General features: G+C 41.6%; 812 protein-coding genes, 6 tRNA genes, 3 rRNA genes, 2 other RNA genes, 27 pseudogenes, 1 riboswitch and 1 other annotated feature (2 of these 852 only partly in view). Of the genes and pseudogenes, 355 read left to right on the top strand and 495 right to left on the bottom strand.

All coding sequences use genetic code 11. From position 1 onward, the window contains the following. From M1F25_RS05795 to rluA, 3 genes are all read left to right on the top strand, one after another. Positions 1–1,984 carry the 3' portion of a DNA polymerase II gene (locus M1F25_RS05795; RefSeq protein WP_181489448.1) on the top strand. 368 nt of this gene lie to the left of the window's left edge, so the window shows 1,984 of its 2,352 coding nt (coding positions 369–2,352); its start codon lies beyond the left edge, outside the window; its stop codon occupies positions 1,982–1,984. 377 nt (positions 1,985–2,361) lie between these two features. Then, a complete protein-coding gene (gene rapA, locus M1F25_RS05790) occupies positions 2,362–5,268 on the top strand; it encodes an RNA polymerase-associated protein RapA (protein WP_094961107.1) in 2,907 nt (968 codons plus the stop codon). Between the two features lie 144 nt (positions 5,269–5,412). Next, a complete protein-coding gene (gene rluA / locus M1F25_RS05785; protein ID WP_181489446.1) occupies positions 5,413–6,066 on the top strand; it encodes a bifunctional tRNA pseudouridine(32) synthase/23S rRNA pseudouridine(746) synthase RluA in 654 nt (217 codons plus the stop codon). A gap of 444 nt (positions 6,067–6,510) precedes the next feature. Here rluA and djlA read toward each other — a convergent pair whose 3' ends face one another. Continuing rightward, positions 6,511–7,326 (bottom strand): co-chaperone DjlA, encoded by an 816-nt coding sequence (djlA, locus tag M1F25_RS05780; protein WP_004257658.1) that lies wholly within the window; start codon positions 7,324–7,326, stop codon positions 6,511–6,513. 178 nt (positions 7,327–7,504) lie between these two features. On the opposite strand from djlA, the gene lptD reads away from it, so the two are divergent. The 6 genes from lptD to apaH all read left to right on the top strand — a co-directional run bounded on the left by lptD (position 7,505) and on the right by apaH (position 14,400). After that, positions 7,505–9,880, top strand: a complete 2,376-nt coding sequence (gene lptD / locus M1F25_RS05775) for an LPS assembly protein LptD (RefSeq protein ID WP_153674097.1) — start codon at positions 7,505–7,507, stop codon at positions 9,878–9,880. Positions 9,881–10,072: 192 nt separating this feature from the next. Further along, on the top strand, positions 10,073–11,392 hold the full coding sequence (surA, locus tag M1F25_RS05770) for a peptidylprolyl isomerase SurA (protein WP_181489444.1): 1,320 nt from the start codon (positions 10,073–10,075) through the stop codon (positions 11,390–11,392). Further along, positions 11,376–12,368 (top strand): 4-hydroxythreonine-4-phosphate dehydrogenase PdxA, encoded by a 993-nt coding sequence (gene pdxA / locus M1F25_RS05765; protein WP_144139821.1) that lies wholly within the window; start codon positions 11,376–11,378, stop codon positions 12,366–12,368. The genes surA and pdxA overlap by 17 nt, the downstream gene beginning before the upstream one ends. After that, positions 12,365–13,174, top strand: coding sequence for a 16S rRNA (adenine(1518)-N(6)/adenine(1519)-N(6))-dimethyltransferase RsmA (gene rsmA, locus M1F25_RS05760; RefSeq protein ID WP_004257672.1), 810 nt, complete (start codon positions 12,365–12,367; stop codon positions 13,172–13,174). Before pdxA ends, rsmA begins: the two co-directional genes overlap by 4 nt. 18 nt (positions 13,175–13,192) lie before the next feature. Next, positions 13,193–13,570 carry a Co2+/Mg2+ efflux protein ApaG gene (gene apaG, locus M1F25_RS05755; RefSeq protein WP_004257676.1) on the top strand — a complete coding sequence of 126 codons (378 nt, stop codon included), beginning with the start codon at positions 13,193–13,195 and terminating at the stop codon, positions 13,568–13,570. Positions 13,571–13,572: 2 nt separating this feature from the next. Then, the gene (gene apaH / locus M1F25_RS05750) at positions 13,573–14,400 is read left to right on the top strand and encodes a bis(5'-nucleosyl)-tetraphosphatase (symmetrical) ApaH (RefSeq protein ID WP_036958002.1); all 828 of its coding nucleotides are present in this window, start codon (positions 13,573–13,575) and stop codon (positions 14,398–14,400) included. Between the two features lie 73 nt (positions 14,401–14,473). Here the strand turns inward: apaH and folA are convergent, their stop codons facing one another. Then, positions 14,474–14,968 (bottom strand): type 3 dihydrofolate reductase, encoded by a 495-nt coding sequence (gene folA, locus M1F25_RS05745; RefSeq protein WP_004257684.1) that lies wholly within the window; start codon positions 14,966–14,968, stop codon positions 14,474–14,476. Positions 14,969–15,206: 238 nt separating this feature from the next. Here folA and M1F25_RS05740 point away from each other — a divergent pair, with 238 nt between their 5' ends. Further along, on the top strand, positions 15,207–15,821 hold the full coding sequence (locus M1F25_RS05740) for a LysE family transporter (protein WP_004257687.1): 615 nt from the start codon (positions 15,207–15,209) through the stop codon (positions 15,819–15,821). Positions 15,822–15,888: 67 nt separating this feature from the next. Here the strand turns inward: M1F25_RS05740 and ftsP are convergent, their stop codons facing one another. The 7 genes from ftsP to nudF form a co-directional block, all read right to left on the bottom strand. Then, entirely contained in the window at positions 15,889–17,304 is a 1,416-nt protein-coding gene (ftsP, locus tag M1F25_RS05735; RefSeq protein ID WP_004257690.1) for a cell division protein FtsP, read from the bottom strand. Between the two features lie 352 nt (positions 17,305–17,656). Beyond that, on the bottom strand, positions 17,657–18,391 hold the full coding sequence (locus M1F25_RS05730) for a 1-acylglycerol-3-phosphate O-acyltransferase (protein ID WP_136134329.1): 735 nt from the start codon (positions 18,389–18,391) through the stop codon (positions 17,657–17,659). A 109-nt stretch (positions 18,392–18,500) separates the two neighbouring features. Next, positions 18,501–20,756 (bottom strand): DNA topoisomerase IV subunit A, encoded by a 2,256-nt coding sequence (gene parC / locus M1F25_RS05725; protein ID WP_181489442.1) that lies wholly within the window; start codon positions 20,754–20,756, stop codon positions 18,501–18,503. Positions 20,757–20,789: 33 nt separating this feature from the next. Then, positions 20,790–22,685 (bottom strand): DNA topoisomerase IV subunit B, encoded by a 1,896-nt coding sequence (gene parE / locus M1F25_RS05720; RefSeq protein ID WP_094961099.1) that lies wholly within the window; start codon positions 22,683–22,685, stop codon positions 20,790–20,792. An 87-nt stretch (positions 22,686–22,772) separates the two neighbouring features. Beyond that, positions 22,773–23,354 (bottom strand): esterase YqiA, encoded by a 582-nt coding sequence (gene yqiA / locus M1F25_RS05715; RefSeq protein ID WP_096864098.1) that lies wholly within the window; start codon positions 23,352–23,354, stop codon positions 22,773–22,775. Positions 23,355–23,361: 7 nt separating this feature from the next. After that, complete coding sequence (gene cpdA / locus M1F25_RS05710) at positions 23,362–24,201, bottom strand: 3',5'-cyclic-AMP phosphodiesterase (RefSeq protein ID WP_004257710.1); 840 nt, start codon at positions 24,199–24,201, stop codon at positions 23,362–23,364. 143 nt (positions 24,202–24,344) lie between these two features. Continuing rightward, positions 24,345–24,983, bottom strand: coding sequence for an ADP-ribose diphosphatase (nudF, locus tag M1F25_RS05705; protein ID WP_004257715.1), 639 nt, complete (start codon positions 24,981–24,983; stop codon positions 24,345–24,347). 305 nt (positions 24,984–25,288) lie between these two features. Here nudF and tolC point away from each other — a divergent pair, with 305 nt between their 5' ends. The 3 genes from tolC (at position 25,289) to M1F25_RS05690 (ending at position 28,951) form a co-directional block, all read left to right on the top strand. Continuing rightward, positions 25,289–26,677, top strand: coding sequence for an outer membrane channel protein TolC (gene tolC / locus M1F25_RS05700; RefSeq protein WP_036958003.1), 1,389 nt, complete (start codon positions 25,289–25,291; stop codon positions 26,675–26,677). Between the two features lie 399 nt (positions 26,678–27,076). Further along, positions 27,077–27,781, top strand: coding sequence for a DUF1190 family protein (locus M1F25_RS05695; protein WP_004257725.1), 705 nt, complete (start codon positions 27,077–27,079; stop codon positions 27,779–27,781). 6 nt (positions 27,782–27,787) lie between these two features. After that, positions 27,788–28,951, top strand: coding sequence for a glutathionylspermidine synthase family protein (locus M1F25_RS05690; RefSeq protein ID WP_004908587.1), 1,164 nt, complete (start codon positions 27,788–27,790; stop codon positions 28,949–28,951). A gap of 81 nt (positions 28,952–29,032) precedes the next feature. Here the strand turns inward: M1F25_RS05690 and ygiD are convergent, their stop codons facing one another. Both ygiD and ribB read right to left on the bottom strand, forming a co-directional pair. Then, on the bottom strand, positions 29,033–29,818 hold the full coding sequence (gene ygiD, locus M1F25_RS05685; RefSeq protein WP_181489686.1) for a 4,5-DOPA dioxygenase extradiol: 786 nt from the start codon (positions 29,816–29,818) through the stop codon (positions 29,033–29,035). A 243-nt stretch (positions 29,819–30,061) separates the two neighbouring features. Then, the gene (gene ribB, locus M1F25_RS05680) at positions 30,062–30,715 is read right to left on the bottom strand and encodes a 3,4-dihydroxy-2-butanone-4-phosphate synthase (protein ID WP_096864069.1); all 654 of its coding nucleotides are present in this window, start codon (positions 30,713–30,715) and stop codon (positions 30,062–30,064) included. 158 nt (positions 30,716–30,873) lie between these two features. Then, positions 30,874–31,026, bottom strand: a riboswitch (FMN riboswitch). Between the two features lie 232 nt (positions 31,027–31,258). Here ribB and ubiK point away from each other — a divergent pair. Further along, positions 31,259–31,525 (top strand): ubiquinone biosynthesis accessory factor UbiK, encoded by a 267-nt coding sequence (gene ubiK, locus M1F25_RS05675; protein WP_004257742.1) that lies wholly within the window; start codon positions 31,259–31,261, stop codon positions 31,523–31,525. A 40-nt stretch (positions 31,526–31,565) separates the two neighbouring features. On the opposite strand, the gene M1F25_RS05670 is transcribed toward ubiK, so the two are convergent. The 4 genes from M1F25_RS05670 to M1F25_RS05655 all read right to left on the bottom strand — a co-directional run bounded on the left by M1F25_RS05670 (position 31,566) and on the right by M1F25_RS05655 (position 37,430). Then, positions 31,566–31,919 carry a type II toxin-antitoxin system HicB family antitoxin gene (locus M1F25_RS05670; RefSeq protein WP_004257748.1) on the bottom strand — a complete coding sequence of 118 codons (354 nt, stop codon included), beginning with the start codon at positions 31,917–31,919 and terminating at the stop codon, positions 31,566–31,568. Positions 31,920–32,088: 169 nt separating this feature from the next. After that, positions 32,089–33,516 carry a bifunctional D-glycero-beta-D-manno-heptose-7-phosphate kinase/D-glycero-beta-D-manno-heptose 1-phosphate adenylyltransferase HldE gene (hldE, locus tag M1F25_RS05665; RefSeq protein ID WP_096864068.1) on the bottom strand — a complete coding sequence of 476 codons (1,428 nt, stop codon included), beginning with the start codon at positions 33,514–33,516 and terminating at the stop codon, positions 32,089–32,091. Positions 33,517–33,608: 92 nt separating this feature from the next. Next, entirely contained in the window at positions 33,609–36,455 is a 2,847-nt protein-coding gene (gene glnE, locus M1F25_RS05660) for a bifunctional [glutamate--ammonia ligase]-adenylyl-L-tyrosine phosphorylase/[glutamate--ammonia-ligase] adenylyltransferase (RefSeq protein ID WP_181489440.1), read from the bottom strand. 12 nt (positions 36,456–36,467) lie between these two features. Next, positions 36,468–37,430, bottom strand: a complete 963-nt coding sequence (locus M1F25_RS05655; RefSeq protein WP_181489437.1) for an inorganic triphosphatase — start codon at positions 37,428–37,430, stop codon at positions 36,468–36,470. 280 nt (positions 37,431–37,710) lie between these two features. Between M1F25_RS05655 and M1F25_RS05650 the strand changes: the two genes are divergently transcribed. Then, positions 37,711–38,325: a TIGR04211 family SH3 domain-containing protein gene (locus M1F25_RS05650; RefSeq protein ID WP_036958005.1), complete on the top strand. Its 615-nt coding sequence runs from the start codon at positions 37,711–37,713 to the stop codon at positions 38,323–38,325. Between the two features lie 14 nt (positions 38,326–38,339). After that, positions 38,340–39,569, top strand: a complete 1,230-nt coding sequence (locus M1F25_RS05645) for a multifunctional CCA addition/repair protein (protein ID WP_181489435.1) — start codon at positions 38,340–38,342, stop codon at positions 39,567–39,569. Between the two features lie 39 nt (positions 39,570–39,608). On the opposite strand, the gene folB is transcribed toward M1F25_RS05645, so the two are convergent. After that, positions 39,609–39,968 (bottom strand): bifunctional dihydroneopterin aldolase/7,8-dihydroneopterin epimerase, encoded by a 360-nt coding sequence (folB, locus tag M1F25_RS05640; protein WP_004257772.1) that lies wholly within the window; start codon positions 39,966–39,968, stop codon positions 39,609–39,611. Between the two features lie 108 nt (positions 39,969–40,076). On the opposite strand from folB, the gene plsY reads away from it, so the two are divergent. Continuing rightward, on the top strand, positions 40,077–40,733 hold the full coding sequence (gene plsY / locus M1F25_RS05635) for a glycerol-3-phosphate 1-O-acyltransferase PlsY (protein WP_004257775.1): 657 nt from the start codon (positions 40,077–40,079) through the stop codon (positions 40,731–40,733). Between the two features lie 282 nt (positions 40,734–41,015). Continuing rightward, the gene (locus M1F25_RS05630) at positions 41,016–42,548 is read left to right on the top strand and encodes a methyl-accepting chemotaxis protein (RefSeq protein ID WP_181489433.1); all 1,533 of its coding nucleotides are present in this window, start codon (positions 41,016–41,018) and stop codon (positions 42,546–42,548) included. Positions 42,549–42,618: 70 nt separating this feature from the next. On the opposite strand, the gene tsaD is transcribed toward M1F25_RS05630, so the two are convergent. Further along, complete coding sequence (tsaD, locus tag M1F25_RS05625) at positions 42,619–43,638, bottom strand: tRNA (adenosine(37)-N6)-threonylcarbamoyltransferase complex transferase subunit TsaD (RefSeq protein ID WP_094961091.1); 1,020 nt, start codon at positions 43,636–43,638, stop codon at positions 42,619–42,621. Positions 43,639–43,968: 330 nt separating this feature from the next. Here tsaD and rpsU point away from each other — a divergent pair, with 330 nt between their 5' ends. The 3 genes from rpsU (at position 43,969) to rpoD (ending at position 48,141) form a co-directional block, all read left to right on the top strand. Next, the gene (rpsU, locus tag M1F25_RS05620; RefSeq protein WP_001144069.1) at positions 43,969–44,184 is read left to right on the top strand and encodes a 30S ribosomal protein S21; all 216 of its coding nucleotides are present in this window, start codon (positions 43,969–43,971) and stop codon (positions 44,182–44,184) included. Positions 44,185–44,354: 170 nt separating this feature from the next. Continuing rightward, positions 44,355–46,100, top strand: a complete 1,746-nt coding sequence (gene dnaG, locus M1F25_RS05615; protein WP_110591259.1) for a DNA primase — start codon at positions 44,355–44,357, stop codon at positions 46,098–46,100. 97 nt (positions 46,101–46,197) lie between these two features. Beyond that, on the top strand, positions 46,198–48,141 hold the full coding sequence (gene rpoD, locus M1F25_RS05610) for an RNA polymerase sigma factor RpoD (RefSeq protein WP_136134334.1): 1,944 nt from the start codon (positions 46,198–46,200) through the stop codon (positions 48,139–48,141). Positions 48,142–48,211: 70 nt separating this feature from the next. Here the strand turns inward: rpoD and M1F25_RS05605 are convergent, their stop codons facing one another. Together M1F25_RS05605 and M1F25_RS05600 are read right to left on the bottom strand one after the other, a co-directional pair. Next, a complete protein-coding gene (locus M1F25_RS05605) occupies positions 48,212–48,604 on the bottom strand; it encodes a hypothetical protein (RefSeq protein WP_112307504.1) in 393 nt (130 codons plus the stop codon). Continuing rightward, positions 48,605–49,936, bottom strand: a complete 1,332-nt coding sequence (locus tag M1F25_RS05600) for an MFS transporter (protein ID WP_112307503.1) — start codon at positions 49,934–49,936, stop codon at positions 48,605–48,607. It abuts the gene before it with no gap. A 99-nt stretch (positions 49,937–50,035) separates the two neighbouring features. Between M1F25_RS05600 and M1F25_RS05595 the strand changes: the two genes are divergently transcribed. Beyond that, positions 50,036–50,935, top strand: a complete 900-nt coding sequence (locus tag M1F25_RS05595) for a LysR family transcriptional regulator (protein WP_140171569.1) — start codon at positions 50,036–50,038, stop codon at positions 50,933–50,935. Between the two features lie 120 nt (positions 50,936–51,055). Here M1F25_RS05595 and M1F25_RS05590 read toward each other — a convergent pair whose 3' ends face one another. The 13 genes from M1F25_RS05590 to M1F25_RS05530 form a co-directional block, all read right to left on the bottom strand. Continuing rightward, positions 51,056–51,355: an HdeA/HdeB family chaperone gene (locus tag M1F25_RS05590; protein ID WP_036958008.1), complete on the bottom strand. Its 300-nt coding sequence runs from the start codon at positions 51,353–51,355 to the stop codon at positions 51,056–51,058. A gap of 233 nt (positions 51,356–51,588) precedes the next feature. Then, positions 51,589–52,884 carry an MFS transporter gene (locus M1F25_RS05585; RefSeq protein ID WP_112307502.1) on the bottom strand — a complete coding sequence of 432 codons (1,296 nt, stop codon included), beginning with the start codon at positions 52,882–52,884 and terminating at the stop codon, positions 51,589–51,591. A 93-nt stretch (positions 52,885–52,977) separates the two neighbouring features. After that, a complete protein-coding gene (locus M1F25_RS05580) occupies positions 52,978–53,439 on the bottom strand; it encodes a RidA family protein (RefSeq protein WP_181489431.1) in 462 nt (153 codons plus the stop codon). A gap of 9 nt (positions 53,440–53,448) precedes the next feature. Then, positions 53,449–54,609 carry a M20 family metallopeptidase gene (locus M1F25_RS05575; RefSeq protein WP_004257824.1) on the bottom strand — a complete coding sequence of 387 codons (1,161 nt, stop codon included), beginning with the start codon at positions 54,607–54,609 and terminating at the stop codon, positions 53,449–53,451. A 15-nt stretch (positions 54,610–54,624) separates the two neighbouring features. Beyond that, on the bottom strand, positions 54,625–55,692 hold the full coding sequence (locus tag M1F25_RS05570) for an alanine racemase (RefSeq protein ID WP_110591253.1): 1,068 nt from the start codon (positions 55,690–55,692) through the stop codon (positions 54,625–54,627). Between the two features lie 11 nt (positions 55,693–55,703). Next, positions 55,704–56,363, bottom strand: coding sequence for a transcriptional regulator (locus M1F25_RS05565; protein WP_004257829.1), 660 nt, complete (start codon positions 56,361–56,363; stop codon positions 55,704–55,706). A gap of 284 nt (positions 56,364–56,647) precedes the next feature. Then, on the bottom strand, positions 56,648–57,748 hold the full coding sequence (locus M1F25_RS05560) for an ABC transporter substrate-binding protein (RefSeq protein ID WP_181489429.1): 1,101 nt from the start codon (positions 57,746–57,748) through the stop codon (positions 56,648–56,650). An 83-nt stretch (positions 57,749–57,831) separates the two neighbouring features. After that, positions 57,832–60,033 carry a TonB-dependent siderophore receptor gene (locus M1F25_RS05555; RefSeq protein ID WP_181489427.1) on the bottom strand — a complete coding sequence of 734 codons (2,202 nt, stop codon included), beginning with the start codon at positions 60,031–60,033 and terminating at the stop codon, positions 57,832–57,834. A gap of 214 nt (positions 60,034–60,247) precedes the next feature. Next, positions 60,248–61,018 carry a class I SAM-dependent methyltransferase gene (locus M1F25_RS05550; protein ID WP_072503039.1) on the bottom strand — a complete coding sequence of 257 codons (771 nt, stop codon included), beginning with the start codon at positions 61,016–61,018 and terminating at the stop codon, positions 60,248–60,250. Between the two features lie 13 nt (positions 61,019–61,031). After that, positions 61,032–61,382 carry a cupin domain-containing protein gene (locus M1F25_RS05545; RefSeq protein ID WP_181489425.1) on the bottom strand — a complete coding sequence of 117 codons (351 nt, stop codon included), beginning with the start codon at positions 61,380–61,382 and terminating at the stop codon, positions 61,032–61,034. Between the two features lie 36 nt (positions 61,383–61,418). Beyond that, entirely contained in the window at positions 61,419–62,159 is a 741-nt protein-coding gene (locus M1F25_RS05540) for an ABC transporter ATP-binding protein (protein WP_004257851.1), read from the bottom strand. Further along, complete coding sequence (locus M1F25_RS05535) at positions 62,156–63,175, bottom strand: FecCD family ABC transporter permease (protein ID WP_165879924.1); 1,020 nt, start codon at positions 63,173–63,175, stop codon at positions 62,156–62,158. Before M1F25_RS05535 ends, M1F25_RS05540 begins: the two co-directional genes overlap by 4 nt. Then, a complete protein-coding gene (locus M1F25_RS05530; RefSeq protein WP_181489424.1) occupies positions 63,168–64,256 on the bottom strand; it encodes an ABC transporter substrate-binding protein in 1,089 nt (362 codons plus the stop codon). The genes M1F25_RS05535 and M1F25_RS05530 overlap by 8 nt, the downstream gene beginning before the upstream one ends. A 95-nt stretch (positions 64,257–64,351) precedes the next feature. Between M1F25_RS05530 and M1F25_RS05525 the strand changes: the two genes are divergently transcribed. After that, on the top strand, positions 64,352–65,068 hold the full coding sequence (locus M1F25_RS05525) for a Crp/Fnr family transcriptional regulator (RefSeq protein WP_004257865.1): 717 nt from the start codon (positions 64,352–64,354) through the stop codon (positions 65,066–65,068). Positions 65,069–65,107: 39 nt separating this feature from the next. Here M1F25_RS05525 and M1F25_RS05520 read toward each other — a convergent pair whose 3' ends face one another. From M1F25_RS05520 to M1F25_RS05475, 10 genes are all read right to left on the bottom strand, one after another. Next, complete coding sequence (locus tag M1F25_RS05520; RefSeq protein WP_181489422.1) at positions 65,108–67,165, bottom strand: TonB-dependent receptor family protein; 2,058 nt, start codon at positions 67,163–67,165, stop codon at positions 65,108–65,110. Positions 67,166–67,334: 169 nt separating this feature from the next. After that, entirely contained in the window at positions 67,335–68,066 is a 732-nt protein-coding gene (locus M1F25_RS05515; RefSeq protein ID WP_094961078.1) for a hypothetical protein, read from the bottom strand. Then, on the bottom strand, positions 68,051–68,746 hold the full coding sequence (locus tag M1F25_RS05510; protein WP_094961077.1) for a hypothetical protein: 696 nt from the start codon (positions 68,744–68,746) through the stop codon (positions 68,051–68,053). Before M1F25_RS05510 ends, M1F25_RS05515 begins: the two co-directional genes overlap by 16 nt. Next, the gene (locus tag M1F25_RS05505) at positions 68,743–69,477 is read right to left on the bottom strand and encodes a hypothetical protein (protein ID WP_094961076.1); all 735 of its coding nucleotides are present in this window, start codon (positions 69,475–69,477) and stop codon (positions 68,743–68,745) included. Before M1F25_RS05505 ends, M1F25_RS05510 begins: the two co-directional genes overlap by 4 nt. Positions 69,478–69,561: 84 nt before the next feature. Then, positions 69,562–70,158 carry an ATP-binding cassette domain-containing protein gene (locus tag M1F25_RS05500; RefSeq protein ID WP_164456349.1) on the bottom strand — a complete coding sequence of 199 codons (597 nt, stop codon included), beginning with the start codon at positions 70,156–70,158 and terminating at the stop codon, positions 69,562–69,564. Positions 70,159–70,172: 14 nt separating this feature from the next. Next, the gene (locus M1F25_RS05495; protein WP_004257884.1) at positions 70,173–70,949 is read right to left on the bottom strand and encodes an ATP-binding cassette domain-containing protein; all 777 of its coding nucleotides are present in this window, start codon (positions 70,947–70,949) and stop codon (positions 70,173–70,175) included. Next, entirely contained in the window at positions 70,943–71,755 is an 813-nt protein-coding gene (locus M1F25_RS05490; RefSeq protein WP_004257889.1) for an ABC transporter permease, read from the bottom strand. Before M1F25_RS05490 ends, M1F25_RS05495 begins: the two co-directional genes overlap by 7 nt. Continuing rightward, complete coding sequence (locus M1F25_RS05485; protein ID WP_112307496.1) at positions 71,752–72,720, bottom strand: ABC transporter permease; 969 nt, start codon at positions 72,718–72,720, stop codon at positions 71,752–71,754. Before M1F25_RS05485 ends, M1F25_RS05490 begins: the two co-directional genes overlap by 4 nt. Further along, complete coding sequence (locus M1F25_RS05480) at positions 72,720–74,273, bottom strand: ABC transporter substrate-binding protein (RefSeq protein ID WP_232368749.1); 1,554 nt, start codon at positions 74,271–74,273, stop codon at positions 72,720–72,722. The genes M1F25_RS05485 and M1F25_RS05480 overlap by 1 nt, the downstream gene beginning before the upstream one ends. A 240-nt stretch (positions 74,274–74,513) precedes the next feature. After that, on the bottom strand, positions 74,514–75,404 hold the full coding sequence (locus tag M1F25_RS05475; protein ID WP_004257901.1) for an AraC family transcriptional regulator: 891 nt from the start codon (positions 75,402–75,404) through the stop codon (positions 74,514–74,516). 417 nt (positions 75,405–75,821) lie between these two features. Between M1F25_RS05475 and M1F25_RS05470 the strand changes: the two genes are divergently transcribed. Genes M1F25_RS05470 through ureG form a run of 7 tightly spaced genes read left to right on the top strand, consistent with a single transcriptional unit; the run spans position 75,822 to position 80,833 of the window. Then, positions 75,822–76,658, top strand: coding sequence for an urease accessory protein UreD (locus tag M1F25_RS05470; protein WP_144139872.1), 837 nt, complete (start codon positions 75,822–75,824; stop codon positions 76,656–76,658). Positions 76,659–76,678: 20 nt separating this feature from the next. Beyond that, entirely contained in the window at positions 76,679–76,981 is a 303-nt protein-coding gene (locus M1F25_RS05465) for an urease subunit gamma (protein ID WP_136135464.1), read from the top strand. 8 nt (positions 76,982–76,989) lie between these two features. Further along, positions 76,990–77,313, top strand: coding sequence for an urease subunit beta (locus tag M1F25_RS05460; protein ID WP_004257906.1), 324 nt, complete (start codon positions 76,990–76,992; stop codon positions 77,311–77,313). A 2-nt stretch (positions 77,314–77,315) separates the two neighbouring features. Beyond that, complete coding sequence (gene ureC / locus M1F25_RS05455) at positions 77,316–79,019, top strand: urease subunit alpha (protein ID WP_181489420.1); 1,704 nt, start codon at positions 77,316–77,318, stop codon at positions 79,017–79,019. A gap of 23 nt (positions 79,020–79,042) precedes the next feature. Then, positions 79,043–79,519, top strand: coding sequence for an urease accessory protein UreE (gene ureE, locus M1F25_RS05450; RefSeq protein ID WP_072503027.1), 477 nt, complete (start codon positions 79,043–79,045; stop codon positions 79,517–79,519). A 21-nt stretch (positions 79,520–79,540) separates the two neighbouring features. Continuing rightward, positions 79,541–80,206: an urease accessory protein UreF gene (locus M1F25_RS05445; protein WP_181489418.1), complete on the top strand. Its 666-nt coding sequence runs from the start codon at positions 79,541–79,543 to the stop codon at positions 80,204–80,206. A 9-nt stretch (positions 80,207–80,215) separates the two neighbouring features. After that, the gene (ureG, locus tag M1F25_RS05440) at positions 80,216–80,833 is read left to right on the top strand and encodes an urease accessory protein UreG (protein WP_004257918.1); all 618 of its coding nucleotides are present in this window, start codon (positions 80,216–80,218) and stop codon (positions 80,831–80,833) included. Between the two features lie 44 nt (positions 80,834–80,877). Here the strand turns inward: ureG and hypE are convergent, their stop codons facing one another. The 12 genes from hypE to hypF form a co-directional block, all read right to left on the bottom strand. After that, a complete protein-coding gene (hypE, locus tag M1F25_RS05435) occupies positions 80,878–81,903 on the bottom strand; it encodes a hydrogenase expression/formation protein HypE (protein ID WP_110591242.1) in 1,026 nt (341 codons plus the stop codon). Further along, complete coding sequence (hypD, locus tag M1F25_RS05430) at positions 81,904–83,016, bottom strand: hydrogenase formation protein HypD (protein ID WP_181489416.1); 1,113 nt, start codon at positions 83,014–83,016, stop codon at positions 81,904–81,906. Then, entirely contained in the window at positions 83,000–83,296 is a 297-nt protein-coding gene (hybG, locus tag M1F25_RS05425; protein WP_181489685.1) for a hydrogenase maturation factor HybG, read from the bottom strand. The genes hypD and hybG overlap by 17 nt, the downstream gene beginning before the upstream one ends. Continuing rightward, the gene (hypB, locus tag M1F25_RS05420; protein WP_094961066.1) at positions 83,287–84,321 is read right to left on the bottom strand and encodes a hydrogenase nickel incorporation protein HypB; all 1,035 of its coding nucleotides are present in this window, start codon (positions 84,319–84,321) and stop codon (positions 83,287–83,289) included. Before hypB ends, hybG begins: the two co-directional genes overlap by 10 nt. 90 nt (positions 84,322–84,411) lie before the next feature. Then, a complete protein-coding gene (gene hypA / locus M1F25_RS05415; protein WP_004257935.1) occupies positions 84,412–84,753 on the bottom strand; it encodes a hydrogenase maturation nickel metallochaperone HypA in 342 nt (113 codons plus the stop codon). Next, positions 84,746–85,237 carry a hydrogenase-2 assembly chaperone gene (gene hybE / locus M1F25_RS05410; RefSeq protein ID WP_047756229.1) on the bottom strand — a complete coding sequence of 164 codons (492 nt, stop codon included), beginning with the start codon at positions 85,235–85,237 and terminating at the stop codon, positions 84,746–84,748. The genes hypA and hybE overlap by 8 nt, the downstream gene beginning before the upstream one ends. Then, complete coding sequence (locus M1F25_RS05405; protein WP_004257940.1) at positions 85,227–85,724, bottom strand: HyaD/HybD family hydrogenase maturation endopeptidase; 498 nt, start codon at positions 85,722–85,724, stop codon at positions 85,227–85,229. Before M1F25_RS05405 ends, hybE begins: the two co-directional genes overlap by 11 nt. Further along, positions 85,724–87,427, bottom strand: a complete 1,704-nt coding sequence (gene hybC / locus M1F25_RS05400) for a hydrogenase 2 large subunit (protein ID WP_004257943.1) — start codon at positions 87,425–87,427, stop codon at positions 85,724–85,726. Before hybC ends, M1F25_RS05405 begins: the two co-directional genes overlap by 1 nt. Beyond that, on the bottom strand, positions 87,424–88,611 hold the full coding sequence (gene hybB, locus M1F25_RS05395; protein WP_004257947.1) for a Ni/Fe-hydrogenase cytochrome b subunit: 1,188 nt from the start codon (positions 88,609–88,611) through the stop codon (positions 87,424–87,426). The genes hybC and hybB overlap by 4 nt, the downstream gene beginning before the upstream one ends. Then, positions 88,595–89,581 (bottom strand): hydrogenase 2 operon protein HybA, encoded by a 987-nt coding sequence (gene hybA / locus M1F25_RS05390; RefSeq protein ID WP_094961065.1) that lies wholly within the window; start codon positions 89,579–89,581, stop codon positions 88,595–88,597. Before hybA ends, hybB begins: the two co-directional genes overlap by 17 nt. A 2-nt stretch (positions 89,582–89,583) precedes the next feature. After that, positions 89,584–90,702, bottom strand: coding sequence for a hydrogenase 2 small subunit (hybO, locus tag M1F25_RS05385; RefSeq protein ID WP_004257951.1), 1,119 nt, complete (start codon positions 90,700–90,702; stop codon positions 89,584–89,586). Between the two features lie 608 nt (positions 90,703–91,310). Next, positions 91,311–93,587 (bottom strand): carbamoyltransferase HypF, encoded by a 2,277-nt coding sequence (gene hypF, locus M1F25_RS05380; RefSeq protein ID WP_181489414.1) that lies wholly within the window; start codon positions 93,585–93,587, stop codon positions 91,311–91,313. 482 nt (positions 93,588–94,069) lie between these two features. On the opposite strand from hypF, the gene M1F25_RS05375 reads away from it, so the two are divergent. The 15 genes from M1F25_RS05375 to M1F25_RS05305 all read left to right on the top strand — a co-directional run bounded on the left by M1F25_RS05375 (position 94,070) and on the right by M1F25_RS05305 (position 108,354). Then, on the top strand, positions 94,070–94,999 hold the full coding sequence (locus tag M1F25_RS05375; protein WP_181489412.1) for an MBL fold metallo-hydrolase: 930 nt from the start codon (positions 94,070–94,072) through the stop codon (positions 94,997–94,999). Between the two features lie 353 nt (positions 95,000–95,352). Continuing rightward, positions 95,353–95,667 carry a nitrite reductase small subunit NirD gene (gene nirD, locus M1F25_RS05370; RefSeq protein WP_094961062.1) on the top strand — a complete coding sequence of 105 codons (315 nt, stop codon included), beginning with the start codon at positions 95,353–95,355 and terminating at the stop codon, positions 95,665–95,667. Between the two features lie 2 nt (positions 95,668–95,669). After that, the gene (locus tag M1F25_RS05365) at positions 95,670–95,978 is read left to right on the top strand and encodes a recombinase-like helix-turn-helix domain-containing protein (protein ID WP_004257971.1); all 309 of its coding nucleotides are present in this window, start codon (positions 95,670–95,672) and stop codon (positions 95,976–95,978) included. Positions 95,979–96,035: 57 nt separating this feature from the next. Then, positions 96,036–97,076: an aromatic ring-hydroxylating oxygenase subunit alpha gene (locus M1F25_RS05360; protein ID WP_094961061.1), complete on the top strand. Its 1,041-nt coding sequence runs from the start codon at positions 96,036–96,038 to the stop codon at positions 97,074–97,076. Beyond that, positions 97,069–97,824: an SDR family oxidoreductase gene (locus tag M1F25_RS05355; RefSeq protein ID WP_094961060.1), complete on the top strand. Its 756-nt coding sequence runs from the start codon at positions 97,069–97,071 to the stop codon at positions 97,822–97,824. The genes M1F25_RS05360 and M1F25_RS05355 overlap by 8 nt, the downstream gene beginning before the upstream one ends. Positions 97,825–97,857: 33 nt before the next feature. After that, positions 97,858–98,634: an IclR family transcriptional regulator gene (locus tag M1F25_RS05350; RefSeq protein ID WP_004257979.1), complete on the top strand. Its 777-nt coding sequence runs from the start codon at positions 97,858–97,860 to the stop codon at positions 98,632–98,634. A gap of 109 nt (positions 98,635–98,743) precedes the next feature. Then, on the top strand, positions 98,744–99,661 hold the full coding sequence (locus M1F25_RS05345) for a VOC family protein (protein ID WP_094961059.1): 918 nt from the start codon (positions 98,744–98,746) through the stop codon (positions 99,659–99,661). Between the two features lie 4 nt (positions 99,662–99,665). Then, on the top strand, positions 99,666–100,883 hold the full coding sequence (locus tag M1F25_RS05340; protein ID WP_181489410.1) for an NAD(P)/FAD-dependent oxidoreductase: 1,218 nt from the start codon (positions 99,666–99,668) through the stop codon (positions 100,881–100,883). A 21-nt stretch (positions 100,884–100,904) separates the two neighbouring features. After that, on the top strand, positions 100,905–102,185 hold the full coding sequence (locus M1F25_RS05335; protein WP_112307768.1) for an MFS transporter: 1,281 nt from the start codon (positions 100,905–100,907) through the stop codon (positions 102,183–102,185). A gap of 25 nt (positions 102,186–102,210) precedes the next feature. Further along, positions 102,211–102,723, top strand: coding sequence for a cupin domain-containing protein (locus M1F25_RS05330; RefSeq protein ID WP_405127798.1), 513 nt, complete (start codon positions 102,211–102,213; stop codon positions 102,721–102,723). A gap of 15 nt (positions 102,724–102,738) precedes the next feature. Beyond that, on the top strand, positions 102,739–103,578 hold the full coding sequence (locus tag M1F25_RS05325) for an alpha/beta fold hydrolase (RefSeq protein WP_181489683.1): 840 nt from the start codon (positions 102,739–102,741) through the stop codon (positions 103,576–103,578). 10 nt (positions 103,579–103,588) lie between these two features. Then, on the top strand, positions 103,589–104,383 hold the full coding sequence (locus M1F25_RS05320) for an SDR family oxidoreductase (RefSeq protein ID WP_004257995.1): 795 nt from the start codon (positions 103,589–103,591) through the stop codon (positions 104,381–104,383). Between the two features lie 11 nt (positions 104,384–104,394). Next, positions 104,395–105,186: an aspartate dehydrogenase gene (locus tag M1F25_RS05315; protein WP_112307766.1), complete on the top strand. Its 792-nt coding sequence runs from the start codon at positions 104,395–104,397 to the stop codon at positions 105,184–105,186. Positions 105,187–105,199: 13 nt separating this feature from the next. Then, positions 105,200–106,669, top strand: a complete 1,470-nt coding sequence (locus M1F25_RS05310; RefSeq protein WP_112307765.1) for an aldehyde dehydrogenase — start codon at positions 105,200–105,202, stop codon at positions 106,667–106,669. Between the two features lie 41 nt (positions 106,670–106,710). Next, positions 106,711–108,354 (top strand): thiamine pyrophosphate-binding protein, encoded by a 1,644-nt coding sequence (locus M1F25_RS05305; protein ID WP_181489408.1) that lies wholly within the window; start codon positions 106,711–106,713, stop codon positions 108,352–108,354. Between the two features lie 65 nt (positions 108,355–108,419). Here the strand turns inward: M1F25_RS05305 and M1F25_RS05300 are convergent, their stop codons facing one another. From M1F25_RS05300 to M1F25_RS05255, 10 genes and pseudogenes are all read right to left on the bottom strand, one after another. Next, positions 108,420–108,914, bottom strand: coding sequence for a nucleoside deaminase (locus M1F25_RS05300; protein ID WP_112307763.1), 495 nt, complete (start codon positions 108,912–108,914; stop codon positions 108,420–108,422). Positions 108,915–109,191: 277 nt separating this feature from the next. After that, positions 109,192–109,401, bottom strand: a complete 210-nt coding sequence (locus tag M1F25_RS05295; RefSeq protein ID WP_094961046.1) for a hypothetical protein — start codon at positions 109,399–109,401, stop codon at positions 109,192–109,194. Between the two features lie 211 nt (positions 109,402–109,612). Beyond that, positions 109,613–109,882, bottom strand: coding sequence for a PAAR domain-containing protein (locus M1F25_RS05290; protein WP_181489406.1), 270 nt, complete (start codon positions 109,880–109,882; stop codon positions 109,613–109,615). A 99-nt stretch (positions 109,883–109,981) separates the two neighbouring features. Further along, positions 109,982–110,464, bottom strand: coding sequence for a hypothetical protein (locus tag M1F25_RS05285; RefSeq protein ID WP_112307775.1), 483 nt, complete (start codon positions 110,462–110,464; stop codon positions 109,982–109,984). Positions 110,465–110,469: 5 nt separating this feature from the next. Continuing rightward, on the bottom strand, positions 110,470–110,940 hold the full coding sequence (locus tag M1F25_RS05280; protein ID WP_112307761.1) for a hypothetical protein: 471 nt from the start codon (positions 110,938–110,940) through the stop codon (positions 110,470–110,472). Then, positions 110,924–112,732 carry a hypothetical protein gene (locus M1F25_RS05275; protein ID WP_181489404.1) on the bottom strand — a complete coding sequence of 603 codons (1,809 nt, stop codon included), beginning with the start codon at positions 112,730–112,732 and terminating at the stop codon, positions 110,924–110,926. The genes M1F25_RS05280 and M1F25_RS05275 overlap by 17 nt, the downstream gene beginning before the upstream one ends. Next, positions 112,729–113,535 carry a DUF4123 domain-containing protein gene (locus M1F25_RS05270; RefSeq protein WP_181489402.1) on the bottom strand — a complete coding sequence of 269 codons (807 nt, stop codon included), beginning with the start codon at positions 113,533–113,535 and terminating at the stop codon, positions 112,729–112,731. The genes M1F25_RS05275 and M1F25_RS05270 overlap by 4 nt, the downstream gene beginning before the upstream one ends. After that, positions 113,532–115,661 (bottom strand): type VI secretion system Vgr family protein, encoded by a 2,130-nt coding sequence (locus M1F25_RS05265; RefSeq protein WP_181489400.1) that lies wholly within the window; start codon positions 115,659–115,661, stop codon positions 113,532–113,534. The genes M1F25_RS05270 and M1F25_RS05265 overlap by 4 nt, the downstream gene beginning before the upstream one ends. Positions 115,662–115,788: 127 nt before the next feature. Then, a pseudogene (locus tag M1F25_RS05260) lies at positions 115,789–115,872 on the bottom strand (type VI secretion system tube protein Hcp); the annotation flags it as partial. Positions 115,873–116,656: 784 nt separating this feature from the next. Then, positions 116,657–116,733: transfer RNA gene (locus M1F25_RS05255), tRNA-Ile, on the bottom strand. Positions 116,734–117,092: 359 nt separating this feature from the next. Between M1F25_RS05255 and M1F25_RS05250 the strand changes: the two genes are divergently transcribed. Beyond that, complete coding sequence (locus M1F25_RS05250) at positions 117,093–118,166, top strand: dihydrodipicolinate reductase (RefSeq protein WP_181489398.1); 1,074 nt, start codon at positions 117,093–117,095, stop codon at positions 118,164–118,166. Between the two features lie 45 nt (positions 118,167–118,211). On the opposite strand, the gene M1F25_RS05245 is transcribed toward M1F25_RS05250, so the two are convergent. Further along, on the bottom strand, positions 118,212–118,808 hold the full coding sequence (locus M1F25_RS05245; protein WP_181489682.1) for a GNAT family N-acetyltransferase: 597 nt from the start codon (positions 118,806–118,808) through the stop codon (positions 118,212–118,214). Positions 118,809–119,032: 224 nt separating this feature from the next. On the opposite strand from M1F25_RS05245, the gene M1F25_RS05240 reads away from it, so the two are divergent. The 3 genes from M1F25_RS05240 (at position 119,033) to M1F25_RS05230 (ending at position 122,673) form a co-directional block, all read left to right on the top strand. Next, the gene (locus M1F25_RS05240; protein WP_181489396.1) at positions 119,033–121,054 is read left to right on the top strand and encodes an NADPH-dependent 2,4-dienoyl-CoA reductase; all 2,022 of its coding nucleotides are present in this window, start codon (positions 119,033–119,035) and stop codon (positions 121,052–121,054) included. 151 nt (positions 121,055–121,205) lie between these two features. Beyond that, positions 121,206–122,123 (top strand): GTP cyclohydrolase FolE2, encoded by a 918-nt coding sequence (folE2, locus tag M1F25_RS05235; protein WP_112307575.1) that lies wholly within the window; start codon positions 121,206–121,208, stop codon positions 122,121–122,123. Beyond that, positions 122,113–122,673: a carbonate dehydratase gene (locus M1F25_RS05230; RefSeq protein WP_004258097.1), complete on the top strand. Its 561-nt coding sequence runs from the start codon at positions 122,113–122,115 to the stop codon at positions 122,671–122,673. Before folE2 ends, M1F25_RS05230 begins: the two co-directional genes overlap by 11 nt. Before the next feature lie 75 nt (positions 122,674–122,748). Here M1F25_RS05230 and sstT read toward each other — a convergent pair whose 3' ends face one another. Further along, positions 122,749–124,002, bottom strand: a complete 1,254-nt coding sequence (gene sstT / locus M1F25_RS05225; RefSeq protein WP_181489394.1) for a serine/threonine transporter SstT — start codon at positions 124,000–124,002, stop codon at positions 122,749–122,751. A 265-nt stretch (positions 124,003–124,267) separates the two neighbouring features. Further along, positions 124,268–125,227: a TerC family protein gene (locus M1F25_RS05220; RefSeq protein ID WP_004258103.1), complete on the bottom strand. Its 960-nt coding sequence runs from the start codon at positions 125,225–125,227 to the stop codon at positions 124,268–124,270. Between the two features lie 614 nt (positions 125,228–125,841). Between M1F25_RS05220 and M1F25_RS05215 the strand changes: the two genes are divergently transcribed. From M1F25_RS05215 to M1F25_RS05195, 5 genes are all read left to right on the top strand, one after another. Then, the gene (locus M1F25_RS05215) at positions 125,842–126,510 is read left to right on the top strand and encodes a DedA family protein (protein ID WP_004258110.1); all 669 of its coding nucleotides are present in this window, start codon (positions 125,842–125,844) and stop codon (positions 126,508–126,510) included. Between the two features lie 236 nt (positions 126,511–126,746). Beyond that, entirely contained in the window at positions 126,747–127,052 is a 306-nt protein-coding gene (locus tag M1F25_RS05210) for a DUF883 family protein (protein WP_004258145.1), read from the top strand. Between the two features lie 6 nt (positions 127,053–127,058). Beyond that, positions 127,059–127,466: a phage holin family protein gene (locus M1F25_RS05205; protein WP_004258148.1), complete on the top strand. Its 408-nt coding sequence runs from the start codon at positions 127,059–127,061 to the stop codon at positions 127,464–127,466. Further along, positions 127,453–127,752 (top strand): YqjK-like family protein, encoded by a 300-nt coding sequence (locus M1F25_RS05200; protein ID WP_004258151.1) that lies wholly within the window; start codon positions 127,453–127,455, stop codon positions 127,750–127,752. The genes M1F25_RS05205 and M1F25_RS05200 overlap by 14 nt, the downstream gene beginning before the upstream one ends. 237 nt (positions 127,753–127,989) lie before the next feature. Beyond that, a complete protein-coding gene (locus M1F25_RS05195) occupies positions 127,990–128,385 on the top strand; it encodes a DoxX family protein (RefSeq protein WP_004258158.1) in 396 nt (131 codons plus the stop codon). Positions 128,386–128,697: 312 nt separating this feature from the next. Here the strand turns inward: M1F25_RS05195 and M1F25_RS05190 are convergent, their stop codons facing one another. Then, a complete protein-coding gene (locus M1F25_RS05190; RefSeq protein WP_004258161.1) occupies positions 128,698–129,591 on the bottom strand; it encodes a LysR family transcriptional regulator in 894 nt (297 codons plus the stop codon). A gap of 123 nt (positions 129,592–129,714) precedes the next feature. On the opposite strand from M1F25_RS05190, the gene M1F25_RS05185 reads away from it, so the two are divergent. The 10 genes from M1F25_RS05185 (at position 129,715) to dagF (ending at position 139,044) form a co-directional block, all read left to right on the top strand. Next, positions 129,715–130,422: a pirin family protein gene (locus tag M1F25_RS05185; RefSeq protein ID WP_094961527.1), complete on the top strand. Its 708-nt coding sequence runs from the start codon at positions 129,715–129,717 to the stop codon at positions 130,420–130,422. Between the two features lie 135 nt (positions 130,423–130,557). Beyond that, positions 130,558–132,528, top strand: a complete 1,971-nt coding sequence (locus M1F25_RS05180; RefSeq protein ID WP_004258168.1) for a BglG family transcription antiterminator — start codon at positions 130,558–130,560, stop codon at positions 132,526–132,528. A gap of 482 nt (positions 132,529–133,010) precedes the next feature. Continuing rightward, positions 133,011–133,349 (top strand): transcriptional antiterminator, encoded by a 339-nt coding sequence (locus M1F25_RS05175; protein WP_004258172.1) that lies wholly within the window; start codon positions 133,011–133,013, stop codon positions 133,347–133,349. Between the two features lie 32 nt (positions 133,350–133,381). Continuing rightward, positions 133,382–133,747, top strand: a complete 366-nt coding sequence (locus tag M1F25_RS05170) for an SFCGS family glycine-rich protein (protein ID WP_112307576.1) — start codon at positions 133,382–133,384, stop codon at positions 133,745–133,747. Beyond that, complete coding sequence (locus M1F25_RS05165; RefSeq protein WP_004258180.1) at positions 133,747–134,043, top strand: DUF4312 family protein; 297 nt, start codon at positions 133,747–133,749, stop codon at positions 134,041–134,043. Before M1F25_RS05170 ends, M1F25_RS05165 begins: the two co-directional genes overlap by 1 nt. A gap of 26 nt (positions 134,044–134,069) precedes the next feature. Continuing rightward, on the top strand, positions 134,070–134,861 hold the full coding sequence (locus M1F25_RS05160; protein WP_004258184.1) for a DUF4311 domain-containing protein: 792 nt from the start codon (positions 134,070–134,072) through the stop codon (positions 134,859–134,861). Positions 134,862–134,863: 2 nt separating this feature from the next. After that, positions 134,864–135,514, top strand: a complete 651-nt coding sequence (locus M1F25_RS05155) for a DUF4310 family protein (RefSeq protein WP_004258187.1) — start codon at positions 134,864–134,866, stop codon at positions 135,512–135,514. Positions 135,515–136,066: 552 nt separating this feature from the next. After that, entirely contained in the window at positions 136,067–137,206 is a 1,140-nt protein-coding gene (locus M1F25_RS05150; protein WP_110591220.1) for an amidohydrolase/deacetylase family metallohydrolase, read from the top strand. After that, a complete protein-coding gene (locus tag M1F25_RS05145) occupies positions 137,190–138,302 on the top strand; it encodes a DgaE family pyridoxal phosphate-dependent ammonia lyase (RefSeq protein WP_094961525.1) in 1,113 nt (370 codons plus the stop codon). The genes M1F25_RS05150 and M1F25_RS05145 overlap by 17 nt, the downstream gene beginning before the upstream one ends. A gap of 1 nt (position 138,303) precedes the next feature. Then, complete coding sequence (gene dagF, locus M1F25_RS05140; RefSeq protein WP_112307578.1) at positions 138,304–139,044, top strand: 2-dehydro-3-deoxy-phosphogluconate aldolase; 741 nt, start codon at positions 138,304–138,306, stop codon at positions 139,042–139,044. 138 nt (positions 139,045–139,182) lie between these two features. Here the strand turns inward: dagF and M1F25_RS05135 are convergent, their stop codons facing one another. From M1F25_RS05135 to rsmI, 3 genes are all read right to left on the bottom strand, one after another. Further along, positions 139,183–140,259 carry a 4Fe-4S binding protein gene (locus M1F25_RS05135; RefSeq protein WP_094961523.1) on the bottom strand — a complete coding sequence of 359 codons (1,077 nt, stop codon included), beginning with the start codon at positions 140,257–140,259 and terminating at the stop codon, positions 139,183–139,185. A gap of 311 nt (positions 140,260–140,570) precedes the next feature. Beyond that, positions 140,571–140,944: RNase P RNA component class A (gene rnpB / locus M1F25_RS05130), an RNA gene on the bottom strand. Between the two features lie 95 nt (positions 140,945–141,039). Further along, a complete protein-coding gene (rsmI, locus tag M1F25_RS05125) occupies positions 141,040–141,912 on the bottom strand; it encodes a 16S rRNA (cytidine(1402)-2'-O)-methyltransferase (RefSeq protein ID WP_004258206.1) in 873 nt (290 codons plus the stop codon). 61 nt (positions 141,913–141,973) lie between these two features. Between rsmI and M1F25_RS05120 the strand changes: the two genes are divergently transcribed. The 4 genes from M1F25_RS05120 to dolP all read left to right on the top strand — a co-directional run bounded on the left by M1F25_RS05120 (position 141,974) and on the right by dolP (position 145,386). Further along, positions 141,974–143,674, top strand: a complete 1,701-nt coding sequence (locus M1F25_RS05120; protein ID WP_181489392.1) for a penicillin-binding protein activator — start codon at positions 141,974–141,976, stop codon at positions 143,672–143,674. A 39-nt stretch (positions 143,675–143,713) separates the two neighbouring features. After that, positions 143,714–144,094 (top strand): YraN family protein, encoded by a 381-nt coding sequence (locus M1F25_RS05115; RefSeq protein ID WP_004258211.1) that lies wholly within the window; start codon positions 143,714–143,716, stop codon positions 144,092–144,094. A gap of 116 nt (positions 144,095–144,210) precedes the next feature. Next, the gene (diaA, locus tag M1F25_RS05110; RefSeq protein ID WP_004908326.1) at positions 144,211–144,801 is read left to right on the top strand and encodes a DnaA initiator-associating protein DiaA; all 591 of its coding nucleotides are present in this window, start codon (positions 144,211–144,213) and stop codon (positions 144,799–144,801) included. 9 nt (positions 144,802–144,810) lie between these two features. Continuing rightward, positions 144,811–145,386, top strand: coding sequence for a division/outer membrane stress-associated lipid-binding lipoprotein (dolP, locus tag M1F25_RS05105; protein ID WP_004258215.1), 576 nt, complete (start codon positions 144,811–144,813; stop codon positions 145,384–145,386). Positions 145,387–145,449: 63 nt separating this feature from the next. On the opposite strand, the gene mtgA is transcribed toward dolP, so the two are convergent. From mtgA to arcB, 3 genes are all read right to left on the bottom strand, one after another. Next, positions 145,450–146,172 (bottom strand): monofunctional biosynthetic peptidoglycan transglycosylase, encoded by a 723-nt coding sequence (gene mtgA, locus M1F25_RS05100; protein WP_094961521.1) that lies wholly within the window; start codon positions 146,170–146,172, stop codon positions 145,450–145,452. 8 nt (positions 146,173–146,180) lie between these two features. Then, positions 146,181–146,831 (bottom strand): isoprenoid biosynthesis glyoxalase ElbB, encoded by a 651-nt coding sequence (elbB, locus tag M1F25_RS05095; protein WP_094961520.1) that lies wholly within the window; start codon positions 146,829–146,831, stop codon positions 146,181–146,183. Positions 146,832–147,063: 232 nt separating this feature from the next. Then, positions 147,064–149,409, bottom strand: coding sequence for an aerobic respiration two-component sensor histidine kinase ArcB (arcB, locus tag M1F25_RS05090; protein ID WP_004258220.1), 2,346 nt, complete (start codon positions 149,407–149,409; stop codon positions 147,064–147,066). Positions 149,410–149,709: 300 nt separating this feature from the next. Here arcB and M1F25_RS05085 point away from each other — a divergent pair, with 300 nt between their 5' ends. Then, positions 149,710–151,116 carry an FAD-dependent oxidoreductase gene (locus tag M1F25_RS05085; protein WP_181489390.1) on the top strand — a complete coding sequence of 469 codons (1,407 nt, stop codon included), beginning with the start codon at positions 149,710–149,712 and terminating at the stop codon, positions 151,114–151,116. 73 nt (positions 151,117–151,189) lie between these two features. Here M1F25_RS05085 and sspB read toward each other — a convergent pair whose 3' ends face one another. From sspB to zapE, 5 genes are all read right to left on the bottom strand, one after another. Then, positions 151,190–151,681: a ClpXP protease specificity-enhancing factor gene (sspB, locus tag M1F25_RS05080; RefSeq protein ID WP_405127824.1), complete on the bottom strand. Its 492-nt coding sequence runs from the start codon at positions 151,679–151,681 to the stop codon at positions 151,190–151,192. 7 nt (positions 151,682–151,688) lie between these two features. Continuing rightward, positions 151,689–152,330 carry a stringent starvation protein SspA gene (gene sspA, locus M1F25_RS05075; protein WP_004258227.1) on the bottom strand — a complete coding sequence of 214 codons (642 nt, stop codon included), beginning with the start codon at positions 152,328–152,330 and terminating at the stop codon, positions 151,689–151,691. A gap of 545 nt (positions 152,331–152,875) precedes the next feature. Beyond that, on the bottom strand, positions 152,876–153,268 hold the full coding sequence (gene rpsI / locus M1F25_RS05070; RefSeq protein ID WP_004258235.1) for a 30S ribosomal protein S9: 393 nt from the start codon (positions 153,266–153,268) through the stop codon (positions 152,876–152,878). Positions 153,269–153,282: 14 nt separating this feature from the next. Beyond that, positions 153,283–153,711, bottom strand: a complete 429-nt coding sequence (rplM, locus tag M1F25_RS05065) for a 50S ribosomal protein L13 (protein WP_004258237.1) — start codon at positions 153,709–153,711, stop codon at positions 153,283–153,285. 307 nt (positions 153,712–154,018) lie between these two features. Next, complete coding sequence (gene zapE, locus M1F25_RS05060) at positions 154,019–155,149, bottom strand: cell division protein ZapE (protein ID WP_181489388.1); 1,131 nt, start codon at positions 155,147–155,149, stop codon at positions 154,019–154,021. A 346-nt stretch (positions 155,150–155,495) separates the two neighbouring features. On the opposite strand from zapE, the gene zapG reads away from it, so the two are divergent. The 3 genes from zapG (at position 155,496) to degS (ending at position 158,853) form a co-directional block, all read left to right on the top strand. Further along, entirely contained in the window at positions 155,496–155,900 is a 405-nt protein-coding gene (gene zapG, locus M1F25_RS05055; RefSeq protein ID WP_004908297.1) for a Z-ring associated protein ZapG, read from the top strand. Positions 155,901–156,278: 378 nt separating this feature from the next. Further along, the gene (locus M1F25_RS05050) at positions 156,279–157,673 is read left to right on the top strand and encodes a Do family serine endopeptidase (RefSeq protein ID WP_036958026.1); all 1,395 of its coding nucleotides are present in this window, start codon (positions 156,279–156,281) and stop codon (positions 157,671–157,673) included. A 115-nt stretch (positions 157,674–157,788) separates the two neighbouring features. After that, positions 157,789–158,853, top strand: coding sequence for an outer membrane-stress sensor serine endopeptidase DegS (gene degS, locus M1F25_RS05045; protein WP_181489386.1), 1,065 nt, complete (start codon positions 157,789–157,791; stop codon positions 158,851–158,853). Between the two features lie 98 nt (positions 158,854–158,951). Here the strand turns inward: degS and murA are convergent, their stop codons facing one another. The 7 genes from murA to mlaF all read right to left on the bottom strand — a co-directional run bounded on the left by murA (position 158,952) and on the right by mlaF (position 163,800). Beyond that, on the bottom strand, positions 158,952–160,214 hold the full coding sequence (gene murA, locus M1F25_RS05040; protein ID WP_096864408.1) for a UDP-N-acetylglucosamine 1-carboxyvinyltransferase: 1,263 nt from the start codon (positions 160,212–160,214) through the stop codon (positions 158,952–158,954). A gap of 52 nt (positions 160,215–160,266) precedes the next feature. Next, positions 160,267–160,521 (bottom strand): BolA family iron metabolism protein IbaG, encoded by a 255-nt coding sequence (ibaG, locus tag M1F25_RS05035; protein WP_004258269.1) that lies wholly within the window; start codon positions 160,519–160,521, stop codon positions 160,267–160,269. Positions 160,522–160,743: 222 nt separating this feature from the next. Continuing rightward, positions 160,744–161,034, bottom strand: a complete 291-nt coding sequence (mlaB, locus tag M1F25_RS05030; RefSeq protein WP_094961515.1) for a lipid asymmetry maintenance protein MlaB — start codon at positions 161,032–161,034, stop codon at positions 160,744–160,746. Position 161,035: 1 nt separating this feature from the next. Further along, positions 161,036–161,665, bottom strand: a complete 630-nt coding sequence (mlaC, locus tag M1F25_RS05025; protein ID WP_094961514.1) for a phospholipid-binding protein MlaC — start codon at positions 161,663–161,665, stop codon at positions 161,036–161,038. A gap of 35 nt (positions 161,666–161,700) precedes the next feature. Beyond that, a complete protein-coding gene (mlaD, locus tag M1F25_RS05020) occupies positions 161,701–162,204 on the bottom strand; it encodes an outer membrane lipid asymmetry maintenance protein MlaD (RefSeq protein ID WP_004258272.1) in 504 nt (167 codons plus the stop codon). Between the two features lie 3 nt (positions 162,205–162,207). Beyond that, positions 162,208–162,990 (bottom strand): lipid asymmetry maintenance ABC transporter permease subunit MlaE, encoded by a 783-nt coding sequence (gene mlaE, locus M1F25_RS05015; RefSeq protein WP_004258277.1) that lies wholly within the window; start codon positions 162,988–162,990, stop codon positions 162,208–162,210. Between the two features lie 6 nt (positions 162,991–162,996). Next, entirely contained in the window at positions 162,997–163,800 is an 804-nt protein-coding gene (gene mlaF / locus M1F25_RS05010; protein ID WP_004258281.1) for a phospholipid ABC transporter ATP-binding protein MlaF, read from the bottom strand. Between the two features lie 476 nt (positions 163,801–164,276). Here mlaF and kdsD point away from each other — a divergent pair, with 476 nt between their 5' ends. The 11 genes from kdsD to rnk all read left to right on the top strand — a co-directional run bounded on the left by kdsD (position 164,277) and on the right by rnk (position 171,938). After that, positions 164,277–165,245 (top strand): arabinose-5-phosphate isomerase KdsD, encoded by a 969-nt coding sequence (gene kdsD, locus M1F25_RS05005; RefSeq protein WP_036958027.1) that lies wholly within the window; start codon positions 164,277–164,279, stop codon positions 165,243–165,245. Positions 165,246–165,259: 14 nt separating this feature from the next. Beyond that, a complete protein-coding gene (gene kdsC / locus M1F25_RS05000; RefSeq protein ID WP_004258291.1) occupies positions 165,260–165,820 on the top strand; it encodes a 3-deoxy-manno-octulosonate-8-phosphatase KdsC in 561 nt (186 codons plus the stop codon). Between the two features lie 16 nt (positions 165,821–165,836). After that, a complete protein-coding gene (gene lptC, locus M1F25_RS04995) occupies positions 165,837–166,412 on the top strand; it encodes an LPS export ABC transporter periplasmic protein LptC (protein ID WP_004258294.1) in 576 nt (191 codons plus the stop codon). 1 nt (position 166,413) lies between these two features. Beyond that, positions 166,414–166,974 carry a lipopolysaccharide ABC transporter substrate-binding protein LptA gene (gene lptA, locus M1F25_RS04990; RefSeq protein WP_004908264.1) on the top strand — a complete coding sequence of 187 codons (561 nt, stop codon included), beginning with the start codon at positions 166,414–166,416 and terminating at the stop codon, positions 166,972–166,974. Between the two features lie 5 nt (positions 166,975–166,979). Further along, positions 166,980–167,705, top strand: coding sequence for an LPS export ABC transporter ATP-binding protein (lptB, locus tag M1F25_RS04985; protein WP_004908261.1), 726 nt, complete (start codon positions 166,980–166,982; stop codon positions 167,703–167,705). A 42-nt stretch (positions 167,706–167,747) separates the two neighbouring features. Then, positions 167,748–169,193, top strand: coding sequence for an RNA polymerase factor sigma-54 (gene rpoN / locus M1F25_RS04980; RefSeq protein ID WP_004258305.1), 1,446 nt, complete (start codon positions 167,748–167,750; stop codon positions 169,191–169,193). Positions 169,194–169,215: 22 nt separating this feature from the next. Continuing rightward, positions 169,216–169,503 (top strand): ribosome hibernation promoting factor, encoded by a 288-nt coding sequence (gene hpf / locus M1F25_RS04975; protein WP_004258306.1) that lies wholly within the window; start codon positions 169,216–169,218, stop codon positions 169,501–169,503. 93 nt (positions 169,504–169,596) lie between these two features. Further along, positions 169,597–170,064: a PTS IIA-like nitrogen regulatory protein PtsN gene (ptsN, locus tag M1F25_RS04970; protein ID WP_004258311.1), complete on the top strand. Its 468-nt coding sequence runs from the start codon at positions 169,597–169,599 to the stop codon at positions 170,062–170,064. A gap of 119 nt (positions 170,065–170,183) precedes the next feature. Next, a complete protein-coding gene (rapZ, locus tag M1F25_RS04965) occupies positions 170,184–171,035 on the top strand; it encodes an RNase adapter RapZ (RefSeq protein WP_004258318.1) in 852 nt (283 codons plus the stop codon). 5 nt (positions 171,036–171,040) lie between these two features. After that, entirely contained in the window at positions 171,041–171,313 is a 273-nt protein-coding gene (npr, locus tag M1F25_RS04960; protein ID WP_004258320.1) for a PTS phosphocarrier protein NPr, read from the top strand. Between the two features lie 214 nt (positions 171,314–171,527). Continuing rightward, complete coding sequence (gene rnk, locus M1F25_RS04955) at positions 171,528–171,938, top strand: nucleoside diphosphate kinase regulator (RefSeq protein ID WP_004908251.1); 411 nt, start codon at positions 171,528–171,530, stop codon at positions 171,936–171,938. A gap of 133 nt (positions 171,939–172,071) precedes the next feature. Here rnk and pmbA read toward each other — a convergent pair whose 3' ends face one another. Next, the gene (pmbA, locus tag M1F25_RS04950) at positions 172,072–173,412 is read right to left on the bottom strand and encodes a metalloprotease PmbA (protein ID WP_181489382.1); all 1,341 of its coding nucleotides are present in this window, start codon (positions 173,410–173,412) and stop codon (positions 172,072–172,074) included. 185 nt (positions 173,413–173,597) lie between these two features. Between pmbA and yjgA the strand changes: the two genes are divergently transcribed. The 3 genes from yjgA to M1F25_RS04935 all read left to right on the top strand — a co-directional run bounded on the left by yjgA (position 173,598) and on the right by M1F25_RS04935 (position 174,876). Further along, the gene (gene yjgA, locus M1F25_RS04945; protein WP_004258329.1) at positions 173,598–174,143 is read left to right on the top strand and encodes a ribosome biogenesis factor YjgA; all 546 of its coding nucleotides are present in this window, start codon (positions 173,598–173,600) and stop codon (positions 174,141–174,143) included. 173 nt (positions 174,144–174,316) lie between these two features. Continuing rightward, on the top strand, positions 174,317–174,550 hold the full coding sequence (locus tag M1F25_RS04940) for a hypothetical protein (protein ID WP_094961512.1): 234 nt from the start codon (positions 174,317–174,319) through the stop codon (positions 174,548–174,550). Beyond that, entirely contained in the window at positions 174,547–174,876 is a 330-nt protein-coding gene (locus M1F25_RS04935) for a low molecular weight protein tyrosine phosphatase family protein (RefSeq protein ID WP_004258336.1), read from the top strand. The genes M1F25_RS04940 and M1F25_RS04935 overlap by 4 nt, the downstream gene beginning before the upstream one ends. On the opposite strand, the gene M1F25_RS04930 is transcribed toward M1F25_RS04935, so the two are convergent. The 11 genes from M1F25_RS04930 to M1F25_RS04880 form a co-directional block, all read right to left on the bottom strand. Continuing rightward, a complete protein-coding gene (locus tag M1F25_RS04930) occupies positions 174,873–175,460 on the bottom strand; it encodes an RBBP9/YdeN family alpha/beta hydrolase (protein ID WP_094961511.1) in 588 nt (195 codons plus the stop codon). The genes M1F25_RS04935 and M1F25_RS04930 overlap by 4 nt on opposite strands. Positions 175,461–175,520: 60 nt before the next feature. Continuing rightward, the gene (locus tag M1F25_RS04925) at positions 175,521–175,808 is read right to left on the bottom strand and encodes a barstar family protein (protein ID WP_004258345.1); all 288 of its coding nucleotides are present in this window, start codon (positions 175,806–175,808) and stop codon (positions 175,521–175,523) included. Between the two features lie 13 nt (positions 175,809–175,821). Beyond that, the gene (locus tag M1F25_RS04920) at positions 175,822–176,310 is read right to left on the bottom strand and encodes a ribonuclease domain-containing protein (RefSeq protein WP_004258351.1); all 489 of its coding nucleotides are present in this window, start codon (positions 176,308–176,310) and stop codon (positions 175,822–175,824) included. A gap of 109 nt (positions 176,311–176,419) precedes the next feature. Further along, positions 176,420–177,865, bottom strand: a complete 1,446-nt coding sequence (gene tldD, locus M1F25_RS04915; protein ID WP_110591211.1) for a metalloprotease TldD — start codon at positions 177,863–177,865, stop codon at positions 176,420–176,422. A gap of 5 nt (positions 177,866–177,870) precedes the next feature. Beyond that, positions 177,871–178,722 carry a deaminated glutathione amidase gene (gene nit1 / locus M1F25_RS04910; protein WP_004258360.1) on the bottom strand — a complete coding sequence of 284 codons (852 nt, stop codon included), beginning with the start codon at positions 178,720–178,722 and terminating at the stop codon, positions 177,871–177,873. Then, positions 178,722–182,513 (bottom strand): AsmA2 domain-containing protein YhdP, encoded by a 3,792-nt coding sequence (yhdP, locus tag M1F25_RS04905; RefSeq protein WP_181489380.1) that lies wholly within the window; start codon positions 182,511–182,513, stop codon positions 178,722–178,724. The genes nit1 and yhdP overlap by 1 nt, the downstream gene beginning before the upstream one ends. A 12-nt stretch (positions 182,514–182,525) precedes the next feature. Further along, positions 182,526–183,995, bottom strand: coding sequence for a ribonuclease G (rng, locus tag M1F25_RS04900; protein ID WP_004258373.1), 1,470 nt, complete (start codon positions 183,993–183,995; stop codon positions 182,526–182,528). After that, positions 183,992–184,579, bottom strand: a complete 588-nt coding sequence (locus tag M1F25_RS04895; RefSeq protein ID WP_096864402.1) for a Maf family protein — start codon at positions 184,577–184,579, stop codon at positions 183,992–183,994. The genes rng and M1F25_RS04895 overlap by 4 nt, the downstream gene beginning before the upstream one ends. A gap of 35 nt (positions 184,580–184,614) precedes the next feature. Beyond that, entirely contained in the window at positions 184,615–185,103 is a 489-nt protein-coding gene (gene mreD, locus M1F25_RS04890) for a rod shape-determining protein MreD (RefSeq protein WP_004258382.1), read from the bottom strand. Between the two features lie 44 nt (positions 185,104–185,147). Then, positions 185,148–186,116: a rod shape-determining protein MreC gene (gene mreC / locus M1F25_RS04885; protein WP_004258388.1), complete on the bottom strand. Its 969-nt coding sequence runs from the start codon at positions 186,114–186,116 to the stop codon at positions 185,148–185,150. An 84-nt stretch (positions 186,117–186,200) separates the two neighbouring features. After that, the gene (locus M1F25_RS04880; RefSeq protein WP_004908213.1) at positions 186,201–187,244 is read right to left on the bottom strand and encodes a rod shape-determining protein; all 1,044 of its coding nucleotides are present in this window, start codon (positions 187,242–187,244) and stop codon (positions 186,201–186,203) included. Between the two features lie 603 nt (positions 187,245–187,847). Between M1F25_RS04880 and M1F25_RS04875 the strand changes: the two genes are divergently transcribed. The 9 genes from M1F25_RS04875 (at position 187,848) to fis (ending at position 195,931) form a co-directional block, all read left to right on the top strand. Next, on the top strand, positions 187,848–188,828 hold the full coding sequence (locus M1F25_RS04875; protein WP_094961507.1) for an oxidoreductase: 981 nt from the start codon (positions 187,848–187,850) through the stop codon (positions 188,826–188,828). 235 nt (positions 188,829–189,063) lie between these two features. Further along, the gene (gene aroQ, locus M1F25_RS04870) at positions 189,064–189,528 is read left to right on the top strand and encodes a type II 3-dehydroquinate dehydratase (RefSeq protein WP_004258402.1); all 465 of its coding nucleotides are present in this window, start codon (positions 189,064–189,066) and stop codon (positions 189,526–189,528) included. A gap of 18 nt (positions 189,529–189,546) precedes the next feature. After that, complete coding sequence (gene accB / locus M1F25_RS04865; protein WP_004258405.1) at positions 189,547–190,017, top strand: acetyl-CoA carboxylase biotin carboxyl carrier protein; 471 nt, start codon at positions 189,547–189,549, stop codon at positions 190,015–190,017. Positions 190,018–190,029: 12 nt separating this feature from the next. After that, entirely contained in the window at positions 190,030–191,376 is a 1,347-nt protein-coding gene (accC, locus tag M1F25_RS04860; protein ID WP_004258411.1) for an acetyl-CoA carboxylase biotin carboxylase subunit, read from the top strand. Between the two features lie 174 nt (positions 191,377–191,550). Next, on the top strand, positions 191,551–191,793 hold the full coding sequence (locus M1F25_RS04855) for a DUF997 family protein (protein ID WP_004258419.1): 243 nt from the start codon (positions 191,551–191,553) through the stop codon (positions 191,791–191,793). Next, on the top strand, positions 191,783–193,243 hold the full coding sequence (panF, locus tag M1F25_RS04850; RefSeq protein WP_036958029.1) for a sodium/pantothenate symporter: 1,461 nt from the start codon (positions 191,783–191,785) through the stop codon (positions 193,241–193,243). The genes M1F25_RS04855 and panF overlap by 11 nt, the downstream gene beginning before the upstream one ends. A 198-nt stretch (positions 193,244–193,441) precedes the next feature. Then, positions 193,442–194,326 carry a 50S ribosomal protein L11 methyltransferase gene (gene prmA / locus M1F25_RS04845; protein WP_181489378.1) on the top strand — a complete coding sequence of 295 codons (885 nt, stop codon included), beginning with the start codon at positions 193,442–193,444 and terminating at the stop codon, positions 194,324–194,326. Positions 194,327–194,643: 317 nt separating this feature from the next. Next, positions 194,644–195,627, top strand: coding sequence for a tRNA dihydrouridine synthase DusB (dusB, locus tag M1F25_RS04840; RefSeq protein WP_004258432.1), 984 nt, complete (start codon positions 194,644–194,646; stop codon positions 195,625–195,627). Between the two features lie 7 nt (positions 195,628–195,634). Next, positions 195,635–195,931 carry a DNA-binding transcriptional regulator Fis gene (gene fis, locus M1F25_RS04835; RefSeq protein ID WP_004258438.1) on the top strand — a complete coding sequence of 99 codons (297 nt, stop codon included), beginning with the start codon at positions 195,635–195,637 and terminating at the stop codon, positions 195,929–195,931. 78 nt (positions 195,932–196,009) lie between these two features. Here fis and M1F25_RS04830 read toward each other — a convergent pair whose 3' ends face one another. Further along, positions 196,010–197,566: a methyl-accepting chemotaxis protein gene (locus M1F25_RS04830; RefSeq protein ID WP_094961487.1), complete on the bottom strand. Its 1,557-nt coding sequence runs from the start codon at positions 197,564–197,566 to the stop codon at positions 196,010–196,012. 470 nt (positions 197,567–198,036) lie between these two features. On the opposite strand from M1F25_RS04830, the gene M1F25_RS04825 reads away from it, so the two are divergent. Continuing rightward, on the top strand, positions 198,037–200,172 hold the full coding sequence (locus M1F25_RS04825) for a TonB-dependent receptor (protein WP_232368723.1): 2,136 nt from the start codon (positions 198,037–198,039) through the stop codon (positions 200,170–200,172). Further along, positions 200,169–201,170 (top strand): energy transducer TonB, encoded by a 1,002-nt coding sequence (locus M1F25_RS04820; protein ID WP_141240674.1) that lies wholly within the window; start codon positions 200,169–200,171, stop codon positions 201,168–201,170. Before M1F25_RS04825 ends, M1F25_RS04820 begins: the two co-directional genes overlap by 4 nt. Before the next feature lie 91 nt (positions 201,171–201,261). Here the strand turns inward: M1F25_RS04820 and M1F25_RS04815 are convergent, their stop codons facing one another. Further along, complete coding sequence (locus tag M1F25_RS04815) at positions 201,262–201,495, bottom strand: hypothetical protein (RefSeq protein ID WP_318836608.1); 234 nt, start codon at positions 201,493–201,495, stop codon at positions 201,262–201,264. On the opposite strand from M1F25_RS04815, the gene M1F25_RS04810 reads away from it, so the two are divergent. Further along, the gene (locus M1F25_RS04810) at positions 201,489–202,742 is read left to right on the top strand and encodes an IS256 family transposase (protein ID WP_135536280.1); all 1,254 of its coding nucleotides are present in this window, start codon (positions 201,489–201,491) and stop codon (positions 202,740–202,742) included. The two genes, M1F25_RS04815 and M1F25_RS04810, sit on opposite strands and share 7 nt — an antisense overlap. On the opposite strand, the gene M1F25_RS04805 is transcribed toward M1F25_RS04810, so the two are convergent. From M1F25_RS04805 to M1F25_RS04775, 7 genes and pseudogenes are all read right to left on the bottom strand, one after another. After that, a complete protein-coding gene (locus M1F25_RS04805) occupies positions 202,722–203,897 on the bottom strand; it encodes an aromatic amino acid transporter (protein ID WP_318836609.1) in 1,176 nt (391 codons plus the stop codon). The genes M1F25_RS04810 and M1F25_RS04805 overlap by 21 nt on opposite strands. 63 nt (positions 203,898–203,960) lie before the next feature. Then, positions 203,961–205,354 (bottom strand): annotated as a pseudogene (locus M1F25_RS04800) (tryptophanase). Positions 205,355–205,887: 533 nt separating this feature from the next. After that, positions 205,888–206,544: a DUF799 domain-containing protein gene (locus M1F25_RS04795; protein ID WP_094961484.1), complete on the bottom strand. Its 657-nt coding sequence runs from the start codon at positions 206,542–206,544 to the stop codon at positions 205,888–205,890. After that, the gene (locus tag M1F25_RS04790) at positions 206,541–206,894 is read right to left on the bottom strand and encodes a DUF4810 domain-containing protein (protein WP_094961483.1); all 354 of its coding nucleotides are present in this window, start codon (positions 206,892–206,894) and stop codon (positions 206,541–206,543) included. The genes M1F25_RS04795 and M1F25_RS04790 overlap by 4 nt, the downstream gene beginning before the upstream one ends. Before the next feature lie 9 nt (positions 206,895–206,903). Further along, positions 206,904–207,578 (bottom strand): CsgG/HfaB family protein, encoded by a 675-nt coding sequence (locus M1F25_RS04785; protein WP_094961482.1) that lies wholly within the window; start codon positions 207,576–207,578, stop codon positions 206,904–206,906. A 515-nt stretch (positions 207,579–208,093) separates the two neighbouring features. After that, the gene (locus M1F25_RS04780) at positions 208,094–209,224 is read right to left on the bottom strand and encodes a hypothetical protein (RefSeq protein ID WP_181489376.1); all 1,131 of its coding nucleotides are present in this window, start codon (positions 209,222–209,224) and stop codon (positions 208,094–208,096) included. Beyond that, a complete protein-coding gene (locus M1F25_RS04775; RefSeq protein ID WP_164456029.1) occupies positions 209,221–210,474 on the bottom strand; it encodes a hypothetical protein in 1,254 nt (417 codons plus the stop codon). The genes M1F25_RS04780 and M1F25_RS04775 overlap by 4 nt, the downstream gene beginning before the upstream one ends. 276 nt (positions 210,475–210,750) lie before the next feature. On the opposite strand from M1F25_RS04775, the gene M1F25_RS04770 reads away from it, so the two are divergent. Further along, positions 210,751–211,464 carry a UTRA domain-containing protein gene (locus M1F25_RS04770; RefSeq protein WP_004258469.1) on the top strand — a complete coding sequence of 238 codons (714 nt, stop codon included), beginning with the start codon at positions 210,751–210,753 and terminating at the stop codon, positions 211,462–211,464. A gap of 88 nt (positions 211,465–211,552) precedes the next feature. Here M1F25_RS04770 and M1F25_RS04765 read toward each other — a convergent pair whose 3' ends face one another. From M1F25_RS04765 to hutU, 7 genes are all read right to left on the bottom strand, one after another. Beyond that, positions 211,553–213,235: an electron transfer flavoprotein-ubiquinone oxidoreductase gene (locus M1F25_RS04765; RefSeq protein WP_181489374.1), complete on the bottom strand. Its 1,683-nt coding sequence runs from the start codon at positions 213,233–213,235 to the stop codon at positions 211,553–211,555. 11 nt (positions 213,236–213,246) lie between these two features. Next, complete coding sequence (locus M1F25_RS04760; protein WP_004258476.1) at positions 213,247–214,197, bottom strand: electron transfer flavoprotein subunit alpha/FixB family protein; 951 nt, start codon at positions 214,195–214,197, stop codon at positions 213,247–213,249. A 15-nt stretch (positions 214,198–214,212) separates the two neighbouring features. Continuing rightward, the gene (locus M1F25_RS04755) at positions 214,213–214,968 is read right to left on the bottom strand and encodes an electron transfer flavoprotein subunit beta/FixA family protein (RefSeq protein WP_112307609.1); all 756 of its coding nucleotides are present in this window, start codon (positions 214,966–214,968) and stop codon (positions 214,213–214,215) included. Between the two features lie 152 nt (positions 214,969–215,120). Then, the gene (locus M1F25_RS04750; RefSeq protein WP_094961477.1) at positions 215,121–216,560 is read right to left on the bottom strand and encodes a purine-cytosine permease family protein; all 1,440 of its coding nucleotides are present in this window, start codon (positions 216,558–216,560) and stop codon (positions 215,121–215,123) included. Between the two features lie 274 nt (positions 216,561–216,834). Further along, positions 216,835–217,974: an acyl-CoA dehydrogenase family protein gene (locus M1F25_RS04745; protein ID WP_181489372.1), complete on the bottom strand. Its 1,140-nt coding sequence runs from the start codon at positions 217,972–217,974 to the stop codon at positions 216,835–216,837. Further along, entirely contained in the window at positions 217,971–219,155 is a 1,185-nt protein-coding gene (locus tag M1F25_RS04740) for a CaiB/BaiF CoA transferase family protein (protein WP_181489370.1), read from the bottom strand. The genes M1F25_RS04745 and M1F25_RS04740 overlap by 4 nt, the downstream gene beginning before the upstream one ends. Positions 219,156–219,212: 57 nt before the next feature. Next, positions 219,213–220,880, bottom strand: a complete 1,668-nt coding sequence (hutU, locus tag M1F25_RS04735) for a urocanate hydratase (RefSeq protein ID WP_153673840.1) — start codon at positions 220,878–220,880, stop codon at positions 219,213–219,215. Positions 220,881–221,377: 497 nt separating this feature from the next. Here hutU and M1F25_RS04730 point away from each other — a divergent pair, with 497 nt between their 5' ends. Then, complete coding sequence (locus M1F25_RS04730) at positions 221,378–222,268, top strand: hypothetical protein (protein ID WP_112307612.1); 891 nt, start codon at positions 221,378–221,380, stop codon at positions 222,266–222,268. 198 nt (positions 222,269–222,466) lie between these two features. Here M1F25_RS04730 and livF read toward each other — a convergent pair whose 3' ends face one another. The 5 genes from livF to M1F25_RS04705 form a co-directional block, all read right to left on the bottom strand. After that, a complete protein-coding gene (livF, locus tag M1F25_RS04725) occupies positions 222,467–223,168 on the bottom strand; it encodes a high-affinity branched-chain amino acid ABC transporter ATP-binding protein LivF (protein WP_094961472.1) in 702 nt (233 codons plus the stop codon). Continuing rightward, entirely contained in the window at positions 223,168–223,947 is a 780-nt protein-coding gene (gene livG / locus M1F25_RS04720; protein WP_004258513.1) for a high-affinity branched-chain amino acid ABC transporter ATP-binding protein LivG, read from the bottom strand. The genes livF and livG overlap by 1 nt, the downstream gene beginning before the upstream one ends. Then, positions 223,944–225,215, bottom strand: coding sequence for a high-affinity branched-chain amino acid ABC transporter permease LivM (locus tag M1F25_RS04715; RefSeq protein ID WP_094961471.1), 1,272 nt, complete (start codon positions 225,213–225,215; stop codon positions 223,944–223,946). Before M1F25_RS04715 ends, livG begins: the two co-directional genes overlap by 4 nt. Continuing rightward, entirely contained in the window at positions 225,212–226,138 is a 927-nt protein-coding gene (gene livH / locus M1F25_RS04710) for a high-affinity branched-chain amino acid ABC transporter permease LivH (protein ID WP_004258523.1), read from the bottom strand. The genes M1F25_RS04715 and livH overlap by 4 nt, the downstream gene beginning before the upstream one ends. Positions 226,139–226,240: 102 nt before the next feature. After that, the gene (locus tag M1F25_RS04705) at positions 226,241–227,350 is read right to left on the bottom strand and encodes a branched-chain amino acid ABC transporter substrate-binding protein (protein WP_004908157.1); all 1,110 of its coding nucleotides are present in this window, start codon (positions 227,348–227,350) and stop codon (positions 226,241–226,243) included. A 379-nt stretch (positions 227,351–227,729) separates the two neighbouring features. Between M1F25_RS04705 and panM the strand changes: the two genes are divergently transcribed. Further along, on the top strand, positions 227,730–228,143 hold the full coding sequence (panM, locus tag M1F25_RS04700) for an aspartate 1-decarboxylase autocleavage activator PanM (RefSeq protein ID WP_004258529.1): 414 nt from the start codon (positions 227,730–227,732) through the stop codon (positions 228,141–228,143). Then, a complete protein-coding gene (locus M1F25_RS04695; protein ID WP_004258531.1) occupies positions 228,130–228,516 on the top strand; it encodes a VOC family protein in 387 nt (128 codons plus the stop codon). Before panM ends, M1F25_RS04695 begins: the two co-directional genes overlap by 14 nt. Positions 228,517–228,625: 109 nt before the next feature. On the opposite strand, the gene rpoH is transcribed toward M1F25_RS04695, so the two are convergent. From rpoH to ftsY, 4 genes are all read right to left on the bottom strand, one after another. Then, positions 228,626–229,504, bottom strand: coding sequence for an RNA polymerase sigma factor RpoH (gene rpoH / locus M1F25_RS04690; RefSeq protein WP_004258535.1), 879 nt, complete (start codon positions 229,502–229,504; stop codon positions 228,626–228,628). Between the two features lie 257 nt (positions 229,505–229,761). Next, complete coding sequence (gene ftsX / locus M1F25_RS04685; protein ID WP_004258540.1) at positions 229,762–230,739, bottom strand: permease-like cell division protein FtsX; 978 nt, start codon at positions 230,737–230,739, stop codon at positions 229,762–229,764. Beyond that, complete coding sequence (gene ftsE / locus M1F25_RS04680; protein WP_004258545.1) at positions 230,732–231,397, bottom strand: cell division ATP-binding protein FtsE; 666 nt, start codon at positions 231,395–231,397, stop codon at positions 230,732–230,734. The genes ftsX and ftsE overlap by 8 nt, the downstream gene beginning before the upstream one ends. Positions 231,398–231,403: 6 nt before the next feature. Continuing rightward, positions 231,404–233,287 carry a signal recognition particle-docking protein FtsY gene (gene ftsY, locus M1F25_RS04675; protein ID WP_181489368.1) on the bottom strand — a complete coding sequence of 628 codons (1,884 nt, stop codon included), beginning with the start codon at positions 233,285–233,287 and terminating at the stop codon, positions 231,404–231,406. 276 nt (positions 233,288–233,563) lie between these two features. On the opposite strand from ftsY, the gene rsmD reads away from it, so the two are divergent. Both rsmD and M1F25_RS04665 read left to right on the top strand, forming a co-directional pair. Continuing rightward, a complete protein-coding gene (gene rsmD, locus M1F25_RS04670) occupies positions 233,564–234,145 on the top strand; it encodes a 16S rRNA (guanine(966)-N(2))-methyltransferase (protein WP_004258577.1) in 582 nt (193 codons plus the stop codon). 10 nt (positions 234,146–234,155) lie between these two features. Continuing rightward, positions 234,156–234,452 (top strand): DUF1145 family protein, encoded by a 297-nt coding sequence (locus tag M1F25_RS04665; RefSeq protein ID WP_004258582.1) that lies wholly within the window; start codon positions 234,156–234,158, stop codon positions 234,450–234,452. A 6-nt stretch (positions 234,453–234,458) separates the two neighbouring features. On the opposite strand, the gene M1F25_RS04660 is transcribed toward M1F25_RS04665, so the two are convergent. Beyond that, positions 234,459–234,809 carry a DUF2500 family protein gene (locus M1F25_RS04660; protein WP_004258585.1) on the bottom strand — a complete coding sequence of 117 codons (351 nt, stop codon included), beginning with the start codon at positions 234,807–234,809 and terminating at the stop codon, positions 234,459–234,461. A 121-nt stretch (positions 234,810–234,930) separates the two neighbouring features. Between M1F25_RS04660 and M1F25_RS04655 the strand changes: the two genes are divergently transcribed. From M1F25_RS04655 to M1F25_RS04645, 3 genes are all read left to right on the top strand, one after another. Further along, entirely contained in the window at positions 234,931–235,560 is a 630-nt protein-coding gene (locus M1F25_RS04655; protein WP_004258589.1) for a lysoplasmalogenase, read from the top strand. Positions 235,561–235,713: 153 nt separating this feature from the next. Further along, on the top strand, positions 235,714–238,116 hold the full coding sequence (locus M1F25_RS04650) for a zinc/cadmium/mercury/lead-transporting ATPase (protein ID WP_181489366.1): 2,403 nt from the start codon (positions 235,714–235,716) through the stop codon (positions 238,114–238,116). A 198-nt stretch (positions 238,117–238,314) separates the two neighbouring features. Beyond that, on the top strand, positions 238,315–239,265 hold the full coding sequence (locus M1F25_RS04645; RefSeq protein ID WP_136135055.1) for an Rpn family recombination-promoting nuclease/putative transposase: 951 nt from the start codon (positions 238,315–238,317) through the stop codon (positions 239,263–239,265). 54 nt (positions 239,266–239,319) lie between these two features. On the opposite strand, the gene tusA is transcribed toward M1F25_RS04645, so the two are convergent. After that, positions 239,320–239,568, bottom strand: coding sequence for a sulfurtransferase TusA (gene tusA, locus M1F25_RS04640; protein WP_004258596.1), 249 nt, complete (start codon positions 239,566–239,568; stop codon positions 239,320–239,322). 168 nt (positions 239,569–239,736) lie between these two features. Here tusA and M1F25_RS04635 point away from each other — a divergent pair, with 168 nt between their 5' ends. Next, the gene (locus M1F25_RS04635; RefSeq protein WP_004258598.1) at positions 239,737–240,405 is read left to right on the top strand and encodes a 7-cyano-7-deazaguanine/7-aminomethyl-7-deazaguanine transporter; all 669 of its coding nucleotides are present in this window, start codon (positions 239,737–239,739) and stop codon (positions 240,403–240,405) included. Positions 240,406–240,499: 94 nt separating this feature from the next. Here the strand turns inward: M1F25_RS04635 and glpC are convergent, their stop codons facing one another. Genes glpC through glpA form a run of 3 tightly spaced genes read right to left on the bottom strand, consistent with a single transcriptional unit; the run spans position 240,500 to position 244,630 of the window. Beyond that, positions 240,500–241,693 carry an anaerobic glycerol-3-phosphate dehydrogenase subunit GlpC gene (gene glpC, locus M1F25_RS04630; protein ID WP_004258601.1) on the bottom strand — a complete coding sequence of 398 codons (1,194 nt, stop codon included), beginning with the start codon at positions 241,691–241,693 and terminating at the stop codon, positions 240,500–240,502. Then, entirely contained in the window at positions 241,690–242,985 is a 1,296-nt protein-coding gene (glpB, locus tag M1F25_RS04625) for a glycerol-3-phosphate dehydrogenase subunit GlpB (protein ID WP_181489364.1), read from the bottom strand. The genes glpC and glpB overlap by 4 nt, the downstream gene beginning before the upstream one ends. After that, positions 242,975–244,630 (bottom strand): anaerobic glycerol-3-phosphate dehydrogenase subunit A, encoded by a 1,656-nt coding sequence (gene glpA / locus M1F25_RS04620; RefSeq protein WP_004258606.1) that lies wholly within the window; start codon positions 244,628–244,630, stop codon positions 242,975–242,977. The genes glpB and glpA overlap by 11 nt, the downstream gene beginning before the upstream one ends. A gap of 436 nt (positions 244,631–245,066) precedes the next feature. Between glpA and glpT the strand changes: the two are divergent. Continuing rightward, positions 245,067–246,416 (top strand): annotated as a pseudogene (glpT, locus tag M1F25_RS04615) (glycerol-3-phosphate transporter). Positions 246,417–246,519: 103 nt separating this feature from the next. After that, positions 246,520–247,593: a glycerophosphodiester phosphodiesterase gene (gene glpQ, locus M1F25_RS04610; protein WP_004258611.1), complete on the top strand. Its 1,074-nt coding sequence runs from the start codon at positions 246,520–246,522 to the stop codon at positions 247,591–247,593. A 69-nt stretch (positions 247,594–247,662) separates the two neighbouring features. Here glpQ and epmA read toward each other — a convergent pair whose 3' ends face one another. Further along, complete coding sequence (epmA, locus tag M1F25_RS04605) at positions 247,663–248,640, bottom strand: elongation factor P--(R)-beta-lysine ligase (protein ID WP_004258613.1); 978 nt, start codon at positions 248,638–248,640, stop codon at positions 247,663–247,665. Positions 248,641–249,439: 799 nt separating this feature from the next. Here epmA and frdA point away from each other — a divergent pair. From frdA to frdD, 4 genes are read left to right on the top strand one after another with little or no spacing between them, the layout of a single operon-like run. Further along, positions 249,440–251,236, top strand: coding sequence for a fumarate reductase (quinol) flavoprotein subunit (frdA, locus tag M1F25_RS04600; RefSeq protein WP_004258614.1), 1,797 nt, complete (start codon positions 249,440–249,442; stop codon positions 251,234–251,236). Next, positions 251,229–251,963: a succinate dehydrogenase/fumarate reductase iron-sulfur subunit gene (locus M1F25_RS04595; RefSeq protein WP_004258616.1), complete on the top strand. Its 735-nt coding sequence runs from the start codon at positions 251,229–251,231 to the stop codon at positions 251,961–251,963. Before frdA ends, M1F25_RS04595 begins: the two co-directional genes overlap by 8 nt. Before the next feature lie 14 nt (positions 251,964–251,977). Then, the gene (gene frdC / locus M1F25_RS04590; RefSeq protein ID WP_004258617.1) at positions 251,978–252,373 is read left to right on the top strand and encodes a fumarate reductase subunit FrdC; all 396 of its coding nucleotides are present in this window, start codon (positions 251,978–251,980) and stop codon (positions 252,371–252,373) included. Positions 252,374–252,388: 15 nt separating this feature from the next. Further along, positions 252,389–252,742, top strand: coding sequence for a fumarate reductase subunit FrdD (gene frdD / locus M1F25_RS04585; RefSeq protein ID WP_004258620.1), 354 nt, complete (start codon positions 252,389–252,391; stop codon positions 252,740–252,742). 63 nt (positions 252,743–252,805) lie between these two features. On the opposite strand, the gene tetR is transcribed toward frdD, so the two are convergent. Beyond that, on the bottom strand, positions 252,806–253,405 hold the full coding sequence (gene tetR / locus M1F25_RS04580; RefSeq protein ID WP_181489362.1) for a tetracycline resistance transcriptional repressor TetR: 600 nt from the start codon (positions 253,403–253,405) through the stop codon (positions 252,806–252,808). 80 nt (positions 253,406–253,485) lie between these two features. Between tetR and tet the strand changes: the two genes are divergently transcribed. Next, complete coding sequence (gene tet / locus M1F25_RS04575) at positions 253,486–254,688, top strand: Tet(A)/Tet(B)/Tet(C) family tetracycline efflux MFS transporter (protein ID WP_096864381.1); 1,203 nt, start codon at positions 253,486–253,488, stop codon at positions 254,686–254,688. A gap of 309 nt (positions 254,689–254,997) precedes the next feature. Here the strand turns inward: tet and M1F25_RS04570 are convergent, their stop codons facing one another. From M1F25_RS04570 to M1F25_RS04555, 4 genes are read right to left on the bottom strand one after another with little or no spacing between them, the layout of a single operon-like run. Continuing rightward, positions 254,998–256,182 carry an MFS transporter gene (locus M1F25_RS04570; protein WP_110591184.1) on the bottom strand — a complete coding sequence of 395 codons (1,185 nt, stop codon included), beginning with the start codon at positions 256,180–256,182 and terminating at the stop codon, positions 254,998–255,000. Between the two features lie 52 nt (positions 256,183–256,234). Next, complete coding sequence (locus tag M1F25_RS04565; RefSeq protein ID WP_164565535.1) at positions 256,235–256,999, bottom strand: helix-turn-helix transcriptional regulator; 765 nt, start codon at positions 256,997–256,999, stop codon at positions 256,235–256,237. Positions 257,000–257,014: 15 nt separating this feature from the next. Beyond that, complete coding sequence (locus M1F25_RS04560; protein ID WP_181489360.1) at positions 257,015–258,208, bottom strand: MFS transporter; 1,194 nt, start codon at positions 258,206–258,208, stop codon at positions 257,015–257,017. A 39-nt stretch (positions 258,209–258,247) separates the two neighbouring features. Continuing rightward, positions 258,248–259,009 (bottom strand): hypothetical protein, encoded by a 762-nt coding sequence (locus M1F25_RS04555; RefSeq protein WP_181489358.1) that lies wholly within the window; start codon positions 259,007–259,009, stop codon positions 258,248–258,250. Positions 259,010–259,215: 206 nt separating this feature from the next. On the opposite strand from M1F25_RS04555, the gene M1F25_RS04550 reads away from it, so the two are divergent. Continuing rightward, positions 259,216–259,425: a helix-turn-helix domain-containing protein gene (locus M1F25_RS04550; RefSeq protein WP_004258645.1), complete on the top strand. Its 210-nt coding sequence runs from the start codon at positions 259,216–259,218 to the stop codon at positions 259,423–259,425. 108 nt (positions 259,426–259,533) lie between these two features. On the opposite strand, the gene sugE is transcribed toward M1F25_RS04550, so the two are convergent. Further along, the gene (sugE, locus tag M1F25_RS04545) at positions 259,534–259,848 is read right to left on the bottom strand and encodes a quaternary ammonium compound efflux SMR transporter SugE (protein WP_181489356.1); all 315 of its coding nucleotides are present in this window, start codon (positions 259,846–259,848) and stop codon (positions 259,534–259,536) included. Positions 259,849–260,117: 269 nt separating this feature from the next. Here sugE and M1F25_RS04540 point away from each other — a divergent pair, with 269 nt between their 5' ends. The 3 genes from M1F25_RS04540 to M1F25_RS04530 all read left to right on the top strand — a co-directional run bounded on the left by M1F25_RS04540 (position 260,118) and on the right by M1F25_RS04530 (position 263,914). After that, on the top strand, positions 260,118–261,026 hold the full coding sequence (locus tag M1F25_RS04540; protein ID WP_004258651.1) for an EamA family transporter: 909 nt from the start codon (positions 260,118–260,120) through the stop codon (positions 261,024–261,026). Positions 261,027–261,374: 348 nt separating this feature from the next. Then, the gene (gene cstA, locus M1F25_RS04535) at positions 261,375–263,468 is read left to right on the top strand and encodes a pyruvate/proton symporter CstA (RefSeq protein ID WP_094961461.1); all 2,094 of its coding nucleotides are present in this window, start codon (positions 261,375–261,377) and stop codon (positions 263,466–263,468) included. A gap of 248 nt (positions 263,469–263,716) precedes the next feature. Beyond that, positions 263,717–263,914: a YbdD/YjiX family protein gene (locus M1F25_RS04530; protein WP_004258665.1), complete on the top strand. Its 198-nt coding sequence runs from the start codon at positions 263,717–263,719 to the stop codon at positions 263,912–263,914. Between the two features lie 79 nt (positions 263,915–263,993). On the opposite strand, the gene efp is transcribed toward M1F25_RS04530, so the two are convergent. Continuing rightward, positions 263,994–264,560 (bottom strand): elongation factor P, encoded by a 567-nt coding sequence (gene efp / locus M1F25_RS04525; RefSeq protein ID WP_004258667.1) that lies wholly within the window; start codon positions 264,558–264,560, stop codon positions 263,994–263,996. Between the two features lie 43 nt (positions 264,561–264,603). On the opposite strand from efp, the gene epmB reads away from it, so the two are divergent. Continuing rightward, positions 264,604–265,632 carry an EF-P beta-lysylation protein EpmB gene (epmB, locus tag M1F25_RS04520; protein ID WP_110591180.1) on the top strand — a complete coding sequence of 343 codons (1,029 nt, stop codon included), beginning with the start codon at positions 264,604–264,606 and terminating at the stop codon, positions 265,630–265,632. Between the two features lie 44 nt (positions 265,633–265,676). Here epmB and M1F25_RS04515 read toward each other — a convergent pair whose 3' ends face one another. The 4 genes from M1F25_RS04515 to M1F25_RS04500 form a co-directional block, all read right to left on the bottom strand. Then, the gene (locus M1F25_RS04515; RefSeq protein WP_004908089.1) at positions 265,677–266,021 is read right to left on the bottom strand and encodes a DUF4156 domain-containing protein; all 345 of its coding nucleotides are present in this window, start codon (positions 266,019–266,021) and stop codon (positions 265,677–265,679) included. Between the two features lie 419 nt (positions 266,022–266,440). After that, entirely contained in the window at positions 266,441–268,084 is a 1,644-nt protein-coding gene (gene groL, locus M1F25_RS04510; protein ID WP_004258673.1) for a chaperonin GroEL, read from the bottom strand. A gap of 51 nt (positions 268,085–268,135) precedes the next feature. Further along, on the bottom strand, positions 268,136–268,429 hold the full coding sequence (locus M1F25_RS04505) for a co-chaperone GroES (protein ID WP_004908085.1): 294 nt from the start codon (positions 268,427–268,429) through the stop codon (positions 268,136–268,138). 163 nt (positions 268,430–268,592) lie between these two features. Beyond that, entirely contained in the window at positions 268,593–269,108 is a 516-nt protein-coding gene (locus M1F25_RS04500; RefSeq protein WP_036958041.1) for an FxsA family protein, read from the bottom strand. Between the two features lie 436 nt (positions 269,109–269,544). On the opposite strand from M1F25_RS04500, the gene aspA reads away from it, so the two are divergent. The 8 genes and pseudogenes from aspA (at position 269,545) to M1F25_RS04460 (ending at position 276,605) form a co-directional block, all read left to right on the top strand. Further along, a complete protein-coding gene (aspA, locus tag M1F25_RS04495; RefSeq protein ID WP_004258700.1) occupies positions 269,545–270,969 on the top strand; it encodes an aspartate ammonia-lyase in 1,425 nt (474 codons plus the stop codon). Positions 270,970–271,113: 144 nt separating this feature from the next. Further along, on the top strand, positions 271,114–272,436 hold the full coding sequence (locus tag M1F25_RS04490) for an anaerobic C4-dicarboxylate transporter (RefSeq protein WP_004258703.1): 1,323 nt from the start codon (positions 271,114–271,116) through the stop codon (positions 272,434–272,436). A gap of 647 nt (positions 272,437–273,083) precedes the next feature. Then, on the top strand, positions 273,084–273,377 hold the full coding sequence (locus tag M1F25_RS04485) for a helix-turn-helix domain-containing protein (RefSeq protein ID WP_004258707.1): 294 nt from the start codon (positions 273,084–273,086) through the stop codon (positions 273,375–273,377). Positions 273,378–273,583: 206 nt separating this feature from the next. Then, the gene (gene dicD, locus M1F25_RS04480) at positions 273,584–274,156 is read left to right on the top strand and encodes a division control transcriptional repressor DicD (RefSeq protein ID WP_409201109.1); all 573 of its coding nucleotides are present in this window, start codon (positions 273,584–273,586) and stop codon (positions 274,154–274,156) included. Positions 274,157–274,282: 126 nt separating this feature from the next. Then, positions 274,283–274,358 (top strand) — tRNA-Phe (locus M1F25_RS04475). A 195-nt stretch (positions 274,359–274,553) separates the two neighbouring features. Next, positions 274,554–275,828 (top strand): tyrosine-type recombinase/integrase, encoded by a 1,275-nt coding sequence (locus M1F25_RS04470; protein ID WP_181488616.1) that lies wholly within the window; start codon positions 274,554–274,556, stop codon positions 275,826–275,828. A gap of 157 nt (positions 275,829–275,985) precedes the next feature. Further along, a pseudogene (locus tag M1F25_RS04465) lies at positions 275,986–276,201 on the top strand (tyrosine-type recombinase/integrase); the annotation flags it as partial. 119 nt (positions 276,202–276,320) lie between these two features. Beyond that, positions 276,321–276,605: a hypothetical protein gene (locus M1F25_RS04460; protein ID WP_008913927.1), complete on the top strand. Its 285-nt coding sequence runs from the start codon at positions 276,321–276,323 to the stop codon at positions 276,603–276,605. A 73-nt stretch (positions 276,606–276,678) separates the two neighbouring features. Here M1F25_RS04460 and M1F25_RS04455 read toward each other — a convergent pair whose 3' ends face one another. Together M1F25_RS04455 and M1F25_RS04450 are read right to left on the bottom strand one after the other, a co-directional pair. Further along, positions 276,679–277,890 (bottom strand): PD-(D/E)XK nuclease family protein, encoded by a 1,212-nt coding sequence (locus tag M1F25_RS04455; RefSeq protein ID WP_181488618.1) that lies wholly within the window; start codon positions 277,888–277,890, stop codon positions 276,679–276,681. A gap of 43 nt (positions 277,891–277,933) precedes the next feature. Next, positions 277,934–278,539, bottom strand: a pseudogene (locus tag M1F25_RS04450) (type I restriction endonuclease subunit R, EcoR124 family); the annotation flags it as partial. A 522-nt stretch (positions 278,540–279,061) separates the two neighbouring features. On the opposite strand from M1F25_RS04450, the gene M1F25_RS04445 reads away from it, so the two are divergent. Continuing rightward, positions 279,062–279,646: an antirestriction protein ArdA gene (locus M1F25_RS04445; RefSeq protein ID WP_181488620.1), complete on the top strand. Its 585-nt coding sequence runs from the start codon at positions 279,062–279,064 to the stop codon at positions 279,644–279,646. A 197-nt stretch (positions 279,647–279,843) separates the two neighbouring features. Here M1F25_RS04445 and tnpA read toward each other — a convergent pair whose 3' ends face one another. Beyond that, positions 279,844–279,960, bottom strand: coding sequence for an IS66 family insertion sequence element accessory protein TnpA (tnpA, locus tag M1F25_RS22450; protein ID WP_405127820.1), 117 nt, complete (start codon positions 279,958–279,960; stop codon positions 279,844–279,846). 116 nt (positions 279,961–280,076) lie between these two features. On the opposite strand from tnpA, the pseudogene M1F25_RS04440 reads away from it, so the two are divergent. After that, positions 280,077–280,189, top strand: a pseudogene (locus M1F25_RS04440) (IS481 family transposase); the annotation flags it as partial. Between the two features lie 99 nt (positions 280,190–280,288). Here the strand turns inward: M1F25_RS04440 and M1F25_RS04435 are convergent. The 16 genes and pseudogenes from M1F25_RS04435 to M1F25_RS04360 form a co-directional block, all read right to left on the bottom strand. Continuing rightward, positions 280,289–280,524 (bottom strand): annotated as a pseudogene (locus tag M1F25_RS04435) (transposase); the annotation flags it as partial. 120 nt (positions 280,525–280,644) lie between these two features. Then, entirely contained in the window at positions 280,645–280,854 is a 210-nt protein-coding gene (locus tag M1F25_RS04430; protein WP_064497187.1) for a hypothetical protein, read from the bottom strand. A 23-nt stretch (positions 280,855–280,877) separates the two neighbouring features. After that, positions 280,878–281,900: a UDP-glucose 4-epimerase GalE gene (galE, locus tag M1F25_RS04425; RefSeq protein WP_181488622.1), complete on the bottom strand. Its 1,023-nt coding sequence runs from the start codon at positions 281,898–281,900 to the stop codon at positions 280,878–280,880. A gap of 17 nt (positions 281,901–281,917) precedes the next feature. Further along, positions 281,918–283,996, bottom strand: a complete 2,079-nt coding sequence (locus M1F25_RS04420; protein ID WP_181488624.1) for a polysaccharide biosynthesis tyrosine autokinase — start codon at positions 283,994–283,996, stop codon at positions 281,918–281,920. Between the two features lie 34 nt (positions 283,997–284,030). After that, positions 284,031–284,459, bottom strand: a complete 429-nt coding sequence (locus M1F25_RS04415; protein ID WP_181488626.1) for a protein tyrosine phosphatase — start codon at positions 284,457–284,459, stop codon at positions 284,031–284,033. A 5-nt stretch (positions 284,460–284,464) separates the two neighbouring features. Then, positions 284,465–285,610: a polysaccharide export protein gene (locus tag M1F25_RS04410; RefSeq protein ID WP_181488628.1), complete on the bottom strand. Its 1,146-nt coding sequence runs from the start codon at positions 285,608–285,610 to the stop codon at positions 284,465–284,467. A gap of 146 nt (positions 285,611–285,756) precedes the next feature. Further along, a pseudogene (locus M1F25_RS04405) lies at positions 285,757–286,209 on the bottom strand (IS3 family transposase); the annotation flags it as partial. Next, a pseudogene (locus tag M1F25_RS04400) lies at positions 286,207–286,410 on the bottom strand (NAD-dependent epimerase/dehydratase family protein); the annotation flags it as partial. The pseudogenes M1F25_RS04400 and M1F25_RS04405, both read right to left, overlap by 3 nt. 414 nt (positions 286,411–286,824) lie before the next feature. Further along, the gene (locus tag M1F25_RS04395; RefSeq protein WP_181488632.1) at positions 286,825–287,964 is read right to left on the bottom strand and encodes a glycosyltransferase family 4 protein; all 1,140 of its coding nucleotides are present in this window, start codon (positions 287,962–287,964) and stop codon (positions 286,825–286,827) included. Positions 287,965–288,954: 990 nt separating this feature from the next. Then, positions 288,955–289,764, bottom strand: a complete 810-nt coding sequence (locus M1F25_RS04390; protein WP_181488634.1) for a glycosyltransferase family 2 protein — start codon at positions 289,762–289,764, stop codon at positions 288,955–288,957. Between the two features lie 29 nt (positions 289,765–289,793). Then, positions 289,794–290,897, bottom strand: coding sequence for a polysaccharide pyruvyl transferase family protein (locus M1F25_RS04385; protein ID WP_181488636.1), 1,104 nt, complete (start codon positions 290,895–290,897; stop codon positions 289,794–289,796). A 6-nt stretch (positions 290,898–290,903) separates the two neighbouring features. Then, positions 290,904–291,824: a nitroreductase family protein gene (locus tag M1F25_RS04380; RefSeq protein WP_181488638.1), complete on the bottom strand. Its 921-nt coding sequence runs from the start codon at positions 291,822–291,824 to the stop codon at positions 290,904–290,906. Positions 291,825–291,856: 32 nt separating this feature from the next. Continuing rightward, positions 291,857–293,119, bottom strand: coding sequence for an oligosaccharide flippase family protein (locus M1F25_RS04375; RefSeq protein WP_250690676.1), 1,263 nt, complete (start codon positions 293,117–293,119; stop codon positions 291,857–291,859). 1,720 nt (positions 293,120–294,839) lie between these two features. Further along, on the bottom strand, positions 294,840–295,241 hold the full coding sequence (locus tag M1F25_RS22445) for a zinc-ribbon domain-containing protein (protein WP_213538175.1): 402 nt from the start codon (positions 295,239–295,241) through the stop codon (positions 294,840–294,842). A 275-nt stretch (positions 295,242–295,516) separates the two neighbouring features. Then, positions 295,517–295,753 carry a helix-turn-helix transcriptional regulator gene (locus M1F25_RS04365; protein ID WP_181488642.1) on the bottom strand — a complete coding sequence of 79 codons (237 nt, stop codon included), beginning with the start codon at positions 295,751–295,753 and terminating at the stop codon, positions 295,517–295,519. Between the two features lie 113 nt (positions 295,754–295,866). Next, entirely contained in the window at positions 295,867–296,907 is a 1,041-nt protein-coding gene (locus M1F25_RS04360) for an inovirus-type Gp2 protein (protein ID WP_181488644.1), read from the bottom strand. A 1,562-nt stretch (positions 296,908–298,469) separates the two neighbouring features. On the opposite strand from M1F25_RS04360, the gene M1F25_RS04355 reads away from it, so the two are divergent. The 9 genes and pseudogenes from M1F25_RS04355 (at position 298,470) to M1F25_RS04315 (ending at position 304,781) form a co-directional block, all read left to right on the top strand. Continuing rightward, positions 298,470–299,639, top strand: coding sequence for a hypothetical protein (locus tag M1F25_RS04355; RefSeq protein ID WP_318828998.1), 1,170 nt, complete (start codon positions 298,470–298,472; stop codon positions 299,637–299,639). A 228-nt stretch (positions 299,640–299,867) separates the two neighbouring features. Continuing rightward, entirely contained in the window at positions 299,868–300,596 is a 729-nt protein-coding gene (locus tag M1F25_RS04350) for a DUF3944 domain-containing protein (protein ID WP_181488648.1), read from the top strand. A 56-nt stretch (positions 300,597–300,652) separates the two neighbouring features. After that, positions 300,653–301,330 carry a helix-turn-helix transcriptional regulator gene (locus M1F25_RS04345; RefSeq protein ID WP_181488650.1) on the top strand — a complete coding sequence of 226 codons (678 nt, stop codon included), beginning with the start codon at positions 300,653–300,655 and terminating at the stop codon, positions 301,328–301,330. A gap of 9 nt (positions 301,331–301,339) precedes the next feature. Beyond that, entirely contained in the window at positions 301,340–302,389 is a 1,050-nt protein-coding gene (locus M1F25_RS04340; protein ID WP_181488652.1) for a hypothetical protein, read from the top strand. Positions 302,390–302,446: 57 nt separating this feature from the next. Beyond that, positions 302,447–302,665 (top strand): hypothetical protein, encoded by a 219-nt coding sequence (locus M1F25_RS04335; RefSeq protein ID WP_109912629.1) that lies wholly within the window; start codon positions 302,447–302,449, stop codon positions 302,663–302,665. A gap of 89 nt (positions 302,666–302,754) precedes the next feature. Next, a complete protein-coding gene (locus tag M1F25_RS04330; RefSeq protein ID WP_181488654.1) occupies positions 302,755–303,171 on the top strand; it encodes an antirestriction protein in 417 nt (138 codons plus the stop codon). A gap of 59 nt (positions 303,172–303,230) precedes the next feature. Then, a pseudogene (locus tag M1F25_RS04325) lies at positions 303,231–304,051 on the top strand (DUF932 domain-containing protein). A 17-nt stretch (positions 304,052–304,068) separates the two neighbouring features. After that, positions 304,069–304,551 (top strand): JAB domain-containing protein, encoded by a 483-nt coding sequence (locus M1F25_RS04320; RefSeq protein ID WP_014656726.1) that lies wholly within the window; start codon positions 304,069–304,071, stop codon positions 304,549–304,551. An 8-nt stretch (positions 304,552–304,559) separates the two neighbouring features. Then, positions 304,560–304,781 carry a DUF987 family protein gene (locus tag M1F25_RS04315; RefSeq protein WP_004917300.1) on the top strand — a complete coding sequence of 74 codons (222 nt, stop codon included), beginning with the start codon at positions 304,560–304,562 and terminating at the stop codon, positions 304,779–304,781. 626 nt (positions 304,782–305,407) lie between these two features. On the opposite strand, the gene M1F25_RS04310 is transcribed toward M1F25_RS04315, so the two are convergent. Further along, positions 305,408–307,615 carry an extracellular solute-binding protein gene (locus M1F25_RS04310; RefSeq protein WP_112307877.1) on the bottom strand — a complete coding sequence of 736 codons (2,208 nt, stop codon included), beginning with the start codon at positions 307,613–307,615 and terminating at the stop codon, positions 305,408–305,410. Between the two features lie 341 nt (positions 307,616–307,956). Here M1F25_RS04310 and M1F25_RS04305 point away from each other — a divergent pair, with 341 nt between their 5' ends. The 3 genes from M1F25_RS04305 (at position 307,957) to M1F25_RS04295 (ending at position 310,916) form a co-directional block, all read left to right on the top strand. Next, positions 307,957–308,778 carry an MBL fold metallo-hydrolase gene (locus M1F25_RS04305; RefSeq protein ID WP_112307876.1) on the top strand — a complete coding sequence of 274 codons (822 nt, stop codon included), beginning with the start codon at positions 307,957–307,959 and terminating at the stop codon, positions 308,776–308,778. A gap of 14 nt (positions 308,779–308,792) precedes the next feature. Further along, complete coding sequence (locus M1F25_RS04300) at positions 308,793–310,043, top strand: MFS transporter (RefSeq protein ID WP_004905224.1); 1,251 nt, start codon at positions 308,793–308,795, stop codon at positions 310,041–310,043. Between the two features lie 159 nt (positions 310,044–310,202). Next, positions 310,203–310,916 (top strand): MgtC/SapB family protein, encoded by a 714-nt coding sequence (locus M1F25_RS04295; protein ID WP_004905226.1) that lies wholly within the window; start codon positions 310,203–310,205, stop codon positions 310,914–310,916. 104 nt (positions 310,917–311,020) lie between these two features. Here the strand turns inward: M1F25_RS04295 and hypT are convergent, their stop codons facing one another. After that, complete coding sequence (hypT, locus tag M1F25_RS04290; protein ID WP_004905229.1) at positions 311,021–311,929, bottom strand: hypochlorite stress DNA-binding transcriptional regulator HypT; 909 nt, start codon at positions 311,927–311,929, stop codon at positions 311,021–311,023. Positions 311,930–312,387: 458 nt separating this feature from the next. Between hypT and M1F25_RS04285 the strand changes: the two genes are divergently transcribed. The 6 genes from M1F25_RS04285 (at position 312,388) to M1F25_RS04260 (ending at position 319,931) form a co-directional block, all read left to right on the top strand. After that, positions 312,388–313,116 (top strand): aspartate/glutamate racemase family protein, encoded by a 729-nt coding sequence (locus M1F25_RS04285; RefSeq protein WP_181489354.1) that lies wholly within the window; start codon positions 312,388–312,390, stop codon positions 313,114–313,116. 70 nt (positions 313,117–313,186) lie between these two features. Then, the gene (locus tag M1F25_RS04280) at positions 313,187–314,488 is read left to right on the top strand and encodes an anaerobic C4-dicarboxylate transporter (RefSeq protein ID WP_004905235.1); all 1,302 of its coding nucleotides are present in this window, start codon (positions 313,187–313,189) and stop codon (positions 314,486–314,488) included. Positions 314,489–315,222: 734 nt separating this feature from the next. Next, positions 315,223–316,296 carry an erythritol/L-threitol dehydrogenase gene (locus M1F25_RS04275; RefSeq protein WP_004905239.1) on the top strand — a complete coding sequence of 358 codons (1,074 nt, stop codon included), beginning with the start codon at positions 315,223–315,225 and terminating at the stop codon, positions 316,294–316,296. A gap of 151 nt (positions 316,297–316,447) precedes the next feature. After that, positions 316,448–317,308 carry an ABC transporter substrate-binding protein gene (locus M1F25_RS04270; RefSeq protein WP_370661211.1) on the top strand — a complete coding sequence of 287 codons (861 nt, stop codon included), beginning with the start codon at positions 316,448–316,450 and terminating at the stop codon, positions 317,306–317,308. A gap of 156 nt (positions 317,309–317,464) precedes the next feature. Then, complete coding sequence (locus M1F25_RS04265; RefSeq protein ID WP_094963062.1) at positions 317,465–318,949, top strand: sugar ABC transporter ATP-binding protein; 1,485 nt, start codon at positions 317,465–317,467, stop codon at positions 318,947–318,949. 10 nt (positions 318,950–318,959) lie between these two features. After that, positions 318,960–319,931 (top strand): ABC transporter permease, encoded by a 972-nt coding sequence (locus tag M1F25_RS04260; RefSeq protein WP_004905244.1) that lies wholly within the window; start codon positions 318,960–318,962, stop codon positions 319,929–319,931. A 156-nt stretch (positions 319,932–320,087) separates the two neighbouring features. Here the strand turns inward: M1F25_RS04260 and M1F25_RS04255 are convergent, their stop codons facing one another. From M1F25_RS04255 to M1F25_RS04225, 7 genes are all read right to left on the bottom strand, one after another. After that, the gene (locus M1F25_RS04255) at positions 320,088–321,095 is read right to left on the bottom strand and encodes a LacI family DNA-binding transcriptional regulator (protein ID WP_094963061.1); all 1,008 of its coding nucleotides are present in this window, start codon (positions 321,093–321,095) and stop codon (positions 320,088–320,090) included. Positions 321,096–321,317: 222 nt separating this feature from the next. After that, positions 321,318–322,112, bottom strand: a complete 795-nt coding sequence (locus M1F25_RS04250) for a sulfite exporter TauE/SafE family protein (protein WP_004905249.1) — start codon at positions 322,110–322,112, stop codon at positions 321,318–321,320. A gap of 42 nt (positions 322,113–322,154) precedes the next feature. Beyond that, positions 322,155–322,502, bottom strand: coding sequence for a thioredoxin family protein (locus M1F25_RS04245; protein ID WP_181489352.1), 348 nt, complete (start codon positions 322,500–322,502; stop codon positions 322,155–322,157). 381 nt (positions 322,503–322,883) lie between these two features. After that, positions 322,884–323,105 (bottom strand): hypothetical protein, encoded by a 222-nt coding sequence (locus M1F25_RS04240; RefSeq protein ID WP_036958541.1) that lies wholly within the window; start codon positions 323,103–323,105, stop codon positions 322,884–322,886. Between the two features lie 522 nt (positions 323,106–323,627). Beyond that, complete coding sequence (ccmB, locus tag M1F25_RS04235) at positions 323,628–324,293, bottom strand: heme exporter protein CcmB (RefSeq protein ID WP_004905254.1); 666 nt, start codon at positions 324,291–324,293, stop codon at positions 323,628–323,630. After that, positions 324,278–324,910 carry a cytochrome c biogenesis heme-transporting ATPase CcmA gene (gene ccmA, locus M1F25_RS04230; RefSeq protein WP_004914240.1) on the bottom strand — a complete coding sequence of 211 codons (633 nt, stop codon included), beginning with the start codon at positions 324,908–324,910 and terminating at the stop codon, positions 324,278–324,280. Before ccmA ends, ccmB begins: the two co-directional genes overlap by 16 nt. A gap of 32 nt (positions 324,911–324,942) precedes the next feature. After that, positions 324,943–326,121 carry an ion channel gene (locus tag M1F25_RS04225; protein WP_004905258.1) on the bottom strand — a complete coding sequence of 393 codons (1,179 nt, stop codon included), beginning with the start codon at positions 326,119–326,121 and terminating at the stop codon, positions 324,943–324,945. 360 nt (positions 326,122–326,481) lie between these two features. Here M1F25_RS04225 and cptA point away from each other — a divergent pair, with 360 nt between their 5' ends. Beyond that, a complete protein-coding gene (gene cptA, locus M1F25_RS04220; protein WP_094963057.1) occupies positions 326,482–328,191 on the top strand; it encodes a phosphoethanolamine transferase CptA in 1,710 nt (569 codons plus the stop codon). Positions 328,192–328,240: 49 nt separating this feature from the next. Here cptA and M1F25_RS04215 read toward each other — a convergent pair whose 3' ends face one another. Then, a complete protein-coding gene (locus tag M1F25_RS04215) occupies positions 328,241–328,927 on the bottom strand; it encodes a DUF421 domain-containing protein (protein ID WP_004905262.1) in 687 nt (228 codons plus the stop codon). Between the two features lie 301 nt (positions 328,928–329,228). On the opposite strand from M1F25_RS04215, the gene M1F25_RS04210 reads away from it, so the two are divergent. From M1F25_RS04210 to M1F25_RS04195, 4 genes are all read left to right on the top strand, one after another. Then, positions 329,229–329,552 (top strand): hypothetical protein, encoded by a 324-nt coding sequence (locus M1F25_RS04210; protein ID WP_036958543.1) that lies wholly within the window; start codon positions 329,229–329,231, stop codon positions 329,550–329,552. 143 nt (positions 329,553–329,695) lie between these two features. Further along, complete coding sequence (locus tag M1F25_RS04205) at positions 329,696–330,133, top strand: GNAT family N-acetyltransferase (RefSeq protein WP_004905264.1); 438 nt, start codon at positions 329,696–329,698, stop codon at positions 330,131–330,133. A gap of 75 nt (positions 330,134–330,208) precedes the next feature. Continuing rightward, complete coding sequence (locus M1F25_RS04200; protein ID WP_181489350.1) at positions 330,209–330,475, top strand: DksA/TraR family C4-type zinc finger protein; 267 nt, start codon at positions 330,209–330,211, stop codon at positions 330,473–330,475. Positions 330,476–330,898: 423 nt separating this feature from the next. After that, the gene (locus M1F25_RS04195; RefSeq protein WP_094963056.1) at positions 330,899–332,905 is read left to right on the top strand and encodes a BCCT family transporter; all 2,007 of its coding nucleotides are present in this window, start codon (positions 330,899–330,901) and stop codon (positions 332,903–332,905) included. Positions 332,906–333,020: 115 nt separating this feature from the next. Here M1F25_RS04195 and cdiI read toward each other — a convergent pair. After that, positions 333,021–333,176: pseudogene (cdiI, locus tag M1F25_RS04190) on the bottom strand (ribonuclease toxin immunity protein CdiI); the annotation flags it as partial. 555 nt (positions 333,177–333,731) lie between these two features. Between cdiI and M1F25_RS04185 the strand changes: the two are divergent. From M1F25_RS04185 to M1F25_RS04175, 3 genes are all read left to right on the top strand, one after another. Then, positions 333,732–334,900 (top strand): IS3 family transposase gene (locus M1F25_RS04185; RefSeq protein ID WP_094963266.1). Its coding sequence is split into 2 segments (ribosomal slippage): positions 333,732–333,981 and positions 333,981–334,900, totalling 1,170 coding nucleotides; the frame shifts between segments, so codons are not numbered across the junction. Beyond that, positions 334,818–335,360: an Hcp family type VI secretion system effector gene (locus M1F25_RS04180; protein WP_181489348.1), complete on the top strand. Its 543-nt coding sequence runs from the start codon at positions 334,818–334,820 to the stop codon at positions 335,358–335,360. The genes M1F25_RS04185 and M1F25_RS04180 overlap by 83 nt, the downstream gene beginning before the upstream one ends. Further along, positions 335,360–336,319 carry a hypothetical protein gene (locus M1F25_RS04175; RefSeq protein WP_036958546.1) on the top strand — a complete coding sequence of 320 codons (960 nt, stop codon included), beginning with the start codon at positions 335,360–335,362 and terminating at the stop codon, positions 336,317–336,319. The genes M1F25_RS04180 and M1F25_RS04175 overlap by 1 nt, the downstream gene beginning before the upstream one ends. 24 nt (positions 336,320–336,343) lie before the next feature. Here M1F25_RS04175 and M1F25_RS04170 read toward each other — a convergent pair whose 3' ends face one another. From M1F25_RS04170 to M1F25_RS04160, 3 genes are all read right to left on the bottom strand, one after another. Beyond that, entirely contained in the window at positions 336,344–336,673 is a 330-nt protein-coding gene (locus M1F25_RS04170; protein WP_094962182.1) for a hypothetical protein, read from the bottom strand. A gap of 109 nt (positions 336,674–336,782) precedes the next feature. Next, positions 336,783–337,178: a hypothetical protein gene (locus tag M1F25_RS04165; RefSeq protein ID WP_112307870.1), complete on the bottom strand. Its 396-nt coding sequence runs from the start codon at positions 337,176–337,178 to the stop codon at positions 336,783–336,785. 9 nt (positions 337,179–337,187) lie between these two features. Further along, complete coding sequence (locus tag M1F25_RS04160) at positions 337,188–337,403, bottom strand: hypothetical protein (RefSeq protein WP_004905277.1); 216 nt, start codon at positions 337,401–337,403, stop codon at positions 337,188–337,190. A 720-nt stretch (positions 337,404–338,123) separates the two neighbouring features. Between M1F25_RS04160 and M1F25_RS04155 the strand changes: the two genes are divergently transcribed. The 3 genes and pseudogenes from M1F25_RS04155 to M1F25_RS04145 form a co-directional block, all read left to right on the top strand. Further along, entirely contained in the window at positions 338,124–338,429 is a 306-nt protein-coding gene (locus tag M1F25_RS04155; RefSeq protein ID WP_004905280.1) for a hypothetical protein, read from the top strand. Between the two features lie 13 nt (positions 338,430–338,442). Then, a complete protein-coding gene (locus M1F25_RS04150) occupies positions 338,443–339,366 on the top strand; it encodes a tetratricopeptide repeat protein (RefSeq protein ID WP_094962179.1) in 924 nt (307 codons plus the stop codon). A gap of 555 nt (positions 339,367–339,921) precedes the next feature. Then, positions 339,922–340,179: pseudogene (locus tag M1F25_RS04145) on the top strand (choline transporter); the annotation flags it as partial. Positions 340,180–340,716: 537 nt separating this feature from the next. Here M1F25_RS04145 and M1F25_RS04140 read toward each other — a convergent pair. The 4 genes from M1F25_RS04140 to hpaR form a co-directional block, all read right to left on the bottom strand. Beyond that, positions 340,717–341,076, bottom strand: coding sequence for a hypothetical protein (locus M1F25_RS04140; protein WP_004905285.1), 360 nt, complete (start codon positions 341,074–341,076; stop codon positions 340,717–340,719). Between the two features lie 12 nt (positions 341,077–341,088). Next, positions 341,089–346,212 carry a DUF637 domain-containing protein gene (locus M1F25_RS04135; protein ID WP_181489346.1) on the bottom strand — a complete coding sequence of 1,708 codons (5,124 nt, stop codon included), beginning with the start codon at positions 346,210–346,212 and terminating at the stop codon, positions 341,089–341,091. Between the two features lie 24 nt (positions 346,213–346,236). Continuing rightward, positions 346,237–348,018: a ShlB/FhaC/HecB family hemolysin secretion/activation protein gene (locus tag M1F25_RS04130; RefSeq protein WP_232368722.1), complete on the bottom strand. Its 1,782-nt coding sequence runs from the start codon at positions 348,016–348,018 to the stop codon at positions 346,237–346,239. A 522-nt stretch (positions 348,019–348,540) separates the two neighbouring features. Next, the gene (hpaR, locus tag M1F25_RS04125) at positions 348,541–348,996 is read right to left on the bottom strand and encodes a homoprotocatechuate degradation operon regulator HpaR (RefSeq protein WP_004905292.1); all 456 of its coding nucleotides are present in this window, start codon (positions 348,994–348,996) and stop codon (positions 348,541–348,543) included. 430 nt (positions 348,997–349,426) lie between these two features. Between hpaR and M1F25_RS04120 the strand changes: the two genes are divergently transcribed. From M1F25_RS04120 to M1F25_RS04040, 17 genes are all read left to right on the top strand, one after another. Beyond that, positions 349,427–350,056, top strand: coding sequence for a fumarylacetoacetate hydrolase family protein (locus M1F25_RS04120; protein WP_096864818.1), 630 nt, complete (start codon positions 349,427–349,429; stop codon positions 350,054–350,056). Beyond that, the gene (locus M1F25_RS04115) at positions 350,056–350,835 is read left to right on the top strand and encodes a fumarylacetoacetate hydrolase family protein (protein ID WP_181489344.1); all 780 of its coding nucleotides are present in this window, start codon (positions 350,056–350,058) and stop codon (positions 350,833–350,835) included. The genes M1F25_RS04120 and M1F25_RS04115 overlap by 1 nt, the downstream gene beginning before the upstream one ends. Then, entirely contained in the window at positions 350,835–352,301 is a 1,467-nt protein-coding gene (gene hpaE, locus M1F25_RS04110; RefSeq protein ID WP_004905295.1) for a 5-carboxymethyl-2-hydroxymuconate semialdehyde dehydrogenase, read from the top strand. Before M1F25_RS04115 ends, hpaE begins: the two co-directional genes overlap by 1 nt. 240 nt (positions 352,302–352,541) lie before the next feature. Further along, complete coding sequence (hpaD, locus tag M1F25_RS04105) at positions 352,542–353,423, top strand: 3,4-dihydroxyphenylacetate 2,3-dioxygenase (protein WP_164455016.1); 882 nt, start codon at positions 352,542–352,544, stop codon at positions 353,421–353,423. 9 nt (positions 353,424–353,432) lie between these two features. After that, positions 353,433–353,816: a 5-carboxymethyl-2-hydroxymuconate Delta-isomerase gene (locus M1F25_RS04100; RefSeq protein WP_004905302.1), complete on the top strand. Its 384-nt coding sequence runs from the start codon at positions 353,433–353,435 to the stop codon at positions 353,814–353,816. Between the two features lie 40 nt (positions 353,817–353,856). Beyond that, the gene (locus M1F25_RS04095) at positions 353,857–355,083 is read left to right on the top strand and encodes a Bcr/CflA family multidrug efflux MFS transporter (protein WP_144141146.1); all 1,227 of its coding nucleotides are present in this window, start codon (positions 353,857–353,859) and stop codon (positions 355,081–355,083) included. Beyond that, a complete protein-coding gene (locus M1F25_RS04090) occupies positions 355,080–356,543 on the top strand; it encodes an NAD-dependent succinate-semialdehyde dehydrogenase (RefSeq protein WP_172766829.1) in 1,464 nt (487 codons plus the stop codon). The genes M1F25_RS04095 and M1F25_RS04090 overlap by 4 nt, the downstream gene beginning before the upstream one ends. A gap of 120 nt (positions 356,544–356,663) precedes the next feature. Then, entirely contained in the window at positions 356,664–357,467 is an 804-nt protein-coding gene (gene hpaH, locus M1F25_RS04085) for a 2-oxo-hept-4-ene-1,7-dioate hydratase (RefSeq protein ID WP_004914311.1), read from the top strand. A gap of 10 nt (positions 357,468–357,477) precedes the next feature. Next, the gene (hpaI, locus tag M1F25_RS04080) at positions 357,478–358,284 is read left to right on the top strand and encodes a 4-hydroxy-2-oxoheptanedioate aldolase (protein WP_004905322.1); all 807 of its coding nucleotides are present in this window, start codon (positions 357,478–357,480) and stop codon (positions 358,282–358,284) included. A 164-nt stretch (positions 358,285–358,448) separates the two neighbouring features. Continuing rightward, the gene (gene hpaX, locus M1F25_RS04075) at positions 358,449–359,816 is read left to right on the top strand and encodes a 4-hydroxyphenylacetate permease (RefSeq protein WP_136134801.1); all 1,368 of its coding nucleotides are present in this window, start codon (positions 358,449–358,451) and stop codon (positions 359,814–359,816) included. 333 nt (positions 359,817–360,149) lie between these two features. Beyond that, complete coding sequence (hpaA, locus tag M1F25_RS04070; protein ID WP_136134800.1) at positions 360,150–361,040, top strand: 4-hydroxyphenylacetate catabolism regulatory protein HpaA; 891 nt, start codon at positions 360,150–360,152, stop codon at positions 361,038–361,040. A 518-nt stretch (positions 361,041–361,558) separates the two neighbouring features. Continuing rightward, positions 361,559–363,121 (top strand): 4-hydroxyphenylacetate 3-monooxygenase, oxygenase component, encoded by a 1,563-nt coding sequence (gene hpaB, locus M1F25_RS04065; protein WP_004905326.1) that lies wholly within the window; start codon positions 361,559–361,561, stop codon positions 363,119–363,121. Between the two features lie 19 nt (positions 363,122–363,140). Beyond that, complete coding sequence (hpaC, locus tag M1F25_RS04060; RefSeq protein ID WP_004905327.1) at positions 363,141–363,659, top strand: 4-hydroxyphenylacetate 3-monooxygenase, reductase component; 519 nt, start codon at positions 363,141–363,143, stop codon at positions 363,657–363,659. 286 nt (positions 363,660–363,945) lie between these two features. Further along, positions 363,946–364,503 carry a LemA family protein gene (locus M1F25_RS04055; RefSeq protein ID WP_094962168.1) on the top strand — a complete coding sequence of 186 codons (558 nt, stop codon included), beginning with the start codon at positions 363,946–363,948 and terminating at the stop codon, positions 364,501–364,503. 29 nt (positions 364,504–364,532) lie between these two features. Continuing rightward, complete coding sequence (locus M1F25_RS04050) at positions 364,533–365,573, top strand: hypothetical protein (RefSeq protein WP_181489680.1); 1,041 nt, start codon at positions 364,533–364,535, stop codon at positions 365,571–365,573. Between the two features lies 1 nt (position 365,574). Further along, on the top strand, positions 365,575–366,117 hold the full coding sequence (locus tag M1F25_RS04045; RefSeq protein WP_036958548.1) for a LemA family protein: 543 nt from the start codon (positions 365,575–365,577) through the stop codon (positions 366,115–366,117). After that, complete coding sequence (locus M1F25_RS04040) at positions 366,114–366,506, top strand: hypothetical protein (protein WP_004905366.1); 393 nt, start codon at positions 366,114–366,116, stop codon at positions 366,504–366,506. The genes M1F25_RS04045 and M1F25_RS04040 overlap by 4 nt, the downstream gene beginning before the upstream one ends. A 17-nt stretch (positions 366,507–366,523) precedes the next feature. On the opposite strand, the gene M1F25_RS04035 is transcribed toward M1F25_RS04040, so the two are convergent. From M1F25_RS04035 to M1F25_RS04000, 8 genes are all read right to left on the bottom strand, one after another. Continuing rightward, entirely contained in the window at positions 366,524–367,747 is a 1,224-nt protein-coding gene (locus tag M1F25_RS04035) for a RhtX/FptX family siderophore transporter (RefSeq protein WP_181489679.1), read from the bottom strand. Beyond that, a complete protein-coding gene (locus M1F25_RS04030) occupies positions 367,725–369,164 on the bottom strand; it encodes a PepSY-associated TM helix domain-containing protein (protein WP_181489342.1) in 1,440 nt (479 codons plus the stop codon). Before M1F25_RS04030 ends, M1F25_RS04035 begins: the two co-directional genes overlap by 23 nt. Next, positions 369,161–369,412, bottom strand: coding sequence for a hypothetical protein (locus M1F25_RS04025; RefSeq protein WP_112307859.1), 252 nt, complete (start codon positions 369,410–369,412; stop codon positions 369,161–369,163). Before M1F25_RS04025 ends, M1F25_RS04030 begins: the two co-directional genes overlap by 4 nt. Further along, entirely contained in the window at positions 369,412–371,550 is a 2,139-nt protein-coding gene (locus tag M1F25_RS04020) for a TonB-dependent siderophore receptor (RefSeq protein WP_112307858.1), read from the bottom strand. Before M1F25_RS04020 ends, M1F25_RS04025 begins: the two co-directional genes overlap by 1 nt. 107 nt (positions 371,551–371,657) lie before the next feature. After that, a complete protein-coding gene (locus M1F25_RS04015) occupies positions 371,658–372,527 on the bottom strand; it encodes a helix-turn-helix transcriptional regulator (protein ID WP_181489340.1) in 870 nt (289 codons plus the stop codon). A gap of 96 nt (positions 372,528–372,623) precedes the next feature. Next, positions 372,624–373,805, bottom strand: a complete 1,182-nt coding sequence (locus tag M1F25_RS04010; protein ID WP_096864804.1) for a cyanate transporter — start codon at positions 373,803–373,805, stop codon at positions 372,624–372,626. Beyond that, complete coding sequence (locus M1F25_RS04005) at positions 373,802–374,269, bottom strand: nucleoside deaminase (RefSeq protein WP_096864803.1); 468 nt, start codon at positions 374,267–374,269, stop codon at positions 373,802–373,804. The genes M1F25_RS04010 and M1F25_RS04005 overlap by 4 nt, the downstream gene beginning before the upstream one ends. Further along, the gene (locus M1F25_RS04000; protein ID WP_004905375.1) at positions 374,269–374,955 is read right to left on the bottom strand and encodes an ankyrin repeat domain-containing protein; all 687 of its coding nucleotides are present in this window, start codon (positions 374,953–374,955) and stop codon (positions 374,269–374,271) included. Before M1F25_RS04000 ends, M1F25_RS04005 begins: the two co-directional genes overlap by 1 nt. 84 nt (positions 374,956–375,039) lie before the next feature. Between M1F25_RS04000 and M1F25_RS03995 the strand changes: the two genes are divergently transcribed. Beyond that, a complete protein-coding gene (locus tag M1F25_RS03995; RefSeq protein ID WP_036958581.1) occupies positions 375,040–375,897 on the top strand; it encodes a LysR substrate-binding domain-containing protein in 858 nt (285 codons plus the stop codon). Next, on the top strand, positions 375,897–376,250 hold the full coding sequence (locus M1F25_RS03990) for a DUF4440 domain-containing protein (protein WP_232368720.1): 354 nt from the start codon (positions 375,897–375,899) through the stop codon (positions 376,248–376,250). Before M1F25_RS03995 ends, M1F25_RS03990 begins: the two co-directional genes overlap by 1 nt. On the opposite strand, the gene M1F25_RS03985 is transcribed toward M1F25_RS03990, so the two are convergent. The 6 genes from M1F25_RS03985 to tkt all read right to left on the bottom strand — a co-directional run bounded on the left by M1F25_RS03985 (position 376,245) and on the right by tkt (position 382,676). Continuing rightward, complete coding sequence (locus M1F25_RS03985; RefSeq protein WP_140172124.1) at positions 376,245–376,535, bottom strand: type II toxin-antitoxin system RelE family toxin; 291 nt, start codon at positions 376,533–376,535, stop codon at positions 376,245–376,247. The genes M1F25_RS03990 and M1F25_RS03985 overlap by 6 nt on opposite strands. Continuing rightward, positions 376,532–376,783 (bottom strand): type II toxin-antitoxin system Phd/YefM family antitoxin, encoded by a 252-nt coding sequence (locus M1F25_RS03980; protein ID WP_181489335.1) that lies wholly within the window; start codon positions 376,781–376,783, stop codon positions 376,532–376,534. The genes M1F25_RS03985 and M1F25_RS03980 overlap by 4 nt, the downstream gene beginning before the upstream one ends. A 174-nt stretch (positions 376,784–376,957) precedes the next feature. Then, a complete protein-coding gene (gene fbaA, locus M1F25_RS03975) occupies positions 376,958–378,034 on the bottom strand; it encodes a class II fructose-bisphosphate aldolase (RefSeq protein ID WP_094962157.1) in 1,077 nt (358 codons plus the stop codon). Between the two features lie 59 nt (positions 378,035–378,093). Next, positions 378,094–379,257, bottom strand: a complete 1,164-nt coding sequence (gene pgk / locus M1F25_RS03970; protein ID WP_004905385.1) for a phosphoglycerate kinase — start codon at positions 379,255–379,257, stop codon at positions 378,094–378,096. 92 nt (positions 379,258–379,349) lie between these two features. Beyond that, positions 379,350–380,369 carry an erythrose-4-phosphate dehydrogenase gene (epd, locus tag M1F25_RS03965; protein ID WP_004905387.1) on the bottom strand — a complete coding sequence of 340 codons (1,020 nt, stop codon included), beginning with the start codon at positions 380,367–380,369 and terminating at the stop codon, positions 379,350–379,352. A gap of 312 nt (positions 380,370–380,681) precedes the next feature. Further along, a complete protein-coding gene (tkt, locus tag M1F25_RS03960) occupies positions 380,682–382,676 on the bottom strand; it encodes a transketolase (protein WP_004905389.1) in 1,995 nt (664 codons plus the stop codon). Positions 382,677–384,392: 1,716 nt separating this feature from the next. Here tkt and M1F25_RS03955 point away from each other — a divergent pair. The 9 genes from M1F25_RS03955 to M1F25_RS03915 all read left to right on the top strand — a co-directional run bounded on the left by M1F25_RS03955 (position 384,393) and on the right by M1F25_RS03915 (position 393,691). After that, positions 384,393–384,698 (top strand): helix-turn-helix domain-containing protein, encoded by a 306-nt coding sequence (locus M1F25_RS03955; protein WP_004905391.1) that lies wholly within the window; start codon positions 384,393–384,395, stop codon positions 384,696–384,698. Between the two features lie 97 nt (positions 384,699–384,795). After that, entirely contained in the window at positions 384,796–385,404 is a 609-nt protein-coding gene (ecpA, locus tag M1F25_RS03950; RefSeq protein ID WP_004905392.1) for a common pilus major fimbrillin subunit EcpA, read from the top strand. 94 nt (positions 385,405–385,498) lie between these two features. Beyond that, on the top strand, positions 385,499–386,182 hold the full coding sequence (locus M1F25_RS03945; protein WP_181489333.1) for a hypothetical protein: 684 nt from the start codon (positions 385,499–385,501) through the stop codon (positions 386,180–386,182). Positions 386,183–386,201: 19 nt separating this feature from the next. Beyond that, the gene (locus M1F25_RS03940; RefSeq protein WP_181489331.1) at positions 386,202–388,697 is read left to right on the top strand and encodes a CS1-pili formation C-terminal domain-containing protein; all 2,496 of its coding nucleotides are present in this window, start codon (positions 386,202–386,204) and stop codon (positions 388,695–388,697) included. 25 nt (positions 388,698–388,722) lie between these two features. Further along, entirely contained in the window at positions 388,723–390,339 is a 1,617-nt protein-coding gene (locus M1F25_RS03935) for a fimbrial protein (protein WP_094962153.1), read from the top strand. 94 nt (positions 390,340–390,433) lie between these two features. Next, positions 390,434–391,111: a fimbrial protein gene (locus M1F25_RS03930; protein WP_181489329.1), complete on the top strand. Its 678-nt coding sequence runs from the start codon at positions 390,434–390,436 to the stop codon at positions 391,109–391,111. Between the two features lie 525 nt (positions 391,112–391,636). Beyond that, complete coding sequence (locus tag M1F25_RS03925; protein ID WP_164455000.1) at positions 391,637–392,362, top strand: winged helix-turn-helix domain-containing protein; 726 nt, start codon at positions 391,637–391,639, stop codon at positions 392,360–392,362. Continuing rightward, positions 392,355–392,849, top strand: a complete 495-nt coding sequence (locus tag M1F25_RS03920; protein ID WP_004905400.1) for a FidL-like protein — start codon at positions 392,355–392,357, stop codon at positions 392,847–392,849. The genes M1F25_RS03925 and M1F25_RS03920 overlap by 8 nt, the downstream gene beginning before the upstream one ends. 560 nt (positions 392,850–393,409) lie before the next feature. Further along, on the top strand, positions 393,410–393,691 hold the full coding sequence (locus M1F25_RS03915) for a helix-turn-helix domain-containing protein (protein WP_004905402.1): 282 nt from the start codon (positions 393,410–393,412) through the stop codon (positions 393,689–393,691). A gap of 273 nt (positions 393,692–393,964) precedes the next feature. On the opposite strand, the gene M1F25_RS03910 is transcribed toward M1F25_RS03915, so the two are convergent. Both M1F25_RS03910 and dnaQ read right to left on the bottom strand, forming a co-directional pair. Further along, positions 393,965–394,041 (bottom strand) — tRNA-Asp (locus tag M1F25_RS03910). A 153-nt stretch (positions 394,042–394,194) separates the two neighbouring features. Further along, positions 394,195–394,956 (bottom strand): DNA polymerase III subunit epsilon, encoded by a 762-nt coding sequence (gene dnaQ, locus M1F25_RS03905; protein WP_094962150.1) that lies wholly within the window; start codon positions 394,954–394,956, stop codon positions 394,195–394,197. A 54-nt stretch (positions 394,957–395,010) separates the two neighbouring features. On the opposite strand from dnaQ, the gene rnhA reads away from it, so the two are divergent. Further along, entirely contained in the window at positions 395,011–395,481 is a 471-nt protein-coding gene (gene rnhA / locus M1F25_RS03900) for a ribonuclease HI (protein WP_004905405.1), read from the top strand. On the opposite strand, the gene M1F25_RS03895 is transcribed toward rnhA, so the two are convergent. Beyond that, positions 395,478–396,212, bottom strand: coding sequence for a class I SAM-dependent methyltransferase (locus M1F25_RS03895; protein ID WP_094962149.1), 735 nt, complete (start codon positions 396,210–396,212; stop codon positions 395,478–395,480). The genes rnhA and M1F25_RS03895 overlap by 4 nt on opposite strands. Positions 396,213–396,252: 40 nt before the next feature. On the opposite strand from M1F25_RS03895, the gene gloB reads away from it, so the two are divergent. The 4 genes from gloB (at position 396,253) to M1F25_RS03875 (ending at position 399,630) form a co-directional block, all read left to right on the top strand. Beyond that, entirely contained in the window at positions 396,253–397,008 is a 756-nt protein-coding gene (gene gloB, locus M1F25_RS03890; protein WP_004905408.1) for a hydroxyacylglutathione hydrolase, read from the top strand. An 81-nt stretch (positions 397,009–397,089) separates the two neighbouring features. Beyond that, positions 397,090–398,460 (top strand): murein transglycosylase D, encoded by a 1,371-nt coding sequence (mltD, locus tag M1F25_RS03885; RefSeq protein WP_094962148.1) that lies wholly within the window; start codon positions 397,090–397,092, stop codon positions 398,458–398,460. A 523-nt stretch (positions 398,461–398,983) separates the two neighbouring features. Beyond that, the gene (tomB, locus tag M1F25_RS03880; protein ID WP_004905413.1) at positions 398,984–399,352 is read left to right on the top strand and encodes an Hha toxicity modulator TomB; all 369 of its coding nucleotides are present in this window, start codon (positions 398,984–398,986) and stop codon (positions 399,350–399,352) included. Between the two features lie 74 nt (positions 399,353–399,426). Further along, a complete protein-coding gene (locus M1F25_RS03875; protein ID WP_004905417.1) occupies positions 399,427–399,630 on the top strand; it encodes an HHA domain-containing protein in 204 nt (67 codons plus the stop codon). Positions 399,631–399,975: 345 nt separating this feature from the next. Here the strand turns inward: M1F25_RS03875 and ffs are convergent. Next, positions 399,976–400,072: signal recognition particle sRNA small type (gene ffs / locus M1F25_RS03870), an RNA gene on the bottom strand. A 141-nt stretch (positions 400,073–400,213) separates the two neighbouring features. Further along, entirely contained in the window at positions 400,214–400,672 is a 459-nt protein-coding gene (locus M1F25_RS03865; protein ID WP_004905418.1) for a YbaY family lipoprotein, read from the bottom strand. Positions 400,673–400,910: 238 nt separating this feature from the next. Here M1F25_RS03865 and tesB point away from each other — a divergent pair, with 238 nt between their 5' ends. Next, entirely contained in the window at positions 400,911–401,780 is an 870-nt protein-coding gene (gene tesB, locus M1F25_RS03860) for an acyl-CoA thioesterase II (protein ID WP_181489678.1), read from the top strand. A gap of 138 nt (positions 401,781–401,918) precedes the next feature. On the opposite strand, the gene amtB is transcribed toward tesB, so the two are convergent. From amtB to M1F25_RS03835, 5 genes are all read right to left on the bottom strand, one after another. Continuing rightward, positions 401,919–403,205 carry an ammonium transporter AmtB gene (amtB, locus tag M1F25_RS03855; protein WP_004905420.1) on the bottom strand — a complete coding sequence of 429 codons (1,287 nt, stop codon included), beginning with the start codon at positions 403,203–403,205 and terminating at the stop codon, positions 401,919–401,921. A 10-nt stretch (positions 403,206–403,215) separates the two neighbouring features. Next, on the bottom strand, positions 403,216–403,554 hold the full coding sequence (gene glnK, locus M1F25_RS03850; protein ID WP_004905421.1) for a P-II family nitrogen regulator: 339 nt from the start codon (positions 403,552–403,554) through the stop codon (positions 403,216–403,218). Between the two features lie 172 nt (positions 403,555–403,726). Continuing rightward, a complete protein-coding gene (locus M1F25_RS03845) occupies positions 403,727–405,511 on the bottom strand; it encodes a SmdB family multidrug efflux ABC transporter permease/ATP-binding protein (RefSeq protein ID WP_004905423.1) in 1,785 nt (594 codons plus the stop codon). Further along, the gene (locus tag M1F25_RS03840; RefSeq protein ID WP_181489327.1) at positions 405,508–407,253 is read right to left on the bottom strand and encodes a SmdA family multidrug ABC transporter permease/ATP-binding protein; all 1,746 of its coding nucleotides are present in this window, start codon (positions 407,251–407,253) and stop codon (positions 405,508–405,510) included. Before M1F25_RS03840 ends, M1F25_RS03845 begins: the two co-directional genes overlap by 4 nt. 75 nt (positions 407,254–407,328) lie before the next feature. Then, entirely contained in the window at positions 407,329–407,790 is a 462-nt protein-coding gene (locus M1F25_RS03835) for an Lrp/AsnC family transcriptional regulator (RefSeq protein ID WP_004905429.1), read from the bottom strand. 277 nt (positions 407,791–408,067) lie between these two features. Between M1F25_RS03835 and queC the strand changes: the two genes are divergently transcribed. Further along, a complete protein-coding gene (gene queC, locus M1F25_RS03830; protein WP_181489325.1) occupies positions 408,068–408,757 on the top strand; it encodes a 7-cyano-7-deazaguanine synthase QueC in 690 nt (229 codons plus the stop codon). A gap of 60 nt (positions 408,758–408,817) precedes the next feature. Here the strand turns inward: queC and M1F25_RS03825 are convergent, their stop codons facing one another. The 9 genes from M1F25_RS03825 to bolA all read right to left on the bottom strand — a co-directional run bounded on the left by M1F25_RS03825 (position 408,818) and on the right by bolA (position 419,689). Then, entirely contained in the window at positions 408,818–409,246 is a 429-nt protein-coding gene (locus M1F25_RS03825) for an acyl-CoA thioesterase (RefSeq protein ID WP_136134840.1), read from the bottom strand. A 176-nt stretch (positions 409,247–409,422) separates the two neighbouring features. Then, the gene (locus M1F25_RS03820) at positions 409,423–409,794 is read right to left on the bottom strand and encodes a ComEA family DNA-binding protein (protein ID WP_232368719.1); all 372 of its coding nucleotides are present in this window, start codon (positions 409,792–409,794) and stop codon (positions 409,423–409,425) included. Positions 409,795–409,938: 144 nt separating this feature from the next. Further along, positions 409,939–411,810, bottom strand: a complete 1,872-nt coding sequence (gene ppiD, locus M1F25_RS03815; RefSeq protein ID WP_112307847.1) for a peptidylprolyl isomerase — start codon at positions 411,808–411,810, stop codon at positions 409,939–409,941. 175 nt (positions 411,811–411,985) lie between these two features. Further along, a complete protein-coding gene (gene hupB / locus M1F25_RS03810; RefSeq protein WP_004914513.1) occupies positions 411,986–412,261 on the bottom strand; it encodes a nucleoid-associated protein HU-beta in 276 nt (91 codons plus the stop codon). 236 nt (positions 412,262–412,497) lie between these two features. After that, positions 412,498–414,936 (bottom strand): endopeptidase La, encoded by a 2,439-nt coding sequence (lon, locus tag M1F25_RS03805; protein ID WP_181489323.1) that lies wholly within the window; start codon positions 414,934–414,936, stop codon positions 412,498–412,500. 206 nt (positions 414,937–415,142) lie between these two features. Beyond that, complete coding sequence (gene clpX, locus M1F25_RS03800) at positions 415,143–416,420, bottom strand: ATP-dependent protease ATP-binding subunit ClpX (RefSeq protein WP_094962144.1); 1,278 nt, start codon at positions 416,418–416,420, stop codon at positions 415,143–415,145. 114 nt (positions 416,421–416,534) lie between these two features. Continuing rightward, entirely contained in the window at positions 416,535–417,155 is a 621-nt protein-coding gene (gene clpP, locus M1F25_RS03795; RefSeq protein WP_004905443.1) for an ATP-dependent Clp endopeptidase proteolytic subunit ClpP, read from the bottom strand. A 538-nt stretch (positions 417,156–417,693) separates the two neighbouring features. Continuing rightward, positions 417,694–418,998, bottom strand: coding sequence for a trigger factor (gene tig, locus M1F25_RS03790; RefSeq protein WP_004905445.1), 1,305 nt, complete (start codon positions 418,996–418,998; stop codon positions 417,694–417,696). Positions 418,999–419,350: 352 nt separating this feature from the next. Next, positions 419,351–419,689, bottom strand: a complete 339-nt coding sequence (gene bolA / locus M1F25_RS03785; RefSeq protein WP_004905448.1) for a transcriptional regulator BolA — start codon at positions 419,687–419,689, stop codon at positions 419,351–419,353. 257 nt (positions 419,690–419,946) lie between these two features. Between bolA and M1F25_RS03780 the strand changes: the two genes are divergently transcribed. The 9 genes from M1F25_RS03780 (at position 419,947) to M1F25_RS03740 (ending at position 430,110) form a co-directional block, all read left to right on the top strand. Continuing rightward, positions 419,947–420,528, top strand: a complete 582-nt coding sequence (locus M1F25_RS03780) for a YajG family lipoprotein (protein WP_036958553.1) — start codon at positions 419,947–419,949, stop codon at positions 420,526–420,528. Positions 420,529–420,657: 129 nt separating this feature from the next. Further along, the gene (gene ampG, locus M1F25_RS03775) at positions 420,658–422,160 is read left to right on the top strand and encodes a muropeptide MFS transporter AmpG (RefSeq protein ID WP_181489321.1); all 1,503 of its coding nucleotides are present in this window, start codon (positions 420,658–420,660) and stop codon (positions 422,158–422,160) included. A gap of 272 nt (positions 422,161–422,432) precedes the next feature. Next, on the top strand, positions 422,433–423,203 hold the full coding sequence (locus M1F25_RS03770; protein ID WP_181489319.1) for an outer membrane protein OmpK: 771 nt from the start codon (positions 422,433–422,435) through the stop codon (positions 423,201–423,203). A 428-nt stretch (positions 423,204–423,631) separates the two neighbouring features. Then, the gene (cyoA, locus tag M1F25_RS03765; RefSeq protein WP_004905454.1) at positions 423,632–424,603 is read left to right on the top strand and encodes a cytochrome o ubiquinol oxidase subunit II; all 972 of its coding nucleotides are present in this window, start codon (positions 423,632–423,634) and stop codon (positions 424,601–424,603) included. A 4-nt stretch (positions 424,604–424,607) separates the two neighbouring features. Continuing rightward, positions 424,608–426,599 (top strand): cytochrome o ubiquinol oxidase subunit I, encoded by a 1,992-nt coding sequence (gene cyoB, locus M1F25_RS03760; RefSeq protein WP_036958554.1) that lies wholly within the window; start codon positions 424,608–424,610, stop codon positions 426,597–426,599. Then, positions 426,589–427,203: a cytochrome o ubiquinol oxidase subunit III gene (locus M1F25_RS03755; RefSeq protein WP_004905456.1), complete on the top strand. Its 615-nt coding sequence runs from the start codon at positions 426,589–426,591 to the stop codon at positions 427,201–427,203. Before cyoB ends, M1F25_RS03755 begins: the two co-directional genes overlap by 11 nt. After that, the gene (locus tag M1F25_RS03750; RefSeq protein ID WP_004905459.1) at positions 427,204–427,536 is read left to right on the top strand and encodes a cytochrome o ubiquinol oxidase subunit IV; all 333 of its coding nucleotides are present in this window, start codon (positions 427,204–427,206) and stop codon (positions 427,534–427,536) included. A gap of 12 nt (positions 427,537–427,548) precedes the next feature. After that, entirely contained in the window at positions 427,549–428,436 is an 888-nt protein-coding gene (cyoE, locus tag M1F25_RS03745; protein ID WP_004905461.1) for a heme o synthase, read from the top strand. Between the two features lie 312 nt (positions 428,437–428,748). After that, entirely contained in the window at positions 428,749–430,110 is a 1,362-nt protein-coding gene (locus M1F25_RS03740; protein WP_181489317.1) for an MFS transporter, read from the top strand. A gap of 205 nt (positions 430,111–430,315) precedes the next feature. Here the strand turns inward: M1F25_RS03740 and M1F25_RS03735 are convergent, their stop codons facing one another. Beyond that, the gene (locus M1F25_RS03735) at positions 430,316–430,807 is read right to left on the bottom strand and encodes a YajQ family cyclic di-GMP-binding protein (protein WP_004905465.1); all 492 of its coding nucleotides are present in this window, start codon (positions 430,805–430,807) and stop codon (positions 430,316–430,318) included. Between the two features lie 187 nt (positions 430,808–430,994). Here M1F25_RS03735 and panE point away from each other — a divergent pair, with 187 nt between their 5' ends. The 4 genes from panE to M1F25_RS03715 all read left to right on the top strand — a co-directional run bounded on the left by panE (position 430,995) and on the right by M1F25_RS03715 (position 433,390). Continuing rightward, a complete protein-coding gene (gene panE / locus M1F25_RS03730; RefSeq protein WP_094962138.1) occupies positions 430,995–431,909 on the top strand; it encodes a 2-dehydropantoate 2-reductase in 915 nt (304 codons plus the stop codon). Further along, on the top strand, positions 431,869–432,462 hold the full coding sequence (yajL, locus tag M1F25_RS03725) for a protein deglycase YajL (RefSeq protein WP_181489315.1): 594 nt from the start codon (positions 431,869–431,871) through the stop codon (positions 432,460–432,462). The genes panE and yajL overlap by 41 nt, the downstream gene beginning before the upstream one ends. 178 nt (positions 432,463–432,640) lie before the next feature. After that, on the top strand, positions 432,641–432,862 hold the full coding sequence (locus tag M1F25_RS22440) for a Hok/Gef family protein (protein WP_405127811.1): 222 nt from the start codon (positions 432,641–432,643) through the stop codon (positions 432,860–432,862). Between the two features lie 384 nt (positions 432,863–433,246). Continuing rightward, positions 433,247–433,390 carry a Hok/Gef family protein gene (locus tag M1F25_RS03715; protein ID WP_004905468.1) on the top strand — a complete coding sequence of 48 codons (144 nt, stop codon included), beginning with the start codon at positions 433,247–433,249 and terminating at the stop codon, positions 433,388–433,390. 70 nt (positions 433,391–433,460) lie between these two features. Here the strand turns inward: M1F25_RS03715 and thiI are convergent, their stop codons facing one another. Next, positions 433,461–434,912 (bottom strand): tRNA uracil 4-sulfurtransferase ThiI, encoded by a 1,452-nt coding sequence (gene thiI / locus M1F25_RS03710; RefSeq protein WP_004905472.1) that lies wholly within the window; start codon positions 434,910–434,912, stop codon positions 433,461–433,463. Positions 434,913–435,131: 219 nt separating this feature from the next. Between thiI and xseB the strand changes: the two genes are divergently transcribed. From xseB to caiF, 4 genes are all read left to right on the top strand, one after another. Then, positions 435,132–435,383 (top strand): exodeoxyribonuclease VII small subunit, encoded by a 252-nt coding sequence (gene xseB / locus M1F25_RS03705; RefSeq protein WP_004914571.1) that lies wholly within the window; start codon positions 435,132–435,134, stop codon positions 435,381–435,383. A 3-nt stretch (positions 435,384–435,386) separates the two neighbouring features. Then, positions 435,387–436,304, top strand: a complete 918-nt coding sequence (ispA, locus tag M1F25_RS03700; RefSeq protein ID WP_004905476.1) for a (2E,6E)-farnesyl diphosphate synthase — start codon at positions 435,387–435,389, stop codon at positions 436,302–436,304. A gap of 248 nt (positions 436,305–436,552) precedes the next feature. After that, on the top strand, positions 436,553–438,418 hold the full coding sequence (dxs, locus tag M1F25_RS03695) for a 1-deoxy-D-xylulose-5-phosphate synthase (RefSeq protein ID WP_181489313.1): 1,866 nt from the start codon (positions 436,553–436,555) through the stop codon (positions 438,416–438,418). Positions 438,419–439,011: 593 nt separating this feature from the next. Continuing rightward, positions 439,012–439,404 carry a carnitine metabolism transcriptional regulator CaiF gene (gene caiF / locus M1F25_RS03690; RefSeq protein WP_004905481.1) on the top strand — a complete coding sequence of 131 codons (393 nt, stop codon included), beginning with the start codon at positions 439,012–439,014 and terminating at the stop codon, positions 439,402–439,404. A gap of 78 nt (positions 439,405–439,482) precedes the next feature. On the opposite strand, the gene caiE is transcribed toward caiF, so the two are convergent. The 6 genes from caiE to caiT all read right to left on the bottom strand — a co-directional run bounded on the left by caiE (position 439,483) and on the right by caiT (position 446,582). Next, the gene (gene caiE, locus M1F25_RS03685) at positions 439,483–440,076 is read right to left on the bottom strand and encodes a carnitine operon protein CaiE (RefSeq protein WP_181489311.1); all 594 of its coding nucleotides are present in this window, start codon (positions 440,074–440,076) and stop codon (positions 439,483–439,485) included. Positions 440,077–440,098: 22 nt separating this feature from the next. Beyond that, positions 440,099–440,884 carry a crotonobetainyl-CoA hydratase gene (gene caiD, locus M1F25_RS03680; protein WP_094961958.1) on the bottom strand — a complete coding sequence of 262 codons (786 nt, stop codon included), beginning with the start codon at positions 440,882–440,884 and terminating at the stop codon, positions 440,099–440,101. Positions 440,885–440,972: 88 nt separating this feature from the next. Further along, positions 440,973–442,532: a crotonobetaine/carnitine-CoA ligase gene (gene caiC, locus M1F25_RS03675; protein WP_140172104.1), complete on the bottom strand. Its 1,560-nt coding sequence runs from the start codon at positions 442,530–442,532 to the stop codon at positions 440,973–440,975. A gap of 71 nt (positions 442,533–442,603) precedes the next feature. After that, entirely contained in the window at positions 442,604–443,824 is a 1,221-nt protein-coding gene (gene caiB, locus M1F25_RS03670; protein WP_094961956.1) for an L-carnitine CoA-transferase, read from the bottom strand. 63 nt (positions 443,825–443,887) lie between these two features. Then, positions 443,888–445,030 carry a crotonobetainyl-CoA dehydrogenase gene (gene caiA / locus M1F25_RS03665; RefSeq protein WP_181489309.1) on the bottom strand — a complete coding sequence of 381 codons (1,143 nt, stop codon included), beginning with the start codon at positions 445,028–445,030 and terminating at the stop codon, positions 443,888–443,890. 34 nt (positions 445,031–445,064) lie between these two features. Continuing rightward, complete coding sequence (gene caiT, locus M1F25_RS03660) at positions 445,065–446,582, bottom strand: L-carnitine/gamma-butyrobetaine antiporter (protein WP_004905502.1); 1,518 nt, start codon at positions 446,580–446,582, stop codon at positions 445,065–445,067. A gap of 533 nt (positions 446,583–447,115) precedes the next feature. Between caiT and fixA the strand changes: the two genes are divergently transcribed. The 5 genes from fixA (at position 447,116) to M1F25_RS03635 (ending at position 451,867) form a co-directional block, all read left to right on the top strand. Further along, a complete protein-coding gene (gene fixA / locus M1F25_RS03655; protein WP_004905507.1) occupies positions 447,116–447,886 on the top strand; it encodes a putative electron transfer flavoprotein FixA in 771 nt (256 codons plus the stop codon). An 11-nt stretch (positions 447,887–447,897) separates the two neighbouring features. Further along, positions 447,898–448,839, top strand: coding sequence for an FAD-binding protein (locus M1F25_RS03650; protein WP_004905511.1), 942 nt, complete (start codon positions 447,898–447,900; stop codon positions 448,837–448,839). A gap of 54 nt (positions 448,840–448,893) precedes the next feature. Continuing rightward, the gene (gene fixC / locus M1F25_RS03645; protein WP_112307837.1) at positions 448,894–450,180 is read left to right on the top strand and encodes an FAD-dependent oxidoreductase FixC; all 1,287 of its coding nucleotides are present in this window, start codon (positions 448,894–448,896) and stop codon (positions 450,178–450,180) included. Then, entirely contained in the window at positions 450,177–450,464 is a 288-nt protein-coding gene (gene fixX, locus M1F25_RS03640) for a ferredoxin-like protein FixX (RefSeq protein WP_004905518.1), read from the top strand. The genes fixC and fixX overlap by 4 nt, the downstream gene beginning before the upstream one ends. A 77-nt stretch (positions 450,465–450,541) precedes the next feature. Further along, positions 450,542–451,867: an MFS transporter gene (locus M1F25_RS03635; RefSeq protein ID WP_004905520.1), complete on the top strand. Its 1,326-nt coding sequence runs from the start codon at positions 450,542–450,544 to the stop codon at positions 451,865–451,867. A gap of 333 nt (positions 451,868–452,200) precedes the next feature. Here the strand turns inward: M1F25_RS03635 and pgpA are convergent, their stop codons facing one another. The 11 genes from pgpA to queA all read right to left on the bottom strand — a co-directional run bounded on the left by pgpA (position 452,201) and on the right by queA (position 462,385). After that, the gene (pgpA, locus tag M1F25_RS03630; RefSeq protein ID WP_094961952.1) at positions 452,201–452,719 is read right to left on the bottom strand and encodes a phosphatidylglycerophosphatase A; all 519 of its coding nucleotides are present in this window, start codon (positions 452,717–452,719) and stop codon (positions 452,201–452,203) included. 1 nt (position 452,720) lies between these two features. Then, complete coding sequence (gene thiL / locus M1F25_RS03625; protein ID WP_004905525.1) at positions 452,721–453,704, bottom strand: thiamine-phosphate kinase; 984 nt, start codon at positions 453,702–453,704, stop codon at positions 452,721–452,723. Between the two features lie 243 nt (positions 453,705–453,947). Beyond that, a complete protein-coding gene (gene nusB / locus M1F25_RS03620) occupies positions 453,948–454,364 on the bottom strand; it encodes a transcription antitermination factor NusB (protein WP_036958557.1) in 417 nt (138 codons plus the stop codon). 103 nt (positions 454,365–454,467) lie between these two features. Then, positions 454,468–454,941, bottom strand: coding sequence for a 6,7-dimethyl-8-ribityllumazine synthase (gene ribE / locus M1F25_RS03615; protein ID WP_004905531.1), 474 nt, complete (start codon positions 454,939–454,941; stop codon positions 454,468–454,470). A gap of 90 nt (positions 454,942–455,031) precedes the next feature. Then, positions 455,032–456,147 (bottom strand): bifunctional diaminohydroxyphosphoribosylaminopyrimidine deaminase/5-amino-6-(5-phosphoribosylamino)uracil reductase RibD, encoded by a 1,116-nt coding sequence (gene ribD / locus M1F25_RS03610; protein WP_094961951.1) that lies wholly within the window; start codon positions 456,145–456,147, stop codon positions 455,032–455,034. Between the two features lie 5 nt (positions 456,148–456,152). After that, a complete protein-coding gene (gene nrdR, locus M1F25_RS03605) occupies positions 456,153–456,602 on the bottom strand; it encodes a transcriptional regulator NrdR (RefSeq protein ID WP_004914623.1) in 450 nt (149 codons plus the stop codon). A 213-nt stretch (positions 456,603–456,815) separates the two neighbouring features. Next, on the bottom strand, positions 456,816–457,784 hold the full coding sequence (gene secF, locus M1F25_RS03600; protein WP_004905538.1) for a protein translocase subunit SecF: 969 nt from the start codon (positions 457,782–457,784) through the stop codon (positions 456,816–456,818). Between the two features lie 10 nt (positions 457,785–457,794). Further along, entirely contained in the window at positions 457,795–459,642 is a 1,848-nt protein-coding gene (gene secD / locus M1F25_RS03595; RefSeq protein ID WP_071585895.1) for a protein translocase subunit SecD, read from the bottom strand. Positions 459,643–459,668: 26 nt separating this feature from the next. Then, positions 459,669–460,001, bottom strand: coding sequence for a preprotein translocase subunit YajC (gene yajC, locus M1F25_RS03590; RefSeq protein ID WP_004905542.1), 333 nt, complete (start codon positions 459,999–460,001; stop codon positions 459,669–459,671). Between the two features lie 94 nt (positions 460,002–460,095). Next, positions 460,096–461,223, bottom strand: coding sequence for a tRNA guanosine(34) transglycosylase Tgt (gene tgt, locus M1F25_RS03585; protein WP_004905543.1), 1,128 nt, complete (start codon positions 461,221–461,223; stop codon positions 460,096–460,098). Positions 461,224–461,314: 91 nt separating this feature from the next. Continuing rightward, positions 461,315–462,385 (bottom strand): tRNA preQ1(34) S-adenosylmethionine ribosyltransferase-isomerase QueA, encoded by a 1,071-nt coding sequence (gene queA, locus M1F25_RS03580; RefSeq protein WP_181489307.1) that lies wholly within the window; start codon positions 462,383–462,385, stop codon positions 461,315–461,317. Positions 462,386–462,869: 484 nt separating this feature from the next. On the opposite strand from queA, the gene M1F25_RS03575 reads away from it, so the two are divergent. From M1F25_RS03575 to ggt, 3 genes are all read left to right on the top strand, one after another. Further along, on the top strand, positions 462,870–463,481 hold the full coding sequence (locus M1F25_RS03575) for an ACP phosphodiesterase (protein WP_112307898.1): 612 nt from the start codon (positions 462,870–462,872) through the stop codon (positions 463,479–463,481). 217 nt (positions 463,482–463,698) lie between these two features. Further along, positions 463,699–464,301 carry a peroxiredoxin C gene (locus M1F25_RS03570; RefSeq protein ID WP_004905550.1) on the top strand — a complete coding sequence of 201 codons (603 nt, stop codon included), beginning with the start codon at positions 463,699–463,701 and terminating at the stop codon, positions 464,299–464,301. A 239-nt stretch (positions 464,302–464,540) separates the two neighbouring features. Then, positions 464,541–466,307 carry a gamma-glutamyltransferase gene (gene ggt, locus M1F25_RS03565; RefSeq protein ID WP_181489305.1) on the top strand — a complete coding sequence of 589 codons (1,767 nt, stop codon included), beginning with the start codon at positions 464,541–464,543 and terminating at the stop codon, positions 466,305–466,307. Between the two features lie 41 nt (positions 466,308–466,348). Here the strand turns inward: ggt and nadS are convergent, their stop codons facing one another. The 5 genes from nadS to phoB all read right to left on the bottom strand — a co-directional run bounded on the left by nadS (position 466,349) and on the right by phoB (position 471,145). Next, the gene (nadS, locus tag M1F25_RS03560) at positions 466,349–466,651 is read right to left on the bottom strand and encodes a NadS family protein (protein WP_096864520.1); all 303 of its coding nucleotides are present in this window, start codon (positions 466,649–466,651) and stop codon (positions 466,349–466,351) included. Between the two features lie 168 nt (positions 466,652–466,819). Continuing rightward, positions 466,820–467,143 (bottom strand): type II toxin-antitoxin system RelE/ParE family toxin, encoded by a 324-nt coding sequence (locus M1F25_RS03555; RefSeq protein ID WP_164454990.1) that lies wholly within the window; start codon positions 467,141–467,143, stop codon positions 466,820–466,822. A 162-nt stretch (positions 467,144–467,305) separates the two neighbouring features. After that, entirely contained in the window at positions 467,306–468,631 is a 1,326-nt protein-coding gene (gene brnQ / locus M1F25_RS03550) for a branched-chain amino acid transport system II carrier protein (protein ID WP_004905565.1), read from the bottom strand. Between the two features lie 490 nt (positions 468,632–469,121). Beyond that, complete coding sequence (phoR, locus tag M1F25_RS03545; protein WP_004905567.1) at positions 469,122–470,432, bottom strand: phosphate regulon sensor histidine kinase PhoR; 1,311 nt, start codon at positions 470,430–470,432, stop codon at positions 469,122–469,124. A gap of 23 nt (positions 470,433–470,455) precedes the next feature. Further along, a complete protein-coding gene (gene phoB, locus M1F25_RS03540) occupies positions 470,456–471,145 on the bottom strand; it encodes a phosphate regulon transcriptional regulator PhoB (protein ID WP_036958559.1) in 690 nt (229 codons plus the stop codon). A 250-nt stretch (positions 471,146–471,395) separates the two neighbouring features. Here phoB and sbcD point away from each other — a divergent pair, with 250 nt between their 5' ends. Together sbcD and M1F25_RS03530 are read left to right on the top strand one after the other, a co-directional pair. Further along, positions 471,396–472,610 (top strand): exonuclease subunit SbcD, encoded by a 1,215-nt coding sequence (gene sbcD, locus M1F25_RS03535; RefSeq protein ID WP_181489303.1) that lies wholly within the window; start codon positions 471,396–471,398, stop codon positions 472,608–472,610. Between the two features lies 1 nt (position 472,611). Beyond that, positions 472,612–475,791 (top strand): AAA family ATPase, encoded by a 3,180-nt coding sequence (locus tag M1F25_RS03530; RefSeq protein WP_318836622.1) that lies wholly within the window; start codon positions 472,612–472,614, stop codon positions 475,789–475,791. Here M1F25_RS03530 and M1F25_RS03525 read toward each other — a convergent pair. Continuing rightward, positions 475,748–476,962, bottom strand: a pseudogene (locus tag M1F25_RS03525) (bifunctional 2',3'-cyclic-nucleotide 2'-phosphodiesterase/3'-nucleotidase); the annotation flags it as partial. The gene M1F25_RS03530 and the pseudogene M1F25_RS03525 sit on opposite strands and share 44 nt — an antisense overlap. Positions 476,963–477,878: 916 nt before the next feature. Beyond that, entirely contained in the window at positions 477,879–478,784 is a 906-nt protein-coding gene (mak, locus tag M1F25_RS03520) for a fructokinase (RefSeq protein WP_180312364.1), read from the bottom strand. Between the two features lie 203 nt (positions 478,785–478,987). On the opposite strand from mak, the gene rdgC reads away from it, so the two are divergent. Beyond that, positions 478,988–479,893 carry a recombination-associated protein RdgC gene (rdgC, locus tag M1F25_RS03515; protein ID WP_004905595.1) on the top strand — a complete coding sequence of 302 codons (906 nt, stop codon included), beginning with the start codon at positions 478,988–478,990 and terminating at the stop codon, positions 479,891–479,893. Between the two features lie 236 nt (positions 479,894–480,129). Next, positions 480,130–480,645 carry a GNAT family N-acetyltransferase gene (locus M1F25_RS03510; RefSeq protein WP_004905596.1) on the top strand — a complete coding sequence of 172 codons (516 nt, stop codon included), beginning with the start codon at positions 480,130–480,132 and terminating at the stop codon, positions 480,643–480,645. An 813-nt stretch (positions 480,646–481,458) separates the two neighbouring features. Here M1F25_RS03510 and yedF read toward each other — a convergent pair. The 4 genes from yedF to exbB all read right to left on the bottom strand — a co-directional run bounded on the left by yedF (position 481,459) and on the right by exbB (position 485,818). Then, positions 481,459–481,698, bottom strand: coding sequence for a sulfurtransferase-like selenium metabolism protein YedF (gene yedF, locus M1F25_RS03505; protein ID WP_004905598.1), 240 nt, complete (start codon positions 481,696–481,698; stop codon positions 481,459–481,461). Continuing rightward, positions 481,695–482,909: a selenium metabolism membrane protein YedE/FdhT gene (gene yedE, locus M1F25_RS03500; RefSeq protein WP_181489295.1), complete on the bottom strand. Its 1,215-nt coding sequence runs from the start codon at positions 482,907–482,909 to the stop codon at positions 481,695–481,697. The genes yedF and yedE overlap by 4 nt, the downstream gene beginning before the upstream one ends. A 1,530-nt stretch (positions 482,910–484,439) precedes the next feature. Next, complete coding sequence (exbD, locus tag M1F25_RS03495; RefSeq protein ID WP_094961939.1) at positions 484,440–484,868, bottom strand: TonB system transport protein ExbD; 429 nt, start codon at positions 484,866–484,868, stop codon at positions 484,440–484,442. A gap of 5 nt (positions 484,869–484,873) precedes the next feature. Continuing rightward, complete coding sequence (gene exbB, locus M1F25_RS03490; protein ID WP_004905606.1) at positions 484,874–485,818, bottom strand: tonB-system energizer ExbB; 945 nt, start codon at positions 485,816–485,818, stop codon at positions 484,874–484,876. A 413-nt stretch (positions 485,819–486,231) separates the two neighbouring features. On the opposite strand from exbB, the gene metC reads away from it, so the two are divergent. Both metC and M1F25_RS03480 read left to right on the top strand, forming a co-directional pair. Further along, on the top strand, positions 486,232–487,416 hold the full coding sequence (gene metC, locus M1F25_RS03485; RefSeq protein ID WP_112307829.1) for a cystathionine beta-lyase: 1,185 nt from the start codon (positions 486,232–486,234) through the stop codon (positions 487,414–487,416). A gap of 158 nt (positions 487,417–487,574) precedes the next feature. Beyond that, positions 487,575–488,252 carry a DedA family protein gene (locus M1F25_RS03480; protein ID WP_004905610.1) on the top strand — a complete coding sequence of 226 codons (678 nt, stop codon included), beginning with the start codon at positions 487,575–487,577 and terminating at the stop codon, positions 488,250–488,252. A 204-nt stretch (positions 488,253–488,456) separates the two neighbouring features. Here M1F25_RS03480 and M1F25_RS03475 read toward each other — a convergent pair whose 3' ends face one another. The 9 genes from M1F25_RS03475 to ribF all read right to left on the bottom strand — a co-directional run bounded on the left by M1F25_RS03475 (position 488,457) and on the right by ribF (position 501,411). Continuing rightward, positions 488,457–489,482 carry a MerR family transcriptional regulator gene (locus M1F25_RS03475; protein WP_004905612.1) on the bottom strand — a complete coding sequence of 342 codons (1,026 nt, stop codon included), beginning with the start codon at positions 489,480–489,482 and terminating at the stop codon, positions 488,457–488,459. A gap of 203 nt (positions 489,483–489,685) precedes the next feature. After that, on the bottom strand, positions 489,686–492,907 hold the full coding sequence (carB, locus tag M1F25_RS03470) for a carbamoyl-phosphate synthase large subunit (RefSeq protein ID WP_181489294.1): 3,222 nt from the start codon (positions 492,905–492,907) through the stop codon (positions 489,686–489,688). A gap of 14 nt (positions 492,908–492,921) precedes the next feature. Beyond that, complete coding sequence (gene carA, locus M1F25_RS03465) at positions 492,922–494,085, bottom strand: glutamine-hydrolyzing carbamoyl-phosphate synthase small subunit (RefSeq protein WP_153673989.1); 1,164 nt, start codon at positions 494,083–494,085, stop codon at positions 492,922–492,924. Between the two features lie 447 nt (positions 494,086–494,532). Next, the gene (gene dapB, locus M1F25_RS03460; protein WP_181489292.1) at positions 494,533–495,354 is read right to left on the bottom strand and encodes a 4-hydroxy-tetrahydrodipicolinate reductase; all 822 of its coding nucleotides are present in this window, start codon (positions 495,352–495,354) and stop codon (positions 494,533–494,535) included. Between the two features lie 289 nt (positions 495,355–495,643). Beyond that, positions 495,644–496,597, bottom strand: coding sequence for a 4-hydroxy-3-methylbut-2-enyl diphosphate reductase (ispH, locus tag M1F25_RS03455; RefSeq protein ID WP_004905626.1), 954 nt, complete (start codon positions 496,595–496,597; stop codon positions 495,644–495,646). Next, a complete protein-coding gene (gene fkpB, locus M1F25_RS03450; RefSeq protein ID WP_094961935.1) occupies positions 496,578–497,048 on the bottom strand; it encodes an FKBP-type peptidyl-prolyl cis-trans isomerase in 471 nt (156 codons plus the stop codon). The genes ispH and fkpB overlap by 20 nt, the downstream gene beginning before the upstream one ends. A gap of 82 nt (positions 497,049–497,130) precedes the next feature. Continuing rightward, the gene (lspA, locus tag M1F25_RS03445) at positions 497,131–497,634 is read right to left on the bottom strand and encodes a signal peptidase II (protein ID WP_112307828.1); all 504 of its coding nucleotides are present in this window, start codon (positions 497,632–497,634) and stop codon (positions 497,131–497,133) included. Continuing rightward, a complete protein-coding gene (gene ileS / locus M1F25_RS03440; RefSeq protein ID WP_094961934.1) occupies positions 497,634–500,444 on the bottom strand; it encodes an isoleucine--tRNA ligase in 2,811 nt (936 codons plus the stop codon). The genes lspA and ileS overlap by 1 nt, the downstream gene beginning before the upstream one ends. Before the next feature lie 28 nt (positions 500,445–500,472). Beyond that, positions 500,473–501,411, bottom strand: coding sequence for a bifunctional riboflavin kinase/FAD synthetase (gene ribF / locus M1F25_RS03435; protein ID WP_094961933.1), 939 nt, complete (start codon positions 501,409–501,411; stop codon positions 500,473–500,475). Positions 501,412–501,999: 588 nt separating this feature from the next. On the opposite strand from ribF, the gene rpsT reads away from it, so the two are divergent. Then, positions 502,000–502,260, top strand: a complete 261-nt coding sequence (gene rpsT / locus M1F25_RS03430; RefSeq protein WP_004914688.1) for a 30S ribosomal protein S20 — start codon at positions 502,000–502,002, stop codon at positions 502,258–502,260. Between the two features lie 55 nt (positions 502,261–502,315). On the opposite strand, the gene nhaR is transcribed toward rpsT, so the two are convergent. Both nhaR and nhaA read right to left on the bottom strand, forming a co-directional pair. After that, a complete protein-coding gene (nhaR, locus tag M1F25_RS03425) occupies positions 502,316–503,236 on the bottom strand; it encodes a transcriptional activator NhaR (protein WP_004914690.1) in 921 nt (306 codons plus the stop codon). Positions 503,237–503,426: 190 nt separating this feature from the next. Continuing rightward, complete coding sequence (nhaA, locus tag M1F25_RS03420; protein ID WP_004905642.1) at positions 503,427–504,602, bottom strand: Na+/H+ antiporter NhaA; 1,176 nt, start codon at positions 504,600–504,602, stop codon at positions 503,427–503,429. A gap of 389 nt (positions 504,603–504,991) precedes the next feature. Here nhaA and M1F25_RS03415 point away from each other — a divergent pair, with 389 nt between their 5' ends. Beyond that, complete coding sequence (locus M1F25_RS03415; protein WP_181489290.1) at positions 504,992–505,840, top strand: EamA family transporter; 849 nt, start codon at positions 504,992–504,994, stop codon at positions 505,838–505,840. Between the two features lie 121 nt (positions 505,841–505,961). Further along, positions 505,962–507,362: an amidohydrolase gene (locus M1F25_RS03410; RefSeq protein ID WP_094961931.1), complete on the top strand. Its 1,401-nt coding sequence runs from the start codon at positions 505,962–505,964 to the stop codon at positions 507,360–507,362. Between the two features lie 67 nt (positions 507,363–507,429). On the opposite strand, the gene dnaJ is transcribed toward M1F25_RS03410, so the two are convergent. Both dnaJ and dnaK read right to left on the bottom strand, forming a co-directional pair. Continuing rightward, positions 507,430–508,566, bottom strand: a complete 1,137-nt coding sequence (gene dnaJ, locus M1F25_RS03405) for a molecular chaperone DnaJ (protein ID WP_112307826.1) — start codon at positions 508,564–508,566, stop codon at positions 507,430–507,432. Between the two features lie 111 nt (positions 508,567–508,677). After that, positions 508,678–510,594 carry a molecular chaperone DnaK gene (gene dnaK / locus M1F25_RS03400; protein ID WP_004905650.1) on the bottom strand — a complete coding sequence of 639 codons (1,917 nt, stop codon included), beginning with the start codon at positions 510,592–510,594 and terminating at the stop codon, positions 508,678–508,680. A gap of 336 nt (positions 510,595–510,930) precedes the next feature. Between dnaK and satP the strand changes: the two genes are divergently transcribed. Further along, positions 510,931–511,497, top strand: a complete 567-nt coding sequence (gene satP / locus M1F25_RS03395) for an acetate uptake transporter (RefSeq protein ID WP_181489288.1) — start codon at positions 510,931–510,933, stop codon at positions 511,495–511,497. Between the two features lie 79 nt (positions 511,498–511,576). Here satP and mog read toward each other — a convergent pair whose 3' ends face one another. Further along, positions 511,577–512,158: a molybdopterin adenylyltransferase gene (gene mog, locus M1F25_RS03390; protein ID WP_181489286.1), complete on the bottom strand. Its 582-nt coding sequence runs from the start codon at positions 512,156–512,158 to the stop codon at positions 511,577–511,579. Between the two features lie 190 nt (positions 512,159–512,348). Continuing rightward, positions 512,349–513,302 carry a transaldolase gene (tal, locus tag M1F25_RS03385; RefSeq protein ID WP_102138974.1) on the bottom strand — a complete coding sequence of 318 codons (954 nt, stop codon included), beginning with the start codon at positions 513,300–513,302 and terminating at the stop codon, positions 512,349–512,351. A gap of 386 nt (positions 513,303–513,688) precedes the next feature. Between tal and yaaA the strand changes: the two genes are divergently transcribed. Both yaaA and M1F25_RS03375 read left to right on the top strand, forming a co-directional pair. After that, positions 513,689–514,465 carry a peroxide stress protein YaaA gene (yaaA, locus tag M1F25_RS03380; RefSeq protein ID WP_004905658.1) on the top strand — a complete coding sequence of 259 codons (777 nt, stop codon included), beginning with the start codon at positions 513,689–513,691 and terminating at the stop codon, positions 514,463–514,465. Positions 514,466–514,656: 191 nt separating this feature from the next. Next, positions 514,657–515,649, top strand: coding sequence for an aldo/keto reductase (locus M1F25_RS03375; protein ID WP_094961928.1), 993 nt, complete (start codon positions 514,657–514,659; stop codon positions 515,647–515,649). 48 nt (positions 515,650–515,697) lie between these two features. Here the strand turns inward: M1F25_RS03375 and M1F25_RS03370 are convergent, their stop codons facing one another. The 5 genes from M1F25_RS03370 to M1F25_RS03350 are packed head-to-tail and all read right to left on the bottom strand — an operon-like array spanning position 515,698 to position 522,337. Beyond that, positions 515,698–516,120: a DUF411 domain-containing protein gene (locus M1F25_RS03370; RefSeq protein WP_004905661.1), complete on the bottom strand. Its 423-nt coding sequence runs from the start codon at positions 516,118–516,120 to the stop codon at positions 515,698–515,700. A gap of 45 nt (positions 516,121–516,165) precedes the next feature. Continuing rightward, positions 516,166–519,303: an efflux RND transporter permease subunit gene (locus M1F25_RS03365; protein ID WP_181489284.1), complete on the bottom strand. Its 3,138-nt coding sequence runs from the start codon at positions 519,301–519,303 to the stop codon at positions 516,166–516,168. Positions 519,304–519,306: 3 nt separating this feature from the next. Next, positions 519,307–520,575, bottom strand: a complete 1,269-nt coding sequence (locus tag M1F25_RS03360; RefSeq protein ID WP_164454978.1) for an efflux RND transporter periplasmic adaptor subunit — start codon at positions 520,573–520,575, stop codon at positions 519,307–519,309. A gap of 17 nt (positions 520,576–520,592) precedes the next feature. Beyond that, a complete protein-coding gene (locus tag M1F25_RS03355; protein WP_144140925.1) occupies positions 520,593–520,934 on the bottom strand; it encodes a copper-binding protein in 342 nt (113 codons plus the stop codon). A gap of 8 nt (positions 520,935–520,942) precedes the next feature. After that, positions 520,943–522,337 (bottom strand): efflux transporter outer membrane subunit, encoded by a 1,395-nt coding sequence (locus tag M1F25_RS03350; RefSeq protein ID WP_110592426.1) that lies wholly within the window; start codon positions 522,335–522,337, stop codon positions 520,943–520,945. 154 nt (positions 522,338–522,491) lie between these two features. On the opposite strand from M1F25_RS03350, the gene M1F25_RS03345 reads away from it, so the two are divergent. From M1F25_RS03345 to M1F25_RS03320, 6 genes are all read left to right on the top strand, one after another. Continuing rightward, positions 522,492–523,175 (top strand): heavy metal response regulator transcription factor, encoded by a 684-nt coding sequence (locus M1F25_RS03345; protein ID WP_110592427.1) that lies wholly within the window; start codon positions 522,492–522,494, stop codon positions 523,173–523,175. Next, positions 523,168–524,556: a Cu(+)/Ag(+) sensor histidine kinase gene (locus M1F25_RS03340; protein WP_181489282.1), complete on the top strand. Its 1,389-nt coding sequence runs from the start codon at positions 523,168–523,170 to the stop codon at positions 524,554–524,556. The genes M1F25_RS03345 and M1F25_RS03340 overlap by 8 nt, the downstream gene beginning before the upstream one ends. 107 nt (positions 524,557–524,663) lie before the next feature. Continuing rightward, on the top strand, positions 524,664–525,128 hold the full coding sequence (locus M1F25_RS03335) for a hypothetical protein (protein WP_110592429.1): 465 nt from the start codon (positions 524,664–524,666) through the stop codon (positions 525,126–525,128). Positions 525,129–525,336: 208 nt separating this feature from the next. Next, entirely contained in the window at positions 525,337–525,528 is a 192-nt protein-coding gene (locus tag M1F25_RS03330; RefSeq protein ID WP_004905671.1) for a hypothetical protein, read from the top strand. Positions 525,529–525,946: 418 nt separating this feature from the next. Next, a complete protein-coding gene (locus M1F25_RS03325) occupies positions 525,947–526,177 on the top strand; it encodes a hypothetical protein (protein WP_036958562.1) in 231 nt (76 codons plus the stop codon). 61 nt (positions 526,178–526,238) lie between these two features. Further along, complete coding sequence (locus M1F25_RS03320) at positions 526,239–526,898, top strand: hypothetical protein (RefSeq protein WP_180312359.1); 660 nt, start codon at positions 526,239–526,241, stop codon at positions 526,896–526,898. A 126-nt stretch (positions 526,899–527,024) separates the two neighbouring features. Here the strand turns inward: M1F25_RS03320 and thrC are convergent, their stop codons facing one another. The 4 genes from thrC to thrL all read right to left on the bottom strand — a co-directional run bounded on the left by thrC (position 527,025) and on the right by thrL (position 531,869). Further along, entirely contained in the window at positions 527,025–528,320 is a 1,296-nt protein-coding gene (thrC, locus tag M1F25_RS03315; protein WP_004905677.1) for a threonine synthase, read from the bottom strand. 3 nt (positions 528,321–528,323) lie between these two features. Continuing rightward, entirely contained in the window at positions 528,324–529,253 is a 930-nt protein-coding gene (gene thrB, locus M1F25_RS03310) for a homoserine kinase (protein ID WP_004905678.1), read from the bottom strand. Positions 529,254–529,256: 3 nt separating this feature from the next. Further along, positions 529,257–531,716, bottom strand: coding sequence for a bifunctional aspartate kinase/homoserine dehydrogenase I (gene thrA / locus M1F25_RS03305; protein WP_096864560.1), 2,460 nt, complete (start codon positions 531,714–531,716; stop codon positions 529,257–529,259). 24 nt (positions 531,717–531,740) lie between these two features. Next, positions 531,741–531,862 (bottom strand) — a sequence feature (Thr leader region). Further along, positions 531,801–531,869, bottom strand: a complete 69-nt coding sequence (thrL, locus tag M1F25_RS22435; RefSeq protein WP_071548816.1) for a thr operon leader peptide — start codon at positions 531,867–531,869, stop codon at positions 531,801–531,803. Its footprint overlaps the feature before it by 62 nt. 1,089 nt (positions 531,870–532,958) lie before the next feature. Here thrL and arcA point away from each other — a divergent pair. Continuing rightward, positions 532,959–533,675 carry a two-component system response regulator ArcA gene (arcA, locus tag M1F25_RS03300; protein ID WP_004905684.1) on the top strand — a complete coding sequence of 239 codons (717 nt, stop codon included), beginning with the start codon at positions 532,959–532,961 and terminating at the stop codon, positions 533,673–533,675. Positions 533,676–533,737: 62 nt separating this feature from the next. Here the strand turns inward: arcA and creA are convergent, their stop codons facing one another. Further along, the gene (gene creA, locus M1F25_RS03295; protein ID WP_094961919.1) at positions 533,738–534,214 is read right to left on the bottom strand and encodes a protein CreA; all 477 of its coding nucleotides are present in this window, start codon (positions 534,212–534,214) and stop codon (positions 533,738–533,740) included. A gap of 185 nt (positions 534,215–534,399) precedes the next feature. Between creA and robA the strand changes: the two genes are divergently transcribed. After that, positions 534,400–535,314: an MDR efflux pump AcrAB transcriptional activator RobA gene (gene robA, locus M1F25_RS03290; protein ID WP_004905689.1), complete on the top strand. Its 915-nt coding sequence runs from the start codon at positions 534,400–534,402 to the stop codon at positions 535,312–535,314. Positions 535,315–535,357: 43 nt separating this feature from the next. Here the strand turns inward: robA and gpmB are convergent, their stop codons facing one another. Beyond that, the gene (gene gpmB / locus M1F25_RS03285; protein ID WP_004905690.1) at positions 535,358–536,005 is read right to left on the bottom strand and encodes a 2,3-diphosphoglycerate-dependent phosphoglycerate mutase GpmB; all 648 of its coding nucleotides are present in this window, start codon (positions 536,003–536,005) and stop codon (positions 535,358–535,360) included. Positions 536,006–536,057: 52 nt separating this feature from the next. On the opposite strand from gpmB, the gene yjjX reads away from it, so the two are divergent. Then, entirely contained in the window at positions 536,058–536,594 is a 537-nt protein-coding gene (gene yjjX / locus M1F25_RS03280) for an inosine/xanthosine triphosphatase (RefSeq protein ID WP_004914743.1), read from the top strand. A gap of 489 nt (positions 536,595–537,083) precedes the next feature. On the opposite strand, the gene trpR is transcribed toward yjjX, so the two are convergent. From trpR to M1F25_RS03260, 4 genes are all read right to left on the bottom strand, one after another. Continuing rightward, the gene (trpR, locus tag M1F25_RS03275) at positions 537,084–537,401 is read right to left on the bottom strand and encodes a trp operon repressor (RefSeq protein WP_004905694.1); all 318 of its coding nucleotides are present in this window, start codon (positions 537,399–537,401) and stop codon (positions 537,084–537,086) included. 374 nt (positions 537,402–537,775) lie between these two features. Next, the gene (gene sltY / locus M1F25_RS03270; RefSeq protein WP_164454971.1) at positions 537,776–539,689 is read right to left on the bottom strand and encodes a murein transglycosylase; all 1,914 of its coding nucleotides are present in this window, start codon (positions 539,687–539,689) and stop codon (positions 537,776–537,778) included. A 297-nt stretch (positions 539,690–539,986) separates the two neighbouring features. Continuing rightward, entirely contained in the window at positions 539,987–540,292 is a 306-nt protein-coding gene (locus M1F25_RS03265) for a HigA family addiction module antitoxin (protein ID WP_112308145.1), read from the bottom strand. 14 nt (positions 540,293–540,306) lie between these two features. Beyond that, a complete protein-coding gene (locus M1F25_RS03260; RefSeq protein ID WP_004905698.1) occupies positions 540,307–540,588 on the bottom strand; it encodes a type II toxin-antitoxin system RelE/ParE family toxin in 282 nt (93 codons plus the stop codon). Positions 540,589–540,811: 223 nt separating this feature from the next. Between M1F25_RS03260 and ettA the strand changes: the two genes are divergently transcribed. Continuing rightward, positions 540,812–542,479 carry an energy-dependent translational throttle protein EttA gene (ettA, locus tag M1F25_RS03255; protein WP_004914750.1) on the top strand — a complete coding sequence of 556 codons (1,668 nt, stop codon included), beginning with the start codon at positions 540,812–540,814 and terminating at the stop codon, positions 542,477–542,479. Positions 542,480–542,667: 188 nt separating this feature from the next. Here the strand turns inward: ettA and nadR are convergent, their stop codons facing one another. The 3 genes from nadR to serB form a co-directional block, all read right to left on the bottom strand. Continuing rightward, positions 542,668–543,903, bottom strand: coding sequence for a multifunctional transcriptional regulator/nicotinamide-nucleotide adenylyltransferase/ribosylnicotinamide kinase NadR (nadR, locus tag M1F25_RS03250; protein WP_094962742.1), 1,236 nt, complete (start codon positions 543,901–543,903; stop codon positions 542,668–542,670). Positions 543,904–543,932: 29 nt separating this feature from the next. After that, complete coding sequence (gene radA, locus M1F25_RS03245) at positions 543,933–545,318, bottom strand: DNA repair protein RadA (protein WP_181489280.1); 1,386 nt, start codon at positions 545,316–545,318, stop codon at positions 543,933–543,935. Positions 545,319–545,818: 500 nt separating this feature from the next. Next, positions 545,819–546,796: a phosphoserine phosphatase gene (gene serB / locus M1F25_RS03240; RefSeq protein ID WP_112307945.1), complete on the bottom strand. Its 978-nt coding sequence runs from the start codon at positions 546,794–546,796 to the stop codon at positions 545,819–545,821. A gap of 315 nt (positions 546,797–547,111) precedes the next feature. On the opposite strand from serB, the gene M1F25_RS03235 reads away from it, so the two are divergent. Continuing rightward, the gene (locus M1F25_RS03235) at positions 547,112–547,885 is read left to right on the top strand and encodes an AhpA/YtjB family protein (protein ID WP_004905710.1); all 774 of its coding nucleotides are present in this window, start codon (positions 547,112–547,114) and stop codon (positions 547,883–547,885) included. A gap of 26 nt (positions 547,886–547,911) precedes the next feature. On the opposite strand, the gene M1F25_RS03230 is transcribed toward M1F25_RS03235, so the two are convergent. After that, on the bottom strand, positions 547,912–548,694 hold the full coding sequence (locus M1F25_RS03230) for an energy transducer TonB (RefSeq protein WP_094962738.1): 783 nt from the start codon (positions 548,692–548,694) through the stop codon (positions 547,912–547,914). A 179-nt stretch (positions 548,695–548,873) separates the two neighbouring features. Between M1F25_RS03230 and M1F25_RS03225 the strand changes: the two genes are divergently transcribed. From M1F25_RS03225 to M1F25_RS03205, 5 genes are all read left to right on the top strand, one after another. Then, on the top strand, positions 548,874–549,410 hold the full coding sequence (locus M1F25_RS03225; RefSeq protein ID WP_096864546.1) for an RNA polymerase sigma factor: 537 nt from the start codon (positions 548,874–548,876) through the stop codon (positions 549,408–549,410). After that, entirely contained in the window at positions 549,410–550,396 is a 987-nt protein-coding gene (locus M1F25_RS03220; RefSeq protein ID WP_094962736.1) for a FecR family protein, read from the top strand. Before M1F25_RS03225 ends, M1F25_RS03220 begins: the two co-directional genes overlap by 1 nt. A gap of 117 nt (positions 550,397–550,513) precedes the next feature. Next, positions 550,514–553,267 carry a secretin and TonB N-terminal domain-containing protein gene (locus M1F25_RS03215; RefSeq protein ID WP_181489278.1) on the top strand — a complete coding sequence of 918 codons (2,754 nt, stop codon included), beginning with the start codon at positions 550,514–550,516 and terminating at the stop codon, positions 553,265–553,267. A gap of 62 nt (positions 553,268–553,329) precedes the next feature. Continuing rightward, the gene (locus M1F25_RS03210; RefSeq protein WP_181489276.1) at positions 553,330–555,036 is read left to right on the top strand and encodes an ABC transporter ATP-binding protein/permease; all 1,707 of its coding nucleotides are present in this window, start codon (positions 553,330–553,332) and stop codon (positions 555,034–555,036) included. Continuing rightward, on the top strand, positions 555,026–557,815 hold the full coding sequence (locus M1F25_RS03205) for a M16 family metallopeptidase (RefSeq protein ID WP_181489274.1): 2,790 nt from the start codon (positions 555,026–555,028) through the stop codon (positions 557,813–557,815). Before M1F25_RS03210 ends, M1F25_RS03205 begins: the two co-directional genes overlap by 11 nt. A gap of 69 nt (positions 557,816–557,884) precedes the next feature. On the opposite strand, the gene M1F25_RS03200 is transcribed toward M1F25_RS03205, so the two are convergent. From M1F25_RS03200 to M1F25_RS03190, 3 genes are all read right to left on the bottom strand, one after another. Then, positions 557,885–558,688, bottom strand: coding sequence for a hypothetical protein (locus tag M1F25_RS03200; protein ID WP_181489272.1), 804 nt, complete (start codon positions 558,686–558,688; stop codon positions 557,885–557,887). A 123-nt stretch (positions 558,689–558,811) separates the two neighbouring features. Continuing rightward, complete coding sequence (locus tag M1F25_RS03195) at positions 558,812–560,065, bottom strand: IS256 family transposase (protein WP_135536280.1); 1,254 nt, start codon at positions 560,063–560,065, stop codon at positions 558,812–558,814. Between the two features lie 41 nt (positions 560,066–560,106). Next, entirely contained in the window at positions 560,107–560,556 is a 450-nt protein-coding gene (locus M1F25_RS03190) for a hypothetical protein (RefSeq protein ID WP_181489270.1), read from the bottom strand. Between the two features lie 207 nt (positions 560,557–560,763). On the opposite strand from M1F25_RS03190, the gene M1F25_RS03185 reads away from it, so the two are divergent. The 3 genes from M1F25_RS03185 (at position 560,764) to M1F25_RS03175 (ending at position 561,851) form a co-directional block, all read left to right on the top strand. After that, positions 560,764–561,258, top strand: a complete 495-nt coding sequence (locus M1F25_RS03185) for a GNAT family N-acetyltransferase (protein WP_181489268.1) — start codon at positions 560,764–560,766, stop codon at positions 561,256–561,258. An 84-nt stretch (positions 561,259–561,342) separates the two neighbouring features. Continuing rightward, positions 561,343–561,531, top strand: a complete 189-nt coding sequence (locus M1F25_RS03180; protein WP_094962730.1) for a type II toxin-antitoxin system CcdA family antitoxin — start codon at positions 561,343–561,345, stop codon at positions 561,529–561,531. Then, a complete protein-coding gene (locus M1F25_RS03175; protein WP_112307951.1) occupies positions 561,531–561,851 on the top strand; it encodes a CcdB family protein in 321 nt (106 codons plus the stop codon). Before M1F25_RS03180 ends, M1F25_RS03175 begins: the two co-directional genes overlap by 1 nt. 71 nt (positions 561,852–561,922) lie before the next feature. Here the strand turns inward: M1F25_RS03175 and deoD are convergent, their stop codons facing one another. From deoD to M1F25_RS03125, 10 genes are all read right to left on the bottom strand, one after another. Further along, a complete protein-coding gene (gene deoD / locus M1F25_RS03170) occupies positions 561,923–562,639 on the bottom strand; it encodes a purine-nucleoside phosphorylase (protein ID WP_004914779.1) in 717 nt (238 codons plus the stop codon). 457 nt (positions 562,640–563,096) lie between these two features. After that, complete coding sequence (deoB, locus tag M1F25_RS03165; protein ID WP_004905728.1) at positions 563,097–564,320, bottom strand: phosphopentomutase; 1,224 nt, start codon at positions 564,318–564,320, stop codon at positions 563,097–563,099. Positions 564,321–564,372: 52 nt separating this feature from the next. Next, positions 564,373–565,695: a thymidine phosphorylase gene (gene deoA / locus M1F25_RS03160; RefSeq protein WP_181489266.1), complete on the bottom strand. Its 1,323-nt coding sequence runs from the start codon at positions 565,693–565,695 to the stop codon at positions 564,373–564,375. Between the two features lie 48 nt (positions 565,696–565,743). Then, positions 565,744–566,523: a deoxyribose-phosphate aldolase gene (gene deoC, locus M1F25_RS03155; protein ID WP_094962728.1), complete on the bottom strand. Its 780-nt coding sequence runs from the start codon at positions 566,521–566,523 to the stop codon at positions 565,744–565,746. Positions 566,524–566,997: 474 nt separating this feature from the next. Then, positions 566,998–568,281 (bottom strand): NupC/NupG family nucleoside CNT transporter, encoded by a 1,284-nt coding sequence (locus M1F25_RS03150; RefSeq protein WP_180359527.1) that lies wholly within the window; start codon positions 568,279–568,281, stop codon positions 566,998–567,000. 305 nt (positions 568,282–568,586) lie between these two features. Continuing rightward, positions 568,587–569,372 carry a TatD family hydrolase gene (locus M1F25_RS03145; RefSeq protein WP_036958567.1) on the bottom strand — a complete coding sequence of 262 codons (786 nt, stop codon included), beginning with the start codon at positions 569,370–569,372 and terminating at the stop codon, positions 568,587–568,589. Continuing rightward, a complete protein-coding gene (locus M1F25_RS03140) occupies positions 569,365–570,462 on the bottom strand; it encodes a patatin family protein (RefSeq protein ID WP_094962726.1) in 1,098 nt (365 codons plus the stop codon). Before M1F25_RS03140 ends, M1F25_RS03145 begins: the two co-directional genes overlap by 8 nt. 132 nt (positions 570,463–570,594) lie before the next feature. Further along, on the bottom strand, positions 570,595–571,005 hold the full coding sequence (locus M1F25_RS03135) for a BON domain-containing protein (protein WP_004905738.1): 411 nt from the start codon (positions 571,003–571,005) through the stop codon (positions 570,595–570,597). A gap of 191 nt (positions 571,006–571,196) precedes the next feature. Then, entirely contained in the window at positions 571,197–572,786 is a 1,590-nt protein-coding gene (prfC, locus tag M1F25_RS03130; protein ID WP_112307954.1) for a peptide chain release factor 3, read from the bottom strand. Positions 572,787–573,042: 256 nt separating this feature from the next. Then, positions 573,043–573,690 (bottom strand): LexA family protein, encoded by a 648-nt coding sequence (locus M1F25_RS03125; RefSeq protein ID WP_000854920.1) that lies wholly within the window; start codon positions 573,688–573,690, stop codon positions 573,043–573,045. A gap of 117 nt (positions 573,691–573,807) precedes the next feature. Between M1F25_RS03125 and M1F25_RS03120 the strand changes: the two genes are divergently transcribed. Genes M1F25_RS03120 through eexR form a run of 7 tightly spaced genes read left to right on the top strand, consistent with a single transcriptional unit; the run spans position 573,808 to position 577,480 of the window. Further along, entirely contained in the window at positions 573,808–574,059 is a 252-nt protein-coding gene (locus M1F25_RS03120) for a helix-turn-helix domain-containing protein (protein WP_024015942.1), read from the top strand. Between the two features lie 55 nt (positions 574,060–574,114). Further along, positions 574,115–574,984 (top strand): hypothetical protein, encoded by an 870-nt coding sequence (locus M1F25_RS03115; protein ID WP_040132807.1) that lies wholly within the window; start codon positions 574,115–574,117, stop codon positions 574,982–574,984. Continuing rightward, the gene (locus tag M1F25_RS03110) at positions 574,971–575,633 is read left to right on the top strand and encodes a DUF6475 domain-containing protein (RefSeq protein WP_007105460.1); all 663 of its coding nucleotides are present in this window, start codon (positions 574,971–574,973) and stop codon (positions 575,631–575,633) included. Before M1F25_RS03115 ends, M1F25_RS03110 begins: the two co-directional genes overlap by 14 nt. After that, a complete protein-coding gene (locus M1F25_RS03105; RefSeq protein ID WP_040132806.1) occupies positions 575,620–576,168 on the top strand; it encodes a lytic transglycosylase domain-containing protein in 549 nt (182 codons plus the stop codon). The genes M1F25_RS03110 and M1F25_RS03105 overlap by 14 nt, the downstream gene beginning before the upstream one ends. Next, complete coding sequence (locus tag M1F25_RS03100) at positions 576,165–576,464, top strand: flagellar transcriptional regulator FlhD (protein WP_000210563.1); 300 nt, start codon at positions 576,165–576,167, stop codon at positions 576,462–576,464. The genes M1F25_RS03105 and M1F25_RS03100 overlap by 4 nt, the downstream gene beginning before the upstream one ends. Continuing rightward, positions 576,461–576,994 carry a FlhC family transcriptional regulator gene (locus tag M1F25_RS03095; RefSeq protein WP_000566752.1) on the top strand — a complete coding sequence of 178 codons (534 nt, stop codon included), beginning with the start codon at positions 576,461–576,463 and terminating at the stop codon, positions 576,992–576,994. Before M1F25_RS03100 ends, M1F25_RS03095 begins: the two co-directional genes overlap by 4 nt. Before the next feature lie 54 nt (positions 576,995–577,048). Further along, positions 577,049–577,480 (top strand): entry exclusion protein EexR, encoded by a 432-nt coding sequence (gene eexR, locus M1F25_RS03090; protein ID WP_040132805.1) that lies wholly within the window; start codon positions 577,049–577,051, stop codon positions 577,478–577,480. Between the two features lie 105 nt (positions 577,481–577,585). Here eexR and merA read toward each other — a convergent pair whose 3' ends face one another. From merA to M1F25_RS02980, 22 genes are all read right to left on the bottom strand, one after another. After that, positions 577,586–579,259 carry a mercury(II) reductase gene (gene merA, locus M1F25_RS03085; RefSeq protein ID WP_028867977.1) on the bottom strand — a complete coding sequence of 558 codons (1,674 nt, stop codon included), beginning with the start codon at positions 579,257–579,259 and terminating at the stop codon, positions 577,586–577,588. A gap of 37 nt (positions 579,260–579,296) precedes the next feature. Further along, complete coding sequence (gene merC, locus M1F25_RS03080) at positions 579,297–579,704, bottom strand: organomercurial transporter MerC (protein ID WP_196575170.1); 408 nt, start codon at positions 579,702–579,704, stop codon at positions 579,297–579,299. 15 nt (positions 579,705–579,719) lie between these two features. After that, entirely contained in the window at positions 579,720–579,995 is a 276-nt protein-coding gene (gene merP, locus M1F25_RS03075) for a mercury resistance system periplasmic binding protein MerP (protein WP_028867975.1), read from the bottom strand. Positions 579,996–580,054: 59 nt separating this feature from the next. Further along, a complete protein-coding gene (locus M1F25_RS03070; protein ID WP_028867974.1) occupies positions 580,055–580,402 on the bottom strand; it encodes a mercuric transporter MerT family protein in 348 nt (115 codons plus the stop codon). A gap of 84 nt (positions 580,403–580,486) precedes the next feature. Beyond that, positions 580,487–580,876, bottom strand: a complete 390-nt coding sequence (gene merR / locus M1F25_RS03065) for an Hg(II)-responsive transcriptional regulator (protein WP_028867973.1) — start codon at positions 580,874–580,876, stop codon at positions 580,487–580,489. A gap of 97 nt (positions 580,877–580,973) precedes the next feature. Continuing rightward, entirely contained in the window at positions 580,974–584,543 is a 3,570-nt protein-coding gene (locus tag M1F25_RS03060; RefSeq protein ID WP_109247963.1) for a conjugal transfer protein TraG N-terminal domain-containing protein, read from the bottom strand. A 3-nt stretch (positions 584,544–584,546) separates the two neighbouring features. Continuing rightward, positions 584,547–585,935, bottom strand: coding sequence for a conjugal transfer protein TraH (locus M1F25_RS03055; protein WP_181489264.1), 1,389 nt, complete (start codon positions 585,933–585,935; stop codon positions 584,547–584,549). 2 nt (positions 585,936–585,937) lie between these two features. Next, the gene (locus M1F25_RS03050; RefSeq protein ID WP_024023021.1) at positions 585,938–586,882 is read right to left on the bottom strand and encodes a thioredoxin family protein; all 945 of its coding nucleotides are present in this window, start codon (positions 586,880–586,882) and stop codon (positions 585,938–585,940) included. 92 nt (positions 586,883–586,974) lie between these two features. Further along, entirely contained in the window at positions 586,975–587,679 is a 705-nt protein-coding gene (locus M1F25_RS03045) for a hypothetical protein (protein ID WP_024023022.1), read from the bottom strand. A gap of 89 nt (positions 587,680–587,768) precedes the next feature. Continuing rightward, on the bottom strand, positions 587,769–588,842 hold the full coding sequence (locus M1F25_RS03040; RefSeq protein WP_024023024.1) for a primase-helicase zinc-binding domain-containing protein: 1,074 nt from the start codon (positions 588,840–588,842) through the stop codon (positions 587,769–587,771). 91 nt (positions 588,843–588,933) lie between these two features. Then, positions 588,934–589,275: a hypothetical protein gene (locus M1F25_RS03035; protein WP_024023025.1), complete on the bottom strand. Its 342-nt coding sequence runs from the start codon at positions 589,273–589,275 to the stop codon at positions 588,934–588,936. Next, positions 589,275–589,772 (bottom strand): RadC family protein, encoded by a 498-nt coding sequence (gene radC, locus M1F25_RS03030; RefSeq protein WP_000797298.1) that lies wholly within the window; start codon positions 589,770–589,772, stop codon positions 589,275–589,277. The genes M1F25_RS03035 and radC overlap by 1 nt, the downstream gene beginning before the upstream one ends. An 82-nt stretch (positions 589,773–589,854) precedes the next feature. Then, complete coding sequence (locus tag M1F25_RS03025; RefSeq protein WP_053410252.1) at positions 589,855–591,510, bottom strand: VWA domain-containing protein; 1,656 nt, start codon at positions 591,508–591,510, stop codon at positions 589,855–589,857. Positions 591,511–591,579: 69 nt separating this feature from the next. Next, positions 591,580–592,020 (bottom strand): hypothetical protein, encoded by a 441-nt coding sequence (locus M1F25_RS03020; protein ID WP_024023027.1) that lies wholly within the window; start codon positions 592,018–592,020, stop codon positions 591,580–591,582. Positions 592,021–592,081: 61 nt separating this feature from the next. Beyond that, the gene (locus tag M1F25_RS03015) at positions 592,082–593,035 is read right to left on the bottom strand and encodes a DUF3150 domain-containing protein (RefSeq protein ID WP_000027441.1); all 954 of its coding nucleotides are present in this window, start codon (positions 593,033–593,035) and stop codon (positions 592,082–592,084) included. A 98-nt stretch (positions 593,036–593,133) separates the two neighbouring features. Next, positions 593,134–593,901 (bottom strand): hypothetical protein, encoded by a 768-nt coding sequence (locus tag M1F25_RS03010; protein ID WP_000970191.1) that lies wholly within the window; start codon positions 593,899–593,901, stop codon positions 593,134–593,136. Further along, positions 593,901–594,860, bottom strand: a complete 960-nt coding sequence (locus M1F25_RS03005; RefSeq protein ID WP_000139694.1) for an AAA family ATPase — start codon at positions 594,858–594,860, stop codon at positions 593,901–593,903. Before M1F25_RS03005 ends, M1F25_RS03010 begins: the two co-directional genes overlap by 1 nt. Before the next feature lie 209 nt (positions 594,861–595,069). Then, complete coding sequence (locus tag M1F25_RS03000) at positions 595,070–596,086, bottom strand: YqaJ viral recombinase family protein (protein ID WP_000862954.1); 1,017 nt, start codon at positions 596,084–596,086, stop codon at positions 595,070–595,072. Positions 596,087–596,146: 60 nt separating this feature from the next. Beyond that, positions 596,147–596,290, bottom strand: coding sequence for a hypothetical protein (locus M1F25_RS02995; RefSeq protein WP_000167276.1), 144 nt, complete (start codon positions 596,288–596,290; stop codon positions 596,147–596,149). Positions 596,291–596,371: 81 nt separating this feature from the next. Next, positions 596,372–597,190 (bottom strand): phage recombination protein Bet, encoded by an 819-nt coding sequence (bet, locus tag M1F25_RS02990; RefSeq protein ID WP_000414662.1) that lies wholly within the window; start codon positions 597,188–597,190, stop codon positions 596,372–596,374. 79 nt (positions 597,191–597,269) lie between these two features. Beyond that, positions 597,270–597,689 (bottom strand): single-stranded DNA-binding protein, encoded by a 420-nt coding sequence (locus M1F25_RS02985; RefSeq protein WP_000795984.1) that lies wholly within the window; start codon positions 597,687–597,689, stop codon positions 597,270–597,272. Between the two features lie 15 nt (positions 597,690–597,704). Continuing rightward, on the bottom strand, positions 597,705–598,031 hold the full coding sequence (locus tag M1F25_RS02980) for a hypothetical protein (protein ID WP_000455722.1): 327 nt from the start codon (positions 598,029–598,031) through the stop codon (positions 597,705–597,707). A gap of 367 nt (positions 598,032–598,398) precedes the next feature. Here M1F25_RS02980 and M1F25_RS02975 point away from each other — a divergent pair, with 367 nt between their 5' ends. Continuing rightward, complete coding sequence (locus M1F25_RS02975) at positions 598,399–599,001, top strand: hypothetical protein (protein WP_000035788.1); 603 nt, start codon at positions 598,399–598,401, stop codon at positions 598,999–599,001. 90 nt (positions 599,002–599,091) lie between these two features. Here the strand turns inward: M1F25_RS02975 and M1F25_RS02970 are convergent, their stop codons facing one another. The 17 genes and pseudogenes from M1F25_RS02970 to traL all read right to left on the bottom strand — a co-directional run bounded on the left by M1F25_RS02970 (position 599,092) and on the right by traL (position 616,297). Next, positions 599,092–599,754, bottom strand: a complete 663-nt coding sequence (locus M1F25_RS02970) for a hypothetical protein (RefSeq protein ID WP_000342215.1) — start codon at positions 599,752–599,754, stop codon at positions 599,092–599,094. 30 nt (positions 599,755–599,784) lie between these two features. Then, positions 599,785–600,117: a hypothetical protein gene (locus M1F25_RS02965; protein ID WP_001132435.1), complete on the bottom strand. Its 333-nt coding sequence runs from the start codon at positions 600,115–600,117 to the stop codon at positions 599,785–599,787. A gap of 231 nt (positions 600,118–600,348) precedes the next feature. Then, positions 600,349–604,041 (bottom strand): conjugal transfer protein TraN, encoded by a 3,693-nt coding sequence (gene traN / locus M1F25_RS02960; protein ID WP_181489262.1) that lies wholly within the window; start codon positions 604,039–604,041, stop codon positions 600,349–600,351. A gap of 2 nt (positions 604,042–604,043) precedes the next feature. Next, positions 604,044–605,072 carry a TraU family protein gene (locus M1F25_RS02955; protein ID WP_181489260.1) on the bottom strand — a complete coding sequence of 343 codons (1,029 nt, stop codon included), beginning with the start codon at positions 605,070–605,072 and terminating at the stop codon, positions 604,044–604,046. Then, complete coding sequence (locus tag M1F25_RS02950; RefSeq protein WP_225574384.1) at positions 605,056–606,183, bottom strand: TrbC family F-type conjugative pilus assembly protein; 1,128 nt, start codon at positions 606,181–606,183, stop codon at positions 605,056–605,058. The genes M1F25_RS02955 and M1F25_RS02950 overlap by 17 nt, the downstream gene beginning before the upstream one ends. A 7-nt stretch (positions 606,184–606,190) precedes the next feature. Continuing rightward, on the bottom strand, positions 606,191–606,703 hold the full coding sequence (locus M1F25_RS02945) for a S26 family signal peptidase (protein ID WP_181159794.1): 513 nt from the start codon (positions 606,701–606,703) through the stop codon (positions 606,191–606,193). Further along, a complete protein-coding gene (locus tag M1F25_RS02940) occupies positions 606,687–607,034 on the bottom strand; it encodes a hypothetical protein (RefSeq protein WP_001044649.1) in 348 nt (115 codons plus the stop codon). The genes M1F25_RS02945 and M1F25_RS02940 overlap by 17 nt, the downstream gene beginning before the upstream one ends. After that, positions 607,027–609,426: a type IV secretion system protein TraC gene (traC, locus tag M1F25_RS02935; protein WP_000648043.1), complete on the bottom strand. Its 2,400-nt coding sequence runs from the start codon at positions 609,424–609,426 to the stop codon at positions 607,027–607,029. Before traC ends, M1F25_RS02940 begins: the two co-directional genes overlap by 8 nt. Then, entirely contained in the window at positions 609,426–610,118 is a 693-nt protein-coding gene (locus M1F25_RS02930; protein WP_001228924.1) for a DsbC family protein, read from the bottom strand. The genes traC and M1F25_RS02930 overlap by 1 nt, the downstream gene beginning before the upstream one ends. A gap of 131 nt (positions 610,119–610,249) precedes the next feature. Continuing rightward, positions 610,250–611,186: pseudogene (locus M1F25_RS02925) on the bottom strand (nucleotidyl transferase AbiEii/AbiGii toxin family protein). After that, on the bottom strand, positions 611,179–611,970 hold the full coding sequence (locus M1F25_RS02920) for a type IV toxin-antitoxin system AbiEi family antitoxin (RefSeq protein ID WP_181489243.1): 792 nt from the start codon (positions 611,968–611,970) through the stop codon (positions 611,179–611,181). The pseudogene M1F25_RS02925 and the gene M1F25_RS02920 overlap by 8 nt, the downstream one beginning before the upstream one ends. 220 nt (positions 611,971–612,190) lie before the next feature. Then, positions 612,191–612,577 carry a TraA family conjugative transfer protein gene (traA, locus tag M1F25_RS02915; RefSeq protein ID WP_032469918.1) on the bottom strand — a complete coding sequence of 129 codons (387 nt, stop codon included), beginning with the start codon at positions 612,575–612,577 and terminating at the stop codon, positions 612,191–612,193. Continuing rightward, positions 612,574–613,146 (bottom strand): type IV conjugative transfer system lipoprotein TraV, encoded by a 573-nt coding sequence (traV, locus tag M1F25_RS02910; RefSeq protein ID WP_148039504.1) that lies wholly within the window; start codon positions 613,144–613,146, stop codon positions 612,574–612,576. Before traV ends, traA begins: the two co-directional genes overlap by 4 nt. A gap of 74 nt (positions 613,147–613,220) precedes the next feature. Next, positions 613,221–614,510, bottom strand: a complete 1,290-nt coding sequence (locus M1F25_RS02905) for a TraB/VirB10 family protein (RefSeq protein ID WP_159262611.1) — start codon at positions 614,508–614,510, stop codon at positions 613,221–613,223. 2 nt (positions 614,511–614,512) lie between these two features. Then, complete coding sequence (locus tag M1F25_RS02900; RefSeq protein ID WP_345725755.1) at positions 614,513–615,412, bottom strand: type-F conjugative transfer system secretin TraK; 900 nt, start codon at positions 615,410–615,412, stop codon at positions 614,513–614,515. Further along, positions 615,393–616,019 carry a TraE/TraK family type IV conjugative transfer system protein gene (locus M1F25_RS02895; protein WP_159262613.1) on the bottom strand — a complete coding sequence of 209 codons (627 nt, stop codon included), beginning with the start codon at positions 616,017–616,019 and terminating at the stop codon, positions 615,393–615,395. The genes M1F25_RS02900 and M1F25_RS02895 overlap by 20 nt, the downstream gene beginning before the upstream one ends. Next, on the bottom strand, positions 616,016–616,297 hold the full coding sequence (gene traL, locus M1F25_RS02890) for a type IV conjugative transfer system protein TraL (RefSeq protein WP_000433891.1): 282 nt from the start codon (positions 616,295–616,297) through the stop codon (positions 616,016–616,018). Before traL ends, M1F25_RS02895 begins: the two co-directional genes overlap by 4 nt. A gap of 180 nt (positions 616,298–616,477) precedes the next feature. Here traL and M1F25_RS02885 point away from each other — a divergent pair, with 180 nt between their 5' ends. Together M1F25_RS02885 and M1F25_RS02880 are read left to right on the top strand one after the other, a co-directional pair. Then, the gene (locus M1F25_RS02885) at positions 616,478–616,801 is read left to right on the top strand and encodes a type II toxin-antitoxin system RelE/ParE family toxin (RefSeq protein ID WP_001896384.1); all 324 of its coding nucleotides are present in this window, start codon (positions 616,478–616,480) and stop codon (positions 616,799–616,801) included. Beyond that, a complete protein-coding gene (locus tag M1F25_RS02880) occupies positions 616,798–617,076 on the top strand; it encodes a helix-turn-helix domain-containing protein (protein WP_000058216.1) in 279 nt (92 codons plus the stop codon). The genes M1F25_RS02885 and M1F25_RS02880 overlap by 4 nt, the downstream gene beginning before the upstream one ends. A 25-nt stretch (positions 617,077–617,101) precedes the next feature. Here the strand turns inward: M1F25_RS02880 and M1F25_RS02875 are convergent, their stop codons facing one another. From M1F25_RS02875 to M1F25_RS02825, 11 genes and pseudogenes are all read right to left on the bottom strand, one after another. Then, entirely contained in the window at positions 617,102–617,737 is a 636-nt protein-coding gene (locus M1F25_RS02875) for a DUF4400 domain-containing protein (protein ID WP_181489241.1), read from the bottom strand. Then, positions 617,724–618,284, bottom strand: a complete 561-nt coding sequence (locus M1F25_RS02870; protein WP_181489239.1) for a conjugative transfer protein — start codon at positions 618,282–618,284, stop codon at positions 617,724–617,726. Before M1F25_RS02870 ends, M1F25_RS02875 begins: the two co-directional genes overlap by 14 nt. A gap of 9 nt (positions 618,285–618,293) precedes the next feature. Continuing rightward, positions 618,294–620,114 (bottom strand): conjugative transfer system coupling protein TraD, encoded by a 1,821-nt coding sequence (gene traD / locus M1F25_RS02865; protein ID WP_181489237.1) that lies wholly within the window; start codon positions 620,112–620,114, stop codon positions 618,294–618,296. 48 nt (positions 620,115–620,162) lie between these two features. Then, positions 620,163–622,313, bottom strand: a complete 2,151-nt coding sequence (mobH, locus tag M1F25_RS02860) for a MobH family relaxase (protein WP_181489235.1) — start codon at positions 622,311–622,313, stop codon at positions 620,163–620,165. Between the two features lie 116 nt (positions 622,314–622,429). Then, the gene (locus M1F25_RS02855; protein WP_015066553.1) at positions 622,430–623,143 is read right to left on the bottom strand and encodes a hypothetical protein; all 714 of its coding nucleotides are present in this window, start codon (positions 623,141–623,143) and stop codon (positions 622,430–622,432) included. Beyond that, a complete protein-coding gene (locus M1F25_RS02850; RefSeq protein ID WP_181489233.1) occupies positions 623,144–624,334 on the bottom strand; it encodes a nucleotidyltransferase in 1,191 nt (396 codons plus the stop codon). Beyond that, positions 624,327–625,481 carry an SAVED domain-containing protein gene (locus tag M1F25_RS02845; RefSeq protein ID WP_181489231.1) on the bottom strand — a complete coding sequence of 385 codons (1,155 nt, stop codon included), beginning with the start codon at positions 625,479–625,481 and terminating at the stop codon, positions 624,327–624,329. The genes M1F25_RS02850 and M1F25_RS02845 overlap by 8 nt, the downstream gene beginning before the upstream one ends. Positions 625,482–625,490: 9 nt before the next feature. Next, the gene (locus M1F25_RS02840) at positions 625,491–625,859 is read right to left on the bottom strand and encodes a metal-dependent hydrolase (protein ID WP_011788464.1); all 369 of its coding nucleotides are present in this window, start codon (positions 625,857–625,859) and stop codon (positions 625,491–625,493) included. A gap of 303 nt (positions 625,860–626,162) precedes the next feature. Further along, positions 626,163–626,714 (bottom strand): MarR family transcriptional regulator, encoded by a 552-nt coding sequence (locus M1F25_RS02835; RefSeq protein WP_000811851.1) that lies wholly within the window; start codon positions 626,712–626,714, stop codon positions 626,163–626,165. 22 nt (positions 626,715–626,736) lie between these two features. After that, positions 626,737–627,822, bottom strand: a complete 1,086-nt coding sequence (locus M1F25_RS02830) for an ATP-binding protein (RefSeq protein WP_181489229.1) — start codon at positions 627,820–627,822, stop codon at positions 626,737–626,739. Between the two features lie 22 nt (positions 627,823–627,844). Next, positions 627,845–628,981: pseudogene (locus M1F25_RS02825) on the bottom strand (UvrB domain 3-containing protein); the annotation flags it as partial. A 73-nt stretch (positions 628,982–629,054) separates the two neighbouring features. Between M1F25_RS02825 and M1F25_RS02820 the strand changes: the two are divergent. Further along, positions 629,055–630,223, top strand: a protein-coding gene (locus M1F25_RS02820) for an IS3 family transposase (RefSeq protein WP_094963266.1) whose coding sequence is annotated in 2 segments (ribosomal slippage) — positions 629,055–629,304 and positions 629,304–630,223 — 1,170 coding nt in all. Because the reading frame shifts where the segments join, the coding sequence is not laid out codon by codon here. A 7-nt stretch (positions 630,224–630,230) separates the two neighbouring features. On the opposite strand, the pseudogene M1F25_RS02815 reads toward M1F25_RS02820, so the two are convergent. The 7 genes and pseudogenes from M1F25_RS02815 to M1F25_RS02785 form a co-directional block, all read right to left on the bottom strand. Then, a pseudogene (locus M1F25_RS02815) lies at positions 630,231–632,114 on the bottom strand (type I restriction endonuclease subunit R); the annotation flags it as partial. A 14-nt stretch (positions 632,115–632,128) separates the two neighbouring features. Further along, positions 632,129–633,292 (bottom strand): DUF4268 domain-containing protein, encoded by a 1,164-nt coding sequence (locus M1F25_RS02810; RefSeq protein ID WP_181489225.1) that lies wholly within the window; start codon positions 633,290–633,292, stop codon positions 632,129–632,131. Between the two features lie 9 nt (positions 633,293–633,301). Then, positions 633,302–634,591 (bottom strand): restriction endonuclease subunit S, encoded by a 1,290-nt coding sequence (locus M1F25_RS02805; protein WP_011788460.1) that lies wholly within the window; start codon positions 634,589–634,591, stop codon positions 633,302–633,304. Positions 634,592–634,597: 6 nt separating this feature from the next. Further along, a complete protein-coding gene (locus tag M1F25_RS02800; protein ID WP_181489223.1) occupies positions 634,598–637,021 on the bottom strand; it encodes a type I restriction-modification system subunit M in 2,424 nt (807 codons plus the stop codon). A gap of 113 nt (positions 637,022–637,134) precedes the next feature. Further along, positions 637,135–638,058: a WYL domain-containing protein gene (locus M1F25_RS02795; RefSeq protein ID WP_181489221.1), complete on the bottom strand. Its 924-nt coding sequence runs from the start codon at positions 638,056–638,058 to the stop codon at positions 637,135–637,137. A 317-nt stretch (positions 638,059–638,375) separates the two neighbouring features. After that, positions 638,376–638,675, bottom strand: a complete 300-nt coding sequence (locus tag M1F25_RS02790; protein WP_074989776.1) for a hypothetical protein — start codon at positions 638,673–638,675, stop codon at positions 638,376–638,378. 213 nt (positions 638,676–638,888) lie between these two features. Then, positions 638,889–639,794 carry a 3'-5' exonuclease gene (locus M1F25_RS02785; RefSeq protein ID WP_181489219.1) on the bottom strand — a complete coding sequence of 302 codons (906 nt, stop codon included), beginning with the start codon at positions 639,792–639,794 and terminating at the stop codon, positions 638,889–638,891. A 640-nt stretch (positions 639,795–640,434) separates the two neighbouring features. Between M1F25_RS02785 and M1F25_RS02780 the strand changes: the two are divergent. The 11 genes and pseudogenes from M1F25_RS02780 to M1F25_RS02730 all read left to right on the top strand — a co-directional run. After that, a pseudogene (locus tag M1F25_RS02780) lies at positions 640,435–640,545 on the top strand (UV protection and mutation protein); the annotation flags it as partial. Positions 640,546–641,011: 466 nt separating this feature from the next. Further along, positions 641,012–641,875: a class A beta-lactamase gene (gene bla / locus M1F25_RS02775; protein WP_181489217.1), complete on the top strand. Its 864-nt coding sequence runs from the start codon at positions 641,012–641,014 to the stop codon at positions 641,873–641,875. A gap of 865 nt (positions 641,876–642,740) precedes the next feature. Further along, positions 642,741–644,621, top strand: coding sequence for a hypothetical protein (locus tag M1F25_RS02770; protein WP_181489215.1), 1,881 nt, complete (start codon positions 642,741–642,743; stop codon positions 644,619–644,621). Further along, on the top strand, positions 644,614–646,737 hold the full coding sequence (locus M1F25_RS02765; RefSeq protein WP_025441397.1) for a site-specific integrase: 2,124 nt from the start codon (positions 644,614–644,616) through the stop codon (positions 646,735–646,737). Before M1F25_RS02770 ends, M1F25_RS02765 begins: the two co-directional genes overlap by 8 nt. Next, positions 646,734–647,312 carry a hypothetical protein gene (locus M1F25_RS02760; RefSeq protein ID WP_025441396.1) on the top strand — a complete coding sequence of 193 codons (579 nt, stop codon included), beginning with the start codon at positions 646,734–646,736 and terminating at the stop codon, positions 647,310–647,312. Before M1F25_RS02765 ends, M1F25_RS02760 begins: the two co-directional genes overlap by 4 nt. A 313-nt stretch (positions 647,313–647,625) precedes the next feature. Continuing rightward, positions 647,626–648,705: a site-specific integrase gene (locus M1F25_RS02755; protein ID WP_158088367.1), complete on the top strand. Its 1,080-nt coding sequence runs from the start codon at positions 647,626–647,628 to the stop codon at positions 648,703–648,705. A gap of 6 nt (positions 648,706–648,711) precedes the next feature. Continuing rightward, positions 648,712–649,083, top strand: coding sequence for a translesion error-prone DNA polymerase V autoproteolytic subunit (gene umuD / locus M1F25_RS02750; protein WP_181489213.1), 372 nt, complete (start codon positions 648,712–648,714; stop codon positions 649,081–649,083). Between the two features lie 7 nt (positions 649,084–649,090). After that, positions 649,091–649,750: pseudogene (locus M1F25_RS02745) on the top strand (Y-family DNA polymerase); the annotation flags it as partial. A 105-nt stretch (positions 649,751–649,855) separates the two neighbouring features. Then, on the top strand, positions 649,856–651,040 hold the full coding sequence (locus M1F25_RS02740) for an IS4-like element ISEc29 family transposase (protein ID WP_002001451.1): 1,185 nt from the start codon (positions 649,856–649,858) through the stop codon (positions 651,038–651,040). 398 nt (positions 651,041–651,438) lie between these two features. Beyond that, positions 651,439–652,914, top strand: coding sequence for an ABC-F type ribosomal protection protein Msr(E) (msr(E), locus tag M1F25_RS02735; protein WP_000052512.1), 1,476 nt, complete (start codon positions 651,439–651,441; stop codon positions 652,912–652,914). 55 nt (positions 652,915–652,969) lie between these two features. After that, positions 652,970–653,854, top strand: coding sequence for an Mph(E) family macrolide 2'-phosphotransferase (locus M1F25_RS02730; protein ID WP_000155092.1), 885 nt, complete (start codon positions 652,970–652,972; stop codon positions 653,852–653,854). A 358-nt stretch (positions 653,855–654,212) separates the two neighbouring features. Here M1F25_RS02730 and M1F25_RS02725 read toward each other — a convergent pair whose 3' ends face one another. Together M1F25_RS02725 and repM are read right to left on the bottom strand one after the other, a co-directional pair. Continuing rightward, positions 654,213–654,755 (bottom strand): plasmid replication DNA-binding protein, encoded by a 543-nt coding sequence (locus M1F25_RS02725; protein WP_004896925.1) that lies wholly within the window; start codon positions 654,753–654,755, stop codon positions 654,213–654,215. Positions 654,756–654,821: 66 nt separating this feature from the next. After that, positions 654,822–655,649 carry a replication initiation protein RepM gene (gene repM, locus M1F25_RS02720; RefSeq protein ID WP_000534216.1) on the bottom strand — a complete coding sequence of 276 codons (828 nt, stop codon included), beginning with the start codon at positions 655,647–655,649 and terminating at the stop codon, positions 654,822–654,824. Between repM and M1F25_RS02715 the strand changes: the two genes are divergently transcribed. The 3 genes and pseudogenes from M1F25_RS02715 (at position 655,640) to dqlB (ending at position 659,518) form a co-directional block, all read left to right on the top strand. Beyond that, positions 655,640–656,344, top strand: coding sequence for an IS6-like element IS26 family transposase (locus M1F25_RS02715; protein WP_001067858.1), 705 nt, complete (start codon positions 655,640–655,642; stop codon positions 656,342–656,344). The genes repM and M1F25_RS02715 overlap by 10 nt on opposite strands. Positions 656,345–656,396: 52 nt before the next feature. After that, positions 656,397–658,985 (top strand): annotated as a pseudogene (locus M1F25_RS02710) (Tn3-like element Tn3 family transposase); the annotation flags it as partial. A 437-nt stretch (positions 658,986–659,422) separates the two neighbouring features. Further along, a complete protein-coding gene (dqlB, locus tag M1F25_RS02705) occupies positions 659,423–659,518 on the top strand; it encodes a DinQ-like type I toxin DqlB (protein ID WP_004206884.1) in 96 nt (31 codons plus the stop codon). A gap of 54 nt (positions 659,519–659,572) precedes the next feature. Here the strand turns inward: dqlB and M1F25_RS02700 are convergent, their stop codons facing one another. From M1F25_RS02700 to M1F25_RS02675, 6 genes are all read right to left on the bottom strand, one after another. Then, positions 659,573–660,082 carry a MucR family transcriptional regulator gene (locus M1F25_RS02700; protein ID WP_011091091.1) on the bottom strand — a complete coding sequence of 170 codons (510 nt, stop codon included), beginning with the start codon at positions 660,080–660,082 and terminating at the stop codon, positions 659,573–659,575. A 47-nt stretch (positions 660,083–660,129) separates the two neighbouring features. Continuing rightward, positions 660,130–662,217: a hypothetical protein gene (locus M1F25_RS02695; RefSeq protein WP_011091092.1), complete on the bottom strand. Its 2,088-nt coding sequence runs from the start codon at positions 662,215–662,217 to the stop codon at positions 660,130–660,132. 12 nt (positions 662,218–662,229) lie between these two features. Continuing rightward, complete coding sequence (locus tag M1F25_RS02690) at positions 662,230–663,180, bottom strand: DsbC family protein (protein ID WP_012579091.1); 951 nt, start codon at positions 663,178–663,180, stop codon at positions 662,230–662,232. A 10-nt stretch (positions 663,181–663,190) separates the two neighbouring features. After that, positions 663,191–664,498 carry a hypothetical protein gene (locus M1F25_RS02685; RefSeq protein ID WP_011091094.1) on the bottom strand — a complete coding sequence of 436 codons (1,308 nt, stop codon included), beginning with the start codon at positions 664,496–664,498 and terminating at the stop codon, positions 663,191–663,193. Next, on the bottom strand, positions 664,498–664,893 hold the full coding sequence (locus M1F25_RS02680) for a lytic transglycosylase domain-containing protein (protein WP_012579092.1): 396 nt from the start codon (positions 664,891–664,893) through the stop codon (positions 664,498–664,500). Before M1F25_RS02680 ends, M1F25_RS02685 begins: the two co-directional genes overlap by 1 nt. Positions 664,894–664,997: 104 nt before the next feature. After that, a complete protein-coding gene (locus M1F25_RS02675; RefSeq protein WP_015243647.1) occupies positions 664,998–665,393 on the bottom strand; it encodes a DUF1496 domain-containing protein in 396 nt (131 codons plus the stop codon). A gap of 67 nt (positions 665,394–665,460) precedes the next feature. Here M1F25_RS02675 and M1F25_RS02670 point away from each other — a divergent pair, with 67 nt between their 5' ends. From M1F25_RS02670 to M1F25_RS02650, 5 genes are all read left to right on the top strand, one after another. Beyond that, on the top strand, positions 665,461–666,114 hold the full coding sequence (locus tag M1F25_RS02670; protein ID WP_011091025.1) for a CPBP family intramembrane glutamic endopeptidase: 654 nt from the start codon (positions 665,461–665,463) through the stop codon (positions 666,112–666,114). A gap of 92 nt (positions 666,115–666,206) precedes the next feature. After that, positions 666,207–666,464, top strand: coding sequence for a type II toxin-antitoxin system antitoxin PemI (gene pemI / locus M1F25_RS02665; RefSeq protein WP_011091026.1), 258 nt, complete (start codon positions 666,207–666,209; stop codon positions 666,462–666,464). A gap of 1 nt (position 666,465) precedes the next feature. Continuing rightward, entirely contained in the window at positions 666,466–666,798 is a 333-nt protein-coding gene (gene pemK-mt, locus M1F25_RS02660; protein ID WP_011091027.1) for a type II toxin-antitoxin system toxin endoribonuclease PemK-mt, read from the top strand. Positions 666,799–667,092: 294 nt separating this feature from the next. Further along, the gene (locus M1F25_RS02655) at positions 667,093–668,355 is read left to right on the top strand and encodes an IS1380-like element ISEcp1 family transposase (RefSeq protein WP_000608644.1); all 1,263 of its coding nucleotides are present in this window, start codon (positions 667,093–667,095) and stop codon (positions 668,353–668,355) included. A gap of 334 nt (positions 668,356–668,689) precedes the next feature. Beyond that, positions 668,690–669,565 (top strand): extended-spectrum class A beta-lactamase CTX-M-3, encoded by an 876-nt coding sequence (locus M1F25_RS02650; RefSeq protein ID WP_011091028.1) that lies wholly within the window; start codon positions 668,690–668,692, stop codon positions 669,563–669,565. Between the two features lie 46 nt (positions 669,566–669,611). Here M1F25_RS02650 and M1F25_RS02645 read toward each other — a convergent pair whose 3' ends face one another. Further along, positions 669,612–669,980, bottom strand: coding sequence for a WbuC family cupin fold metalloprotein (locus tag M1F25_RS02645; protein WP_255301620.1), 369 nt, complete (start codon positions 669,978–669,980; stop codon positions 669,612–669,614). 217 nt (positions 669,981–670,197) lie between these two features. On the opposite strand from M1F25_RS02645, the gene M1F25_RS02640 reads away from it, so the two are divergent. Continuing rightward, positions 670,198–670,632, top strand: a complete 435-nt coding sequence (locus tag M1F25_RS02640) for a LexA family protein (RefSeq protein ID WP_011091030.1) — start codon at positions 670,198–670,200, stop codon at positions 670,630–670,632. Next, positions 670,620–671,885, top strand: coding sequence for a translesion error-prone DNA polymerase V subunit UmuC (gene umuC / locus M1F25_RS02635; protein ID WP_040027898.1), 1,266 nt, complete (start codon positions 670,620–670,622; stop codon positions 671,883–671,885). Before M1F25_RS02640 ends, umuC (M1F25_RS02635) begins: the two co-directional genes overlap by 13 nt. 22 nt (positions 671,886–671,907) lie before the next feature. On the opposite strand, the pseudogene M1F25_RS02630 reads toward umuC (M1F25_RS02635), so the two are convergent. From M1F25_RS02630 to M1F25_RS02615, 4 genes and pseudogenes are all read right to left on the bottom strand, one after another. Further along, positions 671,908–672,183, bottom strand: a pseudogene (locus M1F25_RS02630) (3'-5' exonuclease); the annotation flags it as partial. Between the two features lie 88 nt (positions 672,184–672,271). Beyond that, entirely contained in the window at positions 672,272–675,256 is a 2,985-nt protein-coding gene (locus M1F25_RS02625) for a Tn3-like element ISKox2 family transposase (RefSeq protein WP_008126957.1), read from the bottom strand. A 129-nt stretch (positions 675,257–675,385) separates the two neighbouring features. Continuing rightward, positions 675,386–678,127 (bottom strand): annotated as a pseudogene (locus M1F25_RS02620) (Tn3-like element ISKox2 family transposase); the annotation flags it as partial. Positions 678,128–678,257: 130 nt separating this feature from the next. Further along, positions 678,258–678,557 (bottom strand): annotated as a pseudogene (locus tag M1F25_RS02615) (MFS transporter); the annotation flags it as partial. Between M1F25_RS02615 and M1F25_RS02610 the strand changes: the two are divergent. Beyond that, entirely contained in the window at positions 678,556–678,678 is a 123-nt protein-coding gene (locus M1F25_RS02610) for a hypothetical protein (RefSeq protein WP_256442623.1), read from the top strand. The pseudogene M1F25_RS02615 and the gene M1F25_RS02610 sit on opposite strands and share 2 nt — an antisense overlap. 95 nt (positions 678,679–678,773) lie before the next feature. On the opposite strand, the gene M1F25_RS02605 is transcribed toward M1F25_RS02610, so the two are convergent. The 5 genes and pseudogenes from M1F25_RS02605 to M1F25_RS02585 all read right to left on the bottom strand — a co-directional run bounded on the left by M1F25_RS02605 (position 678,774) and on the right by M1F25_RS02585 (position 685,285). Next, positions 678,774–679,658 carry a DUF3363 domain-containing protein gene (locus M1F25_RS02605; RefSeq protein WP_001447541.1) on the bottom strand — a complete coding sequence of 295 codons (885 nt, stop codon included), beginning with the start codon at positions 679,656–679,658 and terminating at the stop codon, positions 678,774–678,776. A gap of 30 nt (positions 679,659–679,688) precedes the next feature. Then, positions 679,689–681,182 carry an IS91-like element ISVsa3 family transposase gene (locus tag M1F25_RS02600; RefSeq protein ID WP_001120888.1) on the bottom strand — a complete coding sequence of 498 codons (1,494 nt, stop codon included), beginning with the start codon at positions 681,180–681,182 and terminating at the stop codon, positions 679,689–679,691. A gap of 111 nt (positions 681,183–681,293) precedes the next feature. Next, positions 681,294–681,506, bottom strand: a pseudogene (locus tag M1F25_RS02595) (repA); the annotation flags it as partial. 93 nt (positions 681,507–681,599) lie between these two features. Continuing rightward, positions 681,600–684,578: a Tn3 family transposase gene (locus M1F25_RS02590; RefSeq protein ID WP_000985631.1), complete on the bottom strand. Its 2,979-nt coding sequence runs from the start codon at positions 684,576–684,578 to the stop codon at positions 681,600–681,602. Positions 684,579–684,691: 113 nt separating this feature from the next. Further along, the gene (locus tag M1F25_RS02585; RefSeq protein ID WP_000107352.1) at positions 684,692–685,285 is read right to left on the bottom strand and encodes a Tn3 family transposase; all 594 of its coding nucleotides are present in this window, start codon (positions 685,283–685,285) and stop codon (positions 684,692–684,694) included. Positions 685,286–685,568: 283 nt separating this feature from the next. Here M1F25_RS02585 and umuC (M1F25_RS02580) point away from each other — a divergent pair, with 283 nt between their 5' ends. Next, positions 685,569–686,741, top strand: coding sequence for a translesion error-prone DNA polymerase V subunit UmuC (gene umuC / locus M1F25_RS02580; RefSeq protein WP_001142610.1), 1,173 nt, complete (start codon positions 685,569–685,571; stop codon positions 686,739–686,741). Positions 686,742–686,751: 10 nt separating this feature from the next. Here umuC (M1F25_RS02580) and mobI read toward each other — a convergent pair. Further along, a pseudogene (gene mobI, locus M1F25_RS02575) lies at positions 686,752–687,194 on the bottom strand (conjugative transfer protein MobI(A/C)). A 464-nt stretch (positions 687,195–687,658) separates the two neighbouring features. Between mobI and M1F25_RS02570 the strand changes: the two are divergent. Genes M1F25_RS02570 through M1F25_RS02560 form a run of 3 tightly spaced genes read left to right on the top strand, consistent with a single transcriptional unit; the run spans position 687,659 to position 690,148 of the window. Next, positions 687,659–688,633 (top strand): ParM/StbA family protein, encoded by a 975-nt coding sequence (locus tag M1F25_RS02570; RefSeq protein WP_000497807.1) that lies wholly within the window; start codon positions 687,659–687,661, stop codon positions 688,631–688,633. 2 nt (positions 688,634–688,635) lie between these two features. Continuing rightward, positions 688,636–688,905: a hypothetical protein gene (locus M1F25_RS02565; RefSeq protein ID WP_001995600.1), complete on the top strand. Its 270-nt coding sequence runs from the start codon at positions 688,636–688,638 to the stop codon at positions 688,903–688,905. A gap of 1 nt (position 688,906) precedes the next feature. Next, on the top strand, positions 688,907–690,148 hold the full coding sequence (locus M1F25_RS02560; protein ID WP_001218618.1) for a tyrosine-type recombinase/integrase: 1,242 nt from the start codon (positions 688,907–688,909) through the stop codon (positions 690,146–690,148). Between the two features lie 129 nt (positions 690,149–690,277). Here the strand turns inward: M1F25_RS02560 and M1F25_RS02555 are convergent, their stop codons facing one another. The 3 genes from M1F25_RS02555 to M1F25_RS02545 all read right to left on the bottom strand — a co-directional run bounded on the left by M1F25_RS02555 (position 690,278) and on the right by M1F25_RS02545 (position 694,439). Further along, a complete protein-coding gene (locus M1F25_RS02555) occupies positions 690,278–692,296 on the bottom strand; it encodes an ATP-binding protein (RefSeq protein ID WP_000211147.1) in 2,019 nt (672 codons plus the stop codon). Between the two features lie 145 nt (positions 692,297–692,441). Further along, entirely contained in the window at positions 692,442–692,630 is a 189-nt protein-coding gene (locus M1F25_RS02550) for a helix-turn-helix transcriptional regulator (RefSeq protein ID WP_000127615.1), read from the bottom strand. Between the two features lie 744 nt (positions 692,631–693,374). Next, positions 693,375–694,439, bottom strand: coding sequence for a tartrate dehydrogenase (locus M1F25_RS02545; protein WP_181489211.1), 1,065 nt, complete (start codon positions 694,437–694,439; stop codon positions 693,375–693,377). 102 nt (positions 694,440–694,541) lie between these two features. On the opposite strand from M1F25_RS02545, the gene M1F25_RS02540 reads away from it, so the two are divergent. Both M1F25_RS02540 and M1F25_RS02535 read left to right on the top strand, forming a co-directional pair. After that, on the top strand, positions 694,542–695,456 hold the full coding sequence (locus tag M1F25_RS02540; protein ID WP_181489209.1) for a LysR family transcriptional regulator: 915 nt from the start codon (positions 694,542–694,544) through the stop codon (positions 695,454–695,456). A gap of 34 nt (positions 695,457–695,490) precedes the next feature. Then, positions 695,491–696,396 (top strand): helix-turn-helix domain-containing protein, encoded by a 906-nt coding sequence (locus M1F25_RS02535; protein WP_181489207.1) that lies wholly within the window; start codon positions 695,491–695,493, stop codon positions 696,394–696,396. 45 nt (positions 696,397–696,441) lie between these two features. Here M1F25_RS02535 and M1F25_RS02530 read toward each other — a convergent pair whose 3' ends face one another. The 3 genes from M1F25_RS02530 to M1F25_RS02520 are packed head-to-tail and all read right to left on the bottom strand — an operon-like array spanning position 696,442 to position 700,027. Then, complete coding sequence (locus M1F25_RS02530; RefSeq protein WP_181489205.1) at positions 696,442–697,395, bottom strand: PDR/VanB family oxidoreductase; 954 nt, start codon at positions 697,393–697,395, stop codon at positions 696,442–696,444. A gap of 16 nt (positions 697,396–697,411) precedes the next feature. Continuing rightward, complete coding sequence (locus tag M1F25_RS02525) at positions 697,412–698,860, bottom strand: NAD-dependent succinate-semialdehyde dehydrogenase (RefSeq protein ID WP_181489203.1); 1,449 nt, start codon at positions 698,858–698,860, stop codon at positions 697,412–697,414. A 39-nt stretch (positions 698,861–698,899) separates the two neighbouring features. Then, entirely contained in the window at positions 698,900–700,027 is a 1,128-nt protein-coding gene (locus tag M1F25_RS02520; RefSeq protein ID WP_094962720.1) for an aromatic ring-hydroxylating oxygenase subunit alpha, read from the bottom strand. 319 nt (positions 700,028–700,346) lie between these two features. On the opposite strand from M1F25_RS02520, the gene M1F25_RS02515 reads away from it, so the two are divergent. Continuing rightward, positions 700,347–701,906 (top strand): BCCT family transporter, encoded by a 1,560-nt coding sequence (locus tag M1F25_RS02515; protein ID WP_196725611.1) that lies wholly within the window; start codon positions 700,347–700,349, stop codon positions 701,904–701,906. A gap of 87 nt (positions 701,907–701,993) precedes the next feature. Here the strand turns inward: M1F25_RS02515 and rimI are convergent, their stop codons facing one another. Further along, on the bottom strand, positions 701,994–702,446 hold the full coding sequence (gene rimI / locus M1F25_RS02510) for a ribosomal protein S18-alanine N-acetyltransferase (protein ID WP_102140296.1): 453 nt from the start codon (positions 702,444–702,446) through the stop codon (positions 701,994–701,996). Continuing rightward, the gene (locus M1F25_RS02505) at positions 702,415–702,825 is read right to left on the bottom strand and encodes a DNA polymerase III subunit psi (protein WP_102140297.1); all 411 of its coding nucleotides are present in this window, start codon (positions 702,823–702,825) and stop codon (positions 702,415–702,417) included. Before M1F25_RS02505 ends, rimI begins: the two co-directional genes overlap by 32 nt. Positions 702,826–702,958: 133 nt before the next feature. On the opposite strand from M1F25_RS02505, the gene rsmC reads away from it, so the two are divergent. The 3 genes from rsmC to M1F25_RS02490 all read left to right on the top strand — a co-directional run bounded on the left by rsmC (position 702,959) and on the right by M1F25_RS02490 (position 704,404). Further along, positions 702,959–703,972: a 16S rRNA (guanine(1207)-N(2))-methyltransferase RsmC gene (gene rsmC / locus M1F25_RS02500; protein ID WP_181489201.1), complete on the top strand. Its 1,014-nt coding sequence runs from the start codon at positions 702,959–702,961 to the stop codon at positions 703,970–703,972. Between the two features lie 196 nt (positions 703,973–704,168). Then, positions 704,169–704,254: transfer RNA gene (locus M1F25_RS02495), tRNA-Leu, on the top strand. Between the two features lie 64 nt (positions 704,255–704,318). After that, positions 704,319–704,404, top strand: a tRNA-Leu gene (locus M1F25_RS02490). Positions 704,405–704,598: 194 nt separating this feature from the next. Here M1F25_RS02490 and M1F25_RS02485 read toward each other — a convergent pair. The 6 genes from M1F25_RS02485 to M1F25_RS02460 form a co-directional block, all read right to left on the bottom strand. Beyond that, on the bottom strand, positions 704,599–704,853 hold the full coding sequence (locus M1F25_RS02485; RefSeq protein ID WP_164564541.1) for a DUF1435 family protein: 255 nt from the start codon (positions 704,851–704,853) through the stop codon (positions 704,599–704,601). 118 nt (positions 704,854–704,971) lie between these two features. After that, positions 704,972–705,502, bottom strand: coding sequence for a GNAT family N-acetyltransferase (locus M1F25_RS02480; RefSeq protein ID WP_181489199.1), 531 nt, complete (start codon positions 705,500–705,502; stop codon positions 704,972–704,974). A 207-nt stretch (positions 705,503–705,709) separates the two neighbouring features. After that, positions 705,710–707,149 (bottom strand): alkaline phosphatase, encoded by a 1,440-nt coding sequence (gene phoA / locus M1F25_RS02475; protein ID WP_004905768.1) that lies wholly within the window; start codon positions 707,147–707,149, stop codon positions 705,710–705,712. Between the two features lie 181 nt (positions 707,150–707,330). Continuing rightward, the gene (locus tag M1F25_RS02470) at positions 707,331–708,899 is read right to left on the bottom strand and encodes an alpha/beta hydrolase-fold protein (RefSeq protein ID WP_232058940.1); all 1,569 of its coding nucleotides are present in this window, start codon (positions 708,897–708,899) and stop codon (positions 707,331–707,333) included. A 58-nt stretch (positions 708,900–708,957) separates the two neighbouring features. Then, positions 708,958–709,572: a DUF3156 family protein gene (locus tag M1F25_RS02465; RefSeq protein WP_226617023.1), complete on the bottom strand. Its 615-nt coding sequence runs from the start codon at positions 709,570–709,572 to the stop codon at positions 708,958–708,960. Next, positions 709,547–711,037: an APC family permease gene (locus M1F25_RS02460; protein WP_094962716.1), complete on the bottom strand. Its 1,491-nt coding sequence runs from the start codon at positions 711,035–711,037 to the stop codon at positions 709,547–709,549. Before M1F25_RS02460 ends, M1F25_RS02465 begins: the two co-directional genes overlap by 26 nt. Before the next feature lie 397 nt (positions 711,038–711,434). Between M1F25_RS02460 and M1F25_RS02455 the strand changes: the two genes are divergently transcribed. Beyond that, on the top strand, positions 711,435–712,100 hold the full coding sequence (locus M1F25_RS02455; RefSeq protein WP_094962715.1) for a helix-turn-helix transcriptional regulator: 666 nt from the start codon (positions 711,435–711,437) through the stop codon (positions 712,098–712,100). Positions 712,101–712,262: 162 nt separating this feature from the next. Here M1F25_RS02455 and M1F25_RS02450 read toward each other — a convergent pair whose 3' ends face one another. From M1F25_RS02450 to M1F25_RS02435, 4 genes are all read right to left on the bottom strand, one after another. After that, positions 712,263–713,756 (bottom strand): aldehyde dehydrogenase family protein, encoded by a 1,494-nt coding sequence (locus M1F25_RS02450; protein WP_094962714.1) that lies wholly within the window; start codon positions 713,754–713,756, stop codon positions 712,263–712,265. Between the two features lie 28 nt (positions 713,757–713,784). After that, a complete protein-coding gene (locus M1F25_RS02445) occupies positions 713,785–714,153 on the bottom strand; it encodes a cupin domain-containing protein (protein ID WP_096865186.1) in 369 nt (122 codons plus the stop codon). 51 nt (positions 714,154–714,204) lie between these two features. Further along, entirely contained in the window at positions 714,205–715,509 is a 1,305-nt protein-coding gene (locus M1F25_RS02440) for an NAD(P)/FAD-dependent oxidoreductase (RefSeq protein ID WP_112307778.1), read from the bottom strand. Between the two features lie 338 nt (positions 715,510–715,847). Further along, the gene (locus M1F25_RS02435) at positions 715,848–716,591 is read right to left on the bottom strand and encodes a helix-turn-helix transcriptional regulator (protein ID WP_004905785.1); all 744 of its coding nucleotides are present in this window, start codon (positions 716,589–716,591) and stop codon (positions 715,848–715,850) included. 264 nt (positions 716,592–716,855) lie between these two features. Here M1F25_RS02435 and M1F25_RS02430 point away from each other — a divergent pair, with 264 nt between their 5' ends. After that, positions 716,856–717,800 (top strand): nucleoside hydrolase, encoded by a 945-nt coding sequence (locus M1F25_RS02430; RefSeq protein WP_181489197.1) that lies wholly within the window; start codon positions 716,856–716,858, stop codon positions 717,798–717,800. 44 nt (positions 717,801–717,844) lie between these two features. Here M1F25_RS02430 and M1F25_RS02425 read toward each other — a convergent pair whose 3' ends face one another. Beyond that, complete coding sequence (locus M1F25_RS02425) at positions 717,845–718,831, bottom strand: glycosyltransferase (protein WP_096865187.1); 987 nt, start codon at positions 718,829–718,831, stop codon at positions 717,845–717,847. Positions 718,832–719,123: 292 nt separating this feature from the next. On the opposite strand from M1F25_RS02425, the gene M1F25_RS02420 reads away from it, so the two are divergent. The 4 genes from M1F25_RS02420 to idi all read left to right on the top strand — a co-directional run bounded on the left by M1F25_RS02420 (position 719,124) and on the right by idi (position 723,503). After that, positions 719,124–720,038 (top strand): DUF808 domain-containing protein, encoded by a 915-nt coding sequence (locus M1F25_RS02420; RefSeq protein ID WP_110592455.1) that lies wholly within the window; start codon positions 719,124–719,126, stop codon positions 720,036–720,038. A 372-nt stretch (positions 720,039–720,410) separates the two neighbouring features. Beyond that, entirely contained in the window at positions 720,411–722,168 is a 1,758-nt protein-coding gene (narX, locus tag M1F25_RS02415; protein WP_181489195.1) for a nitrate/nitrite two-component system sensor histidine kinase NarX, read from the top strand. 19 nt (positions 722,169–722,187) lie between these two features. Then, on the top strand, positions 722,188–722,844 hold the full coding sequence (gene narL / locus M1F25_RS02410) for a two-component system response regulator NarL (RefSeq protein ID WP_004905790.1): 657 nt from the start codon (positions 722,188–722,190) through the stop codon (positions 722,842–722,844). Between the two features lie 143 nt (positions 722,845–722,987). Beyond that, a complete protein-coding gene (gene idi / locus M1F25_RS02405) occupies positions 722,988–723,503 on the top strand; it encodes an isopentenyl-diphosphate Delta-isomerase (protein ID WP_181489193.1) in 516 nt (171 codons plus the stop codon). Between the two features lie 1,360 nt (positions 723,504–724,863). Here the strand turns inward: idi and rrf are convergent. The 8 genes from rrf to pepQ all read right to left on the bottom strand — a co-directional run bounded on the left by rrf (position 724,864) and on the right by pepQ (position 734,893). Next, positions 724,864–724,979, bottom strand: a 5S ribosomal RNA gene (gene rrf, locus M1F25_RS02400). A gap of 140 nt (positions 724,980–725,119) precedes the next feature. Beyond that, positions 725,120–728,316, bottom strand: a 23S ribosomal RNA gene (locus tag M1F25_RS02395). Positions 728,317–728,665: 349 nt separating this feature from the next. Continuing rightward, positions 728,666–728,741: transfer RNA gene (locus M1F25_RS02390), tRNA-Glu, on the bottom strand. A gap of 138 nt (positions 728,742–728,879) precedes the next feature. Then, positions 728,880–730,419: ribosomal RNA gene (locus M1F25_RS02385) — 16S ribosomal RNA — on the bottom strand. The 16S, 23S and 5S rRNA genes sit together here with 1 tRNA gene alongside, the layout of an rRNA operon. Before the next feature lie 460 nt (positions 730,420–730,879). Continuing rightward, the gene (gene hemG / locus M1F25_RS02380; protein ID WP_109912565.1) at positions 730,880–731,404 is read right to left on the bottom strand and encodes a menaquinone-dependent protoporphyrinogen IX dehydrogenase; all 525 of its coding nucleotides are present in this window, start codon (positions 731,402–731,404) and stop codon (positions 730,880–730,882) included. A 60-nt stretch (positions 731,405–731,464) separates the two neighbouring features. Continuing rightward, on the bottom strand, positions 731,465–732,916 hold the full coding sequence (gene trkH, locus M1F25_RS02375; protein WP_109912566.1) for a Trk system potassium transporter TrkH: 1,452 nt from the start codon (positions 732,914–732,916) through the stop codon (positions 731,465–731,467). A gap of 28 nt (positions 732,917–732,944) precedes the next feature. Further along, positions 732,945–733,559, bottom strand: a complete 615-nt coding sequence (locus tag M1F25_RS02370) for an IMPACT family protein (protein WP_109912567.1) — start codon at positions 733,557–733,559, stop codon at positions 732,945–732,947. Then, complete coding sequence (pepQ, locus tag M1F25_RS02365) at positions 733,559–734,893, bottom strand: Xaa-Pro dipeptidase (RefSeq protein WP_109912568.1); 1,335 nt, start codon at positions 734,891–734,893, stop codon at positions 733,559–733,561. The genes M1F25_RS02370 and pepQ overlap by 1 nt, the downstream gene beginning before the upstream one ends. Before the next feature lie 257 nt (positions 734,894–735,150). On the opposite strand from pepQ, the gene fadB reads away from it, so the two are divergent. Continuing rightward, a complete protein-coding gene (fadB, locus tag M1F25_RS02360) occupies positions 735,151–737,343 on the top strand; it encodes a fatty acid oxidation complex subunit alpha FadB (protein ID WP_109912569.1) in 2,193 nt (730 codons plus the stop codon). A gap of 4 nt (positions 737,344–737,347) precedes the next feature. Beyond that, positions 737,348–738,514, top strand: coding sequence for an acetyl-CoA C-acyltransferase FadA (gene fadA / locus M1F25_RS02355; RefSeq protein WP_004914870.1), 1,167 nt, complete (start codon positions 737,348–737,350; stop codon positions 738,512–738,514). Positions 738,515–738,727: 213 nt separating this feature from the next. On the opposite strand, the gene fre is transcribed toward fadA, so the two are convergent. The 3 genes from fre to pepE form a co-directional block, all read right to left on the bottom strand. Continuing rightward, a complete protein-coding gene (gene fre, locus M1F25_RS02350; RefSeq protein ID WP_004914872.1) occupies positions 738,728–739,429 on the bottom strand; it encodes an NAD(P)H-flavin reductase in 702 nt (233 codons plus the stop codon). A 10-nt stretch (positions 739,430–739,439) separates the two neighbouring features. Then, complete coding sequence (ubiD, locus tag M1F25_RS02345; RefSeq protein ID WP_004914873.1) at positions 739,440–740,915, bottom strand: 4-hydroxy-3-polyprenylbenzoate decarboxylase; 1,476 nt, start codon at positions 740,913–740,915, stop codon at positions 739,440–739,442. A gap of 112 nt (positions 740,916–741,027) precedes the next feature. Then, positions 741,028–741,753, bottom strand: coding sequence for a dipeptidase PepE (gene pepE / locus M1F25_RS02340; RefSeq protein ID WP_181489191.1), 726 nt, complete (start codon positions 741,751–741,753; stop codon positions 741,028–741,030). A gap of 165 nt (positions 741,754–741,918) precedes the next feature. Between pepE and rfaH the strand changes: the two genes are divergently transcribed. Further along, the gene (gene rfaH / locus M1F25_RS02335) at positions 741,919–742,413 is read left to right on the top strand and encodes a transcription/translation regulatory transformer protein RfaH (protein ID WP_181489189.1); all 495 of its coding nucleotides are present in this window, start codon (positions 741,919–741,921) and stop codon (positions 742,411–742,413) included. A 79-nt stretch (positions 742,414–742,492) separates the two neighbouring features. Here rfaH and tatC read toward each other — a convergent pair whose 3' ends face one another. From tatC to ltnD, 17 genes are all read right to left on the bottom strand, one after another. Further along, positions 742,493–743,260 carry a Sec-independent protein translocase subunit TatC gene (gene tatC, locus M1F25_RS02330; RefSeq protein ID WP_110592461.1) on the bottom strand — a complete coding sequence of 256 codons (768 nt, stop codon included), beginning with the start codon at positions 743,258–743,260 and terminating at the stop codon, positions 742,493–742,495. A 3-nt stretch (positions 743,261–743,263) separates the two neighbouring features. Then, entirely contained in the window at positions 743,264–743,809 is a 546-nt protein-coding gene (tatB, locus tag M1F25_RS02325; protein ID WP_004260808.1) for a Sec-independent protein translocase protein TatB, read from the bottom strand. A 3-nt stretch (positions 743,810–743,812) separates the two neighbouring features. Continuing rightward, a complete protein-coding gene (tatA, locus tag M1F25_RS02320) occupies positions 743,813–744,094 on the bottom strand; it encodes a twin-arginine translocase TatA/TatE family subunit (protein ID WP_004260812.1) in 282 nt (93 codons plus the stop codon). Positions 744,095–744,209: 115 nt separating this feature from the next. Next, positions 744,210–745,844 carry a ubiquinone biosynthesis regulatory protein kinase UbiB gene (ubiB, locus tag M1F25_RS02315; protein ID WP_004260814.1) on the bottom strand — a complete coding sequence of 545 codons (1,635 nt, stop codon included), beginning with the start codon at positions 745,842–745,844 and terminating at the stop codon, positions 744,210–744,212. Next, positions 745,831–746,484: an SCP2 domain-containing protein gene (locus M1F25_RS02310; RefSeq protein ID WP_110592462.1), complete on the bottom strand. Its 654-nt coding sequence runs from the start codon at positions 746,482–746,484 to the stop codon at positions 745,831–745,833. The genes ubiB and M1F25_RS02310 overlap by 14 nt, the downstream gene beginning before the upstream one ends. Before the next feature lies 1 nt (position 746,485). After that, a complete protein-coding gene (ubiE, locus tag M1F25_RS02305) occupies positions 746,486–747,241 on the bottom strand; it encodes a bifunctional demethylmenaquinone methyltransferase/2-methoxy-6-polyprenyl-1,4-benzoquinol methylase UbiE (protein ID WP_181489187.1) in 756 nt (251 codons plus the stop codon). Positions 747,242–747,316: 75 nt separating this feature from the next. Next, on the bottom strand, positions 747,317–748,672 hold the full coding sequence (rmuC, locus tag M1F25_RS02300) for a DNA recombination protein RmuC (RefSeq protein ID WP_112307700.1): 1,356 nt from the start codon (positions 748,670–748,672) through the stop codon (positions 747,317–747,319). 107 nt (positions 748,673–748,779) lie between these two features. Then, a complete protein-coding gene (locus tag M1F25_RS02295) occupies positions 748,780–749,310 on the bottom strand; it encodes a DedA family protein (protein ID WP_004260821.1) in 531 nt (176 codons plus the stop codon). A gap of 149 nt (positions 749,311–749,459) precedes the next feature. Next, entirely contained in the window at positions 749,460–750,242 is a 783-nt protein-coding gene (locus M1F25_RS02290; RefSeq protein ID WP_164454956.1) for a tyrosine-protein phosphatase, read from the bottom strand. 274 nt (positions 750,243–750,516) lie between these two features. After that, on the bottom strand, positions 750,517–751,275 hold the full coding sequence (udp, locus tag M1F25_RS02285; RefSeq protein ID WP_004260826.1) for a uridine phosphorylase: 759 nt from the start codon (positions 751,273–751,275) through the stop codon (positions 750,517–750,519). A 289-nt stretch (positions 751,276–751,564) separates the two neighbouring features. Next, positions 751,565–752,941 (bottom strand): GntP family permease, encoded by a 1,377-nt coding sequence (locus M1F25_RS02280; RefSeq protein WP_004260831.1) that lies wholly within the window; start codon positions 752,939–752,941, stop codon positions 751,565–751,567. 10 nt (positions 752,942–752,951) lie between these two features. After that, positions 752,952–753,911 (bottom strand): D-erythronate dehydrogenase, encoded by a 960-nt coding sequence (denD, locus tag M1F25_RS02275; RefSeq protein WP_004260834.1) that lies wholly within the window; start codon positions 753,909–753,911, stop codon positions 752,952–752,954. A gap of 63 nt (positions 753,912–753,974) precedes the next feature. After that, the gene (locus tag M1F25_RS02270; protein ID WP_004260836.1) at positions 753,975–754,742 is read right to left on the bottom strand and encodes a DeoR/GlpR family DNA-binding transcription regulator; all 768 of its coding nucleotides are present in this window, start codon (positions 754,740–754,742) and stop codon (positions 753,975–753,977) included. Positions 754,743–754,754: 12 nt separating this feature from the next. Further along, positions 754,755–755,534, bottom strand: coding sequence for a 2-oxo-tetronate isomerase (gene otnI, locus M1F25_RS02265; RefSeq protein ID WP_004260839.1), 780 nt, complete (start codon positions 755,532–755,534; stop codon positions 754,755–754,757). Between the two features lie 10 nt (positions 755,535–755,544). After that, entirely contained in the window at positions 755,545–756,186 is a 642-nt protein-coding gene (locus tag M1F25_RS02260; RefSeq protein ID WP_110592465.1) for an aldolase, read from the bottom strand. Then, a complete protein-coding gene (gene otnK, locus M1F25_RS02255) occupies positions 756,179–757,456 on the bottom strand; it encodes a 3-oxo-tetronate kinase (RefSeq protein WP_096865129.1) in 1,278 nt (425 codons plus the stop codon). The genes M1F25_RS02260 and otnK overlap by 8 nt, the downstream gene beginning before the upstream one ends. Next, a complete protein-coding gene (ltnD, locus tag M1F25_RS02250) occupies positions 757,453–758,361 on the bottom strand; it encodes an L-threonate dehydrogenase (RefSeq protein ID WP_112307702.1) in 909 nt (302 codons plus the stop codon). Before ltnD ends, otnK begins: the two co-directional genes overlap by 4 nt. 382 nt (positions 758,362–758,743) lie before the next feature. On the opposite strand from ltnD, the gene M1F25_RS02245 reads away from it, so the two are divergent. Then, positions 758,744–759,133, top strand: a complete 390-nt coding sequence (locus tag M1F25_RS02245) for a YidB family protein (protein WP_004260854.1) — start codon at positions 758,744–758,746, stop codon at positions 759,131–759,133. 57 nt (positions 759,134–759,190) lie between these two features. Here the strand turns inward: M1F25_RS02245 and metE are convergent, their stop codons facing one another. Further along, positions 759,191–761,464, bottom strand: coding sequence for a 5-methyltetrahydropteroyltriglutamate--homocysteine S-methyltransferase (metE, locus tag M1F25_RS02240; protein ID WP_144139514.1), 2,274 nt, complete (start codon positions 761,462–761,464; stop codon positions 759,191–759,193). Between the two features lie 108 nt (positions 761,465–761,572). Between metE and metR the strand changes: the two genes are divergently transcribed. After that, positions 761,573–762,529, top strand: coding sequence for an HTH-type transcriptional regulator MetR (metR, locus tag M1F25_RS02235; protein ID WP_004260859.1), 957 nt, complete (start codon positions 761,573–761,575; stop codon positions 762,527–762,529). Here metR and M1F25_RS02230 read toward each other — a convergent pair. The 3 genes from M1F25_RS02230 to M1F25_RS02220 form a co-directional block, all read right to left on the bottom strand. Continuing rightward, positions 762,414–763,313, bottom strand: a complete 900-nt coding sequence (locus M1F25_RS02230; protein WP_141240670.1) for a carboxylate/amino acid/amine transporter — start codon at positions 763,311–763,313, stop codon at positions 762,414–762,416. The genes metR and M1F25_RS02230 overlap by 116 nt on opposite strands. Before the next feature lie 57 nt (positions 763,314–763,370). Beyond that, positions 763,371–765,020 carry a Na+/H+ antiporter gene (locus tag M1F25_RS02225; RefSeq protein ID WP_004260862.1) on the bottom strand — a complete coding sequence of 550 codons (1,650 nt, stop codon included), beginning with the start codon at positions 765,018–765,020 and terminating at the stop codon, positions 763,371–763,373. 263 nt (positions 765,021–765,283) lie between these two features. After that, positions 765,284–766,630 (bottom strand): NCS2 family permease, encoded by a 1,347-nt coding sequence (locus tag M1F25_RS02220; RefSeq protein ID WP_004260863.1) that lies wholly within the window; start codon positions 766,628–766,630, stop codon positions 765,284–765,286. Between the two features lie 615 nt (positions 766,631–767,245). On the opposite strand from M1F25_RS02220, the gene M1F25_RS02215 reads away from it, so the two are divergent. Beyond that, the gene (locus M1F25_RS02215; RefSeq protein WP_181489185.1) at positions 767,246–768,934 is read left to right on the top strand and encodes an ArnT family glycosyltransferase; all 1,689 of its coding nucleotides are present in this window, start codon (positions 767,246–767,248) and stop codon (positions 768,932–768,934) included. Between the two features lie 46 nt (positions 768,935–768,980). On the opposite strand, the gene M1F25_RS02210 is transcribed toward M1F25_RS02215, so the two are convergent. Continuing rightward, positions 768,981–770,264, bottom strand: a complete 1,284-nt coding sequence (locus M1F25_RS02210; protein ID WP_172767537.1) for an MFS transporter — start codon at positions 770,262–770,264, stop codon at positions 768,981–768,983. 94 nt (positions 770,265–770,358) lie between these two features. After that, entirely contained in the window at positions 770,359–771,111 is a 753-nt protein-coding gene (locus tag M1F25_RS02205; protein ID WP_094961400.1) for a sulfite exporter TauE/SafE family protein, read from the bottom strand. Positions 771,112–771,322: 211 nt separating this feature from the next. On the opposite strand from M1F25_RS02205, the gene M1F25_RS02200 reads away from it, so the two are divergent. Further along, a complete protein-coding gene (locus M1F25_RS02200; protein WP_004260872.1) occupies positions 771,323–771,880 on the top strand; it encodes a helix-turn-helix domain-containing protein in 558 nt (185 codons plus the stop codon). On the opposite strand, the gene M1F25_RS02195 is transcribed toward M1F25_RS02200, so the two are convergent. The 4 genes from M1F25_RS02195 to ivbL all read right to left on the bottom strand — a co-directional run bounded on the left by M1F25_RS02195 (position 771,877) and on the right by ivbL (position 774,911). After that, positions 771,877–772,539: a hypothetical protein gene (locus tag M1F25_RS02195; RefSeq protein ID WP_181489183.1), complete on the bottom strand. Its 663-nt coding sequence runs from the start codon at positions 772,537–772,539 to the stop codon at positions 771,877–771,879. The genes M1F25_RS02200 and M1F25_RS02195 overlap by 4 nt on opposite strands. A gap of 194 nt (positions 772,540–772,733) precedes the next feature. Beyond that, on the bottom strand, positions 772,734–773,018 hold the full coding sequence (ilvN, locus tag M1F25_RS02190; RefSeq protein WP_004260877.1) for an acetolactate synthase small subunit: 285 nt from the start codon (positions 773,016–773,018) through the stop codon (positions 772,734–772,736). Between the two features lie 2 nt (positions 773,019–773,020). After that, positions 773,021–774,718 (bottom strand): acetolactate synthase large subunit, encoded by a 1,698-nt coding sequence (gene ilvB, locus M1F25_RS02185; RefSeq protein ID WP_094961401.1) that lies wholly within the window; start codon positions 774,716–774,718, stop codon positions 773,021–773,023. Positions 774,719–774,821: 103 nt separating this feature from the next. Then, positions 774,822–774,911, bottom strand: a complete 90-nt coding sequence (gene ivbL, locus M1F25_RS02180) for an ilvB operon leader peptide IvbL (protein WP_099975407.1) — start codon at positions 774,909–774,911, stop codon at positions 774,822–774,824. 332 nt (positions 774,912–775,243) lie between these two features. On the opposite strand from ivbL, the gene M1F25_RS02175 reads away from it, so the two are divergent. After that, the gene (locus tag M1F25_RS02175) at positions 775,244–776,416 is read left to right on the top strand and encodes an MFS transporter (protein WP_004260887.1); all 1,173 of its coding nucleotides are present in this window, start codon (positions 775,244–775,246) and stop codon (positions 776,414–776,416) included. Between the two features lie 242 nt (positions 776,417–776,658). Continuing rightward, positions 776,659–777,066 carry a helix-turn-helix domain-containing protein gene (locus M1F25_RS02170; protein WP_004260890.1) on the top strand — a complete coding sequence of 136 codons (408 nt, stop codon included), beginning with the start codon at positions 776,659–776,661 and terminating at the stop codon, positions 777,064–777,066. Between the two features lie 284 nt (positions 777,067–777,350). Here M1F25_RS02170 and M1F25_RS02165 read toward each other — a convergent pair whose 3' ends face one another. Further along, positions 777,351–777,872, bottom strand: a complete 522-nt coding sequence (locus M1F25_RS02165; RefSeq protein ID WP_096864666.1) for a single-stranded DNA-binding protein — start codon at positions 777,870–777,872, stop codon at positions 777,351–777,353. A gap of 665 nt (positions 777,873–778,537) precedes the next feature. Between M1F25_RS02165 and uvrA the strand changes: the two genes are divergently transcribed. Beyond that, a complete protein-coding gene (uvrA, locus tag M1F25_RS02160; protein ID WP_112307708.1) occupies positions 778,538–781,372 on the top strand; it encodes an excinuclease ABC subunit UvrA in 2,835 nt (944 codons plus the stop codon). A gap of 80 nt (positions 781,373–781,452) precedes the next feature. Here the strand turns inward: uvrA and M1F25_RS02155 are convergent, their stop codons facing one another. From M1F25_RS02155 to dnaB, 3 genes are all read right to left on the bottom strand, one after another. Then, positions 781,453–782,649, bottom strand: coding sequence for an aromatic amino acid transaminase (locus M1F25_RS02155; protein WP_036958319.1), 1,197 nt, complete (start codon positions 782,647–782,649; stop codon positions 781,453–781,455). Positions 782,650–782,751: 102 nt separating this feature from the next. Further along, positions 782,752–783,834 (bottom strand): alanine racemase, encoded by a 1,083-nt coding sequence (gene alr, locus M1F25_RS02150; protein WP_004260901.1) that lies wholly within the window; start codon positions 783,832–783,834, stop codon positions 782,752–782,754. Positions 783,835–784,125: 291 nt separating this feature from the next. Continuing rightward, positions 784,126–785,538, bottom strand: a complete 1,413-nt coding sequence (gene dnaB / locus M1F25_RS02145; protein ID WP_004260904.1) for a replicative DNA helicase — start codon at positions 785,536–785,538, stop codon at positions 784,126–784,128. Between the two features lie 212 nt (positions 785,539–785,750). Between dnaB and M1F25_RS02140 the strand changes: the two genes are divergently transcribed. Then, positions 785,751–786,734 carry a quinone oxidoreductase gene (locus M1F25_RS02140; RefSeq protein ID WP_110731425.1) on the top strand — a complete coding sequence of 328 codons (984 nt, stop codon included), beginning with the start codon at positions 785,751–785,753 and terminating at the stop codon, positions 786,732–786,734. A gap of 55 nt (positions 786,735–786,789) precedes the next feature. Here the strand turns inward: M1F25_RS02140 and dusA are convergent, their stop codons facing one another. The 3 genes from dusA to M1F25_RS02125 form a co-directional block, all read right to left on the bottom strand. Continuing rightward, positions 786,790–787,791, bottom strand: a complete 1,002-nt coding sequence (gene dusA, locus M1F25_RS02135) for a tRNA dihydrouridine(20/20a) synthase DusA (RefSeq protein WP_109912593.1) — start codon at positions 787,789–787,791, stop codon at positions 786,790–786,792. 213 nt (positions 787,792–788,004) lie between these two features. Continuing rightward, positions 788,005–788,631, bottom strand: coding sequence for an isochorismate family cysteine hydrolase YcaC (gene ycaC / locus M1F25_RS02130; protein ID WP_004260919.1), 627 nt, complete (start codon positions 788,629–788,631; stop codon positions 788,005–788,007). A gap of 137 nt (positions 788,632–788,768) precedes the next feature. Continuing rightward, complete coding sequence (locus M1F25_RS02125; protein ID WP_004260921.1) at positions 788,769–788,978, bottom strand: YdgH/BhsA/McbA-like domain containing protein; 210 nt, start codon at positions 788,976–788,978, stop codon at positions 788,769–788,771. Between the two features lie 243 nt (positions 788,979–789,221). On the opposite strand from M1F25_RS02125, the gene cbrC reads away from it, so the two are divergent. Next, positions 789,222–789,809 (top strand): PF03691 family colicin E2 tolerance protein CbrC, encoded by a 588-nt coding sequence (cbrC, locus tag M1F25_RS02120; RefSeq protein ID WP_181489181.1) that lies wholly within the window; start codon positions 789,222–789,224, stop codon positions 789,807–789,809. A gap of 49 nt (positions 789,810–789,858) precedes the next feature. Here cbrC and M1F25_RS02115 read toward each other — a convergent pair whose 3' ends face one another. The 5 genes from M1F25_RS02115 to M1F25_RS02095 all read right to left on the bottom strand — a co-directional run bounded on the left by M1F25_RS02115 (position 789,859) and on the right by M1F25_RS02095 (position 795,717). Beyond that, complete coding sequence (locus M1F25_RS02115; protein ID WP_140172634.1) at positions 789,859–790,653, bottom strand: inositol monophosphatase family protein; 795 nt, start codon at positions 790,651–790,653, stop codon at positions 789,859–789,861. 101 nt (positions 790,654–790,754) lie between these two features. After that, positions 790,755–791,228, bottom strand: a complete 474-nt coding sequence (locus M1F25_RS02110) for a DUF6882 domain-containing protein (protein WP_094961408.1) — start codon at positions 791,226–791,228, stop codon at positions 790,755–790,757. Between the two features lie 3 nt (positions 791,229–791,231). Next, entirely contained in the window at positions 791,232–792,167 is a 936-nt protein-coding gene (locus tag M1F25_RS02105; RefSeq protein WP_004260931.1) for a nucleoside hydrolase, read from the bottom strand. Positions 792,168–792,265: 98 nt separating this feature from the next. Then, the gene (locus M1F25_RS02100) at positions 792,266–794,425 is read right to left on the bottom strand and encodes an ornithine decarboxylase (protein ID WP_004260934.1); all 2,160 of its coding nucleotides are present in this window, start codon (positions 794,423–794,425) and stop codon (positions 792,266–792,268) included. Positions 794,426–794,697: 272 nt separating this feature from the next. Then, positions 794,698–795,717 (bottom strand): mechanosensitive ion channel family protein, encoded by a 1,020-nt coding sequence (locus M1F25_RS02095; RefSeq protein WP_096864598.1) that lies wholly within the window; start codon positions 795,715–795,717, stop codon positions 794,698–794,700. Positions 795,718–795,860: 143 nt separating this feature from the next. Between M1F25_RS02095 and M1F25_RS02090 the strand changes: the two genes are divergently transcribed. Next, complete coding sequence (locus tag M1F25_RS02090) at positions 795,861–796,268, top strand: DUF2750 domain-containing protein (protein ID WP_094961411.1); 408 nt, start codon at positions 795,861–795,863, stop codon at positions 796,266–796,268. Positions 796,269–796,303: 35 nt separating this feature from the next. Here the strand turns inward: M1F25_RS02090 and M1F25_RS02085 are convergent, their stop codons facing one another. The 3 genes from M1F25_RS02085 to rbsK form a co-directional block, all read right to left on the bottom strand. Next, complete coding sequence (locus tag M1F25_RS02085; protein WP_180312344.1) at positions 796,304–797,320, bottom strand: aldose 1-epimerase family protein; 1,017 nt, start codon at positions 797,318–797,320, stop codon at positions 796,304–796,306. Positions 797,321–797,383: 63 nt separating this feature from the next. Further along, positions 797,384–798,691 carry an L-fucose:H+ symporter permease gene (gene fucP / locus M1F25_RS02080; RefSeq protein ID WP_004260949.1) on the bottom strand — a complete coding sequence of 436 codons (1,308 nt, stop codon included), beginning with the start codon at positions 798,689–798,691 and terminating at the stop codon, positions 797,384–797,386. Positions 798,692–798,799: 108 nt separating this feature from the next. Beyond that, the gene (gene rbsK, locus M1F25_RS02075) at positions 798,800–799,729 is read right to left on the bottom strand and encodes a ribokinase (protein ID WP_094961414.1); all 930 of its coding nucleotides are present in this window, start codon (positions 799,727–799,729) and stop codon (positions 798,800–798,802) included. A gap of 168 nt (positions 799,730–799,897) precedes the next feature. On the opposite strand from rbsK, the gene deoC (M1F25_RS02070) reads away from it, so the two are divergent. Continuing rightward, complete coding sequence (gene deoC, locus M1F25_RS02070) at positions 799,898–800,566, top strand: deoxyribose-phosphate aldolase (RefSeq protein WP_096864595.1); 669 nt, start codon at positions 799,898–799,900, stop codon at positions 800,564–800,566. 55 nt (positions 800,567–800,621) lie between these two features. Next, positions 800,622–801,401 carry a DNA-binding transcriptional repressor DeoR gene (gene deoR, locus M1F25_RS02065; protein WP_004260957.1) on the top strand — a complete coding sequence of 260 codons (780 nt, stop codon included), beginning with the start codon at positions 800,622–800,624 and terminating at the stop codon, positions 801,399–801,401. Positions 801,402–801,443: 42 nt separating this feature from the next. Here deoR and rnz read toward each other — a convergent pair whose 3' ends face one another. After that, positions 801,444–802,358, bottom strand: a complete 915-nt coding sequence (gene rnz, locus M1F25_RS02060; protein ID WP_004260962.1) for a ribonuclease Z — start codon at positions 802,356–802,358, stop codon at positions 801,444–801,446. Positions 802,359–802,592: 234 nt separating this feature from the next. Here rnz and M1F25_RS02055 point away from each other — a divergent pair, with 234 nt between their 5' ends. The 3 genes and pseudogenes from M1F25_RS02055 (at position 802,593) to M1F25_RS22425 (ending at position 804,761) form a co-directional block, all read left to right on the top strand. After that, entirely contained in the window at positions 802,593–802,769 is a 177-nt protein-coding gene (locus tag M1F25_RS02055) for a hypothetical protein (RefSeq protein ID WP_181489179.1), read from the top strand. Positions 802,770–802,817: 48 nt separating this feature from the next. After that, positions 802,818–803,624: pseudogene (locus M1F25_RS22430) on the top strand (inverse autotransporter beta domain-containing protein); the annotation flags it as partial. Between the two features lie 78 nt (positions 803,625–803,702). After that, positions 803,703–804,761 carry an Ig-like domain-containing protein gene (locus M1F25_RS22425; protein ID WP_405127819.1) on the top strand — a complete coding sequence of 353 codons (1,059 nt, stop codon included), beginning with the start codon at positions 803,703–803,705 and terminating at the stop codon, positions 804,759–804,761. 88 nt (positions 804,762–804,849) lie between these two features. Here M1F25_RS22425 and rtcR read toward each other — a convergent pair whose 3' ends face one another. Continuing rightward, positions 804,850–806,433, bottom strand: coding sequence for an RNA repair transcriptional activator RtcR (gene rtcR, locus M1F25_RS02045; RefSeq protein ID WP_181489175.1), 1,584 nt, complete (start codon positions 806,431–806,433; stop codon positions 804,850–804,852). Positions 806,434–806,919: 486 nt separating this feature from the next. On the opposite strand from rtcR, the gene M1F25_RS02040 reads away from it, so the two are divergent. From M1F25_RS02040 to M1F25_RS02030, 3 genes are read left to right on the top strand one after another with little or no spacing between them, the layout of a single operon-like run. After that, complete coding sequence (locus tag M1F25_RS02040; RefSeq protein ID WP_110592487.1) at positions 806,920–808,038, top strand: slipin family protein; 1,119 nt, start codon at positions 806,920–806,922, stop codon at positions 808,036–808,038. Positions 808,039–808,040: 2 nt separating this feature from the next. Further along, a complete protein-coding gene (locus M1F25_RS02035) occupies positions 808,041–809,267 on the top strand; it encodes an RtcB family protein (RefSeq protein WP_181489173.1) in 1,227 nt (408 codons plus the stop codon). A gap of 24 nt (positions 809,268–809,291) precedes the next feature. After that, positions 809,292–810,086: a nucleotidyltransferase domain-containing protein gene (locus M1F25_RS02030; protein ID WP_094961421.1), complete on the top strand. Its 795-nt coding sequence runs from the start codon at positions 809,292–809,294 to the stop codon at positions 810,084–810,086. Positions 810,087–810,169: 83 nt separating this feature from the next. Here M1F25_RS02030 and M1F25_RS02025 read toward each other — a convergent pair whose 3' ends face one another. From M1F25_RS02025 to M1F25_RS02005, 5 genes are all read right to left on the bottom strand, one after another. Then, the gene (locus M1F25_RS02025) at positions 810,170–810,625 is read right to left on the bottom strand and encodes a DoxX family protein (RefSeq protein ID WP_241098187.1); all 456 of its coding nucleotides are present in this window, start codon (positions 810,623–810,625) and stop codon (positions 810,170–810,172) included. Positions 810,626–810,798: 173 nt separating this feature from the next. Then, positions 810,799–811,365, bottom strand: coding sequence for a molecular chaperone TorD family protein (locus M1F25_RS02020; protein ID WP_112307400.1), 567 nt, complete (start codon positions 811,363–811,365; stop codon positions 810,799–810,801). 38 nt (positions 811,366–811,403) lie between these two features. After that, positions 811,404–812,303 carry a dimethyl sulfoxide reductase anchor subunit family protein gene (locus tag M1F25_RS02015; RefSeq protein WP_112307399.1) on the bottom strand — a complete coding sequence of 300 codons (900 nt, stop codon included), beginning with the start codon at positions 812,301–812,303 and terminating at the stop codon, positions 811,404–811,406. Beyond that, positions 812,300–812,938, bottom strand: coding sequence for a DMSO/selenate family reductase complex B subunit (locus tag M1F25_RS02010; RefSeq protein WP_004261008.1), 639 nt, complete (start codon positions 812,936–812,938; stop codon positions 812,300–812,302). The genes M1F25_RS02015 and M1F25_RS02010 overlap by 4 nt, the downstream gene beginning before the upstream one ends. Continuing rightward, entirely contained in the window at positions 812,935–815,352 is a 2,418-nt protein-coding gene (locus M1F25_RS02005) for a DMSO/selenate family reductase complex A subunit (protein WP_181489171.1), read from the bottom strand. Before M1F25_RS02005 ends, M1F25_RS02010 begins: the two co-directional genes overlap by 4 nt. 192 nt (positions 815,353–815,544) lie before the next feature. Here M1F25_RS02005 and M1F25_RS02000 point away from each other — a divergent pair, with 192 nt between their 5' ends. Beyond that, the gene (locus M1F25_RS02000; RefSeq protein ID WP_136134398.1) at positions 815,545–816,318 is read left to right on the top strand and encodes an AraC family transcriptional regulator; all 774 of its coding nucleotides are present in this window, start codon (positions 815,545–815,547) and stop codon (positions 816,316–816,318) included. A gap of 24 nt (positions 816,319–816,342) precedes the next feature. On the opposite strand, the gene M1F25_RS01995 is transcribed toward M1F25_RS02000, so the two are convergent. From M1F25_RS01995 to M1F25_RS01955, 9 genes are all read right to left on the bottom strand, one after another. Continuing rightward, on the bottom strand, positions 816,343–817,497 hold the full coding sequence (locus M1F25_RS01995; protein WP_181489169.1) for an adhesin: 1,155 nt from the start codon (positions 817,495–817,497) through the stop codon (positions 816,343–816,345). Between the two features lie 16 nt (positions 817,498–817,513). Beyond that, positions 817,514–818,047: a fimbrial protein gene (locus tag M1F25_RS01990; protein ID WP_094961428.1), complete on the bottom strand. Its 534-nt coding sequence runs from the start codon at positions 818,045–818,047 to the stop codon at positions 817,514–817,516. Further along, positions 818,047–818,562 carry a fimbrial protein gene (locus M1F25_RS01985; protein WP_094961429.1) on the bottom strand — a complete coding sequence of 172 codons (516 nt, stop codon included), beginning with the start codon at positions 818,560–818,562 and terminating at the stop codon, positions 818,047–818,049. Before M1F25_RS01985 ends, M1F25_RS01990 begins: the two co-directional genes overlap by 1 nt. Further along, positions 818,555–818,983, bottom strand: a complete 429-nt coding sequence (locus tag M1F25_RS01980; RefSeq protein ID WP_094961430.1) for a hypothetical protein — start codon at positions 818,981–818,983, stop codon at positions 818,555–818,557. Before M1F25_RS01980 ends, M1F25_RS01985 begins: the two co-directional genes overlap by 8 nt. 17 nt (positions 818,984–819,000) lie before the next feature. After that, positions 819,001–819,738, bottom strand: coding sequence for a molecular chaperone (locus M1F25_RS01975; protein ID WP_232368717.1), 738 nt, complete (start codon positions 819,736–819,738; stop codon positions 819,001–819,003). A gap of 14 nt (positions 819,739–819,752) precedes the next feature. Further along, positions 819,753–822,305, bottom strand: coding sequence for a fimbria/pilus outer membrane usher protein (locus tag M1F25_RS01970; protein ID WP_181489167.1), 2,553 nt, complete (start codon positions 822,303–822,305; stop codon positions 819,753–819,755). A gap of 88 nt (positions 822,306–822,393) precedes the next feature. Next, positions 822,394–822,972, bottom strand: a complete 579-nt coding sequence (locus M1F25_RS01965) for a fimbrial protein (protein WP_096864581.1) — start codon at positions 822,970–822,972, stop codon at positions 822,394–822,396. A gap of 63 nt (positions 822,973–823,035) precedes the next feature. Beyond that, positions 823,036–823,623: a fimbrial protein gene (locus M1F25_RS01960; protein ID WP_004261070.1), complete on the bottom strand. Its 588-nt coding sequence runs from the start codon at positions 823,621–823,623 to the stop codon at positions 823,036–823,038. Positions 823,624–823,784: 161 nt separating this feature from the next. Continuing rightward, positions 823,785–824,114, bottom strand: a complete 330-nt coding sequence (locus tag M1F25_RS01955; RefSeq protein WP_036958338.1) for a helix-turn-helix domain-containing protein — start codon at positions 824,112–824,114, stop codon at positions 823,785–823,787. A gap of 621 nt (positions 824,115–824,735) precedes the next feature. Here M1F25_RS01955 and M1F25_RS01950 point away from each other — a divergent pair. Further along, a complete protein-coding gene (locus M1F25_RS01950; protein ID WP_112307398.1) occupies positions 824,736–825,356 on the top strand; it encodes a flavin reductase family protein in 621 nt (206 codons plus the stop codon). 56 nt (positions 825,357–825,412) lie between these two features. Here M1F25_RS01950 and M1F25_RS01945 read toward each other — a convergent pair whose 3' ends face one another. The 11 genes from M1F25_RS01945 to M1F25_RS01895 all read right to left on the bottom strand — a co-directional run bounded on the left by M1F25_RS01945 (position 825,413) and on the right by M1F25_RS01895 (position 839,165). Further along, the gene (locus M1F25_RS01945) at positions 825,413–825,925 is read right to left on the bottom strand and encodes an AAA family ATPase (protein ID WP_004261079.1); all 513 of its coding nucleotides are present in this window, start codon (positions 825,923–825,925) and stop codon (positions 825,413–825,415) included. A 251-nt stretch (positions 825,926–826,176) separates the two neighbouring features. Beyond that, positions 826,177–827,823: a Na+/H+ antiporter gene (locus tag M1F25_RS01940; RefSeq protein ID WP_094961437.1), complete on the bottom strand. Its 1,647-nt coding sequence runs from the start codon at positions 827,821–827,823 to the stop codon at positions 826,177–826,179. Positions 827,824–828,090: 267 nt separating this feature from the next. Further along, positions 828,091–828,639, bottom strand: coding sequence for a MarR family winged helix-turn-helix transcriptional regulator (locus tag M1F25_RS01935; RefSeq protein ID WP_004261083.1), 549 nt, complete (start codon positions 828,637–828,639; stop codon positions 828,091–828,093). Between the two features lie 79 nt (positions 828,640–828,718). Next, complete coding sequence (locus M1F25_RS01930; protein WP_094961439.1) at positions 828,719–829,474, bottom strand: Asp/Glu racemase; 756 nt, start codon at positions 829,472–829,474, stop codon at positions 828,719–828,721. After that, positions 829,471–830,502, bottom strand: coding sequence for a carbon-nitrogen hydrolase family protein (locus tag M1F25_RS01925; protein ID WP_181489165.1), 1,032 nt, complete (start codon positions 830,500–830,502; stop codon positions 829,471–829,473). The genes M1F25_RS01930 and M1F25_RS01925 overlap by 4 nt, the downstream gene beginning before the upstream one ends. Positions 830,503–830,511: 9 nt before the next feature. After that, entirely contained in the window at positions 830,512–831,423 is a 912-nt protein-coding gene (locus M1F25_RS01920; RefSeq protein ID WP_094961441.1) for a fumarylacetoacetate hydrolase family protein, read from the bottom strand. 100 nt (positions 831,424–831,523) lie between these two features. Then, positions 831,524–832,651, bottom strand: a complete 1,128-nt coding sequence (locus tag M1F25_RS01915) for a cupin domain-containing protein (RefSeq protein ID WP_004261095.1) — start codon at positions 832,649–832,651, stop codon at positions 831,524–831,526. Positions 832,652–832,680: 29 nt separating this feature from the next. Next, a complete protein-coding gene (locus M1F25_RS01910) occupies positions 832,681–834,978 on the bottom strand; it encodes a bifunctional salicylyl-CoA 5-hydroxylase/oxidoreductase (protein WP_181489163.1) in 2,298 nt (765 codons plus the stop codon). Positions 834,979–834,994: 16 nt separating this feature from the next. Next, positions 834,995–835,417, bottom strand: a complete 423-nt coding sequence (locus tag M1F25_RS01905) for an acyl-CoA thioesterase (RefSeq protein ID WP_181489161.1) — start codon at positions 835,415–835,417, stop codon at positions 834,995–834,997. Positions 835,418–835,427: 10 nt separating this feature from the next. Next, positions 835,428–836,957 carry an indolepyruvate oxidoreductase subunit beta family protein gene (locus M1F25_RS01900; protein ID WP_181489159.1) on the bottom strand — a complete coding sequence of 510 codons (1,530 nt, stop codon included), beginning with the start codon at positions 836,955–836,957 and terminating at the stop codon, positions 835,428–835,430. A gap of 9 nt (positions 836,958–836,966) precedes the next feature. Then, positions 836,967–839,165 carry an indolepyruvate ferredoxin oxidoreductase subunit alpha gene (locus M1F25_RS01895; protein ID WP_094961459.1) on the bottom strand — a complete coding sequence of 733 codons (2,199 nt, stop codon included), beginning with the start codon at positions 839,163–839,165 and terminating at the stop codon, positions 836,967–836,969. A 744-nt stretch (positions 839,166–839,909) separates the two neighbouring features. Here M1F25_RS01895 and M1F25_RS01890 point away from each other — a divergent pair. Continuing rightward, on the top strand, positions 839,910–840,917 hold the full coding sequence (locus M1F25_RS01890) for an AraC family transcriptional regulator (protein WP_036958341.1): 1,008 nt from the start codon (positions 839,910–839,912) through the stop codon (positions 840,915–840,917). A gap of 80 nt (positions 840,918–840,997) precedes the next feature. Here M1F25_RS01890 and M1F25_RS01885 read toward each other — a convergent pair whose 3' ends face one another. From M1F25_RS01885 to soxR, 7 genes are all read right to left on the bottom strand, one after another. Continuing rightward, the gene (locus M1F25_RS01885; protein WP_136134386.1) at positions 840,998–841,894 is read right to left on the bottom strand and encodes a transporter; all 897 of its coding nucleotides are present in this window, start codon (positions 841,892–841,894) and stop codon (positions 840,998–841,000) included. Positions 841,895–841,964: 70 nt separating this feature from the next. After that, positions 841,965–843,578, bottom strand: a complete 1,614-nt coding sequence (locus M1F25_RS01880; RefSeq protein ID WP_181489157.1) for a phytoene desaturase family protein — start codon at positions 843,576–843,578, stop codon at positions 841,965–841,967. 3 nt (positions 843,579–843,581) lie between these two features. Beyond that, positions 843,582–844,364, bottom strand: coding sequence for a cyclase family protein (locus M1F25_RS01875; RefSeq protein ID WP_036958343.1), 783 nt, complete (start codon positions 844,362–844,364; stop codon positions 843,582–843,584). Between the two features lie 13 nt (positions 844,365–844,377). Next, entirely contained in the window at positions 844,378–844,914 is a 537-nt protein-coding gene (locus M1F25_RS01870; RefSeq protein ID WP_232368716.1) for a flavin reductase family protein, read from the bottom strand. Positions 844,915–844,928: 14 nt separating this feature from the next. Continuing rightward, complete coding sequence (locus M1F25_RS01865) at positions 844,929–846,173, bottom strand: styrene monooxygenase/indole monooxygenase family protein (RefSeq protein ID WP_094961446.1); 1,245 nt, start codon at positions 846,171–846,173, stop codon at positions 844,929–844,931. A gap of 35 nt (positions 846,174–846,208) precedes the next feature. Beyond that, the gene (locus M1F25_RS01860) at positions 846,209–846,994 is read right to left on the bottom strand and encodes an SDR family oxidoreductase (RefSeq protein ID WP_004261123.1); all 786 of its coding nucleotides are present in this window, start codon (positions 846,992–846,994) and stop codon (positions 846,209–846,211) included. A 232-nt stretch (positions 846,995–847,226) separates the two neighbouring features. Further along, the gene (soxR, locus tag M1F25_RS01855) at positions 847,227–847,724 is read right to left on the bottom strand and encodes a redox-sensitive transcriptional activator SoxR (protein WP_004261125.1); all 498 of its coding nucleotides are present in this window, start codon (positions 847,722–847,724) and stop codon (positions 847,227–847,229) included. Between the two features lie 99 nt (positions 847,725–847,823). Here soxR and M1F25_RS01850 point away from each other — a divergent pair, with 99 nt between their 5' ends. Genes M1F25_RS01850 through M1F25_RS01835 form a run of 4 tightly spaced genes read left to right on the top strand, consistent with a single transcriptional unit; the run spans position 847,824 to position 852,662 of the window. Then, on the top strand, positions 847,824–848,252 hold the full coding sequence (locus tag M1F25_RS01850) for a DoxX family protein (RefSeq protein WP_004261127.1): 429 nt from the start codon (positions 847,824–847,826) through the stop codon (positions 848,250–848,252). 12 nt (positions 848,253–848,264) lie between these two features. Beyond that, positions 848,265–849,374, top strand: a complete 1,110-nt coding sequence (locus tag M1F25_RS01845) for an efflux RND transporter periplasmic adaptor subunit (RefSeq protein ID WP_096864570.1) — start codon at positions 848,265–848,267, stop codon at positions 849,372–849,374. A gap of 10 nt (positions 849,375–849,384) precedes the next feature. Continuing rightward, positions 849,385–852,474: a MexW/MexI family multidrug efflux RND transporter permease subunit gene (locus tag M1F25_RS01840; protein ID WP_181489155.1), complete on the top strand. Its 3,090-nt coding sequence runs from the start codon at positions 849,385–849,387 to the stop codon at positions 852,472–852,474. An 11-nt stretch (positions 852,475–852,485) separates the two neighbouring features. Next, positions 852,486–852,662: a hypothetical protein gene (locus M1F25_RS01835; RefSeq protein WP_181489153.1), complete on the top strand. Its 177-nt coding sequence runs from the start codon at positions 852,486–852,488 to the stop codon at positions 852,660–852,662. Between the two features lie 66 nt (positions 852,663–852,728). Here the strand turns inward: M1F25_RS01835 and arnT are convergent, their stop codons facing one another. The 7 genes from arnT to M1F25_RS01800 all read right to left on the bottom strand — a co-directional run bounded on the left by arnT (position 852,729) and on the right by M1F25_RS01800 (position 863,282). Then, entirely contained in the window at positions 852,729–854,375 is a 1,647-nt protein-coding gene (arnT, locus tag M1F25_RS01830; RefSeq protein ID WP_004261136.1) for a lipid IV(A) 4-amino-4-deoxy-L-arabinosyltransferase, read from the bottom strand. Positions 854,376–854,743: 368 nt separating this feature from the next. Next, positions 854,744–856,018, bottom strand: coding sequence for a bifunctional O-acetylhomoserine aminocarboxypropyltransferase/cysteine synthase (locus tag M1F25_RS01825; protein WP_096864568.1), 1,275 nt, complete (start codon positions 856,016–856,018; stop codon positions 854,744–854,746). A gap of 286 nt (positions 856,019–856,304) precedes the next feature. Then, complete coding sequence (locus M1F25_RS01820) at positions 856,305–857,564, bottom strand: aromatic amino acid transport family protein (protein ID WP_004261167.1); 1,260 nt, start codon at positions 857,562–857,564, stop codon at positions 856,305–856,307. A 276-nt stretch (positions 857,565–857,840) separates the two neighbouring features. Next, a complete protein-coding gene (gene dcuC, locus M1F25_RS01815; RefSeq protein ID WP_004261170.1) occupies positions 857,841–859,199 on the bottom strand; it encodes an anaerobic C4-dicarboxylate transporter DcuC in 1,359 nt (452 codons plus the stop codon). Positions 859,200–859,415: 216 nt separating this feature from the next. Beyond that, positions 859,416–860,834: a carbohydrate porin gene (locus M1F25_RS01810; RefSeq protein ID WP_036958415.1), complete on the bottom strand. Its 1,419-nt coding sequence runs from the start codon at positions 860,832–860,834 to the stop codon at positions 859,416–859,418. A gap of 324 nt (positions 860,835–861,158) precedes the next feature. Then, entirely contained in the window at positions 861,159–861,554 is a 396-nt protein-coding gene (locus tag M1F25_RS01805) for a regulatory protein RecX (RefSeq protein ID WP_181489151.1), read from the bottom strand. A 270-nt stretch (positions 861,555–861,824) separates the two neighbouring features. Then, on the bottom strand, positions 861,825–863,282 hold the full coding sequence (locus tag M1F25_RS01800; RefSeq protein WP_181489149.1) for a DUF4026 domain-containing protein: 1,458 nt from the start codon (positions 863,280–863,282) through the stop codon (positions 861,825–861,827). Between the two features lie 252 nt (positions 863,283–863,534). Between M1F25_RS01800 and M1F25_RS01795 the strand changes: the two genes are divergently transcribed. Together M1F25_RS01795 and M1F25_RS01790 are read left to right on the top strand one after the other, a co-directional pair. Beyond that, positions 863,535–863,717 (top strand): hypothetical protein, encoded by a 183-nt coding sequence (locus M1F25_RS01795; RefSeq protein WP_004261179.1) that lies wholly within the window; start codon positions 863,535–863,537, stop codon positions 863,715–863,717. A gap of 224 nt (positions 863,718–863,941) precedes the next feature. Further along, positions 863,942–864,397 (top strand): annotated as a pseudogene (locus M1F25_RS01790) (hypothetical protein); the annotation flags it as partial. Between the two features lie 26 nt (positions 864,398–864,423). Here the strand turns inward: M1F25_RS01790 and M1F25_RS01785 are convergent. Further along, a complete protein-coding gene (locus M1F25_RS01785) occupies positions 864,424–865,677 on the bottom strand; it encodes an IS256 family transposase (protein WP_135536280.1) in 1,254 nt (417 codons plus the stop codon). A 96-nt stretch (positions 865,678–865,773) separates the two neighbouring features. Here M1F25_RS01785 and M1F25_RS01780 point away from each other — a divergent pair. From M1F25_RS01780 to M1F25_RS01745, 8 genes and pseudogenes are all read left to right on the top strand, one after another. Continuing rightward, positions 865,774–866,349 (top strand): annotated as a pseudogene (locus M1F25_RS01780) (hypothetical protein); the annotation flags it as partial. Next, positions 866,349–867,494 carry a BamA/TamA family outer membrane protein gene (locus M1F25_RS01775; RefSeq protein WP_181489147.1) on the top strand — a complete coding sequence of 382 codons (1,146 nt, stop codon included), beginning with the start codon at positions 866,349–866,351 and terminating at the stop codon, positions 867,492–867,494. The pseudogene M1F25_RS01780 and the gene M1F25_RS01775, both read left to right, overlap by 1 nt. Continuing rightward, on the top strand, positions 867,494–868,639 hold the full coding sequence (locus M1F25_RS01770) for a DUF4056 domain-containing protein (protein WP_112307388.1): 1,146 nt from the start codon (positions 867,494–867,496) through the stop codon (positions 868,637–868,639). The genes M1F25_RS01775 and M1F25_RS01770 overlap by 1 nt, the downstream gene beginning before the upstream one ends. A 492-nt stretch (positions 868,640–869,131) precedes the next feature. Then, positions 869,132–869,941 carry a protein bax gene (locus M1F25_RS01765; protein ID WP_164454927.1) on the top strand — a complete coding sequence of 270 codons (810 nt, stop codon included), beginning with the start codon at positions 869,132–869,134 and terminating at the stop codon, positions 869,939–869,941. Between the two features lie 349 nt (positions 869,942–870,290). Next, on the top strand, positions 870,291–871,709 hold the full coding sequence (locus M1F25_RS01760; RefSeq protein WP_181489145.1) for an MBOAT family O-acyltransferase: 1,419 nt from the start codon (positions 870,291–870,293) through the stop codon (positions 871,707–871,709). Next, positions 871,696–872,865 carry a DUF459 domain-containing protein gene (locus M1F25_RS01755; RefSeq protein WP_094961456.1) on the top strand — a complete coding sequence of 390 codons (1,170 nt, stop codon included), beginning with the start codon at positions 871,696–871,698 and terminating at the stop codon, positions 872,863–872,865. The genes M1F25_RS01760 and M1F25_RS01755 overlap by 14 nt, the downstream gene beginning before the upstream one ends. After that, complete coding sequence (locus M1F25_RS01750) at positions 872,837–874,063, top strand: SGNH/GDSL hydrolase family protein (protein WP_112307386.1); 1,227 nt, start codon at positions 872,837–872,839, stop codon at positions 874,061–874,063. Before M1F25_RS01755 ends, M1F25_RS01750 begins: the two co-directional genes overlap by 29 nt. Positions 874,064–874,569: 506 nt before the next feature. Then, positions 874,570–875,388, top strand: coding sequence for a helix-turn-helix domain-containing protein (locus M1F25_RS01745; protein WP_181489143.1), 819 nt, complete (start codon positions 874,570–874,572; stop codon positions 875,386–875,388). A 58-nt stretch (positions 875,389–875,446) separates the two neighbouring features. On the opposite strand, the gene M1F25_RS01740 is transcribed toward M1F25_RS01745, so the two are convergent. Beyond that, positions 875,447–884,071 carry an Ig-like domain-containing protein gene (locus tag M1F25_RS01740; protein ID WP_181489141.1) on the bottom strand — a complete coding sequence of 2,875 codons (8,625 nt, stop codon included), beginning with the start codon at positions 884,069–884,071 and terminating at the stop codon, positions 875,447–875,449. A 223-nt stretch (positions 884,072–884,294) separates the two neighbouring features. Here M1F25_RS01740 and M1F25_RS01735 point away from each other — a divergent pair, with 223 nt between their 5' ends. The 7 genes from M1F25_RS01735 to M1F25_RS01705 all read left to right on the top strand — a co-directional run bounded on the left by M1F25_RS01735 (position 884,295) and on the right by M1F25_RS01705 (position 890,538). Further along, positions 884,295–884,750, top strand: a complete 456-nt coding sequence (locus tag M1F25_RS01735) for a hypothetical protein (RefSeq protein WP_181489139.1) — start codon at positions 884,295–884,297, stop codon at positions 884,748–884,750. Further along, positions 884,701–885,618, top strand: a complete 918-nt coding sequence (locus M1F25_RS01730) for a hypothetical protein (protein ID WP_226617268.1) — start codon at positions 884,701–884,703, stop codon at positions 885,616–885,618. The genes M1F25_RS01735 and M1F25_RS01730 overlap by 50 nt, the downstream gene beginning before the upstream one ends. Before the next feature lie 4 nt (positions 885,619–885,622). Further along, on the top strand, positions 885,623–886,849 hold the full coding sequence (locus tag M1F25_RS01725) for a TolC family protein (RefSeq protein WP_112307381.1): 1,227 nt from the start codon (positions 885,623–885,625) through the stop codon (positions 886,847–886,849). After that, complete coding sequence (locus M1F25_RS01720; RefSeq protein WP_094962843.1) at positions 886,830–888,080, top strand: HlyD family efflux transporter periplasmic adaptor subunit; 1,251 nt, start codon at positions 886,830–886,832, stop codon at positions 888,078–888,080. Before M1F25_RS01725 ends, M1F25_RS01720 begins: the two co-directional genes overlap by 20 nt. 3 nt (positions 888,081–888,083) lie before the next feature. Then, positions 888,084–888,566 carry a hypothetical protein gene (locus M1F25_RS01715; RefSeq protein WP_136135483.1) on the top strand — a complete coding sequence of 161 codons (483 nt, stop codon included), beginning with the start codon at positions 888,084–888,086 and terminating at the stop codon, positions 888,564–888,566. Next, entirely contained in the window at positions 888,553–890,094 is a 1,542-nt protein-coding gene (locus M1F25_RS01710) for an ATP-binding cassette domain-containing protein (protein WP_232368715.1), read from the top strand. Before M1F25_RS01715 ends, M1F25_RS01710 begins: the two co-directional genes overlap by 14 nt. A gap of 207 nt (positions 890,095–890,301) precedes the next feature. Further along, the gene (locus M1F25_RS01705) at positions 890,302–890,538 is read left to right on the top strand and encodes a hypothetical protein (protein ID WP_232368714.1); all 237 of its coding nucleotides are present in this window, start codon (positions 890,302–890,304) and stop codon (positions 890,536–890,538) included. 75 nt (positions 890,539–890,613) lie between these two features. Here M1F25_RS01705 and gntU read toward each other — a convergent pair whose 3' ends face one another. The 3 genes from gntU to gntR all read right to left on the bottom strand — a co-directional run bounded on the left by gntU (position 890,614) and on the right by gntR (position 893,889). After that, the gene (gene gntU / locus M1F25_RS01700) at positions 890,614–891,969 is read right to left on the bottom strand and encodes a gluconate transporter (RefSeq protein ID WP_004261235.1); all 1,356 of its coding nucleotides are present in this window, start codon (positions 891,967–891,969) and stop codon (positions 890,614–890,616) included. Then, a complete protein-coding gene (gene gntK / locus M1F25_RS01695; protein WP_181489137.1) occupies positions 891,969–892,508 on the bottom strand; it encodes a gluconokinase in 540 nt (179 codons plus the stop codon). The genes gntU and gntK overlap by 1 nt, the downstream gene beginning before the upstream one ends. A 385-nt stretch (positions 892,509–892,893) precedes the next feature. Continuing rightward, complete coding sequence (gene gntR / locus M1F25_RS01690) at positions 892,894–893,889, bottom strand: gluconate operon transcriptional repressor GntR (protein WP_181489135.1); 996 nt, start codon at positions 893,887–893,889, stop codon at positions 892,894–892,896. Between the two features lie 200 nt (positions 893,890–894,089). On the opposite strand from gntR, the gene M1F25_RS01685 reads away from it, so the two are divergent. The 8 genes from M1F25_RS01685 (at position 894,090) to M1F25_RS01650 (ending at position 902,567) form a co-directional block, all read left to right on the top strand. Continuing rightward, complete coding sequence (locus M1F25_RS01685) at positions 894,090–895,127, top strand: ABC transporter substrate-binding protein (RefSeq protein ID WP_004261244.1); 1,038 nt, start codon at positions 894,090–894,092, stop codon at positions 895,125–895,127. Then, positions 895,124–896,140: a FecCD family ABC transporter permease gene (locus M1F25_RS01680; protein WP_181489133.1), complete on the top strand. Its 1,017-nt coding sequence runs from the start codon at positions 895,124–895,126 to the stop codon at positions 896,138–896,140. The genes M1F25_RS01685 and M1F25_RS01680 overlap by 4 nt, the downstream gene beginning before the upstream one ends. Then, positions 896,137–896,904: an ABC transporter ATP-binding protein gene (locus tag M1F25_RS01675; protein ID WP_181489131.1), complete on the top strand. Its 768-nt coding sequence runs from the start codon at positions 896,137–896,139 to the stop codon at positions 896,902–896,904. The genes M1F25_RS01680 and M1F25_RS01675 overlap by 4 nt, the downstream gene beginning before the upstream one ends. An 11-nt stretch (positions 896,905–896,915) precedes the next feature. Continuing rightward, positions 896,916–897,734, top strand: coding sequence for a class I SAM-dependent methyltransferase (locus M1F25_RS01670; RefSeq protein ID WP_181489129.1), 819 nt, complete (start codon positions 896,916–896,918; stop codon positions 897,732–897,734). Beyond that, entirely contained in the window at positions 897,731–898,576 is an 846-nt protein-coding gene (gene modD, locus M1F25_RS01665) for a ModD protein (protein WP_004261256.1), read from the top strand. The genes M1F25_RS01670 and modD overlap by 4 nt, the downstream gene beginning before the upstream one ends. Positions 898,577–898,708: 132 nt before the next feature. Further along, positions 898,709–900,706: a TonB-dependent receptor plug domain-containing protein gene (locus tag M1F25_RS01660; protein WP_172766772.1), complete on the top strand. Its 1,998-nt coding sequence runs from the start codon at positions 898,709–898,711 to the stop codon at positions 900,704–900,706. Between the two features lie 448 nt (positions 900,707–901,154). Further along, complete coding sequence (locus M1F25_RS01655) at positions 901,155–902,090, top strand: winged helix-turn-helix domain-containing protein (protein ID WP_181489127.1); 936 nt, start codon at positions 901,155–901,157, stop codon at positions 902,088–902,090. Next, a complete protein-coding gene (locus M1F25_RS01650) occupies positions 902,091–902,567 on the top strand; it encodes a FidL-like protein (RefSeq protein ID WP_094962853.1) in 477 nt (158 codons plus the stop codon). A gap of 116 nt (positions 902,568–902,683) precedes the next feature. Here M1F25_RS01650 and M1F25_RS01645 read toward each other — a convergent pair whose 3' ends face one another. The 9 genes from M1F25_RS01645 to M1F25_RS01605 form a co-directional block, all read right to left on the bottom strand. Continuing rightward, positions 902,684–903,757 carry an isoaspartyl peptidase/L-asparaginase family protein gene (locus tag M1F25_RS01645; protein WP_094962854.1) on the bottom strand — a complete coding sequence of 358 codons (1,074 nt, stop codon included), beginning with the start codon at positions 903,755–903,757 and terminating at the stop codon, positions 902,684–902,686. An 85-nt stretch (positions 903,758–903,842) separates the two neighbouring features. Further along, entirely contained in the window at positions 903,843–904,601 is a 759-nt protein-coding gene (locus M1F25_RS01640; protein WP_112307375.1) for a molecular chaperone, read from the bottom strand. Between the two features lie 44 nt (positions 904,602–904,645). Continuing rightward, positions 904,646–905,887 (bottom strand): hypothetical protein, encoded by a 1,242-nt coding sequence (locus M1F25_RS01635; RefSeq protein WP_094962855.1) that lies wholly within the window; start codon positions 905,885–905,887, stop codon positions 904,646–904,648. Between the two features lie 45 nt (positions 905,888–905,932). Further along, entirely contained in the window at positions 905,933–908,485 is a 2,553-nt protein-coding gene (locus M1F25_RS01630; RefSeq protein WP_004261281.1) for a fimbria/pilus outer membrane usher protein, read from the bottom strand. Between the two features lie 86 nt (positions 908,486–908,571). Beyond that, the gene (locus M1F25_RS01625; protein ID WP_144141517.1) at positions 908,572–909,249 is read right to left on the bottom strand and encodes a molecular chaperone; all 678 of its coding nucleotides are present in this window, start codon (positions 909,247–909,249) and stop codon (positions 908,572–908,574) included. Positions 909,250–909,262: 13 nt separating this feature from the next. Then, a complete protein-coding gene (locus tag M1F25_RS01620; protein WP_232368713.1) occupies positions 909,263–909,835 on the bottom strand; it encodes a fimbrial protein in 573 nt (190 codons plus the stop codon). A gap of 22 nt (positions 909,836–909,857) precedes the next feature. Continuing rightward, positions 909,858–910,433, bottom strand: a complete 576-nt coding sequence (locus M1F25_RS01615) for a fimbrial protein (protein ID WP_110592534.1) — start codon at positions 910,431–910,433, stop codon at positions 909,858–909,860. Further along, a complete protein-coding gene (locus tag M1F25_RS01610) occupies positions 910,417–911,157 on the bottom strand; it encodes a molecular chaperone (protein WP_181489125.1) in 741 nt (246 codons plus the stop codon). The genes M1F25_RS01615 and M1F25_RS01610 overlap by 17 nt, the downstream gene beginning before the upstream one ends. A gap of 78 nt (positions 911,158–911,235) precedes the next feature. After that, complete coding sequence (locus M1F25_RS01605; protein ID WP_094962859.1) at positions 911,236–911,784, bottom strand: fimbrial protein; 549 nt, start codon at positions 911,782–911,784, stop codon at positions 911,236–911,238. 1,103 nt (positions 911,785–912,887) lie between these two features. On the opposite strand from M1F25_RS01605, the gene zur reads away from it, so the two are divergent. Continuing rightward, positions 912,888–913,403 carry a zinc uptake transcriptional repressor Zur gene (zur, locus tag M1F25_RS01600; protein WP_004261310.1) on the top strand — a complete coding sequence of 172 codons (516 nt, stop codon included), beginning with the start codon at positions 912,888–912,890 and terminating at the stop codon, positions 913,401–913,403. Between the two features lie 158 nt (positions 913,404–913,561). Here the strand turns inward: zur and lexA are convergent, their stop codons facing one another. Together lexA and M1F25_RS01590 are read right to left on the bottom strand one after the other, a co-directional pair. Beyond that, positions 913,562–914,179, bottom strand: a complete 618-nt coding sequence (gene lexA / locus M1F25_RS01595) for a transcriptional repressor LexA (RefSeq protein WP_004261314.1) — start codon at positions 914,177–914,179, stop codon at positions 913,562–913,564. 136 nt (positions 914,180–914,315) lie between these two features. Continuing rightward, positions 914,316–914,690, bottom strand: coding sequence for a diacylglycerol kinase (locus M1F25_RS01590; protein ID WP_004261317.1), 375 nt, complete (start codon positions 914,688–914,690; stop codon positions 914,316–914,318). 126 nt (positions 914,691–914,816) lie between these two features. On the opposite strand from M1F25_RS01590, the gene plsB reads away from it, so the two are divergent. Further along, complete coding sequence (gene plsB / locus M1F25_RS01585) at positions 914,817–917,306, top strand: glycerol-3-phosphate 1-O-acyltransferase PlsB (protein WP_004261319.1); 2,490 nt, start codon at positions 914,817–914,819, stop codon at positions 917,304–917,306. 83 nt (positions 917,307–917,389) lie between these two features. Here plsB and ubiA read toward each other — a convergent pair whose 3' ends face one another. The 3 genes from ubiA to pgi all read right to left on the bottom strand — a co-directional run bounded on the left by ubiA (position 917,390) and on the right by pgi (position 920,874). Continuing rightward, complete coding sequence (gene ubiA / locus M1F25_RS01580; protein WP_112307368.1) at positions 917,390–918,244, bottom strand: 4-hydroxybenzoate octaprenyltransferase; 855 nt, start codon at positions 918,242–918,244, stop codon at positions 917,390–917,392. A gap of 151 nt (positions 918,245–918,395) precedes the next feature. Then, positions 918,396–918,908: a chorismate lyase gene (ubiC, locus tag M1F25_RS01575; protein WP_094962860.1), complete on the bottom strand. Its 513-nt coding sequence runs from the start codon at positions 918,906–918,908 to the stop codon at positions 918,396–918,398. Positions 918,909–919,227: 319 nt separating this feature from the next. Further along, positions 919,228–920,874 (bottom strand): glucose-6-phosphate isomerase, encoded by a 1,647-nt coding sequence (gene pgi, locus M1F25_RS01570; RefSeq protein ID WP_181489123.1) that lies wholly within the window; start codon positions 920,872–920,874, stop codon positions 919,228–919,230. A 994-nt stretch (positions 920,875–921,868) separates the two neighbouring features. Between pgi and lysC the strand changes: the two genes are divergently transcribed. Further along, positions 921,869–922,746, top strand: the 5' portion of a protein-coding gene (gene lysC / locus M1F25_RS01565; protein ID WP_004261326.1) for a lysine-sensitive aspartokinase 3. 499 nt of this gene lie beyond the right edge of the window; 878 of the gene's 1,377 nt are visible here — the first part of the coding sequence; the start codon lies at positions 921,869–921,871; its stop codon lies off the right edge, out of view.

Genomic DNA, 922,746 nt, shown 5'->3' with positions numbered 1-922,746 from the left:
ACGCTTTATCGCGGCCTCTGTCTGGTTTTCTCAAAATCAGCAAGGAGAATTTCAACTAAAACCTTGCGAAGGCTACCGTCCCTTAATCAAAGCTGTTTCCCTTGATATCGAAACCAGCCAACATGGTGAACTCTATTCTATAGGGCTGTCTGGCTGTGGTGACAATGTGGTATTTATGTTAGGGCCAGAACAAGGGCCTGCATTGAGCTCTGAACATCGCTTAATCTATGTGAATAGCCGCCCGCAATTACTTCATAAGCTCAATGAATGGCTTCACCAATATGACCCTGATGCCATCATTGGTTGGAACCTAATCCAATTCGACTTACAAGTATTACAAAAGCATGCTGAGCGTTATGGCATCCCATTATTGTTTGGTCGACAAAACAAAAAATTGGAGTGGCGAGAGCATGGCTTTAAGCAAGGGGTATTTTTTGCCGCTGCTGAAGGCCGGTTAATTATTGATGGTATTGATGCATTAAAAGCAGCAACATGGAGTTTTTCATCATTTAGTTTAGAGTTTGTCGCTCAAGAACTCCTTGGCGAAGGTAAAGCGATTGATACCCCTTATGACCGAATGGATGAAATCAACCGCCGCTTTGCTCACGATAAACCCGCTCTAGCACACTACAATATTCAAGATTGTATTTTAGTCCATCGGATCTTTGAAAAAACGGATTTAATGGCTTTCTTGCAAGAACGTTCAACAGTAACTGGCCTTGCTGTTGATAAAATGGGCGGATCTGTCGCAGCATTCTCACACCTTTATATTCCCCGTCTACACCGCCTTGGCTTTGTCGCTCCCAACCTGACGGAACATAAAATGCAACTGAACCCCGGGGGCTTTGTCATGGACTCCCAACCTGGGCTATATGACTCCGTATTAGTTTTGGATTATAAAAGCCTATATCCTTCAATTATTAGAACTTTTCTCATCGACCCTGCGGGTATGATTGAAGGATTAGCGCATCCAGACCTTGAATATTCTGTTCCTGGTTTTCGCCAAGCTTGGTTTTCTCGTACAACCCACTGTTTACCCGATATTGTCAGCCATATCTGGCAAGAACGGGATAAAGCCAAAAAAGAGCATAATGCGCCACTATCCCAAGCGTTGAAAATTATTATGAACGCATTTGCTGGGGTACTAGGCGCTGAAGGGTGCCGTTTTTTTGACCCAAGACTGACTGCATCAATCACCATGCGTGGCCATGAAATTATGCGTACAACCAAACGTTTGATTGAGTCACAGGGTTACCAAGTTATTTATGGGGATACCGACTCCACATTTGTATGGTTACGAGACGCCCACAATGAAGAGCAAGCGCAAAAAATTGGCTTTGCTTTACGTGATTACGTGAATAGCTGGTGGAAAAAACATTTAGCTGAAGAATGGCAATTAGAGGGGGTTTTAGAGCTTGAATATGAAACCCATTACCGCCGATTTTTGATGCCAACGGTACGTGGTGCTGAAATGGGGAGTAAAAAACGCTATGCAGGGCTGAGTAAAGACACCATGGTATTTAGAGGGCTGGAAACCATTCGCTCAGACTGGACCCCCTTAGCACAAATATTCCAAAAAGAGCTCTATACCCGTATTTTTTATCGCCAACCTTACCGTGAATATATTCGTGAATATGTGCAAAATATTCGTTCAGGCCAATATGATGACCGTTTAGTTTACCGTAAACGCCTGCGCCGAAAATTGACTGATTACCAAAAAAATGTTCCTCCGCATGTTCGAGCTGCTCGTACCGCTGATGACTATAATTTAAAATTACAGCGCCCTTTGCAATATCAAAATGGTGGTTGGATAAACTATATTATCACTCAGGCAGGGCCTGAACCGCTGGAAATCATCACGGCAAAACCGGATTACGAACATTATATTTCCAAGCAAATCAAACCAATAGCAGATGCTATCTTGCCTTTCTTACAAGATGACTTTGATACCCTGCTAACTGGGCAAATTACCCTGTTGTTTTAAAATTTATTCTACCTTTGATGTTTTTTTAACAGGTGACGATAGCCTTCGGTTGAATTAATATATCGCCCCTTTGGTGTCTCGCACGTCTGGCTACACAAATTATGCGTGATAATCAACAATACTCATTATAATTCAAATAGACTGACTCATTGTCTCGGCCACAAGCCCAGCAAACGCCTTAGTGCTCACTTTGCTGCAATTTGAATAATTAAATGTGTATAATTAATCATCAGGTAACGACTATTTTTAAAATAATTCGAACTCTTCCTTGTGTAACTATTAATGAGCTACACCAACACTGGGCGAAGACACTGATAAAAATTGTCTTAAAAAATCTAAAAAATAAACTCTCAATTTTATGGAATTAAGTTAAATCTATGCCATTTACTCTTGGTCAACGCTGGATCAGCGATACAGAAAGCGAACTTGGATTAGGTGCCGTCGTGGCAATTGATGCCCGTATGGTAACGTTGCTTTTTCCTGCTAGTGGCGAAAACCGCCTTTACTCTAGCAGTGATGCCCCTATTACCCGAGTGATGTTTAATGAAGGTGATACCATTACCAGCCACGAAGGCTGGCAACTTCAAGTTGAAAGCATTGAAGAAGATAAAGGATTATTGACTTACATCGGCACACGTTTAGATACGCAAGAAACCGGTGTGAGCCTTAGAGAAGTGTTCCTTGACAGCAAGCTCACATTCAATAAGCCGCAAGATCGTCTATTTGCTGGGCAAATTGACCGTATGGACCGTTTCGCTTTACGCTTCCGTGCGCGCAAATTCCAAAGCGAGCAAGTCAAACATCAAGCGACAGGCCTACGCGGTATTCGTGCAAGCCTGATCCCACACCAATTACATATTGCCAATGAAGTGGGAAAACGCCACCATCCGCGTGTATTACTCGCTGACGAAGTCGGCTTAGGTAAAACCATTGAAGCGGGGATGATTATCCACCAGCAATTAATGGCAGGCCGTGCAGAGCGCGTCTTAGTTATTGTTCCTGATAGCTTACAGCACCAATGGCTGGTTGAGATGCTACGCCGCTTTAATCTGCGTTTTTCTTTGTTTGATGATAGCCGTTACAGTGAAGCACAGCATGATAGTGATAACCCATTTGAAACAGAACAACTCGTTCTGTGTTCACTGGATTTCGTCCGTCGTAACAAGCAGCGTTTTGACCAATTAGTTGAAGCGGGCTGGGATATGATGGTCGTCGACGAAGCTCATCACTTACAGTGGAGTGAGACCGCCCCGAGCCGCGAATATCAAGTTATTGAAACATTAGCTGAAAATATTCCTTCTATTTTGCTATTAACGGCAACACCAGAGCAACTTGGCCAAGAAAGCCACTTCGCTCGCTTGCGTTTACTTGACCCTAGCCGTTTTCATGATTACCAAGACTTTATTGCTGAGCAAGAAAACTACCGTCCTGTTGCTGATGCGGTTTCACTGTTGCTGTCGGGTGACAAACTGACTAATGACCAGCAAAATTTACTTAACGAATTAATCAAAGAACAAGATATCGAACCACTGCTAAAGGCTGCAAACCTTGAAGGTGAAGATGGCAATGCCGCGCGCCAAGAGCTGATCAACATGTTAATGGACCGCCATGGTACTAGCCGCCTGTTGTTCAGAAATACCCGAAATGGCGTCAAAGGCTTCCCTCGTCGTGAATTGCATTCGTTAAAAATGCCATTGCCCACCCAATACCAAACCGCAATTAAAGTGGCTGGTATTATGGGCAGTAAAAAAGACGTTGAAACACGTGCAAAAGAAATGCTCTACCCTGAGCAAATTTACCAAGAGTTCGAAGGTGAAAACGCCACGTGGTGGAACTTTGACCCGCGGGTTGAGTGGTTAATGGGCTTTTTGACCGCAAACCGCCATGAAAAAGTGTTAGTGATCTGCGCGAAAGCCGCAACTGCACTACAATTGGAGCAAGTGTTACGTGAACGCGAAGCGATTCGTGCTGCCGTGTTCCACGAAGGGTTATCGTTATTAGAACGTGACCGAGCTGCTGCCTATTTCGCCTCTCAAGAAGAAGGCGCGCAGGTTCTATTATGTTCTGAAATCGGTTCTGAAGGGCGTAACTTCCAATTTGCTAACCAGTTGGTGATGTTCGACCTGCCGTTTAATCCAGACTTACTCGAGCAACGTATCGGCCGTTTAGACCGTATTGGACAAAGCCGTGATATCAGCATTCATGTGCCTTATTTAGAAAATACCGCACAATCTGTGTTGATCCGCTGGTATCACGAAGGCTTAGATGCCTTTGAACATACCTGCCCAACAGGCCGAGCTATCTACGATAAATACTACCAACCATTACTGCAATTTATGGCTGAACCGACAGTCACAGAAGGTTTTGATGAATTTATTAAAACCTGCCGTGCAGAGCATGACAGCTTGAAATTGCAATTGGAACAAGGCCGTGACCGTTTACTTGAAATGCATTCAAACGGTGGCGAGTCTGGCAATCTGTTGGCTGAAGAAATTGGTGAAGGTGATAACGATACCGAATTGGTTAACTTTGCACTCAATCTTTTTGATATTGTCGGTATTAATCAAGAAGATAAAAGTGATAACCTGATTATCCTCACACCTTCAGACCATATGTTAGTACCTGATTTCCCAGGACTTCCTCAAGATGGTTGCACCATCACGTTTGATAGAGAGCAAGCACTTTCTCGTGAAGATACGCAATTTATCAGCTGGGAGCACCCTATTATTCGTAATGGTTTAGATTTAGTGCTATCTGGCGATACCGGCAGCTGTGCGGTTTCTTTATTGAAAAACAAAGCGCTGCCTGTTGGCACCTTATTGACTGAACTGATTTACGTTGTGGAAGCTCAAGCGCCTAAGAACCTGCAAATTAGCCGTTTCTTACCCGCGACTCCGGTACGCTTATTAATTGATTTAAAAGGTAATAACTTATCATCTCAAGTTGAGTTTGAAAGTTTTAACCGCCAATTAAATGCCATTAACCGCCATATGGCAAGCAAACTGGTCAATGCAGTACAAAATGAGGTTCATTCGGTATTACGCTTATCTGAGCCAATGATCGAAAAAGAAGCCAAGGCATTGATAGAAAATGCAAAAGAAGCGGCTGATAAGGCGCTAACGTTGGAGCTTTCTCGTTTAGAAGCACTAAAAGCGGTCAACCCAAATATCCGTGATGAAGAACTTGATATTATTGAGGAAGAACGCCAACAACTGATGACTAATATCGACCAAGCTACATGGCGACTAGATGCGATTCGTTTAGTTGTGGTAACTCATCAGTAGCCGACTTGCTGTGAGTACGCTGTTGCTCATTCAAATAGCTTATTATTAGTAATTTGAATTATAGTAAGCGTAAACTAAAATAGTCACTTATTTCTCCCTCATCTGAGGGAGAAATTATTTAAAAGCTTCGGAGTTACACACGTTATGATGGAACCCTACCAACCTGCTGTTGAACCTTGGTTGCATATACTTTACCAAGATGCTCACATCATTGTGGTGAATAAACCTAGCGGGTTACTCTCTGTTCCCGGAAAAGCGCCAGAGCACCATGACAGCATTATGAGCCGTGTTCAGCGTGATTTTCCCGCCGCTGAATCCGTACATCGGTTAGATATGGCGACAAGTGGCGTCATGGTTGTGGCACTGCACAAAAAAGCTGAACGCGAACTTAAACGCCAATTTAGAGAGCGTGAGCCGAAAAAATTCTATATTGCTCGTGTTTGGGGTCATTTAGAAAAAGAAGAAGGCTTGGTTGATTTGCCGCTAATTTGTGATTGGCCAAACCGCCCTAAGCAAAAAGTGTGTTTCGAAACAGGGAAATCAGCACAAACTGAATACCAAGTTTTACAATACGAAGAACAAGCCACTCGCGTAAAGCTTTCCCCTATTACGGGTCGTTCGCACCAACTTAGAGTCCATATGTTAGCATTAGGTCACCCTATCCTTGGTGATCGCTTCTATGCACACGATGAGGCCAAAACGCTAGCTACTCGCTTACAATTACATGCTCAGGAATTATACATCACCCACCCTGAATACGGCACGCCAATGCATTTTACCTGCCCACCGGATTTTTAACGGTCTCTAATCGATTGATTAGATTTCAATATTACCAGTGCAAAAATTAACTCACTCTGTTTTTGCGCTGATTATTTTCCCGTTTGTTTTTACCCTAAGAACATACATAACTATGTAACTAGGGTGCGCGAGCGCAGCCAACAAAAAACGGAAGCGAAATAATCCATTTTAATTATTCCCCTGATTTCCCCTAAATAGTTCGTGTTGCAGCTAGGCGGCAAGAGAGCAAATCCTTAGGAGCGTAGATAACTACGTGACTAGGGTTCATGAATGAAGACAACAAAGCGAGATTTTTGGTTTTTCTTCGTTAGCCTGATTTCCCCTAAATAGTTCGTGATGCAGCTAGGCGGCAAGAGAGCGAATTCCTAGGAGCATACAGTAGTATGTGACTAGGGTTCGCGAGCGCAGCCAACAACGCTGCGGCGCGAAATATGACGGGGAAATTTATTTGAAGCCGAGCTCCTTCTTAACTAAGTCATAAGCTGCTTGGATAGACTGCGCCTTTTGCTTAGCAATCTCCATCATTTCTGGCGGCAAACCTTTCGCAACCAATTTATCTGGGTGATGTTCGCTCATTAATTTACGATAGGCACGCTTAATTTTTGTTGGGTCATCACTCGGGGACACACCAAGGACTTTACAAGCATCTTCGAGGGTTGGGCCATTCGATTGCTGATAATACCCTCCTGATTGCTGCTGAGAGTACCCTTGGCCAAATTGGCGACCACTTTGGATCATATCCAAGAACTGTTCAAATTGAACCTTAGAAATACCCAATTCCTCAGCAATAATAAACAATACTTTTCGTTCGTTTGGATGTAGCTGCCCATCTGCAAAAGCCGCCTGTAATTGAATTTCCAGAAACATCTGAATTAAGTCAAAACGGCCATAACAGGCCATACGTAATTGTTTTAATACATCACGTAATGGAAAGTTAGGGGATTTGCCTTCTCTAAATGCTTGTTGAGCCGCTTTTCGTGTTTCTCCGTGTAATTGCATTCTGTCCATTAAATTGGTTGCAAGCTGAATATCTGTCTCGGTTACACGGCCTTTGGACTTCGTTAAATGCCCCAAAATTTGGAAAGTGCTAGCAAAGAAAATAATTTGGCGATCACGCTTATTCATTCTCCCTGCAAATTTACGTTGAATCGATGCTTTATCAAAACCATGCCCAATAATTAACCCAATTAGCGCCCCCCAAAAACCCAATCCAGAGACGATTGCGAGTATAACGCCAATAATTTTGCCCCAATAGTGCATATATCCCTCAATTCTTCAATGCTCAAAATGCAATTTTGCATTATCATACTATTCATTCAGCTCTATGCATAACTACCCGCGCGTAAAGTTTCTTACATTATACTGGCGCAAAGTGGTTGGCTAAGTTAGTCTTTGAGCGTTTGCTGGCGATGCCAATGATGACGGAACCCCATATTTAATGATGAAAAAAAGCTATCCAACACTACTCGCCACCATGGTATGGGCGGCAATTTATAGTCAGCAAGCGCATGCTGACCTTGCACAGCAGTGTATGCTGGGTGTCCCTGTTTACACAAAACCGATTGTAAAAGGTGACCCTAACGACCTGCCGATTCACATTACCGCTGAAGATGTCCGTGGTGAATACCCGAATTTTGTTGAATATGAAGGTAATGTCGATATTCAACAAGGGAACCAAACATTAACCGCTGATAAGGTTAAACTCACGCAAACAGAAACTGCGGGTGAGCTGCCTGTCCGTGAAGTAACCGCCACGGGTAATGTTCACTACGATGACCCACAAATTATCTTAAAAGGCCCTTCTGCGTGGTCTAACTTAGATAATAAAAACACTGATGTAAATGATGGTAACTACATGATGGTAGGCCGTCAGGGACGTGGTGACGCGACAAAAATGAAAATGCGTGGTGAAAACCGTTACTCTATTATGGAAAACGGCACATTCACGACCTGTTTACCCGGCAATAATAGCTGGAGCGTTGCGGGCTCTGAAGTGATTATCGACCGCGAAGAAGAAGTGGCTGAAATTTGGCATGCACGTTTTAAAGTGGGTGACGTGCCTATTTTCTATAGCCCATATATGCAATTGCCGATTGGTAATAAACGCCGTTCCGGTTTTTTAATTCCGACGGGAAGCTATTCAAGTAACGATGGGCTAGAGTTCTCATTACCTTATTATTGGAATATTGCGCCAAACTACGATGCCACGATTACCCCACAGTTTATGACCCACCGTGGTGTAAAATTAAACAATGAATTCCGTTACCTCATTGCTCCCGGTACAGGCACCGTGGCCTTTGATTTTCTAAATCATGACCGAGCTTATATCAAGGACAAAGAACGTGGTAAGCGTGAAGACCGTGATAGTGATGACCGTTGGTTATTCTATTGGCGCCATTCTGGGACTTACGCGGAACACTGGAACTTCAGCTCTGACTATACCAAAGTGAGCGACCCTAGCTATTTCACTGACTTTAGTTCCCAGTATGGTAGCACCACTGATGGCTACGCTACGCAAAAATTCAGTGCAGGTTATTCAGATACAAACTGGAATGCAAAAGTTACTCACAAACAATTCCAAATTTTTGCTGATAACCCCAACAAACGTGCTTATAAAGCAGAGCCACAAGTGGACTTCAATTATTATAAAAATAATTTAGGTGCCTTTGATGTGCATACTTACGCACAAGCTGCTCGTTTTACTAGTGTGGGGAAAAATAACCCTGATGCAACTCGCTTACACATCGAACCAGAAGTAAACCTGCCATTATCTAATGGCTGGGCAAATATGAATAACAGCATCAAATTGTATGCGACTCATTACGACCAAGATATCCCACGCTCAAATACAGATAAAAGCTTAGAAAAAAATGTGACTCGTGTTCTGCCAATGTTTAAAAGTGACGCGAAAGTTGTCTTCGAACGAGACCTTTTCCAAGGTAGTGATTTCGTTCAAACATTAGAACCACGTGTCCAATATTTATATATTCCGTATAAAGATCAAGATAATATCAATAACTTTGACTCTTCATTGTTGCAGTCAGACTATAGCGGTTTATTCCGTGACCGAATTTACAGTGGCCTTGACCGTATCGCCTCTGCAAACCAGTTCACCACAGGTGTTACAACCCGCGTGTATGATGATGCTTTAGCTGAGCGGTTTAATTTCTCAGTAGGTCAAATTTATTATTTCGAACGCCCACGTGCGGGTGATTCAAATCGCCCAATTGATGATAAAAGTAACACTGGTTCATTATTGTGGGCCACCGACTCTATGTGGCGAATTGATGATAACTGGGGCTTGCGTGGTGGTTTACAATATGACCGCCGCCTCGGTAATGTCACCATGGGGAATGCGGTTGCAGAATACCGTTTAGATGCCGATCGTTTAGTTCAGTTGAACTACCGTTTCGTTGACCGCGATTATATTCAAGCGACCTTCCGTCGTGAAGATACTGCGAATGGCGGCTATACCTATACACTGCCTGAATACCAACGTGGTATTTCACAGGTGGGTACTGTAGTTAGTTGGCCATTAAGCGAGCGCTGGGGTTTTGTGGGCTCATATTATTATGATACCAAACAACAGCAACCTGCGAGCCAACTTGTTGGTTTGCAATACAATACTTGCTGCTGGGCGGTCAATCTTGGCTATGAACGTAAGATAGTTGGTTGGCAAAAAGAGAAGTTCAGCAGTGAATATGATAATAAATGGTCAATCAATGTGGAACTTAGAGGCCTAAATAACAATCATAGTTTAGGTAGTCAGAAGATGTTAGAAAGTGGCATTATGCCTTATCAACGTGCTTTCTGATAAAAATAACATAGAGTTACTGTCAATAACTCAGGGGCAGTTAGGCGACAAGTGATTGAGTCGCTAGGAGCATACACAAGTATGTGACTAGTGCGAGTGAGCGCAGTCAACAACACTGCAACTTGAAGTATGACGAGTAAAAAGAGATTAGCCCGCTTTTGCGGAATCAAAGTCAATATTTATAGGACCATTATGAAGAATTGGAGAACGCTTATTCTGGGACTGATGTTCGCAAGCTCCACTGCTTTGGCTGCGCCTCAGCAAATGGATAAAGTGGCTGCGGTCGTCAATAACGGTGTTGTGCTGGAAAGTGACGTCCAGAATATGATCAACACAGTAAAACTGAATGCTCAGAACGCACGTCAACAGGTGCCTGATGATCAAACTCTGCGTCATCAGATCCTTGAGCGTCTCGTTATGGATAACATCATTTTGCAAATGGCTAGCCAAATGCAAATCAATATTCCAGATGAAGCCGTGGATGCAACTATTACTGATATCGCTCGTCAAAACGGTTTAACACTACAGCAAATGCAACAACGTTTAACCGCTGATGGCATCAATATGAATCAGTATCGTAGCGAAATTCGTAAAGAGATGCTGATCGCTGAAGTGCGTAACAATGAAGTTCGCCGCCGAGTGACCATTTTACCTCAAGAGGTTGATTCTCTTGCTGAACAAATGAGCTCACAAGCAAATTATGAGATGGGCGTTAATTTAAGCCATATCTTGATTCCGTTAGCAGAAAATCCAACACAGGAACAACTAAAAACCGCTGAAGCATTAGTGGATAAAATTTTAGCTGAACTGAAAAAAGGCGGAGATTTCGGTAAGTTAGCTATCGCTTATTCAGCAGATCCTCAAGCACTGAAAGGCGGTAATATGGGTTGGTCACGCCTGCAAGAATTACCCGTTGTGTTTGCTGAACAACTGAAAAATGCGAAAAAAGGTGATGTTGTCGGCCCTATTCGCTCTGGTGTCGGCTACCATATTTTACGTGTTAACGATGTCAGTGGTGGCAGCCAACCTATTTCTGTCACAGAAGTGAAAGCACGCCACATCTTGATTAAGTCATCACCAATTATGGATGATGCACAGGCAAGACAAAAATTAACCAAAATTGCTCAGGAAATTCGTTCAGGCAAAATCTCATTTGAAGATGCAGCAAGAGAAAACTCTGAAGACCCAGGTAGTGCGTTAAAAGGCGGTGAATTAGGTTGGAATATGCCTGATATCTATGACCCAGCTTTCCGCGATGCGCTAATGAGACTGAATAAAGGTGAATTAAGCCAACCTGTTCAATCAAACTTTGGATGGCACCTAATTCAATTAGAAGACACACGCAACGTTGATAAAACAGACGCGGCGCAAAAAGATCAAGCTTACCGTTTACTGTTTAATCGTAAATTTAACGAAGAAGCACAAAGCTGGATGCAAGAACAACGCGCTTCTGCTTACGTGAAAATAGTTGATGGTCGTGACAGCCAATCTACAGATGAAAAAACAAATTAAGCCTGTTGTTATCACCCCCGGCGAGCCAGCCGGGGTTGGTCCAGACCTACTTATTCAGCTAGCTCAACAGCAATGGCCTGTTGAGTTGGTTGCTTGTGCCGATCCTGATTTATTACGCCAGCGTGCCAAAGCGCTAAATTTGCCTCTGACATTAACTGAATATTCCCCCAATTCAATTAATGAAGAACAGCCTGCAGGTCACTTATCCGTTCTACCTGTTCATTTAGTAACGCCTGCAAAGGCAGGTGTACTTAATGTTGATAATGGCCAATATGTTGTGGAGAGCTTAGCAAAAGCATGTGACGGCTGTTTAAATGGCGAATTTTCAGCGCTTGTAACAGGTCCCGTACATAAAGGGATTATTAATGATGCAGGCATGTCATTTAGTGGTCACACGGAATTCTTTGCACAACGAAGTGGCTGTGAACGCGTTGTTATGATGCTAGCTACCGAAGAACTGCGTGTTGCATTAGCCACAACGCATCTGCCACTCAAGGACGTGTCGGCCGCTATTACCCAACAAAGCCTTCATGAAGTCATCACCATTTTACACCATGATTTACAAACCAAATTTGGTATTGAAAAACCGGCCATCTATGTTTGTGGTTTAAATCCACATGCAGGAGAAGGCGGCCATATGGGTACCGAAGAAATTGATACTATAGAGCCTGCACTTGAAAGCCTACGTACAAAAGGGATTAATTTGATTGGGCCATTGCCTGCAGATACCCTATTTCAAGCTAAGTATTTAGACCATGCAGACGCAGTGTTAGCAATGTATCACGATCAGGGCCTTCCTGTGTTAAAATACCAAGGTTTTGGCAGAGCAGTAAATATCACTCTCGGCCTGCCTTTTATCCGTACCTCTGTCGACCATGGGACAGCCCTTGAGCTCGCGGGGACGGGTCATGCTGATGCGGGAAGTTTTATCACCGCATTAAAGTTAGCTATCCAAATGACATCTAAGAATACATGAATAATCGAGTCCATCAGGGGCACTTTGCCCGCAAACGTTTCGGGCAGAACTTTTTAACTGACCAATTTATTATCGACAGCATCGTGGATGCCATGAACCCGCTGCCAGGTCAGTCCATTGTAGAAATTGGTCCCGGCTTAGGTGCCTTAACCGAACCTGTCGGTAGCCGAATCGATAAAATGACCGTAGTTGAACTTGACCGTGACCTTGCTGCACGTTTACACGTTCATCCTCAACTAAAAGATAAATTGACTATCATTCAGCAAGATGCAATGACAGTAGATTTTGGTGAATTAGCCAAACAAGCGGGCCAGCCCCTGCGCGTTTTTGGTAACTTGCCTTACAACATCTCCACACCGTTAATGTTTCACTTATTCACATTCACCAATTCTATTTCTGACATGAATTTCATGTTACAAAAAGAAGTGGTGAATCGTCTGGTTGCAGGACCAGGTAGCAAAGCCTTTGGGCGCTTGAGTGTTATGGCGCAATATTATTGCAACGTGGTGCCTGTGTTGGAAGTACCACCAACCGCATTTACACCAGCGCCAAAAGTAGATTCAGCCATTGTTAGGTTGATTCCTCATCGTGAAAACCCGTATCCGGTAAAAGATATTAAATTTTTAAGCCGTATTACCACACAAGCTTTCAACCAACGCCGTAAAACGATTCGTAATAGTTTAGGGGATTTATTCAGCGTTGAAGAGTTAACAGAACTGGGTATTGATTTAAGCACCCGAGCAGAAAATATTTCTGTTGAACAATATTGTAAAATGGCAAACTATCTCTCTAACCGTTCAGAATAGTCTGTTGAAGGAGGCACTATGCTTAATGAGCCGAATGTAAGCATCCAAGTTCAGAGTGTCTATATAGAAAGCCAATCTCAACCCGATATTGCGAGATATGTGTTTGCTTACACTATCTGCATTCGTAATTTAGGACGAGAGCCTATTCAATTAATGAGCCGTTATTGGCTCATTACTAACAGTGATGGCCATAAGACCGAAGTTCAAGGTGAAGGCGTGGTTGGTGAACAACCGCTTATCCCACCAGGAAAAGAATACCGTTATACCAGTGGCGCAATCCTTGAAACACCAATGGGTACAATGGAAGGTTATTATGTGATGATAAGCACACAAGGGGACAGTTTCCACGTTGATATCCCTGCTTTTCGTCTTGCTATCCCAACACTGATTAATTAATTATGTCGACATATTTAGTAGGTGATATTCACGGTTGTTATCGTGAGCTCCGTGACTTGATGGAAAGCGTCCATTTTGATCCAACCAAAGACACACTGTGGTTAACAGGCGATCTCATTGCCCGCGGAACTGAATCACTGCAAGTTTTACGCTATGTAAAAAGCCTTGGTTCTGCCGCACGTTTAGTGCTTGGCAACCACGATCTCCATCTGTTAGGAATTTACTGTAAAATTAGTCGTAACAAGCCGAAAGATCACCTCGATGAGTTATTACATGCACCTGATCTTGACGAACTGATCAATTGGTTACGTCGCCAACCTTTATTACAAATTGATGAAGAAAAAAAGATCTTGATGACTCATGCAGGTATAACACCACAATGGGATATCGAAACAGCACGAATGTGTGCAAGGGAAGTTGAAGCCGTGCTGTCTAGTGATGCATATCCATTATTCATCGACTCCATGTATGGTGACATGCCAAATAACTGGTCTGAAAGCTTAATGGGGCTAGCTCGTTTGCGTTTTAGTACCAATGCCTTAACACGCCTGCGCTACTGTTTTCCAAACGGACAGCTAGATATGATTTGCAAGGAAAACCCTAAAAAAGCGCCCGCTCCGCTAAAACCCTGGTTCGATCTACCCAGTAAAATTCCTGAGGATTACTCAGTGTTTTTTGGTCACTGGGCATCCCTTGAAGGGAAATGCACTCCTGATAACGTTTATGCTTTAGATACGGGTTGCTGCTGGGGAGGGGAATTAACGCTATTCCATTGGGAAACTAAGCAGTACCACCAGCAAAAGTCATATCAAAAAAGCCGTAAAGAGTAATTTTTTGCCTAGTTAATTGCAAGTTATAGCAAAATGGCGCAATTAAGCGCCATTTTTGCATTCTAACTAAAAATTAGTCTCTTTTAGTTAAGATCTCAAAACAATAACCATGGGTATTGTTTTCGTCAGCTTCATGGTATTCGGTAAAAATAGAATCCCATTCATCAGGCTCATAAGCCGGAAAATGAGTATCTCCGATAACTTCAGCATCAACGTGAGTCAAATATAATTTATTCGCTAGCGGTAAAAATTGTTGATAAACTTTACCACCGCCAATTACCATCACCTCTTCAACATTTTCAATTGCTTGCGCTGCAGCCAATGCTTCTTCAATTGACGTTACCCAAATAACATCAGAATCAGTACCAGGAGCACTACTTAATACAATATTCACACGTTGTGGCAATGGGCGCCCAATTGATTCATAGGTAACACGGCCCATGATAACCGGTTTGTTTAACGTATTTCGTTTGAACCACGCTAGATCCCCCGGCAAATTCCAAGGCATCGCTTTTTCCATGCCGATAACCTGATCGATCGCCATTGCTGCGATTAAGCTAATATTCATCTACTCACCTTAGAAACAAGATATAAAAATTGAGCACACTATACGGAAAGAGAATTGCTTCGTCGACTAAATTTAAACTTCCTTAAACAGGTTTGAATCACTTATACTCGAATTGATAAACTTATGACTAAAAATAACATTTAAAAACAAAATGAACCCTCTAAGACCAGTCTAAATGTGAGTGTCATTAGCAGGTCATTTTTATTTACCAACATTGAACGGGAAAAGAGATTATAACATGTACGAAACGAGTATTATGGTTGCGACCATCGCTGCACTCGGTATGCTTTCTCCAGGGCCAGATTTCTTTTTGATTGTTAAAAATTCAGCACGCTATCAACGCTCTGCCGCATTAATGTCTGCATGTGGTGTGATAGTCGCTATCGCTTTGCATATGTCTTACTGTGTTGCAGGCCTCGCTGTCTTGATTACAACTACGCCTTGGCTGTTTAATATCTTAAAATACGCGGGTGCAGCCTATTTAATTTGGATCGGTGTCAAAAGCTTACTTCCGCAATCCGGCCATAGCGTTGATCTAACAACCAGTAAACACGAAATTGTTTCATTCAAAAAAGCCTTTATGCAAGGTTTTCTCTGTAATGTATTAAACCCAAAAGCCACGCTGTTCTTTTTAGCGGTTTTTACCCAAGTGCTAGATATTAATTCCACTGTTGGCGAAAAGCTGTGGTTTGCCTTTATTATTTGGGGTTTAGCCGTCATCTACTGGCCTATTTTAGTATTTTTAATCCAAAGTGCCCCTGTAAGAAAAGGCCTGGCAAAGGTGCAAAAATACGTTGATAAGGTTCTCGGCGTTGTATTAATCGCCTTTGGTATTCGAGTGGCGCTAAGCTAGCTTTGTCAACAACCTAAAGCAGGCTAAATGCCTGCTTATTGGATATTCAATATTGTTGTAATACGAATTATTGCATGGTGTCTTGCGGTGCAACAACCAACTGCCCTACAGACCCTAAATCCGCCTTCTCTAAATTGTGGCTATAAAATAAGAACGGGAAATGGTTATAGGACGGTTGCATCATTTGAACTAATAATTCAACTCGGCTATCAACCCACACAGTATCTTTCCAGCCATAATCTTCTGGCGGTGTTGGTTTACCATTACGGTTTAAGACCTTAAAGCGCACACCTTCAATGTGAAATGCTTGCGGTTCATTCGTCGTCACAACCCAACGTTCCCAATTGCCTTGGCGGCTTGAGAAATCAACCCTGTTTGTATCAATAGTCGCATTATTAATACCAAAACCATCATTAAGGTGAATATTACGTTGTGTAATACTGGATGTGACTTGCGTTTTATCTTCAACTAATTGTGCCGGTAAACCATCCGTTACCAATGACATTAATCCAGTTGCCTTGATAGTTAATACATTGGTTGAAATTAAGCTATTCGATGGTTCAAATAGCCCTTTTAAACGGTCCATAAAGGTAGCCGACTCGCCCGCAGTAATGGTTAACTCTTGCGTTTTCGCCATATCAATCAAGACTTCACGCCGTTCCCCCGGTGCTAATGGGAGTTCCTGAACACTAACAGGTACAGTTAATAACCCTTGATCAGATGCAATCAATGAAAATGGACGACCATCACTGATTTTCATTACATAATAACGGGAGTTCGACGCATTTAATAATCGTAGACGTACCCACCCTCGAGAAACTTCAATGTATGGATTTTGTACGCCATTAACCAGTAATGAATCGCCTAAAAACCCGTTTTCATCGGCTTTGTATTCAGGGACGCCAAAATTATCTAAACGCTTATCTTGAATAATGACAGGAAAATCATCAACACCATAGTGTTTAGGTAAACGCAGGTTTTTCGTCACATCATCTTCGATGATCCACATCCCCAATAAACCATTGTAGACTTGCTCGCCCATTTTCCCTTGAGTATTTGCATGATACCAAAGCGTTGCTGCATTTTGACGTATCGGGATCACTGGAGACCAGTCCGCATTAGGTGAAATTAACCTTGCCGCTCCACCAATTTGTGTTCCTGGTATTTGCAACCCGCTGATTGTCATCGAAACGGCTTCAGGTAAGCGATTACTATAAATAAGCTTAATGTCATCGCCATTTTTTACTTTGACTGTCGGCCCAGGGGAAGAACCATTTACTCCCCAAATATCGGCTGAATATTTTCCATCATAAGACCAATGAATTTTTTGTAATGTTAAAAATAATGGCTGTCCAGACCGTGATTCTAATAATGGTGGCACAGGTAAAGCTGTCGCCCCCTCTGCATTTGCATAAATTGGCACATAGGACAAACATAGAGCCACCCCCGCCGCTATCAGGGCTTGGCATCGATTGAATGACATAAATTCTCCGCTAAACAAAAATTCCAGCGCATTTTATTATTTAGTATTGTAGATTTTCAGCCTATAAAATGGCTAATTTATGATTGGACCCAGCAATATAACAACTTAGATACAACAATTTAAGGTCGCAATAATTTGTAAGCCATGATATCGCGAAAAAAGGCTAAATTCTAAAAATATCTAGCAAATGTGTAAAAATATAATTAATAAGATTATAAATAGTAATGGTAAGTAATTAAAAAAGGAAATAAGACAGGTAGGAAACAATAAAGTCAATTTATGCTGTATTCCACCTAAAAGAATGGGCAATATACAAATATTGCCCATTTTTAAATAAATTCAATGAATTAGGTTATTTGCCTTGTTTTGCCATTTCTTCGACTTCGAGATCGAGTTCTTTTATTTTGGCTTTCATTAAAGCATGGCAATGCTCAGATAATTCCCTCACTTGCTCTCGGCTATAAAGCGATGTATCGATAGGGTCTAGCATTTCAATAATGACAGTACCGTTATTCCAACGGTTTAACTTAATTTTACCTTGTGTACTAGAAACGCAAACAGGCACAATCGGTACCCCTGCTGCAATCGCTGCATGAAATGCCCCCGTTTTAAATGGCAGTAAACCACGACCACGGCTGCGAGTACCTTCAGGAAACATCCACACAGAAATTTTACGTTTTTTAATCTGGTCAGCAACTTGCGTGATTGTGTTATGGGCTTTAGAGCGATTAGCGCGGTCAATTAAAATATTACCCGTTATCCAATATAAAAAGCCAAAAAAAGGTATATAAACCAAGCTTTTTTTACCAACAGTTACCGTTCTTGGTAATACCCCATTTGACATAGTCACCATATCGTAATTGTTTTGGTGATTACCAATATAAATACTCGGGCCATAGCTCTTAGCTTTCTCGGGTACACGATTTATAATGTTAATCCCAAAAACGACTGATAACCGCCCGAACATGTGACCAAATGTCATTACGTGTTTTGGGTTACGAGGGCTAAATAGACAGTAAATCCCGCCCCCTACACACACCGCAATCGTATAAATAATAACAATGATCGCTCTAATAAGCGCTAACATACTAACCCCAAATTGTAAGAAGCTTTTCAGCTCCATGATGAATATTATCTACTTATAAACCTTTTGAAGTTCATACTAAAAAAGGTTTATAAGGTTTGTTCTTTGTTAATTATTCAGACTCTACTGGCTCAATATCAATACGCTCAATATTGTGCATTCCACGCGGTAACGACGTCCCTTTACGACCTCGTTCTGAACGATATTTTTGTAAGTCTTCTGCTTTAAACTTCAGCTTCCGCTTACCGAAATGCAAGGTCATTGATGCCCCCACAGGCAAAATCATCAACCAAGTCAATAAATCATCGCCAGTTGCCGCTTGCGCACCTGCAATATTGATAATTTTATTCCCTTTACCTTTTGAAAGTTGGGGTAAATCCGCCACAGGGAATATTAACATACGCCCTGCCTTGGTAATTGCCAACAGCAAATCTTCCTGTTCATTATGCAGTTCAATTGGTGCCAATACTTTTGCATTTTCAGGCAAAGAAATTAAGGCCTTACCAGTTTTATTTTTAGTGACTAAGTCATTGAAGGTACAAATAAAACCGTAACCTGCATCAGAAGCCATTAAATATTTCTGCTCATCAGGCGCCATCAATACATGTTCAATGGATGCACCTGGAGGCAGAGTTAATTTCCCCGTTAGAGGCTCACCTTGACTACGCGCTGAAGGCAATTCAAGCGGATCCACAGAATAACTTCGCCCTGTTGTGTCAAGGAATACCGCCGCCTGATTTGACTTACCTCGCGCAGCCCCTTTAAAACCATCTCCCGCTTTATAATTTAGGTTAGTCGGCTCGATATCATGCCCTTTAGCACTTCGCACCCACCCCATATCAGAAAGCACAACGGTAATCGGTTCTGACGGTAAAATTTCATGTTCGCTCATTGCTTTCGCTTCTTCGCGCTCATGCAATGGGGAGCGACGGTCATCACCGTAATCTTTGGCGTCAGCTTGAATCTCTTTTTTAATCAGCGTATTTAAACGTCTTTCAGACCCAAGAATCGCTTGTAAATCATCGCGCTCTTTGGCTAATTCATCTTGCTCGCCACGAATTTTCATTTCTTCGAGCTTGGCTAAATGGCGTAATTTTAACTCTAAAATAGCTTCAGCTTGGGTATCACTGATATTAAAACGTGACATTAAAACCGCTTTGGGTTCATCTTCTGTACGAATAATTTCAATGACTTCATCAATATTCAGATAAGCAATCAATAAACCATCTAAAATATGTAAACGTCTTAATACTTTTTCTAACCTGTGATTTAAGCGATTACGTACAGTTTGTCGACGGTAAGCGATCCACTCATTTAAGATCTCAACAAGCCCTTTTACCGCAGGTCGGTTATCTAAACCAATCATATTAAGGTTAACGCGGTAGCTACGCTCTAAATCCGTTGTCGCAAATAAGTGCGTCATAACCTGTTCAAGGTCAACACGATTACTACGTGGAACTATCACCAAACGTGTTGGGTTTTCATGGTTAGATTCATCGCGTAAATCTTCAACCATCGGCAATTTTTTCGCGCGCATTTGGCTGGCGATTTGTTCTAAAACTTTCGCCCCAGAAACTTGATGAGGGAGAGCCGTGATAACAGCATTACCATCTTCTTTTTCCCACACCGCACGCATGCGTACAGAGCCGCGCCCATTTTGATAAATCTTACGAATATCATCACGGGAAGAAATAATTTCTGCTTCCGTAGGGAAATCGGGTCCCGGCACAAATGCCATGATGTCATCAAGATTTAGTGTAGGTTTATCTAGTAAAGCAACCAAAGCTTGAGCCACTTCTCGGGCGTTATGTGGTGGAATATCTGTCGCCATCCCAACCGCAATGCCTGTTGTACCGTTTAACAAAATATTCGGTAAACGTGCAGGCAACATTTTGGGCTCGTTTAGCGTACCATCAAAGTTTGGTACCCAATCGACGGTGCCATGACCAAGTTCACTGAGTAAAACTTCAGCGTATTTGGATAGTCGTGATTCGGTATAACGCATTGCTGCGAATGATTTAGGGTCATCTGGTGCCCCCCAGTTTCCTTGACCATCCACCAGCGGATAACGGTAAGAAAACGGCTGCGCCATCAAGACCATCGCTTCATAACAAGCGATATCACCGTGTGGATGATATTTACCGAGAACATCACCCACAGTTCTGGCGGATTTTTTATATTTTGCCGTGTTGCTTAAGCCAAGTTCTGACATTGCATACACAATACGGCGCTGAACAGGTTTAAGCCCATCGCCAATAAACGGTAATGCCCTATCCATGATGACGTACATCGAATAGTTCAGATAGGCATTTTCAGTGAAAGCATGAAGCGGTAAGCGCTCTACGCCATCATGAGTAATTTCACTCATTCAATTCGTTCCTTTCTCATCGCAATTCGGATATTAGACATCAATTTCAGCCATATCGCCTTTTTCTTGCAGCCAATTACGGCGATCTTCAGAGCGTTTTTTCGCAAGAAGCATATCCATGACCGCAAGTGTTTCTTGGTAGTTTTCATCATCGATAATTAGCTGTACAAGACGACGAGTATTTGGATCTAATGTCGTTTCACGTAATTGCAGTGGGTTCATTTCCCCCAGCCCTTTAAATCGCTGAACATTGGGTTTACCTCGCTTGCGGCTAAGGCGTTCAAGTACAGCATTTTTTTCGCTTTCATCAAGGGCGTAAAACGTTTCTTTGCCTAAATCGATACGATATAACGGCGGCATTGCCATATAGACATGCCCTGCTTTTACTAATGTTGGGAAATGACGGACAAATAACGCACATAGCAATGTAGCAATGTGCAAACCATCGGAGTCCGCATCCGCAAGGATGCAAATTTTCCCATAGCGTAATTGACTAAGGTCTTCGCTATCAGGGTCTATTCCAATAGCAACAGAGATATCATGTACCTCTTGGGAAGCTAAAACCTCATCAGAAGACACTTCCCATGTATTGAGAATTTTACCGCGTAGCGGCATGATAGCTTGGTATTCGCGGTCACGCGCTTGTTTTGCAGAGCCCCCTGCGGAGTCCCCTTCTACAAGGAACAATTCCGTCATACTCAGGTCTTGCGAGCTACAATCGGCTAATTTACCCGGTAAAGCAGGGCCACTGGTGAGTTTTTTACGCACCACTTTTTTCGCTGCACGCATTCGACGCTGCGCGCTAGAAATTGCCATTTCTGCAAGCTGTTCAGCCACTTGCACGTTTTGGTTAAGCCATAAACTGAAGGCATCTTTTACCACGCCCGAAACAAACGCAGCGCATTGACGAGAAGACAGACGCTCTTTGGTTTGCCCCGCAAATTGTGGATCTTGCATTTTAACGGAAAGCACATAAGTACAGCGCTCCCAAATATCATCAGCTGAGAGCTTAACACCACGAGGCAATATATTGCGGAATTCGCAAAATTCACGCATCGCATCGAGCAACCCTTGGCGTAAACCATTAACATGGGTTCCACCTAGTGCTGTTGGGATAAGGTTAACGTAGCTTTCCGTCAGTAATTCACCACCTTCAGGCAACCAGAGCAACGCCCATTGTGCGGCTTCTGTTTCCCCTGAAAATTCACCTGTAAATGGCTTTGGGGGTAACGCTTCAAGGCCGTCAATTGACTCCATTAGGTAATCGGTCAACCCGTCACTGTAGCACCAACTTTGCTCTGTATCGTTGAGCTTATCCTTAAACGTGATTTTCACGCCAGGGCATAAAACAGCTTTGGCTTTTAAATTATGAGTTAAACGAGTTACTGAAAATTTTGGACTATCAAAATAGCTGCCATCTGGCCAAAAATGCACGCTAGTCCCTGTGTTGCGTTTTCCACAAGTCCCTATTACATGTAAATCTTCAACCTTATCGCCGTTTTCAAAGGCAATTTGATACACTTGGCTATCACGACGAACAGTAACTTCAATACGTTTTGATAACGCATTGACGACAGAAATCCCGACACCATGCAAACCACCTGAGAATTGGTAGTTTTTATTGGAGAATTTCCCCCCCGCATGTAATTGCCCCAGGATCAGCTCAACCGCTGACACTTTCATTTCTGGGTGAATATCGACAGGCATACCGCGCCCATCATCAATTACTTCAAGGGATTGATCGGCATGTAAAATAACCTCAATATGGCTCGCGTGCCCCGCAAGCGCTTCATCGACGCTATTATCAATTACTTCTTGAGCCAAATGGTTCGGTCGACTGGTATCGGTATACATCCCCGGACGACGGCGAACAGGCTCTAAACCACTGAGGACTTCAATGGCCTCTGCGTTATAACTAGATTGAGTCATGTTGTCATTCTGCGGTAATAGGTGATTAATTGAACTATTCAATCAGTGAGTTACTGTTGATAATAACAGTGTTCATACGTTTTGACACTATTTCTCTGCCAATTGTAGGAAATCAACAATTTGAGAAAAGTAAGCGTCAAAACCAATAAAGGCATGATTACCGTCAGGTTCCACAGTTTGTTTGCACTTTGAAAGATAGGCAACAGCCTCTCGATAATCAAGTACTTCATCGCCCATTTGTTGTAACAACCAGATAAGCTGAGGGGATGTTAATCTTTCAATGTATAAGGATTTTAGCTCATTAATGTGCTTTTCTTCCAACACATATTGTTCATGAGTATATGGGTTTGTATTGTCGCCTAAGTAATCTTGCAGTAAATCAAAAGGACGTACCGCAGGGTTTACGACGACAGCAGGAAGCTGATAACGCTCTGAAAACCAAATTGAAAAATAACCGCCGAGCGAAGAGCCGACTAACCCCATTTTCTCATGCTGATGCTGTTGGACAATATCATCCAACATAGCTTGAGCTTGCTGAGGGTAATTCGGTAACTGCGGTACAATCATATTAACTTGTGGATAATTCACCTCAATCCATTGCTTTAAGTTATTGGCTTTAGCTGATTGAGGGGAACTATTAAAACCATGAATATAAAGTAGAGTTGACATAAGCGAATTAATAACCGTCTGAGTCAAGGTCAGGGCTAAATTCCCTTGTATCTAAGCGATGAACGCGGGTTGTAATATGCCTTTGCCCTTGTTCATTAATACTTAATTCTAAATATCGCCAGCCTGGCGCGACGGTATCAAGCGCAAAATTAGTACAGTGAGGCTTAAATTGCACACAGGTAGAAGGCGTTGCCAACAACCGAATACCGTGCCAGTTTTCATCCATTTCTTGGTGAATATGGCCACATAGCATCGCTTTAACATTTGAGTAGCTTTTTAAATAATCAGCTAAAATATGTGAATTTCTCAAACTGTGCTGATCAAGCCAAGTACAACCCGAGGCTAGAGGATGGTGATGCAGCATAATCAATGTAGTACGTTCAGGTTCAGCATCTAAGCTGGCTTTCATCCACTCTAACTGTTGCTCAGAAAGCTCGCCATGAGGTACATCTTGAAGTTGGCTATCAAGCATCAAGATTTGCCACTCATCACCAATTAAAACTTGTTTAGCGCTTGAAATCCCAGCAATTCTGAGTGTTTTGACCATAGCCGGTGGATAGTCATGATTACCAGGAAGCCATACGCAAGGAGCAGGAATACGCGCAATACCATCCGCAAAATGCTGATAAGCTTGTGGTGATTGGTCTTGAACTAAATCCCCTGTCGCCACAATTAAGTCGATTGGGAGATTTTCCTCTGAGATAGCATCAAGTACCGCCTGATAGCTACGGTAAGTATTTACCCCTAAAAGCGTATTTTCTGTATTAGCAAAAAGATGCGTATCAGTAACCTGTAAAATTCTCACAACTTTAGAGTTCTTTGCAGTCACTTCAAGCTGGCTGTCCAAAAGTATTCCTTTTCTTAAATATTATTTAGTACCTAATCTATTCATTACAACTATATAAAAGCTCAACATACTTACAACTATCTTAAAGCTTTACTTTCTAACTTTCTGATAATCAGCACACACTTCATCAGATTAATCGTTATTTAACACAGTTTCATCCACTTTTCATGAAGTTTTTGATAGTGAAGTTGTAACCATTGAATCGCTATCACTGTTGCTGCATTATCAATTGTGCCGTCTTCAACCCATTGAAAAGCTTGCTCTCGACTAACCACATGTACGCAAATATCTTCATTTTCTGACGCTAGCCCATGAACACCTTTCGCTTGGCTGCTATCAACTTCACCGATAAATACATGCATACGTTCAGTCGTACCGCCAGGGCTAGAAAGATAACTTACCGCTTTTTCAGTGCGACCAATAATAAGCCCAGCTTCCTCAACGGCCTCACGACGAATAACCTCTTCCGGTGATTCGTTTTGCTCTATCATTCCAGCTACTGCTTCAAGTAACCAGGGTGTTTCACTAGTCTCAATCGCTGGCAACCGAATTTGTTCAATTAAAACAACACTATCTGCTTTCGGGTCATAGGGTAAAACCACGCCAGCATGGCCGCGTTCAAAAACTTCACGGCGAATTTCTTTACTCCATCCCCCCGCGAAAAGGCGATGACGAAATTGATATTCAACCATTTGAAAAAAACCGTTAAATAATTTACGCTTGGATATAATTTCAACATCATTTTTGCCGTATTTAATTGGCTGCTCTATTTGTTTTGTCATTTCATTCTCCAAACCCAATTATTCCATCTTAAGGAAATAATTGTGGATTAAAACAGTTTTTAAGGTTTTTTAACCTTAGATGAGGTAATGTTTAATAAATTGAGACAAAATGGCACAAAAGGCTACCGTTAATAGAAGTGATACTCTGTTACAATAAGCGCCATTATTCAAATCAAAGAGCAACGTAGTGTCTGTTTTTAATAACTGTCTCTAAAACGGATAATTTAATATCTATCGCCTAGTTAGGCATGGTACGTTTTAGGCAACAGACTCAACTTAATTTGCTGTTTAATCAAGGAATCAAAATGAAGAAACTGCTTCCCCTTTTAATTTCGATGAGTTTTGTGGGTCTCAGTACCAATAGCTATGCAGAAGATTTACTACAGGTTTACCAAAAATCCAAAGAAAGTAACCCTGAATTAAGAAAATCATTAGCTGAACGTAATCAAGCTTTTGAAAAAATTAATGAATCTCGCAGCCCATTATTGCCACAATTAGGTTTAGGTGCAGGAGCTAGCTACGGCAGTGGTTACCGTGACGCAAGAAATACTGAAAGCACAGGTTTAAATGCTTCACTGAAACTCACTCAAGTTGTGTTTGATATGTCGAAATGGCGTCAATTGACTATCCAAGAAAAAACCGCGGGTATTTCTGATGTCACATACCAAACAAGTCAACAGCAATTAATTTTAGATACTGCAACTGCGTATTTTAATGTGTTAAAAGCGATTGACGCGTTATCTTATATTGAAGCAAATAAAGAAGCCGTTTATCGCCAATTAGACCAAGTTACACAACGCTTTAACGTTGGCCTTGTTGCCATTACCGACGTGCAAAACGCCCGTGCAAACTATGATAGCGTTATTGCACAAGAAGTCGCTGGCCGCAATGATTTAGAAAATGCGATTGAAAAACTGCGTCAAGTCAGTGGCGTGTACTACAGCCAACTTGCTTCTTTAAATATCGACCGCTTTAAAACCAATGAGTTGGGCGATATCAACGCTATCCTAAAAGAAGCAGAAGAGCGTAACCTCAGCCTATTAAGCGCACGTTTAGCACAAGATGTTTCTCGTGAAAATATTCGCTTAGCAGAAACAGGCCACATGCCAACAGTTAACTTAGATGCATCAACATCAGTCACAAATAGTTACCAACACGGCAGCGGTTATAATACTCCATATGGTGGTGGTGCGACCAACAGCTATAATGGTCAAAATAGCATTGGCTTAAATTTAAGCATTCCACTGTATACTGGTGGCGCAGTCAGTTCTCAGGTTGAACAAGCACAATATGGTTTCCAAGGTGCTAGTGAACAACTAGAAAGCGTTTACCGCAATGTGATTCAGTTAGTTCGTTCATCATTTAATAACGTATCATCGTCAATCAGTAGCATTAATGCCTACAAACAAGTCGTTGTTTCCGCACAAAGCTCATTAGATGCGATGGAAGCCGGCTATCAAGTAGGAACTCGTACCATTGTTGACGTGTTGACAGCAACAACTGCGCTATACCAAGCGAAACAAAACCTGTCTAATGCACGTTATGACTACATGATTAACCAACTGAATATCGAATTTGCTCGTGGCACATTGAACGAAGACGATATTGCCCGCCTAAATGCGAATTTAGGTAAAGAGATTTCAACCTCTGCAAGTAGTATTATTCGTAATACCAACGCGCCAAAAATGAATTAAAACTCTTAGTTTATTTGAAAATGATATAATGGCCCGCTTATATAGCGGGTTATTTTTTGAAGGAAGCCAAGTAAATCGTTTAGAATTGCTAATTTGCACTAATTGAACCGCTTACAACCCCTTTTCATTAGCCTCTGGCACAAATTCAGTTAATTCTCACTCTTATTACTGCGCGCTAGAGCAAAAAACAACCAATAGTTAACACATTGATATAAAATAAAAATATTATTTTTCCCTTTAACTAATACCATGCTAAATAGGAAAAAATAGCAAAAAGTTATCAAAATGATAAATTCAGCTCATTTCTCCTATATTTCTGCTTTAATTTTCAGCGTTTATCCCCTATCCTAGAGCTAACATCTAAAAACATCTTACTTAATTAAATTCAGGGTAATTACCATGACCATGAAGCGTACCAAAGATATTAATCAGAGCGCCTTCCGTAAGTCTTGGCGTTCATACCGTTTAGCGCCTGTGGCTGTTGCGGTCAGTGCCGTATTTATGCTTTCCGCTTGTGAAGAAAGTGATGAAACCGTCTCATTGTACACAAACGCACAAGACTGTAGCCAAGCGAACCCATCACAAGCAGAACAGTGCACTATCGCCTACAATAATGCGCTACAAGAAGCCGCTAAAACTGCACCTAAATATGAAACTCAAGCTGACTGTATTGCTGAGTTTGGTGAAGCTATGTGTACTCAAGCTCCGGCTCAAGCAGGTATTGCAGGCACTAGCTCAACAAATGGTGAACAAACGGCTCAAGCACAAAGCAGCGGCGGTAGCATGTGGATGCCATTAATGATGGGTTATATGATGGGCCGTATGATGGGCGGTAGCGCTGCATCACAACCATTATTCAGCTCAAAAAACCCAGCTAGCCCTGCCAATGGTAAGTTTGTTGACGCTTCAGGTAAAAGCTATGGCCCTGCTGTTGCAGGTGGCCGTTCCATGAGCGTACCAAAAACAGCCATGGCACCTAAACCACCAACAACTTCAACAGTTACCCGTGGCGGTTTTGGTGACACCGTAAATAAACAAGCGATGGCACAGCGTTCATCTTCTTCTGCAAAATCAACCTCTTCTTCCCGTTCGATGGGTGGTTGATAAGTAATGAAACGAGTTCCTATAGTAGAGCGCCCAAACTGGCGCGAAAAAGCTTCTGAGTTTGGCTTTGAATTTCATACTATGTATGGTGAGCCCTACTGGTCAGAAGATGCGTATTACCAATTTACTATGGCACAAATTGAAGAAATAGAAGATGCAACCGAGCAGTTGCATCAAATGTGCCTAAAAGTGGTTGAACGTGTTGTTGAAAGCGATGAGTTAATGGCACGTTTTCAGATCCCTAAGCATTGTTGGGAATTTGTTCGCAGCTCATGGAAAAGCGAACAACCTTCGTTATATTCTAGGCTTGACCTCGCTTACGATGGTATTAACCCTCCTAAGCTTTTAGAAAATAACGCGGATACTCCAACCTCATTATACGAGTCTGCATTTTTCCAATGGATCTGGTTAGAAGATCAAATTGAAGCAGGGAAATTACCTGAAAATGCCGATCAGTTTAATAGTATTCAAGAGCAATTGATCGAACGCTTTACGCAATTAAAAGATCAGTATGGTTTTCGCTTGTTGCATATGTCTTGTTGCCGTGACACTGAAGAAGATCGCGGTACCGTTCAATATCTACAAGACTGTGCAAATGAAGCGGGTATTGCCACTGAATTCTTATATATCGATGAAATTGGCCTAGGTGAAAAAGGTGAGTTTTCGGATACCCAAGATCAGGTGATTAGCAACCTGTTCAAGTTATATCCATGGGAATTTATGCTAAGAGAAATTTTCTCGACTAAATTGCAAGACGCTGGCGTACGCTGGTTAGAACCTGCATGGAAGAGCATCATTTCTAACAAAGCCTTATTGCCTATGTTATGGGAAATGTTCCCAGATCACCCAAATTTACTGCCTGCCTATTTTGCGGATGGCAAAACCCAGCCAGAACTCGAAAAATACGTTATTAAGCCATTATTTTCTCGTGAAGGCGCTAATATCCGTATTATCGAAAATGGTAAGGAAATTGCAGCCGCAGACGGCCCATACGGCGAAGAAGGTATGATTATTCAACAGTTCCATCCACTTCCACAATTTGAAGGTAACTACACCTTAGTCGGAAGCTGGTTGGTGAATGATCAACCTGCGGGGATCTGTATTCGTGAAGATAAAGAACTGATCACTCAAGACTTATCACGCTTTTATCCACATACGATCATCGACTAATCGTATTTAACGTTAAAAGGAAAGCCCAAATATAGCAATATGATTTGGGCTTTTTTATGAAACAAAGCTATCGCAGAAAACTTACCCTACCTGAATAGACAACATACTTAACGATGCCGACACAATTCCTTCAATCGGTGTACTGATCTCTTCTTGCCCATCCCAAGTGCCTAAAATAGGTAAAATAGGCAAGTAATGTTCTGGTGATGGGTTCGATAATTTGCCATCCTCCCGTTCTAATCCTTTAGTCAGTGGGTGAGGCGTTCCATGACTTTGCAGATTGTCATATACAAATTTTTCAAAAGATATTGCCCACGTGTACGGCTCAGCATGAGAGTTTTGCCAATTCATCGCCCGTAAATTGTGGACAACATTGCCACTGCCCATAATCAGCACGCCTTTCTCCCTTAAAACACTCAATTTTTTACCGAGTTCATAGTGCCAAGTGGCGGGCTTGCTACCATCGATACTCAGTTGGATCACGGGGATATCCGCTTCTGGATACATACGCAGCAAAATTTCCCATGTACCGTGGTCTAATCCCCACTCTTGTTCATCAAGGTAAATTGGCTCAGGGGCGAGTAATGAAACAACTTGCTGAGCTAATTCAGGAGAACCAGGAGCTGGATATTCGATTTGATACAAGGCTTCGGGGAACCCGCCAAAATCATGAATCGTTTTTGGTTTTAACATCGAAGTCACAGCAGTACCGCGCGTATACCAATGGGCTGAAATCACCAAAATTGCGCGTGGCCGAGATAAGGCTTTACCGAGATTTTCCCACGCTTGAGTGTAAGGGTTATCCTCAATCGCATTCATAGGGCTACCATGACCAATAAAAATGGCAGGGATCTTATTTTTTACCATCGAAGTATTTACTGACATGATGATTTCAACTCCAACTCAATTAGTTTCTCCCTACAGCATACGCTTTCCAGCAAAAAACACAGTGGGCTAATTATGAGTATGATCATCAAAAAAATTGAAAAGGCCACGAGGTGTGCAACTCAGTGGCCTTTATAACATTCTATATGCTTAACAGACTATTTATTACCTAAATAACTAAAACCATTACATTAGATAATATTCAAGATATGACGAGAAAAAAGATTAGCTCGCTTTCTTTTCCTGCAACTGACGATACTGAACTAAGTCTTCAATCGTCACTACAGTCAAACCATGTTGCTTACCAAACGCAGCCACTTCAGGGGTACGAGCCATAGAACCATCATCATTGGTTAACTCACACAACACACCAGCTGGCTTGAAACCTGCCAATATTGCTAAGTCGATAGACGCTTCAGTATGACCACGACGCGTTAATACCCCGCCTTCACGGCCACGCAGAGGGAAAACATGTCCTGGGTGGTTAAGGTCTGAAGGAACGGCGTTATCTGCAATTGCGGCACGAATAGTGGTGATACGGTCTGCGGCAGAAACACCTGTCGTCACACCTTGTGCGGCTTCAATGGTCACAGTAAAGCCTGTTTGATTTTGGCTCGTATTGTTATCTACCATCATAGGTAGTTCGAGTTGCTTGCGGCGCTCTTCAGTAATACAAAGGCACACGATCCCACTGCTATAACGAATGGTAAATGCCATTTGCTCGGCGGTCATAGTTTCTGCTGCAAAAACTAAATCGCCTTCGTTCTCACGATCTTCATCATCAAGAACAAGAACACCTTTACCTTGGCGTAATGCCTCGATAGCATTTTCAACACGTTCGATAGGATTGCCAAATACAGAAAGTAGCGAATGATCCATGGTAAAAAACCTCTTAAATAGTTATTAACTAGTTACCAGAATCAAGGCAGTCTTAGGAATACGAGAAATGGTGAATATATAAATAGCCAATAAAAGGCATTTACCTATTCAGGTATGCAGAACACTATTGTGCGTAATCGCACAAACATGCAGATACTGTTAATTCTCTCCCATCCGGACTATAACCGTCGGCCCCAGATTCACACTGGGTCTGCTGACCTTTACCATAAAAATGATAAAGCGCTCGCGGGCTTCATGCGTGATGCATGTTTACCGCCGGTGGGGACTTTCACCCCGCCCTGAGATATACGCAATTAATATAACGCCAATAATTCAAGTTCGCAACGATGATAATCAAAATTGGCGAACGACTCACACTTTTAGCCAAAAAACATGAATAAAAACTTAGAGTTATCAAGGTTAATTTCACTACTGGCTCTAAACCTCTCTCTAAATAATTCAAGCTAGCGCAAGGCAGCAAGAGGTATTAAACTAGTCCCAACAATTCACAACAATATTTTGATAAACTTAAGGACCCGCGAAATGCTCGATCCGAAAAAAATTGAACAAGTTGCCCGCCAAATTCAAGGCGCTTTACCACAAGGCGTACGCGATTTAGGTGAAGATTTTGATAAAAAACTGCGTTCACTGTTACAATCACAACTCGGCAAATTAGACTTAGTCAGTCGTGAAGAATTTGATATTCAAACTCAAGTCTTATTACGCACCCGTGAAAAATTAGCGAAGATGGAACAACGCGTTAGCGCACTCGAAGCCCATTTAAATGTAGAAGAAAAAACGGCTGAGTAATTAAATTGAAAAAGTGACACCGATTAAGGCGTCACTTTTGTTATTTGATATTCAGTTCACGCTCAAGCAGCTGAACAATATACTGATTTTTAGAAACATTATGCTCAGTTGTTACCGCATTTAAATAAGCCTCTAAGCGGCTTGGGTAACGCAGCGTAAATGACTTTACCGTTTCTTGTTCTTTGAACGGGTTAATCCCTTCTTCTTGGCAGCCTTCGATGTATTCTGCTAAAGAAATTCGCGCTTCTTTTTTTAACCCTTCAATGCTATCAGAAACAAAATCACAGTAACCACTTACATCTAAAAACTTACCACGAAACGCTTTAATTTCAGCTTCATAGATAACAGATGCAGGATGGCCGTCTATCGTCATCACATTACTGCTTTTAATCATATTCCACCCCTATCGTCTATTCCATGACGTCATATTGTGATATCAAAATCTAAAGCAAAAAAATATGACGTCAACATTTGACGCCACATTGATTTTAGATAAATAAAAACCTCACGGCGTTTTTACATACCCACGTGAGGTTATTAACTCGCTAATTAATAATGATAAATTAACTGGTTTTCATGATATTTTTGATGATATTGGTTGTAGAAATACCATCTTCAAAGTTAAGTACTTTAACTTCGCCTCCCGCGGCCCATACCTCCGCACTGCCCGCGATCTCTTCAGGGCGGTAATCCCCCCCTTTAACTAAGATATCAGGCAAAACCTCTGCGATTAGACGCTGTGGAGTGTCCTCTTCAAAAGCCACGACCCAATCTACTGCCCCTAAAGCCCCTAGAACGGTCATACGCTGTTCTAATGGGTTAACTGGACGTGTTTCACCTTTTAAGCGGCGTGTCGAAGCATCGCTATTTACAGCTACAATTAGGCGGTCACCCAATTTACGCGCGTTAGCTAAATAAGACACATGCCCAGCATGGAGAATATCAAAACAGCCATTAGTCATCACCACACGTTCACCGCGCAGTCTTGCATTCTCAACCGCTTGTTTTAATTCACTTTCAGTCATAACACCAAAACCAGTGTCAGCACGGCCACGAATAGCGTTTTCTAATTCAATAGGCGAAACCGTTGAAGTCCCTAATTTGCCCACCACCACGCCTGCTGCGGCATTAGCTAGTGCGCAGGCTTCATGTAATGGGCGGCCAGATGCAATAGAGGCAGCGAGAACACCAATAACCGTATCCCCTGCCCCCGTCACGTCAAACACTTCTTGTGCTTGAGTCGGTAAATGCAATGGGGCTTCATCACGGCGAATTAAGCTCATACCTTGTTCTGAGCGCGTAATTAGCAGCGCTTTAAGCTCCAATGACTGAAGCAGCTTCATGCCTTTTTCTTCAACGTCTTGGTTGTTTTTACATGGCCCAACAATCGCTTCAAACTCAGACATATTTGGTGTCAATAAAGTTGCCCCACGGTAACGTTCGAAATTGTTTCCTTTCGGGTCAATCAAGACTGGAACATTGGCCTTGTTGGCGAGCGCTATCATCTTCTCAACATGAGTTAACGCCCCTTTTGCATAGTCAGACAGTACTAGTGCGCCAATGTGTGGCAGTGCTTGTTCTATGCGCTCCAGTACAGGGGCAACATCCACGTTTTCAAAACCTTCTTCAAAATCGAGGCGAATAAGTTGCTGATTACGTGAAAGTACGCGTAATTTAGTAATGGTTGGATGGGTGGGGATAGCCACAAAATCACAACGAACCTGTACGGCATTTAAATTTTTAGTGAGTGCTTTTGCCGCGTCATCAATTCCAGTTAACCCCACAAGGCGTGAATTTGCACCCAATGACGCAATATTCATCGCGACGTTAGCCGCACCACCGGGACGCTCTTCGACCATTGTGACTTTAACAACCGGGACAGGGGCTTCTGGCGAGATACGGTTTGCAGGACCATGCCAATAACGGTCTAACATAACATCACCAACCACCAGCACACCGGCTTGTTTATAATCCGGAAGAGTTACTTTCATCCTGCACTCCAGTCTTAAAAAGGAAATCTGATAATAATTAGCAACAATACTAGCATATTGCGCTGTTTAGCTAAATAAAATGCGTTTGTTCTTTATTCTTCAAGCCATTTTTGCCAACTTGCTAAAACTTGTTCACGTTGCTGAGAAAATTGGCTTATCTCTACACGGCTTGGTAGTGATTGTAATGCTAAGTGATGGAGCTCATTACGCATTGTGACATACGCTAGAGTTAAAGCATTCGCTTCATCTTCTGGCATAAAACCATACTGCGCCATCAACTCGAAAATACGCACATTATCAGACCAACGTGTTAGCGCATTATTTTCTGCGGCAAAACGCAAAACTAAGTATTGTGCGATAAATTCAATATCAGTAATCCCACCAGGATCCGCTTTTAAGTCGAATTCATTGACTTGATGACTTCCTAGGTGCTGATGCATTTTCAACCGCATATCACGCACTTGCTGTTGCAAAGTTTTAGGGTCTCTTGGCATACACAGAGTTTCGTGGCGAGTCTGTATAAATTGCCGTTGTAAATCCTCATCACCAAACACCATTCGAGCTCGAATTAACGCTTGATGTTCCCATGTCCAAGCATCATTTTTTTGGTAATCATCAAATGATTGTATGGTACTGACCAACATTCCTGATTCACCAGAAGGCCTTAGTCGTGCATCAACTTCATACAACACGCCAGAAGGGGTTCGAGTACTAAACAAATGGATAATACGCTGAGCAACACGCAAGTAAAATTGGCGAGCATCAATGGAACGTTCACCATTGGTGACAACATCTAAAGGGCAATCGAAGAGAAAAACGAGGTCTAAGTCAGAGCCATAGCCCAGTTCCCAGCCGCCTAGCTTTCCATAACCTAATACCGCAAACCCATATTGTTTTTTGTCACTTTGCTCTAGATGCGCTGGCTCACCATAGCGTTTTACCATTTTTTGCCACGCTTGGTGGACCACCGCATCAATAATTGCTTCCGCAAGGTAAGTCAGATGATCACTGACTTTCATTACCGGCAAAACACCTGAAATATCTTCAGCAGCAATACGCAATAATTGAGCTTGTTTGAATTGACGTAATGCTTCAAGTTGTTGTTCTTCGTCATCTTCAGGAACGCGCATTAAATATTGGCGCAGCTCATCACGGTAGGCCGTTAGCGGTAAGGGTTGGTATAACGATTGAGGGTCGAGTAACTCATCAAGTAACAATGGGTGGCGAGCTAATTGTTCCGCTATCATAGGTGAAGCCGCACATAAACGAATAACGTGCGTCAAAACCTCATCAAATTCAAGCATTAACTCTAGGTAAGTTGTGCGGCTAACAATGCTCAGTAACAGTGGTGTGATGCGCTCAATGACTTGCCCTGCATCATCACGCTCACCGACTTTAGCCAATAATTTAGGCATTAATTCATCAAGAACATCTCGCCCTCGAGGACCAATGGTGCGTTTATTGAGATCATGACGGAACATCACTATACCGTGAATGATACGTTGTGCAATCTCTTCACTTTTAGACGGCAAATAGCTGGCTAATTCTTCTTTTGATAATTCACTTTGCCATAATGTGATATAAATTTCATCGAATACATCAATGTTCTCAGAGTCATCTTCCTGGCCTATTTGCTCGGTGAATATTTGATGCACCGCAACCATTTTTTGACTCAAAACCTGATAAAATGCAGGCCAATCAGCAAAGCCCATCCCCCATGCTAAACGCGCTTGGTTTAAAGCCTCTTCGGGGAGTGTTTGTGTCTGTTGGTCATCAATACATTGCAGTAAATTTTCGACTCTACGCAAGAAAAGGTAGCCATCTTGCAGAATATTAACCTGATCTTCGGTTAACAATGCGAGTTCACGGATCCCTTGTAACGTTGAAAATAAAGATTGCGACTGTAAAACAGGTTCTCGTCCCCCTCGAATGAGTTGGAAAACCTGTGAAACAAATTCAACTTCGCGGATCCCTCCAGCACCTAATTTGATGTTATTGACCAAACCACGACGCCGAACCTCTCGCTCAATCATATTTTTCATATTGCGTAAGGATTGGATCACGCTAAAGTCGATATAGCGACGATAAACGAAAGGACGCAAAAGCTTTCGCAAACACTCCTCATAATGGAGGCTATCAGCGCCCATAATACGGGCTTTAACCATCGCGTAGCGTTCCCAGTCTCGCCCTTGTTCTTGGTAATAATCCTCAAGCGCAGAAAAGCTAAAAACCAGCGGGCCGCTATCTCCAAATGGCCGTAAACGCATATCGACCCGATAAACAAAGCCATATTCCGTCACTTGATCGAGTACGCGGATCAATTTTTGCCCTAAACGCGTAAAAAATTGCGCATTATCTAACTCTTTTCGGCCACCTTGGGTAACCCCATTTTCTGGATAAGCAAAAATCAGGTCAATATCAGAAGAAAAATTGAGCTCTCGGCCCCCCAACTTCCCCATCCCTAAAACCAACAGCGGCTGCGGTTTTCCTTCTGCATTACAAGGTGTTCCCCATGACTGACGATATTCTTGATACAACCAGTCTCGCGCTGCAACAACCAAGGTTTCCGCCAATATACTGAGCTGATAAATCGTTTCTTTTTGCGTGCTTATTTCTAGCACTTGCATCCATGCACAGCGCACTAACATATGATGACGAAATGAGCGCAACACTCGCATCAAGTGGTCTTCGTTGCTAACAGATGACAAATCTTGAGCTAACCATGATGCATAACTTTTCCATTCATCGGCTTGTGGTGGTCGAGAGCGAATTTCAAGTAAAAACCGCGGATGTGCTAATACTTGCTTTAACACAAAATCACTGAATGCAAGCACTTGAATTTCTTGTTCATTTAACGGTAATAATTCATTCGTTTGTTCCGCTAACTGGCTTAAAACGCGTTCACCTTGGCTTTGTAATAACTCAGGAAAAGCATGCATATTATCAATACCTTAATAGGCTTCTTGATAGGTTAAAGCACTTAACCACTGGATAAAGGCTAATTTACACTTTAACCACTGGCTGCTATAGCAAAAATCCTCAGCACTAATTGCTTCATCGGCAATATCTGAACGTAATTGTTCCAGTGGAGTGTCATGAATAAAGTGAGGTACAGAATTTTGGTAATGCACTAAAAATGCCTGAACAAAACGTAAAAACTCACTGAAGCCTTGGCGTGCATTGCTGCCATTTGCTAACCAGTAGTCTTCATGCTGCTGGCAAAGTAATTGCATATGCGTTAATGATTTTTCGAGGGGGTACTCTTCATAGTCAAACACCGAATTTGGAGGAGTTAATGGCGCTTTTGTCGGCGATAACAATGAATAACCACGTGCAGCTTTGCTAAGTGATGACAAATGTAAGCCGTCGATATCTGCAAATTTCTTCGCTAAATTGAGTACATCAGCAATAAAGCCTTTTTTTAGTTCTAGTTCAAACTCTTGAATAGGCAAATCCTTTGCGCCAGAGGAAATTTCACCTTGGTCAAAAACCACTTCTATTTCGCTATCTTCAAAAGTCACTAACCACTTTTCACGGGTAAAATTGGTGCTAAAGAGGATATTTAATTCAGACTGAAGCTGTGAAACATCAGTGCCTTCAGGCCAAATTTCAGCCGGTAATGCGGCTAAATCAAGCTCAGGTGAATCAATGTCAACATTATATTCAGGCCGTTGGTGTAAGCCGCCTATCGCCTGCCCAGCCGTTTTCATTGTCATTTCATAACGACCATCACAACCGCGGATACGTAAGCCCATATCCCACTGACGTAACTGCTTATTTGCCGTATCAAAGTAGATATTGGTTAACTTCGTCGGCTCACTGTATTGGTGAGACAATGTCGATAGACACTGTCGTACAGCCTCTATTGCGGAACTCTTAGCGGCAAGTTTGAGTTCAACCTCTACGTGGCTCATACATATCCTTATTTAATTATTTCACTTCACTCATATTACCCCAATCAAGCTAAGCTGAGAAAAGAAACTGTGTGATAAACAAAAATTCTACCTGTCATATTTCTTTCAGTGAGTTATATTGAAAACAAAGTAAAAATAAGGGTAATTTAGACAGTTAGGATAGTTCTCATTCTCCTTTAGACTGTAGAGACATCTGCGTTTAGGATTTGCACCCTCGCGTTTTACTCATTAGTATTCAATTAATATAAAACTCATTCACCATCAAAAGACTGTAAATACCATGCGAAAAATTCCATTATTATTAATTTCAATCATGGGGCTAGGCCTTTCCTTAAATTCACATGCAGCAGAAAAACGTTATGTGTCAGATGATTTATCCACATACGTTCATAGTGGACCTGGCACAAAATATCGTATTGTAGGTACGCTCAATGCCGGGGAAGCGGTTGAACTGCTTTCCACAGATAACAAATTTGCACAAGTTCGCGATGAAAAAGGTAGAACGGTCTGGTTACCTGTTGACCAACTCAGCAATACTCCAAGCATGAAAACCCGCATTCCAGAACTTGAAGCTGAGAATCAAAAGCTACGTCAACAACTCGACAATATCGACAGTACGTGGAATACACGAACTGCAGATATGCAGCAAAAAGTGGCTGATAATGACAATATCGTCAGCCAGCTAAAAGCCGAAAATGAAAAATTAAAAAATGAGTTGATCAAATCCGGTAAAAAGCTAGAGATTGCAGAGGTCAACTTAGATGATCGCCGTCGCGAATTAATCTTACAATGGTTTATGTATGGCGGTGGTGTTGCCGGTGTTGGCTTAATTTTAGGTTTGATTTTACCGCACATTATTCCGCGTCGTAAAAAACGTAATGATGGTTGGATGTAATTGAGGCCATTCAAATGAAAGTCTATCTCGTGGGTGGCGCAGTGCGTGACCAACTTCTTGGACTACCTATTTCAGATAGAGACTACGTGGTGGTTGGTACAACCCCCGAGGCAATGCTATCTCAAGGTTTTCAACAAGTAGGAAAGGATTTTCCGGTTTTCTTGCACCCAAAGACCCATGAAGAATACGCTTTAGCCCGAACAGAGCGTAAAATTGGTGCGGGCTATACTGGTTTTAGCTGCTATAGCGCACCTGATGTGACCATTGAAGATGATTTGCTACGTCGCGATCTGACAATTAACGCGATAGCACAAAGTGAATCAGGTGAAATTGTTGACCCATACCAAGGCGTGAAAGACCTCAAGAGCCGTGTTTTACGCCATGTTTCTAATGCATTTTCTGAAGACCCTTTACGGGTCTTGCGGGTTGCTCGTTTTGCTGCTCGCTACTTTGAGCATGGTTTTACTATCGCACCAGAAACATTAACCTTGATGCAAACAATGGCCGCTACAGGGGAATTATCTCACCTCACCGCTGAGCGCGTTTGGACGGAAACAGAAAAAGCGCTGAAATCAAATTCCCCACAGGTGTATTTTGATGTTTTACGCCAATGTGGTGCTTTAGCTGTACTTTTTCCTGAAGTTGATGCGTTATTTGGTGTTCCTGCCCCTGAAAAATGGCACCCTGAAATTGATACGGGTATCCACACGCTAATGGTAATGAAAGTGATTGCCGAGCTATCTAACAATGTGGATATTCGCTTTGCGGCCTTATGCCATGATTTAGGTAAAGCGTTAACACCACCTGATATTTGGCCGAGTCATCCAAACCACGGTGAGGCAGGTATTCCATTAATAGAAACTCTCTGCGCAAGATTAAAAGTACCCACTACGGCTCGTGACTTAGCTCGTCTAGCGGCACGCTATCATGATAAAATCCATGTTATCAATAAATTACCTGCTAATGAGCTAATTGCGATTTTTGATGGGCTTGATAGCTGGCGTAAACCAGAACGTATTGAACAACTGAGTTTAATCAGTGAAGCGGATGCAAGAGGCCGGTTAGGGCTCGAACAGCAAACGTACCCACAAGGGATATATTTCAAGCAGGCTTTTACTATCGCACAAGCGGTTGATGTCAAACCTATCGTTGAACAGGGATTTAAAGGCCCTGAAATTCGCCAAGAACTTACAAAACAACGCATTGAAGCGGTAACAGATTGGCAGCAGCAACAAATCATCTAACGACCATAAAACTGGCGGCTAAACACCGCCAGTCATCATTTAAGCGGTTTTCATGCCTCTTTCTATAATAACCCCAACCTGCTTGGCTCGCGCCACGGCTCCCGGCTTAGCCACCTTAATACGAACCCATGGGCTAGCAAACTGTGTCATCAATAACTGTGCAACTTCTTCAGCAACACGTTCTACTAACCCAAACTTGTTATTCCCTACATGAGCTAGGATAGCCTGACTAACTTTGGCATAATCTAGGCAATATTCTACATTATCGCTCATAGACGCGCGTTTGTTATCCCATCCCATTTCGATATCGAGCACGAGTTTCTGTTCAATATCTTGTTCCCAGTCATATACACCAATCGTGGTGATGACTGATAATTGCTCAATAAATACGATATCCATCACGTCATTTTCTCATTTATGTACTGAATTGATACCACTTCAGCAAAAATATGCGTATTATCCAAGACTGAAGTGAATTTATGGCCTTAACCGTTTTTGGAGTTAGCTATGAGTGCAACCGCGCTTGGCATGATAATCTTCGCCTATCTTTGTGGCTCAGTTTCGAGTGCGATACTGATCTGCCGTTTGGCGAGACTACCCGACCCCCGTCAACACGGCTCTGGTAACCCTGGTGCAACTAACGTATTACGTGTAGGCGGTAAAGCAGCCGCTGCCGGAGTACTCATTTGTGACGTATTAAAAGGGATGATACCAGTTTGGCTTGCTTATTATTTAAATGTGCAGCCATTCTATCTTGGCTTTGTTGCAATTGCAGCCTGTCTTGGGCATATATATCCCATTTTCTTTCGTTTCAAAGGCGGAAAAGGGGTAGCAACCGCATTTGGTTCAATTGCCGCTATTGGTTGGGATCTTTCTGGTTTAGTCGCAGGGACATGGTTACTTACGGTATTGCTTAGTGGTTACTCATCACTCGGCGCGATTGTCAGCGCCTTACTTGCCCCCTTCTATGTTTGGTGGTTTAAACCTGAGTTCACTTTCCCTGTCGCCATGTTGTCTTGTTTAGTGTTAGTTCGCCATCACGGTAATATACAACGCCTTTGGCGCGGTCAAGAAAGCCGTATTTGGCAAAAACTAAAAAACAAAAAGCAAAAAACCAATAAAGAAATAGCCCAAGAAACCAAAGAACAAGAACTAGATGACTAATCGTTAATATCGTTAATATGATTTTTCCTAAGAAGAGCTGATTTCAGCTCTTTTTTTATGCTATTTGCCTTGTTTAAAATTTCCAAAAACTCCCCCAATAACAACCGTTCGATATCTCTCCTTAAAACTGTACTGATAGCAATTTGTGCTACGTTACATTTTTGCCATAACCAGCGCACACTTTTAAAAAAAAGTTAAATAATTGCAAATTTATTACTAAGGAATATTTAAAAGCTGTCGACTATATAAAAGGAAAATTAAACAATAATAATGGTATTTATAATGAGCAGAACCCCTTATATCACTCAAAACGAATATGTATTAGATGAAAATATCACCTTGATGACAACCAGCGATTTGCAAGGAAATATTGCCCACGCTAATGATTTCTTTGTACAGGTTAGTGGTTATGAATTAGATGAGTTATTAACACGTCCACACAATATTATCCGCCATCCGGATATGCCCAAGGAAGCTTTTGCCGACATGTGGGCAACACTTAAAAAAGGAGAACCTTGGACTGGTATTGTGAAAAATCGTCGCAAAAATGGCGACCATTACTGGGTTCGAGCCAATATCATTCCAATGGAACGAAAAGGGGCTATTACGGGCTATATGTCTATTCGGACACGCGCAACACGTGAAGAAATTGCTACGGTAGAACCCATTTATGACGCAATGAATGAAAATAAAAGCCAACGAAAAATTTTTAAGGGAATTGTGCTTTCTAAAAAAATGCCATTTCACTTTTCAACAAATTCAACGCGTTCGCGTATCCGGCTAATCATGAGTTTGTTATTTATTCTTTGGCTCATCATGGCAAGCTTCATTCCCCAGCCAATCGCACCGCTTATGATGATGAGTGCCTGTACATTTATCACGTTACTGATCGGTAATGTGGTATTTGAAAAAATGCTAGCAGCGCCATTGGAAGACATCACCAAACAAGCACTTGGTATTGCACGAGGAAATCGACATAGCGTTAACCATATGCAGCGCACAGATGAAATTGGCTTAATATTACGTTCTATTGGGCAACTGGGGTTAATCTGCCGCTGGTTAATCAAAGATGTCTCCGAACAAGTTGATAACGTTCGCAAAGGCAGTGAATCTTTGGTTTCTGACTGTCATGAATTAGAAACACATACTCAGAGAACCGTCGGATACATGCAACAAACCGTTGCGACAATGAACCAAATGTCCGTTTCTGTAAAAATGAATGCCGATAATACTATTCAAGTTGATCAACTTTCCAATACCACCAGCGAAACCGCAGTCAGTGGGGGCGCAATGATGGAAGCTGTTGTTGATACCATGAATGAAATTGTCAGTAGTACCAGCAAAATCAATTCCATCACTGATGTGATTAAAGACATCGCATTTCAAACTAATATACTCGCGTTAAATGCGGCGGTAGAAGCCGCGCGTGCAGGTGAACAAGGGAAAGGCTTTGCTGTGGTTGCCAATGAGGTCCGTAGCCTTGCAAGCCGCAGTGCAAGCGCAGTGAATGATATTCGCGAATTAATTAATGATTGTGAAAAGAAAGTCAATTCAGGAAAAAATCAAGTCCATACGGCAGGAGATACCATGAAGGAAATTGTTGACCAAATACAAAACGTCACTCAATTGATCACCCATATTAGCCAAGCGACCTCTGAACAAGCGGCTGGTATCGCCGACATTACCCAAGCAGTCAGTGAGCTCGAAACCATCACACAACAAAGTACATTACTGGTAGAGCAAAGCACAGAGACATCAACGATGGTAAAAGCACGCTCAAGCCGACTTGAAGATGCTGTTGTTGTTTTACATTAATATCTAATTGAATAGCAAAAGGGCTGTCATCCAGCCCTTTTTACAAAAAATATGAATTCATTAACAATGATTATTTTTCTAAGGGTGGTAATTCAGCCAAAGGCCAGCGCGGGCGAACTGTTACACCAAGCCCTGCCGTTGTTCCACCTTTAAGACGAATAAGCCCCGCTAACGCAATCATCGCACCGTTATCTGTACAAAACTCAGGGCGCGCATAAAAAACTTCACCACCGCGCTGTTTGAGAACGTCTTCCATTTTAGCTCTGAGAGCTCGATTAGCACTAACGCCGCCGGCCATCACCAAGCGTTTAAAACCAGTTTGCTCCAATGCACGTTTGCATTTAATCGCAAGCGTATCTACCACCGCATCTTCAAAGGCTCTCGCAATATCTGCACGGGTTTGGTCGTCATCCGCATTTTCACGAATAGTATTGGCTGCAAAGGTTTTTAACCCTGAGAAGCTGAAATCCAGCCCTGGTCTGTCGGTCATTGGACGAGGAAAAACAAAACGACCTGCTGTGCCTTGCTCTGCCATTCGAGATAACACAGGGCCTCCAGGGTAGTCTAAGCCTAATAATTTAGCTGTCTTATCAAACGCTTCACCTGCCGCGTCATCGATGGACTCGCCAAGTAGCTCATACTCACCAATTCCCGTCACACTGATAAGCTGGGTATGCCCACCTGAAACCAGTAACGCAACAAAAGGGAATTCAGGGCTTTTCTCTTCTAACATCGGTGCCAATAAATGGCCTTCCATATGGTGAACGGCCACGGCAGGAACATTCCATGCAAAAGCTAATGAACGCCCAACAGTTGCACCAACCATTAAAGCCCCCACCAAACCAGGGCCCGCAGTGTAAGCTACAGCGTCGATGTCTTCACTGGTTAAATTGGCTTCTTTCAACGCCGCTTGAATTAACGGCACTGTTTTACGAATATGATCACGTGAAGCCAATTCAGGCACGACACCACCATAGTCTGCATGAACTTTAATTTGGCTGTATAATTGATTGGCTAATAAGCCACGCTCATCATCATAGATTGCGATACCAGTTTCATCGCAAGAGGTTTCGATACCTAAAACACGCATTGCACTACCCTTGTTTATTGCATAACCGCAAGTCTATCACTATTTTCGTTCAATCGCGTAATTAATGTTGTCAAAAGGCTGACTTTCCTGACTGTATAGTCTATAATCAGTCCCCTGTAATAAAAAATTTCGTGTGGCTAATTCTCATTATTATCTGGTTTTGTTTGCTTTTTCATCAAATGAACTGCTAATCAGGTAATCTTGTGTGATTCAATTTTATACGGCACTTTACAAACCCGTACTCATTGAAGTAAAATTCCGCACCATTTTAAATGAAGGCTGGTGAATCAGTACCAGCAACAAACCGATTTCTATTGAGGTGAGAGGCACATGCCGGTAATTAAAGTACGTGAAAACGAGCCATTCGACGTTGCACTGCGTCGTTTCAAACGTTCCTGTGAAAAAGCAGGTGTTTTAGCTGAAGTTCGTCGTCGTGAATTCTATGAAAAACCAACGACTGAACGTAAACGCGCTAAAGCATCAGCTGTAAAGCGTCACGCTAAGAAACTGGCTCGCGAAAACGCACGCCGTACTCGTCTGTACTAATTGTTTGCGGTGAAAGCCGCATTCATTGCAGACGATAGCTAATACAAAACTTTAGTTTCTCTCGTAGTCACTCAGTTTTTGTAGTAGTAAATAGCTAAGCAGTTAAAGGCCGTGCTTTCCACAAGGAAGCGCGGCTTATTATCGTTCATCAACAGGCGAAAAAGAGGCTTATGGCTGGACGAATTCCGCGTTCATTTATCAATGACTTGTTAGCAAGAACCGACATCATTGATTTAGTCGATGCAAAAGTCCCGTTAAAAAAACAGGGTAAAAACCATCACGCTTGTTGTCCGTTCCATAATGAAAAAACGCCTTCTTTTACTGTAAATGGTGAAAGGCAATTTTATTACTGTTTTGGTTGTGGTGCGCATGGCAATGCCATCGATTTTTTGATGAATTATGACAAACTCGATTTTGTCGAAGCTATCGAAGAATTATCTGCACTACACGGCCTTGATGTCCCATATGAAAAAGGAACGGGTTCAAGCCAAATAGAACTTCATCAACGGCAAAATTTATATCAGTTGATGGAAAAAATTAATCAATTTTACTGTGCTGCCTTAAGTCATCCTTCTGCTAATAAAGCGAAAGATTATTTAAGCCAACGTGGTTTAAGCACTGAAATTATCGAGCATTTTTCGATTGGCTTCGCCCCTGCGGGCTGGGACAACTTGCTCAAAAAGTTTGCTGTAAACCCAGAAAGTCGCAAACAGCTTGATGATGCTGGCATGTTAGTGACAAATGATAATGGCCGAGTCTATGACCGCTTTAGAGAGCGTGTCATGTTCCCAATTCGGGATAGGCGCGGTCGTGTGATTGCCTTCGGTGGACGCGTATTAGGAGATGCTCTTCCTAAATACTTAAACTCCCCTGAAACCGATATTTTCCATAAAGGTCGCCAGTTATTTGGCCTTTATGAAGCAACACAAAACAGTAATGAATTATCAAAATTACTGGTAGTTGAAGGTTATATGGACGTTGTTGCACTTGCTCAGTACGATATCCGCTATGCGGTTGCTTCACTGGGTACATCAACAACCTCAGAACATATTCAGTTACTTTATCGTTCAACAGATACGGTTATTTGTTGCTATGATGGTGACCGCGCTGGCCGAGAAGCGGCATGGCGAGCACTTGAAACAGCCCTACCTTATCTGACGGACGGCCGTCAATTGCGTTTTATGTTTTTACCAGACGGCGAAGACCCTGATTCATTAGTACGTAAAGAAGGCAAAGACGCTTTTGAGCAACGCATGAAGGATGCTCAAACCCTTTCTGCTTTTTTATTTGATTCACTTGTGCCACAGGTAGATTTAAAAACGCAAGAAGGGAAAGCAAAATTTAGTAAACTGGCTATCCCTTTGATTAAGCAAATACCTGGTGAAACGCTGCGCCTTTATATGGCACAAGAGCTAGGAAATTTTATTGGTATACCGGATATTTCTCAAGTTCTTGCTATGATTGATAGAGAGAGCACAGAACAAGTTAACTATCAGGCTCCCAAATTAAAACCAACCACAATGCGAATACTTATCGCGCTGTTGGTACAGAATCCGAACTTTTCGGAGCTTGTTCCCTCATTAGAGGGAATTGCCCATATTCAAATGCCGGGGCTTTCTCTATTTCAGGAATTGGTCGATGTCTGCCGTTCCACCCCCGGAATGTCAACTGGGCAGTTGCTAGAGCGTTATCGTGATAATAAATTTGCGAAACAGCTTGAAAAACTGGCAACGTGGAACGATATAGAAATAGAGGAGATAGCGGAAAATACTTTTATAGATGCCTTAAACCATCTATTTAATAGCGCACTCGACGAACGTTTCGACTATTTGATAGCAAAAGAACGAACTGAAGGGCTGACCCCAGAAGAGCGCGAAGAAGTCCGCTTAATCACTCTTTCCAGAGTGAAAACATAATCTAACCCAAAACAGAATTAATATTTTAAACGGCTTAAGTGCCGATAAACACAAGGCAAATGCCTGTAAAATGCTACGAAAATAAAGGGCGTAGCGAATAATAAATATTCCCTTTGTATGTTCTTGTTGGCCGAATGTTTCGCCGACCGACACCAATCTAAATACTCAGAAGTGTGGATACCGTCTTATGGAGCAAAACCCGCAGTCGCAGCTTAAGCTACTCGTAACCAAGGGTAAAGAGCAAGGTTACTTAACCTATGCTGAGGTCAACGACCATCTGCCGGAAGATATCGTCGATTCAGATCAAATCGAAGATATCATTCAGATGATTAATGACATGGGCATCCAGGTCATGGAAGAAGCACCTGATGCCGATGATTTAATTTTGGCTGAAAATACTTCCGATACTGATGAAGATGCAGCAGAAGCCGCTGCACAAGTGCTGTCCAGTGTTGAAAGTGAAATCGGCCGTACAACCGACCCTGTTCGCATGTATATGCGTGAAATGGGAACCGTCGAGCTTCTCACTCGAGAAGGCGAAATCGACATTGCAAAACGTATCGAGGATGGTATTAATCAGGTTCAGTGCTCTGTTGCTGAATATCCTGAGGCTATCACTTATCTTCTTGAGCAATATGACCGTGTTGAAGCAGGAGAAAGCCGTTTATCTGATTTAATTACTGGCTTTGTTGACCCTAACGCGGAAGAAGATCTTGCACCAACAGCGACTCACGTTGGCTCTGAATTACCACAAGAAGAGCTTGATAAAGACGATGACGAAGACGAAGAAGATGAAGACGGCGATGACAGCGATAGCGATGACGATAACAGCATCGATCCTGAATTAGCGCGTCAAAAATTCTCTGATCTTCGTGAGCAATATGAAAAAACGCGTCAACATATTAAACAATATGGCCGTAGTGATGCAAAAACGGCTGCCGCTATTGAGCAGCTTTCCGAAGTATTTAAAGAATTCCGTTTAGTTCCTAAGCAATTTGACTATCTGGTCAATAACATGCGTGAAATGATGGACAGAGTTCGCTTACAAGAGCGTACCATCATGAAACTATGTGTTGAGCAGTGCAAGATGCCGAAGAAAAACTTCATTACTTTATTCAGTGGTAATGAGACCAGTGAAACTTGGTTAACTGCTGCAAAAGCAATGAACAAGCCTTGGTCAGAAAAACTACTTGAAGTTGAAGAAGAAATTCTGCGTTGCCTACAAAGACTGCGTCAAATTGAAGAAGAAACGGGTCTGACTATCGAACAAGTTAAAGATATCAACCGTCGTATGTCTATCGGTGAAGCGAAAGCACGCCGTGCGAAGAAAGAGATGGTTGAAGCAAACTTACGTCTGGTAATTTCTATCGCTAAGAAATACACCAACCGTGGCTTGCAGTTCCTTGACCTGATTCAAGAAGGTAACATCGGTCTGATGAAAGCCGTTGATAAGTTTGAATATCGCCGTGGTTATAAGTTCTCAACTTATGCAACTTGGTGGATCCGTCAAGCTATCACGCGTTCAATTGCTGACCAAGCACGTACTATTCGTATCCCGGTTCACATGATTGAAACTATCAACAAACTGAACCGTATCTCTCGCCAAATGCTGCAAGAAATGGGCCGTGAGCCATCGCCAGAAGAACTGGCAGAACGCATGCTAATGCCGGAAGATAAAATTCGTAAAGTACTGAAGATTGCTAAAGAACCTATCTCTATGGAAACCCCTATCGGTGATGATGAAGATTCACATTTAGGTGATTTTATTGAAGATACAACTTTAGAGCTGCCTTTAGACTCTGCAACGTCAGAAAGCTTACGCTCTGCAACTCACGAAGTGTTAGCAGGCTTAACCGCTCGTGAAGCAAAAGTGCTACGCATGCGTTTTGGTATCGACATGAATACTGACCACACCCTTGAGGAAGTTGGTAAACAGTTTGATGTTACCCGTGAGCGTATCCGTCAGATCGAAGCAAAAGCGTTACGTAAATTACGTCACCCAAGCCGCTCAGAAGTTCTGCGCAGCTTCCTTGACGAATAATTGATTTATTTATATCTAAAAACACCTGCTCCGGCAGGTGTTTTTTTATGGTCACTAAAACCATGGAAAGCTACACTACCGGTGTTTCATGCAAATAAACCCAAACACACTTTTCGAGTTCGACCCTGATACATGCAGTCGAAATTCTTAGCGACTCAATACCATTTATTTGCTGTTTTTCTTGATACTGAACCCAGCAATAGCCATTGTCTTCGCGCAATGGAATCAGATTAATACACTCTGTAGAAAATGATGTTCTAGCCCCTACATTCTGACTAAATAACTGAGTCACTGCATTTAATCCAATACAATGGCCTTGTGTTGTAACCATTTTGAAGTTGTCATCGAAGCTGGCTAATAACGGCGCCAAACTTTTATTACCACGACGCCCTGTAAAAATATCCTCAATAAGAATATGTAAATCCACCACGCTTTGCTGCGCTCTTTCCATTGTTTCACTCATTTATTTTTCCTTGATCACTGAAATTAATGAAAGTAACCCGAGTATTGATGCAATAAGAAACGTAAATTGATAACGTAATAAATCACTCGAGAAAGTCATTAAGCTAAATATAGAAATAAATACGACTGCACCAACACTAAATGCGACTTGTCGATTAATATTCCATAACACGCTACCTTGAAGTAAATCTTTGTCTTTGAAATCCATCAACGAGCTAATTTGTGCAGTATTGGCGCTCAACCCTCCGCCCATCCCCATCAATAAATAAGCGATTATCAATAAACTGAGCTGGCTGGAAGATGAGACCCAATAAAGCAGAAAAATACCAAAGCTATGTAATGTAATACCAATAATAAATAATCGTTTTTTTCCTATCTGTAAGTAAAGACGTCCACCAGTTAACATTGATATTACCGCCCCCAATGCATATAGCACCATAAATAGCCCGGTTTTTGCTGCACTGAACCCCATGTTCTCTTGTAGATTAAAAATATTGAGTAAATTAACTCCCGTAAAAATACCGGGAACAGCATAGTAAACAATAAAAGCATTACGCAGATTGCTATTTTTCAATAACTGAAAATTTAAAATAGGTTCTCGACATTTTTGGGCATATTTAAGGTAAACAATAAATACGAATACAGAAGTAAAAAAGCTCGCCAAAGCCAATAGTAAATTGTGATAATCATTATAAAAAGAGAATGATAATAATAGGCTTAACAAACTTAAACTCACCATTATTAGCCCCAAAATATCTGGCTTTTCTCTTATTTTTTTCCCATCATTTTTTATCCATATCCAAGCGAGTACTGCCGTTAGTAATGAGAAAGGTAAATTAGAATAAAAGACCCAATGCCAAGACAAAGAATCAATAATTAGGCCGCCAATTGCAGGTGAAAATGCGGGAGCAATTAACGCGACTGTCATAATCAATGTTGATATACGCTGGCGATCATTATTTGGAAATAATGCAAAAACTAACGCCTGACCTACCGGAATTAATAACCCTCCCGCAGCCCCTTGGATAAAGCGCCAAAAAATTAAGCTATATATTGAATCACTGCTTCCACTGAGCCAAGCTGCAATAGAAAAAAGTAGCATGGAATAACACAGTAATTTTTGGTTACCTAACCTACCTGCTAACCATAAGCTGATTGGCATCACCAGAACTAAACCTAAAATATAGGCATTGGCAACCCAAGCCACTTGAGATTGGCTTGCTGAAAATGATGCAGCAATGTCAGGCAATGCTATCGCTGACATAAAAATATTAATACAATCAATAAAGAAACCGAGTAAAAATACTGTGGCAATTTTGTATCGATAAGTCATGGACTTCCTCCGGTGGCAAAGAATAGGTTTAAGTACTTTCTTTGTCGATACAAGGGAGGTAACATGATTGTTTAATAAAAAAGAACAATCGTTATCATTATGCAAAGAAATCTTAAAAAGATTATCAGTTTTCTACAGGTTGTTGATTCGGGTTCATTCACTAAAGCCGCAGATATTTTAGGGCTAAGTCGCTCTATGGTTAGTGTCGATATCAAACAATTAGAAGCTCAGCTTAATGTAAGCTTGCTAACACGAAACACGCGAAATATTGCATTAACAGAGGTAGGAAAACATTTTTATGACGACTTTAAACGTATTCAAAATCAAATAGATGAAGCATTCGAAAAAAGCCAAAATTTAGGAACGAATATTGCTGGTTTGCTACGTTTTTCATCAACGAGTGAATTTGGCCAACGTTTTATTTTGCCGCTACTCCCTGAATTTTGCCGCCTTTATCCTAAGTTAAGGTTACAATATTCATTTAACTCATCATTAGATGACCTGATCACAGAAAAACTCGATTTATCTATTCGATTAGGTAATTTAAAAAATTCATCTCTTAAAATGAAAAAACTGGGTGAATATGAGATTTACTTAGTCTCCTCTCCTGAATTTCTAAAAAAATACCCAATCAAACAACTCACTGATTTAGCAAATGTCCCATGGATTAACCATGCGCTATTAAACTGGCAAGATCCTCAATATTTTTTACAGAATTCAAAAAATGAAAAATATTACTTACCTTTAATTAAAAACCAATATGAGTCTAATTCTGCGGCCGTTATTCACCATATGGTGCTAGCCTCTTTAGGTATTGCTATCTGCCCTGCTTGGATGGTTGACGACGACTTGCAGCATGAGCGTTTAGTTCATGTGTTACCCGAATACCGTTTACCGAAACAAAATATTCAATTACTTTATCCAAATACTTTTGTTTTACCGGCTAAGACACGTGCATTTATCGATTTTTTAGTCGATAAATTAGCTGTAAATAAATAAAGATATAAAGATATATCGATTCAATGTTTCTAAAGTGTAGTTTCTAATCTACCACAGTATAAAAACTCATTTTTCTCATTGTTAATGGCTATTATGCCCTCCATGGCATAATAGTTAGCATTATTTCTTAGATGCTAAATAATCTTGCAGAGTGCCTTCCGGTTTTTTCTTACAAAACTCAACAATCTGAGGGACCTCAGCAACACTTTGCTCTGTTAGCGCAACATAATCTCCACCTTTAAATTGCGTTTCTTGGTTTGTTACCCATAACGCAACAGGTGCCCAGCTTTGAGGATCTAAATTAATAAATTGCTGGCAAGTCATATTCTCAGGTGTAACCGTATTTTTGTCAGCTGCCATTGAGTTAAATGAAATTGTAGATACAGCAAATAATACACTAGATATAATAACCTTTCTCATTTTAAACTCCTTTGGAAAATTAAAAACATATAATCATGTGGCTGGTTATTATTAGCATATTATTTATAAGAATTACATATTCCAATTTTGATGATTAAATTTATACTGAATTAAAGAATCGAATAACAAACAATAAAAACAATCAATTACAAATAATGACCTAATTAGAGCATCAATATAAGATTTGTTTTTTTATAGAAAAGCCACTTATAAAAAGTGGCCATAAAATTTAACTATACTACTTTTACTTCCATCTCTGCAGGGTCTTTAATTGGTTCATTAACAAAGAAGAAATAAACCAATGATGCAAGGAATGCGACCGTTGCACAAACAACAAGGGCTAAGGTAAATGAATGTGTTTGGTCAATAATAATACCGGTAATAATCGGAGCAAATGACCCTCCAATAAAACCACCGAAATTTTGAATACCACTCACTGAGGTAATTAAACGAGAAGGCACTGAAACTAAAATCAATCCCCAAGCAGAAGTCCCTGCAAAGTGAATAGAAAACAAGGCCATACTAATACAAGCAACAGCTGAAAATGTGCTGTCAGTATAAGCAGCAGGTAGTGTAAATATGGCAGCAAATAATAAGCCTAAGCAAATCATCCATTTACGGCTTTTCATTTTGTCAGCACCACGTTTCACCACATAGTCTGCAACAACACCATTTACGAGCATTCCAAGCGCACCAAATAAAAAGGGTATTGCGGCAACCCAGCCAGTTTTTTCTAGACTTAAACCTCTGGAGTTTTCAAGATAAGCGGGCAACCATGTTAGATATAGCCAAACCATATAACCCACACCATTAAACCCAATAATCATTCCCCATAAAGAACGTTGTTTAAATAATGATGCCCATTCTTTGAAAGAAACTTTATTCGTTGAAGATGGTGGAGCTCCGTCATTTAAATAGTTTAATTCATCATCTGTTAATTCTAATTGTTCACGATTACGATAGAAAATAAACCAAAGTATAGACAGAATAATCCCACTAATACCGATAATAATAAACATTGTACGCCAGCCAAAAGCTAACATTAATGCAATGAGCAAAGGTGGAGCCAGCGCTTGAGCTAACGTAGAGGACATATTAACAATCCCCATAGGTAACCCTCGTTCACGAATATTATACCAATCATTAACGACTTTAACGCCTGTAGGTAAATGTGGGGCTTCACCAATACCTAAAATAACTCGCGCAATAATTAAATGGGTAAATGAAGATAATAGCCCTGTAACCGTTTGTGCTAACGACCATAAAAACAAACCAAAGCCATAAATCTTTTTAACTCCAAAGCGCTCCATTACCATACCTATAGGTAATTGGCATAACGCATAGCCAAATGAAAATACTGATAACAGTAATCCCATTTGGGTTGCACTAAATCCTAATTCTTTACTTATTGTAGAGTTAGCAATAGAGAGTGATGCTCTATCTAAAAAGTTAATGATACCTGCTATCAACAAAAATGTAAGCGCAATAAGCTGCCAGCGCTTTAGTCTTTTACTCGCATGTAGTGACATAATTAAGTACCTTTAAGACGTAACAGGACCCTGCAGAATAATATTTACTCCGCAGATTTATTTTATTAATAATCTTTAGTTGTTATCTATTATTTACGACTTTAGCTTTAATATTAATTCTATTTCCACTGGCGTATCAAAAGGCAATGTATTCGTACCTATTGCTGAACGTGCATGCTTACCTTTATCACCGAGTATTTCAATTAAAAAATCTGAAGCTCCATTCATGACTTGTGGCTGATTTTTAAAATCATCAGTGCTTTGTACAAAGCCCAATAATTTTATACATTCATCAATTTTATCTAAATCTCCTAAATAGGCTTTTAACGAGGAAAATATATTAACAATACACTGTTTTGCTGCTTCTAGGCCTTGCTCGACTGTTAATTCTTTACCTAACGTACCGCTATAAATTAATACGCCATCTTTTTGACAATCATGGCCTGATGTATAAAGTAAATCACCATACTGCTTAATAGATACATATGAAAACTTTGGTGCCCCTGGTGTGGCAAGTTTAATTCCTTTTTCTTCTAATTTCTTCTCAATATTCATTCACTTTTCCTATTTATTCAGCAATGTATTTGCCATGTCATAATAAATTTCAGCCGCAAGATATAACTCTTTTATTTCAACAAACTCATCTTTAACATGAGCTTGAGCTAGTCCCCCAGGCCCCATAATAAGTGTAGGAATCTGGCTGGTAACCGAGAAAAAAGGCGCCTCACATGTCGCTTCAAATATTTCAGGTAGCGCTGTTTTTTCTGTGAAACGGCTCACTGTATCTAATGCAACTTTAGTTAATTCGTGATCCGCTGGGATATCTGAAGCGGGAATAAATAAGTAATTATCTAAGTGATAATCTATCTCTTCACCTTTATTATATTGCGCGATAGCTTGATGTAATCTCGCTTCTATTTCTTGTTTTTCTTCCCCTGGAACGAGTCTTCTATCTATTTCAATATCACAATGCTGAGGAACAATATTCGGAGCTGTGCCACCATTAATAGTGGTTATAATCATTGAAGCACTACCTAATAGTGGATGACTAATTTCCTCAACAGAAGCGCGATGTTGTTCTATAGCAGGTAGTATTTTAGACATCTTAGAAATTGCACTATCAGGATAACGAGTTTTTGCTGCATGGCCTGCAGTGCCTTTAGTACTTAAATTATAGCGGCTAACGCCTTTATGTGCGATGCATACACCAAGAGAAGTTGGCTCACCAATAATGGCATAATCTGCAGAAATTCCATCTTTAATATAATGCAGCATGCCAAGATTAATTCTCTCCTCATCCACATTAAATACTAAAGTTAAATTACCTGAAAATGTATCTTGATTACGTTTTAATAATGTTGCCGTATACATCATTGCAGCAACACCGGATTTCATATCTGCAGCCCCTCTCCCAAAAACCTTTCCATCTTTAATCACAGGGTCGAATGGCTCGGTACTCCAACCACAACCACAAGGCACAACATCTATATGACCGTTAAATAATAAATGTTTACCTTTTCCTGAACCTTTTAAATGTGCAATAACATTTGGACGACCAGGAGCTACCTCTTGCATTTCAACATCAATATTTTCTTGTTTAAAATAGTGATATATAAATTCAGCAACTTGTTGTTCTTCCCCTGGCGGGTTTTCGGATTTATGCCGAATTAAGGCACAAAGAAGCTCTAGCAACTCATGTTGTTGCTGTTCATTTAATTTATACATTTTATTCTCCGATATTTAATATCGTGCGTCTGGTGTAATAATATGGTCTATTTCATTATTATTTAATGCATATATTTTGTTTGTTAAATTAGGAATGACACAACTGTGATTCGGTATAATATTTAATACATCACCAATATTTAATTTAATTTGTTTTGGGTCATAGCGAAGATAGCCATGTTCTTCATTTAATTTAACTAGTTTTATAGTTGGGTCTTCCACTATATAACCAAAGCCTGGTTCTGCAGATTGGTCAGAAGTTAATGTTTTTGTCCCTGCATCTACTGTTGCATACCCCTCAATAGGAATACTCACAACAGTTGTTCTTATTGTTAAAGCGCAATCTTCAGGCGTATAAATACCACCATAGATAGCATTCATATCTCCAAAAATAAAGTTCCCAGCCCGTGACTCTGTAATCCCTTTTAATTCATCAGCATAGAATGAAGATAGTGTTGACCCGCCAGATGTCCGAGGCGCTGTAATACCCAATTTTTCTAACCGTTCTTGGCAAGATAATAAAAGATCTGCTTCTGCTTTTGCCGCTTTACGTATTTCAGGCTCGGTTCGGTATTGGTATATTGTTCCTGCATAAGTAAATACACCAATAATTTTCAAATTAGGTAATTTTTGTATTGCCAGTGCAAATGGCTCTAAGTCATCTAATTGAATACCTTCCCGGTGAGCACCATAATCAACAGCAATATAGACCTCAATAATTTGGTTTTCTTGCTTTGCTGCTGCTGATAATTGTTCAGCACCTTGTAGGCTATCAATAATCGTTCTTAATTTTATTTTTTTAGCTAACTCAATAAATTGCTGACATTTTTGTTCACCAATCATTGGGTAAGCAAGCAGAATATGATCAATTCCGCCTTTCGCCATAACCGTCGCTTCTTGCAATGTGGCACATGTAATTCCTTTTGCACCACAGGCGATCTCAAATTTCGCTAATTCTACTGATTTATGTGTTTTTATATGCGGCCAGTGTTCAATACCTTGCTGTGTTAGCTTGCCTGTCATGCCTCTGACATTTTTTTCAAGTTGCTGTAAGTCTAAAGCAACGTAAGGCGTTATTGGCATAAAAACCTCTCTTATTCTTCATTATTGTCTTCCCCTTTTAATTCCGCTAAATAGGTATAAAGGGTATATTTGGAAATATTTAAAAACTCACAGATTTTCTCACCTGCTTTTTTGATTAAGAAAGCACCTCTATCATCAAAGAATTTAATTGCATCCATTTTTTCTTTTTTACCCATATTGATGACAGGGACTTTGATAACCTGCATGCATTCTTGAATAAGGTGATCTAAAATTTCATTAACGTCCGTGACAAAAACTTCCTTAACCGTATCTTGCTCAATACTATTACGCTGTGTAATGCCTTGAATGGCTTTTTCTGCGGCAATAAATTCTGAGATATCTTGATTAATACAAAGCGCCCCAGAAACTTTGCCAGTTTCATCACGTAAATAAATTGAAGTTGAACGCAACATTTTCCCATCTTTGGTTTGGGTAAAATAATTGTATTTGTCGCCATCAACATCTGTCCCACGCAGTACCTCAAGCCCTAAATTACTACTTGGGTCTCCCACCTTTCGTTTCGTAACATGGCCATTAATAATTGCAACAATACTACTTTCTAACCCTTTGCTATGGTCATGTAATACCACTTCACAATTGTCGCCAAATTGGCCCGCAATTCCTTTCATAACTGCCAATAACATTTCAAAGTTGTCTTGAATAATTTTCATTTTCTACCAAACTTATTTTAATCCTAACTAAATATTAGTTAGATAATAATGGAGACTCAATCAAGATTTGAGCAATTTGTGATCTATCTCTTGATTCTAGCTAACAAATTTTTAGTTGCCATGACTAACATAGCAATACTCCCAGTTTATAAAAAAACTGGGAGATATGATAGAACAAGGGGTTTCAGAGAGTTTATTGATAAATGGGAAGCTATGCAGAGACAAATTAGCAACCTAACTTTTTGTTAGTTTCTATTACCAACAAAAAGTTAGCAGCCCTATTTTTATAAACTCACCCAAAACACGCCAGTTTCTCGGATCTCTGTAAATTGATTTTGGAATTCGACTAAGTTTTGTTCTGGATTTAATGCGCTAAATCGTTCTGGATGCATAAATTTAGCCATAGCTTCAATGGCAAATATATTCATCGGATTGTTGTAAAAATTATGGTAAATCGCCATAACGCGCTTTTCTTTAACTGCCGTTAATGAAGAGATCCCTTGTCTATCCATTAATACTGATAACTGCTTCTGCACGTTAGCTTTATTTGCATTATATCCTAAGCTTACTGCGAGCGAACGACGATTAAAGTTGTGCCAATCGGCGCCTGTCAGTAAATAATATTCTGGGTTTAATGTAATAATATTCTCAATGGAACTTTCAGCCCCTTTTGCAGGAAAGCTATCTGCAACTAGATTATTTCCACCTGCCAGGGCCGCTAAAGAACCGTAACCTGAACGACCATAAAGTTGACAACAATTATCGCTAAATAACCCTGCATTCGCTTCAATCAAAACAGCTGGAAATGGCTGAGCTAATTGGCTTTCAATCGCATCTAATTTTTCTTGATACAGTTTCGCAAACTGTTCAGCTCTTTCTTGTGTTCCTAATAATTTCCCTAATAATAAAATACTTTTCGGCGTGTTTTTCGCGATATCCATTCGAAAATCAATAAAAATAACTTGAATACCGGCGGCTTCAAGTTGCGGTAAAATTTGGCTATCACGCATCGCACCATAATTAGCCTTATGCATAATTACCACATCAGGCATTAATTCGATCAATTTTTCAACTTGAAGACCCGCTTCACGAGTTTTCTTTAAGGTTGGAATTTTGTCTAATTCAGGCAACACACTGAAATAAGCTTGTTTTAAATCTGGCGCGTACTGCGTAAGCGAATCACTCCAACCCGCAATACGAGATATCCCACTTTTACCCGCAGCAATATCCACTGGCAAAATATCACGACTATCCACCAAAAATAATTTTTCAACGGGAAGATTAACTGTGACTTCACGACCTTGTAAGTCGGTAATCACCGTTGGCGTTTTTGCCTGCCCCCAAAAGCTTAGTAAGCACAATAATCCTGTGAGAAATAATTTCATGGAAAATCTTTTACCTTAAATTTAAATAGGTTGGTATGAATAAAGCCACTGTACAGTGGCTTATCATTAGTTAAAATATCAAATTAGAAAGTCACACTGTAATTAAGGGCAAAAGTTCGGCCACGGCCTTTATAATCGTACAGGTTTGCAGCGCCATATTTAGGGCTATATAAGCTTTGTGCCCGCTGTCCCCAAATTGTGGAGTAATTTTTATCCAGCAGGTTTTCGACAGCAAAGCTAACTTTACCCACTGTTAGCATATAACTTCCTAATAAATCAACGGTATTATAACCATCGAGTTTCTTACCAGCCGCATCCGTTAAATTGAACGTTTGCTGGCTTTGTAAGCGTAGCGCCCAGTCATTCGGCTCCCAACCAATATAGGCATTCACTTTTGATGGGCTCGCGAAATCAACGCTCCATTTTTCCCAACTACCATCCACTTTAGTTTCTGATTTTTGTAGATTGAAGTTACTTCCAACACTCCAATCTGAGTCAGCAAAGAAGTAATCCACCGCACCTTCTACCCCATAGATACGGCGTTTATCGGTTTTCATATAGATGGTCATGTCATCTTTATTAATGCCATAGCTTCTATCAGACAAAGAATAATAGGTAGCAACTTGTGTGCGTAAGTTTTCCCCTGTGTAACGCCATCCTAACTCGAAAGAGTTAACCTTAATTCCTTTTACCTTGGTATCATTAATGTTAACACTTTTATTGAGATGATAGTGGCCATTGGCATCTGGGGTCTTCGCATAATCACCTGTTCCGTAATACTTAGCAATATCAGGAATTTCAAAGCCTTGAGAGAAATTAAACCATGTTTGTTGCTCTTCGGTTAAGTTAACCAGCAGCCCTGCGTTAAACAGTAAGTTGTTGTAATCCGTTTTCCCACCCGGTACTGCATCTGCTGATTTACCTTTTCCGTTAGCAATCGCTTCTTGCTGTGCATAACCAATAAAATCATCGACTTTATTTTCTGTGTACTGATAACGTACACCACCGCTTAACGTGAACATTGGCGTAATGTCATAACTACTTTGTAAAAATGTCGCCATATTCGTCGTGGTATAGCTTGGATAGCGGCCAATTTGGAAAGCTTTAGTTAAGTCCATTCCCCCGGATTCTTTCGCTTTATCTAAATCAAAAAACATTTGGTTCGCACGAAATTGCTCATGCTCTGCATCCACACCATAAGTTAACGTTAATTCATCGATAGGTTGGCTATTGAACGTCAGCTTAGTTCCATAAAAATTGGTTTTTTGATCCGATGAGCTGATACTTGTAACATCTTTGCCTGTAAGGGTTGGGAAAGGATAAAACTTTTGTGATTCATCACGATAATAAACTTGTGCAACAAAATCCTGCCCAAATACATCTGCATTTGAATATTGTAAATTGAGCAAATTACGCTCAGTTCCCGGCAAACGGTCAGAACTTAATTTACTGCTGTTATAAGCTTCACCTTGTCCTTTAACTGCGGAAAAATCTTTTCCTAAATAGAGGCCGTGTTTACCATCAGACTCACTTTTATAATGCTGATAAACAGCTTGAACCTGTTGTTTTTCATCGATTTTGATAGTACCTGACGCCATCACATCCAGACGATCAGAAAATTGTAGCCCTGTTTGGGTATTATCAATATTAATCGCATTACCTTTGCCATCATACCAACCGCCATAGCGTTGATAAGCAACAGAAACACGTCCGTGAGCGTTCTCATTACCACCACTTACTGCTGCAGCAATATTTTCATCGTGATCTTTACCACTGTTAAAGCCTGTTTTTCCACCTAATTGCAGGGAAACTTGTTTTTCTTCTTGGCCTTTTTTCGTCACAATATTAATCAAGCCACCACTGCTACCACCACCGTACATCGCCGTTGCGCCTGAAATAACTTCGATATGATTAATATTAAAAGGATCGATAGAATCTAATTGGCGACTATCACTACGAGAAGAGTTAAGGCGTACTCCATCCACCATCACAATCATTGAACGGCCACGCATATTCATGCCATAGTTTGTCCGCCCTTGGCCACTGACACTCATTCCTGGAATAAGCTGCGCTAAAATATCTTTTAATTCTTTTCCACCTTCAGCTTGCTGCTCAATTTCAGCATTATCAATCACCCATGTGGTTTGTGCCATTTCTGAAACGGTTTTATAACCACGTGTAGCAGATACGGTTATGGACTCTTCTTTTTTATCGGCGCCAAATACGGAGGGGGAAATAAAAGGGAGAAAGCAAGGAGAGATAATAAAAAAATGCTTTATTTTCATTAAATTAAACCTTTACATTATTAGAATTGCTGTTATTGAATCTAAAAAATAAATCACAATGCATAACTAAATTACTGTTTATTATTTTATCAAATAATTATTATCAACAGTAACTAAGAATCAAGATAAATATAAGAATTATTATTATTAACAACAGATAATGAAAGGTTATTCAGTACTAGTCACGCATCCTTGCGCAAGATCTTCCTATTAATTACTTCACGCTAACGACTGCAATATAATTCAACTTTCCACGATTTTGCCGAAAATGACGGAACATACGCAAAAATTGGGGACGATTTTCTTTCTTCAATGCATTACGGATAATCTTTAGGGCACCCAAAATGCCTTCATCGTAAATCAACCCTTTTGGTGATAGCAACGTCATTGGCCCAGTGTGAGATACCACTTGTTGGAAGCCCGCTTGTTGAAATAATTCTACCCATTGCGCTTCAGGTAATGGCTGTGCTTTAACATTAATCGCTTGCTGCATTTGGGAAACCACACTTTGAACAGCTTGGGCATCCTTAAATGCAATATCATGGGTTAATAAACAGCCACCCGGTTTTAGTACTCGATAATACTCCTGCAATAGCTTCGCTTTCGCTTTATCGCCGTACATGGTTAGCATGGCTTCATTAATAACCACATCAAAACTGTTGTCCTCAAACGGTAGTTTTGATGCATCCGCCATTTGGATTGTCACTAAATCTGTTAGCCCTTTATTCGCAACATTCTTTTGTGCTTGTACGAGCGCCTGCTTGTCCATATCAATACCCGTAATATGACAATGGAATTGGGAGGCAATTTCAATGGCAGTGGTTCCCATATTACACGCGACTTCAAGAACTTGGCTGTTCTTGTGTAACCCTGATTGGCTAAGTAACCATTCGGTTGCTTCTTTTCCCCCTGGGCGTAAACGTTTTTTCCCCAAGCGTGCTAGAAATTTGTGCCCTGCTTCGTGGGCGGTAAATGATTGGTCCATTTTCACCTCCAAGTTAATGTGTACAAGCCGTTTCAGGCTCACGTAACATAACTAACAGCATTTTTGCGGGCTCAAGCGCATCTACCGCATGAGGAATATTAGCAGGCATTCTGACAACTTCCCCCGGTTTAGCCATTACAGGCTTTCCTTCGATGGTAAGTTGTAAGCTCCCTTCAACAACCATCACAATCGCATCAAAAGGGGCGCTGTGTTCAGACAGCGCTTGGCCTTTATCAAAAGCAAATAAGGTGATATTTCCCCCGCCATTTTTCGCTAATATGCGGCTTGCAATACCTTGTTCAGTATAATTAATTAACTGATTGATAGTCAGCGCTTCTGAAGGTGTTATTGTGTTATTGCTCATCGTTTAATATTCCTTAATTCAATCGTTTTCATTCAGTTATCTAAATAGCGGAATGACCCCTTGGGTCTGCCGGCCTTGATAATCCATTGGCGTAATTGCGACGGGTAATTGGTACAGTTGTGTCAGGTTTTCTTCCGTTAAAATTTGTTCAGTTTCACCAAATAAACAACCGCTGCCGTTAAATAACAACAGTGAATAATCAGCGATATGCAGCGCATGTTGTGGATAATGACTCGTGAATAAGATAGTCATTCCGCGATGTATGGCTAAGTCACGTAAGACGCTGAGCACACTGTCTTGGTTGGCAAGGTCCAATGCGGATGTCGGTTCGTCAAGAATCAGAATTTCTGGTTCGCTGGCTAATGCCCTCGCAATCATGACCATTTGTTTTTCCCCTCCACTGAGGCAGTTAAAGGGTTGGTCAGCAAATTTGCTTATGCCTAAGTACGCTAAACACTGCTCTACAATTTGGTTATCTTTTTCATTGGGTGAGGCATACCAAGGTAAATGACGAATACGCCCGAGACTCACCATAGTGCGAACAGAGTAATGAAACAGTGAACCACTAAGCTGTGGAACATAAGCGACGGGTGCATTTAGGGAAATATTGCCTGTTGATCCTTTTTGTAAGCCGAGTAGTAGTTTTAATAAAGTTGTTTTTCCGCGGCCATTTGGCCCTAAAATCGCACCAATACTGCCCTTTGGTTGCCGAAAACTAACATTCGTAAATAATTGGCGTTGGGCTATTTTGAAATTAAGGTGTTCAACTTGGATCATAAATCGGCCACCTTTTTATTCAATGTGTGGATCAGTAGTGCAAAAATAGGGGCGCCGATCAGTGCGGTGATCACACTTAATGGAATTTCTGCATTCGTCATACTGCGTGCAAAGGTGTCGACAGCTACCATATAAATCCCACCAATGACCGCACTGGCAGGCAGTAATATCCGGTGATCATGCCCTACCATTAGCCGTGCAATATGTGGAACAATCAGCCCTACCCAGCCGATGGTGCCGGATACCGCCACTGTCGCACTGGTGATCAAGGTTACGCTGAGTAACACAGCCCAGCGGGTTCTATTAATTTTCATCCCTAAGGCTTGTGCATTTTCTTCCCCAAGAGACAGCACATTGATACGAAAACGCAGCGCAAAAATGACCAAGACACAGACTAATACCACAGGAAAAACAATATTGAGTTTGAGGTAAGACGCACTGGCAAAGCTGCCCATAAGCCAAAAAACAATGGTTTGTAACGTGTTATTTGGGTCTGCAAAATAGGTAATTAACGAAATTAATGCAGCAAAAAAAGCATTAATAATCACCCCCGCAAGGATTAACATTAATAGCTGGCTGCCTTGGCGATTCAAACCCAATAAGAAAACCAGCACGATAGCTAGCAACCCACCGATGAAAGCCAATGAAATGGTGATCAACAAAGAAGAAAATAATAAAATAGCTAGCGCGCCACCCAATGCAGCCCCTGATGAAACACCAATAATTTGCGGCCCAACTAATGGGTTGCGGAAAATACCTTGCAAAGCCGCCCCCGCAACCGCCAGCCCAGCCCCTGCCGTTCCTGCTATCAGAACACGCGGTAAGCGCACATTCAGCACCACATTTTGTTCCGTTCGGCTATAGTTCCCCATCATTTCATTACCAAAAATAGTGTCATAGAGAATATGCCAAACCGCGGAAAACGAAACTGGGTAACGCCCACAGCTTAGGGCCAAAACAAAAGTCAACAATAGGCCAATAGCAAAAATGAACCAAAGATATTGGGGCTTACGCATGCGGTTTCCCCATCAAAGAAAGGTAGTGTTGGCTACTTTTGTTCATCTCTATTTGCAAAATTCCGTCAATTTGCTCATCTGACACGTCATAGCCATAAAGTTGCTGATATCTAAGGCGAATTTCCTCACGCAATGGCACTTTCATCGTTTCTGGGTGAAAAATCATCGATAACCATTGCCAGTACAGTGGTGTTTCTTGGTTTGGTGCATCCCAGATAAAACCACCAATAGGGAGCTTATACACACGCTGGTTTTTCACGGCGGTGACTTCACTTAGCATAGGGTTGCGGTAAACATCAGCTGGCGATAACCCTTCTTCGAAATTACCTAATAGAATAATGTCAGGGTCCCAAACCAGAATTTGCTCAATATTGAGGGTTCTTGGCCCAGTGAGGTCACGGTTTAAGCTCACCCCACCCGCCAGTGCAAAATCTGCATTGTTGTGTGATGTTGAGCCAAATGTTTGAATACTCTGGTTAAAATTGGATAAATACAGGACTCGGGGCTGCTGCGCTTCTGGTATTTCAGCGGTAGTTGCTGAGAGTGTATCGACAACTTCTTGGCGCCACTGGATCATCCTTTGCGCTTTATCATTGTGGCCAAGTGTTTGCCCCATTAGGCGAACCCACTCTTGCGTATAGCGTTCTTGCCCATAATCTAACGTAGCAACGGTGAGCCCTGCATCACGCATAGGAGAAATAATGTCATCTCCTCTATGCCCCCATTGCCACACTAAATCGGGCTCCACATTAAGTAATGCTTCAATGTTTGGCGTAAAATTGTTACCCACCACATTTGAATTCACTTGTAGAACAGGAGAAAACATTTGGCTTAGCATGCCATCTCGCGCAGCAACCTTTGCAAAAGGATGCATTCCGACTAATTTTTCACTGCTTTCATCCATGCCAACTAACATCGAAGCGGCAGGGATTGGGATCACAACAATACGTTTTGCAGGGGATGATAAATGAATTTTATCACCTGACATATCTGTGAAATCAACGGCTTGTGATGCATATACATTGGCTATTCCACCGAAAGTTAGAAAAACGGCGGCGAGTCTAAAAGCATTATTTATCATAGGGTTATTCAGCTCTCTGCTAACATCTCAATTGATAATGTGTATGATTATCATTTATACTTAAGCCATTCTAAGACGGCGTAAGAGGATGACCTATGACATTTGTCAAAAACGTTTTCCCCCATGCACAATCACTCAATGCCCTTAAATCGTGCTTACTGTTTAATGGGGTAGAAGATGAGAAACTGGCATTACTGCTGGAAAATTGTGGCCATATTCGCTTTAAAAGTGGTGAAATTCTGAACCATGAAGGGGAACCATTTAAGCATTGCCCCTTGATGATCAGCGGGCAAATGGAAGTGTATCGCCACACCTATTTGGGTGAAGAAAAAATTTTTGGTTTGTTTTGTACGGGGGAAATTGTTGCCATCGCAGCCGTTTTTATGCCTCACAACCGTTATCCCATGAGTTTACGGGCAAAAACCGACGGTGAAGCTTTGCTACTTGATAAACGCGATATTTTACGACTATGCCATGCCTGCCCGCAAATTATGGAGAAACTGCTAAGGCGTTTTAGTAGCAAACTATATGAGAACATTAACCATATCGACTGGCTAACTTCGAGTTCTGCTGAACAACGGCTAGCGGCCTATATTCTCGATTTAAAACATAAGCAACTGACTTCAAATATTGTTTTGCCTTTATCTCGGGGCCAGCTCGCGGCTAAATTAGGCATACGTTACGAAACACTCAGTCGGTTAGTTTCTGGATGGCGGCAAAAAGGGTTTATTGATATCGAGAAAGACACTGTGCATATCCATAATGAAAACTACTTAACGAAATTATCTATTTCTGCACAGCGCCCATTTTAAGAATAACGCATTAACGAATATTAATGCGTTTATTCATTATTAGAAGTTATAGGTTACACCACCATTCACATTAAAGCCCATACCGGGGAACAAGGTGCTATCTTTTGCTGTGACGGTCTGATTAGCAACTGATGTTGTCGCATAACGTTCATCCGTTAAATTATCCATCGATAAATACACAGACCACTGCTCTGTTGGTTTATAGCTACCTTTAAGCCCTAATACGGCGTAATTTTTACGTTTCTGAACATCGAGATTGTTTTGGTGATCAACAGCCATATCCGTTGGCGCCCAATGAATATTTGGCCCGAAGCTCCAATCCCCAATTTCATATAACACCTCGGCAGCGACAATATTGCGAGGAATACCTGCGATATAGTTGCCGTTATACTCTCCCCCCATAAAACGGAAATCATTATAAGTCCATGAAACTCGGTAATTGATATCCCCCGGCCCTGCGCCAACACGTCCTGTCAGCCCAGCTTCTAAGCCTTGATGGCGGGTTTTCGCGGCATAATTAAACACGCCAACAACCGTCCCTGCACTGTCATAAGTGGTAATATACTCATCTTTAATTTGACTGCGGTACAGCGCAAGGTTCCATTTCAACCCATCAGTGACATCCCCTTCTCCACCAATTTCATAAGTAATGGCTTTTTGTGGTGAGAGTTTCGTCAGTTTTCCATTGCTAGAGTTAATAATTTCCCAAAATGTTGCAGGTTCTTCACTCGCACTGATATTAGCAAAGTAGCGCTGGCTTTCCGTTGGGCGCCAAATAACCCCCGCTTTTGGTGTCCAAAATGTCCAACTTTGGTCTAACGACAAATGACTTTGCCGTTTTTCTACGTCACGGCGTGCATGCGTACCTTTGACATCTAAGTTAACTGTCACTGTTGGTGTAATATGTAAGTCTACCCCCACACTGCCATAGAGGTTTTCAGCTCGGCCATCATATTTGCCTATTCTTGTTTTGTCTGCCGGTGTCCCTTTACGGTTTTGCATTAATTCAGTCTGCAAGGTCATTTGGTCCCATGCAAGTGCCGTACGGTATGTCACGGGTTCAGTTTCAATATTATAGGTGAATTGTAGCCCTTCACTGTGGCTGCGGCTAAAACGGTAGTAAGCGGGAGTAGTAAAATTATCATGAGTACGAATGTGCCAAACTCCAGCGCCAATCGCTTGGTTATCCACTTGCCAGTCTGAGCGGTTAGCCACTCGGAATTGCTCAACATTACGGTGTGGGTCACGTAGCCACACCATCGGGTACACATCTGTAGGGTTATTATTGAGTACCTCTTCAGAAACAGGCCCCGCAACGTCAAAGCGCAAATCTGTCCAACTCAACCAAGTTCGGTTTTCAAAGTTATTAGTCACATAACCAAAGTTGCTGCGTAACGTTTTACGTTGAGAAGCAGAGTGTTTGCGATAGCCATCAAAATGGTCATAAGTGAAATTTACACGACCATCAAATACCCCATCGTCAGAAACGCCACCAAATGCCGTTTGTAACCCTTCGCGACCATGGGAGCCGTACTCATAGCGTAGGCGGCCCTGCTCGTTTCGACCCGTGTAAGAGAGCACATCCAATTCACCTCCCAAACTATTACTTTGTGGGTTAAGGCTATTTGCGCCGCGGCGTACACTTACCATCCGCACATCACGCATTTCTAAGGTGCTGATGTGAAAACTGCCGTCTGCATCTGTTGCAGGTAAGCCATCTTGGAGCAGCAACACACCCCGAGCAAGCGGTGCGCTTTGTACTCCTGACCCACGAATATTCAAACGTGGCTGATCAATCCCCCCAAAGAAATTTTGAATCACAAGCCCAGGCTGATAATCAAGAGCATCTTGTAAGGTCGCAAGGCGAGTCTCTTTTTCGATAACAACTAAATTTGTTCCGCCAGCCACTTTTTCAAGCTTGCCTTTTTCTTGCTGTTCACTCGGTGACAAACGGTTTTGACCTGTTGAAGACGTGACGATCAGTTTGTCCGATGTCACTGCTGGTGCAGCGAACCCAATTGGTGTCGCCAAAGTTCCTATACCTAAAGTGAGTGCAATACAATGCGCCAATTGGTGCCGTTTTAAACGATGAGACATATATTCACCCCAATAACAGTAATGGTTATCATTTTCATTTAAGGGGTTTAAAATAGAGGATGGGTTTAGATATCCCTATGACATTTGTCAAAAATGCCTAGAGTGAACTTCGTTTTCAGGCTAATCACACATGTAATTAACCAAGTGGCACTTTAAGTTACTGTGGGTATCAAAGTATCAATAGCCCATTTTGATTACATGGCAATTTATCATCACGATCCCACGTTAAAACCAATACAGATAAGTCATCTTGAACAGAAAATTCACTTCCTTCAATAATGGCTTGTTGCTTTTCATTATCACATTCAGCCCAAAAACCATCTGTTGCAATAATTAGCCGACAATCCACCTCAGTGACTTTTTTATAATCAAGTAAAAATGTTTTTTGTAAATTAAAACATCGAGTAACTATTTTTCTATTTTCATCCTTCAACATACTTTGTACAAAAGGTTCGCCGAGTGGATTAGCACCAGTATGAACATTAGTAAGCCAATTTATCGATTTATCTTTTTTCCAGTTACCTAAACGAATATCTCCCGTATGAAAACAGAAAACAGATTCCCCCGAATTAAAAGTTCCAATAACTAATAAACTCGCCTTCCCAATTTTATATTTAGCTTTAGTTTCTTTAAATCCAAGCTGTAAAATATGATCAACGATATTTTCAGTTAAGTGACTCTGCTCTATTGAATTTAATTCTTGAATAACTATCTCAAAGAAGAATTTAGCCATTTCAGTAGTAGCTGGAGATGACGTTGAAACATCAAAAGCAATCACCAAATTAAAATTACCTCGGTCAATTAACGCATATAAATCTTTATTTTGTTTTCTATCAGCACCCATTTGAGTCGCAAATAACCATGAGAGCTCTTTAGCTGTTCGCGTTAATGTTTGATGCATTGGGTTAATCTTTCAAAAATAATATCTTCTCGTGAACGAATTCCTTGGCTAGTGCTCTGTACTGCCATTTCAAAATCATATTCATTAATCAATAAAGCTAAATTATTTGAAATATATTCTTTTAATGCTGTACTTGACTGAGAGATCTCTTCAACAATACTTTCTCTTCCATCGAAAATATTTAAAATATCTTCAATATCTCGACTACTTAATAAATCACCATTCCCTCTACCTAGATACGCCTCTAATTTTGTGGCAATAAAATATTCAGGCCGAATTAAATTTATAGTGACATTCTGAGTTAATTGATATTGGCATGCCATTTCTACAGCGTCTTTGTACCAACGATTACTAAAACCTAATGCATTTTGGTCTACAGGCATAAAGTCAACTTTGAGTTCACCAATTAACATTCGGCAGATAACATCATCAAAAGGATCTTCCCTGAACCCTCGTTCTCTCAACTTTTCTTGTAATTGGCTCCACTTAGCATAACCAACTATATCGACCACTAAGTCAACATCATCAGTATATCTAATTTGCTCTTTGGTATATTCATCAGTGACTAACAAGCCTGTAGTACAACCGCCAACAAAGACAACTTGAGCTAATAGCTCTTCACCTAATGCATCTGCAACCACCAGTAACATACTTTTTTGTAAGTTAACCTTTTCGCTCATTTAACTTCCTCAAAAATGATTTTTAGTTTTTCTAAGGATAGATTGTGCTCTCTCGGTCTGCCAATCCTAACCGCATCAACTAAAGCTAACATTGCATACAGCCTACTATCTAATTGAACTGCACGAATAATATTAGAATGTAATGGCTCAATAGCAAATCCTTTTGTCTTTCCTCTTGGATCTGGCCATACAAGAGGAAATTCTCCTGATGTCATTAGTTTTCCTTTTAATACAGGAGCTGCTATTGATGTTGCAATCCCCCTTGTCAGCTCACCTTCCTTTGCAGGAAAAACATACTTGATTCCAAAAGCAATAAAATCAAATAAAGCCTTAGTATTCACCTTGGGAATCGCTAATCTTCTATCTGGCTTCGCTAGACCAACATCGTACATACGATTTAAGCCTAAACTGATTTGTGACTTACTAATTCCTGTCAAAAACTCAAGGTTTCTGACAGAAAAACGGCTTTTAATCGCGCTTTCCTCATTATAACTAGGCTTTAGCCCTTTTTCTGTCCATTCATCCTCTACGACGACTAAAATATCATCATCAACATGAGCTAAAGAAAAATCCGCGGATGACTCTCCCGAAGCATCCTGCCCCCCAAACATATCCCCCCAATCAACTTTACTTTCATATAAATGAAAAGTATCACTATCGAAATTCTGACGATTCAAATCGATATGCATCGAAATTATTTTTAAAAGAATCAGTATATCTTGACTTTTCATATTCTAAATTCCGCCTTGTCTCACGTCCTAGGACACGGGACGATTATTAATAAAAAAATATTTTTGTCAATACACGAACTTCATCTAGGTTTTGCTAACTCCCCAAATACGGCTACACACTTTCTCTAATAACGCTTTGTTATGGCTAAAAATAACCATTGCGAGTGGTCGCTCTTCGGATAATTTCACTAACAACTGCCAAATTTCTTTTTGCAAATTGGCGTCTAACTGTGCGGTGATTTCATCGGCAATTAAAATTTTCGTTCGCGGGTCAAGGGCTCGCAGTAACGCAATACGAGCAAGTTCACCACCCGATAACTCACTGGGAAGCCTTTCAAGCCAAGCAGGTTTAATCGAAAAGCGCTCTAACCAATGGGTTTCTGGCTGCCAAGCATCAAATAAACTCGCCCCCACCTTGCGATAGGGGTTAAAGCTTTTTTCGGGATGTTGGGGGACTAATTGAATTGGGCAATAACCTTGTTGAGGTAACGGTTGCCCTTCAAACAAAATGGTTCCTTGGGATGCCTTTTGCCACTGAGCTAATACTCGGCCCAACGTGGTTTTCCCAAAACCACTGGGCGCAGATATCCCAAGACGTTCACCGCTAGTCAGTGATAAGCTAAAGCCATCCCACACCCGCTGCCCACCTTGTTCAATGCATAAATTATTTACTTGTAAAATAGGTTCAGTGATACTCATTTACTTGCCATAAATTGATGTTCCGGTAACGCATTCCACAACGATTGCAGCCATTTTCCACCACCACCTTGTTGTAGCTTTTGGCTGCTTAACACTTCTTCCAACGCTCCATTACGCAATAAGGCAATACGGTCAGCAAAACGCACAGCCATGGATAAATCATGGGTGACCCATAAAACACCTCGGCCATCGTGGCAAAGCGATTTAATGTTTTCGAGCAGTTGTGTAGCATGGTCATCATCCAGCCATGATGAAATTTCATCCGCTAAAATATATTGCGCGCAAGAGAGTGTCGCACTGCTGGCGAGTACCCGCTTTGCCATTCCACCGGATAACTGGTTTGGGTAGCTATCCACTAGTGAGCTTTGCAAATTATATTGCTGTAAGTGCCGCGCAACATCGTGCATTTTAATATGCTGCCCACTTAACACTGCGGCACGTTCTAATTGTGGGCCGATACGAATTAATGGATTAAGTGCGCTAACCCCTTGAGGTATATAGCATAATACATTACCACGGTGCTGCGCTTTGTTTTGTTCGGTCAGTTTTTTACCATTAAGGTGAATACCGCCACGACAGCGCATATTATGGGGAAGTAACCCCAAAACACTCTGTAATAACAAGCTCTTGCCTTCCCCGCTCCCACCCACCAGTGCAACCATCTCACCGGGCCGAATATCCAATGAAATCCCTTGTAGTAACGGAGCCCAACGCTTGCGCCCTAACCAACGAAATTGCGCGACATCCACGGTGAGATTATCAAGACTCAACATACGGCCCCCTTCAACCAAAGCTGCTGCAAGGCTTTAGCAAATTGGTCAAATAATAACACTAGCCCAACTAAGGCAATGCCTGGGAAAACCACCAGCCACCAAGCTCCTGTGCTGAGATAACGCAATGCATCGGACAATAAAATACCCAGTGAGGGCTCATGGGGCGATAAACCAAAGCCTAAGAAACTTAACGCCGCACTGTGTAAAACCGCATGGGGAAACATTAACAACGTTCCTACCATCCATTGAGGCAAAATCATCGGTAAATAGTGATAACGCCAGCGGTAAAACGCACTGTTACCAATACGTTGAGATAACATAATATAATCTGACTGGCTAACTCGTTGTAACTCCGAACGTAAAATTAAGGCTAATTTTGGCCAATGCGTCAGTGCAACGGCCCAAATCACCCCCATTTTTCCGCCACCCAGCGTAAAACAAATCAATACCAGTAATAAAAGATGTGGCAATGCCAACATGGCATCAATAACGCCACGCACTACATAGTCCATCACTTTGCTTATTGAAGATAAACCGGCCATGACAAGTGCAATAAAACCACTGGTAACCGCTGCCATAAGGCCGATTTGCAAGCTAGTTGCCACACCTTGAAAGGTTCTGGCAAATAAATCACGCCCTAAATTATCTGTACCAAATAGATGCGCCCACGAAGGTGGCAAACGCCTATCGAGTAAATTCATTTCAATATCATTGAGGGAGAGACCAAACGCATAGATACTGACAACAACCAGCAAAAGCAACGAAAAAGCTAACTTAAATAAAGCGCGATTAGGGTTATATGTCATGACGCTCTCATCACTCCCTTATTCACTTTTTTTAGTAGGCTGTCAGCTACCGTATTGCTAAAAAATATTATCGCGGCACATAACATGACGATCCCCATCAACAAGGGAATATCTCCACGTAGCCCCGCATCTATCGTCGCCTGACCTAAGCCTGGATAGGCAAATACTTTTTCTGCTAATAATGCCCCACTTAGTAATTCACCAATAGAAGCAAACTGTAAACAAATTGCCGGGGTAATAGCATGTTTTAGTACATGAAACCCAATCATCGACCAACCATTATCCCCTTGAGCCTGTGCGTAATGAATAAATTCACTGCTCATCACTTCAACAACTTTGGCACGTGTATGCAATGCGATATTACCTACGCCTAACATACCCAACGCAATGACAGGTAAAACTAGGTGATGAAGTTTCTGTGAAAATGTTGCCGTTTGCTCATCCAAGCCTATCGGCCAAGCACAGCATATCGGAGCCCACTGTAATGTCACCGCAAACAAAGACAACAACAGCAAGCCTACCCAAAAAACAGGAATTGAAGCCAGTAAATAGCATAATGTTGAGATGAGTTTGTCTGGCCAGCGGTTTAAATAACGCCCAGCCACTAAACCCAACGCAAAACCAACAACTCCAGAGAACAGCCAAGAACTAATAAGTAGAGCTAAAGAAGGCACAAGGCGGTCAGCAATCACTTGAATTACTGGGGTGTTATAGAGCATGGAATAGCCAAAATCCCCCTGTAACACTTGTGAAAACCAACGCCAGAACTGTACCCATAATGGCTGATCAAGCCCCCATCGCGCGGCAATTAGCGCGTATTGCTCAGGGGGAACATGCAGTAAGTCATTGCCGATATAGGCTTTTATTGGGTCGATAGGCGAGTAACTCAGCAGGATAAAAATTCCCGCTGCCGTTACGGTTAATAAACAAATAAATCGCAAGAAAAGCCCGAGTGCGGTTCGCATTACTGACAGGTCCACGCCCATTCATCGACATTATTTAATACTGACCAAGAACCATGAATTTCAGGGGCACTAGTCCCTAAATCAACACAATTATTCAGTAAATAAATATGTTGCAGGTTCATCAACCAAGCCCATGGGGCATCGCCTTTAATACCAACACCCGTGTTACCATTCCAATCCACTTGTTGCCATAATGGAATCGCTGCGTCTTGGTCAGCTTGTGCTAACGCTTTTTCGATTAGTTCATCAACTGCCGCATTTTTATAATAACCAGGGTTATAAAAACCAACACCAGCTGCTTTGCTGCTGTAATTATGGACAATTTCCATCGGGTCTAAGCTTCCCCAACCAAACAATGTTGGGTTAGCATGCATCTGTAGCTCAACGGTTTCCCAACTTCCCGATTTTAAATCCATTTCGATACCAATCGGTTTTAAGCTTGAACGGATTGCCTGAGCAAGGTCACGACGTGTGGTATCACCACTGGCATACCATAATGTCAGTTTCGCCACTTTACCATTTTTCTCACGTAGACCTTCTTTATTCAGCTTCCACCCTGCCTCTTCTAAAATAGATTTGGCTTTCTCAAGGTCACCATCTTTAAAAGCGGAGTCTGGGTTATTCCATGGCAGCCCTGCGACGCCAGTATAAGCCGGTACGGCAAAGCCTTCTAATACGGATTCTGCCAATAGTTTACGGTCAAGTGCATAGTTAATCGCTTTACGGACAGCAACATCAGAAGTGATGTCGTTACCGATAGGGTTACCTTGAGCATCTTTCTCACCCGCGGGTGGAATCGGGAAAGAGATACCGCGGTTTTCCACGCTATAGCGCTCAACCAATTTCATGTTTTTCACATCATTAGCATTCGCTGCTACTGCGGCAGGGATACGAACGATTTCCAGTTGATTGCTTTGTGCCGCAGCAAAGGCCGCATCTTCATCAAGGAAGACAAAGACCATTTTACCAAAGTCATTTTTTGGCCCTGCATAATACGGATTTTGCTCGACAATCAATTGCTGCCCCGGCTGGAATGCGACTAAGCGATAAGGGCCTGCGCCAATCGGGTTATGTGCATAGGTTTTCGCATCATATTTATCTGCACAAACAATCCCTAGCGAGCCTAGTACATTAACAAAGGTACTTTGTGGGGAAGATAACGTGATCTTCACGGTTAACGGGTCAACTTCTTCTGCTTTGGCAAAGCTGCCCATATCCACCTTACCGCCACTTGCCGCGGCATTGTTATAAGTAAAAACCACATCTTTGGCGGTCAATGGTGAGCCATCGGAAAATTTTAAGCCTTTTTTCAGCTTAAGTGTCCACTGTTTACCATCGGCATTATGTTGATAACTTTCAAGCATATAGCTATGCCATGAGAGGTCAGCCTTTTGTTTCAGTAATGGGCTATGCAACAGTAGATAGCTGCCATGGCTCCACCCAAGCATAGGGTCAAATCCTTCAGTGGGCTCTGAACCAATAGCTAAACGTAAGGTTTGTGATTGAGTAGGTTCCACGGCTTGAGCTTGCAGTGTGAGCCCCATCAGGCACATTGCTGCAACGATATTTTTAATCATACATCCCTCTATAGATAGGTTTTATTTTTTATTTCAAACCACCAATGCCGTTATTTTCATTGGTGTCGCTATCGGTGAGATATTCGCTATGTGTAGAGTAACCAATATGAGTTATATTAAATTTAATGCCCTGATTGCTAGGCGCTACATCAATAGAACAGCGAATTTATTAGAGAAACCGTCAAAATTAAGTCGTTATTTGACCTATCTTAACAACTACTCATCAATTTCTTTGTCAAATTCAATTGGGTTAGATCGCAAGGACAAATTAGTAATAAAATTAGGGTCGTTCGACTGCCTTGATTGCAACCGAAACTGAGAAGGTGTCATATTATATTTTCGCTTAAAGACATCACAAAAATAAGCATTGCTACCAAAACCGCAGCGATGACTAATTTGAAAAACAGAATAATTCGAAAACGTTAAATAATTCAATGCCATCCCCATGCGAACATCTAACAATAATTGGCGAAAAGACACCCCTTCGCGGTTCAAATGGCGGCGCAACGTTGAAGGGGTCGTAAATAACGCTTTCGCAACATCGTCTAAATGCCATTTTTTTTGCGGTTCTTGGGTTATCAAATGGGTGATCGCTTGGTTTTTCGGTTCATCGTAATTGAAACGAAAAAGATTCAGAATATCGATACCTTCTTGATATATCGCCATTAAAATAAAATATAGGCTCTGTTTCATTAACAATGCTTCTTGGGATGCACTCTGTTTTTTTAATGGTAAGCATTGTTTTAGCAAACTAAAGTTATCTCTCACAGTTTCTGGGGGAGAAATATGGTAGATGGGTTGGTGGCTAGTCAGAGGCGCACCGGACTTCATCAATGTTTTCAGTAATAAAAATACCGCTTGTAATTCTTCTGCTGACATCGACAGCGTGTGCAACTCAAGCGGCTGCTTCACGGTATTACACACAATATTACAGGAAACTTGGCTGTATTTAGGAATAATTAAGGTGACATCGCTTTCAATTTCAATGGATTGGCCATTGATCACGATATTTCCTTTCGCGCCAGTTAGCATGGCTATCATCGCGCTTTCAATATAAAACGCTTTTAACACCATCTGGCTTTCTGAAAGAAAGAATTTATATTCCATAATCTCTATAAACTGCTGTTAATGTCAGAATGACTTCCCAAGAAAAGGGATTGTTGAATAGATATAAAGTAATGAAACAAAACATATCAGCTCTATATCAGTGCGGCTGAGAATATAGTCCGGTTGCGTTGAAATCGCAATATAGATATACGCTCATTTTTTACTGTTATTTTGATGGTTGTTATATTTTCTAAATAAAATGCTGTTTAATTGAAAGGCAATTTTCGATATAAGGTGTAGAATCGCGCGGCATACACATGCAGCCTACGACACTGCATAATAATAATAATGATTTTTGGCGTTCATTCACATCCTACCCTACTTGCATTAGCTTTTACATCACAAATACCCAATTTTGGCTGGGGTATAGCTAAACATGTTCGCGTATTTTTAGTTGACTGAGTTGCAGGAGAAAGTATGTCTGATTTTTCAGGATCAGGCTGGTTAGCTGAAATCTTCTTACGATATGAACTAAAACGTGGCGTCACCCGCTTAACGGATAAACAACATATCGGCCCTTTAATGGTTCAGCGGCCATTCTACCCCGAGCAAGGAATTGCACACACCTATTTACTTCATCCACCCGGTGGCGTTGTCGGGGGGGATAAACTCCTTATTAATATTGATGTTCAACCACACGCCCATGCGTTATTGACCACACCCGGCGCGACAAAATTTTATCGCAGTGCGGGCGGTGTTGCGCGACAAGTACAAACATTAACTGTTGCGCCCAATGGGTTCTTAGAATGGCTACCTCAAGAAAATATTTTTTTCCCTGAGGCTCAAGTTCGCTTAGAAACCCACGTTCGAATCGCTAGTTCATCAAAATTTGTCGGCTGGGAAATCCAATGTTTAGGGCGCCCAGTATTAAACGAGCAATTCGACAACGGTGATATTCGGGGCCGCTTTCAGTTTTATATTGATGACAAACTCACCTTGGCGGAATCCATATTTATCGAAGGTTCGCAAAAACAATCAGCCGTCATGCGTGAATTTCCTATGGTCGGCTCCTTGTATATCTACCCCGCCAGCGATGAGTTAAAAGCTGAACTTCACGAGAGTTTGGCCGTGTTTTTCTCTACGGAAGTGAGACCGCTTGAATATGGGCTAACTGATGTAGACGGCATTTTAGTATTACGGTTATTAGGTTCTCAAACCGAGCCGATGATGGCTTGCTTTGCCCATATTTGGCAGGCAACAAGACAATATTGGTTAGGTTATTGCCCAGAACCACCGCGTATTTGGGCAACTTAAACGTTTTTTAGGAGCAAAAAATGGAATTAACCCCAAGAGAAAAAGATAAATTATTGCTTTTTACAGCAGGCCTCGTTGCTGAAAGGCGTTTAGCCCGTGGGCTAAAGCTCAATTACCCTGAAGCCGTCGCGCTGATCAGTTGTTCGATTATGGAAGGCGCACGTGATGGTAAAACTGTCGCCCAATTAATGAGCGAAGGCCGAACCCTGTTAACCGCAGAGCAGGTAATGGAAGGCGTGCCAGAAATGATCAAAGACATCCAAGTGGAATGTACATTTCCTGATGGCACAAAACTGGTTTCTATTCACGACCCGATTGTATAGGTAACAAAATGATCCCCGGTGAAATTAAAGTCAACCACGCTTTGGGTGATATCGAACTAAATGCAGGCCGAGAAACCCAAACGATACAAGTTGCCAACCATGGTGACCGCCCGATTCAAATTGGCTCTCACTATCATTTTTATGAAGTCAACGACGCCCTAAAATTTGAACGCGAAAATACACTCGGTTTTCGTTTGAATATCCCTGCGGGCATGGCAGTACGTTTTGAACCAGGACAAAGCCGCACAGTTGAACTCGTGGCTTTTAGCGGCAAGCGAGAAATATATGGTTTCCATGGCAAAGTCATGGGTAAATTAGAGAGTGAGAATTAATAATGAAAACAATCTCTCGTCAAGCGTATGCAGATATGTTTGGTCCAACAACAGGTGACCGTTTACGCTTAGCTGATACAGAATTATTTCTAGAGATCGAAAAAGATTTCACCACGTATGGTGAAGAGGTCAAATTTGGTGGCGGTAAAGTTATTCGTGACGGCATGGGCCAAAGCCAAGTCACCAGTGACCTGTGTGTCGATGTGCTAATCACCAACGCCATTATTTTAGACCATTGGGGCATTGTTAAAGCGGATATCGGGATCAAAAATGGCCGTATTGCGGGGATTGGTAAAGCAGGTAACCCTGATGTTCAACCCAATGTCGATATCGTTATCGGCCCCGGTACCGAAGTGGTTGCAGGCGAAGGTAAAATTATCACCGCGGGTGGCGTTGATACCCACATCCATTTTATTTGCCCACAACAAGCAGAAGAAGGTCTTGTTTCCGGTATTACCACCTTTATAGGCGGTGGAACTGGCCCTGTGGCTGGGACTAATGCCACTACCGTCACCCCCGGTATTTGGAATATGTACCGCATGTTAGAAGCTGTTGATGAACTACCGATCAACGTCGGGCTATTTGGTAAAGGCTGCGTCAGTCGGCCCGAAGCGATTCGCGAACAAATTGAAGCGGGTGCCATTGGCTTAAAAATTCACGAGGACTGGGGTGCTACCCCAATGGCTATTCACAACTGTTTGAATGTGGCTGATGAAATGGATGTGCAAGTGGCTATCCATTCAGATACGTTAAATGAAGGCGGTTTTTATGAAGAAACCGTGAAGGCCATTGCAGGACGAGTGATCCACGTATTCCATACAGAAGGTGCTGGCGGTGGCCATGCCCCTGACGTCATCAAATCCGTCGGAGAACCGAATATTCTGCCTGCATCGACCAACCCAACGATGCCATACACCATCAATACCGTTGATGAGCACTTGGATATGTTAATGGTTTGCCACCATCTCGACCCATCAATTCCAGAAGATGTGGCTTTTGCGGAATCTCGTATTCGCCGTGAAACCATTGCTGCGGAAGATATTTTGCACGATATGGGCGCAATTTCTGTGATGTCTTCAGACTCACAAGCCATGGGGCGCGTTGGTGAAGTTATCACTCGCACTTGGCAGTGCGCCCATAAAATGAAATTACAGCGCGGAACTTTAGAAGGTGACACACCAGAAAGCGATAATAACCGTATCAAACGTTATGTGGCGAAATACACCATTAACCCCGCTATCGCCCACGGTATTGCCCATGAAGTCGGTTCGATAGAAATAGGCAAGTTAGCTGATATCGTATTATGGGACCCTGCATTTTTTGGCATCAAACCCGCCCTAATTATGAAAGGGGGAATGGTCGCCTATGCGCCAATGGGTGATATTAACGCCGCAATCCCAACACCACAGCCTGTACATTACCGCCCGATGTTTGGAGCATTAGGTAAAGCAAAATACCATACCTCAATGATTTTTATGTCAAAAGCAGGTATTGAAGCAGGTGTTCCTGAAAAATTAGGCTTGCAGAGCCAAATAGGCCGAGTTGAAGGCTGCCGAAGCATTAGCAAAGCCTCTATGGTGCACAACAGTTATGTGCCACATATCGAACTTGACCCGCAAACTTATATCGTCAAAGCCGATGGTATCCCACTGGTATGCGAACCTGCGACTGAGTTACCGATGGCACAACGTTACTTTTTATTCTGACCCCTAATTAAAAGAGCCAGAAAATGAAAAAATTTATTAAAGTGGTTGCCCCACAACCCCATTCACCAAGTGCATTAACCCTGTGCTTAACAATGGATGAACGCACCAAAAGCCGTTTAAAAGTTACCTTAAGTGATGGGCAAGAAGCGGGGCTATTTTTGCCGCGCGGAACCATCCTGAAGGAAGGCGACGTTTTATCCACTGAAGATGGTGAGTTAGTCACAATCGAAGCCGCGAAAGAGCAAGTTTCTACCGTTTACAGCGATGACGCTCTGTTGCTCGCCCGCGTTTGCTATCACTTAGGCAACCGCCATGTTCCTTTGCAAATTGAAGCGGGTTGGTGCCGTTATTTTCATGATCATGTGTTAGATGATATGGCGCGTGGGTTAGGTGCCACGGTTAGTGTCGGTTTAGAAAAATACCAACCGGAACCGGGGGCTTATGGCGGCTCATCAGGTGGTCACCACCACCATCACGGCCACGATGATCACCATCACTAATCAGGTTCAGGGAGTGTGCCTATGTTAGCAGATCTGCGCTTATACCAGTTAGTTAGTCCTTCTTTACCTGTTGGCTCGTTTACCTATTCACAAGGCTTAGAATGGGCGATTGAAAAAGGCTGGGTAACAACACCAAATACCCTTGCAGGCTGGCTAACCGCACAAATGACGCATGCCATTGCAACATTAGAGCTTCCCGTTTTACGGCAAATTCAGACTTCCCTTTCCCTTGGTGATATTGAAGCGGTGAAATATTGGTGTGAATTTATGATTGCCAGCCGTGAAACCAAAGAACTACGCCAAGAAGAGCGGCAACGAGGAATTGCTTTTGCACGGTTGCTGCCTCAACTAGGCATTGAACTGGATGCTAACCTGCAAACCTGCGTGAAACAAACCCAACTAATGGCCTTCGCCCTCGCCGCGGTAAATTGGCAAATTGACGTTGAAAAATTGTGCACCGCGTATGCATGGGGTTGGCTAGAAAACTCGGTGATGTCCGGTGTTAAGCTTATCCCTTTAGGGCAAAGCGCGGGGCAAAATATTTTATTTACCCTTGCTGAGCGCATACCCGAGGTGGTTGCACAATCGGCAACCTGGCCAATAGACGATATTGGTAGTTTTACACCTGCACAAATTATTGCCAGTAGTCGGCATGAAACCCAATACACACGACTATTTCGTTCATGAGAAAATGCTATGCAAGAATATAATCAACCCTTAAGAATTGGTGTCGGTGGGCCGGTCGGCTCAGGAAAAACCGCATTATTAGAAGTGTTATGCAAAGCCATGCGCGACACTTACCAAATTGCCGTTGTCACCAATGATATTTACACCCAAGAAGATGCCAAAATTTTAACCCGTGCCGAAGCACTAGATGCAGACCGCATTATTGGTGTTGAAACTGGCGGCTGCCCTCATACCGCTATTCGTGAAGATGCATCAATGAATTTAGCGGCAGTTGAAGAGTTAGCCATCCGCCATAAAAACCTTGATATCGTATTTGTGGAAAGCGGCGGCGATAACCTCAGCGCGACGTTTAGCCCAGAGCTGGCAGACTTAACCATTTATGTTATTGATGTTGCTGAAGGCGAAAAAATTCCACGTAAAGGTGGGCCAGGGATCACCCATTCCGATTTACTGGTGATTAACAAAATTGACCTTGCTCCGTATGTCGGCGCTTCATTAGAAGTGATGGAAGCCGATACCGCAAGAATGCGACCAGTAAAGCCCTATGTGTTTACTAACTTAAAGAAAAAAGTCGGCTTAGAGACCATTATCGAGTTTATCATCGATAAAGGCATGTTAAGACGTTAATAAATTTGGACGCCCTATAGGTTTTATCTATAGGGCGTTTTTAATTAACAAATACGGGGTAAAGGCTCGCTGTGAGGCAAATCTAATAACCTTGATGTACCGAAGATCCCAACTAATTTGACTTGTTTTTGCTCAGTCACACAGCCAATCGTGGCGGCATCTTTCCCTAATGGGTGCTGGTGTAGTGCAGCAAGCACCGCATTTTCCGCTTCAGGTTTCACCACAATCACTAGTTTGCCTTCATTGGCAAAGTTTAACGGCTCTAAACCCAATAGCTCGCACACGCCCCTAACTGCAGAAGAGACGGGTAAATCCCCCTCATTAACAGCAATTCCACAGCCACTGGCTTGGGCAAATTCATGTAGAATTGCCGTTACGCCACCACGAGTTGCGTCTCGTAATGCCCGAATGCCGTCAATTTCACGCAGCGGAGCTATCAATGGCGTTAATACAGCACAATCACTGCAAAGCTCCGCTTCTAACCCGAGTTGTTCGCGCAGGTTTAAGATAGTCGCGCCGTGGTCACCCAACGTACCGCTAACAATCACTTTATCCCCAACTTGAATATGCTGAGCTCCCCACTGGATATTGGACGGGATCACGCCAATACCTGCCGTATTGATAAAGATTTTATCTGCGGCCCCGCGCTGCACTACCTTGGTATCGCCTGTCACAATATCCACACCGGCCGCTTTTGCCGTTGCCGCCATAGATTCGACAATAACCTGCAATTCAGTCAGGGAAAAACCTTCTTCCAAGATAAAACCGCAAGAAAGATATTTGGGGGTAGCCCCACTAACTGCAACGTCATTCACTGTGCCGCAAACGGCTATTTTACCAATATTGCCTCCCGGGAAAAAAATTGGGTCGATAACATAGCTATCGGTACTGAATGCCAAACGGTCACCCAATGCGGTCATTTCCGACAATGCTAGCCGAGCTTGGTCTTCTCGCTCATTCAACGCTGGGTTTGCAAACGCCTGCAAAAACAACTGTTCAATCAATTGCTGCATCGCCTGCCCACCACTTCCGTGGGCCATCGTCACCACATTGTTAGCATCACGACTCATTTATGCCTCCCGACGATATTGGTAATAAGCTGCACAGGCACCTTCAGAAGAAACCATTAATGCGCCAAAAGCCGTTTGTGGCGTACAACGGCGCCCAAACAACGTACATTCGTTCGGTTTACAGCGCCCTGTTAACACCTCACCGCAACGTGCTTGCGGGTCATCAGCCACTTTATGGGGTTGTACCTGAAAACGCTTCTCAGCATCAAAAAATTGGTAAGCTTGAGTTAATTGAACCCCTGAACCTGCAATTTCCCCCAACCCGCGCCATTCACTGGCTTGTTTAAGTTCAAAAACTTCCTCTAACGCTTTAAGTGCCAACAGGTTACCTTCATCGGCCACAACGCGTTTATATTGGTTTTCTACCTCACAACGACCATCAGCGATTTGGTCAACTAGCATGGCTAACGACTGCAAAATATCTAAGGGTTCGAACCCTGTGACCACCAAGGGTTTATGGAAGTCTTCGCTAATAAACTGGTAGGGATGCGCCCCGATCACCATACTCACGTGTCCCGGTGCTAAAAAGCCGTCAATACGCACATCCGGTTGCTCAAGTAAGCTACGCAAGGTAGGAATGATCGTAATGTGCTGGCAAAATACACTAAAATTTGCTAATTGGCGTCGCTTCGCCTGCTGCAAGGTAATTGCCGTACTCGGCATTGTGGTTTCAAAGCCTAAGCCAAAGAAAACCACTTGGCGATGGGGATGCTGCTCTGCCAATGCCAAGGCATCTAGCGGTGAATAAACGATGCGGACATCCGCTCCATCACGCTTGGCGTCAAGTAAAGAGCCCTTTTCCCCTGGAACACGCATTGCATCGCCATAAGTACAAAAGATAACCTCAGGGTGCTGTGCAATTTCAATACAACTATCAATTCGTCCCATTGGCAAAACGCACACAGGGCAACCGGGCCCATGAACAAATTCAATGTCAGCGGGTAATAACTGGTCAATACCAAATTTAAAAATCGCGTGGGTGTGGCCACCACAGACTTCCATGAGTTGTAATGGGCGTCGTTTCGCTTGGGGTATTTCATTCACCCGTTGATGAATATGCGCCAACAGCGCTTTTGCAAGAACAGGGTCGCGAAATTCATCGACGTACTGCATCTGCCGCTCCTGCATTTAAACCACTAAAATCGCTGACCTCGTGGTCTAGCTGGCTCATCGCGGTTAACGCATCCAAGGTAGATTGCGCTTCTTCTTCATTGATGATACTCATGGCAAACCCGACGTGTACCAATACCCATTGGCCTAATAAATCGGCGGTTTCCCCTTCACAAATGAGGCCAATATTCACATCGCGTTTTACACCACAAACATCCACTTGAGCGAGTAGGTGAATGTCTTCACCAACTGCCACTATTTTGCCCGGAATGCCTAAGCACATAGCTGTGTCTCCAACCATGCCAGCCATGCATCCATCCCTTCGCCGCGTGTCGCAGAAACTTGGATAACTTGGATATTGGGGTTCACTTGCTTAGCATTGGCGATACAAGCATCAACATCAAAATTCAGGTATGGCAGTAAGTCGATTTTGTTCAATAACATGATATCTGCTGCCGCAAACATATGTGGATATTTGAGAGGTTTATCTTCCCCTTCCGTGACTGACAGCACCGCTACTTTATGGCGTTCCCCTAAGTCAAAACTGGCAGGGCACACGAGATTCCCGACATTTTCAATAAATAACAAACTGTTATCGGCTAACTCTAAGCGTGCTGTTGCATCGTGGACCATTTGTGCATCTAAGTGACAGCCTTTTCCTGTGTTCACTTGAATCGCAGGCACACCCGTTTCGCGGATCCGTTGTGCATCATTAGTGGTTTGTTGGTCACCTTCAATCACTGCGCAATTAATTCTGTCACGCAGTCTTAACAACGTTTCTGTCAACAAGGTGGTTTTTCCTGAACCGGGGCTAGAAACGAGGTTTAGCGCTAAAATATTCTTCTGGCAAAAATCCTTACGGTTATGTTCCGCCAGATGGTTATTTTTATCTAACACATCCATCTCAATTTGTAGCATGCGTTTTTGGCTAATCCCCGGTGCATGGGTACCTGCTTCACCGTGGCCATAATCAAGGTCATGGTGTTCCCCAGCTGGTTTAAAACTTGCCTCAGCCGTTTGATAAATATGTTTATGTTTATGCTTATGTTTGTGTTTATGCTTTTTAGACTTGCTTTCAGCAGGTGCGGGTTCATATTGGTGATAATGGTTGTGGACATCACCTTGATGATAATAATGGTGATGAATGATCACCGTTTGCCCATTAGGTTCATGATCATGGTGATGGTCGTGATCATGATTGTTGTGACCTTGGTGGTGATCATGGCCGTGATGGTGGTCATGGTGATGATCGTGGTCATCCCCCTCAATTTTGCGCTCTCCCGACGCACATCCACAAGTACTACACATAAGTTTCACTCCCAACCGCTAAATTGTTAAATTAGATTAATACATAGTCCATTGAGTCTAGTTGATACACCTCAAGCTCAGCTCAAAAAGCTACTCCACTTCCAACTCTTTGATGCGCAAACTATCCCCACTTTCCACTTTCAGGTTCAACCCCTGACAGCATGGACAAACCGATTGGTGGCTGTCTATTTCCACTATTTCACTGCAATCCCAACACCATGCTTGTGCAGGCTGGTAAATAATGTGGAGCTGGCAGCCTTCTGCAACCGTACCTCGGCAAACGACATCAAAACTGAAGCGAAACGCACTCTCTTCAACACAAGAGAGTGCGCCGATTTCAAGCCAAACACCGGTGACTCGGTTAACTGCATTTTTTTTCGCCTGCTGTTCAATAATTTCTATCGTACTTTGGCATAACGAAACCTCATGCATCCTGCCCCCTTAAGTGGCGGGCAAACAATGCTCTACGTTCAGGTGCTTGAGGAATATTCGGGTCACTAACTGGGAGCGATAACAATATTCGCTGGCAATCATCCGTTAGGTGAATACCTTGTTCTGGTGTCATTTTTTTTTCTAATGGCGACATTAATGAGCAAGCAAAATATTGAGTTAAGCCGTCTAATTCACCTACGGTATAAGTCATTTCACCATAGGGGAGGATTAACCCAACCTTGTCACCGACCACGCGGCGAGGCCAATATTGCTCAGGCCCCGGTAGAATAATCGCGCTGAGCATCCATGGCGTAATCACCGCACCCACCCATTGCCCTTCAAACAGGACAAACTCACTGGCGTGCACAGGCATCGTTGGATGCAAAAATGACAAATCATGCATCGATTGTTCAGCAACGCGCGTAAATGCGGCCTCAACCTGAGGCCGAGGGTTAGTTTCATAACCTAATATGTCATCCGGCATGCAAACTCTCTTCTTTCGCTATGATTTCCAAGCCTTCGCTTCGCAAAACCTCAATAACCTTTTGTAAAGCTGGCTCTAAAGCGGCCAGCCCTGTTGCCGTCAAACCGATATGCGGCTCGAGGGATTCAGGCACAACGCCAACTAATGTTAGCCGCTGTGGGAATTCATCGGTTAAATGCAAAGCGGATAGCACATCTGATAAACCGAGTTGATGTGGGGAAATTTTACGTGTAAACAGCGCAGGGACTTCGTCATCACGCAAGACTAAAATCGAGCCAGCCTTCTGGCTCGATAACACAACATCGGCAATGATCAAATGGTCTCTATCTGCCATTGGGCCAATTAACTCCATTCCAGCAGTTCCACCATCAAGCACTTCTACGCATTCAGGTAGGTGATAGCGCTGTTCTAAAGCCTCAACGATGCGTACCCCAATCCCTTCATCGCTCAACAGTATATTGCCAACACCTAAGACTAAAATACGCATTACAGCACCTTAACCTTAGTGACTTCGCCACCTTCAGGGTCAACAATGTGCACTGCACAAGACATACAAGGGTCAAATGAGTGAATGGTCCGCACCACTTCAAGGGGTTTAGATGGGTCAGCGACAGGAGTTCCTACCAATGCTTGCTCATAAGGGCCTGGCTCATCATTGAAATTACGTGGGCCTGAATTCCAAGTAGAAGGCACTACCGCTTGGTAATTTTCAATTTTACCGTCTTTGATCACGACCCAGTGAGATAATAAACCTCGAGGTACTTCACCAAAACCGACACCTTTAATGGTGGCATTTTCTGGGAATACGGGTTTTACAAAGGTGGTGTGATCCCCTTTTGCGATGTTGTCCACCAGCGCTTGCCATTGAATTGACAAGGTTTCATTCAATACACAACAACGAACACTACGTCCGATAATCCGCCCCAATGTGGAATGCAGTTGGTCCACACTAATATTGTTACCTGTCAGTGTTTGATACAGGTTCACCACATCATTAAAGTGTTTTTCTGTCGGTTCATGTTTTGCCGCTAATTTACACAACAAATCAGCGAGCGGCCCGACCTCAACGGTTTTATCATAGAAAGTTGGTGCTTTTACCCATGAATATTTACCGTCATCATCCCAGCCGGTGTAATCCGGGTTCGTGGTGCCTTCCCACGGTGCTTGTGGCTCATTTTCTTTGTACCATGCATGTTTGCTACTTTCTTTGATACCGTTGATCAAATACTCATCTGTATGGCTAGTAATGGGGCGATAAGTACTAAAGTCACTGTTCTCTAGATACCCGCCAGGTAATAGAAAATTCCCATTTTTACCGTCCATTGGCATTTCAGGCATACACATGTAATGTTTCGCACCTTGACCGACTTCGAGCCATTCAGGGTAGCCTGCTGCAATCACCGCTGCGTCAATCTTATACACTTGCTCGATAAAATCCCCTAAACGGTCAATAAAGGATTTTACATACATCAAGCGTTCAAGGTTCAGAACCCCAACACCATCAAGGTTGATAGGGTTTGCGACACCACCAACAGCAAGGTTTTGAATATGCGGCGTTTTACCTCCTAATAATGCCACAATACGGTTAGCATCACGCTGACATTCGAGGGCTTGTAAGTAGTGAGCTACAGCAATTAAGTTCACCTCAGGCGATAGTTTCATCGCTGGGTGCCCCCAATATCCATTAGCAAAAATACCCAATTGCCCACTGGCAACCAGTTTTTTAATTTTATCTTGAACTCGCGTGAACTCTTCTGGGCTATTCAGTGGCCACGTCGAAACGCCTCTCAAAATTTCTGCTGCTTTATTTGGGTCTGCATTCAGCGCAGAGGTGATATCTACCCAATCTAACGCCGATAATTGATAAAAATGGACAATATGGTCTTGAATAGTATGCGCGGCTAAAATCATATTACGGATATACTGCGCATTCACTGGCACATCAATATTTAAGGCACTCTCAATCGTGCGCACCGACACAATACCGTGCACGGTGGTACAAACCCCACAAATACGCTGCATGATCATCCATGCATCACGAGGGTCTTTTCCTTTGACTATCTCTTCCATACCACGCCACATCGTGCCTGAAGCCCAAGCCTTAGTGACTTTTCCATCTTCAATTTCACAATCAATGCGTAAGTGACCTTCGATACGAGTGACTGGGTCTATTGTTATACGTTGGCTCATGCTTTACCTCGGGCCTCTGAATGGCTCATCGTTGTTTTTTTCAATGCAGGAATAACAGGTAATAAGCGGATCAATAAGATATAAGCACATACCTCTATTGCCACGAAACCTATTGAAATTAAAAGTTCTTCTGTTGTTGGGAAGTAGTCGTATCCGCCCCCTGGGTTGAATGCAACGAGGGAATAGCTCATCCGCCACATGGCAGCGCCAATCAACATGCTTAAACCGCTTGCATATAACCACCGAGAATCATTCCTCAGTGATGGCATACGGAAAATAACCAATGGGAAAACCATTAATGCGGTTTCTATCCAAAACATCATGGCGTAGAAATCGGTATTGAAGATATGGTGCAACTTATCTCGATAAATCAGCTCACCAAAACGACAGACCAGAAACAGCACTAACAGTACCTGCAAGATCCGAGTGATACGAACAAACAATGGCCGTTCATCAGCACCCTGCCCACGTAATGCGGCTTGAAGTAATGATCCTTCAAAAATAACGATGGAAAAGCCCATAATAAATGCGGTCAACAATGAGAGTAGTGGTAGCATTTCATAGCTTTGCCAAATAGGATGGACTTTATATCCTGCTGAAATCATCAATGACCCCATTGATGACTGGTGCATCATCGGCAATAACGCCCCTAGCGCAATGATAAAAAACATCACTTTATTTAAGCGTTTTAATGAAACCTTCCAACCAAAACGTTCACACAGTGCAGGAGCAAACTCCAGTGCCATCACACCGATATAAATCGTCATACACACTGCCGTTTCAAATAGCACCGAATTGGTGTTAAAGAAACCGGGGATGTAAAAGTAAGGCAAGTTCCAGTAACGACCTACGTCAATGGTAATGGATAAACCACCGAGGGAGTAACCGAACAAACTGGCTAATAACGCAGGGCGCACTAACGGGTGATATTCACCGCGATTAAATACATACACCGCCCAAGCCAGCGCCCAACCGCCACAAGCAAAACCGGTACCAATTAGTAAGTCAAAAGCAATCCAGATCCCCCAAGGATAGCCACCATTTAGGTCAGAAACTGAGCCTAAGCCGAAGACCAAACGTTTAACAATCAAGATGACACAAATCAGCACTAATGGCCCAAATACCATAATTGGCCAACTGACTAAACGCCCGCCTAACGGCTGCTCTTTATGATGCGTCGTCATTTGAGTCGTCTCCTTCGTGTTTATCATTCTTGGTATTGCGATACACCAAGAAACTCAACCCTGCCAACGCCGCGAGCGGCAATACCATCCCTTTATAAAGGGTGTGCTGGACATATTCAGAACGAGCCCCAGTAGACAACTGCTCCAATTCAGGCAACCCAAGATTTTGATAGGGCACACCTGAAAGAACAATAACTTGTGTACCACCACCTTCAAGTTCCCCATAAACATGAGACTCATATTTAGGCACTTTAATCACATTCGGGTCATTGCTATGTAAGGTTTGTCTTGGGTAACCGTACTCATCCCCCACTTTGAGTGTTAAACGTTTTTTGGCTTCCGCGAGCAATTCTTCCCGCGTCCCGAAAATTACCGCTCCCGTTGGGCAAACTTCGACACAACCGGGCAAGCCACCCTTGTCTAAACGTTCGACACCTTTTTGGTTGCATAACTCGCATTTATGAATCGCACCAAATTTGTCATCGTAAGCATATTTCGGAATATTAAAGGGACACGCCACCATGCAATAGCGGCAGCCAGTACATACGCTGGCATCGTAATGAACAATGCCGGTTTTTGGGTCTTTTTTCAGCGCTTGAACAGGGCAAACCGACACGCAATTAGGGTCAACACAGTGCATACACTGCTTTTTAATGTAGGCATAGCCATCTTTTTCTTGGTCTTTATGAACACCTGTTCCACTGCTCCAAACCTGAATAATATTGTTGGTATAAGGAGTGAGTTTGTCATTATTTGACCAAGTTTGTTCCCCGACCGGGTTACGCTCTGGGTGGTTAATATCTTGGCATTTTGTCACACACGCCTGACACCCAATACACAGGGTCGAGTCATATAGCATCCCCAAAGAATTGGGAATCGGCGGACGGTTTTCAGGCCCCGCCAAACTGGGTGAACTTCCCGCAAGTAATGCTCCCCCTGCGGAGAGTTTAAGAAAATTTCGTCTATTCACGGTTATTCTCCCCGTGAGTCAGTATCTTGTTGGCGTTTTTGACGACCTAATTCACGTACTGCCATCACGCTAACTCCAGCCACTAACCCGACAACACCACCAATTAACCCCACAGCTGTAGATGAAATTTGGCCACCTTCGCGATTATTGACATCCGGTTTATCCACCCGTGGTGTTGGGTTTTCCACGCTCGCCAACTGATGTATCGCTTTGTGAAAGCCGACATTTTCCTCGTTACAGCCATAACAAGGGTGACCAATCGCCACAGGCCAAACACCACCGACATCACAGAATTGCAATGTGGAACAGTTCCCGTAAGTTTCAGGCCCCTTACAGCCTAAATGGTATAAACACCAACCTTCACGATGACCATCATCACCGAACTCTTTTGCGAAGCGGCCCGCATCAAAATGAGGGCGACGTTCGCAGTGTTCATGAATTAATCGACCGTACGCGAACATTGGGCGATTTTTGCTATCCAGTTTTGGTGGACGATTAAACGTAATTAAGTGCGCGACCGTCGCAAGGAAGTTATGTGGATTAGGCGGGCAACCTGGAATATTGATAACGGTTTTATCTTTAATGACTTGATCTAAACCCACGGCTCCTGTTGGGTTATCTCCTGCCGCAGCAACACCGCCCCACGAAGCACAAGAACCAATCGCAATCACGGCCGCGGCGTGTTCAGCCACTTCACGAATATGTTCAACAATCGGTTTCCCCGCCACCATACAATAAATACCGTTATCTTTTAGCGGGATAGAACCATCGACGACTAAAACATATTTTCCTTTGTACTTTTCAATTGCATCATGTTTATTTTGCTCAACTTGCTCACCAAAGGCGGCAGACAACACCTCGTGGTATTCCAATGAAATAGTATCGAGAATTAAATTTTCCAAAGTTGGATGGGTTGAACACAGCAAAGATTCCGTACACCCCGTACACTCTTGGGCACCAATCCAAATGACAGGAGGTCGAGCTGGGTCACTAATAGATTCAGCTATTTGGGCAGCAGCCTTCCCGCTTAATCCCATTGTCGCTGCTAATGCTGTACATAACTTCATAAAATCACGGCGGTTAATGCCATGCGAAGAAATAATAGAGTTATCTCCTATCATTCTTTTTTCCTATTATTATGGGTGGCTTAAAACCTATTCATTAGAAGGAAATTTTTGTTTATTATCTTAAGGTTATAAATACCACAAGGCCCTATACACAAATGATGCATACGCTTTTTGTTTGTATTTATCTATTTAAGAAGCAAACAAAACCAACTCTAATGAAATAAATTCTTATTTAAGTAACCTGATGCATAAATATAAAATAAGATCCTATTCCTACCGCTCCTAAATCATTTGATCTTCATCAATAGGCAATAAGAAATTTTATTTTTTTTATATATTTGCTAGAAAAATCGATTCAGTAACCTGTGTTAAAACAAGAGGGAAAATATAAAAAAATAGATTTGATTTTCAATACTGCGTTATACATCACATCATTTAAAATAAAAAACCATTTATTTTTCATTATGATACTTAGATTCATTATCGTAATATAATTAATTAAGCAGAATAGGTGTATTAATAACAATCCAACTATTAATATAAAAACAAATATGTTAAATAAGAATCAATATCAAAAATACAATATAATCTATTAAAATGAAAAGCTGAAAAATAGGTAGATATACAATCCTATAAATATAATACTGCCCATCAGTAATAGATTAATTTTTCAACATCGCAGAAGCGATAGCGACTTGCCCCAATGATAGCCCACCATCTCCCATAGGAAATTGTTTTGCATATAACACATCGAACTCAGATAGGTTATTCACTAATAGTTCTCGCAATAGTTGGTTATGAATCACACCACCTGACAAAACAATTTTCTTAGTACCATATTGGTTCGCTGATTTCCTTGCTAGCTCAGCAAAACCTTCCGCTAACGCTACATGAAATGCATGTGCGCGTTGTGGTTTAGGCGCACAGTACGCCATCCATTGCTGCCAAAATGTATGTAAATCTAATTGTTGACCAACTAACGGCATAGTGACCGGATGTACGCTCACGGGAGATTTCATTGCAATCGCTTCCAGTTGACAAGCGGCCTCCCCTTCCCAACTAGTTTGTGCCGTACAAATACCTAACGCCGCAGCAACCGCATCAAAAAGCCGCCCAGTAGATGAAGCCGTTGGGCTATTAATTCCTTTATCAATCGCCTTTTGTAAGCCTTGCCAAGGAAATGACATTAAATAAGCAACGCTCTCTTGCTTTTGCCACTGGGGGACAAATTGTAAACAATGCGCAAGGAAATTACGCCATGGCTGCCGAGAAGCTAATTCCCCTCCCGGCAGTGCAACTGGGGGCAAGCCTCCTAGGTATTGACTGGATTTATAATCCACTAGTAAGCATTCACCTCCCCATAGCCTGTGGTCATCACCATACCCCAAACCATCCAAAGCTAACCCAATGACTTTACTTCCATTTAGTGGTAAACCATGCTCAACCATTACCGCTGCGATATGCGCATGATGATGCTGCACTTTTATCAATGGGATTCGTAATTGCTGTGATAACGCCTCGCCATAGCGCGTACTCACATAATTAGGATGCATATCAGAAACTATAGCGGTTGGCGTAAAACGATAAATAGATTCAAATAATGCAATCGCAGACTGGTATTGTTCAAAAATATCCATGTCATCAAGGTCGCCTAGGTGTTGGCTCATTACTGCACTTTTGTCTCGCAATAAACAAAAGGTATTTTTAAGATCAGCCCCTAAAGCCAGTATTGGTGGGGAATTTTCAAACCCTTTAGGTAAATCAATCGAATCAGGGACATAGCCCCGCGCACGACGGAGCATTTCCGCTTGCCCATCATGATAACGCACCAGTGAGTCATCTGCACGTTGGACAATATCGCGGTTATGAGTGAGGAAAAAATCAGCAATATCCGTTAAATCAGCCAGAGCAGCTTGCTCACTCAATACAGGGGGCTTTCCTGATACATTTCCTGATGTCATCACTAATGGGCAATTAACTTGTGCCATCAATAGGTGTTGCAACGGATTAGAAGGTAACATAACACCTATTTCCGCTAGCTTTGGCGCAATATATTGGCTTAATACATGATTTTTCCAATTTTTAATCAACACAATCGGTGCGGCAGGGCTTTTTAATAATGCACATAGGCCATCACTAAGCGGCATATTGTGCAACTCTAACCAATTCAGTGATGGAACCATTACCGCAAGTGGCTTAGTTGGGCGGCATTTACGTACGCGCAAAGCTTCTACCGCCTGATCATTACTCGCATCGCAAGCAAGGTGAAAACCCCCGATCCCCTTAATGGCAACAATTTTACCTGCCAATAACTGCTGAGCTGCCAAGACTAATACGTTCTCTTTATTTGCAATCGTTTTTCCTGATGGGTCGCACAATTTAATTTCAGGGCCACACACCGCGCACGCATTAGGTTGCGCATGAAATCGTCTATCTGCGGGGGATTGATATTCCTCTAAGCAATTAGGACACAAAGGAAAATCGGCCATTGCGGTATTGGGTCTATCATAAGGCATATGACGAATAATAGTGAAACGGGGGCCGCAATGCGTACAGTTTGTAAACGGGTAATGAAAACGCCGATTTGATAGGGCAAAAAGCTCTTGTTGGCACGCATCACAAGTGGCAGCATCTGGAATTACTTGCGTGTCCATTTTACCTTCACCACTACGGCGAATAGTAAAGGTATCGGGTAATTTATCCCATTGAAAAGGTTGCGGTTCAATACTTTCTATATGGGCTAATGGCGGACAATGTTGGTACAATAACTGAGTAAATTCAGTGATATCCGAACCAATACATAAACGCACTAGCACCCCTTCACCATCATTACAAACATCACCTAATAATTTGCATTGGTGGGCTAACTGCCAAATATAGGGGCGAAACCCCACACCTTGCACTTTCCCTTTGATGCGTAACTGTATACCACTTTTCACTGAGATATCCCCTTAGCATTGTGAGGGTATTTTCGCGCTAAAACATAAAAAAAACTTCACTTGAGATCAAGAAAAGTTGTGGAAATACAATTGGCAGACTCATTTTTCAAAAACCGAACCAATTATTTAGTAATACAATAATGATTCCATTTAAAAATAGAGCCTATTATTTATTCATTAATAACCCTAAACAGAGTTAAATATAAATTTAAAATCCAATTTAAATAGGATGAGCAAACAATATAACTTTCTCTATTAAATAATATTAGAATTATAGTTAAATTGAATAATTATTTTCAGAACTATTCTCTATTAATTAACATAAATAATCTTCTAAATCATTCACCTAGTCCATAAGAACGATAGTATCCCACCACACATAAACGTAGAGTTATTCATATGTTAACAATATACCAATACCCTGCAATGAATAAATATTATTCATAAAACTCAATCTATTAATAATATAAAGAGGTGATATTTTGAAACTAAAACAACTCTTCGTTTCTCTTTCTATCGGTGCTGCGCTATTTGGTGTTAGCCATCTTACTAGTGCAGATGAAATTATTACGCTTGGAACAAAAGGCGGTCCTTCCTTATTAAATGAAAAACGCTTGCCGCAATCGACGGCATTTATCAAGAACGATAAAATATACTTATTTGATGCGGGATACGGAGCAAGTTTGCGATTAGTTCAATCAAAAGCCCCATTAAAAAATCTTGATTCTATCTTTATTACCCACCTCCACAGTGATCATGTTGCCGATTACCCAGCCCTACTGTTAAATGCATGGAACAGTGGTTTAAATCATAATATCGCTGTTTATGGCCCTGTTGGAACGGAAAGTATGACAAAAGGTGTTTGGGATACTTTTAGTCGCGATATTGATTTACGCGTTAAAGATGAAGGTAAACCTGATTTGCGCCAAATAGTTACAGCAAAAGATATTCAAGAAGGCCCTGTACTCAAAAATAATGATGTCGAAATTAGTGCCTTATTTGTTCCACACCCACCTTTTAACTCAGACGAAGCTCTCGCTTATAAAATACAATCTGGCGGAAAAACTATCGTTATTACTGGTGATATGATTGATAATAGCCAAATTATTGAATTTGCTAAAGATGCTGATTACTTAATTAGTGAAGTCGTCTTAGTCTCTGGTGTGGAAAATTTAGCCAACCGTATCGGCAACGGTTCAACGCTGGCAAAAGCGATTATTTCTCACCATACAACAGCAGAAGATGTCGGAAAAATAGCCAAGCAAGCTAATGTAAAACACCTTGTCCTAACCCACTTAGTCCCCGCGGATGACCCATCGATTACTGATGACGTGTGGATTAATGAAGTCAGAAAACAATACTCAGGCCCTGTGACGGTCAGTAAAGACTTGCAACGCTTTGAGGTGAAATAAGTTATTTGAATATACCATCAATAGGATATTAAGAGCTTATATGCAATATCCTATTGATATTAATTTATATATTGAGCTTATTATTCTATAGACTATTTTTCACATTTCTCCATGACTTCCTTCCCAAACACCATAAACGAGTAGTCCTATTTGAATAAACCTATCGAAAGTTTCTCATATGAAACCAAACTCCATCATAACCTCGACACACCCCACATTTTGAAACGAATATTTTACATATAGTCAACATTTGATTGACTAATAATCACCCATACAATTAATCTGGTTTTAAATAAAAAACAATGTTTCACATATGAAACAAAATGTTACAACACATTCAAAAGGAGAAAACCATGAGCTGGATTGCTGTCTGCGATGTCTCACAAGTTCAAGAAGAATTTCCTTTTTCAGCCAAAGTTGATGATGCCGAAATTGGGATCTTCTTAGTTGAAGACCAATATTATGCCTTAGAAGATGTTTGCCCACATGCCTATGCCCTGTTAAGCCAAGGTTTTGTTGAAGATGGCAAAGTGGAATGCCCATTACATGAAGCCGTTTTCGATATTAAAACGGGTAAATGTTTACGCGAACCTGGTGGGCGAGATCTCAAAACCTACCAGACACGCATTCACGATAACCGAATCGAAATCAGTTTGATTGAGGAGTAGAAATGGAACCTATTCAAAATATTAATCCGTATTTACCAGCAAATAATCAAATTATCCCAGCACGAGAAGGTGGTAAAGGCAGTATCCAAGCGCCAGGAAGTGCACCGAATATCGTTTGGCAAACACGTTCACGTATGCCTGATGAGTATGAAAACAAACTCATTTTTGCACTGGAAACGCTATTCGCTGCTGGCACTGAATCACTTGAAGAATTAGTTAGTGCATTAAATCAACAGCAATTATATGACCGACAAGGGCAACCTTGGTCCACAAGCAGTTTCCGCGAATTTCTTCTCGTCAATGGTTACTAGCACATTGTCATACTAAGAAAAGAAAACAAAAACACCTTTGATAAACGGAAGCAAATGATGATGACAAATACACAACTTCAAAACTACCAAGATTATCTGGATGTCGGATTACGCGGGCAATGGTACCCCGTATTATCCAGCTGGGAAGTCAGTAGTAACCCTATCGGTATTACTCGCTTAGAAGAACAAATCGTGCTTTGGCGTGATGATAAAGGCCAAATTCATGCTTTAGAAGATAGATGCCCTCACCGTGGTGCCCGTTTATCAATGGGTTGGAACTTAGGTGAACGCATTGCCTGCTGGTATCACGGTGTCGAAGTCGGTGGAGATGGCATCGTTAAAGATGTTCCAGCGGTCAGTCAATGCCCTCTTGAAGGTCAAAAATGTTTAAAAACCTATCCCGTTCAAGAAGTCCATGGTGCCATTTTCCTCTATTTTGCGGTAATTGACGGTGAAACGCCTCCCACCCTCGAATTTCCTGAAGAATTAGCTGATGACGAAAACCACAGCAATTTCCTCTGTACCGCATCGTGGAAGTGCAATTACCAATATGCACTCGAAAACGTGATGGACCCAATGCATGGCACCTATCTCCATTCATCATCACACTCAATGGCAGAAGGTGACAAACAATCAGAAATGATCCTAGAAGCAACAAAAAATGGCTTTATTTTCCGTAAAAATGACCAAATAGGTGTCAACTTTGACTGGGTGGAATTCGCGAGTACGGGTGCAAATTGGCTGCGTTTATCTATCCCATATCAAAAACGCTTCGGCCCTGGTGGGCACTTTTGGATTATCGGCATGGTCGTACCTGAAGACCGTCACCATACTCGTGTTTTCTTTTGGCGTATTCGCAAAGTGAAAGACTGGCAACGTGATTTATGGCGCTTTATGTACCGCAACCGCCTAGAAGGACTGCATTGGGATGTTTTAGAACAAGATCGCATTATTTTAGAAAACCTCACACCAAATGCACGTGATAAAGAATTTCTTTATCAGCACGATGTGGGTTTATCCCGCCTACGCCGCATTATGCAACGCGAAGCGAAGAAGCAGTTTGACTTAATCAACAATAAGGAAACTGAAAATGCATGATATCTTGGCAGGAAAACGCATTGTAATCACAGGAGCCGCAAGAGGGCTTGGCTTGAGTTTCGCACAAGCCGCCGCAGAACAAGGTGCTCAAGTTATCTTGTGTGACATCCTAGAACAACGATTACAAGAAAGTGTCGAGTCCTTACAACAACAAGGGTTTGAAGCCCAAGGTGTTTCTCTCGACTTAGCGGATCCTGACTCAATCACTCATGCATTAAACAGTATTGGTCAACAAGGCGCAATTGATGGGCTGATTAACAATGCGGCTCTGGCAACCGGAGTGGGTGGGAAGCTGCTCGACGAATATGACTTGGCGCTATGGGATAAGGTCATGACAGTGAACGTCAGAGGAACGTGGCTAGTCACCAAAACCGCTCTCCCCTTTTTAAAGCAGAGTTCCCGCGGCAAAATTATCAATATTGCCTCTGATACCGCACTTTGGGGAGCCCCCAAGCTAATGGCTTATGTCGCCAGTAAAGGGGCTATCATCAGTATGACACGCTCAATGGCACGTGAACTCGGTGTTCACCGTATTTGCGTCAACGCAATTGCGCCAGGGCTCACTAAAGTCGAAGCGACCGAATACGTTCCCGCTGAGCGCCACCAGCTATATGAAAATGGCAGAGCATTACAAGGAGAGCAGATGCCCGAAGACGTTACGGGAACCGCTTTGTATTTGCTTTCGCCCATGGCCGATTTTGTCACAGGCCAGCTAATCCCAGTTAATGGTGGCTTTATTTTTAACTAATTTCGCCATTCAGTCGGTAAAGAGGTGAGGACCATGAATTCAACGTGTAAATATCTAGTACCCGGTTTGGAAAAAGGGCTACAGCTTCTTCTGTTACTCGCTCAACAGCATCGCGAATTGACATTTGCAGAGATCCTCCGCTTAGTCGATATGCCCAAAGCAACGGCTTACCGTGCGATCCAAACCTTAGTGCACTTGGATTTCCTCGTCCAACATCCACGTACTGGAGCATTTTCATTAGGCCGCAAAGTACTCAGCCTTGGTCTTGGCTATATTGCATCACTCGATTTAACCCAGTTAGGCCAGCCCATTATCGAGCAACTCAGAGACCGAAGCCAATGTAACAGCCATTTAGTCATTCGAGATGGTCGGGACATTATTTATATCGCCAGAGTCAGTGGCGCAGAATCAAAGATTAACCATGTTAGCGTAGGCACGCGTTTATCAGCGCACCGAACCTCACTGGGTCGAATGCTACTCAGCGGGTTAACTCGCGCTGAATTTGATGCGCTTTACCCTGATGATGAACTCCCCGATAACGCAGGCTGTAAGCAGGAATTTTGGCAAATGATCCAAGCTGACAAACTGCGAGGCTATGTGATTGGTGAATCATTTTACCGTCGGGGGATTTCATCCATTGTTTACCCTGTTTATAACCAAACGAATGGCGTAGAAGCGGTAATTAGCATCATGGTGCCAATGAGTAGCATCCCTGCACAAGAGTGCCGGCGATTACAAAATGAAGTGAGCTATGCAGCCCAAAAACTCACTGAATTTATTGGTGGCATGAGCCAAGCAAAAGCCGTTTAGCGTTAACCAAATATCATCCACACATTTTTAGGTTTATTGCCATAAGCCTCAGGTTCTTTTTGTCCAAAAAAACCTTTGGCAATAACACCAATCGATAGAGGACTTTACAATGTCAGTGATTGGAATAGAAAAATTAGAATTTGGTGTTGAAGATATCCCTAGCTGCCAGAAATTTTTACATGATTTTGGCCTCAAAGCGGCCTCTGATAACGCCTCGTTATTCACGACCTTATCTGGTGCAGAAATACAGTTATTTTCACACCAAGACCCAAATCTGCCAGCCCCTTTTGAAGCGGGTTCAACACTGCGCCGCATTACATGGGGTGTTGAAAACTTGGATAAACTCCAAGAGATCATTGAGAAAATTAGACCTTGTGATGGCTTTCAACTGACGCCAGATGGCGCACAATGCCGTGACCCAAATGGCATGACTGTCGCTTTTACCATCAGTAAACAAAAAACGGTTGAATTAGAGGTCACCGCTATCAACCAATGGGGGGATATTCGCCGCATTGATAAACCTAGCCCGGTTTACGAAAAAGCCACCCCTATTAACGTCGGCCACGTGGTGTTCTTTGTTGATGACTTACCTTCTACAGAAGCGTTCTATCGCCAAAAACTGGGTTTTCAAGTTTCTGACCGTTATATCGACCGTGCCGTCTTTTTACGGACACAAATAAACGGTTGCCACCATAACCTGTTTTTGCTGAAGCTTCCTCATCGTGGCAGCGGCCTCAACCATGTCGCTTTTACGGTTCGTGATATCCATGAAGTGATTGGCGGCGGCCTAGCAATGAACCGCCATCAATGGAGCACCTTTATTGGCCCAGGCCGCCACCCTATCTCATCCGCTTACTTTTGGTATGTCAACAGCCCAACAGGTGGTGCTTTCGAATATTACACCAATGATGATTACCTTACCGATAAGTGGCAACCGCGCGAACTGGAACATTCCTTAGTTTCATTTACGGAATGGGCTGTAGAAGGCGGTCTCGATTATGAAACTCGCCGCCAAGTTAAGGAGTAACACCATGAGCTCATTAATCCAAGGCGGTATTGTCATTATCGGTGGGGGCCAGGCTGGTGGCTGGGCGGCAAAAACCCTACGAGATGAAGGCTATCAAGGTATTATTTCGGTGATCAGCGATGAAAACCATGATTTTTATGAGCGCCCACCGCTGTCTAAAGCGGTACTGACGCAGGAGAGTTTTTCGTTATCACGTTTATTCAGCGAACAAGAAACTCATGCCTTAAATTTACAATGGTTTCGCCCACTACGTGCCACCAAAATTGATGGCCAAAACCAATACGTTCATTTAAGTGATGGCCGTGTCATTACGTTTGACAAATTACTGCTTGCAACAGGTGGCCGACCTCGCTACCTGTCGAGTCGTTGGCAGCAACACCCTCAAGTATTCGCCTTGCGTTCATGGGATGACGCTCAGAAATTACGCACTGCACTATTATCAGCACAAAAAATTGCCATTATTGGCGGTGGTTGGATTGGCTTAGAAGTCGCTGCTTCCGCACGAAAAATGGGTATTTATGTCACAATTTTTGAGCGGCAAAGCCGATTGTGCGAACGCAGTGTACCGCAAAATGTTTCAGAGGCTCTGGCACTACGCCATACACAAGCGGGCGTTCATGTCATAACCGATTGTGGTGATATCGAACTTGGCGAGCCAACAACAACCGGATTACAAATTAGTTGCCAAAAGCAGCCTTCGAAAAACTTCGATCTCGCTGTTATGGGGATTGGTGTTGAATTAAATCTCGAACTAGCCAAAGAAGCAGGGCTTGATGTTACCCACGGTATTGTGATTAATCACCAAGGGCAAACTTCTCACCCCAATATTTATGCTGCGGGGGACGTCGCTTGCCATCCCACACTATCTTTATGTTTACAGTCATGGGCTTATGCTCAAAACCAAGCCATCACCACAGCAAAAGCCATGCTAAATCCGCAGTCTGAAGGGTTCAATGAACTCGCTTGGTTATGGTCAGATCAATACCAGGACAACATCCAAATTTTAGGTGTCCCAACCTCACAAAAATTAAATCATATTCAACGGCATACTCCTGATTCAGAGGTTCATTTTGCTTTAAATGAAAGCAATGAATTGGTGCAAATGATTGCATTTAATGATGCTCGTGCCATCAAGCTAGGTAAACGTTGGATACAAGGCCACCGCAAATTGGACCCTTCACAACTTGCTGATCCCACATTTTCACTAATGTCACTGAAATAGTGTTCAGCAAGGAGAAATCTCATGGCTAACCAGACTATAACCTTACGAAATTCAGAACCTGATCAAATCGAGCAAGATGTTCCTGAAAAGATCAATTGGTTGATCCCAATCGGCCTGTTTTCCTGTGTGTTACTAGCTTTCTTCGACAAAATTAGCATTGCGGCTCTATTTTCTGACGAAAAATTTCAGCAAGCGCTGGGAATTGATTTTGACCCAACCCGTTTGGGATTACTGATGAGCGCATTTTTATTCGCTTATGGTGTTTCTTCCATGTTACTAAGCGGCATTGGTGATAAATTTCACCCCACTAAAATGCTGTTATTTATGATCAGTAGCTGGTGTTTCCTCATGATTTTTATGGGATTCACACACCACTATGGCACGATGGTTTTCTTACGCGTGTTACTGGGAATTGCCGAAGGGCCTTTGCTGGCAATCGCTTATGCCATTGTGCGCCGTACCTTTCCGCCAAAAATGCAAGCTAGAGCCACTATGATGTGGTTATTAGGCACACCGTTAGGCGCAGCGTTAGGCTTTCCTATCTCATTGTATTTACTTAATAACTATGGTTGGCAAAGTACATTTTTTGTCATGGCCGCCTTTACTGTCCCCGTTTGGTGGCTTGTGGTGATTGGTATTCGCCATCCCAACTTAGTCAATCGCCAAGCACAAAATAAAAATACAGCGGGTGAAGCACTGCCTGCCGAGCAACTGGCCGCGATGCGAGCCCATAAAAAACGCTTATTCCAAAATAGCCATTTTTGGATTATCTGCATGTTTAATATTGCTTTTCTTATCTACCTTTGGGGGATGAATGGTTGGTTACCTAGCTATTTAATTAAAGGTAAGTCTATCCACTTGGAACATGCAGGGATCCTGTCATCCCTTCCCTTTATCGCCATGTTATTTGGTGAGGCTATCGGAGCATGGTTATCAGATCGCTACGATCGCCGCGCACTCGTTTGTTTTATTTCATTACTTGGTGCCGTCCTAGGTCTTGCTGGCGTGTTATTTCTCACTGGCACCTACAGCATCATTCTTATGATGGCGTTTAGCATGTTTATGTGGGGGGCAGGCGCACCAAATATCTTTGCCCTACTCGCAAAAGCCACACAAAAACAAGTCAGTGCATTAGCAGGCGGTATTTTCAATGGGTTAGGAAACCTGGCCGGCGCTGCTGCACCGCTGGCAATGGGGGTTCTTATTACTGTCACTCACACTATGGATAGCGGGTTGTTATTTATCGTCGTCATAGGTTTATTCGGCAGCTTGTTACTAGTGCCTTTACTGAAAAAATATTAACTCATTTTTTATTGGAGATAACACCATGTCACAACCGCAAATCAAACCACAAGATATTCCAATGGCTCAATGGATTGAATCGCGCATCGCTCGCCTTGAAGGGCGCAAATATGATTGGAATGCCCTGAAATTCCAAGCGGATTACGACCCTAAATATCGCCGCGCACAAATGCGCTATATCGGCACTGGCGCAACGGGTGTCTCTAGCGATGTTAATACCGTTCCCGCAGAGAACTTTACCTTCTCTACCATGGTTCTTCCTGCCAAGTGCGAAGGCCCATTACACCTGCACCCCGATGTTGAAGAAGTGTTCTTTATGTTGAAAGGCACCATCACGTTGTTTGTAAAAGATGGCAATGAGGAATATGAAACGGTTCTCAAGGAGCGTGACCTGATTTCAGTTCCTGCGGGTATTTATCGTGGCTTATTTAACCACGGGGAAGAAGAAGCCTTAATGTGCGTCATGATCGGTACACCAAAACCGGCGATCCCGACATATCCCGAAGATCACCCTTTATCAAAAGTTAAACGTAACTAACAGGAGTCGTCAGTGATGAATTTGCTCAATAAAAAACTCCCAGAACCACAGGTGGCAGACTTTGGGCCATATCGCCTAAGTTGGCGGGAAGCCGGCCAAGGACACCCTGTCGTATTACTGCATGGTATCAGCTCTGGTTCTGCTTCATGGGTAAGCCAACTGATGAGCCCATCACTGACAGACCATTACCATCTCTATAGCTGGGATGCTCCCGGCTATTTAGAAAGCCGTGATCTAGAGACGACAACACCTACCGCAATTGATTACGCAAATGCATTAAATGCTTTTATTGATAAATTAGTCTTATCACCCATCGTGTTAGTGGGGCACTCCCTTGGCGCCATAATGGCAAGCGCTTTTGCAGCGCAATATCCCAATAAAGTGAAAGGCTTAATATTAGCGAACCCCGCGCAAGGTTATGCCACAAAATGCCCTGACCAACAAAAGCAAGTTTACCAACAGCGACAAGATATTGTTTTTAGTTCCGGTATTGAGGCATATGCGCAAAACCGTGCTGCTACGCTGCTATCGGCCAACGCAACTACCGAGAAAGTCAATTGGGTTCAACAGAACATGAAGAAGCTCAACCCCACAGGTTTCTTAGCTGCTGCGTGGATGCTAGCTCATGATGACATCAGCCAATATTTAAATCGCTATGATGGCCCATTGGAAATACTGGTTGGCACAGAAGATACCATTACGCCACCAGCACAAGTAGAACGACTCGCACGACAAAAAAACTGCCCTTACTTTCTGATAAACCAAGCGGGACACGCCAGTTATTTAGATGCGCCAGACGCCTTTAACCACCACTTACAACAATTTTTAGAGACGTTCTATTGCCAAGCCGAATAAAGGAAGACTCATGAATTTACAGTTAAATAACCGTGTTGCTGTCGTGACAGGAGGAAGCTCCGGCATCGGCTTTGCAACCGTCAAACTCTTACTGGATGAAGGCTGTAAAGTGGCATTCTGCGGCCGTGATCAAGACAAACTCCAGCAAGCACTCACAACATTACAAGAGCTCTACCCCCAAGGGCATTTTATCGCACACTCTTGTGATGTTCTTGATAAAACACAAACCGAAGCCTTCGCAAAACAGGTTCATCAGCAATATGGCCAAGTCGATATATTGATTAATAACGCAGGGCAAGGCTATGTCGCAAGCTATAGCGATACCCCCGAAGAAGCGTGGTTACATGAAGCCCAACTCAAACTATTTGGTGTGATTAACCCCGTGAATGCTTTTTTGCCATTCTTAGAACTATCAAATATTGCTTCTATTACCTGTGTCAATTCACTGCTGGCCTTACAACCTGAACCGCATATGGTCGCCACCTCGGCAGCTCGAGCAGCACTATTAAACATGACACTAAACTTGTCGAAAACACTGTTACCTAAAGGGATCCGCGTGAACTCTATTTTACTTGGCATGGTAGAGTCCGACCAATGGCGACGTCGCTTCGAAAATCGCACTGACAAAAATCTCGATTGGGAACAATGGATTGGCGATATCGCTAAAAAACGAGGCATACCAATGCAACGTTTAGGAAAACCCGAAGAGCCCGCTCGTGCCTTAGTCTTTCTAGCCTCCCCCATGGCGTCGTTTACCTCGGGTGCCGCTTTAGATGTTTCAGGTGGCTTTAGCCATCATATTTAAAGGATTTAATGATGAAAACACTCATGTTGATTGGTTATGGTGCAATGGCGCAAGAAGTGATTACTCGCTTACCTGATGAGATAGCCCTACGTTACATTGTTGCCCGGCCCCATCACCATCAAGCCATTTTGGAACGCTTTAAAGGGGCCGTTACACCTATCGATAGCCTTGATAATAATATCGTTCCCCCTGATTTAGTGTTGGAGTGTGCGGGGCACCAAGCCGTTAAGCAATATGCACCAACGGTACTAGAAAGAGGCTGGACACTGGCCATTATCTCTACAGGTGCACTTGCAGACACGGACTTTGAACAACACTTGGTCGCCTTAACCCAACGCCACCACAGCCAATTGATCCCACTGACTGGCGCTGTTGCAGGGCTTGATGGCTTACGTGCGGCAAAAGAAGCCAATATCACTCAGGTGACCTACCAGTCACGTAAAAGCCCCGCAAGTTGGCGCAATGGTGCGGCTGAGCGTTATGTCGATTTGTCACAAGTGACACAGCCTACGGTGTTCTTTAGTGGCAGTGCTCGTGAAGCGGCTCTGAATTTTCCCGCAAATGCCAATGTCGCTGCCACTGTCGCGCTGTATGGCATTGGGATGGATGCCACACAAGTTCAATTAGTTGTTGACCCGAACACCACACACAATTCACATCGCATTGATGTTATGGGTGATTTTGGTCATTTCTGTATTGAACTCAATGGAAATCCTCTCCCCTCCAACCCGAAAACATCGATGTTAGCCGCCTTAAGTGCTGTTGAAATTTGTCGTCGTATCGCTGGGCAGCAAGCTATTTAATAGGAGCCAAATAATGAACAACATGGATATTTTTGTTGGTGGTCAATGGCAGCAAGGTCGCGGACCTGAAATGCAGTCGCGTTTTCCGGGAAATAACCAAGTGGTTGCCACCCTCAACAGTGCAAGTTTGGAAGATGTCGAAGACGCCGTGATTGCAGCTGATATGGCCTGGAGGATGCCTTCTTGGCGCAACCTTCCCGCTCACCAACGGGCGGCTATCTTATACAAGGTTAGTCGCTTAATTGATGAAAACTGCGAAGCATTAACCCAATTACAAACCTTGGATAACGGCAAGCCTTGGGCAGAAGCGCGTGGCTTAGTAATGAGCGCAGCAGCAACTGCTCGCTACTTTGCCGCGGTTTGTGAAGTCTCAGGTGGTGAGCTTCCGCCTCGCCGCCAGCCAGAACTGATGACCATAAGTACTTACCAACCCATTGGCGTGATCGCCGCAATCACGCCATGGAACTCCCCAATTGCCAGTGATATGCAAAAAATTGCCCCAGCAATTGCTGCCGGTAACGCAGTCATCTTAAAACCTGCGGAAGCCACACCTCTAATTTCATTAAAATTAGCTGAGCTATTTGAGCAAGCGGGTTTACCCAGCGGCCTATTGAGCGTGCTCCCGGGTAAAGGTTCGATTGTCGGTGATGCACTGGTTCGCCACCCTCTGGTGAAAAAAATCTCCTTTACGGGTGGCACCAATACGGGACGACAACTGGCTCACATTGCGGCAGATAAACTTATCACCACGTCACTCGAACTTGGGGGTAAATCCCCAACTATCGTGTTGTCAGACGCTGACCTTGATATTGCTGCACACGGTGTTTGCTACGGTATCTTTAGTTCGATGGGGCAAGCCTGCATCGCGGGTTCGCGCCTGTTTGTGGCTAAAGATATCTACTCATCTTTTATGGAAAAATTAACGCAACTGACCCGCAACCTGATTATTGGTGACCCAAGGCAAGAGCGCGTTCATTTGGGGCCATTAATCTCCCCTTCGCACCGAGACAGCGTCAGAAACTATGTCGAACAAGCCGTACAACAAGGCGGGAAGATCCGTATTGGTGGAACTGCACCGGCTGACCCTGTACTCCAAGATGGCAACTATTTTTTACCGACGATTATTGAAGGCTTAAATAACCAATCTACTGTTTGCCAAGAAGAAATTTTCGGTCCCGTACTCGTCGTTATGCCATTTGATGATGAAGACGATTTAATTCAACAAGCTAATGATTCTGTTTATGGGCTTGCAGCAGGTATTTGGACAAAAGATTACACCCGGGCGTTTAAGCTCGCCGATGCGCTTGATGTCGGTACCGTTTGGGTTAATACCTATAAAGTTTTTTCTATTTCAACGCCATTTGGCGGCTTTAAAGAAAGTGGCATTGGCCGTGAAAAAGGCCTTGAAAGCCTCAAAGCCTATATGCAACAAAAAAGCCTATTTCTGGCACTTAACCCACAACCAAACCGTTGGTGTGAATAGCAAATCCGTCACCGGATTATGGCAGCATTGAGGAGAATAAAATGTCTGAAATGATTACAGTTGGCGAAGCTATCGCCAGAACACTCGAACAATACCAAGTCACAACGGTTTATGGGGTTATTTCAATTCATAATTTACCCATAGCAGATGCTATCGGGCGCCGAAAAGTGATTGATTTTACGCCAAGTCGTGGGGAGGCAGGAGCCGTTACCATGGCGGATGCACATAGCCGTTTTAGTGGCTTAGGGGTGGCGTTAACCAGTACGGGAGCAGGAGCTGGGAATGCTGTTGGCTCAATGATTGAAGCCATGAATGCATGCTCCCCCATGATCCATATTACTGGGCAAGTTGAAAAAGCTTATCTGGATATGGACGCAGGGTTTATTCATGAAACCCATGACCAACTCGGCTTTTTACGTTCGAGTTCTAAGCTAGCTTTTCGTGTTCATACCCCCGAACAAGCCGTTGCCACTCTACATAAAGCCATTCAGGTTGCTCAAACGATACCTTGCGGCCCTGTCTCTATCGAAATTCCAATTGATATTCAAAGTGCGCAAGTGCCATTATCTGTGCTCAGTGTGCCACTTCCCCCTTCTACGCTGCCTGACTGTTGTACATCGCTAGTCAATGCAATTTGGGATAAACTTCAACACGCTACACAGCCTCTATTATGGGTTGGCGTAGGTGCTCTACAAGCAAAAGATGCTGTCAAACGCCTTGCTGATGCGGGGATTGCCGTCATCAGCAGCACCCATGGGCGAGGTATTTTATCGGATGACCACCCATTCAGCTTACGTGCTTTTCATAATGCAGATTCCATTGATGCATTACTGCGTTCATGTGATTTAACCATCGTCGCTGGCTCGCGTTTACGCAGTAATGAAACCAAAACATGGTCATTACCTTTGCCACATCCCATCATACAAATCGATATAAACCCACTCGCAGCCAATCGCAACTATTTAGCCGACTTAACCGTAACTGGGGATTGCAAAAGTTTACTTGAAGCACTTGCCGATAAAATTGAACAAGCCAAGCGCCCTATCTCTACTCAGTGGAAAAAACAAGTGCAAGAGGCCGTACAGCAGGCAGAAGAGCAACTCAGGCAACAATGTGGCCCTTATAGCCAACTCAGTGATGCCGTGGAGCAAGTCTTACCGAGTAACGGTATTTTTGTCCGAGACATTACGGTATCAGGGAGTTTATGGGGAAGCCGTTTACTCAAAGCGACCCAACCAATGCACAACATTCACTCATTAGCCGGTGCGATTGGTCTAGGACTCGCTATGGCAATTGGCAGTGCCAAAGCAAATCCGAATGTGCCTGTTATTGGCTTAGTGGGTGATGGCGGGTTAATGTTAGGCATAGGTGAATTGGCCACCATGGCACAAGAGCAGCTCCCCATTGTTCTGATTATTATGAATGACCAAGGTTATGGCGTAATGCGAGGTATTCAGGAAAAATATTTTTCAGACCGCCAATACTATAATGAGTTACTCACGCCTTCATTTAGCCAACTCGCTCAATCGATGGGGATTCAGGCATTTACGATAGATAAAGCTACAGATTTCGAATCAACACTACGCCAAGCCGTCGATTTGAAGCAACCTGTTGTCGTTGAAGTGTTAATGAATAGCATTGGCAAAATGAATTTCTCAGGCCCACCACAGAAAAAATTATTTTAACTTTCAAACTAATACGGGTGGCACAAGCCACCCTACTTCATTGATAGATAATGATGCAGTCAAGGCTATAAATTTGGCTTAAAATATTGCGTATAAATAGAAATAGCTTGCTCTTTTAAGACGCCTTTAACCACTTCAGGTTTAAAGGGGCTTTTGGCAAAAATCTCATCGCTACCTAACATAATATTAAAACCTGCAATCTCTGCGAGTTCATCATGAGAAAGGCTATAAACCATCCGACCTAATTGGCTCCATACCATTGCACCGGAACACATACAACATGGCTCACAGCTGGTATACAGCGTATAATCTGATAAATCCATGACTTTATGTTCAGAGCAATACTGGCGTATGAGACCTAACTCCGCATGATAGGTCGGGTCACTTTCAGTATGGATATGATTTTCACCAGTCATAACGACTTGGTTATTTTTAACCAATACCGCACCAAAGGGTTCATTACCATTTTTCGCCGCATCCGTAGCCAAAGCTAAAGCCTGAGTCATAAATTGAATATCTAGCGCATTCTGTTGCTCATTGTTGCTAAGCTTATTTTCCATATACATACCCTTTATGCATAAATTAATTTAAATTATTTAACACAACAATTGACTAGGCCGTTAGCGAATAAATGAGCCTAAGAATAATAAGCTAATTGAAATACTATACAACATCACAATACTACAACATGATGCAAGAGCAAACCTGATGAATACAGTTGAAAGACTCGAACTTCGAATTCCTTTAAAACAGCAAAAAATTAAATATATCAAAATAAGATCAATAATGACCGTTGTTATAAGCCCAATTGTCGGTATCAACACATTTAATCCTAAGTCATTTAAAAGGATTGTTTAGTTTTCTTGTTTTACCCATAAACCGCCAGATTTCTGGGGAGTACAACACTAAAGCGATAGAAAAGAACCCAATGACAAAATAGTCATTAAATCCGCTAATTAGCACAGCGACACCTGCAACAATCATTACTGCAGTACGCCACTTGAACGAGGAGAGGAAATCAATAATTACATCCAGTAAATCCTGCATATAATTCCTTTTAACAGCCTTGAGTAAATAGTAACCATATCTACTTTAGGTAGATACTCATAGGGATAAACTAATTATTGATGGTTTTTAATGGATTCAATTCTTGCCATTTAAGCGGATAGTTTTATCTCACTAACGAGTAACCAAAGTAAAGCAGCAACACGTGACAATAATATGCACGCTATATGAGCAAGTTAAAACACATTAACATTTATTCTACAGCAACAAGCACGCAGCCCCCTGAACACCCACAAGCGACTTTGTGACCTTCTAGCGCAACAGGGATACCATTAATTTTCATTAAGCTATCGCCTTCAACGATAGTGCCGTTTTTTTTACATGAAGGACAGTAAACAGAGTCGCCCACACAAGCGACGCCTTGGGTTTGCTTGGCGAGAGAAGAAGCTGTCAGTACCGTACCACCAGTATTCGTCGTATCATTTTTTAAAATGAGTTTTCTGCCGTTCACAAGACTACGCATTGCGTTGTTTCTCCTGATCAAGCTTTGCTAAAATCTGTTCAAGCTGATACTTAAAATCACCTGTTTTACGTAAAAAATTAGGGTGCTTTTCTGAAAAAGTTAGCAAATACTAAAAATGTCAAAAAAGTGACCTATAAACCAAATGACAAGTAAAACAGCAACAATGCTGGCTATACCTGCGGCAGCATACAATAGAAGAGAAATAGCGAGAACACTCCCATTTAGCGCTAACGCTATCCTGCCCGATTTTTTGTTTTCATGGCGAATAAATGAAATAGCAGTCAAAATAATGCCAAACACACTGAGCGTTATACTAATTTGTTTGGATAATTCAATTTTATCTAATAAAAGCTGTCGCTGTTCATTGGCAGGATCTACAGTAGGAGCTTGATACGCTTTTCCTTTAATTGCATCGATTGTCGCTTTTTTTATACTACTTACCTTTTCATGAACAATTTGCTCTAACTTAGGTTTGGATTGGACGTATTCACGCTCAAAGCTTTGATTAACAAGTATTACAAGAATGCTAAAAGCTCCAATGATGATAGCAATTAAACTGAATCGATTATGAACCATAGTCATCACAATTATAACTTATGTTTAGCCTTAAAATTAATGTATTTTTCAATACCCTTTTCTATTAACTTAATTGGTAGTTTATATACCATTAAATAACCATCATGATTGAATAATAATATTTCTTTTTTGCTTATAGAAAAGAAAATAGTATCGCCATCAATAAAACAAGAGTTATATTTTTTAAAATACCAATCCAAAAAAGAATCAATATCTTTAGAGTCTAATAAAAATGCCATCTTTTTTTCGTATAAGAAATCATTTAATACAATCACTTCACCTAGTTGATATCTTTTAAAATCAATTTCCTCTAATATATCAATATCATCTTTTTCTTCCCAGTTATTCAGTTTTTTAACTAAAAAGAAATTTTCATCTTCGGCATAATCTATGAAATTAATTATTTCAATATTATCACCTAAAATAGGTGACAATATTTCATTTGCCTCTATCAGATTAATGCATTTATGGTTTTCCATCATACTTCTCTCTACCTTTTATAAAAATTTTATCCGTCACACTGTATCGTTTACCATTATAGTCACGGATAGTTACATGTGGACCCTCATTAGTATTTTTATGCCCGTCTGGATTCCACTCAATTCTTCTTGTGCCATCTGGACTTTCATACCAGTGTTCTTTTATTGGTTTAAAATTATCTAAGCTGCCACCTGCCGCTTTTTCTGCTTCTTCTAAAAGTCCATCTTGATCCTCTACAAATTTTCTTTCTACGGTTTCACCAGCTGAATTTGTGACATTTTTAGATTCATTTAAACTTACGTAAACAGGCTTAACATCCTTCCTGTCTACCGTCAAAATATAATCTCGAAAATCCACCGGTTCAACATCGTGCCCCGTATGGCGCCAAATAATCCCATCATCCGCAATCGGCAGTGTTTCAGGCCGAGTATCAGACTCATGGATGGCAAAACCTTCCGGTTTCTCTACTCTTTGAGGCTGAGGCGAGGGGCCCGCATGAATGATGGGTTCATTTGGAATATCATCAATCCGCGCAGAGATATTAATTATCTCCCCCGATGCCGCCACGCCCATGTAAAGGGTTGTTCCATCTGCATCAAAACGGTAAATTTCGGCTTGGTTATTAGCACTCGGCAATCCATTTGGGGATTGATATATCGGTAAGCTCAACACTTCTCGCGCTTCAGCTTCGGAAGCCAATTCACCCTTAATCACTGGCACTTGGTCAAACCCACTGTCTCGCTCGGTATGGTATGCAATCAGTTGAGATGCACTTGCCATCGCTGCCGCTGTGGTTCCCGTTGAGGCAAATCCCACTCGCATACGCGTCGGTGCAGAGCCTCCCATCTCAGCAATTTCCAGCAAATCAGGCTGCGTTAAGCTGTCCCCTTCATAGTAATTCGCTACCATGGCAAACAGAATATTTGCACTTAAAACCAACGGTGACGGTTTTCGCAGTTCATACTCAAGATGTCGAGCAATACGGTGATTTGCACTTTCTTGTGAGTTATCCCATCCAAACGACGTCTCTTGCTGCCCCACGGCACCACCGACAACACCACCACTTGCCATAGCGCCACTGCCCATGGCTCCCCCAATTGGAAAAGCCTGTGCGGTGCCAACCGGATTTAATGCGCTAAAGAATGAAGATACCCAGCTTGATTGAGGAACTGTTTGTGTCGAGTTTGACACTGTGTTGCAAGTATAGTTACTGTAATCACACACCCCAAAGTTAGCCAAGGCCTCTACGTCAAGTCCCTCATCCGTATTGCCTAGCCCTCTTAGGGTCGATTTAGCAAATACCGGCTCGGCTATCCGCTTAATCGCAATCACACGGCGATGGTCATACGGGAACAATAGGGGATAGCCCTTATCCCGTTGTTGATAGTGGGTAGAACGGCTTATTTGCCCCGCTGTCATGCGGTGAACCGTGGTGGGTACATTCGGGTTAAACGCCCCTGCGCGGTTATTTTCACTCAGGAGATACCCTTGCTCACGGCAATAATCACTCAGTGACTTATCGTTGCCTTGAATCGCTGCCGGAGGCGACAGCGTTGTCAGGGCATCGGCTAAGGGTTGCGCTTCAAGGCTCAGTGTATACGGACGAGCCGTTAAGCCTTCCGCTTTAATCAGGCCTTGTGGGTCACTGCTGCCTTGCAACGTACGGCCTGTGCCTCGCTCGGCGAGCGTATACGGCACGTTGGCTAAGGGTTGTCCTTTATCATCGACCAATTGCAGTTCTAACCAAAATCGGTAGTTTTCACAGATAATGCACGATTCAACCTTCTGACTCATGACGGCTCCGTTGTCGTGGTTAACCAGCCTTGTTGCTGGGCATAGTCCGTAAATTGTGTGGCGGTACGAGTATGAATATCCCCCGCGAGTGAGGGATGCAGGTGTAACCAATCCACTAAACGTCGGTGAAGTTGGCCTTCCGGTGTGTCGAGGGATAGAGCAGCTTCTGCGTGATTTTCCCACAGTTCACACGCCAGGTTTTCCGCTAACAGCTCGATAAACTGTGCGGAGTTTTCCCACGCAGCCTGTAAGTGTTCCCCCATGATGAACGGACGGGCTTGCAGTTCTGGAATAGGCAAAGGGTCGTGCCGGGTAGGTGATTCAAAAAAAGCAGGGTCACTGGGTGTCTCCAACATCACCTCATGAACAGGGGTCATCAACACAGACCAATCTACCTCACGCATTTTGGGAATAAGCACATTCGCAATACGTGTGTCCATTAAACGCAGCACCACGAGCTCTTCATTCAGCTCCACCAATTGGCGGTTTTGCCAATGACGTAACTGGTATTGCCAATCCAGCGAGCTGCGATACGCCCAGCCCCATGTGTTATCACTTAAGCCTTTACGGTCAAGCAGTTGCCCCAATGGGGCATACGCACTCGGTTTTAACTTCACAAGCCACGGGCTCTGACCGATTAAATGGGCCAGTGCAGTGCCATTGTAAATAGGAAATGCCTGTTCAACCCAATCGTTGGCAAACAATAAGTCTGTCGGGTTGGGTGTGGCTAACGTATTGAGCAGTAAATAGATAGGGTCGGTATTCGATGCCGTTAACCATGTTGTCCAAGGGGTGAGTCTCATTGATTTCCCCCATTAGGCTTAATCACCCAACTGCCCGTCGCTTGGGCTTGCATCGCACAATAGGGTTTAATGGGGTAAGGCGGTGCCGCAAACGGGTCAACGCCATCCGGCAATTGAATGTCTACCGCTTGCCCTGAGCCTCCGGCACTGTCGCCAATCGCCACATTGCCTGACGTAAACACATTGCCCGGTGTCACTCGCACAAAACTGCCGCCCACTTTTAAGGTAATTTCCGTCGCCGCATCAATCACCACTTTCCCTTGGCTGGTGATGTGGGTCTCTTGACCACTTTCACTCACCAGTGCACCGTTAATTTGTTGGTGATAACTGCCAAGCACCTGTTCAGAGATATCACCTTCTATTTGAGCCTTGTGCGTCCCTTTAATGTGAAGGTGGTCATCCCCTTGAATGTCAGTAAAACGGTGTTGGTCAATACGCTGTTTGACATCCTGTTGAACATGGGTGTGGCTATCATGTTGAATATGCACATTCATGTCACGCTGGGCATGAATATATACTTCTTCTTGCCCTGCTTGGTCTTCGAAACGTAATTCGTTAAAACCTTCCCCTTTATGAGTGCACGTTTTAAAGGTGGTGCGTGTTTTTTGGGTCGGTAAATCTAACGGAGGGGCATTGCGACCGTTGTACATGCATCCCGTAATGACGGGGCGGTCAATGTCGCCATTCAGATAACTGATTAAAACCTGCTGCCCAATATGGGGAATACTCATAAACCCATAGCCATTTCCTCTCCAGCCATGCATTACAGGTACCCAGCAAGAAGCACTGTGGTCAGGAATACCACGCCTGTCCCAATGAAAATAGACGGTCACTTCCCCTTTGCTGTTCGTGTAAATTTCTTCCCCTTTTGGGCCTACGACTGTCGCAACTTCATCCCCATCGGCAAGCGGCTTATATCGGTAAGGCGGTCGCCACTCTTGAGTGCTAGGCACAAAGGAAAGCTGGTTGCTCAATTGAGTGCCTTCACCACCACTGTTATCCGCTAATGGCTGCACACCATGATGAGAGACACTCACCACCTGCCATGTCGTATTCATTCGAGGGCTAGGATGGTTAGACAAAGTAAAAATACGCCCCGGTGCTAACTCAATGCAGTTCGTCGTGGCTGACCCCACTTGACGCTGGTTTTGCGATTGCTCGTAACGAATTTGATTTAAGGGTTTACCTTCTGCATCTTCTTGAAAGCGACCGTAACTTTCAAACACCTCATGTTGCTGATGCACTTCACCAGTGACTTGGTGACTCAGCGGGTAAGAGGGACGGAGTTGGTTGTAATCTTTATCCACACGAATATCGCTGCACAACTGCTCAGCATAGCGCCATGTGGTGGCCGTACTGTCAGTAATGTCGGTCTCTGATTGCGGATTATAGGTGAGCGAAATACCCGCTTTCATGCCTAAATGACGGTCACTGTAAAACAGTTGCGGGCCTTCTTCGAACCAGTAATTAATCCCTTCTTCAGCAGCAAGGCGACACCAGAACTCATACATCGTTTCGCGCTTTTGGGTGATATAGGAGCGTTCAAGATGCTCTTCCGAATGGTAGAATTGCATATCGTGTTTCACACGCGCTTCATCCAGTAACACCTTAAGAACTTGGGGCACCGTCATATTTTGGAAAATGCGGCTGTCCTGTTTAAGCGTCATCACCCACATTTCAGGGCGTATCACAAAGTGATACCAAGTTTTAACCCCATCGGTGTTGCCTTGCTCTGCCCCGGCTAAAATGCCTTGTACCGTGCGAAGAATTTTTCCATCTCGCTTTACAGTCAACGAAGAGGCCACACCCAGCACCGTTTGAAAATCAATCTCGGGTAATGGGCTGACCGCCTGAATCGACAGTGAAAAGAGTTGGGAAAGCCCTTCTTGCAAATCAAACTGGGTCACTTGAAAGGTGTTTTCAGGTAGCCCACCAATTGTGCAAGTGAATACCAACCCCGTCCCCATTTCGCCATTCATAATACGCTCTAGCAGTTGCCCATGGGCTTCTTGCAAAGCTTGGTCTTGTGCATAGGTTCTGCCACCCGCATACCCACCACCGTGAATAAGTGGATTATTTTCGGGGTTGCCAAGTCGTTTGTTTTTATTGGGGTCTTTCCAAGACATGGGAGTTTCCTCTACAGGAGAAAAAGCTAAAAACGCAAACGAGCCTCGAAAGGCTCGCTAAATTTGAACTTACGCTTCGAGCGGCGCACGCCAGTCATCGGCACCGGATGTGCCTGCAACCGTGTGTTCCCACTGAATCGGCAGTAAATGCACCGGCAGTGATGTTGCCTTGGGTTTTTCCTTCAATGGAAATATAACATGGAGTTGGCATAGCGATATCCTTTATCCAGAATGACAAATTGGGTTAGGTCGACATAATTATCGATTAATTTCCGTCATCTCAGCCAGTGCGCACGGTAAGATTTGAGTTAAGGATAATAAAAGCTTATGAATGGACTGTAAACCGGAGGGCCTGTCTGTATCTCCCTAGGATAAGTGACTTAGCGTAAACGGGTTGAAATATCGCTATATAACTCCAGAAAAACACCAAAAATGAATCATAGCCAAATAATCATCGAACAAAAAATAGACCAAACTGCGATAAGCCCAGTAAGTTCTAATGTACATAGAAATAAACTATGTAACCAAATATTTCACACAGAAAAAATTAAATAACCCATTGATTAATAAAAACAAAAATACACTATTAGATTAATCTTTAAGCCCACAGGGATTAACCCCCTTGACGGTGCAGTGCAATATTCTTTAAATGCATATTTAAAATGTATTTTATTCCAACACTTAGTGATATATCGAATTAACATATAAAAAAACATTTTTTTATGTCCGTTTTCCATTTTTTCAGAATTTTGTCGCCATTTACGTTATACACTATTTATTCTTTCCCATTACGGATAAAGTAGGATGGATAAAGGAAGAACACGTTGAACAGCAAAAACAATTTCACTGTTTTCCTAACGATAAGTGTTGAAATTGATTTTTAAAATGTTAAAACCGAAGGCTCACAGCCAGTTAGATTGTGAGTTAAACACTCACGATAATGAGGTGAAAACAAAAAGGAGTTAGATGATTAACATCTAACTCCTTGATAAATTTGGTGGCCCCTACTGGACTTGAACCAGTGACCAATCGATTATGAGTCGACTGCTCTAACCAACTGAGCTAAGGGGCCAAAGTGGAGAGGATTATACGTGTAGTTTTCGCTTAGGTCTAGTGTTTCGAAACCGTATGCTGAAATTGTGTTCAACTCAATCGCTCTTCTTATAATTCAATGCGATAGCATAAGTAATTACTATCATTCGAACATCGTTTTCTGCAATTTTAATGAGCCCCACTATTTTTTATTTAAATCTCTTTCTCACACCTTATCTATATTTAACTCTTACCAATATCAAATTAATAATAAAAACAACATCATAATGACAACTAAATTTATTAAAAGTTCTTTATTCAAATAATTGATATAAAACAATATTTTTTACATTCAGATCTCACAATATGGTCTATAGATAATTCGCATATAGGACAAAAATGATGAAAAAAGTACGTGCAGTTCAATATGGTTGCGGAAAAATGGGCAAATTTTTGATCCGTTACTTGCAAGAACATGGTGCTGAAGTTGTGGCGGCTTTTGATATCAATGAAACCGTTATTGGTAAAGATATAGGTGAAATTGCAGGAACAACACCAACAGGGGTAAAAGTACAGCCGCTACATGAAGCGGATAAAACCCTCGAAACCTTAAAACCTGATGTTGGCATCATCGCAACATTGAGTACCATGGCTGATTTAGAAGATGCATTCTCCTTATTTGCACGTCATGGTGTAAACGCCATTTCAACCGGAGAAGAAGCCCTTTATCCATGGAATTCATCACCTGAAATTACACAAAAGCTTGATGCATTAGCCAAAGAAAATAATTGTACCCTTGCAGGAAGTGGCTACCCAGATATGTTTTGGGGTGTGATCATTGACACTTTAGCAGGCTCCATGCACAAGTTGGTGAAAATTAAAGGTTCTAGCTGCTATAACGTTGAAGATTACGGTATCGCTCTCGCCGTCGGCCACGGTGCGGGTTTAACTGTTGACGAGTTCGACAAACAAATTGGTAACTATAACGACTTACCTTACGATGTTATTTCGCAGAAAATCGAAAGCGGTGAATATGCACCACCGTATATGTGGACGCAAAATGGTTGGTTATGCAGCCGACTTGGGTTAACGATCACCAGCCAAACTCAGCGCTGTGTACCGCAAATTGCCCAACAAGATATTTACTCCGACACCCTCAAAATGACCGTGAAAAAAGGGGATGTATTAGGCTTATCAGCAGTGGTAATCACCGAAACCGCAGAAGGTATTACCCTCGAAACAGAGTGTATTGGGAAAATCTTAACAGCGGATGAGTGCGATAAAAATAGCTGGCAGTTAATTGGAGAACCCGACACCTCAATTGAGGTGAATAACCCAGCAACCGTAGAATTAACCTGTGCAAATTTAGTGAACCGTATTCCTGCACTGATTAATAGCCCTGCTGGCTATACCACCACAGAAAAAATGCCAAATAATGTGTTTATGACCAAACCCATGCATGAGTATTTATAGCTAATATCGCCCACCTTTCGGTGGGCGACTTACCTACAGCTAACCTTAGCGCGGTTTCACCATCTGCCATTCTAAGTGGTGTTTTACTGACGGCCACTCTGACTCAATAATGCTATATATACAGCTATCACGCAGTTCACCCGTTTTAGTTTTCATATGGTTGCGTAAAATACCATCAAGCTTAGCCCCTAGCCGTTCAATGGCTCGACGACTTTGGCTATTTAAAAAATGTGTACGAAACTCCACTGCAACGCAATTCAATTCCTCAAAAGCATGCTTTAAGAGCAAATATTTAGCTTCTGTATTTAATGCGGTGCGTTGTACTTCTATTCCATACCAAGTGGCTCCGATTTCAACCCGCCTTACTGTATGGTCCACACGATTGTAAGAAGTAATACCAACTGGTTTACCGCTTCGTTTATCAATCACCACAAAAGGTAAGCATTCCTTTTTCTGAAAATTTTCCAGGCGCTTTTCCACATCTTGAGAGAAATGCTCAGGCTCAGGAACTAAGGCATACCACAAATTATTCAACCCATCTCGTCGAATGATATCTGCCAGTTCGATATCATATTGGTGGGATAGAGGTTCAAGGCGAACGTATTCACCTTCTAAAGTAATAGCTTGGCAAATCTCTTTCATCATTGTTTCCCCTATATCGTTCTTTATGCTGTGTGTCTCTTTTTTTAATCTCTGTTTATGACATAAAAATAAAAAAACACCTATTTTTTTATGACACTCAGCTATTTAACCGAAAACATATGATAAAAATCACAAAATTTTAACATCTTTACCAAATTGCAGCTTCATTACGCTACAGTTAACTCATCTGACCTGTTAATGAAATCCCGAATGGGAGTATAATAATGAGCAATTTTCCACACCTTTTTACCCCGCTTGATTTAGGCCATACTGTCCTAAAAAACCGTATTTTGATGGGTTCAATGCATACTGGGCTTGAAGAGCACCCACAAGGCAGCGAGCGGCTAGCACATTTTTACCGCCTACGCGCTGAAAATGGAGTCAGTCTGATCATTACCGGTGGTATCGCCCCCAATCCAGAAGGGGCGCTTACCGCTCATGGCGCGGTATTAAACGATAAAAACCAGCTTTCATTTCATCAACAAATCACGGATGCCGTCCACCAAGCTGATGGTAAAATCGCCTTACAAATCTTACATGCAGGGCGTTATGGCCTGCATCCTAAATTAGTTGCACCAAGCCCTATTCAAGCAGAGATTATTCCATTCGCCCCCCGAGAACTCTCAACTGATGAAGTTGAAAAAACGATTGATGACTTCGTGACAACAGCCAAGCTAGCTCAACAAGCTGGCTATGATGGTGTCGAAATTATGGGATCTGAAGGTTATTTAATTAACCAATTTATCACCAAACGTACCAACCATAGAACCGATGAATGGGGTGGAAGTTACACAAACCGAATTCGTTTTCCCATTAAAATCGTACGGCGAATACGGGAAGCCGTTGGCGCTAACTTTATTATTATTTACCGGCTTTCCATGCTGGATTTAGTTGAAGATGGCTCAACGTGGGAAGAGGTTGAATTACTTGCCAAACAAATTGAAAACGCGGGTGCGAGTATGATCAACACCGGTATTGGTTGGCACGAAGCTCGAGTACCGACGATAGCAACGCAAGTTCCTCGCAGTGCATTTAGTTGGGTTACGCAAAAATTAATGGGGAAAGTGAATATTCCACTGATAACCACTAACCGCATCAATGACCCTTTTGTTGCAGAACATATTATTGCCAATCACCAAGCGGATATGGTTTCAATGGCTCGGCCGTTTCTGGCTGATGAAGCATTTGTTCGTAAAGCCGCAGAAAATCGAGCAGATGAAATTAACACTTGCATTGGTTGCAACCAAGCCTGTCTCGACCTGATTTTTAGTGGAAAACTGGCCAGTTGTTTAGTTAACCCACAAGCTGTTAGGGAAATGGATTATCCCAACGAAAAAGCCGCACTGAGTAAATCCGTTGCGATTGTTGGTGCTGGGCCCGCTGGGTTATCTTGTGCAATTTACGCGGCAAAGCGTGGGCATCGTGTCACTTTGTTTGAAAAATCTAACCATATAGGTGGCCAATTTAACCTCGCTAAACTGATACCTGGCAAAGAAGAATTCCATGAAACCATCCGTTACTTTTGCCGCCAATTACAATTATTGAATGTTGATGTACGCCTTGAACAACAAGCCGATGTTGACTGTTTATCGGGGTTTGATGAAGTCATTATTGCAACGGGTGTCATCCCACGAAAAATCCAGCTCGAAGGGGTTGAGCACCATAAAGTCATTTCCTATATCGATGTCATCACCAAACAACGCTCTGTTGGAAAAAGTGTCGCTATTATTGGCGCTGGAGGGATTGGCTTTGATGTTGCTGAATTGCTAACCCAAGAAGGGAAAAGCAGCAGTTTAGATAATTCACTCTTTAATAAAGAGTGGAATATTGATACCACAATTCATTCTAAAGGTGGTGTATTACCCCCACAAAAAGTCCCTATGGCATCAGCTCGTCAATTGTATTTATTACAGCGGAAAAACAGTAAAGTGGGAGCAGGCCTCGGTAAAACAACCGGTTGGGTACATCGTTTATCACTAATGAAACGCGGTGTTCAAATGCTAAATGGCGTGGAATACATGCGAGTTGATGACGAAGGGCTCCATATTCGCTATCAAGATAAAACACAGTGCCTGCCTGTTGATAATGTCATTTTGTGTGCAGGGCAAGAGCCTTACCGCCCATTAAAAACACAACTAGCAGAACACGGGATCAACGCCCATGTGATTGGCGGTGCGGATGTTGCTGCAGAACTGGATGCCCGCCGAGCAATTGAGCAAGGGATGAAAACCGCATATCAGATTTAGCCTCTTCATGTCCCCCTAAGGTGAGCCTTTTATCTGAGGGGGAACTGCACTCCTTAACCTAACTGATATTTATACCTCTTTTTCTTCACTCTAAACAATTGTTATGTTATAACATAACCACTATTTGTAAATTAAGAATGGCTGAGGGGTTATGACAGTATCAACTGAATTACGTTGTTCATCTTTACCGGATGCGCAAAAGGAAAATGATATTTATAGCAATATCAAGCTAGACTGGGTCGGTATGACAGGGATTGCTTTACCTATTGAGATAGCGGGTCGTCCAATCAACGCACTTGTTGATGTCGGTACTGATTTACAAGGACAGAAAGGAATACACATGTCCCGGCTGTATCAGACCTTAGATGGACTCACACAGCATGAACTAACCCCCAATTTGATTCAACAGGCTCTAGAGCAGATTTTAATATCCCATAGCCATGTATCATCGAAGTCATCTCTTCGACTTTATGGCGATATTTTATTATCTCGCCCTTCTTTAGTTTCTCACCAGCATGGATGGAAAGCATATCCATTTGAAATAAATGCAAATTTCAACAAATCATTTATTATCTGTTTAAAAGTTGGGGTTCCTTATTCATCGACATGTCCTAGTGCCACGGCACTCAGTACCCAAGTAATTCAACAACAATTTGCTATTGAATTTGAGGACGAGACACAACCATTATATCCCCCTCAAGTTTTCAACTGGCTAGCTAAAAATGGGTTACCCGCTACACCACATAGCCAACGCAGCTGGGCATGGGTAACCATAGCGTTGAAAGCTAGTCATAAAATATTTCCCATCATTGAATTAATTAATCAAATTGAAAACGTGCTTTCAACACCTGTACAAACTGTTGTTAAACGTAATGATGAACAAGCTTTCGCTATCGCAAATGCCCAAAACCTGATGTTTTGTGAAGATGCAGCGAGAAAACTAGTCATGGCTTTTCGTCATCAATGTCACTATGACGAAGTGAACATTAATATAGAGCATCAAGAAAGTTTACATGCACATAATGCAGTTGTTCACACGCACTGGAAACGGAGTACTCATGCTGCGTAAAAATCCATCAGGACACTCCCCTGTTATTTCAGAAAAAGCCTATATCGACCCTACCGCAATTATTTGTGGCAAAGTCATTGTTGAAGATTACGTGTATATCGGCCCATATGCAGTCATCCGAGCTGATGAACTCAATGAAGAGGGGGATATGTCACCGATAGTAATAGGCCCACATTCAAATATTCAAGATGGTGTTGTTATCCATTCTAAAAGTGGGGCTGGAGTACAAATTGGCTCACATACTTCAATAGCACATCGTGCCATTGTCCATGGCCCTTGTAATATTGCTACACGAGTATTTATTGGTTTTAATAGCGTTCTATTTAATTGCAAAATTGGGGAAAACTGTGTTGTTCGCTATAACGCTGTTGTTGATGGTTTAACGCTACCCCCTGCTTTATATATTCCATCCTGCGTACATGTAAATGCCCACAGTGATTTATCTCAGTTTAAACAAGTTGACCGCGCCTCTTTGCAATTTTCAGAAGAAGTTGCCGCAACTAATGTGCAGTTAGTCGAAGGTTATCGCCGCTTACGTAATGAGTTTTAACTCAATAACCCACTAAAATAAGGGCAGAGTTCACTTTCGCTGTCTCTGCCCTTTCAAAATATATTTAATTAACAATTAATCACGATGAGATAGCCGCGCTTCAGCGTTAGCCAGTTTCTCATCTTCCGCTAAGCACACCGCTGCCGTAAATAACACGTCAGTTGAAGAGTTAAGCGCCGTTTCTGCTGAATCCTGTAATACGCCAATCATCACACCAACCGCGACCACTTGCATCGCAATTTCATTTGAAATACCGAACATGTTACAAGCTAATGGGATCAGTAATAGTGAACCGCCGGCAACGCCTGATGCGCCACATGCACACACCGCAGCAACCACACTTAATAACAGTGCCGTTGGGATATCAACTGGAATACCTAGAGTATGTACGGCGGCTAACGTCAGTACTGTAATCGTTACCGCTGCACCAGCCATATTAATGGTTGCACCTAATGGGATAGAAACAGAGTAAGTATCTTCATGTAGATTCATGCGACGACACATCCCCATATTCACAGGGATATTTGCTGCTGAACTACGTGTAAAGAATGCTGTTACCCCGCTTTCACGTAAGCAAGCGAGAACTAATGGGTATGGGTTACGTTTCATTTTCCAGTAAACAATCAATGGGTTAACAATGAAAGCAACAATCAGCATACAGCCAATCAATACTGCGAGAACGTGAATATAGCCTTTTAAGGTTGCAAAGCCTGTCGTTGCGATAGTGGAAGCAACCAAGCCAAAAATCCCTAAAGGCGCTAAACGGATCACAACCCGTACCAGTTGTGTTACTGCATTAGAAAAGTCATGAACTAAAGTTTTTGTGGTTTCATTTGCATGGCGCAGTGCAATACCCAGCCCGACCGCCCACGCTAAAATACCAATATAATTGCCCTTAATCAGTGCGTCGATAGGGTTCGCAAATATATTGATTAGCAAGCCTTTTAACACTTCAGCAATATTACCCGGTGGATTTAGCTGTGTATCACCTACCGCTAAGACTAAATTTGATGGGAACAGGAAAGAACCAATAACGGCGACAACCGCGGCAAAAAATGTTCCTAAAATATACAACACCAGTATAGGTTTGATATTGGTTTTTTGCCCTTGGCGGTGGTTAGCAATGGATGACATTACTAACACCCAAACCAGTACAGGAGCAACAGCTTTTAACGCACTAACGAATAAATCCCCTAACAACCCGACATTTTTTGCAGCAGATGGCCATAACCATGCAAGCAAAATACCCGCTATCAAGCCAACCAGTATCTGTTTGACTAGACTACCTTGGCTAATAACTCGCCATAACCCTGTTTTATTTGTATCCATAATAGACCTATATTATTTATCTTTATTAGGAATTAAATGTGTTTGCACAGCAAGTATAAGGAATAATAGTCGCCTGAAAAGGCAATTATTCAAAATATACACAATGATTGACTTTGTTTAACAAACATTTTACATAACTGTGATCTCAATAGAGTTTTGTTTCTTATAGTAGAATGGGATAAACAAAATGGTTGAGCGTTTTCAGGGGGTTAAAAAAAAATCCCCTGCTTTTTACAGCAGAGGATTTAAAAATAAAAAAGATAAATTAACTTTTTGCTTCGTTGCGTTTATTAACAATTGCATTAATGATTAACGTCACGACTAAAATTGACGCAATCACACCCAACGAAATCGGTGTTGGGATATGGAAAATATCAATCAATAGCATTTTTATACCGATAAAGCTTAAAATTACCGCTAAACCGTATTTTAGCATTGAGAACTTTTCAGCAACCCCTGACAACAAGAAATACATGGCACGTAGGCCTAAAATTGCAAATAAATTCGATGTTAAAACAATGAATGGGTCAGTCGTCACCGCAAAAATAGCGGGTATACTGTCCACCGCAAATATCACGTCACTAATTTCAACTAAAATCAGCACTAAAATAAGTGGGGTCGCAAATAGGACGCCATTACGTTTAATAAAGAATTTTTCACCATGTAATTCATCCGTCATACGTAAATGAGAACGAACCCATTTTACTAGCGGTTTATCCGTTATTGGCGAGTCATCTTCTTTGGCAAAAGCCATTTTCAAACCAGTAAATAGCAAGAACAAGCCAAATACATACAAAATCCAGCTAAATTGTGTGACTAACCAACTACCTGCAAAAATCATAATCGTACGAAGTACGATAGCGCCTAATACTCCATAAACCAACACACGACGCTGTAAAGTTGCAGGAATGGCAAAATAACTAAATAACATCAACCAAACGAATACGTTATCAACAGCTAATGCTTTTTCTAATAAATAACCCGTTAAGAACGCCATGGTTTGGCTATCAGCAAACTCACGCCCTACGTTCTCATTAAGATACCACCAAAAACCCGCTGCAAAGAGAAGCGAAAGCGTTACCCACACGATACTCCAAGCCGCAGCTTGTTTCATCGACATTGCTTGGCCTTTGTGTTTCCCTTGCCAGAACAAATCAATGAGTAACATAAGTAAAATAATAACGGCAAAACTACCCCATAAAATCGGGTTACCAACTGAGTGCATTTTCCTTTCCCTTAAAAAACAAAAAACGGCTGATATCCAGAAGACATCAGCCGCTTAAAATTCGTTAACCACAAGCTATTTCTTTTGGTTGTAAATTATGAGCAAACCCCGCCTTCTGGCAAGGTCTCACTTACAACACAAATAACCTAAAAATAGGGAACTGTGGTGCTCGGCTACCGGGTGTAATGTGTACACCGTAATGACGATAAACCGACAAGAAGAAGTTACTCCCCTTTGCTATGGCGATAAGATACGGTAAATAGTCTTAAAATGCAATAATTAGCCTTTATTGTTTTATCGTTATTTTTTTACATTAAAAGATAAATTAACAAGTATATTTCGCATACTCTCGGTAAAAAGCGGGTTAAACGCCATTTTTAAGCACTTTACATCGTTCCATGCCGCGCAATAAATCGTAAAAATCGGCAAAAACTTAAATGAATTCTAAAAATAAGCTTAAAATTTACTGTTTAGTTATTTTCTGTTTTGTTAAAGTGAGCGTGCTTTACACTAACAGCCTGAGGAAACACTACTTTCACTTTGGCATTCACTTAATCCATTTCTCCCTGCCCAACAACAAGTTTGTTGCTGTTATTGCCGTTTAGGAAACATTAATGGAATTAGTTAAAGAACTTTTTTTCGCCCTTTGGCACCAAGATTATGTCACCCTATCTAACCCATCGTTAGTGTGGTCGATTTACTTCATGCTGTTCGCTATCTTGTTTCTTGAAAACGGGGTGTTGCCTGCAGCGTTTTTACCTGGCGATAGCTTATTGATTTTAGTTGGTGTTCTCATCGCTAAAGGCACATTAAGTTATCCGCTCACTATTGTAATTTTAACCGCTGGCGCCAGTTTAGGCTGTTGGGTTGGTTATATACAAGGGCGATGGCTGGGGAACACACGAATAGTTAAAGGCTGGCTTGAGCACTTACCTGAACACTACCACCAACGCGCTTATGGCTTGTTCCACCGTCATGGCCTCGCAGCCTTGTTAATTGGTCGTTTTTTAGCTTTTGTCAGAACACTACTTCCAACAATAGCAGGGCTAGCTGGCTTGCAAAACGGTCGTTTCCAAGTATTCAATTGGTTAAGTGGCCTACTGTGGGTGTTAATTTTGACTGCAATTGGTTATGGCTTTGGTAAAAGCCCGATTTTCCTACAATATGAACATCATATTATGAACATTTTGATGTTGATCCCTGTAGGGCTACTGATCCTTGGCTTAATTGGTAGCATTGCTGTTGTCGTTAAGAAAAAATTCTCAAATAAAAAAGCGAATTAATTCTCCATGCGGGAACTCTCAGTTCTCGCATTTTCATTTTTACTTAATTTTACGTCTTAGTATCCCCACTCCCCGCAATTAAATTAACTAACTGATATTTATAGAATTTCTATAAATACTGTTTTTTACATTTTTTCTTAACCCCTAATTTATTATTGAATAACTCATTGCACTTAATGCAAAAACAGTTATTGTTAATACAGTGATGTTTCTTTTCTATTGATAGGAGGTTCTATATGTCATCAAATCATTCATCAGAAGACCTACGCGCAGAACTAAAAGCGTTAGCAGATTCTCTTGAAGCCGTATTGAATGATACAGGCGAGAAGTCGAAAGAAGAGATTGAAAGCTTGAAATCCAAAGCGAAAGATGTACTTTACTCATCTCGCGCTAAACTCGGTCAAACCACCGAAAGGATCACTGAGCAAACTAAAGAAATTGCGGGCCGTGCAGACAACTATGTCAAAGAAAACCCATGGACTGGTATCGGTATCGGTGCTGCTGTTGGTGTGGTTCTTGGCGTACTTCTCGCGAAACGTTAATTGCTTATGGAACAAAATCAACAACGTCAGGGCCCCGGTAAAGGGGTCCTTGAAATACTGCAACGCATTGCCAGTATTACCGTTAATATTGTTGAAACTCGCCTTCAACTCATTGCCGTTGAGCTCGAAGAAGAGAAAGTTAATTTTATCCAGTTGTTATTGTTAGTTGGACTAGCGCTTCTTTTTACTGCTTTTGGCCTAATGTGTTTAATTGGTCTTATTTTTTGGTCTGTTGACCCTGTTTATCGTTATCAAGCACTTGCTATAACAACAGGGTGCTTAGTCCTACTCGCCATTACCTTTGCTATTTGGGCTCTTAAAAAAGCAAAGCAGTCTACCTTATTGAGCTCCACACGGGAGCAATTAAGCCAAGACGCGAATGCATTAGCAGGTAAAGATAATGACCAGAAATAAACGCCAATTACTTGCCGCAAAAAAACAACGGTTACTCAACAGAATTGAGCAGCAACGGAGCGACCTTGCTGCAAGTTCTGAAGATTGGCTACGTGTGACCGCTCCTTATGACCGTACCTGGAAAACCTTCGTTACCTTCCGTCCTTTATTTATTGCGGCTACAGGCCTGCTTTCGATTTATTCACTGAAAAAACCCAAACGCATACTTCAATTAGGGAAAAAAGCCTTCACAATGTGGGGTATAGCAAGGACAATTCAAAGTACGATCAATGCAGGAAAGAAGTAATTCCAATCAAAATCAATATGCTAAATTAAGTCTCTTCACTTTAGCTAGCTCCCCTTCATCAGCATTCAATTTTTTTGACTATCTTTGTTAATAAGCTTTGCTTTTTATTGAATAAGCAAATGACTATTATAAGCCCATCAAATGTTTTCTTACCTATTTGTGCTGAAAACAACATTACAAAGCGACACATATCGCAAATACTTTATATTTAATGGCTTATTAGTCTGGAGAATCTTAATGAAAAATTTAGAAAATGGTGCGGTATTGTTAGCTCGTATTATGATGCCAATTCTGTTCATTGTTGCTGGGTATGGAAAACTGGGAGATGCATACGCAGGAACACAACAATACATGCAAGCAATGGGTGTTCCAGGCTTTTTATTACCTTTAACCATTTTATTAGAACTTGGTGGCGGTTTAGCCATTCTATTTGGTTTCTTAACACGAACTGTAGCCCTATTTACAGCAGGCTTTACCGTATTAACGGCACTACTGTTCCATATCGACTTTAGCGTTGCACCAAATAGTTTAATGTTTATGAAGAACTTTACTATCGCAGGCGGTTTCTTACTATTAGCAGTAACCGGCCCAGGGAAATTTAGTATTGACCATTTATTAAATAAAAAATGGTAATTCCGATTTCATTATCACCCTTATTGACTTTATTTGTTTGTCCAACTTATACCTCCCTCGGGAGGTATTTTTTTATTCAATGTAGTTGTTTTGAAGCCGATAAAAACCAAATCATAGTCATCGATAAGTGAAAATTAAACCAAGCTGTTTTATTTATTCTTTCGAATCGCTACCAGCAAACCCTGCTCGTAAACTCTAAATAGTTTGAGTTGTAGGTAGGCGGCAAATTGAGTCATCCCGTGAGAATACATAAGTATGTGACTCGGGTGACTCAATGAAGCCAACACCCCTACGGCTCAAAATATAACGAGTTTACACTCTAAATAATTTTGGGATCTCTCGGAGACACCACGACTTCGCCTCCCCCATACTATCCCGCCGCCACGCCATAATAATATTCGTCTCATGGCTAAACTCTGCGCCAACCACCTTTAAACGCCCTTCGCGAATATCTTGTTCAACCATTGGGTACGGCATCGTCGCAACACCAAGGCCGGCCAACAAGGCTCTGTGTTTATCCTCAATCGTTGACACCGTCAATCGTTGTTGTTTATCCAACAACTGCACCGTGATCACAGGCCGCTCACGAGCGGTATCAGCCACTGCAATTCCACGGTATTTCACTCGAGTCGCATCAGATAACGGTTCAGGTTCTTGGTGAATGGGATGATCCGGGCTCGCTACATAAATATGATTAACGGTATATAACGATTTAGAGTTAATTTCTGAAGAGGATCGAAAATGCATATCAGGAGCAATGACTATATCCGCTTTACCGCTTTCAAGACGTTCCCATGCTCCCGCCAATACTTCAGTAATTAACGATAACTGTGTTTCTGATTTTTCCGCCAATCGTTCCACCAGCGGAAAAAGTGAATGAACAGGAACTAAAGCCTCACACACGATGGTTAAATGCGTTTCCCATCCTTTTGCAAGCGCTTCCGCATCAGATGTTAGCTTATCAGCGGCTTCAAGTAGGATCCTTCCTCTATCAAGTAGCATCCTACCGACATTGGTAAACTTAGTTCTATGCCCTGAACGGTCAAATAAAATGACATCGAGCTCTTCTTCTAATTTTTGCATGGTATAACTCAGCGCAGATGGGACTCGCCCCAACTCTTCAGCGGCTGCAGCAAAACTACCACGGCGGTCGATTGCATCCATAACTCTTAATGACTCAAGCGTTAATGCTCTCTCTTTACTCATGAAGTTTCTCTTTCAGGAAATTTGAACAAAGGAAACAGATTAACTGGCTAACAATTCAACGTCCAGCTATTTATTATAACAATAGATTATTAACTTATTTATTTTCAATGAGGGTTAACCATTATGATGACATTAAGACCCGCTAACCATTGCGGAAAAGCTGATTATGGTTGGCTACAAGCGCGTTATTCCTTTTCATTCGGCCATTATTTTGACCCAGACTTTATGGGTTTTAAAACTCTCAGAGTGCTGAACCAAGAAGTTATCGCGCCACAAAATGCACTACAGCCAAGAACCTATCCACATGTCGATATCTTAAATATCATCCTAAAAGGGCATGCAGAATATCGAGATAGCCTAGGTAACACCATCCAAGCGGATGAAGGTGAGTGTGTGCGTTTTTCACCGCGCCCAGACCTGAGCTACAGCGAACAAAATGTGTGCCCAAAAACACCGTTGACACGTTTACAGCTCTGGCTAAATGCTTGCCCACAGCAAGAATCTTTGCCTTTGCAAAAAATAGCCATTAGTGAAAATGAGAACAAACTTATCGCATCTCCTGACGGGGAAAGTCAAAGCATTCAGTTACGTCAACAAATTTGGATCACCCAAATTCATTTAGCAACTAATGAGTCAACAGCGATCACGCTAAAAGGAAAAAACTCATTCCTTCAGTCTATACATGGTGGAGCGACATTGCGTACACCAAAAGGCGAGCAGTTAGAAATGAATTGCAATGATGGGGCTTTTATCCAAGACGACAATCAAGTCATCATTAGTGTAAATAAACCGTTTAGAGGGCTATTAATCGATCTTGGAGAGCAAAGCTAGCCCTTTTCCTGCTATAGCAGAGTGAATTTTGCGAACGGATTCGCAAATTTTATGATTTACATATCCTACATATTGACATGCTTGTGTTAGAGTCCTGCCATTAGCGAGCAAAAAACAAGTCATTTTCTTGCTCAAATGCTTTTTCGTTTTGATTTTAAAGGTGTTTCCGTGGCTCTATTCACTCAACAGCGACATAATCAAATTTTTGCTCAAATTCTCAATGAGGTAGTGCCTCAAGACGAGTTAGCCAAAAATTTCTCCGTTTCTACTCGAACTATTCGTTCTGATATCAATGAAATCAATGAATTGATACAGCCATATAGTGCTCATATTGTATATGAGCGAGGTCGCGGTTACCGACTAAAAATTGAAGACGAAGCCCTATTTGCTACCTTTACTCAACAAAGTGATGAAGACAATCAGATTCCTCGCACTAGCAAAGAGCGCATTGATGCCCTGCTATTAAAACTCTTGATGTTATCACTCCCCGTAAAACTTGATGATATCGCTGAAGAGTGGTTTATCAGCCGTGGCACTTTACAGCAAGATATGGGCGCGGTGAGAGAACAGCTTCATAAATACCAAATTGCATTAGAAAGTATCCCTCATCAAGGCATTCGTTTGAACGGTAGCGAGTGGGCAGTTCGAGCTTGTATGACCGAAACTTTATGGCGCCGCTATTCCGCACAGATAACCCCTGATTTAACCACTTTCCGCCCTGATTGCCTTGATAATTTAGACCTGACATATATCGATAAAGTTTTACATAACAGTATGAATCGCTTTGATATTCGGATTAGCAACGAAGGGCATTTATACCTAGTTTTTAATTGTGCGGTGACTATTTTGCGTATCACTCGTGGTCATGAACTCACCACCTCCGTCAAAAATGATGACAGTGAAGAAGTGATCCGCAAAGCCTGTGATGAAATATCCAAAGGTTTAATCTACTTTCTTGGCAATGACCTTTCAGGGGCAGAACTTAGCTATTTACATGACCAAATTGTTGCCCAACGCATTAGTAACCAAGACTCTAGCACGCAAAAAAGTGGTACTCATAATGAGCTGTGTGAATATATTTTAAATTATATTAATGAGTTATATAATTATGACTTACGGAGCGATGAAAAACTCAAAAAAGATCTCAATACTCATCTTGCATCGCTGATCACCCGTTTGCAGTATCATATTTCCACACCAAACCCGCTATTATCTGATATCAAACAATATTACCCGTTCGCCTATGATGTCACACTGAGCGCATTAACCAGTGCAAGTAAGCAATTACTCCCCCACCCAATCAGTGAAGATGAACTAGGTTACCTTGCGGTTCATATTGGAGTCAGCCTCGAACGTAACTATGGCGCTGGCTCCATTCGCCAAACAGAAGTACTGGTAGTTACTGATGCAGGGAACTCCACGTTTCGCGTGGTTGAATCTAAAATCATGCGTGAATTTCCACAGCTCAAATTTAGCCGAGGGTTAACGTTACAAGAGTATGAATCCTTGGATGAAGTCTCTGAAGATTTCGTGATTACCACTGTACGAATTTCAGAGAAAAATAAGCCTGTTATTAAAATTGCACCGTTCCCAACACCCTATCAGCTAGAGCAAGTTGGCCGCCTCGCCATGGTTGACCAAACTCGCCCTTATATCATCGAGCGCTTTTTTGATGAACGGTTCTTCATGGTAATTAATGAAAAAATTAGCCAAGAAGAGCTCTTTCAAATGGTTTGCAATAAATTGCAGCAAGAAGGCTACGTCACACCTGATTTCTACCCTTCACTACAAGAGCGTGAATCAATTGTTTCCACCTTGCTCGGGGAAGGTATCGCATTGCCTCACTCTTTAGGGCTACTTGCCAATAAAACAGTGGTTGCAACCGTTGTCGCCCCGAAAGGCATTGAGTGGAATAAAGAAACCAAAGAAAATGCTTATGTCATTTTCTTATTAGCTATCAGTAAAACAGACTATGAAGAAGCAATGGCTATTTATGACCTTTTCGTTACCTTTGTAAAAGAAAAGACAACACGTCGCTTAGTGAGTGTCAAAAATTTCAATGAGTTCCAAGTAATAGCTAAAGATAGCTTAGCGCGTATCCTCTAACTTGGTAGCAATTTCCACTTTGTAGTGGAAAAGTGGAAGTTGCTGACTTTTACGTGATCCTAACCACAACTCTTATAAATACTTTCCTATCCTAAACTGTCTATTTTACGGCCAAAGTGACTAAATGGAAGCGGGTACAACCCACGCAACATCATTTCCATTTATAGCTTCCACTTCCCTTTCCAGTTCCTTTTTTTGTTTCCATTTTTTAATTAAAAAAATAGTCAATTGATAAATAACACATTTTATTCAAAGTATTGTTATTTACATCTTATTTAGATAGTTGACTGATGTCAATTTTTCCACTTAATTTCCAAATAGAGCAAAAAACATACCAAAGATGCATTTATTAATTTCCAAACAATTTCCACTTATAAGTGGAAATTTCCTGCCTGCAAAAATGAACAAGAACAGACTAAGGTATTAAGCATGAAGGAACAGAGTAGTCTAACTTGCAATATTACTTTGGATTTTAAATAGTTATGAGTGAATCAGTTGTCGTTTTTAAAATGTTAGAACATAACCTTGATATTGATGAGGTGACACAAAAACTGCTAGCAGTGATTACTGACTGGCTCAAGCAGGAGGACTGCTACACCACAGATGTACAACAACAGATGTTGGAGTCTCATTTACGTGCCATGGTCGGTAGAGCAAAAACGGGTGAAGCCTTACCAGAAGTCGATATCAGCTTATTCGATGAAATTTCTGAACATTCGATAGTGCTCGCACAACGGGTTGTTGACACACTTCCTGGATTAGCACCTGAAGAGACTTATTTACTCTCTGTTCACTTTGAAGTCGCACGTTCAAATGATTAATTACTAATTTGGTAGGATTTGGAGAATATTTTATGAAACAGATAGTTGTTGTTATCGGTGACCGTTTAGGTAAAGGCCAAAAAGTAGCTACCGGTGTTGAAGCTGCGGGTGGTAAAGCGGTTGTTGTTCCGGGGGTCGCTGCTGATATGAAACTCGGTGATGTCATGAACGCAGAACAAGCCGATTTAGGCATCTCATTTTGTGGTAGTGGTGGCGCTGGCGCAATTACCGCTCAAACTAAATATGGCTATAAAGCTCGCTATGGGATGCGCTCTATTGAAGAGGGAGAAACCGCGATTGCAGACGGTTGCAATGTATTAGGTTTCGGTTTTATGGACAAGGAAGAGTTAGGCGAGCGCTTGGTAAAAGCATTCAATAAAAAATACGGCAACGCTTAATGAAAAAATCTATCGAAACGGTTGTACGGGTTACAGGGCAAGGCGACACTAAGCAAAAAGCAATAGCTGACGCCTTAAATTCAATTCAAAAAACCGTACTGAAGAACAGCACAGATATCATCCTACGGATAGAACCAAAGGATGTTGAAGTGATTAGTGCTCACTCTCATTCGCGGACAGAAAAATTTCTTTTTCTCTTTTTGCCACGCAAACGTGAACATTTTCGTGTTGTACTCGACGTTTCGCTGGATGTCACTTTACTTTCTGTCAACGAAATACCATTTACAGAACAATAATAGCAATCAGGTCTGGAGTTAATTCCATGAGTGAAACTGCATCTTTTTTAGAAATATTGGGCATGTCCCTGATCATCGGTGGGCTCTGCGGCTTTGGCTTAGGCGCAGGGGCTGCGCGTATGTTCCACGCACCAACCGTACAAGGTATGGGGGCATTCCGTACATTGGGTGAGCTGAACGCTTGTGAAGGCGACCCAGCGTCTCATTTTTCTTTCGGCTTAGGGTTCTTCTTTAACGCATGGGCATCGTCAGTTGCTGCTGGGGCATTTACACAAGATGTTGACCACCGCATCATCCCAAACTGGGGCGCGGCGGCACTATTAACCAAAAACCGTAGTGTCGCTGACACACTGCATAACCCGAAAAAAATGGCTATCGCTTGTGCCATCATTGGGGCATTAGTTGTCGCCTTCTTAAACACAACCGCTTCCGCAGTTCCTGCTGCACTACAAACGACAGCCATTAACGTACTAGTGCCTGCCGCAAACTTGTTAGTTAATACCGTGATGCCAGTCATCTTCTGGTTAGCCGCCATGGATGCAGGGCGTCGTTCAGGTTTCTGGGCAACATTATTTGGTGGTTGTGCTCAGCTAATCATGGGGAATGCTATCCCTGGTTTAGTTTTAGGTATCTTGATTGGTAAAGGCGTTGATGACAACGGCTGGAACCGTATCACTCGTACAATGATGATAACAGTGGTTCTCCTGTTCGTTCTCAGCGGCTTCTTCCGTGAATTCGACCTAAAGATGATCACCTCTTTCAACCTAGATAAACCATTGTGGCTTGAATACGTCCACGGTCTGCTGAGCGGGAAATAATCATGACAACAGAAATTAACAAACAAGATTTTTGGTACGCAGAATGGTCCTTCCCGATTTTTGTTGGGTTGCTTTCCGCAGGGATCTTCGCAGGTACCCACATGTATGTCGTCTACGGTTTTGGGGCATTTAACGAAGTGGCGTTCGTCGCCATGTTACGTGCAGGGTTAGATACCGGGGTTTATGGCGCAGTCGCAGCATTTGGTGCAAGTTTCTTATTTGCTAGGATCATCGAAGGTTCATTGGTCGGTATTTTAGATATCGGTGGTGCACTGCAAACCGGTATTGGCCTCGGTGTTCCCGCCTTATTTTTAGCCGCTGGTTGGGATTTTTTAGTCACTAACTTCTGGATGTCGTTACTAACTGGCTTATTCCTTGGCGTATTAATCGGCTTACTGATTGTATTTGCACGTAAATTCACGATTGCTCAGGCTAACTCAACCTTTGGTGCTGACGTCATGATGGGTGCGGGTAATACCTCTGGCCGTTTCTTAGGTCCATTAATTATTTTAGCTGCGATGGCCGCATCCATTCCAATCGGAATTGGCTCTTTAATTGGCGCATTGATTTTCTATGTATGGCAAAAACCCGTTGCCGGTGGCGCCATTTTAGGTGCAATGTTGTTCGGTTATTTCTTCCCAATCGTCGCTTAACCAACACTCTCCCGGGGCATATGCTCCGGGTTACTGAATAACATAAGTTAAAAACAGACTCGAAATAGTTCAAAGAGTAGCGAAAGTGCTGCCAACAACGCTGCGGTTGACATCATTTAGAATACGCACTTAGGCATACTCTAAATAATTCAAATTGCAGCTAGGCGGCAAACGACGATATCCCTAGGAGCATACAAAAGTATGTGACTAGGTGCTGCCAACAACGCTGTGGTTGACATCATTTAGAATACGCACTTAGGCATACTCTAAATAATTCAAATTGCAGCTAGGCGGCAAACGACGATATCCCTAGGAGCATACAAAAGTATGTGACTAGGGTAGCGGAAGTGCTGCCAACAACGCTGCGGTTGACATCATTTAGAATACGCACTTAGGCATACTCTAAATAATTCAAATTGCAGCTAGGCGGCAAACGACGATATCCCTAGGAGCATACAAAAGTATGTGACTAGGGTAGCGGAAGTGCTGCCAACAACGCTGCGGTTTGAAGTATGACGAGTATGACGAGTATCGAGTATAGAGAGGACAACTATGTACACTTTAATCATCAAACAAGGTAAGCGTATCGATGGCTCGATTATCGACATTCTTATTAAAGATGGAAAAATCGAAGCGGCAGGCCCTGAATTAGCGAATAATCAGCAAGCCGAAAAAGTCATTGACCTACAAGGAAAAACTTATGTCAGTGCTGGGTGGATTGACTCTCATGCTCATTGCTTTGTTGAGTCACCTATTTACTTCGATGACCCTGATTTAGCAGGAGCCGCTGGCGGAGTTACCTCACTGGTTGATGCAGGTAGTGTCGGTGCTGATGATATTGATAAATTTTATCAGCTCACCCAGAAATCAAAAACGAATGTCTTTTCTCTGTTAAATATTTCACGTATTGGCATCATTGCGCAAAATGAATTGTCGGATATGAACAACATCAATGAAGCCTGCTTTCAAGACGCTATCGAACGCCACTCCGGCTTTGTTGTTGGTATGAAAGCCCGTATGAGTAAAAGCGTGGTTGGTGAAAATGGCATTACCCCACTGATTAAAGCTAAAGAAATGCAGAAAAAACACCATCTTCCACTCATGGTGCATATTGGCAACAACCCGCCGGATATTGATGAAGTCGCTGATTTACTGACGCGCGGCGATATCATCACTCACTGCTTTAATGGCAAACCCAATAAGATTTTAGGCGAAGATGGCTACCTAAAACCATCAATTGCTCGCGCACTCGCACGGGGTGTCATATTAGATGTTGGACATGGCGGTGAAAGCTTTAGCTTTAAAGTTGCAGAGCAAGCGATGCGCATTGGCACTTACCCTGACATCATCAGTTCCGATATTTACCACCGCAACCGCGTTAATGGCCCTGTTTATAGCCTCGCTTTTGTGATGACCAAATTTCTGTGTATGGGCTTTAGTGCGGAACAAGTGCTTCGCTGCGTTACCGAAAAAGCCGCCAACTTCTTATCGTTACCCGCGAAAGGCTATTTAAGGCCGGGCTTTGACGCCGACATAACCCTTTTTGACCTTAAAGAAGAGCAAACAGAGCTCACGGATGCAGAAGGCGAACACCGTATAGGCACTCACCGCTTCGTACCATTGGCTGCTATCGTCGGTGGAAAACACATTATTCATGCACAAGGTGAATCAGAACATGCAATCGATTTATGATAAATATCAGTTAAAACACGTTATTAATGCCTCTGGCCGCATGACAATTCTGGGTGTTTCAACGCCAACTCCAGAAGTTGTTGAACGTGTTGCTTATGGATTAAATAATTATTTTGAAATTAAAGACTTAGTTAATAAAACTGGCGAATATATTGCTAATCTATTAAATGTTGAAGCTGCGATGGTTGTGTCTTGTGCCTCTGCTGGTATTGCACAAGCTGTTGCAGCGGTGATTGTACAAGATGATGATGATTTACTGCTCAATTTGCATTCATCCGACAAAGTTGTTCCACGTGAAATTATTTTACCTAAAGGCCATAACGTTAATTTTGGTGCTCCTGTGGACACAATGGTAAGCTTAGGTGGCGGTAAAGTAGTCGAAGCGGGTTTTGCTAATGAGTGCAGTGCCGCTCAGTTAGCAGCAAAAATCACCCCCAATACAGCCGCTATTTTGTACATCAAATCACACCATACCGTGCAAAAAAGCATGTTAACCGTGGAACAAGCCGCCAAAGTGGCTCATGACCACCAGCTCCCCCTGATCGTTGATGCCGCAGCAGAAGAAGAACTTACCGCTTACTACCAAGCCGGTGGCGATATTGTGATTTACAGCGGAGCAAAAGCAATCGAAGGCCCAACAAGCGGTCTGGTTATCGGTAAAAAACAATATATTGAGTGGGTAAAACGCCAAAGCCAAGGTATTGGCCGTGCGATGAAAGTAGGTAAAGAAGGTATTTTGGGGCTCACACTCGCTATCGAACAGTACCTGACTGCTACCAAAGAAACAGGCGCAGAGATGGTTAATCGAATGAGTCAATTCATCAGTGATTTAAATGCCATTAAAGGTATCTCTGCTCGAGTCGTCTGGGATGGTGCAGGACGTGATATTGCCCGTACCGAAATTAGCTTTGATGAAAAAATGATAGGCAAAACCACTTACCAAATCATGGCTGAGCTAAAACAGGGCGATACCGCGATTTACTTCCGTGAGTACAAAGCCAACGAAGGAAAAGTAGAGGCTGACATTCGTAGTGTTAGCACTGAACAACTTGATGTTATTTCTAAGAATATTCGTTTGTTAGTAGAAGGAATTTAAGATGAAATTGTCACCGAATTTTTATCGTGACCGTGTCTGTTTAAACGTACTGGCAGGCAGCCATCAGAATGCAAAAGATATCTATGCCGCAGCAGAAACCTTTGTTGTTGTTGGTGTTTTATCTAAAAATTACCCTGACTTAGAAAGTGCCATTGCAGATATGCGCATTTATGCACAAGAAACCGATAATGCATTATCAGTTGGTCTCGGTGCTGGCGACCCAAATCAGTCAACCATGGTATCGCTGATTTCAAAAGAAGTTCAACCACAGCACGTTAACCAAGTCTTTACTGGCGCACCAATTAGCCGTGCACTATTAGGCCAAAATGAAACCTTCGTGAATGCGCTCATATCACCCACAGGCACGGTAGGTATGGTGAAAATTTCTACAGGCCCACTAAGCTCTCAAGCGCCAGATGGCATTGTTCCGGTTGAAACTGCCATTATGATGCTTAAAGACATGGGTGCTGACTCAGTTAAATTCTTTAATATGAAAGGATTAACATATATTGAAGAATATAAAGCCATTGCCAAAGCTTGCGCTGACTTTGATTTTTCTTTAGAGCCTACAGGCGGCATTGATTTAGATAACTTTGCTGAAATTTTGCAAATTGCCCTTGATGCAGGCGTGAAAAAAATCATTCCTCATATTTATAGTTCCATCATTGATAAAGAAACGGGCAACACTCGCCCAGAAGATGTACGTCAATTATTGCAGATGGTTAAGCAAGCGGTTAATTGATGTGGTAGTAAGCAGTAAGTGAGAAAATAAATATAAGCGAGTAAATAAGTATAAATAAGCAGTACAAAGTCTGTCATCATGACAAAACAACAAGTTGCCCCGCTCATCATTGTATGCAGCGGGGCTTTTTATTGCACATCAATGACCTATCATTCTTGCATTTGGTATAATATGAAACCAATAATTATCAGGTACTGGGCTATCCCAAACGCCAAAATACATAGCAATACCAATAATAATAAATAAAACTGCTAAGGTTAGAATTGCCATCATCCAACCCGATAAGCGAAATTGACGTTTTTTTGTTGGCACTTGCAATGAAAAATCCAACGTTGATGCAACAGGGCAAGACTCAACGCAAGTCATACATCCCGTACATTCCACCGTTCTTACAGTAATTAACTTATCGACAGGTATCCGTGATGGGCAGTTCTTGGCACATTTTCCGCAATCAATACAACTTTCCACATTTCGCCGAATTTTAAATGGCGAAAATAACGAAAAAATGCCTAACAAAGCGCCATAAGGGCACAAATAACGGCACCAAGCATTACGAATAAACAAGCTTGCTATCACTAAAATGACCACAGTAATAAGCGCAAACAAGCTAATATAACGAAAAAAATCCAACATTTTTACGTCAATAATGATCCCATAAGGCGACATCATAAAATATTGGATCATCTGTGCAGACATGGAAAATGCAATATAAAGAAAGAAACCTAATAACAAATATTTTAGGCCCCTTAAAGGGATATCGAGCCATTTAGGTAAGCTAATTTGGTTTTGATAACGAAAGACTTTTTTCCCTAACTTACCAGTGTACTCTGATATTGTGCCAATCGGGCACATCCATGAACAAAATGCTTTTTTGAACAGTAAGCTAATCACAATAAAAGAGACTAATAAAAACATTGAGGCCGCATGAATTGGCGGAAAACTCCCCGTTTCCAAGGTATATTTTAAATTCATTAACCCCGCAATCGGCAGCCAACCTTCAATTCCACCAGGGCGAGGAAGGTGAATTGTCGCCCCTCCAGTTTCGTAATATCGTACCCAGTAATAGAAGGTAACTCCAATATAAATATTGATCGCCAATAGCGTGAACTGTACAAATTTACGCCATGTTGATGCATTTCGCCAATCATTCCAAGGGAGTTTTCCCCCAGTTGTACCTGGGCGACGTTGGTACCTTACACGTGATTTCTTTATCATCTACGCACATCTCTTTAACATGCATTATAAATACCACTATTGTAATTACATATTCACATAGCGTATTGATTTGCATCAGAGCGTGACGATATTGATGATTTCAGAAAAACGAGGTGACAAGATTAGCTTGCGGCAATAAACAGCTCTAAATAGTTCAGCTTGTAGGTAGGCGGCAAGGGAGGATATCTCTAGGAGCATACATAAGTATGTGACTAGAGTAGCCGAGAGCAGCCAACACCCCTACAAGTTGAAATATGACGAGTAATAAAAAAGGCTATAGCAATAAAAGTGCTATAGCCTTTTTTATTTGTCTGTGGAGTTGGCCGATAAGCCGGGTTCTGTCATGGACAACCATTCATCTAGGCCAGCACTTGCGCACTGGCTCCAGCAACCTACCCGAGTTCAATGCGGGCCGCACCATATGAACCCCTATTTGGTCTTGCTCCGGGTGGAGTTTACCGTGCCACGAACTGTTGCCAGTCGCGCGGTGCGCTCTTACCGCACCCTTTCACCCTTACCTGATCCTGTAAACAGGCCATCGGCGGTTTGCTCTCTGTTGCACTAGTCGTAGGCTCGCGCCTCCCAGACGTTATCTGGCACCCTGCCCTATGGAGCCCGGACTTTCCTCCCCTCTACCCGTCTCCCGAAGGGACTACGATAAAGCAGCGGTTGTCTGGCCAACTCCGCGGCGAATTATAGGCACTTTGTTGTTGCTTGTACAGACTCTAGCGTGGGCAATTTACCACTTATATCAATCAAATCGTGGTATTTGCCCAAAAATCATTCATCACTTTGATTATCAAGCATCAACTTATACAGCATATTTTTCTTGAGACCATAAATTTCAGCCGTGATTGCAGCCGCTTTTTTAGGGGGTAATTCTTTTTGTAATAAATTTAATGTTCTCACCACTTCAGGGGAAACTGCAGAGTCATCCGCTGGCTTTTTATACCCTTCGACAATCAACACCATTTCGCCACGGTGACGGTTTTCATCTTCTTTTACCCAAGCGAGTAATTCCCCCACTGGGCGGCCTTCAATGGACTCCCACGTTTTCGTGATTTCTCGCGCTAAAACAACATGGCGATCTGGCCCCCAGACTTCCACCATATCTGCTAAACTATCTAACAAACGGTGGGTTGATTCATAGAAAATCAGCGTGCGAGTTTCTTGTTCGAGTGATTGTAAAACATCTTTACGCCCTTTTGTTTTAGCAGGTAAAAAACCTTCATAACAAAAACGGTCTGAGGGTAAACCCGCCGCTGATAACGCGGTAATAGCAGCACAGGCACCCGGTAAAGGTACAACACGAATACCCGCTTCGCGGCAACGATTAACTAGATGATAACCTGGATCATTAATTAAAGGTGTACCCGCATCGGAGACTAATGCGATACTATCACCTTGTTGAAGTCGACTAATTAATTGATCTGCCTTTTGCTGTTCATTATGATCATGCAGAGCAAACAACCGCGCATTTATCGCAAAATTCTGTAATAGAATGCCTGAATGCCGAGTGTCCTCTGCTGCAATAAGGTCAACATGTTTAAGAACATCCAACGCGCGTTGCGTTATATCCCCCATATTACCAATTGGGGTAGGGACAATATACAGCGTGGATGCCATAACCACAGCTTGATTAGGTTGGTTCATTGTTTCATCCGAATAGCCGGTTTAAAATTAAGCAATTGAAAAATACACCATTGGATACAGTATGCGTCCTTCAATTTTTTTGCATTTGAAAAAAGGGTTAATCTGCACAGCAATGCTGTCCACATTTGCACTGTCAGGGTGCCAAATTGTCTCGGAATACTTTCCGTCAACCCAAAAAACGCCTGAGCAAAGCACATCTGATGATGCTAGCCGTTACCAAGCAATCATTGATGCTGCACAAGGTAAGCCTTCAATGGAGGCAATACGGGCCTACATTAGCCAAGAACCTTTATTAAAAACAGCCGCTGAACGCCAAGCTAATATTGATGGGTTATGGCAGATGTTAACACAGTTAACGCCAGAACAAATTCATGGAATTGGGGCAGATGAAAATATTCTCCAAGGCTGGGTCGATCTTTTAGATATTTATCAAAACAACCGAGACGACACAGATGCTTTACTTGCAGGCTATAACGATTGGAAAATGCGTTACTCGAATAACCCTGGAGTGATGACAACGCCGACGCTTTTGCAACAAGCTATGATACCTCAAGTGGGTAAAAATCCTAAGATTGCATTGTTTTTACCCATGAGTGGGCAAGGACAAGTATTCGGTCAAGCGATTATGCAAGGCTTTATGGATGCACAAAAAGGCCTGCCTCAAGGGCCAGCTTCTAAAACAGCCATAACTCCACCATCAAGTAGTGGAAATGATGTGCTTGACCAAATTTATGAACAAGTTGCAGCAACAACAGGTAATGCCCCCACCTCTAGCGATAGCGACGTGGTGACATCAACTTTGCGTATTGATGCCGCCCCTGTGAATACCCAAAGCGTCAAAGTGTTTGATACCACAAACAAGCAAATGCCTGAGCTTATTGAACAAGCGAAAAATGAAGGTTTTAATCTTATTGTTGGGCCATTATTAAAAAGTGACGTTCAAGTTATTACCCAAATGGGAGCGCCTGTCAGTGTGCTCGCCCTCAATGAGCTTGATGCAAACCAATTACAACCTCGACCTAATCTTTGCTATTTTTCATTATCGCCAGAAGATGAGGCACAAAATGCTGCCGCTTACATGAAAGCTGAAGGTAAGCAAATGCCATTGGTACTAGTTCCCGCTAATGCTTTCGGTGATAGGATAGCCAAAGCCTTTGCACAAGGGTGGCAAGAAAAAGGCGGCGGGACCGTTTTAATGCAAACCTTTGGGTCTGTCCCTTCTTTAAAAGAGTCGATTAATCGCGGCGCAGGTATCCGTATGACAGGAACGCCTGTGAATACCGGAATACAATCGATAGACTCACAATATGTCGATTCAGCTGGTGCGATTGACGGCGTTTATATTGTTGCCACCCGTGATGAGCTGACCTTAATCAAGCCAATGATTGAAATGGCAATTAGTTCTCGTTCTCGTCCTTCGCTTTATGCAAGCTCTCGCAGTAATCAAGCTGGATCTGGCGCAGACTACCGCTTTGAAATGGATGGCGTTAAATTTAGCGAAATCCCTTTACTCGCAGGTGCAAACAATAACTTACGTAAACAAGCCCAACAAAAGCTGAACAATGATTACTCTTTATTCCGCTTATATGCCATGGGTATTGACGCATGGTCTTTAGCCAACAATTACGACAAGCTACAGCAATCTGGACAATTTCGTATCAATGGTGCATCAGGAACCTTGAGTACTACACCAAACTGTGTAGTGTTCCGAGAATTACCTTGGTTGCAATTTAAACAAGGCAAAGTGGTTTCCTCACAATAACATCACTGAATACTTCATTTTTTTTCAGACAAGGACGTCATGAAAATTATGCCAAAAGCCATACAATGGTTAACAGGCCGGTACTATGAAAATCAAGTGCTCGCATTCCTGAAACAGCAGGGATTAACATTTGTTGAACGTAATGCAAGGAACCGAGGCGGAGAAATCGACCTCATCATGCGAGATAATACAGGTTGGGTATTTGTTGAAGTTCGGTTTCGCAAGAATTGTGATTACGGAGATGCACTTTTATCAGTAAACTGGCACAAACGTCGAAAACTATTAGCTGCTGCCAAATATTGGCTCTCACAAAGGCAAGAAAGTTTTGAAACCAGTGCATGCCGTTTTGATATCTGCGCCATCACGGGAAACCAATTTGACTGGATACAAAATGCATTCAACGAAAATGATATTTATTAACAAATGATATAATCAGTTTTATACGCTGATCATGCAGTCAACAAAGCTATAATTCAAATATAATGGCAATATACAAAAATAATTTGAATTATATCGAGGCGACAAAGGAAAAACTCGTGCTAGACCGAATAAAAGTTTGCTTCACTGAAAGTATACAAACTCAAATAGCAGCTGCTGAAGCGCTGCCTGATGCCATTTCAAGAGCCGCGATGATGATGGTTCAATCTCTACTCAATGGCAACAAAATTTTATGTTGTGGTAATGGTGCTTCTGCCGCTACTGCACAACGTTTTGCTGCAAGTATGATCCATCGCTTTGAAACCGAACGCCCTAGCTTACCCGCTTTAGCACTTAATACAGATAATGCAGTGTTAACTGCGATTTCGGGTAGTAAGCAGCCTTCTGAAATTTATGCGAAACAAGTTAGAGCATTAGGTCAACATGGTGATGTTTTGATGGCAATTTCAACCCATGGTAATAGTAGCGATATCATTAAGGCAGTTGAAGCAGCCGTAACTAGAGACATGACAATTGTCGCCCTAACAGGTTATGACGGAGGGGAACTCGCAGGTTTACTTGGCCCCCAAGATGTTGAAATTCGTATTCCATCCCAACGAAGTGTTCGAATTCAAGAAGTTCACCTTCTTACTGTAAATTGTCTATGTGACCTCATAGATAATACTCTTTTCCCACATCAGGACGATTAAGGAGATAAAATGCGATTAATTCCGGTTTTTGCCATAGTCATTAGTACTATTCTATTACAAGGTTGTATTGGTGCTGCTGTAGTCGGTTCCGCTGCTGTTGCAACAAAAAGCGCAACTGACCCTCGTACAGTTGGTCAACAAGTTGACGATGGCACCTTAGAAGCTCGAGTTAGTGGGCAACTGAACAAAGATAAAGAAATTACGGGCAAGGCTCGTATCATTGCAACCGCTTATAAAGGAAATGTTCTGCTAACAGGCCAAAGCCCTGATATGGCTTGGGCTGAACGAGCAAAACAAATAGCCTCTAACGTTGATGGCACCATCGCAGTTTATAATGAAGTCCGTAGTGGTGAGCCTGTTGATTTAGGTACAGCCTCAAAAGATACTTGGTTAACAACCAAAGTTAAATCTAAAATCCTCGCGAGTGATAGCGTTAAATCTGGTAGTGTGAAAGTCATTACTGAAAACGGTGAGGTTTTCTTGCTAGGTGTATTAACAAGGCAAGAAGGAGATGCAGCGGCGAAAATCGCTAGTGAAACAGATGGTGTTCGTCGAGTAACGACTGCTTTCACTTATCTTAATTAATCATAAACAATAATATATTGTTATAAAAACAAAAGCCGTGGGTTAAAAACCATGGCTTTTTTCTTATTCGTTCATCAACTGGTTTATTTTCAGATAATTCTTACCTCCCAATAAGTGCATTTGGTTCAAGATCCAAGCTTGCCTTTTGAGCACATAAGAAGATGGGTTTTTTACACTATATCTATGAGGATTAGGCAAAACCGCAGCTAATAGTGCAGCCTCACTCATTGAAAGCTTGCTAGCAGGCTTATTAAAGAATTTATTTGCAGCCTCTTCGACCCCAAAAACACCATCACCAAACTCTACTATATTAAGATAAACGGTCAGTATTCTTTTCTTTGACCATAAAAGCTCCATAACAGGAGTCATTACTGTCTCTAAGCCTTTTCTTAACCAACTTCTTCCATCCCATAACCACACATTTTTTACTGTCTGCTGTGAGATAGTTGAAGCCCCTCTAATTGTTTGTTTATTACTCAAATTATGTTTGTAAGCTCGCTCAATTGCATCAAGGTCGAACCCCCAATGATGAGGAAAATTTTGATCTTCCGCTGCAATTACTGCTAAATAGATATACGGAGAAATGTGATTTTCATCTACCCATTCAGAATGAGACACATAAGAAAAATTTAAGTTTATCCATGCACTAACTTGCCGTTCAATCATCACTGCAGAAAAAGGCACTGGTATGTATTTAAATAAAATGACTGAACAAATCCACACCACAAGTAATGAAAATGTGATCTTCTTTAACCAGTGCCATAATCTAGAAACAATAGTTCGCATTCAAATAATCACGCCATTTCCAATACTTTCTTAACAAGCTTATTAATACCCGTATTTGCTTCAGAAATTGATTGAGCTAGCATATAAGCAGGTGTTGTAACAACTCGGTTAACTTCATCAATTACAATATCATCAACAGCACATTTAATATGTTTCCCCCCCATAATTTCTATTTGAGCAATCGTTTCACTATCATCTCCAATAGTTAGTTCTACTGATGTATTTAACATTTTAGGAAGCATCACTGGAGCAATACACATCAGCCCTAGCGGCTTTTTCTGTTGGTGCATTTGGCGTACTAAACTTAATAGTTCTTTATTAATTTCACACTCACTTCCTTTAACTGCGAAATCACATAAATTTTTTGCCGCCCCAAAACCACCAGGAATAATGAGGGCATCTAGCTTTGAAGCATCAGCTGACGATAAAGGTGATATTTTCCCACGTGTAATACGTGAAGATTCCTCCATTTGGTTACGCTTTTCTGTTTTCAATTCTCCATTTATATGATTTATAACAGTAGGTTGTAACTCATTAGGCGCAAAAAAATGAACTTCAGCATTATATTGACTCAAAGCTAGCATAGTTAGCACTGACTCATGAATCTCGCTTCCGTCAAAAACACCGCAGCCACTTAAAATAACCGCAATTGATTTCATATCTTCCTCCATTTGTAGTAAATTATCTCTCAGGCGCTAAGGTGCATAAACATCAATCTTCATCACAGATTTTAATGAATCTTGTAACAGATTCGCTAAATTTTGGTATCTTGATGTTGCCCTTTACAGTGATATACCTAATTTTATGATTTGCAAAAAACAAAAAGCATATGCAAATCAACGATTTCCCTGGTGTTGGCGCAGTATTCGCGCACCCCAACTTCGGTTGGGGTTATTTTTTTGTACGCTCATCAACCCAGTTTCTCAAAGTTTCTATATCTGCTTTCCAATCCTGTTTTAATTCATCGACCCATTCTTGCACATTGTCCCACCATGCAGGTAAATCAGGAGATTGAATCTGTTGTGCAATTTTCTGTAAGTTCTTTAAGCCAACAGAACCTGCTGCGCCTTTGATTTTATGAGCCTCCTCAACAATCCCTTTTTGGTCTTTAGCCACCATATTTGAATCAAGAATAGCTAAGTAACCCGGCAGCATTTTTTCAAAGACATCTAGGCCATCATAAATAAGCTTAGGGCCAACTAACTCAATATACTGTTCTAGCATATCGCAATCGAGCCTAGATTCATCAACACTCGAAGTCTCATGCTCACCCGATATTTCTTCAGGTTGAGTAGATTGTTCCCCCCAAAATTGCTCAATAATTTGGGTCAATGCTGGAACTGATAATGGTTTACTCAATACCCCATCCATACCTGCATCAAAGTATTCTTTTTTATCTTTAAGAACATTTGCCGTTAAAGCAATCAATGGTGGTAAGTCTTGCTTATCATACTGCTGTTTGAGTTGCCGAGAGATATCTAGGCCTGTCATATCAGGTAATTGGATATCCAATAAAACTAAATCATATTCTCCAGGGGCAAACATCTCGAGAGCATCTTTCCCATTCATTGCTACATCAACCGTATTTCCTAAATTTTCTAATACAGAACAAGCAACAACAACATTCAGTTCAATATCTTCTACGAGTAAAATATGTAATGCAGGCAATGGGTAATCGTCTTCACTATCTTGCTGTTCAATAACATGACTTTCAACAACAGGCGCTGTGATAGATAAAGTAAAAGTGGAGCCTTGTCCTATTTCACTTTCAACTTGTATATCGCCTCCCATATTTTGTGCTAAGCGACGAGATACAGAAAGCCCAATACCCGTTCCAGTTGCAGGTTTACCTCCAGCAGAATCTGTTACTTGGTAATACATTGCAAAGATTTTATCTAATTCGCCCTTAGGTATACCTATGCCACTATCCTGAACCCTGAAAAACAGTTTATTTTCAGCTTCTTGCCAAATACTAAGCTTCACTTCACCTTTTTGCGTGAACTTAACTGCGTTACCAATTAAATTCCACAATATTTGCCGCAAACGAGTCCCATCAGTTAACACCGTTTTCGGTAATGCAGGGGCAACATCCATGACAAATTTAAGCCCTTTTGGCTGTACCAATAATCCACTTAAATTCTCTAAATCATTCACAAATTCAGATAATGTGATGGGCTGGTTATCTAACTGAACTTTACGGCGTTCAATTTTATCCATCTCAATAATATCATTGAATATATTACCTAACGTAACGGCACTTACATGAATAGTTTTTAAATAGCTAGATTGTTCCGAAGTTAAATCTGTATCTAATAAAATTCGGCTCAAACCAACAATGCCGTTAAGGGGGGTACGAAGCTCGTGGCTGATTGTAGAAATAAAGGTGGTTTTCTCCCTACTCGCGCTCTCTAACGCCTCCTGATAGCGTTTACGCTCCGTTATATCGCGCCCAAAGCCCATCAGACCATGGCGTTTACCAACGCGATCATAAAAAGGCACTTTACGAAGTTCAAAACAGGCTTTACGACCATCTGGATATACCAACCATTGTTCATAAGTGAGAGAAACATTATGACGAAATACTTTTTCATCGGTTTCCATAACCTTAGAGGCAATTTCAACATCATAAATATCTAATGGAGTTAACCCAACTAAGTGTTTTTCACTTTTTCCAGTCAATAGTTCCATTGCCCGGTTACACCCCGAAAACTCATTATTTTCGTTGCGGTAATAAACTAAATCAGGTGAGGCATCGAGGAATGAACGAAGTAAAACAGATTGCTGCTCAAGTTCAATTTGCGTCTGCTCACGGTACTTCATTTCTTGTTTTAATTGTTCCAGAAGTTCTAAATGAGCACGCTCTGCTTTTTCTCGCTCTAGAATTTCAAGGTTAAGCTGTTCAATATTTCCCTGTAACTGAGTGTTTAAATCAGCATCACGTTTTCGCATAACTTCAAGTTTATCAACCATTCGCGATAAACGCTGCCGAGACTCTTCAAGCTGCTCAACCACCACCGATAAAAAGTAAACAGCTAATGGGGTAATAATTAACCCAAAGAAAATTGACCCCACCATATCGAGGCTATCAACATGCCCTCTTAAAACAATTGTCACTGCCATTTGCATTATCATGGCGAGAACAACGAGTGCAGATGCGAGTAACAGAGAAAATCGCACCAGCCCGAGCTTCATCATTAAATCGACATAGTATTGCGCAAGGCCGCGAAGTACTTTCATAACCACCCCTTAGTTAAATTCTCTTTGAATCATATATCAAACAAGGCAGTTTCGGATGATTATTCACTCGAAATGTCGATCCTGCTCATTCAATAGCCATTTTTTACTATTAATGATAAAAAACAATCAGGTATTTTCTTTGTGTTAGATAAAGTAAAAATTTATTTTGGGTGTTTTTTAATCAAAATCACATAAAAATCAAAACAATAACGCTACTGTTTCTTGTGGAAGGCCGCTAAAATCAAAGTAAAAGCCCAAGCTATCTCAAGTAAAATCAGACAAAATTCAGTAAGGAATGCCATGAGTTCAAATATTTTCGGTCCCCAACGTTGCGAGCCCCCTAAAAAAGCGCTGGAAATCCGTAAAATAGCGTTTACTGAAATCTATGCGCCCGATAATGCCGTCGATGCACAACAGCAAGCGAGCCGCTGTCTATCTTGTGGTAGCCCATTTTGTGAATGGAGGTGCCCACTACATAATCCAATATCAAAGTGGCTCAGGCTTGCTGCTGAAGGAAAAATTATCGAAGCTGCTGAATTATCTCATCATACCAATAGTTTACCTGAAATTTGTGGGCGTGTTTGCCCACAAGAAAAACTGTGCGAATTAGCATGTGTACTTAATGATACAACTGGTTCTATCACTATCGGTCATATTGAGCGGTATATTAATGATACTGCTTTTGCGATGGGGTGGCGCCCAAACCTTTCCCATATTAGCCCCGTTAACAAACGTGTCGCCATTGTTGGCGCAGGCCCGGCGGGTCTTTCTTGCGCCGATGTGCTTATTCGTAATGGTGTAAATGTCGTCGTTTTTGATAAGCACCCTGAAATAGGTGGGCTACTAACCTTTGGTATTCCGTCATTTAAGCTAGAAAAGAAGCTAATGGTCCAAAGACGGGAAATATTTACAGAAATGGGTATTCAGTTTCAATTGAATACTGAAGTAGGGACAGATATCTCTCTAAACGAGCTTCTTTCCAATTATGACGCTATTTTTATTGGTACTGGTACTTACCAAGCAATTCGAGGTAACTTACCTAAAAAAGCGATTCAGGGCGTTTTTGAAGCACTTCCCTATCTAATCGCAAATACACGCCATTTAATGCAACTTTCCAACCCTAATGGCGAACCCTATATTAATTTACACGCAAAAAGAGTCATCGTATTAGGTGGTGGAGATACTGCAATGGATTGCGTACGTACCGCTATTCGTCAAGGAGCGAAGCAGGTTAGCTGTTTCTATCGTAGAGATGAACAAAGTATGCCAGCCTCACGAAAAGAAGTCGCTAATGCATTAGATGAAGGAGCCCAGTTCCATTTTAATATGCAAGTCACAGAATTTGTGATTAATGAGCAGCAGAAACTTATGGGAGTTTATGCCGCTCGTACGCAAAATGGCGAATTAGAAAATGGTCGTTATCAAGTAGAACTAATTAAAGATTCAACTTTTTTTATCGAAGCCGATGCCATAATTGTGGCTTATGGATTTATTCCTCATAACCAAATTTGGTTAGATAAACCGTTAATCCAGCGCGATAAATATGGTCATATTATAGCAAACCGTAACAGTCCCTTTCCTTATCAAACCTCCCATGAAAAAGTGTTTGCCGGCGGGGATACAATAAGAGGCTCAGATCTTGTTGTGACTGCTATTGCTGATGGGCGCAATGCTGCTGAAGGGATTTTATTATTTTTAGGGGTTTAATGATTTATTTATATAAAAAACAGAGGGTTTATTCCCCTCTGTTCATTCATTAACTGCTAACCCGGCTAATGGATTATTTGACAACCCTTAACGAAGGCCGACCTTTTGGTGGTCGTGGTGGTTCATCCCCTGATGGCTCATGCGAATTTTCATCCACAGATTCAGTTTCATGAACTAAAGAAATGTTGTCTTCAAGCTCTTCGGCCTGTTCAAAACCTGCTGATAACTCTGCATCATAAGCAGCTTCAGGCTCAAACATCATTCCAGCCCCATTTTCACGTGCATATACCGCCATAATTGCGGCCATTGGGACATAAACTTGGCGAGGTATCCCACCAAAGCGAGCATTAAAACGCACTTCTTCGTTGGTTATTTCAAAATTACCAACAGCTCTTGGCGCAACATTCAATACAATTTGCCCATCTCGAGCAAATTCCATCGGAACGTTAACCGCTGGAACGGTGACATCAACCACCAAATGCGGAGTCATATCGTTATCAAGCAACCACTCATAGTGGGCACGTAACAAATAAGGGCGACGTGGTGACATTGCTGTCATTTCCATCATTCTTTTAGCCTCTTGTAGACAAACGCATTTCGCGCTCAGATTCAGTCAACGATGCTAAGAATGCGTCACGTGCAAACACACGTTGCATATATAATTGCAGATATTTGCTGCTAGATGGGTTCAATTCAATACCGAGTACAGGTAAACGCCATAGCAATGGAGCCAAATAGCAATCTACGAGACTAAACTCTTCACTCATGAAGAATTCCATTTCAGCAAAAACAGGAGAAACCGCAATCAGTTCTTCAGAGAGTTGGCGACGAGCGTTTGCTGCCTCTTGCGCACTACCATTCTCTATTTTGCTCATTAATGAATACCAATCATTTTGAATGCGGTGCATCAATTGACGGCTAGTCCCACGTGCAACTGGATAAACAGGCATTAATGGCGGATGAGGAAAACGCTCATCAAGGTATTCCATGATAATGTGTGGGTCATACAGAGTCAGGTCACGATCAACTAATGTTGGAACGCTTTGGTATGGGTTGAGATCAATCAGATCTTGAGGCAGATGACCGGGTTCGACATGTTCAATTTCAACACTTACCCCTTTTTCAGCCAAAACAATCCGTACCTGATGGCTAAAAATGTCAGTAGGGCCAGAGAACAATGTCATTACCGAACGTTTATTAGGAGCGACAGCCATTAAAACCTCCAAAATACAAAATGGACGAAATGTAATTAATTTTTAATTACCCATTACCCATTTTAAAATCCCCTGTGTTTAACTCTCATTTATCCATACTGAAAGTCAACACAACCCTCCCGCACAGTAAAGGCGAGAAATGTGAAATAAAAAAACAGGGGCATATTCTAACAGATTTTGTACAACTTAGGGGGAACACACCGAAAAAATCACAGATTTATTTCATTCTTAGGTTCAAAAAGATAAAAATTCAGAGTTTTTTAATGAAAAAGCAAAGATAAATAGAATAAAAAACCTAAAGTAAACTCTAGGGTTCGGGCTATATTTAGTAGAATTATCCCAATATTGTTCCACTAATAATTATTTTTGATTTTAGACTAAATTATTATTTTTCTCTTTTATTATATTCATTCTTTTATAAAGAATCATAATTAGACACAGCTATTCTAGCATCAATAATAAAAATGTAAGTAAAACAATAGGCAATAAAAAACCCGCCATTAAGACGGGTTTTTTCATCAATTTTATACCCAAAGGGTAATAAATTAACGTTTGGAGAACTGTGGACGACGACGTGCTTTGCGCAGACCCACTTTTTTACGTTCAACAGAACGCGCATCACGGGTAACGAAACCAGCTTTACGCAGATCAGAACGAAGAGTCTCATCATAAGCCATCAGTGCACGAGTAATACCGTGACGGATTGCGCCTGCCTGACCTGAAATACCACCACCTTTAACAGTGATGTACAGATCCAATTTTTCCAACATTTCAACCAACTCTAACGGCTGACGAACGACCATGCGCGCAGTTTCGCGACCAAAGTATTGTTCCAGTGTACGTTGATTGATTGTGATGTTACCGCTACCCGGCTTAATAAAGACACGAGCAGATGAGCTTTTGCGGCGACCAGTGCCGTAGTATTGATTTTCAGCCATTGCTATAATCCCGATTAAATGTCAAGAACTTGCGGTTGTTGAGCCGCGTGGTTGTGCTCATTACCTGCGTAAACTTTCAGTTTACGGTACATTGCACGACCCAGAGGTCCTTTTGGCAACATGCCTTTAACCGCGATTTCAAGCACACGCTCAGGACTGCGAGCAATCATTTCTTCGAAAGTTGCTTGCTTGATTCCACCTACATGGCCAGTGTGGCGATAGTAGATTTTGTCTTCGCGTTTATTGCCGGTAACAGCAATTTTTTCTGCATTCAGAACGATGATGTAATCACCAGTATCCACGTGCGGAGTATATTCCGCTTTATGCTTACCGCGCAGACGGCTAGCAATTTCAGTTGCAAGACGGCCTAAAGTTTTGCCATCTGCATCAACAACGTACCAGTCGCGTTTTACGGTCTCTGGTTTAGCTGTAAAAGTTTTCATTAAAACTTACCCAATATTGAAGTTACACGTTGGTGAACACTCATGTTCATAAGCTTTCTGAGGTTCACACGACTCTTTGTCCAGTAAACCTACCCCTTCGAGCAGCCTAACTGGCATTAATGCGTTATTTTTTGGGAAATAAAAAACAACGCTGTAACGTGGGGTCGCAAGATTATAGAGAAGTCAGAAACAAAAATCGACCCCAAATGCATTTTTTTTACGTTTGCTCAAATAAACATCGTATACTGTACTTAAATCATGCAATTCAGGTAACTTGTTCGCTAACAACCCTGCTTTGTCGTTTACCTTAAGTTAAATGAGGTATTTTCAGGTACTCTTCACTTTGCATTTCTTGCAATCGAGACAAGCAGCGTTGGTACTCAAAAACCAAAAGTTGCCCTTGATACAGCGACTCCATTGGCACTTCAGCATTAATGACTAATTTAACTTTTCGTTCGTAAAACTCATCAATTAACGCTAAAAAACGACGTGCTGGATTTTCATCTGTTATTCCCATCACGGGGACATTGTACAGCAACACAGTGTGGTAGCAATTTGATAGGTAAATGTAGTCATTTTGGCTACGAGGCTCTTCACACAGAACTTTAAACTCGATTGCTAGCACCCCTTCCGCAGCATGAATGGCTTGCATCTTACGATGATTAACCTCTAAAACGGGATTTTGCTCCCCTTGCTTACCCGCCAATTTAACGAAAACCTCATCTAAATGCTGACGATTTTGAGAATTAATTGGGGATAAAAAAAGATGCGCTTGAGTTAAAGTTCTTAAGCGGTAATCAATACCTGCATCGACATTCATTACATCACAGTATTTTTTAATTTGCTCAATAGCAGGTAAGAAACGAGCTCGCTGCAAACCGTTACGATAAAGATTATCAGGGATGATATTTGAGGTAGCCACCAGTGTGATACCTCGAGCAAATAGCCCTTCGAGTAAAGTGCCAAGGATCATAGCGTCGGTAATATCTGACACAAAAAATTCATCAAAACACAACACATCTGTTTGTTTTTTAAACTCATCCGCAATAATATCCAGCGGGTTCTCTTGCCCTTGTAATGCCATTAAATCTTCTTGTACTTTCTTCATAAAGCGATGAAAATGTAAGCGAAGTTTACGGTTACCCGGTAAACTTTCGTAAAACATATCCATCAGCCATGTTTTTCCACGCCCTACTCCGCCCCACATATATAGCCCTTTTACTGGGGTAATTGGTGCTGTCGATGCTTTACCAAGAAGGCGGCTAAAGCGTTGCTTTAAACCTGAGGGCTTATCTTGTAAAGTGGAAGAAGTTGTATTCACAAGCTGCTGATATATTTTATCTAAGCGTTCTACAGCGAGCTTTTGTACGTCATCTGGCTGGTAGTTTCCATCAGCCAGCGCTTGTTGATAACGCATTGTAGGGGTCATCGGCGACATTAACTGAATAATCCTTAAAAATTTTTCGGTTTTTTTACCGTTATTTGATATACACTGCCTTTATTATAACCAGATTCAGTTATCATTTAACTTTCGGTTAACGAGCCGCTATAGAGTAAGGAAATTCGATTTAAGATTCCACTCTTAATAAGTTGTTGACTAATTTAACCTACCTACTCAGGGCTTGTAGATTTTGTCATCACTTAACTAGCCAAATTACAATATGTTAAGACGCTTTACTTGACGCTTACATGCAACTTGAATTATTTAAGGTATAGTAACGGTAACAACATTTAATTTCTGCGAACATTGAATCTGTGAACATTGAAGTAATGAAGGAGTCAGCATGACCTGGGAGTATGCATTAATCGGATTGATTGTGGGTTTTATCATCGGTGCATTAGTTGTGCGCTATGGCAACCCAAAGCTTCGCCAACAAAAAACAGCGCAAGCTGAGCTAGACAAAAAAAGTACTGAACTCGAAGAGTACCGTAAAGAGCTTGTTAGCCATTTTGCTCGTAGCGCAGAATTATTGGATAAAATGGCGCGCGATTACCGCCAGCTTTACCAACACATGGCACAAAGTTCATCTGAATTAATGCCTGATATGCCAGCACAAGACAACCCATTTAACTATCGTTTAACCGAATCTGAAGCAGATAACGACCAAGCGCCTGTTAAAATGCCACCAAGAGATTACTCAGATGGTGCTTCGGGTCTTTTCCGTCCTATTGAAGAGAAAGAAAAGTAAATTTTTATCTTTTATCACCAGTAAGCAATGCTTACTGGTGATTTCCTATAAAACCTACTAAATTTTATCACTTTCCGTGTGTCTTCCATTATTAAATTTTTAGTTAATAATTCTGAACAAGATTTCCATCCAAATATAATTTAATAATTTATTTATCTACTGTATAGAAGTTAAAGTTTCACTTAAGGTACATGTAAATAGATGTAAAAGAGTGGATATTCGCTACCCGTCATGGGAACTTTTGCGCATAATCGGTGGTCATAGTCATCAGTAAAATTGAATCTGATACCAACCAATATTATCTCAACGCATTGTGTTTCTTCTAAAACTGCATTCACAGTGAGTTGATAACTTATTCTTGAAAGAATCGACTGAATTATGAAAAGAAAAAACTTTTTTCTTACCGCAGTAGCAATGAGTTTAGGCTTATCTTTAGCGGCTATTCCTGCGGTTAGTAGCGCAGCATTACCTGCCACTTTACCGGCAACAGCACAAAGCCAGAACATGCCTAGCTTAGCTCCAATGCTTGAAAAAGTATTGCCAGCTGTAGTGAATATTCATGTGTCTGGTACTCGCGTACAGAACCAACAAATTCCAGAAGAGCTTAAATTCTTTTTTGGCCCGAATATACCACAACAGCAACAAAGCGTACGTCCATTTGAAGGCTTAGGTTCTGGTGTCATTATTGACGCTCAGCAAGGTTATATTTTAACCAACAACCATGTAATTGATGGCGCCGACAAAATACAAATTCAATTAAACGATGGCCGTGAAATTGCCGTTAACTTAATTGGGAAAGACCCACAAACCGATATCGCGTTATTGAAAATAAGCAATGCAAAAGATATCAAAAACTTAACTGCTGTTAGTATTGCAGACTCTGACAAATTGCGTGTAGGTGATTTTGCGGTTGCAGTCGGGAACCCATTTGGTTTAGGGCAAACAGCAACATCTGGCATTATCTCAGCATTAGGTCGTAGCGGCTTAAACCTTGAAGGCCTAGAAAACTTTATCCAAACCGATGCTTCCATTAACCGTGGTAACTCTGGTGGTGCTCTCGTTAACCTAAACGGTGAATTAATCGGTATTAACACCGCGATTTTGGCACCTGGCGGCGGTAATATCGGTATCGGTTTCGCGATCCCAAGTAATATGGCTAAAAACCTTAGCGAGCAGTTAATTAAGCATGGTGAAGTAAAACGCGGGATCTTAGGTATCAAAGGTACTGAAATGAACTCCGATATCGCTAAAGCATTCAATATTGATGCACAGCGTGGCGCTTTCGTGAGCGAAGTTTTACCTAAATCATCCGCAGCTAAAGCAGGCATTAAATCCGGTGACGTTTTAGTCTCTGTTGATGGTAAACGTATTAATAGCTTCGCAGAGTTAAGAGCTAAAATCGGTACTAGCCAAATTGGTAAAGAAATTACTATTGGCTTGATTCGCTCAGGTAAACCAATGGAAGTCAAAGTGGTTCTTGAGAACGATGAAGGCTCAACAACTAAAGCTGAAAAGTTGAGCGAATCCTTATTAGGTGCAACGATTTCTAATGCAACCGTTAGCAATACTAAAGGTGTACAAGTTGATAGCGTGGCACCAAAATCGCCAGCTGCCGCCATTGGCCTCGTAAAAGGCGATTTAATCTTTGGTGTTAATGACGCTCGAGTTGAGACTATTGAACAATTCCGTAAGATTATTGATGCTAAACCTCCTGTATTAGCAATGAAAGTATTACGTGACGGTGAAACCTTATATTTACTGATGAAAAATTAATTCATCAAAAACCATCTGAAAATCAACAAAACAGGTACAGTATCACTCTGCTGTACCTGTTTTTTTATGTTATGCTCTGAACATGTTTAAGCAATAACTAAATATTCTATATCCTATGGTGAAGAAGCTAACCTTATCTGTCATGCTTGGCCTGTTGACTGCATTGATTATTATCGTTGCGGTTCCTTCGTTGCGCCCTCAAGGTTTAGCCGACTTATTATATGGTAAAACAAATAGCGAGCCCATCAGTTATAATAAAGCAGTACGCCGTGCTGCGCCTGCAGTAGTCTATGTTTACAGTAGCTCAAAAGGTAGTTTTTCCCAGTCAGGGCGTGAATTAAAATCCCTCGGTTCGGGTGTGATCATGAGCCCAAATGGCTACATTATCACGAATAAACACGTCGTTGATAACCCAGACCAAATCTTAGTCGCTTTACAAGATGGTGCTATTTTTGATGCCTTACTGGTTGGCTCGGATCCATTGACTGATCTCGCCGTATTGAAAATTGACGCTGATAACCTACCCGTTATTCCAATTAATACGCAACGGGTCACTCATGTTGGTGATGTCGTACTCGCTATTGGTAACCCATATAACATAGGCCAAACCGTTACTCAGGGGATTATCAGTGCAACGGGTCGCGTAGGGTTAAGCTCTACCCGTCGGCAAAATTTCCTGCAAACCGATGCCTCAATCAACTCGGGTAACTCTGGCGGGGCATTAATTAATACCGAGGGGGAGTTAGTTGGCATTAACACACTTTCTTTCACAGCAGGCCAAGGCATTAGTTCTGAGGGGTTAAGCTTTGCCATTCCAACCGCCCTTGCCACTAAAATCATGGATAAGCTAATCCGTGATGGCCGAGTGATCCGTGGTTATATTGGTATTACGGCGCGTGAACTGCCTCAAATTAGGTCAAATAACAATAATATTAACCAAATACAAGGCTTGCGGGTTTTCCAAGTTGCCCCAAATGGGCCAGCAGCTAAAGCGGGCATACTACAAGGGGATATTATTTTATCGGTTGATGGCAAACCTGCTATTTCAGCCGCAGAAACCATGGATTTAGTCGCAGAAATCCGCCCTGGAAGCAAGACCGCAGTGCAAATCTTACGAGATGGCGAAATTAAAAATATTGATGTGATTATTGAAGAAATTCCTGATGAGCAGGCAGGATAATCATTGATAAATACTCTTTCGTAAAAAAAGGTTGCTCGATATCGAACAACCTTTTTTGATTCGCTGAATGGAGGAGCCCCATTCACCCTACCAATGCATTAATCATCTGAATGTACGCGCTGAATATCAGCACCTAAACCACGTAGCTTATCTTCGATGTGCTCATAACCACGGTCAATATGATAAATACGGTCAACTGTCGTTGTCCCTTCAGCAATGCAGCCCGCAATAACTAAACTTGCAGATGCTCGTAAATCTGTTGCCATTACCTGCGCACTAGTTAATTTTTCAACACCGTGACATAACACAGTATTGCTTTCAATTTCAGCATGAGCTCCCATACGGATCAGCTCTGGGATATGCATAAAACGATTCTCAAAAATCGTTTCAGTGATCATCCCCGCCCCATCAGCAACAAGATTAAGTAAGCTAAACTGTGCTTGCATATCAGTTGGGAACCCTGGGTGTGGTGCTGTACGTAATGTCACCGCTTTTGGACGCTTGCCTTCCATATCTAGGCTAATCCAGTCACCACCGATTTCAATTTTAGCCCCAGCTTCACGCAATTTAGCTAGCACCGCATCCAGTGTATCTGGGCGAGCATTACGGCAGATGACTTTACCGCGTGAAACCGCAGCAGCAATCAAGAATGTTCCCGTTTCAATACGGTCAGGCAGTACTTTATAAACTCCACCACCTAAACGTTCAACACCTTCAATTACAATGCGGTCAGTCCCTGCCCCAGTAATTTTTGCACCTAGGGTATTTAGGAAGTTAGCGGTATCTTCAATTTCAGGTTCACGTGCCGCATTTTCAATTATTGTGGTTCCTTCAGCTAAGGTTGCCGCTGTCATAATAGAGACTGTCGCCCCCACACTGACTTTATCCATCACAATGCAAGCACCTTTTAAGCGACCATCAACCGTTGCTTTCACATAACCATCTTCTAAAGCAATCTTTGCGCCTAATTGCTCTAAACCAGAAATATGTAAATCAACAGGGCGAGCACCGATAGCACAACCACCTGGTAAAGAGACTTCACCATGACCAAAACGGGCAACCAATGGCGCTAAAGCCCAAATGGATGCACGCATGGTTTTAACGAGGTCATAAGGCGCGCAGTATGTCGTTACCGTGCTTGCATCGACATATACTGAGCCATTGCGTTTTACTTTAGTACCAAGTTGATTTAATAATTTAATCGTTGTGTCAATATCCCTCAAATGAGGGACATTCTGTATTTCTACTGGCTCTTCAGCCAACAGAGCAGCGAACAGAATTGGTAATGCCGCATTTTTTGCGCCAGATATCGTGACCTCACCCTCTAAGCGGGTTGGTCCTTTAACTAAAAACTTATCCATTCAAGTATTCTCGTATGTCGAATTTTACAGTCTGTTCGCTTAGGCTTTGAAATCAAAGGCCACTAAGTTTACGATCGCGCTCCCATTGCGCAGGGGTGTACGCTTTAATAGACAAAGCATGAATGCGGTTATCCGCAATATACTCCATTAAAGGTGCATAAATTGCTTGCTGTTGCTTAACACGGCTCATGCCGTCAAACATGTCACCGACAGCAATAACCTGAAAGTGGCTACCATCACCAGTAACAATAGCCTCATTCAGAGACAATTTTTCCATCAATACTTGCTTAATTTCGTTGGTATCCATAATGACTCAATTTATTAATTATTTGTGATTTATAATTTTACTCTAAATAGTGCAAATTGCATGCGTTGCATACAGAAACATCGCAATAAGAACAGCCAGAGCTTAATCCTCTATCCTAAAGGATTAGGCTTAACACTTAAACCAAAGAAAACGCCTCTCGTGCCGAAAAGCACATAGAGGCGCTCATTTTTACATAACTTGACCCAATTTAGGATATTTAACCTAATTGAGAATAACCTCTTGAACCCCGTATAGCTCAATCAATGTCTTCAAGTTATCACTGACACCAGTAATATTCAGTGAACGGTTTTTAGCTTGGAATTCACCTTTTAAGCGAACGAGCATCGCCAACCCTGTTGAGTCCACATGTTTAAGACCAGAAACATCTATACTTTCAGTATGTTCTAGCGATGACTCTTTTCTATTCCAAAACGACATAAGCGAATCACGGTCTAATGTCCCGTTGAAATATAGCGTTGTTTCAATGAGTTCCCATGCTAACAACTGACTCATATTACTTATTCTCTTCTAAAGTAATAGGTGCTTTTGCACTGATTTCTAACTGTTTTGTTAAGCCATCAACACCTTGCTTACGTAAAATATCACCCCATTCATTTTGCTTAGTTGTGATCATACTCACACCTTCTGCAATCATGTCGTAAGCTTGCCAGTAGCCAGTTTTACTATTTTTACGCCATTGGAAATCTAAACGTACGGGAGGGCGGCCGTTGGTATCAACAATAGTCACACGAATAGCAACAATGTTTTTATCTCCCAACGGTTGCTCTGGTGCTATTTGATACGTTTGACCATGGTACATGGCCAATGCTTGACCATAAACTTGCTCAAGGTAATCTTCAAACGCTTTGAAATAAGCCTCACGCTGTACTGGAGTTGCCCCTTTATAATAGGTTCCTAACACCAAAGCCCCTGCATATTTAACTTGTACATAAGGTAATAATTCCTCACGAACAATTGTTCTAAGGTACTCAGGGTCTTGCTTAATTTTAGGTTGCTCTGATTTCAAGCGGTTAAACGTTTTCGCCGCCGCTTCATCCATTAATTTATAAGGGTTGGTTTGGTCTACTGCCATGGCAAATGGCGCAATTGCCAACATAGCAACCATCATTAAACGTTTAAACATAATTCATTCCTTTATTCTTCAAAGGGAGCATCAAATTACTGTGCAGTTGACTCTGGCTCTGCACCTTGGCTATCACCACTTTTATATAAAAACTGGCCAATTAAGTCTTCTAATACCATAGCTGGCTTAGTATCTTCAAGACGCCCGCCATTTTTTAAGATTGCTATACCTAATTCTTCATCATCTGGGCCGATATTCATTGCAATATACTGTTCACCCAACAAACCTGACGTGCGAATTGACAGCGAGCTTGAATCAGGAATATTGTCGTATTCGCTCAATAAATCAATTTTAACTTCAGGAACATAATTCTTTTTATCTAGTGTGATACTGGCAACTCGGCCAACCACCACACCACCAACTTTAATTGGTGAGCCTTCTTTTAAGCCACCAATATTTTCAAAAGAGGCTGAGATTTGATAGGTGGATTGGCTTCCTATCGATTTTAAATCAGCGACTTTTAAACATAAAAAGATAATTGCGGCAATCGCCAGCAACATAAAACAACCAACCCATATTTCACTTTTTTTACTTTGCATGACTTAGTTCCCAAACATCAGTGCGGTAAGTACGAAATCCAGTCCTAAAACAGACAATGACGCATGCACAACTGTTCTTGTTGTAGCTTGGCTTATCCCCTCCGAAGTTGGGATGGCATCATAGCCATTAAATAATGCGATCCAAGTCACTGTGATAGCAAAGACTAAGCTTTTAATCACACAGTTGACTAAATCTAGCCGCCAATCGACGGAAGATTGCATTGAAGCCCAGAAAAAGCCCTCATCAATCCCCTTCCAGTCAACCCCAACTAGTGCGCCACCTAAAATACCGACAGCAACAAAAATAAGAGATAACAACGGCATACTAATAAAACCAGCCCAAAACCGTGGGGCTATCACACGCCTAAGCGGGTCCACTGCCATCATTTCAAGGCTAGAAATTTGTTCAGTCGCTTTCATTAAGCCAATTTCAGCTGTTAATGCAGAACCCGCTCGTCCAGCAAACAACAAGGCGGTCACAACAGGGCCTAATTCACGTAATAGTGAAAGTGCCACCATCATACCTAAGCTAGCTTCAGCACTAAACGTAGTGAGAACCAAATAACCTTGTAACCCTAAAACCATCCCAATAAATAACCCTGAGACAGCGATGATCAGCAATGACTGCACACCAATGGCGTACAATTGCTTCATCAATAATGGCCATTGTTTACGAAACTCTGGTTTGCCGAGTAAGGCGCGAAACAGCATGTAACCTGCTCGACCAAACGCGGAAAATATATCAATCCATCGGCGTCCGAAGGCTGCTATCGCCTTTATTATCATCTTATTTTACCCTAATAAATCAGCTAGATAATCATTGGCGGGAAAACGGAATGGAACAGGCCCATCCGCAATACCATCAAGAAATTGTCGCACACGAGGGTCTTGGTTTTCACGTAATTCCTCGCCTGTTCCCTGAGCAATGACGTGCTGCTGTGCAACAATATAAGCATTATCTGCGATGCTCAATACTTCTGGAACATCATGGGAAACCACGACACAGGTCACACCCAGTGCTTGATTAAGCTCATCAATCAATTTAACCAAAACCCCCATAGTAATCGGGTCTTGACCGACAAAAGGTTCATCAAACATGATTAAATCTGGGTCAAGTGCGATAGCACGCGCTAATGCAGCACGCCGTGCCATACCACCTGACAATTCGGATGGCATTAATTTTGCGGCGCCACGTAAACCAACCGCCTCTAATTTCATCATTACCGTAGTGTGAATCAGCGATTCTGGCAGATTCGTATGCTCACGTAGAGGGAAAGCCACATTATTGAATACGTTCATATCCGTAAATAGCGCCCCTGATTGAAACAGCATGCTCATCTTTTTACGGGACTGATATAGCTTTGAGCGTGACAGTGTTGGAATATTGTCACCATCAAACCAAATTTCACCTTCGTTTGGCCGTAATTGGCCTCCAATCAAGCGCAGTAATGTGGTTTTACCAATCCCTGACGGCCCCATAATTGCCGTAATTTTCCCACGAGGAACGGTCAGATTAATATTCTCAAATATTTTCCGATTTCCTCGAGTAAAGGACATGTTCCGTACTTCAATTAAGTTGTCTGTCTGTGCTTGCATGTTAAATAACTCGTTATACACCACGCGTAAATGTTTTTATCCGTTCAGATGTTACCGAAAGATAAACTGAAAATCGTCAAATATCACAACAAAATAGAATTTATAGTATTATAGCGTCGAAAATATGACTTTTAGAATTACAACTCTGTTTTTATCAAAAGGAAACAGAGAAAAAACAATATAATTTATTTATAGTCAGCAAAAACTATCACTATTAACAGCAGATAGCTCTTAGAATGTTGTGATTACCTAACTTGAGGATACGCGAATTTGCATATCTGTTTTTGGTTCAAGATGCTAATAAAACCATCTTGTACGTATTAAATTCTACATCGAAGCACCCTAAAATACTCATTAAGTATAAAACTAACATTAAAAAGTGCTTAACTGACAAAATACTTACTGATACTAAGTATTCGTTATACAATTTGATTTCGCTAATCCGATTAACTTAAAAGCTACGCATGGAACTAGAAATGTCAAACTTCGATTTTCAGAAAGTAGGTAAAGAAGTTCTCCATATCGAACACGAAGGTTTAAAAAACCTAGAACAATATATCAATACTGACTTTGACAACGCTTGCCAGCTTATTTTTAACTGTGAAGGCAAAGTCGTCGTAATGGGAATGGGGAAATCGGGGCATATTGGCCGTAAAATTGCCGCTACACTAGCAAGTACAGGAACGCCATCATTTTTTGTTCACCCAGGGGAAGCTAGCCACGGTGACCTTGGGATGATTACTCATAAAGATGTTGTGTTAGCTATTTCAAATTCTGGCGAGTCAGGGGAAATTTTAGCCTTACTTCCTGTTTTAAAAAGAATTAAAGTGCCTTTAATCTGTATGACTAACAACCCTGAAAGTAATATGGGAAAATATGCAGATGTCCACTTGTGTATCAAAGTACCTCAAGAAGCCTGTCCTTTGGGGCTAGCACCGACCACGAGTACAACAGCGACACTTGTAATGGGAGATGCATTAGCTATTGCCTTATTAACTGCACGCGGGTTCACGGCGAATGATTTTGCGCTTTCGCATCCAGGTGGCGCACTTGGGCGCAAACTTTTACTCCTCGTTCGTGATTTAATGAATACGGGTGATGAAATCCCCCATATTCCTAAAAGCGCGTCTTTACGTGAGGCTTTAGTGGAAATCACCCGTAAAAAACTGGGGATGACAGTCATTTGTGATGATGACATGAATATTGAAGGTATTTTCACTGATGGGGATTTACGCCGTATCTTTGATATGGGAATCGACCTAAATAACGCTAAGATTGCTGATTTAATGACCCCCGGTGGAATTCGGGTATCACCAACAATGTTAGCGGTTGAAGCACTAAATTTAATGCAATCTCGGCACGTGACTTCGTTATTAGTCGCAAATGATAATAAATTAGTCGGTGTGCTACATATGCATGATCTGCTACAAGCCGGTGTTGTATAACATAAGGAAATACCATGACGTCTACCTTTTTGGAAACCTGCTATGGCCCTGTTGCCAATACTGTTTTAAATAAAGCAGAAAAAATCAAATTACTGATCTGTGATGTTGATGGTGTCATGTCAGATGGCTTGGTCTATATGGGGAATAATGGCGAGGAACTCAAAGCTTTTAATGTCCGTGACGGCTATGGGATACGCTGCTTATTAACTTCCGGTATTGAAGTCGCCATCATAACAGGAAGAAAAGCGAAACTTCTTGAAGATAGGGCTCAAACATTAGGCATTACATATCTTTACCAAGGTCAAAGCGATAAGCTTTTGGCGTATTACGAACTGTTAGATACACTACAATTATCAGCTGAAGAAATAGCTTATATTGGAGACGATCTGATTGACTGGCCTGTTATGGCCAAAGTAGGCTTATCCGTCGCCGTCGCTGATGCCCATCCTTTGTTATTACCGAGAGCTGATTACGTGACTCGTATTGGTGGGGGAAAAGGTGCAGTCCGCGAACTTTGTGACCTTATTTTGCTTTCTCAAGACAAACTGGAAGAAGCAAAAGGTTTATCAATATAACGAATAGATTGAATTCATGAGCAATGCGAAGAAGTGGTTAATTGTTATTTTATCCTTAGTAGTATTAGGCCTTATCGGCTGGAATTTAGCGGGTAATGATTCCGACAGTGCAGAGGATAAAGTAATTAATGATGGGCAACCTAATTATCAAACTGATGATTCAGTGACTTTTGTCTATAATCCAACGGGTAATTTAGCGTATAAACTCGTTTCAGAGAAAATAGATAATTATACTGAAGGAAAAATCACGTGGTTTTCGAAACCAGTTCTAACCACTTATAACGAAGCTGGCGAGCCAACCTGGACGGTTAAGGCTTTCAAAGCACGGTTAACGAACGATAGAATTCTCTATTTATATAGCGATGTTCAGGTTGATAGCTTAACCAAAGAGTCGCAGATCCAACGAATTACAACTGAGAGTGCAGTTGTCAATTTGACAACACAAGACGTTTCATCTGATGATAAAGTGACCATTATTGGACATGGTCTCAATTCTACCGGTATGAAAATGAAGGGAAACCTTCGTACAAAAACTGCTGAATTAATCGAAGATGTAAAAACTCATTATGTGTTACAACCAGAAGAGCATTAAAATGAATCAAGTAACTAAGAAACGTTTTATTCAAGGAGCTGTTGCCAGTGCAATTTTGGCTCTTAGCCTACCTGCGATGGCATTAAAAAGTGATACGCAGCAGCCAATGACGATTAATTCGGTCAAACAATCTCTTGATTTAGAAAAAAACGTCACCACCTTTACTGATGATGTTGTTATTAAACAAGGTTCTATTGATATCAGAGCCAATAAAGTGGTTGTAACACGTCCAAGTAGTGACTCGGATAAAATTGTGATTGAGGCCTTTGGGACCCCGGTTACCTTTTACCAATTACAGGATGATGGTAAACCGATTAAAGGCCATGCCAGCAAAGCCCGTTATGAGGTTGATAAACAACTCGTCACATTAACAGGTAATGCCTATCTTGAGCAGTTAGACAGCAACATTCAGGGTGACAAAATTACCTATTTAGTTCCAACGCAACAAATGGAAGCGTTTAGTGATAAAGGTAAACGCGTCACCACCGTGATACTGCCGGCACAATTGCAAGAAAAAGGCCCTGCGGCAAATAAAAATTCATCAGCAAGTAAGAGTAAATAACTGTTATGGCGACACTAACCGCTGAAAATCTAGCTAAAGCCTATAAAAAACGTAAAGTCGTTGAAGATGTCAGCTTGGAAGTTAAATCAGGTGAAATCGTTGGCTTATTGGGGCCAAATGGTGCCGGTAAAACAACGACCTTTTATATGGTGGTGGGTATTGTTCAGCGGGACGCTGGCAAAATTATGATTGATGGTGAAGATATCAGCCTTCTACCGCTGCATGAACGTGCGCGCCGCGGAATTGGCTATCTTCCTCAAGAAGCCTCAATTTTTCGCCGCCTCAGTGTTTATGATAACTTAATGGCTGTGTTAGAAATTCGCGAAGATTTGAGTTCCCAACAACGTAAAGAACGTGCTGAAGAACTGATGGAAGAATTTAGTATTACTCATCTTCGCGACAGCATGGGGCAGTCGCTATCTGGTGGGGAACGCCGTCGTGTTGAAATTGCTCGTGCACTTGCTGCTAACCCAAAATTTATTTTATTAGACGAACCTTTTGCGGGTGTTGACCCTATTTCCGTCTTAGATATCAAAAAAATTATTCAGCACTTAAGGGATTACGGCCTCGGTGTGTTAATCACCGACCATAACGTGCGTGAAACCTTAGATGTGTGTGAAAGAGCCTATATTGTCAGCCAAGGGCACTTAATTGCTCATGGGTCACCAACCATGATCTTAGAGAACGAGCAAGTAAAACGTGTATACTTGGGTGAAGGTTTCCGGTTATAAATTATCGTGTTGTCATTTTTTTAGGGAGATTAAAGCAGATTCATGAAGCAAAGTTTGCAGCTTAGAGTCAGTCAACAACTTGCAATGACCCCTCAATTGCAGCAAGCTATCCGCTTGTTGCAGCTGTCTACACTTGAGCTTCAGCAAGAAATTCAACTCGCCTTGGAAACAAACCCACTGCTTGAGCAAGAAGAATTAAATCCCGAGACTGAATCTATTGACTCCCTGAATGAAAATGCGGATACCAGTGAGCTTGATACCAAAGATGCGCTCGAAAACCATGATATGCCGGATGAGCTCCCTTTAGATACTAATTGGGATGAAATATATACGGCAGGAACGCCGTCAGGCACCAGTAATGATTATAATTTTGATGAACTCCCTGTTTATCAAGGTGAAACTACGCAAACATTACAAGATTACCTGACGTGGCAAGCTGAACTGACCCCTTTTACTGACACGGACAGAGCAATAGCTACAGCTATTATTGATTCAATAGATGATTCCGGTTACCTGACAACAGCCATTTCTGATATACATGAAGGGATTGATAACCCAGAGATTAGTATTGAAGAAGTCATTGCTGTCCTAAAACGTATTCAGCATTTCGACCCATTGGGTGTCGCAGCACAAGACTTAAAAGAGTGTTTATTAATCCAATTGTCACTCTACCCTAAGGAAACTGATGGGCTACAAGATGCAAAGCTCATTATCAGTAATCATATTGATTTATTGGCTAACCGTGACTTTCGTCAGTTAGGGAAATTAACTCGTTTAAAAGAAGATGCCCTAAAAACTGCGATAGACTTAATTTTAACGCTGAATCCAAAACCAGGCCAATCCATCAATACTGGGGAGTCGGAATACGTTATTCCAGATGTTTTAGTGAAAAAAATCGCAGGGCACTGGCAAGTTGAATTAAATACAGATAGCATCCCTAAACTAAGTATTAATAACCATTATGCTTCGATGCTAAACAATTCAGCAAATGAAGATGATTCTCAATATATTCGTAGTCATCTACAAGATGCAAAATGGCTGATTAAAAGCCTTGAGAGCCGCCATGAGACACTATTAAAAGTCGCGACTTGTATTGTAGAACAGCAACAAGAATTCTTTGAGCTGGGTGAGGAACACATGAAACCGATGATACTGGCCGATATCGCCTATCAAGTGGACATGCATGAATCAACTATCTCACGAGTGACAACTCAAAAGTTTCTCCATAGCCCACGAGGCATTTTTGAGTTGAAATATTTTTTCTCCAGCCATGTCAATACGGACACAGGTGGCGAAGCCTCCTCAACCGCAATTCGAGCATTGGTGAAAAAACTGGTTGCTGCTGAAAACCCAGCAAAACCATTGAGTGACAGTAAATTGACGAGTATGCTTGCAGAACAAGGCATTCAAGTCGCTCGCAGAACTGTTGCTAAGTATCGAGAATCGTTATCCATTCCGCCCTCTAACCAGCGTAAACAACTGGTTTAATTGATAAAATAAGGAAGATTGTATGGAATTTCAGATTACTGGACACAATATTGAAGTTACTCCTGCATTGCGCGAGACTGTTGAGAAAAAACTCAAAAAATTGGAGCAATTGTTTGATCGCATTAACGGTATCCAAGTTGTCTTGAAAGTTGAAAAAGTTCAGCAAATTGCTGAAGCAACCGTGCAAGTTAATGGAGCGGATCTCCACGCATCAGCGGAAGAAAATGATATGTACGCTGCTATAGATATACTCGTAGACAAGCTGTCGCGCCAATTAACCAAACATAAAGAAAAACTGAGACAACATTAATGCATTGATGCGGCTTATTAATTAGCCGAATAATGTTTCAAACCAGATGGTGGGATACACCATCTGGTTTTGTAGTCCTAAGTGAACAATAAAATGAATAGTGATATAGAAATCCAGTTAAACGTTGTTTTATCATCAGCCTGTACACGTAATAATATTGTGTGCACGAGTAAAAAAAGAGCTTTAGAAATTATTAGTGAGCTGGCTGCCGTTGAATTGGAATTACCTGAAAATACGGTATTTGAAGCGTTATTAACCAGAGAAAAAGTTGGCACAACAGGTATTGGTGGTGGTATTGCCATTCCTCATGGAAAGCTGAATGAAGGTGAAAGTAGCCGTGCTGTCGGCGTCTTTTTACATCTAGAGGAACCCATTGCTTTTGATGCAATTGATAATCAACCTGTTGACTTGCTTTTCGCCTTACTTGTGCCATCTGACCAATGTAAAACGCACCTGCATACGTTGTCGCTTATCGCCAAAAAACTAGCCGATAAAACGCTCTGTAAACGCCTACGCAGTGCACAAAGTGATGAAGAGCTATACAGCATAATTACAGAGTAAGTGATAAATTATGTATCTTGCCATATGCAAATGATATTGTTATGGTTTCTAAATAATATTAATTGGCAAGTACTGCTTTTCAAGAAACTCATTATTAGGAAACAAAAGGGAGCAAGCTCATGGTGCTGATGATAGTCAGCGGCCGTTCCGGTTCGGGGAAATCCGTTGCCTTACGTGCGCTGGAAGATATGGGTTTCTATTGCGTAGATAACCTACCGGTTGTATTACTACCGGAGTTAGCGAATTCACTGGCTGATCGTAACATTTCAGCAGCGGTTAGTATCGACGTGCGTAATATGCCCGATAATCCAGAGATTTTCGAAGAAGCGATTGATAAATTGCCTTCAACCTTCTCTCCTCAATTGTTGTTTCTAGATGCTGACCGCAACACGCTTATTCGCCGTTACAGTGACACTCGTCGGTTGCACCCACTTTCAAGTAAAAATCTTTCACTTGAGAGCGCAATAGATGAAGAAAATGAGTTACTTGAGCCTTTACGCTCTCGTGCTGATTTAGTCATCGATACTTCTGAAATGTCCGTTCATGAATTAGCTGAAATGCTAAGAACACGTTTGATGGGCAAGCGTGAGCGTGAACTGACAATGGTGTTTGAATCCTTTGGTTTCAAACATGGTATTCCTATTGATGCCGATTATGTATTCGATGTACGGTTTTTACCCAACCCACACTGGGACCCGAAATTGCGCCCGATGACAGGCCTTGACCGGCCAGTCGCTGCATTCTTGGATAGGCATACTGAAGTCCATAACTTCATCTATCAAACTCGTAGCTATTTAGAATTATGGCTGCCGATGTTAGAAACCAATAACCGTAGCTACTTAACTGTTGCAATTGGCTGTACGGGAGGTAAACACCGTTCCGTGTATGTCGCAGAGCAACTTGCCGACTATTTCCGTTCCCGTGGTAAAAACGTGCAGTCACGCCACAGAACATTGGAAAAGCGCAAATAACAGCAATGACAGTAAAAGCCACAATAACGCTCAAAAATCGGCTTGGAATGCATGCAAGGCCTGCTATGTTACTCTATGATTTAGTTAAACAATTTAACTCAAGAGTTATTTTGCGTAATAATAATCAAATTGAGGCTGAGGCCGATAGCGTTATTGCGATGTTGATGTTAGACTCAGAACAAGGCAGTAAGATTGATATCGAAGTTAGCGGCCCAGATGAAAACCAGGCCTTGTCCGCAATTATCAACCTATTCGAAAACAGGTTTGATGAAGAATAGCTGATATCGCTGATGAAAAGCAGCTGAGTTTCAAGCTAGCTACTGATAATATCAATCAGTAGATTTTTATCTAGGCAGGCTTAGAGATCGTGATCATGATCTCTTCCCTTTAAAGCGTATAGCGCCTAATATTTTAAACAAACTTATTTCTAGCGACACCCCCTACCTTATGGGTGGGGGGTGTTTGCTTTGTATGTCTCTATTGGAGTGTGGTATGACAAAGCCAACAATTATTATCAATGATTTAGATGCTGAACGTTTAGATGCACTGATGGAACAGCCGGCTTATGCGGGCACACCAGTTGCCGAAGCGCTCAATGATGAACTTGACCGTGCAGATATCTTAAGCCCGCAAGAGATCCCTGCGGATGTGGTCACGATGAACAGTACCGTTCGCTTTTTGGATTTAATCAGCAACGAAGAACGCACACGCACCTTAGTTTACCCTGCGTCCCTGAAAGATAGTGCAGAGCAGCTGTCTGTTATGGCACCGATTGGGGCAGCTTTGTTGGGATTGCATGTAAACGATGAAATCAGCTGGGAACTGCCAAACGGTGTTCAAACGCGTGTTCGCGTACTGGAAATCGTTTATCAGCCAGAAGCGGCTGGTGAGTTCCACCGTTAATCATGATAACGGCTGAATTAAGGAAGGCTTAGCGAAAAAAGTTTTATTTAAAAAACTCAGGTAAGTCCTCTGACATATTCAGGCACTCAATTGAGTGCCTTTTTTGTTGCCTTTAAATGGGCAGAGTAGAAACCTACTCCCCGGCAATACTCATTTCTGGGATCAGTACCGAACCACACTGAATATTACTGCGAGTTTCAATATCATCAGCGATAGTAACCATATTCGCCCACATCTCTTTTAGGTTACCAGCAATGCTAATCTCACTCACAGGATACTGAATTTCACCGTTTTCGACCCAAAAACCTGAAGCCCCACGAGAGTAATCACCAGTGATACCACTAACCCCTTGTCCCATTAATTCAGTAACGACTAGCCCTGTTCCCATTTGTTTCAGCAATGCTTCGAATGAAAGCCCTTGCCCTGCAATACGCCAGTTATGGATGCCTCCAGCATGCCCAGTACTTTGTAAACCCAATTTTCTTGCAGAATAGCTGGTCATTAACCACGTTTGCAAAACGCCATTTTCGACAATATTGCGCTCACAAGTGCGTACGCCTTCGCTATCAAAAGGTGATGACGCCAACCCGCCCATTAAATGGGGTTGCTCATTGATAGTTAGCCAGCTTGGTAAAATTTGCTTTCCTAAGCTATCGAGTAAGAAAGAAGATTTACGGTAAATACTGCTGCCACTAATGGCACCAACTAAGTGACCAAATAGGCCTGTTGCCACTTCTGCAGCAAAAATAACAGGGGCTTTCATTGTCGGTAATTTACGTGGCGATAAACGAGACAAAGTACGACGAGCACACTCCTGCCCAACCCACTCAGGCGACTGTAATGCCCCTAAGCTACGGCCAATCGTATAAGCGTAATCACGCTCCATTTCACCATTTTGCTCAGCAATCACACAACTTGACATCGAATAGCGGCTTGAACAATAGCTTTGCAGCATGCCATGGGAGTTACCAAATACACGAACCCCGTAGTGCCCATTAAAGCTACCGCCTTCCGTATTCACAATGCGGGAGTCTGCATTTAATGCTGACATTTCCGCAATCGACGCTAAGCGGATCGCCTCTTCAGGAGAAAGTTCGCTCGCTTGAAACAAATTGAGGTCTGGTGCTTCAAAAGCCAGCAAAGATTTGTCTGCCGGCCCTGCACACGGGTCTTCTGAGGTATAGTTAGCAATATCAATTGCCGCCTGAACAGTCCGTTCAATAGCTTCAGGGCTTAAATCTGTTGAAGACGCACTGCCTTTACGTTGTTGATAATAAACAGTGATCCCTAGCGCTCCATCACTGTTAAACTCAACATTTTCGACTTCCCCTTGGCGGGTACTTACACTAATCCCAGTGCTTTTGTTTACTGCGACTTCCGCAGCATCACAACGTGTTTTAGCAAATTCTAATGCGTGCGCGACGGCTTCTTCGAGTTTTTTACGTTGTTCGGTGACTTGTTCAGTTACACTCATGCTTTAGTCCAATCAATAATGTGGGGGAAACGTGATTTTCTGCCCTAACAAGCAAATGCTAGGTAGTCATAGAGGGGTTTTCCCAGTTACAATATATAATAGATGAATGTTAACACTCACAACACAGTAAATCATATTAATTACGCGTAATTAAACCACTGTGTTCGGTAAAAAGGAAAATCGATATGGCCAAACAGCCTGATGACTGGCTGGATGATATCCCAGCGCCGCAAGACGAAGAAGACGAGGAAATCATTTGGGTCAGTAAAAGCGAAATTAAACGCGATGCTGAGATCCTCAAAAAGTTAGGGGCTGAGCTCGTTGATTTAAGTAAAAGTGAATTAGAACGCATCCCGTTAGATACTCAATTACTTGAAGCCATTGAACTTGCCCAAAAAATCAAACGTGAAGGCCGTCGCCGCCAATTGCAATTGATTGGTAAGTTATTACGTTCACGTGAGGTTGAGCCCATTACTGAGGCTCTGGACAAGCTTAAAAACCGCCACAACCAGCAAGTGGTAATTTTACATAAACTGGAAGACTTACGTACCCGTTTATTAGATGGCGGTGATGAAGTCATTGAAGACGTGGTTGCCCTGTTCCCACAAACAGACAGGCAACAACTGCGTGCATTAGTCCGTAATGCAAAAAAAGAGCGTGAAGGCAACAAACCGCCGAAAGCTTATCGCCAAATCTTTCAATATTTGAAAGATCTCTCTGAAATGGCTTAATGAATTATCCCCTATGCTACGGCTAGGGGATTTTTCTTTGTAAATTAAGCAATAATCTGAAAAAGCCAGAAGCGTGTTGATAGCGCTGCCGAAACAACCTATCATGCCATTGTTAGACATACTCTGACCCGTATTATCGCGGCTGCTGAACCCCGATAAATAATGAGGAAGATATGGATAATACCCGAAATAGAGCATGGCGCAGAGCCAAAGCTCGAATCAATAAATCCCGTGATCAACTAAATTCACGACTAGTTGACTGCTATACACCTGAAAAAAACTGGAAACAAATGTACGGCCGTAGCGAAAAAATGATCCGTGCAGCCCAATTAGGTATGGCATACCCGCAAGTAAGTAATATACAGCTTGCCCGTATTAGCCTTGAAGAGATACACAACAACTCGTGAATATTTTATTCATTTGCAGTAAAAACCAATGGCGTAGTCCAACCGCTGAACAGATCTGGCGCAACCATGAAAGTTGGGTCACCCGTTCAGCGGGAACGAGCCGCAATGCGAAGCGCCCTGTTAATGCGGATTTAATCCGCTGGGCAGATGTAATTTTTGTGATGGAGCAAAAACATAAAAACCGCTTAAAAGCAGATTTCCCCCGCCTTTTGGAATACAAACCGCTTCATGTTTTGGATATTCCTGATGATTACCCATATATGGACCCAGAGTTGATTGAAATACTCAAAACCAGTGTGCCTAGTATTCTTACCAACCATAACTAGCTAAAATGCGTTTTGATCGTATCAAGTAGTGTTTTGAACTCAGTATAGCCTTCTCTATCAAGGAAATGCCCAGCAGATTCCTCAATAATAACCTGTGTTTTTAAGGCCTCTGCCAATGCTTTCGAAGACCCCGGCGACACAATTTCATCATTGGTTGATATAATCGATATTCGATTATTTGCCACTTTTATGAGTTCGTCATAATTCAATGGTTCAACGGTGTGAGGCTGTAATTCAGGCAATGTAGGCTGTTCTTCGTCAAACCCTGATACCAATACATAACCTGCCACCGATTGCCCTGCATGTTGAAGAAACCGCAATGCAGTAACGCAACCTAAGCTATGGCCAATCAAAATCGTATTTTCATCAATATCAAAAGGTAAATGCTGCAAGCGCTGCTGCCACCTTTCAGGGTTGGGGGCTAAAGAGTCAGGCATGGTGGGGACGTTAACAAAAGCGCCTAAGGCTTCAAGCTCTGATTTCAACCATGGAAACCAATTTTTTTCAGGGGATGCCGTGTAACCATGAACAATAAGAAATTTTTTTTCTTTTAGTGGAAATGCAGTGCAAGTAACGTTATTCATCCTAAAGACCCCTATCAGCTCAGTTATCTTATTTAGACTTTACCATGAGTGATAGGAATATTAGTTAGAGCTTTTTGTTATATCTAAAGCAAAAATAAACTCTTCTTCCCACATGTCTTGTGCGTCATTCATCACATCAATAACATCTGCGAATTTTATACGCTGTTCCGCGCTCATATGTGAAAACGTGATGGTTACAGGTAACTCAATGCCTGCGGAAACCATGTCCCACAAAGCATCAAGATTATGACCAAACCAATCAGGAAGGGAAAATTGTTGAGCAAATTGGTCATAAAAATCATTCAATGAGTTTATTTGCCTAAAATCAAAGCTTACCTGTTTGCTCATCACGGTATTTCCTTTAATTGACTTGTGTAAAGCTCTTATAATGGTCATGAGTCACAAAAATCATCCCATCTGATGAGTATAGCAAACGGTCCGCCCCGCGATGACCACAGCGATAATTAATGTCTGCTTCAAACCATTGGCGTCCTTGTGCAATGGGTAAACTTTTCTCACGGTTAGAAAAACGGTCGCCGCCAATCGCTCTTCCAGGTAACACATCGCAAAGGTTACCTTTTTTCGCATCCCATCCGGCTTCACGGGCTTGTTTTTTCGTCATATAGAAAGCGGGAAGTTTTTGATATTTTTCCATAAAACTAACCACGTTATCTTGTGCAGTTAGCTTATCAATCGGTTGTGGTGTTTCTTTTGGCGTTATCGCTTCACGAGAAGGTGGATTGCTTTGATTAACGGATGGTTCAGATGGTGTTTTATCTCCACCATTAAAATACAGGCTAATCACAATCAAAATAGCCATCAATACGACAGGTAAAAAACGTTTATTCATAACACCTCAGTTGTTTTGTGCTTTGCAGGCACACAATCGCCCTAGTCACAACACCGACAAGAAGTTGTCACCAGGGCGAGCAGAGCCTAGTTTATATCGCCAAGAACGATTATGCGGTACCGCCAACAGTCAGTTTGTCCAGTTTTAATGTAGGTTGGCCTACACCAACAGGGACACTTTGGCCTTCTTTGCCACAAACACCAACGCCTTTATCTAGCGCTAAGTCATTACCAACCATTGAAATCTGCTGCATAGCTTCAACACCCGAGCCAATTAACGTCGCTCCCTTCACAGGAGAAGTAATCTTACCTTTTTCAATCAGGTAAGCTTCTGATGTTGAAAATACAAATTTACCTGAGGTGATATCTACCTGACCACCACCAAAGTTTGGTGCATAAATGCCTTTATCCACACTCGCAATAATTTCTTCTGGCGTTGATGTACCTGCTAACATGTAGGTATTGGTCATACGCGGCATAGGTAAGTGCGCATAAGATTCACGACGTGCATTACCTGTTGGAGCAACTCCCATCAGGCGTGCATTCAGTTTATCTTGAATATAATTACGTAAAATACCATTTTCTATTAGGACGTTATACTGCCCAGGTACCCCTTCGTCATCAATGGCGAGAGAGCCTCGACGGCCCGCTATCGTGCCATCATCCACCACAGTGCACAGAGGTGATGCCACTTGTTCGCCTATTTGACCTGAAAAAACAGAGGTGCCGCGACGGTTAAAGTCACCTTCTAAACCATGGCCTACCGCTTCATGCAATAGAACCCCTGGCCAACCAGCACCCAGCACAACCGGCATCATTCCAGCAGGCGCTGCGATCGCTGACAAATTCACCAGCGCCATACGCACCGCTTCACGTGCATATTGCTCAGCAACCACTTGCCCTTGGTGAATTTCCAAGAAATATTCGTAACCATAACGGCCACCACCGCCACTTGCACCGCGTTCGCGCTTACCGTCATGTTCCACCAGCACGCTGACTGACAAACGCACTAACGGACGAACATCTGCCGCCAAAGTGCCATCTGTTGCGGCGACTAGCACTTGCTCATAAACACCCGTTAAACTGGCATTGACCTCGATAACACGTGGGTCTTCTGCGCGTGCAACTTGGTCAACACGATGCAGTAAATCAATTTTTTGTTCCCGCGATAAGCTTTGTAGTGGGTCTGCTGCTGAATACAGTTTTTTATATTCAACATTAGTTAAAATTTGTGATTTACCAGAGCCTTGCTCATTCACAATACTGCGTGCTGCGGTCGCACTTTGTGTCAGCGCATGTAGCGAAATTTGGTCTGCGTAAGCAAAACCGGTTTTTTCACCACTGACTGCTCTCACACCAACACCTTGGTCGATATTGTAAGAGCCATCTTTGATGATCCTATCTTCAAGCACCCATGATTCATGGAAGCTCGATTGAAAGAACAGATCCGCATAATCCAGATGGCGCTCAGATAACAAACCTAAAATGTCATACAGATTTTCTTGCCCAAGGCGGTTGGCGGCCAGCAAATGTTCGCTGACAGAAACTAAACTCATATTCGTTACTCTTTGGTTTCTTTTTTAATCAAGGATGTCAATTGCGGTCTAAAGCGGTTATGTTTCACCACTTTGATTTGCTCTCGCATGACACTCAAGCTGTCCGTTTTAATATTCAGTACCGTAGACGCGACTGCATCCACGTTCTTTTTCATCACTTTACCCCACCCATCAACCGCAAGGCTGTGCCCCCATGTGCGACGTGTGCCGTGCACACCGACTTGAGCAGGCGCTAAAATATAGCATTGGTTTTCTATCGCACGGGCACGTAATAACGGCTCCCAATGTGCTTGCCCGGTGTAACGAGTAAATGCCGCTGGTACAGAGATAATTTCTGCGCCTTGTTCACGTAATGCTTGGAATAAACCAGGAAAACGTAAATCATAGCAAATTGTCATGCCAAGACGGCCAACTGGTGTATCAACGACAGTGATATGTTCACCGCGTTGATAAATCACAGACTCGTTATAAGTGCCTTGCTCGTCTTCGATATTGACATCAAACATATGAATTTTATCGTAGCGAGCTTTAATATTTCCTTCAGAATCAAATAATAAGCTACTACTCGTAATACGTTCAGGATCTTCACGGCTAATCATTGGCATTGAGCCAATTAAAATCCAAACATGATAACGTTTGGCCATTTCGCTGATCGCACTTTGCAAAGGGCCTTTTCCTTGCTCTTCCGCTTGTTTACGATAAGTCGCCGCATCCGCAAATAACAATGCATTTTCAGGGGTCAGTACTAATTCAACAGTCTCTGGTAACTGTTTGATCTGTTGTTCGATTTGCGCCAAATTGTGTTTAGTATTATTTCCGCTACATAACTGCAAAAGTGCAACGTTGCCATTTTTCATTACTCTTGAGTCTCCTTCAGTTGACGTAATACTTCATCAATTTTCGGCTCGTCCAAACTACCTGTTACTCGGTAACGAATAACGGAAACTTTACTCCATAGTGGACCGAGCACTTTCGTTGCCGCAAATACGGCAGCGCCTGCAAATGGGTTTACTACAAACGCGGTTGCTACTCCTACTGTAGCAGATATTTCCGGTGTAATGACGGCTTCAACATTAATTTGGCGTTTAACGAGGTCAATTTGACCATTAAAAGCGATATCTGCAACTAAACCATCAACATAGGTATTTTTCGAAACCAGTACACCATTTTTAATGGTCGCATCACCTTTAATGGAGTCAAAATCAAAGTCATCACTAAATGTATCGCTAAAATCAAATCGTAGTTTACGCAACAGGGCATCAAAACTGACTAGACGCAATATTTGCCCGGCACGACCACCGCCCATTTGTGCAATCGCTCCTTTGCCCAATTTTGCAGACATTTTACCATTTAAAGAGGCGATATCTGGTGACCAAGGCAAATTAGCCCAATTTAAATCAAATTCAATAGTATAAGGTGATTGGATAATGGGAACCAATATACCAAAATACGCCGCCGTTTCGTCAAAAGCTTCACCGGTTAATGAACCTGCAATTTGTGTTTTATTGCCTTTTTCGCTGTTCCAAATAGCATCTAACTTTAATTTCGTGACGCTGTTATCTAGCGTGCCATCTGTCAGTTGCAATAAAGTGCCTTTAGGTTGGATATTAGCGCTAATTTCCCCTAATTTCTGCCCAGCGACCCAACACTCTTTACAGTGAAACTGGAACCGCGGCCATTGGCTAAAATCGATTTGTGTCGTAGCAAGGTCATTGATTTGAGTACTAGAGGATTCACTAGGGTTGTAATACAAATAATCAATGGCGACCTGCCAAGGCTGTGAAGCAAAGATTTGTAACGAACCTTTTAAGTTTTCACTATTGATACTGACTAATTGCTCAGCCCGTTGTAAGTCATAGGAAAAATTTACTGCATTCCATTGCTGCCCAGCGAGGTAAATTGATGGAATATTGACCTCAAGCATATCAGGTAAACCAATATTCATCCCTCCTTCGCGGCTATGGGATGACACTAACAACCCGGCTAATTTCTCCCAGTTCATATCGGTAATAGGTGGCAAATCAACAACAAAAGTTGCATTTTTAGGTAATTCAGGAATACCATCACGCCATTGAGCAACATGGGCTTTTAATAAGCTTAAAGGCTTACTACTCAGCCCCCATTGAGTATTAAAACCAATGCGCTTACCGATATCACCACCAACCACCAACTGTTCTGTTGTTCCTTTAGCCTGAACATTAATTTGCCCAAGTTCGGCTAATAGAGCGTTATCAATAGCGGGTAGCTGGCTTTTCAGTTGTTTTAGCCCTGCGCTAACGTCTATTTGTAAGCCAACAGGTTCTTTTGCTGTATTCGGAATAGTGATCGCAACTTGGCTTTTCCAGTTAGTGGTTCCTGACACCTTTTGCTTAATCTCAGCAGGCAACATTGCCAACTTATTCACCGCCCAGTTTCCGCTAACATTCACATCCACTAAATAATTTTTTGCTTGATCTGTAGTGGTGAAATCAACAGTAATGGGCTGTTCAAACCAATGGCCTTGCAAGTTTTCACCGCGTAAATCTCCATTGTTAAACTCAAAACTGCCCGTTAAAGCGGAAATAGTGCTATCAATTGGCTGAATGTATAAATCATTTTTATTGAGATTAACTTTCCCTTTGGCAAAAACATCTTTACCCGCCACCAATGGAATAGATAACCCTAATTGGCCATTAACAGTCCCCCCAATTTGTAACTCTTCAAGCGTATCGCCAATTGAGTGGTTCATCGGGGTATGCACAAAATATTGCTGGATTTGTTTTCCAGTTCCACTGATGTCTGCATTGATATACAGCATTTCTTTAGTGTAATCAGGGATGTTCGCATCAAGGTTGGTTGCTGTGGCATCCGCTAATTTCACGCTTGGCGCATGCATATATAACCCTGCACGCCTAAAGTCTAAGTTCATATCTAAGTTCAATAACGCAGGCCATTCACTGTCATATTCGAATGTTGCATCACGCAAAGGGACATAAACTTGGAATTGCCCATCATTGTTATCATAGGGGAAATGAGCAGGGTCGCCTTTATAGACTAAAGTCGCATTATCTACACTACCGGCAATAATCGCTTTCGTCAGGTAATCGGCCACATCTTGGCCCATTAATTTTTGAGGGAAATAACGCCATGCATCCCCTGCATCATCTAAACGGATTCCGGCAAGAATGGCGAGATCGGCATAATTTCCTTTTTTCGCTTTTGCGTAACGAAACTCACCATTTGCCCAAAGAGACTGAGCTTGTAGCTCTAATGATGGGCTCCACAACTTAAATTCACTGGCATTATTGACCCAATGGAACTGACCTGTTGCCGTTTTTATCGAGAAAGGCGCTTTAAATTCATCACGATAGTCAACTTCACTATCTTGTAAGCTAACGGTGGCGCTACCACTTTGCATCCCACCGATTAAAACACCTGAAAAGTGATTAACTGAAGGCAGCTCCTTCCATTTTTTCCAGCTAACATTTTGCCAGTCCATGTTGATTTGTACGTTTTCAGGCATATTTTGCGTGATATCAAGCGCAAATTCACTCACTACACCAGTTGGTTGGCGATGTTGCCAATCCTGTACCATTTCAGGCGTTAAAAAGGAAAAAGTGGGTAAAATTTCACTTAAACGTTCAAGTTCAATATCTTTTGCACGGATGCGCCAATGGTCATTATCTTGGTATTTTTTGCTGGCAGGCAAATACAATACAGAGGCGCTCCCTCGTGGCCAGATAAACTCATTGGTTTTCAAGGTATCAAGCTCAGGAATGTTAAATAACCACCCATTTCCCTGCCTTTTCATTCGCAAAAGCAAATCATTGACTTGCAAGTTTTGCGCTAATTCGCCGGTTCCCCAATTGGCTTCCCCTTGCCGTAATTGAATAAGGCCGCTATCAATCCGGTTATTTTTCAGTGTTACCCAAGAAGACAGGCTAAAATTTGCGTCCCGTAATGACGTGTTATCCCGTAGCCAGCGGCTAAGCCATGGCTGCATATCAATATTATCCGCTTGCAAATAAAAAATACCGTCGCTTAACACGCCATTTTTATCTGACACATCAAGCTTTACTTGCAGATAACCATGCTGCTTATTGATGGTTTCAAGACTAACAAAACCTTGAGCGCGATGCCTGTCGTTATCGTTGAGCCAAGAAAGTTCAGGCAAAATCAGCGTCGTTTTTTGTTCTGAAGGTGTGAGGAAGGTTAATTGGCTTTCTTTTAGTACAAAATGGTCAAATTGCCTTAAAAATAGCTCTTCAATACCATCTAAAGACTGCCCTTCCGAGGAATCGCCAAGGCTGAAAGGGACTTTGTGATCAACATTTAACTGGTAAAAGGTTAAGTCACGAAAACGCCAGCGCAGAGAAAATAACGAGCTCCAAATATCTAATTCAACCGTAATAGTATTCGCTGTAATATCGGTAGTTTTATTCTGTAAAACGACATCGGACAACGTCAGTACAGGGCCAAAAGATTGCCAAGCCCCTTCAATTTTACCAATTTGTACCGATACATCGGTCTTTTTTTCAACGTAATCGATCAGGTCTTGCCGATAGTTGTCGATATTTGGCAGAAGAAAACGCAGCCCTGACAGCACTAATGCGCACAGCAATAATATAACCGCAGTCGTCACCAGTGCTACACGTGGCAGTCGTCTCACTCAAATCTCCTTTTACATCATTACGACATCAAAACGTTCCTGACTGTAAAGAGGTTCAGTCTGAACTTTAACTTGCTTTCCAACAAAAATTTCAACTTCTGCAAGGGCGTGTGACTCATCCCCTTTAAGGACATCAACCACCGCTTGGGATGCATAAACTAAGAACCTATCTGCATCGATAGTACGGTGAACACGAACTATTTCACGTAAAATTTCATAACATACCGTTTCTACCGACTTAACGGTTCCGCGCCCTTGGCAAGTCGGGCAATCATCACATAATACGTGTTCTAAGCTTTCTCTTGTACGCTTACGCGTCATTTCGACTAAGCCCAGTTGCGAAAAACCATTAATGGTTGTTTTAACTTTATCTTTACTCAATGCCTGCTCTAATGACGCTAATACACGGCGGCGATGTTCCGGGTCAGCCATATCAATAAAATCAATAATAATAATGCCGCCTAAGTTGCGTAAACGCAGTTGCCTTGCTATCGCTTGGGTTGCTTCGATATTGGTATTAAAGATAGTTTCTTCAAGATTACGGTGCCCAACAAATGCGCCCGTATTAATATCAATGGTCGTCATGGCTTCAGTTTGGTCTATAATCAAATAACCACCTGATTTTAGCTCCACTTTTCGGTCCATTGCTCGCTGAATTTCGTTTTCAACGTCAAACAAGTCAAATATCGGCTGATTCCCTTGATAGAGTTCGAGCTTAGCTGTCATTTCTGGCACATACTCTTCGATAAATTCTTGTAATTGAGTATAGGTCAAACGAGAGTCAACACGAATGCGATCAAGGTGAGCGCCGGCAAAATCACGAATAATGCGGTAAGCAAGTGCTAATTCACCATAAATTTTAGTGCGAGTCACATTGCGTTTTTTTCGTTCAATCACTTTTGCCCACAGGCGTTTTAAGAATGCGGCATCCTGTTTAACTTCCTCTTCCCCGACCCCTTCTGCTGCCGTACGAATGATAAAGCCCCCATTTTCATCACAATACTGTGAAACACACTCTTTTAGGCGTTCTCTTTCATCTTCACTTTCAATACGTTGTGAAACTCCCACATGGGAAGCTCCTGGCATAAAGACCAAATAGCGAGAAGGGAGTGTAATATCCGTAGTTAGGCGAGCACCTTTGGTACCAAGGGGGTCTTTAACAACTTGGACGATTAAATCTTGTCCTTGCTTAACGAGCTCCGCAATATCCCTGACATGAAAGTTTTTTTGTTCATCACCCGCAATACATTCCGTATGAGGCATAATGTCAGAAGCATGCAAAAAAGCGGCTTTATCTAGACCAATATCAACAAAGGCCGCCTGCATTCCCGGTAAAACACGGCTCACACGGCCTTTGTAAATATTCCCTACTAGCCCTCTTTTTGCTTCTCGTTCAACATGAATTTCTTGTAATATCCCACCATCAATATAAGCAACGCGCGTTTCAGATGGCGTAATGTTTACTAATAGTTCCGCAGTCATGACTTCCCCTTACCATCACTTAACGCTAAAAATCGCTGAATTAGCTCGTCTGTTTCAACCAGTGGTAAACCAACAACCCCATGGTAGCTGCCATTAATTTTACGTATAAAACGCCCACCAATTCCTTGTATTCCATAAGCGCCTGCCTTATCCATTGGCTCACCAGATTGTATATAGTCCCGTATTTCGATTAAAGATAACTCGCGGAATGTCACATCTGTCACAATTAGTGACTGCATTGTCTGTTGACGGTTGGATAAGGCAATAGCCGTCATGACTTGATGGGTTTTTCCTGATAATGCACTTAGCATCTCTTCTGCGTGCTGATTATCTCGCGGTTTTTCTAAAATTTCCCCTGCGAGAACAACGATTGTATCTGCGCCCAAAACTGGTTGATTATCGGGTGCAATCGCAACACCAGCTAAAGATTTATCTCGTGCAAGACGTTGAACATAGTCTTGAGGCAACTCCCCCTCCTGCCACTGTTCTTCTACCTCTGGACGTAAAACCTCAAAGGTATAATTAAGTTGCTGAACAAGTTCACGTCGACGGGGTGAGCCGGACGCAAGATAAATTAAACACATAAACTGTATTCCCAGTCAGACCGACAACTAACACCCTAACATACTGAAAATTGCCGACGAATTTTACGTAAAAGCAAAAAGAGCCATGGCCATAGAATACCATTCACTAAGCTATTCCAAAATACTTGCGGGTGGAATAATACTTGTGATGATAGAAATTCAGCCCAAAAAACAGCAAGATCTTGAATGATAGTGAGTAACATAATCACCAGAGCTTGCTGCCACAACGCCATATTACGCAACAATTGGTGTTTATAAGAGACGAGATAGCAAATAATGCTAAAAGAAAGAGCATGCACTCCCAGTGCAGAGCCCTGAATGGAATCTACGATAATCCCTAAAATAAAACTCGTACCAACACTCACTCGGTGTGGTAATGCCATCACCCAATAAGTGAGAATCAACAGAAGCCATGATGGCCGGTAAAAACTGAGTTGTTCCGGCCAAGGCATGACTTGTAAAATCAACGCAATAAAAAACGATAACCAAATGATGGCACGGCCATTTCCGCGATACTCATCCATGCTAATTTACTCTCTTGCCCATAACCATACTGTGTTTCCTCTACTTATGGTTGTGACGTCGGAGCCATTGATGGTGGCAATGGAGGCCCCTGAATTTCATTCGGATTAGGTAACACTTGCGGCAATACTTTCATTAATCGTTCATTTGCTGCACGATAAACTTCCGAAGGCTGTAGTGGCGTTTTAGGGTCGCTATCATTTCCCCATAGTAGCAGAAGGTAGCGTAAACGCTGCAATTCGGCACTCGGCTTCGCGCTGATAATAGTATAAGCACGTTGTGTGTCGTGTTTTACGGCAGAGACCACCCCTACAGGATAACCTTCGGGGAAACGCCCTCCTAACCCTGACGTGACAAGGACATCACCAACACGAATATCGGTATTTTCAGGCAACGGTTCTAATTGGATATCATCAGCACATCCAGAGCCTGCAGCAATAACACGGACATCATTACGTAATACTTGTACTGGCAGTGCATGGGTAGTGTCGCAAATTAACAGAACACGGCTATTAAAGTTACTAACCCCAACCACTTGACCAACTACGCCTTTATCACTAATAACGGGCTGCCCTTCATAAACGCCTTCATTGCTGCCCTTGTCTATAACCACTTGGTCACGATATGGCGTATTCGCGCCTGAAATAACTTGAGTGACCATCATGTGTTCATCTTGACGAAGTGGCGAACCAAGTAACTCCCTTAACCGCGCATTTTCCTGCTTAAGTTGTTCTAAAAGCAAGTTGTCCGCTTTTTTCAGTAATAGCTCTTGGCGTAAGGCTTTATTTTCGAATTGCAATTGTTCTCTTGAAGAGAAGCTTTCGGAGATATTATCTAGAAATTGACGTGGGCCATTGGCTAAAAAATAGAATGGGCTAACCGCCGTGTCTAAGTAGTTACGGACTTTATTGAAAGGCTCAAAGCGATGGTCAATCACCACCAGTACAAGTGCAATGATTACCGCAATAAAAATGCGTAGCTGTAGGGATGGACCTCGCCTAAAAATTGGCTTCATGTGTGGCTAAGTTTCACTAATGTCAGAGGAACAAAAAATAGTCAAAACAGTTGGGGACAGCCCCAACTGTTTCTAAAAGGCCATTTAGTCTTCGCTAAACAGGTCGCCACCGTGCATATCAATCATTTCTAACGCTTTACCGCCACCACGAGCGACACAAGTTAGAGGATCTTCAGCAACGATAACTGGGATACCAGTTTCTTCCATCAATAAGCGATCTAAATTACGAAGAAGCGCGCCACCACCGGTTAAGACCATACCGCGCTCTGAGATATCTGAGGCCAGTTCAGGAGGACACTGTTCAAGTGCTAGCATGACTGCGCTGACAATTCCTGTAAGCGGTTCTTGCAATGCTTCTAAAATTTCATTGGAGTTCATCTTAAATCCGCGTGGCACACCTTCCGCAAGGTTACGACCGCGAACTTCAATCTCGTAAACTTCATCTGTTGGGAATGCAGAGCCAATTCCATGCTTGATGCGTTCTGCTGTCGCTTCACCTATCAGTGAGCCATAGTTACGACGTACATAGTTAATGATGGACTCATCGAAACGGTCACCACCAATGCGTACAGATGAAGAGTAAACAACGCCATTTAACGAAATAACAGCGACTTCTGTAGTACCACCACCAATATCAACAACCATTGAGCCTGTTGCTTCTGATACAGGTAACCCGGCACCAATTGCTGCGGCCATAGGTTCTTCAATTAAGAAGACTTCCCGTGCGCCCGCACTTAACGCTGACTCACGAATGGCTTTACGTTCAACTTGTGTTGCACCAACAGGGACACAAACAAGGACTCGCGGACTTGGGCGTAAAAAACTGTTGCTATGAACTTGTTTGATGAAGTGTTGCAACATTTTTTCAGTCAGGAAAAAGTCGGCGATAACACCGTCTTTCATTGGCCTGATTGCCGAAATATTACCTGGTGTACGTCCCAGCATCTGCTTCGCTTCACCACCGACAGCAGCAACGCTTTTTGGCGATCCAGAGCGGTCTTGACGAATAGCAACTACAGAGGGTTCATTTAATTTTACGCCTTGTCCTTTGACATAAATAAGGGTATTGGCCGTACCCAAGTCAATAGACAAGTCATTAGAAAACATGCCACGAAATTTTTTAAACATAACGAAAGAGTTATCCTGCAAGCTGGGGACGAATTTAAACCCGTCTACTCTACCAACCACTTGAAGCGGTCTCAAGGCGTTAATGAGCTGCTTCTAAAATATGGTTAATTCATCTATTTTTCACGTACCGTACTGTACATGCTTCTTATCTAAACGAAGCAGATAAAAACCCCAAAAACAGATATTAATTGTATTATTTACCTACAGGATAAAAACACACAAAAAAACACCTATTCTTTGGTTGTTATATACTCCATCTTTTTCTTCCCAGTGTGACAAGTTATTATGGCAACAAGTTCAAATATTATTTAGTTCTTTTTATTATTGCTACACACTGGCTATTTCCAATACAAATTGGGTGAATTCGCTGAGTGTTCGCTCTATTATCTACCAGAAACGCGGCAAATTTATGTCAATATGCAAAATGAATCCGTCAAGATGCGATATTTTGCATGATAAAAGCCTATTTATGCCAGAAAAAAATAAATTTTTACAAATTAATTACAATATTAATAGCTTAAATACTGTTACTACGTCAATGAAATACACTCAAATTTTAGTCATTTTCAAAATACATATTTAATCATTATATAGGAGTGAAAGATGAAAGCTCTCGTCCTACAACAAACTGACGAAAAAATCGTCTCTGGCATTCAACCATTAACTACAGAAATGCTTCCAGCCGGAGATATTATAGTCGATATTTATTGGTCTACACTTAATTATAAAGATGCATTAGCTATTTGTGGAAAAGCGGGCGTTGTTCGCCAATACCCGATGGTACCCGGTATCGATTTTTCAGGTGTGATCCACCACAGTGAAGACCCTCGTTTCCAAGTTGGCCAACATGTACTACTGACTGGATGGGGGGTGGGTGAAACGCATTGGGGCGGGTTAGCCTCTCAAGCAAGAGTCCCCGCAAAGTATTTAACCCCTCTTCCAGAAAATTTGTCCTTAAAACAAGCGATGGTTATTGGCACCGCCGGCTTTACAGCAATGCTTTGCGTAAATGCCCTAGAAGAAGCTGGTGTGACTCCTGATAAAGGCGAAGTCATCGTAAGTGGTGCAAGCGGTGGTGTAGGTAGTACTGCCGTGCAATTACTCTCTTTATTAGGTTATGAGGTTGTCGCGATTTCAGGTCGTGAAGAAAACAGCAGCTACCTGCAAAGTTTAGGTGCCAAGAGGGTATTACCTCGTAGTGATTTCACTCATCCTGCTAAACCATTAGACAAACAGTTGTGGGCGGGTGCGATTGATACAGTAGGTGGTGAATTACTCGCTAATCTTCTTGCGCAAACACACTATAATGGGACTGTTGCCGCCTGCGGCTTAGCGGGTGGCTTCGACTTACCAACCAGTGTCATGCCATTTATTTTACGTAATGTCCGCCTACAAGGTGTAGATTCGGTTTACTACCCTGCCGTAAATCGCCCTAAAGTATGGCAACGACTCGCGGAACTTCTACCTCCGTCTTTCTATGAGCAAGTCAGCAATGAGATTAAATTAGAAGATTCTGTCGAATATGCAAAAAAACTCTTAAAAAATGAAGTGACTGGGCGTACGCTAGTTAACCTGCGAGGTTAGTCACCAATTTATTGCGGTACTTTCGCCTAAATAGGGATTACCGCACATTTTCTAAAATAAATTCGGGTATTTTCTCTGATAAGACCAGTATTTTGCTGCTATATGTCACGAAATAATTATAATGACGAACCTTGTCAGTAGAAAATCCATTTATTTTTATGATAAAAGATGACAAACGCTTAGCATCGCGTTATGTTGTCGGGCTATTGATAATATCGTCGGAGGTAGCAGCATAATGGCAGAAGATATTCACATTTTACTCTTGAATGGGCCAAACCTAAACCTGCTAGGTACACGGGAACCCGATAAATACGGCAACCAAACTCTTGCCGATATCGTATCCAAGCTGGAGTCAGAGGCTAGCCAGTTAGGGGTAAAATTGAGTCATTTTCAGTCAAACGCAGAATTTGAACTAATCGATAAAATTCATGCTGCACGTCATGATGTTGATTTTATTCTCATCAATCCGGCTGCATTCACACATACCAGTGTTGCACTACGTGATGCATTACTCGCGGTGAGTATCCCGTTTATCGAGATCCACTTGTCTAATGTGCACGCTAGGGAATCATTTCGCCAACATTCTTATTTCTCCGATAAAGCAATCGGTGTAATTTGTGGTCTAGGTGCTGATGGTTATAGTTTTGCTTTACAGGCAGCGGTTAACCGTCTGCGCCTAATTAATTCAATCCAAATATAAGAGTACGGAATCATATCCATGGATATTCGTAAAATTAAAAAGCTGATCGAGCTGGTCGAAGAGTCTGGCATTTCTGAACTGGAAATTTCTGAAGGTGAAGAGTCAGTACGTATCAGCCGCGTTTCACCTGCTTCCCAGGTTATGGCTGCACCTCAACAATATTACTCTGCACCGGTTGCACAACAACCTGCTCTGGCTAATGCGGTTGCACCATCTGAAGCTATGGTAGCGCCAGCTGCACCTGCTGCAGTTGCAGGTCACCAGGTTCGCTCACCAATGGTCGGTACTTTCTACCGCGCGCCAAGCCCAGAAGCGAAACCATTCGTTGAGATTGGTCAAACGGTCAGCGTTGGTGACCCACTTTGCATCGTTGAAGCGATGAAAATGATGAACCAAATCGAAGCAGATAAAGCAGGCGTTGTTAAAGCCATTCTGTTGCAAAACGGTGATGCAGTAGAATTTGACGAGCCATTAGTTGTCATCGAATAACGAGGCGTTTCCATGCTGGAAAAAATTGTTATTGCTAACCGCGGAGAAATCGCATTACGTATTTTGCGTGCCTGTAAAGAACTCGGCATCAAAACAGTAGCGGTTCACTCTACGGCAGATAGCGATCTAAAACACGTGTTACTGGCTGATGAAACAATTTGTATCGGCCCAGCAGCATCAGCGAAAAGTTACTTAAATATCCCTGCGATTATCTCCGCAGCGGAAATTTCAGGTGCGCAAGCGATTCACCCAGGATATGGTTTCTTGGCTGAAAACGCAGATTTTGCAGAACAAGTTGAAAACTCTGGTTTTGTTTTTATCGGTCCAAAAGCTGAAACCATCCGCCTAATGGGTGATAAAGTTTCTGCAATTAACGCGATGAAAAAAGCCGGTGTACCTTGTGTTCCGGGTTCTGATGGCCCATTAGGGAACGACACTGAAAAAAATAAAGCCATCGCAAAACGTATCGGCTTCCCTGTCATCATCAAAGCATCTGGTGGTGGTGGTGGTCGTGGTATGCGTGTGGTACGCAATGAGAAAGATTTAGAATCTTCGATCAACCTGACACGTGCTGAAGCGAAATCCGCTTTTAATAATGATATGGTTTACATGGAAAAATTCCTTGAAAACCCACGTCATATTGAAATTCAAGTCATGGCTGATGGCCAAGGCCATGCGGTTTACTTGGCTGAGCGTGACTGTTCAATGCAACGTCGCCACCAAAAAGTGGTTGAAGAAGCACCAGCACCGGGTATTACACCTGAAATTCGCCGTAATATCGGTGAGCGCTGTGCTAATGCATGTATTGAAATCGGTTATCGCGGTGCAGGTACCTTCGAATTTTTATTCGAAAACGGTGAGTTCTACTTCATTGAAATGAATACCCGTATTCAAGTTGAACACCCAGTAACTGAAATGATCACTGGTGTAGACTTAATTAAAGAGCAACTGCGTGTTGCCTCTGGGTTACCATTATCTGTGAAGCAAGAAGATATCGTGGTGCATGGCCATGCTGTTGAGTGCCGTATCAACGCAGAAGACCCGAATACTTTCATCCCAAGCCCGGGTAAAATCACCCGTTTCCACTCACCTGGTGGTTTTGGCGTACGTTGGGAATCTCATATTTACGCAGGCTACACTGTACCTCCGTATTATGACTCAATGATTGGTAAATTAATTACCTATGGTGAAACTCGTGAAATCGCTATTTCTCGTATGAAAAATGCGTTAAACGAATTAATCGTCGATGGTATTAAAACCAATATTGAATTGCACCAAATGATTATGAACGATGAAAACTTCCAAAAAGGTGGAACTAATATCCACTATTTAGAGAAAAAACTGGGTATTGCTGAATAAGTCAGCGATAACCTGTTTAACTTATCGTCAATCGATACCGTAACGCCCTGCGTTGCGGTATTTTTTTGTGTTAAATACGCTTTAGTGCACTTTTCTTCTGGTATTTTTCACACTCAGTCCACAGATTATCGTACAATTGCTGATTATTTTTATGGGAATGAAGGGGAATAACGGGTGGATAAACGTTTTCTTCAATCAAATAAAGAAGCGCGCTGGTCATTTTATTTGACTATCGCCTATCTGGTCGGCTGGGTTATTAGTGCCTACCTACCGGACAACACGCTTGGAATTACAGGGCTACCACTGTGGTTTGAATGGTCTTGTCTCATCTTACCCATCATTTTTATTTTGCTCTGCATTATGATGGTTAAACTGATTTTTAAAGACATCTCTTTGGAGGAGAATGATGCAGATTGAAGTTCTCCTGCCTCTCGTCGGCTACCTAGCTCTCGTCTTTTTGCTATCCATTTATGCATATAAAAAACGAACAAAAGGCGAGTTTTTAAATGAATACTTTTTAGGTAATCGTTCAATGGGCGGCTTTGTCCTTGCGATGACCATCACAGCAACCTATATCAGTGCGAGTTCTTTTATTGGAGGACCGGGAGCTGCCTATAAATATGGCCTAGGTTGGGTGCTATTGGCGATGATCCAACTCCCCGCGATTTGGCTTTCCCTCGGCGTGCTAGGTAAAAAATTTGCTATTTTGGCGCGTCGCTATAATGCCGTTACACTCAACGATATGCTGTATGCACGCTACCAAAGTCGGTTTTTAGTGTGGTTTGCCAGTGTTAGCCTACTCATTGCCTTTTTTGGCGCGATGACAGTGCAATTTATTGGTGGTGCGCGCTTATTAGAAACAGCAGCAGGTATTCCATATACTTACGGGTTAATAATTTTTGGGGTATCTATCGCACTCTATACCGCAATTGGTGGGTTTAGAGCCAGCGTCCTGAATGACGCACTGCAAGGCCTAGTGATGCTTTTAGGTACGGTGATCCTGCTGGTTGCAATTATTTACCATGCAGGTGGTTTACCCGCAGCCATAGAAAAAATGCATACCATAGACCCAAAATTGGTTTCGCCTGAAGGTGCAGATGACATTTTAAGCGGGCCATTTTTAGCTTCGTTTTGGGTTTTAGTCTGTTTTGGGGTGATTGGTTTACCTCATACTGCGGTACGTTGTATTTCATATAAAGACAGTAAAGCAGTTCATCGAGGTATTATTTTGGGAACCATCGTCATGGCGATACTGATGTTTGGTATGCACTTTGCGGGAGCTCTCGGTCGTGCAATTTTACCTGACCTCACAATCCCAGACCAAGTGATCCCTACTTTGATGGTACAAGTTCTACCACCATTTGCAGCGGGAATTTTCTTAGCGGCACCGATGGCCGCAATTATGTCAACGATCAACGCACAACTACTACAGTCCTCGGCAACCATCGTAAAAGATATCTATCTGAATACCATGCCAACACAAATCAAAAATGAAAAGCGTCTTGCACGGATCTCTAGCCTTTCCACTTTGGTCTTAGGTGCATTGCTTTTAGTTGCAGCATGGAACCCGCCTCAGATGATTATCTGGCTGAATTTACTGGCTTTTGGTGGTTTAGAAGCTGTTTTCTTGTGGCCATTAGTCCTCGGGCTCTACTGGGAAAAAGCCAATGGAACAGGTGCTATCAGTGGTATGGTCATCGGAGGCGTCAGTTATGCCATATTGGCAAGTTTTAAAATTGAAATCATGGGCTTTCACGCTATCGTCCCATCACTGATTTTTAGTCTTATTGCCTTCCTTCTAGGTAATCTTTTTGGCAAAAATCCAGTACAATCACCAGCAAACGAACAGGTAACTAGCACTCACTGATTCCTATCTACTGATAGGTGAATTTGGCGTTACCTAATGTAAATGAACAAATGCAATGCTCTAGATAATTCGCGTCATAGATAGGCGGCAAACGAGCTAATCCCTAGGAGCATACACCAGTATGTAACTAGGGTTAGTGATCGCAGCCAACAACGCTATGGCGTGAAGCATGACGAGCATTTTAGAAGAGAAAAAACAATGCCTTGGATACAAATAAGACTAAACTCAACCGCAAAAGATGCCGAAGCCCTTGGCGATGAGTTAATCGAAAGCGGTGCAGTGTCTGTCACCTTTCAAGACAGCCACGATACTCCTGTTTTTGAGCCGCTTCCGGGGGAAACGCGTCTTTGGGGTGACACCGATGTTATTGGTCTATATGACGCAGAAACCGACATGAAACTTGTCGTTGCTCAACTAGAAAATAGTCCTCTATTGAGTGCAGGTTTTATCCATAAAATCGAACAATTAGAAGACAAAGATTGGGAAAGAGAATGGATGGATAACTTTCATCCGATGCGCTTTGGGGAACGCTTGTGGATCTGCCCAAGTTGGCGCGATGTGCCCGATCCAACGGCAGTCAACGTAATGTTAGATCCTGGCCTCGCTTTTGGTACTGGCACGCATCCAACCACCTCATTGTGCCTCCAATGGTTAGATGGCCTTGATCTAGAAGGTAAAACAGTGATCGATTTTGGTTGCGGATCTGGGATTTTAGCGATCGCCGCATTAAAATTAGGTGCCGCTCATGCGATCGGGATCGACATCGACCCTCAAGCTATCACTGCAAGCCGCGATAATGCGCAACGTAACGGTGTTTCAGAGCGTTTATCTCTATACCTACCAAAAGACCAGCCTAATGACTTACAAGCTGATGTCGTGGTTGCTAACATCCTTGCTGGCCCATTGCGTGAGCTCGCCCCGATGATTAGCGTGCTACCCCGCCCAGGTGGGTTATTAGGTCTTTCTGGCGTGCTCGCCACTCAAGCAGAAGGAGTGGCTGACGCTTATCGTTCAACTTTTGAAATCGACCCTGTTGCTGAAAAAGAAGAATGGTGCAGGATTACGGGTGTCAAGCATTTTTAATGAGTTTTTTTATTAAAATTAGAGAATAATTTCTTTGAAAACAACGCCAGAATAGATTATCTTATAGCTCAAATATTGCTCAATAGCTGGCGATAATCTGTTCTGCACGAGATTTGAACAGCACAACAGTTATTTTAATAAATCGTTATAATACCTACTTAACTATTTGTTAAATATAACTAATTTTATAATTGCAAAGATGCAAGATAAAAAAATTAGTGATAAATAACCGTTTGCTCAAAGTTTGTCCTTTCATATCTCGTAAAAAATGCGTAATATACGCGCCCTTGCAGTCACAGTATGGCCCCCATTTAGTTATGCGAATCGGACAATATCAGTTGAGAAACTGTCTTATTGCTGCCCCCATGGCAGGCATTACAGATAAACCGTTTAGGTCGCTCTGTTATGACATGGGTGCTGGGATGACAGTATCAGAGATGCTTTCTTCTAATCCTCAAGTTTGGAAGACCGACAAATCTAGACTCAGAATGGTTCATCGCGATGAACTTGGGGTTCGTTCCGTGCAAATAGCTGGCAATGATCCCGATGAAATGGCTGCCGCGGCTCAAATCAACGTTGAGAGTGGCGCTCAAATCATCGATATCAACATGGGCTGTCCAGCTAAAAAAGTGAATCGTAAGCTTGCAGGCTCTGCACTACTACGCTATCCAGACATCGTTAAATCGATTCTTGAAGGTGTCGTCAAAGCAGTGGATGTGCCTGTCACCCTTAAGATCCGCACAGGCTGGTCACCTGAAGAGCGAAACTGCATAGAGATTGCCAAATTGGCCGAAGATTGCGGCATTCAAGCTCTCACTATTCATGGCAGAACTAGAGCCTGTCTGTTTAATGGGGAAGCTGAATATGACAATATTCGGGCAGTTAAGCAGACTGTTACCATTCCGGTTATTGCCAATGGCGACATTACTGACCCGCTAAAAGCCAGAGCTGTTTTAGACTACACAGGGGCGGATGCCTTGATGGTAGGCAGAGCGGCTCAGGGAAGACCCTGGATCTTCCGGGAAATCCAGCATTATCTGGACACAGGTGAAATATTGCCACCAATGCCAATGGCAGAGGTCAAGCGTATTATGCTAGCGCATGTACAGGAATTGCACGACTTTTACGGTCAAGGCAAAGGAGCCCGTATAGCGCGCAAACATGTTTCTTGGTACTTAAAAGAACATGCACCTGATGACCAGTTTCGGCGCTCATTCAACACCATTGAGGATGCCAGCGAACAGCTGGAGGTGTTGGAGGCATTTTTTGAAAATTTTTGCGTAAATAAAGATAAGAGCTGACAGAACTATGTTCGAACAACGCGTAAATTCTGACGTACTAACCGTTGCTACTGTAAATTCACAAGATCAAGTAACTCAAAAACCGTTACGTGACTCAGTTAAGCAAGCACTGAAGAACTATTTTGCTCAATTAAATAATCAAGATGTTAATGATTTATATGAGCTGGTATTGGCTGAAGTAGAACAGCCTTTGTTGGACATGGTTATGCAATATACCCGTGGAAACCAGACCCGTGCAGCCCTGATGATGGGTATCAACCGCGGCACTCTGCGTAAGAAACTGAAAAAATACGGCATGAACTAATCCTAGTCGGTTAATGCAGTGTTTTTGTGAGCCCTCACTGTGATGCAGTGAGGGCTTTTTATTTGCAAAAATAATGTGCTAGACCGTTTGTATGGATAAATTGAACTGCTGAACCGCTTGTTGTAATTCTTGCGTTTGCCCCGCTAATGAACTAGCTGCAGTTGCCACTTGTTCAACTAAAGAGGCATTTTGCTGTGTAACGCCGTCCATCTGTGTAATCGCGACTCCAACTTGGGCTATTCCTTTGCTCTGCTCTTCTGAAGCCACGGTGATTTGCTCCATAATTGCTGTTACCTCATTAATTCCCTGTAAGATATTCTCCATCGTTTTTCCCATTTCATTCACCAAACCCGTTCCTTTCTGAACGCAAGCTCCTGAATCGGCAATTAGTCGTTCAATTTCCATCGCGGCTTCCGCACTGTGGCTCGCTAACTTGCGCACTTCCGCAGCGACTACCATAAAACCGCGTCCATGCACACCAGCACGAGCCGCTTCGATAGACGCATTGAGCGCTAAGATATTCGTTTGAAAACTAATATCGTTAATCATGTTGATAATATCTGCTATTTTTTGTGAGCTTTGGGAGATTTCAGTCATGGTCACGACAACAGAATCAACAATGCTATTCCCTTTATTAGCGACCACGAACGCTTCGCCTACTAATTGATTAGCTTGGTGTGTGTTTTCCATATTCAGTTGAACTGCAGCGGTAATTTCCTCCATACTCGCAGCCGTCTCTTCTAAAGCGGCGGCCTGCTCTTCTGTTCGAGATGAAAGATCGCTATTACCGTTTGAAATCTCACTTGCCCCCAGATAAATATTTTCACTTCCTTGTCGGATTGTATTGACCGATTCACTTAAATCTTTTCTCATCCCTTCAAGTATTGGAAATAATTTTCCTACACAGCTATTTCCGAACGGCTGTACAGGATGGCTTAAATCCCCTTTCGCAATTTGAGTAAAATGTTGCCTCAGTAGCCCTAATGGTTTTTGCATCATCTCTGCCATATAGCGATCCGTAAAAATGAGCATGAAGATCCCTAATATTGCAGTGACGATCATGACCACTTGTGTAATATCTATCACGCTATCGACATTCTGCCGAGTATGGCTGATCAATTCATCAGCCGTCTGATTAAATTGCTGAATTGAAGCGCCAAAAGCTCGGCTTAATGCAGGTGTTACATTATGGGCATGCGCTAAATATTTGTCCGAATCGTTGTCCATACTCAATGCGAGTTGAGGCGTGACGCCATCATCTAGCAGTGATTGCCAATTATTGATCACCAAATCTGATACTTCAGGATCCATCGGTCCAGGAGAAATCGACTTCATTTGCTCTAAATATTTCCCCATATTGGACATCGCTTCTTTTACAGGGGCATAATCCACATCTTTCCCTTGGCTTTTACTTTCCATGACTCTAGTTAGTCGTGTGACAAAACGAAAATACTGATCATTTCCTTGACTAAGGACGGTCATTTGTTGCACCAATTGCCTATCAATATCATTTCCATCAGCAATACGTGATAATGACCAACCACTGTATACATTCGTTCCCCCCAAGATCAGACACAAAATACTTAATAATACGAAGACCACAGTGCGAATTGAGTAATTTCGAAGTTTCTGCATAGAATTTCTCTTTTGGTGGGATAATCTGACAATATTTAACTTTATCGGCGCTATAGAAAAATATTTTAATCCCTAGATTTGATTAACCAGCACTCGATATAGGTAAAAATACTTACATTTCAAGAGGGTTACTATTTGATTTTGGGAATCAGAGAAAATTAAAAATTTGAAATTAATTTGAGTAATTTGAAGTAGATCGCTAAATGAGAGCATCCAACCTGAGTAAATGTCCCCCTATCTCTATTTTCACACCTAACCTAGCGTAAAAGTTACTATCCACTCAGTAAGATATACCGCCTAAGTCAACAATTTATTTCCACTTAAATCAAATAATTAGCCATATTATAAATTGTTTTAAATTAATTGATCTTGAAATCAATAATAATATAATAAGATTGATTATCATTTGCATTATCATTACAAAGGGCAAGCCTACTCCAATGAAAAACATTTCCTCCGTTGGAAACAATATGGTTAAATTTAAGCCAAGTTTTATTTGTTTCATTATTTTATCAACACTTTCTTTTACGACACATGCAGCCAATAAAGAACTTGAATCACCACAACTTCAAGAAACAACTGATGCTATTGAGCTACAAGATAGTTATGCACGACCTGACTATGTTGAAATAGAACGTTTACGAGACACCAAACAAATTATTGTTATTTCAAAAGAAGATATTCAAGGCAAAGGAAACCGCACAATCTCTGATGTGCTTAAATCCGTTCCTGGTATTAGTGTCGATACCTCTGGACAAGGTAATATTGACTTGCGGGGACAAGGGGCTGAAACCTCACAACGTAATCTACAAGTGTTACTTGATGGGGCTCCAATTACCACATTAGCAAATCACCCTTATACCACTAACTACGATATTATTCCCGTTGAACAACTTGAGCGTATTGAAATCATTCCCGGTGGCGGAAGCGTTATTTACGGCTCAGGGACTGCAGGTGGAGTCATTAATATAACGTCAAACCTGAGAAGTATGGCTAATCCCAAAACAAGTGTTTTATCTGAATGGAACTCAGAAGGATATCGCTTAAATGCTAATTTGGGAGCTCGGGTGAGTGATACCTTTTCAATTTTAGGTACTGCCAGTAAACTAAACCGTGATCTTTACTATAAAGATACCTACCGTAATTCAGAATATTATTCACTAGGCGGTAGATGGGATCTGACTCCAGATCAAAGCCTCATGTTGAGAGGAAGTCATCTCACTGAAAGTTCTCAGTACGTAAAAACGCTCACATCACGTAATATCAAAAAGTATGGTAAAGACTACGTTCCACCAGACAAAACCGTCACTGTCGGTATTGATGAGAATGGTAAACTAATTAAAAAAACGATCAGTGGTTATTTGATCGGTGACCGCGAAGTCGATAGCTATAATTTAAGTTACCAAAATGCATTTACGGAAAAACTCAATTTTGCTACAGATGTTTTCTACACTGATGGTTTTTATACTAATAATGCCAACTGGGAACAAAAAGTTAATCAAAAAAGCCACGGAACAAAAATCAAATTAGATATCGGCTATCTCGATGATAGCAATCTACTTTTTGGCGTAGATTATGCCAAACAAAAGGCTTCTATTCATTATATTGGGAGCTATAAAAAAGATAGTAAAGGCCGATATTATGGGGTTCCTCATAATTTTGATTATGATAAAACAACAAAGGCAATTTATGCTCTTAACAGTCTTAAATCAGATCAATTTGTATTTACTCAAGGGTTGAGACGTGAATTGTCGGAATGGTCATTTGATAAAAGTGGCACAGTAAATGGGTCTGGCACTTCAGACCGTTGGAATACGGCAGCTGAACTTTCTCTTGCTTACCTTTATCGCGATACTGGCCGAATTTATGGGCGATATGAACGAGGCTACACCCTTCCCGATGGCTTGCAAATCAGCGACCAATCTGTCGTTAATGGTGAGAAAATTTATACTCCGACTAAGGCCGAAGATGAGAAATATGACTTATTTGAGGTCGGTTTAAGAGATAAATTAGCATTTAGTACTGTCAATATCACATTCTGGACATCTAATACGAATAACCAGCTAAATCGTATTTATCTCACTAGTGTCAATGATGCTAAGACAATGAATTTGTTGAAAACTCGCCGTTGGGGAGCCGATGTTGACTTCCAACAAACGCTCGGTAATTTCACCTTCCAAGAATCATATTCATGGCTCAGAGGACGTTCTGATTATAACAATCATGGCCGCCAGTTTTTGGAAGAAAACGGCAAAAATACCATTGATTACACGAAAAGTGGTTTAACTAAAGTGCCAGAGCACTCCGTTAAACTAAAAGTAAAATACGATTTTACCGATGATTTATCGGGAGACATTCAGTATACCTATTATGGTTCGTACAATAATTTCCTTTCTGATGCCAATAAAGAAGAAGATGGCGTAGTTAAATCACGTGAACTCATTGACCTCAGTGTTCGTTACGCGCCGATTGAACACATCGAATTATATGGCGGGGTCACTAACTTAATGAACAAAACTTACTACGACTATGTTACCGCAGGTTATGGCTCATTAATTCCTGGAAATGAGCGCTCATTTTTTGCAGGCATTAAAGCTACCTATTGATTAAAACAGGAAATGTTTCAGTGACTATAAACCCGTTTTTTCGTTATAAACTTGCTTTAGCACTGTCACTCGTTATCCATATTATTGCCATTATGTTTATCGCCCTACAAACAGGTAGGGCGATACCTATAGTCGAGGGTATGGAAACGATAACTCTATCTCTAGGGGGACAAATGGGCTCCTCAGGGGGCACAGGAGAGCAGAGCAATAAAAAACAAGTGCAATCACATGAAGTTATATCAGAATCCCCTTCAAAGGCTGAAGCTGCTTCCCAACAGAAGCAGATGAGCAAGTCTCAACCTAATGAAAGTAAAATACCTTCAAAAACTCAACTTAAAAATTCATTGATTCCTGTGAATATTCCCGTTGATAACACGGTTGAATCGCCTTTACTCACACAAAAAACAAAAGAAAAAACAAAACCGGAAATCAGTCAGTCCGTACAAGGGAAAAAGCCAAAAGAACAAAGTAAGCTACTGAACAATAACACTAAAAATAACACAGAAAATCAACTTATTGCCAATAAGATAAACCATGAAACGCAGCAAGGCTCACAAGAAGCAGCTAAAGAAATACCACCCCATTCAGCTGCTGAAAATCAATCTTCCACAAACCCATCAGCTTCAGAAAGTGGTCAAAGTGGTAAAGGGAATAATAGATTATCTGGTAATAGCCAATTTGCTGCTAATGGTGATGGCAGCTATACCGCACTCGGTTCGAGTGGTATTTCCTATACAATTTTACAGGATGCGGCTCCTAGGTATCCGAAAGAGGCTCGTTCCTTAGGCTATACAAAAGTTGTTAAAGTGCAAATTCGGTTATTAGTTGGATTAGATGGTCAAATTGAATCCGTTGAAATACTAAATAACAAAATTCCTGATTTAGGTTTTAGAGAAGAAGCGGTTAAAGCAATTAAAAAAATGGCCTTTAAACCCATTATTTATCAAGGTCAAAATATTAAAATGTACTTTAAAAAAACCGTTATATTTCAATATTAGCCTACAATCCGCCATATCGTTGGATAGAAAAAAGGTACAGCGAACCCTCACTGTACCTTTTCAGTTATTTTACAGCTTGTATTTTGAAAAATTAACGGTATATCGGTAACAAATTAAACTGCGCTAACAATTGGCAAATAATGCCGACTACTCCAAAGGCGATAACGGCATAGATTAACCCTTTTCCGCCCCACACTTTGAATCTCGAATCAGGAAAACGCTGAGCTATAGTCATTTGTGGTGTATGAGGGGAAAAGAGGGTGGCGTATCCTGTTGATTGTTTCCTCCAAGAAATAATTAACAGTAGAGCGATACGCCATGACAAATATTACCCTGAATGTTCTTTCACAACCAGATGAAACTGGCACTGATGTGCTAACTGCTTTATTGCGTAATGGTGCTCGTCAGCTCATTGCGCAAGCAGTTGAAGTAGAGCTGCAGCAACTGCTGCAAGCTCATGAAGAACTGCGTTTACCCGATGGCCGCAAAGCTGTGGTGCGTAACGGCTATTTGCCTGAGCGCAGCATCCAAACGGGCATTGGCGATGTTGATATCAAGGTGCCAAAAGTGCGTGATCGTAGCGGCTCTGGTATTCGTTTTACCAGCGCACTGCTACCGCCATACCTCAAGCGTGCCCGCAGCGTTGAAGAGTTATTACCGTGGCTGTATCTCAAAGGTATTTCCACTGGAGACTACCAAGAAGCCCTTGCAGCCTTGCTGGGTGAGAATGCCAAAGGTCTGTCAGCTAACACCATTTCCAGGCTCAAGGAACGCTGGATTGATGAGCACCGAGAGTGGCGACAGCGCGATTTGAGTGACAAGCGCTACGCGTACCTTTGGGTTGACGGTATTTACAGCAACGTCCGCCTCGATGACCGTTTGTGCTTGCTGGTGGTGATGGGCGTGACAGAGCATGGCCGCAAGGAACTGATTGCTGTTGAAGAAGGCTATCGCGAGTCCGAAGCCAGCTGGCTTGAGCTGCTGAATGGCCTGGTTGCGCGTGGGCTTACGACCTGCCCAAAGCTGGCAACAGCTGACGGCGCTCTGGGCTTCTGGAAGGCTCTGAGCAAAGTATACCCGCAGACCAAACAGCAACGTTGCTGGGTGCATAAGACGGCCAATGTGCTCAACAAACTGCCCAAGGCAGTGCAACCCAAAGTAAAAGAAGCACTGCATGATATCTGGATGGCAGAGACGCGTGAGAAGGCTCATAAAGCCTTTGATATAGCGCTGGAAAGGTTTACTGCTAAGTACCCACGCGCAATGGAATGCTTAGCTAAAGACCGTGAGAGCATGTTGGCTTTCTACGATTTTCCAGCAGAACATTGGGTGAGTATACGCACCACCAACCCAATTGAATCTGCCTTCGCTACAGTACGTTTAAGAACCAGCAAAACCCGCAACTGCGGTTCAAGAAACACAACCCTAGCAATGGTTTATAAATTGCTGCAATCAGCGCAGAAGCGCTGGAACCGCCTGAAAGGATTTCAACTGCTAACCCTCGTGGTCAATAACGTTAAATTCCAAGACGGCGAACAAGTAATGGAGCAGTCAGACAGGAAAACCGCCTGATGCTCGTACACCAGATTTGACCATAACTCGAAAACGCTCTCTTACCTTTAATGCCATAACTGCAGGGCAAATAATCGCCCAGATACATGCAGCCATGCCTGCATATGCTATTGCGATTAAAAAACCATTTGGGAATAACATGCAAAGAATAAGAGGAGGCAAGAAGCATAATAATGCAGATTTCATTCTACCTGATGGGTTGTCCTTAAAATTCAACGAAGCAAGAATGTAATCAAATAACCCAATTGCAACACCTAAGAATGAACAAAATACAGCACTAATAGAGAACCACAGTAAGAATGTCGCAATATTTTTGCTATTCAGTACCGCATATAGTGATTCAATAAAAGCATCTAAATTACCACCTTTATTAATTATTGTTAAAAACTCTGCCCGCGGCAGATTTCCCATTGTCCCCATGATCCAGAGAAAATAGAGCACCAATGCCAATACACAACCGATAACACAACTTTTAACGACCTTTCTTTCATTCTCATGATACAGCTTATACAAGCTACAAACATTCCCATGATAACCAAAAGAAGTAATTGCATAAGGAATAATAATAAAAACAAAAGGTAATAACGCTGTTTGTCCTCCTTCAACGGGGGAAGTTAATAGTAAATCTGTTTTTACGATAAAAAATAAACCGGAGAAAGCTAAAATAAACAGAATTATTTTAATGAATAAAAATAATGATGTTAGACGACTTGCCCCTACGCCACTCCACCAGATGCTCGCACCTAGAATTAATGTAAAAATAATAAATATTAATCTTAAATTAATATTGTATCCGTAAATGGCGGCAGCTTCTTTAATAACTGAACCTGCTGCTGATATATAGGCATAAATTAGTATGTAGAGTACAAATATTAATGCCATATTTGCAATATAGCATGCCCATCTGGGTAATAATTCTTTAGAGATAAAAAAGTAATTCGTTCCTGCTCCATATTTCGATATACATTCTAAAATATAAATCCCTGAATGAAACATAAAAAAGCAAACAACTAACAAGATAACTACAGAGTTAATAAACCAAGCTCCAGCCATAATAGTAGGCAAGCTAAACATCCCCGCCCCAATCATGGCACCGCCTAGCACAAACCCCCCTACCATTATGGAGGGTTCTTTTTTGGCTGCCGAATTATTCATGGTGTTTACCTTAAGAATAAGGATGAGGTTCCCGCATTGCACGGGAACCATACGAGCGACCTATTATTTAATTGGTTTTAATCTAGCAGTAAAGTGTCTTAATACTGGCGGTTCATATTCAAAATCCAGCCCTTTGAGGGTTGCAAATTTATCTTTTAAACCAATCAGAGCATCTGCAATGTAATCCATATGGTCATTGGTATAAACACGTCTTGCAATGGTTAACCGCATAAACTCCATATCTGCGTGTTTTTGCTTACCAGTTTCAGGATCACGCCCTAATAAAAATGAACCAATTTCAACCGCACGGACACCTGATTCTAAATAAAGTGCGTTAATCACCGCTTGCGCAGGGAACTGATCACCAGGAATATGAGGAACCAGCTTTTTACAATCGACAAATACGGCATGTCCCCCTGTAGGATATTGAATTGAAATTCCACCTTCACGTAAGCGGATTTAACTTGGCCAATACGATAATGTAGATATTCTTCTCCAGCCCCTTCTTCAAGACCTTGTACCATTGCAGCCATATCACGACCCGCTAAACCGCCATAGGTTACGAAACCTTCCATTGGTACACAGCGTTGTCTTGCCAACGTAAAGATTTTCTCGTCATTTTTAATACAAACCAACCCACCAATATTTAATAATGGGTCTTTTTTCGCTGACATCGTTAATGCATCAGCATATTTATACATATCAAGAATAATTTCTTTAATAGTCGAGTTTTTATATTTAGGGTCGCGCTCTTTAATAAAATACGCATTTTCACAGAAACGTGCAGAATCCATGACAACAAAGATATTATGCTGTTTAGCTATTTCATAAACTTCTTTCAAATTCGCCATTGATACTGGCTGACCGCCTGCACTATTACAAGTTACAGTAGATACAATTGCGACTACGTTTTCTGCACCATGCTCAGCAATATTATCTTTTAATTTTTGGATATCAAAATTGCCTTTCCAGTCATCGTAAGTATCCGAGTCATAGGCTTTTTCGGTAACAATATTAATTGCTTTACAACCGTTTAATTCAACATGAGCTGCTGTTGTATCAAAGTGGAAATTAGAAATAAAGACCGGTTTTTTAGCTCCACCTTGTTCCTGTTTTACTTTTAATAAAACAGGGAATAACATATTTTCAGCACCACGACCTTGGTGAGCAGGAATGACATAATCATAGTCAAACATCTCTTTCACTTTATCTTTTAAATCATAATAGTTACGAGATCCTGCATATGCCTCATCACCGGTGATCATTGCTGCCCATTGGTGGTCACTCATCGCATTGGTGCCTGAGTCAGTTAATAAATCAATATAAACTGCACTACTTGGTAATAAGAATGGGTTATATCCCGCTTCTTTTAACGCCGCTTCACGTTCTTCTCTTGATGGAATACGGATATTTTCTACCATTTTAATACGGAATGGTTCTACAATTCTTTTAGCCATGATAATACCTTTAATTTTTCATTAAATAATAAATATTAGAGATCTAACCTATAGTTAAATAAGTTAAAAAAATTTTAAGAAAGGAAAAGAGAAAGGTTATTTGTTTGGAAAGAAGAAGGCTAAAGAAATATCAATATTGAACCATTTCTTCATATAGAAGAAATACCTTGATATAAGTGATTCGTTTAACAAGAACATACTATGACTCCTATCAACGAGGAATTAGTACAACCGACTATTATTATATATATAACAGTTGGGTTACCAAAGTAATCGCTATTGTCATAATATTGTACCTATATCACACTATTAGTGAGATAAACTAGAACAACTTGATTCAAGTCACAGTATTAACCCATATATTAAATAAGAGTTTAATATTATTATTTTTAGTTTAATCATCCCAATTAAAAAAACGTATAAACAATGTAAAACGATAATTAAATAAGTTAATTTCACTTAAATAATATTTAACTTAAATAAAATGGGCAAAATATTTTATTCTATTTCGCCCATTATTCAATAATTAATAATTACTGAGCATCTTTACCATATTTAGGCGATCTAGGCCCATATAAGATACCATTAGGCTTACCTGCAGATAATAACCTGACACTTGTTATACCTGCAATTGCATAGCTTTTATCTGTCATTGTATCTACGATTTGGTTAACAACAGCAGATACTAACGCCCCAATAATACCATTTGACGAGGAATTATTTTCAGCACTCGATGCAGTCGCTGAGCCACTCCATAATAACGTTCCTGTTCTAGCGTCAACCAATTTCGCATCCGCAGTGACACGAGTATCACTAGAAATAACCTGATAACTTGTACCGTATTCAGTGATATTCAAGTAAAGTACGGCATCATTACCAAAAATTTCGCGCAATTTTGCAGGTGGAACAGCTTGAATGTCACCTGCATTTGTCATCCCATTTTGCTTAAATGTTTCCTCAACAACAGCAACAGGGAAAACATAGTAGCCAGCCTCAGCTAAAGGAAGAGTCGCTTGTGATAATAAACCATGACTTGCTTGTACTTCTGGTGAACTGTTTTGTGGTAATAGCACCAGAATACTTTTAGGCTTACTTTGATTAAATGCCGTGTAATCAACTTTAGTTGGCTGAGCACATCCCGTTAATAACCATGTCATCACCAATCCGCAGACTATAAGTAAATGTTTCATTTTACTTTTCCTTTATTTTTCATGAGAAAATCCATGTAAGCCGCAGATTCTGGATACAATGCTTTTTCCGCAGTAAATTCTTGCATTGCAAGATCAACCGCTCCAGTTGTTGAATACAATAACCCTAAATGCGCATGCAACCCTGGCGGAGTTGCTAAACCTTTTGCTTTGCTCATTTCCAAATTCTTTTTCAAAGCTTGAATTTGTTCTTGAGGGCCAGTTTCTGTTTGTTGGTAATATTGGTAGACCGTTGTTTGATAACCATCCCAGTTATATAGTGGTTTGGGTTCATTAGCGCAGCCATTTAATAAAATTACGCCGGCTACCATAGCCAATAATTTAATTTTCATCGTATTTCCTTATTTAGCTGGCTGCCATGCACCACTTTCTATACCAGAAACTAAGTTATTTACCGCTTCCCTAATTGCTAAATCTAATACTTTACCATTCAATGTTGAGTCATAACTGGCAGTGCCACCAAAACCAATCACTTCTCTATTTGATAATTCATATTCACCAGCACCTTGTGAAGAAAAGACCACTTCAGATGTTTGAACATTAACAACGTTTAAATTGACTTTGGCGTAAGCGACCTGTGATTTACCACGACCTAAAATACCGAATAACTGGCGATCCCCAACTTCTTTTCGCCCAAATTCAGTAACATCACCAGTAATTACATAAGTTGCACCTTTTAACTGTTGCGACTGACCTTTAATACCAGCTTCTTCTTTAAGTTCTTGCATATTTGCACGGTCTAATACATTAAAACGACCCGTTTGCTGTAAATGTGTCATCAAAATGGTTTTAGATTGATTACCTAAACGATCAACCCCATCAGAGAAAATGCCATTCATATAACTAGAACGATTATCAAATTTCCCTATTGATATTGGGCTTTTTGGGCCTGAATATTGAGTATTATATGTCGCAACTTTTTCTACGGCTAAAGAACGAGAAGATTCTTTAGCACAACCACTTAATAATGCACTTGCAATAAGAATAGATGCAATGCTGATTTTGGATATATTCATTTAGCTATCTCAATTAAAATAAAATTAGAATTAGAATTAATTTTGCATTGCTATTTTGCATTAAATGAAAAGTAGGGTCTAGTCAATCTTACTTATTTTTTATCTGACATTTAGTTTGTTTTTTAATGACTGCAATACTCATAAAGTAACCAAGGTTTACTAATATTTAATCAAATGGTTGATTAAATATTAATACATATATAAAGAATAATTAGCTAGTAATCTTTAATGATGATATTGAATATCATCATCTATAGTTAATACTATATATTATTAACTACATTTCTTTTATTTTTATTATATATTTCTAATTATACAACTTACTTCCATATAATGAGTTAAAATCGTTTAGTTTTTATCTATTTTTAGTCTATCATTAAAACGTACTCTTCCTCTCCTTAAACTGCAAACTATACCTATTTTAGTATTAGCTTAACCTTTAAATAACAATAACAAAAAAGATAGGGAAAACCCTATCCTTATTGAATGAGAACACACTAAATCATCTTTACGCATCAATGCAATGATTGATAAGAAACTTGTGCTCCTTTAGTCAGCGCACTTTCATTTGAATAAGTACTTTCTATTTCAATCAAGGATTGGTCCGCCATATTGTATATTTTGTTATACAAAGGAAACTGAGGACGATAACGGATCTCTTTCGTGGCAAAATCCATCATTAAATATTGTTGCGAACCTCTAACTATATTCGAAACAATTAAACCTTGATTGCCGACTTCTAAGCTGTTCATGTGGTTATAACCGCTTTCTGCCATCACCTCAAAATTACCATTAGTATGAAATTGCATCAAAGAAAATAAGTGACGTGAGGGCTCTTGAGCAACCACAAAAATATCACCATTACGATTTTGTGCTGATTCATTGATCCTGACAGGCAGCCATTTACTGCTAATAACCTGTTTTGTTGGGATATCCATAATAACTTCTAATGATCCCATTTGGTTGCCATAGCTATACCACATCACTATTTTATCTCGATATGTTGCATAAGAAAAATTTGAATTTCCTTCAATTTCTTCAGGATATAATGACTTGGCTAAATCACGAACATTCATAAAATGTTCCCATGTCATTCCTTTATCAGCGCTGATAAAAATATTTTCATTATCCGCAACAACATAGAAAGGAGAGCTTTTAGATAAGTAGATTTTTCCCATAATCAACGTTGAAAATAGCTTGCCAGTTTTTTTACTCCAAGGTGTAAATTCACTCACTGAAAAATCAGTTAAGTTAATTTTTTGATAGCCATCACTGAACATCATTAAACATTGTTTTCTTTCACAGACTGCATTATAAAAACTTTGATCGCTATAAGTAATAAAATGCACGCCATTATTATCTGCAAATAAAATCTGGTTATCATATTCACTTGAAGGCATATAAGTATTATAAGACGAGTAATAATAATTAGAGCGGCCACTTTTTTGAGCTATAACTAACATCCCATTTTCTGCTGGAAATGTTGTTGCAAAATCATAACTACCAATCGGGAAGCTATTTTCATTATGGTTTTTCCACTGCCAATCAACCGTACCAGTACGAATAAAAATAATAAAAGTGAAAGCGAGGCTTAATACAAACACCAAAGCCAAAAAGAGAAAACGTTTACTCAGAAATGGGTTCATGAGCGCACCTCCGTCACATAATCCGTTTGGCCATTCTTACGACGTAGATGCTTCAAAATATATTGCGCTTGATAATACCCATTTCCACGCTGAGATAATTTAAAATATATCGCCACGCACAAAGCGATAAGAAAACTGATACCGAATAAAATCGTTACTGCGAAACTGATAAATAGCACACCTGTATCCACAATATTAACCCAGTCCCAATAATCCCAATATCCACCTTTCTCTAGGGTTTCAGAAATTGATAACCCTCCGGCCATAAAGACAAAGAACATTAAAAGTAAGCAAATGCCCCCCCACAGCCCGAAATAAAAACCTCGTTCTTGAGGAGCCCCCTTACCAATCAAGCTATAGGCAAGCCCGTCTTGGTGATTGTAAATACCAAAAATGACCTGCTCTTTTGAATGCGCTTGGATATTTTTATGAAAAACTTCAAGTTCATCACCTTGAGCAATAAATAGATTGTGGTTGTTGAATAAGGGTTCATTTGCTGAAATTAGAACATCCATATGGCTTTTATTAATCTGCAAACCAACATGATTGAGCTTTTGTTCTGCATCCCCCGTAGCAACTGTTAAGCTGAGGGTTGATGTAATATTAACCTTCCCACGGGTGACGAGTAATGACGCTTTATCACGATAGTTATCTGCTGATTTACGTAATTTATTGGCTTTATTTTTTAAGCTTTTAATTCCTAAAATTTCAATTTGTTGCTCTTGTTCACTCTTTTGATATTGCCCATCAATAACTAAATCCAACGCTTTTAAAATTGATTTTCGTTTTGGACTTAAAATATGCTTAGTCTCGGCCAGTGCAAGAGCAAACAAAACTATTCCACCAAAGGCAGCACAACCTAAAAGTGAGACTAAGATAATCATTAAGAAGCTATCATCTGCATTAATAAAACAGTAATACACTGCAGGTATCAGGGCCATTAAGGCTAACGAAATTAAATACTGTTTTCCTAGTGAGCGATTAAAACTAATGGTTCTATCTGGCTCAAGTCGACCATGCTTTTCATGGTAAACCCACTCAGCCCAATAACTGCCATCATTCATCTCTTCTGCACAAATAACCAAGGTATCGCCTTGTTGTAAGCGTTCTAAAAAAATTTCACTATTTGAAAAATCACCTTGATTAAAGAAAAATACTTTTTGGGAGGCAATCAATCTTACCATTCCCATTGGGCTGACATTTTGATAGTCACATTGAGTAAGACTGACATGGAAATATTGAACTCGCATGAATAAATGCCTATTTCGCTAAGTAAATTTAACATTATGATAATAAATAAAGGTATATAGCCCTAGTAAAACTTACCTTATAATTAAATAATTCAGATAAGGACGAGCACCTTAAACAGCTATTTAACTCAGGTTAATCATTAGAAATAGGTATCTCCTACTAGCAAAGCCAGTAATTACTGATAAACTTGCATTCAATACAAAGTTTGTGAGTGAAATGTGGCAATAAAACAATGTTACCACTCCTTCCTTTAACAATAATTTTGAATAACAGCGATGACATTACAACCTGCATATAAGCAAATTCAGTCTTACATTTTACGCAGTATTGATTTAGGTATTTTTAAGCCTGAAACACAAATACCGACAGAATTAGAGCTATGTGCTCAATTCAATGTAAGCCGTATGACCGTGAATAAAGCCATTTCAGAGTTAAGTCAAAAAGGGATCCTACATCGTATTGCGGGCAAAGGAACATTTGTCGCCACTCAAAAACATGAGCTCCCCGTAACAAAAGCGTTTGATATTTTTGATGAGATCTCAACAAGTGGTAATAAATATAGCGGCCACCAGCTGCAACTAAAAATTATTCCCGCATCAGCAGAAATTGCACTACAGCTCGGGATTAGTGAAGGAAGTGATGTGGGCTATTGTAAAGTACTACATTTTGAAAACGATATTCCTTTAATGTTAGAAGAACGCTATGTTAACCACGCCATTGTGCCCGACTTTGTTAAGCAAAAATATGGTGACACTGAAACTCCTAGCGGTTATTTGCAACGCCATTTTCCTGTCAGTGAAATGGAACATACCATTGAAGCTGCATTGGCCACAAAATCTATTGCTCAATCATTATCAATTAAAGAAAACTCACCTTGCTTACAACTTAGCCGTCGCACTTGGACAGGTAACACTCTAATTAGCTATGTTAATATGATCACAGCTGGCTCGCGTTACAAATTAAAATTACATTCTCGAATTGAGAATTAATGCAAAAATAAAAAAATGGGGCAAAATTGCCCCAAAGCGACTGATAAAACAAAAATATCAAGCACAACTACATCACAATAAATTCGTTTTACATTCCTTGATAAATAGGCCCTTCCCCTCCTTGGGGAGCAGTCCAGGTGATATTTTGTAACGGATCTTTAATGTCACAAGCCTTACAATGCAGGCAGTTTTGCGCATTAATTTGCAGTTTTTCCTCGCTTTTATTCCCTACAATTTCATAAACTCCCGCGGGGCAATAACGCGTCTCGGGCGCAGCATATTTCATTAAATTAACTTGGATAGGGACATTAATATCAGCCAGTTTTAAATGGCAGGGTTGTTCTTCTTCATGGTTAGTATTCGATAAAAATACGGAAGAAGACTTATCAAACGTTAATTTACCATCGGGTTTTGGGTAATCTATCGGTGTAAAACCCTTGGCTTCCTTTATTCCTTCATGATCCGATTGTTTTAATTTCAACGTCCACGGGGTACGCCCCTTAAATAACAGTTGTTCTGCACCAAATAGCATTGAACCAACCACTAGCCCTTTTTTCATATAGGGCTTAAAATTGCGTGTTTGATAAAGCTCTTGATATAACCAGCTCTCTTCAAATAGCTGGCGAAATTGCTTTTTAAACTGTAAATAATCAACCATTCCATTCTGGTTAGCACTGAACCAAGCTTCTGCTGCTAATAACCCACTTTTCACCGCACAATGGGTGCCTTTAATTCGGGCTGCATTAAGAAAACCTGCATCATCACCAATTAACACGCCACCGGGAAAGCTTAGTTCAGGTAACGCGGCTAACCCACCCGCTACCATCGTTCTAGCACCATAACTGATCCGTTCTCCACCCGATAAAAAATCACTAAATGCAGGATGGATTTTTAAACGTTGAAACTCATCAAACGGTGATAAATATGGATTTTCATAATTTAACCCGACAACCAAACCCACCGCGACTAAGTTATCCCCATAGTGATAAGCAAAGCCACCGCCATAAGTATGGTTATCTAGCGGCCAACCAACGGAATGGACAACTAACCCTGCTTGGTGTTGCTCTTTTGGAATTTGCCAAATTTCCTTGATCCCCAAACCATAGGTTTGTTTACCGCTCTCTGTGGCTAAATTAAAATGATTTATCAATTGCTTACCTAGCTGACCACGGCACCCTTCCGCAAAAAAGGTCATTTTTGCCAGTAAATTCATACCCGGTTGGTACATCTGTGTTGGGTTGCCTAATTTATCAAGCCCCATATCTCCAGTTGTGACGCCTATCACTTGGTTTTTATCATCAAATAACACCTCTGTGGCAGCAAAACCGGCAAAAACATCAACACCTAATTCTTCTGCCTCCACGGCTAGTGCAGCACTTATCTCCCCTAAGCTACCAATGAAATTACCATTGTTTTTCAAACAGTTTGGCAATAAAGAGAGGGGTAAATGACTCGCTTTATTTTCTTTTAGCCATAAAAAACGGTCATGGCTTACAGGTGTTAAAGAAGCCGAAACCTTTTGCTGCCAATCTGGTAGCAATTCATCGAGAGCACGTGGGTCTATCACTGCACCAGATAAAATATGAGCTCCTATCTGTGCACCTTTATCAATTAAACAAACCGAAATTTCTGTTCCTTTCTTTGCCGCTAGCTGCTTTAAACGTATTGCTGCAGATAACCCCGCGGGCCCACCACCGACAATCAGGACATCGAACTCCATCGATTCCCGCTCGGGAGCCTCATTTATTTTCTCAATATTGTCGATAGCCATGAGCCCCTCCATTACGCCAATGCTTTGTCAAATTCAGGTAAGATCTCAAACAGATCGCCAACAATACCATAATCCGCAACTTGGAAAATCGGTGCCTCAGGATCACTATTGATAGCAACGATCACTTTGCTTTCTTTCATTCCTGCAACATGCTGAATTGCCCCCGAAATTCCTACAGCTATGTACAAATCAGGTGCGACAATTTTCCCTGTTTGTCCTACTTGGTAGTCATTTGGCACAAAACCAGCGTCTACCGCAGCACGTGAAGCCCCAACCGCAGCCCCTAGCTTGTCAGCTATCGTTTCCAATAACGCAAAATTTTCACCTGAGCTCAAGCCTCTCCCGCCTGAAATAACCACTTTTGCAGAGCTCAATTCCGCACGGCTAACTTGAGTTAACGATTGGCTTTTTAATTGACTACGCAGCGGTATATCGGCAAGGGAAACCTTCTCTATTTCAGCACTATTTTGCGTTTCATATCCCCCTGAAAATGCCGAACTACGTACCGTAATGACCACTTTCTGGCCATTGTTTTGTACCGTTGCTAACGCATTTCCTGCATAAATAGGTCTAACAAAAGTTTGTGAATCAATAACTTGAGTAATATCTGAAACTTGTGCGATCCCTAACTTTGCAGCAACCCGTGGGGCAATATTTTTACCAAATGTCGTCGCTGGAAACAGTAAATGAGTATATTCTTCTGCAATATTCACCACCGCATGAGCCATCGGTTCTGCAAGTTGGTTTTTAAGGTTATCTGATTGTATTTCTAGGACTTTACTCACGCCTTTTATACTCGCAGCTAGCTGAGCGACCAATTCTGTCTCACTTCCTGCAACTAATAAGTGCAAATGGCCACCTGCGGTGAGAAGTTGTTTTGCAGCGTTAATACTATGATAAGTAGAGGTTTTTATTGTTTGATTATCATGCTCGACAACCACTAATACAGATATTTGGCTCATAGGTATTTTCCTCGATTAAATCACTTCTTTCGCTTGTAATGCACTGACTAGCTCTGTCGCACTGCTTAGCAATGTACATTGCCCCGCTCGTTTTTTGGGTTCTGAGACACTAAGCGTTCTAATTTGCCCTAATGGGATAAAATCCATATCAGTAATATCGATAATATCTAACGTTTTTTTCTTCGCTTTCATGATATTAGGTAAAGTTGCATAACGAGGTTCATTGAGCCGTAAGTCTGTTGTGATGACCGCTGGCAATGGCATTTCTAACGTTTCTAAACCACCGTCAATTTCCCTCGTAACTTGCAGTGATTGCCCTTCAAACTTAACTTGAGAAGCAAATGTCGCTTGCGGGTAATCCAATAATGCGCTGAGCATTTGACCTATTTGATTGCAATCATCATCAATAGCTTGTTTGCCTAATAAAATAAGATCTGGCTGTTCCCTTTCTACGATTTGTTGAAGTAAACGCGCTATATCCAGTGGCTCTAGTGTTAACTCCCCAGATCTTTGGACTAAAATCCCACGATCAGCGCCAATCGCCATCGCACTACGTAATGTTTCTTGATAACCAATGTCACCGATGGAAACCGCAATCACTTCTGTTGCTTTTCCCGCCTCTTTTAAACGCACAGCTTCTTCGACGGCAATTTCATCAAATGGGTTAATTGCCATTTTGACATTCGCCAATTCAACCCCTGAACCATCGGCTTTTACTCTTATTTTGACGTTATGGTCTATCACTCGCTTCACTGCGACTAAAATTTTCATAGCAACTCCTATCCCAATTCTTCAACGATTGGTGGGTATGGTAATGTTCTAAAACCGTTTTTTAGGTTGAGAGAAACCGTAACAGTGATAGTTACACTGCTACTGGCTATCTCAATTTTTACGCTTTTTAATGCTAGTTTTTTATGAAATGGTTATTTTGTTGTCGGTAATATCAACCGATCTGCGACTGACATAGGCCATTTTTTAATCGCAACATAGTAAAGAATACTTGTTGCTACTAAGCCAACAATCCATGAAATATCGACACCACCGAGTTTTTCGACTAAAGGCCCGGTATAAAAACCTGTTGATATAAATGGTAATTGTATTAATACACCGGCAATGTAAGTGAATATCCCGACTTTATTCCAACGCCCATAGCGGCCATTTGGGTTTGCAAGTTCGGGAACGTCGTAGCGACCTTTAGTGACCCAATAGTAGTCAACTAAGTTAATTGCACTCCAAGGGGTAAAGAATGCAAGTAAAAACAATAAGAAAGCAGAGAAGAGTTTTAAAAATGAGTGCTGGCCCGCTAACCCAAGTAGTGTTGAAAAACTGACCATTAGAATAATAAAGAACAACCTTTGGCCACGAGAAATTTGGCTTTTCCCACGGAAACCACACCAAATCGCAGCCATAGACATAAAGCTACCATAGGCATTCAATGCAGTTATTGTCACTTTCCCATAGAAAATACTGATATACAGCAACGCCGCGATTAAACCTGTACTGCCTAAGCCCACAATATACGAGACTTCATTACCGGCAAACTGATTACCAGCAAGCGCTGCGGCAAAAACCCCTAAAATCATTGAGGCTTGCGTACCAATTACTGTGCCTGAACCCACAGCCAAGAAGGCTTTAATTGTCGGGGTTTTAGTCGGTAAATAACGAGAATAGTCAGCAACATAAGGCCCAAATGCAATTTGCCAAGAAGCAGACAGTGACATCGCTAATAAAAAGTTCGTCCAGCTAAAATGGCGATTTTCCAGTAATACCGAAACATCATTCATATAAAACAGACGGAAAAATAGATAAAAGAACGTAATCACGCCGATAACGCTCGCTACTTTCCCTAAAATATGGATGATGCGATAACCACAAATTGTAATGCCGATAATCACCACACCAAAAATAATAATTCCAACCCAATCAGTCACATGTAACAACTGACCAACCGCTTGCCCTGCCAGCACGGTACCACTAGCAGAAAACCCGACATACATCATGCAAACTAATAAAATAGGGATGACGGCACCGTATACGCCAAACTGTACACGACTCGAGATCATTTGTGGTAACCCCAATTTCGGCCCTTGCACCGCATGCAAGGCCATCACCGCGCCACCTAATAATTGGCCAATAAACAAGCCAATTAATGACCAGAATACATCTCCGCCAAGCACGACTGCCAAGGCCCCCGTTACAATTGCCGTTATTTGCAAATTAGAACCGAACCAAAGTGTGAATTGGCTCGATAAAGTGCCATGGCGCTCGGACTCTGGAATGTAATCGATGGAACGCGCTTCGATTAAGGGTACATTCTCCTGCCGGTTTTTTTGCCCTGTAGCGATGTCGTTTGAAACTGTCATGGTAACTCCTCTTTAAGCAAGGCTGGCTTAAAGAATGAACCAATTAATCGTAATGGAACCGCAATAACTACAATTGTAAGGTACAGTTATTAAGCATTACGCTGGGTGATGTTTTATCTGTTATTCACCCTGAATAACTAATTGAAATACATTCTTAAACCTGATTGTTGTTGTGTTTTTAATTCCATGATCCTGTTGTCAGGTAGTGCTTCCTGTGGTGCTCCATAAACGAGTAAACGCCTGTCCCGCTTACTCATTTAATACTTAAAATTAATTAGTGGGCGTCTAAAACAGCACGTGAAATAATAATTTTTTGTATTTCTGATGTCCCTTCAAAAATCCGTAAAATCCGTGCGTCACGCACATAACGTTCAAGAGGAAGGTCACGAATATAGCCGTAGCCGCCATGAAGCTGTAAAGCCGCATCCGTTACAAAACCCGCACACTCAGCAGCAAACAATTTCGCCGTAGCGGATTGCAAACTAAAACGCTCCCCTGAATCACGTAATTCCGCAGCTTGCCAGGTCAACATACGAGCCGCCTCCAATTGCGTGTGCATATCCGCAATACGCCATTGAGTTCCTTGGTATGCAGCTAAGGGTTTTTTACCAATTTGGCGTTCTTTTACCCAGCCTAAAGCACTTTCCATCGCGGCTCGAGCAATACCTAGTGACGTTGCAGCCACTTCAACACGCCCTTTATCTAAAACTTCCATGGCGGTGTGGAACCCTTTATTTTCCTCTCCCAGTAATGCAGATTCAGGTAGCCAACAATTCAATGCTAATTCATAAATGGTGCTACCCCGTAACCCCATGGTTTTTTCAGGTTGAGAAAATGCCACACCTTCAGTGCCTTTAGGGATCATAAATGCACTGATGCCACGGGCTCCCGCTTCAACATCGGTTTTAGCATATAACACAATAAAATCAGCCTCTTTGGCGTTTGTGATATAGTGTTTATTTCCTCGAATACGCCATCCGCCATTTTCACGTACAGCCACAGTACGCATATCCGCAGGGTTAGAGCCCGCAGCCGGCTCAGTTAAGCCGAATGCACCTAATAATTCCCCAGCAGCGGCTTTTGGTAACCAATGATTTTTTTGCTCTTCTGTCCCACCAATTAAAATTGAATCTGTCGCCAAAAAATGCGCCGTTAGAGCCGATGACGTCGATGCACAAGCTGCTGCAACCGATTCCACGACCTTGCTCATCGCCACACTGCCAATACCAAAACCGCCATACTGTTCAGGTAAATTAATTCCCCAACAGCCTATTTCCCCTAACGCTTGTAAACTTTCAGCACAAAAGGTTTCGGTTTCATCGTATCTTTGTGCATTCGGCTGTAAAATGTCATGGCAAACTTTTTCTACCGCATCTACAACCGCTTGTTCCGTTTCATTAATATCAAAACTCATTGCATCGTCTCCGCATTTTTAATTGTTGTTTTCGCTGGTTTATAAACTAAGTTTGCCTCACCTAATTTCGGGGCACGGCGGGTCGAATGAGGTTTCTTTCCATTAAAAAAAACCGGTTGAGAAACCAATGGTGTTCCTCCATCATTCAGGTACGTCAGTACTTGCCTCACTTCGGCGTGTTCGCTTTGTGTCGCTTGGTGTAAATTATGAATGGGTGAAGCAGGAACGCCCGCGTTTAATAATATGTCACATACCTCTTCAACCGTTTTTTGGCGTGTCCAACTTTCGATTTCTTTTCTAAGTTCAGCTTGGTACTGCGTTCGGCTTGGGTCATCACCGTAGCGCGGGTCGTGGCATAACTGCGGTTTTTCCATACATTCGCAAAAGCGTTGAAATAGCTTTTCACTCGCAATCGCGATAACGACTAAACCGTCTTTTGCTTGATAGGTATCAAATGGCGTGGATACTGGGTGGCGGTTCCCCACTAAGCTCGGGGCCTTATCATTTGCAAATAAGTTTGAAAGCCCAGTTAACTGCATGCTGAGTAAGACATCTACCATCGCCACATCAATATACTGTGCCGCTTCACCATGACGCTCTCTCGCAAATAGCGCACTGCTTATCGCCCATGATGCAAACATCCCTGCACACACATCGCCAATTGACTCACCGCTGCGTGTTGGCCCTGTTTCTGGGAAACCAGTGACACTCATTAGGCCTGACATCGCTTGTGCCACAATGTCATAAGCCGGGTAACTGGCAAGTGGGCTGTTTTGCCCGAACCCTGAAATACTGGCGTAAATTAATTTAGGGTTGTGCTGTTTTAAGCTCTCAAAATCGATGCCAAGTCGTTGAGTCACACCAGGGCGAAAGTTTTCAACCACCACATCACTTTCTTTGACTAATTGAAATAAAATCGCTCGGTCTTCATCCGCTTTAAGGTCTAATTCAATACTGCGTTTACCTCGGTTAATCAAACCATAGTAAACACTTTCACCATCAATAAATGGCCCTAAATGGCGGCTGTCATCACCGTGGTTGGGCACTTCAATTTTGATCACTTCAGCACCAAGATCGGCCATCATACCGGTGCAATAAGGACCTGCTAACACACGGCTTAAGTCGATCACTTTGATCCCCGCCAGTGGCCCTTGTCTTTTCTGAGTTAACGCAGCATTCATACTGAATTCCTTATATTCCAGAAAGTTGCCGACCGATTAAGCAGCCGGCAAAGGACATTACTTCACCATCGGCAAGTTCAAGCCTTGCTCTTTCGCACAGTTAATGGCGATGTCATAACCTGCATCTGCATGGCGCATAACGCCCGTTGCAGGGTCATTATGTAAAACGCGCGCTAAACGTTTATCAGCAGCGTCCGTTCCATCACATACAATGACGACGCCTGAATGCTGTGAGAAGCCCATGCCAACACCACCACCATGATGTAAACTGACCCATGTTGCCCCACCTGCGGTATTTAACAGTGCGTTCAATAAAGGCCAGTCTGATACGGCATCAGAGCCATCTTTCATGGATTCCGTTTCACGGTGTGGACTCGCAACAGAGCCTGAATCTAAGTGATCACGACCGATGACAATAGGGCCTTTTAACTCACCACTTTTCACCATTTCGTTGAAAGCACGCCCTAATCTTTCTCTGTCTTTTAAACCGACCCAACAAATACGTGCAGGGAGCCCTTGGAATGCGATACGTTCACGTGCCATATCGAGCCAATTATGTAAGTGTTTGTCATCTGGTAATAATTCTTTTACTTTTTGGTCTGTTTTATAGATATCTTCTGGGTCACCGGATAACGCGACCCAACGGAATGGTCCAACACCTTCACAAAATAGCGGGCGAATATAAGCAGGAACAAAACCTGGGAAATCAAAGGCATTGCTAATTCCTTCATCTTTTGCCATTTGGCGAATATTGTTGCCGTAGTCAAAAGCTGCTGAGCCACGTTTTTGCATCGTTAGCATCGCATCTACTTGTACTGCCATGCTTTTTTTCGCAGCTTTGGTCACTTCAGCAGGGGCAGTTTGTTGTTTTTCACGCCATTGGGTGAGTGTCCAGCCCTGTGGTAAGTAGCCATGTACTGGGTCATGGGCACTCGTTTGGTCGGTCACTGAATCAGGGGTGATATTGCGTTTCACCAATTCACTGTAAACATCAGCCGCATTACCTAATAGCCCAACAGAAACGGGTTGGCCATTGGCTTTGGCATCGTCGATATATTGCAATGCTTCATCAAGAGAAGTCGCTTTTTTGTCTACATAACGGGTTCTTAGACGAAAATCGATACGGCTTTCATCGCACTCGACCGCTATCATGCTAAAACCTGCCATAGTTGCTGCTAATGGCTGTGCTCCTCCCATCCCTCCAAGGCCACCGGTTAAGATCCAGCGCCCTGCGGCGTTGCCATTAAAGTGCTGTTTAGCAAGCGAAACAAAGGTTTCATAGGTGCCTTGAACGATCCCTTGAGAACCAATATAGATCCAAGAGCCGGCCGTCATTTGGCCATACATCATTAGGCCTTTGCGATCTAACTCATTAAAGTGATCCCAATTCGCCCAGTGAGGAACAATATTTGAGTTTGCGATCAACACGCGTGGGGCATCTGGATGGGTAGGGAACACACCAACAGGTTTACCTGATTGCACGAGTAATGTTTGGTCATCTTCCAATGTGGTCAGCACATCTAAAATTTTGTCATAACATTCCCAATCACGTGCTGCACGGCCGATACCGCCATAGACCACCAAGCTTTGAGGGTGCTCAGCAACATCTGGGTCTAAATTATTTTGGATCATGCGGTATACCGCTTCTGTCAGCCAGCTTTTACAGGTTTTCTCACTGCCACGTGGTGCGCGGATCACTCGAGTTGAGTCAGTACGATTTAACATGGTTGTATCCCCTATCATCCATTTTTAATTAACTTTAAATTAACAATTTTGTTTGTAATAATCTGCGAGATACCCAGTTAGTGGCGATGCACGTGCGTCTTCAAACTAATTAATTGATTATAAATCAACAGATTATTTTTATATCAACTTGCTCGAGATTATCTATTCATTGAGAGTATTTATCGATGATTTAAATATATATACATTTACTTCACAAAGTATATACATTTAAATTTGAAATTTTGTAGGAAGTGTGAAGGTTGGAATACGAGGGAAGTTATACAACAACAAGTAGCTGTATGTTTCTAGAGGGAAAGTTGTATATACATTTGTTTTTGTGTATAGAAACAAGCAAATAACAAAATTGAGAGTCGCTTCACAGAACGTTGTAACGATGTATAGAAGTAGATGCGCTATTCATTAGCTATTCACGCTTCTTGCAATTATTTCTTCTAAAAACAGGTTATTTTTCCTCCTGTTTAAAATTGGAGAATTTTATGAGCATCGACATTGCTAATTTTTTTAATCGGGTAAGAAATTATTTTATCCCTAACAGCAAGAGAAACCTTGATATCACAAAAATAAATAAAACTCAGTTATCACTTCCTGCTTCAAAATTTAATTCTATACCTAAAGTTATTAATACCGAAGAAGAGGCTATTCAGTTTGCTGAAACTCATTATTTCTTACCTGAAAATTTCATACATAGAAAAGGGTGTGATACCTCACTAAATAATTTAACAACAGATAATCAACGAGTTGAATTAAAAATCAAAAAAGATATAAATTCTTTTTTTAATTCAAAAATTAAAGATCACAGTGAGACATTAACAAAAGTAAACAATAATTTAATTCCCTCTAGTCAACCAACAAAAAAACATTCATCCTTAAATCAAATTGGCCTTGATATACCAAGAATGAATATTTTTGTTAAAAATAAAGATAATAATCCAACTAAACTACAATCCATAATTGATATTAATAAATACCTAGGAAAATTACCGCCTTCACATATATGCCATATTTGTAATATTGCAAATCAAGCCCATTTGGCAGAAGGCACTATTAAAGCCTCGGAAATGATAAGTAAAACCCAATCCGAATTTTTATTTCAAGATCATGGCAAATCATCAATCATGATTAATATTTTAGATAATAATAGCTATCAGGTAAAATCTGAAGGTTACTTTAATTTAATCAATACAAAAACTGGAAAAAAAGTTAATAATTCAGAGGTTATAGCAGAAACGACGACTCATTTTACATTTGATGAACAGGATAAGTTAATTGCTGAAAAACAGGACAAGTTAACACTAAAAATAAAAATTGAAACGAACCCACCACATCTATCACTCGATAGCATAGCCAATAGCAATTTAATGATTTAATAAATAATTCACGTTGTGGCTAGGCGGCAAAATGAGGATATCTCGGGGAGCATACACAAGTATGCGCCCCAAATAGCTGAATGAAGCCAACAACACCACAGCATGAAGTATGACGAAAATTGGGGAACATACATAAGTATCTGCCCCAACTAACCTAATGAAACCAACAACGCCATAACACGAAGTATGACGAAAATTTTAGCCGCCGAGATACGCGCTTCTAACCGCCTCATTGGCTAAAAGTGCTTTACCGCTGTCTTCTAACACAATATGCCCATTTTCCAACACATAACCACGGTCTGCGAGCTTCAACGCTTGGTTGGCGTTTTGTTCGACAAGGAAAATCGTCATTCCTTCTTCACGTAGTTGTTGGATTGTATCGAAAATTTGCATAATGATAATGGGAGCAAGGCCTAGGGATGGCTCATCAAGCAACAACAGCTCTGGCTGGCTCATTAAAGCACGGCCTATCGCTAGCATTTGTTGCTCACCACCTGACATCGTTCCTGAACGTTGACTTCGGCGCTCATACAGCCTTGGAAATAGCTTATAAACCCGCTCAATACGTTCTTGGTACTGCTGGCGATCAGCAAAAAACCCCCCCATTGCGAGGTTTTCTTCCACAGTCATACGAGAAAATACACGCCGCCCTTCTGGTACTAGAGCAATGTCTTCACGCATAATTTTCGAAGTGGGCAATTGAGTGATATCCACGCCTCGGTAAATGACTTGGCCTTCCGATGCTCGCGGATCGCCACAAAGGGTACTGAGCAACGTTGTTTTCCCAGCGCCATTTGCTCCGATTAGCGTAACAATTTCGCCTTTTTGAATATTCAGGCTGATCTGATGCAGTGCCTGAATTTTTCCATAATGGGTAGAAACTTTTTTAAACTCTAGCATCAGTAAGCTTCCCCCAAATAGGCTTTTATCACATCTGGATGTTGGCGAATCTCACTCGGTGTGCCATTCGCCAATGGCGTTCCTTGATTCACGACATAAATACGATCTGAAATTCCCATGACTAATTTCATATCATGTTCAATTAATAGAATTGAAACATTATGATGAGTACGCAACTCAGCAATTAAGTCATCCAAATCATTGGTTTCTTTAGGGTTAAGACCTGCCGCAGGTTCATCCAGCATTAAAATTTCAGGACGAGTGACCATACAGCGAGCAATTTCTAACCGACGCTGCTGACCATAGGCTAAATTACCCGCTTGGCGATTTGCAAAGGGGAGTAAATCAACACGCTCAAGCCATTTTACCGCATTATCAAGCGCTTCAGACTCTGCTCGACGAAATGCAGGGGTTTTCAATAACCCAGAAAAAATGCCACTTTTTAAATGTTGATGCTGCGCCACAAGTAAATTTTCAATCACCGTCATTTCTTTAAACAACCGCACATGCTGAAATGTTCGGATAACACCAAGGCGTGCAATTGCCTGCCCGGTCAGTCCCTCAAGATGTTTTTCTCGATATAAAATCGTGCCACTGGTCGGCTTATAAAAACCGGTTAAACAGTTAAAAATGGTGGTTTTACCCGCCCCATTTGGGCCAATCAGTGAGACGATTTCCCCTTGATTAATAGTTAACTCAACATTATTGACGGCAAGTAACCCACCAAAACGCATTGTTAAGCCATTCACTTGTAACAAAGGCGTAGTTATATGGCTCATACGCCCTCCCCTTCTGGGACTTTTTTCACCTGCATTTGACGGCGTTTCATCGGTAATAGGCCTTGTGGTCGCCAGATCATCATCAGCACCATTAGCGCCCCTAATAGCAGCATGCTGTATTGGTTAAGGTCACGCATCATTTCCCGTGATACAACTAAAATAATTGCGGCTAAAATAACGGAGGTTTGTGAACCCATTCCTCCTAAAACGACGATGGCTAACACAAATGCCGATTCCACAAAGGTAAAAGACTCTGGACTGATAAAACCTTGCCGTGCGGCAAATAACGTCCCTGCAAACCCTGCAAAGGCTGCACTGATAGTAAATGCGGTTAATTTTATTCGAGTTGGACTTAACCCTAATGACCGGCAGGCAATTTCATCTTCGCGTAATGCTTCCCACGCACGACCTAATGGCATACGCAGTAACCGATTGATAACAAATAAGGTTAAAACCACTAATAGTAAAGCGACAAAATACAGAAAGATAATTCGGTCACCTGGGCTGTAATCTAAGCCGAAAAAGTTATGGAAGGTGTCCCAACCCTCTTTCGCGGTACGGCTGAATTCCAAGCCAAAAAAAGTCGGTTTCGGTAATTGGCTGATCCCATTTGGCCCACCCGTGATTTCAGTATTATTCAGTAATAAAATACGAACAATCTCCCCAAAGCCAAGCGTCACTATGGCAAGATAGTCACCACGTAACCTTAGCACAGGGAACCCTAGTAAAAAGCCCGCTAACGCAGCGGTTAAACCTGCAATCGGTAAACTTTCCCAGAACCCAAAACCATAATAATGATTTAATAAACCAAAAGTATAAGCACCTATGGCATAAAAACCGGCATACCCAAGAACCAGTAATCCTGATAACCCGACAACTACGTTTAGGCCGAGCCCTAACATCACATAAATTAATGTTAGGGTGGCAATATCCACGCTTCCGCGAGAAACAATAAATGGCCAAATAATGGCAGCAATAATAATTATAACCGCAAGGATTTTTTGCTTGGTTGTCGAACCATCAAAATCAGGAATAGCCCACGCCTTCTTAGGAACCCCTTGCCAAACTTTACTCAACGTTGGGCGAACCAATTGATAAACAAAGATCACCACAATTCCCGCAATGATCCAGTTCCAACGCACAGAATCCCCAACTGTCACGATCAGTTTTGTGCCATCGAGCGCAAGTTGCAAGCCCATCATAAACAGCGCCAGCACGAAGAAAGTCGAGGAAGCAACAACGGCATTAATCCAATTTTCTTTTCTCATACTTTTTCGACCTCCGGGCGTCCCAGAATGCCGGTTGGCATGATTAATAACACACCTATCAATAAACCAAATGATACAACATCTTTATATTCTGTACTTAAATATGCAGAGGTCATTGCTTCTGCAACGCCTAAGATTAACCCGCCTAACATAGCACCCGGAATACTCCCAATTCCCCCTAGCACTGCCGCGGTAAATGCTTTCATTCCTGCCATAAAGCCAATATATGGGTTAATCACACCATAAAATTGCCCCAGCAGTACACCAGCTACAGCAGCCATTGCCGCACCGATAACGAAGGTCAATGAAATAACTCGATCGGTATTAATACCTAATAAGCTGGCCATTTTAAGATCTTCCGCACAGGCTCGGCAGGCTCTTCCCATCTTTGAATAGCGAATAAATAGCGTCAAAGCTAACATCGCAAGCACGGTAACCACCCAGATGGTCAATTGCATCTTAGTCACCGTGGCTTCAAAACCATCGCTTTCACCTAGAACCCATTGCCCTGTGATCAAACTGGGTAGAGCTAAATCACGCGAACCTTGTGACAGGCTGACGTAGTTTTGTAGGAAAATAGACATCCCGATCGCAGAGATCAACGCAATCAAACGCTTAGAATGTCGAACTGGCCGATAAGCAACGCGTTCAATACTCCAACCATAGGCGCTAGAGACCACGATTGCCGCAATGAAGGCCGCAGCAACCAAGATCCAGCCGATATCGATCCCAAGCATCATTAAGCCTGCGATCACAATAAAAGAGACATAGCTACCTATCATGTACACTTCGCCGTGGGCAAAGTTAATCATCCCAATGATGCCATATACCATCGTATAGCCGATAGCTATCAATGCATAGGTACTGCCAAGGGTTAAACCATTCAGAAGTTGCTGAATAAAATAGAGAATTTGATCTGACATAAGACTATCCTTTCGAACTACTTGTCCTATATAGAGAGCAGAAGCCGGAAGCAAGTTACTCACTTCCGGTTCTTATTCACTATGCTGGAACACTGCTGAGTACTATTTTACAGAGGTGGATGTCCCATCTTTGTGCCACTCAAATACACCGAACTCAAACCCTTTCAGGTCACCGTTTGGCTGCCAGCTTAATGTTCCCATGACCGTTTCGACCGGGTTTGCTTTCAAGTCTTTCACTAAATCTTCAGGCTCGATGCTGCCAGTACGCTCCATTGCCGTCGTTAAACCTTGGATAGCAGCATAAGTTGTCCAAACAAATGGCCCTGTTGGGTCTTCTTTCTTCGCTTTGATGGCATCAACAATCGGTTGGTTAGTCGCGACCTGGTCATAGCGTTTTGGTAAAGTTACCAGCATGCCTTCCGAAGCATCACCTGCAATATTCGATAATGAAGAGTTACCGACGCCTTCAGGCCCCATAAAGCGAATATTCAAGCCAGCTTGTTTAGCTTGGCGTAAGATTTGCCCCATTTCTGGGTAATATCCCCCAAAGTAAACAAAATCCACATTCTCTTTTTTCAATTTTGCGACTAAAGCAGAGAAGTCTTTGTCACCCGCTGTTACCCCTTCAAACATCACTTCTTTAACGCCGGCTTTATTGAGGCTTTCGCGTACAGAACGTGCTAAACCTTCCCCATATTGTTGTTTGTCGTGAACAACAGCAATACGGGTTGGCTTGATATCTTCCATAATAAATTTAGCGGCTGTTGGTCCTTGGTCTGAATCCAAACCTGTTGTACGCAACACCATCTGGTAACCACGCGTGGTTAAATCCGCATTGGTTGCTGCCGGGGTGATCATAATGACGCCTTCATCTTCATAAATATCGGATGCAGGCTGTGTTGAAGAGGAACATAAATGCCCAATAACATGGCGGATACCATCGTTAATGACTTTGTTTGCTACCGCAACCGCTTGTTTTGGGTCGCAAGCATCATCATATTCGACTGCCACTAATGTGTTTCCATTAATGCCACCTTTAGCATTAATATCTGCAATCGCTTGGCGCGCACCTGTAAATTCCATATCACCATATTGAGCCACAGGCCCTGACATCGCGCCAACAACCGCTATTTTAATTTCCTTTGCCCATCCTGCTGAACTGAATGCCATCGCAATACAGCCCGCTAATAATGCTTTATTCATATTCTTCATTTTATCGTCCCCGTCTTCATGGTTCTGAGTGTTTGTGTTTGATTTGTAGTAGATTATTATGGTTGACAGGTACAATGCCTGATATTTCAAAATACAGCGAATAAGGCTATATATTTCATAACATTAAACAAGATAATTATGCTAAATAGCAAATGGATATGGCAGGTTTTTACATTAGAAGCAGAATAAAAAACTGATGTGTTAAAGTAGGTTTTTTGTAAATACTAGTGTTATATTCGGGTTAAATTTAAATTAATCCGAGTGAAATTCGGAAAATTCAGTATCACCAAATTTTTCTCTCTAAAATCAAAAAATCGGTTGTAGATCACTCTGGCAGGATGAGTGACTGCAACTCTTACAGGGAAACAAACAAAATATCATGAGACTCACTATTATCCCGCTGGTCAATCCTACTGAGCAACAATATCTGGACTTACATAAAATCTGGCCTGACCAGAGCCCTTTTGAGCTAGCCAAAATGTGTAAAGCAGGTGAGCAATTTTATGCAGCTCGCTTTAATGACCGCCTTCTTGGCGCAGCAAAAATTACTGTGGATCATAGCACTGCCACTTTGTGGGATTTTTGTGTGCGAGAGGTCACTCGCCGACGAGGTGTAGGATCATATTTATTAGAAGAAATTTGCCAAACAATCCCTGATATTACACTATGGAAATTTGACATTAGTGGGGTTGCCCTGCAAGAAAAAGAAGCAATGCAGCTTTTCTTGTCGGCAAATGGCTTCAATGCCACCGCACAACCTGATATATGGGAAAAACAGCATGAAGTTAAATAAAATTCATCATGTTGCTATTATCGCATCCAATTTTGACGTCAGTAAGGATTTTTATTGCCGTATTTTGGGCTTAAATTTACTTGAAGAACATTACCGTCCAGCAAATAATTCGTGGAAAGCAGACTTAGCTTTTGGTGAGCATTACCAAATTGAGTTATTCAGTTTTGTTAATCCACCAGCGAGACTAAGTTACCCCGAAGCCACAGGGCTACGTCATTTAGCCTTCGGTGTCGATGATTTAGATAAATGGGTCGCTTATTTAACTGAACAAGGTGTGGCTTGTGAAGCAATACGGGTTGACCCCTACACGCAAAAGCGTTTTACATTTTTCACAGATCCAGATGGCTTACCGCTAGAGTTATACAGTGATTAATTGAACAATTAAAAATGTAAAAGTAGAAATGATTATCTGCATTTATCCACCTCTTAACAGGCAATAAATGCAGATAATTTTAGTGAGCAACGAATTAGCCAGTAATAAATTACATTTCGCTGTCTTCGTCTTCTTCCATCGCCAAACGTAACTTCTTCATGGCGTTCTTTTCAAGCTGACGAACGCGTTCTGCAGAAACGCCGTATTTATCAGCAAGTTCTTGCAACGTTGTTTTGTTGTCATCGTCTAACCAACGAGCTCGGATGATATCCTGACTACGCTCGTCCAAAGAGTCTAGTGCATCTGCTAAGCGATCAGTTGCATGGCTTTCCCAATTATCATCTTCAATTGAGCCAGCAAAGTCTGATGCTTTGTCTTGTAAGTATAAGACTGGGGCTACCGGACCACCAAAATCACTGCTGTCATCGTCATCTGACATATCAAATGCCATATCTTGTGCAGCCATACGTGATTCCATTTCACGCACATCTTTAGTACTTACCCCTAACTCTTGGGCAACCATATCGACTTCGTCCTGGTTAAACCAACCAAGACGTTTTTTATTCTTTCTTAAATTAAAGAATAACTTACGCTGCGATTTTGTCGTCGCGACTTTCACAATACGCCAGTTACGTAAAACGTATTCATGAATTTCAGCTTTGATCCAGTGAACCGCAAAGGAAACAAGGCGAACGCCAACTTCAGGATTGAAACGACGCACCGCTTTCATCAGGCCGATATTACCTTCCTGAATTAAATCAGCTTGCGGTAAACCATACCCTGCATAACTACGAGCAACATGAATAACAAAGCGCAAATGCGATAAGATCAGTTGCTTTGCAGCATCCAGATCACCATGGTAATGCAGCCGTTCAGCGAGTTCCTTTTCTTCCTCAGCGGTAAGCATCGGGTAAGAGTTAGCCGCCCGAACGTAGGCTTCAATACTCCCCTGTGGAACAAGAGCTAATGATTGCATGTCTTTGGTCATTCAGATCCTCAATAAAATAATAGAAAACAGATTAGTTTGTATTGATAACCGCATTGGTTAACCATGAGGCAAACACTTTTAGTCTACCAGTTTAACCGCGTTAAATAAATTATATACAAAATTTGTTAACAGTAGGTCAATGTAGGACAAAACAATTCAGACTAAGTTCATTTTTAACGCAAATTTGCAATGGAATCAAAGAGTCATGACATAATTAAATCATGACTCTTTAATAAAAATGATGAGAAAACAACTCGTTACTCAGGTGTAAAGTGTCGTAAATGTTGAAGTGTTGCTAACCATGCTGCTATCCAACCAACCATAGCCGATAACAATAGAATCAATAAAGACTCTTCCCATAACAACCCTTCAATCTGAAATTGTGTACCAAACACACTGGCTACTTTTGCAACACCGTCTGCTAACTGCCAAACAAGTAGAAAGGTCATAATCAAGGAAATAATGGCACCTAATGCGCCCAAGACAAGGCCACCATTTAAAAATGGCCTCATGATAAACCCATCGGTAGCACCAATTAACTTCATCACATTGATTGTATCACGGCGAGCAAAAATATTGAGCCGTACGCTATTTCCTATCACAAGGAACAGTGACACAATCATTAAAATCCCAATGACAGAAGCAACTTTCCCCACCAAACCTGTTAGTGCGGCTAACCGTGCAAACCAGCTATCATCCATGCGAACTTCTTCAATGCCATCGACTTGGCTAACCCTATCACGCAGTGTTGTTAATACATCAGAACCTTCAAAATCAATTTTAGGCGTAATTATAGCTACCGCAGGCAGTGGGTTCTCCTCTAGCATGTCGAGCGCAGTACTAAAACCAGACCAACTGCGAAACTCACTCATGGCTTGGTCACGTGAAAGATAATTCACATGGTCAACCCCATCAAGCGCTTGCAACTGCGTTACCACATTTTGCCCACCTTGTTCATCAAGAGATTTATCCAAATAAACAGTGAGTTGTGGTGTTGGGTACCATTGCTCCGCAGCTTGCGAAACATTTTTCCACACAATATAGCAAAGACTCGGTAACGTGAGTGAAATGGCAATAACCATGATAGTCAAAAAGGTGGCTAAAGGCTGTCTAAGCATATCAGCGAGCGCATTCAACCACGAATAACGCCACTGCTCTTTCCAACCGCCTTTTAATGCTTTACTTTTCGATTGCTTGGCTCGTTCCGGCTTACTTTTTCGGACATTCTTAGCCATGTTGACCTCCAAGCATACGGCCTTCACTTAATGTAAGAACACGGTAGTTACGGCGCTCAATCAATGCAATATCATGGGTTGCCATTAAAACGGTCACCCCTACACGGTTGAACTCTTCGAATAAACGCATTATCCCTTCTGACAATTCACCATCAAGGTTACCTGTTGGTTCATCCGCTAATAACATCGTTGGCTTATTCACTACCGCTCGGGCAATACCGACACGCTGTTGCTCCCCACCAGATAACTGAATTGGAAAGTTTTTAGCTTTGTCCAATAACCCGACTTTATCTAATGCCGCAGAAACTCGGCGACGAATATCTTCGGTACTGGCACCAGAAATGATTAGCGGCATTGCGACATTGTCATATACCGTTCGATCAAAAAGCAGGTGGTGATCCTGAAAAATCATCCCGATCTGCCGACGCAGAAACGGGATCTCTCGATTTTTCAAGCGGCTGATATCATGACCATTGAATAAAATATGACCCGCACTTGGGCGTTCAATACCACAAATCAGTTTAAGTAATGTACTTTTACCTGCGCCTGAATGGCCTGTTAGAAATGCCATTTCTCCAGGTTGAAGATGAAAATCAACCCCTTGGAGTGCTTGGCGGCCACCGCGATAAGCTTTACTAACGTGTTCAAAGCGAATCATCGAAAATTATTCCTCTCGGGCAAATAGAGCCTCGATAAAGTCATCTGCTTTAAATGGACGTAAATCTTCAATACCCTCACCAATACCAATATAACGAATTGGAATACCAAATTGGTCGGCAATAGAGAAAATTACGCCACCTTTTGCTGTGCCATCGAGTTTAGTCAATGTGATACCTGTTAGACCGACCGCATCATCAAAAAGTTTTGCCTGACTTACCGCATTTTGTCCAGTACTTGCATCTAGCGTTAACATAATTTCATGGGGAGCATTTTCATCGAGTTTTTTCATTACCCGAACAATTTTTTTCAACTCTTCCATCAAGTGCGATTTATTTTGTAAACGTCCAGCGGTATCTGCAATTAAAACATCAACCCCTTTCGCTTGTGCTGATTGAATTGCATCAAAAATAACAGATGCAGGGTCTGCACCAGTATGTTGGGCTACCACAGGGATCTTATTACGCTCACCCCATACTTGAAGTTGCTCAACGGCTGCTGCACGGAAAGTGTCCCCCGCGGCTAACATGACGCTTTTTCCTTCCGACTGATATTGACGTGCTAATTTACCAATTGTAGTCGTTTTCCCGACCCCATTAACACCAACCATAAGAATAACATAGGGTTTTTTATCTTCAATCACGAGTGGTTTATCCACTTTCGCTAAAATATCAGACATTTCCTCACGCAATTTGCCATATAACGCTTCTGCATCCTTGAGTTCTTTACGGCTTGCATGTGCCGTTAAGTTATCAATGATTTTACGAGTGGTATCAACCCCGACATCGGCAATCAATAGCTGTTCTTCTAGCTCTTCAAATAAGTCATCATCAATTTTTTTACCTGAAAACAGCCCAAAAAAACCTGAACCTAAATTCTGGCGAGTTTTTAATAACCCTTTCTTTAGCCTAGCAAAGAAACCTTCTTTTTTAGGTTTTTCTTGCTCTGTTGGTGAATTATTTTTTTCTTCTTCTAAACGTAAGCGCTCAGCTTCAGCTTCTTCCTCTGCAATTCTCGCTTCTTCTGCTGCTTGGTGCTCACGTTCCGCTTGTTCTTCGGCTAAACGGGCTTCTTCGGCTGCTTGACGTTCGCGTTCGGCTTGTTCTTCCGCTAAACGTGCTGCTTCTGCTGCTTGGCGCTCGCGTTCGGCTTGTTCTTCCGCTAAACGTGCCGCTTCTGCTGCTTGGCGCTCGCGTTCAGCCTGTTCTTCGGCTAAGCGTGCCGCTTCTGCTGCTTGGCGTTCGCGTTCTGCTTGTTCTTCGGCTAAACGTGCCGCTTCTGCTGCTTGGCGTTCACGTTCCGCTTGTTCTTCGGCTAAACGTGCGACTTCTGCTGCTTGGCGCTCACGTTCCGCGTGTTCTTCGGCTGCTTGAATGACAGCTAACTCCGCCTGACGGCGTTGCTCTTCGGCCTCCTCTGCCGCTTGAATCGCAGCTAGCTCAAGCTGACGCTGACGTTCCATTTCTTCTTCAGCAATACGCATTGCTTCAGCTTCTTGACGCTCACGCTCAGCTTTTTCTTCCGCTAGTTTTTTCTCTTGGGCTTCCTGACGCGCTTGTTCTGCTTGCTCTTGGGCGGCTTGGAGTTCTGCTAGTTTCGCTTCTCGCTCACGTTCTGCTTGCTCTGTTGCTGCCTCAATCTCAGCTTGCTGTGCTTCATACTGACGTTCAGCTTCGTCTTCAGCGGCTTTAATCGCGGCTTGCTCTGCTTGATGTTGGCGTTCTACTTCGGCTGTTGCGGCATCTACCGCAGCTTCATGGGTTGATTGTTTTTCAACGTCCTTGATTATATCATTATCATTCTGTTGAGCTTCTTGTTGCTGGGTTTCTTCTTCATTTTTACGCCCAAACCCCAACCATGAGAAAAAACCTTTTTTCTTGTCTTTAGCCATTTGCCACTACACTCCTCGCGGTAAAAATATGGCACTCGATAATCAAATCGCAATAAAATTATATGCAGTCTACCATTTCATCGCTCAGCAACACATATCTGAAAGAAAAATCCTGCCAATTTAATCTGAATTTTCGTGTTAAAACTGTGAAAATGAAGCACTATAATTGAAATACAGCCAATCAGAGATAACAACACTGCAACTTATCGCCTGACAGGTATACAATAGTAACAATCAAATTTAAGTACATAAACCCGTTAAGCAACAATAAACATTATGGCAAAAAAACCACAATCTCCCTCTTTAGGGCAAATTCGTATTATCGGTGGGAAATGGCGCGGAAGAAAGCTGCCAGTTCGTGATAGTGAGGGCTTGCGCCCAACCACAGACAGAATTAAAGAAACATTATTTAACTGGTTGATGCCAATTATTCGGGATGCGCGTTGCTTAGATTGCTTCGCAGGCAGTGGTTCTCTGGGCTTTGAAGCACTTTCTCGTTTTGCAGAAACGGTCACCTTTATTGAGCTCGATAAACAAAACGCACAATTACTGGCTGAAAATAAAGCTCGCTTACAAGCCGATAACGCAACCGTAGTGAATCACAATAGCCTAAATTTTTTAAGCCAAGCAGGTATACCTTTTGACGTCGTTTTCATTGACCCACCATTTCGCAAAGGGCTGCTCAATGAAACCATTCAATTGTTAGAAAAAAACCAATGGTTAGCTGAAGAAAGCTGGATATACGTTGAGTCAGAAGCGGAGTCACCACTTACTGACATCCCAGCTAATTGGCAACTTCATCGCGAAAAAATAGCAGGGCAAGTCGCATATCGCCTTTTTATTCGAACTTCACTTTAGGGACAAAAACATGTTTATCAATATTGGACGCCTGCTCATGATTTGCGTTTGGGGCTTTATGGTCTTTAATCTCGTCCACCCATTCCCTAAACCATTGAAATATTTTATGGATATTGCAATGGTTTTTATGATTTTCATGCACGCACTACAAACTATTTTCCTAAAAGCAACGCTGCCAAAAGGAGAGAAAATCTCTGGTTTAGTTCAATTACGCATTTTCTTTTTTGGCGTATTCGAAATGCTAGCCATGCAGAAAAAAAATAAAGCCGATTTAGAAGAAGCAAAGAAAAAACAATCAGGTGAATAACTTATTCTACGCTGGCTCAAAACGAATAAACCGAGTACCTTGCATAATGAGCTTGCCTTCATGGCCAAGCTCAACGCCTTGATACTGTTCTTCCGTTACAATAGTTTTAATAATTTCGCCGCTTGATAGCGTTTTAAAGTGAATCTCATAGCGAAAAGTTTCAGGTGAAACAACATCCCGCTCTCGAGAACGCATGTTAGGATAAGGGTAGTCTTTTTTGCTATCAACCTTTACTAAGTAGCTTACAGGCAAAGCGTTATCATTAAGTTCATTTTGCTTGCGTTGGTCAAAAAAACGCTTAGTGGCGAGCACCGCAATAATCGCTAAAACGATAATCAGTAATATTGGCTTATTCATAATGTGTGCATTTTGCTTAAAAAGTCCGTCATGATAGTTTATCTTATTTAACTAAACAGGACACGTTTCTAAGTTACCGGATCCCTGCCGTGTCATTCATTGAACATATAAGGATGTGTATATGATTAGTTGGCCATTCCTCGCTGTACTCTTTTCCGGTTGGTTATATGTCGATGCCGCCTATCGAGGACCCGGGTGGCAACGTTGGTTATTTCGCCCAATCACACTGCTACTTTTATTACTTTGGGGTTGGAGCTCCGACGACCTTAACCTGCAAAATTATCTTATTCTTGCGGGGCTGCTAGTTTCTCTCGTTGCAGATCTTTCTCGCATGCTTTCAAGTGAGCACTTACTAGCTTCCGTCGCGTTGATGTTCTTGAGTTATTTGATTTATACCATCAGCTTCGGAATGCAATTTAATTTCGGGCTCTATCTACCTTGGCTTGCCGCACCTCTGATTGTCGCTGCCGTTACTTTAGTTTTCATTTGGGGCAAGCTTGAAGGCCTACAAGCTATTGTTTTTGCATCATTAATAATGTGCATGATTATGGCATGGGTTGCTGGTGACCAATATTTTGGTCTCGGTCGTGAATACAACTTCTCAATCATGATTGGCGCATCACTGCTATTTCTTTCTAACTGTATTTGGCTAATTGCTCGATTCCGTATTCCCTTTAAAGCCTCAAAAGCCGTTGTTGCAGCACTATACTTCCTTGGACAGTTTTTCATTGTGCGAGCGATTTACTTATAATCACACCTTTTAGTCATACCATGCCAATTGATAAAAAGTGCTATTTGAGAATTTTATCAATTGGCCGCCCTATTTTTGTTTGACTCTGGAGTAGACTCCAGAGTGTAAACTTATCCACAATGATAGAACACATTGTTTGATAAGGGGGCGCTTATGCACTCACATTCCCATAAAGAAACACATAATCACACAAGTAGCTGCTGCTCTAGCAACAGTTGCTGTTCATCTACTGTAGCGGGCAATAGCCAAAAAGTTAGTGATGACTCACATACTCATGAACATGGTAGTGTGAAGAAACATCCTGACGACGATGAAGGCAGTCACCGGCACAGTGGTGAGTGTCATTCAACTCATGATCACGCCGCCAATGACCATACTGGTCATGATCACAAACATGGCAATAGCTGCGGGTTAACTGCGGATATCAGCAATGAAGTTGAGCCTACCCAAGCGGCAGGCCAGCGCTTTAGCTGGATCATCCGTGGTATGGATTGCCCAAGCTGTGCAAACAAAATTGAAACTGCAGTTAGGCAAATAAGTGAAGTAAAACAAGCTAAAGTGTTATTTGCTACGGAAAAACTGGTGGTTGATGCCAACACCGATATTAGTACAGCAGTGCGTTCTACCGTTGAAACTGCGGGTTATGAATTACTTGAAGTCGGTGGCAACAGTGCGGCAACTATCGCGCCACCACAAAGCTTACTCAATGAAGCTAAGCCCGTTATTATATTAGCGATTTTAATGGCGATTAGTTGGGGAATTGAGTTTATCAATCCACAGTTGGGTAATATCGCCTTTATTTTAACCACTCTATTTGGGTTATACCCGATCGCACGTAAATCATTGCGCTTAATGCGAACGGGTTCCCCTTTTGCTATCGAAACTTTGATGTCCGTTGCCGCAATAGGCGCAATCTTTATTCAAGCAACAGAAGAAGCCGCGATGGTTATCTTACTGTTTATGTTAGGCGAAATGTTGGAATCCTATTCTGCCGGAAGAGCCCGACGAGGGGTTAGCGCCTTAATGGCACTGGTACCAGAAGACGCCGTTTTAATCAAAGATGGGCAAAAAACAACGATTCCTGTTGCGCAATTACGACCAGGAGACATTATTGAGATTGCACCGGGTGGACGTTTACCTACCGATGCGGTGTTAGTGTCAGGTTTTGCCAGCTTTGATGAAAGTGCGTTAACAGGTGAGTCCGTTCCTGTAGAGCGTAATGTCGGTGAAAAGGTGGCTGCAGGCTGCTTATCTGTTGATAGAGCCGTTCAAATGCAGGTGGTATCAGAGCAAGGTCAAAATGCGATTGACCGCATTTTACAGCTAATTGAGGAAGCTGAAGAACGCCGTGCGCCGATAGAACGCTTTATTGACAGCTTTAGTCGAGTTTATACCCCAATCATTATGCTTATTTCAGCACTAGTGATTATTATTCCACCAATATTCTTCAGTGCACCATGGGAGACTTGGATTTACCGAGGTTTAACACTGTTATTAATCGGTTGTCCTTGTGCATTAGTGATTTCAACCCCTGCGGCGATAACGTCTGCACTGGCAACAGCAACACGCCGAGGTGCATTAATTAAAGGCGGTGCGGCACTTGAACAACTGGGCACTATCACGACAATTGCTTTAGATAAAACAGGCACACTCACGGAAGGTAAACCTCATGTCACTGACCTTATTCCTGTAGAAGGCATGACCGAAATTGAATTAGTCCAAATTACCGCCTCCGTTGAAGTGGGTTCACATCATCCTCTGGCAAAAGCGGTGGTGAATAAAGCAGAGGCGTTATCGTTAGGCATTGTTGAAGCACAAGATCGTAAAGCATTGGCTGGAAAAGGAGTGGAGGGTGTACTTGATGGTAAGCGTATACTAGTGAGTTCGCCAAACCGCCTTGATATTCCACTCGATAGTGAATGGCAAAATAAGGTCGAAACATTAGAAGCTGAAGGAAAAACGGTTGTTGTCACACTCGAAAATGACCGCGTAATTGGTTTAACCGCACTGCAAGATACATTGCGCAGCGATGCAGTAGATACGATGAGCATGCTGAAAGCGCTCAATGTGAATGCTGTAATGCTAACAGGCGATAACCCTCGTGCTGCAAGCGCTATCGCGGGCCAATTAGGCATGGAATACCGCGCAGGGTTATTACCAGAAGATAAAGTGACGGCAGTTATGGCCCTTAATCGTAACCACAGCACAATGATGGTCGGTGATGGTATTAACGATGCCCCTGCAATGAAAGCGTCTAGTATCGGTGTTGCCATGGGTAGTGGTACTGATGTGGCATTAGAGACCGCCGATGCTGCATTAACCCATAACCGTTTGACTGGACTTGCAGAGATTATTGCATTATCTCGTGCGACTCGGAAAATTATTCGTGAAAATATAGCGATTGCCTTGGGGCTAAAAGCAATATTTCTGGTGACCAGTTTATTGGGAATTACCGGGCTTTGGGTCGCCGTACTTGCTGATTCAGGTGCAACAGCACTCGTCACTGCGAACGCTGTACGTTTACTGCGAGTCAAGTTACCTCAAGTGAAAAAATAATTTATACCAATTGATTTAAACGCCACACTTAGTGGCGTTTTTATTTACAACCATTCCAATATTTTGTTGTATTACAATATGTTAAATACAACCTTAATTAGAGAATTAGGACTAACTTTTTCTCCATCAGTCTCAATCTTCGCTAAAATACGTTTTGTAAATAGATTATTTCGGCATGACGTTTAGCAGGTACTTGGCATGGTAAAAAATCACAGTTCAACACCACATGATGCTGCATTTAAAGGGTTTATGTCTAAAATTGATAATGCACGTGATTTTTTTGATATCCATTTACCCGGCCATATTAAGCAATTATGTGATTTCAAAACATTAGCGATAACAAACTCTTCTTTCATTGATAACCAGCTACGCACTCGTCTTTCAGATGTTCTCTACACTGTCGAGACACAGCAAGGTGAAGGGTATATTTATATGTTAGTTGAGCACCAATCAACACCAGATAAACTAATGGGTTGGAGAATGATGCATTATGCATTCCTTGCCATGAACCAACATTTACAACAAGGTCATCGTGATCTACCGCTGGTTGTGCCTGTTTTATTTTATCATGGGAAGATAACGCCTTATCCATATGCTAAACCATGGACACACTGTTTCCCATGGCCAGAAATTGCATCAAACTTATATAGTCAGCCATTTCCGCTCGTTGATATTACTGTTATTGATGATAACGAACTCGTAAATCATCGCAAAGTTGCCGTCATGGAACTCGCAATGAAGCACAGAGACTTAAGAGATAACATAGAAAAAGTCACGCAGTTACTAGCTGAAGCGATGAATCAAAATTATCATCATAGTGATGACATCATCACTATTTTCAACTATTTATTTATTACTATGGATTCACCTCATTTTGAGACAGTGGTTAATCAACTTATATACCAATTAGAAAATAACCAAGAGGCTATTATGAACATCGCGCAACGATTAAAAAATCAAGGGTTACAAGAGGGAATTGATATTGGTGTAAATAGAGGCATTGATATTGGTGTAAATAGAGGCATTGATATTGGAGCAAACAAAAAACAACATGAAGTTGCACTTAAAGGTTTGCAACTTGGTACAAGTATTGAACTTATCTGCCAACTTACTGGGTTAAGCTATCAGGAAGTATTAAGCCTACAATAATATCCCTACCTCTTGGCAGGGATTAACATACAAAAAGAAATTAGCTAGTAACAACTAGCTCGATTTTTTACGCAACAAATAACGATATGGTGCGTTGTCAGCCTCTACTGCTAATAAATCATGCTCCATAAAGCGGCAAAAACCTGGGATATCACGTGTGGTTGCTGGGTCATCAGCAATAATTAACAACGTTTCACCATCGGCCATGTTACGAACCGTTTTACGCACTAACATCACAGGCTCAGGGCAACGCAGCCCTAGTGTATCAAGGGTTTTCGTTGGGTTAGCAAATAAATCAGACATTAAAAAACACTTCTAAAAGGGATCAATAGACTGATTATATAATAAAATATCCATTGATAAATGAACAGTTTTGCATTTGTTGCGCAACAAGAGTATGATGCGCTGCTCCCAAGTGTTGGGATGTATTTCATGGGTTCCCTCACCCCATTGTGACTAAAAAGGTACAATATGTTTGATTTTACTGCGCAGCAAAAAGCCACTGCGTTAATTTGGCTTTCGTTATTTCATATTTTAATCATTACTTCTAGTAACTACCTCGTGCAGTTGCCAATTAATATTTTTGGCTTCCATACCACTTGGGGTGCATTTACTTTTCCATTTATTTTCTTAGCTACTGATTTAACCGTTCGTATTTATGGCGCGCCGCTTGCACGCAGAATTATCACTGCAGTTATGCTGCCCGCATTACTGATTTCATACGTTATTTCAGCTTTATATTTCCAAGGTGAATGGCAAGGTTTTACCGCATTATCTGAATTTAACTTATTTGTAGCACGTATTGCCGCAGCGAGTTTTATGGCTTATGTACTGGGTCAAATATTAGATGTCAGTGTTTTCAATCGATTACGCCAAAATGCACGTTGGTATGTAGCACCTGCCTGTGCAATGTTCTTTGGTAACTTGATTGACACTATCGCCTTTTTCTTTATTGCTTTTTTCCGCAGTAGCGATCCATTTATGGCTGCAAATTGGGTAGAGATTGCTTTAGTTGACTATGTCTTTAAGCTACTTATTTGCATGCTATTTTTCTTGCCTGCTTATGGTGTGCTTTTGAACTTTATCTTGAAGTCTTTCTTTGCAAACTCAGATAAAAAACAGTTAGCCAATCAACACTAAAAACAAAAAAAGGAGATAGCTAAATGCTATCTCCAAATAAGTTTAACTGAGCTAAAACAAAAAATAACAACCCTACAATTCGATAAGTAACAGATCACAAAGCTTTTGCTAGAAGTGAAATCGGGTGCTCACACTTCTTACTCGTCGACATCTCAATCTGCCACTTACAAGTTTCGCAGTCTGTGATCACCATATCCGCGCCACTTTCTTCAATTTGGCGGAATAATCCTGCTCCTATTCCTTGAGAAACCTCATAGTTTTCTTTTTTGAAACCATAGGTTCCTGCGATACCACAGCATTGTGAATCCAACACAATTAGCTCAACCCCTGGTACACGTTTAATTAACTCTAACGTATAGGAAGTCCAACCCATTTTTTCCATATGGCATGGCGTGTGATAAGCCACTTTTAAAGGCGTATGTTTCAGTTTGAGTTCACGCCCCTCTTCAAGTAACCGATAAATATAGCGCGTTGCGAGCTCAATGTTATCCCTCATTGCTGAAGTATCAACATCAAGTACATGCGTATATTCATCACGGATGGTAAACGTACAGGTTGATGAAGTTGCAACAACAGGTACATGTTTTTCAAGGATAGTTTCTTGCAACGACTCTAAATTAACATTAGCTTGGCGCTTCGCCTGCTTCATAAAGCCATTGGCAATTAATGCCACACCACAACATTTTTCACGTTTAAGTAGCTGAACACCAATATTCATGCCGTTAAAGACTTTAATTAAGTCTTTACCTAATTGAGGGTGGTTATAATTCACATAACAACCATGGAAGAACGCAACTTGCTCTTCAAATTTAGCTTGTTCAGCAGCTTGTTTTGCATACCAACGGCGGAAAGTCCCAAACGAATATTTAGGTAACTCACGGCGGTGGTCTATTTTCAATGCTTTATCAAGGATTTGACGTACAGGTTTTAACCCTGTAATAGTATTTACAACTGGTGCAAATGGCGTCGATAACGACCCCATTAAATCCGTATGGCTGAGAATAGCATCACGAATTTTAGGTTTCTGTTGGCTGTAAGTATTACGCGCACGAGCAATAATATCGCCAATCTTCACATCCGATGGACAAGCGACTTCGCAACGCTTGCAGTTTGTACAATATTTAAGTGCCTCGTCATACAGCATCGGATCTTTTAAGCGTAAACGCTCACCGTCTGGCCCTGCTTGCTTAGGACCAGGATACAGAGGATTAACCTTTGCAACAGGGCAATAAGTGGTACACACAGTGCATTTAATACAGCTTTCAAAGCTTGCATCTTGAATACTCATTGTGCCACCTCCACCTGCATAGTTTTATTCTTACTCAGTTCATTAATAATTTCATTAGCGGCATATAATGCGCTAATTATCGATACACCTGCACCACAACCTTGAGTGAGAGGGTCAAAACCGCCTAAAACGGCGCCGGCCACATAAAGATTAGAAATGGCTTTCCCCTCTTTTTGTGCGCGTAACTTTTCATCGGTTTTCACACCAAAAGCCATATAGGGCTGGGAAGCGAAAAACTCTTTATTCGTCCATTTTGCACGTTCTGAAATTTCACACAGATCCAATTGCATCAAAGGCTCATAGACACGGTCAAACTCTGCCACCAAACCATTATTAAAAAAGCTCCCCGTCGCCAGAACAAAATGCTTAGCTTTTAAAGAGATATCGCCATGATTACGAGTCTGGACAGATTCAATTCGGCCATCAACACAATTTACCGCAGTAACTTTATCACCCGGCATCACAATTCCGCCTTGGCGACGAAACTGACGCAGCAACATTTCATGCAAACGGATCCCCAATAGTGAAGGAGGAAGAGTCGGTAGTAAAAATAATGGCTTACCTAAGTTCATTTGTAATTCCTGCAGGGGCTCATCGCTATCAAGCCCGATACAGGCTGGCATAAAAATCGCCTCTGCATCTGCAACCAATGGTGAGATTTCAGCCACCATTTGTGCCATATTTTCTGGGCGGTCTAACCAGCGAGCAACATTAACTGCTCTAAACTCACTCGGATTTTCTCTTAACCGGTCTAATAATGGTAAATGCACATAATGTGATGTTGCTTGTAACCCCTCACGTTGTAGCTCATCAGCCACCATTTGAGGTTGAAAATCCAAGAAACCTTCGATACCAACCACAGCAATCTTGCTAACATCCATTTTATGGTGCAAACCGACAGTCGGGACAGACTCCGGACTAAGCCAAGTCATCCGTTTATGGCCCAGAGGTGTAATACGATAATGGTTTTCTTCACAAGAGCCTTTTAAATGAACTCCTGCTTGCTGCAATATTGACTGAGCCATATGCGCTAGCTCAGTAACTTGCGTCTCTCCGATTAAACTATAAGGGTGTGCTGGCGCCTGTTCCTTTAGCGCATCAAGCATTTCTAGTGGTTTTTCAGCCACTTGTCCATTTGGTAAATGGGTTAATAAATCCAAGGAGCCTGATGAAAAATGTAATGCATTTTGCCCTGCACTAACAATTGCACAAGATAGACCAGACTGGGTCAAACGGATACCGCTCATTAATCCAGCTAAACCGCCGCCCATTACCACTACATCATATTTCATTGTCCGCCTCCTTCTGTGCATCCTTGCCAAGTGTCGCTTCATTCATGCCACATAACCCGTGATATACCCAGCTGGTAAATTCACTTTCACGCAATGCGTCACCCCAAGCAATTGGACGTACACCTTTCCAACGTTCATTAAGGAAGTGACTCAGTTGTTGCTCTGTTTCATGAGGCGTTGTGACATTAAAACGATTGAGTAACCCCGCAGCACGGCAAGCACATAATTCACCTTGGCAAGTTCCCATCCCCACACGAGTACGACGCCTTAAATCAAGTAAATTATTCACCGTTAATGAATTAACGGCATAGCGTACTTCACCAGCAGTAACGGCTTCACACTCACAAACTAAACTTTTATCGAGCCTATCCGTACTGAGAATTGCAGAAGCCCTGTCACCATGACGGTAAACCGCTGAGCCACGAATAGGGGCTGGGATAGAAACAACATTGCGTAAGGCTTCTTCTGCACTATGTTGCGAGCCCGGTAGTGGCGCTTCTGCTGTTGTACACTTGGCACTGTGGCCTAATTTTTCACAAACTTTATCAGTAGCCCACTCAGCCATCAGACGATATGTCATTAACTTACCACCAGTGATAGTGATAAACCCTTCTAAGCCATCGCGTTTAGCATGGTCTAACAGCACAATACCGCGGCTGACATTACGCCCTGATGGGTCATCATCACTGGCAACTAATGGCCGAACACCTGCATATGCACGTAAAATACGTGTTGTTGCAAGTGCTGGCGATAGCATTGAACCTTCACGAATAAGAATATCCACCTCTTCAGGGGTGACATACATATTATCAATTTGGTCATATTCAATATGAGTCGATGTGGTCCCAATCAGGGAAATCGTATCGCCGGGAACTAAAATATCGGCATCTGCAGGTTTGCGGCAACGGTTTATCACCATGTTGTTCAAGCGATGGCCTAAAATTAATAGCGCCCCTTTCGCAGGGAACATTTTAATTTTTAATTCGCCATACTCTGCGATTTTTTGCCCCCAGATCCCGCCTGCATTGACGACAATTTCCGCGTAAATATCATATTGCTTCTTGGCGTGGTGATCATAAACCGTAACGCCACGTACGGTGTCGCCATCACGAATCAAACCAATAACTTCATGATAAGTTAACACTTTCGCGCCATGCTCTCTGGCATCTAACATATTTGCCGCAGTCAAACGGAATGGGTCAACCGTGCCATCAGGAACACGAACCGCACCTATTAGATGTGGGTTAACAGAAGGTTCAAGGCGAATAGCCTCTTTGGGGTCAATTGCAGTCGCATCAATACCCGCAGCTTGGCAAGCCGTAATGAATTGTTGCTGATACTCTAAGCTGTCTTCAGGTAAAGTAATAAACAAACCATCAGTTCGCTCTATACAGTGATGCGCGATACGTTTTAAAATCTTGTTCTCTTCTATACATTCTCTGGCGGATTCACCATCTGTGACTGCATAACGCGCGCCACTATGAAGTAACCCATGGTTACGCCCTGTCGCGCCAGTCGCAATATCATGCCTTTCGAGTAAAACAGTTCTTAGACCTCGGCGAGCGCAGTCACGAGCGACTCCTGCACCTGTTGCGCCACCACCAATAATGATGACATCCGTCTCAGTCACAGATGAGCCATTCATGTCGCATTCCTCACATTAATAAACATTTCTATAATCGATAAGTATAGATTCTATTTTTATAATCTATTATTAAATATAGCCCAGAAACGCGATCAATGTTTGATAAGGAACAAAAACGAAAGCAATTGATGCATATTCAGTGTTCAAAAGAACAAAATCGTGATGAGAATCACAAAATAATTAACATTTCTAGTTCCATTCTATTCACAAATGTCATTTACTATGCAACTTCATAAACAAAATCAATAATTGTGCGTTGGATTACAGATAAATTGTTTTTTAACGCCTACAATTTAGAGCAATTAAGAAAATAAAGACTCTTAAATTACTCGATTACTTTCGTTTTTGTTACTTCACCAATAATAAACACTCAATATTTCTCTGAAATAGAGAAATGGAAGTGTAAATAAAAATTAGCATGCCATCGGAGGCGTATATGTTAAGCATTTTTAAACCAGCACCTCATATAGAGAGGCTGCCAGCGGATAAGATAGATCCTGTCTATCGTAAGCTTCGCTGGCAGATCTTCATGGGTATTTTCTTTGGTTACGCAGCGTATTATCTAGTCCGAAAGAACTTTGCGTTAGCGATGCCATATCTTGTTGAACAAGGTTTCTCTAAAGGTGACCTTGGTTTTGCATTATCAGGGATCTCAATTGCTTACGGATTTTCTAAATTTATCATGGGGTCGTTTTCCGACCGTGCAAACCCGCGTTATTTCTTACCAGCAGGTTTGATTCTCGCCTCCGCAGTGATGTTAATTATGGGCTTCGTACCATGGGCAACATCAAGCATCATGGTAATGTTCGTATTACTGTTCCTTTGTGGTTGGTTCCAAGGTATGGGTTGGCCTCCTTGTGGGCGTACCATGGTTCACTGGTGGTCACAAAAAGAACGTGGCGGTATCGTTTCGGTTTGGAACTGTGCACACAACGTCGGTGGTGGTATCCCTCCATTACTGTTCATGTTAGGTATGGCATGGTTTAACGACTGGAAAGCTGCGCTGTATATGCCTGCATTGGCTGCTATCCTTGTTGCAATCATTGCATTTGCGTTAATGCGCGACACCCCGCAATCTTGTGGTCTTCCTCCAATTGAAGAGTACAAAAACGACTATCCAACTGACTATAAAGCATCAGATGAGCAAGAGTTAACTGCAAAAGAAATCTTCATGAAGTATGTTTTCCCTAACAAACTATTATGGATGATTGCGATTGCGAACGTGTTCGTTTACTTACTGCGTTATGGTGTTTTGGACTGGTCTCCAACTTACCTGCGTGAAGTTAAACACTTCGCAATGGACAAATCTTCATGGGCTTACTTCTTATATGAATACGCAGGTATCCCAGGTACGTTACTGTGTGGTTGGATGTCGGATTAGGTCTTCCGTGGTAACCGTGGAGCCACTGGTGTGTTCTTCATGGTTCTGGTAACCATTGCAACTATCGTGTTCTGGATGAACCCAGCTGGTAACCCAAATGTTGATATGGCATGTATGTTGATCATCGGTTTCCTAATCTATGGTCCTGTTATGTTGATTGGTTTGCACGCCCTTGAACTTGCACCGAAAAAAGCAGCAGGTACAGCCGCAGGATTCACAGGCTTGTTCGGCTACCTCGGTGGTTCTGTAGCAGCAAGTGCTATCGTTGGTTATACCGTAGACTACTTCGGTTGGGACGGTGGCTTCGCAGTCATGATCGGTGGTTCAGCACTGGCCGTTGTTCTACTGTTTATCGTGATGTTGAGCGAAAGCAAACATAAACGCGAATTAGCAAACTCACAATAAACATTCATCAAATGTTCATTGTTAATCGCTAGACTCGTGGGCTATATCAAAAAATGATGTAGCCCATTTTTTTACCCAAATAAAGTGCCAAGGAGATATAATCATGAGCTTTCCATTAAAAACATTGGTGGCTAGTATGGTTTTAGTGATGTCAGTGTCTGCTGTAGCTCAAGCTTCAAGTAAAGTTGTCATTGCACATCGTGGTGCAAGTGGTTACTTACCGGAACATACCCTACCTGCAAAAGCAATGGCTTACGCACAAGGTGCTGATTTTCTTGAGCAAGATTTAGTTATGACGAAAGATAACGAGCTCGTGGTCTTACATGACCATTATCTCGATCGCGTGACAGATGTTGCTGAACGTTTCCCTGACCGCGCTCGTAAAGATGGCCGTTACTATGCGATTGACTTTACCCTTGATGAAATCAAATCACTCAATTTTACAGAAGGATTTGATATTGTTGATGGTAAAAAAGTGCAAAGCTATCCGAACCGCTTCCCAATGGGCAAATCAGACTTCCGCGTTCATACTTTCCAAGAAGAGATTGAATTTGTTCAGGGATTAAACAAGTCAACGGGTAAGAATATTGGTATCTACCCAGAAATTAAAGCCCCTTGGTTCCACTTACAAGAAGGCAAAGATATCACCAAAAAAACACTCGAAGTCCTTAAAGAGTATGGCTATACCACCAAGGATTCCAACGTTTATCTACAGTCATTTGACCCTAATGACCTAAAACGTATCAAAAATACCTTGATGCCAGAAATGGGAATGGATCTTAAATTAATTCAATTGATTGCTTACACCGATTGGAATGAAACTCAAGAGCAAAAACCTGACGGAACTTGGGTTAATTACAATTATGATTGGATGATGAAACCCGGCGCCATGAAAGAAATTGCGACCTATGCTGATGGTATTGGCCCTGATTATCATATGCTAATTAGTGAAGAATCTACGCCAACTAATATCAAAGTGAATGGCATGGTTAAAGAAGCTCATGATAATAAAATGGCAGTTCATCCATTCACTATCCGTGTTGATAAGCTGCCAAAATACGCCAAAGATGGGCAACAGCTTTATGACATTATTTATAACCAAGCCGATGTCGATGGCGCCTTCACAGACTTCCCTGACTTAGGGGTTAAGTTCTTAGAACAGCAGAAGCAAAAATAGTTTTCTGAACCAAAAACAAGAATGCAGCCATTTCATTTGGCTGCATTCTCTTCAAGTTAACCGCCTTATTTAAGCAATAGTGACAGGGAATGCGATCACATCACTGATTTTGTCTGCATTTAATGCAATCATTATCAGCCTATCAACCCCAACTGCTACACCAGAACAATCGGGTAAACCATGCTCTAAAGCCGCCAATAAGTGCTCATCAATAGGCGCAGTAGGAAGCCCCATTGCCGCACGCTTACGGTTGTCTTGTTCAAATCGCTGGCGTTGTTCGCTTGCATCGGTGAGTTCATGGAAACCATTCGCCAGTTCCATCCCTTTATAATACACCTCAAAACGCTCAGCTACGCGGTGGTCTTCCGTGCTAATCACCGCAAGAGAAGCTTGAGTCGCAGGGAAATGATACACGACTGCAGGCTTTTCTTTACCAATATGAGGCTCAACGCCCATGGTAAATAGCAGTTGAAGTAAGGTATCTTTATCTTCTTCCTGATCCGCGATATTACTCAAATCTAAACGGGCTGCAACCTCACGTAATTCGCTTTTCTCGGCGGACAGCGGGTCAATATCCAAATAACGTAAAAACGCTTGTTGGTAAGAAAGTAGCTCTGCACTCTCACATTCTAAAACTTGTTGCAGTAAATCATCCACTTCATTAATCAAACGATACATATCAAAATGCGGACGATACCACTCTAACATGGTAAATTCAGGGTTATGATGTCGCCCTGCTTCTTCATTTCTAAAGCTACGACCTAACTGATAGATAGGGCCACTACCTGCCGCTAATAAGCGTTTCATGTGGTATTCAGGGCTAGTCATTAAATATAAATTAATGCCTTGTGCCGCACCAGGACCCACAAAACGCGTTTCAAATGGAACAAGATGAATGTCAGTGACTGTTGCCTGACTCATTGCGGGGGTTTCGACTTCAAGTACACAGCGATCAGTAAAAAAACGTCTGACTTCCGCAATTATTTTTGCGCGCTGTAACAGGTTAGCGATGGGGGCGGTTGGCTGCCAATTCGCTATATCACTCATTAAGATAACTCCAAAATAAACTTAGTCGTGCAGTGTACCCACCTCACTTGCAACACACAATGCATTTACACTGATAATGCACATTTATCTGGGCGTAAGTACTTGTAACTGTCGACATGATGAGTAAGTAGAGATAACCAGATTATCTCTTGCTTTATACGATTAGGCAAAGCCTTTACTTTGAGCTATACATCGAGTTAATGAGGAAAGATAAAGAAAATAGTCAGAAACATGATTATTTCTTATGTTATGTGACATAACTGTTACTAAAAAAGCGAAACGATTCGCTTTCTCAATCTATTTTAAAATTTTCTCTTCGAAATTGAACTTCTTCTAAAAATAAATAGTGAGACTCCTCGCAAATTAGCATTCAATATGAATGAAACTCTTCAGCTATAATAATAGTATTATTCACTTATTATTGGTAAAACCTGACTAATCCCCTTGGTTTTATACACTAAAATTTTATGTAAATTTAATGATAATTATTTGAAATTCCTTTTTATTCGATGTTAACAGCCTAGAAAATCGAGCAATGTAAAAACAATTTATAAAAAGAAGATCTACCTCACACTTTATCGCTAAATTTGGCCAAAACCCCCCTCTATATCAAATTTATCTTGAGTACTATTCGCTATAATTCACAGCATGATAAGTCATTATTAGCTATTATATTATTTACTATTAAAAACAGATATTTCGTAGTTTAGCTTTAAGTTGAACTGAAAATGACGTAGCTAATTATCAAAAGTATTTAAAAGAATTTATCAATTTTACACTTGAACAATGGAGAAGCGCAGTGCAAACCTTCAATGCCGATTTAGCGATTATCGGGGCCGGGGGCGCAGGCTTACGTGCAGCAATTGCTGCCGCTGAAGCAAATCCCAATATCAAGATTGCTCTGGTCTCAAAAGTATACCCAATGCGTAGTCACACTGTGGCCGCAGAGGGGGGATCAGCAGCAGTTACTCAGGCTCATGACTCCTATGACTATCATTTTAATGATACTGTAGCTGGTGGGGACTGGCTGTGTGAGCAAGATGTTGTCGACTATTTTGTCGAACACTGCCCAACAGAAATGACCCAACTAGAGCTATGGGGCTGCCCGTGGAGCCGTAAACCAGATGGTTCAGTTAACGTTCGCCGTTTTGGTGGAATGAAAATTGAGCGTACGTGGTTTGCTGCTGATAAAACTGGCTTCCACATGCTCCATACCCTGTTCCAAACTTCATTAAAATATCCACAAATCCAACGTTTTGACGAACATTTTGTTCTCGATATCATTGTTGATGAAGGCCAAGTCCGTGGTCTTGTCGCGTTAAATATGATGGAAGGAACAAAAGTCCAGATCCGTGCGAATGCCATCGTGATGGCAACTGGCGGTGCTGGACGCGTTTATCGCTACAATACCAATGGCGGTATTGTAACCGGTGATGGTATGGGTATCGCATTCCGCCATGGCGTGCCGCTGCGTGATATGGAGTTTGTTCAATATCACCCAACTGGGTTACCGGGTTCTGGTATCTTAATGACCGAAGGTTGTCGTGGTGAGGGGGGGATCCTTGTCAATAAAGACGGCTATCGCTATCTGCAAGACTACGGAATGGGGCCTGAAACTCCACTAGGTAAACCTGAAAATAAATATATGGAACTGGGTCCACGTGACAAAGTTTCCCAAGCGTTCTGGCACGAATGGCGTGCAGGTCGCACCATCAGTACCCACCGCGGTGATGTTGTTTACTTAGATCTTCGCCACCTTGGCGCAGAAAAACTGCATGAGCGTTTACCATTTATTTGTGAATTAGCGAAAGCCTACGTGGGTGTTGACCCAGTAACAGACCCAATTCCTGTTCGCCCAACCGCTCACTACACTATGGGTGGTATCGAAACGGATCAACGCACAGAAACACGCATCAAAGGCCTATTTGCTGTCGGTGAGTGTTCTTCTGTTGGCTTGCACGGTGCAAACCGTTTAGGTTCTAACTCATTAGCTGAATTAGTCGTATTTGGTCGTCTGGCAGGTGAAGAAGCTGCTCGCCATGCTGCTGAAGCAACACCAGCCAATGCAAATGCTATCGAAGCCCGTACTCGTGATATCGAAGCTGACCTCAGCAAGCTCATGAACCAAAAAGGGAAAGAGAGCTGGTCGAAAATTCGCGACGAAATGGGTATTTCAATGGAAGAAGGCTGCGGTATCTACCGTACTCCTGAATTAATGCAAAAAACCGTTGATAAAATTGCTGAGCTGAAAGAACGCTTCAAACATGTCGAAATTACCGACCATAGCAGCGTATTTAATACTGACCTACTGTACACCATTGAATTAGGCTTTGGCCTTGATGTGGCGGAATGTATGGCTCACTCTGCAATCAACCGTAAAGAATCACGTGGTGCACACCAACGTCTCGATGAAGGCTGTACTGAGCGTGATGATGTTAATTTCCTTAAACATACTTTGGCATTCTATAACCCAGAGGGCTCCCCTCGTTTAGAATACAGTGACGTGAAAATCACGAAATCTCAGCCAGCTAAACGTGTTTACGGTGCCGAAGCTGAAGCTCAAGATAAGGCGAAGAAGGAGCAAGCTAATGGATGATATGAAACACCTAAAAATGGAGATCATGCGTTACAATCCGGAAACGGATAGTGAGCCCCATTTGGTGACGTATGATGTCCCTTACGACGAGCAAACTTCTTTGTTAGATGCGTTAGGCTATATCAAAGATAATCTCGCTCCAGACCTGTCTTACCGCTGGTCCTGTCGTATGGCGATTTGTGGTTCTTGTGGCATGATGGTGGATAAAGTGCCTAAACTGGCTTGTAAAACATTCCTGCGTGAATACCCGCAAGGCATGAAAGTTGAGCCATTAGGTAACTTCCCAATCGAGCGCGACCTTGTTGTTGATATGACTCACTTTATTGAGCGTTTAGAGGCGATCAAACCGTACATTATCGGTAATGACCGTAAACCTTCTGAAGGCCCAAATAAGCAAACGCCTGCCCAGATGGCGAAATACCATCAATTCTCAGGCTGTATCAACTGTGGTCTGTGCTATGCAGCTTGCCCACAATTTGGACTGAACCCAGAGTTCATCGGTCCAGCCGCGATTACATTGGCAGAGCGCTACAATTTAGATAACCGAGACCATGGTGCGAAAGAACGCATGACCTTGTTAAACGGTGACAATGGTGTCTGGAGTTGTACGTTTGTAGGCTACTGCTCTGAAGTCTGTCCTAAGCATGTCGACCCTGCGGGTGCGATCCAACAAGGTAAAGTTGCCAGTGCGCAAGACTTTGTTATCGCCATGCTGAAGCCACGATAAGGAGAATTGAAGTCATGACAACAAAACGTAAACCCTATGTAAGGGAAATGAAGGGCGATTGGTGGCAAAAGCTAGGTTTTTACCGCTTTTATATCATGCGTGAAAGTACTTCAGTCCTTCAAGTCTGGTTTAGTATCTTAGTCCTATATGGGGTATTTGCACTCAAGAGTGGCCCTGAATCATGGGCTGGCTTTGTTGGGTTCTTAAGTAACCCAATCATTCTTATCATTAACATTATTACTTTGGCAGCAACATTATTGCACACCACCACGTGGTTCAATCTTGCACCAAAAGCCGTCAGTATTATTGTGAAAGATAAGAAAATGTCTGATGAGCCTATCGTTAAAGGCTTCTGGGCTCTCACGATTGTTGTTACGGCAGCAATCTTAGCTATCGCATTATTATTTTAATCTAAGGAGAATTTGATGAATCTAACGCCTAAACGTTCCGATGAGCCGATTTTCTGGGGATTATTTGGTGCTGGTGGTATGTGGAGCGCCGTAATTGGCCCTGCAATCATCATTCTGTTAGGGATTTTAATTCCTCTCGGCGTTGCACCAGAAATGCTTAGCTATGAGCGCATTATGGCATTTAGCCAAAGCTTTATCGGCCGCGTATTCTTATTACTGATGATTATTTTGCCAGTTTGGTGTGGTATGCACCGTATCCACCATACGCTGCACGACTTTAAAATCCATGTCCCTGCGACAAAATGGGTTTTCTACGGCGGCTCAGCAATCATTAGTGTTATTGCAATTATTGGTGTATTTACTCTGTAAATAATTCAATCACACATTATTTTAATAAAAGGTATGACAGCACATTGTCATACCTTTTCTTTTTTAGGGCTTAAAGCCTCGAATAATTGATTCTAAACCAAACAAAAATGCTTCTGTTCCATCATCATTATCCATGATTTGAACAGCTTCCTTTAATAGCAATGGCATCGCCTCGTCTTGTTCAACATCTCTCTCACCCATTGCCGCTAAATGCTCTTGCTGCTCAAGTACTGAACCCAATGTAAAGTGCCCCACTGCACTCACTGCATAAAGGCCACTTTTTAATGAAAAACCGCTATCAATCATAAATTGTAATTGCTTTTCTACGGTGGCGTATTGTTCTGTACTAGGGCGTGTTCCTAAATGTACCTTTGCTCCATCACGATAACTGAGCAAGGCTCGGCGAAAACTTAATGCGTTATGGTGCAAAAACTCCTGCCACGATTCCCCCTCAACGGGTAATGAATGGTTATGGTGTCGTTTTAGCATTTCAACAGATAATGCATCCAACAATGTGCGCTTGTTCTTCACATGCCAATACAGTGTGGGTTGCTCAACCCCCAATTTTTGGGCCAATTTTCGTGTTGTCAGCCCTTCCATTCCTACTTCATTCAATAAATCTAATGCCGCCGTAATAATGGTTTCTTTATCCAATCGTGCCATCGTTTTCCCCTTAATTTCTATTGACACTCTATCACTGATAGGGATATATTCCAACTCTATCAATGATAGAGAAATAGATAATGAATAAATTTGCGATCACGGCATTAATGATCACAGCCCTTGATGCGATGGGGATCGGTTTGATCATGCCTGTTTTACCTGCTTTACTGCGTGAATATGTCTCCATAGAACATTTGGCTAATCATTACGGCATACTGCTCGCGCTCTATGCCATCATGCAGGTATTTTTTGCTCCAATATTGGGTAAATGGTCCGATAAATTCGGCCGCCGGCCCATTTTGCTTCTTTCCCTTGCCGGAGCAGCGCTGGACTACACTTTGTTGGCTTTATCGAGCTCACTTTGGATGCTGTATTTAGGCCGTTTAATTTCAGGGATCACTGGTGCAACAGGCGCAGTAGCCGCTTCTGTTATTGCAGACAATACACTGCCACAAGAACGTACCAAGTGGTTTGGTCGTTTAGGTGCAGCTTTTGGTATTGGCTTAATCGCAGGGCCTGCGATTGGGGGTTTTGCAGGACAACTCTCTCCTCATCTTCCTTTTGTTATTGCGGCTATTTTGAATGCGTGCTCTTTTGTCGTGATCTGGTTTATTTTTAAAGATCAACACAAAGTCGCTGAACAGGGTGAGCAGAATGCGGAGCTATCGTCACCTGTTCCCTTCATGCAAGTGGTAAAACCCGTGATTTTGCTACTTTTCGTCTTTTTTATAGCACAGTTAATTGGCCAAATCCCTGCAACAACTTGGGTGTTATTTACCGAAAACCGCTTCCAATGGAATAGCATGCAAGTTGGGTTATCCTTAGCAGGCTTAGGCGTTATGCATGCCTTGTTTCAAGCCTTTGTCGCAGGCGCAATAGCCAAAAGATTCAATGAAAAAGTGACAATCATTGTCGGCTTTGTCGTGGATGGGGCCGCATTCATTATTTTGTCATTACTGACAGAAGGCTGGATGATTTACCCAACATTGGTCTTACTCGCTGGTGGCAGTATTGCATTGCCAGCACTACAAGGGTTGATGTCAGCTCAAGTTAATCAAGCTAACCAAGGTAAATTACAAGGAATTTTAGTCAGTTTAACCAATGCCACTGGGGTTATTGGTCCATTATTATTTAGTTTTATTTTTGGTCAAACACTCGCAACATGGGATGGCTGGGTATGGCTGATTGGTGCGATGATGTATGTTTTATTGATCGCATTTATTTTATCTTTTCATAGAAGTAGCAGCCAGATAGTTAAAATAACGAAACTGCCGGAGAGCTAAGTTTTAGCATGTTAATATCAAGTGCTATGATGGCCTTATCAGATTTGCTTTTGGAACATGACGTTAAGAGATATTTCGATGACAATACAACCTAAAAAGCCGAGAACGAAACCTGCAAAAGAAAGGCTAGATAACCTGATAAACGCATCATCTGAACTTAAATCATGGTATGAAAATAGCGTCAAATACTATGTCGAAAAGCAAAATATTTATATAGTTAATAAGGTAACTATCTGATTTTTCGTTACTGTAACCCTATGATGTATTGATATTTAACCCCCCTTAAGGGGGATTAAATCATGACTAACACTAAACAGGATTTGGTTTTGGCAACCAAGTAGATATAAAGTAGGAAAGCCCACAAACCGCAACAAATAGCCCAACATAACCTAAGTTAAAGTGACCTAAATAACCGACGACTAAAGGCGTTATCCCCCCGATAGAGGCAGAGGCGCCATTGTACCCTACGCCTAGTATTGTTGCTTGCCCATTAGATTTATCCATCAGTACGGCCGATAAATTACACAATATCATCGCTGAATATACGGACATAACGACTTGAGCGAAAAAGACGAGAAGTAAATTATCTAGCTGCAATGAAAAATAGAGTGGTACTGAAAGCAATACCATCCCAATGACTCCCATATTAAAAACAGATTTAACTGAGCTATATTTATCGGTTAACCAACCACATATCAGCATAAAAATTAACAATAGACCGGACGAAAATATTTCATAAAAACTCTTTATCTCGTCTATCATTAATTTTTCAATAATTAATGAAGTTGATAAATTTTGAGAGTAGAAAGTGACAGTACCAGGAATGGTAAATAAGAAAACCCAAAATACATGGAGCCAACTGAATATTGGTTTTTCATCTAATTCACTTTTATAATCCGGTAATTTTGCTCTAAACCAAAAACTAATTAAAATATTAATTAAACCAATTAATAGTGGGAGCCTCCAGCCAATTGACTGCATCGCTTCTTCAGAAAATGTGTTCTTTAACATGAAAACGACAGCTAATGATGCGATTACTCCACATAAAGAACTACCAACAATAATTGATGAAACTCTAGATTGAATATTCCCATCTAAATCCTTAAATAAATAAGTGATTAAAGAAGGAAATTCCCCAGCAAAACTAAAAGAAAGTGCTAATTGTAAAATTAATATTACTAATGGCGTATAGTTCCCTAATAATTCAATGGGTAACAGTGCCATCATTAATGTTGCCGTACCGGTTATCATACTTGTTAATACTAGAGCTGATTTTTCCCCTACCGTATCAGCATATCGGCCTATAACATACCCACCTAGTGGGCGGATTAAAAAACGTAATGCAAAAATCCCCCATACCATTTCCGTTGCTTGTGTATAACCTAAATTAGTTAATTCCGTACTTAAATAAGTGGATATAGCCGCAAACACAGCAATATCATAATACTTTAAAGCATTACCTGCGACGGCGCCAAACATGAATCTCCATTTCATTATTTATCCCTTTTCTATTAATCAATTTCCTTGTAGAAAAATATTCTCATATTTAAGGGTAACTCACCAAAGATTCCAAACACGCAAGAGTAATGCCATTTTCTTTTAAAGCCTGAAATAAACCACTAGGTGAAGTATAAGAGCAACCTAGTTTTTCTTTAATGCGTAGAATACGTTTATTTTCTGTCGCTTCCGAACAACCTTGAATATAACTAATTTCCTTTACTCGGCAATGTGATAATAATAAACGAATAGTTATCATTTCTTTACGGGTAAAACGAATGTTACCAAAACGCATATAATGATGAAAATCTAAAATATCTCGGTTATTATCTTCAATTTGTTGAGATAAGCTTATGTCCGCCCTAAGTGGTAAAATAATATTTTCATTATCTTTCCAGACATGCTGGGAGTAATCAGAAATAACAGCTCTTAATTTATAGAGCTCTAATAACTCATTAGATGAGAATTTCTTTCTTGAATTTATTGATGTAATTTCATATACACCGCCATATTGAGTACAAAAATCCACTTTCATTTCTTTCTTATCTGTTTTAGATAATGTTTTTTGAAATTCGACAGAGTAATTATTCCAATATTGAATACCAGGGATTAATCGCTCCTTTACTTTCTTATCTAAATCATCATCCCAAACCATAAGAACCCAATTATAATTACTAGAAATAGTCCTTACAGAATGATTAATCAAATCTACTCTACTATAAGTAACATCTATATCATTCCAATCGAAATACTTTAAAAACTTATCACCAAAACCAGAACAAGAAAGTTCTAGGTGTTTATTTTCTATATTCATATGTCACCCTTACATTTAAATAGTTAATAACCTTTGTTTTTTACTCAATAACAATGAAACAAATAGAGTTAACGAACTCAATGAAACAAAAACACCAACCAAGGAAACATCAATGATGACTAAATAGTTGATAATTAAAGGCGTTAACCCGCCTATAATCGTCGATGCAAGATTGTATCCCATACTTAAAGTCGTAACTTGTCCATTGGCTGGTTTTGCCATGGCATAATTCCAATTACATAAAACCATTGCTGAAATAATAATAATTGACGATTGGGAGATAAGTACTAATGATAAAACCTTAGTCGACATTAGGTAATAAGTAGGAATTGATAGTATGGCAGCTAACTTTACCCCTAAGTTAAACACCCGTTCAGAGTAACTGTATTTATCTGTTAACCAGCCAACTATTGCCATTAAAATCAATAATAAAGTTGATGATATCATTGAATATATACTTTTAAATTCTTCTAGCTCTAACTCCTTAAGTAAAAACGAAGATGAAAAATTTAAGGTATAAAAAATAACCGAACCAGGAATAACAACCAGTAAAATATTAAATGCCTTAAGCCAATCTATTTTTTGGCACCCATCATACTCAATGGGTTGGTCTGGTAAGCGATAGCGAAACCAAAAACAGATCAGTATATTACCTAGACCTAATAGTAGTGGTATCCTCCACCCCACCCTTTGCATGGTTTCAGGGTCTAATATATTTTCGAGAATTAACACGATTCCTAACGAGCCAATAACACCAACAACCGCACTTCCAGTTAACAACGCCGAAATTCTACCTCGTTCTTGGGGCTTAGAGTCTTTATATAAATAGGTAGACAGTGATGGACTTTCACCCGCAAAACTAAAAGATAGCAACATTTGAAGAAATAATATGGCTAAAGGCGTATATACCCCTAAGAGTTCAATTGGCAGAAATGCCATACATAATGTTGCACTACCGGTGAGAATACTTACTAAAATCATTGCCGGTTTTTTACCAACTTTATCTGCATAACGGCCAATCACATACCCACCTAGTGGCCGTATAAGAAAGCGTAAAGCAAAAATCCCCCACACAAGTTCCGTTGCTTGCTGATAACCTAGCCGAGTTAATTCTGCACTTAAATATGATGAAATCGCTGCAAAAATTGCAACATCATAAAATTCTAAGGTATGCCCTGCTACAGCGCCAAAACGTAATTTCCATTTCATAAAATGATCCCATATCCCTATATGAAACAAATAGTTAAATTAATTAATAGGCATTAATTTTTCTAAGCTTGCTAATGTAATCCCGTGATCTTTCATTACCGAAAAACATTCCTTTTGAGATACCATTTCACAGCTTAATTTTTTTTTGATATTGTTAACCCTTATATATTCGTCCTCCTCCGAACAGCCTTGAATACGGCTAATTTCATTTATATTTCGGTGGGAAAGCAACAAACGGATGGTTAATACTTCTTTATTTGAAAATGACAACTGCCCAAAACGTATATAATTAGAGGTTTCATTACCCCTGCAAATAATAGGTGCGGTTTCGTCTAATTCAATTTTTTGGCGTAACGGTAATGCAACCGTTTTATTTTCAGACCATTTTTCATATGCATATTCAGAAACTATTGAACGCCATCGATACAATGAAAGTAAATGATCATATGGGACTTTATGATTCGCATTGAGTGAAAATATCTCAAATAAATTATTGTATCTATTGCAAAAATCAATTTTTTTATTTCCTTTATCTAATTTGGTTAAAATTTTCTGGTATGCATCTGAATAATTACTCCAATATTGAACACCCGCAAATAACCGTTCTTTTAATGATAAATCCATATCATGATGCCAATAAATTAATTGCCATTCATAGTCGCTTGACAATGCATATATCTTTTTTTCGTCAATATCAATAATATTATAATTAACATCAATATCATTCCAATTAAAATAATTACATAGGTCTAATTTCACACTAGCACTTATTTTTTCCATCCTATTGTTTTCTATATCCATAAAAATCACCTTTTAGTTATTTAAATAAAAATAAAGATAATAAAAACGTTGAATCTATATCTTTAACACATAAAAATAAATATTCAAAGGCCAAAATTTAAAGGTATTCAAAATTAAGAATTATTTTTTTATCTTTATATCTCAATTGAATTACAGTTCATTAAAATAATTTAAATTATATTTATATATTAACTATTGGAGATCATATGAAACAAGACTGGCACTCGGCTGATATTATTGCAGCAATAAAGAAAAAAGGTTCTTCTCTTTCACAAATATCACGTTCAGCAGGGTTAAACTCATCAACATTAAATAACGCCCTATCTAGACGCTGGCCAAAAGGAGAGCGCATTATTGCCGAGTTTTTGGATGTTGCACCATCTGAAATTTGGCCATCGCGTTATAACGAAAAATAACATAAGAATTGTTTTCTCTATGTCCCCAAAAATATCAAAAAAAGCGGGTAACTTTCTCTGTCACCCGCTTATTATTCATTTTTAATTAAAAAATGCTTAATTTGAAAGCTAACTTGATACTTTTAAACCAATTAGCCCTGTAATAATCAAGGCAAGGCTTAATAAGCGAAACATATTCGCTGATTCCCCAAGAAAAATAATCCCAACAATTGCCGTACCCACTGCACCAATACCGGTCCAAATTGCATAAGCCGTGCCGACAGGTAAGCCACGCATTGCGTAAGCTAACAGACCCATACTCGCAATAATCGCAATAATGGTAATGATACTCGGTGTTAAACGTGTAAAACCGTGGGTATATTTTAAGCCAACAGCCCATACAACTTCTAATAAACCCGCAAATAAAAGGACGATCCAAGCCATAGCTGGTTGCTCCCGTTAAATACTCGGGGTCGTCCCCATATTTAAATGACGTTAATTCAGGTCGTCCTGAATACGTATGAAGTGAAAATTCATTATAAACATTCATGTAACAAGACTCAAGCAACGAAAAATAACAAATAAGCGCAAATCAGCAATAATATTTAACCTTTTTATACTGTTTTTTATGATTAAGCATCATAACCATCGCACTCAAAATTATACACAGGTAAAGTAGGTGTCTTATCTGGCAAGTTCATCGAGAAAACAGCATGAGTCTCAGAGACATCTTACTCGCCCTTTGTGTGGTGATTATTTGGGGAGTTAACTTCGTTATCATTAAGCTCGGGGTAACTGCACTTCCACCGTTATTATTAGGTGCCTTACGCTTCATGTTTGTGGCCTTTCCCGCTATTTTTATTTTTAAACGCCCTAAAATTCCATTCAAATTATTACTTCTCTATGGGCTAACAATTAGCTTTGGTCAATTCGCCTTCTTATTTTGTGCTATTCAAGTTGGTATGCCTGCGGGTATAACCTCTGTCATATTGCAATCCCAAGCTTTCTTTACCCTATTACTTGGCGCAATGATTTTAAAGGAATCATTACAGCCAACCCACTTTATTGGTATGTTTATCGCGATTGCAGGGCTGACGGTGTTAGCCAATGGTGCCACTGCCGGTGGGCTTGATGATATCCCATTACTCGGATTAGCATTCACTTTAATTGCTGGATTATCATGGGCTTGTGGTAATATCACTAATAGAATTATTATGAAACAGGAAGGCGCAGAGAAATGCAGCGCCCTATCTTTAGTCAGTTGGAGTGCTCTGATCCCAATTATTCCGTTTTTAATTAGTTCATGGATTTTAGAAGGTGAAGAAGCAATTATTGAAGGGCTATCTGGTTTTAATTGGTCGGTCTTTGGTGTCATTATCTATTTAGCTTATTTATCAACATTTGTTGGCTATGGGATCTGGGGTGTCTTACTCGGTCGCTATGAAGCGTGGCGTGTTGCTCCTTTTTCATTGTTAGTTCCCGTCTTCGGTTTAAGCAGTAGTGCATTATTTCTTGATGAGCACATTAATGGCGTACAAGTTGCTGGCCTTGTTTTAATCATGTTTGGCCTAATTACTACACTTTTTGGCAAAAAAATAATTCAAAAATTAAGACATACCTAGTTAACCAATTAATAATCGGAGGTTTTTTAACTTCCGATTATTTCCCCTACCTTTACCCATCCCTTCATCGATAAAAATACATCAATAGCCATTAATTTCAAAATAAATAATAAATAATAAATCAAGATAAAAAACCAATTCAATAGACAACCACTAGTTCAAAACCAAATAAAATCCAATAAATAATCCTAAATTAGTGATACTGGCTACAATTATGAAATTTATCTCAAATTTCAATTGGGTGTATCGGTTTAGCTACTTTTTCTTTGACTTAAGTATGGTTATACCTTTCTCAGTTTTACTTAAACAAATAACAAAAAGTAATCAACTGAACAGATGGGGATGGCTATGGGTAAACAATTAATATGGATTGTGCTCGCATTACTTGGTGCTTTTTCACTGGGTTACATCGCCTTAAATCGAGGTGAACAGATTAATGCCCTGTGGATCGTTGTTGCAGCCGTGTGTATTTATCTGATTGCATACCGATATTATGGGCTTTTTATTGCTAAAAAAGTACTCCAAGTTGATGCAACTCGTATGACACCAGCAATTCGTCATAACGATGGCTTAGACTACGTACCAACAGATAAAAAAGTATTATTTGGCCACCACTTTGCTGCCATCGCAGGTGCTGGCCCACTTGTCGGCCCTGTACTTGCGGCACAGATGGGGTATTTACCAGGCATGCTTTGGCTACTTGCCGGGGTTGTGCTAGCAGGGGCCGTACAAGACTTTATGGTGTTGTTTGTTTCAACACGTCGAGACGGCCGTTCACTGGGTGAATTAGTTAAAGAAGAAATGGGTAATACGGCAGGGGTTCTGGCTTTAATTGCTTGTTTTATGATTATGGTGATTATCTTAGCCGTACTCGCTATGATTGTCGTAAAAGCCCTCACTCATAGCCCATGGGGAACTTACACCGTTGCCTTTACTATTCCATTGGCGATTTTTATGGGTATTTATACCCGTTATATACGCCCAGGACGCATTGGTGAAGTTTCTATTATAGGGTTAGTTTTCCTCGTATTTGCAATTATCTCTGGGGGTTGGGTCGCTGAAAGCGAAACTTGGGCACCTTATTTTGACTATACTGGTGTTCAACTCACTTGGATGTTAGTGGGATATGGCTTTGTTGCCGCTGTACTTCCTGTTTGGCTGCTACTTGCCCCACGAGACTACCTATCAACCTTCTTAAAAATCGGTACTATTATTGGTTTGGCAATTGGTATTTTAATCCTCAATCCAAATCTACAAATGCCATCGCTGACCAAATATATTGATGGTACAGGCCCGGTTTGGGCAGGTGACTTGTTTCCATTCTTATTTATTACCATTGCTTGCGGTGCCGTTTCTGGCTTCCACGCACTGATATCATCGGGTACCACACCCAAAATGTTGGCGAATGAAAACCAAGCTTGCTTTATCGGCTATGGTGGCATGTTGATGGAATCTTTTGTAGCTATCATGGCGTTAGTCGCCGCTTGTGTGATTGACCCGGGTGTTTATTTCGCCATGAATAGCCCCATGGCAATGTTAGCCCCCGCAGGTACACAAGATGTAGTCGCTTCTGCTGCCCAAGTTGTCAGTAGTTGGGGCTTCCAGATCACCCCTGAACAGCTTAACAGCATTGCTAATGATGTGGGTGAAACCAGTATTATTTCACGTGCCGGAGGTGCTCCAACACTGGCTGTTGGGATGGCGTATATTCTCCACGGTGCCCTTGGCGGTCTAATGAATGTCGCCTTCTGGTATCACTTTGCCATCCTATTTGAAGCGTTGTTCATTTTAACCGCGGTGGATGCAGGAACTCGAGCGGCACGCTTTATGCTGCAAGATTTACTGGGTGTGGTTTCTCCATCCTTGAAACGTACCGATTCGTTACCCGCAAACTTGATAGCAACCGCGCTATGTGTGCTTGCTTGGGGTTATTTTCTTCACCAAGGTGTTGTCGACCCACTTGGCGGTATTAACACCTTATGGCCATTGTTTGGTATCGCGAACCAAATGTTAGCGGGTATGGCATTAATGCTGTGTGCTGTGGTACTGTTTAAAATGAAGCGCCAAAGATATGCATGGGTCGCTTTAGTCCCAACTGCATGGTTGTTAATCTGTACGATGACTGCAGGCTGGGAGAAAACTTTCAGTGAAGATGCCCGTGTTGGTTTCTTAGCTGTCGCAAATAAATTCCAAGCAATGATTGATAGCGGTAATATTCCAGTTCAATATACGGAATCTCAATTAACTCAGTTAATTTTCAATAACCGCTTAGATGCAGGATTAACTATTTTCTTTATGATTGTTGTGGTATTACTGGCTCTATTCTCCATCCGCACTGCGTTGAAGGCATTAAAATCCGACCAACCAACAGCGAATGAAGTACCATACGAAGCCATGCCAGCCAACTATGAAGAAATCGTGGCAAATACACGCCATCATTGATTTTCGCGGAAAAGCTTGTCACTGTTTAGGGCATATACTCTTTCTCCAAAATAATTCACGTTGGAGCAAGGCGGCAAAGAAGATAATCCCTAGGAGCATACTCCAGTATGTGACTAGGGTTAGCGAATAAAGCCAACGCAGCAATAGCGTGAAGTATGAAGGAGAAACTAGGAGCATACATAACAGTATGTGACTTGGGTAGCCGAGAGCAGCCAACACCGCTACAACACAAAGTATGACGAGGATTTATGTTTGGAGAACTGGGAAAAGCAGCCCGCTACCTAGGCCAAGCGGCAAAAATGATGGTCGGCGTCCCCGATTACGACAACTACGTCGCTCATATGCAAAAAACGCACCCTGACCAAACTCCCATGACCTATGAAGAGTTTTTTAAAGAGCGCCAAGATGCACGTTACGGTGGTAAAGGTGGGTTTAAGTGCTGTTAGGCCTTAAAAAATAGACAAAAAAAGCCGTGGCATTCGACCACGGCTTTTTATTTTTAACGATTCAGTATAGGATCAACCGTTATTTTACGCGTGAAACATACTCGCCAGAACGAGTATCAACACGGATCACTTCACCGATCTGAACAAACAGAGGAACCTTAACCACTGCGCCAGTGCTCAGTGTTGCAGGTTTACCGCCTGTACCTGCGGTATCACCTTTCAGGCCAGGGTCAGTATCAGTAATTTCTAACTCAACAAAGTTAGGTGGAGTGACCGCGATAGGACGGCCGTCCCACAGTGTTAAAATACATTCTGCTTGGTCAACTAACCATTTCGCGTTATCGCCAACGGTTTTTTCGTCCGCTGCTAACTGTTCGAAAGTTTCGTTGTTCATGAAATGCCAGAACTCACCGTCGTTATACAGGTAAGTTAAGTTCATATCCATGACATCTGCACCTTCAACAGAGTCAGTAGACTTAAATGTTTTTTCCAACAGTTTGTTAGAAATCAGTTTACGGATACGCACACGTGCGAACGCTTGACCTTTACCCGGTTTGACGAATTCACTTTCTAAAACGACACAAGGCTCGCCATCTAACATGATTTTAAGACCTGAGCGGAATTCATTGGTACTATAAGTAGCCATGGTGATCCTCTAATTTATAAACTAAAAATGGCATAGCCAAAAAATGGTCGATATTGTAACTCAAAATACCTCATCCAGAGAAGTCTGGATACAACAACTTGCAGAAGCAATCACTAATCCAGATGAATTGCTGCAAATACTTAACCTAGAAAATCACCTTTTATCAAAAGAAGGCAGTGAGGCACGTAAACTATTTCCTTTACGCGTTCCAATGCCCTTTATTTCCCGTATGAAGAAAGGCGATCCACTAGATCCTCTGTTATTGCAGGTATTAACCGCAAAAGCAGAGTTTGATATACATCCAGGTTTTTCTACTGACCCACTAGAAGAGCAGGATAATGAAATTCCAAGTTTACTGCATAAATACCACAACCGCGCATTACTGCTGGTAAAAGGTGGCTGTGCAGTCAACTGTCGCTACTGTTTTCGCCGGCATTTTCCTTATGAAGACAACAAAGGAAATAAAAATAACTGGTTGATGGCTGTGGATTATATAAAAAACCACACCGAACTCAATGAAATCATCTTCTCAGGTGGTGATCCATTGATGGCAAAAGACCATGAACTCGATTGGCTTATCAGCCAATTAGAGGCGATCCCACATATAAAACGCCTTAGAATTCATACTCGCTTGCCTGTAGTGATACCTGAACGTATCACTGAAACTCTCTGTAAACGCCTTGCTAGCTCAAGGTTACAAGTAATTATGGTGACACACGTTAACCATGCTAACGAAATCGACGAGTCATTCACCAATGCTATGCAAAAACTAAAGTTATCAGGTGTGACATTATTAAACCAAAGCGTATTACTGCGCCAAGTTAATGACAACGTGACAGCTCTGATGAATTTAAGTAATGCTCTGTTTGATGCAGGTATTTTACCTTATTACTTACATGTATTAGATAAAGTCCAAGGTGCCGCTCACTTTTTAGTGAGTGATACTGAAGCTAGACAATTAATACAGCAATTATTGAGTAAAGTCTCAGGGTACCTTGTACCTAAGCTCGCTCGGGAAATTGGGGGAGAGCCAAGTAAAACACTGCTTGACCTTAATTTAAGGCAGAACTAGAAAGCAAAACGCCCAAATCATCATTTGGGCGCTATGAATTCATTTTAGGGGCACTTATAAACTTGGCCAACCATTTTGCTATCTAATGGAATGAAGCTAGATAACACAGTTTCACTTGGGCTTGATGCACCAAAAATCACGTTACCGCCCATTGCCGCGGCTTTATTACGTAAATCATTTGCTGCGCTGCGCATTGAGCTAGATTCATTATTCACACCACTCAACCAGTTGCTTTGAGTCCCTGCAACCTGACCGAGAAGTTGGCAATCACTTCCTGGTTGATTCTCAACAAAACGAACTTGTGAGCCTGCCGCAGTCAAATTAGTTGTTGTTGAACAACCTGCTAAAAGCAATAATGCAGCAGCACCAAGCAAGACTTTAATTCGCATGTTTTCCCTCATTTTTTCATTGTGTTTTTGCAGCTGGTTTGAAAATCGCTTTAGTTTCAATAATCTATTAATTGAAATATCTAGGAGGTGATTAACATACAGCGCCATAATTGCCGCACATCACCAGCCGAATAGAGTTTACCACAAATTAACCAAGAACCTGCTCTATTCTTTACTAATTCAAACCATTTACCTTACGTTAAATATAACCTGTGAAGCAACATTGACGCAAAAATAAATCGTATAACGCATTAATTGTACATCGTTTCGAGGTATTACATTCATCAATAATTAATGGTTATATATTTATTAAAAACCAATAAAAAACCGGCACCGCTAGGAACACTAACGATACCGGTTTTGTGGTGGGTAGCCCTAACTGAGTTAGTAACTACTTAAGCTTGATGTCGCCAGCTGGCTTACATCATACCGCCCATTCCACCCATGCCGCCCATACCAGCAGCACCTAAGTCAGGTGCGTCTGATTTTGGCAGTTCAGTGATCATCGCTTCAGTGGTGATCATCAGACCTGCGATAGACGCTGCGAATTGCAGAGCAGAACGCGTTACTTTAGTTGGGTCTAAGATACCCATGTCGATCATGTCGCCGTAAGTATCAGTCGCCGCGTTGTAACCTTCGTTACCTTTTGCTGCTTTCACGTTGTTAACAACAACAGAGGCTTCTTCACCTGCGTTAGTAACGATTTGACGCATTGGCGCTTCCATCGCACGCAGAGCAACACGAATACCTACGTTTTGTTCTTCGTTTTCACCAGTCAGTGCTTCCAGTTTCGCTGCAACGCGAACCAGTGCAGTACCACCACCAGCAACAACACCTTCTTCAACCGCTGCGCGAGTTGCATGCAGAGCATCGTCAACACGAGCACGTTTTTCTTTCATTTCAACTTCAGTTGCTGCGCCCACTTTAATAACAGCAACACCGCCTGCTAATTTAGCAACGCGCTCTTGCAGTTTTTCACGGTCGTAGTCAGAAGAAGATTCTTCGATTTGTTGACGAATTTGTGCAACACGGCCCGCAATCGCAGATTCTTCACCCACACCATCAATGATAGTGGTAGTGTCTTTGTTAATAACAATACGTTTTGCTTGACCTAAATCTTCTAATGTCGCTTTTTCTAACTCCATACCGATCTCTTCAGAGATAACAGTACCGTTAGTCAGAATTGCGATATCTTGCAGCATGGCTTTACGACGGTCACCGAAGCCCGGTGCTTTAACCGCTGCAACTTTAACAATACCACGCATGGTGTTAACAACCAGAGTTGCCAGTGCTTCACCTTCAACATCTTCAGCGATGATTAACAGTGGTTTGCTTGCTTTAGCAACGCCTTCTAATACTGGCAGTAATTCACGGATGTTAGAGACTTTTTTGTCAACTAACAGGATGAATGGGTTTTCTAACTCAACAGCACCTGTTTCTGGTTTATTGATGAAGTAAGGAGACAAGTAACCGCGGTCAAATTGCATACCTTCAACCACATCCAGCTCGTCTTCCAGACCAGTACCTTCTTCAACCGTGATAACGCCTTCTTTACCGACTTTATCCATAGCTTCTGCAATTAATTTACCCACGGTTTCGTCGGAGTTTGCAGAAATAGTACCAACCTGTGCGATTGATTTAGTGTCTGAACAAGGAACAGACAAGGCTTTCAGTTCTTCAACTGCAGCAACAACTGCTTTATCGATACCGCGTTTCAGGTCCATTGGGTTCATACCCGCAGCAACCGCTTTTAAGCCTTCAGTAATGATAGCTTGAGCCAGTACAGTTGCAGTTGTTGTACCGTCACCTGCAGCGTCGTTAGCTTTAGAAGCAACTTCTTTCACCATTTGAGCGCCCATGTTTTCGAATTTGTCTTCTAATTCGATTTCACGTGCAACTGAAACACCATCTTTGGTGATAACTGGTGAACCAAAAGATTTATCTAAAACTACGTTACGGCCTTTAGGACCTAAAGTAACTTTTACTGCGTCTGCCAGAACATTCACACCACGAAGCATTTTCGTACGTGCATCACTACCAAATTTAACGTCTTTAGCTGCCATTATCTCTTTCCTTCAAATTCTTTTCGTTCGTTGAGAAGTTTTAAGTGAAAATTACGCTTCAACAATTGCCAGAATGTCACTTTCGGACATAATCAGAACTTCTTCATTGTCGATTTTTTCAGCTTTCACGCCATAACCATCGTTAAAAATTACGATATCGCCAACTTTCACATCCAGTGCTTTGATTTCACCATTTTCGAGGATGCGGCCGTTGCCAACAGCAAGAACTTCACCACGAGTTGATTTGCTTGCAGCAGTACCCGTCAGAACGATCCCGCCGGCAGATTTTGATTCAACTTCTTTACGCTTAACGATAACACGGTCATGCAATGGACGAATTTTCATTAATAGTTCTCCTATAAATAAAGTCCATACTAGGTAAAAGGACGATACCAGCATGTCTTAAATAAACTAGTACCATGTTTGAGCAGATTGGGGCGAAGAAGAGGGACTTCAAGGGGGGAGATAAAAAATTTTTCATTTTTATCTCCCCATAAATAGGGTGGTTTTATGGTTTAGGGCGTTCGTCTTTATCTGATGAATCTGTTTTATCTGAATTATCGATTGTAAAAGAAGGATCATCTTGCTTACGTTGGAATTCCCCCTCAAAAGTATCGCCACGTTGAAAGCCGCTATTTCCTGTTTGGTTAAAACCTGAACCCGGCTGGTAGAAACGAATATGAGGAATTAAGCGCATTACAATAAGCTTTTGAATTGGCGGAAGTAACAATAGTAAGCCAATAAAATCTGTAAAGAACCCCGGCACAATCAACAAGAAGCCCGCTAAAACCAATGCAACGCTCTTGATCATTTCAGCTGCTGGGCTTTCACCCGATGCTAACTTTTGTTGGATTTGTAGTACATTTTTCATACCTTGATTTTTAACGAGTGACACACCTAAACAGGATGTCAAAACGACCAAAATTAGCGTCATTAAAACACCAACTTCGGATGCAACCCGCACAAAAATCACGGATTCAATGTAAACGAGAATACATATCAGAATGAGTGGTAACCAGCGCACAAGTTCTCCTTTATTTCAATAAGCTATCGATTATTTTACGCCCCTAGGGAAACCTTTGTGAACTGCATCTAAGAGACAACTATCAATATTCGCTTTTTTCTTTAGTATAGCCATAATAATTGGGGCAGAGATAACGCTTTTCAACTCACAGATTTTTTTCATTAATGATACTTATCTGTGATGAATGTCACACAACGTGAAATCTGTTGCATAAATCAAACTATATAGTGATCTAGGTTCAAGGCAATAGATGATTAAAAGCATATCATCTACCCATAAATCAGTAGATCATAATGCTGACAACGTAGTAGACGGTGTTAATTGCTTGTAAAGTTTTACTTTGCAATATTAATCACCTGTGAATTTTGTTTTACGAAGTATAGATTTTTAAAGCGCATAAACGGACAGTAACTGTAATCTAATTAAGAAGGTTCTCATGTCAAACAATACTCGTATCGAAGAAGACCTGTTAGGTAAAAAAGAAGTTCCAGCTGATGCCTATTATGGTGTTCATACTCTGCGTGCGATTGAAAACTTTTATATCAGCGACCGCACTATTAACGATGTCCCAGAATTTATCCGCGGCATGGTTATGGTAAAAAAAGCGGCAGCTTTAGCCAACAAAGAACTGAAAACTATTCCTCGTAATATCGCAGAGACTATTATCAAAGCCTGTGACGTTGTGTTGAATGAAGGCAAATGCATGGATCAGTTCCCTGTTGACGTATTCCAAGGTGGTGCGGGCACATCACTGAACATGAATACCAATGAAGTACTGGCGAATATCGGTTTAGAGCTGATGGGTCACAAAAAAGGGGAATATGAATTCCTCAACCCAAATGATCACCTGAACAAAAGTCAATCCACTAACGATGCTTACCCTACTGGGTTCCGTATCGCAGTGTATAACTCAGTACTGAAGTTAATTGAATCTGTTGAATACCTGAGAAAAGGCTTTGAAGCTAAAGCTGAAGAATACAAAGACATTCTGAAAATGGGCCGTACCCAGTTGCAGGATGCTGTTCCAATGACCGTCGGCCAAGAATTCCATGCTTTCGCTACTCTCTTAAAAGAAGAAGAGAAAAACTTAAAACGCAGCATCGAATTACTGCTCGAAGTTAACTTAGGCGCTACTGCTATCGGTACAGGCTTGAATACTGCACCTGGTTACTCAGAGCTTGCCGTTAAAAAATTAGCTGAAGTGACTGGTTTACCATGCGTTCCTGCAGAAGACTTAATCGAAGCAACCTCTGACTGCGGCGCTTACATCACAGTTCACGCGGGCTTAAAACGTCTGGCAATGAAACTGTCTAAAATTTGTAACGACTTACGTCTGTTATCTTCCGGTCCTCGTGCAGGTCTGAAAGAAATCAATTTACCTGAGTTACAAGCTGGTTCTTCTATCATGCCAGCAAAAGTTAACCCTGTAATTCCTGAAGTTGTTAACCAAGCTTGTTTCAAAGTTATTGGTAACGATATCTGCGTAACAATGGCTGCTGAAGCGGGTCAATTGCAATTAAACGTAATGGAACCAGCGATTGGCCAAGCGATGTTCGAATCCATCTCTTTAATGAGCAACGCATGTCGTAATCTGCAAGAAAAATGCATTAGCGGCATTACAGTAAACAAAGAAATCTGTGAAGCATTTGTATTTAACTCCATCGGTATCGTCACTTACTTAAACCCATTTATTGGCCACCATAATGGTGACATCGTGGGTAAAATTTGTGCTGAAACCGGTAAGAGCGTCCGCGAAGTTGTTTTAGAACGCGGTTTACTGACTGAAGCTGAACTGGATGATATTTTCTCTATTGAGAACTTAAAACACCCAGCTTATAAAGCAAAACGCTTTGATGACTAAAAATTTATGTTTATCATAAATAACACTTAAAAATAAAGGCACGCCTCTCAATAGAAAGCGTGCCTTTTTTGATTGATACACACACAAATAATTAACATAACAGTTTCATAATTTTAATTTTCATTTTGTCGAGGAGTAAACACTATGTTAGCCGTAGAATTTATTATTGTTCTGCTGGCCATCTTTTTGGGGGCCCGTTTAGGTGGGATAGGTATCGGCTTCGCCGGTGGCCTTGGGGTACTGGTACTCGCTGCTATTGGCGTAAAACCAGGAACCATTCCATTTGACGTTATCTCAATCATCATGGCTGTTATTGCCGCTATCTCTGCAATGCAAATTGCTGGAGGTCTGGACTATTTAGTTGCCCAAACCGAAAAATTACTGCGCCGCAATCCTAAATACATCACCATTCTTGCACCCATTGTTACCTACTTCCTGACACTTTTCGCAGGGACAGGTAATATCTCTTTAGCAACACTGCCTGTTATTGCAGAAGTTGCAAAAGAGCAAGGCGTAAAACCGTGCCGTCCATTATCAACTGCGGTTGTTGCTGCTCAGATAGGTATTACAGCATCACCAATTTCTGCTGCAGTGGTTTACATGGCATCCGTCATGGAAAACCCTGCAATGGTTGGTGCAGGTAACACAGTCAGTTACATCTCTCTCTTAAGTGTTCTATTACCTGCGACATTCCTTGCTATCATTTTGATGTCGTTCATCATCTCTTGGACTTTTAACTCTAAATTATCCGATGACCCTATCTACCAAAAACGTTTAGCTGAAGGTTTAGTTGAACTGCGTGGTAGCCAAGTAAAAGAAATCAAAGCCGGTGCTAAGTCTTCTGTACTGCTGTTCTTACTTGGGGTTGTTGGCGTTGTCTGTTATGCCATCATTAACAGCCCAAGCTTAGGGATTGTCGAAACCCCATTAATGAACACCACAAATGCTATTTTGATTATCATGCTGACTGTAGCGACATTAATCACTATTTTCTGTCGTGTTAATACTGATGCAATCTTGAACTCAAGTACCTTTAAAGCAGGTATGAGCGCATGTATTTGTATTTTAGGTGTTGCTTGGTTAGGTGATACTTTCGTACAGCATAACATTGACTGGATCAAAGAAACTGCTGGTGATTTAATCCATGAGCACTCTTGGATGTTAGCGGTAATTTTCTTCTTCTGCTCTGCTTTACTATACTCACAAGCCGCAACAGCAAAAGCATTGATGCCTATGGCATTAGCGCTGAATGTAAGCCCACTAACGGCTATCGCATCATTCTCTGCGGTTTCTGGCCTATTTATTCTGCCTACTTACCCAACACTGGTTGCAGCAGTACAAATGGATGATACAGGGACAACACGTATTGGCCGATTTGTCTTTAACCATCCATTCTTTATTCCAGGTACCATCGCTGTCGCATTAGCTGTTTCATTCGGCTTCTTATTCGGCGGTATGATCCTATAGTTTATATTAGTATCAATTAATATTATAAAGACCCGTGCAAATCGCACGGGTTTTCTATGCCTACATATAACATATTATTTTTGTTATTCTATACAAAGTCACGGAGGAAATTATAAAAATATAATAATCATTCAGATAAAAAACTAAGCCATTTATTAAAAATATATTTAAAATATATTGAACTCGGTTGTTAATAATTAAATTAAAATCAGAAATAAGTATTTTTCTAACAATATATCTATATTAATACTCTACATATAAGTGTAACAAACAATGACTATAATCATATAATGACAAGCTGCTTCATTCATTTCTTCAAAATCACAAATAGAAATATAAATTCAAAAATAAAGTAAAAATAAATAACCATCAAAACAAATCACTAATAAAGCGGAAGCAGACAAACAATAACACTAAAAAACCCCTCATCACACACGAATTGAGAGTACCAAAGATAGAAATCATCTATCAAAAATTTAAAATCAATCCGCCATAAATATTGGTAATAATTAACTGACCCTTGTTTAATAATATCCGAAAAGTCTGATAACTATCTTTTAATCACTCTGAGTGACACAAATTAAACATCACGAAACTTTAATAGAAAAATAACTTATTTGTTCAATATTTATATATTTGGAGGAGTAATGCTAAATACTCAAAGAAATGAAAATACAAATGTAACCGTTTATATTGGAAGCTTTTTAAAACACCGTAGAAAAGTGGTGGGCTTAACTGGCTCACAATTAGCTTCTCGCTTAAAAATTAGCCAACAACAAGTTTCTCGTTATGAAAGAGGTAAAAATGCGATTACGATCCAAGGTCTTTTAGATATTTTACAAGCTCTCGAATTACGAACACATGATATTGATGATTTTATGAAAAAAGTCTTTCAGTTTTATTATATCGATGCTGCATTAGAAGCTAAGTTGATCAACTAAGACCGATATAAATCCATGAAGTTCGTTTCAGGGGGGTTCTTCCCCCTCCTGTTTGCTTTAAACTCCCCCTCTTAATTTCCTATTTGATTTCGTTCTCCTTCGAAAACGACGACTCATAATAGCACTGCAAACCGCTATAATTCACAATTGAACATTGTTATGATGGATAAAAATCAGACATTATTGTGATGGAGTTAACAATGCCTATCCAACGCGAAATTATTTTGAGCCATGCGTTAAATCAATTGGAAATTCAAGGCTTATCCGCATCTACAGAGAATTTACTCAGTGAAATTGAATCTGATTTCTCTACTATTCGCCAGTTCTGGCCAGACGATGAGGCGCTTATTTATGATTGCTTACGCTATCATAGCCAGCAAATCGAAGTATGGCAGCGACAGACTTTGCTAGATGAGTCCCTAAGCCCACAGCAAAAATTAATGGCTCGCTACCAACAATTATCAGAAAAAGTCAGCCAAGGGCGTTTCCCTGGCTGTTTATTTATTTCTGCATGTAATTATTACCCAGATGCAGAGCACCCTATCCACCAATTAAGTCGCTTGCAAAAAGACAATTCGTTTCACTTCACTAAAAACCTATTAGAAGAGCTAGATATTGAAGACTCTGTATTGGTTGCTAACCAAATGGAACTAGTACTTGAAGGCTGTTTAAACCGTTTATTAGTACAAAGAGACATTCAAGATGTCGAGATTGCACAACACCTTTCTGAGGATATCCTAACAATCGCACTATGCCGTAAAAAAGGAGCGTTAAGTTAAAAAAACAACTAACGCATACTAAACACACACATTTTGCTGAAAAAGAAAACACTCAGTAAAAAAAAGTGGTTTTTTATTAAAAATGCATTGACGCAAACGGCTGAATACGGTTTAATGCGCCCCGTTGCCCGGATAGCTCAGTCGGTAGAGCAGGGGATTGAAAATCCCCGTGTCCTTGGTTCGATTCCGAGTCCGGGCACCACCTTATTATCAACAGACGTCAACCGACGTCTGTTTTTGTTTGTAAAGCCCGCTAAAATCAACACTCTCCCAAAGTTTCAACTCCACTGAATTCTACTCGATTCTACCCACATCAACCCCATTGTGCGGGTACAATTGCGGGTATACACTAGTTCGATAGAATTTTGTACCCATTTTATCTCTCAGGAAGCTCACTATGGCACTGACTGACGCTAAAATTCGGGCGGCTAAACCCGATGTGAAATCCTATAAATTAACCGATGGTGCAGGTCTGCACTTATTGGTTCACACTAATGGTTCTAAGTACTGGCGATTACGCTATCGCCACTTAGGTAAAGAGAAAACCTTAGCATTGGGTTTATACCCTGATGTCTCTTTATCAGAGGCGCGTTTAAAACGTGATGAAGCAAGAAAATTGATTGCTGACGGTATTGACCCGTGCGAACAAAAACGTGTGGCTAAAGCAGCTTCTGATGCTAATCTCTCTTTTGAAACCATCGCAAGACAATGGCATGCCAGCAATAAAAAATGGTCTGAATCACACAGTGAAAAGGTTTTAAAGAGTTTGGAGTCGCATGTCTTTCCTTATATTGGATTACGCGATATCACTACCCTCAAAACCCCTGACCTGCTTATTCCTATCCGTGCAGCAGAAAGTAAAGAGATTTATGAGATAGCTGCGCGTTTACAGCAACGTATTTCTGCTGTCATGCGTTATGCGGTGCAATCCGGTATTATTGGTTATAACCCTGCTATTGATACCGCAGGGGCTGTAACGACTGTACAACGCCAACATCGTCCAGCTCTTAACCTTGACCGTCTACCTGAACTCATTGCCCGTATCGATGCTTATAAAGGGCAACCCGTCACTCGCCTAGCTGTGATGTTAAATTTATTAGTGTTTATTAGGTCAAGCGAACTTCGTTATGCGCGTTGGTCTGAAATTGACTTCGATAAAGCCTTATGGACGATTCCTGCTCAGCGAAAGCCTATACCCGGCGTTAAATTCTCACACAGGGGCGCTAAAATGCGCACTCCGCATTTAGTTCCCCTTAGCCACCAAGCCATCACTATACTGAAAGAAATTTGGACATGGACGGGTGAACATGAATTGATCCTAACGGGCGCTCATAATCCCTTTAAACCCATGAGTGAAAATACAGTCAATAAAGCCTTACGTGTGATGGGCTATGATACGAAGACTGAAATTTGTGGACACGGTTTTAGAACGATGGCGTGTAGTTCATTAGTTGAATCAGGTTTATGGTCGAAGGATGCAGTAGAACGTCAGATGAGCCACCAAGAACGTAACTCAGTGAGGGCTGCTTATATTCATAAGGCAGAACATATAGACCAACGCCGATTAATGGTGCAATGGTGGGCTGATTATTTGGATGCTAATCGGGAACAAACTATTTCGCCATTCGACTTTGCCAAATTGAATAACCCAATGATTAATACCGGCGGTTAAAAATCAAATAAAAAACAGTTTAATTCTCTCATCTGGGGGCCTATTTGGGGGCCTCTGTATTCGATATAGACAAGAGCCCCCAAACAGTCTAAAAAGCACTATAAATTAAAATGTTAATCAAGATTAATCAACAAATTGCATCTATTTCTACGATTTGACTATGAGTACGATCTTACATGAAAAAGACTTTAACAGCGCTTGTATTGAAACACAGATGGCGCATAGCAATAAAAATGCGATACGTGGAACCTATAACCATGCGCAATATTTAGAAGGTAGACGAGAAATGATGCAGTGGTATGCCGACTATATCGATTCATTGAGAAATGGTGGCAATATTGTTCATGGGAATTTTAATCGTCAAAACGCATGATAACTAACCACGATTTATCGTAATACATCTCATTCAATAAAGAAGTTTTATCACTGAAAGCCTCTGTCCTCACGGACAGGGGCTTTTTTGCTTTTAAATCAACCTAAAAGGAAATTATCATGGAAAATTACATTCGTTGCCCGGCCTGCGATTCAACTCGCATTCGTGAACGTCATATCGGGAAAAAGACAGGAGCTGTTGCTGGTGGCGTATCAGGCGCACTAGCTGGAGCGTCTATCGGCTCTGCTGTTCCTGTTGTAGGGACGATTGCTGGTGCTGCGGTAGGCGCTCTATTTGGACGTTTAGTCGCTGGAGCTACTGCTGGGGCTGTGAGTGGTTCAGCTTTAGATGGCGTGGTATTTGATCGTTATGAATGTATCGAGTGTGAATATACATTTGATTGATAGCCATAAGTTAACGGAAACCCCTGATGGGGTTTCGTTAAAGGATGGTACTTATCTGATGGTTATTTTTGTATTAACCTGCTTCCATATCAAGATATTCTTTTATGAGTTTGCATAGATCAGTATACCCTTTTTCATAGGATGTATTTTTCCAGCCGTACCACCATTCAGAGCGTCTAAAACTACCCATTAACGGATTTACAAGCGAAATAACATTTTCATTAAGCTTGTCTTGTCCAGTAAAATGCTTTCCAATACCAAAATAAACCGATGAGTTAGTTTTCTCAATTAGAATAGAAAAAGGATCTGATCCATTTTCGATCAAAACACCAGTCTTAGTTAATTCACCTTCCTTTCCTTCTTGGACATTCAATAGTGGAAAATCTTCTCTTAACGCAGAAGTCCATTTTTTAAAAATATCTTCTTTTTGCTGGGAAAGAATAGTATTTATTCGAGACTGAAGCTCGTTTACCTGCTTTAATTCACTTTCTAATTTTTCCACATTTTCAACAGAACAACCTTCTTTAAGATCAAATTGCTGATAAATAAACTCATTGATTTCATTATTCATTTTTTCGTCTCGAGGTCTTTTACAAAAACGGCCGTTAAGATGATCAATATACTGGCTATTGAAGCAGTAAAAATCATTGTCTTTATGCTTAATATTAGGAAGTACTGATGACTCTAACCATTCAATCAGCGTTGGATGATATGGAGCCACTTTGGTTTTCTCTTTGAAACTTTCAGCATAGGTTGAAAGGGTCGCATTTAAGTCTTTTTCAGCGTTCATACTCACTAGATAAAGTAGATGTATGTTCTCATCTATGTATCCTTTACCTTTACACTTATCAATATACCGCTTCAGTTGCTCTTGCTGGTCTACTGCATCATTGATTTTATTTTCTATGATGAGGCAGTTTTTTCCATCCTGAATCAAAATATCTATTCGATCTTCTTCTGGCTTAATTGATGTTTTTTCATGATTGAAAACAACATCATAATCAAGGAATGTGTTAATAAATGATTCCAGAAAGATATACTTTCCCTGCTCTTTAAAATTTAATATTTCAGAGAGAATAGCACTATGCCCATTTTCATTGATCCCAAGTACATCAATAAGATTAGCTGTACGTCGCTCAGGTTTATGATGTGACTTGATTTCATCAATACTCTTTATTATCGATAAAAAGCATTGGTATTTTTCGAATTTTCGTTGAAAAATAAATGCTGTAATAGCATTCTTTTTCTGTATCAAATCTAAAAAACGCTGACAATCACTATTCATACATCAACCTATCATCCTAACTGTTATTTATTCTCGGTTGAGACTAAACGCCACCACCAACGCCTTTGAATTTCTCAATAAACGTACTTATCTTTTGAAATACGGTTTGTTTCTTGGTTTTGTACTGAGGATTGAGTGGGCTTAGCTTAGGTAGTACTTCATTTAACTCCGTACCATTCTCTGTAGCGTACTCTCGTTTCAATGAGTTTTTGATATAGCGTTTTGCCGCCTCTACATTCAGGTTTTCTTCTGCAATCAGTTTCTCTGCTTCTTGCTGTTGCTCTTTTTGTGCAAAGGTAAAGAAGGCATCAATGATACTGGCTTTATCTGGCATCTCATCGAGATTGGTTTGGTTGATAAAATCGACCACCAGCTCTTCTTTGGCACGATTTCCTTAGCTCGAACGAATCAAACGTCTTACATCTTCTGTGAGTGATTCCTTGCTCTTCTTCTGCTTATTGTGCTCAAAGATAAGACCGAGGATATAATCGAGGTTAATCTCTTGGGATTTCAGGAGGTCAACTTCAAAAACGACATCATCCCATTCTACCGTTGCGTTATTTTTTTGATTCACTGCTCGCTCTTTTCGCTGCCAATCACGAATATCGTTATAGGCTGAACGATAATCCTGAATTTTACGGTCGTCTGGGTGTAGTGGTCAACAAAAATTGGTCACAGTTTTAGAGCTTTCCCAATATAATCGTTCTGATTCATTGGGCGTTAAGCCACCGTTATATTGATGCGGTCTAATCTGACTATAATACCCAATTGTTCCATAAAGTCTAAATCATGCCAAAAACATTTCATCATTTTGCTGAAAATAGCCTCATAGCGTGATGATTGAACTGACCCTAGTTTATTGGACAGGGGCTTTTTTCGTTTTAACCCACGCAAATTGAGATCATGATAGAAAGCATAACATCTTATCGGGATTGTAAGGCAACTCATTATCCTGCTCTAAAACGTCATTAATCATTTTTAAAGCGAGTTGCCTGTTTTTCAGCTGATTGGCTGCGTATTTTCATGAATGGAGATCACCCAATAACGGCGTTTTTCATGGTAATACGCAATTGGCTTTTTATATCAATATCATCTTCTAAAGGGAAATAGATCCCTTTATCAAAATATCGCCATTAATTAAATCACAATACATCAATAATAGGACACGAATATGCGTATAACAGCGACGGCTTCCCCATGCCTAAAATCGGGGATGATTTCTGTTTTTATTACGAATTTAGGTAAATATAACGAAGGTGAACTTGTTGGTGAGTGGCTTGAGCTTCCGGCAACCTCAAAAGAAATAGAACACTGTTTAATGCGGATTGGCATTGATGGTATTCACTATGAAGAGTATTTTTTGACCGACTATGAATCCTCCATTGATGGCCTTTCTTCTTACATTTCAGAATATAGCCTTTTAGATGAGTTGAACGAGTTAGCCACGCGATTAGCCATGTTATCGCCAGATGAAATTGACCTTTATCAGGCGGCAATTGAAATCGGTTCTTCAGCGAGTTCAATCCATGATTTAATTTATTTAGCGGATAATTTAGATTCTTTCCAGCAATTAGCGGGGGTCAATAATGAATATGATTTAGGTTATTACTGGATAGAAGAAAGTGGTTGTTATGATTTAGCCCAACTGGGTCATTTATCCCATTACTTTGACTATGAACGCTATGGACGTGATATTTGTCTTGAACAAGGCGGTATTTTTCACAGTGGAGGATATGTTTATCATACGGGTGGGTAGATAGGATAACAGAATGAGAGTCAAACCGCTTTCATCTCTTAAGGCGGGAAATAAAGAATGTCGTGGTACCCCAATGATATCCATAAGCTAGAACGTTAATCAAACTAAACTCTATTTTAAGCCATCTTCACGGATATCCGTGAAGATGGCTATTATGGTATTCTTTTTTTATTTAATTCAAACCATTAAATGGATATTTATCTTACTGCGGTGACAAACGTTGAGGGGTTGAGTTTATTGAGCTTACAAAACGCGAGTGTAGATAGTGAACTCGATTCAGATTGCTCGACAAGCGTTTTCCATTCTTGATTGATGCGTCATTTTCCCATTTTAAATCTCCTTATGGTCGGAGACTTGATCTTATTATTTGTGCTAGATGATTAGAATACGGGGTTTATGACGCGCTTACGATCCTGATGAATGGTAGTATTACTATAATAATGCTCGAACTGACCAAGGAAAAATGTGTTGTGGACGAACGCCTATAGAAATGTTATTGGATGGAAACGGATTTGGGCTGAAAAAAATTTAACCCAAATATAATCTGACAGACACCTGTACAAATAACTGGTAACTGTCAGATCGAGTCTGAACTAGTACATTTTAGGATCTATCAACAATCACTCTGACATGTTTCAAAATCGCATCACGCCATTTTTAGAAGCACGATGTGCAGAACTCGGTAAATATGTCCCTTTGGTATTCAAAGCATTCCACAGGCAGCCAGTCTTGAGCACAAATAATATGGCATCCATAGCTGCGCGGTTATCAACCCGTTTACGGTTAGTTCCGAGCGGATGATTTGTTTTGTATTCAGGGATAAGAGTTGTTATTTTTTCCGAGAGTTCATCACTAATCTGACAATAACGGCTTATCATACGTTCCCCCTCAGAAATTATCGTAACTAATTATATTATATAACAATTTCTTTTTGGATTGGCTCTTAAAGTAATAATTTGCATATTTTATCCATCAGCTCTTTGAGCTTTAGTGATAGTTTAACTTAATGTTTTATTCTCATTAATATTCTTTGTTTTATCTTCAAAGTGTTGTTTAAAAATTAAAACATCACTCATTTTTACCTTACCATGCCTATTTCTTTTAGGTAAAGGCAATCCTTCTAATTCACATGTAGTTCTATATAACATAGCTAAATATTCTGCTTTAACACCAATATATAGGGCAAAAGAATCTATATCAATATTCATATTTTAACCTAAGTAAAATAAATCTATTTATAGCCATTAGGGTTTTGCGATTGCCAACGCCAGCTATCGTTCACCATATCTTGCACGGAGTACTGAGCTTGCCAGCCTAAATCAGTAAAGGCTTTATTAGGGCTAGACCAGCACTCAGCAATATCACCGGGGCGGCGAGCAACTATTTTGTATTGGATCTGTTTGCTTGATGCCTTTTCGAAAGCAGCGATCATTTCTAATACACTAGTACCTTTACCCGTACCTAGGTTATAGATATGTAGGCCTGCTTGATGGCTGACATTATTTAATGCTGCAATATGACCGCTAGCTAAATCCATAACATGGATATAATCACGAACACCAGTACCATCTGGTGTTGGGTAGTCAGCGCCAAATACCATGACTTCTTTATGACGACCAACTGCTACTTGAGCGATATAAGGTGTTAGGTTATTTGGAATACCCTGTGGGTCTTCACCAATTAAACCTGATTGGTGTGCGCCAACGGGATTAAAGTAGCGTAGTAAAGTAACCGACCAATCGTTATGTGGAATATGCAGATCAGCAAGAATACACTCAACCATATATTTACTGGTGCCATATGGGTTGGTAGTACCACCGACTTTAGAGTCTTCGGTTAATGGTACTTCTTCTGGATCACCATACACAGTAGCCGATGAGCTAAAAATTAAGCTTTTGACGCCCGCTTTTTGCATACTGGCAAGTAATACTAACGTGCCATTGACGTTATTATCATAATACTCAATCGGTTTTTGAACGGATTCACCAACCGCTTTTAACCCAGCAAAGTGGATCACCGATGTGATTTGGTGCTCAGCAAAAATCGTATCCAGAATAGCGTTATCACGTACATCACCGGCATAGAAGACAGGTTTTTTACCTGTGATGGTTTCAATGCGGTTGAGTACTTCTGGGTTGGCATTACATAAATTATCTAAAATAATTGGCTGCATGCCTTGTTCAATCATCTGCACACAGGTATGGCTACCAATGTAGCCAAGACCGCCTGTGACTAAGACCTTTGTATGATTCATTTTAAATTCCTGTACGGCTAGTACTCGTAGACATAGTTATAGTCGTCTGATTTTGCATCGATACCATTGAGGATCACGCCTGTGATTTCGATATCGTTTTGTTTAAAGCGTTTTAGCGATAGCTCAACGTCTTTCACCGTATTGACACCATAGTAGGCAATAAGCAGTGAGGTGCCGACGTACTTACCGATAATCGCGGAGTCAGTGATTGCTAAGATTGGGGCGGTATCGATAACCACAATATCATATTGCCCTTTCACCGTGTCGAGCAGGTGTTTAAAACGTTCTCCCATCAGTAACTCAGAAGAGTGAGTGACATTTTTACCACGGCAGATCACATCTAGGTTTTCAATCACACCACTGTGGATGGCCGGTTGCGTAATGTCCTGCTGAGCCAAATATTCGGATAACCCCGTTTTATTGCTTAAACCAAAGGCTTTATGAATACGACCTTTACGTAAGTCGGTATCAATTAAGAGGACTTTTTTACCCGCATTAGCTAATACAACCGCCATATTAGAGCTAACAAAGCTTTTACCTACGCCCGGTGATGCACTACTGATCATCACCAAGTTATTCCCTTGGTTCATCACCGAGAAGTAAACGCTGGTGCGTAGGGAACGGATGGCTTCTACTGCCGTATCGGCTGGGTTTTCCAATGCAAGTGGGCGCTGATTCCCCGCTGCGATTAATTTTTTCTCATAATTAGAGAACGGGATAGTGGCATAGACGTTAACACCCAATGCATCGATATCCTCAGTACCTTTAATCTTATTATTAAAGAACTCACGGGCGATCACATAAGCGCAACCCACAATAAAGCCAAGGATAGTGGCAAGAACGAGTATCAATGATTTTTTCGGTGCCACGGCATTAGGTTGGGATTCTGCCGAGTCAATAATGCGTACATCGGCGGTGATCCCGGAGTTTAATACGCTCAGCTCTTGCTGTTTGGCTACTAACTGATTATAGATAGCTTGTTCGGATTCCACATCACGGGTTAAACGCACTATCTGTTGCTGGGTATTAGGAAGTTTTTGGATATTTTTACTGATTTTCTCTTTTTCACGTAACAGTTGCTGACGCTTATCCAGCAATGATTGGTAAGCGGGGTGGTTACGGGTATAGAGCTGCTGGATCTCTACCTCTTTAAAGGTTAACTCATTGAGTTTCTCTTCGACTTGCAAGGCGCTATCAAGAGCCGATTTAGCTTCTAAGGACAAATCGATAGATTCATTCTTTTTACGGAAAGCATTTAATTGGTTTTCATAGTTGTCCAATTTAGCTTTGATTTTCGGTAAATATTCATCTAAGAACAATAAGGTATTATTGGTAACCTCTTTTTTACGCTCGGTATTTTGGTCCACATAATTTTGAATAATACTATTCAGAATTTGCACATTTTCCGCTTTATCGGAACCTTTAATTTCCATACTGATAATGCCAGTGCCTTTACCAACCTCTGCGATCGCTAAAGTTTTTCGTAAGTTTTCGATAGTAGAATAGCGGGCGTTTTTAGATAAGGTAAATTCTTGTCCGACTTCAGCATTGATTGAGGATACCAGCAAGCTGATTTCATCTTGTTTTAGGAGTTCGCCCACTTTGCCTTCAACGGTTTGGTTATCAATATGAAGAGTATAACGGTTTTCGCCTAAATAGGTCAGAATAGCGGGCTCACCAATAAGATGTTCAGGTAAAGAATAGAGGGAAATGGCGACGGAAGCTTTGTCTCCCCAAAGCCTATCGAAAAAACCAGCGGGTGCTACTTGGGTATCTAAATTAAGGTCTGCAACCGTTTTACCGAGCACCATCCGAGACTTAATGACCTCGATTTCGGAATCCACTTGACTATTACTATTAGCAAATGGCATCACATCGCTCATTTGATCTAACAATGAGACTTGGCTCATTTTATCGTATTGCAGTGTCGCATTGGCTTGATAGATTGGTGTCGCTAGAAAACTATAAGCGGCACCAATCACAATAAAAAAGAGGGTAAAAAAGCCGATTTTAAGGTAGCTGGATTTGAGTATCTTAAATAGCGCCAGCAGATCGATTTCGTCAGAGGCAGCGGAGCTGGTTTTTGTCGTGTTCATAATCAATTAACGTTAAGCCTTTAAAATAGTAAAATTAAATTTTCCCTTGCCACTGTATAACGGCTTTTTCCATCAGTTGATAAACATGCTCGAACATTTCATCACTGCGTTTATGCGGATCTGGGATCTCGGTTTTATTTAGCCACTGGCCGAACAGCATGACTTTGCCACGCGTCTCGGGGAATTGTTGATGGATCCTATCAATATGGTCGTTTTCCATCACTAGGATTAAGTCTGCTTCTTTACATAATTCACTGGTTAAACGACGTGATTGATGGGCATCTAAGGAGAGATTGTGGTTTTGTGCAATACGGATGGCGCTATCATAAGCGGGACGATCCTCTTTGGCGATAATGCCCGCGGAGTGCACTTTTTTATCGGGGAAACGGGCTTGTAATAGGCGCTCCCCCGTGGGGGAGCGGCATATATTCCCCATACAAACAACGAGAATATTATTAAACATATGGATTACCAGTCATGAATACGTTTAGTACCTTCGGTTAACTGATTATAAGTTGCGATGGTTGGTAGCAATTGGGTGATTAGGCGGTTCCAACGCACAACAGGAGCGGCTGTGACATAAACTAAGTCATAAGGTTGCAGTTTAAATTCCGTTCCCATCACCATGGCAGTGGCATCGGATAAATCTAACTGATAGACCGCCGCCATTTTTTTCGGCAGTAGGGCATCCAGCTCTTTATCCCCCGAGGTTTGGTTTTTAATTGGACGGATGACAAATACGCCGGTTGCATTAGCGGTATTTTGATCTGTACCGCCTGCTTTACTCAGTGCCTCAGTAATACTCATGCCAGCACGGTCAATGGTTAGGGTGTTTGGCTGACCTACTTCGCCCATCACAAACACTTTTTGCCCGTCATTACGTGGTACATATAGTACATCACCCGGTAGCATCAGATGGTTTTGGGTTAGGTCGCCATACTGAACTAATGCTTGCAGTGAGATTTTTATCTCTTTGCCATTTCGGGTGAGTACGACATTGTCCCAATCGGCTTTTTCAGTCAGGCCGCCTGCATTATTAAAGGCCTCTAAAACCGTTAGCGGTACGTTAGTAATCGGTAATGTACCGGGTTTAGCCACTTCACCTGACACATACATTTTCTGTGAGCGGAAGGCGGCAATGCTGACATCCACTTGTGGTGATTCGATATAAGTCGATAGACGGTTACTCACTAGATTACGGATTTCAGTGACGGTTTTACCAATGACTTTCACTTTACCGATATACGGATAGTAGATAGTGCCGTCTGAGTGTACCCAGTTGCCTGAATCTGCAGCGCTACGGTAAGAGCCTGCAGGAATAGTTAACTCAGGGTGATCCCATACCGTAATGGTTAATACATCACCCACACCAACACGGTACTCATAGGTTGCAAGTTGCTTCTCTAAGGTTGGGTTGGGTTTTGCGATAATCTGTGGGGTATACATCTCATCTAACAGTTTTGGCGAGATCGGGTAGATATCGACAAATTTAGAAATATCACGATCGCCAGTGTCGACGACATTTTTGCCTGATGTAGACATATAGACACCAGGGGTAACGGTACAGCCGGTTAATGCAGATACGGTAAATAAAATCATGAAGTATTTCTTCATAAAAAAGATCTCTTTAATAAAATAGTTAGAGCCTATCTCAATAGGAGCTAAATTCATCACCTTACCCAGCCATATCGATGTTTAAAAGTCAGGCTGTATAAGGTTTTGGTTACAGTGATAATATATTTTTTATGCGGTAATTAATCCCTATTGAGATAGGCTCTAAGTATCCCGAAAAAGCTTTCCATTGACGGATTATCTAAACAGTTTCCTTTTCTTGACATACTTTGTTTTAAGCCCCTTTCCTGTAGCTGTTGTTGATAATGGTCCATTTGATACTGCAACCCTTGATCTGAATGAATGAGTGACTTTTCATTTGCTTTTAGCTTTGTAATTGCTTGTTTTAGCATCTGATCAACTAGCTTATATGTAGGACTACGTTGCGTTTTGTAGGAAACAATCTCACCATTAAATAAGTCCATTATGGGGGAAAGATAAAGCTTTTCACATTGAACATTGAACTGCGTTACATCAGTGCCCCACTTGTAATTGGGTTTCTTAGCTTTAAATTTTCGTTTTAAAATATTCTTTGTAATTTTGCCCACCTGACTTTTATAAGAACGATATTTCGTTGCTCTAATGCAGGACTTAAGACCTAAAACGGCGCTATCACGTACATCACCGACGTAGAAAATAGGTTTGGTGCCAGTAATGGTTTCAATGCGATTGAGTACTTCAGGATTAGCATTGCAGAGATTATCTAAAATAATTGGCTGCATGCCTTGTTCAATCATTTGTACACAGGTATGGCTACCAATGTAGCCAAGACCACCAGTGACTAATACTTTTGCGTTTTTCATTGTACTTTCCTAGTACTCATAAACATAATTATAATCGTCTGACTTGGCATCGATACCATTTAAGATCACACCCGTAATTTCGATATCGTTTTTCTTAAAGCATTTCAATGATAGCTCAACACCCTTCTCTATATTCATAGTTTTTAAGTTGTTTATCTAAAGTTGGCTTTGCCAATAACAGCGGAGCGTACATTTCATCTAATAATTTAGGGGAGATATCTACAAATTTCGAGATATTACGATCGCCAATATCAATGACATTTTGTCCTAGGTGGAGGACATATGGAAACCAGAGATAACGGTACAGCCGGATAAGATAGATCATAGTTATACAATTATGTTAACATGCATCACGAAAACTCATAGATATCATATTTATCAATTTATTACACAATAGAAATGAAGAAAAAGTTTTTAAGTCAGCTCATCATAAATCATTTCAATCTTTTGTATTCTCTGTTCAATAGAATGATGCAGAATAACCTTTTCTCTTGATTTTATACCTAACTTCATTCTTAATTCTTTATTATAGATTAATTTTTTTATTTTATCTCTAAACTCTTCACTATTAGGTTCTAAATTAAATATAAATCCATCAATATTGTTAGATACTAAATTGTTATTCCCTGTGATATTTGAAACAATACACGGCAACCCTGAACTCTGTGCTTCTAAAATAGCTAAAGGCATACCTTCCCACTTAGATGGAAGCGTAAATATGTCAATAGATTGAAGAATACGGTCTATATCATTTCTCCAACCCAATAGATATACTTGCTTACTTAAATCATAAATACTTATTAATTTTTCCAATTCTTTTTTTAATTCACCGTCACCGACAAATAAAATTTTAATATTTTTATTCTCTATAAGCAAAGGTAGCATATTTTCCAAAAGAAATATGGGGTTTTTTTGTAGCCAAAGGCGTCCGGTCATACCTATAACAATATCATCTTTTGATAAGTTTAGTGATTTACGATATAGCTGCTTATTTTCAATTGATGGTGGAGTATATTTTTTCACATCAACACCATTCGGAATTATATAAATATCGTTAGACTTTACTTTTAATTTTTGGATTGCAATCTCTTTATCTGTTTCATGAAGACAAATTAATTTATTACCACACATCGAACCGATTCTTTCCATAATATAATAGATTATATATTGAATTTTATTTTTAGCTGCGGGAAAAGAATACCCGTGAACCGTATGGATAATCAGTGGGGTTTTTGATATAAATCCAGCTAAACGCCCTATTACCCCCGTTTTAGATGAATGTGTGTGAATAATATCAAATCGATAATTTTTAATAATTTTTATTAAATGAATTAAGGATTTTAGATCTTTAATTGGTGATATCTCTCTGGTTAAAGAATCAATTATTATACATTTGATTCCTAGTTTTTCCGCCTCTATAGTTAAAGGTCCTATTTGACAACAGATTAGATACTTATCAAATTTATCATTAGGGAGTCTTTGTAATTCATCTAAGCTAACTCTTTGAGCACCACTTAAAAGAGGTAGTAATTGAACATGAGCAATTTTTTTCATAGTTTAGTTTGGATACGTGTCAAATATAATTAAATAAAATATACGAAATGCCGGTATTAGGCTTACAAATAAGGATGAATAAATTATAATTTTTTTTTGCTTACCAGGCATAGTACTCAATGCTAGAATTGGAGTTAGTATTAATGCTGGAACTGAAATTCTCCACATTATTTGCCAGTTAAAATTTAAAAATAGTGAAACAACAAGCAAAAATATACTAAAATTTACGAGATTATAATGAGTGTTATTTTTTGAAACAATCAACAATAATATTAACACGCAGTATATATTAATAAATATTCGAATTAATGTATCTTGTCCTGAGCTGAAAAAAACAGAAACCTCACCAGAAATGAAATATGATAAAAACATAAATTTATTTATTATAAAGTATAAGGAAAAACCTATTACAGCAGAATAAGCTAGTATATTTTTTTTGCTTTTGTTAGGGATTTTACATAGAACAAAATAAATAAAACAGAACAAAATAATAGATTGATGGGATAAAACTGAGAGTACAAAAAAAAACATTTTATACTTTAACTTATCGTTTGTAATACATAGAACCAGAAAGCAAATAGCATATATACTCCTCCAAACATATAGGGTATTAGATATAATTAAATAACTAATTAAAATTAACAAAACAAAATGCACCTTAAAAGTCAAATTGTTTAATTTTAAAATTTTAATTGCGCTTATTATAATTAATATATTACAAATTAGAATATTTGAAAATATAAACAGACCTGAATCAGTTAATCCCAATAATCCCTCAAGATAAAAAGCAATCAGTATTAAAGGTTCTACTTTGTTAGTTTGTTTATAAATTTCCTCTATGGTTGTAATAATACCATCACTCCAAATTAATTTGGCTTGTTCCCAATAAATTAGAGAATCTTGAAATGGTTTTAGGTAATAAAATGGGACTGTAGCAATAATTATTGCCAAGAGGAATATCAATTTTTGCTGAAAGGAATGCTTAGGCATTTACTTCAACCTTGTTTTTATTAATGTTTTTATTAATCGCACTAAAAATTTACATATTGATAATGTGCTAAAAAAAACAAGAGCGGATAAATTGATTTTATTTTTTTTGTAAAACATTAAATAATTTTTAAGCTCACTTTTTTCCATACTCAATAAATTAGCACTTAAACCTGAAGAACCATAAAAAGGTTTATGGCAGAATGCTAAAGGTTCAGATAAATATATTGATTTATGATTATCTAAAATAATATCTATCCATAAGTAGTAATCTTCGCTAAATCTCTGATATTCAGGAAATCGATTTTGGATATTATTTCGGATAATTACACTAGGTGTTTGAAAATAATTTTTAGATAAAATCAAATTTTTGCTAATTGTTTTATAATTTAAATCTTCAATATTTAGATGATGACAACTATCCGCAGTAATAACTTTCATTTTATGACCACACATTATCAATGAGGGATCATCTAAAAAATATTTTAATTGGATTTCTAATTTCTTATGATGCCACGAATCATCAGAATCTAAAAAAGCAATAAAACTAGTTTTTGCAAGATTCCAACCTATATTTCTTGCTTTTGCAGGTCCATTATTTTTTTCTTGCACAATGACATCAATGGGTATCATAGTTAAGTCGTATTTGCGTTTAATTAATTGATATAAGTACTCTAATGAAGAATAGCTGCTATTATCATCTACAATAATAATAGCAGCCGCAGAGACAGTTTGACAATAAACCGAATCTAACGCTCGCTCTATTGTATCAGTTGAATTATAGTATGGTATAATTACAGTAATATCACTCATTATTTTTATCACAGAAGAAAATAACCTTTTTATATCTTACTATCTATTGCTTCATCGATTAAAGAAACACTGGAACTACGTAATGATATAAGATTTTTATTTAGAATATCATAATCAATATCGTTAATATTTTCTATATCCATCTTTTCATTTAAAATATTATTTTCAGTTATATTAAGTGCATCAAACAAGCTAGATATCCTGTTTATTTTCCCCTTACCTGGATGAATTACTAAAAATTGTTTTTCGTATGTTATGGATATACAACAACCATGAAATGAATCAGTTACAACATAATTCGATTTTTGAATAAGTTCAATAAGGCTTAAAGGGCCAGCATCTTTAATATATATATCAGCATTATGATTAGGAGAAATTTCTTGGGTTAAGGATACTATCTTAAGATTATATTTAGAGCTGATTTCTTTGATTATAGAGTCAGTATTTACATTATGATTTATTATGTATACAAAAATATACTTTTGAGGTAAATTTTTTATTTTTTCTCTAGGCAAATTATCCCAATCTTCTTTACTGATTAATAATGTTGGATCCAAAACTACTTGGCTATTAACATTTATTTTTTTATTTAGTGTGTTAGATAAATCTATCTCTCGTACACCTATCTTGGAGAATTTATTCAAGTAGCTTTTTATTTTAGCTAGTTGGATATCATCATATTGGTATGACCCTGCACTGCTAGCATAAGAAAACAGAATAGTTTCTTCACCAGCAAAATCTAAAAAATAATATCCATTAATATCATCATTTCCATTAGTACATTGAGGGTTCCAAATTTGATCGCTACCACACACAATAACATTTAGCTTCTTTATTTCACTTATATTATTTTTAACATCCAATTCATTATAATATTTTTCAAAATGTTTTTTGAATTTATTAAGCGAATAATATCTATTCTTAACCCTCAAAATATCTTTTAATGTTCTTAATATTCCTTTAATAGAAAAAGAAAACCGTATTAAATTTAATTGTTCTTGCAAATATTTACTATCATTATTGTTTATATAAAATACACTACCATATTTTTTTAAATAAATTCCTGTTGCTGTTGCTTGTAAGACTGCACCATAGTTATTGGCTTTATGTATTGTGACAATTCCAATTCTCATATTATACTAAATCTCAGTTTTTATGTTTTTAATATTTTTCCGTGGCGATACACAAACTAAGTTATTTTCGCAAGGATATCCAAATGCAATCATCATAATAATAGAATGATGTTCGTTAATATTTAATACTTTTCTAATAGCGATATCTTTTTTGGGGTTTTCACTCCAATTTAAACAACAAGTAGCAATTCCAAGTGAGTGAAATGCATAAATTAATGACATTGCATATAATCCACCATCAATCCAGTGTTGATATCTTTCAGATGATGATATAAAAGACAATTGATCTGATGTAATAATCATTAAATTATGAATATGATTTGTAAATCCTTTATTTCCAGTTTGGTAGCTCAGAGCGATATCAATATTTTCCCTATTATTCAAAACATAAACATGCCATGGTTGCATATTGCAAGATGAAGGAGTTTTTTGAGCTAAGTTTAAAGCTCTATCAATTATTTCAGATGAAATAATAATGCTACTAAAATCTCGTAGTGTATATCGAGAGTTAAAAAAATCTTCAGGACTCTCTAGTTGACCACGGCTAATCTCTTCTTTGCTTAAAGAGTAAATACCATAATCAGTAAACGCGTCATCCCAGTTAGGTAATTCTTGGTAAATATTATTAAATTTTTTATCAGCATCCTTTGATTCTAGACAAAATTTTTTCAAGGTTTGGAGAGCTAGAAAATCATTAAAATTTTTTTCGTAGTTGTTATTATCGACTTCTATCAATATCTCCTGTATTTTTTTTGCATTTGTATACCCAGCTCCAGCCCTCTTATCCTTAAAGCTCATACTCTTCTCTAGTGTATGAGTTAGTTTCGCTAGGTGATATTGTCTCATTTTGGCATTTGAGCATTTAAAGTTCCATGCATTAAATCTTAAAAACCGATTGAAATCATACATGAAACCTCTTAATCCCATGAGAACTCTACCATATCGTTTTATTAAATTAATCATTTTATTGAAAGCCAATTTTTAAAGGTGTTATTACCAAATGAGTATTTCCATAACATATAAAAATACAATATAAACATAAGAACTTCATTTAATAAAATAGATAAAATTACTCCTTTTAAATTAAAGGTTTTTAATAAGTAGTAAGATGTTATTACAGCTATAACGCTTAATAGTACAGTACTGAACATTTTTTTATATACTAGATTTTTTGTAGATAAAATAGCTCCAGCATTTGAACTTAGAAATCTTAGAGGGATACAAAATGAAATATATTTAACAATATATGCAGCTTCTTTGTACTCAATGCCAAATATTAAAATAATAAGCTTTTCGGAGAAGAAAAAAATGAATGTAAATATAATCATTCCAATTAGCAACATATATTTACAACCCTCTTGATAATTATGTAATAATTTATTTTCATCATGAAAGGCCTGCCTATGAAACATGGGTAACAATATTTTTTGATATACAACAACAGGCAATATATATATAGCTAACATAATGTTTAAAGCTACAGATAAATAACCTGCAACTTCTTTACTTAGTAAACTATTGGTGATTATTATTATTGATTGAGAGTATATTGCAAAAGTGCTAGTAATAATACCAAATGGCAAGATCATTAAAATAAAAGAGATTAGATTTTTTTGTGGGATTTTTTTACTCTTATTGATTAAACTCATTAAATCAGGGATGCAAAAAACTATTAGAAGAATAGAAGAATAGAAGAATATATTATAAATTCCGCTAGTTAAGTCTTTTTCCAATAAAAAATAAATAATTACAAATAATAACCTACTTCCATTTAATAATATTTGACAAAAAGATAAATATTCAAACCTTTTTTCTATCTGTAATATGGAAAACTTTACGTTCAGTAAAGATATTGCTATGAATGTTGGTATTAGTTTGTATGCATTAAGAGAGTAATCGTTAGGAAACAAAATATAAATATAGACAAAAGAAATACAGGTAAGTGCTATGGCTGAAAAGATTAGATATACAATTAAAGGTCTTGTATATGAAAGCCCATACTTATATGATTTCCCAAATACTTTTAAGAGTGCAGCATCAGTTCCAAATCCATAGATAGTGGAAATAATTACCATAAGAATTACTCCTGAATTAAACATGCCAAACTCAGGAATACTCATGTGTCTTGCTAATACCACTTGAGTAATGAATGCAAAAAATGCAGATGCTATTCCTCCTAGCCATAAATACGATAAAAATTTGATGAAGATTTTATAATTCATTATATATCAATATGTTTTAAAAAAAGTTATGGGAAAACCAATGAAACCTAGACTACTGGAGACAAACATTTTTATTTTGGTAGGGCCTAGCATATCTTGATTACAAAGTTAGAGCATCAAAAATAGACTCATTGTTGTTTTTTTGGCACGCTACCGCCCCGGGCTTACAGCTACCTGTTCACTGATAATTCTCAATTTACTCAACTAATTTTGTCTATTATACACAAATAAGCTCGAGTGAGATAGTTGTTAACTAAACTATCTATAAATAAGATATACTTACAGATAAATCTTACTGTGATCCCATCCCCCCACTTTAGTTCCGCCCCCTTTTGATATCTCATTATTTTCAGTTAACAGCTGATATAGGTTGGCCTCTTAGATCTCCAAAAAGTTGATATCACTTAAATTAGTGATTATTGAAATGGCATAGTTAATTTGGCAACCACGCCCGTAATTAGTGAACTTGCAAGCGACCTGACGATAAAAGTGATTCATTAAGTTCAACTTTTTCCACTCCCCCAGGTAAAAGGAGAAGATAAACCGGAAACACCTTGATTTGTAAATGCCTCCCACTGAGCTTGTTGTTGAAATTATTGCGGAGAGAACAATGCGCCTTCATTCATAATGGGAGGTAAATTTTCATTCAATGATCCTTTCATTTAAGCAAAAGCAATTGGCATTCTGACCCTTTTTTCCTAAACAACACAGAAGTAAGGTGCTGTATTCAAATTTAGAAAGTAAAGCATTATTGATATTTTGATATGCTACCGCCCTTAGCCGTAAACCAAGGCTCATAAGGTAAAACGGTAAATTATTCGAAAGCAAATCCGTCCTCAGAGACCATTAAAGACAACGAAAAACTCGCTTTCACACCAAACAATACAAGTATCTTATCTTAAATAAATAGTTTGAATTATAGGTTGAGTTAAGTAACCCAGCAATACTTTTTATCTATTTAAAATAAATAGATATGAATACTCATATATAGAGTTATACGTACCCTGTTAACAACAGATAAAAGGTGGGTATTATTCAACTTAGGAGGATTTTCATGTCAGTGGATTCATTACCCTCGACAACTGCATGACTTAAGCTACTGAGGACGGTTGTACATATAGCAGCAGCATCAGTTTGCCTGATTGATTGCCATCCGCAAGGCAATTACAAAAGTGTCGAAGTGAAAGCATAGCGTTATCAGATATGAGGTTTGTCATGAGAAGGAATATCAACACAGTGAGTAGCACGCGTTAACGATATTAATCCTTTTGATCCTCCATATTACTTTGCCGTGCTTATCGGCTGAACAATACATATTCATTCATGATAGTTGTTAATCCCCAATTTTCGGCTTGCCTATCAATCCCTCATTCCACGAGTTGTTCTTTGGATTTCAACTTAAGTGTATGGTTCCAATCGTCTAACGGTGACTCCAACAGCAAATTAGACCAATTTCGGTGGTATTTCCGGATCATTAAATTGCTGAAATAAACTGATTAACTTGTAGCAAAGGAGTGCTGTTTAAGACGTACACATTCACTAAGCAGTATACCTTCCAAGATCGGGGGATAGCGTGACAGCCGTTCCTCGATATGAAAACTCAGCCTTAACTCCTCTTCTTTGGTGAGCTTATCAGGGTAGGCTTAATTTTGGTGGCAGTACCGTGGTCACATTTAGCGAAAGCGTGATTGATTAACCTAACACCATGAGCATTAAAAGGTCATAATGGAAACGATTTTTCTGTTTTAGGCTGATGTTCCTCTGTGACATTCTGGGCAGGAATACACCAAATCCCCTCATGGCACTTCGGGCAACATTTTTGATTATTTGTAAAATACTCACGACACTGCACGCAAAACCAATTCGTGACCTTTAATATTGGTGAAACTGATCGAACCTGTGTGCTCAGTCGTGCCTTGTCTTCTAAGCTCTTGATCTTACTGATGACCCGCGGACAGTGCTCTGCGCTCTGAGGATCAGAATGGGTAAACCATGACTCCGTTGGCGTCTTGTGCAGTGTGACGGGCTCACCGCAGTGAGCACAGTAATAGTTTTCTCGTGAATAACTCGGTTCTTGGGTGGCTCCCGCGAAACGATTGTTCTGCGTTAAGGCTAGCGACATTTTGACTTCATGTAATTTAAGCATGGTTGTGCTCCTTCTGTAAAATTTAAACTAAACGTTCTGAGTACCCAACATTCATGATCCACACTCGGCAACCCACCTTGAAACTTAGAAGACCACTGAGCTGTGCCTGCATGCGTATCGAGCCAGGTTCGTATGTTTAGGGCGTAGCTTTGCCTAGAGCGCATTCAATCGCACCAGGTGTGGTTAAAATTGAGTTGGTGGGTAATGGGTGGGTATGCTATGGAAAATGCACGGCGACTCGCGCTAGTGCCTTAGGATCCAAGGGCGGAGTTGCCCCCTCTCGATTCATCAATGCGTGCTTGTAACCACTGTACGACTTCACTTTTTAACCAGCGCGACATACGACCAAACTTGATAGGTTTGGGGAACTCACCCTCTTGGATTAATTTGTAGAACCACTTATCCGTTAACCCCGTTAGTGCGGTGATAAATTTCATGTCAATAAATTGGTCATTAAGTAATGCAATATTTTCAGTTTGCGTGCTCATGGTAAAACTCCTGTTTTTAATGTGGATAAAAAGCAGGAGCGATATCGAAAAATGGGATGTGGATATCACTCCACATCATTAACCGGATGTGTAAAAAATAATTTGGTTGCTAACTACTGGCGTTTTCTCGGTTTGATTTCGCCTCGCCAAAAGGTGCGTTTGAGTTCAGGCACAGCCAGACGGACCCATGCATCGGCTTTACATAAATACCTTACCGCATTCAACAATCCTTTCTTCAGATAAGCATTACCTCGGGGTAATAGTCCAATACCCAGTTCACGATATCTTTCTTTTTGGTAATTACAGTTAAAGTACAGGCCTGCCCACTCTGTAATATGTTCTTGCCAGAGTTCACCAATGAGTTTACCCAGCGTAATGTCCTGCCTCACTTTCTGACCGTTAAAGAAAAACAAAGCGTGGTAATGGAAGCCTTTTTCCATGCCGAATTCCAATTTCAAGATATACCCGACACAGTGTGAAAAGAGTGGGTTGCTATTAATGGCTTTGTACAGGGCTTGGCGATGCTGGCGCAGGTGGTGAGCTCTGACTCTGTGGCAAATACCACTTTTGTAAGACAGATCTACTCGTACAACTAACAGTTTGGAGTAACGTTGATACAACGAGTCAATGTATTGCTGAGCTCGTCTGTAATTCTTCTGAGCGCCTTGCTCGAAGATTCGGACTTGCTTTTTGTAGTCAGGGCTCTTTAACGTGCTTTGGAACTCATGGAAGGCCTCGTTAAGCCACTGAACGTGTTCAGGGGTATCAGCCAGCCAGTATTTATCTTTGTCTATCAGTATCTCACTCAGGCGGTATTTGTTAGCAAGAGAGATCAAGAGCACAAGAGTGGGATGCAAGCGCTGTATTTGCGATATTTTCATTGATTGAATGTAACGGGTGAACTTGAGCGTTTCTAAAAAGAGCTCACCTTTGGGGGATGCCGAGGTGAGTTTTAAGCGTGGGTTTTCAGGCGACAAAGGAATGCCTTTATATAAATCTAATTTATGAGTTAGATGTTTTGAAAGGTGTTTAATATTACCCATGAGTAGAGACACCAGCTCACGCAGTGAGTGGTCTCGAGTGAGCGTTAAACGGTCATGTTCAAACGTAGTTGAGAGAACAACTTGATTTAAGTGAAGTGCACGATTTGTCATTTTAGTTACCTGCGATCAAATAAAGGTTCGTATCATCAGGCAGGGGAGTTATTTTTAATTTTTGATTACAAATGGTTGGGAAGCGATCATCAGCAAAGGGGCTTTGCTTTGGGGGAATTACATTGACTTTGGTAGTCAATGGGGACTGATAGCATAACCCAATATGTTTATAAACAATAAAACACAGCGTACTAAGATAGCATGGCGTTCTGTAAGCTGAGTAAGGTTAGAGCCTGTAGGTAATTTTGGTCTTAAGGAGCAATAGTAGCAAGGTGACATTATATCTTCGACTCGGGTTATGTCAGCCACGCGATGATATTGCGTCATTAGGTGACGAACCTAATTACCTTGTAATCGAACAAGAGAGTCAGAGATTAACTGGATAGGAGATTATTACCCTTTCGTTTCATATTGCAATTAAGCATTATAATACAGCGTCTCAATACCGGAGTTGTTGTGTATTTAATCACTCTCGTTGTCATGTGGCTTATTTATAAATGGAATGATTAGTTATATTTAATCGCAATAGTTAATTATTATTGTAATGACTCTGTAATTGTAATGTTGTTATAATATAATAATATAATAATCCTAGATTAATCCCCATTATTTTAAGACCAGTTAAACACGAAAGTGCACCCTACACACAAAATAATGGCTTAATCACTTAGTTATCAGAGGTGAAAGTTAGTCTTTTTTTAATAAGAAATTCACGTTATTTTTGTGATAACAATACAATCTTTAACTCAATGAATAAATTAAGTTAGGTATTGTTAACTTTAACATCTAGACAATCATTTCTATTCACCAATATAGACGTAAGACACGCACTAATTTTTATATGCCAGTTTTGGTTGTTTTGGGTATGCTGCTTTGATATTAAACTCGGTGCTCAGTCTGTTTTTTTATCTACTATCACCTATAGTGGGAATTCATGGCTATAATGAACTAAATTAAAAAGCTATGCAATCCGAATGTTTGTTCATATTTCGATGTAAAATAAAAAAGAATGGTACTACTCGTCTCCACGAAATAAAAATGAGGTAGATGGGATAATTTAACTTAGGCCATATTATTTAGATATAAACATGAAACTTAGGAGCCTATTCGAATAAATAATGCAAATGGTGTTTAAACTTGGCGAAACATTCACAGTGAAGCAGTTTTTATGTACCACATGTAATTATTAATAATGCTAATGAACGATCTTTTTTATCATTAAACGAGCTTCTATTGCCTCCTATTGATGACTTTTTAGTCAAAGTGTATGATGATTGCTGAGGGGGCGATAAGTATTAGATTTAGTCTAGAGCTATAATCGCTACTGCTTTACTAACATATCTCACATCTAATAATATAAAAACGACACTACTTGCATGCGAAACGCCTAGTTTATTGATTCAAACCATCCTGGCTTTAATGATACAAACTTATCCGCTGAAAACCATGCGGCAGTAGAGGTAAATTAACTTGTATCTATATGTAATACTAACTTGTATTATAATAGCAGACTAACTTGTATGATGAGGCAGTATGTAATTGAGCAGACTAGGGAGATAAGAATGTCACTCAAATCGATGTATAACGACTTTGATTTTTTACTGTTAGACAAAAAAGATGATGGAATTAATATTGAAAGGACTAAGAAAATCAACGAACAAATCGTTGCGTTGGCGGATGAATATGTCCTCTATGGTGGATTTCCCACCGGCTCAAATACATCAATAAATCTAATTGATTTTATTGATGCAAACTACGAAGGTGTCATCGATGGTGAGATTAAAATCCTAGGTGGCGCTAAATTTATAACCTTACTGAAAAGGTCTTTGAATCAAAAAAACAATATCTTTAATAGGCTTTATGAATACCATCAAACGATGATAAAAAGGAATAAAAATGCGGGGCATCTTATTTTTTCAATTAAAGTGGATAATAAGGATAATAAGGATAATAAGGATAATAAGGATAATAAGGATAATAAGGATAATAAGGATAATAAGGATAATAAGGATAATAAGGATAATAAGGATAATAAGGATAATAAGGATAATAAGGATAATAAGGATAATAAGGATAATAAGGATAATAAGGATAATAAGGATAATAAGGATAATAAGGATAAGCAAGATAACGCTTTAATGCAATGTGTGACGGATTTTTTTAACCATATTCGTTCGCGAGTTATGCTAAATGAACATATATTAGGTTACTTTTGGACTTCACTAAAAGTGAGCGCCTCTGATGAAAAATACATTCGTATTCACTTATATATTTCAAATGGAAAGTTCAATAATAGAATGACTGATGAGATAAAATCGGTTTGGAATTCTATTCTATTTAAAAACCAATTAGAAGGGAAAATCCTTTTTTTAACACAAACAAAAGATTCGTATAAAGGTGGGTATGAAAGCTTGCTCTTTTGGACTAAAGATGCCAATAAACGGAGAAGTAGAAATAATCTAACACCTATTAATAATGAGCCTTCTGATGAACAAAAAACGGAAAAATATGTCAGAAGTGTGCAGCGAGATAAAACTTCAATGTTGCATATATTATATCCTGACTGGAATGACGACACGATATTCCATCATTTTACAAATGAAATGAACGCCATCCAATTTAAAGGGTATTTGTTTAGATTAGCGAAACAAACATATCAGCAGCCTAAAGCTCGCAGTATCGGGGTTGCCTGTATAAATTCAATGAAAGCAAAACGCCATAAGAAAAAATAAAGTTACGTACTCTTTCTTTTGTATCGTTCACAATCAAAAAATAATCAGATATACAGTATTATTGTGATATTGAAATAATTTAAATATCAATCACTTAATGTTTTTCAAGGACATATCCTGTCATTTCCCCTCCATTTTCCCCCGAAAAAAAGTCAAATAGCCGGACATAACCTGTCCGGTGAGGTTGTTATCGTAGTGTTCTCTTTTTCAAACTGAGGAATAACACCGATGGCAACTTACCGATTAGATACCGATTTAGCGTTTTTACGTGAATGCAGCAATGAAGAACTGGGCTTGCTTGTGTCTGTACTGACTCACGACAGCAAAGACGGACAAAAGCGTTGGACTGAAACCTTAACCAGCTCGCCTGAATATCAACTCTACCATCCGGAGCACCAGCAATATTGGATGTCGATTGCGGCAGAGTTGCAAGCCTTTGGAGCTAACAGTTTGATGAGTCTCGTTCGAGGCAATAAGGGCGTGTTGTACCGTGAAATCTTACAGGATGTCTGTGACCACCTTGATGTCAATTATCCAAAGGAGGGTAATACCGAAACCTTGGAATTAAATTTGTTATTGAAAGTATTAGAAAAAAGCTTAAATGAGCTGACCACAGAAGAGCTACAAGCCTTCTCTCGTGATATGCAACTTAACCTCACCAACCCCACACCTCAACTGATTTTGATTGCGGTTCAAGCGGCTATCCGTACCTCTGGCATTGCCGCGCTGGAAGTGGCCACACTCTCAGCCATTGGCGTGATTAATGCACTCGGCGGGATTGCCACCATTGGCACACTCTTTGCCGCACACCGAGCACTTTCCTTGATTGCGGGTCCGATTGGTCTTGCTGTGAGCTCTGCATGGCTTGTCGCTGACTTAGCGGGACCCGCTTATCGGGTCACCGTCCCCGCCTGCATCATTGTGGCGTACTTACGACAAAAAGCCTTATCGCAATAAGGTTTATCAATCCCATTCTATCCGCTTGCCGGAGCTATTTTAATAAGGACAACATCATGTCGACTTCTGTGTCTCGCCATGACCGGCTTGCGTCTCGGTTGGCGTTTATTATTAGTCAATTATTTCGCGGGGAAACCGTTTATTTATCCGAGCTGTCAGAAGAGCTCAATGTCTCGACTCGTACCCTACGGCGTGACTTTAATGAGCGCCTTCAATATCTGGACTTGGAATATCACCAAGGTGGCTATCGATTGGCAGCATCACAGCGTCCCTTTCGTACCGATAAGGACATATTGCGCTTTGCGGCTATTACGCATATTACCTCACTGTTTCCGGCTTTAGACAGGAAGCTGCTGACGGTTCTGCTCGACCCAACAATTGATTCACCGTTTATTGTCTACCACACGCCACCTAAGCAGCGTCCCTCGCTGTTCGGGGGCTTTTATATTCTAACACAAGCCATTGTAAAACGGCGTTTACTGCAATTTACCCACCAAGGAAAAAACATCACGAACGTTGCCCCGTATAAGTTGATTTATTACCAAGGTCATTGGTATCTCGCCGCTGATATCGCGGAGCACATTCATGTCTTTGATGTGATGGCCTTGCAAGACGTGGTCATGACGGCGCGGGGCTTTCGTTATCGTGAAGACCTCAACCAACGGTTATGTGAAGAGGCGTTTATTCAAGCCTTGCCCCATTACCAATATATTCAATCACTCGTTAAATTATAAGGTATTAAGATGAAAACTATTTTTTATACCGTCTGCATCAGCAGCGCACTCTTGCTGGGATGTGATGATGCAACCTCAACGACTGCTAAGACTGTTTCCCAAGACATTTTGCGTGTTCAAGGGTTGATTTATGATTACGACCGCAGTGTCACACTCGGTGGGGTACTCAACCATCGTAAAGATTGTGTTTCGCCAACATGGGAAACCTTAACGGATGAACAAGAAAGGCCCTTGGTGGTCTATAAGTGTCAGTTAGCTAAAGGGGCATTACAAAACGCCATTAACCACGATTTAAATAACTGGTATCAAACGGCAATAGACGGTATGACTAAATTCATACCGCGCTTTGCCAATGCGGAAACACCGAAAACAGATTCAACCCTTGAGGAGCAGAGGCTTACACAGGTTTTACAGCTCATCACAACACTGTCCCGACATGACTGGTCATTGCTCAGAGGCAATGTTGACCAGCCCTATGCAATGACGACACCAATTGCATTTAATGCCGGTTATACTCCGTCAGAGGAAGCCGAGCGCCAGCTTAAAGCGTGGAATACGTTAACGGAGACATTGAATGACCACGCCCCTGATGTTAGCCTGTATTTATTACCGTGGTTAAACCAAACAGAAAATGTCGAGGCAATGCTCCGGAAAAAGGTCTCTGAGCTTCAGCAACACAATGCCAATGCGTTAACACAATTTAGACACCAGCAAAATGAAGCCATTCAAATCACGGAGCAATACATCACAGACCTAAAACGTGCACAACAAAATGCACACGACTGGTCAATCACCCAAGTTTTTATTTGGAGCCTCGTTAACCCTGAAAAGCCTGTTCTAACGCATGTTCTGTATAACCTAGAGGATAAACAAGGGCAGGAGGATTTTACCCCTATGATGGAAAAAACATTGAGCCGTTTAGCAAGAACAGATGCCGTCGCATGGGCGTATCAAGGTAAACTTGAAACCCCTCAAATTATTAACGGAATAGCAAAAGCGTTATTTTACTACCAAACACAATCCTTTCAAAAACCGGATATCGCCCGATATCAATACTGAGTTTTCACACACTATTCGGCGTTCATATTCAATGAACGCCTGACTAAAGGGTAATCTATGTCCATTTTTAAACTTATCGCTACCTCTGTGAGTGTTGTGACACTGGTGTCTATCACCTACTACGCCCAGAAGACGGTCAATGAACAACTTGCGCTTGAAGGCAAGTATTCCGACACGGAAATTCAAGCGGCTCGACTTGGGGCGACGCTTGCTTGCACAACCTTATTGGGGGGAGCCATTGAACGACTACTCAACGGGCTATTTAGTGACCACTAAAACTCAACTATTTCAATGTAGATTCAACATAACGGCAGACCAATCGGTCTGCCTTTTTTATTTCGTAACATCCACAAAAGGGCTTTTTTATGACACTTGAACCCATCATCTCAACACCCGCTTCCAACCGCCAGCGCACGCATTTTTGGCAAACTCATTTTGGCACCGTTAAAGGCTTTTCAACCTTTGAAGTGGTGATTTTTACTACCATGGGCCAGTTTTGTGAGGACTACCACGGCGGGTATTGGGAATATTGCACTTTATCTAATGGCGGCGCTTTTATTTATCCCGATTTGAATCAAGAGGAGCTTACGCTATTCAATCCGCATAATGGTAACGAAGCGGAACTCAGTCCTGAAGCTGCGGGCATAGCTGTGTGTTTGATGATGTACAGTTTATGGTCCTTTCAAACGGAAAGTGACACCCTCGTCGATCGCTTTTATCAATTGCGTGATTATGCGGCGCAACATCCTGAACGTTCCGCTATTTTCCATTTAATCGATTAACCTCGCCCTTATTTACGCCGACTTCTTATCTATCTACTTTATTTTAAAGGAAATTCATTATGACTCGCTTAGCATCCCGCTTTGGTGCGGCAAATAGTATCCGTCGCGACCGCCCATTAACGATTGAAGAATTGTTTCGCACAGTACCCAGTGTGTTTTCAGAAGAAAAATATGAATCTCGTAGCGAAAAGTGCACTTATATTCCTACATACCTTACTCGATAGTTTACAGAAAGAAGGTTTTTATCTGTTCTTTTGCATGCCAAACTCGTGTGCGAGATGAAAGCCGTCGCGATCATACTAAGCATCTGTTACGGCTGAGACGCCATGACCAAATTACGGGCAGCCTAGTGCCTGAAATCATCTTACTCAATAGCCATGATGGCTCATCGAGTTATCAGATGTTACCGGGGATGTTCCGATTCGTTTGTCAGAATGGCTTAATTTGCGGACAAACCTTTGGTGAGGTGCGTGTACCGCACAAGGGCGATGTGGTGGAAAAAGTGATTGAAGGGGCTTATGAAGTATTAGGGCTATTTGAACGCATGGATGAGCAACGTGATGCCATGCAGTCCCTATTATTACCGCCACCAGCCCAACACATCTTTGCTCAATCTGCTCTCACATATCGTTATGGTGAAGCACATCAACCTGTGACCGAAGCGCAAGTATTACAGCCACGCCGTGTTGAAGATAAGAAGGACGATCTTTGGACGGTGTACCAACGTTTGCAAGAAAATTTAATTAAAGGGGGATTATCAGGCAGAAATGCGAAAGGTAAACGCGCTCGCACGCGTTCAGTGAATGGGATTGATGGTGATGTGAAGCTTAACCGAGCCTTGTGGGTGATGGCTGAAAATATGCTTCAACTAGCCTCGTAATGATGGAGATATTAACGATGGAGAGTATCAATACTTATACGAATACCTTAACACTGCTTCCTAATGAACAACGTACTATCAAACGTGCGTTGACCATACTGGATAAGTATCTGCGTGAACCGGGTATTGCTTTTACATCAACGCAAAATGTGAGGGATTGGTTACGGCTAAAAATGTCAGCATTAGAGCGTGAAGCGTTTATTGTGCTCTACTTGAATCAACAAAATCAGTTGATAAGCAGTGAAACCCTGTTTGCTGGCTCGATTAGCAGCACACAGGTTTATCCTCGTGAAGTCGTCAAACGAGCACTTCATTTTAATGCTGCTGCCGTTATCTTTGCACACAATCATCCGTCAGGCGATATCACACCAAGCCAAGCGGATAAATCTATCACGCAACAATTAATAAAAGCATTGCAGCTAATTGAAGTACGAGTGCTTGACCATCTGATCATCGGTGGTCAGCAAATCTTCTCTTTCGCTGAGCATGGCTTAGTATGAGGTGAACCATGAATATCATCCGTAAATCTGCAGCAATGAAGATCCATCAGCAACATTTAGGCTCTCGCCTTGCTCGTTATTGTAGGGGAAAGTATAAATGGGTTGGTAATAGCGAGCATTATATTGGTAAGGAGGTGCCAGATTGTCGTGGCGTGTTAGCTGTTTATGTTGAACGTCGCCAAGACAGAGATGGCCCTTATGCGTGTGTCATGTGTGTGACATTGAATTGAATAAGTACTGATCACTTTGAGTTTATCCTATATTGGATGGATAAATTAAGCCTACTTCCACTTTGATTAGTATTCAATGGCACATATCAAACCGTTGGATCTTAACTGAATTAGACATTGAGGAATTAAACAAAAATGACACAATAAGACATCATTAAACATGTCAAATTGGCAATACCATGATTCATACTAGAAACAATTAACATGAACATGATCCCCATTAAATGTATACTTAAAAAGGATTCGAATACGTTATAATTACACCTGTCATCTGTGCAAAAAACCAATCTATTTGCTGCGCTCTATCGCCCCAACCGTGCTCAACAAAACCCACCAAACGGACCGAGGGTACAAAAGAGGGTATAAATAAAATCAAATTCAATTAATGGATTTAAATACAACCAGTTATAATGAAAAATCGATTCCGAGTCCGGGCACCACTTATTTAAAGAACCCGCCCAAAAGGCGGGTTTTTGCTTTGTATCTACCTATAAAATTACTGAGCAAAACGCTCTTCATCACAAATTACTTTTGCGAAGAAGATAGCTTGTGCGGATAAAATTGAAAAGTAATGACGCCTTATCATATGATTATCCGCTGATTTAAAACTCTAATTAAACCGATATTTATCTCTCGCCTTGCGTATCAACTAATAACCGTTGGTTAATATATTCAATCGTTTCATCTATCGTCATGATTTTGTTCACAACGTTAGTAATACCTTGCCCAATAATGACTTCAGCTTGGCGTAAATTAAACAACTTACCGTTTGGAATTGAAGACTCACGGATCCCTCGGTTTATTTCTTGATACGCCAGCGGCATCCATGGATAACGATAGCAAATCTCTTGATTATGGCTGAAATCTTGGTGATTACTGTTGCCACCCAATAATATGAGGTGATCCATTACTATCGGTGAATAGAGCCAACGATAAAATTGTTCTGCATAATGAGTTTTTTGGCTATAGCGAGAAACCCCTAATGCTCCCCCCCCCAATTGAGGAATTCCCCCAGGTACAGAAGCAAAGCCAATTTTAGGGAAAATATTACTATAAGCGACATCGTTAAATAGGTTCATATAAGCAATTAACATGGCTAGTTTTCCTTGCTCAAATTGCTCGACGGATTCACTCCACCATTTATTATGAATATTTTCTGTCATAGAAACCTGATGAAGGTATTCATTTAATACTTGACCCGCTAATGGCATTTCTAACCTAGGAATATGGCCATTACTTATCAATTTTCCGCCAGCGGCGTAATACCTTAATAAATACTCAGTGGCAATTAACCCTGCACTACCTAACGTCGTTGATGCACCAATAGGCCGTAAAAACTCACCTTCTTCATGTAGCTCTGTGAAAAATTGAGTTACCTGATCATATTCAGTAAAAGAAGTGGGTACTATTAGTTCTTGCCCTGTTTTCTCGTAATACATTCTTTTTAAAATAGGATCTTCAAAGAGATCTTTACGATAAAACAACATTTGCGCACTGGCATCAAATGGCATGGCATAAGCAGTATCATTCACCAAACTATATTTTTGCTGAGTCGGTAAGGAAAAGTTATTTAATAAATCAGTCACCCCTCTTCCTACTTTATCTAATGGTTGTAGGATGCGCTCCGCAAACCAGGGAAAACAGGCCATATCGATACGTAGTAAATCATAATAAGGGTGTAAATGGAGTTGCCCTAATATCTGATAAACTTCATCATAAGGATAAACCGCTAAATTAACCTTAATTCCTGTTTGTCTATAAAAATGTGGCAGTAGTTTTTTAAGTGCGTTTGTTGAAGGACTCGGTAAAATGAGTAAATTCAGGGTTGGATCAGATTTATTGTCAGTAATTATTGCCGATGTTGCCGTATAAAGGTTACCACTTTGATTACGAACATAGACAGTATTTGTCCCCACAGTTTTCTTTTCATGATCTTCTCTCATCAGTTCATCGACCACTTCCAACCCTAATTGTGCATAGTTCATTGGGAAGCAATGTAACCCTTTTAGTATAGGAGGAATGTTACCGCTTAAAGCAAAAATTGCGGGGCAATCACCTTCGCTACCAAAAAAACTTGCTTGGGTTAAAAAACTCGCTTTTTCAATGTCTTCAGCAACAAATAAATCAGGAATCTGCTCTCCAGAGAAAAAATCAAAAGCCGCCTTATAAGATTCATCATTAGAAGCACGAATAATAATAAATTTTTTATTCGGAGCCTTCTGTTTAAGGTTATTTTGTAACTCACTGACAAAAGTGGCGTTCTCTAGATTTCCATGATCATCACTAAAAATACCTACTAATTGACTTCGACTTGTGGCTATTTGTTGGCATATCGCATCAGTTGCCTGAGAGTAATCCAGTGTGAAAAAGTGGTAAGCATTTGTGGGCTGACGGTAAATAAAAATAATTTGAGACGCCGCTAATTTTAAGGTATCAAAATAGATAGTGGCATCCTGCAAACAACTGACTGCCACTACTTGCCTATAACCACCTGCCGCAATTTTTTGTAATGCATCTAGTTCTGTCGTTTCCAGATCATCCGTCAAGAATAGATCATAAGTTATCTCTGGATACTGAGCCATTGATTGCCTAAATGAATTAAAAAATATTGCATACTTATCAGACAATAATTGCGGTAATAGTATTGCTATCTTCTGACTCTTATTGGTTCTCAATAATTGAGCTTGTGTATTTAGCTGATACCCCATTTGCTTTGCTGCTTTATAGACTGCTTCAATTTTTTCAACACTCACATTTCCCCGTTTATTCAATACGTTAGAAACAGTTCCATGAGAAACACCTGCTAATTTTGCGATATCTTTGATTGTTGCCATCTGTTTTTTTCACCTTGGTTGTTGCTACCAATAGCATACCTGAATTATTTATCACGACTACTGATAATTACTTTGAACGTTCCATAATTAATTCGTTTATAAAGCAAGCTAGTAATATAAATACTTTTTTATTGCCATTTTCCAATGCGAAAATAAAAATTAATAAAATCAATATCATTTAAAATATTCTTTGAATGAGATCACTGATCAAAATAACATTTATTGGCAAAAGTAATCACCAATATTATTATTGGAACGTTCAAATACCCTTGTTTTTTATTTGAATGCCAACATCAGGGTTAAAAAAATACATATAAAACAATAAAATATAGGTAATTATTATGAAAATTCACTTCTTAGGCACCGCGGCTTCTGAAGGTATACCAAATCCTTTCTGCCGTTGTGAGCACTGCCAGAGAGCAAGAGAACTCGGGGGGAAAGATATTAGAACCCATTCTTCCGCTATTGTAGATGATCTTATGCTGATCGATGTTTCCCCGACATTTAGCTATCAGTTAATGCGTGATGGAATGGATGCAACCAAGTTTGAAAGCCTGCTATTTACCCATACTCACCCTGACCATTTTAATGTCGGTGATTTATTTAGCCGCATGGAAGGTTATGGTTTTGAAATTTACCATCCATTACATATTTTTGGTAATGACCGAGCAATTAATGGCTGCCTTGATGTTCTGCCTGGCTATAGCAAAGAACGTTTCGATTTCCACTGCTTAATCCCTTTTGTCACTGTAGAAAGAAATGGTTATAAAATTACGCCATTACTCGCAAACCATGCTAAATGGGAATTATGCTACGTCTATCACATTGAAAAAGCTGGGAAAGCTATTTTTTATGGACATGATTCAGGTTGGTTCCCTGAATTAACATGGAAATGGTTGGAAAATAAACAGCTTGATATCGTCGTATTTGAATGCACTTACGGGCTCAATGGGAAAAATCGTACAGATAATCACATGAGCTTAGAAACTGTATTTGCAGCCAAAGAAAAACTGCAACAACAAGGCTGCCTACATTCGGAAACTCAAATTGCTGTTTCACATATTTCCCATAGCGGCAAATTACTTCATGAAGAATTAGAAGCAGTTTGTGCACCTTATAATATCCGCGTTGCTTATGACGGATTAACGCTAGAAGCACATTAAGAGGAAAACTAATCATGGATATGAAAATAACCTCTCGCTTACTCATTATGATGTTTGTGCAATATTTCATGCAAGGCGCATGGAATATGACCATGGGACTCGTGTTAAGTACTTATGGGATGGCAAATATTATTGGTAATGCCTACGCTTTATTAGGTGTGGCAACCATTATTTCTCCTTTATTTATTGGTATGGTTGCAGACCGCTTCTTTGCCTCACAAAAGGTAATGGGAACACTGCATTTAATTAATGCGGCCGTTATTCTATGTGTTCCTCAATTTATTGAGGCACAAAATAGCGGTATGACCCTGTTTATGATTTTCATTATTGGGCTACTGTTTTATCCAACAACTGCACTCTCTAATAGCATCAGCTTCTCTCATATTAATGGCGTGAAATATTTCCCTATTATTCGTGTATTTGGCACATTCGGTTTTATGGCTATCGGATTTATATTAGGAGAAATGGGCTTTTCAGGTAGTACCATGACTTGGTATATCGCATCAGCTGTTGCTGTATTATTAGGCTTTTACTGCTTTACTTTGCCAAATACACCGCCAAAAGCGAAAGGTAAACCTTTCTCCGCTAGAGATATTCTATGCTTAGATGCACTTTCATTATTCAAAGACCGCTATTTCGCTATCTTAATGTTTAGCATCTTTGTATTAATGATACCGAAAACAGCTTACTCCGCTTATATTCCTGTATTTATTAAAACACTGGGATTCGATAATGCGGCATCTATCATGCAAATTGGTATTGCATGTGAAGTCCTATTTATGTTCGTTCTGTCCTTCTTCTTAATGAAGTTCGGTTTCAAAATTACCTTACTTCTTGGCGCGGTAAGTTGGATTATTCGCTCAATGCTATTCTCCTATGCCGCAGTAGATTCCGGTTTTTACTTCATTATTATAGGGTTGATGCTTCAAGGATTATGCTGGGACTTCTTCTTTACAGCAGGTGATATCTACGTTGACCGTAAAGCCAAACCTGAGATCAGAGCGCAAGCTCAGGGTTTACGCTTTATTGTTTCAAATGGCTTTGGCTTATTATTTGCTTCAACAATTTGTGGTGAAATCTTTAATTCAACTGTCACAGAGACAGGTAGCGCAGCATTGCCACAATGGGGAACATTCTGGCATTACCCGGCTATCGTCGCCGCTGTTGTCACCGTTTTCTTTATCTTCTTCTTTAAAGACGACGTATCTAAAAAGAAAAATAACGAAGGTGAAAAAGTAGTAAATAACGTTGCTATACCCAAATAATTTGAGTTGCAGGTAGGCGACAAGCGAAGATAGATGGGGAACATAAATAAACTATGTGACTCGGCTAGCTGAGCGTAGTCAACACCACTGCAACTTGAAGGATTACGAGTATACACAGTAAAAATCGAGGAAAGGCTAAGGCTACGTCAGGAGCAAGCCATGGATTTATTTATACAGTTTGTCGACACCATTGGCCCTTTATCACTATCAAGTATTTCTAAACTGCTGGCCGCCTTTGTTTTAGGCGGCTTAATTGGCCTAGAACGTGAATCAAAGGGAAAGCCTGTTGGTTTTAAAACTTGTGTCATTATTGCCGTTGCTAGCTGTTTATTAACCATAGTTTCTATTCAGTCAGCGGAGTATTACGCCAATATCTCTGACAATATACGTAGCGACCCAATGAGATTAGCTGCACAAATAATTAGTGGAGTAGGCTTTCTAGGTGCTGGCGTTATATTACATCGACGTGATGATGCAATTTCAGGCCTAACAACCGCAGCCATTGTTTGGGCATCTGCCGGTGTTGGAATTGCATGCGGTTCGGGATTCTACTGGCATGCGGTCATAGTTACAGTTCTTTTTTTCTTAGCAATACAACTCAGCCCCCAAGTTGCATTATTTCAGATGAAAAACCAAAAACTAGGAAAAATTAAAGTTCGTATGCTATTTACTCATGAAAAAGGTGTACCTTTACTTATTGAGTATCTAAAAAACCATAAGGACTTAATTGAGAATCTCACTATCAGAGATATCAAGAAAGAGCGCGTCGAGGTAAATTTAAAGCTATTAGTACGCCAAAAAATCACTTTACCTGAATTTTACTGTTCTTTAAAACAGTTGGAATATGTGCATTCTGTTTCTCTAGATCATTAATTTTCTCACTTTTAAGGTGTTATATTTCCGCTAAATAAAAGGCGAATTACTTAAATAACCTGCTTATATTCGCAGGTTATTTACTTATAAATTACCTTTCCCCACTATAAATTCCGTAAATCCTCTGGAATATTTTTTTTCAAAATACGCCAAAAATCCTCTGCAGTTTTATTTAGACGTGTATCCATGCGGTAAATATACGCTTGGATAGGTATCGTTAATTCAGGTGTATCCAAACAAACGAGTTTTTTTTCTTTCAATTCATTCACTACAGAATAAATGGGTAACCATGCTATACCATGGCCATCCAAAGCCATATTTTTTAGTAACTCACTCATTGATGACATAAAAAGTGTTTTTGAATTGATCGCACCAAACTCACTTAACCGACGATTAACTAATCTTCCCATATATGAAGCACTGGTATAATTCAGCAGCGGCACTTGGGGTTGATAGATGTCAAATAGCGGCTTACCCTGCTCATCCGCTGCACAAATTGGGTATAATTCAGATTCAAATACATTCAATGAGGAAAATGGTGATTGCATTAAATCTTCATCATAAAATGAGATAATAAAATCACTTTTCCCTTCTCTCAATGTGTTCACAACTTGTACGACATCAATAGCCTCAACATGGTAAACAAATTCTCCACCGTAACCAGACAGCCCGTGAACTAATTTTGGGAGCAATGTTAACGACAACGAATGAGCAGCAGCAATTTTAATATTCGGTAGGCTCAATACATTATGGCCGGATAATTCATTTAAGTTACATTCCAGTTGTTGTAATAAACTACGCGCTTGAGAATGAAAAATTTTGCCCTCTTCAGACAACTGTAAAGGGGACGTCGTTCTATCAAATAATTCAACGCCAATAGCTTCCTCTAAAGCTTTAATACGACGGCTAAATGCGGGCTGAGAAATACTTCGCTGTTCTGCTGCATGAGAAAAATGTCGGCACGATTCTAGTGTTAAAAAATCATATAGCCATTTTGTTTCTATATTTTTCATCTTATTAAGCCTTAAATTGACTTGCTGTTAAAATATAAAAAATCAAAAGTATTTTTATTGATATTTTAAGTTAATGACTGGTTAAATAATCAAACTAAATTTGTAGTGGCGTTATTTGTATTATGCATAGCCCTACCATTTAAAACATTAACAAAAATCAAAAATTAATTTCATTTGATTTTTTTAATCCATAGAGCCCAGTCTATTCAGGCTTTCAGAGCCATTTATAAAAATGCTTTTATTTTGAATAAAAACTCTTAATGCATATCTTGCATCAAACCATACTTACTTGCATTTCTCATTTTAGATAAACATTGATAAATATTAACCACAGGCTAGGCAGTTATAAATAAGTTAATAACCATTTTAACATTAAAGCATATGTTAAATAAATTAATAAAGATACGTGCTTATTTTTTTATTTTATAAAAAGACTAATGAAATGCAGGGGTATTAAAATGAAAGGCTTAATTGGTGTATTAGGTGGTATGGGGCCTGCCGCTACTGTCGATTTATTTAATAAATTCGTAAACTATACCGTAGCAAATAGAGACCAAGAGCATATTCCTTTAATTATATCATCTATTCCTGATATACCAGACCGAACGGACGCACTATTAAACCATGGTGAATCTCCTCTACCTTTAATGACTGACTATTTAAGAAAACTAGAAAATGCAGGCGCCGAATGCATTGTTATACCTTGTAATACCGCACATTTTTGGTTTAGTGAACTGAAAGAGGTTTGCCACGTCGATATGTTAAGTATCGTTGAAACGACAATGAAAGAGGTACTAGCAACCAAGAAAAAAAACATCGGATTACTTGCAACAAATGCCACCATGTATATGGGATTATACCAAAAAAATATAGAGAGCAATTATTTAAATTGCATTACCCCTGATAAAAAAAGCCAAGAAAATGTAATGGAAAGCATTTATTTATTAAAGTCAGGAAATAAAAAAATGGCTGAGTCCATTATGAAAAAACAAGCTGAGACATTATTTTCTCGAGGAGCTGAAGTTATTGTTCTTGGCTGTACCGAAGTCCCCGTCATTCTTGCAAATGAAATAAATAATTATCCAGATAAATATATCGACTCAACCAGCTCATTAGTCAGAGCAAGTATTCACTGGTATGAAAACAGAGTCGGAAAACAAAATTTAATGATAAATAAAAATATTTAACTTATATCAATTATCAAAAATTAATTTTTCAATATTACTAATGACAATATATTGTCTATTGGAGACGATTATGGTTTGGCTAGAAATCATTGTTGTATTAGGTGCAATATTCTTTGGCATTCGCATGGGCGGAATAGGTATAGGACTCTGTGGTGGATTAGGATTAGCTGTATTAACCATCGGGTTTGGTTTACCCATTGGATCACCCCCTGTTGATGTTATTTTAATTATTATGACGGTCGTGGTAGCAGCTTCTGCATTACAAGCTGCTGGTGGGATGGATTATCTAGTACGCCTAGCCAGTAAATTTATGCGTAAAAATCCTAAGTATTTAAATATAATCGCACCAATCACCACTTGGGTGATGACTATCATGGCTGGTACAGGTTTCATTGTGTTTTCTATGCTGCCTGTGATAGCGGAAATTGCAAAAGATTCGGGTATTCGACCATCAAGAACATTAGCAGGCTCAGTGGTTGCCTCACAAATTGCTATTTCTGGCTCCCCAATCAGTGCAGCAATGGCGGCGATGTTGACAATTATGGAAGGTAACGGCATCACTTTTATCGTTGTCATGTCAGTATGTTTACCCGCCTCTTTTGTTGCTGCCATGGTTGCCGCTTTTATTGCATCACGTCAAGGTTGCGAACTTGAAAACGATGAGGTCTATCTAGACCGTTTGCAAAAAGGCTTAGTGCATAAGTACGAAGAGAAAAAAGGCGAGAGCACAACGAGAGAAAAATTCTCTGTTGTTCTATTCATTATTGCCACTATTGCTATCGTGATCCTCGCTGCATTCCCACAATTACGTCCTGGTTTTGATATCGGTAAGCCGATGGGAACACGAGATATCATCATCATTTGTATGCTAAGTGCAGCATGTTTGATGGTAGTTTTCTGTAAAACATCACCGGATTCCATTGTACTAGCACCAACATTCCGCTCAGGAATGAGTTCTCTTGCGGTGATCCTCGGAATCGTGACATTAGGCACTACTTTTGTTGATGCCCATATGGACCAAATCAAGGCCATCGCAGGAGATGTGTTATCTGCATATCCTATTTTATTGGCTTTAGTTCTGTTCTTAACCTGTGCCTTGTTATATTCACAAGGTGCCACAACACCGTTAATTATTCCATTAGCCATTGCCTTAGATGTCCCAACATGGGCAATATTGGCCTCTTTTGTCGCCGTCACCGGGGTATTTGTCTTACCCACTTACCCAACATCATTAGCAGCCATTGAATTCGACTCTACAGGGTCTACTCGGGTTGGAAAATATATTTTAAATCACCCTTTTATGCTACCAGGGCTAGGTGGAATTATTGCAGGTGTCGCCTTCGGTTTTATCATTGCACCAATGATTGTCTAACACTAGGGTATGAGGTCTCCTCACCCTCTTTAGAATATAACGAAATGATTTTATTGACAAAATGAAGTTAAACTTTGGCTCTATTTAGCTTTATACTTTGCTTAATTGGCAAAATACAATTACAAGGTATAAAGCTATTTTTTTAATACCTATAGGTATATCTGCAAAGAAAATATTATAGCAGCGTATCAAAATGACTCATTACTCTATTTAATTTTTTAAATTAAATTTTATAAATTAAAAATAATGTCCTGTTAACCACTCAATATCTCTTTATAAAATGTAGTTTAAATTTGTTTTCATTCAAAAGTGTGAGCTGAAATGTTTTTGCATGAAATATTCACTTCTGAAAATAGTTAAAATAATTATACTCGGCTTCATATTCATTTCTTAAAAAAACAGAATAAGGAATGAATTAAGATTTTTATTATGATTTTCATCATGTTACAAAGTCAGTTTCGGCAGTCTCATTTCCCAATGAAAGTACTCAATTAAGTGACTAAAATTAGGGCTTAAATCACAAATTTTAGTTTTTAAGATACTGACTTTCAAAAATGACGACGTCGTCATATTAAAAAAAATTTATTTTATCTATAACATTAAACAACCATTTTTCTTACATACATATCAATATTGATAGTTAAGCGTTAAAAAACTAAAGCAAATGCGTTATAAAAAAACGCTTAATGTTGACGTCAACATTAGGGTTAACAACTAGAAAGAGGTCTTAGAACATGAGTAACCTACCTGAAAAAATGAAAGCAGTTGTTTGTCATGGCCCACATGATTATCGCTTTGAAAATATTAAAAGACCAACGCCAGGATTTAGAGAAGTTGTCATCAAAGTTGATGGGTGCGGGATCTGTGCTGGCGACTGTAAAGCCAACGATGGTGCTCAAATGTTTTGGGGAGATGACCCATGGATCAAAGCCCCAGTAGTTCCTGGCCATGAGTTTTATGGCCGCGTTGCAGAGCTCGGTGAAGGCTCCGCTGAAAAATTCAAACTGAAAATCGGTGACCGCATCTTAGCAGAACAGATAGTCCCTTGCTGGGAGTGCCGTTTCTGTAAGTCTGGCAAATACTGGATGTGTGAAACCCATGATATTTACGGTTTCCAAAAAGAAGTTGCCGACGGTGGTATGGCTGAATATATGCGTTTTTCAGAACGCGCCATTATTCATAAAATCCCTGATGAACTATCTGATAAAGATGCCGCATTAATTGAGCCAATGGCTTGTGCTATCCACACTGTACGCCGTGGTGATATTGATTTAAATGACGTCGTCGTCATTGCAGGTGCAGGCCCACTAGGGCTGTGCATGATCCAAGTCGCAAAATTAAAAACGCCGAAAAAATTGGTTGTCATTGATGCGATTGATGAGCGCCTTGAATTAGCAAAAAAATTTGGTGCAGATGTCGTTATCAATCCACTGAAAGAAGATGCGATTAAATTAGTCAAAGATATGACTGAAGGCTATGGCTGTGACGTTTATATTGAAGCAACGGGTGCACCAATCGGTGTTACTCAAGGGCTAGAAATGATCCGCAAACTTGGCCGTTTCGTGGAATTCAGCGTGTTTGGTAAAGAAACAACAGTTGACTGGTCAATCATTGGTGACCGCAAAGAACTCGATATCCGCGGTGCTCACTTAGGGCCATATAGTTATGAAGTCGCTATTGACCTATTTAGCCGTGGCTTAGTTAGTGCTGATGATATCGTTACTCACTTCTATTCCATCGATGATTGGGAAGAAGCCTTTGTCATGGCGAAATCGGCAGACTCAATTAAAGTCGTCATCAAGCCATAAACATGTTTTAACTGGCAGTAATAATTGATAATTCAAATAAACACTAAATAAGTAAAAACCCTACATATAATTAAACGCTCTTTTAGGAGAACATCTTATGCTGAGTAAATTTAAAAAGTTAGCTGTCGCTGCAAGTGTACTGACTTTAGGTATGGCATTTAACGCTACCGCTAAGCCAGTTTCAGTGGGTATGTCATTTCAAGAATTAAACAATGAATATTTTGTCACCATGAAGGAAGCCTTAGAGAGCGCAACGGGTGATATGGGCGCACAACTATACATTTCTGATGCGGCTCATGATGTATCAAAACAAACCAGTGATATCGAAGATATGTTACAGAAAAAAATCGATATTCTGTTAATAAACCCGGCAGATAGCGTTGGTGCGGAAACGGCTGTACTGGCAGCGAAAAAAGCGGGAGTTGTAGTTATCGCCATTGATGCTCAAGCAAATGGCCCAATTGACTCTTTCGTTGGTTCTAAAAACTATGATGCTGGCTTAATGGCAGGTAAACGTTTAGGTGAAGCATTAGGCGGCAAAGGCGAAGTGGCAATTTTAGATGGTATTCCTGTTGTGCCAATTCTTGAGCGTGTTCGTGGTTTTGAAGCAGCGATGAAAGAATATCCAAATATCAAAATCGTAACTAAATTGAACGGTAAACAAGAACGTGATACTGCAATGAACGTTACAGAAAATATGTTGCAAGCAAACCCAACGCTAAATGGGATTTTCAGTGTTAACGATGTCGGTTCTTTAGGTGCGTTAGCAGCGATTGAGTCCTCTGGTCGTGATGTCAAATTAGTGAGTGTTGACGGTTCCCCTGAAGCGGTTGCTGAAATTGCCAAAGGTAACTCTCCATTTATTGCTACTTCAGCGCAATTCCCTCGTGACCAAGTTCGTATTGGTTTAGCTATGGGCTTAGCAAAATACTGGGGCGCTAATGTCCCTAAAGAAGTCCCAATTGATGTTAAATTGATCGACAAAACCAATGCTAAAGATTTTCACTGGTAATCGTTAGTTATCAATAACCAATGTATTGCACCTGTATTTCTGATGTTCGGTGCAATACATTTTCATAAATATTAATTATTAAATGCATATTGGAATAAAAATTCCAAATGGCTTTGTTACCCATTTTTAAGCAGTTGAGAAATATAGGGAAGCAATATGATGCAATTATTAGCATTAAAAGATGTCAGTAAAACTTTCCCTGGGGTTAAGGCGTTAGATAATATTAATCTCTCCCTAGAAAAAGGGGAGGTTCACGCATTATTAGGTGAAAACGGCGCAGGTAAATCAACGCTAATGAAAGTGTTATGTGGAATACATAAACCTGATAGCGGACAAATTCTGATTGAAGGCAAAGAACACACCTTTCATAACTACAGAGATGCCATCAAAGCTGGCGTAGGTATTATTTTCCAAGAATTTTCTCTTATTCCTTATTTAAACGCTTTTGAAAATATATTTTTAAATCGAGAGTTAAAAAATAAGTTTGGTTTATTAGATAGAAAATTAATGCGAAAAAAATCGCAGGAAATCCTAGCTGAGCTGGGTGTAAACATCAATATTGATGAACCTATTAGCCATTTAAGTATCGCAGAGCAACAGTTTGTTGAAATCGCAAAGGCTCTGTCTTTGGATGCTAAAATTTTAGTGTTAGATGAGCCAACTGCGACATTAACCCCCAATGAAGCAAACCATTTATTCGATGTAATGCGTGATTTAAAAGCTAAAGGGGTTGGAATGTTTTTTATTTCCCACCATCTAGAAGAAATTTATGAAATCTGTGACACCATCAGTGTACTACGTGACGGACAATATATAGGGTCGCGTAAGGTCGATGAAACAGATTTAGACGTTATTATCGAAATGATGGTTGGTCGTGAAGTTGAGAATATTTATCCTCATAAACGCCAATTCAACGAGCAAGAAGTCATCTTAGATGCAGAAGTTCAGCGTTTCTCATATAGCCCAACTAACCACCTTCAATTAAAGAGAGGTGAAATTTTAGGGCTTGCGGGGTTGGTGGGATCGGGTCGCACAGAAACTATTCTTGCCATGATCGGTGCTGATAAAGCATATAAGAAGAAAGTTATTTTAGAAGGCAAAGAAGTTAAAGTTAAATCGGCTGCGGCTGCATTGCAATTAGGTATCGGTTTATTACCAGAAAGCCGAAAAACTCAAGGCCTTGTATTGCCCTTTTCCGTTAAAGAAAATATATGGTTAAACAATCATGCTCAAAAATTATTTTTAATTCAAAATAAAAAAGAACTCACTTTATCTATTGATTTAATTTCCCAAGTAAAAGTTAAAACACCAGAACCTCACACCGCGGTTTCTACTTTAAGTGGTGGAAATCAGCAAAAGGTTGTTATTGCTCGCTGGCTAAATAAACAAGCCAAAATTCTTATTTTCGACGAACCCACCCGAGGTATTGATGTTGGGGCAAAATCAGAAATTTATCAGTTAATGCGCTCTCTAACTGAAAAAGGAATTTCCATTATTATGATTTCATCGGAGCTACCAGAAGTTATTGGTGTCAGTGATAGAGTTTTGGTTTTTCGAGATGGTGAAATTGCTGCTGAGTTAACTGGAGACGAAATAAACTCAACTCAGATCATGGTACATGCGGCCGGCAATATTATATAGGATAACGACTATGTCTAATCAAAGTGCAATTCCATTAACTAAAAATAAATTTAGTTTTTCTAAGCTAACAAAAATACCTGCATTTTTACCACTTGTTGGTTTAATTCTTTTATTTGTCTGCATGTCCATTTTTAATGAACATTTTTTAACTGTAAATAACCTTTCGACCATTGCTCGTCAGGTTTCTATTAATGCCATCATCGCTATTGGTATGACATTTGCTATCTTAACAGGTGGAATTGACTTGTCCGTTGGTGCTGTTATGGCGCTTTCTGGAACCTTGATGGCTGGCTTAATGAAATATTATGGAATGGACCCTTACGCCGCAATTGCTCTGGGCTTATTATCCGGTGTTGCTTTTGGCTTCATTAATGGAATTTTAGCCGCTTATGGTAAAATGCCACCAATCATTGTCACTTTAGGCGCCATGATTATTGCTAAAGGGCTAGCCTTAATTTATACCGGTGGCTACCCAGTGTCAGGGTTACCTCAAGAATTTGCTTTTTGGGGACGCGAAGAATTAATGGGAATTCAAGTTCCTATTTTATTAATGCTTGGCCTTTATCTTATTTTCTATGTTGTACTAAATCATGTCTCTTTTGGCCGTTATATTTACGCCATTGGCGGTAATGAAGAAGCTGCACGCCTCAGTGGTATCCGCGTTGAACGTTATAAAATGTTAGTTTACGTTATTAGCGGTTTTACTGCTGCATTCGCTGGGTTAATATTTACCTCTCGAGTAATGAGTGGGCAACCCAATGCAGGGGTAGGATTTGAGTTAGATGCTATTGCTGCGGTCGTACTCGGCGGCGCTTCAATTGCAGGAGGCCGTGGTATGATCATTGGCACACTGATTGGCGCAATGATCTTAGGCGTACTTAATAATGGTTTAAATTTATTAGGTATTTCACCTTATGTTCAATATATTGTAAAAGGTTTAATTATTTGGGGCGCTACCTTAATTAGCTCAATGAAACGCTAAATTAATAATACCTCATCGCCATTAAGATAGGCAGGTATCATTACCTGCCTATCTATAATCGCCATACTTCAAGTTGCATGGGTGTTGACTGTGTTCATATACAACTAAAATTCTTTAGAGTATATAAATCACAAAGGACTTTCTTTCTAACTCTTATTAATAAACAACAAGTTTCCCATCAACAAATATCTGTTTTGTTTTATGGTCTTTATGTGAATCTCGCTCTATTTCAGAAAACAATAACTCAGTTGTTAATTCACCAAGATATACCGAATCGTGATGTACACCAGAAATAGATAAATGATAAGTATCTGCATAGGGTGGTAAATCTACAGAAAAATAACGGCAAGAAAGTCCTAGTTCTAAAATAATTTTATACATCCCTGCCGTAATAATTCCATTCAGCCCAACAATATACATATTTGGTGTATAAAGCTCTTGAACTTTTTTTCTTAGATAATCTTCATCATTCTTGTTAAACATATAACTGCTGTATAAGACATTAATATTTTTTCTATTTGGAAAATTTTTATATATACCCGCTAAACGAGACAAACTAATTTCAGATCCTTCTGGACCTGAAACAATAAGTGTATTTTCACTATTTTGCTGGTTAAGAAATTTTCCTGTTAAAGCGCCAATTTCAAAGTTTTTCAAAAACAGTCCTGAATACTTATTTTGATAACCATAAATTGAACGGTCAACAAAAACTAAAGGCACATTATGTTGATCAATTAATGATAAGTAACTTGGTTGATAGTCTTTATCGTCACGAACTGGCGATAGTAAAATACCGCTCGCTTTGTAGCTGACTAATGTTTCGATTGCTGTTTTTTCTGCTTTTTCATCACTATCTGAATCAAAAATCATGACTTGATAGCCTTTTTCTTTCGCTAAGCGTGAGACTGTTTGAATTAGTACGATATAAAATGGGTTAAATGTGCTATCAGTAACCACACCTATTATGCGGCTATTTTTGTTTTTCAGATTACGTGCAAAAAGATTTGGCACATAATTGAGCTCTTGTGCTATCGCTAATATTTTATCTCGAGTTTCCTTCTTTACCATCTCAGGATGATTAAATGCTCTAGAGACTGTAATATCAGTTACATTAGCACGTTTAGCTATATCAATTATCGTTGTTGAGCTATCTTGTTTTGTCATAATTATACTAGTCAACCTTTAATGATTACCCAGAAGAGTATATTAGCAATCCATTTCACTATTATCAGGGTAGAAAAATGCGATGGTTCATTATACCTTTTTGAGCTTGAAGATAAATCAAATTTACTTTTTTAAAGAAGAATAAATGATTGAACATTCAAAATAGTGACACACTGCATGAATTATAAAAATTTATTTAATAAGTGATATTTAAAACCTATTTCAAATGACATTAAATTCAATCAATACTGATGAAATCAACCCTAAGGCAACAAAGATAACAGCACTTGAAAATAGTATTTGAATGGCTTTATTAGAAATATAATGCATTATTAATCGACCAATTAATAAGCCAACAACACATGAAGCAATGAAAACGATGCTAATTTCTTTAGGATATTGAAACCCATTCCAGACATTAATAAAAATACTAATACTACCAATACAGAAGATAACCATTAATGATGTTGCGATAATACTCTTCATATTCAAATTAGTGAATTTTCGCAATGCAGGAACAATAATAAAACCACCACCGACACCTAACATGCCAGTAAGTAATCCTGTAATGACACCAATTCCCCCAAAGATTAACGCTGTTTTAGTGTTCCAAATAAATTTCCCAGTTTCTGTATTAATTAAACAATGTGCATCATTTTGCTCATCACCCCGATTGAAAAATATACGTCCCCCGACATAAAGCATAACAAGGCTAAAAATAAGCGTTAACCAAACTGGAGGAACAATATGGGCAAGGTAAATACCATACTTAGCAGAAGGAATACTCAATAGCGCTATCCAAATAGCTGCTTTATAGCGAATATTCTTTTTTATAAGCCCTTGAATAACACTAATAAAAGCCGCTATTGTAATAGCTAAAAGCCCTACAGGTGCTGCTAATGCTACACTCCAATTTTGGCTTGCCATTAAAGCAGGAACAGCAAGAATTCCACCTCCCGCTCCCGTTAAACCTAGTAGACAGCCTATCAATAGCCCTTCTAATATCAGTATTAACATTATGAATGTCTTATCATTATTATTAAATATATTCGCTGAATATTAACGCTTACCGAGCGTTTTCTCCAATACCATTAATGCCCTATTAAATGGTACTTCTCCTGCAATAATATCGATTAACCGAGTATCTTGGAAAACCGCAATTGTCGGCACTGATTTTATACCATATCGAGGAGCTAAAGTGGGCGATTGAGCAATATCAACAATACCAAAATCGATGTTATTTTCTTGAAAATACTCAGAAAGCTTAGTAAAAATAGGATACATATTTTTACACGGTAAACACCAAGAAGCCGAAAAATAAACAACTACAGTTTGTTGCTCATATTGCTCTAGGGGGTAAAGTGTACTCGAGAAATTATCACTATCTAATGATAAAATATTCGACATTATATGCTACCTTTTGTGATTTTTTCCTAAACTAACATATTGGAACAATAAACTAGATAATAAGTCACCTTTTGTCCATTAATTATTTAGTATTATTTGGCATTTGATTATTTTCATTTAAGAACAATAAACCAATTTAACATTTTATCACAATAAAGCATAAAAATATGATTCATAATAAATAACAAGAATAAACTCGCTATATTAACTTTTAAAAACCATACGATACATAAACCACTTTTAGTTTTTTATTATACATTGGATTTTTATTCATGAATATTATTAGCTTTGATGAACCTAGATTATTTAAAGATGTTTATTATTAAATAATAAACTATATTTTTACTCTTATTCATTATTAGCTTTTCAATTTTAACCCATTTAGATGGGTATCCGTTTCTGTTCTTTTTCTTTATCAAAAATCATATTCAGCTTCTCATGGGCATTGTCTGTATATCGACTTAAATCAGTAACATCTTGTTTCTGATTTGCCTTATCGCAAATAACAATCTCACCTTCCGATACCGCTGTATGAGTGGTGTTGCTGGCTTTGCCTGCATTGATGCCAGTTTGTTTATCCACCGATTGGTAATCGCTGTGCATCTCGGTTTTGCTGGCATTGAGACTCAGTGAACCTCCGCCCGCTTGGCTACCATAAGGAGACAAAAGGTAAGCAAAATCGATCTATAGCTAAAATTACGTTTTAAAATCATTAGAATTATTAATTGTATTGGTTTGAGATAAAGTAATATACGAAACATCACACACCTTAAGTCAAATTACAATCACACTCATTTAAGCTTTTTTATAACTCATCTAACTTCATATATTATGATTATGATTATAATCATAATTTAACATAAAAATATTTTTTGTAATAAACAATATAAAACGGTAGCAATTTAAATAAATTATTTGAGTTCAATGCGATTTTTTATAAAACTTACCTTTATTTGTATCAAAAACACAAATAAAGCCCATTAACTAGTTGAATAAAATGAAATCTTAAGAAAAAACACCCGTTAAATGTATAAGTAATTATTATATTTCAATTCTGAATCGACAATAGATAACAAGGCAAAAATTAATTTGCTCTTGTTATCTATTTTGACGAGAGAAAAATAATTAGCTATTGCTAATATTAAGCTTCAACGCAGCTGCAATAGCGAGTGGCGAAAAGGTGATGCTGGCGGCAAATAACGCGGCAAGAATGGCAAAATAACCATCGAGAGGCATTTTAAAACTGTGGGCTTCCATCGTACCTGTTGCATAAATCAGCACAGGAATATACAGCGGTAAAACAAGCAAGCTCACCAAGACACCGCCTTTTTTTAAGGAAACGGTTAATGCTGCACCAATCGCCCCAATAAAACTCAATACAGGTGTGCCCAATAATAATGTCCCTGCTAATACAAATAGTGTGTCTGCGCTAAAAGACAACATTAATGCCGCAACAGGGGATAACAAGATCAAGGGCAGCCCTGTGACTAACCAATGGGCAATCACCTTCGCAAATACAGTGATAAATAAAGGATGCGGTGCGAGTAACAGTTGCTCAAGGGAGCCATCAAGGTAGTCATCCTTAAATAAACGCTCTAGTGATAATAGTGAAGACAAAATGGCCGCAACCCAAAACACCCCAACCGCAATGCGCGCTAATAATTGAGGTTCAGGACCAATACTCAAGGGAAATAGTGTGATAACAATTAAGAAAAACCATAGCGGATTAACGAGCTCAGAAAAACCTCGAAATGCAATTTTAAGCTCTCTTTTAATTAATAACCAAAACATGATTCAACCCCACCCGTCAGTTTTAGTGAACCAAATTGCCCTGACATCGCTTGGTGGGAGGTAAACAAAATAATCCCCCCTTGCTCTGCATGCTGATGAAAACGTTCTGTTAAACGAGCGACCCCCGCCACGTCAATTGCGGTAAAAGGCTCATCAAGTATCCACAGAGGAGCTTCGCTTAGCCATAACCTCGCTAAATTAACACGCCGTTGTTGCCCAGCAGAAAGTTGGCTAACAGGAATATCTTCATAACCAATTAACGAAACTTCTTCTAAAGCAGACCAAATACGCTCACCTTCATGCCCTTTATGGTGCATTTGGTAATAAAATTTGAGGTTTTCATAAGGTGTTAATAATGATTTAACCGCTGGTTTGTGGCCTAAATAAAGTAAATGACGAGTAAATTCTTCTTTTAGTTTATCAATCGATTGATTATTCCAACAGACAGCCCCTTCATCAGGTTTTAATAACCCAGCCATCATTCGTAGCAAGGTTGTTTTCCCCGCTCCATTTGGCCCTTCAACTTGCAAGATTTCACTAGGTTGCACTATAAAATCAAGTTGATGGAATAACACCCTATTTTGCCGATGGCAACTCACTTGTTGAGCACTTAGCATGAAGCACAATTCCCGTTATTTTTATTTTAAGGTTAGCTTTTTGCAACTTTGTTCAACAGCATATCACTAATAGAGTCGCTCGATATTGCTTCACCGCAAAGCACTTGCATCAAAACCTCTGAACCTAGCGTAGATAATGAAAACAACATATCAGGTTTAAGTAAGCGAACTTTATCCATATTGCTTTCTTGGTTAATTAGCACCACGGTTTTTACCGAGCCACCTTCCCCTGCTTGTTCTTTCACTCCCAATAAAGCGAAAGTACTGAGCGAATCGCTATCTGTCATCACTAACACACACTTTGCGTGTTTAACATTAGCAGCGGCGAGCAATTCGGAACTGGTTGGGTCACCGGTCACAATATTATCTTTTTCGGGATAATGACTGCGATGATTTTCTTGGCAAATCACAGCCACCGGTAGCTCCCGTTTTTTCAGCCCTTGATAGACATTAACAGCCATTGGTGTGCTACCAATCACCACATAATGATTTTTCATATAAGAAAACCTCTTACGCACGATTTCTTTCGTACCTTTCGCTAACACCCCAACAATATAAACCACTGAAGTGGTAAAAATTGTAATTCCTAAAATAATCACCGTCACCGTGAATACACGCGCATCCACTGTAACCGGAACAATGTCACCAAACCCGACCGTTGTCATGCAGACTAAAGCAAAATAAAAGGCCGTTGTGCCGTCTTTAACCACTGGTGAAAATTCATCACCAATATATAAAGTACCAAAAATGGAATACAGCAATAATGCAATAATACAGGTTATTGCCACAAAGCCAGCACTGGTTAAGCTATGGTGATGATACAACTTCCAAAAAAGGCACAAAGCAACCAATAAAAAGAGGGAAAAATAACCTTGATGTATGTTTTCTTGTGTTAACCGCAGGTCAACAAATGAAATAATCCCAAGTAAAAATAAGGAGAACACCCAAGCAATACGGGCTCCGTTAACCATAAATAACGATAGGAAAATCAGTGAAATTCCCAATAAAAAACGAGGAATATCCAGTAACTTCATAAAGCCGAGTGATTTTAACCACTGTGTTAGCCCTGACTCGCGCCAATCAATGTAGTCGGTATAAGCACTTAATACAGGCTTTAAAATCATTGCGCCATCAATAATTATTAGCAATGAAAGCAACACCCTGATTGATAGAGGTGATTTTAAAAAAGCCACAAATGAATTATCTAACATGTATTGCTCTCACCCTTCATTGATGCATTCGTCAAATTTTCTTATATACCATAAATATATCAAAGGATAGTACCAATGGCGTAAAGACGATGACAAATGCTAATTGGACATTTTACTATTTTAACAATGGCTAGCAAAACATCGTCTATAATTGAATATCACGATAGCTGCCCAATTCCAAGCGAACAAAACAGCTTTTAAAAAACACTAGTAAACAAACGGTTATATGATTATTAAGGAAATATTATTTATAGATAATATATTTTGGAACTTAAACTACGTCTTTATATCTAAAAACCGATTTCTCAATTATTTTTCAATTCGATTTAACAATAATAGAAAACAAGAGTTTAAAAACCTATGAGTAACACTACACACTCGGAAAAATTTAGCTGGACCTCACTGTTCTGGTTACTAATCTACTTTTGGTATTTTTCATCACTATTACAACTGTATGTGCTCGTAACAGGGCAAAGTAATTCTATTGGCCTAAGAGATTCACTACTCTATAGCTCTCTTTGGCTGGTTCCTGCCCTACTGTTCCCTAAAAAAGTTAAGTTAGTTGCGGGACTAATTGGTATTGTTTTATGGCTTTCTTCGGTAGTTGCCCTCGCCTACTTTGTGGTTTATGGGCATCAAATATCCCAAAGTGTCATGTTTGTGATGTTTGAAACCAATACTAATGAAGCAGGCGAATTCCTTAAACAATATTTTAGCTTCAAAGTCTTAGGTGTCATACTCGCCTATACTGTAGTCGCAATTTTCCTATGGACACGTCTAAAACCGGTAACACTGCCAAAGTCAGGGCGAATCGGTATTTCATTGTTAATTTTAGTTATTTTGTTCGGTATTCCTTATTATAACAAAGGCATTAAACAAGACCGACCAATGGCTAATGTCGCATCGTATTTAAATAGTAAACTCGCCTACGCTGCGCCATGGCAGTTTGTGAGTGGTTACTTTTTATATAAAAACCAGCTAGCAAACATGGAGGAATTAATCCGCGACAACAGTAAAATTCCACCATTAGAAAACTTTGTCGATGCAAACGGTGATACACCCCGCACATTTGTATTAGTAATAGGTGAGTCCACCAGCCGCGATAGAATGAGCCTATATGGCTATTCACGCCCAACGACACCTGAGTTAGATGAACTTGCAAGGGATTATCCTGCTAATTTATCCGTATTCAATGATGTTGTGACGTCGCGACCTTATACTATTGAAGCACTACAACAAATTCTGACGTTTGCGACACAAACTGAGCCTGAACTGTTCAATTCGCGCCCTTCTATGATGAACATGATGAAGCAAGCGGGCTTTAAAACGTTTTGGATCACTAACCAGCAGACGATGACTGAACGCAACACCTTATTAACGGCATTCTCTCGCCAAACAGATAAGCAATATTATTTGAATAATGATATGGCTCAAAGCTCACGTATCTATGATGACGTGGTTTTTGCACCATTCAAAGAAGCGCTTGCAGACCCAGCAGAAAAGAAATTTATCGTTGTCCATCTGTTAGGAACGCATATGCGCTATGAATTCCGCTACCCAGAAGATAAAGCCATTTTCAAAGATAAAGACAGCGTGGTTCCCGCTAACCTAAATGATGACGAAGTGAAAGATTATAATGCTTATGATAACGCACAACATTATAACGATTATGTTGTTTCAACATTAATCAAGGACTTTGATTCTTCAAAAGAAAATGGTTTTCTGGTGTTTTTCTCAGACCATGGTGAAGATGTTTATGATACCCCGCCTCATAAAATGTTAGGGCGTAGTGAAGGTAAGCCAAGTAAAGTCATTTATAATGTGCCTTTCCTAGTTTGGCAATCACCTGAGTGGCTATCAACTCATCAATTTGATTTGAATGATAAAACAACCCGACCATTCAGTAACATGGACTTTATCTACGCGTGGTCTGATTTAGCAGGTTTAAACTATACTGGGTTTGAGCCCGAAAAAAGCCTGTTTAATGAGGCATTTAAACCTCAACCTCGTTATATTGGTGACCCAGATAATAAATCCTCATTAATGCTTTATGATGATTTAAAACAATAATTAGGTCTCTGTCGGTGAAATGTTATCTGCATTTCACCGACCTATTCATTTAAGCTATAACTTTCAGATGCTGTGCTCCCTTGCGGTTTATTTTACCATCCCGCAAAATAAACGTGACTTCACCACGCCAAAATTCAGCTAAGAAAATATCGTTTATTGATTCAATATCTTGTAATTCAATTTGCTGCATTAACCAAGCTTCATCTCTTTCGATAGATTCCAAACCATAGCTTCTAATAACCCCTTCTTTTATCAGGATCACTGATGGCATATTTTTTTCATCACAAATAATGGTTAGCTGCCCATCAGGTTCTATTTGTGCATAATAAATTTCTTGAAAGGAATGAATGCCTTGTGCATGAATTCGAGATGAAATATTGATGAGGTCTATCTTATTGGCTTTTTCTAAGATGTTTTCCATTATAAATTGGCCTTTTTTAATGATAGGTATGGGATTACCAATGGCCACATTACGAAAAAAATTAAATCTTTTTGTTAAAAAGTTCAAAAAGCTTATAAACAAAACACCAATAATTAAAATAGTCACATACTGGTACAATGGGATAGTATCACTGTAAATCACCCCACCAATAATACCTCCTAAAACAAAATTACCAATAAAATCAATAGGAGTCATTTGGGAAAGCTGCGTTTTTCCCGATAGATTCATATGAGTGATAACAATGGCAAAACCGATAATAAATTTTAAAATAATCAACGAATAATAGTACGCCATAATGCTATTCCTTTGTTATCTAAGCCATACATTTGTTTTCATTATTTATTTAATAATAAGTTCGAACAGTTTAGCTTGGTTTTCTATATTTTATAACTCTATAGCATGGAACAAGAGATGACTTTCCAAAAAAAAACATTCACTTGAGTTTGCAATCAAAAAAAATATAACGATTTCAGTTTTTTACCTAATTATTTTATAACTCACTTAATTTCAACTATAGTTAAATATACACATTGGCGATTATGCCAATATCGAGCTTCAATAACATTTTTACCAGCATCGTGCTAAGGATATGTTTATGAATATAAAACTCATCACTTCACTTCTTTTCGCGGGAATTGTTACAGTTATCGTAGGTTGTGATGACTCATCCAAACCAAGTGACACCGTTAAACAAGCTGAAGAAAAAGCCCAGCAATTAAAAGAAGATGGTGAACAAAAAGCTGATGAATTAACGAAAGATGCGCAAAATAAAGCTGAAGAGTTAAAACAAAATGCGTCAGAACTGAGCCAAGAAGTTAAAACGGATGCGATTAATAAAGCTGACGAAGTCGCAACCGATATGAAAGAAAAAACGGAATCACTCAAAGCAGAAAATGACGCAGAAACCAATAAAAAATAATTTTCCGCTCAGTTCCCTTCAAGAATGTGGGCTTTAAATGCCTGCATTCTTATTTGGTGCAAAAAGACAACAAAACCCACCTAACTCTTTCGCCATTCCACGATATAATTATGTTTCTTATTCGCTAGCTACCAGGAAAACTAATGCAAATTAAACATAGCATGGGGTACACAAACCCAGAACTCCTTACTGATGCTTTCAACCTGCGCCAACAAGTTTTTACTCAAGAACAGGGGTTTCCCGCTGATATCGATGTCGATGAATATGATGAGTCCGCATTACATGTCGTTTTGTATTTAGATGGGCAGCCAGCTGCAGTATTACGTTGTGTACTACTTGAAGACAATCTCATCAAAGTTGGCCGTGTCGCAGTACAAAAATCACACCGAAGTAAAGGGTTAGGACGTGAATTAATGAAATTTGTAGAGCAATATGGCCGTTCTCATCATTACCATAAAATCGCTCTTTCAGCGCAATATACTGCCATTGATTTTTACCATACTCTGGGGTACCAAACTGAGGGAGAAATGTATGATGAAGAGGGAATGGACCACATTTATATGACATTATCTTTAGAGTAATAATTGCCCTTGAATTAAATTTTCTCGCCTCTATATTGGTATATAGATCAATATTTAATCAAACAGAGGTGAATGATGGCAAATGGTTGGGCAAATGAAGATGCTGTTCAAGAACAAATTGATGCCACTCTTGATGATGCGGTAGCGAAAGCTCGTCGCCAATTGCACTCAGGTGAAAGTGCCGAGTTTTGTGAAGAGTGTGGTGAGGCAATTCCTGAGGCTCGCCGTTTAGCATTACTCAGCGTAAAATTCTGTATCAACTGCCAAAATGAATTAGATAAAAAACAATCTACATTTAGTGGCTATAATCGGCGTGGCAGTAAGGATAGCCAATTACGCTAATCACATTTCCACCTCCATTTATCTAAGGTTTTTACTTATCTAGTACTTACTTTCACTCATTTGCGTTAACTTATTGGTAAAACATGTAAATACTGCACTGTTAATTATTAATTTAATGATAATTAACATGATATTTTTATCCTCTATTTAATGTTATTTCCCGATATTGTTGATCATTCACTCGTATCATGGCAGTATAACCGCCTATTTTTTAACTTATGAAGGTGATAAAGACTCGGGTTTCATCGCTATTTTTGGCAGTTTAGCCTGCCTTCAACACCATATTATTGTTCTTTCTATCTCGTTTCCTTAGGGGAAATTTTTCGCAATTATTCATTGTTTCATTAAGAAGGACAGCTCGCTGCATATTTGTCGATATCGGTATGCCAAAAATAAAATAAAACAAAACAAAAGAAGGTTGTTATGAGTCAAATTGATACTGATTCTAAAAAAATTCGTTCTAAAATTAGTCCCCCTGTATTTTATAGCTCTGCCGTTATTATTTTGGTTATCGTGGGCTTTGCCGCTTTGATGCCAGAAGTCGCAGAATCTCATCTAAGTCATCTTCAGCAAAACTTATTCAATAATGCTAGCTGGTTTTACATTCTAGCCGTCGCTATTATTCTTTTGAGTGTGACTTATCTGGGACTCTCCCGTTATGGGCAAATAAAATTAGGCCCAGACCACGCCCAACCCAATTTTAGCTATGTCTCGTGGTTTGCCATGCTTTTCTCAGCAGGTATGGGAATTGGGCTAATGTTTTTTGGGGTTGCAGAACCCGTAATGCACTACCTCAACCCACCTGTAGGTGAACCGCAAACCGTTGAAGCCGCAAAAGAAGCCATGCGCTTAACGTTCTTCCACTGGGGGTTACATGCTTGGGCTATCTATGCCATTGTCGCATTAATTTTAGCGTTTTTTAGCTATCGCCACGGCCTCCCTCTCACATTACGCTCTGCCCTTTACCCCATTATTGGTGAGCGTATTTATGGCCCAATAGGCCATGCAGTTGATGTATTTGCAGTAGTAGGGACGGTATTTGGTGTTGCAACATCTTTAGGCTTCGGTGTACTGCAAGTTAACGCTGGGATGAACCATTTATTTGGTTTACCAGTCAGCGAAACCGTACAAGTGGCTTTGATCATCATTTTTACAGGGCTTGCAACAATTTCCGTTGTTTCAGGACTAGATAAAGGTATCCGTATCTTATCGGAACTCAATCTTGGCCTCGCATTTCTATTGCTCGTATTAATCGTTGCTTTAGGGCCAACTGTGCTTCTTTTAAAATCTTTCGTTGAGAATACAGGTGGCTACCTTTCAGAGATCGTCAATAAAACCTTCAATCTCTATGCCTATGAACCCAAATCAAGTAATTGGTTAGGCGGCTGGACACTACTGTATTGGGGATGGTGGTTATCTTGGTCGCCATTTGTCGGTATGTTTATTGCCCGTATCTCTCGCGGTCGTAGTATTCGTGAATTTGTCATGGGGGTATTATTTGTCCCAGCTGGCTTCACTTTAATGTGGATGACATTCTTCGGTAACACAGCGATTGATTTAATTAAAAATAAAGGCGCAACCTTATTAGCCGAAACTGTTCAGGCAGACGTATCTCTCGCTTTGTTTGAATTCCTTAATTATTTTCCATTCTCTTCGGTTTTATCTTTCTTTGCTATGCTAATGGTCATTGTGTTTTTCGTGACTTCAGCGGATTCAGGAGCAATGGTGGTTGATACTTTAGCTTCAGGCGGCGATTCTAATACCCCTGTTTGGCAACGTATCTTTTGGGCGGGTTTAATGGGTATCGTTGCGATAACAATGTTACTCGCAGGTGGTCTCCAAGCGTTACAAACACTGACAATTGCGAGTGCTCTTCCCTTTGCTGTCGTTTTGCTCGCCTCCATTTATGGCTTGTTCAAAGCCTTAAGAGTCGATGCCTATAAGCGCGATAGCCAACAGTTAGCGACCATTGCACCAACTGCCAGCCGTAACCCTATTCCGTGGCAGCGACGCTTGCGTAACATCGTATATTTCCCTAAACGCGCGCATGTTAAACGCTTTATGGAAGAATCTGTGAAGCCATCAATGGAAATGGTATCTGAAGAACTGGCTAAGCAAGGTACTGTATGCCATATCCATACTGATAAAGATGACCGAATAGGTTTTGAAGTGGATTTAGGCGAAGATATGAACTTTTTATACGAAGTTCGCCTCCGTTACTATATTCAACCGTCATTTGCGTTATCGGGTATGGGGACAGAAAGTGATGATGAAAAGAGCGAGGAGCAACGCTACTATCGCGCTGAAATTCACTTAAAAGAAGGTGGGCAAGATTATGACGTGATGGGCTGGGCAAAAGAGCAGATCATTCACGATATCCTAGACCAATACGAAAAACATATCCATTTCTTACACTTACTGGGTAAGTAGCCCCAAAAAAGAAACATTACCTAAAATGTGTCGATAAGAATTCACAGGCGGCTAAAATTATAGCCGCCTCCGCCTGTGTTTATTCGATTATCTATTAATGCAATAGAATCCTATTTTATGACATTTGAATTTTTGATAATAAAGTACTTACGCTAGCTAAGTCTTCAGGATGAACTTTTAAATATTTTTCACAAGCTAATCTGGCATAGTAAAAGCAAGTTTCTTCACTGACGACTATTTCATCTTCTTTTTCTGGAGGATAACTTATTGCAAAAAAACACCCTCTTTAAAAATCATATCATCTAAAAATCCATCATACTCACAAGCAAAATTAGCACTCTTATTTTCTCCCCTCATGTAAGTTTTATCCCTCAAATAGACAGACATGACCACGTGTCTTTTTCCTAATTGATTCGGCTACGACCCTCGTTAACTTGGTTGGTTAAATCGTCTATCACCACAAAACAGGTTTATGTTTTTCGACGATTTCAGTGTGTTTTCGCATTCAATCTCAACGTTGCTAAAAACGCGCTGAGGCGGTTTTATGATGCCTAACGGGCTGTTTTAGACACTAAGTTCGCCAGTTTAACATAATAGGTCTTATGGAAATTTTAAAATCAAGGTAAACGCAATCTATGCTAAATCATAATATTTAACTTAAGTAATGTATATGGTATTGTGAACTATCTATATTTATCTTTAATGACAAAGGGAATGCTTAAAATGGCGAATATAATTTATCTTACGCTAAAAGTGTAGTGGTTTAATAAATTTGGCCACCTGAACAGAGGTGATATGCTCACCTCAGAACAACACAGGTGCCTTAATGAAAAAACGAAATTTCAGTGCAGAATTCAGACGTGAATCAGCCCAGCTGGTTGTGGATCAGAACTATACAGTTGCAGATGCCGCGAAAGCCATGAATATCGGGCTTTCCACCTTGACGCGGTGGGTAAAGCAATTACGGGACGAACGGGCAGGCAAAACACCGAAAGCATCCCCTATCACGCCGGAACAAATTGAGATACGTGAGCTGAAGAAAAAAATTCAACGTATTGAAATGGAAAACGAAATATTAAAAAAGGCTACCGCGCTCTTGATGTCAGACTCCCTGAACAGGTCTCGGTGATCGGGAAACTCAGAGCGCATTATCCTGTGGCCACTCTTTGCTGCGTGTTCGGAGTTCACCGCAGCAGCTATAGATACCGGGAAAACCGGCCTGACAATCCGGACGGCAGGAGAGCCGTATTACGTAGTCAGGTTCAGGAGCTGCACGGCCTCAGTCATGGCTCAGCAGGTGCAAGAAGTATCGCTGTAATGGCAACACACAGGGGCTTCCGGATGGGACGATGGCTTGCCGGACGGCTAATGAAGGAGATGGGGCTGGTGAGCTGTCAGCAGCCTGTTCACCGGTATAAACGTGGCGGTCATGAACACATTGCTATCCCGAACCACCTTGAGCGACAGTTCGCAGTGACAGAGCCCAATCAGGTATGGTGCGGCGACGTAACGTATATCTGGACCGGTAAACGCTGGGCATACCTGGCCGTTGTACTCGACCTGTTCGCAAGGAAACCCGTGGGCTGGGCAATGTCATTTTCTCCGGACAGCAAACTGACAACCAAAGCGCTGAAAATGGCATGGGAAATACGAAATAAGCCATCCGGGCTCATGTTCCACAGTGATCAGGGTAGCCACTATACAAGCAGGCAGTTCCGACAGTTACTGTGGCGATACCGGATAAAACAAAGTATGAGTAGGCGTGGTAACTGCTGGGATAACAGCCCGATGGAGCGCTTCTTCAGAAGTCTGAAAAATGAGTGGGTGCCGGTGACCGGCTACATCAGCTTCAGTGAAGCAGCCCATGCAATAACGGATTATATCGTCGGGTATTACAGCGAAGTCAGGCCGCATGAATATAACGGTGGATTACCACCAAACGAATCAGAAAACCAATACCGGAAAAACTCTAAAACCGTGGCCAATTTTAGTTGACCACTACAAAGGAAATAAACAAGGTTTAATCTCGAAAGGATGCTCATCGATAGATTCTATCGGAAACAAGTATCAAAAGGGACACGAAAACGAAATTCTTATTAATGAGTTGTCTTCTAATTTATCGATGCATCAAAATGTCAGTTTTCAGCCTATTAGTATTCGTAAGCCAATTGATAAGTCTTCCCCACTACTTTCTCAAGCATTAACATCGAGTGAGATATTAACGTGCGACTTTACTTTTTATAGAACATCAATGAATGGTGGGTTAGAGCTGTATTATAAAATAAAACTGACAGATGCCTCAATTGTTGACCTAAATTGTTTTTATCCTAATTCTGTTACTCACAATCAAGCCCAACCAGAAGAGTCTGTATCGTTTCGATTTAAATCGGTTACCTGGGAGCATGTTATTGCTGGTACTAGTACATACAGTATATGGGAAGAAAGGAGCTTTTAATGTTCTCTAGCCCAGAAGAGACCTTTGAATGGTATGCAAATGAATTAAGAAAAATATCTGAGTTATCTGCAAGGTATTTTCTTGACGACCCCTACTGTAAACAAGGTTACAGAAGTGAAATAAATGAAGTTATAAGGTTGATCCGAGCTGATTTTAATATAGCACTGTATAATAATAATGCTAGGCATCAACGAGTAGATAGCACTCGGGATTGGTTTAGAGAGAACATAGGTTCAACGGGGAATTGGCCCGATATATATAAATACACTGAGGAAATTAAACTTGAATATGAATCAGAAAAATTAGCGTATTCCCAATTAAGAAAGGCAAGTAAAGAACTATATAATGCAACTAGGTCTTATTTTGGTGAAGGCTGGCTTTTTTATGGTGACAAGAGCCTTGATATATTAGGTGGTGCAATTCAAACAGCAGTTGGTATTTTTAGTTATAGAATAGGTAAAACAATTGGAAGTCACGGAATGAAAACGTCCGGTGCGATAAGCATGGCCTATGGTGGAGGTCGTGTATATCAAGGTATTTCTGATATTACGTATGAGTTAACTGATGGTGAAATAAACTTTAGACAAGATCCAGTTAAATTTTTAATAGAACAAGGTACTATAGCATTAGGTGGAGATAGCATCACAGCTAAGAAAATTTATTATGATGTTGATTTTGTAAATAATCTTTATATCGGTTTTGGAGCATTTAAAATTATTGATCCAAAGAAAAGAACTGAAATAAGACAATTACCAACAAAAACTTCTAAAGGATTAAGAAAATTAGGTTTTTTTGAACGCTATTTTCCAGATAACGTCGGGTTTAGAATAGAAAGATGGACTAGTGAAAATTATAAAAGAAAATTAGCTATAGGAAATAAGCCAATGTTATTATATTCATTAACAGCATCAGCAATAAAATTGAAATTGATTCTTGAATTACATAGTGACGAAAATTAGTATTTTATAATTTTTTTATTTTCATTAGTGAATTAAAAGTTTAAATTTTATGGATAGATAAAATAAAAAAGGTATTTTACTATTTACTGAGTCTATAAATAAAACCATTAATACAGGGATTAAATATGCGATTGTTAAAGGTATTAGTGATAGAATTAATGGTGCCCCCATAAAAAAAACAAGAGTTAAATAGTTAATAATATAAATCAAATACAATATTTTGGGAATCTTTTTACTTGATACTGATTCTTCAAACCATGAATCAAAATCATCCCCTTTTCCAATGGATGAATGAATTGAACTAAGTTTGATAAAGTCATTTTTATTTAACTTATCTATATTTCTTATTTTCACTATGACCTCTGATACTAATATATAGCTTTTTATCTTAATTGGTGTAAATAGTCTTGTTTTTCATTTTGATGGTGGTGATTTATAATAATCACCATCAAGGTTATAATACTTAATTATATGAAATCACTTGAATTAATTCATACGGTTTACCTTGTCTTATCGCAAGGTTATCATCGAAATTGAATCCTTCAGCACAAAATAACGATTGTATACTGTCAATAATGACATTGTTATAATTGATAATAGAAGGTTCTTCCCCATCAATAAAATATTTAAGAGTAATATCTATTTTTTCATCGTTTTTGATAGCATCAAAGATAAATTTGGTTGAGTGACCCAAATCTTTATCAATCGTCAATCGTAGAATTGGAGTGCCATTTTCATCTTTTTCTCTAGAATAACTAATTGAATTAATTAGGATCGCATCATTTTTTGAATTTGAAAGGTCTTTCGTGATTAACCCCTGTTCAGATCCAATTATTCTCATGATTATTTGGTGTTTCATGCGATTTCCTTATGTAGCATTTGGCTTTAGTAAGCCATTTTTTTTCACATAAAGCAATAAAAACATAACGAGTTCCGCACTGACTTTACCATTACTAAACCCAAATGCTGTTTTCTCCATAGAAGGATCATAAGCACCAATCCCAACTGCAAACTTCTCGGCTTGTGATTTAGAATTTAATTTATTAATTTCCTCAACCAATTTGTTAGTCGCAGAGGCATGCAACTGATCTTTTTCTATGATGGGGGGTTAATTTTGAGATATTAAGCCTAATTTAATATCATGGTCTGAAAGCGTAATGATCTTACCTTTTGATAGTAAGTTAGCCGACTATGTTTATTCAATTGTCTATTAATGCAATAGAATCCTATTTTATGACATTTGCATTTTTGATAATAAAGTACTTACGCTAGCTAAGTCTTCCGAATGAACTTTTAAATATTTTTCACAAGCTAATCTGGCGTAGTAGAAGAAAGTTTTATCCCTCAAATAGACAGACATGACCACGTGTCTTTTTCCTAATTGATTCGGCTACGACCCTCGTTGACTCGGTTGGTTAAATCGTTAATCACCACAAAACAGGTTTATGTTTTTCGACGATTTCAGTGTGTTTTCGCATTCAATCTCAACGTTGCTAAAAACGCGCTGAGGCGGTTTTATGATGTCTAACGGGCTGTTTTATTCTCTAAACTTGCTCGTTTAGCATAATGGGTCTTATGGTAATCAATAAACACAAAGTTAAATGTATTCATTTAATTCTCTTTCATTTATGATTTAAGTTTAACTTAAGGATAAGGTGGGGGATTGTATGCAGTGTGGGGATTTAGAGTGGTTTTACTGCAAAAACGGTGAAATCATGGATGCTAATGAAGCTATGGAAAAAAGGTTGGCTATTTATCGTCGAATTTTGAAAAACCTTAAAAGCGCACATAATCGCTCCAATGAATGTTTACCCCTAACGGGTTAGATGAATCAATTTATTATCGGTGTGATGGTGATGAACCTTCGGTTAAAACGGCACTCAGTAATCCCTGGGTAAAAGGAACAGAGGATTTTGGCGTAACATCAGTAAAAGGTGTTAAACGAACAATAGATACAGCAGCAGAACTTGGTGTAATCCCTCCGACTCTACGAGGGATGGATTTTATTCTAAAATCTCGGGTATCTCGAAATCCTCGTGTCATGCAAGAAAATGTTGAGGTTATCTATTTACTGCGGTTTGTTTATGACCCCTATGAAAACTTTTCTTAGGTGAATTTTGATTATGTTAAACAATAAAATTACAATAGTCACAGTATTCCTACTCTTATGCAATCCCGTATTGTCTTATTCTGAACCTGCGATTAAATGTATTCCTGAAGAGAATAATTTTCTTGCGTGTGAGGCTTTAGCAAAACAAGGGGATGATGAGGCTTTATTAATCGTCGGGCGTTTTTATGAAACGGGTACTGGTGTCGCAAAAAATCTCGAAAAGGCAGAGGAAATTTATCAGAGACTGTCAGATAAGAATGATGCAAACGGGATGAATCGTTTAGCAATGCTAACAGAAGACCAAGGGAGAAAAGATGAGGCCATTTTACTTTATCAAAAAGCCGCTGAACTTGGGTCATCCTCCGCAGACTACAATTTAGGTATATTATATAAATACGAAAATAACTACATCAAAGCTAAAGAAATGTTTGAAATAGCAATTAAAAAGCATAAATCAAGCAGCGCTATGATGAGTTTAGGTGATTTATATAGAGATGGTCGAGGAGGAGAGAAAAACACTAAGTTGGCTGAAAAATGGTATAAAGAATCGATTAAATTCGGTAATGATTTTGCGATTACTCGATTAGGTTATTTGTACGGTGATTTAGAAAATTATGATGAGGCAATAAAATGCTATGAAATAGGCATTGCAAACGGAGATCCCGCGGCAATGAATTCAATGGGGTTGCTTTATCAGCATGGCTTTGGTGTTCAAGTCGATATCAATAAAGCAGTAAAGCTCTATCAAGATGCTTCAAATAAAGAAGGGCTTGGCGGGTTAATTAATTTGGGCTTAATGTATGAGGAGGGACTAGGTGTTCCTCAAAGTTATGAGAAGGCGATCAACTTATACAAGAGAGCTTATCAACTAGGTTACACCGATATTCAATCACGGATTGACTACTTAGATAAAAAAATGCATAAAAAAAGTAATTAATACATAGTGTTAACATAAAGGAGCTTAAGCGATCAAACGCTGTAATAGCAAAATTGTAATGTCCGCTCTGGGCTAAGTTAAGGTGTCCGTCACGTAAGCTAACTATTAAGGGGGGCACATGACTGCTTATAGAGCGGAATTTTTTACATTGGAAGATGTGAAACGGCTAAATGTGATTCAAGATGTGATAGACCAACGCCTGCCGACCAAAATGGCTGCATAACGATTAAGTATATCCGCACGCCAGTGCCAGCAACAATGCCACAATGCGAAATATGACGAAAACAAATTGGTATTCAAAATAATTCGAGCTCTAGCACGGCGGCAATTGAGGATAGTTTAGTATCACGACCTGAAAGCGCTATGACCTTGTCTGTGGATTTAAGGTTGGCCGACTGCAAGTCAATATCACGGGCCGCATTTAACGTAATATTACCATTTGCGATGAGTTTAAAACGCAACTTGAGCCTCGCATTATTGCCGTTGTTGCTGATTGTGATATAGAAACCGACTGCTCTGTTATTTAAATCATGTGGGAAGGACTGGTAATTTAGCTTTGAAGTCGATTTAGGCGACGATATGAACTTTTTCTATGAATTTCTCCTCCGTTACTATATTCAACCAGCCTTTGCTTTAGCAGGTATGGGGACAGAAAGTGATGATGAAAAGAGCGAGGTGCAACGCTACTATCGTGCTGAGATTCACTTAAAAGAAGGTCGGCAAGACTACGGCTGGGCAAAAGAGCAGATCATTCACGATATCCTAGACCAATATGAAAAACATATTCATTTCTTGCACTTACTGGGTAAGTAGTCCCAAAAAAGAAACATTACCTAAAATGTGTCGATAAGAATTCACAGGCGGCTAAAATTATAGCCGCCTGTGTTTATTCAATTGTCTATTAATGCAATAGAATCCTATTTTATGACATTTGCATTTTTGATAATAAATTACTTACGCTAGCTAAGTCTGGTAAGATTTTAGCGATCGTATCTTCACATAATATTTCTTGAGTATTACCCTCTCCTTGTAAATACCATTTCATTCCAATCTCTGAGGTTGATATTGTTTTTATAGACGAATTTCGACTAAAGTAATTAATAGTAAAATCAGTTAATCGTTTTGCTAAATATCTACCACTCACAAGAAGAAGTTGATTTTCGGGGTCTGCTCCCCATTATAGGTTCCACACCGGAACCCATCATGGATACAAGGAGTTAAAATTCATTAAAAACAATATATTAGACTTATTTTTAACTAGTTAAGTTCACTGTACCACTACACTCTCCATATAATATTTAGGATATTTAAATTAACGCCACAATGAATGAATAACTATTAAATTTTACGCTAATTCGTTTCTTGATTAACTATAGAATTATTTTGTGGACCTGACCAAGTTAGTTGATCTTTTAACTCATCAGGTACTAAAATAAATAACATTTTAATATATTCTATATTTTTTGAGTAAAGCACACTGATTTTCGGAGTGCAATTTTCATAATAGTATTTAGCTTGGTAGTTTAAAAATGATATATCACTACTAGTGAACTCATTCGTTAGAATTTTATTTGGTAAGTTATGTATTAGCTCAGATTCATAATAACATGATAAATCCTTAGATTTTATTTTTTTATCCTGAGATTGAATATTTCTTATGTATGGAAGGATCCAAAATAACATGTCTACATATATTTCATTTTTTGTCATGATATTACCCTATTAGTTTCTAGATGGTAATGGTTTTGCTCCAGCAGGAGCAGATTCAACTACAGTCCATCTACCATTTTCAATCAATTTATTAATATACTGCGAGTCACCTGTTTTAACATATATTTCTTTAGCTGCTACCATTCTATGATTGCCTTCTGATATATAATGAATACCTTTTTTATCGACGTATCCAGCAATAATACCTTCTGGTGCAGTGAATCTATAGTTATTGCTGAGCATATCTATTTTCATTTGATCTATTTGACTAGGATTTTTAAGGCCCGTTTGTGTACTTTTTATCATTAATGTTATTTCATCAGAGCCTAGTTTTGACACTGTAAATACACTCTTTTGTATAAGTTGTTTTCCTATCCAACCTAATGAAATAACTGAGGCTTGTATTTCAGGATCTGATATTAATACTGCTGCTTTTGTCCAACCCGGTGTTTTTGCGTTTATTTTATTTAAGTCTTGTAAGTTCCAATACATTAAGTATTGTTTTGCTAGGTCATTTTGCATGACATCAAAACCTAGATAACTAGCCCAGTAAGGCCTTTTAGCTAAATCAAATGCATTTGATATTCTCGTTTTAGTGATATCTTGTGTAACTAATGGGTTATTAGTTATTTCTAAATCTAAATTGCCACTGTTTATTAAGCTGAACATAGCATATTTTTTTATTTGTGTAGCTTCGCAGTTTGTATTACCAGCACACTTTTGCATTTCATTATCAAAATCCATTGCAAGTTCATGAAGTAAGTGATTAAACCTGAAGGTACTTTCTCCCGAGTCCGCACCACTGTAGACCCCTCCTGCGTTACCAGTGAATATTGCACCCGCAAATCCCCCTAACACGCGGGATAATTGAGCGTATTTCTCAGAATCTTTTTGCCATTCTTTTTCATTAATTAAATTGTTGTTTAGTGTGACCCCTGCTAACTGAACAGCAAGACTACCCACTATAGCTCCTTTTGCATTTCCGCCTGCAATTTCAGCGCTAATCCCTGAAACAACTGAGTGACTTAATAATTTGCCTGTATGCCCTAAAATTTCTCCGTTATCACCGATTAACTTTGCACCTTCCGCATTCACCTGATTGCCAATATTACTGAGTAAGGCACTCTTAAAGTTATCGGTAAAACTGCCACCTTGGATTGTAGTATTCACGGTTGAACTAATCACAGATTGCGCGGCAACACGCTGAGCAACCTTATTCCAATCCCCATTACTTAATAAAGGTAACTTAGCATTCCCCGGATTCCCTTTTGTCCATCCCATTTTGACATCTAAACCATTAAGCGCCCCGGAGATCACCATTTGAGCAACAATAGATTTAACTGTTTCGCTTTTACCTAGTGAATTAAGCGCTTTCGATAGGTTTCCTTGGTTTTCAGCCAGTGCGATCGCTGCTTGTGTTGAAAGAGCTGTCATACCAGAGTAAGCCGCGCCTGATATCACTGCAGCACTCGTACCACTGCTACCGGATGCTGCCCAAGCCGCAAATTTAGTTGCTGTACCTGACGTCATCGCTGCAACGGTTATCATAATCAACGCAGCAGCAACCGGGTTTAAACTCTGGCTTTTATAATCCCAACTGTCATAGGCGTCTTTAACTAAGTTCCACTGAACATCTTCACGGTCTTTTAAGCCTGCAAGCCACTGTGTACCTTCTGTTTTACCAAGAGCCTCTAAGGCATTTTCTAAGCTCTGACCATTTTTCGATTTAACATCCGCAGTGATCCCTTTATTCGCATCAACTGTTAGTTTTCCACCAATATGCAATGCAGGTAAAACCCATTTATCTGAGGTATAGCCTTTATTACGTTGGGTGATATAAAAACCATTAGAATTTGTAATCACCTGTTCAAATTGCGAGTTTTTGACCGCTTTAAAATTGACCTTGCCCGTTTGGCTGGTGATTTTGGCATTCTTGCCCGCATTAATTTTGGTCGCTTCTAATGTGACATCATCCTTGGCATACAGATTAATATCGCCACCAGCAGTAAACTCAGTGACTTTATTGGTTTTATCACTGCGTGTTTTTCTCACTTCCTTTTTCGTAATACAAAGCGTCCATCTATTGCATTTCTTTTTATACTCTTCGAAGTAACTGCTTTCTTCCATGGCTTGGGCGTAGAGATAGCCGCCTTTTGCTGCAATATCCATCGCGCCTTTGGCAACGAGACGTGAGGCTTGGAAAAGAATGCTCCCCTCTGACAAAATGGTCAGGGTTTTACCACTGTTAATTTCAGTGCCAATTTGGCGATATAACTCTTCAAATTTTTTCCCTGACTGTTTTCGATAGTTCGTTTTAACTGACTCTAAGCGTACATTTCCCCCACTTGAGAGTGTGATGTCACTTAGGGATTTGATTGTGCTACCTTGTGCAGTGAGTGCGCCATTGGAGGCCAGAGTGACGCCTTTATCTCCGGAAAGTGTCGAGGTCACATAACGCACATCTTGGTTATCTTCACTGGGGTTGGGAATGGCAGAGTAAGCGGTAGCCGTTAATTTAATATCACGACCTGAAAGCGCTATGACCTTGTCTGTGGATTGAAGGTTAGCCGACTGCAAGTCAATATCACGAGCGGCATTTAACGTGATATTGCCATTCGCGATGAGCTGAGAACGCAACTCTGGATAGCGATTGGTTTTAAATACATTATCGACATCTTTTATGGCTTTTGAGCCTAATAAAATATCTTGGCCTGCATTGAACGTCAGTAATTTGCCACTGTTGAAAGCAATGCCACGCGCTTCAATATTTTTGCCTGCGGTGAGGTTTATTTCCCCTGAACTTGTCCAATTTCCTATTTTTGTGAGTAACACATTGATATTGGCGACAGGCTCTGATGCCGCGAGTTTCATTAAATCGGATTCATCGCGATGAATAACAATATTGTCATTGGCACTGAGGGTAAGTTTATTCGTTTTGGCTAACTGCGCATTATCAAAAGTGATATTTTTACCGGCTTGGATATGTAACGAGTTTGCGGCGTTGATAACCGGGGGCGATAATACATTGTCTTTAAAGGCAGAAACGGGGTTTAAACTGTATTGAAGATCGCCATTTTTCGCAATTAAGGTGCTGTCTTTAGCCGTTAAATTAACCTGTTTAAGGTTAAGGTCGTTATTGGCAATTAGGCTTTGTGATTGTTTTGCAACGAGCTGTGCATGATTAATATTAATGTTTTGACCTGCAATGATAGACAGATCATTTTCAGACTGTAAGTTGGTGGAAATATTTATATTATTAGAATTTAAAATAATATTTTTTGCTGACATTAAATAAGCGGGGGAATCGATGTGATTTATTTTTGAGATCAGTGATGAGGTAATAGGTAGTTTGTTCTCACTGCTGATCGAATGTTTAAAATCGAGGATGAGATTCGCACCTGAATGTAACCCTTTCTTTGTTTTTACATTATCAATCAATTCCAAAATGAACACATCACCTTGTATTTTATAATGCGTTTCTAAAATTAATTCTTTGATATTTCTAATATTAACTATTCCACTTCCACTGTTCGAAGGATCGATGACATAATTTTTATAGGTGTATTTTTTCCAGCCAATATTTTGACTGTTATCTAAAGTATTACCGGTTAAAATTAAATTTTTCTTAGCAGAAATGATACCGTTATCATTAGTGATTTGATTACCATTAAGATAAGCATTTCCACCGCTAACTATTTCTCCGAGCCGAACTGAATCATCAGAGTAAATACTTTGACCTGTATTGACTAAAACACCCTCTTTATAAAATGCATTTGAAAAATCAGCTACACCGAACCACTTATTAGGAAGAGGGTTAACCAACTTTGCATTCATGACCACATCATAATTCCCGCCTCCTTCTCTAACTCGGTCTATTAATAAGTTCTTACTTGTGGAGGTCGGTTGTATCGTATTTTCCTTGTAGTGGGTATTTAACGACATGTTGGTCAATTGCTTCGTACGAACCACCAAATCCCCTGCATTGGTCTTTATCGTCCCCGATTTATTCTCAATCAGCGTACTCAAATCCCCCTTGGCATTTTTTTGCATCCACAAATTATCTTGTGCCTGAATAAGTGCACTATTGCCCGTATTGCTTATTGAATCGGCAAAGACACGCATATCCTTGCCTGCGGTAACTTTGCCGTTATTGGCGAGGGTGTTGGTGGCTAATGTGATGTCTTTGGTGGCATTCACGTTGGCATTGGCGTTAATCTGCAGGTTTTTGGTGCTGACATTGATGTCTTTTTTCCCTTGAATATTGCCGGCAAGGGTAATTTTGCCATCGACAGTTAACGTCAGGTCATGTTGGTTGGCTTGCACATTACTGAGGTTAATCCCCACCCCTGATTCCGTACTCACCAATTTCACTTGATTGGCATACATCCCACCCAGTGCTTTGGTATCTACGGAAATACTGGGTTTTGCCCCTTCACCCGCAATCGGTGTTACGGTGCCTTTTTGAAAATCAACACGGTTGGTGCCTTGCATCAGGGTCAGGTTCTTGGCTTTGATTTGCCCATTCAATTCGGTGGCACGGCTGATAATATCGGCATAAGTTTGCGCTTCGGCATTCATGCCATTGGCGCCGATAACCACACTGCCTTTTTTCACCTCAACCGCAGACAAAACCCCCTTGTTATCCAGAATAGGTTTTCCCGTGGTTAAGGTAATCGCAGGGGTATTCACAAAGCTACAGCCATTGCAGGTAATGCCATTCGGGTTAGCAATTAAGACATTCGCCCCTTTGCCTGCTACTTCCAACTTACCTTGTAATTCTGAGCGGCTACTGCCGGTAACTTCGTTGATAATCAGATTAGCGGCATTTCCCTTTAAATTCGTATTGGCTTTGATTTGCCCTGCAATTTGGGAATTCACATTAGTGGTGGCGTTATTGAGTACCGCACCTTGTTTATCGACATTAAATTGTTGGAATTTATTGTGGGATATTCCTGCCCCATTCGGCGTGGCGATATTAATAATCGGGACGTTATTTTGTTGGCTGATTTGGGTGTTTTTATCTGCCGCCGTCATGGCTGCTCCCCAAGCGGGATGTAAGGGGTAGACTGCGGTTAAGAAAATAATGGTGTAACTTAATATCCGCTTAGAGCGAGAAGGTAATTGTTCATTTAGCATAAATAATCCTTTAAAAACGTAAAGCTACAGAGAGAATGAGACCGACCAATAAGCCGACCAATTGTCTGGTTTAAGTTGTGAGGGATAATGCAAAGGTTTACTGAGTAGAAACTGAGAATAAATTAGGCTATTGCCTGTAAAAGAGAGGCCAACGGCTCCGCCGGCTAAAGTGTCATGTTCAACGTGGTATTTATCTGAGGCAATAAACCCGTAATCTAGCGCTCCGATAAAACGCAGTTGCCCAATTGCCGTATTAGCGATGCCTTTATTGATTTCATTACGCCAATAGCCACCTCGGTTACCACTCAAAGACTGCTCATGGTAGCCACGGACAGAATACTGGCCTCCAATACTTATGCGTTCAATGCCGTATAAATTATCGGGCGAATATTGACCGTAAAATGAGGTTAAATAAGTCAAACCATTAGCGAAAAAATACTGATAACTGATGCTTAGACTGAATTTGCGGTAATGGCTGCGCGGTGAGTCTTTCGCGAGGGTGTCCGGTGAGGCGCCAAAGGCGGATATTCCCCATTCAGCAGCAGGGTTTAACGTGAAGTAGCCTTGTCCGAGGGTAGTGCTGTACTGCGGGGTAAACGAGAGTGAGGTTAAGGTTGGGCTGCTGATACTCAGGGTTTGGGAAGCTAGCTGAGTGCGGGCATTTTTATGTTTCAAACTGCCTTGTAAGGTTAGACGCTGTTTTCCATCGCGATAAATTAAGCGGCTGATATCAAATTGTTGGTTGGTATTTTTGCCTTCATAACGGTATTGCTGATCCAATGTATAAAACGGCTGTAATGTATTATTACGATATAATTGGTAACGGTATGACCAATAACCATAAGGCACATTCACATTCGCAACGATATAACGATTATGATGGGATGTACTTCCATCCATATCGGTATTGGCCGAGACTGACCACTGCTCACCAAACCCTAATGGGGAATCTACCGTCAAACCGCCGGTAATCAGCTGTTTTCCTGTTGCTTTCATCCCTGAATTATCGAAGTTCAATTGGCCCGTGATAGGCCACTTTTTCCCTTGCTGGTGAATAATAATCCGAGAGTAGCCACTTTGGCTTCCTGGCTGGATATCGATAGTGTACTTAGCGGACGATAACCGGTTGAGTTGCTCCAACCCCTGTTCAATATGCCGTAGGTTTAATATTTTTCCTTGTTGATGAGGGAATATTTGATGAGCTAAACGCTTAGGGGAGTTTTCAATCTCGATAGTTTCAATCTTTCCTTCAATCATTTGTATGGCGAGATGATGTGACGATAAATCTTGCTCAGGAATGATGGCTTGAGAGGTAATAAACCCCTGTTCTATATAGTAATTAGTCACATGCTTAGTGAGCTCATGTATTTCACCTAGCGTGAGGCAGCGTTTTAAGTAAGGTGAGGTTAACTGAGTCTGAGTTTTACTGGTGAGTTGTGTGGCACCGACAAATTGGATCTTATCGACCGGGAAACAAATTTCATCTTGACCGTGTTTGGAAAAAGTATCATCAACAGTGATTACATTGTGTTTTTCCAATAGATTACGTTGGGTTAACTCCGATTCTAACCGTTGTTTCTGTTCAAATTGAATACTTTCATTCGTGGAAGGGAATAATTGATTTTCCGTGTAGCCATAAGGCGAAATCATAAACAACGATAAGTATAATAAACGCCATATAATTTGATATTTTGTCATGTTATCTAAATTTTCGTTACGAACAGTAAATTTACCGTAATGTAACTTATTCTCATTAACTGTTTTTAGATAAAAAAATCCACCATGACTAAAAATTAATACTTTCATTCTTAATATGATTTTTTTTCCGCCATTTTATTATATTAATCTAACCAAACCGCAATTAATAATAAAATTTAATGCCATATACTGAAAATCAATCATTTGATTTTATTAGGAATGATTTTTCTGAAGAGTTTGTCACAAGTAACCTATAGGTAATTTCACAATTACAAATAAGATATGACAGTGAGGGATTGGCTACTCAACTAAAAGTATAAATGAAGTTGAACTTCAGCGAATCTAAACGGAAAAGTGAATTATTTAAGTAATAACTATGTTCTAAATAATTCGAATTATAAGAAGGCGACAATTGAAGAAAGTCCGATGAAAACACACCAATATGTGACCCAGTAGCCAGCGCCAGCAACAATGTCACAATGCGAAATATGACGAAGACAAATTAATTTTCTAAATAGTTCGAACTCTAGCAAGGCGGCAATTGAGGATAGTTTGGGGAGCATACATCAGTATGTGACCCAAATAGCCGAAAGAAGCCAACACAGCTAGAGCTCGAAATATGACGAAAATTTAGGCGCTCTTTCTCTTATCAGCAGCGATATTACTATAATCTGGGCTCTCTAAAGCAATTAACTCATCCAACAACGCGGTTAATTGCTGCATTTTCTCTGGCGAAAAAGCCAGCTCGATTTTTTGATAACCTTCTTCCACTTCCTGCCGTGCTTTGTCATACAGTTCTTGCCCTGCTGGTGTCAAAGAGACATATAATTTGCGCTGATCATTCAACGGTTTTAAGCGGAAAATTAAACCTTCGCGCTCCATACGGGTTAGGATCCCCGTTAAACTTGGGCGCAGAATACAGGTTTGGACTGATAATTCATGAAAATCAATTGAACGCTTATCAGCTAAAACGCGAATGATACGCCATTGCTGTTCAGTCAAATTATACGACTTTAATATCGGCCGGAAAAAACCCATAGCGGTTTCCCTTGCCTGCAATAATGCAATTGTCAATGATTCATGCATAAGCTTAAAACTCACCACTTAATTAACGTTATTTAGCCTAATTTAGGTATTTTATGGCGGCTGCCACAGTGCTTTATTGGCACAATGCTTTAGTGAAACCTTTGGTTATCACCATGAATTTCTACATCGCCAATTTGCCTTATTCAAGAGTAGCACGGTCAAATAACAATCTCAAAGAAAAACCCTAAAATATTAATGAGTAAATAATTTAAAATCCAACTTTAAAGTTAATTTTTTGTAAATCAAAAAAAATTGAAAAAATAATAAATTCATTTATAACAGCACCTTACAAAAAGACAACTCAATTATGTTAATGAGATCACAATTAAAATTAACATTTCCATAAACCTATTGCTAATTTAAAAATTATACTTTATTAATATATTAATAATTACTCGAAAGTTGAATTCTTTTCATTAAGGAGTTGTCAATGAAAGGCACTGTATTTGCCGTTGCCCTCAATCATCAAAGCCAGCTTAGCCACTGGCTTGAGGCATTCCAGCAAGCCCCTTATAAGACCCCACCAAAAACCCCTGTGTGGTTTATTAAGCCGCGTAATACGCGTATCAATTCAGGCGAGCAAATTTTGCACCCTGTAGGTGAAGAAGTGCAAAGTGGCGCTACGCTTGCTTTGGTGATCGGTAAAAATGCACGCAAAGTCAGTAAAGAGGATGCTCATCAATTTATTGCTGGGTTTGCGCTGGCAAATGAAGTGAGCTTGCCAGAAGACACCTTCTATCGCCCTGCAATTAAAGCAAAATGCCGTGATACTTTCTGCCCAATCGGTGAAATGGTGGCTACTTCGCTAAATACTCCTGTCGATATCATCACCCTAGTGAATGGCAAAGAAGTGGATCGCTGGTCAACAAAAGATCTGATCCGCGATGCTAGCGAGTTAGTGGCTGCATTAAGTGACTTCGCCACCTTAAAGCAAGGGGATGTGATCCTGCTCGGAACGCCACAGCAACGTGTCACCATCAAACCCGGTGATGACGTGGTTATCCAAGCGGAAGGCTTTCCTAGCCTGAAAAATACCGTTGTGGCAGCAGGAGGAAAATAATGTCTACGATAACAAAACGCGCCAAAATCCTTTTTAAAGGCACTGAATATTCCGTCACTGTTGGTGATAACGAAGCCATGACATTACCTAATGGGGATGTGATCGCGGGTGATTCTCCTGATGTTGAATGGTTACCCCCTGCTCAAGGGACGTTATTTGCCCTTGGTTTGAACTATGCAGACCATGCTGCCGAATTAGAATTTAAGCCACCTGAAGAACCTTTAATTTTCTTAAAAGCAGAAAGCAGCTTAACGGGCCACCGCCAAGTTTCTGTTCGTCCTGATAATGTTGAATATATGCATTATGAGTCTGAGTTAGTGGTGGTGATTGGAAAAACGGCTCACAAGGTCTCAAGAGAAGATGCCATGGATTATGTCGCAGGTTATACCGTGTGTAATGACTATGCGATCCGTGACTATTTAGAGAACTATTATCGCCCAAATTTACGTGTTAAGAGCCGCGATACCTTAACGCCGATCGGCCCTTGGATTGTCGATAAAGACGCCATTAAAGATCCCCATAACTTGGCTTTATACACCTATGTTAATGGTGAATTACGTCAAAAAGGCACCACTGCCGATCTAATTTTCGATATTCCATTTTTAATTGCTTACCTCAGTGACTTTATGACACTGCAACCGGGAGACATGATTGCGACAGGGACACCAAAAGGGTTGTCTGATGTCGTGCCGGGTGACGAAGTCATTGTTGAAGTTGAAGGTGTTGGCAAACTGGTCAACACCATTATCAGCGAAAAAGACTATGAGGAACGTGTGTAATGACTAAGATTAATCATTGGATCAACGGTAAAAACGTTGCTAGCAAAGACTATTTTGAAACCACCAACCCTGCAACGGGTGAAGTACTCGCTGAAGTCGCAGCGGGTGGACAAGACGAAATCAACCAAGCCGTTGCCGCAGCGAAAGACGCATTTCCGAAATGGGCCAATACCCCGATGAAAGAGCGCGCTCGCTTAATGCGTCGCCTTGGTGAATTGATCGACGAAAATGTCCCGCAAATTGCAGAAATGGAAACCAAAGACACTGGTTTGCCTATTCACCAAACTAAAAACGTGTTGATCCCACGCGCTTCACACAACTTTGAATTCTTTGCTGAAATTTGCCAGCAAATGAATGGCCGTACTTACCCTGTTGATGACAAGATGATGAACTACACCTTGGTTCAACCTGTGGGTGTCTGTGCGCTGATTTCCCCATGGAACGTGCCATTTATGACCGCAACATGGAAAACCGCCCCTTGTTTAGCACTGGGTAATACTGCGGTTCTGAAAATGTCTGAGTTATCACCATTATCAGCGAATCGCCTTGGTGAACTGGCTCTGGAAGCCGGTATTCCAGCAGGCGTTTTGAACGTGGTTCAAGGCTACGGTAGCACTGCGGGAGATGCTTTAGTCAAACACCATGATGTCCGTGCGGTTTCCTTTACTGGGGGCACGGCTACTGGCCGCACTATTATGCAAAATGCAGGCTTGAAAAAGTATTCCATGGAATTAGGGGGTAAATCACCGGTACTGGTCTTTGAAGACGCGGATATTGAGCGTGCACTAGACGCTGCCCTGTTTACGATTTTCTCCATTAATGGCGAACGCTGTACGGCTGGCTCACGTATTTTCATCCAAGAAAGTATCTATCCTGAGTTTGTTAAACGCTTTGCGGAACGTGCAAACCGCTTGATCGTCGGTGACCCGAACGATCCGAAAACCCAAGTGGGTGCATTGATCAGCCAGCAGCACTGGAACAAGGTTTCGGGTTATATTCGTTTAGGTATGGAAGAAGGCGCAACCTTGTTAGCGGGTGGCCCAGACAAACCGACTGACCTACCTGACCACCTCAAAGGCGGTAATTTCTTACGTCCTACCGTACTGGCTGATGTCGATAACCGCATGCGTGTCGCCCAAGAAGAGATCTTTGGGCCTGTGGCTTGTTTAATTCCGTTTAAATCTGAAGAAGACGGTTTACGCATGGCAAATGATATTGAGTACGGCCTTGCTTCGTATATTTGGACGCAAGATGTCAGCAAGATTTTACGTTTATCACGCAGTATTGAAGCTGGAATGGTGTTTGTTAACACCCAAAACGTGCGTGACCTGCGCCAACCATTCGGTGGTGTCAAAGCCTCCGGTGTAGGTCGTGAAGGTGGCGAGTACAGCTTCGAAGTGTTCGCAGAAATGAAGAACGTGTGTATCTCCTACGGAGACCACAACATCCCTCGCTGGGGTGTGTGATTCATAAATTTATTTTATTTATCAATTAGATACCCATGAAAATTTGAACTGTAAATGATTCATGATAAATAATAGCTACAACAAATTATGGGTAAACTCGTTCCTTACCCTAAATAGTTTGAGTTGTAGCTAGGCGGCAAGCGAAATCATCCCTATGAGCATACATGAGTATGTGATTAGGGTGGTTTTGTGCGGCCAACACCGCTACAGCTCAAAATATAACGGGTAAGAGAGGATGAAATGGGTAAGTTGGCACTCGCCGCAAAAATAACACACGTCCCATCCATGTACCTATCAGAACTACCAGGTAAAAACTTTGGATGCCGCCAAGCCGCTATCGATGGGCATAAAGAAATCAGCCGCCGCTGCCGTGAATTAGGCGTTGATACCATCATCGTTTTTGATACGCACTGGTTAGTCAACAGCGCCTATCACATTAACTGTGCTGACCACTTTAAAGGTATTTACACCAGTAATGAACTTCCACATTTTATTCGCGATATGGAATATGAATACGATGGGAACTCGGTATTAGGCCAAATGATTGGTGAGGAAGCGCGTAAGTTAGGTGTTCGTGCTCAAGCTCATGAAATCCCAAGCTTAACCCTTGAGTATGCGACATTAGTTCCTATGCGCTATATGAATAGTGACCGTCACTTTAAAGTTATCTCAATCTCAGCATTCTGTACTTCTCATAGTTTTGAAGACAGCCGCAAATTAGGTGAAGCCGTACTAACCGCGATTGAAAAATACAATGGCACCGTCGCTGTATTAGCGAGTGGCTCATTATCACACCGCTTTATTGATGACCAAAAAGCCGAAGATGGCATGAACAGCTACACGCGTGAATTTGATGAGCAAATGGATAAACGTGTCGTCAAACTTTGGCGTGAAGGTCGTTTTGAAGAATTCTGCAAAATGTTGCCTGAATACGCAGATTACTGCTATGGCGAAGGCCATATGCACGACACCGTGATGCTGTTAGGTATGTTAGGTTGGGATAAATACGCTGAGAAAGTGGAAGTCTTAACTGACTTGTTTGCAAGCTCAGGCACAGGGCAAATCAATGCCGTGTTCCCACTACCAAGCTATATTACTGATAAACAAGCTGTCACCGCATAAGGAATTGTTATGCCTCATTTTTATGCAGAATGTACAGAAAATATTCGTGATGAAGCTCAACTACCTGAGCTCTTCGCCAAAGTGAATGAAGCCCTCGCGGGAACCGGTATCTTCCCATTAGGTGGCATTCGTAGTCGTGCTATTTGGCTGGATACTTGGCAAATGGCCGATGGCAAGCACGATTATGCTTTTGTCCATATGACGTTGAAGATCGGTGCTGGGCGCTCTCTTGAAGATAGGCAAAAAACGGGGGAAATGATTTTCGACCTGATCAAAACCCACTTTGCCGATTTAATGGCAAAACGTTACCTCGCGCTGTCTTTTACCATGGAAGAGCTTGATCCTGTTTTAAATTATAAACAGAACAATGTTCATGCCTTGTTTAAGGGCTAAGAGTTTAAAGCTTTATTCTTCGTTTTATTGAGAGGGCAAGATGGTTAAAAATTTCGATAAACACATACCGCACTACTTGATTCCATTACTGGGGTCATTAGTGGCATTCGGTCCATTGTCTATCGATATGTACCTCCCAGCCCTCCCTCAAATGGGAATTGCATTACAGGCCACTCAAGGGCAAATGCAGTACACCCTTGGGGCTTTTTTTGCTGGTTTCTGCGTGGGAATGCTGTTTTATGGCCCATTAAGTGACCTTCTTGGCCGGCGGAAAATGTTGTTAAGTGGCCTTGCCATTTTCACTATTGCCAGTTTGTTATGCGCACAAGCCACCAACGCAAATACCTTGATTGTATTCCGAGCGCTGCAAGCTTTTGGTAGTGGAGCGGCCATTGTTATGGCTAGGGCGATTGCAAGGGATGTTTACCCTGCTCATGAACTACCTAAAGTGCTGTCATTAATGACACTAGTGACCATGATAGCGCCATTACTGGCACCACTTTTAGGTGGTTTTTTACTTGTTCATTTTCAGTGGCAAGTGATTTTCTATTTGCTGGCAGTAATTGGCTTGGCTTCGGTGTGTGCGATTTTTTTCTTACTCCCTGAAACTCTAACCCACCAGCGCGGTTCTGAAAATATACTTTGTGTCGCTTTTAAGAATTATGCACAGGTGCTCACAGACCGAGAAGCACTGAGTATTATTGGCACCATGGCATTCTCTTTTGCCGGTATGTTTGCCTTTATCAGTGGTTCACCGTTTGTGTACATCAATTATTTCGGTGTTTCTGAACAACATTATGGTTTGCTGTTCGGTTGTAACATCTTGGGGATGATTGTCATGTTGTTGTTGAACGTTAAACTGCTAAAAACCTATAGTTTAACGCGCATACTGACTATACAAAGTGGGTTTCAATTAGCATTTGGTCTGCTGTTACTCATATTTTACCAACAAAGTTTGCCCATAATTGTTATTCTAGTCGTGCTGTTCTTATCGATGGTCAATGCTATCGGCACCAACAGTTTGTCACTATTACTGCAACATCGCGGGAAAATTGCAGGAAGTGCCAGTGCACTTGCTATTTCTATTCAGTTTGCCTTAGCGGCTGTCGCCAGCGTTGCAGTTTCTGTATTACAAGATGAATCCCCATTCGCTATGGCACTTGTTATGGCGCTGTGTGCCGGGTTAAGTTTTGTTAGCCAACAGCTATCAGCTAAAAATATCCGCCCACAAGTCCAATCAGTGTCTTCGGAGAACAACGAAAAATGAGCATAAATACCAATTCTACGTTATTTCGCCAACAAGCTTATATCAACGGCCAATGGGTTGATGCCCAAAATAAAGGTGTGTTTGAGGTCACTAACCCAGCAAATAATGAGATTATCGCTAAAGTCAGCAATGTCGGTGCTTTAGAAACCCAACAAGCTATCGAAGCCGCAGAAAAAGCCCTACCTGCATGGCGTGCTAAAACCGCCAAAGAGCGCAGCCAAATTTTAAATAAATGGTTCCGTTTAATGATGGATAACCAAAAAGAACTGGCTGAGTTACTCAGTGCTGAGCAAGGTAAGTCGATCACTGAATCGATGGGAGAAATTGCCTACGGTGCCAGCTTTATTGAGTGGTTTGCTGAAGAAGGTAAACGTGTGTATGGGGAAACCATTCCATCACCTTTACCGGGGCGTCGCCTTGTGACGATAAAACAACCCGTGGGGGTGGTTGCGGCTATCACACCGTGGAACTTCCCAAACGCCATGATCACCCGCAAAGTCGGCCCTGCGCTAGCAGCAGGCTGTACGATGGTATTAAAACCCGCGGCAGAAACACCATTATCTGCATTAGCGTTGGCAGCGTTAGGGGAAGAAGCCGGTATTCCTGCTGGTGTATTTAACATTGTCCCAGGTACGGATGCTAAAGCCATTGGCGGCGTGATGACCTCTAGCCCTATCGTTCGTAAGCTCACGTTCACGGGTTCAACACGAGTTGGTAAATTGCTGATGGAACAGTGCGCTAACACCGTGAAAAAAATGTCTCTGGAACTCGGTGGTAACGCGCCATTTATCGTGTTTGATGATGCCGATTTAGATGCAGCAGTACAAGGTGCTTTAGCGGCTAAATTCCGCAATAGTGGGCAAACTTGTGTGTGTGCTAATCGCATTTTAGTCCAAGAAGGCGTTTACGATGAATTTGCGGCTCGTTTAGCAAAAGCCGTGAATGAACTGAAAATCGGCCCTGCCACACAAGCAGACTCCCAGCAGGGTCCTCTGATTAATCAAGCCGCAGTCGATAAAGTCACTGAACATATTGCTGATGCCGTTTCCCACGGTGCAAAAGTCATCGCTGGTGGTAAATCGGCAGAATTAGGTGGCTTGTTTTTTGAACCGACCGTTATCACTGGCGTCACTGAAGCCATGAAAGTCGCTAAAGAAGAAACATTCGGCCCACTGGCACCTTTATTTAAATTCCGCGATGAGCAAGAAGCTATTGATCTTGCCAATGATACTGAATTTGGCTTGGCATCTTATTTCTATTCAAAAGATATCGGGCGTATCTACCGTGTTGCTGAGGCATTAGAAAGCGGCATGGTGGGTATTAATGAAGGCATTATTTCAAATGAAGTGGCCCCATTTGGTGGCATTAAGCAGTCAGGTCTGGGGCGTGAAGGTTCACGCTACGGAATCGAAGATTACTTGGAAGTGAAATACCTCTGCTTTGGTGGTCTTTCCAATTAGTTAAATTGAGTACCGCTGGGTACGCATTCAATTTACACCTTGAATAGTCCGAGTGGCAGCAAAGCGCTTTAGTGCAGCGCTGCTCTCGAAATAGAATAGGTGAATAGGAGTATTAACAGCATGTTACAAAAAGATGTCATATCACAAATCGCGCAGCGCCTAAATCAGGCTGAAAAATCACGTGAGCAAATCCGTCAGATCTCACTCGATCACCCAGAAATGACGATCGACGATGCTTACGCTATCCAAAAAGAGTGGGTTGGCGTAAAAATTGCTGAAGGACGTGTGCTAAAAGGCCATAAAATTGGGCTAACATCCAAAGCCATGCAGGCAAGTTCACAGATTGATGAACCTGATTACGGTGCGCTTCTTGACGATATGTTTTTTGATGACGGCTGTGATATTCCAACAGACCGCTTTATCGTACCGCGTATTGAGGTTGAATTAGCATTCGTACTGGCGAAACCATTACGTGGGCCAAATTGCACCATCTTTGATGTGTATAACGCGACTGATTATGTGATCCCAGCCCTTGAGCTGATCGATGCGCGTTGTCATAACGTTGACCCTGAAACCAACCGCCCACGCAAAGTGTTCGACACCATTTCGGATAACGCAGCAAATGGCGCGGTAATTTTAGGTGGTCGCCCAATCAAACCACGCGATTTGGATATGCGTTGGATTAGCGCCCTGTTATATCGTAATGGCGTCATTGAAGAATCTGGCGTGGCAGCCGCTGTACTCAATCACCCAGCAAATGGCGTGGCATGGTTAGCAAATAAATTAGCACCGCATAATGTGCAACTTGAGCCTGGTCAAATTATCTTAGGTGGCTCATTTACACGCCCTGTTCCGGCTCGTAAAGGTGATGTGTTCCACGTTGATTACGGCAATATGGGTTCAATTAGCTGCCGCTTCGTGTAAGGAAAATGGCATGGATATTTTAGAAAATAAATTTAAGAAAGCACTAAAAAGTGGTCAACCGCAAATCGGTTTATGGCTTGGCTTGTGCAGCCCATATAGTGCTGAATTACTTGCTGGTGCAGGCTTCGACTGGTTATTAATTGATGGTGAACATGCACCAAATAATGTGCAAACGACATTATCTCAATTACAAGCGATCGCCCCTTATCCGTCACAGCCCGTGGTACGCCCACCGTGGAATGATCCGGTGATCATTAAGCAATTACTGGATATTGGCGCACAAACCCTTTTGCTACCGATGGTACAAAATGCAGAGCAAGCCAAGCAAGCGGTGCGCGCAACACGTTACCCGCCAGCTGGGATACGCGGTGTCGGCAGTGCTTTGGCACGTGCTTCTCGTTGGAACCGAGTACCTAATTATTTAACCCGTGCCAATGATGAAATGTGTGTGATAGTACAGGTTGAAACCCGTGAAGCCATGAATAACCTTCCCGAGATCCTAAAAGTTGAAGGTGTCGACGGTGTGTTTATCGGCCCTGCGGATCTTAGCGCAGATATGGGCTTCTCAGGGAACCCTAACCACCCTGAAGTCAAAGCCACAATCGAAAAAGCAATTGTACAAATTCGTGAGGCTGGCTTGGCACCCGGTATTTTAATGGCAGCCCCAGATGTCGCTGAACATTATCTTAAACTCGGCGCACTATTTGTTGCCGTCGGGGTTGATACCACGCTACTAGCACGTACCGCAGAAGCGCTAGCAGCAAAATTTGGTAAAACCGTCTCAGAGGTGGCCTCGAGTGCACCAAGCGTTTATTAATTAAACTGTCTCTAAATAAGTTAATTTTAACCCTACAGACAAATAACTTAATTAGATAAATTAAGAAATCAATATCGCAACATTGGGCAGACAGCACCATGACTGCCTACTCGTCCCTTGTACCTATAATAATCTGTAAAAGAAAGAATTGAGGGCCCTACAATATGAGTAATCAACAACTTGCAAGCACTAACCCTGCTGAACAACATAAAAATTTAACCGAACCGCAGCAGCGGGTGATTAATAAGTTATTTAAACGTCTCATTGTATTTTTATTTGTGCTATTCGTTTTTTCCTTCTTAGACCGTATTAATATTGGCTTTGCAGGTCTAACCATGGGGAAAGATATCGGCCTAACTTCCACCATGTTCGGCTTAGCCGCCACCTTGTTCTATGCCACTTACGTAATTTTTGGTATTCCAAGTAACATCATGTTAGGAATTGTTGGTGCTCGCCGCTGGATAGCTACCATCATGGTGCTTTGGGGTATTGCTTCTACAGCCACCATGTTTGCCACAGGGCCAACCAGCTTATACGTCCTACGGATGTTAGTGGGTATCGCTGAAGCGGGCTTCTTACCTGGGATTTTAGTTTATTTGACTTACTGGTTCCCTGCCTATTTCCGCGCTCGTGCTAATGCCTTATTTATGATTGCGATGCCAGTCACCATGGCATTCGGTTCACTCGCATCCGGTTATATTCTAGGTATGGATGGCATTTTAAACCTAAAAGGTTGGCAATGGCTGTTCCTGCTAGAAGGTTTCCCATCCGTGATCCTCGGTGTGTTGGTTTGGTTCTACCTTGATGATTCGCCGAAAAAAGCTAAGTGGTTGACCCAAGAAGACAAAGACACACTGCAAGAAATGATGGACAAAGACCAGCTGGAACTCGTACAGCCACATGGTTCCAAAAGCCATACCGCATTGCAGAACAAAAGCTTATGGAAAGAAATTTTCACCCCAGTGATCTTAATGTATACCGTCGCTTATTTCTGTTTAACCAATACGTTAAGTGCGATTAATATTTGGACCCCGCAGATCATGCAAAGCTTCAATGAAGGCAGTAGTAATGCCATGATTGGGCTATTAACTGCAATCCCACAGTTTTGTACTATCTTAGGAATGATCTATTGGAGTCGCCGTTCTGATAGGTTACAAGAACGGAAAATGCATACTGCACTACCGTATTTATTTGCGGCCGCAGGATGGGTTCTCGCTGCGATGACAAGCCATCCCGTCATTCAGTTGATTGGTATTATTATGGCCTCAACAGGTTCATTTACTGCGATGGCAGTGTTCTGGACAACCCCAGACCAATCAATCAGTTTACGTGCTCGTGCCATCGGTATTGCGGTTATCAACGCAACAGGTAATATAGGTTCCGCCGTCAGCCCACTCCTTATCGGTTGGCTGAAAGACCAAACCGGTAGCTTTAACTCTGGCCTCTATTTTGTTGCAGGCCTATTGGTGGTCGGTGCGCTGTTAGTCATTGCTATCCCAATGAAAAACTCAAGGCCAAGAGCAACACCTTAAAATTTTGATGGTTCGAATGTTTTGAATGTTTTGAATGTTTTGAATGTTTTGAATGTTTTGAATGTTTTGAATGTTTTGAATGTTTTGAATGTTTTGAATGTTTTGAATGTTTTGAATGTTTTGAATGTTTTGAATGTTTTGAATGTTTTGAATGTTTTAAATGTTTTAAATGTTTCAAATGTTTTAATAACTTATGCTGCAAATAATTATTAAAGGGTGTTACCCAAAATAATTTGGTTTGCAGCTAGGCGGCAAGCAAGTTAATCCCTAGGAGCATACTGAAGTATGTGACTAGGGTTGGCTTGTGAGGCCAACAACGCTGCGAGCCGAAGAATGAAGGGTAACTCAACTTTAATTACGAATATTGACATCAGCACAGACTACGACGAAACCCAAGGCACCGACGACGTCCACTACCAAACCTTTGGCAACATGGCCGCCTTCTTTGGTCGCGACATGCAAGCTCATCGCCATGATGGTTTCTTCCAGTTGCACTATTTGGTTACGGGCCATATTACTTTGCAGCTCGATGAGTCGCGCTATTCTGTTCAAGCGCCGCTCTTTATTCTTACGCCCCCTTCGGTTGCACATGCATTTTTCACTCAAGAAGACACTGATGGCCACGTACTCACCGTACGGCAAGAGCTGATCACGCCGCTTCTTAGCTCATTGTACCCAGCGAATCCAGATTTGGTCGATATCCCTGCTATTTGCTTATCTGTTGCCGATAAGCCTGATGATATCGATACCTTTAATCATTATTGGGCATTGATGGCTCGCGAATCGGCGAATAACTATATTGGCAAAGACCAAGCCCTCGCCTCTTTAGCCCAAGCGCTGTTTACCTTTCTACTGCGCTCTATTCCACTTGATGAGCACCCTACAACGGGGGTTAGAGGCGAACACCGCCTATTCCAACGTTTTAATCAGCTCATTGACTTACATTATCATGAACACCTTGCGGTACCTGAATATGCCAAAAAACTTGATGTCACAGAGTCACGCCTTAAAGATATGTGCCGGCGGTTTGCTAACCGGCCACCGAAAAGGTTGATTTTTGACCGAATATTGCGTGAAGCTAAGCGGATGTTACTGTTTTCCGACAGCCCCGTTTCAGAAATTGCCTACCAGCTCGGTTTCAAAGACCCCGCCTATTTTGCGCGATTTTTTAACCGGTTAGTCGGGTGCTCTCCTAGCCTATGGCGAGAACAAAACATTCATTAAAGAGAGGCTTAGTGATTTTATCCGTATTTTTAGGTAAAAATCATCAATGCCTCCTGAACGCTATATCATACCTACTTCTAACCTATCTCTACAAACCACTCTTCAAATAATTTTACATTTTAAAAACATTTTTGATATCTTATAAATTTTGTTTTAACTTTATAAATATGCTAATAATGCTTAACAAAAAGTGAATATGAAGATTAAAAAAAGAACAAACAACCCAAGGAAAAATATTAATATTAATATAATAACTGTTTAATTAATGATTAATAATCAATGCACTGTAAGATAAATAAAAATTTATATTAATATCAAAACATCGAGATGATCACATTTCTTTCACAAAACACAGCTCCCAACGAAAAGTACCAGCAAACCTTTAGAAAGTCTCTTTAAAACTCCCTCGTAAAGCGATTCAATTAAGAAACACAAAACAAACATAAAATTAACATATTTCGCTTGCAACCTTTGTACCCTATCAATGCAAGCCCTCATTGTGAGATAACGAGGTAGACATGAAACCAGAAGATTTTCGTTCAGATGCTAAACGCCCTTTTAATGGCCAAGAATATTTAAAAAGCTTACAAGATGGCCGCGAAATCTATATTTATGGCGAGCGTGTAAAAGACGTCACCACTCACCCCGCTTTTCGTAATTCAGCCGCTTCTATAGGACAATTATATGATGCGCTTCATGATAAAACGACTCATGACCAACTTTGCTGGAACACCGACACAGGAAACGGCGGATACACTCACAAATTCTTCCGCTTCGCTAAAAGTGCCGATGAACTACGTCAACAGCGTGACGCTATCGCAGATTGGTCACGTCAGAGCTACGGATGGATGGGACGCACTCCAGACTATAAGGCGGCATTCGCCAGCTGTTTAGGCGCTAACCCAGAATATTATGGTCAGTTTGCAGACAACGCACGTCACTGGTATAAACGTATTCAAGAAAGTGGCCTGTACTTTAACCATGCCATTGTTAACCCACCAATCGACCGTCACAAGCCAGCTGATGAAGTTAAAGATGTTTATATCAAACTCGAAAAAGAAACAGATGCGGGGATTATCGTCAGTGGTGCTAAAGTTGTTGCGACTAACTCAGCGTTAACACACTATAACTTTATTGGTTTTGGTTCCGCACAAGTCATGGGCGATAACCCTGATTTCGCATTGATGTTTGTTGCACCAATGGACGCAGATGGCGTGAAATTAATCTCACGTGCATCTTATGAATTAGTTGCTGGTGCAACTGGCGCACCATTTGATTACCCATTATCAAGCCGTTTCGATGAAAATGATGCCATTTTGGTGATGGACCATGTGTTAATTCCATGGGAAAACGTATTAATTTATCGTGATTTCGACCGTGCACGTAATTGGGCAGTTCAAGGTGGTTTTGCACGTTTATTCCCATTACAAGCTTGTGTCCGCTTAGCCGTTAAATTAGACTTCATTACCGGATTGTTACAAAAAAGTTTAGAATGTACAGGTGTTATTGATTTCCGTGGTGTACAAGCTGATCTGGGTGAAGTGGTTGCGTGGCGTAATCTGTTCTGGTCATTAACCGATGCAATGACCTCTGAAGCACAAGCATGGGAAGGCGGCGCTTATCTACCCGATACTCAAGCTATCCAAACTTACCGTGTTATGGCACCAATGGCTTACACCAAAATCAAGAATATCATTGAAAGTAACGTGACAAGTGGCCTGATTTACCTACCATCAAGCGTTCGTGATATGAATAATCCAGAAATTGATAAGTATTTAGCTAAATATGTTCGCGGCTCTAATGGTATGGATCACGTTGAACGTATTAAGATCCTTAAACTCATGTGGGATGCAATCGGCAGTGAATTTGGTGGCCGCCATGAACTGTATGAAATTAACTACGCAGGAAGCCAAGATGAAATTCGTCTGCAATGTCTGCGTCATGCATACGGTTCTGGCAATATGAAAGCCATGACAGATATGGTTGATCGCTGTTTATCAGACTACGATCAACACGGATGGAAACGTCCACACCTGCATAACAACAATGATATTAATCAGTTAGATTCGCTGCTGAAATAGTCGGCAGCAGGAGGTCAAAATGTCTTTAGAAAATGAACATCGCCTGCGTTTCAGAGATGCGATGGCAAGTCTTGGTGCAGCAGTCAATATCGTCACCACGGATGGGACTGAGGGTCGCTGTGGAATTACAGCCACTGCAGTCTGTTCAGTTACAGATACGCCACCCACTTTGATGGTCTGTGTTAACCGCAATAGCGCTATGAATGCGGTATTTCAAAAGAATGGCCGCCTGTGTGTCAACGTGCTAAGCCATGAACAAGAAGAACTTGCATGCCATTTCGCAGGTATGAAAGGTTCAACGATGGAAGAACGTTTTGGCTGGAGTGTATGGGAAAGCGGTATTTTACAGCAACCAATGTTAAAAAACGCGCTTGCCAACCTTGAAGGTGAAATCACTCAAGTTCAAGATATCGGTACGCACTCTGTCTACATGGTTGAAATGAAACAAATCATTGTGAACGATACTGGGCATGGGTTGGTTTACTTTAAACGTAAATTCCACCCTGTAATGCACCAAATCCTTGAGCCAACGGCTTAATTAGTAAAGTATTTATATGAAATAGCCTCTTATATTTGAGGCTATTTTTTTATATGTTATTTCACTTTGAATTACACCTTAATAATTTGTTTAACCTTGAAACTGTTTTAATCCTGACAAATTAAGGTTGCATTTTTTCTTATTTTTAGTCATTCAAAAAAGAATTAATAAGCAAGATCAGATTTTCTTTATTCTCACCTTACTTTCATTCTTTTCTGATTGCATAAGCGGTAAGGCTCTTATACTTTTAACCCAAATTACTTATCACGGGTTAAAAGGCATCAATATGACCATCACACTTATCGTTGTATTTGTTTTACTCTTATTGGCTATAGGTTGGGGGATCTCTATCTATAACCGCCTGATCAACACCCGTAATCAAGTCAGCAATCAATTTGCCAATATTGATGTTATTTTAAAGCAAAGAGCCGATCAGATCCCACAACTCGTTACCATTACAGAAAAGGCTATGGAACATGAGGAAAGCCTTTTTACTTCACTAAGTGATGCGCGTCAGAACTACTTTAATGCCAAAAACATGAACGATAAAATCGCGGCATCGAATGAAATGAACCGTGCACTGGGTAACCTTATTGCCATTGCAGAAAATTACCCTACTCTTATTTCTGGTGAGCAATTTACCCAATTACAAATCGCCTTAAGTGATGTTGAAAATAAATTAGCCCAACGACGTGAAGGCTTTAACGATGCAACAACAGAGTATAATACTGCAATACAAATGTTCCCTGACAGCCTAATTGCCAATGCATTTCGTTTCTCAGCACTGCCATTACTTGATATTTCTGAAGATGAAAAAAAATATCAGGGCGTCCAGTTTAAATAATGTCAGCCTAAAGGTATTAATGCGTGAATATGTATTTTTTACTCGGAGCAGCTATTGGTGCTTTAATTTTATTTATTGATAACAAGTTCTCGATAAATAAAAAAGTAAACTGGGGGATCATTCCTTTTATCAGTGTTGCTTGTGGTATGTGGTACTCGCTCTCTCCTTCTATCGGCGACTATGGCAGTATCATTTATTACGTCGTTGTTCTCATCATCACCTTTTTTATTACCCGTAATGTTGTCAAGGCTAGTAAAGTTGGCTATCAACGTTATCAACGTTTACAAAATGAAGGCTCATCAAAGTTTAGTGCGTTTCTTAAAACCCTTATAGGTATGCTGATCGCCACTTGCCTATTTGCAGGGTTCTTTATCGACATGCGTGTATTTTTTATCGCATTTGTCTTAGCTTTTGTATTTAAAGCAATTGAAAATACGCCAACCAAGCGCTTTTTAAAATTTCAGAAAAATTTAGCCACCTCCAAAATCCGCTCAATGGCAATGGGGCTTGTGGAAATTGAAGGAAAAATCACGGCGGGCACAGCCATTAAAAGCCAACTAGGTAATAAAACCTGTTACGGCTCATTTTATTTTGAATATTCCATATCAAAAGATAAAGACGGTAAAAAAAGCTATACCTTACAAAATAGTAAATACAACATGCATAGCTTCACTCTTACGGATGATACTGGTTCGGTAAAAGTAGAGTGCGACCCAGATTATTTTGTTTACCCTGGCTTAGAACCGCATATGGATATTGAAAGCAGTAATCGCCGTTACAAAGAATATTTACTTGAAGCAAACCGCAGTTATTTATTAATTGGTACAGCAGATGCCAATGAAAAAGGCGAATCGATTATTATACGTAAGGCACCTCATATGCTATTAGGCGTCTCGCCCTCAGACTATGTCGTTCGTTGGAACAAAACAGGTCCATTACGTCGAAATTTAGCTATTACCGCCATAATTGCACTTTTTCTGATTGGTATGATTTTAGTTACGCCAATGGATTATCAAAACGGGCTGCTAAATATGCATTTCGACCAGATATCATTATTCGGTGATAACTAACATGGAAAAGCTTATTTTTTTCATTATTATCGCTGTTATTAGCTATATTTTTATACGCTATATAATTAATATTTATAATAATATTGTATTTTTAAAAAACAATTGCCATAAAGCATTTGCGAATATAGATGTGTTATTAAAGAAGCAGGTCGAATTAGTTCCTGTATTAACTCAAGTTGCAGATAAAGCGATGGCACATGAAAAACAGCTGTTTAGCGAGTTAATTGCCAGCCGTCAGCGCTATTTATCCAGTACCGCTATTGAAACCAAAGTCGATACTGCAAATCAACTTCCAGCAAAAATAAAACCGCTGATTGCTATCGCTGAAAACTATCCAACGCTGATAAGTAAAGGGGTGTTACTGGAATTGCAAACCCAAGTAAAACATATTGAAGACCAAATTGCAGACCGACGTGAGTTTTTCAACCAAACCGTCACACTCTACAATACAGATATTCATGTTTTCCCCAATGTTATTTTTGCCAGGTTATTTCGTTTTAAAGATATCCCCCTACTATTTAGTAAACAGGAGCGCTTACAATGATAAGTATCCCTTTTTCTTGGTTTGGTTTCACGGATTGGCTTATTGAGCAAGAGGCTGGGCTAATCATTATGTTTGCGACATTTGGTACGCTACTGTTAACTTTTGTCGTGCTTACCACCCTCAATATATTCGGGTTAAAAAAGTACTCACTCTATATTGCTGGCGCGTTATTGTGCTCCATTTTCATAAGCATGATGGTCATGATCCCACTATTACTACTTTTCAGTATTGAAAACTCAATTAAGTTGCAACTTGTTTGGGTGGTGATTGTTGCCAGTTGCTTAATTTCATTTTTAAGCAACCGACATTATTTAGATATCTACTTCAATTCCATTGAAAAGAAAGTGAATAAAGAAGTAAAAAAACAAAATAAGAAACGTAAAAAATAGCACCGACTCTATTTATATTAAACTTGCTCTGCTTCTAATCTTTGCACATAACGGTAATGTGAGAATGTCATTAGCAACGCTATAAAGGCAATTAATGCCCCTAATATAAACCCACCTGAATAACCTACCGCTGCCGTTAAACCAACAAGCATCATCGAACTGACTAATTCGCCAATATCCCGCGTACTTTGTACTGCGGTCATGTCAGTACCCGCTTGCTGATAGCGTGATGCAAATTGCATTCCCGCCGTCATTATCGCGACTGATGTGATCCCCGCAGATAATGAACCAAATGTAATACAAAGTGCCACTAAGCTAATTGACACGCCACTAAAGGATTGTAACAACCACAATAATGAAGAGAGTAAAGCAAATAATAGACCAAATGAGAAAGCACGCCACACACCGGTTTTACCGATTAACCACGCCCCACCGCCACAACCCAGTACTAATGTGACCATGCCACCAGCCATGCCCATTTTACCAATTTGCGCTAATGACCAACCAGCATCATTTAAGAATAGTTTGGCTAAACCAAAACCGGAAACAGCCGTTACCGCAGAAAGTAAAGTTAATAACAGTAAACGCGGAGCACCACGACGTTTTACTGTTTTTAATAGACTCGCTTTCTCGTTCATTTCCTGTGTTATTGATGGTGTTTTTAATGGGCAGACACTAATAAACAATAAACTGAGTAACGGTACACAAGCTAAAACCCCTAAGGCAAGCTGCTGACCTAAACTTTCACTCATGATCATCAACCCTGCACCGCCAATAAAAAAACCCGCCATCACCCCAGCTATCTGCACCGCATTAATTTTTGATAACATTGTGCCACTAACTTGCTCAGCAGCCATGCCATCTGTTGCAATATCTTGGGTAGCACTAGCAAGTGAAGCCACAAACAACAAGACAATACAGGGGAAAGCATTCGCAACCGATAGCCCGATGGTACTTAACGCAAACATCGTTACCGTGACAATAATTTGCATTGGAATAATCCAACTTTTACGACGACCTAAACGTTTCCCCCAATGGTTATCAACAAACGAAGCCCATAAAAATTTTACCACCCATGGCAAACCGACTAATGGCAAAAAAGCTAATGCTTTCAGTTCTCCTCCGTCATGGCGTAAAAAGGTAGGCAACGCATCCATTGCTATCCCCACCGGTATCCCTTGCGCAAGATAAAGTAACCCCAACGTCACCACTAACTGTTTATTTTGTAATAGATCTTTCATACTCACTCCGCGCACCTTTTGCTGTGCCTGACAATTTTCGATAACCAAATAAAATAAATAGCAGCCCTATTCCGCCACATAACAAAACGAGATTGATACGAGAAAAAGGCAACGAACCAAACAGGTAAGAGGCGATAAATGCGAATAACAGCAAGATGGCAGAGAAAAAAAGGCATGCCATCAAGCTAAACTGTGCATTTTTGCAGAGTAGACTCGCAGTACATGCTATCCCCCAGCCGATAAAAAAATGTATTGGTAACAATGAAGTGAACCATGGCACTGCCGCTAATAGTGCACATGCGGACAACAGCAATCCCCCACAACTGCCCACAATGAACCTTGCCGCTAGGCTATGATTTCTTTTCCAACACCACATAGCTAGGCCAACAGAAATCAATATCAGCCCACTCAAGCCCGCGATAAAATGCAGATAACTCAATGTGTTACTTATTTTAGGTAGCCATTGATATTGCCCATAATGCAAGGGTTGGATGGCAATAAAAGCACGAGTCCAAATACCTTGCATTGCAGAATCCCGCACTGCAACTAACTGGCGTTTTTTACTATCAAATTGATATTGTTCGAAATTAGAAGTAGATAACTGCCCATTACGCACACCACCAATCACCCACATTTCACCTTGCTTGAACAAAGTTTGAGGTATAAAGCTAGGGACTGTTTGCTGTAATGCGCTGACTGCCGCAGTGATTGAGCTTTCAGCCACAGGTACGGGTGTTTTTAGTGGCTCAAACTCCCCCATCAGAGCTTTCATGATAATTTGTGGATTATCCGGTGCCGCCCTTTCACCGAGGGAAACGGTTCCGAGCGCCCCTAGCCCCGATAACGCGCCGGTAAACGCAAATAAAACCAACCACGGATAACACCATAGGCCAAGCCAGCTATGTAAATCGTGAAGCAACACTCTCAAGTGTGTAACACGTGGCAAGCGCACCATAGTGGCTATTCTACGGCGCTGTATTACTAGACCTGTAATTAATAAGACAGCTAATGCAAAACCAAATAAACTAATAAAAATACGCCCAGGAAAGTCTATAAATAAGTTTTTATGTAATGTCACTAGCCATATTGTGGGGCAGTCTAATGCCACCGATTTACCGTTAATCGCGCTATAGCTTAGCTCACAACTTCCCTGACTCTGGCAAAAAGTGATCACTGGGTTATGTTGTTCAGGCAATTGGATCATGGTTGCACTTGGTTGCAATGCAAGGAGCTGTTCAAGTGGTAGTAACTCACCTGAAAGTGGCACTTTGTTACCCCATAATCTCAACGCATCACTGCCTAAGCTCCAACACCCTGTAAATAGGATCACAAACAAAAAAACACCAAATAGCGCCCCCGCACTGCGATGTAATTGGTCTAAACGACGAGTGAGGGAAAGAGATCGTTTATTCTTCATATCCATCCCCTCATCATTAAAAAAAGCGGCAATGGCCACCAGCTATAGCTGCGTACTAATATTTGCCGCCAATTTGATGCGCTGAGGTTATAAACCAATAACCCCATTGAGGTGATAACACTTAGAAATATCGCACCATATAAGCGTTCGAGGGGCTCTGCTGATGGATAAAAACGTGCTATCAACATCGATAGCACGATTCCACTGAACAAAGTGCCAATAACTGCTAGGCAACTGACTAATTTCATTAGAAATCAGCCTTCAATGTAAACATCACATTACGTGGGTCACCATAGCGGTTATTCCATTGAGGAGAGAACAACCCTGAGTAATAACGACGGTCGAACACGTTATTAACGTTAACGGCAGCCGTCCATGTTTCATCGATTTGATAGCCTAAACGGGCATTAAAAATGGCATATCCACCTTGGCGTAAAGTCACATTACCGTTACTTGTGCTGTATGCACTCTGAGCTTGCATACCGCCGCCCAAACTCCATTTACGCTCATCCCACGGTAAATCATAGTTAGACCATACCCGCAACATATGGCGAGGGGTTAAGGTGTTGTAAGATTCCCCTTGGTGCTGGCTGTCATCACGGTATTTCGTATCCGTATAGGTATAACCCACAGATACATCCCAAAATGGAGTCAGATAGCCAATGCCTTCAAGTTCAAAGCCTTGACTACGGACTTTACCACCACTAATGAAATAGTTATTAAAGCCCCCCGTTGGGTGCGCAGGGTCAATTTGTGGGTTATTTTTGATATCGATTTGGTAAATAGCACCTGATAAGTTTAATCCGCCATTGAATAACGCACCTTTGACACCCGTTTCAAGAGTTTGCCCTTCAACAGGCTTGAGCATTTTCCCGCTCCACGTTTTCCCTGTTTGCGGCTGATAGACCGTTGAATAGCTGCTATACCATGACCATTGAGGGTTAAAATCCCAAATCACGCCACCATAGGGGGTAAGACGGCCATTTTCCGTGAAGTTTGCCGTTGGCGTTTTGACATCCCACCAGCTATCACGTAGCCCCGCAATAACCGTGACAGGTTCGATCACTTTGATACGCCCCATCCCGTATAAACCTTTTTGAGTTGTCTTGGTTGGCCCTGCTGAACTATAAGTGCCAATACTCGGTTTCGGCACGCTGTGAGGGTTCCAACGATACACATTCACGGGTACATTTAAAGCGGGGTCTAAATCTGCGCTATATTGCTTTTCACTGGCATGTGAGTAACTCGCACCAACAACCACATCATGGGTTAACCCCCACGCGTCCACTTTGCCGTTTAAACTGGTATCTAAACTGGTTTGCTCGTTACGGAATTTATACGCGCCTCCCATTAGCATCGCACCGTCACCCGTGACTGGATCAATATTTCCCCATGCTCCTGCATATAGTAATCGAGCATTTACATGTTGATACTCTGCGTTAAGCTTATATTGCCAATTATCATTGATTTTATGTTCAATCCCCGCAAATGAGCGGGATGTATCCCACTTGAAGCGATCCCAATCCACATCTAAATACGTTTTACGCGGTAGATGTAAATCACTGCCATCTTTACCGAAAGGAACACCCGCCATATTGGTGACAGAATCAATCGTTTGGAACTGTGCGCCCATACGCAGTAACGTATCAGGGGTAACATCGATATCGACAGTACCGTACATCAAGCGTGTTTGCTGGTCAGAAACATCATAAAAATAATCTTTATCTTCCCACGCCATGACAAACCGTCCGCGCACTGAACCAGACTGATTGAGTAGCCCTCCAACATCCACTTCCCCACGATAACGGTCCCAACTTCCTGCACTTAAACTCAACTTAGCCATATTTTTTTTTGGCGCATGTTTGCGAACCATATTGACGGTTGCCGCGGGGTTTCCCATACCATGCAATAGGCCATTCGAGCCTCGTAGAATTTCGACCCGCTCGTATACCGCCATATCTTGAGGTGAGCTCGCCATATTCCCTAATAACGCAGGTACACCATCAATTTCAAATGAGTCAATCTGGAAACCACGAACATAATAAGCGGTGGTTAACTTCACATAAGGCGCGCTGGTTACCCCTGTTGCACGTTGCATTACATCATCAAGGGTTTGTAGGTTTTGTTTTTCAATTTGCTCTCTATCAATCACGCTAACAGATTGCGCCACTTCTCGCGGCTTGAGTGCCATTTTTCCAAGTGTCGTCACGCCCGGTGCAACATAGTCATCATCCATATCTGAGGATGCGGTCACTTGTATAACATCCTGTTTCGGCTGCACGGGTTCTGCACTCACCATCGCAGACCAACTCACTGTTGCACACAAAAGGGCACAAGGTGTTAAGCGGAATATTCCGCGTGACTTAATGTTATAAACGGACAGCATTTTCCACCCTAAAAAAGTTAAATGATAATTGTTATCAATTTAGCAATTAATGTGATGGGTTACTTTCGACCGCCGGAATTTGTCTATCGTTATCCGGCAGTCGGCTGTTATTTTTTGAGTTGATTCGGGGAGATACCAAAGCGCTTGCGAAATGCAACGGAGAAATGAGCGGGGGTATAGCCGACTTGGTAAGCCACTGTTGAGATATTCGCATCATTCATACTCAGCAGTTGAAAAGCTGTTTCTAAGCGGTACTCCTGCAACCAGCCATAAATACTATTACCGAATAATTGACGGAAGCCTTGGGTAAGTTTACGGGTATTGATCCCTAGTCGTTTCGCCAGCTCATCTAAACTGGGCGGAGATTCCATTTCCTGAATCAATATCGTTTTTGCCATGTGCAGGCTATCAATATCTCGCTGCCGTAATGTGCCTATAACCGCCGAGTTCGCACTAGATAATGAATGATGTAAGCATAATGCCGTAATTTCTGACACTTTAGCACTTAAATATAGATGACGTAATGACGAATGAGTTGGGCAAGCAAATAATTGATGAGTGATTGCGAGTATATTAGGAGGAATAACCAACTGTAATAGCTTTGGGGCGCTAGGGTGATAGCACGTATCAGGTAAACTTAATTGCTGAGCCTCTAACCATTCAGGAGAGATATCAATCATGGTGTATTTCATGGTTTGTTGGCCATAAAATTGATTATTCAACAGATAATTTTTCTGGCTGCCCGATAAAATCAAAGAAGGTGAATTGATCTCCACATTTTGTCCCGCACTACTACGGCAGCCCATCGCCCCTTGATGGATAGCCACAATTTTTAGCCCAGCGGCTTGCTCTTCTTCAATACCTAAATCACGGTTAATCAGAAACTCACCGCGACGGATCCGGATAAACTCACCAACAGAGTGTTCTTCACGGGCTGAATGCGCTTGTGTGAATTTATCTTCGATACGCTGCTGCATAGGGCTCTTACCTAGACGAATAAATAAACAGTATAGTGACAAAAAAACACCAAGATAACAATAATTATCATTCGCAATAAATAAAGAGGAAATTAATTATTTTAAATTGAAGATTTGACTGTAGCTTTTAGGGTTCAAACGCAAATAAAGAATCAATGTTACTAATACAAAAATCACATGCATTGCCCATACCCATGTAAAACTCTGGCTCAATTGCTGTATCCACGCGGCGCATAATGGCCCAAAGGCTGCAATAATAAATCCTCCAGCCTGCATCAACGAAGTCAATGCGCCTGCGCTAACGGGATGAGGCAAATGATCTAAAGCAGTAATAATACTTAATGCAAAGCAGCCGCCTAGCCCCATACCTAATAACGCGACCCATAAAAGTGGCACATCGCTGGCAAACAGCATCAACCCAGAAAAACCAAGAGCTTGGCAACTGAGCGTGACAATCAGCCAAAAACGACGATCAATATTATGCGAAGCAAACACGGGGATCATGAGTGCAGATAACGCCTGAAACACCGTTAATATGGCAACAAAAGTGCCACTTTGTGCAGCACTCATTCCCTGTTCTTGGAAAAAAGGCGCTAGCCAAGTCACTACGGTGCCATAGCCCGCATTAATCAGCCCAAAACCTGCCATCAACAACCATGCTCTCGGTCTTCGTAAGAATGTCAACACTGAGACCTGCTCTGCTTTTGAGCCCCGCTCCGTGTGTACATTCGCCCAAATAGCCAACAGCGCCAACAAAGCAGGGAAAGCAAGCCATGCTAAGGCACTCTGCCAATGGCCTGTCATTTCTTCAACCAAAGGCGTGATCTGTGCGCCAATAGCTCCCCCTGCCATTAACGTGGCTGAATATAATCCTGTCATCATCGCCATTTTTTGGGGGAAATTCGCTTTGATGAGCCCAGGAAATACCGACTGGATATAAGCCGCACCCACTCCACATAAAAAAGCGGTTAATAATAAAGCTGCACCATCAACAACAAAGTAACGAGCGAGTGAACCGACCAGCAGTAATAGCATTGCGCTACTGATACCCGCACGTTCACCTATTCGTTGGTTTAGCATTGGTACAACCAATGCGCCAACCCCCATCAATAACATGGGTAACAATGTTAAAAGCGAAATGCTTTGATAACTCATCCCTGTCGTTTGAATGATATTGTCGATAACAGGCCCTGGGCCCGTCATAAAGGGGCGTAAGTTCACCCCGACTAAAACAATGGTCAGTACTAACGCCAGCGAAGATGGTGCCGCTTTACTCATTTAGATTGCCGTTCCCACCACTGTTGGTACAGTGTACTGCGCGTTTCATCATTGGGTTTTAGTTGCTCAAACCGTAAACCTGATTGCTGCTCAGGAACGACCCTCAGCGCTTTTGCAATCGCATCTGTAGAAAGCCCAAAAGGTGCGGCGTCATCATTTGAATAGGCGTAGACGACCCGAGAGATACCCGCCATTCGCATCGCGGCCAAGCACATCGGGCAAGGCTGCCCACTTGCATAAACCACACAGTCATCTAATTTCACGCGGCTTAATTTTTGCCCTGCTTGACGCAATGCCATTAGCTCCGCATGGGCGGTTGGGTCATTGAGCTCAAGTATTTGATTAACGCCACTCGCAACAACTTGCCCATCACAGACAACAATTGCGCCAAAAGGCCGCCCGCCAGCTCGCACGTTTTCCATTGCTAAGTTGATAGCTTGTTGTAAAAATTGCGTATCCGACATTATTTCGCTCCTGAATTCTCAAGAATTTCAATCAAGTTACGGTAACCTTTACTTTTTGCCAACGTCAGCGGTGATATCCCCGAACCATCAGCTAAGTTAACATCTGCGCCACCTTTGATTAATTCAGTGACAATTTGTGCATACTTATCGCTACCATCACCCAAAATAATCGCTTCAATTAGTGCCGTCCAACCCAATCGATTAACATGATTGACATCAACACCCGCATCAATCAAGGTTTTAACCGTTGCAACATGTCCACGTTCTGCCGCAGGGATCAAAGCAGTTCCCCCGTAGCGATTGGTACTTTTTAAATCAGCGCCATGCTGTAGAGTCAATATTAGTATCTCTTGCAAACCACGCGCCCCTGCGTACAAATAAGGGGAATCTTGCATATTATCCCGTGCATTAACGTCCGCACCTTGCTCAATCAAAAAACGGGCAACTTCAAGATGGTTTTCATGGGTTGCCGCCATCAACGCAGTACGTTGGCGTGAATCACGCTGTTCAATATCCACACCTTGCTCAACTAAGGACTTAACACCTTGTAAGTTACCTTGCTCAGCCAATGATACCAAAGAGTTGGCTTGTGGGTTTGCCATACCTTTCCCCATAAATATCAATGAAATCATAAGAATGCTAGCTAAGTGAACCAACCATTTTGCACGTAAAAAGAATGTTTTCATGATTAATCTCCCCTATGACCCTTTAATCTACTGAAAAAGTATGCTATTTAAAAATTAAATAACTAAATGATTGGTATTTATAAAATGAATCCATTGCTCAACCTTGTTTTGTTAAAAACCTTTGTCACTGTTGCTGAAACAGGGAATTTCACCGTGGCTTCACAGCATTTAAATTCAACACAATCAACATTAAGCCAACAAATTCAACGGCTAGAAGCTTTAGTCAGTCAGCCTTTATTTGTCCGAGGGCACCGCATACTAACCTTAACCGAAACTGGTGAAGTTTTGTTGAGTTATGCAAAAAATATATTGGCGCTCAATGATACCTTCTTTATGAAAATCACTGGCAATGCCGTCATTCAAACTATTCGGCTCGGTTTTCCTGAAGACCTCGCTTCTGGCCAAGTCACGCCGACACTGGCCGCATTTATGCAAGCTAACCCCAATGTGCGGTTAGAAGTCACGAGTGGCCTAAGCCGACAACTTCATCAGCGCTACCAACATGGCGAATTAGATTTAATTATTGTGAAACAGAAAAAAGGGGAATTTAAAAGTGATTACCATTGGCCGGAGCCTTTGTGTTGGCTAACAAGCAACCAATATAAACGTTTAAGTAATGATTCAGTACCTTTGGTGGTTTTTCCTGAAAACGGTCTCTACCGTAATGATATGTTCAAATTATTAGATAGTGAACAGCGTCCTTGGCACATAACTTATACTTGTTCTAGCCTTGCAGGTATTCAAAGTGCTATCGCAGATGGGTTAGGTGTTAGTTTATTACCTTTACGAGCAAAACTTCCTCAACATCGAATTTTAACAGAAGAAGAAGGTTTCCCAGCTGCTCAAGAAATGGAAATTGCCATGCATTTCCATGCTAATACCTCGGATATCATTACGCAACTCGCCGAGAAACTGGCACAACAATTGGGGGAACGCGAGTGATGAATAAACTGATTGAATTAGAAAAAAAATTACATAACAGTACTAACCGACAGAATAGCAATTTTCTTCGCGAGATATTACATGAGGATTTTTTTGAATTTGGTCGTTCTGGCTTTTCAACCGATAAACTCGATACCTTAGCGTCATTAGCTAATGAAACAGCTAAAACGATTTACGCCGAAAACTTCCACTGCTCGCAATTGAGTGATAATACGGTGTTAATGACTTATATCAGTTTTGAACAACAAGATGGGGGTAAAACCAAGCTAACTAACCGCTCATCTATTTGGCTAAAAAATTCAGCAAACCAATGGCAATTAAGGTTTCATCAAGGGACACCCGCAAACCTATAGCCGCTTTTTTGCAATATCATAAACCTCGTTACGATTCCTTTTCCCCACAGTGACCACAATTATAATAAGCTGATTATCAACAACTTCGTATACTAAGCGATAACCTGATGCTTTCAGCTTAATCTTATAACAATTTTGCAGCCCACTGAGCCTTGCAGAAGGTATATGAGGGTTCTCAATCAGTAATTTTAGTTTCTTAGCAAATTGCTTCTGTATTGTTGCACCAAGCTTTTTCCACTCTTTTGCTGCATCATCCCTAAATTTAACTTTATAGAACCCTGTCATAAATAGCTATCCAAATCCACATCTACAAGCTTCTGGTTTTTCCTTGCGTTAACAATTTCAATAAGTTCTTTGTCTTCAATTTGTTCTAATAAATTTTCATATATTTCAGCTGGAACACAGTAAAATGCAGTCTTATTTCTATTCAAAATAGCCACAGGGAACCCCTCACCAGAATCCACTGTCGCCATAGGGTTTTTCTTTAGTTCACTGATGCTCGCCGTAACATCACTTAAAATAACTTGAGGCATTTTCAATCTCCAAAAGACCATTTAATAGGTCTCATTATAGCTTTGTTTATTTTATAGGCAAGAGGTCATTTATACCACAATATGAAATGCTAATTTCATTCTATTTTCTAAAAAAAATCCCCCAGCAAGTTACCTTACTAGGGGATTAATCACAAAAAACTTAATGCGCGTTAATTACAGTACATCAACACAGTTCAGTTCTTTGAATGCTTGTTCTAAACGAACAACCATTGAATCTTGTGCTTTACGCAGCCACACACGTGGGTCATAGTATTTTTTGTTAGGTTTATCCGCACCTTCTGGGTTACCTAACTGACCTTGCAGATAGCCTTCGTTCTTTTTGTAGTACTGTAAAATACCATCCCAAGTTGCCCACTGAGTATCAGTATCGATGTTCATTTTGATAACACCGTAGCTAACTGCTTCTTTGATTTCAGCAGCACTTGAGCCAGAACCACCGTGGAATACGAAGTCTAAGCTGTTGTGTGGCAGGTTATATTTTTCTGAAACGTAGTCTTGTGAATTACGCAGGATTTTTGGCGTTAACTGAACGTTACCTGGTTTATAAACACCGTGAACGTTACCGAAAGAAGCCGCGATAGTGAAACGCGGGCTTACTGCATTCAGTTTTTCGTATGCATATGCAACATCTTCTGGTTGAGTATACAGCTCAGAACTGTCCATACCTGTGTTATCAACACCGTCTTCTTCACCACCAGTACAGCCTAGTTCGATTTCCAGAGTCATATCGATTTTAGCCATACGCGCTAAATATTTAGCACAGATTTCGATGTTTTCTTCCAGTGTTTCTTCTGACAGGTCAATCATGTGAGAAGAGAACAGTGGTTTACCGGTTTTTGCGTAGTGTTTTTCACCTGCATCTAACAGGCCATCGATCCATGGCAGTAATTTCTTCGCACAGTGGTCAGTATGCAGAATAACAGGAACACCATAGTGCTCAGCCATTTGGTGTACATGATAAGCACCAGAGATCGCACCTAAAATTGCAGCTTGTTGGCCTTCAGCTTTCAGGCCTTTACCTGCGATAAATGCAGCACCGCCATTAGAAAACTGAACAATAACTGGAGCACGAACTTTAGCGGCCGCTTCAAGTACGGCGTTAATTGAATCCGTACCAACACAGTTCACCGCTGGCAATGCAAAGTTATTTTCTTTAGCAACTGCGAAAACTTTCTGTACATCATCACCAGTAAGAACACCCGGTTTAACAAAATCAAAAATTTTAGACATGTGAAAAGGTCCTGTGGTAAACAGGCAGCCTACGCTGCCTGTTGTGTATGAACAATTAATTACGCTTTAGCACGTTCTTCTAGCATCACAACGGCAGGGAGCTTTTTGCCTTCAACGAACTCAAGGAAAGCACCGCCACCAGTAGAGATATATGAAATTTTGTCAGCAATGTCGAATAAATCGATAGCCGCTAGGGTGTCACCACCACCAGCGATAGAGAATGCGTCGCTATCAGCAATCGCTTTTGCAACGATCTCAGTACCTTTACGGAAGTTAGGGAACTCAAACACGCCTACTGGGCCATTCCAAAGAATGGTTTTGGCATTTTTCAGGATCTCAGCCAAACGCTGTGCAGATTCGTCACCTAAATCCAGAATTTGTTCGTCGTCTTTAATTTCAGTACTTGCTTTCAGAGTTGCAGGTGCAGTTTCGGAGAACTCAGTTGCAACGCGAACATCAGTCGGTACTGGAATTTGGCAGTTTGCCAGTAATTTTTTCGCTTCAGGGATTAAGTCTGCTTCATATAATGAGCGACCAACATTGTTGCCTTCCGCTGCGATAAAGGTATTCGCAATACCGCCACCAACAATTAACTGGTCTGCAATTTTAGATAGAGAATCTAATACAGTCAGTTTAGTTGACACTTTAGAACCACCAACAATCGCAACCATTGGGCGAGCTGGGTTATCTAATGCTTTACCTAATGCTTCTAACTCACCACTCAGTAGTGGGCCAGCACAAGCCACTGGAGAGAATTTAGCAACACCATGTGTTGACGCTTGTGCACGGTGAGCCGTACCAAACGCATCCATCACATAAACATCACACAATGCCGCATATTGTTTTGACAGCGTTTCGTCGTCTTTTTTCTCGCCTTTATTAAAGCGAACGTTTTCCAGCACAACTAACTCGCCAGCTTCGATGTCAACACCGTTAAGGTAGTCTTTAACTAAACGGACTGGGTAATCCATTTTATCGGCCAGATAGTCAACAACAGGTTGCAGTGAAAACTCTTCGTTGTACTCGCCTTCGGTCGGGCGACCAAGGTGAGAAGTGACCATGACTTTAGCGCCTTGTTTCAGAGCAGCTTCAATTGTTGGTAATGAAGCACGAATACGCGCATCAGAAGTAACTTTGCCATCTTTTACAGGAACGTTTAAGTCAGAACGGATGAATACGCGTTTACCCGCTAAGTCTAAATCGGTCATCTTAATTACAGACATGGTGAATCCTCTCGTTGATTCTCTATAAAGTTTCCATCAGCGACTGTGCAAAACAATAAAGTTATCATGCCCTGCTGTCTGTCAGTCGCCAATTAGTTTAAACCTGTCGCTGCCATTGCTAATGTTGTATCTAGCATCCGGTTAGCAAACCCCCATTCGTTATCACACCAAACCAGGGTTTTAATTAAATGCTTACCACTAACTCGCGTTTGTGTACCATCAATAATAGCACTGTGTGGATCATGATTGAAATCCATCGAGACTAGCGGTAATTCTGTGTAGTCCACTATACCACGAAAATGCCCTTGTGCAGCGCTTCGCAGTAGTTGGTTGACTTTTTCAACACAAACATCGTCATGTACGGTAACACTCAAATCAATCGCTGTCACATTCGTCGTCGGTACACGAACAGAAATGGCTTCAAAGTGGTCTTTAAATTTCGGAAAAATTCGTGTAATTCCTGCGGCTAATTTGGTATCAACAGGAATGATAGACTGACTCGCTGCGCGAGTTCTGCGTAAATCTTTATGATAGGCATCGATAACGGGCTGGTCATTCATTGACGCGTGAATCGTCGTCACTGTCCCCGATTCAATCGAAAATGCCTCATCAAGTAATTTAATAATTGGAATAATACAATTGGTGGTACAAGAAGCATTGGAAACAATCTTGTCTTGAGCGGTTAGGCTTTCATGGTTAACACCATAAACGATAGTGGCATCAAGGTCGTCAGTACCAGGATGAGAAAATAACACTTTTTTCGCCCCTGCTGCTAAATGCAGTAACCCATCATCCCGTGAGCCATAAGCCCCACTGCAATCTAAAACGACATCAATACCCAGCTCTTTCCAAGGCAACTCATGCAGCTCACGTTGATGAAATAAACGAATATTATCATCACCAACTTGTAAAAGTGTTCCGTTAAGCCGTACATCCCAAGCAAAACGCCCATGGCTGGAATCATACTTCAGCAAATGCGCAATACCTTCAGGTTCAGCAAGTTCGTTAACCGCCACCACGATAATCTCTGCCCGACGGCCAGATTCATACAACGCTCTTAGAACACTTCGACCAATGCGGCCAAAGCCGTTTATTGCTACCCTGATTGCCATTCTACACCTTGTATCTGAGCAAAATCACACGGTTGCTAAGGATAACTGACTCACACCAACTCTACTGCTCATTTTAGCTGTCAAACATCAAAAGTGTGCTTCAACCGACATTTTTAAAAAATATTTTCATTCAGCAATACATGACTGAAACGGTTCAGCTTATCTAAGGTTAGATTAAGGGATATATTTACAGAACGCAATAGAAAATCCTATATTGGTGCACAAAAAAACAACGCCTAGCTTATCACTGGGCGTTGTTCAGCAAGATAATTAGAAATGGGAACCAAAATTCGGGACTCATTCCTTCTTATTTTATTTCAGTAAAGATTTAGCAGCTTCGACCGCTTTCTCTACTGTAATACCGAATTCTTTAAACAGAACTTCGGCAGGAGCAGATTCACCAAAGGTATGCATACCGATGATAGCACCGTTTAAACCAGTGTACTTAAACCAGTAATCTGCAATACCCGCTTCGATAGCAACACGTGCTGTCACATTGGCAGGTAAAACAGCTTCGCGGTATGCCGCATCTTGTTTATCAAATGCATCGGTTGATGGCATAGAAACAACACGGACCTTACGGCCTTCTGATGTTAATTGCTCAGCCGCTTTAACGGCCAGTTCCACTTCAGAACCTGTCGCAATAAAGATTAACTCAGGCGTGCCTGCGCAATCTTTCAGAATGTAAGCCCCTTTCTCAATATTGGCTAATTGCTCAGCAGTACGAGGTTGTTGCTCTAAATTTTGACGAGAGAAGATTAATGCGCTTGGGCCATCTTTACGTTCGATAGCATATTTCCACGCCACAGCAGATTCAACTTGGTCACAAGGGCGCCATGTGCTGACATTTGGTGTCACACGCAGACTTGCCAGTTGCTCAACCGGTTGGTGAGTTGGGCCATCTTCACCCAGACCAATAGAGTCGTGAGTATAAACAAAGATGCTACGCACTTTCATCAGTGCTGCCATACGAACCGCATTACGTGCGTATTCAACGAACATCAGGAATGTCGCACCGTAAGGAATGAAACCACCATGTAACGCGATACCGTTCATGATAGCTGACATACCAAATTCACGAACACCATAGTGAATGTAGTTGCCCGCTGGGTCAACGTTCAGTGCTTTGGAGCCTGACCACATGGTTAAGTTACTTGGCGCTAAGTCCGCAGAACCGCCCATAAATTCAGGTAATACTTTACCAAATGCTTCTAATGCATTTTGTGATGCTTTACGGCTTGCGATATTTGCTGGGTTTTGTTGCAGATTTTCAACAAATTGTTTCGCATCCGCGTCAAAGTTAGCAGGTAATTCACCATTCATACGACGAGTGAATTCCGCAGCTAGTTCAGGGAATTGCGCTGCATACGCGGCGAATTTTTTATCCCATGCGCTTTGTTTTTCTTTACCTGCAGTACGAGCATCCCAAGCTTCATAGATATCTTTAGGAATTTCGAATGGGCCGTAGCTCCACCCCAGAGCTTCACGAGTTGCTGCAATTTCAGCATCACCTAAAGGCGCACCGTGAACAGACTCAGAACCCGCTTTGTTTGGTGAACCAAAACCAATAATAGTTTTACACATAATCAGTGTTGGTTTATCAGTTTGGCTTTTCGCTTCATTCACTGCCGCGTTGATCTGTGATGCATCATGGCCGTCGATATCACGGATAACATGCCAACCGTAAGATTCGAAACGTGCAGCGGTATCGTCAGTAAACCAACCTTCAACTTCACCATCAATAGAGATACCGTTGTCATCATAGAATGCGATCAGTTTATTTAATTTCAGTGTACCCGCTAAAGAACACGCTTCGTGCGAGATACCTTCCATCATACAACCATCACCCATGAACACATAAGTGTGGTGGTCAACAATGTCATGGTTAGGGCGGTTAAATTGCGCTGCTAATGTACGTTCTGCAATCGCAAAACCCACTGCATTTGCAATGCCTTGACCTAAAGGACCGGTTGTTGTCTCAACACCTGGAGTATAGCCATATTCTGGGTGGCCCGGTGTTTTAGAGTGTAATTGGCGGAAATTTTTTAACTCTTCAATAGATAAGTCATAACCAGTGAGGTGCAGTAAGCTATAAATCAACATTGAGCCATGGCCGTTTGACAGTACAAAACGGTCACGATCTGCCCAGTGTGGGTCAGCTGGGTTATGATTCATATGGTCACGCCACAGTACTTCAGCAATATCAGCCATGCCCATTGGCGCGCCAGGATGCCCTGATTTTGCTTTTTGAACCGCATCCATACTTAGAAAGCGGATAGCATTAGCAAGGGTTTTACGAGTCGTCATCAGTATACTCCAGGTAGGATAAAAACGTACTTAAACCAATTTTTACAACGCAATACGGATAGTGCTACTTTAATTTCGCTGTAACATGAAAACATCAATTTAGCGATGTATCCCATATGTTCCCTACTTTAAGGAGCCATAGCACATCGACAACAAATTGAGCATTTCACGAATAGAGCGATTGAAAGTAACCCAATTCTACCCATACCGCAATATTTGCTATGTTCATGGCAGCAGATCGCTAATAAATTGAACTGCCGCAAAGCTGAATCCATTCCATTGCGCAAAATATCCCTTAATGCTTACATTTTTGCGCAAGTGACTAACCTTATTAAACCTGAGTTCAGTGTCTGGGATCAAGGTGATTTATGCATCTAGCGCATTTAGCTGCCACATTAGTGATAATTGGCAAAGTTTTAGACAAAAAAAAGCCTCAATATGCCCGAATATTTTTGTTTAGATTAAGTCAAATACCCAACCCTTCCAATGATTAGAAATAAATAGAAGTAACATGAATTGAAAAAACAGTAGCAATAAATATTACTGGCTAATCGCAGTTGCCTATAGCCTATAGAATGGTCTATCTCCACACCTAACAAGGAGAAAATAAGAATCGTTCAAAATAATCTAGATAAGCTATTCTGCAAAGCTTATCTAGATTGCTCATCATATATAGATAGTGCGTGCACTTCTAACAACCAACGTTTTTACAACAGAAATTCCTATACAGATCACAGTTCTTATATGTATAGTTTTGAATAAAAGTGGCTTTCAAAAGCCCGCAGTGCAATCTTAATTAGCGGTTAGGTAAATCGGTATATCTAACTTATTAAGTAATAATTAGCGAATCTCTAAGTGAAGAATTGCTTTTAGAACAAACGTGTATAGTATTAGGCACTACAAAACCTATATTCATTTAGTGACCTAATTACAAAGAGGAAGCTTTCCCATTATTATTTCTATAGCACACGACATCCACAGATAAAGACATCATAATTGATATTGCTGAAATTAAAATAAGGGGCACTAGAGAACGTAGTAACCTATCGCTGATTCTATTTTCACTGGTAAAATACCTGATGAGACTATAGAAAATAAATTGGCCTGTAAGACAAAATTTCAGGTCTAAACCCCATGTGCACAATAGGGTCATGATATTAAAAAGTTGATACTATAGTATCAACCTACTAGACACTGATGTCATATCATATATCTAGTTAGCAAAGTGTAATTTTAACATCATACACATTAAACTAGTTAGTTGAGTTATTAATAAATAAGAGGGCTAAAAACAAATTACAAATTATAATTTTACCAATATAACTGGTTTCCTACCTTTATTCTAAATTTTTCCCACCCTTTAATTGTAATAAATTGTAACTTTCAATGTAGATTCTTTATGCTTCTTAATTAAATATACATTTGTTAACAATTATAATAATTTTACGCTTATTTAGTGTATTTTTTTATTGATCCCCCTGATTTCAACACTATTAAGTGTATTTTTAACCAATTAAACTGGTGAGAAGATGTTTTTTAATTAGATAATGCTAAAAAAAACAGAGTTAATAGAAAAAACCTATTAAAAGTATATTTTTAATAGAAATCCTGCCATTTACTCTTTTTTTAATGTATTTATTATAACACTCAATTAAGCAAGCAAGTGAGCTAACGAATATCATATAAATAGATCTATTAATATTAGAGGCTGAAAAAATGAAAGCTAATATAATTAGTAGTCATGTAGGAAATTATTTACGAAAATCACGCAAAGAAAAAAACATGACAGGAAAACAGTTGGCAGAATTAATTAACATTAGCCAACAACAGGTATCTCGCTATGAAACTGGTAGCAGTTCATTATCGCTAGATCAATTAAATGAAATATTAACCGTTTTAGACAAAAGATGGATTGAAATGATTTACTATATTGATTGTTTCTCTGAAGAAAATAAAAGAAACAATATAAATTTAAGTAAAAAAACAATCGAAATATTACTAAACAGCATGAAAGATATTTAAATATTCCATTTTAAATTCAATAAAACCATATCAATATGTAAAAATTAAATAACTAATTTTACTATTGTTTTCTATCAATATAAAAAGAGAGATTAGTATGTTAAATAAAAAAATGGCTTCTGTATTGTTATCAACAATTATCGCAGCTTCTTTTGCTACAGCTGCAAATGCAGATACACGTACCGCTCAAGCAACAGCAACATGGCAAGCGACTGCAATTAAAGACACGACAAGTATGTTAGTTGTAACTCCATTAAGAAGTTTAACTTTTAATTATGCCGAAGGCCAAAAAAGCTTTAACCAACAGAATGGAGCATTTGATATCGCTATTCAAGGCCAAGCTGGTGCAACAGATTTTAAATTAGCGTCAAAAATTATTGCTAATACATTAGCAAGAACAACTGACGATTCTAAATTAACTGTTGGGGTTAAATGGAATGGCGAAGATTTGACTAAAAATAATGATTTAGTATTAATTGATACATCAACCGGTTTAACTTCTGGTTTAGACAATTTAGCGGCTGATGGCATCTATAATGGCTCTGAGCGTGCAGCAGATCGCGGTGAATTCACCTTTGTTATTGCTGGCGCTGAAGCTGATGGTGCAGCGACTGACTTTAAAGCACTGACTGATGGTACATGGGATGGTGATGTTAAAGTTCAATTTACTGCAACTTGGGACGGTGATTTCACGCCAGCTCCTTAATTCAATATCCCCTTATTAGATAACTAAATATTACGATAAAGATACTATAGGGAAATAATATCTTTATCGTCATTCATTTTTGAAATTTGCGATTATGAAAAAGATAACATTAGCATTAATTTTATTATCATGGTTACCATTAAAAAGCAGTTTTGCTGTCAACGTGGGAAATATTACTGAAATAATATCATCGAATGAAGACACCTTATCTAAAGAAATTGAAAATACAGTAGATACAGCAAGATTGGTAAATTTAACGATAGAAAAAATAGATTCACCACTTGATACTGGAAAAGTAATTACAGTTACTGATCCTAATGAAATATTATCAACACCCGCTAATTTAATTCTTCCAGGGCATGCAAAAGATATATTTAAGATAATTTATCAAGGCCCAAAAGATAATAAAGAACGTTACTATCGATTAAATTGGAAAGATGATCCTATTGGCGAGAGTGGTGTTACACAAAGTGCGAAATCGGCATCAGCAACAACATCAGCAACAATTAGCACAATACTCGTTGTCGCACCAAGAATTGAAAACTTTAATTATCAATACACTAATTCCCAAGTTTCAAATACTGGAAATAGCACCTTCCGTGTAGTGGCTTCAGGCCCTTGTTTAGCAGAAAAACAAAAATACGGAGTGGATGGTATTTGTCGCGAGCGTTATTACCTCATGCCAAACTTAGCCGTCAAATTACAATTTGTCGATGTCACAAATAAAAAATCAAGCGTAGGTATTTGGCACAAAGGAGAGTTCATTGTTGTCAAATAATTAAGAATGGACTTAAATTATGCGTAAGAGTGCTATTGCTTTATCAATATTAAGTATTATTTTTTCGAATACAATTAATGCCAATGAAATGAAAAGCGTTAAGATCGGTGGATATATTATTCCTCCTGCATTTGTTAGTGCATTGGAAGAAGGAATGTCTGTACCTGTTTTTTTACGACTAAATGATGATGCAGCAACCAATCAGAGCGAAAGTAAAATTGCAGATGCAGTTATTGTAATCGATCATGGTAATATTAAATTATCAAGTATTCATCTCATTGAAAATGAGCAAGGTGCGAAATTAAATAATTTACTAGTTGATAAACTTGAAGAAAAAAAGGATGCCATTTTTAATGAAAGTAATGGTATTATTATTGATAATAATGCAACCCTTCAATTAAACATTTCTTCTTTTAATTTATCATTAGATGTTGATAAAGCTGCTTTTTCGCCAAAAGAACATGCGCGGCAATCTGTACTAGGAAATTCTTCAGTTAATTCATTTTCAGCGGTAGCTAACTATGATTTAGGGGTATTCCAGAGCCGTGTTAAAGATTCAAAAGATACATCCAGCAGCTATTTCAATTTAGATACATTATTCGCAGCTGCGGAACATCACTTTAATGTAAATGCATCAGCATATAGCATTGGAAAATCTAATTCTAATGTTGAGCTGTATCGTGCAATGTATGAGCGTGATTTCAACGGATTTCGTTTTGCACTTGGGCTCATGAGTACGTGGAATTTACAGTCTATTGCCAGCTTAACTACCCTTAGCAGCAGTAAAATTTATGCGGCATCAATAGGAAACAATTCCTCAAGTATGGTGACAAATAAGCAGCAATCACTTACGCCGATTTATGCTTTTTTAAATAGCCCAGGCGAAGTACGCATTTATCGGCAAGGTAAATTATTAAATATTCAAAATTTTCCAATGGGTAATTTTGAAGTTGATACCAGTGTACTACCCTATGGTATTTACGACGTCACTATTGAGACAGTTATCGATGGCAAAATTGTCACAACACAGCACCAAACAATTAATAAATCCTTCGGTGCGATAACGGGCGGTTTTGATAAACTCAATTGGGAAATTTATGGTGGTTATATTGACTTTGATAAGCGCAATTATGTAAGAAATGAAGGCTCAACGAGTCAAACTCCGAGTAAAAGCCATTTAATCGGAGCCTCTTTTGCTTATAACTTCCCTGTATTGTCTGGCGTGCGTTTTCAAATGTCAAATTATGGGTTTGATAAATTTGTTGTACAAGAAACGAGTATCAATGCAGCTTTAAATAACTATATCTCAGTTAACTGGCAAGGCATGCTAGAAAACCATGGCAGTTATCGTAATATTGCGACTCTTTCTGTCAATATACCGGAAGGTTATGGTTCTTTATGGGCATCTAAAGAAAAAACTGTAGTGACTGGTGATTTACCACTTTATGATGCTGACAGTTATTCTTATGGCGGAACCATTAATTTTGACAAAATAATTGATAGAACTGGGTCACTGACTATTAGTAATACTAAAGATCGCCGTATTGGCAGTGATTCAATTAACTATGAATATGCGAATACATTATTCTCTGGCCGTTATGGAACGGTGGGGCTAAGAGCGGGTGTACAGCGCTATCATTATGATAACCAAAATAGTACCAACGAAAAATATATTAACCTCGATTTTTCCTTACCTTTATCAACATGGTTGAGTACGGGTGTTTCCTCAACAAATGGTAATGTGAAAGCAAATATTTATGCGAATAAAAATTTTGAAAATTCGGTGATTACCAATGCAGGGGTTTCTGTCTCCAAATTAGTCCGAGATAAAGATAATGGTGAATCCAATTTTTCAACATTAGGCTATGCTTCTTATGATACTAAATATAATTCAGGTACCGTAACGATTAATCGCCCCGATAATAACAGACTTAATGGCAATTTAACCTCTCGTGGCTCTGTGGCATATAGCAACGGCATGATCATGCCAAGTGGGCAGCAAGGTAAATCAGGCGTCATTATTAATTCCGATATAAAAGGTAGCGGCAGCATGGTCGCAAAAGTAAATGGGCAAAATTACCCAATTAGCGGAAAAAATACCTTTATTCCATTATCCCCTTATTCGGATTATGACATTCAGTTAATGAATGACGGAAAATCAAAAGACAGCTTTGATATTGTCTCAGGGCGAAATAAATCCGTCACATTATACCCAGGAAACATTGCTCTTTATCAACCTGAGGTAAGGCAACTAGTCACGGTATTTGGTCGTCTGAAATCACCAAATGGTGAATATATAAAATATGCCTCAATTCGAAATCATATTGGTCGAACAAAAACGGACCAAAATGGTGAGTTTTCCATGGATGTTGACGTCCGATATCCAGTGATATCGTTATTACAAGATGATCAGCAAACAATTTGCGAAGCAGATTTAAACCTTCAAGGTGCACGTGGTGCATTGTGGGTCGGTGAGGTGACATGTGAACCTCAAGAAGCATTTGCTAAACGTTAATTATCACTTTAAAGGCTAATTTAATATGCGATTATTATCGATAACAGCACTTTTTATTTCATTTTCGGTTCTAATACCGAATTCGTTTTCTGCAACAGCACCATTACAAGAGTATGTCATTGTTGAAAACCAAGTTGATAACGAATTCTTTATTGTTGCTAATAGAGTTGACCCTCGCTTCTCGGGCTCAAATGTATTCACAAAATACCAGCGCAATAGACAATATAGTTTAGGCTATATGGGATATACAGGAACACCTTTTAGCTCAACATATAATACAGGTGATATCTGGTTAGAAAATTCTCCCGTAAGCCAACCTTTTATCGGAAATCGTTGCATGACAAATAACCGAAATTGCCCAGCAACGTCTTATTGGTCAGCTCAGCAGTTACGAGATAATGGTGCATATAAAATCCAACAAACAGGAACACCGGGTGAGTCTGGATATTCAAGACCGATATTTTCTGAATCTTTTTATCGCTGGTTAGCCGAAATACCACCAGGAACAGAATATACTTTTGATTTAAGAACCTGCACAAGCCGCGACGATTATGATTTAAGTAATACGACCTGTATGACGAGTGGAGGAAGAACGACAACACAACAACACTACATTCCAACCAATAAAAAAGGCAATATTATTCTAAAAGGAACGGGCGCCTTACAAGAAGTCTTTGTGGATAGCAATGGCAATCCAACTATTGGACTCGGTTCTAATTTTTGCTCGACAGGGATTGTTGGAAATACTTCTGGAATTATTTGTAAGTTGGTTGAATTAGAAACCCAAGGACAATCTATCGGCGGAACATTTACAGTTCGTATGTATATTGATAGTGCAAAGTTAGGTTTAGCTAGGGACCCCCGTGCTGCACTTATTCAATATAAAGGAAGTAACAGCACACGCTGGACAAATTGGTCATCAACAACAAACATGTCAGAGATCTTTAATAATGGTTCACAAAATATTGAAGTTTTTCTCTCAAATGAATATTTAAAATCAATTGTTGACGCTTCACCTAATTCAACAGTCACACTTGCTGATAGTGTATATACTTTTGGTTTTCAATCACCACTTCCTCAATCTGGATTTTACGAATTTACACCTTCAAATTTCTTAATAATTAAGCCGAGAGATTATGGAATTAGCATTATTCCTGCAGATTTTAATCCAAACCAATCCAAAACAGGAAAAGTCGGCAATGATGAACCACCGATAGAATTTAATTATATCGTCACGACTAGCGGGCCAAGGCAAGCGGATTCTATTACGGCAAAAGTTGAAGGACCAAACACAACATTAAAAGGACAGTCATACTGCTTATTTACCTCGAGCGATAATAAACTTAATGTCCCTTTTTCCGCTTATCTTTCATTTAAAAATGAAAATGGTACTAAAGAATCACACCGAGCAAGTTGTGATAATAATGAAATTTCATTAAAAAATGCATTATGGTCTGAAACACCATGGGATAGACCTAATGAGGATTTAGGATCTTTTTATCGAACTAACTTAGATTTATCATTCCCAATGAATGACTCTGAATCATTTTTTACATTGGATGGTATTGATTGGTTAGGAACCGTTTCTGCAAGTGGCACAATAACTGTCAAAGCAATTTGGACTGGGCCCGATATTCAATAATATCTAATGACTACTTTTAGGGCTACTTGTAAAAGTTCAAGTGGCCCTTTTATTGAACCCCATATACTCTTAAATTTTAGTTGGATTTTTTAATATGAAACCATTTTATTTACTTAAAATCCTATTATTGGTTTTGCTATCAGTGTCTTGCAATAATGCTATTGCTTTATATATCAATGCAGATATTTCTTCGATGGAGTCAGGGCAAGAGTTTTTTTCTAAGCCATACATCAACGACACAGATAAAACTAATTTATATAATTTTAGTGCCTACAAAATTGATAAACCAGGTAACCAAGAACATGGGGCACCTCTCCATAACGGCGAGATTATTTTTACTCCATTGAAGAAAATTTTATTACCTGGGGAACAAGAATTTTTTAAGATTTTTTATCGAGGAGAAGCCGATGAGACCGAGCGCTATTATAAGATTATCATTAGCGAAACCCCTCTTGATATGCGTAGTGATAATGAACAAAAAAAGCGACCTTTATTTTATCCAACGGTTAGCCTAGAAACCTATTTTGTTGTGAGACCTAAAAAACCAGATTTTAAATATGAGCTTAATCCAAGCACTAGTATTCTAAAAAATACGGGTAATACCTATTTTAGAGCGCTCTTACATGAAAACTGTGATGCTAATGATGATTCCGAGCCTTATATATTTTACTTATTACCCGGCCAAGAATCTAAAGATGAGCGTCTTAAAAAGAAAAGCCGTAAATATATTGTAATATTTGATAAATATTACCCAATTGGCAACTGCACCTAAAATTCAATCATATCAATTAATTAAAAAAATAAAATGACAAATTTGGCTATACTACTATTAAAATAAACATTGAATTACCTAATCATAATTCGACAGGTACTCTGTATCTATAATTACCTTAAAGCATTACAAATTCATAAAATTCAGTTCTAAAAAATCATTTCCGCCTATTAAAAATAGCAAATTAATTTAGGTTTCCATGACTTGAAATAGTGGTTAATACTGCTTTTTATCTGTATATAAAACATCAAAACAAAAAATGTCAGTTTCATTAATACAATACACTGAAATTTTTGTCATTACATATATAACCAATCGTTATAAACAAAAATTTATTTTCATATTTTCTTCTCAAAAAAAGAGTAGTATATTACACTGATATAATTACTTTAAAATCAATGACTATCATGTTAGCTAAAGTGATCAAACTAAGCACATATTTTAATAACTAAATAAGAGTCATGTATGATATATATACTGAACAACATAATAAAATATAATTCTGACTTAGGTGAAATATTTAGGGTGGACACAGAACTCAGTGTAATGAAATTAACACCCGTGTTGAATTATATTTTTATAATACTAATTCAGAATAATAAAACGACTATCACTCGTGAAGAGATACTAAAAAAAATACTAAATAAATATGACCTAAAAGTTTCGATAAACACCCTTAACCAATACATTAGTACATTAAGAAAAGTATTACATCAACAGCTTTTAGTTGAAAATGCAATTCTAAGCATATCAAAAAAAGGCCTTGTTATCTCTTCTGAAATTCAAATTGAAGAATCGATTGCCAAATTCAATAATAAAATAGAGAAAAGCCTAGCCCCCCCTCCCACTTCAAGCAATAAATCTAACAAATCACTATTAATTAGTGATAAAAATCATATTATTAAAAAAACATTATTGATAATTAGTGTTTTTTTACTTTTGGTGATTATTTACCTTATAAATCAAATTTATGCAATAAAATTTCCATATGCATCAATACAGTCATACAAAATTAGCACAATTGGAGATTGCCCTGTTTATGGGTTCAAAGATAACTATGAAAAAAACATGAGTGACACAATAAGCAAACAAGCAATTGATTTTAACTTAACCTGTGAAGATTCTGATGTTTTTTATTATTATAACAATATACAAAACTTAGGTAAAAACAAACATAGCTTATTAGTAAAATGCAAAAAAAATAAAGAATGCATTTCAACAAGAGTAAATTGGCAGGATAAAAATGACTAATAAAACACTATATTCATTGATACTATTATTTTCATTAATTATCGTTTTCTTGTTATTTAACTTGAATTTAGAAAAAAGTAAAACACAATATTGTGAAGCAACTGTTTCCTCTAATTTCATATTAGCTAATAATAAATCATCATATACACTAAATATGAAATTAGTAAAAAACAATGATAACAGTGGATATATTAAATTATTAGGAACAATTACAACTGATAAGACATATACTGTTAATCGAGTTGTTCATTTCAATCAATCATCAAGAAAGTATATAAAAGATTTAAAGTTAACCATAAGTTATGATAGAAAATCTTCAAATGACAATGTTCCTGATGATATATTCGAAAAATATTTTAAAGCATTCAATCTAAACTCAATTGCATATGTAGAAATTGATGAGATAACTTCTGATTGGTACCTTTTTTCCAGTTCGTTTGGCCCTTATTTTGTCTGTAGCAGGCAAGATAAATTAAATACAATTTAACACATAGCTAACTACTTATAAAGTAGTTAGCTCAGGTAATCGCTAATATTACATCTCTGATTCCTATTAACCTTTTCATTTTTTCTCCAACTAAGCAGGCTTGATTATACTTTTACCTATAATTAAATTTATATGCTACCTACCGATAAGTACCAAATCAACCCTAAATAAATCACTATTTCAACTTAATCTATAAATATTTTTTTGTAATTTTATGTAAAAATATAAATACTTACTTTTATACGACTATAAATGCATTTTTTTCATTTATTATTTATTATATTCTCACTTTTAAGCCAATCCCTAAGATTGACATAACGCATTGTTTTTATTGGATTATAAAAACCTATATTTTGATTCAATAGTCTATATTCATTATTTACACCTATATCAATAGACTAAAGCTATCAAATAAACTATTTTTGATTCATTAAAACAATTTCACATTGGTAACTAAAAAATATAATCTATTCCTCATAGAGAAAATCAAAAAATTTAAAGTAATGCCATCTTTAATAGCTAACTTTAAAATAATAAGTTCCTAATAGAGAGAATATGAAATGAAATATATCAATACTAAAGAATTGAATAAAAGTAATGACCTAGATATTGTTATGGCTACCGCAAAATACTTGAAATCCGCACGTATTGAAAAATCATTAACAGGAACAGAATTAGGAAAATTATTAAATTTGAGCCAACAACAAATATCAAGGTATGAGAATGGCCAATCTGCTATTTCTATTGATAGCCTTCATATATACCTTAAAGCATTAGGTAAAGATTGGTTAGATTATTTCAGATCTGTTATCTTAGTTAGAGTTCATGCGAATTATTATTAATACAGTCATAAAAAACTCAAACTTATACATTTCGATAAAATCGCGACAAAACCTAAGAATAGTTAATATGATTAAAAAGAATATGAATTATTCTCATAAATCTATTATTTATAGATCTCATTATATCAAAAATTAACTCAAAGAAGTCATTAGAAGCAAAAAATGTATCATTCAACAAAAAAGTGATACAAAAAGAAAGGAACTCTTAATGCAGTTAAATACAGTCATGATAAAAAAAACGCCACGCTAATATATTAGCGTGGCGTTATAATTTGGCGGAACGGACGGGACTCGAACCCGCGACCCCCTGCGTGACAGGCAGGTATTCTAACCAACTGAACTACCGCTCCTGATGTTCCCTACTGGGAACGCCATGCATATTACGAATACTTAAGGACCCCGTCAACACTTTTTCTTGTTAAATCGCGCAGTTGAACAGTTTTTAGCCTTGAGAGGCTTTTCTATGCATTTTCCTAAGCAACCATTAATGATAACACCAATCATTAGTGTAAATTTTCAGCCTCATCGGAAGATTGCCGCCAAAGGCAGGGTTTGCCACCCTTCTTATCAACAATATCCAGCCGGGCTTCATGAGCAATAAGCTCTTCATCGGAAGCAAAAATCACCCTAAGGCCAGTTTGGGGACGTTCAATTCTTTGAATTTCATACTCTTGCTCATTATTAGCCGATTCCGAATCCATCGAAAATGATAATGAAGTTTGCCCGCCTGTCATTGCCAAATAGACATCTGACAGAATCTCAGCATCGAGTAAAGCCCCGTGCAGTGTTCGCTTAGAGTTATCAATTAAATAGCGGTCACATAGCGCATCCAAGTTATTCCGTTTACCCGGGAAAAGTTTGCGAGCCAATACTAAGCTATCAGTGATGGTACAAAAATCTTGCGTGGGTGGAATTCCTTTATTAAGTTTACGGAATTCATAATCCATAAAACCGATATCAAAGGGAGCATTATGAATAACAAGCTCTGCACCTCGAATAAATTCAAGGAACTCATCCGCAATTTCTGCAAAAACAGGTTTATCTTGTAAAAATTCATCACTTATCCCATGCACTTCGAATGCTTCAGGATCCACTAAACGGTCAGGTTTAATGTACACATGAAAATTACGCCCTGTTAGTCGGCGGTTAATCACTTCAACCGCACCAATCTCTATAATGTTGTGCCCTTCATAATGAACACCGAGTTTATTCATACCGGTTGTTTCAGTATCAAGGACAATTTGTCTGGTTATCACCGTGCTCATAATGTTTTTTTGTGTCAAACTAGAGGGGAACGAATAATATAGAGTGTAACAGAAATGACAAAGCAGGTAGAAATTTTCACGGATGGTTCCTGTTTGGGCAATCCTGGCCCTGGTGGATATGGCGTTGTTTTACGCTACCAACAGCATGAAAAAACGTTGAGTGAAGGTTATTTTTTAACCACAAATAACCGAATGGAACTACTTGCAGCCATCAAAGCATTAGAATCGCTAACAAGACCTTGTGATATTATTTTAACCACTGATAGCCAGTACGTACGACAAGGAATAACACAATGGATCCACGGCTGGAAGCGTAAACAATGGCGAAAAGCAGATAAATCCCCTGTCGTTAATGTCGATTTATGGAAACGCCTCGATGATGCCATCCAACGACATACTATTGATTGGCGTTGGGTTAAAGGCCATGCTGGCCACCCCGAAAACGAGAAATGTGATGAATTAGCTCGAGCTGCGGCTTCAGCACCAACTAAAGAAGACACGGGTTACCAACCCGCACAAAACTAAGAAGGGTCGTTTACCTTCATTGATTTACTGATCTCCTTTGCTGTACCGAGTGCTGTTCCAATCTTAACTTTTGGTTGCTTAAATTTTAGTGGTGTCGGAGTTAGTGGGTAAGTCCGTTTCCGCGCCACAATCACGCTTAAAACACCAACTCCCCCACAGCTTTTATTCACTCGTCTATTCGCCCCCAGCCAAGGGATTATTTGGCAATTGCGATGATACAAAACTTCATAATTTAATAAGCTGAGCCAATCAAATACCCTAACGGATGGAAAAAAACGGCTACAATAAGGCTGCCGTTTACGTAAAACAGGCACGAGTTTCGCCATTCCAAGAAGACTGAAAGGGTTAAAACCTGAAATAATTAACCAGCCATCGTCGATTAATACCCGGTCAACCTCCCGTAAGAGCCAATGAGGATCATGGCTATAAGCCAAACAGTGAGTCATTAGGCAGGCATCTATAGATTTTTGGGTTAATGGTAAAGCTTCGGGTTTGGCAACAAGGTTAAAACGCGGATCGCCGGTACCAACATTAAATTGGTGAGAGATAAGACAGCCTTCGGTCTGGATTTCAGTACTTAAATGACCTAACTTAAGCAGATGAAAGCCAAATATCTTTGGCCACCAAGGGCTAAGTTGATTTTCTATGGCTTGACGGTATTGTTCTCCAAAAGGAATGTCAGACCAACTAACAGGCATTTGAATTTTTTTATCAATACGCGCAGGCTTCATGAAATTCCCCTATTAACTATTAACAAGTATCGAGGTCATTATGGAGTTAATTCGAGTACCAGCCTTAAACGATAACTACATTTGGGTTTTAGCTGATAGCCACCAACAGTGTATCATCGTTGACCCTGCAGAGGCAGAGCCTGTGCTTGAAATAATTACAGCCAAGCGATTGACCCCAGTCGCAATCCTATTAACTCACCACCATAATGACCATACGGGTGGCGTAAAAGGGATTTTAAGCAAATTTACAACTCTTCCCGTTTTTGGCCCAAAAGAAACTCAATCTAAAGGAGCAACAGAAATAGTCGAAAATGGTGATAAAGTCATAATTGACGAGTTCAACCTACAGGTTATTTCATTATCAGGCCATACATCTGAGCATATTGGCTTTTACCAAGCACCTTATTTATTCTGTGGTGACACCCTATTCTCTGCGGGTTGTGGGCGGATATTTGAAGGAACGCCCGAGCAAATGTTTGAATCTATCCAAAAAATTGCAGCACTCCCTGATGAAACCTTAATTTGTTGTGCTCATGAATATACTTTATCTAATCTCAAATTTGCACACCATATATGGCCTGAAAATGAAGCGATTACACAATATTTACAAAAAATAACGCAAATACGTGACAAACATCAACCAACAGTACCTACCACATTGAAAATAGAGAAAAAAATAAATATTTTTCTGCAATGTGACAACCCTCAACTACAGAAAAAACTCAATATTAATCTACAAAACCCACCTTTAAGAGCAATTTTTACCCTACTGCGTCAATTAAAAGACCAATATTAAAGTTTAATGATTGTCATATCGGGGTGGGATAAGTATTATTGTTCGACTTTTAAACATTAAAATGAAGAACAATAGAAAAGAATGAAGATAATCGCGACGCTTATCGCCATTGTTCTGTTGGCCGGATGCCAAACTGCCCCGAAAAAAATTAAGCAGAACAAAACTCCTAGTAATCATACAATTGAAACTGTTGCACCACATAACCAAGCCGCCAGTAGACAATTACCTAAATCTGATTATGACCTATGGGGTTATATTAGTGATGAACTAAAAATGGATGTCCCTGATAAACCTCAAATTAGGGAGTTAGCAAATAGTTATTTAAATAAACAACGTTTTGTCTACGATGTGGCATTAAGAGCTGAGCCATACATGTACCTCATCGTAGACGAAATTAATGAGCGCAATTTACCAATGGAGTTAGCTTTAATTCCTATTATTGAAAGCTCGTTTAATCCTAAAGCAACTTCTCCGGCACAAGCTGCAGGCCTATGGCAAATCGTCCCTATCACGGCTCGCTCATATGGCCTAAAACAAACACAATGGGTTGATGAACGCAGAGATGTCGTTTCTTCAACTAAAGCGGCCTTCGATCTTCTCGAAAACTTAAATGTTATGTTCGGCCATGACTGGGAGCTCACTCTAGCTGCCTATAACTGTGGTGAAGGCTGTGTACAAAATGCTATCAAGAAAAATGAGGCTGCCGGGTTACCAACTGATTTCTGGTCACTCTCTTTACCGAAAGAAACCAAACAATATGTACCAAAAATCTTAGCGCTTAGCCAAGTATTAAAAAATCCTGAAAGGTATCAAGTTAATTTGCCAACAAGTAATAAAAATAGAGCACTCACTCAAATTGATGTTGGCCAACAAATCACGTTATCTCAAGCTGCTGAGTTGGCTGGGTTAACAGTTGAATCGGTAAAAACATATAATTCTGGTTACACTCGCGGTATAACATCACCAAGTGGCCCTCATTATATTATGCTACCTACGGCTAAAGCCGAACAATTCAAAACATCTCTTTCAGACCAAGACGTTTTAAACACGATTCGCTTAGCAGCGCAACAAAATCAGCAGATAAAAACAGCACAACCTACTGCAATTTCTAGTGCGCGTCAAAATCGAGCTAAAATAGCGACATATAAAGTACGCAAAGGCGAATCCGTCGCAAGTATTGCAAAAAAATTCAATACTACTGCGAAAGATATTCAAAAGCTAAATGGATTAAAAACCGCAAGCGTTATCAAACCTGGGCAAGTATTAAAAGTTGCTAGCCCAGCGTCTACAGCAAGTAGCCGTAAGGCAAAAACCTATAAAGTAAGAAAAGGCGATTCCTACTATAGCATTGCTAAGCGTCATGGCATAAAGCTCAATGATTTAATGACTTGGAATTCAGGTGTTAAAATGGCCGACCTGAAACCAGGGGTGACCTTAAACCTCTACCTTTAAGTTAATCTCAGCAAAAAAGCTTTTGTCTATTTCAGATAAAAGCTTTTTTATTTTGAATTCTCTTATTAGTAAAAATTAATTATTTGAATGAATTAAATAGGATAATAATTTTTATAACATCTTTTGTATAAAGGTTTCATATTCGCTGTACTAGAATAACCGATGGTTAAACTATAGTTTAAATACTTCATAAAATTGAGTTTAAACAGAACATACGTAACTCAAACCTCAACTACTCACTAATAAATTAGAAAAAAGTCGTTTATTGGTGGTGACATATGTGGTAATAATGCTATTATTATATCGCGGCTAGTTTAGTCCGAGCAGCCAGTCCGTATTCGAACATCGCTTATGTATTATATTAATAATTTTCGAAAGTTTAACGAACTAGCAATAATCTTATATTTTTCAATATACTAACGTGCAAACTTTTATATTGAACATAGGTGCTTTAATTAGTTAACATGACATTATTGATAAAAAATACACACAGCAAAAGTCAGATTCGCCTGCGGAGGTGATTATGGATGAATACTCACCCAAAAGACATGATATAGCAGAACTAAAATACTTATGTAATAGTCTCAATAGAGACGCTATTTTAAGCTTACAAAAAACAAATACACACTGGATTAATGATTTAAGCTCCCCGCAAAGCGCAGCCTTGAATGAACTCATTGAACATATCGCTGCATTTGTATGGCGGTTTAAAATCAAATACCCAAAAGAAAATCTTGTTATATCACTTATCGAAGAATACCTCGATGAGACCTATGATTTATTCGGCAGCCCAGTTATCACACTTAGTGAAATTATAGACTGGGAAGCAATGAATCACAGCCTTGTCGCTGTGCTGGATGATGACCTAAAGTGCCTAACCAGCAAAACTTAAAGGTATTATTTACCTTTAGTTCAGACTATAAAACCGTATATTAATAAGTAATTTTGCATAAAAGAAAGGGTATTATGACCAAATCTGATTATCTGATGCGTTTAAGAAAATGCACCACAATTGAAACACTTGAGCGTGTCATTGAAAAAAATAAGTATGAATTATCTGATGATGAGCTAGAGCTATTCTATTCAGCAGCAGATCACCGCTTAGCTGAACTCACAATGAATAAGCTTTATGATAAAATCCCAGCGTCTGTTTGGAAGTTTGTTAGATAATATCTTATTAACACGCACAGATAGTGAATGGTTATAGCCGGTAAATCCACTTATCGGCTGAACGCAATGTATTTGTCATTTTATTATTGGCATAATTATTATGCTAATAGGATTTTCTTATTTTAAATTTTAGCCTGCCAACTTTTTCTTATCACAATACTCAACAATTAATGTTGTATTCTTAACTTTTCTTTTTAACTTTTGAATTCATTTAAACCTTAAAGTTTAATTTACATTTATAAAAATAAAAAAGAATAAACAGAAAAAACAATTAAAAATTATATTTATAATAAATTGGAATAGGGAGATTGATATACAAGGAAAGGTCTTAGAATTGGGTGGGAGCCCTGCCAGCGACATCCCGGCACACACGACCCCTGCTATGGCTGCTTCCTTCCGGACCTGACCAAGTTAACAAGTTAGCGTTGCGGGAGAACCAACAGAGCCCCCATTGATTGCTTCTTTCAAAGCAGAGGCATTATGCTTGATAGTCATTGAAATAGCAAGAAACCCATGGCTAAGTGGCGATTTATCACACAAACACTTATAAAAATAGAGACTCAACTAAGAGCCGGTACATTGGCTAATTCGCAGAGACCATCAATAATTCAACATTTTTTGTAATACCGTTGTTGATAACCTCTACAACACTATCACTGATATACAATAGTTTTCCGTTTGCGCTTATAGTTGCATTCACAACTAGCGTACCTTCTTGCCTAACTTCACTTTTTTGGTAAGTTAGTTCAAAAGGAATAGTCGGCCGATTGTTCACCGAATTATAATATTTTTGAGATAATATTAGAGCAGGTAAGTCCGCAACTGTTGTATCTGCCAAAGTGATTGTAACAACCGCACCTTCGGGTAAAACAGTATCCTGTAAGATTACCACACGGCCCTCAATTTTCCCTGAATCTACCGTCTGGTTATTATTGCTATTTTTAGCATTAAGTGTTTTTTCACTGGGCTTTGTGCTATTCCCTTCACAGCCAACCAACGTTAAAAGCACTAATAAGCTAACAATGTAGCGAAAAAACTTCATAGTTATTACCTATAATACAATGTTTACTAAAACATTTTTAAATAATCGGAATAGACAAATCATTTTCTGACAAGGAATGATAAAAAGTATAACTAATATTGGTAGAATAATACATTTATATTTCTAAATGTAACAATACGTAACCCCAATTTATTCGATAGCAATTAATCTACCTATTCAGGGTAAATAATGGGAAAATACCTGTATCTCATTTACATATAACAGAACTAAGATGACTATGAGCCCAGAATTACAGAATTTAATTAGCCTAATTGAACTCGAAAAAATTGAAGAAGGGATTTTTCGAGGACAAAGTGAAGACCTTGGATTGCCTCAAGTTTTTGGCGGGCAGGTTGTTGGGCAAGCCATGTATGCTGCGAAACAAACCATACCTGAAGAAAGAGCGATTAATTCTTTTCATAGTTATTTTTTGCGCCCCGGTGACAGCTCTCGTCCTATTGTTTATGACGTTGAAATTTTGCGCGACGGTGGAAGTTTTAGTGCACGCCGAGTAAGTGCCATTCAAAATGGCAAGCCTATCTTCTTTATGACCGCATCATTTCAATCTCAAGAAGAAGGTTATAGCCATCAAAACTTAATGCCGGATGTGCCACCACCGACAAAATTAATTTCTCAAGATGATATTGTTCAAAGTTTGGCTGATCAATTACCGGAAGCAGTTAAAAAATACGCTCTTAGGCCAACTCCCTTTGAGTTTCGCCCTGTTGAGTTTTACAGCCCATTCGATTCCGCCCCTCAAGAACCATTTCGCTATATTTGGTTCAAAGCAAAAGGGCAGCTACCTGACCTACCTTCACTTCATCACTATTTATTAGGTTATGCTTCTGATTACAATTTCCTTCCAGCCGCATTACAACCGCATGGTAGAGGCTTTATGGAACGCGACTTACAGGTTGCAACGATTGACCATTCAATGTGGTTCCATCGTCCATTTAAAATTGATGATTGGTTACTGTATGCCGTAGAAAGCCCTTCAGCATCAGGAGGGAGGGGTTTTGTAAAAGGACAAATCTATAATTTACAAGGTGATCTTGTTGCAACGGCTGTCCAAGAGGGCGTAATCCGCCATAGGCAACCTCAAAAATAGAAGGGACTTCAAGTAAGTGATTACTTACTTAGAAAAATAAAATTGTCAGTTTAAAAAGGTAATGGCAGCCAGCAATACGCTGCCATTATCAATTTACATAAAACACAGTATTATCCTGTCATTATCATTACATTAAGGTTAATTGTAGGCACTTTCACCATGAGAAGTAATATCTAAACCTTCCCTTTCTTTTTCAACATTAATGCGTAAGCCAGACGTTTTCTCTGCGATTTTAAATGCAATATAAGCAACAATTGCAGTCCAAACAACACAAACTAGAATACTAATAGCTTGAATTCCCACTTGTTTCATCATCGTAATACCTTCTGCATAGCCACTTCCACCTAATGCAGTTGAGGTGAACACCCCCGTTAGTAAACAACCTAAAATTCCGCAGACACCATGAACCCCAAAAACATCGCACACATCATCAACTTTTAACCGACGTTTTAAAATCACAACCCCCCATAAACCCGCTAGCCCAGAAAGCAGCCCGATGATTAATGCCCCGCCGACACCCACAGTGCCCGCCGCTGGCGTAACACCGACTAACCCGGCCAAGCACCCAGAGCAAGCACCTAATAATGAAGGTTTTTCCCTGAAAATCCACTCTGCTAAAGTCCATGATAAAATAGCACCAGCCGCCGCTGCAATAGTGTTCACAAACGCTAAGGCTGCAATACTATTTGCACTTCCTGCCGAACCTGCATTGAAACCAAACCAGCCAATAAATAATATGGAGGTTCCCATAAATACCATAGGTAAGTTGTGAGGCTTAATGGCTTCTTTCCCTAATCCGGTACGATGTCCAAGTAAGTAAGCACCAACTAAACCTGCAACAGCCGCATTAATATGAACAACCGTCCCCCCTGCAAAATCTAGTGCACCATCTTGGGATAAAATACCGCCGCCCCATACCATGTGTGCCATTGGTAAATAAGCAAATGTAGTCCAGATAACGGTAAATATTAAAATTGCAGAAAATTTAATGCGCTCCCCTAGTGCACCTATCACTAATGCAACTGTTAAGCATGCAAATGCACCTTGGAATACAACGTGAATAAATTGAGGGATCGGCCCAGATAAGCTATCTACAGTGATGTTTTTCAACATAATCTGACTAAAACCACCTATAAAATCATTCCCCTCACTAAAAGCTAAACTGTATCCATAAACAATCCAAATAACAGACACTAAAGCGAAAATAACCGCAGTTTGAGCCATTAAAGAAAGAACATTTTTACTTCTCAGTAACCCACCATAAAATAATGCGATACCTGGCAGTATCATAAAAATAACTAAAGCAGTCGCTATCATCATAAATGCGTTATCAGCTTTATCTAGGGTTTCCTCTGCTGCAAACACGGTTATTGGAAAACCACCCATTGATATCAATAAAAATAAGTATTGGAACCCTTTGCTCATATTTGCTCTCCTACAGTGCTTCGTCTTGTTTTTCACCTGTACGAATACGTACTGCTTGCTCTAATGACAAAATAAATATTTTTCCATCCCCGACTTGGCCCGTATAAGCTTTTTTTTCAATTGTTTCAATCACCTGCTCTACCAACTCATCAGAAACCGCTATTTCCATACGTACTTTAGGTAAAAAATCGACGGTATATTCAGCTCCTCTATATAATTCGGCATGTCCTTTTTGCCGCCCAAACCCTCGAACTTCAGTAATCGTAAGCCCTTGAACCCCAATATCTGATAGTGCCTCTCGAACTTCATCTAATTTAAATGGCTTAATGATCGCGATGATATATTTCATGTTCACTCCTATAAGTCATATGAATAAGCTGCTTAATACTTCGGACAGCACTGACTTTATAGCAAACCGTGTGCCAAAATATATTTATCCATAAAATTCAATAGGAAAGAACAAAATAAAAAACCACTCGAATGAGTGGTTTTAAGGTATGCATTATAAGAGTGCAGAATAATTAACTAGGTATAGCCTCAATTTCAGCATCACTATGGGCATTTAATGATTCTCCAACTTGCTGCAACTGGTACATTTGATAATAACGTCCTTTTTGTTGCAAAAGCTGTAAATGTTTACCTTGCTCAACAATTGCACCACGATGTAACACAACGACTTGGTCAGCGTCGACAATTGTCGATAAACGGTGGGCGATCACAACTAACGTAGTATGTTGGCGAATCACTCGTAACGCTTTTTGTATCGCTTGCTCTGTCCCTGAGTCAATATTCGCGGTTGCTTCATCCAAAATTAAAATTTTGGGTGTCACCACAAGAACTCGGGCCATCGCTAATAACTGTCTTTGCCCTACAGACAAGGTATTCCCCTGTTCACCAAGCACGGTATCTAGTCCATCAGGTAAACCACGAACCAACCCAGCAAGCTGAACAGTTTCAAGAACTTCCCAAACTTTGTCTTGGCTAATCTCACGTCCTAATGCGACGTTGTCAAAAAAAGAAGCAGCGAGGACAACAGGGTCTTGTTGTACCATTGCAATACCATTACGTAATACTTGGTGGGATAGTGAACTCAAATTACGTCCATCTAATAAAATATCTCCCTCCTGCCACGGGTAATACCCCATAATTAAATTTGCTATGGTACTTTTACCGCTGCCTGTATGACCGACTAATGCAACGAAGTTATTATCAGGCACTTGTAAATTAATATCTTTAAGTACCATTTTGTTATCACGGTAAGCGAAAGATAAATGGTTAATTGAGATTGAACCTCCTTGTAATGGCTCAATACTTTCACCATAACCTTGCTGCGGACTATCCATTAATTCAAATACACGCTCACCAGAAACAACAGCTTGTTGAAGCATTGATTGCTGAGAAGTTAACTCAATAAGCGGCTCATTCAAGCGACCTAAATAGTTAATAAATGCATATAAGACACCAACACCAATGGTAGTCGTTCCTTCGAACCCAAATAGCAATAGCAAGCCACACAATACTGAAGCTGAAAGTAAACTTAGTAATGGCCTTAATAGTAAGCCATCAAGTTTTAATGCTTTCATTCTTGCAAAATAATGGTCTTGGCTAATACTTTGCATTTTTTCGCCAAACCTAGCCTGTTGGATAAATTGCTGAATAACTGTCATTCCATTAATGACTTCGTTAAAACCGTTATTAATATCTGCAAGATAAGATCTCACACGGCGCACAATGGGCGTACTTAAACGCTGATAAACAAGCATTACCACAAATACTGCAGGAAAAATCATCACTGCAATTGATGCCATACGCCATTCCAATGAAAACATAGCAACTAACATGGCACAAATCAGGGCTAAACTACGAAATACCGTCGGCACAACCATCACAAATAGATCTTTAATAACTTCAGTATCATTTGTAACTCGTGAAATTAATTGGCCAACAGGTTGCTTATCGAATGCACTTAGGGGCTGTCGAAGGGCTGCATTCATCACATCTGTACGTAATGTTTGCACTACCCCCACAGAGGCTTTATTAAATAAAATAATTTGATAGTAATGTAATAACGCTGCAATAACTTGGAGCAATATAAAACCAACTGCCATATATAAAGCAAGTGGCATGATGATTTGTTTTTTCGCTATCATGTTATCAATAAAATAGCTGATTAGCAGAGGCCCACTAACTTCTGCAATAGCGGCTAACCATAGCATTGCAATGGCAATACCCATGGTTCCTCGGTATGCTTTTCCATAACCAAGCAAACGCTTGAGTGCTGGCCATAGCGGTTTCTTTTGGCTCATAGCTCACCATCCAGAGCAGCTTCAATCTGTTGATACTGATACATATCTTTATACCAACCCGATTGCTCAATAAGCGCTTCATGTTTACCTCGACTAACAATAGCACCTTGAGATAACACAATAATATTGTCTGCCTCTACCAATGCAGATAGACGATGGGCGCTAATTATCATAGTCCTACCCTGCCGCCAATGGCTTAAATTTTGTAAAATTGTAAACTCGGTCTGCCCATCAACAGCAGAAAGTGCATCATCTAACACCAAGACTTCTGCATTTTGCAAGATAGCCCTTGCAATAGAAATTCGTTGTTTCTGCCCGCCAGATAACATGACACCGCGCTCACCAACCTGAGTAGAATAGCCTTCAGGTAAACGTAAAATATCATCATGTACACAAGCTATACGCGCAGCCTGTTCAATTTCATCTTGAGTGGCATTAGGCCGCCCAAGCGCGATATTGCCAGCAACTGTATCTGAAAATAAAAATGGGGACTGATTTACGATAGATAACCGAGCACGCCATTCATCTAAACGGATTTCGGGTAGTAATAAGCCTTGATAGCAAATCGCCCCTTCCGTCACATCAAATTGACGCTGTAATAACGTCAACAACGTTGATTTTCCAGACCCCGTCGGCCCACAAAGCCCCAAAAATTGTCCAGGTTTTAAATCAAACTTAATATCATGTAATGCTATTCGCTTAGTTTCTGGATAACTAAAGTTGATAATATTCACATTCAAGTTTCCCTTTTCAGGCTGTAATGAATGCGAACCATCCTGAATGACTAGCGGTTCATTGAGTAAACTTAGAATACGGCTATAAGCCGCACTACCTCGTTCAACGATATTAAACATCCAAGCAAGCGCTAACATCGGCCAAATCATTAACCCTAGATACATTACAAAGCTCGTTAATTCACCTAACGTCAATGTATCGTTTAATACCATCCAGCTTCCACCTGCAATAGCGAGTAAATTTGCCATACCAATCGCCATAAAAATGGTGGGGTCAAAACGCGCATCAACTTTAGCAACATGCATATTGCGACGCCCTGCCTCAGTAGCTACCTGTTCAAATTGATTTGATTGATGATCTTCAAGGCCAAAAGCTTTAATCATACGAATACTTGTTAAACTTTCTTGCGCATGATTATTTAAAGACGAAAATGCCCCTTGAGCATGCTTGAAACGCTGATGAAGCTGGTCTCCATACCGTTTAATGATTAATGCCATAATTGGCATTGGAATAAGTGCTAGTAAAGTAAGCTGCCAACTAATTTCAACACTCATCATGATGAGCACCGCACACCCCATCACCAATGAGTCAACTAATGTTAAAACACCTTCACCAGCTGCGAACACGACTCGGTCAACATCATTCGTTGTACGTGCAATTAGGTCTCCCGTTCGATACTTATGGTAAAACGCTTGATTCTGCAGACTTAATTGCCGATAAAACTTTTGTCGTAGCTGTACAGCTAACTTATAAGAAGCACCAAATAACCATAAACGCCAAATATACCGCAACCCATACACAACCAATGCAATCAACAGCATGATTAAAACATAAGTGATTAATTGCTTTGTCGGCATTGCTCCTTTACTTATTCCATCAACGACAACACCAACAATGCGTGGAGGAACTAATTGTAAAATAGCAATGATAATTAAAAAGCAAACAGCGCCGAGATAGCGCCGCCATTCACTTAAAAAATACCAACCTAGTTGTGAAAATAATCGCACGTAATACTGCCTTGAATATATTGATTTATTGATGCCTAAGAATGAGAGACCGTAATTATCTAAGTTATTACGAGGTTAATCAGGGATAGGCAATACTGTCGTATATTTGATTTTTTCCATTGCAAAGCTTGAGGTTACATCTATTAGACCATGGACACCATTGACTAGCTTTTTATAAAACAAATCATATGATTTCATATCATGCACTTCGACTTGCATAAGATAATCATACTCACCAGCCATGCGATAAAACATCAGCACCTCAGGAAGTTGACTAACAAAAGAAACAAATTGCTCATACCACTCACTATTATGATGCTGTGTTTTAATTGTCACAATTACCGTTAAACCTAAACCTAGCTTCTCACCATCGAGTAAGGTCACTCGCCCTCGAATATAGCCTTCATCTTCAAGCCTTTTTAATCTTTTCCAGCACGGAGTAGATGTTAAATTAACAGCTTCAGCAAGGGTATTTAAGGATAGGCTACTGTCATTTTGCAATAAACAAAGCAGTTTTTTGTCTATTTTATCTAACATGAATGCTCTCTTGATTTAGGTGTAAGTACTTTTGTCGTTATTTTATTAGCTGCATAAACATATTATGCAAAATTGAATAATTAAAAAACAATAAAAATGTTACCAAACACCACGATTATAGAATATTTTTACACAAATAACCAAATTGACATATAAATAGTACCTCAATCAAACTCGCTTGATAAAAATAGAACTATTAATTGCATCCTAGTATCGCTAACATGTTTCGCTCTCTTCTTATTACATATTGAAAATGATATATCACCAAGGAGTACCTATGAAACGCGCAGTTGTGGTTTTTAGCGGGGGCCAAGACTCAACAACCTGTCTTATTCAAGCTTTGCAAAACTATGATGAAGTTCACTGTGTTACTTTTGATTACGGCCAGCGCCACCGTTTTGAAATCGAAGTCGCACAGAAATTAAGCGTATCTTTAGGTGCTGCAGCACATAAAGTGTTAGATGTCACATTACTCAATGATTTGGCAATCAGTAGCTTAACCCGAGACAACATACCAGTCCCTGATTTCGCTGAAAGTGAGTCAAATGCGTTACCTAGTACTTTTGTTCCAGGGCGTAACATTTTATTCCTCACATTAGCTGCAATTTATGCTTACCAAGTACAGGCAGAAGCAGTGATAACGGGGGTTTGTGAAACCGACTTTTCAGGTTACCCGGACTGCCGAGATGAGTTTGTCAAAGCTCTCAACCATGCAGTAGACCTCGGTCTTGCCAAAAATATTCGCTTTGAAACCCCGTTAATGTGGCTGAATAAAGCCCAAACCTGGGCACTTGCCGACAGCTATGGTCACCTTGAAACGATCAGGCAGCAAACACTGACTTGTTATAATGGTATTCAAGGTGATGGTTGCGGTGAATGTGCTGCCTGCCATTTAAGGAGCAAGGGCTTAAATGAATATTTAAGTGATAAAGAAGCTATCATGCTCTCACTAAAGCAAAAGTTATAATTAATTAGTCAAACACACAGCCTGCCATTAGCTTATTAATAACGATTCAAGCTAGGTAGGCTAATTTTGAATAAAGTCTTCAGAACCTACTTTGAATGACTCTAGTTTCTCACGCAATTGTTCATCAATAACAATCGCTTTATTCTCTATGTTATCGATAAATACAAATGTCACATAAGCATCAGAAACTACCTCTTGAGCCCCTGCTTTATTGCGAATTATTTGTTGATAACAGACTGCGCTTTTAGTGCCGATTTTATCCATTCGAGTCACTACTGTCAGCTCATCACCAAGCAAGACGCCTTGGATATAATTTACATTAATATTCACCGCAGCCATTGTTAAATTGTTTTTTATCGCCCAACTAATGAAATTACGCTTATTCATCCATTCCCAGCGGTCCGCTTCGTAGAATTCTAAGTAACGTGCATTATTAACATGTTGAAAAACATCTATATGATAACCATGAACTTTAATGTGTGTTGTCATAACTACTCCGACCAGTTTATTTTTTAATAACATAAAAATAACAAATGTACGGAAAATGTGCTGAATGATTATCAATAATAAGACTTAGCTCGCAAATTATTTATAAAAAGTTTAGTTTTCTGCTTAATTAGTAACCTTTAATATATTACCCCCATACTCTGTATGGGGGATTTTAGTTACAAAGTTAACTTATCTTTATTCTTTTCTAAAAATGCAGGACCTATCCCCTGAACTTCTAAAATATTTTCAATGGAATTAAAAGCACCATACTTTTGCCTATATTCAATGATTGCTTTCGCTTTTTGCCTACCTATACCAGTAAGTTTTTCTGCAAGTTCTTCTTCACCCGCTAAGTTGATATTCACTTTGTCAGACTGGCCATGGCTCGTTGATGGTGAGTTATTACTTACTTGTTTTTCTTGAATGACAGCCTCTGTGGCTTTTTCTCGCTCAATTTTCTTAGCCAAAGAAAAAGAAGAGAATGAGCATAATAAAGAAAGGAGCAGAACAATACCTAATCTGCATTTATTGACTGAATTCCATAACATATTTGTTCTCCTGTGTATGTTGAGACACAACGATGCCATAGAAAAATACGGAACACTTTTCAATAATACTGAAAATACGAAAGGCCACCCAAAGGTGGCCTTCTATTCATGAAGTTACAATTTTACTTGCGAAGCTGCTCGCAATTACTCAATATTCAGCACTTCAATTTTTGCATTCTCACGCAAGTTAAGCATCAGAGCTTCATTGACCGCAGAACTCATAGCACCTTGGTATTCACGAGTCAGTTGCTTTAACTCATCATCCGTCGGTTGGCCTAGCGTAACTTTATCTAGTTGAATAAGCACATAGTTATCGGACTCATCACGCGCAAGTGCATAACTTGGTTTACCATCAGCAGGTTGCGGCATTTCCATCGTTGCATTAATAACCGCTGTTTGTGGCATTAAACGAGAAACAGTTTGAGTATCGGAAAATTTAACCCCCGCCGCATTTAGAGCTTCTGTTCCTTTACCCGCATTTAACTCAGCAAGAAGTTTATCACTCGTAGCTTTCAACTCTGCATCCGCTTTTTGGCGCTTAACCAGAGTTTCAATTTCGGACTTAACCTTATCAAAAGGTTCAACGCTTTCAGGTTTGTACTCTGTTACACGCACAACAAATGCACGGTCCCCTTCAACGTTAATAACATCTGAGTTGATCCCTTTAGAACCATTTTTATCCACTAAACGGTCGCTAAATACTTCACTGACCACTTTAGGGAAATTAAGTGCGGCAGGTGGATTTGTTCTATCAAACCAATCCGTTGTCACAGCTTTCAAACCAGATACAGATTCAACCGAAACTAATGATTCCATATCACTCGTGGCAGCCTCACTAACCTTCTGCTGTAAGTCATAGAATTGTTTAATGTTTTTATCTTGAAGTAAGCTAGTTTTAATACTTTCTTCAACTTGCTCAAACGGTTTAATAGATTCAGGTTTAATATCATCTAAGCGAAAGATAACATAACTATTTTGTGATTTAACAGGTGCCGAAAGTTGCCCTTTTTCTATTAATTTTGCGTCCACAATTTCGCTTGGCGTTGATGCCGCTTCCATCCAACCAATCAAGCCTTTTTGCCCTGCACTGAATTTATCCGTTGATTTTTCAGTTGCCAGTGTTGCAAAGTCCGCACCTTGTTTTAATTCATTCAGAATATCATTTGCTTCTTTTTCTGAAGCTACCTGAATCATGCTGTACTGTTTTTGCTCTGCCTGAGTATAATTTTTCAGGTTTTGATCATAATACGCTTTTACTTCTTCAGCTGACACTGTCGCTGGCGGCATTGATGCTGCATCCATTTCAACATAGCTTACTTGTACTTTCTCAGGTGAGATAAAGCTATTTTGGTTGGCATCATAGTAGGCTTTTAATTCTTCTTCAGAAGCTGTTTGTTTTGCTTGAACCTCTGCTAAATCTAAGATTGCAGTACGAATTTCACGTTCTTGCATAAATAATTCAGCATATGCTTTAACTTCTGATGGTAAAGCGAAATCCGTTCCAGTAAAGGTTTTTCCTAACTGAGCTCGTGTAAGGTCTTGGCGAATTTGAGCCGCAAGGCTATCCGCGTTAATGTTGTTACGACTTAAGATCTCACGATATTTTTCGCTATCAAACCGGCCATCTGTCTGGAAAACAGGCATTGAGAAAATATATTGCTCAATTTGCTGGTCACTTGCTGAGAGCTGTAATTCATTAGCATACTGATTAATCAGTTCATTGTTAATCAAGTTATCAAGAGCTTGACGACGCAGTAAATTCATACTTTCTTCATTACTAGCGACTTCTGAGAATTTATCCCCTAGGTACTCTTGTAATGATTGGCGTTCTTGTTGAAAAGCCTGCTGTAGCTGTTCACGGCTTATTGATTGCCCGTTAACTTCAGCTGCATTATTTGCACTGTTGCCACCGAGGCCCCCCATCATAACGCCACCCAACACGAATGAAAGGATAATCAGCGCCAGTATTATTTTGAGCAAAGGACTATTCGCCTTTGTGCGTAAATTTTCCATCATAAAAAGGCTTAACTCCGCTTTGTTGAATTCAATTTCCTGATAATACGCTAATCTTAACTCAGAAAGAAAAAAAAGCGCACCATTTCAATGGTGCGCTTATATATTAGCTGATTAAAGACATTCCGTCAGTTTGAGTTTTCGCAAAATTACGAGAAAGACAAACTTAAATACCTAATTAGCTATTTACAGCGTCTTTAAGACCCTTGCCTGGACGGAAAGCAGGAACTTTCGCCGCAGCTATTTTAATTTCTTTACCCGTTTGAGGGTTACGGCCTGTACGTGCTGCACGCTCACGAACAGAGAAAGTCCCAAAGCCAACTAGAGCAACATCATCCCCTTTACTCAGAGAACCTGTTACAGTAGCAACGAACGCGTCAACAACACGACCTGCTGCAGCTTTAGAAATATTCGCATCAGAAGCGATTTGATCAATCAGTTGAGCTTTATTCACTCTTATCATCCCCATATTAGTTGGACTATAAATCTCTTAATTAACTATAATTAACTATAGCAGTTATTAGTATAGTTAATTAATGATGCAGCCGTTATATCAATCCTGATTACCAATGGCAAGAGAACAGATTGCATACAAACAATTATCAGAATCATCGTTAAATTAGCGATGAAAAAAAAGACTGACAAGCCCTAAATTAGCTGTCAGTCTTAATTTTATACAAACTTCTTGATTCAGCTCACTCTTTTAGCTTTCTTTTTAACTACTTCTGCCCCAAAAGGAGGGTTAACTAAAGCTAAAGAAAGAACTTCTTCAATTGTTTTCACCGGATGAATTTCGAGATCCGCGATCACATTTTGAGGAATTTCCTCTAAATCACGTTCGTTTTCTTTAGGGATTAATACGGTTTTAATCCCTCCGCGGTGTGCAGCCAATAATTTTTCTTTCAGGCCGCCTATCGGGAAAACTAAACCTCTTAAAGTAATTTCACCTGTCATTGCTACGTCAGCTCTAACTGGGTTACCCGTTAAGCAAGAGACTAAAGCGGTTGACATCGCAATACCCGCACTCGGGCCATCTTTTGGTGTAGCGCCTTCTGGTACGTGAACATGAATATCACGTTTTTCATAGAAATCACTATTTATACCCAGTTTTTCTGCTCGAGCTCTAACAACCGTTAATGCCGTTTGGATAGACTCCTGCATGACTTCACCTAAAGAACCGGTATAAGTTAGTTTGCCTTTGCCTGGCACACATGCAGTTTCAATAGTCAGTAAGTCACCACCAACTTCAGTCCAAGCAAGGCCTGTAACTTGCCCAACACGGTTTTCTGTGTCTGCTTGGCCATAATCAAAACGGCGAACACCCAGATAATCTTTCAGGTTATCAGCATTGATTTCAATGTGCTTAAGCTTTTTGTCCATGAGCAGCGCTTTAACCGCTTTACGACACAATTTAGAGATTTCACGCTCTAAACCACGAACTCCAGCTTCACGAGTGTAATAACGAATAATGCTCATTAAAGCACTATCATCGATAGTTAACTCATTCTTTTTCAATGCGTTACGTTCAATCTGCTTAGACAGCAAATGTTTTTTCGTAATATTCAGTTTTTCATCTTCTGTATAGCCAGAAAGACGGATGACTTCCATACGATCTAACAATGGTGCTGGAATATTCATCGAGTTGGATGTTGCAACAAACATCACATCAGACAAATCGTAATCCACTTCCAAGTAGTGATCGTTAAAGGCAATATTTTGTTCTGGATCAAGCACCTCTAATAATGCAGAGGCTGGGTCACCACGCATATCAGATGACATTTTATCAATTTCATCCAATAAAAATAGTGGGTTTTTGACCCCTACTTTTGCCATCTTTTGAATCAGCTTACCTGGCATTGAACCGATATAGGTACGACGGTGACCGCGAATTTCAGCTTCATCACGCACCCCACCTAATGCCATACGAGTGTATTGACGGCCAGTAGCCTTAGCAATAGATTGCCCCAAAGAGGTTTTACCCACGCCCGGAGGCCCAACCAGACAGAGGATTGGCCCTTTAATTTTACTGACGCGGCTTTGCACTGCCAGATACTCTAAAATACGGTCTTTCACACGCTCTAAACCGTAGTGATCGGTATCTAACACTTCTTGAGCTTTAACTAAGTCTTTTTTGACTTTACTACGTTTATGCCATGGTACCTGCACCATCCAATCAATATAGCTACGGACAACAGTAGCTTCTGCTGACATTGGCGACATCATTTTCAGCTTCTGCAATTCTGCTTCTGCTTTCTCTTGTGCCTCTTTTGGCATTTTCGCTTCTTCGATTTTACGTTTTAGCGATTCATATTCGTCTGGCGCATCGTCCATTTCACCCAGCTCTTTCTGAATGGCTTTCATTTGCTCATTCAGATAATACTCACGCTGGCTTTTTTCCATCTGTTTTTTAACACGGTTGCGGATGCGTTTTTCCACTTGCAGCAGCTCAGTTTCTGACTCCATCATGGCCATCAAAAACTCTACACGCTCTGCGATATTTGCCATTTCTAAAACGCGTTGTTTATCCGCTAATTTTAGTGGCATGTGAGAGGCAATGGTATCTGCCAGTTTGTCTAGCTGATCTTGTTCAATCGCATGTAACGCGGTTAATACTTCAGGTGGAATCTTTTTATTCAGTTTTATATAACTTTCGAACTGACTAACGATAGTGCGGTACAACACTTCGTTTTCTTTTTCATCAAGTGCGTCTGATGATTGAGAACCCGCTGTCGCTTCATCATACGCTGCGTGCTCAGATTCATTATTTTGCTCTGCTGCCAAATATTCTGCTTGCGCTAAGAAATATTCGCCATTATCTGTCAAACTGGTAATACGTGCGCGTCGTAGACCTTCAACGAGGACTTTAACGGTGCCATCAGGCAGTTTTAGCATCTGAATAACCGATGCGACTGTACCGACAGCAAATAAATCATTCACCCCTGGCTCATCAGTCGAGGCTTCTTTTTGCGCAACCAGCATTACCTGCTTGTCATGATCCATCGCTGCTTCCAGACTGTGAATGGATTTTTCACGTCCAACAAACAGTGGGATCACCATATGTGGGTATACCACTACATCACGCAGAGGCAATACTGGTATTTCAATGCGTTCGGAACGCTCAGGATTCATAAAGCTCTCTCTTCGTTTAGCTCACGCTAGTTTAAGGGTTTCTATCTCTTGTTTTAAAATTACTTTCTAGAACAAGGAAACCACACCTCAGAATATAAACTATATGGGGACAAGATTTTAGCATTCAATGGCTAGTTGAACATAAAAAACAAAATGAGGGAAACCCCTCATTTCGTTTGATTAACTATTGAACGTTTTATATGGGATTAGTTATCGCCAGAAGCTTGAGCATCAGGTTTGCTATATATCAATAGCGGTTCTGATTGTTCGTTAATGACGTTTTCATCAACGACAACTTTTTCAACATCACTCATTGAAGGAAGGTCATACATCGTATTTAACAATGCAGCTTCAACAATAGAGCGTAAACCACGAGCTCCGGTTTTACGTGCCATAGCTTTCTTAGCTATTGCTTTTAGTGCTTCTTCACGGAATTCGAGTTCAGTATTTTCAAGGCTAAATAAGGCTTGATATTGTTTAGTTAAAGCGTTTTTAGGCTCTTGCAGAATCTGAATTAATGCTTCTTCACTTAATTCAGTTAATGTTGCAACAACAGGTAAACGGCCAATAAATTCAGGAATTAAACCAAATTTAATTAAATCTTCTGGCTCTGCCTGAGTTAATAACTCACCTTCCGTTGCTTTATCTGATTCACCTTTCACTTCGGCAGCAAAACCGATACCTGAACGGGTATTTAAACGCTGGCCAATTACTTTGTCGAGCCCTGCAAATGCCCCACCACAAATAAAGAGGATCTTTGAAGTATCAACCTGCAAGAACTCTTGCTGAGGGTGTTTACGTCCCCCTTGTGGCGGTACTGCTGCAACCGTTCCCTCGATTAGTTTCAGAAGGGCTTGTTGCACACCTTCACCAGAAACGTCACGGGTAATTGATGGGTTATCTGATTTACGTGAAATTTTATCAATTTCATCAATATATACGATACCACGCTGAGCTTTTTCAACATCGTAATCGCACTTTTGTAGTAATTTTTGAATAATATTTTCAACGTCTTCACCGACATAACCAGCTTCAGTTAATGTCGTTGCATCAGCCATTGTAAATGGTACATCCAAATAACGTGCTAAAGTTTCAGCTAAAAGCGTTTTACCACTACCGGTTGGGCCAATTAGCAAAATATTACTTTTGCCTAATTCAACGCCATCACTGGTTTTATCACCATTACGCAAGCGCTTGTAATGGTTATATACAGCAACCGCTAAGACTTTCTTCGCTTTTTCTTGGCCGATGACATAGTCGTCAAGATGCTGTCGGATTTCATGTGGCGTAGGCAGCTCACTACGCTCGCGGTGCGGCGTAAGTTCTTTTATTTCTTCACGGATGATATCGAGACATAAATCTACGCATTCATCACAAATATAGACTGACGGACCGGCAATCAGCTTACGAACTTCATGCTGACTTTTTCCGCAGAAAGAGCAGTAAAGCAGTTTTCCTGTCCCCTCTTTGCGTTTATCTGTCATCAGTTGACCTCACTTTTATCCATATTGTTTTGTTTTCATTCAATTAAAAAACAAAACAACGATTTTCTTTAAAATAGTTTATGGTATGAACTAATTATACCAAAAGTTAACCCATTAACGGCTACTATAAATTTGGTCGACTAAACCATACTCTTTTGCTTCATTTGCAGATAAGAAGCGGTCACGCTCTGTGTCTCGAGTAATTTCTTCAATGGATTTACCAGTATGTAGAGCCATTAGCTCGTTCATTCGAGATTTCACTTTAAGAATTTCTTGAGCATGAATTTCGATATCTGACGCTTGACCTTGATAACCCCCTAATGGTTGGTGGATCATCACGCGTGAATTTGGTAAGCAGAAACGTTTACCTTTGGTACCCGCCGTCAATAAAAAAGCCCCCATGGAACAAGCTTGTCCCATACAAATAGTACTTACATCAGGCTTGATAAACTGCATCGTATCGTAAATTGACATTCCTGCGGTAATAACGCCACCCGGTGAATTAATATACAAATGAATATCTTTTTCAGGGTTTTCTGCTTCAAGGAATAACATCTGAGCGACGATTAAATTCGCCATATGGTCTTCCACTTGACCAGTCAGGAAGATAATACGTTCTTTTAATAGACGTGAGTAAATATCATACGAGCGCTCACCACGAGAAGTTTGCTCTATGACCATAGGCACAAGGGCCATTTGAGATGCTAATTGTTCCTGACTGCCAAAATGTGACATCGAAATCTCCTATTAAAAACGTTCCGGTGCTTGCGCCTAATTTGCTGTCTGCCTGCTATTTTGAGCAGAGATCATGCCACAAACAACGGTTTTAAAAAATTCCTGTGTCTGCAGGCTCTTTCAATTCTCTTATTTTCTAGTTTAGCTAATATTTAACCAAGCAACTGGCGAAATAAGAAGAAAATGCAGCTAAGTATGCTGCAGTAAACAAGACGCTCTGTAAAAGAGTTTAACACAAGTCTATTGGGTTACACGGAATTATACCATTAGAAAACCATACTTGATTTTCAAAAATGACGAAATAACTCGATTGGTTAATATCACTATTTCTACAATATTAAGCTATTCAAAATAGTTCAAATTGCAATTAAAGCCCCACTTAGACTACTTGAAGTATAGATAATATAATTAGGGTTTAAATGTGTTTTTCAAGGGTATCCTAATTAAATTCGCTAAAGTGATAATTTAAAGGCTTTAATTGACAAAAAACCCGTAGTATTACACCACGGGTTTCATTATTTTGTACAGCAAGAAAGAATTAACCTGCTTGAACTTGGTTCATCAGTTCAGTGAAGTTAGTTTCTTTTTCTGTCACTTTAGCAACAGCCAATACAGTTTCAACAGCTTGTTCTTCTAAAGCTAAGTTACGAACGCTATTCATCAGCTCTTCATTTTTGCTGTAGTATTCGATAACTTCAGCTGGATCTTCATACGCAGAAGCCATTTCCTCGATCAGCGCTTTAACGCGATCTTCGTCAGCTTTCAGTTCGTTTTTGTTGATCACTTCGCCTAACAGCAGACCGATCACTACGCGACGTTTTGCTTGTTCTTCAAACAGTTCACGAGGTAATTCCATCGCTTGTTTTTCGTCGCCACCAAAACGCTGTGCCGCTTGACGACGCAGAACATCAATTTCACCATCAACAACTGCTGCTGGAACTTCGATGTCGTTAGCTTTGATTAAGCCATCAAGAACTTGTGCTTTAACACGGTTACGCACGGCATTTTTCAGCTCACGCTCCATGTTTTTACGTACTTCTGCACGCAGACCATCTAAAGAACCATCAGCGATACCAAAACGCTTGATGAATTCTTCAGTGAATTCAGGCAGTTCACGTTGTTCTACTTTCTTCAGAACAATAGCAAATTTCGCCGCTTTACCTTTCAGGTTTTCAGCATGGTAGTCTTCTGGGAAGTTAACTTCGATATCGAATTCTTCACCCGCTTTATGACCAACAACACCTTCTTCGAAGCCTGGGATCATACGACCTTCGCCCATAACGAGTGCGAAGTCTTCTGCTTTTCCGCCTTCGAATTCTTCACCATCGATAGAACCGGTAAAGTTGATAGTGATGCGAGAGTCAGCTTCTGCTGCCGCTTCAACTTCTTTCCACTGCGCTTGTTGCTTACGCAGAGTTTCTAACATGTTTTCCAGATCTTCATCTTTTACAGATACAGCTGGTTTTTCAACTTCAATCGTTTCTAAACCTGTTAATTCGATTTCTGGGTAAACTTCGAATTCAACTGAATAAACAAAATCTTTACCGTCTTCGAGTTGCTCAGGTTTGTAGCTAGGCGCACCCGCTGGATTGATTTTTTGTTCAATAATTGCGTTGATGAAGTTACGTTGCATTACATCGCCCAGAACGTCTTGCATAACAGACGCGCCGTAACGCTGTTTAACGATGTTCATTGGTACTTTCCCTTTACGGAAACCATCAACACGTACTTTTTTAGCAACACTAACTAATTCGCTATTAACTGCTTTTTCAATATCAGTGGCAGGAACGGTGATTGTTACACGACGCCCAAGGCCTTGAGTCGTTTCAACAGAAACTTGCATCTTCTTACCTCAAAATAAATCTTAGTGATCGGTCTACTCCAGAGTTATGCCATTAAATCATAACGGCTGTCTCCCTTCCAGAACCGGGGGCGTTACTTTCGTAACGGTCAATCCCTGATATCAGAAGCGTCCCGAAACCTTACTGAAAATTAGACGCAGCATTATACCGATGCATGCGCCCTGAGTCGAGAAAAGCTGAGAAAAGAAGCGTTTTTTCCTCATTATTTGTGACTTTTCTGACTAAATTTTTTGTTTTTTCACCTAATTTGAAGAAAAAACATTCACCAAGCTCATCATCGAGCATAGCTGATTAAGTACAGCATAGTCTCAGTGTATTAACTGAAACGAAAAATTACCGATTAACACCGCCGACACCACGACAAGCAGGTGATTTTAACGCAGTGTCAGCAAGCTCATTCCACTCTTGTTGCGTATATGTATGCAAAGCAAGGGCATGGATCCCTCCCGATAATTCGCTGGCTAAAATAGCATAAATTTCGCGGTGGCGGGCAAGCATTCGTTTATTTTCAAATTTATCACTCACTAAAATAACTTTGAAATGGCTTTCAGAGCCCGGTAACACATTGTGTTGGTGGCTTTCATTAATTACCTCCAAATGTGTAGGTTCGAAAGCAGCTTGTAATTTTTGGCTCACAAGAGATTGCATACTTTGAGCTGCATTAGCGACCATAAAATGCTCCTTAATTAAAAATTATGCTCAGAGGCAATTATCTTTTATTGTACGTGTTGATTATTGCTATCTTCTTATTATAGAAATATCCGATAATAACTTGCCAATGTTATGATAGCGGCACATTGATGCGAATTTTTTCAAAAATTGTTGTCTAATAGTTCAGGATAAATAAGCCGCTAAGCTTTATATTGAACGACGGCTACCCGCACCATAACGAAACATATTCAATTAGGAAAGATGAACTGGAAAAAATTATGTTAAGAAAACTGTGTTTTCCACTTTTAGGGTTATTTCTTCTTGCGGGCTGTGCAACCAGCAGCAATACATTATCACTTGAGCCTAAGATAGCTTTACCTGCAAAAAACCCCACACTGAATGCAACTTCAATCAGTGTTAGCAGTGTAGACAATCGTACGAATAAATCCTTAGCGGAAGTCAACCGCAATGGCAGTTTAGTCGTACTGAACCCTTCACGCGATCCTCGTTATCTGATGCAAGAAGCCGTCGAAAAACAAATGGCTGCACGTGGCTTTATGGTGACATCACCAGCAAATGTGAATCTAGTCGTTCAATTGAATAAACTCGATACCAAAGTCAGTGAAGGCAGCTTGCGCCATAATATTACCGTAAACTCCAGTGTGAGTATTATTGCAACAGCCCCAAATGGTTCGACAAAAACACGTTCATTTACCCGCAATTTTAATACACAAGAGTTATTAGCAGCCAATAATGACAAGATAGCAACAGCTATCAATAGCGCACTCACTGATTTAATTGCAGATATGGCAACAGACCAGGAAATCACCGATTTTATCAGACAAAATTCACGCTATTAACTGAGCAATCATTATCATTAAGTATTAAGCTACCTAAGCTCTCACTGATTGAGCTTGGGTAGCATAGCGCAGCCAATACCTCTGCAGCGCAATGTATTGCAGCAATATCACACTGGCTTAGAGGGAATAATGCCTCGTTTTACTCTACCAAATAACATCACTTTAATCCTTTTAGGCTTTGTTTCTGGTCTACCTTTAGCTTTAACTGCAGGTACATTACAAGCTTGGCTAACTGTTGAAAATGTCGATATTAAAACTATTGGTTTCTTTTCATTAGTCGGACAGGCTTATGTGTTGAAATTTCTTTGGTCCCCAATGATGGACCGCTATACTCCGCCCTTTCTTGGTCGTCGAAGAGGATGGCTATTAACCACGCAAATTCTGTTGATTATCAGCATTGCCGCTATGGGCTTTATGAACCCCTCAGAGCATTTGTGGTACCTTGCTGCGCTGGCGGTTACTGTTGCATTTTGTTCAGCATCACAAGACATTGTTTTTGATGCCTATAAAACTGATTTACTGAGTGCGGAAGAACGCGGAATTGGTGCTGCAACCTCAGTTATGGGTTACCGGATCAGCATGTTAGTTTCAGGCGGCCTTGCTCTTTGGTTAGCGGATAAGTTTTTAACGTGGAAACAACTATATTTAGTCATGGCAGGGCTGATGATTATCGGCGTTATCGCAACATTACTCGCGAAAGAACCCGAAGAAAGCTGCGCTGCACCAACATCACTAAAAAAAGCAATATACGAACCACTCGCTGAATTCTTTAGCCGAAACAATGCTTGGCTAATCTTACTACTGTTAGTTTTTTACAAGCTCGGTGATGCCTTTGTCATGGCGCTTAATACTAACTTTCTATTAAATGCTCTTGGTTTTAGTTTAAGCGAAGTGGGTACCGTCAATAAAACTGTTGGTATGGCTGCAACTATTGTTGGAGCGTTACTTGGTGGTTACCTCATGAAAAATATGAGCTTATTTAAAGCTCTATTTATTTTTGGGCTTCTACAAGGCGGCTCTAATATAGGCTATTGGTTCTTAGCGATAACACCGCCCCATATCTTAACCATGGGGTCGATTATCTTTCTAGAAAATATCTTCTCTGGTATGGGAACCGCCGCTTTTGTCGCCCTATTAATGACACTATGTAATAAGTCGCTATCCGCAACGCAGTTTGCACTTCTTTCTGCTCTTTCCGCTGTTGGTCGTGTTTATATTGGCCCAGTCGCAAGTATTTTTGTCAGTAATTATGGCTGGCCACTGTTCTACCTTATTTCGATCGCCGTTGCAGTCCCTGGTGTTTTGCTTTTATTAGCTTGTCGGACATCCTTAATCTACACACAAACAACAGGGTTGTTTCAACGGCGTCAGCTGTATGCGAAAGGGTATCGCATTGCCGTATATGCACTTATTACTGCCGTTAGCTTCCTTGCTATCTGGCTACTTTCATTACTTGTATTTTCATTTAGTGATATGAAAGTTTATCTGTTTACGACACAAATTGAATTTTGGCTGAATTTACCCCACTACCAACACCTTATTTTTAATACTGGTATTAGCATTGGCGCTATCAGCTTAGTTATTGGTGGTAGTTTAGATTTCCTCGCCGTTCGCAAAACAGTACAGCAATAACCCTCCCAATACTCTTTCTCATTCTTTTCATAATTCCCTAAGCAAAGCTTATTTGTTTAGGGAATTTGATCTTTTGTATAAATTAGATCTAAATAGCAAAACAAAGCAATAACATCTAAATATCGTGATTGCGATCACTTCATGCGTGTAAAATATTTCTTAATTACAATTTTCAAGTCTAATATATCACAAGTTACAAATTGGTTAGCTAAAGTGTTAATAACTAACGCACTACTAAATTCCATTAATCAATAAGTGAAAATAATCTATATATGAAAAAAATCATTTACATGACCGCCTTAATTTCTCTAGCAGGTACGGCATATTCTGACAATATTATTGGCTATAAAAATGGCTTTGCTGATGTCAATGTAAACTATTTAGATTGGTCACATCGTACTGAAACCAAAACAGAAAACACGACACGTAAGAAAGATTTTGCCTATATTGAGCTTGAAGGCGGTGCCAATTTTAATTGGGGTGAGTCATATGGCTTTTTTGATCTCGAAAACCCATTCCATAGCCAACACACCGATTCAGGACGAAATAAACGCTATACCATTAAAACAACAGGCCGCTTTTATTTAGGTGATACTGGTTTCAACCTATACGGGCACGTTTATGGCACTTGGTCATTACCTGGAGCCAAGAATGGTGGTAATTTCCACGATGTGAATACTTTATATGGTATTGGTTATAACACTGCATTCGGTGATTTATGGTTTAAACCTTTTATTGCTCTTAATTACACCGACCAGACATTCTATTCAGGTAATAATGGATATGTAGCAGGTTGGGTGGCTGGCTATAATTTCAGCGTATTCGAAGAAAATTTCATGATAACAAACTGGCATGAAATGGAATTTGCGAGGAATAAACGCTATAACGGGGACAAGCGTAATGGCATAAATGGCGCCCTCGCTTTTTGGTGGAATGCAACAAACCATGTTTCTGCAGGGGTACAATACCGCTATGCTGATAATAAATTAGGAGATACTTTCTACCAAGATGCAATCATTTATACATTAAAGTATACCTTTTAGTGCACTATAGAACATTGCATCAGAAGTTAACTATTTTCTTATTTTTATCAGTAAAATAAGAATTTTTCTTTATGATTTAGCCGATAAAGCAACCAAAATAGCTTTATCGGCAATAAAAACTGTAATTTCCCTTAGCAAATTGCTAATCATTTATATCAGTTTCACTATTTTTTCATTTCTTTTGTATATATTTTTCTTTGAAAAATTACCAAGATAATTTAGTATTAATAGAGTTTTATCAATACATACTTATAATCCGTATCAATTTTAACTTTTTGTTTATAAGTTCTTTACATGTGATCATATTAACATAAAGAGCTAACAATTCAGTTTCTTTGCCTTACAATCATTTACACTCGCATAACCTTACCGTAAAATGCCCGCACTGATGAAACGACAATTAGAATCTTTGTCATTTGGGGTCGTGGATGAGACTTATGAACTACAAAAAAAGCATCGGAGCAATCTCACTCGTTGTAGCTGCCTTACTACTAGGTGGTTGCGATATGGTGTTGATGGATCCAAAAGGCGCCGTTGGCGTTAAACAAAAAGAGCTAATTCTTATTGCAATTGGCTTAATGCTACTTGTTGTTATTCCTGTTATTTTCATGACGATTATCTTCGCAAGAAAATACCGTGAATCCAACACGTCAGCAACCTACCGTCCTAATTGGGCTCACTCAAATAAAATTGAGTTAGTCTGCTGGACCGTTCCTATCATCATTATCATTATTCTAGGTGCTATCACTTGGAAGACGACACATGAGCTGGACCCGTATCAGCCATTAGTGAGTGATCAGGAACCTGTCACTATTGAAGTTATTTCTGCTGACTGGAAATGGATATTTATTTATCCAGAGCAAGGCATTGCAACAGTTAATGAAATCGCATTCCCTACAGGTGTGCCAGTTAACTTCAAAATCACGTCAGATTCGGTGATGAACTCATTCTTCATTCCATCTTTAGGTGGCCAAATCTACGCGATGGCAGGTATGCAAACTAAACTTCATTTAATCGCTAATGAACCAGGTACCTACAAAGGCTTCTCAGCAAGCTACAGTGGCCACGGTTTCTCTGACATGAAGTTCAATGCTATTGCAACTCCAGACCGTCAAGGTTTTGATGAGTGGGTACAAAAGGTAAAAGCTTCTCCTAAAACAATGGATACCATGCAGGCGTTCGACGAAGTCGCTAAGCCAAGCATGAACGTTCCTGTTACCTACTTCTCTAGCGTGAAGCCTAAACTTTATGAAGATATCGTTCTGAAGTTTGGTCATGAGCACCATAAAGGTCACGCTCCTGTAGAAAATCAAAGTCATTCAATGACTGACCATAACGATGCTACAGGCAATTCAATGCAAATGAGCCATAGTGCTCATGCTGCTGGCGCTGAGGAATAAGGGCATGTTCGGAAAATTAACACTAGATGCAATTCCGCTCCATGAGCCGATTATCGTTGTCACCCTGATTGCTATTGTCCTAGGTGGACTTGGCTTAGTCGGTGTGATTTCTTACTTTGGTAAATGGAAGTGGTTGTGGAAAGAATGGTTAACCTCTGTTGACCATAAGAAAATTGGTGTCATGTACATCATTGTCGCAATGGTTATGTTATTCCGTGGCTTCGCGGATGCTATCATGATGCGTGGGCAGCAAGTTCTTGCTTCTGCTGGCCAAGAGGGTTTCTTAAATCCTCATCACTATGACCAAATCTTCACCGCACACGGCGTTATCATGATTTTCTTCATGGCAACTCCATTCGTTGTTGGTTTGATGAACTTAGTTGTGCCTCTGCAAATTGGTGCACGTGATGTTGCATTCCCATTCCTTAACTCATTGAGCTTCTGGTTCTTTGTTGTTGGTGTTGTGTTAATCAACATCTCTCTAGGGGTAGGTGAATTCGCACAAACTGGTTGGTTGGCTTATCCGCCATTATCCGGCTTGGAGTACAACCCTGGGGTCGGGGTCGATTACTGGCTCTGGAGTCTCCAGATATCCGGTATTGGTACACTATTAACAGGGGTTAACTTTATCGCGACTATTATCCGTATGCGTACGCCGGGTATGTCGATGATGAAAATGCCTGTATTCAGCTGGGCTGCGTTATGTACTAACGTATTGATTGTTGCTGCTTTCCCTATCTTAACTGTTACATTAACGCTTCTGACGTTAGACCGTTATTTAGGTACCCATTTCTTCACTAATGATATGGGCGGCAACATGATGATGTACATCAACCTGATTTGGGCATGGGGTCACCCTGAGGTGTATATCCTTGTTCTGCCAGTGTTCGGTGTATTCTCTGAAGTTGCAGCAACCTTCTCGAAAAAACGTTTATTCGGTTATACCTCATTAGTTTGGGCGACAATCGTTATTACCGTTATGTCCTTCATCGTTTGGTTGCACCACTTCTTTACGATGGGTTCAGGAGCGAACGTTAACGCCTTCTTCGGTATCGCCACAATGATTATCGCAATCCCTACAGGGGTTAAGATCTTCAACTGGTTGTTTACCATGTACCAAGGCCGTATCGAGTTTAAATCACCTATGCTGTGGACTATCGGTTTCATCATCACCTTCTCTGTTGGTGGTATGACTGGTGTTCTGCTTGCTGTTCCAGGTGCAAACTTCGTTCTGCATAACAGTCTATTCCTGATTGCTCACTTCCATAACGTTATCATTGGTGGTGTTGTATTCGGGTGCTTCGCGGGTATGACTTACTGGTTCCCGAAAGCGTATGGCTTCACGCTAAATGAGAAATGGGGTGTTCGTGCCTTCTGGTTCTGGATCATCGGTTTCTTCTTAGCCTTTATGCCACTGTACATTCTTGGCTTTATGGGTATGACCCGTCGTTTAAGTCAGAATATTGACCCGACTTACCACACAATGTTAGTTGTTGCTGCAGGCGGTGCTGCGTTAATCGCAATCGGTATTGCATGCCAAGTTATCCAAATCATTGTGAGTATCCGTGACCGTCATGAAAACCGTGATTTAACCGGTGACCCATGGGGTGGACGTACACTTGAGTGGGCGACATCTTCTCCACCACCTTTCTATAACTTTGCGATTGAACCACACGTTCAAACCCGCGATGCATGGTGGGATCTGAAAGAGAAAGGCCTTGCTCATAAGAAACCAACTTCATATGAAGAAATTCATATGCCGAAAAACACAGGCGCAGGCGTTATTATCGCTGCATTTAGCTTAGTTTTAGGTTTCGCAATGATCTGGCACATCTGGTGGCTCGCAATCATTGGTTTCGGTGGAATGATCGTAACTTGGATTGCAAAAAGCTTCGACGAAGATGTTGATTACTACGTACCTGTGGCTGAAATCGAAGAAATCGAGAATAAGCACTTTGAAGAATTGCGTAAGGCAGGTGTGAACGATGTCAACTAATACAATGACTAACCAAAATATCGCCCATGCTGAGCATGGGCACCACGATGCAGGTGGAACAAAAGTATTCGGTTTCTGGCTCTATATCATGAGCGACTTGATTCTGTTTGCTTGTTTGTTTGCGACCTATGTTGTTTTGGCCGATGGAACTGCTGGCGGTCCTGCTGGTAAAGATATCTTCAGTCTGAAGTTCGTATTAGGCGAAACCTTCTTACTGTTAGTGAGTAGTATCACTTACGGCTTCGCAATGATAGCGATGCACAAAGGTAAGATAGCTGCTGTTAACTTATGGCTGTTTGCAACGTTCCTGTTAGGTCTTGGCTTCGTCATTATGGAAATCTATGAGTTCCATGAATTGATTGCAGAAGGCTTTGGTCCTGACCGTAGCGGTTTCTTATCTGGCTTCTTCGCACTCGTTGCGACTCACGGTCTACACGTAACTGCGGGCCTGATCTGGATTATTATCATGATGATCCAAGTCACTCGCCGTGGCCTGACTGATGTCAACAAAACACGTTTAAACTGCCTAAGTTTGTTCTGGCACTTCTTAGACGTTGTGTGGATTTGTGTATTTACCGTTGTTTATCTTCTGGGGGCTATTTAAATGAGTCATGCAAAAGATGCTCACACTGGAGCAAGCCACGGTAGCGTTAAAACATACCTGATTGGCTTTATCCTATCAGTTATCCTGACAGTGATCCCTTTCTGGATGGTGATGGAAGGTACAGCGTCAACTTCAGCAATCCTTTGGACTGTTGTAGGCATGGCGGTTGTGCAAATTCTGGTTCATTTGGTTTGTTTCTTACATATGAATACATCATCAGATGAGCGTTGGAATTTAGTTGCCTTCCTGTTCACCATGCTTATTGTTGGCATTGTGGTCATTGGCTCACTGTGGATTATGTACAACCTGAACATCAATATGATGCTCGACTAAAGAGTTGCCGATATGTTTAAGCAATACCTGCAAGTGACCAAACCAGGAATTATATTCGGAAACTTGATTTCTGTGATCGGTGGTTTTTTATTGGCTTCAAAAGGGTCAATTGATTACCCACTGTTCGTTGCGACTTTGCTGGGTGTATCACTGGTCGTGGCTTCTGGTTGTGTTTTTAACAACTACATCGACCGTGATATCGACCGTATCATGGAAAGAACGAAGAATCGCCCTTTAGTTAAAGGGTTAATTGATCCGAAAGTTAGCCTGATTTACGCTGCTGCATTAGGTATTGCTGGTATGGTGCTGCTACTTGTAGCAGCCAATGCTCTGGCAATGCTGCTTGCAGTTATCGGTTTCATTGTTTATGTAGGTATTTATAGCCTATATATGAAACGTAAATCCGTTTATGGCACACTGATTGGCAGTCTTTCAGGCGCGGCACCACCAGTTATCGGTTACTGCGCTGTTACAAATGAATTCGATATGGGGGCACTTATCCTATTATTGATATTCAGTTTGTGGCAAATGCCTCATTCTTATGCCATTGCTATCTTCCGCTTTAAGGATTACAAAGCCGCAAACATTCCTGTGTTACCGGTTATTAAAGGAATTTCCGTCGCGAAAACGCACATCTTCCTGTATATCCTAGCGTTTATGGTCGCAACATTAATGTTAGCTATCAGTGGATACGCGGGCTATAAGTACCTCATCGTAGGTGCAGCAGTCAGCTTATGGTGGCTAGGTATGGCAATTTCGGGCTTCAAAACCGAAAATGACGACCGGGTCTGGGCAAGAAAACTGTTCATTTTCTCAATCGTAGCGATTACTTCATTGAGCGTAATGATGTCAGTTGACCCTATAGTTTCAAGCGATACTGTTATAGCTCTCGTCAGATAACTTATCTGTTTACTGATGATAACGATGTCTAAACGGCGGGACTTCCCCGCCGTTTTTATTTGTCTCTAACTGCTTTTACAACTCACTTTTACTTATTCTGCCTATCCTTATGAATCTATTTTATGGTTAAATAGCCGCTTGCTATTGATAAGCTAGATATCAAATGCACTATTAAAAATGCTAATAGGTTGAGATTAAAAACATATTGCCACAACATATACGTATTTATTCAACTTGTTGTATTTATTAATGTGTGACCTAACTAGCTGAGAGAAGTCAACACCGCTACAGCACGAAATATGAAGAATAAAAATGAATGATAACAAAATGACATCCACAGAGCTTAGATCCACTTGGGGATTAGGCTCCGTTTTCTCCTTGCGAATGCTTGGAATGTTTATGGTATTACCTATTTTGACCAGCTATGGGATGCATTTACAAGGTGCTAGCGAGTTCTTAGTGGGTGTCGCTATTGGTATCTATGGCCTTAGCCAAGCCGTTTTTCAAATCCCTTTTGGTTTAATGTCAGATAAGATTGGTAGGAAACCTTTAATTATTATTGGGTTAGTTATTTTTATTATCGGAAGTATCGTTGCAGCACTAAGCGATTCTATTTGGGGAATTATTATTGGGCGGGCTTTACAAGGCGCCGGAGCAATTTCTGCTGCCGTCATGGCATTACTTTCTGACCTAACTCGAGAGCAAAATCGCACTAAAGCCATGGCATTTTTAGGTATTAGTTTCGGTTTAACTTTTGCTATCGCCCTCGTACTTGGCCCAATTATCGCTAATTGGGTTGGTTTAAGTGGCTTATTTTGGGGGATAGCGCTACTTGCAGTTGGTGCTATTACAGTGACTGTTTTTGTTGTTCCTAATACTAATACTCATATCTTAAATCGTGAGTCTGCATTTGTGCAAGGTAATTTAAAAGCGGTTTTAATGCACCCCCAATTACTCAAATTAAATATAGGGATCCTCAGCTTACACACCCTACTGATGTCCAGTTTTGTTGCTCTGCCTCTTATCATGACTGACTCTGGCTTTTTAGCGAAAGACCATTGGAAAGCCTATTTAGTCACGATGTTAATTGCTTTTGTCACCGTACTTCCGTTCATTATTTATGCGGAAAAATACCGCAAAATGAAACAAGTCTTCTTATTCTGTATTGCCGTTTTAGCATTGGCCGAAATTACCTTATGGTTTTCTGGTAGTCACTTATGGGTGATTTTCTTAGGTATTCAACTGTTTTTTATCGCTTTCAATATCATGGAAGCCATTTTACCGTCACTCATAAGCAAAGAGGCACCTGCGGGCTATAAAGGAACTGCCATGGGCGTTTACTCCACTAGCCAGTTTTTAGGCGTTGCCATCGGGGGTATTGTTGGTGGGTGGTTATACAGTTTTGAAGGAGCTAGTACCGTTTTTATTGGTGGTTTAATTTTGACCATTATCTGGTTTATCATTAGCCTGACAATGCAGCAGCCTCCTTATGTCAGCAGTATTCGTATTGAATTACCCAACCATATTGGAGATACAAGAGCTCTTGAGAAAAAATTACAAGCTCAAGAAGGGGTGATGGAAGCGCTTGTCGTTGACGAGGAATTTAGTGCTTATGTTAAAGTTGATAGAAAAATCATCAATCGAGAGCAACTTGAAGCATTAATAAATCAGTAAAAATTAGCCCGCTATCGCGGGCTGAGGTTGTTGACAAAGCAGGATAAAAGCGTGGTTTTTCCCGCTTTGTGTTATCAGCCGAAAATCAATAAATTGATTTTCCTAGTTTATTTTCAAAACCTATTAGACTTGCCGCCAAACATAATATGTTTGTCAGCAGTCTGAGCCCGCTATCGCGGGCTTTAAATGAATGCTTGAAAAATAACTAATCGCGGAAGTTATTAAATTGAAAAGGTTGGCCTAAGTTCCCGCCACGTACTAATGCCATAACCGATTGTAAATCATCACGGGCTTTGCCCGTCACACGTACTTGGTCACCTTGAACTTGTGCTTGGACTTTCAGTTTACTGTCTTTAATTAATTTAACGATTTTTTTAGCAGTTGCAGCATCAATACCTTGCTTGAACGTAACCTCAACGCTATAGGTTTTTCCACTATGAACAATATCTTCTGGCACATTCAATACAGCACCATCAATACCGCGTTTTGCCATTTTTTCTCTTAAGATATCAACTAACTGGAGTACTTGGAAATCAGACTCACTAGTGATTTTAACTGATTCATTTTTGTCATTTAGCTCAAAACTAGCTTCGACATTTTTAAAATCCCAACGGCTGGTTAACTCACGCTGCGCATTTTCCACCGCATTACGTACTTCATTCATTTCCACTTCAGATACAATGTCAAATGATGGCATAGCTAGAACCTCACTGATAATTTTTAGACTGTGCGCATGATAACGTTTTTATTAACATCACTTCAAGTTATCAGGGTCTGTGATACTTCGTTAACTACAACTTCGTATCGTAAAAGGTTATAATGATAAGAGATCACTTCCGCCTTACCTTATAAGACGTTAAAGTCCCATTTTCAAAGGGGAAACAATGAAAATAACTCTAATTGGTTGTGGTGCGATAGGTAAACTGTGGCTTGCTTCACTTGCAATACAAGGGCATGACATACAAGGTTGGCTACGTGTTGCACAGTCTGATTTATTCGTCGATGTTAATGAACCTGATGGGCGTAGTTTCCGAGAGCTGATTCCTTGTAATAATATTAACCAATTGCAAACCAGTGAGTTGATCATTGTTTGTTTAAAAGCATGGCAAGTTTCTGACGCTTTATTACCTTTGATTAATACTATCCCAGAAAATACGCCTATTCTATTACTGCATAATGGCATGGGGACGATTGAAGAGCTGGCGCCTTTACGTCATCCTATCTTAGCGGGCGTCACAACCCATGCAGCTTGGCAAGAAAATAACCAAGTATTTCATGTCGCAAATGGTATCACACATATCGGCGCTATCAATTCCCAAGCACAAGCTTACTACCCAATAGCAGATATCTTGCATGAAGCCTTACCTGATGTGGCTTGGCATAATAATATTTTAACCACTTGCTGGCGTAAATTGATTGTAAACTGTGTCATTAACCCCCTTACCGTCGAACATGACTGTAAAAATGGTGAATTAATCCAACATTCCACACAGATATCTCGGATCATTGATGAAATATGTCATGTTATGGCGGCAGAAGGGCTGCATACGGATAAAGCAGAACTGACTGAGTATATTTACGGCATTATCAATAATACCGCTGATAACTATTCCTCTATGTTACAAGATATGCGAAATAATCGCCGTACAGAGATTGATTACATCACTGGCTTTTTAATCAAACAAGCACGAGCTCATGGGATCAGTACACCTGAAAACGATCGCCTTTATCACTTAGTCAAAAATAGAGAACAACAATATGACGACTTCCGCTCTAGTTTGCATCGCTCATGGGAGTGAAGAAATTGAATTTACTATTACTGCTGATTTATTAGTTAGAGCAGGTATCGATGTGACCTTAGCGAGTGTGACTGAAGATGGCTCTTTAACCATTACAGCCTCACGAGGCCTAAAAATTATTGCCGATACTCCGTTGATTAAAGTCGCTGATGAACCTTTTGATGCCATTGTGCTGCCTGGTGGTATGGCGGGAGCAGAAACGTTCCGCAATAGCCCATTGGTGGTTGAAAAAGTTCGCCGTATGCATCTTGATGGTAAAATCGTAGCAGCTATTTGTGCAGCACCAGCGCTTGTACTTGAATATCACCAATTGTTTCCACTAGGTAATATGACCTGTTTTCCATCAATGAAAGATAAAATCCCAGCTCATAAATGGGTCGATCGCCGAGTTTACTTTGATGAACGTGTCAATCTATTAACTAGCCAAGGGCCCGCCACTTCTTTTGACTTTGCATTAAAGTTAATTGAATTATTGGTAGGCCGAAAGACTGCGGCCCAAGTTACCGCTCAACTCGTTTTACCTAATGGTATTAACGATTATTTAGAAGATTAAATATAAAACTCATTATAAAAAACGAATTAGAAATACAACTTAACTCGTTGAATAATAAAAATTAAATAGCAAAAAAATCTGTGTTTAGAGTACTTTTTTGCTATGATTGCCGCGGGTGCTTGGATCATTTTGGTTCAAGCATTTGTGAGAGCCAAAAAGACGAAAGCCCCGAATTTAGATGTTAATCTTAATCCGAGGCAGTCTCCAACTCTCAACAATTGGATTCTGTCTCCTTTTAGAAAAGGAGTCAAGAGGAATGGCCAAAATTGCCCTTCTGGGGCTAGTTACCGTGTGTCTGACGGTATTGTGTTTTTCGTTATTGATGCAAGAAAGGCTATGCTCTTTTAATATCAGCAGCGGAAACACGCTGGTTCAAGCTACGTTATCCTGCGATAACTAGTCTTGTGGGGGAAATTTCCCCCACATTTCTCTCTGATTGTGAGTTGATGATACAAGCACCCTGTTTTTATTCTCTACTTATTTTTATTCAGCTCACTTTATCATTTCTATTTCGGTTGCATCAGTAATTATATTAATATCAATGATATCAAAAACATTATAACCAACTGAATTTAAATATTTTATTTTCAATAATGAACGATAAAAACATTTGTTTAGAGTGATTTTTTGCTATGATTGCCGCGGGTGCTTGGATCATTTGGTTCAAGCATTTGTGAGAGCCAAAAAGACGAAAGCCCCGAATTTAGATGTTAATCTTAATCCGAGGCAGTCTCCAACTCACACAATTGGATTCTGTCTCCTTTTAGAAAAGGAGTCAAGAGGAATGGCCAAAATTGCCCTTCTGGGGCTAGTTACCGTGTGTCTGACGGTATTGTGTTTTTCGTTATTGATGCAAGAAAGACTGTGCTCTTTCAGTATCAGCAGCGGAAACACGCTGGTTCAAGCTACGTTATCCTGCGATAACTAGTCTTGTGGGGGAAATTTCCCCCACATTTCTCTCTGATCGTGAGTTGGTGATACAAGCACCCTGTTTTAAGTTATGGGCGATAAACCTTTATATTTTCATAACCTTGTTCTTTTAGGTATAGCGCTTGCAAGCGGCTCATTACCCCACGGTCACAATATAATAAATAGGTTTTATCTTTTGGTAAGTCACCAAATTGCGTACTCAACTTATAGAATGGAATGTGCTTAATTTCCATTCCATCTACATTCAGTGGTTTGTCTTCGAATTCATCAATTGAACGAATATCTAAAATCACTTCATTTTCAATTGAAAGCTCACTCACCATTTCAATTTCAGGGACTTTTTCAAGGCTTTCTTGTGCAATTTGTCGAATATCTATATTTTGCGCTTGTTCAACAACAGACTCTAAAATACTAAAATCAAAATTGGCCTCTTCCGCTTCAATCCGCGCTTTCACCGCTTTAACTGTTGGGCTTTTTGAGATTACACCACAATATTCAGGCATGGTTTTTGCGAAATCTTCAGTACCAATTTGGCGAGCTAACTTAATAATATGTTCTTTATCATGGGAAATTAGCGGCCTTAATACGAGAGTATCAGAAGCATTATCAATTAAACGCAAGTTTGTTAAAGTCTGGCTTGATACCTGCCCTAACGCTTCACCTGTGACAATCGCCTGCACGCCATAACGCTCAGCAACTTTAGATGCCGCTCTTACCATCATACGTTTGAGCACAACGCCCATTTGGCCATCATCCACTTTTTCTAAAATTTCAGCCACAACTGGCTCAAAATTTACAGCAATAAAACGGACTTTATGGGAGCTACCAAAACGGTTCCACAAATAATGTGCGATTTGCTTCACACCAATTTCATGTGCAGCTCCGCCTAAATTAAAGAAGCAATAGTGAACACGACAGCCACGACGCATCAGCATATAGCTCGAGACACCTGAATCAAAACCACCGGAAATGAGTGACAACACATCCTCTTGGGTCCCTATAGGGAAACCACCAATGCCTTCAATACGTGCTTTAACTAAGATAAGTTTATCATCTTCGATTTCTAAGTGAATCGTGGTGTCAGGGTCTTTAAGCTTAACTTTTGCAGATGCAATGTGCTGGTTTAACCCACCACCGATATAGCGTTCAGCATCGATGGATGAAAACTCATGTTTACCACGACGTTTCACCCGCACACAGAATGTTTTATTTTCTAATGACTCGCCATAGGCTTCGTGTGTCATTTCGTAAATATGATGCAGACTAGTAAACGGTTTTTCTTCCACTTCGAGAATATGGTGAATACCTGGGATACGCCCTAGCATGTCACAAATTTCATCGTGTTTTGTTTCCCCCTTCACACGCACTTCAATGTTATCCCAATTACGGACAACCGAAATCTCTTCGCCAAGTGGTTTAAGCACGTTACGGATATTACTGGTCAAAATTTTAATGAAACGTAGCCTAACAGTTTGGCTTTTAATGGTAATTTCTGGGAATAACTTAATGATAAACTTCATAATAGCTGCATGTTCATGGTGGTTGGTGGCAAACGAATGTGCCTTAACAGAGACACAGACACGTTACCAATTGTCAATAAAGAGGCGTATTATAACACTATCTTGCGGGTTGAATCTAAAAACCCCAATAATAAATTGTAACCGTAGCAAGACTGCGTTAGTCTGCTGAATATTTAAAATCCCTCGAATTAACTGATTTCACATTAGTGGCTAAAGACTATGGCTAAAGAAAAAACTCAGCAAGTTCCGACTGTTAGTTTTGAAAACTCACTTCAAGAGCTAGAACAGATCGTCGCTCGCCTAGAATCCGGTGAACTTCCCTTAGAAGATGCCCTTAATGAGTTTGAACGTGGTGTTCAAATTGCTAAACAAGGTCAAAAAGTATTACAGCAAGCAGAGCAACGTGTACAAATTTTGCTAAGCGATGACGAAAATAAACCTCTAGCCGATTTTTCACCTGATACAGAATAAATTATGTCTGAACAACATTTAGATAGCTTTACGCAGCAACAAAAGCAAGCTTACGACAGAGTCAATCAATACCTATTAGATGCCTTAAATGCGCTGCCGTTTGCAAACCTCCCTCTAGCGCAAGCTATGCGCTATGGCACATTATTAGGTGGAAAACGCTTACGTCCATTTTTAACTTATGCCATCGGCTCGATGTTTGGTGTTAGCCAAGAAAACCTTGATGCCCCTGCTGCTGCAGTCGAATGTATTCATGCTTATTCATTAATCCATGATGATTTACCTGCAATGGATGATGATGATTTACGTCGTGGCCAACCGACTTGCCATATTAAATACGGTGAAGGCAATGCGGTGCTTGCTGGAGATGCATTGCAAACATTGGCTTTCCAATTGCTGTCATCTGCACCAATGCCAGATGTAACAGACAAAGACCGCATAGCGATGATTGCAGAGTTATCATACGCAAGTGGCTTAGCAGGTATGTGTGGCGGACAAGCACTTGATTTAGATGCAGAAGGGAAGCAAGTTGACCTTGAATCTCTCGAGCGCATTCATCAACATAAAACAGGGGCATTGATTCGTGCTGCAATCCGTCTTGGTGCTTTTGCGGCAGGTGAAAAAGGTCAACAATTGTTACCTGTTTTAGATAAATATGCACAATCCATCGGTCTTGCCTTTCAAGTACAGGACGATATTCTAGATGTTATCGGTGATAGTGAAGTCACGGGTAAACGCCAAGGAACTGATGCCGAACATGAAAAAAGTACCTATCCATCGCTATTAGGGCTTGAAGCGGCGCAGAAAAAAGCACGTGAGCTATATCATGATGCAATAGATGCTTTAGAGACACTCCAGTCCCATGGATATAATATAGAAATGTTAAGCGCTTTAGCTAATTTCATTATTGAACGTAAAAGCTGACAATATGCTTTGCCTTTTGGCTACAAGAAGATCGATAATTACGGCAATTTATTACCCTAATGTATCTTCGAATCATTCCTATAACACAACAAAATAGATGGATGACTTCTTAATCACTCGAGTTATAGGCACGATAAACGAAGGCAACCCAACAGCACATAGAGGCTTTATGCCGCTAAATACTGAAAATAGTCATTTTGTTATGGCTAAGTAAGTTGGGTTTTTTATTAATTATAAGTGAGCAACTAATGAGTATTGATATCGCTAAATATCCAACGCTAGCCTTGGCAGAGACACCAGATGAGCTTCGTCTGTTGCCTAAAGAGAGTTTGCCCAAGCTTTGTGATGAACTCAGACAATTTTTACTGAGTAGCGTGGGTCGCTCTAGCGGTCACTTTGCTTCTGGTCTTGGCGCTGTTGAGCTCACCGTCGCACTACATTATGTCTATAAAACACCGTTTGATAACCTTGTGTGGGATGTCGGCCACCAAGCCTACCCACATAAAATATTAACTGGGCGCCGTGACCGTATTGATACCATTCGTCAAAAAAATGGTTTACATCCCTTTCCATGGCGTGAAGAAAGTGAATATGACATTTTAAGCGTTGGCCATTCCTCAACATCCATTAGTGCCGGTTTAGGCATGGCCATTGCCGCAGAAAAAGAAAAACAAAACCGTAAAACGGTTTGTGTGATTGGTGATGGCGCCATTACCGCAGGAATGGCATTTGAGGCGATGAACCATGCTGGGGATGCTGCACCTGACATGTTGGTTATCTTAAATGATAACGAAATGTCTATTTCAGAAAATGTTGGCGCACTAAACAACCACTTAGCTCACTTGCTTTCTGGAAAGCTCTACACAACATTGCGTGAAGGTGGAAAAAAAGTTTTTTCTAACATGCCGCCTATTAAAGAGCTACTGAAAAAGACAGAAGAACACATTAAAGGCATGGTCGTACCGGGGACCATGTTTGAAGAATTAGGTTTTAACTATATTGGCCCTGTTGACGGCCATGATGTTGTTGCCTTAGTTCAAACGTTAAAAAATATGCGTGATTTAAAAGGCCCGCAATTTTTACATATCATGACCAAGAAAGGTCGGGGTTATGAGCCAGCAGAAAAAGACCCTATTAGCTGGCATGCTGTTCCTAAATTTGACCCAAGTACCTTCACTTTACCTAAAAGCAAAGAGACGGGGCCAACATTCTCTAAAATCTTTGGGGATTGGCTGTGTGAAGAGGCCAAAGACGATAGCAAGCTGATGGCTATCACCCCTGCGATGCGTGAAGGGTCTGGTATGGTTCGGTTTTCTAAAGAATTCCCAGAGCAATACTTCGATGTCGCGATCGCGGAGCAACATGCTGTCACCTTTGCGGCAGGCCTCGCCATTGGTGGCTATAAGCCTATTGTTGCTATCTATTCCACTTTCTTGCAACGCGGTTATGATCAAGTCATTCATGATGTGGCTATCCAAAAGATACCTGTCATGTTTGCAATTGACCGGGCAGGCATTGTTGGGGCTGATGGACAAACTCACCAAGGTTCTTTTGATATTTCATTCCTGCGCTGTATACCAACCATGGTTATTATGGCTCCAAGTGATGAAAATGAGTGCCGCCAAATGCTGCATACTGGCTACCATTACCAAGATGGCCCATGTGCGGTTCGTTACCCTCGAGGTACAGGAACAGGCGCTGAATTACAGCCGTTATCGCCACTGCCTATTGGTAAAGGTATTGTTCGTCGCCAAGGCGAAAAAGTCGCTATCTTATGTTTTGGCACATTATTAAGCCACGCATTAGTTGCTGCTGAACAACTCAATGCAACTGTTGTAGATATGCGTTTTGTGAAGCCTTTAGACGAAGCTCTGGTCCTTGAAATGGCCAATACCCATGATGTACTTGTCACTCTCGAAGAAAATGCCATCATGGGTGGTGCTGGTAGCGGTGTGAATGAGTTCCTAATGCATGAGAAAAAAATCATTCCAATCTTAAACCTTGGTTTACCTGACTATTTTATTTCTCAGGGTACCCAAGAGGAACTTATTGCTGAATTGGGCTTAGATTCCACAGGTATTGTTAATTCTATTAATAACTATTTAGCCAAATAGTTTTTATCTTCAGGGCATTGCATTAACAATACAATGCCCTATTCAATCACAAAGCCAATCACTCTTATTCCTTTTCTTAATACGCTAAAAAAGTGTTTAGCTCCCTATTATTACTGACTCACTAATGTTCATTTAAAAAAATCACCTATGTCACATTTTTATTATATTTCAAGATCATTAAAATAAAATATAAAACCAAATATAATCAGTTTATCTACAAAGATATTCAGCTATTTACCTGAAATAAGAATACAAACAAAGCTTTTATCTTGAATGTAAATTTTCACAATAAAGGCATGCAAATTATTTTAAAATCTATTAATATGAACTTTGTCACTGTATGACAGCGTAATTTAGTCTCTGAATTATATTCGTCACATATTATTATGAAATATTATTTTTTATATGTAAGAAATGATAATTTATTTTTATAACGAATATATTATTTTAACAATTTTAACCAGAAATTAATAAGTAATTATTTTGTTTTCTTAATTAACAAACCAGGAAACAAATAAACGCTATTCCAACTACAATTTTCATATAGTTTATTTTTATTTAGTCGATTTTAATAAATAGATTTGGGAGCGCTTATGTGTGGACAATATATTAATGAACCCTTGTATTTATCTATTGCAAACTGGGTAATGAAACAAGGGCGCTGGACTACAGCTAGAGAGATATCTAACAACTTTGATATCCCGCATCCTAATGCAGTCAATATTGTTTCTTATATTTTATCTGATGTTGCTGAAATTCAGTGTGAAGTAAAAATGATCCCAAATAAATTATCGGGACGAGGCTGCCAATGCCAGCGGCTTATTAAAGTTAAGAAAATTGATAACCAGCTTTATGCACGTTTAAGAAGTCATCAAGCTGAAAAAGTCACTATCGATTCTCCTATAAAAGCAGCCTCTATGCCACCAAGTGAATTAAATCGAGAGCAAAAATGGCAATGGATGCTATCAAAAGCACAACGTCGTTAAACCTATTTCTTAGCTTCACATCAATAAAAAACGCAGACTTCACTATCTGCGTTTTTTATTTTACGGCCTTTTTGTGAATCATTGCCCCTTAGGTTTTACATCCGTTGTACCAAATAATTGGGGTCGATTAGCTTCAAGCTCTATTAGTGGCTGGGTTTCCTGTAAGTGTTGCTGATACCGGCACGCTAAGTCTTGATATTCCTTAGTATTTAACTGCTTCCAATGCAGTTCTTCATCAGTCACTAAGCGTAAAAAACGGGCTGGACTTCCGACTAACATCTGACGGTATTCTCCTTGAAACCCAGCTTTAACAAAACTCATCGCAGCAACAATGCTTTGTTCGCCGATGACAGCACCGTCCATGATCACACTATTCATACCGACTAAAGCATCATGACCAATAATACATCCGTGCAAAATAGCACCGTGACCTATGTGTCCGCACTCATGGACAATCGTTTCAACATCACTATAGCCATGCATAATGCAACAGTCCTGAATATTCGCACCTTTTTCTATGATCAAACGACCATAGTCCCCACGCAAAGAGGCGTTAGGCCCGACAAACACTCCTTCACCGATAATCACATCACCAATCACTACCGCTGATGGATGTACATATGCGGTGGGATGAACAACTGGGATCACCCCTTCAAAAGCGTAAAAACTCAAGATTCACCTCACTGCTAGTGTACTAGCGCCCTTTCCAACTCGGTGAACGTTTTTCGGAAAACGCCAGCGGGCCTTCTGTTGCATCTTCTGAGTGTAAAACCGCAGGGTAGTTTTTCAGCACGCCGCTACGCATAAGTTTATACCCCTCTTCAACTGTAAGTTCACCTGTAGCGCGGAAAATTTCTTTCAGTGCAGCGACAGCAAGTGGCGCACTTTGGGTGATTTGTTCTGCAAGTTCACGGGCTTTATCCATCAGGCTCTCAATAGGAACCACATCGTTAGCAATTCCCCAACGTAATGCTTCCTGCGCATCCATTCGTCTGCCGGTCATCACCATTTCATTCACGATTGGCGCAGGTAAAATTTTAGGTAAACGTAAAACACCACCGCTATCCGGAACAATCCCGAGTTGGGCTTCAGGTAATGCGAAACTGGCATTTTCAGAACAAATAATCATATCTGCCGCTAAAGCCAGTTCAAAACCACCGCCAAACGCATATCCATTCACCGCAGCAATAACAGGTTTGTTTAAATTAAAAATTTCAGTCAAACCGGCAAAGCCTCCTGGACCAAAATCAGCATCAGGTGCTTCACCTTCCGCCGCAGATTTTAAATCCCAACCCGCAGAGAAAAATCTCTCTCCTGCCCCGGTAATAATGGCGACACGCAGAGAAGGGTCATCGCGAAAATTAAGGAAAACTTCTCCCATTTTGAAACTAGTTTTTGCATCTATTGCATTTGCTTTAGGTCTATCGAGTATGATTTCTAAAATAGCGCCATTTCGAGTGATTTTTAATGATTCGCTCATAATATAATCCTTTCTTCGTCGTGCAGTGACGCTTCAGGTTGCACATGTGCAACCCGAAAACGTATGCAAAATTAATCAAGTTTGTCGATTATTGCAGATATTTTTTCAATACTTTTCCAGAACAGTTACGCGGTAAATCTTTACGTACCTCAACACACGTTGGCACCTTAAATTTCGCCATTTGTTTTTCACAAAAAGCAAAAAATTCTTCCTGAGTTAAGGTTTCCCCTTCTTCAAGCACAATAAAGGCTTTAATCGCTTCATCTCGGATATCATCCACAATACCAATCACCGCAACATCGACTATGGCAGGATGTGAGGCGATAATATTTTCGATTTCACTGCAAGAGACATTTTCTCCACCGCGTTTGATCATATTGCTGCTTCTATCGACAAAATAGAAAAAGCCGTCTTTGTCTTGGTAAGCAAAGTCACCCGTATGCATCCATCCCGCTTCGTCAAAGGTTTTTGCTGTCGCTTCAGGGCTGTTGTAATACTCTTTAAAGAGGGTTTTACCACGTTCACCTTTTACACAAAGCTCACCAATAACCCCTGTTCCGACAGGTTGGTTATTTCTATCCCGAATTTGAGCTTGATAACAAAAACCAGGGCGGCCAATGGATGGCCAACGACGCATATCGCCAGGCCTATCACCAATCAAACCAACTATCGTCTCCGTCATTCCATACGAAGTTAAAAACCGCTTCACCCCAAAACGGGCCATAAACTGGTCGCGTTCTTCTTCACTTAAATTGAGGTAAAACATGGCTTCTCGTAAACAATGATCTTTTTCGTTATCCGCCAGCGGCTGGCTTAATAATGTGCGGATCATCATTGGGATGAGTTCGACGACAGTCGCTTTGTATTTCACCACTTGTTGCCAAAAACGGCGTGCGCTGTATTTCTCTAATAAAACAAACGTAGCACCGGCAGAAAATGCAGCCATAGAAGCCGTACATTGGCAATCAATATGAAAAGCAGGCATGACCGTTAAATAAATATCATCGGAGCGCAAGCTGTTTTGCCAAGAAGAGTAATAACCCGCAAAGCGGAGGTTATAGTGAGTAATAATCACCCCTTTAGGTTTCGAGGTGGTACCAGAAGTAAATAAAATTTCGGCCGTATCCTCGACATGCAATTCAACCACCTGAGTCAACTGCGTATGTTGTTGTGACTGCTCAAGCCAAAAGTCAGAAATATGCTCTACGGGTTCAATTTGCGTTTCTGTAATCAAAAAAATATGTTCTAAGCTGGTCGCTTCATCAGCGAATACTTGTTGATAAATATCTAAGAAAGAGGAGCAAGTTACCACCATTTTGGGTTGGCAGTTCTGCATGATCCAGGCACTTTCACTGTATTTATAACGCGCATTAATTGGGACCATAATCGCCCCAATTTTAGCCAAGCCAAACCAGCAAAAGAAAAATTCAGGGCAATTATCTAAATGTAAAGCCACTTTATCGCCTTTTTGAATGCCATAAGCTAAAAAGAGATTGGCGGTGCGATTAATTTGCTGGTTCATTTCTAAATAGCTGAACTTGCTAACCTTTCCATCGCAGGATTCAAAGATAAGCGCCTGACTGTTACCGTGGGTGACTGCTAAGTCATCCCACATTTGACGCAAATTTTGTTTACCGATTACATCCATTAATTGTTACCCATCATTTCCCTGATGAATACTCAGCGCAATAGTCATCATTGCCCTGAGTACCCATTCAATTAATCAACTATTTTGGCTAGCCCTTTATCGACTAACCCCCGAATATCAGTTTCGCTGTATCCAATATTTTTTAAGATATCTGTCGTGTCCATACCGTGTGATGGCATGCCTCGCCAGATTTGTCCGGGGTTATTTTTGAATTTAGGCATGACATTAGGACCACGGCAGGTTTTTCCTTCCATTGTTTGCCAACTGGTAATAGATTCGCGCGCAATGTATTGAGGATTGGTTTCTAGCTCAGGAATCGTAAGGACTTTGGCGCTAGCAATATTCAATTCCGCGAGTCTTGCTAACACTTCATCAATCGAACGAGAGCCAAGCCATTCATCGAGTTTTTCTTCCACTAAAGGCCCATAAGGACATTCAACACGGTGAATTAGCTGTGTGCCTTCCGGTATTTCTGGTGTGCCTAACAGATGCGCCAACCCAATATCTTTGAAAATTTCCTGAATTTGCGTGATACCGACAATTTCCATCACGATATAACCATCTTTACAGCTATAAAGACCACAACCTGCGTAATAGGGGTCTTTCCCTTTTGTCATGCGTGGGCAGATTTCGCCGCCATTAAAGTAGTCCATCATGAAGTATTGACCCATACGCAACATCACTTCATACATGGCAACGTCAATACTTTCACCTTTTCCGGTTTCACGCGCTTTATACAGTGCCGCGAGAGCCGCTGTTGTGGCGGTCATGCCAGAAAAATAATCTGCGGTATACGGGAAAGCAGGCATTGGCTGGTCTTTATCACCGTTTTGGATCAGATAGCCGCTGAAAGCTTGAGCGATGGTGTTATAAGCTGCGAGGTTGGTATATTGTGGGTCACCGTACTGCCCAAAACCGGATAAGTGTGCAATAACTAGTTTAGGGTTATGTTCCCAAAGTACTTCATCCGTGATACCACGGCGAGCAAATGCGGGGCCTTTACTCGCTTCAATGAAGATATCCGTGGTTTCCATCAGTTTCAAAAATGCGTCACGCCCTTCATCCTTAAAAATATTCAATGATAATGCACGTAAATTACGTCGTGACAGCTGAGGGTAGTTGGGTTGAACGCGAATAGTGTCTGCCCAAGCGACATTTTCTATCCAGATCACTTCAGCGCCCCATTCTGCAAACATTTGCCCTGCAAATGGGCCAGCAATTTCAATTCCTGAAAATACTACTCTAACCCCAGCTAGAGGGCCAAATTCTGGCATAGGTAGATGCTCTGCCATGTTGTTATCTCCTGTGAAGCAGGGTTGGCCCTCTCGTGAAAGCCATCCCATTACGTTCAGTTATTAGCGGTATTGTTTTAGTACGCTACGGCCTAATGTCAGTATTTGCATTTCATCTGAACCGCCTGATACGCGATCCACACGCAGATCACGCCAGAAACGGGCGATCCGGTGCTCACCTGCAATTCCTACACCACCGAGTACTTGCATCGCAGAGTCCACGACTTCAAATGCCGCATTTGCACAGAAGTATTTACACATTGCTGCATCTCCAGCGGTGATCAATCCATTGTCACTCTTCCATGCAGTTTCATATAACATGTTGCGCATTGAATTGAGCTTGATCGCCATATGTGCAAATTTTTCTTGAATTAACTGAAAACGGCCAATGGCTTCACCAAATTGAACACGCTGGTTAGCATAACGAGCCGCATCTTCGAACGCACACATCGCAGTACCATAGTTAGTTAAGGCCACTAAGAAACGTTCATGGTCGAACTCTTCTTTTACACGGTTAAAACCATTACCTTCGCGGCCAAACATGTCCTTTTCATCAAGTTCGACATTATCAAAAGTGATTTCACAACAGCTATCCATGCGTAAACCCAGTTTTTCAAGTTTGTTCACCTTGATTCCTGATTTGCTCATATCTAAGAACCATTCGGTGAAAACAGGTTTGTCTGGTGAATCCGCATCACGGCTCATCACCACAATGTATGGGGTGTAAGCACTACTGGTGATAAAACATTTACTACCGTTCAAATACACTTTGCCATTACGGCGTTGGTAAGTGGTTTGTAGGCTACCTACGTCAGAGCCAGCCCCCGGTTCAGTGATCGCCGAGTTCCACATTTGTTTACCCGTACCGCGGAACGCCATGATTTTATCAATCTGCTCTTGAGTTCCTTCTCTTAGCACTGTATTAAAACCGCCCGGTAGTTGGTACAGCACATAAGTTGGTGCTCCCAGGCGACCCAGCTCCATCCATACCGCAGCAACGGTGATAAACCCTGCATCTAAGCCGCCATGTTCTTCTGGGATCAGCAGGTTATCGATTTCCATATCCGCTAAGGCTTTTACAAAGCGTTCAGGATACTTACTGTCGCGGTCACATTCAGCGAAATAGCTTTCCCAGTTTTCACTGGCCATCAGTTCACGGATCCCTGCGACAAACAGCTCCTGCTCATCATTCAATCTAAAATCCATATCAATAACCTCTTAAATGTTGTTTCTGAGTAAATTAGTCATTTTTCCAATGCACTTTGGCATCTTTAATAAAGGAGAGCGTTACCATGATGTTGACGAAAAAAAGTGGGCATCCTCCGGCAATTATCGCTGTTTGAATAGGTTTTAATCCGCCTAACGCCAGCAAAACAATGCCAATAACACCGACTAAGACAGACCAACCGATGCGCACTAACAATGGCGGCTCATCACCATCTTTCACTGCGCGACAAGTCGACATAGCGAGGGTGTAGGAACAGGCATTAATGAGTGTCACAGTGGCGATAAAGCAGAGGATGAAGAAGCCCCAAATTGTTACAGTGCTCAAAGGTAAGGCAGCCCATGTTTCAATGATGGCGCGCGCAACGCCGAATTCTTCAATTAGTTTGGGAACATTAATAATATTTTGGTCAACAAGTTGGAGTGTGTTACTCCCTAAAATAGTCCAAATTAACGTTGTTCCCGCCGTTAAGCCTGCCACCATCCCGATACACAACTCACGGACGGTACGGCCTTTAGAAATACGTGCGAGGAAGATACACATTTGAATGGCATAGATAACCCACCATGCCCAGTAAAACACTGTCCAGCCTTGTGGGAAGCCACTTTTACCTACCGCATCGGTATAAAACAGCATGCGAGGCATATACATCATTAGGACACCGATAGAATCAGTGAAATAGTTCACAATGAAGCTAGCGCCACCAACAATAAATACCCATCCCAACATCAAGAAACTCAGGTAGCTACGGACGTCACTCGCAATTTTCACCCCTTTTTGCAGGCCGAAAGCCACACAAATTGCATTTAGGATGATCCAACAGAAAATGATGATGGCATCAAGTTGTAAGGTATGAGGAATACCAAATAAATATTGAATACATTCAGTAACTAACGGTGTTGCTAATCCTAGACTAGTTCCCATTGCTAATATCAACGCAACGAGATAGAAGTTATCAACAAGCGTACCAAACCACCCGTTTACCCGTTTTTCCCCTACCAGAGGAACTAGCGTACTACTTGGACGAATAACATCCATTTTGCGAACAAAGAAGAAATAACCGAATGCGACAGATAAGAAGCTATAGGTCGCCCATGGAAGTGGTCCCCAGTGAAACAGGCTGTATGCGAGCCCAATATTTTTGGCCTCATTTGAATAAGGTTCAAAGCCAAAAGGCGGTGCAGAAACGTAATAATAGATTTCAATCGAACCCCAAAACAGCACGGCGGCCGAAGTACAAGATGCGAACATCATAAAAATCCAGCTTGCTCGGCTAAACTCAGGCTTCTCTTCTCCTAGGCGTTTCTTAGCATATGGTCCTAAAATCAACCAAAACCAGCCACCAAACATCACGACCATATACCACTCAAATGCCCAGCCCCACACATTGGTGACATAGCTGAAAACTTGGTTGATAACTTCATTTGAAGCATCAAGGTCACGGACAGTTAACCAACACAATAGTCCAACAATGATCAACGGTGGAAAAAAAACCTTCGGTTCTATCCCACCTTTTTTATTTTCTTTGCTCATAGTTCGATCCCAATTTATTATTTAATACATAAGTTTTAAAATAGATATTATTCTCAACACCTAATACATAACCTCATACTTACATTTATTTAAAACTTATATTTATTATTAAATCCCGAGAAACCTAATTAAGTATTAATTCAAATTCTATCTAAATCATGTCTAGTCCCCATTAACAATTCTGTTATTAAGGTCACAATATTATTCGTGATAAATAATTGTTATTGTTTTTTCTATTTAAAATAACTCTAAATACCAATAAATACATAGAGATAAAATATTGTGTAACGTTAATGTTATTAAATACCTTCAGTATTGGTGATTCAGGTAGCAATATTGAACATTTCATTGATAACTAGGTGATTTTTATAATATTGGTGAGTAGGGTATCAGTATGAGTAATTAAACTCCCTTTAATTTAAGGTTTTCAATATTGGTGACTTAGGTTTTATTTTTAAATATCCAGATCATGATAATTATATAATCCGAAACCGAAACGGATCATATTTATTAATATTATTTTAGGAGATGTAATGAATATTATTACATGCTATAAATCTGTTCCTGATGAACAAGATATTATTGTAAATAGCTCAGATGGTTCTTTAGATTTTTCACGTGCCGATACCAAAATCAGTCAATATGATTTAAATGCAATTGAAACTGCCAACCAAATAAAAGCGCAGCAAGCAGACAGCAAAGTAATTGCGTTAAGTATTGGTGGTAAAGCACTAACTAATATGAAAGCGCGTAAAGATGTGCTATCACGTGGCCCAGATGAGCTGGTTGTTGTTATTGATGACCAACTTGAGCATGCACTGCCCCATCAAACTGCGATTACCCTTGGTGCCGCGGCACAGAAAGTGGGCTTTGATTTAATTATTTGCGGTGATGGTTCCGCAGATCTCAATGCACAACAAGTGAGTATTTTATTAGGTGAAACCCTGCAAGTTCCTGCCATTAATGGTGTGAAAAACATTGTTTCTATCACAGCCGATACGGTGATTGTAGAGCGTGAACTGGAAGACGAAATTGAAACGTTATCCCTTCCATTACCAGCCATTATCGCTGTTACCTCCGATATTAACGTTCCCGTTATTCCATCCATGAAAGCCATCTTAGGTGCCGCTAAAAAACCCGTCCAAGCTTGGACGATGGCAGATATTGGCTTAGATAACGTTGCCGCATTATCGTCTCAATCTATCGCCGCACCAAAACAGAAAGTTCGCCAGCGGATCATTATTGAAGGTGATGGAGATGATCAAATTGCGCAATTTGCAGAACATTTAAGAAAAATCATTTAATCGGAGGAGTTATGAGCAAATTATCAACCGTTTGGGTATTTAGTGACATGACTTCCCGTTTGCCTGAACTTATCGGCGGTGCTCTCACCCTTGGTGAGCAAGTCAATGTTTTCGCCCTAGATGAAGCGCAAAGCTCACAAGCTTTTCAACTTGGTGCGACCCAAGTTTTTCAATTAGCAGGTAAACCCGACGACCGTATTATTGAAGATTATGCAGATACTATCGTTTCAACCATCAAACAGCATGGTGATAAAGGTTTATTACTGTTACCGAATACCCGTAGAGGTAAATTACTAGCAGCACGCTTAGGGGCTAGACTACAAGCAGTCGTCTCTAACGATGCAACAGCAGTTACAATCGAATCTGGAAAACCTGCAATTAAACATATGGTTTACGGTGGTCTCGCCTTCGGTCAAGAGACTCTAGATAGCGCATTTTCAATTGCAACACTTACCTCTGGTACATTTGAAGCAGCCCCAAGTGATGCATCACGTAACGGCACGGCTCAAGCTACACAATGGGTCGAACCAAAACAATCTATTGTACGTACCTCGATTCAGAAAAAAGCAGGTAGCTCAGTTGAATTAGATAAAGCACGCTTAGTTGTCAGTGTAGGACGGGGTATTGGTAGTCAAGAAAACATCGCTATTGCTAAAACGCTTGCCGACACAATAGGTGCTGAAATCGCTTGTTCCCGCCCAGTCGCAGAAAATGAAAAATGGATGGAACATGAGCGCTATGTGGGTATTTCCAACTTAATGCTCAAACCAGAGCTTTACCTCGCTGTCGGCATTTCAGGGCAAATTCAACATATGGTCGGTGCGAATGGCGCACAAACTATCGTCGCTATCAACAAAGATAAAAATGCCCCTATTTTCCAATTTGCTGACTACGGGATAGTAGGCGATCTGTTCAAAATCTTACCTGCTTTAACGCAACAACTGGCGAAATAAACTCAATAACAGTGAGGCATTTTCCTCACTGTTTTAGTGACCTTTGGAGAAACTATGTCCGATGATATTTTTGATGCAATCATTGTAGGTGCAGGCCTAGCCGGCTCTGTAGCTGCATTGGTGCTTGCCCGTGAAGGTGCGCAAGTTCTCCTAATCGAAAGAGGAAACTACGCGGGCGGTAAAAACGTAACAGGTGGGCGAATGTATGCCCATAGCTTAGAACGAATTATTCCTGGCTTTACCCAAGAAGCGCCCATTGAGCGCATGATCACACGCGAAAAATTGTCATTTATGACCGAAACCGGTGCTGTCACTGTTGATTTTCAAAATTCTGCAGCACAAAACCCAGATGAAACCTCTTGGTCTGTACTAAGGGGAAAACTGGACCCATGGCTGGTTGAACAAGCCGAAAATGCCGGTGCGCAGTGTATTACAGGTATTCGAGTTGATAAGTTAGTTGAACGCGATGGCAAGGTCGTCGGTGTGGAGGCTGATGGTGATGTACTTGAAGCTAAAGTGGTCATTTTAGCAGATGGTGTCAATTCACTATTGGCAGAACAACTTGGTATGACAAAACGCGTCAATGCAGAACATGTTGCCGTTGGGGTTAAAGAATTAATTGAACTACCAAAAGATGTGTTGTGCAACCGCTTTAATTTAAATGAGAACGAGGGCGTTGCTTGGCTATTTGCAGGCTCACCGACCGATGGCTTGATGGGCGGAGGCTTCCTTTATACCAATGAAGATACTATTTCTTTAGGTTTAGTCTGTGGCTTACACCACATCAAAGACGCTAAGAAATCTGTTCCGCAAATGCTTGAAGACTTTAAACAGCACCCCGCCGTTGCACCGTTGATTGAAGGCGGAAAAATGGTCGAATATGCCGCTCACGTTGTTCCTGAAGCAGGTTTAAAAATGCAGTCAGAATTAGTACGTGATGGGGTATTAATTGCTGGTGATGCGGCTGGTATGTGTATGAATTTAGGTTTTACTATTCGTGGTATGGACTTAGCTGTTGCCTCCGGTGAAGCGGCAGCAAAAGCCGTACTTAGCGCAATGAAAACCGACGATTTCAGCAAACAAAATTTAAATCAATACCTCACACTGCTCAACGAAGGCCCACTGCGGGACATGAAAATGTACCAAAAAATGCCTGAGTTTTTGGATAACCCTCGCATGTTTTCTGCTTACCCAGAAATGGCAGTTGGTATTGCCAAAAAACTCTTCACTATCTCAGATGAAGCGCCTGTGCCTTTACGTAAGACCATGTTACAACACGCGAAGAAAGTGGGCTTTATGAATTTGCTCAAAGATGGAATTAAAGGAGTCAGAGCAATATGAGTAATCCAGTCAACGTTGATGTCAAACTCGGCATTAATAAATTTAATGTCGATGAAGAAAACCCGCATATTGTGATAAAAGAGCATCCAGATATGAATGTGCTCGAAACATTAACTAAAGCTTGCCCAGCGGGATTATATAAAAAACAAGAGGACGGCTCAGTACGTTTCGATTATGCCGGTTGTCTTGAATGTGGAACCTGCCGCATTCTTGGCTTAGGTAGTGCATTAGAAAAATGGGAATACCCACGCGGCACTTTCGGTATTGAATTTCGTTACGGCTGATTTATTTAGCATAACTCTCGGAGCTAATAACTTCGAGAGTTTTCAAGCGTTTATTTACGCTGACACTGGGATGCATAATGAAACCAAAAAGTTTTGATGATATCCAATTTTCCTCCGTTCATCGGCGGATTATGCTTTGGGGCAGTGGAGGGCCTTTTCTGGATGGTTATGTATTAGTCCTGATCGGCGTTGCCTTAGAACAACTCACACCCGTATTAAGCTTAAGTAGTGAATGGATTGGCTTATTAGGCGCTGCAACATTAGCGGGCCTATTCATCGGTACTTCTCTATTCGGCTATATTTGCGACCAAGTCGGTCGTCGTAAAATGTTTTTAATTGATATTGTTGCCATTGGTGCTATTTCAGTGGCGACCATGTTTGTCTCAACACCGATGGAGCTGCTTATCATGCGGTTCTTAATCGGGATAGTAATAGGTGCGGACTACCCAATTGCAACGTCAATGATCACTGAGTTTTCCAATACTAAACAGCGCGCATTTGCTGTCGGGTTTATTGCGGCTATGTGGTATGTGGGTGCAACCTGTGCCAATCTCGTCGGTTATATGTTGTATGACGTGGAAGATGGCTGGCGCTGGATGCTTGGTAGCTCAGTGATCCCTTGTATTATCATTTTGATTGGTCGTTTTGATTTACCTGAATCACCTCTTTGGCTGATCCGCAAAGGGCGCGTTAAAGAATGCGAAAAAATGATGGAAAAGCTGTTTGGTCAGCCTGTGGTATTCGAAGCCGAAGAACAACAAAAAACACATTTCATCCAATTATTCACTAAGCGCCATTTTTCTTTTGTTCTATTCACTGCCATTATTTGGACCTGCCAAGTGATCCCGATGTTTGCAATTTACACCTTTGGCCCACAAATTGTTGGGCAATTGGGCTGGGATCAGGGGAAAAATGCCGCACTGGGTAACGTGGTTATTAGCTTATTCTTTATGTTAGGCTGTTTACCCGCGATGTATTGGTTAAATAAAATGGGCCGGCGGCCACTATTGATTGGTAGCTTTGCGATTATGACCCTTGCACTTGCCATACTTGGGCTATTCTCAAACCTCGGTATTTGCCTTGTGATTATTATGTTTGGCATTTACGCTTTCTTCTCCGGCGGGCCGGGTATTTTACAATGGCTCTACCCTAATGAACTGTTTCCAACAGATATTCGTGCCTCTGCCGTTGGGGTAATTATGTCCATCAGCCGTATTGGAACCATTTTTTCAACGTGGGCATTACCACTGTTTATCACTAAATATGGGGTCAGTTCAGTGGTGTTAATGGGGGCAGGTGTTTCTTTGCTCGGGCTAATTGTTTCTATCCTATTTGCACCAGAAACCAAAGGATTAACCCTAGCACAAACCTCCGTGATGGGTATTCGGCGCAAAAAGAAGTAAAAGAAGTAAAAGAAGTAAAAGAAGTAAAAGAAGTAAAAGAAGTCACCACGATATGCAATCACATCAAATATACACGTATTTATACGCTAAATAGTTCAGATTGTAGGTAGGCGGCAAGCGAATAAGACCCTAGGAGCATACACAAGTATGTGACTAGAGCGAATAAGCGAAGCCAACACCCCTACAATTTGAAATATGACGCGTATTTATACGCTAAATAGTTTGGGTTGTGGCTAGGCGGCAATCGAGGTTATCCCGATGAGCATACACAAGTATGTGATTCGGGTAACCGAACGCAGCCAACAACGCCACAACGCAAAATATGACGCGTATTTAGTTGGTTGAGAATGGCATAATGTCATACCAAACCAACAACCAAATAGTGACATAAGCAAAAATCGCCGCAATGATATCGTCAATCATAATACCAAAACCGCCGCTGACTTTTCGGTCAAAAAACCGTATTGGCCATGGCTTCCACATGTCGTAAATGCGGAAAATAAAGAAGGCGGTAATGACCCACTCATAATCAACAACTGGGATCGCCATTAGCGTAATCCACATCCCAATAAATTCATCCCAAACAATACTGCCATGGTCATGAATTTTCATATCGTCGGAAGTGCGTTGGCAAATTAGGCAACCAATCCAAAAACCCACGATAATGAGTACCCACACACTCCAAATTGGCATGTTTGCCATTAATAACCAGAAAGGTATCGCAGCAAGAGAGCCCATTGTGCCAGGCACAATAGGAGAAAGGCCACTACCAAACCCCGTAGCCAATAAGTGCCAAGGATTACGCATAGTTAGCCGTTTTTTTGCTTCCGCTTTTTCTTGGCGACTTGCCATTCTATGCACCTTCCGAAACAAAATGATCGAAACCTTTTAGGTTTACATCAACTTCTTGGTTATTGCAAAAGTAGCTAATTCCTTCAGACTGCGGCTTAATTTGCCCGATACACGTAAAGCCTGACCCCGTATGCGCTAATGCCATCTCTAACGCTCCACGATTAATTTCAGGAACAGTAAAACAGAGTTCGTAATCTTCACCACCACTCAAAGACCATAAACGCCCTTGCTCAATACTACAACTTTGTTTCAACGCTTCTGATTGAGGCAATGCATCTAAATTAATCCGTGCACCACAACCACTCGCTTTCAAGATATGGTTAAGATCGGAAACTAAACCATCCGAAATATCAATTGCAGAAGAAGCCAGGTTTCTCAACGCTTGGCCTTGTAAAATCCGTGGCTGCGGACGTAAATGGCGCGCAATTAGCCATTCTTGATGCTCTACATTTTCAACATTCAGTTTGTCTTGCAAAATAGCTAAGCCTGCCGCGCTATCACCGAGAGTACCAGTGACATAAATCCAATCGCCATTACGCGCTCCTGCGCGAGACATCGCCTTACCATTTGGTACTAAACCATGAACCGTATACGTTAAACTCATTGGCCCACGAGTTGTGTCACCACCAATCAATTGCATTCCATAATAATTAAGCTGTTCAAACAAGCTATCACTGAAAGATTGCAACCAATCGCAATCAACACAAGGCAATGTAATGGCTAAGGAAACCCATGCAGGGTCTGCGCCCATCGCTGCAAGGTCACTTAAATTAGATGCTAATGATTTATAAGCAAGATCAGCCGGTGAAATGGTAGGTAGGAAATGGATACCAGAAACGAGAGTGTCAGTACTTACTGCAAGTTGCTGTTTTTCTGGAATGGTCATCAACGCACAATCATCGCCAATACCGATATTAACATCACGTCGGTTAGTGGTTTGACGGTTAAAATAACGCGCGATGAGGTCAAATTCGCCATATGACATGGTAGATTTTCCGTTTTCGCTATATCTATTTTCGTTTGAGACGAAGCAAATAATTTACACCCTAATAATTCAATAATAGGTAAATAGCACACAATTGCTAACCTAAACAGCGTATCTAATTGGCTACAATTATTCTTCGCTCACCTGTCATTGAAATATCGCGAGCATATAAACACAAAGGTAGACTGGAACCCAGCCTACCTATTTATTACCGTAGTGCTACAGGAGGGAACCCTGATATTATTATTTTTTACGACGAACTGCAGGTGCCGCTTTGTCTAATACACCGTTAACAAATTTATGGCTATCTTCTGCGCCAAAAACTTTCGCTAATTCAATACCTTCGTTGATTGCAACTTTATAAGGTACGTCTTCACGGAAACTTAATTCAAACATAGAGACACGTAAAATCGCTTTTTCTACCTGCCCTAACTCTTCAAGCTGACGAGATAAATAAGGCGCCATCAGTTGATCAAGTTTTGTCGCGTTGGTCGCAACACCTGATAACAGTTCACGAAAATAGTTTACGTCAACGTCTGACATGTCCTGTTCAGCAATAAACTCATATTCCACTTCAGCAATTGGATTGCCAGATAATTGCCATGAATAAATGGCCTGTACAGCACACTCACGAGCGCGGCGACGAGCAGCAGGTTTCACAAGATTCCCCTTAAATTTAAAAACTGTACACAAAAAACACTTGTTGCATTGCGTTATCTACACCATTGTGGCGAAAAAACGGCAACATAGAGCTAATTGTGTATTATTTGCCTTTGATGGCCTTAATTACATTAATCATTTCAAGTGCTGTCAGTGCAGCTTCAGCACCTTTATTACCTGCTTTAGTACCCGCACGTTCAATGGCTTGTTCGATATTTTCAGTGGTTAACACACCAAAAGTCACTGGCACTTCACTGTTCATCGCGACATGAGATAGGCCGGAACTACATTCACCTGCAACATATTCAAAGTGAGCTGTACCACCACGAATAACGGTACCTAATGCAATTACTGCATCATATTTATTAGTTTCAACTAATGCTTTTGTGGTCAACGGTAGCTCATAAGCGCCTGGAACCCACACAATGGTGATGTTGTCATTTGAAACCTGACCAATGCGCTCTAACGCATCAACAGCACCTTCCAGCAGACTATCATTAATAAAGTTGTTAAAACGAGCGATAGCGATAGCAACACGCGCTTGTGGAGCAGCAACAACACCTTTAATTACGTTCATAGCCTTCCTCTAATATTAATTATAACCCGCGGGGCGCGGATTTTATCACATTCTTTCGTGTATCGTACGTATGATTTTCAAAAAAACCACTTACCATACGGGACGAAGCCTGACGCGTAGGTCTGGCCCGACTTGCTTCACTTCTGTAAATTCAAATTTTGGCGCATCAATAAGGGCATTAAGCGGTGGGAAGTCCACCAGACCTCGAGCGCTATTTCCTAATAATTTAGGCGCAATATAGACAATCAGCTCATCCACTAAACCTAACTTAAGCAATGAGCCTGCAAGTTTTGCCCCTGCTTCAACCCAAATGCTATTCACATTACGTTTAGCCAATTGCATCATCAAAATAACGAGATCGGTGCCGTTTTCATCAGCAGGAACAGCGAGTTGCTCAACTTGCCCTTGCCATACTGCATTTTCATCTGGGTTTGAACGCACTAACCAGCATTCACCATCTAATTGAGTGACTTTATGGCCAGAAGTCACACGATTGTGGTTATCCAACACAATACGAATGGGCTGGCGCACTTGGTTTTCTGGATAAACTTGTTGGATGTCTGATGGGAGCTCGTTCCAACGTACCGTTAAAGAAGGGTCATCAGCAACAACCGTGCTGCTCGTACTTAAGATAGCGCTAGCCTCGGCTCGAAGAGCTTGTACATCTTTGCGAGCTGCCGAGCTGGTAATCCATTTACTTTCCCCTGATTCAAGGGCGGTTTTGCCATCGAGTGAAGCGGCAAGTTTCAACTGGATATAAGGAAACCCGGTACGCATACGTTTTAAAAAGCCGCGGTTTGCCGCTTCAGCATCGTTTAATAAAACATTACTGCGCGTTTCAATCCCTGCTTGCGACAACATATACAGGCCACGGCCCGCAACTTGAGGGTTTGGGTCTTGCATGGCAGCAACAACGCGGCTTACACCCGCTTTGATCAGCGCCTCTGCACAAGGTGGGGTACGACCATGATGACTGCAAGGCTCAAGGGTGACATAAGCCGTTGCCCCTTGCGCTTTATCTCCTGCCATTCTTAGTGCATGGACTTCAGCGTGGGGTTCCCCCGCTTTTTGATGATACCCTTCACCGACAATAATACCATCACGCACAATCACACACCCGACATTTGGATTAGGTGATGTGGTAAAACACCCTTTTCGTGCCAACTCAAAAGCACGAGCCATATACATGTTGTCTTGTTCAATCATTGGCGTTAATCCTGTAATTTAGCGATTTCTTCGCCAAATTCACGCACATCTTCAAAGCTGCGATAAACAGAAGCAAAACGGATATAGGCAACTTTATCGAGCTTTTTCAGCTCATCCATGACCAAACTGCCAATTAATTTCGACGGAACTTCGCGCTCCCCGGTAGCCCTAAGCTGGGATTTAATAGAAATAATAGCTTGTTCAATATCATCAGAACTTACAGGCCGTTTTTCTAATGCCTTTTGCATACCACGATTAAGCTTTTCTTCATCAAAAGGCTCACGAATATCGTCGCTTTTAATGACTCTAGGCATGACAAGTTCAGCCACTTCAAAGGTTGTGAAGCGTTCATGGCACAGTAAGCATTGGCGGCGTCTACGGACTTGGGACCCTTCACCGACCAGACGCGAGTCAATAACTTTCGTATCTACAGCTGAGCAGAATGGGCAGTGCATAGCGTTTCCTGAATCTATTTAGGGGGAGATAGTTTACCCTACTATGCGAGAAAAAACACCCTAGAAGATGCCTCCTAGGGTGTTCTCGTTGCTCTTCATATTTCGCGTTGTGAGAGTATTAGCTGCACTCCGATACCCTAGTCACATAGTTTACTATGGTTCCTAGGGATGTCGTTCACTTGCTGCCTACTCACACACGAACTATTTTAAGAACTAAGGCAGTAACGACTCTTGGTCTGCACCTTCTTTTTCGACTTTCGCTTGCATCAAGTGTTCACGCTTCATACCCATCTTCAGTGCTAGTGCAGAAGCCACGTAAATAGATGAGATAGTACCGATAGTTACACCGATTAACATAACCAATGAGAAGCCTTCCAACATTGCGCCACCGAACAGGTATAGCATCAGAACCACTAATAATGTGGTTGCTGATGTCATAATGGTACGGCTCAATGTTTGCGTCAAAGAGACGTTCATGATTTCGTACGGTGTCCCACGACGAATTTTACGGAAGTTTTCACGGATACGGTCTGATACAACGATACTGTCGTTCAGCGAGTAACCGATAACCGACATCAATGACGCCACGATAGTCATATCTATCTCAATATGGAACAAAGACAGAATACCTAAAGTAATCACCACGTCATGCGCAAGAGATAGCACGGCACCCGCAGCCAAGCGCCATTCAAAACGGAACCCAACATAGATTAGGATACAAATCAACGCAGTTAACAGAGCCAAAGCCCCTGTTTGCGCCAATTCAGCCCCAACACTTGGCCCCACGAATTCAATGCGTTTTACGGTTGCTTTATCATCCACACTTTGGTTGATAATCGTGATAATTTCTTTGCCGACTTCTTGACCCGCGGTGCCTTCAATAGGAGGGATACGGATCATGATGTCGCGGCTGCTACCAAAGTTTTGGATTAGTGGATCTTTATGGTTCGAGTTAGACAAGCTATCACGAATTTTATCCAAATCAGCTGGCTGACTTAAGTTGATTTCAATTACCGTACCACCTGTGAAATCTAAGCCCCAGTTAAAACCCTTGACGCCGATAATCACAAAAGAAGCAATCAGTAATACGATAGAAATGCTAAAGGCAACGTTGTCCCAGCGCATAAAGTCATAAACTTTACGACCATAGTTCAATTGTTCAACAGTATAATCCTGTGCCACAACGTGCTCCTTAAATTGACAGCTTGTTAATACGTTTACCGCCGTAAAGCAGGTTCACGATAGCACGTGTACCGACGATAGCTGTAAACATAGAGGTTGCGACACCAATCGCTGTCGTAATCGCAAAGCCTTTAATAGACCCAGTACCCACTGCATATAGAATAATCGCAGTGATAAGTGTCGTTAAGTTTGCGTCTGTAATACTTGAGAAGGCGCCTTTATACCCTTCATGAATCGCTTGCTGAACAGATCGACCGTTCTTGAGCTCTTCTTTAATCCGTTCGTTAATAAGAACGTTAGCATCGACTGCAACTGCAAGGGTTAATACAATCCCCGCAATACCAGGCATGGTCAGTGTTGCCCCCGGTAATAAGGACATCACACCAACAATTAACACCAAGTTTGCTAACAGCGCACTACTCGCAATCAGACCAAATTTACGATAATAAATAATCATAAACAGGATAGAAGCTAACAGACCTGCGATACACGCTTTTAGCCCTTGCTCGATATTTTGCATACCCAGTGTTGGACCAATGGTACGTTCTTCAACAATTTGGATTGGCGCAATCAACGCACCAGCACGTAACAGTAATGAAAGCTGGCGAGCTTCAGTACCGTTAGTAATACCCGTAATACGGAATTTGCTACCAAAACGCGCAGAAATACGTGCCGCATTGATGACCTTTTCATCTTTCACCAAAATTGAACGGCCAGTTGCATCTTTTTTACCACTGTCTTTGTATTCAACAAACAGCGTTGCCATCAGCTTGTCTTGGTTATCACGTGTAAAGTCAGACATGATAGAACCACCAGCACTATCAAGACTGATACTCACTTGTGGTTGGCCATTTTCATCCGCTTCAGAGGTTGAGTCCGTAATATGGTCACCCGTTAAGATCACACGCTTATATAAAACGTAAGGCATGCCTTCACGGTCATATTTAACTTCTGAATCACCTGGTACACGGCCACTTTCTGCTGCGGAAGAATCGACTGAAGTATTCACCAAACGGAATTCTAATGTCGCAGTCGCACCTAAAATTTCTTTTGCGCGAGCAGTATCTTGGATACCGGGTAATTCAACCACAATTCGGTCAGCACCTTGGCGTTGAACGAGTGGCTCCGCAACACCTAATTGGTTTACACGGTTGCGAATAATAGTAATGTTCTGAGAAACTGCATAGTTACGTGCTTCACGTAAACGCTCGTCGGTCATAACAGCAATCATGGTGTTATCGCTGCCATCACTAAAGACTAAGTCTGGGTATTTACGAGACAATGCTTTTTCAGCTTGGCTACGATCGTCCGCGTTACGGAAGCGAACTTCCACGCTGTAATCATTGCCTTTACGAATAGAAGAGTACGCAATGCCTTCTTGACGCAGGTCATTACGCAAACCATCCATGTTTTGTTCCTGCAATTTACCTAATGCAGTGTCCATATCAACTTCCATCAGGAAGTGAACCCCACCACGCAGATCAAGACCAAGCTTCATCGGTTCACCACCGATCGCTTCGAGCCACTTAGGCGTTGCAGGTGCAAGGTTTAATGCAACAACATACTGGTCACCCAGTGCATTCATGATCACTTCACGCGCACGTAACTGAACATCAGAGTTGTTGAATCGGGCTAAAATTGCCCCATTTTCTAGAGAGATAGATTTACTCTCAATTTTATCGTCTTTTAACGATTTTTGGACTTGGATCAGCGTTTGTTCATTGGCGGCGGTTCCCCGCACGCCAGTGATCTGAACAGCCGGATCCTCACCATATAGGTTTGGAAGTGCATAAAGCAAACCGATGAGGATCGCAAAGATCAACATCAGATACTTCCACAAAGGATAACGGTTTAGCACGGCAGTTCCCTTCGGGAGAATCAGAATTAAATTGCTTTCATTGTGCCTTTAGGTAAAACAGCAGCAACGAAATCACGTTTGATGGTTACTTCTGTGTTCTCACTCAACTCAAGAACCACATAACCGGTTTCAGACACTTTAGTTACACGCCCGATTAAACCGCCAGTTGTTAAAACTTCATCACCTTTAGTGATAGATTCCATCAATTTACGGTGTTCTTTCGCACGTTTTTGCTGTGGACGCAAAATCATGAAATAGAAGATCAGCGCGAAAACAACAAGCATGATAACCATGGTGTATGGACTACCTTGCGCTGGTGCACCTGCTGACGCCGCTGCTTCAGAAATAAAAAAACTCATTCAACTTTCCTCATTGTTTTATTGAAAGCAATTTTACATACAAAAAAGCTAAGTTTGATATGCTACACAGATTAGTGGCATTTCGCACTTAAATTCACTCGATATTTAATGAAGGTTCGGGTTTACCAATCTTTTGGTAAAAATCTTTAGCAAACTCTTCAAAATTCCCATTTTCTATGGCTTGGCGAATACCGGCCATCAAACGCTGGTAATAACGTAAATTATGGATGGTATTGAGCCTTGCACCAAGGATTTCATTACATCTATCAAGGTGATGCAGATAAGCACGGCTATAATGACGACAAGTATAACAGTCACAATCAGCATCCAGTGTTGATGTGTCTGATTTATACTTAGCATTACGAATTTTTACCACGCCATTTGTCACAAATAAATGCCCATTTCGTGCATTTCGTGTTGGCATCACACAATCGAACATATCGATACCACGGCGAACCCCTTCAACTAAATCTTCAGGTTTGCCAACTCCCATTAAATAACGAGGTTTGTCAGCTGGAATTTGCGGGCAGACATGTTCTAAAATTCGGTGCATATCTTCTTTCGGTTCGCCTACGGCTAAGCCGCCTACAGCGTACCCATCAAAGCCGATTTCCACCAGTCCCTTAACTGAAATATCACGTAAATCTTCGTAAACACTACCTTGAATAATACCGAACAAAGCATTTTTATTGTTTAGTTCGTCAAAGCGTTGGCGGCTACGTGCAGCCCAACGCAACGACATTTCCATTGATGTCTTTGCATAGTCCCAATCTGCTGGATACGGCGTACACTCGTCAAAAATCATGACAATGTCTGAGCCGAGGTCATACTGAATTTCCATCGACTTTTCAGGACTTAGGAAAACTTTTTCACCGTTGATAGGGTTGCGAAAATGCACACCTTCTTCTTTAATTTTGCGCATCGCACCAAGACTAAAGACCTGAAAGCCACCTGAATCGGTTAAAATTGGCCCTTGCCATTGCATAAAGTCATGGAGATCACCATGTAACTTCATGATTTCTTGACCCGGGCGTAACCACAGGTGGAAAGTATTCCCTAATAAGATTTGAGCGCCAGTTTCTTTCACTTCTTCAGGGGTCATCCCCTTAACTGTACCGTAGGTTCCTACTGGCATAAATGCAGGGGTTTCCACCACGCCGCGCTCAAAGACTAAGCGACCACGGCGTGCATTGCCGTCAGTCGTTTGTAATTCATATTTCACATTTGCCTCCTAGCAGCAGAAAAACAGTCTGTTGCTATCGATAATATTAATTTGCTAAGCAAGCAGCCGATGCCACCGCTTATAAAACTGATTACTCTCCAATTTTCTCAAATCGAGCGTTTGTATTGGGGGTAATAAACATAGCATCACCATAACTAAAGAAACGGTATTTTTGTTTAACGGCTTCTTCGTATGCATTCATGGTGTTTTTATATCCAGCAAACGCAGTAACCAACATAATTAATGTAGATTCAGGTAAGTGGAAGTTGGTGATTAGTGCATCTATCACCTGATATTCATACCCAGGGTAAATAAAGATTTGGGTATCATCAAAAAATGGAGCAATTAAAGCGTCTTGGCTTGCTTTTGCGGCACTTTCTAGTGACCGAACCGACGTTGTTCCAACAGCGATAACGCGATTACCTCGAGCTTTACAGGCTAAAACGGCATCCACGACCTCTTGTGGCACTTCTGCATATTCAGAATGCATAATGTGATCTTCGATAGTATCAACACGTACTGGTTGAAAGGTACCGGCTCCCACATGTAATGTCACAAACGCCATTTCTACGCCTTTTTGGCGCAATGCTTCAAGTAACGGCTCATCAAAGTGTAAACCTGCCGTTGGTGCTGCGACAGCCCCTGGTTTTTCACTATACACGGTTTGATAAAGTTCTTTATCTGACTCTTCATCAGGGCGATCAATATAAGGCGGCAGAGGCATATGACCAATTTGGTTTAGAATGCTTAATACATCACGTTCATCATCAAAGCGCAGTTCAAACAATGCACCATGACGCGCGACCATGGTCGCCTTCACGCTTTCATCTTCACCTAACAGTAATTCAGCTCCTTCTTTTGGCGCTTTTGATGCCCTAACATGGGCTAATACGCGGTGTTCATCCAGCATACGCTCAATCAGAACTTCAATTTTACCACCGCTAACTTTGCGCCCAAATAACCGTGCAGGGATCACGCGAGTGTTATTGAACACTAGCAAGTCACCGTGCTCCAATTTTTCTAGAATATCGGTAAAAACACCATGCGTGAGCTGCCCTGAACCGCCATCGAGGCTTAATAAACGGCAAGCACTACGTTCAGCCTGCGGATAGTGGGCAATCAGTTCTTCAGGTAATTCAAAAGTAAAATCAGAAACACGCATTGTATTGACATCAATCTAAAAAAACAGGCGACTAGTCTAGTGCCGCGCTGACTTTGGCGCAAGAAATAAGCGTAAAATAGTACAGAAAAACACCATTATTTAACAAATATTTTGTTAGCAAAAAATTCTGTACGCTATTTGTCCATTCAAAGAATGAATTATTTCAATTTCAATAAACTTTCATGACAAATTTATTTCGACTTTTTTATTTTTTTCTCTCAGTACTGATACCCCATGAATTTCGAATTAGAGGAATGCTTTATTCCTCTGCCAAGTAATGTCCTGTGAGTTTCGAATTCAACATAATTACTGCTATAGTTTGAGCAATCAAAAAGCTAGCTAAGCTGTGCTGCATGTCCTATGGATTTCGAATCACAGGTAGGCAGCAAGTGAAGATATCCCGATGAGCATACATGAGTATGTGATTCGGGTGGCTTTACGGAGCTAACACCCCTGTGGTTTGAAAGACGACGGACATTTTAAAGTGAATTATTTAGCGCACCTCCACCTCGCCCACCTCGCTGACAGCTCCTTACTCGGCAACATCATGGCTGACTACGTCCGCGGAAACCCTACGGGCCTTTATTCATCTGAAGTTGTCTCTGGTATCTTTATGCATCGAGCCGTCGACCGCATTACGGATACCCACCCTTTAGTCAAAGAAGCTAAGTTGTTGTTTCGTGATGAATATCGCCGTGTTGCGCCCATAACCTTGGATTTAGTCTGGGATCATTTTTTGTCGCTGCACTGGTCGACTATTGAGCCATCAATATCGCTAGCGGGCTTTGTACGTGACTGCCGAACAATAATTGAGCCACAACTTTGTCATACTCCTGAAAAATTTCAGGAGTTAAATGAATTCCTTTGGCCTCAGCAGTGGCTGATACGCTATGCGGATAAAAATTATATTGGTAAATCACTGAATGGTATGGCGAGAAGGCGCCCCAAGCTTGGAGCGCTAAGTGGTTCATTTAACGACTTTTTATTTCAGTATGATGCGTTAGAAAATATTTTCTTTCAATTTTATCCAGAAATGATGGCTAATGCGCTGCAACATTTTTTTGTACAAAATGTCACAATTAACACAAAGGAATAAATTAAAGCTTGCACTTTAATGGAATAAAACTATCTTATTGATATTAATTTAATAAACTAGTATGATTGATAGTCAAAACCTATCACAATAATCGGTTTAAATGTCTTTATTATCAAAAGATATTTTTCTATTCTTTTGGCAGTCTATGTCCACACTATTTATCAGTGATTAAATAGACAGGACAAAAAACTTTAATTCAAACTCATAGGAGTAAATTATGGTTCTGGTAACACGTCAAGCCCCTGACTTTACTGCTGCAGCTGTTTTAGGTAATGGTGAAATCGTTGATAACTTCAACCTGAAAACCCACCTGAACGGCCGTCCAGCTGTGATCTTTTTCTGGCCAATGGACTTTACTTTCGTTTGTCCTTCAGAGCTGATCGCATTCGACCACCGCTACGAAGAATTCAAAAAACGTGGCGTAGAAGTTGTAGGTGTTTCTTTTGACTCTGAGTTTGTTCATAACGCATGGCGTAAAACACCAGTAGATAACGGCGGTATTGGTGAAGTTAAATACCCAATGGTTGCTGATATCAAACGCGAAATCATCAAAGCTTACGGTATTGAACACCCAGATGCAGGCGTTGCACTGCGTGGTTCTTTCCTCGTTGACAAAAACGGCGTTGTCCGTCACCAAGTTGTTAATGACCTGCCATTAGGCCGTAACATTGACGAAATGCTGCGTATGGTTGACGCACTGCAATTCCACGAAGAGCACGGTGATGTTTGCCCAGCTCAGTGGGAAAAAGGCCAAGAAGGTATGAATGCTTCTCCAAAAGGCGTTGCTGACTACCTGACTAAAAACTCTGCAAAACTGTAATTCGTTACGCGAGTTTTAGAAAAGCGGGCATTAGGCCCGCTTTTTACTTTTTGTGAACCTAGTCTATCTTTTCTCTTCCTACTAGCAATTATTCCACTCAGTTAACAATTCTTAACTCAAATACTCAATGTTTTGTATTATTGTGTGCTATACATTAAAAGCACAAATAATTAACAAATTATTCATATTGAATATTTGTGCGATAAAACACCTCACCTAACCTTAACTGGGAGATACGAATGATAAAAACATCATTACGCCCTGCGGTTCTACTTCTTTCCTTACTTGTTTCCAGTCAACTATATGCCGCCTCCGAACCTGCGGTTGAAGCGAAAAAAGGCATGGTCGTTTCTTCCCAACATTTAGCATCACAAATTGGGGCTGATATTCTAAAATCAGGCGGTAATGCCATTGATGCAGCTGTTGCGGTAGGGTATGCACAAGCCGTGGTTAACCCTTGCTGCGGTAATATTGGCGGTGGCGGCTTTATGACTATCCACCTAGCCGATGGGAAAGACTTATTCATTAACTTTCGAGAAACTGCCCCTGCTGCCGCTAGCGCAGATATGTATTTAGATAAAGACGGTAAATTGATTAAAGATGCCAGCCTCTATGGCTATCTTGCGTCAGGTGTACCCGGTACCGTTAAAGGCCTAGACTATGCTTTAGAAAAATACGGGACAATGAGCCGCCAACAGGTGATGGCTCCTGCCATAAAATTAGCCAGAGAAGGCTTTACTCTAACCCGTGCAGATACCGATGTTCTCGACACCACGACAGAACGTTTTAAACAAGACCCTGAAGTGGCTCGTATCTTCTTAAAGCCTGATGGTAGTGCCTTCCAACCGGGAGACTTACTAGTCCAAACAGATTTAGCCAATACCTTAGAAAAAATTGCCCAGAATGGCCCATCCGCTTTTTATAAAGGTGAAATCCCCAAAATTGTTGAAGAAGCATCGAAAAAAAATGGTGGTATCTTAACAGCAAAAGATTTTGCGGATTTTACAATTACAGATACAGCGCCTGTCAGTTGTACCTATAGAGGGTATCAATTTATCTCTGCTCCACCACCTAGTTCAGGCGGGGTAACTATCTGCCAAACGCTTAATATCTTAGAAGGGTATGACCTCAAGGAAATGGGCTTTAACTCTGCGGACTATATTCATACTCTTACAGAAGCAATGCGCCATGCCTACATGGATAGAAACACCTTCCTTGGTGACCCTGAATTTGTCGATAATCCAACCGAAAAATTACTCAGTAAAGCTTATGCAGAAGAGTTACGCAAAGAAATCAAACCCAACCAAGCAACGCCATCAACCCAAGTTCAACCGGGAATAGGGCCACACGAAAAACCAGAGACAACACATTACTCTGTAGTAGATGAAAAAGGAAATGCGGTTTCAACGACTTATACGATTAATGGCCGATTCGGTTCTGTTGTTATCCCTCCGGGGACAGGGTTCTTCTTAAACGATGAAATGGATGATTTCACCACGAAAGTCGGCGAGAAGAATTTATATGGCTTAGTACAAGGGGAACGCAACGCTATTGCACCGGGTAAACGCCCATTATCATCCATGAGCCCGACTATCGTGACGAAAAATGGCAAGGTATTTTTAGTTCTCGGTTCACCGGGAGGCTCACGGATTATTTCAATTACGCTGCAAACCGCTTTAAATATTATCGACCATGGTATGCCGCCACAAGAAGCCGTTAATGCACCGCGTATTCACCACCAGTGGCTCCCTGATGAGGTTTATTATGAGCAAAGAGGCGTTTCTAAAGACACCTTAGCGCTCCTCGATAAAATGGGTTACCAGATGGTTGAGCAAACTCCATGGGGAGCTGCCGAGTTGATTATGGTCGCGATCCCTGAAGGCGCTGGTGTTAGTGCCAAATCTTCGGGTAATGATTCCGCTGTTTCAGGAAAAGTACGCGAAGGCTTTATTTATGGCTCTAACGATGTACGCCGTCCAGCAGGTAGTGCAGTTGGGGTTGATTAATCGCTGTCGAAGGATCCAACCCCTTCTCTGATGGGGTTGGATTAAATATGAATGGCCCTCAACTCATTAATCAGGCTTGGTTTCTTTTCTAAAAGATACAACAATTTGAGGGCCATTCCTGATGGAAACCGACGTTGTTGTTCCCAGCTACGGACCAAATCAACACTAGAACCTATCGCTTCTGCAAACTCTTGTTGTTTCATACCAGAGTGTTTACGAATAGCTTTAACATCTGGTAGTTCGAAGCGATGAATATTTTCACTAGCAGGAACTAATTCACCTTTCTCGATAGCAACCATCTCTTCTAAGCTACTCACTAAATCGTCAAAAAGCTTTTTTCCCATACCATTATCCTTATTACATAACTCATTCAATTCTATATTTTAAATAATTCGAGCGGCAGTTAGGTGATAAAGGAAGATAGACGGAAAGCATAGATAAACTATGTGACTCGGCTATCTGAGCGTAATCAACACCGCTGCAACTTGAAAGATTACGAGTATATTTAACCATTAAGCAAGCTTTTGAATGATTGCTCGTAAAATCGCTTTTTCTTGTTCATTCAAATCTTCCTTTGCGTTCTTAGTATAAATCGTAAGCAAATACAACCTACCGCTCATGGTTCTGTTATAATAGATAACCCTAACACCACCACGTTTTCCTTTATTTAAGGCTCTCCAACGTATTTTTCTACATCCTCCAGAGCGGCTTATTACGTCACCATACTCATAGTTTTCTAATAAGAAGGCCTGAAATAATTGAAATTCATTATCTTCCATAATTAGTTTACGTTGCTGACTAAAAATTCTAGTTTCAACAAACTCTAAATAATTCATTTGCACCTCCTTGCGCATTTCCTATCCAATCTACTAGTACTCCGTACTAACTTCAACAAAAAAATATCATTAGCCCCATTCAAAACGAGTTATGTAACCGCTCTGGTTACACAAAAAAAGGCCGCTAACATTAGCGGCCCTTCGATTCAATAATTGAAATTACTATACTTGTTTATGCTGCGCAGCGGGTGCCACAAACTTATCGCATAAAATTGCCACGACCATCACAACAACAGTTGGTAATACCCAGACTAAATCTTGCTTATACAGTGGCATTGCAGTCATCCATTCAGGAATATAACCTTTCAGATGATCTGACGCTTTTACGGCGCCAATTAGACCGACCACAAAGCTGACTAACATTGTCGGCGCAATCACTATTGTTGGGTTTTTCCACCACTTCAAAGTAAAGCTTAATAAAATTAAGACAATACAAGGTGGATAAATTGAAACTAGCACGGGTAATGAGAAGGCGATTAACTTACTCAAACCTAAGTTTGAGATCACCATGGAGAACACACCTAGGATCAATACCAGTTTACGGTAAGAAATCGGTACATACCGGCTGAAGAACTCTGCACAAGCACAAGTTAAGCCGACGGCAGTTACCATACAAGCAACAAATATTAATACCGCGAGGAAGAAGCTACCGTAATTACCAAAAGTATATTGGACGTAGGTATGTAAAATGTCAGCGCCATCAGCAGGGTTTGGAATTAACGAACCACTATTCTCACCAAGCTTAAACAATGACAAATAGACCAGCGTCAATAATACCCCTGCAATTAACCCTGCCCACATAGTATAACGAGTTAATAATGAAGAGTTTTCGATACCCCTTGAACGCGCCGCATTAACAATAACGATACCAAATACCATCGCACCGAGGGTATCCATTGTCAGATAACCATTGATAAAGCCGTTCGAGAAAGCCATCTCACGATATTCTATTGTTGACGGAATCGGATCACCCGCAGGCCACATGACAGCCGCAATACCCAAAATAGCCAAAGCTAGCATTTTTACAGGCGCTAAAATGTGCCCAACGCTATCGAGCAGTTTTCCTGGGTATAATGAAATACCAATAACTAGAACGAAGTAAACCACGCTGTAGATCAGTAATAGCATATCGGACTCACCACCGAATAATGGTGCGATACCGACTTTATAAGATACAGTTGCCGTTCTTGGCGTTGCGAATAGAGGCCCTACCGACAAATAAGCAACAACCGCCAATAGTAGCCCTGCAGTTTTGCCGACAGGCGTACTGAGCGCTTCAATACCCCCACCCACTTTAGCCAGCGCAATAACCGTCAAAACAGGTAAACCCACACCAGTAACCAAAAACCCTAGTGCCGCAGTCCAAACTTGTTCCCCTGCCTGCAAACCAACCATAGGGGGAAAGATAATGTTTCCTGCCCCGACGAATAACGCAAAAGTCATAAAGCCTAATGCGATGATATCTCTTGATGATAAACGATGAGCCATATTATGTTATTTTTAAGTGACAAAATAGAAAATTATGGGTTTACACTTAGCAACCCTTTGAAATATATATAGCGAGATAGAATTCTGATAAACATACTGTTAACAATATAAAAAAGTATATTTGCCTGTATCACACGAAATGAAAAGTCAAAAAACAGAAAAATTCGCCAATAACTGACAACAAGTAGAACTTTTATAGGGCAAAAAGGCAATAGCAAACCTAAAAACAAGAATAAATAACTAAACTAATTTTCAGAACTAGTGATTACTTTCAGCAAAATCCCAATACTCGTTATATGCTTTGTTCGAAAAATGAACAACTCATCTTTTTCTAGTGATTAGAATTGATTATTTAACAGAATATATAATTAATGTGACAGCAATTATAAGCATTAAATATATGAATATTGAATTGAATATGCATATGGATTGGTGAATAGAAATAATCCACTTTATTAATATTTTGATTATATTAATAAAGTGGAATTATTTACCCATTTTTAAGTTTTTTATCATCAACAATTAGTACTGTTGGTAACGTAAATGAAAACTCACTCCCTTTACCTAACTGGCTCGTCACCACCAACTGACTACTATGATGTTGTAATGCATGTTTAACAATAGCTAACCCAAGGCCAGTACCTCCACCGCCTTGGCGGGAACGTGCTTTATCTACTCGATAAAAACGTTCGGTTAAACGAGGGATATGCTCTGCGGGTATCCCTTGCCCGTTATCTCTCACACTAAAACGCGCCCCTTGCCCGCTTCTCTGCCAATCAACCCAAATTTTGGTGCCTTCAGGCGTATGGCTGATCGCGTTATAGACTAAGTTCGCCACTGCACTACGTAATTGCTCTTCATTACCATGAACACGCAATTTTTCATCAACATGAAATTCAAATTGATGACGCCCTTGGCTTAAACTAAGCGCTTCTTGCTCAATCATTTTGAGAATGACAGGGATATTCACTTGCTCATCAAGGTTAATTTGAGGGGCAATTTCGATGCGTGATAGCTGCAAAAGCTGCTTAACTAAGTTATCCATGCGGTGCGTTTGCTCTTGCATAACATGCAGTGCTTTTTTATTGACCGCAGTCACGTTTTCTTGGTCATCCATAACCTCTAGGTAACCTTGAATGACAGTGAGGGGAGTCCGTAATTCATGGCTCACATTCGCAAAAAAGTCCCTACGCGCCTTTTCCAAACGACGTTTTTCTGTCACATCTCGCGCAACCATCAATAACTGCCCTTCGGTATATGGCAAGATACGAAACTCAACGATTTCACCACTATTGAGCTCGATAGTCAGCGCTTGGTCATAACGTTTGATGGTGAAGTAACGGCTAAAATCAGGATAACGTAATAAATTAAAAATATGTTGACCATTATCTTCAGGCCAACGAAAGCCGAGTAAAGCCTGCGCATGGCGATTACACCAGAAGATATTCCCTTCGGTTGTCATCATTACCACTGCATCAGGTAGTGATTCTGCACCACTACGAAACCGTTTAATTAACTGGCCTAATTCACGGCGGCGTTTTCGATTACGTTGCTGCATCTGGTAGATACCATAAAAAATGGGTTCCCACCCACCTCGCCCTTCAGGGGGCAACATACTTTTATCTAGCCATAACCAGTAAGAAAGCTTGAGCAGGTTATACCCATGCCATATCAGTGCAGCAAGTAGCGATATCACTAATAGCCACGCTAGGTGGCCAATAAAAACCGATAAAATAAGGGCGGGTAAGATAAATAAAAACAGCCCCCAAATCAGCTGCTTAATCGATAAACGTTCAAGCACGCATGCCTCTCCCTTTGTGGGTTTTAATAACGGATAGAAAAACGATAACCTGTACCACGTACAGTTTGTACCATTTTATCATGACCTTCCGTCTCTAGTGCCTTTCTTAACCGCCGAATATGCACGTCAACGGTTCTATCCTCAACATACACATTGGCTCCCCAGACATAATTTAGTAGCTGTTCTCTACTATATACGCGTTCAGGGTGAGTCATGAAGAAATGTAGTAATTTATATTCAGTTGGCCCCATATCAATAGGAATGTCATTGCTGGTCACACGATGAGAGGTAGGGTCTAATGTTAACCCATTCATTTCAATAATATCTTCCGTCGCCATTGGTGAAATACGACGTAAAATTGCCTTTACCCGAGCAATTAATTCCTTCGGTGAAAATGGCTTGATAAGATAGTCATCCGCGCCAACTTCCAAACCTTTTACGCGGTCTTCTTCTTCTCCTCGTGCAGTTAACATCATGACAGGAACGTCACGTGTTGCGCTATCACGCTTCATATGCTTAATTACTTGAATACCGGAGCCCCCTGGGATCATCCAATCCAGTAGGACGAGGTCGGGTAGCGGGTCAACGAGTTGTGCAATCGCACTGTCATAATCATCAGCTTCAATAGGCTGAAAACCATTCTGTTCTAATACAAAACAAACCATTTCTCGGATGGGCGCTTCATCTTCAACAACTAGAATGCGTCTTGCCATGATTGTTCCTGTAAAATTAAGAAGACATTTAAAATGTGAAAGCATTATGCGTCACTTTTATGACAGAATTATGAATATCAATGGGTAAAACGCATATTAATCTTTATTTTAACGGTTAAATGTCATTTAAGTGAAATATTTCCGCAACATGGTAATAAAGTCACAAACACCCCTCACCCATTATATGGATCAGGTATACTCTCATTATCGAACGTTCATGCTCATTATTGATGATAGGAATTGATAACTCATGCGCATTATTCATACCTCAGACTGGCACCTTGGTCAGTATTTTTTTACCAAAAGCCGTGCGCCTGAGCACCAACATTTCTTAAATTGGCTAGTTGAGCAAGTAGAACTACACCATGTTGATGCCGTCATCGTTGCAGGTGATATATTTGATACAGGTTCACCACCGAGCTATGCACGTGAGCTGTACAACAAATTTATTGTCGACTTACAAAAAACAGGTTGCCAACTGGTTATTTTAAGCGGTAATCACGACTCTGTTTCTGTACTCAATGAGTCAAGTGCTCTACTTCGTTACTTGAATACACAAGTCATTACATCTGGAAGTGAGCCGCATGTTATTACATTAGTGAATAAACAAGCGCAACCTATCGGCTTAGTTTGTGCCATTCCTTTTTTACGTCCTCGGGATATTCAACTGAGTATCGCAGGGCAAGATATTGAAGAGAAACAACGCTCACTACAAAGCGCTATTCATGATCATTACCAAGCCAGCTACCAACTCGCACTAGAACAACGAGCCGCTTTAGGGTTGGATATCCCAATTATTGCAACTGGCCATTTAACCGTTGTCGGCGCAGCCTTAACTGACTCTGTGAGAGACATTTATATTGGTACGTTAGATGCGTTTCCTTCTGGGGCCTTTCCCCCTGCTGACTATATTGCCCTTGGCCATATTCATCGCCCCCAAGTGATTGGAGGACAAGAAAATATTCGCTACTGCGGTTCACCTATTGCATTAAGTTTTGACGAAACAACGCAACAAAAAAGTGTCTGCCTTATTGAATTCACTGGAAGTAAATTAACTCAAATTACCCCCTTGGAAATCCCCATTATTCAGCCATTACAAAGCATTAAAGGTTCCTTAAGCCAAATAGAACAGCAATTAGAGATATGGAAAGATTACCAAGGTGATAAACCAGTTTGGCTTGACATTGAAGTCGCTTCACAAGATTACCTCGCCGATATCCAACAACGTATTGAAGCATTGACACAAGAGCTCCCTGTCGACGTCGTGATACTACGCCGTGCACGCAAGCAAATACAGGGACAAAACCAAACCTTGACCAATGAAACATTAAGTGAACTCACCGTAGAAGACGTTTTTTTACGTCGCCTTGCCCAAGAGTCATTAGAAGATCCTGAGCGTGAACAGCGCCTAGTGCAGCTATTTCAACAATCTTATGATGCATTACAAATGAGCAAGGAAAGTTAATATGAAGATTTTAAGTTTACGTTTAAAAAATATTAACTCCCTTAGAGGTGAATGGAAAATTGATTTCACTGAAGAGCCATTTGCTAGCAATGGGCTATTTGCCATTACAGGTGCCACAGGTGCAGGGAAAACCACTTTATTGGATGCAATTTGCCTCGCGCTTTATCACCGAACACCGCGTTTAAAAACCATTTCTAACGCACAAAATGAACTGATGACTCGCCACACTGGGGAATGCCTTGCGGAGGTGGAGTTTGAGGTCAAAGGCAAAGCTTATCGTGCCTTTTGGAGCCAAAGACGAGCAGGAGGAAAACCTGACGGCAATTTACAACAGCCTAAGGCGGAACTTGCAACGGTTACTGATGGTAAAATATTGACCGTAAAAATCACAGAGATAAAGGAATTAGTAGCACAAATAACTGGGCTTGATTATGAGCGTTTTACTAAATCAATTTTACTCTCTCAAGGTGATTTTGCTGCGTTTTTAAATGCTTCAGAGAAAGAACGCGCTGATTTACTTGAAGAAATTACAGGCACAGAAATTTATAGCCAAATTTCAATTTATGTTTTTAATCAACACAAGCAAGCCAAAATTGACTTAGATTTGCTAAAAGCGAAAGCACAAAGCATTAATTTACTCACTGAAGCAGAGCATCAAGAGTTATTGGCACAACAAAGCCATTTACTTGAACAAGAGACTCAAACCAAGCAACAGCGGGCTCGCCACCAACAAGGGGTTAATTGGTGGCAACAATATCACCAACTCACCCAGCGCATGCAATCACTTGATGATGAGCTTAAAAAAAACGAGCTTGAGTTCCAAGCCGCACAGCCTCAGTTGAAACGGTTGGCGGACAGCGCTCCTGCGGAATCCCTTCGCCCGTTATGGCAGGAAGTTGAACGCCAGCAACAGCGACTCACTGAATACACGAATAAACAACAACGTTTGCAACTTAGCTTGCAAACTCAGCAAGCTGAACGTGCCCCACTGCAAGAGAAGTTGTTGAAATCACAATCCGAGTATCAACAACACCTTGATTTCGCCAAACAACAACATCAATTGATTGATGAAACTGTCAGGCCTCTGGATAACCAAATTGCACAATTGAAACAGCAGCAGTCTGAAATTACGCAGCAAATTGAGCAACAGTACAAAACTCTTCAGCAAAAACAACACTTAGTTAATGAGACACAGAATCAGATCCAAAATGCTCACATTGAGTTAAAGAAACACAACCAATTCCTAGAAGCGCACCCAAAAGACGCTGAACTGAGTTCCCAAATAGGTAGTTGGCAACAACAAGGTTATTTTATTTTCGAATTAGCCGACAAACTGGCGAATTTGCACAATAAACAACAAATACTTTCAAATGGCGTCGCACAGTTACAGCGACAACAACAGCTGCAAACTGAAAAATTATCCCAAAAATGTCTCGAGTTAGAGCGCAGCACCGACGCATTCAAAAAACAAGAAGAAACCTACAAACAAAATCAAGAAAAACATGATGTTAAGACCATCAACCAACACATTGAACAGCTACAAGCTCGATTACAGCATGCCAAGTTATTACCCCTAATATTATCTCAATGCCTTAATACTCAAACACAAAAACAGAAAGAAATTCAAAAAGATGCTGAATTAGCACAAAGTATCACTGCGACGCAAAAAGAGTTGAGCATTGCCCTGACACGTATTAATGAGTTAGCCCCACGCGTCAAACTAACCAATGATAAATTACAATTAGAACAAAAAATTGTCAGCCTAGAGCATGAGCGCCAGCAACTCATAGCAGGTAACCCCTGCCCATTATGTGGTGCAACAGAGCACCCTGCAGTTAACGATTATCAATCAATCCATCTCAGTGAAACGCAGCAACAACTCATTGAACTAACAGATAAACTCGACCAATTAAAACAGCAACAAGCTCAGTTAGAATCACAACTTCACACACAAAAACAACGTCAGAACGAAAACTTACAGCAACAACAGCAAACCAATGAACAATTCGATGCTTTTAACCAACAGTGGCAAAAGACATGTGAGCAAGCACTCACTCCTGAGTTAGCCCAAAATGAGCAAGCCGTCACCATCTTAGTTAATCAATTAACGGATCAATTAGCTACGCAACAGAGAATAGTGGCGGATATGGCGGCTCTAGAACGTGAATATCAGCAAGCCAAACATCATTTACATGAACAACAAGCTAGCTTTACACAGCTGCAATCAGAACTGTTATTAGTCGAAGAGCGTTTAAAAAACCAAACGCAACAACTTGATGAGCTCCAAAAAGAACATAATCAGCTCCAACAGCGTAAACAGATACAAATAGAGCAATGGCAATCCACCCTAAATCCATTTAACTTAAGCGCGCCAGATAAAGATAAGTTTGATGAATGGTTTCGCGAAGTTACTCAGCGAAGTGAGCGCTTTAATAACCAAAAAATGGCGGTGCAAACACTTAGCCAACAAATTGAAGTCAATACTGCCACATTAAAAGTTGAGTCAGCACAACTCCGTATTCTCACTCAACAAATTGAACAAGAAAGAAATCGTCTTAAACAAATTGAGCTAGATTTAGAGCAAAAAATAGCGCAACGGAAAACACAGCTTTCTGGTTTAGCTATCAGCCAATTCATTCAGAAATTGAATGATAAACAAACCATGCTTTTCCAAACTCAGGAACAATTAAGTAAACAACTCAATGAGATTGATAAAGCTATCGCCTCAATGAATGGAAGCTATCAAGAGCTCATTGACGCCAGTGAAAAAACAAAACTGGCACAAAAACAAGCTAATATTCTGTTCACTCAATCACTTACAGATAGCCCATTTAGCCATCAACAAGCCTTTCTTGATGCGTTAATAAGCCACGAAGAAAAGCAACAATTAGAAGAGCTAAAACAGCGCATAAACCAAGCTCGTATTCAGTGTGAAACACGTTATAAAGAGGGGCTACAGGCGATTGAAGCACTGAATCAACAACGCATTGCTGATTTTTCGGCGCTTACTGAAACACAATTACAAACAGTAGTCACTCAACTTGATGAAGAAATTAAGCAAATAAACCAAAAGCAAGGCCAGATAATTAACCAACTCAGTGCAGATAAGCAACTGCGCCATCAGCAACAAGATTTACTGCAAGAACTGGTAAATCTGCGAGGTCAGGGTCACCTTGAATAAAGTTTTTGGTGTAATCGATTTGAGCATCATTCACGATTTGTACAGTTGGGTCGCTTTGAACCAATGCTAAATAGCTGTACATATTTTCGGATGCTTTACCGATATGTTTTCCGACAAATTTACGAGTATCTTGGTGTTCTTGTTCAATAATTTTTGCTAGGTCGCCATCGCGCTCAACCAAGGCTTTCTTATTTGGTTTATCATAGACAGGGCGTGCATGAGCTGTTGCATCAACCACTTTCCATGCGCCATCATCATTATTGACCACTAAATCAACCACACCTAAATGATCACCCCACTGGCCTGGCATAACCGCAGGTACACCATTAACTGTTCCTTTTGCAATATCAACACCTTTGATATCGCTGAAATCTTTGCTAGGGAACACGCCGTGTGAGTGGCCAAACATGATAGCGTCGATACCTGGGACTTCACTGAGGTAATAAACTGAGTTTTCAGCCATTGCTTTATATGGCTCTTGAGAAAAACCAGAGTGAGGAATAGCAACAACTAAATCCGCACCTTCTTTTTTCATTTGTGGTACAAATTTTTTCGCAGTTTCAGTAATGTCATTAACTAAAACTTTGCCTTCTAAATTTGGTTTATCCCAAATAAGAATTTGTGGGGGAACAAAGCCAATGTAACCAATTTTGATAGTGTGCGTTTTACCATCTCTATCTTTAACCGGTGTATCTACAATAATGTATGGGTTAAAGTAGTTTTTCCCCGTTTTCGCATCAATAATATTGGCGTTAATGTATGGGAATTTTGCGCCATCAATGGCTTTATGTAAGAATTCTAATCCAAAGTTAAACTCATGGTTACCGAAGTTACCTACGGTGTAACCCATAGTATTTAAAAGTTTATGTGCAGGGTGAGATTCACCGTCTTTTAAACCTTCACCTACTATATAGTCTGCTAATGGGCTACCTTGGATTAAATCTCCGTTGTCCACTAATACTGAGTTTGTCGCTTCTTGTTTAGCGGCTTTAATTAATGTCGCGGTACGAACGTAACCAAATTGCTCTGTCGGCTTGTCTCTATAATAGTCAAAATCAATGAGGTTGCTGTGAACATCCGATGTTTCCATTACGCGTAAATCAACTGTTGCTGCGTTCGCATTAAATGCGACTAACATAGCAAGTGTTGAAAGTTTTAATACTTTATTCATGTAATCCCCTTAGTTGCTATTATTGAGAGAAAATTGCCTCTCAAATCTGAGTACCTACCCTGTAAAATTGAACAAATAAACAACAAAGTTAGCGTTAAAATTTTACACTATGTGCATGACGTCAATTTTTAATGATAATACACTGCAAACAGTAACCATTTTTTGTGACTAAATCACGGTTTTCATCTTTTTATTAGGCTTGATTTTTATATAGCTCACAAAAATGAATTAATGATGACGAATTCACCTTAATTAACTCAACTTATTCCATTGAGGAGTTGTGAATATTTTTCGTAGGAAAAAAAGAACTGTGATTTATATCACTGAGTATTAAAGAAACTTATTTAACTTAAATTTCTGTGCTTTATTTAGCCAAGAAAGCACCTTTATTTTTACTTATCCTTTTTATTCTATAAATATATCTATCAAATTATTTTCAATTAATCTAAATTTAATTTAAGAAATAAAAGATGATTATTTAATCATTAGTTTATACATATTTTTCATTTGATTAGAAATTAAGTATTTTTCCTAAAGAACTTTCATTTGATTAGAAACCAAGTATTTTTTCTAAATAATTCGAGTTGAGGCAAGGCGGCAAAAGAGAGTATCTCGGGGAGCATACACAAGTATGTGACCCGAGTAGCCGAATGAAGCCAACACCGCGACCATCTCACAGGCTCTATTTTCTAACTAATTTACGTTGTCGCTAGGCGGCAAAAGAGGGTATCTCGGGGGAGCATACACAAGTATGTGACCCGAGTAGCCGAATGAAGCCAACACCGCGACCATCTCACAGGCTCTATTTTCTAACTAATTTACGTTGTCGCTAGGCGGCAAAAGAGGGTATCTCGGGGAGCATACACAAGTATGTGACCCGAGTAGCCGAATGAAGCCAACACCGCGACAACGTAAATTAGGACGAAAACAACCAAGCAGCTCCGCGAACCCCACTCGAATCGCCATGCACCGCCTTACGAATCGGTGTATCACACTCCCTACCAAACACCCACTGACGAATACGCTTTGGTAGCTCTTCATAGAGGCAATCAACATTACTCATTCCGCCCCCTAGCACTATCACATCTGGGTCTAACATATTAATGGCTTGTCCGAGGGCTTTTGCAAGGCGATTAAGGTAATTTTCCAGTGCAATGGTGGCATGCTTATCACCTGTTTGAGCTAATGCAACAATTTCCATCCCCGTTTTTTGGCTTCCTGACATTTTTGCGTAATCCGCCATAAACCCTGTACCTGAAACAAACAATTCGGTGCAACCCGTCAGCCCGCAATAACAGCTTTCTGATACTAGAAACTGCCTATCTTGCTCATCTTGCCATGGTAAAGGGTTATGCCCCCATTCCCCTGCAACGCCATTTCCCCCCGAATGCACTTGCCCATTTATCGCAATTCCTGCACCACAACCGGTTCCGATAATAACAGCAAACACGACCTTCTCACCCGCTCCTGCACCATCAACCGCTTCTGAAACAGCTAGGCAATTAGCGTCATTCGCCATTTTTACTTCACGGTTTAATAGATGACTTAAATCGGCATCAAACGGTTTACCATTAAGCCATGTGGAATTGGCATTTTTAACTTTACCAGTCACAGGAGACAAAGTTCCAGGGATCCCCACACCAACACTACCTGACAACCCAGTCGCCGTTTCTGCATCTGCCACTAAACTTGCTATCGCTTTAAGTGTCGCATCATAATCACCACGAGGTGTTGGAATACGTTTACGAAACAAAGTATTGCCACTGTCATCTAATGCAATAACTTCAATTTTGGTTCCACCAAGGTCAATACCTATTCTCATTATGATGTTCTCTACTATTTAAAGTTTTTATGTCAGGGCTTCTATAGCTATCATGGCTTGCTTTGAGGGGTATTATCAATAGTTAACTAATGAAATGATAGCAGCCCTCAACGACAGCGCATTTTTTTTCGCTTAATAACAGACAATTCGCTATCATAGCCCCCTGCTCTAACTGGCTATTTATTAACAAAGGTAGGTTTTTCATGTGGTTCAAGAATATATTGGTCTATCGCCTGAATCGGGATTTGGCACTCTCCGCAGATGATTTAGAGAAACAGCTTGCCGCCCTCGCCTATCACCCTTGTGGTAGCCAAGATATGATGCAAACTGGCTGGGTTTCCCCTATGAATGGTGGTGATGCATTGACACATGCAGCGGGTAACCAAATTCTTATCTGTGCTAAAAAAGAAGAAAAAATGCTGCCATCTCCTGTAATTAAGCAAGAATTGCAGGATAAAATCGAAAAATTGGAAGCTGACCAAGGCCGTAAGCTGAAGAAAACAGAAAAAGATTCACTAAAAGATGAAGTTGTTCACTCACTCCTTCCTCGTGCATTCAGTAAATTCAGTAAAACCTACATTTGGATTGATACAGTAAATCAATTAATTATTGTTGATGCCGCAAGTGCAAAACGCGCTGAAGACAATTTAGCCTTACTCCGCAAAAGCTTAGGTTCCTTACCTGTCGTCCCTCTGACTTTTAAAGACCCAATAGAGCTAACACTCACTGAATGGATCCGTTCGGGCTCATTACCACAAGGTTTTGCCGTCATGGATGAAGCGGAGCTAAAAGCTATCTTAGAAGAAGGTGGTATTATCCGCTGTAAGAAGCAAGAACTCATTTCTGATGAAATCGCCACCCACATTGAAGCCGGTAAACTCGTTACCAAACTGGCCTTGGATTGGGAAGAGCGTATCCAGTTCATGTTATCTGATGATGGTTCCCTGAAGCGCCTCAAATTTAGCGATACATTAAAAGACCAAAATGACGACATCGCTAAAGAAGACTACGCGCAAAAATTTGATGCTGATTACGTATTAATGACAGGTGAACTTAGTGCATTAATCGCTCGCTTGATTGATGTATTAGGTGGCGAAGCCGAGCACTAATTTGTTTCTATCCCCTCTATCGCCCTCACAATGGCAACTCACACTTAAGTAAGTTGCCATCACTTTTTAGATCCCGCTTACATAGCCACAATTAAGTCATTGACTGGTAGTGAAATCTCTGGTTGATTGATTTATATCCATATCGCAAATTTCTAATATTTAATTATGTTCAACAACAATAATAAAAATAGCCCATCACTGATGATTATGGTCAATATTCTGTCGAAGGAAATGTTATGAAAGAGCTCATCGAACCTGAATTAGATGAAAATTCACTGGTTACCCTACAAAAAGTCACCGCCGATAATTTTTCTGAAATTTGCTTACTAAGTCATACGCTTAGTGAAGCACAACGTAATATGGTGGCTGACAATGCCTATTCCATGGTGGAAGCCCAGTTTTCTGATTGCGCATGGTATCGAGGCATTTACGCCGATGATGTCCCTGTCGGTTTCATCATGCTGCATTCTGGGTTAGATGATGATGAATTAGAATATAACGGTATTATGCTTTGGCGTTTTATGATTGCTGAACCCTACCAAAAGCTGGGATTCGGCCGTGAAGCCCTAGTTCAAGTCATCCATTATTTAAAAAGAAAAGGATACCCACGCCTTTATAATAGCTGTGGTGAAGGGGAAGAAAGCCCATTTGAGTTCTACAAAAAACTTGGTTTTGTACCAACAGGCGCTTATATGGATGATGAATGCGAGCTGGTCCTAGATATTACTAATTGGCAAGAACAAGAAGAGTAAGCCTATAAGTGCAGTCAACAACGCTACAGCACGAAGTATGACCAATACCAATACGCTAAATAGTTTGTGCTGTCGCAAAGCGGCAAATGCGTTAGAACCTAGGAGCATACACAAGTATGTGACTAGGGCTAACGCATGAAGCCAACACCGCGACAGTGCGAAGTATGACCAATACCAATACGCTAAATAGTTTGTGCTGTCGCAAGGCGGCAAATGAGTTAGAACCTAGGAGCATACACAAGTATGTGACTAGGGCTAACGCATGAAGCCAACACCGCGACAGTGCGAAGTATGACCAATACCAATACGCTAAATAGTTTGTGCTGTCGCAAGGCGGCAAATGCGTTAGAACCTAGGAGCATACACAAGTATGTGACTAGGGCTAACGCATGAAGCCAACACCGCGACAGTGCGAAGTATGACCAATACCAATACGCTAAATAGTTTGTGCTGTCGCAAGGCGGCAAATGAGTTAGAACCTAGGAGCATACACAAGTATGTGACTAGGGCTAACGCATGAAGCCAACACCGCGACAGTGCGAAGTATGACCAATACCAATACGCTAAATAGTTTGTGCTGTCGCAAGGCGGCAAATGAGTTAGAACCTAGGAGCATACACAAGTATGTGACTAGGGCTAACGCATGAAGCCAACACCGCGACAGTGCGAAGTATGACCAATACCAATACGCTAAATAGTTTGTGCTGTCGCAAGGCGGCAAATGAGTTAGAACCTAGGAGCATACACAAGTATGTGACTAGGGCTAACGCATGAAGCCAACACCGCGACAGTGCAAAATATGACGCGTATTCGTTATTTTTGGATAAGATAACGAATAGTCGGCCCATCTTGCTGAATATCCAACACCGTATAACCGTAGTTTTTCGCATCTAGAGGAATATTATTAATCGACTGCGGGCAATCACTTACCACTTCTAATATTTCGCCTTTTTTCAACGATGGCATTGCTTCTAGTGTTGCTACTGCTGGATATGGGCAAGGTTCTCCGACCATATCTAAACGATAATCAGGGATAATGTCTTTATTACTCATATTACCTCCACGGATACATTAGATGCTTTTTGAGAACGTTTACGGAAAAAATGTTTTTCCCAGACCAACATCAACACAAATGCTACCGCTAATAATCCATAAGTGACTAGCAATCCACCTTCTGGTCCAAAGGTTTCAAGTAAATTAACTTTGTCAAAATCAGTCGCCAACCAAGGACCTAAATCATCCCAGTAATAAGCCAGCACCGTAGCACCAATGATATTACCAAAACCAACCCACCAATAATGGACTTGGCCCTCGACCGCACGGTACATCCAGCCCGTTTCACAACCACCAGCGAGCACAATACCGAAGCCAAACAGTAATCCACCAATCACTGCATTCGGCCCAGCCCATAAAATTTTTGGCGTTGCGCCTAACTGTACATAGCTGAAGATACCAATTGCACTGACTGCCATACCAATAATGATAGCTTTGGCCATATGTGTGCGTCCGGTGATCCACAGATCACGGAATGCGGAGGTAAAACAAATTTGCGCTCTTTCAATCAGTAACCCGAAGCCAATACCACATAAGATAGCAAAACCCATCACAGGGGAGTCTAATAAAGTATAAAAACCCCAAGCTAGTGCTAATGTGAAAATCATCATTCCTAGTTTAAAGCGTCTTTTCGCCACATTATGATTTTGTGTTAACGGCGATGCGGTGCTGACTTTTTTCAGTTTCACAGGGATGCGAAACATTGGCATTAGTGTAAATTTCGCACCAAAATATGACCCTGCCGCAGTAGCAACAGCAAAGTACCACGCGTGTAATGAGAATTGAGGGATCCCAGTAAAGAATGCGGCTAAATTACACCCCATTGCCAAACGAGCACCAAATCCAGCGATAATACCGCCCAAAATAGCTTGAAAAATACGGATACGGTGCTGAGGCATTCGTAATTTGATATTATTTGCCCATAACGCAGCGGCAAAACACCCAGCAAACATACCAATAATCATCACACCATCAATGCGATCCAATGGTGTACCTTCAAAACCAATAACTTTGAAATAGCCCCATGTCTCTGGTTCAGCGCCAAATAATTGCATGATGTGCCCGCCCCAACGCGTAAACTCACCCGTAACTGCCCAAAACGTGCCAGTCAAGCCAAAATAATAGGTTGATAAGATACCTGCGGCAATAACTGCAGGTAATGGTTTCCAAAAACCGATGAGATAGCGAGATTTAAAATCAGACCAAGTCATTGTTACTTCCAATTCATTCACGCCAGACCTTGGCAGAGAAACTCGCCGTTGTATAATTATCGTTATAAGTATTTATATCGATCCCCACAGCGAAGTGGCAACATCATACTCCGATAAATTTTTTCGTGAAGTTATTTCATCATAAAACGAGAGGCAAATTGATCTCGAGCACAGCCAGATTTAAAGAGATAGTTAGGAATAAAAAAAAAGCGCTATCTCAATGATAACGCTGGAAGTGTAGTCTTATTTTATCTATAGAAGAGTATAATATGAAATTGCCGTATTACGGCGACGCTTGCTATGCGTAGTCTGTAGTCAGCCCATTTGACTCCAGTAATAACACTTATATCACGGTCTAAATACATTTACTTAGCTGAGCTAACTGTTAAGTAACTATATCTATTTTTAATGTTAAGACCTAAATATTCACTAACTTTGTATGATTCCCAAATTAGTGTTGGCCTTATTAATTCCCTAGCATAAGTAAATTATAAAAATAGATAACTCAGTATAATAAAGTATTTAAAAGTGTTTCTAAATGTTATTGATTGCATTATAGCGCAACACTTTTGTTGCGCAAGTGTTTTTTTATTTTCATGACAAGATACAGAATAAAACACAAAATCAATTTAAATCAAAAAGATACAGCAAGAACATAAGAATGAGGCAAAATATTTAACCTATAGTTAAGATATTACAAACAATTTACATTTTTTATAAAAAAGAATTCATTTCAAATTTAAAAATAAATTTAATATTAATTAAATATATAAATTAGCTTTAAAAATATATTCCCTGGAATAATAAAACTTTTTGAACATTAATAAAATTAACATATTTTTCATTATAATTTATTAGTAGTATTTACGTAATTAAGATTTATCAACCTAAAAATTAAAAATAAAAACAACCAGACCTATGATAAACAATCATTTTTTGACCAATCTCTCTTTTATTAAATAACCGCCCTATTAATAAGGGAATATGCAAAAATAGATTAAAAATAATACTTATATAAATCCTTATTGGTAACATGGTTTATTTTTAATAAAGTTTTACATCATTATTGCATTGTCATTGATAAAATAACCAGAATTAATAGGTCATTTAACTCGTATTTATAAATTAAAAAACTACAAAAATGAATCAATATGACTAATGAGTAGGTAGAAAAAAAGGTAATATCAATAGAAATTACTATGATAAGAAAGGAAAAACACATAATAATTCATTATAAAAACTAATGAAAATCTTTATTACTTATCGGGAATACAAGCGAAAACATCCAAAATAGAGTAAAAAAATGGGCACAATGGTCAAGCTACCTTATCAAATTGCGAATAAAAAATGTCAAATAAGAATAAAATTCTTTAAAAAAAAATTAATTAGATAAATAAATGCGCTTGGATTTTCACAAATAGTACCTAAGGGAGGTTAGTAAGACACGAACTTATCTTAGTGGTATGGTTAGATCATAAAAAAACGCGTTTTACCCTTAATGATAAAACGCGTTTATATGGCTTAATCAGCTTATTTTGAGGATGATGTCGCTTCCATTCCCACTAAACCAATCTTCAAGTACCCTGATTGACGCAATGCATTCATTACATCCATCATAGTTTCATAATCAACACTCTTGTCCGCTTGGAAAAAGATTGTTGTTTCCTTATTGGAACTCGTTGCTTGGTCAAGTGTAGAAGCAAGCTGTTCCTTTGTCACAGCTTGGTCACCAATAAAAAGCTGGCTATCCGATTTAACCGTTAGAAAAACAGGTTTTTCAGGACGCGGCTGCGGCTTCGCTGTCGAGGCGGGTAAGTCGACTTTAATATCAACTGTTGCCAATGGTGCCGCAACCATAAAGATAATCAATAAAACCAACATAACATCAATAAAAGGTGTTACGTTAATTTCATGCATTTCACCGCTATCGTCTTGTTCGTCACCTAAACGCATTGCCATAATAATTACCTTGCTTTGCTATTTGCCAGATCAAGATCACGCCCCAGTAACAATGCGGACTGAGCAGCGACATCCCCTACTTGACCACGATAGTTGTTGATCATACGGGCAAAAATATTATAAATCACAACCGCAGGGATAGCGGCAATAAGACCAATTGCTGTCGCTAATAATGCTTCTGCAATACCAGGGGCAACAACAGCGAGGTTAGTCGTTTGCGAGTGGGCAATCCCGATAAAGCTGTTCATGATCCCCCAGACAGTCCCAAATAGACCGACAAATGGAGAAATCGCACCAATAGTCGCCAAATAGCCATTACCACGCCCCATATAACGGCTAATCGCAGCAACAGCTCTTTCTAAACGGAATGATGTGCGCTCTTTTGTGCCTGATAAATCAGAGCTATTGGCTGATAAAGCCCGCTCAGTAACAGCTTCATTTAATAACATACGTGTAATGCTATTTGCTTTGAAGCCTTCTGCGATACTGACCGCCTCATCAAGTGACTTCACCTCAGCAATCGCTTTTGCTTCTGCTTTTAAGCGGCGACGAGCGACTAATATTTCCAAACCTTTTGAGAAAAATAGAGCCCATGTAATGACAGAAGCAATCACCAAACCAATCATAACGGTTTTAACCACGTTATCTGCATTTTGGTACATTCCCCAAACAGATAAGTCTTGATCAAAACCCCCTGTCGGTGCTTCTGTTGCAATTTCAATATTTTCATTAACAACTGTTGTGTTCACGGCTTCGCCTTGCGCAGGCTCAGCAGGTACTGATGCAACTTCAGCACTTGGTGTCGTTGTTGTTGGTGCGGCTGAATTTACTGCCGGTTGTGTTGATGGTGTGTTTTGAGACGCAGCTGGTGTTGTTGCAGGTGTGGTTTCAGCGACTGCCGTACCCATCAAGCCGAACGCCAATAGAATAGAAGCTGTTAGTTTACGCATCAGTTGGCCTTTACTCTCTTTTTAGTGTTGTATAATAAAATTCATATCGATGATTGTGCCATTCATCGACTAACCTTTAAAAGCGAAATTTGACTCGCGCTGTCCGTCTCTTTTCAAAAAGACGGTGCTGATGATATCAAACACAGCGCGAATTGATAGTAATTATCATTAGTATTCGCGATTTTTTTATATTTTTTTGCGTTTAGACAAACATGCCCTTTTCTATTATGCGGTTATTTTTCTTAATAATTCACAGCTCAATTAAGTGTTCTTACTTAATTTTACAAAATAAAACTCACCTACGATTTGAAAGTTGAAGAATACTCAAGTTACATTTCTATCAGGATCATTTAACGTCTTAGTATAAATCACCTTTGAATTTAGCCAGTTCACACTCTGTGTAGGGAAAAATCATGGCAGAAATAAAACCTGAAACACAATTAGTCCATATTGGTCGGAACCCTAAGTACACACAAAAAGGGGTAAATCCCGTAATTCAGAGAGCATCATCTATTATTTTTGATACGCTCGAAGAGAAACGTCATGCAACTCGCCATCGTGCAAATAGCGTATTATTTTATGGGCGTCGTGGTACGCAAACTCATTTCGCTTTTCAAGAGGCCATGACAGAATTAGAATCAGGTGCTGGATGCGTCCTTTACCCATCAGGCGCAGCAGCTATCACAAATGCCATTTTGTCGTTTATTTCTGCTGACGAACATATCCTTGTTACAGGCTCAGCTTATGACCCAACTCAAAATTTTTGCGACAATATTCTCACTAAGTTAAATATCCAAACCACGTATTTTGATCCACTCATCGGAACGGGTATCGCTGATTTAATTCAGCCTAATACGCGTATTGTATTCTTAGAGTCCCCCGGTTCTATCACCATGGAAGTTCATGATTTACCGACAATCGTAAAGACAATACGTGCGAAATCCCCTGAAATTGTGATTATGATTGATAACACTTGGGCTGCTGGTGTTTTACTTAAACCTTTATTATTTGATGTTGACGTATCAATCCAATCAGCAACTAAATATATCAATGGCCATTCCGACGGTATGCTCGGCCTTGCTGTGGCAAACCAACGCTGTATTGAAACATTGCGCGAAAATTCATATCTCTTAGGCCAAACGGCTGATCCAGACACCGTTTATATGGCTAATCGAGGACTACATACATTGCCGACTCGCTTAAAGCAGCATCAAATTAATAGCTTACAAGTCGCTAACTGGTTACAACAACGCCCTGAAGTTGAACAGGTATTTCACCCTGCACTAGAGAATTCACCTGGCCATGAATTCTTTATCCGTGATTTTACAGGTGCTAATGGCCTTTTCTCTTTCCAACTAAAATCACGCTTAACCACTGAGCAATTTACCGCTTTTCTTGATAATTTTAATCATTTTAAAATGGGTTATTCATGGGGTGGTTTTGAGTCGCTGATTTTGGGATACCAAAAAGAAGATTTACTCAATATGCGGCAGTATGATTTTTCACCAAAAGAAGGAACCTTCTTCCGAGTACATATAGGCCTAGAGCACACCGATGATTTAATTCACGACTTACAATTAGCTTTCGAAAGAATTTAAATTAAAAATCAATATATTAATTGCAGGAGCTGCGTTAAATGTTTCCTGCAATTTTTTCACTAAATGATTAATTCTTCAAACAAATCAAACTTGAGCCCTTTTTTTCCTGTAATATAGATGATAAAGAAATTCGCTTTTACGCAGATACAGGAATAATTATGGAAGTCCTACGCGAAATCGTACTGGCACTTTGGCACCACGATTTCCTTAAACTCTCCAACCCTGAAGTGCTTTGGGTTATTTATACCGTACTTTTTGTTGTCATTGTTTTAGAAAATGGCGTCCTTCCCGCCGCTTTCTTACCCGGTGATACCTTGTTGATCCTTTCTGGTGCATTAATTGCCAAAGGGGTTTTGCACTTTATACCCACGATATTATTGCTAACAACCGCAGCCAGTTTAGGTTGCTGGCTGGGCTTTCTGCAAGGCCGATGGTTAAGTGAAACTAAGGTTGTGAAGCGCTGGTTAGCACAAATCCCTGAGGAATATCACACCAAAGCAAACAATATGTTTAATAAGCAAGGTTTATACGCGCTACTTATAGGGCGCTTTCTTGCATTTGTCAGAACGATATTACCTTTGCTTGCTGGGTTATCTGAATTAAGCCACCGCCGTTTCCAGTTTTTTAACTGGTTAAGTGGTTTGTTATGGGTTGGTTTGATTGTCACCTTAGGGTATGCCCTAAACCAAATTCCTTTTGTGAAAGAACACGAGCAAATTGTGATTAGTGCTCTGATGATTATCCCAGTTATCCTACTGATTAGTGGCCTAATTGGCTCAATTGTAATGTACTGGAAACACCGCAAAGCACTCTCGAGTAGCAAAGAGAAATCATAATATGACCGAGTAATGGCCGCTAGTCAGCGGCCATTCAGACTGCTGACAAACATATTATGTTTGGCGGCAAGTCGAATAGGTTTTGAAAATAAACTAGAAAAATCAATTTATTGATTTTCGGCTGATAACACAAAGCGGGAAAAACCACGCTTTTATCCCGCTTTGTCAACAACCTCAATGGCCGCTAGTCAGCGGCCATTTGGTTTATTCAGTCATCAAACTGCTAATAGCAGAAAATAAATACTGACCAATTTCTGCAGTCATCCATGTCCCTTGAGAAATTTTGGGATCTTCACGATAAATAGCCCGAATTCTCTCTTGTAGCTCAGGATCTCCCCCCGTAAACTGGTTGAACATCGTTAACCATGTTTGTGCTAATTGTTGTACTTCAGGTGAATCTGGGGATTTTTGGGCTTTTAATGCATTATAGAGACCCGCAATTAACTCAGGCCACACCTGCCCTGAAGCAAAATAATGTTGCTGAACAAAAGCAAATTGCTCCGCGGTTAAATGGGGTTTAAACAGTGATAATTGGTATTCACTAAAACCCTCTGCAACAAATTGGATCATTGCGACAGAAATGCCTGATGAATAAGCTAACGTGTTATCCGATAAATGAATTTGATTCAGTCGTGCAAAGAAATCAGGGTTTCCTCCGGTATCTCTTTCTAACGCTGTCATCCATTCATGTGCAATTTGTTGCACCTCTGTAGATTGAGGTGTTGCACCTTGTTCCATCAGCTTGCTTACCGTTGCTACTCGCTGTTGCCACTCTTGGTTTTTCAGCGTATGCGCCGTATATAATGGCAATTGTTCCAATTCTTGAGGGGTAAAATATTTATCAAACATCGACATCATCTCCAATACAGAAAACCAATCAGCCTGAGTTAAAGTATTCCCCGTTTGCATTTGCCTGTGTAATTGCTCTAATCGATTACGTAATGTCGCCATTTGCTCCATTTGTTCCGTTAATAATGCAATTCGCTCTTGCAGCAAACTCGTCATATCTCCACTCTGGCCATCCAGTAATTCACCGATGTTTTTCAGTTTGACTCCAACTTGCCGTAACAATTGAATTTGCGTTAAACGCTCTATGCATTGCATGTTGTAAAGCCGATAACCTGCATCGGTTCTTGCAGTTGGTACCAATAAGCCAATTTCTTCATAATGATGAAGTGTACGGATGGTTAATCCTGTTTTTTCCGCGATCTCACCAACTTGAAATAGCATATGTTCCTCCTGTAATTGCGACTAAGGTTAGTGCCTCACGTTACGTGAGAGTCAATCACCACTTTGCACTTTTTATTAAAATTCCATCTTATCCATTATATCAGCAGACAATTTCTCTCTCGTCAGGAGATGGCTTTATAGAATAGCAATAAAAAAGCCCCAGTAGATTGAATACTGAGGCTTATATAGATAACGTTAAATTATTACTTAATTAATGCATGCATTTCTTGTACAGAGATTACCGTATCGGTTGGGTCTGCACTGAGCGACATCGTAGTGGCAAACCCACCATTCAACGTCGTGTCATAGTGGACTTTATAACGCAATGCACTGCGACGAATTAATTTTGAGTCTTCAATGGCTTGACGCCCTGCGGTGGTATTCACAATGTAATCATATTCACCATTCTTAATTCTATCTTGAATGTGTGGACGACCTTCATGAACTTTATTGACGAGGCGTGGGTTAATACCAGCCTCTCCTAACACAATCGCAGTGCCGTGAGTAGCATCCAGCTCAAAGCCGTGTTTTAACAGCTTAGCAGCTAAATCAACCACGCGAGTTTTATCTCCCTCACGAACAGATAACAGTGCACGGCCTGATTTTTTCATCGTCGAGCTACTGCCTAACATCGCTTTAGCAAAAGCTTCAGCAAATGTCCGGCCGACGCCCATTACTTCGCCTGTTGAACGCATTTCAGGCCCAAGAATTGGGTCAACACCAGGGAATTTATTGAATGGCAATACCACCTCTTTCACAGAGTAATATGGTGGAATAACCTCTTCCGTCACCCCTTGCTGTGCCAAGGTTTGCCCTACCATCACACGCGCTGCAACTTTCGCTAATGGCACACCCGTTGCTTTAGAAACAAAAGGCACAGTCCTTGCCGCACGTGGATTGACTTCAATTAAGTAAACTTCATTATTTTTGACTGCAAACTGCACGTTCATCAAGCCACGCACACGTAACTCAAAGGCAAGGTTACGAACTTGTTCACGCATTACATCTTGGATTTCTTGGCTAAGCGTATAAGCAGGTAGAGAACATGCGGAGTCACCAGAGTGCACACCAGCTTGCTCAATGTGTTCCATGATACCGCCGATCAGTACCATCTCACCGTCACAAATCGCATCTACGTCAACTTCAACCGCATCGTCTAGGAAACGGTCAAGTAGCACTGGCGCATCGTTAGAGACACTTACCGCGGTTTGGAAATAGCGACGTAAATCGATTTCATCATATACAATTTCCATTGCTCGGCCACCTAGTACATAGGATGGACGAACAACCAGCGGGTAGCCAATAACAGCTGCTTTTTCAACGGCTTGCTCAATCGCTGTGACAGTTGCGTTCTGTGGTTGCTTCAAGTTCAAGCGATTAACGGCCTTCTGGAAACGTTCACGATCTTCTGCGCGGTCGATGGCATCTGGGCTCGTACCAATAACAGGAACACCGGCAGCTTCCAACGCTCTCGCTAATTTCAATGGTGTTTGACCACCATATTGCACAATCACGCCTTTTGGCTGCTCGATACGCACAATTTCAAGTACGTCTTCCAGTGTCACTGGCTCAAAATAGAGGCGATCTGATGTATCATAGTCAGTTGAAACGGTTTCAGGATTACAGTTGACCATAATGGTTTCATAGCCGTCTTCGCGTAACGCTAAAGATGCATGCACGCAGCAATAGTCAAATTCAATCCCTTGCCCAATCCGGTTTGGCCCACCGCCTAATACCATCACCTTCGGTTTAGCATTATTTGGGTTTGACTCGCACTCATCTTCATAAGTGGAATACATATAAGCCGTATCTGTTGCAAATTCTGCCGCACAGGTATCAACACGTTTATATACAGGATGTAAATCATAGCCTTGACGTAATTTACGCAGTTCTGCTTCAGAAACCCCGACTAGACTAGCTAAACGGGCATCTGCAAAACCTTTCCGTTTGAGTACACGTAAGAAGTCTTTGGTCAGGCCATTGATACCTAATTCAGCCACTTCTTCTTCTAAACGTACCAGTTCTTCGATTTGCACTAAGAACCAGCGGTCAATATTGGTTAAATTGAAAACACCATCAACAGAAAGCCCCGCACGGAATGCATCCGCAATAAACCAAATACGCTCTCCACCAGCATCTTTTAATTCACGACGGATACGAGTCAGAGCTTCAGGGTCCTCTTGGGCTACTTTCGGGTCAAAGCCTGTTGCGCCCACTTCTAACCCACGTAACGCTTTTTGCATTGATTCTTGGAATGTGCGACCGATAGCCATCACTTCGCCAACCGATTTCATTTGCGTTGTGAGTCGGTCATTCGTGCCAGCAAATTTTTCAAAGTTAAAGCGCGGAATTTTTGTCACAACGTAATCAATGGAAGGTTCAAATGATGCAGGGGTACGGCCACCAGTGATATCATTCATTAACTCATCAAGGGTATAGCCCACGGCTAATTTTGCCGCAATCTTTGCAATTGGGAAGCCTGTTGCTTTAGAGGCAAGCGCTGATGAACGCGAAACCCGCGGGTTCATTTCAATAACAATTAAGCGCCCATCTTTAGGGTTTACCGCAAATTGAACGTTAGAGCCACCTGTTTCAACGCCGATTTCACGCAATACTGCCATCGATGCGTCACGCATGATTTGGTATTCTTTATCAGTCAGTGTTTGAGCTGGTGCTACGGTGATAGAGTCACCTGTGTGGATCCCCATGGCATCGAAGTTTTCAATGGAACAAACGATAATACAGTTGTCTTTTTTATCGCGGACAACTTCCATTTCGTATTCTTTCCAACCAATCAGCGATTCATCTATCAATAATTCGTTAGTCGGGGATAAATCTAAACCGCGAGTACAAATTTCTTCAAACTCTTCGCGATTATAGGCGATACCGCCACCGGTACCTCCCATCGTAAATGATGGGCGAATAATACAGGGAAAGCCTACCGCATCGGCAACAGCAAATGCTTCTTCCATATTATGTGCGATACCTGAGCGTGCAGTGCCCAAGCCGATTTTTTTCATTGCTTTATCAAAGCGTTGGCGATCTTCTGCTTTATCTATTGCATCAGCAGTCGCCCCAATCATGGTGACACCGAACTCGGCTAAAACGCCTTTACGCTCTAATTCAAGCGCACAGTTCAATGCGGTTTGGCCCCCCATGGTCGGTAATACTGCATCTGGGCGCTCTTTTTCAATAATTTTACGCACAACTTCCCAGTGAATCGGCTCGATGTAAGTTGCATCCGCCATTTCTGGGTCTGTCATAATAGTCGCTGGGTTCGAGTTAACTAAGATTACGCGGTAACCTTCTTCACGCAGTGCTTTACACGCTTGGGCACCTGAATAGTCAAATTCACATGCTTGGCCAATTACAATTGGGCCGGCACCTAAAATCAGAATGCTTTTTATATCAGTACGTTTTGCCATTTTTTTGCTCCCGATTATTGTGCGTTTTGACGAGGTGTGTTTTGACGGTATTCATTAATTAATTCAATGAAATGGTCGAACAAATTTGCCGCATCATGTGGCCCTGAGCTTGCTTCTGGATGGCCTTGAAAACTAAATGCTGGTTTATCCGTACGGTGAATACCTTGCAATGTTCCATCAAACAGTGACTTGTGAGTCACGCGCAGTGTGTCGGGAAGTGTCGATTCATCAACCGCAAAACCATGGTTTTGCGCCGTGATCATCACCACATCTTTGTCTAAATCTTTAACTGGATGGTTAGCACCATGATGGCCAAACTTCATTTTCATGGTATTAGCACCGCTGGCCAAAGCGAGTAATTGGTGCCCTAAACAAATACCAAATACTGGGATTTCTGTGGTTAAGAATGTTTCAATTGCCTTGATTGCATAATCACAAGGAGCCGGGTCACCAGGGCCATTCGATAAGAAAATACCATCGGGGTTCATCGCCAATACGGTTTCTGCTGGTGTAGTTGCTGGCACCACCGTTAAACGGCAACCACGGTCAACTAACATACGTAAGATATTACGCTTTGCACCGAAGTCATAAGCAACAACATGTAGAGGGAGTTCTTCCGCAGTTTTCGCGCCTTGCTGGCCATTTTCCAGCGTCCATGAACCTTGGGACCAGTTATAAATCTCTTTAGTGCAGACTTCTTTTGCCAAGTCCAACCCATTCAAACCTGAAAAACTACGCGCTTTTTCCAGTGCGAGTGCAACATCAGGGTTATCACCCGCAATGATACAACCGTTTTGAGCGCCTTTTTCTCTCAGTAAACGTGTTAATTTACGTGTATCGATATCCGCAATCGCCACGACATTATGGCGTTTTAGATATTCGGATAACCCTTCTTGCCCGCGGAAGTTACTGTAAACCAATGGTAAGTCACGAATGATTAAGCCTTGTGCATGAACATTTGGGGATTCTTCGTCATCAGCATTAGTGCCGACATTACCAATATGGGGATAAGTGAGAGTAACAATTTGGCGGGAATAGGAAGGGTCTGTAATTATTTCTTGATATCCGGTCATCGACGTGTTGAAAACGACTTCTCCAACTGCAGCGCCTTCTGCACCGATAGCACGCCCGTGGAATTGGGTTCCGTCTTCCAGAACCAATATAGCTGACTTAATCAAAACACCCTCCGGAGAATAATAAATCACGTTTTTTGCATATTAATTCAGATTTTACGATCTAAATCAATGCCAAAATGAGTTTTTAAGCAAATTTTTGGCAAATTGCGCGCATTCTAATGATGAGATAGGGTCTTGTCTAGAAAAAAATGCATTTTTTTCACTTTTATCTTACTTTTTTACTTAACTACCTCACTTTTAGTTGGATGAGTAGTATAAATAGCAGTAAATATGAATAAGTAAACGGTTGCAAAGCAAGATAACTAGTTTATTGATAATAACCCAGCTAAAAGAAGGAAGAAAGGATAATTAACGAGCAAAACAGAAGATAAAAACCATGAAGATATCAATTAATATCAATCTGAATAAAAATAATTCAGATCGATATTATAATAATAAGAAAATAATTTTAATCGTATAATTTTAAAGAAAAAAAATAAAAAATAAAAACTACAAATCATCCAGATTTAGCACATCTTTCATATCATATAACCCATTATTTTTAGCACAAACCCACCCTGAAGCTTTTATTGCACCATTTGCAAAGGTCATACGGCTAGAGGCTTTATGGCTAATTTCAACTCGCTCCCCAATATCTGCAAACATTGCGGTATGTTCACCCACAATATCCCCAGCACGGATAGTTGCAAAGCCAATAGTTCCAGGTTCTCGTTCCCCGGTGTAACCTTCACGGGTATATACCGCACACTCTTTTAAGTCTTTCCCAAGTACACTAGCAATAGACTCTCCCATAGCCAAAGCCGTACCTGATGGCGCATCCACTTTATGGCGGTGATGTGCTTCAACAATTTCAATATCAGTGTAATTTCCCATCACTTTTGCTGCTTTTTCCAGTAATTTCAGCACCACATTGACACCAACACTGAAATTTGCCGCAAAGACAATAGGAATAGATTTCGCCGCTTCGGCAATAGCTTGCTTACCTTGCTCATCAAACCCTGTCGTTCCAATTACCATGGCTTTTTGGTTAGCTTTACAAAATGCAAGATAGTGTAAAGTCCCTTCTGGGCGCGTGAAATCAATGACAACATCAAAATCATTAACAACCTGATTAAGTGAATCAACAATGGCAATACCTAGCTTACCGATACCTGCGAGTTCCCCTGCATCAGTCCCGATAAGTGATGAGCCCTCGCGCTCAATCGCGGCACCTAATTGAATTCCATCTTGTTGTTGCGCGGCTTGAATTAGCTGGCGCCCCATACGCCCACCGGCACCAACTATTGCGACTCGTACCATTGAATTTGCCATGGCTTATCCTTTTTTAATTAATGCAAATCGATAAATTTGAACTGTTGTTTAGGATAAAAAAACTATTTTTACCCATAGTTTAGAAATGATTGTGATACAGATTAACTATCCTGACCATATTCCGCTAGCAAAAATGTATCGTTATTAACAAAAGCGTAGAGAGAGAAAGGATTATCAGTAAAAGTTTTAATTCAGAGGATATTCGAAAGGAACCATTTGAATGGAAAGGTTAAAACAGCCGCGAGATCGGGATCATAAAGCGGCTGTTCCTGTAATTAAAATCAAATGATTAATTAATCTCTTTAACCTCAACTCTTAATTCTTTAGGGACCTCAAAGACGATATTTTCTTCACGCCCTTGCAATTCAACAACAGAGTCAGCCCCTAATTCTTTAAGCCTATCAATAACTTGCCTAACTAGAATATCAGGAGCAGATGCCCCAGCAGTTAAGCCAATAATATTTTTATCCGCTAACCATTCCGTTTTAATATCTTCCGCACCATCAATTAAATAGGCAGGTTTTTGCATACGCGAAGCTAACTCTGCAAGACGATTTGAGTTTGATGAGTTTTTAGAACCGACGACTAAAACAACGTCAGCGCGTTCTGCAAGCTCTCTCGCTGCTTCTTGGCGGTTAGTCGTTGCATAACAAATATCGTCTTTACGGGGTCCAACGATACTTGGAAAGCGAGATGTCAGCGCATCAATGACATCAGAAGTATCATCAACAGAAAGCGTTGTTTGTGTCATGAAAGAGAGATTATTTTCATCTTTCACTTTCAGTTTCCAAACATCTTCTGGGCTTTCAACAAGATACATCCCACCTTCAGGGTTACTATATTGCCCCATCGTACCTTCGACTTCTGGGTGCCCAGCGTGGCCAATTAAAATAGCCTCTTTGCCTTTACGGCTAGCTCGTGCAACTTCCATATGAACTTTCGTAACCAAAGGACAAGTCGCATCAAATAACATGGTGAGATCGCGAGAGCGAGCTTCTTGACGAATAGCTTGGGAAACGCCATGCGCAGAAAAAATCAAAATAGACCCATCTGGTACTTCTGAGATTTCCTCAATAAAGATAGCACCACGTTGACGTAAATCATCAACAACATAACGGTTATGAACCACTTCGTGACGAACGTAAATCGGAGCACCATATATTTCTAACGCCCTTTCTACGATGCTAATTGCGCGGTCTACGCCTGCACAAAACCCACGAGGGTTAGCCATTAATATTTGCATTGTGATTCTCCAATTGCGGGTCTACTTCAAGCACTTCGACATCAAAACTAATCTGCTGCTCTGCGAGAGGGTGATTAAAATCAATAGTAATCGACTCACCTTCAATTGATTTTACTACACCTGGCATTTCACTGCCATTCATCGCCGTAAATAGCATTATCGTACCAATTTCAGGAATGCCTGTTTCTATAAAATCACGCAATGAAAAATATTGAACTAAGTCAGGGTTATGTTTCCCAAAAACAGTATCTCCGGGCAGCGAAAAACTTTTCTTTTCACCTTCATTAAGGCCAATCAATTGGGCTTCAAGTTCTGGCGATAAGGAGTCATTCCCTAAAACAAATAACGCAGGCTTTCCTTGTGCGTGCGAGGAGTCAGCCGTAGAGCCATCTTCCAATTTCAATGTGAAGTGCAGTAAAACAGAGCTCTGTGCCTGTATTTGAGTAGACATAAACCAAACCTATTTATCATAAAATTCAGCCCAGAAAATCTGGGCTGTGAGTTATTACATTCTAACCTAGTACGCTGCCATCTTATTTGGCTTTTTCTTGCTTTGATTTATCAGGTAAAAAACCTTCAAAAATGACAAGTGCCGCACCAATACATATCGCCATATCCGCTAGGTTAAATGTCGGCCAATGCCAATTACCAACGTAAAAATCAAGGTAATCGATAACGAAGCCATGGACTAAACGGTCGCTTAAATTACCGATAGCACCGCCAATAATCAATGCATAAGCAATATTTGATAGGCGTTTTTGTGCACTTTGGCGATACATCATAACCATCAAGATTACAGATATCCCAATTGCAATACCCGCAAAGAACCAACGTTGCCAACCACCTTCATCAGCCAAGAAACTGAATGCCGCTCCGAAATTTTGTGCATACATTATGTTGAAAAATGGCATTATCGGGTGTGGCTCGTACAGATTTAGATCACTAAGCACTAATTGCTTAATGCCTAAATCCGCAACGATGATCACAATGGCCAACCATAACCAACGCAAACCGGTAGAACAAACTGGCGTCTTCATTAAGCAAACTTACGCGTTTCGCCGTTACCGGCTACGTTAGTGACACAGCGACCACAAATTTCTGGTTGCTCGCTCGAAGAACCGATATCACTTGCATAATGCCAGCAACGAGGGCATTTTTCACCCGCTGCTTTACTGAAAGCAATTTTTAGGCCTTTCAATTCGCTTTCTTGCGCATCTGCTGGAGCCGTTGCAATATCAGCGACATGGGCTTGTGATGTCAGTAAAACAAAGCGTAATTCATCACCAAGGCTTTGTAGTTTTTCAGCCAGAGCTTTATCGGCATACAAAGTCACAGCGGCTTCTAATGAGCCCCCGATAAGCTTATCAGTACGCGCTTGTTCTAACACCTTATTCACTTCACCACGAACCGCTAACAACTCAGCCCAGAAGCTGTTGTTCATTTCATTTGATTCATCTAAACCAAATAAGCCGTCATACCACTCTTCGGTAAGAACAAATTGAGCGCGTTTTCCTGGTAACTCATTCCAAATTTCATCAGAAGTAAACGACAGAACCGGAGCCATCCAACGCACTAATGCTTCAACAATGTGGAATAACGCAGTTTGGCAGCTACGGCGTGCTAAGCTATCACTTTTCGCGGTGTATTGACGGTCTTTGATGATATCCAGATAGAATGACCCCATTTCAATGGAGCAGAAATGCATTAATCTTTGGATAACAGATAAGAAATCGTACTCATCATAAGCTTTGGCAATCTCTTGTTGAGCTTCTAAAGCACGGCTCACCGCCCAGCGGTCTAAAACCACCATATCTTCTGGTTTCACCATGTCGGTTTCAGGATTAAAACCATTTAAGTTAGCCAGTAAGAAACGTGCAGTATTACGAATACGGCGGTATGAGTCAGCCGCGCGTTTTAAAATTTCATCTGAAACAGCGATTTCGCCAGTGTAATCCGTTGATGCAACCCATAAACGTAAGATATCTGCACCCAGTTTATTCATGACATCTTGAGGGCTCACTGTGTTGCCTAAAGATTTAGACATTTTGCGGCCTTGGCCATCAACAGTGAAGCCATGTGTCAATACTTGGCGATAAGGTGCTTTACCTTTCATTGCGGTTGATAACATCAATGATGACATAAACCAGCCGCGGTGTTGATCTGACCCTTCAAGGTACATATCCGCTGAATTACCATGGAATTCAGGACGTGCGTCCACAACCGCAAAGTGCGTTGAACCTGAGTCAAACCATACGTCTAAGGTATCAGGTACTTTACGATATGTTTCAGCTTCATCACCCAACAGCTCAGCAGGGTCAAGATCCCACCATGCTTGGATGCCATCCACTTCAACACGCTTAGCCACTTCTTCCATTAATTCTAATGTACGAGGGTGTAACTCTTCAGTGTCTTTATGAACAAACAACGACATTGGGGTACCCCAAGTACGTTGACGAGAAATACACCAGTCTGGGCGGTTTTCAACCATTGATTCAATACGTGCGCGCCCCCAACCCGGGATCCATTGAACAATATCAATTTCTTTCAGCGATTGTTCACGTAAACCGTTTTTATCCATACCGATAAACCACTGTGGCGTAGCACGGAAGATAACTGGAGTCTTATGGCGCCAGCAGCATGGATAGCTGTGTTGAATCGCTTGTTTGTATAGTAATGCGCCTTTTTCGCTCAATAATTCAACGATAAGGTCATTAGCTTTAAAAATAAACACGCCATCTAATGTTGGGTAAGTATTTGGTAAGAAGCAACCATCTGGCCCTACAGGGTTCGCTGTTTCTAAGCCATATTTCTGACCAACCACATAGTCTTCAGGACCGTGGCCTGGTGCAGTATGAACAGCACCAGTACCCGCGTCTAATGTCACATGGTCACCCAAAATTGCAGGCACATCAAAGCCCATAAATGGATGATTGAAACGTAAAAGTTCAAGTGCAGAACCCTCACACTCCCCTAGCACTGCCCACGCTTCAACCCCTATCGTTTTCATTACCTCTTCGACGAGGTCAGCAGCTAAAATGAGTAACTCACCATTTGCTTCGATTAAATCATATTTAAACTCAGGGTTTAAAGAAATCGCACGGTTAGCTGGCAAAGTCCAAGGCGTTGTTGTCCAGATGACTAACGAAGGTGTTTTTTCGCTAACAATGCCAAATTTTTCGCACACAGCTTTGCCATCTACGGCTGGGAAGCGAACATAGATAGATGGCGAGGTTTTATCATAATATTCAACTTCAGCTTCCGCTAATGAAGAACCGCAAGCAGTACACCAGTGAACAGGTTTTGCCCCCTTCACTAAATGGCCATTTGCAATGGTTTTAGCCAATGCTCGGATAATATGAGCTTCGGTTTTAAAATCCATTGTTAGATAAGGTTTATCCCACTCACCTAAAACACCAAGACGCATGAAATCAGCTTTTTGGCCTTCAATTTGCTCTTTAGCGTATTGACGGCATTGTGCACGAAATTCAGCAGCGGAAACTTTTTCCCCTGGCTTACCGACGATTTGTTCAACTTTATGTTCAATCGGTAATCCATGGCAGTCCCAACCTGGGATGTATGGGGAATCATAGCCCGCCAACCCTTTGGACTTAATAATAATATCTTTGAGAATTTTGTTAACTGAGTGACCAATATGAATACTGCCGTTAGCATACGGAGGACCATCGTGCAGAATAAAGGTTTTCTTGCCCGATTTTGCTTTACGGATTGCCTGATACAAACCTTCTTTGTACCAGCGCTCTAACATCTGTGGTTCGCGTTTAGCGAGATCGCCACGCATTGGGAACCCTGTTTCCGGTAGATTCAGGGTATTTTTATAGTCACTCATCGATTCTCAGTTCCAATTTTCCGCTAAATTATCTGATTCCTATTGCAGTAAGATACTCTCTCGCTGCAATTACATCATTAGCAATTTGCTCCTTAAGCGCTTCCAACGAAGCAAACCGCTGCTCATCACGTAATTTCTTACGTAACACTACATCGATATGACGCCCATATAAATCCATATTTGCATCAATCAGATGAACTTCTAACTGTGTTCCTTTTCCAGATACAGTCGGACGTGTGCCAATATTTGCCACACCCGGTAAAGGCTTATCACCTAAACCGTAAACTTCTACAGCATATACACCAGTTACTGGTGTGACTAAACGTTTTAACGGTAGGTTTGCCGTTGGAAAACCTATTGTCCTACCAAGTTGGTTACCATGAACCACACGCCCGCTAATACGATAAGAGTGCCCTAACAGGCTTTCTGCTAATTCAAGATTATTTTCTTGAATGGCTTTTCGTATCGCTGTACTGCTGATACGGAGCCCTGAATCACAAAAGCTTTCTGTATCTGCAACTTCAAAACCAAATTTACTACCTGCTTGTTGTAAAAAAGCAAAGTCTCCCATGCGATTTTTCCCAAAGCGGAAATCATCACCTATAGCGAGGTACTTTACACCAAGCTTACTGACAAGTAAGTCAGAAACAAACTCAGCAGGTGTTAATGACGCAAAGTGCTGGTTAAATTCAACACATAAGAGGTAATCAATACCACTATCTGCAAGGTATTTAACTTTGTCTCGCAAACGCGTCAAACGCGCTGGCGCTTTGTCACCAATAAAAAATTCAAGGGGCTGTGGCTCAAATATCATCACGACAGTTGGCAACCCTAACTGCGCACCCTTAAGTTTCAAATTTTGAAGTAAAACCTGATGCCCACGATGAACACCATCAAAATTACCGATAGTCAGCACGCAACCATGGTGGCACGCCCGGATATTCTGTATACCGCGAATTAGCTCCATAACAGGCTCAATACCGAGGAAATTGCAGGATTATACCTTGTACGACGCATAAGGTTAACCTTAGTTCGCAAAAGGTTTCATTAAACCCTATTTTTTTGATCTCTACACGATTTTTTCCGCACTATTTTTATGCAATTAGTGGGTTATTACGCTCCCAAGCAGAGCTATTGGATTCGAATATCAAAAACTTTGGGGTAACCAATGGATTATCAATACAACAAATTTGTTCCAAGGTCTCTAAAAATATTATATTTTTATGTTTTACACTTCAATGGTTATAACCAAACGATTAAAAAGAACAAAAAACAACCACAACATGTTTAATTTTCATACTACCCACTGATTGACAGACTAAAAAATATTTTTACCCTTAGTTCTTTTTAAATTTCTGCCATCAATTATGCATTTTTTCACGCTAAGATCTGTATTCTTCTTATATTTGCTGATAGAATCTTGCACCATTCACAACGCATGAGCATCGAAGTACACGATGTTTATTTGCACAAATCCATTGACAAATGAAGGGCGAAAGGGCATATTCCTCGACCTTTGAATTGTCCTCAATAGAATACATTTGGGAGTTGGACCTTGGCTAATATCAAATCAGCTAAGAAACGTGCCGTTCAGTCAGAGAAACGTCGCCAGCATAACGCTAGCCGTCGCTCTATGGTACGTACTTTTATCAAGAAAGTTTACCTTGCTATCGCTGCAGGCGATAAAGAAGCTGCTCAGAAAGCATTCAATGACATGCAACCTATTGTTGATCGCCATGCTACTAAAGGCCTGATCCACAAAAATAAAGCAGCACGTCATAAAGCTAACTTAGTTGCTCAAATCAAAGCAATGTAATTTTGCTTCTTGATTAGCTTAAAAAAACCGGCTTATGCCGGTTTTTTATTTGTTACTATTTTTTATCTAAGCTATCAAGAGGAACTGAAAATAAATCTGAGAAATCTTTATTACACACTCGCTGCACGGCTGGGTGCTGGATCATTCTTTCTGCAAAAATAACGTAGTACTCTTCTTTTACGCTTTCTAAACGGCCTAACTCTACAATATCTTCGCCACCTAAAAGGTCAGGTGTATACTGCGATGGAGCAACAAAAATCGCGTTATAATGCATGCCAAATGCTTTCATAAGCGCTGCATCATCAAACTCACCTAACACTTCTACTTGCAGGTTTTTATTTCGTATCCAAGCTAAGATATGCCTACCTAACAAATATCGCCGCCCTGGAATCAATAAGCGACGTTCCTCTAAACATTCAGGAAATGGCTTTTTAGGGATCGGCTGACGACAAAAGAAACTCATATTACACTCGCCCAACTTCACCGAGAACAAACCTTCTTGCTGTGATGAGTCCACAGGGCAGTCAGACAAAATCATATCTAATTTATGTTGGCTAAGCTGTTCTAATAGCAATTCATGCGTTGATTCAAAACAACGTAAATGAATTTGTTCATGCTCAACAACCGTAGTCTCTAATATTTTACTAACTAGCTGTTTTGAGAGCGTGTCTGCAACCCCAACATCAAACAATAAATTAGATTCACGGCTGTAATTGACGATATCTAGCATTTCTTGGCTAAGCATGAACATTTTATCTGCATAGCGAAAAATTAATTGCCCAAGCTCAGATGGCACCAAACCTCGCCCCTGCCTTTTGAATAACTTTCCACCTAATCGCTCTTCCAATGCTTTTATTTGCCCTGTAATTGTCTGAGGAGTCAGGTAAAGCGCTTCTGCTGCTCCGACTACAGAGCCTTCTTTACATACATGCCAGAAGTAGTAAAGATGGTTAAAATTAAGATGTGAAACCCGCATATCGATTCCTTCGGTACCGTCACTAGCTATGTAACCCGCTATTGACCATACACATTTACCCGCAGCTCATACTTTTCAGAGCCTTTAAAATGAATACCGTAGTGTATTAAAAAACACACTACGGTATATCATAGATTATTAGTTCGGAAATTCTTACTAATAATTTGCAAAATTACACAATAAGCTTGTACTAGGTTAGTTCTTTTTGTTTCGGTAACACTACTCTTAACATAAAGTAACCTAAAAATGCAGCTAGCGTAGAACCAATCAAGATTCCTAGGCGCGAATAGGTACTATACACCTCATCCAGCCCATCAAATGCGAGGCCGGTTATAAAAATAGACATAGTAAAACCGATCCCACACAGTACAGAAACGGCAAAAACTTGTTTTAAGTTAATCGACTCTGGCAATTTTGCAAACCCAAGTTTTACCGAAATCCAACTAAACAGAAAAATCCCAATTGGCTTACCCAAAATTAGCCCCGCAGCGACTCCTAATGGCAGTGGGCTCAACAAACCTTCAAAAGTCACACCTTGAAGTTGCACACCCGAATTAGCAAACGCAAAAATAGGTAGAATTAAGTAAACAACCCATGGATGTAAAACGTGTTCCAATTCTTCTGAAGGCTTGGTCTGGTTAGTACCATGTAAAGGGATCAAGAAGCCAACAATGACTCCTGCTAATGTGGCATGCACTCCAGACTTCAAAATGCACACCCATAATATTAACCCAATAACTAAGTAAGCCGCTGTATTCTCTACTCTACGCCAATTCATCATACAGAGAATGGCAATACACAGTGCTGACAACCCCAATGCAACCAAGGAAACAGAACTTGTATAGAAAAAGGCAATAATCACGATAACACCAAGGTCATCAATAATAGCTAATGCTAATAAGAACACCTTAAGTTCTGTTGGTACTCGCTTACCTAATAAGGCCATCACACCTAGCGCGAAAGCAATGTCTGTAGCGGCAGGTATTGCCCAACCTTGCTGGGTAACTGCATCTCCACCATTAAATAATAGGTAAATTAATGCTGGAGCAATCATCCCTCCTAAGGCTGCGATTGCTGGAAATATCGCTTTATCACGTCCTGCAAGGGATCCTTCTAATAATTCGCGCTTTACTTCAAGGCCGACCACCAAAAAGAAAATCGCCATTAGGAAGTCATTAATCCATAATATCAGCGGTTTATCTAAACCAAACTCTGATATTTTAATGGATACAGGAATATCTAAAAATTGCTGATAAGCCCCTTGTAATGGTGAGTTAGCCATTATTAAAGCGACTATGGCAGCAATAATCAGAAGTAAGCCCCCTGCTGCTTCTAACCTTAAAAATTTACGAATAATTGCTGTCATATAGTTAACCCCAATGTTTTTTTGAATGTTAATACTATGCTAATTATTAATTCGTAAAAAATCGTTTATTTATCGCTTAACACTCGGAATTACCGATTTATTTGGGTTAGAGATCACGGCAAATGAGAAAAAAACGTTAATTTTACTATAGACAACTTTTATAAAAACAAATAATAAATTTTGTGATAAACAGACTTTATAAATTCAACTTTTCTAGTACATCAAAATTTATCCCTTTTATTTACACAAGAAAAACTTGCCTGTTTCTTTCTTCGATACCTTTTGTAAAAACGATAAATATGGAAGACTATTTACAAAATATTTGCCAAACGTTTCGCAAAACAATGTGTTTAGATTGCTAATAAAATACTAATGATTACAATTTAACGATGACAACTTACGTATTACTTTCTGTGCTGTTTGCAGCTTTTTGCCATGCAAGCTGGAACACTATAGTTAAATTTGGTAATGACCGTTTTTTCGGCCTAGTCATGATTTCTGTTTTTTCTGGCGCCTTAGCGATACCAGCAATACTTTGGTTAGGCCTACCATCACCAGAAGCTATCCATTGGTTAGCGTTATCGGTACTGTTTCATATTGGCTATACCTATTTTTTAAGTCAGGCTTATACACATGGCGATTTAAGCCAAATTTACCCAATATCACGTGGTTCTGCGCCATTAATGACAGCAGTACTAGGTGCTTTGCTATTTAATGAGCTAATTCCACTAATGGGTCTTATTGGTGTTTTGTGCATTATTAGTGGCGTAGTGCTCATTGCTTTTGCGGGTAAAAAATTCACATTGAATATTAAAGGAAAAGCACTAGTTTTTGCCTTATCAACCGCCTTCTTTACGGCTTGCTATACCCTATCCGATGGCTATGGTGCCAGAGCAAGTGAAGACCCTGTCGTGTACACACTTTGGTTGTTTCTTTTAAATGGAATTGTGTTAGCTGTACCTGGCCTTATCAAATATCGTGGTACCTTACTTGTTGGAATTCAACAATACTGGCGTTCAGGGTTGCTAGGTGGGTTAATGCAACTCATTAGCTATGGCATTGCCATATGGGCGATGAGCCAAGCACCGATTGTCATGGTCGCCGCAGTTAGAGAAACTAGCGTACTCTTTGCCATGTTTTTATCCATTGCTTTTCTTAAAGAAAAATTCAACGTCATGCGAGTCATTGCCTGTGTTGTTATTGTTTTTGGTGTTTTATTAGCAAAATTAAGTCATTAATAAAATTGTTATTATTTGAATGTTTGGTTATCAAGCAACTAATTTAGCTTTATCCAAAATCGTATTATTGCTTTTTATTTACCCATAATTGTTATATTTTCTCACCAGATATGAGGCCAAAATGTCGCTTTTAAAATCTTTACTGGCTATTTCCATTATTAGTGCTTCTTTTCCTAGTTTTTCAGCTATCCCCGCGGACACCATAATTGTAGATGGAACCATCTTAACAATGGATGCTAAAAAGCAGGTTATTGACCATGGTACAGTTGTCATCAAAGGCAATAAAATTATTGCGGTTGGTGGCCCTGAACTTGCTCAAAATTATCAAGCACCTAATGTCCTGAATGTTAATGGCGATATTGTCATGCCAGGGCTAATTAACACTCACACACATGCATCTATGACCGTGTTTCGTTCCTTAGCTGATGATGTGCCAGACCGTTTACACCGTTATATTTTCCCATTAGAAAATAAAATGGTTTCCCGTGAAATGGTACGAGTTGGGGCCAACCTTGCGAATATTGAAATGATTAAAGGTGGAGTCACAACTTACGTTGATATGTATTACTTTGAAGATGAAGTGGCTAAAACCGTTGATAAAATTGGACTAAGAGCGGTTCTTGGGGAATCAGTGATTCAATTTCCCGTCGCTGATGCAAAAAATGCAGATGAAGGTATCGATTATGCAGTCAACTTTATCAATCAATACAAAGATCACCCACGTATCACCCCTGCTTTTGCGCCTCATGCGCCTTATACCAATACAACCGAGCATTTACAGAAAATAGCAAAATTATCTCAAGAGCTTAATGTTCCAGTAATGATCCATCTGGCGGAAACTGACCGTGAACAAGAAGAAATAGCCAAACGTACAGGAGGGAAAAGCCCTGTACAATATATGGCTGACATTGGCGCACTGAATAATAAAGTTATTGCAGCACACGCCATTATGGTTGATGAAAAGGATATGGATCTACTCAAGCAGTATGATGTCGGCGTTGCGCATAATATCAGTGCGAATACTAAGTCTGCTAAAGGTGTTGCCCCTGTAACAACCATGCTGGAAAAAGGGATCCGCGTTGGTTTGGGAACGGATGGACCAATGTCGAGTAATACGCTAACGACGCTAAATGAGCTAAATTTAGTCGGTAAAATTCACAAACTAGCCAATAAAGATAGAGCAGCGATGCCACCAATCACTGTTGTTGAGATGGCGACCATGGGCTCTGCGCGGGTATTACATATGGAAGACAAACTCGGCTCTCTCGAAGCAGGGAAATTAGCTGATATCATTGTTATTGATACCAAATCACCAAATATGGTTCCTATGTATAGCCCCTATGCCGCATTAGTCTATGGCGCAAATGGAGCCAATGTTCGCCATACTATTGTTGATGGCAAGGTATTGATGCAAGACCGTAAAATACTGACTGCTGATGAAAATACAATTATCAAAGAAGCTCAAGATTTTGCCAGTAAAGTCCGCGAAACTGTGGTTGCTAGTGGTGAAGTCGTAAAATAAGATAAAAAAATGGCTGACTTGGCAATATGCTCAGTCAGCCATTCTAGCTTTTCCAATTATTAACTAATTATTTATTAGTTAAATCATCAAAGAATTTCTTAACGCCATCTAAAAAGCTTTTAGAGCGCGGGCTGTTCTTCTCACCACTCTTTCCACCTAGTGATTCACCAAACTCTTTGAGCAACTCTTTTTGTTTCTCATTGAGTTTAACGGGGGTTTCAACAACAATGTGGCACATTAAATCACCTTGCAGACCACCACGTACCGATTTCACACCTTTTCCTTTCATACGGAAAATTTTACCAGTTTGGGTTTCTGCTGGGATTTTCAGTTTTACACGGCCATCAAGGGTTGGTACTTCAATTTCGCCACCCAGTGCTGCATCAGCAAAGTTAATTGGAACCTCACAGTGCAGGTTATTACCATCACGCTCAAAAATATTATGAGGCAATACATGAACCTGAACGAATAAATCTCCTGCTGGTGCCCCGTTTTCTCCGGCCTCACCTTCTCCTGACAAGCGAACACGGTCACCTGTATCTACACCTGCTGGAATTTTAACTGACAGTGTTTTATATCTTTCAACACGGCCATGACCATGACATTTGTTGCATGGATCTTTGATAACTTTACCGCGACCATGACACGTTGGACAAGGCTGTTGTACAGAGAAAAAGCCTTGGCGCATATGGACTTGGCCCATACCGTGACAGGTTGAGCACGTATCCGCACTAGTTCCTGGTTTCGCACCATTACCATGACAAACGTCACAGGTTTCCAAGGTTGGAATACGGATTTCTTTGGTCACTCCACGGACAGCCTCTTCGAGAGTCAGTTCCATGTTGTACTGTAGGTCAGAACCACGGCTTGGGCGCTGCTGTCTGCGGCCGCCTCCAAAAATATCACCGAAGACGTCACCAAAGATATCACTAAAGTCTGCGCCACCACCGAAGCCACCGCCTCCGCCCATTCCACCTTGCTCAAACGCAGCATGACCATACTGGTCATAAGCCGCACGTTTTTGCTCGTCAGAAAGAACTTCGTAAGCTTCTTTGATCTCTTTAAATTTATCTTCTGAACCTTTATCACCCTGATTACGGTCAGGGTGATGCTTCATCGCTAAGCGCTTATAAGCACGCTTAATATCTTTATCCGATGCATTTCTTTCGAGGCCTAATACCTCATAAAAATCTCTTTTTGCCATTTAATTTTGCCCTTAACATGCGGAACGGGCGTAGAGTTGCCTCGACGCCCGTATCCGGTATCAGTAACCATTAACTATCATTTGCTATAGTTACTGCGCCCGCTAAGGGCATTATTTTTTGTCTTTGTCGTTAACTTCTTCGAATTCAGCATCAACAACATCATCATCTTTTTTCGCTTCTGCGCCAGCGCCAGCTGCACCGCCCGCTTGAGCTTGTTGCTGTGCGATTTCCAGAAGTTTTGCAGATGCCGTGACTAAAGCTTGGATTTTCGCTTCAATATCCGCTTTGTCTTCACCTTTTGCTGCTGCTTCTAATTCAGAAGTTGCTTTTTCGATATTCGCTTTATCTTCAGCTGGTAATTTATCACCGGCTTCTTCGATTTGTTTACGAGTACCGTGAACTAATTGGTCAGCTTGGTTACGAACCTGAACTAGCTCTTCAAATTTACGGTCAGCTTCAGCGTTTGCTTCTGCGTCACGTACCATTTTTTCGATTTCCTCATCATTCAGACCTGAAGAAGCCTTAATGGTGATGTTTTGCTCACGTCCACTATTTTTATCTTTAGCAGAAACATGCAAGATACCATCCGCATCGATATCAAAAGTCACTTCGATTTGTGGCATACCACGTGGTGCAGGTTGAATACCATCTAAGTTAAACTGCCCCAGTGATTTGTTGTCACTTGCGCGTTTACGCTCACCTTGCAGAACATGGATAGTTACCGCTGCTTGGTTATCTTCAGCTGTTGAGAACACTTGGCTATGTTTAGTTGGGATAGTGGTATTCTTCGCAATTAACGAAGTCATCACGCCACCCATGGTTTCGATACCTAAAGACAGAGGAGTTACGTCAAGTAACAGAACGTCTTTAACATCACCCGCTAAAACACCACCTTGAACTGCCGCACCCATTGCAACTGCTTCATCTGGGTTAACGTCTTTACGTGGTTCTTTACCAAAGAAATCAGCAACAACTTTTTGAACCATTGGCATACGTGTTTGACCACCAACTAAGATAACATCGTTGATTTCGCTCACGCTTAAGCCTGCGTCTTGCAGAGCAACTTTAACTGGCTCCATAGAACGCTTAACTAAATCTTCTACCAGTGACTCTAATTTCGCACGAGTCACTTTAATATTCATGTGTTTAGGACCTGTTGCATCTGCTGTAATATACGGCAGGTTAACATCTGTTTGTTGTGCAGAAGACAGCTCAATTTTCGCTTTTTCTGCAGCTTCTTTCAGACGTTGCATTGCTAACGGGTCGTTACGCAGGTCAACACCTTGTTCTTTCTTAAATTCTTCAACTAAGTAGTTGATTAAACGTGTATCAAAGTCTTCACCACCTAAGTGTGTGTCACCATTGGTAGCCAGAACTTCATACGTTTTTTCGCCATCAACTTCATCGATTTCGATGATTGATAAGTCGAATGTACCACCACCTAAGTCATAAACCGCGATAGTACGGTTACCAACTTCTCTGTCTAAGCCATATGCTAATGCAGCTGCTGTTGGTTCGTTAATGATACGTTTTACTTCTAAACCAGCAATACGGCCAGCATCTTTAGTCGCTTGACGCTGAGCATCGTTAAAGTAAGCAGGTACAGTAATAACTGCTTCTGTTACTGGCTCACCTAAATAGTCTTCTGCTGTTTTCTTCATTTTTTTCAGAACTTCAGCTGAAACTTGTGGTGGAGCCATTTTTTGGCCTTTCACATCTAACCAAGCATCGCCGTTATCAGCCGCAATGATTTTATATGGCATGATAGAAACGTCGCGCTGAACTTCTTCGTCTTGGAAACGACGACCAATCAAACGTTTAATTGCAAATAAAGTATTTTCTGGGTTAGTCACTGCCTGACGTTTCGCTGGCTGACCAACTAAAATTTCACCATCTTGAGTGTACGCAATGATGGAAGGAGTAGTTCTATCACCTTCGCTGTTCTCCAGAACACGAGCTGTAGTACCATCCATAATTGCAACGCATGAGTTAGTTGTACCCAAGTCGATACCAATAATTTTACCCATCTAAAACGCCTCCAAAGGAATTCTTTTCACTATGATTTCGATATCAATCTATATGAGGCTCAATATTTCATTTTCAAGGGAGTTTTCACTCTGAGCCTAAATTATTTTTCAATACGCAATAATTTGGATTGATATCAGTTGATGCTTTTAAGATGGGGTCACAAATTCATTCATCAAGGGGGAGAATCAAAAAAATTTGCATTTATTGCAAAAAAACCTGTCTTGTGATCATGGTTTAAACAATTAAAACTGCGTATGATGCGCCGCCGCTGTCACTTTGGCAAAACCTTTTTGTTTTTTATCTATTTGAATTTTTTATATTTTACCAGAGGTTATATGCAGTCTAGCTCTCTTGCAAATCCAGGCCCACTTGGTTTACTAGGCTTTGGTATGACAACCATCCTGCTGAATATTCATAATGCAGGTTTTTTCCCTCTTTCATCCGTTATTTTAAGTATGGGCATTTTTTATGGTGGTATTGCTCAATTTATTGCAGGTCTGATTGAATACAAAAAAGGCAATACATTCGGTGCAACTGCATTTACCTCTTACGGTATGTTTTGGATTGCATTAGTGGGTTTATTATTTTTACCATCAATGGGATTAGCCGAAGCAACTTCACCTGAATTTTTAGGTGTTTTCCTCGCTATTTGGGGAATTTTTACCTTTTTCATGTTTTTAGGAACGTTCAAAGCTAATTTTGTTTTGCAATTTGTCTTCGGTAGCTTAACTATATTATTCGCTTTATTAGCAATCGGTAATATTACAGGAAATGCAGTATTACTAAAATTTGCAGGTTTTGAAGGAATTATCTGTGGTGCTAGCGCATTTTATTTAGCAGTTGCAGAAATATTAAATGAGCAATATGGCAAAACAGTATTACCGATTGGCCAGCGTGGTTAAATTTAACTAACGTATGTGATTTTATGCATTAAATATTATTAATCAGGTGAGTTAAGTCTCACCTGATTACATTAAAAGACTACTCAGGGCGAATAGCCGATTTAGGCCTGAACGCTTTCACAATTGTAGGGTCTGTTTCTACATAAGGGCCATCAAGTAATTGAATGCAATAAGGAACACTGGCAAAAATACCAGAAACTACCACATTCCCTTCTTTGTCTTTTAAACCTTCCAGAGTTTCCGCAATCGCTTTAGGCTGTCCAGGTAAATTTAAAATCAGAGCTTGGTTGCGTATTACCCCCACTTGACGTGATAGTATCGCAGTAGGGACGAATTTCAGGCTAATTTGGCGCATTTGCTCACCAAAACCCGGCATCTCGCGGTCAGCAATCGCAAGGGTTGCATCAGGCGTGACATCGCGACGAGCGGGCCCTGTGCCACCAGTAGTGAGGACTAAATGGCAAGCAAATTCATCCACCAGCTCACATAATGTTTGCTCTATCATGATTTGCTCATCAGGGATCAGGCGAGTTTCGATACGAAAAGGGGTTGTCAGCGTTTTTGCTAACCACTCTTCTAGTGCTGGAATACCTTTGTCTTCATAAATACCACTCGAAGCACGATCAGAAACAGAAACCAGACCTATGCGCAATTCATTCATACAAACCTCAAAAAATTGATCAATTCAGAAACTGTCTACTAATGGATAAACAGGAGCATTATCATAGCATGATGCGCTTTTGCATACAGCGACCTCAATTTTATATCTTGAAATTGAGAACTAACTCAATGAAAAATAGGTATAAAAAAACCCAACCAACTGGCTGGGTTTTAAGAAAAAACGAAATAAATTACAGTAAATCTGCAATCATTTTTTCCAGTTTTTCTTGGTCTACTGCAAACTTACGGATACCGTCAGACAGTTTATCAACCGCCATTGGATCTTGGTTGTGCTGCCAGTAGAACTCAGCTTCAGTTAACTTAGCGCCTGGCTCTTGAGTTTTACCTGTATCAGTCAGTTTACGGACTAATTCACCTTGTGACTCAGACAGTTCTTTCAATAAGCCAGGGGAGATAGTTAAGCGGTCACAACCTGCTAACTCAATGATTTCACCCACGTTACGGAAGCTTGCGCCCATAACCACAGTTTTATAACCGTGAGCTTTGTAGTAATTGTAGATTTCAGTAACAGAAACTACACCTGGATCTTCATGTGGTGCGAATTCTTTTTTATCTGTATTCGCTTTGTACCAGTCAAGGATACGGCCCACAAATGGAGAAATCAGGTATACACCTGCTTCCGCACAAGCGCGTGCTTGAGCAAAAGAGAATAATAAGGTCAGGTTACAGTTAATGCCTTCTTTTTCCAGTTTCTCTGCAGCACGGATACCCTGCCAAGTCGAAGCTAGTTTAATCAGAATACGGTCATTACTGATGCCTGCATCGTTATACATTTTAATTAAGTGACGCGCTTTAGTAATACAAGCTTCTTCATCATAAGAAAGGCGCGCATCAACTTCAGTAGAAATACGACCCGGAACTAATTTCAGAATTTCCAGACCGATATTAACAGCCAGTTTGTCACAAGCATCAACAATTTGTTGCTCACGATTACTGCTTTGCTTACGTGCCCATTCTACCGCTTCATCAATTAATTTACGGTACTCAGGAATTTGTGCAGCATTTAAGATCAGCGAGGGATTTGTGGTCGCGTCTTGTGGTTTGTAAAGCTTCATCGCTTCGATGTCGCCAGTATCAGCAACAACAGTTGTCAGACTACGTAATGAGGTTAGTTTATCGGTCATTTCTTTAATCTCGTTGTTATACCCGTCATATTCCAAGTTGTAGCGGTGGTTAGCTACCTACAATTCTTGCGACTCTTGTGGTGTAGGCTAACAAACTGCAACTTGAATTACTTTGCGTATTATAAAGGAATTGTGGCTATCGCCGCACCGTCTACAGATAATATCATGCATCCATATTGCTGCAAGCAAGTAAATCTAGTCAAAAGCAACTATTTGATTGGCAATCGATTTCGCTAGCCAATTAGAAACTGAATCCTTTTAGCTAGTTATATTGTGCTATCATTGTAATTAAAGAATAATATTGGTTTGGCTTATCGTATCAATTAGCCAATTAGGAAGAATTTTTGCTAAAGTAAGCAGTATCATTCTTTATAAAGGGTCAAGTCATGCTTATTACAATTTCACCTGCAAAAACATTAGACTACGAAAGCCCACTTGCGACACAGCAGTTTACTCAGCCTGAATTACTTACTGAGTCACAAAAATTAATTAATGTCTGTCGTAAATTAACCCCTGCAGATATTGCCAGTTTAATGAAAATTAGCGACAAGCTTGCGGGGCTCAATGCTGCCCGTTTTGCAGAATGGCATGCGGACTTTACCCCAGAAAATGCACGCCAAGCGATCCTTGCCTTCAAAGGGGATGTGTATACGGGTATGCAAGCAGAAACCTTTTCTCAAGACGATTTTGCGTTTGCTCAATCTCATTTACGCATATTATCAGGTCTTTACGGTATCTTAAGACCGCTAGATTTAATGCAACCTTATCGCTTAGAAATGGGAATTCGATTAAAAAATACCCGTGGAAAAGATTTATATGAGTTTTGGGGAGACATCATTACCAAGCAATTAAATCACGCATTAGCGGAGCAAAAAGATCAAATATTAGTCAACCTTGCCTCAGATGAATATTTTAAATCGGTGAATACAAAGAAATTGGACGGGCAAATTATCAAGCCTATTTTCCTTGATGAAAAAAATGGTAAATATAAAGTTATCAGTTTTTATGCAAAAAAAGCGCGGGGTTTAATGAGCCGCTTTATCATCCAAAATAAATTAACGAAAACAGACCAACTAGCTGATTTTAATTTAGAAGGCTATCAATTTGATGAAAGCCAATCTAAAGGTAACGAGCTGGTATTTACCCGCTCAGAGCAAGCCTAATATACAAAACGTGGGGATTGGTACGCAGCCGATACCCACGAATGCCAAAATACTTCACTCTTTTTTCGGGCTCTATCACAATTTACTCATAAACCTTCTAGTCAAGAACAAATTAGCATTGATTCCTCAGCCTACTTTTTAGCTTTATGACAGTATAAATTGAGTTTTACCCACTATTTTGGAGGTGAAGTATGCCTTATGTTGCATCATCAAAGCGCTATACTGAAATGGAATATCGTTTATGTGGCCGTAGCGGATTACGCTTGCCACTGATTTCATTAGGGTTATGGCACAACTTTGGCGATAACAAACCCTTTGATAATTGCCAAGCCATGCTTCGCCATGCTTTTGACCTTGGGATCACCCATTTTGATCTTGCTAATAATTATGGGCCACCACCAGGCTCTGCCGAAAGTACATTTGGCAAAATTATGCAGCGGGATTTTCTGCCTTATCGCGATGAAATGGTTATTTCATCAAAAGCGGGTTTCACTATGTGGGACGGCCCTTATGGTGACTGGGGAAGTAAAAAATACTTAGTTGCAAGCCTAAACCAAAGTTTGAAGCGAATGGGATTAGATTATGTAGATATATTTTATCATCATCGACCTGATCCCAATACCCCACTAGAAGAAACCATGGGAGCGCTAGATCTCATTGTTCGCCAAGGAAAAGCCCTGTATGTGGGGATTTCTAATTACCCAACCAATTTAGCCAAAGAAGCCATTAATATTCTCAATGAATTAGGAACCCCTTGCCTGATTCACCAACCTAGATATTCCATGCTAGAACGTACTCCCGAAGAAGATTTACTCGATTTACTGGAAGAAGAAGGCGTTGGCTCTATCGCATACTCTCCATTGGCTGGTGGGATATTAACCGATCGCTACCTTAATGGCATCCCTGCTGATTCACGTGCTGCAGGTAATCCTTCTTTGCCCCCAGAAAGACTCACGTCAAACATTTTATCAAAGGTTAAACAACTGAATGAACTGGCAACAAAAAGAGGACAAAAGCTAAACCAAATGGCATTAGCATGGCTACTGAGACACGACAGGATCACTTCCGTTCTCATTGGCGCAAGCCGTATCAGCCAAATTGATGATGCAATGGGGATACTAAAAAATCGTAATTTTACGCAAGAAGAGCTCAAAGCCATCGAATTAATATTAGAAGGCGAATAAAACACACAAGTTGCAGGATATCCTGCAACTTAATAAATTTTATCTCAATTAACGATATTCCCCATTTGCTTTAAACTGCACCACAGAATAAGGCTGAGTACGGCCATCTGGCTGCTCCATCCCTAGGCTACCAATTGGCATACCCGGAACAGAAATCCCTACCACATCCGCTGGTAAGGCATCAATCGCATCAAGACTGCTGACAGGAACATGGCCAACAATCACTTTACCTTTGTATTTAGCGATATGACAGCTGCGTAAGTTATAAGGCACATTCAGCTCATCATTCAGTTTGTTCAACTCATCATAACTGATTTCATTGACCACAACGTCATACCCTGCTTTTTTAACTCCTTCTCCCCATAATTGGCAGCAACCACAGTTTGCATCTTTATACAATTGCACGCTCTGGTTTTGAGAAAATGCAGAAAATGACAGTAAAAACATTCCACCTAAAATTATCTTCTTCATTGCTATTTACCTTATCAATAATAATGACTAGTACTTAAAAAGTGTCTATTTTTTATGGCGTAACTGACAGATTAATTTATAAGCCGCAGGAATGATAAATAGGGATAATAACGGTGCAGTTATCATTCCACCAATCATCGGTGCAGCAATACGGCTCATCACTTCTGAACCGACTCCTGTTCCAAGTAATATTGGCAATAAACCGGCTAAAATTACGGCAACTGTCATGGCTTTAGGGCGAACACGTAAAACTGCGCCTTCATATAATGCACGGTCTAAATCTTGGTTTGATAGCTTGCTTATTCCTTGCTGTTTTTCTTTATCTTCGATTGCATGGCGTAAATAAATCAACATAACTACGCCAAATTCAGCCGCGACACCTGCCAATGCAATAAATCCAGTTCCTGTTGCAACTGATAAATTAAAGTTCATCCAATAAAGGAACCAAATCGCGCCCACCAAAGCAAAAGGTAAACTTAATAAAATAAGTAAAGCTTCACTAAATCGTCTAAAGGCTAAATAAAGCAGTACAAAAATAATCATGATGGTCGCGGGAACCATTAACATTAATTTTTGGTTAGCCCTTTCGAGTAATTCAAATTGCCCCGTAAAGGAATAGCTAAGACCCGGCCTCATTTGAATATTATCTTTTATTGCTGTATCAATATCTTTAATAACAGAAACCATATCACGATCACGTGCATCAATATAAATCCAACTAGTCGGTCTGGCGTTCTCTGTTTTCAACATGGGAGCGCCCATATTCACGGAGACATCTGCAACATCACTAAGTACTATTTGCTGTTTGCTTGGCGTTAAAATTGGTAATAACTTCATCGCAGCTACACTATTTCGGTAATCTTGAGGATATCTTATGCTAATTGGGTAACGCTCAATCCCTTCAACTGTTTCCCCAATCATTTCCCCACCAGTGGCCATTGAAATATACACTTGTACGTCGCTGACACTCATACCAAAACGAGCCGCTTTTTCTCTATCAATTTTGACATCAATATAGCGTCCGCCTACCAACCTCTCAGCCAAAACTGAAACCACCCCCGGTACCGATTTTGTGACTTTTTCAATTTCTTGGGCTAATGCATCGATTTCTTCAAGATCCCTGCCTGATACTTTAATACCTATAGGGCTTTTGACTCCCGTAGATAACATATCAATACGGTTACGAATAGGTGGAACCCATAAGTTTGCAACCCCAGGTAAACGTACAGTTTCATCGAGCTCATCAATAATTTTTTCGAGTGTCATTCCTTCTCGCCACTGTGCTTGCGGCTTCAAACGTATCGTTGTTTCAATCATTTCCATCGGGGCTGAATCCGTTGCTGTTTCAGCTTTACCAACTTTTCCAAATACCGTATCCACCTCTGGAATAGTTTTGATTAACTTATCCGTATTTTGTAGTAAAAATGCCGCTTGTGCAGGCGAAACACCCGGTAATGTTGAAGGCATATAAAGTAAGTCACCTTCATTAATTGCAGGAAGAAATTCACCACCTAAATTTTTTAATGGCCATATCACCGTAAATAAAGATAAGAAACCAATTAATAAGGTGGTTTTCGGCCACGCTAATACCTTAATTAAAATAGGGCTATAGAGTGAGATCAACCAACGATTCAGTGGGTTTTTATTTTCATTTGGAATATTACCGCGGATCCAATATCCCATTAGAATTGGAATAACAATCAGCGCTAAAGCCGCAGCACCCGCCATGGCATAGGTTTTTGTGAATGCAAGTGGACCAAATAAACGGCCTTCTTGCCCTTCCAACGTAAAGATAGGAATAAAAGACAATGTGATAATTAATAAACTGATAAATAATGCAGGCCCAACTTCAACAGCGGAATCCGTAATAACTTTCCAACGCTGGGCATTATCAATGACTTTATCTTCATTTTCATGTTGCCATTTTTCTAATTTTTTATGTGCATTTTCGATCATAACAATGGCGGCATCCACCATGGCTCCGATCGCAATTGCAATGCCCCCTAACGACATAATATTTGCATTTATTCCTTGGTAGCGCATGACGATAAAGGCAATAAATAATCCAAGGGGCAAAGAAATAATTGCCACGAGAGCAGAACGGAAATGCCATAAAAAAACGGCACACACTAATGCGACAACAATAAATTCTTCTAGTAACTTATAACTTAAATTATCAATCGCGTTATCAATAAGAATGCTTCTATCATAAGTCGTGATAATTTCGATGCCTTCCGGCAAGCTAGCACTTAAATCTTCAAGTTTCTGTTTTACATCCTGAATCACATTACGTGCATTTTCACCAGAGCGAAGCAGAATAATTCCCCCAACGACCTCTCCTTCTCCATTTAGCTCAGCAACCCCACGACGCATTTCGGGGCCTTCCTGTATTCGAGCAACATCTTGTAGGTAAATAGGTACACCATTTTCTGGCGTTTTTAGGTAGATTTTATTGAAGTCATCAATAGATTGAAGATAACCACTTGCTCTAACCATATATTCAGCTTCAGCAATTTCAATCGATGAACCACCAGCTTCTTGGTTAGCCATTTCAACGGCCTGTTTTATTTCAGGTAATGTCACTGAAAATTGGCTGAGCTTGAGTGGGTCAACTAAGATTTGGTAAGATTTAACCACACCGCCAACGGTTGCCACTTCTGAAACATTAGGCAAAGCCTTCAATTCATATTTCAAAAACCAATCTTGTAATGAACGTAGTTCTGCTAGATTATGTTTTCCAGTTTTATCCACTAAAGCATATTCAAAAATCCAACCAACACCTGTCGCATCAGGGCCAATGGAGGCTACTGCACCTTTGGGTAATTGGTTTTGGACTTGATTTAAATATTCTAAAACTCGTGAACGAGCCCAGTATAAATCTGTATTATCTTCAAAAATAACATAAACATATGAGTCACCAAATGCAGAAAACCCCCGCACCGTTTTTGCTCCCGGCACAGATAGCATCGTCGTCGTTATCGGGTAGGTAACTTGGTTTTCGACCAGTTGCGGCGCTTGCCCTGGATAAGTGGTTTTGATGATCACTTGTACATCAGATAAGTCAGGTAATGCATCAACTGGTGTACTGCGAATGCTCCAAATACCCGCAATGACTAAAAACACGACTCCCATTAACACTAGAAATCGGTTAGCAACCGAGCGTCTTATAATCCATTCCAACATACTCTACTCCTGAGATTTATGTGATGAATGATTAGATGACGCTGATACTTCAGGAAGCGCTTCCATCTTGGCTAATGCACCAGCAATATTCGCTTCAGAATCAATCAGGAAAATACCCTGAGTCACTATATGCTCACCCACTTGTAAGCCTTCAGATATTGCTGTCATTTGTTGAGATTCACTCAGCACTCGTACTCTTTTGGGAATAAATTCACCATTCTCACCAACAGCAATAACATGCTGTTCTTTCCCAGAGTCCACAATGGCTTGTGAAGGGATCAATAAACTTTCATTACCTTCTGCAACTAAATTTAAATATGCTGTCATACCTGGTTTTAATAAATGGTTAGGATCAGCAATTTCTGTACGAATATTAATTGTACGACTTGCTTGATCTGCACTGGGTAATATCAACCAGTTTTTTACAGTAAATAACTGCGAAGGATAGGCAGGAATAGAAACTGTAAATTGTGTTTGTTGATTAAGTAATTCAGCAACTGACTGAGGAACAGATGCATTAATCCATAATGGATCTGTTCCTTGTATTTGTGCGATAACGACTTCTTTGGATACATTCATCCCTAAACGTAGATTAAGTGCAGTAATTACCCCAGAAATAGGAGCTTGAATAGTAAAACGTGTTTGCACTTTTCCTGTTTTAATAAACTGAGAAAGCGCGCCTTCTGGCATGCCATTTAAACGTAAACGCTCAATGACACTATTAAGATCTTGTTGGCTCGCATTCATTTGCTTAAGCGCAAGATATTCGCTTTGTGCTTCAACCCATGCAGGGATCGTTAGCTCAGCAATAGGAACACCTTTTTGGATCCTCTCACCTACTGTGAATGGATAAACTTTTTCAACAAAACCATTTTCGCGTGCTTGTACAATAGCAAATTGATGGTCATTAAACGCAATTTCGGCTGGAAATGTTAAGTCATAGTTTAATTTCCCCCACTTCACATCCACCGTTTTAAGCCCTAAATTTTGTGTCTGTGTTGGGTTAATTGTTACCCCTTTGCTATTCGCTGAAGCCAAGTTTTCATCCGCATATTTAGGAACAAGATCCATGTCCATAAAAGGGGATTTCCCTGGTTGATCAAACTTGGTATTGGGATACATGGGATCATACCAATACAATACGGTGCGTTCTTGTTTTTCAACTGATTGGCTATTATTTTCTATAACGAAAAAATAACGGTAAAATAAAATTGAAATAACGCTCGATAAAATAATTACCAATAGCAATTTGGTCAGGTTAACTAATGACATAACATCTCTCTACCTATTTAGTTTATTTTTTCGACGGATTTCAACATTGAAAGATTACCTTGTTGTACAAATGAAAATTTCAATTCATCATTTTCTTGTAAACCGTTGATCATATTTTCATCTTCATATGTAAAACGCATCGTCATTGGTGGCCAACCAATGCTTTCTATTTCTTTATGATTTATCGTTAATTTTTTATTATCTTTGTCAATCGAGATTAGCTTTCCTTCAGTGTTAATTGTTGGTTCCGCCGCTTTTTCTGGATAAATAGAGTGATTATGTTCAGCTGCATTTGCATAGCTGGTTGCTGTTAATATCGCCATTGAAATTACAAAAAATACCGTATTTAGTTTTTTCATTTTTACCCTCATGATTTGATTAATCCGCCACCTAATGCAGAGAATAAATTTATTTCATTCTTCTGCTGTTCTATTTTCAACATCAATAAGTTTTGCTGTTCTGTAAATAAGCTACGCTGCGCTTCGAGAACATCGAGATAACTTAAACCACCATATCGATAACTTGCTTGTTTCTGTGTTAAGACGTTTTGCAGCGTGTTGACATATTGCTCTTGGGAGATAAGTTGTTTTTCTAAACTCAATTTGATCACTAAGGCATCTTTCACTTCTCGAAACGCTACTTGAATACTTTTTTCGTAATTAGCAATCGCTTTATTTTTTCTAATATTTGCCAACTCTAAATTTCGACTATTAGTCCCCCCAGTAAAGATAGGTAACGTAATTTTAGGAATAAAATTCCAAATACCATTTGAAGAGTCAAATAACCCCGTTAAAGAATCATTACTGTTTGCAACTCCCGTATTAAAGGAAATAGAAGGAAAGAAAGCCGCTCTCGCTACACCGATGTTGGCATTCTCAGAAATAATGTTTTGCTCCGCAGCCATAATATCCGGGCGCTTTAGCAATATTTCAGAAGGAATATCTGGAGGTGTCGTAATTAAAGGATAGTTTGGCTCGTAGCGTCCTAGATCTAAGTTTATTTTTGTTGCATAGTCATTTGTCAAAAAATTCAGTAAATTTTCATTTTTTGCAATTTCACTTTCAATTTTTTCGATATTAATAGAAATAGACTGTACTTGCCCTTTAGCTTGTTCTAGGTCTGATAGTGCGGCTTTTCCTGCCGCCACTTTTTGCATTACAATCGATTGACTATTGAGATAACTTTGTTTCGTCTCTTGTGCAATTAATAATAGCTTTTGGTTATACACCACATCTAAGTACGCTTCTGCTACCGTTTTAATCGTGATAATTTGTGTCGCACGGCTCATCTCTTGAGAAGCAATAAACTTTGCTTTGTCTGCATCAGATAAATTTTTGATACGCCCAAAAAAATCCAGCTCATAGCTGATATCAATGCCTACGCTGTATTTCTTATTAAAGGATGACCCGCTCTCTAACGACTGACTATAATCACCACTCATCGATGAATTAACTTGAGGATATTTTTCTGCCCCCGCGAGCCCAAAACGTACACGAGCTTCCTCTACATCTAACGCAGCAAGGTATAAATCGCTGTTTTTCTCTAGTGCAATTTCTATCACGTTTTTCATTTGAGGGTCTTGAATAAATTGTTCCCAACTAGGGAACAATAATTCAGTTTGAGCCTGCTTTGCTGCATCAGAAACATGACTATTGAATTGATGAGGTAAATTAAGGTTAGGGCGTTGATATTCAGGAGCGAGCGAAACACAGCCCGTCAAAGTTAAGGCATAAGCTATTATTAATATTTTTGGGGAATACATGGTATAGCCATGCCTCTAGTAATTAAAATTGGAGCTATAGTAAAAAAGACCTCCTGTTAGATTGATGACATGAAAATGACAAATTTGTCATTTTACATTTCGTTGCTGTAGTGCTTAGAATGGCTGCATTATTTACCTGGCTGATAGGTCTGAGATGAAATTACTTATTGTTGAAGATGAACATAAAACGAGAGAATACTTGTCTAAAGGCTTAAGTGAGTCCGGGTTTATTGTTGATGCAATCGAAAATGGTATTACTGGCCTGCATATGGCCACAACTGAAGACTATGATTTAATTATTCTTGATGTGATGTTACCTGATATTAACGGCTGGGAAATTGCAAAGAACTTACGCAATTCAGGAAAAAATACACCAATACTGATGCTCACTGCATTAGGTAATGTTGAGCATCGAGTCAAAGGACTAGAGTTAGGTGCTGATGATTATCTCGTTAAACCATTTGATTTTTCGGAGTTACTCGCTCGAGTAAGAACTTTATTACGCAGAGGCAACAGCAGCATCCAAAAAACACAGTTTACCATTGCTAACTTGCATGTTGACCTGATTAAGCGACGCGTTACCCGTGAAAATGATAAAATTATACTCACCAGTAAAGAGTTTTCTTTATTGGAATTTTTTATTCTTCATCAAGGTGAAGTGCTTTCTCGTTCTCTTATCGCTTCAAAAGTGTGGGATATGAATTTTGATAGTGATACCAATGTGATTGATGTGGCAGTGAAAAGATTAAGAGCTAAGATAGATCAAGGCTATGAACCTAAATTGATCCATACCATTAGGGGAATGGGCTATTTACTTGAGATCCCTGAAAATGATTAAATTTTTTCGATCTCCTGTCTCTATTTCAATTCGTCTTATTGTTTTGATCAGTATTACTCTCTCCCTCTCCTTGTTACTATTTAGCTCGATCATGATCAATTCGGTTATGTTGCATTTTAAACAGCAAGATGAATACACACTTAACCAGTTGAACCTAACGATCCGTAGCTTGTTAAATAACAATACAGACTCACAAAGTGAACAATATGCACGTATTAAAACCATTATTAATGAGCACCAAGACATTACTATTTATCTCATTGAAAAAAAAGGAAATGAATTAATATCTCCCAATGCAACAGATAAGCTCATTACGTACTTAAAAAATTATGATCCTCATAAAAATAACCAAGAAGAGCTTAAAAATTATCGCCTATCTGAAATTATTATTCAGGTAGATTCCCCTTCAGAGTCTAAACAATATCGGTTGGTTACTGCATTATCATTAAATTTTCATCATGATTATCTGAGTTCATTAATAAATAATTTAATTGTCAGCGCTATTATATTGTGCTTATTTACTATTCTTGTCGTTTATTTCCTTGTAATTAAAGGATTAAAACCCCTTAAAGATGTGAGCGATGAAATCAAAAATGTCACTTCCGAAAACTTAAGTGTGCGTTTAGACCCTGATTCTGTACCTAATGAATTAAAACAATTAACAAAATCATTTAATCAGATGTTAGTCAAAATTGAAGATGTTTTCGTAAGACAAACGAATTTCTCAGCAGATATAGCTCATGAAATGCGTACACCTATCACTAATTTAATGACTGAAACCCAAATATCTTTGAGTAAAAATCGCAGTAAAGAAGAACTCGTTGAAGTGTTATATTCTAATTTAGAAGAATATAACCGTCTATCACGAATGATCTCTGATATGCTTTTTCTTGCTCAAGCAGATGATAATAGGCTTATCCCTGAGAAAAAAGTTATTAATATTAAAACTGAAATAGAGCTCATATTTGATTATTTTGAATATCTCGCGGAAGAGAATGAAATAAAGCTTAAGCTAATTGGTGATACAGACCCTATTATGGCCGATAAAGATATGTTAAGAAGAGCAATTACTAACTTAATATCAAATGCTATCCGCTATACCCCAAAGGGGGATTCTGTCAGTATTAATATTTCGAATGTAAAAAATGGTATTGAATTAATTATCAGCAATCCCGGCATGAAAATACCAGAAGAACATTTAGCAAAACTCTTTGACAGATTTTATCGAGTAGATAAATCAAGACAAAGAAAAAATGAAGGGAGCGGAATTGGGTTGGCTATCGTCAAATCAATCATATTAGCGCATAAGGGAAGAATCACTGTAACATCAGATGATTTTTCAACACGTTTTACTGTATTTTTACCTAAGGAACCAAATTAAATATCTACCATAAATGGCAATTTTGTCATCTTGTTGTCAGTATTCAGACAGAAATAAAGCCTTATTATAGTTACAAGATAAATTATCTAACTTAATAAGGATTTGTAATGAAAAAAATTATTTTTGCTTTAACACTTGTAACTGTAACAACACATGTAGCAACCGCTCAAACAGAAAAAGAAATACATTATAATGCAGCGAATGCATTAAATTTCACTGAGAATAATACATCGTATTCTAATCAAAAATCGATTAATAACCACTTGAGTAAGGCGGGTATTTCAGTCAACGATAATATCAACTCAACCCAATCATTTCTTCAATTAGATAGACATACTCAAGCTGCTACCGCATTGAATTTTACTCAAAATAGTACCTCCCCAGCAATGCAGAATATGATCAGTAGCCACCAAAACCAATCACCTAACTATAAAAAATCGATGGTAAAAGTTGCAAAACCATTTTCCGATATGAATGAAAATGAAAAAGCCGTCACCATGTTAAACTTTCATAAAAATAGTTCATCTGCTTCTATACAAAGTAAAATAATAGGACATTCAAAAAATAATTAATTATAACTTTAAAACCATATTATTAAATAAATATTAATATGGTTTTAAATTAAAAAAATAAAATTTAGATATAGACACAACGAATAGATTTTATTTGACCAATTTCATTTTTTATTACTAAATTGATTGAATATTTATTGAACATCAAGAAAAATAAGTTATTATTTCTAAGCAGTTCATTTCAATACTAACTTTAAAAGGTGATTATATGTTTAAAAAATCAATCATATTTGCATTTTTATTATTTCCAACTCTCTCTTTCGCTACTCCTATTCTTCCTTTCCCACCAGAGCCACCTATCCTAGATATAGACGTAAACGTAGCCTATAACGGGGATGATGATGATGTTTGGTTTAACGTAAAAGGAGATGATGATGATGTTTGGCTGAACATCAAATAAAATTCAGAATACATCAAACAAAGCTTAAGGTAATTCCCTTCATAATATATAGCCTTATATCCTTTTAATATACTACATTAGGAAACATAGGCCTATATGCTGTTAAAATCAATGGTAAAGTGGAATTGTATTTTAATATATTCCACTTTACTATCCTACCCCATAAAACCCTAATCTTATGATAATTAATTTTAAAACAAAACATTACCTGGCAAATTATTAATTAATTATCTCAAATGATTCATTATTAATAAATCATTTAAAATACGCACAAAAAAATAAATAATGTTATTTTATATTAACAGTGAACTAAATTTAATTTCACTCTTAGATGAAAATATTAATTACTTATTCAAAATCATGAATTACAATTTCCTTGCAGTTCACTTCAATTTAAACTTTTAATCGAGGATTTTATATGTATAAAGCATCTATTGTCATAGTATCTTTATTATTCCCAATTCTAGCATCTGCAACTTCTTTCCAAGAAAAACATTCTGACAATACTTCGACTTATTCTACTATTTATGAACAAAACCATGGAGGAAATGGAGGGAATGGCGGTCACGGTGGTAATGGAGGAAATGGTGGTAATGGAGGGAATGGCGGCCATGGTGGTAACGGCGGTAATGGCGGCAACGGTAGATAATATATCTCGTCACTAAATATTTCCCTCCTCACTCGATGAGGGGGGAACAGAGGAATTTATCATGTATAAAAATTACATTTCACTTGGCGTCTTATTAATTAGTTCTATTTCATTTTCAGCATACTCTCACTCCTTATTTAATACCCCATCTAATTGTTTATTAAAAAATGAACTCAATATAAATGAAATTAATAATAAAGTATGTTCGATACTCCATGGCCAATATTACTATTCTAAAATGTTTAGCTTTGTAAGTTATGGACAAAACGGAAATTCGGGTCAAGCTGGAAATGATGGTCAAGGTGGCCATGGTGGTAACGGTGGTCATGGTGGACACGGTGGTGATGGCCAAAATGGAGGGAATGGCGGAACAGGATCAAATAACGGTAATGGTAGCAATGGCGGAAACGCAGAAAAAGGCAGTAATGGCAATGGAGGAAATGGCGGTAATGGCAGTGTAACTGGAGGTGATGGCGGAAATGGCGGTGATGGAGATGGTGGTGGTAGTGGTGGGAACGGCGGGAATGGAACTGTAAATGGCAATGGGGGAAATGGAGGACACGGGGGAACTAATGGCGGTAACGGAGGTAATGGGGGCAACGGCTCTGGTAGTGGTAATGGTGGCAATGGGGGCAATGGTAGCCAAGGAGGAAAAGGAGGACGCGGTGGACCTGATGGCGGTAGAGATGGGCACGATGGTATTAGCATTAGCTCAATGTGACAAATAAATCCGTTAGAAGTGAATAAGTGATGTGGCAATATGAAACCATATAATTATCTTTATAAAAGATGGTATTACCAATAAAAACGGAAGCTTTCGCTTCCGTTTTTCGTACATTTGCAATTTTTATTGCTTAGGTGCTAATTTCATTAAAAATGCGCGTAATTGTGCAAAGTCAGATGGTAAAAAGTGTGAGAGGAGTGGTAGTTCCGCACGCTCTGCTAACTCTTTCGGTAAAGGTATTGCCTTATTAAGAATTTCTTCAACACTTTCTTTAAACTTAGCTGGGTGTGCCGTGCCTAAAAACAGCCCGTATTCACCTTCTTGCAACTGGTCACGAAGCACACGATAAGCAACCGCAGCATGTGGCTCAGATAAATACCCTTTTTTATCTAATTCACGTACTGTCTCTTTAGTCACGTCGTCACTCACCGCTCCATGGCCTAATTCATCAAGGGACCAACCTTTACGGCGGAATAACTCTTCAATACGAGGCCAGTTGTTTGGCTGGCTAACATCCATGGCGTTCGATAATGTTGCCACAGTTTGCTTTGGTTTCCATTGCCCATCAACAAGGTAACGCGGCACAGTGTCATTTACGTTAGTTGCTGCAATAAAGCGTTTAACCGGTAGGCCCATTGATTTAGCTAATAAACCTGCCGTAAGGTCACCAAAATTACCACTCGGAACCGAGATCACTAATTGATCACGTTTTTCTGCTGGGATCTGCGCGACGGCTTCGAAGTAATAACAAATTTGAGCTAACAAACGACTGATATTGATCGAGTTCGCCGAGTTTAAATACAACGCCTTTTTCAGCTCTTCATCATCAAATGATTGTTTTACTAATGCCTGGCATGCATCGAAGTCATCTTTAATCGCAACCGTATGAATATTTTCACCCAGCGTGCAGAAGAGTTTCTCTTGCAGCGGGCTAATTTTTCCTTCTGGATAGAGAATAACAACTTGCACGTTCTTAAGACGATAGAATGCGTGTGCAACCGCGGCTCCTGTATCCCCAGAAGTGGCAGTCAAAATGGTCACCGGCTGCTCACCAGCTACTTGGCCCAATGCCTGAGCCATAAATCTGCCACCGAAGTCTTTAAATGCGAGTGTTGGCCCATGATATAACTCCAACGTTGCTACATCATCTTCAACCTTAGAAACTGGCGCAGGAAAAGCAAACGCGGTTTTAACACGTGCAGCTAATTCTTCTTGTGGAATTTCATCACCAATAAAGGCACTTAAAATTCGGCTGCTACGTGTGACGAAATCTAATTTTAATAATTCGTCGATTTCAGCCGCTGTAAACTCAGGTAAGTCTTGAGGAAAAAATAAACCTTGTTGCTTACCTAACCCCTGCTTAACCGCTTGTGCAAAACTTACTTGTTCATTGTTATCTTTTAAATTATACAGTTTCATTATTTACCCTATTGTCCTTGCCCCGGCCAGATCCAAACGGCAGATATGCACAAAGCCTTCATCATTCTGAATATAATGTTGTTGCAAGTAGCTCGCCATTTTTTCAGCGATATGTTTCTCATCGCAAATAGCAAACAATGTTGGCCCTGAGCCAGAGATACCACAAGCCAATGCACCGATTTCTTTTGCATTTTGACGTGCTGCCGCAAAACCGGGTAATAATTGTGTACGATAAGGTTCTGCGACAACATCTTGGATCATCGTTGCGGCAAGTAACGGCTGGTTTGTATGGCATGCATGAATAAACCCTGATAAGTATCGGCCATGGTTTACTATATCGTGGCGTGGATAGCTATCAGGCAGGATCGCACGCGCTTCTGCTGTCGATACCTTAATTCCAGGGTAAGCCATAACCCAATACCAATTTTCAAATGCAGGTACAGGCTGAGAAATAATGCCATTTTGTTCGATAATCAGCTGCAAACCACCTAAAAAACACGGTGCGACGTTATCATAGTGCACACTTCCTGAAATACGCCCTTCGAGCTCCCCCATCATGCCAAGCAGTTGAGTATCATCGAATGGTTTCTCTGCAAATTCGTTAAGCGCCATCAGTGCAGCGACAACAGAACAGGCGCTAGAACCGAGCCCTGAACCAATTGGCATATTTTTTTCAAGCGTCATCGCGACATTTAATGGCCTACCAAGGCGCTCACAAAACAACTGCCAGCACTGGTAAACAATATTGTGTTCATTTTTTTTCGGCAGCTTAGCAACGAATTTTCCTTGATTCGTCAGGGAAAAAGTATCCGCAGCTTCAATTGTTACACAATCACCTAATAGTGAACCGTCAGCAGGCGAAACAGCCGCCCCAAGGACATCAAACCCGACGCTCACATTACCAATTGAAGCCGGTGCATAAACTTTAATCACTTATTAAACTCCCAATTTCCATGAAAGGGTACGCAGCATATCCGCAAATACACCAGCAGCAGTAACATCATTACCTGCGCCATAACCTCTTAATACTAAAGGAATTGGTTGGTAATAGCGTGTATAGAAAGCCAGTGCATTTTCACCATTTTTAACCTTGAAGAGTGGGTCATTGCCATCAACAGCCACAATTTTCACTTGGCAGCGCCCTTCTTCAATCAGCCCAACATAGCGTAACACTTTTTCTTCCGCTTCTGCGGCTTTTATACGCTGTGCAAATTGCTCGTCGAGTTGTGGCAAACGTGCCATAAACTCAGAAACAGGGCCACTGCTATCAAAGTCAGAAGGTAAAACAGGTTCAATTTCAATATCTTGCAGTTCTAAATGATAACCCGCTTCACGCGCTAAAATTAATAATTTACGCGCAACATCCATACCTGATAAATCATCACGAGGATCTGGTTCTGTGAAACCTTTTTCTTTCGCAAGTGTTGTGGCTTCTGATAAAGACATACCTTCGTCTAATTTACCAAAAATGAATGATAAAGAGCCTGATAAAATTCCGCTAAAGTGAACCAATTCATCCCCTGCATTCAGTAAGTTTTGTAGGTTTTCAATAACTGGTAACCCTGCACCTACGTTAGTGTCATAGAGGAATTTACGTTTCGAGGTTTCACTTGCCGCACGTAATTGATGGTAGTAATCCATCGATAATGTATTGGCTTTTTTATTCGGTGTAACCACATTAAAGCCGTCTTTCAAGAAATTGACATACTGCTCTGCGATTTCCTGATTTGATGTGCAATCAATAATGACAGGGTTCAAGAAATGGTATTCACGTTCTAAGCGAATTAAACGGCTTAAACTAAATGGCTCTTTCGCTTCCGCTAGCTCCGCTTTCCAGTTATCTAAATCAATCCCTTGCATATCCGTTAACATTGCACGTGAATTTGCAATACCACATACACGCAGATCAATATGCTTTTGTTTTAACCATTGTTGCTGGCGGTGAATTTGTTCAATTAATGCATTACCAACACCACCCACACCGATGATAAAGGCTTCGATAACTTGCTCTGCATTAAATAGCATTTGGTGACATAAGCGTACCGCTGTTGTGGCAGACTCATTGGCAATAACGGCAGAAATAGAACGTTCAGAAGACCCCTGTGCGATAGCGACAATGTTGATGTTACCGCGAGTTAAAGCCGAGAAGAAACGCGCCGAAATGCCCTTCAAAGTGCGCATTCCATCCCCCACAACTGAAATAATCGCTAACTGTTCCATCACATCCAGTGGATCAAGTACGCCATCTTTCAGCTCTAAGTAAAATTCTTCTTCCAGTGCAGCGCGAGCTCTCACTAACTCATTTTGCGGAACACAAAAACTAATACTGTATTCCGATGAAGACTGTGTGATCAGAACGACAGAGATCCCTTTGCGAGACATGACGGAGAAAATGCGAGCAGCCATCCCCACCATCCCCTTCATTCCGGGGCCGGATACGTTGATCATCGCCATGTTATTCAGGTTGGTGATCCCTTTCACTGGCGTGCTCTCATCGGTTTGCCCATCACCAATTAAAGTACCTGGAGCGCTTAAATTAGTGGTGTTTTTTATCAGGCAAGGGATTTGGAATTGAGCAATTGGGGCGATGGTACGAGGGTGAAGGACTTTGGCTCCGAAGTAGGATAACTCCATGGCCTCTTGGTATGACATACCTTTTAACAAACGCGCATCAGGCACCAAACGCGGGTCACAAGTATAGACCCCATCAACATCAGTCCAAATTTCACAACAATCAGCACGTAAGCAGGCCGCTAAAACCGCAGCAGAATAATCAGACCCATTACGGCCTAATACTACTAATTCACCTTTTTCATTACCCGCTGTGAAACCTGCCATTAAAACAAAATGATCTTTCGGTATATTTAAATCGGCAATACGTTTAGTTGACTCATTTATATCAACCGTAGATTCAAGATAATGACCTTTCGCGAGTAAGCTCTCAACTGGGTTAATAACCGTCACATTATGGCCGCGTGCTTTTAGCACTGATTCCATAATGGCGATAGAGAGCTTTTCACCACGGCAGATAATTGATGCGTTAATGCTGTCCGGACATTGCCCGAGAAGAGTAATACCATGCAGTACTTGTTTGATTTGTGCGAATTCTTGTTCTGTCAGTTTTTTTAACCGATCATATTCAAAACCAGGTTGTTTTTCTTTTAATCCTTTTAAAAGGTTAGCAAAAATCATTTCAGCATCATTAACATGCGTGATGACATCTTGTCCTGCAACCGTTTTTTCAATCATAGCAACCAGATGGTTTGTGATTTTTGCTGGTGCAGATAGCACCAAAGCCACTTGTCCATCTGCTAGTTTACTTTCAGCGATGTCAGCAACATTCAGTACTCGTTCGTCATTTGCAACCGAAGTACCGCCAAATTTAAGCACACGCATGGTATTTCTCTCCTGAATTAACACCAAAAAAAAGCCCGCATCGGTTAAGTATGCGGGCTTTTTCATTTTTATTTTTTGGATGCGTCAGCCCGCCCCGTTTCCTGTGGTTACGGTGGTGGTGGTAATAATAATAGTCAGGCTGATATTACGCATAGATTCTGTCTGTCTCTTAGATTCTTTAAGTTTCTCCCTATACGGTTAAAGCAATTGGTATATTTTGTCAAATTTATTTGCAAAACATCCCTTTTATCTCCCTTTTTTTATTCGATAAATTATCTGCCAGCACGAAAAACTCATTCACAAAAAGACACTCATTACATCAAATGCAGTGTTAAAAACCAAGATAACAAAGATTTAAAGATTAATAATTTTTTACTCAATGAAAAACCAAAATGACTATTAAATAGGCAATAGAGATAGCCTTCAGTAATTTCCTGTGAAGAGAATCAAGATGAGAAGATGAGCAACAACGACCAGCTTAATTGATGCATTTAGCAGCTATATTTCTTATCATTTACCCCCATGTTCATCAATATATGAGCGCCAATAGCAACAGATTACACAGGTACGTATTAATACTTAGCCCCATGACTTTTTCATTCGTTTAAATTACAAACAGATGCTATGGAATTGTTAAAAAATAGTCACATCAAAACAAAATAAGTATTTTTCCTAATTAAATGAAACAAAAAATTACAGACTAAATATTTACATCCCGTTATCTCTAACAAGATAAATTTTTCACCTTTTTTTGTAGCAAAATAACATTTCAAAATTGGAGGTAGGTCACAAATTAAACATTATTTATGATGGTATATTTAACCCATTGAAGACTATATTCATTAATACCCAGCCGAAGCCCCCTTGGGCATCAACTATTCCCCTTTTTTAGACGCTATCTGATTCCTAAACACTGCATTAATTTATATAATTATCTACCTAACAATTTTTGTTAACGTGCTACAATTGATTTTGATATGTATCAACAAAAGTTAGTTTTTTAGGTGGTAAATGCAGTATTAGCTGTTATATTGCTGTTAACAGTACAATATTGGGAAAGTGCTTATATTTTGGCTTGTTGTTAAAGTCTTTTGCCCAAGATGGCAACATAATGGCACTATTGAATTTCAAAACAAATTTATACTCATAAACGTGTTTTTCCAGAGAAAAATATCAATAACCACCTAACTGGAAACGGCTTGTGAGTTCAGTATTTTTATTTTAATACTTTAGGTAGCAACTATGCAGACCCCACACATTTTGATTGTTGAAGATGAAATTGTCACACGCAATACGCTTAAAAGCATATTTGAAGCGGAAGGCTATGTGGTTCATGAGGCAACTGATGGCGAAGAGATGAATAATGTTCTCTCTGAGCATGACATCAATTTAGTCATCATGGATATTAATTTACCAGGTAAAAACGGTTTACTACTTGCTCGCGAACTTCGTGAACAAGAAAGCATTGCGTTAATGTTCTTAACAGGACGTGATAACGAAGTCGATAAAATCCTTGGCCTTGAAATTGGTGCTGATGACTATATCACTAAACCATTTAACCCACGTGAACTGACTATTCGTGCGCGCAACCTACTGTCTCGTACTATGAATTTAGCGGGTGGTACGGAAGAACGTCGTTTAGTGGAAAGCTATAAGTTTAATGGTTGGGAATTAGACATCAACAGCCGTTCATTAGTCAGCCCTGCTGGTGAGCACTACAAATTACCACGTAGTGAATTCCGTGCGATGCTACATTTCTGTGAAAACCCAGGAAAAATTCAGACTCGCGCAGACCTGCTGAAAAAAATGACAGGCCGTGAATTGAAACCACATGATAGAACTGTTGACGTAACGATCCGTCGTATTCGTAAACATTTTGAATCAACACCTGATACGCCAGAAATCATTGCAACCATCCACGGTGAAGGCTATCGCTTTTGCGGTGATTTAGACGAATAATCAATTTTGAATTGATATTCAAAAAACCGGCTAAATAGCCGGTTTTTTATCATCTAAATTAATCACCAAGGCATAATTGGTACTGCACTTAACGCATTTTTTGGTGAGCCGTCGATCATCTTATCTGAATAAGTCAAATAAATTAATGCATTACGTTTTGGATCGTAAAAGCGTACAACTTGTAATTTTTTGAATACTAAAGACGTTCGTTTTTGAAAGACAACTTGCCCTTTCGTCGGTTTGCGTTTGACACGGTCATTTAACTCGATCGGCCCAACTTGCTGACATGAAATGGCAGCATCAGAGGTGTCTTCTGCTAAACCTAAGCCCCCTTTGATCCCCCCTGTTTTTGAACGACTTAAATAACAAGTCACATTGTCAACATCAGGGTCATCAAATGCTTCAACAACAATTTTATGATCAGGGCCGAAAATTTTAAAAACAGTATCGACTGAACCAATTTCCTCAGCAAATGTGATGCTCGGCAACACTGATAATAATGCCGCAAGTATGATATTTTTTAATCTGGAACAACGCATACTGAATTTCCTATTCAACTAAAAATCGATAAAACCTCGTAGTGGCACAAGATTTATTATTCACTTTCTTAACTAATTATCAAATACAACTCATTTACTATAAACGAAAAAGATAACTTGATATAGAATAGCAATTCATTGATAGATTATATCTGTTCTATAAGTCGCATTGGCTGGGGATATACATGGATCAAACTAATATTATTCGCGACTTGCTTCGCTGGATAGATGACAATCTGGATAAACCACTCTCGCTAGATAATGTTGCCGCAAAAGCGGGCTACTCTAAGTGGCATTTACAAAGAATGTTCAAAGAGGTGACAGACCAAGCGATTGGGGCTTATATTCGAGCTAGAAGGCTTTCTCGTGCAGCGGTTGCATTGCGGCTAACAAGCCGACCAATTCTTGATATTGCTCTGCAGTATCGATTTGATTCGCAACAAACTTTTACTCGAGCCTTTAAAAAGCAATTTAACCTAACTCCAGCGTTTTATCGTCGGAGTGAAGAATGGTGCGCTGCAGGTATTTGCCCACCGATTATTTTAGATAATCACACCAATATTGAACATGAATTCCTACAAATGCCAGCACAAGAGCTGGTTGGCTTGGAACAAAGTTGCTCTTATGCACTAGAAGAGTGGTCGACCGCTTGTTCCCAAATGCGCCAAACATTTTGGCACTACTATTTGGATAATACGACGACTATTGCGTCTGAAGTTTTTGGCTTGCACCATGCCATTCATAATCCAGAAAAAGAAGATGAACAAACGGTATTCTATACCACTGCGGTAAAACCTGAGGATGCGAGTTTTAACACTGACCAGTACACGAGTTTAACGTTACCAAGTGGCCATTATGTTAAATTTTCGTTCAATGGGACGCCAACTCGAGATGCATTACAAGAGTTTTTGTACCAAATTTATGGCGTATATTTGCCTAAGCTGAATTTAACGCGTCGACCAGGTTATGATATCGAACATTATCGATTAAAAAACATCGATTTACGTCATATCACCCCAGAAAATGATGACCCCAAGACACACATCGATACCTTTGATTATTATGTACCAATCAAAACAGGTTCGACCATAACCCCTTAAAGCAGAGGAGTTTCAGTTTGTTGAAACTCCTTTTTCTAAATAGTTAACCTTGTTGCTCATCGAGAGCTGGCTGCGATAAGTGTGTAACCTCACCGGCTGTTTCAACTATCCAACCATTCGCAAGCCATGGGCTATTTTGGTAATCAACACGAGATAACGAACAGTTACGTAAACGTAGACGGCGTTCTGAATAGGCAGGAACCCCCATAATACGGCTAATTAACGTACTTAGCGCAATACCATGGCTAACAATCAGTGGGCGGCTACCTTCAGGCAAATCTAAACAGCTATTTAGTGCTGCAAACATACGTGTATACAGCTCCTCCATTGATTCACCCTCTGGAATTCGTCCTCCACGAGTCCCATCAATTAAGCTTTTGCGCCACTGTTCTTCCTCTGGCGTTAACGACTCTATTGCTCTTTGTTCAAGAACGCCCATATTTAGTTCACGTAGACGCGGTTCTGTGGTAATTTCACATTCGCATACACTTGCAATTATTTGTGCAGTTTCCAGTGTGCGTCCCATATCACTAGTGATAATATGGGTAATGCCTTCTGACTTTATCCTCTCAGCCACCTGCCTTGCTTGCAGTCGTCCAGTGGCGGTCAGAGGGCTATCGGATTGTCCCTGGATGCGACGAGCTAAATTCCATTCAGTTTCGCCATGGCGAACAAGATAAACCTGTAACATAGATGTGTTCCGTTATTACTTTTCGAAGTATGTGTTCAAAGGAAAATAATTAATGTACCAAGTTATAGCTGCAACGACTAATCCTGCCAAAATTAAAGCGATTCATCTTGCTTTCGATGCTGTTTTTGGGGCTGGCAGTTATCAAATTGAAGATATTAATGTCGATAGCAGTGTTCCACAGCAACCTATCGGTAATAATGAAACCCGTACTGGGGCTAGACAGCGCGTTATGGCCTCTAGGCAAGTTCGCCCCGAAGCGGATTTTTGGGTTGGTATTGAAGCAGGTATCGAAGACGATATGACATTTGCTTGGATAGTGATTGAGCATAAGCAAATACGCGGCGAATCTCGCTCTGCCAGTATTATGATCCCAGAAAAAATTCTGGCGGGTATTCGTGAAGGCCGCGAACTCGGTGATGAAATGGCCTTTTTAACAGGCATCGATAATATCAAACAACAAGGTGGTGCCATTGGTTTTTTCACTGATGGGGTATTAACTCGCACTAGTGTTTACCAACAAGCCTTGATATTGGCCTTAGTTCCCATTAAGCATGAAATTTATAAAGAGCTAAACCAAGTAGAAGATTAATTATACTTAAAATAATTAAAATTGCATGTGCGATTAAACACCACTCTTTTCACACTAAAGTATGGGAAACCATACTTTTTTTATGCCTATTTATCTAAAATATAAATACCCTTTATATTCTAAATAGCTCGGATTGTGGGAAAAAAGCGGCAAGAGAGCAGCAGCATACACAAGTATGTGACTAGGGCGAATGAACTAAGCCAACCCCCCTACAAATTGAAATATAAAAATATGAATACTCAAAATAGTTCGAATTGTAGGTAGGCGGCAAGTGATGCTAAGCCCTAGGAGCATACACAAGTATGTGACTAGGGTTAGCAAACGTAGCCAACACCCCTACAATTTGAAATACAATAAATACCAATACGCTAAATAGTTTGGGTTGTGGCTAGGCGGCAAGTGAGGTTATCCCGATGAGCATACACAAGTATGCGATTCGGGTAACCGAATGCAGCCAACAACGCCACAGCGCAAAATATGACGCGTATTTTAGAGAAGTTGCTGCTCTAACCACTCCTTCACAGAAATAGGCGCTGACTTTAAGCTATTCGAACCCCGAGTAATAGTTGCTATTCCCACTCCTAGCTCATTTTTCAGTTCTCTTTGGCTCATTTCACCGCGCATCAGTTCTTGTACAATTTTAACGCGAGTCGCTAACGCTGTACGCTCATCTGGCGTGAGTAATAACTGAAGAACTGGCAGATGAATATCTTGTTCAAATGCCAATTGTAATAAATTCACAAAGCGCAGCCAGTCAGCGTTCTCATCGGCAGTCAGCGCCGGGTCATGTTGTTGATTTGCTGTCATCGTTTATCCACCCATACTATTTAACTAGTACAAATAATAACACACTCTTATTAGAAATCATCAACCAAACGCTTTTCAAGCTTCAACAATACAAAAAATAACCAAATTTCATTTAGTTACTGCGTTAATACGCTAAATAGTTTGAGTTGTGATTAGGCGACCAGCGAGGATAGCTCGGGGAGCATACACCTGTATGCAACTAAAGCTAACATACGAAGCCCCTATAAATCGAAATATAAAAATATGAATACTCAAAATAGTTCGGATTGTAGGTAGGCGGCAAGTGTGCTAAGCCCTAGGAGCATACACAAGTATGTGACTAGGGTTAGCAAACGTAGCCAACACCCCTACAATTCGAAATATGAAGAGTATTTTTAGTATTTCATATTCCATTCATTCGAAAGCAACACCTTACTATTCTTCTGCCCCATAAAATGTCGATAAAATAAATCATACGATAGAACATTTTTCACATAACCGCGGGTTTCTGAGAACGGGATGCTTTCAACAAATGCGACTGCATCAATACGCCCACCACTGTTACCTAACCAACGAGTCACACGGGATGGGCCTGCATTATAAGCCGCACTGGCTAAAATACGGTTATTACCAAATTGCTGATAAACATCTTCCAGATACGCCGTCCCTAGTTCAATATTGGTCGTAGGATTGGTCAACTGGCTCGCATTCACATAATTAATACCTTGCTTTTGTGCGGTATGTTTTGCTGTCGCTGGCATCAACTGCATCAAACCTGTCGCACCAACGGGCGAGCGAGCTTGTGGGTTCCATGCACTTTCTTGGCGAGCAATGGCCATTGCATAGCTTTTTTGAATATCTTTCGACTTGGTATATAAATTGAATTCTTTATCCCATGCTAATGGGAAACGTTCTTCTAGGTGATCCCAAAGTTTAGCTGTGATAGTCGCTTGAACACTGAGGTCAGCCCATTTATTATCAAACGCATAACGAGCCAATTGCTCTTGCTGGTTTGCTGGAAGCGATGCCACTAAACTCACCCATTCAGAACGAGCGAGGTTGTCTAGCTCCCAATACATTAACTCTCTAACCCGCTGAACTTCTGGGAGTTTATTAATGCTTGAGTCTGGCTTAACGGCCGTTTTAACGTATACAGGGTAATCTACTTCTAAGACTTGTGCTGCAACCATTGGGTAGAAACCGCGTTTTTCAGTTAATTGGCGAAGTAACGTCTCACCTTCTGCTTTTTTACCTGCATCAATTAACGTGATGGCCTGCCAATATTGCCACTCTTCTTTATTTTTCACTTCCGCTGGCAAGCGTTTTAACCATGACGCGACACCGGTTTTATCACCAGCTCCCAACGCTAAACGAACACGACGCTCTTTCAATGACGATGAATTGCTTTCTTGAATGGTCTCATCACGCCATTGGGCCTGTTCAGGGGTCACATCACCCATATATTGCCAAGCAATACTGTCTTTAAGTAACTGCTTTTCTGCCATATTCATTTTTTGTGCAGAACTTATGCTATTAAGTACTGTACGAGCCGCATCAGGAGATTGGCGCGCATAACGGCTAAAGGCCGCGATGGTGGCTTGGCGAGTAAAATCCGTTGGCGTCATCGTTTTAGCGAATGTCACGACTGAAGCAGGGTCATTTTGTAATTTCACTAGCGCATCACCAATCGTTTTATAACTGGTTGGTAAGCGTTTTGCTAAATAACTAGCAATCGATGTATTGCCCTCTTTTATGGCTAAATTAATACGTTCAAGGGTCATCTCAGGGGTTAAATAACCCGCTTTTTCCCATTCGTTAAATAATTTATCACAAGCACTCGGCATTGAACGGCCATTTAACCAAGCTTTTTCTGCCCCTTGCCAAGCAACTTGTTTATTTCCCACAGCCCAATTAGCAAAATAAAAATTACATTGGGCTTCGGCAGGTTTTGGCGCCTCAGGGCTAAATTCAAGCAGCGATTTCCACTCTTGGCGGCGAGCTAGTTCGTTGACAAAGCGTGTTTTGAGATTTTTAGCGACAGGCAAGGTTGGGTAGGTATTAATAAACTCCTGAACTTGTCGTGGCGAGATAATATCCAAGTCTTGAGTTAACTCACGATAAGCGAGATAAGGGTAAAGTGGATAATCATGCAAGGTCGGCAGCAAGCGCTCGACTTCATCCATTTTATTGGCATCCCATGCAACCTTAATTGCCTGATAACGCTCCCGTTGTGCCTGTAAGGAATCCGCCCATACTGCGCTGGAAACCAGCAACATTGTCACAGGTACTGCCGCTAACCAACCTTTCATATTCACTCGCTCCATCGCTAAACTAAAGTCAAAATACAGGAAAGACCTTAACCTATATATACCCCAAATAATTCGAGTTGCAGGCAAGCGACAAGCGAAGATAGACAGGGGCATAGATAAACTATGCGACTCGGCTAGCTGAGCGTAGTCACTTATACCTCAACGAAAAGCGCTGCGACTTGAAGGATTATGGGTATATTAAACATATATCAATAATGTTAATGCTACCGAAAGTTTTTATTTAGTAACAGCAGAGAGTTCTTGAATTTTTCGACTTTACAGTCTTTTACGTACCATTCAGTCCATGAATGACTTACAACCTTCCCTCCGCGGAAATAAAGGTTTAATGGCGGGGCGTTTTTCCAAAGAAGCTTGCCAAAGTTCATACTGGGCTTGCATCTCAACCCACATTTCAGCACTGGTTCCGAGTGCCATTTCTAATCGTATCGCCATATCTGCCGAAATACCGCTATTACCGTTGAGAATACGCGAGAGAGTTGTACGTGTTACCTCCAATGCTTTTGCAGCTTCAGTGACTGAAATACCCTCTAAATATTCACGTAAAACGATACCCGGATGTACTGGATTATGCATTTTGCTCATTATGTTCACCTTACTTAATGATAATCTTGATAATCAACGAGAATGGCATCTTCACCCTCAAATTTAAATGTGAGTCGCCAGTTTCCATTCACTGATATTGCCCAATGATGCTGCAAATCTCCCCGTTTTAATTGATGGAGATTCCAACTTGGTGCAGACATATCTTGTGGTTTTTTAGCAACATTGAGCGCAGTCAGTTGTACCCGTAACTTTGTTATGTGCTTCGATTGAATACCAGACGTAATGCCCATTTTAAAAAAGTGTTCAATTCCTTTATGTTTAAAACTTTTTATCATGGCCAACTCCTTGTATAGCGTATAGACACACTATACACCCACAAATTGATAATAGAAAGTCATCAAGCTTGTATCACTGAGAGGGATGGATGATCTTCTGATGTTCAGGTATAGTTCTAGAAAATTATATAGCTGTTTATTAAATGCTTTTCAGCCTAAGCTTGTTAAAGCAAAAATAGACTAAAAAACTAAAATTCCCTTTACAAATCAAAAGGTAAATAAATTGGCTCAATACGTCTACAGTATGTATCGGGTTGGAAAAATTGTTCCACCGAAACGTCATATTTTAAAAAATATCTCTCTGAGCTTCTTTCCGGGGGCTAAGATCGGTGTTTTAGGTCTTAACGGTGCCGGTAAATCAACGTTACTGCGTATTATGGCGGGTATTGATACCGATATCGAAGGTGAAGCACGTCCACAACCGGGTCTGAAAATCGGCTATCTTCCGCAAGAACCGAAGCTAAACCTTGAGCACACCGTACGCGAAGCTGTTGAAGAAGCGGTTAGCGAAGTGAAAAATGCATTAACACGCTTAGACGAAGTTTATGCAGCTTACGCGGAAGAAGGGGCAGATTTCGATAAACTCGCGAAAGAGCAAGGCGAGTTAGAAGCCATTATCTCCGCACAAGATGGTCATAATTTAGACAACCAATTAGAGCGAGCGGCGGATGCACTGCGCCTGCCAGCTTGGGATGCTAAAATTGAAAACCTTTCTGGGGGTGAACGTCGTCGTGTCGCCATTTGCCGCTTACTACTCGAAAAACCCGATATGTTGCTGCTCGATGAGCCAACCAACCACTTGGATGCCGAGTCTGTTGCCTGGTTAGAGCGTTTCTTACACGACTACGAAGGTACTGTTGTGGCTATCACGCATGACCGTTACTTCTTAGATAACGTCGCGGGTTGGATCCTCGAACTTGACCGTGGTGAAGGTATTCCTTGGGAAGGTAACTACTCTTCTTGGCTTGAGCAAAAAGATGAACGTTTGGCGCAAGAAGCCTCCACAGAAGCCGCTCGTCGTAAATCTATCGAGAAAGAGCTTGAGTGGATCCGCCAAAATCCAAAAGGCCGTCAGGCTAAAGGTAAGGCGCGTTTGGCTCGCTTTGAAGAGCTCAATAGCGTTGAATATCAAAAACGTAATGAAACCAGCGAGCTATTTATTCCACCTGGGCCGCGTTTAGGGGATAAAGTTATCGAGGTTGAAAACCTAAGTAAATCTTATGGTGATCGCGTTCTGATTGATAACCTGAATTTCTCAATCCCGAAAGGGGCAATTGTGGGGATTATCGGTCCTAACGGTGCAGGTAAATCAACGCTGTTCCGTATGATTTCAGGCCAAGAGCAACCGGACTCCGGCTCAATCACGTTAGGTGATACCGTGAAAATTGCCTCTGTTGACCAGTTCCGAGATGCGATGGACGACAGCAAAACTGTCTGGGAAGAAATTTCCAACGGCCAAGACATCATGCGTATTGGTAACTTTGAAATTCCAAGTCGCGCTTATGTGGGTCGCTTTAACTTTAAAGGCGTTGACCAAGGTAAACGTGTTGGTGAGTTATCTGGTGGTGAACGTGGCCGTTTACACTTAGCCAAATTACTGCAAGTGGGCGGTAACGTCCTGTTACTCGATGAACCAACCAACGACCTCGACGTTGAAACTTTACGTGCGCTGGAAAACGCCCTGTTAGAGTTCCCTGGCTGTGCTATGGTTATTTCCCATGACCGTTGGTTCCTTGACCGTATTGCAACCCATATTATTGATTACCAAGACGAAGGTAATATTACGTTCTTCGAAGGTAACTTCTCTGAATATGAAGATTACAAAAAACGGACGTTAGGCGCGGAAGCGTTGCAGCCACATCGGATGAAGTATAAGCGTATGACCAAATAAATATTCTTCATTCTTCGGATTGCAGGGGTGTTGGCTTCATTTACTAACCCTAGTCACATACTGGTGTATGCTCCTAGGGACTCACTCTCTTGCCGCCTACCTATAATTCAAATTATTTAAGGGATCGATATCATATAGATAGAATCAAAACGGCATCGTCATTAGATGCCGTTTTTTATTGTGAGGCTTTATAAGTCATCCAACATCAGTAACTGCTGAACAAGGGTGACGCACTCCAAGAAACGTGTGTCATAATCTGAGGATTCTACACGCACAAATTCAATATTGTTTTTCTTAAGCATTTCAATGAGTAAGCCTTGGAACGCTTTCCGGTCTTTATCACTCCCCAAGCTTCTTAAACCATCAGCGACCCAAGGGGTGTTATTCTCTAAAACTATTACTAAATCGAATCGGTATTCGTCTATCAATGCCTGAACAAATGGATGCTCTTTGCCTTCATAGCGCAAACAAAAAGCTTGAGTCGTGACAAAGTCGGTATCAATAAATGCGACTTTATTAGCATATTTTACTGCAAAATCAATATATTGAGCGTGTCCCAAGGCGATTTTGTCGTAGTCAGAATATTGCAATGCCATCTCATCACCACCTAAGTGGCTAAACACATAGTCTCGGCCATATTCCCATGCACTGGATGTATTGAAAATATTGGCTAACTTATTGACTAACGTCGATTTACCACTTGACTCGCCACCAAGAATAGCGACTTTACGCACAAAAAAGGGTTTCACTTCAGTTGGAATATATTCCCAATAACGAAACGGCGCCTGACGAATTTGGTTACCGCTAATATTCATAAACGTGCGCTCAGGGTCAATCAAGATGGTTTCGATACCTAAGTATTTTTTATACCGCGGCACGTCATTCACTTCCCCTGAATAGATAAAACTTGGATTAATATTATGCTTTTTCAAAAAGCCTTTCATTCCATCACTCCACACTTCCCAACCGTGTGGATATGGCTCTATGCCATTTTCATCAAATGAGTGAATATGAATATTCTTTTGATATTTAAAAGTTTGTAATAACCAGCGTAAACGGTCGCTTACTGTGGGTTGTTGAGACATAGAACTGTTAACAAACAAGTCCTTATCACGGGGTTCATCATGGCAGAGAATGACGTGGAGCTCATCGACTTGGCTACATGCCCGTTGAATCAAATAAATATGCCCAGTATGTAATGGATAAAATTTGCCAAACACCACGCCAATCGTTTTTTGCTGAATAGGGTATTCAAGGCCTAAAAAACGATGCAATGCCGCGATTTTTTGTGCGCTGGGGCTTTTAATTTTGTCGTTAATCAACTGGCTGAGATAGCCTTTGGTCATATCTGTCGCATCCGCAACTTGCTGGAGCGTGTAACCCGCTCGTTTGATTGCGTTTTTAAGATAGTCAAATTCAGCCATGTATTTTCCTTTTACCCTAGATTAAAAGCTTATAGTTCATCCAAAATACTTAATGCGTCCGCTAACTTTTTCACGCCATACACTTTCATATCTGGCGGTGATTTCTTTGACATATTCGCATGGGGCACAATAGCACGCTTAAAACCATGTTTTGCTGCTTCAGAGATACGTTCCTGACCACTTGGAACTGGACGAATTTCCCCTGCAAGCCCCACCTCACCAAAGACCACCAGATCTCTAGGTAATGGGCGGTCGCGAAAACTCGAAACCAAAGAAAGTAATAGTGCTAAATCCGCACTGGTTTCAGTTACTTTTACCCCACCCACGACGTTGACAAAAACGTCTTGATCTGACATTTGCAAGCCACCATGACGGTGTAATACTGCCAATAAAATGGCCAAACGGTTTTGTTCAAGCCCGACCGCAACACGCCGTGGGTTAGACATCATCGAATGGTCTACTAGCGCTTGGATCTCCACCAGCAGCGGTCTTGTCCCTTCCCATACTACCATCACGGAGCTACCTGAGGTAATTTCGTCACCACGACTTAGGAAAATTGCAGAAGGATTACTGACCTCTTTAAGCCCTTGTTCTGTCATGGCAAATACGCCTAACTCATTGACTGCCCCAAAGCGGTTTTTATGGCTACGTAAGGTACGAAAGCGGTTATCCGCATCGCCATCTAGCATGATAGAACAGTCAATACAGTGTTCGAGGACTTTAGGTCCTGCTAATGAGCCATCTTTAGTGACGTGGCCAACCATAATAATGGCAACGCCACGGGTTTTCGCAAAACGGGTAAGGTAAGCCGCGGTTTCCCTGACTTGTGCCACACTGCCCGGAGAGGATTGAATATCTGCCATATGCATCACTTGGATGGAGTCAATCACCATCAGTTTGGGCTGTTCTTGCTCCGCTGTTAAACAAATTTGCTCAATACTGGTTTCTGACAGCATATTGAGTGAGTCAGTCGGTAGCCCTAAACGGTGCGCTCGCATCGCAACTTGTTGAAGTGACTCTTCCCCTGTCACATATAAGGTTTTCATTTCACGCGACAACAAACACATGGTTTGCAGCAATAAGGTACTCTTACCCGCTCCCGGGTTACCTCCAATTAGGATAGCACTGCCCGGTACGACTCCCCCGCCAAGTACGCGGTCAAACTCTTTAAAACCCGTAGTAAAACGAGGCAGTTCTTCAAGGCTAATATCAGACAACTTCTGAACCTTACTTACCCCAGCCGCATTCCCTGCATACCCCGTTAAGCGGTCATTACGCGATGAAGAGCTTGCAGAGGCCAGACGCACTTCTGTAATGGTATTCCATGCATGACAAGCACTACACTGCCCTTGCCAACGCGGATAATCCGCCCCGCAATCATTACAGACAAATGCCCTTTTAACCCCTTTCGCCACAGCAAACTCCTCATAAAATTCAATTTTGTTCTTAGTTCTTAGTTCTTAGTTCTTAGTTCTTAGTTCTTAGTTCTTAGTTCTTAGTTCTTATTATCCATAACACTTTAGCCGTAATACTCTAGATAGTTCACGTTGTGGCAAGGCGGCAAAGGAGGATGTCTTGGGGAGCATACACCAGTATGTGACCCAAGCAGCCGAGTGCAGCCAACACCGCCACAGCACAAACCATAAAATATCGATATCAATATTCAAAATAGTTCGGGTTGTGGCTAGGCGGCAAAAGAGGATGTCTTGGGGAGCATACACCAGTATGTGACCCAAGCAGCCGAGTGCAGCCAACACCGCCACAGCACAAACCATAAAATATCGATATCAATATTCAAAATAGTTCGGGTTGTGGCTAGGCGGCAAAAGAGGATGTCTTGGGGAGCATACACCAGTATGTGACCCAAGCAGCCGAGTGCAGCCAACACCGCCACAGCACGAAATATGAAGAATATTTAGCGTTCTTCGTGTTTGAGGCCCCCACTCAACACACACATCACCCCCATCAGATCTGCATGACGAATCGCAACCTTCGCCCTTGCATACACCTTTGGTTTCGCATGATATGCAATACCCAGCCCTGCTTTACGGATCATTTTCAGGTCATTTGCCCCGTCACCAATGGCAACAGTTTGCTCAATGGGAATTTCCAGTTTTTCCGCCAATTTAACCAAGGTTTGCGCTTTATATTTAGCATCTACAATTGGGCCTTTGACTTTGCCTGTTAACTTACCATTTTTGACTTCAAGTTGATTAGCAACCGCCGCCACAAGTTTCAATCGCTGTTGCAAGTTATTAGCAAAGAAAGTAAAACCACCGGATGCTATCGCAATGTGCCAATTCATCGCTTGTAACTTACGCACAAGGTTCGTTAAGCCCGGCATTAAAGGCAATGTTTCCATCACTTGGTCAAGAATAGCGACGTCGGCACCTTCAAGTAAGCTAACGCGTGCTCGTAAACTTTCCGTAAAATCGAGTTCCCCTAGCATGGCTCGCTCGGTCACTTCAGCAACCTGCTCTCCAACCCCTGCTAAGCGAGCAATTTCATCGATACATTCAATTTGAATCGCTGTCGAGTCCATATCCATCAGTAATAGGCCCGGTGAACGCAAACGTGGAATTTGCCCTAATGGCACGACATCTAATAAACATTCGTCAGCGAGTTTTTTAATTCGAGGTGTAATACTCCCAGCGATTCTGACCACTTGGTAGTCATCAATACGCCACGAAGAGACAATTACGATAGCGATCCCTAATCGCTGTTGGAAATTACTGATACGCGCTTTATCTAAGCCGCGGCCATATAATAACCACCCACTGTCCCCAGCACGATAATCCAATGGCATCACTTCTTCACCACTTAATGACAATGGCAACCCTGGCCATTTTTGGATTTCGTCGGGTAGATAACAATAGGTCAAGCTCGTTGACATGAAAATTAGCTCCTGTAATCGATATACTCGTCATACTTCAAGTTGTCTGGTTGTTGACTACGCTCAGCTAGCCGAATCACATACTTATGTATGCTCATCGGACTATCTTCGTTTGTCGCCTACATACAACTCGAATTATTTAGAGTGTAACTTTTTTATAATGATAAGTTGCGAGCAGCCGAACGAAGCCACTATACTAAATTTTAAGGCTTTGTGACCTTATGTATTTACTGTTAAAACTGAAGATAACCCCATATTCGCTAAAGTATAACGGCATCTTTATACTCAAAATAAGTCGAGAGCACCAATAAAGCAATGAAACTTACCTTTAGGCTCCACAAAACAGTCATTATCGTTATCTGCGTTGCGTTGGTAACTTTACTTATGCATGGTATTTCTTATTTAGGAAATAGCCAAAACCAAGGCAGAATTGAGCAATTTAAACAATTGACTTATGTTCTTGCTGAGCAAGTTGCTTTCAGCTTATCTGATTATATTGTTCCCGGCAGTAAAGATTTTAATTTAGAGCGAATTAATGCCAATTTAAATAACGTGGTGAAAGATAGGTATATTTTAGATGCCAGTATCTATACTGCCAGTGGCACACTGGTCACTCAAGTCGGTGAGCCGACAACGGTGAAAGAACGGCTGGCCATCGATGACAACTCCTCACTACAAAACTTTCAATACCAGCTTGTCGTTCCCATCCAAGGCACAAAAGAGCCAAAAGGCTATTTGCGTTTAACCATTGATACGGAGCTCCTAGCCGCTGAAATTCAACAAGCGGATAACAGCACCAATGTATTACGAATTTTTATTCTACTTGCCTTATGTATTGGCTTCGTTTTAGCAAATACATTACTGCGTTTAAAGAAAAAGAAAGGCCACAAACAAGCCCCTCCGCTCGTCGTTAATACAGAGGAAAATCAAGATGATAATGGAGATGACGACAGTAATGAAGATGGCAAGCAAGAGAGCAAAGGGACACCTGCTACTAAGCCAGCACGTTTGAAACGAAAGAAAGAACCTCGTCCTTATCGCCCTAAACGACCGACCCCAAAAAACAGACCAAATTCACCTGATAAATAGCCCTAAAAAGGGCTATTTAGTTGAATTTAAATAGACGTTGTATCGAACACGATTGGCGCAATAAACTCGACCCGGCCATCTACCAACAATGTTTCTGGCGGGGTAGGAAAAGGCGCAGCACGTGAAATTGTCGCCAACGCTTCTTTATCCAATATTTTCGTACCGGATGAATTCAATAAGCTGGCGGCAATCACTTCACCCCGGCTATCCAAAACCACTTTTATATGAGAGACCCCAGTTGAGCGGTAACGCAACGCTGCACGTGGATAGCGTTTGGTCTTGGCTATCCGCTGATGAACCTCACTTTGCCAGCCTTGGTGCCCACTCACTGCCGCAGACGCATTACTGGAGAAATTCGCACTGCTACTGGATTCACTCCCTGATGCAGGAGCGGAAGTCACCATCGATTCCTGCGTAGTTACAGGGGCTTCGTCGATCACTTTTTTCTCTTGTGGAATTGTCTTTTTCGGTGGTCGTTTTTTCTCACTGACTTTCGTCAATGTGCCATTATCTACGATCGCAGTTTCAGGCAATTTATCTACCTTTTCAACCACTTCAGGCAATGACTCTTCACGCGTCGTCATGTGTTGTTTAGGGGCATGATTAATTTCAGGCTCTGCCTGTTTTTCAAGCTGATAAACACCCAGCTGCAACGAAATTGCTGGTGGTAGTACTCCGGTCTTCGGAATTGAAGAAGTAAACCAGCCGATAAAAATGATTGCCAGTGTTCCATGGAAAAGACAACTTAAAACCAAACCGCCTAGTGGACGGAAAATCGGGCGCTCTAACTGACCCGTCATACTGCTCATATTCTGCCTCACGACTTTATTTTTTGCAGATTATAGGCATAATACAAACAAAAATGATATTCATTATTATTAGTAAAAACATAATTATTAAAACAACTTATTGATTTAAATAATAAAGTAATCTGAGCAGATTATTAATCAGCACAATTGTGCTCTTTTAAGACATTAACACCAGTAAAATGACTATTGATAAATCTCTTGCCCGTAAAATTAGCGGTGCGTATCAGTCAACATATAGCCAACTTGTGCGCTTTTTCCGCAATCGGCTAGATAACAGCAATGATGCTGATGATTTATCACAGGATGTGTTTACACTATGGCTAAACCGTAAAGAACAAACGCCTGTAAAAGAGAGCCGCGCTTATCTGTTTAAAATTGCGAATCATGTTTTGATTGACCATTGGCGACGTAACCAGCGCCAAACTAAATCAGAAACATCCATTGATGATGTTACTCATGAACCGCATTTTGAACAAAGCCAAGCTGATCCCAGTGAAATCTTGGAACATCAGCAACGCATCCAACGGCTAAGCGAAGCGCTTGAAACGTTACCACCCCGTCGACGAGAAGCATTTTTGCTGTATCGTTTTGATGGCTTATCTCAAAGTGAGATTGCTGAACGAATGGAAATTTCAATCAGTATGGTGGAAAAACATATTGCGGCGGCGCTTGTTCACTGTAAAAAACACCTTGATAATCAGGGCAATAATTCGTAATGACTCACGACTCTTTGCAAACATCAGATGATGAAAGCCGCATTGATGAAGAAGCCGCGCTGTGGTTTACCCGCATGCACAGCCAACGTATCAGCGCCCTTGAAACAGAGCAATTCAAACAATGGATTGCTGCATCACCTGAACATGCAAAAGCGTATGATGCCATTGCTGGACTATGGCGCGATTTTGATCACATGCCGCGCCCTGCTAGCACAATACTTCCCAAGGAAAAACGCCCTTTTTTTCGCTTATGGCGCCCTTTGGGCAATACTTTTGCAGCATTTTTTATTGCGGCTATTTTGTTTTTGCCATACAGCCACTTACCTTCGATGTTGCTCAATAATATGACCTTAGTGGCAACGGATACGCCTAAAGAAGTTACTTTACCTGATGGTTCCCAGCTGTTTCTTAACCGCAATACCCGTATTCATGTCGCCTATGAAACTCCAGTACGTAACCTGTATCTGGAACAGGGAAATGTTTATTTTAAAGTCAAATCCAACCCCTATCGGCCTTTTATAATTCAAGCTGATAACCGGCGTATTCAAGTGGTAGGAACCGAATTTGAAGTTAACAAAGTGGCTCAGCAAGTTGCTGTGAATGTCAGCCAAGGCATTGTCAGCTTTGAAGATGCCGCAAGCAAACAACCCGTTTTCCTACTTGCTGGTGACAGTGCAGTCAGTCAATCGCCGAACAGCCCAATCGCTCGCCAACACATCAACCCGCTAGATGTGGCTCGTTGGCGTTTTGGTGAATTAATTTTTGTCGATAAACCACTTTCAGAAGTCCTCGATGAACTTAAAAACTATTCATCGATAAATATCGAGCTTTCTCCCGCTCAATTAGCGAAGAGTAAAATCTCAGGTCGCATCAATACCCATCAGCCAGAACAGTTTTTTCAAGCCCTTCCTTCATTACTTCCGGTACAAGTCGTCTATCGAGATAAAAATAACGTATTGATTATTCAAAATAAAAAAAATAAATAAAAAATATTTTCATTTGCAGGTGAGGATAATTCTCATTTCACCCTCTTCTTAACTAGTCATCATTTTGCTGACCTATTTTCGCACACTTTTTGTGCAGCTTAAGAATAAGGGATAACCATGTCTATTCAGTTTACTCAAAGCCGATTAAGGCCGCTCGCCCTTGCTATTGCGGTGAGTAGCGCCATTGTTTGTCAGTCTGCATCAGCACAAGAACTCGCATTTTCACTACCAGAACAATCACTGGCGACCTCAGTGGCTGAAATTAGCCGCCAAGGCCAAATTCAATTGATTTATGATAAAGGTCAGTTAAATGGCTTACGAGCACCTGCCTTGTCTGGTAACTACTCCGCTCAAACTGCATTACAAAAAATACTCATCGGTAGCGGCTTAGAGTTAGTCAATGAAAATGGTGTTTTCGTTATTCGTCAGCAAAATTTAAGCCAAGGCACATTGGTATTACCGGAAACTCAAGTCTCTGGCGTTGTTCAGAATCACCCCGCAACAGATGTTATGTCAGCACCGCAATATGTGACGTCTGAAGAGATTAGCCAGAAAAATACCGGTGATGGCAATATTACGGATTTGATGAAAACTAACCCTGCTGTCCAATTTGCTAACAATGACAGTAACTCGATGAACCAAGGGGAAATCAAGCCTTCCCGCATCTCAATCCACGGTTCAAGCAGCTACCAAAACGCCTATCGCCTTGATGGAGTGAGCTTTAACAACGATTTTGACCCCGCAGACAGTGGTCTCGGTGAAACAGCGACCCGTCTGAGCAGTAGCGACCAAGGGATCTACATCGATAGCCGTCTGATCGACAGCATGACAGTGTATGACAATAACATTCCTGTCGAATTTGGTGGATTTACAGGGGGCACCGTTGAGGTGAACAGCCGACGCTGGCAAGGGGAAAATAGTGCTCACGCCTATTACCGCTTAACCCGCTCTGGTTGGAATAATTTGTTTCACGATTCATCGCAAGGGATTGATACGACTAAGAATGATACGGCAAATCCTGCTCGTTTCCAAAACCGCTATGATAAAAATGACTTTGGTGGCTGGTTTGAATTAGGAGTGAGTGAAAATTCAGGATTAGTTTTCTCCGCTTCACGTCGTAGTTCGACTATTCCGATGACAGCGACCGGAGGAACAGGCGTTACATTGAATAGTTCAGGGGAATTGGAAGAGATTTATTCGCCTGAAGGAACTCGTAAACAAAAAAGAGATTCGGATAATTTTTTCCTAAAATATTCAGCGGATTTATCGCCGCATAGCTCATTAGATCTATCTATCAATTATGCTAAATATAACAGTTATTTATTTGCTAGCTCTGTCTTAAATTCAGGCTATGACAGTACCCATGATGGACTTGGATTTACGGGTGTATTCAAACATGATTATGACATCGGTAAATTAGAGCTAACTGCCAGCACCCAAACATTAGAAGATGATAGAAAAAACGACCAACAAGATTATGTTGAACTTCTAGACTACAGCGATTGGAAAAATCCTCAATCACTGCGTAGTGGCGGGCAAGGTGACTTAACAACAAAACAAAATATTCATACTGCTAAAGCCATAATGCGTTTCAACCCAATAGAAGATGGTTTCGGTATTACACACCAACCCACATTAGGTTCTGAGGTTTCTTATACCAAGGGGACTTATAAGCGCGATAAAGATTACTATCGCTATCGTTTCATCGGCACAGCAGACAATATTCAATGGATTGGTTCCGCCGATCATATCACTCGCTTCCAATCTGGTACACACTCGGCTGATTACACCAGCTATGCAATTTTTTTAGATGACAATTTACAGTATGGCAAATTAAACCTACGCCCAGGGATTCGCCTTGACCGTGATGATTTCGTTAATCGTACCAATATCGCCCCTCGTATCACTGGGACTTATGATGTTTTTGGTAATAATGAAACCTTACTAATTGCAGGGGCTAACCGCTACTACGGCCGCTCAATGCTTACCTATGCGTTGTATGGTGCTCAAAATGCAGGAATGCAAAACTGTTATATGTTCTGTGGAATTGATCCTAACACCAATGAATGGACTGATGAACGTGATTATGAGGGTGTTGATTCACTTAAAACCCCCTATAACGATGAGTTAACGCTTGCCTTACAACAAGAAGTAATGTCAACCACATGGCGTCTACAATATGTACACCGTGAAGGTTATGACGAAGTCAGAACTCGTACTAAATACAATTCAACGGATGCCAATAAACGTAGCATTCGTATGTATGATAATGGTGGTCGTAGTTCTCACGATACAGTGACATTATCCGTAAAAAATAGTCAACCGTGGGAATGGTCACAAGCCTCTCACGTGATGAATGCCTCCTTTACTTGGCAGCAAAGTGAAAGTAATACGCCAAAAGATTCAGGCTATAATTCATTCGACCCAGCCAATAAAGTTAACCTCAACAAAGTTTGGTATGACGGCAAAGTGATCGATGCATCCAAGCTACCATCTACTAGTTTCAACTCCCCCATTAAACTTAATTTAGAGCTAACCAGTGTTTGGGATGATTACGATGTCACTTGGTATAACCGTCTGCAATGGTGGGGTGCTCGTGACCAAGCCGTTCGTTATGACAATGACTATTATACCGATCCTGAAGTGGGACAAATTCGTAAATACAGCAAACAAAAATTTGCTAGTAAATATACGTGGGATACTCGCCTAGGCTGGAAGCCTGATTTCGCCTACGGTTTCGGTTTCTCTGTAGAAGTAAATAACGTATTGAATAATAAAAACATTACTGACCGATTTATGTTCGATAACCGAGTTATTAACTCTTACGACCCGGGCCGTCAGTTCTGGTTACAAGTCAATTACGACCTGTAATTCCCAGCAATGTGAGCAATAAAACTCGTTAAACAATTAAAACAACAAATGAATAAAACGTCATGAAGACACTGAAACAATTTTTCTATTTAGTAAAACCTTTTTGGGGGCAGCGTGCTGCCCTTTTGTGCTGGATACTGCTGTTTGCCTCACTGGGGCTTACGCTGTCATCCGTCTGGTTCAACGTCAAAATGAACATGTGGAACGGCGACTTTTATAACGCCCTACAAAAACTCGACGGCCAAGCCCTATATGGACTGTTACAGTACTTTGTGATCTTAGTTAGTGGGCTAATTTTTGTCGTCGTCATGGGTAACTACCTAAAACAAATGCTGATTATCCGTTGGCGTAAAGGCATGACTGAGCAAGTACTTGGCCGTTGGTTATCCCCCAACAGTAAACATTACCTGTTAAGGCTGACATCACAAGAACCGGATAACCCAGACCAACGTATTGCCGAAGATATTCGTTTACTAATTGAATCAACATTAAATTTAGTGGTGACATTCCTTCACTCAATGCTAACGCTGATTTCATTTGCCGCCATTCTTTGGACGCTTTCCGGTAGCCTGTCGTTTAATTTTGCCGATAGCGACTGGACCATCCCCGGGTATATGTTCTGGGCTTGTATTATTTATACCCTCATTGGTATTGCACTTACCCAATGGATAGGTTTTCCGCTACGCCGTTTGCATATGGATAAGCAGCGCCGCGAAGCGGATTACCGTAGCTCGCTAATTAATTGCCGCCAACACGGTGATGCCATCGCAGGGCAACGCGGTGAAACTCAAGATAGAAAAGAACTGATGGGGCGCTTTGGTGAAATTATCAGCAACTGGAACCGCCTTATTCGCTGTGAAAGAAATTTATCTTTTTATACAGTGGGTTACCAACAAGTTACCGCTTTAGCACCTGTATTACTCGCACTGCCTAAATTCCTTGCGGGTGAAATCATGTTAGGTGGCTTAATGCAATTGCGCCAAGCCTTTACCAGTGTTGCGACTTCACTCGGTTGGTTTATTTTTGCCTATAAAGAAATCGCCGCATGGCAAGCCACGGTCTCCCGTTTATACAACTTTGTGGTTTTATTGGAAAACGATAACAAAGCTGTGGTTACTATCGACGAAAAATCGCCACCTCTGGTGGCTAAGTTATCCATTTCTACCGCAGACAACCGCTGTTTAATTAATTCCGTGAATATCACCGCCAAACAAGGTGAATTAACCTTGATTAGTGGCCGTTCTGGCATTGGAAAATCCACCTTATTACGTACGCTAAGTGGGCATTGGCCTTTCTTCAACGGGACTATCAGCCGAACAGAAAAAGTCATGTGGATCCCACAGCGCCTCTATTTACCCATTAGTCGGCTTGATAGCTTATTGGCTTATCCCAAAGCGGCGTCCCAATTCAGCCAACGAGATTTTCAATATGCCTTGACGTTAGTCGGTTTAGAAAAACTGCATCATCAATTAGCACTCGAAACCGATTGGAATAACCGTTTATCTGGCGGAGAACAGCAGCGCATTATGTTTGCGCGTTTATTACTCAACCGGCCAAAACTGCTTTTATTAGACGAAACGACCTCAGCCCTTGATGAAACTAGCGCACTAGAGCTGCTCGCTTTATTGAAAGCTGAATTACATGATAGCGCCATTGTTTTGGTTAGCCATCAGAGCTTCGTGACTCAATTTGCGGAACAACACATATTGCTCGTGGAGCCTACGAGTGAAAAATCCTTAAATACAGGAACGCCTGAATATGCTTCATAAAATTACCTTCGCAGCATTGATGAGTATTCTGCTCGGTGGCTGCGCAGGCAGCACATCGGTGAGCAAAAATTCGACCTCACTATTGCCTGTGCGCGGTGACCTTCAACACTACCAACTCGACAATGGGCTGCAAGTTTACCTTCTGCAACGTAATCAACCTGGAGTTGAACTGCGTTTATTGGTCAGTAGCGGCTCATTACAAGAAAATGAACAGCAGCTTGGCCTCGCACACTTTACTGAACATATGGCGTTTAAAGGCACCAAACATTTTCCGGGAACCACGGGGTTCAAACAGCTGGAACACCAAGGGCTTAAACTCGGTAGCCATGTGAATGCCATTACGAGTTTAAATTCCACGCTATATAAATTGTCACTCCCCGAAGCCACGACCGCACAAGTCGCCACAGGCTTACAAGTGATGGCCGATTGGGCATCAAATATGACCTTTGACCAAGAAGCCTTCGAAAAAGAGCGCCCTGTGATTGTCGAAGAGTGGCGCCTACGCCAAGGGATGGGCTATCGCATCAATGACAGCTTAGAAAAATTACGTTACCACGGTAGCCGTTACGTCGATCGCAACCCAATTGGCTCATTAGATGTGGTACGCAATGCTCCGATTGAGCAAGCGAAAGACTATTATCAAACATGGTATCAGCCTCAGCGAATGTCACTATTAATTATTGGTGATTTCAATAGCTCATCAGTACGCAATCAGGTTAATAATTTATTTGCGCTCCCTAAACCTGAAAAAGTGGCAAAAGATGACCCTCAGTGGAAGCAATTTACTAGCACAACCAATATGTTAGTCCAAGGTGTGTTTGATAAAGAGCAAGGGGCGCGTTATGTGCAATTTGCTTTACAAAAGGATGTTAGCGCACCGCTAAATACCCGTTTAGGGCAGTCGGAAGATTTACTGGATAACCTCTGGTTAGCTATTTTAAACCAACGTTTCTCCGTTATGGTGGATAACGGCATTTTGCCGTCGATTAGCATCAATGAACAAGGGGCAATGTTAGATAACCAGCGCTTACAACAGTTGATGATCATCCACCCGAAAGGTAATGATTACCAAGGTGCAACTGAGATTTTATTTACAGAATTACAACGCCTTGCTACTGAGCCGGTTACCCAAGAAGAACTTGATTCTGCAAAGCAAGCGATGTTGAAAAAATTCAGCCTGCAAGCCGCTTCAGAGCAACGTTATAGTAATGAATATTTAGCAGGGCAACTGACGACGGCGCTTGAATACGACATGCCAATGTGGAATAAGCGCCAACAGTTAGATAACAGCTACCAGTTAATGAAATCCGTTAAGCCGCAGGACTTACAACAGCATGTCGCTAAATTCCTACAAACCGCTTCCCCGCGTTTAGCATTAATTGGGCCTGATACTGATGCCCCTACTATTGATAAATCGGCATTTAATCAGCAATGGCTTAAAATACGCCAAAGCACACCAGGGCCATTTACGCTGCGCTCCAAAGCCATTCAACTGCAATTACCCCAATCCATAAAAGGCAGTATTGTTGATCAATCTAAGCTGCCCGTTGAAAAAACGGAACATTGGACTTTGAGTAATGGCATTCAGGTAATTGTTAAAACAGATAAAAACCTGAAAGATGATATTCAATTTAACTTGCAATTACCGGGTGGCCGTTCGTTAGAAACACAACAAACGGCAGGTTTAACGGATTGGGCGTTGAAACTTCCTGAAAGCAGCGGTTATGGAAATTACAGCGCGCGCGATCTGGCTCTGCTGGCAAAGCAAAACCAAATTAGCGTTCGCCCATACAGCGAATTGCTCACACATGGTTTTCGCGGAAAAGCCCCTGTCGATAACCTCGAAACGGCGCTACAGTTACTCAATTTAAAACTCACCGCTCCGCAATTTAGTGGTGAAAAATTAGAGCAACAAAAACAATCTTTTACTTTAAACTTATCCAAAACTCCCGTAGAACGCACTTTCCTTGATAATATTAATCGGGAAAGCTATACCCACGGTGAATTTTTGGTGATTAACCCACAGGGCAGCTGGCAGCAATTTACGGCTCAGCAGTTGCAGCAAGCTAACCGCCAATTACTCACCTCAACAGCAGATATGACACTGGTCATTACAGGTGCAATGAATAGCCGTGAGCTAAAACCATTGTTAGAGCAATGGGTTGCATCATTACCACAAAGTAACCAAAAACTGGTATCTCGCGACCAAGGGATCATGCCAAAAATGGCGAGTTTTAATAAAACTTATCCTATCAGCAGCAGCGATAAGAGCATGGTGAGTATTCAGTTCGCGTCACCTGCTGTCTGGAACCAGCAAGACAGCTTAGCGATTCAATTAATTGATACCATTGTGAGCCAACGCTTACGTGGTGAACTACGTGAGAAAGCGAGTGGTATTTATGCGCTTGGCTTTTCACAGATGCTCGCGAAGAAACCGCAACCTTATTATCTTGCTCGGTTAAATTTCACCACCTCACCTGAGCGTGCTGAAGAAATGACGCAAATCGCCCAAAAAACGATTGGACAAATTCGTCAAACAGGTGTGAGTGAAAAAGAGCTAACCGAAGCGAAAAATATTTGGCTAACAGAGAACTCACAAGTGACGGATAGTTCAAGCTATTGGACTGAGGCTCTAGCGCAGATTGCCAGCGATGATGGGCAATATCAGCGTTTAAACCAAGAGCAAGATATTATTCGCCAGTTAACGGTTGAAGATATTAACCGCTTGGCTCGTCAATACTTAGGGCAAAATTCAAAAGTATTTATGATGACGCCTTGATATGAGTAAAAATTAGCCCGTAAATACAACGGGCTAATTTGTCTATTTTCACATAAATAAAATTAACCATTAATTTTTGGAAAATAGCCTTCGTATATTATTAATCATTCGACTGAATACATGTGAAACTATTTTTTTTAAACTCATATCCTTTATTAACTCTTCTGGATCTCTATTTTTTTCAGGTTCCAATAACTCTATCTTACTTGCAACACTGAATTTTTCATTTCCCTTCAATTCTTTCACTCTATCCATTGAATAAACGTTTATGAAATTATTAACCTTATCAGCAATGTTTTTATGAGTATAACGTGATACTTTTCGTATTAACTCGGATGAAGACTCAAAAATATCTTCAATTGGTTCTTTTTTCAAGTAATCTATAATTGCCATTTTAAATTCATTGTATTTACGTGGTGTAATATCCTGTAATGAACTCACGGAATTTATGGCACACCAGATTCGGTCCATCGGAACTTTATTTTCTCTAATATATAATTCATTTCTGTCTAAAAATTTATTGATAATATTATTTATTTTTTCACAAACCAATTTATTGTCGTATTTTTTTAGTATTTTCTGTGCATCGAACATTTCTTTTTCAAATAGATAGGGGGTTTCACTTGACTTTAATTTATTAAATCTCGCCTTAATTTTAGACTCAATCAAGCTTAATGACTTATCCGAGATTCCATTAAAAGGCACTTTAATTTTAATCGCTTCCTCTATCGTATGACTAGCAAGGATTTTTTGAAACTTAGGTTCTTTTTCACTTGAACTCGGCTGGTTTAATTGATTTTTTCTTATTGAAAGTTCATTTATAAAACCACTTACCTTCTCATCAACCACTTCATTCCCCAGTTTAGCAACCACATTTTCACAATGTTTCATCTTTTTTATAATTACATCATCTGTAGCATTACCCTCTAGTGGCGTAGTTTTTTTTATTGAACCATTAGGTAAATCAGAGTTATGGTCAAATCTGGTGTACGAGCATCAGGCGGTTTTCCTGTCTGACTGCTCCATTACTTGTTCGCCGTCTTGGAATTTAACGTTATTGACCACGAGGGTTAGCAGTTGAAATCCTTTCAGGCGGTTCCAGCGCTTCTGCGCTGATTGCAGCAATTTATAAACCATTGCTAGGGTTGTGTTTCTTGAACCGCAGTTGCGGGTTTTGCTGGTTCTTAAACGTACTGTAGCGAAGGCAGATTCAATTGGGTTGGTGGTGCGTATACTCACCCAATGTTCTGCTGGAAAATCGTAGAAAGCCAACATGCTCTCACGGTCTTTAGCTAAGCATTCCATTGCGCGTGGGTACTTAGCAGTAAACCTTTCCAGCGCTATATCAAAGGCTTTATGAGCCTTCTCACGCGTCTCTGCCATCCAGATATCATGCAGTGCTTCTTTTACTTTGGGTTGCACTGCCTTGGGCAGTTTGTTGAGCACATTGGCCGTCTTATGCACCCAGCAACGTTGCTGTTTGGTCTGCGGGTATACTTTGCTCAGAGCCTTCCAGAAGCCCAGAGCGCCGTCAGCTGTTGCCAGCTTTGGGCAGGTCGTAAGCCCACGCGCAACCAGGCCATTCAGCAGCTCAAGCCAGCTGGCTTCGGACTCGCGATAGCCTTCTTCAACAGCAATCAGTTCCTTGCGGCCATGCTCTGTCACGCCCATCACCACCAGCAAGCACAAACGGTCATCGAGGCGGACGTTGCTGTAAATACCGTCAACCCAAAGGTACGCGTAGCGCTTGTCACTCAAATCGCGCTGTCGCCACTCTCGGTGCTCATCAATCCAGCGTTCCTTGAGCCTGGAAATGGTGTTAGCTGACAGACCTTTGGCATTCTCACCCAGCAAGGCTGCAAGGGCTTCTTGGTAGTCTCCAGTGGAAATACCTTTGAGATACAGCCACGGTAATAACTCTTCAACGCTGCGGGCACGCTTGAGGTATGGCGGTAGCAGTGCGCTGGTAAAACGAATACCAGAGCCGCTACGATCACGCACTTTTGGCACCTTGATATCAACATCGCCAATGCCCGTTTGGATGCTGCGCTCAGGCAAATAGCCGTTACGCACCACAGCTTTGCGGCCATCGGGTAAACGCAGTTCTTCATGAGCTTGCAGCAGTTGCTGCAGCTCTACTTCAACTGCTTGCGCAATGAGCTGACGAGCACCATTACGCAATAAAGCAGTTAGCACATCAGTGCCAGTTTCATCTGGTTGTGAAAGAACATTCAGGGTAATATTTGTCATGGCGTATCGCTCTACTGTTAATTATTTCTTGGAGGAAACAATCAACAGGATACGCCACCCTCTTTTCCCCTCATACACCACAAATGACTATAGCTCGGTAAATCACCACTACATGACTTTTGAATAACCTTTTTATCAAGAGTATCTTTTTTTTGCTCTATTTTGATTTTTCCAGTAGAAAGTGATTGATTAGGAGGTAGAGAAAAATAATTTTTACTTGCTTCGATACCTTTATTAAAATACTTATTAATTTTATACTTCGCTTTTCCGTTAGCCTTATTTACTTTACCCCATGCCTCTGTTATTTCCTTCATTCCATCAGCATTCGTACTATTCTTTAAACTAACTATTTTATCTATTATCAGATGGCTAGATCCCTCATAGAAGCTATGTTTGTTGATAATGTTATCTACCATATCACTCAGTGAAATTGATGGGTCCGTTTGCTTTGTAACATGATCATGATGTCTTAGGGCTTTAAAGATCTTCATGTTAGGTTTCCTATTTTAGGTAAGACACACAAAAATAATATATAAGCCAATAAGCTTTCGATATCAGATAGCGATTTCCTCAATAATTTTTAAATACAATCAGTAAAATTTAGTGCTACTACTCGATTTATATGACTTTGCTAAGTTGACATAATATGTTTTTGATGTGATTAATATATTCTAGAAACGACAATGATGAGTAAAGTAATGAATAACATAACCATCCGCAGAGCAACGCTGGACGATGTGCCTGCAATAACTAAAATGCACGCTGATTATTCGGCGTATGCCAACACCTTACAATTGCCATACCCAACAGAAAAAACCTGGGAAGCTCGCCTCGGGGAAAATGATCCACCCGTCACTCAGTTTGTTGCCACCATTGGTGAGGAAGTCGTGGGTTTGCTAGTTATCAGCCAACCTAGTCAAGTGCGCCGTCGCCATGTCGCTACTTTCGGAATTACCGTTAGTGAAGCCCACCAAGGCAAAGGCATTGGCTCACAACTGATGCAAGTGATGGTGGATTACTGTGACAACTGGCTGAATGTCCATCGCATAGAGCTAGAAGTATTCGCAGCAAATGGCAGTGGCATTGGGCTGTATGAAAAGTTTGGCTTCGAGCTAGAAGGCCGCATGAAAGATTATGCATTTCGTGATGGGCAATATGTTGATGCCGTGATGATGAGCCGGATAAAAAGTTAGTCTTAAAACGCCCAGCGCAGTTGCCAGCATAGTGGTGCTACCCTAAAGTAATACCCATCTTATCCACTTAATTTAAGGTAGCCCATGAAAACGCAAAATCATTTCACTGAGATGCAAAATAAGGCAAACCTACAACAAGATTTTCCCCTTACTATCAAACAAAGCTCTGATGCCAAATGGAAAGAAAAAAATAGAACAAACATTGATAGCTTTAACGAATTTGAACAACAAGCAGGGCTATTTACTGATGATAATGAGTATGGGGTGATTTAATGCCTCAATATGCTGTTTATCGTAATAAATCAATCAGGTCGAAAGACCAATATCCTTATCTTATTGATATCCAAAATGACCTACTGAGTGACTATCACTCACGTGTTATCATGCCTATATCGCCATTATTGCATAACAATTCACAAGTTAAGGCTCTAACCCCTGTGGTTTATATTAATGGTATTCACCATGTAATTATCACTAAATCCATAACCACTATTTCCATTAATAAACTTAAACCACGTGACCTCGTCTGTATCATCCCGAATGTTCATGCAAAAATTATTTCGGCTGTTGACATGATCATTTCGGGGATTTAGAACTTTTATTTCACAAAAAATGCCACGCTATACGTGGCATTTAAAAAATCATATCTGTATTGAGTTAACGACTATTTGTCACCTAGCAACACTGAATCCAATGCAATCTCAATCATTTCATTGAACGTGGTTTGACGTTCTTCTGACGTTGTTTGTTCGCCAGTTTTAATATGGTCAGAAACAGTACAAATCGTTAACGCACGTGCGCCAAACTCAGCAGCAACACCATAAATACCCGCAGCTTCCATTTCAACACCCAAAATGCCGTATTTTTCCATCACTTTAAACATATCAGGATCTGGTGAGTAGAATAGGTCTGCTGAGAACAGGTTACCCACACGTACATTCACGTTTCTTGCTTTTGCCGCTTCAACTGCATTATGGACTAAGTCATAGTCCGCAATCGCTGCAAAATCATTTTCTTTAAAGCGTTGACGGTTAACGCGTGAATCAGTACAAGCACCCATACCGATCACAACATCACGCAATTTTACATCATCCATTACTGCGCCACATGAACCAACACGAATAATCACTTTTACACCGAAATCAGTGATCAGTTCTTTCGCGTAAATGGAGCATGAAGGGATCCCCATACCGTGGCCCATTACCGAAATTTTACGGCCTTTATAAGTCCCTGTAAAACCTAACATGCCACGCACATTATTGACTTGGCGAACATCCTGAAGGAAAGTTTCAGCGATGTATTTTGCACGTAATGGGTCGCCTGGCATCAGAACGACATCAGCGAAATCACCCATTTCTGCATTAATATGTGGAGTTGCCATGATTATTTCCCTTTAAACGATTAAATATTTTCAAATGAATAAGGTGGCTTCCCACCTTATTATTAATAATCTGTATCTTACTGGCCTAAGCAATTTGAATCGTAGCCAACGAACTACAGCTAGCTTATTACCCTTCAATAGCTCGCTCACTACCTTTCATACTTACCTATTACCCTAAATAATTTGAGTTGTAGCTAGGCGGCAAAGAAAATCATCCCTATGAGCATACATCAGTATGTGATTAGGGTAGTTTTGTGCAGCCAACACCACTCTACAACTTAAAGTATGACGACAAAGCTTTGCTCATTACCTTTAATTCCCCGCCATTACCCTAAATAATTTGAGTTGTAGCTAGGCGGCAAAGAAAATCATCCCTATGAGCATACATCAGTATGTGATTAGGGGGATTTTATGCAGCCAACACCGCTACAGCTCAAAGTATGACGGGTAATGGGTGTTAGAGCATTGGTTTACCATAATCCATCGGCGACAAATCAAAGTATTTCGCGACAGTCTGGCCAATATCTGCGAAAGTTTCACGGTGACCTAATGAACCTGGTTTCACTTTTGGACCATAAATCAACACTGGGATGTGCTCACGGGTATGGTCTGTACCTGGCCAGGTTGGGTCACAACCGTGGTCTGCCGTTAAAATTAGGATGTCGTCTTCTTTAACTAATTTCATTAGTTCAGGTAAACGGCGGTCAAATAATTCTAATGCCGCAGCATAACCTGCCACATCACGGCGGTGGCCATATGCGGAGTCAAAGTCCACAAAGTTAGTGAAAACGATGGTGTTGTCACCCGCTAGTTTCATTTCTTCTACCGTTGCATCGAATAGCGCATCGATACCAGTGGCTTTAATTTTCTTGGTGATACCGACATGAGCGTAAATATCCGCAATTTTACCGATAGAAACAACTTCACCTTGTTTTTCATCAACTAATTTTTTCAATACGGTTGGTGCTGGTGGCTCTACCGCTAAGTCATGACGGTTACCTGTACGTGTGAAGTTACCCGCTTTGTCGCCAACAAATGGACGCGCGATAACACGGCCAATGTTATAACCACCTTTGGTTAACTCTTCACGCGCAATTTCACACAGCTCATACAGTTTATCTAAGCCGTAAGTTTCTTCGTGACACGCAATTTGGAATACTGAGTCAGCAGAGGTATAGAAAATAGGTTTCCCTGTTTTCATGTGCTCTTCACCCAGTTGATCGAGGATAACTGTACCGGATGAATGGCAGTTACCTAAATAGCCCGGCAAGTTTGCTTTTTCGACTAAAGTATCCAGCAGTTCTTGCGGGAAGCTGTTTTCTTCATCAGAGAAATAACCCCAATCGAATAACACAGGAACACCTGCGATTTCCCAGTGGCCTGATGGCGTATCTTTGCCTGAAGAAATTTCGCTCGCATAACCATACGCACCAATAATTTCTGCATTAGGGTCAAGACCTGCAGGGAATGAACCGCTTGATTCTTCTCCTGCTTTACCTAAACCTAATTTTGTTAAATTAGGTAAATGCAGAGGCCCTTTACGACCAATATCCGCTTCGCCACGGGCGCAAGCATCTGCGATGTGACCCAATGTATTGGAACCTTCATCACCAAATTTATGTGCATCATGTGCTGCACCGATCCCAAAGGAATCCAAAACCATAATAAATGTGCGTTTCATATTTTTCTCCTGCGGTATTTTTAAAACGATATACCACTAAAATCTATTTGTATTACTCGCTGATTTGGCGATAAACCATTGGTGTTGTTTCAGGAGATTTGTCTCCAATCACCATCGCTTCACGCACTTCTTTCGCCGCTTCTTCCCAAGCTTTTTCACTATTTGCATGGATAATTGCCAGTGGCGTTTGGGTATCCACTTTGGCGCCTAACGCAGCGATATCACTCAAACCAACGCTATAATCAATTGGGTCTGTCGCTTTACGGCGACCACCGCCTAACGTCACTACGGACATTCCCAGCGCACGTGTATCCATTTGCGTGATAATGCCATCTTTTGGTGCATAAACGGCTTTGCTCAGTACCGCAGTCGGCAGGTATTTGTTGTAATTTTCAACAAAATCAGCAGGCCCTTTTTGAGCTGCTACCATACGGCCAAACACTTCTGCCGCTTTACCATTGTCTAATACTGCCTGTAATTTTTGGCGTGCTTCTTCGCGGTTTGCTGCTAATGAACCAGATACCAGCATTTCTACACATAACGCCATGGTGACTTCATAAAGACGTGGGTTACGGTATTCACCCGTTAAGAATTGAACCGCTTCACGAACTTCAACTGCGTTACCTGCGCTGGAAGCTAGCACTTCATTCATGTCAGTCAATAATGCCGTAGTTTTACAACCCGCCCCATTGGCTACTTTAACAATAGACTCTGCTAGCTGTTCTGACTTCTCATACGTTGGCATAAATGCACCAGAGCCGACTTTAACGTCCATCACTAGAGCATCAAGGCCTTCAGCCAGTTTTTTGCCTAAAATTGAAGCGGTAATTAGCGGAATTGAATCCACTGTCGCTGTAATATCACGGGTCGCATAGAAACGTTTATCGGCAGGTGCTAATGAATTAGTTTGCCCAATAATTGCCACCCCGACATCTTTGATAATGTCACGGAAACGAACGTCATCCGGGAAGATATCGAAATTAGGGATCGCTTCAAGCTTGTCTAGTGTTCCACCAGTGTGGCCTAAACCACGGCCTGAGATCATCGGTACATAACCGCCACAAGCAGCGACCATAGGGCCAAGCATCAGTGAAGTCACATCCCCCACACCGCCAGTTGAATGTTTATCAACTAATGGGCCATTGAGATTGAGTGATTTCCAGTTCAGAACGGTTCCTGAATCACGCATTGCTAACGTTAATGCAACGCGCTCAGGCATGGTCATATCATTAAAATAGATAGTCATTGCCAATGCAGCAATTTGACCTTCTGAAACTGAGTTATCGCGAACACCATTGATAAAGAAACGAATTTCTTCTTCGCTTAATGGCTTACCATCACGTTTTTTACGGATAATTTCTTGTGCCAGAAACACAATATTCTCCTTTAAAGTCGAATTTATCGGCTAACAATATTGCGAAAATTAATAACTGCTGCTTGATTTTTTAACGTCAAAACCTAGCGTATTTAATAAATTTGCTAATAGGCTAGAAGCACCAAAACGGAAGTGGCGGCTATCTGCCCAATTGTCACCTAAAATTCGTCCCGCTAACGCTAAGTATTCTGCTGCTTCTTCTGCGGTACGTACACCACCAGCAGGTTTAAAGCCGACTGTTTTTTCAACGCCCATATCACGGATGACTTGCATCATGATTTCCGCGCTTTCTAATGTTGCATTAACAGGTACTTTACCTGTCGAAGTTTTAATAAAATCAGCGCCCGCTTTAATTGAAATTTCAGAAGCCTTACGGATTAGTGCTGCATCTTTTAACTCACCTGTCTCAATGATTACTTTCAGCAACACATTCGCAGCCGCACAAGCGTCTTTACAGGCTTTCACTAAATCAAAACCAATTTGTTCATTACCCGCAATCAGCGCACGATAAGGGAAAACAACATCAACTTCATCCGCACCGTAAGCAATTGCTGCTTTGGTTTCAGCTAATGCGATATCAATATCATCGTTACCGTGTGGGAAATTCGTAACCGTTGCAATACGCACATCTGGAGTGCCTTGCTCACGTAATGTTTTACGTGCAATGGGAATAAAACGAGGGTAAATACAGATTGCAGCGGTATTGCCTGCTGGGCTTTTCGCCTGATGACACAGTGCGATGACTTTCGCATCAGTATCGTCATCATTTAAAGTGGTTAAATCCATAAGTGACAGCGCGCGTTGTGCGGCCGCTTTTAAATCAGTCATATAACTCTCCAACGTTGTTAATTCTTCAGAACGACACGTTCTTTGTTGGCGAGCGGGCTTGGTTCCTTAAAGATGCTAGTCGGATTCTTTCCGAACTGAGCAGCTGAGATCCTTCTCACCGCATCATGCCCTAGAGTCCTAGACTCTGAGAACTAGCAGTTCCATAGCAGCTTACTAATGCCTATTTGACCATGGAATGATGCCATTTTATGTGCTACAAATCACATTAATCGACTGAATGTTACATTATTAAAATAAAAAATGTGATATAGATCAAATTATACCATCTATCGCCATCAATTCTTCTCTCAAATGGCTTTTTCAATATTTTCTGTATCATTAATTGACTAAGTTAAGAATAGTTGAAAATTTACGATTGATATAAAAAGTCATAAAAGAATATAACGAATCAAAATGAAAACGGAAGGATTAATCCCCTTCCGTTTAATTGGATTAGTTGATAGCAAATATAAATTAAATTACGGCTGCTGCGCCTAACGTTAAGAAAAAGCCAGCAATGGTTGCACTCATTAAGTTAGACAGGGTACCAGCCATAACCGCTTTCATACCTAAACGAGCGACATCACCACGGCGATTTGGCGCCATTCCGCCTAAACCACCGAGTAAGATAGCGACGGATGAAAGGTTAGCAAAACCACATAATGCAAACGAAATAATTGCTTTAGTATGGTCGGAAAGCACTTGTTTGCCTGCCGCCAGTACTTCAGCATCCGCTTTCATGTATTCACCGAAGTTCATGAATGCAACAAATTCGTTCACAACAATTTTTTGACCGATGAAAGAACCAGCAACTGTCGCTTCACTCCACGGCACACCAATTAAGAAGGCAATCGGAGCGAATAACCAACCTAATAATAATTCCAGTGATAATTGTGGATAATCAAACCAGCCACCAATACCACCTAAGATGCCATTGATCAATGCAATCAAAGCAATAAAGGCCAATAACATTGCCCCCACGTTCAGCGCTAGTTGCATCCCTGATGATGCCCCAGAAGCAGCCGCATCAATAATATTGGCAGGGCGTTCATCTTCAGCGACTAAATCTGTCGCATCAACCCTATCTTTTACATCTTCTGTTTCTGGAACCATCAGTTTGGCGAATAATAAACCACCTGGAGCGGCCATAAAGGAGGCAGCAATCAGGTATTCCATTGGTACACCCATTTGGGCGTAGCCCGCTAAAACTGAACCTGCTACAGAAGCTAAACCACCACACATAATGGCAAATAGCTCTGATGTCGTCATTGTTGCAATATAAGGGCGAACAACCAATGGTGCTTCCGTTTGCCCAACAAAGATATTTGCTGTTGCAGATAACGATTCTGTTCTTGAGGTTCCCAATATTTTTTGCAGACCACCACCAAGAACTTTAATCACTAACTGCATGATCCCTAAATAATAAAGGACAGCAATTAATGATGAGAAGAAAACAATAATTGGTAAAACGCGGAAAGCGAAAATAAAGCCACCGCCACCAAACAGTTCAAACATTTTATCGGAAACAAGGCCGCCAAAGATGAAGCTCATCCCATCTTGACCATATCCAATAACTTTAGAAACCGCGTCAGACATCCCTTGGAGCACACTACGCCCCGCTGGAACATAAAGAACAAATGCACCAATGGCTAATTGAATTAAAAATGCGCCGCCAACTGTGCGTAGTCTAATTGCTCGGCGATTGCTGGAAAATAGAATAGCTATCGCGATAAGTACCGCCATTCCGATAATACTCATAATGAGCTGCATGGAAGGATCCCTGTTCACTTTATTTTAGGTTGATATATAAGGAAACGTGTAAGTCACCTTGACTCTTAATTTGATGATTATACCTAGTCATCACCAATAACCCGCAATACTCATCACAAATACATACTGCAATAAACAACAAAAATTCACATAATGTGACAAAAGTCACAAAAACTATTCAGTTTAATCTGTAAAGGCACTAAAGTCCCAATTAAGCACAATAAAAACTAAATAGATTTTAATAGCCAATTAGTGAAATTATATAAATATTATTTATGATTCTGTATGCGATTTTACTTGGTGAGATTAAATAACGACAAACTATTGTTGTAAAGTTGTTGGGCTATTTCTGCAGGGGATTCGTGGCGAAGCTCACATAATGAACGAAAAACCCACTCAATACGTTCAGGACGATTTGGTTCGCCTTGAAAACCTGAAACTGGCATATCAGGGGCATCCGTTTCGAATAATAATGAAGTCAAAGGGAGTTGCGACATCACATGGCGAGTTTTATTCGCTCTGTCATAAGTAATTGTGCCACCAACACCAATATAATAGCCAAGTTTAACAAAGGCTTGGGCTTGAGATAGACTGCCGGCAAAACCATGCACAACGCCACGAGCTGGGACATCAAAACGACGTAGCATCGCAGCTAATGGGTCATGGCTTTTACGTGAATGTAAAATAACTGGTAAATCAAACTGTTTCGCTAACTTTAATTGTGCGGACAACACCACTTGCTGGCGCTCAAATTGCGGGTTTTGCATATAGAGGTCAAGCCCAATCTCCCCTATCGCCACACACTTTTTATTCTTTTTAGCTAGATAATCAGTCAATATATCAATATGTTGCTCTTGAAACTGACTCAAATATAACGGATGAAACCCCATAGCGGCATGCAACTGCGGGTACTGCTGTGCCAGTTGCCAAACTCGTGCAAAATTATCCATACTCACTGTAGGAATGATAATATCACTCACCCCACTTTGTTGAGCAAGCTGCAAACTTTCAGTGAAGGAATCACTAAAAGGTGGGAAATCAAAATGGCAATGAGTATCAATAAATTGACGTTTAGCCATCACGATTTTCATTTGCGGATATTGCGGCCAAAGGCATTGAGGTAACAGGCTCCGCCGCCAATTCAGGAATGAGCTCATTCGGTACTTGTGGCTCAAACTGAATATCTAATGGGTTAGACTCAATTTTCTGTGCCAAAGTATGGCTAAAGCGATTTGTGTTGTGGTCAAAGGCATCACCCAGTGCTGCAATAAAATAGCGACCACACCGGCGCCCCGTATGGTAATCTTGATTAAGCGAAGATACCTTACTACCCAGCGCACTACTTTTCAGTGGAACAGGTGGATAAATCTCAAAGACCTGTACATCTTTTGGTGGGTTTTCAATAAATTCTTGTGTTCTACGGTAGCTTTTCAGATGAACTTTTAGCATCGCGGCCATACGTTGTAGGCCATTTTTATCCCCTTCCAGCCACCGAGTCATTCTTTTCACCCATTCAGGGGTAAAATACATTTGGGAAGGAACGGTACGGATCACCACAATAGTCTCTGCACCGCGGCGGTATGCCTCTTCAACTGGGATAGCAGCACTAATGCCACCATCTTGGTAAAGCGTGCCATCAAATTCGACACCTTCACGATAAAAGCCCGGAATAGCGCTGGATGCACGAATAATATCGAGCCAGTTGTCTGCGTCAGGCTTTAGAAAAGCAGCGGAAAAATCATCACTGCGGCTTGCTCCCATATAGAATTCACGACCTGAATTTAATAAATCGAGCCCTGCTTGTATACGTAATGGGAATTCTTTTGCTGTGGTGTCGACGAGCCAATCTAAATCAATCAGATGACCGCCGCGGATAAAGCGCAGTGGATTGAAAAATGCCGAATTAGTCGTATAACGCGTGATCACACGGCGTGCATAACCTGCTTGCCCACAAATATACGCAGAAAGATTTTGAGCCCCAGCTGAAGTGCCTATCATCAGGTCAAAAGGGTTGAAATCAGAGATAAGAAACTCATCCAGTACACCCGCAGTAAAAATTCCTCGTTGACCGCCACCTTCACAAATCAGGGCAGTTTTTCCCGAGTTGATATTATCAAAGAATGCAAGCGGCTCAATCGTGCCAAGTGTAACTGAAACGTGTTTTCCCATAATGCCTCTGAATGACAGAAGTTCACTTTAAATAGCTCAAAAACAGAATGAGCTTCCCTTTGAAAGCCCATTCTATCCGCATTGTACAATAAATATTCAGCAATATGAGCTATTGAGACATTTATTTACTGATTAGTTAGCGATGACTAAACCATTTTGTACTGATTTTACCCCATTGACTTGCGATGCCACTTGGGTAATTTTATCAATTTGATCGGCTGATTTAACAAAGCCTGATAAGTAAACAACACCATTGACTGTTTTTACTGATACGCTGTTACTCGAAATACCTTTCGTACCCAGTAATTTTCCTTTTACATCCGCCGTAATCGCGGAGTCATCAATGTAGTCACCGGTGTTTTTAGCGCCACTCGAAATGGCATTCCCAGTATCTTTACCTGCCATTTCAACGGTCTTAGATGCACTGTCCCAGGTTTCTGAGGCTTGTTTTTTCAAAGCGCTATCTGATGATGAGCTACAAGCCGCGAGCGCCCAGCTCAACCCAATAACTCCTAACAAACTCAATAGTTTTGCTTTTTTCATAAAAACCTTCCTTTCACTGCAATGGACAACGAATAATATAGCCTAAGTAAAAAAACATAAAAAATAAAGAGAAAGGTGATAAAGACAGAATATTCTTGATGATAAGCATAAAAAAACAGGGAAAGTTGCTTTAAATGAAGTTCGAAATAAGATGACCCACTAACTATGCTAGTCGTGGGTCATAAACACAATTAGTGTTCGCGTGTTTTGCGGAATTTAACGTCAGGGTAACGTTCACTAGTCAGGTTCAAATTCACCATAGTCGGTGCGATATAAGACAAGTTGTCGCCACCATCAAGGGCTAAGTTTTGCTCATTTTTGCGTTTAAACTCTTCGAATTTCTTCGCATCATCACACTCAACCCAACGCGCAGTAGAAACGTTAACGGCTTCATAAATAGCTTCAACGTTATATTCGCTTTTCAAACGCGAAACCACCACGTCAAACTGCAGCACACCTACCGCACCAACAATTAAATCATTGTTAGTTAACGGGCGGAACACCTGTACTGCGCCCTCTTCAGATAACTGAACGAGGCCTTTTAACAGTTGTTTTTGTTTTAGCGGATCACGTAAGCGAATACGGCGGAATAATTCAGGGGCAAAGTTAGGAATACCCGTAAATTTGAGCTCTTCACCTTGTGTGAAGGTATCACCGATTTGAATCGTACCATGGTTATGTAACCCAATGATGTCCCCTGCATAGGCGTTTTCGACCTGAGAGCGATCCCCCGCCATAAAGGTTAAAGCATCAGAAATGACCACGTCTTTTTTGATGCGCACTTGGCGTAGTTTCATGCCTTTTTCATAAGTACCTGAAACTATACGCATAAACGCAACACGGTCACGGTGTTTCGGGTCCATATTTGCTTGGATTTTAAATACGAAACCAGTGAACTTTTCTTCTGTCGCATTAACTTGGCGTAAATCTGTTTGGCGCGGTTGTGGCTGAGGAGCCCATTCCACTAGGCCATCTAGCATATGGTCAACACCAAAGTTACCTAACGCTGTTCCGAAAAAGACAGGGGTTAATTCACCCTGCAAGAATGCGTCATGGTCAAATTCATGAGATGCCCCTTGAACCAATTCCAACTCATCACGTAACTGTGCCGCTAATTCATCACCTACGGCAGCATCAAGATCTGGGTTATTCAGCCCTTTAATTATACGGACTTCTTGAATAGTGTGACCTTGGCCTGTTTGGTATAGGATTGTTTCATCGCGTAATAAATGATAAACACCCTTGAATAATTTACCACAACCAATAGGCCATGTGATTGGACAACAAGCAATTTTCAGCTCATTTTCCACTTCATCCATTAATTCCATTGGGTCACGAATATCACGGTCCAACTTATTCATGAAAGTTAAGATTGGAGTGTCACGTAGACGAGTGACTTCCATCAGTTTACGTGTCCGGTCTTCAACCCCTTTACCCGAGTCAATGACCATCAAGCAGCAGTCAACTGCCGTTAATGTACGATAAGTATCTTCAGAGAAGTCTTCGTGACCTGGGGTATCCAATAAGTTAACAAGACAATCATTATAAGGAAACTGCATAACAGAGGTGGTAATCGAAATACCACGCTGCTTTTCCATTTCCATCCAGTCAGATTTAGCGTGTTGGTTAGAGCCACGGCCTTTTACCGTACCAGCACGTTGAATAGCGTGCCCAAACAATAACACTTTTTCGGTTATTGTGGTTTTACCCGCATCGGGGTGCGAGATGATAGCAAAGGTCCTTCGCTTATTGATTTCATTAAGAAAATCTTGGTTTGCCATGTATAAATTCTTTTAGTTTGTACACGGATTTGTACACACTTTTGGAAGTACTCTCTTTTCAGTTCTTCGCTTGTCAAATCCGTCGTGTTAATCGTAATTGGCCGCTATTTTCGCTGATCTTGACTTTATAAACAATCAATGGTTATCTAATCGGTTACCATTTACTCTCAGCGTGCACCAATGCTCAGTTGTAGCTGTTTGCAATCGTTGCTTCTTCAGCTAATGAACAACTGTGGCTAAACCACAAATTCCTTCGCTACCAGAAATCGATGATAGCTTGTCGTACTACACCGATGATGGTGCAGTTGCCGTTGATCGGTATTGCAGGGTATTGCGGGTTCAAAGGTTTTAGATACTTCTGTTCACCATCAATAACCAACTGCTTAAAGGTTGCTTCTTTCGAATCATCCAAACGCGCAACAACCAATGAACCTGAAGAGTAAGGTAACTCAGGATCAACAACGATCACTGCCCCCTCAGGTATGGATTTTTTTCCGCTTGGATTTTCCATACTGTCGCCTTTTACGCGAAGTGCGAAACAACCCTCATGTGCTTTCCCAGTGACTTCACGCCACTCCTCAGCATCTTCATGGGCAAATCCCTCCGCTATTTCAGTCCAATCACCGGCCTGAACCCAGTTAATGAGAGGAATTCTTCCCTTAATATCAGGCCCGACTTCTACATTACCGACCCCCAAGCCAATCTCGCCATCACCTGTGGCGAGCCAATGAGCATTCACGCGAAGCGCCTCCGCGATCTGCATGGTGTAACGAGACCTAGCCGATTTACCAGAGCAAATCTGGCTGATCGACTGCTGTTTGATACCAATGCGACGAGCCAACTCAGACTGAGTTACCCCAGTAAGCTGCAAGGCATGGTTTAGTCGTTCGGATAAAGTTTTCATAAGCCCGCATTCTACAAATAAAACTGTAGTCTTTCAACAATTTTAACTGTTGACTTATCTACAGTTTAAACTGTAACATTCAATCTTGTAACAGTTATTATTGTAACAGGAGACGGTATGGAAGTGTTCAAAACGACACAAAAACATCTCCGCCGTGCCATTGACTTGGTCGGCGGGCAATCAGCATTAGCAAGAGCCATCAACTCAAAACAGCAAAACGTCTGGTTTTGGTTGAATAAATCAGGGCGTGTTCCCGCTGAATTCGTTTTACCCATCGAACAAGCTACGCAAGGACAGGTAACCCGATCTCAGTTAAGACCGGACATCTATCCCGAATGCCCAAGCGAGCTGAAAGCCAGTAACCAGTAGGATTAAGGGCAAATAATGGTCAGCATTTTACGTAAACACAAAAGCGAGTTCCTCCATGCGTGATTATGGCAAGGTCTATACCCGCTTTTGGCTAAAGCAAAATGTTTTGTCCTGGAGTGACTCAGCGAAGTTGCTAGGACTGTATTTGCTTACATGCCCACATTGTAATTTGCTTGGCTGCTTTCGACTGCCGATTGGTTACGTTGCTTCTGACTTGAACTGGGATGAGCAACAGGTTGCCAAGACGTTAAGTGAGTTAGAACAAGATCAGTTCCTGATTCGTTGCGAGGGATCTGGTTGGACTTTGATTCGAAGCTTTCTGAAGCACAACCCAATCGAAAACCCAAACCAAGGTAAGGCAGCCTTTCGGTTGCTTAAAGATGTACCTGCCGACTTCATTGGTATGGCATCGCTTTTGAAATCTCTTGCCGCTTTTCAAGCTCGGCTACCAGAAGAATTTTCATCATTGTTTATGCCTGATGGCAACCCGGTAAGGGACTCTCAACGGTCGGATGACTCTGAGAGAAGCAATAAACCAACAGTTAAAACTGTTGACCACATACAGTTTGAAGACTTCTGGGATGTACAAATACGCAAAGAAAAAAAAGCGAAAGCCAAAGAAGAATGGCTACGCATGGGCCTCAATGAAGACCATGAACTCGCCTTGGAAGTGCTAACACGCTGGAAAGAGCAACGAGACAACCGATTACAGTATCAAGATCGGACTAAGACCCCTATGCCACATAACTGGCTTTTAAACCGGCAATGGGAAGACGAGTACGTTCGCATTGATGAAGTACAGCAATCATCGACGAGCCTAAAGGGCAGCAATCACCAATTGAATATTGAAGAAAGCAATCGCCGCATTGCTGAAAGCTGGGCCGGACCAGGTATTCGGGAGGTTCGTTCAAGTGCAGGAGGTTGATAAACGCGAGTTTGCTGAAGTTTGGGGAGCAGCTTGGGCCATGTATGGCAAAAGCGTATCACCACAATTGCTATCCATCGCATTTGAAGCCCTTCGTGCTTATAGCATTGAAGAAGTGCGAATCGGTCTGACTCGGCATATTCAATCACCGGATACTGGGCAATTTTTTCCAAAGCCCGCTGACGTCATCAAGCATATCGACGGCAACTCAGGTTCAAGAGCCATGGTTGCTTGGAACAAAGTTGACAAGGCTGTTCGTCAGGTTGGCGCTTGGACATCCGTGATGTTTGACGATGCGCTTATCCACCGCGTGATTTCAGACATGGGTGGATGGGTTGAACTCTGCAAGGTTGATGACAGGGAATACCCCTTTAAGCAAAAAGAGTTTTTAACACGCTACCAGGCTTACTTGCTACGGGACGAAGTGGGTGAATACCCAAGGCTATTACAGGGTATTGCAGACCATCAGAACCAGCAAAAAGGATTTGATATGCAAGCGCCTGTTGCCGTAGGCGACTGGTCAAAAGCGGCACAAGTTTATACGAGAGGCATCGCCGACTTTAGCGCAGTGCCATTAAAAAGAATAAGCCCGAAAGCCATTCAGGCGCTTCTCGGAAATCAATTAGAGGACAAAAATGAAAACGATTAAAGCAAAAACCATTGCCCTAGTGATAGCCATGTCCGCAAGCACTTCAGTCTATGCGTTTCCGGGCTATCAGTGGGAAAAAGCAGCACAAAGCGTTGGTATTGATCCAGTCATGCTCTACGCCGTTGCCTTGGCTGAGTCGGCCTCACATCGTGGTCTCAACATGACCAGTCCATGGCCATACGCAATTCGCAATGGTTCAAACGCAACCTACGCCAAATCTAAGACAGAAGCAGAGCAACTGTTAAACCAGGCACTGCAAGAGACTGAAAAATATCAGCTCGATATTGGCCTTATGCAAATCAATTTGCATTGGCATGGGCATCGGGTGAGCTCAGCAGCGGAACTGCTAGACCCCATCACCAACCTTACGGTCGGCTCAAGTATTTTGGCCGAAGCAATCAAGTCTTCACCAAATGATTTAGAGCTTGGCATAGGCCGCTATCACAGTTGGAACGAAGATCGTGCACGCTGGTATGGGCAAAGAGTGCTTTCTATCTATCGCAATATTTTACATGAACTGGAGGTCCGTCAATGACAACCAATCAACAAGACTTCTATCAATTAAATTTGGCGTACCTACACGCAGCACGTGAATTGGCGCGCATTGATCCGCAAGAGGCGGTCTTGCGCTTTGGACTTACACGCGACGTGGTGGATGCACTGATTAATGCCGGTGTTGACGACCTGCAACGAGTGGCGACCTCATCATTCATGCTGTTTCAACCAAGGGGTAACCAAAGCCAACTGATTGAGATGGTGAAGAGCAAAGGTACAGGTATCCCAAGAATCGCTTATTTATTATCAACCCTAAACAACAAGGGGGATGCATGATTGATAACCTGTCCAAAAGTGAGCTGTTTACCCGAGCCTCGCTGCTTATTAAGTACGGATTTCGAACGACCATTATCGCGCTCGATACAGGTTTGCCAATCCACATTATCAGAAGGCTGCACAAAGAAGTGACTGGCAAGTCACCTTGTCCTGGTCAATTGCCAGAATCTGATGCCATCGTTAAAAGCAGAAGAGCCCTAGTTGAAGGCTCCCTGCTGATGGCGCTTTATGTCAATATTGGTGGTGATAATGTCTACAAGAAATTAAATATCGATGCTTTGATGAAGGCTTACGATGCGTACTTGGTTGCAAGAGAAGAGGCAGATCTTCCAGCTGAGATCCCCTGGAAAAAACTGACCATCAATGAAGGTTGGGTTCTAGCTCGTGATTTAAGATCACAGCTTGCATCCTTACACCGGTGTCGATGCGGCAGTCTGTATTTGACGGTATCTCAACAGCGCATTCAGCTTAAATGTCCTGTGTGTGAGATTATGGCCGAGCAAACCACTAGAGCACTTTTTGAGAACTAACATGCTGATGCATGATTTGATTGTGCACCGCCCGTGCACTTTGAGAGTACTAAGATGATAAAATTACTTAAATCTTTACCAGCACGCTGCTGGTTTATATCACTGGGGCTTTTTCTGGCGACTTTGGCTGCGGCTCATTTTTTTCCCTCAGAAATATTAACGGCATCTGCCAAGTTAGCGGCTTTGCCATTTCTGATTTGCACCGTCGTTTTTTTCAGCTACTTGGGATTCAAAGCGACCTGTAATCCCATCGGACTTATAGCCATCATCACTATGCTTGTAGCAATCGCATATTGGCAAGCGAGTTGGACAATTTTATGTGTCGGTTTAGCCTTCTTAGGCTTAAGCGGACTAATCCATTTATTTCAAAGACAACTGAAAGATACCGGTCGAGAACTAAGCCTGAGCGAAAAAAAATATTGGTACTGGGTAAACGAATTTGCAGATGGTCGCTCATCTATCCTCCCTAAAAAAACAAGGTCATAGTAAATTGACTGCTTTTTTACTTATACTCAAAAAATTGATTGGCACTTTCGTACTACGAATGAAAAATGCCATTTCCATCAATGAATACGGATCAACTCAAGTTCGTTACCCAGCACAACAGGACAGTTCTTTGACATCCTTGTTAAAGGTTTGGGCGCAGAGCTTCAAACCCTCCACCATAGTCAGGTAAGGGAAAAGCTGGTCGGCTAATTCCGTCACCGTCATACGGTTGCGGATCGCCAGCGCCGCACTCTGGATCAGTTCTCCACCTTCATGCGCCAGAATCTGCGCCCCGATCAGGCGGCCAGTGGCTTTTTCCGTCACCAATTTGATAAAACCATCGGTCTCGAAATTCGCCAGTGCGCGCGGCACGTTCTCCATCTCCAATACACGACTGTCGGTTTCAATGTCTTGTGCGTTGGCTTGCTCTTCCGTGAGCCCAACAGTTGCCACCTGGGGATCGGTAAAAATCACTGCTGGCATGGTGGATAGATCCAGTTTGGCGTATCCGCCCGTCATGTTGATGCCGGAACGGCTACCGGCGGCCGCGGCGACATAGACGAATTGCGGCATGTTGCAGCAGTCTCCGGCGGCGTAAATACCGGGAACATTCGTTTCCATGCGTTCGTTAACAACGATTTCGCCCTTTTTGTTGGTCGTAACACCCACCGCGCCCAGATTGAGTTGGCAAGTATTGGCGTGTCGCCCGGTGCTTACCAGCAAACGATCGCAGCGTAGATCGCCCGCGTTAGTTTCCAATGTAAATTGGCTTCCATCGTGGGTCACCTTGGTAGCTTGCGTACTGTTTAATACTCGAATGCCTTCTTTTTCAAAACATCCGGTGAGTTTTTCACCGAGCAAGGGATCTTCCCGATAAAGCAATGTATGTCTTGCTAATATGGTGACTTCACTGCCTAAACGGCGATAAGCCTGGGCAATTTCCAGCGCTACAACCGACGAACCAATCACGACCAGGTGCTGCGGCAATTCCTGAGCAAACAGCGCTTCGGTAGAGGTCCAATAAGGTGTTTCAGTTAAACCATCAATAGGAGGAATGGTTGGCGTGGAGCCGGTAGCGATCAGGATTTTATCGGCGTGAACTGCCTGCTCGGTTCCATCATTTTTTCTGACTATCAGGGTGTTGGCATTTTTAAATTGCGCCCAACCTTTAAGTAAACTAAGCGCAGGATTTGTCTCCAGAATATTCTGGTACTTTGCCGCGCGCAGCTCTTCGACCCGAGCGGTCTGCTGCTGAGTCAACAAGGCTCGACTCAATTGGGGCGCATGATTTTCCAGTCCGGTAAAGGGATTATTGCGTTGCTGCTGAGCCAATTGAGCGGCGCGGATTAGAATTTTTGAGGGTACGCAGCCGACATTCACGCAACAGCCGCCAATCACATCGGCTCCCTCAATAAGAGTGACCTTGGCACCACCTTCAGCGGCTTTAATAGCGCAGGCAAAAGCGCCGGAACCCGTACCGATAATCGCCACATGTTGAGTTTGGTTGCTTTCAGTGTTGCTTGCATTTTCGTTGTCACAGCAGTCGTTCGGTGAAGTAATTTCTTTTGCAGTGCCAGTGGATTCTTTTGCGATATAACCGAGAGCTTCTATTGCTCCAATGAGAACGGTTACGCTGACCCCACCGTTCGTGGTGATCGTTGCTCTGGCGTTTTCATAAGATATTTCAACCTTATTAACGCCTTCGATCGCATCGAGTGCTTCTTTAACGTGGGCGACGCAACTTGGACAGGTCATCCCTTCTATCGATAGTAAGATCATTCGTTTTCCTCAAATAGTAGTCAGGCATTGCGTCGTGTTAAACAGCACAGCTGTCATCATCACAGCGTTTATTCGCCGGTGAAAAAATATCCCAAAGCGATACGGCAACCATCAGGCCTAATGCTGAATAGGTGACATAGCTGCTCCAGCCGTACTGGAAAAACGGATAGAGCGATAACAGCAATAAAATGGGGCCGGCCACACCCAGCGCACTACGGTGCCATTGCCGGTGGCTGAACCAGCCAAGTCCGTTGAGTACCAAGGCAATCCAGGCAAACAGGGGTAATAGCGTGCTAACAAACAGACCTTCCCATTGGCTGAGAAAACCCAGTCCTACCGCAGCGCCCAGACTGGCAATGGCCGGGAAACACATGGCGCATCCCATAGCAGAAACCAGCGCGCCCAATGAGCTAATCTTATCGCCGAACCGGGTCAGTAACCGTATTAGCATTTCTATGCTTTACTCCTTGAGCGTTGACGGATAACCCGCGTTAGTGGTGGCTTCGGTCAGTGCTTTTACCGTGGTTTTTTCGTCGTCGAAGGTGACCACCGCCAGTTTGGTCTTAAAGGTCACTTCGGCTTTACTGACGCCATCGACTTTTTGTAAGGCTTTTTCCACGGTAAAGGGACAGGTCACACAGTTCATGGTTGGGACTTCCAAAGTAACTGTTTTCGGGGCAGCTAAAGCGTTCAGGCTGGTCAGTACGAACAGGGACATTAGGGCGAGTGTTTTCATAATTTTCTCCAAGAGCAAGCCATAAAGATTTAATCAAAATAAAAGGTTAGAAATCGTCATCAGGCAAACCAGACAATCCAATAATTACTGGTGACTAAAACCAACGCAGTCAGTGCCGTTAACCAAAAGATCACCTGCCGACGTTTTCGCACTTGAGGAACTGCACAGGCGGTGCCTGGCTCACAGTCCTCGACGGGGCGATAGACCTTCCAGCCTGCGAAGCCAAATAAGGCTAAAACCAGCAGGATAAAAATGGGACGATAAGGTTCTAACAAGGTTAAATTACCAATCCAGGAGCCACTCACGCCTAGCAGCAACAAGACGAAAGGACCAGCGCAGCAAAGACCAGCGCCAATAGCGGCAATAACACCGCCGATGATTGGAAAGTTGGGATTACTTTTTGACATAACTCACTCTACTTATCGTACTTTAGTAAAACAAGCTTAAACCCCGTACCCAACTACGGAGTCAAGATAAAATTTGACTCATTATTAATCTTCAGGAAGTAGGGAATCAATAATGGGACAGTGGGATTGGTTAGTATTAGAATTACACTCATTCAATAATTCTGTGAGAACGGTTTCTAAGCGGCGAAGACCTGCTATTTTGGCTTTCACACTTGCAAGCTTGTGTAAAGTCATTTCTTGCACTTCTATACAGGGAGTGTCATTAAGGCTGAGTAAATTGGAGATTTCTTCCAAAGTGAACCCAAGATCTTGGGAACGTTTAATGAATTTTATTCGGTTTAATGTTGCCAAAGGATAAAGTCGGTAGCCTAGATGCGGTTTTTCAGGTTTTTCTATAAGACCACGTCGTTCGTAATAACGAACAGTCTCAACATTGATACTAGCTTGTTCGGCTAATTTTCCAATTGTGTACATGTGATATATTTCTCCGTATCTAAGTACGGAGAAATATATCCCTATCTACGTAATTAAGCCATAAAACTTCGTTAGCCTTGAGCTTCTACTCCTTGTTTTATTTATTTCCTGATGCCTGGTTATATGCCCTAATATCGATCAAGTTGTTCTGAGCATAATCTCCCGCAAGGGATGCATTTGAGATCACTGCAATCTGCTTATCCACAAATGCTTTATCTTCATCAGACACACTGTCAGAGATGTAAGCGCCACTCTCATCCTTTTGACGATACTCATTTAGCATTTGCTCCCTTAGACCAAGCATTTCAGGCGACCAACTCGATGAGTCTTCAGAATTGAAAACGCGCCCCGCCAAACCTTCATTGAAAGCTTGAGCGAAAACTTGACTTTGAATCGGGGTCAATCCCATTCTCTGCCCTTCGCTGTATGCTTCCTGTTTAAAATCATCAGCATACTGCTCTAGAAACTCACCATATCGATTGTTAACTGCCGCACCGAATGCCCCCGCCAACATGGCTTCAGACTTAGTGCCCCAGTTTACTTCGGAGGCATACTGCGAACTCGATCCACTGTATGCATCATTAAACGCCGTCAATGGGTTTTCCAAAGAGGTTCCTGCATCAACGGCGGCTTTTAAGCCATCCCAGGTTGATTTGCTGGCCACAGTAGCGTTGTGCAAGAAACCTCGTGAGCCAGGATCTTCAAGCGCTTGTTCTTTGTAACTCTCATAGTCTTCGCCAAAGTGATTCAGGGTATGCAGAGCTGCATCAGTATGCTTGCCACTGAAATCACCGATAGCACTGGCGCTGTTGAAGAACATTTCAGCACCTGAGACTCCGCTATCATCAGCCATAATGCGAGATCGCCACTGAGAGCCAGCTTCACTGTTGAGTCCAGATTGATAGGTACTTGTGTCAGAAGCTACGGCCTGCTGGGCTTGTTGCTGATGCGCATTCAGCTGTCCATCTACACCAGAAAGATTGGTTTGGTAAGCGGATTGAGCCGAATTGAACTGCGTTTGAACTGTTGCAGCATCCTCATAGCCTCCCAGAACACCGGATTCAACTTGGCTTTGAGTGCCACCAAAAGTAGGTGCAGTTGATGACAAGCCTTCATTAGAGCGTGGCTGAATAGATCGTAAATCGGCTCCGGTAGCCATGGCCATAACAGTCATTGCTGCTTGATAGTCATTGTCTCGTTCAGCGGGCGTCGAGGAGTTGCTATAGGTTAAAGACTCCATAGCTGCGGCCACATACGCCTGATTATCATCAGGTAGCAAGCGCTGATACATTGGAAGGTTTTCACGTAATCGGTTACCTGCTTCAACATGCTGGTTCATATAGCGACCTAAATAATCCATGACTTCAGGATTATCCGCTGCTAATCGAGTTAACGTCGCACCATCCGTGTTCCTTTGTCCTGATAGACTGTAGCTGGCCTGATCAAGCTCACTAAAGCGGTTTGATGCCGTGATAACGTCTTGTGCTGAACTCTGAAGTGACTGATAGTCTTGGTTAGACAACGACATTTCAACGCCAGAACGTCTTGAATCTGAAAGGTCCTTAACCATTGCATCGCGATACTCAGCACGTCGTGAATCACTCGATGCCAAGCTTTGCATCTCCCCAGTGAGCGTATTTGCGGTCGTAGATCGAGAACTGCCTTCTGACGACTCAACTTGGCCACTAAAGTTTCCACCTAAATCCAAGCCTGCTCGTAGCCGTGATATTTTTGGCACTCTTGAGGATTCAGGCTTATCGACTCCAGGCAAGTTACCTTGTGGGGAGTCATTCCCCCCTGTACCAAGTAATCTTCCCAAGAACCCTTTATCTGCTACTTCTTTATCACCGGTATTTGTAATGGTTCCATCTCCACCGACCCTTAGGCCTCCCGATAACACGCCCGATACCAAGCCACGTACAGCGTCTTTTTTATCGTCTCCGAAACCATACCGTGTTTGCAGGTCATCAGTAACCTGATTAACAACGGCGCTAGATGCGGAATTAGAAGAACCGATCTGACGTCCAACTGAAGACAGGTTGTCGTAACTTAGCTTTTCACCAAAGGTTCGACTCATGGTATTGCCAACCTGACGGCTAAAGGCTTGAGTTGCCTGAGTCATGGATTCTTTTGCAGAGCCGACCATTGAACCCACCGCATTTCCGACAGAGAAACTGCTAAGTAGGTTTGACGCGCCGGTCATAGCAGAACCAGTGAGGGCTGAATTTTGGAACATTGACTGTGATTGCATCACCGGGGCATTTTTCGCGACATCTGGACTTGCCATCTTTTCATCAATGGCATCACCGTTTTGAAGACGTCCAGCCAAGTGGGTTGCAGTTATTGCTGAGCCATACACGAGCATGAGCGAAATTGCCGGAACACTCGACGCCAACATGCCGCCAGTAGCTATCCAGGTTTGCAGCACTGAATCCATCTGCATCATCCCAGCAAAAGATGGCACTTCTGTACCTGCAAAGGCATCAAGAGCCGACATTTTCCCTGCAACGGTTAAATGAATATACAGGTTAATGATAGCCATGACAGGCATCCAAAGTTGAATCCAAAGCAGGATTAACAAGTACTTCCCAGCCATTCGCATCCCGATTTGGCCAAGGGCTATCACAAAGGCCATCAAAGGGGTGATGGCGTAAATGAAACCCTCAAAAAACGTCATCATCGGACGAACGATACTTTGGAAAAGAGTCTGCTCCGCCGCCCATTGTGTATTGCGCTGTTCAATCGCTTGATTAACCATAACGGCGGCGGTGAAAGCTTGATCATCCATATACTTGCCCGTCACGCTTTGCTCATAAATAGGCAAAAGCACTGACGCGGTCATGTACTCTTGGGTGTTAACCGAAGCCAAACCAAGGTTATTCAGTGCATTTCGGATCACGTCATCAGTGTCAGTGGCTGACGAAGTCCCCAATGAGGCTGACAGAACCTGTTTAAGCCTCGGAATGAAGGTTGATTCTGTCATGAGTTTCAGTTGGCTATAGGCATCGGTGCAGTCCAGATCGCTACTGCTACCACTGAGCATGATGCGTGTGCCATATATGCGCGAATCAAACCTAATCGCAGTCATCGGGTTAGGATCACTCAGCACCTGATCTAGGTTCTTTTGGCCGATGTCGATGCCAATCAAGGTGCATTCTTTGATGTAGTTAAACCACGATTGCTCGATATCTGAGCCACCGACACGATTTGCATCACCCAACCCCGAGCGATCCATCACCTGTTTTCTCACTTTAATCAGTGACTGTAAACTGGATGCAAAGCCGTATTCCGTCATGGCGGGAGTTGAGAACGCCGTTTCAAACAATCGCGTGATTTGAAAGCCGACAGTTGAAATCGTACTGCCTGCGGCAGCAACACCGATGGGCACATTATCAACCACTCGAACTTGTCCCGTGTACGCATCCTCAATGCTCACTCGGGTACTGGGTCCAAACATGGTTGCAAAGACTAACCATGAGACTAAAACGTGTTGAAAGTTAATGCCACGACCGCCTTGCATTAAGGCCTGAACAGAGACCATCAATACCCCAATGAGCAAGCCAATGCGAACCATTGAAGTAAAGTCGCCTGTACCAGTAATCATCGCGACAGCGTTCAAGACCTGCTCTAAAAATGCCGAATCCCCGATGGAATAGATCTCCCACATGACCTATTCCCCCAGTGCCGTAGATTTAACGGTGTAATAACGCTGTTTGCGAATGGTCTGAATCACCTGGTTAAAATGCGCCAGCAATTCTTGCTCTGAGCCGTATCTTCGCTGCAACGCAGCGTACTCCTCATTGATTTGGCGACGTGCACGTTCAAGGTCTTCCGTTAATAACTTCACATAGGCATGATCTTCCACACCGGAGGTACTTCTAGCTGCATTGAGCATGTCTTCAACCAATGCTCGCGCCATCTCAACAGCAATAAATGGTGCCGTTCGTGAAGCAAACGACCTAGCGGCCCCTTCATTTAATGCAGAAAGTGTTCGAATCATGCCGCCAATGCTCGCAGGAGCCGATGTCATAAAAGCCTTTTCGGTGGTGCTAGCAGCTCCTGTATTTCGAGCAAACTTAAAAATAATGCCGTTACTGGAACCTGTACCAAGAAGTAAATTTTCTACTTGGGTTGATAACCCCGTCAGGGTCACGTTAGTGATTGTCGGATTCAGACAGCCGTCTTGTGTCACTGTGTCACATCGGTACATAGCGACGTTACCGCCGTGAATTAGATGCTCAATAGTCACTTTATTGCCATTCAGTCTGGTCAGTTTCGGGGCTTTACCTTGGCCATCAGCGGCATTAGCTAGATCACCAACAATGATCGAACCAGTCACCGACATAACTGCTTCAAGAAAACGGTCATCCCCCGATGCAAACCAGCTTGATGCCGAATGACGTTTCAGTGCTCGCCAAACCAAATTACCTTTAATCGTTCTGTTTACATCAGATGCCGCGACACTCGAAGCGTTCTCATATGGGTTCTTACCATTGGACTCACTCCAACTGGTAAAAATGTCCCCAGCCCCTTTAAGTGAGCTCAACATGCTGGCTTCTGTTTGCCCCTTTTTACCAAAAGCAGCCAGGGTATCGTTCACGACTCCCTGAGCCATTTGACAGGAATTACCAAAATACTCGTTCAACTGCTGGATTTTCTTTTGCAGTGTCTCCATGTGCTGAGAGCATTTCTCACACATAGCACTGAGCGCCAATTGGAATGCATACCCCTTGGCGTTTGCAGCAACAGAGCGAAGTAATTGAACAAACTGATCCGCGTTAACAAATGACAAACTTCCCGCGAACATATCAATGCCGCCACAACCGGCTTGGAATGACGGTGGCACCATAGAGACGAGGTTCTCGTTCATGATCCTGTTACGAACAACAACGCTTCCTCCAGATATAACGCCACGCCGCTGACTCTCGAATACACCAGGCGCAGTGGTGTTGGTCATTGAACCAAACAACTGGTTCATCTCCTGTTGCAAGCTTGCTTGGCTCATAGATGAAAAACCAATCGCACAGGCGATTAGCGATACTCGGATTACTTTTTTCATTGTTATAACCCTCCTTGTGCACGCAGATAGCGAACAAGGAACTCAGGGTCCTGTAATATCTTTTCGTTAAGCTCTTGGGCTGACATCGCGAGTGACACGCCGGGTTGAACAGGTCTGGTGGCATAGTAAGTTTGATCGTCAATCCAACCGGCTTGATGGGCTGCGAGAATGATTCGATTATTGAGCTCATCAAGGCTCATTGCGCCTTGTCCAATCGGAGTAATAACGTTAGGCGGGTCAACTAAGAACACGGCAGGGACAGTCGTAACGGACAAGGATTGTGCTTGTCCTGAATCGACTTTGTAATTGGGAAACTCTCCACCGGGTAAAGGCAAGCCATCGACAGCAATAGCAAACACCTCGAACCCATAGTTCAAGGCCATAGATTCGATGATAGGCGCTTGAGCATGGCAATAAGGGCAATCCGAACGATAGAAAAAGAACAAACCAGCCCGCTTCGCTACTTCACCTAAAGCTACATCACGTTGAGCGCCAGCTTCTCGATCCATCCGATTGGCAGCATAGGTCGCCAAGGGTCTGCGACTGATTTCATCCAAAACAGGATCGCCCATGACCACCTGCTGACTAACATCAGCAAACTGTGAGCCCTTATCCATCATGACGCGCTGGAGATACAGATAGGCTCTGACGTTCTCATTCGTCGGCTCATCAATTGCCTTGTCCATGAACGACTGCATGTGCTCACGAAACCAGGCAGCACTGAAAGGCTTTAGCCCGTCCTTAGTGGGCTCCACAACACCAGATTTCGGCTTCATTAGGTCTTCAGACTCGGCTGGCTCGGGAATGACCTGATACCAAAACCAACCTTCCTGACCACGCTGATAGAATTGCCCATCACTAGCATAGGCGGGCAAGATGAATAGAAAGAAAATAATGATTGGGATGGTCACCCATAGGATGAACCAAGGTAACAAAGGCGTTCTCATTGTCAGCTCCAGAAATTTCACAGAGCTAACATGCTAAAGATCCCCGTAAGAGCGATTGGCCAGATAGATGAAGGAATCGTGTGTGTTTCTGACTATCTATTAAACACTGTTACTAACGTAAGTGCTTTGGCTGATGGCACCATCACAAAGTGCATACCAGAGCTCCCATGACACCAAAACTCTGCCTGTACGAAATATTTTTTTGCTTTCTTTGAAGCTATACATTCTGGCAATAAAGATTTTGCCAATTCTGTGCTACACAATTTAGCGCACAAAGCCTTCCAAGGATGCTTAGGTACACCGCCTGAAAGCCGTTCCACAAACCTTTCCAGTGCATGACGAGTCACCACGACAGGCCCAATGTTCGGAACGTTGATGACCTCATCGATTTCTCTCACGGTAGCATTATCGACGCTGTATTCTTCGAAGGAATATGAGAGCCAATCTTCCCGTTTCTCTACCGATATCTGTGCTTCCTGGTATCGAGTGAGCAAAAACCTAGTCAGGCTGTAAAGTGAATGCTGAGTTGAGCGTTGTTTCTGTAACTTTTTGATAGCTCCTTTACTGACCCGGATTTGAAGCCCATTACCGCTTCGGTTACTCCCCATCACCTCTTTCACTGACAGTAGGTGATGAATCGCATAGAGCTCAGCTGCAATTGGCTTTTGCTGCTCAGTTAGCTTGTCGTATTGCTCACCTAAATCGACCTTTAGTTCACCACCTCTTCGAAGGCCGGTCTTCCAGTAAACCGTAAACTCACCATCAATCTGCTTTGTTAACAGGGTTAATACCATCATGTTTGTTTCTCCTATTGGTTATCTATTTTTCATTCTCCATGATTTTTCAAATATGCAAGGCGCAAAAAAAGGGGCCGAAGCCCCTTAGATCAGATATGAACTTTCGGAAAGCCCATGGCTCCGTAAACATTCAGCACATCATTCCAATCCCAACTTTTCACGCCAAGTGACGTTGGTATCGGAGGGATCAGAACTTGTGTCAGAATGCCTTTTTGCCAGGCTTTTTTCTTGAGTTCATTCGCTGCATTCAGGCCGGTCTCAGAGAGATCGTGATCTGCCCAGATGTACAGCATTTTCACATTACTTGGTGGTTCAAACCTAGCCAGTAGCGTTGCATTCACAACCGACCAACATGTCTGTCCCGTAGCTCTGGTAACCGCTAAAGCTGTTTCGATGCCTTCAGAAACACCTAATACCTCACCAGGCTCACCTATCGGAATGGCACCACCAGTGATTGTTCTGTCACTTGGTATCGGCATCATCTTTTTAGGCTTTTCAACCGGCGCTTTGAATCCATCTTCACTTAGGTAGATCCGATGAAACGTGGCCGAACGCCCTTGCTGAGTAACGATTTTACCTAGCAGCGCTGGGTAGCTATCGATAAACAAGCCATCTTCATCATGGTAAGGCAAGTTTGGATGATACCTCAGCACCGAATCCCATTCAGGACGAAGCCGGGTAACAATGCCACGACGATGCATGTAGTTCCAAACTGGTTGCGCACGAGTATCTGCAAGAGAAAACGTTTCTCCCCAGGTTTGATTCAAGCGATGGATAATCGCTTTGTCCTCGTCCTGCTTTCTAGCCTTCCAATCAACTGCGTTACTCGGTATTGGCCGAATAGGCGCTTGTATTTGTCCGGGTTGAATACCAAGAACCTGGCCGATTGCTTCAATAGACTGAGCAAAGTTCCATCCATTAATCCAAGACAACAGTTCAAAACCATCATGAAAGATACCGCAGGTGTTACAAACGCCACCTCCGGTATATTCAGCATCTTTGAATAGCCTAAAGCCATCACGACCGCCATGAACAGGACAAGCCACATGACGGCCCTTTCGAGCAATGGCGGCATCAAGTTCTGGCACCAATACCGCTAATACTTGAAGCCATTGGCCATTAAGATATGGCCTTACTGTTTCAATTTGTAAAGGTAACGCCATATAACCTCCTTAAGTAAAAAGCCGACTCCTACCACTGGTGGTAAAAGTCAGCTTGGGTCCTGCATTGAGCCGTTTGGTTAATGCAGGAACGTTAGTCAAGCTGGATACCATGTCGTCTTAATAGCCACATGATGGAATCACGAAGCACATCAGGATCGACAACCGCAGCCATCGCGCAAACACGAAAGCAAAATGGCGTTAATTCGTCATTTTGAATCCACGACAACACATCCCTTCGCAATCGAGTACTGACACGACCGTCCAGCAATACACGGATCGCATCCAATAGAATGCCTTCGCGTAACTGCCAGATTTCCGTGTCAGACCAAGTGACTGGGGCATCATCAAACTCAAATAGAAATTCGAGCTGTGATGACGTGTGTTGATAGGACTGCTTTTGTGATGAAGGAGAATGGGCAATGCGCCCATTCATTAAAGATAACCGCGTTCGGCAAGCGAAACGCAGCCCTCGGATGCGACCACGACATGGTCAAGCGTTCGAATATCAACAAGTGACAAGGCGTCACGGAGTCGATGAGTGATGCGTTTATCAGCTTCACTGGGTTCAGGATCACCCGATGGATGGTTATGAACCAGTATCACTGCTGCCGCATTAAGTTCTAGCGCTCGTTTTGTTACTTCCCTTGGATAAACGCTCGCTGCATCTAAAGTGCCTTTGAACAGCTCTTCAAATCGAATAACGCGATGCTTTGTATCAAGAAACAGTACGCCAAAGACTTCGTGCTCATACTCGTGCATCAGTGTTTGCAGGTATGAGAACGCCGACGATGGCTGTTCAATTTTTCGACCTTTACTCAATCGACCACGGGCAAGCTTGAGCGCCATATCTAAGATATCCGCTTCAGTCACTTGCTCAGGAACGATGTAAGTACCGGCTTCTTCGCCAGCTAAGAACTTTCTGTTTTTCATAGGAGTCTCCAAAAAAAACGGAGACGAACCCATGCCCAGGCGGGGACGGAATCGTCCCCGCAGGGTGGTAAAATGGATGTGGTTACTGAATTATCAGTTGTTGTGTTACTTCGAATAACTCACGCTTCAGATCTTTGACGTCGTTAATCACGATGCTTCGAGGAAAGAATTTCTCAACACTGCGTGTTTGAATCCCGATCCCCAGCAGCTCAAAGCCACTGCGTCTGCACCGGTCAACAATGTCATGCGTGGCAGCCCAATCATCTGGGTCACCATCCGTTAGCACTATCATTAGCTTTCGCTTCTGTTTTTGTGCCAACAAACTGTTTGCCGCAAACCACATAGCTTGTGCCATAGGCGTACAACCTCTTGGTTTTTGGTCAAAACAGGCGGCCCGATGTCGAACCGATTGCTTGGGCAATAACGCGATAGAAACTTCCTGATGAATACCAGGAAAATAACTGACCGCAGGTACAACACCCGGTATACCTTCCAATGCCATGGCTAAAGCCAAAGCGGCTTCATTGGCAACATGAAAATACTTGCGATTACCTTCGCCAATGGGCTTACCCATTGAGCCCGATATATCGACAAGCAAGTGCACAGCAGCATTAGGCGCAATGCGGGGCTGCCTTTGAATAAACAATCTCGACTCACCTGCTTGTGAAGCGGCAAGACGATGAGTTGCCACTCGAAGACCGTACCGTTTGGCATGATTCCGATTGTCCTGACTGGACTGAACCATGCCCCTAAGTCGGGCTCGAATTTGAGCCGACTCAGACGCCGATAAGGTCAAGATAGCCTCATCACCCAACATAGCTTGCTCTGCTTGGGGCAAACTGAGTGGAGTGACGCCCTGATGTCCTTCTGCTTGTTCCGACAACACTTCTGCCACTTGTGCAAAGGTATCGGGTTCAAAGTGAGCGGCACTGGCCTCTAAGGCTTGTCGCAAATTATCAGCTTGATCAGAGTTATCTGAATCACTCGTTTCAGCAGCATCCCCTGTTGCAGACGAACTTGTTTCCGGGGTTTGACTGTCACTACTGCTATTGCTGTCATTACTCGCATCTTGTCCAATGTCATCACCGCCATCAGCATCAGACTCATCCTGTGGTGGACGAGATTCTTCTTCCAACATGGCAACGATGGCATCGACAAGTTTCAGCACTTCACCTGTAGATGCCAGGCTAGGCACTGCTGTCAGCATGGCGCTTAACCGGCTCATCGCTGCGGCAGGAAAGAGTTGTCTCACTCTTTCATCAACAGCTTGATACAAAGGCGTCAGCGCTTTCTGGCCCAGAAAATGGCATCTCAAGCGAAACAACAACCAGGCTTGCAAGTTAGATGCAGGCTCAGGCTGTTCAGGTACACACATTTGCTGTGTGTCCACCATGTACTCAATCACTTGCGAAATACTGCGCCGGGTTCCGGGGTAATCCTTTGCCAATTCGTTTTCAATGCGCACATCCTCAATAATATTGAGAAGTGCCTTACGGATCGGCTTAGACGACGCCTTCTTCACCATGTCAAAATTGGTATGCCGAATATGCGCCGCTTCATGAGCCAGATAACCCCAAGCTATTTGTTGATAGTGTGGGTCGTCTGGGTTTGCTGTTGGGATCACAATCCGCTCACCATCGGTAAACGCATCTTGTCCTTGAATAAGCACCTTCACACCAAACTTTTCGCCATAAGCGGCGGCAACGATTGGCAGTGCATTTTTTAATGGATGATTCATGGGAGTCTCCTAATCATTAGGGGGAATACTCCCTCAGCGGGAGCGTTTCCCCGCTGGGAATGTAAGTGTTTAAACCTGTGCTTTTAGCTTAACCAGGTCGTATTTTTGACCTAACCAAGCCACCAATTGAGCGGTACTCTCGTGCTGCTCAAATGACGTTTTAAGCTGGTCTAAACTCAGGATGTCATCCAATGTCAGACCATACTGGTCTTGTAACTGAGTAGACACCTCGTGTTGATATTGCAGCCAGGCCCGCTCATGAGCGGTTTGCTGCAATGCCATGTTTGGAACAAACACCATGGCCGTTACCCAAACACCTTGCCCGTCCGCATCTGCGATCAATACAGGGTTCTTGGGGATCACGACACTATGTGTTGAGTACGATCGTTGTACTAACGTTCGACAACACGCCACTTCTGGTATCGATTCACTTTCAACCGCATCAGTCACACCACGAAAATGCGGTTCAAACTGGTTCAGTTGGCTGGGGTTATGGATGGTTGATTGCATAATTTCCTCTTACATAGTTCAGAGGACATGCGCCCTTAAGGGCAACATGCCCTCAAGGACGTTAGAAATAAAATGAGTTTGGTACAGTCGAACCAAGGTTTGGTCTGACGGTTGGTTGTGGTATTGCACGTAAGTTATCTGCCTGAGCAGATACTGGCTGTGCGGGTTTAGGTTCAGGTTTGGGCATCAGTTGTCTGATATCCAATTGACCTTCACCGTGCATTCTCATCTTGTCTGGATCAGACAAAATTAAAATGGTCGCCATCAGTTCGTGATAGAGATTGTCTGTCACAGGGCCGGTCTTCGGCAGACGAACAAATAAATTGTCCATCGCTTCAACCATCGGCTGAACTCGATGATCCAGGAATGACAAACCATCCAACTTGTCTCTTAATCGCTTGAGAGGATTAAGGGCACGCTGACTGATTTGATTCTTTCCTGCAACGGAACGCTCAAACAGTTCATTAGCATCACGAGCCACCTCCCTAAATAGGGTGTGTCCCATGCCATTGACCTTGTCATCTAAGCCACCAGCTTGTTCAGCCGGTTGCATTCGATAGATGGCATAATCGAACTGAAGCCGTTGTTCCACGTCTTCGATGGGTGACAGCGCACGCCGAATTGCATCTGCAAATTCCGGGTGTTTCGCAACCCAGTCAAACGTCACCTGATCATAGTTGTCCAAGAACAACTGCTTGCACTGCGCAAACTCCTGACCGATCCTGTCAAGCTCTGGAACAATCTGATCAATTCGGTCTTCAGGGACGGCATAGCCACCTAAAAACCGCACACCGACTTGCTCACACAAGCGCTGCGCTTCTTTCTTAAGCCTTTCAAAGTTCGCCAATGCCTCTGGGTCGCAAATTTTTTTACTCCCTAAGCTGGCAACATCCTTCGGTGGAAGTTGGCTGCCATTGGCTAATCTGAAATCTTCAGGCCTTAGCTTTTTTCTACCGCTCCAGATGGAACAGTCGATGTGACAAATCAACAGTTTGTCGAGGGTTTGAATACTCATAGTGCATCCTCATGCGAGATGGGGACGCACCACTCCCAACAGGAGCAATGGCCCCCGTATGGGTGGTAGTAGTTGACGCGCTAATGGCAATACCACTATCAGAAATAGTAATTTTGCGAATCAGGCGACGATTGGTTGAGATCGATTTTCACAGGCATTAAGTCCAGTGCTTCAGCTATCGGGCGAACCCGCTCTAAATCACTGCCTAGCAACCGCAATACATCTTTTTCCAACTTCAGTTGGTCGGATACTTCTATCCCTTCAGGACTCGCTACTGTGAGCGAACACAGTGGTGGTAATTGACGCTTAAAAGCCAGTAACAGCAACAATGGCCACGGGCCATCATCAGTGTTAACAATGCCAGCGCCTTCACCTGACACCATGCTGATTTGATTGGTACTAGGTAATCCGCTTTTGCAAAACCCTAATGACCATTCTCCAATCCTGACTTGGTTATCATCAATAACAGCCAAGCCATAGGCTTCAAGCAGCTTTGCCATATCGAACAACGCTTTTTGCGCCAGCGAGATTTGACCATTGACGTCCTTGCGAGTACGAAACTCCCAACTGACGTTATTGGCGCACGCGACGCTATCAAGCGCATTTGATAGTTCAAATGGCCGCCCTTGATGATCAATGCCGACTTGTCCAACAAATCGATAACCCTTGTTGATTTTCTCATTGATTCTTCGGTCTGCTTCTGCGTTAGGATCAGTCGAGTCAATTAATCGCTGCTGCGACAATTGACCTGCTTTTCCAAACCGAACTTCAATCTCCTGGGTATCTGATCCAACGTAAATGGCCCATTCTTTGGCTGTCCCATCAGAATGACTGTAACGGTAAAGAGCAAAGCACTTTTCCATCATCAATCCTCCCAGTGGTCACCGAAGACATCAGCGGCAATACGGTGAATGGCTTCACGTTGCTCCAACTCAGCACGAGCCGTCAAAGACCGAACCAGTGCATACTCCACTGCGTTAGGAGCGCCTTTAAAAGCAAGTGTTAACTTTGCCCAGCGCACCAAGGTCCGAGTGGACATGGTGATACTAAGCTCTGCACCGCCATCCGCGCCCCCAATAAAAAGACGACGAATGTCACCAGCCACCTTCACCATTTTTTGGCGAAAGACCTCTGGTAAGCCCGGCGCAACGTTCTCCAGAATGGCTTCCTCTACAGATGGTTCTGCATAGGTCGCTTCAATGATTCTAAAGCGATCAAGGAAAGCCAAATTCTGTTGAAGCACGCCTTGATACAAGCCCGTTTGGTCACCGCTGCCCGCACTGTTGCCGGTAGCGATAAAACGAAACTTGTTGTGTGGCATGATGATCTCTCCGCCATTTTGTGCGATGGCCAAAGGGGCACCTTCCAAAATGTCATTGAGCCCAGCCAGTTCAGCAGGCTCAGCAAGATCCATTTCATTAATGATCAGCAAATGGCCATGCTTTACAGCCAGTGCCAGCGGTCCATACACAAAGGTCATGTTGCCATTAACCAGTGTGTGGTGACCGATAAGATCGGACAATTCCAATCGACCGTGCGCAGTAATTTGCTGAACAGGCCAATTCAATCGAGAAGCAACTTGGCAAATTAGCGAGGTCTTCCCGCATCCAGTGGGGCCTGTAATATACAAACCGTCACCGTCTGGGTTAGACAAGAACGCCAATACGTCACGTAAGTCTTCTTTTCTAAAAACATACTCGTCCTTGCGAACGGGAATGTTTGGATGGGTAGTGTCGGCACTAAATCCTTCCAGAACGAAAGCATCAGGAGCCGGGACATTAAACGCTTGATTCACTTGAACCAAAAATGGGGATTGTTCAGTCATGGTAAACCTCATCAGTTTTGACGAGGCTCCATGCCCCAGCAGGGAATGAAGTCCCCGTCGGGTGGTATGTTGATTGTGGTATGGCTGTGTATGTAAGAGTTCAGCTCGCTCTATCATTCGTACCCAGCATTGGCTACGAGTGAAACTGCTTTCTGATGCACTCCATATGAGCGCATTAGAAAGGAGCCGAAATCGGCTCCAAGTGAACGTTAAAAATAAAATGAGCTCGGCGAGTCACCTGGCAGAACCAAGTTCTCTTGCTCAAGGCTGATTTTGATTGGTGTTTCAACGGGCTGCTCTGGCTTATTGGTGCTAATGCGCAACCGCTCTTGTGGCGCTTTTCGGTAAGCGGCTAAAACCTGTTCATCCAGCTCGCCTAACTTATCGGTGGCCAATTGCTTATAGTCCACCGTGCCCGCCATCATGTAGCGGCTGAGTTTGACCCCAGCATAGTCGGCATGAGCGTAGTTACCCATCATGGCGACCAATTTTGACTGGGCGTCTCGCATTTCCTCTTTCAAAGATTTAATGTGATTTTCCAGTCGGACCACTTCGGCATGTGCTGAGCAATACTGTCGAGACAGCGATGTCCAACGGTATTGGGCTTCACCCTTAGGAACAAAACAATCTTGCTCAGGGCATTTTGACGGTTCTTTTTTGGTCTGTACTAACTCCCAAAACTGAAGCGCTGTTTCTTGCAATTCAGTTAAGAACGCCGCGTCTCGTTGTATTTCAAACTCAATCAGTTGATCCTCAAAATAGAATACCAACCAACCACGCGTGCTATTGGCGACCAGTATTTGATGCTGTACTTGCACCCAATACAACTGGTACGCCTCGCTTTGTTCTCGATGAGCTTGCACATCCTCAAAAACTGACTGGCAAGGACATTTCAGTTCAACGGGCTCGCCCGCATCGTTGATGCCATCAAAGCTGGCTCGAAAGATTGCGTTATGATCGGCTTCTGCACATAACGGCAGAAGAAAGTCATTATGCGCATTTTCAAATGCTCGCCTTGCTTGAGGCTCCAACCGTATACCGCGAAGCACATTTGGATTATTCGACAGGTCTTCCGGTAATACGAATCCAGTTTTTTCTGCCCATAATCGCCAAGGTGTTTTGTAGGGTGAACGCCCCATAATAATTGGGGCTTCAGATGCCGTAACCCCTGCAATGCGCCACTGGTGCCATGCAGGAGTACGTTGTGATAGGTCGATAACCTTCATATTGCCTCCTTTGAAGGGAGACTCCCCCGAAGGAGAGAACTCCCCTTCAGGGTTAAGTGGTTACTTTGCAGCTTGTGCTAACGCTGTTTGGTGCTGAACAACACTTGCTTGAAGCGAATCAATTGCCGTTTTACCGGCTTGAATCGAACCTACGACAAGGGCAACAACCAATACCAAGCGAAAAAGTGAGGCTGATTTAGTCATGGAAGATCTCCAAAAAAAGACGAGACCTTCCCCCTGACGGGAGAATAATCCCGCCAGGGTTAGTAAAATGAATGCGTGGCTCTAAGAAGCTAAAGGCTGTGTGAGCGCTTTGGCTGCTTGTTGCTGTGCATTAAATATTTCTTGTTTCGCAAACGTCAGTTCAACACCTTGAAAATGTTCATTGGCATATTCCAATGCACTATTCCAAGCGTTTGAAGCTTCCGCCCGCTCGATAAGCTTGTAAACAAGCCCTCGGGTTCGATCATCAACTTGCTCGGGTGGAATCACCGATGGCTCAACAACGTGTGTTGCTTGGCCTTCGATAATTCGCTCCGCTTCGTCTTGATCGAAAATTCCCACAAAGCCAAACGCAATGCGGGAACACTGGATCATGGATTTATGTCTTAGCATTCGCTTAGTGTGCGTCTGCCATGGACCATCTACCCGGTAAGGGCCATTTTTGCCGTTACCTTCAAAAGGCGGTCGATAGACTTCATCCAGATACTCAGTGATTTTGACTGGGTGCGAACGGTCGCGCCGATAGATGATGCATTCCATCCATTCAGGGCATTCTTTCGCGCCATCCAGTGAGACTTTGTTTTCTGAAGTCTTAAACTCCATGCCATCAAACTGGTCGTGTTGATTGATGATGCGAGACCATCCATCGACACCTACCACTGGAATAATTCCAGCTTGTTTATCAGGGAACGCAAAAATCTCTTTGGTGAAAGGGTTCAAGCCGTACTGATCTGCAACCACCAAGAGCGCCATCATCTGCTCATTGGTCGGTGCACTACCGTCACGTTGCTTGAATGCTGTTGCTTTTAGGGTATCGAACAATTTGTTTGGATCGACACTAAAGCGCTCAGCAAAGCGTTGGATTAGCTTTGGTTTTTCCATTATGGACTCCGACAATCAAAGTGGGAGTCTGCCCCTGACGGGAAAGTACTCCCGGCTGGGTTAAAGCGTTTTTGCTCGGTTAAAAATCTGGTTCAGGATAAGTTTGTGCCCAATTAGCTTGGGAGCTCGCATCATCCGCCGGTGATGGCTCAGATGCTTTGTTCACACTATCAAGAAGCAGAAACTCGTCCGCGTCCACTTCGGTCAATCGATGCTTAATGCCATCTTTCTCCCATGAACGCGTGCGCTGAGGCCCTTGAACAAAAAGCTTCGCTCCCTTTTGGATTAAATCTTTTGCTCTTAGCCCTAACTTAAATCCACCACGATCTCGAAAAACGACCCGATGCCATTCCGTATGCTCTTTGAGCTCATTGGATTGACGGTCGCGCCATTTCTCAGAAGTGGCCAGTGAAATACTGGTCACTAAATCACCTGATGGATAGGCTCGTGTCTCTGGCTCAGCGCCAACGTAGCCTATGAGTGTTACTTGGTTTTTCATGATGTTCTCCTCGTCTTAGTTGAACTCTGTGCACACAGTCGCTTCTACCCGGCTGGGCAAAGAAGACTGACGACGCAGATAGGTTGGTATTTCGAGTAAAGCCATGTCGTACTGATGTGGCTCTTTGTAAAACGCAGATGTCAAACGGGGCATACCAGGAGCTTTAGGCACTGCCATTGGACGACGTTTTGGTGTTGGTGTGAGCAATCGCTTGATTTGAGTAAGTACAAATCGAAACGGACGCACGCTTTGACGAGCAAGCAATCGCAAAAGCGACCAGCTCAGTTTTGCTAGCAACATAATGCCCGCGATTTGGATAATAAATCCGAAGATATATTCCATTGGTGACTCCATAATTTGGTTTTGAAGGAGTCACCCCCAACTGGGGAAAACTCCCCCAGTTGGGTGGTGAAAAGGCGAACCGTAAGGAACGCATGGTTGAGCATGTAAGAACATGCAGGCTATTTGTTTAAGGAGGCTAGCTACCTCTTAGTACCACTGAGAATACTCAGCGGCGGGCTTCCTTTGAGCTCATGCTCTCAGGCGCAGATATCACTGAAACAGATCAGCAATATTTGATAGTCAGTGTAACCGTCTTATCCAGACAGGATAGTCAGAAAGATGCTCAATTCTTCCACCTAGCTGAAAGGCCATTACCTCACAGAGGATTAGTCTAGGGACTGATTATTGTCATATCAGGAGCAAACTTATGGCCCAAGCAAAACCCAGTTACTCAAAACCCATCTTTGAACAATCATTCACAATTAATAGCTTACAGGCGCAACGTGTCGTTGACCGTGTTTTTAGACGGACGGTCAGTGCGCTTTACGGAATCGATGTCATCCTGCGCATCATTGGCGATGAGAACGAAATTGATGACGTGGAACAGATCATTAGCCAGTTGATCGAGGATTGCGCTAAGGCGGTAGACAACGAACAATCTCGTTTGGACAAATTGATGGAGTCCAACGGCATCGATGAAGTACCTGACTACACCGACCCGATTACCTTCAACGCTAAAATCAGCTCGCCTCAGGTTGGCCAGTTTGTCGGCTTAGTGCGCAAACTCGATTCGTTGATGATCTCAATGGACACACTCTGGTTATCTAGCGTGCTTAGTAACAAGCAACGTGTTGATGGCAACTACGCATGGCAACAGCGCATTATCAAACTTGCACGACGCATTATTGATATCGAAATTCGTGCACGAAAATCAGCCCAAGCTAAGGGTAAAGAAGCAGAAGTTGAGCAAGCGGTGCCTTCAACCGATGACGATATCACTGAAGAGGAAACAGATACTCCCGCCAACTAGCGAACGGCTCCCATCACACAGCCCCTCTTGAAGGGGCTTTTTCAAGATACGACGCAAGGCTTGCGCTGCATATAACTATTCAAGCATTGGTTATATATGATTTTTGTAAGCGTGGTAGTTATCGAGTACTTGATGATAAAGCATGGCCGACTTTTTTCTTGCGGCAGGATGGAAGGCATTGATGAAGACAACCCCGTCATTAACATGCACTCGTTCGCTAACTTTTTTAAGCTCAGGGAATACGTAACGTTTAACTTGATTATATGTGCCGCAAAGCACAACAATATCAGGGTTAATCAACTCAATTTGCCTTCGAACAAAAGGGGCAAATTCTTTGGCATGGGCGTCAAATGATTTTTGGTCGGTTCGCGCACTTCCAGATGTTTTCCTTATATTTATGTATGCAATATTCTTAACTGCATTTTTTTCATTTAATTTAGCATCTCTCAGTGACGGCACAGCCCCATCATATTTTTGAAGTCCGTAAGCCCAACGCCCCACCCGACGAAGAACCTTTCCTCGCCACCATCCACTTGCCTTCACCTCAATAGCCCTATTAATAGCGTTGACAATATTTTGCTTTGCTTCATTTGTTTCCTTTAAAACAAACAAAACTTTTTTACCACAACTATCCCAGTCCTCAGTTGAAATCACTCCATCGTAGTTGAAATACCAATCCTTCGGGAATGCCTCTGACCATGCAACCATTAACTTATCAAGACAGTCTATTTCTGAAACATATTTATCATCCATAGGAAAACTCAGGCTGGTTCTTATAAAACATCATTTGGATAGATGGGTAGTTCCATTAGGTAGCCATTCAATATTTAAAGTGCCACCACCAAAACGCACAATCCCTTCCTTTTTCGGCAGCTCGTTACATTGACCTCGGTATTCTATGAAATTATCCAGAAGTTCAAGCAAGTGTAATTTGAAGCCTGATTCGGTGACCTGATCAAAAATGTCATCTTCAAGAGTCCAAGATGTTCCGCTTAGGCGGTCTTCGTCATCTTCCGCACGAAACACCACCTCACCCGACACCTTCACAATGTCAGGGTGTTGTTTTGAAAGCATAGACAAACGAGTAGCTTCAAAGTTTTGATCGAAATTAGGCATTATTAATTTTCCTTTTATCATAAATTTTATATGTGCCAGACTATCAGCTTTTCCTTTTTGCAGCAGCCTCCTAAGTCTGAAAATGGTAAAAAAATAAGAGCAAATTGCGCACACGCTGAACAGAAAGTATAAGAGGCCCAAAGTGCCAAATTGGTTACCTTAAGGCGCAATAAGCTCATTAAAGTAACCATGATGGAACATTATTGGCAAAGCTGTTTTAGATGGATACGCTCAATTATTCCCCGAAATTTCTTCCGTCGCCTCCTGACGCAGTTTCTGTGCATCCATTCCGTTTAGCCGTTCAATGGCTCTATCTGCGGCACTCTGACGATTTCCATCAACGTTTAGCGTACTTCCTGAGCCTGTGAGTCGTTCCAGATCCAGTGACGGTACTTCGGGTAGGTTGCCTGTTATCGACAAGATACCTATCCATTCATCCAGATTGACTTGGCTCCAATCTACCTGGTTTAACTGACTCGCGGTCAAACCTTCACAGTTTGGTGACTTGGCACTGCCCCAACCAAGGCCCAATTGAGGACGTACTTGTTCTTGAATGATCCGTGAAAGTGGCGAAGTAAAGCAGCAATATGATTGCCGTTTCTCAACACAGGCACCTAAGAACTTAGACTTGCAGTAAGAGCCCACGTAATGGCAACTCTTCAATACCCGCTTGGCGTTCATCTCAAACTCACTTTGCTCACATTTCCAGATTAGCTGAATGAGGATCATGGTGACTGAATAAATCATGTAGGCCGTCATAACCGTACTCAGAACCGCGCCCGCAGCGCCACCGAGGGCAAAGTTGCCACCCGAAACAACACCATCGGCTCCAACCGCGCCACCAACGTTGCTAAACAGTGCCGATTGCGCCCCCGAACCAAAGGTCGTACCTACCCATTCAGCCGTCTTGTTGGTCAACACCTGCATAAAGCCAGTCGCAGCTTGCTCCGCTCCCGCGCCAGCAGCCGTTGATGGCCCAGCCCCCATGAGAGAGTCCCATGCAGACACAAAAGGCTCTTTGACCGCACTCCAAGTGCTCGTGATTGGCTCCCTGAGCGTATTCCAGGAACCATAGATTGCCGACGACGGATTCATGGCCATGACTGCCGTATCAAGCTTGTTGACCGCAACTATCATTGTGATGTAATCCGATAACGACACGCCACTTGGCTTTTCACAGCAATCCACTATGCCGCCAACGGCTTTTTTGCACTGGCCAGCATTACCTTTAAAGACCGTACACTCGACGTTATCTTGGCCATCAGCTCCCGTGCATGACATATCATTGGTCATAAACTGCGCTGCATTAAGCATCGCAGCGGCCTCTGCAAAGTTAGCCTGCTTGATTGACTCTGGCTCTAAACAATCTGTGCCCATACAGCGAACTGGCCCCTCACAGTTGTATTGAGTTTCCATTCGAGCGTTTTGCACTTCTACGCTTTGTCCGCAGTCATACACCAAACTTTGGATATAGCAGAAGCCTTCATGACCAGCTCCGCCTTCAGTGCATTCGGTTCTGACATACTGGCAGGCTGGGTTTTGCTCCAGCGCGGAACACGTATTGGTGGTCGTGTTTTGTCCGTTATTGACGATGGTTTGTATATTACCATTGGCATCTACCCAGCTATCTGAGCTGCCCATGTTGAACTCTGGGTGAGCAGTCGAGGCATTGTAGGTCGCTTTTGCCCTCCAGCATGAGAGCCCCAGTCCATCAGAGCTACCACGACTGGTTAAATGAGCAGGAGACGAAACAACCGCCGGATAAAGACTTCCAAGCTTTGCCAACTCGCCACTACCAACCGTTAACCCCTCTATTCGTTTTGTCCCCGTATCCAAACACTGCCACTGCACCGCAGTAAACTGATCCGTTTGCATCAAGCATTGGTCTATGCCCGGATCACTTGATTGATGAACAACGTCCTGCTCTAAGTACTTGCCGGAGAATGTCAAGGAAGCACTTAGTTTCGCAGGAGCCAAACACTTCTGAACTTCTCGGCTGCAAGTATCGAAATCGACTTTGTTCCAGCCGGACTCGCATCTGGAACGAGTGATTTCCTGGGGTTCATGCCACGAAATAATCGACCCATTAACGACCCTACACAATGAGCCAACCAAGGTTCCTTTTGGACACGTCATTTCAGGGTACTTAATGGACGGTTTCGTCTCAGTCACCGTCTCCTTATTGCCCGTCAATGAGAGTGTCGTTTTCCAACCATTTGCCTTGGATGGCGACTCGGTGATTTTTATCTCAGTATTTTGATTATCAAAAATTCTCAGTATCGCGTTTCCAGTTTGCATAGTGCTGCTGTGCTGTGGAACAAAGCTGAGCGTTTCAGAGCTAAAGCAACCGCGCTCAATGGACCAGCTTTTTTGATGGGTTTCAACGGATACACGTCGTTCTAACTGACACTGAGTAAGCGTGCTGATCTTCTCGCACACCTGGTAATCGGGTACATGCTTGGTTTCAGTAAATGGCGTGATCGTCTGAGTAGGCTCACAGGCCTCAAAACTACTCGGCATAAGATTGGATACCACACACTTTGGATCGCTGGTTTGCAATCCACAGTCATAGGTATCGGTAAAACGAATGCATTCACCTTTATCATTGGTCTCGGCACATTCTGACGACATGAATCCACAGGAAGGATTCGCTTCAAGCACTTGGCAGGCCTGATTTTCAATCCCCTTATAGCTTTCATCATCCACACTAACTTGTACACGCCGACACAAAGGCGATATGCCAGCCACTGGGCTTGGGGCAAAATAGGATTCACAAACTGAAACACCATTGACCACCGTACATCCGTTGGTTGATGACGGCTGATCCGTACATTGAATGCTGTAGTCTGAAAACTTAGCCGGGATATCCGCTGCTTGTTCGATACAGGACTGTGGTGACCAACTATCATTCATCACCACCTTGGTTGGATCAAAGCGCACCTTGATGCGTGCATACCCCTCACCACTACCCGTTACCGATACGCGAATTTTGACTGGCACTTCTAAACCGGGCTCTACCGCTTTTAACTTGGCGGTGAGGTCAGTATTAGGATTGCGCTCCCAACTGGTACTGAGCTCGCAGCGGCCAGCCGTTTCTGGTGGAAAGTTATTGTTCGGCCCAGACCAGACTTTCTGATCGCCAAGCCAAACTTGCATGTAGTCATCCCATTTGGCGTACTCAAGAACGGCTGAAGTAATCGCATCGGGGTTCACGACTTTTAGTGTGATGGCCTGTTCAAACACTTTACAACGGCCACTCCAGTAGTTGTCGCCAATACGTCCTATCCAAACTTCAAGACACCCTTCACCACAAGAGCGAAGGTTCATCGGCCCTGAAACATGCTCAATGATGCCTGCCGTGTAATCGTGAGTAATAGTGCAGCTGTTAACCGCTGTATTGAGCCTGTCACATTGCTGGTAATTTGGGCTGCCTTCACCTTGAGACTCACAGCCTGGGAAGCTTTGCGTTAATAGATTGGGGTCAGTTTGAACCGCATCAGTTAATGCCCAAAGCGGATCATTGACCATATCTGGCCGAGACCGGTCTTTGATTTGCTGTAGCGAACGAAATGCTTCACCCATAGCGCCACTTTCAGATGCCATGCTCTCTTGGCGCTGTGTCCCCAATTGATTCATGCTGGCATCAGAGCCATAAACGCCCGTTAAGACATCTAATGAGCCCTGATCCATACCAGGAAATAGCTCTTGCAAGTTAATGGACTCATTACCACTGCCACTCGGCACCAACAATGTATTGCCGTTAAGTGCGGGCATCGTCCAGTTTTGCAGTAATTGCTTACCTTCTTGTTGTCCGCTTAAGCCGGATTGGCGCTGCACATCAGCGGCCACACCATGTAAGGGCAAGCAAGCCATAGTGATTGATAAAACACCCGCTAAAACTCGGGTAAAAAGTGTTGGTTTCATAGTTAACCTCCCGAGTTACAGCAGTCTTGCCAGCGCCACAAAATGTAGAGCGCATCTTCACCGGCACCGGGGATCGTTCGCCACTCTCCCCATTTCATGGTGCTTTCACCGATGACATGCGCACTTTCAGTTTCCGGTACAGGGAAGAACATACTCATCTTGTATTGTGATTTCGGCAGCATGGGTTCGATAACAGGTCGGCATAGCGCACTGTTCCCCATTGTTCGCCTAGCAAGACCACGCCTGTGTTGAGCCGCGATTGCACGCGCCGCTAAATGGCTGGTGTTTTCTGCTAATGAGCCAATGGCTAAGGTGTGGCCAGATAAGGGATAGAGATGGCCCCAACTGCCAGCACACCAAAACAACTGGTCGATGGGTTTACCAAGCGTTGATGAGGCAGCGTCAGCGGTACAAGCCGAAATAGCCAATGGATTGGCAACGGCAGCAGCTTCAGGCTGAGTAAAAAAGGCCAGTTCATCGTTCAGCCATGTTGGGTCCAATTCCGACAAATACATCAAGTCAAAGTCCATGTAACCATCGGCATTGCAATTGCCATCCATGAACAAATCGAGCATGACCAAAAGCGGAAAGGCGTAATAATGGTAATGGTAGAAAGCGAGATCACCGGTATCGTATTCACCCTCACCATGACCACCTTGCAATCGCCTATCACCTAACGGTAAGCGAATCCCTCCCAGTGAAGGCGAACAACCTGGCGTTCTGACCAGTTCAATCAAACGCGCTGGCTCCCACATGCTGGTAACAATACCTGGCCTTGGCACACCTAAGTTATCTTCACATAAGCAAAACGACTTGTTTGATGCGCCGCTTGGGACATTGCCTGAGCCAAGAGGAAGACCGGCAACCCGGATAGGAAAAATGCATGACCAGCAAACATCCGTCAGCAACTTGCCCGACAATAAACCCGCGTCTGGGCAGGTCAGTTCGGCTTTTGCAGGAATAGATGCGCCAAGGACAAACATGACAACGAGAGTCCGCAACAGACGATACGTATTATTGAGCTTTTTCATGAACAAGCTCCTTTGCTGGAATTTCTTCTATTTCAAACGCGAGTCCCTTTGCTTGAACAAACGATGGGGTGACTTGCAAATCAAAGCGCTGCTTTAGCGAGGCATTGAGAAGATAAACCGGACTGTCCAATGTCTTTTCGAGCGCATTGAGGCTATTCCAACCTTGAGCACGGTCGAGCTGCGTGGTGATAAGCGTAATGCGGCGCAGCGTCCTATCTTGGCCCTCAAGCCAATGCGCTACTGCGTCCACTTCTTCAGCGTTCGACGCATTAAACACCACGAGCTGCTGAGTAAATGGCAAGGCTTTTAGCGGGTTAATACGCGTTCCTGCTGGGATCAATGTTCGGCCATTGGCATCCAATAGTGGCCGCTTCATGACGATGGTTGGATCAACCATTCTTATCCGATACTGCGTGGCTTTGGGTAAGTCAGTGAAAGTTTGGCGAGACCAGAAACGCTCAATGGCTTTTTTCTTTAACGCGCCCAGGTCAAGCGACTGTAAACGCTGCATCGCCACTTGCATCAAATCCGGTTCTAAAATGGAATGAATAGGACCGCGTTGACCCAATGAACCGGTATTGCCTGTTTCAATTTGACGCTGCAACCAGTCCTTGCTGTAAACCCCTAGTGCACTTGCAGTCACCTTGTCATCTTCTATGCGGAAAATGGCAGGCACGCTAGTCACCCGCCAGTGCACAAAGGCTTTCGGATCGATTCGAACCTGAGGAACAGGATCAAGTCCCACCATCAGCGTATGCCAATCACGGATCGCCGCCCCCAAGGTCTTTCCTTCAGGAATTCCCCGAAACAACACAATAGCGCCGGTAGCACTGGCCTCTTTAAATAGCTGCTTCAGTGAGGAATCACCCAATGAGGACGACGCAAATATCAACCATTCATCGCTGTGTTTGAGCGACACAGGTTGTTCAACCGGTGCAAAAGGCTCAATAAATTCAGATGAGCCATCCACAGCACTTTGTAAAATGCTGCGGCTCATTTCAACGATCTTTTTGTCCTCATCAGACAACGGATAAGGCTCTTGTGCCCAGGACACTTGAACCCAAGCCAATGGAGCAACCAACAAAAATAAGAGGCATAGTCTTCTCATCATCCACCTCCTACCAAAGCGGCCAAGCGCGACCAACAATCTGCTCGCGCTTAACGGCATTCCAATAGCGGGAGTCAAAACTCGTTGCAGCCTCACCGGAAAACCAATATTCGTTTTCTTGCAGCGTCAATGAGCGGCTAAATTCTGTTTCCGCCACACCAAGACGCTGGGCTAATGCCATGCCGGTAGAGACTTCAGCACCGTTCACCATCACATGCTCAGGCGTCACCTTGACTTCATCCCCAGGCATCCCTGTTAGGCGTTTCAGCATCCGAGTACCGTCGTTATATAACGGAGCGAGTCCTTTTGAGTGGAAGGCATACAAACCATCCTTAACGGGCTTTTTATTCCATAGGTCAATCAGATACACCGTGGTATCAGGCAGGCAGCGCTCTTGCTGGGTATCAATACCTATTCGGTAGCGCATCATGGCGTAGGTGCCTACCAAGGCCATGATTAACGCAAGAACAGTCAACTGGATGAGGTATGGCCGCCAAGGCATTCTTTTACGGAGTATCTGCATGAGACACCTCCTTTGAGCCTAATGGCACAAATACGGAATCATCAGCACCCACCACCGCTTGGGCATCCAGCACGATAAAACCGGCTGCTTTTAGCTTTTCAATTTGCTGATTGGTCTGAAGCAACCTGGATTCGATGTCTTGTTCGCTGGCATTGGGGCCCAGTGACAGCACAGCCTCCCCAAAATCCACGACCGCAATGGGCGTACTTAACGCCAACTGGCTGTGGATGGGTTCGAGTGTTTTCATTAAGAGCCAGCTGGTCATTAAACCGCTACCAGCAATAGACAAAGTAATAGAGGCCATAAATGGCCAAAGCGTGGTCTTATTCATAGCCTCGCTCCTTCAACAACTGAGAGATGGCATCAGCAACAGAAAGGCCTTTGCGCGTTAACTGTTTAATCGCGTTTACATCTTCTGCACGGGACGAGTACAACAGCTTGTGAAACGGATCGACGATGAGGCGGCCAATCCCGGTGCCCATTTCGGTAATAAAGAAAATTTCGGAATAGACACCAGTGACGGTATGAACCGTTTTCAGGTATTCATAGCCGCCTTCACCTAGTGGCAAGCGGCCTTCTTTTTTGAGCGCGTTGATGGTTTCAGCTTTTTGACCAAGCAGGTACATATTGGCTGAGTTTTCAGCGATGGCTTTACCTGTAGGGCTATCATACAAATCGTTGACCGATTGCGTTACCGTTACAGCACTGCCACCATATTTTCGAAATCGCCGGTAACCCGTTTCGATAAATTTACCGACATCACCTTGAGTCAGCAGATCCCAGGCTTCGTCGATGAACACAATCTTGCGACGATCCCGCTCACCTAAGTACATCTCTTGTTGGATTTGGTAGATAAGCTGAAGCAACACCACTTGTTGTAGATGCTTACGCCCCTTGAGCTCTTCTAACTCCAGAACGGTGAAACGGTTTTTGAAGCGAATATTATTGTGGCCATTAAAGAAGCGGCCATATTCGCCCTGTGTCGTAAATGGATAGAGCTGCTCACCCACGTCTTGCACACGTCGGTCTTCGTGATTTTTCAAGGCCTCTGCCACATCATCAACCAACATGGCACGACCTTTTTTCTCCCACAGTTCACGGGTCTGACGCTTTAGGTTTGCCATCTGAAAATCGGTTAATGACTGCGTAGGTGCGGCCATTGCGGCCAATAACCCAACCAACACATCCGCTTCTTCGTCATAGTCCTCAACGATTTCAAACGGATTTAAGCAAATGCCACTGTTTCGCCCGAACTGTAAGAACTCACCGTCATAGACTTCACACAGCTTTTCATAAGAGCGGCCAACATCAATCACCCAGCATTGCCCGCCTTCTGATAGGTAGGAGGAGATGATTTCGTTCACCAGGAATGACTTACCCGATCCCGATTGCGCCGCGATGCAACAATTGTAATTACTGCCCGAGTCATAAAGGGACACACTCATGATCTGGCCATTACGGGAAACAAAGTTAATCACCGGCGTGCCAGTGCCTTTCCAATCCGCAAATAAAGGCAACAGAGGGATGACATGCCGTGTCGCCATGGTCTTGAATCGAAACAAGTCGTTCATCGCCTGGCGGTCAGCACCAAATGGCAAGGCATTCAGGAAAATGGGCAAACAGAAGTACTTGTCTTCCATCAGCTCAAATCCGAGTTCTTTGAAATAAGTTCGAGCATTTGAAACAGAGCTGATGGACGCTTCTCCCGTTGGTGAAAACAGCGTCAAAGTCATATTGGCCCGAATAGGACGATCACCTTCTTGCAAAGCTTCAAAAAGAACATCAAATCCCTTTTTCTTGGCTGCAAGCACCGGCACAAACTTGAGCATCGGGCCATAGGCCTGATTGACCGCCCACTGACGCTTCGTCTCTAAACGAGATCTCATCGCCTCAGCTGAGGGAAAGTGAATGGTGACATTTAGCAAAAAGCTGCCGCGTAAACCGCGACTGCCCGTCATCATATCGCCCGCAAAACTTGCGGCATGACCAAACCAGATCCGCTCAGGCAAGCGTTTAAACGATAAGGTTTTAACTCGGTAATCGCCCAGCATCAGACCTTGGCTATCCACCTTGATAGCTCGGTCATAATCCAACACTTGCTCCCGAAGTGGTTTATCTGCCTCACTGCGGATTGGTGATGGATTGCGCCAGGAAGCATCTTTTCCCCAGTTAAGCTGAGCACTTATTGCCGCGAGCCAGTTTCGGTCAGTCATCTCAGTGACGCGAAAACCAACCGTTGCCAGCGCTTGCGAGAAAGAAGCCCGAAGCGCGGATGCTCGACTCAACTCACGCTCCGTCGGTATAGGACTTTCCAAAGGCAATTTGCAGGTGACGATCAGTTGAAAGTTGCGAACCTGAGTCTGGGTCGATTCTTCTATCGGTTGAACCGTGCCCCCATCGAGAAAATCCGCACGTTTGCGTATCGACGCCCTAAGCAATGGATCGGATTGACGATGCCGTAAGCCCATCATGCGCTGAAGGTCGGTTTGAATATCAGGCGAGGCGTACAGGCCAAATTGCAGCAAAGTGTCTTTTGGCCAGTCGTTGTTGAGAAGAACATTAACCCTGTCTGCAACAGACTCATCACCACCCGGCAATGGGTCACATAGAAAACCAAAGCCAACACTTTGGTCTTCCATGAAAAACAGTTGCTCATCGTCTGAATAGGCCAATACTGGCAATAGCTCTGAAGCGCGTTGCCCTGAATACAGAGAGGCTTTCATTAACGCCCCTCCAACCAAGCAGAAAGATCATAAGGACGGCCTCGGCTGATGCGACCATCATTGGCGACGATGAAAGGCACACCTTGAATGCCCAGGATTTGAGCCGTCACCAAGGTACGCTGCATTGGTTCTAAGTTGCAGGCATCATCCTGTTCTAGGTTACCAATCCGGCCATTCAGCAATGCATCGGTGGCCGCTTTTTTGTCACGCGCACAGCCAAGCTGGCGAACCTGACGCTCTGAATCAGGACCAAGCACTGGCACAGGGAGTATTTGGAAGGTGTATTCTTTGGTTAGCGGTAGGGCTTGTTTCAAAAGCTCATGGCAATGCGGACACCGGGGATCAACAAAGACCACCACTTTCTTTTTGCCTTCACCCAGCGTCAGTGGATTCAAATCATCCATTTTTAAGCCAAGACGACTTAAGTCCAGCGTGTTACCCGCTTCACGAATTTCTTCAAGGCTGGTAAGCGGCTTTTTCGACCAGGCATCATAGAGCGTGCCATCAATGACGAACCGGCCACTGTCTGACATGAAAACAATACGGCCATTGCTTTCGACCGCTTTCATACCCGTGACCGGCAAAGAAACCATGCCGTCAATTTTGCCAACGGGCGACACTTCAGACACAGGTTCAGCTTGAACCAATGGAGACAGCGCAAGCGCCAGAATAATTGGAGATAGTTTTCGCATGAGGAGTCCTCGTTAATGTAAATCGAGGCTCCAGTCTATGCAGTTGTCCTATGTGGACTCGGTTAGATAGATTGAAGAAATCGCAATCTAACTAGGGGGCTTATAGCTCGTTGAGGTTTGTTATAAACGAATTACTCGGCGTTTGCGTTAACAAGCCAATCATCAAGCACTTGCTTCAATTTATCTAATTGCTCTTGATGTTTTGCTTGATTCTTTGCCAATTTGTTAATGTTCTGCAACTTCCAACGAATCGCTGGCAAGTCTGCTGCTTTAGGATAGTCAAACAATGCCCAGTCAGGTTGTCCTCTTTTGAATGACATAAGGAAAGCATGATCCCTTTCTGTGAAATGTTTTTGCAGTTCAATTAACATCATGGGCCTAAGAGGCTAAGTCTTCGCATTCAACTTTTTCAAAAGTCATTCCGTCAAATTCTGCCTGAAATTTCTCATTCAGAGGCTGCCAGTTTGGCGACATGACTTCATTAATAGGCCGAGGGTGACTTAATGTATAGGTTAAAAAACCCACCAAAATCTCTCTCGAAATCCCTTCACTGCCAAGTAACATACGCACATCAAATAAGTCGCGAGGATGTTGGCGATCCATTGCAGCACACAATTTTCCACCATACAGATCGGGAAGACTGACTACCTGAATCTCAGCATAACCAAACTCGTCTTCAACAGACTCTTGAACTGGCATTATTTCTGCACTATGCAATGTACCTCTGGCGACGGGCGACACTTCAATTTTGATCGTCGCAACCGGACTTGATACAACGATTCTCAGTTCATCAGCTTTATTATCCTGAAATGCCGCTCTGATATCTGGTTGAGTATTGATTCTGTCTGTAATGCGCTGCAATGCAGCCCTGACATTAATCAAAGCCTCATCTCTTGGTTCAAGTGGAAGATAAGCAAGATCAATATCTACATATAGCCGAGGAAAATCTCTCACAAATAAATTAATGGCGGTGCCACCTTTAAGTGCAAAAACCGTCTCTGTTGCTACCACAGGAAGCATTCTTATGAGCAAGGAAACCTGTTTGTAATATGGGCTATCTTTATCCATTATGTTGTTCACCTTTTTTGACGCTTAATATCTCTGGCACTGTGATTTGATATCGCTCATCAAAACGTCCTTTTTCGACAACCTGCCGCTTTCCTGCCCCCAATTTAATTCTTGTTTCATCTATGCGATTGACCCACTGGTGATCGTAGTATCGACCCAGAAATAGAAATATTCGGTTTGCCTGAACAGAGCTGCTTCGTTCAAGAATATCTTGTACTTTTCTAGGGCTAAGATTGACTAAACCCTGAAATAATTCTGCGACATGCTCAAATGAAATCAGCTTTCCAATCGCATCTACCACTTCATAGGCAGCAAGTTCTGCACAGCTGACAGTGAGCTCTTTCTCTTTAACCCTGATCCTTTTCAAATCCTTCTCGGGATTCACTTCAAGCTTATGGTTTCCGCAGTAAAACCAATTCTGATAAGGGAATTCACGAAACCATTTCGGTAAGGACGACTTGTTTTTAACGCAAATCCAAACTTGCTCTTTGTTCAGCTGCAAATAGTGACTCAGTCCTTGGTGAGTTAAGCTGCTCAATCCAGCCAAATGAACTGGAACGCCCAATTGCACATCCAATGCTTGAATGGCATCAACCCAAGTTGGCTTTATATCGCCCTGCGCATTTGGACGATAGTACACACCAGAACTAAGCTTCTTCAGCCAACCGTTCTGCGTGTACTTTTGAGCCAGGGAGTAGCTCACGCCGTTTTCAGTCAGCCATTGCTGAAGTACTAGCGCACCAGGAGAAGTATGAGCAACAAGCCAGTTTATTTTAGATGACATTTTAACACCCAAGGTATGAATATCACGAACAGTATAAACCATATAGTTTATTACGATAGGAATTTTAACACCTTAGGTATTAATATACCAAATACTGTAAACCAAGTTCGTTAATGTGGCGTCGCTGAAATGAAAAGGTCTACACAACATCACCAATAACCCGATGTTGTGTAGACCTAAGTTTGATTGCCTTAAGTGAACTGCCTAATATGGCTCACATTCAGGTGCCCAGTAAGACGACGCTGATTGCTGGAACTGTTGTGCCAATGACTTCTTGAGTGCTGGCAACAACAGGTAAGGTTGCAGACATAACACTTTCAACGACTGTTGGTGTGTTGTAGAGACCCATACCGCCACCAATGCCCAAGGCAAAGGCCATCAAGCTTTGGCGAGCGATACCTCCCACAATACCCACCAGTACCATGGCTCCCGCTACGATCCGTCCCAAAGTACCTTGGGTCCAATCTTTTAGGGTATCCCACACATCGGTGAAAGCATCACCGCCGGTGCCCGCAAATGAGGGCTCCGAAATCATTAACGCCATCAAACCAAGCGCACCAATGGTCATTAGGCGCTGAGTTTGAATGGTGCGAACTGCATTTGTCATTCGTTAGTTTCTCCGTAGATACTCAAGTTATCGCGCTTACCATCAGCTCCCGCTGAGGCAGAATCGCTTTGAGTCTGAAGTGGACGTAGCACTGGCGAAACCGTTCGAGGTGCTGACACCCCAATATCCCACCGGCGCGGTTCAATTTCGGTAAACACGTAGCTGGATAAATTCAGATCTCCACGGTCATCCTCCCAAGGCGCAATCCAAATTCGCATCACTCTTGAAGGAATGCGAAGAGGTGCAGATTGCTGCGTCTCAGGTAATGCTGGATGGCTCAGCAGTCCTGTCTCTAAATCAGATTGTGAATACCCAGAGGGAGAACCAATTCGAGTCGCCACAGCATCAATCGTCTTGGGTGCAGCCCCATTACTTGTAAGCTCATAGACTTCACGAGCGGATAAACAGCGCACACCGTCAGGCATACCTGGACATCCATATTCACTACTCCCAAGACCCAATGAACTACAGCCAGACAATAAGGTTGAGCCGACTGCCAATAAAAGTAATCCAGCTTTAGACCACTGTTTTGAATGGTGCTTTGGGTTGTTCTGCATTGATGTCGTCATGGTTAACTCTCCTCTGGATACACATCTTATTGTCTGAAACGGACTTCGATCGGTTAGCAACATGCAGGATTTTTTCATCTTCTTGCACCTCCCCCTTGCGAAGTGGCCAACGACAACGAGGCACCACGAGTGACTATGACATCAATTTTCCTGGCAGCGTCTACCTCTATGACTGGGAACATATTTTCAGCCATGTCCAAATAGAACTTGGCCACTCGATCCAATGCTTTACCGGTGCCTTTAATCGCAGCACCTTGTAATGCTTCTTGGCTCATGACTTGCTGGTACAGCTGAGTATCACCGGCATTACCCGTCTGAATCGTCGGAACAGGATTCACATCAAATGCGCCTGCCAAGCCCTGAAGGAATCCGGCCATCATCGATTTGGCCACCAGCTGGCCTTGTTTCGACACTAATCGGCCACGAATACCGGCTTTGCCGTCTTCACCCACGGCATAAGAATCAAGTCGCGTTTCAATGACGCCACCATCTTCTCTCACACATGAAATGGTCTCGCCTCGCAAATAAGCACGCTCAGAGCTCAAATCACCGTAACCTGCGGCGATCAAGAAACACTCTTTGATATCCGCTCTAAATCGGTTGGGTAAAATGGCTTCCTTTTGAATCCTCAGCAATGCAGGAAAAGGCTCGCGTCTTGCGGACTCGTGAGTAGGTGCATCCAAACCGGTGATCAAAGTACCTGAGATGATGCTGCCCGCCGGTAGATACAAAGGCGGCGCTTCTTGCACAACAACCTCTGGTTCAGCAACCACTTCAGGCTCAATCATACGAATCGTGATTGGCGGCAATGGAACATCTCGTGCTCGTGTACCTTGGCCATTGGCTGGCTGCTGATAGAGCGGATCAGGCAGCGGCGCATTGGCAAAATAGTCGTCTGGGTTAGACGGCAGAGGCTTTTCGTCTTTGGGTAATTCCATGGCAGATAAAGGCACTTCAAAACGGCTATTTGTGCCTTCAACTGCTGCATCACCTCCTGCGCGAACATCATCAAGTTCCGCTCTAAGGCGGGCCAGCTCCGCATTGACCTCACTTGGTATAGAAGGCGAACCTGGGCTTAGCCGTCCTGAATCGACGTCACGACGCAAGCGCTCAACTTCACGACGTAACTGTTCATTGCGCTCACTGAGTAGTTTTACGTTCGCAGCCAAACTATCGACCCCAACATCACGAGTATTGGTATCCGTAAGAATGTGCCGGATCGTTTCCTGTCGGTTCCGACTACTTGAGCCATCGTCAGGATTAGGTGAAAACACCATCACCATAAGGATGAGACCACCAGCAATACCTGCAACCGATAGGCCCCGCTTCATGTTCGGGCTCATTTGTTCCCATTGTGCTTTCATCGTTATTCACCTCCCACAAGAAGCGAAGGTCGCTGACTTTCCACCGCTTCTTCACGATGATTGCGAACAACCACATACAACTCAGTCTTTTCACCCGGCAACAAGATATTGCGAGGCCAGTAGGCGCTTGCCACTATATCTGGTGTATGACAGGCTAATTCACTGGCTTCTATCGGCTCATCGGCAAAGCTTTCAACCAGTCCTACATAGACGGTGAAGTAATGTCCCGACACAATTTGCCCCTGCTTAAAACCAAACTTTAAGCCCGGCTGAAAACATTTCGGGCTTGTGTCAGTTTGGCCAGCTAAACGGATGTCATAGCCTTGTGGTAACTCATTTAGTGCAAGGCGTCTGAGTAAGTCACGTAGGTTATCGACGTAAGGTTGAGCTGTTTCCCAAGTGGCGGCTTTGCGGTTCACGACGCCCTTAATAGGCCACTGCTGACCATCAATAGCTAAGGTGATTTCACGCGGTGGAATACGACGAGGTACTAAGGTGACAGATAACGCGGGCGCTTCCAGACCAGGCGGAGTGATGTAAAGTGAAACCGGTGATTCTTTGTCCGTGGCCACATATACAACATTCCCCTTGATTTGCGTCTGAGCATCACTGGTTGTTCTCACCTGAGGCGATTCAAACGGCGTCACAATCCGATTCAGATGACCAAGTGCGACAGGGATCAGTTCATTAACCCCCGGTGTCATCAGTAGCGTTGTTGGCACATCCGTTGAAACCATATTGGTTTGAACCGGTGGATTTGCTGTAGCGGGCTGCTTCATCACACTAGCTGGCACAATCGGCAATTCCACGTCTGCATACGACGCTTGAGATAACAGGACGCCACTCAAGCTCATTGCGATTAAGCTTGGTGTAATCCATCGACTAATTTTGGTTCGCATCATTCACCCTCCGGTTTTGCTCTTGGGTCAACTTTTCACGAACGCGCTTCGTTCTAGCTTGCCCCTCATAGGTATCCATCCAGCTAAGTTTTGGACGGTATTGCTCAATATCGATGTCAAACTCATAGGTGCGAGTTTGGCGCTGTTCATCTCCAGATGGTCCAGAGACCAAGGAATAACCGGTCACAAAGACATGGCCGGTTTCATACTCATACTCCACTTGTCTGGGTTGGAATTTGAGCGTGACTCGGTCTTCCCGGATTTGTCTTGCCTGAATCTCCAGTGCATCGACCACTTGCTGGTACACCGCTGGAGAAAGCAGCGGCTCGATAGCAATTCGGATAAAAGACACATTGCCCGGCGTCACGTTGCCCATAAGCTCAGCTAGGTAGAGCCCCCAGGATTCCAAGTAAGGCTGAGTAGCCTGGTTTCGTGACACTTCAGCCGTTTCAGACAAGGTTGGCGGTTGAATGGCTACCACGGTATTGCGAGAAAATGCCGCAACCGCAAGCAGCAAGTTAGATAGCACCAGCACCGCAATCAGGAACCGTTGCCATCGGTTCTCTAATTGCGTGCCTTGCCATGATTTTAAAAACACGTCGAACTTCACGGTAGATAGCTCCTGATAAATGGGTTAGGGATCGTCTTGGCTTTGGTTGGCAACAGCCCGGCCCAGTAGATGGCGTGAAGAATAAAACCATCTGGGCGACCATCACGAAAACGCCGATAGAGCTTGGTTGTCACCAACCCCAACAGGCATAAAACCAAGGCATTACCGGTAAAAATGCCGATCACTAGCCCCAACAGGATGGGAGCCATCTCATCGGCACTCCAAAGCAGGAAGTGCGGCGGGTCATCGATATAGGATGGAATACTCACAGGTTCCATAGTCACTCCTCGTTGTTTGAATTGAGAAGTGAAGAATGCCTTGGGATTGGCAGGTTCGGTGGTCAGCTAGATGCCGAATTTTTGAAGGTTTTGAGGGTTCTACTCAGACAAGACGGTTAAGTTCTAGACAAACCGCGCAACCAGAGTTATCATTTATGATAACCTAAGTTAAGGATACCCATGAGCTGGAAGATCGACTTTTACGATGGCGTTGAGGATCAGATCCTCGATATGCCACCCAAAATACAAGCTCGCATGATTAAGCTTTTAGAGCTGATGGAAAAGCATGGTGCAAACTTGGGGCCTCCTCATACTGAGTCTATGGGCGATGGGTTATTTGAAATCCGCGCCAAAGCTCAAGAAGGTATTGGTAGAGGCTTATTTTGCTACTTAAAAGGGAAGCACATTTATGTGTTACACGCTTTTGTAAAAAAATCTCAAAAGACGCCCAAAAATGAGCTCAATCTTGCCAGAGATAGACAAAAAGAGGTTCAAAAATCATGAGTCTGCAAAAACTGAAACAACGTGCTTTAGCCAATGCTGAAGTTAAGAATGAGTACGATAAGCTTGAGAGTGAGTTCAGCTTTATTGACCAATTGCTTACCATGAGAACAAAGGCGGGGCTTACTCAAGAACAGGTTGCTGAAAGAATGCATACCCAAAAAAGTAACGTCAGTCGTTTAGAAAAAGGTAATGCCAATCCAAGTTGGTCAACTCTTCTAAAATATGCTCACGCATGTGGCTTTGAACTAACACTCAAGCCACAAAAAATGAGTTAACGTCATTCATGAGGCCTGATAGGCCTCATATCTTCTTCTGCAAGTGACTTAACGCCAACCCTGCCATCAATGCCAAGCCGATGATCAGCGACGGTAGTACCACCGGTGGAATAGCCAGCGGGGCGAACAATCCCATAAACAGCAAAATGACGCCTGAGCCCAGGATAATCATGCTGTAGCGGTGAATGATAGGGCTCGAAAAATCAAAGGTTGTTTTCTTAATTTTCCAGGTCATCAAGCCGTCCCACAGCGCCGGTAACATGAGAATAAGCGCAAAGGGCAACCAGACCATCAGCAACGCAAATCGAGTGAACACTTGGTACAACACATCAAAAAATGCCTGAATACGGTCTTCTACCCAGACAAACCAAAAGCCTCCCATGTTCTCCATCCCTTTAGAACGAAGTCGCTGCTCTTCAGTGGGGATTAGAAAATCACGCACAGATTGCTCCATCTGCGTATCCACAACCCATGATTGATACCAGCCATGGCTACTTTGACCAATCCAATAGCTTGTTTGTGCGCCCAATTGATTTTGGATCATCTGCTTCTCTTTACTAATGACTCGGCCAGTCCAATCACCGGGCACTAATACGCCAATGGCAATAATCTCCAGCATCAGTGCCAGACACAGTAGCCAAACCGACTTATGCTTGCTCATGCCAAACATCCTCTTCTACTCGTGCCAGCATGGCTGCAACGGTTGGCGTCATAATCCGGGCTTTAATCACTTGTTGAAGCCGCTTTGTCGTCGTATGACCACTGACATAACGCACCTCGATGCGTCCTTCAGCCAAATACGTCATCCGATTTGGACGATTACGAATCCAGGTGTAGAAATACACACCATCCACGGCGGCCCACTCAAAATGGTCAGGATCACGCAGGCGAATCCCCGTAAAAGCACTGGCGGCAGTCCAGGTCAGTGCCTCAATGAAATGCCAAAGGCGTACACTGTCATCATCACAACTGACTTCTTCATAACTGCCCAAACCATTACACAGACACAAATCAAAGATGGAATGGCCATCTAACGTGAACGCATCCGTTAAGTAGTCCGCCAAGCAATACACCGAGGCCAAAGCATGAGGCCAGTCGGTTTCAAGCAGTCTTAAGGTTTCCTTGAACTGGGGGTTATGTTGCTGCCACTGAGCGAGCATTTCCTTACTGGTAAGTGTTGTCATTTTCAGACAGACAGAATGATGCATACAGACTCCTTATGCTGCCTGTGTAGAGCTGGTTAAAATAGGAATGCGACCTTTAATGACGCGGCCACCTGAAAGCTTGGCGATGTACTCTAGGTTGGGGAGCTGGCCTAATAACTGCGGTGGAAACATATCGCCTTCTTCCTCCATCAAGCGTTCGCCATGATTGCCGGTAAATAACGCGGGGCTGTCCGAGTTGGACGACATACCTTGAGTTTGCATGATGTACTGCAACCGAGTCTTAGGCAGATTGTCAGTAATGTACTGCTGCGTTTCGGTATCCATCACCCGAAGAGCTATCAGGTTGTTGATGTTACCTAACACCTGGCGTGCCTTAGCTTCGCTGCCTGTACGGGCTGCAAAGTCAGCAAAGGTCTGAGTAGCAATCACACAACGCATTTTTGCGCCACGGCCTTTGTTGAGCAGTTGAATGAAGGGATCGTTGACGACTTCAGCCGCCTCATCGATGAAGATATTTACGGGACGATTTTCAACACCATAGTTATAGCGATCACCGGCCACGGCGGTGAGATCGGATAAAAGCAACGAACCAATGGCGCTGCCAACCATGGCGTCGGTCAATGAATCCAACCCGATATAGGCCACTTGGGCATTGTTGATAATACGGCCAGAATCCGTAATTAACCGGCTGTCATCCACATCGTTTGCAATAGGTGATAGCAATGGACCTAGTTCACTTGAGGTGAGCATATTGAGCACCGGCATCAATGAAGCCACCATCTTGGAATAGTGGGTTCTGTCATGCTCAAACATACTCAATAGCCCTTCCAAATCGGTATTGGCGGCAACGGGCTGAATGCGTTCGTAATAAAAAAGCAGCATCGCCATGGCTTGTTTAGCCAAGGTATTGGCCTTTTCAGTAAAGCGTTTAATCTCCACACTAAAGTTTGGATACACCTGCTCCCCCCAGGCTGTGACGGCTTTTACTACCAAGCCTTCTGGGCCACCTTCCAAGAATCGTCTCAGTGTTTTCAGATCAGGACGTTGTGACGTAAGCAACAGACCTTGCACGATGTTATTCAGTGCCATTTGGCCAAAGGCTTTAAATGGATCAGCACCGGTTTCGGATGGGATTAATGCCGCAATTCGGCTGGCAATTTCAGTGCCCCGGTTAAAGTTCCTCAGGGGATTAAGTCGTACTGAATGCTCTGGAAACCCCGGATGAAAATACACAAAGCGCTGAGGACTACCGGCGGCAATACAGGCTCGCTGTGCATTATCCTTAAGTTCTTTGTCTCCCTTGGGGTCAATAATAATCACGGCTTCATTACGCAAAATGGCCTGGGTGATCATCGCATCAAAGCATCGGGTTTTTCCAGCACCGGTCGTGCCGACAATTAAGGTATGGCCTTCTGTGTGACCAACTGGCTGGTACACATCTTCATCTTTGGGCTCAACACCATGAATCCAGGTTGAACCCATTTGTTTGCCGTGACCTTGGTTAAGCAAGGTTTGTTTATCCCGCTTTAGGATTTCATAAGCGCGTTGGGCATGACGTTGGTCCCACTCAAAGCCATACCCTAACCACAATTCATCTGGATGTTTTGCCATCACCTTTTGTAAATGCGAAAGCTCCATAAAAGCCAATGGTTTGCCTTTTAGCCCCATCTGCAACTTATAAAGGCGATAAGCCTCAGGAAGGCGGTACAACGCCATGCCCGAGGAAATCCCTGTCATCCACCAAAATGGCTCAGGTGGTAGCTCAGTCAGCATTTCTGCGGCAATTGCCCCAGTTGCACCAACCAGCCAACCTGCTGCTGCCATGGCTTCATAGTTCGTGCGCCAGGGCATCTCATATGCGTTTTCTTTCATTCATGCTCCGCAAAATAACCGTTTACAATCCGCTTAACTTCAAATGGATTAACGTTCAGCGTGAGCGGTAAACAGAACCGTTTCCCCCTCATCAAACTGGCATTGGTCACTGGCCGAGATCCCCCGAAGCAGCTGTCCGGCTGGAATGCCATGCTCATTGGCGACTTGGCGTAAGGTTTGAATCGTGACGCGAATACCATCGGCACTATGATCCACGTCTGGGTAATCGCCATCGGTCAGTAAGATGGGCAAATCTTTCACAAAATTAACCATCTGTTGCCGCTGCGCGTGTTTGGGGTCTGTACTTGAGTTTGCATTGGGCGCAATCGGCTTTTGCTTACGCTCCGCTCTTGTGGCGGGCTCTTTTGCTTGGGCATTGGCTGTCTCAGTTCGACTCGGACGCTGTGAAGCCTCTTCGTTCTGAATTGGTTCCACTGACTCTGCGTCTTGTTTGGAAAGGTCAATCAGTGCAATTAGCCCTTTAGAAATCGATACTTTCAGCAGTAACCCTTGCTCCTGAACGCCATCATTCGTAGTCACAGTTCTGGCCTTACGTGTCGGGTTTGCGGGATCTAGTTCAAGCCAATCTAATCGACTGAGTTCAGCAAGCAGTTTTCGGGGTGCACACCAAGGTCTTACGGCATCGGGATAGCGGATCAGTATCTGTTCACCAGCCATAATCAACGCACTGCTGGCCTCTGGGAGCCACGCCAAAGATTCAGGGAGATTAAATGCTGCTTCGTTTTGCTGGCTTACGTTATTTGAGATAGCGCCATCATATGAATTGTTAGGCTTTTCACATCCATCTCTTGGATCGTTTTCTGCTGACTGGAGGTTATTAACATCGATTGAATGACGAAGTTCATCATCTTGTTCTAACGATTTTGTCGATGGCGACTCAGCCGAATTACTGAGTTCAATTGATGATGACGCTTCAGGCAAGCCTGGCTGCTCACTGGAGCGACTCTGTGGCTCTGCTTGTGTTTGCTGTTTTGCTTCCCACTCAGATTTGCTGAACAGCATCACGCTACTTGGTACATTCGAGCTGAACAATATATCTGCCTCAGATATATGCAGCATGGGTAGCCAGATTGGCTTGTCGTCTTTGATCAGCACTTCAGGGGCAAGGCTTTCATATCGCTCATTTGAGGCGGATTTAGTGGCCAATCCTCGCTCAATGAGGATGTCCGCAAGGGTATCGGGATCTCTTGGGATGCCAGGTATCTTGTCTTTGGCCAATAGCTCAATGATGTCTTTAGCCGCGCTTTTCCAAACCAGGAAAAGATGGGTTGATTGATTCGATTTTCGTACCCAGACTCTGGCGTCTCGCTGATTGACCAGCCACTGGGAACTGGCAAGTAATCGCCTCATAGCATCAAGTAGATAGCGTTCAACTGGGACACCAAGGGCGTTGTCGTCAACGGAAATTCGTTGAGCTTTCAGATCTCGCTGGACACTGGTTTGGTCAGCTTCAATAACCAATTTAGACAGGACATGCTCGGGATCGGTATTGCCAATTGCTTCCAACATGGCTTGCAAAATCTCAGGGCCCGGCTGGGTTAACCAGGCGAGCAACTCAGGTGTCATCACCCGGTTTAACACCAGAATTGAAAATTGCTCGTGCCGCTTGCACCGTCCGTCGCGCCAGCGAATGAAATAGCGTTCAATACTGTTATTTGTGGTCCACTGGGATAAAGTTTCTAAAAATGGGTTCCACTGATAGCGTCCATCTTCGTCTGTAATGGACAGGTCTGAAACGGGCTTACCAATATCATGGAACAAACCGCCTAATGCCGCCGCAACACGCCACCTTGGTTCAAGCTCTTTTTTCTCAACCGGTGTGCCACTGGCAACAAAGATGATCCCTTCAGCAGCTTGTGCAGCCCAGAAAGCAACTTCCAACGAATGACGTAATAAACCACCAGCGCCACTGTGATGATGATGCTCAGATGCTGGCAGCAAGTGAACATAGGACGCCAGATGATCAATGCAGGGCTGAATTAGCCTTTGAAAATCACGCTGGTTGAAGCCAAGTACTTGGCGCAGTTTGGCAATTAGCTCGTCTTGTGTGGACTGCAAATCCTCGGGTGACGCAGCTGGCAACCCCTTCAGGAATGGCGGATAGCGTGGAATGTCTGCATCCAGTTGCGATGAAAGCTCTGGTAGTGCTTTGGTTTGAAAAAATAGTTTTTTGAACATAGTGAACCTCCGACACGATAGTGTGAAGGTTCAATCTGGCGTTGCCGGTTGATTAGACTAAAAAATCCGATATGTATTAACACATACGCCAAAAAATGCTGAGGGAGCTGATTAAGCTAAGGCGTATTTCTACTTGGCCTTTTAGTTTTTTTCCCAACTCTCCTTTTGGGTTTTTCAATCGGTGTAAAAGCTTCTTGTAGGTGATCGCGAAACCATCGGCGGCGCTCAACTTGACGAAACTCGTTCAAGACAAACCGATAGTCACACGAGCCAAGACGATCACCACAACCACATGGACAAGGTAATTTATTTGCCTCACGCTTGCGCAAACCTAACGCTTTCAGTGCCCGTAGAACCGATGCTTTACCATTAACATTGAACAACTGAGAATAATCATCAATCAGGCCTTTCTCACCATGGTCCAGTTCGCCATAGGGAAAGTTGCCAAATTCAACCCTATGGGACACCGAATAAAGAAACCTGACAACAATCTTTTCGAAAAAGGTTGTCAATGACGAGTCGGCTTTCAAAATTGACTTAATTTTTAGGTCTGAGCCAAGACAAAATGATCCATCAGAGTAAGTATGGAAGTCCTGATTACGAGGAAAGTAACCAGCTGTATCAAACACCACTGGTAAAGCCCTAGGATACTCACTTGGGCATACAATCCTTAGAGAAAATGTTCGCTCAATAAACCGACTTCCAGCTAGCTGTGCTTTTAACTGATACTCTCCCTGCAACTCAATCTTATCTGCATGGACATCTACTAATCTAATGTTCGGATAGGCCGAGAGAAAAGCCTCTAGGCCCACAGCCTTCCAGTGCTTCATCTATTGCTTAAACCATGGCTTTGGATCAGATGATTGAATTGCGAAAGTTGGTTTTGTTGTCACCGCAGGAATACCCAATAGACGTGCTACCGAACTTGAATCAAGCTTCAAATCCAAACCATTTTGCGCCGCATTTACTATTCGTTGCGTATCATCACTTGAGCAAAGCGCACTAAAGTCAGCTCTAGCTTGATACAGCCATTTATAAAAGTTTTCTTGTAATCGGTATTGAGCAGATTTTTCGTCATACCACTTGTCTGCAAAATCTTCGGCTGGGTTGACTGGGTTCGGAATCATTGGTGCTTGTGCAGAAATATGGTCATCCATCTCGGAGAGCACCGTATTCAACGCTGAAGCCAAATCACTTTCACCTTTATACGATTTAGCCGCCAATGTAGTGATGATTACCGATATTGGCTTACTATCCTCATTGTTTTTAAACATAGTGTCACGATGACGCTTCAATAATTGGATAACCTGCTGTAAGGGTGTCTTCCATTGATAATATGGCAGACTATCTATACTGGCTTTAAATCGCATTTCACGTTCGTTTATCACTAACCGTGCCGTCTTCATGCGCGTTTCAAACCATCGAGCATATCCTTCAGGATTGCTGATACGCCAGTTTTCATTCACAACTGCATAAGTGGAATCTGTGTTGTCGGTAATCGAAACTGCAAGCTGAGACACGTTTTGAGCCAAGTTTTCATCAAACTTAGAGTTTTCGACCATCCGCTTTTTCAAAAGTCCTCTTCCTGTATCACTCTCTGGCACACACGGAACTATGTCCATGTGAAAGCTAAGACCATCGGCATACTCTAAGCGCCAACAGCGTTTCTTCTCGGCTAGCTCTTCCTTAATTCCTCTGGCGTTTCGATAAAGCTCTAATTCATGACCGACTTGGTGCTTTAGTTGCTTTTGAGTGATAGACGTTTTATCCAGGCCACGCCGAAGATTGCACCCCATGTCTAGGTCATACTGTTCTTCTGAATCGGGCCTAATCGCCGTACCTAAACGAAAGGACCCTTGAGAAAACACGTGGGGATCAAAATTCACGCATGTTGACTCTGGGCGATGTAACCAATCACCTAGATCCTTATAGCGTTTTTCAGCCTTTTCATAAGCACTCTCTGGTAGCTCAATTTTTTCCAGAATTGTGTTTAGAACATCGTTACTTTTAGTATTACTCATGAAGGTCTCCTCGAAGCTCGACTGCCATTACAAATTGTTGTGTTTTTATGTCGTGGTCATAAATAAGCCATGGCATATCAGCCTTAGGCATTCTGGCCCGTCCTAATTCGACGGCACACGATACTGGCATCACAGGAAATATTTGCAGTGGCGTGGCATCCCCGTGTGTATTTTTGATTTCAACAATCAGCTTTCTTATGCACTTTCTGAACAAAGAGAGCTGCTGTTTTGACTGCATGAAATCATTATGAGGGTGCTTGATAGTCACTTCCCAAATCGATGTATCTGGCCCTACAACCCGAGTAATTCGCTCATGCGACACATGGTCACTCAAAGAAAGTACCAGGGCAGGCTTCCCCTCCATATTTTGAGGTCTGTTGATGATGTACTCAAAATCATCTGAACAGTCTTGCCAAAACCAGCCTTTAGGCTCTCGATGCAGCTGATAAGTCTCGACCTCAATTTTGTCGGTAAGCAAAGCGCCAAGTTTTATTAACAATGGCTGAGGAGCTAACGCGAACAATGAAAAATGCTTACAAGAATCCTCTTCGATGATCGATGAAATTTTACTTTGAAAACGCTTCGTTAGGTGTTGCGACTCTGCTTGCCAATATTGTTCAGAGTGATCCTTCAGCTCTGATACCATGGATAGTGTCACTGGCTTTTCAGTTGCCGGATACCAATTCGGAAACATTGCCTCAACACAACCGTGATAATTAATCGGTGATCTTTCAGTTCCAATATTGGCACCATATAAAACAACATTTGATTTGCGATCAGGAGCAATGCCTGTGAGGATTTCTATACGTTGCTCATGCTGCATTTTCCAACTAATCAAGAGATCGGCTGGATACCTATCTTCGCTGCCTTTCTGGTCAATTTTTTTGTGACAGTCATAGCACATCAACATGAGGTTGCTGACGTCATTCAAGCTGGTTGGCTTGGTTTTAAAGAGTCCCCAACCACGAGGCCCATTCTCAGAAAATGCGTAAATATGAGCATTTTGAGAGACATTGACCGATTCCTGGGTCACCGCTGATTTGTATAACAATTTATTACACCCGCTAAACTGACAACGAGCAGCTGCGCGAGCCCAAAGCTCCCGCTCAACAGGACGCTTAATGTGCCTCGTGACTTCAACGACCATTCAAAACTCCTATAGTTTGCCAATTAAAGGAAGTGAGCGCGGTGTTGTCGCATCACAGAGCAAATGGCTGACATAAGCACATCCGGCGATTAGCCCCAGCCCGCGAAGACACTTATCAATTGCCTCTTCCGGTTGCCACTCATACAAATGTTTGAGACCAACACCTAGTGCAGTTAACACCAATAGACTGTGGCAAAACTGGCGATGGTGAGGGTTACCCAAAGAGGGTTCCAGAATATCTGGAAGCTTGCCAAATAGAGAGCCAACCGTAATGGCAGTTACAGGATGGTGACTGACAGCTTGTTTTTTGTTGTCCGCTAGGGCAACGGTTAAACCAACCGCAGCCCCGACGACCAAATGGGTTTTACCATTAGCCAAACTATTTCTCCTTCCTGACGCCTTTAAAAGGCGTTTTGTCAGATGTCTTTACATCCATGAATCGACCAGTATCAGCATCTCGCTTTACCCAATGTCCACTTGGCGTCTGAGTCTGAGATCTACCTTTAACGGCACCGTTTCTGTGTCCGTCACCTGATGGGGGATTTGTAGCCATAAAGCCTCCTATTCTGCTTAACTTAATCACATTTATCAGATATTAATAAAAAAGATCCAAAGGATCTGATCAAATAATAAACTTCAATTCTGATTAACGCAAGCAGATTAACCAGAAAACCAAAAAAACTACACAATTGATCGGTAGACAAACTCCAGTCCACCTGACTCTGCCACTTCTTTTTGACCTAACACAAGACCTGTAGCATGAAGCTTCTTTAATCGACCACTGGCATTCTGTGCTGAAATGTCAAAGTGCTTAGATACATGTGACGAAGTCACTGTCTTTTTTGCAATAACAAAATCTAGAAGCTCTTTGACAGTCGCACTAAGTTTCACACCGAGCACTTCGTAACCGCTATCACTCTTGACTAGAAGAGGTTGATCCTTGGCTGTAGCGCCATAAGACCAATTGTCCAGAAGGTCACGACTCGGTACATTAGAAAGGTAAAAACCTTTTTCTCCTTTCAATGCTTTAGCCAACGAGATTACACTTTCACGAGGAAATGAAGCATCAGTGAATCGAATCCCTTCCAAGCTAATAGCAAAAATATCGCATGATGGGTGACCATCAACGATCTTTTTAATCTTCACATAGGCTTCACTACCTTCATCGTTACCAAAGGCATGGTCAGAACCTACGACTTCTGAAAGAAGAATTTTATGAGTTAACTGTTTCATCTGCTTAAGTTGACACTATTTATCAGAAATTGTCAACATAGAAGTCAAAACAGATATGGGTTCCTGTGATAGGGACCAACCCTCTATCTTCAGAAACATTGATGAGTTGACCCTTCGCATATTCCAAAGCCAATGAGAAAGTTAGCTGCCTAATAACAATGATAACTTTCTCTTTGCTAGCGTGCTCTCGACTACTCTTAAAGCCTAGCCCCCGGCCTTTACCAAAGCGACTAACCTCACCAGATGTAAATGCTTTTTGAACGAGCGCAATGTCATTCTCAACAGTTTCCGCTGAAAACTGTGCGTACAACTTCGGATGTTCACTTTGTAACGTTGTTCTCAAGGTAGCGGCAATACCTAAACCAGAGTCGGATATGACTGTTTGAATATGCTTTGGTTTATTATATGGTCGATACACTTGCAGACCTGCTAGTCCAGGTATTTTGGATTCACTGTGATCAGTAACGTTGCCTACAAGCTCTGAAAAAACAGTCTTAGCCGCTAAGAAATAGCTAGCTGAAGAATGCTCTACAAACCTGTCGCCCAAACGAATTACAAGCTCCTTGTTTTGGGTTGGCTGTGCAATTTCTCCTAGTTCGACCAAGGTATCGCTATTATCCCGATAAGTTTTAGCAGCTGACAAAACGGGCCTTTCAGGAAGACAAGTGACACTTTGATTAAGATAATCAAAGAAGCCATTTCTGCTGAAAAAACTGTGAGTATTAGGACATGCTGTAGTATCCATCACCACATCCTTACCATACGCAGTAAGCTGATTCGCGAGAGCAAGAAAACGGGCCAATGCTATCAGCAAAAACTTACAATCGATGCCGAATCTAAATGTTATCTTGTTTGCATCTTTTTGATACGCAAGCTTACCGATAGCACTCTCAAAGGCTTTCTCATCAATCCAACCTGTACCGAAATCAATTTCCACATGCTGAGCCCGTATCAAGCACCATTCATGATTTGAGTTTTTCACAAACGTATCCTGGTTTTTGTGAAGAAACGAGTTCACTTGGGACTTATCCAGTCCCAGCTCCTTGGCAATTTGACGTCCTTTCAGGCCTGGTGACCCATCTAATAACTCTGAGACTGCCTTCAGCAAACCATCACTCCTTTCTACCTACCTACATACCTACCATTCGTTGCATACTTTGCGTCCACGACGCTTTAAATGCTGAATCTCCTGCGAACAACTTGTAGAGCTCAAGTTCGTCTTTACGGCGTTGCAGCATAATTTCCTTGAGCATTTTTTCGAAAGCCAAATCTCGATTATGAGGATCTGGGTTGTTTTTGTATTTAGATTCAAAATCTGGGTGATTGCGGATACTCTCAGCGATGTTCACAAACTTAACTTTTTGCTCTTCAGGTGTGGCACTCCAGCCTTGGAACCATCGTTCATTAAATGTGCGAATGATTTCATCCAGCGGGTCAGTTTCTTTTTCACCGCCATGCGCCCCACGTGGGTTCGGATTTTGAGGATCAAGCTCCGCTTCTTGGTCACTAAGTTTAATGCTGTGGTTAAGCTTCACACGTTGCAAACCGTATGAACTCAGATCGACAGAATCGAGAAGCTCATCAATAGCATCTGCATCGGGATCTTCCACTTTCAATTTCGGTATTAAAAACTTCAGGAACCAAAACAGTTTTTCCCAGCTGACCATTTCATAAGGCATGATAGAAGCCATCTGCCCATAGATTTTCACGAACTGCTTGGCTTTAATCTTAAAGTCCACTTTAGCTTCAGCTTCAAGCTCCAGCTCATGGTCAAACCGAGCTGCTGCAACATCAATGATTGGGCTGAGTGTCTGAGCGTCTTCATTCTTGAAATAGCGCGTCACAAAGTCTTCAACCTCATACCACTCGTACACACCGACATCGTCCATTTCATCTTTCAACTCGTGCAGCACGTTTATATCTGTAGCCTGCGACAATGACGTTGCTGTGTAGAAAGGATCGAATGCTGACTGAATATCTTCAACCGAGTTGAAAAAATCTAAAACAAACAGGTCTTCAGTTTTTTTACCCCATTTAGGCGCACTTCGATTGAGACGAGACAATGTCTGTACACATAAGACACTGGCGAGCTTCTTGTCCACATACATGGCGCAAAGCTTAGGCTGGTCAAACCCAGTCAGATACTTGTTAGCAACCACTAAAAGTCGATACTCATCGGTATCAAACATATCTTTGGTATCTGACTCGGCAAAACCATTAATATCTGCTTCGGTATATTCAATACCGTCAACTTCTTTGGTTCCTGAGTGTAGTGGTTTAATAAATTTGGCCACCTGAACAGAGGTGATATGCTCACCTCAGAACAACACAGGTGCCTTAATGAAAAAACGAAATTTCAGTGCAGAATTCAGACGTGAATCAGCCCAGCTGGTTGTGGATCAGAACTATACAGTTGCAGATGCCGCGAAAGCCATGAATATCGGGCTTTCCACCTTGACGCGGTGGGTAAAGCAATTACGGGACGAACGGGCAGGCAAAACACCGAAAGCATCCCCTATCACGCCGGAACAAATTGAGATACGTGAGCTGAAGAAAAAAATTCAACGTATTGAAATGGAAAACGAAATATTAAAAAAGGCTACCGCGCTCTTGATGTCAGACTCCCTGAACAGGTCTCGGTGATCGGGAAACTCAGAGCGCATTATCCTGTGGCCACTCTTTGCTGCGTGTTCGGAGTTCACCGCAGCAGCTATAGATACCGGGAAAACCGGCCTGACAATCCGGACGGCAGGAGAGCCGTATTACGTAGTCAGGTTCAGGAGCTGCACGGCCTCAGTCATGGCTCAGCAGGTGCAAGAAGTATCGCTGTAATGGCAACACACAGGGGCTTCCGGATGGGACGATGGCTTGCCGGACGGCTAATGAAGGAGATGGGGCTGGTGAGCTGTCAGCAGCCTGTTCACCGGTATAAACGTGGCGGTCATGAACACATTGCTATCCCGAACCACCTTGAGCGACAGTTCGCAGTGACAGAGCCCAATCAGGTATGGTGCGGCGACGTAACGTATATCTGGACCGGTAAACGCTGGGCATACCTGGCCGTTGTACTCGACCTGTTCGCAAGGAAACCCGTGGGCTGGGCAATGTCATTTTCTCCGGACAGCAAACTGACAACCAAAGCGCTGAAAATGGCATGGGAAATACGAAATAAGCCATCCGGGCTCATGTTCCACAGTGATCAGGGTAGCCACTATACAAGCAGGCAGTTCCGACAGTTACTGTGGCGATACCGGATAAAACAAAGTATGAGTAGGCGTGGTAACTGCTGGGATAACAGCCCGATGGAGCGCTTCTTCAGAAGTCTGAAAAATGAGTGGGTGCCGGTGACCGGCTACATCAGCTTCAGTGAAGCAGCCCATGCAATAACGGATTATATCGTCGGGTATTACAGCGAAGTCAGGCCGCATGAATATAACGGTGGATTACCACCAAACGAATCAGAAAACCAATACCGGAAAAACTCTAAAACCGTGGCCAATTTTAGTTGACCACTACAGAGAAAGCAATGGCAACTTTAAACGGGTTTCCTTGCTCCTCAAGTGTCCGCTTAATCGCTTTGTAGTATCGAATGGCCGTCTCAATATTTTGAGTGACCACCATTCCCTTACCTTTACCTTTGAGCTTTTTCGCATTCACGACATGTGGAACAAAATGCTCCAGCATAATCTCTGCCTTGGTATCAATTGTTTGCTGGCTTCGCTCTACATAAGCTCTGAGTTTTTTCTGTGCCTTTTTGGTATCAAACTCAGGGTTATCAGCGATTGATTTCTCAATCTCATAATAACTTTTGTACGTCGTATAATTTGCCAGGACATCCAAGATGAAGCCTTCTTCAATGGCTTGTTTCATCGAATACAAGTGAAACGGCTTGAAAGAGCCATCTTCTTGGCGTTGACCAAATTTCTCTAAAGTGCTGTTTTTTGGTGTCGCTGTAAATGCCAGGTACGACGCATTCCCGCGCATCTTGCGCGATTTCATCGCCTGAAGGATTTTATCCTGGGCATCTTCGGCCTCTTCGACTTCAGACTTGCCCATCGCTCGGTTCATATTGTCATGCGCCGAACCAGACTGTGAGCTGTGTGCTTCATCGATGATCACCGCAAAGCGCTTGTCACTGAGATCGGCGATACCATCAATAATGAACGGAAATTTCTGAATCGTCGTTATGATGATCTTTTTGCCATTCTCCAGCGCCTGCTTAAGCTCAGAAGACTTGTTCGCCGGGGCAATAATGTTCTTTACTTCAGAAAACTCTTTAATGTTATCCCGCAGCTGCTTGTCCAATAAGCGTCTATCGGTAACCACAATTACAGAGTCAAATAACGGCTGCTCCAGGCTTTTTCCACCGGCTACATCAGACGAAGCAGGATAGGTTTCAATTAACTGATAAGCAGCCCAGGTAATCGAATTAGACTTACCTGACCCGGCAGAGTGTTGAATTAAGTAAGTCTGACCGACACCGTGCTGGGCGGCATGGTCTACCAATTTTCTCACCACATCCAATTGGTGGTATCGAGGAAAGAATAAGGTTCGCTTTGGTAATGGATCTTTGCTTGATCCATCCAGACGCACAAAATGCTGAATAATATTCGCCAAGCTTTCTTTAGTGAATACTTTTTGCCATAGGTATGCCGTTTTATGGCCAGTTGGGTTAGGTGGATTACCCTGTCCAAGATTGTGTCCTTTATTGAACGGCAAGAAGAAGGTACTGCCACCTGATAACTTAGTGGTCATATACACTTCGTCGGTATCGACCGCCATATGCACTAGGCAGCGGCCAAAGGTCAGCAAGGCTTGCGTTGCATCTCGATCATCTCGATACTGCTTTTGGCCGTGATAACGTGCTGTTTGCCCCGTCCATGCGTTCTTCAACTCCAGCGTTATCAATGGTATTCCGTTGATAAACAATACCATGTCGATTTCTTGTAGGGGATTTGCCATGGAATAGCGCACTTGGCGAGTACAACTAAACACGTTGTCTGCAAAGTTTTGCTTTACCTTTTCACTGCTGCTTGCCAAAGGGGCTGGATAGAGCAAATTGAAGTGAGCATCGTCTACGCTTAGCCCTTTCTTAAGTAAATGAAGAATGCCATGCTTCTTAATCAGTCGGTCAAATCGTTCGAGTAACTTACGCTGCCAATCTGAGGGGTTGTTCTTTTGCAGTTTGGCCAACTCTACTTCTTGTGTCTTTTGCAGAAATTGCCAGAAAAAACGTTCATCAATGGCATATTGCATATTAAAGTCACTAGCAGCACCAATGAAGTATCCAGCACCCAGTGACTGCTGACTCAGCCCCTCTTTGAGCTCTTCAGTACTGATCCCAGCCAGACATTTCTCAATGGCCGACTCTAATGCTTGTTCATTGGTTTGACTGACCATAATTGTAAATTCCCTTAATCAAAATTCTTCTGTTTCATTGCCTCAGCCGCTTTTTGCAGCGGTCCTTTTAAGGCTTTTTCTAACTTTGTCATCTGCTCTAAGTGCCACGCAACCGCTTGGGGCCAAGTCTCTTTGTTAAACCCATCAGCTTTGGTCGAAAACTGAATACGGCAAGATTTCTTCTCATCCAGTCTCATCCACTCAAGTTCTGCACCAAAAGTATGCTCAATGTCTTGTTTGGACTGACTCAAAAAATCAAAAAGGTATTTATTCTCTTCGGTAACCCCACGGCTGATCCAAAGCTCTACTCGAAGCTCTTTTTGCAGAAATATCAGGTTATACGGACATCCACTTAGCCCTGAGCCTGCTGATAACCAATGATCTTTGCTTGGGCTAATATTGTTATAGAGTTGGCAAGCGCTTTTCTGAAACGCCTCTAAGGCACGCTCCCAGTACTCGCGACGCACGGTATGGCGGTTTTTTAGTACCACTTCGGTGGTTTTTTCTTCCGCTTCCTTAGCATTAATACCGATCATCAACTCTTTCGCTTCTGGCGTTGGGATGATCTGGTCAATATTAATCAGTAGCTGTTCACCCAGTGAATAAGGAGTGATTTTGAAGCAGGCAATGCTAATGCCTTGACCCAATAACCATAGCGCTGTGCTGGTCACTTCCTTGCGAAAGTTTGCCGCAACCAACATAATGCGCTGGCTGTTACCCAGGTTGAGTTTTAACTCATCGAGATCGGGCGCATCCAAAAACTCACATATTCTCGCCGATGCACTTGCAGGGGTATTTAACAGGTCAACCTCTCCTGCTACAGGCTCATAGCGGTCTAAGTACTGCTGGTAAATTTCAACTATTTGCGCTTTGGTTAAACTTGCACAGTACGAGGCATATTTAAGCGCCTGCCACACCACATCTCGGCCACTGTCGTCCAGCTTGTTTTCAATAATGACCAAGTTGCCATCTTTATCCAGTGCCAGTAAATCTAGGCGTTCACGGGTATCATCAAAGCCATCAAACTCCTTTTGAATAATCAGTAGCTCTTCACCCAGTGCGGAAGGCTCGTGTGCCAACCATTCCTGAAGATGCTTGCGCTCTGTAAAGCCCAACTCACTGAACTTCTTTGTCCTAACAGGACTGATTCTGTTGGTTTGATGATTTACCGTGAACATAATCGCGTCCTATTGCTCAATCATTTCTGGGGTGATTTTTATTTTCCCTGTCACGGCGCTGTTGATCAGGGAGGTTTTGTATTCTTTGAGCTTTTCGATTTGTGCAAATAGCAACTCAATGCCTTCATCAGAAGACTTCATAAAAGCGCTGACGTAGTTAGCTATTTCTTTTTGCTCTTCAATGGGCGGAATAAACAAGTCAACCTTTGAAAAGTTGTCAAAATTTAGGTCTTGACCATCTCTAATGAAACTTGCTGTCTGCTGCAAAGCTGCGATGTAAGAGGGTAGCTTTAATAAATACCCATAGAAAGAAGGATCAATTTCATCTAATGCTCTCAGGACTACATAGGAGGACCGGATACATCCTTGCGACCAGGCACGCTCTAAGCCGCCTTGGAAACTTCTCATGCTGATTACAAAGTCGTCCTTTTCGACGTGCTTTCTTTTATCTAAATGAAACTGAATTTTGACAACGCGTTTACCCGTTAACTCTTCATACTGGTCTTGCGGTATAACACCATAAGCTTGAGTTGCAGAAAGCTGTACGTCATCTTTCCAAGCCCGCTCTTTTCTTTGAGTAAATACAAACTTGCTACGACGGACTTCCCAATGCGCTGGAACCTTACCAATCCAATCCACACCGGAGTCTTTCATTGGCACATTGGGGTCAAGCCCTTGGGTCACCGCCTGTTGGATGATGATCTGCTTACGCTCTTTGAGCAGGCTAATTTGCTGTTCTTTGATAGCTATAGCTTCGTCTACTTGTGCTGTTTTCTTTTCGAGGTAGTTGGCAATAAGGGATTGTTCTTCTAGAGGTGGAAATACCAGCAAGCTATTCGCAATATGGTTAAAACTAATTGTTTGTCGTACCCCTGAACCCAATAGCTTCATGTAAGCAACATCGTATCTGTGCAAAAGATATTTGAAATACTGCTTTTGCAGTTCTTCCTTTTCTTTAATGACGATATATCCTGCACTAACAACCACATCGATTTCTGAAAGAGCAATTCTCAAACTGATCAAGTCGTAATTAAGATTTAACGGATTTATTAAAAACTCACCAGATAATACCTCCTGATAAGAGGCTTTAGTGCTCAGTAATATCTTTTCATCATCTTTTGTAACAACTTTTCCAAAACTAATAGCACCGCTATTCAAGCTCATATTTGGCCGATGCTTCTTTTCATAAAAGAGATGCTTTAACTTTCTAATATCCCAGTGTTCCGGTACATCACCAATCCAGCCCTCGGTAGAGTCCTTGTAAGTTTGATATTTAGGCATTTCAGCAATATTTATCATAACTGCTTACCCCTGAACCTTTTCTACTGCGACGCCCAATATCTGCGCAATAAGACCTTCGGCTTTTTGTTCTAGGTTGATAATATCGGTTGCGACCTCCTCTAAACTACGCAGCGGTTTATGACGGTAGAAATACTTATTGAAGCTGATTTCATAGCCAATTTTTACCGTATCTAGGTTTATCCATGCTTCATCAACATGAGGCTTCACTTCGTCTAGGAAGTACTGGTAAATGCTTTGCTTCAGTGGGACAGATTCTGTGTCACGCAGGTCTGAGTTGGTCTCGTAAGTAATGAACTCGCCTTTTTTGCCGCCTTCTGTTGTAGGAACGGGGTAATAACCAAAATCTGGCAGGTCAGCGACTTCACACTCATAGCGCTCCAGCAGGTCGTTTAATTTATCACCCGTTAATTTAACGATCTTTTTCACCACTTTCTTGGCGGTTTCGTCATACCAGCTCACCGCGTTCAGGATGGCATTTTTCTCAGGTGCTGAAAGCTTAATAGCATGGGCTTTTAGCGATTTATCAACTTGGGTTTTAAAACTATTGAAGTCATCAAATTCAATGCTACCGATGTCAGCCATCAGCGTTTCTGCCGTTTCAAGCAATGCTTTAAGCGCCAGCCAATGTTTCACATCGAGCAGTTTTGCTTTAGCTTTGGCATTGAGACTGATGTCGTTATCTTCACACCAAGAAAGAATGTCTTTCTCAATGGATTTCAAGAAGCTCTTTTTCTTTTCAGTACCATAGCCAGTTTTTTCGTAAACACGTTCGCCGTGCTCTGCGTACACGTACTCCATCACTTCACTAAGCTGCTTATCAAAACGCAGTGGGGCTATTGCGTCTTGAGTGAACTTGGCTCTTCGGCGGTCTGGGCGCTCGATAGTGACTTTGTAATAGCCAAAGTCGTCATTGCTAAACACTTTGCTGGCTATGCCAACAGGATCATTGTTTGCATCAAGTGCTCTTTCAACGCCCACACACGCGAGGTAAGTATCGGTAATTTCCGTGATGTGCGCAGGCGCAAATTCGCAGTTTTTGTTACCTAAGTTCTTACGCAACTTACGGTATAGCAAGCTGGCATCAATCAGTTGCACCTTACCTTTACGTGCCTCGGGTTTATTGTTGTTCAACACCCAAATGTAAGTGGTAATGCCGGTGTTATAGAACAGGTTATTAGGTAACTGAACGATGGCATCTAGCATGTCGTTTTCAATGATGAAGCGACGAATGTTACTTTCACCACCGCCCGCATCACCGGTAAAGAGCGATGAGCCATTATGAACAGAAGCAATCCGGCTGCCTAATGGGCTTACGCTTGGATCTTTCATCTTGTTGACCATTTCCATTAAGAAGAGCAGCTGGCCATCACTTGAACGTGGCGTGGCATCCACCACTTCGAGATTTCCCCAATAGTCTTTCAGGCTAACCTTAAAACGCGGGTCAATCACATCACTGCCGTCTTTAATGTGCTTCTGTTCAGACGCCCAACTCTTACCATATGGCGGGTTAGACAACATAAAGTCAAAGCGTGAAGCCGCGAACTCATCGGTAGACAAGGTTGAGCCTACTTTGATGTTCTCAGGGTTGTTGCCTTTGATCATCATGTCCGATTTACAAATCGCGTAGGTCTCGTCGTTGATCTCTTTGCCGTAAAGGTAAACATCACGGCTGTCGTTAGGGTATTTCTCTTCAATGAAGTTTTGAGATTCAGTCAACATACCACCACTACCACACGCAGGATCATATACTGTCATGGTAAGCGGCAACTGGTCTTTCACAGGGTCAAACACCAGGTGCGTCATCAGTTCAATAACTTCACGTGGCGTAAAGTGTTCGCCTGCTTCTTCATTGTTTTCTTCGTTGAACTTGCGGATCAACTCTTCGAACACATAACCCATACCCAGGTTAGTAAGGGCTGGCATCTTGTTGCCATCCGGGTCTTCGACCGTTTCATGAGTTAAATTGATGTAAGGGGAAACAAACTTTTCGACGACATCAAGAAGGACTTGCTTTGAGGCCATGTGACGAATTTGCGATTTAAGGTTAAAGCATTCAATGATCTCTTTAACATTATCGCTAAAGCCAAGCAGGTACTCTTCAAAGTTGGCGAGTAATATCTGTTGGTTATTTGTTGCGGTGTTGAATAGGGATTTCAGCGTCCATTTAGATGTATTGTAAAAGACATAGCCACTGGCCGCCTTCAATGGTTCATCATCAAGCTCCGTGGCTTGCATCTCTTCTTTTTGGAACTTTACCTCTTCAAGCACCGCTTCTTTGGTGGGTTCAAGTAACGTATCTAAACGTCGTAATACCACCATAGGTAAAATCACATCACGGTACTTACCGCGAACGTACACATCCCGTAAACAGTCGTCGGCAATATTCCAAATAAATGAGATGAGCTTGTTATGTACACTATGATCCATTTTCTTTTCCTGTTCAGTGTTGGTTGCACCCCACTAGGTTGCTGCAACGGCTTCACTATAAATTTAAAATTCTGTTCTTTATGTAACGTCTCAATGGTCGCTACATCGTTCGATTAACTTGTTCTACCCGGCGCAATACTTAAGTTTGTGACACCATAAAGAGCCTGGCTGTTACGCAACCAAAGCTGATACTCAAAGCCCATTAATGAGTGTTCCGTAGAACAATCCACATGCCATTGGCGTAGCAAATAGCCAGCGGTTGCTGCTCTAATCTCAACCTTTAGAACGCCACCCGTCATGCCATAGTCCAGCTCTATCGCTTCGCTGTGCTCAATACGTGGGTGTGGCACTAACTCAAGCTCTACAAATCGGTTCCATTGCCGGTCTTGGGTTTCGAGCTCCGTTTCAGACAAAGTGGAATCTTCAAGCACAACCGCAGCTTTAATGCGGGTCAATACAAAGTCACGGAACTCACCATGCTTGCGGTCAAAACCACGAACATGCCAACGCAGGCCATTGTCCACCAGCGTATGCGGTACAATTTCACGCGTTGTTTCACCGCTCGATAACGACACATAGGTGATACTCAAGGCTTTGCCTTTGTGGATGGCCTCGGTGACTTTCGCTACTATCGATAAACTCGGCTTGTTAAGGTGATAAGGCGCTTCACAAGCCAGAGGTGGTTTTACCTTTCCAGTGAAGCCATCGCCGTAGCCTTGGCTAATGGTTGCCAGAGTTCTCACAACGTCGTAGTCGAACAGGGGTTCAAATGCTTCACCACGCTTGTGCAACTTGAGCTTTTGATCATACTCAATGTTGCCAGGCGCAAGCTCTCGGTACATTGTGAAGTCTTTCGTTGCTTGTGCGGCGGCTATGCTGAAGCGATCGACTAAATCCGCCCGTACCGCTTCTCCCTTAAACAATAAGGTGAAATCGATATGGGCAATGCGATCCCTGGTTGCTTGTGGCAACTGCGCTATCTGCGAAAGCCTATCTGGCTTCGCCACTACCGTTTGTTTTAGACCATCATTTGTCATGCGTCTTGTTTATCCAATTCAACCAGATTCTTAAAACTCTGTTTATAAAGTACGGACCGACATCGCGTAATCACATTGAAAAGCATCACTCAATGCTGCTCTTCATCCGCAATGACTAATCAATCTCTACCGGTTGAAGCTGGACAGATGGCCATAAAACACTGAATAGGCTTCAACCTAATTAATTTTATTAGGTATCATCCTATCACAAATTATTTTGTAGGGAAGAGTAAGCGGCAACTTTTTGATCTGGAATGCAATTGCCGCTCAGGTATGGGCGTGAAGACATTGTTTCATGCCATTGCTGATAGCCGCTATCAATGCGCTACCCGAACCAATGGCACCACGATGTTGCCACGATGAGATACCCCTTTGTCCGACTCTGTAGACATCTGGGCTCGTTGCTCACTTTCCCGAATGCGCCTAGCAACTTCCGCCTGGGATGGTAGCAATGGCAACATCCCTTCAGCAATCGCGTCTGGAGCAGACTCTTGACCACAGGACATCAAGTGCTTCCATGGATCTTTAATAAAGCGCTCAAACGTGATGCCAAATTCAATGATGCGGGCAGAGACGAAGATTTCGCCCCAGTATTCAATGTAGGTGTCTTGGTACATGGAAAGATTCCTCTTGTTGGTTATATACCCTGCCTACTTGCAGCCGCAGCGGTGTTACCTGCATTCGCTCACCCCAATCACATAGAAGATCTATGCTCATGGGCATTCGCTCACTTGCCGCCTAGCTGCAACACCAAGTAGTTTGGGTATAACGTAAGTTCACTTTCCATTTTCCAGAGGTTTTCAAATATGCAAGGCTTACCTTGTAGAGAGCTACAAAGCTTTAAATCGATTGCGGGCATCTTTGTAGTCATAGTGGGCATGTTCTGAGCCACGATGATACAAATCATCCAGGTAAGTTTGTTCCTGCGGCAACTCGTCTTCGCTGATTTCGCGCCACCAATGTTTGTTGGCACCTTTAACACCGTCATGCCAGCGGTAACCGCGCTCTTTTAAATAGTCCTTTACGTCAAACGGCGCACCAAACGCACGAACTAACACAGTTCGCCTGTCTGCTTCAGACAACAAGTTTGCAACGGACTCGGGCAACAAATGAAACAACCAGGCCATCGCCAAACAATCGGTTGCAGCTCGGTGTCCTTCATAGAACCAACCTAAGCGAAGCAGCAGGTACTCAAGTTTCCGACTTTCAAAGCCCAGTGCTTTCCAATCTATGCCGCTGGCTGAACAGGCCCAAGATAGATGGCCTAATGCGGCAAACCGCTTTTCAAAGAAAGGACGATCAAACTGTGCATTGTGCGCAACCACCAGCGGATCATCGGATAACCAACTCGCAACCATTGCATCATCAATGCGCTGGCCTTGCACCATCTCATCGGTGATACCGGTTAACTCGGTAATCAGTTCGGGGATTGGCTTGCCGGGATCATCATACAGGCTGATCACATCAACAATAGACACAATCCGCTTAGCCGACGGGCTGTAAAGCACCTTAACCAAACCAAGCTCAATAATGGACTCGTCATCGGCAGACAGTCCGGTTGTCTCAGTATCGAGCAGCACCATTGGCTGTTCATCACCGACCATGGGAGATAGTTCAAGTGGCCAGGACTGCGGCTCACGCGTTAATGGAATACGCTCCAGCAATCTAAAATCTTCTGGCCTTTCTGGGATATCCGCGAGGCGCTCTAGCGGAAATGGCGCAGGGGCTCTTGTCATTGATGGTTCCTCTTCAATTCTATTGTTCGCTTTGGGTTATTTCACTGTGCCACAGGTTGTACAAAATGCACCTTGGATACCTCAGCGTTTTTTTAATCTTTCTAATAGGTGAACCCATGTATGAAGGCTTTGGCTAAGCCTTTCAGAAAGCCTTAGCTAAACCATTTAGGTAACCCTTACCGATACCCTTTACTTATGGCTTAGCCAACCCCTTTTCAAACGGTTGCAAAAGGCTTGAACTGAGTTCGACTGAGCATTTTAAAGATGCTCCTGACTTCGCTTTAAGCCAGTAAATTCAATACGAAGCAGAATTTTACTAACTGTTTTGAAACTCTTTGCAAAGGGTTCAACAAGCCTTGCCTGACGGTTACTTGACCCATGCGTTAACCAGTAGCAGTAACAGGATCAGTAACAGAAACAAGAGCAGTAGGCAGAAGCAGTATTGTCCAAGCCTTGCAGGCTTTGACGAGGGCGAGCGATCCCCCACATCTAGTTTTTCATCACAAAAAATAAATCACCGACAACACAGCGTCTTACTCGAACAACTACAGTTTTACCTACAATTTTACTTGTAGAAATCAGCATAGCATTAGATACTGTATAAACAAACAGTATCAATTGTGATTTTTCGAGGTTCGTCATGAGTGTCTCGCTGATAGGCCGTAGCGGCGCACTTGCCTTCATCAAAGCCTAGCGCCTTCGTATTCCATTGTTCATGGAACGTGTTTCTGCTGGTTTTCCCTCACCAGCCCTTTTCCCATATTGCTCTTTTTTGTCAATGTTCTGAAATCTATTAATAAATAACGAAAAAATAATAAGATAGTAAGATAAATCTCGTTCATACCTACTTTTACGGCGTTGACAACTATCACTCGGTCGAGTTTTTTCACTGATCCCCGCTGGGATCCCCTAATTGGTTGCCTTAGCGCTCATCCGAGCAAAGTTGAGTTAGGCTAGTTAACTAAATAATATAAATGGCCTTGTCCGACTCAGGCGAGACGGAACAACTTCGGTGGCCTCGATAAGCGCTGGCCCACTCCGAACCGTGAGAGTTTTTAAACAAACTGGTAAAGCAGACGCAATTCTCTTTCACTCGAAGCTGCTTTAAACCGCAGGTCGCGACCCATAACAGACGCTAATTCTTTAATCGATATTCGTTTTGATGTATCATCGCGAGCAGGAAACACCTTTCTTTATATCTAGGAAAAAACTATCGTATGTACTCCAAATTTGTTGTTTTTGTATCGCTGTTAAGCAGCTTAACCCTCAGCATTCCTGCCAACTCTTCTCCAGACCTGATAGTCAACAGCATCAAAGAGGTAGAGCAAAACCTGGGTGCTAAAGTAGGAGTCTCAATCTACAGCGTTTCTGATGGTTACCTTTGGCATTACAACGGCGATTCACGTTTTCCGTTGATGAGCACCTTTAAACCTCTTGCATGTGCGAAATTGCTCCACGATGTTGAAACGGCGAAGCTGTCGATTGATCGATCTGTGAAGATTGAGGAACAAGACCTTATTACTTGGTCGCCGATAACAGAAAAGCTTGTTGGAGAGAGCTTTTCCCTCAAGCAGGCTTGCACGGCTGCATTGGTTATGAGTGACAACACAGCGGCTAATATAGTACTGGACGGTATTAGTGGCCCATCTGAATTGACCTTGTTCATGAAAGAACTCGGTGATGAAGTAACGCGACTGGATCGTATAGAGCCTCATTTAAATGAAGCGCGAAGCGGGGATGAGCGTGATACAACAACACCTAACGCGATTGTAAAAAGCCTCGGGAAACTGCTTTATGGCGAGAAACTCTCAAGTGGCTCTAAAGAACAATTAATTGAATGGATGGCTGGCAACAAGGTGTCCGATAGCTTGTTGCGTTCAGTGCTACCAGAGGGGTGGTCAATTGCTGATAGGTCGGGTGCTGGTGGTTTTGGGTCTAGGGGAATCACCGCTGCGATTTGGTCAAATGAACAGCAGCCATTAATTGTTGCGATATATCTCACCCAGACTGAAGCTTCGTTTGACGAGAGAGATAAAGCTATTGCCAAAATAGGTAGAGAAATTTTCGCTTCTTATAACTAAGGCAACTTGGCGGGTACTAAGCACCTCAGCATCATAAGATGAGAGGTGTTCTTTCAATCTTCCTTTATAGCGGCAGCTAAATCGCAGCTAAAGACATCGATCAGGCCGCTCCGTATGTCCGCATTGTGCCGACTCCGGTATATGCGCAGGAAAATCATCTAACGTCCGGTTCCGGAAATTTCAGTTGGCTCTGTTAAAGCAACAGTGAGCGTATGCCCTCTCCCCCTTTAACGCTGCTCCTCAGAGACGGCTATACGGTAGTTATCTGCGGCCGTAGTTGAGCAGTGTGGTCATTTAGCAGTATCTCGCGCTATAAAAAACTGTATGTATATACAGTTTTTTATAGTAGGCTTATCTTGTAGAGCAAGGTGAGTGAGATCTCTTTATGAGTCGGGTTTCCCCAAAAAGTTTTCCCCAAGGTATCATTACGAAAGGCCACACAGATAAGAATTTCCAGTTTCTGGTTCTGTCCGGTAATGTTTTGCTTCTAATTCAATCTCACCTTGCTAATTTACCGCCGTCCCAGCGGCGGAGCGCTAATAGGGCTGTGTTCTACTTCGAATGTTTCCTGTGGCTAATCAACCATCCACCTATCACAAGCACTCTAGACCTTCGAACAAATGCTTTTCTGAGCATTCAGCGCCTTTTCTATGGCGCGCTTTACTCAAACTGTTTTCTGGCTGCTGAAGTAAAATACTCAGGCAGACAGAGACTTGTCCGGTATTTCTTTAAACTCCTCGCTGAGCTGTCTAAATCGTCTCCTATCAATATTTTTGTATATTCAGACCTTACAGATAGCCAGGTCCGAGAATGCATCGCTCAGTTTGAAGCTATTGGGATTGACCCTGTACGAGCAGCCAAGCTCATGGGGTGGCAAGTCGCAGACAGAAGCGCGAACTCATTTCGATTAAAGATGGGAGCCATCTTCGATGTTTTTGGGCCTGATTTTACGATGGAATTACACCAGGAGAGTAAGAAGCACGCCTTGGCTCATAGTCATTATAGTAACTACGCTAATGTGGTCTCTCGATTTGATGATTTTCTGCGCTGGTATGACGATGATCCGATAGACAGACCTTCCTTAAACGCTCACGTGCTCCAAGATCCAGTCTTTGTATATCAGCTTTTCTGGAGCTTTCAGCGCTGGCATTTCGAAGGGTACTCCGAGCGGAGCCAAACCCAACCGACGGAACGGGTGTTGGCAAACCTTCAGCGCCAATGGATCAGAATCATCTGTTGGGCAAAGTCTGTTCTGGTTAGCGGAGGGCTTATGTGTTCCCCGCTTGGCGATGTGTGGCCCGAAGGGAGCAAAAAGCTCACTCGATTCCTCCATGAAGTAGGCCACCATCGATACGCTGATGGTGAATCCCTTGTATCACAAAAGCTTTTGACCCAGATCCCACTGTCTGTCACAGATAAGGAGGCAACGGAGCTTCTATTCAGACAGATCGAAGACGACTTCAATAAAGTCGTTCGGTGGGCTCGACGGGAGATTGATCACATAGCTCATCGTTTGAACGTTATTGATCAGGCCTGCGATCAAGGGGATCTGATAACGCTAGGTTCTCGAATATCTGCTCGGGCTTATGGCCAGCCTGTGATGGGGATGAACAGCCTTATCAGAACTGTAAAAGAAACCCACAACGGATTTGCAATCATCGACCACGCTATGCGCGGCCACTTGGTAAGCGCAACAGGGAGTTCTTTTTCAACATCGGAGTTAGCGGCGAATCTGGCTATGCCGACGAAGTATGCGATTGCTCCCATCGCTCTCTGGCTAGTAGCGCAGCATCCCGTTCTGACCGAGGCATCTCTATTGAAATGCGAGTTATTCGACCGAAACGGTAAGCGAACCGGCTTTGTTAAGACCGACTCTGGATCTGTGCTTGTTGTGAAGAAAAACCGGAAAGGGAAGCAACAGGAGGTTGTACTGAGCGACGACGCAGCTTCGGTGGTCGAGCTGCTTATCCAGATCACGGCCCCGGTTAGGCGCTATCTCAAGGAGAAAAGGGATGATGCCTGGCGACGATTGTTCATCGTCGCGGGTGGTCAGGGCTTTCAGGAACCTTACACTTTCACAAACCAGACCAGCTTCGCCAAGATCCTCCGGCAGAAAGCCTTTATACAAGCTCATAGCGCCGAGTTAGGAGACATGGTCTCCGTATTGTCGCTGGCCCGGATAAGGGCTACCGCAGGTGTTCTCGTCTACCTCAAGTCGTTAAGCATAGAGAAAATGGCAGAGTCACTAGGCAACTCGAAACGAGTCGCCATGAACCATTATCTGCCGCCTACCATCATGCAGTTTTTCCAAGAGCGGTGGGTCAGGATTTTCCAAAACGCGGTGATTGTCCACGCTATGAAGGACTCTCCTTATCTGCTTGATGCAACGGACTTTAGCAGCATGAGTGAGTTGGATATGTTTCTAGAGGCGCATGCCCTTCGAACGCCGCCTGAAGAACCCGAACAGCTGAGTAGTTCCTCTGAGCAAATATCTGGTTCGTCAGATCCAGAGATCGTTATTTCTATCGATGAAGGCGTTCTTGGTGTGCTCCTCTCGCTAAAAATGGCCGTTGAGCAAGCTGGCCCACGTGCGGCGGGAACGGCTGTGTACTGGAGCCAGTTCGCAGCGAAGATAGAGGCTCACATTGAATCTGATGGTTATCTAGATCCATATATCCGCGGTTGTCTAGTTAAGGCTAAGGGGATAGCGAATCCTCAACAGTTTGAGGGTCTAGTCTATGGATGATAGCAGCGCGCTACCTCGCGAATTGGACTTCATAACGCGATCAGTCGATGCGGATCTAGGACTATTCCGAAGCGCTGAATGGCTCAATTCGAAGTTCGATGACCCAGTATGGAGCGCTCGTTTTGCCGAAAATGGCAAGAGAGACACTGTTATTGATTTCAGGGTTAGGCTCGATGATGGGCTACTGCTCACCCACCCAAGACATCACAACCTTTTGGAAAGCATAAAGGCATATTTATGTCTGTCGTCCCATCCGTTGGCCACCGGAGGCAGCCAGCTTGCCCCGAAGACGGTACAGCAAAGGGTTCGTACGACCTTAGGTATCATCGACTACTTTCTCCTGAGAGCCGAGCATTTCCAACTGGCATCCCATCAGTTCAAGCTAATTACGCCGCATGACATAACTGAGTTCATGGCTGTGTTGGCTACTGATCAGTACGCTAAGAACAATCTCTACGCTGCGCGTGAAGAGCTACAGCGTTTCCTTCGCCTCAACAGCCATCAGGTTACGAAGCTGGAGACACAGTACGTTCTATCAAAGGTTCCTGGAATCGCTATTGTTGATGATGTAGATGAGAGCAACCTTGGCTTATCAGAGTCGGAGATTGTTGCGGCTAGGATTTTTCTGTGGATCAACGGAAACTACAAACGCATACCGATTAAGGCGGGTAGTCATGGGCATTCATTTTTTAGTCATCAAGTTTCTCCAAACAGTATCTACTCTGAAATTTATCATGAGCGAACTTTAGTGACGCCTAAATTCCGGGGGCTGGTGCTGGACGAGCTCCACTTTAGCCCATCCGAGAAGACCTTTAGAGAGTATCCCATGGTTTCGTCCATGGTTCTGTATGATGATCCACTTCCCTCTGAGGCTGGGGTTGATTTCTACCGACAATCGCTTAAACGGATGGAACTCCTTAAGCTCTGTGGGCTGGACCATATCAACCATCTTTCGCTAACAGCCTTGGATAATAGAGCTTTCCTCGGGCAACTTAAGATGAAGGGCACCGGGCGTTACCGGTCGCTGCCTCGGGACGTCGTATTTTCATCGTTTCGGAACGCAGTGGAGTTCTACTTAGATTTGGGTCAGGTCCTTATCGATGGTTATCTGGCCTTGGCGCGAGAGGCTGATGCACGTGGATGTGCCATCGGGGATTTGACCCAATCTGAAACGATAGAGCTGATCCCAAAGAGGTTGCGAGACATCGGAGTAAGTATCTGGGATCTCTCGGCAGATTTTCGCGGGCAGAACCGTGGAGGCGGTAGCGCTCTGTTTTTTAAGCGGTTCAGAGAGAATGAGGGACTGCTCCAGCTAATTGAGGTACTTTATGGTGCCATCTGGATAATACTCGCTGCGCTTAGTGCCAGACGTTCTGGAGAGCTTAGGGATCTTAAGGCAGATACCTGCCTTGTTAAGAAGTCCCATGGCTATTATTTACAGTTTGACTTGCGGAAACGGAACTTCGGCAAGACTCGTGAACAGGTCCTTCGTCCCATTCCCAATGTCGCGGCCCGGTGCATTCTGAGCTTGGGTGATCTTCGTCAGAAGCTCTCCTTGCTTAGTTCAGTTACGATTTCAGATAGGCTGTTCAGCAAGCCTCATTATCGCGAAGTTGGCCTGTCTGCGATGGGTTCAGTAGACGCGGCCAAGGTGCTAAACCGCTTTTCTGACTATTTCGAAGTCCAACAGGACGCTACTGGGCATCGTTATTACATTCGTACCCATCAACTTAGACGCTTCTTCGCTATGACATTCTTCTGGGCCGGCGGATTTGGCGGCCTAGACACACTTCGGTGGTTTTTGGGTCATACGAATGTCGAGCATGTTTATCACTACATCACAGAGACCGTTCCAGGAGAGGTGTTGCGAAGAATCGGTGCCGAATACGCATCTGATGCACTTCTCATAGGGCAGAGCAACACAGAAGATCTGGGTAATCTCCTACGTGAGCGTTACGGATTGTCATCATTTTCCATCATGCAGTCGGATGAAGTCGCAGACTATATCGAAGACCTAATGATGGAAGGGTTGCTAAAGATAGAGCCAGTCTTCTTCGACACACCGACAGGAAAGCGCCATGAGATCCTCTTTAAAATCACCGGAGAAAATTCATGAAGAAAGCATCACGGCAGGTGTCTGCTCAGCTTGAGATTAGCAACAGATCTGTTCTTTCTCGCGTTGAGTATCTCGAATCGATTATTCACTCACCCGCCGAGCATCAAGAAAACATAACACTTTTGATCGCTTTGAAGAGCCAAAGTGGACTTGCAAAGCTGGCGGTTAGCGAAGCTTTTATTTCTCCTATGTCTCTCAATACGCTTAAGAACAGAGCGAATGACATACTCCCTGGTGGGTTTACGACTATTGATCACCTGAGACGCCAGGCCGCAAAAGCTATTCACGATTCAACCGTAGTCAAGCCTTCATCGTCCTCTATAACCAAGCAGGACCTCAAAGATAAGATTAAGGCTCAGGAAAGGACCATCTCTCAGTTGTGGGATGAAATCGCACTGGTTACGAATGTTTTTAGAGAATCAGTAACACTCGCCCAACAGTTTGCCGAGAAATGCCCAGACCCGGCAGATCTGATCCTTTTCAAAAAGCGCCGTAGAGAGCTGCTTTTAATGTTCTCATTAAGCAAGCGGCCTCAGACGCCTTTACATGAGAGCCCGTCCAATGCCGAAGGATGAGAAACTCTATAATCTAACGAGCGATGTTTTCCGATTACCTTACGGGGTTGATCGAAATAGCCACGTCCTCAGCGTCAGAGCTGATAACATTCCGCTTCTCTGTTGGCCCGATGGCAGGCCGTGCACCGAGGCGAACCTATATATGCTGCACTGTTTTGAGCGTGGACTTTCCCGTAAGGAAGGCGGTGGGACACTTACTCAATATGCCAAGCTTCTTTCACACCTTATTCGCTTTTGCTTTAACAACAACTACTCATTCATAGGGTTGACTGATTCTCGCTTTTCACTATTCATCAGAACGCTCCAAGGAGAAATGGATCCACGAAAACCAGAGCAGAGAAAACGGAGAGCAGCCCATGTGGCAAACATAGGGAGAACCTGCCTCGGCTTTTTAGGATTCGTTGGAGAACTCTATCTAGAACCGTCGTTCGTCGGCGCCGCAGGAACGATCAGGGCTGAGACGAAGGAGTTCAAGCTGGCTGGTCAGAGAAAGCAGATAGTCCATACCTATTGGCATCACCATTCCTTTCCTAACCCCGAGCCTCCAACACGGCGCTTACCTATCAATTCTACAAATATCGCAAAACTGATCGAAGTGATTCCGGATGTGAGCACGACGACCTATCAGAGAAGACGGCGTTTCATTCTGGTCAAGCTTTTGGAGATTACTGGGGCAAGGCGAGTTGAGATCGCGAACATCAGAGTCGAAGACATCTATAACGCGAGGAAGATGAAGCAAGAGCCTGTTCTCAAGGTCTTCACCGCCAAGCGCTCGGGAGGAAGGGAAGAGTACAGATACTTGCCGGTTTCCAAAATGGACCTTGAATTGATCGTAAATTTCATCGAAAAGTTCCGACACCGGATCATTAAGAAGACCATCGGTAGCGCTAGTGACTTGGGCTATCTGCTGATTTCGGAAAGTAGTGGACTAAGGCTCGCTACCGAGACGCTGACGAATGAACTACTGCTGCTTGCCAAGGCTGCCAAGATCGAAGAGCAAGCCTGCGCACACATGTTCCGGCATAGATTCATTACCAAGCTTTTTGTGGCTTTGATTGAGCAACATGAATTCGAAAATGGGGACGATTTTCGGCGTGCTCTCCTGGATGGTGAGACCCTCAAGAGAAAGGTTCAAGAGTACACGGGGCATACTTCGATCAGTAGTCTTGAACCGTATATTCACTTGGCTTTCGAGGAAGTGGCGAGGTTTGGAAGTACCTTAGACCTGATTAAAGCAAAGCTTGCCGTTGAATCGCTACGGTCCAATCTCAAGGACATTGCTATCGAACTCAGACACGGCAGGAGTCCTACTGAATTGAGCGCCCTCCTCCGCGACTATATCGACTTGGCGCTGGAGGAACTCAGTAGCGCCTCAATTTCTACAGAGAGCTGACAAGATATGGGCAGAATGAGTTCATATGGGAATCCAGCGCAGGATTATGTTGAGCAAACGCTCGACCTTAACGAGCTTTGCATCAAACGACCGGCTGCAACGTTCTTTGTGCGTGTTGAAGGTGATTCTATGATTGATGCTGGGATTCACCCAGATGATATTCTGGTGGTTGATCGCTCTGTCCAAGCAGAACACGGTGACATTGTCATCGCTGGTATCCATGGTGAACTCACGGTAAAGGAGCTTCAGCTAAGGCCGTGCGTCATGCTGCTCCCAAGAAACCAGGTGTATGAGCCCATTCATATTCCTGAAGGGACAGAGTTAGAGATATTTGGTGTGGTCACCAATGTGGTGCGAAACATGCGCCGCAAGTCGTGAGTATCCCATGCCTGTATTTGCCTTGGTGGACTGCAACAATTTTTACGCCAGTTGTGAGAAGCTGTTTCGTCCTGATTTAAAAGATACGCCGGTTGTGGTGCTGTCTAACAATGACGGCTGCGTGGTTGCACGCTCACGTGAAGCTAAGTTACTCGGTATAAAAATGGGCGTACCCGTCTTTCAGATCAAAGCTGAAATGCAGCGCCATGGCATTTTGGCATTCTCGTCCAATTACGCGCTGTACGCAGATTTGAGCAGTCGAGTGATGCGCACTTTAGAAGAGATGGCACCACGAGTAGAGGTTTACTCCATTGACGAAGCGTTTTTGGATTTAACCGGTATTGAGTCGGCCATATCCCTTGTCGAGTTCGGACAAAAAGTGCGAGAGCGCATAGGCCACTGGATTGGGATCACCGTTTGTGTAGGCATTGCACCGACTAAAACACTCGCCAAGCTGGCTAACCATGCCGCCAAGAAATATCCCGCCACTCAGGGCGTTGTAGACCTGACCAACCCAGATCGGCAACGTCGATTGCTCGATTTAGTCCCGGTTGATGATGTTTGGGGCGTTGGTAAACGGCTTTCTAAGCGTTTAAATGCGTTGGGTATCACCACAGCCTTAGACCTAGCCAATGCCTCTCCTAGAGCCATCAGAGACCAGTTTTCCTGAGGTATCCCCAGAAATTCTGTAGTTAAAATAAAATGTTAGTTGATTGGGGAACATTCATGGCGGTTCCTGATCTGATCATTCGCCAAAACTCCCACACCGCGGATGCTCACCATGAATGTAAAAGCTATGCTCGCTGATTTCCTCACCTTTGTCACGCCAAAATCAATGCATAAAGCCCGATTTTCGGTTTTGCTAGATGCGGTAACCGCCCTGGCAAAGGATGCGTGTTGCACCGTTACTGCGATTGGCCGGGCGATGCCTGGCTCTTCAGATAAGGTCAGTATCAAACGGGCAGATCGTCTACTCAATAATCCTAACCTGCAACGAGAGCTGCCATTGATTTATGCTGCGCTGACGGCTTCTATTGTTGGCCATAAAACTAAGCCGATGATTTTGGTTGACTGGAGCAATGCCGATACTGCCAAGCGACACTTTATCCTGCGTGCCAGCATTGCCGCTGACGGTAGAGCGTTGACTCTGCTACAGAAGATTGCCGCCGCAGAAGATTATACCTGCCCACACCTACACGGGGCGTTTTTAAAGCAGCTTAAAGCCATGCTACCCAAGGACTGTAAGCCCGTAATTGTCACTGACGCGGGGTTTAAAGTTCCATGGCTGAAACAAGTGCGTAAGCTGGGATGGCATTATGTAGCTAGAGTTCGAGGCAATGTGAAGCTTAAATTGGCAGAGCAGGACAAGTTTATCAGTGTTAATCAGCTTTATCGGCAAGCGAAGAAGGATCCAAAAAGTGTAGGAAAAATCATGCTTGCCCAAACACAACACTATGAAACGCAGGCCGTCCTGGTTGGCAAAGGTTATAAGCTATTGAAACGCGATAAAAATAAGACGTATAAGGAACCATGGTTGTTGGTGTCATCCTTAGCTGACTGCCATGGGTATGCGGATAAAATTGCTAAGTGCTACAGTAGCCGAATGCAAATTGAAGAAAGCTTCCGTGATCAGAAAAGTCACCGCTATGGCCTGGGTAGCGATTTGCATGGTACCAAGAAGAAATCTCGCTTAGAGATACTGCTACTACTGGCCGCATTGGTTAATTGGTTTCATTACCTGCTAGGTAGCGCAGCGGAGAAAGCGGGTTTGCACCTGCGTTATCAAGCTAACACCGTTAAAAATAGGCGGGTATTGGCCCTGAATTTCCTTGGGATATTACTTTGCAAAGAACCCAAACAGCGAATACGCAGGCAATATTATCAGCAGGGACTTAAACAAATACTACAGTGGGTGGTTCAGTGGGACTGGGCAGTAATCAAACAGGCTGATAGCTGATTGTATGAATGGAAATTTTGTGGGGATCCCTCAGGTTGTCTAGACTTCTTTTAACAGTAAAGTTATCATAAAACTGAATTTTATTTTTTAGGTAAGTTTATGCATTCTATCCGCATTCGTTAAGACACAACTATTTGCATAGTGACACTATTTTATAATGGTGGGCTTTTGTTGTGTCTTTAAGAATATATGCGGATATATAAAGTAAAAGTATGCTTAATTTATAAGTATGCTTTTAGTGCATAGTTTCCAGTTATAACTTAATTGACTAGCTATTTGTCCACCCTGTGGATGAATAGCTTTTTTTTTGGGAGGACACTGTGATGCTAGCTTTTGTTTTCACCTAAATCCTGTTTGCTGCATAAAAAATTTCAAGAGCTAAACAGGAGTAAATAAAAATGAGTTTAATTATTAAAGCGAGAAACATACGCTTGGATTATGCTGGGCGTGATGTTTTGGATATTGATGAATTGGAAATTCACTCTTATGACCGTATTGGTCTTGTGGGTGATAACGGAGCAGGAAAGAGTAGTTTACTCAAAGTACTTAATGGCGAAATTGTTTTAGCCGAAGCGACATTACAGCGTTTTGGTGATTTTGCACATATCAGCCAACTGGGCGGAATCGAAATAGAAACGGTCGAAGACCGGGCAATGTTATCTCGCCTTGGTGTTTCCAATGTACAAAACGACACAATGAGTGGCGGAGAGGAAACTCGTGCAAAAATTGCTGCCGCATTTTCCCAACAAGTACATGGCATTCTAGCGGATGAACCAACCAGCCACCTTGATCTCAATGGAATAGATCTACTTATTGGTCAACTTAAAGCATTTGATGGAGCATTACTTGTTATCAGTCATGACCGATATTTTCTTGATATGGTTGTAGACAAGATATGGGAGTTAAAAGACGGTAAAATTACGGAATATTGGGGTGGTTACTCGGATTACTTGCGTCAAAAAGAAGAAGAGCGACAACACCAAGCCGTAGAATATGAGCTGATGATGAAGGAACGGGAGCGATTAGAATCTGCTGTGCAAGAAAAACGCCAGCAAGCTAATCGATTAGACAATAAGAAAAAAGGAGAAAAATCCAAAAACTCTACCGAAAGTGCTGGACGACTTGGGCATGCAAAAATGACTGGCACCAAGCAAAGAAAACTGTATCAGGCAGCTAAGAGTATGGAAAAGCGTTTGGCTGCATTAGAAGATATTCAAGCACCAGAGCATTTGCGTTCTATTCGTTTTCGTCAAAGTTCAGCCCTAGAACTGCACAATAAGTTCCCGATTACGGCAGATGGTCTGAGCTTAAAATTTGGTAGCCGTACTATCTTTGATGACGCTAACTTTATAATACCGCTTGGCGCTAAAGTCGCTATAACTGGATCGAATGGAACAGGGAAAACGTCCTTGTTAAAAATGATATCAGAACGTGCTGATGGATTAACCATATCTCCAAAAGCTGAAATTGGCTACTTTACACAAACAGGATATAAATTTAACACGCATAAATCTGTGCTCTCCTTTATGCAGGAAGAGTGCGAGTACACAGTTGCGGAAATTCGTGCAGTATTGGCTTCAATGGGGATCGGAGCGAATGATATTCAAAAAAACTTATCCGACTTATCGGGAGGTGAAATCATCAAACTGCTTTTATCCAAAATGCTTTTAGGAAAATATAATATTTTGCTTATGGATGAACCAGGAAACTATCTTGACCTAAAAAGTATTGCCGCATTAGAAACAATGATGAAGTCCTATGCAGGAACTATTATCTTCGTATCTCATGACAAGCAATTGGTCGATAATATTGCTGACATTATCTACGAGATCAAAGACCACAAAATCATCAAGACTTTTGAGAGAGATTGTTAATGATAGCCAATCTAATCCGAACATTAATTATTGAACTCTTTAAAGGAAATTAAAAATGACAATTCAAGATATTCAATCACTTGCTGAAGCACACGGCTTGTTGCTTACGGACAAAATGAATTTCAATGAAATGGGCATTGATTTTAAGGTCGTTTTTGCTCTTGATACAAAGGGGCAACAATGGTTGCTGCGTATTCCTCGTCGTGATGGCATGAGGGAACAAATCAAGAAAGAAAAACGCATTTTAGAATTGGTAAAAAAACATCTTTCTGTAGAGGTTCCTGATTGGAGAATTTCATCTACAGAATTAGTGGCTTATCCCATACTTAAAGATAATCCTGTTTTAAATTTGGATGCTGAAACCTATGAAATAATTTGGAATATGGACAAAGATAGCCCGAAATACATAACATCTTTGGCAAAAACCTTATTTGAAATCCATAGTATTCCTGAAAAAGAAGTTCGGGAAAATGATTTGAAAATTATGAAACCTTCAGATTTAAGACCTGAAATAGCAAACAATTTGCAGTTAGTAAAATCTGAAATTGGTATAAGTGAGCAATTGGAAACCCGCTACAGAAAATGGTTGGATAATGATGTTCTATGGGCAGATTTCACCCAATTTATACATGGCGATTTATATGCTGGGCATGTACTAGCTTCAAAGGATGGAGCTGTTTCAGGCGTTATTGATTGGTCAACAGCCCATATAGATGACCCAGCGATTGATTTTGCTGGGCATGTAACTTTGTTTGGAGAAGAAAGCCTCAAAACTCTAATCATCGAGTATGAAAAACTAGGGGGTAAAGTTTGGAATAAACTATATGAACAGACTTTAGAAAGAGCAGCGGCCTCTCCTTTGATGTATGGTTTATTTGCCTTAGAAACTCAAAATGAAAGCCTTATCGTTGGAGCAAAAGCTCAGTTGGGAGTTATATAATTTAAAAATATGATTGCTGAGAACTGCCTTGTTTTGAAACTTGGTTGGCTTTAATTAGTTTTTAGTATTCTTTATAGAAAATGCCTCGATCAAGGGGCATTTCTAACAATCATTTAACATAAAATTTCTTATACGAAATGCTTGATATTTCTCTTTAAATATCATTATATTAACGTAAGCCGTTCTGGAGTATAGGGCACCAGAACGGCTTTTTATTGATTATTCATGTTCCACGATCACTAATTGAGCGATGTTCCACGGTTTTATTCAGTTTTAATAAACATCATCCGGTTTTTTGAGGAGTCATTATTTCAAGTGCTTGCACTGAAATTGGCTCTTCAAAAAACTGGAGTCTTGGCTAACCATATGGAAGGAAAAAGCGGCTTAGGAAGCCTCTCTTCTTCTGTTCTGGTTCAACATGCTCCGGGATAGGAATACGCTTATTGTCTTGCTGAGGAGTAGTCAATTCGTCATAGTTCGTTGCTAGTTCCGACCGAGGATCCGTTGCTATATCCTGTTTAAAGCTCTGATCGGTAAAGGTAGTCATATTGGCTTTTGGTGCTTCTAGTAAGCGCTGCATAGCTTCAATCTGTTCTTGATAAAACGATTCACGTTCTAAAGATTGATTTTCTCTCTGTATTGCCTGATTTAATTGTTTTTCCAGTATGTCAACTTGACGTTTTAGTAAGTCAACTTCTGTCAAGTTTTGACTGTTAATTGATTGACTTTGATTGACTGTATCCTCTTTTTTTTGTGGTTCCCCAAAAACTCTTAGGGCCTCTGAAAAGTCAATTAATCCATCAGATCCTTTAGATAAATTTCCTTTGTTTATATGTGCATATATGGCTTGTCTTGAATATCCATAAAGCTTAGCTAACTCTGAAACTGACAGTTTTTTCATTATGTAAACCAGTTTTCAACTTGTGTTAATACCTGACTGTTAACTTAACAATTTCAATTAACAATGTCATTGAAATCCTAATTTTCTGAGTAAAGGAAGTAATTCCTTAAATTTCTCTGCATCTTGCAGCATGGCAGCTATACGTACAGCAAACTGCTGATAGCTTTCTGTGCCTTGTGAATATTTACTCATCTCAGGAAGCTCTGAGAGCTTGTTGGCGAATAGATGGCGTTGTTTATCTGTTATTTTTGAAAAGAGGTCTAATGTATTCGGATCTCTTTTAGATTCGACTGAATGCGTGGCTGATTTTTTCTGTTTAAAGCTAAATGAAAAACCAGTAATAGATCTACCTGTTTTATGCTGTTCAACTTTGACAATAATATCGGTATGTTCATTTACTTGTTTTAATGCAATGTCTAAAACATATTTTTTAAAATCATACATTCGTTTGTATTCAGTCTCGAGTACACCTATTTTTTGTCTAAAATCATACATAGTTATGAGAGGCGTTTTTCCAGTACTACGCCATGCAATCAATATTTCATATAAACGAACAGCATAAGCACTTGTTAAATTACTTATTTGTTGTATTTCATACTTTGTAAATTGTTCTTCTAACCTAGTAATTAAAGGCACAATAGCAGGGGCAAAAATAAGTCTAACGACAGCTTCATTATCAATATAAGCCACCTCGCTCACCCATCTTGATTTGTGATTAATAGTGTTACCTTTTTCACTAAGACTCTGATAACTGAATTGTCTTGCAAACAAGTCATCGCAAGCATCTTTTAACGCCTGATAAGCCGTATTTCGATGTACACGGCACTGTTGCAAATAGTCGGTGGTGATAAACTTATCATCCCCTTTTGCTGATGGAGCTGCACATGAACCCATTCAAAGGCCGGCATTTTCAGCGTGACATCATTCTGTGGGCCGTACGCTGGTACTGCAAATACGGCATCAGTTACCGTGAGCTGCAGGAGATGCTGGCTGAACGCGGAGTGAATGTCGATCACTCCACGATTTACCGCTGGGTTCAGCGTTATGCGCCTGAAATGGAAAAACGGCTGCGCTGGTACTGGCGTAACCCTTCCGATCTTTGCCCGTGGCACATGGATGAAACCTACGTGAAGGTCAATGGCCGCTGGGCGTATCTGTACCGGGCCGTCGACAGCCGGGGCCGCACTGTCGATTTTTATCTCTCCTCCCGTCGTAACAGCAAAGCTGCATACCGGTTTCTGGGTAAAATCCTCAACAACGTGAAGAAGTGGCAGATCCCGCGATTCATCAACACGGATAAAGCGCCCGCCTATGGTCGCGCGCTTGCTCTGCTCAAACGCGAAGGCCGGTGCCCGTCTGACGTTGAACACCGACAGATTAAGTACCGGAACAACGTGATTGAATGCGATCATGGCAAACTGAAACGGATAATCAACGCCACGCTGGGATTTAAATCCATGAAGACGGCTTACGCCACCATCAAAGGTATTGAGGTGATGCGTGCACTACGCAAAGGCCAGGCCTCAGCATTTTATTATGGTGATCCCCTGGGCGAAATGCGCCTGGTAAGCAGAGTTTTTGAAATGTAAGGCCTTTGAATAAGACAAAAGGCTGCCTCATCGCTAACTTTGCAACAGTGCCCTTTTATATACCCGGAGCTGGATAAGCAACGAACGTCCTGGCCTGCTTTTCGATCTGGCGACAGGGTGGCTTATGCAACATCGTATTATTCTCCCCGGAGCCACTACGCTGACCCGGTTGATTTCAGAGGTAAGGGAAAAGGCGACGTTGCGCCTGTGGAACAAACTGGCACTGATACCGTCAGCCGAACAGCGTTCACAGCTGGAGATGCTGCTGGGGCCAACTGATTGCAGCCGCCTGTCTTTACTGGAATCACTGAAAAAGGGCCCTGTGACCATCAGTGGTCCGGCGTTTAATGAAGCAATTGAACGCTGGAAAACTCTGAACGATTTTGGCCTGCATGCTGAAAACCTGAGTACACTCCCGGCTGTGCGCCTGAAAAATCTCGCACGTTATGCTGGTATGACTTCGGTGTTCAATATTGCCAGGATGTCACCGCAGAAAAGGATGGCGGTTCTGGTTGCCTTTGTCCTTGCATGGGAAACGCTGGCGCTGGATGATGCATTGGACGTTCTGGACGCCATGCTGGCCGTTATCATCCGTGACGCCAGAAAGATTGGGCAGAAAAAACGGCTCCGCTCGCTGAAGGATCTGGATAAATCTGCATTGGCGCTCGCCAGCGCATGTTCGTACCTGCTGAAAGAAGAAACACCGGACGAATCGATTCGTGCTGAGGTGTTCAGCTACATCCCAAGGCAAAAGCTGGCTGAAATCATCACGCTTGTCCGTGAAATTGCCCGGCCCTCAGACGATAATTTTCATGAAGAAATGGTGGAGCAGTACGGGCGCGTTCGTCGTTTCCTGCCCCATCTGCTGAATACCGTTAAATTTTCATCCGCACCTGCCGGGGTTACCACTCTGAATGCCTGTGACTACCTCAGCCGGGAGTTCAGCTCACGGCGGCAGTTTTTTGACGACGCACCAACGGAAATTATCAGTCGGTCATGGAAACGGCTGGTGATTAACAAGGAAAAACATATCACCCGCAGGGGATACACGCTCTGCTTTCTCAGTAAACTGCAGGATAGTCTGAGGCGGAGGGATGTCTACGTTACCGGCAGTAACCGGTGGGGAGATCCTCGTGCAAGATTACTACAGGGTGCTGACTGGCAGGCAAACCGGATTAAGGTTTATCGTTCTTTGGGGCACCCGACAGACCCGCAGGAAGCAATAAAATCTCTGGGTCATCAGCTTGATAGTCGTTACAGACAGGTTGCTGCACGTCTTTGCGAAAATGAGGCTGTCGAACTCGATGTTTCTGGCCCGAAGCCCCGGTTGACAATTTCTCCCCTCGCCAGTCTTGATGAGCCGGACAGTCTGAAACGACTGAGCAAAATGATCAGTGATCTACTCCCTCCGGTGGATTTAACGGAGTTGCTGCTCGAAATTAACGCCCATACCGGATTTGCTGATGAGTTTTTCCATGCTAGTGAAGCCAGTGCCAGAGTTGATGATCTGCCCGTCAGCATCAGCGCCGTGCTGATGGCTGAAGCCTGCAATATCGGTCTGGAACCACTGATCAGATCAAATGTTCCTGCACTGACCCGACACCGGCTGAACTGGACAAAAGCGAACTATCTGCGGGCTGAAACTATCACCAGCGCTAATGCCAGACTGGTTGATTTTCAGGCAACGCTGCCACTGGCACAGATATGGGGTGGAGGAGAAGTGGCATCTGCAGATGGAATGCGCTTTGTTACGCCAGTCAGAACAATCAATGCCGGACCGAACCGCAAATACTTTGGTAATAACAGAGGGATCACCTGGTACAACTTTGTGTCCGATCAGTATTCCGGCTTTCATGGCATCGTTATACCGGGGACGCTGAGGGACTCTATCTTTGTGCTGGAAGGTCTTCTGGAACAGGAGACCGGGCTGAATCCAACCGAAATTATGACCGATACAGCAGGTGCCAGCGAACTTGTCTTTGGCCTTTTCTGGCTGCTGGGATACCAGTTTTCTCCACGCCTGGCTGATGCCGGTGCTTCGGTTTTCTGGCGAATGGACCATGATGCCGACTATGGCGTGCTGAATGATATTGCCAGAGGGCAATCAGATCCCCGAAAAATAGTCCTTCAGTGGGACGAAATGATCCGGACCGCTGGCTCCCTGAAGCTGGGCAAAGTACAGGTTTCAGTGCTGGTCCGTTCATTGCTGAAAAGTGAACGTCCTTCCGGACTGACTCAGGCAATCATTGAAGTGGGGCGCATCAACAAAACGCTGTATCTGCTTAATTATATTGATGATGAAGATTACCGCCGGCGCATTCTGACCCAGCTTAATCGGGGAGAAAGTCGCCATGCCGTTGCCAGAGCCATCTGTCACGGTCAAAAAGGTGAGATAAGAAAACGATATACCGACGGTCAGGAAGATCAACTGGGCACACTGGGGCTGGTCACTAACGCCGTCGTGTTATGGAACACTATTTATATGCAGGCAGCCCTGGATCATCTCCGGGCGCAGGGTGAAACACTGAATGATGAAGATATCGCACGCCTCTCCCCGCTTTGCCACGGACATATCAATATGCTCGGCCATTATTCCTTCACGCTGGCAGAACTGGTGACCAAAGGACATCTGAGACCATTAAAAGAGGCGTCAGAGGCAGAAAACGTTGCTTAACGTGAGTTTTCGTTCCACTGAGCGTCAGACCCCTTATTTGAGTAAATGCGATTTCTGCCAGAAGGGCGGCACAAAAAAACCCGACTGGTGAGATCGGGTTTTTATGTTTTGCCCCGGATGGAGGCGGGAACACCTAAACAATTGACGGTTAAATATTACGCCATGAGTGCAGTAAATGCAAACCACCCGGAATAGGGTATACTGCGCGGGTCAATCTGTTGACGTTCTTCTCCAGCCCCCGCTTACGCGGCGTGAACGGATTAAAGCCCTGGTTGAAAAACAGGTGGTGCTGTTTCAATGCCCTGGCTGGAGTGGGAACATCTAAACAATTGACGTGAGGTAGCCGCTGTGACAGGCAATGTAAGGGCGATCAGCGGTGTTCCTGCTCTGTATGGAGCAAACGGATGATTAACTTGTTAATCGTCGTTCTGCGGGCTGTTGTTGCAGTGTCTAACGCTGTGATAGCGGTCCTGGAGCTGATCCGGCAGTATTTTGACTGACCGGAAACGTAACTAAAGGCGGGGGGACCACTCCCCGCCTTTTAACACAAACCTTCAGTTTACAGTCTGTTTAGCGGCCGACACCCACTTATACAGACACCCAACCGACAGGTTCAGATCAGCAGCAATTGCCTTAACTTTTTCCCCCGTTACTTTTCTGGCCTCCATCCTTTTCACGGCTTCAGCCCTGAGCGCTTCTGGTACCACTTTCACTACTGGCGAGTGCTTCCAGATCTGATGTGTCTGCGCTACGTTTCGCGCAGCCACTTTATGCAGCCTGGTGCTGGTTGCACGTTCCGGGGCGTGCTTCCTTCCTTCAGCCATGAGCGCGAGCTGTTCATCGGGATTAATCTCGCCTCGCCGTATGCGGTTCAATACATTCTCTCTGCACTGACGGGAATGGCTGACGCTGGCAAGGGGGGTGTGTAACGGAATAGCCCAGCGTTCGCGGTATTCCCTGGCGTTCATCTGATGGGTTTTGTTCAGGTGCGGAGCCAGGAACGAGAAGTATTTTCCACACTCCAGGCATTGAATTTTTTCCGTTAATTCTTCTTTATCAGCCATCGTTTGGCCTCCTGATTAACAACGCCGGCAAACGCCGGCGTTCAGGGTTACATCTCGATCATCGGAAACAGATCGTCTTCCTGGTGGTAAAGCACGTCGTCTGTGTCCGTCCCATCAAGCCAGTCAGCGAACAGTTCAAACAGGCACACCGACATTTCCTCCGGTGAAATTGCGCCACACTGCAGCTCGTAGAAGACCTCAATTTTTTCCAGCAGGCTGTTGGCCGCTTTGTCGTAGCCGAACAGCTTGATCGGCGGGAAGTGCATTGCATCCGGGTTCGTTTCCGCCAGTTCATCATCCTTACGTTCCGGATAGATGCTGTACAGCGTCGCCGGCGATGGCGGTAATACCTCGATAAAGCGGTTTATCCGCATCGGCAGTTCGCTGGAAAACTTCTCATTGTCCGGAATGTAAAACGCTGCGCTGCGTACCAGGGCATCCTGGAAAGAAATTACCCCCTGACCTTCGGTCTGCTTACGCAGCTCACGAATGTTCACGCGGTCCTTTTCACGGATTTGGTACAGATCCCCTTCCCGGACCGTTTTGGAAAACGTGCCGTGTTCGGCTTCCTGCCCGGAGAGCTCTGAATAATAATCCTGGCCGACGGTTTCGCGCAGTATTTCAAAGGTTTTCCGGTCTTCAATCGACTCAAAATATTTCACGCGGGTGTTGGCGATCAGCGAATCCACCTCGCCGTTCGCGCCGCGGGCGAGCGACGGGTGATCCTGGGAGGAAAATACGCCCATTTTTTCCAGTGAACGCATCTGCGCACTCAGCGTATCCATACCGCTGGTGAAATACTGGCCCAGCTCGTCATAAATCAGCCCGTATGGCGCCTGATTATTCAGCGCGTGAGTGAGCAGGACTTCCTCTTTTTTCCCTTCCAGCTGGTAGCCCAGGTCCTTACTGATGGTCATTCGCTGCAGCGTCACATATAAACGGCCAAGCGTGGCCGCTTCACCGCGTGACAGCTCCAGCGACGGGATCATGACGATGAGAATGCGGTCATTGTGGAAAATATCGTCCATCCGGATATCGCCGCTGTCTTCCGGAAAAACATGGCCATAAGTTTCATTGAACAGGGAGAGCGTCTTCAGGAACTGACGGCTCATGTAGTTATGCTGTTCGAAGGCGCGGGCTTCCCACGTTTCCGGGTATTCCGCGTTGGCCAGCAGGAAGCCTGGTGTATTTTCCAGATAACTTTCCAGCGCGGCGTAACCCTCGCTGTGCCAGCCGTTTTTCTTTGCCTCAACGTACAGCGCGGCCATTGCCGGCAGCGACATGTTTTTCTGAATAGTGCGCTGTGACAAAAGCAGTTCGCCGCGGGCGCGCTTATAACACAGGGCATTGATCAGCGCCGACATCATGGCTTTTGCCGTATCCTGCCACTGTGCCGAATCTCCGCCCACCTGGGGGAGCATGGATTCCATCAACTGGATGATGAAGGTCGGCGGGGCAACGCTGAAGAGGTTGACTGAGTTGGATTGCGCGGGGATGCTTTCCTGCTTCACCAGGTTCACGAACCTGTCAATACTGCCGGTCAGCAGGTTGAGGACGTAATAATCATCCTCACGGCCGAAACGGCGCGCCAGCGACCAGGTGGCGAAGGCCAGCTTGTTATCTGCTTTACCGTCTGAGAGGCAGTAGCCACGGCACCACAGCAGGAAGTTAACGATAAACCCATAGAAGGTTTCGGTTTTACCCGACCCGGTGGTACCAAAAAATACCATGTGGCGCAGCAGGTCCGTCATGTTCAGCCACAGCTCGCGGCCGAACAGGCGTCCCCGCTCATACCCGACATATAAAATTCCCTTCGCTTTCTTTCGCTCCCGGACCTTATGCGGGATGCGAATGGGCCCCAGACGGTATTCCGCCTGGGTTTCCGTGGTCAGGGTGTCGTCGAACATTTCGCAGTCTTTCGGCATTCGCAGCGGTGGCCGGAATTTACGATCCGTGAATGCCACCATCAGCGGCGGAAGGATGAGGATGCTCAGCAGCATGGTAAAGGGGAGAAACAGACCCAGCACGGTCAGTATGGCCAGCAGGCCAAACTGTACGTTCGGAGTGAGGAACCACTCCATGAACGAACCATCTGGGCGGATGACTTTTTTACTGTCTACAGATTCCTGTTGCATAGCGGCTCCGGGTTATTCTCCTATTGCCTGCTGCAGGCGGGCATCGTCTTTGACGACGGAAACCGGGATCACATCACCCGAATCGGCAACGATGGACGGGGTGCCGATAAACCCGAATTTCGCAAATGCCATATTGTTCGCGTCAACCAGGCGGGCGCCGGTGGTATCCGGGGCTGTTTTCGGATCGTCAATTTTCGGGTTCATGGTGGTGTATCCCATGTTAATCGTGTCTTCCCAGCTTTTCAGTCGGGTATCTTTCCCGGTATCGAGTACAGGAGCGGCGCGGACCATCGAGCGCAGGTCGCCATAAACGGACACGGGGAAAATCTCGACGTTATAGCGTTTGCTCAGTTCCTGCAGCCGGGGTTCCAGCGCGCGGCAGTGCGGGCACATCGGATCGGAAAACACATACAGGGTGTGTTTATGCCCGGTTGAAAGCGAGATCGTAAAGCGTCCGCTGGTGACGGCATCTTTCAGTGACAGCAAGTCGTTATCAGCCAGTTTTTTAGGGGCTTCAGGTGCTGCCTGAACCTGCAGCTGCTCCGGCGCAGTGACAGGCTGCTGCAGACCCGGCGCGGGAGCATACGAGTTTGCCTGCAGTGGCTGTGCCGGCTGATGCATATTCATCAACGCGCCGTTGATGGAGACGATAAAGCCCAGCGCGGCGACTGGCCAGAAGATAAAGTTAGACAGCCGGCGCACGGCATTGAGTCCGCGCTGCTGTTTCAGCTTTTTACGGATATTGTTCAGCGCCTCGATGGCCTGATATTCGTTTTCAAAGCGGAACAGCTGCACCGCTTCACCAGAAAACGTATTGTGCGTCAGGATGTGGCCGCTGCCGGCATCATGGCCAAGTCCAAAATGACAGGCTGACAGGGGGAAGGAGTGCAGGGCTTGTTCCTGGTAGCTTCCGTCAGCGGAAAGATAAAGTGTGTTGCGATCGGTTTTTACGGTGAGTTTCATACTTCCTCGCTTAGAGTTCCAGGTGATCGGGACGGGTTGCCGGCTGAGGTTTAGCCGGCGTCGGTTCATCGTCTGTCAGTCGCAGACTGTTGTTCGGGGTGTCGTGCGGAGCTGCAGGCGGCGTAGCCGGCTCGTCTTCCGCTTCAGCGTCAGATTCAAATGCAAATGGCGGTATAACGTCTTCCTGCCAGTGAGCGACCGGAATGGCGGGATCGCGGCGGTCAATATGGCGGTAATGGAGCAGATCCAGCTCAAGGCCCAGCACGGCCGCCCGCACGGTTGGCGGGAATTTCGCCGCCTTTTCTTCATCGAGCGTCAGCCGGTAACTTTCGCACTGACTCCAGGCAATAACGCCACCTCCTTCAATGAAGAACTTCCCGCGGCCGGCGCTTGAAAGTGCATACCATAACGTGCGGTCCACGCCTTTCAGCCACCGGAAATTTGCGGATGGCAGCTGCAGGTCATCATCGAACAGCGCGTAGAGTAGCGAACGGGAGCTGCGGCGCCCCTTTGCAAATTCTCTGAACGCTTCGCACTGGCTGGCGACGGTCCAGAGCCCGGCGGCCAGCGAATAATCAGGGAAGCCGTCTTTAGTCCGCAGGCAGGAACGGTTGAGATCGTCGAGAATGGATTTAGCCGTTGGCCGGTCGCCCATAAACCGCAGATGTACAAACGAGGCTGCGAGTGCTTTTTCCCAGGGTGCCAGGGAAAGGGCCGCCCCTTCGGGAGCCAGGTTTACCTGTGACAGGAATACCTTATGTGCGGCTTTTTTACGGAGGCGGCGTTTAGCGGTATCAATCAGGTTATGTTCCTGGGCAAACTCAACGGGTGACTGCGCGCTGCGTGCTTCTTCCGGATCTTCATTCAGCAGCAGCTGATCGAGGTGGCCAAACCGGGCGAGGATATGGGCTATCCCCGGATAGTTTTTTACCATCACCCAGGGCAGGTTCCGGATGGTCAGTTTACGGGTCAGACGGTAGTAAGGATTGCGCGAGATAACCCAGACGAACAACCCGATGATTAAAATGAACAGGGGAAAGAGCACGCTGGCCGTGTCGTTCATCACGCTGATAAAGTCCCACAGCGAAACCTGGTGATTATACCGCGCCGCCGACAGCAGCATGTCCCGGCGCTCGGTCGCATTACCCGGTGTAATGGCGTCCGGCAGTACACCGTAGATCCAGTAAAGCAGGCGACAGGCTCCGTAAATCACATAATCACGAAAGCCAAACCACATCACTGTGATCATGATGAGAAGGGCCCCGATAATCATCAGGCCATCATCCCCTCCCCCTTTCCGTTGTGGCTGGTTTTGCATCAGAACCTCAGAGAATTTTGGTAAACCTTCCCGATATACCAGGCCTTACGCGCCGGCGTATTGGAGTGATAGCGGCCGACACCCTGCCAGAAATCCCCCCCTTCGAGAATGATGTTGTATTTGAGGATGTAGGCACTGGCCATTGCAGAGGCGCAAAAGTCGTGCTGCAGCTGCTCCGCTCTCACACCAAAATCAGCCGCCAGCTTATTCGCCCAGATGGTGTTTATCTGGAATGCGCCGTAATCGTAAGTACCGTTTTTGTTTTTATTTTTCATTCCCGGTTTCCCGCCTTCAGTCAGCCACAAGGCGAGGAATCCACGGAGAGGAATGTGATAAATCTGTGCTGCTTCAACCATGCAGGTTGGCAGCGGGATTGAGGGCGGGGCATCAACCATAACAATCTCCTAATGATTTCTATTTCGAGTAAAAAATATACCATCAAAAGGAGATTTTTTTAAATCATTTTGGTGCGCATAATTGAGAGGGTGTCAGAGGAATTTTATTTGCCTTCGACAGAGACAATGTTGCCCTCATTCGCATTTTCCCATGTCGGGATTTCGCCACTCAGCGTGCAGCGAAGCGTCTCTTTTCCGACGGTAAGCCGTGCGCCACTGCTGTAGTAATGACTTTCATACAGGCAGGCGGTTTTCTTTTGTTCCGGGGTCAGTGTAAGACTGGCATTCTGATCCTTTGCCAGCAGTTGTACAAGATGTTGGTTTGTCTGTACCTGTTCACCCAGAATGCTGCTGAGCAACGAATCGGTTTTCGGCGCGGATACACTCTGAGCAAAGGCACTGCAACTGATTACGGATGCGGTCAGAATGAGAGCAATCTTCGTGTTGGATTTCATTTCACTTTCTCCATTAAAAAAATCGGTAATCATTTTCTGGATCATTTAAATTAGGTCTGAAAACCGGCCTGAGTGTCAAGCCGATTCTGTTTAAAAATTAACAGGGGATAAAATGATTCAGTCACGTAATAAATATCTGCAATTTATGCTGGTTCTGCTGGCAGCCTGGGCCATAGCCTGGGGGGCCCTGTTTGTCATGGGGCAGACCGTTCTGCTCTATGGGCTGGGGAAAAATACGCTGTTCTTCATTCATGGTGCTGTTCTGGTGTACCTGCTGTGTGTGTTCCTGGTTTACCGCCGCTGGGTCGCACCGCTACCGGTTGTTGGCCAGCTGCGTAACGTTGGCGCACCGTGGCTGGTCGGTGCGATGGCCGTGGTGTATGTCGGAGAATTTCTGCTGGGTAAAGTGCTGGACCTGCCCGCTGAGCCGTTTATGACGAAACTTTTTGCCGATAAATCCATACCCGACGTGATCCTGACGTTGCTGGCCATCTTTATCCTTGCACCGCTGAATGAGGAAACGCTGTTCCGGGGGATCATGCTGAACGTCTTCCGTTCACGGTACCGCTGGACGATGTGGCTGGGGGCGCTGATAACGTCATTGCTGTTCGTCGCCGCGCACAGCCAGTATCAGAACCTGCTGACCCTGGCAGAACTGTTCCTGGTGGGGTTGATTACATCAGCTGCCCGGATCAGAAGCGGCGGCCTGCTGCTGCCGGTATTGCTGCATATGGAAGCAACCGCGCTGGGTTTACTGTTTGGCTGAAAGTTATATTTTTATTAAACATTGCGCGTTAAAGCCTGGTATGTTTTTTTAGTGGATGTTATATTTAAATATAACTTTTATGGAGGTGAACAATGCATACCACCCGACTGAAGAAGGTTGGCGGCTCAGTTATGCTGACCGTTCCACCGGCACTGCTGAATGCGCTGTCGCTGGGTACAGATAATGAAGTTGGCATGGTCATTGATAATGGCCGGCTGATTGTGGAGCCGCACAGACGCCCGCAGTATTCACTGGCTGAGCTACTAGCGCAGTGCGATCCGAATGCTGAAATCTCGGCTGAAGAACGTGAATGGCTGGATGCGCCGGTGGCTGGTCAGGAGGAAATCTGACATGGAAAGAGGGGAAATCTGGCTTGTCTCGCTTGACCCTACCGCAGGTCATGAGCAGCAGGGAACGCGGCCGGTGCTGATTGTCACGCCGGCTGCTTTTAACCGCGTGACCCGTCTGCCTGTTGTTGTGCCCGTGACCAGCGGAGGCAATTTTGCCCGCACTGCTGGCTTTGCGGTGTCGCTGGACGGCGCCGGCATACGTACCACCGGCGTTGTGCGTTGCGATCAACCCCGGACGATCGATATGAAAGCCCGCGGCGGCAAACGACTCGAACGGGTGCCAGAGGCTATCATGGATGACGTTCTTGGTCGTCTGGCCACGATTCTGACTTGACCCATTGTTTCGACAGAGAACCATCATGATGAAATCAGGAAATTTGATAAGGTATTTGTGGTTTTTTATCTGCGTTGTCACATGCCTGGTGATGGCGTATTTATGCAGCCTAGATTCTACGTCAGTACTTCAAAAAGCATAATCAAAGCCTTGATAAATATGCATTCCTTCGAAATTCAGCTTTCACCCATTGGGTGAAAGAAAAGTGCTCAAAAATATGTTAAATTATCAGCTTTTATGACTCGATATATGGTAAAATAATAGTAAGAAAAGTAGTAAAAAGGGGTTCTAATTATGATTAATAAAATTGATTTCAAAGCTAAGAATCTAACATCAAATGCAGGTCTTTTTCTGCTCCTTGAGAATGCAAAAAGCAATGGGATTTTTGATTTTATTGAAAATGACCTCGTATTTGATAATGACTCAACAAATAAAATCAAGATGAATCATATAAAGACCATGCTCTGCGGTCACTTCATTGGCATTGATAAGTTAGAACGTCTAAAGCTACTTCAAAATGATCCCCTCGTCAACGAGTTTGATATTTCCGTAAAAGAACCTGAAACAGTGTCACGGTTTCTAGGAAACTTCAACTTCAAGACAACCCAAATGTTTAGAGACATTAATTTTAAAGTCTTTAAAAAACTGCTCACTAAAAGTAAATTGACATCCATTACGATTGATATTGATAGTAGTGTAATTAACGTAGAAGGTCATCAAGAAGGTGCGTCAAAAGGATATAATCCTAAGAAACTGGGAAACCGATGCTACAATATCCAATTTGCATTTTGCGACGAATTAAAAGCATATGTTACCGGATTTGTAAGAAGTGGCAATACTTACACTGCAAACGGTGCTGCGGAAATGATCAAAGAAATTGTTGCTAACATCAAATCAGACGATTTAGAAATTTTATTTCGAATGGATAGTGGCTACTTTGATGAAAAAATTATCGAAACGATAGAATCTCTTGGATGCAAATATTTAATTAAAGCCAAAAGTTATTCTACACTCACCTCACAAGCAACGAATTCATCAATTGTATTCGTTAAAGGAGAAGAAGGTAGAGAAACTACAGAACTGTATACAAAATTAGTTAAATGGGAAAAAGACAGAAGATTTGTCGTATCTCGCGTACTGAAACCAGAAAAAGAAAGAGCACAATTATCACTTTTAGAAGGTTCCGAATACGACTACTTTTTCTTTGTAACAAATACTACCTTGCTTTCTGAAAAAGTAGTTATATACTATGAAAAGCGTGGTAATGCTGAAAACTATATCAAAGAAGCCAAATACGACATGGCGGTGGGTCATCTCTTGCTAAAGTCATTTTGGGCGAATGAAGCCGTGTTTCAAATGATGATGCTTTCATATAACCTATTTTTGTTGTTCAAGTTTGATTCCTTGGACTCTTCAGAATACAGACAGCAAATAAAGACCTTTCGTTTGAAGTATGTATTTCTTGCAGCAAAAATAATCAAAACCGCAAGATATGTAATCATGAAGTTGTCGGAAAACTATCCGTACAAGGGAGTGTATGAAAAATGTCTGGTATAATAAGAATATCATCAATAAAATTGAGTGTTGCTCTGTGGATAACTTGCAGAGTTTATTAAGTATCATTGCAGCAAAGATGAAATCAATGATTTATCAAAAATGATTGAAAGGTGGTTGTAAATAATGTTACAATGTGTGAGAAGCAGTCTAAATTCTTCGTGAAATAGTGATTTTTGAAGCTAATAAAAAACACACGTGGAATTTAGGTTTCATTCTGGCGACGTCCGTATTTGCCTTTCGGAAGCATAAAATCGGACGCGTTGTGGCTCGCTTCAGGTAAAATATTGACTATTCATGTTGTTGTTATTTCGTCTCTTCCAGAATAAGGAATCCCATGGTTAAAAAATCACTGCGCCAGTTCACGCTGATGGCGACGGCAACCGTCACGCTGTTGTTAGGAAGTGTGCCGCTGTATGCGCAAACGGCGGACGTACAGCAAAAACTTGCCGAATTAGAGCGGCAGTCGGGAGGCAGACTGGGTGTGGCATTGATTAACACAGCAGATAATTCGCAAATACTTTATCGTGCTGATGAGCGCTTTGCGATGTGCAGCACCAGTAAAGTGATGGCCGCGGCCGCGGTGCTGAAGAAAAGTGAAAGCGAACCGAATCTGTTAAATCAGCGAGTTGAGATCAAAAAATCTGACCTTGTTAACTATAATCCGATTGCGGAAAAGCACGTCAATGGGACGATGTCACTGGCTGAGCTTAGCGCGGCCGCGCTACAGTACAGCGATAACGTGGCGATGAATAAGCTGATTGCTCACGTTGGCGGCCCGGCTAGCGTCACCGCGTTCGCCCGACAGCTGGGAGACGAAACGTTCCGTCTCGACCGTACCGAGCCGACGTTAAACACCGCCATTCCGGGCGATCCGCGTGATACCACTTCACCTCGGGCAATGGCGCAAACTCTGCGGAATCTGACGCTGGGTAAAGCATTGGGCGACAGCCAACGGGCGCAGCTGGTGACATGGATGAAAGGCAATACCACCGGTGCAGCGAGCATTCAGGCTGGACTGCCTGCTTCCTGGGTTGTGGGGGATAAAACCGGCAGCGGTGACTATGGCACCACCAACGATATCGCGGTGATCTGGCCAAAAGATCGTGCGCCGCTGATTCTGGTCACTTACTTCACCCAGCCTCAACCTAAGGCAGAAAGCCGTCGCGATGTATTAGCGTCGGCGGCTAAAATCGTCACCGACGGTTTGTAATAGCGGAAACGGAATGGGGAAACTCATTCCGTTTTTGTTTATCGCCTTAGACGGCAAAAGTGCTGTCGCCCACCTGCGCTTGCGCATACCAGGCCATAAGCTCCGTGGTTCCTGGTTCTCCTTCCGCTGGAGCCCAGTGCGCATAGTCATCGGCAGCCACGGGTTGATAGCCACCGTGTTTTACTTCAAAAATTATGCCACCGGTATCCAGCGACAGCACGGCATGCCAGGTTCCTGCGGCCATCTCCAGCACCGTACAGGTTTCCCCCAATATCGCCCGATGGGTGACGGTACCCCGATCGTCAAAATTCAGCACCACGAAACGACCCCTTAATGGCAACAGTAGCTCGAAGGTGTGAGGGTGTCGGTGCGGGCGCACGTAGGTCCCAGGTGCAGCATGGTTAATCCATATGATGACAGAACTTTGTCCTCCGCCTTTACCAGCTTTCTGAGGCCAATCGGGGCCGGGTTTGGTACGGCGATTGTCCTTATCCTGATCACTAGCATTGCGCGAGAGCTGCGGTGTTTCTGCAATAAATAAAAGCGTGCCGGCCCGATATTTATGCCGGCATTGCCTGTTTCCTGAAGTCTGCAATATACTGTATATAAAAACAGTTATTGGAGGCTAGATTATGGCGCTGGATCTCGTTTATCCCCGGCCTTCAGTGGAAGGCGCCGCACTTCCTTTTTTTGCCGAACCCGTTGCGGCCGGCTTTCCCAGTCCGGCCGCAGGCTATGAGGCAAATGAACTTAACCTGCATGATTACTGCGTGCGGCGTCCGGCCGCAACGTACTTCTTGCGTGTGTCCGGAGATTCTATGCGTGATGCCCGCATTCATGATGGCGATGTGCTGGTCGTCGATCGGGCAGAAGAGCCCCGGCACGGCAGCATCGTGATTGCCAGCATCGATAATGAATTTACGGTCAAGCAGCTGCAGCTCCGCCCTTACCCCTGCCTGATGCCGCTGAATCCGGCTTTTCCGCCAATCAGGTTTGATCCGGAGGCGCTGCAGATATGGGGTGTGGTTACGTTCACTGTTATGAGTCACCGCCCGTGTACGCCTTAATCGACGTCAATTCGATGTACTGCAGCTGCGAAGAGGCGTTCCGCCCTGATTTGCGGGGGCGCCCTGTGGTCGTCCTCAGCAACAACGACGGGGCGCTTGTTGCGGTCAATCGCGCGGCGAAAGCGCTGGGAGTGCGCCGCGGGGAACCCTATTTCCGCTGCCGTCGCCTGCTGGAACAGCATAACGTCGCCGTATTCAGTTCCAACTACACCCTTTACGCCTCATTCTCCGCCAGATTTGCAACCGTAGTGGAAAGTCTGGCGCCGCGGACGTTTGTTTACTCAATTGATGAGCTCTTTGCGGATGCGTCTCACATGGAGGGCGTGATGTCGCCGCAGGCGTTTGGCCAGCTTTTGCGGGCTGAAGTGCTGCGCCAGACAACGCTCACCTGTGGAGTGGGCGTCGCGCCAACGAAGACGCTGGCCAAGCTGTGCAACCACGCCGCAAAGACGTGGCCTGCCACCGGGGGGGTTGTGGCGCTCAGTGATCCTGTGAGACTGAAAAGGCTGATGAGCCTGGTGTCGGCCGGCGATGTGTGGGGGGTTGGCCATCGTACCGAAAAAGGGCTGGCGACAATGGGGATCAAAACGGCGCTGGCGCTCGCAGAGATGGATATCCGACTTGCACGCCGGCTGTACGGTGTGACGCTGGAACGGACCATCCGTGAGCTGCGTGGCGAGGCCTGCTTTGCCCTGGAAGAAGGTACCGGCGCGAAACAGCAGCTTGTTGTATCCCGCTCGTTTGGATCGCGGGTCACGCAACTGGCGCAGATGCAGCAGGCGGTGACTAAATATGCCACACGGGCAGGGGAAAAGTTGCGCCAGGAAAACCGTCTGGCGAAGGTGGTAACGGTCTTTATCCGCAGCAGTGCTTATGACGCCGGCGGTGTGCCCTACAGTAACCAGGCTACGGAAGTGCTTTCCGTGCCAAGCCAGGATACCCGCGACATCATCGCCGCGGCGCAGCTGGGGCTGTCGCGTATCTGGCGTGAGGGTGTGCGGTATGCAAAAGCCGGCGTGATGCTCAGCGATCTGCAGGGACATGAAACCCAGCTGGATCTGTTTGCGCCGGCTGCAGTGCGGCCGGGCAGCGAAAAACTGATGGCCACCATCGACAAAATAAACAGGGAAGGAAGGTCAAGGGTCTTCTTCGCCGGGGAAGGTATTGATCCGGAATATGCCATGCGCCGTGAAATGTTGTCTCCGGCCTACACCACGCAGTGGAAGGATATTCCCGCGGCGTTTATGCGATAACAGCGATGTGCAGGCCAGTCTGTCAGCCCTGCAGCCGTTCCTGCTCCTGCAGCAATGCCAGATGGTATGCGGCAATGGCGTTCACCACCCCGGCCGTCATCCGTGCATCGGCGATTGCCGAGTGTGCCTCCCCTTCCCAGGCCAATGCTGCCTGACTGGCCGCGCTGGCCAGCGAAATGGTGCCATAGCGATTGGTGGCCCCAAAATACCCTGCTGCCAGCTCCATCGCGCAATATACTGTCAGTTCTCCCAGCCAGTCGGCCGGATCGCCATGTGCGGCGGCCGTCTGTTTCAGAATGGGGTTCTAGGGATTTTCCCCTCTAAAGTAACATAAATCGCCACAACCCTCGCAGTTAATGGCTTGTGGAGCTGGGTTACCTTTCATTTTAGACTTCATTTTCAACAATAGGCCTAGTTATTTCCTGTAAATCAGGTAGTTTGCGGTTACTAGCGAACTGATAAGTGCCGCTCAGATTAATGTTCTGCCATGCAACGGGTGATACTTGTCGAGTTATTGCTGCTTTTTCCTCGTCACCAACTTCTTCAAAGTGCAGTAATAGATGACTTAGGATCATCGAGTTAAAGTAGATAATAGCATTTGCCGTCAAACGGGCACACTCGTTCCAGACGACTATTTCTGATTCGTTTTTTCCACGGAACTGGTCACGATTGACCGATGCAATAGCTCGCCTGAGGAAATGCCAGGCTTCGCCTCGGTTCAGTGCTCGTTGAACATATTGGCGCAGACTTGCATCATCAATATAATCAAGTAAATATTGGGCTTTGATGAGCCTATTATATTCCGTTAATGCTTGTAATATAGGGTGTCTAGATGGATAACCAGATAATTTGCGTACTAGCAATGCCTGTGTTGTGCGTTTTTCTTGAAGGGATAACACAATACGCTGAATATCCTGCCAGCCTTCTTCAATCACATTCATTTTTATCGGCTTTTTCAGCGCCAGATGCGTGTTTCCGTCGTCGCTTTCAGTTACGTTAAATAGGTCATTGATCACACTGGTGAACTGAGCATACCTAGGCGCAAAACTATAACCGCATAAATCCAATAAGGCATAATTAACATGATTAACACCATGGGTGTCGGTTGAGAGGACATCTGGCTTAAGATCACTAGTATTAGATTGTAGTAAGTCGTAAATATAATGGGACTCATGCTCATTAGATCCTATGATACGGGCATTTAACGCACTATGATTGGCAACTAACGTCATGGCCGTAATACCTTTGTTGGTGCCGAAGTATTTCGAGGAGTAGCGAGTTTTAAAAGTCTCAAGGTGAGTTTCAAATTTTTGCCCATCGGTACTGGCGTGCAGGACGTCTTCTTGGATGTGATAGTGGCGGAAAATAGGGAGTGCCGCTACTGCGTTATTGATGATATCACTAGCCTCTTGCAAGGTTTCAGGCCTAATATAATTAGCTTGTATAGTGCTTAGATGCTCATAACTGCGATCAGATATTTGTGCCATCCCATATACGCCGCGATGTGTCGCATTCGCAATTAGAATAGCCAATAAATCATCCTGATTGGCGCCTACTTGTTTTTGTATTGGCAGCACGTGTGCGAAGCATTGCATAAAGTTGGTTTCTTGTTCAACATAACGCAACACATCAGCAATACTGACGGGGATCATTTGTTTAAAGAAAGGGTTGTTGACAAGTGATTGGGAGCCTTTAACTGGCAGTCGCCATCGTGTGCCACTTCGGCTCTTCATGATCACATTGCGGTTATCACCATTATCAATGTGACGAGCAACATCTTCTAGGGATGTTGTTAAGCGTATTTGTTTTACTTGCAGTAGCTTCTGAATCGGCTGCTTTAGCTTTTCCAATGTTGATGATGCCAATAGATCAGGCTGTATTGACGATGCAATTAAGTCGTCTTCTAGCGCACGATATTTAGTGACGTTTGATAAGTAAATTCGACCATTAAGCCGAGAAGCCAGTTGACGGTAAAGCAACCATTCGTATCGCTGTGGATGAACAACATCCTTGTTAATTAACCATGGACGATGTTTTTGTTGGATAAGTGTACTATCCATTGTTTGCAATGTATTACCTGCTAATAGTTCTGTTTTTGTGGTTTTGAGCTGGGTCACTAATGCTTCTGAGCCTTTACCTGCTTGGCATTCAAGACATAGAAACACGGGCCTTAATAACTGCTCAATTAACCCGTTTTGATCATCATAATATTGCCATTGATATTCTTCTACCGTGCGTTTTTGCTTTTTTAAGTACAGGCATAGCGTTTCTATATCTTGGTTATTCATTACACTTAATGCTTGTTGCCTAACCGTTGCAAATGGTTGATTATCGTCGATACTGTCATCAACAAACAGATGCAGTAATTCTGCGGCTTTGGTGACATTGTCTGCAGCTGACCTCCATGAGTCAAACACTGCCTGTTGGGCAAACGCATGCGCAGCTTCTTGTTGTTTACGGATATGATGAATAAACCCATCAGCCAATCGCTCTAGGCTTTGCCGTATGCGTTGAGTCAGAAAACACAGCAACCATAGGTGTTGCTGTGGACGCTTAAAGCGTTTTAGTTTACTGCCATAATAATCCACCATTTCACCGAAGTGTTGTTGGTTTTTAGACGATAAGGCTAAGCCCTTAACAGCATTATCAATCTGTCTTGTATAAGGCTGTAACTGATGATACACCGTCAGTTCTTTTTTTAGCTCTGTCACCATAACGCTTTTTGCACCGGCTCGAAGCTGGCTTAAGGAGAGCCCATCTTTGTCATCGATAATAGTATTTAGAAATCCGTGTAGTTCAGATGAAACATGAATACGAAGCTTATTATTTAACGCCTTCTTGACCTGTTGGATAACACGACTGATAAGCTTTTGTAAGACAGTATATTTAGGGATGGCAATTCTATGCGTTGCTAGATATTCAGCGGCTGCATCGAATAGATAACGAGGCTCAAGCCAAGCTTTGCCGACCATAACAAGATGTTCGTACAGCGGCGCAAAGTGCAGACTTTCGTCCCATTTCTGATAGTTTAATAACCTCAGTATTCTTTGATATATACGGTCACGCTGCATCTTATTAATGCTGAAAGGCCTGATCCCTTTGCCTCCTTGAACTTGCGTTGAAATAAACTGCATATCGTCAAAGATGAGGTTAAAGCTAGGTGAAAGAATCACAGGCTTAGACTTAAAATACCCTAATAACGCAATGAAATAGCATCGGTGGTTCCTTAGGCGAATACTTTTCAACTCTGTTAACTCGATCTCGTTTGGCGTAAAATACAATCGTTGTTGTTCAAGTGATAATAGCGGCGGAGAATATAGATCAAGCTGCTCAGCTTTGGTAAGAATTGATAGTTCGTTTTTTATAGCCATAGGAATTAAATTAAGTTTAAGGGGTTGTTAACCTCATAATTTGCCATACTTTGGAGAAGTAACCCACCTTTGTATGCCTTTAAATATGGTGAGTATGGCGATTTATGTTACTTTAGAGGGGAAAATCCCTAGAACCCCTGATTCGTTTTTTCCACGGAACTGGTCACGATTGACCGATGCAATAGCTCGCCTGAGGAAATGCCAGGCTTCGCCTCGGTTCAGTGCTCGTTGAACATATTGGCGCAGACTTGCATCATCAATATAATCAAGTAAATATTGGGCTTTGATGAGCCTATTATATTCCGTTAATGCTTGTAATATAGGGTGTCTAGATGGATAACCAGATAATTTGCGTACTAGCAATGCCTGTGTTGTGCGTTTTTCTTGAAGGGATAACACAATACGCTGAATATCCTGCCAGCCTTCTTCAATCACATTCATTTTTATCGGCTTTTTCAGCGCCAGATGCGTGTTTCCGTCGTCGCTTTCAGTTACGTTAAATAGGTCATTGATCACACTGGTGAACTGAGCATACCTAGGCGCAAAACTATAACCGCATAAATCCAATAAGGCATAATTAACATGATTAACACCATGGGTGTCGGTTGAGAGGACATCTGGCTTAAGATCACTAGTATTAGATTGTAGTAAGTCGTAAATATAATGGGACTCATGCTCATTAGATCCTATGATACGGGCATTTAACGCACTATGATTGGCAACTAACGTCATGGCCGTAATACCTTTGTTGGTGCCGAAGTATTTCGAGGAGTAGCGAGTTTTAAAAGTCTCAAGGTGAGTTTCAAATTTTTGCCCATCGGTACTGGCGTGCAGGACGTCTTCTTGGATGTGATAGTGGCGGAAAATAGGGAGTGCCGCTACTGCGTTATTGATGATATCACTAGCCTCTTGCAAGGTTTCAGGCCTAATATAATTAGCTTGTATAGTGCTTAGATGCTCATAACTGCGATCAGATATTTGTGCCATCCCATATACGCCGCGATGTGTCGCATTCGCAATTAGAATAGCCAATAAATCATCCTGATTGGCGCCTACTTGTTTTTGTATTGGCAGCACGTGTGCGAAGCATTGCATAAAGTTGGTTTCTTGTTCAACATAACGCAACACATCAGCAATACTGACGGGGATCATTTGTTTAAAGAAAGGGTTGTTGACAAGTGATTGGGAGCCTTTAACTGGCAGTCGCCATCGTGTGCCACTTCGGCTCTTCATGATCACATTGCGGTTATCACCATTATCAATGTGACGAGCAACATCTTCTAGGGATGTTGTTAAGCGTATTTGTTTTACTTGCAGTAGCTTCTGAATCGGCTGCTTTAGCTTTTCCAATGTTGATGATGCCAATAGATCAGGCTGTATTGACGATGCAATTAAGTCGTCTTCTAGCGCACGATATTTAGTGACGTTTGATAAGTAAATTCGACCATTAAGCCGAGAAGCCAGTTGACGGTAAAGCAACCATTCGTATCGCTGTGGATGAACAACATCCTTGTTAATTAACCATGGACGATGTTTTTGTTGGATAAGTGTACTATCCATTGTTTGCAATGTATTACCTGCTAATAGTTCTGTTTTTGTGGTTTTGAGCTGGGTCACTAATGCTTCTGAGCCTTTACCTGCTTGGCATTCAAGACATAGAAACACGGGCCTTAATAACTGCTCAATTAACCCGTTTTGATCATCATAATATTGCCATTGATATTCTTCTACCGTGCGTTTTTGCTTTTTTAAGTACAGGCATAGCGTTTCTATATCTTGGTTATTCATTACACTTAATGCTTGTTGCCTAACCGTTGCAAATGGTTGATTATCGTCGATACTGTCATCAACAAACAGATGCAGTAATTCTGCGGCTTTGGTGACATTGTCTGCAGCTGACCTCCATGAGTCAAACACTGCCTGTTGGGCAAACGCATGCGCAGCTTCTTGTTGTTTACGGATATGATGAATAAACCCATCAGCCAATCGCTCTAGGCTTTGCCGTATGCGTTGAGTCAGAAAACACAGCAACCATAGGTGTTGCTGTGGACGCTTAAAGCGTTTTAGTTTACTGCCATAATAATCCACCATTTCACCGAAGTGTTGTTGGTTTTTAGACGATAAGGCTAAGCCCTTAACAGCATTATCAATCTGTCTTGTATAAGGCTGTAACTGATGATACACCGTCAGTTCTTTTTTTAGCTCTGTCACCATAACGCTTTTTGCACCGGCTCGAAGCTGGCTTAAGGAGAGCCCATCTTTGTCATCGATAATAGTATTTAGAAATCCGTGTAGTTCAGATGAAACATGAATACGAAGCTTATTATTTAACGCCTTCTTGACCTGTTGGATAACACGACTGATAAGCTTTTGTAAGACAGTATATTTAGGGATGGCAATTCTATGCGTTGCTAGATATTCAGCGGCTGCATCGAATAGATAACGAGGCTCAAGCCAAGCTTTGCCGACCATAACAAGATGTTCGTACAGCGGCGCAAAGTGCAGACTTTCGTCCCATTTCTGATAGTTTAATAACCTCAGTATTCTTTGATATATACGGTCACGCTGCATCTTATTAATGCTGAAAGGCCTGATCCCTTTGCCTCCTTGAACTTGCGTTGAAATAAACTGCATATCGTCAAAGATGAGGTTAAAGCTAGGTGAAAGAATCACAGGCTTAGACTTAAAATACCCTAATAACGCAATGAAATAGCATCGGTGGTTCCTTAGGCGAATACTTTTCAACTCTGTTAACTCGATCTCGTTTGGCGTAAAATACAATCGTTGTTGTTCAAGTGATAATAGCGGCGGAGAATATAGATCAAGCTGCTCAGCTTTGGTAAGAATTGATAGTTCGTTTTTTATAGCCATAGGAATTAAATTAAGTTTAAGGGGTTGTTAACCTCATAATTTGCCATACTTTGGAGAAGTAACCCACCTTTGTATGCCTTTAAATATGGTGAGTATGGCGATTTATGTTACTTTAGAGGGGAAAATCCCTAGAACCCCAAGCTGCTCCCAGAGACGCAATGACGAAAGCCGTTGCGCCCGCAAGTAGAATTGGCCGTCGCCCGATTCTGTCTGAGAGCGGACCAAAAATCACCTGGCCCACGCCGAGCATCACCATATAGAGGCTCAACGTGAGTTGGATCATAGCGGGCGTCGTGTTCAGGATGCCGGGCATCGCTGGAACGACAGGGAGATAAATATCCATCGCCAGTGAAGCGAGGATGTCGAAAGGAGCCATCAGCAGCAGTGCTGCCGGCAGCGTATAGGCCCACGCGGGGCGTGTGGTGGTCATGACGAATCAACCCTCGATTAAGGAATACCGGGCGACGTCTGCTCGTCAGCAATCAGATGAGACTAGCCTTACAGAGCGCCGCAACAACAATACTGGTTGTTGCGGCTTACTTGTCTGCTGACTTGGAATTTCCCATCTGATTACTCCACGCTTACGAATATGAATTGCTACATTTTATCCGATTATCTTTTGCTTCGCAATGCGGCATGGGCGCACTCAGCGTTCCAGCCCCCTCTGCCGCCCTAACTGCCACGACACCGACCCGCCCTGCACGATGCCCATAACCTCGCGGCCGAGTTGGCGGTCGATGATCGGCCGCCACGGGACAAGGGTGAACTCATGGGATTTCTCGACCACGGCGAACTTGCCGCTCGATAGATGCACGGTTCCGGTAAACTTGCCGCTGACGCTCTCGCCGTCCGTGGCGGCGCGGAACGGCAGGCCCTTACTCAAAGCCATATCCGATCCGACGCCGGCTACCTCGCGCTCCCGCAGGATGGCGAGAAGGTTGCGCCGGTAGAAGACGCGGCTGTCCCGGCTGCGGGTGGCGTCGCCCTGTTCGATATGGTGCTCGCGGCGCTGGTCCATGGCTTCGCGGACTTGTTGCCCGAAGCCGGTTGGCGCAAGGTCGGCCGTCTCGCCGTGGATCAGCCGCCGGTCCAGCCAGGTCGCGCCGTCCGATCCGATCTGTTTGTTCAGATCGACCGGGGAAAGGACGCGAACGCTGGCCTGACTGTCTCGGCCGGCGTCATGGGCGGCGGCACGGCTGACCAGATCATCGGGGATGCGCCATTGGTCGGCGTCGATCCGCTCGACGATACCGGCCCGGCGTAGCGCCTCCAGCCGGCGCACATGGGCATCGACATAGCCCTCATAGTCGCCGCCTGGAACGCGGCACGTATAGGAAGAATAAACGCCCTTTTCACCCAAGTCCAACAGCTTTGGACCGCAGTTGACTCTTTCGACACCCCTGCGATGCAACCCAATCCGGCTGACGGGGAGCCAGCAACGCTGAAAATTTACCCTCCTCTTTCCCACTAGCGGCTCCTTTTCCGACAACCAGCACGGCGGATCCCTGCCGCGGCGCTGTGAACGCAGCATTTTGATTGGTATCGTTGGCCTTCAGGCTCGTCAGTCAAACAGACCCAGGAGCAGCTCAGCCGGTGGCGCCCGGCTTTCGGGTAACGCCCTGGTCCCGCTGGTTTCGGCTTTGTGCTTCAGGTGATCAAGGATCTGCTTGATCACTATAGGGTCTTCAATGCAGGCGATGACTTTCATGGCGCCGCCGCAGCCGCTGCAGGTCTCGATGTCGATATTGAAAACACGCTTGAGCCGTTGCGCCCATGTCATCGACGCTCGCCGTTGTGCTGGTGTTGCCGGTTCATCAGCCACCCTGACCTTGTTGCCCCTGCCCCGTTTTGCCGGCGTGACCAACGCCCGGTGCCGACTGTTGGGTGCGAACACCCCGTGGAAGCGGGTTAGGTTGACTCTGGGCTTCGGTACCAGGGCGGCCAGCCTTGCAATGAAATCCAATGGTTCGAAAATGACGTGCGTGGTGCCGTCCCGGTACGGCGTCTTGAGCTGGTAGCGCACGTTGCCGCCTCGTGTTAACGACAGCCGCTTCTCGGATACCGCCGGGCGGCTGATGTACCGGCACAGCCGTTCGAGCTTCTTGCGTTCATCGGCCCTGGCCGCCACGCCGGCGTGCAGGCTGGACCCGGCTACCTTGCCAATCCCGTCACCGAACGGATCACCACTGGTCGGCAGAGTTTGCAAAGTGAACACCTTTCGCCCCGCCTGTGAACCGACAGCGATACGGTAAGTGATCGAGTGCCCCAGCAGGGGTGTCATCGGGTCGTCATCCACCGCATCCGAGGCCAGATAGCTGTTTTCGACATCCCGTTCCAGCAGGCCTTGCCGTTCCAGATAGCGACCCACCCGGTGGGCGATGGTGTGCGTCAGCTGGGTGAGCTCTGGGCTGGTCGGCGCCTTGACCCAGCGGAAACGCGCTGAGCCGTGGGATTGCTCGACATACACACCGTCGAGAAACAGCATGTGGAAGTGAACATTCAGATTGAGCGCCGATCCAAAACGCTGGATCAGGGTGACCGCGCCCGTCTTGGCCACTTGGTGGGTATGGCCCGCTTTCTTGACCAGGTGCGTGGCAATGACGCGGTAAACGATGCCCAGCACCCACCCCATGATCTCGGGCCGGCTGGCAAACAGGAAACGCAGCTGAAACGGGAAGCTCAACACCCACTGACGCATGGGTTGTTCAGGCAGTACTTCATCAACCAGCAAGGCGGCACTTTCGGCCATCCGCCGCGCCCCACAGCTCGGGCAGAAACCGCGACGCTTACAGCTGAAAGCGACCAGGTGCTCGGCGTGGCAAGACTCGCAGCGAACCCGTAGAAAGCCATGCTCCAGCCGCCCGCATTGGAGAAATTCTTCAAATTCCCGTTGCACATAGCCCGGCAATTCCTTTCCCTGCTCTGCCATAAGCGCAGCGAATGCCGGGTAATACTCGTCAACGATCTGATAGAGAAGGGTTTGCTCGGGTCGGTGGCTCTGGTAACGACCAGTATCCCGATCCCGGCTGGCCGTCCTGGCCGCCACATGAGGCATGTTCCGCGTCCTTGCAATACTGTGTTTACATACAGTCTATCGCTTAGCGGAAAGTTCTTTTACCCTCAGCCGAAATGCCTGCCGTTGCTAGACATTGCCAGCCAGTGCCCGTCACTCCCTGTCGTCTGGGCGTTCCTCTGGGCTAAACATCGACATGATCCGGCGCTTAATATCGCCGTCCTTGTTGACCAGCGTCTTGGTCACGAAGGCCGCGTATTCTTTGGCGTTGTCGTACCCTTTCCAGACCTCGTGGGGGTCAAGAGCGTAGGCGCAAACCCGCCCAGCGACTGGGATTCTGACCAAGGCGCGTTCTGTCTCAAGGTGGGGTTCTAGGGATTTTCCCCTCTAAAAAGACATAATCCTCTGTAGACCACACCAATAAATGGCTGCGGAGGTGGTTTACTTTCAGCTTGGAGCCTAATCATCCACTATCGGCCTTGTTATTTCGCCAATATTGGGCAATTTCCCAGTATTAGTGAAGTTATACGTTCCGCTTAAGTTGATATTTTGCCACGCAACGGGCGAAACAGCACGAGTGATACCCGCTTTCTCTTCATCTCCTCTCGCTTCAAAGTGTCCCAGAAGATGACTCAGTATCGCGGAGTTGAAGTAGATGATCGCGTTGGCAAGCAATCTTGCGCATTCATTCCAGATAGCGATTTCAGACTCGTTTTTGCCACGGAACTGATCACCATTCACCGACGCAATGGCTCGTCTAAGGAAGTGCCATGCTTCTCCCCGGTTCAGGGCACGTTGCACATACTGCCGCAAACTGGCATCGTCGATGTAGTCAAGTAAATATTGCGCTTTAACCAGTCGATTATACTCCGTCAGAGCCTGTAATATTGGGTGTCCAGAAGGGTAACCAGACAACTTTCTTACCAGCATTGCTTGTGTCGTCCGCTTTGTCTGAAGTGACAGAACAATACGCCTGATATCTTGCCATCCCGTTGTAATAACATTCGTTCTGATAGGCTTCTTTAGCGCCAGTATGGTGCTGCCTTGTTCACTTTCAGTCACATCAAACAGATCATTGATGACACTACTGAACTGCGCGTATCGCGGTGCAAAACTGTAACCGCATAGATCCAGTAAGGCGAAGTTAACATGATTGACACCGTGTGTATCTGTCGAGAGTACGTCAGGTTTGATTTCACTGCTGTTGGATTGTAACAGGTCATAAATATAGTGTGATTCGTGCTCGTTGGAACCGATGATCCGAGCATTGAGGGCGCTGTGGTTGGCCACCAGTGTCATGGCCGTGATCCCTTTGTTGGTGCCGAAATACTTAGAGGAGTACCGGGTTTTAAAGGTTTCCAGATGGGTTTCGAATTTCTGACCATCCGCACTGGCATGCAGCTGGTCCTCCTGAATATGGTAGTGGCGGAAGATGGGTAGCGCTGCAACCGCATTATTGATCACGTCGCTGGCGTCATGCAGCGTTTCAGGCCGGATATAGTTGGCCTGCACCGTACTCAGGTGTTCATAGCTTCGATCGGAGATCTGCGCCATGCCATACACACCACGGTGAGTGGCGTTGGCAATCAGAATGGCCAGTAAATCATCCTGATGAGTGAACCCTTGTTTTTGTATCGGAAGTACATGAGTCAGACATTTCATGAACCCGGTTTCGCGCTCTACATACCGCAGTACATCCGCGATACCGACCGGTTGCATTCGCTTAAAAAAGGGATTGTTGACCAGAGATGTAGCGCTTTTGGTCGGCAGACGCCAGCGGGTACCGGTACGATTTTTCATGATCACATTTCGATTGTCTCCCTCATCAATATGGAGAGCAACGTCTTTGAGTGCACTTTCCAGCCGGTGTTGTTTCTCCTGTAACAATAACTCTGCGGGCTGTTTTAGTCTGTCCAGTGTTGATGAGGCCAGCAAGGTATCCTGCGATGTCTGGGGGATCAGGTCGTCTTCCAGTGCGCGGTATTTGGTAACATTTGGCAAATAAATGCGTCCATTCAGTCGTGAGGTTAACTGCCGGTAGAGCAGCCATTCGTAACGTTGCGGGTTAACGTTATCCTGTTTAACCAACCATGGGAGGTGCTTTTTCGGGATGAGCGACGTATCCATCGTCTTCAGTGGTCCACCGAATGCGATTTCCGTCTGCATCTGTTGAAGTTGGGCGACGACGGCTTCTGAGCCTTTACCGGCCTCACATTCAAGGCACAAGAACACCTGCCTTAACAGTTGCTCCAGGAGATTGCATTGTTCATCGTAATGTTGCCACTGGTACTCTTCCACGGTCCGTTTCTGTTTTTTCAGGTAAAGGCAGAGGGTCTGGATATCCCTGTCATTCATGACCTTCAATGCCTGTTGTCTGACTACTGAGAAGGGTTGATTATCATCAATGTTCTCATCCACAAACAGATGCAGTAACTCTGCCGCTTTCGTGACATTGTCCGCGGCTGACTGCCAGGACAGGAACACTGCTTGTTGTGCAAAGGTGTTGGCAGCTTCTTGTTGCTTGCGGATATGGTAAATGAACCCATCAGTTAACCGTTCCAGTGCCAGTTGTATCCGCTCTGTCAGGTGACATAGCAACCATAGATGCTGCTGTGCGCGTTTGAATCGTTTGAGTTTACTACCGTAATAGTTGATGAGCTCACCGAAGTGTTGTCGATTTTTAAGAGACAGATTAAGCCCATCGATAACGCCATTGATTTGCGTGCGCCATGGCGCTAACTGATGATAAAGGGCAAGCTCTTTTTTAAGTTCAGGTACGGTCAGACTTTTTGCACCGCCTCTGAGCTGGTTCAGGCTTAGTCCGTCATCAATGGCTGTTATGCTGTCCAGAAAGACGTGAAGTTCAGGACTGGTGAGTTGATTAAGTTGGTGCGCCAGGTCTTTTCTGACCTGCTGCATCGCTCTGCTTATCAGTCTCTGGAGTACGGTGTACCTAGGGATAGCAATGCTGTGACTGGTTAGGAATTCAATAGCAGTATCAAAGAGGTAACGCGGCTCCAGCCAGGCATTGCCCACCTGAACAAGGTGGTCGAAAAGAGAATTGAAGTGCTGACTTTCGTCCCATTTGTGATAACCAGCAAGGTCTAATACTTTTGCGTAGAGTCGATCTTTTTGTTTTTGTGAGGGAGTGAATGGTCTGAGCCCCTTGCCGCCAAGCAGCTCTTTACTGATGAACATTAAATCCTTAGAAACCTGCGAGTAAGCGATATCTAGGATGACGGGCTTTGATTTGAAGTATCCCAAAATCGCGACAAAGTAACATCTATGAGCTCTGAGACGAATTGACCGAAAAACTGCCAATTCCGCATCGTTCAGAGAAAAGTACAGACGTTGTTCTTCGATTGAAAAAATGGGTGGGGAATAAAGATCTGCCTGTTCTGCTCTCGTGAGAATAGTAATTTCGTTTTTGATGGCCATATCAGGGCTGTTCCGTATTAAATGTACGATATTTACCTAATTTGCCACACTTATAAGTAGTAACCCACCTCCGCAGCCATTTATTGGTGTGGTCTACAGAGGATTAAGTCTTTTTAGAGGGGAAAATCCCTAGAACCCCATTGTGATACTTGGTAATCATTCCCCCCACGAAATTTATTGCCATTAACTGAAGTAATAGCACGTTTTAACTGATGGTATGCTTCACCTCTGTTCAAGGCTTGCTGGACGTAATGACGCAACGTTGAATTATCAACATACTCCAAAACATAAATAGATTTAATTAAACGGTCGTACTCATGCAATGCTGACAATCTTCGGCTCTTGCCGTTACTCAACTTTCTAATGATTGTGCTTTGAGTGGTGGTTTTACGACTCAATGAACAAACAATATGCTGAATATTGTCCCATTCTTCAGCAATTAGCTTATGATTAATATCTTTCTTTAATTGAATACGGCCTCCGTTCTCTTCAGTCACTTCAAATAGCTCAAAAAACACCTTTTTCATTTTCGCGTATCGAGGGGCGAATGTGTAACCAAAGAAATCTAATATAGCGAAGTTAACATTATTGGTACCATGCGTATCGGTCGATAAGGTATTAGGCTGTATATCTGAAGAGTTGTTATAGAGTAAGTCAAAAGCAAAGTGACCTTCATATTCGTTAGCGCCAATGACTTGCGTACTCACCGGAACATGACGTGGTCAACCAAAATTGACCAACCCAGTTAAGCTACTTTTTTCAATTTCTTCATGTCCGCCTCATATTGATTTGAAATTTCCATACTTTATCTAATTCATGTTTTTCTAAATTAGCTAAAATGCAACTCAGAAATGTCCAGAAGTGAGTTGTGTGGTGTCGAGTGGAGATTGTACGATTAAGCCCCTAAGTAATTAGTCCGTCAGTCTCCCTCGGTAATCAAATTAGTACATCTTAGCGATCAAATTGGTAAAAAATTAGACATGTAGATGAATGCCCACCTTAAAAAATAGACAGCGGGTTGGGCTGGGTGATTTTTCTGGTGTTAGACGCCAGCAACCCATGCGGCAGAATGGTTGCTCACTTACTCGTCTATTTTTAGCGGGAATTCTTAGCCAACTGTACGCGCTGTATGCAGATTTAAGCAGTCGAGTGATGCGCACTTTGGAGGAGATGGCACCACGAGTAGAGGTTTACTCTATTGACGAAGCGTTTTTGGATTTAACCGGTATTGAGTCTGCCATATCTCTTGTCGAGTTCGGACAACAAGTGCGAGAGCGCATAGGCCACTGGATTGGGATCACCGTCTGTGTAGGCATTGCACCGACTAAAACACTCGCCAAACTGGCTAACCATGCCGCCAAAAAATATCCAGCTACTCAGGGGGTTGTAGACCTGACCAATCCAGATCGGCAACGTCGATTGCTCGCATTAGTCCCGGTTGATGATGTTTGGGGCGTTGGTAGACGGCTTTCTAAGCGTTTAAATGCGTTGGGTATCACCACAGCCTTAGATCTCGCCAATGCCTCTCCTAGAGCCATCAGAGACCAGTTTTCAGAGGTTTTAGAAAGAACCGTCAGAGAGCTCAATGGTGAGTCGTGCATTGAACTTGAAGAGATCCCGCCAACTAAGAAGCAAATCGTCTGTAGCCGTTCATTTGGCGTAAAAGTGACGCACTTTGAATTTTTAAGTGAAGCCGTATGCGAATACGCAACCCGCGCCACTGAGAAACTTCGCAAAGAACAGCAGCAAGCCAAAGTGCTGACCGTGTTCATACGTACCAGCCCCTTTAAGGACAACGAGCCGCAGTACAGCAACTCTGCATCGGGTGAATTGCTAATCCCCAGTTGCGACACGCGGGATTTTATCGAGCTGGCCAATCACTTACTCAAGCGGATATGGAAGGATGGTTTTCGTTATGCCAAAGCGGGCGTCATGCTGTCTGACTTTTACGATCCTGGCATGTTTCAACCAGGACTATTCGATGACGTATCGACCCGCTCTAATAGCCAGCAGCTAATGTCTGTATTGGACACCATTAACCAAAGCGGTGCCGGAAAGGTTTTCTTTGCTGGACAAGGACTCAAGAAAGATTGGTCGATGAAGCGAGAGCATTTGTCTCCCGCTTATACAACACGCTGGGACCAGTTACCGCGAGTGAAGTAGCGCAGTTGACTCAATACGCATTCACTCTGCGACGCAGCATGTTGAGCTTATCAACCTGGCGTCGAATATCACTGAAGAATTCCTCTTTCTCCATGGCCAGCGCTAGCTCCCATTCTTTGGCCAAACCTTGGCAGTCAAAAATGCGTATCTCAGCTTCGTCTTTGAGATACGCAGCCCCTTGCTAAAGACCACGCGTTTGCCTCGTTGACCGTGAAAACTGTTGATATACCACTCTATGCCAAAGCCATACTTAAAGTCTCTGATACGGACACCAAGCAGACCCCAGTCTTTAAAGGGCTCATTCTCTCGAACCTTGTAATGGGTAACCCAAAAGTCATCAACTTCAGCTCGTGCCAGCGCTTTTAGCCTGTCCGTTTCTTGCTGAAGTAAATCTGATACATCTGCTTTCCATTGTTCATTGACGATTTCTACCAAACCAATTTCCCCATCCAATTAACCCCTAAAGCCAAAACCACTATCCGTTTGGCTTTTGGATCGAAACGCCAAACGTAAAACTGCCGTCACAATCACTGTTTGGCGTCTCGATATAAATCGACTCGCTCAATCCCATACCCGACAAGGGATACAGGCTGATTTCACTTAAAAACACCTAAAAAGACGTATCGCCATGAAGATACAAACCGTTTGGCAAGTTCAGGCCAGAATGCAAACGACGTTTGGCGTCTCAATTTTTTTGGCTAGGTCACCAGCCGCCAAACAGAGCCTATTCTCATACTTTTGCAAAAATGCAATAGGCAGATAGATGAAAGGATTTGTCACCTTTCTGCCCACCGCCAGTGCACCGAATCCTGATAATGACATTTGAGTAAACCGCCAGAGCACTTGGAAATGCCCAAGCGTGAACAGCGCGGTTGATTGAAAACCGTTAGAGCACTTTGAGTGCACAGGAGATAAGTATGTTTGTACTAGGCGTAGATATCGGTTACTCAAACCTGAAGCTGGCAATTGGCCAATCAGGTAGTGAACCGAAAACCATTATTCTACCTGCGGGTGCCGGTCCAGCGGATCGTATGCCGGAGCGTATCGGTGGAGGCGATGATGAAACTTGTTTGTATGTCTCTGTCGATAATGAGCGCTGGGCCGCTGGTGTTCCTGCTGGACGCCTTCAAGGCTGGGAACGAGAGCTTCACCCGGAATATCCCACCACAAAAACCTATAAGGCACTTTTTCATGCCGCCTTGTTAATGGCTGAAACAGAATCCATCGATTTGGTTGTCACTGGATTACCGGTTTCCCAGTTTCATGAACCACAACGTAAGTCTGACCTTGTGCAGCGTTTAAAAGGTGTCCATCAAGTGACGCCTAAGCGCAGCATCACCGTTCATGACGTCAAAGTACTACCACAGCCTGCCGGTGCCTATATGGATCTGGTTCAAACGGGTGGTGATCTGGGCTTGATTGAAGAAGGTCGTGTCGTCGTCATTGATCCCGGCTTCTTTTCTGTTGATTGGGTTGCCCTTGAGGCCGGAGAAATTCGCTACAGCTCATCAGGAACCAGTCTTCAGGCAATGTCCGTGCTACTGGAAACCATCGATAAGCTGATTTCGGAAGATCATGGTGCCAAAGTCGGAATGGATCGACTTGAAAAAGCCATGAGAACCGGCGACTTACAGGTCCTGCTATTTGGAGAAAAAGTCGATATTTCACCTTATCTGAATGCTGCCATGAAAAAGGTAGCGCCTGTTGCTCTTACAGCCATGCGTCAATCCATGCGTGACGAAAGCATTAATGCGGACTTGGTATTGATCGCCGGAGGTGGAGCCTTGGCTTATAAGGAAGCGGCCAAGGAGATTTTTTCACGAAGCAAGATCATCGTGCCTGAGCAGTCTGTTTTGGCGAACGTCCGAGGCTTCTGGTTTTATGGGGCATGATCATGAGAGTTGTCGTCAACATTCCCCCAGGGAGCCACCCAGAACTACTCAAAGAATTGGAAAAGACGCCACCACGGGAACGCGCTGAGCGTCTGCGGATGCTGGCAACCTTTGGGTTAATTCAAATGAGCCAACCCAATCTATCCACGACATCTGTACCGGTGGATGGCCTTGCACCAGATGGTGAAGTTACTTCTATGAGTACAGCGCCAGAACCCAAAGCAGAAACACGTAAACAATCATTAAAATCAAAACTAGGGCTGGGCTTATAACATGGCGTTATCAGTTAGCTGGCTCGATGCCAGGTTAAATAAAGAAGCAAAAGAAACCGTAGTAAAAGCCGACCGAGATGGGCTAAGTGCTCGGGTATCGCCCAAGGGCAAAATTGTTTTTCAGTTTCGTTATCGGTTCGATGGCAAGCAACAGCGGGTAGACATAGGTACTTACCCCCTTATGAAGCTGGCTGAAGCCAGGAATGAGCTGGATAGGTTAAGGGCAGTACTTGATCAAGGCCGAAACCCCAAGCTTTACCTACAGCAGGAACGGGCTAAGTATTCTGCTAATCAAAGCTTCGAATCGATTTTTCGAGACTGGATAGACTCTGCCGGTAAGCAAGGGCTAAAGGAGAAAACGTGGCACTACCAAAAACGCAGCAGTGAAATATATTTGCTGCCCCGACTTGGCAAGTATCCATTAACTGACATCACTGAATTGTCCTTGCGAAACTGTCTTCGTGAGGTTTCGGAATCGTCTCCGTCAAACACAGAGCGCCTAGTGTCTGTACTGCATAAGTTCTATGACTGGCTGATTGATGAACAAATTTTGGAAATTAACGCTGCCGCTGGGATCACAGCAAAAAAGGTTGGCGGTAAAAAAGGAAAACGAACTCGGGTGCTAAATGACAACGAGATCAGGATACTTTGGCGCTATTTGCATGAGTCAAAAATCACTGAGAAGAATCGCATCTACATAAAACTGCTTCTCTTATTGGGAGGGCGCAAGGGCGAACTCATTCAAGCTGAAAAGCATCACTTTGACTTGCAATCTGCAATGTGGACAGTGCCCATAGAGATCCGCAAACAAGGTGAGAAAATTGGAGCGCCGATCATGCGGCCATTGATTAAGCCAGCTATTGAGCTGATTGAACTGGCGATGCAGATGAGCAAATCAACTTACTTGTTTCCCGCGAACGGACAAGAAGAGCTTGCCACAAATGGCTTTGATACCACTATTCCTAACAATGTGAAAATCTGGGCTCGCAGATCGCTTGGTATTGAGATGGAACACTGGTCTATGCATGATCTTCGCAGAACGATGCGAACGCGAATGTCTGCCATCACGACGCAAGAAGTTGCCGAGTTGATGATTGGCCACAGCAAAAAAGGGCTGGATGCTATCTACAACCAATATCAGTACCTGGACGAAATGCGTCATGCTTACGACGTTTGGTATCAACAACTAGAAACCATCATCGAGCCGACAGGCTTTCCATTCAACTGGCGTTTCGGACAATAAGGGGTAGCTGAATTAAGGAAGAGACTGAGCTAGTACAAATGACCGAGTCAAGTAGTGCATTTGGCTCGGTTTAGATTAGTTGTTTTTCCAGTTACAAAAAAACAACTTATCGAATAATTATTATAAGTCTCACGACGCCTCAGAGAGAGGTATTTGCAATTCATCCACAAGGGTTTGCTTAGATTTATACTCTAGCTCGCTTCTCTTTATTTTTAGCTTTTGTAATAAAGCACTATGAGTCACCTCGAAATCATTAAAAATTGTAGACCAACTTTTAACGTATACTCGAATTCTTTCATCCGCCCCGGAAACAAGGCCCGCGCCGCCCTTACCAGCAAGGTCTTTCAACCGCCTTGTAATTTGAGTATCATTCTGGGAGATTTTAGTTCCAACAAGAACAACATCAAATCTCATTCTCTCATCATTAAAGGCAGGATGCTTATCAAGTACCTCAGCATAACGTTCAGCTTGAGCTAAATGTTTCTTATTCAATGCTACACTTGGTCTTTTTATTTCAATGATCGTACATTTAATAAATTCTTCTTGTGTAGAATGATCAATTGTGACCATTTTGCGTGCAAGAAACAAATCTACTTGGCCTTTTGCCCCCTCTATGGTAGCGCCTTCAATAAGATCACTGGTACTGATATCGTCCCCATCCAATATTTCAATATCTGAATTCCGAAGATTTCTAGCTGTATTAGAAAAGTCATCCTCTTCGGCACCTATAGTTGTGTACTGAGGGCCAAACAACCATGTATTAGCCTCAATAATACCTTGTAAGTCTGGTGTTTCTAGAACTTCTTTAGCGTGCTCTTTAAAAAGGTACTTCATTTTCTGTACGACTAGATCTCGCTTATGAATGTGTCCAATCGTGCTAATTATATAATCAAGTTTAGATTTACTTATTTGAGATGCAAATTCATCCATTTGCTCCTTATTTAAGTCTAAAACGCCTTCCAATATATCTATCAAACTATCATTTTCACTTGATGTAGATAGCCTATCAAGCAAACCGATTATAATTTTTGTTTGCTTAGCCTTTAGCCCATTAAAAGCTGCTGGATCAGCAACGCAGATACTAGTTACTAATTTCTTCGTATGTGCAATTCTAAAGGAACGATCTTCGTCAGACTCCCAATTGTAAACAGGAAAATATCCTTTTTCTTCGAAAGAATCGACAAGCTGAACAGCTCTTTCTCTAAGGAACCCCTGATAAATCTCGGCTGTTTTGTTGCGCAGTTCTTTTAGCAGCATAGCTAAAACTTTATTCCCATCACTCTTTTCACTAATGAAGAGATCAGCATTTGGAGATGAGGTATCTTGAAAATTATCGAACCACTCAGATTGTATATATCCACTTATGAAAAAATTGTTTTTGTAGTTAAAACCAGTCAGATTTCTATACTTCTGATGTTCTTTTGAATCTCTAAAATAATTGTATGACTTTTCACCAGATGGTTTTTTTATCCACTGAATGATACTTGAACTAAATATATTTCCATCAACATCTATAAGCTCTTGAAACAACCTATGTTGGGGAGGCGTCACTCGGACTCTATTAACTGATATTTTAAGGTTAGAAAAAACTATTAGCTTCCAACCAAATTCATTTGAAAGCTCCTCCATGATATTTTCAATATTAGGGATTTTTTGAGATTTTTCACTCGTAATGCCCGTAAGAAATACTGATGTCCCACTTCCATTTGAAAGAATACTACTATGCTGTTCTTTATCGTCGATCAACTCAACTTTGTACGTTTTAATACGAGACGAGTCTATGGTAATACGTGCATTCTCAGATTGTCTTCTCGTAAGCCAGGTTGCTGTTGCAGCATATTTATGAAATGAATACCGCCCTCTGCCTTGACTGCCTTTTTGGGTAACCTGTTTTTTGGATGAGTCATCCCAATTATCAAAATTTCGGTCTAGGTTATGAAAGTCAATTCCTTCACCATTATCATGGATCTCTATTGACTCCACCCCGCCGAGATCACAGGTGTTAATAATGACATCAATATCTGATGCACCAGCATCCAAACCGTTCCAGATATATTCACTCAACATCTTCCAAGCGGGAATTGAGCCGAAACGTTTTTTTATCGACGCATTTGTAATACCTGTTGTCCGTTCTTGAGGAGTCGTCACTTACCTATCCATCCAATCAATAAAAAATCCATGCTGCTATCTTAGCCTAAGTTGGTGTACATATTAACTATATTGTTGGCACAAGCCGGCGTTTCAAAGCGTTAGTCCAAGCTCCAACAGAAAAACTAAGCTACGCTATCTATTCCTAATTCTTCTCATACTCCTCCAAGTCTTCAATGTGCCACAGCTTGTTTCGTGTATTTCGGTTGATACGAGGTTGCGGCAAGCTGCCATCTTTTATTCTTCGCCAGAGCGTCGTATAGCTAATGTGGTAACGAGCCATAACTTCGTAAGACGTTAGAAAAGGGGTTACTTGGTGCGCTACTGCTGTCATCTGCATTCTCCTGAAAATCAATGTAAAGCTATCATCGCCTGATTCATCACTTGTTGATGGTCAGAAAGATGCATGATTTGTTCAGAAGATCAGGCCCATACAAATGAACTTTTAGGACAGCAAGAAAGCAACCGGTAACCAACTCAACCGGCAAACAATTAGAGATAATCGCGAACGTCTTACCATCATTTCTCGATTTTTGGCATAAAAAATATAGGCAAGTTTTGGCTAAAACCCAGTAGGAACAAGGCCTACAGCTAGGTTTGTGTCATGGAATTTGGCTAAAAACGGTAAATATGGCGATTTGTACTCAAGTTTGTACACATTTTCCGAGGTTACGCTTGAACATCATTGAAAAGCAAAGAAACGAGAAAAAGACAAAAAGCCTTTAAATTCAGTACGTAGAGATGTGATTGTGGTGTGCAATGAAAGGTGGTTTTAAGCGTTGAAAGGCTGGGCGGCATCAGGGTGCGATATGATAGCAAACGTTCTGCGTGTGCTAACTTCATGGAGAAAGTTCTGATCTGTCATTTAACCGTTCTTTTCGTTTATATACAGATTTGTATAAGCATTCGAAGAGGCTCAATGTGGCTCTTGGCGTCGCAAATCCGTCTTGTTAATCAAAATTGGCGGATATTTTCGCAGATCTTGGGGGTATTAACAATCAAAGCATCGAGGAACAGGCAAAACAGTCCCTCGATGGCTCACTAAATTGACTCAATAAACACCGTCTTTATGCATCAACTAAGCACTAACCAAACGGGCTATTTCATCCCCTAATGCCTGCGTACTGGCATCGCCGCCCATATCACGAGTCAAATGTTGGCGCTGTTTAATCGCTGTTTCTACTGCGGACATAATCGAATCATGCATTTCAGGACATCCCAAATGCTGCATCATCATGGCGGCTGCCCAAATTGTACCAATCGGGTTGGCAATATTTTGCCCTGCGATATCAGGTGCTGACCCATGAACCGGCTCAAACATCGATGGGAATTGTTTTTCTGGGTTAATATTGGCTGAGGGTGCAATCGCAATAGTTCCTGTACAAGCAGGCCCTAAATCTGACAAAATATCGCCAAATAGATTTGACCCTACAATCACATCGTAGAACTCTGGCATTCTCACTAAGTTTGCAGCAAAGATATCAATATGAAATTGGTCAACTTTGATATCTGGGTATTGCTTCGCCATTTCGGCTACACGGCTATCCCAATAAGGCATTGAATGAAATAGCCCATTGGATTTCGTCGCTGAACTTAAATGTTTTTTCTCACGTGACTGCGCCAAATCAAAAGCATATTTTAAGATACGGTCGGTACCTTTACGGGTAAAAACGCTTTGTTGCAGTACCATTTCTTCATCCGTACCTTCGTACTGAATACCGCCAATCGCAGAGTATTCCCCCTCAACGTTTTCACGCACGACATAAAAATCAATATCTCCCGGTTTTTTGTCTGCTAGTGGGCATTTAATGCCATCAAATAAACGAACAGGACGCAAATTAACATATTGGTTGAAAGCACGACGGATAGGTAATAACAGCCCCCATAACGAAATATGATCAGGAACACCAGGGAACCCTACCGCACCGAGAAAAATCGCATCAAATTTCTTTAATTGTTCTAAACCATCTTCAGGCATCATACGCCCTGTACGGTGATAGGTTTCACACGACCAATCAAAATGGGTAAAGTTAAGTTTTACATTGTATTTATTGGCTGCCGCTGCTAATACTTTTAATCCTTCAGGGATCACTTCGGTACCAATACCATCACCAGGAATAACCGCTATGTTAAATTGTGACATTGTGAAAACCTCTGATAAATGAATTATGTCTGTTTGTTCTCCAGTTTAGGGGTTGCTGTGATAAAGTATAGATATGAAGTGTAATCCTTAGGTTTACAAACTATGAACAAGCTTCCTTCGTTAGAGGATATCCGCGTTTTTGTCACGGTTGCCCGTTTGATGAGTTTCTCTCAAGCCGCATCACAGCTGTTGGTATCCCCAGCTTATGTTTCTAAACGCATTAAGTTGCTAGAAGAAAATTTAGGACAAACTTTATTTTTTAGAACGGCTCGCTCAATTAAGCTGACTCACGAAGGGCAAATTATTTTACGTAGCAGTGAAGTGATGCTAGCTGAACTGGAACAGATGCAACAACAACTCAACGCCTGTCGCGAAGAGATCCGCGGCAATCTACGTATCAGTTGTAGCACAGGGTTTGGCAGTACTTATATTAACCCGTTTATACTCACACTCCGGGGGAGTTATCCTTTATTAGGTATTGATCTCACTTTGACCGATAAGTCTGTCGATATTATTAGTGAAAACATTGACGTTGATATCTGTATTGGCGGTACGATAGCTGAGCAATTTATTGCTAGGCGAATTGCTCGGAACCAGCGTATTCTGTGCGCTTCTCCAACCTACTTAGCAACACACGGCTACCCAAAATACCCACAAGAACTGGAACAAAAGCACTTTTGTATTGCGATTAAAGAACGTAATCAAGCCCCCGCGGTATGGAAGCTTGAACACCAGCAAGAAAGTATGACGGTCACTCCCAATAGCAAATTAATCGTCAATAATGGTGAAGTCGCCAAGCAATGGTGCTTAAGTGGTGAAGGGATCCTATTGCGCTCCCAATGGAGTGTGCGGCCTGAGTTACAGTCAGGCCAATTAGTACGAGTGTTACCGCAATGGCATCAAACTGCAGATGTTTATGCTGTATATTCGAGAAGTCTCCGAACGAGTGCTAATCTTAGAGTCTTTATCGAAAATCTAGAGCAATACCTTGCTACTCACTTATCACATGGTTTTTAGTTAACTCCATAAGTTATAAGGTAAACATGAATTGATGACAGAAACAGAGACATTCAAAGAACGTTTGTTGAAATTGCTAAAACAGAAAAAAATGAGTCAATTAAAAGCCGCTGAAGCCCTTGGTGTTTCCCGAACGGCGGTTAACAAATGGACGAAAGGCGGCATGATTGATGAAGATAATCTTGAAAAGCTCGCCACGTTATTGGATGTCGACAAGATATGGTTGAAATACGGTGAGTATACCAATAACCAAATCACTGTTAGCAATTCAGGCGTCATGCGCAACATCAACGAAGTCCATCTTCAAGAATCCGCAGATATCGTGACCTGGGAGTGGGACTTATTAACTGGGGAATTGAACTACTCGGACAACGTTGAAGCCGTTTATGGTATCAAAATCACCAGTAATGAAGATTTCTGGGCTTTAATGAGCCATGACTCCAAAGAAAAATTGGTTAATGGATATTCCAAAATTATTCGTGAAGGCGGTGCCCATGAAATGGATTTTAAAATTAACTGGGAAGGCGATTACCGTTGGATCACATCCCGAGCAACAGGAGTCAGAGGCCCTAATGGCAAAGTGACAAAGCTGGTTGGGATCAGTTTAGACAACACCGAACGTAAAAATACCGAACTACGCCTACGTAAAATCAAATGCTATTTTGATGTATTATTATCTCATTTCAATCACTTAGTCGTATTTACAGATAAAGCAGGCGAAATATTAGCCAGCAACTTACACAATCAATCGACTGAAATAGATTACCTTGAGCTACAACGTTTATTATATCAATTAGTGATCAACCATAAGTCATGGTTAGATGAAGTATTTCGTACAGGGCGTGGTCAAATCGTATTTCAAGACAAACAAATTACGGCTTATCAACACTTTAATGATGAAAAACAGCCTTTTTTAATGTTTGAATTAAAAGATATTTAAAACAGGTATTTTGCCCCACTTATGGCCTAAGCGGGGCAACTTTGATTATAAATCAAGGACTAATCGTTTAGATTTAGCTCGAGAAACGCACAACATCATCGTTTTCTGCTCAGCTTTTTCATCATCATCGAGGTAGTGGTCACGATGATCAGCTTCTCCCTCAAGTATTGCAGTTTCGCAAGTTCCACAAACCCCATTACGGCATAAACATTCCACGTTAATGCGCTTATCTGCTTCGATTACCTGCAAAATAGACTCATCTTTACCGACTTCTAAACTAAAGCCTGAGCGTTGGAAATAGACTTCAAATGAGTCCCCTTCGCTGGCAACTTCGCCAAAATTTTCAAAATGAACCTGTGATTCACCCAAGTGCTGATGACCCTTTTCAATCACCTCATTAATTAATGATTGAGGGCCACATACATACAGATGGCTATTACTTCCTTGTGCTTTAACTAACTGTTCGACAGACATTCGCTGCCCTTGGCTACCGTCATAAAGAAATAAACGCGAGCCAATACGCTGTTGTAAATGTTCAAGAAATGCCGCCGTTGTACTATCACGAAAACAGTAATGAAGTTCAAAATCCATTCCATTTTCTTCTAATTCATAGAGATAAGAGAGAAAAGGCGTGATCCCAATCCCACCGGCGATCAAAATATGCTTACATTGGTTATCCGGTGCTAACGAGAAAAAATTCTGTGCTGGGGACAGATACAAGCTATCCCCTGGCGATAGCTGCTCATGCATAAATGCAGAACCACCTTTCGAGTTTTCATCACGCAAGACAGAAATACAATAGCTGCCACACTGCTGCGGGTCGCTGATTAACGAATATGCACGTTGCAAACCAGCCTGCTCGCCCATATGAACGGTGACATGACTGCCTGCACTAAAAGGCATTAGCGTGCCCTCTTGTGCAGTAAATTCGAACATTTTGATATTTGGGCTAATTTGCTCAATTCGACTGACATTGACTGCAATTTTTTGTTGGTTCATCACAGTGCCTCTCTTATTATTCAATATCTAAACACAGATACTTAGTACTTAAATAATCCTCAATACCATATCGAGAGCCTTCTTTTCCTAGACCTGATTGCTTCACACCTCCAAAGGGAGCAACTTCATTAGAAATCAAGCCTGTATTAATACCGACCATGCCACTTTGTAGCTTTTCAGCAACACGATAAACACGGCTAACATCACGAGAAAAGAAATAAGCCGCTAAGCCATAAATCGTATTATTGGCGCGAGTAATCACTTCATTTTCATCACTAAAACGAATCAATGTTGCAATGGGACCAAATATTTCTTCATGAACAATCTTCATTGAATCATCAACATCAACAAGGACTTTGGGATTAAAGAAATTGCCATACTCAGTGACTTCATTCCCTAAGGTTAATTGACGAGCGCCTTTCGCTAATGCATCTTGCAATAACTCATTCATCCCATCGATAGCACGTGTTGTGATCATCGGCCCAATGTCGGTACTGGCTTCAAGACCATTACCGACTTGCAATTTGGCGACTTCTGTAACGAACTTGGTCTGAAATTCATCGAAAATCGCATCTTGAACATAAAAACGGTTCACACAAACACAAGTTTGCCCACCATTACGAAATTTCGCTTGAACCGCACTCTTTACCGCTTTATCAATGTCTGCATCATCAAAGACAATAAAAGGCGCGTTCCCCCCCAGTTCGAGTGAGGTTTTCTTAATCGTTGATGCGCACTGCTCAGACAATATTCGCCCAACTTGTGTTGAACCGGTAAACGAAAATTTACTGATAAGCTCATGTTTAGTTAGGCGTTCCCCTAGAACGCGAGAGTCCCCAGTAATGACGTTAAATATCCCAGCGGGGATACCCGCCTCATCAGCCAGCTGCGCTAAGGCGAGTGCAGTAAAAGGCGTTTCTGTCGCGGGTTTGATAACAATACTGCAACCCGCAGCCAGTGCTGGAGCCGCTTTACGAGTGATCATCGCTGCGGGAAAATTCCATGGCGTAATCGCACTGCAAACACCGATCGGCTGCTTGATTGTCGAAAGACGGTTACTTCCCACCGTTTGAGGGATAGTCTCCCCATAAACACGTTTTCCCTCTTCCGCAAACCATTCAATAAATGACGCGGCATAACGAATTTCACCTTTTGCCTCATGCAGTGGCTTACCTTGTTCGAGAGTCATTAAACGCCCGAGATCGTCAACATGGGCTTCAATCAGCTCAAACCAGCGACGTAAAATGATAGAACGCGCTTTCGCTGTCAGCTTACTCCAGCCTTCCATCGCAGAATACGCAGATTCAATCGCCTCATTTACTTGTGTGGCCGACAGGCTGGGGATCGTTCCCAGCACAGATTGGTCAAAAGGATTAGTCACAGGGATTTTTTTATCTGAATCAACCCATTGCCCATTGATGTAACATAACTGACGAAATAGTGCAGGGTGAGTTAAATGATGCATTTGTGACTTCTCCTTTTATTTTTATAATAAATAACGTGATTACTCAGTGTGCGCACCAGCGACGATTTTATGGAAATGGGCAACGCCGTGCTCGCTGATCCCGCTACGTTGCCTATCTGCCATAATGCGGCCTTGGCCACGATAACCCCGTGAGCGTAATCCTTTTTGTACACTTTCTACCAAGCGCAGATCTTCTGGGCGGAATACGGTGCGATACCATTCCACTAAGTTTTTCTGATATTCAGTCAGTTCTTCATTGAGGAAATAAATATCATAGTGCTGCAAGGTTTCCCCTGCGTTCACTGGAAACTCATAAATTACCGTCATGAAATCCCCGCCTGGAGGCATATTGAACATGGTGCTTGGCCAAATCCAAAAACCGAAGAAACGTGGGTCTAAAACAGATTCATCAAACTGATAGGAGGATTCAGAGGGTTTTGCCTTGCCAATTTGAACAGTCCAATTATCCAATAATTGGTGTTCGTATACGTTGACATCCACGGAACTGGCGAAACTCACATGATTGGTTGGGCAGTGATAACATTCAATATAGTTATCAACGATAGTTTTCCAATTAGCAGGAGTATGGCTAACAAAACGCGCTGCCAATTTTAAATCGCTAATGACTCCACAAGCTTCTTGCATTTTTTCGGCTAAGCCAGGAAGTTGCTCTTCAATAGGCTGAGGATCACCTACAGTCATATTTACATAGATAAACCCTGCATGTTCAATAACATGGAAGCTACTTAATGACATTGCATCGGCTTCAAAATTATTCACATTTTCACAATTAGTCGCATGTGCTAATTGGCCATCTAGCTTGAATGCCCACGCGTGGTAAGGGCAAGTAATCACATTTTTGACTTTGCCACTTTCGCCGCTGATCAACTGGTGTCCACGGTGTGGACATACATTATAAAAACCACGTAATACATCATCACGACCACGAACAATCACAAGGCTTTCGCCAATGAGCTCACGAGTGATATAGGAATTTTTTTCTTTTACTTCACTAACATGAGCGACACAAACCCATGAATTAGCAAATATTTTTTCTTTTTCATACTCAAAAACATCATTAGACGTGTAATAACGCGCAGGGATTGTCCATGCGTTATCAATATCAAGGTGATCATTAATCGAAATGACTTTAGCTGCATTGCTCATAATTGCCCTCACTTATGTAAACTTATAGTTAACATCTTTTTTGGGAATGTTAATGCAGATCGCATTAATGATCAAATGAAATATTGATAATTTTTTAACCAAAAACGATTAAGTTAATAATAACAATCAGTTAAATCAATCACCCTTAACTCACCTGTTAATAATTGGTTAATTTCTTGTTGACTGCACAATCTTTGCATGGCTATTCTTTGTAAACCAAAAGTAGCATCTAATAAAAAAGTATCCTTAAAACACAACGAGTATTCCCTGCAAGCCAACTCTCATAAAAGAAAAATAAGTGAGCAACTGGAGAAGAGGTATGATGAATAACAAAAAATCCGTATTTTACGTGTCGCTAGCTTTTAGCCTAGCGTTAATCAGTTTTGGTGCATTTATTCCTGATAAGCTGGAAGCTTTTTCAAATTCCGCCTTAAGTTTTATCTATAACAATCTAGGTTGGTTTATTCTAGGTTCCGTTTTTATCTTTTTCAGCTTCTGTATGTTTCTTGGTTTTTCCAAATTTGGTCACATACGCCTTGGCGATGATAATGACAAACCGGAATACCGTACAGTCACTTGGATTGCGATGTTATTCAGTGCCTCAATTGGTATAAGTTTGATGTTCTGGGGGGTAGCAGAGCCTGTTTCCTATTATATCAGCCCGCCGATTGGCCAAGGTTCAACAGAACAGTCTGCTAAAGCAGCCATGCAATATGTCTATCTGCATTGGGGTGTTTCTGCATGGGCCTGTTATGCGCTTGTCGGTGTAGCTTTAGGCTATTTCCAATTTAGAAAAAAACTACCATCTTCACTCAGCTCTGTTTTCTATCCATTGATTGGGGATCGGATCTACGGCTCTGTCGGGAAATGGATCAATATATTGGTGATGTTATCCGTCGTCATTGGTATCGCCACATCATTAGGCTTTGGTACACTACAAGTTAACAGTGGTATGAATTACTTATGGGGATTGCCCATTAGTATTTATGTACAAATTGGTTTGATTGCTATTATTACTGTTGTTTATATTGCTTCGACGATTTCCGGATTACAAGGGGCAATAAAACATCTATCAAACTTAAATATCATACTTGCTCTCGGATTAATGGCATTTATCTTTCTATCTGGTCCAACCCAAACTATCTTAAAAGTTTTATTCCAAGGTATTGGAGACTACGTCCAAAATTTTGTCAGTATGTCATTTCGTACTGAACCCTATAATGACGGTACTTGGATTGCTAACTGGACACTGTTTTACTTTGGTTGGTGGATAGCATGGGCACCGTTAGTGGGCAGCTTTGTGGCGCGTATATCGAAAGGAAGAACAATTAAAGAATTTATGATTGGCGCAGTATTTATTCCTGTATTAAGTGCTTTTGCATGGTTTGCAGTTATGGGCGGTTCTGCCATCCATTTAATTCAAAACTTAGGGCAAACCGCACTAGCAGATGCTGTAAAAACCGATGTCACATCTGCACTGTTTAAGTTCTTAGATTATTTCCCTGCATCGACATTTATTAGTGTCTTAGCTATTGCCTTGGTACTGATTTTCTTTATCACATCAGCTAACTCGGCGGTATTTGTACTGGGAATGGTCAGTGAAAATGGGAACCCAAATCCGTCTCATGTCACTAAAACCATTTGGGGTGTCATTATTGCAGCAATCGCGATCGTACTAATTATGACCGGCGGATTATCTGGTTTGCAATCTGCACTGGTCGCCATGGCTGTACCGTTATCCATCATGATGCTAATTATGTGTTATTCCACATATAAAGGCCTCAATGAAGAAGTTAACGCACAAGCTGCGGCAAAAAAAGAGTTAAAAGATAATATCCAACTAATTAATAAACCTATTCTTCCTGAAATTGAAAAATAGTCGTCCATAAAAGCACAAAACCCCAATATGTTATGACACATATTGGGGTTTTAATTATATTAATAATAAATTATTCGTTACTTAAATTTATTCATCAGAAAATAGAGTCAAAGCAAGTACTAAAGCATCTTCTCGGCCTTTTTTGGCGGGGTAATAATCTTTACGCACCGTCACTTGGTGAAAACCTAGCTTATCGTATAGATGCAAAGCAGATGCATTTGATTCCCTCACTTCTAACCATAACGTGAGAATACCTTTCTTTACGAGTTCTTCAATGAGCTGTTCTAGCAACAAACGGCCATAGCCTTTCCCTTGGTAATCAGGGTGTATGGCAATATTAAACAGCGTCGCTTCATCAAGAACACACTGTGTTATTGCATAACCAACAATTTGATTATTAACAGATATTTTTATGTTATGGTACTTTTCCCCTTGGTTCCCATAAAAAACTCGCTCAGTCCATGGAAAATCATGGCTCAACTTCTCAATTAAGTACGCAGTTGCGAGATCAGATTGCTTTAGTGTTGAAATTTTCATCATATTGATAAATTTGTTTCCATAGTGCCCGTTTAGCGCTACAGCTTGTACTTAGCTCAGACAAAACGGGTGAAGTAAACATGATTTTTGAACCTTCAGGCTGGATTTCATCACCTAATACCCAACATGGTGTTATTATTGGTGTTGGGATTAAACCTAGTTGCTCTGAATTTACACAAACCACATCGTCCTGTGCAATATTCATGGAAAGAAAAATATCTTTTAGCAATTGGCTATTTAAATCAAGGTTCTCATCAGTAATAATAATAAGCTTAGTCGACGCTGGGATCCTTACACCACGCTCACCACGTAACACGGCAGGATTTCTCACCATCCATTGAGTGATCCCCAGTTGTTCTAAAAGCCTGTCACGTCGTGTCATTTGATTTTCCAGTCGCAATTTTACAACCACATCTTATCAAAGGGGATCAATAGCGCCAACAGAGCAATGCTATTTCTCTTATCTTTGGTAAGATGTCATCGGTTTTTTTATTATTTTAGGAGATTGACAGAATATGTCATTACTGACACCTGCCAGCGAAGTTATTCAACGCCATCTCGAACATTTTACAGATCGTCATGTCATTTTGGCCGGTGACATTCAGGATGAGCTCGCTGCAACCTTAGAAGCGGCTAGTGTTCGTGTCATCACCAACCAGTATCATCACTGGCAGCGTTTACAGCCGTTAATGGGAGATATGGCGTTATTCTCTGCCACTACGCCTGCGGAATTTATCCAGCCTTGCGATACTCTCATTTATTTTTGGCAAAAAAACAAGCAAGAAGCCTGTTTCCAACTCGATGACCTTTGTACTCATCTTGCTGCGGGTAGCCAAATTTTTATCGTCGGTGAGAATCGCAGTGGTGTTAAAAGCGCCGAATCCATTATGGAGGGGATCGCTAACTTACAAAAAATTGACTCCGCACGTCGCTGTGGCTTGTACTATGGTGAATTAGAGCAACCAACCACCTTTGATATTGCTCGCTGGTGGCGTCATTATGAACTTGATAATGTTAGAATTAACGCATTACCAGGGGTGTTTAGCCATAATGAGCTTGATATCGGTAGTGACCTACTGTTATCAACATTAACCGATCCAATGAGTGGTGATCTGCTTGATCTTGCTTGCGGTAACGGGGTGATTGCCGCGGTGATCGGCTCACAAAACCCAGAGATCAAACTTACCTTAAGTGATGTCAGTGCGTCTGCACTAGATTCCGCAGCATCCACTCTTGAGGCCAATAAACTGACTGGTAAAGTCATCGCTAGTGATGCCTACTCAGATATTAACGATAAATTTGATTGGATTATTTCTAACCCGCCATTCCATGATGGCCTAAACACCAGTTATCGTGCGGTTGAAAATATGATTTACCAAGCCCCTAAATACCTGAAAAAAGGGGGCCGCTTGCGGATCGTTGCGAATGCTTTCTTACCATACCCTGATTTACTCGATAAAGCTTTTGGTAGTCACGAAGTACTTGCAAAAACGGGAAAATTTAAAGTTTACCAAGCAGTTAAGCGTTAATTTATACACGAGTAATTTAGGCTAAAGCACAATTTATCATGCTTCTCATTGGCTGGTGATCCTTCACCGGCCATTTTTTCATCAATCAAAAAATACTTCATAAAAAAATTATTGACGTTCGTCGAAATTAGCCTAAAATCCGCACCACCTCATTAGCAGGTAAAAAGTATCGTTGTATCAAAATTGAGTTAGGCATGCGAGGGTGGCGGAATTGGTAGACGCGCTAGCTTCAGGTGTTAGTGTCCTTCGGACGTGGGGGTTCAAGTCCCCCCTTTCGCACCACTAACTTTGGATAAATCACATTAATGTAGTATTGATGTGACAGTATTATTGATGTGACAGTATTGCGAGGGTGGCGGAATTGGTAGACGCGCTAGCTTCAGGTGTTAGTGTCCTTCGGACGTGGGGGTTCAAGTCCCCCCTTTCGCACCACTGGTCAGTCATTTTTTTATAACATCTTGCCCTTTTGACCTTCTCTGTAATGCTAACACTGCCTTATCTGACTATTTACTATAAGACAATAGTAAATCATTTGAATAAACCGTTATATTGAATACCATTCAATTATCAATATCTTTCGATACCACTTTCTTCTGTTCTATTTAATTATTAATTAGATTATAGAGCTACCTTTGTAGTACAAAGGCCATCATAAAACATGCAAGTGAAATCACAGCTGGGATAATCAATAAACGACGAGAACCGCGATTAAATAACATCCCTGCAGTTGCTACCATCATGATAATCATAATGATTTTTATATTATCTAAGCCCATATTATTGAGTACATAAGCAATGCTCAACAATATCACAGCAAAGACTCCCCAAAGGCCAGCGCCTATACGCTTTAAACCTGTGGTTTTTGATATGCTAGTTGGCATAGTGACCTCAACACTCTTAAATGATAATGATTATCAATAATATCTAGTTTTTAGTAAATTTCAATGCTTTTTTTATTCCACTCCCTATAAATTAACACTTATTTTACAAAATAAAAAATTACGAAAATAGATAAATAAAATGAATATCTTCGGGCTCTAATGCAAATAATTCAGGATCAGGTTGTGCAATTAAGGTGCAGCCTAGGTGTTGATAAAAATGCACTGTATTTTCTGAAGGCGTCGCAGAAATATATAAGCCCTTTGCCCCTTTTTGCATCGCTATTTCAGCGCATTGTTGGAATAACATCCCTGCTAAACCTTGGCCACGGTACGAGTGGCTCACATGCAGGAAAGATAATTGCAGTAAATTTTTTTGCTCACCGCGCCACACATTATCTAAACTTGCAGCAGCAATTAGCTTGCCCTGCTCAAAAACCCCAAGAAATATCGCCCCTTGGTCATAACTTTCCAACAAATGAGGGGTATAGGCTTCAGGTTCACCTTCTGGCCAACCTTTCATATCAAACCGTTGTTTGGATAGCACCAATTCGCCATTTTGATACAGATAAAGGTTTTCAATTAATTCAGTGCGGTCGATAGACCAAACAGATGGGATTTCATCTCGTTGTAGTTCGCGAACTTCTCTCATTATGCCATTCTCATTATTTGTGCCTATGAAGAAGCACATTTATTGTTATCAGATGATTCAATTTCTCAAGATAACGGATAAAAAAAGAAGTGCAAATATTTAGTAAGTTTATTGAGGAACGGTTGAAAAATAAGGAGAAAATATACTAGAAAATAAAAAAATCCCCCGCAACATCCTATTGCGGAGAATTTTCACTACAGGGTTGGTTTATTGCTTCAATCCCATTGCATCGCGCATGGTAAAGAACAAATCAGTTTGGTCAGTTAGACCCATTACATTTGCCGCATGTGGGCCATAAGCCGCCACACGTAACTGAGCACCGGTGTGCTCTTGAGAATCATCTTCTTCAGAGTTACCGTAATTTACCACCATCACAGAGCCGTCTTTAGTAATCAACGCTTGCGTTAAGCCCGTTGATTTTGTTCCTTCTGGAATAATTTGGCTTGAATGTGAATGGTCAGCAGTCACGATAACTAATGTATCACCATGTTTTTTAGCGAAATCTAAGCCGACTTGTACAGCTTGGTCGAGAGCAACAGTTTCACCAATTTGGCCACATGGGTTTGCTTTATGGTCTTGCTTATCGATAGAGGCACTTTCAACCTGCAAGAAGAAACCATTTGGGTTGACTTCTAACAGCTCAATCGCTTTTTTCGTCATTTGAGCCAATGTTGGTGCATTAGGGTCTAACTTCGCATTCGGTTTACATTCCAATGGCGCATTGTTGATATTACCGTAGTGAACCGCTTTCGGGCCTTCCCATGCAACGGTCATGTTACCATCATGGAATAATCCCAGAACGGGTTTATCTTGATTTGCGACTTTGATGCTATCTAATGTTTTAGCATCACGCACAATATTGTACCCACGCTCAATAGCCTGTTGTTCCAGAGTTTTGCCTTTGTAGTCACCCGCCTTTGCTTCTTGTTTGAAGCTCTTAGCGCCACCACCAAGCGTGACATCAGGACGAGTTACCAACAGTTGTTCTGAAATTGAACCACGACCGCCATTTTCTAGCGCGTTAGCCGCACATTTTTCTGTTGTTTCCTCAGGGCCATAACATTTACGCGCACTCACATGCGAAAATTGCGCAGCAGGCGTTGCATCTTGAATCTCGGAAGTTGTGACGTTACCCGTCGCTTTACCATTACGTTTAGCTATCTCAATTAATGTTTCATGATCATTACCAAATACATCAATCCCTAATGCACCATTGTAGGTTTTCACACCGGAAGACCACGCGGTGGCAGACGCCGCAGAGTCAGTTACATAGTCGGGTTTTTGTGTTTTTTTATCTAACGCATAATGGGTATATTGGCCTGTGATTGGCAAGGCATCGATACCTTTAAAGAACCCTGAAGCGCCTTCTGCATAGTTACGAGCAACAGTAATCTCAGAGTCACCCATACCATCACCAATAAATAAAATCACATTTTTGGCTTGGCCATTGTGAAGTGCGGCTTTCATGATATCAGTTTGCTCTGTCGCTAAACGACGCGCACCACCAAATTTGGTGATATCACCTTGCGCTGCACGATTTTCTGACACCGCATCATTTTTATCAGCCGCGTAGGCAGGGACTGTACTCCCCAAAATTAAAGTACTTACCGTGACAGCTAAAAGGGATTTCATAAAATTACCAGTCATAACTGTTTCCTTGCCAATCAATAATGAAAAGAGAAGATGTATATTTCAAATAATGAAAGGCATGCTAAAGGAGCCAGATGACAGTTGAATGACGCTTTTATGGCGAAATGACGACGTTAGTCATAAATGTGAAAAAGCAACTAAATATAAGCTGCTTTTTGTGAATGAGCATTAGGGCTATTTACCATTGTGACGCAAGTTGGTTTGTTCCCTCATAAAGTGTTTCACACCAAGAAACGTAGTCGTGCCCGCTAGGGAGTTCAATGGCATCAACTTGATAACCTTTATGTTTTAGAACATCGAATAACCGGTAGTGGTTTTGAATAATTCCCCCCCAACTACCACGTTGTTCAAAAAGGCCAGCCTCAAGGAAAAAACGGATCGGTTGTGTTGGCATCATTTCGATTTCACGAATCAACCATTCAGGGTCTTTATCCTTCGGAGCCCACCAATAAGATCCTGACATGCTAATGACATTACCGAAAACTTCAGGATGCTGTAACGCATTCCATGCCGCCCCAAGCCCTCCATAACTGGAACCCGCAATAATCGTATGGCTTGCAGGTGCTTGAATTCCCATTTCCGCGAGTTGGGGCATAAGTTCATCCGCCAGCAACTTAGGAAAGGCATCATTAGGAGGAAGCTCATCACCACGACGCACTGAATTGATGCTATCCACAAATACAATATTCATAGCAGGAAAATTCCCCTGATTTATCCACTTATCAAAGAATTTCTCCATCTGATAGTCTTTCAGGTAAATTTGCCCATCTAATAACACCAATAGCGCCGGAGCTTTCATTGATATATTAGGCTGATAAACCGTTATTTTTCTTTCGTTTTTTAATACCTGGCTCGTCAACGTAAATGTCTCTAAACGGCCTTTAATCTGCCTGTTTTCTACATCAGGGAAGTGACATTGGCGTATGTTCGGTACCAATGATAACAACGAAAAACGGTTATATTTATCGACGCGTTGCGAAGGAATAACATGAGAATTATAAGGATCAGACTGCGCTGTGACTAAAATCGCTTTACGTTGAGCAAAGCCGCCCTCAGGCACAGAAGGTATATCCGGTGCAATTTTATATTGTGATAACGTATCATTAGGAATGATAAAAGAACGATACCAAATATCCGTTCCCGCCAAGTGGGCCATTCTTTCGTGATTACCTGACGGCGCCCCTAGAATATAGGCATTTGCTTTCGCGCCACGCCAAAGAAATGTCACGCGTTTTTGTCGATTTGAAAACGCCTCAAGCAGGGGGGTTCCTTGCGCGGCGACAGCTTGCCAAAATGCGCTTGTATCACCATTTTGATAATGTTCATCAAGCAAACTTTGTAGCATCGGGCTAATAGGTTCATTATCTTTTTTAATGGCTAAAGGCTGATACTGGCTGATGTCAAACTTTAATTGCCAAGGTTTACCCGGCTCACCATTCAACGCTAGATAATAAACCCCATTTTCTGATACTACATAATCTGCGCTATGGGGCTCTTGTACTGAACCATACTCTTGCAATGCACGCACTGGCTGCTTATTGGAATCCAATAACAGGACCTTGGAAAGACCTTCACCACGTTGTTTTATAAAATCTTGCTGTGATACTTCAAAAGATAAGCAACTATGACCTTCGCTATCATGCACCCCTTCAGCAAAGGAAAGCTCAGATAAACGTATGCAGTCAGAATGCGTTGCCATTGCAGCAGATGACAACAACATACAACCTAAAAGAGGCAAAGATTTCACATCAAATTCCAGCAAGTCAATTGATAATAATTATTACTATCAAAAAACTCTTTTAAACTCAATGGCTCACAGCACGTTTTTCCATCAGTTGGTTAATTAACTGCAGCGCACTCAATAAATAATAACGTTGTTTTTGTATTAATCTCAAATAACGACGAGTCGCTGGGATGCGGCTCACCATTTCTGATGCCGTATAAGGCTCTATTTCACAACGCCAACGGCCACTGCTAAACTCTATCTTGCAATGATTAAATTCCAGCTCTTCTAATGTTTGCCGAATAACGGGGTATTCATTCAACCACTCGATAACTTTATGACCATCCATTTGTTTCGATACAAAATGGATATGTTTTTTCTTTATACTCCCACGGGTTTTTACTTCAATTTTTGCATTGATATTATCAGCACACTTGCCAAATACCGCAAAGCGGCTATATACGATAAAAGCGAGAAACAATTTTCTTGGTCGCTCAGTTACCTCAATGGTTAGCTCAGGCTGAGGCTGTACAAGGAGCACTCCGGGTGCTCCCCACTCACATGGATAAGGCGCCATGTCCTTTTCAACACGGTTAAGTGTCAATCCTGTTTGATATCCGGCAGGCAAACGTTGCTGAGTGAGCTTACCGATTCTTTCCCACAAAGATGGTTTAGGCGAGGTTACGTAATGGCTCAAGTTGGCCTCCTTCCATTTCTTCATCAGCAAAGGAATTCGATAAAACGGATTCAACATCTACAGGTTTAAATGGGTTAACTTTCTGTACGAAAACAGTCCAAATTAATGCATATCCTGCTGTTAAACCTAACATAATGGCAAAGGGAATATAGACATCCGACTTATTCATGCCAGGAGGAGTGATATACACAATAGCTAAAATAATTCCGACACTCGAAATAATTTGCGGTATAGGGAAAAAAGGCGAACGATAGGCACGATGTAAGTCAGGTCGACGAATGCGCAATAACACCACTGAAATCGTTACCAACAAGTAAGCCGTCCCCCAAGAACACACTGCCGCCAGTACCAATGGAATGATACGGTCAAGGTCACCTTGAATAGCAAAAGCGTGCAAACATGGGATCATCACAGCGACTAAAATACCGAATACCGGGGTTTTGAAACGCGGATGCAAATAAGCAAAAATACGTGGCAATGCCCCATCAAGCGCCATTCCATAAAGAATACGAGGAACCGCTGCCATTAACGTATTAATGGTTGCTCCACCAGCCAATAATAATGCGACACCTATCCAATACTTCCCAAACTCACCCATGACAATTTCAGCGAATGCAGGGATTGCCATCGGTGTTTCAAGTAAGCGTGTGCCTGTTTGCGGGTCAACGACCACATTTTCCACTTGGTTCGCTAGAGCTGCACCGAATAACACCATACAGAGTGCGACGCAGAATAAACCCGTGGTCATCGCGCGAGGGATCACCTTGGCAGAATTTTTAATTTCAGGCGCCATTGGAGTAACAAGTTCACAACCAACAAACATAAACATTGCCATCCCCACAAAACTAAGGATGAGCGTTGGATCCGTATTGAGTGGCTGACCAAACCAGCCGTCCATATCGACATGAAACGGCAACATCAAACCGCTCACACTAAAAATCACTAACGTAGACCACATGGCGAATGTCAGTACAACCTCGACCTTACCAAAGGCCTCAATACCAAATGCATTTAAAATCCCAAACGTGACAACTAATCCCACGCCGACCATCCAAGATGAATTACTGGTCTCTAGGACAGTATTGAGATGCTCAAAGTTAACGAGCGCCATAATTCCTGAAAGGATCGTTTCGGCAGTTCCTGCAAACACATGCACAATCAAATAAGCCGAAAGTGCGCCAGTTATCGCCCAAAAACGCCCCATTCCACACGATATATAGTCATATACCGACCCTGAAGTTGGTAGAATAGCCGCAGCCTCCGAAAATGTGGTTAGCTGAGCTTGCATCATAATGAAGCTGAATAACACCGCTAGGGCGAATGTATCACCACCAATACCGAATCCACTCGTAACGGTTAAAATAACGGGGCTAGCCATAATCAAGCCGGCAGAACTCGCCAATGTGGTCGGAAAGCCAACTTTCCCTTTTTCTAAATGTGTCGACAATTTTGAGGATAAATTCATTTTACATCCCTCTCACTCTCTACTCAGCCATAAATGTGAATTTTTTGTAAAAACAAAGTAACTACATATCCACTATAGAAATAAGCCTAAACAAGCTGCTATCGTCCTAAAGAACGATACCTAGAGAGAGGGGAAATAAAATGCAACTCGCGAAAAGTACCCATATTTTGAAGGGCAAAAAAAATAATCAAAGTAATATCAATATGTAGCAAATAAATTACTCATTAATATATTAATAAACAACTCCCTAAAGATACCAAAAAGCACCAAATCAATATTGATGGGGTTTTCATCAGTTTTAAATACTGTTATCAACTTCACGTTATTAATATGTTTATTTTATGTTAAACGCATTAAGAGGCATGATAATAATTCGATTAATACGCAAGGGAATATGATGACTTCACCATTATTCGAGCCTCATCAACAAACATTAATTGATTGCTGCCTAAATACCATTGCTCATATTATTCCGGTTTCCGCATTGGTGTATTACCTTGTAAATGATCATTGCCAGCCAGATAACTACGTTCTTCATGGGATCTCAGCAAAAATGCACGAAGAATATCTCACTTATTTTCACCAATTAGACCCTTTGCACCCTGACCATTTTCGCAGTGATGACTTACGCTTAGTGAGAATGGATTCTGAAATACGCCAACAAAATCAGGCTTTTTTCCATGATTTTATGCAGCCAAATAACATGGCTGATATGGCAGAAATATTTATTCGCCGTAAAAATAAAATTATTGCGGGGATTTCGGTGCTGCGAGACAGCCCATTTAGCCAGCAAGAAATCATGCGATTAAATGCTATCTTGCCTGTCGCTGAACTAATGACATTCGATGTGTTACCCGACTCGCTAGTGTCTTATACCCCTAAAGAACAAGAAATCATCCATTTAGTACGGGAAGGCGCAAGTAATAAGCGAATTGCATTATTATTGGGAGTTTCACTATCAACAGTGAAGACTCACTTACGCAATATCTTCACTAAAGCGAATGTGACAAACCGAACCGAGCTTGTATCATCAGGGTTTATCATTCGCCAAGAAAAGCTCTAATTTGTTTAACGACCACCTACGGCATCTATTTTCATCGCTTTTTCGACAATTAATCATTATCAACCTTCTTCATAACTCACGCTTTTACTTTCCCTGTATTGAAATACAAAAAACCCGGCACGATGGCCGGGAAATGTTGATTAATTAAATATAAATCGAACACTAATAACGCACCATGACAGATTTTAACTCTGTGTAATACTCAATAAAGGCGCTACCAAATTCACGGCCAATACCCGATGATTTAACACCACCAAATGGGACTGCTGGGTCAAGGAAGGTATGCATATTCACCCATACGGTTCCCGCTTCAATGCGTGAAATCATACGCATCGCTTTACTGAGATCATTTGTCCATAAACTCGCAGCTAAACCAAATGGAGTGCTATTCATCATCTCAATAAGTTCTTCTTCATCATCGTAGCTTAAGAAAGTCCCTATTGGCCCAAATGTTTCCTCTTTCATCAATACATCATTTGGGCTATTAGCACGAATAATGGTTGGAGGCACAAAATACCCAGCACCTGCAATGGGCTGACCACCATAAATAATTTCACTGCCATCTTGGCGAGCTTTTTCAAATAGACCTAAGATTTTTTCATAATGCGCTTTATTTGCCAGCGGCCCCATTTCGGTTGTTTCATCTAATGGAGAACCCACTTTCATCGCAGACAAACGCGTTTTTAGTTCTGCTAGTACTTCATCCATCAATTTAGAGGGAATATAGAACCGCTCAGCAGCTGCACAAATTTGCCCTTGGTTTAGATATCCCGCTTCAATAATCCCATTAACAATTTTTTCAACCGGTAGGTCAGCTAAGAATGCAGCGCCGTTTTTCCCACCAAGTTCAAGTGTGACTCGGGTTAATTTACCTTCCATCGCTGAGCGCCCTACCGCCAGACCTGTTGGTACTGAACCCGTAAATGTCACTTTAGAACAAAGTGGATGATGAATCAGTGCAGGCCCAACTTCACGACCACCACCATTCACGATATTAATTACACCGTCAGGTACCCCTGCCTCTTTCGCTAATTCCACCACCCTTAGCATAGTTAGCGGGGTAAATTCACTTGGTTTCAACACAATCGTGCAACCGCATGTTAAAGCGGCGGCTAATTTCCAAATGGAAATCATGATCGAAAAATTCCAAGGAATGATACCGGCGACAACGCCAACGGGTTCACGCTGAGTAAATGCAGAATATTTCTCACCATTAAAAGAAGGCAATGAGACATTCAATGTCTCTCCACTGATTTTTGTCGCCCAACCGGCAAAATAACGCAAGAACTGGGCAGATGAGCCCACTTCAAGAAAACGAGATAATTGAATGGTTTTACCTGAACATAACGTCTCTAGCTGGGCTAATTCTTCAAGGTGTTTTTCAAGTAGATCAGCAAGGCGGTTTAAGCAATTCCCTCTTTCCATTGGTGTGGTATTTGCCCAAACCCCTTTAAATGCGGTATGAGCCGCATCCATTGCGGCATCAACTTCGGCTAAAGTCCCTTCTTTTACTTTAGCAATAACCTGTTCAGTGGCAGGGTTAACAACATCAAAAAAAGTATCGCCCTTGCCAGAAACCGGTAACCCGTTGATAAAATGGCCGTGTTGACGCTTCAAGAACTCGCTGACTTCTGGTAATAGGGTTAACTCACTCATTGTTATAACTCCACTCAATAGAAACTAATTAGGCATTTACACAAGCTAGGTAATGTTTTACGAAGCGTGGTGTATCAATTTCCCATAAAACTTCAGTACCTTTCGCAGCAAACCATGTATCGCCTTTATGGTATTCAACCGTCACACCAGTTTTCACATCCGTTAACTTCACCGAACCTTCATGGACTGTCGCCATTTCATCAAATGGATACACCATCTTGAACTTACCTTTAGTGCAAGCAAAAATACCACAGGTTAGATTATCCGTTGGTTCACCGTGGATCATCGCAACACTCGCTTGAGGGTCGCCTTCAACAACCACAGAACCTAAATTTGTCACGCTACCAATATTTAATAGTTCTGGCAGTGGTTTGTTTAACAGTAATGGACTAATCATAATTTTTTTACCTTTAATCGATTTAAATAAACTAGTTAGGCGGATAACGAATTAACGGCGACCTTGCCAATAACCGGATGTTTGATGCATTATTTTTGCCAGTGAAACAATCACATTACGCATGCTATCTTTACCAATAATATTGGCGTGCGGGATAGAACTCATTAAGTCATAACGATGAGAACCTTCTACCATCCCTTCAGCCAGGACTTTGCACACAATCTGGCTAGGCGTAACACCAAAACCTGAATAGCCCTGTGCATAAAACACATTTTTATGTTGTGGTAATGAACCAATTTGTGGAAATAAATTTGCACTACATGCCATTGGTCCACCCCAAGCTAATTCAATTTTGACGTCTTTGAGGTAAGGAAAGACTTTTAGCATTAGGTTACGATTCCATGCTTTAAGGTCAGATGGAATGTATTCAAGAAAATGCGTTGAACTGCCGAATAAGAGGCGATTTTCATTCGTCACTCGGTAGTAATCAATAACTGGACGAATATCACTATAAGCACCACGGATTGGGCTAATTTGCTCGATCAATTCATCAGGCAGCTCTTCCGTCATTAATTGATATGCATAAGTATTAATGGTCTTAGGGTAAATCGTCGGCTCAAGGCCATTTAAAAATGAATCACAAGCCCACAGCATTTTTTGTGCTTTGACCGTTCCCATCGCAGTTCTAACCTTGATGGTATTACCATACTCAACATTTAATACTTGGCTATTCTCAAATATTTTAGCGCCATATATTTCACTAACCGCTTTCGCTTCACCTAACAATAAGTTCAATGAATGTACATGCCCACCGCCCATGTGTTTGATACCACAGGTATAAGCATCAGAACCAATAATCTGTTTTAGTTCTGAGCCACTGTAAAATTCAATTTCTTCCTCAGGATCGACAGACTTGAAATCTTTTAGCCAACTACGCAAGGTCTTTTCTTGGCGCTTATTGCTTCCTAAGTATGCATAACCACGGCAAAAGTCTGCATCAATATCATATTTAGCGATGCGATCACGCATGATCCCTGCGCCCATATTACTGAGTTTAAAAATTGTTTCTAAACCCTCTGGCCCGACATATTTTTTAATTGCATCGATATCATGACCAATACCCGCCATCACTTGGCCGCCATTACGCCCTGAGCCACCGTAGCCAAGATGCCGTCCTTCCAAAATAGCGATATTGGTAACCCCTTTCTCACACAACTCAAGTGCGGTATGGATCCCAGAAAAGCCGCCACCAATAATCACGACGTCAACATCAAGATCTTCCTTTAATGTAGGAAAACGTAAGTCATATTTCTTAGTCGCAGCATAGTAAGTTAATGATTCTACTTGGTTATTCATTATGGATACCCTGTTTAGTATCTTTCGATAACCTGATTATCTTAACCTTACATTAACAATTACATATCCCTTTAGGGACATTCGAAACACAAAGTTAACAATTGTGATGCAAGTAGAATATTTAAATTATAATAAAATTTATAAAATCAAAAAATATAAGATTATAAACAATTAGTTATACAACTATTACCATATTAATAATGATGATTATTAATTGAATTTTAGTTTATTAAGGTCATCTAGACAAAAACAAAAAAATAACGCAGCAATAAAAAAGATAACAGCCATAAAACACTTTTAAATCATTAGGTTAAAATAAATATAAAAACACATTATACTTAGCTTAACCTATTCATTAATAAGTTAAATAATTCAACCTGTGAATTAATACTTAATTTTTGATAGATATTCTTACGGTGATTTTTCACTGTCCCTAAACTAATGAAAAGTGCCTGTGCAATTTGTGGTGAACCTTTGCCCGCTAAGATTAATTCGACAACTTCACACTCTCTCGGTGTTAACCCAAATCGTGTTTGCATGTCTGTATTTTGGTAGTGATTCGACACCGAAGAAGGAGAAACATCTTTATGAAGTTTGACCATACTACGAATGATATCGAAGGCGTCTTTAAGTGGCGCTTGCGTATATTTTTCCGAGAAAAAAGGCCTATCTTCATTACCAAAAAAAATACCTAACTGCCTATTAGTTGAAATATCTAACAGCAACCCTGCCTCATCGCACCACCCTGTTTTACGATAAAAATTGAGATAATAGTCTGTATGATAAAATCCTTTAGGTGCGAGTTCTTTTAGTGTTAATACTTTAGAAGCCCCGCCTTTTTGGATTTCTTGGTAGAATGGGTCCATTAAATAAGCACCTCGTTGATAGATTCTGTTAATACTATCGCTATTACGGCGCTCTACTTTGGAAAGAAATCGAGGTGGAGCTCCTTTTTCAAAGGAGTAAACAATCGCATTATCGAATGCAATAAGTGAAGACAACCATGATAATAAATTAGGATAAAACTGATTAGTTGCAACAGAATCAATAACATCAGGTAATCTTTCTAGATAGTTCTCCATTCTGCCTCCTCAATCATTAAGTCGTTAATAAAACCATCTGGGCGGTTTCATTTATATTGCTTAAAACTACATAAAGAACACATTATCTTTATAAACTCAACACGATTGTTATTAATATGTTAATCACATCACTCTCCATTAGTAACCCTAATGAATAATTTCATTACATTAGTATTCATAAAAATAGAACTTACATCACATAAAAATAAATATATCCATATATTATGTCAATTAAACGTAAATAACCTAATAAATGGAGAAATAATGTCTAACAATAAAATTATTATCGATTGTGACCCCGGCCACGATGATGCAATGGCAATTTTCTTAGCATTAGGCAATTCAAATATAGAGTTACTTGCGGTAACTACAGTCGTCGGAAACCAAACATTAGATAAAGTTACTCATAACGCACGCGCAATTATGGAATTCGTTAGTGCAAATGATATCCCTATCGCCGCAGGTTGCTCTAGGCCACTAGTGAGAACAATACAGACTGCGCCAGAAGTTCATGGTACAACAGGCCTTGACGGTACTCATCTCCCCGATCCCAAGCTCCCTATTGATCAGCGCCATGCTGTTGACCTAATTATTGATACACTCAAATCACATCCGCCTAAAACAATTACTCTCGTTCCTATTGGGGGGCTAACAAATATTGCTTTGGCAGTGAGAAAAGCACCTGAAATTGTAGAATTAGTAAAAGAAGTTGTTTTAATGGGAGGAGGCTACCATACAGGCAATCGAACTGCAGTCGCTGAATTCAATATCCTTATAGACCCTGAGGCTGCTCATATCGTGTTTAATGAAACTTGGCCTATCACTATGATTGGGTTAGATCTTACACATCAAGCAAAGCCAGACGACCAAATAATGGGAACAATTGCAGCGTTAAATACACCTGTAAGTGATTTTGTTGTTGAATCCCTAAATTACTACACTGCAGGTTACCGCAGACGTAATGGCTATACTAACCATGCCCCTGTCCACGACCTATGTGCTGTTGCTTATGTTATCGACCCATCCATAATGGAAACGATTAAAGCTCCGATTGATATCGAACTGCAAGGTGCTTTAACAACGGGTATGACGGTGACTGACTTTCGCCACCCCGCTAAAGCAGATTGCCACACGCAAGTCGCTACAAAGTTAGATAACCCAAAGTTATGGGATATGTTTATTGCTTCTCTAAAGCAATTAGCAAAATAGAAACAAAAAAGGTAGCCTATAAAAATAGCTACCTTTTCAGTAAATTATGATTTGATAATTTCTTTTAGTTTTGTGTAACGTCTAATTAATCGCCATTTTAATTTTACTGTAGTTGCATGCGCCCACACAATTTGCCAATAACCCTTATCAAAAAATAGTTGTACCATTTCCTTCTGTACATCTGGTGATTTGATGGCTAATAGCGCTTGAATCACCCCTAAGCCTTCCTTTCCTACCTGCCATAAACAAGCAGGGGCTTGTTTAACTTGTTCAGGATAACGCTGGTAAATATTTAACAGCATATCAATAATCTTCAAATAGGTTTTTATCTTACGGACTGAGCGCTCATCACCACTCAATGAGTGTGAAACAGATTGGTTATGGATTAAATATCGATAGTATTGTTCATTAATAAATTGCACGCGCTTTGCTACGAGCAACACTTCTGTTGTCCAAGGAATGTCTTGGTGATGTAATTTGGGCTCAAAGAAAAATTTGTGTTGGCGCAACATGTCTAAACGATATAAATTCAGCCAAGTTACATGCAAAAACTTGCGTGAACTTAAGCCAATTTCAAGCCACTCAGGGCCTGAAATCACCCCAGTTGACGGGACTTTATTCGGTGGGAAAATTGCCTTTGGAGCATCGCCATTAGTATAAACATAAGTCCCATTACAAGTTGCAACATCGAGGTCATTTGATAATGCGATTTCTAATAAACGCCCATACATTTGTGGGCTAATTTCATCATCAATATCAGGAAATGTAATGTATTTTCCCGTAGCCTCAGCCATCCCCGTATTACGAGCAACTGAGACACCTTGGTTTTCTTGATAAAGCACTTTCAAATGTACAAATTTATCTGCATAAGACTTAATGATATCTTCACTTTTATCTTTAGAGCCGTCATTTACAACAATCAGCTCCCAATTTTCTAACTTTTGCGCAATTAAGCTATCAAAAAACTGAGGTAAAAATTTTTCACCATTATATACAGCAACGACAATACTCAAAACTGGCTGAGAAGACATGTATTAACCCTATACCTATCTATTAAAATTTATTTATAAACTAAATAATTAAACCGAATATAAAGTAAAATAGCAGATAGCAATATGTTACTTTACTAAAATTAATAAGTTAGAAAAGAAAAAACCATATTGGTTCCACTGTCATAAAAATTTAATAATTCAAAATTCAGACTTATCAGTTGCAGTGGAATTATCTTATTTGTACATATGGTTTATGTTGTAGTGAACTAATTATCCATTAACTGACCTAATAAACATTAATGACACCTTAAAAAATATTGAGGATACCCTTGTGGCTGGAAGTAGCTTACTCACATTACTTGATGATATTGCCGCTGTACTAGACGATGTTTCCGTCATGACGAAAATGGCTGCCAAAAAAACCTCTGGGGTTTTAGGTGATGACCTCGCGCTAAACGCCCAGCAAGTCACAGGTGTTCGTGCAGATAGAGAGATTCCTGTTGTTTGGTCCGTTGCTAAAGGGTCATTTATTAATAAATTAATACTTGTTCCTTTAGCGTTATTAATCAGTGCCTTTCTTCCTTGGGCTATCACACCACTACTTATGATTGGTGGAGCCTACCTTTGTTTTGAAGGCGCAGAAAAAATAACTCATAAGCTCTTGCATTCTAACGTAAAAGATACTGTTTCCCAAAATCAATTACAGTTATCAGAAGAACAACTTAAGGAATTTGAAAGTAAAAAAATTAAAGGGGCTATTCGTACTGATTTTGTTTTATCAGCCGAAATTATTGCCATCACACTAGGTATTGTTTCCACTACCACTTTTATCAACCAAGTGGCCGTACTCTCTATCATTGCTATCGTAATGACTATCGGTGTATATGGCTTAGTTGCAGGGATTGTCAAATTAGATGACTTAGGCTTTTATTTACAGAAGAAAACCTCTTCTTTATTAAAAAAATGTGGTAATTCATTAATTTATGCCACTCCTTATCTGATGAAAACATTATCTGTTGTAGGGACTGCCGCGATGTTTATGGTCGGTGGTGGTATTCTAACCCACGGTATCAGCTATATTTCAGAATGGATCACCGAAATATCCTTTACAGCAACCTTAACGCCTATCATTGGCAGTACTATGCAGTTTATCTTACCAACTATAATTAATTTATTTTTTGGGCTAGTAACAGGCCTAATCCTTGTTGCGATAATCTCACTATTCAAAAAATTTAAAAAAGCTTAAAACAAAAAGGTAGCTCTATCGATTAGGGCTGCCTTTCTTTCTATCATTGATATGATTATCAAAGACACTTTCGATGTATATTATTTTACATATTGATTTACTTCGATATTTAAACTGATCTAAATCAAAAGAAACTCATCTTTAATTTACGCTATAATACGTAAACCTATTTCCAGTCAAACCAAATTTAATCTTATATATCAATAAATAAAAGCATAAAACTTAAAGAAAAATTTTATTTTTTATTCTCTATATCGTTATAGGTCCAAAAAACTACTACCAAAGTAGTATATTTAATATTCGACCCTTTATGAACAATACGAGAAATATGCATTTTAAGTTCGCTAGCGCTACTCTTTAAGGAAGTGACACATGCCCACACTGTATCGCCGATTTTCAATTATTAACCAAGTGATCGGCCTTATGCTACTTATTGCGATCTTAGGAATTATTGGGATGACGATTTCCAATCGAATGATTTTAAGTGTGCAGGGTAACGCTCATGCAATAAATAAATCTGGTTCACTACGAATGCAGAGCTACAGATTGCTTTCTCTAGTCCCTTTAAATACCCAGAATCAGCGTTATCTCGATGCATTAGAATCTGACCTCATCAGCCCAGAGCTGACTCAAGTTGTAAAGATCGAAAATTTAACGCCTCAATTTGATGAACTCTACAATTATTGGTTACATATCTTAAAACCCTCATTAATGGAAGCAAATACACCTAACGATGCAAGATACGAAGTTATATCATTTGTAAGTAAACTAGATGAATTAGTTCATAACATTGATGAGAAAACGGAAAGAAAGATTGCTTATGTTGCCATGACACAACTGATTTTCATCAGTTTAGTATTCTTATTACTTATGGGAACTATCTGGCACCTGAGAAGAAAAATTTATTACCCATGGGTTAAATTATTATCAATGGTCAATGCGATTGGACGAAAAGATTTTAGCCAACGCTACCCTAAAAATAATAGGCAAGATGAATTAAATGCGCTAGGAGAAACTCTGAACCAGATGTCGGATGAATTAGCGCTAAGTTATCATCAGCTTGAAGAAAGAGTCGCAGAAAAAACTGCAGACTTAATCACAAAAAATAAGGTGTTATCTTATTTATATCAATCAAACCAAATCCTTCATTCCTCGGATCCCCTCTACTTGCGATTACAAAAAGTTCTTATTGAACTAGAAAACATTACCATACTCAAAAATCTGAGTTTACGGTTGTATGAAGAAAGCAATGAAGCATATTTTCATGAAATATGCTGCCATTCAACCGGGTTATCTGAAGCGAATACAAAGCAACTAAAACAACAAGTCACAACCGAGAAACCTCTTAGCTTGCAATGGGATTTATCAGACAATATGCATCGTTATGGCATTATTATTGGTGAGATTGAAGATAATCAAATACTTTCAGATGAACAAAACAATCTCGTTTCTGTTTTAGCAAAACAAATTTCTGGCATGTTAGCAATGGAACACCAAATAGAACAACAGCAACAGTTGCTTATCATGGATGAACGTTCTGCTATTGCCAGAGAACTCCATGACTCTATCGCCCAGTCTCTATCTTGCTTGAAGATGCAAATTAGTTACCTGCAATTACAACCTGAACCATTACCAGAAAAGCCACAACAGTTGTTAACGGAAATGCGCAGCGAGATTAATACCGCATATAGTCAATTGAGAGAGCTATTAACCACATTTAGGCTTAAATTAACGGAGCCAGGTCTGCTCCCCTCATTAGAAAGTACCATTAATGAATTTAGCGAACGTATGGGGTATAAAATAGACTTAAATTACGACCTACCCGCAAAAAGTATTTCACCGCATCAATCTATTCATATTATACAAATAGTCCGAGAGGCATTAACCAATATTTTAAAACATGCTAATGCAAAATGGGCTGAGGTTTCATTAAACCAGTATGATGGTATTGTGACTATTACAATTACTGACGATGGTACAGGGATCACGTCAAATACTGATAAACTTAATCATTATGGGCTTATTATTATGAGAGAAAGAGCATTAAGCCTTAATGGCAACTGTTGTATTACACCTAGGCCTCAAGGTGGAACAGAGGTAAAAGTTACCTTCCCTTTATCTGACGCTTAACATACCGGAAAAATCATCTATGGAAAATACAAATATAGTGAACGAAAAATCAACCATTCTACTTATTGATGATCATCCGATGCTAAGAAATGGAGTCAAACAATTGATTAGTTTGGAACCTTCATTACAAGTTATCGGTGAAGCGGGAGATGGTAAAACAGGTATCCAAATCGCTGAAGAGCAAGATCCTGACCTTATCTTACTGGATCTCAACATGCCAGGCATGAATGGTTTTGAAACTCTTGATGAACTTAGGAAGCGAGAGCTGTCAGGTAGAATTATTCTTTTTACCGTTTCTAACTATAGTGATGATTTAGTCAATGCACTAAAAAGAGGTGCAGATGGTTATTTACTAAAAGATATGGAACCTGAAGAGCTTATCGTAGCCCTTAAAGAAGCAGCAAGCGGTAAGTTAGTTGTCAGCCCAACATTAGCATCTGTACTTGCTGAATCACTAAGAGATAACACCACACAGGATGACAATAATATTGCCTCATTGACACCAAGAGAAGCCGATATTTTAGAACTGATCTCTCAGGGTTTATCAAATAAAATGATAGCTCGTAAACTAGATATTGCAGAAAGCACAGTAAAAGTACATGTTAAACATTTACTTAAAAAACTCAATTTAAAATCAAGGGTTGAAGCTGCAGTTTGGGTTTTACAACAAAAATAATTTTTATACTCGCAGCTATATAACCTTATGATAGCTGTGAGTAAAGAATAATTATGTTCATTAGTAAATAGCTCTAATATGCAAACTTATATTTTTAATTATACTAAACTACTGAAATCATTTTATGAAGGAAAATAATATAAATGGAAGATGAATTAATTTTAGTAAATGAACATGATGAACCTATTGGTGTTATGCCTAAATTATTGGCGCATCAACTCGGTCATCTGCACCGAGCATTTTCAGTATTTATTTTTAATGAGCAAAACGAGCTACTGATTCAACAGAGAGCTCTTCATAAATATCATTCAGCTGGGCAATGGGCAAATTCTTGCTGTAGCCATCCTAAACCTAATGAAGATACTCAGAAAGCCGCTGAACGTAGACTTCAAGAGGAGCTAGGCTTTGCCACTCCATTAACGCATATAGGTTCCTTAATTTATAAAGCTGATGTTCAGGGAGGATTAATTGAACATGAGTATGACCATATCTTTATTGGACATTATAACAAGAATATCCAACCAAATAGAGAAGAAGTCTCATCTATAAGGTGGGTAAATATTACTCAATTAAAACAAGAGATCCTTCTTAATCCTGAAGTTTTCACACCGTGGTTTAAAAAAATATTGGAAGAATTTCCTTTATTAGATTTCAAATAAATATGTTTTATCATATTTTTATTTATAACTTAATTTTCTAATCTTGCATTTTAATTATAAAAATACTTATCTAAACCTAGAAATATTATAAAAATACATTATAGAGGAAAAATAATTTAATTAATTATTCTTAATATCATTAATTAATAATAGCACTAGTTTAATTTCAGGGTAGAAGCATGATAAATTTGTTAATATTTAATATTTAATATTTCACCACCCTCAATAATAAATATTATCCTTAACTTTAACTTATCAAATACATTCTATTTATCAGTAAACTTCCCTTATATTATCCTATTTATATAATAAGTAATCATATAAAATTCACTACAACCTTGCTCACTATATTTTTTGATTCTACTACCAGATATCGTTTAATTACCATACCAAATGAGTTGTTACTCACTACTTTATATCTGCTAAATACATTCCCCATTTCAATACATTAGCAATAAGTTAGCTATTCTATGGTATACAATACTATGTATTTAAACGTCCAACTCCCATAACTAGTGAGCTGTTACTCACTACTTTGCATTCACAATATCCATTCAGCACACCAATACAACTGCTCCCCCCCATTACTTCTCCTACCCCTGTCATCCCACCATCGCCAACAGCCACCGCCCTTTCAACAAGTGAGTTGTTACTGACTACTTTGGCTCAAGCGGTATCATTCATCACCGTGATGGGGAAACACCCAATCCACAGTACTCTCGTGATATTCTTAAAATTCCGCTACCCTAAACAATCTGTGAGCTGTTACTCACTACTTTGTATTCACAATATCCATTCAGCGCACCAATACAACCGCTCCCCTCCATTACTTCTCCTAGCCCCTGTTATCCCACCTTCACCAACAGCCACCGTCTCCTTCAACAAGTGAGTTGTTACTGACTACTTTATGTTTATTAATCGCATCCATCATTTAAATACAAGGAATTGAGTTTTTCCTCCTACCCACCTCGTCCCGGTCAAAAGAGAGGTGAGTTGTTACTGACTTCTTTGATTCAAGCTATGTCATTCATCACCATGATGGGGAAACACCCAATCCACAATATTTATTTGATTTTATTAAAATTCCGCTACCCTAAACAATCTGTGAGTTGTTACTCACTACTTTGCATCACGCACTCTCATTAATGATGGTGATAGATAGATAGAGAGAGCCCTAAAAGTAGCTAAAAGAGATGAAGAGAGGATTAAAATTAGGGATTAAAACATTAAGGAGCTAAGAAACTGAGGAACTGAGGAACTAAAACTTAGGCACCCCACCTAACCTCAACATCCACTGTTTTTCTTTTTTTCTCCAAACGCAAAAAAGCCACCCTATGGGTGGCTTTCTCACTAATTTAATGTCTGGCAGTTCCCTACTCTCACATGGGGAGACCCCACACTACCATCGGCGCTACGGCGTTTCACTGCTGAGTTCGGCATGGGGTCAGGTGGGACCACCGCGCTATTGCCGCCAGACAAATTCTGTTTGTTCCCGTTTAGTTTTTTCTTCACTAAACCAGAACGTCAATCTCAAACAAGCTGTGTGTCCTTCACCTTTCGGCTTCTCACGTTCTCTGAAAAACAACTCTATCTCTCTAAAACACCTTCGGTGTTGTCAGGTTAAGCCTCACGGTTCATTAGTATTGGTTAGCTCAACGTATCGCTACGCTTACACACCCAACCTATCAACGTCTTAGTCTTAAACGTTCCTTTAGGACTCTTAAAGAGTCAGGGAAGACTCATCTCAAGGCAAGTTTCCCGCTTAGATGCTTTCAGCGGTTATCTCTTCCGCACTTAGCTACCGGGCAATGCCATTGGCATGACAACCCGAACACCAGTGGTGCGTCCACTCCGGTCCTCTCGTACTAGGAGCAGCCCCTTTCAATCTTCCAACGCCCACGGCAGATAGGGACCGAACTGTCTCACGACGTTCTAAACCCAGCTCGCGTACCACTTTAAACGGCGAACAGCCGTACCCTTGGGACCTACTTCAGCCCCAGGATGTGATGAGCCGACATCGAGGTGCCAAACACCGCCGTCGATATGAACTCTTGGGCGGTATCAGCCTGTTATCCCCGGAGTACCTTTTATCCGTTGAGCGATGGCCCTTCCATTCAGAACCACCGGATCACTAAGACCTACTTTCGTACCTGCTCGAGCCGTCACTCTCGCAGTCAAGCTGGCTTATGCCTTTGCACTAACCGCATGATGTCCGACCATGCTTAGCCAACCTTCGTGCTCCTCCGTTACTCTTTGGGAGGAGACCGCCCCAGTCAAACTACCCACCAGACACTGTCCGCACCCCAGATAATGGGGCAACGTTAGAACATCAAACATTAAAGGGTGGTATTTCAAGGTTGGCTCCACGCAGACTGGCGTCCACGCTTCAAAGCCTCCCACCTATCCTACACATCAAGGCTCAATGTTCAGTGTCAAGCTATAGTAAAGGTTCACGGGGTCTTTCCGTCTTGCCGCGGGTACACTGCATCTTCACAGCGAGTTCAATTTCACTGAGTCTCGGGTGGAGACAGCCTGGCCATCATTACGCCATTCGTGCAGGTCGGAACTTACCCGACAAGGAATTTCGCTACCTTAGGACCGTTATAGTTACGGCCGCCGTTTACTGGGGCTTCGATCAAGAGCTTCTCCTTACGGATAACCCCATCAATTAACCTTCCAGCACCGGGCAGGCGTCACACCGTATACGTCCACTTTCGTGTTTGCACAGTGCTGTGTTTTTAATAAACAGTTGCAGCCAGCTGGTATCTGCGACTGGCTTCAGCTCCATGAGTAAATCACTTCACCTAATGCCAGCGTGCCTTCTCCCGAAGTTACGGCACCATTTTGCCTAGTTCCTTCACCCGAGTTCTCTCAAGCGCCTGAGTATTCTCTACCTGACCACCTGTGTCGGTTTGGGGTACGATTAATGATAATCTAGAGCTTAGAGGCTTTTCCTGGAAGCGGGGCATGAGCTACTTCATCACCGTAGTGACTCGTCGTCGGACCTCAGCATGTAGTGAACCGGATTTGCCTAATTCACCTGCCTACATCCTTAAACCGGGACAACCGTCGCCCGGATAGCCTAGCCTTCTCCGTCCCCCCATCGCAATTATCACCAGTACGGGAATATTAACCCGTTTCCCATCGACTACGCATTTCTGCCTCGCCTTAGGGGTCGACTCACCCTGCCCCGATTAACGTTGGACAGGAACCCTTGGTCTTCCGGCGTGCGGGTTTTTCACCCGCATTATCGTTACTTATGTCAGCATTCGCACTTCTGATACCTCCAGCATGCCTCACAGCACACCTTCACAGGCTTACAGAACGCTCCCCTACCCAACGAACGTATCCTTAAACTGACTGCCTGACGTTTCCGCCTCGACTTTGTTGGACGCATTGACGTCGCTTCGCTCCGTCAATCGTTTTGATACATTTGAGTATCACTTAATCAGTTTAAGTGATACGTTCGCTGCCGCAGCTTCGGTGCATAGTTTAGCCCCGTTACATCTTCCGCGCAGGCCGACTCGACCAGTGAGCTATTACGCTTTCTTTAAATGATGGCTGCTTCTAAGCCAACATCCTGGCTGTCTGAGCCTTCCCACTTCGTTTCCCACTTAACTATGACTTTGGGACCTTAGCTGGCGGTCTGGGTTGTTTCCCTCTTCACGACGAACGTTAGCACCCGCCGTGTGTCTCCCGTGATAACATTCTTCGGTATTCGTAGTTTGCATCGAGTTGGTAAGTCGGGATGACCCCCTAGTCGAAACAGTGCTCTACCCCCGAAGATGAGTTCACGAGGCGCTACCTAAATAGCTTTCGGGGAGAACCAGCTATCTCCCGGTTTGATTGGCCTTTCACCCCCAGCCACAAGTCATCCGCTAATTTTTCAACATTAGTCGGTTCGGTCCTCCAGTTAGTGTTACCCAACCTTCAACCTGCCCATGGCTAGATCACCGGGTTTCGGGTCTATACCCTGCAACTTATTCGCCCAGTTAAGACTCGGTTTCCCTACGGCTCCCCTATACGGTTAACCTTGCTACAGAATATAAGTCGCTGACCCATTATACAAAAGGTACGCAGTCACCCCATCCTCAAATGTCCCGCTTGGCTTTGCGGCCAATCTTGCCCGATTTTTTAACTTCCGCTGCTCATGGACTTCGATGTCCACTGCGCTGCGGCTTGAAAAAATCAGCCAATCTTGTTGGCAAATCCTGCGCTGTTATTGTGATGGTTTTACACCCTCACTCAATTGCCGAGGCACTTGAGTGATGGGGCTCCCACTGCTTGTACGTACACGGTTTCAGGTTCTATTTCACTCCCCTCGCCGGGGTTCTTTTCGCCTTTCCCTCACGGTACTGGTTCACTATCGGTCAATCAGGAGTATTTAGCCTTGGAGGATGGTCCCCCCATATTCAGACAGGATAACACGTGTCCCGCCCTACTCGTCGAGTTCACAACACTAACACCTTCGGATACGGGGCTATCACCCTTTACTGCCGGACTTTCCAGACCGTTCTCCTGATGCTAATGCTGATTAAGACTCTGGGCTGCTCCCCGTTCGCTCGCCGCTACTAGGGGAATCTCGGTTGATTTCTTTTCCTCGGGGTACTGAGATGTTTCAGTTCCCCCGGTTCGCTTCGTTTGACTATGTATTCATCAAACGATAGTGCAACGGATTGCACTGGGTTTCCCCATTCGGAAATCGTCGGTTGTAACGGTTCATATCACCTTACCGACGCTTATCGCAGATTAGCACGTCCTTCATCGCCTCTGATTGCCTAGGCATCCACCGTGTACGCTTAGTCGCTTAACCTCACAACCCGAAATTGTTTCAACGTTCACCTTACTGTCATGGCTGTGCGTGCATTCCTTCTTTGTTGGGCAGTGCTCGCAATGCTCACATACTTATGTATGCTGCGCTTGCTGTGCGCTGGCCGCCGCGAAGGACTGACTGCTCGCTCATGCCACTCGCTAAAGTGACCGAAAATTTCAGGTCTGAAATTTTGAGAGACTCTCACATTGTTTAAGCGATAAACAATGTGCGTTGTTTTCAATTTTCAGCTTGTTCCAGATTGTTAAAGAGCATAATTGTTAAACCAACTACAATATAATTGGTTTAATCATTATTGGGGACATCGTCTTTCACTCGATATCGGCGCAATTGGCGTCCCCTAGGGGATTCGAACCCCTGTTACCGCCGTGAAAGGGCGGTGTCCTAGGCCTCTAGACGAAGGGGACACGAAAATTCAATTGCAAAACACCGTTTTGCTATTTTCGTGTAAGTCTTATCCTCTCGAATAAGTCTCCCACGTAAAGCCATTGCTCTACTTTCTATCAGACAATCTGTGTGAGCACTTCACAAGTACACTTCAATGGTAAGGAGGTGATCCAACCGCAGGTTCCCCTACGGTTACCTTGTTACGACTTCACCCCAGTCATGAATCACAAAGTGGTAAGCGCCCTCCCGAAGGTTAAGCTACCTACTTCTTTTGCAACCCACTCCCATGGTGTGACGGGCGGTGTGTACAAGGCCCGGGAACGTATTCACCGTAGCATTCTGATCTACGATTACTAGCGATTCCGACTTCATGGAGTCGAGTTGCAGACTCCAATCCGGACTACGACGTACTTTATGAGTTCCGCTTGCTCTCGCGAGGTCGCTTCTCTTTGTATACGCCATTGTAGCACGTGTGTAGCCCTACTCGTAAGGGCCATGATGACTTGACGTCATCCCCACCTTCCTCCGGTTTATCACCGGCAGTCTCCTTTGAGTTCCCGACCGAATCGCTGGCAACAAAGGATAAGGGTTGCGCTCGTTGCGGGACTTAACCCAACATTTCACAACACGAGCTGACGACAGCCATGCAGCACCTGTCTCAGAGTTCCCGAAGGCACTAAAGCATCTCTGCTAAATTCTCTGGATGTCAAGAGTAGGTAAGGTTCTTCGCGTTGCATCGAATTAAACCACATGCTCCACCGCTTGTGCGGGCCCCCGTCAATTCATTTGAGTTTTAACCTTGCGGCCGTACTCCCCAGGCGGTCGATTTAACGCGTTAGCTCCGAAAGCCACTCCTCTAGGGAACAACCTTCAAATCGACATCGTTTACAGCGTGGACTACCAGGGTATCTAATCCTGTTTGCTCCCCACGCTTTCGCACCTGAGCGTCAGTCTTTGTCCAGGGGGCCGCCTTCGCCACCGGTATTCCTCCACATCTCTACGCATTTCACCGCTACACATGGAATTCTACCCCCCTCTACAAGACTCTAGCTGACCAGTCTTAGATGCCATTCCCAGGTTAAGCCCGGGGATTTCACATCTAACTTAATCAACCGCCTGCGTGCGCTTTACGCCCAGTAATTCCGATTAACGCTTGCACCCTCCGTATTACCGCGGCTGCTGGCACGGAGTTAGCCGGTGCTTCTTCTGTCGGTAACGTCAATCGTTGATGATATTAGCATCAACGCCTTCCTCCCGACTGAAAGTACTTTACAACCCTAGGGCCTTCTTCATACACGCGGCATGGCTGCATCAGGCTTGCGCCCATTGTGCAATATTCCCCACTGCTGCCTCCCGTAGGAGTCTGGGCCGTGTCTCAGTCCCAGTGTGGCTGATCATCCTCTCAGACCAGCTAGGGATCGTCGCCTAGGTGAGCCATTACCTCACCTACTAGCTAATCCCATATGGGTTCATCCGATAGCGCAAGGACCGAAGTTCCCCTGCTTTGCTCCTAAGAGATTATGCGGTATTAGCTACCGTTTCCAGTAGTTATCCCCCTCTATCGGGCAGATCCCCATACATTACTCACCCGTCCGCCGCTCGTCAGCGAGAAGCAAGCTTCCCCTGTTACCGCTCGACTTGCATGTGTTAGGCCTGCCGCCAGCGTTCAATCTGAGCCATGATCAAACTCTTCAATTAAAAAGCTTGATGCTCAAAGAATGTTTACTGTCGTTTGATTTCCGAAGAAATCAAATTACCTATTAGTTCATATATATGAATTAACGTGTTAGTCACTCTTCAAGACTTAAAATCAAATATTTTTTGATAGTGTCTTGTGAGTGCCCACACAGATTGTCTGATAAATTGTTAAAGAGCGTTGCGACTAAATCTTTTGATTTTCGACTTCGAGGTCGTTGTCGCGAGGTGTCGTATATTACGTTTTTTATTTAGAAAGTCAAGAGTTTATTTTCAACTTTTTTCTTTCTCACCTCTGTTATCACTGGGTTACGAAGTTTTCTTCGAACCGGTTTGTCGTGACAACGGATGCGCATTATAGGGAGTCGAAAAATTCTCGCAAGTGTTTTTTTGATTTATTTCATCAAGCGATGATTTATTAAACAAATCACACAAAATAACTACGTTTTGTTGAAATTGTGAGCTACAAATCATCAAATTCAACTGTGAATTCAGCAACCTTTTCCCAGTTAGTATATTCAATCTCTGTTTTTGGATCGGTTGGGCCATCTGTCATTTTCATTATTAGACGAATCATCATTCTATCAAACCATGTATAACGTGGATAAAACAGCGCTCCGGCAAAAACAGACTTCAATGTAGGCTTCCAAGGACATGCTTCTAAAAATTTTCGCGTATATGCGTTGGTTTCTACCGTATTCTTGCCTTCTTTTCTTGCCGTCAAATTTACAGCAAAAAAACCCGTCTTCATTGAGTTCAATTGATTTTGATGAGAAAGCACGAAGCGTTGTAGTTTTTTATTGAAATGCCCATAACGAATAGATGCCCCTACTAATACTTTATCGTAGCCTGATAAATTAAGCTGTTGGTCAGTATTTAAATCACGAATATCACATTCACGACCTGAGTTTCTCAGTTGCTCCGCCATTTTTAGAATAATTTTTTTAGTTTGCCCATCCGTACTGGAGTGTAAAAGTAAGTAGCTCATTATTGTTCCTAAATTAATATCATTTCTATATAGGTAATATTATTTATTAATTGTACCCAACTATTCACGCCAAAAAGTGGGAGTCAGTAGCACTAATAAAGTGAAAACTTCCAAACGCCCAAATAACATCGTGACAACTAATATCCATTTGCCTGTAGGGTTCATCGTTGTGAAATTATCAGCCACAGTCCCTAACCCTGGCCCTAAGTTATTCAGTGTCGTTGCAATTGCTGAAAAAGCAGAGAATTCATCAACTCCTGTAGCAATCAGTAATAATAAGCTGACGACAAAGACCAGTGCATATGCAGAAAAGAAGCCCCAAACAGCTTCGATGATCCTTTCAGGTAATGCGCGTTGTCCTAATTTGATTGTGTAGACTGCATTTGGGTGAACTAGGCGCTTTAACTCACGCGAGCCTTGTAAGAAAAGTAACAATATACGAATAACTTTTAACCCACCACCTGTCGAGCCTGCACATCCACCAACGAATGCGGCGCACAATAGCAGCATAGGTAAAAAAAGAGGCCAACCAGAAAAGCTATCTGTCGTAAATCCAGCCGTTGTCGCCATGGACACGACTTGGAAGAATGCCTGATCAAGTGTTTGACCAAAGCTACTATAAACAGAATGGAACATAAGTACTAAGGTACAAATAACCACCAAGACAAACTGGAAGCTAATAAACATTCTAAATTCAGGATCGCGCCAATAAATCCCTAAACTACGTCCAGTTAATACTGCAAAGTGCAAACCGAAGTTACAACCAGAGATAATCAGGAAAATACCAATGATAGTGTTAATCGCAGGACTATTGAAATAACCAATACTAGCATCATGAGTTGAAAACCCACCAATAGCGATAGTCGAAAAGCTGTGAGAAATAGCATCAAAAACATCCATACCGGCTATCCATAGAGCAACCGCACAGGCAATAGTTAGCAGTACATAGATAAGCCATAATGTTTTTGCTGTTTCTGCAATACGAGGCCGCATTTTATTGTCTTTCAAAGGACCCGGCATTTCTGCACGATATAGCTGCATTCCCCCGACACCCAAAAGTGGTAAAATTGCAACGGCAAGTACAATAATCCCCATCCCCCCAAGCCATTGAAGCATCTGCCGATAAAATAAAATAGCTTTGGGTAGGGAATCAAGCCCTGTTAACGTTGTCGCACCTGTCGTCGTCAATCCTGAGAACGATTCAAAAAAAGCATCAGTTACCGAAAGATTAGGTCTTTCAGAAAAAATAAAAGGTAATGCCCCTACGCTTCCCAGTACCGTCCAAAATAAAACAACGATAAGAAAGCCTTCTTTTGCTTTCAGTTCGTGCCGGCTATTACGGGTTGGTAGCCACAAAAAAAGACCAATTAGCAAAGCAGTAATAAAAGTCTGGCTAAAAGCTCGCCCTGCACCATCACGATAAATTAGCGCGACAATACCAGGAATAACCATGGTAAAAGAAAAGATGATGACAAGCAGCCCGACTATACGGGTTATTGCACGAAAATGCATTCGGCAGGTTCCTTGATAAAACTGTTTACTATTGTGATTCTGACGTGAGCGTTAAGGCTCCACGGCTTATATCGCGTAATTTATCATTGACTTCCTGCTCAAGAGTGGCAGGAATTGCAATTTGTAAAGAGACAGTTTCATTATAATCACTGTGTAAAACTGTGCCATTCACTTGGACAAGCAGTTGTTCAATCGCATTAATCAATGAATAGTCGCACACTAAATTAAAGATTTTTTGTGGTACTTTTGTCTTTGTTGGTAATATTTTTAATGCTTGCTGGGCACCATTTCCATAAGCTTTAACTAGCCCACCAGTGCCTAGTTTTATCCCACCAAAATAACGTACAACAACACAGGTAACCTCCCCTAGATTGCTACCTAATAGTTGCGCCATGATGGGTTTTCCTGCTGTTCCTGTCGGCTCTCCGTCATCAGAGAACCCCAATTTTTGTGAATCATCAGGCCGACCAGCAACAAATGCCCAGCAATGGTGCCGGGCATCTGGGTATTGAGCTTTAATCGATTGAATGTAATCTTTTGCCGCTTCAATACCATCTGTATGAGCTAAATACGTAATAAATTGGCTTTTTTTGATTTCTTCTGTAAAAGAAATGGTTTCAGCCGGTATTAAATAAGGTTTCATTAACGTAAATGTAAGTCTCGAGTCATATTCTCAATACGATTTGCATGGATCACGATATTATCTTCAATGCGGATTCCACCGTAAGGTTTGAAGAACTCGATTTTATCCCAATTAAAGTGTTGGCTGAACTCCCCATTTCTCCATTCAGATAACAGAGATTCAATAAAGTAGAGCCCAGGCTCAATAGTTAACACCATTTTAGGTTCTAAAACACGAGTACAACGCAAGAATGGATACATTTTAGGAGCTGCGAGATGAGTACCACTATCATCTTGCATAAAACCTGCAGCATCATGAACTTGTAACCCAAGTGGATGGCCTAAACCATGAGGTAAAAATGGCGTTGTTAAGCCACTTTCCACCATCGACTCTTCGCTAATATCTTTAACAATATCATGTTTAATCAGTATCTTAGCAATCCTATGATGCATATCCACGTGATAATCAGTATAGCGGACACCTGCCTTAATCGTATCAATTAAAGCAAGCTGCTCTGTGTTGACATCTGCAACCAATTCAGCAAATTCGTCTTTACCTTTCGCCGCATAAGTTCTCGTAATATCAGCAGCATAGCCATTATATTCAGCGCCTGCATCAATAAGAAAACTGCGTAATTCGTTCGGCACAGTTTGCTGTAGTTTCGTGTAATGTAATACCGCCGCATTTTCATTCAGCGCAACAATATTACCATAAGGCACATTGGTATCTCGATGACCGGTAGATTGTAAGTAACTGACATTAATATCAAATTCGCTCATACCTGCACGGAATGCTTCGAGAGCAGCGAGGTGCCCATTTACAGCCATTTTTTGAGCTTCTCGCATACAGTAAAGCTCATAATCTGTCTTATAAGAACGATGATAATGATAGTAATCTAAAACCGATTTGGGATTGATATTATGCAAAGAAATCCCTAAAGATTCTGCTCGTGCTGTTGCTGAGCCTATATAGGCAACATTTTCTTTTGATAAGCTTGCGAGAAGCGTTTTGATGTCATCCGCATTTTTTAAGTGGATTAGCTCAATATCTTTGGTCCAAAAACTGTTCGGTAGTGGCTCAACACTATGCCAATAGTCAACGGGGGAATAAAACCATAGCTTAGGCTTATTTATACCATCAACTAATAACCATGAATGTGGAACATCGGTAACAGGTACCCACGCTTTGAAATGAGGGTTAACTTTAAACGGATAGTCGCTATCATCAAGAAAGATGCGTAGGGGTTCACCTGAATGAATCAATATGGCATCTAATTTGCTGCGCTGTAAAACTTGCTGAGTTCTGTTTTGTAACGTTTTAATGTGTTCAGCGTAGAGTGCAGTCAGTTTTTCCATTTCCTTCAACCTTTCAGCATTAATTAGAAAAATTAAGCTTACCACGTTCTGTTATTAACGGATATGCACTCTGTTGCAAACCCTAATTAATTAATTGATATATAATACATTTATCATTTAAATCATTAATTATTTCACTTAATTGCTGTGACCAACCTTCCATTTTTGTCATTAATCATTTGCAATTAATTAACATTCTAGTCACACTCTTTTCATCTGGTCGTACCAGATAACACTACCACGTAGAGGAGAGCAGAATGCTTTATCAAAGTGACACTATCTATATTCAATGGTTGAAACAAGGGATTGCAGAACTGGTTTTTAACTCACCAGGGCCAATTAATAAATTGGACACCCACACCGTTGCTTCACTTGATGAAGCCGTGTCTGTTCTTGAGCAACAAACCGAGCTGCAAGGTGTAATTTTCCGTTCTGATAAACCCGCTTTTATTGTTGGCGCTGATATCAAAGAGTTTCTGTCACTCTTTGAAGCATCAAAAGAAACACTAAGTGATTGGTTACACTACGCTAACAGTATATTTAATCGTATTGAAGACCTGCCTGTTCCAACGATTTGCGCCATTAATGGCTATGCACTAGGTGGTGGTTGTGAATGTGTTTTATCCACTGATTTTCGTATCGCCTCCCCTGATGCCCGAATTGGGCTTCCTGAAACGAAACTTGGGATCATGCCTGGCTTTGGTGGGTCTGTTCGGCTACCTCGATTAATTGGTTTGGATAGCGCATTAGAAATTATTACTGCGGGTAAAGATATCGATGCCTCTCAAGCTTTAAAACTTGGCCTTATTGATGCCGTTGTTAATACAGAAGCTCTCGCACAATCAGCGCTACAACTCATTGAATCTGCAATCACCGGAGCCTTCAATTGGCAGCAAAAACGCCAACCTAAACTTAGCCCTCTGCAATTGAAACCTATTGAGCAAACGATGAGTTTCAATGTCGCTAAGGGAATGGTGTATAAGGTTGCAGGCAAACACTATCCAGCCCCTATGGCGGCTGTGAATACAATAGAAAAGGCAGCAAATTGTACCCGCGATGAGGCCTTAAAGCATGAAACAGCAGCATTTGTTCCTCTAGCGCATAGTGATGTTGCACGTGCGTTAGTGAGTATTTTTCTAAATGACCAACAAGTTAAGTCAAATAGTAAAAAGATCGCACAACGTATTGAGATTCCAACACATGCCACCGTATTAGGTGCAGGAATTATGGGCGGAGGCATTGCTTATCAGTCTGCCAGCAAAGGCGTACCTGTTTTAATGAAAGATATTAATGTTAAGTCATTAGAATTAGGGATTGAAGAGGCACAAAAGCTATTAAATAACCAATTTGAGCGTGGAAAAATTACAGCTGTAAAAATGGCGGCGACCTTATCATCTATTCATCCTTCATTATCTTACAATGGCATAGAAGATAGCCAAATCGTCGTTGAAGCCGTTGTTGAGAACCCTAAAGTCAAAGCTGCTGTATTAGCTGAAGTTGAGTCCTTAGTAACAAGTGAAACTATACTGGCTTCAAATACATCAACTATTCCAATTTCAACCCTCGCTAAATCACTAAAGCGCCCAGAAAACTTCTGCGGAATGCACTTTTTTAACCCTGTGCATCGAATGCCATTAGTCGAAATTATTCGCGGAGAACAAACTTCTGATAACACTGTTGCTAAGGTTGTTGCCTACGCCAATAAAATGGGGAAAACCCCTATTGTTGTCAATGACTGCCCTGGCTTCTTTGTTAACCGAGTACTTTTTCCTTACTTTGCTGGCTTTAACTTACTGTTACAAGATGGGGCTGACTTTAGAGAAATAGATAAAGTCATGGAAAAAGAGTTTGGCTGGCCAATGGGGCCCGCTTATCTTCTTGATGTGGTTGGTATTGATACTGCTTTTCATGCAGAACAAGTTATGGCTCAAGGTTTTCCTGAACGAATGGGAAAAAAAGGCAAAAATGCCATTGATGTGATGTATGAACAACAACGTTTTGGCCAAAAAAATGGCCACGGGTTTTATCAATATGAAAAAGATAAAAAAGGGAAACCGAAAAAAGTTGATGATCCGCGGACGGATGAACTACTTGCTACTATTTGCTCAACAAGACGCTCATTCACCAAAGAAGAAATTATTGCTCGAATGATGGCTCCAATGATCAACGAAGTTGTTCGTTGCTTAGAGGAAGGCATTATCCAAAGCCCTTCGGATGCAGATATTGCTTTAGTTTACGGTTTAGGCTTTCCACCATTTAGAGGGGGAGTATTCTGCTATTTAGATACCTTAGGTAGTCAATCTTACTTAAAAACAACGGAATCTTTGCAGCACTTGAGTCCTCTATATCACGCGCCTAGCGGCTTAAAAGAAAAAGCGGCTACTAATGCAAGATATTACCCACAGCCACCAGTAGTGGCGATTGATGTCAAAAAAGTTGCGAGAGGTTAATTCTATGGAAAATGTCGTCATTATTGATGGAATACGTACACCAATGGGCCGTTCAAAAGGTGGGGTATTTCGCCATGTTAGAGCTGAAGACCTTTCTGCGCACCTCATGAATGCGATTTTTGAACGTAATCCAAACTCAAGTAAAAAAGAATTGGATGACATCATCTGGGGTTGTGTTCAGCAAACACTAGAGCAAGGGTTTAATGTTGCTAAAAATGCAGCATTACTCACAGATATACCTCATACGGTTCCTGCCGTTACAGTAAATCGCCTTTGTGGTTCATCAATGCAAGCGATACATGATGCGAGCCGGTTAATTATGACAGGTGATGCAAAATCAGTACTCATTGGTGGAGTTGAGCATATGGGCCACGTCCCAATGACTCATGGTATAGATTTCAACCCTAAACTGACTTTACGTGTTGCTAAAGCCGCTGGAGCGATGGGATTAACCGCTGAAATGCTTGCCAAAATGTATAAAATTAGCCGAGAAGAGCAAGATGCATTTGCATTAAGGTCTCACCAACTTGCAGCTCTAGCAACGGAAAAAGGGAAGTTCAATAACGAGATCGTTCCAATTAGTGGCCATGATGCCACTGGTAACCTCATTTCGGTAAATTATGATGAAGTGATTCGCTTTGATGCAAGCCTTCAAGGTTTGGCTGCTCTTCGCCCCGCCTTCGATCCTGCTAGTGGTACAGTGACCGCAGGTAATTCATCTGCTCTATCTGATGGTGCATCTGCGATGCTGCTAGCCAGCGAAAGTTATGCCACACAGCAAGGCATTAAGCCTCGAGCTAAAATACGCTCAATGGCAGTTGTTGGCTGCGATCCATCGATCATGGGATTTGGCCCGGTGCCAGCAAGTGAACTCGCTTTAAAGCGCGCAGGACTAACTTTAAATGATATTGATATTATTGAATTAAATGAAGCTTTTGCAGCGCAATCTATTGCATGCTTAAAAGGCTTAAAGCTATCAGAAAATCAACTAGATGATAAAGTAAATCTCAGTGGTGGGGCCATTGCGCTAGGCCACCCTTTGGGATGCTCAGGAGCAAGAATTTCAACAGCATTGCTTAATCAATTAGAACAAAACGATAAACAATTTGGTTTAGCCACCATGTGCATCGGGTTCGGCCAAGGTATTGCTACAATTATTGAGCGTGTTTAACAATTTAGTTTTAGTTTTCGCAAACATTGTATTTTGTCGATGTTCCCGCCTAGTCAGGGGCGGGTTTTTTTTGCCTTTTTCTGGCCAAATAGCCACGAAAAATTTAAAGATTATCGATAGGCGGTAAGTGAATGAGACCCTAGGAGCATACAAAAGTATGTGACTAGGGCGAATGAGCGAAACCAACACCCCTACAATTTGAAGTAGGACGGGTTAAATGAATTCGTAAGCATCTCCAAAGAGTTGTTCTGCCTTAGCTCCTCGCTCACTACAAAACCGCTCTCTCGCTATTTTAGCCATTTCAAAGCGGCCTGCGATATAGATATCATGACTGGACAAATCACCAAAATCTTCTAATACTGCGCTCAGGACTGTTCCTGTTCTACCACGCCATAGTTCGTCTGGTTGCTCTACAACTGGAGTGATCTTCAAATTAGGGTAATTTTCACTGAGGGCCTGCAATTCACCAAGGTCATATAAGTGTTCCAATTGGCGCCCCCCCCAATAGAAAGTGATATCACGATCCGAGTTTTCAGCTAAAGCTGCAAGTAATACAGAGTGGGTATAGGAAAAACCGGTCCCACCTGCAATTAAGATCATTGCGTTACTGCTATTTTCCCGAAACCAAGCTTTACCGTGAGGAATGTCAATATTTATACGTTTCTGGTCTAAAATTCTATCCATGACAGCCATTGCGTATAAATTAATCTCAGAAGCACCAATATGTAATTCAATAGTTTCTTTATTATTCGGTGTAGAAGCCATTGAAAATGGTCGCTTATCTCTCTCATCCATCACGACCATTAAATATTGACCTGCTTTAAAATGAAAAGGACCATCTGGCAACAAAATCACCCGATAAACCGTATCCGTGATAGATTCAACAGATGTTACTTTACAGCTTAAAGTTGCCATGGTTTCCCTCTTATTTTGTGTCAAAAATATTTAACTGTTCCCAAATATCATCAATGCGAGATTTAACGCTCTCTGTCATTACAATAGGACGCCCCCACTCACGATCTGTCTCACCCGGCCATTTGTTGGTGGCATCAAGCCCCATTTTTGAGCCTAATCCTGATACAGGAGAAGCGAAGTCGAGATAATCTATGGGCGTATTTTCCATCATTACTGTGTCACGAGCAGGATCCATACGGGTTGTAATTGCCCAGATGACATCTTTCCAGTCTCGTGCATTAATATCATCATCACAAACAATAACAAACTTAGTGTACATGAATTGGCGCAGGTATGACCAGACTCCCATCATGACTCTTTTAGCATGTCCTGCATATTGTTTTTTCATTGTCACAACGGCAAGACGATACGAGCACCCTTCAGGAGGAAGATAAAAATCAACAATTTCAGGGAATTGTTTTTGAAGAATGGGAACAAGGACTTCGTTTAAGGCTTCCCCTAATACTGCGGGCTCATCTGGTGGCCTTCCCGTATAAGTTGAATGATAAATTGCATCACGACGCTGAGTCACATGAGTTACAGTAAATACTGGGAAATTATCTATTTCATTATAATAACCAGTATGGTCACCATAAGGGCCTTCAGGGGCCATTTCACCCGGTTCAATATACCCTTCTAAAATAATTTCAGCGCCAGCAGGAACTTCGAGGTCATTCGATATGCATTTAACAACCTCGGTTTTATTACCACGCAACAACCCCGCAAAAGCGTACTCTGATAATGTGTCAGGAACTGGTGTTACCGCACCTAAAATGGTCGCAGGATCTGCACCAAGGGCAACTGCAACAGGAAATTTTTCACCGGGATGTGCTTGGCACCATTCTTGAAAATCCAAAGCACCACCGCGATGAGATAGCCAACGCATAATAACTTTATTTTTTCCAAGAACTTGCTGACGATAAATACCTAAGTTTTGCCTTTCTTTATGTGGGCCTTTAGTCACCGTCAGACCCCATGTAATTAGAGGGGCAGCATCTTCTGGCCAACAATGCATAACAGGTATTTTTGTGAGATCAACGTCTTCACCTGCCCAAATTTGTTCCTGACAAGCCGCTGAGCTTAACCGTTTAGCTGGCATATTCAACACTTGTTTAAATTTTGGAAGCTTATCAAAAAGGTCACGGAAACCTTTCGGTGGATCAGGCTCTTTCAGAAACGCCAGTAATTTGCCTACTTCATGTAAAGCTTTTATATCTTCTTGCCCCATCCCCATCGCAACACGTTTAGTTGTTCCAAACAGGTTACACAAGACAGGCATGTTATAGCCTTTGGGATTTTCAAATAATAGGGCCGGTCCCCCTGCTCTTAGTGTACGATCTGCAATTTCTGTCATTTCCAAATAGGGGTCGACTTCCATTGTAATGCGTTTTAGCTCGCCTTGTTTTTCAAGTTGCGAGATGAAATCTCTAAGGTCACGGTATTTCATTATCTTCTTTTACTGTTACAGAGGGAGTCCCATTATAAGACGTCCGGCCAAGGTTACAAGTTACTGTCTAAAGCACTTAAAAATCAATCTTTTTCTGGTTTAGTATACCATTTTACTGGCAATCAAAAGGGACTAATTTTTCTAATAGTAATGTATTAAATTGCTCTGAGAATGTTTTATTATGCTGAAATAGTTTAAAACCTTCATCTTTTCCACTGAAATAATGAAGTTCATTACCTTTAATTTGTAACCCACTTCCTTCCCTGAGCGCAACAACAACTTCATGAGGATTAATCACACAAAATTCTTGTAATCGCTCATCACGAGTTTCTCCCATATGACCAGAGATGTGAGCATCAATATAATGAGGATTAATTTGTAATGGGAATAGCCCTAAAGATGGCATAATTGCTGCGTTACTCACAGGCATATCATTCGTAGTACGAATACTTGGTGTCGCTACATTACATCCTGCGCTCCAGCCGATATATGGCACGCCACGTTCACGAACTGCGCGTTGAATCGCAACTATCAACCCATTCTCATGTAGGCATTTATTCAACCACCAAGTATTGCCGCCACTTACAAGAATGCATTCTGCCTGCTCAATCGCCTCCACTGGACTAGAGAAATGCTCAATTGACGTAACTTTTATTCCCAATGCTTCGGAAAGCTGCTCTGCTCTTTCGTCATGTGAGCCGCGAAGAACTGCATAAGGAACCAAAACTGCTGACTTTATGTTCTTACGAGTAATCATTTCTTTGATTCGAGGTAAGGCGTAGCTTAGCCATACAGGGTTGCCTGGTAGCTTGCCGTTACTCAACAAAAAGATATCCATTATGTCTCCTACTGATTTGGTTTTTGCATTACAGTTATCATAAGACTATATTCGATTAATATAGACTGATGAATATCAATGATATGGTGCTGTTATTCATTAGTCACATTGTTATGTCGTAATTTGTTATCATAAACATAGTTTTGTCAGATGGAATTCAAAAAAATGGAAAAATGGTATTTGCTTTATTGCAAACGAGGCCAAATTGAACGCGCTATGGAGCATTTAAATCGACAGAATGTTGTTTGTATGACGCCCATGACTGAAATGGAAAAAGTGGTTAGAGGAAAAAGAACGACTGTGCAAGAAGCTCTGTTTCCAAATTACTTATTTGTGAAATTTGATCATAATGAAATTCATACGACAACAATCCAGTCAACGAGAGGGGTCAGCCATTTTATTCGTTTTGGCCAATTGCCGACGGAAGTCCCTGAAGAGATTATTGAACTCCTACAACAAACCCCTATTAGTTATTCTGTCGCGCCAGATATACCAAAGCATGGTGACCAAGTGACAATTACCGAAGGTATTTTCGCGGGAGTACAAGCTATTTTTGATGAGCCTAATGGAGAGTATCGTTCTATTCTTTTACTGAATATTTTAAATAAAAGTGTACCTAAAGTGGTTGATAATACGCAATTTAAAAAAAATACAGATTGAACGCTTTAAGCAATCAAAAGCCCTTCTTAAAGGGCTTTTCACCTTTTTGCATTGCAAATTAAAGATAATTTAATGCAAATCAAGACTCTTCTTTTTCTTCTTCCTCTGCCTCTTCTTGCCGGTTTCTACCTTTACCAACATAGAAATTGGATAGTAAAACTCCGAGCTCGAAAAGCAAATACATTGGAACAGCAAGCAAAGTTTGAGAGAGTACATCTGGCGGCGTTAAAAACATCCCAACGATAAATGCCCCAACTAAAATATAAGGACGTTTACGTTTCAGGGATTCCGGTGTAGTCACGCCTGTCCAACACAGTAAAATAATTGCAATAGGTACTTCAAATGCCGCACCAAAAGCCATGAATAATGTCATGACGAAACTAAGATATTTACTGATATCGGGAATAAAGTTAACGCTATCTGGGGTCGTTTTAACAAAGAAACCAAATGCGAGGGGAAAAACAACGAAGTAGGCAAATGCCATTCCCAAATAAAACAAGAAACTACTTGAAACAAGCAAAGGCAACATGAGTTTGCGTTCATGCTTGTATAAGGCAGGTGCAATAAAAGCCCAAATTTGATAGAGAATAACCGGTATCGATACAAAAACCGAAACCATCATTGTCAATTTAATTGGGGTAAAGAATGTTGACGCCACATCTGTCGCACTCATTTGCGAACCTACTGGTAGCTTATCAATCAAAGGGGCTGCTACCAGCCGATAGATATCATTTGAAAAATAAGCAAGCGCAGCAAAAACAATTAAAACTGTAATTAAACAGTTTAACAGCCGTTTGCGAAGTTCAATGAGGTGGCTAATAAGTGGTTGTGTATCATTTACAGCCATGTGTTATTTTTCACTTTCAGTTTGATTAGAGTTTTTTACTTTAGCATCGAGTGATTCTACTGTTTTCACGGCGACTGAATCTTCTGGCTTTTCATCCTCAACAACAGCCGCCATTTTAGCAGCATGCTCAGGGTTTGGATCAGACTCTTCAGGTGGCTGCTGAGTATTATCTTTCGCTTCCTTTACAGCACTATCGTAACTGTCAGTGATCTCTTTTGCTTTGTTTAACTCTGTTTCAATATCATTGGTTGTCGCTTGGTAATCGCTTTTAAGCGATTGTGCCGCTGTACGCAGTTCTTCCATTGACTGCTTAAGTTCAGGAGAAAGCGCTTCTAAATTAGCTTTTTCTTCCACCTTTTTCAGCGTTTCTTGCAACTCCTGCAGCTTTAACTCTTGCGATAACTCGTTTTGTACATTTGCAGCCATAGAGCGCATCGCACGGATCCACCCAGCGACAGTTCTCACTGCCACTGGTAACCGCTCAGGGCCTAATACAACGAGACCAATAACTGCAATAAGCAACAGTTCACTAAAACCTATGTCAAACACGGTTTAACCCTGCTCTTTGTTTTTGCTCTCAACTGGGCTTTCTTTCTTTTCAGCAGCCTGTTGTTCAGTAATATTTTTAGGTGCGAAGTCAGCATCTTGCTTTTCTTGTTCTGCTTTTGCTTTTTCGTCATCGTTCATTGCTTTTTTAAAGCCTTTGAGTGACTCACCCAAATCTGAGCCTAAAGAACGCAATTTTTTGGTACCGAAAATTAAAATAATAAGTAAGGCAATGATAATGAGCTGCCAAGGACTACCGAAAGCAGCCATTGCAATAGTTGATTCCATTGTTAATACCTCTATATAGTTTTGGGATCAATTGTTATTAGATCTATTATATACAACCAACACAAAATACGGAAATGTTCACAGCCTTATAAACTTGTCGCAAAACAAAGTTTACTTAATTTCCGCCGGTTTTACACCAACCAAACAACCAAGACAGTGCACCTGCCACCATAAATACAATTCCAAACGGTGTGAGATTAGAAATGAGGAATAGAGTCCCACAGAGAATAAATGTAGCACCGATACCTAAAAGGTACTGAGATTTACGCTGCTTATTACGCTGACTTTTCAGTTGTTGAGTTAGTTGATCGATATTTGATTGTAAGTACTTATGCTGCCGTAATGCACCATAAATTAAATCCGGTATTTCAGGCATTTTTTCTGCCCAATAAGGTGCTTTTTCTTTTAATGCCTGAGTAATTGCAGGTATCCCTACTTGGCTATGAACCCAGTCCTCTAGAAATGGTTTTGCGGTTTTCCAGAGATCAAGCTGTGGGTAAAGCTGCCGTCCTAGGCCTTCTACATACAATAATGTTTTTTGTAATAATACCAACTGTGGTTGAACTTCCATGTTGAAACGACGTGCTGTATTAAATAAATTCAATAATACTTGCCCAAACGAAATTTCAGCTAATGGTTTTTCAAAAATAGGCTCACATACGGTACGGATAGCAAACTCAAAGTCTTCCACATTTGTGTCTGAAGGAACCCAGCCGGAGTCAACGTGCAGTTCTGCTACCTTACGATAATCACGATTAAAAAAAGCAATGAAGTTTTCTGCCAAATAACGCTTATCTTCTTTGTTTAATGAGCCGACTATCCCACAGTCTATCCCTATGTATTTAGGGTCCTCTGGATGATCGTAACTAACAAAGATATTTCCTGGATGCATGTCAGCATGGAAAAAGCTGTCGCGGAAAACCTGTGTAAAGAAGACTTTAACACCACGCTCTGCCAGCAGTTTCATATTCGTTCCCTGCGCTTTAAGCGCAGTAATATCGGAAACTGGGATCCCGTAGATACGCTCCATCACCATCACGTTTTCACGGCAATAATCTGGATATACCTCTGGTATATACAGCATGGCGCTATTTTCAAAGTTACGACGAAGCTGAATGGCATTTGCCGATTCACGGAGCAAATTCAGCTCATCGATCAAGGTTTTTTCGTATTCACGCACGACTTCTTTGGGTCTTAATCGCCGCCCATCTGGCAGCAAAGGAACCCAATTTGCAATACGATACATTAACTTAATATCAGCTTTAATAATTGGCAGAATATCAGGGCGAATAACCTTGATGACAACATCTTTACCATTTTCTTTTAACGTTGCGGTATGCACCTGAGCAATAGACGCAGAAGCTAAAGCTTGTTCATCGAAGTCATCAAACCACTGTTCTAAAGGCCCTTCGAGAGATTCCTCAATATAGCCTCGTGCCAGTTTGCCATCAAAACTTGCCACTTTGTCTTGTAATAATGACAATTGATCTGCGATTGCAGGTGGAAAAAGATCTCGGCGAGTCGATAGCATTTGGCCAAATTTGATCCAAACTGGCCCGAGTTCTTGAAGGGCGAGACGAAGCCTTTCGCCCAATGTTTTGTCTTTATGCTTATTTTTAATCCAAAAGAAACCTAAGCGACCTATTCTTAATGGTAACGTTAGTTTAGTTTTGGGGATTAACTCATCTAATCCGTAAGAGAGAAAAACCCGAATAATGAAGTAAAGTCGTTTTATTTCACCGGGTGTCATTCTTCTCCTCCAACTGGCTTAAACGTAGCTCAAGTGCACTCATTGAATTTTCTACTTGCTCAACTTCATCACTAAAATGAGCAAGTTCAAGCTGGCTAGGCGCCATCTTCCATTCTTCAATTATTGCGTCTTTGATATACGTTTTTTGCCGTTTTACTAAATGAGATGCAAGACAAGCACCTTTATTCAGGAACTTGCTAAGACCTTCTGCCGCAACATCACCAATGTAAGGTGATAGATAATGAGCAGGATTCCAAATTGCTAAGTCAAGTAAAGAAGACCAGTGCTGTACAATTTGCATATCCCCTTCAATCACGATATCACCACGATTGATAAGTTGAGATAATTGCTGTTTGTCTTTCAATTTAACTAGCGTAAAGATGGATGTTTTAATGGTACAGTCCGCAGGCTCAACCCACTGGCTTAACACATCAACATGATTTTCAGCAAAAACGAGTGTTAACGTTTTATTCAGTTCTTTAAGTTCAATAGCCATAACCTTGCCGGCCAAGCGCATTCTAGCTGGCTGTAGAACTTTTTCTTTAAACAACATGTGGTTAAGAGTGGTTTCCATCAATGCTGTTATCAAAGAATACAAAACTGTATTTTGATTTTCGGTATGTGTTGATGGTGCTTCCATCTTAGAATTTAAACCCTTTATGCAATGCGACAATTCCACCTGTCATATTAGTGTACATCACCTGTTCAAACCCTGCATTTTCCATCATACCTTTTAGTGTTTCTTGGTTTGGATGCATACGGATTGACTCGGCTAAATAGCGATAGCTATCGGGATCATTAACGATCGCCTGACCAATACGAGGGAGTATATGGAATGAATAGGCATCATAAGCTTTATTCAGTGGCTCAATAATTGGCTTAGAGAACTCTAACACCAATAAGCGCCCACCCGGCTTTAACACTCGGAACATAGAGCGTAGCGCTTTGTCTTTATCGGTGACATTACGCAAACCAAAAGAGATAGTAATGCAATCAAAATAGTTATCAGGGAATGGCAGTTCTTCTGCATTGGCTTGTACATAATTAACATTACCAACAATGCCTAGGTCACGTAATTTCTCACGCCCCATTTTTAGCATTGAATCATTAATATCTGCGAGTATGACCTCACCTTTTTCACCGACTAAACGTGAAAATTTAGCGGTTAAGTCACCCGTTCCACCTGCAAGGTCAAGTACTCGTTGATTACGACGCACCCCACTCGCTTCAATGGTAAAACGCTTCCAAATACGATGGATACCGAATGACATCAAATCATTCATTAAGTCATATTTTGATGCTACTGAGTGAAAAACATTCGCTACTAGGCCAGCTTTATCTTCTTTGCCGACAGTACGGAAACCGAAATCAATGGTTTCTTTAGTTGGTTCAGTCATTTCTCTTATGCCTGCTTATCATTCAAACTTTTGTAGGAAGTGTAACAGTCTTTGGGCCAAAACCCTATCAGAAGTCTAAGATTCCGCACAATTAGACGTATCTGATCGCTCAACCAATTGGGGTTGGATAGGTTGTTTAATTTCGACCCCAAGCTCTTTAAAACTTTCCGCCTGGCTAATTAAATTTCCACGGCCTTCGGCAAGGCGTTTCATTGCCGATAGGTAAGTATTATTTGCTTTATCAAGACTGGTGCCTAAAACCTGCATATCATCCACAAACAAGCGCAGCTTGTCATACATTTTCGCTGCTCTATTTGCTATCTCCTGGGCATTTTGCCCTTGGCGTTCATACCGCCAAATATTATTAATTGTCCTCACCGCCACTAACAATGTCGAAGGACAAACTAACATAATATTCTGTTTAATTCCTTCATCAAGTAACTCAGGAGCTTCTTTCAAAGCCAGTAAATACGCAGGTTCAATAGGGATAAACATTAAAACGTAATCTAATGAACGAATTCCCGGTAACTGATGGTAATCCTTGCGGCTCAGCATACGCATGTGATTGCGGATAGATGCCACATGGTTTTTTAACGCCTGTTGCTGTTCATGTGGCTCTTCGCTATTGAAGTACTGTTCATAGGAAACCAACGACATTTTGGCATCAACAACCACATCTTTCCCTTCAGGAAGATGGATAATCACATCCGGTTGATAACGGCTATTATAACTTGTATTGATGCTAACTTGGGTTTCAAACTCACTTCCTTCACGTAAACCTGAGACTTCGAGGATCCTGGTAAGAATAGTTTCCCCCCAGTTTCCTTGAATTTTATTATCCCCTTTCAGGGCTCGTGTCAGGTTAACCGCTTCTTTGGTCATTTGATTATTGAGCTGCTGTAATTGCCGAATTTCATAGGCTAAAGTGTGGCGTTCTTTCGCTTCTTCACCAAAACTTTGCTGAACTTGCTGACGAAAACCTTCTAATTGCTCACGAAAAGGTGACAACATCGCCAATAGGCTTTTTTGTTGTTGCTCTGATGCACGACGCTCATTTTGTTCAAAAATACGATTTGCTAAGTTTTCGAATTGTGCTGTCAGCCGTTGTTCGCTATTTTGTAAAATTCGCTGTTTTTCTTCGTTTGCTAGCTGGTTCTGTTCAAAACGGGTTATTACCTCACGAAGCTCAGCTTCTTGTTCTCGGTTAATATCCCTTTGAGTGCGCAATTCTTGATCTAGCCTGTCATACTCTTCTTTCCATTGCGCAAGGTGGATGTTTTTTTCGTCACTTGCAGCAAGTTGGCGGTTGAGTTGTTGTAGTTCCTGATCTTTTTGCGCAATTTTTTGGGCAATAGAGAACCAAGAGGCTAAACCACCAACTAAAACGCCACTCAACGCACCAATAACTGCATATAAAAGAGAGGTATCCACGGTTAAATCCTTACTTTACAAAGTCTAGTGTAAGGTAATGGGATACTGTATAAGTGTCCAGAGGTAATTTAGCCATCGAAGAAAATTTTGCGAAGCACTTCGCAAGCTTAGCCTATCCAACTTGCGAACCATTTCAGGCCGAGCGCTCCCGGCGCTAAAATACCAAATGCCCAAATCATCGCAGAAGCAATATTCGCAAGTTGGAAATGCCGTTGTGGCATGGCGCAAATCCCTGCAACCAAGGGAACAATAGCTCGTAACGGCCCGAAGAAGCGCCCAAAGAAAATTCCCCAAATACCCCATCGGTCAAAGAAACGCTGCCCTTTATCAATCATTTGTGGGTTACGAGAAATCGGCCACATATGGCGTACATTTTCTTTGTAATGATAACCAATCCAATAAGAGAGCCAGTCCCCAAAGAAAGCACCGAGAGCTGCTGCTAACCATATTGGCCAGAAAGTAATATTACTTTCACCAATCAAAGCGCCAAGCGCGAGTAAAATAACCGTTGCTGGTAACAGGAGTGACAAAAATGCCAAAGATTCCCCAAACGCCAAAAAGAAAATAATAGGAAGCGCCCATACTTCATGTTCGCGTGTAAAGTCAGTCACTATGGTGACAATTTCATTGAGTGTCACGGTCAGTTCCTTTCATTAGGGAATAATCAGAATACTGTAGCGAAAAAGTGGTAAATCAAGATTAAACAAAGCAGAAACACTTTTAGAAAAACTAAGTTGTGGATACGGAAAAATGGATTATCCACAACTCATCTTACAGTAAGTGAAACTTAGTCCAAAAACTGACTCTGCAGTGCTTCTCGTTGTTGCCTTCCTAAGCCAAAATCTTTTTCTAGCCATTGGTCAACATTGCCATAATGGCTTTCAATACTGTTTAGAGCCGTTCTTAAAAAGTCTTCACGTACCGAATAGACATACTCAAATTTTTTCACAATGCTTTCGTCCATCGTTTTTGCATGTTCTTCGAGTAAATGCTTGCGGTATGGTGCAAGTGTTTCATTAGTCAGTAAGTAATCTTCCATTACAGTGTCTAAATCTGCACCTAAAGCAAATAATACTAATGCGGACCCGACGCCTGTACGGTCTTTTCCTACCGCACAGTGTTGTACGATACCACCTTTTTCTGGCTGTTTGAGTAAATTGACCAATTGGTAATAAGCAGGATTGTTCAGTGGTAATAATTCATATAAACGGAACATAAAAGCTTGCGGGTCAAATTGTTCCAATATTTCTGGCGTAAGTTTATCTAAATTTGCTGTGACCTCTTTTGCTAACGGATTTGCTGGTGCATGCACATAATGCGCGCCTTGCCAAATGACATCAGGCTTATCTAAGATTTCAGCTTCATCACGATAATCAATGATTTGGAAAAGATTTTGTGAACATAGAACAGCTTCGTCCTCTTGAGTTAATCGGTCTAACGCACCGGAACGAAACAGGACTCCAGGCTTGATCTTCCCACCATTAGCGAGTTTTTTACCACCAAGATCGCGGAAGTTAATACCGCCTTTTAAAGGCAAAACAGAAGGATGAAGATAAGGTGTTGTTGACATAATAATTCCTTTTCGCCCTACAGCTTTCATTCCAGTTAGCAATAAAACAAATGTAACCTGAACAATTTAAGGGCACATAATATTGATAATTGTTTTTATGACAATAACAGATCTAGCGAATAAGAGGATCAGAATATTTCCTGTAAATTGATTAACAATTGTAACATTTATAAAGGAAATAAAGAGAAATAAGAGGTATGTAAAAGGACTAAGCCCGCTTACTTTTTGTCCACAACCGAGTGAAAGTCAAGTAAACGGGCCAGTAAATCACGGACTACAGTAAGCGGCGTGCAGCTTCAACCACAATACTTAATACGTTACCTTCAGTTTTCTTCAGTAACGCTTCATTTGGAATTTCTTGTTGGGTACGATTTACGATAACACCCGCAACCATACCAGCACGTAACCCTTTACTACTAGAACACATAGTCAGCAATGTGGCTGATTCCATTTCGTAGTTCATCACGCCCATGTCTTGCCACTCTTTCATCGAACCTCTGAAATGACGCATCACACGGCCAGTATAGGTATCATAACGCTCTTGACCTGGGTAGAAGGTATCAGATGATGCAGTTACACCAACATGAACGGTTGCACCTGCATCTTTCGCTGCGGCATAAAGCGCATTGGTACAATCAAAATCGGCAACTGCTGGGTATTCTAATGGCGCGAAGTGTTGGCTAGCACCGTCTAAGCGAACTGCTCCAGTTGTCACTAAAACATCACCGACATTGATATCTTCTTGGATTGCACCTGTTGTACCAATACGTAAGAAAGTGCGAATACCAAGCTGCGCAAGTTCTTCGACTGCAATAGACGTTGATGGGCCACCGATACCGGTTGAACAAACAATGACGGCTTTTCCGTCAACCTCACCACGCCAAGAGGTGTATTCACGCAATGACGCAAGGTGTACAGGGTTATCCATCAGACGTGCAATTTTTTCAACACGGTTAGGATCCCCAGGAACAATCGCTACGGTCGCACCCTGTAAGTCACTTTTCTTTAAACCTAAGTGGAAAACGTCAGACATTTCAAACTCCTTTACACAATGGCATCATTAAATCAGTCAATACTGATTAATCGTTATTTATAATATAGCGACAAAGCCATAATTTTTTAGTGATAAATGTCACTTTTAATGAAAACAATAAAAGTTTGATTTCATTATTAAGTGATTTATGTCACATTTATTCATTGATCTTATTTCTCTTTAAAATCCATTGTCATCAGTATAGATGAAAGTTTGATATAACGACAAAAGCGCCCCTGATTGCTGGGCGCTTTGATTATTTGGCAGAACTAAAAATAGTAACGCTATATTAGAGAATTACATCAAGAACGAGGACACCAACTAGACCTATTGCCCACGCAATGGTGGTCGGAATAGACCAAACAATGATTTGCTGTTTAACGTCCTTAATTCCCATCATTCTGTTCACAACCCAATACAGGCTGTCGTTAAAGTAACCGAAGAACAGAGATCCCATGGTTGCCGCTTGCGCTGCGACCAATAAGTTAATATCAGGTATTTGGCTAATGATTGGTGCAGAAATAGATGCTGCGGTAATCATTGCTACTGTACCCGAACCTTGAATCAAACGAACCAACGTCGCGATGATAAACGGAATCAATACAGGTGTAATTGGCAGATTTGCTACATGCTCAGCAAGAATGTTTCCTGTGCCACTATCGCGCAGTACCGCGCCTAATGCACCACCAGCCCCCGTAACAAGCAGAATAATACCGGCTGCTTGTAAGCCTTCTTCCATACGGTCGATGACTTCTTCTTTCGTTGCTTTTGGCATTAATGTGTAAACAGAGATCAACACACTAATTGATAATGCAATAATGGGTGCGCCTAAAAATTCAAATGTTTGGAAATACCAATTGCTTTCCATACCTTGGAAAGATTCTGTTTTAAGAATTAATCCATTAATTGCATTTATGAAAATTAACAAAATAGGCGTAATAATCGGTAAAAGCGATAAGAACAGGCTTGGTAATGGTTTATTCGCTTTTTCTTCCATATAACGAGCGTGAACTTCTTTCAGGTCTTCACTACCCGTTTCATCTGGCATAAATTCAGGGTATTTAGTCCCTAACCATTTTGCGTAAAGAACAATACCGATAACACAAGGAATAGCGAGGCTCATTCCTGCTAGGATCATTGCGCCAACATCGACACCAAAGATCCCTGCCACGCCTAAAGGCCCAGGTGTTGGTGGAACGGTGTGGTGTGTCACCACTAACCCACCAGCGAGTGCAACGCCTAAAGTTAGTATGCTACGTTTACCATTTTTGGCTAATGCTTTTGCCAATGGGTATAAAATCACAAAAGCGGAATCAACGAAGATAGGAATACTGACAATATAGCCGGTAATTGCCAACGCCCATTCTTCACGTTTTTTTCCTAACCATTTGATAAAGCTATAAGCGATCTGTTCAGCAGCACCTGAAACTTCCAGCACCCTTCCCATCATTACCCCGAGTCCGATAACAATACCGATGCTACCGAGTGTTGACCCAAAGCCTTTTGTAATGACTGTCACGGTCTCTGCCGCAGTCAAACCACCGGATATACCCGCGATTGCTGCGGCAATTAGCATTGCTAATAACGCATGAACACGCGTTCGTAATACTAAGAAGATCAGGACAAATATGGCCACTGCGAGGCCAATAACAGGAATATAGGACATAGGCTATCTCCTACTTAGACGAACCGTGGTGGGTGATAAACGAACGGATCGCATCACCAAACGAGCCATCTGCACGAAAACCGAGATCCAATGCACGGCTGATATCAAATTTGCCCGGCCAGCTCGCCACAATACGGTTAATGGCTTCATCAGGCTCAAAGCGAATAAGATCCACAGCTTCTTGGCCTGCAACATCACGCAGAGCATCGATCATACCTTGGACGGTAACGGTGATACCTGGCAGGTTCACCGTGCGTGATTTACCAAATTTTTCAGCAGGGATACTGACCGCATGAATAAAGTTGTTAATCACAGTTTCAGGGCTAGATAACCATAACGCGAGATCAGGGGAAACAGGACAAACACTTTCAACCCCATTTAATGGCTCACGAATAATGCCACTTGCGAATGAAGAGGCGGCTTTATTTGGCACACCCGGACGAATACTAATGGTTGGTAAACGCATCACACGGCCATCAACAAAGCCTTTACGTGAATAGTCATTCACCATCAATTCACACATAGCTTTTTGAGCACCATAGGACGATTGTGGGTTAACGACACACAAGTCTGTGATGACATCAGGTAGCTCACCACCAAACACAGCGAGGGAGCTGGTGAACATAAATTTGATTGCAGGGTTCTTGGCACGAGCGACTTCCAATAATTGACGAGTGGCTTCAAAGTTAACCTTCATACCCAAGTCAAAATCACTTTCAGCGTGGCTACTTACGATAGCTGCAAGGTGGAAAACCACATCGGTTTGTGCATCAATCAGTTTATCAGCCGCCCCTGCTTGCGTTAAATCTAACGCGACGCAACTGACTCTGGCATCTTCAACCGGTGATGTAGGGCATTGAATATCGGCTAAAACAAGGTGGTCAAATTTTAAACCCTGGCTATTTTTAAGCAAAGCAGCGGCTAGCTGCTGGCCCAGAAAGCCTGCGCCACCAGTAATAATAACTTTCATTGTAATTCTCCTTGCTATAGCCTTTTAACTGGCTATGCAGTTTTAGGTAAGATTATTTATGTTTTATGTCTTGATTAAATGAAGTTTTATGTTTTGTTCTGTTATCCGCTGCACCACATCAGTTGGTAATTGGTCATCACAAATAATGTCGTGCAATTGATTCAATGGGCAAACACGAAACATGCCATATTTGCCGAACTTACTACTGTCTGAAACCAGCACACAACGGCGAGCAACATCCAATAGCGTTTGTTTTATCTGAACCTTTTCCTCATGCGGGGTAGAAACCCCGTGCTGCAAATCCCATGAACTGGTGCTGATAAAAGCAATATCAACATTGAGGGTTTTCAGCATCATCGCAGCCGTATTTCCTACACTAGAATGGTTACGTTTATCCACCAATCCCCCGGTGTGGTATAGGTTTAGCTGCGACTTATTCATTAAGTACTGCATAATCGAAAAATCATTAGTGACAATCGTTAAGTTGAAACGCTCGCCGAGTACGCGTGCTATCTCAAAGGTAGTTGTTCCCGCATCGAGATAAACCACTTGCCCATCTTCAACTAGTGAGCTGGCAAACTGGCCAATTTCACGCTTATGGCGATGATGTAACCGCGCTTTTTCACTCCAAGGTAACTCTTGGCGCAGCACGTCATTTAACTTAACGCCACCACTAATACTGAGTACCTTCCCTTCTTCTTCTAACATCCGAATATCACGTCGCACTGTCATATGAGAGACATTCATTAGCTCAACCAAGTCACTGATCGATACGGTTTGATGTTCATGCACGTAACGGTAAATAAAATCACGACGCTCAGAAGGGAGCATAGGTTCTCCTAATTATGAATTTGCTTGTTTAAGCCAGCCTAATCCATCTTCGGTGCGGCCTGCAGGATGGTATTCACATCCTAACCAGCCTTCATACCCCATTTCATCCAACTGCTTAAAAATCCATGGGTAATTGACTTCACCGCTATCCGGTTCATGACGATAAGGAACTGACGCTATCTGAATGTGACTAAATTTACCCCATAAACGTTCAATTGTTTTCAATAAATCACCTTCCATAATTTGGCAGTGATATAAATCCAACTGGATAAATACATTTTCACGAGCAATTTCAGGTAGTAATGCTTCAGCTTGTTTTTGTGTCGTCAAAAAGTATCCGGGCATATCGCGGGTATTGATGGGTTCGATAAGCACACGAATACCGTGCTCAGCCATCACATCCGCCGCATATTGAATATTTTTGATATAGCATGCAGTTTGCTGTTCAAGTGTATAGTTTTCATTCACTTTCCCCGCCATCGCATGAACTTGTTTACAGCCTAAGGCTTTTGCGTATTTCAAGGCCGTTTGTACGCCTTCGGCAAATTCTTTCTCACGACCTGGGATCGAAGCCATACCACGCTCCCCTTGTGCCCAATTTCCCGCTGGCATATTAAACAGAGCTTGTGTTAAATGGTGTTTACTCAGCTCACCCGCAATGACATCGGCATCTTCTTCATAAGGGAAGAGGTATTCGACACCTTTGAACCCCGCATTTGCAGCACGTTCAAAGCGCTGTATAAAAGGCACTTCGGTAAACATCATGCTTAAATTTGCAGCAAATTTAGCCATTTTCGCCTCACTACTTTTGTGGATAACGACTTTCGAGCTGTTCAACTTGCTCTTGCGTTAATGTTGTAAAGCCATGTGGGCGTAATGTGATATATAAGCGAGCTGTATCTTCTAACTCTTCTGCGTTGAAGAAAGCTTGTCTTAACGTTTTGCCACCCACGACCGGACCATGATTTGATAGCAATACCGCATTATGTGTCGGTGCTAATTTTGCAATTTCCTCACCAATTCGGTCATCCCCCGGTGGCAAGTATTCAATCAATGGTAATTTCCCCACTCGCATCACATAATAAGGTGTGATGGGAGGTAAACAATTTGTTGTATCTAACCCCGGTAAGCAAGACAACGCCGTTAACCAAGGTGAGTGAAGGTGAACAACTGCTTGGCAATCAGGGCGTTGCAAATACATCGCCATATGCATAGAAACTTCTTTTGTCGGCTTATCACCCCCAATCCAATTGCCTTGTGCATCGAGTTTACTCAGTTTGTTAGGGTCTAAATCACCAAAACTGGAGTTTGTCGGTGTCACAATAATCGAACCATCAGGTAACCGAGCACTAATATTTCCTGCACCACCGCTACTGTATCCGCGGTTAAACATTGATTTAGCCCAATCGACTAACTCTTGGCGCAGCGCCTTTTCATCACTCATTAAACATCTCCTGTGCAAACTGGAAGAAATTTTCTTGGCCGAAATTACCTGATTTCAGCGCCAACCAGTTACCGCTTGCTAAATCCTGTACCCATGGCACACCAGGGGCAATTGGTGAACCAATACTTAATTGTTCTGTTCCAAGGCTTTGAACCACTTTTCCTGAGGTTTCGCCACCCGCAATAATAAAGGTGTCATACCCTTTCGCTTGCAACAGTGCGACAACTTCACCAAATACCTTCTCGACCGCAAAACTTGATTCCGCTGCGCCATATTTTTCTTGTGTCTGTTTCAATAATTCAGGGGATTGAGTGGCATAAAGCATTGGCGCTAAACCGGTTAGTTGCTGTGCTTGCACCCAATCAGCTAATGTTTTGGCATACTCTGAGTTATTTAAACATTCACCCACATCCAACATTTTTGCAGGAGCAACTTGCTGATAAGCTTGCACTTGTTTGTTGGTCATTACCGAGCAACTCCCCGATAAAACAACCGTTTTTCTGTTTTTACCTGTTGGTTTTTCGCCACGTTGTGTTGTGCCGCCCCATGGGCATTGGCTATCCACATTCGCTAATGCAGCGCCGAGGCCGGAGCCCCCAGTTAACAGTGGCATGGCTTTAACCGCTTGTGCGATAGGAAGCAAATCATCCATCGTTAAGCTATCAACGACCGCGTAACTCACACCTCGTTGAGCTAACTCGGCAAGCTTTTGGCTAACAACGTCACTGCCTTTTTGAATATCTTCAAGTTTGACTAAACCTGCTTTACCTTTTGATTGTTTTTCCATCACACGCAATAAATTTGCGTCGGTCATTGGGGTTACAGGGTGATGCTGCATGCCACTTTCATTAAGTAGCTGGCCATTCACAAATAAATGACCGTGAATAACCGTTCTGCCGTTCACAGGTAACGCTGGGCAAACTAATGCTAAATCTGTTCCCAGTTGGGCCATTAATGCATCTGTAACGGGGCCAATATTGCCTTTTTCGGTTGAATCAAACGTTGAGCAATATTTAAAGAAAATTTGCTGACAATTCGCTTTTTGCTTCAGCCACTTGCACGCATTGGTCGATGCACTAACAGCTTCATCGACAGGACAAGAGCGGCTTTTCAAACTGATCACTATCGCATCAACATCTTCTGGTACTGGTGTATTTTCATCAGGTTCATTCAATAGCTGAACAACCTTCCAACCGTTTTGCACCATAAAGCCTGCAATATCTGTCGCACCGGTAAAATCATCCGCTATTACGCCTAACTTCACTGTCATGCTTTTTTCTCCGGTAAAGTAATACCTTTAAATGTTTTGATCACCGCGCTGTCATCCTGCTGACCAAAGCCTTCATTGCTCGCTGAAATAAACATTTGATGGGCTGTTGAAGCAAGTGGCAGCGGGAAATTTAATGCTTTCCCTGTTTCCATCACTAGCCCTAAATCTTTGACAAAAATATCTACTGAGGATTTTGGCGTATAATCACCGTCTAAGACATGTTGCATACGGTTTTCAAACATCCATGAATTTCCAGCTGCATGGGTAACAATGTTGTACATCACGTCAAGGTCAATACCCGCCTTGGCGGCTAAAGCCATGCTTTCTGCGGCAACAGCTATATGCACCCCAGCTAATAACTGGTGAATCGTTTTGACGGTTGAACCTAAGCCGACTTCATCCCCTACGCGATATAAGCGCTCAGAAATAGCGTTAAATACGGGTGAAAGCTGCTCAAATAGAGCTGCTTCACCTGAAGCCATTACAGTCAATTTCCCTTCAGCGGCTTTAATTGAGCCACCTGAAATAGGCGCATCTACAAGCGGTAATTGATATGAGGCAAGGCGCTGAGCGATATTTTTAGTTTGTTCCGCAGCCAAGGTACTGTGCAACACAATAACCGTACCGGGGCGTAGTTGTTCAACTAAAGGCTGTTCACCCGAAAATAAAATGGCTTCAACTTGACGACCATTAACCACCACCAGCAACAAAGCATCAATTTCATGGGCAAATTCCGCTGCATTTTGCCCCACTGCAATTGCGCCTGCGTTAAGTAGGCTTTTGCATGCACCTTGGTTTAAATCAAATCCATAGGTAGGAATGTTATTTTTTATAAGAGATTGTGCGATCCCCATCCCCATAGAACCTAGGCCAATCACGCCAATTTTATTAACGAAATTTCCCATAATGACCCCTGATGTTGTTAATCTTCGTGACTGTTGTGAATTTTCACACAATAAAATTCACAAACACATGACTAATATCACATTTGAGATAATATAAAAAACAAACAATAAAATCATAATCAATTGAATTAAAACAAAATAAATAAAAACTCACCTTAAACATGCTTTCACAGAATAATGTGATAGAAAATGTGACGCTCGTTATGTTTATTCACGTTTAATTCACAAATGAAAAACCTTTGTTTCTCTACTGGGCTATATTCAATGCATCATTTCTATTGACCTAAAACTCAAATTGCTGAAAATAGCCGACTACAATTTTTTGAATAATGCTCCATACTATGGATGAGAGCATAAATTGGCGGATTGCCTAGGAGATAACATGGGGTTATTTGAGCAAATGATGGGTATGGTTGCAGGCGATAAAATGCAACAATTTCAATCAGTAATAAACTGGGTTGAGGAGCAAGGTGGCCTTCAAGGTGTTATCGAAAAATTTAACGAGCAAGGCTTAGGCGGTGTTATTGCATCGTGGATCAGTGAAGGAAATAATTTACCTATCGATGCCAGCCAATTAATGCAAGTTTTTGGAAATGCAAATATCCAAGAATTAGCTCAACAGGTTGGCTTAGAGCCTCAAGCAACCTCAGAAATGATTGCTAAATATCTTCCTCAGTTGGTTGATAGCGCCACACCAAATGGCGAAGTCCCAGAAAACCTCGATTTGGCTTCTATCGGTATGAACTTACTGAAATCTAAATTATTTGGTTAATACTTTCTAAAAAGGCAGGGAAAACCTGCCTTTTTGACACACTAACTAATCGCCATTTTACTGATCATTTCTGAGCTGTTTCGCTGCTTCAACCATGTTAGCTAATGCTTGGCGAGTTTCTGGCCAGCCACGAGTTTTCAAGCCGCAATCTGGGTTTACCCATAAGCGCTCAACCGGAACACGCTTCGCTGCCTTTCTTAATAGCGCAACAATCCATTCCACATTAGGTACATTTGGTGAGTGAATATCGTACACTCCTGGACCAATTTCATTTGGATAATCAAAATCTTCGAATGCATCTAACAAATCCATATCTGAACGTGATGTTTCAATCGTAATCACGTCGGCATCCAATGCCGCAATGGAATCCATGATGTCATTGAATTCGCAATAGCACATATGGGTGTGAATTTGCGTGTCATCTTCAGCAATCGCTGCACTAAGCTTGAAGGCGTCAACCGCCCATTTGAGGTAAGCCGCCCACTCATTTCGGCGCAATGGTAACCCTTCACGCAGTGCAGGCTCATCGATTTGAATAATACCAATACCCGCTTTTTGTAAGTCGTCGACTTCATCACGTAAGGCTAGCGCAATTTGTTTAGCAATCGTTTCACGGCTAACATCTTCACGTGGGAATGACCAACACAAAATAGTGACAGGGCCAGTTAACATCCCTTTGACGGGTTTCTCCGTTAAGGACTGAGCATATTTCGCCCACTCCACGGTAATGGCTTCTGGGCGACTAATATCACCAATAATCACTGGCGGTTTAACGCAACGTGAGCCATAGCTTTGAACCCAACCATTTTGGGTAAATACATAGCCATCAAAGTGCTCACCGAAGTATTCCACCATGTCATTACGTTCAGCTTCACCATGCACAAGGACATCGATATCTAAAATTTCTTGTTCTTTAATGGCTTGCTTAATATGTTCACTAATATTGGTGCGATAGTAGGTTTTATCCACATTCCCTTTTTTGAAGTCTAAACGTAATGTTCTGATTTCACTTGTTTGAGGAAATGAGCCAATCGTGGTTGTTGGCCATAATGGTAAGTTAAAGCGTTGACGTTGGCGCGCTGCTCGCTGTGGATAGGGGCTATAACGTTCTGTATCCCCTTCGTTGATTGCCGCCAAACGCTGAGCCACTGAAGCATTATTCACACGAGCTGATGTTCTACGCGCTCGAATAGGTGCGCTGTATGTATTTAGTTCAGCAATGTGGTTATCTGTTGGCTGATTTAACGCTTTAGTTAACAGAGCAAGCTCTTCACATTTTTGGATAGCGAAAGCAAACCAGCTTTTTACTTCGGCATCTAAACGCGTCTCATCATTTAAGTCAATTGGACTGTGCAGTAATGAACATGACGTTCCTACCCATATATCACGCTGACCTAAGAGCGGCTTCACCTGTAAGAATTTTTCCCCTAAGTCAGCCTTCCATACATTACGGCCATTAATAATTCCTAGTGATAATACCCAGTCTGCTGGCAGTATTTGATGTAGTTTTTCAATATTATCAGCACCTGCAACCACATCAACATGTAGACCTTGCACAGGGAGTTGCTTAATCAAGTCTACATGGTGACTAATACCATCGAAATAGGTGGTTAGCAGTATTTTTATTTGGCCTGATAGCGCTTGGTAAGCCTGCTGATAAGCTTGCTGCCATTGCTCTGGTAAATCTAACACTAATGCGGGCTCATCGATTTGCACCCACTCAAGACCTTTTTCTGCTAAGCGCGACAAGATCTCCTGATAAACAGGTAATAATTCATTCAATAATGATAAGCGGTCAAATGGTTCCCCTTTCACTTTACCTAACCAAAGGTAGGTTATAGGGCCAATGATAACCGGTTTCACATTATGGCCTAATGCTAATGCCTCATCGACTTCATCAAGCAGCTGTGTCCAAGACAGGGAAAATTGTTGCCCTTTTTGAAATTCAGGCACGATGTAGTGGTAGTTAGTATTGAACCACTTCGTCATCTCACCTGCTGGAGCGGGTTTGCCCGTTGGTGCGCGACCGCGGGCTACTCGAAATAAGGTATCTAAATCAATCGAACCATCATCATTTTGATGGCGTGGCGGCACATTGCCTAATAACAAACTGGTTGTCAGCACTTGGTCATACCAAGCGAAATCACCAACGGGTAATAGCTCAACACCTGCCTCTTTTTGTTGCTGCCAATGGCGTACACGTAGTTGATAACCAGTTTCTAATAGAGCGGCTTGGTCAATCTTGCCTGCCCAATAATCTTCTTGTGCACGTTTTAGCTCTCTTTTTAGACCGACACGTGGAAAACCAAGTGTATGATTTATAACAGACATATTGACCCCTTAAAATATTTAGCCGTCTAGATGTTTACACATCCATAATCAACAGGTACTGTATAAAGCACAAGCGCAAATTTTTCATTGTCACCGTGAAGGTTTCTCATGATCGAACTAAAACATTTAAAAACATTGCAAGCGCTCAGCCAATACGGTTCATTAGCGGCAACAGCAACTCACTTGCACCAGACACAATCTGCTTTATCACATCAGTTTAGTGATTTAGAGCATCGGCTAGGTTTCCGGTTATTTGTTCGTAAAAGCCAGCCATTGCGCTTTACGCCACAAGGGGAAGTCTTATTACAATTGGCGCAACAGGTTCTGCCATTGGTAAAAGATGCCATTCGGGTATGTAATGAGCCTGGGGTTTGTGCATTACGCATCGCGATTGAATGCCATAGCTGCATTCAGTGGTTGACCCCTGCATTACAACAATTCAGACAAACTTGGCCACAAGTCAGCGTAGATTTTAAGTCAGGGGTGACGTTCGACCCTCAACCTGAATTGCTGTCAAGGGAATTGGATATTGTGATGACCTCTGACATTTTGCCAGATCAAGGTATCCACTATACGCCAATGTTTGATTATGAAGTGAAATTGATTGTAGCGAATGACCACCCGTTAGCCAAAAGGCCGCATATTGAACCCCATGATTTGGCAGATGAAACGTTGCTTATCTACCCTGTACAACGGGATCGCTTCGATGTTTGGCGCCATTTTCTGCAACCTGCGGGCGTGTCTCCTAATGTGAAAAATGTCGATAACACATTAATTTTAATCCAAATGGTTGCAGCCAAAATGGGCATTGCCGCACTACCTCACTGGGCGGTTGATTCATTTGAAAAACAAGGGCTAGTAAAAACCAAAACCTTGGGTAGCGGTTTATGGAGCCGGCTGTATGCAGCTTGCCGTGAAGGAGAACAGCGCCAGCCAGCTATTGAAGCGTTTACTGAGACGACGACTGACCACGCCGTGGAGAACTTGTCTTATGTGAAGGCCGCGAAAGGATCCAACGCTTATGCACCCAAAGAGAAGCAACTATCAGGCTCGATCCTATGGTAAAACTCAGCCAATCCGGATGTTGTTGCCAGATAGCAAAATTCACTAATAACCCCGCTGGGACCATCATGTTATTCATAATAGCAAGGGTTCCGGCATCCACTTTGGTTGCGCCATAATTCCACATAAAGTAGCCAATGCCTGAAGCTGCAATACCCAACCACAGTAAGACGCCCCACTGGAGAGTCGTTGTCGGCATCATCGATTTATTACCAAATAGCAGCCATCCAAGTAATGCAATTAGCGTTGCACCAAGGTAAAACCATGAGAAAGCCTGATGTTGAGGGATTGGATGCACCTCCATCAGACGTTTATAACCCACCTGCCCAATCGCAAAAAAGATATTTGCTAACTGCACAAAAAGTAAACCTAACCAAAAAGATTCACTCAAGTGGTCATAACGAATAATTGCAGCGCCGATTACCGCTAATAGTGAGCTAAACAAATAGCCTTTACGCAGCTTTTGCCGTTCTAATAAGTCATAAATTAACGTGACATATAGCGGCGTTAATACCGTAAAAAGCAAAAATTCAGCAACAGTAAGGTATTGATAAGCATGGAAGACAAACAGGTACATGATACCTAGTTGGCAAGCGCCCACTAGCATATAGAGCGCAATCACTTTAGCGCTAAATTGGCGCCAACGTAGGAAAGGTAAAAAAACCAGCGAAGCCAGTGCAACCCGCACTAACACTGAAAACCAACTATCTACTTGACCCGCAAGGTATTCGCCGATAAGACTAAACGACGCTGCCCAAAGCAGCGTCGTGATAACAAGTAACCACATAATGCTGTATTTCGCCCCAAACTTAAGAATGTTGGCTAGAATACTCGCTTTTTGGTTTTAATGCTCTTTTTCGATCAAGACGGCTTCTAATAAATCCAGGTCAACCAGTAACGTTTGTAGCGTTTCATTACTGATTTTCTTGGTTGCGCGCAAGTGATAAAGCTCACCACGTTCTGCGCGTAATGCCGTTAAACGGAAACGCCGTTCAAGGTCTTCAACCAGCAAATTATGGTCAATTTCATCTTGTCCTGCGGTACGTCGCCTTAAATAACCCGTCACGCGGGAAGCGACTTCACTGATATCTTCTGAATCGAGTTTTTCATCAACGTCAGCAGATAAACGTTCCTGCATTTTATTTAAGCTGACAATCGCCACTTCCGCCATCGCGGCTTTTGCCATGCGAATTTCATTGGCATCCGCTTCTTTATCTCCTACTTTAAAATTACGCAGCAGAAGCGGTAAAGCGACCACACCTGCAAAAATGGAAAATAAGATAACTCCCGCGGCAATAAACACGAGCTGGTAACGAGCAGGGAATGGCGAGCCATCCGTTAAAAATAACGGAATAGAGAGCACACCCGCTAAGGTAATAGCCCCGCGTACCCCTGCAAAAGAGGCTAGCCAAAGCTCACGTACGGTATAGTTCGCAAATTGCAGTGGTCTTTTCTTTAAGAATAAACGGCTAAACCTTTTCATCAGCCATAGCCAACAAAAACGCAATAACAATAAAGCAAAATAGATAATTGCCACCGCGGCAAATAGCATCCACGTTTCTACGCTTGGGTCGAGATCTGCTTGGATAACAGACGTTTCCCAGATACCGGGCAATTGAAGCCCTAACATGATGAAAACCAACCCGTTAAAGACAAATTCAAGCATCGACCAAACGCTATCAGCACGTAGCCTCATCGCTAATGGAGCGTTACGGATAACCCCCGATTTTGTGATGGTCATACCCGCCGCTACGGCGGCTAAAATACCTGAAAACCCAATATGTTCCGCAATCATGTATGATGCAAATGGCAGCAATAGCATAAATACAATTTGGGTTGCTGGGTCATCACCACTCCAACGGCTCATTAAACGTAACGATTTGCTGTACAGCCAAGTCACGATAATACCTGCGAGTAGCCCGCCAACCGCAACTTTGAAAAATTCAATGGTAACGCCAGAAGCACTAAACACCATGGTTCCCATGGCAATTGCTACCGCAAATTTTAATGCAACCAGACCAGAGGCATCATTCATCAATGCCTCCCCTTCTAGCACACTCATCATCCGTTTAGGGATACGCCCTTTTCCAACAATTGAAGATAACGCAACGGCATCAGTTGGAGATAGCACAGCCGCTAGAGCAAACGCAGCAATCAATGGAATACCTGGCATCAACCAGTAAATTAAATAACCAATCCCAATCACTGTAACCAGCACGAGAACCAACACTAAAATAAAAATTTCTCGACCATTTTGAAAGAACTCGCGTGTTGGGGTTTTCCACCCATCAACAAACAACAAAGGTGGGATTAACAGAACCATAAAAAGTTCTGGGTCAAAGGTGACATGCAGGCCGAATTGAGGCCAAGCCAACAGCGCACCGATAGCAATTTGAATGAGAGGAAGAGGAATACGAATAGGAAGAATTTTAGCGGCTACCCCTGAAACAGAGACAGCTAAAATCAAAATAAGAATAGTAAAGAAAATTTCCATGTTGCCCTTACTGAATTAACCTAGCGACTAGAACCTAAAATTTTGCCTGCCGCCGCATAGTAAGAGATAGCACCGTCCAGACCATGATAATTAAGACTAAGCCAGTAACCAGTGGAAATCATGCACATCCACTTGATTAACCGCCTTCTCTCTATTTTATCCCTAGCCATCCATTTTCGGGGAAAAAATTGAGACTTTACGATTAATTAATACAATAAGTTAAAAAGGTGGCAACACTAGCCACCTTTTTGAAATAATCCACTTTAGATTGCCAGACCTGAAGCGTAAAACACCACTAAAAGTACAGCAATAATCACAGTACCAATATTCAATTTGCGCCATTCGCCTGCGCAAATGCGGCCGATAACCAAAGCAGCAAAGCCTAACATGATCCCCGTGACGATATTACAAGTCAGAACAATGAATACGGCACACAATAAGCCAGACATTGAATCCACAAAATCATCGAAATCAAGCTTAGAGACATTACTTAACATTAAAAGCCCAACATACATCAATGCTGGAGCTGTTGCATAGGCAGGCACCAAATAAGATAGCGGCGATAAAAAGAGAATAAGTAAGAACAGTACGCCGACAACCACGGCGGTTAAACCTGTGCGACCACCAGCGGCGGTACCTGCTGCAGATTCAATATATACCGCCGCAGGAGATGCACCAATCGCACCCGCAAAGATACTGCTTACAGAGTCTGCGGTTAACGCTTTACCGCCATCAATAATTTGACCGTCTTTATCCAATAAATTCGCTTGCCCCGCCACCGCACGAATAGTGCCTGTCGCATCAAAAACCGCCGTCATGACTAATGCAAGTAAGCTTGGCAATACCATTGGCTGTAATGCGCCCATGATATCCATATTGAAAACCAATGAAAGCCCGTCATCACCCAATGAAGGCAACTTGAAGAAACCTTGATATTTCACTGCGGGATCAAAAATTAAACCAATAATTGAAATTGCAATAATAACGAGGAGTACACCACCCGGAACACGACGTTTTTCTAAACCAAAAATAACCGCTAAACCAATGAGTGACATCAAAACAGGGAAAGACGTAAATTCACCAAGAGCAACAGGCAGGCCTGCATTTGGGTTTTTGATCACTAAACCCACTCCATTAGCAGCGATTAACAGTAAAAATAAACCGATACCAATACCTGTACCATGTGCAATACCCATTGGCATATTGCGTAATATCCAACTACGAATACCTGTAACAGAAATGATGGTGAACAAACACCCCATTAAAAATACGGCACCTAATGCCACAGGAATACTAATTTGCTGCCCTAATACCAAACTAAATGCGGTAAATGCAGTCAGTGAAATAGCACAGCCAATCGCCATTGGTAGATTGGCCCATAACCCCATCAATAAAGAACCAAAACCAGCCACTAAGCAGGTTGCAATAAAGACCGCAGTTGGAGGGAACCCTGCTTGCCCTAACATGCCAGGTACAACGATGACAGAATAAACCATCGCTAAGAATGTGGTTAATCCTGCAATGATTTCACGGCGAACTGAAGAGCCGCGCGCTGTTATCTTGAAAAATGAATCCAATTTGCAACTGGATGAAGCCTGTTGGCCTGACATGGTATACCTCTGCTGTTAATGGAAAACGAAGATTCTCAAATACTGCTAACAACTAACCTATACGTTGACGTAAACGATTACGTTTTTAAGAAAAAATAAACTAACTGAGAAAAAACCCCAATAAAAACAGTTGCGCAATCGTTTGGCTTTTAAAATAGAATAAAACGTATCGTGAGGGGGGTAATTATCATTCTAAACAGGGGGAATGATCAAGTATTTTTAGCATTTCTTACCCATTTGCTGTTTTTAGCACCCAAATATGCAGATTCTTATGCAATAAAGATTATTTTCAAATAATGATTCTTTTTAGTTACATTTACTTTACGTAAAAATAGCTAAATACCTTTCATATAGTGTCTGTTTAAAGAGGGGGATCATTTTTTTGATACAATCCCAGAATATTTGCTTACAAAACCAATAGCTAAAAACTTATTTACTGGTGGTAATATGCGTCTTCTAAAAATAGAGCTAAAAAAACAGTTCCTATTGTTTTTTATTAAAAAATAAATATCACTTGCTGAGTAAATATATATTTAAGTATATAACCTGAATTATTATCAACTGCAGTTATAGTTTCAATTTAATCAAGTAAAAAACACATAAAACATATTAAAAATGTCAAATAAGAATGCACCATTAATCATATTACAGCGGAGTATTTTACTACTTTTCATTAGTTTTCTTGCTATGTATTTATTACCGGGAATATATAGCCACAGCCCTTGGAAACAAGATGAAAATTATAGTTTTGGTATTATTCAAACTATGTATGAGACTGGTAAATGGTTAGTACCTACAAATGCGGGTGAGCCATTTATGGAAAAACCCCCGCTTTATTATTGGGTTGCAGCTATTACCTCTCATTTATTTTCAAGCTTCATGCCACTTTATGATGCAGCTCGTAGTGCAAGCTTATTTTTTTCGGTGATCAATTTTTCATTTTTTATTCTTTTGGCACGTCGTTTTTTCCAAGCCACAGACTTCACTGATACTCGCATTTGGGTCGCTTTTGCACTGTATGCCTGTGCCCCCGGTATTATCAGGCATAGTCATGATATGTTTACCGATGTTGCACTGATGGCAGGCGCAACCATTGGTCTGTATGGGTTATTGGGGCTGATACAACAACAAAAAATGCGCATGTCTGCACTTTGGTTATCTCTTGGAACCATCGTCACCATGTTGTCAAAAGGCGTTTTCATCCCCGGAGTTCTCTGGATTTGCCTGTTCTTATCTCCCATTTTTCTTGCTCAGTGCCGGACTAAGCAATTTTGGTTGCACAGCTTAACCGCAGGCTTAATCGCCCTTATCACTATTTTACCTTGGCCTATCCAACTCTACCTTCAGCATCCTGATTTATTTATAGTGTGGTTTTGGGAAAATAATATCGGCCGTTTCTTTGGTTTTTCTGTTGAGAAATTAGGCGCAAAAGCTAACCTAACGCGGATCCCTGCAGCGGTTTCCTTATTTGCCTTTCCTTCCGGTTTACTAGCTGTCGCTTATTTTCTAAGGCACCCAATTAAGCGTTTATTTAATTCAAACGAATTTCTGTTAGCACTATTTCCTTTATTAGGCGTTGTTTTCCTACAGATATCAGCTTCTGGTCGCGCACTATATTTATTGCCTTTTATTGCCCCAATGGCCATTTTAGGAACCCAAACACTACTTAGTTTCCCTGAAAAAATCCTTAATGGAATTGCCCGATTTGCGGCTATTTTATGGTCTGTACTCATTCTTTTTTTATGGGCTTGCTATTTCATCGCCTTGACTGGTCATCAACAAGAATGGTTAGCTCCATTTAGCCGCTGGCTCCCCATGAGCTACCAAATGCCATTTTCTCCCATTGCATTTATCTGCGCTTTGTTAATTACATTGGTATGGTTTTTACGCAATAAAATTATTCCAAACCCTATACCACCTGCTTTTCATATGATGAAAAACTGGTTATTAGGCTTATGTGCTGTTTGGGGGGTAATTTTAACCTTGTTTTTGGGGTGGATAGACTACGCAAAAGGTTTCGAAGGGGTTTTTGTCGATTTAAACCAGCATTTATCTGGCCAATTTACAGAAAATGATTGTATGGCTTCTGATAATATTGGCGAATCTGAAGCGCCAATGCTCTACTATTACACTGGCGTATTACACCAACGCCAAGACCGGTTTGAAAAACCTGAACAATGCCGCTGGCTAATTGTACTCTCAAAAACGATTAAACCTGCACCACAAGGCATGGAGTTATTCTGGCACAATCACCGCCCAGATGAATTCCGAGAAAATCTAGTTGTGTATAAAGTTATTGAATAATTTATATGCGGTGCTCGCTAATTTGAGTAAAGCACCGCAAATCAACTTATTGGGTAACTTGTTCAACCGTTTGGGCGCTGTATTTTTCTCGTGTGAACCATAAAAATACTGTTACAGACAGAACCAATAACACCGGTAAACCTACAGGTGAGATTGAAGTCGCAACCCCAGCAAGTAATGGCCCTGATAAATTGCCAATTCCCCACAGCATAGCGGCAGCTGCATTAGCGATGATCAACTCATTCCCTTTGAAATATTGGCCGATTTGAACCAAAGCAATGGTATAAATTGCCCCTGCAGTCGCCCCTAAAACAAACAACAATACCCAAATTAGATAAGGTTGAGTAATAAGGAAGGGCAATAATAGACTGGCTGCAAGTGTGATAATGCCACAAATTCGGTACAGTTTTTCTCTATTCATATGATCTGCTAGCCAGCCAAAAGGTAACTGCATAATGGCATCCCCAGCAAGAATGGCGCTAATCATTAATGCAGCAACCGCCTCTGTATGCCCCATTCCCATACCATAAATCGGGAACATCGATAAAATGGTTCCATCAAAGAAGGCAAAAAATAAAATTCCACCACAAATACCCGGTGCGATTTTTACAAATTGAATAATTGAAAAATTAGATTTCGCGGCATTTTCAGCTAAACGGTCACCGACTTTTTGATCCATTAAAATAAATAGCACCACAGAGATTAAATGGATCAACGTACAAATCAATAAAGGTGATTTATCTTCCACACCATAATAAGCAATAAATGAAGGCCCAAGTAGCTGGCTTACTGTGAAGACTGTAGTGTAAATTGCCAAAATACGGCCCCGTTTATTTTCAGGCGATAATTCGTTAATCCACGTTTCCCCCAAGCAAATCATCACACCACTCGCTAAGCCCGTTACTAACCGTAACGGAAATAATAACCAAAGAGGTAACGTACTCAATAATGGTAATAAGCTAATGGCAGAAACAATCGTTGCCAATAGCATTGCTTTTCGCTTACCTGACCAACGCACAATACGTTGAACCACTGGTGCAATTAAAAACATGCCTAATGCAGGTGCCGCCGAAATAATGCCAATATACAACTCATTGAAACCATAGTTATTTAGCCTAAGCGCAACCATTGGAATACTTAGCCCAATAACGATACCAATGACCGCAATACTCATAGTGATAGTAAAAATAGCAAAAGATGGGGAACGACGAAAATTTTGTAAACGCTGATTATCAGAGCTCATGTTGAAATTAACCCGTTTCTTTTTTACAAAAGAACAGATTTTAACTCCATAAAATAGATTATTATGAAAAATAAAAAACCACATCATTACTAGTGAAACTAATAATGTTTGCGGTGATTGTAACACGACTTATATATTCTGCTATTTATCTTTATGAAACTATTTTTGACGTTCTAAATACTTAAAGGACGAAAAAATACCGATAAAGCAGCACAACACCTGATAATAAAATGATGACATTAATAACTTTTAAAAAGCTTTCACGTGAAATTCTTAATGTTATATGCCGTCCAGCCCACGTACCAATTAACATTGCGGGAGAAAACGCTAAAGCAATCAATAAAATATCTAGATTGAGATACACCCCCATCACTAAAAATATCACTACTCGAGTTAGTGTGCTAAACCCAATTAATGTCATTTGAGTGATACGAAAACGCTGTTTATCTTCAATTCGGCTAGATAAATACATGGCATAAATAAAGCCACCACTACCAAATAAAGCACTAAAAACACCACCCACTAAACTAAATGGAACAACTAATGCTTTTGAAAAGGGGGATTTTGCTTTTTTAGAAAAGAAAGCGTGGAGTACATAACCTACAACGAATAACCCAAGTAATAATACGAGTATATCGGGGCGGGTTTTTAATAAAATCGCAGCACCGACTAAACTCCCCACTATCATTAGTGGAATTATCCATTTAATTTCCTGATAATCCGCATTTTTACCATCTTTAAATAAATTTAAAATCGCGGCGGTTAAATCAATTAACGCCAAAATTGGAACAATCATATTTAACGGCAAATACATGGCTAATACTGGTGTTGCAATCAGGGCTGAACCAAAGCCCGCCATGCCAAAAACCAAATAAGCAAAAAGCAGTGTTGAGAAACAAATCGCCATTTCTGGTGATAATAATTCAAACGGCATGACCTAAACTCCAGACGTTTTTTAACATCCTCACTATAGTTTCTTTCAAATACAGAAAATAGTTTTATTTTTGTAGGGTTTTAAATTTCAAATCTATATCAAAAAACAAAATAGCCGCTTTAAATACAATATACAATTAAGCGTGTATAATTTGCTTCTCTGAGTAATACAGAATTAGCACAATAAATTAAAATTCAGGTAAAGACACATTGTGGATAAAAAAATTAATATAAAAATCGGGCAAAAAATTCGCTTACTGAGGCAAGCAAGAGACCTTTCGCTAAACGAACTATCGCGTATATCAGGAATATCGAAAGCGGCTTTATCCAAGCTGGAGTCCGGTGACTCAAACCCACGTATTGATACATTAGAGTCGATTGCTATTGCCCTACGCTTTCCACTTAGCGACCTGTTTACTCGGCAACATGAGGCTTATCCCTATTTCCTCAAAGCTACTCCCAGCGAAAAAGAGTATTCACAACAGTTTAAATTTCGCATTAGCATGGGAAATATCTCTGAAATTTGGCAATTAACCATGAAGAGAGGCGCTATCATCAATAGCCCCGCCCATATGAGTGGAACCCATGAACACATTATGGTGAATTCTGGCTCCCTCATGTTACGACTGCATAACGACCAAAATATCGTCTTAGAGGCGGGGGACTTTTATGCTTTCAGTGGTGATTTCCCACATAGTTATCTCTGTATGGAAGGAGAACTTCAAGCAACTGTTGTTATGACCTACTCCCATCTTAGTGATAGCGTTTAAATTACGGCATGTTGTGCATCATAACTAATGCGCAGTGTCCCCTTTTTAAATTTCATCGACTTAATTGAAAAATGCTGAATATTATCTAGCGAAGAAACATGTGTTCCACCACAAGGCATTTCTTCAGTTTGGTCGATATAACTGATCCGTAAATCATCCTTTTGCTTTATTGCAACGGAGCGTCCACTACGAATGCTTTGGTTAACAATATCTTCAATATATTGGCTATCGAGTTCATCAAAAGGAGTAACATCCCCTTCCATCATGCTAAATTCCACTCGAGATTCATCAGGAAAATGATGGCCTTTTTGTGCAAGCCAGCCAAAACGACGCAATTCCCAATTCAACAAATGACCGGCGGTATGAAGAGCAGCGTAGCGCTGACGTTTTTCTTTGTCCACCCTTGCAACCACATTATTTTCTTGGCTAAAAGTAACACCTTCAGGTATGTATCCTACAATTAGCCCACCCGATTGTTTCTTAATACGAACAGGCATATCATTCACCCATGCTGTATCCATGGGTTGTCCGCCGCCTTGTGGGTGAAAAATGTTATCTTTTAAAGCTATCCAATGCCCCTCATCATCATGCCCTTGTGCCAGTAAGGAGGTTTCAATTTCATACTGATAAGTGTCCGACAAATAGATATTGTTTTGCATAATTTTATACCTGTTTATTATTCATATTGCCAAATACAAACCTGCAATACATTCAGAGAATCATTATTCAGTAGCTGATTTTATACCATCTTTGTTCGTTTTAGGAAACCCGAATTATCACTATAATTAAATGTAAAAGAAAATAGCCCAAGCAATTGAATGGGCTATTTAAGTCATAAAGTTTAATATCAGAATTACTGCAAATAATTTTCCATTGTTTCAAAAAGACGCAAATCATCACTAAAGCGTACTTCCCGAACATCTTCTAATTTTTCAACTTGGTTAATCATTTGCGACAAGCGCTCATCTTTTTGTACTAATAGCCATATACGGCTCTCATCTTTATCTTTAATCGGCATACATAGAATGCCATCAACGTTAAATGCTCTACGGGCAAATAAACCACAAATATGTGACATAACACCTGGGTGGTTACGAACAATTAGCTCTAAAGCAATCGGATGATGTTCAAATACCATAATTACGCTCCAATCATATCAATGTTAGCTGCACCCGGCGGAACCATTGGATATACCTTTTGATTAACATCAATCAAGGCATGGATCAAACATGGACCTTTGGTATTCATTATCGCTTCTAATGCCATTTCTGGGTCTGCTTCATTATTTAAATCGCAAGTTTGCAAACCAAACCCTTCCGCAATCTTGATAAAATCCGTTTGATACGGATAAGCTGCAGCAAATATGCGGTTTTCAAAAAATAAATCTTGCTGTTGATGTACCATTCCTAACGCTTGGTTATTCATTAAGATGATTTTGATATTCAGTTGATGCTCCGCTGCGGTTGCCAACTCTTGAATATTCATCATCAAACTGCCATCACCGGAAAAACACACAATGGTTTTTTCGGGTTTTGCTAACGCCGCGCCTATCGCAGCAGGCAGACCAAACCCCATGGTACCTAACCCGCCTGATGTCAGCCATTGACGTGGGCGAGACAGAGGATAAGCTTGGGCTGCCCACATTTGGTGCTGACCAACATCCGTTGTCACAATCGCATCTTCGCCTGCTGCACGTGCCGTAGACAGAACTAAACCATAATGGTTTAACGGGTTATCAGCCTCGCTAAAATTCAATGGATATTTCTCTTTTAATTGATTAACTTGCGCCATCCATTCTGTGCGCTCATTACGTTCAACTAAAGGCAATAACAATTCCAATATTTGACCCGCATCAGCATGAATGGCGATATCTGGGCGCTTAATTTTGCTAATTTCTGCTTTATCGATATCCACATGGATGATTTTCGCGTTAGGGCAAAATTTCTCAGCTTTCCCTATCGCCCTATCATCAAAACGCGCGCCAATCACAATTAATAAATCTGATTCTTCCATAATCATGTTAGTACTTGCGGCAGCATGCATACCTAACATCCCTAAATATAAGGGGTTTCGCATCGGGATAGTACCAAGTGCCATTAGTGTCATGGTTGTCGGTAATGATGCTTTTTCCGCAAATGCAATCGCCGTTTCTGTAGAATCGGAGCTAATTACTCCACCACCAAAATACAGTACTGGACGTTTCGCGTTATTAATCATTTCAGCCGCTTGTAGCACTTTTTCCATGTCAAATGCAGGGGCTTTATCTTTCGGTAATACTTCTGGTATTTCAGTTAGTTCAATTGTGGCTGTTTGAACATCTTTTGGAATATCAATCCAAACAGGTCCAGGGCGGCCTGACTCTGCAATACGAAAAGCATCACATATCACTTGTGGCAATTCATTGATATTACGAACCAAATAGTTATGTTTCGTTACTGGAATCGAAATACCATAGGTATCAACTTCTTGGAAAGCATCTGTACCAATCATTGATGAAGAAACTTGAGCAGTAATACAAACCAGCGGGATAGAGTCCAGCTTTGCATCTGCGATAGCGGTCACTAAGTTTGTCGCACCAGGGCCACTTGAAGAGATACAAACCGCGGCTTTTCCCGTGGTACGAGCAATTCCCTGAGCTATAAAACCTGCGCCTTGCTCATGACGTGCCAGTATGTGGCGGATTCTCTGGCTTTGACCTAATGCGTCATAAAAAGGTAAAGCCGCTCCACCTGGAATGCCTGAAACGATAGTAATACCGTGTTTTTCCAGTAAATGTACGATTAATTCCGCACCCGTAAAGCGGGTTTTATGTGATGTTGTGGTGCCCGATTCGCTCATCATAATTATCCTTTGCTAGCCTGCGGATCCGAGCGAGAGGTGATAAAAAACCCCGCTCGGTTTGCGCCGGCGGGGTTTCTAAATCTGCGTTGATTTGTACCCGTTACGGCGCTAAGCCCACGACCACCACCACACGCACGACCACCGCGGCACATGGCGCGGTTAGTAGTAGGTTTGAGTGATTAGTAATCATGTTCACGGGATTTTCCTGTTTAGTCTGTCTAATTTATTGATTATTGTTTTTCAATTTCTTTTCTTAAGAAAACATAAATTTCTCAGGATGACAATCATTTTTTCTTGTTTTATTCCAAAGGAATGATAATTGCGACATTCATCACACACCACTCTAATGGAGATATTATCTACAAAAACAAAAAAAATACAGCATTAATCGCTATTTTAAATCCCCCAAAAAACCTTGACTTAAAGTCAACTTCAAGTTGTATCCTTTGCTCCAATCAAGGGGATTGCGCCCTTGATGAAAATATTAACTAATTGATTTTTAATTAATAAAAAGAGGGATATATGCCAAAATCCGTTTGGTGGTTAGCCATCACACTTGCATTATTTATCACAGGAAATGCTATTGTCCTTTCTGTAGCAGTGGTTATTGGCGAAAAACTGGCTACCAACCCAACTTATGCAACAATTCCACTGGTAAGCCAGTACGTTGGCTTAATCCTAGCAACTATTCCGATCGCGTTTTTAATGCAAAAGTATTCGAGAAGAGTAGGCTTTATTATTGGTAACATCGGTGGGTTAATCGGCGCAGGCTTTTCTATTCTGGGCGTGATAGAAAGCCATTTAATTTATTTTTCTATTGGACTGTTTTTTACTGGGATTGCTATTGGTACTGCACAACAATTCCGTTTTGCCGCAATTGAAGAAGCCCCCATTTCTTTACGAGCAAAAGCCATTGGCCTAGTTATGAGTGGAGGCATTGCCGCAGCCTTAATCGGCCCAACATTAGCTATTACCACCCAACGATTTTTTACAGAATACCCGTTTGCAGGGCCGTTCATCACGTTAGCCGCCATTTATGTAATCGCATTTATTCTATTATTAATTGTGCCATTAAAGAAAATAGTGAAAACGCCATCGGATGAAGTGTTAGTCAAACGCGACTACAGTGCATTGTATTCACAACCTATTTTAAAATTAATCGCCATTGTTAGCGCGGTTGGATATGCCATTGTGGTTTTCACCTTTGCCTCGATACCGTTATCTATGAAACAACATGATTTCGCCTTTTCCTCTATTGCAATTGTATTTCAATTCCATGTATTAGGTATGTTTGCACCGTCATTTTTCACTGGAACATTAATTCATCATTTAGGGACAAAACGCATTATTTTCTGCGGTATCATATTGTTAATTTTATCAGCGACTATGAACCTGCTAGGTAACCATTTTTACAATTATTTGTTGGCGGGTATTTTTGTCGGTGTCGCCTGGAATTTAATTTTAATCAGCACTACTAACCTATTACCACATACCTATGAAGCTCATGAACGCGCTAAAGTGCAGGGAATGACCGATTTTCTTATCTATTTCTTCGGTGGAATAGGTAGCTTAGGAGCAGGGGTTCTTTTCTTCACATTCGGTTGGCAGACGATGAATACCCTATCTGTCGTCATCTCAGCCATAATTTTAATTAGTTTCTGGAAGCTAAAGAAATATATCCCCAGCAACCAATGAAGAGCTTTACCATAGTACCGTGTTTTTATATTCAAAGGGCGTAATAGTTTCATCTGTTGCTAATCGATATCATTATGAATATATCTCCTTAAGATAAACTCTACTGGCTATAAACTAATTAAAAATCGGTGTTTTGTCTATTTTACAAATTAACAAACTGTATTCGGTTTTGTTTACCATTTATTTATTGGCTATTGACTTAATGACGGATAAGATTAAAAAGTAACTAATAGGAAGATATTATGTATAAAGAAATCCCTGTTCCCTGTAATGGGAAATACACAGAATTTCAATCTACAGTTGTTAATGAAATATTAGTTTGGATTGAAATGAACTTAACCAGTCGTTTATTACTCGATGATATCGCACTCAGATCAGGATATACAAAATGGCATTTACAAAGAGTATTTAGAAAAGTCGTAGGTATGCCTTTAGGTGAATATATTCGCCGAAGGAGAATTTGTGAAGCTGCTAAAGACCTATGTTCTACCGAGCTTCAAGTTATTGATATTGCATTAAAATACCAATTCGACTCCCAACAATCTTTTGCAAAGCGATTTAGAGCTTATTTAGGTACGTCACCGTCAATCTATCGCCTATCGGGTGAAAGTCAAAATGACCCATTACTACTGGAACCTAAAGTAGCTTGATACGCTAATATGAAAATAAAATTTATATTTCCTTTTTTAATAACACTACCAATACAAAGCCCCATGTAAGTTAACTACTGGGGCTTTATTATTTCCCATTTAGTTAAGAAAACCTTAATTTAAAATTAATAAAACCTTAAGGTTTCAGTTTTATATTTACTTTACTATCTTAATAAAAAAATAATAATTTTTGGGGTATATAATTTTATACATTTATCTTTATTAAAAAATAAAGGCTTCACGAGGAAGCCTTTATTTTTTGTGCATTCTAATCAGCAAATAAATTAGAACGGAATATCGTCATCGAAATCCATTGGTGGTTCATTAGTTTGTGGAGCAGGTGCTGATGAGCGTGCGGCTGGAGCTCCGCCACCACTAAATTGTTGTGCTGCTTGAGGCTGTTGAGGTTGGCCCCAACCGCCTTGGCCGCCTTGACCTTGTGATGGTGCATCACCGCCACGGCCACCTAGCATTTGCATTGAGCCACCGATATTCACAACAACTTCTGTCGTGTAACGGTCTTGACCACTTTGATCTTGCCATTTACGTGTTTGCAAAGAACCTTCTATATAGACTTGTGAACCTTTTTTCAGGTATTCACCCGCCACTTCCGCTAATTTGCCGAAAATAACCACGCGGTGCCATTCGGTTTTTTCACGCATCTCACCGGTTTGCTTGTCACGCCAACTTTCAGAAGTTGCCAGAGTCAGGTTTGCCACAGCTCCGCCGTTAGGCATATAACGGATTTCTGGATCTTGTCCTAGGTTACCGATAAGAATTACTTTATTTACGCCTCTGCTGGCCATTTATCACTCCTGATGCATTGAATTTTAATCTCTGGATTAGCCGTGAAGTTTACCACGACAGAGCTGATTTGCACCAATATTTGAAATTAAGCTTGTTAATTTGCGAAACGCTTTCCAACTTTTGGTGAAATTCTACCGTGCCAATTTTCAGTATAGACACAAAATAATTCGCACAGCATCTATCTTTTCGATAAATGCAGATCGCTGTTTTTCTGTTTCACCATTAAAATCTTACTCTAAATAGTTCAAGCTGTGGCTAGGCGGCAAGCGAAGGTATCGCGGGGAGCATACAAAAGTATGTGACCTGCGTAGCTGAGAGCAGCCAACAACGCCACGGTTTGAAATATGACGAGTAAAAATAAAGCGAAGATATCGCAGAGAGCATACAAAAGTATGTGACCTACGTAGCTGAGAGCAGCCAACAACACCACGGTTTGAAATATGATGAGCAGAACCTATTCTAAATAGTTCAAGCTGTGGCTAGGCGGCAAGCGAAGGTATCGCGGGGAGCATACAAAAGTATGTGACCTGCGTAGCTGAGAGCAGCCAACAACGCCACGGTTTGAAATATGACGAATAGGAAATACTGTATATCCATTCAGCCATAAATATGTGATAATAGTCTCTTGCGATTGTTCAATATCAAATCATCCGGGAAGTGGTAAATGGATAATATCGAAGTCCGCGGCGCACGCACGCATAATCTGAAAAACATCAATCTCATCATCCCTCGCGACAAACTCATTGTTATTACTGGGTTATCTGGTTCAGGGAAATCATCTTTAGCTTTTGATACCCTGTATGCAGAGGGTCAGCGCCGTTATGTTGAATCTTTATCTGCTTATGCTCGCCAGTTTCTTTCTTTAATGGAGAAACCGGATGTCGATCATATTGAAGGGTTATCCCCTGCAATTTCGATTGAACAAAAATCCACTTCACACAACCCACGTTCGACGGTCGGAACCATCACAGAAATTCATGACTATCTGCGGCTATTATTTGCACGTGTTGGTGAACCTCGCTGCCCTGATCACGACATACCGCTTGCGGCTCAAACTGTTAGCCAGATGGTCGATAATGTTCTGGCTCAACCCACCGATCGCCGAATGATGCTACTTGCTCCTGTCGTTAAAGAACGTAAAGGGGAGCACGTTAAGTTACTCGATAACTTAGCCAGCCAAGGCTATATCCGTGCCCGAATTGATGGGGAAGTTTGCGATCTATCCGATCCACCAAAGCTCGAATTACAGAAAAAACATACGATTGAAGTCATTGTCGATCGTTTTAAAATTCGTGATGACATCGCTCAGCGTTTAGCCGAATCCTTTGAAACCGCACTAGAACTCTCTGGCGGTACCGCAATTGTCGCGGATATGGATGATGCGAATGCAGAAGAACTGGTTTTTTCTGCCAATTTTGCCTGCTCTGTTTGCGGCTACAGTATGGTGGAACTTGAACCTCGCCTATTTTCTTTTAACAACCCTGCAGGGGCCTGTCCAAGCTGTGATGGCTTAGGTGTTCAGCAGTTTTTTGATCCCGAAAGAGTCATTCAAAATACTGAAATCTCACTCGCAGGTGGTGCAATTCGGGGTTGGGATCGCCGTAATTTTTACTATTTCCAAATGCTGATGTCATTAGCTGAGCATTATAAATTTGATGTGGAAGCGCCTTATGACAGTCTGAGTCCTGCCATTCAAAAAATTATTTTATATGGTTCAGGCAAAGAAACGATTGAGTTTAAATACCGTAATGACCGTGGCGACATCACTGTGCGCCGGCACCCTTTTGAAGGCGTGCTCAATAATATGGAACGCCGTTATAAAGAAACAGAATCAACGGCTGTCCGTGAAGAATTAGCGAAATATATTAGCAACCGTCCATGTGTCTCTTGCCATGGGACGCGCTTACGTAAAGAGGCGCGCTTTGTATTTGTTGAAAATACGACATTGCCTGAAATCGCAGATTACAGCATTGGCCACGCAATGGAGTTTTTCCAAAATCTAAAACTCACAGGCCAGCGCGCTCAAATCGCAGAAAAAGTTTTAAAAGAAATTGGCGATCGCCTGAAATTTCTCGTCAATGTTGGGCTTAATTATCTGACACTTTCACGCTCTGCTGACACCTTGTCTGGTGGCGAAGCACAACGCATTCGTTTAGCAAGCCAAATTGGTGCTGGTTTAGTGGGAGTGATGTATGTCCTTGATGAACCTTCAATTGGCTTACACCAACGTGATAATGACCGCTTACTTGAAACCTTGATCCACCTGCGTGATCTGGGGAATACCGTGATCGTCGTTGAACATGACGAAGACGCGATCCGCGCTGCTGACCATGTGATTGATATCGGCCCGGGTGCCGGTGTACATGGTGGGCAAATTGTTGCCCAAGGAACGCTGGAAGATATTGTCGCAAACCCTGACTCACTCACTGGTAAATTTTTAAGTGGTGAGCGCAGAATTGATATCCCACAGAAACGCGTTCCAATAAATAAAGATAAAATGCTGACGGTGTTTGGGGCAAAGGGCAACAACCTGAAAAATGTGACGTTAAAAGTCCCTGTTGGGTTATTTACCTGCATCACTGGCGTGTCTGGTTCAGGCAAATCAACACTGATAAACGATACGCTATTCCCTATTGCTCAACGCCAATTAAATGGGGCGACTACCATCACCCCTGCCCCTTATTTAGATGTAGAAGGTTTAGAGCACTTTGACAAAGTCATTGATATTGACCAGAGCCCAATAGGCCGTACACCACGTTCGAACCCTGCCACCTATACTGGTGTGTTTACACCTGTGCGTGAACTATTTGCTGGTGTGCCTGAGTCTCGGACTCGTGGTTATAACCCAGGGCGTTTTAGCTTTAACGTTAAAGGCGGTCGTTGTGAAGCTTGCCAAGGTGATGGGGTTATTAAGGTTGAAATGCACTTCTTGCCTGATGTGTATGTCCCTTGTGACCAATGTAAAGGCAAACGCTATAACCGCGAAACGCTAGAAATTAAATATAAAGGTAAAAATATCCATGAAGTGCTGGATATGACCATCGAAGAGTCTCGTGAATTTTTTGATGCCGTACCTGCCCTTGCCCGCAAGTTACAAACGCTGATGGACGTTGGTTTATCCTATATCCGCCTCGGTCAATCAGCGACGACGCTCTCTGGTGGTGAAGCACAGCGTGTGAAATTAGCTAAAGAGTTATCTAAACGCGGTACAGGGCAAACTATCTATATTTTGGATGAACCAACAACTGGCCTGCACTTTGCTGATATTCAACAGCTCTTAGTCGTTTTACATCAGCTTCGTGACCAAGGAAACACCATTGTGGTGATTGAGCACAACCTTGATGTCATTAAGACAGCGGACTGGATTGTCGATTTAGGCCCTGAAGGGGGTAGTGGCGGCGGTGAAATCTTAATTGCAGGCACACCAGAAGAAGTGGCTGAGTGTGAAAAATCTCACACCGCACGGTTCTTAAAAACGATTTTAGAACGCGGCTACTAAGTAGAAAGGCCATTAAAAAATAAGTAAGAAGATTATCAGGGAGCATTTTGTTCCCTGATAATTATTACGATAGCTAAGAATTATTGGCTAACGGCAGCAAATGCTTCAACAATGCGTTTAACATTATGGCGATTGACACCTGCCATACAAACACGGCCAGTTCCAACCAAGTAAACCGCAAATTCGTCTTTCAAGCGAGCCACTTGCTCTTTAGAAAAACCAGTGTAGCTGAACATGCCGCGCTGCTTTAATAAGTGATCGAAATTTTGGTTTGGTAATGCTTTTTTTAGCTCATCCACCAATACCGTACGCATGTCTAAAATACGTAAGCGCATCTCTTCCACTTCCGCTAACCATTTGGCTTTTTCTGCGCTGTTGGTTAATACCGCAGCAACAATTTTTGCACCATTAGATGGCGGGCTAGAATATAAACGGCGAACACCCGCTTTTAACTGGCCTAACACACGGTCACGTTCATCTTGGTTTTCACAGATCACAGAAAGGCCACCTGCACGTTCACCGTAGATACCAAAGATTTTAGAAAATGAGTTACTGACAAACACGGGTAAGCCAGCTTTAACCATCGCTCGGATAGCATAAGCATCTTCATTAATGCCTTCTGCAAAACCTTGATAAGCAATATCTAAAAATGGGATCAATTTGCGTTCTAATGCTACCTTAGTGACTTCATCCCATTGTGCAGGAGTCAGGTCGGAGCCTGTTGGGTTATGACAGCACGGGTGCATTAGGATGATGCTATTAGCAGGCAATTGTTTGAATGTCGCTAGCATCTCATCAAATTTAACGCCTTTGGTTTTTTCATCAAAGTACGGGTAGTAATGCACTTTTGTTCCCGCACCTGAAAAAATAGAGGCATGGTTTTCCCAAGTTGGGTCACTGCACCACACTTCGGAATCGGGATAATATTGATGTAAAAAATCAGCACCAATTTTTAACGCACCAGAACCACCAATCGTTTGGACGGTAGCGATACGTTCCTGTGCAATTAGCGGGCAATCCTCACCAAATACTAATTTTTGTAATTCAGTACGGTAATCTTTCAAACCTTCCATAGGCAAATACAGTGATGCGCTTGCTGGCAGTTTATTTAACGCCGCTTTTGCCGTACCGACTGTCGCCAGTTCAGGGGTTTTCCCGTCACCATCATAGTAAAGACCGATACTCAAATTAATTTTATTTTCACGAGAGTCTTTATTAAATTCATCCATTAACGACAGAATTGGGTCGCCCGGATAAGCATCAACATGTTCGAACACAGGACATCTCCTAATCATTATTTTACGCTAAATAAACCAAGCGATGATTTGCCATATTTAGCGCCATTTTTACGTTGTTATCTGAAAATAACCCTTTGCTGGCTATTCGTCTACATATTCCATTGCAACTCTAGAGGTTAACTTCGTCAGTAACTCATAGTTGATAATGCCTGTTTGTGTGGCAATTTCTTCAACCGGTAGTTGATTTCCCCACAAAATAACGTCATCCCCCACTTTATCATCGGCATTTAGTCCCAAATCCACCACTGTCATATCCATGGAAATTCGCCCAACAATAGGCACTTTTCGCCCATTAATTAACACCGGTGTGCCTGAAGGTACGTTACGTGGATAACCATCACCATAGCCGATTGCAACAACACCAAGCAGTGTGTCTTTGTCACTACACCATGTTTCACCATAACCTACACATTGTCCTGCCGCATGTTCCCTAACCGCAATTAATGTTGATTTTAGTGTCATCACAGGAAGCAAACCGAAGTCTTCTGCACTTTTCCCTTCTTGTGGCGAAGCGCCATACATCATGATCCCTGGACGAACCCAGTCATAGTGAGCTTCTGGCCAAAGTAAAATTCCTGCGGAGGCGGCAATGGATTTCTCACCCTCTTTACCGTCAATAAACTGTTTAAAGCAGGCAATTTGTTTTTCAGTCGTCGGTAAATGGGGGGCATCCGCTTGGCAAAAATGACTAACAATATTGATAGGGAGCTGAACTTGCTGGCAGCGTTGTAAACGTTGATAAAAGCCTTCGGCATCTTTAGGAAGTATGCCAAGGCGGTGCATACCTGTATCCAGTTTCATCCAAACTTTAAGAGGATAGGGTAATTTGGTGGCTTCTAGCATTTCAAGCTGTTCTATACAGTGGATCACGGTGTCAATCTGGTGTTCTGCCATTAACAACAAGTCAGATTGTTCAAAAAAACCCTCCAGTAAAACAATCGGTTTTATCACACCGTGCTGCCGTAATAGTAGCGCCTCATTGAGTCTTGCCACACCAAAGCCATCCACCAGCTCTTCTACTGCCTGACCAACCCCTACTAACCCATGACCATAAGCGTTTGCTTTGACAACTGCAATCATCTGGCTATTTGGTGCAATTTCTTTCACCCGTTGCAAGTTGTGTCGCAGAGCGCGGCGGTTTATCAATGCGGTTGCCGCTTTCATTGTTTCCTCGTTCTTTTTCTCTAAACCCGCTAAAAATTAAGCTGCCCTTTGGCAGCCCAATATATTCTCTATTTGTTATACGCTAAAAAATATCAATTTCCATTCGATCTTGTTTCTGTATAAAGAAAAAATTATTCAAACTAGTTTAACTTTAATACTCTAAATAGTTTGCATTGTCGCTAGGCGGCGATTGAGCTAATCCAAGAAGCATACATAAGTATATGATTCGCGTAGCCGAGTGCAGCCAACACCGTGACAGCGCAAAATATGACGAGTATTTATGATGAGGATTTAGTCCTCATCATTATAAGCTGGCCCTGCATAATTATCGAAGCGCGACCACTGCCCATTAAACGTCAACCGCACCGTACCAATCGGCCCATTACGTTGTTTACCGAGAATGATTTCCGCAACCCCTTTGAGCTCACTATTATCGTGATAAACCTCATCACGGTAGATAAACATGATTAAGTCCGCATCCTGCTCGATAGACCCTGATTCACGTAAATCCGAGTTAACAGGGCGCTTATCGGCACGTTGCTCAAGACTACGGTTTAACTGCGACAGAGCCACCACAGGTACATTTAATTCTTTCGCTAGCGCCTTAAGTGAACGTGAAATTTCGGCAATTTCTAACGTACGGTTGTCAGAAAGAGCAGGAACTCGCATCAATTGGAGGTAGTCAATCATGATCAAACTTAAACCACCATGTTCACGATAAATACGCCTCGCACGTGAACGAACCTCTGTGGGAGTCAGGCCCGAAGAGTCATCGATGTACATATTGCGCTTTTCCATCAAAATACCCATCGTGCTTGAAATTCGCGCCCAATCCTCATCATCAAGTTGCCCAGTACGAATACGGGTTTGGTCAACACGGGATAATGATGCCAACATACGCATCATGATTTGGTTTCCTGGCATCTCTAAACTGAAGATTAAAACAGGTTTTTCTTCCGTCATCGCCGCGTTTTCGCACAAGTTCATTGCAAAAGTGGTTTTCCCCATCGATGGACGCGCGGCCACAATAATTAAATCAGAACCTTGTAAACCTGCGGTTTTTTTATCGAGGTCTTGGTAACCTGTTGAAACCCCAGTAACACCGTCGTGCGGTTGTTGGTAAAGTTGCTCAATTTTTTCAACAGTTTCAGACAAAATGGCTTCAATACCTTTTGGCCCTTCGTCTTTATTCGCTCTTGACTCGGCGATTTGGAATACTTTGGTTTCGGCTAAATCGAGGAGATCTTCACTGCTTCGCCCTTGTGGATCATAACCTGCATCTGCAATTTCATTAGCGACTGAAATCATATCCCGAACAATCGCACGTTCGCGGACGATGTCTGCATAAGCATTAATATTCGCCGCACTTGGCGTATTTTTAGATAGCTCAGCCAAATAAGCAAAACCACCGACGCTATCCAACTCACCCTGCTGTTCTAGTGATTCTGATAAGGTGATAAGGTCAATAGGTTTGCCTTGCTCAAGCAAAAATTGCATCTGTGAGAAAATGGTACGGTGGGGGCGGCTAAAGAAATCAGCGTGGGTCACACGTTCAGAAACGGTATCCCAACGCTCGTTATCTAACATTAACCCCCCTAAAACAGACTGCTCCGCTTCGAGAGAATGTGGTGGAAGTTTTAACCCTTCCATTTGGTGGTCTCGTGGGGCATCCGTTTTAAAATTTGATGAGGGTTTTTTAGCCATACATTAATATCCAAGTCTATAATTAACGATCTGCGCTTAGTATACGCCAATCTTATTTTTTTGTGGTTTTCTTTGCGTCTTTGCGCAAAGTAATCACAAGATAAAATACATCACTGAAAGCACAAACCTATAATTCTTCTGATTGAAACATGGCGTTATGATAAAACGATTGTTATTGTAATTAAAATGAATAGTCCTTATTGGAGATTGTCATGGCAAAACGTATTGAATTCGCGCAACATGGCGGCGCTGATGTACTTAACTTAGTAGATTATTCCCCAGCAAACCCAGCAGATAATGAAATTCAAATAGAAAACCGTGCTATCGGGATTAACTTTATCGACACCTATGTTCGCAGCGGTTTATACCCTGTTGCTAAGCTACCAAGTGGCCTTGGTACAGAGGCGGCAGGTGTTGTTGTGAAAACTGGTGCCCATGTCACAGGTTTCAAGCCCGGTGACCGTGTCGTTTATGCGCAAGGCCCTCTAGGTGCTTATAGCGAAGTCCATAATGTCCCTGAAAGTGCCGTGGCACACCTTCCTGATGGTATTACCTTTGAACAAGCCGCTGCCAGCTCATTAAAAGGCATGACGGTTTATTATTTATTCCATCAGACATATCAACTGAAACGTGACGAAGTCTTTCTGTTCCACGCCGCTGCAGGTGGCGTTGGGTTGATAGCTTGCCAATGGGCAAACGCGCTAGGCGCTAAGATGATAGGCACGGTGGGTTCTGCAGATAAAGCGTTAAGAGCCAAAGATGCCGGGGCATGGGAAGTCATCAATTACCAAACAGAAGACATTGCAGCTCGCGTGAAAGAAATCACTAATGGCGAGAAAGTGAATGTGGCGTATGACTCTGTCGGTCAATCTACATGGATTGCTTCTTTAGACTCGCTCAAGCGTCGCGGCTTAATGGTGAGTTTTGGTAACGCTTCTGGTCCTGTTACCGGTGTAAACTTAGGAATTTTAAACCAAAAAGGCGGATTATACGTCACTCGCCCATCACTTGGTGTCTATGTGACTAACCGTGCTGAGCTAGACCAAGCTAGTAATGCCTTATTTGATATGATTTTAAGCGGAAAAGTGAATGTAGATGTGCCGCAATCACAAATTTTTGCTTTAAAAGATGCACAAAAAGCTCACCTCACTATCGAATCAAGAAAAACCCAAGGTTCGAGTTTATTGGTTCCATAATAAGCGACTCAATATGCAAAAAGCGCCAAATGGCGCTTTTTTCCCCACATGATAGCTATTCGCCACGCGTCACAAACTCGAGAGCTTGCTCAACAACGACTAAGTCAGCCCCTTTTTTATGCGCATTTTCACTTAAATGACGACGCCACTGACGTGCGCCGGGGATACCTTGGAAAATCCCTAACATATGGCGGGTCATATGGCCTAAATAAGCGCCTTTCGATAACTCTTTTTCGATGTAAGGGTACATCGCTCTAACAGCGTCAACACCATTAGTGACAGGAAAGTGCTCACCAAACAATTGGTTATCAACCGCCGTTAAAATAGACGGGTTTTGATAGGCTTCGCGCCCCACCATGACGCCATCTAGGTGTTGAAGATGCTCTTTTGCTTCTTCCAGCGTTTTGACTCCACCATTAATCGCCATGGTCAAATGAGGAAAATCACGTTTTAATTGATAAACTCGCGGGTAATCAAGTGGTGGGATTTCGCGATTTTCTTTTGGGCTAAGGCCGGACAACCATGCTTTACGTGCATGGATAATAAACATTTCACAGCCGCCTTTATCAGAAACAGTTTCAATAAAATCACATAAAAACGCGTAGCTGTCTTGCTCATCAATACCAATACGAGTTTTTACGGTTACAGGAATAGAAACCACGTCTTGCATGGCTTTCACACAATCAGCAACAAGCTGCGCATCTCCCATTAAACAAGCACCAAAACGCCCATTTTGTACGCGATCTGATGGGCAACCTACATTTAGGTTAATTTCATCATAACCACGCTCTTGTGCCAATTTGGCACATTGCGCTAATGCGGCAGGATCGCTACCACCAAGCTGTAACGCAACAGGATGCTCTTCCTCACTAAAAGCAAGATAGTCCCCTTTTCCGTAAATAATCGCCCCTGTTGTGACCATTTCGGTATACAGCAAGGTATTTTTGCTTAATAAGCGATGAAAATAACGGCAATGGCGATCTGTCCAATCGAGCATCGGCGCAACGGAAAATCGGTTTAGGTTGGTGTAGCCTTGTTTTGAGGTATTTTGATGCATGGTGGTCTTGTGTATTGAAATCAAATGGATAGCCCCCAAAAGTAAGGAGCCAAGCAAAAACAGCAGGCTATTATAACATAGAGCGAATTAAGTGCGATGATGACGAAAATGAGCGGCTGAACTCAGTTAATTTAACGAAATAACCCCCGATATGAGCAATGTCGTATCGAGGATTTTTAAACCAATTATGTCATTTTAATACCCAGTTACGCACTATTTTTTCGCAGAAAGCAGTGCATAGCTGGTCATTAAGTTGCGGTAATCAGGGATATGGTTTGAAAACAAAGTGCCTAACCCTTCCACATCATTACGCCAATCACGGTGTAATTCACAAGCGGCACCAAACCAGCTCATCAATTGAGCACCTGCTTTTGACATTCTATCCCACGCGGCATCACGTGTAATCGGGTTAAATGTACCTGAGGCATCAGTGATCACAAAAACTTCATAGCCTTCTTCCAGTGCAGATAGTGCAGGAAATGCCACGCATACTTCTGTCACAACACCGGCAATAATCAGCTGTTTTTTACCTGTGGCTTTGACAGCTTTAACGAACTCTTCGTTATCCCACGCGTTGATTTGACCAGGGCGAGCAATGAAAGGGGCATCAGGAAATGTTTCTTTTAATTCAGGAACTAACGGGCCATTAGGACCATCTTCAAAAGATGTAGTCAAAATAGTTGGTAAGTTAAAATACTTTGCCAAATCGGCCAGTGCTAACACGCTGTTCTTGAATTTATCTGGGTCTTGGTCACGAACTAGCGATAACAAACCCGTTTGATGGTCAACAAGTAATACAGCTGCATTATCTTTATCTAGGCGGTTATATTTGAAACTCATATCAACGACTCCTCAATGATTAGAAAAGTACTCTATGTGGGTTCAGATAAAACAAAAGTGGTATTTAATCTGCTTATCGCGCCTAAAACACCACTTTTTATCAAAAATATTTCAACAAGATGAATTCATACAATTCGTTATTTAGTTTCTGCGCTCATTGTGACAAAATTCCCCATACGAGCACTGGTAATTGTATAGCTATCTGCGCCCGCTGCTTTAGCTTTAGCTGCAATTTTCGCTTCTGTTGAAGCTAGCGTATCACCTGTTGCGGTGATTGTTGCTGCTGATGCACCAAATGCGACGAAAGATAATACAGAAGCTGCCATCAAAGTTTTTAACATGTTCATAGTCTAATTCCTTCATTTTTTATTCGATGAGACAACCCTTGTTGTCTGCGATGAAGGCATCATATCGACAATGTTATTTAGGTTAAAGCTAATAATATAGCTCAATTTATTCAAATTAACTGAACAATGTACTTTATCTGAAACTCACCATGGAATAAAACCGAAAGATATAATCAAGCAGCCTTGTGGTATGCTTTCCCAAAGTTGGTTTACTTCTCGCGCAACCTTTAATAGGAACTGTATATGCCACTCAATAACCGAACACTCCCTACATTTAGGTACCACCCGAACCCTATTGAAACAGAAGCTTTTCTGACGGATAAAACAGTAACCTGTGATTGTTGTAAGCAACCTACTGATATTTATTATGAAAGCCCGTTTTATTCTACTGCGGATATTGATGCTTTGTGTCCTTGGTGTATTGCTGATGGTTCTGCCAGTGCAAAATTTGATGGTGAGTTTCAAGACCCTGACAGTGTTGAAGGTATTGATTGCGAATATGACGAGGACGGCGAGTTTTCACATACCCTAAACCCCTACCCTACTGAACTGTTTGATGAACTAATTAAACGAACACCGGGCTATCAAGGGTGGCAACAAGAAATTTGGCTCGCACACTGCCAAGAGCCTTGTGAATTCATAGGCTATGTTTACTGGGATGACATCAAAGATAGACTCGATGAATTTGTTTCCCTTGAAAATGATATCGCTGATTATGGTTTTTCAATTTCAGAGCTCGCGAATATTCTCCATCAAGATAGCTCTGCTCAAGGTTATTTATTCCGTTGTTTACATTGCAAAAAACTACGTTTGCATTTTGATTTTAGCTAATTTATATCAACTAAATCGCGTGAAGAGGCTTATCTTCACGCTCTCATCTTCAACTATTCATCAGTTCAATAATTTGCTCCGCTAATTCTGGCGTTGCGGCTGATAGCAAGCTTCCCGCAAACATGGCTTGCTTACGCTGTCCATTTAATGCACAAACTTCCCCGCCCGCCTCTCGGATACACGGAATAAGTGCCGCACTATCCCAAGGTTTCATAATGGTATCAATCGCACCATGAATGCGACCGCTGGCAACCATGGCATGCTGATAAGCGTCATTAGCAAAAATGAAGTCCCTTGCTTGGCCCACAACCGCATCCAAATGATAAATTTGCGACCCTTCTCGGGAATTATAATTACTATTATGAATGCCTGATGCGCTTACCACTGCTTCTGATAATGATTTAGGCGATTGGCTTTCGAGTTTAAGCTGTCTTGGAGCCTGACTAGCTGTTTGCACCCAGCACCCTTCCCCTTGTGAAGCAAAGTAGAGTGTGGATATCGCGGGAAAACTAATCACACTAAGTAATGGTTCCCCATTTTCCACATAAGCAATTAACGTACTAAATAACGGCACTCCATAAATAAATGCACGCGTACCATCAATCGGGTCAATTACCCAACCAGAACTGAATTGCTGCTCACCGACAAAGCCAAACTCCTCACCTAAAACAGCGATATTCGGTGTTTTTTGTGCAAAGAATGCCCTAATTTCTTCTTCAACTCGGGTATCCGTTTCCGTAACTACGGAACGATCGGGTTTATAATCAAACTTTCCCGCCCCTTCAAAAGCGTCTACTGTCATGGTTTTGACTAATTTAGCGGCTTCGAGTGCAATATCTAACATGACCAAGCTCCTCATTGAAAAAGAAAATGAGTATAACGGATAGGTTATGGAATAAAGGCGCTAAAATGCCTTATCGACCAGAGATAAAGCACCAATACAACCTAAATTTGTTTAAGAGAAACTTCACCAAATGTCATAAATACCAAAGTATGCCCCGCAATTCCACGGTACACCCCTTGCTGATTATTGAGTTCGCAAGCCAATGCCGTTAATTGCCATGCGTCATACTCCTCGATTTGACTAATGCGGGCGGTTAATAATGCGTTGTCTTTCCGCTCGCCATAAGCTTTCACCGCGATTGCATCTTGTGTTAAAGCGCTGTCGATAGAACTGTTTGCCCAGCTCCACATCCAACTGCCTTGGCTTTGGTCATAAGTACCAACAATTTGAACGGGCGCTGTTGCCATTATATTGTCAGGCGCATGAAAAATAATGGTTCCTTCGTCTTGGTTCACTGACCAATCGGCTTCATCTAATTTCCATGTATCACAATGAAATTGGTTTTTGGCCTGTAACGCATTCATGCTACGTTCAATTAATGCCTCATAAGGCATTTGTTCTATTTCATTATCCATTTATTACCCAATATTTTTTAATGCGTTGATAATCAACTGCCAAAATTTATGATGGTCTAATTTAACAGCAACTTGAGTATGGCTATTTTCAGGCGCAGGATAGCGGAAGTCAGCCACCGTCATGCCTAACGTGTGCGTCCCAGTCAGTTCAATATTTACAGGCACTTTTTGTGTGGTCATTACGTTAGGGTCAATAACATAAGCAACCGCACAAGGGTCGTGTACTGGCGGAGCATCAAAGCCTTGAGCTTGCTTGTACATTTTTCCAAAAAAATCCAGTAGTTCGACGACAAATTGTGAACAATCACTGCCAATCGCAGCAATTTGTTTCACTACATCAGGAGTTGCTAGCGCTTGATGGGTAAGGTCTAAGCCCACCATGGTTAACGGCCATTTTTCATTGAAAACAATATGAGCCGCTTCTGGGTCAATTTTGATGTTAAATTCAGCTACCGCACTCCAATTCCCAACATGATAGCCCCCTCCCATCAGCACCACTTCTTTAACTCGTTCGACAATGCGAGGCTCAAGACGAGCAGCAAGCGCAATATTCGTTAATGCGCCAGTAGGAACTAAAGTCACCGTTTTAGGCGGGTGAGACATAATGGTTTCGATAATCAGTGAAACTGCATGTCTTTCATCAAGCTTCAATGTTGGTGTCGGTAATACAGGCCCATCAAGCCCTGATTCCCCATGAATATCAGGCGCAACTTCAATTTCCCGAACTAAAGGGCGTACCGAGCCCGCAGCAAATGGAATACCGCTAATCTTCGCCATTTCAGCGATAGCCAGTGCATTATGAGTGACTTTTTCGAGGGTTTGATTACCAGCAACGGTTGTTACCGCCAATAATTCAATGTCAGGGTTACCATAAGCCAGTAATAACGCGATAGCATCGTCATGGCCGGGGTCACAATCGAGGATTATTTTTTTGCTCATACCTTACCTTATTAAAATTGGAGTCAGAAATGGCACTGACCCCAATTTAACCAGCTAGCAAGGTAAAATCTATGCTTAATATCTGAATACTTAGAAATTTATTTTAAAACATGCGCATAGACACGTTTTTTCTCACCTTCATTTTTCGAAATATACACACCTTGTAACTCAGGAGCAAAGCCCGGTAATGCATTAATACCCGTTTCTAGTGCTTTGAAATAACGCAGTACTGGCCCCGACCACACTTCCCCAGGTACGACACACAATACGCCCGGTGGGTACGGTAATGCCCCTTCAACAGCAATACGCCCTTCCAATTCATCTAATGGCAATAATTCACAGTTACCACGAATAAACTCTAAATGTGCCTGTTGAGGTGCCATTTTCACTTCCGGGAAGTGAGCTTTACGGAACATCTCTTTTTGCAGCTGTTTAATATTGTCATTAATGCTGAGTTGGTGCATCTCTTGGCATAAACGGCGTAATGTATAACCCTGATAATGGTCTTGATAACGCTGATAAACCGAAGGCAATACATCTTCTAATAACGCATCTTCATCCAGTAACTGTTCGAAACGGACCAAATGGGATACTAGCAGTTCCAGTTTTTCACGGGTTTCTGCGGGTGTTAACAAAAATAAAATTGAATTTAAGTCACATTTTTCAGGGATCACGCCGTGTTCACGTAAAAAATGCGCCAAAATCGTCGCAGGCACGCCAAAAGCGTCATATTCTCCACTTTCGACATCAATACCTGGCGTCGTTAGCATCAATTTACAGGGGTCAACGAAGTATTGGTCCTGTGCATAGCCATCAAACGCATGCCAACGTTCTTGCGGTATGAAGTTAAAAAAGCGTTGCTCAGCAGCGATTTGCTCTGTTGGGTATTCGTGCCATAACTTGCCATCAACGATTTCAGGAACAAAAGGCTTAAAATAACGGCAGTGCTGAAGTATCGATTTTCTTACCTCAATCCCCACTTTCACACAGTCCATCCACATCATTTTGCCTGCATCACCTTGGTGAATACGTGCATTGACATCCAAAGAAGCAAATAGAGGATAAAATGGGCTGGTAGAGGCGTGCATCATAAAAGCATTGTTGAGTTTTTTGTGTGAAACAAAGCGCTCTTGCCCCTTGATGTGGTTATCTTTTTTATGGATTTGTGACGCTTGTGAGAAACCAGCCAGTTGTTTATGAACTGACTGAGTCACCATAATACCGGGGTCATTTTCATTTAATTCCAATAGTAATGGCGAGCACTGGCGCATCATTGGAATAAATTGTTCATACCCCACCCACGCAGAATCAAATAAAATGTAATCACACAAATGGCCAATTTTATCAACCACTTGCCTTGCGTTATACACAGTACCGTCATAAGTTCCAAGTTGGATCACCGCTAAGCGAAATGGCCGCTGGGCTTGTGCTTTTTCAGGCATCACTTCCTGGATAAGTCCACGTAAATAACTTTCATCAAAGCAGTGCGCATCAATACCGCCAATAAAGCCAAAAGGATTACGTGCCGTTTCTAAATAGACCGGTGTTGCCCCCGCCTGTATCAGCGCCCCATGGTGGTTTGATTTATGATTATTACGATCGAACAAAACTAAATCACCCGGTGTTAATAGCGCATTTAGCACGACTTTGTTGGATGATGAGGTGCCATTTAAGACAAAATAAGTTTTGTCCGCATTAAAAACTTTCGCGGCAAATTTTTGTGCCTCTTTCGCTGCGCCCTCGTGGATCAATAAATCGCCCATTGCCACATCGGCATTGCATAAATCGGTACGAAACAGGTTTTCACCATAAAATTGATAAAACTGCTCCCCTGTTGGGTGGCGACGGAAAAATTGGCCGCCTTGGTGCCCCGGACAGGCGAAAGTCACATTATGACCCGCAGCATAATCCATCATTCGAGCAAAAAATGGCGGTAATAACTGCTCAAGGTACTGATTTGCAGCATCGAGCAATTGACGGCTATTTTCTTCACGAGCAGCCGGGGCTGGCGGTAATAGCGCCGTTAAATAAGGTGGTAAATTTTCATCGGTTGGCAGCTGTTTATCACTAATGATAAACAGCGGAATACTCAGCTGACTCTCAACAACTCTTTCCCACAGCCCTTGGTTGGCATCTTGTTCAGATAGCACGACAGCGGCAATATTGTTTAACTGTGCATCGCGAATATCTACCCACTGAAATTCATTAGTGAAATAGATTGCGACCCCCTGGCTACATGCCACATTGATTTTGTTCATAGCAGTCTGGCTCTTAGTTAGCTGAGGAAAAGAGGCGGACAATATACTTGATAGATCAGGGAATTGAAATGACTAGCATGGTAAGAAAAGAGGGCAAGATTTGGAAAGTCGAATATATTTTATAACCCACTGGTTAATAGCATAAAAATTCTATCTCATCACAACCCTCTCCCCCATACTTCAGGCCGTCATAAAGATAATAAAAAGATAAATTAACCAATTAACCCGATGATCACCACAAATTAATCGGTCAATTTATCCGTAATGGGACGTTAGTTGTTTTTTTCCACATACAAAGTCTGTGATGGGAATGCAAAGTCCGCATCGTGGCGTTTAACTATCTCAATGATCTTCAAATACACCGCTTGCTGTGCAGCTAGCCATTCAGCCCAAACCGTTGTTTTGGTAAAGCAATACACCATAATATTTAACGAAGAGTCGGCAAAAGCATCGAAATAAACTAATAAGGTTTGGCTGGTATCGATATTTGCATCTTGTTGTAACATCGTGCGAATATCATCGACAATAGCTCCAATTTTGTCTGAATCTTCGTAACGCAAACCAATTTCAGTTTTGATACGTCGGTTAGTCATGCGCCCCGGGTTTTCCACACTAATAGAAGAAAAAACCGAGTTGGGAATGTATAGCGGACGGTGGTCAAACGTAATAATTTTAGTGATCCGCCAGCCGATTTCAACCACCGTGCCTTCAATGTTTCTATCCGGTGAACTGACCCAATCACCAATATTGAAGGGCCGATCAAAGTAGAGCATTAACCCAGAGAAAAAATTACTCAGGATATCTTTACCGGCCATACCGATAGCAATACCGCCAATCCCGCCAAACGCCATCAAACCAGAAAGGCTCATCCCAAAATGCTCGCCAAACAGCAGTACCATAATGACAAATATCGCTGTTTTAAACACGCGGGCAACAATACGTGCCGAAGTGGGGTCACTGCCTTTTTTAATCTGTGCTTTTTCTAGTCGGTTCGCTAGTTGGAACAGTTTTCGCATTAAAATCAATGCAATCAATGAGATGGTAATAAAATTAACCAAAGAAGTGGAAATAAAGGTTAAATCAAAATCTTTTGCGGCCATGTCTACATATTGAGCAATAACAATAACCACGCCACACAGCACAACAGTTTGAATCACATTGATCAAAATACTTTTGCGTTTATGTTTATGCTTACGGCGTTTATGTACAATCTCAAAAGCTAAATAGATTGCGAGAAAAGTCGCAATTAAGGTCATACCAATCGCATATTTTTCAAGTAATGCTTCTATCATTTCTAACCGCCCTAAAATTTACCTGATAGATCTTATTTTTATTTGTTTTACTGTGTATTGTTTTTCGTTATCTTGTTATTAAGATAACAATTATAAAGATAATTTTCCCAATAATTATCAGGTACTTTTTAGATTATCCAATAATGAATAACAACCTATTTTCCCCAAATGATAAAGAAATAAAAAATGTCCATGCGCTTAGACCATACCAACAGTATAACTATTTTGTCGGTAAAATCGCTGACTGGGAACAGGTATGGAGCCTCGGTGATGGGAAAAATCTCGTTACCGCATGGAATGATGAAAAATGTCTTTTTCTCCCCCTATGGCCTGCCAAAGCATTTGTTGAGTTGTGTTTAACGGGTGAATGGGCAAATTTTACGCCAATGCTATTTACCCTTAAACACCTGATGACAGAAATTCTGCCTGATATGCATGAAGCAAATATTAAGGTTGCATTGATGATGCAGTCTGATGGGGAAAAAACATTAGTTTATGATGCCGCGGCGCTTCTACGCGATTTAGAAGAAGAATGTCAGCAATATGAGTAAAAGGCAGCAATGTGCTGCCTTTTTAAAGTAAAAAACTACTTTTCAACACCAGTAGTGACAGTAAATTCACGAGTTTGCCCTGCCTCTAACCAAATCAGTGTTTGGTTATTTTTCGCCGCAAGGAAACCTTCTGGACGACAAGTTGCAGGGAGTACAAATGCGCCAACTTTTTGGTCACCATTATACAAAATCCAACGAGTTGCATAATTTAGCTCATTAGATTTAAAACGCGTTACAAACGTATCTCCTGCGGGTGAAACCATTCTAAACTCAGGCGTTGCGGTATATTGGCTAAGATCATCCATAAAAAACACAATTTCAGGGTCACACATTTGTGGCTGATTAAGCTGATTTAATGTGACTTTGCCAGATTTCAACGCTTCATTAAATGCGAGCCATTTTTCAGTTGGCTGTACATGCCCCGGTATTGATTCACGCAATTTAATCGCATTTTCGGGGATATTTTGTGTCAATGTTGCATTCTCCACGTAAGCATAATTCATATGGCACATATATTGGAGAGGCATAGGCACCGATGCTAAATTGGTGACTGACATATGAATATCAAATAATGCACTATCTGAGTTTAATTGCACTGACGGTGTCGCACGATAATGATGACCAAAACCCATCACATACTCATATTCGCCGACAACTTTCAAACTTTCGCCTGTCAGTTCCAGCCAAGCGCTATCCATTGATGCACAAGGCATTTCCCCATGTAATGGATGTGAATCTTCTGGAGAAGGGCAACCATTACTGATTAAACCTGAATGGAATGCAAAGCAACCGTAGGTTTCAACTACCGTTGGAACCAGTTTTGGCGCTGAAAACATATTTTCCATTTTCAGATTTTGGCCACAAAATTGTGCATCCCAAATCATTTGTCCTAAAAAAGGTAAAATCGTTAAATACCCTTGCTGATTTTCAATTCGTAGCCCTTCCACGCCAGTTTGGTAACGAAATGCAGTGGCAGTAAATTGGTTATTTTTTAAAATAAGCGTCGGGTTTTCCGTAAATAAGCTTTTGTGAAGAGGTATCAATGTATTCATTTTCATACTCACGGTTTAATAAGATAAATGGAATTGGGTAGCTCACACTACCCAATTTGAGCACTATTTTGCAGCTTGTTTGGCTTTAAAGCGGCGTTCACCAACGAAGTAAATACCGACATACACGAAGCACAGCATGGAAACGAGGAATGAAAGTTGTAATGAGTGCAGCATATCTGCGACATAGCCTTGAACGGCAGGAACAACCGCAGCACCGACAATCGCCATCACAATGACCGCCCCAGCCATTTCGGTATGCTCATTATCAACGGTATCCAAAGTACCTGCATAAATGGTTGCCCAGCAAGGTCCAAACAAAATACTCACCATGACCGCTGCATACACCGCAGTGAAACTCGGAATAAACGCAACATAAATCAGGAACAACGCCCCAATCACCGAGTAGATAATTAGGACTTTTTCTGCATTAAAGCGAGTCATTAGAATATTGGCGATAAACTTCCCAATAAAGAAACAAGCAAAGCTATACACCATAAAGTTTGAGGCATCGCGTTCGTTAATATCCCCCATCTCTAATGCGAGACGAATGGTAAATGACCACACAGCCACTTGCATACCGACATATAAAAATTGGGCAATAATTCCTTTTCTAAAGCGGCTATTTTTCGCTAAATATTTTAAGGTTTCTACCGCGGTTGGGCGTTTATGATCTTGAGTTTCTGCCACTTTACATTTAGGAAACTTGGTAATAAGGAATAAAATCATTACCACAACCAATACCATAATCATATAACGGTAAGGTTCGAGAGTATTTTCCAACATGGCTAAACGGAATTCATGAATTTGTTCCGCATTCATTCCTGCCATTTGGTTTTGTAAGCTATCCCCCTCGGAAAATACCAGATACTTACCTAGCAAGATCCCGCCCGCTGCGCCAATTGGGTAGAAAGTTTGGCTAATATTTAAACGCAATGTCGCGTATTGTTTAGGCCCTATCATTGAGCTATATGTATTTGCTGCGGTTTCAAGGAAGCTTAAACCAATCGCAATGGCGAAAATAGCTGCCAAGAACATGGTGTAAGTCGCCATATGAGACGCAGGGAAGAACATACTGCAACCCGCGATGTATAGGATCAGCCCCACCATAATGGCATATTTATAACTGGTTTTTTTGATCACTAACGACGCTGGAATAGCGATTAAGAAATAACCACCATAGAATGCACTTTGCACTAAAGCAGAGGCGAAGTTACTGAGTTCAAAGACACTTTTAAACTGTGTGATTAAAATATCATTTAATGCTGCAGCACATCCCCATAATGGGAACAGACACGATAGTAGGATAAATTGGAATAGAGGAGTCTTACTCAGGTAGCCATCCGGTAACTGAGTGATGTTCTTAATGTTCATAGTAACCCTTATATTTTTATAATTTATACCCGATGAGTGGCTATGTGGCTCTGATGACCACTTAATTATTCAAAGGGTATATAGCTACGTTGGACTATTATTATTTAGCTATTCATTAGCTGTGTTGATTTGCACAAATTCATTAAATTGCTCAACACTTGGATAAGAAGATTGAGTCCCTTTCCCTGTCACACTGAAGGCCGAAAACATCACTGCTTTTTTCAGTGCTTCTTCAATATTCCCCGTATGGACATAGTAATGAGAGAAACAGCCGATAAAGGCATCCCCTGCACCACTGGTGTCAATGGCATTCACTTTAATTGCGGGTATATGTAACTCACTGTCTCGAGTCATCCATAGCGCCCCTTTATCCCCTAATGTCACGATGACATTTTTTAACCCTTTATCCAGCAAAGACTGTGCGGCGCGACGAATGTTATCCATCGTGTCTACTGGCATATTGGTTAAAATTTCTAATTCCGTTTCATTAGGTACAAAGAAATCACATCGGCAAGCAAAATCGAGATCGAGCGTACGTTGCGCTGGAGCTGGGTTGAGCAACACTGGGATCCCATGTTTATTGCCGAATGAAATTGCGTGATAAACCGTCTCAAGCTGGACTTCTAATTGCAGGACGATCAATTTACATTTTTTCAGATCTTCCGCTGCGCGATCGATATCTTCCGGGGATAAAAATTTATTCGCCCCTTTGACGATCAAAATGCTATTTGATGAATTTTGATTAACAAAAATAGGCGCGACACCACTTGAGGTACAAGGTACTTTTTCCACATAACGGGTGTTAATACCGTAAGACTCAAGATTGCGGATCGTATTATCTGCAAAAATATCATCGCCGACTTTGGTTAACATGATCACTTTTGAATTTAACTTAGCAGCAGCAACCGCTTGGTTCGCACCTTTACCGCCGCAACCAATTTTGAAAGCTGGCGCTTCTAACGTTTCGCCTTCTTTTGGCATTTGATCGATATAAGTGATCAAATCAACCATGTTTGAACCAATAACTGCTATATCCATAATGTCCCTCGTGTTAAATAAATCACATAATGATATGATAGTAACATTATCATGTTGCAAAAATATCATTTGTGATTAGGATCTCGAATAACGAATGATCAAGTGTTATATCTACCACATTTCCTCATTCTTTGTTGTCTATCCCACATTTATATAGGAAAGTTGAAAATGCAAGACTTAGCAAAATATATTGATCACACTTTACTTGCTGCGAATGCGACTGTCAGCGATATTACTAAACTGTGTACGGAAGCTGCTGAACACCATTTTGCCTCTGTATGTGTGAACACAGGTTATGTTCCTTTAGCCAGCGAACTTTTAAAAAACAGCGACGTTAAAGTTTGCTGTGTGGTAGGCTTTCCACTAGGGGCATGCTTAACTGAAGCCAAAGCATTTGAAGCCGCAGAAGCTGTCCGCCGTGGCGCTGATGAAGTCGATATGGTTATCAACATTGGCATGCTAAAAAGTGGCGACTTAGACTTTGTCCGTCGTGATATCGAAGCGGTATTTGCAGCTTGCGGCAAAGCAACATTAAAAGTTATTTTAGAAAACTGCCTATTAACTGATGAAGAAATTACACAAGTTTGTGAAATTTGCCGCACAATTAAAGTCGGTTTTGTGAAAACTTCAACAGGTTTCAGTACAATGGGTGCTACAGAGCACCATGTCGCCCTGATGCGTAAAGTGGTTGGTGATGAAGTCGGTGTAAAAGCCTCCGGTGGTGTGCGTGACCGTGAAACCGCAATTAAAATGATTGAAGCTGGCGCAAACCGTGTAGGTGCCAGCGCGAGTGTTGCCATTGTCACAGGAACGGCGACCAAGCCGAGTGACTACTAAATGATGGGGCGCGGTCTAACCGCGCCAATTTTGTGCATTTAAAAAGGATTGTAGGGTGATAGAAACTAAACAAAAAGAACGCCTTCGCCGTTTAAGTGAATGTTTAAAGCGTTCAGGACGCATTCATTTAAAAGAAGCCGCTAGAATACTCGAAGTTTCAGAGATGACTATCCGACGAGATCTCAGCGCAGACACAGAAGGCCCTATTCCTATGTCACTCCTTGGCGGCTATATTGTTTCTGTTACCCAACCAGCCAACTTAGCTACCCAAGAGCCGCAAGCCGATGTTTTTACCCCTGACCAAACCGAAGAATTATATATCCCTAATCTTGCCGCTAGTATGGTGACAGAAGATGATGTAATTTTCTTTGATAATGGCATTGAAATGGCCACCTTGATTTCACTCATCCCCGAAGAGATTAATTTCACTGGCATTTGTTACTCACATAACGTTTTTCTCGCCCTTAGCCAAAAGAAAAATGCCACCGCACTTTTATGTGGCGGGGAGTATCGCCCTAAAAGTGATTCTTTTTACAACCCTTCACTCCCTTCATTACTTGATTCAATCAACCCTAAAAAAGCCTTTATTTCAGCGGCTGGCGTGCACGGAAATTTTGGCGTAACTTGCTATAATCTCGATGATTTACCAATGAAGAAAAAAGCGATGGAAAAATCTATCCGTAAGATTTTACTCGCCCCTTATAACCTATTCGATGAAGTCGCGACCGCCAATATGGGGGAATTATCACAATTTGATGTGATAGTCACAAATAGGCAGCTTTCTGATGAATATGAAACATATTGCCGTAATGGCTTTGTGAAAGTGATTTATTAAAATCGCCAATAGATTTAGCGGACAATATCTTGCCCGCTAACATTAAATCTTCACGGTTAAATAGTCTTCTGCGATTTCTGTTGCAGGGAACACCGATTGGCACTCTGCAAGCAATCTTGGTATATCTTCACTCACGTAACGACCACTAATATGGGTTGCGATAAAACGCTTAACCCCTGCCGCGCGTGCTAGCTCAGCCGCTTGTACCGTAGTCGAGTGGCCACGCTCATTGGCTTTTTGAGCAAATTCAGCCTCTAAGGTGGTTTCATGGATCATCACATCGGCATTTCTCGCAAGCTCCAGTGCTTGTTCTGTTGGTTGAGTATCACCAAAAATCGCAACGACTTTACCGGGAATAGGCTCACCAAGGTAATCAGCCCCATTCACGACTCGCCCATCATCAAGAACGATGGTTTCACCCGCTTTAAGCGCTTGCATCCAAGGGCCGCGAGGAATATTGTCATTGGCTAATTTGACTGCGTCTAATGCACCACTTTTTGGATGTCCTTCAATACGATAGCCGTAGCACTCAACACGGTGGTCAAGAGCATAAGCCGTCACAATTAACTCCCCATCATCAAATAACTGCCCAGCTTCAATTTCAACGATTTCCAACGGGTATGTCATATAAGACACACTCACGGCTAATACCGTTTCAATATAGTGTTTTAACCCTTTTGGACCATAAACAGTCAGTAGGTCTGTTGCCCCACCCATTGAGCGGCTACATAACAAACCGGGGAGACCAAAAATATGGTCGCCATGTAAATGGGTAATAAATATTTTCTCAATTTTTGGCGTTTTAAATGGGCTATTTAAAATGCGATGTTGTGTCCCTTCTCCACAATCAAATAACCAGTAGCTTTTACGGATACCGACTAAATTTAATATCATACTGGTGACATTGCGCTCTTTTGTCGGCACCCCAGCACTGGTTCCTAAAAATGTTAACTCCATAACTTCCTCATCTAATTTGTTGTTTTTATTATGGTAAGATTTTTTCCAATAAAAAAATCATTTATTTTAATCTGTATAGTATTCCGTATTTTTTGATTATCAACCAAAGCCAGTTATTCCAAATATTTCCAATATACAAATCGTATTTCCATATTCATCCGATCAATTCACAAGCACTGATCATTGTCTGCCCTGAAAATAGCGATATTAATATTTATATCAGGAATATGTTCGATGAATCCCCCTTCGTCAAAATTGAAACCTAAACTACCGAACAGTTTGCTCCTCTCTACGGCAATTTGGTCTACGGCTATTTTGCCAATGGTGCCAAGTTATGCCCAAATCGTCCATTTAGACGATTTACCTACACTCGGTGGTCAGGCCATTCAATTTGAAGGAACCCAACCTTAAGATAGTACTGAACGTTTTTTAGCGGAATATGGACAAAATGCCGCAAACTTTGCTTCTGAAGAAAAAAACACCAAAAATCTGGCAGATATGGCACAAGATTACGCTCGCCATAAAGCCGCAAATATGGCGACGGATGAAATAACACATTGGTTATCCAAAGCCGGTAATGCCAGGCTAAATATTAATCTCGATAAAAAATTGTCAATTAAGACATCTCAATTAGATTGGTTAGTACCTTGGTATGAACAACAAGATTTGTTGTTATTTTCTCAGCACAGTATTCACCGCACTGATGGCCGGCTACAGACCAATAACGGTATTGGTTTACGTCATTTCCAACAAAATAGCATGATAGGGGTAAATGCTTTCTTTGATCATGATTTATCCCATTACCATTCGCGCTTAGGGTTTGGTGTGGAATATGCTCAAGATTACGTTCGAATGAGTGCGAATAGCTATTTGGGACTATCGACTTGGCGCAGTGCATCCGAATTAGCCGATGATTATAACGCACGCCCCGCCAACGGCTGGGATATTCAACTTGAAGGTTGGCTACCCACGTATGCGAATTTAGGTGCAAACCTAAAACTGGAACAATATTACGGAGATGACGTCGCTTTATTTGGCAAAAATGAGCGCCAGAAAGACCCAGTGGCGGCTACCGTCGGCGTCAATTGGTCTCCATTTCCCCTGCTCGCAATAAATGCAGAACATAAAATAGGCAATAGTGGAACAAATGAGACAAATGCAAAAGTGGCGTTTAATTGGTTGCTAGGAAGGAGCTTAGCGCAACATCTTGATACTTCGGCGGTAGCGGCCACTCGCCATATTTCCAGCAATCGTTATGATTTTATTAACCGTAATAACAACATTGTGTTGGAATACCAAAAGAAAAGCTTAATTTCATTATCATTACCGAAAGTTATTCAGGGTATGACAGGAGAAGAACTTTCTATTATCCGCAATTTAACCACGAAATACCCGCTAGAAAAAATAGTGATAGAAGCCCCTGAATTGATAGCCGCTGGGGGGGAAATACACCTTAATGGCAGAGAAAGTTCAGTAAAACTACCGTCTTATAAAATTGCCAATCATTCATTTAAAAACTCACAACTCAATCTTTATCGCTTAACCGTGACGGCTTATGACACTAATGGAAATGTCTCACCACAAGCAGAAACGTTAATTGAAGTTACCAACACAGGCGCTCTCACTATCACCCATAAGAATACCGCAAAAAGAAATAATGCTGTCGCTGATGGTAAAAATACAAATATATTCACTGTAGTAATTAAAGATACTCTTGGCCACCCAGTACCCAATGCGAAAGTCAATTTCACATTGCCTGCAAATCTTAATTCTATTAATCAAAAAAATACGGGATATTATTCATTACTTAATCATTTTATGTGGAAGGCTCAGGCAGAAAAATCAGTTTCTGACCAATCCCATAGCATCATCGCTAACAGTAAAGGTGAAGCTTCCATTCAATTTACTAGTTTGGTATCAGGAAGTTATGCAATAAAAGCAAATATTGAGCATGGTACAGAAATTAATGAAATATATAACTTTAAATCCGATATTAGCCAGTCATTTATTGGTAGCATCGATATCATTCAAAACAATGCAGTGGCAGATGGGATCAGTAAAAACAAAATTAAACTGCATATTGTGAATAATAGCCGACAAAGCATCGCAGGAGCACACGTTCACTTTGAAGCAGCAAATGCCATTATCTCACCAATTAAATTGACTGATGAATATGGAAATACAGAATTAGAAATCAGCAGCTTAGTCGAAGGTTCTATAAATATCATTGCCACCCTGAATGGCGATAGTCGAACAATACAAGTTAACTTTCTAAGAGATGGATCTGCGATAAATATTCAGCCAAGTATTGGGACTCTTTTTAAATCTACAGTAAATGAGCAAAATAGGCCTACACGCACACCGTTAAGTTTGCTAAGGGAGCTATTTCAAAATATGGGATAACACTGCTAACAATAAAATAGACTTAATTTAACTGCTCTTTCAGCGTCACAATTTGCCCCTTAATAGGGGCTTTCTACTATAAATTTTTTCAACCGTTCCCCTTCAACCCATCCCAATCCAACCCAAATTTAGCGAGATACTTTCGCAGCCTGTCTGCATCATTGGGTTGTTTTTTCTGCTGCCGCGAAACGGCAAACAGCTCACGCCCCGCTTCGGAAAGGGTAGATGAACGGCGACAAACTTCCAGCACTGTTGCCAACTGTGGTTGGTCGAATAAATCAATTTCACCAATTTGCTTTGGTAATATATTGGTTGATTTTGTTTGCCATTGGGCTTGCAAACGGCCAATTTCTTCTTCGGCCACAGCTTTAGTAATACGCCCGCGTTCGGCAAACGTTGCCATCCGGCTAATGGATGCACCCAACTCACGAAAATTGCCACGCCACAGGGCCTGAGGGGAACAGGCAAACTTCACATACACATTGCGAGCTTCGCTATCAAAACGAATTTGGCTTTGTTGCTCTTGGCAAAATTTGGCTAATTCATAATCAATATTCGGTTCGATGTCTTCACGGCGGTCACGCAAGCCCGGTAACGCAAACGTCCACATATTGATACGGGCAAATAGGTCTTCACGAAATTTGCCCTCCTCCACTTGCTGCGCCAAATTACGGTGAGTCCCTGCAATTAATTGAAAGTCACTGTGAATTTCTTCATCTGAACCATAAGGGAAAAAGCTTTTTTCTTCGATGGCTTTCAATAGCATTGCTTGCTCATCTAGCCCAAGTTCCGCAATTTCATCGAGAAATAAAATACCGCCATCCGCTTCTTTCAGTAACCCACGCCTTGGGTTGATTGCCCCTGTGAATGCCCCTTTTACATGGCCAAATAGCGTTGACATAGCGTTATCACCACGCAAGGTAGCGCAGTTTACTTCCACAAAGCGCCCTTTAACTTGGTGGCGACTTTCACGTAGTTGATAAATTCGCCGAGCTAAGAAAGACTTCCCCGCTCCCGTTGGCCCATTGAGTAAAATTGGGGCTTTAGAGCGTAGTGCGACGCGTTCGATTTGCTCAATCATGGTATTAAATGCCGCGTTGCGGGTGGCAATACCCGATTTTAAAAACGAAACCTGCTGTTGCTGCTCTGTTTGGAAACGGCTGGTGATATGGGTATAACGGCTTAAATCAAGGTCAATCACGGTATGAATGCCGATAGGGTCTTTTTCTCGCCCTTTTTGGCTCGGTGAAGTTTGAATTAATTTGGCTGGTAAATAATGAGCTTCCGTTAATAAAAACCAACAGATTTGCACCACATGGGTACCCGTAGTGATATGTACAAGATACTCTTCATTATCAGTATCAAATTGATAATGCGAAGAAAAATCCAGTAATGAGGTATAAACCTCTTCAAAATCCCACGGGTCAGCAATATCCACCTCATGCAGTACCACTTCCGTATTGGGAGAAGCTTGTTCAATATCCTCTTTCACCCGGTGCGCCATGCCATAGTCATTCACCTGATGCAGTAATTCAAAACGACCAATATCCAAATCAGGCTGTTGGCAAAGACCAACCGTTGGCCGCCATTTTGTCCAGCGATTGGCTTTTTTGCCTCTTCTATCGAGTACTGTGCCCAATACACCAATGACCACTTTGCGTTTCTTATTCATGATGTGTTTATAGAAATTTATAAAGTACGATATAAAAAGATAATAAATAGCCTAATCCATTTCTCTTGGTAATGTTAGTGAAATTTAATTAGATATATTTATTTGTTATTTTTCAATAGTATAAAATTTTCCAACTTACTTTAATAAAAGTTGGCACGCTTCTGGCAATTATATATTCATCCACTGCCGGAAATTGTCTGAACTTCGCGTTCAACCGGTGCAGACATGGTGGCTTAGTCACTACATGGTCTGTATGCCGCCGTCAGGAAGATACCTTGGTAATAGCCTAGCTATCAGGTTCGACTCCTGAAAAAAATACAAATCCAACTGTATAAAACTAAGCAGAAGTTAAGCTTAAAACCGCCACTCGAGAGCTTTGCCGAGTGATGAGCAGAAATTTAGACAGCCAATTTTGGCACTCTACTTTTCCCCTCACCACTTCGCTTTTTTCTTCAGTGCCGGATAAATATTGAAAAAGGAAAAATAATGAAAAAAATAAATATCGCTCAAGGACAAATCGCACTAACCTCAAAAAATGGGGATTTTAAACAATTACTGACTGCGGGTGAGCACCATTTAAACGATTGGTTCAATCGATTGACTGTGTCATTGTTCACACTTGATAACGAACCTATTGATGAAAAACTGGCAGACCACTTACGCCAATTTCACCCTGATTGGGTTGATGACCACTGTATTGACATCGCTTTGACTGATGACGAGATTGGTTTTATTTACTTGCACAATAGTTTGACAGAAATATTGCCACCAGCGACCCGTCGGTTGTATTGGAAAAATGGCAATAATTTAAAAGTGGAGCCGCAGTCGCTAGAAAATAGCGTTATTGACTCTGCATTCGTTGCACGTCTGATGGGTAAAAAACGCATTAAAGGCAATGAGTTGGCCTTGATTAGCCAAGTACCTGCATGGCATGTCGGTATGTTAAAAATTGATGGTGAGATACAAGATTTATTACAACCGGGAACTTACGGTTATTGGAAAATCAACCACAAACCGGAAGTTGAGATAATAGACACCCGTTTACAATCATTAGAAATTAGCGGACAAGAGATTTTAACCAAAGACAAAGTCACATTACGCATCAACCTGTGCGCCAACTGGCGCTATCACGATATTTTACTGGCGTTCTCAAAATTGAGTCAGCCTGTAGAGCATTTATATCGTGAATTGCAGTTTTCAATACGAGAAATCGTGGGGACTCGAACCTTAGATGAACTATTAGAAAATAAACAATTAGTCGATGAGCTGATGTTAGCTCAAGTCGCGCAATGCGTGGTTGAATTTGGCCTAGAAATTGACAGTATCGGTGTAAAAGACATCATTTTGCCGGGAGATATGCGCACTATTTTATCCCAAGTCGTTGAAGCCGAAAAATCGGCACAAGCTAACGTGATCCGCCGCCGCGAAGAAACTGCCGCGACTCGTTCACTGTTAAATACCGCAAAAGTAATGGAAAACAACCCGGTTGCATTGCGTTTAAAAGAACTTGAGACCTTAGAAAGTATCGCACATCGAATCGACCAAATTTCCGTTTACGGTGGATTAGATCAAGTATTAAACGGATTGGTAAAAATTAAGGAATAATAATGAATAACAATAACTTTAATCAATTAATTCAAGAAAATGGCGTGCCTGTAAAAATGTGGACCAACGGCGTGCCTGTAGACCCGAAAGCGGTAACACAACTACAAAACACCGCTAAAATGCCGTTTATTTTTAAGCACCTTGCGGTAATGCCTGATGTACACGTTGGGAAAGGTTCGACGATTGGAAGTGTGATACCAACCAAAGGGGCCATTATTCCTGCGGCAGTCGGCGTGGATATTGGTTGTGGAATGATTGCCGTGCGAACGTCCTTAACCGCATCGGATTTGCCGGATAGCTTGCAAAACATCCGTTTTGCTATTGAGTCGGCGGTTCCGCACGGTCGAACTACACATCGACATGGACGTGATAAAGGGGCTTGGCATCGTACACCAGATATTGTCGATACCCACTGGGCGCATTTAGATGAAGAGTTCAAACGTATCTGTGATAAATACCCAAAACTGCGTGGAACCAATCATTACAACCACTTAGGAACATTGGGAACGGGGAACCACTTTATTGAGCTGTGCTTAGATGAACAAGACCGCGTGTGGGTAATGCTTCATAGCGGGTCACGTGGTGTAGGAAACGCGATTGGTAATCTGTTTATCACCTTAGCGCAAAAAGATATGCAACAGCATATCGCTAATTTGCCAGATAGAGACCTTGCGTATTTCGAAGAAGGAAGTGTGCATTTTAATGACTATATGGAAGCGGTAAGTTGGGCGCAGGACTTTGCTCGCCATAACCGTGAAGTGATGATGCACCGCGTGCTGGAAGCACTATCACGCGAAATTCCAAAACCGTTTATCACTGAACAAGAAGCCGTAAATTGCCATCATAACTATGTGCAAAAAGAGCAGCACTTTGGTGAAGAAGTACTGGTAACCCGAAAAGGTGCCGTGTCGGCTCGAAAAGGCCAAATGGGGATCATTCCAGGGTCTATGGGAGCCAAAAGTTTTATCGTGCGCGGTTTAGGTGACGAAGAAAGTTTTTGCTCCTGTAGCCACGGCGCAGGCCGTGTAATGAGCCGAACAGAAGCCAAAAAACGTTTCTCAGTCAGCGACCAAAAAATGGCGACCGCCCATGTTGAGTGCCGAAAAGATAGTGATGTGATTGACGAAATACCGATGGCGTACAAAGACATCGACGCAGTAATGGCTGCGCAATCATCATTAGTAGAAATTGTTCATACCCTACGCCAAGTGGTGTGTGTGAAGGGTTAAAGATAAAAAGTAACAGGAGAAAGCATGGAAACTGACCATGAAAGTGTATCCGTGCTGATGAAAGAACGGATAGGAAAAACACTCAAAGAAATAGAAGAAACTCATCACGTAAAAATGCTGTTTGCGTGTGAGTCTGGAAGTCGCGGTTGGGGCTTTGCCTCCCGCGACAGCGACTATGATGTTCGATTTATCTATGTTCACAAACTTGATTGGTACCTAACGCTAGATAAAAAGCGCGATGTGATAGAAAAGCCAATTGATGATGAGCTGGATGTATCAGGTTGGGAGCTATCTAAAGCATTGAAATTAATGCGTAACTCTAACCCTGCATTAATAGAGTGGTTGCATTCACCCATTGTTTATTTTAAGGATGAGGCATTTTTTACTCAACTGGAGCAACTGACTGCACAATTTTATTCACCGTTAAAATCGCGCTATCACTATTTATCAATAAGTAAGCGTAATTTACATACTGACTTTAAAGGTGAGCGCGTTAAACTGAAAAAATATCTTTATCTGCTGCGTGCGGTATTAGCCCTGCGTTGGATAGAAGTAAGTAAAAGCATGCCACCAATGGCATTTTCTGAATTAGTCGCGGCCACAGTTACCGATAACAAGGTACTCACAGAGATAGATGAATTGCTGGTTATTAAGCACCAAGCAGTTGAAAGTGATTATGGCGCGAGGCGACCAGCTATTGATAAGCTCGTTCTGGAAGTCATAGCCAATGCAGAACGTATGCAATTTCCTGAGCCCGCTTGCCGTGACAGCCGATTATTAGACGAGTTCTTGCGTACAATTGTGCTAGCAACTAATTGACTATCATGATTAAAAAAAGACCATCAGAACATTTTTGATGGTCTTTTTTCAAAGGCAATGTCAAACACGAAAGAAAAACGGATTTATCGCCAGTTCGGGTTTTTGATAATGGAATATTTACCCGCACCTAAAAATGCCAATGCAATACCGCTCAAGAAGAAATACACAATACTTTCAATCGCCCATGCGCCTGTTTTATCAAGCACAAATGTTTTATCTAACCCAATCATCAGCCATGCAACCACCATAGTGAAGGAGACTAATAATGCAGATGGGCGAGTTAAAATTCCTAAAATAATAAAAATAGGTGCCACAACTTCACCTAAAATTGTTCCATAAGCGATAAATTCAGGTAAGCCATAAGAAGCTAGCAGCGCTTTAATACCACTCGCTCCTGTCATTAATTTACTCATACCATGAAATAACATGAGCCCACCGACGGAAAGACGCAATAACAACCTGCCAGCATCTTCATGGGACAACAAACGATTTAATAAATTGACCACTTTATACCCCCTATGGATATCCAAAAACATCATTAAGTAGTATGACTTAAAAATGCATTATGGCTTAGAAAGGTAAAGTAAGAATCATTTTAATTTGCATTTCTTATAACTAAATCAATTTTCATTTAATTAAATTTTGTTAACTTTTCACCCATTCAAATATTACGTTTAATTAACCATTAAAAGGTCAAATATACTGAACAATATTATATACATGACCTTACAGTAACCAGCGCTAATTCCGTTAATGCGTTATAAAACGGGCTACATGTTGTTCGATTTAATTGCTGAGAAAACTGGGGTAACCAACTCCCAAAATGGTCATTTAGCAATTCTTTTAATGCTGCCTCCCTGACTTGTGAAGCCAAAACTGCCGCTTGAAATAACATTAAACCAACATGGTCAGAAGGCTCTGGATAACGCGTCTGAATTTTTAAACGCTCTCGTTGTAAAAACTCGCTCAGCGCCAGTGTCGAAGAGCCCTGTAATACGCCTTCAGGGTCGAGGTATACCGAGCCCCATGGCGGAGCAGGTAATGCTTCAGGCCCAATAAATAAATTTGTCCACTGAGTATGCAGCGTCGCTATTTCGATGCTTAGCGATGCTGAGATGCGTTCGCTAAGCTGAGTACTGATTTTACAAGGCCACTGAGATGCAAAGTCATTTAGCTTGAAGAAACTTATCGCATAATGGCTTGCATCATCATTTGGAGAAAATAAATAGCAAGTGCCTAAGATATTAAACGCTGCTGCATAGTGTGAAAAATGGATCATAAAAAAGGTAATTTCCTAAGCGATAAACTGTTATTTATTTACAGATGAATAGTATAGAAACAGTAACGCAGCATAAATTCAGCAATTATGGCAACCGCACAACCCACCACTAAGTACCCTTTGCTGCTCGAAGTCATAACCCCACTCGCGGTTTGTCGCATATGACGAAATAATCCATATCCCAATAAAATCACCGCCAGTATTCCAACTACCCAGCTAGTGATACGCAGCGACCAAATCCTTTGGTAGGCATGAATAGAGTCGATAGGAAATGTAATCGATTCATTATGATAACTCGTGCTAACTAAGTAATTTTCATAGGCAGGTTGATAAACTAAACGGGCTAATAAGCTAATGCCAATAACCGCCCATAGCACCCATAACCCACGCGTTGAGACTTGAGCCGCTGGCGAGCCTGCATGGAAGCGCAATAACAAATTGATTAATAAATAATACCCAGCAGCTCCTGCTGTAAGCATCGTGCCGTAGAACATCAAATAAGTATTATCATTCATCCACGTTAACATTGATGTATAACGATAAATTGAAGCCATGGCATACACATCACATAACCCAGCAATGATAGCCAAACCAAGCAGCAGAAATGACAATTCCTTTTTGAACCATAGCCACAAAAAAGTCAGCCCAAGAAAAGCAAAATAGGTCGCAGTGAAAACCACTTCACGGCTTAGCCACGATGAAAAGATATTCAACAAAGAATTAGGCGCATTCAAAGGAACCCCTAAGTGGGTGATTGAAGACAATAAACCTACCCCCGCAAATACACAGGCAACAAACACGTATTGCTGCAAAAATTGTGTATTCGTTTTATGAGGTAAAACCGCTGATAATTTTTTCGCAAAAAGCGCTAACATCACACTCAACCCAATGGATGTTTGCATTAAAAATGTGAATAACAATAGTGGCCATTCATTCATTTGGCTTCTCCTTGTGAGTTTTGAGTGCGACCAGCCCCAAGATGTGGGTGGATCACTAAATTGGGATGGGTAATCGATGAGTCTGGCAACCCACGGACATCCGCCAGCTCGCCATAACGTTGTCTGAGTTCATCTATTGGGCCAAACTGAATGGCCCCTAATGGGCATGTGGCGACGCAGACGGGTTGCTCCCCTTTTAGTTGCAGGTCGATGCAAAAATCACATTTCGACATTTGTTTGGTTTCAGGGTTCATTTGCGGTGCGCCATATGGGCAAGACCAAGCGCAAGTTCCACAACCTACGCATTTGTCTGTATTGACCATCACGATGCCATCCCCTTCACGCTTGTGCATCGCCGTTGTCGGGCAGTTTTTCACACACATTGGGTCGGCGCAGTGGTTGCAGGAAATGGATAACGTATAAGCAAAGACGTTATTCACCAGTCCTCCCGTACCATTTTCAATAAACTCACCGCCAGCGACTTCGTATACGCGACGATATTTGCGCCCCACATCAAGATTATTTTTGTCTTTACAGGCAACTTGACAGGCTTTACAACCTGAGCAACGTGCAGAATCAATATAAAAACCAAGCTGTTTGCTGCTTACAGCGGGATAAACGTGAAATTTACTCATGCTTTGCTTACCTCCACCAATAAGGTTTGATGGGCATTTCCATGTGCCATTGCTGTGCTACGGGCTGATGTTAAAACGTTAGCGCAACCACCTTGGTCAACGCCATTTTCATCAGGTTGCCACCATGCTCCTGCTTGTAAAGCCACCACTCCGGGCATAATCCGCTGGGTGATTTTGACGGGCACCATAGTGATACCGCGGTCGTTATTCACTTTGACGCGCTCTCCATCCGTGATATTTCGCCGTTTGGCATCAATTGGGTTGATCCACAACTCTTGGCGCTGCACTTCTTGTAGCCACGGGTTAGCAAATTGCGTTGAATTGGCACGATTACGACCTTTCCAAGTGATTAATTGCAATGGATAGCGGGAAGCTAGTTCATCTTCAGGCCCTTCAATGGCAGGCACATAATGGGATAACGCAGGGATATCCACATCATTACGTTCATAAAGACGCTGAGAGAAAATCTCAATTTTTCCTGATGGCGTTTCAAACGGGTTATTATCGATATCATTAATATTTTTCTCAAAAGCGACATGCCCAACATGGGGTTTGTGCTTTAACAAATGACGGCGTTTAACCAGCAGCTCATCAAAAGTTGGAATGCCATCTTCTGGGCGTTTCTGATGGGCATCATTGACTAAATGCTCGATCCACTGTTTTTCTGTACGACCTTCACTGAATTTCTCGCCAACGCCGAGTTTTTCAGCTACCTCTCGCAGCCATTCATAGTCACTACGGCGCTCAAACTCAGGTTCAATCACTTTTTCCGATAAAATAATGTAGTTGCCCGTTCCCCATGTTCCCCCCACATTCCAGCGTTCTAAGAAGCTGGTTTCAGGTAGTAAAATATCGGCATACTTGGCGCTGGGTGTCATGTATAAGTCACTGTAAACGATAAACTCAACTTTACTTTCATCTTCCAGAACTTTAGCAGCATGCAAAATATCGGGGTTCTGGTTAGTCATATAGTTACCCGCCAACGAAAAAATCATTTTGATTTCCGTATCGAGTTTTTCCGCATTTTTTAAACCATTATTTGGCGTCACAAGGTCTTTGTTTTCACAAGCTTGCACCCAATTGGTGATATTGATTTTCGCTTTAACTGGGTTTTCAAATAGGCTCGGGCCCGCTAACGTTTTACGTAAATCAGGGGTTACTGCCATGCCATAGCCCGCAGCCCAGCCCCCTTTTACGCCTACATTTCCGGTAATTGTGGCTAATAACGTGGCGCCTCTGGCGGAGCGTTCACCACAGATGTGACGTTGAGGCCCCCAACCTTGCATTAAGGCCGCCGGTTTTGTATTGGCATATTCGCGAGCCAGTTGACGAATGGTTTCAGCGGGGACTTTGGTGATAGGTTCTGCCCATTCTGGGGTTTTCACCACACCGTCTTTTTTCCCCATTAAATAAGCCACTAATGACTCATTTTCAGGGATGCCTTCGGGCATCTGGTGCTCATCAAAACCAATAGTGAATTTGTCGATAAAGGATTGATCATGCAGGCCTTCGCTGATGATCACATACATCATGGCATCCATCATCGCATTATCTGTTGTCGGCAAAATGGGGATCCACTGATCCGCTAATGACGACGCGGTATCCGAGTAACGTGGGTCGACAACAATAAATTTAGTGCCATTTTTTTTCATTTTTTGGAAATAATGATTCGTGTGACCAAAAATGGTTTCGTTCGGGTTATGTCCCCACAAGATCACCAATGGCGTATTTTCTAATGTATCTAGCGTGCTACCACTTGCTGACGTGCCATAGGTATAAGGCGTAACCGCCATGGTATTGCCATTGCTCACTGAGTGGTAATTTTCTAAAAAACCACCCGTGATATTAAACAACCGACGCAACATATTGGCACCGGAGAAAATTCCCCCAGTCACCCCAGTACTGAGACTAACAAAGCGCGATGCAGGGCCATATTGGGCGTTGATACGCTGCATGTTGTCAGCAATCAAGGTTGTCGCTTCTTCCCAGCTAATTCGCTCAAAGCGCCCTTCTCCACGTTTGCCCACTCTTTTCATTGGGTATTTCAGGCGATTTGGGTGATAGACGAACTTCCGGTAACTGCGGCCACGCACGCAAGCACGCATGATGGGCATCTCTTCGTCTAAATCGGCATCTGGACGGGTGCTAATTCGTGTCACCACACCTTCTTTAACGTGTGCTCGAATATCACATTTGCCACCACAGTCAAAACTACTGCAGGTGGAGACCACTCGCTCACCTTCATTTTGCAGCGTTGTGGTTGGGATGATATTCGGGTTTTCTGGTGTCGATGCAACAGTGTTTGTCGCAATAAATGGGACAGCCATGAGCGCAGAGCTGCCTTGAATAAACCGACGACGGGTTAGGGGTTCAATCAGACTCTCACTATCCGCCTGATCGTAATAATTTTCCATGATAACTCTACCTCTGGCATACATTAGGTTGCCGCGATAGGGTAAACATTTCCCTGTTTGCCAACTTTCGAAAACCTGCCAAACACATTGGAATTTCAGCCAACCACGGAAAACATGTGGTTATATCAATAAAAATTGCCTATATTCAGAAAATAGATGATAGCTTTTGAATCTCAGCCAAGAAAAATTCCTATGCGAAATATTCCTCTGAAAACTGTCGATGCAACTCCGCGTGATGTTTTAGCGATCGGCACTGATTACCTACCAAATGTGCTGCTTGATTCTCACGTTCACCGCCGTGCTCAGTTTCTATATGGTGCGACAGGCTTGATTGAAGTGAGTACCGCAGATGGCGAGTGGGTCATACCGCCTGATAGTGGTGTTTGGATCCCCTGTAATACGCCCCATGAAACGCGCATGTTGAATGTCAGTACGCGTAGCTTATACATTGAGCCCAAAGCCGCTCCACGTAGGGGAAACAAATGCGAAGTACTCAGGGTTTCCCCCTTACTTCGTCAGCTATTGCTTGAAGCAGTTGATACCCCAATTGAATATGATTTAAATGGCCGTGATGGTGTGATGTACCAATTGATTTTGCATGAAATTGCACAAGCAGAGCCCCTGCCTTTCTACGCCCCCATCCCACGGGATGAACATTTAGCCCAATTGTGCCGGGAATTCCTAAAAGCGCCACAAATCACCTCATTACCACAGGAGTGGGCGGCAAAACTACATAAAAGTGAGCGCTCATTTAGCCGTTTTTTTGGTGCTCAAACGGGGTTATCTTTCTCTGACTGGCGGCAGCAAGCTTGCTTATTAAGTGCGATTACCCATATTTCTGCAGGTAAATCCATTACTGAGGTCGCATTTGATTTAGGCTACAGCAGCGTTGGGTCTTTTTCGACCATGTTTAAAAAATGGTTAGGGCAAAGTCCATCCAGTTTTATTCAGAGAATTAGTGGATAACACCTAACCATTCAAAAATTCAATTTAGTCAAATGTGGCAATTAACCATGCAGACCCTTGATAACTTCCTGCGTCTGCATTATTTCCTTGAATACGACTACGAATATAAATAGTGCGATTTGAATGAATTCCCACACGAATATCTGTGCCTGTCGCCCCTGTTTGCTCATCCACAATGTCTAACTGACTGTAAATCGTTCTATTTGAAGCATCTTTCATTGGCAAGCGCTTTTGTGGGTCACCATCTGTCACATAGTCTAACCGTAACCTTACCTTCGTTAAGGCAGCAAATTTGCACGTGTATCTGATACTTTCCGTCACCAAGCTATCGTAATGAATACTACTTAATTGGCCATGTCGCAAATTGACGGTGCTAGCTTGCCCAGAGCTCGTTTGCGTGGAACACATTGCTTTCACATTTAACTGAGAAGCGGCAAGACGCATTGGCACTGTTGAGTCAGATAAAGGCCAGCTATCAAAGGGTGGCACTGCTTTAGGTTCAGTAAAAGCGCGAACATAGCCCGCTAAATCCATTGCAGGAATAACCAGTTTTCCATCAATAATTTGCTCATTAATAAAAAATGTAATAGTAACTGGAAATTGACTGGTAAACTCTTGAGCAGACCTAACAAGCCCCACATAAGCATATGAGCACATTCCTGCATCAATATTTATCCAATTCATTATTGGAGTTTCCACCGTCATCACTAAATTGTTATTGATCCGGTAGGCTGTTTTTCCATCAATCGTGACTCCCGCAGAAGCTACATACATAAACAAACGATGAAATGCCTGTGATGAATGAATTCTTGTATTGCTGCTCCCCCATCGTCTCCCAACACAATCAACCAAGCCAGACACACTCACTTGAGCACTATTACCATCAATAACAATAGGGTTTCCTACACGATAATAATTTTTGCCATCAGAACCAACTCGTGCAACGGGTTCAATAACACTATTACTATCGATCCGAATTGAATAACCTGAATTGGAATTTTGTATTCGAGATGCATAATCTGCATGAGCATTCATTCCATACAAACTAAGAATGGCCACCAGAAAATACATTGATAAGCTAGATGTTTGTTTAAAAAACTCTCCCTTAAAAAATAAGGGAAATGGTATTTTCACCATAGAGCTAGAAACCGCCTGAAACAGGATTTGAAAATTAGACATAACCGATATTACCGCCTTAATAGTAAGTGACCGAAATCATGGCAATAGCACTAAATTTTCCAGCACGGAGTTGGCTCGCTGGTAGGGTATTGACGAGCTCAGCTTGTAAAATAATTCGCTGTAAAGTGGCATCTATTTGTTCTGGAAATATTTGTTGAATTTGATTAACTTCAAGTGGATGAGCCACACCACCAGTTATATTATTGATATTAATGCCAAGGCCATCAGTACTAGTGGATAAAATACTTTTTCCTTGATAAACCATAGTGTTACTATTTTTGGGGTTAATCATAATACCGAGTGATTTATTCCAATTACAGCCAGTTAAATACAATGGAAATATATGGGATTGGGAAATATCATCAGAGTTATGCGGTATATTAATCACCCCAAAATTGATTTTTAACGGTGAACTGTTATCTTCGCTACGTAGGTGGCAGGCTGGGTCGACTAACGTCGCGCTCACATCGATTAAAACATCCGACTTAGACATAAATGGGAGGAATAAAAAACACAAAACAAATTTAGATAACCAATTGATTGTATTCATTACTCATACTCCAATGAAAAAGTCGCTGAGCTTGAGAAAACCCCTTTTTTTGCTTCATTCAACGGATTTTTACGCACAAATACACCAAATTCCAATTGCTGACTTCCATCTGTAACCGTAACAGGTGTTACCTCAATCGATTTATCCCAAGTAACAAGTGCGCCTTGCTTATCAACTACACCAAGCAGCACACCACTACTTCCATCCGTTCCAAGGTAATTCCCTCCCTCTACAGTGACTTGTTTTGGGCTTTTCCAGGTAATCTTAATCATCTTATTAAGGTCGGCTTGGCTGCATTTTTCAATCGTGATAAAAAATGGTGTGATATCACTAGGAATATTGTCATTAATCGACTTCAAACGTATATTTTCAATTTTTACCCGCTTATTGATGGAATCAGCCGCTAACTGACAGGTTTTATTGACTAAAATACCACTAAATTCCACATCTAGGCTTTCCTTACTCCAACCAAAGATAGGAAGTACAAGACTTAAAAGTAAAATTGCCTTACTCATAAACCACCTCCAACCGTAATAAATTCGATTTATGCATTGAAACAGGTGGGTGAATAAAATTATTACCGTTTAATAAATTCATTTTCTCTATGGCCGTAACATTTCCATTCTGCACATCATAGAAGCGTATTTGTGCGGGCGTTGTTTGCGTTTTATCCGCAGAAAATGCACCGCCTGCGCCACATTGAGTCAACATCACCGCTGAGGTTGATAGTTTTAAGTGGCAAGGCGAATTGAATAATCGAGCGCTCACTTCTAACCATCCACTATTTAAATCTTCATAATGTGATTCATTCACCGCAGTATGATTTAAAAGTCCGTTCGCTGAAGCCATCACTCCTATCATGCCACTGATGAAAAATAGACCGATAAGCATATGTTTTATCAATGCATTACTCCTTCTATTATTGATGCTAGGCATATATCCCCCTCAGCTAACTAACGTTCATCCACCACTGTGCAAACGTCTTGTTGGCAATGAAAAGCCAAAGTCGGTTTTCCGCCATAATCGTTGATATAGGTTAAATGAGGTCTTGTTAGTGGCTGGGAAATAAACTCTTGAGTCGATTTAGGCGGCACCATCACCACTTCAAATTGGCTTTGTTCCGACTGTTTTTGGTTATTACCTAAGCCAATAACCGTCAAATTGAAAGGCGTTGAATTATTGAGCTGATACCCTTTATTCGTTTTCATTAATGTGACCTTATGTGCCCAGTTTGTTTCTGACTTGGCTAAAATGGACGGAGGTCGATAAAAAAGCTTCACTCGCGATTGCAAAGCAATTTGTAAGGTATTCGCATCATGAGATTTAGGCGGGACTTCTCGCAAATTAAAATAAAATACGGATTCCCTATCTTGCGGTAACTGACTAAATAAAGGCGTCAGACTCAAGCGAACTAAGCTTTGGCTATTCGGCTCTACGCGTTGTAGTGGCGGCGTGGCCAATAACGCTCCTTTTGTTAGCTTCTTACCTTGTTGGTCTTCAATCCAACTTTGTGCGAGATACGCCTCTTCTGGGTTATCATTAGTTATCTTGATATTAATCGATTTCACATCCCCAGGAAAAATAATCCGAGTTCGATCCAGGGTCACTGCTGCGTAGGTATTAAATGATAATATAGGTATGACAAGCAGTACTCTCACAATCCATTGATAACAAATATCTAACTTCCACATAATTAGCCTCACAATCATTTACTTGATGATGAATAAACTGAACGGACCGCTTTGGCTGAAGAGCATGGCAGCAACAACAAATCCGTAAGCTCATTTAATTTTTCAGGTAGAGATAACTCGCACTGTGGCTGGTTATTCCAATACAACGACAACTTTTCTTGAGGTGATACCCCCACTAGCCACGTCACACCGCCTTCACCCACTAGCCCTACTTCTTGGTTATTTTTATTACGTACACTGGCGCCAAAAGGTGGGTGCTTTCCATCTGACAAAGCAAAAACAACAAATAATTTATGCCCCTTCATCACCGATAAGCTGCGATAGCCTATGGCACCTTTGGTTAACGTAATATCTGTCGAGGGTTCGAGGCTTTCGATATCATCGGGTAACTGGCTGGTATTAATTGAAGCTGTTGATTTTCGATAACTATTCACATTGGGAATAACAGCCAACCCAAATGCATTGGTTTTAATCACCCCATTATCGAGAGGAATACCGCTCACGTCGGGGGTTTCAACCATAAGTCGTGTACCACCGTGCGCTGATCGGTGCAATGCCGCCCCTTTCGAGGTTAATGTAAGCCCGCCATTGATTGACCCGCCAATGCTGTGGTATTGATCAGGCACATAGCTCGCATTTATAGATGTACTTGCTTGAGAGATATCTCGTGAATAAAAGCCACTCAAACTCACTTGATTATCAATATGTTGGCCGTGGTTATAACCAACGTTGATATTGTAATTATCTTGTTCCCCATAACCGCTATAGCCAACCTGATGATTAAATTGATTATTACCCGCTGACCGTGAGTAGAGTTCAGAAAATGTGATGCTATGCCCGCGAAATAACGGTACTGTGAGATATAGGTTAATTGCATCATCTTCATTGCCATTGTCTCGTTCAGTACGAGTTGCTGATAATGATAAATTTGCGGCATTCTGGGACAGAAGAGGAAAATTTAAAGGCGCATTAATGTATAAACCGTATTGCGTTTGTGAGTCGTGCTGCCAATAAGTACTATATTGATAATTAAGAGAAATATTAAAATCATCAAAATATTTATTTAAATATAATTGATAATTTTCTTTTGCTGCCTGAGTACCATAACCTATTCTCTCTTCATCCATAAATTGCGTTAGTGTTCGGTATTCTTTGTCGGCAAAACGGTAGCCTGCAAAGGTAATATCTGTGCGTAGCTCATCGAAAGATTTTGCGTAATTAACGCGATAAGAGCGGCCTTGGCGTCTTTTATCTGAAAAATCGGCAAAAGATTGTGTGATATCAAAAGAAACCGCGCCTATTGAAAAAAGATCCCGTCCGATCCCTAATGCTGCACTTTGGTAATAACCATTAAGTTGAGTTCCTCCATATAATGACCATGCATTTGAAACACCATATGATAATTCACCACTTACAACAGGCTCACCTGTCAAATGCCGATTGTCATAACGCGTCTTTCCCATTGCGACTTTATAAATAACGCGTCCGGGACGTGTTAAATAAGGTAACGAAGCTGTACTAAGACTAAACTTGCTCTCCTCCCCATTTTCTTCACGCACAGTCACATCTAATACACCACGGATCCCACTATCAAGTGTTTGAATACGAAATGGTCCAGGAGGCACTGCCGTTTCAGAAATAATGCGTTCTTGGCTGCGAACAATTACAATCGCATTAGTATTTGCAACACCAATAATTTCAGGTGCATACCCCACTAATTTAGGCGGTAGCATGCGGTCATCACTTTCTAAAGAAAAACCAGTATATTGCCAAGATTCAAAGATATCCGAATAAAAATAATTTTCTCCCAACGTAAAGATTGAGGCACTATCTTTCAATGAAGTAAATGCATAAAGACGAGTAAAATCAAAGTTATGTTTTTCTTGAGGATAATCACCCCGTTGCTTCTGATAAGATGTACTGTAATCACCACGTAGGCGCCAAGCCCCCCAATTTACCCCAGTGATTCCATTACTTGATAAATAGATTTGCCGATTACTATTCGTTTCTTTGGTTGCAGAAATATTCGCATTGTAATCAATAAATGCGCCACCTATTCCTTCTTCCCATAAATTAGCAGGAACCCAGTAAGGGTCGCGATATTCCATCCATATTTGCGGAATAGTCATTTTCAGCGATAAGGTGCTGAGCTCTATGGCTGTTTGAACGCCTGATAGCGCAGAAAAATCGAGGCATTTTCCACTATGAGAAAGTGTCACTTTCTCCATCGCAGAACGCTTTAATCCGATTAACTCAAGGATATCAGGAGGAATACAAATAGTTTGTGTCGCTTGGGTTGATTCACCTGCAATTGGCTTATTTTCATAAACGGAGATATTGCGGGGTGCCCCTAAACGTTGCCCATTAACAAAGAGAGTAAAAACATAATCCCCCGGTAGCGTATACCCTACTACCGAAAACTGGCTCATATCAATATTTTGCATATCATCTGCATCTAAAACATCTGTATTAAATTCAGTTGCAAATGCTTTCCATCCTATAAAACTCGGTAACAGAAAAGCAATGAGCCAAGCTAGCTTCAATTTTTCGTTAGTTTTGAACACCATGCTCTATACCATCCTAGCTATACCAGATTAAATGCAATAAGAGTTCATCTTCAAAATGAAGCTCATAAAAACATATTCTTCGTGCGTGTTATTGGTAATCGATGAAAAAGCGGATCAGCCCGTAATAACGGCCCGCTTGAATCGGCTGTCCGGTTAATTCCAAACGTAAGAAATAGCGAAGGAAAAGGCTGTATCCTGATTTATCTTGATACAACACATTGTCAGATAATGAATAAACCTTATTAGGCTGTAATCGTATTTTTGAATTGTCTAATACCGATACGCCTAGCCCTTCGGAAGCACCTTGTAGCGTAAAAGCATCAATATATTGCGCACGTTGGCCGACAAAGCGTATTTTCCATGTTTTTAGGTCAATGGTTGAATAAGCACTACCACAATCTTGTAGCTCAATAATAAAAGGCTGGTCATGCATTTCTCTTTGCAAGCTATTTGACAAAAAAGCGAGAGCCAAAGAAGAAAAATCAATAGTTTGATAGCGATTTTTCAACGTTATTGAACACGGCGCATCGATAACACTGCCTTTAAGTAATGTTCTTGCATTGACGTTGTAGGGCTTAATAATTTTGGGGTCTGCATATGAGTGAATACTAAAAATAAGCATTATCGACAAGACTATTATATTCATAACCCTTTGATAACTAACCATGCCCCCCCCCTCTAGCGAATCAATATTTAACCACCAGTCAATTCTGGCGGTTAAACCATTTAGTTATTGATAAGTAATACGAAAGTTTGTTACTGCGCTGAACTTACCTTCCGATACACTTTTCGTTGTATCAACAGCTTTTGCTAACGCTTTGAAAGATAATACGTTATCTCCTTTTTTATTGATGATACGTGAAAGCACATCTTTAGCTTTTCCAAACTCAAATCCATCAATACCAATTCCTACATTGTTGGTATTACCCGCAGAGGTAGAAAGTAAAGTATTTGCGGCATCCGCATAGCTTTGCCCTGTAAACACTAATTCCATTGATTTAACAGCAATAGGTTTTCCAGCTGTATCAATATCAAAGTCAGTGAAATCACACCCAGTAAATTCAATATTAAATTTCACCTCAGCCACGCGACCATTTTCCAATGCTCGACGAGATAATTGTCCAAAATCAATAACTTGCTTTAGTGAGGATTGCGCTATATTACAAGGAGTACTAACAACGACACCTTCGAAATCAACTGTACCTGTGTTGTCGGCAGCAGAATTTGTTGAAAAAATACCAGCTATTAATGCAGTAAAAATAAATAACCGAGATGATTTTGATAAATAGGGTGCAATATTTAATTTGGTAAATTGCATATATTTTTCCTTTCAATTAAAAAATTAAACTACAATAAATACGCCATTAAATATTCAATAGCGTAAATCTAATTTCGATATTTAATTCAATTAAAGAGGACATAAAACTAAGCATCACCATATGAGTGATTTTTTACTCCAACCACATACCCAATTGAAAATTATCTTTTTTTTGATTCCCCATAATAGTAGAAAAGTGATCTTTCGATGAGATTAAAAAATTCATTTTGTATTCTTATATCTGCAATTTCATTCGAATGATTCACTAGGACTTTGAAAAAAAATTCTAACCAATTTCTTTCTAATACGCCCAAAAGAGTATTCAATACTTCAACATTAATACCGGTTTCCCCTCTCTCATAACGAGAAACCTGTTGTTGACTTATTTTTAGTATTTTAGCTAGTTGGTACCCTGTTAATGATTTATCAATTCTGGCTTGTCTTAAAAATAATCCAACATCCCGACGTAATAACGCATTTGTTTTTATCATATTAATTCCAATGAATAAAACTCCCATTTGAAATTTTAAATGACTCGTTACGAACTTAAGAATCAGTTTGTTTTTACATCTAATAAAAATAGAGAATAATTTAATTTAAATATAGGTTTATTAATTAATTCTGTAAATACGTTTGTATCGATCGAACTTATATAATTTGATAGCTATTTCCTATTAAATTATATAACCCATGTAATATAACTTAGATGAACACACAATAAATATTAAAAATCAAAAGGTTAAAAACAAATAAATCAAGATAATAGCAAGGCGGATTAATTAAATATAAAAATATTAACATGCAGAAAATAACGAAATTAAAAGAATAAATTAAAGCTTATAATTAAAATAAATCAATCCACTGGATTTACACAAAAATAGAGTTAAGCAATAAAGTCAATACTAAAACTCATAAATAAAATAAAGATAATCATCAATTACTATTTAATTTAATATTATTATATTAAGTTACATCCTCAAACGTTAATATAAGAAAAATTAAAAATAAAATATCCACTTACTGCATTCTTTATGCATTAATAGCATTTATTATTTAAATACCTAACACCTTGTTCAAATATCCGTTAAAGTAATGTTAAAAAGGACTCCAAAATGATAGCAAAGTTTTATAGTTACCAACCACAGCAGGGTCACGGGCTACCCCATGACCCTATCCCATCACTCATTGGTCCTAGACCTATTGGTTGGATATCAACCTGTGATAGTAAAGGTAGAACCAATCTAGCTCCTTATAGTTTTTTCAATATTTTCAATTATTCACCACCTATATTGGCCTTTTCGAGTGTTGGTAAAAAAGATTCAGTAACTAATGCCATCGAAACAGGGGAGTTTGTTTATAACCTTGCTACGCTTTCACTCGGTGAACACGTAAATATGAGTAGTGCCACACTCGCACATGGTGAAAGCGAATTTGCATTAACGGGGCTATCCCCCCTCCCTTCAACACTCGTTTCACCGCCCCGTATCGCTCAAACACCCGTTTCAATGGAATGTGTTGTCACGCAATATCAGCAACTTAAACGGGCGGATGGGCAACTATTGGATACTTGGATGGTGATGGGAGAAGTCGTCATGGTGCATATTGATGAATCAGCCTTGAATAATGGCTTATATGATTGTGCTAGCCAGAAACCACTATTGCGTGCTGGAGGGCCAGCTGATTACTATTGGATTGAACAGCAGCAAAACCTCAAAATGTATCGACCTAAGTGACCATAAATCTGAGTAATAAGTCTCCTCCATAAGTTTATTACTCAGATATGTTACCTTTATGGATAAAATTTACAGATTAACCGCTCACTACTTGTTGGATAAGAAAAATGTGCCGTAATTAAATCAAACTGCGTTTCAGATGTTTGAAATGGGTTTTCCCCTGCTAAATTACGAGCAACAAGCCTTGCCTTACACTCATCATTACTTACCTGCAATACATGAAATACATAAGATACATCAGATGATTGCGCCAAAGACATTAACCATTGACGCTGTATTGGTGTGTTGGCAGGAAAATCCATCACGATATTATTCCCAGCCTGTATTAATTGCCTAATATGGTCTTCCAATACCTGTTTTACTAAAGCACTTTTTTCGACATAGTGAGCCAATTCATTAATTTCATTAGGATAAAGGGCGGCAAGCCATTCATCTTCACAGAGCAAAATAGTACGAGGGAGGTTAGCCAGTTGTTTCGCTAATGTCGATTTCCCAGAAGCGATTTTCCCACAAAGAAAATGCAAACGAGGTTGTTTTTTTAATAATGGAGATGCTTCTGTTAAATTCATAAATAGTTCCTTACTGAAGAATTAACCAGATAAGGACAAAAAACCCGCCTTATCTGGCGGGTTTAGGATGTAGCTTATCCCCACCACTATGTGATGGTAATAATAATGCTTAAGCTTGCTACAACCTGTGACATATAAATTTCCTAAATTGAATTGTAACCAACCTATCAGAACTCAATACAAGCCGTCAAATTCAGTTGAATTACAATAACAAAAGACCTGAATAAATTCAGGTCTTTTGTTTTCGCTAATTAATGTTTACCATTTTTATGGTGATTCAGTGTCTCTTCTTTTAAATCAAGTTCATCACGTAAACGGTGATACACCCTTTCATTGATATTTTTACTTTTACGCATTTGATATAACGCGTCGCGTTTCGCTTTTAACGCCGACTTAGACATTTCGCGTTCCATATTAATCATCTTATGTAAATCATAGACATCTGACTCAGTTTCATCCGAATTATCGAGTCGTCTGCCATAAATTTCTAATAGTTGCGCCCCAACTTCAGTACGCATAGCAATTTCATCCACATCATCCGATGGGTGGTTCATTAATTCACGTAAATGTGCCATCGCGGCTTCATTTAAAGCTAAACGCGCTCGAATTTCGTCATTATCATAAGGTAAATCTTGTACTAACCCTTTCGTTAAAATAGGCAGTGCGATACTGGCAATTAATAGTGAGCATAAAATCACCCCCATCGCTAAGAAAATAGCCACGTCACGATTCGGGAATAATGAACCATCTGGCATCAATAAAGGTAACGTTAAAATACCCGCTAACGTAATCGCTCCGCGCACACCCGCTGTCGCCATTACTGCCATCATACGAATATGCATAACATCTGCTTCTTTACCGCGACGGCGTTTATGGAAGACGGTTAAAGTCATCGAGATCCACACCCAGCTAAACCGTAAAACTGCCAATGCCACAGTAATAATTGCCACATAAACAAACAGCATCCAAGGATGGCTCGCACCCGCGGCCTCTGCTACAGCAGGCATATTTGTCCACATACCCGGTAACTGTTCACCTAACAAAATGAAAATCATCCCGTTCAACGCAGTTTGTACCGTATCCCACACCGCTTTACTTTGCATACGTGTAGCAGCTTGCATGCGACCTGCAATTTTTTCATAGTGCATCGCAATACCAGCAACTACTGCCGCTAAAATACCGGAAACATGCAAATGTTCAGCTAATAAATAAGCCGTAAATGGCATCAGTAAGCTGATCATAATTTGAATTGCAGGTTCTTCCCCAGTACGCTTAACGAGCAGTTGGTTTAACCAGCCAATTGCCCAAGCCACCAGCAAACCAATTAAAATTCCGCCAAATGCCACTAATACAAATTGCCCAGCCGCTGAAGCAAGGGAAAATGTACCTGTTAACGCAGCGACCACTGCAAAACTAAAGCACACCAGACCCGTTGCATCATTCAACAATGACTCCCCTTCCAAAATATGCGCCATTCGAGATGGCAATGGGGAATTGACAGTCATGGCAGACACGGAAACGGGATCCGTTGGCGATAAAATGGCTGCTAACGCAAAGGCAACAGCTAAAGAAATGGCTGGGATTAACCAATGTATAAAGAAGCCCATACCAATCACTGTTACAACCACTAAACCTATGGCTAGCGACATGATCGGTTTAATTTCTTGAAATAAGGCTTCTTTAGGAATACGCCATCCATCAAGGAATAATAAAGGAGGAATAAATAAAAATAGAAATAGATGAGGTTCAAATTCAACTGTAAAACCGTATAAAGACAAGCCAGCCCCTAGTGCTATCTGGATCAGGGGTAATGGAATAATATCTTTGAGCAGTCGTGAAACAAAAACGCTCACAACAACGGCTAATAAAAAAACGAGTACAAGTGTCACTACTGACATTGATTGCTCCATGTTTAGCTAATCATTAATTATCAGTTATGAAGTAAATAGATAAAATGAATCAATGTAAAGTGGCAATTAATCAATCGATACAAAAATAATAAAATTAAGAAATAGCCTATCTATCATCAGGTTGCAAAAATTACTACTGACTTAAATGCCCCATAAGAAACTTATTTATCTATTTGATAAATAAATATTTAAACGCAATATCAATAATAAGTTATGTATTGCCATCAAAAATAGAACTAAACCATCATTAATCGACTATTTTGTTGTTTCTTTAGATAAATTTAGGCTACCTGATTTTTTTCTTTTTAGCTTTTTTTCATTATTTTTATCGGAAGTGCTTTTATCTGCAGTATTGGTGTTTTCTATACTATGCCGCTCAATTAATTCTTGTAGCACTTGCTTAAGAATCTTACTTTTACGTAGCCCCAAGGGAGCTAAAACAACTTCTTCGTGTTGCTGAGCTGCAATAAGTAAACCATCAACTAGTGACATTCCACTTGATGTCACACTGACAAGTGTTATGCGCTTATCACTACCATTATGGTTACTGTGGCGAACCACGTGCCCTTGCTGTTCTAGCCGTTGTAGTACGCGAGTAATTGTCGGTTGTTTACTGACTGTTTTTTGTGAGAGCTCTGTAATCCCCATCGAGCCATTACCTGCTAGTGTGGATAACACTCTCCACTCTAATATTGACAAACCTTTTTCTTCAACAATGGCATGAAACTCAGATGAAACCAACATCCAAGCCTGCCCCAATAGGGCAGGCAAATAATTATCAACAAAAACCTTTGAGTTTGCCATTCGCTCCCCTTGATAACATCTTGAATTATTGCATTTGATTACAACCCCTCAAGAGTAGCAGAAGTCGGCGATAATTCAGCTAAAACTTTCCACTTAGCAATGAACCAAACCCATCAACACGAGTTTCTAAACCCAACTTTTTTAACATCATATAGGTCGTCGCCACCGAAGAAGACAGTACAGGTAAACCAACTCGGTCTTCAATTAATTGTATTGAGGGTAGCGAAGGCATTTGCACACATGCAGAAGCCACAATTGCATCTACTTGGGTATTGAGTTTTTTCGTAATTTCCACTGGTGCTAATGGGTTTTGCCGGCCCACATCTAAATTATCTGGAATTTCCAATGAAATACTATCTACCACTTCAATGCCTTCACTTTCGATATAATCAATCACTAACTGCGTCAACGGCTTCATATAAGGCGTTAAAATAGACACTTTTTTAGCGCCCATTACATGTAAGCCGTCAACTAATGCCCCAGCGCTAGTCACTATAGGTGCTGGATGGCCGTTATCTACCGTACGTTGAAACAAACGTTTTTCTGAAATGCGATGATAACCTTTCCCCATGCTCATAATCGCAACTAAACAGGCATATCCCAGCACATCAACCGCAGCATCTGACAATTCAATAGCGCAGCGGTCACTATCGGAGTCCATTTTTGCCAGCTCCTCTTTGGTAACTTTTTGCATACGCATACGGCTTGAATGAAAGGTAAAGCGCTCCGCAAACAGAGCTTCTCTTGCCCGTAATATAGCTGGAATTTCTGTTTCCATTGTGGTATTTGATGACGGGACAATCTGCCCAATACGATATGTACGTGCTAAACTCATATCTCTCTCTCCCCAAATGACTCACCTGATTCTGGAAATACATTTAAAGCTTCATCTTCTTGCCCATTACCGTGAAAACGTGCTGCCGTTAATGGCCGGCGGTTCACCTGTAAATCAAAGATATCAAAACGGTTATAATGCCCTGTAATATCATGCATTTGTCGTGGTTGAATACAGCGATTTAAATCAATTTCACCGTAAACAATCCCTTCTTTGTCAACCAATGGTTCGCCTACAACTCGTCCATCAGGCCCGATAATTCCTGAGAAAGCGCTATTTGGCCGAGCCAGTATCTCACGTGCTTCTGGGTGAGTTGCAGACATTGCATCCATAATCTCTTCTGACACTCTCGAACAGGAAACAATCGTAAAAACTTTGCCTTCGAAACAGTGGGCAGATGCGCGTAAACGAATCGCTTCGGCCATGTCATAGTCTTTTGGTGCAACGGGTAAGGCGATATAGCTCGCAATATGGACTAACTCGCCTTGCGCCAATAGAGCAAAACGCGCCAATGTATTGGTGTTTTCCCCACAGGCCAATGCCCCAAGAGGCCCAATACTGGTTTGATGAACTTTTAGTGAAGAGGCATCTCCATTTGCCCACGTCAGTTTTTCTGCCCATGTTGGGACTAATTTACGATGGCGTCCCAGAATTCTTCCTTCATCAGAAATCGTCACTAATGTATTATATAACGTAGCGATTCCATTAGGGTCCCGCTCATTCACACCAATTACAACATTGATGTGGTGGCGTGCGGCAGCTTGAGCAATTTTTTGTATTTCAGGCCCTGGGACTTCAATGGCAGATTTGCACAGTTTTTCAAACCATGGACTGCCATCTATCGGGTTCATCACCCAACTCCAATAAGGGTAACCAGAAATAAAAACCTCTGGAAATGCAACCAATTTCGCTCCGTTATCCGCCGCCTCTTCAATTAAACGACAAACTTTATCTACCGTAGCATTGGTATCGAGAAACACCGGAGCGGCTTGTACCGCAGCGGCTTTAAACGTCTGCAAATTAAGCATACTTCCCCCTTAAACGGCGACAACTGGATGGCGCAATTCACCAATATTCTCAACATATGCTTCAATCACATCCCCCGGCCAGACCCATTCTTGAGGTGTTCTTCCCGCCCCTACCCCTTCAGGAGTGCCTGTTGCAATAATGTCACCTGGTTCTAATGTGATCCCTTGGCTAATATCTTCAATCAATGTATTCACATTAAATAGCATGTGGCGTGTATTTGAGGATTGTTTGGTTACACCATTCACCTTCAAGCTTAAATCTAAGGTATGAGGATCTGGAACCTCATCAGCAGTGACAATGCATGGCCCAAATGGTGCATAGGTATCTTGCCCTTTAGAATAAATCCATTGCCCAGCACGGCGGCAATCACGCGCACTCATATCAATCATCAAGCTGTAGCCAAACACATAATTAAGAGCATCTTTTGCCGCGACACTTTTCGCACGAGTGCCAATAATCACCGCCAACTCCACTTCCCAGTCTAATTGTTGGGTAATTTTGGCGTTATGTTCAATGGCATCTCCCGGCCCAATCACTGTGGTTGGGGGCTTAGAAAAGATAACGGGTTGTTTTGGAAGATCTTTTGAGGTGTCTAATGTACGGCTGGATTCCGCCACGTGTTCAACATAGTTTAAGCCAATACCAAAAATATTTTTACGTGGGCGAGGTATCGGCGCCAAAATTTTCACATTTTGTACAGGCCACGCAGTCCCTGCTGGGAATTGCCCTTGATATGTATTCAGAAGTTCTGTACCAACACGCACACCTTGTGGGCCTAAATCGATAAAGTCCAACATATTATCAGGCAAGTACAGCTCTTGCTCTTGTGCCAGAAGGGCTAAATCCACTACTTGTTGATTAACAACTGCTCCTAAACGGGCTGCCGCGGTCACATCAGAACGATAAGTTATTAAGCGCATTTTCTTTCTCCTTGAATGAGGTGATTGCCTCACTCACTTCTTCACGTAAATTGGAATAATAAAATTATTTATATTAATCAATAAGAAATATAATACTCACCTAGGTAACGACTTTCTGGTGACCGTCATTTTCTACTAGAGCCTCTTCATAATAGAGCCCCAAAGAGTGCATTACGGGTAAATCATTAAAGCAAAACAAACAAGCATCTTCGGTTTGTGAGGTATTCACATGTTCATGGAACATCCACGATGGCACACAGAAAATATCACGCTCTTGCCAATCAAAGCGTTGCCCATTGATCACGGAGTACCCTTGCCCTTTCGCTACTTGATAAATAAAACTTCCCGTATGGCGATGAGCTTTACCAACAAAGCCCGGACGCAGTAATTGCATACTCGCTCCAATGGTTGGCATCACAGGTCCTCCTGTGAGCGGGTTAGTGTAGTGCATCAAAACATCATCAAATACTGAGCCATCCGCTGCCTTCGCTGCACGGCACAACGCCTCGTAGGTTGGCCCCCATTGGTATTTAAATAATGGTGAATAAGGTTTATCCCAGCCGATATCGTGAGGACGTAATGCGGTTCCTCCCCACATACCAACGGGGTAATCGATAGGTCGTGTTTGTGCTTGATGCAAGTCAGGATGCACTTTGTAAAACCCAGCTTCCATGGCATTGACTAACGGGATATCTAATCCATCTTGCCAGATACAAGGTAAACCATCTTCCGCAACGCCGTGTTCATGCCATGTCCCATTCGGCGTCAGTACAAAGTCGTTGGCTTCTAGCATCATTTTTTGCCCTTCGACAATGGTATATGCCCCACGCCCTTCCATAATAAAACGCAATGCTGAGGATGAGTGGGCATGAGCCGAAGCGGCTTCTCCCGGATGCATGACTTGTAAACCTGAGTATAGCCAACCTACTGCAGCAGCCACTTCTTGGCGGCCGGGATTATTCAGATAGATCACGCGACGCCCCGCTTTTTCTGGGGTCACCAGTTCAACTGAGCGCAACACATGTTCGCGTAAATCACGGTAGCGCCACAACACAGGAACTGAGCTTGATTTGGGTTGCCACGGTTCAATCTTGTTTGCGACCGTCCATAATGCACCTGTCTTCAACGCATCTAGTTCTTGGTAATACGCCACTAGCTCAGGGGTATCTGCCACATCGGCACGCCCTGCCACATTTTCTCGGTATTGGTCATGGGAGTGTGTACTCATGCTATTTTCCTCTTTGTTTGCCAAAGCCTTTAACGCGACTTCAAGGATTGAACGAGTTGCTGACGCCCATATTCATACGGTGCCGGCCAACGAGTTTCCCACCCATAACGCGCACATTCATGTAAGACCCATGCAGGGTCAGAAAGTAATGGCCGAGATAAAGCACATAAATCCGCCCGCCCAGCGGCAATAATGCTGTTGACTTGGTCAGCATCAGTAATAGCACCTACGGCAATAACCGGTATTCCAGCTTCATTACGAATACGGTCTGCCATTGGTGTTTGGTACATCCGACCATAGACCGGTTGCTGTTGCGGTGACACTTCACCTGAAGAGCAGTCAATCATATCTGCGCCCGCTTGCTTCATTGCACGGCCAATTTCCACCGCGTCATCAACCGTAGTCCCGCCATCCACCCAATCCGTCGATGAAATACGTACACTCAAAGGTTTTGACCACACCTGACGCACAGCACTAATGACAGCTAACGGAAAACGTAAGCGATTTTCTAACGTTCTACCGTAGTTATCTGTACGCTGATTAGTTAATGGAGAAATAAAGCTCGACAGCAAATAACCGTGCCCGGCTTGCAGTTCAAGCCAGTCAAAACCAGCCGTTTCTGCTCGTTTTGCTGCCGCAACAAATTGGTCAATCACCGTAGTCATTTGTGCCTCGGATAGCTCTACCGGAATTTGTGAGATATTCGGTAAATAAGGCAACGCTGAAGCAGAAACTAACGGCCAGTTATCTGCATCTATTGGGTGATTTTCTTTCTCCCACCCTCGCTGAGTTGAACCACGGCGCCCTGCATGGCCTAATTGAATGCCAATTTTGGCATCCGTTTTTTGATGAATAAAATCAGTCACACGTTGCCAAGCAGTAACTTGCTCGTCATTCCAAATACCGACACAGCCTTTTGTCACACAGGCATCGGGGGCTATAGCCGTCATTTCAGTCATCACTAGACCCACACCACCTAATGCGCGGCTTCCCAGATGTACCAAATGAAAATCATCGGGTATACCCTGATTAGCGCAATACAACAATGTTGGTGACGCGACCACGCGGTTATTAAGAGTGATACCTCGTACATGATAAGGTGTCAGCATAGGGGGCACTTTTGCCTTTGAAGTCACACCTGTTTGTTCCGCAAACCACTGCTCATAGTTTTCCAACCATACAGCATCACGCACGCGCAAATTTTCATGAGATATACGCTGTGAACGCGTTAAGAGAGAGTAGGCAAATTGCTCTGGCGCTAAATTTTCATAACGACAGACATTTTCAAACCATTCTGTCGAATTGCGTGCCGCATTCTGAATTTTCAGTACTTCGACACTGCGAACCTTCTGGTAATGCACAAGCCCTTTACGTAAATCACCCCCTGAAGTTTTCAAGCTTTCACACAGCTCAATAGCATCTTCTAGTGCTAATTTAGTCCCAGAACCAATAGAGAAATGGGCGGTATGTGCCGCGTCACCCATTAAGACCACAGGAACGTCTTTACCTTGAGTGGGCTGCGTCCAATGCACCCAATTTTCACAAATGACCCGAGGAAAGCGGATCCAAATTGCGGCACCACGTAAATGCGCTGCGTTAGCAATCAGTTTTTCACCATCAAGCCACGGCGCAAATAGTTTTTCACAATAAGCGATGCCATCCTCTTGAGACATTTGGTCAATACCGGCTTTAAGCCAAGTTTCTTCCGTCGTCTCCACAATAAAGGTCGATAACCCTTCTTGAAATTGGTAGGCATGAACTTGAAACCATCCATGCTCATTTTTGGCGAATAAGAAGGTAAAGGCGTCAAAAATCTTCTTTGTACCTAGCCAAACAAAACGGCAACGACGTGGGTCAATATCGGGTTTAAATACGTTTTCATAACGCGTACGCACCGTACTATTAATGCCATCAGAGGCGATAAGCAAATCAGCTTGGTACTCGCGAGCAATAGCTTGGTCATCCGTTACTTGGGTTTCGAACACTAACTCCACACCTAACTCCACACAGCGGTCTTGTAATATATTGAGTAACTTTTTACGCCCAATGCCAATAAACCCGTGGCCACCACTGCGGTTACATACACCTTTAAAGTGCACATCAATATCATCCCAGTGGCTAAATTCCGCAGAAATAGTTTCAGCAGAAACAGGGTCCGCTTGGCGTAAATTACTGAGCGTGGCATCAGAAAATACCACCCCCCAACCAAAAGTGTCATAAGGGCGATTACGTTCCACCACCACTACACGGTTTTGCGGGTTTTCTAATTTCATCAGCAACCCGAAATAAAGCCCTGCGGGACCACCGCCAATACACACGATATTCATGGAATTTCTCCTTTGCTTACACTGGTTGCTGAGCAGTTAGTGCCTGATACAAGGCATCTGGGATAGGGATTGCTTGATGCGTTTCTAATGATGTTGTGACATAGGTTTGCGTCACTTGCATGCGCAGTACTCCATCAACACTGACACAGCGTTGATGTAACGTCAGAGACTTGCGACCAATACGCTGTACATGTAGCTCTAACATCACGTTATCCCCCATTTTGCTAATGGCCTTGAACTCCGCTTCTAGGTGTACTGTCGGCAAGCCAAAGCGTTGTTCCATGATGTAACCCGCAAAGCCTTGAGGGACTAATTCATCAACCCAACGTTCAAGTAAATTGTTAAACATCACGAAATACTGGGGGTAAAACACAATCCCTGCGGGGTCACACTCCGAAAAGTGAATTTTATGTGGCTTAGTAAATGTCAGTAAACTCATGATGTTATCCTTAATTCATAGCTAAACGTTGACGGCATTTTTCCAATTCTTTCCCATGTTCATCAGCCAATGCGGCTTCACGCAGTTCACGTAAATTAATGGGGGTGAGTTTGTTACCTTGCTGCGCAACGATGTCCATTAAGATTTTAAAATTACGCAACCCTCTCGCATGAGTGTCGCTATACCCCTTAACCACGCGTTGGCATTCGGTAATTTCGGTTGCAAGTGCAGGGTTAGCTTTCGCTGCTTTAATTACAGCAGCTAACCACTTTTCAATGCGCTGCGTTTCTAGTTGATAACGTAACGTCGAACGTCGGCCTTTTCGCCATGCGGCTAATAGATACAACTGTAAAAAACCTAATAAAGAACTGGTAGTGATCGTGCGCCCCTTTTCGGTCATTTTGCGAAGCGCTTTGTGTAACCAATGTGGACGCATTAACCAACGACCTAAATTTTTGGGAAGCGTTTCGCAAATTTCTTCAATTCTTGGATGCATAAATTCATTGATCTCCAATAATTGATTATCTTTTGCCTGTACTTCATTGCGAACGCGAGAAAAGCGGCTATCACGAATTTTAAGATCAGCCACTCGGATGGTGTCTTCATAGGACATCCAAAGGGCTAAGTGGCGCGCAAGCGCACGTTGCAAACGCTCATCTTGCCCGCCATCTTGCGCAAAGAGGTTATTGAGGCGATCCAAATATAAAGTGGCATAGGCAGGGTCTTGGTAGTCTATAAGTCGGCGAGTCCCTTCAGTCACGAGATACTGCACATGAGGAGAGAATTCATGTTGGATACGAGCTAATAGTTGCGATACCTGCTTATTTTTTGGTGAATATACGGTGTTCTTTGTGGACTCCGGCTGATATGCATCTTCGGGTTTAGTCGCTTTTTCTGCTCCTAATGTAAACGCTCGCAAGCTTGGCTTTACGCCAACACCTCCACGTACAATCGTTTCTTCAAATTGTGCGCGGCTAAATGGCAAAACACCGGAACCAAACAGTGCACCAAATAAAACAGCACTAATCACACTGCCACTTTCTTGTGCTGCTTGTGCCATATCAAAGTGAATAAACTGACGCGCAGATGCAGCAGTGTGGCGAATTAATGCTTGGCTATCGACTCGCCCATCACCCATGGCTGATTTTTCCGCGATAGAGTAAACGCGGTGTGTTGAACTGATCAATGTTGTGCGCTCTGGAGTAACAAAGCCACGCTGCACTGCTCTGCCTGCTTCCATTAACTCAGAGGCCAAAACAACATCAACATCACCGGGCATCGGCATAAGAGCTAATACAGGAGAAGGGGTTTGTGGGTTATCAGCACCTGGGAATAATTCCACATAATAAATTGTTGCCCCCGTGCGCTGTGCCACGCCAGGCACTGAAGTCGTTTGAGCAAAATAACCGTTTTCTTCACCTAGGTTGACAACCCAGTCGGCAAGGACTCCACCGCCTTCGCCGCCCATGGCTAAAATGGCAATTTTAATCGGCTGTAATGCGACTTTTGTTGATGGTAATGCAGTTGATAAAGAATTCATGCATCCCCCTTAGAAACTAAATTGTTCACGACGACGTGCGTCACGACGCTGTAAATAGCCAATAAACCAACCGCGTACACGATGGCGCAATTTGTCCCAACCATTAGGGTTAGTAATAATTTGAGCTTTAAAAAAAGAAGGGCACAAGACAGCAGCGTGAGAGACTTCACCACATAGCCCACAACCGACACAGCTATCCATCACTGTTGCAACCGGGTCTGTTCTTAATGGGTCTTGGCTTGGTTTAATTGATAAAGACGGGCAACCAGATAAACGAATACAAGAGTGATCCCCGGTACAGGTATCAGGGTCGACACCAAAACGCTCACGTACCACTCGTTTGCCTGCGGCAACATCACTACGCACTTTTTTCTTTTCGCGGCGTTGTTTGTTCAACATACATTCGCTTTGCGCAATCAGAACCTTGGGCCCTTGCTCATCGGTTGTTAAAGCTTCACGTAACGTATTTGTCATGGTTTTTAAGTCATAGGTGTGTTTAATGGTTTTCACCCAATTAACACCCACCCCTTTCACCGCTTTTTCAATTTCATGACCAGTACTACGGGTTGGATTCAACGCTGTCGAAGAGAGAATATCTTGCCCTCCTGTCGCAGAGGTATAGCTGTTATCAACCACAATAGTTAAGTTATCGCTACGGTTAAAAACACTATTGGCAATACCACTGGTTAAACCGTTATGCCAGAACCCCCCATCTCCCATCACTGAAATCGCGCGTTTCCCAGCCTTTGCATTCAAAGCCGCAGCCCCTGCGCCTCCTAGCCCATAGCCCATGGTGGTATTCCCCAAATTAAAGGGCGGTAGAATAGAAAATAAATGACAGCCGATATCCGCACTCACATGATGTTCGCCTAATTCACGCTCCACCAACTTCATCGCAGTAAAAATAGGCCTTTCGGGGCAACCTGTGCAAAACCCTGGTGGGCGCGCATGGACAGATTCATCTAATGTTGGCTCTGCTGCATTCACGTATTCAGGTAAAGATTCTTCAGATTTTTGAGTGGCAATATTAATCGTTGGAATACGAATCTGTTTTGCAGCCGCTTTGACTTGTGGAGCTATCTTTCCATAGCATTCAAAAAACGAACGTAAACCCGCAAGCACTGTTGCAGTATTATATTCCCCCGCCATTGGCAGCATATCCTTACCATGCAGGGCAATATCAATCTTGCGTTGACGCAAAATATTCGCCACATTTTGCTCAACAAAATTTGGCTGGCCTTCTTCCAAAACTAGAATGGCTTTTTTATGACGACAAAAGCGTTCAAATTCATCGTCAATCAATGGATAAGCCACATTCATCACATATAAAGGAATTTGGCTATTACCAAAAACATCCGCTAGCCCTAGCTGATTTAATGCGCGGATCAGCGTGTTGTAACAACCGCCTTGTAGCGCAATTCCAACATCATCCGAGTCTTCTGAAAAAAATTCATTTAACTCATGTTGTTGAATAAATTTAATTGCAGCGGGCCAGCGAGCTTCAATTTTTTCTTTTTCATGTAAGAAACTAGCAGGGGGTAATACTATGCGACTGACGTCTCGAGTTGGGTTCTCAAGCGCATCTTTGACGGTAAATTTAGGGCGCTGATTATCTGCGCAAACAAATTGCCCGTGAACGTGACAAGAACGAATACGCATTTGTAACATAACGGGTGTATTACTGGCTTCAGAGAGCTCAAAACCATCTTTCACGGCTTGAACGATAGACGGTAAATTGGGCCGAGGGTCAAGCAACCACATCTGCGATTTCATCGCAAAAGCATGGCTACGCTCTTGCATAATAGAAGAGCCCTCACCATAGTCTTCACCAACAATAATTAAAGCACCACCTAACACACCACCCGAAGCTAAGTTAGCTAAGGCATCAGATGCGACATTCGTCCCCACTGTTGCTTTAAAAGTCACAGCTCCACGTAGTGGATAATTAACTGAGGCTGCTAAGGTTGCCGCTGCAGTTGCTTCACTTGCGCTATTTTCAAAGCGAATACCATATTCAGATAAAATATCTTGTGCGTCAGCAAGGACATCCATCAAATGGGAGATAGGAGCACCTTGATATCCCGCAACATAAGATACACCCGACTCTAATAGCGCTTTTGTAACAGCAAGGATCCCTTCACCACTGAAGGTTTCACCTTGCCCTTGCCGTAATTTTTGAACTTCTTGTACAAACGATCGCTCAGCCATTTTAACCTCACCAATCAACATCAGAACGTTTTTATCTTTTTTGTGTTTATTATTTGTATATCTTTTGTTAATAACAGGTCAATCCATGATTAATCATGTAAATTAGATTTATGCAGAGAGTGGATAAGGCTTGCAGATAAGGGACAAATAGTGAGTTAAAACAACTAGAAAATTAGTTTTTCCGCCAAATAGCGTAGAAAAAAAAGATCAATAAAATAAATAAAAAATACTGAATAGCATGTTTAAATAGAAAATAGGCCTCACAAAAGCAAACAAATCAGAAAAAAACATCGCCATAAAATAATTAATTAGAGCATTACATTAATTAAATAAGAAAAAGATAGGTAAACATAAAATTTAATATGAAAAATCATATATATTTTACTGTTATTGAAATAAAAATAACTTTATTTTTTATATTGTTATCGCTATCACAACAACCGCATAGTTTCTATTTTTTTGCAGTTTTAGGATAGTTTCTGCATGTTTTTATCTAGGTAAGAAAATTTGTTTATGTTATGTTCAACTCATGACTAGTTAAAAAATAGTCAATAAAATGTTAACAAAAAGGAAGGCTTCATTTGACTTAAATGGAAAGCATTCCTCCCTAATATAATAAGTCATTGCAAAATATTATAATAAATTGAATTTACTGAGAAAAACACATAACAAGCAATATTAGTCGGGCCCTATTTTGGTTATTCTATAAAGCAGGGCTGGCAAATCATTTTGGAGGAACCTCCGATGTTGAGCAACTCGTGGTCCCATTCATCTGCATCTCAGATTGAAAATCAGCTCTGTTCTTCAGAGCGTTTATTATTTACCTCAGCTGACCCTGAAGAGATTAAATCGATGGTTGGTCGAGTCATGAAGCCACATCAATTTAACTTACTTAATCCACATCAACGCCTTGATGCTCGTATGCACTATATTCCTATGGGGGATATTTCTCTAAGCCGTTTACGCTATGGTGCCGATGTCTCCATTATTCCAGGGCAACTACAGGACTTTTTTTTGGTTCAAATGCCTCTATCAGGTACAGCAGTCATCGAAAGTGGTGGAAAATGTATTGAATCAACTCCTCAGATGGCCTCACTTCTTAGCCCTGAAGAATCAACAATAATGCGTTGGAATAGCGATAACGATCAATTTATGTTACGTATTTCCCGTTCTTTACTCGAAAGATCCTTAGTAGGCCAACTAGGGCATACTTTAGATAAACCGTTAGTTTTTGAGTTGGGTTTTGCTTGGCAATCTTGCATTGCATGGCGCACTTTAATGAATTACCTGATTGAATGCGCAACTCGCGCGCCCGATCTCTTACAACATAAATTGATCACGACTCAAGTTGAACAATTGGTTTCTGTCACTTTACTTTCTACCCAAGGCCATAATTATATCGAAGACTCAGGCATGCGAAGGTCAACAATTCGTCCTCGTCACGTACGCAGAGTGCAAGAATATTTAGAAGCACACGCCCATGAACCTATCACTGTTGAGCAGCTAGCTCATATTGCAGGCGTCAGCTTACGCAGTTTATATGCTGGTTTTAAAGAGTTCTTAGATATCAGCCCAATGCAGTATCTACGTGATTTACGGATGGAACGTGTTCGAGCAGAGCTCCTTTCAGGGGAAGCAACTAGCGTCACTGGGGTAGCTTTACGTTGGGGATTTGCCCATATGGGTCGCTTTAGTGCAGATTACAAACAACGCTATGGTGAAACTCCAAGTCAGAGTATGAAAAAAGCCTAAATTCCCAATCATCACTTTCTTAGAAATACCCCCCATATTGTTATGTAATACCAATATGGGGTTTTGATATACAAACGTGTTTAAAAAGGTATCGATGCCTTCAAATAAATTTGGGAACCTTCTGGACGGTTTCTGACTTCAAAATCCTTTTCCCATTTAGCAGTAAATAGCCACCCTTGCGGGTTAGCATAGCGAATTGAAGGCCCAATAGAATAGGCTCGAGCTTTTCCTTGAGCTGAATTTGGTCCGCTATCATCTGTCGTTTGCCAAAATGCATAGCCCCCAATACCTGCCACCCAACCATTGCCGAACCCCCAACCTAGTGCATAATCAGCGTGAAATGCTTGCCCTGAACGTGTTTTCGTATCGTTATTGCGGAAGTTAAAGTCATACATCATCTTCAAATCCGCATTTACACCAACAGGTGGAATATAACTGATTGCCCAAACTGGTTGCAGCGCCCAATAATTCTTACCTAAACTTGATGGGTCTGTTTTGCTGTATTTACCTGTTGGAGCATACGCATCTAGCCCAACCACATAATGCAAATCGGCTGATGGATGAAACCCTAATGCGGGGCCAAATGTAATATCACCGAGGCCGCGGCTGGTATCTTTTTGCCCCGCCGCTTTTGCAGTCACATCCAATAGTGGCACAATCGTATGAAAAGCCAGATCACCACCAAAGACTTTTTGATCAGTTACCCAAATAAGTCGAGGAGCGAGTACGTTCACATTGACGCTAAACCCCGGAACAGGGATCTTATCGCCTTTGTTATCGCGAATACTGTCATAATGTGCATTTCCACCATACACCAGTACATGTACCCCTTGCGGTGGCAATGCACCTGACATAAAGTTTTCTAGCCCATCGGGGTATACCCCTAAACCGCCACCTTCGGTGGCAATCGCACCAAACGAAAGTATGCTGAGACACGAACCTGCTACAAGCTTACCGATTGTTGTTTTTTTCATCATGTTTCCTGCCATAGTGGGTTGCTTACTGTGTGTGCTTTACCTGTTAAGTCACAAATCCTTTGCTGATTTATTATGTCCTGCGTTTGACTGCTAATTTTTGTGCAACAAGGTAACCTGAACCACCACCTAAACCCGGACCGGGGTGGGTTGAGGCGCCAATATGAAAAAGGTTTTTGACTGCGGTTTGATGCGTTTTCGTCTGGCCAGTCGCAGCAAAAGGCCGCAACCAGAAGAACTGATCAGGTGAACAAGTTCCTGAATAAGGGTCACCACCAACAAGGTTACAGTTATAATTTTCTAGGTCGGCGGGAGAAATTGCCTTGCGTCCCACTATCAAATTAGAAAAGCCTGGCATTACCAGCTCTAAACGCTGTTGAATTCGATCTGCAACAGCCTCTCGCACTTGCTCATCCCAACCCCCGTCATCCGGTACTGAAATTTCACCAGCAGAATCCCCCTTTAACACTCGAGGCAACTCTTGCATTTGGATCCATAAGATCCACCCTCCTTCTGGGGCTCGACTGGGATCGAGCGCGGTAGGTTGGCCAATACCAAATGTCGGTTTATCTGGTAAATAACCATTATTTGCCTGTGTCACCGATAAACACACTTGCTCCATGCTTTCAGTGAAATGAACCAGTGGTACATTTAACAGTTCAGGATTACACCAAGGGGGAGGGGCGCTTAAAGCAAAATGAATTTGCATCCCCGCACGCCCATAACGGTAACCTCTCGCTTTTTCCCTCACTTGCAGTGAAGTATTTTCGAGTAATGCCCCATACAGCTGCGTTGGGGTAACGTTACAAACTACGCTTTCAGACGCAGCAATGATTTGCCCATTCGCCATCACTCCTGTTGCTCGTTGGTTTCTCCCCTCACCTATAGTGATGATTTTTTCAACATTCATACCCGTTTTTAGCTGGCCACCATGCACTTCAATAACCTTCGCAAAAGCCTCCACGATACGAGCACTGCCGCCTTTCACCACTGGCATACCACCAGCCACCACCGCCGCAAAGGTTAATTTCCCAATTAATGCAGAACTGGCTTCATCCGGCCCAAGTCCGGTATGTAATACCCATGGCGCCATCAAAGCTCGGCTAAAGTCGTGCTGTAATTCACGTTCTGACCAACGGCGAAAGCTTTCTATTCCTGCTTTTGCAAAATCAAGCAAGCCATCGACTCCACGTTTTCGCCATTCTGAAAATAATAATTTCAGCATATTGGCGCTATATGGGTTTTGCCCTAATAGGCCAAATGTAAGCGCTGCATCTTGCGTAAATAGCTGTTCCGCCATCTTACGAAATGCAAGGCCATCCCCCGGAGCCAACTGGTCGAGTTGCTTAGCCGCTTCAGAAATATCCCGTTTTAACGCAATCGATTGACCATCCGGTTGCACTAACCCCGTTGAATAATCACATTGAGCAAATTCTAATCCATACTGCTTTAAATAGGGTTCGAGCTCTTGGTACCCAGGGCTACCAACAAATAAGGAGTACCAGCAAGAAAGTAAATCGTGGGTATAGCCCTCAAACAAATTCTCAGTGCGGATACAGCCCCCTAAGCGGTCATTTCGCTCAAGAACGAGGACGGATTTTCCACGTACTGCCAACAAGGCTGCACACATCAAGGAATTCATTCCACTGCCCACGACTATCACTTGAGGAGTTGAGCTTGCTGTCATACCTCACCCCACAAGTGCGAGTACACGTAATGGGCTGCCAGAACCACCTTCAATTTTAAGTGGCGCAGCAACAATCACGACACCTGTCGCAGGCAGTTTGTCGAGGTTCGTTAAACATTGCAGGCCATATTTATTGTGACCATGCATTAAAGTATGGCAAGGGTAAGGTACTGGCCAACTGTATGATTGCCCTGCATCTGTATTGATGGTTTCAACACCAAACCCTTTGACATCACGCTGATGAATAAGCCATTCCACCGCTTCTTGCGATGGTCCGGGCGTGTGTGCACCATCTTCACGCATACTTACATAGGCAACCGGGTCATTCGCCTTTTTCGACCAATCCGTTCTGAAAAGTACCCAAGCTGCTTTAGGAATTGTGCCGTGCTTTTCTTCCCATTTTTGCAAAAACTCTACAGTTAACACCCAATCAGGGTTTTGAGCCACTTCCGCACTGGCATCTACCACAACGGCTGGCGCTACAAAGTTTTCCACTGGAATAGTATCAACGGTGTTGTTGATTTGGTCTTTGCCACTGATCCAGTGAATTGGTGCATCAAAATGCGTGCCGGTATGTTCTCCGCAACTAAAATTATTCCAATACCATGCAGGGCCGTTATCGTCGTAGCGAGAAATTTGTTCCATGCTAAATGACCAAACTTGCCCAAATTGTTCAGGTAATTGCAGTGCCGGAAATGAAGGCGATAAGGTTTGTGTCAGGTCGATAACTTGGATGTTCCCTTGCTGCAATTGTGTCGCGAATGTCATTAAAATTTGCTGGTTCATAGTCACTCCCTCCTTAAGGCGCTTCATGTAATGCAGTAAAACTACCGCCATGGAACACTAACGGTTTACCCGCTTCACTACCGATACGGCGAACATGCCCCACTATTAATAAGTGGTCACCAATCGTGTCTTGCTTATGGTTTTCGCACACCAATGTGGCAATAGCACCATGCAATGCAGGAACGCCTTCTGGTGTTAGGTGGGTAGCCACATCTGCAAATTTATTTTCGATACGTGGGTTCGCAAAACGCATCGCTAGTTCTTGGTGTCCGTGGCCTAATATATTGATAGTAAAATGAGTACAATCACGAAATACCGCTAGGTTTGGTGAATGATTCACTAAGCTCCATAGCACTAATGGTGGGTCAAGTGATAACGACGCAAATGAGTTGATAGTTAACCCAACATCACGGCCATCTGCAGTTCGGGTGGTAACAATAGCCACGCCTGTTGGGTAACATCCCAACAGATTACGCAATATCTTTGATTCAAATTCGGTATCGCCCCATTCCCTATCACACATGAGTGTATCCTCTGCAATCATAGACATACTGATATCTCCCATTAAGCTCGAGCTTCTTCCATCATTTGCGATTGAATATACGCCTCACAAGCAGCCTCATCTTTCCACCAAGGGAATAATACGGGCGGGTAATTAAAGGCATTCGCGATGGTGTGTGCGAGGGATGGCAGCTGCTGGGCTGCACCCAATAGGTGTAAAATATGCGGCTCAGGTGGGGCGAGTAAGGAATTGGTCCATTCCACAACATGGCGACCATACTTCCAGAACTGTTCAAATGTGTCATTCATCCACTTTGCAGTGTAAGGTTTGTCACCATGGGCTAAAATAGCGTCATAATAGACTTTACAAGCCTTGGTAGCGTTATTCGAACCTTGACCCGTTAGTGGGTCATTGGTGACTAACGCATCTCCTAAACCAAACACAATGTTACCTGATGGTAAAGTTAACACTGGTTTTCTCACTGTTGGTGCAAATCTTCCGGCTAAGATGCCATTATCATCAGTTAACTCAACATTATGACAACGTTCTGCTTCCCAAGGTAAATAGGTATTGAGTATTTTTTTACTGTATGCCAAGTGTTCCTGTGGAGTACGAGCTTCATTCCACTGATCCATAGGCCCACCGGGGATCCCTTCAAACACCATAATGTGGCAATCACCACTATTCGTCAGTGATGGGAACACAAAATACTCACCAACACCGGGTATTAAGTTGAAAGAAACTTGTGAATACTCTGGCGTTGGTAACATGCCATGCACATAAGTCAGTGCCAAGGCCCGTTGTGGTTTGTCATAAGGTGAGCGGGAGGCATCGCGCTCAAGCAGTTTAACAATTTCCCCTTTTCCACCCGCTAACACGACTAAATCGTGTGTTTGCGCTAAGCGTTCCAGTTCTGCAATACCAACATCTTCAATGCGTAAATTACCGCCACGAGCTGCAAATAACTCCATCCAGTAAGGCATTTTGATACGTTGGTCGACAGCTTGGGCATAATTATCGAGACGTGAACGCCAAGAAATTACTTTTTCCCCCGCTTTTTCGGGATGAGGAACTGTAAAACCAATTCCTTCAACCGGCGGACACTGTTCTTCCCAAAAATTAATGCCTAAATCACGTTCAAATTGCAGTGAAATATCGAACATGCACTGGCTCGACATCACTCGGCCATTTTTAACGTCATCTGGAGTGCGGTTTGTTGCAACAGTGACTTCATAACCTTTATTGAGTAGACCCAAAGCTAATGGCATACCCGCTTGACCACCACCGACGATAGCAATACGGCGCATAGTATTTTCCTCTACAAAATAGTTAAAATGGTGTCTTATTCAGCAAGACGGGGAATTGCCGGTTTAGCCTGTTCAGGCCCCATAGCGGAGTAACCGCCATCGACAGCGTAATCCGCACCTGTAACAAAGCTGGCCAAATCAGAAAGTAGGAACGCGACAACTTGAGCGACTTCTTCTGGGTCACCAACGCGTTTTAATAAGTGGTAATCAGCAGCAACACGGTCTGTTTTTTGACGGTCTCCCCCTGTGATTTCATCCATAACTCGGGACCAAGTCCACCCAGGGGAAACGGAATTTACACGAATTCCTTCAGCCGCATAATCCATTGCTTGGCTGCGAGTTACCTCTAACATGGTGGCTTTAGATGCAGGGTAGAGCCAACGACCAGTTTGGGCGACAGAAGAAGAAATACTGGTAAAATTGACGATGGCACCTTTACCCGATTTTGCGAAATGTACTTTTGCAAGCTGCGCAGCCATCACTGCACTCACCACATTAATATTCAACGCAGTGAGCCAATCCTGCCTTGTAGATAACTGGCCTTCATCAAGATAAGTGGCAGCCAGATTAACTAAAAAATCGAGTTGCCCATATTTTTGCGCAACACGGTCAATGCCTTGTTTAAGTTGTTGGTCGTCAGTGATATCGACAGGAAGAAAATCAATATTGGGCTCACTTTGAGCTACCTTTTCACCATTCAAGGTATCAATGTCAAAAATCGTGACTTTAACGCCGTAATCACTTAATACCTTCGCAACGGTTGCACCAATTTTGGTCGCTCCCCCAGTCACAATGGCAATCTTATTATTCAAGCCTTTCATCTTTGTCACCCTCTTTTTCTCTCATTTAGTTACAATGAGTTCACAAAAAATTAACATAACGAATAGTTACGCAAATATGCTGGAAAGGGGTAGCCGATGGGCGCAAAAAATATCCATTATGTGCGGTAATTTAAATAGTAAGGTGATGATATAAATCGTTAAATAGCCACTTTCAGCAGCGGCTATCCAAATAATGAAAAGTATGATTAATCGCAGAAATTAATAAAATAACTTATGGACGTTCTAAAATACGGGCACCAGGGCCTTTCCTACCAAGTACATCATCAGGATTGCGCAGCGGACAGTCACTGAGTGATAAGCAACCACAACCAATACAGTTATCCAACTCATTACGTAAACGTGTCAGTTGCCGAATACGCTTATCTAAAGATTTACGCCATTGCGTCGACATCTCCTTCCATTGCTCCGAAGTTAGCGCGCTATTTGCAGGAAAACGCCCCAATGCCTCTTGAATTTCATGTAGTGGGATCCCCGTACTTTGTGCAACCTTAATAATGGCGATGTAACGAAGTACAACAGAGTGAAATCGTCGCTGATTCCCTTGAGTTCGTGTACTTTGAATTAGCCCCTTTGATTCATAAAAATGGACTGTAGAAACAGGCACTCCCGAGCGTTTTGCCACTTCGCCCACCGTTAATGCCCGAGTAAAATCAATTTTTTTCCCCTCATTCTTCTGAGGTTTTATCGTTTTTGTGTCTTTGTCCGCCATTTTAGCTCACCTTTGCTTGACCTCAACTTAACTTAAGGTTTTATAGTGCCACCCTGCTAGTTTGTCAATTGAGGTTATTTTTTAAAAGGGGATAGGTTTATGCCATCGGTGATTACCAAAATGTTAGAAAGCAATAGCTTATGGGTTATTGCTCGCTTACTAGTCTTGGTTTTATTTATTTCATCTGGTTTAGCCAAAGTTTTTGATTATGAAAATAGTCTGGCCGAAATGCGTGCCGCAGGTCTTCACCCAGATTGGTTTTTCAATATTGCTTCTGCTGCTGTCATGTTAATTGGCTCTGTTCTTGTGCTATTTAACCGTCTTTTATGGCTTGGAACTGGCGCGTTAGCCGTGTTTTTGTTCCTCACTATTGTGGTTGTCCACACCTTTTGGAGCTACACGGGAGAACAAGCTCAAATCGCCATGTTTTGGGCAATTGAACATATCGCTGTTATTGGGGGCTTAATCGCTATCGCCATTGCAGGGCATTTTCGAGGTCTTTATTTCGCGTTAAAGACGCAGAAATAGAAGGAAAATTTAATGAATAAAAAAACAATAATGACACTTTGTTCCGTTTTGATCGCTGTTGGGGCGGGTAGCGCGATTTATTCGACCTATGCGCAAAATGAAGAAGACGAACAAGCAGCATACCAATATCCACCCGTAAAAGTGGCATTGGCACCTGTTAGCTTAGATACCGCGCCTCGTACTTTTTACGGTGTAGGTGAGTTAGAAGCTGGCAGCCAAGTCTTAGTCGCGGCAGAAACCAATGGCCGTATAACAAAAATTGCATTTGAATCTGGCCAGCAAGTCAAAAAAGGCCAATTATTAGTGCAACTCAATGATGCCGTTGAACAAGCTGATTTATCACGTTACCAAGCACAGTTGCGCAATGCGGCTCGCTTATATGAAAGAACACGTTCATTATCTGCGCAACATTTAGTGGCAGAGGCTCAAGTGGACAGTACACGTGCTGAACGTGATATTGCCCAAGGCCTGATCCGCCAAACCCAAGCATTAATTGCGCAAAAGACGATCCGAGCGCCATTCGACGGTACGATAGGTATTCGCCAAGTCCATGAAGGACAGTATTTAAACCCAGGGGAAGCCATTGCCAGCCTGGTGGATACCAAAACCTTAAAGCTCAACTTTTCCTTAGATGAACAGGCCTCACCGGAACTGCATCAAGGCCAAATTGTTGATATTACAGTTGATGCTTATCCCAATAAAACTTTTCCAGCCCGTATTACGGCCATTGACCCACTCATTGGTAAATCACGTACTATCGCCCTGCAAGCCACATTAGAAAATAGCGATGGCACATTAAAAGCTGGGATGTACGCCAATGTGAATGTGGTACGCCAAGCCAGTAATGAAGTCATTACAATCCCAGAAACCGCTGTTACGTATACCGCCTATGGCGATACCGTATTTATTACGCAAGGTGAAGGGGATGCGATGACCGTCAAGCGGGTGTCCGTAAAAACGGGGCAACGTTGGGATGGCAAAATTGAAATAGAACACGGCTTAAGTGCTAACGATAAAGTCGTCACTTCTGGGCAATTACGCTTAAACGACGGCTCTGCTGTCACCCCTGTTGCCCAAGATACATTGTCTGAACCTGTCACTAATACGGCTCAAGGTTCATAAGGAAGGCGTAATGAAATTTACTGATATTTTTGTTCGCCGACCTGTTCTGGCTCTCGTGGTCAGTGCGCTGATTGTATTAATTGGTTTATTTGCGCTGAGTAAACTGCCTATTCGCCAATATCCACAACTTGAAAGCTCGACGATCACCATTACTACGCAATACCCTGGCGCATCAGCTAAATTGATGCAAGGGTTTGTGACACAACCCATCGCACAAGCGGTTTCCTCTGTGGAAGGCGTCGATTATCTGTCTTCTTCTTCTGTGCAAGGAAGTAGCCTTGTCACCGTACGAATGGAACTTAACCGAGACTCCACTCAAGCCCTTGCACAAGTAATGGCGAAGGTGAACCAAGTTCGTTATAAATTACCGAAAGAAGCTTATGACCCTGTGATTGAACTTTCTTCTGGGGAATCCACTGCGGTTGCTTATATCGGTTTTTCCAGCACCAATTTATCCATTCCAGCCCTGACAGACTATATTTCTCGCGTCATTGAGCCAATGTATTCCTCAATTGATGGTGTTGCTAAAGTTCAAGTCTTTGGAGGCCAACAATTAGCAATGCGTTTATGGCTGGATGCCGATAAATTAGCTGGCCGAGGGCTAACCGCTGCGGATGTTGCACAAGCAGTTCGCCAAAACAACTACCAAGCGGCACCCGGTAAAGTCAAAGGCGAGTTCGTGATTTCTAATGTCTATGTTAATACCGACCTCACTAATGTCGATGAGTTTCGTGATCTAGTGATCCGCAACGACGGCAATGGATTAGTACGGTTAAAAGATGTGGGAACCATTGAATTAGGAGCCGCTTCCACAGAAACCAGTGGTTTAATGAATGGTGAGCCTGCTATTTACCTTGGTTTATTTGCCACACCAACGGGTAACCCTCTAGTAATCGTTGACGGCATGAATCAATTAATGCCTGACATCACCAAAACCTTACCACCCGGTGTTAAGGTGGAAATGGCATTTGAAACTTCGCGCTTTATTAAAGCGTCTATTGACCAAGTGATTAGTACATTAGTTGAAGCGCTACTGATTGTTATTGCGGTTATTTACCTGTGTTTAGGGTCAATTCGCAGCGTAATCATCCCAATTTTAGCTATTCCGCTATCTATGTTAGGTGCAGCCGCACTCATGATGGCATTTGGGTTTAGTATTAACTTACTGACGCTACTGGCCATGGTATTAGCAATTGGTCTCGTCGTCGATGATGCTATCGTTGTGGTCGAAAACGTCCATCGCCATATTGAAGAAGGGAAATCACCGGTTTTAGCGGCTTTAATTGGTGCTCGTGAAGTGGCAGGCCCAGTTATCGCGATGACGATCACCTTGGCGGCGGTATATGCTCCAATAGGGCTGATGTCAGGTTTAACGGGAGCTTTGTTTAAAGAATTCGCACTCACGTTGGCCGGGGCGGTGATTGTTTCCGGGATTGTGGCATTAACCCTTTCCCCTGTAATGAGCTCGTTTATGTTGAACTCAAAACAGAATGAAGGGCGTATGGCGCGCATGGCAGAAACCTTCTTTTCTACCTTAGCCCATTACTATACCATTGTATTGAATTTCTCTTTGAAAAACCGTTGGTTAACAGGTGTTATTGCCGTTGGTGTATTCATTAGCTTACCACTGCTTTATCAATCAGCTCCTCGTGAATTAGCCCCTGTGGAAGACCAGTCTAGTGTATTAACGGCGATCAAATCTCCGCAACACGCTAACCTCGAGTATGTAGAACGTTTTTCGCGTAAATTACATGATGTTTTCATGGAGTTGCCAGAAACAGAAAGTACTTGGATTATTAACGGAACCGATGGCCCCTCCGCCAGCTTTGGGGGAACTAACTTGACATCATGGGAGCAGCGTGACCGCGCCGCATCTGAGATCCAAGGTGACTTACAAGGGCGCGTCGGTGATGTCGAAGGGAACAGTATTTTCGTTTTCCAGTTACCCGCCTTGCCAGGTTCAACGGGTGGCTTGCCAATCCAAATGGTTCTCAGAAGTCCGCAAGATTATTCGGTACTCTATAAAACCATGGAAGAGATCAAGCAACAAGCACGTGAAAGCGGTCTGTTTATGGTGGTAGATAGTGACCTCGACTACAACAACCCAGTGGTAGAAGTCCGCATAAACCGTTCAAAAGCGAATAGCTTAGGTATTCGTATGCAAGATATCGGGGAATCACTGACCTTATTAGTGGGGGAAAACTATATTAACCGCTTTGGGATGGATGGCCGTTCTTATGATGTGATCCCTCAAAGTATTCGTAGCCAACGCTTAACACCGGAAGCCCTTTCACGCCATTATGTGAAATCGGAAGCGGGAACTATGATCCCATTGTCAACGGTGGTTGATATCAATACCCAAGTTGAACCGAATAAACTCACGCAATTTAATCAGCAAAATGCGGCAATTTTCCAAGCAATACCTGCTCCTGGTGTCACATTAGGCCAAGCTGTTGCTTATTTAGATAATATTGCCAATGAGCTACCAGCAGGTTTTAGCCATGACTGGCAATCCGATTCGCGCCAATATAAACAAGAAGGAAACACCCTCGCCTTTGCCTTTATGGCGGCGCTCATCATTATTTACTTAGTCTTAGCGGCACAATATGAAAGTTTAGTCGACCCATTGATTATCTTGATTACTGTTCCACTTTCAATTTGTGGTGCGTTAATTCCATTGGCACTTGGTTATGCAACATTAAATATTTACACCCAAATCGGCTTAGTCACATTGATTGGCTTAATCAGTAAACACGGAATATTGATGGTTGAGTTTGCCAATGAATTGCAAGCCAATGAAGGGTTAGATAGACGACATGCCATTCTCAAAGCAGCACAAATTCGTTTACGCCCAATACTAATGACAACCGCAGCAATGGTGATTGGCTTAGTTCCTCTGCTATTCGCCACTGGAGCAGGAGCAAATAGCCGCTTTGGCTTAGGCTTAGTGATAGTCACTGGTATGTTAGTTGGCACATTATTTACCCTGTTTGTTTTACCAACCATTTATACCTTGCTAGCCCGTAATCACAGTGCAACCGCACTAACACCAAGGCGCTATGAGCTTGCCGAAGCGAATCGCCTAATCAAAGAAACTTAGGAGACGTCCCAATGAGAAATACGTTAACTAGCCGTCATCAACGTAACAGCCGTACAGTCAACGAAGTGGAAGTGAATGCGATGAGCAATAGCATGACCATGCTATTAATTTATCATGGTCTCCCCGCAGGTCTGGAAAAATCTCATTCAGCGTCAAACTCGAGCACTTTAAATAAGCCTACACGCTAATGTAAATAGCCGCCAAACCTAAATGGTATGGCGGCGATTATCAAATAACATCCCAACGTACTGTCTCTATTGGCCTTCATAAAAAGCTAAAACAAGATTACCTTCCCGAATAATAATTGGGTTGCCGGGTAATGCGTCCAACAATTCACGCTGAGAACTTTCTACGACCACCGCCACATCTTTATAATGATAATTTTTTAATAAATCAGGTAACTGCTTTAAGCTATAAAACCGATTAGCGGCATCTGGGTATTTTAGCCCGTAGCCTAATTCCCCAGTTTGGTGAAGCATCGTAATATCACTGCGTTTAAGTACCCATGCCAATGTGGTGCCTAGCCCGACATTATTGGTTAACAATACAGATTTATCAGCTAACTGGTGATGATACTTCGCAATCACCTCTTGTGGCGTATTATTACTGGCAATACGAGATGGGATCACATGCCCCACCGTTAAGCTAATTGCCACCGTACACACTGCGGCTAAATACCAAAACCGTTGTTTGAAAGAAAGCAACGCAACCAATAACCAAAAAATAAATGCGCCAGCGGCTAACCATAGCTTTCCACTTTCATCGGCCTGATATACATTCAGTTTAGGGTAATAAGCAGAAGCAATAATTCCACCAGCAATAACGCCACCTATCAGTGTGTTAATCAATGCATTCAAACGAATAGTGAGTGTGTTTTTCTCAGTCAGTATTTTTTCAATGTAGGCTGCCATAAGAACCGCGATCGGTGCAATACAAGGCAAAATATAGGTCAGTAATTTTCCTTTAGTAATACTGAAAAAAACAAATGGCACGATAAACCATAATAGAAAATAAATATGTAACCCTTTTTGCTGCCATGCGTGTCGTAGCGCACCAAAAAGGTACCCTAGCCAAGGTAATACCGCAGCGAGCAAGATAGGGATATAAAACCAAAATGGGGATTTGTTTTGCGCGTTATTCGCCATAAAACGTTGAATATGCTCAACCCAGAAGAAATAGTTCCAGAAATCAGGCTCACGGCTGGCAATAACAAAGGCCCAAGGTAAGCACACGACAAAAGCAGTGAACAGCGAAACAAACGAGAAAACAAATACTTCTTTGAATTGCTTAAAGTAAATAGCGGCAACAGAGCAAACAAGCACTGGCAGCACTAAAACGAGAAAACCTTTTGTTAATACCCCTAACCCACAGGCTACTCCCATCATCATAAAAGCGAGTAATTTATGAGAGAAGTATTTTGTCGTTAAACCCCATTGGAAAAAGAAAATCACCATAGTGATAAATGCTGTCACAATCGGGTCAAGAATATTGTAGGTACCGATGGTAAAGACCATCAGCATTGAAAGGTAAATAAAGGCCGCATTAAACGCAATACGTGAGTTTTTCCAAGCCATTTTAGCGCTGAGATAAACAAATAACCCACTGACTAATGTACTAAATACTACTCCAAGACGAACAGAAATGTTATTTTCACCAAATAACATTTGGAAAACAGCCCCTACCCAATAACCAAAAATAGGTTTCTCAAAATAACGAATATCTAAAAGTTCAGGAACACTCCAGTTATAACTTATAATCAATTCCCGACTAATTTCTGCATACCGCAGTTCATCCGGTTGCCACAGTAACCTACCATTTAAGGGTAAAAAATAGGTCACTAGGACAAAACCAAATAACAGGCACCATTTAAGGTAGGCAATTCTATTGTTTGCCATAATCATCTCATCTCAACCATTCTTTTTATTGATATTTAATCATTTTATTTATTTCGTTTGAGCAAACACGCTCTTTTATTTAGCTATTATCGTTATGCCAATTAAACCCCATTTAAACAAATCGAACGTTAGTTGGTAGAAAGGTCGCTGTATATAAACAATCAATAAATGAATACTACAATTCATATACAAAAATAGATAAGAATCAAATAATAAGACTGAGTGTTTAAAGAATAGTTCAGTATTTAAAAATAAGGTGAAAATTTAATTCGTTCTTAATATTAGTCATTAATACAAAAAAGTGTACGGCAGTTTATAAACAAAAACCGGTCAGGGTATTTACCATAACCGGTTGTTATTCATACAAAGTAAAACTATTTGGCAGCAGCTAACGCCTGTTCAAGGTCTGCTAAAATATCATCAATATGTTCTATGCCAATTGATAAGCGGATCATATCCCGAGAAACTCCTGCCTGCGCTAACTCTGCATCATTAAGTTGACGATGTGTCGTTGATGCAGGGTGGCAGGCTAGTGATTTAGCATCACCAATATTTACCAACCGCACAATCAGTTTCAAGGCATCAATAAAGCGTGCCCCTGCTTCTTGGCCACCTTTAATACCAAACGACATAATACTTGCTGGCTTGCCGTTCATATACTTTTGCGCTAAGCCATGTTCAGGGTTACTCGGTAGCCCTGCATATTTCACCCACTCTACTTGTGGATGATTTTCCAGGTAGTTCGCAACTTTTAGCGCATTTTCGGTATGTCTATCCATTCTTAGCGCGAGGGTTTCTAAACCTTGTAAAATCAAGAATGCGTTAAACGGTGATAATGCAGCCCCCGTTCCGCGCAATGGCGCAACACGGCAACGAGCAATAAAGGCCGCTGCACCAAAATGTTCGGTATAACTGACACCATGGTATGCCACATCCGGCTCTATCAATAACGAAAAGCGATTCGGGTATTTTGTCCATGGAAACTTACCTGAATCAATAACCATTCCGCCAAGTGATGTACCGTGACCACCAATATATTTTGTCAATGAATGAACGACGATATCTGCCCCATGTTCAAATGGACGGCATAAATAAGGTGTCGCCACCGTATTATCGACAATCAAAGGAATACCATGGCGGTGTGCAACTTCAGCGAGCGCCGCAATATCAACAATAAAGCCCGCTGGGTTTGAAATTGACTCACAAAAAATAGCCCGCGTCTTATCATCAATAAGCGCATCAAATGCGGCGAGATCGTCATGCTCCGCAAAACGTGTTTCAATTCCTAAACGCGGCAGAGCATGGGCAAATAAATTATAGGTTCCACCGTATAATTTAGCTACAGAAACAATGTTGTCTCCAGCTTGTGCGATAGTTTGAATCGCATAAGTAATTGCCGCCATACCAGAAGCAACGGCCAAGCCAGCGACACCGCCTTCAAGCGCAGCAACTCGTTGCTCTAAAACATCGTTAGTCGGGTTCATGATACGAGTGTAAATATTACCCGCGACTTTTAAATCGAAGAGGTCAGCACCATGCTGAGTATCGTCAAAAGCATAAGAGGTGGTTTGGTAGATTGGCACGGCAACGGACTTAGTGGTAGGGTCAGGAGAGTAACCGGCGTGAATCGATAATGTTTCTAATTTCATTAGTTATCCTTGTTGCAACGCACTGGAATAGTTACAGCCAGAGGTAGTGATTACGTTATTATAATGCTGTGATAACCTTAGATATTACCTAAGCCACGATACCGAGCAACTACTTGCACTTGAAATTATTTCATATTGATAGATACGGTGAGGGTGATTATCACACCCCCCAGCTTAAAAATTAGTTATATCAATGTCTATCCATATAACCTAGTTCGTATTGATATAAAAAAAGCCATGACTTTTACAGGTCATGGCTCTGTTTCTTATATCACTTTATTTATAACTATAAAAATGCACCATAAATAACCGAAGTAATAGACGCTAATCCACAGATAAAAGTAAAGATTTGTGCCAATTTTGAAGTGCTAAATTTCTTCATTGCAGGAACAATATTCATCGAAACAACAGGTAGAATGAATAGGATAGCGGCAATCATTGGTGCCCCCATCGTTTCAATCATGCCTAAAATACTTGGGTTACGAATAGTCACAATCCAGGTTGTTATCACAATAAATAACATGGATGCCGTTTGAATTTTCTTCACAGAGAAAGAAGAGCGAGATTTAATTAACCCAACCAAACCTTCGTGAGCGCCTAAGAAGTGACCAAAGTAACTTGATACAATCGCAGCGAAAGCAACAATAGGCCCTAAATAAGATAGGATTGGCGATGGGTTGATATTCGCAATATGTGATAACACACTGATATTTTGTTCTTTCGCAACGGCAAGCTCTGCTGGGCTTAGTGATAACACCACAGAGAAAACGAAAAACATCACGAAACCAGTCAGCATCAATGCTGCACCACCAGTAATCATATCCGTTTTTACCACTGCATTATCACCAAACTGCTGACGTTGGTCTTTAGTAAATTGGCTGATGATTGGGCTATGGTTAAATGAGAATACGATAAGTGGGATCGCCATCCAAACAATCACAGGCATTGCACTCCAATCAGGAGCCACCTCTAGCATGGACATATTCCACTCAGGGATTAGATACAATGATAAAGCTAACAAAATGAATACCAAAGGATAAACCATTAGGGAGGTGAGCTTTAACATAAGGTCGCGACCAAATACCACACCAGCAGTCATTGCAGCAATCAATACTCCAGACAATAACCATCGTGGTAGTGGGTCTATTCCTAATTGATTTACTAAGAACGAATCAACAGTATTCGTGATACCGACACCGTAAATCAATACGATAGGGTAAATAGCAAAGAAATAGGCAAATGTAATAATATTTGCGCCTACTTTACCAAAATGCTCTTCTACCGTATCGGTAATATCGGCATTTGGATTTTTTGAGGATAAGACAAAGCGAGCTAACCCTTTATGAGCCAACCAAATCATTGGCGTTGCAATTATTGCTAATACTACTAATGGCCAAAACCCCCCAGCACCAGCTTTAATTGGTAGGAATAAAACGCCTGCCCCCACGGCGGTACCAAATAAAGAAAGTACCCAAGTAAAATCCTTATAAGTCCACTTACTGACAGGTTTATCTTCTGTAACTACTGCTTTTTCAATTGTGCTCATCTTGTGTTCTTCATCATTAACGTTATTAAAATAAGATGTGCAGATTTTGCATTAAATGGGCAACAGTACCTAATTTAATTACTCTATTTCTTTCAACTTTTTGGGGTAGATCTCGTTAATAACGTAAAAGAACAAACACCACGTAATTATTCTGTAAAAAAATAATTTCGCAATCAATTAAAAGAGTAAATTTTAGATATAAAGTATTTAATTTTTAATTCGAGGAATGGCTGAGTTATTCGCTCAGCCATTTTTTTTACCTGAGAAACTGAAATGTTATAGATATATAGGCACTAATATTTCTGTCGCAATTACAACCACAACCAATCCAACTAATACTGGGATTGACGTTCTTTTCACGACTTCGAACGGAGAGATTTTTGCCATACCAGATACGGCCACGACAACCCCTGATACCGGCGATAAAGTCCGCCCTAAGTTAGAGGCTTGTAGCATTGGTATCACTAAGTAAGCAGGATTGACCCCCATTTGTTTTGCTAAATGAGGAATTAGTTCAACAAATGCATAGAACGGTGCATTCCCTGAACCTGTGGTCATCGCAGCTAACATCGTAATCACCACCAGTGCAATCATCATCACAATTGCGCCAGAACCGAATGACTGTGCAAGGTCAATGAGCCCTTTAATAAAGCCAATGGTACTTAAACCTTGAGCAAATACCCCAGCCGCCACTAATAACATAACGACCGTTGCGAATGCTTCTGCCATACCTTTGTAGCAAACTTCTAAGCCACTATAGACATGTTTAGCGCTGAAGCTACGGATGAATTCAATGATTGCAGCCAAAATAATACAGCCAACAATAATGGTAACAATATGCAATTCAGGCGCCCATTTACCATCAAACACTAAAACACCGATAATTGGCGTAAAAGGTAAAATAGCGTAGAAAGCAGGAGCATGGGTTTTAATTTCATTCACATCTAACATTTCAGTCGTGACATTTTCTTTTCTGTCGAGGTAACGCTGCCAAAAGAAGTGAGCGATTGACATTGCCACAATTGCCGCGATAGAAATCGGTAAGGTCGTTTTAAATGCAAAGTCGATTAATGGCATTTCGGCCGCTTTTGCCGCTAAGATAACATCACCAGATGTCGGCGCTAAAATAATTGCCGCTGGCGATGCACAGATTGCTGCTGCTGCACCACGGCTGATCCCGACATTCACCATTACAGGGAATAATGTCGCCATCAGTAATACACCGAGGCCTGTCGCAGAAGATACTGCCAGTGACATCAAACATGCCACAATATAAGCAGCAACCATCAACAAATAAGGTGAGTTGATCATTTTTAATGGCTTAGAAGCGATTTTCACCACAACATCATTCGCCCCAATGTGAGTCATATAAGATGCAAACCCACATAACACCATGATCATCATACCAAGGTCGCCACCTCGGCTCATTAATAGGAATTTTATGTATTCCAGAATATCTGTTACACGCCACCCCGTCGTTGGAACAGAACCTGGTAAAATACTTTTGCCCATAATAGCGGTAATGATTAGAAGTAAAATCCCTCCCGTCATTAACACACCCGTTGCGGAATACCCTTTTATGATATAACGCCCAACTCCAATGGCGACAATAACGCCGATTAAGAGCTCAATCATTTATTTCTCCTGCCTGTCTTATTTTGTAATTATAAAAAAATTACTCTGCCTAATCATTAAGCAAAATTCACTGACAATGATCATGTCAGCAGATGATTTTTAATATAGAAATGCGTTAAAACACAAGAGAAATAAATAAAAAATCTTTTTGATAGTTATTTTGCAGCCGATCTTCCTATTTATTAACAACACATAGGAAGAACGGCTTAACTTAGACTAGAAAAAATATTTGAAGCGAGCACGAACACCATAGCGTTCATCATCATGATGACTAATCAAATTAGGGTTATCTGCATTAATTTTAGAGTAATAAGCACCAAGATAAATTTTGTAATTATCTATAGCTAAAATTTGAGGTAACTCATAAGAAGCATATAAAGTATGAATATCATATTTACCTGGGATGTTATTCAATACTGAATTAGGGTCTGTCGAAATATTTACTGCATTAAAATCTTTAATATTATTATGCGCATAGATATAACCTAGTTGAGCGCGACGCCACAAGGCATAGCCACCTAACGATAAATCTGTTTCTGCTATTGCATCTAGGTATGCAGTACTGAATGTTAGCTGCACGCCATTATCTGAGTCTTTTTCTACGCTATTCCATCCTAAAGTCATACCATATCCATTACGTTTGGACATATCCTTCCAATGACCATCAACGTTATCCCCATAGGCATTGTTGATAACTTGGGATTCCATCGCAATAGCCACTTTAAAATCATTCGGCTGCCAAGCCACCACAGGCCTTAAATAAATAACATTTTTCTTATTATCTAGCTGATAACCATGGTAATTAGAATCATCGAATAAAGCGGTACCATCTTCAACCAATGCGTTAATTTCAAAATACCAATCATCTAATGAATGGGAAAGTTGAACACTACCACCATCACCTGAACGCCCACGCCCTTCTTTCATCATATAAATATAACCGAACCCATCACTGTACAAATCATTCGCCGTATTGCCTGAATACTGTACAAACGTATCTTGTCCTAATGGGAACATATCATAAGCTTCGTAACGGCCGAGCTTTACTTGCCAGCGATCCTTTTGCCCGAAATAAAAAGCGGCATCATCAAGGTTCATTTTTCCTGTCATATCCGCAAGCGGCTGCACAGAAAACCCTGCATAATTTCCATTATCTTTCAAATGATTACCATCTACCCCAATCAAGATTCGTCCATTAATATCCCAATTATCACTCTTATTTGGTTGGTTGTTTTTCCCAAGAGCCGTTCTGACAGATGTAATTTGTCCCTGACGACTCGCCCCATCCATATTGAACTCAACATCGCCATAAAGCTTAAGTTCACCGTAATCATTGTGGTATTGGATCCCAGATGTTGGTTTTTCTTCACTCTCCCTTGGTACATTTGTATTGGAAATAGGCTCCTTAACAACGGTTGATATGGGTTGTTTGGTAGTTTCATGCATATTCATCACTCGTTCGAGCTTTTCTGCTTTCTGTTCAGCAGCTTCGGCACGTCGTTCTGCCAACTCAGCTCTTTTCTCTAACGCCTCCAGCCTTGCCTCAATACGGCTTAAATCCGTTTGAGCATCCCCCACCAAAGGGAATAGGATGACAAAAGCCGCTGCAATCGCAGATAACGGTAACATCTTCATATTAATACCTATTTGAATTAAACCAATAAATATCATTGCTAGCGCTTTCTTCTCTTTTTTGATTTATCGTGAAGTGAGCTGCCCAGAACATGAACACAGTATATGATCAAAGATATGTTAACGTTAACATGAAATTGATAAAAGAAAGATCGAACTCACAATTCACTGATTAATCTAAAATAAACAACGTCAAAAACTATGTTCAAATTTTATTTCAACCAGTTGAAAAGTAAGTGATTTTATAAATTAACAATATGAAAACTAACCATTGAATAACTCATAAATCATATCGCCAAAAAAACCACGATACTGTAAATATCTAATTTATTTGCTTTTTTCCTTGAAATCATGAGGAAGGTCATCACCGAATTTTTTACTACGAACCAATGCGGCCTTTTCAAACCAATCTACATCTAGAGTAGCAAAATGCTTTTCCACAACCGTTTCAGTGAAACCTTTCTGCCGCATTTCTTGTTTTATCCGCAATGGTCCATACCCTTTACGGAGATAACCTTGCATTAATAACCCCGCGACACGGTCGTCATCAAGAAAATGTTGCTCACTTAGCCTTTCAAGCACCAATTCAATTAAAGGCTCATCAATAATACCTTCATTTTTTTCATACATACGCCGTTTCATACGAGCAAATAGCTCTGCTTTCCCATAATCACGACGGGAAAGCATAAACAAGGCATATTGGTAAAGCTCGGATTCATTCATGGCGTTAAATTTTCATCATTAAATTGGGCGCATTGCGCGCCCAGTCTAACATAAACCTTTGTACTCTAGCTTGAATAAGTATGTGATTCGGCTGGCGGAGCTCAGTCAACACCCATGCGGTTTGAATCGTGGCGCGTATATACTCTAAATAATTCAAGTTGCATGTAGGCGACAAACGAAGACAGACCGATGAGCATACATAAGTATGTGATTCGGCTGGCTGAGCGCAGTCAACACCCATGCAGCTTGAAGTATGACGAGTATGACAAGTTAGTGAACTTGAGCGCCACTTAACAATTTATATATCGTATCAGGGGTATAGCTGCCGTCTTGGAAATAAATTGTCCAGTCCGTAATATCATCACGTGTTAATGGATAAACTTCCCCTTCTTGCATATTTTGTACATAAAAAGGATGGTTTATTAAGCGCCCTTCAAATTGGTCACCATGCCAAGAAACGGGTTCAAACCACATATGTTCATGGCCATCAAAATCCTCTTCTGCATCATGGTAACCAATACCGCATTTCACTAAAAAGCGCCATTCCGAATCTTCAGCTTCCTCGTTTTTACCGAGGAATTTGGCAAAAAATCCTTTCTTCTGAGCGACCGGTTTTGGCCCGTAGTTATCTAACATATGGGTAAAATATTCCCAACGTAATTTGGCTTTACGGGACATATCAGCGGTTTCTTCATCGGTACGCATAAACATCATCGCGTTTTGATCTTCAAAGCCTTCAAAGAAACTTTCTAATACCGGGTTTTCTTGTGTCACACGAAACAACATCGCGGATGGGTGCTGATGAGATTCGTCTCGATCATGCCAATCCCCCATAAAACGCTCTGATGACGCATCACCAAACTCGAAATTCATCTCTTCAAGTGGTTTTAAGTCATCAATTGGCGTTGATTTACCCACATGCAACAGCCCTTCTTCAAACGGTACTGCAACTAAATACTCATAGCCTGCTTGGGTTTGACCAATAAAAATAGGTTCATTAAACACGATTTTTCCGTGAGTAATACTGTTATTCACGAAGCTCCAAAATAGTTCGGGAATACCATAATAAGAAGCAATCGGGTGCGGTATAATAATTTCTGCTTCCGATAAACCACAACGTGCCAAACCGTGAGTATGGAACCAATACATGGTCGGAGCACGCTCTTCTTCCGGCTTGTCTTCATTGTCTTCTTGATCATAAATAGCATGAACAACATACAAAGAGTCAATGCTTGGCATCAAATCATCAATTAGTTGGAAATTAAGCCACTCATGAGTAAACACTTTCCCTGCGGCAGAAATATCCAAGCCTAGTAATAAATCTGGCACTAATATTTGAATAATTTTCAGCTGCTGAAGGTAATTAACTAATGGCTGTCCTTGAAATAAACATTCAACAATCACTGCTTGAGGAGCAGCACTGGCCTCTGCATACAGCTCAGGGCTAATTGGATCAGTGGCAAAATAAGGATTGATGGTATATTCAGGGTCGCTATCCACTAAAGAGATATAAAAACGTAATTCTTCTTCATCTTTTTTACAGCTAAAGAAAAAGCCGCCATCCTCAGGAATGTAGTCTATTTCACCATCGGTGAAATAAGTTTGCTCTTCTAAACGCTGCTCTAATAATAAAGACGTCAGCTCAGAACCAGGGATAGCAACCATCATTGATGCTTCTTTTTCACCCTCACCTGCTGCGGTATCAAGGTAGTGTTGTTTATTATTCATTTTCAGACCTATTAATAAGTGACTCTGGCGAGGATATCAGCTTATATTCATTAAGAATATTGTGATTATTCTTAACAAACAGAGATTGTGATTTGATCCTTCGTATTGCAAGTAAGTTAATAAATAATCATTATTCGACAATCAGTTATTCTACTTTTCATACTGTATTGACTGAGGCACAATAATGCACTTTCTTTAATTTGCTTTAAATTGATAAAGCAAAAGTTCTATTTCAATAAAGGTAATTCAAATATGGCTGATTTAACCAAGGCACAAAAAGAATATGTTGATGAACTGGCGATGCAGCGCGTTTTCGATATGAATAGCGATGAAGTGCTGGTCAACGCCTTAGAACAAAAGATTCACCAAATGGAAGACCATTTAAAAGCCTATTTTCATGAGCGTGTTAAGTTTCATCAACAAAACAAAAAATAGTATTTTCAGCCCTATCGTGCCGATGTTATTTCTTGCATCGGCAGCTATTTTAGGTATGAAAAATGATAATCTTAAATAAACAATTAACATACAGGTATCTAGTTTTAGATCTTCATAAAAAAGCATTAAGCGCTATCGATAAAAAAATTATCAATGTTAAAATTCCAACTATTATAGATATACCTAACTACACCTCTCTATTATCTAAAGATTGAGCCAATTTTATGAAACGCATTCAATTCAGTACTGCACTGATTCTTTCTTCTATTATGAGCATGTCTGTGAGCTTTGCCGATAGTGATCGTCCGTTATTTTCGGTCTCCGTGAGTGAGTCTGGAGTCCCACAAAGTAACAGCGAAGGCGGCATTACTCGTTCTTCTACCACAGAGTCACGAGTACTGCCGATTTGGGGCGATGAAGCCCGCGCTCGAGGGTATGATTTACCGGAACCTTTTGGGATCGGCTACGGATATATGAACCTACGTCAAGATATAAAAGTTGACAAAATAGCCTTTAAATCAGAAAAGGGCGTAAATATTCCTTTTGTTAAATTCGATTTAAATGATGACTTAATGATTAAAACAGGACATACACGCAGTAAGAATGAATCACATATGTTAAAACTCGATACTTGGGTCTTTCCATTTATGAACGTATATGGCGTTTATGGAAAAACCGAGTTATGGTCAAATCTGGTGTACGAGCATCAGGCGGTTTTCCTGTCTGACTGCTCCATTACTTGTTCGCCGTCTTGGAATTTAACGTTATTGACCACGAGGGTTAGCAGTTGAAATCCTTTCAGGCGGTTCCAGCGCTTCTGCGCTGATTGCAGCAATTTATAAACCATTGCTAGGGTTGTGTTTCTTGAACCGCAGTTGCGGGTTTTGCTGGTTCTTAAACGTACTGTAGCGAAGGCAGATTCAATTGGGTTGGTGGTGCGTATACTCACCCAATGTTCTGCTGGAAAATCGTAGAAAGCCAACATGCTCTCACGGTCTTTAGCTAAGCATTCCATTGCGCGTGGGTACTTAGCAGTAAACCTTTCCAGCGCTATATCAAAGGCTTTATGAGCCTTCTCACGCGTCTCTGCCATCCAGATATCATGCAGTGCTTCTTTTACTTTGGGTTGCACTGCCTTGGGCAGTTTGTTGAGCACATTGGCCGTCTTATGCACCCAGCAACGTTGCTGTTTGGTCTGCGGGTATACTTTGCTCAGAGCCTTCCAGAAGCCCAGAGCGCCGTCAGCTGTTGCCAGCTTTGGGCAGGTCGTAAGCCCACGCGCAACCAGGCCATTCAGCAGCTCAAGCCAGCTGGCTTCGGACTCGCGATAGCCTTCTTCAACAGCAATCAGTTCCTTGCGGCCATGCTCTGTCACGCCCATCACCACCAGCAAGCACAAACGGTCATCGAGGCGGACGTTGCTGTAAATACCGTCAACCCAAAGGTACGCGTAGCGCTTGTCACTCAAATCGCGCTGTCGCCACTCTCGGTGCTCATCAATCCAGCGTTCCTTGAGCCTGGAAATGGTGTTAGCTGACAGACCTTTGGCATTCTCACCCAGCAAGGCTGCAAGGGCTTCTTGGTAGTCTCCAGTGGAAATACCTTTGAGATACAGCCACGGTAATAACTCTTCAACGCTGCGGGCACGCTTGAGGTATGGCGGTAGCAGTGCGCTGGTAAAACGAATACCAGAGCCGCTACGATCACGCACTTTTGGCACCTTGATATCAACATCGCCAATGCCCGTTTGGATGCTGCGCTCAGGCAAATAGCCGTTACGCACCACAGCTTTGCGGCCATCGGGTAAACGCAGTTCTTCATGAGCTTGCAGCAGTTGCTGCAGCTCTACTTCAACTGCTTGCGCAATGAGCTGACGAGCACCATTACGCAATAAAGCAGTTAGCACATCAGTGCCAGTTTCATCTGGTTGTGAAAGAACATTCAGGGTAATATTTGTCATGGCGTATCGCTCTACTGTTAATTATTTCTTGGAGGAAACAATCAACAGGATACGCCACCCTCTTTTCCCCTCATACACCACAAATGACTATAGCTCGGAAAAACCAAAGGAACATCAACCACAAATCTTGATAGTGTAAAAGCTCGGGTCAAAATTTTTGGCAAAGAAAATATAATTGATATCGGTAAAAATCTACCTTTTGAATTAGATTATAAAGGAAAAACGTATGGTGGTGGTGTTACCTTCGCTGGTGGGTATAACCAATTCTTTAGTACATTAGATTTTAACTATACCAGAACAAGCCTTGATATCTTAGACGGTGACATTACTGCTTTTGTTGTAACTCCTCGGGTTGGTTATGAATTTATCTTTGAACCTTTAATCCCTGGTCAAGGTAATACAAAGCTACAAATTTGGACTGGTGCCATGTATCAAGATATTACCCAACGATTCAAAGGTGATATTAATAAACTAGATTTACCGCCTGAATTGAGTGGGTTGATGGCATTAGCGCCAGACGATGCAAAATTCGATGTTAAACAGCATCTTGCCCATAAATGGAATAATACTGTCGGTGCCCGTGTCGAACTCACTAGAAACTTTAATGTGTTAACAGAAGTCGGTTTTAATAACCGAAATAGTTTTTATATTTCTGGGGAATTCCGTTTTTAATGTGGCATTCGGCAATTATCCAAAGGCTGGCCTTGCTCAGCCTTTTTATTATTTTTCCCGCTAAAGCTGATTTACTCCCTGATCGCCAGCAAATCGATGGCTGGTTAAACGATCTCGGTGGAAAAAATAGCTTTGATGAAAGTAAAACTATCGATTGGGGCGTATTACCGGGGCCATTTTATACCCCCGAAATGGGCGTTGGTATTGGTACTGCGCTGGTTGGTTTATATCGAATAGATAAAGAAGATAAACAAACCCAGCCGTCTTCTATTGGCTTAAGCGGTTTTGCGTCGTCTACAGGCGCGTTTGGCTTAAATTTTACCAATTATAATTTTATTGATAACGACCAGTGGCGGTTATTTGTTTCCGGCACCATTAACAATATTCCCACTTATTACTGGGGTAAGGGATATTCTGCAGGGAAAAACGATCACAATAAAGAAAAGTACCATTCCCAAGAATTCCAAATAACCCCAAGAGTCTTATATCAATTGGCCGATTCGACTTATATTGGTCTTGGTTGGAACTTTTCATCAATCAATGCCAGTGATCCTGATAATGGCGCCAAACAGTATTTCTCCAATTCAATTGGGGGTCGTTCGGTGTTAAATTCAGGCGTCAGTGCATACTACAGTTATGACACACGAGATTTTCTGCCCAATGCCTATCATGGGCAAGCTTTTGAGGCCATCTATACTTATTTTGCGCCTAGCCTCGGTAGCGATACACGTTTCCAAACCACCCAATTACAATATGCCTATTACCATGCCTTAGCCGAAGAGACTGTTATTGCATTTGACAATTATGCGAGGTTTTCAACCGGAAATGTACCGTGGAACCAGCTATCATTACTCGGTAATGGTAACCGCATGCGCGGGTATTATGAAGGTCGTTATCGTGATAACAATATATTCACCAGCCAAATAGAACTTCGTCATAAACTCGATTGGCGTCATGGCGTTGTAGGCTGGCTAGGAACAGGAACCATGAGTGATACTGCCTCTGAATTAGGCCAAGGGCATTGGTTGCCCACCGTTGGCGTAGGCTATCGTTTTGAATTTAAACCAAGAATGAATGTTCGCTTGGATTTCGGTGTTGGCCGCAACAGTACAGGGGTATATTTTCAAGTTGGGGAGGCGTTTTAATGTTCAAATGGGTTCTGGCAATGGGGATTGGGCTTTTATTAGCCGCTTGCCAAAGTCATGACAAACTGGACTTGCCCGTTATTGAGCCTGTCATTACCCCCTATACTTTTGAAGAAGCCTCACAAAATTGGCCTATTATTGCTTCCTTAGCCCCACCACAAGGTTTGCGCGCTTGCTGCGCCTTTGGCTACAACTTGCAAGCTGAGCTATGGGGATTACCTGTCCCGTTTTACACTATCGATAATATCGTTGAAGCAGATAGCCTAGGAGAACATCATTATAATGACAGCTTTTTAGGTGCCTCTGCGGCATTAATGGGGCTCAGTAATGAAAAAATAGGCTTACTCTATACGGATAAAAGCGGGTTTATTGATATTTCCCATGTCAGAGATACTGCAGATTATACTTTTTACTTATTTAGCCAAATTTACCCACGTCTAGGCCAACAATGGTCGTTGTCACTGAGTGAAGAATTAGCGGATAGACAAATACATTTCAGTGCATTTGAACCGCCACAATCCGCCAAACAGCGCTATACACTAAGCGCCTACTTAGCCGCAAAATTGGCTTTCCAACTCGCGGTATGGCATGAAATTGCACAGTGGTATGGCTATCAATCTGTACCGGGGTTTTCTGAAGGGGTTTCCGCATTTTCCCCTGAAGACCTGTACTCAAATTTACTTGGTTCCCGTCTCGCCTTAACTTTGATACTACAAGGCCGAGCAGGCTCTTTAGCCACTTACTCTCAATCAATGGAAAATATTCTTCCACTGGCCCTTCACCAACTCGGTAGCAAAGATAGAAAAACCACGCGAAAAATATTTGATAGCGTTGATGGTTTATGGTGGAACAGTTACCGTAGAGTACCAGAGAAATTTCTTGTTTTAACAAGAGATTACCAAACAAGTGACCAACGTTATCCTCTGATGCCCCCACAAATTATGCCATCTGAAGGCTTATTTTTAACGTTGCCTGACCGCTATCTCAAATATGATTTGTCATTACTCGCACAACTGCGTTTGCTCCCTACTGGAAATATGAAACAGCTCCCCAAACCGACCTCTTATTGGACAGTGGCTGATTTTCCACAGCTGGCGGAAGATGCGAAGCAACAAGATTTACTGCAACAAATTTTAAAACCTTAAAGGGACTATTTGTGATATCCATATGACTCACCCTATAGGACTTTATCCTGACATTGTTGCGCTTAAAATTTAAGGTAAATGTCACTTTTTACTCATTTGCAGATAATAATCTTATTTCACTTTTGTCGCCTCGATAGGCTTTAATAAAACGATGGAGAACTCATTTCGGTCAAAAAATAGACTACCAACTGCTTATTTTTCAGACAAAATAACCCTATAATAACTAAATGAATTGTATGTTTTTTACTCAAATTTAACTTAAGTAAAGAGCAAGCGCCACGGGAATAAACAGTTTAATTTATTATTCATCATATGAAAATATACCAAACGAAACCATTAGGTCATTTAAAATCAATACATTCATATTAATATAAAAAAACCCACAAAATAATACAGAAGTTTCCTTAATGTCACCCGGATAAATGTAGCTCGTGAAAAATTAATCTGCTAATATTCGCTCGAATTTTGTTCAGAGATACTTAGGAGAAGCAAATGCCCTCTCGAACGATGAGGACAAACGCCGTCTTCGCTTTCTTATTTTTACTTTTATTTTCGAGCCTGAGTATGGGCTCCACCAGTACCAGCACAATGCTCAATAAAGAGTATACTAATAAAACTGTGCAACAGAATGTAAGTCAGGCTAAAACCTCACTCCCTGACTTGCGTAAATACCCTTCTGGTACGCCTCGAAAGAAAGCATTTTTGAAAACGGTTGTCCCTGTTATTGAAAAAGTGAATAAGCAGATTATGGCTGAACGTACTTGGTTGCTATCAGTACAAGCTAATAAGAAGTGGAGCGCACAAGAGTTGCGCCGTCTTGAACAAATCTGTAATAGCTATGGTATGAAATGTAGTAATCCAAAACGTTTAAATTGGAACAAACTATTGAGTCGTGTCGACATCATGCCAACACACTTAGTTGCCACACAAGCAGCAACAGAGTCTGGTTGGGGTACATCACAACTTGCTCTGCAAAACGGTAATTTATTTGGTATGCGCTGCGGTAGTGGCTGCCAGACCAAACAAGGAAAGATTAAAGGCTATTCTACATATTCTTCTGTAGAAGAGACCGTGACTGCTTATATGAAAAATATGAATACCCATAATGCTTATGAGTCACTACGTACTTCACGAGCAAAACAGCGTCTATCAAAAGATGAGCTAGATACTAAAAAGTTAATCAATGATATGAAAGGGTACTCAGAGTTAGGTTCTACTTATAACCGCTATTTACAAGAGATGTACGCGAGTAATGAAGAATTGATTACACAAGCTCAGCAAAGAGCAGCCACTCGCATTTAATTTTGTATCACCAGGTACAAGACATAAAAAATCCACTTAACTAAGTGGATTTTTTATCCCTCACAAACCGTATTTAACTTACTTAACTCATTCGACTAATTCATTTTTTATGTTTTTTTAGATTTACTCTATTGCCTTAAATAGTTCGAGTGGTGGCGAGGCGGCAAGAGAAGCTACCCCTAGGAGCATACATAAGTATGTGACTAGGGTAGCTGAACGTAGCCAACAAAGTCACCGCTCGAAATATGACGAGCAATATGACAAGCAATATTCTGATTGCATAGAAAAAGAGATCAAATATCATATACCCTAACCTTCTAACAAAATAATTAACATCTTTGAGTCTAATATGAATTTCTTCTCTTTTGAGTTTCTTGGCTCTTTCTTGATTTTTTTTCTTATTTATTGGGGTTGTCAGCCCAGTGCAAAGTTACAAAATGGCTTATTAATCACTGCTAGCTATTTTTTTGTTTATTCATTTAGTCCTGACTTTGCTTATATCTTATTTAGCTACACACTGATTATTTATTTGCTTACCAACGTGGCAACCAATTGGCTCTCTAGTGGATGGATATACGGTATTCTTACCGCTGTCATTGTTGGCTTCTTTACCACCTTTAAATATTACTCATTCTTCCAAGAGACTATTCAGCAAACACTCGATAAATTTGGTTTTAGTGTTGGTCTTCCTATATTGGAAATACTCGCACCGCTTGGACTCTCATTTTATGTATTCCATTCGGTAAGCTATACGGTATCAGTTTGTCGCAAAGAAATTCCTAAAGCCGATTTCTTTGATGTAACATTGTATCTTGCATTTTTTCCGAGCATCGTCGCAGGGCCAATCAACCGCGCGAAGAACTTTCTTCCCCAAATACAAGCGGAAAGCCGTGAGGTTTTAGATCCTCGAAAAGCGATATTGCTTATTTCATTAGCACTAGTGAAATTGTTTTTATTTAGCTCTTACTTGTCTGAAAATTTTGTAAATCCAGTCTTTGATTCTCCCGTGGGTTACAATGCGGGAGAGATCCTAGTAGCAACCTATGCCTATGCTTGGAATATTTACTTTAACTTCTCAGGTTATACCAATCTGGTGACGGGCATCGCGTTATTATTAGGATTTAGAGTCCCTGTTAACTTTAATGCGCCTTATTTAGCTGCAAATTTAAAAGAGTTTTGGGCCCGTTGGCACATCAGCTTATCTACATTTATTCGCGACTATATTTATATCCCCCTAGGCGGTAACCGCAAAGGTTTTAGCCGTATGAATACCAATGTATTCCTTGCGATGGTCATTTCAGGGTTATGGCATGGTGCAGCAATGACATTTGTAGTTTGGGGAGCCATTCATGGATTAGGAATTGTGCTACTCAATCTTAAGAGTTTATGCATGGAAAAATTAGGATGGACCCAAGTGATTCCTAATAAAACATTATCCGTTTGGGTGTCACGAATTATTACTTTCCATTTTGTCTGCTTTGCATGGATTTTCTTCCGTAGCCCCTCATTTGATGATGCCCTGTTAATGGCCAATCAAATCATTGCACCTGGTTTTATTGCTTCAATTAATGCAAGCCTAGGCTTACTAATCGCATTTTGGCTACTACTGATTACCTACCCTTATTTTGTACAAGGCTACCATTATGTGGCAAAAAAATACCAAACCATTCCTTGGTATTATTATCCTATTCCGCTCGCGATTATTCTAACTATTATGTTTATGCTTTCTCCTTCAGGTATGCCGGGGTTTATTTATGCTAACTTCTGAGTTTAAAAATACCCTAATCAAAGTTGGGCAGATTTTATTTATTGTCCTAATTGCTGGCCTATTATTAATTTGGTTGAATCAAAGCTCACTAGAACGATTTTGGCAGCAAAAATATCACCAAGATACCCCATGGGCAAAAATGGCAGGGAATCCTATCTGGGATTATGGTGCTTATTTACATGATGGTGCGCTTGAAGCAGGAAGCTTATTCACTTATTACGCATCAGGGCAAAAAGCGCAGGAAGACAAACAAGCCGCAGAGCTTGAACTGGCCAATAAAGATAAAAAACTCAGTTTCCCCAAAGAGTTTCAAATTGGTCTTCATTTCGTAAATGGCTATATTTATCCAGCTGAAAGCTTATCGATTACTTTCCCTGAGCGGCTTAAACGACCACAAGTTAGAGAGAAAAACCAGAAAATTAACTTTGGTGGTTTTACAATCAAAAAAGATCAGCCAATCGTGGCAAAACATATTGCCAATATCGAAAAGGGCCAACAAGTCCTGTTCGCGGGGGACTCCATGATGCAAGGCGTCGCTCCACATGTTAAAAACATGCTCTTGAAAAAATATAATATCGATAGCATTAACCTAAGCAAGCAAAGTACAGGACTGGCGTATCCACGCTTTTTCAATTGGCCACAAACCATTGCTAAGGCATTGAATGATAACCCCAACATTAAGGTTTTAGTCATTTTTTTAGGACCTAACGACCCTTGGGATATGCCACCACAGACGGGTTATAAATACGTCAAATTTAAAAGTGAAGATTGGGAAAAAGTGTACCGTGAACGAATTGGTGATATAATATCGACCGCTCGCCAGCACAATGTTGATGTTATTTGGGTTGGGCCTCCTAATATGCGTAAAAATACGCTCTCCGATGGCATGAAATTCTTAAGTAGCCTCTACCAATCTGAAGTTGAAGACAACGGTGAAATTTACTTTTCGGTCAATGATGTCTTTAAATATAAAGGCGATACCTATTCTGACTATATCGGTGATGCAAGTAGTACCATTAAATTGCGAAGTGGTGACGGGATCCATTTCAGCGGAAAAGGTCAACAATTGATTGCTGAAAAAGTATTCTCACTCATTCATTTCGAAGAAGAGGAAGAAAAGGAACCTCATGAAACTGAACAAACTGTGTCAAGCTAAGTCCAAAATATTGGCGGGTAGCGTGATTGCGCTTTTGTCGCTGGGCTTATTGTCTTGCCAGAACACATCAGACAAAACTCGCACGACTAGCCTGCCTAAAGGCCAGCCAGTCGTTGCACAAGGGCAGTTGGTCAATAACTCAGAGCCTAATTTGCCACAATTGGCGAATAAATTACGCCAAGGCAACCAACAAGTTCACATTGTCCAAATTGGTGATTCACATACAGCCGCTGACTTTTTCAGCGGTAATTTAAGAACATTATTTCAGCAACGTTATGGTGACGCGGGCCCAGGCTTCATTCCTCCGATTTCGGTACCTGGGCAACGAACAGCGACCATTAACCGTATGAGCGAAAAGAAAGAGTGGTCACTGGCTTCAAGCCGCAAAGATGAACGCTTTGATTACCCACTGGGTGGGCTAATTGCCGAGCCACAAGCAGCCAACAGTAAAGTAGTGCTCAAGCCTTTACAGCCTGCGCTAGGTGCTTATCAGCTACAAACTCTATACCAAAGCACAAGTGACTCACAAATGCGTGTCGCTCCTGCCGTCTCCCCCAATGTTGCATTGCCAGCCACAGGCAACCAGTGGGTATTTTCGTCCCCTGTAAATACCCAGCTTCCAGCCCAAGTTACTGTTAATAAAGGTGATGGGTTGAAAATTGGTGGGTGGTTAGTGCGTTCGCAAAAACCAGGAGTAATGTTTTCAGCTCTTGGGCTCAATGGTGCAACACTGAGTATGACAGATAAATGGCAACCACAATGGAGCGAAACCTTAGCTCAAATGTCCCCTGATATGGTGATTTTAGCCTATGGAACCAATGAAGCTTTTAACGATACATTAGATTTAGCCGCTTACGAGCAAAATTTACGCGCCAAAATTCGCTTAATTCGCCAACAAATGCCAAATAGCGTTATTTTACTTATCGGCCCGAATGATTCACTTAAATTTAATGATGCGGCGAGTTGCCAAGCTCAGATGCCAGTGAATTTAACGAGTGTGATTCAAATTCAAAAAACAGTTGCCGCTCAGGAAAATACGCTATTTTGGGACTGGCAAGCCTTTATGGGTGGCCCTTGTTCAATTCGCACATGGGCAGCACAAGATTTAGCACGACCTGATAATGTGCACCTCTCCGTCGAGGGTTATAAGAAGAGCGCACAAGGCCTATATAGTCAGTTAAACCAAATATTGAATTGATTACTGGTCCAACGCACGATAAGGCAGAAGTATACTCAACGTACTCTGCCTTTTTATTTACTCCTACTATTTTTTAATGTTAAGCACCTAATAGTTGTCATTTCACTTTGTTTTTTCTTACTTATCTTTTTGTTACTCTAAAAACATAATTCCAATATTAAAATAAAAATAATTATTTTAAATAAAAACAATGAGTTAAAATAATGACTCTCGGAATATTACTGACTCGTTAAGAATTTATTGTTCTCTCTCAAAAACATAAAAAATCGTGACCAGTAATTAAATCAATATACCCTATATAAAATTAGTATCCCTGCGTTCCTTTTAATAAACCACATCGCTATACACTGAAGTTTATTAAGTCAGGAAGTAATAACAAATCGATCTTTCAGCTTATGCAAGCTCAAGGTTTGTTGTTAAAAATATGGAAGCCGTGAACAATTCTTTGACACAACCAGAATAATTTTACGGTAATAATCGTAGGTAATATTTATTTAGGTTCAAAAATGTCGACTAATTTCTGTGTTAAATCGTTTCATACCTATATTGAAACCCTATCAAATAAAATAAAAAATAGCTTTTATCTAACTCACTCTCTACTATTTAAAGTGAGGTCTGGCGAAATTGAAATACGGATAGAAGAAGGCCCATGGCAAAGACTAACGGCTGCAGATATCTGTTTTCTCCCCAAAGGATCTTCAATTGAGATAATCAATCTTGATAGTCACAATCTGCTGGCTGTAGATGTACTTCCAATGACCACCGATATGTTAAAATCCTTTTACCAACAGCATGCAGCATTATTTATTAATAAGAAAAAGACACACTCAATAAGCCAAATTTGTTGTACTAGCTTACAAGAAAACCCGATTATTGAAGATGTATTTCATTCTGCAATTAAAGAAGCTAACTCACCGACCAGCCATAATGTTATTCATATTCATTTAAACTTTATTCTATCATTTTTTTTACTGGTGAATGAATTTACCTCTACATTATATGCCTCAATGAATATCTCGATAAAAGATAAAGTGTATGACTTAATTTTTCATAGCGCAGGTAAACAATGCCTTACTCTAGATACTATCGCAAAAAAACTCCATATGAGTCCTTCAACCCTTAAACGACGACTAGCCAGTGAATATACATGTTTTTCCAAAATTAGCTTAATGTCCCGAATGAACAAAGCAATGATATTATCTAGAACAGAAAATATGCCTATGACACGTATCGCCCAAGAAGTCGGCTATGATGATGTCCCTTACTTTTTACTGGCATTTAAAAGTTTTCATGCGCAGCCAAGCTTCCCCCATTCCTTGATTTAGTACTTTATTCACCTTTAAACTTTAGCCTTACCATTTTCATGGTAGGGCTATTATTCAATTAAAAATAGTGTTCCTCGATATCAGATGGAAGCGCTAAGGTATCTATTGGCGGGATATCCACCTGAGTACCGCCTGTATTATCTATTGGCGTTACAGTTGCATCGGGCAAATCGGAATAAATAGTAAGATTACCTTTAACCTGTGCCTGATTTCCTGCCTGATCATATACATTAACTTCATAGTCATGCACACCTTCAGCTAATGGGTTCAATACCGATATTTCCCATTGACCCAGTTTATTCGCTTTTTGTTCATAGGTATGATTATCAATGGTTAAAAATACATGAGTGTCTGGCTCCGTTGTCCCACTGAATTTTGGCGTATTTACATTGGTTATATCATCGCCTTTTTCACCAGAGTCAGTCATAACATCTAAGCCACTAACAAGCTCAGGGGCTTTGGTATCAATAGTCACCTTTCCTGATTGCTGTGCCTGATTACCCGCTTTGTCATATGCATTAATTTCATAGTCATGCACACCTTCAGCTAATGGGTTCAATACCGATATTTCCCATTGACCCAGTTTATTCGCTTTTTGTTCATAGGTATGATTATCAATGGTTAAAAATACCTGAGTGTCTGGCTCCGTTGTCCCACTGAATTTTGGCGTATTAATATTAGTTATATCATCGCCTTTTTCGCCAGAGTCAGTCATAACATCTAAGTGACCAACAAGCTCAGGGGCTTTAGTATCAATCGTCATTTGCCCTGTAAGCGCCTGCCTATTTCCCACGGCATCTTTAACTTCAATACGATAATCATAGGTTTTATCAATCAAGGCATCAGTAACAGATATCGCCCATTTTCCTTTTTCATCCGCCACCCCTTGATAGATTTTACCGTCAATTTCAAGCGCAATAACTGCCTCAGCCTCTGTCACCCCACTAAATTTTGGCTTATTGATATTCGTTATATTATCGCCCTTGTGGCTTGAGTCAGTGGTGTTATTTAGCCCCCCTAAAATTTCTGGCGCTTGAGTATCAACAGTAATTTTTCCGGTTAAATTGTCTGTCCCTAAGTTCCCCGCAATGTCAGTTACCCTTATATGATAATCATGTGTCCCATCGATTAGTGGTTCTGTTAACGTAAAGCTCCACTCCCCTTGTTTATCAACAAGGATATTCGTGTAGATCTCTTGACCAACTGTGATTTCCAAATAAGTGCTAGGCTCTGCAATCCCAGCAAAAGTCGGCCTCGTCATACTGGTTAAAATATTCTGTTTAGTGCTGGAGTCTATAGGATCCACCACACCACCAATAAGGTAGTCAGGTGCTAATGTATCAATAACCAATTGCCCAGAAACTTGTCCTTTAATACCTTTAATATTATCAATCGCAAAAATGACATAATCATGAAGACCTTCACTTAACTCAGTATCAACGTGAATAGACCACTCCCCTTTTTCATTAGCGATAGTTTCAAATGTTGAGGCAATTTTATTATCGAAAACTAATCGGATTGTCGCATTCGGTTCAGTTATCCCAGTAAATATAGGCTTATTTATATTTGTACAATTATCGTCTTGAATACCCGAATCTGAGTCTGACATTAACCCTCCGGTCGCCACAGCAATGGTTTTTACTGTAAAATTGCCTGAGATAGGTTGTAGACTAATTTGGCCAAAAATGTCTTGAGCTTCGATTTCATACGAGTAAGTTCCCTCAGCAAGGGCCTCTTTATCAGATAGTTTAATTTGCCAGTTACCATCGTGATCCGCAGTCGTGTGATAAATATTTCCATTGATCGTCAAGCGTACTTCCGAATTGACTTTGGTTGTTCCATTAAATGTTGGTTGATTAACATGAATAGTGCCGCCATTTGATGATTGTTCGTCTAATACCGCATTCAATACTGGTGGGGTAATGTCATATACCAAATCAAACTCAAACTGCGTTTCACGATTAGCTAAATCCTTTGCCGTAACCGATAATTGAATTTTTTCACCATCCTTAATACCTACAGGAACAACATCACTGGGTAATTTCAGCTGCCAACTCCCCTGATTATTTGCCTTTGTCGTACCAAGTATTTTTCCATTTATGTCTTTGATGGTAACTAGGCTTGCGACGCTTGTAGTCCCCGTGAGTGTTAAATCATTTTGGTTGAAAAGTAATTTGCCATCTTTCTCAGAAATTAATTGTTTATCATTCACACCAAATTCAATACTTGGGGCAGTCTTACCGGATTCATCACTGAGCACTTTAATAATTACTTCATGCTCAGTTTTATTACCCGCGATATCAAATGCAGTTATTTTTGCCACATGCTCGCCGTCAGGTAATGCCAGCTCATTAGCAAAAACTGTTTTAGAGCCATTATATTTAGTTTTTAGCTTATTATGTCGAGTCGTTTTTCCATTCACGTTTATCAAGTAATAATCCATATTTCCATTATAAGTGAAAACCAATTTAGGATTGGTTACATTCGCAACTTGTGTACCCGCATGAAGTTGCTCCTCAGCAACCTGAAAATGATTAAATATGGGTGCCTTAGTGAGGATATTAAGTGTTGTTTGCCCAACTGAAACTGTACCATCGTCTTGGATAAAACTAATATGGTAAGCGCCATCCCCTTTAATCGGTACTTCGAAACACCACTCTCCCTGATCATTGGCTTGAATAGGATAACTATTACCATTTACTTTGGCTGAGATCGTGCCACCGGCTGTTATTTTGCCTTTATAAACGGGTTTTTTATGATTGGTATAGTGGTTACCGATTTGGCCAGAATCTGTATCTGGGTCAAGGTAAAACTTGAAATCACTGATAAATACAGAAGAAGATACTTCCCTTACCGAACCATAAACATCTTTAAATTTGAGGGTATAAGGGACTTCCCCCAATGGTAATTGGACATCGTCGGGGACTTTGAAATTCCATGAGCTTCTGCTTTTACCAAAAGCTATTGAATAAGTTTTTCCACCAATAAAAATGGTTCCTGTAAGCTCATCTCTATCCGATGCCCCTGAAATCTTTCCCTGTAACTTTGGAGAACGACTTGAGCTTAGTGAGTTATCAACTTCCCCAGTGCTACTCGACTCTGCCGCAACTTGAAATGCCACATTTAAAACGCAATCCTTTATTTGAATCCCTTTTTCTTCAATCACCTTTTCTGTCGTCAACCCAGCTGGAGACGTTGCAATTAATACCAAATTATCAAGGTCATAACGGCGATCCACTTTAAGAAAACCTGGCGGTAAGCTAAAAGACCAATTTCCATTTTTATCAATGTCTGAGATGGAGAAAATATGCTCATCCTTCTTACTCAGTCTAAACTTAAATTGTAAACTTGAACCAGGGGTTACTTTTCCTGTAAAAGTTGCCTCTAAATCATTGGTTGATTTATCACCATGATGATAACCTCTCTTCCAAGGTGAAGCCAGAGCAGCATCGATAATCTCCGGTTTACTCGAATTAATCGTCAGTGTGTCTATTGTTTCAAATTGATTATTTGCCGTATCCGTAACGGTAACTTTATAATCACCAATAAAATCTTTTGGTAATTTATTAGGTAAAGATAAACTCCAGAAACCGTTGTTATCAACAACTGTCGAAACCGACTCATTATTTAGTTCCAGAGTGATTTCACTCCTCGGCTCACCTTTTCCTGTAAATACAGGTTTACGATGTGCAGTAATAAAGTTTCCTTTAGTTCCTGTATCTGTCTCTGTACTTAGTTCAATTGTGGGTACAGGAGCAGTAGTATCTATAAAAATATTCCCAGAAATATCCTTTGTTTGCCCATTTATTGGGTGTTCCGCTGTCACAAGATACTGACAATTCCCTTCCGCGAGCTCTTTAACTTGGATTTCCCAATTTCCAGTGACTTTATCTGCCAATGTAGAGAAACTTTCATTCCCGATTGTCAGTCTAACTTTAGCCCCCGCCGTGGCGTTCCCTGTAAATTTAGGCACTTTAATATTGGTGATATAATCACCTTGCTTTCCACTATCATACGCAGCATCTAATGTGGCGGTTAGAGTCGGGGGGTGAATGTCTCCAGATCCTACTGATGAGGGCAGGTATGTAAAACTCTGACTAATTGTCTCTTTGTTACCAGCAGCGTCCTCTGCGATGACCTTGTAGTGATTATCCTTGCCTTCATTCGCATCAACATCAAAAATCAGAGACCATTTTCCTTGGCTATCGGCGTAAACCGTTTTAATTTGTCCTTTAAACTCAGCGGTAATTTTACTTTCGGGATCTGCTTCTCCACTAATTTGTGGCCGTTTTGAGTAGGTTATCAACGCATTCGAATTGTCTTGGCTCGCTGGGTCTAAGTGTGCAGTCAGCGTGATATTGCTATCGACAATAAACTGCCCGTTGGACGTCCCGATATTTCCGACAGTATCGGTCACACTCACTTGATAATCATACTCACCGTCTTGACTTACTGCGGGTAATGCCACTTGCCACTGCCCGTCTTTATCGGCAAGGGTGCTGTACTCCTGCCCCGCAAACTGGATCACCACCGCCGATTGCGGTTTGGTTATTCCTTCCAGTGTGACCGCTTGGTGCTGCGTAAGATTGTCCCCTTTGGCACCGGAGTCGCTGCTTTCGGTGAGCTTCGCAGTCGCAGCCGGTAGCGTCGTGTCGACCCATACCGTCTCGCTGATTTTCTCGCTATTTCCCGCAATATCGGTGACCTGCACCTTGAGCGAGTGGCTTCCCGACGCGAGTGCCGAGGTGACCATAATCGACCAAGCGCCCTGTGCACCGGCCACCGTTGAGTAAATTTCCCCACTCAGTGAAACCTGTATCGTCGCGTGGGGCTCGGATTGTCCGGATAATGTCGGGAGCGGTTGGTTAGTCATCAAATCAGACTGGTTATTGAGTTGTAACGTCGTGGGTTTCAATGTGGTTTTTATCTGCACGGACTCTGTAACCACCGTGCTATTGCCTGCCACATCCGTGGCTTTCACCGTATAATCATAGGTGCCGTCGGCGAGTACATTTTGTGTCACCACCGACCAAGCCCCATGGCTATCCGCTGTCGTGACAACGTGTTGTCCGCCAATCGTCAACTCGACACGGCTTCCCGCTTCCGCCTTGCCTGAAAAATGCGGACGCGACTCTTGAGTGATATGGTCGCCAACCTTGCCACTATCAGACAGTGTATCAAGGTGGACCGATAGGCTATCCACCTGAGTATCAACAATAAACTGCCCGCTGGACATCCCGATATTTCCGACAGTATCGGTCACACTCACTTGATAATCATACTCACCGTCTTGGTTGACTGCGGGTAATGCCACTTGCCACTGCCCGTCTTTATCGGCAAGAGTGCTGTACTCCTGCCCCGCAAACTGGATCACCACCGCCGATTGCGGTTTGGTTATCCCTTCCAGGGTGACTGCTTGGTGTTGCGTAAGATTGTCCCCTTTGGCGCCGGAATCGCTGCTTTCGGTGAGCTTCGCAGTCGCAGCTGGTAGCGTCGTGTCGACCCATACCGTCTCGCTGATTTTCTCGCTATTTCCCGCAATATCGGTGACCTGCACCTTGAGCAAGTGGCTTCCCGACGCGAGTGCCGAGGTGACCATAATCGACCAAGCGCCCTGTGCATCGGCCACCGTTGAGTAAATTTCCCCACTCAGTGAAACCTGTATCGTCGCGTGGGGCTCGGATTGTCCGGATAATGTCGGGAGCGGTTGGTTAGTCATCAAATCAGACTGGTTATTGAGTTGTAACGTCGTCGGTTGCAATGTGGTTTTTATCTGCACGGACTCTGTAACCACGGTGCTATTGCCTGCCACATCCGTGGCTTTCACCGTATAATCATAGGTGCCGTCGGCGAGTACATTTTGTGTCACCACCGACCAAGCCCCATGGCTATCCGCTGTCGTGACCACGTGTTGTCCGCCAATCGTCAACTCGACACGGCTCCCCGCTTCCGCCTTACCTGAAAAATGCGGACGCGACTCTTGAGTGATATGGTCGCCAACCTTGCCACTATCAGACAGTGTATCAAGGTGGACCGATAGGCTATCCACCTGAGTATCCACAGTGAATTGCCCCTTGGACATCCCGATATTTCCGACAGTATCGGTCACACTCACTTGATAATCATACTCACCGTCTTGATTGACTGCGGGTAATGCCACTTGCCACTGCCCGTCTTTATCGGCAAGGGTGCTGTACTCCTGCCCCGCAAACTGGATCACCACCGCCGATTGCGGTTTGGTTATCCCTTCCAAAGTGACTGCTTGGTGTTGCGTAAGATTGTCTCCTTTGGCGCCGGAATCGCTGCTTTCGGTGAGCGTCGCGGTCGCAGCTGGTAGCGTCGTGTCGACCCATACCGTCTCGCTGATTTTCTCGCTATTTCCCGCAATATCGGTGACCTGCACCTTGAGCAAGTGGCTTCCCGACGCGAGTGCCGAGGTGACCATAATCGACCAAGCGCCCTGTGCATCGGCCACCGTTGAGTAAATTTCCCCACTCAGTGAAACCTGTATCGTCGCGTGGGGCTCGGATTGTCCGGATAATGTCGGGAGCGGTTGGTTAGTCATCAAATCAGACTGGTTATTGAGTTGTAACGTCGTCGGTTGCAATGTGGTTTTTATCTGCACGGACTCTGTAACCACGGTGCTATTGCCTGCCACATCCGTGGCTTTCACCGTATAATCATAGGTGCCGTCGGCGAGTACATTTTGTGTCACCACCGACCAAGCCCCATGGCTATCCGCTGTCGTGACCACGTGTTGTCCGCCAATCGTCAACTCGACACGGCTCCCCGCTTCCGCCTTACCTGAAAAATGCGGACGCGACTCTTGAGTGATATGGTCGCCAACCTTGCCACTATCAGACAGTGTATCAAGGTGGACCGATAGGCTATCCACCTGAGTATCCACAGTGAATTGCCCCTTGGACATCCCGATATTTCCGACAGTATCGGTCACACTCACTTGATAATCATACTCACCGTCTTGATTGACTGCGGGTAATGCCACTTGCCACTGCCCGTCTTTATCGGCAAGGGTGCTGTACTCCTGCCCCGCAAACTGGATCACCACCGCCGATTGCGGTTTGGTTATCCCTTCCAAAGTGACTGCTTGGTGTTGCGTAAGATTGTCCCCTTTGGCGCCGGAATCGCTGCTTTCGGTGAGCGTCGCGGTCGCAGCCGGTAGTGTCGTGTCGACTATCAGGCTTTGGATAAAAACACCCTGATTTCCTACGCTATCTGTTACCTTAACATTTAATATATGTGAGCCATCAGCTAAGTTATCACTAATCGTGAGTGACCAATCACCCTGTTCATTCGCCTTAGTGAAGTACTCTTTTCCAGCTACCTTAACGATGACATTGGAATTCGAATCTGTTTTTCCCGTAAGCGTTGGCTTTACTTTGCTGGTCAAAAAAACCGTTGAGTTATCAAGCAGTACACTAGCATCTGGTTTTGATGTTTTGATAGTAACGCTCTCAGTGATGATTTTTTGGTTACCAGCAGGATCCACGGCAGTGACTTGGAAGTTTGATACTCCATCGGCCAATGGTTTCTCGACTGTTATTCGCCACGTACCTTTATCATCAGCAATTGCCGATAATGTTTGTCCTGCAATCGTTAGCGTTACCGTACTACCAGCTTCAGCTTTCCCTATAAAAGTAGGAACTTGCTTGTTAGTTAGTCTCTCCGCCGACGTTTCGGTATCCGAATGCCCATCAAGGCTAACAGAGAGATTATCAAGCTGAGTGTCGACTTCAAATTGGCCATTCACCGTCACAGGCTTACCTTCACCGGAAAAAGCAACTAATGAATATTCATATACTTTATCTTCTAACGGCTCAGTGATTTTTAATGACCACTTTCCATCTTTATCCGCTGTGACCGAATATTTGTTATCATTAATCGTTAGATAACCCTGACTATCAGGAGAGATAACCCCAGTAAATATTGGTGTATTAATATTCGTAATATTATCCCCCCTTTTCCCTGAGTCGGATTCTTCGCTTAATTTTCCTTGAATAAAAACCTGTGTTATAGGTTTAGCTATCTGGGAAGGTGCTAATGGTTTATTTGCAGTCTGAGAGGGTGATGAAGAACTTATTGGCATAACAACGGGTGCAGATGGTGAAGGAAAGGTTAAGTTGCTGTCTTCGACTTGTGCTTTCTCTGCTTTATTTTTTTGATTTAGCTGGTTTTTCGCTTCTGTGAGCTTTGTTAATGACGAACTTAGTAATACCTCTTTTTCATCTTTCTCAGAAGACAAGGTCTGAAGCGCCTTTTCTAATTGTTGGTTTTTTTGATTTAACTCCGCCAGTTTTTCACTGAAACTTTGTTCATCGTCTTGTCGGTTATCATATTGCTGTTCCTCACCTTCAATTTGCTCATTATTCTTTTTTGAGGCTTGGCTATCCGTATATTCAATGATGTCACTCGTCAATTGCTCTTTGATATAAATAGCATCAGCACCGACATTTAATGTTATTGATGATAGAATTTCATCTTGTGAAAGAATCTCGCCCTGCTCAGTCAATAATGTCATATTTCCTAAAATAACTTCAGACAGCCCATTTTTAATGTTCTCAATAGAACCATCTGGCTTAGTTACAATTAAATCAAGCCCTTGAACTTTAAACTTTTGGATTTCTATGCTTTTTAATTTATCTGTGATAGTTTTATCTGTCATGTTCTATATCATTATATTAATAAATGGGGTTATCAGCTATATACCCATAAGCTGCCGTTAATGAAACCGATTATATCCATTTAATTAAAAATAAAACGTCATTTAAGATAATGTGGTCTGACAATCTTTTTTTTTGAGCTCCAATTCCAGTGAGTTCATTTCAATAGCGATTATAATATAATCCTGAATTAATAAAATTATTTCTAAAATAAAAGAATTAGATATGGAAGAAAATGATGATAACTCTGATGAAGAACTAGCCCCAATGGTTGATGGGTTAAGTGGAACACTATGTATAATTATTTTAGTTTCTATGGTGTTTATTTTCAGTGGAATGAAAACTGCAGAAACCCATATTAATTATGGACAATTAAAATTTGAAAAAATACAAATAGACATCCCAAATAAACGTCTTTATTTTAAAGGTGGAATTCATTTATCAAGCAATGAAACCTCTTTAATCAAACAAGAAATAGTTAAAAACAAAAGTAATAAAATTATTATCAGCGGTTACATCAATGATAAAATCAGCCACAGTAAAGAAAAAAACACCTACAACCTTCTTTATATGGCATCACTACTTAAGAGTCTGGGAATTAATAAAGAAATTGTTCTAAAACAAGGAACAAGTGAATATTGCCCAGGTTGGAACTCATGCATTTATTGGGATTACAAATAACATGTATTATCTTGGATTATTTTTTTATGCCGCAACGTTTCTCGCTTGTTTTTTATTACAATCGGTACGTGAAATGGTTCAGCAATGTCTATTACTTGCCCCTGAAATCAGCTACACCATGATTGGGATTTATATTTATCCTTTAGTTATATTTTTATTTCATCGATTATTTAATAAAAATAAAAAAAGCAACTATACATTACTCTCAAACCAAACGAAATTATCTGCATCCGTTACTGTGTCATTAGGATTAATAGGAACATTTATTGGATTAACAGGGATGATCACCGCAATATCAGCATCACTTGGAGGAGAAGGTGATGTCTCAGAAAAAATGAACGCCATGATCTCATCTATCTCAATGGCACTTAATTCAATGTCCTTTGCATTCTTAACCTCTATTCTTGGGGTTTCTATTTCAGTTTTACTGTTAGTGAGTTTGAATTTCTTTCATTTCTTTTACCAAAAAGAAAATAAAAAAACTCAACAACAATCTGCAAACTACTCAGAAGAACTTAATCATATTCAAGAAACCCTGAACACATTACAGAAAGTGAATATCAATATAGCGCAAAAAATGATTTCCGTGACCGAAAACAATGAGCTAGCAACTGATATTTCCTCACATCTTCTGGCTTTATCCTCCACAGCACAAGAGCACTTAGAGGTTTTACAATCAATAAAAGAAGCTGACGATGACTGGAAAAGAAAATTAGCCGTCTACTTATTAGAAGAAAAAATAAACAAAAACAATCAGAATGAAAAAATTTCAGAAGAAATATTAAAAATAGATCAAACTACACAATGGCTAAAAGAAAATACCATTGAGAGCAGAAAAAAACTATTAACTTTATTATCAATGGAGTAAGCACATGCGTCCTATCACCTTAGGTTTATTATTAACATTATCACTACCAACTTGTAGCTTAGCCAATCAAGATGTAGAAAACTTCCAAACATTTATTGGCCGAGTATTAAAAAACTCCAATCCAGTTCAAATAAAAGCGTTAGAATTAGAAGCTGAAAACCTCAGAGCAAAACAAACAGATTATTATTATCTACCAAAAATATCCGCTTCAGGAAAAATAAAAAGCCATGATGGCAGCACTAACAGTAATATTACTGCCAGTTCATTGATCTATGACACTACGTTAAGTCACCGGTTTAATGAAAAAAATTTAAAATTAAAAATATCAGCACTTTCACTAAACAAGGAAAAAGAAGAACTTTACACCTCGACAACTAACAACTTAATTGGTATTTATTATCTCAATGAGCTAACAAAAACAACAGCTGATTTAAATAGCAATGCTAAAAGTATTTTCAAACTTATTACTCATCGCTATAAAAGTGGCATAGCAAAATACAGTGATGTTGAACAAGCTTCTTTATTGATGCAGAGGATTGAAACAGAGCTACAAAATATAGAAAAAGAGATTGAGCAATATAAGTCTAATATTGAGCTTTTATCAGGCATTACCTTTCCTTCTAAAGGTGTAACGGTTCCAAAAAATCTATTAAAAAAATTACAAGAAACTATTATTGATAGTGAAAATGCACAACAGAATAGCGAATATAACTTGCTACGTATGCAAGCTGATGCAATGAAAGAAAATGCTTATCAACAAAATCCCTTCTTAAATGTTAATCTTATCGCCGAAGAACGATTTATTGATCAAGTTAGAAGTCGTAACGAGTCTTATATGGGAATGGAGGTTAAATTAAATATCTTTGACCTTGATAAAGTTCTGAATGAAAAATCTCAACTGAAACTGTATGAAGCAACAAAAGGAAAAGCTGATTATAAATATAAAGAATCCACAGCTAAAATTAAAAATTTAAAATTAATCGCTAATTCAAATTCGACTGAACTTATAGGGCTACATGAACAACGTAAGACCATGCGCTCAATAATTAAAAGCCAACAAAGGGAATATGAAATATCACAATCTTCTTTCTATGAAATGGTGAACACACTATTTGATATGTTAACAATGGAAAGGCGCATTGCTGAATTAATGATTGCTGATATGAAAAACAAAATGGAATATATCCAATTAACAGGGAAGTTAGCTGAAATTGAAACGTTATCTAAATAAACTGAACCGGGCACCTAAAAAATTAAAAATATTTCTAGGTATCACGTCATTATTTATCGGTTATATTATATTAGCTAAAATAGAAATATCCTCTCCAGGAGAGGGGATTATCTCAGGAGTCTCCAATCGACTAGAAATAGTGAGCCCGGCTTCTGGATTTATTAATCAGTTCGCTATTAAAACTGGTGATAAGGTAGAAAAAGACCAAGTTTTATTTTCCTATACTAATTTAGATGTCTTTCATCAAGAAAAAACCTTATCCGGCCTCGTTACTTTTGCTAATGAACGCATCAATGAATTAGAAGAAAACAAAAAACTGTTAAATAAAATCCTTGATGGAAGCATAAATACGGAATCTGAATATTTTTTCTTTGCAAAGGGCTTACAAAGTAAAACTTTAAGTGCCTATAGAGAACTCTATGGTCATATTCTCTTACGCATGGAGATAAGTAATTTACGAGATAAATATATCTCACAAATTAAAGAGTCTAGCGAACTAGAAAATCAAATTAACATACTGAAAAAGAAGGACTTATTATTAAAAAATGCAAGAGCTCCTGAAATTGAAAAACTCAATAATAATGCTGAAATCAGCCGCACCACCGCGCTAATAGCGTCAGGTGAATTAAATGCTCAAGGGTTATTGCGAGAAATCTCACTGCAAGAAAAGAAGTATACCGCACGACTTATCGGGGAAATACAAGAAAATGAAACTCTACTTAATCGACTAAAAAAAGAGAAATTAGAAAACAGTGGTCAGATGGAATTACTGCGCAATAAAATAAGAGCGAATAGTGTGTTATCACCAGCTGACGGGATTGTATTAAGTATCGAAAAAGATTTAGAGAAAGGTTCGTATGTTGAAGCCTCAAATTTAGTGATGGTGATTAAAAAACAGCAAAGTACGCGGGTTATTGAAGGTAAAATATTAGCGAAGTATCGCCCTTTTATAGCGCCACAGCTACCAGCCAAAATTGTGGTGAACTCCCCTGGGTTTAAAAAAATCATTAACGGGAAAGTTACAAAAATCAGCGCTGATTCCTTTAGTGACAGGGAGCGGAACAGCCAAGAACGCTATTATTCAGTACAAATTACACCAGAACAAAATACGGAGCTCCTTCCAGAACATGACGGTTTGCCAGTGATGCTCTATATCTCTAGTAAAGAGATTTCAGTACTTCATTATTTAACCGCATTAATTAGCGATAACATTACATTTAACGTTTGGTGACTTATGTTAGGTTTTATTTCTGCATTATCTGCTGCTGTTGCAACCATGACATTACTTATGGCTGTGCTCTTAGCTAATGTGTTATCAAGCACAATGGCTGCTGAAAAAAATAAAGGCAAGGCGGCATTGATAGGAATTGATAACCACAATACTGAAGCGTCTTCATCTATAAATACCGATAGTAATAATGACAATAAAAATGGCAATGGCAATGGCAATGGCAATGGCAATGGCATCATGACATCGTTAATGTTTAGCCATGACACCTTAAAACTAATTGATCATAAAAAGGTTAAATCTATTGATGTTTATTGCAGTTATGGAAATAACATATCTTTTGACGCAGCAATGACCTATACCATCTATAACACGGTATTAATTAAAAAAAACACGCCTAATGTACACATTAAAGCCTTAAAACCTATTGAGGATAATCAAGGGGTTAACGCTTGCTTCCTAAAGAGTGAAGAAAATGAAAGAAAGTAGTTTCCATGATGTTATTAATCAATACTTTAAGATATTAGGAGAACCATTTTCCTCTCCAGCACTCTCTTATGATAATAAATATATCTTAAATAATATAAATGAATTTATTAATAATGATTTTTTCACTTATCAATACACTTCTATTTCAGATTTTAATGAAAAAAAGCTACCTGCTCTCTTTATTATGGAGATAGCAGATGGGAAATATATTATCATCAAAAATCATAGAGGCCAGCTAACCAATCTAACAACCGACATAGCAATAACACAACAACTAATTGAAAATAAACATTTGTTTTCATTTTCTGCAAGTGAAAACACACTCAATGAAGAGAGCATATATAAATCACTGATTAAGTTAACACCAAAATCTAGCTTATTGTCATTACCTTTAATTGTATTCGCACTATTATTACCTTTATATTCAAATCTTTTTAACTCCCGCTTAGTTTATAGTGAATCTATAAGCTCACTTTTATATATTAGTTTTATTTTCATTGTAGTTATTGGCTTAGAGTTTTTTATTAAACACATTATTCATGAACAGAACACAAAAAAAATAAAGCTTAACATCAGTACTTTTAATCGCTATTTTATTAATTTATTAAAACAATCTAGTTGTAAAAGTGCCTCAATTAAAGTGAGAACAGCAGAAGCATCAATCTTACAAGTTTGGGAAATTAAGCCTCAAATTATTTATGATGTCGGGTTAGCCATTTTATTTTCATTTTGCATTTTTGGTATGTTAGGTTTTTATTCATTATTGCTATTGAGCTATTACGCTGGGCTTATCTTTTTATGCCTACACATCCGCTTTCTTTCCTATAAAAATATGCTCCGAGCGAATACCTTAAACTATGAAAAATCAGCCATGTACTACTCATTGGAACAAAAAAAACATGAGCTTTGTTTTGCCAGAGATAACCATTTTAAACAGTACATCAGTATAAAAACTAATGAAGATGAAAAAATAAAATTAAAACTAAATGAGGCCAATCACCATTGGATGGAAATTATCAAAGTAAATACGTTTTTATCTATGATAGTAATGTACGTAGCTAGCTATTTGGCTATTGGTGAAGGCAGTCTAAGCTTGGCTTCTGTTATCGCCGTGATGATCATTAATAGTCGACTTTCTGGTGCAATTACAAGTGCCATTAATCGCTTATTTATGGTGAAAACACATCTATTTCATATCAAATCCAGTATTGATCAGTTAAAAAACAACCCACTTATCCATTTCAAAGCAGATGGTATAACAACAGATTCAATAAAACATTTTAGTGCAAAAAATCTTAGCGTTAGCATTAATGGTAAAACCATTATTAATCAGCTTGATGTTGAAGCCAAACCCGGCGATGTTATTGGTATTACTGGTATTTCAGGCGTAGGAAAGACATCACTAATGAAAGCATTATGTGGGATTTCAGAATACTCATCAGGGGATATTACAATCAATGGTATTGGTATCGATGAAATTTCCCAATGCTTTTTAACAGAAAAAATTGCCTACCATAATGGTATTTAAACATTTATTCATGGCAGCATTCGTGATAATTTTAATTTCTATGGTGTATTCGATAACAATACAATTGTTCACCTTACCAAATTATGTTGCCCATCCTTACTGATTAGTAAGGAAACCTTAGACGATACACTCATCACCGATATCGCCGCATCTACAGGGGAAAAACAAAAGTTACAGCTCGCACTGACTCTGATAAAACAACCTGAAATGATATTCTTAGACGAATCGACATCATTTATGGCGACCTCTGATGCACTCTCATTCTTACAATTAATGAAGCAAGAGTTTGAATTAGATGAATCAATTATTTTCTTTTCTACTCACGACTTAGGACTAACCTCATTTTTTACGAAGCATATTGCATTATCACCGGGTCATGCTAAACACATTAATTCGCCACAACACCATAATAAAATTATCATCCCTAAAATTAGCCTAAGCTAAATAAGCAAAACGCCCACTTAATAGCGGGCGTTTTAATTCAATACATTTAGCTCTGATGTATTTTCATAAAATACATTACAAGAACATGAAGAACACCATACCGACAATTGCCCCTGTCGTACCAAGGATAGTTTCCATTACCGTCCATGTTTTTAGCGTTTGCGCTTCTGTCGCACCAGTGAATTTTCCATATAACCAGAAACCAGAGTCATTCACGTGGCTTAAGATCAATGAACCGCCAGAAATACAGATAGCTAATGCTGCCAGCTGTGCTCCTGAGTAACCTAACTCACTGATAACAGGTAGCACTAAACCTACCGCTGTTAAACATGCAACCGTTGCAGAACCTTGAATGACACGCACTGCACCCGCTAATACAAAGCAAGCAACAGCAATTGGTAAACCAGCACCAATTAAAGAGTCACCTAGTGCAGGGCCTACACCTGAATCCACTAAAATTTGTTTGAATACGCCACCAGCACCCGTCACAAGTAAAATGATCCCAGCAGGTTGAATCGCTGCGGAACAAATCGCCATGACTTTTTCTTTATCCATACCATAACGGAAACCTAGGCCATAAATCGCCAGTAAACACGCTAACAGTAATGCGGTGAAAGGGTGACCGATAAACTCTAACCAATGCTCAAGGGGGGTTCCTTTTTCAACTAAATGCGTTCCGATTGTTTTTAAACCCACTAATACCAACGGGAAAAGCACTAAACACAAGCTAAATCCAAAGCTTGGCATTTTGCCATGTTCTGTATTTGGCGCTTGATAATCTGCTGGAATATCAATATGAACAAAGTTACTGATAAACTTACCAAATAATGGCCCCGCTAAAATCATACCTGGGATAGCAGCACACAGACCAATTAAAATCATCCAGCCATAGTCTGCCCCCATTTGTGATGCAACGAGCATTGGTGTTGGCCCCGGTAATAAAAACGCTGCCGCAGCGGCTACCCCAGCAAATAATGGAATAGCAAGGCGAACAACGTTATGGCCTGTGCGGTTCGCTACCGCAAACACCACACCAATTAACAAGACAATAGCCACATCAAAGAAGAGTGGTAGCGCACAAATCAGCCCTGCGACACCCACTGCATAGTGAGCATTCTTTTCACCGAATAGGTTAAGTAGCTTATTCGCAATCTGATCTAATGCCCCTGTTTCATGTAAAATTTTACCGAACATTGCCCCAAGAGCGACTACGATAGCAAGAAAACCTAAGGTTCCCGCCATTCCTTTTTGCATGGTTTCCGTGATCTGTTGTACTGGCATACCTGAAAATAAACCGGCACCAATAGAAACAATCATGAGTGCAACAAAAGCATGTAAACGAGCATACATCACTAAAAAAAGCAGTAAAACGACAGAGCCGACTGCCGTCAGCACGAGCGTTAACGTGCTTAATGTTTCTGGGGTATTCATTAGTTATCTCCAGCGACAATCTTACGAATAGTAGAACACGTATTTTCAATCACGTTTTCTAAGGATGGGCGAATATCAACAACCTGCACATCAGGTTCATCCGCGCTAGGTTCTTGTAAGGCATCAAATTGCGATTTCAGCATTTCAGGCTTAAAGAAATGCCCTTTACGTGCTTTCAATCTTTCTTCAATAACAACCGCATCACCTTTTAGGTAAATAAAATAGAGGTTGTGGTTCCCCTCTCTTAAGATATCACGATAGCTTTTTTTCAGTGCAGAGCTAACTACCAGTGATATCTTATTGGTTCTTTGCATTGCAAAAATGGCATTATTTAGTGCGACTAACCAAGGTTTACGGTCGTCATCATTTAATGCATGGCCAGATGCCATTTTTAAAATATTTGATTTAGGGTGAAGAAAGTCACCATCAAGGAAAGCAGCTTGTAGTTGCTGTGCAACACCGGTAGCAACAGCAGACTTACCACTACCCGATACCCCCATTAGTACAAATGTATAGTTTTGTTTTTGGGTATCATTCATAGGAAACTCCTCAGATATTCACTATTGTCCTGGCTTTAGTTAAAAACCGGTTTTTGTTACCGGTAACAAGTTACGGGTAACATTATCATCAGTGCGGATTTATTTGGCAATCAAATTGGTGAAGAAGAAAACAGATCTGTGATGATACTCTCAAACTGACTTCAGAAGAGGCAGGTAAAGAACAAAGCAAAACTCGCAATCAATATAGAAACAAAAAACAAAAAGTATATTTAAACTTTATTACTCCCCTTAAAGCATTCCTCTAAATAGTTCGTGTTGTCGCTAGGCGCCAAGCGAGTCAAGCCCTAGGAGCATACATAAGTATGTGACTAGGGTTGGCGAGTACAGGCAACAACGCGACAGCGCGAAGTATGACGAGGAATAATTAGATACTTTCGCCAGTAAGGACACAAAACCCCACATCAAAATGCGTATCCGTTAGCTTCTTACCCGACATTCTTGCCAACAAGACTTCTGCCGCCTTACGCCCCATTTGGTCTCTTGGCGTCAAAATACTCGCCAGTTTTGGCGTCATCACTTGCCCTACGTCGTGGCCATGAAAACCTGAAATAGCAAGGTCTTGTGGAATTTGAATCCCTAAACGTTGGCATTCAAAAATAGCCCCTATCGCTAAGTCATCATTGGTACAGAATAAGCCGTCGGTATCTGGGTATTTAGCACGGCAGTCGTGCAGTAGTTGGGCGCCTAGCGAATACGATGAGCTAGCCTGCGTCATCACATTACGTGGTTCAAGATTAGCATCGAGCATTGCCTGCTCATAACCCTTTAAACGAATAAAAGTACGTTCATCATGTCTTGCGCCTAAGTACACAACCTTACGGCAGCCACGCTCAATCATCGCCCGAGTCATTTGGCGAGACGCTTCAAAGTTATCAATACCAACTGCAATATCTAGGCAAGGAGAAACGCTATCCATAATCTCAACAACGGGGATCCCCGCGGTTTTCAACATGCGCAGCGTTCGTTCAGTGTGTGTCCGTTCGGCTAAAATCACACCATCAATATTATAAGAAAGTAGTGAAGTCAGCCGCTCTTCTTCTTTTTCGGGCAAATAACTATAGTGAGCGAGCATGGTTTGGTAGCCATGGCGGTCTGTCACGGCTTCAATTCCACGAATCACTTCGGCAAAAACTTGGTTAGTTAATGAAGGAAGCAACACCCCAATAGCATGGCTAGTTGAATTCGATAAAATATCGGGCGCCTTATTTGGAATATACCCGGAAGCCTCCACAGCTTGGGCAATTTTCTCGCGCAAAGCTTCTGAAACCTGATCTGGGTTTCGTAGAAAACGACTCACCGTCATTTTTGTGACGCCAACTTGGTCGGCAACATCCTGTAGAGAAGGTCTTTTTTTCTTCATAAGTTCAAAGCGATATCCAATTCGTTAACGATAACCATGTTCTGCTATCTGTTAATGGATAGCAATCTTTGTTACTGATTTACATCACATAAATGTCGAATTTTCCGAACAATGCGATTTTTATAGTTGACTCTCTATCATGACTCCGCTAATTTTCGCGCTATATAATTATTATTATAACGAATAGATGAAATTAGACTATGGCGATCAATCGTAGGCAGTTCCTTAAATCAAGTGCAGTACTTGCTGCTTTTTACAGTTTGCCGAGCTTCGCACAAACTCGTCCAGCCGTTGAAAAAGCTTTATTTGGTCATCTTCCGACGCCAAAGGATATTCAACGCGTCATCAGCTCTGGCCCCCCTTCTGATCTATTGATGTTCGCATTAGCCCCCGAAAAAATGGTGGGATTTTCCTCAATTTCACTGAAAAAAGGACACAGTGGCCTTTTTGCAGCGCAATGGCTCGAATTACCCGTATATGGTCGTTTAGCAGGTCGAGGCAGTACGCTTTCCTTAGAACAGCTTCTATCCTATAACCCAGATTTAATTATTGATACTGGTAATATTAATGATACCTATCTTTCACAAGCAGAAAAGGTTGCCCAACAAACCCATGTACCTTATTTATTAATGGCTGGAGGGTTAAAAGATGCGCCACAACAGCTTATGCAACTCGGTGAGGTTTTAGGCGTTATCCCACAGGCTCAAAAGTTAGGCCAACTTGCTCAACGCTATATTGATGATGCTGCCTTATTTGCTCATCAAAACCAACAGAAATCACTAAGTTTTTACCTCGCGAGAGGGGCAAAAGGTTTAGAAACCGGCGCTAAAGGCTCAATTCATACTGAAGCCATTGAAATGCTTGGTTTGCGTAATGTAGTTGATATCCCTAACTTCCATGGACTGACAACGGTTTCTATGGAGCAATTATATCAATGGAACCCTGACATCATTATAACGCAATATGACGAAGCCATTGAATTGATCACAAACTCTGCATTATGGAAAGGGCTAGATGCCATTACTAACAACCAGTTACTGGTTTTCAGCGGTATGCCATTTGGCTGGTTAGATGGGCCTCCGGGGGTTAACCGCTTACTCGGCATGAGACGGCTACAGAGCCATTTCGATAAGAGTATTGCCGAAAATATCAAGCATGATATTGCTGAATTTTTTACCCATTTTTACCATTCTCCACTGACTTTAGAGCAGGTTGATTGGCTCATGGAAAAATCATGAATGGTGTATTGAAACAAGGCGGAAAATCCCTTTTATTAATCGCTGTTTTATTAATAAGCTTTATTATCGCCTTAATAAGTGGTAAGTACTCACTTACACTAAATGAGCTTTACCACCTGCTCATTAGTCAGTTACCTTCTCACAGCGAGTTGAGTAATCCGCGGCATGAAACCGTGTTCTGGCAAATACGATTCCCGCGCACATTAGCCGCTATTGTTATTGGTGGAGGACTGGCTATTGCAGGTGCTGCTTATCAGGGAATGTTCCGCAATCCATTGGTTTCACCAGATATTTTAGGGGTTTCAGCGGGTGCTGGCATGGGGGCTGTTATCGGTATTTTTTTTGGGCAATCATTATTTTACATTCAGCTAAGTGCATTTATTGGTGGCCTAATTACCGTTACTTTAGTGTGCTTTATTGCCCGACTAGCGCGTCAACATGACCCCATTTTATCTTTGGTTCTTGTCGGTGTCGCTATCAGTGCGTTATGTGGTTCAGCAATTTCATTGATGAAAATTCTTGCAGACCCTTACACCCAGTTGCCTTCCATCACGTTTTGGCTATTAGGTGGGTTATCATCAATTACCCAAGCAGATTTAATGTCAGTATTACCTCTGATGGTTATCGGTATTATTCCACTATTATTATTGCGCTGGCGCATGAATTTACTCAGCTTATCTGATGAAGAAGCTAAAAGCCTTGGGATCAATGTCAGTTTAACTCGAGCTACCTTCATTATTTGTGCCACACTGCTCACGGCAAGCGCTGTTTCTATTGCTGGAATTATTGGTTGGATAGGCTTGATTGTGCCACATATTACCCGAATGATAGTGGGTGCTAACTTTCGCTATCAGCTCCCTGCATCACTGGCAATTGGAGCTATTTTATTACTCATTACTGATACCTTAGCACGTACTATCGCCGCGATTGAATTACCCATAGGCATTTTAACCTCTGCAATCGGTGCGCCCTTCTTTTTAGCTATTTTATTGCAGACAAGGCGGGTGAGATGAGCATTGTATCTTTGCAAGAGGTCGCAATTGGTTATCATGGCACAGCTATCATTGATGGCATTAATCTTTCATTACCTAAGGGGGAGATTAGCTGCTTATTAGGTGCAAATGGCTGCGGTAAAACCACCTTAATGAAAACTTTACTGGGGTTATTACCTGCAATTAAAGGCGAGATCCTACTCAATGGGCAAGGAATTCAAACTTTTAAACCACGCGAAATAGCCAAAACTGTCGCCTATGTTCCCCAAGCCCATGATACCCCCTTTACTTTCACTGTAGTCGATATGGTCATGATGGGCTTAACTCCCCATATTTCATTATTTTCAGTCCCTAAAGAGACCGAAAAAAATTTAGCATATCAACAACTAAAGCACCTTGGCATTTCACATTTGGCAACACGGCTATACAGCACGCTTAGTGGCGGAGAAAAACAGTTAGTATTGATAGCAAGGGCTTTAATACAAAAACCATTACTTCTAATTATGGATGAGCCTGCCGCTAGCCTTGATTTTGGTAACCAAATTCGCTTGCTTGAGCAAATTGAAAAGCTTAAATCCCATGGTATGACGATATTGATGTCAACCCATCACCCACAGCATGCCGCAGCCATCGCTGACAATGTCATTTTGCTCGATAAACAGCAAAAAGCCAGACAAGGGTTATCAAAATGTATGTTAACACTTACTAACTTGGCAGCACTTTATAATGTGGATAAACACAGCATTCAATCTCACTTTCAGCTTCCATCAACATTTTCTAGTTAAGGTCAGGGATCATGTTAATTAATCAAATCGATTTTGCAAAAATGTATCAGAAACATATGCAACAAGCCCAACGAAGCCGCAAAGAGCCAGAGCATTGGGATAAAAAAGCACAACAAATGGCGCAAACTTGCGCTAATCCCCATGACCCATACTTAGTGCGCTTTCGTGAATTAATGGATTTGGCAGGCGCTGAAACTTTGCTTGATGTGGGCTGTGGCCCAGGTTCCGTTAGCCTTTGCCTTGCTAATGAATTCAAGGAAACTATAGGTATTGATTATAGCCGCGGCATGCTCGAAATGGCTGAACTGCGGGCGAAAGAATTAAATATTCCCAATGCGCACTTTGAACAACTGGCATGGGAAGATGACTGGAGTTCATTACCCAAAGTCGATATTTCAGTGGCGTCACGCTCAACACTCGTTGATGATTTAAAAGCAGCCTTACTGAAGCTTAATCGCCAAACAAAATTGCGGGTATACACGACCCATACCATCAACCCAACATTTATTGATGAAAAAATAATTCGCAAAATAGGCCGCGAAGTGGTTCGTTTACCCACCTATATTTATGCAGTGAATATATTGCATCAAATGGGCATCAATGCGCGCGTTGATTTTATTAAAAGTCCAAATAAAGGTGGATTTGATAGCTTTGACACTTTCGCTGACAGTGTCAATTGGTCCCTTAAAAATATTACACCAGGAGAAACCGCTATCTTACGTCAGTATTATGATGAACAAGCGGCACTAGGCAAAACAATCCCTTATCCATCCAGAGATTGGGCAATGGTCTCTTGGGATGTGGTCGATGAATCGGAACTGACATTATGATTTACGTGCCTGATACATTAATCGACCAACTACTGCTAGATGATATCCAGTACGGCGACCTTACCACCCGTGCGCTCGGCTTGCAGGCTCAAATGGGGATGATGACCTTTGCATCCAAATTTGGGGGCTGCATCAGTGGGGTCACCATCGCCAGACGTATGTTAGAGAAACTTGGGATCACTTGTGATTGTCACTTTCAAGATGGCCAACAAGTTGCCCCACAAAGCGTTTTAATTCGCGCCACTGGGCCGATTGAAGCCTTGCATCAGGGCTGGAAAGCGGTACAAAACGTACTGGAATGGTGTGGAGGTGTCAGCCACTACACCCAGCAAATGGTAAATATTTTGCATCAATATCAACCTGATGGGCAACTTGCGTGCACGCGAAAAACCATTCCTCATACTAAGCCCCTTGCCTTAACTGCGATTTTGGCTGGGGGCGCTATTATTCACCGAGCAGGTAGTGCAGAAAGTATTTTACTGTTCACCAATCATCGCCAATGCCTTGAAAATCCAAATGATTGGGTGAGTCATATTAAAACACTACGCCAAGCCGCCCCTGAAAAAATGATTATTGTTGAGGCGGATGACTATGAACAAGCCATTCTCGCCATCAATGCGCAAGCCGATATTATTCAGCTAGATAAATTGCCCATTGAACAAATTCAGCGGCTACAAGAACTCACCAAGCAACAAAGTCGGCCTTGTCGACTGTCCATTGCAGGTGGAATTAATTTAAAAACAATCGAAGCATTCGCACAAACAGGGGTGCCATTATTGGTTACATCAGCCCCTTACTACGCAGCGCCGCGAGATATTAAAGTACATATTTTTAAGCAGTAACCTAAGTAGTTAGCGTCAAAAAAATCATTTGTAAAAACAGCCTACCTCGTAGGCTGCATTCGCTTGTGGCTAATGACGCATATCGTTATATAAAAAATAACATATCGTTATTCATAAAACTGGAAAGACATAATGAAAATAAAACAAATTACCTATTTGGTTGGGATGGCTTTATTCGCAGCACAGGGACACGCCGCGTCTGACCCTAAAGCAGAAAAAAATACTGATGTGATGTCTGTTTGGAGTACACCATTAGCAGCGGATGCAAATGTCATCACGCAAGAGCAAATGACACAATTGAATAAAACCAACGTTGCACAAGCACTGAGTACAATGCCAGGTGTATCCATTCAAAAATCAGGTAATCGCAACGAAACCCAAGTGAATGTACGTGGATTTGATAGCCGCCAAGTACCTATCTTTTTTGATGGCATCCCAACTTATGTCCCTTATGATGGCACCCTTGACCTAGGGCGCTTTATGACGAGCGAACTCGCAAGCGTTGAGCTATCAACCGGATATACTTCACTATTACAAGGTCCAAACTTGATGGGGGGAGCGATTAACCTAACCACCGCTACCCCTAAAAAACCTTTTGAGGCCAATATCAGCTTAAACCAAGGTTTCGCTCGTGGCGCAGATAATGCCCACAATATTAGTGCACGCTTAGGTGGCCGCAATGACTTAGGTTTTATTCAAGTCAGTGGTAGCCAATATAAGCAGCGTTTTATGGGGATCCCGAGTTCAGAAAATGATAACCCATTGGCGGGAAATAATGGACGCCGTCCTAACTCTGCAACAGACGATAAACGTATGATGGTGAAAGTGGGCTGGACACCCCGTGAAACTGACGAGTATGTGGTTACCTATCTAAAGCAAGATGGTGATAAAAACAGCCCGCCGAGTGTAACAAACACCAAACCTCAAATTTGGCAATGGCCAGCTTATGATAAAGAAAGTATTTATTTCAATGGAACAACCCAAATAACCAATGATATCGCGTTACAGAGCCGTCTGTACCACGACACATTTAAGAATACACTCCATCAATATAGGTCTGTTAAAGACTATAAAGACGGTATCTATAACTACAGCCGCTATGATGACTACAGTAATGGGGCTGACATGCGTGTTGACTTCACCGTGCGTGAATTAGATATGCTGTCATTTGCCGCACACTGGAAAGAAGACGTTCACCGCGCACGTGCAAAGAGAGATGTCCCATTCGACCGCTATAAAGATAATACCTATTCTATTGCTACAGAATATCAATGGGTTGCGATGAATAATCTCGATATTATCGCTGGTATTGGCTACGATTGGCGCAAAAGTGCCGACGGCAAACGTTATGATTACAAATCAGGAGATTTTGAAAAATATGATGGTAATAGCCAACATGCATTCAACTGGGAAATGATGGCTCGTTACCATTTAGAAAATGAAGATACCGTACAGTTCTCGGTATCAGAAAGAAGCCGTTTCCCAACACAAAAAGAACGCTATACCAAAGAAAAAATGAAAAGTGATGATACCTTTATCATTAACCCTCATATTGATACAGAACGAGCCCTAACTTACGATTTGACCTATAAAGGTCATATCTCCCCAGTTTGGTCATATACATCAAGTATTTATTACAACCATGTCTCTGATGCGATTATGGCCCATCGTGTTGGTACTAATAAAAATGGGGGATACGTGCTTGAAAACCGCAATAGTGGCAAAGTTGACTACTTTGGGATTGATTTAGGGACTAACGGACAAATCACTGATTGGATGGAAGCTGGTTTAAGCTACGGATATATTCACGCTGATCCTAAGCACTACAGTGTAAAACACGTTGCCGAATTACCTACCCACAAAGCCTTTGCTTGGGTGAAATTCACGCCATACGATCCATTTAGCATTACCATTACCGAAGAAGCAAGAAGTTGGGCATTTAATTATGTTGATGCAGAAAGCAAAGTACGTGGCTATGCTAAAACTGACCTGCGCTTAGATTATGATTTTGGCCAAGGTATTTCTGTTAACACCTCAGTGAACAACTTATTTGATAAATCCTATGAATACACTAATGGTTATATTGAAGAAGGCCGTAACTATTGGTTAGGTATTGAATATAAATATTAATCCTTAATATATTAGGCGAAGATTAATTTCTTCGCCTAATAAAGTGTAAACTTTACAAAATTAACTTCTGTCTCTCATAAAATAACAAAGGCATTAATTTAAGTGCAAATACCTAGGATTATTCCCACAAAAGAACATCCATAGGTAAGAATGGATTTATTTGGATTAATATATTTTTTTAACAACAAATATGTAGGCAATATGAATTAAATAACCTAAAAATTATTTTAATACAGTGTTTAAACCCAACCAAAGTATCAATTCAATAAATTTGCTAATTAATTACAAAAAAGCTCATCGCATAAAACTTGCAGTAAATTGAATCCCTATTTAAACTATAACAACAAGAAGTTAAATAATAATATTTATTCAGCCTATTTATTAAAATTGGCTGTTATTACTTTTAGATTTTCTATTCGTTATTTTAATTAGAGAGCAGACGGCATCTATGAACGAGTCACATGACTACACTATTGACGAAAAATATATTTTCGAAAAAAACACAAGCTTAATATACTCAAAAGATGATAAAAATCAATTTATTGAATTATCTAAACCTGCTGCTAGATTATTCGATGAGATTATCTCATTAAATTTAAAAAAAGGACTCGCAACACGAGATGAACTTTTAACGAATGTATGGGAAGAATATGGCCTTGTCGGTTCTAATAATAATTTAAATACTTACATTAGTGAAATAAGAAAAAAATTAGAGCAGGTCGGTATTGATCCTAAGTGTATTGTTACAGTACCCAAAAAAGGATTTCGTCTTGATAGTCATATCGTTATACACGTAAAATCTGACGAACAAAATAATGAAGTTAATCCCCTTCATATAAGTAAGCATGGCTATATCGAAAATTCAGAGTTATCTCAAAAACTCCCTGATAACACAGTATCAGAAAACTTATCACTTGATGAAAATACCAATAACTCGGAATTATTAACTGGAGAAGACGATAGTAGCAATATCAATACGACACTCGCGATTAAAAATAAAAACAAAAAAACATTAAACAAAAAAACTTTAAAAATATTGCTATTAGCTATTTCAACAATAGCGATATGCTATTTAATTAATTTATTTTTTTGGTATTATATGGCTAAGGAAAATCCAACGAGTGACTACCTGTCAGTCAGTTCACGTGAAAAATGTATCATACAAGCACCGGTTAATATGCTAGCTAAAGTTTCTAGCTATAATATCAATCTAATACATAGCAAGCTGGATAAATATAATATTCGATGTGATGAACCCAAAAGAATCATTCTTTTGTCAGACTTAAATCAAGCTTATTCCATTGATAAAAATATATCTCTCAGCATTTGTAGCAGCATTAACATTAAACATGATTGCATATCGATTAATGATCAGAGAATTTGAATGAAAAAATATATTGCCGTATCGTTATTTTTAATCGCAACCGCATCAACCGCATCCTTTGTTATCAATAAAAATAATCACAATGTTCAAATCTGCCATTCTGAAATATTATGGATTAAAGATAATAATACACAGAATGGGTTGAGCTTGAAATCAAAGATTAATTTACAAATTTCAACAAAAAATTATGGTCGCATGAATATGTATGGCTACTTAAAAGATGATAAAAAAATCTACCGGCTTAATAGAGCAATTTATTTTAATTACTTAGCGATTGACCACAATGGTAACTATGTTGTTACCTTTAAATCTTCATCAGTAACCAATTCAGATAATATACCTGAGAAGCTATTTTCTAATTTCATTCAATTAGAAAAAGATAAAATCAAGTACTATATTAATATAACTAAAATGAGTGATAATCTTTATATTATCAAAGATGAATCTTCTTCTGCTTTTACATGCCAACTCCAATAAAAAAAAAGCCTACCAACAATTACGCTTAAGTAGGCAAAACCGTCAACATGGGAAACTAGTAATTTCAAATTCGATTCTTAAAAATAAAAAACAATTAAAATTAAATAGATAACATATTAAAAACCAAACATTGCAACTTGTGAAACACCATCTTGATCAATCATCCCGCGAAACATACCTTTAGTATTAAATTGCATAACAAAATTGCCCTTATTATCTACTGCAATAATACCTCCAGTGCCTCCCATATCTTTCACTGAATTCAAAGTATTCATTGTGGCTTCAGCTAATGGCGTATTGCCGTATTTCATTTGAGCAACAACATCATAAGCAGCAACACCTCGGATAAAGACCTCACCTAAACCAGTTGTAGAAATTGCAACTGTATTGTTATCCGCATATGTTCCGGCTCCAATAATGGGTGAATCACCAATTCGGCCATAATGTTTATTAGTACTGCCACCTGTAGAGGTTGCTGCGGCAACATTTCCGCGGCTATCAACGGCAACAGCACCCACAGTGCCATACTTATAATCAAACATTAGCGGGTCTATAAATAGCGAGGCGTTAATTCCCTTTTCTTGATCGAGTTTCCGGCTGATCTCTTTCACTTTCTTTAATTGTTCGCTGCGTTTTTCAGTAATAAAATAGGATTCATCAACAATATCTAACCCTTCTGATTTCGCAAATTGTTCAGCTCCGGTTCCTCCCATCATCACATAAGGGGTTTTAGTCATCACTTTATAGGCGGCCATGATAGGGTTTTTTACATTCGATACACCCGCTACGGCGCCAGCTTTGAGATCGCGACCATCCATGATAGAAGCATCTAATTCCACTTTATTATTTGTAGTTAAAGAAGCCCCTTTACCTGCGTTATATAGCGGAGAGTCTTCCATTACGATCACAGCCGCTTGAACGGCATCTATACTATCGCCACCTTGAGCTAAAATGGAATATCCTGCCTGTAATGCTTCCTTTAATTTCTCTTCATGCTCTTTTTGTAATTCAAGAGTGAGTAAACGTTCTGTAATATCCCCTGCTCCGCCATGGATGACAAGACGAAAGTTAGTATCGGATTTTGAAAAGGCTAGAGATGAGAAAAAAAACAAAAAATAAAGAATAAAAAATAAAAAGGTAGATAGTTTTTCTTTCTCGTAATCCTTCAGTTTATATATTATATCTTGCATTTGGATCTCTCAGTAATACATAGGATTACATTATTAAACAAATCAAGTTACTCCTAGCCCTAAATACTATAACATTACCTGTAAATTACAGTGTGGATGTATTTTTAGGCAATTCTAATACTAATTCATCCAACACACTCCATGTAATCGTATTTACATCACGGATTTTGCTATCTGAAATGAATATTTGCTCTGATAGTGGCTTAATTGGCTTAAATAATTCTTTGTAATCAACGGATACTCCATTAACAGCCAAACTTTCAAAGGACATATAAATTGGTGAATTATTTTTAACTATAATATTATTTCCTTCTCGCCTAAAGGAAATCTTTTTTTGCTCATTTTCTATGGTTAAATTAGCAAATTGCTTAGGCCTATAATAAACTTTAAAGTGAAGGACTTGAATAGTATTTACATCAATACTACTATTATTTTCTCGCATGTTTTTGTCTAATGGAGGGATAGCTCTATATTTTACAATATAAACCGTTTCCCTATCTTTCGCTAATTTATCACTATCACCAATAAACATAACTCGCCAAGTATAAGAGTTGCCAGCTTCCAGCTTATGAAGTGGAGGAGTGACCATAAAAGGAATATTTATATTATTTTCTTTTATATCAAGACCACTACCTTCATCTAATAATTCAACAGATGATTGCATTAAATAAGGTGTTTTATCTGTATCATTCAAAATTCTAAATGACACACTTTTCTCACCTTCAATAAATGTTGTTCTTTGGTAGGGAAAAACTAATGTTCTATTCTCCCCCCAAGATACGCTTATAAAACCAAAAAATAAAGATAAAAATAATGGAACTAACCCTAGTGAACGGAAAAACATTTTATCACCCAATTTTTCTTAATAAAATAATTCCACTGATATTGCTAAACTTTAGTATATATAGATACTTCAACACGTGCTCTATACTTTCCTATCTCTGTATTCGGATTTAAGCAAATAGCCCACTTAATATTTAGATCTTGAACTACATTAGAAACAGAGTTTAACCCTAATAAGGTTTCTTCTTGGTTAGCAAAATTCAATAAGCCCGCTTTTCCTTCGTCCTTACAAGTTAAGCTTCCGCTACTACCAGCTGCATATGGTAATGCTAACAGATATGGCGTATTAGAGGTTATGTTTCCACCAGTTCGGTCGAACCATAACTTATGTTGGTTAGCTGAATCCACAGTTCCTTCACGAGCGATCGCAGAAATGTAAATTGGCTTATTATCTGCTGTACATTTATATTTAAAACTGGATTGTCTGAAAAACTCAGTTTCTCTACCAGCAATAATAGTAAAATTGTCTTGGCTAACATCAGAAATACTACAAACCCTTACAACGTTCAAGCTAGTTGAAATTTGTAATGTACTAACACCATCTTGATCATTATCTTGACCATAAGAGCCAACATATAATGGAATTCCACTATATGAGTAACGGCCAGGTTGTATAGGCACAGGTGCATACATTTGCATTGGACCTGCTATATATACACTAACATTCCTTTTTGAATTATAACCACCAGGAGCTCTTGTCCCATCCGGTGGTGTGTAACAAAGCTTCCACTGACGGTTGCCTTTAGTACTTCTATCCACCAAATTAGGTACATCTTCGAATACTACACCACTATAGCTTTCTTTAACGAATCCTGATGAACCTATATTGTTATTTCCTGAAAGTTTTACAGAAAAACCTAAACTAGGAACAATATAGGCATAAGCGCCGCTAGCATGAGTAAGTTTTATTCCAACTTTATTGACTCCAGGAACTTTCTGCAGGGCTGCAGTTGCATTCGGCCCCCCTTCCACAATAGGCTCATCAACACAAGATGTACTGCGAGGTGAAATAGAAAAAATCGCAAAATCCGGTGATGTCCACGCTTGAGTTTTGGACCCATAAATATAGTTATAGGTTGTAGAAGTTCGACCAGACAGCCTACCTTCGACTAAGTAGGGATCCGTTGCTGCCTTCGGGTGCTCTAAGTCAATAATACCTTCTAATGTTAATGTCATTGTACCGCCGTTCTGAGCTGCTATCATCGATTTCATTGGAAAGAATGAAATCAGTGATATCAACAATATTAACGGTGAATTAATTGACTTATTTTTAATAAAAAATTTCATAGCCCCTCTTAAAATTTTAATAAGGTAAGAGTCCGGTATAACAAATTATTGGCAATTAATAGAGATAGTACGGATTGCCTGTCCTTTACTTATATTAATGCTGCCTAAGTTAGAGAATGACGCTAAACATTGTTGGTTGCTATTTGCACCCCAACGAATTTGCAATTTACCAGAATCAGGTAACCCACTCATAAATAACTGATTATTATCGCCAACAATACCTGTATTTTCTTCGGTTGCATTTTCTTCAATTAACGATGCTACAGCCCCAAACGGCAGCACAGTACCATTCGACATTTTTAAGTTGATAACAGCTTGATATCCAACTTTAGTATCAAATTTAACTTTAACAATTGCCCCTGCTGCGGGATAAACCGTTTTACTGGTTTCTCTAAGAAGAACATCATTAGGTAGTGTATTGACATCCATATTTATAACATTTGCGTTATAAGGAGATATATAAGGATACAATGCATAACCTCGATTATTAACCTCTACATCTTGGTTACTTACCTTAGTACCAGCTGCACCTTCAGCTTCAATGATCGCCATACTATCCCCCATAGTACGCCCGAATAGAACACCACCCGAATGTAATAATAGGCCGCCATTGACACTTGCGTTCATTGATTGACTATTCTTAGAATAGCTATATGCAGAGGAAATATTACCCGAGGAACCTGAATAACCAGCACTTAAAGAACCACTATTCCCGACGCCTTTATTCCCATACCCTTGCGTAATACCATAATAAATTTTATTATCTAACAAGTTACCTGAAATTCCTGCTTGCTGATCAATATAGCCATCATTATTCTGGCTAAATGAATAAGTACTATATATATCCTTCGCTAACACATTGTTGGTAAATATGCTGAACGGTATGCTGACATTTACTGATACCATTCTATTTTCAGGCCAAGATGTATTATCTTTTATCCTATCTATGCTGTATGTAATACCATAGTTTATTTTGTTATAAGTTCCGTTATATCCCATCACCATCTGACGAACTTCACGGTTGATTTCCCAGTAATCAGAGATGCTTCCTGATAAGAAAACACTACCATATTCTCCCAATCTTTGCGTTATAGAAGTGGTAAAACTCGCTCTCTGACGTTGGTTAATCCAAGGCGCAACCCCATCCTTCAACTTATAGTCATAGTTATTGAAATCAGCAAAACTAAAATAAGATCGAGTAGAATAGCGTAAAGCAGTTAAATCGATAGAAGTCCCTGTCGACATCATACTTTTCGAATAACGAACACGGTATGATTGTCCAGCGCGGTCTCCTAAATCGCCATCCATATTAGCCGTAGCATGAGTAATATCCATAGATAAAGCACCAAAAGTGCCTAGTGATACACCTAAGCCAGCTACTGCTGAAAAATAATTATCCGCAAATAATAGGCCACCATATAATGTACTATTTGTAGGCAGGCCATAAATTAAAGATCCTAAAAAGAAATCAGATCGTTTAGAATCAACGGTATACCCACCATCATAGCGACCAACACTGGTCTCATACTTATAGCCACCAGGTCTAAGCATCACAGGTAATGAGGAATACGCAACTGTGAAGGTTTTCTCAGTTCCATCTTCTTCCTTGACCGTAACATCTAAGTTACCCGCGTTACCTGAAGAATATATATCTTTAATTCTAAAGGCTCCAGGTGACACATATGTTTGATAAACAACATAGCCATTTTGTCTAATAGTAACCTGCGCATTAGACTGAGCAATACCTGCAACTTCAGGAGCAAAGCCTCGTTGGCTATTAGGAAGCATTGCCTCATCACTTGATATTTTAATTCCTTTGAATGGAATAGAATCAAAAACATCACTACCTGTAGATATTTCACCAACCATCATTGTAGATTTAATGGAGTGAAGGGCTCTCATTATATATGTATTAGTAAAGTCAGTAGATGATTCAGTATCGCCATTACTCTTAGAATAAGAGTAACTCATATTGGATCTCAGTCTCCAAGGACCTAAATTTAAGCCACTATTCAATGTTCCAAATAAACTATCACTTTTATTTGTTCCAGACGATGAATCTGTTTTATTTTTATTACCACTAATGAAGTAATTCAAAAATAATGCAGAAACACCAGTATCTAACATTGATGGATCAATATATCCTTGAACTTTATTGTCCATGTATATTTGAGGGACAGTGACTATTAATTTTAACTTACTAACATCAACTCTTACTGTTGCGTCTTTAATGTAGTCATTAAGTGATAATATTTTAACATCTGGAGATAAATTATTAAGCCCAGGCAGTGCTTTTACATTAACCCCCCAATTTTCCAAGATTGTCTTATCAAATTCAGGTACAACAAGACCTTTTGAGTTTGCAACAAAATTAACATCTTGTTCGGATAGTATGTTTCTATTTATTTCGATCTGTAAGCGATAAACACCTGCCGGAATAGTATTGGATGAATTAAATTGAGATAAATCTAACTGGCTAGCATCAATTCCTAGCTGACTTTCAAGCATGCTCGGATCAAAATAATCGTCACCATATGAATACAGAGATAAGCTTATCAATGAAGATAGCAAACCAAGTTTTAATATTTTGTTTTCCATTCCTCTAGCCTTAGATTATCTTTACATTCAAAATATGCAAGCGCTGAAAAATCATTATATGTTATTTAATAAATATAAAAGAAATTTCAATTAATTCTAAACACTTCAGTTCCAGCACCATTATCATCAAGAAAACGCCAACTTGCTACATTTATACTTTCATTAGTATTTTCTAATTTATAATAACTAAATGGTGAAACTAAAATGGAATCATTATAGTTCTTACCATTCATATTAAAATCAACAATTGTCATATAATAAGGGGTTGGATTATGAAATTGCCACCTTCCATCCTTATTTTTTAACTTTACCTGTTCAAAATTATTCTTATTTGGCTCAGGTATACCATTAGGCCGATAATATAATTTAATAATTATAGCTGTTACAAAAACTATTTCAGGCGTATCCCCTTCCTCTAATTTTTTGCTAGTCGGTGGAATACCCCTTACTTTCAAATAGAATCCTGATTCTCTATCTTTAGGTAGCTTAGAAACATTATCAGGATATATCCTAACTGCATGTTCTGTTTTACTTTTAATTTTGAATAAAGGAGGGCTAATTATAAAACTATCAGCATTCTTCTCATCCTTTATATCTAATAATAACATTTGAATTAATAAAGGGCTTTCACCCTCATTACGGATACTAACAACCTTATTCTTATCTGAATCTGTGAAAATAACTCTACTTTGGCCTAAAGATAATCCTCCAGCATGAAGGGTAAAGTGCCAAGCTAGTATTATTGTTAATATCAACCGTATCATCACATTTACCTATTTAATCTGCATAATATGACAATGTTAGTGTTGCTTTAAATGCCCCAATATTTTGATCTATCGAGCAATCAGCAACTTGGTTCTTACACATGACATAAGCATAAAATGTTTTAGTTACATTTTGAGTTTTAATATTCGACCATAAAACATTATTAGTTTCTGTAATAAAATCTGCAGATGATTGATTTGCATTATCATTTGCAGAGATTCTTACAGCAAACGTTTTTCCTGGATTATCTAAAAAACCATCATTTATTGTGTAGTTGCCAGTTAATTTAATATAGTTATTATCAAAGCTATTAGTTTTACAGTTACTGATTACAACATCAAAAGCTTTCTTAATCTTTCCACTAGATGCATCCACCCCAAACTTAGATAAAGGCACATTTCCAAAATCAACAATATTCTTTTTACCACTATCACTAGTGACAGCAATATCACAGGTATTTTTAGGCACAGTTAAATCAAACGTAAAATCGTGTGTACCTGGTACTAAAGCTGTTGAAGAATAAGAAAAAAACATCACGTAAAAGGCCAATGTAACTCTACAACATATTTTATTTAGAGACTTCACAGTTAATACCACCTATTAATTCTTATGGTTGAAGTAATACTATATCAACAGAGGCAACTAGTTCTCCAGGTATTGGCTGAGTAGTTCCAAGCTGGACAACATTTACTTCAAAATGATTCTCTAATTGGCTATTAGCTGTAACATCAAAACTAATTTCACCGCCAGCATTGAGGTTTACGACTTTACAATTGAGCTTATTCTCATCACAGTTTTTTAAAACAAACGCAGCTCCAGTAATATTATTAGTTGGATATATTTTATTACTATTATCAACTAAAGTTCCTATCCCAGGCGTTATTTTCATTTTAAATGGTGCTGGACCATCAGATAGATTAAAATCAGTGCAACTATATTTTAAAGAAAAGGGTTTCACATAGGTTTCATCGTCAACATTCGGTTTAATTTGAGGTGTTAATAATGGTTTATCAAATTTAACCGTCATCGATTCATATGATACTTCACACGTTCCTTTAGATACATTGCCGATAACTTCAATATCTAAAGCTGAAGCTCTTCCAATAAAGAAACACATGCCTATTACAATATAAATAGCACTTAAAATAGATGCCTTTATTTTGTTACTAATTGATTTTTCCACTAAAAGACTCCTCGCCACCTAAGTCATTAATAACTGTCCATTTAACTATACCATTACGGCCATTTGCCGGAGTTATATAACTGAAAGAGTCAAAAGGAGAAATCATTGTATTACGCTTTTTCATATTTAAATCAATTTTAACACCATTAACACTGAGCTTATTTAAAGAAATATAGTATGGTGAATTATTATTAATAATAATACCTGTACTACTAGAGCTTACCTCTAAGCTTTTATATGCGTCATATGGTGAGATAGATAATTTTGAAGGTCGGTAAAAAACCTTAATAATATTATTATAACCAATATTCATTGCAGATCCTTCTAAAGGACCATCAGTAGCAGGTATCATAGTAGCAGAGAAATAAAAAACACTCTCTCTATCTGTTGGTAATGAATTCGGTTGAGCAAAAATCCTAATATCTTGCGTTGCCCCTGAGTTGATTTTAATTAATGGAGGTGTAACTGAAAAAGGCGTTTTTGATGCTGAACCATCATTATTCATGCTTACCGAAAATTTTGCTAAATAATTAATATTTGTATTATTTCGAGCACCAACCGATACACTACTTTCACCCTGGACATATATTATTCGGGTCGCATTTAAACCAACACCACCTGCAGCGTAAACGTTAGTAGTAGTAATTAATGAAAACAGTAGAATTAAAGCTCTATAACAATCATTAACTACTTTTTTTCTTAAAAACGATTCTTTTGCTTTCATTACTTAGTCCAATCATTAAAAACAATATTAAGAGGCTTTTTAATTAAAAAGCCTCTTTACTCGTATTAACTAATATTATTAGTTATAAGATACAGTAAATGTTACTGGTACGGATAATTTATCAGTAGGTACACCAGTTTTGGTAAGAATCAGATTAGCTTTCATAGGAATGACAGCACCACCATCTTTAGCAACTTTAGGGTCGATAACCACTACTGCATCTGCGTTAGGAGTAATATTAACTGCACCAGAAGCTAATTTAACTGCTAAAGCTTTAGATTCTTGGTTAGCAAACAGTGCTGGGAAACCAGCTGCTGCTTGACCTTGAGCGAATACGTTCATTGAAGTATCAGCTGCGTCAGCAGAACAGTTAGACAGAACTAAATCAAAAGATTTTTCATCACCTAAAACTGCATTTGGTGCTAAAGCATCAGTTACATCTTTAGTGAAAGTTCCCCAGTCAACAACAGAACCTGTAGTAGTTGAAGACACATCACAAGATTGAGCACGTAATTGGGCTTTGAATGTTACTTCCGCACCTTTCTTACCATCTGCAGCTAATGCAGAACCTGCTACCATAGAACCTGCTAATACTGCTAAAACCGCTAATTTTTTGTTGAATAACATATGTAAATACCTCTGTATTTATGTCGTCATGTAAGTAGTTAAAGACACAATTTTTATTAAAAACCAAGTTCACAATAATTGTTTACAAATACCTATGCCATTTTCATGAGCCTGGATAACTAACTGTCAACCTATTTAATTAAGTCAACATTGGGGGATATTAAAATCCGTTCAATACCCTTTTTTAAAACCAAATTATTGAACTGGTTTTAAAAAAAGACTATTTCTGTATCGCCGAAAATGAGAGACCAACATCAATATAGAAATAGCAAAATGGACAAAAATAAAATATATGAAAGTTTAATTCGCTATTATTGCATTGCACCTTGCATTCTGTATGAATAAAACCTAATTACCTTTAAAAGCATTCCACAATTTAATTCATCTAAAAATTCACATTAGCTATTCCCGCTTGAAACAAAACGAAACAAACAAAAACATTATGCTGAATTTTTAAATACCTTGTTTCTTTCTGATACCAATATTAATACCACAATATTAATTGTCAAAATTACACAAAAAGGGATGCTAACTTAGTTTTTTATACTAAGATAATGATATAAATAGATGCAATCACCAAAAAATGAAGAGATACTATAACTAAAGATCGTCATTTAGATTAATTTATATTTATAAAGTCAACTTACTTATAAATATTTCAGGTTATATTTAGTTATGTAAAAACCACACATTTTATTTAATTCTAAAAATTCAATGAAAGTGATATTAAAAACTATAAATACATGCATTGAAAATATTGAAATGAAAAAACAACTTAATATACGATTCATTACACCATTACAACAGATAAGCGTAAGATAAGTCTTAATTGAAATTTACACTAAATGGCAATCTAAAACCTTACGTTTTGTGTGTTTTTTGTTAAACAACATCGAGTTTTTTGTTTAAGAAAAACAAAGAGGATAGGCTTGTTTTGAGTATTCTAATTATCTGTTTTTCCAGATAATCGTTTGCTTATATTTCCCTTTAAATAGAAATAATATAAATATAAAACAATGTATCCCCGCGCATTCCTGATCTCAAAAATATGATAAGCTTATTAGCAGTAATTGTTTGCATTTTCGAATATTGAGGCCGATTAGATGAAAAGAATGAATGAAGACAAAATCCTTGCAATGGCCGAGAATATTTGCCAATCAAGAGGCGTCAGGTTGACACCACAAAGAGAAACAGTATTACGCCTGATAGCACAGCAGCATGGCGCAATCAGTGCTTATGATTTACTTGACTTACTACGTGAAATTGAACCTCAAGCTAAACCACCTACAGTTTATCGTGGCCTTGAGTTTTTAATGGAGCAAGGTTTTATCCATAAAATTGAATCAACGAACAGTTATGTCGTCTGTCACCATTTTGATAACCCGAGCCATATCTCTGTTATGTTAATTTGTGACCAGTGTGGAAGCGTAACGGAAAGTGATTGCACAACAATAGAAGCTGCAATCATTAATTTAGCAGATGAACACCAATTCCGCTTAAGACATACAGTGGTGGAAAACCACGGCTTATGTAAAAATTGTGACGAAATGAATAGCTGCCAAGATCACGAACATTGTCATCATAACCATGAACAACCTATCGCCCAGAAGAAAAAATAAGTAGCTGCGTTGATAAATTGCTTGATGAAATGCAAAAATAGAGAAGATAAAGAAATAAAATAAACAAAACAGGCAGACCTCAGAATGAAACTATGAAATCTGCCTGCAATCGTCCTTCCCGCCTGTAACCTACCATTACGGCTAGCGACTAAAGGAACTTAATACCAATCACTATTACGGATAACCCCAACAGCCAAACCTTCAATAGTGAAATTTTGCTGACGTAAGTCAACAATAATAGGTTCGAATTCTGGGTTTTCTGCTATTAATTCAACACGGTTACCCTGTTGCTTAAAACGTTTAACAGTAACTTCATCTTCGATACGAGCAACAACCACTTGCCCGTTATGGACATTCTGCGTTTTATGCACAGCTAATAAATCACCATCCATAATGCCAATATCTTTCATGGACATCCCATTCACACGCAACAAAAAATCTGCGTGTGGTTTAAATAGCTCAGGGTCAACTTGATAGTGACTTTCAATATGTTCCTGCGCTAATAATGGTTCGCCAGCGGCAACACGTCCAATCAGAGGTAACCCCTGGTCTTCTGTTTCTTCTTCAAGAAGCAGACGAATACCTCGGGATGCGCCTGAAACGATTTCAATAACCCCTTTGCGCGCTAAGGCCTTTAAATGTTCTTCTGCCGCATTAGGCGAACGAAAACCAAGGCTTGCTGCTATCTCAGCACGTGTAGGAGGCATACCCGTCTGCGAAATGTGATCGCGCACCAGATCGTAAACCTGCTGTTGTCGAGCCGTCAGTGCTTTCATTCCGTTCCCCTGTTTGTTTATACAGTCAAACTGTGAGTATATACAGGTAAATGAAGATTTGGAACAGTTAAATCGCTCAATTTAAGCATTTGTTATCGATTTACTTTCTTTTTACCCTATTAAGCACCCGAACGCCTTAGCCAGAGAAATAACGCTGCCATAATACCAGTGCCCAAATAAATAGCGCTAAGCCGATACTCACAAATACCGCAGCGGAACCAATATCTTTAGCTCTTCCTGACAGTTCATGATACTCACTACCAATACGGTCAACTACGGCTTCTATCGCACTATTCAATAATTCGACTATTGCCACGAGGACAACTGAACTCACTAACAAAATTCTATCTATATAGCTGATATCTAAATAAAATGCGATAAAAATTGCGATAATCGCAGCAACAGATTCCTGCCTAAATGCGGCTTCATTAACCCAAGCTGCCTTCAAACCTTTAAGGGAATATCCCGCCGCTTTGATCACTCGCGTGAACCCCTTAACTTGACTCGCCATATTTATTCCTTAAAAAATGCAAACAATAATCGATTTTTACGGTCAAAGTGAATTGTCAGTAACAGATCTAACCATGTATTTCTGGTATGATTGCGCAGCATTGTTAACAAGAGGCTATAATCATTTATGTCACTATGGCGTAAAATATATTACAACACGTTGAATTTACCACTTAAATTATTGGTAAAAAGTAAACTAATTCCTTCGGATCCCGTCACTGAGTTGCAGCTTGATGTCAACAGGCCAACCCTATACGTATTACCTTATCATTCGAAGTCTGACCTCCTCACGCTACGGCATCAATGCTTAGCTATTGGTCTGCCAGACCCTCTGGTCGACAATGATATCAATGGAACGAAGCTTCCGGCGTACGTTTTTATCGATGATGGCCCACGTGTTTTTCGCTATTATTCACCGAATCCACGTAAGGATTCAGTAAAAACTTTCCATGCTTATTTAGATTTGCATAAAAACAATCCAAATCTAGATATTCAAATGCTACCTGCATCCGTGATGTTTGGCCGCTCACCGGGTCGTGAAGGCCATACTCCAGCACCACCATTGAAACTGTTAAATGGGATTCAAAAATTCTTTGCAGTTTTATGGTTAGGGCGTGACAGCTTCGTGCGTTTATCACCCATTGTCTCAATTGGGAAAATGGCACAAGACCACGGCACAGACTCCATTATTGCCAACAAACTCGCCCGTGTCGCGCGTATTCACTATTCGCGCCAACGCCTAGCAGCAGTTGGGCCAAAACTCCCTGCACGTTATGAGCTGTTTAATAAGCTATTAACGTCTAAAGCGATTGAAAAAGCCGTTGAAGACGAAGCGCGTAGTAAAAAAATTCCACTCAAAAAAGCCCAGCAAAATGCCGTTGGGATGATGGAAGAAATTGCAGCCAATTTCTCTTATGAAGCCGTACGTTTAACGGATAGGGTTCTTAGTTGGACTTGGAACCGTCTTTATCAAGGCATCAATGTTCAGCACGCTGAACGGGTCCGCCAGCTTGCACAAGACGGCCATGAAATCGTTTATGTCCCCTCTCACCGCAGCCATATGGACTACTTACTGCTCTCATATGTGCTATACCATCAAGGGCTAGTTCCACCTCATATTGCCGCGGGGATCAACCTCAATTTCTGGCCAGCAGGGCCGATTTTCCGCCGTTTAGGGGCCTTTTTTATTCGCCGTACGTTCAAAGGAAATAAACTGTATTCGACTGTTTTTCGCGAATATTTAAGTGAGTTGTTTGCTCGGGGTTACTCCATCGAATACTTTGTGGAAGGTGGGCGCTCACGTACCGGTCGTTTATTACAGCCTAAGACGGGTACCCTCTCAATGACGTTACAAGCGATGTTGCGCGGTGACTCACGCCCTATCACCATCGTTCCTATCTACATTGGGTATGAGCATGTGATGGAAGTGGGAACTTATGCCAAAGAACTTCGCGGCGCAGAAAAAGAGAAAGAAGGCTTTTTCTCTATGGTTCGCGGCTTACGTAAATTGCGTAACCTAGGCCAAGGGTATGTTAACTTCGGTCAACCCATTTCATTACCTCATTACCTTAACCAGCGCGTGCCTGATTGGCGCGACTCTATCGACCCTATCGAACCACAAAGACCAACGTGGCTAAACCCAACGGTCAGTTCGTTAGCCGATAACATTATGGTCAATATTAATAATGCAGCCGCAGCCAATGCGATTAACCTGTGTGCGACTGCGTTACTGGCTTCTCGTCAACGCTCACTCACTCGTGAGCAACTGATTGAACAAGTCGAATGTTACCTGCAATTATTGCGCAATGTGCCATACACCGCAGATGCGACGACCCCAAATAAAACAGCAGAGCAATTGTTAGAACATGCTTTGCAAATGGATAAATTCGAAGTCGAAAAAGACAGCATGGGGGATATTATTATCCTTCCTCGCGAAAATGCCGTCTTAATGACCTATTACCGTAACAATATCCATCATTTATTGGTATTACCATCACTAATTGCTAGCATTGTATTGCACTATGAACGCATTAGTCGCCAAGACATTCACTATCAAGTAGGCCAAATTTATCCGTTCTTAAAAGCAGAACTGTTTATGCGTTATAACAGTGATGAGCTACACGAGGCGGTAGATACGCTAATTGATGAGCTAAATAACCAAAAGCTGATTTGCTTAAAAGAAGACGACATAGTGGTGTTAAATCCTCGCCGTATTCGTCCATTACAGCTCTTAGCTGCTGGCGTACGTGAAACTCTGCAACGTTATGCAATCACATTATCATTACTCAATGCGAGCCCTGAAATCAGCCGTAATACGCTGGAAAAACAAAGCCGTATCCTTGCACAACGCCTTTCTGTTTTGCATGGTATCAACGCTCCTGAATTCTTTGATAAAGCGGTATTCTCCACATTGGTCGATACCCTGAGAGAAGAAGGCTACATTGATAATAATGAAAATGATATCTTTGTCACCAATGCGCAAAAACTGTATGCCGTTCTGGCTCGATTGATGTCACCTGAGATTCGCTTAACTATTGAAAGTGTTAGTCAAGATGATGAGTTTTCTGAAAAAAAACCAACTGAAAGCACGCAATCTCCGGAACAAGTGAAAAGCTAATCGCCTTTTCTCAAGCCAATAAAACAAAAAAGGTCATGTTAGAAATAACATGACCTTTTTCACTTTGGCTCAATAACTGTAATTTAAAAATAACTGATAAAAATACCAATAAACAATATTAAGCCAACAAAGTTATTGTTCATAAAAGCTTTAAAGCAAGGCGCACGTTCACGGTTAACCATCAATTGCTGCTGATAGATAAATAAACCCGCAACTAACACTAATGAAATATAATAAAGGGTTCCTAAACCCGCCAGTGAACCAATCACCAATAATAAGCCAACCATCAGTAATTGCAGCAAACCAATAATCAGTTTGTCATATTGCCCGAATAGAATAGCGGTTGATTTCACACCAATTTTTAAATCATCATCGCGGTCTACCATTGCATACTGAGTATCGTAGATCACCGACCAAATAATATTAACTAAAAACAGTAACCAACAAACAGCTGGCAAAGTTTCACCAACAGCAGAGAAAGACATTGGAATTGACCAACCAAAAGCCGCACCTAATACCACTTGGGGTAAGTTACTGACTCTCTTAACAAAGGGATAAACCCATGCCAAAGCCAAACCTGCAACCGACAACCAAATGGTCATGGAATTGAGTGTCAAAACTAGCAGAAAAGAGAGGCCAACAAGGCTTGCAAACAATATTTTTGCTTCTTTTTCTGTTACGTCCCCACTCGGGAGTGGGCGGTGTTTAGTCCGCTCTACGTGGCCATCAAAATGGCGGTCAGCAAAATCATTAATGACACAACCAGCAGCACGCATAAAGAATACGCCAGCAGTAAATACAATCAAAAGATGTAAACTTGGCGTACCTTGAGCCGCAATCCATAATGCCCAATACGTCGGCCACAATAGCAACAATGAGCCAATGGGTCTATCAATACGCATTAAACGGCTGTATGCATGCCATTTACTTAGCGTCATACTTCCCTCCACTTTATCGTGCTCCTTTTCGAATTCCATCATACTTCAAATTAGGTATATTTTAATACCACCAAACTCGGCAACTTACTGATTTATATTTGTTGGCATAGTGTCATTGCAGAGACCTGAAAACTCAAAGTACTTAGGATAGTTAGCGATATGCAGGTGATTCAGGTAAAAATATTTCTGTTAACAGCAACGGTTTATTCGATAGTCTTAACCGAGAACTACGTACCCACCGATTTGCGCAAGAACCAATATGGATATAATCTCGAGTTAAACTCTCGCGGCTAAATAAATAACGCCCTAATGGCATTCTCCCAATATCCACCAGTTGTTGGTCATCATCAGTCAGTGTTTCTTCAGGGATTATTGTTCGGCCCAGTAACCAAGGGATACCATCTCCATACATGACAACTTCTCTGACCCAATAACGCGGGCTTTCAGGTAGAGACTGCACTTCATCCGCGCTCAGCTTATCTTGCGATACATAGCGCTCTAAATAAGGTATCACGGTAACTTGCTGGCTATGCTGCTCAAAACGTTTTGTCATGGAGCCAAGCTCTAGTAGCCAATCTAGTATATTGGCAGGCACTATTTTATCGTTTTTATCGTTCTCCGCCAGCCAGTGAATCGGCTGAGAAGTAAAAAGCGTTTCATCCATTACTTAAAATTCCACCATGAATAACATGGTTATGATTTACTGTATTTCTTACGCAATAGGATATCACGTTGTTTTACGACAAGGTTAAAGTTAGCTAACAATTTATATAAAAAGTCACATTTTCAACACAAAATGTAAAAATATAGTGAAAAATTTTTTAATTACTAGCAAGTTATCGATAATAATAAAATTCATTAATATCGTAACAAAATGAATTTGTTTGATTAAAAAACAGCCTGATGGACAGTATGTCAGTTAAACAATGTAAGGTAGGAACTTCCTACCTTACATTTAACTATTTAAATAATACGTTATTAATTTATCGCCAAGCTTTGTAGCTGTTAATCAAACCATTGGTCGAGCTATCATGGCTACTCACGGTATCACTATTTTCTAATTCAGGCAGGATACGGCTTGCGAGTTGTTTACCTAACTCCACGCCCCATTGGTCGAAAGTAAAGATATTTAAAATCGCCCCTTGAGTGAATATTTTGTGCTCATACATCGCAATCAATGCACCTAACGAATATGGCGTGATTGATTTCAATAAGATAGAGTTAGTTGGGCGGTTGCCTTCAAACACCTTATAAGGCGCAACATATTCCATATCCGCGACATTTTTACCTTGCGCAGCAAACTCGGCATCAACCACTTCACGAGTTTTACCAAACGCCAGTGCTTCGGTTTGCGCAAAGAAATTAGATAATAATTTTTCGTGATGATCCCCTAACGGGTTATGGGTTACCGCAGGTGCGATAAAATCACATGGGATCATCTTAGTTCCTTGGTGGATCAACTGATAAAACGCATGTTGGCCATTGGTTCCCGGCTCACCCCAAATAATCGGGCCCGTTTGATAAGTAACAGGTTTTCCATCACGACCAATATATTTACCGTTCGATTCCATATTACCTTGTTGGAAGTAAGCGGCAAAACGATGCATGTATTGATCGTATGGCAGAATCGCTTCAGTTTCCGCCTCAAAAAAATTGTTGTACCAAATGCCAATCAAACCTAACAACACGGGGATGTTCTTTTCTAGCGGAGTTTGGGTGAAATGTTTATCCATCGCATGGGCACCGTTCAATAATTGAACGAAATTATCAAAGCCGACCGATAAAATAATGGATAAACCAATCGCTGACCATAATGAATAACGGCCACCAACCCAATCCCAAAATTCAAACATATTGTTGGTATCAATACCAAACTTCGCGACTTCTTCGCCATTCGTTGAAAGTGCCACAAAATGCTTAGCCACTTGACTTTCATCTTTTGCCGCCGCCAAGAACCAATCACGAGCAGAATGCGCATTCGTCATGGTTTCTTGCGTTGTAAAGGTTTTGGACGCAATTAAAAACAGTGTTGTTTCTGGGTTCAGCTTTTTCAGTGTTTCCGCAATTTGCGTACCATCCACATTCGATACAAAATGCATGTTTAGGTGGTTTTTGTATGGACGCAGTGCTTCTGTCACCATAAATGGACCAAGGTCTGAACCACCAATACCGATGTTCACCACATCCGTAATCGCTTTACCGGTGTAACCCTTCCAATCACCGCTGATAATACGCTGACTAAATTGCTGCATTTTTTCCAATACTGCATTCACTTCTGGCATGACATCTTTGCCATCAACATAAATAGGGGTGTTATCGCGGTTACGCAAAGCAGTATGTAGTACCGCACGGTTTTCAGTACGGTTAATTTTTTCACCTTGGAACATACTGTTAATGGCGCTTTCTAGCTCTGTTTCTTTTGCTAAGGCCAATAAATGTTCCAATGTTTCTTGCGTAATTCTATTTTTGGAGAAATCCACTAAGATTTGACCATCGAACGTTGCCGAAAAATGAGTGAAGCGGTCTTTATCCTGTGCAAACAAATCGCGCATATGGACATTTTTCATTTGCGCAAAATGTTGCTCTAGCGCCCGCCATGCAGCCGTCTGGCTTGGATTAATACTTCTCATGGATAACACTCTCCAAATAATTTTAAATAGAAATAGATTGTACCCCGTCACGAAAACGAGACTTATCGGTTTTCTGCGTTATATTGATATTCCCCAATTCTGCCGCACTTTTCCAGACTTAATTACCCATTTTATTAAAATACACACTTTCTAGACTGATACGTATACAAAAGTATATGATCCGGTTATCTGAGAGCAGTCAACCCCCAAACTGATTGAAATATAACGAGTATATACTCTAAATAATTCGAGTTGCATGTAGGCGACAAGCGAAGATAGACCGATGAGCATACAAAAGTATGTGATTCGGTTATCTGAGCGCAGTCAACACCCAAACTGCTTGAAATATAACGAGTATATACTCTAAATAATTCGAGTTGCATGTAGGCGACAAGCGAAGATAGACCGATGAGCATACAAAAGTATGTGATTCGGTTATCTGAGCGCAGTCAACACCCAAACTGCTTGAAATATAACGAGTATATACTCTAAATAATTCGAGTTGCATGTAGGCGACAAGCGAAGATAGACCGATGAGCATACAAAAGTATGTGATTCGGTTATCTGAGCGCAGTCAACACCCAAACTGCTTGAAATATAACGAGTATATACTCTAAATAATTCGAGTTGCATGTAGGCGACAAGCGAAGATAGACCGATGAGCATACAAAAGTATGTGATTCGGTTATCTGAGAGCAGTCAACACCCAAACTAATTGAAATATAACGAGTATATACTCTAAATAATTCGAGTTGCATGTAGGCGACAAGCGAAGATAGACCGATGAGCATACAAAAGTATGTGATTCGGTTATCTGAGAGCAGTCAACACCCATGCAGATCGAAGTATGACGAGTATGCCGGGTATATTGAGAAAACCGATAATAAATTACCTATCATTAGAATTACTGATTTACTTCGATTCTTGATTGACGCAATCCTATTTACCCGATAAATCTATATAAAGATTAGGTTTAACCAAAGGGATTGACACCATGAATATCGCAGCGTCTTCAACAGACAATCATCAGTATGTTATCGCCAAATTTGGCGGCACTAGCGTCGCTAACTTTGAAGCGATGAACAACAGCGCCAATATTGTTCTCTCCAACCCAAATGTGCGAGTTGTGGTACTTTCCGCCTCTGCTGGCATTACCAATTTATTAATCGAACTGGCCGAAGGTTGCGATGCTGATAAACGTAATGAACTGCTGAAAAAAGTGAAGGATATTCAATACGCAATTATTGATAACTTACAAACTGCTGATGTTATTCGTGAGGAAATCAATCGATTACTCGATAATATTGCTCATTTAGCTGATTCGGCTGCTTTAGCCACTTCTGATGCATTAACGGATGAAATGGTGAGCCACGGCGAATTAATGTCAACCTTACTATTTGTTGAAGTACTACGCCAACGTAATGCTAACTCCCAATGGTTTGACGTACGCAAAGTGATGAGAACGAATGACAGCTTTGGCCGTGCTGAACCAGAACTTGCTCAGCTAAAAGCATTGTCAGAACAACAACTCATGCCACGCCTTACTGAGTCGGTTGTCATTACTCAAGGGTTTATTGGTCGTGATGAAAAAGGCCGCACGACCACTCTTGGGCGCGGTGGAAGTGACTACACCGCCGCTTTGTTAGCTGAAGTCCTTAATTTATCACGTGTAGATATTTGGACTGACGTTCCTGGAATTTACACCACTGACCCTCGCGTCGTACCGAGTGCCCAACGCATTGATGAAATTGCTTTCGATGAAGCGGCAGAAATGGCGACCTTTGGCGCAAAAATTTTGCATCCTGCGACACTCCTTCCTGCAGTACGTGCGGGGATCCCAGTTTTTGTCGGTTCAAGTAAAGCCCCCGAAGC

The sequence above is a fragment of the Providencia sp. PROV109 genome (assembly GCF_033681625.1).
GTDB classification, from domain to species: Bacteria; Pseudomonadota; Gammaproteobacteria; order Enterobacterales; family Enterobacteriaceae; genus Providencia; species Providencia hangzhouensis.
This window is presented reverse-complemented; position numbering and strand designations above follow the sequence as displayed.

Bases quoted from the DNA above. Each gene is read 5' to 3' on its own strand.
- kdsC (WP_004258291.1), top strand. From the start codon at position 165,260: ATGACGTCTACCTTTTTGGAAACCTGCTATGGCCCTGTTGCCAATACT.
- M1F25_RS05245 (WP_181489682.1), bottom strand. From the start codon at position 118,808: ATGAAAGAGATTTGCCAAGCTATTACTTTAGAAGGTGAATACGTTCGC.
- M1F25_RS04530 (WP_004258665.1), top strand. From the start codon at position 263,717: ATGTTTGGAGAACTGGGAAAAGCAGCCCGCTACCTAGGCCAAGCGGCA.
- yaaA (WP_004905658.1), top strand. From the start codon at position 513,689: ATGCTTATTACAATTTCACCTGCAAAAACATTAGACTACGAAAGCCCA.
- M1F25_RS02005 (WP_181489171.1), bottom strand. From the start codon at position 815,352: ATGGAAAATTATTACGATCAGGCGGATAGTGAGAGTCTGATTGAACCC.
- M1F25_RS01725 (WP_112307381.1), top strand. From the start codon at position 885,623: ATGCGTCCTATCACCTTAGGTTTATTATTAACATTATCACTACCAACT.
- ilvN (WP_004260877.1), bottom strand. From the start codon at position 773,018: ATGGTATTTGAACATCATCCGATTGCTTTAGAGCTAATTGTTCGTAAC.
- M1F25_RS02515 (WP_196725611.1), top strand. From the start codon at position 700,347: ATGATGAATAACAAAAAATCCGTATTTTACGTGTCGCTAGCTTTTAGC.
- nadR (WP_094962742.1), bottom strand. From the start codon at position 543,903: ATGGCTGAATTTGACTATCTTAAAAACGCAATCAAACGAGCGGGTTAC.
- M1F25_RS04040 (WP_004905366.1), top strand. From the start codon at position 366,114: ATGATAAGTATCCCTTTTTCTTGGTTTGGTTTCACGGATTGGCTTATT.
- M1F25_RS02800 (WP_181489223.1), bottom strand. From the start codon at position 637,021: ATGGATCATAGTGTACATAACAAGCTCATCTCATTTATTTGGAATATT.
- M1F25_RS04740 (WP_181489370.1), bottom strand. From the start codon at position 219,155: ATGAATGCTGCGTTAACTCAGAAAAGACAAGGGCCACTGGCGGGGATC.
- tsaD (WP_094961091.1), bottom strand. From the start codon at position 43,638: ATGCGTGTTTTAGGTATCGAAACCTCTTGCGATGAAACTGGTATCGCA.
- M1F25_RS02100 (WP_004260934.1), bottom strand. From the start codon at position 794,425: ATGAACAAAATCAATGTGGCATGTAGCCAGGGGGTCGCAATCTATTTC.
- otnK (WP_096865129.1), bottom strand. From the start codon at position 757,456: ATGACAGTGAAGTTAGGCGTAATAGCGGATGATTTTACCGGTGCGACA.
- rnz (WP_004260962.1), bottom strand. From the start codon at position 802,358: ATGGAGTTAACATTTTTAGGAACCAGTGCTGGGGTGCCGACAAAAGAG.
- epd (WP_004905387.1), bottom strand. From the start codon at position 380,369: ATGGCAATCAGGGTAGCAATAAACGGCTTTGGCCGCATTGGTCGAAGT.
- ubiA (WP_112307368.1), bottom strand. From the start codon at position 918,244: ATGACGCTAAGTAAATGGCATGCATACAGCCGTTTAATGCGTATTGAT.
- hypB (WP_094961066.1), bottom strand. From the start codon at position 84,321: ATGTGTAGTACTTGTGGATGTGCGTCGGGAGAGCGCAAAATTGAGGGG.
- M1F25_RS02430 (WP_181489197.1), top strand. From the start codon at position 716,856: ATGTCTAACAATAAAATTATTATCGATTGTGACCCCGGCCACGATGAT.
- M1F25_RS05345 (WP_094961059.1), top strand. From the start codon at position 98,744: ATGTCAGTGATTGGAATAGAAAAATTAGAATTTGGTGTTGAAGATATC.
- M1F25_RS03940 (WP_181489331.1), top strand. From the start codon at position 386,202: ATGCGTAAGAGTGCTATTGCTTTATCAATATTAAGTATTATTTTTTCG.
- parC (WP_181489442.1), bottom strand. From the start codon at position 20,756: ATGAGTGAAATTACTCATGATGGCGTAGAGCGCTTACCGCTTCATGCT.
- fbaA (WP_094962157.1), bottom strand. From the start codon at position 378,034: ATGTCTAAAATTTTTGATTTTGTTAAACCGGGTGTTCTTACTGGTGAT.
- plsY (WP_004257775.1), top strand. From the start codon at position 40,077: ATGAGTGCAACCGCGCTTGGCATGATAATCTTCGCCTATCTTTGTGGC.
- M1F25_RS02930 (WP_001228924.1), bottom strand. From the start codon at position 610,118: ATGCGAAAACTATCTCCAATTATTCTGGCGCTTGCGCTGTCTCCATTG.
- udp (WP_004260826.1), bottom strand. From the start codon at position 751,275: ATGTCTGACGTTTTCCACTTAGGTTTAAAGAAAAGTGACTTACAGGGT.
- M1F25_RS02770 (WP_181489215.1), top strand. From the start codon at position 642,741: ATGGGGTGGCAAGTCGCAGACAGAAGCGCGAACTCATTTCGATTAAAG.
- M1F25_RS22440 (WP_405127811.1), top strand. From the start codon at position 432,641: ATGTTAATCTTAATCCGAGGCAGTCTCCAACTCTCAACAATTGGATTC.
- gpmB (WP_004905690.1), bottom strand. From the start codon at position 536,005: ATGTTACAGGTTTATCTTGTTCGCCATGGCGAAACTGAATGGAATTTA.
- M1F25_RS01880 (WP_181489157.1), bottom strand. From the start codon at position 843,578: ATGACAGCAAGCTCAACTCCTCAAGTGATAGTCGTGGGCAGTGGAATG.
- M1F25_RS01845 (WP_096864570.1), top strand. From the start codon at position 848,265: ATGAATAAAAAAACAATAATGACACTTTGTTCCGTTTTGATCGCTGTT.
- M1F25_RS03510 (WP_004905596.1), top strand. From the start codon at position 480,130: ATGAAAGAGCTCATCGAACCTGAATTAGATGAAAATTCACTGGTTACC.
- cbrC (WP_181489181.1), top strand. From the start codon at position 789,222: ATGCCACTCAATAACCGAACACTCCCTACATTTAGGTACCACCCGAAC.
- M1F25_RS04025 (WP_112307859.1), bottom strand. From the start codon at position 369,412: ATGAAATTAGTCAGTTGCCTAGCAGTTATTGGCACTTTGTTCAGTGGA.
- hpaE (WP_004905295.1), top strand. From the start codon at position 350,835: ATGACTAAGATTAATCATTGGATCAACGGTAAAAACGTTGCTAGCAAA.
- M1F25_RS05195 (WP_004258158.1), top strand. From the start codon at position 127,990: ATGAAAAATTTAGAAAATGGTGCGGTATTGTTAGCTCGTATTATGATG.
- M1F25_RS05655 (WP_181489437.1), bottom strand. From the start codon at position 37,430: ATGAGCCACGTAGAGGTTGAACTCAAACTTGCCGCTAAGAGTTCCGCA.
- M1F25_RS05405 (WP_004257940.1), bottom strand. From the start codon at position 85,724: ATGCGTATTTTAGTCTTAGGTGTTGGCAATATACTGTTGAGCGATGAA.
- murA (WP_096864408.1), bottom strand. From the start codon at position 160,214: ATGGATAAGTTTTTAGTTAAAGGACCAACCCGCTTAGAGGGTGAGGTC.
- tetR (WP_181489362.1), bottom strand. From the start codon at position 253,405: ATGGCACGATTGGATAAAGAAACCATTATTACGGCGGCATTAGATTTA.
- M1F25_RS03995 (WP_036958581.1), top strand. From the start codon at position 375,040: ATGAATCCATTGCTCAACCTTGTTTTGTTAAAAACCTTTGTCACTGTT.
- soxR (WP_004261125.1), bottom strand. From the start codon at position 847,724: ATGGCGGACAAAGACACAAAAACGATAAAACCTCAGAAGAATGAGGGG.
- M1F25_RS02245 (WP_004260854.1), top strand. From the start codon at position 758,744: ATGGGGTTATTTGAGCAAATGATGGGTATGGTTGCAGGCGATAAAATG.
- M1F25_RS04925 (WP_004258345.1), bottom strand. From the start codon at position 175,808: ATGAGCAAACAGGTAAGCTTTGATTTTAGGCAAATAAACTCATTGAAT.
- yajC (WP_004905542.1), bottom strand. From the start codon at position 460,001: ATGAGTTTTTTTATTTCTGAAGCAGCGGCGTCAGCAGGTGCACCAGCG.
- livF (WP_094961472.1), bottom strand. From the start codon at position 223,168: ATGCTAGAGTTTAAAAAAGTTTCTACCCATTATGGAAAAATTCAGGCA.
- M1F25_RS01735 (WP_181489139.1), top strand. From the start codon at position 884,295: ATGGAAGAAAATGATGATAACTCTGATGAAGAACTAGCCCCAATGGTT.
- M1F25_RS05250 (WP_181489398.1), top strand. From the start codon at position 117,093: ATGATGAAAAAAGTACGTGCAGTTCAATATGGTTGCGGAAAAATGGGC.
- M1F25_RS05480 (WP_232368749.1), bottom strand. From the start codon at position 74,273: ATGTGCCTGATGGGGCTCACACTGCAAGCTCAAGCCGTGGAACCTACT.
- M1F25_RS04880 (WP_004908213.1), bottom strand. From the start codon at position 187,244: ATGTTTAAAAAATTTCGTGGCATGTTTTCTAATGACTTGTCTATTGAC.
- M1F25_RS04550 (WP_004258645.1), top strand. From the start codon at position 259,216: ATGAAACAAGACTGGCACTCGGCTGATATTATTGCAGCAATAAAGAAA.
- M1F25_RS03230 (WP_094962738.1), bottom strand. From the start codon at position 548,694: ATGAGCAGTATGACGGGTCAGTTAGAGCGCCCGATTTTCCGTCCACTA.
- parE (WP_094961099.1), bottom strand. From the start codon at position 22,685: ATGACTCAATCTAGTTATAACGCAGAGGCCATTGAAGTCCTCAGTGGT.
- mlaD (WP_004258272.1), bottom strand. From the start codon at position 162,204: ATGCAAAGTAAAAAAAGTGAAATATGGGTTGGTTGTTTTATGTTGCTG.
- dusA (WP_109912593.1), bottom strand. From the start codon at position 787,791: ATGCATCAAAATACCTCAAAACAAGGCTACACCAACCTAAACCGATTT.
- ftsE (WP_004258545.1), bottom strand. From the start codon at position 231,397: ATGATTCGCTTTGAACACGTTAGTAAAGCTTATCGCGGTGGCCGCCAA.
- M1F25_RS03220 (WP_094962736.1), top strand. From the start codon at position 549,410: ATGACTCACGACTCTTTGCAAACATCAGATGATGAAAGCCGCATTGAT.
- M1F25_RS02670 (WP_011091025.1), top strand. From the start codon at position 665,461: ATGATTCAGTCACGTAATAAATATCTGCAATTTATGCTGGTTCTGCTG.
- M1F25_RS05170 (WP_112307576.1), top strand. From the start codon at position 133,382: ATGAAACAGATAGTTGTTGTTATCGGTGACCGTTTAGGTAAAGGCCAA.
- M1F25_RS01685 (WP_004261244.1), top strand. From the start codon at position 894,090: ATGGCGATCAATCGTAGGCAGTTCCTTAAATCAAGTGCAGTACTTGCT.
- M1F25_RS01605 (WP_094962859.1), bottom strand. From the start codon at position 911,784: ATGTTATTCAACAAAAAATTAGCGGTTTTAGCAGTATTAGCAGGTTCT.
- nit1 (WP_004258360.1), bottom strand. From the start codon at position 178,722: ATGAAAAATGGCAACGTTGCACTTTTGCAGTTATGTAGCGGAAATAAT.
- M1F25_RS05445 (WP_181489418.1), top strand. From the start codon at position 79,541: ATGTTAGCAGATCTGCGCTTATACCAGTTAGTTAGTCCTTCTTTACCT.
- M1F25_RS05475 (WP_004257901.1), bottom strand. From the start codon at position 75,404: ATGGAATATAAATTCTTTCTTTCAGAAAGCCAGATGGTGTTAAAAGCG.
- M1F25_RS01745 (WP_181489143.1), top strand. From the start codon at position 874,570: ATGTCGACTAATTTCTGTGTTAAATCGTTTCATACCTATATTGAAACC.
- M1F25_RS03780 (WP_036958553.1), top strand. From the start codon at position 419,947: ATGTTAAGAAAACTGTGTTTTCCACTTTTAGGGTTATTTCTTCTTGCG.
- M1F25_RS04795 (WP_094961484.1), bottom strand. From the start codon at position 206,544: ATGAAACATTTACTTATAGTCTGCGGATTGGTGATGACATGGTTATTA.
- M1F25_RS02040 (WP_110592487.1), top strand. From the start codon at position 806,920: ATGAAAAAAATAAATATCGCTCAAGGACAAATCGCACTAACCTCAAAA.
- M1F25_RS05330 (WP_405127798.1), top strand. From the start codon at position 102,211: ATGTCACAACCGCAAATCAAACCACAAGATATTCCAATGGCTCAATGG.
- M1F25_RS04135 (WP_181489346.1), bottom strand. From the start codon at position 346,212: ATGCTAAATGAACAATTACCTTCTCGCTCTAAGCGGATATTAAGTTAC.
- M1F25_RS02875 (WP_181489241.1), bottom strand. From the start codon at position 617,737: ATGAGCAAGCATAAGTCGGTTTGGCTACTGTGTCTGGCACTGATGCTG.
- rpoH (WP_004258535.1), bottom strand. From the start codon at position 229,504: ATGACCAAAGACATGCAATCATTAGCTCTTGTTCCACAGGGGAGTATT.
- M1F25_RS01910 (WP_181489163.1), bottom strand. From the start codon at position 834,978: ATGAATATCGTGTGTATTGGCGGTGGTCCCGCAGGGCTTTATTTCGGG.
- metR (WP_004260859.1), top strand. From the start codon at position 761,573: ATGATCGAACTAAAACATTTAAAAACATTGCAAGCGCTCAGCCAATAC.
- serB (WP_112307945.1), bottom strand. From the start codon at position 546,796: ATGTCAACGAGCTTGACCTATTGTTATCTACCCGACGAAATCCAAAAA.
- M1F25_RS04180 (WP_181489348.1), top strand. From the start codon at position 334,818: ATGAATATAACGGTGGATTACCACCAAACGAATCAGAAAACCAATACC.
- M1F25_RS01975 (WP_232368717.1), bottom strand. From the start codon at position 819,738: ATGTGGAAGTTAGATATTTGTTATCAATGGATTGTGAGAGTACTGCTT.
- M1F25_RS04790 (WP_094961483.1), bottom strand. From the start codon at position 206,894: ATGAAAATTAAATTATTGGCTATGGTAGCCGGCGTAATTTTATTAAAT.
- xseB (WP_004914571.1), top strand. From the start codon at position 435,132: ATGGCTAAAGAAAAAACTCAGCAAGTTCCGACTGTTAGTTTTGAAAAC.
- M1F25_RS02450 (WP_094962714.1), bottom strand. From the start codon at position 713,756: ATGAGTGAGTTAACCCTATTACCAGAAGTCAGCGAGTTCTTGAAGCGT.
- M1F25_RS05115 (WP_004258211.1), top strand. From the start codon at position 143,714: ATGAAAATTATGCCAAAAGCCATACAATGGTTAACAGGCCGGTACTAT.
- M1F25_RS04030 (WP_181489342.1), bottom strand. From the start codon at position 369,164: ATGAAGAATAAACGATCTCTTTCCCTCACTCGTCGTTTAGACCAATTA.
- aspA (WP_004258700.1), top strand. From the start codon at position 269,545: ATGTCAAACAATACTCGTATCGAAGAAGACCTGTTAGGTAAAAAAGAA.
- pmbA (WP_181489382.1), bottom strand. From the start codon at position 173,412: ATGAGTGTAACTGAACAAGTCACCGAACAACGTAAAAAACTCGAAGAA.
- M1F25_RS02015 (WP_112307399.1), bottom strand. From the start codon at position 812,303: ATGAATGAATGGCCACTATTGTTATTCACATTTTTAATGCAAACATCC.
- M1F25_RS02025 (WP_241098187.1), bottom strand. From the start codon at position 810,625: ATGATGTTTTTGGATATCCATAGGGGGTATAAAGTGGTCAATTTATTA.
- M1F25_RS04730 (WP_112307612.1), top strand. From the start codon at position 221,378: ATGAGCATCGACATTGCTAATTTTTTTAATCGGGTAAGAAATTATTTT.
- M1F25_RS03835 (WP_004905429.1), bottom strand. From the start codon at position 407,790: ATGTTAGATAAAATAGACAAAAAACTGCTTTGTTTATTGCAAAATGAC.
- M1F25_RS02690 (WP_012579091.1), bottom strand. From the start codon at position 663,180: ATGAAACTCACCGTAAAAACCGATCGCAACACACTTTATCTTTCCGCT.
- M1F25_RS02765 (WP_025441397.1), top strand. From the start codon at position 644,614: ATGGATGATAGCAGCGCGCTACCTCGCGAATTGGACTTCATAACGCGA.
- M1F25_RS05630 (WP_181489433.1), top strand. From the start codon at position 41,016: ATGAGCAGAACCCCTTATATCACTCAAAACGAATATGTATTAGATGAA.
- nrdR (WP_004914623.1), bottom strand. From the start codon at position 456,602: ATGCACTGCCCATTCTGCTCAGCTGTAGATACGAAAGTTATTGACTCG.
- arcB (WP_004258220.1), bottom strand. From the start codon at position 149,409: ATGAAAGTACTTCGCGGCCTTGCGCAATACTATGTCGATTTAATGATG.
- M1F25_RS05350 (WP_004257979.1), top strand. From the start codon at position 97,858: ATGAATTCAACGTGTAAATATCTAGTACCCGGTTTGGAAAAAGGGCTA.
- M1F25_RS04295 (WP_004905226.1), top strand. From the start codon at position 310,203: ATGGATTTATTTATACAGTTTGTCGACACCATTGGCCCTTTATCACTA.
- fixC (WP_112307837.1), top strand. From the start codon at position 448,894: ATGTCCGATGATATTTTTGATGCAATCATTGTAGGTGCAGGCCTAGCC.
- ecpA (WP_004905392.1), top strand. From the start codon at position 384,796: ATGTTAAATAAAAAAATGGCTTCTGTATTGTTATCAACAATTATCGCA.
- fucP (WP_004260949.1), bottom strand. From the start codon at position 798,691: ATGAACATTAAGAACATCACTCAGTTACCGGATGGCTACCTGAGTAAG.
- yajL (WP_181489315.1), top strand. From the start codon at position 431,869: ATGACGACTTCCGCTCTAGTTTGCATCGCTCATGGGAGTGAAGAAATT.
- M1F25_RS03990 (WP_232368720.1), top strand. From the start codon at position 375,897: ATGAATAAACTGATTGAATTAGAAAAAAAATTACATAACAGTACTAAC.
- M1F25_RS03750 (WP_004905459.1), top strand. From the start codon at position 427,204: ATGAGTCATGCAAAAGATGCTCACACTGGAGCAAGCCACGGTAGCGTT.
- M1F25_RS04695 (WP_004258531.1), top strand. From the start codon at position 228,130: ATGAAGTTAAATAAAATTCATCATGTTGCTATTATCGCATCCAATTTT.
- M1F25_RS05580 (WP_181489431.1), bottom strand. From the start codon at position 53,439: ATGAATATTGAGAAGAAATTAGAAGAAAAAGGAATTAAACTTGCCACA.
- tig (WP_004905445.1), bottom strand. From the start codon at position 418,998: ATGCAAGTTTCTGTTGAAACGACTCAAGGCCTTGGGCGTCGTGTAACA.
- ampG (WP_181489321.1), top strand. From the start codon at position 420,658: ATGCCTCGTTTTACTCTACCAAATAACATCACTTTAATCCTTTTAGGC.
- M1F25_RS02535 (WP_181489207.1), top strand. From the start codon at position 695,491: ATGACAGAAACAGAGACATTCAAAGAACGTTTGTTGAAATTGCTAAAA.
- narL (WP_004905790.1), top strand. From the start codon at position 722,188: ATGGAAAATACAAATATAGTGAACGAAAAATCAACCATTCTACTTATT.
- M1F25_RS01925 (WP_181489165.1), bottom strand. From the start codon at position 830,502: ATGCTTAATTTGCAGACGTTTAAAGCCGCTGCGGTACAAGCCGCTCCG.
- caiF (WP_004905481.1), top strand. From the start codon at position 439,012: ATGTGTGGACAATATATTAATGAACCCTTGTATTTATCTATTGCAAAC.
- M1F25_RS01915 (WP_004261095.1), bottom strand. From the start codon at position 832,651: ATGAGTACACACTCCCATGACCAATACCGAGAAAATGTGGCAGGGCGT.
- hpaB (WP_004905326.1), top strand. From the start codon at position 361,559: ATGAAACCAGAAGATTTTCGTTCAGATGCTAAACGCCCTTTTAATGGC.
- M1F25_RS04765 (WP_181489374.1), bottom strand. From the start codon at position 213,235: ATGGCTATCGACAATATTGAGAAAATAAATGAGGCTCCCGAGCGGGAA.
- M1F25_RS04445 (WP_181488620.1), top strand. From the start codon at position 279,062: ATGCGTATAACAGCGACGGCTTCCCCATGCCTAAAATCGGGGATGATT.
- lspA (WP_112307828.1), bottom strand. From the start codon at position 497,634: ATGAAGACGCCAGTTTGTTCTACCGGTTTGCGTTGGTTATGGTTGGCC.
- mreC (WP_004258388.1), bottom strand. From the start codon at position 186,116: ATGAAGCCAATTTTTAGGCGAGGTCCATCCCTACAGCTACGCATTTTT.
- M1F25_RS01905 (WP_181489161.1), bottom strand. From the start codon at position 835,417: ATGAGTTTACTGACATTTACTAAGCCACATAAAATTCACTTTTCGGAG.
- M1F25_RS02970 (WP_000342215.1), bottom strand. From the start codon at position 599,754: ATGGATGATAAATATGTTTCAGAAATAGACTGTCTTGATAAGTTAATG.
- hpaX (WP_136134801.1), top strand. From the start codon at position 358,449: ATGAGTAATCAACAACTTGCAAGCACTAACCCTGCTGAACAACATAAA.
- hemG (WP_109912565.1), bottom strand. From the start codon at position 731,404: ATGAGCTACTTACTTTTACACTCCAGTACGGATGGGCAAACTAAAAAA.
- nadS (WP_096864520.1), bottom strand. From the start codon at position 466,651: ATGGGAAAAAAGCTTTTTGACGATTTAGTGAGTAGCTTAGAAGAGATG.
- M1F25_RS02685 (WP_011091094.1), bottom strand. From the start codon at position 664,498: ATGCAAAACCAGCCACAACGGAAAGGGGGAGGGGATGATGGCCTGATG.
- M1F25_RS01835 (WP_181489153.1), top strand. From the start codon at position 852,486: ATGAGAAATACGTTAACTAGCCGTCATCAACGTAACAGCCGTACAGTC.
- M1F25_RS02845 (WP_181489231.1), bottom strand. From the start codon at position 625,481: ATGGTCGTTGAAGTCACGAGGCACATTAAGCGTCCTGTTGAGCGGGAG.
- pgk (WP_004905385.1), bottom strand. From the start codon at position 379,257: ATGTCTGTAATTAAGATGACCGATTTAGACTTAGCGGGTAAACGCGTA.
- M1F25_RS04655 (WP_004258589.1), top strand. From the start codon at position 234,931: ATGATTAGTTGGCCATTCCTCGCTGTACTCTTTTCCGGTTGGTTATAT.
- hpaA (WP_136134800.1), top strand. From the start codon at position 360,150: ATGAAGGGTAACTCAACTTTAATTACGAATATTGACATCAGCACAGAC.
- M1F25_RS05220 (WP_004258103.1), bottom strand. From the start codon at position 125,227: ATGCACTCAGTTGGTAACCCGATTTTATGGGGTAGTTTTGCCGTTATT.
- M1F25_RS03100 (WP_000210563.1), top strand. From the start codon at position 576,165: ATGACAACCAATCAACAAGACTTCTATCAATTAAATTTGGCGTACCTA.
- M1F25_RS02955 (WP_181489260.1), bottom strand. From the start codon at position 605,072: ATGAAAAAGCTCAATAATACGTATCGTCTGTTGCGGACTCTCGTTGTC.
- M1F25_RS05175 (WP_004258172.1), top strand. From the start codon at position 133,011: ATGAGTGAATCAGTTGTCGTTTTTAAAATGTTAGAACATAACCTTGAT.
- degS (WP_181489386.1), top strand. From the start codon at position 157,789: ATGGTGAAGAAGCTAACCTTATCTGTCATGCTTGGCCTGTTGACTGCA.
- M1F25_RS04045 (WP_036958548.1), top strand. From the start codon at position 365,575: ATGGAAAAGCTTATTTTTTTCATTATTATCGCTGTTATTAGCTATATT.
- M1F25_RS05465 (WP_136135464.1), top strand. From the start codon at position 76,679: ATGGAATTAACCCCAAGAGAAAAAGATAAATTATTGCTTTTTACAGCA.
- M1F25_RS03115 (WP_040132807.1), top strand. From the start codon at position 574,115: ATGCGTGATTATGGCAAGGTCTATACCCGCTTTTGGCTAAAGCAAAAT.
- ycaC (WP_004260919.1), bottom strand. From the start codon at position 788,631: ATGAGTTTCAAATATAACCGCCTAGATAAAGATAATGCAGCTGTATTA.
- npr (WP_004258320.1), top strand. From the start codon at position 171,041: ATGACAGTAAAAGCCACAATAACGCTCAAAAATCGGCTTGGAATGCAT.
- M1F25_RS02125 (WP_004260921.1), bottom strand. From the start codon at position 788,978: ATGAACATGTTAAAAACTTTGATGGCAGCTTCTGTATTATCTTTCGTC.
- M1F25_RS03530 (WP_318836622.1), top strand. From the start codon at position 472,612: ATGAAGATTTTAAGTTTACGTTTAAAAAATATTAACTCCCTTAGAGGT.
- M1F25_RS01750 (WP_112307386.1), top strand. From the start codon at position 872,837: ATGAAACTGAACAAACTGTGTCAAGCTAAGTCCAAAATATTGGCGGGT.
- mobH (WP_181489235.1), bottom strand. From the start codon at position 622,313: ATGTTCAAAAAACTATTTTTTCAAACCAAAGCACTACCAGAGCTTTCA.
- M1F25_RS05545 (WP_181489425.1), bottom strand. From the start codon at position 61,382: ATGAGCAATAACACAATAACACCTTCAGAAGCGCTGACTATCAATCAG.
- traC (WP_000648043.1), bottom strand. From the start codon at position 609,426: ATGAAAGCCTCTCTGTATTCAGGGCAACGCGCTTCAGAGCTATTGCCA.
- M1F25_RS03035 (WP_024023025.1), bottom strand. From the start codon at position 589,275: ATGAATGGGCGCATTGCCCATTCTCCTTCATCACAAAAGCAGTCCTAT.
- traV (WP_148039504.1), bottom strand. From the start codon at position 613,146: ATGACGACATCAATGCAGAACAACCCAAAGCACCATTCAAAACAGTGG.
- M1F25_RS01795 (WP_004261179.1), top strand. From the start codon at position 863,535: ATGGCTGATTTAACCAAGGCACAAAAAGAATATGTTGATGAACTGGCG.
- tesB (WP_181489678.1), top strand. From the start codon at position 400,911: ATGAGCCCAGAATTACAGAATTTAATTAGCCTAATTGAACTCGAAAAA.
- M1F25_RS05275 (WP_181489404.1), bottom strand. From the start codon at position 112,732: ATGAGTCAGAAGGTTGAATCGTGCATTATCTGTGAAAACTACCGATTT.
- M1F25_RS03920 (WP_004905400.1), top strand. From the start codon at position 392,355: ATGACTAATAAAACACTATATTCATTGATACTATTATTTTCATTAATT.
- M1F25_RS04380 (WP_181488638.1), bottom strand. From the start codon at position 291,824: ATGGGATTAAGAGGTTTCATGTATGATTTCAATCGGTTTTTAAGATTT.
- sbcD (WP_181489303.1), top strand. From the start codon at position 471,396: ATGCGCATTATTCATACCTCAGACTGGCACCTTGGTCAGTATTTTTTT.
- radC (WP_000797298.1), bottom strand. From the start codon at position 589,772: ATGAAAAACAGAAAGTTCTTAGCTGGCGAAGAAGCCGGTACTTACATC.
- hpaH (WP_004914311.1), top strand. From the start codon at position 356,664: ATGTTACAAAAAGATGTCATATCACAAATCGCGCAGCGCCTAAATCAG.
- rtcR (WP_181489175.1), bottom strand. From the start codon at position 806,433: ATGAATAAGAAACGCAAAGTGGTCATTGGTGTATTGGGCACAGTACTC.
- M1F25_RS04505 (WP_004908085.1), bottom strand. From the start codon at position 268,429: ATGAAAATTCGTCCATTGCATGACCGTGTTATCGTTAAGCGTAAAGAA.
- M1F25_RS05050 (WP_036958026.1), top strand. From the start codon at position 156,279: ATGAAAAGAAAAAACTTTTTTCTTACCGCAGTAGCAATGAGTTTAGGC.
- M1F25_RS01890 (WP_036958341.1), top strand. From the start codon at position 839,910: ATGTTGAGCAACTCGTGGTCCCATTCATCTGCATCTCAGATTGAAAAT.
- merR (WP_028867973.1), bottom strand. From the start codon at position 580,876: ATGTACACAATTGGAAAATTAGCCGAACAAGCTAGTATCAATGTTGAG.
- M1F25_RS02975 (WP_000035788.1), top strand. From the start codon at position 598,399: ATGGCCCAAGCAAAACCCAGTTACTCAAAACCCATCTTTGAACAATCA.
- hutU (WP_153673840.1), bottom strand. From the start codon at position 220,880: ATGTTAAATCGTACTGACTCAACTCGAGTGATCCGCGCACCACGTGGC.
- dapB (WP_181489292.1), bottom strand. From the start codon at position 495,354: ATGGCAAATTCAATGGTACGAGTCGCAATAGTTGGTGCCGGTGGGCGT.
- M1F25_RS02280 (WP_004260831.1), bottom strand. From the start codon at position 752,941: ATGTCCTATATTCCTGTTATTGGCCTCGCAGTGGCCATATTTGTCCTG.
- M1F25_RS05240 (WP_181489396.1), top strand. From the start codon at position 119,033: ATGAGCAATTTTCCACACCTTTTTACCCCGCTTGATTTAGGCCATACT.
- ftsX (WP_004258540.1), bottom strand. From the start codon at position 230,739: ATGGCTAAGAATGTCCGAAAAAGTAAGCCGGAACGAGCCAAGCAATCG.
- M1F25_RS03735 (WP_004905465.1), bottom strand. From the start codon at position 430,807: ATGCCATCATTTGACATTGTATCTGAAGTGGAAATGAATGAAGTACGT.
- M1F25_RS02900 (WP_345725755.1), bottom strand. From the start codon at position 615,412: ATGATGCGAACCAAAATTAGTCGATGGATTACACCAAGCTTAATCGCA.
- nirD (WP_094961062.1), top strand. From the start codon at position 95,353: ATGAGCTGGATTGCTGTCTGCGATGTCTCACAAGTTCAAGAAGAATTT.
- M1F25_RS02980 (WP_000455722.1), bottom strand. From the start codon at position 598,031: ATGGAATATATCTTCGGATTTATTATCCAAATCGCGGGCATTATGTTG.
- M1F25_RS05535 (WP_165879924.1), bottom strand. From the start codon at position 63,175: ATGCGTAAGCCCCAATATCTTTGGTTCATTTTTGCTATTGGCCTATTG.
- M1F25_RS03265 (WP_112308145.1), bottom strand. From the start codon at position 540,292: ATGAGCAAAATGCATAATCCAGTACATCCGGGTATCGTTTTACGTGAA.
- M1F25_RS04245 (WP_181489352.1), bottom strand. From the start codon at position 322,502: ATGTCGAATATTTTATCATTAGATAGTGATAATTTCTCGAGTACACTT.
- M1F25_RS05280 (WP_112307761.1), bottom strand. From the start codon at position 110,940: ATGATGGAAAACCATAAATGCATTAATCTGATAGAGGCAAATGAAATA.
- pemK-mt (WP_011091027.1), top strand. From the start codon at position 666,466: ATGGAAAGAGGGGAAATCTGGCTTGTCTCGCTTGACCCTACCGCAGGT.
- M1F25_RS04780 (WP_181489376.1), bottom strand. From the start codon at position 209,224: ATGAACCCATTTCTGAGTAAACGTTTTCTCTTTTTGGCTTTGGTGTTT.
- thiL (WP_004905525.1), bottom strand. From the start codon at position 453,704: ATGTCATATGGCGAATTTGACCTCATCGCGCGTTATTTTAACCGTCAA.
- M1F25_RS02010 (WP_004261008.1), bottom strand. From the start codon at position 812,938: ATGAGTAAATTTCACGTTTATCCCGCTGTAAGCAGCAAACAGCTTGGT.
- M1F25_RS02425 (WP_096865187.1), bottom strand. From the start codon at position 718,831: ATGTCTTCTCAGCCAGTTTTGAGTATTGTCGTTGCTGTATATAATGGT.
- tldD (WP_110591211.1), bottom strand. From the start codon at position 177,865: ATGAGTTTAGTTTCTGTCAGCGAACATTTGCTGGCCGCCAACCGCCTT.
- M1F25_RS05270 (WP_181489402.1), bottom strand. From the start codon at position 113,535: ATGAGACTCACCCCTTGGACAACATGGTTAACGGCATCGAATACCGAC.
- dnaK (WP_004905650.1), bottom strand. From the start codon at position 510,594: ATGGGTAAAATTATTGGTATCGACTTGGGTACAACTAACTCATGCGTT.
- trpR (WP_004905694.1), bottom strand. From the start codon at position 537,401: ATGACAGCAAATCAACAACATGACCCGGCGCTGACTGCCGATGAGAAC.
- M1F25_RS01785 (WP_135536280.1), bottom strand. From the start codon at position 865,677: ATGACAAATATTACCCTGAATGTTCTTTCACAACCAGATGAAACTGGC.
- traD (WP_181489237.1), bottom strand. From the start codon at position 620,114: ATGAAAGAAAACGCATATGAGATGCCCTGGCGCACGAACTATGAAGCC.
- deoC (WP_094962728.1), bottom strand. From the start codon at position 566,523: ATGACTGATTTAAAAGCGGCCGCACAACGCGCGCTGTCACTTATGGAT.
- M1F25_RS03915 (WP_004905402.1), top strand. From the start codon at position 393,410: ATGAAATATATCAATACTAAAGAATTGAATAAAAGTAATGACCTAGAT.
- M1F25_RS02940 (WP_001044649.1), bottom strand. From the start codon at position 607,034: ATGAATAAGACCACGCTTTGGCCATTTATGGCCTCTATTACTTTGTCT.
- mlaE (WP_004258277.1), bottom strand. From the start codon at position 162,990: ATGATAATAAAGGCGATAGCAGCCTTCGGACGCCGATGGATTGATATA.
- pdxA (WP_144139821.1), top strand. From the start codon at position 11,376: ATGAAAAAACAAATTAAGCCTGTTGTTATCACCCCCGGCGAGCCAGCC.
- M1F25_RS05690 (WP_004908587.1), top strand. From the start codon at position 27,788: ATGAAACGAGTTCCTATAGTAGAGCGCCCAAACTGGCGCGAAAAAGCT.
- M1F25_RS01960 (WP_004261070.1), bottom strand. From the start codon at position 823,623: ATGCAATTTACCAAATTAAATATTGCACCCTATTTATCAAAATCATCT.
- dagF (WP_112307578.1), top strand. From the start codon at position 138,304: ATGAAATTGTCACCGAATTTTTATCGTGACCGTGTCTGTTTAAACGTA.
- M1F25_RS05145 (WP_094961525.1), top strand. From the start codon at position 137,190: ATGCAATCGATTTATGATAAATATCAGTTAAAACACGTTATTAATGCC.
- M1F25_RS05135 (WP_094961523.1), bottom strand. From the start codon at position 140,259: ATGATAAAGAAATCACGTGTAAGGTACCAACGTCGCCCAGGTACAACT.
- M1F25_RS01985 (WP_094961429.1), bottom strand. From the start codon at position 818,562: ATGAGTAAGGCAATTTTACTTTTAAGTCTTGTACTTCCTATCTTTGGT.
- sspB (WP_405127824.1), bottom strand. From the start codon at position 151,681: ATGGAAATGACAGCAATGTCACCACGTCGCCCTTATTTGTTACGTGCC.
- M1F25_RS05740 (WP_004257687.1), top strand. From the start codon at position 15,207: ATGTACGAAACGAGTATTATGGTTGCGACCATCGCTGCACTCGGTATG.
- M1F25_RS03105 (WP_040132806.1), top strand. From the start codon at position 575,620: ATGAAAACGATTAAAGCAAAAACCATTGCCCTAGTGATAGCCATGTCC.
- M1F25_RS04825 (WP_232368723.1), top strand. From the start codon at position 198,037: ATGGTTAAATTTAAGCCAAGTTTTATTTGTTTCATTATTTTATCAACA.
- M1F25_RS04810 (WP_135536280.1), top strand. From the start codon at position 201,489: ATGACAAATATTACCCTGAATGTTCTTTCACAACCAGATGAAACTGGC.
- rbsK (WP_094961414.1), bottom strand. From the start codon at position 799,729: ATGGATATAGCAGTTATTGGTTCAAACATGGTTGATTTGATCACTTAT.
- M1F25_RS04225 (WP_004905258.1), bottom strand. From the start codon at position 326,121: ATGTTAGATAATTCATTTGTGGCTTTTTTAAAATCACCTCTATCAATC.
- M1F25_RS02290 (WP_164454956.1), bottom strand. From the start codon at position 750,242: ATGTCAACAACACCTTATCTTCATCCTTCTGTTTTGCCTTTAAAAGGC.
- M1F25_RS02480 (WP_181489199.1), bottom strand. From the start codon at position 705,502: ATGAGAGAAGTTCGCGAACTACAACGAGATGAAATCCCATCTGTTTGG.
- M1F25_RS04385 (WP_181488636.1), bottom strand. From the start codon at position 290,897: ATGAGAATTGGAATTGTCACAATACATAAAGCCAATAACTATGGTGCA.
- lptA (WP_004908264.1), top strand. From the start codon at position 166,414: ATGAATCAAGTAACTAAGAAACGTTTTATTCAAGGAGCTGTTGCCAGT.
- M1F25_RS04200 (WP_181489350.1), top strand. From the start codon at position 330,209: ATGGCAAATGGTTGGGCAAATGAAGATGCTGTTCAAGAACAAATTGAT.
- M1F25_RS04515 (WP_004908089.1), bottom strand. From the start codon at position 266,021: ATGCGAATTAAAGTCTTGCTTGGTGCTGCTGCATTATTGCTTTTAGCA.
- mreD (WP_004258382.1), bottom strand. From the start codon at position 185,103: ATGGATGAGTATCGCGGAAATGGCCGTGCCATCATTTGGTTATCGTTT.
- M1F25_RS03320 (WP_180312359.1), top strand. From the start codon at position 526,239: ATGTATAAAAATTACATTTCACTTGGCGTCTTATTAATTAGTTCTATT.
- M1F25_RS03370 (WP_004905661.1), bottom strand. From the start codon at position 516,120: ATGAAGAAGATAATTTTAGGTGGAATGTTTTTACTGTCATTTTCTGCA.
- gloB (WP_004905408.1), top strand. From the start codon at position 396,253: ATGGAGTTAATTCGAGTACCAGCCTTAAACGATAACTACATTTGGGTT.
- plsB (WP_004261319.1), top strand. From the start codon at position 914,817: ATGTCACTATGGCGTAAAATATATTACAACACGTTGAATTTACCACTT.
- M1F25_RS04210 (WP_036958543.1), top strand. From the start codon at position 329,229: ATGAATATAAAACTCATCACTTCACTTCTTTTCGCGGGAATTGTTACA.
- pepQ (WP_109912568.1), bottom strand. From the start codon at position 734,893: ATGGAAAAACTGACTGCACTCTACGCTGAACACATTAAAACGTTACAA.
- rnk (WP_004908251.1), top strand. From the start codon at position 171,528: ATGACAAAGCCAACAATTATTATCAATGATTTAGATGCTGAACGTTTA.
- livG (WP_004258513.1), bottom strand. From the start codon at position 223,947: ATGAGCCATATAACTACGCCTTTGTTACAAGTGAATGGCTTAACAATG.
- pgi (WP_181489123.1), bottom strand. From the start codon at position 920,874: ATGAGAAGTATTAATCCAAGCCAGACGGCTGCATGGCGGGCGCTAGAG.
- ubiK (WP_004257742.1), top strand. From the start codon at position 31,259: ATGCTCGATCCGAAAAAAATTGAACAAGTTGCCCGCCAAATTCAAGGC.
- ivbL (WP_099975407.1), bottom strand. From the start codon at position 774,911: ATGATTACTAATCACTCAAACCTACTACTAACCGCGCCATGTGCCGCG.
- M1F25_RS02755 (WP_158088367.1), top strand. From the start codon at position 647,626: ATGGATCCACGAAAACCAGAGCAGAGAAAACGGAGAGCAGCCCATGTG.
- apaG (WP_004257676.1), top strand. From the start codon at position 13,193: ATGCTTAATGAGCCGAATGTAAGCATCCAAGTTCAGAGTGTCTATATA.
- M1F25_RS01710 (WP_232368715.1), top strand. From the start codon at position 888,553: ATGAAAGAAAGTAGTTTCCATGATGTTATTAATCAATACTTTAAGATA.
- M1F25_RS02520 (WP_094962720.1), bottom strand. From the start codon at position 700,027: ATGAGCAATGCAGCTAAAGTCATTTCGATTAATGATCACCTTGATATT.
- ubiD (WP_004914873.1), bottom strand. From the start codon at position 740,915: ATGAAATACCGTGACCTTAGAGATTTCATCTCGCAACTTGAAAAACAA.
- M1F25_RS02610 (WP_256442623.1), top strand. From the start codon at position 678,556: ATGACGAATCAACCCTCGATTAAGGAATACCGGGCGACGTCTGCTCGT.
- fadB (WP_109912569.1), top strand. From the start codon at position 735,151: ATGCTTTATCAAAGTGACACTATCTATATTCAATGGTTGAAACAAGGG.
- M1F25_RS03715 (WP_004905468.1), top strand. From the start codon at position 433,247: ATGGCCAAAATTGCCCTTCTGGGGCTAGTTACCGTGTGTCTGACGGTA.
- thrA (WP_096864560.1), bottom strand. From the start codon at position 531,716: ATGCGTGTGCTTAAATTTGGCGGTACTTCGGTTGCAAATGACGAACGA.
- yqiA (WP_096864098.1), bottom strand. From the start codon at position 23,354: ATGTCAACTCTACTTTATATTCATGGTTTTAATAGTTCCCCTCAATCA.
- M1F25_RS02920 (WP_181489243.1), bottom strand. From the start codon at position 611,970: ATGTCATCTAAAATAAACTGGCTTGTTGCTCATACTTCTCCTGGTGCG.
- M1F25_RS02220 (WP_004260863.1), bottom strand. From the start codon at position 766,630: ATGTCAGGCCAACAGGCTTCATCCAGTTGCAAATTGGATTCATTTTTC.
- dusB (WP_004258432.1), top strand. From the start codon at position 194,644: ATGCGAATCGGACAATATCAGTTGAGAAACTGTCTTATTGCTGCCCCC.
- M1F25_RS04315 (WP_004917300.1), top strand. From the start codon at position 304,560: ATGAATATCATCCGTAAATCTGCAGCAATGAAGATCCATCAGCAACAT.
- folB (WP_004257772.1), bottom strand. From the start codon at position 39,968: ATGGATATCGTATTTATTGAGCAATTATCAGTCATCACCACGATTGGT.
- queA (WP_181489307.1), bottom strand. From the start codon at position 462,385: ATGCGTGTTTCTGATTTTACTTTTGAATTACCTGAAGAACTGATTGCC.
- dolP (WP_004258215.1), top strand. From the start codon at position 144,811: ATGCGATTAATTCCGGTTTTTGCCATAGTCATTAGTACTATTCTATTA.
- tatA (WP_004260812.1), bottom strand. From the start codon at position 744,094: ATGGAATCAACTATTGCAATGGCTGCTTTCGGTAGTCCTTGGCAGCTC.
- M1F25_RS02995 (WP_000167276.1), bottom strand. From the start codon at position 596,290: ATGACTAAATCAGCCTCACTTTTTCGCTTGGTATTGGTTGTTGCCCTT.
- M1F25_RS04215 (WP_004905262.1), bottom strand. From the start codon at position 328,927: ATGGCGTACTATTATTCGTTGATTATTTTAAAATTTATTATCGGTTTT.
- yjjX (WP_004914743.1), top strand. From the start codon at position 536,058: ATGTACCAAGTTATAGCTGCAACGACTAATCCTGCCAAAATTAAAGCG.
- rsmI (WP_004258206.1), bottom strand. From the start codon at position 141,912: ATGAACCAACCTAATCAAGCTGTGGTTATGGCATCCACGCTGTATATT.
- M1F25_RS02085 (WP_180312344.1), bottom strand. From the start codon at position 797,320: ATGAATACATTGATACCTCTTCACAAAAGCTTATTTACGGAAAACCCG.
- M1F25_RS01940 (WP_094961437.1), bottom strand. From the start codon at position 827,823: ATGTCAGTAGTGACACTTGTACTCGTTTTTTTATTAGCCGTTGTTGTG.
- M1F25_RS02855 (WP_015066553.1), bottom strand. From the start codon at position 623,143: ATGAAGCACTGGAAGGCTGTGGGCCTAGAGGCTTTTCTCTCGGCCTAT.
- ubiB (WP_004260814.1), bottom strand. From the start codon at position 745,844: ATGACACCCGGTGAAATAAAACGACTTTACTTCATTATTCGGGTTTTT.
- M1F25_RS05200 (WP_004258151.1), top strand. From the start codon at position 127,453: ATGACCAGAAATAAACGCCAATTACTTGCCGCAAAAAAACAACGGTTA.
- traN (WP_181489262.1), bottom strand. From the start codon at position 604,041: ATGAAACCAACACTTTTTACCCGAGTTTTAGCGGGTGTTTTATCAATC.
- M1F25_RS05205 (WP_004258148.1), top strand. From the start codon at position 127,059: ATGGAACAAAATCAACAACGTCAGGGCCCCGGTAAAGGGGTCCTTGAA.
- M1F25_RS02455 (WP_094962715.1), top strand. From the start codon at position 711,435: ATGACTTCACCATTATTCGAGCCTCATCAACAAACATTAATTGATTGC.
- M1F25_RS04205 (WP_004905264.1), top strand. From the start codon at position 329,696: ATGCAAATTAAACATAGCATGGGGTACACAAACCCAGAACTCCTTACT.
- M1F25_RS04305 (WP_112307876.1), top strand. From the start codon at position 307,957: ATGAAAATTCACTTCTTAGGCACCGCGGCTTCTGAAGGTATACCAAAT.
- M1F25_RS05495 (WP_004257884.1), bottom strand. From the start codon at position 70,949: ATGTTGAGTCTTGATAATCTCACCGTGGATGTCGCGCAATTTCGTTGG.
- M1F25_RS02000 (WP_136134398.1), top strand. From the start codon at position 815,545: ATGCGAAATATTCCTCTGAAAACTGTCGATGCAACTCCGCGTGATGTT.
- M1F25_RS05215 (WP_004258110.1), top strand. From the start codon at position 125,842: ATGGAATTAGTTAAAGAACTTTTTTTCGCCCTTTGGCACCAAGATTAT.
- M1F25_RS02195 (WP_181489183.1), bottom strand. From the start codon at position 772,539: ATGCAAAACAATATCTATTTGTCGGACACTTATCAGTATGAAATTGAA.
- M1F25_RS03365 (WP_181489284.1), bottom strand. From the start codon at position 519,303: ATGTTGGAATGGATTATAAGACGCTCGGTTGCTAACCGATTTCTAGTG.
- robA (WP_004905689.1), top strand. From the start codon at position 534,400: ATGGATCAAACTAATATTATTCGCGACTTGCTTCGCTGGATAGATGAC.
- M1F25_RS04760 (WP_004258476.1), bottom strand. From the start codon at position 214,197: ATGAGCCAAATATCTGTATTAGTGGTTGTCGAGCATGATAATCAAACA.
- M1F25_RS02035 (WP_181489173.1), top strand. From the start codon at position 808,041: ATGAATAACAATAACTTTAATCAATTAATTCAAGAAAATGGCGTGCCT.
- glpB (WP_181489364.1), bottom strand. From the start codon at position 242,985: ATGAAATATGATGTAGTGGTAATGGGCGGCGGTTTAGCTGGATTAATG.
- M1F25_RS02805 (WP_011788460.1), bottom strand. From the start codon at position 634,591: ATGATAAATATTGCTGAAATGCCTAAATATCAAACTTACAAGGACTCT.
- M1F25_RS03015 (WP_000027441.1), bottom strand. From the start codon at position 593,035: ATGAGTATTCAAACCCTCGACAAACTGTTGATTTGTCACATCGACTGT.
- M1F25_RS04430 (WP_064497187.1), bottom strand. From the start codon at position 280,854: ATGAATATTGATATAGATTCTTTTGCCCTATATATTGGTGTTAAAGCA.
- glnK (WP_004905421.1), bottom strand. From the start codon at position 403,554: ATGAAATATATCATCGCGATCATTAAGCCATTTAAATTAGATGAAGTT.
- M1F25_RS01980 (WP_094961430.1), bottom strand. From the start codon at position 818,983: ATGCCTAGCATCAATAATAGAAGGAGTAATGCATTGATAAAACATATG.
- M1F25_RS05335 (WP_112307768.1), top strand. From the start codon at position 100,905: ATGGCTAACCAGACTATAACCTTACGAAATTCAGAACCTGATCAAATC.
- M1F25_RS04255 (WP_094963061.1), bottom strand. From the start codon at position 321,095: ATGACAAAACAAGATAGCTCAACAACGATAATTGATATAGCTAAACGT.
- M1F25_RS05460 (WP_004257906.1), top strand. From the start codon at position 76,990: ATGATCCCCGGTGAAATTAAAGTCAACCACGCTTTGGGTGATATCGAA.
- gntR (WP_181489135.1), bottom strand. From the start codon at position 893,889: ATGAAGAAAAAAAGACCTTCTCTACAGGATGTTGCCGACCAAGTTGGC.
- dnaJ (WP_112307826.1), bottom strand. From the start codon at position 508,566: ATGGCAAAAAGAGATTTTTATGAGGTATTAGGCCTCGAAAGAAATGCA.
- M1F25_RS01755 (WP_094961456.1), top strand. From the start codon at position 871,696: ATGCTAACTTCTGAGTTTAAAAATACCCTAATCAAAGTTGGGCAGATT.
- M1F25_RS01630 (WP_004261281.1), bottom strand. From the start codon at position 908,485: ATGGAAAACAAAATATTAAAACTTGGTTTGCTATCTTCATTGATAAGC.
- M1F25_RS05540 (WP_004257851.1), bottom strand. From the start codon at position 62,159: ATGATCCAAGTTGAACACCTTAATTTCAAAATAGCCCAACGCCAATTA.
- M1F25_RS02090 (WP_094961411.1), top strand. From the start codon at position 795,861: ATGAATAACAACCTATTTTCCCCAAATGATAAAGAAATAAAAAATGTC.
- M1F25_RS04555 (WP_181489358.1), bottom strand. From the start codon at position 259,009: ATGGATATAGAAAACAATAGGATGGAAAAAATAAGTGCTAGTGTGAAA.
- lptC (WP_004258294.1), top strand. From the start codon at position 165,837: ATGAGCAATGCGAAGAAGTGGTTAATTGTTATTTTATCCTTAGTAGTA.
- tkt (WP_004905389.1), bottom strand. From the start codon at position 382,676: ATGACGACTCGTAAAACCCTTGCTAATGCTATCCGCTTTCTAAGTATG.
- M1F25_RS02215 (WP_181489185.1), top strand. From the start codon at position 767,246: ATGTCAAATAAGAATGCACCATTAATCATATTACAGCGGAGTATTTTA.
- glpA (WP_004258606.1), bottom strand. From the start codon at position 244,630: ATGAATGGCTCATCTGTGACTGAGACGGATGTCATCATTATTGGTGGT.
- M1F25_RS05265 (WP_181489400.1), bottom strand. From the start codon at position 115,661: ATGTCTTGGAAAGACCCCAATAAAAACAAACGACTTGGCAACCCCGAA.
- M1F25_RS03175 (WP_112307951.1), top strand. From the start codon at position 561,531: ATGCCTCAATATGCTGTTTATCGTAATAAATCAATCAGGTCGAAAGAC.
- M1F25_RS01715 (WP_136135483.1), top strand. From the start codon at position 888,084: ATGTTAGGTTTTATTTCTGCATTATCTGCTGCTGTTGCAACCATGACA.
- M1F25_RS01770 (WP_112307388.1), top strand. From the start codon at position 867,494: ATGTTCAAATGGGTTCTGGCAATGGGGATTGGGCTTTTATTAGCCGCT.
- M1F25_RS02570 (WP_000497807.1), top strand. From the start codon at position 687,659: ATGTTTGTACTAGGCGTAGATATCGGTTACTCAAACCTGAAGCTGGCA.
- M1F25_RS02870 (WP_181489239.1), bottom strand. From the start codon at position 618,284: ATGCATCATTCTGTCTGTCTGAAAATGACAACACTTACCAGTAAGGAA.
- M1F25_RS05325 (WP_181489683.1), top strand. From the start codon at position 102,739: ATGAATTTGCTCAATAAAAAACTCCCAGAACCACAGGTGGCAGACTTT.
- M1F25_RS03820 (WP_232368719.1), bottom strand. From the start codon at position 409,794: ATGTTATGGAATTCAGTCAATAAATGCAGATTAGGTATTGTTCTGCTC.
- eexR (WP_040132805.1), top strand. From the start codon at position 577,049: ATGATAAAATTACTTAAATCTTTACCAGCACGCTGCTGGTTTATATCA.
- M1F25_RS05590 (WP_036958008.1), bottom strand. From the start codon at position 51,355: ATGAGAAAGGTTATTATATCTAGTGTATTATTTGCTGTATCTACAATT.
- M1F25_RS05165 (WP_004258180.1), top strand. From the start codon at position 133,747: ATGAAAAAATCTATCGAAACGGTTGTACGGGTTACAGGGCAAGGCGAC.
- zapE (WP_181489388.1), bottom strand. From the start codon at position 155,149: ATGTCGCCGATGACCCCTACAATGCGTTATCAACAAGCGCTGGCTGAT.
- lptB (WP_004908261.1), top strand. From the start codon at position 166,980: ATGGCGACACTAACCGCTGAAAATCTAGCTAAAGCCTATAAAAAACGT.
- hpaD (WP_164455016.1), top strand. From the start codon at position 352,542: ATGGGTAAGTTGGCACTCGCCGCAAAAATAACACACGTCCCATCCATG.
- M1F25_RS03340 (WP_181489282.1), top strand. From the start codon at position 523,168: ATGATTAAATTTTTTCGATCTCCTGTCTCTATTTCAATTCGTCTTATT.
- caiC (WP_140172104.1), bottom strand. From the start codon at position 442,532: ATGGATGTAATCGGTAAACAAAATTTGCGTCAAATGTGGGATGACTTA.
- M1F25_RS02905 (WP_159262611.1), bottom strand. From the start codon at position 614,510: ATGAAAGCACAATGGGAACAAATGAGCCCGAACATGAAGCGGGGCCTA.
- M1F25_RS05210 (WP_004258145.1), top strand. From the start codon at position 126,747: ATGTCATCAAATCATTCATCAGAAGACCTACGCGCAGAACTAAAAGCG.
- M1F25_RS01875 (WP_036958343.1), bottom strand. From the start codon at position 844,364: ATGAACCAGCAAATTTTAATGACATTCGCGACACAATTGCAGCAAGGG.
- M1F25_RS01895 (WP_094961459.1), bottom strand. From the start codon at position 839,165: ATGGCTGAGCGATCGTTTGTACAAGAAGTTCAAAAATTACGGCAAGGG.
- repM (WP_000534216.1), bottom strand. From the start codon at position 655,649: ATGGGTTCATGTGCAGCTCCATCAGCAAAAGGGGATGATAAGTTTATC.
- rluA (WP_181489446.1), top strand. From the start codon at position 5,413: ATGATGGAACCCTACCAACCTGCTGTTGAACCTTGGTTGCATATACTT.
- M1F25_RS04365 (WP_181488642.1), bottom strand. From the start codon at position 295,753: ATGAGCACGCAAACTGAAAATATTGCATTACTTAATGACCAATTTATT.
- M1F25_RS03865 (WP_004905418.1), bottom strand. From the start codon at position 400,672: ATGAAGTTTTTTCGCTACATTGTTAGCTTATTAGTGCTTTTAACGTTG.
- cptA (WP_094963057.1), top strand. From the start codon at position 326,482: ATGAGTAACACTACACACTCGGAAAAATTTAGCTGGACCTCACTGTTC.
- phoA (WP_004905768.1), bottom strand. From the start codon at position 707,149: ATGACTGGTAATTTTATGAAATCCCTTTTAGCTGTCACGGTAAGTACT.
- ispH (WP_004905626.1), bottom strand. From the start codon at position 496,597: ATGCAAATATTAATGGCTAACCCTCGTGGGTTTTGTGCAGGCGTAGAC.
- M1F25_RS05320 (WP_004257995.1), top strand. From the start codon at position 103,589: ATGAATTTACAGTTAAATAACCGTGTTGCTGTCGTGACAGGAGGAAGC.
- hldE (WP_096864068.1), bottom strand. From the start codon at position 33,516: ATGAAAGTAACTCTTCCGGATTATAAACAAGCCGGTGTGCTGGTGGTT.
- M1F25_RS05315 (WP_112307766.1), top strand. From the start codon at position 104,395: ATGAAAACACTCATGTTGATTGGTTATGGTGCAATGGCGCAAGAAGTG.
- panF (WP_036958029.1), top strand. From the start codon at position 191,783: ATGCAGATTGAAGTTCTCCTGCCTCTCGTCGGCTACCTAGCTCTCGTC.
- metE (WP_144139514.1), bottom strand. From the start codon at position 761,464: ATGTCTGTTATAAATCATACACTTGGTTTTCCACGTGTCGGTCTAAAA.
- metC (WP_112307829.1), top strand. From the start codon at position 486,232: ATGGCAGAAATAAAACCTGAAACACAATTAGTCCATATTGGTCGGAAC.
- ccmB (WP_004905254.1), bottom strand. From the start codon at position 324,293: ATGTTTTGGTTATTAATTAAAAGAGAGCTTAAAATTGCATTTCGAGGT.
- M1F25_RS01935 (WP_004261083.1), bottom strand. From the start codon at position 828,639: ATGGCAAACTCAAAGGTTTTTGTTGATAATTATTTGCCTGCCCTATTG.
- M1F25_RS05470 (WP_144139872.1), top strand. From the start codon at position 75,822: ATGTCTGATTTTTCAGGATCAGGCTGGTTAGCTGAAATCTTCTTACGA.
- M1F25_RS02205 (WP_094961400.1), bottom strand. From the start codon at position 771,111: ATGCCGTTTGAATTATTATCACCAGAAATGGCGATTTGTTTCTCAACA.
- M1F25_RS04035 (WP_181489679.1), bottom strand. From the start codon at position 367,747: ATGAAAGATCTATTACAAAATAAACAGTTAGTGGTGACGTTGGGGTTA.
- M1F25_RS04375 (WP_250690676.1), bottom strand. From the start codon at position 293,119: ATGAATTATAAAATCTTCATCAAATTTTTATCGTATTTATGGCTAGGA.
- groL (WP_004258673.1), bottom strand. From the start codon at position 268,084: ATGGCAGCTAAAGACGTTAAATTTGGTAGTGATGCACGTACGAAAATG.
- M1F25_RS03650 (WP_004905511.1), top strand. From the start codon at position 447,898: ATGAGCAAATTATCAACCGTTTGGGTATTTAGTGACATGACTTCCCGT.
- M1F25_RS01995 (WP_181489169.1), bottom strand. From the start codon at position 817,497: ATGTCTAATTTTCAAATCCTGTTTCAGGCGGTTTCTAGCTCTATGGTG.
- M1F25_RS03125 (WP_000854920.1), bottom strand. From the start codon at position 573,690: ATGAAAACTTTATCCGAACGACTAAACCATGCCTTGCAGCTTACTGGG.
- M1F25_RS04460 (WP_008913927.1), top strand. From the start codon at position 276,321: ATGGAAAATTACATTCGTTGCCCGGCCTGCGATTCAACTCGCATTCGT.
- hybB (WP_004257947.1), bottom strand. From the start codon at position 88,611: ATGACGACGCATCATAAAGAGCAGCCGTTAGGCGGGCGTTTAGTCAGT.
- hybE (WP_047756229.1), bottom strand. From the start codon at position 85,237: ATGCCGGATGACATATTAGGTTATGAAACTAACCCTCGGCCTCAGGTT.
- denD (WP_004260834.1), bottom strand. From the start codon at position 753,911: ATGAAAGTTATTATTACTGGTGGCGCAGGCTTTCTGGGCCAGCAGCTA.
- caiT (WP_004905502.1), bottom strand. From the start codon at position 446,582: ATGAGCAAAGAAAATAAAAAAGGTGGGATAGAACCGAAGGTTTTTTTT.
- M1F25_RS03895 (WP_094962149.1), bottom strand. From the start codon at position 396,212: ATGAAGCCTGCGCGTATTGATAAAAAAATTCAAATGCCTGTTAGTTGG.
- M1F25_RS04920 (WP_004258351.1), bottom strand. From the start codon at position 176,310: ATGAATAAACGTTTTTTACCTGTCGTATTGATGGCTATTTTGATTGTG.
- zur (WP_004261310.1), top strand. From the start codon at position 912,888: ATGAAAAGAATGAATGAAGACAAAATCCTTGCAATGGCCGAGAATATT.
- M1F25_RS02115 (WP_140172634.1), bottom strand. From the start codon at position 790,653: ATGTTAGATATTGCACTCGAAGCCGCTAAATTAGTCAAAACCATGACA.
- M1F25_RS05605 (WP_112307504.1), bottom strand. From the start codon at position 48,604: ATGAGTGAAACAATGGAAAGAGCGCAGCAAAGCGTGGTGGATTTACAT.
- M1F25_RS02785 (WP_181489219.1), bottom strand. From the start codon at position 639,794: ATGACAAGAGCCCCTGCGCCATTTCCGCTAGAGCGCCTCGCGGATATC.
- M1F25_RS04100 (WP_004905302.1), top strand. From the start codon at position 353,433: ATGCCTCATTTTTATGCAGAATGTACAGAAAATATTCGTGATGAAGCT.
- ubiC (WP_094962860.1), bottom strand. From the start codon at position 918,908: ATGGATGAAACGCTTTTTACTTCTCAGCCGATTCACTGGCTGGCGGAG.
- M1F25_RS05305 (WP_181489408.1), top strand. From the start codon at position 106,711: ATGTCTGAAATGATTACAGTTGGCGAAGCTATCGCCAGAACACTCGAA.
- ribB (WP_096864069.1), bottom strand. From the start codon at position 30,715: ATGGATCATTCGCTACTTTCTGTATTTGGCAATCCTATCGAACGTGTT.
- M1F25_RS05570 (WP_110591253.1), bottom strand. From the start codon at position 55,692: ATGCCAATAACGCCTTACGTTGCTTTAGACTTACAGCAACTTGAAAAA.
- rfaH (WP_181489189.1), top strand. From the start codon at position 741,919: ATGGAAAAATGGTATTTGCTTTATTGCAAACGAGGCCAAATTGAACGC.
- merP (WP_028867975.1), bottom strand. From the start codon at position 579,995: ATGAAAACACTCGCCCTAATGTCCCTGTTCGTACTGACCAGCCTGAAC.
- gntU (WP_004261235.1), bottom strand. From the start codon at position 891,969: ATGAATACCCCAGAAACATTAAGCACGTTAACGCTCGTGCTGACGGCA.
- M1F25_RS04120 (WP_096864818.1), top strand. From the start codon at position 349,427: ATGAAAGGCACTGTATTTGCCGTTGCCCTCAATCATCAAAGCCAGCTT.
- M1F25_RS03150 (WP_180359527.1), bottom strand. From the start codon at position 568,281: ATGAGTATTATCGGAATGGCGGTACTTATCGCGATAGCTATTCTATTT.
- M1F25_RS03180 (WP_094962730.1), top strand. From the start codon at position 561,343: ATGAAAACGCAAAATCATTTCACTGAGATGCAAAATAAGGCAAACCTA.
- queC (WP_181489325.1), top strand. From the start codon at position 408,068: ATGAAACGCGCAGTTGTGGTTTTTAGCGGGGGCCAAGACTCAACAACC.
- M1F25_RS03045 (WP_024023022.1), bottom strand. From the start codon at position 587,679: ATGATGGTATTAACCCTGTTAACAAAGCAGATTGATGGTGAGTTTACG.
- M1F25_RS04155 (WP_004905280.1), top strand. From the start codon at position 338,124: ATGTTTACCCCTAACGGGTTAGATGAATCAATTTATTATCGGTGTGAT.
- M1F25_RS02695 (WP_011091092.1), bottom strand. From the start codon at position 662,217: ATGCAACAGGAATCTGTAGACAGTAAAAAAGTCATCCGCCCAGATGGT.
- mog (WP_181489286.1), bottom strand. From the start codon at position 512,158: ATGAATGAATTGCGCATAGGTCTGGTTTCTGTTTCTGATCGTGCTTCG.
- M1F25_RS01635 (WP_094962855.1), bottom strand. From the start codon at position 905,887: ATGAAATTTTTTATTAAAAATAAGTCAATTAATTCACCGTTAATATTG.
- ureG (WP_004257918.1), top strand. From the start codon at position 80,216: ATGCAAGAATATAATCAACCCTTAAGAATTGGTGTCGGTGGGCCGGTC.
- glnE (WP_181489440.1), bottom strand. From the start codon at position 36,455: ATGCATGCTTTTCCTGAGTTATTACAAAGCCAAGGTGAACGCGTTTTA.
- M1F25_RS04345 (WP_181488650.1), top strand. From the start codon at position 300,653: ATGTCGACTTCTGTGTCTCGCCATGACCGGCTTGCGTCTCGGTTGGCG.
- rsmD (WP_004258577.1), top strand. From the start codon at position 233,564: ATGGCAAAAAAACCACAATCTCCCTCTTTAGGGCAAATTCGTATTATC.
- fre (WP_004914872.1), bottom strand. From the start codon at position 739,429: ATGGCAACTTTAAGCTGTAAAGTAACATCTGTTGAATCTATCACGGAT.
- yjgA (WP_004258329.1), top strand. From the start codon at position 173,598: ATGGCCAAACAGCCTGATGACTGGCTGGATGATATCCCAGCGCCGCAA.
- M1F25_RS05490 (WP_004257889.1), bottom strand. From the start codon at position 71,755: ATGACATATAACCCTAATCGCGCTTTATTTAAGTTAGCTTTTTCGTTG.
- M1F25_RS02795 (WP_181489221.1), bottom strand. From the start codon at position 638,058: ATGACAAATGATGGTCTAAAACAAACGGTAGTGGCGAAGCCAGATAGG.
- M1F25_RS05600 (WP_112307503.1), bottom strand. From the start codon at position 49,936: ATGACTTATCGATACAAAATTGCCACAGTATTTTTACTCGGTTTCTTT.
- M1F25_RS03050 (WP_024023021.1), bottom strand. From the start codon at position 586,882: ATGAGAACGCCTTTGTTACCTTGGTTCATCCTATGGGTGACCATCCCA.
- M1F25_RS05300 (WP_112307763.1), bottom strand. From the start codon at position 108,914: ATGGAAAATAAGCTTAGCAACAATGAGCAACAGAATGCGCTAGATATT.
- M1F25_RS05555 (WP_181489427.1), bottom strand. From the start codon at position 60,033: ATGAAAATAAAGCATTTTTTTATTATCTCTCCTTGCTTTCTCCCTTTT.
- M1F25_RS05550 (WP_072503039.1), bottom strand. From the start codon at position 61,018: ATGGACCAATCATTTACCGCCCACGAAGCAGGGCACAAATTTCTAGCA.
- M1F25_RS02715 (WP_001067858.1), top strand. From the start codon at position 655,640: ATGAACCCATTCAAAGGCCGGCATTTTCAGCGTGACATCATTCTGTGG.
- M1F25_RS01930 (WP_094961439.1), bottom strand. From the start codon at position 829,474: ATGAGTTTAGCACGTACATATCGTATTGGGCAGATTGTCCCGTCATCA.
- M1F25_RS05285 (WP_112307775.1), bottom strand. From the start codon at position 110,464: ATGACTATGGTTCATAATCGATTCAGTTTAATTGCTATCATCATTGGA.
- M1F25_RS03345 (WP_110592427.1), top strand. From the start codon at position 522,492: ATGAAATTACTTATTGTTGAAGATGAACATAAAACGAGAGAATACTTG.
- M1F25_RS02175 (WP_004260887.1), top strand. From the start codon at position 775,244: ATGCCAAAATCCGTTTGGTGGTTAGCCATCACACTTGCATTATTTATC.
- M1F25_RS02850 (WP_181489233.1), bottom strand. From the start codon at position 624,334: ATGAGTAATACTAAAAGTAACGATGTTCTAAACACAATTCTGGAAAAA.
- pgpA (WP_094961952.1), bottom strand. From the start codon at position 452,719: ATGGCAAGTCGCCAAGAAAAAGCGGAAGCAAAAAAACGGCTAACTATG.
- M1F25_RS03095 (WP_000566752.1), top strand. From the start codon at position 576,461: ATGATTGATAACCTGTCCAAAAGTGAGCTGTTTACCCGAGCCTCGCTG.
- brnQ (WP_004905565.1), bottom strand. From the start codon at position 468,631: ATGGCTCATCGTTTATCATCAAGAGATATCATCGCATTAGGCTTTATG.
- M1F25_RS05120 (WP_181489392.1), top strand. From the start codon at position 141,974: ATGCGTCCTTCAATTTTTTTGCATTTGAAAAAAGGGTTAATCTGCACA.
- amtB (WP_004905420.1), bottom strand. From the start codon at position 403,205: ATGAGCAAAGGGTTCCAATACTTATTTTTATTGATATCAATGGGTGGT.
- M1F25_RS04395 (WP_181488632.1), bottom strand. From the start codon at position 287,964: ATGAAAAAAATTGCTCATGTTCAATTACTACCTCTTTTAAGTGGTGCT.
- rpsI (WP_004258235.1), bottom strand. From the start codon at position 153,268: ATGGCTGAAAATCAATACTACGGCACTGGTCGCCGCAAAAGCTCATCT.
- prfC (WP_112307954.1), bottom strand. From the start codon at position 572,786: ATGGCAAACCAAGATTTTCTTAATGAAATCAATAAGCGAAGGACCTTT.
- M1F25_RS03570 (WP_004905550.1), top strand. From the start codon at position 463,699: ATGGTTCTGGTAACACGTCAAGCCCCTGACTTTACTGCTGCAGCTGTT.
- M1F25_RS04090 (WP_172766829.1), top strand. From the start codon at position 355,080: ATGAGCATAAATACCAATTCTACGTTATTTCGCCAACAAGCTTATATC.
- M1F25_RS03205 (WP_181489274.1), top strand. From the start codon at position 555,026: ATGCTTCATAAAATTACCTTCGCAGCATTGATGAGTATTCTGCTCGGT.
- fkpB (WP_094961935.1), bottom strand. From the start codon at position 497,048: ATGTCTACTCAAATACAGGCACAGAGCTCTGTTTTACTGCACTTCACA.
- umuD (WP_181489213.1), top strand. From the start codon at position 648,712: ATGGGCAGAATGAGTTCATATGGGAATCCAGCGCAGGATTATGTTGAG.
- M1F25_RS04540 (WP_004258651.1), top strand. From the start codon at position 260,118: ATGAGTCTCAGAGACATCTTACTCGCCCTTTGTGTGGTGATTATTTGG.
- M1F25_RS01865 (WP_094961446.1), bottom strand. From the start codon at position 846,173: ATGCGCCGTATTGCTATCGTCGGTGGTGGTCAAGCGGGTATGCCATTA.
- M1F25_RS05515 (WP_094961078.1), bottom strand. From the start codon at position 68,066: ATGCATCAAACATTAACGCGAACAGCTAAAGAGCTCTCATGGTTATTT.
- ppiD (WP_112307847.1), bottom strand. From the start codon at position 411,810: ATGATGGAAAATTTACGCACAAAGGCGAATAGTCCTTTGCTCAAAATA.
- M1F25_RS02445 (WP_096865186.1), bottom strand. From the start codon at position 714,153: ATGATTAGTCCATTACTGTTAAACAAACCACTGCCAGAACTATTAAAT.
- panM (WP_004258529.1), top strand. From the start codon at position 227,730: ATGAGACTCACTATTATCCCGCTGGTCAATCCTACTGAGCAACAATAT.
- M1F25_RS04875 (WP_094961507.1), top strand. From the start codon at position 187,848: ATGAAAGCTCTCGTCCTACAACAAACTGACGAAAAAATCGTCTCTGGC.
- M1F25_RS02730 (WP_000155092.1), top strand. From the start codon at position 652,970: ATGACAATTCAAGATATTCAATCACTTGCTGAAGCACACGGCTTGTTG.
- sspA (WP_004258227.1), bottom strand. From the start codon at position 152,330: ATGGCTGTCGCTCCTAATAAACGTTCGGTAATGACATTGTTCTCTGGC.
- gntK (WP_181489137.1), bottom strand. From the start codon at position 892,508: ATGAATGATACCCAAAAACAAAACTATACATTTGTACTAATGGGGGTA.
- hybC (WP_004257943.1), bottom strand. From the start codon at position 87,427: ATGAGCCAACGTATAACAATAGACCCAGTCACTCGTATCGAAGGTCAC.
- M1F25_RS05360 (WP_094961061.1), top strand. From the start codon at position 96,036: ATGATGACAAATACACAACTTCAAAACTACCAAGATTATCTGGATGTC.
- M1F25_RS04660 (WP_004258585.1), bottom strand. From the start codon at position 234,809: ATGAATAAGCCAATATTACTGATTATCGTTTTAGCGATTATTGCGGTG.
- tolC (WP_036958003.1), top strand. From the start codon at position 25,289: ATGAAGAAACTGCTTCCCCTTTTAATTTCGATGAGTTTTGTGGGTCTC.
- traA (WP_032469918.1), bottom strand. From the start codon at position 612,577: ATGACAAATGCAGTTCGCACCATTCAAACTCAGCGCCTAATGACCATT.
- M1F25_RS04755 (WP_112307609.1), bottom strand. From the start codon at position 214,968: ATGAAAATTTTAGTCGCAGTGAAGCGAGTGATAGACCATAACGTCAAA.
- M1F25_RS03025 (WP_053410252.1), bottom strand. From the start codon at position 591,510: ATGAATCATCCATTAAAAAATGCACTGCCAATCGTTGCCGCCGCTTAT.
- M1F25_RS03060 (WP_109247963.1), bottom strand. From the start codon at position 584,543: ATGTGGGAGATCTATTCCATCGGGGATTCGGCATTTTTAGAGCAGGTC.
- epmB (WP_110591180.1), top strand. From the start codon at position 264,604: ATGGTCGATATTGTAACTCAAAATACCTCATCCAGAGAAGTCTGGATA.
- M1F25_RS02945 (WP_181159794.1), bottom strand. From the start codon at position 606,703: ATGCAGATACTCCGTAAAAGAATGCCTTGGCGGCCATACCTCATCCAG.
- efp (WP_004258667.1), bottom strand. From the start codon at position 264,560: ATGGCTACTTATAGTACCAATGAATTCCGCTCAGGTCTTAAAATCATG.
- M1F25_RS01805 (WP_181489151.1), bottom strand. From the start codon at position 861,554: ATGAATGAATCCGAGCTTTACCAATATGCCTTGTTTATGCTTTCCCGT.
- mtgA (WP_094961521.1), bottom strand. From the start codon at position 146,172: ATGCGAACTATTGTTTCTAGATTATGGCACTGGTTAAAGAAGATCACA.
- M1F25_RS01765 (WP_164454927.1), top strand. From the start codon at position 869,132: ATGCCCTCTCGAACGATGAGGACAAACGCCGTCTTCGCTTTCTTATTT.
- M1F25_RS01680 (WP_181489133.1), top strand. From the start codon at position 895,124: ATGAATGGTGTATTGAAACAAGGCGGAAAATCCCTTTTATTAATCGCT.
- folE2 (WP_112307575.1), top strand. From the start codon at position 121,206: ATGACAGTATCAACTGAATTACGTTGTTCATCTTTACCGGATGCGCAA.
- M1F25_RS02655 (WP_000608644.1), top strand. From the start codon at position 667,093: ATGATTAATAAAATTGATTTCAAAGCTAAGAATCTAACATCAAATGCA.
- M1F25_RS01650 (WP_094962853.1), top strand. From the start codon at position 902,091: ATGAAAAAATATATTGCCGTATCGTTATTTTTAATCGCAACCGCATCA.
- M1F25_RS01900 (WP_181489159.1), bottom strand. From the start codon at position 836,957: ATGAATTCTTTATCAACTGCATTACCATCAACAAAAGTCGCATTACAG.
- M1F25_RS02740 (WP_002001451.1), top strand. From the start codon at position 649,856: ATGCTCACCATGAATGTAAAAGCTATGCTCGCTGATTTCCTCACCTTT.
- M1F25_RS02055 (WP_181489179.1), top strand. From the start codon at position 802,593: ATGAATCCCCCTTCGTCAAAATTGAAACCTAAACTACCGAACAGTTTG.
- mlaF (WP_004258281.1), bottom strand. From the start codon at position 163,800: ATGCAAGCACAGACAGACAACTTAATTGAAGTACGGAACATGTCCTTT.
- deoB (WP_004905728.1), bottom strand. From the start codon at position 564,320: ATGAAACGCACATTTATTATGGTTTTGGATTCCTTTGGGATCGGTGCA.
- M1F25_RS02950 (WP_225574384.1), bottom strand. From the start codon at position 606,183: ATGATGAGAAGACTATGCCTCTTATTTTTGTTGGTTGCTCCATTGGCT.
- M1F25_RS05365 (WP_004257971.1), top strand. From the start codon at position 95,670: ATGGAACCTATTCAAAATATTAATCCGTATTTACCAGCAAATAATCAA.
- M1F25_RS02230 (WP_141240670.1), bottom strand. From the start codon at position 763,313: ATGTGGTTACTTGTTATCACGACGCTGCTTTGGGCAGCGTCGTTTAGT.
- M1F25_RS02835 (WP_000811851.1), bottom strand. From the start codon at position 626,714: ATGAAACAGTTAACTCATAAAATTCTTCTTTCAGAAGTCGTAGGTTCT.
- M1F25_RS04340 (WP_181488652.1), top strand. From the start codon at position 301,340: ATGAAAACTATTTTTTATACCGTCTGCATCAGCAGCGCACTCTTGCTG.
- M1F25_RS04470 (WP_181488616.1), top strand. From the start codon at position 274,554: ATGGCACTGACTGACGCTAAAATTCGGGCGGCTAAACCCGATGTGAAA.
- M1F25_RS05190 (WP_004258161.1), bottom strand. From the start codon at position 129,591: ATGAGTAAAGAGAGAGCATTAACGCTTGAGTCATTAAGAGTTATGGAT.
- phoB (WP_036958559.1), bottom strand. From the start codon at position 471,145: ATGGCAAGACGCATTCTAGTTGTTGAAGATGAAGCGCCCATCCGAGAA.
- M1F25_RS02460 (WP_094962716.1), bottom strand. From the start codon at position 711,037: ATGAATTTATCCTCAAAATTGTCGACACATTTAGAAAAAGGGAAAGTT.
- M1F25_RS04050 (WP_181489680.1), top strand. From the start codon at position 364,533: ATGTATTTTTTACTCGGAGCAGCTATTGGTGCTTTAATTTTATTTATT.
- rplM (WP_004258237.1), bottom strand. From the start codon at position 153,711: ATGAAAACTTTTACAGCTAAACCAGAGACCGTAAAACGCGACTGGTAC.
- M1F25_RS02260 (WP_110592465.1), bottom strand. From the start codon at position 756,186: ATGAGTGATGAAAAGGCGCTGCGCCAAGAGTTAGTCGATTGGGCTAAA.
- M1F25_RS02965 (WP_001132435.1), bottom strand. From the start codon at position 600,117: ATGCCTAATTTCGATCAAAACTTTGAAGCTACTCGTTTGTCTATGCTT.
- mak (WP_180312364.1), bottom strand. From the start codon at position 478,784: ATGAGAATAGGTATTGACCTTGGTGGAACCAAAATTGAAGTTATTGCA.
- M1F25_RS02440 (WP_112307778.1), bottom strand. From the start codon at position 715,509: ATGAATAACCAAGTAGAATCATTAACTTACTATGCTGCGACTAAGAAA.
- M1F25_RS04005 (WP_096864803.1), bottom strand. From the start codon at position 374,269: ATGTCGGATACGCAATTTTTACAACAAGCTATCAACTTAGCAATGGAA.
- M1F25_RS01675 (WP_181489131.1), top strand. From the start codon at position 896,137: ATGAGCATTGTATCTTTGCAAGAGGTCGCAATTGGTTATCATGGCACA.
- M1F25_RS22445 (WP_213538175.1), bottom strand. From the start codon at position 295,241: ATGTCGCTAGCCTTAACGCAGAACAATCGTTTCGCGGGAGCCACCCAA.
- M1F25_RS05085 (WP_181489390.1), top strand. From the start codon at position 149,710: ATGAGTTCAAATATTTTCGGTCCCCAACGTTGCGAGCCCCCTAAAAAA.
- hpaC (WP_004905327.1), top strand. From the start codon at position 363,141: ATGTCTTTAGAAAATGAACATCGCCTGCGTTTCAGAGATGCGATGGCA.
- M1F25_RS05560 (WP_181489429.1), bottom strand. From the start codon at position 57,748: ATGAAATTATTTCTCACAGGATTATTGTGCTTACTAAGCTTTTGGGGG.
- alr (WP_004260901.1), bottom strand. From the start codon at position 783,834: ATGAAAGCGGCAACCGCATTGATAAACCGCCGCGCTCTGCGACACAAC.
- M1F25_RS02310 (WP_110592462.1), bottom strand. From the start codon at position 746,484: ATGGAAGCACCATCAACACATACCGAAAATCAAAATACAGTTTTGTAT.
- M1F25_RS03825 (WP_136134840.1), bottom strand. From the start codon at position 409,246: ATGACAACACACATTAAAGTTCATGGTTATCATATAGATGTTTTTCAA.
- rapZ (WP_004258318.1), top strand. From the start codon at position 170,184: ATGGTGCTGATGATAGTCAGCGGCCGTTCCGGTTCGGGGAAATCCGTT.
- M1F25_RS01645 (WP_094962854.1), bottom strand. From the start codon at position 903,757: ATGCAAGATATAATATATAAACTGAAGGATTACGAGAAAGAAAAACTA.
- M1F25_RS04775 (WP_164456029.1), bottom strand. From the start codon at position 210,474: ATGCGAGTTCAATATTTCCATGTCAGTCTTACTCAATGTGACTATCAA.
- zapG (WP_004908297.1), top strand. From the start codon at position 155,496: ATGACCTGGGAGTATGCATTAATCGGATTGATTGTGGGTTTTATCATC.
- M1F25_RS04785 (WP_094961482.1), bottom strand. From the start codon at position 207,578: ATGAATATATCCAAAATCAGCATTGCATCTATTCTTATTGCAAGTGCA.
- rsmC (WP_181489201.1), top strand. From the start codon at position 702,959: ATGTCATTACTGACACCTGCCAGCGAAGTTATTCAACGCCATCTCGAA.
- M1F25_RS02725 (WP_004896925.1), bottom strand. From the start codon at position 654,755: ATGAAAAAACTGTCAGTTTCAGAGTTAGCTAAGCTTTATGGATATTCA.
- M1F25_RS02030 (WP_094961421.1), top strand. From the start codon at position 809,292: ATGGAAACTGACCATGAAAGTGTATCCGTGCTGATGAAAGAACGGATA.
- aroQ (WP_004258402.1), top strand. From the start codon at position 189,064: ATGGCAGAAGATATTCACATTTTACTCTTGAATGGGCCAAACCTAAAC.
- lptD (WP_153674097.1), top strand. From the start codon at position 7,505: ATGATGAAAAAAAGCTATCCAACACTACTCGCCACCATGGTATGGGCG.
- M1F25_RS02590 (WP_000985631.1), bottom strand. From the start codon at position 684,578: ATGGCCATCAAAAACGAAATTACTATTCTCACGAGAGCAGAACAGGCA.
- M1F25_RS04260 (WP_004905244.1), top strand. From the start codon at position 318,960: ATGTCTAATCAAAGTGCAATTCCATTAACTAAAAATAAATTTAGTTTT.
- nudF (WP_004257715.1), bottom strand. From the start codon at position 24,983: ATGACAAAACAAATAGAGCAGCCAATTAAATACGGCAAAAATGATGTT.
- caiB (WP_094961956.1), bottom strand. From the start codon at position 443,824: ATGGCAGAGCATCTACCTATGCCAGAATTTGGCCCTCTAGCTGGGGTT.
- tomB (WP_004905413.1), top strand. From the start codon at position 398,984: ATGGATGAATACTCACCCAAAAGACATGATATAGCAGAACTAAAATAC.
- exbD (WP_094961939.1), bottom strand. From the start codon at position 484,868: ATGGCAATGCGTTTAGGTGACGAACAAGACGATAGCGGTGAAATGCAT.
- M1F25_RS05310 (WP_112307765.1), top strand. From the start codon at position 105,200: ATGAACAACATGGATATTTTTGTTGGTGGTCAATGGCAGCAAGGTCGC.
- M1F25_RS02505 (WP_102140297.1), bottom strand. From the start codon at position 702,825: ATGACACGACGTGACAGGCTTTTAGAACAACTGGGGATCACTCAATGG.
- M1F25_RS01885 (WP_136134386.1), bottom strand. From the start codon at position 841,894: ATGATGAAAAAAACAACAATCGGTAAGCTTGTAGCAGGTTCGTGTCTC.
- M1F25_RS04750 (WP_094961477.1), bottom strand. From the start codon at position 216,560: ATGACAGTTTCAAACGACATCGCTACAGGGCAAAAAAACCGGCAGGAG.
- M1F25_RS04940 (WP_094961512.1), top strand. From the start codon at position 174,317: ATGGATAATACCCGAAATAGAGCATGGCGCAGAGCCAAAGCTCGAATC.
- galE (WP_181488622.1), bottom strand. From the start codon at position 281,900: ATGAATCATACAAAGGTCTTAGTCACAGGCGGTCTTGGCTACATTGGT.
- M1F25_RS03185 (WP_181489268.1), top strand. From the start codon at position 560,764: ATGAATAACATAACCATCCGCAGAGCAACGCTGGACGATGTGCCTGCA.
- M1F25_RS04665 (WP_004258582.1), top strand. From the start codon at position 234,156: ATGTTTATCAATATTGGACGCCTGCTCATGATTTGCGTTTGGGGCTTT.
- M1F25_RS02540 (WP_181489209.1), top strand. From the start codon at position 694,542: ATGAACAAGCTTCCTTCGTTAGAGGATATCCGCGTTTTTGTCACGGTT.
- ftsP (WP_004257690.1), bottom strand. From the start codon at position 17,304: ATGTCATTCAATCGATGCCAAGCCCTGATAGCGGCGGGGGTGGCTCTA.
- folA (WP_004257684.1), bottom strand. From the start codon at position 14,968: ATGAATATTAGCTTAATCGCAGCAATGGCGATCGATCAGGTTATCGGC.
- ileS (WP_094961934.1), bottom strand. From the start codon at position 500,444: ATGAGTGACTATAAAAATACCCTGAATCTACCGGAAACAGGGTTCCCA.
- M1F25_RS05185 (WP_094961527.1), top strand. From the start codon at position 129,715: ATGATGACATTAAGACCCGCTAACCATTGCGGAAAAGCTGATTATGGT.
- dnaB (WP_004260904.1), bottom strand. From the start codon at position 785,538: ATGGCTAAAAAACCCTCATCAAATTTTAAAACGGATGCCCCACGAGAC.
- M1F25_RS03215 (WP_181489278.1), top strand. From the start codon at position 550,514: ATGTCTATTCAGTTTACTCAAAGCCGATTAAGGCCGCTCGCCCTTGCT.
- M1F25_RS03740 (WP_181489317.1), top strand. From the start codon at position 428,749: ATGAATGATAACAAAATGACATCCACAGAGCTTAGATCCACTTGGGGA.
- M1F25_RS01920 (WP_094961441.1), bottom strand. From the start codon at position 831,423: ATGCGCTTAATAACTTATCGTTCTGATGTGACCGCGGCAGCCCGTTTA.
- clpP (WP_004905443.1), bottom strand. From the start codon at position 417,155: ATGTCACATTTTGGCAGTCAGGAACAATTAGCATCTCAAATGGCCCTT.
- M1F25_RS04830 (WP_094961487.1), bottom strand. From the start codon at position 197,566: ATGCAGAAACTTCGAAATTACTCAATTCGCACTGTGGTCTTCGTATTA.
- M1F25_RS03005 (WP_000139694.1), bottom strand. From the start codon at position 594,860: ATGACTGAACAATCCCCATTTTTGGTTCAAGTGAATCAAGCGTTTAAT.
- cyoE (WP_004905461.1), top strand. From the start codon at position 427,549: ATGTTTAAGCAATACCTGCAAGTGACCAAACCAGGAATTATATTCGGA.
- M1F25_RS03225 (WP_096864546.1), top strand. From the start codon at position 548,874: ATGACTATTGATAAATCTCTTGCCCGTAAAATTAGCGGTGCGTATCAG.
- M1F25_RS01945 (WP_004261079.1), bottom strand. From the start codon at position 825,925: ATGAATTTAACAGAAGCATCTCCATTATTAAAAAAACAACCTCGTTTG.
- M1F25_RS04140 (WP_004905285.1), bottom strand. From the start codon at position 341,076: ATGACAAAAAATGAAATATATGTAGACATGTTATTTTGGATCCTTCCA.
- pemI (WP_011091026.1), top strand. From the start codon at position 666,207: ATGCATACCACCCGACTGAAGAAGGTTGGCGGCTCAGTTATGCTGACC.
- M1F25_RS03635 (WP_004905520.1), top strand. From the start codon at position 450,542: ATGAAACCAAAAAGTTTTGATGATATCCAATTTTCCTCCGTTCATCGG.
- dcuC (WP_004261170.1), bottom strand. From the start codon at position 859,199: ATGATTGAGCTCTTAATCGGCGTTATTGTCGCCATTGGAGTTGGGCGT.
- M1F25_RS04055 (WP_094962168.1), top strand. From the start codon at position 363,946: ATGACCATCACACTTATCGTTGTATTTGTTTTACTCTTATTGGCTATA.
- M1F25_RS02210 (WP_172767537.1), bottom strand. From the start codon at position 770,264: ATGATGTGGTTTTTTATTTTTCATAATAATCTATTTTATGGAGTTAAA.
- M1F25_RS03235 (WP_004905710.1), top strand. From the start codon at position 547,112: ATGAAACTTACCTTTAGGCTCCACAAAACAGTCATTATCGTTATCTGC.
- M1F25_RS02435 (WP_004905785.1), bottom strand. From the start codon at position 716,591: ATGGAGAACTATCTAGAAAGATTACCTGATGTTATTGATTCTGTTGCA.
- creA (WP_094961919.1), bottom strand. From the start codon at position 534,214: ATGCGTTGTTCCAGATTAAAAAATATCATACTTGCGGCATTATTATCA.
- thiI (WP_004905472.1), bottom strand. From the start codon at position 434,912: ATGAAGTTTATCATTAAGTTATTCCCAGAAATTACCATTAAAAGCCAA.
- M1F25_RS03555 (WP_164454990.1), bottom strand. From the start codon at position 467,143: ATGAATTATTTAGAGTTTGTTGAAACTAGAATTTTTAGTCAGCAACGT.
- M1F25_RS04565 (WP_164565535.1), bottom strand. From the start codon at position 256,999: ATGAATATAGAAAATAAACACCTAGAACTTTCTTGTTCTGGTTTTGGT.
- deoD (WP_004914779.1), bottom strand. From the start codon at position 562,639: ATGGCAACTCCACATATTAATGCAGAAATGGGTGATTTCGCTGATGTC.
- sugE (WP_181489356.1), bottom strand. From the start codon at position 259,848: ATGGCTTGGATCGTCCTTTTATTTGCGGGTTTATTAGAAGTTGTATGG.
- M1F25_RS04650 (WP_181489366.1), top strand. From the start codon at position 235,714: ATGCACTCACATTCCCATAAAGAAACACATAATCACACAAGTAGCTGC.
- kdsD (WP_036958027.1), top strand. From the start codon at position 164,277: ATGTCAAACTTCGATTTTCAGAAAGTAGGTAAAGAAGTTCTCCATATC.
- M1F25_RS01775 (WP_181489147.1), top strand. From the start codon at position 866,349: ATGTGGCATTCGGCAATTATCCAAAGGCTGGCCTTGCTCAGCCTTTTT.
- M1F25_RS02110 (WP_094961408.1), bottom strand. From the start codon at position 791,228: ATGGATAATGAAATAGAACAAATGCCTTATGAGGCATTAATTGAACGT.
- M1F25_RS02270 (WP_004260836.1), bottom strand. From the start codon at position 754,742: ATGCTCCCTTCTGAGCGTCGTGATTTTATTTACCGTTACGTGCATGAA.
- M1F25_RS04275 (WP_004905239.1), top strand. From the start codon at position 315,223: ATGAGTAACCTACCTGAAAAAATGAAAGCAGTTGTTTGTCATGGCCCA.
- ilvB (WP_094961401.1), bottom strand. From the start codon at position 774,718: ATGAGCGAATCGGGCACCACAACATCACATAAAACCCGCTTTACGGGT.
- M1F25_RS03955 (WP_004905391.1), top strand. From the start codon at position 384,393: ATGAAAGCTAATATAATTAGTAGTCATGTAGGAAATTATTTACGAAAA.
- M1F25_RS03120 (WP_024015942.1), top strand. From the start codon at position 573,808: ATGGAAGTGTTCAAAACGACACAAAAACATCTCCGCCGTGCCATTGAC.
- M1F25_RS04010 (WP_096864804.1), bottom strand. From the start codon at position 373,805: ATGAGTAAAGCGGCACCATCTTCGCTGGCGTTAGTACTGACCATTGTT.
- ureE (WP_072503027.1), top strand. From the start codon at position 79,043: ATGAAAAAATTTATTAAAGTGGTTGCCCCACAACCCCATTCACCAAGT.
- bet (WP_000414662.1), bottom strand. From the start codon at position 597,190: ATGGAAAAACCAAAGCTAATCCAACGCTTTGCTGAGCGCTTTAGTGTC.
- M1F25_RS01640 (WP_112307375.1), bottom strand. From the start codon at position 904,601: ATGTTTTTCCGTTCACTAGGGTTAGTTCCATTATTTTTATCTTTATTT.
- M1F25_RS03010 (WP_000970191.1), bottom strand. From the start codon at position 593,901: ATGATGGAAAAGTGCTTTGCTCTTTACCGTTACAGTCATTCTGATGGG.
- M1F25_RS05290 (WP_181489406.1), bottom strand. From the start codon at position 109,882: ATGCGTAGTCTTGTGAACGGCAGAAAACTCATTTTAAAAAATGATACG.
- M1F25_RS04195 (WP_094963056.1), top strand. From the start codon at position 330,899: ATGAGTCAAATTGATACTGATTCTAAAAAAATTCGTTCTAAAATTAGT.
- M1F25_RS05510 (WP_094961077.1), bottom strand. From the start codon at position 68,746: ATGAGCGAAAAGGTTAACTTACAAAAAAGTATGTTACTGGTGGTTGCA.
- M1F25_RS02095 (WP_096864598.1), bottom strand. From the start codon at position 795,717: ATGATAGAAGCATTACTTGAAAAATATGCGATTGGTATGACCTTAATT.
- cstA (WP_094961461.1), top strand. From the start codon at position 261,375: ATGGGTAAACAATTAATATGGATTGTGCTCGCATTACTTGGTGCTTTT.
- M1F25_RS03845 (WP_004905423.1), bottom strand. From the start codon at position 405,511: ATGAGCCAAAAGAAACCGCTATGGCCAGCACTCAAGCGTTTGCTTGGT.
- mltD (WP_094962148.1), top strand. From the start codon at position 397,090: ATGAAGATAATCGCGACGCTTATCGCCATTGTTCTGTTGGCCGGATGC.
- rimI (WP_102140296.1), bottom strand. From the start codon at position 702,446: ATGATGAAAATTTCAACACTAAAGCAATCTGATCTCGCAACTGCGTAC.
- M1F25_RS01955 (WP_036958338.1), bottom strand. From the start codon at position 824,114: ATGATAAAAACAAATGCGTTATTACGTCGGGATGTTGGATTATTTTTA.
- M1F25_RS04265 (WP_094963062.1), top strand. From the start codon at position 317,465: ATGATGCAATTATTAGCATTAAAAGATGTCAGTAAAACTTTCCCTGGG.
- M1F25_RS01950 (WP_112307398.1), top strand. From the start codon at position 824,736: ATGATAGCAAAGTTTTATAGTTACCAACCACAGCAGGGTCACGGGCTA.
- caiD (WP_094961958.1), bottom strand. From the start codon at position 440,884: ATGAGCGAATCATTAAAAATCACTCGAAATGGCGCTATTTTAGAAATC.
- M1F25_RS01590 (WP_004261317.1), bottom strand. From the start codon at position 914,690: ATGGCGAGTCAAGTTAAGGGGTTCACGCGAGTGATCAAAGCGGCGGGA.
- M1F25_RS03140 (WP_094962726.1), bottom strand. From the start codon at position 570,462: ATGGGAAAACACGTTTCAGTTACACTTGGCACGATTGAGCCGCTTGCA.
- M1F25_RS05575 (WP_004257824.1), bottom strand. From the start codon at position 54,609: ATGTATAAATTAAATGAACAGCAACAACATGAGTTGCTAGAGCTTCTT.
- M1F25_RS05645 (WP_181489435.1), top strand. From the start codon at position 38,340: ATGAAAGTCTATCTCGTGGGTGGCGCAGTGCGTGACCAACTTCTTGGA.
- sltY (WP_164454971.1), bottom strand. From the start codon at position 539,689: ATGAAAGGTTGGTTAGCGGCAGTACCTGTGACAATGTTGCTGGTTTCC.
- M1F25_RS03260 (WP_004905698.1), bottom strand. From the start codon at position 540,588: ATGATAAAAAGTTTTAAACATAAAGGAATTGAACACTTTTTTAAAATG.
- M1F25_RS05595 (WP_140171569.1), top strand. From the start codon at position 50,036: ATGCAAAGAAATCTTAAAAAGATTATCAGTTTTCTACAGGTTGTTGAT.
- panE (WP_094962138.1), top strand. From the start codon at position 430,995: ATGAAAATAACTCTAATTGGTTGTGGTGCGATAGGTAAACTGTGGCTT.
- M1F25_RS01610 (WP_181489125.1), bottom strand. From the start codon at position 911,157: ATGAAAGCAAAAGAATCGTTTTTAAGAAAAAAAGTAGTTAATGATTGT.
- M1F25_RS05505 (WP_094961076.1), bottom strand. From the start codon at position 69,477: ATGAAAAGTCAAGATATACTGATTCTTTTAAAAATAATTTCGATGCAT.
- ftsY (WP_181489368.1), bottom strand. From the start codon at position 233,287: ATGGCTAAAGACAAGAAAAAAGGTTTTTTCTCATGGTTGGGGTTTGGG.
- M1F25_RS02105 (WP_004260931.1), bottom strand. From the start codon at position 792,167: ATGAGCAAAAAAATAATCCTCGATTGTGACCCCGGCCATGACGATGCT.
- M1F25_RS04745 (WP_181489372.1), bottom strand. From the start codon at position 217,974: ATGAGTTTTGATATTAATGAAACGGAACAAGCGGTTGTAGATGCGGTA.
- M1F25_RS01825 (WP_096864568.1), bottom strand. From the start codon at position 856,018: ATGAAATTAGAAACATTATCGATTCACGCCGGTTACTCTCCTGACCCT.
- ccmA (WP_004914240.1), bottom strand. From the start codon at position 324,910: ATGCTAAGTGCTCAACAAGTGAGTTGCCATCGGCAAAATAGGGTGTTA.
- M1F25_RS03415 (WP_181489290.1), top strand. From the start codon at position 504,992: ATGACAACTTACGTATTACTTTCTGTGCTGTTTGCAGCTTTTTGCCAT.
- M1F25_RS03350 (WP_110592426.1), bottom strand. From the start codon at position 522,337: ATGTATTCCCCAAAAATATTAATAATAGCTTATGCCTTAACTTTGACG.
- epmA (WP_004258613.1), bottom strand. From the start codon at position 248,640: ATGAGTGATATAGCGAATTGGCAGCCAACCGCCCCCATCGCTAACCTG.
- M1F25_RS03335 (WP_110592429.1), top strand. From the start codon at position 524,664: ATGAAAAAAATTATTTTTGCTTTAACACTTGTAACTGTAACAACACAT.
- rsmA (WP_004257672.1), top strand. From the start codon at position 12,365: ATGAATAATCGAGTCCATCAGGGGCACTTTGCCCGCAAACGTTTCGGG.
- M1F25_RS03930 (WP_181489329.1), top strand. From the start codon at position 390,434: ATGAAACCATTTTATTTACTTAAAATCCTATTATTGGTTTTGCTATCA.
- hpf (WP_004258306.1), top strand. From the start codon at position 169,216: ATGGAATTTCAGATTACTGGACACAATATTGAAGTTACTCCTGCATTG.
- mlaC (WP_094961514.1), bottom strand. From the start codon at position 161,665: ATGTTTAAACGTTTAATGATGGTTGCTATGTTGGCAATTGCGCCATTT.
- M1F25_RS04715 (WP_094961471.1), bottom strand. From the start codon at position 225,215: ATGAGAAAAGAAAATTGGATTAATGCCGTTGTTGCTTCCTCGACTTTC.
- M1F25_RS03070 (WP_028867974.1), bottom strand. From the start codon at position 580,402: ATGTCAAAAAGTAATCCCAACTTTCCAATCATCGGCGGTGTTATTGCC.
- M1F25_RS03195 (WP_135536280.1), bottom strand. From the start codon at position 560,065: ATGACAAATATTACCCTGAATGTTCTTTCACAACCAGATGAAACTGGC.
- M1F25_RS05485 (WP_112307496.1), bottom strand. From the start codon at position 72,720: ATGCGAACCGCACTCGGGCTTTTCTTGCGATTTATTTGTTTATTAACC.
- M1F25_RS03980 (WP_181489335.1), bottom strand. From the start codon at position 376,783: ATGCCTCAAGTTATTTTAAGTGATGTTACGGCGAGCATCAGTGAACTA.
- hypE (WP_110591242.1), bottom strand. From the start codon at position 81,903: ATGAGTCGTGATGCTAACAATGTGGTGACGATGGCCCACGGAAGTGGT.
- fadA (WP_004914870.1), top strand. From the start codon at position 737,348: ATGGAAAATGTCGTCATTATTGATGGAATACGTACACCAATGGGCCGT.
- M1F25_RS05520 (WP_181489422.1), bottom strand. From the start codon at position 67,165: ATGTCTCATCGTTTAAAACGGCACCAATTGGCGCATTGTATTGCACTC.
- M1F25_RS04280 (WP_004905235.1), top strand. From the start codon at position 313,187: ATGGTTTGGCTAGAAATCATTGTTGTATTAGGTGCAATATTCTTTGGC.
- M1F25_RS04095 (WP_144141146.1), top strand. From the start codon at position 353,857: ATGGTTAAAAATTTCGATAAACACATACCGCACTACTTGATTCCATTA.
- uvrA (WP_112307708.1), top strand. From the start codon at position 778,538: ATGGATAATATCGAAGTCCGCGGCGCACGCACGCATAATCTGAAAAAC.
- M1F25_RS01850 (WP_004261127.1), top strand. From the start codon at position 847,824: ATGCCATCGGTGATTACCAAAATGTTAGAAAGCAATAGCTTATGGGTT.
- M1F25_RS02560 (WP_001218618.1), top strand. From the start codon at position 688,907: ATGGCGTTATCAGTTAGCTGGCTCGATGCCAGGTTAAATAAAGAAGCA.
- hybG (WP_181489685.1), bottom strand. From the start codon at position 83,296: ATGTGCTTAGGCATTCCGGGCAAAATAGTGGCAGTTGGTGAAGACATT.
- tet (WP_096864381.1), top strand. From the start codon at position 253,486: ATGAATAAATTTGCGATCACGGCATTAATGATCACAGCCCTTGATGCG.
- M1F25_RS01810 (WP_036958415.1), bottom strand. From the start codon at position 860,834: ATGAAGATGTTACCGTTATCTGCGATTGCAGCGGCTTTTGTCATCCTA.
- M1F25_RS05730 (WP_136134329.1), bottom strand. From the start codon at position 18,391: ATGTTAGCGCTTATTAGAGCGATCATTGTTATTATTTATACGATTGCG.
- ggt (WP_181489305.1), top strand. From the start codon at position 464,541: ATGATAAAAACATCATTACGCCCTGCGGTTCTACTTCTTTCCTTACTT.
- accB (WP_004258405.1), top strand. From the start codon at position 189,547: ATGGATATTCGTAAAATTAAAAAGCTGATCGAGCTGGTCGAAGAGTCT.
- M1F25_RS05160 (WP_004258184.1), top strand. From the start codon at position 134,070: ATGAGTGAAACTGCATCTTTTTTAGAAATATTGGGCATGTCCCTGATC.
- tusA (WP_004258596.1), bottom strand. From the start codon at position 239,568: ATGTCTGATTTATTTGCTAACCCAACGAAAACCCTTGATACACTAGGG.
- M1F25_RS05355 (WP_094961060.1), top strand. From the start codon at position 97,069: ATGCATGATATCTTGGCAGGAAAACGCATTGTAATCACAGGAGCCGCA.
- rng (WP_004258373.1), bottom strand. From the start codon at position 183,995: ATGACTGCGGAACTATTAGTAAACATTACGCCATCTGAAACGCGCGTT.
- M1F25_RS05295 (WP_094961046.1), bottom strand. From the start codon at position 109,401: ATGCAGGATTTACTGGATGTAATTATTGATTTCCTCTCCTCGTTCAAG.
- M1F25_RS04560 (WP_181489360.1), bottom strand. From the start codon at position 258,208: ATGAAATGGAAATTACGTTTTGGCGCTGTAGCAGGGCATACCTTAGAA.
- M1F25_RS04645 (WP_136135055.1), top strand. From the start codon at position 238,315: ATGGTAAAAAATCACAGTTCAACACCACATGATGCTGCATTTAAAGGG.
- M1F25_RS04000 (WP_004905375.1), bottom strand. From the start codon at position 374,955: ATGAAAACATTCTTTTTACGTGCAAAATGGTTGGTTCACTTAGCTAGC.
- M1F25_RS04490 (WP_004258703.1), top strand. From the start codon at position 271,114: ATGTTAGCCGTAGAATTTATTATTGTTCTGCTGGCCATCTTTTTGGGG.
- M1F25_RS02625 (WP_008126957.1), bottom strand. From the start codon at position 675,256: ATGGCTATAAAAAACGAACTATCAATTCTTACCAAAGCTGAGCAGCTT.
- M1F25_RS01870 (WP_232368716.1), bottom strand. From the start codon at position 844,914: ATGTCTATGATTGCAGAGGATACACTCATGTGTGATAGGGAATGGGGC.
- M1F25_RS04410 (WP_181488628.1), bottom strand. From the start codon at position 285,610: ATGAAGAAATACTTCATGATTTTATTTACCGTATCTGCATTAACCGGC.
- M1F25_RS04320 (WP_014656726.1), top strand. From the start codon at position 304,069: ATGGAGAGTATCAATACTTATACGAATACCTTAACACTGCTTCCTAAT.
- M1F25_RS03770 (WP_181489319.1), top strand. From the start codon at position 422,433: ATGAAAAAAATCATTTACATGACCGCCTTAATTTCTCTAGCAGGTACG.
- prmA (WP_181489378.1), top strand. From the start codon at position 193,442: ATGCCTTGGATACAAATAAGACTAAACTCAACCGCAAAAGATGCCGAA.
- M1F25_RS01705 (WP_232368714.1), top strand. From the start codon at position 890,302: ATGATATTCTTAGACGAATCGACATCATTTATGGCGACCTCTGATGCA.
- dnaG (WP_110591259.1), top strand. From the start codon at position 44,355: ATGGCTGGACGAATTCCGCGTTCATTTATCAATGACTTGTTAGCAAGA.
- otnI (WP_004260839.1), bottom strand. From the start codon at position 755,534: ATGGCTAAATTTGCTGCAAATTTAAGCATGATGTTTACCGAAGTGCCT.
- dxs (WP_181489313.1), top strand. From the start codon at position 436,553: ATGAGTATTGATATCGCTAAATATCCAACGCTAGCCTTGGCAGAGACA.
- M1F25_RS04165 (WP_112307870.1), bottom strand. From the start codon at position 337,178: ATGAAACACCAAATAATCATGAGAATAATTGGATCTGAACAGGGGTTA.
- M1F25_RS01990 (WP_094961428.1), bottom strand. From the start codon at position 818,047: ATGAATACAATCAATTGGTTATCTAAATTTGTTTTGTGTTTTTTATTC.
- M1F25_RS03985 (WP_140172124.1), bottom strand. From the start codon at position 376,535: ATGACAGGGTTCTATAAAGTTAAATTTAGGGATGATGCAGCAAAAGAG.
- M1F25_RS03145 (WP_036958567.1), bottom strand. From the start codon at position 569,372: ATGGCTAAACGTCAATTTATTGATACTCATTGCCATTTTGATTTCCCA.
- ltnD (WP_112307702.1), bottom strand. From the start codon at position 758,361: ATGGGAAATTTCGTTAATAAAATTGGCGTGATTGGCCTAGGTTCTATG.
- M1F25_RS01820 (WP_004261167.1), bottom strand. From the start codon at position 857,564: ATGAGCACAATTGAAAAAGCAGTAGTTACAGAAGATAAACCTGTCAGT.
- nhaR (WP_004914690.1), bottom strand. From the start codon at position 503,236: ATGCGGGTTTCACATCTTAATTTTAACCATCTTTACTACTTCTGGCAT.
- tal (WP_102138974.1), bottom strand. From the start codon at position 513,302: ATGACCGATAAACTAACCTCATTACGTAGTCTGACAACTGTTGTTGCT.
- M1F25_RS01740 (WP_181489141.1), bottom strand. From the start codon at position 884,071: ATGACAGATAAAACTATCACAGATAAATTAAAAAGCATAGAAATCCAA.
- accC (WP_004258411.1), top strand. From the start codon at position 190,030: ATGCTGGAAAAAATTGTTATTGCTAACCGCGGAGAAATCGCATTACGT.
- M1F25_RS01840 (WP_181489155.1), top strand. From the start codon at position 849,385: ATGAAATTTACTGATATTTTTGTTCGCCGACCTGTTCTGGCTCTCGTG.
- sstT (WP_181489394.1), bottom strand. From the start codon at position 124,002: ATGGATACAAATAAAACAGGGTTATGGCGAGTTATTAGCCAAGGTAGT.
- exbB (WP_004905606.1), bottom strand. From the start codon at position 485,818: ATGCGTAAACTAACAGCTTCTATTCTATTGGCGTTCGGCTTGATGGGT.
- M1F25_RS05585 (WP_112307502.1), bottom strand. From the start codon at position 52,884: ATGTCACTACATGCGAGTAAAAGACTAAAGCGCTGGCAGCTTATTGCG.
- surA (WP_181489444.1), top strand. From the start codon at position 10,073: ATGAAGAATTGGAGAACGCTTATTCTGGGACTGATGTTCGCAAGCTCC.
- M1F25_RS02675 (WP_015243647.1), bottom strand. From the start codon at position 665,393: ATGATCCAGAAAATGATTACCGATTTTTTTAATGGAGAAAGTGAAATG.
- rpoN (WP_004258305.1), top strand. From the start codon at position 167,748: ATGAAGCAAAGTTTGCAGCTTAGAGTCAGTCAACAACTTGCAATGACC.
- M1F25_RS04240 (WP_036958541.1), bottom strand. From the start codon at position 323,105: ATGCACAGCGATTACCAATCGGTGGATAAACAAACTGGCATCAATGCA.
- hypT (WP_004905229.1), bottom strand. From the start codon at position 311,929: ATGAAAAATATAGAAACAAAATGGCTATATGATTTTTTAACACTAGAA.
- M1F25_RS02370 (WP_109912567.1), bottom strand. From the start codon at position 733,559: ATGAAACCTTATTTAATACCGGCTGAAACCATTTCTTTTACAGAAGAA.
- M1F25_RS03040 (WP_024023024.1), bottom strand. From the start codon at position 588,842: ATGGCGTTACCTTTACAAATTGAAACAGTAAGGCCATATCTTAATGGC.
- M1F25_RS01660 (WP_172766772.1), top strand. From the start codon at position 898,709: ATGAAAATAAAACAAATTACCTATTTGGTTGGGATGGCTTTATTCGCA.
- M1F25_RS03410 (WP_094961931.1), top strand. From the start codon at position 505,962: ATGTCGCTTTTAAAATCTTTACTGGCTATTTCCATTATTAGTGCTTCT.
- M1F25_RS02605 (WP_001447541.1), bottom strand. From the start codon at position 679,658: ATGCTGCGTTCACAGCGCCGCGGCAGGGATCCGCCGTGCTGGTTGTCG.
- M1F25_RS02165 (WP_096864666.1), bottom strand. From the start codon at position 777,872: ATGGCCAGCAGAGGCGTAAATAAAGTAATTCTTATCGGTAACCTAGGA.
- M1F25_RS05670 (WP_004257748.1), bottom strand. From the start codon at position 31,919: ATGATTAAAAGCAGTAATGTGATGACGATAGACGGCCATCCTGCATCT.
- satP (WP_181489288.1), top strand. From the start codon at position 510,931: ATGCAGTCTAGCTCTCTTGCAAATCCAGGCCCACTTGGTTTACTAGGC.
- rdgC (WP_004905595.1), top strand. From the start codon at position 478,988: ATGTGGTTCAAGAATATATTGGTCTATCGCCTGAATCGGGATTTGGCA.
- arcA (WP_004905684.1), top strand. From the start codon at position 532,959: ATGCAGACCCCACACATTTTGATTGTTGAAGATGAAATTGTCACACGC.
- M1F25_RS04355 (WP_318828998.1), top strand. From the start codon at position 298,470: ATGTCACTCAAATCGATGTATAACGACTTTGATTTTTTACTGTTAGAC.
- M1F25_RS02650 (WP_011091028.1), top strand. From the start codon at position 668,690: ATGGTTAAAAAATCACTGCGCCAGTTCACGCTGATGGCGACGGCAACC.
- M1F25_RS01965 (WP_096864581.1), bottom strand. From the start codon at position 822,972: ATGGTTAGTTATCAAAGGGTTATGAATATAATAGTCTTGTCGATAATG.
- M1F25_RS05530 (WP_181489424.1), bottom strand. From the start codon at position 64,256: ATGATAAATAATGCTTTTAGACTCGCCGCCGTTTTTCTAACTTTCGGT.
- M1F25_RS01860 (WP_004261123.1), bottom strand. From the start codon at position 846,994: ATGAAAGGCTTGAATAATAAGATTGCCATTGTGACTGGGGGAGCGACC.
- M1F25_RS02790 (WP_074989776.1), bottom strand. From the start codon at position 638,675: ATGTACCAAGACACCTACATTGAATACTGGGGCGAAATCTTCGTCTCT.
- M1F25_RS02600 (WP_001120888.1), bottom strand. From the start codon at position 681,182: ATGCCTCATGTGGCGGCCAGGACGGCCAGCCGGGATCGGGATACTGGT.
- M1F25_RS02525 (WP_181489203.1), bottom strand. From the start codon at position 698,860: ATGCATCATTTAACTCACCCTGCACTATTTCGTCAGTTATGTTACATC.
- M1F25_RS04360 (WP_181488644.1), bottom strand. From the start codon at position 296,907: ATGACAAATCGTGCACTTCACTTAAATCAAGTTGTTCTCTCAACTACG.
- glpQ (WP_004258611.1), top strand. From the start codon at position 246,520: ATGAGCTTTCCATTAAAAACATTGGTGGCTAGTATGGTTTTAGTGATG.
- tatC (WP_110592461.1), bottom strand. From the start codon at position 743,260: ATGGCTGTAAATGATACACAACCACTTATTAGCCACCTCATTGAACTT.
- M1F25_RS05230 (WP_004258097.1), top strand. From the start codon at position 122,113: ATGCTGCGTAAAAATCCATCAGGACACTCCCCTGTTATTTCAGAAAAA.
- M1F25_RS05650 (WP_036958005.1), top strand. From the start codon at position 37,711: ATGCGAAAAATTCCATTATTATTAATTTCAATCATGGGGCTAGGCCTT.
- M1F25_RS04930 (WP_094961511.1), bottom strand. From the start codon at position 175,460: ATGAATAACGTTACTTGCACTGCATTTCCACTAAAAGAAAAAAAATTT.
- nhaA (WP_004905642.1), bottom strand. From the start codon at position 504,602: ATGACAGCAATTATTCGTAAATTTTTAAGGTTAGAAGCAGCAGGGGGC.
- apaH (WP_036958002.1), top strand. From the start codon at position 13,573: ATGTCGACATATTTAGTAGGTGATATTCACGGTTGTTATCGTGAGCTC.
- M1F25_RS04705 (WP_004908157.1), bottom strand. From the start codon at position 227,350: ATGAAGAATATGAATAAAGCATTATTAGCGGGCTGTATTGCGATGGCA.
- bolA (WP_004905448.1), bottom strand. From the start codon at position 419,689: ATGGTCGCTAATGCAGCTCAAAGTATGCAATCTCTTGTGAGCCAAAAA.
- M1F25_RS03325 (WP_036958562.1), top strand. From the start codon at position 525,947: ATGTATAAAGCATCTATTGTCATAGTATCTTTATTATTCCCAATTCTA.
- M1F25_RS03945 (WP_181489333.1), top strand. From the start codon at position 385,499: ATGAAAAAGATAACATTAGCATTAATTTTATTATCATGGTTACCATTA.
- M1F25_RS04570 (WP_110591184.1), bottom strand. From the start codon at position 256,182: ATGAAATGGAGATTCATGTTTGGCGCCGTCGCAGGTAATGCTTTAAAG.
- M1F25_RS04595 (WP_004258616.1), top strand. From the start codon at position 251,229: ATGGATGATATGAAACACCTAAAAATGGAGATCATGCGTTACAATCCG.
- M1F25_RS04455 (WP_181488618.1), bottom strand. From the start codon at position 277,890: ATGAATAGTGATTGTCAGCGTTTTTTAGATTTGATACAGAAAAAGAAT.
- ureC (WP_181489420.1), top strand. From the start codon at position 77,316: ATGAAAACAATCTCTCGTCAAGCGTATGCAGATATGTTTGGTCCAACA.
- glpC (WP_004258601.1), bottom strand. From the start codon at position 241,693: ATGAGTATTCAAGATGCAAGCTTTGAAAGCTGTATTAAATGCACTGTG.
- M1F25_RS05150 (WP_110591220.1), top strand. From the start codon at position 136,067: ATGTACACTTTAATCATCAAACAAGGTAAGCGTATCGATGGCTCGATT.
- M1F25_RS04020 (WP_112307858.1), bottom strand. From the start codon at position 371,550: ATGCTGTCCGTTTATAACATTAAGTCACGCGGAATATTCCGCTTAACA.
- M1F25_RS04285 (WP_181489354.1), top strand. From the start codon at position 312,388: ATGAAAGGCTTAATTGGTGTATTAGGTGGTATGGGGCCTGCCGCTACT.
- mlaB (WP_094961515.1), bottom strand. From the start codon at position 161,034: ATGAGTCAGTTGTTAGCATGGGAACTCATTGAAACAACGCTATATTTC.
- dqlB (WP_004206884.1), top strand. From the start codon at position 659,423: ATGATTAACTTGTTAATCGTCGTTCTGCGGGCTGTTGTTGCAGTGTCT.
- ribF (WP_094961933.1), bottom strand. From the start codon at position 501,411: ATGGAGCTAATTCGCGGTATACAGAATATCCGGGCGTGCCACCATGGT.
- M1F25_RS04335 (WP_109912629.1), top strand. From the start codon at position 302,447: ATGTCCATTTTTAAACTTATCGCTACCTCTGTGAGTGTTGTGACACTG.
- M1F25_RS04895 (WP_096864402.1), bottom strand. From the start codon at position 184,579: ATGTGTTTAATTTATCTTGCGTCCGGCTCACCCCGTCGACGTGAACTT.
- M1F25_RS03190 (WP_181489270.1), bottom strand. From the start codon at position 560,556: ATGAAGATCTTTAAAGCCCTAAGACATCATGATCATGTTACAAAGCAA.
- hpaI (WP_004905322.1), top strand. From the start codon at position 357,478: ATGGATATTTTAGAAAATAAATTTAAGAAAGCACTAAAAAGTGGTCAA.
- M1F25_RS02985 (WP_000795984.1), bottom strand. From the start codon at position 597,689: ATGAAAAACCAAGTAACACTCATAGGCTACGTTGGCGCTGAGCCAGAG.
- M1F25_RS05525 (WP_004257865.1), top strand. From the start codon at position 64,352: ATGACATTTGTCAAAAACGTTTTCCCCCATGCACAATCACTCAATGCC.
- M1F25_RS01655 (WP_181489127.1), top strand. From the start codon at position 901,155: ATGAACGAGTCACATGACTACACTATTGACGAAAAATATATTTTCGAA.
- M1F25_RS05155 (WP_004258187.1), top strand. From the start codon at position 134,864: ATGACAACAGAAATTAACAAACAAGATTTTTGGTACGCAGAATGGTCC.
- ubiE (WP_181489187.1), bottom strand. From the start codon at position 747,241: ATGACTGAACCAACTAAAGAAACCATTGATTTCGGTTTCCGTACTGTC.
- frdD (WP_004258620.1), top strand. From the start codon at position 252,389: ATGAATCTAACGCCTAAACGTTCCGATGAGCCGATTTTCTGGGGATTA.
- thrC (WP_004905677.1), bottom strand. From the start codon at position 528,320: ATGAAACTGTATAATTTAAAAGATAACAATGAACAAGTAAGTTTTGCA.
- cyoB (WP_036958554.1), top strand. From the start codon at position 424,608: ATGTTCGGAAAATTAACACTAGATGCAATTCCGCTCCATGAGCCGATT.
- M1F25_RS04250 (WP_004905249.1), bottom strand. From the start codon at position 322,112: ATGTTAATACTGATATTAGAAGGGCTATTGATAGGCTGTCTACTAGGT.
- M1F25_RS02545 (WP_181489211.1), bottom strand. From the start codon at position 694,439: ATGTCACAATTTAACATAGCGGTTATTCCTGGTGATGGTATTGGTACC.
- ygiD (WP_181489686.1), bottom strand. From the start codon at position 29,818: ATGGTAAAAAATAAGATCCCTGCCATTTTTATTGGTCATGGTAGCCCT.
- M1F25_RS02760 (WP_025441396.1), top strand. From the start codon at position 646,734: ATGAAGAAAGCATCACGGCAGGTGTCTGCTCAGCTTGAGATTAGCAAC.
- elbB (WP_094961520.1), bottom strand. From the start codon at position 146,831: ATGAAATCAATTGCGGTTATTTTAAGTGGCTGCGGTGTTTTTGACGGA.
- lon (WP_181489323.1), bottom strand. From the start codon at position 414,936: ATGAATCCTGAGCGTTCCGAACGCATTGAAATACCAGTATTGCCTCTG.
- cyoA (WP_004905454.1), top strand. From the start codon at position 423,632: ATGAGACTTATGAACTACAAAAAAAGCATCGGAGCAATCTCACTCGTT.
- M1F25_RS04330 (WP_181488654.1), top strand. From the start codon at position 302,755: ATGACACTTGAACCCATCATCTCAACACCCGCTTCCAACCGCCAGCGC.
- M1F25_RS02640 (WP_011091030.1), top strand. From the start codon at position 670,198: ATGGCGCTGGATCTCGTTTATCCCCGGCCTTCAGTGGAAGGCGCCGCA.
- deoC (WP_096864595.1), top strand. From the start codon at position 799,898: ATGCAAGACTTAGCAAAATATATTGATCACACTTTACTTGCTGCGAAT.
- trkH (WP_109912566.1), bottom strand. From the start codon at position 732,916: ATGCATTTTCGTGCAATAACCCGTATAGTCGGGCTGCTTGTCATCATC.
- M1F25_RS03055 (WP_181489264.1), bottom strand. From the start codon at position 585,935: ATGAAAAAAGTAATCCGAGTATCGCTAATCGCCTGTGCGATTGGTTTT.
- M1F25_RS04130 (WP_232368722.1), bottom strand. From the start codon at position 348,018: ATGAAAGTATTAATTTTTAGTCATGGTGGATTTTTTTATCTAAAAACA.
- M1F25_RS04770 (WP_004258469.1), top strand. From the start codon at position 210,751: ATGACATTACAACCTGCATATAAGCAAATTCAGTCTTACATTTTACGC.
- M1F25_RS03480 (WP_004905610.1), top strand. From the start codon at position 487,575: ATGGAAGTCCTACGCGAAATCGTACTGGCACTTTGGCACCACGATTTC.
- M1F25_RS03755 (WP_004905456.1), top strand. From the start codon at position 426,589: ATGTCAACTAATACAATGACTAACCAAAATATCGCCCATGCTGAGCAT.
- M1F25_RS02885 (WP_001896384.1), top strand. From the start codon at position 616,478: ATGAGCTGGAAGATCGACTTTTACGATGGCGTTGAGGATCAGATCCTC.
- hypA (WP_004257935.1), bottom strand. From the start codon at position 84,753: ATGCATGAGGTTTCGTTATGCCAAAGTACGATAGAAATTATTGAACAG.
- M1F25_RS05180 (WP_004258168.1), top strand. From the start codon at position 130,558: ATGCTTTTTCGTTTTGATTTTAAAGGTGTTTCCGTGGCTCTATTCACT.
- rpsU (WP_001144069.1), top strand. From the start codon at position 43,969: ATGCCGGTAATTAAAGTACGTGAAAACGAGCCATTCGACGTTGCACTG.
- M1F25_RS04310 (WP_112307877.1), bottom strand. From the start codon at position 307,615: ATGGCAACAATCAAAGATATCGCAAAATTAGCAGGTGTTTCTCATGGA.
- M1F25_RS04300 (WP_004905224.1), top strand. From the start codon at position 308,793: ATGGATATGAAAATAACCTCTCGCTTACTCATTATGATGTTTGTGCAA.
- M1F25_RS03330 (WP_004905671.1), top strand. From the start codon at position 525,337: ATGTTTAAAAAATCAATCATATTTGCATTTTTATTATTTCCAACTCTC.
- M1F25_RS02170 (WP_004260890.1), top strand. From the start codon at position 776,659: ATGTATAAAGAAATCCCTGTTCCCTGTAATGGGAAATACACAGAATTT.
- M1F25_RS05340 (WP_181489410.1), top strand. From the start codon at position 99,666: ATGAGCTCATTAATCCAAGGCGGTATTGTCATTATCGGTGGGGGCCAG.
- dnaQ (WP_094962150.1), bottom strand. From the start codon at position 394,956: ATGAGCACGGTGATAACCAGACAAATTGTCCTTGATACTGAAACAACC.
- M1F25_RS04635 (WP_004258598.1), top strand. From the start codon at position 239,737: ATGTTTGATTTTACTGCGCAGCAAAAAGCCACTGCGTTAATTTGGCTT.
- M1F25_RS04390 (WP_181488634.1), bottom strand. From the start codon at position 289,764: ATGAGTGATATTACTGTAATTATACCATACTATAATTCAACTGATACA.
- M1F25_RS02680 (WP_012579092.1), bottom strand. From the start codon at position 664,893: ATGGTTGATGCCCCGCCCTCAATCCCGCTGCCAACCTGCATGGTTGAA.
- rnhA (WP_004905405.1), top strand. From the start codon at position 395,011: ATGACAAAGCAGGTAGAAATTTTCACGGATGGTTCCTGTTTGGGCAAT.
- yedF (WP_004905598.1), bottom strand. From the start codon at position 481,698: ATGAGTAATAAAGACATTATCCCTGATTATCGTTTAGATATGGTCGGA.
- idi (WP_181489193.1), top strand. From the start codon at position 722,988: ATGGAAGATGAATTAATTTTAGTAAATGAACATGATGAACCTATTGGT.
- M1F25_RS02565 (WP_001995600.1), top strand. From the start codon at position 688,636: ATGAGAGTTGTCGTCAACATTCCCCCAGGGAGCCACCCAGAACTACTC.
- livH (WP_004258523.1), bottom strand. From the start codon at position 226,138: ATGTCAGATCAAATTCTCTATTTTATTCAGCAACTTCTGAATGGTTTA.
- M1F25_RS01760 (WP_181489145.1), top strand. From the start codon at position 870,291: ATGAATTTCTTCTCTTTTGAGTTTCTTGGCTCTTTCTTGATTTTTTTT.
- fixX (WP_004905518.1), top strand. From the start codon at position 450,177: ATGAGTAATCCAGTCAACGTTGATGTCAAACTCGGCATTAATAAATTT.
- M1F25_RS05695 (WP_004257725.1), top strand. From the start codon at position 27,077: ATGACCATGAAGCGTACCAAAGATATTAATCAGAGCGCCTTCCGTAAG.
- ribD (WP_094961951.1), bottom strand. From the start codon at position 456,147: ATGATTGAACAAGACAACATGTATATGGCTCGTGCTTTTGAGTTGGCA.
- M1F25_RS03935 (WP_094962153.1), top strand. From the start codon at position 388,723: ATGCGATTATTATCGATAACAGCACTTTTTATTTCATTTTCGGTTCTA.
- M1F25_RS04350 (WP_181488648.1), top strand. From the start codon at position 299,868: ATGGCAACTTACCGATTAGATACCGATTTAGCGTTTTTACGTGAATGC.
- M1F25_RS02880 (WP_000058216.1), top strand. From the start codon at position 616,798: ATGAGTCTGCAAAAACTGAAACAACGTGCTTTAGCCAATGCTGAAGTT.
- modD (WP_004261256.1), top strand. From the start codon at position 897,731: ATGATTTACGTGCCTGATACATTAATCGACCAACTACTGCTAGATGAT.
- M1F25_RS01670 (WP_181489129.1), top strand. From the start codon at position 896,916: ATGTTAATTAATCAAATCGATTTTGCAAAAATGTATCAGAAACATATG.
- M1F25_RS02020 (WP_112307400.1), bottom strand. From the start codon at position 811,365: ATGATCCATTTTTCACACTATGCAGCAGCGTTTAATATCTTAGGCACT.
- arnT (WP_004261136.1), bottom strand. From the start codon at position 854,375: ATGATTATGGCAAACAATAGAATTGCCTACCTTAAATGGTGCCTGTTA.
- M1F25_RS04270 (WP_370661211.1), top strand. From the start codon at position 316,448: ATGGCATTTAACGCTACCGCTAAGCCAGTTTCAGTGGGTATGTCATTT.
- M1F25_RS02810 (WP_181489225.1), bottom strand. From the start codon at position 633,292: ATGTTCACGGTAAATCATCAAACCAACAGAATCAGTCCTGTTAGGACA.
- M1F25_RS02485 (WP_164564541.1), bottom strand. From the start codon at position 704,853: ATGCCAACTAGCATATCAAAAACCACAGGTTTAAAGCGTATAGGCGCT.
- M1F25_RS04015 (WP_181489340.1), bottom strand. From the start codon at position 372,527: ATGCAGCAGCGTATCGAAGATAAATTCACACAAGCGCATTCAGCCCGT.
- M1F25_RS04420 (WP_181488624.1), bottom strand. From the start codon at position 283,996: ATGAACACGACAAAAACCAGCTCCGCTGCCTCTGACGAAATCGATCTG.
- M1F25_RS03475 (WP_004905612.1), bottom strand. From the start codon at position 489,482: ATGCTATTTCAAGTTGGTGAGATCGCGGAAAAAACAGGATTAACCATC.
- caiA (WP_181489309.1), bottom strand. From the start codon at position 445,030: ATGGATTTTAGATTGAATGATGAGCAGGAGCTGTTTGTCGCAGGGATC.
- ribE (WP_004905531.1), bottom strand. From the start codon at position 454,941: ATGAACGTAATTAAAGGTGTTGTTGCTGCTCCACAAGCGCGTGTTGCT.
- traL (WP_000433891.1), bottom strand. From the start codon at position 616,297: ATGGAACCTGTGAGTATTCCATCCTATATCGATGACCCGCCGCACTTC.
- M1F25_RS03210 (WP_181489276.1), top strand. From the start codon at position 553,330: ATGAAGACACTGAAACAATTTTTCTATTTAGTAAAACCTTTTTGGGGG.
- M1F25_RS22425 (WP_405127819.1), top strand. From the start codon at position 803,703: ATGACAGGAGAAGAACTTTCTATTATCCGCAATTTAACCACGAAATAC.
- frdC (WP_004258617.1), top strand. From the start codon at position 251,978: ATGACAACAAAACGTAAACCCTATGTAAGGGAAATGAAGGGCGATTGG.
- M1F25_RS04150 (WP_094962179.1), top strand. From the start codon at position 338,443: ATGTTAAACAATAAAATTACAATAGTCACAGTATTCCTACTCTTATGC.
- narX (WP_181489195.1), top strand. From the start codon at position 720,411: ATGCCCACACTGTATCGCCGATTTTCAATTATTAACCAAGTGATCGGC.
- rapA (WP_094961107.1), top strand. From the start codon at position 2,362: ATGCCATTTACTCTTGGTCAACGCTGGATCAGCGATACAGAAAGCGAA.
- merA (WP_028867977.1), bottom strand. From the start codon at position 579,259: ATGATCTTACTATCGATAGAAGGGATGACCTGTCCAAGTTGCGTCGCC.
- bla (WP_181489217.1), top strand. From the start codon at position 641,012: ATGTACTCCAAATTTGTTGTTTTTGTATCGCTGTTAAGCAGCTTAACC.
- lexA (WP_004261314.1), bottom strand. From the start codon at position 914,179: ATGAAAGCACTGACGGCTCGACAACAGCAGGTTTACGATCTGGTGCGC.
- M1F25_RS04415 (WP_181488626.1), bottom strand. From the start codon at position 284,459: ATGTTTAATAATATTCTCGTTGTTTGTATGGGGAATATATGCCGCTCC.
- M1F25_RS04175 (WP_036958546.1), top strand. From the start codon at position 335,360: ATGTTCTCTAGCCCAGAAGAGACCTTTGAATGGTATGCAAATGAATTA.
- M1F25_RS03375 (WP_094961928.1), top strand. From the start codon at position 514,657: ATGCCTTATGTTGCATCATCAAAGCGCTATACTGAAATGGAATATCGT.
- ibaG (WP_004258269.1), bottom strand. From the start codon at position 160,521: ATGGATACCAACGAAATTAAGCAAGTATTGATGGAAAAATTGTCTCTG.
- umuC (WP_001142610.1), top strand. From the start codon at position 685,569: ATGCCCACCTTAAAAAATAGACAGCGGGTTGGGCTGGGTGATTTTTCT.
- hypD (WP_181489416.1), bottom strand. From the start codon at position 83,016: ATGCAGTACGTCGATGAATTTCGCGACCCTGTTCTTGCAAAAGCGCTG.
- fixA (WP_004905507.1), top strand. From the start codon at position 447,116: ATGAATATTATTACATGCTATAAATCTGTTCCTGATGAACAAGATATT.
- M1F25_RS01970 (WP_181489167.1), bottom strand. From the start codon at position 822,305: ATGGTGTTCAAAACTAACGAAAAATTGAAGCTAGCTTGGCTCATTGCT.
- M1F25_RS02225 (WP_004260862.1), bottom strand. From the start codon at position 765,020: ATGGAAATTTTCTTTACTATTCTTATTTTGATTTTAGCTGTCTCTGTT.
- M1F25_RS02700 (WP_011091091.1), bottom strand. From the start codon at position 660,082: ATGGCTGATAAAGAAGAATTAACGGAAAAAATTCAATGCCTGGAGTGT.
- M1F25_RS03135 (WP_004905738.1), bottom strand. From the start codon at position 571,005: ATGAAAAAAGCAAAACTATTGAGTTTGTTAGGAGTTATTGGGTTGAGC.
- carB (WP_181489294.1), bottom strand. From the start codon at position 492,907: ATGGCAAAACGTACTGATATAAAAAGCATTCTGATTTTAGGTGCCGGC.
- M1F25_RS03875 (WP_004905417.1), top strand. From the start codon at position 399,427: ATGACCAAATCTGATTATCTGATGCGTTTAAGAAAATGCACCACAATT.
- fis (WP_004258438.1), top strand. From the start codon at position 195,635: ATGTTCGAACAACGCGTAAATTCTGACGTACTAACCGTTGCTACTGTA.
- M1F25_RS02550 (WP_000127615.1), bottom strand. From the start codon at position 692,630: ATGACAGCAGTAGCGCACCAAGTAACCCCTTTTCTAACGTCTTACGAA.
- M1F25_RS04485 (WP_004258707.1), top strand. From the start codon at position 273,084: ATGCTAAATACTCAAAGAAATGAAAATACAAATGTAACCGTTTATATT.
- M1F25_RS03000 (WP_000862954.1), bottom strand. From the start codon at position 596,086: ATGAAGGTTATCGACCTATCACAACGTACTCCTGCATGGCACCAGTGG.
- M1F25_RS03355 (WP_144140925.1), bottom strand. From the start codon at position 520,934: ATGAAAAAACTAAATACGGTATTTTTTGTAATTTCAATGGCGATATTA.
- M1F25_RS02140 (WP_110731425.1), top strand. From the start codon at position 785,751: ATGGCAAAACGTATTGAATTCGCGCAACATGGCGGCGCTGATGTACTT.
- M1F25_RS05565 (WP_004257829.1), bottom strand. From the start codon at position 56,363: ATGAAAATTATTCAAGACAACTTTGAAATGTTATTGGCAGTTATGAAA.
- M1F25_RS01625 (WP_144141517.1), bottom strand. From the start codon at position 909,249: ATGATACGGTTGATATTAACAATAATACTAGCTTGGCACTTTACCCTT.
- M1F25_RS04805 (WP_318836609.1), bottom strand. From the start codon at position 203,897: ATGAATAATTCGGCAGCCAAAAAAGAACCCTCCATAATGGTAGGGGGG.
- pepE (WP_181489191.1), bottom strand. From the start codon at position 741,753: ATGGATATCTTTTTGTTGAGTAACGGCAAGCTACCAGGCAACCCTGTA.
- djlA (WP_004257658.1), bottom strand. From the start codon at position 7,326: ATGCACTATTGGGGCAAAATTATTGGCGTTATACTCGCAATCGTCTCT.
- ptsN (WP_004258311.1), top strand. From the start codon at position 169,597: ATGAATAGTGATATAGAAATCCAGTTAAACGTTGTTTTATCATCAGCC.
- hpaR (WP_004905292.1), bottom strand. From the start codon at position 348,996: ATGCATGAATCATTGACAATTGCATTATTGCAGGCAAGGGAAACCGCT.
- clpX (WP_094962144.1), bottom strand. From the start codon at position 416,420: ATGACAGATAAACGCAAAGAGGGGACAGGAAAACTGCTTTACTGCTCT.
- M1F25_RS01800 (WP_181489149.1), bottom strand. From the start codon at position 863,282: ATGAATAATAAACAACACTACCTTGATACCGCAGCAGGTGAGGGTGAA.
- ispA (WP_004905476.1), top strand. From the start codon at position 435,387: ATGTCTGAACAACATTTAGATAGCTTTACGCAGCAACAAAAGCAAGCT.
- M1F25_RS02530 (WP_181489205.1), bottom strand. From the start codon at position 697,395: ATGAACCAACAAAAAATTGCAGTCAATGTCAGTCGAATTGAGCAAATT.
- yedE (WP_181489295.1), bottom strand. From the start codon at position 482,909: ATGACTTGGTCTGATTTTAAATCTCGCTATCTCATCGGTTTTTGGAAA.
- M1F25_RS03020 (WP_024023027.1), bottom strand. From the start codon at position 592,020: ATGCAATCAACCATCCATAACCCCAGCCAACTGAACCAGTTTGAACCG.
- hybO (WP_004257951.1), bottom strand. From the start codon at position 90,702: ATGATAGGAGATAACTCTATTATTTCTTCGCATGGCATTAACCGCCGT.
- M1F25_RS04115 (WP_181489344.1), top strand. From the start codon at position 350,056: ATGTCTACGATAACAAAACGCGCCAAAATCCTTTTTAAAGGCACTGAA.
- M1F25_RS03360 (WP_164454978.1), bottom strand. From the start codon at position 520,575: ATGTCATTAGTTAACCTGACCAAATTGCTATTGGTAATTATTTTATCG.